We start from the raw sequence: 844580 nt of genomic DNA, 5'->3' as shown, positions 1-844580 counted from the left end.
GGCCCGGCGGCGACGTCGTCGGACCCTGCCGCGGCCTCGGCGGCCTGGGGCGCCGTCGCCCCCGACATGCCGAGCACGCCCGCGGCTCCTGGCCCTGACGTGTCCCCGGCCGCCTCCGACGGTCCCGCCGCTTCCGACGGTCCGGCTGCCGCCGAGTCGGCCGCGACCGAGCCGGCGACGCCCACGGCTGCGCACTCGGCCGCCTGGGCGCAGACGCCTGCGGTCGAGGGGGCCGTCCCGCCCGGTGCCGGTGCGGGTCCCGACGGCTCCGCCTCTCCTGTCGGCCCGGTGTCGCTGCAGCAGATGCGTGACGCCTGGCCCGAGATCGTCGAGGCCGTCGAGAAGGCGCGTCGCACCGCGTGGATGGTCGTCGTCACCGCGAGCGTGCAGGGCTATGCCGACGAGGTGCTGACCCTGGCGTTCCCCAGCTCGCACGACGTCGACGAGTTCAAGAAGCCCCAGGGCTCCGGCGAGGGTGTCAGCGAGTACCTCCGCCGGGCCATCCAGCAGGTGCTCGGCGTCCGGGTCAAGTACATCGCCCGAGTGGAGGGCCCGGCCGACGGCCCGGCCCCGGCGGCCGCCGCCGCCGTGGCTCCGACCGAGCCGGCCACGGCGCGCGACGAGCCGGCGCCGGTCGTCCCGGACGAGAGGGCGGCCTCGTCTTCTCCTGCTCCCGAGTCGCAGGCAGCGCCGGCACCCGCCTCGGCTCCGGCACCTGCCTCGGCCTCCACCGCGGCTGCCTCGGCCCCCCGGGAGTCGCGCCCGGCGTCGACCTCTGCCACCGCTGCGGCGTCCCCGCCCGCACCGGCAGAGAAGCGGCCGACGGCCAGCCCCGTCACCGGCTGGGACGTCGCGACGATCCCGCAGACGCCCCCGCCCGAGCCCGACGAACCCGAGTTCATCACGGAGGAGCCGCCCGGCGGCGCCCCCACGGTCGACGCGACGCCACCGCCCTCCGACGCGGCGCCGGCCGCACCGTCGGCGCCGTCAGCCGCTGCTGCCTCGGCATCTGCCTCGGCACCCGCGCCGGCGCAGGGCCCGAGCGCGAGCCAGCGCCGCGCCGCGGCGGGTGACCCCCGACGGGGCATCCCGGCCGGGTCCCGCTACGGCGAGGCCGTCGTCCGCGAGATCCTCGGCGCCCAGTTCATCGAAGAAGAGACGATCGCTCCCCGCGTCACGCCTCAGAGAAGCGAGTAGTCCGTGTACGAGGGCATCGTCCAAGAGCTGATCGACGAGTTCGGCCGCCTCCCGGGCATCGGGCCGAAGTCGGCGCAGCGGATCGCGTTCCACATCCTGCAGACCGAGACGTACGACACGACGCGGCTGTCCGAGCTGCTCGTCGACGTCCGCACCAAGGTCCGGTTCTGCGAGGTCTGCGGCAACGTCACCGAGCAGGAGCGCTGCTCCATCTGCCGCGACCCGCGTCGCTCGCCGGCCACCATCTGCGTGGTCGAGGAGGCGAAGGACGTCCAGGCCATCGAGCGGACCCGCGAGTTCCGCGGCCTCTACCACGTGCTCGGCGGGGCCATCAGCCCGATCGACGGCGTCGGGCCGGACGACCTGCGCATCCGGCAGCTCGTCCAGCGCCTCGCCGACGACACGGTGCAGGAGGTCATCATCGCGACCGACCCCAACCTCGAGGGCGAGGCCACGGCGACCTACCTGTCGCGGATGCTCGCGCCGTTCGGGCTGCGCGTCACGCGTCTCGCCTCCGGGCTGCCGGTCGGCGGCGACCTCGAGTACGCCGACGAGGTCACCCTCGGGCGCGCCTTCGAGGGGCGCCGGCTCGTCTCTGAGTAGTCGAGGGGCCCAGGGGCTCAGGGGCGAGCGGCCCAAGGCCGCCGGCTCAGGGCCGGGCGGCTCAGAGCCGTGCGCGGCGGGCGCGGACGAAGCTGTAGAGGCCGAACGCGATCAGCCCGATCGCCACGACCGACAGCACCACCACACCGGCCGGCAGGCCCGCGAGCGCCTTCAGGGCCCCGTCCAGCCCGCTCGCCTCCTCGGGGTCCGCGGTGATCGCCGCGACGGCGAACAGCACGCCGACGACCGCGATCGCGACGCCCTTCGCGACGTACCCGACGACGCCGAGGGCCACGGACACGCGGCCGGCCGTTCCGGGCGGCACGACGAGGTCCTCACGGAACTTCTGCCGAAGGCCCTTGACGACGAAGTAGACGCCGATCGCGACGACGGCCAGGGCGAGGACGACGAGCAGGACGACCCCGCCGGGCGTCGCGATGAGGCGCGAGCTGAGGCTCTGCGTCTGGTCCGAGCTGTCCGACGACCCGCCCCGGGCGAAGGTGAACGCGGTGACGCCGACGGCGAGGTAGGCGACGCCCTTGCCGCCCTCCTTCGCCCGGTCGGCCCACGCCTCCTTGTCGGTGCCCCGCACGAGGGCGGCCTCGAGCAGCTGGAACAGGCCGAGGGCCCACAGCCCGACGACGACCACCCAGAGCACGACGGCTCCGCCCGGGCGAGAGGCGAGCTGGCCGAGGGCACCGCCCTGGTCGGCCTCGCCGCCGCCGCCCGCCGCGACGCCCAGGGCGATGCCGCCGATCAGCACGTGGAGCAGCCCGTTCATCGCGAAGCCCACCCGCGCGAGCGTGCGGAGGGCACGGCTGTCCTGGAGGCGGCTGGCGGATCCGCGGGCGTCCGCGACGGCGTCGGTCATGCCCCCACGCTAGAGGTCGCGAGAGTCGTCGGTCCGGCCGACCCTGGGGACGAGGAGGCGGTCGTCCCCCTGCTGGTCGCGACCGGTCGTCACACGGGCCGGGCACCTCCTAGAATCGTCGGACGCAGGCGCCGCCAGCCCGACCGCGAGCGCCTCCTCGCCCGTCCGCCCCGTTCCGTCCACCTCCTGGAGTCGCCACCGTGAGCTTGATCGTGCAGAAATTCGGCGGGTCCTCGGTCGCCGACGCCGAGAGCATCAAGCGTGTCGCCAAGCGCATCGTCGAGACGCGCAAGGCCGGCAACGACGTCGTCGTGGCGGTGAGCGCCATGGGCGACACGACCGACGAGCTGCTCGACCTCGCGGCCGAGGTGACCCCGATGCCTGGCGGGCGCGAGCTCGACATGCTGCTCACCGCGGGCGAGCGCATCAGCATGGCCCTGCTCGCCATGGCGATCCGCAGCCAGGGCGTCGAGGCCCGGTCGTACACGGGAAGCCAGGCGGGCATGATCACGGACGCCCAGCACGGCAAGGCGCGCATCGTCGACGTCACGCCGGGACGCATCCGGGAGGCGCTCGACGCCGGGTCGGTCGCCATCGTCGCGGGGTTCCAGGGCTTCAACCGCAGCACGGGCGACATCACGACGCTCGGGCGGGGCGGGTCCGACACGACGGCCGTGGCGCTCGCCGCCGCGCTCGACGCCGACGTCTGCGAGATCTACACCGACGTCGACGGCATCTTCACGGCCGACCCCCGCGTCGTGCCCCGCGCCCGCAAGCTCGACCGCATCACGAGCGAGGAGATGCTCGAGCTCGCCGCCGCCGGCTCGAAGGTGCTCTACATCCGTGCCGTCGAGTACGCCCGACGCCACGGCGTCACCCTGCACGTCCGCTCGTCGTTCCACAACGGCGAGGGCACCTTGGTCGTCAACCCGAAAGAGGGAGAGAACGTGGAAGAGCCCATCATCAGCGGTGTCGCGGGCGACCTGAGCGAGGCGAAGGTCACCGTCGTCGGCGTCCCCGACGTCCCCGGCAAGGCCGCGCAGATCTTCCGCACGGTCGCCAAGACGAGCGCCAACATCGACATGATCGTGCAGAACGTCTCGGCCGCGTCGACCAGCCGCACCGACATCTCGTTCACGCTGCCGAAGTCCGAGGGCTCGGTCGTGCTGAACGCGCTCGAGTCCGACCGGGCCGAGATCGGCTTCGAGTCCCTGCAGTACGACGACCAGATCGGCAAGCTCGCCCTCGTCGGCGCCGGGATGCGCACCAACGCCGGCGTCTCGGCGCGCCTCTTCACGGCCCTGTTCGAGGCCGGCATCAACATCGAGATGATCTCGACGAGCGAGATCCGCATCTCGGTCGTGACGCGTGCCGACACGCTCGCCGAGGCCCTGCGCGTCGTGCACACGGCCTTCGAGCTCGACGCCGACGTCGAGGCCGTCGTCTGGGGCGGCACCGGTCGCTGACCGGACCGCCCGCGACGACGATCCCGCCCCCTCACCGAACCACCCACACCACCAGGAGCACGAGATGTCAGAAGGTCTGCGCGTCGGCGTGGTCGGCGCCACCGGCCAGGTCGGCAAGGTCATGCGGAAGCTGCTCGCCGAGCGCGAGTTCCCGATCGCCGAGATCCGCTTCTTCGCCACGGCACGCTCGGCGGGCACGACCCTGCCGTTCCGCGGCGTCGACGTCGTCGTCGAGGACGTCGAGACGGCCGACCCGAGAGGGCTCGACATCGCGCTCTTCTCGGCCGGCGCCACCGGCAGCCGGGCGCACGCCCCCCGCTTCGCCGAGGCCGGCGTGCTCGTCATCGACAACTCGAGCGCCTGGCGGATGGACCCCGAGGTGCCGCTGGTCGTCAGCGAGGTCAACCCGCACGCCATCGACCAGGCCGTCAAGGGCATCGTCGCCAACCCGAACTGCACGACCATGGCGGCGATGCCGGTGCTCAAGGTCCTCGACGCCGAGGCGACGCTCGAGCGCTTGATCGTCAGCACGTACCAGGCCGTCAGCGGCAGCGGCCTCGCGGGCGCCGACGAGCTGCTCGGCCAGGCACGTGCGGCCCTCGAGGGCGACGCCGCGGGCCTCGTCCACGACGGAGGCGCGGTGCAGATGCCTCAGCCGGCGGTCTACGTGCGCCCCATCGCCTTCGACGTCATCCCGCTCGCCGGCTCGATCGTCGACGACGGACTCGACGAGACCGACGAGGAGAAGAAGCTCCGCAACGAGAGCCGCAAGATCCTCGAGCGTCCCGACCTGCTCGTCAGCGGCACCTGCGTACGCGTGCCGGTCTTCACCGGGCACTCCCTGTCGATCAACGCCGAGTTCGCGACCGAGCTCACCGCCGCTCGCGCCCGCGAGCTCCTCGCGGACGCGCCGGGGGTCGTCCTCATCGACGTGCCGACGCCCCTCGAGGCCGCGGGCAAGGACCCGTCGTTCGTCGGTCGCGTCCGTCAGGACGAGGGCGTGCCCGGCAACCGCGGCATCGCCCTCTTCATCAGCAACGACAACCTCCGCAAGGGCGCGGCCCTGAACGCCGTGCAGATCGCCGAGATCGTCGCGGCGCGCCGTCTCGCGACGGCGTAGGTCCCGCCACCGAACCCGCGCCTCCGTCGCTCCGAAGACCGGGCATGACCCGTCTCGTGCCCGGCCTCGTCGCCCTGCTCGCCGCTGCAGCCGCCGTCCTGACGGGCTGCGCCGGGCCCGTCACGGACGGCCAGGCCGCCTCGTCGACGGTCCCGGGGGGAGACGGCCCGGTCGTGGCCTTCTACGGCGACTCGTACACCCTCGGCACGGGGGCGTCCGATGCGTCGCACCGCTGGTCGACGATCGTCAGCGAGGAGCGCGGCTGGCGCGAGTACAACCCGAGCGTCAACGGGCTCGGCTTCGTCAACCACCGCACGTCGTTCGAGGGCGGCGACCTGCCCGGCCTCGTCATCGACGCCGAGCCGGACATCGTGTTCGTCACGATGGGGCTGAACGACGCCTTCTCGTACGACGCCCGCGCCGACGAGATCCACGCCCAGATCGGCGACGACCTCGACCGCATCGCGTCGGCACTGCCCGATGCGCGCCTCGTCGTCGTCGAGCCGTTCTGGTACACCGACGATCGACCGGCGAGCGTCGACGTCATCAGCGGCTGGGTCCACGACGCGGCCGACGAGGTCGGCGCGGACTGGGTGCCGGGCGCCTCCCGCTGGCTCGAGGGGCACCCCGAGTGGATGGCCGCGGACGGGCTGCACCCGAACGACGAGGGCTACGCGGAGATGGCCCGGCGGATGGACGCCGAGCTGACGACCCTCGGGCTCTGAGCGGTCGGACTGGCCGTCGCCGTCTCGCTGGGCTCGTCGTCGAGCCGGGGGCCGGTCCGTACCCAGACGCCGCGCCTAGACTGCATCTCGTGACCGAAGCATCGAAGGCAACGAAGCCCGTCGACGTCGCCCTCATCGGGGCCGGCGTCATGAGCGCCACGTTGGGCGCCATGATCAAGCAGCTCGAGCCCACCTGGACGATCCAGGTCTACGAGGCGCTCGGCGACGTCGCCCAGGAGTCGAGCAACCCCTGGAACAACGCGGGCACCGGTCACTCCGCCCTCTGCGAGCTCAACTACACGCCCGAGCGCGCCGACGGCACGATCGACACGAGCAGCGCCGTCAAGGTCAACGAGCAGTTCCAGGTCTCACGCCAGTTCTGGTCGTTCCTCGTCGCCGAGGGAGCCCTGCCCGAGCCGTCCGCCTTCATCAACTCGACGCCCCACATGAGCTTCGTCTGGGGCGAGGCCAACGTCGAGTACCTGCGCAAGCGGCACGAGGCGCTGCGGGGCCACCCGCTGTTCGCCGGCATGGAGTTCAGCACCGACGCCTCCGTCATCCGCTCGTGGGCCCCGTCCCTCATCCTGGGCCGCGCGAAGGACCAGCCGATCGCCGCGACGCGCATCGAGGCCGGCACCGACGTCGACTTCGGCAGCCTCACGCGCCTCCTGCTGACCTACCTCGAGGAGAACGAGGCGCGCATCGAGCTGGACCACCGCGTGACCGGTCTGACGAAGCTCGCCGACGGCACGTGGCGGGTCGCGATGCGCCGTCAGGTCGGCGGCACGCCCACGAGCGTCGACGCCCGGTTCGTCTTCGTCGGCGCCGGGGGAGGCGCGCTGCACCTGCTGCAGAAGTCGGGCATCGACGAGATCAAGGGCTTCGGCGGGTTCCCGGTCAGCGGCGAGTTCCTCCGGACCGACGACCCGGCCGTCGTGGCCAAGCACGCGGCCAAGGTCTACGGCAAGGCCGCCGTCGGCTCGCCCCCGATGTCGGTCCCGCACCTCGACACCCGTGTCGTGGACGGCCAGGCGAGCCTGATGTTCGGACCGTACGCCGGCTTCAGCCCGAAGTTCCTCAAGAACGGCTCGTGGTTCGACCTCTTCGCCTCGATCCGGCCGCACAACCTGTACCCGATGATCCGCGCGGGGCTGGCGAACCTGTCGCTCGTCAAGTACCTGGTCGGCCAGCTGATGGCGAGCAGCGACAGCAAGTTCGAGTCGCTGCGGGAGTTCATGCCCGACGCCGACCCGGCCGACTGGTACCGCATCACCGCGGGCCAGCGCGTGCAGGTCATCAAGAAGGACGCGAAGAAGGGCGGCGTGCTGCAGTTCGGCACCGAGGTGGTCTCGGCGGCGGACGGCACGATCGCGGGCCTCCTCGGCGCCTCGCCGGGCGCCTCCACCGCCGTGCCGATCATGTTGTCGGTGCTCGAGCGCTGCTTCCCCGACCGGATCGCCGGGTGGACCCCGACGCTCCGCCGCATGGTGCCCACCTACGGCGGCCAGCTCGCCGACGACGAGGCGCGAGCCGCCGCGACGCTCGGGGCGACCGCCGAGGCCCTGCGCATCCACGCGTAGCGGCACGCTGCCGGTCGCGGCTCGGCCAGCTGGGCCGAGCCGAGGAGGCGCGAGCCGGTCTCGGCTTGACGTCCGATCGAACATGTGTTCGACTCTGACCATGAGGTGGAGCGAACAGGCGACGACGGCGACCGACTCGTCGGCCCTGCCCGGGCTGGCGAAGCTGTCGAACCTGGTCGCGTCGGTGACGACGCCCGAGTTCGCGGGGGTGACGTTCCACGAGATCCTCGCGAAGAGCGCCCTCAACCGAGTGCCCGGCAGCGACTCCGCCCTGCCCTTCGGCTGGACGATCAACCCCTACCGAGGGTGCAGCCACGCCTGCGTCTACTGCTTCGCGCGGCCGACGCACGAGTACCTCGACCTCAACGGCGGCGACGACTTCGACCGGCAGATCGTCGTCAAGGTGAACGTCGCCGAGGTGCTGTCCCGTGAGCTGCGTCGCCCGTCGTGGCAGCACCACCCCGTCGCGCTCGGCACGAACACCGACCCGTACCAGCGCGCCGAGGGCAAGTACCGGCTCATGCCGGGCATCATCGCGGCCCTGGCCGACTCGGGCACCCCGTTCAGCATCCTGACCAAGGGGACCCTGCTGAGGCGCGACCTGCCGCTCCTCGTCGAGGCGGCCCAGCACGTGCCGGTCGACATCGCGATGTCGATCGCGATCCACGACGACGACCTGCAGCAGTCCGTCGAGCCGGGCACGCCGACCACCGCCGCGCGTCTCGCGACCGTCCGCTCGGCGACCGACGCGGGGCTCCGCTGCTCCGTCTTCATGATGCCCGTCCTGCCGTGGCTGACCGACGACCTCGACCACCTGCACCGGGCCCTGGCGGCCGTGCGCGCCTCCGGGGCGACGAGCCTGCTGTACTCGGCCCTGCACCTCAAGCCCGGCGTCAAGGAGTGGTGGTCCGCCTGGCTCGAGCGCGAGCACCCGGAGCTCGTCACGCGGTACCGCGACATGTACGCGACGAGCACCTACGCGCCCCTCGGCTACCGCAAGTGGCTCGCGGCCCGCATGCGGCCCCTCCTGGCCGAGCACGGGCTCGAGCACGGCACGGCCGACCCGGCGACGGGCTCCACCCGCTCGAGCGCCCTCGACGACGCGGCGGCGGCCAGGGGCACGCTGGGCTTCGGCGCGGACGGACGGCCCCGGTCGCTCATCGCCCACGAGCTGCCGGGCGGTGCACGGTCGTCTCAGCCACGTCTCTTCTGACCGCGGCAGCGTTGGTCGTCCCTCCGTCCCCGAGGTCGGGGCACAGCCGCCCCGGCGGCTCGGCCCCGTCCCGCGAGGTGACCCTAGATAACGGGGTACAGGACGAGTCCTCGTTCTGGCATGATCGTCCTGCCCGACACGTCGACCAGGAGGGGGCCGCCATGCTGCTCGGCCTCCCCGCACACCTCGTCCCGCAGACCGTGGGCCGGGCGCTGTCCCGTGCCTGCCACGTCATCGCGAGCGTCGTCCTCGCGAGTGCCGGCCTGTTGCTGATCGTGAACCAGGTCGCCGAGCCGTCGTACCTGCTCTGGCCTGCCCTCGTGGCGCTGTTGCCGATGCTCGGCATGCTCTTCGTCGTCGAGCGGTTCCGCAGCACGACCGCCGTGCTCGCGTACCTCGCCATCGGCTCGGCGTGCCTCTACTGGTACGCCGTGACCCTGTTCGCGCAGATCCCGGCGGTCCAGGCGTCGGACGCCTTCTCGCTCTCCCTGCCGAAGATCGCCCTCGTCATGGTCGGAGGCAGCGGGCTGCGTTCCCGGGGCAGCCTGCTCTGGGCCACCGCGGGCTTCGCCCTGGGGGAGCTCGTCACCCAGCTGGCGACGTGGCAGACCGGCGGGACGCCGCGTCTCGACGTCGCGGTCCTCTTCGCGTGGCTCCTCGTCTCCGTGACGGCGACGTCGTCCCTGCTCGCACGGGGACGGGTCGACCGTGCCCAGCCGAGCCTGCACCGGGCGGCCTTCGACCAGCAGAAGCAGGCCATCCGCCACGACGTGGAACAGCAGGCGTCTGCGCTGCTGCACGACACGGTGCTGAACCACCTCGCCTCCATCACGGCCGGCGGGCCCGGCCCGCTCGACCCGGCGACCGCGGCGTCGATGGCGACCGACCTCGAGGTGCTCGTCGGCCAGGAGTGGCTCGTCGACGAGACCAGGGCCCCGGCGCCGGCCTCCCCGACGACCGGGCCGGGCGACTGGACGACGTCCGAGCTGGGACACGCCGTCGCACGGGCGCGCGAGGGCGGGCTCGAGGTCGGCGTCACGGGAGACCTCGGCGCCGTGACGCGGCTCGCGCCCGCGGTCTGCCGCGCCCTGGGCCTCGCCGTGGCCCAGTGCCTCACCAACGTCGCCGTGCACAGCGGCACCGATCGTGCCGAGGTCGTCGTGTACGGCGACGGCGTCGACCTGACGGTGATGGTCATCGACGACGGGGTCGGCTTCGACGCCGCGGCCACGGCGCCCGACAGGCTCGGCCTCAAGAACTCGGTCGAGGCCAGGACGAGGCGGGTGGGGGGCTCGGCGCAGATCTGGTCCTCGCCCGGCAGTGGCACGTCGGTCATGCTCCGCGTCCCGGTCGCACCGGCCGAGTCGGTCGTCGCGCCTGGTGCGGCGACGGAGGCCAGCCCGGTCACCGCCGATCCCGGCCCCGTCGACCTGGCGTCCCGCACAGCCGGCGGGGGAGCACCGTGAGCCGCCGCAGCCCGCAGCAGGTCGATCCGCTCGGCGCCCTCAGCTCCCGCCCCGTCACGGCGCTCGCCGCGGTCGCGGCGGTCGTCTACGCGGCGGTGTCGACCGTCGTCACGCGCGACGAGATCGTGACGCCCGCCGCTGCCGTCGGGGCCCTCGCGGCGCTCGGGGCGGCCGGGGTCGTCCTGGTGCTCGCGTCGAGTCCGCTCCGGGCACCGCTCACCCGGTGGTCGGTCGCGGGCGTCGTCGGGCTCGGTGCCCTCGCCGGAGTCCTCGCCGCCGTCGCCTCGGCCGGCCACAACTCCATGGTCAGAGACGACTGGGCCTCCCTCGCCGTCGGGCTGCTCCTCGTGGGCCTCGCGCCGTACCGGCCCGCACTCGACCTCGTGGTCGCGGGGCTGGCGTCCGCCGTGGTGCTCACGGCGGTCGTGCTCGTCGAGAGGGAGGCGTTCCTCACCGATGTCCCCGTCCTGGTGTTCGTCGTGGTCGCCGTGACCCCGGTGCTGGCGCTCTCGCTCGCCGGGGCGTCGTTCTCGGCCGCCTTCACGACGCTGGTGGAGCGATGGATCGCGGGCGCTTCCTCGGCTCGTCAGGCCAGCGCCGACGAGTTCCGCTCGAGCGTCGCCCGGAGCGTGCAGCAGGACAGGGTGACCATCCTGAACCGCGACGTCGCGCCGTTCTTCGGCGAGGTCGTCGCCGCGGGCGTCGTCACGGAGGCGGACGTCGAGCGGGCCCGCCGCATCAGCGCCGACCTCCGCAGCACCATGGTCGCCGAGGCGGACCGCAGCTGGCTCGAGCAGGTGCTGGCCGACCCCTCCACCCGCGTGTCCGGGGTCGTCGTCGACGTCGGCCGGGCAGCCGGCCGGATGACGGCCGCGCACCGCACGTCGCTGCGGGCCCTGCTCGTCGCCTTCGGCGAGAGCGACGCCGTGCGGCCCGACACCGTCCGCATCGAGCTCGACCAGGGGCTGGACGCCGAGGAGGAGCGGGTCGAGGCCCGCATCAGCGTCGCCACCGCCTCGTCCGAGTCCGCCGTCCGCCACCGCTTCGCGCCCTACCTCGCCGTCGTGCGGATCGTCTTCGACGACCTGCAGGTCGATCCCGCCCCGCCCCTCCTGACACTAAGGTTTTCTTATGACCAGCACTGAGCCGAGCGGCCGCTCGTCCCTCCGTCCGGGCTTCGGCCGGCCAGCCGCTGCCCCGTCGTGGAGCACGGTCGGGCCTGGTTCCGAGGGGCCCGCGACCCGTCGCGTCCGCCTCGCCATCCTCGACGACCACGAGGTCCTGCTCGACAGCCTGTCGAGCTGGATCAACGTCAACGCCTACGACTTCGACCTGGTCCTCACGGCGCACACCTGGCTGCAGCTCGTGCACAGCGACAACTTCCCGACCGACCTCGTCTTCCTCGACTTCCAGCTGAAGGAGCCGGTCTCCATCGAGGCCCGGGTCCGCACGTGCCGCGCCGCCGGCGCCAAGGTGATCGTGCTGTCGAGCCTCGACACGCGTGAGTCGCGTGAGCGCGCGCTCGACGCCGGTGCGTCGGCGTTCCTCTCGAAGGCGCTGCCGATGCGCGAGGTGATGGACGCGGCCCGCCAGGTCATGGGCGTGGCTCGTGACGCGTCGCCTCAGCGCGACTGGCGCCCGCTGCCCGTGGGGGCCGCGAACCAGAGCCGCCCGAAGCTCAGCGCAGGCGAGTCGGAGGCGTTCCGCCTCTACGTGTCCGGCTTCAGCACCAACGAGGTCGCAGCCCAGATGAACGTGCAGTACGAGACGGCGAAGACCTACCTCCGTCGCGTCCGCGAGAAGTACGCGAAGGCCAACAGGCCCGCGAGCAAGAAGTCCGAGTTGATCCGTCGTGCGGCGGAGGACGGCTACCTGCAGTAGTGGCGAAGCTGTACTTCCGCTACGGCGCGATGAACAGCGGCAAGAGCACGGCGTTGCTCCAGGCCGCCTACAACTACGAGGAACGCGGCCAGCGCGTCCTGCTGGCCAAGCCGCGGGTCGACACCAAGGGCGACGACGCGATCGTCTCCCGGCTGGGCGTCACCCGGCCCGTGGACGTGACGTTCGCTCCCGACGACGACGTGCGGGAGGTGTTCTGCCGTTCGCGGGAGCGCGTGCGGGCGGAGACGGGGACCGACCTGTCGTGCCTGCTCGTCGACGAGGTGCAGTTCCTCACTCCGGTCCAGGTGGACGACCTGCTGCGCATCGCGGTGCTCGAGGGCGTCCCCGTCCTCGCGTACGGGATCAGGACGGACTTCCGGACGATCGCCTTCCCGGGCAGTCGCCGACTCCTGGAGGTGGCGCACTCGCTCGAGGAGCTCAAGACCATCTGTCGGTGCGGCCGCAAGGCGGTCTTCAACGCGCGCAAGGTCGGCGACCGCTTCGTCTTCGACGGTGACCAGGTCGCCATCGACGGCCGGGAGGTCACGTACGAGTCGCTCTGCGGTGCCTGCTACCTGGCCGAGAGCGACGGCCGCCTCGCCTGACCCCGGGGGCGCAGGCTCCGTCCTGCGGCGGGCGGGGACCGCCCCGAGCAGCAGGCACACGAGAGGAGGCCAGACCCCGAAGGGTCTGGCCTCCTCGTTCGGTGTGGGGCGGGCGGGGACCGCCCCACCAGCAGGCACATGAGAAAAGGCCAGACCCGAAGGGTCTGGCCTTTTCACATCTCGTCGGGGTAGCGGGATTCGAACCCACGACCTCCTCGTCCCGAACGAGGCGCGCTACCAAGCTGCGCCACACCCCGAGGTGTCGCTCGGCCCAGGGGCCGAGTGGAGCAACCTGACAAGGATAGCGGATCTTTGGACCCGCTCGCACCACCAGGCCCCGTGAGCCCTCGTCAGGCCGTGAGCGTCAGGACGACGGCCTCGGGACGGCAGTCGAAGCGGACCGGTGCGTAGATCGACGTCCCGAGACCGGCGGAGATCTCGAGGTGGGCGGTCTTGCGCGCGTGGCTCCAGGTGCTGAGCCCGCTGACCTTGCCACGAGGCACGTCACAGTTGGTGACGAGCGCGCCGTAGCCGGGCACCCGGACCTGGCCGCCGTGCGTGTGCCCTCCGAAGATGACGTCGGCCCCGTTGTTGACGAACGAGTTGAGGACGCGCTGGTAGGGCGCGTGGGTGACTCCGATGCTGATGGGGTCAGGTCCTCGTCGGTCGTCGTGCCAGCGCACGTTCTCGCGCAGGTCGTCGAGCGCCCCGGGGAGGCGGTCGAGACGATCCCAGCCACGGTGTGCGTCGTTGACGCCGAACAGCTCGAGGCGGGATCCCCTGATCTCGATCGCTCGGGCGGCGTTGTTGAGGTCGAGCCACCCGAGGTCGGCGAAGAACGACTCCATCCGGCCGATGTCGAGGGGCGTGGGGGTCCGGGTGACGCCGCTGGGGCCGCCGAAGTAGGCGAACGGGTTCTTGGGGACCGGCCCGTAGTAGTCGTTCGAGCCGTTGACGAAGACACCGGCCACCCCGCGGAACGGCTCGAGGGTGTGCTCCAGGGCTGCGTGGGCGTCGACGTGCCCGATGTTGTCACCCGTGTTGACGACCAGGTCCGGTTCGTAGACGGCCAGCCCACGCACCCATTCCTGCTTCTCGGTCTGCCACGGGGCCAGGTGCAGATCGCTCAGGTGCAGGATCGTCAGCGGACGGGAGCCGGCCTCGAGGACGTTCAGCACCTCGTGTCGGACGGTGAAGCGGTTGCGCTCGACGAGGCTGCCCCAGGCGAGGGCACCCAGGCCGACGGCCGCGCCCGCCAGTGCGGTCGCGGCCGTCGCCCTGCCGAGGGGGAGGGGCGTCACTTGCAGCCACCCGGATCGGCGCCCTGCGGGTTGCCGTACAGGGTCAGCCCGATGCCGGAGTCCTTCGCGACGGAGGTCCCCGCGGCGGGGTCCGTCGCCGCCACGCGACACTGGTTCTTCCCGTCGCCTGCGGCGAACCCGGTCACGGCGACCTTGTCGGCCGAGAAGCCAGCCGCGGCGATCGCCGTCTTGGAGTTGGCGATGCTCTGCCCCCGCACGTCGGGGATCGCGGCGGCGCCGGACCCGTCGCTCGTGAAGACCGTCACCGTGGCTCCCTTGGACAGCACCGTCCCGGGGACCGGGTCGCTCGCCACCACCTGGCCGGCAGGCAACGCGGACGGCTGCGTGCCGCCGTCGGCGTAGACGAGGTTGAGTCCCTTCAGCATGGTCTGTGCCGCGCTCACGCTGCTGCCGGACAGCTCGGGGACCGAGACGCCGGAGCCGCGCACGAGCCGCGAATTGGCCTCGGGGAAGTCGGTGCCCGGGTACTTCGTGTTGTTCACCGTCTGCACGGCCTTGAAGAGCTGCGCTCGGGTGGCGGCGTAGTTGCCTCCCTTGATCGGCGAGCCGATGGACCGCAGGTTGACCTTGGGGCCGGTCCAGTTGCCCTGCCAGATCGCGGTCGCGAGCTTCGTCGTCGCGCCGATGATCCAGATGGACTCCTTCTTGTCGGTCGTCCCCGTCTTGCCGATCTCCTCGAAGCCGTCGCCGGGGAGCGCTCCGCGACCGGTGCCGTTCGACCACAGGCCGGACATGGCCTTCGCGGCGGCCGCGGCCACCGCGGGCTCGACAGCCTGCGAGCATTCCTGGGCCTGCCCGCCGAGGGCCACGCCGTCGTCGTTGACGATGTTGTCGACCACGATCGGCGCGCAGTACTTGCCGCCAGCCGCGATGGCCGCGTAGGCCGTGGCCATCGTCAGCGGGGCGATCTCGTCGGCCGTGCCGAGGATGGAGGACGAGAAGTTGCTGATCTCGCCGCCGTCGGCGCGGTGGACGCCCAGTCGCTGTGCCACGTCGCGGATGTCGTTGAGGTCGAGCTTGGACGCCATCGCCGCGTAGGCGGTGTTGACGGACTGTGCCGTCGCGGTCGTGACCGCCATCTGGCCGGGTCTTGATCCATCGTCGTTCTTGGGGGCCCAGCCGCCCTGTCGCTCGCCGCCCGCCTTCAGGTAGAAGGTGCGTGGCGTTGCGTCGACGGACTCGGTGATGCCGTGGCCCTGCTCGATCCAGTCGATCAGGGTGAAGGGCTTGAAGGTCGAGCCGGGCTGGAAGCCGGTCGACCCGCCGTAGTCCCGATCCGTGCTGAAGTTGACCGAGGTCTGCGTGCGGTCGCCGGTGTCGAGCTCGGAGAAGGTCGTGTTCTGCGTCATCACGATGATGCGGCCCGTCCCGGCCTCGACCGAGTTGACCACGCTGCCCAGCCGGACCCTGGTCTCGCTGGCGGGGGCCCACTGGTCGAGCTGGCCCTTGGCGTTCGCCGTCAGGTCGAGGTCGAGCGTCGTGTAGACGTTCAGCCCGCCCGTGTTCCAGTTCGCGAGCCGCTCCTCCTCGGTGGAGCCGAGGACGGCGAGGTTCTTGATGTTCTTCTTGACGTAGTCGCAGAAGTACTGGGCGCCGGGTGCCGTGACCGCCGCGCATCCCTGCGTCGGAGCCGTGAGCACGACGTAGCTCGCGATGTCCGACGCGAGCGACGCCTCCTCCGTGGGCTTGTCGATGAAGCCCTCGGCGTACATCGACTTGAGGATGACGTCACGACGCGCCTTGTTGCCCTCGTACTTCTCCGGGCTCGACAGGTTGCGCGTGTCCGGGTACTGGACGATCGCGATGAGGCTCGCCGCCTCTTGCGTGTTCAGGTCGCTCGCGTTCTTGTTGAAGTAGTGCTGGGAGGCGGCCTGGACGCCGTAGGTCTGGTCGCCGAAGTAGGCGATGTTGAGGTACGCGAGGAGGATCTCGTCCTTCGTGTACTTCTTCTCGAGCCCGATCGCGAACTTCATCTCCTCGAGCTTGCGGTCGATGGTGGTCTTGATCGCGTCCTTGTAGGCCGCCTCTTTCTCGTCCGGGTCGGCGATGAGCTGGGACTGCGCGATCCGGATGTTGCGGACCAGCTGCATCGTCAGCGTCGAGCCGCCGCCGCTCGCCCCGAGCTCTCCGCCGCCCAGCGAGCCGACGCCGGCGCGGACGAGAGAGGTGACGTCGACGCCGCCGTGCTCGTAGAAGCGACGGTCCTCGCCGGCGACGACCGCGTCCTTGAGGGACTGCGAGACCTGGTCCCACTTGAGCTCGACGCGGTTCTCGCTGTAGAGCGTCGCGAAGGGGACGGCCTGCCCGCCCTGGTTGGCGTACAGCGTGTTGCGCTGCTGCAGCTTGCCGATCTCGATGTACTCGGGGATCGACTCGAAGACCCCGATCGTGCTCGAGGCCGTCATGCCGGCGACCGCGATGGCAGGGGTCACCCCGATGGTCACGAGGAGGCCGGCCAGGACGCTGAAGCCGACGAACCCGAAGAGCGCCCCGATGACGGACGTGGGCTTCGATTTTTGGGCAGACATAAGATCAGGGTAAGTGACACCGCTGACATCCGAGCTGACAGGAACCACAAATGGTCCTTTGGGAGTACATGACCACGCCGCTCATGGTGCACAACAGCACCGCGATCCTGAACAACTGGGGGAGCGACGGCTGGGAACTGGTCCAGGTGACCCAGGGCCCCGAGGGCGGCCCCGTCGCCTGGCTGAAGCGCCAGAAGCAGGAGGCGTAGTGGCCCGCGTCGACGACCGCCTCGCGGAGCTGGGCCTGGTCCTCCCCACGGTGGCGGCCCCCGCGGGCGTCTACGTGCCGGCCGTCAGGGTCGGGACGTCGGTGTACACGGCGGGGCAGCTGCCCTTCGTCGACGGCGCGCTGCCCGTGGTCGGCAAGGTGGGCGACGGTCCGGGGCTCGTCGCCCCCGCGCTCGCCCGTGAGCTCGCCGCGACCTGCGTCCTCAACGCACTCGCCGCCGCCGCCTCCGTGCTCGGCTCGCTGGACGACGTGGTGCGGGTCGTGAAGGTCACCGGGTTCGTCTCGTCCGACCCGGCGTTCACCGGGCAGCCGGGCGTGCTCAACGGGGCGTCCGAGCTGCTGGGCGAGATCTTCGGCGAGGTCGGCGTCCACGCGCGGAGCGCCGTCGGCGTCGCCGTCCTGCCCCTCGACTCCCCGGTCGAGGTGGAGCTCCTGCTCGAGGTCGTGCCGACCGCCTGATCGACGGTGGACCCGAGGCCCCGGGACGAGCGCCGGGTCGGCGTCGCGTCTCGGGGCCTCGTCCGTCAGCGCATCTCCGCCGAGATCACCGTCATGACGGCCGAGTCGGCCAGGGTGGTCGTGTCGCCGATCTCACGTCCCTCGGCGACGTCGCGGAGGAGGCGGCGCATGATCTTGCCGGAGCGCGTCTTGGGCAGCTCGTCCACGAGCACGATCGAGCGGGGCCGGGCGATCGCGCCGATCTGCTGCGCGACGTGCGCCTTCAGGGCGACCGCCGCCTCCTCGGGGGTGAGGCTCTTCTTCTTCTTGTTGCGCAGCACGACGAAGGCCACGACGGCCTGGCCGGTGGTCTCGTCCGCCGCGCCCACGACGGCCGACTCGGCGACGATGGGGTGCGAGACGAGCGCAGACTCGATCTCCGCCGTCGAGAGCCTGTGGCCGGACACGTTCATGACGTCGTCCACGCGGCCGAGCAGCCAGATGTCGCCGTCCTCGTCGCGGCGTGCGCCGTCGCCGGCGAAGTAGCGGTCGCCGAAGCGGCTCCAGTACGTCTCCGCGTAGCGCTCAGGGTCGCCCCAGATGCCCCGGAGCATCGACGGCCAGGGCTCGTCGACGACGAGCAGACCGCTCTCCCCGTCGGCCACCGAGGTGCCGTGGTCGTCGACGACGTCCACCGTGATCCCCGGCAGCGGGGTCTGCGCCGCACCCGGCTTGGTCGACGTGAGCCCGGGCAGAGGGGAGATCATGATCGCCCCCGTCTCCGTCTGCCACCACGTGTCGACGATCGGCGTCCTGCCCGCGCCGATGACCTCCCGGTACCAGAGCCACGCCTCCGGGTTGATCGGCTCGCCCACCGACCCGAGCAGGCGCAGGGACGACAGGTCGCGTGCCTGGGGGATCTCGCGGCCGGCCTTCATGAAGCCGCGGATCGCGGTGGGGGCCGTGTAGAAGAGCGAGACGCCGTACTTCTCGACGACGTCCCACCACCGGCCCGGCGCGGGGGAGTCGGGAGTGCCCTCGTAGAGCACCTGGGTGGCGCCGTTCGCGAGCGGCCCGTAGACGACGTAGCTGTGGCCCGTGATCCAGCCCACGTCCGCGGTGCACCACCACACGTCGGTCTCAGGACGGAGGTCGAAGACCGTCGCGTGGGTGGTCGCGACCTGCGTCAGGTAGCCGCCGGAGGTGTGGAGGATGCCCTTGGGCTTGCCGGTGGTCCCGCTCGTGTACAGGATGAACAGGGGGTGCTCCGCCTCGAACGACTCGGGCTCGTGCTGGTCGGAGACGCCCTCCAGCGCCTCGTGCCACCACCGGTCGCGACCGTCGACCCACCCGACGTCGTTCCCGCCGCGGCGGACGACGAGCACGTCGCGGACGCTGGACTCGCCCCCGACGGCGAGCGCGGCGTCGACGGCGGGCTTGAGGGGGGCCACGGAGCCCTTCCGCCACCCGCCGTCTGCGGTGATGACGAGCACTGCCTGCGCGTCGTCGATGCGGGCGCGGAGGCTCTCGGCGCTGAAGCCGCCGAAGACCACGCTGTGGACGGCGCCGAGCCGGGCCACGGCGAGCATGGCGACCACCGCCTCCGGGACCTGGGGCAGGTAGATGACGACGCGGTCGCCGGCCACGACGCCCATCGAGGCGAGGACGTTCGCGGCCCTGCTCACCTCGGAGGTGAGCTCGGCGTAGGTGACCGACCTGCTGTCGCCCGGCTCGCCCTCCCAGTGGAGCGCGACGCGGTCGCCGTGCCCGGCCTCGACGTGCCGGTCGAGGCAGTTGTACGCGACGTTGAGGCGACCGTCGGCGAACCAGCGGGCCACGGGCGCTGCCGACCAGTCGAGGGTCTCCGTCGGCTCGACGTCCCAGGACAGCCGCCGACGCGCCTGGTCGCCCCAGAAGAGGAGCCGGTCGGCGGCGGCCGACTCGACGAGCTCGGGTCCGGCCACGGCCCGCGCGGCGAACTCGGGCGACGGGGGGAAGGCAGCGTCGGAGGGGGACTGCACCGCCTCCTCGTCCGTGGCGGAGCTGGTGGGGGTGTCCTGGCGGTCGACCATCGTCGTCCTCTCGCGTCGTTGCGGATGCGGGCGCCTCGCGCCCCGAGCGAGACTACTCCGGGCCGCGTCGCCGCTCGGGCGAGGGGCCTGGCCGGAGAGCGAAGCGCGCGGACCGGACACGGTCGCGACGCTGGCACCCGTCCGCCTTCGTGGGGTACAGTGAGCTCGTCCGGATTCAACCCCGGTGTGCAGCGCGAGCGATTCCCCCCGATCCAGCGCTGCCGTGGCGGCACCAGTTCCCCCCAACTGGTGCCGCCCCTCTTTTTTCCCCGTGGATCGTCCGACGATCACCCGGGTGATTCCTCCCCAGAGCGTCCCGCCTGACCTTCCTCCCCAGGATGCACAGCCCTGTCTGTCTCGGTCGTGCCGGGGCAGCTAGCGTCCGGACATGACCGGAGCGCCTCCCGCCCCCACCCCGGGCCTCACCCCCGACCACCCGTTCGTCGCCCTCGCCTCGGAGCCCGGGCGCTTCGTCGCGGCGGCCCCGCCGGGTGCCGCCGCGAGATGGGGTACACAGGTCGTGAACGGGGTACACGGCCCTCGGGTCGACAGGTCGTGGCTGGGAGCGCTCGCTCCCCTCCTGGACGACCCCGACGTGACCGACGTCTTCGTCACGGGCGGGGCGGGGACGTGGGTGGACCGAGGAGGAGGCGCACGCCCCGAGCCGCGGGTCCACCTCTCCGAGGCGGCCGTGCGCGACCTCGCCGTGAGGCTCGTCGCACGGGGCGGACGTCACGTGGACGAGTCAAAACCAACTTTTTGACAGATTTTGCCCGACCATTCTCACTTTTTGCTGGTCACGTCCGCGTTTTCGAGCCTCCTGGATGCTGACGCCGCCCGAAGATCGGTTGCAAGGTCTCCGAGGCCGTGCGCGTGGGCCCAGGGTGTCATCAGGCCCGGCCTTACTGCCGGTGGCGTCCTTGGGTGGGGGAGAGGCTTACCGCGCTCTGGTCACACCGTACTACTGTTGCAGGCACGGTTTCGACCTATAGTAGGCAGCGATTGGCGACGCTTAATCTGGGCGCCCGACTTCATGCGGAACGCGGCCGAAGGCTTTGTGCACTGGGCACGACCACGGCGCTCGGGTCGGGTTCCCTGACCGGGCGTTGCCTTTCCGATGAAGGAGATGAAGGAGCAGCCATGAGCGAGCAGCAGAAGACCACCCAGACGATGACGGCACGCACTCAGACGTTCTCGTACCAGCCGTCCCGAACCGCCCTTGCCACGAGGTCGTGGACGGCCGTGAAGCGAGTCACCGAGCCGGACGCGCACCGTGAGGCCGTGGACCGGCACTTCGACTGGTTCGGCCCTGCGTTTGGGCTCTCTGGACGCTGAGCCGTAGCGGGTTTCGGGTTTTGGGTTTCCTAGGGGAGTTCTCCGAACTCCACTCCCTAGTAACCCGACAACCCGCAACTCGGCTGCTCGGAACTCAGTCCGGTTCGGGGGTCATCAAGGACCAGACGAAGCCCCCTCTCTTGGGTTCCTTCCGCACTTCGCCGTCTTGTTCCATCTGCCGGAGGATGGCCGCGTACTCCGTGTAGGCCTCGCCCGTCCCGCACACCGCCTTCGTAAAGGTGTCTTGTCGCGCGGCGGTCAGGGCGGCGATCTGGTTGCGCAGGTAGCGGCGCTTGTCGTCGGGCGACGGCTGAGCCTCCTGAGCCCGGTCCCTCGCGACTCCCGAGGGGCCTAGCCGGAGTCGCCCGTCCTCGCCCATGACGACCGGCGCGGGGTCGACGGCGGGCGCGTGAAGCCGTGGCACGGTCCGGAATCGTCGCAGTGCTCGGGGGTTCACGTAAGGCTCGTTCGCTTCGTACGTCCACAGCCCGTCTTGACCGGCCATGGACTCGACGCCGTTCATCAGGTAGCTGTTCTTCATCCCCGTGTGACCTGTTGCAAGCCCGTTCGGCACATCCACGGACTTCAACAGCCTGCGAAACTCCGAGTACCACCGGCCGTACCGCGTCGTGTCGCTGTTGAGGATGGCCGTCACCCCATCCACGATCAGCGTCAGGGGAGGTCCCGCCACTAGTGCGAGCCCCAGCAGCTCGAACTCCCAGCGGTCGTAGATGTCCTGCTTCGTGAGGTCGAACGTATCGGCACCGCCTGCGGCTTCGAGGTGCACGACGAACAGCATCGACCCCGTCCCGTCGTCGTCGGGGTCGAAGTAGAACGGATACGGGTCGCCCATAGCGTCGTACTCGAGGCCAGTCGCAAGCAACGCCTCGTGCATGTCTTCCTCGGGGTTCTCGGCGTTGACGAGCACGATTGGACGAGCGCGTTCCTCCGGCGTCACGTCCACGGGCCCGAAGTGGTCGAGGAACCGCCGGCCGGCGATCACAAGCGCCGCGGCAAGGTCGCAGACGAGTAGGGACTTCCCGACCTTCGGAGGACCACCGAGCATCGGCACGGACTGGTGGTGCCAGAGTCCCGGGATGTAGGGCCGCACGGCGCCGCTGGGGCGGCTCGCGAAGGCGTTGGGCAGTCCGTCGTACGTTCGGAGGATCTTGGCTCGTTCGTAGTTCGTCTGCGCCGGGCTTAGCCGCTCAGCGTCGCGCCAGAACGTGCCGTCGGCGAGGATCGCCCGCCGTTCGTCCGCTGCCTCAGGCGTGAGTGTTCCCCAATCGTGAGCCCAGCCCAGTCGGCCGGGTCTCGCGTCCGGGTCGTACACGAGTCGTTCGTGCTCGATGATCACGAAGCGGGGTGCACGGGTCAGCGTTTGTCCCTCGTGCTCGAAGGTCGCGAACTGGTCGTACGTCTCGCGGTTCATCCGTCCAGTCGCTTTCTGAGGTTGTCGAGCGCAGCCCTGGTCTCGGCGCGGATCGCGCGCGCCTGTTCAGGGCTCACGGTTGGGCGAGGCTTCGGTGGGTGCAGCGAACGCATGCGTCGTCCCCACCAGTCAGAGCGGCACGCCACGGAGCAGAACCGACCACCCTTGGCCCAAGGCCGGAACCGGCGTCCGCACTCGTCACAGTCCTCCGGTGAGCCGTGTCGGGAAGGGCTGTTCGGATTCTTGATCGGTGGGAGTTTGGCGCTCATCGGGTCGCCTCCGGAGCACGTCCCAGCGTGAGCAGTGCGGCGACGCGCGCGACCTGCGCGTCAGTCAGCTGCGGCAGGGTGCGTGCCCGAGCACGAGCAGCTTCTTGACGGTCGCGTGCATCGAGCGCCGCTGCGATGGCGCTCATTTGACGTCCTCGGCGACAGCATCACGAACGATCGGCAGAGGGACAATCTTGGCGTTGGAGCTGTAGCGCGAGCGGCGTCCGTCTCGCATGTGAGGGTTGTCCGGGAGGACGTGCTCTACCTCGTCGATGTCGACGAAGATTGAGCCGCGACCGTCGTCGAAGCCGTGGATGAAGCCCTTGCCGATCCAGTTGGAGATCGTTCGGGGGTGGACGTTGAAGTGGTTGGCCGCAGAGGCCTCGTTGACGTACTTAGACATGGCGGACGGGTTCCTAAAGTCGGAATCGACATCCGTTCTGTCCGCTGGTCGGCCTTGGTGGTGCCAGCAGAGTCCACGCTCCCAAGCCACTGAACGGTCCGCTCTCGGGGGAGGAGCGAGGCGAGCCAGCGGCTCGTCCTTCGCTAGTTGGAGTTTCCCACGTTGCGAGCGTGCAGCCAAGCGGAAGTTCGACGTTTCCCGCCCCGCCCAGCGCCGATCTGACGGATCTTCCTGTCTCTCGCGTACTGGAGTTCAGATCGGTGCTGTTCGAGCCGCGAAACGCCAAACTTCCGCGCGCCTGCTCCGATCGAGGCCGCTGATGGGGTTACGGGTACCGTCATATCGACGATCGCTTGCCGAACACAAATTCGAATAAAGCGCTTGTAACGTAACCCGCTGTACTTGAGCGGTTTCGTACTGTACACTCGGTACGAGCCACGAAAGGAGGCCGCAGTGATCGAATCAGGTGGAGCCGCGCCCTACGCGCCCTGGAGCGCGATCGCGAACGCGCTGACCGCGAAGCGGCGTAACCCGGAGTTGACACGTTTCGGGCCTCAGGAGTTGAGCGATCTCGGGATTCGGGAGAGCATCGTGCCCCGAACCGTCCAGTCGTTGAGGCTTCTCGAGCTGATCGATGAGGACTGCGTTGCGACGGAAGCGTTCGACGGACTTGCGACGCGGTCGCGTACTGACTTCTCCTCGAAGCTCGGCGCGCTCGTGCGTCGTGTGTACGCCCCAGTATTCGCTTACGTCGATCCGAAGCTAGCAACCCAGGAGGAAGTCGCTGAAGCCTTCAACCAATTCGGACCGCCGAGTCAGCGGGACCGCATGGTGACGCTCTTCACACACCTCCTGCGACAGGCGCGTATGACACCTTCAGAAGAGCCGCGCGTGATCATGGCAGAAGCTCTCGTGCAGGCCGAGGGGGCTGCTGAGGCCCAGGCCCTGATTGGCTCGAAGGGGCTGGAAGAGGCGTCTGGCGCCGAAGTATCCCGACGGCGCTCTCGCTCGACTTGGTCCAGCACCCTCGTTACGACTCCGCCTTCGGGCACTCCGTCACGGCACCGCTTGAAGCTGTCGTCGGGAGGGGCCGTCGATATTGCTCTCGACGTCGACCTCTTCAGCCTCTCGAAGGAGGATCGCGACTTCGTGATGGACCTCGTTGACCGCGTGACGAACTACAAGCCGAATCGCAGCGAGGGTGAGCGAATGCGATAGGCAAAAGACTTCTGGTCCGCCGCCGCTCCAACGACGGAGGACCAGGAACCGGCACGAGGGCACGGTTGGTGACTGATGAGTCTCCAGCAGTGTAGCGATTCATCCTTGAGACGCAACCGGCGTCTCACGCTTCCCCTCGGGCCACCGAACAGGAAGTGAGATCGTGAATCTCCTCAGCAATTACTACAAGATCAAGGGGCCGCTGCCGTTCATCGACGTCGACCTCGACGACGACAACCGGCTGTACGTGGACCCCCACGTCATCCGTCTCATGGGTTCGCCGTCGCCCTTCGCGACGAACGCGGTGAACTGCCTGGACACCTTCTTCGACGCCGTCACGAACCGCATCATCCTCGGTACGTCGGCGGCGCTCAAAGAAGGTGAGGAACTCCTGCAGCAGTTCTCCGAGCCGCGGGAGACGCGCCTCGGGATGGCGAAGGCAGGGTTCCACGGACACGGAGGTGCCCTGAAGGTGGGCACCGACATCTGGAACGCCCTTCTCGGGGACGTGCGGGCGCTCATCACGGTCGGCGTGTTCAAGCAGGTGGAACACATCCCGCTCTTCGTCGAAGGTGTCGACAACGACATCACGTCGGACCTCACGACGAGGATCATCTACGGTCCGCTGGCTGACTTCACGGCGGACATGATCGTTAAGTACCCGCAGTTCCGGTCTGTGGGGGAGGGCGTGAAGACGTTCACTCGGCAGGTCTGGGACCCGGCGACGTCGATGTGGGACAAGGCCGAAGTGGAGCTGCCCGTCGTCGACGGCGAGCCGCTCCTGCTCGTCCCGAACGGGTGGGCACGCAAGCGTATCCTGATGGGCGCGCGCCGGTTCTGGAGCACCATCGTCCTGTCCTACGCGCAGTTCGAGACGACGGTGTACGTCAGCGGGAAGCCCGTGAAGACGCCGAAGAAGGTCCTGAAGAAGCAGAAGGGCCTCGAGCCGGGGCGTGACACGAACATCCGTGTCACGAACCGCGCCCTGAAGTCGCAGCAGGACCTCGTGGAGGCGTTCACCGCGTTCGTCGACGGCAAGTTCTAGCTGGAGCGGTCAGCAGGGCGTCGAGGTCACGACGGCGCCCTGCTGACTAGCCTGCTCGAACGATCCGCAGTCTTTCGGCGCTCCACTTCGAGCCGCGGGAGAACGCGGGCAACACCTCGACGCGGAGCACCGATGCGAGGACGGCGCGTTGGACGTCGATTGGCGCGTCGAGGAATGCCTGACCGGGGTCAGGAGCGCGGAGGACGGACGACGACGCGGACCGGCTGAGGCCCTTGGCTAGCCTCGCGTCCACCTTCGCGCGTTCGGCTTCCACGGTGGCGGTGGCCTTCGCGAGTTGGGTGCCGGTGATGTTCCCGAGCGCGTAGTCCGTCTCGAACGCTTCGAGTCGTGCGGAGAGCGCGGTGCGCTTCTCGCGGTCCGCCGCGAGGTCGGGTGTGCTCGGGCTCATCGCGGCGACGATTCGTGGGTCTCGCACAAGTTCAGCGAGGACGCCGCGCACGTACTCGTCGGTCTGCTTCTGACCGACAGTGAGGTGGGCTGACTCCGTGCACCGGTACAGGTAGCGGCGCTCGTACTGGCGGGCGTACGTTCCGCCGTGGGGGGTCGCGCGGAGCGTGCCGCCACAAGGGTGCTCTTGGCCGTGCTCATCCACGACGAGGACTCCGCAGCGATAGATGCCTGACCCGAGCCACTTCGTCTCGTTGGAGGGCGTCAGGCGGCGCGAGGGGTCCGTGACGAGCCCTACGAGGGCGCGCCACTCGTCCTCGGACACGATCGCGTGCCACAAGGCGGGTCCCAGCACCTCGAACTCGTAGGACTGTCCCTTCTTGCCGGGTAAGCCACGGGCCAGCAGGCCGGCATTTCGAGGGCGGATCAGCATGTCCCGCAGAGCGCCGTACTTCCACGTCTCGGAGCGTCCAGAAGTCTGGACACCGCGCTCGTTGAGCTCGCGCGTCAGGGCCGCGAGAGTGCGTCCTGCGAGCACAGCCTTCGTCGTGTCGCGGATCACCTGAGCCTCCGACTCGCGGATCGTCACGCCGTTCTTCTCAAAGCCGAAGGGGCGGATGCCGCCGCGGTACTTCCCGCTCGCGGCTGCCTGCTCCTTCGCTCGCTGCACCCGCTCCCGGCTGTGGTCCACCTCGTGCTGGGCCGCTGCTCCGAGCATGCGAGCGACCATGCGTCCCGATGAGGTCGCGAGGTCGTACGAACCTGTCTGGACGGTCTGAATCTCGAGGCTGTGCGCTTCGGCCACGGTGATGAACTCCTCGAGTTCGGCTGCCCGGCGGTGAAGCCGGTCGGGGTGCCAGGCCACCACGCCCCGGACCTGTCCGGTCCTCACCGCTTCGAGCATCGATCGGTACTCCGGACGCACCTTGCGGCGGTCGTAGGCGCTGATGTCGTTGTCCACGAAGACCGCCACCACGTCCCAGCCGAGCCGTTCCGCGAGAGCCCTGCAGTCCGCCTCCTGGCGGTCCACACCGAGCCCTGCTCCGGCCTTGTCGCGGCTGATCCGGGCGTAGATTGCGGCCGGGAGGCCCGTCTGGGCGCTTCCGACCGTTTGATGTTCTTCCATAGTGTCAAATTTTATGGTTTTGATGAAGCGAGCCCGTGCGTCGACGTACGGCTCCCGGGCGGCGTGCGCGTGCACGTCGTCCTGCCGCCGATCTCGACGTCGGGCACGGCGCTGTCCATCCGCTTCCCCCGGGTCGTGCCCCCGACGCTCGACGACCTGAGCCGGGCCGGCTTCTTCGCCGACGCCGACGAGGGCGTCGTCCGGTCGTGCGTGGACCGACGAGCCAACGTGCTCGTCACGGGCGCGGGAGGCACCGGCAAGACCACGTTCCTGGCGGCCATGCTGGCGGCGGCGTCGCCGGGCGACCGCATCGTCACCGTCGAGGACGTGGCCGAGCTCCGGGTCGTCCATCCCCACGTGGTCTCGCTCGAGGCCCGCCAGCCGAACCTCGAGGGGGTGGGCGGCGTCGACCTCGCACGGCTGCTGCGGGAAGCGCTCCGCATGCGTCCCGACCGCCTCGTCGTGGGGGAGGTCCGTGGAGTCGAGGTCCGCGACCTCCTGTCGGCGCTGAACACCGGACACGACGGCGGGGCAGGGACCCTGCACGCGAACGGCCTCGCGGACGTCCCTGCCCGTCTCGAGGCGCTCGGGGCGGTCGCCGGCCTCGCGCCGGCGGCCCTGGCCCGCCAGGCCGTCAGCGCTCTCGACGCCGTCTTCCACCTCGACCGGGCAGGCGGACGGAGGCGGCTGGCCGTCATCGGCAGCCTCGGCACGTCGGCGTCCGGCGAGCTCACGGCCCGGGAGGGCCTCGTCGGCGCCGACGCCGGCGGCCGACGGGGCCGGTGACCGGGCGGGGCCGTCGGCGACCTCCGCCCACCCCCGCGGCGACCGTCGTCGATCGACTCGCCGTCCTCCTCTCGGCCGGCGTCACGCCTGCGTCCGCCTGGAGGCACGTGGGCGAGGCCGAGCCTGACGGGCCCGTCCGTGCCGTCGCGTCCCACGTCGGCCGTTGCGCGGACGAGGGCATCCCCGTGTCGGCGTCCCTGCGGCAGGCCCTCGAGCACCTGCCGTTCGGCACGGCCCGGGACGGGGACCGGCACGCGGTCGAGTGGGCCCAGGTCGCTTGCGCCTGGCATGTGGCGGAGCGGAGCGGGGCTCCGCTCGCCGAGTGCCTGGGCAGCTTCGTGGCCGCCCTCCGCCAGGCCGACGCCGCTCGACGCGAGGTGGAGGTGGCGCTGAGCGGCCCGCGCTCGACCGGGCGGATCGTGCTCGCCCTCCCCCCGGTGGGTCTCCTCTTCTCCCTGGGGCTCGGCTTCGACACCGCCTCGGTGCTCTTCGGCAGCCCGGTGGGGTGGGGGTGTCTCGTGACGGGAGGAGCGCTCGTGCTCGCCGCCCGTACCTGGAACGGTCGGCTGGTCCGCTCGGCCGTCCCGAGCGCCTCCGTGCCGAGCCTCCGCCTCGAGCTCCTCGCCGTGGCCGTCTCCGGGGGCGGGTCCTGGCAGGGCGGCCTCGACCTCGTCGACGAGGCCTGTCGGGACAGCCCGGCAGCCGGCATCGAGGACGACGGGGGCGGAGAGACGGTCCTGGAGCTCTCGCGGCGGGCGGGAGCCCCGGCGGGCGCGCTGCTGCGCGCGGCGGCCGCGGAGCGCCGTCTCGACGCGACGACGGCGGCGCGCTCAGCGGCGTCCAGGCTGGGATCGACCCTGATGCTGCCCCTGGGTGTCTGCGTGCTGCCGGCGTTCCTCGTGGTGGGGGTCGTCCCGCTCGTCGTCGCGCTCCTCTCCTCCACAGCCGAGGTCCTCTGACCGTCCGTGCCCAGGAGGCGCGACGTGGTCGGCGGCAGTGCGCCCCGTCGTCGGAGACTCGCTCCCGACCACGACACGTGGTCGCCACCGACGAGAGAGAGCAGCACATGAGCACGAGCCCCACGACCACGACCGCAGCCGCCGACCGTACTTTCCCGCCCGTCCCCGTCCCCGTCCCCGTCCCCGTCCCCGTCCCCGTCACCGCTGCCGGGCGGGCCGACCGCGCCTCCCGGACCAGGAGGCGGTGGCTGTCGGAGGACGGGGCCGCCACGGCGGAGTACGCGATCGTGATCATGGCCGCCGTGGGCTTCGCGGGGCTCCTGGTCGTGATCATGAGGTCGGACGAGGTGCGCGGGGTCCTGAGCGACCTCGTGCGCTCGGCCTTGTCGGTCGGCTGAGACACGATGAGCAGGCTCCTCCGCGACACCGGGAGCGTCACGGCCGAGTTCGCGGTCGTCCTGCCCGCCGTCCTCGCGGTCGTCGCGCTGGCCGTCGGGGCGGTCGGGGCCTCAGCGCAGTCCGTCCGGCTGGCCGACGCCGCCGCGGTGGCCGCCCGGCAGACGGCGAGGGGAGACGTCGACTCCGTCCCGGCGACGCTGGCGGCGCTGGCGCCGGGTGCCGAGAGCAGCGCGTCGACCGAGGGCACGATCGTCTGCCTCACGGTGGCGAGGGCAGTCTCCCTCGGGCCCCTCTCCGGCGTCGTCACCCTGCGGGCCCGCAGCTGCGCGCCGGCGGCCGGCGGATGAGCGGGAGAGAAGAGACGAGGGGGAGAGAGGGGACGGCCGTAGCGGGCCGGACCGATCACGGCGACGCGGGCAGCGCCTCCGTCTTCTCGGTCTCGGCCGTCGTCGGGGTCGCGGTCCTGGCCGCGGCGGCCCTCGCGGGGACGCGGGCGCTCGCCGAGCGCAGCAGGGTGGCGGGCGCCGCGGACGCCTCCGCCCTGGCCGCCGCGGACGCCGCCGCCGGGCTGGTCACGGGTGGCGGCGGGCCGTGCTCCCTGGCAGCGTCGCTGGCTCGGGCGAACACGGTCGAGCTCTCCTCCTGCGACGTCGACGGGCTCGTCGTGACGGTCGTCGTGACGGGGTCGGCGCCCCTGCTCGGGGTCGCCGTGCGCGCCTCGGCGACGGCAGGACCGCCGCCCTCCGCAGCGCGCCGGACGGGCCCCGGGCCGTGAGCCGGTGCGCCGGAGGGTGTGTGTATGGTGTGCCTGTCGGCAGCGCACGATCCGTCGGTCCCGTGTCAGGGACGGCGGGAGGACCGCCCGCCTCCGACCACCTGACCGGTCCTCGAGACCGGGTCCAGACGTTCCCCGAAGCAAGGAGTCCCGTGCCAGGCACGAAGAAACTGGTCATCGTCGAGTCGCCCGCGAAGGCCAAGACGATCGGGCAGTACCTCGGCAGCGGCTACGAGGTGCTCGCCTCCGTCGGGCACATCCGTGACCTCGTCGAGCCCAAGAACCTGCCCCCGGAGCTCAAGAAGGGGTCGCTCGGCAAGTTCAGCGTCGACGTCGACAACGGCTTCGAGCCCTACTACGTCGTCTCCGACGCGAAGAAGAAGACGGTCTCCGAGCTCAAGCGTGCGCTCAAGGGCGCGGACGAGCTCTACCTCGCGACTGATGAGGACCGCGAGGGCGAGGCCATCGCGTGGCACCTGCTGCAGGAGCTGAAGCCCAAGGTCCCCGTCAAGAGGATGGTCTTCCACGAGATCACGAAGGACGCGATCCAGAAGGCCCAGGAGAACACCCGCGAGCTCGACACGGCTCTCGTGGACGCCCAGGAGACCCGACGCATCCTCGACCGCCTCTACGGCTACGAGGTCTCGCCGGTCCTCTGGCGCAAGGTGGGTCCGGGCCTCTCGGCCGGTCGCGTGCAGTCGGCGGCCACCCGCCTCGTCGTCGACCGCGAGCGCGAGCGGCTCGCGTTCGTCTCCGCCTCCTACTGGGACCTCACCGCCACCTTCGAGCCTGCCGCCGACGCGGTGCCCTTCTCCTCCCGCCTCGTGCGGGTCGACGGCACGAGGGTCGCGAGCGGTCGGGACTTCGACGACCGCGGCCAGCCCAAGGGGCAGGCCGTCGCGCTCGACGAGGCCTCGGCCGGGGCTCTCTCCCGTGCGCTGCAGGCGTCGGGCGTCGACATCGTCGTCTCGTCGGTCGAGTCGAAGCCCTACACGCGCCGTCCCGCCGCCCCGTTCACGACGTCGACCCTGCAGCAGGAGGCCGCCCGCAAGCTGCGCTTCTCCGCCCGCCAGACGATGAGCGTCGCCCAGTCGTTGTACGAGAACGGGCACATCACCTACATGCGCACCGACTCGCCCTCGCTCTCGCAGCAGGCGACGAACGCCGCCCGGACCCAGGCCGCCTCCCTGTACGGTGCCGACACGGTGCCCGAGAAGCCCCGCGTCTACACGGGCAAGAGCAAGAACGCCCAGGAGGCGCACGAGGCGATCCGCCCCTCCGGCGACACGTTCCGCACGCCGAGCGACATGCAGTCGACCCTGAGGGGCAACGACTGGAAGCTCTACGACCTCATCTGGAAGCGCACCGTCGCCTCGCAGATGGCCGACGCCAAGGGCTCGACGGCCTCCGTCGTCGTGACGGCGACGACGCAGACCGCCGTCGCGGGCGTGTCCGCCGAGGGCGCCGCCCGCACGGCGGCCGAGTTCGTCGCCACCGGCACCGTCATCACCTTCCGCGGCTTCCTGAACGCGTACGAGGAGGGTCGTGACGAAGACCGGCACGGCGCGGCCGACAGCGCCGAGGCCAAGCTCCCGCCGCTGACGGAGGGCCAGCAGCTCACCCTCGACGAGATCGAGGCGAAGGGGCACGACACGAGCGCGCCGCCGCGCTACACCGAGGCGAGCCTCGTCAAGACCCTGGAAGAGCTGGGGATCGGGCGCCCGTCGACGTACGCCGCCATCATGTCGACCATCGTCGACCGCGGCTACGTGACGCCCCGGGGCACGGCCCTCGTGCCGAACTGGATCGCGTTCTCCGTCGTCCGGCTGCTCGAGGAGTACTTCGGCGACCTGGTCCAGTACGACTTCACGGCCAGCATGGAGGACGACCTCGACCTCATCGCCGGCGGCGACGCCGACCGGGTCGACTGGCTCAACGGCTTCTACTTCGGCAACGACACGCACCGCGGGCTCCGCAAGGTGATCGACAACCTGGGCGAGATCGACGCGAGGGACATCAACTCCATCCCGCTCGGCGAGGGGCTCACCCTGCGCATCGGCCGCTACGGCCCCTACCTCGAGGCTCCGGGCGACGACCCCGAGACCCCCCGCCGGGTCAACGTCCCCGAGGACATGGCGCCGGACGAGCTGACGCCGGCCCGCGCCCGCGAGCTCATCGACGCTCCCGTCATCGGCGACCGCGTCGTCGGGGTCAACCCCGAGTCCGGCAAGGAGGTGCTCGCCAAGGACGGCCGTTTCGGTCCGTACGTGACGGAGCGCACCCCGGAGGAGATCGCTGCGGACCCCGCCACCGGCGAGGTCGTCGAGGCGGGGACCGCCGCCGCCACCGCAACGCCTACCGCCACGGACGGCGCCGCGACCAAGAAGGCGCCGGCCAAGAAGGCGCCGGCGAAGAAGGCCGCGCCCAAGGAGCGGACGGCGTCGCTGTTCAAGAGCATGAGCGTCGACACCATCGACCTCGGGACCGCTCTCGCGCTGCTCGACCTGCCGCGGACGGTCGGCGTCGACCCCGAGACGGGCGACGAGATCCAGGCGCAGAACGGCCGCTACGGCCCGTACCTCAAGAAGGGCACGGACACCCGGTCGCTCACCAGCGAGGACCAGATCTTCGAGATCGACCTGCCCGGCGCCCTCGAGCTCTACGCCCAGCCCAAGTACGGGGCGAAGCGCGCCAGCAGCGCCCTCGCCGAGTTCGAGGCCGACCCGGTCAGCGGCAAGCCGATCAAGATCAAGGACGGCCGTTTCGGGGCCTACGTGACGGACGGCGAGACGAACGCCACCATCCCCCGAGGGGAGACCGTCGAGGAGGTCGACTTCGAGCGCGCGATCCAGCTGCTCGCCGACAAGCGCGCCAAGGGCCCGGCCAAGAAGCCGGCCGCGAAGAAGCCCGCTGCCAAGAAGCCGGCTGCCAAGAAGCCGGCTGCCGCGAAGCCGGCTGCCAAGAAGCCTGCGGTCGCGAAGAAGCCCGCTGCCGCGAAGCCGGCTGCTGCCGGGGCCGCTGCCGCGAAGCCGGCTGCCGTCAAGAAGCCGGCTGCCGCGAGGAAGCCCGCCGCCGCGAAGGCCACTGCCACGGCGGCGGCCACGGACGGCGACGCGCCGGAGGCCTCGTAGTGGCCGGTCTGTTCATCACCCTCGAGGGCGGCGACGGATCGGGCAAGACCACGCAGGCGGCCCTGCTCGAGGAGTGGCTCGGCGAGCAGGGGCGCAGCGTCGTGCGCACCCGGGAGCCGGGCGGCACCGACCTGGGCCTCGAGCTGCGGCAGATCGTGCTGCACCGCAGGGGGCACATCGCTCCGCGCGCCGAGGCGCTGCTCTACGCCGCGGACCGCGCACACCACGTGGAGACGCTCGTGCGTCCGGCCCTCGACCGCGGCGAGGTCGTCCTGCAGGACAGGTACGTCGACTCGTCCGTCGCCTACCAGGGCGCCGGCCGGGTCCTCGGCGGCGACGAGGTCCGCGAGCTGTCGACCTGGGCGACCGGCGGGCTGACGCCCGACCTGACCGTGCTGCTCGACCTCGACCCCCGGGTCGGCCGTTCGCGACTCGACGCAGCCGAGAAGTCGTACGACCGGCTCGAGTCCGAGGCCGAGGCGTTCCACGGCCGTGTCCGGGACGCCTACCTCGAGATCGCCCGCGCCGAGCCCGCGAGGTTCGTCGTGGTCGACGCCACGCTGCCCGTCGCCGACGTCGCGGCGACGGTGCGGGCCAGGGTCGCCGACCTCCTGACCGCGCCGTGAGCGGCGAGCGATGAGCAGCTGGGACGGCCTCACCGGTCAGGCCGACGCCGTCGAGCTGCTGAAGGCGGCGGCGTCGGCCGACCCGTCCCGCTCGGCGATGACGCACTCGTGGCTGATCACCGGCCCGCCCGGTTCCGGCCGTTCCAACCTCGCCTACGCCTTCGCGACCGCGTTGCTGTCCCGGGGCCACGACGACGAGGCGACGAGCCGCCAGGTCGACGCCCGGTCGCACCCCGACCTGGCCGTGCTCAGCACGGAGCGGATCATCATCACCATCGACGAGGTGCGGTCGCTGGTCGCGTCGTCCCAGTTCTCTCCCTCGGTCGGCCGCTACCGCGTCGTCGTCATCGAGGACGCCGACCGGATGACCGAGCGCACCAGCAACCTGCTGCTGAAGGCCCTCGAGGAGCCGCCGCCCCGCACGGTGTGGATCCTCTGCGCCCCGAGCGAGGCCGACCTCATCCCCACGATCCGGTCCCGCGTCCGCAGCATCCGCCTCCGGACGCCGAGCGTGGCCGACGTGGCCGCCCTGCTCGAGCGTCGCGACGGCATCGACCACGAGACGGCCGTCACGGCGGCCCGTGAGGCGCAGAGCCACATCGGCATGGCGCTCCGTCTCGCGACGGACGAGGAGGCGCGCGAGCGCCGGCGACGGACGCTCGAGACCGCTCTGGCCATCCGCAGCGTGTCCGACGCGGTGAACGCGGCGACCACGATGCTCGCCGTCGCCGGGGACGACGCCAAGGCCATCACCGAGCAGCGTGACGCCCAGGAGCGCGCGAGCGCCCTCCGGTCGCTCGGCGTCGAGCCGGGCGGGACCGTGCCCCCTGCACTCCGCAGCCAGCTCCGCGCGCTGGAGGACGACCAGAAGCGCCGGGCGACCCGGAGCCTCCGCGACGGCATCGACCGCATCCTCGTCGACCTGCTCTCGCTGTACCGCGACGTCCTCCTGCTGCACCTCGGAGTCGCGGAGGAGCCCATCAACCAGGCGGTCGGTGGCCGGCTCGACGAGGCGACCGCGGCCTCGACGCCGGCGAGCACGCTCGCGGTCATGGACGCGATCGCCGTCGCACGTCGACGGATCGAGTCGAACGTGGCCCCGGCGCTGGCGCTCGAGGCCATGCTGGTGGCCGTCAGCCGACACGCGGTCAGGTGAGGCAAGATGGCGGCATGACCGACCCGACTGCCGCCCCGGGCCTGCGTGAGCGCAAGCGCCTGGCCACCCGACGGGCCATCCAGCTCTCCGTCCTCGACCTGATCGGCGAGGAGGGACTCGAGGCCGTCACCGTCGACATGATCAGCCGCCGCGCCGACGTGTCGCCCCGCACGTTCTTCAACTACTTCACGTCGAAGGAGGAGGCGGTCGTCGGCGACCTGCCCGACCTGCCCGAGGGGGAGTCCCTCGACCGGTTCCTGGGGGCGCACGACGAGCCGATCATCGACGGCCTCATCCGCCTCCTCGACGAGGCCGTCGTGACCGCGACCTTCGACCGCGACCTGGTGCAGCGCCGGCGGATGGTGCTGCGCAGCCACCCCGACCTGCTCGCCCGCCGGATCGCCTCCACCCGCGTGCTCGAGGAGCGCCTCACCGGCATCGTCGCGCGCCGGCTGGCCACGGCTCCCGGCCGTGCGGACGACGCCACGGAGGAGTCGGACCTGAGCAGCGCCCACCTGCTCACGCTCGTGGCGATCGCCGCGCTCCGGCACGCCTGGGGCGAGTGGATCGACGACGACGACGCCGACCACGCGACCGACCACCGCTACGGCCTGCGGGCACGCATGGAGGGGTCGTTCGCCGAGCTCGGCCGCGTCGTGACGCGACAGGTCTGAGAATCCGCTACAGTTGGTGATCGTGCCGCGAGGCACGGGTTCTCGATCTGATCGAGATCCGCCGCTTTAGCTCAGTCGGCAGAGCGTCTCACTCGTAATGAGAAGGTCTGGGGTTCGATTCCCCAAAGCGGCTCCCACGAAGGCCCGGTCCGTCAGGATCGGGCCTTCCGCCGTCCTCAGCGTCCCCGGACGCCCCTCCTCCGCAGCCCCGCCGACCAGCCTGACTGGTAGACAGGTCGCATGAGCATCCGATGGGGAATCCTCGGCGCCGGCGGCATCGCCGACACCTTCGTGAACGACCTGGCCGCCGCAGGCATCGCCGTCGCGGCCGTCGGGTCGCGTGACGCCGACAAGGCCAAGCGCTTCGCGGAAGACCACGGCATCACGACCGCGCACGGCAGCTACGACGACCTCGTGGCCGATCCTGAGGTCGACGCGGTGTACGTCGCGACGCCGCACGTGTTCCACGAACAGAACGCCCTCCTCGCCATCCGGGCGGGCAAGCACGTCCTCGTCGAGAAGCCCTTCACCGTCAGCGCCGACGAGGCGGGGCGCGTGCTGGCCGCCGCTCGTGAGGCCGGCGTCGTGGCCCTCGAGGCGATGTGGACCCGGTACCTGCCGCAGCAGGCGCGCCTCCGTGAGGTCGTCCGCAGCGGCGTGATCGGCGAGCCGCGCCTCCTCACGGCATCCCACATGCAGTCGCTGCCGACCGACCCGCAGCACCGCCTCAACGACCCGGCCCTCGGCGGCGGCGCCCTGCTCGACCTCGGGGTCTACCCGGTCTCGTTCGCCCACGACCTGCTCGGGCCGGTCGAGGCCGTCGCGGCCACGGCCGTGCTCAGCGACCAGGGCGTCGACAGACGCACCGGGATCACGCTGCGCCACGCGAACGGAGCGACGTCGAACCTGTTCTGCGCGCTCGACACCGCGGGCCGCAACGACGCCGTCCTGCACGGCAGCGCGGGCCGCATCGAGATCGACCACACCTTCTACGCGCCCGGCGGGTTCACCGTCCTCGACGCCGACGGCGAGGTCGTCGAGCGGTTCGACTCGGACGAGGGCGACCTCCGCGGGATGCAGCACCAGGCGCTCGAGCTGGCCCGCCTGGCCGAGGCCGGCGAGCTCGAGAGCCCGGCGCTCACCTCCGACGGGATCGTCGCCGTGATGGCCACCATGGACGAGGTCCGCCGCCAGGTCGGCGTGCAGTACCCCGAGCGCTGAGCCGGCCGGCCTGGCGGGCTCGCTGAGCCGGCCCGCGAGGTCCGGAGCCGAGGAGGCGCGGACGCGGCCCCCGGAGGAGGCACGCGTTTCGTAGGATGTCCTCGATGAGCGAGCAGGACGCGACCCCCGACGACCGCCCCTCCGACGACGTCACCCCTGAGGTACGTGCGGAGGCGGCCGAGACGCGGGCCGAGGACACGGACGTGACCGCAGGGGGAGGCCGGACGCGAGACGTGCGCGCGTCGGCCGCGCGCCTCCTGCGGGAGCACCCCCGCACCTCGCTGGTCACCGCTGGCGTCCTCGCGTTCGCCCTGCTCGGCGGCGGTGCGGTCGCCGCCGGCGCCGCGACCGCCCCCGATGCTCCCGTCGCGTCGGGTGCCCTGTCCGGAGCGGACCGCGACGGCAGCAGCGAACCTGCCGACGTCGTCACGGTCACGCCCGACCCCACCGAGGCGCCCGACCCCCAGCGGGTCACGCCTTCGGTCGTGCCCCCCGCGACCAAGCTGCGCACCTGCTCGGTCGCCGCCGCCGCCTCCGACCCACGTCTCGCCCAGTTCGAGGGATCGGTCGTCAACGCCGCGACGGGCGAGGTCCTCTTCGACCGGAACGGGTCGACCCCGGCCCGGACCGGCAGCGTGCTCAAGACCCTGACGAGCGCCGTCGCGCTCGCGGTCCTGGGCGGTGACCACCGTCTGACGACCACGGTCACGGGCGACCCGGGCAGCGGGACGATCGCCCTCGTGGGCGGCGGCGACGCGACCCTCAGCGCGACGGGCCGCAGCGTGTACTCCGGCGCGCCGACGCTCAGCGACCTCGCGGGGCAGGTGGCCGCCTCCCTCGGCGGTCAGCCGGTCTCGCAGATCACGCTCGACGCCACCTGGTGGAGCCAGGCCGACAAGTGGGACCCGTCGTGGAAGCGCACCGAGCAGACCATCGGGTACCACAGCGAGGTCACCGCGTTGATGGTCGACGGCGACCGGGCCGACCCCTCCGCGGTCACGAGCCCCCGCAGCACCGACCCGGTCGGCCGGGCCGGCGACGCCTTCCGGTCCGCGCTCGTCGCCGCGGGCGTCTCGGGGGCGGCATCGGCGTCGATCTCGCAGGGCACCGCGAGCAGCGCGACGGTGCTGGGCTCGGTGCAGTCGCAGCCGGTCTCGACCCTCATCGGCCAGATGCTGCCGAACTCGGACAACACGCTGGCCGAGATGCTCGCGCGGGCCTCGTCGCGGGAGTCGGGTGCGGACGGGTCCGCCGCCTCCTTGACGGCCCTGTACCGGTCGGCGCTGAGCGGCACCTACGGGCTGGACGCGTCCGTCGTGACGATCGTCGACGGCTCGGGGCTCAGTGAGGACAACGCGGTGCCGTCGACCTTCGTGGCCCGCCTGATGATCCAGGTGCGTGACCGCGCCCACGGTCTCGGGGCCGTCTACGACGCCCTGCCGATCTCGGGCCGGACCGGGACGCTCGCGTCGCGCTTCACCGGCTCGAACGCCGCCGCGCGCGGTGCCGTCCACGCCAAGACCGGCTGGATCGACACGGCGTACACGCTCGCCGGCTCGATCGACTCGGCCGACGGGACGCCGCTGACCTTCGCGTTCTACGCCATCGGCCCGGTGAAGGACAACGCCCGCAGCGCCCTCGACACCCTCACGGCGTCGGTGTGGCGCTGCGGGAACTCGCTCGCGAACGGCTGACCGGGACGGCCCGGCACCGCACCGCACCGCATCGGCACCAGCACAGCACCAGGCCACAGAGGGAGGATGGGAGCATGACCACCGCGCTCTTCGTCATCGACGTCCAGAACGACTTCACCGAGGGAGGCGCCCTCGCCGTCACCGGGGGCGCAGGCGTCGCCGCCCGGGTGACGGAGCGCCTCCGGGGCGACCGGGCCCGCTGGGACGTCGTCGTCGCCAGCCGGGACTGGCACGACGACCGGGGCGACAACGGCGGCCACTTCTCGGCCGAGCCGGACTACGTGGACACCTGGCCGCCGCACTGCGTCCGCGGCACGGCGGGCGCCGAGTACCACCCCGACCTCGACGCCTCGCTCGTCGACGAGCACGTGCGCAAGGGCACGGGCAGCCCGGCCTACTCGATCTTCGAGGCCGCCACCGAGCAGGGCGAGTCGCTGGTCGAGCTCGTGGCCCGGCACGGCGTCACCGACGTCGACGTCGTGGGCCTGGCCACCGACCACTGCGTCCGCGCCTCCGCGCTCGACGCGGCGCGGGCCGGGCTCCGCGTGAGGGTCCTCACCGACCTCGTCGCCGGCGTCGCCGAGGGGCCGAGTGCGGCCGCCCTCGACGAGCTGCGCGCGGCCGGCGTCGAGACGGTGCGCTCGTGAGCGCCGCCGACGAGGCTCGCGTCCTCGCCGCCGTGCCCGCTGGCCTCCACGTCGACGGGGCCTGGGCGCCGGCGACCGCGGGCCGCACCTTCGACGTGCGCGACCCGTCGACCGGCGACGTGATCGCGACGGTCGCCGACGGCGACGCGTCCGACGGGCTCCGCGCCCTCGACGCCGCCGTCGCCGCGCAGGCGGCCTGGGCGGCGACGCCTCCCCGCACCCGCTCCGACATCCTGCGGCGGGCCTTCGACCTGCTTCGCGAGCGCGCCGACGACCTCGCGCTGCTCATGACGCTCGAGATGGGCAAGCCGCTCGCCGAGTCGCGCGGCGAGGTGGCGTACGGCTCGGAGTTCGTCCGCTGGGCCAGCGAGGAGGCGGTGCGCGTCTCGGGCCGCTACGGCACGAACCCGGAGGGGACCGGCCGGACCGTGGTGCTGAAGCGCCCCGTGGGCCCGTGCCTGCTCATCACCCCCTGGAACTTCCCCCTCGCGATGGCGACGCGCAAGATCGCGCCCGCCCTCGCGGCCGGCTGCACCGTGGTCGTGAAGCCCGCCGACCTCACGCCGCTCACGACGCTCGCCCTCGTCGGGATCCTCGCCGAGGCCGGGGTGCCGCACGGCGTGGTGAACGTGGTGACGACGACCTCGGCCGGCGACGTCTGCGAGCCCCTCATCCGCGACCCGCGCCTCCGCAAGCTCAGCTTCACGGGGTCGACGCCGGTCGGCTCGACCCTGCTCGCCCAGGCGTCCGAGCGCGTGCTCCGCACGTCGATGGAGCTCGGCGGCAACGCGCCGTTCCTCGTCTTCGACGACGCGGACCTCGACGCGGCCGTCGAGGGCGCCCTGCTGGCCAAGTTCCGCAACGTCGGGCAGGCCTGCACCGCGGCCAACCGGTTCCTCGTGCACGAGGCGGTCGCGGACGAGTTCGTCCGCCGCGTGACCGAGCGCGTCGCGGCGATGACGCTCGGCCGCGGCACCGACGACGGCGTCGACGTCGGCCCCCTGATCGACGACCGCGCGGTCGAGAAGGCGGAGCGCCTCGTCGGGGACGCCGTCGCCCGCGGCGCCGTCGTGCGGACGGGCGGCGCGCGCGTCGACGGCACGGGCACGTTCTACGAGGCGACCGTCCTCGACGGGGTGCGGCCGGGCAGCGAGCTGCTCACGACGGAGATCTTCGGCCCCGTGCTGGCCGTCTCGACCTTCGCCGACGAGGAGGAGGCAGTGCGGCTGGCGAACGACACCGAGTTCGGCCTCGTGGCCTACGCGTTCACCCGCGACCTCGCCCGCGGGCAGCGACTGGCCGAGACGCTCGAGACCGGGATGCTCGGCCTCAACGTCGGCGTCGTCTCGAACGCCTCCGCCCCGTTCGGCGGCGTCAAGGCGTCCGGCCTCGGCCGCGAGGGCGGCCTGGAGGGCATCCAGGAGTACCTGGAGACCGTGTACCTGATGACCCCCGACCCCTTCGCCGCATGAGTGCCCCGGTCCCGCAGCAGTCCGAGCGAGCCCCGGAGCCGCAGCAGTCCCGCCTCCGGGTCGGCATCGTCGGCTACGGCCTCGCCGGCCGGGTGTTCCACGCGCCGCTCGTGGCCGCCGACGACTCGTACGACCTCGTCGCCGTGGTCACGCGCGACTCGGACCGCGCCGACCAGGCCAGGACGTCCCACCCCGGAGTCGAGATCGTCCCGCGCGCGGGCGACCTCGACGAGCTCGGCCTCGACCTGGTGGTCGTCGCGACGCCGAACGCGACGCACGCCGACGTGGCCGCGGACGCCCTGCGGGCCGGGTCCGCGGTCGTCGTCGACAAGCCCGTCGCGACCACCGCCTCCTCGGCTCGTCAGCTGATCGAGCTCGCCGAGTCGCTCGGTCGGTCGCTGACGGTGTACCAGAACCGTCGCTGGGACGGCGACTACCTCACGGCCTCGCGCCTGGTGCGGGACGGCGCGCTCGGCGACGTCCACACCTTCGAGTCGCGCTTCGAGCCGTGGAAGACCGCGAACCGCGCGGGCTGGAAGTCGGAGGCGACGGCTGCCGAGGGCGGCGGGATCCTGCTCGACCTCGGACCGCACCTCGTCGACCAGGCCCTGCACCTGTTCGGCCCGGTCGTCGACGTGCACGCGGAGATCGCGCGGCGACGCCCGTCGGGAGCCGCCGACGACGACGTGTTCGTGTCCCTCCGTCACGAGGGCGGTGTCCGGTCGCGGCTCTGGATGAGCCACGTCGCGGCGCAGCCCGGCCCGCGCCTCCGCGTGCTCGGCACGGCCAGGGCCTACGTCGTCGACGGGCTCGACCCGCAGGAGGCGCAGCTCGCGTCGGGCACGTCGCCCCGTGACCCCGGGTACGGTCGCGTCCCCGACGAGCGACACGGCCTCGTCGGCATCGGAGCGGAGGCCCGGCCCGAGCCGACCGACCGAGGCCGTTACCCGCTGTTCTACGAGCAGCTCGCCCGTGCCCTCCGCGGGGCGGGCCCGCTGCCGGTCGACCCGCGCGATGCCCTGGCGGCTCTCGAGGTCATCGAGGCGGCACGGGAGTCGGCCGGCGGGGCCTGACACCGGCCCGGGGCGGGTCAGAGGCGCGTGTCCCAGTCGACGCGGGCGAGCACCGCGGCGGCGTCGACGTCGGCCAGGCTGCCGGGCGACCAGCGCGGCGACCTGTCCTTGTCGACCACCCGGGCGCGGATCCCCTCGACGAGGTCGGGGGAGTCGGCCAGGGCGGTGACGAGCCCCAGCTCCTGGCCGAGCACGGCCTCGAGGTCGGGCAGGCCGCGTGCCCGGCGCTGGGCGGCCAGGGTGAGCACGACGGAGGTGGGCGAGGCCGCCTCGAGGTCGTCGGCCGCCCGGCCGGCCGCGACGACCCCGTCGCGCTCGAGCTCGCGCAGCCGGGCGAGCACCTGCCGTGCGTCGTCGCCCCGGTACGCGTCGTCGATCCAGCTGCGCTCGGCGGCGAGGGGCGCCGGGGGAGGCTCGACGGCGAGGGCCCGGACGGCGTCGGGGCCGCCCGTCGCGAGCGCGTCCAGCACGAGGTCGCTGCCGGCCTCGCCCTCCTCGGCGACGAGGACGTCGGCGAACCGAGTGAGCAGCGCGTCGGAGGCGGTCATCGCGACACCGGTCAGCGCCAGGTGGGTGCCCAGCTCGCCGGGCGCCCTCGAGAGCAGGTAGCTGCCGCCCGCGTCGGGCGTCAGGCCGATCAGCGTCTCCGGCATGCCGACGCGGCTGCGCGGCGTCACGACCCTCAGGGACACGTGGCCGCCGAGCCCGACGCCGGCGCCCATGGCGATGCCGTCGAGGTACGAGACGACCGGACGGTCCCACCGGGCCAGCCGCAGCGCGCCCCGGTACTCCCTACGCCACATCGCCACGCTGCGGGCAGGGTCCGCCGTCGCGTCGCGGTGGATCACGGTGATGTCGCCGCCGGCGCAGAAGCCCCGGGGGCCGGCTCCGCGCAGCAGCAGGGCCTCGACCACGTCGTCGTCCTGCCAGGCGTCGAGGGCGCGCTCCACCAGGCCGAGCATGCCCTCGGTCACCGCGTTGATCTTGCCGGGCCGGTTCAGCGTGACGACCCCCACGCCCCGGTCGACGTGGAACAGGACCTCGGGCTCGCGGGCGTCGTCGCTCATCGGGCCAGGCTAGGCGACCCGGCCTCCCGGCGGGCCTACGGGGCCACGGCCCCATGACCCCGTGACCCCACGAACCCACGGCTCCGCGCCCCACGACCCCGCAGGCAGGGATCAGACGAGCAGCTGGTGCTTCGCGAGGTCCTTGTAGAGCGGCGTGCTCTCGACCAGCTCGGAGTGCGTGCCGACGCCGACGACCCGTCCGTCGTCGACGACGACGATCTGGTCGCTGTCCACGACCGTCGAGAGCCGGTGCGCGATCACGATCAGGGTGCGACCCTCGGCGACGGCGTCGATGGCCTCCCGGAGGCGCTGCTCGTTGAGCCCGTCGAGGCTCGACGTCGACTCGTCGAGCAGCAGCAGCGGGGGAGCCGAGAGCAGCGTGCGCGCGATCGCGAGGCGCTGGCGTTCGCCGCCCGAGAGCAGCACGCCGTCCTCGCCGACCTGGGCGTCGAGGCCGAGCTCGCCGCGCTCGAGCACGGCGGTGAGGTTGACCGCCTCGAGCACCCGGCGGCAGTCGTCGTCGGTGGCCTCGGGCGAGCCGAGGGTGAGGTTGTCGCGCAGGGTGCCCGCCAGGACCGCGGCGTCCTGTTCGACGTAGCCGATCTGCGCGCGCAGGTCGACGCGGTCGAGCGCGCGGACGTCCACCCCGCCGAGACGGACGACGCCGGAGGTGGGGTCGTAGAAGCGCTCGATGAGGGCGAGGATGGTGCTCTTGCCGGCTCCGGACGGGCCGACCAGGGCGGTGCGCTTGCCCACGGGAGCCGAGAACGAGACGCCGCGGAGCACGGTGAGGTCGTCGTCCGAGGCCGCGCGCGCCTCCTTCGCGGCTGCCGTGCCGTCGACGGCCGGGGGCGAGTCGGGGTAGCGGAAGTGCACGTCGTCGAAGCGGATCGCGGCGTCGGTCTCGACCCTGGCGTCGCCGCCGAGGCCCGCGGCGACGACGTCGTCGCCCTCCGTCTCGCGCGGCAGGTCGAGGATCTCCTGGATGCGGCCGAGCGCCCCGAGCGCCTGGTTGACGCTGAGGACGGCGCCCATGGCCTGGCCGAGCGGCATGATCATCAGGAAGAGGAACAGGATGAACGACACGAGCGAGGCGATGTCGATCGTGCCGTTCGCGACGCGGAAGCCGCCGACGCCCAGCACGACGAGGAACGACGCCTGCAGCGCGACGGAGGCGATGGGCACGACGAGCGCCGAGATGCGCGCGACCTCGAGGCCCCGCCGGTAGGCGCCCTCGGCGTCGGCCTGGACGCCGGTGATCTCCCGTTCCGTCGCGCCGCTCGCGCGGATCGTCCGCACCGAGCTGATCGACCTCTCGACGGCGGCGGTCAGGTCGCCGACCTTCTCCTGTGCGCGCCGGCTGGCGACGCGGATGCGGCCCGAGAGCAGCACGACGACCGTCACCGAGACGGCGACCACGAGCACGGTGAGGCCGAGCAGGACGGGGTCGATCAGGAACATGCCGACCAGGGCGCCGACGAAGGTCAGGGAGCCGCCGATCGCCTCGACGAGGCCCTGGGTCAGCACGGCCCGCAGCAGGGTCGTGTCGCTGCCGACGCGCGACACGAGGTCGCCCGTGCGTCGACGGTCGAACTCGCTGACCGGCAGGTGCAGCAGGCTCGCCACGAGCCGGCGGCGGCTCGAGAGCACGACGCCCTCGCCGGTGCGCTGCAGCAGGTAGTGCTGGAACCCGCTCAGCAGGCCGGCGACGACGACCAGGGCGACGAGCGCCCAGACGAGCCGGCCGAGCGTCTCGCCCTGCTGCACGAGCGTGATGACCTGGCTGACGAGGAGGGGCTGGCCGAGCGAGGCGGCGGCGCCCAGCACGCTGAGCACGATGATGACGACCATCACCTTCTTGTGCTCGAAGAGGTACGGCAGCAGCTGGCGGAACGTCGCGCGGGGCCCGTCCGCCTCTCGGCGGCCCGTCCGACCTGCCCGTCCTCGTCGAGCGGGCGCGGGGGCAGGTGTGGGGGACGACGCGGATCGAGTGCTCGGGTCGGAGCGGCTCGTGTCGGAGCTCATGGTGCCTCTCGGGGAAGGTCGCGGCGGATCGCCGGGACCACGGTACTTCGTCCCGTCCCGAGCCACCTGCGCCTCCGCTGGGACGGCGCGCGGTCCCGGCGGCCTGCGCCGGGACCGCTGCCGCTCAGCCCGCGGCGTCGTACTCCACGTGCTTCGTCTCGCGGCTGAGCAGCAGCGCGACGAGCGTGAGCACGGCCATCGACGAGAGGTACAGGCCCACGAGCCAGGTGCTGCCGCCGGCTGCCTGCCAGAGGGCGACCGCGATGAACGGGGCGACGGCCGCGCCGAGGATGCTGGCGACGTTGTAGCTGATGGCCGAGCCGGTGTAGCGCACGCTCGTCGGGAACAGCTCGGGCAGCACCGCGCCCATCGGGCCGAAGGTGAGCCCCATCAGCGTGAACCCGACGATCAGCAGGCCCTGGGCCCCGACCGCGCCGGCGGAGAAGAACGGGGCGAACAGGAACCCGAACACGAGGATCGCGCTCGTCACGACGATGAGCAGGGCACGTCGGCCGAACCGCTCGGCCAGCGGGCCCGACACCAGGGTGAAGATGCCGAAGAAGACACAGCCGAAGATGAGCATCAGCAGGAACTGCGTGCGGTCGATCCCCAGCCCCGGAGCCTCGCCCGACGCCTCCGCGGTGCCGTACGTCAGCGTGAACGTCGTCATCAGGTAGAAGAGCGTGTACGTCGCCAGCATGATGAACGTGCCGAGGATCAGCGGGCGCCAGCTCGTCGTGAAGACGCGGGCGAGCGGCAGCTTCGCGACGTTGCCCGAGTCGACCACGGCCTGGAACGCCGGGGTCTCGATGAGCTTGAAGCGCACGTACAGACCGATGATCACGAGCAGGGCGCTCGCGAGGAACGGCACGCGCCAGCCCCAGCTGAGGAACTGCTCGTCGGTCAGGTTCGCGTTGAGGACGATGAACACGAGGTTGGCGATGATGAAGCCGATCGGGGCGCCCAGCTGCGGGAACGTCCCCCAGATCGCCCGTCGGCCGGCGGGGGCGTTCTCGGTCGCGAGCAACGCGGCGCCGCTCCACTCCCCGCCGAGCCCCAGGCCCTGGCAGAAGCGCAGCACGACCAGGCAGGCGGGCCCGGCGACTGCCCAGCCCGGCGTCGTGCCGGCGGGGATGCAGCCGATCAGCACGGTCGCGACGCCCATGGTCAGCAGCGAGGCGACGAGGGTGCCCTTGCGGCCGATGCGGTCGCCGAAGTGGCCGAACACGATCGAGCCGACGGGGCGCGCGATGAAGGCGACCCCGAAGACCGCGAACGAGGCGAGCCTCGCGACGGCCGGGTCGTCGTTCGCGAAGAAGATCGTGGGGAACACGAGCACGGCGGCGGTCGCGTAGACGTAGAAGTCGTAGAACTCGATGGAGGTGCCCACGAGGCTCGCGAGGACTACGCGCGAGCGCTTGTTGACGGGCGGGGAGGCGGACGTCGACGGCGCGACGGCGTTGCGGGACATGGGGACTCCGGGGCAGCAGGAGGGGACGAGGGGAGGCGGCCTCGACGACGTCCGGTGCCAGATGGGCTCGACGGGGTCGGAGGCGGAGAAGTGGCCCCGGGTGGTGGACGGGGCGCGCGGTGCCGTGGTGCGGAGGTGCAGGGGCCGCTCGTGACAGCCGTCGTCCATCTTACGTGCCGCCGGTGCCGCCCGTGCCGCCGGTGCCGCCGGTCGCGCCGACGCCGACCGAGGTGCTGCCGCGGCGGGTCAGGCGTCGCCGTGCAGCTGCCCGGGCAGCTCGTGGCCCATGCGGTCGCGCTTCGTGTCGAGGTAGCCCTCGTTGAAGGCCCCCACGCCGACGACGAGGGGCACGGACTCGAGCACCTCGATCCCGTGCTCCACGAGCTGGCGGCGCTTCTCGGGGTTGTTGCTGAGCAGCCGGACCGACGTGACGCCGAGGTCGCGCAGCATGTCGGCGGCGGCGCCGTACTGACGGGAGTCGGCGGGCAGGCCGAGCGCCAGGTTGGCGTCGAGGGTGTCGAGGCCGTCCTCCTGCAGCCGGTAGGCGCGCAGCTTGTTGATGAGCCCGATGCCTCGGCCCTCGTGGCCGCGCAGGTAGACGACGACCCCGCCGTGGTCGCGGATCGTGTCGAGGGCGGCGTCGAGCTGGGGGCCGCACTCGCACTTGAGCGAGCCGAAGGCCTCGCCGGTCAGGCACTCGGAGTGGACCCGCACGAGCGCCCCGTCGGAGGGGGCGGCGCCGTCGGGCCCGGAGGCGACGATCGCGATGTGGTCGGCACCGGTCTCGACGTCGGAGTAGGCGCGCATCCGGAACGTGCCGTGCGAGGTGGGGACGGTGGTCTCGACCTCGAAGGTCACGTGCGAGACGCGGGGGGAGTCGGGGGAGTGGGCGTCGGTCATGGGGTGCTCCGGGTGTCGTCGCGGGCCACGACCAGCAGGTCGGTGCCGAGCAGGGTGACGTCGGCGACGCGGAGGCGTCGCTGGTCGTCGATCGTGGCGACGCCGAGGTCGTCGAGCGCGGTGAGCGCGCCGCCGATCAGCGTCGGGGCGAGGTACACGAGGTAGTCGTCGACGAGGCCGGCGCGGACGAAGGCGCTGGCCACGGTCGGGCCGCCCTCGACGAGCACGCTGCGGAAGCCGAGCCGCCAGAGGGCGCCGAGCGCTGCCTCGGGGTCGTGGCCCCCGAGCTGCACGAGCTCTCGAGGGTGGCTCCGGAGGCGGGCCCCGGCAGGGACGGGACGGTCACCCACGACCACCGGCACGGGCTGGTCGGCGAGCAGCTCGCCGCCGTCGCCCCGCGCCGTGAGGCTCGGGTCGTCGGCGAACACGGTGCCGGTGCCCACGAGGATCGCGTCGTGGTCGGCGCGCACCTCGTGCACGTGCTGCCGCGCGGCGGCGCCGGTGATCCAGCGGCTCGTGCCGTCCGCGGCCGCGGCGCGACCGTCGAGGCTCGAGGCCCACTTCACGGTCACGAACGGCCGGTGGTGCCGAGCCGGGACCAGCCACCGGCGCACGAGCTCCGTCGCCTCGTCGACGAGGAGGCCTCGCTCGACCGCGACGCCTGCCTCGAGGAGGCGGGCGCCGCCTCCCGAGGACTGCTCGCCCGGGTCGTCGACGGCGTACACGACGCGCGCCACGCCCGCGGCGATCAGGGCGGTGCTGCACGGCCCGGTCCGGCCGGTGTGGTCGCACGGCTCGAGGGTGACGACGGCGGTGAGACCGGCGGCTCCGGCGTCCCCGAGCTCCGCCAGGGCGTCGATCTCGGCGTGCGGCGTTCCCGCGCCGCGGTGCCAGCCCTCCGCCGCGGTGCTGCCGTCCGGTCGGAGGAGCACGCAGCCCACCTGGGGGTTGGCGCCCCGGGCAGGGCCGCGAGCCGCCAGCTCGAGCGCACGCCGCATGGCGGCCTCGACGACGAGGTCGTCGGGGCCGTCCGACGGCGCGGGCGCGGTGTTCGGGTCGGTCACGAGTCCTCCGGGAGACGGGGCGTGCCCGGCGTCTGCGGGCCTCTGTGGTCAACGTCGTCGACCCGCGGCCATTCCCGGGAGCGGTCGCGGTCGTGTCGACCGGCCTCGGCGTCGGCGGCATCGGCGGTGTGGTCCCGGGCGGCCCCGCCGGAGAGGTCGGGCCAGCCCTGCTTCGGGAGGCGGTCGTCGCCGGGGCGCAGCCGCGCCTTCCAGCAGAGGGGCCGTGCGCCGTCGCGGCCGGGGTGCATGCCCGGCCCGGCGCCCGTGTAGGTGAAGCCGCAGCGGCGCGCGACGGCGGCGGAGGCGTCGTTCCCGACGTAGCCCTCCCAGTGCAGCTGGTCGAGGCCGGCCTCGCCCAGAGCCCAGTCGGCGACGAGACGCACCGCCGCGGTCATCAGGCCGCGGCCGCGGGCCTCCGGCGCCGTCCAGAACCCGATGTCGCGGGTGCCGAGCCGGACGCTCACGACTCCGAGCAGCAGCGACGAGCCCGGGCCGCGCAGGCCCCAGGTGGCCTCGCGTCCCGTCACCCAGCCGTGGTCGACGATGCGCTCGAGGAAGAACGCCGCGTCCGACCGCGCGTAGGGCGCAGGGACGGTCGTGAAGCGCTGCAGCACCGGGTCCTGGCAGGCGTCGACGATGGCCTCGACGTCGGCCGGGCCCGGCACCTCCAGACGGACGGCCGGCGACTCGAGCACGAACGGCTGCACGGTCAGGCCCTGCGGACGAACCCGATGCGGTCGTACACGGTGTCGAGCGTCGCCTGGGCGATGGCGTCGGCGCGCTCGGCGTTGCCGGCGAGCACGCGGTCGAGCTCGGCCGGGTCGTCGAGCAGCTCGAGCGTCCGGGCACGGATCGGGGTGAAGGTCTCGACGACGACCTCGGCCACGTCCTTCTTGAGGTCGCCGTAGCCGCGCCCCTCGTACTGCTGCTCGAGCGCGCCGACGGTCGTGCCGGAGAAGGCGGAGAGGATGGTCAACAGGTTGGACACGCCGGCCTTGGCCCCGCGGTCGAAACGGATCTCGCGCTCCGTGTCGGTGACGGCCGACTTGATCTTCTTCGCCGTGCGCGACGGCTCGTCCAGCATCCAGACGATGCCGGAGTCGGTCGCGGCCGACTTGCTCATCTTCGACTCGGGCGTCTGCAGGTCGTAGATGCGGGCGGTCTCCTTGAGGATGGCCGCCTCGGGCACGACGAAGGTCTGGCCGTACCGGGAGTTGAAGCGCCCCGCCAGGTCGCGGGTGAGCTCGACGTGCTGGCGCTGGTCGTCCCCGACCGGCACGGACTCGGCCTGGTAGAGCAGGATGTCGGCCGCCATGAGCGTCGGGTAGGCGAAGAGGCCGAGGGTGGCCGCGTCGGCGCCCTGCTTGGCCGACTTGTCCTTGAACTGGGTCATCCGACTGGCCTCGCCGAAGCCCGTCAGCGTGTTCAGCACCCAGGCCAGCTGCGCGTGCGCGGGCACGTGCGACTGGATGAAGAGCGTCGACTTCTCGGGGTCGATGCCCGCGGCGATGTACTGGGCGGCGGTGCGGCGGGTCTGCTCGCGGAGCGTCGCAGGATCTTGCGGGACGGTGATGGCGTGCATGTCGACCACGCAGAACAGGGCGTCGTGGCTGGACTGCAGCTCACGCCACTGCAGCAGCGCGCCGACGTAGTTGCCGACGTGCAGGGAGTCGGAGGTCGGCTGCATGCCGGAGAAGAGGCGGGGCCGGGCGGCGGCCGGGGCGGAGGTGCTGGTCATGGCGTCCTAGGGGGAGAGAGCCGGGGAGGAGGCCCGGCGTCGGCGGTGCGGGGTCAGATGTCGTAGTCGACGACGACGGGCGCGTGGTCGGACCAGCGCTTGTCGTAGGAGGCGGCCCGGTCGACGACGAGGCCGGAGGCGCGCTCGGCGAGGGCGGGCGTCGCCACGTGGTAGTCGATGCGCCAGCCGGTGTCGTTGTCGAAGGCCTGGCCGCGCCACGACCACCACGAGTAGGGCCCCTCGACCTCGCCGGCCAGGCGGCGGCCGACGTCGACCCAGCCGAGGCCCGTGCCGCCCTCGCCGTCGGCGGTCTCGACGGGCTCGCCCTCGGGCCCGAAGAACCGGTCGAAGTAGGCGCGCTCGCGCGGCAGGAAGCCGGCGCGCTTGACGTTGCCCTTCCAGTTCTTGATGTCGAGCTCGCGGTGCCCGACGTTGAGGTCGCCCGTGACGACGGCGAGCTCGGAGTGCGCGGCGAGCTGGGGCAGCCGCTCGCTCATCGCGTCGAGGAACTTCCACTTCTCGTCCTGCTTGTCGGTGCCGACCTCGCCCGAGTGCACGTAGGTGCTCACGACCGTGACGATCGTGCCGTCGACGTCGTAGTCGGCCTCGATCCACCGGCCGGCGCTGTCGAAGTCGTCGGGGCCGAGCTCGACGCGGTGGATGCGGGCGGCGCCCCGGGAGGCGATCGCCACGCCCGCGCGGCCCTTGGCCGTGGCGGGGTGGTGCAGCACGTTCCACTCGGGGCCGAGCAGGCCCTCGAGGTCGTCGGTCGAGGCCCGCACCTCTTGCAGGGTGAGGACGTCGACGTCACGGTCGGCCAGCCACTCGCCCATGCCCTTGCGGTACGCGGCACGGATGCCGTTGACGTTGACCGAGGCGAGACGCAGACGAGAACCCATGCCAGAGAGACTAGCGGCGGCCGCCGACGCCCGAGCCGCCCCCGGCCTCGCCGTCGTCGCCCCCGGGGTCGCGGCCGGCCGGGCCGCGGCCCGGGCTCCGGAGGCCCCGCGGCAGCCGCGAGGCGAGGGCGCGGAGCCGCTCGCCCGCGCGCGCCCTGCGCGAGCCGAGCTGCGCCTCCTCGGCCAGCCGCGCCTCCTCGAGCAGCCGCAGCCGCTCCGCCTCGGCGTGCGGGTCCGCGAGCACGCCGATGTCGTCCATGCCGACCGCGATCCAGCCCGCCGCGAGCAGCAGCACCTGGCAGAGCAGGTTGATGACGAGCAGCAGCCCGACGATCGCGGCGAACGACGCGAGCAGCGGGTTCGAGCCGGCGGCGCGCAGCAGCGTGCCGCCGACGAAGGTGATGAACACGAACCCGGCGCCGCCGATCGCCGAGCCCGCGAGGAGGCGGCGGGCCGGGATGTGCAGACCGGCCAGCACCCGGAACAGCACGGCGAGCACGGCCGTGTCGAAGACGAAGACGAGCACCAGGCCGACGAGCCGGAGCAGCGCGGCCGACGCGTCGGAGTCGGGGGAGAGCCCGACGAGGCGCAGCCCCCAGGTCACGGCCGTGGTGCTCAGCAGCGAGATCGACGCCGACACCAGCACCGTCGCGCCGAAGACCAGCGCGAGCACGAGGTCGCGGGCGATCAGCCGGAGGAGCGGCGTCGCGGGCTGCGGCGCCCGGAACACGGTGCGCACGGAGTCGCGCATGCTGCCGAAGAGCCGGATCGACGAGAAGAGCAGCCCGACGAGGGCCACGGTCCCCGTCCAGCCGAAGACGGACGCGTTCATGAGGGCGCCCGGCTCGACGACGCCGGCGCCCGTGTCGTCCTTGATGACGCCCGGCACGGCGGACTGGATGAAGGCGATCAGCTCGTCGCGCACGACGTCGTTCCCGGCGACGACGAACCCCGCGACGCTGAAGCCGACCCAGAGAGCGGAGAAGAGGGCGAAGAGCGCCTGGTACGTGAGGCCCGCCGCGAGCAGCGGGCCCTTCTGCACGACGTGCCGGCCGACGACCCGCACGGCCCTCGACGACGCGAGGCGCGACCCGGCGGCGACGGCGCCCGAGGCGGCCCGGCGGGTCGCGGCGGGCCTGTCGGCGGCGACGTCCCGGGAGGCGTCGGCCTGCTCGGTGTCGTCGGGGCGGCGGCGCATGCACCCAGGGTACGGGCGCGTGCACGGGTCGCCCGCCACCGCTCGCGTACGATGTCGCTGACCCCGCGGCGCCGCCGATCAGCGTGCCCGCCGCAGACACCGCGAGCACGAAGAGGTACACAGTGGCACTACAGGGCGTTGGCGTCGGACGTGGAGTGGCCGTCGGCCCCGTCCTGAGGATGCCCGAGCCGCTTCCCGAGCCCGGCACTGAGGGGCGCACCGCGGACGCCGCCGCCGAGTCGGCCGCCGTGGGGACGGCGCTCGCCGCCGTCGCCTCCGACCTGACCGCACGGGGCGAGAAGGCAGGAGGCGAGGCGAAGGACGTCCTGGACGCCCAGGCCCTCATGGCCCAGGACCCGACCCTCGTCGAGGACGTCGACCAGCGCATCGCCGACGGCTCCACGGGCGAGCGCGCGGTCTTCGAGGCCTTCGCCGCCTTCCAGGAGATGCTCGTCGGCATGGGCGGCTACATGGCCGAGCGCGCCACCGACCTGGGCGACGTCGCCCAGCGCGTCATCGCCTCCCTGCGCGGCGTCGCCGCCCCCGGGGTGCCCGAGAGCGACACCCCCTTCGTGCTGGTCGCTCCCGACCTGGCACCGGCCGACACTGCCCTGCTCGACCTCGAGAAGGTCCTCGCCCTGATCACGCGCGACGGCGGCCCGACCTCGCACACCGCGATCCTCGCCCGCTCGAAGTCGATCCCCGCGATCGTCGGCGTCACCGGCGCGCTCGACCTCGCCGACGGCACCGTCGTCGTCGCCGACGCCGCGACGGGGGTCGTCACCGTCGACCCGTCGGCCGACGAGGTCGCCGTCGCCGAGAAGCGCATCGCCGACCGCGCCGCCGCGGCCGCCGCGCCCCTGACCGACGGCGCGCTCGCCGACGGCCACGCCGTGCCGTTGCTCGCGAACCTCGGCTCGCCCGACGAGGCCGCCGGCGCCGTCGCGCTCGGCGCCGAGGGCGTCGGCCTGTTCCGCACCGAGTTCCTGTTCCTCGGCACCAGCTCCGCCCCGACCGTCGAGAGCCAGACCGCGAGCTACACGGCGCTGCTCGAGGCGTTCCCCGGCCGCAAGGTCGTCGTGCGCGCCCTCGACGCCGGCGCCGACAAGCCCCTCAGCTTCCTCAACGACGCCCACGAGGAGAACCCCGCACTCGGCCTCCGCGGCCTCCGTGCGCTCCGCGTCAAGGAGCAGATCCTCCGCGACCAGCTGAGCGCCCTCGCCGCGGCGCAGGCCGCCACCACGGCCGACCTCTGGGTCATGGCGCCCATGGTCAGCGACGCGGAGGAGACGGAGTACTTCGTGGCCCTCGGGCGTGAGCTCGGGCTGAGGACCGTCGGCGTGATGGCCGAGGTGCCCTCGCTCGCCGTGCTGGCCGACCAGATCTTCTCCTCATCCGACTTCGTCAGCGTCGGCACCAACGACCTGACGCAGTACACCCTCGCCGCCGACCGCATGCTCGGCTCGGTCGCCAGCTACCAGGACCCCTGGCACCCTGCCGTCCTGCGCCTCGTGAAGGCCCTCGGCGACGCCGGTGCGGCCGCGGGCAAGCCCGTCGGCATCTGCGGCGAGGCCGCGGCCGACCCGCTGCTGGCCGTCGTGCTCGTCGGCCTCGGCGCGACCACGCTGTCGATGACGCCCGCGGCGCTCGCCGACGTCCGCCTCGAGCTGGGCAACCACACGCTCGAGCAGGCGCGCGCCCTGGCGACCGCGGCGATCGCGGCGACCACCGCCTCCGGCGCCCGACAGGCCGCCGAGGCCGTCGCCGCCGGCTGACCCGCCTGCAGGCCGAGGGGAGGGCCGTGGACGTCGCGATCGTCGAGGAGAAGCAGAAGGAGGCGGCACTCGTCGTCTTCCGGGCGGTCTCGCGGTCGTCTCGTGTCGAGTGGGTGCGGGCACGTCTCTTCTGGTCCGAGGTCGGCGGGAGCATCGGCTCGCACCTGGCCGTCTGGGACGTCGAGGAGACCAAGTCGGGCGTGCCGGTGCCGGACGAGGTCGACGGGCCGCTGGCCCTCCTCCGGCGCGAGACGGAACGTCCGGGCGCGGGCGCGTGGCTCAGCGCCTTCGTGACGGTCACGACCGAGGGCCGGTACTCCTTCGAGTTCAACTACGACCAGCGTCCCTCGTGGACGAACTCCCGGGATCCGCTCTCGGGCGGTCCTGGCAGCGCTCCCTCGGACGAGTCCCTCCTCGCCGACCTCGCCCGGCACCCACGACGCCCCGAGGCGCTGCCCGCGTGGTATCCGGTCCGGCCGCCGGCGGGCGACGAGACGCCGACGGACGGCGAGCCCGAGCGTCCCACGACGCCGCTGGCTCCGCCGTCGTCCGTGGCCGACCTCGTCGCGATGCCGGGGTGGGCGGACGTGTGGGAGAGCGTCGTCGGGCACCTCGACCGCGTCCTGCCACCCCACGTCTCACGACAGCTGGCGGCGACGCCGGCGGGCGAGCGCGTCCCGGAGACCGACGACGTCGTCGATGGCGTCTGGGAGGCCGTCTGGGCTGATCAGGTCACGTCCCTCGACGCGGCGGGCGTCGTCGGCCTCTGGGAGCCGTGGGCGCGGGCGACGGGACGCGACCTGGCCCTCGGCGCGTCGGTCGACCCCCGGTCCGACGTCCACGCCCACCTCGCTCCGGGGTCGCCGCTGGACCTCGTGCTCCAGGACCTGGGCGACGTCGTCGACACGCTGGCGCAGGCGGCCCTCGACGCCAGACTCGTCGAGCGGGTGCTCGACGCCGACGCGCCTCGGAGGCCGAGCGGGGCCTAGTCGAGGGCACGCCTCGGCGTCGCGCGCCCTCAGCGCTGTACGTGCATCCGGGCGTCCGCGTCGTTCCTGTCCTGCACCGTCGCGAGGTCCGCGACGGCGACGAGGAACGGTCGGAAGGCGGCGAGGTCGTCGTGGGCCGGGCGGGGCCGTCCGAGCTCGACGACGACGAGGGTGCCCGTGCTCGAGAGCACGGCGAGCGAGGAGCCGGGCGTGGCGGTCGCGCCGTACCGGGGCAGCACCTCGAGGTGGACGCGTCGCAGGTGTCGCGTCACGACGGCACGAGCCCCGAGCGTGTCCGACACCAGCTGGGCCAAGGCATCGTCTCGGGCCGCCGGCACGACGCGCGTCCATCCTCGTGCCTCGAGCGCCCGCCGCGCCTCGGCGACGCGGGCGTGGGCGAGCAGGACGGGCGAGTCGGGCCCTGAACCCGGCCCGAAGCCGAGACGAGCGCTCAGGGCCTGCTCGACGATCCCGCGCACCGGATCCGGCGTCCCCGCGACGGCTGCGGACGGGAGGCGCCGGAGCACGTCGCCGACCACGGCGGTGAGGGCGGCAGGCCACCCGCTGACCGCCTGGTCGTCGAGGAGCCGGTCGTGGTCACCCGTGGAGAGGGCCGCCGCCACGGCCTCGTCGAGGGACGCCAGCCGGCGGGTCGTCGGGCGGTCCAGGTCGGGCGGCAGCACCAGACGGCGGCGCAGGAGGCGGGACACGGCCCGCTGCCGCTCGGCTGCCTCCCTCGAGCCCGTCGTCCCCATGTGCCCGATCCTAGGACGCTCCGAGCTCGGGCAGGTCAGGCGACGACGGCCCGCAGGTGCTCCGCGACGATCGCGTCGACGACGTTCGCGACGGCCGCCTCGACGGCCGGAACGACCTCGGGGGAGGCGACGCGCGCCTCCTCGAGTCCCAGCTCGGGGTCGACGGACTCGACCGCGTCCACCGCGGGGAGCACGCCGGCGGTGACCGCCTCGGCGTGCAGCCGGAGGAGCGTCGCGACCCGGTGCGGAGCGATGACGTCGAGCACGACGGCGTCCCGCACGCGCAGCGCGAGCTGGCCGAGCGAGAGCTCGGGCGCGTCGGGGTCGTCGGTCGGCGCGGCGTCCGGCGACGACGCCACGGGGGAGGCCGCGGTCTGCTGGGCGACGCTCGCGAGCACCCCGGGCCAGCCCCAGCGGCCGTCGAGCGAGGAGAGCGAGGCGGGCAGGGGCGCGGCGGGCGGGGTGGATGACGGCGCCGTCGTCGCCCCCTCCGCAGCGGAGCTCGCAGTCGCGGCGTCGCCCGGCAGCCACTCGGGCCGGTACTTCTCCGCGCGAGGGAAGCGTGCGAGGTCGGCGGCGTAGTCCGCGTCGGTCGGGACGACCTCGTCGCCGGTGGCCTCGAACGGCGACGCGGCGTCGTCGAACACGCGGCGTTCTCCGTTGAAGCGCGCGGTGAACGAGCCGTCGGACGACAGGGTCAGCACCAGCGAGAACCAGGTGCCGCGCTCCGGGTCGGCCATGGCCTCGCGGAGCTGCGTGCCCAGTGCCTCGACGTCGGGCGTCGGGAGGTCCTGCTTCGAGCTGCCGGCCGCGTCGAGGGCGTCGAGCCAGGTCCGGCTGACCTCGCCGACCTGGAGGAGGAACAGCGTCGCCTCCGCCCAGTCGACGTCCACCAGCGACTCGGCGACGCGGGCGGCGATCTGGTTCTGCAGTTCCTGCTGTCGGGCGACGTCCATGTCGGAGCCTCTCGGTCGTGATCGGGGATCGGGAGCGGTGCTGACGTCGCGGGCGTCGCGGACGGCACCGACAGACTATGCGCACGGCCCGCCTCCTGCCCTCTTCCGGGCGAGCGAGGTCGCGGACCGGTCACCGTCCAGGGGGCGGGAGCAGACTTGTCGACGTGGGCACCTCTATCCGACACCCGTTGATCGACGCCGTGAGCGCGCGCGTCGTCCGGGTCGACAGCCGGTCCCGCGTCGTGCGGCTGAGCGCGCCGCTCGCCGACCTCCTGGCCCGCCGCCGGGGTCGTCGCCGGATCGTGCTCGTGACGGGGGAGTCCTCCCGACTGACCGTGGGCACGCGGGCCGCTCTCGTGCACGCCGGCGCCGCCTGGGCCGTGCGTGACGAGCACGGCGTCCTCCGCGACGGGCTGACGGGCTCCCCGTACGCCGACCTCGACTCCGCGGGCTGGCCGCCGAGCGCCCCGGACGACCTGAGCCAGCAGGAGGTCGCCCCCGAGCCGATCGTCGTCCAGGAGGCGGTCGACACCATCGCTCAGCTCTCCGTCGACCTCACGGTGCTGCACCGCCCCGACCACGACACGACCCTGGGCGGGGCCGTCGAGGTGCTCTCCGAGGCCGTGGCCGGCGCGGGGCCCGACAGGTGGGGCGAGACCGAGCCGCTGCGGCGGCCCTGGGACCGCTGGGTGCTGACGCAGAGCGCACGGCACGCCGCGCCCGAGCTGGTCCGCGTGGTCGTCGAGGGCCCCGGCCTGTCCGGCACCCTCACGGCCCGCGTGACCGAGAACGGCATCGAGGAGACGACCGCCCTCACGATCACGGTGCCCGCCGTCACTCCCGCAGGCGGGGGCGAGACCGACCCCGTCGACGCGGCGGTCGGCCGCCTCACGGAGGCGCTGTCCGAGATCGCCCGCACCTCCGTCCCGACCTTCGCCCTCGTGGTCGCCCGGGAGGGCGAGCCCGACCGCAGCGTCCGGGCGGTCACGTACCCGCCGCCCAACCCCGTCGTGCTGCTGATCGGCGCGCCGTCGGTCCAGCGGCTGGGCCTGACGGTCTCGACGATCCCCGTGCCCAGGCCGGTGACGGTCGTGGGCCGCCCGCGCCTCCCGGCCTACGTCGTGCCCCTCGGCGACGCGGCCACCTCCGGCTGGGACGCCCTGCACGACACCCTCGACGCCGTCGGGCCGGAACGCCTGGCCGAGATGGTCTCTCCTCCGCTGCTCGAGGCCTGGGAGGACGACCTCGACGAGCACGACCTCCTGCACGAGCACCGGCGTCCCGACGCCGACACCGACGCATCCGATCCCGACACTGACGAGGAGGCGCCTCCCGGTGCCCCGTGACATCACGATCCTGAGTCCGCACGTCGTCGACGCCCTCGACCTCGCGACCGCCGCCAGGGCGGTCGACGACTCCCTCGGCGTCCGAGAGATCGACGGCGGAGCAGCCCTCCAGGTCTTCGGGGGCGGGGGCGACGCCGTGCTCACCGTGTTCAGCTCCGACGAGGTCACGGTCGCGGGCGAGATCGAGCGGCTCCTGCCGGATCCGCCGGCCGTCCGCCTCCCCGTGCACTGGGTCGACGCCGTCGCGCCCCACGGCCCTGAGGGCGAGCGGGGAGTCTCGGTGGCCCTCCGCCTCGCGCTCGGCCTCGAGGCGACCTGCATCGTCGAGGACGACTGACGACTGACGACTGACGACTGACGGCCGACGACTGACGGCCGACGGGACGGCGGAGGGCCCGGCTCCACCGAGGTGGTGCCGGGCCCTCCTGCGTCTCGCCGGGTCAGCTCGCCGAGTCAGCTCACGGGGGCGACGCTGCCGCGCAGCACCGCGTTCTTGACCTCTGCGATTGCCTTGGTCACCTGGATGCCGCGGGGGCAGGCCTCGGTGCAGTTGAAGGTCGTGCGGCAGCGCCACACGCCTTCCTTGTCGTTGAGGATGTCGAGGCGGACCTGGGCGCCCTCGTCGCGCGAGTCGAAGATGAAGCGGTGGGCGTTCACGATGGCGGCCGGGCCGAAGTACTGGCCGTCGGTCCAGAACACGGGGCAGCTCGACGTGCACGCGGCGCACAGGATGCACTTGGTCGTGTCGTCGAAGCGCTCGCGCTGCGTGGCGCTCTGGATGCGCTCCTTCTCGGGCTTCGAGGAGGCCATCAGGAACGGCTGGATCTCACGGTACGACTGGAAGAACGGCTCCATGTCGACGACGAGGTCCTTCTCGAGGGGCAGCCCCTTGATGGCCTCGACGTAGATCGGCTGCGAGAGGTCGAGGTCCTTGATCAGGGTCTTGCAGGCGAGCCGGTTGCGGCCGTTGATGCGCATCGCGTCCGAGCCGCAGACTCCGTGGGCGCACGAGCGGCGGAACGTCAGCGAGCCGTCCTGTTCCCACTTGATCTGGTGCAGGGCGTCGAGCACACGGTCGGTGGGCAGCACCTGGACGTCGAAGTCCTGCCAGCGCGGCTCGTCGTCGACCTCGGGGTCGAACCGGCGGATGATCAGCGTCGCCGTGAAGGTGGGGACGGCGTCGGAGGCGGTGGGGGCGTTCTCGAGGACTGCGGAGCTCATGCTCAGTACTTCCGTTCCATCGGCTGGTAGTTCGTGATCACGACGGGCTTCGTGTCGAGTCGGATGTGGTCGCCGGCGAGCGACGAGTGCGGGTCGCCCGTCAGGTAGGCCATCGTGTGGACCAGCCAGTTCTCGTCGTCGCGCGTCGGGTAGTCCTCGCGGAAGTGGCCGCCACGGCTCTCCTGGCGCGAGCGCGCCGAGTAGACGACGACCTCGGCCAGGTCGAGCAGGAACCCGAGCTCGATGGCCTCGAGCAGGTCCGTGTTGAAGCGCTTGCCCTTGTCCTGCACCGAGATGTTCTTGAACCGGTCGCGCAGGTCGGCGATCACGTGGGTCACCTCGTCGAGGGTCTCCTCGGTGCGGAACACCTGGGCGTTGCGGTCCATGCTGTCCTGCAGCTCCTTGCGGAGCGTCGCGATGCGCTCCGTGCCGGTGGCGTTGCGGACGTCGGCGACGAGCCCGCGCACGAAGCCGGCGGGGTCCTCGGGCAGCGGCACGAACTCGGCGGTCCTGGCGAACTCGACGGCGTTGTTGCCGGCGCGCTTGCCGAAGACGTTGATGTCGAGCAGCGAGTTGGTGCCGAGGCGGTTCGAGCCGTGCACGCTCACGCAGGCGCACTCGCCGGCGGCGTAGAGCCCGGGCACCACCGTGGTGTTGTCGCTCAGCACCTCGGCGTGGACGTTCGTGGGGATGCCGCCCATGGCGTAGTGGGCGGTCGGCAGCACCGGCACCGGCTCCGTGTACGGCTCGACGCCGAGGTAGGTGCGGGCGAACTCGGTGATGTCGGGCAGCTTGGCGTCGATGACGGCAGGGTCGAGGTGCGTGATGTCGAGGTAGACGTACTCCTTGTGGGGTCCGCCGCCGCGCCCCTCGCGGATCTCGGTCGCCATGCAGCGGGCCACGATGTCGCGGGGCGCCAGGTCCTTGATGGTGGGGGCGTACCGCTCCATGAAGCGCTCGCCCTCGCTGTTCCGGAGGATCGCTCCCTCGCCTCGCGCGGCCTCCGAGAGGAGGATGCCGAGCCCCGCGAGGCCGGTCGGGTGGAACTGGAAGAACTCCATGTCCTCGAGGGGCAGGCCCTTGCGCCAGATGATGCCGACCCCGTCGCCCGTGAGGGTGTGCGCGTTCGACGTCGTCTTGTAGATCTTGCCGAATCCCCCCGTGGCGAAGACCACGGACTTGCCCTGGAACACGTGCAGCTCGCCGGTCGCGAGCTCGAGCGCCACGACGCCGGCCGGACGGGCCACGCCATCGACCTCGCCCATGATCAGGTCGAGCACGTAGAACTCGTTGTAGAAGTCGATGCCGAGCTTGACGCAGTTCTGGTACAGCGTCTGGAGGATCATGTGCCCGGTGCGGTCGGCGGCGTAGCAGGCCCGACGGACCGGGGCCTTGCCGTGCTCGGCCGTGTGGCCGCCGAAGCGGCGCTGGTCGATCTTGCCCTCGGGGGTGCGGTTGAAGGGCAGCCCCATGTTCTCGAGGTCCAGGACGGCGTCGATCGCTTCCTTCGCCAGGATCTCGGCGGCGTCCTGGTCGACGAGGTAGTCGCCGCCCTTGACCGTGTCGAAGGTGTGCCACTCCCAGTTGTCGTCCTCGACGTTGGCCAGCGCGGCGGCCATGCCGCCCTGGGCCGCGCCGGTGTGCGAGCGGGTGGGGTAGAGCTTCGAGATGACGGCCGTGCGGGCGTTCGGCCCGGCCTCGATCGCGGCACGCATCCCCGCGCCCCCGGCGCCGACGATGACGACGTCGTGCTGGTGGTAGTGGATGCCGTCGACGACGGAGTCCTGGTCGGACGAGGCGGGAGCGGAGGGAGTGGTCACAGTTCTTTCCGGGGGACGGTGGTGCCGGCGGCGGGACAGGTCGAGGAGGCGGTGGTCGTCACGCCGAGGAGGTCAGGCCGAGCAGATGGACGGGAGCATGTCGGCCGGCGCGTTGGCCGGGCACGGGTCGAACGTCCAGACCACGAGGGTGCCGAGGAGGAGCAGGACGGCCGCCGAGACGACGAGCGTCCCCAGCAGCACGCGGCGCACGGCGGGGCGGCCGACGTAGTCGTTGACGATCGTGCGCATGCCGTTGGAGCCGTGGATCAGCGCGAGCCAGAGGAGCAGCGTGTCGTAGACCTGCCAGAAGGGGTTCGCCCACTTGCCTGCGACGAAGCCCCAGTCGATCGCCTTGACCCCGCCCTCGCCTGCGAGCAGGTTGACGAAGAGATGGCCGAAGATCAGCACGACCAGCACGGCGCCGCTGACGCGCATGTAGATCCAGCCCCACTTCTCCCAGTTGGTGCTGCGGCGGGCGGTGCGCGCGCTGCGCGGGGCCTCGACGGTCTCAGTGGTCATCGCGTTACTCCGAGAAGACGTTCATCAGGTGGCGGGGGGCGAAGCCGGCGAACAGCACCACGGCGACGCCGATCACGATCCAGAAGAGGAGTCGCTGGTGCTTGGTGGCCGGGGCCCAGAAGTCGATGAGGATGATGCGCAGGCCGTTGAGGGCGTGGAACAGGATGGCGGCCACGAGGCCGGTCTCGCCGAGCCCCATGATCGGGTTCTTGTACGTGCCGATGACCGCGTCGTACGCCTCCGGGCTGATCCGCACGAGGGCCGTGTCGAGGATGTGCACGAGGAGGAAGAAGTAGATGCTCACGCCGGTGATGCGGTGCAGCACCCACGACCACATGCCCTCACGGCCTCGGTACAGCGTGCCGGCGAAGCGGCCGCCCTTGCGAGGCTCGGGCACGCGCGACGACGAGCCGCCCGACCTGCCTGCCGGTGACGCCAGTGTTCCCGTCGACTGCTCAGCCATGAGCGGCCCTCCTCGCGGACGAGGCGGTCGGCTGCGATCCGGGGGAGGACAGCCGCGTCCGCCGTGTGCGTTCATAGAACTGTCCCAGCATACGAGCGGGGCACGTGATCCCGCCGCTTAGGCGGGCCTAAGAACGATCGATCTACTTCGATGTCGAGAGAAGGCCGGCCCCCGTGGCCCCGTGGGCCACTGCGGCACGCCGGACGCCGTCACGTGCGGCCTCGTAGTGGTCCAGCAGGTCGTCGCCCACGCTCTCCCACGTGCGGCCCACGACGGCTCGTCGGCCGGCCTCGCCGAACCGGGCCCTGAGCGCCCCGTCCGCCACGAGGCTGCCGACCGACCGCCTGAGCGAGTGGTCGTGGCGGGGATCGAACAGGTACCCGTCGACGCCGTGGCGCACGAGGTCGAGGGGGCCGCCGGCCGCGGGCGCGACCACCGGGACGCCCGCGGCGTGCGCCTCCTGCACCGTCTGTCCGAACGTCTCCGTCGTGCCGGTGTGGACGAAGACGTCGAGGGCGGCGTAGGCGTCGGCGAGCTCGTCGCCGTGCAGCGGGCCCGTGAAGAGCGGGTCGAGGTGTCGCAGCCGACGGCGGAGGGTGGGAAGCGAGGGCCCGCCCCCGACGACGACGAGGCGGACGCCGTCCTGGCGGCGCAGGGCCGCGAGGCGCTCGACCTGCTTCTCGGCCGCGAGCCTGCCCACGTAGCCGACGAGCACGTCGTCCGGGCCCGCGCCGGCCCGGGAACGGAGCAGCGACGCGCCCGCGCCCCCACGGCGGTTCGGGTGGTACCGGCGGGCGTCGACGCCGCGGCCCCACGTCGCCAGGCGCTGCACCCCGGCCCGCTCGAGATCCCGCAGGGAGGCGGTGGACGGCACGAGCGTGACGGTCGCCTGGTCGTGGATGCGGCGCACGAGCCGCCACGCCACGGCCTCGGTGACCGTGCCGAGCCCGCTCGCCGCCGCGTAGCGGGCGACGTCCGTCTGGAAGACCGCGACGCTCGGCAGGCCGAGCCTGGCCGCCGCCGAGATCGCCTGGGCGCCGAGCAGGAACGGCGAGGCGACGTGCACGACGTCCGGGGCGAACGCCGCGATCGCCCCGGCGACCTGGGGCCCGGGCAGCCCGACGGGGAACTGGCGGTACGCGACCGACGGGACGCGATGGACGCGGGCGCCCGCGTAGGAGTCGTGCCCGCGGCCCGCCGGGGCGACGACGAGAGCCTCGTGGCCACGCCGCTCCAGGTGGTCGAGCACCCGCAGCACGCTGGTGGTCACGCCGTTCACGGTGGGCAGGAAACTCTCGGTCACGATGGCGACCCGCATGGGCACTCCTCGACTCGGCGTGCTGCCAGGCTGCCGCCCGGTCGTGGCCGGTCGGAGCCGGCGCCGTGACGGGCGGGTGTCGGGGTGGTGAACGGGTGCCCCGTGGCTCGCAGCGCGGCATCGCTAAGGTGGCCGACATGACCCCCCAGGACGCCGCCGACCGCTTCTACAGCATCATCCCCGCCGGGGGCATCGGCTCCCGCCTGTGGCCGCTCAGCCGTGCGGACGCGCCGAAGTTCCTGCACGACCTGACCGGCAGCGGGTCGACCCTGCTCCGCGGGACCTGGGACCGCCTCGCGCCGCTCGCCGGCGAGCAGCGGATCATGGTCGTGACCGGTCGCGCCCACCGAGCCGCCGTCGAGGCGCAGCTCCCTGCCCTCGCGGACCACAACGTCGTCCTCGAGAGCGAGCCGAAGGACTCGACGGCCGCCATCGGCCTCGCCGCGGCCATCCTGCGTCGGCGCGAGCCGGACGTGATCATCGGCTCGTTCGCGGCCGACCACGTGATCGCCGACGTCCGGGGCTTCGGACGTGCCGTGCGCGAGGCCATCGCGCTCGCCGACGCGGGCTGGATCGCCACCATCGGCATCACCCCGACCGAGCCCGCGATCGGCTTCGGCTACATCCACGTGGGGGAGGGCCTCGACGTCGAGGGCGCCCCGAGCGCCCGCAGGGTCGAGTCCTTCGTCGAGAAGCCCGACCTCCCCACCGCCGAGGGCTACGTCGCCGGGGGCGACCACCTCTGGAACGGGGGCATGTTCATCTCGCGTGCCGACCGCCTCCTCGAGCAGCTCGGCGAGACGCGGCCCGAGCTGCTCGCGGGCCTCGAGGAGCTCGCCGAGGCGTGGGACACGTCGAGGCGCGGCGCCGTCGTCGACGGCGTCTGGCCGGGCCTCGAGAAGATCGCGATCGACTACACGGTGGCCGAGCCCGCCGCGGCCGCCGGGCGCCTCGCCGTCGTGCCCGGCGACTTCGACTGGGACGACGTCGGCGACTTCGCGTCGATCGCCAAGCTGCACTCGGGCGGCCGCAAGAGCGACCTCGCCATCCTCGGCGAGAACGCCCGCGTCCTGTCCGACGCCTCGAGCGGCATCGTCGTGGGGCACAGCGGCCGGCTCATCTCGCTGATCGGCGTGAACGACATCATCGTGGTCGACACCCCGGACGCGCTGCTCGTCACGACGACGGCCAACGCGCAGCGGGTCAAGAGCGTCGTCGACGCCCTCAAGCTCAGCGGTCGCAGCGACGTCCTCTGAGCCGCGCGGTGTTTCGGCGCCGTTACGTCCCGGTCGCGCTTGTGTAACGCCTCCGCATCACTACACGGCCTCGTCCGTCGTCGCTCGACACAGTAGGTAACATCACAGCCAGACGTGCCCGACGTCTCGTGTCGGGCAGCACCTTGGAGGACATCTTGACTACAACTGCGCGTAGGGCCGCTTTCAGCGGCCTCGCCCTGGCGAGCACCGTCGCCATCCTGGCCGGCTGTGCCTCGGCCCCCGAGAGCGACGGCGCCTCGGGTGGGTCCGCGTCCAGCGACTTCGTGCCCTGCATGGTCTCCGACGCCGGCGGCTTCGATGACAAGTCGTTCAACCAGCTCGGCTTCGAGGGCCTCAACGAGGCGGCCGACGCCCTCGGTGCGACGCCCAAGACGGTCGAGTCCGCCGACGAGACGGTCTACGACGCCAACCTGTCGAACCTCGCCGACCAGGGCTGCAACCTCATCGTGACGGTCGGCTTCGCGCTGTCCGACGCCACGGGGACCGCCGCCGCGGCCAACCCGGAGATCGACTACGCGACCATCGACGACTCCGCACAGGACGCCGACAACATCCGCCCGATCACCTTCAACACCTCGGAGGCGGCGTTCCTGGCCGGCTACGCGGCGGCGAGCTACTCGAAGACCGGCACGGTCGGCACCTTCGGCGGCATGCAGTTCCCGACCGTCACCATCTTCATGGACGGCTTCGCGGACGGCGTCGAGTACTTCAACGAGCAGAAGAGCGCCGACGTCAAGGTCGTGGGCTGGGACGTCGCGTCGCAGACCGGCACCTTCACCGGCGGCTTCGAGGCCGGCACCACCGCGAAGCAGAGCGCGCAGACCCTGATCGACCAGGGCGCCGACGTGATCCTGCCGGTCGGCGGACCGATCTACCAGAGCGCCGCCGAGGCGATCCGCGACTCCGGCTCCGAGATCGTGCTCGTCGGTGCCGACTCCGACACCTACGAGACGGACAGTGCCAACAGCGACCTGTTCCTCACCTCGGTGCTCAAGGGCATCAAGCAGGCGACGGACGACGTCGTGACGCAGGCCGCGTCCGGCGACTTCACGAACGAGCCCTACGTCGGCACGCTCGAGAACGACGGCGTCGGCATCGCGCCGTTCCACGACTACGAGGACAAGGTCGACGCCGGCCTCTCGGACGAGCTGGACACCATCAAGGCGGGCATCATCGACGGCTCCATCACCGTCGAGTCGCCCTCGTCGCTGACGAACTGACACCAGTCCGCAGCACGTCAGGCATCGATTAGCATGGCCTGATCGAGGGCCCGGGCAGGACGGTCTCCACCGTTCGTCCCGGGCCCTTCCCACGCCTACACCGAGGTAGATTGACGAGATGAAGCTCGAGCTCAAGGGCATCACCAAGCGATTCGGCGCACTGACCGCCAACGACCACATCAGCCTCACCGTCGAGCCAGGAGAGATCCACGCTCTCCTGGGCGAGAACGGTGCCGGCAAGTCGACCCTGATGAACGTCCTCTACGGCCTGTACCAGGCCGACGAGGGCGAGATCCTGCTGGACGACGTCGTCCAGCAGTTCGCAGGACCCGGCGACGCCATGGCTGCCGGCATCGGCATGGTGCACCAGCACTTCATGCTCGTGCCCGTCTTCACCGTCGCCGAGAACGTCATGCTCGGCCACGAGGAGACCAAGGGCGGCGGTCGCCTCGACCTGGCGGCCGCGCGCGCCAAGGTGCGGGACATCTCCCGTCGCTTCGGCTTCGACATCGACCCCGACGCCGTCGTCGAGGAGCTCCCGGTCGGCGTCCAGCAGCGCGTCGAGATCGTCAAGGCGCTGTCGCGCGACGCGAAGGTGCTCGTCTTCGACGAGCCCACCGCCGTGCTGACCCCGCAGGAGACGGACGAGCTGATGGGCATCATGCGCCAGCTCCGCGACGCGGGCACCGGCATCGTGTTCATCACCCACAAGCTGCGCGAGGTGCGCGAGGTCGCGTCCCGGATCACGGTCATCCGCCTGGGCAAGGTCGTCGGCGAGGCCGAGCCCACCGCCAGCAACGCCGAGCTCGCCTCCCTCATGGTCGGCCGTGCCGTCGAGCTCACGGTCCAGAAGGGCCCCGCCGATCCCGGCGAGGCCGCCCTCGTCGTCGAGTCGCTCCGGGTGGTCGACCCGATCGGCCAGGTCGTCGTCGACGACGTCTCGTTCGAGGTGCGTCGCGGCGAGGTGCTCGCGATCGCGGGCGTCCAGGGCAACGGCCAGACCGAGCTGACGGAGGCGATCCTCGGGCTGCAGCCCCGGGTCCAGGGTCGCGTCTCCCTCGACGGCCACGACATCACCGGCCACAGCGTCCGTCGCGTGCTCGACGCGGGCGTCGGGTTCGTCCCGGAGGACCGCAACGAGGACGGCCTCGTCGGCGAGTTCACGGTCGCCGAGAACCTCATGCTCGACCGGTCGCAGTCCGGCCCCTTCGTGCGGCGCGGGTCGCTGCGGCTCGCCGAGCTCGCCGCGTTCGCCGTCGAGAAGGTCCGCGAGTTCGACATCCGCACCCAGGGCATCTCCACGCCGGCCGGCCGCCTCTCCGGCGGCAACCAGCAGAAGGTCGTCCTCGCCCGCGAGCTGAGCCGTGACCTGCGGCTCTTCGTCGCGGCTCAGCCGACGCGCGGCATCGACGTGGGGTCGATCGAGTTCGTCCACAAGCGCATCGTCGCGACCCGCGACTCGGGAGTGCCCGTCATCGTCGTCTCCACCGAGCTCGACGAGGTCGTCGCGCTGGCCGACCGCATCGCGGTCATGTACCGCGGCACGATCATCGGCATCGTCCCGGCCGACACCCCGCGCGACGTGCTCGGGCTCATGATGGCCGGCGAGGCCCCCCAGGCGAAGGAGACCGCGGCGTGAGCGACGCGACCACCACGACCACCCCGGCGCCCCAGGGCGCACCGACGGGCGGCGGCCTGGAGGCAGGCGACTCGCGCGGCTCGCGCCTGCTGCGCGAGATCACCACCGGCAACGCGGCGATCTCCGTGCTCGCCGTCGTGCTGGCCCTCGTCGTCTCGGGCCTCCTGATCGGCTTCACCGATCCCGACGTCCAGTCGACGACCGGCTACTTCTTCTCCCGCCCCTCCGACTTCTTCCAGGCCTTCTGGGCGTCGGTCGGCGGCTCCTACTCGTCCCTGTTCCAGGGAGCCGTCTACAACTTCCGGGTCGACGGCTTCGCGGCGGGCATCAGGCCCCTGACCGAGACGCTCAACTACGCGGTGCCGCTGATCGCGGCCGGTCTCGGCGTGGCGCTCGCGTTCCGCGTCGGCCTCTTCAACATCGGTGCGCGCGGCCAGATGCTGATCGCGGCGGGCGCGGCCGGCTGGGTCGGCTTCTCGTTCGACCTGCCCCTCGCCGTGCACCTCCCGCTCGCCCTGCTCGCGGGGATCGCGGGCGGCGCCGTCTGGGGCGGCATCGTCGGTCTCCTCAAGGCCCGCACCGGCGCGCACGAGGTGATCCTCACGATCATGCTCAACTACGTCGCCTTCTACCTGATCGCGTACGCGCTGCGCACCCCCGGCCTGCTCCAGGCGCCGGGCAGCCCGAACCCCAAGTCGCCGGCGACTCTCCCGAGCGCGATCCTCCCCGACCTGTTCGGCGCGCGGTACAACCTCAACTGGGGCTTCCTGCTGGTCATCGTGATCACCGCGGTCGTCTGGTGGCTCATCAACCGGTCGACGCTGGGCTTCCGCTTCCGAGCGGTCGGCGAGAACCCCCACGCGGCGCGCACCGCCGGCATGAACGTCAAGAACATCTACCTCTACGCGATGCTCATCTCCGGCGCCCTCGCCGGCGTGGCCGGGTCGACCCAGGTGCTCGGCACGCTCACCACCGGCTTCACGTCGGGCATCGACGCGGGCATCGGCTTCGACGCCATCACCGTCGCGCTCCTCGGCAGGTCACGCCCCTGGGGCGTCTTCGGCGCGGGGATCCTCTTCGGCGCCCTCAAGGCCGGCGGCTACTCCATGCAGGCGGCGAACGGCGTCCCCATCGACATCGTCCTCGTCGTCCAGTCCCTGATCGTGCTGTTCGTGGCGGCCCCGCCGCTCGTCCGCAGCATCTTCCGTCTGCCCGCGCCGGGAGCCCCCCGGGCTCCCCGCGGCTCGAAGAAGGAGGCGGTGGTCACCAAGTGAGCACCCTCACCCCCGACACGGCGGTCCCCGCCGCGCCGACCCCCGGCCTCAGCCGCACCGCCACGCGCAGCTACAAGGCGCCGATCGCCTTCGCGGTCTTCACCGTCGTCGCGGTCGTCCTGTTCGTCGTGAACCCGCGGGAGGGGTCGAGCACGTTCCGCCTCGCCACCGCGACCGACTTCTTCGCGCTGCCCGACGCCGTGCTGCCCTCGGCGGCCACGGGCGTCGCGCTCACGGTCGTGCTCGCGGTCGTGACCGTGCTGGCGTTCCTGCTCGCACGGCGTGCGCAGCGCGTGCCCATCTGGCTCGTCGCCGTCTTCGGCGTGCTCTTCCTCGTCGCCTTCCTGACCTGGACGAGTGCCGACGCCACGATCCCCGTCCCCGGCCTCCTCCTCGGGGCCCTCGCGCTCAGCACGCCGCTGATCTTCGGCGCCCTCGGCGGCGTCATCAGCGAGCGGGTCGGCGTCGTCAACGTCGCCATCGAGGGGCAGCTGCTCGCCGGCGCCTTCGTCTCGGCCGTCGTCGCGTCGGCGACCGGGTCCGCGTACGTGGGCCTCGCCTCCGCCATGGTGGCCGGCGTGCTCGTCTCGATGGTCCTGGCCGTCTTCAGCATCCGCTACATCGTCGACCAGGTGATCGTGGGCGTCGTGCTCAACGTGCTCGTCACGGGCCTGACGAGCTTCCTGTACTCGCAGGTCCTCACGAAGTCGGACGCCCTCAACCAGGGCGTCCGGTTCCCGCAGCTGCCGATCCCGGGGCTCAGCCAGATCCCGATCGTCGGGCCGGTGTTCTTCCGGCAGACGATCATCGTGTACCTGATGTACATCGCGATCGCCGTGGTGTTCTACGGGTTGTTCCGCACCCGCTGGGGCCTCCGCCTCCGTGCGGTCGGCGAGCACCCGCAGGCTGCGGACACCGTGGGCATCAAGGTCAACGCGACCCGCTTCTGGAACGTCTCGCTCGCGGGCGCCATCGCCGGTCTCGGCGGGGCCTACTTCACGCTCGGCTCGCTCGGCAACTTCCAGAAGGAGATGACGGCCGGCGCCGGCTTCATCGCCCTCGCGGCGGTCATCTTCGGCCGGTGGGACCCGATCAGGGCGACGCTCGCCGCGCTGCTGTTCGGCTTCGCCTCGAACCTGCAGAACGTGCTCGGCGCCATCGGGTCGCCCGTCCCGAGCGAGTTCATGCTCATGCTGCCCTACGTCGTCACGATCTTCGCCGTCGCCGGCCTCGTCGGCCAGTCCCGGGGCCCGGCCGCGTCCGGCAAGCCCTACGTCAAGTCGTGAGCGCCGCCGAGACGACGGACTGGGAGGCGCTCCGTCAGGCCGCCCGGGACGCGATGACCAAGGCGTACGTGCCGTACTCGGGGTTCCCGGTGGGGGCCGCCGCGCTCACCGCCGACGGCCGTCTCGTCACCGGCTGCAACATCGAGAACGCGTCGTACGGCATCACCCTCTGCGCCGAGTGCTCGCTCGTCACCGACCTCGTCATGGGAGGCGGCGGCCAGCTCGTCGCGTTCGCCTGCGTCGACGGCAACGGCGGCGTCCTGATGCCCTGCGGCCGCTGCCGCCAGCTGCTCTACGAGCACTCGCACGAGACGATGGTGCTCGACACCGTCTCCGGCCTCAAGACCATCGACGAGGTGATCCCGGACGCGTTCGGGCCCCGTCAACTCGAGCAGTACCGCGACTCGCAGTCGTAGCTAGGAGCACCACCATGACCACCACCACAGCAGCCGTCGAGCCCTTCGACACCGTCGACCTCATCCGGGTGAAGCGTCGCGGCGACGCCCTCGAGACCCCCCAGATCGACTGGCTGATCGACGCGTACACGCGCGGGTACGTCGCCGACGAGCAGATGGCCGCGCTCACGATGGCGATCTTCCTCAACGGCATGGAGCGCCGCGAGATCCGCGACATGACGCTGGCGATGATCCGCAGCGGCGAGACCATGGACTTCACGGGCCTCGGCAAGACGACGGTCGACAAGCACTCGACCGGGGGAGTGGGCGACAAGATCACCCTTCCCCTCGCGCCCTTGGTCGCCTCCTTCGGGGTCGCCGTCCCCCAGCTCTCGGGCCGCGGCCTCGGGCACACGGGCGGCACGCTCGACAAGCTCGAGTCGATCCCCGGCTGGCAGGCGTCGATCTCGAACGAGCGCATGCGCGAGATCATGGCCGACTCGGGCGCGGTCGTCTGCGCCGCCGGCTCGGGCCTCGCCCCCGCCGACGGCAAGCTCTACGCGCTCCGCGACATCACCGGGACGGTGGAGGCGATCCCGCTGATCGCGTCGTCGATCATGAGCAAGAAGATCGCGGAGGGCACGGCCGCGCTCGTGCTCGACGTCAAGTTCGGCTCGGGCGCCTTCATCCAGGACATCGAGCAGTCGCGCCTGCTGGCGCAGACCATGGTCGACCTCGGCAAGGACGCGGGCGTCGCGACGACCGCCCTGCTCACCGACATGAACGTCCCCCTCGGCCTCACGATCGGCAACGCGCTCGAGGTGCGCGAGTCGGTCGAGACCCTCGCCGGAGGCGGTCCGTCCGACATCCGGGAGCTCACGGTCGCGCTCGCCCGCGAGATGCTCACGCTGGCGGGTCAGCCCGACGCCGACGTCGAGGCCGCCCTCGACGACGGCCGGGCGATGGACGCCTGGAAGACCATGATCAGGGCCCAGGGCGGCGACCCCGACGCGGCCCTGCCCACCGCCCGCGAGACGCACGTCGTCACCGCGGCGCGCACCGGCTTCGTCACCGACCAGCAGGCGCTGCCCTTCGGCATCGGTGCCTGGCGCCTCGGCGCCGGCCGGGCGCGCAAGCAGGACCCGGTGCAGGCCGCCGCCGGCATCGAGCTGCACGCCAAGCTCGGCGACGCCGTCGTCGAGGGGCAGCCGCTCTTCACCCTGCACGCCGACGAGCCTGCCCGCTTCGAGCGTGCGCTCGAGGCCGTCGAGGGCGCCTGGACCATCGGCGACGAACGCGTCGAGCGCGGTCCCCTGGTCGCCGGCCGCGTGTCCTGACCCCCAGGCGGCGACCCCCAGCGGCGTGACGGTCGGCGGCGGTAGCCTTGTCCCATGAGCGCACCGGACAAGGACTACCGCCTGCCTGACGGCGGACCCCGCATCGCCCCCCTGCCGAAGGTGTCGTTGCACGACCACCTCGACGGCGGGCTGCGGCCCCAGACCATCGTCGAGCTGGCCGACGAGATCGGCTACGAGCTGCCCGTCACGGGCGGGGCTGACGAGCTGGGGCGCTGGTTCGTCGACAGCGCCGACTCCGGCAACCTGCCCGACTACCTGAAGACGTTCGACGTCACGACCGCGGTCATGCAGACCGAGGCCGGCCTCGAGCGGGTGGCCCGCGAGTTCGTGCTCGACCTGGCCGCCGACGGCGTCGTCCACGGCGAGGTCCGCTGGGCTCCCGAGCAGCACCTGCAGGGCGGACTGAGCCTCGACCAGACCGTCGAGGCGGTCCAGCGCGGCATCGAGCAGGCGATCGACCAGCTCGACGGCGAGGGCCACGTCATCTCCGTCGGCCAGCTGGTCACCGCGATGCGGCACGCCGACCGCGGCCTCGAGATCGCGCAGCTGGCGATCAAGCACCGCGAGGCAGGCGTGATCGGGTTCGACATCGCCGGGGCCGAGGCGGGGTTCCCCGCGTCGAACCAGCGGCCGGCCTTCGACCTGCTGGCCCGTGAGTTCATGCCGGTCACCGTGCACGCCGGCGAGGCCGACGGCCTCGAGAGCATCCGCAGCGCGCTCCTCGACGGCCGGGCCCTCCGCCTCGGGCACGGCGTCCGCCTCGCCGAGGACATCCGGGTCGTCGCGTCCGCGGGCGACCAGACGACGGTCGAGCTCGGCCCGATCGCCGCGTGGGTCCGCGACCGCGAGATCGCCCTCGAGCTCTCGCCGCAGTCGAACCTCCAGACCGGCGCGATCGCCGCGTGGGGCCGCGACCTCGACGACCACCCGTTCGACCTGCTCTACCAGCTCGGCTACTGCGTCACGGTCAACACCGACAACCGCTTGATGAGCGACACCAGCCTCACGAAAGAGCTGGCGCTGCTCGCCCAGGCGTTCGACTACGGCGTGTCCGACCTCGAGACGTTCCAGCTCAACGCCGCGGCGTCGAGCTTCCTGCCCCTCGAGGACCGCGAGGCGCTGGCCGACCGCATCACGGCAGGCTTCGGGGAGGTCTGACCGTGGCGCTCCCGTCCCTGCCGGACTCGGCGGTCGTCATCGCCGCCGACGCCCCCGACTGGCGTGCCGCCGTCCTGCGGGCCGGCGACGCGCTCGTCGCCTCGGGCTCGACGCGCGACGGCTACGGCGACGAGATGGTCCGCATGATCGAGGAGCACGGCCCGTACGTCGTCATCGCGCCCGGTCTCGTGCTGGCGCACGCCCGCCCCGACGAGAGCGTCCTGCAGGACGGCCTCGCGGTGGTGACCCTCGCCGAGCCGGTGCCCTTCGGCCACCCGCACAACGACCCCGTGAACGTCGTCCTCGGCCTCGCGGTGGAGTCCGTGGGCGGCCACCTCGAGTCCATCGCCGACCTGGCGAACGTCTTCAACGACTCCACGGTGATCCCGGCGCTGGCGGCCGCCACGAGCGCCGACGAGGTCCGTCGGCTGATGGGGATGACCGCATGAAGATCGTGACCATCTGCGGCGCCGGCATCGGCAGCAGCGGGATCCTCAAGGTCAACGCCGAGCGCGTCCTGGCGCGGCTCGACATCGAGGCCGACGTGGTCGCCGCCGACGTCGCCTCCATCGGCACGGTCGCGGACGACGCCCAGGTGATCCTCACGTCGCAGGAGTTCGTCGAGGCGATCGGGGCGACCTTCGCGGACGTCATCGTCATCCAGAACCACTTCGACCAGGCCGAGCTCACCGAGAAGCTGCAGCGCTCGCTCGGCTGAGCAGGGGCGCCCACCTGGGCACACCACGAGGAGGGGCCAGGACGCACGACGTGCGACCTGGCCCCTCCTGTGGTCCGCGGGCCTGCCGGCCCGCGGTCTCGGTCAGCTCAGCAGCTCGCGCATCCCCGCGTCGAGGTCGGCGACGGCCGCCTCGGCGGCGACGCGGCGGTCGCGAGCGTCGCCCTCGGTGCTGGAGGCGTCGATGTAGACCTTGAGCTTGGGCTCGGTGCCGCTGGGGCGCACGATGACCCGCGATCCGTCGGTGAACCAGTACCGCAGCACGTCGCCGGCGGGGAACCCGCCGAAGCCGTCGCGGAAGTCGTCGACACGGTCGACGCGATGCGAGCCCACGGTCGCGGGAGGCGCCTCCCGCAGGCGGCTCGTCAGCCGGCCGATCTCGGCGAGGTCGTCCACCCGAAGCGAGATCTGCGACGACGCGTACGCCCCGAAGCGCTCGTCGAAGGCGACGAGGTGCTCGGCGACGGTCGAGCCGGCGGCGGTGAGCTCGGTCGCCAGCGCGAGGAAGTCGACGGCCGCGGAGATGCCGTCCTTGTCGCGGACCTTCTCGGGGTCGACGAGGTAGCCGAGGGCCTCCTCGTAGCCGTACAGCAGCCCACCCACGCGGGAGACCCACTTGAAGCCGGTGAGGGTGTCGACGTAGTCCAGGTCGTAGCGGCGGGCGACCTCGCGGAGGGCCGGCGACGAGACGATGCTCGCGGCGAGGGTGCCGTCGACGTCGTCCCGCCGGGCGCGCTCTGCGGCGCGCCAACCGAGCAGCGCGCCGACCTCGTTGCCCGAGAGGCGGCGCCAGCCGTTGACCGTCGGCACGGCGACGGCGAGCCGGTCGGCGTCGGGGTCGTTGGCGATCACCAGGTCGGCCGAGACGCGGTCGGCGGTGGCGAAGGCGAGGTCGAGCGCGCCCGGCTCCTCGGGGTTGGGGAACGCCACGGTCGGGAAGTCGGGGTCCGGCGCGGACTGCTCGGCGACGGGGATCGGCTCGACGAAGCCGGCCTGGGCGAAGACCCGACGGGCGACCTCCCACCCGACGCCGTGCATCGCCGTGTAGACGACGCGGGGCTGCGTGCCGGAGGCGGCGGTGCCGGCGAGCGCGGCCGTGCGGCGGACGTACTCGCCGACGAGGTCGTCGCCGGCCTCGGACCAGTCGTCCGACCGGGGCAGCTCGCTGACGGGGCGGGTGGCCGCGTCGTCGATGTGGGCCGCGATCTCGGCGTCGACCGGCGCGACGATCTGCGACCCCGCGTCGACCCCGCCGAGGTACACCTTGTAGCCGTTGTCCCGTGCGGGGTTGTGGCTCGCGGTCACCATGACCCCGGCGCTGACGTCGAGGTGGCGGACGGCGAAGGCCAGCACGGGCGTGGGCAGGGCGCGGGGGAGGATCGTCGTGCGGACGCCGGCCGCGGCCATGATCTCGGCCGTGTCCCGGGCGAAGACGGCGCTGTTCTTGCGCCCGTCGTAGCCGATCACGATCGAGGGAGCGCTCTCGCGCCCCGTGAGGAACGCCGCGAACCCGGCCGCGGCCTGGGCGACGAGCACGCGGTTCATCCGTGCCGAGCCGGCTCCGAGGGCACCGCGGAGCCCGGCGGTGCCGAAGGCGAGGCGCGAGTCGAAGCGGTCGTGCAGGTCGGCCAGGGCGGCGGCGTCGCCGGACTCGACCGCCGCGAGGACGGCGTCGAGCTCGTCGCGCGTCTCGGCGTCCGGGTCCTGGTCACGCCACGAGCGGGCGGCGGCGACCAGCGCCGTCTCGTCGACCCGTGCCGCATGGTCGGTCACAGGGCCGCCACGATGCGAGCCAGCAGCTGGCTGATGGCGGCCTCGGCGTCCTTGCCTGCCTGCAGCACCTCCTGGTGGCTCAGCGGCGTCTTCTGGATGCCGGCGGCGAGGTTCGTGATGAGCGACATGCCGAGCACCTCCATGCCGGCCTCGCGGGCGGCGATGGCCTCGAGAGCGGTCGACATGCCCACGATGTGGCCGCCCATGGCCTTGGCCATCTGGACCTCGGCGGGCGTCTCGTAGTGCGGCCCGCGGAACTGCGTGTAGACGCCCTCGTCGAGGGTCGGGTCGATGCCCTTGGCGAGCTCGCGCAGACGCGCCGAGTAGAGGTCGGTGAGGTCGATGAAGGTGGCGCCCTCGAGGGGGCTGTCCGCCGTGAGGTTGATGTGGTCGCTGATCAGGACGGGGCTGCCGGGCGTCCACGTCTCCTTGATGCCGCCGGCGCCGTTCGTGAGGATCATCGTGCGGGCGCCCGTGGCGGCGGCGGTGCGGACGCTGTGCACGACGCGGCGGACGCCGTGGCCCTCGTAGTAGTGCGTGCGGGCACCGATGACGAGGGCGTTCTTCCCGCTCGGCAGCGCGATGCTGCGGATCGAGCCCGTGTGGCCGACGACCGCCGAGGCGCTGAAGCCCGTGATCTCGGTCGCCGGGATCTCGGCGGTGGTCTCGCCGATCAGGTCGGCGGCCTTCGCCCAGCCGCTGCCCAGGGTGAGGGCGACGTCGTGGTGGGCTACGCCGGTCGCCTCGGCGATCTGGGCGGCGGCGGTGCGGGCGACCTCGAAGGGGTCGGCGGCACCGTCGAGGGGGTGCGTGGGTGTCTCGGACATGCCGTCCACTCTAGGTCCCGCGCCCCGGCTCGCCTCTTCGCCTCCCCCTCCTCATTCAGGAACTTCCTGCCTGATCCGTGCGGTGGGGGGAACCGTGTTCCTGACTCGTGCACTGTTCAGGAAGCCCGGACCGTCAGGTCCTGAATACTGCGCGTCCAAGGGGCGTCGTGGTCGTCCCTGCACCGGCACCGGGCGTCTCACGGGCTTCCACAAGGAAGTCGAGGAGGTGCGGGCCGGGACCCGGACACCGGTGACGATGCCGCGATGGACCTCTCGCAGACGCTGGCCGCGTTCGGCGGCATCGCGACCCGCCGCCAGCTCCTCGCGAGCGGGCACAGCGGAGGGGACCTGACGACGGCGGTGCAGCGGGGCGAGGTCCGCCGGGCCCGTCACGGTCACTACGCGAGACTCGACGCAGCCACGGACGCAGTCGCCGCCGTCCGTCTCGGCGGGCGCCTAGCGGGTCCGTCCGCCGCTTCCGTGCACGGGCTCTGGGCGGGGTACGACCGTCGTCTGCACGTCTCCGTTCCCCGCAACGCGTCGCGCCTCAGGGACGCGCGCCGGGCCACACCGGGGGGAGGAGCAGCGCCAAGGTCCGCCGACGACTCGGTGGTGGTCCACTGGACCGACACCGAGCCCCTCGACCTGAGCGAGCCGTGCTGGCTGTCGCCGGTCGTCGTCTGCCTCCGCCAGATGGTCGCGTGGTGCGACGAGATGACGGCGGTCGCCTGCGTCGACACGGCCCTGCAGGCCTCGCTCGTCGGTCTCGACGAGCTCACGGCAGGTCTGGAGGGCCACGGTCCACGGGCGCGGGCCGTGCTCCGGAGGTGCCGTCCGGGGTCGGACTCGGGAGTCGAGTCGATCGTGCGACAGGCCCTCGCCGCGAGGGGTGTCGAGGTCGAGCAACAGGTCGTGGTGACGTCGGTCGGCCCGAGCGACATGCGCCTGCGAGGTCGTCGCGGGCAGGCGCTCCGCGCGCTGGTGGAACTGGACGGTTTCGCTTTCCACTCGCGGCGGGACGCGTTCGACCGGGACCGGAGGAAGGACGCGGAAGCCGCATCGGCCGGCTACACGACCCTGCGGTTCAGCGCCGACCAGATCGAACGTGACCTCGGGGAGGTCATCGACACGATCGTCCGCGTTCGCGACGCGCATGATGCCGGAAAGGACGAGCCGAAATTCCTGAGCCGTGCACGGTTCAGGACGATCTGACCCCTTCTTGCGAGGATCAAGACAGATCTTCCTGAATGAGGAGGGGGAAGGGGCGCGGGCTAGTCGATGCTGAGGAGGACGTGGCCCGACGAGACCGTCTCGCCCACGGCGGCCGAGATGCCCGACACGACCCCGTCGCGGTGGGCTGCGACCGGCTGCTCCATCTTCATGGCCTCGAGCACGAGCACGAGGTCGCCCTTGACGACCTGCTGGCCCTCCTCGACCGCGAGCTTGACGACGGTCGCCTGCATGGGCGACTTCACCTCGGCACCCGTGGCGGTGACCACGGCGCCGCGACCGGAGCCGCGGCGGCGGGGGGCAGCCGCAGGAGGCGCGGTGCGCGCACCGAGACCGGCGGGCAACGAGACCTCGACGCGCTTGCCGCCGACCTCGACCACGACGGTGGTGCGCTGGTCGTCGGGGCGAGGAGCCTCGGCCTCGCCGCTCCACGCGGGGATGTCGTTGACGAAGTCGGTCTCGATCCAGCGGGTGTAGATCGAGAACGGCTCGTCGCCGGCGGGCGCGAAGGCAGGGTCGCGCACGATCGCGCGGTGGAACGGCAGCACGGTCGGCAGGCCCGCCACCTCGAACTCGTCGAGGGCGCGGCGGGAGCGCTCGAGCGCGTCCTCGCGGGAGGAGCCGGTGACGATCAGCTTGGCGAGCAGCGAGTCGAACGAGCCGCTGATCTCGTCGCCGGCCTGGACGCCGCTGTCGACGCGGACGCCGGGGCCGCCCGGCGCCTTGAAGACGTGCACGGGGCCGGGGGCGGGCATGAAGCCGCGGCCCGCGTCCTCGCCGTTGATGCGGAACTCGAACGAGTGGCCGCGGGGCTCGGGGTCGCCGTACTCGAGCACGCCGCCCTCGGCCAGGCGGAACTGCTCGCGGACGAGGTCGATGCCGGTGACCTCCTCCGAGACGGGGTGCTCGACCTGGAGGCGGGTGTTGACCTCGAGGAACGACACCGTCCCGTCCTTGCCGATCAGGAACTCGCAGGTGCCCGCGCCGACGTAGCCGACCTCGCGGAGGATCGCCTTGGACGACTCGTAGAGCGCGGTGGTCTGCGCCTCCGTCAGGAACGGGGCGGGCGCCTCCTCGACGAGCTTCTGGTGACGGCGCTGCAGCGAGCAGTCGCGCGTCGACACGACGACGACGTTGCCGTGCGCATCGGCGAGGCACTGGGTCTCGACGTGGCGGGGCTGGTCGAGGTACTTCTCGACGAAGCACTCGCCGCGGCCGAAGGCGGCGACGGCCTCGCGGACGGCCGAGTCGAACATCTCGGGCACCTCGTCGCGGGTGCGGGCGACCTTGAGGCCGCGTCCGCCGCCGCCGAAGGCCGCCTTGATGGCGACGGGCAGGCCGTGCTGGTCGACGAAGTCGAGCACCTCGTCGGCGCCCGAGACGGGGTTGAGGGTGCCGGGTGCGAGCGGTGCGCCGACCCGCTCGGCGATGTGCCGGGCGCTGACCTTGTCGCCGAGCTGCTCGATCGCCTCGGGGGAGGGGCCGATCCAGACGAGCCCCGCAGCGGTCACGGCGCGGGCGAAGTCGGCGTTCTCGGCGAGGAACCCGTAGCCGGGGTGCACGGCGTCGGCCCCCGAGCGGCGGGCGACCGAGAGGATCTTGTCGATGACGAGGTAGGTCTCGGCGCTCGTGGTGCCGCCCAGCGCGTAGGCCTCGTCGGCGAGGCGGGCGTGCTGCGCGTCCCTGTCCTGGTCGGCGTAGACGGCGACGCTGCCGATCCCGCTGTCGCGCGCTGCGCGGACGACCCGGACCGCGATCTCTCCACGGTTGGCGATGAGGACCTTGCTGATGGACGGCATAGTTCCCCACCCTATTGCGCCGCCCGCAGCCTCCTTTGGCTGACGTGCACGAAAACACGCAGGAGGCGCGTGAGGATTGCTACAAAGCGCCGGAGGTCGGCGTCGTCCACAGCTCGTGCCACGACACCCCGAAGCCGCGCACCAGCGAGCGCAGCACCGGCACCGACAGGCCGACGACGGCGCTCGGCGTGCCCTCGATGTGGGTGATGAACGCGGAGGCGCGGCCGTCGATGGTGAAGGCGCCCGCGACCTCGAGCGGCTCGCCGGTCTCGACGTAGGCGGCGAGCTCGGCCGGCTCGAGGTCGTCGGCGAAGACCAGGTCGGCGCTGGCGACGGCGCCTGTTCCGCCCGACGGGAACGAGGCGTCGGCGCGGGGCGAGCCGCCGCGGTGGTCGATCAGCCAGTGCCCCGACCAGAGGGTGCCCCGGCCGACCTCGGCCATGCGTCGCCAGCGATCGAGGGCGAGGGCCGGCTCGTGCGGCTTGCCGTGCACCTCGCCGTCGAACTCGAACGCGCTGTCGCCGCCGAGGACGAGGCCGTCGAGCGGTCGCCCGTCGACGGTCACGTCGAGGACGGCCTCCGCCTTCGCCCTGGCCAGGAGCGAGACGGTCTCGGAGGCGGTGAGGGCTCGGCCCGCCGCCTCCTCGGCCCGGGCGACCGCCGCCTCCTCGTCGACGCCCGGGCTGATCAGCACCGGCTCGACGCCCGCGGCCCGCAGCAGCGCGAGGCGTGCGGGGGAGGTGCTGGCCAGGTAGAGGGGAACGGTCATGTCCGCCAGCCTGGCAGACTCGGAGCATGGGAGACATGCTGGGCCGCGAGGTCGAACTGGACGTGACCGGGATCGCACACGGGGGCATCTCGGTGGCGCGCCTCGACGGGCGGGTCGTGTTCGTGTCGGACACGCTGCCGGGCGAGAAGGTGCTCGCGCGCGTGACCGACGACCGCAAGAAGTCGTTCTGGCGGGCCGAGACCGTCTCGGTCGTCGAGGCCAGCCCGCACCGACGGGAGCACGTCTGGTCGGCGGCGTCCGTCGACCGCGCTCCCGAGGACCGCGCGGGCGGCGCCGAGTTCGGGCACATCGAGCTGGGCCACCAGCGCGAGCTCAAGTCGCAGGTGGTCCGCGACGCCCTCACGAGGACGGGCGGGCTGCCCGACGAGCAGGCGACCGTCAGTGTCGAGGCCCTGCCCGGCGACGACGAGCGCGGAGGGACCGGCTGGCGCACCCGGGTGCGCCTGCACCTCGACGCCGAGGGGCGCCCCGGGCAGTACGCCGCCCGGTCGCACCGCGTCGTGCGGGTCGCCGACCTGCCCCTCGCGACCCCCGAGGTCGCCGAGGCCGCTCCGCTCGCCGACGCGTTCCCCGGCGAGGAGCACGTCGACGTGCTGGCGCCGAGCACGGGAGGAGCCCGCCTGATCATCGGCGGCCAGGCGCCCAGCACGGTCACCGAGGTGGTCGGCGACCGCACGTTCCAGCTCGACGACGGCGGCTTCTGGCAGGTGCACCGCCACGCCGCCGCGACGCTGACCGCCGCCGTCCAGCAGATGGTCGACGCCGAGCGCTTCGAGCCCGGCGCGGCCAACCTCGACCTCTACGGCGGCGTGGGGCTCCTCGCGGCCGCCGTGGGCGACGCGTTCGGCAGCCGCGTGCGCATCACCAGCGTCGAGAGCGACGAGCGCGCGACCGAGCACGCGTCCGAGAACCTGGCCGACTGGCTCGGCGCCTCGGCCGTCACCGGCCGGGTCGACCGGTGGGTGCGCCAGGCCGCCGCCCAGGCGACCTCGGCCGAGCGCGACCGCTTCCGCTCAGCCACCGTCGTCCTCGACCCGCCGCGCTCGGGGGCCGGTCGACCCGTGGTCGACGGCATCGCGCAACTCACCCCGGCGCAGGTCGTCTACGTCGCCTGCGACCCGGTCGCCCTCGCCCGTGACCTCGCGCTGTTCCGCGACCACGGGTACGACGTCGACGCGATCAGGGCCTTCGACCTGTTCCCCAGCACGCACCACGTCGAGACGGTGGTCCGGCTGCTCCGTCGGTGACTCCCCGTCACGTTACGATGACGACGTTGACGACCCGGGATTCAGGGACCGGGTCGCACGCGAACGAAGGACCATCGTGACCGACACCTCGACGGACGCTCCGGCGTCGACGACCCCCGCCCCCGTCCGCGTCGCCATCGTGGACGACCACGAGTCGGTGCGTCTCGGCATCCAGGCGGCATGCCAGGCCGAGGGCTTCGACGTCGTGCTGACCGCGGCCGGCGTGCAGGAACTGGTGGAGTCGCTGGCGGGCCGCGAGGTCGACGTCGTCGTCCTCGACCTCTCGCTCGGCGACGGCTCGACGGTCACCGAGAACGTGAAGCGGGTCCAGGCGACCGGCTCCGCCGTGCTCGTGCACAGCATCGCCGACCGGGTCGCGAGCGTCCGCGAGGCGCTCGCGGCGGGCGCCGCCGGCGTCATCCCCAAGTCCTCCGCCACGAAGACCGTCATGGCCGCCGTCGCGACCGTCGCCCGGGGGGACGTGCTCAACAACCTCGAGTGGGCCAGCGCGATCGACGCCGACCGCGACTTCGCCAAGGCCCAGCTCGGCCGGCGTGAGCGCGAGATCCTGCACCTCTACGCCTCGGGCCTGCCCCTCAAGCTCGCCGCCCAGCAGCTCGGCATCGGCTACTCGACCGCTCGGGAGTACCTCGACCGCATCCGCGTGAAGTACGTCGAGGTGGGGCGTCCGGCGCCCACGAAGGTCGACCTGCTCCGCCGCGCCGTCGAGGACGGCATCCTGCCGGGACTCGACGCGGACGGCGATGGCCGCTGAGTCCCTCCCGGCGCTGACGCCGCCGACGACGCGCTCGGCGCGGAACCCGATCAGCCGTGCCCTGTTCGACAAGGTGCTGGGCCGGGTCATCGCCCTGGCCGGGCTCATCTTCGGGCTGCAGGCGCTGCCGACGACGATGGCCCAGATCGAGGTCATGCAGGTGGCGTGGGCCTGGCTGATCGGGCTCGGCATGCTCGGCGCCGTCGTGGCCGTCGGCGTCGCGAGCGTCGTCGTGCGCGGGGTCGAGACGACCTGCGCGATCCTGGCGGTGTCCTACCTCGTGGCGATCGTCACGTGGCCCCTGGCCGTCGTCGACCCCGACCAGGTCCTCGCCGGCGTGCCGTGGCTCTGGTACCTCTGCACCGTCGCCACCGCGGCGGCGGCCTACGCCTTCTCCGCGTGGATCGCGATCGGCTACTCGGTCGTGGTCCCGCTCGTCTACGGCGCCATCCGGCTGACCCCGTCGGGAGGCGGCGAGTCGCTGACGCGCGCGGCCCTCGACTCGACCTACGCGATCCTGCTCGGCGGGGCCGTGCTCGTGCTCGTGCTCATCCTGCGCCAGGCGAGCGCGGCCGTCGACGCCGCCCAGGCCACGGCGGTCGCCCGGTACTCGGGGGCGATCCGCGAGCACGCGACCGAGCTCGAGCGCGTGCAGGTCGACGCCATCGTGCACGACAGCGTGCTGACCACCTTCATCCAGGCCGCACGGGCCTACACGCCGGCGGAGCAGGTCCTCGCCACGACCATGGCCCGCAACGCGATGGCCCACCTCACCTCGGCCGCCGCGACGACGCCCTTCGACGAGTCGACGACGACCCTCGGCGTCCTCCGCCGGCGCCTGTCGGACGCGGTGGACGCGACCGGCGTCGCCGTCGAGCTGCGCGTCGACGAGACGGACGACCGGGTGCTGCCGACCACCGCCGTGGAGGCGATCGTCAGCGCCGCGGCCCAGGCGCTCGTCAACAGCTCCCAGCACGCGGGTCCCGGCCCGGTCCGGCGATGGGTCGCCCTCGAGCGCACCGGCGACGCCGGCGTGCTCGTCGAGGTCGGCGACGACGGGGCGGGCTTCGACCCGGGTGCCGTGCCCGTGGAGCGCCTCGGGGTCCGCGTGTCGATCATCGAACGCGTCGCCAACGCGGGTGGCCGGGCCTGCATCGACTCCCGGCCGGGAGCGGGCACGATCGTCCGCGTGATGTGGCCCGCGGGCCTCGTCGTCGGCCCGGCGAGGGGAGACGCGTCGTGAGGATCACCGTCCCCCGCTGGCTCATCGTCTCGCTGGCGGCGGTCTTCTCCGGGTACCACCTGGTGCTCGGGGCGGTCTCGCTCGGCCAGGTCGCCGATCCCGTCCCCGTCGTCGCCTGCATGCTCGCGTACGCGGTCGTCACGGCCGTCGTGCTCTGGCCCAGCCGCCAGCCGGTGCTGCCCGTGTGGGCGGCGGCCTTCGCCCTCGCCGTGAGCATCGTGGTGCCGCTCGTCGTGACGAGCGTCCTCGACCCCGAGGCCGAGAACGGCTACGCGACCTGGTACGTCGCCGCCGTGGGCACGCTCATGGTGATCGTCTCCACGCGTCGTCGCCAGGGCTTCGCGTGGCTCGGCGTGGGCTTCATGGCCGTGCAGGGGGTCGCGTGGGCCGGGGTGTCCCAGATCGCCGACCTCGGCATCGTCGGCAGCGTCAGCTGGGTCGCCTTCTCGCACGCCATCTCGTCCACGCTGACCCGGGCCGGTCGCGAGACGCGGGAGTTCATCCTGGCCGAGCACGAGGCCGCGGACTGGCAGGCAGCCCAGGAGGCGCACGTCAACGAGCGTCAGTACCGCCTCCTGCAGACGGGCCGCACCGCCCGGCCCATGCTGCAGGCCATCGTGTCGCAGTCGGGCGACCTGTCGCCCGAGCAGCGACAGGAGAGCCTCCACCTCGAGGGCGCCATCCGGGACGAGATCCGCGGGAGGCGCCTCCTCGACGACGAGGTCCGTCGCGAGGTCATGGCGGCGCGACGCCGGGGGGCCGAGGTCAGCCTGCTCGACGAGGGCGGCATCGACGACGTCCCCGACGACGAGCTGCGGCGCATCCACGAGGCCCTCGCCGCGGCGCTGCACGGCTCGCGCGCGGACAAGCTGATCATCCGGACGGTCGCGGGCGGCGACCACGCCGTCAGCGTCGTCGGCCTCGGATCGCCGGACCTCAGCTCGAGCGCCCTCGGGCGGGGGGTCGCCGCCGAGGCCGACGAGGACGACGACGACGACGAGGTCCTCCTCTGGCTTCAGATACCGCGCCGGGCCGGGGTCTCGGGCGACCAGGGACCGGTCGACGACCTCGACGAACTCGAGGACCGCGACGAGGACAGCCGCGTCGTCCGCTAGGGCCGTGGGCCGGCCGCGGGGACGTGGGTCGCCGCGACGACGGAGGCCGGTGGCGGGGGGACCGGGCCTGAACGGGGAACGGCCCCGACGACGGGAAAGAGGGCCAGACACCCGTCTGGCCCTCATGGGAGATATCCCGGTCCAGAGCGACAACCCGAATGTCGCCCTGATCCGCCCCCGACCGAGAACTCGCTTACCCTAGTCAGCTCCCGATCGGTGGTGCGACTCAAGGAGAGGCACCTAGCAAGAACGAGTATGTCGCCCCCCGCCACGAGCGCAAAGTCGTCATTTAGGGGGACAACTCGGGGGTGAGCGACCCGTCTACCCCCGTTCGGGTGCCGTATCCGTGGGCATCGGGGCGCGCCGGTCCCGATGGCGGGGTACGAGGTCGGGGTACGCGCGCGGGTGCGGCCGGGCTCAGGCCGAGAAGCTGCGCCAGCGACCGGGGCCGCGGTCGACGGGGCGGCGGAGACGAGCCGCCCGGGAGGACCAGCCGGAGGGCGACGTGGAGACGTCCCGAGGGGCCGCCCTCGCCGCCTCGGCCGCCTCCGCCTCGAGGGCCGTCAGGACGGCCGTGACGGCGGCGAGCTCCTCCGGTGACGGCGAGCCTCCGACGACGCGCAGGAGCGGCCCCTCGGCCTCCTGCGCGGCGGTCGTGTCGTCGGCGGCGTGGCGGCCGCTCACAGGGGGATGTTCCCGTGCTTCTTGGGCGGCAGGTCGGCACGCTTCGTGCGGAGGGCCCGGAGCGCCTTGACGACGGCGACGCGGGTCGCCGCCGGCTCGATCACCCCGTCGAGCTCGCCGCGCTCGGCGGCCAGGAAGGGGCTGGCGACGTTGTAGGTGTACTCGCTGGCGAGCCTCGCCCGGACCGCGGCGACGTCCTCGCCCGCGGCCTCCGCGGCCTTGATCTCGTTGCGGTACAGGATGTTGACGGCGCCCTGGCCGCCCATGACGGCGATCTCGGCGGTCGGCCAGGCCAGGTTGATGTCGGCGCCCAGCTGCTTGGACCCCATCACGATGTAGGCGCCGCCGTAGGCCTTGCGGGTGATGACGGTCACGAGCGGCACGGTCGCCTCGGCGTAGGCGTAGAGCAGCTTCGCGCCGCGACGGATGACGCCCGTCCACTCCTGGTCGGTGCCCGGCAGGTACCCCGGCACGTCGACCAGGGTCAGGATGGGGATGCCGAACGCGTCGCAGAAGCGGACGAACCGACTCGCCTTCTCGCCCGCCTCGATGTTCAGGGTGCCGGCCATGGCGGACGGCTGGTTGGCGATGACGCCCACGGAGCGGCCCTCGACCCGGCCGAACCCGATGACGATGTTCGGCGCGAAGAGCGGCTGCACCTCGAGGAACTCCCCGTCGTCGACGACGTGCTCGATGACGGTCATCACGTCGTAGGGCTGGTTGGGGCTGTCCGGGATCAGCGTGTTCAGCTGGCGGTCGTCGTCCGTCGTCTCGAGCTCGACGGCCGTGTCGAAGACGTGCGGCTCCGACAGGTTGTTGTCGGGGAGGTAGGAGAGCAGCGACCGCGCGTAGTCGAGCGCGTCGTCCTCGTCGCTCGCGAGGTAGTGCGAGACGCCGCTGACCTTGTTGTGCGTGAGGGCGCCGCCGAGCTCCTCGAAGCCGACGTCCTCGCCGGTGACGGTCTTGATGACGTCCGGGCCCGTCACGAACATGTGGCTGGTCTTGTCGACCATGATGACGAAGTCGGTGAGCGCCGGGGAGTACACCGCGCCTCCCGCCGCCGGGCCCATGATGAGCGAGATCTGCGGGATGACCCCGGAGGCGCGGGTGTTCAGCCGGAAGATCTCGCCGTACTTGCCGAGCGCGACCACGCCCTCCTGGATCCGGGCCCCGCCGGAGTCGAGGATGCCGATGATCGGCACGCCCGTCTTGAGGGCGAGCTCCATGACCTTGATGATCTTCTCGCCGGCGACCTCGCCGAGCGAGCCGCCGAAGATGGTGAAGTCCTGCGAGTAGACGGCGACCTGGCGGCCGTGCACCGTGCCCGTCCCCGTGACGACCGCGTCGCCGTAGGGGCGCTTCGACTCCATGCCGAAGGCGTGGGTGCGGTGGCGCACGAACTCGTCGAGCTCGACGAACGAGCCCGGGTCGAGGAGGCCCTCGATGCGCTCGCGGGCGGTCATCTTGCCCTTGGCGTGCTGCTTCGCGATCGCGGCCTCGCCGCTGGCCGTCACGGCCTCGTGGTAGCGGGCCTTGAGGTCGGCGAGCTTGCCCGCCGTCGTGCGGAGATCGGGCTGCGAGGCGTCGTCGCGGGGCGCGGAGTCGGAAGTCACACCGGTCACTCTACCGAGGGCGTCCGCGGCCGCCGTTGGAGGTTCCCTCGCGTGCGACCTGCCTCGGATGGTGGAAGTCGTCAACGCCTAGGCTGGCGGCGTGACCGACCCCACGAGCGCCTCCTTCCCCCTGAGCTCGGCCCACAGCCCGCGACTCGTGCACGTGGCCGAGACCGGGTCGACGAACGCGGACCTGCTGGCCGACGCGTCGGCCCCGCATCTGGCGGTCCTCGCCACGACGTCCCAGACGGCCGGGCGCGGGCGTCTCGGCCGCACCTGGACCGCGCCTCCGGGTCGCACGCTCGCCGTGAGCGTCCTCGTCGAGCGCCGCGGGCTGCCCGTCGAGTCCCTGGGCTGGGTGCCCCTCGCCGCGGGCGTCGCGATGCGCGCCTCCCTCGCGGACGTCGTCCGGACGGGCGAGGCCGGCCTGAAGTGGCCGAACGACGTCCAGGTGGACGGCCTCAAGGTGTGCGGGATCCTCGCCCAGGCGCGCGACGACGCGTCGGCCGTGGTGGTCGGCGCAGGCGTCAACCTCTCGCTGACCCGGGACGAGCTGCCGACGACGGTGTCCACCTCGCTGTCGCTGCACGGCGCCGAGGGGGCGACGGAGGCGCTGGCCGACCAGGTCCTGTCGGCGTGGCTCGCCGGCGTCGTCGCGCTCGTCGACGCGCTCGCGTCCGCGGGGGGCGACGCCGAGGCGAGCGGGCTGCGTGCCCGCGTGCTCGCCGACTGCACGACGCTCGGCCGCCGGGTGCGCGTCGAGCTGCCCTCGGGCGAGGTCCTGACCGGCACGGCGTCGTCGATCGACCACGAGGGTCGTCTGGTCGTCGAGCCGCCGACCGGGGGCGCCGTCGCCGTGTCCTCCGGCGACGTCACCCACCTGCGGTATGAATGACCCCGTGAGCACGGCCGAGCAGCAGCCCCGAGAAGAGGTCGTCGCGCGCCTGCACCCGCACTCCCGGGTGCTGTTCTGGCCGTCGGTGGCCCTCGTCGCGGTGTGCGCGGCAGGCGGCTACTTCGGCAGCTGGTTCGAGCTCGAGTGGCAGAACTGGATCGTGCGGGCGGCTGCCGTGCTCCTGGCGGTGCTGCTGTGGCTCGTCCCCGTCCTCGTCTGGCTCGGTCGCCGCTACGTCATCACGACGAGGCGCATCGTCCTGCGGCGGGGGTTCTTCGTCCGGTCGCGTCAGGAGCTCCTGCACAGCCGCGGCTACGACCTCACCGTGCGCAAGAACGCCGTGCAGAGCCTCTTCCGCAGCGGGGACGTGCTCGTGAACACGGGGCTCGACCGCCCGGTCGTGCTCTGGGACGTGCCGGGGGCCGACCTGGTGCAGGCGACCCTGCACGACCTGATGGAGGCGGACGCGACCCTCGTCGCGCAGCGCCGCCGACTCGACCAGTCGACCCCGGGCGCGTGGCCGCGTGCGGGAGAACAGGATACGATATTCCAGTGAAGATCTCCGTCATCGGCTGTGGTTACCTCGGAGCGGTCCATGCCGCGTGCATGGCCGAACTCGGCCACGACGTCGTCGGCGTCGACGTCGACGCGCGCAAGGTGGCCGAGCTCTCCGCAGGGCGAGCACCGTTCTTCGAGCCCGGCCTGCCTGAGGTGCTGGCGCGCGCCACCGCCAGCGGACGGCTCCGCTTCACCACCGACATGTCGGAGGCGGCGGGTGCCCAGGTGCACTTCGTCGCCGTGGGCACGCCCCAGACCGCAGGCAGCCACGCGGCGGACATGACCTACGTGGACGCGGCGGTGACGGCACTGCTGCCGCACCTCGCGGAGGGCGACCTCGTCGTGGGGAAGTCGACGGTCCCGGTCGGCACCGCGGCTCGTCTCGCGGAGCGGGTGCGCGCCTCCTCGTCCGGCGCCGACCTCGCCTGGAACCCGGAGTTCCTCAGGGAGGGCTTCGCCGTGAAGGACACGGTCTCGCCCGACCGTTTCGTCTACGGTGTCCCGGCCGGCGCCGGAGGAGAGCGCGCCACGGCGCTGCTCGACGAGGTCTACGCGACGGCGCTCGCGACGGGCACGCCGCGCCTCGTCATGGACTACGCGACCGCGGAGCTCGTCAAGGTGTCGGCGAACGCGTTCCTCGCGACCAAGATCTCGTTCATCAACGCCATGGCCGAGATCGCGGAGGCGACGGGTGCGGACGTCACGCAGCTCGCCGACGCGATCGGCCACGACGCCCGCATCGGCCGCAAGTTCCTGAACGCCGGCCTGGGCTTCGGCGGGGGCTGCCTGCCGAAGGACATCCGGGCGTTCCAGGCACGGGCCGACGAGCTCGGCCTCGAGTCGCTGGCGTTCCTCGCGGACGTCGACGCGGTCAACCTGCGGAGGCGCGCGAAGGTCGTCGACCTCGCGGCAGAGCTCGTCGGGAACGTCAGCGGCGCTCGCGTCGCGGTGCTCGGCGTCGCGTTCAAGCCCGACAGCGACGACGTGCGCGACTCGCCCGCGCTCGACGTCGCGAGAGCGCTGCACGCCAGGGGAGCGTCCGTCCGCGTGTACGACCCCGAGGCCGCCGGGACGGCCGCGCGCCTGGCGCCCGAGCTCGAGTACGCGGCGGGCGCGGACGCTGCCCTCCGCGGTGCCGACGTCGTCCTCGTGCTCACGGAGTGGGCCGAGTTCCGCCAGCTCGACCCGTCCCACGTGGGCGGCCTCGTGGCCGCTCGGCGCATCGTCGACGCGCGCAACGTCCTCGACCTCGCGGCGTGGCGCGCCGAGGGGTTCGAGGCGCGCGGGCTCGGTCGCCCCTGAGCCTGTCCCCGACCCCGGCCCTGGGCCCGGACCGGTCCCGTCCGGACGCCCGGGGGCGGCGTGGCGGGGGCCACGACCGGGTGGCGGACGCCGATAGCATCGTCCCCATGGCATCCTCGAAGCAGTCCGCCGTCCTCGCCGTGGCGGCGGGTCTCGTCCTCGTCCTGAGCGGCTGCACGGGGTCGGGCGGGCCGAGCGCGAGCCCGACGCCGACCAGCTCCGCGAGCGTCACGGGCAGCCCGTCGCCGTTGTCCTCGCCGTCCTCCGGCGAGACGGAGCCGGCCGACGAGCCGTCGAGCGCGGCCCCCGTGCCCACGGCCGGTGCCGACGCGTGGACCGACCAGACCGCCTACGATGCCTGCGTCGACGCGGCCGGGGCCGAGCTCGAGTCCGGCTACACCTGGGCGGAGCGCTCGACCCAGACGCTCGTCGCTGCCGACGGCGGGGTCTCGATCGACATCACCGGCATCTTCACGGGCGGCGACGTGGGCGTGGCCAACGTCACGTTCCGCTGCCTGCTGACCGGCGACCGGTCGTCGCCGCAGGTGACCGGCGAGATCGTCAGCTGACCGACGCCCACCACCAGGAGACGACATGACCTACCGCATCGGCGTCATCGGAGGCGGCCAGCTCGCCCGCATGATGGTCCCGCCCGCCGTCCACCTCGGCATCGAGATCTCGGTGCTGGCCGAGGCCGAGGGCAGTTCCGCCCGGCTCGCCGCGACGCAGGTCGGCGACTACCACGACGCGGAGACGGTGCTGCGGTTCGCGAAGGGCGTCCACGCCGTGACCTTCGACCACGAGCACGTCCCCCAGGACGTGCTGCAGGCTCTGGTCGACGCCGGCGTCGAGGTCCACCCGAGCCCCGAGGCGCTCTTCGTGGCCCAGGACAAGATCGTCATGCGCGAGCGCCTCACGGCGCTCGGGCTGCCGGTCCCCGCGTGGGCGACCGTCCGTGGTCGCGACGACCTGGCCGCCTTCCTCGCCGAGCACGGCGGGCGCGCGGTGGTGAAGACGCCGCGCGGCGGCTACGACGGCAAGGGCGTCCGGGTCGTGCGCTCGGCGGACGGGGCGGACGACTGGTTCGCGGCGCTCGGCGCGACCGGCGCCTCCGACGCCCTGCTCGTGGAGGAGCTCGTCGAGTTCCGGCGGGAGCTCGCGCAGCTGGTCGCTCGTCGGCCCTCCGGCGAGATCGCCGCGTGGCCCCTCGTCGAGACGGTGCAGCGGGACGGAGTGTGTGCCGAGGTCACGGCGCCGGCCCCCGACGCCGACGACGCCCTGTCCGACGAGGCCCGGCGGATCGCGACCGTCGTCGCCGAGCACGTCGGCGTCACGGGCGTGCTGGCGGTGGAGCTCTTCGAGACGACCGACGGCCGCCTCCTGATCAACGAGCTCGCTATGCGGCCCCACAACACCGGGCACTGGAGCATCGACGGCGCCGTCACGAGCCAGTTCGAGCAGCACCTCCGGGCCGTGCTCGACCTGCCCCTCGGCGACACGAGCCCGCACCGTGCCTGGAGCGTCATGGTCAACGTGCTCGGCGGCCCCGCCCGGGGCACGATGGCCGACCGGCTCCCGGCCCTGATGGCCGACCAGCCGGGTGCGAAGGTGCACGACTACGGCAAGGACCCTCGCCCCGGTCGCAAGGTCGGGCACGTCACGACGACCGGGCCGGACCTCGAGGACGCCCGGGGGAGGGCGCGCGCCGCTGTCCGTTTCTTCGAGGACTGACGGCTATCCTCTCCTTCGTGCCTGACCAGACGACCGAGCCCGAGACCGCCCCGACGCCCGAGCGAGCGCCCACGGTGGCCATCGTCATGGGCTCGGACAGCGACTGGCCGACGATGCAGAGCGCCGCCGCGATCCTCACCGAGTTCGGCATCGCCCACGAGGTCGAGGTCGTCTCCGCCCACCGGACGCCGGAGAAGATGATCCGCTTCGGCCAGCAGGCCGCCGGTCGCGGCATCCGCGTGGTGATCGCGGGCGCAGGAGGCGCGGCCCACCTCCCGGGGATGCTCGCGTCGGTCACGACCCTCCCGGTCATCGGCGTGCCGGTGGCCCTCGCGAAGCTCGACGGCCTCGACTCCCTCCTCTCGATCGTCCAGATGCCGGCGGGCATCCCGGTGGCCACCGTGTCGATCGGCGGTGCCGCCAACGCCGGCCTGCTCGCCGCCCGCATCCTCGGCTCCGGCGATCCCGACCTGTCGGCGCGGCTCGCCGACTACGCGACGAGCCTGGGCGAGCTCGTCGAGGAGAAGAACGCCGCCCTGCAGCGATCGCTGTGAGCGCCGCCTCCCTGCCGGTCCGGCACCCCGACGTCTCGTCGTCCTCGTTCATGACGCGGAGGGCGTGGACGCTGGTGCTCCTCAACGTCCTGATCCCCGGCTCGGCCCAGGTGCTCGCGGGCAGCCGGAGGCTCGGTCGCTGGGGCCTGGCGTCCACCCTCGTGTCGTGGGCTGTGGTCCTCGTCACCGTGGCCCTCGCCCTGTTCTGGAGCACCCCTCTCCTCGAGGTCGCGACGAACGTCGTCGCCCTGACCGTCGTCCAGGTGTTCCTCGTGTACTACGCGGTGCTCTGGGTCGTCCTGACGCTCGACACGCTCAGGCTCGTGAGGATCATCCGGACGGCGCCCACGGCGCGCGGGTTCATCGCCGGCGTGATGGCGCTGCTGCTCGTCGCGACGGTGGGGCCGGTCGCCTGGGGCGCCTACCTGACGAGCGTCCAGCACGGCCTCCTGAACTCGCTCTTCACCTCGCAGGCCGCCGCGGCCGATCCCGTGAACGGGCGGTACAACATCCTGCTGCTCGGCGGCGACGCCGGAGCCGACCGCACCGGGCTCCGGCCCGACAGCATCTCCGTGGCGAGCATCGACGCCGAGACGGGGGCGACGACGATCGTGGGCATCCCCCGGAACCTCTACAACGCTCCGTTCTCCGAGGGGTCGCCGCTCTGGGGCGAGTTCCCCGACGGCTACAGCTGCGGGGACGACTGCCTGATCAGCTACCTCTACACCTACGGCGAGGAGCACCCGGAGCTCTACCCCGACGCCGAGTCGAAGGGCAGCAACCCCGGCATCGAGGCCATGCGCGACGCCGTCCAGGGCGTCACGGGCCTGACGCTCCAGTACTACGTGCTGATCGACATGCAGGGCTTCGTCGACCTGATCGACGCCCTCGGCGGGATCTCGGTGAACAACACCGAGGGGCGCCTGCCCATCAACGGCGGCGTCGACGCCGCCGGCAACCCGATCAACGTCGACGGGTGGATCGAGCCGGGGGAGCAGGTCCTCGACGGCTACCACGCCCTCTGGTACGCGCGTGCCCGCCACGGCTCGGACGACTACCACCGGATGGCGCGACAGCGCGAGGTGCAGCAGGCGCTGCTGTCGCAGTTCCAGCCGGCCACCGTGCTGTCCAAGTTCCAGTCGGTCGCGTCGGCGGGGGTGCAGACCGTCGACACGGACATCCCCCAGGCCGCTCTCGGTGCATTCGGCCAGCTGGCCCTGAAGGCCAAGGAACAGCAGATCAGCGACCTCGAGATCGTCCCGCCGACCTACTCGAACGTCTACCCCGACTACGACGTCATCCGCGCCGACGTGGCGACGGCGACGGCCCCGGCGGCCCCGGCGGGCTAGTCGCGACGGCCCGGCCTCCTGCAGCTGGCACCGGCGGGCCTGCCGGCCCGCTCGAGTCACGGACGACCGTCCCGGTCGTGGTGCCCCGGGACGGTCGACGGGCCTCAGACGGCCTTGCAGCCGAGCAGGGCGTTCTCTCCGCCGGCGCTGTCGATGGCGTAGGCGCACACCGTCGAGCCCGGGGGAGCGACGACGGACGAGCTGAAGCCGTGCGCCCCTCCGTACGCAGGACGGAGCCGCGCGATGTCCGATCGCGGGACGCTGGCCGACACGGCCGTGCCGCGCTGGCCGACGTAGAGATGGACCTCGACGGGCGCCGCGACGTCCGGGTCGATCGCCCAGCCGCTGGCGGTGACGCGGTCGCCGGAGCGGACAGCTGCGTCGAACGCGCCGATCGGTCGTCCGCTGACGTCGACGGAGCGGCAGCCGAGCTGCGGGTTGACCTTCCCCGCGTCGTCGAGCGCGTAGGCGCAGACCGAGACAGGACCGGAACCCGTCGCCGGGACGTCCACGCTGAAGCCGTGCTGCCCGCCGTACTCGGGGCGTGTCCGGGCGATGTCGCTGCGGTCGACGGAGGCCGTCGTGGCGCGCCCCGTGGCGCCGGCGTAGACGTGCACCGGGATCGACGACGCGGTGTCGGGGTCGAGGGCCCACCCGGTCGCCCGGACGCCCCCGGGGACGCGGTCGGCCGTGTCGAACGCCCCGACCGGCGTGCCGTCGACGGTCACGGACCGGCACCCCAGGAGGGCGTTGACGCCCCGTCCCGTGTTGATGCCGTAGGCGCACACGTCGTACTGGCCGGCGCCGAGCGCCAGCGTCGTCCGGAACCCGGTCGCCGCCGGTGCTCCCGGGACGTTCCGCTGCACGTCGGGTCGAGAGCGGTCTCCGAGCGTGTTGCCGAGGTAGCGACCGGAACGGTTGTCGTAGAAGCGCACCTCCGTCGGCGCTGACGTGTCGGGGTCGGTGACCCAGCCGTCGACGACCGCTCCGCCCGGAGCGCGGGCGGCCACGTCCAGGGCGCCACGGGGGCTGCGTGCGCTGTCCGTGGTCATCGTGACGGCCGAGCGCGAGAACGCCAGGGCGCTGCCCCCGGCGGGGTGGTGCAGGACGACCTCGACCCGGTAGGCACCTGCGTCGCGACCTGCGAGGTCGAAGGGCACCGAGTTGAGCCCCTGAGAGACGGACACCCCGGACGCGATGGTCTCGTAGGGCGTCCCGGGGGCCCCACGACCGACCTTGACGTCGGCGGTCGTGCCGGGCATCCAGGCGGTGTCGCGGAACGTCACGGTGGTCGACTCGACGGCGGTCGGGTCGGCGCGCAGGTGCAGGTTCTTCAGGTGCCACGTGTTGGCGCCCCGGTCCTCGTTCGGGTCGAAGCGCAAGAACCGGACGGTCTGCCCGGCCCAGCCGAGACGGGGAGCTCCGGAGTCGGCGTCGAGGGGCGAGCCGGCGGTGAGGTCCACGGCGATCTTCCGGGCGTTCGGGCCCGAGTAGGTCAGGAGGTCGTCGCTCTCCTGCCAGGTGTCCGTGCCGTTGACGAGCCAGATGAGCCGGGCCATCTTGCCGCCGCCGTCCCTGTCCTCGAGCGAGTAGCCGCCGTCGTAGGTGAGCTCGAACGACAAGTTGTGGAACCGGTTCGCGTCGAACGGCGCGACCGGGAAGAGGACCTCGGGGTCGTTGCGTCCGGGTCCTGTGTTCGTCGCGGTCAGGCCCTGCGGACCGTAGCCCCGGACGAGGACGTTGCGGGAGCCGATCCCCCCGGCGTTCGCCTCGTTCGTGAGGTCCCACGGGCGACCCCGCTGGGCCGTCGCCAGGTCGAGGCCGTCGTCCGGCCCCGGGCTCTCGACGACGGGACGGGGGAGGGCCTCGATGCGGTAGCCGGAGTAGTCGCCCGGGGGCAGGGACGCGTGCGCGGCGCCGGGCGCGTAGAGGCGCATCCAGTCCAGGCTCACGTGCGTCGTCGCCTGGGACGAGGGAGACACGAGGGGGAGCATGCGCAGGCCGAAGATGTTCGACCCGCGCCACGGGATCTTCGCGCTCATGAGGGGCACGCCCTCGAGGGCCACGTCGTAGGTCTGGTCGCCGGGGACGAGGGGGAAGCTCACTCCTGTGGCGCAGCTGTTGAGCTGCTCCCGGCAGGTGAACCAGTAGAACGCACCCGTGCCCCGGGTCGGCTGGTCCATCTTGAAGGAGAGCTTGGTGTAGCGCCTGGTGTCGACCTTGATGCTGGCGGCGTCCCGCCCGTAGGGGAGCGAACCGGCGGTGCTGATCACCGGGTGGTAGAAGTCGCCCGGCTTGAGGTCGAGCTGGAGACGTCCGCCGGAGATCGAGATCCCCTGCGTCCGTGCCTCGTCGGTGTTCTGGTCCTCGGCGTTCGAGAAGTCCCACGGGTCGGCGTACGCCTCGGAGGCGAAGTCGGGAGACTCGACCTCGACGGGCACGGCGGCACGGGCCGCATCCGCTGCAGGGGAGGCAGCAGGCACGAAGAACGCGACGACGAGGCTGGCCACGACGCCGACCGGGACCGCCCGGACGAGACGGGAGCGGCGTGTGCGGAACGCAGGAGCCTGGTGCATGGTTTCCCCCTCGGCGGGGTGATCGAGCCCGCCTGCGACCGACCCTAACTCGGGAGGCCTACAGGGGCCAGACCCGGGCGCGCTCGACGCACCCCCCGTGCGGGGCGAGCCGTGACCGGTCGGGTCAGAGGTCGGCGTGCAGCTGCCACACCTTGTCGGCCGAGTCGCGCCAGCTGAACGCGCGGGCCCGGTCGAGGCCGGCGATGCCCAGGCGGGACGCCAGCTCGAGGTCGGTGACGACCTGGAACATGGCCTGGGCGAGCCGCTCGGCGTAGCCGTCGGGGTCCTCCCGCGGGACGACGACCGCACCGTCGGCCGCCACCTCGACGAGCGCGGGCGCGTCGGACACGATGGTGGGGGTGCCGAGGCTCATCGCCTCGACCACGGGGAGGCCGAAGCCCTCGGCGAGGCTCGGGAAGACGAAGGCGGAGGCACGCTGCAGGAGGACGGCGAGCTGGGCGTCCGAGACGAAGCCGAGGGTGCGGACACGGTCGGGCGAGAGGCCTGCCTCGGCGACCACGTCCGCGACGCGGACGTCGCCCCAGCCCTCAGGGCCCACCACGAGCAGGGGCACGTCGGGGGCGTCGGGATGAGCCATGGCGCGGATGAGGGGTGCCAGGCCCTTCCGGGGCTCGATCGTCCCCACGCTGAGCACGTAGGAGTCGGGGAGGTCGAGCCCGTCCGCCACGGCGTCGGCGTCGGCCGGCACGCGGAGGTCGTCGCTGACGGCCCCGCCCACGACGCGTACGCGATCGCCGAAGGGGAAGAGGTCGAGCAGCTCGCTCGCGACGGCGTGCGTGGGCACCACCACGGCGTCGGCGTGCCGGAACGCCCGCTTCGTCATGGCCTTGTGCCAGCGCACCCCGCGGGGGGTGAGGGTCTCCGGGTGGGTCCACGGGACCGTGTCGTGGATGGTCACGACCGTCTGGTTGCCGGGGGCGAGGCCGCGGTCGTGCCGCCCCAGCGGAGCCAGCAGGCTCGTGGCGTGGACCATTCCCCGGCCGGGGAGCCCGGCGACGCCGGCCTGCCACGCCAGCGAGAGCTCACGACGTCCCAGCGGGGACTTCGCCAGGCCGCTCAGGCCGGGGACGAGGTCGGTCAGGCGGTCGTACTCGGCCTGGGGGTGCGCCGCGACGACCCCCTGGACGTCGCAGCCCCTAGGCGCGGTGACGACCAGCGCCCGCGACAGCTCGCTCGTGTAGCGGCCGATGCCACCGGGGACCGGCGCCAGGATCTGGTCCATGACGACCCGGAGGGTCGTCATCGTCCGGTGGTGGCGACGTCGGAGAGCACGCCCTGGGCGGAGGCCTCGGCCAGCGCCTCCTGCCACGGGCGCATCGGGCTGAGCCCGGCCGCTGCCCACGCGTCGTGGCCGAGCACGCTGAACGCGGGTCGAGCTGCCGGCCGGACGAAGGCCGAGCTGTCCGTCGGCAGGACGCGCTCCGGGTCGAGTCCGGCGAGCCGGAAGGTCTCCTGTGCGAACCCCTGCCAGCTCGTCGAGCCCGAGTTCGTGCCGTGGTAGATCCCGGCGGGGGCGTCGGAGTCGACGAGGGCGACGATCTGGCGGGCGAGGTCCATCGTCCAGGTGGGCTGCCCGACCTGGTCCGAGACCACCGAGAGGGTGTCCCGGGTCGCCGCGAAGCCGAGCATGGTCTTCGGGAAGTTCGCCCCGTGGCGGCCGTAGAGCCAGGCCGTCCGCACGACGTACGTGCCCTCCGGGTGGGCCGCGAGGGCCGCCTCCTCGCCGACGGCCTTGGTGCGGCCGTAGGCGTTCAGCGGATCGCGGGGCTCGTCCTCGGCGTAGGGCTCCGTGGCGTCGCCCGCGAACACGTAGTCGGTCGAGACCGTGACGAAGGTCGCCCCGACGGAGGCGGCGGCCTCGGCGAGCAGTCCCACGGCGGTCCCGTTCACCTCGAGGGCCGCCTCCTCGTCGGTCTCGGCGGCGTCGACAGCCGTGTAGGCGGAGGCGTTGATCACGACGCCGTGGCCCTGGACGGCTGCGAACACGGCGTCGCGGTCGGTCACGTCGAGGTCGGCACGGCCGAGCAGGGTCACGTCACGGCCGAAGAGCGCCTCGACGAGGTCGGACCCGAGCATGCCGCGGGCGCCGGTGACGAGGTACTTGGCGGCGGAAGCGGGGCTCATGCGAGGGCCGCGCGCTCCTTGAGGGGCTCCCACCACTGGCGGTTGTCGCGGTACCACTGCACCACCTCGGCGAGTCCCTCGGCGAAGGGCACCTGGGGCTCGTAGCCGAGCTCGGAGCGGATCTTCGAGATGTCGACCGAGTAGCGCAGGTCGTGGCCGAGGCGGTCCTGCACGCGGTCGACGTACGACCAGTCCTTGCCGGTGGCCTCGAGGAGCATCTCGGTGAGTTCTTTGTTGGTGAGCTCGGTGCCGCCGCCGATGTTGTAGATCTCGCCCGCACGGCCGCCGACGAGGACCATGGCGATGCCCCGGGTGTGGTCGTCGACGTGCAGCCAGTCGCGGATGTTGTTCCCCTCGCCGTAGAGGGGCACGTGGACGTCGTCGATCAGGTTCGTGACGAAGAGGGGGATGACCTTCTCCGGGAAGTGGTACGGGCCGTAGTTGTTGCTGCAGCGCGTGATCGAGATGTTCATCCCGTGCGTGCGGTGGTAGCTGCGGGCGAGCAGGTCGCTGCCGGCCTTCGACGCGGAGTAGGGGGAGTTGGGCTCGAGCGGGCGGTCCTCGGCCCAGGACCCCTCGGCGATGGAGCCGTAGACCTCGTCGGTCGAGACGTGCACGAACCGCTTCAGGTCGTTGCGCAGCGCGGCGTCGAGCAGCTGCTGCGTGCCGAGCACGTTCGTCTCGACGAAGATGGACGCGTCTCGGACGGAGCGGTCGACGTGCGACTCGGCCGCGAAGTGGACGACGGCGTCGACCTCGGGGAAGAGCGTGTCGAGCAGGGCGCCGTCGCGGATGTCTCCCTGGACGAAGCGGAAGCGCGGCGACTCGGCCACCGAGATGAGGTTCTCGAGGTTGCCGGAGTAGGTCAGGGCGTCCAGCACCACGACCTCGGCCCCCTCCAGGCCCGGGTAGGCGTCTTCGAGGGTGCGGCGGACGAAGTTGGAGCCGATGAAGCCGGCTCCGCCGGTGACGAGGATTTTCACGGTGGTTCCTTGTGTGGTCGGTCGCTGGAGGTGTCGGTCGAGCTTAGCGGAGGTCCGGGTTGTCCCCCGGGACCTCGTGCGTGTCCCCCGGCCGGGGGACTAGACCCCCGCGGCGACGCGTGCGACCGTTGGGCCGATGAACGACAGCCTCGAGGTGACCTCTGTGCCCTCTCCCGAGCGTGGCGTGGATCGTCGGAGCGTCCTGGCGCTGGTCGGGGCCGCAGGCCTCTCGGCCGGTGTCCTGGCGCCTGCAGGGTCCGCGTCGGCGGCAGTGACCCTCGGCGAGACCGCCGGCGACGTGTACACGATCGAACAGGCGCTCGCCGAGGCGCAGCAGAGCGCGTGGGGCGGGCACCAGAACGGGCGCATCCCCGCCTCCGCCCTCACCGCGGTCCTCTCGTCCGTGCAGGGCTCCGGGTACCTCCGGTCGGACGCCGCGCGGGACTACTTCTCCATGTCCTTGGCCTTCTCGTCCGCGATCGGTCGTCCCCTCGACATCACCGAGGGCTACCGCGACTACGCGCGGCAGCAGGAGTACTGGGATCGCTACCAGGCGGGGACCGGCAACCTGGCGGCCTTCCCGGGCACGTCCAACCACGGCTGGGGCATCTCCTGCGACTTCGGCTCGGGCGTGCAGACGGCGGGGACGCCGGCGAAGCGGTGGCTCGACGCGAACGGCCCTTCCTTCGGGTGGAGCCCGACGGGCAACGGCTTCTCCCGACCCGAGCCCTGGCACTTCGACTACGTCCGGCCCTGGGACGGCGCCGTGGCCGAGCAGCGTGGACTCGGCGTCGTCGTCATGCGGTGCTCGCAGACGCTGCCGGCGGTGGGCGCCGGGTACATCGCCGTAGCCGGCGTGCGCTACCTCCGCCACCTGACGTCGCTCGACATGGTCAACGCCTCCCGCGTCGTCGGGGTCCCCTACTACGAAGTCAGCTCGTCGACGTTCCTCAACGCCCTCGACGCCCTGTCCGTGCCGCGTTCCGCGGTGACGGGCGGCGCCGACTACTGGCGACGATGACCTCCTCCCGCTCCACGACCCGAACGAAGGACCCACAATGCTGATCATCAGATGCTCGGAAGCGCTGTCGGGCACCGGCCCGGGGTTCACCTGCCTCGTGGGCGTCCGCACGCTCAAGCACCTCACGACCTCGGGCATGGTCAGCGCCATGCAGTCCCTCGGGGTGCCCTACCGCGACCTCAACCGGACGGCGTTCCTCAACGTGCTGAGCTCGCTCTCGATCCCCGAGTCCGCGGCCGTGGGCCTGGCCGACTGGTCCGGTCGCTGACGACATGCGGGTCCTGCCGCCTTCCCGATAGGGTCGAGAGGTGCAGATCCGCGAACTGAAGATCCCTGACAGCTACGAGGTCACGCCGAAGCAGTTCGGCGACGACCGCGGCGTGTTCCTCGAGTGGTACCGCTTCGACCGGCTCGCCGAGGCGGTGGGCCACCCCATCGACCTGAGGCAGGCGAACACGTCGGTCTCCAAGAGGGGAGTCGTCCGCGGCATCCACTTCGCCGACGTCCCTCGTGGCCAGGCGAAGTACGTGACCGCGACGCACGGCGCCGTGCTCGACTACGTCATCGACATCCGCGTCGGCTCGCCGACCTTCGGACAGTGGGACTCCGTCCTCCTCGACGACGTCGACCGTCGGGCCATCTACCTCGCGGAGGGCCTCGGGCACGCCTTCGTGGCGCTCAGCGACGACGCGACGGTGAGCTACCTCGTGACGGACACGTTCAACGCCGAGCGAGAGCACGGCATCGACCCCCTCGACCCGGAGATCGGACTCGTCTTCCCGCCCGAGGCAGGCGAGGCGCTGCTCTCGCCGAAGGACACGGACGCGCCCGGCCTCTCCGAGGCGGCCGCCGCCGGCCTCCTCCCCACCTGGGACGACATGCGAGCGTTCTACGCCACCCTCGACACGAAGGAGAGCTGACCGTGAAGGGCATCATCCTCGCCGGGGGCTCCGGCACGCGCCTCTGGCCGATCACCAAGGGCATCTCCAAGCAGCTCATGCCGATCTACGACAAGCCGATGGTCTACTACCCCTTGTCGACGCTCATGATGGCGGGCATCAACGAGGTCCTCGTCATCACGACGCCCGAGTACAACGACCAGTTCCGTGCCCTCCTCGGCGACGGATCCCACCTCGGGATGCGCATCGAGTACGCCGTGCAGCCCTCGCCCGACGGCCTGGCCCAGGCCTTCGTGATCGGCGAGGAGTTCATCGGGGACGACAGCGTCGCCCTCGTGCTCGGCGACAACATCTTCCACGGGGTCGGCCTCGGGTCGAACCTGAAGAAGAACGCCGAGGTCGACGGCGCGACCATCTTCGCGTACCACGTGGCGGACCCGAAGGCCTACGGCGTGGTCGAGTTCGACGACGACTTCCGAGCCGTGTCGATCGAGGAGAAGCCGGCGGCGCCCAAGAGCAACTACGCCGTGCCCGGCCTGTACTTCTACGACAACAAGGTCGTCGAGATCGCCAAGACGATCGAGCCGAGTCCCCGTGGCGAGCTCGAGATCTCGACCGTCAACGAGCGCTACCTGGAGGCGGGCGAGCTGCAGGTGCAGGTCCTCGACCGCGGCACGGCCTGGCTCGACACCGGCACCTTCGAGTCGATGATGCAGGCGTCCGAGTACGTCCGCGTCATCGAGGACCGTCAGGGCCACAAGATCGGCTGCATCGAGGAGATCGCCTGGCGCAACGGCTGGATCGACGACGCGGCTCTCGCCGAGCTCGCCGCTCCCCTCGCCAAGAGCGGCTACGGGGTGTACCTCCGTCGGCTGCTCAGCGCGTAGGCGGTCGTGCTGCGTCGCCTGAGGAGCGGCCTCGTCGCTCTCCTCGGTGCGTCGCGAGCCTCCGAGGGCGGGGCGTCCCCGGCTGAGGTCGAGCGCTTCGTCGCGCTCCCGCTCGACCGCACCGTTCCGGTCACGGCTCCTCCCGGGCTCGTCGCCGACGTCGTCGACCTCGTGGTGACGCTGGACGTCGACGACGTCTCGGACCGGCCCGACGTGATCGCACGGCTGGGCGAGGTCGCGCAGGAGACGGGCTGGCACCTCATCGTGGTCGTCTACGAGGCGGAGGAGGCAGTCGGCAAGGTCCACGTGCCGCCGGTCGTCCCTCCCACCCTGCCGCTCCTCGAGGGGCGGGTGGCTCGTGGATGGTCGACCGCCGTGGGCTGGGCGATCCCGCACCTGCAGGGCACCCGTGCCGTCCTGCTCGACTCCACGGTCGTCGTGTCGGCCCTGCACCTCCGGCGTCTCGTCGACGAGCTCGGCGACGGCGACGAGGGGCCCGTGGTCGTGCAGGGCGTCCTGCGTCGGGTCGACGGCACGGTGGCGACCGCAGGTGCCCTCAGGCTCTCGCCCCTGGTCGCGCCGGCGTCGCTCCTGGAGGGGCACCCCGCCGAGGACTCCGAGAGGCTCGGCCTGGTCGACGTCTTCGCCGCGGACGCTCCGGTGCTCGCCGTCCGCTCCTCTGGCCTGACGGCGCCTCCGCCGACGACCGACATGCGACTCGCCGTCGCCGGGCTCTCCCGCGAGGTCGCGCGTCGGGCGGGTCCGCGTGCTCGCGTGGTCTCCGTGCCCTGCGGGCGCTCCCTCGAGACCAGGCCGCCGGTCCGCAGCCTCGACGCCGGTGCGCAGGACCTCCTGGTCGCCTGGCGGGCGCTCTCGGACGTCGACGGACCTCGAGCCCTGGCCCGTCTGGGATTCGAGGTCGCCGCGGACGTGCCGGTCTCGCGGGTCCCCCCGGGGGAGCGCACGGGCATCCGGGTGTCGCGCCCCCTCCTGCGCCGCTCCGTCGGCACAGCCGCTCTCGTGCTCGAGCCGACGCCCCGTCTGCGCTGGTCGCTCAAGACGGCCGCGTGGCCGGGAGAACGGGGCGACGACTGGGGCGACACCCACTTCGCCCGCGATCTCGCGCGAGCGCTGACCGGCCTGGGCCAGGACGTCGTCGTCGACCGCCGTCTCTCGCACGCCAGGCCCGGGAGCGACGACCTCGACGACGTCTCGCTGGTGCTGCGCGGCCTCGACCGGACGCCGCTCAGCCCGTCCGCGCTCAACGTCCTCTGGGTCATCAGCCATCCCGACCTCGTCAGCCCGGGCGAGCTGGGTTCGTTCGACCTCCGCTTCGCCGCCAGCGAGACCTGGGCCGGCCGTGTCTCGGACGAGACCGGCCATGTCGTCGAGCCGCTGCTCCAGGCGACCGACCCGGGACGCTTCGCGCCGGGCCCGGTGGACGCGGAGCTGGTGTCCGACGTCCTCTTCGTGGGACGCACGCGCGGGGTCTTCCGGCCCGTCGTCCGGGACGCCGTCGCGGCCGGTCTCGACGTGTCCGTGTGGGGCGACGGCTGGAGCGGCCTCGTCCCGCCGGGCGTCGTCCGCGGCGAGTCCCTGCCGAACGAGCGGCTCCCCGCCGCGTACCGAAGCGCACGCGTCGTGCTCAACGACCACTGGGCCGACATGGCGCGTGAGGGGTTCGTCTCGAACCGCATCTTCGACGCGCTCGCCACCGGGGCCCCTGTGGTGTCCGACTCCGTGCCCGGGCTGTCGGACTCGCTCGGCGGACTCGTCCGGACGTACGAGACCCCGGACGACCTGCGGCGGATCGTCCTGGACATCGAACGGGAGCCCGAGGAAGCCCGCGCGGAGCGCGCCCGGTCGGTCGCCGAGCACCACTCATTCGACGCGCGCGCTCGGCTGCTGCTCGACCGGGTGCTCGTCCGGTTCCGGACCGCCTGACGACGTCGCCCCGGCCTCCGCCGACGGGCCTGCGCTCCGTCCTAGGGGCGGAGGGTGCCCTTCACGGCGCGGGCACGGTCGCCCAGGGCGTCGGCCCAGCGGACGACCTTCCGGGCGCTCAGCTCGGCCACCTGACGCTCGCGGTCGTTGGCGAGGCCCTCGAGGGCGGCGATGCGATCCGACATCCGTCCGACCGTCGCCTCCAGGAGACGGACGTTCTCGGTCTGGGCCGCCTCGACGGCCTCCAGACGATCGACGGCGTCGTCCCGCTCGACGAGTCCGCGTCCCGCTCCCTGCAGGGCGTCGACCTCCGTGGGCGTGAGGAGCCGGTCCGTCGTCGACAGGTCGCGCCCGATGGAGGCGAGGAACCGGGGGAGGCTGTCGTCCCGGGCGAACGAGTCCGTCTCCGTCTGCCCGGGAGCCGTGCTGCGCAGCGACCAGTAGGCCTTGAGCGTCCCCGCCCGGAGACGGCGGAAGTCGCGCATCCCGTGGTGGTTCGGGCTCGGCGACACATCGGGGTTCGACTCGTACGCGACCCCCGCGATCTCCACGCGGTGGGCGTACTGCTCCCAGGAGCGCCACGGGTAGTGGAGGACCTCGAGGCCGAGCTCCTCCGGGGGCACGGCGCCCTGGGCGATCGTCACGAGGTGGTTGCCCTGCACGACCGAGACGTCGGGGTCGCCCACGTGGATCGCGTTGCCGCTGGGGTGGGAGATGAGCCCGATGGCGTGCAGCTCGGCGGCGTCGCGCTGGTCGCGCCACACGAGGCGGTCCAGACCGCCGCCCGACTCCGCCAGCGGGCCGACCATGTTGACCACGGGGACGACGAACGCGCGCACGGCGGGGTCGAGGCGGCTGAAGACGTCGGCCAGCGTGAGGTCGCGGTCCCGCGGGATGAGGAACTCGTCGGCGTCGGCGTTGACGACCCAGTCCGCACCGTGGACGGTGTGGGCGTCCCGGGCCATGGCCGTCACCGTCGCGCTCTGCTGCTTCCGGTGGACCGGGTCGTGACGGAGGTCGACGGTGACCGAGGAGGTGCGCGCGAACTCCTCGAGCAGCTCACGGGTCCCGTCCGTGGACCCGTTGTCGGTCACGACGAGGACGTCGACGCCTTGGGTGACGTGGTAGGCCAGCCACTCCGGCAGGATGTCGACCTCGTCGCGGATCATCAGGGTGAGGGCCAGGGTCATCGGGAGGGGTGCTTTCGGGTCGGGGGTGGGAGGCAGGGGAGGCGGCCGCGTCGGGCGGTCACCTCACGGTCGAGGTGACCTCGCTCGTGCCCGGACGGCCAGGGCGACCCGGAGGACCGCTCGGAGCGGCCAGAGGTACCACCTGTCGTACTTGCCGGCGAGGAAGCGGTAGGCGCTCCGGTGGTGCACAAGCCGCATCTCCCGTGAAGAGTTCTGCGTCGAGTGCGCACCGACGTGCATGACGCGTGCCTCCGGCTCGTAGACGCTCGTCCAGCCCGCGCGTCCCAGGCGATGGCCGAGGTCGACGTCCTCGAAGTACATGAAGAAACGGTCGTCGAACCCGCCCAGCGAGTCGAAGGCAGAGCGTCGGACCAGGAGGCACGCGCCGGAGAGCCATCCCGTGACACGTCGGACGTCGTGCTCGCCGTCTCGGTGGTACCCGCGGGTCCACGGGTTGCCCGGCCAGACGTTGGCGAAGAGGGCGTGCCCGAGGCCGGTGCGCAGGGAGGGGACTCGGCGCGCGGACGGGTAGACCGAGCCGTCGGGCTCGACGATCGCGGGGCCGACGGCTCCGATCGAGTCGTCCGACCCCGCGACGGACAGCAGGACGTCGAGGCTGCCCGGCTCCATGACGACGTCGGGATTGGAGACGAGCACCCAGCGGATCTCGGGCCCCAGCTGTCGGACGGCCTCGTTCACCGCGCCTCCGTAGCCGAGGTTGCGCCCGAGCTCGAGGAACTCGGCGCCGTGGCTCCGCGTCGTCGCCGCGAGACGCACGACGTCGTCGGAGTCGTTGTCCGCGACGACGACCCGCAGGGGGACGTCCGTCCGTGTCGCGGCGGCCGTCGACGCGAGGAAGTCCTCGAGGTAGCGCCCCGAGTTGTAGCTGACGGTGACGATCGCGGTGTCCGCCGTGACGGCGTCCTCGTCCCGGGTCACGAGGCCCACACCGCCCGGTGCGCGTCCGCGCAGGCACGCCAGGTGAACTCCGCAGCGCGGCGGGTGCCGGCGGACGCCAGACGGCTCCGCTCGCGCGGGTCGTCGAGGAGGTCGCCCAGCGCGCGCTCGAGCGAGTCGGCATCCGGCTCGGCGTAGGCCGCGGCGTCGCCGGCGACCTCGGGGAGAGCCAGGCGCCTGGTGGTCAGCACGGTTCCCCCGCACGCCATCGCCTCGAGGACGGGGAGTCCGAAGCCCTCTCCGGTGCTCGGGTAGACCACGACGTCGGACCCGCCGAGGAACGCGGCGAGCTCCTCGAGGGGGAGGTAGCCGAGATGGCGGAGGCTCGAGCCGGGCACGTCGCCGGCGGCACGGAGCAGTGCCGTCGCCTCGTCGTCCCAGCCGAGACCGCCGGCGACGAGGAGAGGCGCGACGTCCCCACGGGCTGATGACAGCCGCGCATGGGCCTCGACGAGCGCAGGCACGGACTTGCGAGGCTCCACCGTCCCGAGGAAGGCGATCCACCGCTCGCCCTCGGGGATGCCGTGGGCGCTCCGGAAGCGTTCGACGTCTCCCTCGGAAGGCACGTGGAACACGCCGCGGTCCACGCCCAGGTGGGCCACGGCGGTCCGGCGGCCGCGGCGCACGAAGCGCTCGATCTCGTCCGCCGTGGCGGCGCTGGGGGCGACGGTGCGGAAGGCGAGGAGCCGTGCCAGGCGGGTCCAGGTGCGGAAGAAGGAGCGCTTGACACGACCGTGCGCTGCCGGATCGCTGAAGAAGGTCGCGTCGTGCAGGGTGACCACGCTCCGGCGCGCCCACAGGAGCGGGAACGTGTAGTGCGGGCTGTGGACGAGAGCCACCCCGAGCCGCCGGGCCAGGAGGGGGAGTCCGAGTTGCTCCCACACGAGGCGCCCAGGGCGAGAGACCGTGGTCGACGGCGCGTCGAGGTAGCGGTGGCTGGGAGCCGTCGTCCGCAGCCATTCCCGGTCGGCGGACTTCACCACCACGGTGACGGGCGAGCCCGACTGGTCCAGCCCCTGGAGCAGGCCGGTGATGTACCGCGCCACGCCTCCTCGGTTCTCGGGGATGGACGTCGCGTCGACGAGGACGGGCACGGACAAGATCAGGCGCGGAGTTCGCGACCCGCGGTGGCGACGCGCGTCATGCCGGCGTGGCGGTCGTCGTCCGCCATGACGAAGCGTGCTGCCTCGCGCAGGATCGCGATGTGCTCACCGGTCTTCTTGGCGAGGAAGCAGTGGATGAAGTAGGGGCCGCCGCCGAACTGGAGGTCGTCGAGGCGGTACTCCACCGTCGTCGTGCCGTGGAGGGGGCTGTGCACGAGCCCGATCTTGCGGCTGTCGGTGCCGTAGACGAGGTGTCCGTGCTGGTTCTCGATCTTGAAGCCGGAGTTCCACTCCTCGAGCGGTGTCGTGTGCGAGACCGTCATGCGGATGACGAGGTCGTCACCCGGTCGGAGCTCCTCGCCGGGGGCACGCCCGGGGGAGGCGATCTCCACCTTGTCGACGGAGCCGGGGGTGGCGTCCTCGTCGGGGTTCGCGGCCTCGGCCTCGGCGACGCGGCGCCCCTCGAGGATCTCGCGGAAGTTCTTGACCGCGTGGCGAGCCGATCCCTGGAACTTGACCTCGCCGTGGTGGAGGACCACGGCGCTGTCGCAGAGTTCCTGCACCTGGCCCAGGGAGTGGCTGACGAGCACGATCGTCCGACCCTGCTGCTGGAACTCGCGGATCTTGTCGAGGCACTTCTTCTGGAACTGCTCGTCTCCCACGGCGAGGACCTCGTCGACGAGCAGGACGTCGGGATCCGTGTGGATGGCCACCGCGAAGGCGAGGCGCACGTACATGCCGGACGAGTAGAACTTCACCTGGGTGTCGATGAAGTCGCCGATGCCGCTGAACAGCAGGATGTCGTCGAACTTCGCCTCGGCTTCCTCCTGCGTGATGCCCAGGATCGCCGCGTTGAGATAGACGTTCTCCCGCCCCGTCAGGTCGGGGTGGAAACCCGCGCCGAGCTCGATCAGCGCCGCGAGACGACCGCGTCGGCTCACCTCGCCCGTCGTGGGCTCGAGGATCCCGCCGATCACCTTGAGCAGGGTCGACTTGCCCGATCCGTTGGGTCCGAGCAGCCCGATGGTGGTGCCGGCCGGGATGTCGAGGGTGACGTCCTTCAGCGCCCAGAAGTCCTCGCTGTGGCGCCGACCAGCTCGGCCGAGCGTCACGATGCGCTCCTTGAGGGAGTTGTCGCGGCGGATGACGAAGCGCTTGGACACGTTCTTGACGCTGACGACGGTGGGGGCGTCGGCGAAGTCGACGTCGTCGACCGCGAGGATGTTGTCGGTGCTCATGACTGGGGCCTTTCTCGGTGCACGACTCAGATCTCCTGCGCGAAGTTGCCCTGCAGGCGAGCGAACACTCGCTGGCAGAAGAACAGGGCGACGAGGCCGACGAGGATCGCGATGCCCATGCGCAGCATGAGGTGGTCGGGGTACTGCTCGGGCCCGCCAGCAGTCCAGAAGGCGCGGTGGAAGCCGAGGATCCCCAGGGTGATGGGGTTGTTGGTGTAGATCGGGAGGACCCACTCCCAGGGGCCGTCCGTGGCACGCGAGAACACCATCTGCCACGAGTAGACGATGGGGGAGGCCCACATGAGGAGCATCATCAGCACCTCGACGAGGTAGGCCATGTCACGCAGGTACACGTTGAGGGCCGAGAGGAGGATGCCCAGGGCCGTTCCCCAGACGAGGATGACCAGCGTCGCGGGGAGGAAGAACATGAGGTTCTCGAACGTGGGGAACGACCGGAAAGCCAGCGTCGCGATCAGCAGGATGACCAGCTGGATCCCGAAGTTGAACAACGCCCCGCCGACGGCCGACAGAGGGTAGATCTCGCGGGGGACGTAGACCTTCTTCAGGAGACCGGCGTTGGCCACCACGGAGCCCGTGGCGCCGGAGACGATCTCGCTGAAGAGCCCGTAGAGGGTGAGCCCGGCGAAGATGTAGATCGCGAACTCGGGGATGGCTCGCGCCGATCCCAGGATCTGGCCGAGGATGAGCCAGTAGATGCCGAGCTGGACGAGGGGCCTGATGAGGGTCCACGCGAAGCCGAGTGCACTGTCCTTGTAGCGCGACTTGAGGTCGCGTCGGATCAGGAGGTCGAGCAGCTGTCGCTGCTGGAACACCTCTCGGACCGAGCCCCAGGTCCCGCCGGCGGGGCGTCCGGCCGGGATCATCGGCTCGTCGCGGAGTCGCGCGAACCTCTCGCTGACGGTGCTGCTCATGGTCATACCTCGCTTGTCGGAGAACAGGGAACTATACCTCGCTGATCTTCGGGGATCGGCGAGGAGCGAACGGTCATCGACCGTTCTTGCTGTCCCGGATGGTGTTCAGGCGGGTGACGACCTTGCCGCGGAGCTCTCCGACACCCCCGGAGGTGAGGTAGTGACGGGCCAGGAGGACGTCCCGCCGGACACCGTGACGGCTGTTGGCGATCTCGTGGAACCGCTGCTCCGGGGACTTCTCGATCGAGGGCACGACGACGCCGCCGGAGTGACGGCCTGCATCGGCGGCGACGTGGGCCCGGTCCGGGGCGACGTGCGGGTCGTGGCAGAACTGGATGAGCGGAGCGAGGGCCTTCTCCCAGGTGAAGTCGGCGGCGACCCGGGCGACGTTCTCCTTGGCTGCGGCGATGGCCACCTCGTCGAAGAGCATGGACTCGAGGGCATCGGCGAGGCCGTCGACGTCGCGCTCGGTCACGGCCACCCCCAGCCCCTCAGCAGCCACGAGGTCGCCGAAGCTGTCGCCCCGGGTCGTGACGATGGGAAGGTTCGCCCACATGTAGTCGAGGATCCGGGTGCGGAACGAGAACGTGGTCTCGACGTGGTCGAAGTGCGTGCTCACGCCCGCGTCGGCCTCGAGCAGGTAGTTCTGCCGGTCGTCCAGCGCGACCCAGTTCTCGTTGAAGAAGACGTTCTTGCCGGTGAGGCCGAGCTGCTCGGAGATCTCACGGGTCTTCGAGACGATGGCCATCTCGGGCACGTCCGGGTTCGGGTGGGCCACGCCCAGGAAGAACAGGCGCACGTTGGGGCGCCGCTCGGCGAGCACGCCGATGGCCCTCACCAGGGTCGGGGTGTCGAACCAGTTGTAGATGCCGCCGCCCCAGATGACGACCTTGTCGTCGTCGCCGATGCCGGGGACCACACCGCGGATCGCCTTGCGGGTGTGCTGCGGCGGCGTGCTGTCCATGCCGAAGGGAGCGATGGAGATGAGGTCCCGCAGATTCTCGTCGGCGGCGTAGGTGTCCGGGTTGATGCGTCCGACCGCGGCGAGCTGACCCATCCAGAACAGGCGCTGCCGCTCCGAGGCGCAGAGGAAGTAGTCGCCCCGCTGGAGCTGCTCGTTGACGACCTCGGTCGTGACCAGGACCTGGTTGCGCCACGCGGCGTCGCCCATCTCCCGGCCCTGTTCGAGCTGCTCGAGGTGCATGGGGTCGTACAGGTCGACGACCATCACCTTGTTGGACTTCTGCAGGGTGAGGAAGTGCCGGAGGGCGAAGCCCTGGAAGAAGATGACGTCGGCCCACTCCTCGTGGACCTTCATGGCTCGTTCGTCCTGCAGTCGGACCCGCTCGACCTCGAAGGTCTCGGACGCACGGTTCGCGACGTTCCAGGTCACGAGCCGGACGTCGTTGTGCTCGGCCAGCGCCTCCGAGATCTTCCAGGCGCGCATGCCCGGCCCGGCCATCTTCTCGCCGAGCGCGTCGCCGGTGATGACGAGGACCCGCTTGCGCATCATCGGGCGGTTGACCCCGAACGCGTCCTGGATCTTCGTGAAGCCCTCGAGGAAGTAGTCGTCGCCGAAGAGGGGGTGGAAGATGTTGCCGAAGAGGCGGAACACCTCTTTGTCGGTCTTGACCCGGCGGGACTGGATCTCGTCCCGGCGCTTCTTCAGCTTGGGGAGGTCAGCGACGAACTGGTCGAGGGCGAACAGTCCCGCGACGGTGTCCTTGTGCACGGGCGTCGTCTCGTCGTGCTCGTCGGCGGCGCCGGTGAAGCGACGGAGGTCGTAGGACTCCGAGTCGAGCTTCCCCTTCGCGACGGCACGCCGGGCGAGCAGGGCGAACGCGGCCGGGAGGAGGGTGCCGAGGCTGTCCTCGGAGAGGTTCTTGTAGAGCATGTGGAGCGCGTTGCGCTCGAGGAGGTACATCTCGCGGTGCTCACCGAAGCTCTTCATCGAGCCGTGGTGCTTGTGGTAGACGATCGAGTCGGGAGCGAAGCGCACGCGGTACCCGTAGAGGTTCAGGCGCCACCCGAGGTCGACGTCGTCGTAGAACATGAACATGTCCTCGTCGAAGCCGCCGATGTCGAGGAAGAGCGCGCGTCGCACGAACAGGGCGGACCCCGTGCCGAACAGCAGGTCGCGCTGCTCGTCGAAGCGTCCGTCGTCCTGCTCGTTGGTGTGGTTCTTGTAGCCCATGCCGAACCACGACAGGCCCGACTCGACGAAGTCGATCGCCTTGCCGTCCCAGTCGAGCACCTTGCTCGCCACCGCGCCGATGCGGGGGCTGGCGGAGAACGCGGCGATGCCCTCCCGGATCCAGTCGCGGTGGGGCTTCGCGTCGTTGTTGAGGAACGCGACGAAGTCGCCGGTCGCGGTCCGGGCACCGAGGTTGCTGCCGCCGGTGAAGCCGAGGTTCTCGTCCGACACGACCAGCTTGACGTTCGCCTGGTCGCCCAGGGCGGCCCGGAGGCGAGCCTCGCTGTCGTCGCCCGAGCCGTTCTCGACCACGACGATCTCGAGCTGCTTCGCGGGCCAGTCGACCTCGTTGAGCTGAGCGACGCACTCGAGCGTGTCGTCGGTGCCTCGGTAGTTGATGATGACGACTGAGACGGTGCCGGTGGTGGTGACGGTCAAGACGTGTGCTCCCAAGTGATCGGCCGGTCGGGGTGCCCGAGGGCAGCCCCAACTATAACCATGTCGATCCCGGCACCCGGGGCTGGCAGGATGGTCGCGTGCGAGCGAGCGTTGTCATCATCGACTGGAGGCGCCCGGAGCTGACGCGCCGGTGCCTCTCCTCCCTGGCGGAGCAGAGCGACACCGAGTCCGTCGACCTCGTCCTGGTCGTCAACGAGGCCGACGATGCGGAGGTCGCCGCGTACCGCCGGGAGTTCCCCGCGGTGGTCGTCGTGCCCCTGGCCACGAACACGGGATTCGCCGGCGGGGTCCAGGCCGGCGTCGAGGCGTCGACGGGCGACGTCGTCGTCCTGCTCAACAACGACGCCGTGGCCGGGCCCGACTTCCTCGCGCGAGGCCTGCGGACGCTGACGGAGGCGGGGCGGGGCACGGCGGCGGTGGCCGCACGCGTCGAGCTCGAGGGGGCGTTCGTCCCGGCGGGTGCGGGTGCGGGTGCCGAGGCCGACGTCCTGACGGCGAGGGACGGCCGTCGCTGGGCCCGGAGCGACACCCGGGGAGCGGTCCGCCTCCTCAACGGAGAGGGCGTCGCGGTCGACGTGTGGGGCAACGGCTTCGACAGGGGCTGGCTCGAGCCCGTCGCGTCCGATCCGGGCTGGCCGGAACCGCTCTTCGGCTTCTCCGGCGGCGCCTGCTTCGTGCGGCGGGACGCCCTCGACCAGGTGGGCGGCTTCGACGCCTCGCTCTTCATGTACTACGAGGACCTCGACGTGTCCTGGCGGCTCAGGCTCGCGGGATGGGACGTCGTCGCCGAGCCGCTCGCCGTCGCCGTCCACCGGCACGCGGGGAGCTCGAGCAGCGGCAGCGCGCTCATCAAGTACCAGAGCATGCGGAACCGCGTCGCCGTGGTGCTGCGCAACGGGTCAGCGAGCATGGTCGTCCGTGTGCTGGTCCGGGCGGCCGCCCGGGCCGCCCTGGACCTGGCGCCGCTCGGCCCCTCGCACCTGACGCGGGGGCAGTGGGCCCGCCTGGCGGGCCAGCTGCCTCGGCTCGTCTCGACGGCCCTCGCCCACCGTCGACGGGACGGAGCGACGCGGGCCGACCGCCTCCGGGTCGAGCGGTGCTGCCTCGCCCGGTGACCCCCGAGAAGGGGATGCACCCCGGGAGCGTCGTCGCCTAGGCTCCTCGAGGGTCTGCCGACGCTCCGGGTCACCTCCGGCGCCATCGGCGACGCACGACCGTGCGGCCAGACCCGTCGACGCCACAGGGAGGCGCCTCGTGAGAAGACTCACCGCACTCGTCACATCGGCGGCCCTGGCCGCCTCCGTCCTCGTCGGGGTCGGCCTGGCCGCTGCTCCAGAACCCGCGCAGGCTCTGTCAGGGGCGGACTTCGATCCCGGCTACATCGTGTCCGACCAGGTCTTCTTCAACGGCGGCGCCATGAACGAGGGGCAGATCCAGCAGTTCCTCGACGCCCAGATCGGTTCCTGCACGAACACGAACTGCATGAACGTCAAGCGGACGGACACGGCCACGCGGGGTGCGGACGCCATGTGCGGCACGTACCAGGGCGCCGGCTCCGAGTCCGTCGCGCGCATCATCGCCAAGGTCGGCGCTGCGTGCGGCATCAACCCCCAGGTCCTCCTCGTCACGCTGCAGAAGGAGCAGGGCCTCATCTCCGGCTCCGCTGCCCGGGGTCCCTCGGACGCGCGCGTCGAGAGGGCGATGGGCTACGCCTGCCCCGACTCGGCGAACGGCGGCTGCGACCCCACCTACGCCGGCGTGTACAACCAGATCTACCGTGCCGCGTGGCAGTTCAAGCGCTACGCGAACCCGGCGGGCACGAGCAACTACTTCCAGCAGTACGCTCCGGGCGCCAACCGGACCATCCAGTACAACCCGTCGGCCGCCTGCGGCTCCAAGACGGTGTTCGTCCGGAACCAGGCGACCGCGAACCTCTACTACTACACGCCGTACACGCCCAACGCGGCGGCGCTGGCGAACCTGAGCGGCACCGGCGACGCCTGCTCCGCCTACGGCAACCGGAACTTCTGGGTGTACTTCAACTCGTGGTTCGGCTCGCCCACGGGCACGGTCGTCACCGCCACCGGCAACGTCGAGGCGGTCACCGCCGGCGTGGGCACGGTGAGCGTGTCCGGGTGGGCCCTCGACCGGACGACGAGCGCCTCCATCCCGGTGCACGTGTACGTCGGAGCCGTCGGCACCCCCGTGACTGCGGCCTTCGACCGCCCTGACGTCGCGGCCACGTTCCCCGGGTCGGGGAGCCGTCACGGGTTCTCGGTCACGCTCCCGGCCTCGCCGGGACCCCAGCAGGTCTGCGTCTACGCCATCGGCAACGGCGTGGGCAACACGCCTCAGCTCGGCTGTCGGACGGTCGACGTCCGTGACCCGTCTCCGGTCGGGACCGTCGAGGCGGTCAGGGCGGCGCCCGGCGGCCTCGAGGTCAGCGGCTGGGCCTTCGACTGGAACACGACCGCGAGCATCCCGGTGCACGTGTACGTCGACGGGGTCGGCCGCGCGCTCGTCGCCGACCGGTCCCGTGCCGACGTGGCACGCGCCTACCCCGGTCAGGGAGCGGCTCACGGCTACTCGGCCTCGTTCGTGGCCGGGCCCGGCGACCACCAGGTCTGCATCTACGGCATCAACACCGGTGCGGGTCAGAACCGGTTGTTCGAGTGCCGGACCGTCACGGTGATGGCGGGCTCGCCCGTCGGCGCCTTCGACGCCGCGCAGGCGAGCGACGGGCGCATCGCCGCCTCGGGATGGGCCCTCGACCCTGACACGCGCGACGCCGTGGACGTCCACGTCTACGTGGACGGTGTGGGCCGCGCGGTCAAGGCCGACGTGCCCCGCAGCGACATCGGACGCATCCACCCGGGCTACGGTGCCGCCCACGGGTGGTCCTCCCAGGTGGCCGCGACCCCGGGACGGCACGAGGTATGCGCCTATGCCATCAACGTCGGAGCCGGGGCCACCACCGTGCTCGGGTGCAAGACCGTGGTCGTGGAGAACAGGCCGCCGGTCGGCGCGGTCGACGTCGTGCGAGCGACCTCGTCCGGCGTCGCGGTCTCGGGCTGGGCGCTCGACCCCGACGAGCCCGCCACCTCGATGGCCGTCCACGTCTACGTCGGCGCTCGCGGCACGGCCCTGACCGCGAACACGTCGCGCTCGGACATCGCCCGGATCTTCCCCGGTGCCGGGGCAGCCCACGGCTTCGAGGCCGTCGTCGCGGCCCCCTCCGGAGTCCAGGACGTCTGCGTCTACGCCATCGACACCCGGGGCGGCGTCAACCCGCAGCTCACCTGCCGGACCGTCACCGTCCCCTGATCGCAGCGTGGCGCCCTCGCGGCGGGCAGCCTCGGCTCCGATCCGCGAGGGCGCGCCACGGCGGCCTCCGCTCCCTGCCTGCGCCCCTCGCCTAGGCTCTACGGGGACGCGGAGCTCTTCTCGTCCTCTCCCGGGGTGCCCGTCGTCGATCGCCTGCGTGCAGGCCACGGACCGCGCCCGGGACGAGCACGACCCCGAAGAGGACCACCCATGAGACCCACGACCAACCGCCTCGCCGTGGCGGGCTCCACCCGCCGCTGGCTCGCCGTCTTCCTGGCCGCCCTGGTCGGGTTCGGCTGCGTGAGCGCCCTCTGGGCGGTCACCACCCCGCTGAGCGCGAGCCCCGACGAGCCGGCGCACCTGATCAAGGCCGCGTCGGTCGTCCGCGGGGAGCTCCTGGGCGACGTGACGGACGGGCTGCCGCAGATCCGCGACGTCGACGTGCCCGCCGGCGTCGCCTACTCGGCGGAGGCCGACTGCGCCAGGTTCCAGCCCGAGGTCACCGCGGACTGTGCTCCCGGGTTCCCGAGCGATGCGGACGCCATCGTCGAGGAGCCCACCAGCGCGGGTCTCTACAACCCCGTCTACTACGTGCTCGTGGGATGGCCGACCCTCGTCCTGGACGGCAGCAAGGCCTCGCTCTACGCGATGCGCCTGGTCAGCGCCCTCGTGTGCTCCGTGTTCTTCGCCGCGGCCGTCGCCTCGCTGTCACGGCTGCCGCGTCCGGTGCTCCCGGTGCTCGCGGCCTTCGGGGCGTTGACGCCGACGACGTACTTCCTGAGCGGCGTCGTCAACCCGAACGCCTTCGAGGCGGCGACCGCGGCCGCCTTCGCCGCGACGCTCGTCTCGGGCCTCCTCAGCGGACGCCCGGTGGGCTGGGGACAGGGCCTCCTGCTCGCCCTCTCCGGCGGACTGCTCGTGCACGCACGAGGGCTCTCCCCGCTCTGGCTGGCCGTGATCGTCGTCGTCGCCGCCGTGCTCGTCGGCTGGCGTGCCTTCTGGGAGCACGTCCGACGACCTCAGGTCCTCGCCGCGGTCCTCGCCGTGGCCGTCTCGTCCGTCCTCGCCGTCATCTGGACCCTCAAGTCCGGGTCCCTGGGCGCGGTGGGCCTCTACCCGGGTGCGGGCACGAGCTTCCAGGGCGGACTGGTCCGCATGCTCGAGAGGACGTTCGACTTCGGGCAGGAGCTCATCGGCAAGTTCGGCTGGCTCGACACCCCGGTGCCGTCGTACGTGGTCTTCGCCTACTTCGTCGGGGTGGGGGGTCTCGTGCTCGCCGCCGTGCTGGTCCCGACCTCCGGCCGGGTCAAGGCTGCCGTGCTGCTCTCGCTCGCGAGCTACGTCCTCATCCCCGCGCTGGTGCAGGCGGCGTCCGTGACGCGGTCCGGCTACGTCTGGCAGGGCCGTTACAACCTGCCGGTCTACGTCCTCCTCGTCCTGGTGGCCGCGGTGGCGCTCGCCCCGTCGTTCGACCGTCTCTCCTCGACCCTGCGTCGACGCGTCGTCCTGCTCGTCGTCGTCGTGCACTCCGCGGCGGCCTTCGTCGCGTTGATGACCTTCCTGCGCAGGAACGCGGTCGGTCTCTCCGCCTCCTGGGTCGCCCTCCTCGAGACGCCGGCGTGGCGCCCCCCGGTGCTGTCCACCTCCGTGTGGACGGGGCTCATCGCGGCGGGCTGCCTCGTGCTCGGCGTCGCGTTCCTCGTCGTCCTCGCGCTGAGTCGGCGCCAGGCCGTCCTGTCGTCGTGTGGGGACGGGTCCGGCGACGCGGGCGACGTCGAGGCTCCCGAGCTGGTGAACGAGCAGGGTGAGCGCCATGAGCCCGTGGGGGAGGCCGGGGGCCGTCGACGGACCACACCGGACAGTCCGTCCGGACAGGACCCCGTCGGGACCCGTCCGTGACGGGCCTCGCGGCCCGGTTCGCGGACTTCCGGAGCGGGCGGCTGTACGGGCCGTTCGTGTACCTCGTCGTCGGCGGCCTCGCGTTCGTCGTCGACCTCGGCCTGCTGATCGTCGGCCGGGACGTCCTCGGGTGGCCCCTCGGGGTGGCCGGGGCGGTCGCCTTCTGGGCCGGGCTGCTGGTCAGCTACGCCCTCCAGCGGTTCCTGACCTTCCGGTCGAGCCGCTCCTCCTGGCACTCGCTCTGGAAGTACGGGGTCCTCGTCCTCGTGAACTCCCTGGCCACGATCGCCGTCATCGAGCTCTTCGACCGGCTGGGCCCGGGATACGTCGTGGGCAAGTTCGTGTCGACGGCGATGACGACGACGTGGAACTACGCTGCGTACAAGTTCTGGGTCTTCGCGGACCGCTCCCGCTCGCGTGGGGCCGACGAGTCGACCACGGTGGACGAGGACGAGGACGCGCCACCCGCCCGTTGACACGTCCCCGACTGACAGGCGTCGACCTCGACGCCTGTCAGGGGAGGTCGGGGCGACCGTCGTGAGTCCGGGACCCGGCGTCCTGGGCCTTCTCGAGGTCGTGCAGCCGCAGGTCGTTCATGGCCGATTCCTCGGCGAGGCTCCGCACCTTGTCCTCGAGGTCGGTGAGCTCCGCGCTGAACTGGACGCAGACCAGGAAGATGATCACGATGCTGGCGAAGAAGGCGAGGTTCGCCGGCTGTTCGACGCCGACCAGGTCGGCCGCCCACGCGGTCAGCTGTGGGAAGACGCTGATGACGAGCGCGCCGACACCGGCGACCAGCCACCAGACGGCGTGCCGCTCCCGGAGCCGTCGACGACGCAGCCTCTCGACGACGACGCCGACGGCGAGCAGGCTGGCCGCGATGCTGAAGACGTAGCTCGTGACGTTCACGCGGCGGCCACCTCTCGGGCGGTCGCGTTGATCGGGCGGATCAGGGCCACGACGAGGGCGAGCCCGGCCCTCGCGAGGTACAGGGCTGCCTTCGCCGGGTTGTGCGACGCCACGCCGCCCGCTCGTGGCCGCATCGACACGGGCACCTGCTTGATCGACAGCCCGTGTCGGGCCGCGATGACCAGGGACTCCACCGTGTCGCCGAGGTACTCGGCCGGGTAGTTCTCAGCGAAGAGCTCGACGGCTCGGGGCCCCGCGCCCCGGTAGCCCGACGTGGTGTCCGTCAACGGCGTCCGGGCGATGCGGCTGAGGCTGACGCTGAGGAACTGCATGGCCCACCTCCGCGGCCCCCGCACCTCGTAGTCGCCCTCCCCGGCGAAGCGCGCGCCGATGACGACGTCGTGCTCCGCCAGCTCGTCGAGCAGGCGGGGCACGCTGGTCGGGTTGTGCTGCCCGTCCGAGTCGATCTGCACGACGTTGTGGAACCCGTGTCGCAGGGCGTACCGGAACCCGGCTCGCATCGCGCCGCCGACGCCGAGGTTGAAGGGCAGCTCGAGGACGCGTGCTCCCGCACGGTCGGCCATCTCGACCGTGCGGTCCTTGGACCCGTCGCTGACGACCAGGCACGCCACGCCCGGGAGGGCGGCGAGCACCTCACGGACGACGTCGCCGACGGCCTCTTCTTCGTTGTAGGCGGGCATGACGATGAGGGTCTGCTCGAGGGCGGTGGGCATTGCTCAATCGTAGCCGGGCAGGTCCGCGGCGAGCGGACGGCGGCGCGCGAGTCCGGGGAGCGGGAGCTGCAGCGCGGCGGGCCGGGGAGGGAGGGTGCAGGTAGGTATGATCTGCGGGTCCTGGTCGCGCGTGCCGCGCTCGCCCCTCGCCGCTCGCCCGAGCCGAGGCCCAGGCCCGGGCCACACGGCCACCCGCGACGAGGAGAACGAGTGCACGCCCCAGCCGAGCCGAGACGACCCGGACGACGAGCCCGCACCCGGACGGACGCCGAGGTCCTCGGTCGTGTCGGCCGGGCCGGTCCGGTGGCCCTGTTCGTCGTCGCGTTCCTCGTCTTCTTCGGCACGGCGGCGCTCTGGGCCCTGAGCACGCCGATCGGCGCCAGTCCGGACGAGCCGTCCCACATCATCAAGGCGGCGTCGACGGTCCGGGGGCAGCTCATCGGCGCTCCGGGCGCACGCCCCCAGGACAAGATCGTCCAGGTCCCGGAGACGGTGGCGGGCAGCGCCAACACCATCTGCATGTCGCACGCCTCGGAGGTCACCGCCGACTGCCTCCTCCCGTTCGGGTCGGACACGAAGCTCGTCGCGGCGACGACGACGGCGGGGCTCTACAACCCGGTCTACTACGTGCTCGTGGGGTGGCCTTCGCTGCTCGAGCTGGGCAAGGGGCAGATGTTCCTCATGAGGCTCGCGAGCGCGGCCGCCTGCGCGTTCTTCCTCGCCGCCGCGGTGACCGCCCTCGCGCGCCTTCCCCGCCCCGTGCTCCCCGTCCTGGCCGTGTTCGCCGTCTCCACCCCGATGACCTACTTCCTGATGGGGTCCGTGAACCCCAACGCGCTCGAGATCGCGACCACCGCCTCCTTCGCCTCCTCCCTCTTGGTCGTGACCAGCACGGCTCCCGGTCCACGGGCGTCGTGGTGGCTCGCGGCCTCGCTCGCGGCGTCCGGCGGGCTGCTCGTCCACACCCGGGGGCTCTCCCCGCTCTGGCTCGGCGTCGCGGTCCTCGTCGTGGCGATCGGGGTCGGGGTCCCGCGCTTCGTCTCGCGGGTCGTGCGCCCTCCCGTCCTGCTGAGCGTCCTCGTCGTCACGGCCTCGACGGTCCCGGCCGTCCTCTGGACGCTGCGGTCGGGCTCCCTGGACGCCGTGGGAGTGTACGGCGGCGCCGGGACGACGCCCGCGGACGGCTTCGTGCACGTGCTCGAGACGACGACCGACTACTCGGCGCAGGCGATCGGCAACTTCGGGTGGCTGGACACGCCTGCCCCCGGGTACGTGGTGTTCCTGTACTCGGTGCTGCTCGGGCTCGTCGTCGCGGCCGCGCTGTTCCTCCGCGACTCGGTCCGACGACGCGTCGCTGTCGGGACGGCGGCGCTCGCCGTCCTCGTCCTGCCTGCCGCCGTCCAGGCGTCGAGCGTCGCCGAGTCGGGCTACATCTGGCAGGGGCGCTACACGATGCCCGCCGTCGTCGTGCTCGTGGTCGTCGCCGCGTGGGCCGTGGGCGACGCCCTGCCGGTCCGCAGGCGCGCGGAGGACGTCCGCCGCTTCGCGACCTGCGTCCTCGTCGTGACCGGGGTCGCGCAGCTGGCGTGCTTGCTGACGTCGCTCCGTCGCTACAGCGCCGGGCTCTCGGCTCCCTGGCCCCATGTCTTCTCCGAGCCGGCGTGGCACCCGCCTCTGCTCGGCACGGTCGGCTGGGCCGTGCTCCTCCTCGCGTGCGTCGCCGTGGCGACCGTCGCCGCGCGGTGGCTGGTCCTCGCCGCGGGGGCCGACAGCCCTCGGGGCGACGGCTCCGTGTCCGACACCACGGACGCCGACGGTCCGAGCAGGAGCAAGAGCAGGAGCACGGTCACGGTCGCGGAGGCACCCGTGCCCGCCGGTGCCGCAGCCGCCCCCGGCCCCGTCGCAGCGGACCGGCCCTAGTCTTGACGACGGTCCACAGGAAGGCACCCATGAACACCCACACCGGCGCAGGCGCCCTCGTCGTCCTCCCCACCTACGACGAGGTCGAGAACCTCCCGATCATCCTCGGGCGCCTCTTCGCGGCCGTCCCCGAGATCGACGTCCTCGTCGTCGACGACGGCAGCCCCGACGGCACCGGCGAGCTGGCCGAGCGCATGGCGGCCGACGACCCGCGCATCCACGTCGAGCACCGCACGGGCAAGCTCGGCCTCGGCTCCGCGTACGTGAAGGGGTTCCGCTGGGGCCTCGAGCGCGACTACGACTTCGTCATCGAGATGGACGCCGACGGCTCCCACCCCCCGGAGGCGCTGCCCGAGATGATCTCGCGGGTCAGCGGCGACGCCCCCTGGACCCCGAGCCTCGCGATCGGCAGCCGCTGGGTGCCCGGCGGCTCCGTCGTGAACTGGCCCGTGTCGCGTCAGCTGCTCAGCCGCGGGGGCAACCTCTACGCCCGGCTCGCCCTCGGCCTCCGTCTCAAGGACGTGACGGCGGGCTTCCGCGTCTACACCCGAGACGCCCTCGCAGCCATGGACCTCGCGGGGATCGACTCCAAGGGCTACTGCTTCCAGGTCGACATGACGCTCCGCACGCTCGACGGCGGCGGTCGCGTCGTCGAGGTGCCGATCGAGTTCCGCGAACGCGAGCTGGGCGAGTCGAAGATGAGCCAGGCGATCGTCGTCGAGGCCATGGCGCGGGTCACCGTCTGGGGCCTCCGGCGGCGCCTCGCAGCCGTTCTGGGTCGCCGACCGGGCCCCGACTGGGTCGTCGAGCGCTGAGGGCGGCCGGGCCGACTAGCGGTCCGACCCGACCGGGGGAGCTGTCAGCTGCGGCAGGCGGGAGCGCCACGACCGCTTGCGGGCGGCGATCGTCGCGATCGCGACGAACAGCATGAGCGTCCCCTCGAAGAGCACGAAGCTCTCGGCGACGGCGGTGACCCCGATCAGCACCAGCACGAGGGCGGGCCAGACGTACGCGACGATCGGGTGGCCGGAGGCGGTCGCCCAGCTCCGCACGAGCGCGAGGGCTCCCGAGACGACGAGCAGCAGCACGCCCACGAGGCCGAGCTGCAGCCAGATGTCGAAGAACGCGTTGAGGGCCGTCGCGTAGGGGCGGCCGTCCGGCGCCAGGACCGTCGAGAAGGGGAAGATCTCGGCCGGCCACTGGCCCACGAAGCCCCACCCGGTGATGTCGTGCACGCTGGCGAGGCTCCGGACGCGCGCCCAGAGCAACGACCGAGCGCTCAGGTCGGAGGCGCCGTCGACGCTCGCGAGTAGCGAGTCGCGGAGGGCCCAGGAGATGGCGCCGCCGACGACGACCACGACGACCAGCACGCTCTGCAGCAGGGGACGCCGGTGCTCGGGAGCCTTGCGCAGGGCGCGGAGGGCGAGGCCGGCCACGACGAGGACCACGACCGCCAGCGCAGCCACGGGCGAGCGCGCGAACAGCAGGGTCACGGCGGCGAGCACGGCGGACGCGGCGGCGTGCGAGCGGGGGACCGACCGGGTCAGGAACTCGACCACGAAGGTGACGAGGGCGAGCGCCGCCAGGAAGCCGAGGTAGTTGCGCGTGCCCGCGAGGCCCTGGATCGGCCCGCCGAGCGCCAGGTCGCCGCGGATCCCGAGGAACCGGATCGGCTGGTCGATCAACAACCCGGCGAACACCTCGAGCGACATGGAGGCGACGAGGACGATGCGCAGCGCGTCGCCGACGGCTCGCACGACCTGGACCAGGTCCCGTCCCAGCGCCAGGTAGAGGCCGAGCGCCCCGAACCCCGCGGCGTAGGCGACGCCTCCCACCGTGACCCAGGTGTACTCGCTCCAGAGCACGCTGATCGCCATGAAGCTGAACAGCGCGATGAGCGACACCGGCAGGATGCCGTGCCACTCGACGTGGTGCCGGCCGCCGAACAGCGACAGCGCCGCGAGCACGAGCAGCGTCGCGAGCACGGCGACCGCGCCCGGCCAGCCCATCACCGAGCGGATGGCCTGCGTCGAGAACGCGAAGAGCACGATCGCCACCGAGAGCGCCTGGGAGAAGTGGCCGCCGGCGGAGAAGCCGACCCAGGCCGAGAGGTACCGCCGCAGGGGGTCGCGACGTCGCGGGCCGAGCCCGTCGATCACCGGTCGCGGTCCGTCCAGCCGTAGGCGTCCCGTCGCGTGACCACGACGACGACCACGAAGATCGCCCAGCCCCACTCGACGATCAGCCGCGACTCCGTGAGGCCGTGCACGAGGAGGAGGGTGAGGAGCAGCACCGGCAGCAGGTCGAGCGCGGACCACGCCGCCTCGCGTCCCACGCCGAGGACGCGGCGGTCCGTCGCCCACGACCACGCCCGCAGCAGCACGCCGACGACGACGAGCAGGAAGAGCACGAGGCCGACCCAGCCGAGCTGGAACCAGACGTCGAGGTACGCGTCGTGCGCTTGCAGGTACACGACGCCGTTGCGCTCGGCGAGGTCGATGAACGGCTCCGAGATGGGGATCCAGTAGCTGACCCAGCCCCAGCCGACGACGGGGTGCTGCACGCCGAGGTCGAGCACGGCGGACCAGATGTCCGTGCGGCCGGTGAGGTCGCCGCTCCTGCCCGCGAGGGCGAGCAGGGGCTGGCGCGCCAGCACGAGGAGCCCCGCCGCGAGCACGGCCAGGACCGCGGCGGCGCCGTAGACCCGCCCGCGCCTCTCGGCGGGCGTCGCCCGCAGCCTCGTCACGAGGAGCAGCACCAGGGCGACCGCGACGGCGCAGACGACCGTGGTGGCCGACCGCGTGAGCAGGAGCGCGACGACGGCCGCGGCGATGCCGACCCGGCCGGCGTTCTTCGTCACCTGGCCGGCGGAGAGCTGCACGGCCGTCACCACCAGGGCGAGGAGGGCGAACACGGCGAGGATGTTGCTGTTGCCCTGCAGCCCCTGGATGCGGCCGCCCGTGAACAGCTCGGCCCGCGACCAGAAGAACGCGTCGGGGACGCCGCCCGAGCAGTCGAGGTAGACCGGGCACACCGGCCGGCGCACGAACACGCCGACGACGAGCTCGAACAGCAGCGAGGCCCCGACGTACAGCCGCAGCGCCCGGCCGAGGGCGACGACGATCGACGGCCAGGGCAGCGTCGAGGTGACGGCGACGGCCCCGAGGGTCGTCGCCAGCGTCGCGACGATGCCGATGGCGGAGGCGGCGGGGTACTGAGACCAGGCCAGCGAGACCACGGCGAAGGCCAGCCAGAGCACGAGGAGGCGCGGCAGCGTCCGCACCCGCGGCGGGTGCCGCACGACGACGACCGCCGCGGCGATCACCATGACGCCGCAGACCAGGCCCCAGCCCCAGAAGCTGGTCGCGTTGCGCAGCACGTCGCCGCCCAGGAGGACGAGGAAGACGAGCGTGGCGAAGAGCGTGCGGGCACGCTCGGGAGGCGCCGGCGCGGCACGGCGAGCGGGGAGCGTCGTCGTCATGCGGACCAGGCTAGACGACGGCGCCCCCGTGCCGGGCCGGTGCTCAGACGAACGCGGCCTGGCCGGTGATGCTCCGGCCGACGATGAGCGTGTTCATCTCGCGGGTGCCCTCGTAGCTGTAGAGGGCCTCGGCGTCGGCGAAGTGGCGCGCGACGTCGTAGTCGAGCACGATCCCGTTGCCGCCCAGCACCTCCCGGGCGTGTGCCACCGTCTCGCGCATCCTGGCGGTCGTGTAGGCCTTGGCGAGCGAGGCGTGCTCGTCGCGCTGCTTGCCGTCGTCGAGCATCTGCGACACGCGGACGACCATCCCGAGGGAGGCGGTGATGTTGCCGATGCACTTGACCAGCAGGTCCTGCACGAGCTGGTGCGCCGCGATCGGCTTGCCGAACTGGACGCGCTCGCCGGCGTAGGCGAGGGCCGCCTCGTAGGCGCCGATCGAGTTGCCGACCGCGGCCCAGGCGACCTCGGCCCGCGTGAGCCGCAGCACCGAGGCGGTGTCGCGGAAGGAGTTCGCCTGCTGGAGGCGCAGGCTCTCGGGCACACGGACCCCGTCGAGCACGATGTCGGCGTTCTGCACGATGCGGAGGCTCTGCTTGTCCTCGATCTTGGTCGCCGTGTAGCCGGGGGTCGAGGTCGGCACGATGAAGCCCTTGACCTGACCGTCCTCGGCGCTCTTGGCCCAGATGATCGTGAGGTCGCTGAAGGTCGCGTTGCCGATCCAGCGCTTCGAGCCGTTCAGCACCCAGCCGTCGCCGTCCCGGGTCGCGACCGTGCGGAGCCCCTGCGCCGAGTCGGAGCCCGAGAGCGGCTCGGTGAGGCCGAAGGCCCCCACGAGCTCGCCGCTCGCCATCCTCGGCAGCCACTCGGCCCGCTGCTCGGGCGAGCCCCCGACGCTGATCGACCCCATCGCCAGGCCGTTCTGGACGCCGACGAAGGTCGCGACCGACGCGTCGACCCTGGCCAGCTCGAGCGCGACCCAGCCGCGGAACACGGCCGAGTTCTCGAACGGACGGGTCTCCTCCCAGGGGAGGGCGAAGATGCCGAGGTCGGCGAGCCCCTTGACGATCCTCGTCGGGAACTCCGCCCGGGCCCAGTGGTCGTTGACGATCGGCTTCACCTCCGTCTCGAGGTAGCGCCGCAGGTCGGCCAGCACCGACTTCTCGCGGTCGGTGAGCAGGTCTTCGTACCCGTAGAAGTCGCTGGCGAGCGAGGTGAACGAGGTGAGGGTCGATGTGGACATCAGGTGGCTCCGTTGCTCCGTGTCGTGGTGGCGACGACGACGCCCGCGCGCCGCCGTCCCGGGTGAGACGCGGCGAGCCTAGGCAGGCAGCTCGGCAGCGGCAAAGAGCTTGGTAGTTTTGGCCAAGGCCTCCCGGCCGGCGTGCTCGGCCCTTTGTAGAGGGGACCCAAGCGCGGCCGCACGGTCGCCGCGCACGCCGCCCGACGGGCACGACCCACGACACGCTCGGAGAACCATGTTCCTCGCCATCACGAACACCCCGCGCGACTACGCATGGGGCTCCCGCACCGCGATCTCCGAGCTGCTCGGGCGCCGCCCGTCCGGCAGGCCGGAGGCGGAGCTGTGGCTGGGGGCGCACCCGGGCTCGCCGAGCATCGTGGTGAACCCGGCCGTCGTGGACGGCGCGGACACCCTGGCCGACTGGTTCGCTGCCGAGCCGGCCCGGGCGCTCGGCCGGGACCGCACCGAGCTGCCGTTCCTGCTCAAGGTGCTCGCCGCCGACCAGCCGCTGTCGATCCAGGCGCACCCGACGCCCGAGCAGGCCGAGGAGGGCTTCGCCCGCGAGGAGGCGGCGGGCGTCCCCCTGGACGCACCGCACCGCAACTACAAGGACCGGTTCCCGAAGCCCGAGATCATCGTCGCCCTCAGCGAGCGCTTCGACGCGCTCTGCGGCTTCCGCGACCCGGCCGAGACCCTCGCCGACATCGACGTGATCGACGCGGGCACCGGTCGTCTCTCGGCGCTCCGCGGCAGCGTCGCGGCGTCGCTCGAGTCGACGCTGGCCTGGCTCTTCGACGGCTCGGACGAGTCGCGACGGGTCGTCGGGGCGGTGGCCGAGCTGGCGAGGGCGGTCGCCGACCCGAGCCCGAGCACCGCGACCGTCGTCGAGCTCGACCGCCTCTACCCGGGCGATCCCGGCGTCGTCGTGTCGCTGCTGCTCAACCGGGTCTCGCTCCGGGCCGGCGAGGCGCTGTTCCTGCCGGCGGGCAACGTCCACGCCTACCTCGGCGGGCTCGGCATCGAGCTGATGGCGCCGTCGGACAACGTGCTGCGCGGCGGCCTCACCCCCAAGCACGTCGACGTGCCCGAGCTGCTTCGGGTGCTCGAGTTCTCCCCGTTGCCCGTCCCGTGGCTCCGCCCCGTCGAGGTCGCCCGCGGGGTCGAGCGCTTCGCCCCCGAGGGCACCGGCTTCGCGCTGCTGCGGGTCGCGGCAGGAGGCGCGGGCGCAGTCGTCGAGATCGGCGGGCCGAGCATCCTGCTCGTCACCGACGGCCAGGTCGACGTCAAGGGACAGGACGGCACCATCCACCTCGCCCGGGGCGAGTCCGCCTTCGTGACCCCCGACGAGGTCCGCCTCGCGGTCAGCGGCGGCGGCCTGCTGTGGGTGGCGACGCCCGCCTGACCCGCGCCGCAGGGGCGGCTGTGCTGCGGACCGGGGGCGCCTCCTCGCCTCGCTAGGCTGACGCCATGTCATGGTTGGTCACCGGCGGTGCCGGGTACATCGGGTCCCACGTCGTCCGCGAGCTCACGGGGGCGGGCATGGACGCCGTCGTCCTCGACGACCTCTCGTCCGGCCTCGAGGCGTTCGTGCCGAGCGACGTGCCGTTCGTCCGGGCGAGCATCCTCGACCGCGCCGCCGTCGCCGCCGCGATCGAGCAGCACGGCGTCACCGGGGTCGTCCACGTGGCGGGCTACAAGTACGCCGGCGTCTCGGTGCAGCGCCCGCTGCACACCTACGAGCAGAACGTGACCGGCACGCAGGTGCTCCTCGGCGCCATGGCCGACGCCGGGGTCGACCGGGTCGTCTTCTCGTCCAGCGCCGCCGTCTACGGCACCCCGCCGACGGACGTCGTCACCGAGGACACCCCCAAGGCCCCCGCCTCTCCCTACGGCGAGAGCAAGCTCATCGGCGAGTGGCTGCTCCGCGACCAGGCGACGGCCGTCGGCCTCCGGCACACGAGCCTCCGCTACTTCAACGTCGTCGGCTCGGGCTCGCCGGAGCTGTGGGACGCCAGCCCGCACAACCTGTTCCCGCTCGTCTTCGACGCGCTCGCCGCGGGGCGCGCGCCTCGGATCAACGGCGACGACTACGACACGCCCGACGGCACCTGCGTCCGCGACTACGTGCACGTCGCCGACCTCGCCGTCTCGCACGTCGCCGCGGCGCGTCGTCTCGACGCGGACGAGCCCGTCGAGGCCGCCTACAACCTGGGCTCCGGAGGAGGGGTGTCGGTCGCCGAGATCATGGACGCCATGCGCGAGGGCACCGGCGTCGACTTCACCCCGGAGGTCGGCCCGCGTCGCCCCGGCGACCCCGACCGCATCGTCGCCGACGGAGCGCTGGCGGCCCGCGACCTCGACTGGGAGATGCGCCACACGCTGCTCGAGATGGTGACCAGCGCCTGGGACGCGGCACCGCGTCCCTGACCGGACGACCGCCTCCTCGGCAGCCGTGTCGGCGCTCGCCGGGTCCCGGCCCGACACGCCGGGGCCCGCTTGACCCTCGATGAGGGGTGCAGGGTTTATGGGGTCCGACTTGACGTGGCCGAACTACACCGGTGTAATTGGCACATCGCAGCCGTCCAGGGAGCGAGCGACACGAGGGGAGATGTGCCATGGCGATCGACGAGAGCCGTGACGACCGAGACCTCGTCGCACCGGTCCGAGCGGGTGTGCCCGACGACTGGCACGTCGACCCGGTGCTGCTGGGGGTCCCCGGCGTCCGTCGGTCCGGCGACGAGGACGAGGCCCAGCTGTCCTGGCAGGTGGACTCGCTCTGCGCCCAGACCGACCCCGAGGCGTTCTTCCCCGAGAAGGGCGGCTCGACCCGCGACGCGAAGAAGATCTGCGCCTCGTGCGACGTGCGCGCCCAGTGCCTCGAGTACGCCCTGCAGAACGACGAGCGCTTCGGCATCTGGGGCGGCCTGTCCGAGCGTGAGCGCCGCAAGCTCCGCAAGCGGGCCTGACCCGGAGCCCCGACGCATCCACGGCGCCCGTCCCCCTCGGGGGGCGGGCGCCGTCGTCGGTCCAGGGCCCGGGCGGCCAGCGCCCACCGCGGTCCGACGGACGTCGTCATCGGCTCCTCACAGGTAGGGAGGGACCGGCGCGGCGCGGCGGAGGCTCGGGGCACCCGACCTAGGCTGCTCAGGTCATGCAGCCGAGAGTCACAGCGATCCTCGTCGCCCCTGGTGGAGCGACCTACCTCGACCGAACCCTCGACGCGCTGTCGCGGCAGACCCGCCCGCCGGAGTCCCTGGTCGTGGTCGACGCGGGCGGCAAGGACAGCGAGGCCGGGCGCCTCTCGCTCAGCGGGGCGGCACAGCTGACCAGCGTGCCCGCCGCCACGACCTTCGTCCAGGCGCTCGCGCAGGGCGTGCGCGTCTCGGGGCCGGGCGACTCTCCCCGCGACGGCGCCGTCGACCCGGACGAGTGGCTGTGGTTCCTGGGGCACGACAACGTGCCCGGACCCGAGGCGCTGGACCGCCTCCTGTCCCAGGTCGAGGTGTCGCCCTCGGTCGCGGTCGCCGGGCCGAAGCTGATGCGGCTCGACGACCCGACCGTCATCGCGGAGTTCGGCGAGACGATGACCCGCTACGGCGCGTCGATGCCGCTCGTCGAGAGCCAGCTCGACCAGGGGCAGCACGACCACCACGAGGACGTCCTGGGCGTGGCGGCCGCAGGCATGCTCGTCCGCCGCAGCGTGTGGACGGCCCTCGGCGGCTTCGACCCCGGCCTCCCGCACGTCGACGCCGCCCTCGACCTCTCCGTCCGCGCCCGCCTCGCGGGGCACCGCGTCGTGCTCGTGCCCGACGCGCGGGTGTCCAGCGCCGGGCAGCCGGAGGACTTCGGGCAGGCCCCCGGGGGGCACGCCCGCGCCGCCCGCCTCCACCGCGCCGCCCAGCTGCACCGCCGGCTGGTCTACTCGCCCCCGGCCGCGCTGCCGCTGCACTGGCTCTCGCTCGTGCCCCTCGCCTTCGTCCGGTCCGTCTGGCACCTGCTCACCAAGAACCCCGGGGCAGTCCCGGGGGAGTTCGCCACCGCCCTGACGGCGGCGTTCGGCGGTTCTCGGGTGCTGCCCGCGCGGAGGGCGCTCGTGCGCACCCGGACGACCAGCTGGTCGTCCGTGGAGCCGCTGCGCGCCTCCTTCAACCTCATCCGCGAGAGGCGCGTGAGCGACCGTGACGCCCTCGTGGCGCACGGCGAGGACGCGTCGGACCCCCGGGCGAGCTTCATCGGGTCGGGCGGCCTCTGGGTCGTGCTGGTCGCCGCCGTCGTGGGCGTCGTGGCGTTCCTCGAGTTCCTGCCGCAGCCGGCCCTGACCGGCGGGGGCCTGCTGCCGCTCAGCACCTCGGTCGCCGAGCTCTGGGACAACGTCGGGTGGGGGCGCCACGAGATCGGCACCGGGTTCGTCGGGCCGAGCGACCCGTTCACCGCGGTGCTCGCCGTCCTCGGCTCGATCACGTTCTGGTCGCCCTCCACCGCCGTGCTCGTGCTCTGGCTCGTCGCGCTGCCGGCCTCGGCCCTCGGCGCGTGGTTCGCCGCCCGTCGGGTCACGAGCCGGGCGTGGACCCCGGCCGTCGTCGCCGCGGTCTACGCGCTCTCGTCCCCCCTCCTGTCCGGCCTGCAGTCGGGCCACATCGGCGCGGTCGTGGCGCACGTCGCGCTGCCGTTCCTGATCTGGGCGCTCATCGGGTCGGCCCGGTCGTGGGCCGCCGGGGCGACCGCCTCCTTGCTCTTCGCGGTCGTCGCGGCGTCCGCCCCGTCGTTGTGGCCCGCCCTCGTCGTCATCTGGCTCGGCTCGCTCGCCACCCGGCCCCGGGGCATCCACCGGATGCTCGCCGTCCCGCTGCCCGCCGTGGTGCTCTTCGTGCCGCTCGCCGTCGCGCAGATATCGCGAGGCACCTGGTGGGGGCTCGTCGCCGACCCGGGCGTGCCCGCACGGATCGATCCCGCGTCGCCGTGGCAGCTGCTCGTCGCCTCGCCCGAGACCGGCCTGAACGGCTGGACGACCCTGCTCGCCGGGCTCGGCGTGAGCGGCTCGACGGCGGCCGTCGTCGTCGCGGCGGCCTTCGTCCCGCTGGCCCTCCTCGCCGTCGCCGCGCCCTTCGTCGGCCAGGCACGGCGTGCCGTGCCTGCCCTGTCGCTCGCCCTGCTCGGGTTCGTCACGGCGGTCGCCGCGACCCACGTCTCGATCTCGGGCGTCGGCAGCGAGACGACCTCGGTCTGGGCCGGGAGCGGGCTGAGCCTGTACCTGCTGGGCCTCGTCGGCGCCGCCGCGGTCACCCTCGACCGGCTGCCGCGCGTGGCGCCCACGGCGGGCGTCGTCGTCGCCGCGGTGACCGTGGCGTCCGTGTTCCCGCTCGTCGTCGCCGCCTACCTCGGCACCGGCGACGTGCGCCCGAGCTCGGGCCGCATCCTGTCGGCGTACGTCACGGCCGAGGCCGAGGCGTCGCCCGAGGTGGGCACCCTCGTGCTCACGCCGCAGCCGGACGGTTCGCTCGCCGTGTCGCTCGAGCACGGCCAGGGCGCGACCCTCGACGACCAGTCGACCCTCGACGCGACGGCGCAGAGCCTGACGTCGACCAACGAGGACCTCACGGTCCTCGCGGGCAACCTCGTGAGCATCAGCGGCTTCGACCCGGCCGACGACCTCGACCAGCTCGGGGTCGGCTTCGTCCTCCTCGGCGAGGCCGCGGACGGCGACGACGAGGCGCAGGCCCTCGAGCGCCGGGCGAGCGAGGCGCTCGACGGGACCGCGGCGTTCCAGCCGGTCGGCGAGACCACGAACGGCCTGCTCTGGCGCTGGGTCGACGCCTCGGGCGCCGTTCCGGACCGCGACGACGCCGGGCCGCTCCGCCCCGTCGTCCTGATCAGCTGGGCCCTCGTGTTCGGCTCCGCGCTGCTGCTGGCCGTGCCGACGACGCCGCGCCGCCGACGCTCCCGGGCCGGCGTGCCCGAGTCGGAGCAGCCTGCCACCACCTTCGACGAGGAGAGAGATGACTGAGCGACCGATCATCGCGCGCACCCGACGCGTCGGACTCGGCGCGGCCGGCCTCGCCGTCGCGGCCGTCGTCGTCGGCGCCGCGGGCGTCCTGCCCCTGCCGACGCTGCAGACCGTGCCCGCCGGGCAGCTCGTCGCCCCGGTGGCGGTCGACCAGCAGCGCGTCTGCGCGGGAGGGCTGCTCCAGCTCTCGGACGACGAGGGCCAGCAGGCCACGACCGCCAGCTCGGTCGGTCGGGCGCAGGTCGTGTCCGCCTCCAGCTCGGGCGACGACGACAGCACCGCCCTCGCCGGGGCGGACGGGAGCGACTCCGACCCGGTGCTGTGGACGACGCCCGTGGAGGGCGACGACGTCCCGCTCGTCGCGGCCGCCCAGAGCCAGTCCGTCTCGGAGGGCGAGCTCGTGGGCTTCGCAGCCGCCCCGTGCACCGAGCCGACGAGCTCGACCTGGCTCGTCGGGGGCTCGACCGAGACCGGCCGCGTGTCGCTCGTCGTGCTCGTCAACCCCACGGACGTCAACGCGACCGTCGACCTCGGCATCGCCGCGGAGAACGGCCGCGTGCAGGGCCCCGGGATCGACGGCATCGTCGTCGCCCCCCGCAGCCAGAAGGTCGTCCCGCTCTCCGGCTTCGCGACGGGCCTCGTCTCGCCCGTCGTCCACGTCCAGAGCCGGGGCGGCCGCATCGTCGCCTCGATGCAGCAGAGCGTCGTGCGCACCCTCGACCCCGGCGGCGTCGACATCGTCAGCGGTGCGGCCTCGCCCGCCCGCCAGGTGGTCGTCCCCGGGATCGTCGTCCGCGACTCCGCGGCGCTCGAGGGCGCGCTCACCGAGCCCTCCTCGGCCGACCTGCAGAGCGTCGTCCGGGTCTACGTCCCCGGCGACGAGGCGGCGCAGGTCTCGATCACGCTCTCCACGGCCGACGGCACGGGCGCGACGTTCCAGACGCGGGTCGAGGCCGGGCGCGTCACCGACGTGCCGGTCGACGGCCTCGCGGACGGCACCTGGACCGCCACCCTGGTGTCGCAGGTGCCCGTCGTGGCCGGTGCCCGCACCTCCACGATCTCGCCCGAGGGCGCGGTCGACCTCGCCTGGGCCGCCGCGGCCCCGGCGCTGCGCGGCGACACGCTCGTGCAGGTGCCACAGGGCGAGGGCCCGACGCTGTCGATCGCGAACCCCGGCACGGAGGCGGCCACGGCGGTCGTCGAGATCGGCGACGCGGAGCAGCAGGTGACGGTCCCGGCGGGCAGCACCGTCGGCGTGGCGGTGTCCGGCGGCGACGTCATGACCCTGCGCGACGCCGACGGGCTGCGGGCCGCGGTGAGCTGGTCGGCGGCCGGAGCCGTCGCGTCGTGGCCCGTCACCTCGGCCTTCCCGGCGTCCACCCCGGTGGTCGTCTACCCGTAGGTCAGCGGTCGCGCCAGCGGTCGGGGGAGAGGTCCCACGGGTCCTTGCCGAGGAGGTCGCCCACGGCCTGCAGCACCCAGCCCTCGACGAGGACGCGGTGCTGCCACTCGTCGTCCACCTGCCGGTGCGACTCGGGCACGTGCGACAGGCGCTCGATGGGCAGCCGGTAGACGACCACGCTGCGGGCGGCCCGGTCGACGCGCCAGCGCTCGACGCGGGACGGGTCGGGGGCAGCAGGCAGGCCGGCGACCTCGAAGGTCACGTCGGCGAGGTCGTCGGGCCACAGCTCACGGAGGTGGTCCGCCGTCTCGGCGACGAGGTCGTCGAAGAGCTCGACCCTCGTGCGCAGGAACGGCAGGTGCGGGCCCGCGGCGGAGGAACGGAGGCCACGGCCGTGTCGGTCCCGACGACGCGAGCGGTCGGTGACGCGGACTCGACGTGGCCTCGGCATCTCGCCATCGTAGTCCGGCGGTATCGTGGCGGTCCATGGAGCCACGACCCTGCAGCAAGGTCACCTGCCACGACGAGGCGGTGTCGACCCTCACCTACGTGTACGCGGACTCCATGGTCGTCGTCGGCCCCCTGAGCGACCGGGTGGAGCCGCACGGGTACGACCTGTGCGCCCGACACGCGTCGTCCCTGTCCGTCCCCCAGGGCTGGCAGGTGCTGCGCCGGGTAGTTTTGGGCCATGACCACTGAAGACACCGTCGACCTCTCCGCCTTCGTCAAGACCTACGACGTGCGCGGGCTGGTCGGGAGCCAGCTCACCGACGACGTCGTCGAGGCGTTCGGGGCCGCCTTCGCGGACGAGGTGGGCGCGGCGGGGAGCGAGCTCGTGGTCGGCCACGACATGCGCGACTCCTCGCCCTCGTTCGCGGCGGCCTTCGCCCGCGGCGCCCTGGCCCGCGGCGCGGACGTCGTCGCCCTCGGGCTCTGCTCGACCGACGAGTCCTACTTCGCCTCGGGCTCGCTCGACGCGCCGGCGGCGATGTTCACCGCGAGCCACAACCCCGCGACCTACAACGGCATCAAGATGAGCCGGGCAGGCGCCCAGGGGATCAGCCTCGACACGGGCCTGTCCTCGATCCGCGACCGGGCCGCCGTCTACCTCGCCGACGGCATCTCGCCCGTCGAGGCGCCCGGGTCGCTCCGCGAGCACGACGCGCTGCCGGGCTACGCGGCCCACCTGCGCGGGCTCGTCGACCTGGCCGGCGTCCGGCCCCTGAAGGTGGTCGTCGACGCCGGCAACGGGATGGGCGGCCTGACCGTCCCCGCGGTCCTCGGCGCCGCCGCCGGGCTCCCGGCCCTGCCCCTCGAGATCGTCCCGCTGTACTTCGAGCTCGACGGCACGTTCCCGAACCACGAGGCGAACCCGCTCGAGCCGGCCAACCTCGTCGACCTCCAGGCCGCCGTCGTCGCCCACGGCGCAGACCTGGGCCTCGCCTTCGACGGCGACGCCGACCGCTGCTTCGTCGTCGACGAGAAGGGCGACGCGGTCACCCCGTCCGCCGTCGCGGCGATCGTCGCGGTGCGCGAGATCGCCCGGGTCCGGGCGGCCGAGCCGGACGCCTCCATCTCGGTCATCCACAACCTGATCACCTCGCGCGCGGTGCCCGAGGCGATCGTCGCCTCCGGTGCGGTGCCCGTCCGCACCCGGGTCGGGCACTCGCTCATCAAGGACGAGATGCGCACGACCGGCGCGATCTTCGGCGGCGAGCACTCCGCGCACTACTACTTCCGCGACTTCTGGGGCGCCGACAACGGCATGCTCGCCGCCATGCACGTGCTGGCCGAGCTGGGTCGCCAGGACGAGCCGCTGTCGACCCTGACCGACCGCTACACGCCGTACTCGGCCAGCGGCGAGATCAACTCGACCGTCACCGACGTGCCCGCCGCCTACACCCGCGTCGTCGAGGCGTTCACCGGCCGGGGCGACTTCGACGAGCTAGACGGCCTCACCGTGTCGGGGTCGTCGGCGGACGGCGGCTTCTGGTGGTTCAACGTCCGCCCCTCGAACACCGAGCCTCTGCTCCGCCTGAACGCCGAGGCGGCGACGCGCTCGGGCATGGAGGCGGTGCGCGACGAGGTCCTGGCGCTGATCCGGGCATCGTGACGACCGACCCGAGCACCGCGTCGCCGGGATATCCCGGCTACAGCGGCTCCAAGCAGCAGATCGTCACGCGCCTCCGCCGAGCCGAGGGCCAGGTCCGCGGCATCCAGCGGATGGTCGAGGACGACGTCTACTGCATCGACGTCCTCACGCAGGTGAGCGCGGCCACGAAGGCGCTCGAGACGGTGGCCCTCCAGCTGCTCGAGGACCACCTCGCGCACTGCGTCGCCGAGGCGGCTCGAGAGGGCGGGGCGGTGGCCGACGCGAAGATCGCGGAGGCGTCGGCCGCGATCGCCCGTCTCGTGCGTTCCTGAGCCGGGGGACGTCCCGACGCGTCGTCCCGTTCCTGGGCGACACACGGGGCAGGGTGGGCGAGAATGGTCCCATGCCCACTGACACGACCACGCTGCCCTACAAGGTCGCCGACCTGTCCCTCGCCGAGGCCGGTCGACACCAGCTCCGGCTCGCCGAGAACGAGATGCCCGGCCTCATGGCCCTCCGTGAGGAGTTCGGACCGACGCAGCCGCTCGCCGGTGCCCGCATCGCCGGCTCGCTGCACATGACGGTGCAGACCGCCGTGCTGATCGAGACACTCACCGCCCTCGGCGCACAGGTCCGCTGGGCCAGCTGCAACATCTTCTCCACGCAGGACGAGGCGGCGGCCGCGATCGTCGTCGGCTCGACCGGCACCCCCGAGCAGCCGGCGGGCGTGCCCGTCTTCGCCTGGAAGGGCGAGACGCTCGACGAGTACTGGTGGTGCACCTCCCAGATCTTCGACTGGTCGGCCGAGGCCGCCGAGGCAGGCGCCTCGTTCGCCGGCCCGAACATGATCCTCGACGACGGCGGCGACGCCACGATGCTCGTGCACAAGGGCCGCGAGTACGAGCTCGCCGGTGCCGTGCCCGACGACGCCCCCGGCGACAGCCACGAGTGGCGGGTGATCCTCGAGGTGCTGCGCGGCTCGCTGGCCGAGTCGACCGACCGCTGGACGACCATCGGCGCCGAGCTGCAGGGCGTCACGGAAGAGACCACGACGGGCGTGCACCGCCTGTACGAGCTCGCCCGTGCCGGCGAGCTGCTCTTCCCCGCCATCAACGTGAACGACTCCGTCACGAAGTCGAAGTTCGACAACAAGTACGGCATCCGCCACTCGCTGCCCGACGGGCTGATGCGGGCGACCGACGTGCTCATCGGCGGCAAGGTCGCCTTCGTCGCCGGCTACGGCGACGTGGGCAAGGGCGCCGCGGAGGCGCTGCGCGGCCAGGGTGCCCGCGTCATCGTCAGCGAGGTGGACCCGATCAACGCCCTCCAGGCCGCGATGGACGGCTACCAGGTCGCCCGTCTGGAGTCCGTCGTCGAGACCGTCGACATCCTCGTCACGGGCACGGGCAACCTCGACGTCGTGACCGTCGACCACCTCCTCGCGCTCAAGCACCTCGCGATCGTGGCGAACGTCGGCCACTTCGACAACGAGATCGACATGGCCGGGCTCGAGTCGCTCGCCGGCGCCGAGCGCGTCGAGATCAAGCCCCAGGTGCACGAGTGGCGCCTCCCCACGGGGCGCAGCGTGCTCGTGCTCAGCGAGGGCCGTCTGATGAACCTCGGCAACGCCACCGGCCACCCCTCGTTCGTGATGAGCAACTCCTTCACGAACCAGGTCCTCGCGCAGATCGAGCTCTGGGCTCACCGCGAGAACTACGAGACCGAGGTCTACGTGCTGCCCAAGCACCTCGACGAGAAGGTGGCACGGCTGCACCTCGACGCGCTCGGCGTCGAGCTGACCACCCTCACCGACGCGCAGGCGAAGTACATCGGCGTCAGCGTCGACGGGCCCTACAAGGTCGACCACTACCGCTACTGAGGCAGGTGCACGAACGCCCCCGAGCCGTCGTCGAGACGGGGCGGGGGCGTTCTCGCGTGCGGGCCGGAGCGGCGGATCGGAGCCGGGTCAGGGCCGCGGGCGACGTGGGCTGTTCAACGCCGCGGGAAACCCCGCACCGTCCCCGTGAGGGCCGGCTCGAGCCGGTCGAGCAGTGCTGCCTCGCGCCCCAGGGCGACGCCCTCGCGCTCTCGACGGAGGGCGGACACGGCCGCCAGCAGCGACTCCGGGTCCGTCGCGGGCAGGGGCGAGACGAACGGCGAGAGCTCGTCGGCGAGGGACTCGGCGATGCGTCGACGGCTGTCGGGACGGAGGGCCGGGGCCTGCTGCAGGAACGACGACACACGACGGGCCAGGGGATCGGGGAGGCGCGCCACGTCGGCCACGCCGGCCCAGCCGACGAGGTGCGGCGGCACCTGGACCACGACCCGCCCCATGCGGGGCGCCCGCTCGTTGCGGCTGTAGGTGCCGGCCATCAGGTCGCCGAGGCGGCGCGACGACCGGTTGAGGAGGGCGACCACCACGGCCAGTCCCCCCGTCGTCATCACGATCTCGAGCATCCCGACCAGCGACCTGGTGAGGGCGTGCCGGAGGCCGATGGCGCCTCCGTCGGTCCGGACGATCCGCGCGCCGGTCGCCAGCTTGCCGAGCGACCGTCCGTGCGACGCCGTCTCGACCACGGTCGGCAGGCCGATCAGGCAGACGACGATCGACGCGACCATGAGGGCCTGCGCCGTCGCGTCGTCCACGGCGCCGCGGTCGTTGAGCGAGACGACCAGCAGCACGAGGCCCACGAGCACGGCGACGTACGTGAGGTAGTCGAGCAGCGCACCGGCGACGCGGAGGACGAAGCCGGTGGGGCGGCGGTCGAGACCGACCGCCTCGCCCGTGACGAGCTGGTCGTCGGCACCGTCGAAGAAGTCGACCTGGTCGGCACGCAGGGTCGGCGCCGACCGCGGGGCACGCCCCGCGCGCGTGCGTCGCGGCCTCGGCCGGGGCGTCGGCGGCTGGTGCGTCTTCGGGTCGGACATGCCTAGTATCTAAGCAGAATGGATCTCGACGCCTACGCCGCCGCCCACGGTCACGAGTGGACCGAACTCGAGGCCCTGGCGCGCCGTCGGCGCCTCACCGGCCCGGAGGCCGACGAGCTGATCCGGCTGTACCAGTCGGGAGCCGCCGAGCTGTCGGCGCTGCAGACGGCAGCGGGCCCGTCCGTCGTCGCCGACAGGCTGTCGCTGACCCTGTCGCGCGCGCGGCTCCGGTTCACCGGGGCGGGGCGGAACCTCGCCTCGCAGGTGCCGACCTTCTTCGTGGCCCAGCTGCCTGCCGCCCTCTGGCGGGTGCGCTGGCTGTCGATCGCGGTGCTGCTCGTCACGGTCGTCGTGGCGACGTCGTTCGCGGTCTGGGCGGCCGGGTCTCCCGCGGTGCTCGCGTCGTTCGGCTCGGAGGAGTTCCGTCGCCAGTTCGCGACCGAGGACTTCGTGGACTACTACTCGGAGAGCGCGCCCTCGTCGTTCACGGGCCAGGTCTGGACCAACAACGCGTTCATCGCCGCCCAGTGCGTGGCGTTCGGCATCACCGGGGTCTGGGTGCCCTACGTCGTGCTGAGCAACGCCATGAACGTGGGCATCTCGGCGGGCCTGATGGCCGAGCAGGGGCGCCTCGAGTACTTCTTCCTGTACATCCTCCCGCACGGCCAGCTCGAGCTCTACAGCATCTTCGTCGCCGGCGGTGCGGGGCTGATGATCTTCTGGTCGTGGGTCGCCCCCGGCGCCCGCACCCGGGGGCAGGCGCTCGCCCAGGACGGCCGCGCGCTCGTCACCGTCGCCGTGGGGCTCATGCTGGCCCTGCTCGTGTCGGGCGTGATCGAGGGGTTCGTCACGCGCCAGGACTGGCCGTGGCCGATCAAGATCGGCATCGGCACGGTCGCGCTGGCCGGGTTCCTCGCGTACCAGTGGGTGCTCGGCGGGCGCGCGCACCGCGCCGGCCAGACCGGCGACCTCGACGAGTTCGAGGCCGGGGCGACGGAGCTCGTCGCCGGCTGACGGCGAGCAGAGGCCGCTGTGCCGGCTGACGGCGAGCAGAGGCCGCTGTGCCGGCTGACGGCGAGCGGAGGCCGCTGTGCCGGCTGACGGCGAGCGGAGGCCGCTGTGCCGGCTGAGGGCGAGCGGGGGCCGCTGTGCCGGCTGACGGCGAGCGGAGGCCGCTGTGCCGGCTGAGGCCCCCGGCCGAGGTCAGAGGCGGCCGGCGGCCTTGTAGGCGAGGTACCGGTCGGCGAGCGCCGGCGGCAGGTCGGCGGGCGAGCCCGACACGACGTCGGCCCCCACCTGGCCGAGTGCGGCGGCGACGCGCGCGATGTCGAGCCGGGCCCGCTCGGCGGACGCGGCGCGGTAGACCTCGTCGCGGTTCGTCCGGGTCACTGCGGCCACGGCGAGGTCGGGGTCGGTGACCGACGCCACGACGACCAGGTGCCGTCGGCTCAGCTGCGGCACGGCGGCGAGCAGGCTGCGGGCCGAGCCGGGGGAGTCGACGGGCGTGACGAGCACGACGAGCGAGCGCTGGGTGGTCACGGAGCGCACGAGGGCAGGCACGGTCGACCAGTCGGTCTCGACGAGCTCGGGCTCGATCGGGGCCATCGTCTCGACCATGGTCGACAGCAGGGCGGCTCCGGTCGCGCCCTGCACGCGTCCCCGCACGCGGCGGTCGACGACGACGAGGTCGACGTGGTCGCCGGCGCGGGACGCGAGCGCGCCGAGCAGCAGGGCGGACTCGAACGCGGTGTCGAGCCGCGGCTCGTCGTCGATGCGCGCAGCCGAGGTGCGGCCGCTGTCGACGACGATCACGACGCGTCGGTCGCGCTCGGGGCGCCACGTGCGGACGACCAGGTCGCTGCGGCGCGCCGTCGCCCGCCAGTCGATCGAGCGGACGTCGTCGCCGCGGACGTACTCGCGCAGGCTGTCGAACTCGGTGCCCTGGCCGCGGATCATGACGCTGGTGCGCCCGTCGAGCTCGCGGAGGCGGGCGAGACGGGAGGGCAGGTGGCGGCGGGACGAGAAGCGGGGGAGCACGCGGACGGCGCCGGGGACGGCGTGCCCGGCCTGGCGACCCGCGAGGCGGAGCGGTCCTATCGACCGGACGGTCACCTCCTCGGCTCGGCGTTCGCCCCGACGGAACGGGGTGAGCGTCGTGGTGGCGCGCCAGGCACGGCCGGGCCGGACGACGAGGGCACGACGCGTGACGGAGGCGCCGGCCGACGGCTGCCAGGCGTCGCGGACGACGCCGCGCAGCGTGCGGCGGCCCTCGTTGACCACGACGAGCTCGGCCGAGGTCGTCTCGCCGAGGCGGACGGGGCCGGGCAGCTCGCGACGGATGCGCAGGAGGCGCGGCGAGGCGGCCAGCGCGACGTCCAGCGCCCCGAGGGCGAGCACGAGCACGAGCCAGCCCACGAGCGCCCAGGCGCTCCCCGTCGCCACGATCGGCACGACGCCGAGCGCGACGAGCGCGACGAACCATCCGGTGACGGCCATGATCAGATCGGGACCCGCACCTGCTGCAGCACCGAGCGCAGCACGGCGTCGGCGTCGACGCCCTCGAGCTCGGCCTCCGGTCGCAGCTGCAGGCGGTGGCGCAGCACGGGCAGGGCCATCGCCTGGACGTGGTCGGGCGTGATGCGGTCGAAGCCGGTCAGCCAGGCCCAGGCCTTGCTCGCCGACAGCAGGGCGGTCGAGCCGCGGGGGCTGACGCCGATCTTGACGGACGCGCTCTCGCGGGTGGCACGGGCCAGGTCGACGACGTACGCGAGCACGTCGGGCGAGGCGCCGACCAGGCCGACCTCGGCCTGTGCCTGCGCGAGCTCGGCCGGCCCGAGCACGGGCGTCACGCCCGCGGCGCGCAGGTCGCGCGGCGAGAAGCCGGCGGCGTGGCGCGTGAGCACCTCGACCTCGGCGTCGCGGGGCGGCAGGTCGAGGGTCAGCTTCATGAGGAACCGGTCGAGCTGCGCCTCGGGCAGCGTGTAGGTGCCCTCGTACTCGACCGGGTTCATCGTCGCGGCGACGAGGAACGGCTGGGGGAGCGGACGCGAGACGCCGTCGACCGACACCTGCCGCTCCTCCATGGCCTCGAGCAGCGCCGACTGCGTCTTGGGGGGCGTCCGGTTGATCTCGTCGGCCAGCAGGATGTTGGTGAAGACGGGACCGGGCCGGAACTCGAACTCGCCGGCCTTGGCGTCGTAGACGAGCGAGCCGGTGATGTCGCCGGGCATCAGGTCGGGGGTGAACTGCACGCGGTTCGTCTCGAGCGAGGTGGCGTGGCTGAGGGCGCGGACGAGCAGCGTCTTGGCGACGCCGGGGACGCCCTCGAGCAGGGCGTGGCCCTGGGCGAGCAGGGTGACGATCAGACCGGTGACGGCGCCGTCCTGGGCGACGACGGCCTTGCCGACCTCGGTGCGCACGCGGGCGAAGGTCTGCTGGAGTTCGGTGGTCATGCGGCGGTTCTCCCGGTGGTGGTCGCAGGGCGAGGGGCGGTGGAGGCGGTCAGGAGCGAGGTCGGCCCGGGGTGGTCCGGCCAGGGGCCGGCCGGCAAGGGGGCGGCCGGCGGACGAGGAGGCGCGGCGCCGGTCACGAGGGAGCCGCCGCCCTGGCCGTCGCCCGCTCGAGGTCGAGCAGGCTGTCGCTGAGGCGCACGAGCTCGGCGTCGTCGGCAGGGTCGGCGTCGACGAGCACGTGCCGGAGCCCACGGGGATCGGCCCCGACCAGGCCGGCGACCCGGTCGATGACCTCGTCCACCGACGACGTGGACGAGAGGCCCGTCAGGCGGGCGAGGCGGCCGAGCGACCCGATGCGCAGCTGGTCGAGGGCGTGCCGTCGCTGGCCGGAGCGCTCGTACAGTCTCGCCCGCCCCTCCGTCGTCTCGGACGCGCGGATGACGACGGGCATGCGCTCGACCACGAGGGGCCCGAGCCGGCGACCCCGCCAGACCATCGCGGCGATCGCGGTCGCGGTGAGCAGGAGCAGCACGGGCGTGACCCAGCTCGGCGTGAGCGTCGCGAGGGTGCCGGCCCCCTCGGGCACGTCGTCGACGCCGGGGAGGTACCAGACGAGCTGGTCGGACTGCCCGAGCAGGGCGAGGGCGTACGCGGCGTCGTCCGCGCCCGCCGTGGCGATCGTGCCGTTCGTGAGGGCGGTCGTCGTGCCGACGACCGTGACCCGGCGGTCGCCGTCGTCGAGCACGACGAGCCCGGAGCCGTCCGTGTCGGGATCGCGGACGCAGGTCGTCACGTCGATGCCCGCACCGGGGTCGACGCCCGCGGCGGAGTACGCGAGGCCGGCGGCGTGGACCCGCTCGACCTGCGACAGCTCGGGCACGTCGCAGCCCAGGTCACGGACCCCGTCGGCGACCTCGGCGACCGCGGAGACGCCGGGGGCGACCGCGTCCAGCGCCGTGGCACCCGGGGCGAGGAGGACGAGCGAGCTCGCGGCGTCGCCGAGCTCGCTCCACTGGTCGGCGACGAGGTACGAGCCCGCGTCGTCGACGACCACGGTGGTGTCCGGACGCGCGGCGGCCCCTCGTGCCTGGTCGAGCGACGACACGACGCGGACGGACACGCCCTCGTCGCGGAGGACCTCGACGAGCGCCTTCGCCCCGGCCGGCGCGGGGTTCTCGGGTCCGAGCGCCCGGCCGCCCGTCGCGCCCGAGCCGCTGAGGAGCACCGCCGCGACGGCGCCGATCAGCGCGAGGACGGCCAGCACGACCCAGGGCCGCGCCCGACGCGCGGAGGCACGCACCGTCGGCGTCGTCGCCGTCACGAGGCGGCCACGGGGGCGAGTCGCTCGAGCTCGAGGTCGAGCGCGCTGATCTCGCGCCAGGCGGCCTCGGAGCCGGGCCGGTCGAGGTAGCGCACGCCGTCGAAGCTGTCGGCGGCCGAGGCCAGGCGGTCGGCGAGGCCGGGGAACACCTGCCCCGCCCGGGCGCCGACCGCGCGGGCGGTCGTGCCGGGCGTCGTCGAGAGGACGTCGCGCTCGACGAGGCCGCGCGCCAGCGCACGGAACGACTCGGTGACGGCGAGCACGAGGTCGCCTGCGGCCGCCGCCTCGGCCGCGGCCCGGCGGAGGCGGTCGGCGTCCCGGTCGTCGCCCTCGCCGAAGAGCTCGGGTCCACGCGTCGAGCGCCGGTTCAGCCGGGGGACCCCGTAGACCGCGAGCACCACCACGAGGACGACGACCACGACGACGAGGAGCACCACGAGGGCCACGGCGGGCGCGCCCTCGACCCCGCCGAAGCGGATGCCGTTCAGCCAGTTCCAGAAGGCGTCGGCGGCACGGTCGAGCCAGGTGGGCTGGGCCGCGACGTAGTCGCGACCCGTGAGCTCGCGCAGCAGCAGCCGGCGCGCCTCGTCGGGGTCGGGGTCGAGAGGGGCGGCGGCCAGCACGGTCGTCGTCGGCGTCACTGCAGAGGTGCCCCGCCCTGGCCGTCGGGGCCGTGCTGCTGGCCCTGCTGCTGCGGGTGGTGCCCGGGGAACTGCTGCCCGGGCTGCTGCTGCGCAGGGGAGCGCCACGGGTCGGGCAGGTCGACCTGGCCGCGGCCGCGGGCCTCGACGTGGCGCACCAGTTCGAGGTCGAGCCCCTCGGTCCGCATCCGGCGGTCGACGTAGACGAGGCCGACGGAGGCGGCCTGGACGACGGAGCCGATGGCCGTCACGACGGCGCTGACGGCGATGGTGAGGACGTACGCGACGGCCGCGACCGCGATCGCGCTGCCGTCCACGTCGCCGGTGGGCGAGATGAGGCTGCCGAACACGCCGAACAGCAGCGAGAACGGCGCCGTGACGACCTGCGTCGCGATCTGGATCATCACGAAGACGAGCGCGACGACGCCGAAGGTGCGCCAGAACGAGCTGCGGACGAGCGACCACGACCGGGCGACGGCCGCACGCAGGGGCATGCGCTCGAGCATGAGGGCGCTCGGCACGAGGCTCAGCTTGATGGTGAGCCAGACGCCGAGCACCAGCAGGCCGAGGCCGAGGAGCACGCCCACCCCGATGCCGACGCCGATGCTCGGACCCGTGCCGACGACGACGCCGATCGCCACGACGCCGACCACGAGGCCGGCGGCGACGAGGTAGGCGAGCGTGAGCAGGGCCGACCAGCCCGTCAGCGCGCCGATCCGCCCGCGGGCCAGGGTCCAGAGGCCGCCCAGCCGGAGGCGCTCGCCGAGCAGCTGACGAGAGGTCTCGAGCACGAAGAGCCCCTGCAGCAGGGCGCTGACGACCACCGTGAGCAGCACGGGGACGAGCGTCGCGAGCACGACCGTGGCGACGGCCCCCGCCGCCACCGCGTCGCGGTCCTCGGGCAGGGCCGACTCGACGCGGGAGAACGCGAAGAAGGCGCTGCCCCCGGCGGCGCCCACGGTCACGACCAGCAGCACGACCTGCGCGAGCAGGGCGGTGCCGAAGGTGGTGCGCGGGTTGCGCCGGAACACCTGGAACGACGCGGAGAGGATCTCGCCGAACGTGAACGGACGGAGCGGCAGCAGACCCGGGCGAGGAGGCGGTGTCCAGGCACCGGGACCACCCTGCGGCTGCGGCGCGGCCTGCTGTCCGTACGCGGGCGGCTGCTGTCCGGAGGCGAGCGGCTGCTGTCCGTAGGCGGGCGGCTGCTGTCCCGGGCCGGCGTCCGGAGCCGACGGAGGAGCGGGAGGCGCGGACGGGACCCGCTCGCCCCAGCGCGGTGCGTCCTGCGCCCCGGGGGCCGCCCAGTCGTTCGGATCGGTCATGGCTTCCCCCGGTGGTCCGCGCTCGAGGTCGTCCTCGCTCGTGGGCCCATGTTTCCACAGCCGCGGCGGGCGTGCCAGCCGACCTGCGCCTCCTTCGCCGCCGATCCGCGCCTCCTGCACTAATCTGGGTCGACGTGCCGCGACCCGAGCGGCCCAGCCGAAGACGGAGACCATGACCCCGCGCATCCTGGTGGTGGACGACGACCCCGCGCTCGCCGAGATGATCGGCATCGTGCTCCGGGCCGACGAGTTCGAGCCGCACTTCTGCGCCGACGGCGACGGGGCGCTCGCGGCGTTCCGCGACGCCTCGCCCGACCTGGTGCTGCTCGACCTGATGCTGCCGGGCAAGGACGGCCTCGAGGTGTGCCGGGCGATCCGGGCCGAGAGCGGCGTGCCGATCATCATGCTGACGGCCAAGGGCGACACGGTCGACGTGGTCCGCGGGCTCGAGAGCGGGGCCGACGACTACGTCGTCAAGCCCTTCAACCCGAAGGAACTCGTGGCGCGGATCAGGACGCGCCTGCGTCCCCCGACCGAGCCCACCAACGACGTGCTCACGGTCGGCGACCTGCGACTGGACGTGGCGGCGCACGAGGTGCGTCGCGGCGACGCCGTCATCGCCCTGACTCCCCTCGAGTTCGAGCTGTTGCTGGCCCTCGCGTCCAAGCCGCAGCAGGTCTTCACCCGCGAGATGCTCCTGGAGCAGGTCTGGGGCTACCACTACAAGGCCGACACGCGACTGGTCAACGTCCACGTGCAGCGGCTGCGGGCGAAGGTCGAGCACGACCCGGACGCGCCGCGCATCGTCACGACCGTCCGCGGCGTCGGCTACCGCGCCGGCGGCGGGGCCTAGCAGCCCGTCGTGGCCGGGCAGGGCGCGGGCACGGGCGCGGGCTGGCGGGGCGCCGTCGTCGGTGCGCTCGGCCCCGGTGCCTGGTGGCGACGCCGGGGCGCCTGGCGGGACGTCGGCCCCCACCTGCTCACGGCGTGGCGCCGGTCGCTCGAGTTCCGCACGGTCGCCCTCACCGTCGTGCTCGCCGGGGTCGGCGCGTCGATCATCGCCACGTCCATCTCGGTCAGCATCAGCGCGAACCTGTACGACCAGCGCCGGGACCAGGTCCAGTCCGAGTCCCAGCGCGCGACGATCCTCGCCCAGTCGATCTTCGACTCGGCGACGGCCACGGAGGACGCTGACCAGGTCGAGCTCGACTCCCTGCAGAACGAGGCCCAGAGCACCATCCTCGGCTCGACGTCGAGCCCGGGCGGCACGAGCATCGCGATCCTGAGGACGCCGGGGCAGTCGACCGCGCAGACCGTGCAGGACATCGCGAGCCCCGACTTCCCCGGGGCCGAGCTGACGCCGGAGCTCCGTGAGCGCGTGGCCTCCGACACCGGCGCGCTCTCGATGCAGCCAGTGGCCCTGCCCCGGGCCGACGGAGGGTCCGTGCCCGGCATCGTCGTCGGCAGCACCCTCCAGGTCCCGACGGCCGGCCAGTACGAGCTCTACCTCGTCTACGACCTCAGCGACGCCGCGACGACGCTGGCGCTGATGCAGCGCACCCTCGCGCTCGGCTCGCTCGCGCTCGTCGTCCTGATCGGCGTCATCACCTACGTCGTCGCCCGGACGGTCGTCCGCCCCGTCCGCGTCGCGGCCGAGACGAGCCAGGCCATCGCGGCGGGCGACCTCGACCAGCGCATCCCCGAGAAGGGCCAGGACGTCGTCGCCACCCTGGGGCGCTCGTTCAACGGCATGGCCGACGGGATGCAGCGGCAGATCTCGCAGCTGGCCGAGCTGTCGCGGGTGCAGCAGCGGTTCGTCAGCGACGTGTCGCACGAGCTGCGCACCCCGCTCACGACGATCCGCCTCGCCGGCGACGTGCTCTACGACCAGCGCGGCTCGTTCACCCCGTCCACGGCGCGCACGGCCGAGCTGCTGCACGCGCAGGTCGACCGCTTCGAGCTGCTGTTGGCCGACCTGCTCGAGATCTCGCGCTTCGACGCGGGCGCCGTCGAGCTCGACGTCGAGAGCACCACCGTCGCCACGCTCGTCGAGGACGGCGTGGCCGAGTTCGAGCCGCTCGCCGCCGAGGCCGGCAGCGTGGTCAGCATCGACGCGCGGGGCGGGTACCTCGAGGCCGAGGTCGATCCGCGACGGCTGCGCCGCATCCTGCGCAACCTGCTCGGCAACGCGATCGAGCACGGCGAGGGCAGGCCGATCGAGGTCGAGGTCGACAGCGACGCCGAGTCCGTCGCCGTCGCCGTGCGCGACCACGGGGTCGGGATGCGCCAGGGCGACGTCGAGCGGGTGTTCGACCGGTTCTGGCGGGCCGACCCGTCCCGTCGCCGGACGATCGGCGGCACCGGCCTCGGGCTCGCCATCAGCCTCGAGGACGCCGTCCTGCACGGCGGGCGCCTCGAGGTGTGGTCGAGGCTGGGCGAGGGCAGCCGGTTCGTCGTGACGCTGCCGCGCGTGGCGGGCGCGGCCACCACCTCCTCGCCCCTGGCCGTGGTGCCGCGCGACGCGGACGACCTGGCCGGCCACGACTCGGAGCCCTGGGCGGGCGCGCTCCCCGAGGCGACGGCGACCCGGCCGGCCCCGGACGGCCACGTGGAGGTGCGCCGTGCGAGGCCGTGACCGCCTGCGCGCCCTCGTGGCCGGCGTCGTCCTCGTGGCGACGGTGCTCACGGGCTGCGCCTCCATCCCCGACAGCGGCCCGGTGCAGGAGGGCGACCCCATCACCGCCGACGTGCCGAGCGACGTCGTGTACACGCCGAAGGGCCCGGTGGCCGACAGCTCGCAGGAGCGCATCCTCCGGGACTTCATCTCGGCGGGCACGGGCCCGCAGGACAACTACGCGGTCGCGCGCGAGTACCTCTCGGCCGGCTTCGCCGACGCCTGGGACGCGCGCGCGAGCGTCACCGTCCGGCCGGGCGGCGGCGCCACGACGCGCGTCGGGGAGGACGAGCTCGAGTACGCGTTCACGGCGACGGCCACCCTCGACGGCGGCGGCCACTACGTCCCCGCCACCACCTCCGTGCCCACCAGCCTCGGCTACTCGTTCGTGCAGGAGGACGGCCAGTGGCGGATCAGCGACGCCCCGGACGGCACGGTGCTGAACCCCGCCACGTTCCAGTCGATCTTCCGGGCGCACGCGGTCTACTTCTACGACCCCTCGTTCCGGTACCTCGTGCCCGACCAGCGGTGGTTCCTCGCCCGGTCGTCGACGAGCACGCGCATCGCCTCGGCGCTCCTCGACGGGCCGTCGACCTGGCTGCAGGGCGCGGTGGTCTCCGCGTTCCCCGAGGGCACGCAGCTCTCGCTGACCGCGATCACCGTCGACGACGGCACCGCCAGGGTCGACCTCACGAGCGACGCCCTCTCGGCCTCCGACACTGCCCGCGCGCGCATGCAGGCCCAGCTGCTGGCGAGCTTCTCGACGCTCTCGACGATCACCGCGGTCGACCTCAGCGTCGAGTCGACGGTCCTCGACGTGCCCGACCTGGGCGGGGCGGCGCCCCTGCGCGACCCCACGGTCGACGCGCGGCCCCTGGTGGTCGCCGACGGGGTGCTCGGGTTCGCCTCCCGGTCGTCGGTCAGCCCCCTGCCCGGGCTCGGCCCCGTCGTCGGCGCCCTGGCGCCGACCTCGGCCGAGGCGTCGGCGGACCTGTCCGTCGTCGTCGTCGGGACGGACCGCGGTGCCCTGCGCGTAGGAGCGGACGGCTCGAGCCTGCTCGTCGACGGACGCGCAGGGCTCGCCCCGCCGACCCTCGACGACGCCGGCTGGGTCTGGTCGGTGCCGGTCGACGACGCCCGGGCCGTCACGGCCACCGGCGCGGACGGGGTGCCCCACGCCGTCACGTCCACGCTGCCCGCCGGGTCGGCCGTCGTGGCGTTCCGGGTGTCGCGGGACGGCGCCAGGGCCCTCGTGCTGCTCGACGACCAGGGCGAGTCCCGCCTCCTCGTCGTCGCCCTGCTGCGTGACTCCCGCGGCGTGCCGACGGCGCTCGGCCCCCCGGTCGAGCTGGCGGCGCCGACGGGCCGCCCCGTCGACGCGACGTGGGCCGACCAGCTGACGGTCGCCTCCCTGACCGACACGGGAGAGGGCTCGCTCGTCTCGCTCGCCGAGGTGGGCGGGGCGTCGGCGGGGTCGGGGCAGCCCTCGGGGAGCGCCACGACCATCGTCGGCGGGAACGGGTCGTCCAGCCTGCGCGTGCTGACGGCGGAGGGCTCGGTGCTCGAGCCCCGGGGGAGCAGCTGGCAGGACACGGGCGTCGTGGCGGACCTGCTCGCGACCCAGCGCTGAGCGGTCGGCCGGGGGCGTCGTCCCTCCCCGGGCGGGGTCGGCGTGACGCCGTCCACGACCGTGGCCCGTCCGGCACGGGACGGCCTGGCGACGCCGCCAGGCTGGACAGGTGCCGCTCGTCCTCCGTCCTGCCCTCGCTGCGGCCCTCCGGGGCGCCCTGGCCGCCGTGTCGCCCGTCAGCTGCGCCGGCTGCGGCGCACCCGACGTCGAGGTCTGCGGCAGCTGCCGCCGCCTCCTGCGTCCCCGGCCCGTCGAGGCGGTGCACGCCGGCCTCCGCGTCGTCACGGCGCTCCGGTACGAGTTCGAGGTCCGCGAGGCGGTCCTGGCGTACAAGCAACGGGGTCGGCTGAGGCTCGCGGCGGACCTCGGCCCGGCCCTGCGCGCCGCGGTGGACGTCGCCCTGCCCCCGGGTGCCCCGCCGACGGCGCTGGTCGCCGTGCCCCCGTCCCCGTCGGGGCGGCGGCGACGGGGATGGGACCCGGTGACGACCCTCGCCCGGGCCGCGGGGGTCTCCGCGTCCCCGGGCGTCCTCGTCGTCCGCCCCGGCCGCTCGTCGTCCCAGAAGCGCCTCGACCGCGAACAGCGCGCCCGGGCCCGTCGGGGCAGCCTGCGCTGCCGGGTCGACCTGACGGGCCGCCGGGTGGTCGTCCTCGACGACGTCCTCACGACGGGGAGCACCGTGCATGAGGCGCGGAGGGCCCTCGAGGACGCGGGCGCCGAGGTGGTCGCCGCGGTCTGCCTGGCGTCGACGCCGCTCGCCGCGCACGCCGCGTCGTGACGCCTCCAGGCCGGGCTCACGGCCGCCGCAGGGCGACGCGCGGGTGGACGGGAGGTGACAGGGAGGCGTCGACCTGGCTACGGTGGGGCAAAGGCGTGAAAGGACATCCGCCTGGCTGACAGGCGGCACGTCGATAGCCATAGGAGGTCGTCATGGAAATTTCCGTCACGGGTCGAAACGTCGGCATCACCGATCGTTTCCGCGACTACGCCACTGACAAGGCCGACAAGGTGGCGCAGCTCGCCACCAAGGCGCTGGCGCTCGAGATCAAGGTCTCGCGCCACAACGAGAAGGCGAGCGGCCAGGCCGGCGACGACCGCGTCGAGCTCACCCTCATCGGCCCGGGCCCCCTCGTGCGGGCCGAGTCGACGGGAGGCGACAAGTACGTCGCCTTCGACCTCGCGGTCGCGCGGCTGCTCGAGCGGATACGCCGGGCGAAGGACCGCAAGAAGGTGCACCGGGGCCAGCACAGGCCCACGTCGCTGCAGGAGGCCTCGAGCGCCGACTTCAGCACCCTCGGGGTGGTCCCGGCCGCCGCCGAGACCCTCGACGCGGTCCGCACGGGCAGCGTCCCGACCGTGCAGGGCGAGGTGGCCGAGGAGGAGGACGAGGTCTACACGCCCGTCGTCATCCGCAAGAAGGTCTTCGCGTCGACGCCGATGACCGTCGACGACGCCCTGTACTACATGGAGCTCGTGGGCCACGACTTCTACCTCTTCATCGACTCCGAGACCGATCGCCCGAGCGTCGTCTACCGCCGCAAGGGGTGGGACTACGGCGTCATCGGCCTCGACCAGAGCGCTCCTGAGCTGCAGGAGGCGGCGACGGCCCTGAAGGCGGGCTTCGCAGGCTGACGCGGCCGACGCCCCACCGCGGCGTCGACCCAGGCGGCCACGCCTCGGGGGAGGACGGGAGGACCACGCCGGTCCTCCCTCCTCCTCCCAGGGCGGTGGCCGCTAGTCTTGTCACCATTCCGTGACCGTCCCGCGAGGGGGCGGACACGTCCAGAACCAGGGAGCATCCGTTGGCCAACGTCCTAGAGAAGGTCCTCCGCGTCGGTGAAGGGCGCACACTCCGCAGGCTCAAGGCGTACGCCTCGGCCGTCAACGAGCTCGAGGACGACTTCACGACGCTCACGGACGACGAGCTCAAGAACGAGACCGTCGAGCTGCGCGAGCGCTACGCGGGCGGCGAGTCGCTCGACGACCTCCTGCCCGAGGCCTTCGCCGCCGTCCGGGAGGCCGCGAAGCGGACCCTCGGCATGCGCCACTTCGACGTCCAGCTGATGGGCGGCGCGGCGCTCCACCTCGGCAACATCGCCGAGATGAAGACCGGTGAGGGCAAGACGCTGGTCGCCACGACCGCCGCCTACCTCAACGCGATCGCCTCGCGCGGCGTCCACGTCATCACCGTCAACGACTTCCTCGCGAGCTACCAGTCCGAGCTGATGGGCCGTGTCTTCCGTGCCCTCGGCATGACGACCGGCTGCATCCTCGCCGGACAGACGCCGGCCGAGCGCCGCGAGCAGTACGCGGCCGACATCACCTACGGCACGAACAACGAGTTCGGCTTCGACTACCTGCGCGACAACATGGCGTGGCAGTCGCAGGACATGGTCCAGCGCGGCCACTTCTTCGCCGTGGTCGACGAGGTCGACTCGATCCTCATCGACGAGGCGAGGACGCCCCTCATCATCTCGGGTCCCGCCTCGGGCGAGGCCAACCGCTGGTTCGCCGAGTTCGCGACGATCTCGAAGCGCCTCGTCGCCGGCACCGACTACGAGGTCGACGAGAAGAAGCGCACCGTCGGCGTGCTCGAGCCCGGCATCGAGAAGGTCGAGGACTACCTCGGCATCGACAACCTCTACGAGTCGGCCAACACCCCCCTCATCTCGTTCCTCAACAACTCCATCAAGGCGAGCGCGCTCTTCAAGCGCGACAAGGACTACGTCGTGATCAACGGCGAGGTGCTCATCGTCGACGAGCACACCGGCCGCATCCTCAGCGGCCGCCGCTACAACGAGGGCATCCACCAGGCCATCGAGGCCAAGGAGGGGGTGGAGGTCAAGGCGGAGAACCAGACGCTCGCGACCGTCACCCTGCAGAACTACTTCCGCCTCTACAAGAAGCTGTCGGGCATGACGGGAACGGCCGAGACCGAGGCCGCCGAGTTCATGAGCACCTACAAGCTCGGCGTCGTCCCCATCCCCACGAACAAGTCGATGCAGCGCATCGACCAGACCGACCTCGTCTACAAGAACGAGACCGCCAAGTTCGAGCAGGTCGCCGAGGACATCGTCGAGCGCCACGAGAAGGGCCAGCCCGTGCTGGTCGGCACCACGAGCGTCGAGAAGAGCGAGTACCTGTCCCGCCTCCTCGCGAAGCGCGGCGTCAAGCACGAGGTGCTGAACGCCAAGAACCACGCCAGGGAGGCGGCGATCGTCGCCCAGGCCGGTCGCTTCGGCTCGGTCACGGTCGCGACGAACATGGCCGGTCGAGGCACCGACATCATGCTGGGCGGCAACGCCGAGTTCCTCGCCGTCGCGGAGATGAACACGAAGGGCCTCAGCCCCTCCGACACGCCGGACGAGTACGAGGCCGCCTGGGACGACGTCTTCGCGGCCAAGAAGGCCGAGGTCGCCACCGAGGCCGAGAAGGTGATCGAGGCCGGTGGTCTCTACGTGCTCGGCACGGAGCGCCACGAGTCGCGTCGCATCGACAACCAGCTGCGCGGACGCAGCGGCCGACAGGGCGACCCGGGCGAGAGCCGGTTCTACCTGTCCCTCACGGACGACCTGATGCGCCTGTTCAACTCGGGCGCCGCCGAGTCGCTCATGGGTCGCGGCAACGTGCCGGACGACCTCGCGATCGAGAACAAGATCGTCGGTCGTGCCATCCGCTCGGCCCAGTCGCAGGTCGAGTCGCGCAACGCCGAGATCCGCAAGAACGTCCTCAAGTACGACGACGTCCTGAACCGTCAGCGCGAGGCCATCTACGGCGACCGTCGACACATCCTCGAGGGCGACGACCTGCAGGACCGCTCGCAGCGGTTCCTCGAGGACGTCGTCAACGAGGTCATCGACCAGCACACGGGGGAGGGCAGCCCCGACGACTGGGACCTCGACGCCCTCTGGACCGAGCTGCGGACCCTGTGGCCCATCTCGATCACCATCGACGAGGTCATCACCGAGGCAGGCTCCAAGGGCAAGGCGACGCGCGACTTCCTCGGCCAGGAGATCCTCTCCGACGCCAAGGTCGCCTACGGTGCCCGCGAGGAGACCCTGGGCGAGCCCGCGATGCGCGAGCTCGAGCGCCGCGTCGTGCTGTCGGTCATCGACCGGCGCTGGCGCGACCACCTGTACGAGATGGACTACCTCAAGGACGGCATCGGCCTGCGGGCCATGGCCCAGCGCGACCCGCTGGTCGAGTACCAGCGCGAGGGCTACGCGCTCTTCCAGAGCATGATGGGCCAGATCCGCGAGGAGTCGGTCGGGTTCCTGTTCAACCTCGAGGTCGAGGTCCAGTCCCAGGTCGGCGTCGCGGAGACCCCCGTCATCGCCGCCAAGGGCCTCGACGGCGAGAAGCAGCAGCCGAAGCTCGAGTACTCCGCCCCGAACATCGCGGGCGAGGTCGAGGTCCGCGACCAGCGCGGGCGCCTCGAGCAGGCCGCGACGGCCAAGGCGCAGAAAGCCCAGGACGACGCCGAGCGCGGCGACGATCCCGAGGTCGCGGCTGCGCAGGCGACCACCACGTCCAAGCCGGCTGCCCGTGGGGCCTTCGGCCAGACGCAGGGCGGCGGGGCGGCCGGCTCGCCGGTCAACCGCGCGGAGCGTCGCGCAGCCGGCAAGAAGAACGGCTGACGCCGCCGGCAGGACGCTGCCCGCGCGGCCCCGACGGGGCCGCTCACCTCCGGTGGGCGGCCCCGTCGCCGTCGGCGGGGTGCCGTGGTGCCGGTCGGAGGCTCTGCTCGTCAGAGGATGTGCAGCGCGCTCGCCTGCCAGCGCCCGCCGACGATCTCGAGCCGGATCGCGACGGCCCGCGCGCGACCCCGACCGTGCACGACCACGACCGTCTCGGCGACGCCCGGCACGGGACGGGCGACCTTCACCGTGCCGATCCGGAGGACGGGCCGGACGGGTCGGTCGGCGATCACGGAGCGCGCCCGGGTCGACAGCTGGACCCGAGCGCGCAGCACGGCGTGGACCTCGGCCGTGACCCACCGGGTCAGCTGCTGGAGGTCACGAGCGCCGGCGAGCACCTCGAGCACCGACCGCGCGAGGCCCTCGGCGGCGAGGCCCGGGTCGAGCTCCGGCTCAGGCGGAGCTGTCTGCTCAGGGGGGAGCGGCTCCGGGGGGAGCGGCTCGACGAGGAACAGCTCGGCAGGACGGTGAGGCCCGTCCGTCCGTCGTTCGGGCTCGTCCAGCCCGCGTGGCTCGTCGGGCTCGGACGACAGGAGGGCGAGAGGGAGAGTCATGGGGCTCGGACTTTCGTCGGTGGTGTGGCGTTCAACATATGACATGTGCAGACGGGTCTGTCCCGACCTGCCGTCGCTGTGGACAAGTCGTGGGTGCGCGACGGGTGCGCGGCCCACGGCCGACGGTCGACGGAGGTCGACCTAGACTGGACGGGTGTCGACGCTCAGTGATCTCGTTCTCGCCCAGGGCCGCTCCAGCGAGGCCGACGTCGAGTGGCTGCACCTCCTGGTCGGCGACTGGCAGCTCCTCGCCGACCTCGCCTTCGCCGACATGGTGCTGTGGGTCCCCACGGACACCGACAGCTACGTGGCCGTCGCCCACGCGCGGCCCTCGAGCTCGGCCACGCTCTTCTACCGCGACTTCGTCGGCCAGGAGGTGCGCCCCGAGTGGCGCTCCCAGATCCAGCAGGCCTTCGAGACGACGCGCATCGTCGACTCGGCGGCACCCGACTGGTACGAGGAGACCCCCACCCGCGTCCGGGCCGTGCCCGTCCTCCGCCGGCTCGGCGCGAGCCGTCCCGACGTGACGGAGGCGCCCATCGCGGTGATCACGCGACACACGAACCTGAGCGAGGCGCGCACGCCGAGCCGTCAGGAGCTCACGTTCAACCAGTGCAGCAACGACCTGTTCGCGATGATCGCCGCGGGGGACTTCCCCGATCTCGGCGCTCCGACCGGCCCTCGACGGGGCGCCCCCCGCGCCTCCGACGGCCTGCTCCGCCTCGACGTCGACGGCATGGTCACCTTCGCGAGCCCGAACGGCCTGTCGGCGTTCAACCGGATGGGCTTCGCCGGCGAGCTCGAGGGCGAGTCGCTGGCCGAGGTGACGACCGGGCTGCTGCAGGGCAAGCTCGTCATCGACGAGTCGCTCCCGCTCGTCGTCACGGGGCGGGCGCCGTGGCGCACGGACATCGAGGCGCGAGGCGTGACGGTCTCGTTGCGTGCCATCCCGCTGCGCGACAAGGGCGAGCGTGTGGGCGCCGTCGTGCTCTGCCGCGACGTCACCGAGCTGCGCCACCAGGAGCGCGAGCTCATCACCAAGGACGCGACGATCCGCGAGATCCACCACCGCGTCAAGAACAACCTGCAGACCGTCGCGTCGCTGCTGCGGATCCAGGCCCGACGGACGCACACGGACGTTGCCCGCGAGGCCCTGACCCAGGCGATGCGCCGCGTGGCGTCGATCGCCGTGGTCCACGACACGCTGTCCGAGGGCCTCAGCCAGAACGTCGACTTCGACACGGTCTTCGACCGGGTCCTCATGCTGATCACCGAGGTGGCGTCGAGCCACGCCACCACCGTGCGCCCCACCAGGACGGGCAGCTTCGGCGCCCTCCCGAGCGAGTACGCGACCCCGTTGGCCCTGGCGCTCACCGAGCTCGTCACCAACGCCGTCGAGCACGGCCTCGACGGTCGCGACGGGGTCGTCGAGATCTCGGCCGAGCGCGACGACGAACAGCTGACGGTGAAGGTGCGCGACGACGGCGTGGGCCTGCCCGAGGGCAAGGTCGGCTCCGGTCTGGGCACGCAGATCGTGCGGACGCTCATCCAGGGCGAGCTCGGCGGCACCATCGACTGGCACACGCTTGTCGGGAACGGCACCGAGGTCACCATCGAGATCCCGTTCCGGTGGCTGACCCGGTCCTGACGGCCGAGGCCATACGGCTCGCAGGGCCGGACGCGACGAGGCCGGCTCCCCGTGGGGGAGCCGGCCTCGTGGTCGTCCTGCCGTCGCCTAGCTGGCGCGGCGGGCGCGGGCGGCGCGGCGCTTCAGCGCTCGGCGCTCGTCCTCGCTGAGCCCGCCCCAGACGCCGGAGTCCTGACTGGTCTCCAGGGCGTACTGCAGGCAGGTCTCGGTGACCGTGCAGCGACCGCAGACGGTCTTGGCCTTGTCGATCTGGTCCACAGCGGGGCCCGTGTTGCCGACCGGGAAGAACAGCTCCGGGTCAGCGGTCAGGCAGGCGGCTTTGTCACGCCAATCCATCGATGGGTACTCCTTTGGGTGCTGGACCGGGCACGTCGAAGCGCCGGGTTCCGGTGGGGGGAAGAAAGCCGAGAGACTTCGATTCATTGGGAGGCGCGCACCACGACGTACGCGTCACTTCGACCTCGAATATGGTCGCATACTGGAACCGCCAGATCAAGGATTCTCAGGAGGGATCGAGCGTGACCGAGCAGTCCGGGGACACCCCTCCCGAGAGGACAGGTCGTTCTGCGACACCGTCGCGACCCGCCCTCTTCTGGCTGCTCGTCCTCCTGCTCGTCGCCGAGGCCACGCTGCTCGCCGTGGCGACGGCGTACCTGCTGATCGAGATCCTCACGGTGCAGCCGGACTCCTACGCGGCCGCCGCGGCGATCCTGCTGCTCACCCTCCTCGCCACGGTCTGGCTCGGCGCCATCGTCGTCGGCGCGCTCCGGGGCCGAGGCTGGATCAGGGGAGCCGCGATCGTGTGGCAGGTGCTGCAGATCGCCGTCGGCGTCGGCAGCCTGCAGGGCACCTTCGCCAACCCCTCCGTGGGGCTCTGGCTCATCGTGCCCGCCGTGCTCGTCGTGGTGCTGCTGCTCGTCCCCAGCGTCGTCGCCGTGACCTCTGCACGCGACGACGCCCCGCCTCGCACCTACTGAACGGCGCGGCAGGGCGGAGCGGGGCGTCATCGGGAGGGCTCAGTCGAGGCCGAGCTTCTTCCGCAGCGACGCCACGTGGCCCGTCGCCTTCACGTTGTACAACGGGAGCTGCACCACGCCCTGCTCGTCGAGCACGAAGGTCGACCGGATCGTGCCGGTGACGACGCGGCCGTAGTTGTTCTTCTCGCCCCAGGCCCCGTACTCCTGGTGCACCGTCAGCTCCGGGTCGGACAGCAGGGGGAAGTTCAGGCCCTGCTCGTCCTTGAACCGGCGGAGCGCCTCCGGGGCGTCCTTCGACACGCCCAGCACCTGGTAGCCCGAGCCCGCCAACGAGTTGATGTTGTCGCGGAAGTCGCACGCCTGCGTCGTGCAGCCCGGCGTCGACGCCGCCGGGTAGAAGTACACGATCACCTTGCGGCCCGCGAAGTCCGACAGCGAGACGGGCGCGCCCGACTCGTCGTCGAGGGTGAACGGGGGCGCCGCGGCGCCCTTCTCGAGCTTCGTGGACATGGTGCTCCGATCTCGCGGCGCGCAGGGGCACCGGTGGTTCTCAGGGGGTCGATTCTCATGCTAGAGTCATTCCTCGTTGCGCCACGCCGCGCAGCACGCACCTCTAGCTCAATTGGCAGAGCAACTGACTCTTAATCAGTGGGTTCTCGGTTCAAGTCCGAGGGGGTGCACCGACAAAAAAATGGGTCCCCCGTGTTCGAAGCTCCGCTTCTTCGCGGGGGATTTTTTCGACGCCTTTCGTCGCCTCCGGCGACGTGCGGCTCGGGCCGGGCGGTGCCGAGACTCGTGCCGCCAGGTGCCGGTGCATCGGGGATCGGGGCGGCGCTTCGCTGGCCCCCCTTCGGCGACAGGTGAGTGGGGCGGCGCTTCGCTGGCCCCTTCGGCGAGAGATGGGTCGGGCGGCGCTTCGCTGGCCCCCTTCGGCGGCCGGGGAGGGGAAGGGCGGGGCGGGCCTAGGGTGGCCGGATGGCGACTGTTGTGGTGGTGCGGCACGGGCGGACGACGGCGAACGCGACGGGGGTGCTCGCGGGGCGGACTCCCGGGGTGCTGCTCGACGACGTCGGACGGCAGCAAGCGGCGGCGACCGGAGCACGGCTGGCCGTGGTGCCCTTCGCCCGGGTCGTGACCTCACCGCTCGAGCGGTGCCGGGAGACGACCGAGGCCATCGTGGCGCAGCAGTCCGCCGACGCCGCCTTCGACGTGCTGGTCGACGACGCGATCACCGAGTGCGACTACGGGGACTGGCAGGGCCGGCCCCTCTCGGAGCTCGCGGGCGAGGACCTCTGGCAGACGGTCCAGCGTCAGCCCTCGGCCGTGACCTTCCCGGGCGGCGAGACGATGTCGGGCATGCAGCACCGCGCCGTCAGCGCGATCCGCGCCCACGACGCCGCGGTCGAGCAGGAGCACGGGCCGGGAGCCGTCTGGCTCGCGGTCAGCCACGGCGACGTCGTCAAGTCCGTCCTCGCCGACGCGCTCGGCGTGCACCTCGACCTGTTCCAGCGCATCTCGGTCGGACCAGCCTCCGTGTCGATCCTGCGGTACGGCGCGCACCGCACCGACGTCCTCGCCACCAACACCGACGGAGGCGACCTCAGCTGGCTGCGGGGCTCGGCGCCGAGCGCCGACGCCGCGGTCGGGGGAGGCGCGGGCACCGTCTGAGAGCCGGCCCGGACACCCGTCCGCACCGCTCGTAGGATGGCCCCATGCCCACCATCGTCCACGGGTTCGACTGGCCCGACCGCGTCGTCGTCGGCACCGTCGGGCTGCCCGGAGCCCGCACCTTCTACCTCCAGGCCCGCGACGGCCGACGCGTCGTCAGCGTCGCCCTCGAGAAGGAGCAGTCCGCCGTCCTCGCGCACAAGATCGACGAGATCCTCGACGAGGTGCGCCGCGTCGAGGGGAACCCCGCCAGCGTGCCCGAGACGACGCCCGAGGAGCTCGTCGACCACGCGCCCCTGGACCAGCCGGTCGAGGCCGAGTTCCGTGTCGGCGCCCTGAGCCTCGGCTGGGACCCGTCCACCGCCCAGGTCGTCGTCGAGGCCTACCCCCTCGCCGATCCCGGCGACGACCTCGACGTCGACCTCGATGCGGACGACGCCGTCGAGCCCGTCGAGATGATGACCCTGAGGCTCCCCGTCGGCACCGCCAGGGCCTTCGCCGCCCGCACCCTCGAGGTCGTGGGCGCCGGCCGCCCGCTCTGCCCCCTCTGCGGCGCGCCCATGGACCCCGAGGGCCACGTCTGCGCCGTCCCCGGCGACTCCTGGTGACGACCGGGCCCGACCTGGTGACGGGGGAGCTGACGCTCACGGGCCGGGTGACCACCGCCTCCAACGCGACGTTCGTCGGCGAGATCGAGGGCGTGGTCGTCGTCTACAAGCCGATCGCGGGCGAACGCCCCCTGTGGGACTTCCCGGACGGCGACCTCGCCTCCCGCGAGGTCGCCTCCTGGCACGTGTCCGAGGCCCTCGGCTGGGACGTCGTGCCGCGCACCTGGCTCCGTGACGGCCCCCTCGGCCCTGGCATGGTGCAGCTCTGGTGCGACGTCGACCCCGAGCAGGACGCCGTCGACCTGCTGCCCTCGGCCGACGTGCCCGAGGACGGCTGGCGCACGGTGCTCGAGGGCCTCGACGAGGACGACGAGCCGGTGGCGCTCGTCCACGAGGACTCGGCCGCCCTCCGCCGGATGGCCGTCTTCGACGTCGTCGTGAACAACGCGGACCGCAAAGGCGCCCACGTCCTGGCGATGCCGGACGGCCGACGACACGGAGTCGACCACGGTCTGACCCTGCACGCCGAGCACAAGCTCCGCACCGTCCTCTGGGGCTGGGCAGGCGAGCCCCTGACCGGCGACGAGCTCGACGGCGTCGCCCGGGTCGAGCAGCAGCTCGACGGTGAACTGGGCGCCGTCCTCGGCGGGCTGGTCACCGAGGCCGAGCTCGCGGCTCTCCGCGCCCGGTGCAGCCGTCTGCGGTCGACGGGCGCCTTCCCCGAGCCCGAGGGCCAGGCGCCCGCCGTCCCGTGGCCGCTGTTCTGACCCCGGCGACCTGAGCGCCGCGGGCTAGTCCTGTCCGCGGTCGTCACGGGGCAGCTGCGACGACGCGTCGCGACCGGTGACCGGGTAGGCGCCTGTCATGCCCTCACGCAGCCGTGCTGCCGCGAGGATGCGGTCGCGCTGGAGGTGCCAGCCGAGCACCAGCAGGGGGATGATGACGACGAGCGACATGACGGTGAACGAGCCGATCGGCCAGTCGATCGCCATCAGCACGACGACCGCGAGCAGGAACGCCAGCGTGAGATAGCTCGTCACGGGGGCGCCGGGCAGGCGGAACGACGGCTCTTCCGCCTTGCCCTCCTTGGCCCACTGCCGCAGCCGCATCTGGCAGAGGATGATCGTGCCCCACGCGGTGAGGATGCCGAGCGAGGCGATGTTGAGGACGATCTCGAACGCCGTGTTCGCGCCGACGACCGCGTTGAGGACGACGCCGAGCAGGGTGATGCTCGCGGTCAGCAGGATGCCGCCGAAGGGCACGCCGCCCTTCGACATCTTGGTCGTGAACTTCGGCGCCGAGCCGTTCATGCCCATCGAGTGCAGCACGCGCCCGGTCGAGTAGAGGCCCGCGTTGAGGCTCGAGAGCGCGGCGGTGACGACCACGAAGTTCATGATCGAGCCGGCCACCTCGCCCACCTCGGGGCTGCCGATGCTGCCGAAGAACGTGACGAACGGGCTCTGTCCGGCCTCGTACGACGTGTAGGGCAGCAGCAGCGAGAGCAGCACGAGACTGCCGACGTAGAAGACCGCGATGCGGATGATGACGGTGTTGATGGCCCGGGGCACGACCTTCTCGGGGTGCTGCGTCTCGCCCGACGCCGTGCCGACGAGCTCGATCGCCGCGTAGGCGAACACGACGCCCTGGACGACGATCACCGCGGGCAGGATGCCGTTCGGCAGGATCCCGCTCGCCGCGATCACCGACCAGCCCGTGTCGATCGACTCCCCGCCGCTCGTCACGGGGAACGACGCGGCGAGCCAGACGACCCCGACGACCAGGAACACCACGAGGGCCGCGACCTTGATGATCGCGAACCAGAACTCCATCTCGCCGAACACCTTGACCGCCAGCAGGTTGACGGACAGCACGACGGCGAGGGCCACGAGGGCGAGCAGCCAGTCCGGCGCCGAGGTGAAGGCGCTCCAGTAGTGCAGGTAGAGCGCCACGGCGGTGACGTCGACGATGGCCGTCATGGCCCAGTTGAGGAAGTACATCCAGCCAGCGGCGTAGGCGGCCTTCTCGCCAAAGAACTCACGGGCGTACGAGACGAACGAGCCCGAGGAGGGGCGGTGCAGCACGAGCTCGCCGAGGGCGCGCAGGATGAAGAAGGCGAAGACGCCGCAGATCGCGAAGACGATCGCGAGCGCGGGCCCCGCCGAGGCGAGACGGCCGCCGGCGCCGAGGAACAGCCCCGTGCCGATCGCGCCGCCGATGGCGATCATCTGGAGCTGGCGCGGCTTGAGGCCCTGGTGGAACCCCTCCTGCTCGTGCGAGAAATCCTGGGGGACGTGGTCGGGGGAGGCGGCGGGGCCTCCCTCGTTCGAGGGACTCGTCATGGCACGACCGTAGACCCCCGGGTGCACGATGTGCACTCTTTCCGGCCGCAGCGCGCGGGACGAGGAGGCGCGGTCCGCTGCGTGCAGGCTCTGTAACGATGGGGTCTCGATCGCGAACCGCGCAGGCACGGGCGACACGCCGTCGCGGGGGACGCGCACGGTCCCCCGCGCGGGGGTCGGCGACTTGGTCGTCACGTGTCGTCCACGCTACCGTCGTGTCGACCCGGTCACCCGGGTCCGTCATCATCAGGACGCGCTGCCGTCGGCCCCCACGACCACCGGGCCGAGGCGACGTACGGTCTGGTGGCGCCGGCGCCGGTCCCGTGACCGGCCCAGCGGGGTACGGGTTCGCGAGGCAGACCAGGCACGACGCCGGTCACGCGCCGCTTGAGCCGGTCCGTCCCGCACGTGCCGTCGACCCGTCCGCCCGACCTGGACGCCGCCGACGGCTCCGGCCCGAGCGGCCGGACGCCCCTCTCGGCGTGCGCATGGAGAGCCCGTGACCACCACCCCCGCAGTGCGAGCCCGGAACCTGTACAAGGTGTTCGGCCGCCGCCCCAAGGACGCCGTGACCCGCCTGGAGGCGGGCGCCACCCGAGCCGAGGCCGCGTCCCTCGGCACGGCTGCCGTCATCGACGCCTCCTTCGACGTGCAGCTCGGCGAGATCTTCGTCGTGATGGGCCTGTCCGGCTCCGGCAAGTCGACGCTCATCCGGATGCTGAACGGCCTGCTCGAGCCCACCTCCGGCTCGGTCGAGGTGTCGGGGTCCGCCATCTCCGACGTGCCCGCCGCGCGCCTCCGCGAGGTGCGGCGTCAGAACGTGTCGATGGTGTTCCAGCACTTCGCGCTGCTGCCGCACCGCACCGTGCTCGACAACGTCGCCTACGGCCTCGAGGTCCAGGGCGTCCCCAAGGCCGACCGTCTCGCCAAGGCGAGGGAGATGACCGAGGTCGTCGGCCTCGGCGGCTGGGAGGACAAGCTGCCTTCCGAGCTGTCGGGCGGCATGCAGCAGCGCGTCGGCCTGGCCAGGGCGCTCGCCGCCGAGACCGACATCCTGCTGATGGACGAGGCGTTCAGCGCCCTGGACCCGCTCATCCGCCGCGAGATGCAGGAGCAGCTCCTCGAGCTGCAGGCGACCCTCGGCAAGACGATCGTCTTCATCACCCACGACCTCAACGAGGCGATGTTCCTCGGCGACCGGATCGCCGTCATGCGCGACGGCCGCATCGTGCAGATCGGCACGCCGGAGGACATCCTCACCGACCCGGCGAACGACTACGTCGCCCAGTTCGTGCAGGACGTCGACCGTGCGCGGGTGCTCACCGCGTCGAGCGTGATGGAGCCGGCCCGCGCCGTGGTCCAGCTGACGGCCGGCCCGCGGGGCGCGCTCCGCACGCTGCGTGACCTGCAGACCGCGGCGCTGTTCGTGCTCGGCCGCGACCGCAAGCTGCTCGGCTGGGTGCGCGACGGCCACGTGATGCGCCAGGTCAAGGCCGCCGACACCGACCTCGCCTCGATCGTCAACGCCGAGTTCGCGAAGGTCGGCCCCGACGCCGCCCTCGTCGACCTCTTCGAGCTGGCCGTCGAGAGCCCCCTGCCCATCGCCGTGGTCGACGACCGCGACCGCCTGATCGGCGTCATCCCGCGCGTCACGCTGCTCGCCGCGCTCGGCGGGGTCGACACCTCGACGTCCCCGATCCCGGTGCTCGAGCCCGTGACCCGCTACTCCGAGAGCGAGCTCGACGAGACCCTCGCCGCACCTGCCGGCGTCCCGACCGCGACCACCGAGGGAGCCCTCCGATGAACGAGTACCTGCGCATCCCCTTCGGCGACGCCGTCGCCGTCGTCGTCGAGTGGGTCACCACCTACCTCGGCGGCTTCTTCTCCGTCATCCGCGCCATCGTCACGTTCTTCTACGAGTGGGTCGAGTACGCCCTGAGCGCACCTCCGTTCTGGGCGGTCGTCGTCGTGGTCGCGGCCCTCGCGTTCCTCGCCAAGGGCTGGAAGTTCGGCCTCGGCACCGCGGCAGGCCTGCTCTTCATCGGCACGCTCGGCCAGTGGGAGAACGCCATGTCGACGCTCGCGCTGGTCCTCGTCGCGGGAGCCGTCGCGATCGCCCTCAGCATCCCGCTCGGCGTGCTCGCGGCCAAGTCGAACCTGGCGTCGCAGATCATCCGGCCCGTCCTCGACTTCATGCAGACGACGCCGGCGTTCGTCTACCTGATCCCCGCCCTGCTGCTGTTCCGGATCGGCGTCGTCCCCGGCATCGTCGCGACCGTCGTGTTCGCGATGGCTCCCGGCGTCCGGCTCACCGAGCTCGGCATCCGCGGGGTCGACGAGGAGGTCGTCGAGGCCGGCCACGCCTTCGGCTCGTCGCCGTGGCGCATCCTCCGCCAGATCCAGCTGCCCCTCGCGAAGCCGAGCATCATGGCCGGCGTCAACCAGGTCATCATGCTCTCGCTCTCGATGGTCGTCATCGCCGGCATGGTCGGTGCGGGCGGGCTCGGCGGCGACATCGTCGCGAGCCTCAACCGGATCGACATCGCGCTCGGGGCGGAGGCCGGCATCTCGGTCGTCGTGCTCGCGATCATCCTCGACCGGATGACGGCCGCCCTCGGCGCGGACCGTCGGGCACGGCGACGCCCCCTCCGCAGCGGTGCCGGCCGGGACGACGCTCCCGCCCCGTCGCCGAGCACCCAGGAGGCGCGCACCGCCGACAGCGAGCAGCCCGCCCCCGTGGGGGCCGGCGCGTGATGCCGCGTCCCAGCACCAGCACCAGCACCAGCACCTCGAACACACCGATCGTCCCCGGAAGGACACCCATGAAGAAGCGCACCATCGCCGCCTCCGTCGCCCTCGGCACGACCGCCGTCCTCGGCCTCGCCGCCTGCTCGCCCCCCGGGAGCTCGTCCTCGGCCGAGACCCTCGACAACGGTGACAAGAGCGTCGTCGAGCTGGCCGTCTTCAACGGCTGGGACGAGGGCATCGCCGCCTCCTGGCTCTGGAAGTCGGTGCTCGAGGACGAGGGCTACACCGTCAACCTCCAGATGGCCGACGTCGCCCCCGTCTACTCGGGCCTCACCACCGACGACTACGACGTCGTGCTCGACACCTGGCTGCCGACCACCCACGCGGACTACGTCGAGCAGTACGGCGACGACCTCACCGACCTCGGCGCGTGGAACGAGGACGCGAAGCTCGCCGTCGCGGTCAACGCCGACGCCCCGATCGACTCGATCGAGGAGCTGAACGCGAACGCGGACCTCTTCGGCGGCTCCATCGTCGGCATCGAGCCCGGCGCCGGCCTGACGACGGCCGTGCAGGACGCGACCATCCCCGACTACGGCATCGACGCCCTCGAGCTGCAGACGTCGTCCACGGCGGCCATGCTCACCGAGCTGAAGAGCGCCACCGAGGCCGGCGAGAACATCGCCGTGACCCTGTGGAGCCCGCACTGGGCCTACGACGCGTTCCCGATCAAGGACCTCGCCGACCCGAAGGGCACGCTCGGCGACGCCGAGGGCATCCACTCGTTCGGCGGCAAGAGCTTCACGGAGAACTTCCCGCAGCTGACCGAGTGGCTCGAGGGCTTCGAGATGGAGACCGAGACCCTCTCGTCGCTGGAGAACGCCATGTTCAACAGCGGCGTCGACGGCAGCGACTACACCGAGGTCGTCGACCAGTGGATCACCGAGAACCAGGACTACGTGGACGGCCTCACCAGCTGACCCGCACCTCCTCGTCCCGCGATCTGCGGGCACGATCGTCCCCGTCCGGCCCCGCCGGGCGGGGCGTCGTCGTACCCCGGTGCCGGGCGTCCGCACAGGCGGACCACCGGGGACGCACGGCAGAGCCCCAGGGGAGAACAGGGGAGGCGCGGGTACCGTCGATCTCGCACGTCCCCCACGAAAGGCGCCACCCCGTGACCACGATCGCCGTCGAGCCCCTCCGCCGCAGCGCGCAGCTCAGCACCCGGATCGTCTCCGGCGGGCTCGTCCAGGTGTCGACTCCCGACCGCGTCCTCGGCCACGTCCGCGACGAGGGCGGCGTGCACGTGGCCCTCAAGGGGCCGAACCCGGCCTGGGCCGAGGAAGTCGGCCGCTACGCGACGCTCGGCATGGCACTCGAGGCGCTGCGCCTCCGCAAGCGCTCCGTCTGACCCTCCGTCGGCGGCATCGTCGTCGGCAGGCCCGAGGTCGGTGACGGGTCCGTCAGCCGCCCACGCCTGCGAAGAACGACGTGAGCTCGCGGTCGATCCGGCTCCGCGCCTCCTCGTCGCTGATCGACGGCTCTCCGTCGCCCGGCTGCTCGCCGTAGCTGCCGAACTGGGCATGGGCGAGGCCCGGGACCTCGACGACGGTCGCGTCGGCCGGGAGCATGTCGCGGTACCGCTCGATGTCGTCGGGCGTGCTCAGGCCGTCCTCGCCGCCGCCGAGGCTGAGCACCGGCAGATCGTCGCGGCCCGAGAGGTCGGTCGTCGCGCAGTACGAGCCGAAGAGGACGAGGCCGTCGACGGCCGGGTCGTCGGCGGCGTACTGGCAGGCGCGCACCCCGCCGAGGGAGTGCCCGCCCACCGCCCAGTTCGTGATCTCGGGCGCGAGGTCGGTGAAGTGGCTGAGCGGACGAGGATCGAGGACGCCGAAGCCGAGCACCGGGCGCTCGACGACCACAGTGACGCCGGTGGCGACGAGCCCGGCGAGCACCTGCTCGTAGGCCTGCGGGTCGACGCGGGCGCCGGCGACGAAGACGAGGCCCTGGTCGAGCGCCGTCGTCCGGGCCGGGCGCATGACGACGACGTCGGGCTGGTCGACGACGTCGACCCGGGGGTCGTCCGCGACGGCGGCCAGCGAGGAGGCGGTGGCCGACATCGGCGTCTTGGCCCAGACGAAGAAGCCGGTCGCCACCAGGACGACCACGGCGAACAGCACGAGAGCCACGGCCTTCAGCACGCGACGCGTCCGGCTGCGCGGCGAGCCGCGGCGTCGGCGTCCGGGAGGTGACGAGGACGTGGCGTCGTCGTGACGGGAACCTGTGGATCGACTCACGGTCCCAGTCTGACGGCACCGAGGTCGGCCGGGCGTCCTCCCGGTGCGACAGGGTGGACGGATGCCCTGGATCCAACTGCTCATCTCGGTGGCCGCTGCCGTCGTGCTCACCTTCGTCGTCTCGGCCGCGGTCGGCCTCGTCGTGGGGCTCGTCGCGAAGAAGAAGGAGTGGGCGAAGGCGCTCGTCGAGCGCATGCGCCGTCCGTTCCGCTGGACGCTGCTCGTCGTCCTCCTCACGATCGCCCTCCGCACCTCCCTGCCGGCCCTGCTCGGCTCCCCGTACGCCGGGGACGACGTCGTGGCGCAGCTCTTCCGCGTCGCCGTGATCGTCGTCGTGGCCTGGTTCGTCGGCGCGCTGGCCCTGTTCTTCGAGGACCTGGGGCTCGCGCGCTACCGGATCGACACCGCCGACAACCGGATCGCGCGACGGGTGCGCACCCAGGTGCTGATCCTCCGTCGCCTGACCATGGTCGTCGTGGTCGTCATCGCGGCCGGTGCGATCCTGCTGGGCTTCCCCGGGGTCGAGGCGGTCGGCGCGAGCGTCCTCGCGAGCGCCGGGCTGGTCTCGGTCGTCGCGGGCCTCGCCGCGCAGTCGACCCTCGCGAACGTGTTCGCGGGGATCCAGCTCGCCTTCAGCGACGCGATCCGCATCGACGACGTCGTGGTGGTCGAGGGCCAGTGGGGCCTGATCGAGGAGATCACGCTCTCGTACGTGGTCGTGCACATCTGGGACGACCGCCGCCTCGTGCTGCCGTCGACCTACTTCACCACCACGCCGTTCGAGAACTGGACCCGCCGCAACAGCGAGCTGCTCGGCGCCGTCGAGCTCGACCTCGACTGGCGCGTCGACCCCGGGGCGATGCGCGACGAGCTCGACCGCATCCTCGAGCGCACCGACCTCTGGGACCGCCGGACGAAGGTGCTCCAGGTGACCGACGCGACCGGCGGCTGGGTGCGCGTCCGGGTGCTCGTCACCGCCAAGGACGCCGGCACCCTCTTCGACCTGCGCTGCCTCGTGCGCGAGGACCTCGTCTCGTGGCTGCACCGCGTCTCGCCCCAGGCCGTGCCGCGCACCCGCGTGCAGACGGTCGAGGCCGAGCCCGAGCCGGCGACCCGTCGTCCCGCACGGTCCACCTCGGACGCAGGCGGGCTCTTCTCGGGCGACAACGCGGGCTCGGAGCGCACCCAGCTCTTCACCCAGGCGATCCCGATCCAGCGCGACGCCGACCCCGAGCCGCGGCCCTACGCCCCGACGATGGGCGCTGAGGACGAGCGCGACCCGCGCGTCGACCGCTCGTTCGACGGCCGCCCGACCGGTCGCCCCGACCGCTGAGCCCGGTCCGCAGGCACGAAGGAGGCGCGCCCCCGACCGGGGACGCGCCTCCTCCGTGCCTGTGCCGGCTCGTCAGCCGGCCGAGGGCCGAGCGGTCAGTCGTTCTCGTTCGCGGCCTCGACGACGTTGCCGACCGCGATGGCCGTCGTGGCCGCCCAGGCCACGGCGGTGAGCAGCAGCCGCCAGTCGCGGGGGCCGGAGCTGAGGCTCTTGAGCAGGCTGACGCCCGAGAAGAGCGAGCTGATGATCGCTCCGTTGAAAAGGAATTTGCGCACGGTTCTCTCCTGGTGATCGGTGGGTCCACCGTACTCGTCAGGCCGCTCCGCGCACCGGCGCGGATCCGTGCAGTCCCTGCAGGTCGCGGGGCCGTAGGGTGAGCTGCCCGGCTCGCCCGGTCCGGGCTCGTCAGCCGGAGGAGACCTGGTGCGCACTGCCGTGCTCGGAGCAGCGTTGCTCGTCGTCGGGCTCGTCGCCCTGCTCGCCGGGGTCCTCACCCTCGAGGAGCTGGGCACGCTCGTCGAGCGCGTGGCGCCGGTGCTCGGCTTCGTCGTCGCCCTGACGATCGTGTCGGAGCTCGCGGCCGAGGCGGGGCTCTTCTCCTGGCTCGCCGGATTCGCCGCCCGGGCGGCGCGCGGCCGCGTCGTGGTGCTGTGGGCGTTCGTCGTCGTCCTCGCGCTCGGCTGCACGATCTTCCTCTCGCTCGACACGACGGCCGTGCTGCTCACCCCCGTGGTCGTGCTCGTCGCTCGACGCGTCGGGCTGCCGCCGATGCCGTTCGCCCTCACGACGGTGTGGCTCGCGAACTGCGGCTCGATGCTGCTTCCGGTGTCGAACCTGACCAACCTGCTGGCCCTCGACGCCCTCGGGTCGCCGTCGCCCGCCTCCTTCGCCGCGCTCGTGGCGCCGGCGGCCGTGGTCGCCGCCGTCGTGCCGGTCGCCGCCGTCGGCATCCGCTACCGCCGCGAGCTGAGCGGGCGGTTCGAGTCTCCCGGGCGGGAGGAGGCGGGCGACCGCGTGCTCTTCGTCGTGGCCGCCGTCGCCGTGGCGCTGCTCGTGCCGGCGCTCGTCAGCGGGATCGAGGTGTGGATCCCGGCGGCGGCGGCCGCGCTGGTGCTCGTCGTCGTCACCGCCGTGCGTCGCCCGTCGACGCTGCGGCTCGGCCTCGTCCCCTGGGGCACGATCGTCTTCGCCAGCGGCCTCTTCGTCGTCGTCGAGGCGGCTCACTCGCTCGGGCTCGCCGACGCTCTCGCCGTGCTCGTCGGCTCGGGCGACGGGCTGCCCGACCTGCTGCGCCTCGCCGCCGGCAGCGCGGCCGCCGCCAACGTCGCGAACAACCTGCCTGCCTACCTCGCCCTCGAGCCCGTCGCCGGCTCGCCGCTGCGGCTCGTCGCCGTGCTCGTCGGCGTCAACGTCGGCTGCCTCGTGGCGCCCTGGGCCTCGCTCGCGACGCTGCTCTGGCACGGGCGGCTGACCTCGATGGGCGTCGAGGTGAGGTGGCGCGGCGTCGTGCTCGGCGGGCTCGGGGTCGCGGTCGTCGCCGTGCCGCTCGCCGTCGTCGCCACGGTGCTGGTCGGGGCGTAGGCCGCCGAGGCTCCGCCCGCGGACGCGGTGCCCGCTGACGCAGTGTCCGCGGACGCGGCGCCGGCGGCCAGTGCTGCTCGCGCGTGCCTCAGCGTGCGCCGCAGCATGTCCGTGAGCACCGCCTCGTCCGTCGCCCGGCCGCGGGCGTGCACCTCGGCGACCACCGCCCCTGACCAGCCCGACCGTGCCAGGTGCCCGAGCACCTCGGCGACCGGCTGGTCGCCCGTGCCCGGCACCAGGTGCTGGTCGACGAGGCCGCCCGGCCGCGTCGAGACGACCCCGTCGCAGAGGTGCACGTGACGGAGGCGCGGGCCGAGGGCCAGCGCGAGGTCGAGCGCGTCCCGCCCGGCGACGGCGGCGTGCGAGAAGTCGAGCACGGCCGCGTCGACGTCGAGGGCCGAGGGGTCGTGCCCGGGGGAGTAGACGTCGGCGACGACGGGCCCCAGCCGCCACGGGAACATGTTCTCGACCGCCAGCTCGACGCCCGTCGCGGCAGCCAGCTCCCGGACCAGGTCGAGGAACCGCGCGGCGTGCCGTCGTTGCCAGCGGAACGGCGGGTGGACGACCACGGTGGCCGCGCCGAGCTCGGCGGCCAGCTCGGCCGAGCGTCGCAGCTTCTCGCCCTGGTCGCGGCCGAGGGCGAAGTGCGCGAGCGGCAGCACCGGTGCGTGCACCGACAACACGGGCAGCCCCCAGCGAGCCGAGGAGGCGCGGAGCAGCCGGGCGTCCCGGCTCGCCCGGTCGGCGGTCACCATCACCTCCACCCCGTCGAAGCCGGTGGTGCTCGCGAGGCGGAAGGCCTCGTCGACGGGGAGCGGGGAGACGCAGGACGTGCTCGTTCCGACCGTGATCACGCGGCCAGGCTACGACCGGACCCGCGGCGGGGGAGCCGAGCAGGGGTGAACGTCGGGCGAACGGCCGGGGAACGCCCCCGGGGCCCGGCGGCCGCCTCCTACAGCCAGTCGCGCTTGCGGAACTGCCACCAGAGCACGCCGCCCACGCCGACGATGAGCACGCACGAGGTGACGAAGCCACCGAACGTGCTGAAGCCGGGGTACGGCACGTTCTGGCCGTAGAAGCCGGTGATGGCGGTGGGCACCGCGATGATCGCGGCCCAGCTCGTGACCTTCTTCATGATCCCGTTCATCCGGTTCGACTGCAGGTTGAGGTTCGTGTCGAGGATGGTCGAGACGAGGTCGCGGAGCGAGTCGTTCTGCTCGGCGACCCGGATGACGTGGTCGTAGACGTCCTGGTAGTAGGGCTGCATCACCGGGTCGAGGTCGTGCAGGTCGCGGCGCAGCAGGGTGTTGAGCACCTCGCGCATGGGCGAGGCGACGCGCCGCAGCCGCACGAGGCTCTTGCGCAGCGCGAACGAGCGCTTCTGCACGTCGAGGGCGCGGGGCGCAGGGTCGAAGAGGTCGTCGGCGATGCCCTCGATCTCGTCGTCCAGCGCGTCGACGGCCTCGAAGTGGCGGTCGACGACGACGTCGAGGACGCCCCAGAGCAGGAACGAGACCCCGTGCGCCGCGAGGTCGGGGCTCTGGTCGAACGCCTTCTCGAGCCGGGAGGCGTCGAAGTCGGCGTGGTGGATGGTCACGAGCGCCTTCGCGGTCAGGAACGCCTTGACCTCGCTCGTCGTCAGCTCGCCCGACGCCGCGTCGAACGAGACGTCGTACAGCGCGGTGAAGAGGTGGTTCTCGTAGCGGTCGACCTTCGGCCGCTGGCCGTCCTGCAGGGCGTCCTCGACGGCGAGCTCGTGCAGCCCCAGCTCGTCCTCGAGGTCGTCGAAGTCCGCCTCGGTCGGGTCGGTGAGGTCGACCCACACCGTGCAGCCCTCGGTCTCGAGGTGGTCGCTGACGTCGGCGAGGGGGAACCCCTGCGCCACGAGCCGCCCGCCCCGGTACGCGCGGGTCTGCGTCGGGGTGCGGGTCGCGGTCGGGGCCTCGGTCATGGGGGCATGCTATCCACGTGACCCCGCACGTGAAGCAGCGCGCCGACGCCCCCGACGACTTCTTCGAGGCCGAGGCGGCCGGCCTCGCCTGGCTCGCCGAGGCCACGCCCCGCGGGGGCGCGAGGATCGTGGCCGTCGAGTCGGTCTCGGCAGGCCGCATCGCGCTCGAGGCCGTGCACGAGACCCGCCCGACGCCGGAGGCGGCACGGCGGTTCGGCGCGGCGCTCGCCGCCACCCACGCGGCCGGCGCGGACGCCTTCGGGGCGCCTCCTGCGGGCTGGCACGGCCCCGTCTTCATCGGTCGACGGCAGCAGGAGTGCACGCCCCGCGACAGCTGGGGCGCCTTCTACGCCGCCCAGCGCGTGCTGCCCTTCGCCCGGACGGCCGTCGAGGCAGGGTCGCTGACGCGCGACGAGCTCGACCTCGTCGAACGTGCCTGCGGGGCCGTCGCGTCGGGCGCCCTCGACGACGACGCCGAGCCGGCGCGTCTGCACGGCGACCTCTGGAGCGGCAACGTCCTGGTCGACGCGGTCGGCGTCGTCCTGATCGACCCGGCCGCGCACGGCGGCCATCCCGAGACCGACCTGGCGATGCTGCAGCTGTTCGGCCTCCCCTTCCTCGAGGAGGCGCTGGCCGGCTACCAGGACGCCTCGCCCCTCCGGGACGGCTGGCGCGACCGCGTGCCGCTCCACCAGCTGCACCCGCTCGCGGTGCACGCGGCTGGCCACGGTCGCAGCTACGGCCGGGCGCTCGCCGAGGCGGCGGGACAGGTGCTCCGGCTCGTCTGAGCCGGGCGCGCGGGGGAGGGACGCCCGGGGGACAGGCCTCGCCGGGGGCCCGGACGAGCGCGCTGATAATCTGGCCGTCCCCCGTCTCCCGGGGGTCGAACGGAGCTGATCACCCCCATGTCTGACACCGCTGAGCGCTACGGCTTCGTCGTCGTCTCCAACCGCCTCCCCGTCGACCGCGTCATCGCCGAGGACGGCTCCGCGTCCTGGCAGCACTCGCCGGGGGGCCTCGTGACCGCCCTCGAGCCCGTCATGAAGGCGAACGACGGGGCCTGGGTCGGCTGGGCCGGCCAGCCCGAGCTCGAGTTCGAGCCGTTCGTCGACGAGGGCATCCACATCGTGCCCGTGCCCCTGAGCGCCGAGGAGGTGCAGCGCTACTACGAGGGCTTCAGCAACGACACGCTCTGGCCGCTCTACCACGACGTCATCGCCGCCCCCACCTACCACCGGCTCTGGTGGGAGGCGTACGTGCAGGTGAACCAGCGGTTCGCCGACCGCGCCGCCGAGATCACCGAGGAGGGCGGCACGATCTGGGTGCAGGACTACCAGCTGCAGCTCGTCCCGAAGATGCTGCGCGAGGCGCGTCCCGACGTGACGATCGGCTTCTTCAACCACATCCCGTTCCCGCCGCTCGGCATCTTCTCGCAGCTGCCCTGGCGCCGCCAGATCCTCGAGGGGCTGCTCGGCGCCGACGTCATCGGGTTCCAGCGCGGCGACGACGCCTCGAACTTCTCCCGCGCGGTGCGCCACCTGCTCGGCTACGGGACGACCCGCCCCTACGTCGAGGTGCCGGTCGACGACGACGCGACGACGGGGTCCTCGCACGTGACCCGCCGCGGCACGAAGGTGCGCCGGGTGCTGGCCAAGCACTTCCCGATCTCGATCGACGCCGCCAGCTACGAGGAGCTCGCCGCGCGACCCGACATCCAGGCCAGGGCCGCCGAGATCCGCGCCGGCCTCGGCAACCCGAAGACGGTCATGCTCGGCGTCGACCGGCTCGACTACACGAAGGGCATCCGCCACCGGATGAAGGCGTTCGGCGAGCTGCTCGCCGACGGCCGCCTGAGCGTCGAGGACGCGACGCTGGTGCAGGTCGCGAGCCCCAGCCGCGAGCGGGTCGAGACGTACAAGACCCTCCGCGACGAGATCGAGCTGACCGTCGGCCGCATCAACGGCGACTACGCGACGATGAGCCACACGGCCATCAGCTACCACCACCACGGCTACCCGCGTGAGGAGATGGTGGCGCTCTACCTCGCCGCCGACATCATGCTTGTCACCGCCCTCCGCGACGGGATGAACCTCGTCGCGAAGGAGTACGTGGCGGTCCGCCGCGACAACGACGGCGTGCTCGTGCTCAGCGAGTTCGCCGGCGCCGCCGACGAGCTTAAGTCCGCGCTGCTGATCAACCCGCACGACATCGGCGGCCTGAAGAACACCATCATGCGGGCGATCGAGATGCCGCGTCGCGACCGGACGACGCGGATGCGCGCCCTCCGTCGGCGCGTGCTCGAGCACGACGTGGCCAGCTGGTCCGCGTCGTTCCTGCAGGCGCTCGAGAACGTGCGCCCTGGCCAGCAGATCACGGCACCCGCCGAGGAGGACGCCTCGTGACCACGACCCCCCTGACCACGGACGACGAGTCGCGAGCCCTCTCGGACGCGCTCGGCCGTCTCGCGACGACCCCGCGCCTCCTCGTCGCCCTCGACTTCGACGGCACCCTCGCGCCCGAGGTCGACCAGCCGATGGCGGCCCGCCCGCTGCCCGAGTCGAAGGAGGCGATCCGTCGCCTCCTCGAGATGGAGGGCACCTCCGTCGCCCTCGTCTCCGGCCGCGACCTCGCGTCGCTCGACCGCATCAGCGAGATGCCCGAGCAGGTGCTGCTCGTCGGGTCGCACGGGATCGAGGTGCGGATCGGGGGAGAGGTGACCTCCTTGACCGACGACGAGCTCGCCCGTCGCGCGGTCATCTCCGAGGCGCTGCACACGGTGGCCGACGGTCGCGAGGGCGTCTTCGTCGAGGAGAAGCCGGCTGGCCTCGCCCTGCACACGCGTCTCGCCGACGAGGCCACGACGACGGAGGTGCGCGAGGCCGTCCGGCAGCGCCTCGCCGACGAGCCCGGCGTGCACGGCCGCGAGGGCAAGAACGTGCGCGAGTACGCCGTCCGCCCGACCGGCAAGGACGACGGGGTCGCGCGGCTGCGCGAGGCGGTGGGCGCCACCGCCGTCCTCTTCGCCGGCGACGACGTCACCGACGAGGACGCCCTGCGGTCGCTCGGCGAGGGCGACCTCGGCATCCGGGTGGGGCCGGGCGAGACCGCCGCGAGCCACCGCGTCGCCGACCCGGCGGCGATCGGACGGCTGCTGGGCGAGCTCGCCGACCTGCGTGAGCACCTGGGACATGCGTGACCGCGCATGTGTCCGCCGGCGGCGTCGCCCTCGGGCGGTCCTCCCAGGTGACCGCAAGGTAAGCTGACCTCTCCGCCCGACTCCTCGTCGCCGATCAGCCCGAACGACCGACGAACTCGCCAGCCGACGGAGGTGCACCATGATGATCGCTGCTCTCGCGGCCTTCGCGGCCGCCTCGATCGTCGTCGCCGCACTGGGTCGCCGGCTTGGGCCGTCGCTCTTCCTGTGGGCCTCGGCCGTGCCGTTCGCCGCCATGGTGATGACCGCCCTGCAGGGGCCACAGGTCCTGTCCCAGGGGCAGGTCGTCGAGTCGGTGCCGTGGATCCCGCAGCTCGGCATCACGCTGACGCTCCGCCTCGACGTGCTGTCGTGGGTGCTGGCCCTGGTCGTCACCGGCGTCGGCGGGCTCGTCCTCGTGTACTGCTCCCGCTACTTCAAGCCGGGGGAGAAGAGCCTCGCGCGCTTCGCCGCCGTGCTCGTCGCCTTCGCCGGGGCGATGTACGGGCTCGTCACCAGCGACGACGTCTTCGTCCTCTTCGTCTTCTGGGAGGCCACGAGCGTCTTCTCGTACCTCCTGATCGGTCACTACACGAACAAGCAGGCGAGCCGCGGGGCCGCGCTCCAGGCGCTGATCGTCACCACGGCGGGCGGGCTGGCCATGCTGGTCGGGCTCGTGGTCCTCAGCGTGCAGGGGGGCACCTCCTCCATCGAGGCCCTCGTCGCGTCGCCGCCGAGCGGCACGGCGGTCACCGTCGCGGTGATCCTGGTGCTCATCGGCGCGCTGTCGAAGTCGGCCCTCGTGCCGTTCCACTTCTGGCTGCCCGCGGCCATGGCCGCCCCCACCCCGGTGAGCGCGTACCTGCACGCCGCGGCCATGGTCAAGGCGGGCATCTACCTCGTCGCCCGCTTCGCGCCGGGCTACCACGACTCGCCCGGCTGGCAGGAGGTCGTCGTCACCGTCGGCGTCGTGACGATGCTGCTCGGCGGCTACCGTGCCCTCCGTCAGCACGACCTCAAGCTCGTCCTCGCCTACGGCACGGTCAGCCAGCTCGGCTTCCTCACGATCATCGCGGGCTACGGCACCCGGGACGCGGGGCTCGCGGCGCTCGCGCTGCTCGTCGCGCACGCCCTGTTCAAGGCGACGCTGTTCCTCGTCGTCGGCATCGTCGACCACCGCACCGGCACGCGCGACCTCCGCAAGCTGAGCGGCCTGGGCCGGCAGGCTCCCGTCCTCACCGTCATCACCGTCATCGCGCTCGCGTCGATGGCGGGCGTGCCCCCGACGTTCGGCTTCGTCGCGAAGGAGGCGGTGCTCTCCGCCCTGCTCGCCGACGCCGAGCACGGCAGCGCCTGGGGCGTGATCGCGCTCGTCGGGGTCGTCGTGGGCTCCGTCCTCACCACGGCCTACAGCCTGCGGTTCCTCTGGGGGGCGTTCGCCCGCAAGCGCGACGTCGCCCCGGTCGACTTCGTCCGCGAGCACATCGACTTCCTCGCCGCGCCGGCCGTGCTCGCCGCGCTCAGCCTCGCGCTCGGCTTCGTCGCGGCCCCGGTCGACCGCGTCATGGCGCGCTACGCGGACACGCTGCCGCACGTCGAGGGCGAGCACGGCCCGTACCACCTCGCCCTCTGGCACGGCTTCGAGCCGGCCCTCGCTCTCACCGTCCTCTCGCTCGTGCTCGGCGCCGTGATGTTCTGGCAGCGCGAGCGGGTCTCCTCGGTGCAGAAAGCGGTCTCGTTCCTGCCCCGCGCCTCCGACGGCTACGTCCGGATCATGACCGGCATCGACAAGACGGCGTCGCGCACGACGGCGGCGACCCAGCGCGGCTCGCTGCCGTTCTACCTCGGCACGATCCTCGTCGTGTTCGTCGTGTCGAGCATCGTCACCCTGTCGTCGAACCGCAGCTGGCCCGACGCGGCCGTCATCTGGGACTACCCGGCCCAGCTGGCCGTCGGCGGACTCATGATCGTCGGCGCCGTGGCCGCGGCGCGGTCGAACAAGCGCTTCCAGGCCGTCGTGCTCGTCGGCGTGACCGGCTACGGCATGGCCGCGCTGTTCGCCCTGCACGGCGCCCCGGACCTCGCGCTCACCCAGGCCCTGATCGAGACGATCACCCTCATCGCCTTCGTGCTCGTGCTCCGGCGCCTGCCGGCCCGCCTCGGCGACCGGAACGGCCGGTCGCACCGGGCGCTCCGCGCCGTCATCGGCGTCTCGGTCGGCTGCGTCATGGCGACCATCGCCGTCGTCGCCCTGGGCGCCCGCAGCGGCGGCACGATCTCGAGCGCGTTCCCCGAGCTCGCCGTCGTCGGCGGCCACGGCAAGAACGTCGTCAACGTCACCCTCGTCGACATCCGCGGCTGGGACACGATGGGCGAGATCAGCGTGCTGATCGCGGCCGCGACCGGCGTGGCGAGCCTCGTGTTCCTCACCTCGCGCACCGACATGCTGCCGCGACCCGCGCGCCGCACCCGGGCCCAGCGCTTCCTCGCCCGGGTGCGCCCGGCCCTCGAGCCCGCGCCCGTCGTCCCCGGCTCCGAGGCCGGCGGCAGCCAGGCCGACCGGGCCGACGCCTCGTCGAGCACGGCGGTCGGCTCCGAGGTCGAGGGCGACCGGCGTGCCTGGCTGCTCGCCGGCCGGAAGCTGGCGCCGCAGAACCGCTCGATCCTGCTCGAGGTCGTCGTCCGGCTGCTCTTCCACGCCATCGTCGTCGTCTCGATCTACCTGCTCTTCGCCGGTCACAACCTGCCGGGCGGCGGCTTCGCCGGCGGCCTGGTCGCGGGCATGGCCTTCGTGGCGCGCTACCTCGCGGGCGGGCGCTTCGAGCTCGGCGCCGCGGCGCCCCTCGACGCCGGCAAGGTGCTGGGCAGCGGTCTGCTGATCGTCGTCGCCACCGCCGTCGTGCCCCTCTTCTTCGGCGTCGACGCCCTGACCTCGACCTGGTTCGAGGGCGAGGTGCCGCTGCTCGGCCACGTCGAGTTCGTCACGTCGACGTTCTTCGACATCGGCGTCTACCTCGTCGTGGTGGGCCTCGTGCTCGACGTGCTCCGCAGCCTGGGGGCCGAGGTCGACCGGCAAGAGGAAGAGGACGACCGCGGCGACGCCTCGGTCACGGCCACCACCAAGGCGGAGGGCCCCGCATGAGCGCGTCGCTGATCCTGATCGTCGTGATGGCGGCGCTCTACGCGTGCGGCATCTACCTCATGCTCGAGCGCAGCATGACCCGTGTGCTGCTCGGCTTCCTGCTCGTGGGCAACGCGACGAACATCCTCATCCTCACGATGTCCGGCCGCAGCGGCGAGGCGCCGATCGCCGACGGGCAGGTGCCCGAGTCGAGCTTCGCCGACCCGCTTCCGCAGGCGCTCATCCTCACGGCCATCGTCATCACCTTCGGCGTCTCGGCCTTCCTGCTGGCCCTCATCTACCGCTCCTGGCGGCTCGCGCAGGAGGACGACGTGGCCGACGACCTCGAAGACCTGGAGATCGGCATCCGCGGGGTGCCCGCCGAGGACGAGACGCAGGGCGACGGCGACGACGAGAGCGACGGCGACACGGAGTTCGGCCCGGACGCCGAGGCCGCCGTGCCGAAGTCGTCCTTCGACGACGACGACGACCCCTGGGACCACGCCCCGAGCGAGACCATCCCGGTGGCCGACCCGGAGCACGCTCCCGACCACGACCCGGCCCACCCCGAACGAGCCCGCGACCGTGGCACCTACCGTGACGACCCGAGAGGAGGCCGATCGTGAACCTCGACTTCCTCGTCCCGCTCGTCGTGCTCGTGCCCCTGATCGGTGCGGGCGCCGCGCTCGTCGCGACCCGGCGGCCCCGGCTCCAGGCCGTGCTCACGATCGCCGCGCTGGCGGTCGTCGTGGCCATCAGCGCCGTCCTCCTCGTCGTCGTCGACCGCGACGGCGCGATCGCGGTGCAGGTCGGCGGGTGGGAGGCGCCCTTCGGCATCCTCCTCGTGGTCGACCGCCTCGCGGCGCTGATGCTCACCATCTCGTCGGTCGTGCTGCTGGCGGTCTTCGTGTTCTCCGTCGGGCAGGGCTCGGCGGACGGCGACGGCGACGCCCCCGTCTCGATCTACAACCCCACGTACCTCATCCTCGCCGCCGGCGTCTTCGACGCGTTCGCGGCGGGCGACCTCTTCAACCTCTACGTCGGCTTCGAGATGCTGCTCATCGCGAGCTACGTGCTCATCACCCTCGGCGGCACCGAGCAGCGCATCCGGGCGGGCGTCACCTACATCGTGGTGAGCCTGCTGTCGAGCGTGCTGTTCCTCGCCTCGATCGCGATGATCTACGGCGCCCTCGGAACGGTCAACATCGCCGACATCGCGCAGAAGATGGACACCATCCCGCCGGACGTCCAGACGATCATCCACGTGATGCTGCTGACGGCCTTCGGCATCAAGGCGGCGATCTTCCCGCTGTCGTTCTGGCTGCCCGACTCGTACCCGACCGCGCCGGCCCCGGTCACGGCGGTGTTCGCGGGCCTGCTGACGAAGGTCGGCGTGTACGCCATCATCCGGACCGAGACGGTGCTCTTCGTCGAGAGCAACGTCAACGTCTACCTGCTGATCATCTCGTTGCTGACGATGGTGATCGGGATCCTGGGGGCGGTGGCGCAGGCGGACATCAAGCGCCTCCTGTCGTTCACCCTGGTCAGCCACATCGGCTACATGATCTTCGGCATCGCCCTCGGCACCGTCGAGGGGCTCGCCGCGACGATCTACTACGTGGTGCACCACATCACCGTGCAGACCACGCTGTTCCTGGCGGCGGGGCTGATCGAGCGGCGGGGTGGGACGGCCTCGGTGCTGCGCCTCGGCGGGCTGCTCAAGGCGGCGCCCGTGGTGGCGGTGCTCTTCTTCATCCCGGCCCTCAACCTCGGCGGCATCCCCCCGTTCTCCGGGTTCATCGGCAAGGTGGCGCTCTTCGACGCCGGCGCGCGCCTCGACGACCCGCTCGTCTACGTGCTGATCGGTGCCGGCGCGGTCACGTCGCTGCTCACGCTCTACGCCCTGATGCGGGCCTGGAACCTGGCCTTCTGGCGCCCCGGCAGCGACGTCGAGGACCACGAGTCGCCCCTCACCGAGCGTCTCGAGGAGGCGCCCGGCCGCACCGCCGTCCAGGCGAAGCGCGCCAACCCGCGCACGATGATCGGCGCGACCGTCGGCATGGTCGGCGTCTCGCTCGTGCTGACCGTGTTCGCCGGCCCGCTCTACGGGGTCGCCGAGCGCGCGGCGGGCAAGGTCTACGGCTCGAACTCGTACGTGCAGCTCGTGTTCCCCTCGGGTGAGGGCGACACCGCCGAGAACGAGGGGAGCGCACCGTGACCGCCCGGCCCTCGGCCCACGAGGTCGGACGCAGCCTGCTCCGTCAGCTGCCCCTCCTCGTCGGCCTCGTCGTCCTCTGGATGTTCCTCTGGAACCAGTTGACCGTGCTCTCGTTCGTCACGGGCGTGCTCGTGGCGCTGCTGGTGACGCGGGTCTTCTTCCTGCCGCCGGTCGAGCTGAGCGGGCGGTTCAACATCGGCTGGGCGTTCGTCTTCCTCGGACGCTTCCTCTTCGACCTCGTCATCGCGTCGGTCGAAGTGGCCTGGAAGGCCGTCCGGCCCCGAGGCGTGACGAGCAACGCGATCGTCGCCGTCCAGCTGCACACCCGGTCGGACTTCATCATGACCCTCGTCGCCGAGGCCGTCTCGCTGGTGCCCGGTTCGCTCGTCGTCGAGGCCGACCGCGAGCGGTCGATCCTGTACATGCACGCCCTCGCGGTCGAGGACGCGGACGGCGTCGAGGAGGTGCGGCACAGCGTCCTCGGCTTCGAGAAGCGCATCGCCCGCGCCCTCGGCAGCGCCGACGACCTCCGCCGCATCGCCGACGGCACGCCCGCCACCGAGGACGCCCCGACCGACCGGTCCGGCGCCGAGCTGCCCGTGAACGAGAAGAACAAGGGGGTCGCCTCGTGACGATCGTCTCCTGGGTCGTCGGCGTGCTCTTCGCGTTCGCCGCGCTCGCGTCGGTGCTCCGCATCGTGCGGGGGCCGTCCATCCTCGACCGCATGATCGCGAGCGACATGCTGCTCACGACCCTCATCTGCGTGCTCGCCGCGGACATGGTGCTCGGGAACCACACCCGCACCCTGCCCGTCATCATCGTGCTCGCCCTGACGGCCGTCTTCGGCTCGATCACGGTGGCACGCTACGTGTCGAGGCAGGACCCGTCATGAGCGACCAGTTCTACACGATCTCGAGCGCCGTCCTGCTGGTCGCCGGTGCGACGCTCTCCGCCGCCGCCGGCGTCGGGCTCCTCAGGTTTCCCGACGCCCTCACCCGCATGCACGCCGCCACGAAGCCGCAGATCTTCGGGCTGATCCTGATGCTGTCGGCGATCGCCCTCGACCAGCACAACCTCGGGACCATCGCCTCCCTGGTGGTCGTCCTGGTCTTCCAGATGCTCACGGCGCCGATCTCGGCGCACATGATCGGCCGGGCCGGCTACCGCAACGGCGACCTCCGCCGCGACATGCTCGTCGTCGACGAGCTCGACGAGGCGGTCGCCCGCGCGGGAGAAGAGCTCGTGGCCGACGGCCAGTCGCTCTCCGACGTCGACCCGTCGACCCTGCCGGTGGGGTCGGCCGACGCGTTGGCGGTCGAGCTCGACCGGGCGGACGGGCTCGACGACTCCGAGGGCGACGACGACGCCCACGACGACGAGGCCAGGGAGCGCGAGCACGACGCCCCGCTGCACGTCAAGGGCGGGCACCACCACGCCCCCGATCCCGGCCTCGGCTGAGGGTGGCGCCGGCTGGCCCTAAACTCGACCCATGCCCGTGAATGACAGCCAGCCGTCGGACGCAGAAGCCCGAGGCCCCATCGACGCAGCGCCCATCGACGCAGCACCCATCGACATCAAGCCCCGCAGCCGCGTCGTCACCGACGGGGTCGAGGCCACCACCTCGCGCGGCATGCTCCGCGCCGTCGGCATGGGCGACGAGGACTGGGAGAAGCCGCAGATCGGCATCGCCAGCAGCTGGAACGAGATCACCCCCTGCAACCTGTCCCTCGACCGGCTCGCCCAGGGCGCGAAAGAGGGAGTGCACGGCGGCGGCGGCTACCCGCTGCAGTTCGGCACCGTCTCCGTCTCCGACGGCATCTCGATGGGCCACGAGGGCATGCACTTCTCGCTCGTCTCTCGCGAGGTCATCGCCGACAGCGTCGAGGTCGTCATGAACGCCGAGCGCCTCGACGGCTCGGTGCTGCTCGCCGGCTGCGACAAGTCGCTTCCCGGCATGCTCATGGCCGCCGCGCGCCTCGACCTCGCCAGCGTGTTCCTCTACGCGGGCAGCGTCGCCCCCGGCTGGGTCAAGCTCAGCGACGGCACCGAGAAGAACGTCACGATCATCGACTCGTTCGAGGCCGTCGGCGCGCACAAGGCCGGCACCATCAGCGACGACGACCTCAAGGCCATCGAGTGCGCCATCGTGCCCGGCGAGGGCGCCTGCGGCGGCATGTACACCGCCAACACGATGGCGAGCGTCGCCGAGGCGCTGGGCATGAGCCTGCCCGGCTCGGCGTCGCCGCCCTCGGCCGACCGTCGTCGCGACTACTTCGCCCACCGCTCGGGCGAGGCCGTGGTGAACCTGCTGCGCCTCGGCATCACCACCCGCGACATCCTGACGAAGGAGGCGTTCGAGAACGCCATCGCCGTCGCCATGGCGTTCGGCGGGTCGACCAACGTCGTGCTGCACCTGCTGGCGATCGCCTACGAGGCCGAGGTCGACCTTACCATCGACGACTTCAACCGCATCGGCGACACCATCCCGCACATCGGCGACCTCAAGCCCTTCGGCAAGTACGTGATGAACGACGTCGACCGCATGGGCGGCGTGCCCGTCGTCATGAAGGCGCTGCTCGACGCGGGCCTGCTGCACGGCGACTGCCTCACCGTCACCGGCAAGACCGTGCGGGAGAACCTCGAGGCGATCAAGCCGAAGCCGCTCGACGGCGAGGTGCTGCGCACCCTCGAGAACCCGATCCACGCGACCGGCGGGCTCACCGTGCTCAGCGGGTCGTTCGCCCCCGAGGGCGCCGTCGTCAAGACCGCGGGCTTCGACGCCTCCGTCTTCGAGGGCCCGGCCAAGGTCTTCGAGCGCGAGCGCGGCGCGATGGACGCCCTGACCGCCGGGCGGATCGAGGCCGGCGACGTCGTCGTCATCCGCTACGAGGGCCCGAAAGGCGGCCCGGGGATGCGCGAGATGCTCGCCATCACCGCGGCCATCAAGGGCGCTGGGCTCGGCAAGGATGTACTACTCTTGACGGACGGACGATTCTCGGGCGGCACAACCGGCCTCTGCATCGGCCACATAGCACCCGAAGCGGTGGACTCCGGTCCCATCGCCTTCGTGCGTGATGGCGACCTCATCCGTGTCGACATCGCCGCTCGCTCGATCGACCTACTCGTCGACGCCGCTGAGCTCGAGGCCCGCCGAGAAGGCTGGGCTCCCCTCCCTCCGCGCTACACCCGCGGTGTCCTCGCCAAGTACGCACGCCAGGTCCGCTCCGCGGCCGAGGGCGCAGTCACGTACTGACCTCGTCCCGACCGGCTCGGCGCGGCACCGCCGCCCGAGCCGGCATCCGGACGGGGCGTCCGGCTCGCCGCTCCGCACAGCGCACCGCCGTCGACCGGCACCGTCGTCACCGCTCCACCACCACCACGAAGAGGGAATCGGCACTGATGCCCAACGACACGACACCTCAGCCCGGCGCCCCCGTGCGCCCCGGCGCCCGGCCGGCCCCCGCTGCCGGCCCCACGAGCACCGCGACGACCACGCAGCCGGTCGTCCTCACGGGCTCCGGCGCGATCCTCAAGTCGCTCGAGCACCTCGGGGTCACCGACGTCTTCGGCCTCCCCGGCGGCGCGATCATCCCCTTCTACGACGAGCTCATGGCGTCGACCGCCATCCGCCACATCCTCGTGCGCCACGAGCAGGGCGCCGGCCACGCGGCCGAGGGCTACGCCGCGGCCTCGGGACGGGTCGGCGTGGCGATCGCCACCTCCGGTCCGGGGGCCACCAACCTCGTCACCGCCATCGCGGACGCCTACATGGACAGCATGCCGCTGCTCGCGATCACGGGACAGGTCTTCTCGACCCTGATGGGCACGGACGCGTTCCAGGAGGCCGACATCGTCGGCATCACGATGCCGATCACCAAGCACTCGTTCCTCGTGACGAAGCCCGAGGACATCCCCGCGACGCTCGCCGCCGCGTACCAGATCGCGAGCACCGGCCGGCCGGGCCCCGTGCTCGTCGACATCACCAAGGACGCCCAGCAGAACTCGGCGCCCTTCGTCTGGCCGCCCGTCGTCGACCTGCCCGGCTACCGGCCGGTCACGAAGGCGCACGGCAAGCAGATCGCCGCGGCGGCCCAGATGATCGCCGCGGCGGAGCGGCCCGTGTTCTACGTCGGCGGCGGGGTGATCCGCGCCGGGGCGTCAGCCGAGCTCAAGACGCTGGTCGAGCTGACCGGCGCCCCCGTGGTGACGACGCTGATGGCTCGCGGCGCGTTCCCCGACACCCACGCCCAGCACCTGGGCATGCCGGGCATGCACGGCACCGTGCCGGCCGTGCTCGGCCTGCAGGAGAGCGACCTCATCATCGCGCTCGGCGCCCGCTTCGACGACCGCGTCACCGGCAAGGCCGACCTCTTCGCCCCCGGCGCCAAGGTGGTCCACGTCGACATCGACCCGGCCGAGATCTCCAAGATCCGCCTCGCGGACGTGCCCATCGTGGGCGACGCGAAGGTCGTCATCCCCGACCTCGCCGCGGCGTTCGCCGAGATCCCCGCCGCCGACCGCGCCGACACCTCCGCCTGGTGGCAGAAGCTCGAGGGGCTGCGCGAGCAGTTCCCGCTCGGCTACACCCAGCCCGACGACGGCCTCCTCTCGCCGCAGGCCGTGATCCAGCGGATCGGGCAGCTGTCCGGTCCCGAGGCGATCTACGCCTCCGGCGTGGGCCAGCACCAGATGTGGGCCGCGCAGTTCATCGAGTACGAGCGTCCCCACGCCTGGTTGAACTCGGGAGGCGCAGGCACGATGGGCTACTCGGTGCCGGCCGCGATGGGCGCCAAGGTCGCCCAGCCGGACCGTGTCGTGTGGGCCATCGACGGCGACGGGTGCTTCCAGATGACGAACCAGGAGCTCGCCACCTGCGTCATCAACGACATCCCGATCAAGGTCGCGATCATCAACAACTCGTCGCTCGGCATGGTCCGCCAGTGGCAGACCCTGTTCTACGAGGGGCGCCACTCGTTCACCGACCTGAACACGGGTCACGAGACCCGGATGGTGCCCGACTTCGTCAAGCTCGCCGACGCGTACGGAGCCCTCGGCATCCGCGTCACGCGGGAGGACGAGATCGACGCCGCCATCCAGCTCGCGCTCGAGACGAACGACCGCCCGGTCGTGATCGACTTCGTCGTCAGCCGCGACGCCATGGTCTGGCCGATGGTGCCCCAGGGCGTCTCCAACTCCGAGATCCAGCACGCCCGGGCCCTCGCCCCCGAGTGGGACGACGAGGCCCCCGGCACCAGCGCCTCCGACACGACCCGTGACGGCGACATGACAGGAGAGCACGCATGAGCCACGTCCTGAGCCTCCTCGTCGAGGACAAGCCCGGTCTGCTGACCCGCGTCGCGGGGCTCTTCGCCCGCCGCGGCTTCAACATCGAGAGCCTCGCGGTCGGCAAGAGCGAGGTCGAGGGCCTCAGCCGCATCACCGTCGTCGTCGACGTCGAGGAGCTGCCGCTGGAGCAGGTGACGAAGCAGCTCAACAAGCTGATCAACGTCATCAAGATCGTCGAGCTCGACTACTCGCAGTCGGTGCAGCGCGAGCACATGCTGATCAAGGTGCGGGTCGACGCCACCACCCGGTCGCAGGTGCTCGAGGCCGTCACGCTCTTCCGCGCGTCCGTGGTCGACGTCTCGACCGACTCGCTCGTGATCGAGGTCACCGGCGACACCGGCAAGACCACGGCGCTGCTGCGCGTGCTCGAGCCCTACGGCATCCGCGAGATCTCGCAGTCCGGCCTGCTGGCCATCGGCCGCGGCTCGAAGGCGATCACCGACCGGGTCCCCAAGGCCCAGTGACCGGCGCGGGCTCGTCCCCGCCGCCTCCCTGCTCCACCCCACCGCCCCACACAAGGAGAACCACCACCGTGACTGAGATCGTGTACGACACCGACGCAGACCTGTCGATCATCCAGGGCAAGAAGGTCGCCGTCATCGGCTACGGCTCGCAGGGCCACGCGCACGCGCTCAACCTGCGCGACTCGGGCGTCGAGGTCGTCATCGGCCTGAAGGAGGGCTCGAAGAGCCGCGCCAAGGCCGAGGAGGCCGGCTTCACGGTCCACACCCCCGCCGAGGCCTCGGCCTGGGGCGACGTGATCGTCGTCCTCGCGCCCGACCAGGTGCAGCGCCACGTCTACGCGGACGACATCGCCCCGAACCTCACCGAGGGCAAGGCGCTCGTCTTCGGCCACGGCTTCAACATCCGCTTCGGCTACATCGAGGCCCCCGACAACGTGGACGTGCTGCTCGTCGCCCCCAAGGGCCCCGGCCACACCGTCCGCCGCGAGTTCGAGGCCGGCCGTGGCGTCCCCGTCATCGTGGCGGTCGAGAACGACGCCTCGGGCTCGGCCTGGGACCTCGCCTGGTCGTACTCGAAGGGCATCGGCGGCCTCCGTGCCGGCGGCATCAAGACGACCTTCACCGAAGAGACCGAGACCGACCTCTTCGGCGAGCAGGCCGTGCTCTGCGGCGGCACCTCGCAGCTGATCCAGTACGGCTTCGAGACCCTCACCGAGGCCGGCTACCAGCCGCAGATCGCCTACTTCGAGGTGCTGCACGAGCTCAAGCTCATCGTCGACCTCATCTGGGAGGGCGGCCTCGCCAAGCAGCGCTGGAGCGTCTCCGACACCGCCGAGTACGGCGACTACGTCTCGGGCCCCCGCGTCATCACGCCCGACGTGAAGGAGAACATGAAGGCCGTCCTGGCCGACATCCAGTCGGGCGCCTTCGCGAAGCGGTTCATCGACGACCAGGACGCCGGCGCGCCCGAGTTCGCCGAGCTGCGCAAGAAGGGCGAGGAGCACCCCATCGAGGCCACGGGCCAGGAGCTCCGGGCCCTCTTCGCCTGGAAGCAGACCGACACCGACTACGTCGACGGCAGCGCTGCGCGCTAGCCACCCCCTCTCCACCTGAGCACCACCCGCAGGGCCCCTCTCCACCCGGAGCGGGGCCCTTCGGCCGTCCGGGGCTCACGGGCTGTCGTGGCATGATCTAGGGCATGGCAGCGAGCAAGAAGGCAGTGCACTTCGGTGCGGGGAACATCGGTCGGGGCTTCGTGGCGCAGTTCCTGCACGCGAGCGGCTACGAGGTCGTGTTCGCGGACGTCAACGACGAGCTGATCGGTCTGCTGCAGCAGCAGCCGTCGTTCGAGGTGCACGAGGTCGGCGAAGAGAGCCGCACCACCGTGGTCGACGGCTACCGGGCGATCAACAGCCGCACCGACGAGGAGGCGCTGGTCGCCGAGATCGCGACCGCCGACGTCGTCACGACGGCCGTGGGCGCCCGCATCCTCCCGTTCGTCGCCCCCGTGATCGCCCGCGGGCTCGCCGCCCGTGACGCCTCCCTGGCGCCCCTCGCCGTGATCGCGTGCGAGAACGCGATCAACGCCACCGACTCCCTGGCCGAGGCCGTGCGCCAGGCCGACCCGGCCGAGAACGCCGTCTTCGCCAACTGCGCGATCGACCGCATCGTCCCCGAGCAGGCCGCCGGCTCGCTCGACGTGACCATCGAGTCGTTCTTCGAGTGGGTCGTCGAGAGCACGCCCTTCGGCGCCGACCGGCCCGACATCGCGGGCGTCACCTGGGTCGACGACCTCGAGCCGTTCATCGAGCGAAAGCTGTTCACGGTCAACACCGCCCACGCGGCCGCCGCCTACCACGGCTTCTCGCGCGGCCTCGAGAGCATCCGCGAGGCGCTGGCCGACGAGGCAGTGCTGGCAGAGGTCCGCGGCGCGCTGCGCGAGACCACCGAGCTGCTCGTCGCCAAGCACGACCTCGACCTCGACGAGCAGCAGGCCTACGTCGAGAAGAACCTGGTGCGCATCTCGAACCCGCACCTGCCCGACACGACCGAGCGGGTCGGCCGTGGCCCGCTGCGCAAGCTCAGCCGCCACGAGCGGTTCGTCGGCCCGGCCACGCAGCTCGCCGAGCGCGGGCTCGGCCACGACGCGCTGGTCCGTGCGGTCCGTGCGGCGCTCGACTTCGACGTGCCGGACGACTCCGAGAGCGTCGAGCTGCAGGCGCTGCTCACGTCGGGCCTCCCCGACGAGGAGCTGACGGTCACGTTGACCGGCGTCGAGCAGGGCCACCCGCTGTTCCCGGCGCTGCTGGAGGCGGTCTCGTCGAAGACGGCGGCATGACCGACCCGTCCCCGGCGCGCCCCGAACCAGACGAGGTCGACGAGCACGACGAGATCGACGACCAGGACGACGCCCTCAGCTGGGGCGACGAGCGCGACGCCAGCCACGTCGAGGGCCCCGCGCCCGTCTCGCAAGCCGGCCCCGAGGCCGACGACGAGCTCCCCGGGGGGATGAGCAGCGCCTCCCTGGTGGGCCACGGGGTCTTCGGCGGCGTCGCGCTGTTGTCCTGCGTCGGCTGGCTCGTCTCGAGGGACCAGTTCCTGCTCTCGTTCGGCGGCACCGCCGTCGACCGCGTGCAGACGGCGCTGTGGCTGCTCGGCGTCGCGCTGGCGATCGTCGCGCCCGCGGTGTGGTTCGTGACGACGATCCTGCTCGTGCCGCAGTCGCGGTCGTCGCGCCGCCTCCTCGTGTTCGCCGTCGGGGCGGTCGCCCTGGCGCCGTGGCCCCTGGTGATCGGAGGAGGCGCGTGACCGCCCGCGAGACCGGCCCGGTCACGCAGCCGGTCGGCCCCGCCGCCTCACGCCGTCGTGGCCCGCGCGTCGGCGTCGTCGTGGTCGCCGCCCTGGCCGCCTTTCTCTTCGCCTACGACCTGTACGAGGCGATCACCAACCTCGTGCTCGTTCCGCAGGACGTCCGCTACCAGAACAACGAGTTCTTCGACGAGGTCGGGGTCGACGGCCTCGCCGCCTCCCCGCCCTGGGTCGCGCTCGTCGCCAACGTGCTGCTGCCGGTCGTCGCGTGGGTCGGTGCGCTCGTCGTGGCGCGCCGACGGCCGCTCTGGCAGGTCGTGCTCGCCTTCGTCGCGGCGCTCGCGCTTGTCGGCTCGGTGTCGCTCACGATCACGGCGTACGTGCTCAGCATCTGATCCGAGCTGCTCGGCGGCACGCCCGGCCGCAGGCCCGGGTGGCGGACGCGGGCGGGGCGTCATGTGCGCGTCATGCGCCGCCCGAGTCGATAGAGTGCACAGCAGCCGCGCCCACGGCGCGTCGCGGCGTTCACCCCAGACCCCTCTCGTTAGGACATCGTCTCCGTGGCCAAGCCCGTCGTGCTGATCGCAGAAGAACTCTCACCCGCCACCGTCGAGGCCCTCGGCCCCGACTTCGACGTCCGGTCGGTGGACGGCACCGACCGGGCCGCCCTGCTCTCCGCCCTCGCGGGGGCCGATGCCGTCCTCGTCCGGTCGGCGACGCAGCTCGACGCCGAGGCCATCGCGGCGGCTCCCGGCCTCAAGGTGATCGCCCGCGCGGGCGTCGGGCTCGACAACGTCGACATCAAGGCGGCCACGACGGCCGGCGTCATGGTGGTCAACGCGCCGACCTCGAACATCATCTCCGCGGCCGAGCTCACCATCGGGCACATCCTCAGCCTCGCGCGGCACATCCCGGCGGCGCACTCCGCCCTCGCACAGGGTCAGTGGAAGCGCTCGAAGTACACGGGCGTCGAGCTGTTCGAGAAGACGGTGGGCATCGTCGGGCTCGGGCGCATCGGCGCGCTGATCACGGCCCGCCTGCAGGCCTTCGGCGTGAACGTGGTCGCCTACGACCCCTACGTCACCCCGGCCCGAGCCCAGCAACTCGGCGTCACGCTGCTCTCCCTCGACGAGCTGCTCGCCACCGCCGACTTCGTCACCATCCACATGCCCAGGACGGCGGAGACGACCGGCATGATCGGCCTCGACCAGATGAAGGCGATGAAGCCGACGGCGTTCGTCGTCAACGTCGCCCGTGGCGGCCTGATCGACGAGGACGACCTCTACACGGCGCTCACCACGGGCGAGATCGCCGGTGCGGGCCTCGACGTGTTCGTGTCCGAGCCCCCGGTCGACCAGAAGCTCCTCGGCCTCGAGAACGTCGTCGTCACCCCGCACCTCGGCGCCTCGACCGACGAGGCTCAGGAGAAGGCGGGCGTCTCGGTCGCGCGTTCGGTGCGCCTGGCCCTCGGGGGCGAGCTGGTGCCCGACGCCGTGAACGTCGCCGGCGGGGTCATCGACCCCTACGTGCGTCCCGGCATCCCGCTGCTCGAGAAGATCGGCCAGGTCTTCGCGGCACTCGCCGACTCGCCCCTCACGAGCGTCGACGTCGAGGTCCGCGGCGACCTCGTCGACCACGACGTCAGCGTCCTCAAGCTCGCGGCGCTCAAGGGCATCTTCACGAACATCGTCAGCGAGTCGGTCAGCTACGTGAACGCGCCGCTGCTCGCGGAGCAGCGCGGCATCACCGTGCGGCTGCTCACCGACCCCACGAGCGAGGAGTACCGCAACGTCCTCACCGTCCGCGGCTCGCTCGCCGACGGCGGCCAGATCTCGGTCTCGGGCACCCTGACGGGCACGAAGCAGGTCGAGAAGATCGTCGAGATCAACGGCTACGACGTCGAGGTCCCGATCGCGGCCCACCACCTCGTCATGGTCTACGGCGACCGCCCGGGCATCGTCGCCGTCTACGGCAAGGAGTTCGGCGACGCCGGCATCAACATCGCCGGCATGCAGATCGCCCGCCGCAGCGCCGGGGGCCAGGCCCTCAGCGTGCTCACGATCGACAGCCCCGCGCCCGACGACCTGCTCGAGAAGGTGCGCACGGCGATCGACGCCGAGCTGCTCCGCGAGATCGACGTCACGCTGTAACCGACAGCCTGCACCACACCACGACGCCCCGGCGCCGGTCTCGCGACCGGCGCCGGGGCGTCGTGCTGTGCTCGTGAAGGGGAGCGGGGCGTCCCCACCCGGAGTAGTTCCCGTTCGGCACATCAGCATCAGTTTTACCCGCGTCTTCGGATGTGACATCCTGTGCACCAGGAAAGAGGGGATCATGATCCGCATCGGAGACCAGATGAAGCTCCCGGGCATCGCCGCGTCGTTCGTCTCGATCTGCTCGGTGGCCATGGCTGCTCTGATCGTGGCTGTCGTCACGATGGTCACGGCAGCGACAGCGTTCTCGCAGGGCATCACCATCGACATCCCCCTGATGGCGACCTTCGACGGGGCGCGGGCGGAACCGGGATCGCCTGGCGTCACCGTCACGGGATCGTGGGTCGGCGCCGGCGTGTCGATCCTGGCTCTCGCGGTGCCGCTCCCGCTCTGGTTCAGCGTGTCACGACGCCGCCAGGTGGCCGCGATCTGACCGCGTCCCGCGTCGCGACACCTCGGCACAGCACGACGCCCCGGCGCCGGTCCTCTGACCTGCGCCGGGGCGTCGTGGTGCGTGCGGGGGAGCGGCTGTGCGTGCCGGGGGCAGCGGCTCGCGCCTAGAGCTCGATCGACTCGTGGGCGGCGAGCTGCACGGCGTCGCCGCCGACCGACTGCGCGCTCGCCTTCATCCGGTCGAAGTGCATCGCCAGGCCGGGGCCGGAGAGGGTCTGCTCGTGCGTCGGGAAGGCCAGCTTCGGCTTCACGGCCGCCACGTAGTCGATGACCTCGGACACCTTGAGCCACGGGGCGCCGACCGGCGTCGCCAGGGTCTCGACGGGCACGTCCGGCACGGTGAACTGGTCGCCCGGGTAGAACAGCGAGCCGTCGACCAGGACGCCGACGTTGTCGATCACGGGGATGCTCTCGTGGATCACCGCGTGCCGCGTCCCGTGGAACGACAGGGTGAAGGGCCCGGCCTCGACCGTGTCGCCGTCGGTGACGACGTGGACCTCGAACCCGTCGGCCGCGTCCGCGACGCCCTGCGGTCCGTACAGGACCGCGTCCGGGTTCGTCTCCCGCAGGTGGGCGAGCTGGTCGGGCGTCCAGTGGTCGGCGTGCTCGTGGGTCACCACGACGGCGTCGACGTCGTGCAGGTCGACCAGGGGAGCGGTGAACGAGCCGGGGTCGATGACGAGCTTGCGCCCGTCCTTCTCGACGACGAGGCAGGCGTGTTCGAGTTTCGTGAGGCGCATGAGGGCGACTGTACGCCCGCCACAGGCCGCGGCGACCCCTCGTCGAGGACGGGTGCCCCGCCTCCCGTGCGCCCGTGGACCGCCCGCGACACGCGGGGCGGCCTCGATTTGTGACCGGCTCGACAGCTGTGGCATACTCGACGAGTTGCAAATACGGCCCCATCGTATAGCGGCCTAGTACGTCGCCCTCTCACGGCGGTAACACGGGTTCGAATCCCGTTGGGGTCACCACCACGAAACCGCCCGGCTCTCAGCCGGGCGGTTTCGTCGTTCCTGGAAAGGATCGGCCCCTCTGGGCCCGCCCCAGCCCAGCCCCGACGGGAACGGCCCCGGCGACGTCGGGGTGACGTCGCCGGGGCCGTCCCGCCGTGAGGCAGGTCGAGCACCGCCAGGGCGGTCTAGCCCTTCGTGGCGCCGGCCAGCAGGCCGCGGACGAAGAACCGCTGCAGGGCGAAGAACACGATCAGCGGCACGATGATCGAGATGAACGCCCCGGCTGTGAGCAGCTCCCACGACTGGCCGTACGAGCCGGACAGGTCCTGCAGCGCCTTCGTGATGGGCAGCCCCTGCCCCGAGGTGAACACCGTCGCCACGAGCAGGTCGTTCCACACCCACAAGAACTGGAAGATGCCGAAGGAGGCGATGGCCGGCATCGACAGCGGCAGCACGATGCGGAAGAAGACCTGGCCGTGTCCGGCGCCGTCCATGCGGGCCGCCTCGATCACCTCCGCCGGGATCTCGGAGATGAAGTTGTGCAGCATGAAGATCGCCAGGGGGAGCGCGAAGATGGTGTGCGCGATCCACACCTTGGCGAACGAGCCGTCGAGCCCGTTCACCCCGAGCCCGGGGAGGATGTACAGGCCCCCGACCCGGAGACCGTCCGAGAAGAGCCGGAGCAGCGGCACGAGGGCCATCTGGATCGGCACGATCTGCAGGGCGAAGACGAGCACGAACATCGTGTTGCGGCCCTTGAAGTCGATCCAGGCGAACGCGTAGGCCGCGAGGCTGGCGATCGTGATCGGGATGAGCGCCGCGGGCAGCGTGATGACCAGGGAGTTGAAGAAGGCCTTGCCGAGGGTGAGGCTGTCGCCCGAGTTGAACGCGTTGACGTAGTTGTCGAGCGTGAACCCGGGGTTGGCGAAGACGGTCCACCAGCCGGTGGTCTTGATGTCGTTCGCCGGGCGGAACGACGAGATGAAGAGACCGGCCGTCGGCAGCGTCCAGATCGCCGCGATGATGAGCGCGGCGATCGTGGCGCCGCGGCTCGTCGTGCCCTTCTTGAGCTTGCCGCTCGAGCTCTCGACGGCGGCGAGGCCGCGCTTGAGCTGCCGCTCGGTGCCCGAGCCGACGGCGACCCCGACGGGGGTGGGGGTGGCGGTCATCGGATCTCCCTCTGCTTCTGGATCTGGCGGGCGTTGTAGACGACGATCGGCAGGACGAGCACGAACAGGATCACGGCCAGCGCCGAGCTGTAGCCGGTGCGGCTGCCGAGCTGGAACTGGCGCACCATCTCGAAGGCGAGGATGGTCGTGTCGTTCCGGCCGCCGGTCATCGCCGAGACGATGTCGTAGACCTTCAGGGACGCGATCGAGATGGTCGTGAGCACGACGATGATGGTCGTGCGGATGCCGGGCACGGTGATGTGGCGGAACGCCTGGAACCCGTTGGTCCCGTCGAGCGAGGCCGCCTCGAGCTGCTCGGCGGGCACGCCCTTGATGGCGGCGGACAGCACCGTCATCGCGAAGCCGGCCTGGGTCCAGATCAGCACGATCACGAGCAGCAGGGTGTTCCACGGCTCGAGCCCGAGCCAGTCGACGGGCTGGCCGCCGAAGCCGACGAGGATGCCGTTCAGCAGGCCGATCTGGTCGCCCTGGCGGATGTCGTAGAAGAACTTGAAGATGATCGACGCGCCCACGAACGAGATGGCCATCGGCATGAAGACGAGCAGCTTGAGGAACTTCTCGCCGCGGCTCTTGTCGATGAAGACCGCGTAGGCGAGGCCGATGGCGGTCGCGGTGATCGGCGCGAGCAGCACCCAGATCAGCGTGTTGCCGAAGGCGGTGAGGCCGTCGGGGCTCGTGAAGACCCAGACGAAGTTGTCGAGGCCCGCGAAGCCCGAGCCGTCGTTCTTCATGAAGGCCTGGCCCGCCGTGGTGATGGTCGGGTAGATCAGGCCGATCAGCAGGAAGAACACGGCCGGCGTCATGAAGGCGATGAGCTGCAGCGAGTAGCCGGCCCCGCGCTTCGAGCGGTAGTCGAGCAGGAACAGCCCGCCGCCGAGGACGGCCGCGATCGCCGCGACCCAGATGACCGACTGGTAGAGGCCGAAAGCGAGCAGCACCACCACGGGGACGACGACGCAGACGGCGAGGCGGAGGATCGTGTACTGCCGGCCGCGGCGGGGCGCGAACTCGACGAAGACGAGCACCACGCCGACCAGCGCGGCGAAGGCGAGCAGGATCAGGGGGATCTGGGCCAGGGGCGGGATGCCCGCCAACCACTGGAAGAAACTGGACATCGCTGTCCCTTTCACGTTCGGGTACGGGGGCGCTCGGGCACAGGCGAGAGGAGGCGGCTGCGCGCGACGGGGACGCGTGAGGGGCCGCCGCCGCACGGCGACGGCCCCTCACGGTGGGGGTGCTGGCTAGCTGCTGTAGCCGGCCTGGATCTCCTCGAGCACCGAGTCGGTGTCCGTGCCGTCGATCCAGTCGACCATGCCCTTCCAGAAGCTGTCGGAGCCGACCGACTTGGGCATCAGGTCGGAGCCGTCGAAGCGGAACGTCGTGTCCGTGCCCTGGAGGATCTCGACGGCGCCCTTCAGCAGGTCGCTGCCGGCGTTCTCCGGGTCGAGGCCCTTGTTCGCCGAGATGACGCCTCCGAGCGACACGCGGCTGTTCGCCCAGTCGGCGCTGGCGAGGTACGCCTGCACCTTGGCGGTGTCGTCGTCGTTCGAGAACGCGGCGACGAACTCACCGCCGCCGGTGACGGCTGCCGGGTCGTCCTCCTTCATCGGCGGGGTGAGGAAGGCCCAGACGTCGCCGTCCTCGGCGACCGTGGCGGGGGCGCCCTCGGCGTTGTTCGCCGCGGTGAGGAAGCCCTCGAAGAACGAGGCCTGGTGCGTCAGCGCGCAGCTGCCGTTCGCCACGTTGGTCGCGACGTCGCCGAAGGCGGTCGAGTTGATCGACTTCACGTCGCCGTAGCCGGCGTTGACCATGGCCGGGTCCTGCAGGATCGTGCCGACGGAGTCGAACGCGTCCTTGATCTCGGGGTCGGTGAACTTCGTGTCGCCGGAGACCCACGAGTCGTAGGCGTCGGGGCCGGCCTCGCGGAGCACGAGGTCCTCGACCCAGTCGGTGCCGGGCCAGCCCGAGGCCTCGCCCGAGTTGAAGCCCGCGCACCAGGGAGCGGTGCCGGTCTTCTCCTGGATGGTCTTCGAGACCTCGACGAGCTCGTCGTAGGTCTTGGGGATCTCGACGCCCCACTCCGCGAACTTCGCGGGGGAGTACCAGACGTAGCCCTTGACGCTGGCCATCAGCGGAGCGCCGTACTGCGTGCCGTCGACCTGGCCGTACTTCTGCCAGTCCTCGGACCAGCCTTCCTTGACGTTGGCGAGCGCGTCGGCCGGGAGCTCCTGCACCTTGCCCGACGACGTCACGGTGTCGGCGAGGAGACCGGGCTGCGGGAAGATCGCGAGGTCGGGGGTGTCGCCGCCCTGGACCTTGATGCCGATCTGCTTCTCGAACTCCTTGTCGCCCGTGTACTTGATGTTGATGTCGTTCTGCTTCTCCCAGTCGGCCCACGACTCCTCGAGCAGGGTCGCCTCGTCGCCGTTGATGGTGCCGTAGACGTTGACGACGCCGTCGGCCGTGCCGACCGATCCGCCGGCGTCGCCGCCCGCGTTGGGGTCGTTGGGGTCGGCGCTTCCGGAGCAGCCGACCAGCAGGAAGCTGGATGCCGCCAGGATGGCCAGGGGCCCGGTGAACCTGCGGTGCAGGGATGCTCGCATGGTGATCTCCTCGTCGAGTTGCGATGCACGTGTCCCGCTCGTGCTGCCGAGCCGGGACACTGCCGCGCGCGTCGTCGTCGACGCGCGTCGACGATGAGTGTCACACACGCGCAGGAGGCGCGCAACAACCCGTGCTAGCGGCGCGTCGCACCGGCACGAGCGGCAGGACGGACGGCGCCGCGGGAGTCGAGGGGCGGGGGCGCGGAACTGCCCCGGACGACGAGCTGCGGGGCCACGAGGAGGTGCGGCGCGTCGAGCCGGCATCCCTCCAGCCGGTCGACGAGGTGGTCGACGGCGGCCGCAGCGAGCTCGACCCCGGGCGGCGAGACGGTCGTGAGCGGCGGCGAGGTCATGTCCGCGGCGAGGTCGCCGATGCTGAGGGCCACCACCGAGACGTCTCGGGGGATCGAGCAGCCGGCGAACGCGGCCGCCTGCACGAAGCCGGCCAACGCCGTCTCGTTGAACGCGACCACCGCGGTGGGACGTGCCGGCGAGGCGACGAACGCGTCGAAGGCCGTGCGGCCGCCCGTGACCGAGACGGGGGCGTGGTGCACCTCGAGGGAGAGGCCCGCCGCGCGCGCCGCGTCGCCGAGGGCCCTCGAGGCTCTCGTGAGCGGGCCCGAGCCGCGCTCGTGCGAGCCGACCGACTGGCTGAGGAAGAACGCCCGCTCGTGGCCGAGGTCGACGAGGTGCTGCACGGCCAGGCGCCCCAGCGCGTCGTAGTCGGCGTCCACGAACCAGAGGCCGGCCACGTCGTCGGGGCGGCCGATGTTCGTGAAGGGGACCCGCGCCTCCGTCAGGACCGGCACGCGGTCGTCCTCCGGCGTCAGCTCCATCAGGACGACGCCGTCGACCAGGCCCTCGCTCACGAGGCTCTCCAGGCCCTCGACGTCGTCGATCGGGGTCGACCAGAGCAGGAGGTGGTAGCCGCGTTCCCGCGCCCGGTCCGTGGCCGCCGCGACGTACTCGAACTCGGACGACGTCACGCCGCGCCTGCCGTACGGGTAGTGCAGGGCCAGGATGCCGCCCCGCGAGCCCGCCAGGCCGCGGGCGAAGGCGTTCGGCGTGTAGTTGAGCTCGGCCATGGCCGCCTCGACTCGACGGCGGGTGGCGTCCGAGATCGTCCGACGGCCGCTGAGGGCGTACGAGACGGTGCTCGACGAGACGCCGGCCAGGCGCGCCACGTCGTCACGGGTCGCTGGTGCCATGCTCGTCCACCTCGTCGTCGGTCGTGCGCACAGCATACGAGCGCCGACCCCGATGAGCGACGAGCGTCGGGTGGGAGGGAGCTGCTGCGCAGGCCACACCGGTCTCCGTGCCTGTCTGTCCAGACCCGAGCGGCCCGCTCCGGCCGCGGGCGGCCTACGCGGGCCACACCGGTCGGAACTGCACCGAGATGCGCGGCCCGACCGCCTTGCGGGTCTTCGCGATCGCGTGCTCGTGCGTGCGCTGGCTGCTGCCGCCCATCACGAGCAGGTCGCCGTGGCCGAGGGGGAAGCGCTGCGCCCTGCCCGTGCGGCGTGACCGGATCGCGAGGGTGCGCGGGGCGCCGAGGGACAGGATGCCCACCATCGTGTCGCGGTCGATCGTGCGGCCGACCCGGTCGCCGTGCCAGGCGATGCTGTCGTCGCCCGTGCGGTAGAAGCAGAGCCCGGCGCGGCGGAACAGCTGCTCGTCGGGCGCCCCGCGCCGGGTGGAGTACCACCGGTTCAGCTCGTCTCGCGCCGTGCCGAGCACGGGGTCGGGCAGCACGTCGCGCTCGCCGTAGGACGACACCAGCCGCGGCACCTCGACCACCCGGTCGTACATCGTCCGCGTGTCGGCCTGCCAGGGGACCTCGGCCACGAGGCGCTCGAACATCGCGTCGCTGCCCGTCGCCCAGCCGGGCACGAGGTCGAGCCACGCGCCGTCGTCGAGGGGCAGGTGCTGCACGGCCCCGTCGAGGTCGCGGAGGCCGGTGCCCTGCCTCGTGACGGGGCCCGCGCCCGTGTCGGCGTCGTCGTCGAGGCCGTCCAGCAGGGAAGAGGTGAAGGTCGTGCTCATGCCCCTCAGCCTAGCCGACCGTTCGAACACGCGTTCGAGCACGCTCGTGGTCACCACCGGGGCGCGACGACCTCGGTCGCCGCCGGTCCGGTGAGCTCGTGCGCCACGCCGTCGACGTCGACGTCGACCAGCACTCCGCCCCAGAACGACACCTGCAGCCTGCCCTGGTAGACCCAGAGCCGCTCGCCCGACGACCGGTCGAAGGCGACGACCGTCGAGCGGCCGCCCGAGCTGCCGTAGGCGAACGCGTAGCCGACGGTGCGTCCGGTCGCCGCCGGCACCGCGCCTCCCGGCAGCTCGACGACCGAGGTCGTGGCCCCGTCCGCCCCGTCGAGCACGCGGAGCGCGAGCGACCCGTCGTCCCCGGCGGTCGCCGCCGCGAAGAGGTCGTCGTCGGTCTGGCCGGCGAGGCCGTCCACGCTCACCGCTCCCCGGCGGTCGTGGCTCCAGCGGGTCTCGCCCGTGTCCCAGTCGACGCAGCTGACGCGGTCGTCCGCGACGTCGGTGACGACGAGGCACGTGCGAGCCGCGCTCGGTGCCCCCTGCACGTCGGGCGAGGTCGTCCACCGGGTCCGCCCGTCGAGGTCGACGGCCGTGAAGCCCCCCGATCGACCGGTGGACGACACGATCAGGTCGTCGTGCACGAGCGGGCCGACCAGGGCGTCCAGCCGTGTGCCCCAGTCGTGCTCGCGGCCCGTCCGCGGGTCGACGGCCACCGTGCCGTCCGGGGTCGACACCAGCGCCCGGTCCGGCAGCGCGAGGACGACGCCCGTCGTCGTGCCGGCACCCCGCCACGTCACGTGCCCGAGGTCGTCCGCGTCCCGGACCTCGTACCGGTAGGCGCCCCCCGCGGACGGCTGGCGTCCCGTGAGGACGACACGCCCCTCCGACTGGAACTGGTCGCTGTCCGTCGTCGTCCACGGCGCGGAGCCGTCGACGACCCGACCCGTCGCGGGATCCAGCGCCACGAGCTTCGAGAGGGCGCCGCCCGTTGTGCGCAGCAGGAGGCGGTCGGGGTCGCCCGCCGGGCCGATCGCCGAGGCGGAGAGCACCTCGGCCCCGTCGAGGTCGCCCAGGTCGGCGAAGTCGTCCCGGGCGTCGTGCACCCAGGCCATGCGGCCGTCCGTCGTGTCGAGCAGCCCGACCCGCGACCCGACCTGCCGGGTGTCGCTGCCACAACCCGCGTCGTTCGCGAAGCCGTAGGTCCAGGCCGGTGCAGCGCGGACGAGCACGAGGCCGTCGTCGCCGACGGGCACCGAGGGGAACCGCAGGCAGAGGGCCGGCGCGCCGGGGGCGAGCGCCCCGGCGAGGTCGACGGTCCAGCCGGAGGCGGTCGGCGCCTCCCTCAGGTCGACGGTCGACGTGCCCTGCCAGGGCGACAGCCCGCCGTACACCGGCTGGCCGGGGACGAGCGCGGCGGTGACCGCCACGGCGGCGAGGACGAGGGCGAGGTAGCCGAGAGCGAGGCGACGGCCGGGTGCGAGACGACGCCACCAGCGCGGGCCCGGCGCGGCCGGACGGCCCGACGGGCTGCCGGTCGTGCTGCCCGGGGGCGGTGGGACCTGGTGCCCGTCAGCCTCCTCGGCGGCCGTCGTCCGTTCCCGAGTCGTCGGCTTCTCCCAGACCACCGCGGCCCTCGGCCGCGAGGGCTGCCACGGGGCGCCCGGCGCCGTCACGAGGTGCTCCCGACGCGGGTGCGGTCGACGAGACGGGAGGCGGAGGCGGAGTCGTCCACGACGACGAGGGCGCCGCCCCAGAACGCGACGCGGCCGGTCGACGTCGACGTCCAGAGCCGGCGTCCGCTCGACGCGTCGTACGCGCTGACCGCGTCGGGGCTGGTTCCCGAGTCGTCGGTCTCGACGTAGACGACGGTGCGCGACGCGGCGACCACCTCGTCGGACGGGCCGAGCGGCAGGGCGACACGGCGCGAGCCGTCCGACACGTCGAGGGCGGCCAGCTCGGGGCCGTCGTCGCGCTGCGCCACGACCCAGACGTCGTCCCGCGACTGCCCCGGCACGGGCACGACCCGGGCAGGGCCGCCCAGGTCGCGGCTCCAGAGCACCCGCCCGTCTCCCCGGTCGAGGCAGGTGACGGAGGAGGCGTCGGGCGACAGGGCGAGGACGCACCGGTCCGTCACGTCGAGGGCGCCTGCCTCGACGGGGGTCGTCCACCGCCGGTCGCCGAGCGGGTCGACGGCCGACACGGTCGGACGGGACCGTCCCGCTCGCTCGACCACGTAGAGGGAGCCGTCGCCGGCCGGGCCGACGGCGGCCGTCTCGAGGGTGGTGCCCCGGCCCCGGCCCCTGCCCCGTTCGAGCGGACGCGCCGCGCCGGTCCGGCCGTCGACGAACGAGCTGCGGCCGTCCGCCTCGACGACGACGCCCGACTCCAGCAGCAGGGGAGTGGTGCCCACGTCGGCCCGGCCCTGCCAGACGGGCTCGGTGAGGTCGCCCGCGTCGACGAGGAAGAAGCGCCTCGACGCGTCGTCGGTGCCGCCGACGGCCCGCAGCTGCAGGCGTCCGACGGCGGCGACGCTCACGGCGGGCAGGTCGCGGCGCCCGCGCGCCACCTCCTGCGAGTCGCCTCCGTCGAGGTCGAGCGCGACCTGCGCGGCGCCGCCCGAGGTCTGGACCTGGACCAGCACGCGGCCGGCGGCCGGGACGACCTGCGTCGCCGGGATGGCCAGGGCGTCCGCGTCGGGCACGTCCGCCGCGAGGTCGTGCACCCAGCGGACGCGGCCCGTCCCGGCCTCGACGAGCGCCACGCGGCTCGTGTTCCCCGACACGGCGGCGCGGCGACAGCCGGTCGAGGACGCGGCGTCGTCGGTCTCGAGGTCGACCGAGGTGCCCACGGCGACGAGGCCGTCGACGGCGGCGGAAGGCCAGACGTGCACGCAGCTCGGGGGCACGTCGGGCGCGAGGAGGCCGGCGAGGTCGAGGGTCCACGCAGCATCCGTCGGCAGGCGTCGCAGCTCGTCCGCGACGGGCGTGCCGGACGCCGGACCGCTGCCGTAGCGGGGGACGACCGCGACCCCGACGACGAGCACGGCCGTGGTCGCGAGGGCGAGGGCGAGGTAGGCGGAGCGCAGGCGGGACGACGAGGAGGCGGTCGTCCGGCGCCGACGTCGGGGCGCCTCCTCGTGCGGCACGGCAGGGGAGAGGCGCGAGCTGGACGGCAGGGAGGCGGGCTGCGCCGCGCCGGCCTCCGGCGCGTCGGCACGGCGGCCCGCGCCGGGACGGGCCGGCAGCCAGGGAGCGTCGTCTCGCACCATGCTCGGTCGACCTCCTCGTCGGGCGGGCCCGCCGCCGCACGACGGAGGACCTGGTACCAGTCAGGACCCGCGAGGTGCCGCGCGCCCACCTCGTGTTCGGAGACCTCGGCCGCGGCGCTCGCCGGGGGAATGCCGGGCGCCCGCGGCCGCGTTGCACCCGGCAGCGCGTCGGGCAGGGGCCAGGAGGCGCTGGCGTAGACTTCGACGATCATTCCGACCGAGACACCCGAGGAGAGGGGCGTGCCCGTGGGCAGGACGCTTGCCGAGAAAGTGTGGGACGACCACGTCGTCGTCAAGGGCGAGGACGGCGCCCCCGACCTTCTCTACATCGACCTCCACCTCCTCCACGAGGTCACGAGCCCGCAGGCCTTCGACGGGCTCCGGCAGGCAGGGCGGCCGATGCGGCGCACCGACCTGACGATCGCCACCGAGGACCACAACACCCCGACCCTCGCGATCGACAAGCCGATCGCCGACCTCACCAGCCGGACGCAGATCGAGACGCTCCGCCGCAACACGGCCGAGTTCGGCGTCCGGCTGCACCCGCTCGGCGACGCCGAGCAGGGCATCGTCCACGTCGTGGGGCCGCAGCTCGGCCTCACCATGCCGGGCATCACCGTCGTCTGCGGCGACTCGCACACCTCGACGCACGGCGCGTTCGGCGCGATGGCCTTCGGCATCGGCACGAGCGAGGTCGAGCACGTCATGGCGACGCAGACCCTGCCGCTCAAGCCGTTCAAGACCATGGCGGTCACCGTCGAGGGCACGCTGCGGCCCGGCGTGACGGCGAAGGACATCATCCTGGCCGTGATCGCCCAGATCGGCACCGGCGGCGGCCAGGGCTACGTGCTCGAGTACCGCGGCAGCGCGATCCGCGCCCTCTCGATGGAGGGGCGCATGACGATCTGCAACATGTCGATCGAGGCCGGCGCCCGGGCAGGCATGGTCGCCCCCGACCAGACCACGTTCGACTACCTCGAGGGCCGCGACCACGCCCCGACCGGAGCCGACTGGGACGAGGCGGTCGCCTACTGGAAGACCCTCCCGACCGACGACGACGCCGTGTTCGACGCCGAGGTGTTCCTCGACGCCGACTCGCTCGAGCCGTTCGTCACCTGGGGCACGAACCCGGGCCAGGGCGTCTCGCTGAGCGACTCCGTGCCCGACCCCTCGACCGTCGTCGACCCCAACGAGCGCGCCGCCGCCGAGCGCGCCCTCGAGTACATGGCCCTCGAGGCCGGCACGCCGATGAAGCAGATCCCCGTCGACGCCGTGTTCATGGGCTCGTGCACGAACAGCCGCATCGAGGACCTGCGGGCGTTCGCGTCGATCGTGCAGGGCAAGACCAAGGCCGAGGGCGTCCGCGTGATGGTCGTGCCGGGCTCGGCCCGCGTGCGGCTCGAGGCCGAGGCCGAGGGCCTCGACAAGGTCTTCACCGACTTCGGCGCCGAGTGGCGCTTCGCCGGCTGCTCGATGTGCCTCGGCATGAACCCCGACCAGCTCGCCCCGGGCGAGCGCTGCGCGTCGACCTCGAACCGCAACTTCGAGGGCCGCCAGGGCAAGGGCGGACGCACGCACCTCGTGTCGCCGCTGGTCGCCGCCGCGACCGCCGTCCGCGGCACGCTCTCGTCCCCGTGGGACCTGTCGGCCGACGAGGCGGGCGCCGTCGGCGCGGCCGGCGCGGCCTCGGCGACCCCGATCCACGACCAGGTCGCCGCCGAGCTGACCGGCCAGACCGCAGGAGGCGCGTCCTAGTGCAGAAGTTCACCGTCGTCACCGGCGTGGCCGCGCCCCTGAAGCGCTCGAACGTCGACACCGACCAGATCATCCCGGCCGAGTTCCTCAAGCGGGTCACCAAGACCGGCTTCGAGGACGCGCTCTTCTTCTCGGCGCGCCAGGACCCGGACTTCGTGCTCAACCGCCCGGAGTACCAGGGCGCGCGAGTGCTCGTGGCCGGCCCCGACTTCGGCACCGGCTCGAGCCGGGAGCACGCCGTCTGGGCGCTCCGCGACTTCGGCTTCGACGTCGTGCTGAGCTCGCGCTTCGGCGACATCTTCCGGGGCAACTCGGGCAAGCAGGGCCTGCTGAGCGCCGTCGTGGCCGAGGACGACATCGAGCGGATCTGGGCGGTCGTCGAGGCGAGCCCCGGCATCGAGATCACGGTCGACCTCGCCGCGCAGACCGCCACGGTCGGTGACCTCACGGTCTCGTTCGAGGTCGATGCCTACACTAAGTGGCGCCTCCTCGAGGGTCTCGACGACATCGGACTGACCCTCCGCGACGAAGCCGCGATCACAGAATTCGAAACCCGCCGCGCCGCCTGGCGCCCGAAGACATTGCCGGTGAAGTAAGTGAACTCTCTCGTCCAAGACGCAGCAGCTGCAGGGGCCCGTGTCGGCCTGAAGTCCGATGAGATCGTCATCCGCGGCGGCAAGCCGCTGATCGGTCGCATCGAGGTGCGCGGGGCGAAGAACCTCGCCACGAAGGCGATGGTCGCCGCGTTGCTCGGCGACACCCCGAGCATCCTGCGCGACGTGCCGGACATCAGCGACGTCAACGTCGTCCGCGGCCTGCTGTCGGTGCACGGCGTCCGCATCACCGACCCGGCCCGCGGCGAGATGATCCTCGACCCGGCCAACGTCGAGTCGGCGCACTTCGCCGAGATCGACGCACACGCCGGCTCGAGCCGCATCCCGATCCTCTTCTGCGGCCCGCTGCTGCACCGGCTGGGCGAGGCGTTCATCCCCGACCTCGGCGGCTGCCGCATCGGCGACCGTCCCATCGACTTCCACCTCGACGCGCTCCGCGCCTTCGGTGCGGTCGTCGACAAGTCGTACAACGGCATCCACCTGACCGCGCCCGACGGGCTCAAGGGCGCGAACATCGAGCTTCCCTACCCGAGCGTCGGCGCGACCGAGCAGGTCCTCCTCACGGCCGTGCTCGCCGACGGCGTCACCGAGCTCCGCAACGCGGCGATCGAGCCCGAGATCATGGACCTCATCGCCATCCTGCAGAAGATGGGCGCCATCGTCTCCGTCGAGCCGAACCGCGTCATCTTCATCGAGGGCGTGAAGACGCTCCGTGGCTACACGCATCGGGCCATCAACGACCGCAACGAGGCCGCCAGCTGGGCGAGCGCCGCGCTGGCGACCAAGGGCGACATCTTCGTCGAGGGCGCCGACCAGAAGGACCTGATGACGTTCCTCAACGTCTTCCGCAAGGTCGGCGGCGACTTCGACGTCCACGAGGACGGCATCCGCTTCTTCCACCCCGGCGGCGAGCTCAAGCCCGTCGTCGTCGAGACCGACGTGCACCCCGGCTTCATGACCGACTGGCAGCAGCCGCTCATCGTGGCGCTCACCCAGGCGCAGGGCACCTCGATCGTGCACGAGACGGTCTACGAGAACCGCTTCCAGTTCACCGAGGCGCTGAACGACATGGGCGCCGACATCACCGTCCACAAGGAGGGCCTGCCCGGCCACGACCGCCGCGTCGCCCGTCGCGAGTTCGAGCAGGCGGCTGTCATCAACGGCCCGACCGCCCTGCACGGCGCCGACATCCGCGTCCCCGACCTGCGCGGCGGCTTCAGCCACCTCATCGCCGCGCTGACGGCCGAGGGCGAGTCGAAGATCAGCAACGTCGGCATCATCAGCCGCGGCTACGAGCACTTCATCGCGAAGCTGCGCAAGCTGGGCGCCGACTTCGACTTCCAGGGCTGATCGCGACGTGAGCGACGCCTCCTCGCCGACCCCGCCGGCCGGCGGGGTCGACGCGCCCCTGGTCCAGACGCCTCGCCGGGTCGGCCGCTTCGGTCGCGGCAAGGAGAAGAGCGCCGTGTTCCGGGGCGTCGCCGCCGTCGGCGCGCCGCTCTTCGACCGGCTCGCCCGCATCGAGGTGCGCGGCGCCGAGAAGCTCCCGCCCGAGGGTGCCTTCGTGCTCGCGCCGAACCACTACACGAACATCGACCCCGTCGTCGTCGCGCGGCTCATGTGGACCCTCGGACGCGTGCCGAGGTTCCTCGCCAAGGCGTCGCTCTTCCGCGTGCCCGTCTTCGGCTCGCTGATGCGCGCCATGGGGCACGTGCCCGTGGAACGCGGCGGCCGCACGCACGACAGCGACCCGCTGCAGGCGGGGCGCGCCCTCGCGACCAGCGGCGGGGGAGTGATCATCTACCCCGAGGGCACGCTCACGCGCGACCCCGACCTGTGGCCGATGAAGGGCAAGAGCGGTGCCGTCCGGCTCGCCCTCCAGGCGGGGGTGCCGCTCATCCCGATGGCGCACTGGGGCAGCCAGCACGTGATGGGCCGCTACTCGGCGAAGATCAGCCTGTTCCCGCGGAAGCGCATCGTCGCCGCGATCGGCGACCCCGTCGACCTGTCGCCGTGGCGAGGCCGCCACCTCGACCAGGCCGCCTACACCGAGGCCACGGCCCTCGTCATGCAGCGCATCACCGAGCTGCTGGCCGGCCTCCGCGACGAGGAGGCGCCCGCCGAGCAGTGGGACCCGCACACGAAGCACCAGAAGGAGACCGGACGCTTTGAGCAGCCGTGACGAGAGCAGCCGTGACGACGGCAGCCGCGACGTGGCCGGCGACGCCGGTCGAGGCGCCGGGACGAGGGAGGACGCCATCGGGGCCCTCGGCGAGGGGGCCGTCACCACGGAGGCGATCTCGGTCGTGATGCGCAGCGCCGTGCCCCGCACGGTGGCCGTTCTGGGCTCCGGCAGCTGGGGCACCACGTTCGCGAAGGTCCTCGCCGAGGGCGGGGCGGACGTCACCCTCTGGGCCCGGCGTCCCGAGGTCGCGCGCGAGATCACCGAGAGCAAGCGCAACAGCGACTACCTGCCGGGCATCAACCTGCCCCGCACCCTCGTGGCGACGCCCGACGTGGCCGCGGCGCTCCGTGGCGCCGAGCAGGTGTACCTCTCGGTGCCCAGCCAGACCCTCCGCGAGAACCTCGCCGCGGTGCGTGAGCTCGTCCCGCGCGGCGTCCCGGTGGTCAGCCTCATGAAGGGCGTCGAGAAGGCGACCGGCCTGCGCATGAGCCAGGTCATCGAGCAGGAACTCGGCATCGACCCCGACCTGATCGCCGTCGCCTCGGGCCCGAACCTCGCCCTCGAGATCGCGAAGCGCCAGCCGACCGCCGCCGTGGTCTCGTCGCAGAGCCTCGAGACCGCGACGCTCGTCGCCGCCACCGCGACCAACCCGTACTTCCGTTCGTTCGTGAACACCGACGTGATCGGCACCGAGTTCGGCGGGGTCCTCAAGAACCTCATCGCGGTGGCCATCGGCATCGTCGACGGGGTCGGCTACGGCGAGAACACGAAGGCGTCGATCATCACCCGCGGCCTGGCCGAGATGACCTCGTTCGCGGTCTCGTTCGGGGCGAAGGCCGAGACGCTCGCGGGGCTCGCGGGCCTCGGCGACCTCATCGCGACGTGCGAGTCGCCGCTCTCGCGGAACAACACGGCCGGCCGCCTCCTCGGCCAGGGCTACGCCTTCGGCGACGTCGTCCGGCAGATGAACCAGACGGCCGAGGGGCTGAGCTCCGTCGCGCCGATCCTCGAGCTGGCCCGCTCGCGAGGGGTCGACATGCCCATCGTGCAGCAGGTCGCCGAGGTGCTCGCCGGTACGCTCGACCCGCGGAACATCGCGCCGCACCTGACCGAGACCGACGAGCCCCAAGGCGAGTAGCGGCAGGAGGCGCGGCGTCCGTCACGGACGCGACCCGCGCCTCCTGCCTGCTCACGCGGGCCGGCGGCGCCGAACCACCTGAAGGGCCCCTCGATGACCACCACCACCCCCGCCACGACCGCGGCCCCTGCGACCGGAATCCCGATGAGCGTCGAGAAGCAGACCGTCGTCGTCCTGTTCGGCGGTCGCTCGAGCGAGCACTCGATCAGCTGCGCCACCGCCGGGGGCGTGCTCGCCGCGATCGACCGCGACCGCTTCGAGGTGGTGCCCGTCGGCATCACCCGGGAGGGCGCGTTCACGCTGCAGCCCGACGACGCGGCCCTCTTCGCCCTCGACGCCGAGTCGCTCCCGGAGGTGCGCGACAACGGCACCCGCGTGCGCTGGCCCGAGACCGCCGCGAGCCGCGGGCTGAGCGTCGTCGAGCCCGACGGCGGGGTCCGCCTGCTCGGCGACGTCGACGTCGTGTTCCCCATCCTGCACGGCCGGTTCGGCGAGGACGGCACCGTGCAGGGCCTGCTCGAGCTGGTCGGGCTGCCCTACGTCGGCGCGGGCCTGCTCGCGTCCGCCGTCGGCATGGACAAGCACTTCACCAAGACCGTGCTGCAGCAGGCCGGGATCGCCGTCGCGCCGTGGCGCACGGTGCGTCGGGCCGAGTGGACGAGCGCCCCGGAGGCGGTGGCCGCCGAGGTCGCCTCGCTCGGCTTCCCGCTCTTCGTCAAGCCCGCGCGCGCCGGCTCGAGCGTCGGCGTCTCGCGTGTCGACCGCCCGGACCAGCTGGCCGCCGCCATGCAGGTCGGCCTCGCCGAGGACCACAAGGTGCTCGTCGAGGCGGGCGTCGTCGGCCGTGAGATCGAGTGCGCGGTGCTCGGCGGACGCGACGGCGGGGCCCCGCGCACCTCGGTCGCGGGCGAGATCGTGCTCAGCGACGAGACCTTCTACGACTTCGAGTCGAAGTACCTGGGCGGGGCGGGCGCGGACCTGCTGTGCCCGGCGCCCCTGGCGGACGACGAGCTGGCCGAGATGCAGCGGCTCGCCGCCCTCGCCTTCGAGTCGATCGACGGCACCGGGCTCGCCCGGGTCGACTTCTTCCTCACCGACGGGGGCTGGGTCGTCAACGAGGTCAACACGATGCCCGGCTTCACGCCGATCTCGATGTTCCCGGCCTGCTGGCTCGCGAGCGGCCTGAGCTACCCCGAGCTCATCACCGAGCTCGTCGAGCTGGGGCTCGCGACCGACCGCTGAGCGGGCCGCCCCGGTCGGGGGCGTCGTCGGCGGGGGTGCGGCGGTCGATCCGCGCGCGGCTCAGGGCGCGGGTGACTCCGACGGCGCGTCGGTCGAGGTGTCGGCGGGGTCGCCGACGCTCCGCAGGTCGTCCACGCCGACGCAGCCGCGACCGTCCTCCGGCAGGTAGCCGACGGCGTCGGCGAGGTCGAAGAGCGCCGTGCTGCCGACCTCGGCACTGACCACGACCTGCACGGCGGGGGTGCGGCCGTAGGTCGTGAACGTGAAGGTGTCCCCGTCCTCGGGGCCGTCGTCCGACAGCCAGTCGACGCCCTGGACGTCGTTGCAGGGCAGGTCGGAGATCGCGGGGGACTCGACTCCGCAGCGCAGCAGCACCGTCGAGGGCGTGCCCCAGGCACCCGTCCCCTGCGCGTCGGTCTCTCGCCGCTGCTGAGGGTCGGAGTCCGGCCCGACCGTGTCGGGCAGGTGCACGACGACCTGGGCGCAGTCGGGGTCGTTCGCGCCGTCGGCGGACTGCATCGGCACGGCGGCCGTGCACCCCGAGAGGATCGACGCGGCGACGACGCCCAGCGCGACGACGAGGGAGGGGCGCAGGAGGCGGCGGGACGGAGCGGACATCCCGGCCAGGCTACCGTCGACCCCATGGAACGATCCTCCAGGTCTCTCGACGCTGCCGACACCGCTGCCGCTGCCGACACCGCTGCTGCTGCCGACACCGCTGCTGCTGCCGACACCGCCGACACCGCCGACACCGTCGAGGCAGTCGGCGAGCTGGCCACCCTCGCGCGCATCCTGCCCCGCCTGCCCCGCGGTCTCGACACGCAGCTCGGCCCGGGCGACGACGCCGCCGTCGTCGCCGCGCCCGACGGCCGCTTCGTCGTCACGACCGACCTCATGGTGCACGGTCCCGACTTCCGGCGCGCCTGGTCGACGCCCCACGACCTCGGCTGGAAGGCCGCGGCCTCGAACCTCTCCGACGTGGCGGCCATGGGCGCTCGGCCCACCGCCCTCGTGGTCGCGCTGGCCGTCCCGGGCGACACTCCCGTGGTCGACCTGGAGGGGCTCGCCGACGGGCTCCGCGACGCGTGCGCGGCCATGGCGCCCGGCTGCGGCGTCGTCGGCGGCGACCTGTCCGTCTCCGCGGTCTTCACCGTGGCGGTCACGGCGTTCGGCGACCTCGACGGTCACGACCCGGTCCGCCGCGACGGTGCCCGCGTCGGCGACGTCGTCGCCGTGTCCGGTCCGCTCGGCCGGGCCGCCCGGGGACTCGACCTGCTCTTCCGCCTCGGGGTCGACCACGACGGCGTCCCCGACGCCGCCCTCGCCCGTGAGGTGCGCGACCGCGACGCCGACGTCGGCTGGCAGCTGGCGCCCACGCCGCCGATCGCCGACGGGCCTGCCGCGGCCCTCGCCGGGGCCAGGGCCATGCTCGACCTGTCCGACGGCCTCGCGCTCGACGCGTCCCGGCTGGCCCGCGCCTCCGGCGTCGTGCTCGACCTCGAGTCCGCGGCCCTCGGAGCCGACCCCCACGCCGCCCTCGCCGGGGGAGAGGACCACTCCCTGCTCGCGACGTTCCCGGCTGACGCGGACCTCCCCGGCGGCTTCCGCCGGCTCGGCACGGTCCGCGAGGTCGGGGGAGGCGCCCCTCGCGTCGCCGTCGACGGCCGCGACCTCGGCGAGCCCGGCGGCTGGGACCCCTACCGCCTCTGGAGCGGCCAGCAGGGCTGACCTGCCCCGGTCGCTGCTCGGGCGTCGGACGTCAGGCGTCGCGCGTCGCGAACCAGACCGTCGTGTCGCCGTACGACTTGCGGGCGTCGAGCGTGAGCCCGTCGGGCCAGCCGGGCTCCCCGTCGCGGGAGGCGCGCTCGACGACGACCAGCGCCTCCTCGGCCAGCGACGGGAGCAACGCCGCGAGGTCTGCGGCGAGCTCGGCCGCCGACAGCTCGTAGGGCGGGTCGAAGAAGACCAGGTCGACGAGTCCGGCGCCGCCGCCGAGGTACGACCGGACCGGCTGGGCGACGACGTCGACCCGGGGTGCCTTCCCGGCGGGTGCCCGGCTCACGACGGCGTCGACGTTCTTCCGCAGCGCCTTCGCCGCGGCCGGCGCCTTCTCGACGAGCACGACCGAGGCGGCCCCCCGCGACGCGGCCTCGAGCCCGAGCCCGCCGGTGCCGGCGTAGAGGTCGAGCACCCGGCGTCCGGCGATCTCGTCGCGCGCGTCGAGCGACGAGAACAGCGCCTCGCGCACCCGGTCGCTCGTGGGCCGGGTGCCCGTCTTCGGCACGGCCAGGGTCAGGTTGTCGGCGAAGCCGGAGATGATGCGGGACACGACCCCATCCTGGTGCATCGCCGCAGCCGTTCGAGCAAGTCGACAACGCGGCCCCGAGGAGGCGCGCGACCGGTCGTGGGACCCGCACAAGCAAGTTGTCGGCCGGCACCCCTGCGGGCACGATCGCCCCATGACCAGCGTCGATCGTACTGTCAGGCCCTCGTTCACCAAGTCGCTCTTCGCGGGGCGGATCGCGTCCGAGCTGGCGTTCCCGTACCCGCACATGTCCGGGGCCGAGGCCGCCAGGGTCGAGACGGTCTCGGCGTCGGCCCGGGAGGTGCTGGCCGACTACGACCCGCTGCGGGCCGAGCGCGAGGGCTGGATCGGCGACGACACGGTGCGGGCCCTCGGCGAGCGAGGGCTGATGGGCCTGTTCGTCTCCGAGGAGTACGGCGGGCTGGGGCTGAGCCAGAGCGCCTACTGCCGCGTCTACGAGGAGTTCGGCCGGGTCGACGGCACCCTCGCCACCGTGATGGGCGTGCACCAGTCGATCGGCACGAAGCCGCTGCACCTCTTCGGCACGGACGACCAGAAGGCCCGCTGGCTGCCCGACCTGGCGAGCGGACGGAAGCTCGCGGCCTTCGTCCTCACCGAGCCGAACGTGGGCAGCGACGCCTACGCCCTCGAGACCCGGGCCGAGCGGCAGGCCGACGGGAGCTGGCTGCTGAACGGCGAGAAGCGCTGGATCGGCAACGGCGACAAGGACGTCCTCACGGTCTTCGCCCAGAGCGACCTCGGGCACGTGGCCCTGATCGTCGAGAAGGGCATGGAGGGGCTCAGCACCGGCCCCCGCTTCGAGACCCACGGCCTGAAGGCCAACCACCTCCAGCGCGTGCACTTCAAGGACGTGCGGGTGCCCGCCGAGAACCTGCTCGGCGAGCCGGGCGACGGCTTCCGCATCGCGGTGAACACGCTGAACAACGGCCGCATGTCGATGGGCACGGCCATCGCGGGCGGCATGAAGCGGTTCCTCGAGCTGAGCCTCGAGCACACGGAGGCGCGTCACCAGTTCGGCAGGCCGCTCGCCGACTTCGAGATGGTCGGCGACAAGCTCGCGTGGATGACGCAGCAGATCTACGGCGTCGAGTCGATGTCGTACCTGACCACCGGTCTCGTCGACCGCGGCGACACCGACTTCGCGCTCGAGTCGGCCATGACCAAGGTGACCGCCAGCGACACCGGCTGGTACGCCCTCAACCGCGCGGTGCAGCTGCACGGCGGCGAGGCGTACATGGAGGGGCACCCGCTGTCGAAGGCCCTGCGCGACTTCCGCATCTTCCCGATCTTCGAGGGCGCGAACGACGTCCTCCGCGCCTTCGTCGCCCTCAACGGACTCAAGGCCCTCAGCGAGGAGCTGCCCGACGTGGCGTCCCTCAGAATCGGCGACCCCGGCCGGGCGATGGGCGTGCTGGCGCCGTACGTGGCAGGTCGGGTGCAGCGTCGGATCCGGCCCGAGCGGCCGGTGGGCGTGCACCCCCAGCTCGCGCGCGCCGCGGCCCAGGTGGGGGAGCAGGTCTCCCAGCTGCGCGAGCGGGCCGAGGGCGCCCTCCGCAAGCACGGCAAGCGGGTGCAGGAGGCCCAGCTCGTGCAGAAGCGCCTCGCCGAGGCGGCGTCCGGCATCTACGCGCAGACGGCCGTGCTGTCGCGGGCCTCGGTCGCCCTCGAGGAGGCGCGGGCCGACTCCGACGCCGAGCGTCACCTGGCGATCGGGTTCTGCAAGCAGTCCGCACGGCAGGTCGCGCGGCAGCTGCGGGCCCTCGAGGTGAACGACGACCGGCACGTGACCGCGCTCGCGGCGTCGACCCGCGCCTCCGGCGGGTACTCGTTCCGGCTCTGAGGCGCGGGGTCGGCTCCGCGGACGACCCGGCCCTGTCGGGGGCGCGCAGTAGCGTGGAGACGTGCCCGCGCCCCTGCCCGACCCGTCGCCGCTCGACGCGGCGCTCTCGAGCGCCCTCGGCGGCCGCACGGCCCAGGCGATGCAGAAGGCGTTCGGGCTGCGCACGGTCGGCGACTTGCTGTCGCACTACCCGCGGCGCTACGCCCGTCGCGGCGAGCTGACGGCGCTCGACTCGCTGCCGCTCGGCGAGTCCGTGACGATCGTCGCCGAGGTGCTCGACGTGCGCGAGCGCACCATGCGGGCCCGGCGGGGGTCGATCCTCGAGGTGCGCATCGGCGACGGCGAGGGCATCCTCACCCTGACCTTCTTCAACCAGGCCTGGCGCTCGCGTGACCTCGTGCCCGGGGCGCGAGGCATCTTCGCGGGCAAGGTGGGCGACTACCGCGGCCTGCGCCAGCTGGCGCACCCCGACTACGAGCTGTTCGACGCGTCGCACGAGGCGGTCGCAGGCATCGGCGACGCCGAGGCGCAGGCCTTCGCCCGGCAGCCGATCCCGATCTACCCGGCCAGCGCCTCCGTGGCGTCCTGGCAGGTGCAGAAGTCGGTCGAGGTGGTGCTCGACACGCTGCCTCCGCTCGACGACCCCGTGCCCGCGTCGGTCCGGGCCGAGCTCGAGCTCGTGCCGCTCCGCGAGGCGCTCGAGCTGGTGCACCGGCCCGAGAAGGACAGGGACCACCTGAGGGGCCGCGACGCCCTGCGGTTCCAGGAGGCGTTCGTGCTGCAGAGCGCGCTCCTCCAGCAGCGGGCCCTGCTCCGCACGACGAAGGCGACGGCGCGCTCGGCACGGCCGGGCGGCCTGCTCGAGCGCCTCGACGCGGCGCTGCCGTTCGAGCGCACCTCCGACCAGGTGCTCGTCGGCTCCGAGATCGATCGCGACCTCGCGGCCGACGTCCCGATGAACCGCCTGGTGCAGGGCGAGGTCGGCTCCGGCAAGACCCTCGTGGCCCTGCGCGCGATGCTGGCGGTCGCCGAGAGCGGCGGCCAGTCGGCGCTGCTCGCCCCGACCGAGGTGCTCGCGGGGCAGCACCTCCGCTCGATCGTGCGGTCGCTCGGCCCCGACCTCGCCGCGGAGCTGCGCCCCGTGCTGGTGACGGGGCAGATGAGCACCGCCGAGCGCCGCAAGGCCACCCTCGCGGTGGTGAGCGGGCAGTCCCGGATCGTCGTCGGCACCCACGCGCTGATCAGCGACGCCGTCGAGTTCTGGGACCTCGGCCTCGTCGTCGTCGACGAGCAGCACCGCTTCGGCGTCGAGCAGCGTGAGGCCCTCCGCCGCAAGGGCGCCGCCCCGCCGCACGTGCTCGTGCTCACCGCGACGCCGATCCCGCGCACTGTCGCGATGACCGTCTTCGGCGACCTCGACGTGTCGACGATCACCGAGCTGCCGGCCGGCCGACAGCCGATCGAGTCGTTCGTCGTGCCCCTCGCCGACCGGCCCGGCTGGGCCGACCGCATCTGGCAGCGCTCTGCAGAAGAGATCGCGAAGGGGCGTCAGGTCTTCGTCGTCTGCCCGGCCATCGACGCCGCGACGGTCGAGCAGGGCGAGCCGGCCGCCGGGGCCGAGGCCGGGGGGCCGGAGGCAGGCAGCGCAGGCTCCGCCGCGACCGACGGGACCGCAGGAGGCGCGCCTCCTGCCCCCGAGCGCGCCAGCGTCGAGGCCGTCACGGCCCTCGCCCGCTCGCTGCCGGTGCTCGCGGGCGCCCGGGTCGAGCCGCTGCACGGCCGCATGTCGGCCGACGAGAAGGACGACGTCATGCAGCGCTTCGCCCGCGGCGAGATCGACCTGCTGGTGGCGACCACCGTGATCGAGGTCGGCGTCGACGTCCCCAACGCCTCGACGATGGTGGTGCTCGACGCCGACCGGTTCGGCATCTCGCAGCTGCACCAGCTGCGCGGCCGGGTCGGCCGGGGCGGTCACCCCGGCCTCTGCCTCCTGGTGACGCACGCGCCCGTCGACTCCACGGCACGCGAGCGCGTCGACGCCGTCGCCGGGACGCTCGACGGGTTCGAGCTCGCCCAGGTCGACCTCGAGCTGCGGCGCGAGGGCGACGTCCTCAGCAGCCTCCAGTCGGGCGGCCGGTCGTCGCTGCGCCTGCTGCGGGTGACGACCGACGGAGACCTGATCGGCACCGCCCGCGAGCACGCTGCCGAGCTGCTCGAGGCCGACCCGTCGCTGGGGGAGCACCCCGCGCTCGCCGCGGCCATCGCGCGCCGGCTCGACGACTCGAGCCGCGACTTCATGGCGGCGGGCTGAAGGTCTCCCGGGAGCCACCGGCTAGGGTGACGGCATGAGCAGGATCGCCGTCGTCCCGGGGTCGTTCGACCCGGTCACCCTCGGCCACGTCGACGTCATCGCCAGGGCTGCGGGCATCTTCGACGAGGTGCACGTCCTGGTCGTGCACAACCCCGACAAGACGGCCCTCCTGCCCCTGCCGAAGCGGGTGTCTCTGCTCGAGCGGTCCCTCCGTGACGCGGGCCTGCCGAGCACCGTGTCGGTGCACAGCTGGAGCGTCGGGCTGCTGGTCGACTACTGCACCGAGGTCGGCGCGTCCGTCCTCGTCAAGGGCATCCGCTCCCAGGTCGACGTGGCCTACGAGACGCCTATGGCCATCATGAACCGCAGCCTGGCCGGCGTCGAGACGGTCTTCCTGCTGCCCGACCCGGCCCACGCCCACGTCTCGAGCTCGCTGGTGCGCCAGGTCGCGTCGCTCGGCGGCGACGTGCGGCCCTACGTCCCGACGGCCGTCGCCGACTACCTCGCGACGGCCTGACCCACCCGGCCGGCCGACCCACCCGGCCCGCTGGCCTTCCTTCCCCACCGACCCACCTCCGCCGCACCGCACTCCGAACACGACACGACGCACCACGGACCGATCCAGATCACGCCCGGCACCCGAGAGACGACGACGATGACGACGACCACGACCAGCACCCCCGGCAGCGACGCTCGACGCGACCGGCGTAGGCCCGAGGCCGCGGTCGCGGGCCCGCCGATGTCGCTCGACGAGGTCCAGCAGAAGGCGCGCGGCATCCTCGAGGCCGTGGCCACGGTGATCGACGGCAAGGACGGGGCCATCAGCACGGCCCTCACCGTCCTGCTGGCCGAGGGGCACCTCCTGATCGAGGACGTCCCCGGCGTCGGCAAGACGCAGCTCGCCCGGGCGCTCGCGAAGGCGGTCGACGCGACCGTGACGCGCATCCAGTTCACGCCCGACCTGCTGCCGAGCGACATCACGGGCGTCTCGGTCTACGACCGGGAGCGGGGCGGCTTCCAGTTCGTCCCCGGCCCCGTCTTCGCGAACGTCGTCATCGGCGACGAGATCAACCGGGCGTCGCCCAAGACCCAGTCCGCCCTGCTCGAGAGCCTGGAGGAGCGGCAGGTCACCGTCGACGGCATCACGCACCCCCTGCCGCAGCCGTTCCTCGTCGTGGCGACGCAGAACCCGGTCGAGATGGAGGGCACCTACGCGCTGCCCGAGGCGCAGCGCGACCGGTTCATGGCCCGGATCTCGCTCGGCTACCCCGACGCCGAGAGCGAGTTGCGCATGCTCCGCCAGCGTGAGCGGACGAGCCCCCTCGACGTGCTGCAGCCCCTCGTCTCGCTCGACGACCTGACCCGCATGATCGCCGCCGTCCGCGGCGTCTACGCCGCCGAGGCGGTCGAGCGGTACGCGGTCCGCATCGTGCAGGCGACCCGGGTGCACCCCGACGTCCGGCTCGGGGCGAGCCCCCGCGCCACGCTCCAGCTGATGCGCGCCGCGAAGTCGTGGGCGGCGCTGAACGGCCGCTCGTTCGTGGTCCCCGACGACGTCGACGCCCTCAGCGGGCCCGTCCTCGGGCACCGGATCATCCTCGCGGGCCGCGCCGGGGCAGGTGCGGTCACGGCGGCGTACGACCTCGTCGCCGACGTGGTCGAGGCGACCGACGTGCCGCTCGGCGACCCCGCCGACGCGCGCTGACCGTGGCGCTCGGGCAGGCGCCGCGCCCCACGGCGCGGGGAGCAGGCGTGATCGCCGCCGGCGTCGTCGTCGTGGCGTCCGGCGTGCTGCTCGACTCGACGCCCCTCGTCTTCGCGGGGCTCGTGCTCGTGCTCCTGGTCGTCGTGGTGCTCGTCTCCCTCGTCGTCCGCCGGCCCGACCTCGACGTGACCCGCCGCTTCAGCCCCGGCCGCGGCGTCGCCGGGTGGAGTGTCGTCGAGACGCTCTCCCTCACGCCCCGGGGGAGGAGCCAGGTCGTGGTGCTTCGCGAGGGCCTGCCGTGGAGGGGCGGCCCGTCCGCCGAGTCCGCGACCGTCGCGCTCGAGCCGGGTCGCGCCTCCACCGCCGTGTTCCGCCACGTCGACCTCGTCCGCGGCCGACACCGGGTGGGCCCGCTGACCGTGGACCTCGTCGAGTCGTTCGGCGTCGCACGGCGCCGGACGACCGTCGCCGGCACGCACGAGCTCGTCGTCGTGCCCGAGGTGCTCGACCTCGGGCTCGCGCGCGAGTCGCGGGCCCTCGGCGACGGGGCCCGCCGTCAGCGCGGGCAGAGCCTCACGGGCGCCGAGGACGACCCCGTCACCCGCGAGTACCGTCGCGGCGACCCGATGCGCCGCGTGCACTGGAAGGCCTCCGCACGGCACGACGACCTCATGGTCCGCCAGGAGGAACAACACGGCCTGCCGCACGTGCGCCTCGTCCTGCCGACCTCGCTCGGGTCGTGGGACGACGCGACGACGGGTCCGGGAGGTGCGGGCCGGCACAGCGACTCGTTCGAGTGGGCGCTGTCGGTCGTCGCCACGCTCGCGGTCGAGTGGGGCCACGCGGGCTCCGTCGCCCTCCTGACGACACCGGACGGCGACCTCGTCGCCCGGCACGACCCCGAGACCACGACCGCCTTCCTCGACGCGCTCGCCGACGTCGTCCTCGACGACCCGGCCGGGCCGCCCGCACCGCCCGCCGCGGCTCGGGAGCCGGTCGTCGCCGTCGTGTCCAGCCTCCGGCGCCGCGACCTCGACGTCCTGCTGCGGTCGCGCGCGGTCGGCGCGTCCGCCGTCGCCGTCGTGGTCTCCCCGACCCTCGGCTTCACACACACCGGGCGGTCGGCCACGGACGACGCCCGCGACGCGCCGCTCGGCCCCGACGAGGTCGCGGCCGCGCTGCGGAGCTCGCGGTGGCGGGTCGTCGAGGCAGGCGCGGGCGACGCCGTCGCGGACGTCGTCCGAGGGGCGGGGCTGCTCGATGGCTGACATCACGAAGGACGGACGCACCCCGACCCGCGGCGGTGCCGCCTCCCCGTCACCCCGGACGTCGAGTCCGCGCCCGCCCGACCGGGTCTCGTCGGCCCACGGACGCCCGGCCTCCCCGCCCACGGGCTGGCCCACCAGCCTGCTCGTCTGGCTCACCCTCGCGGCGTCGCTGGCGAGCCTGTCCTCGCTGTTCCAGGGGGCAGGCTGGTGGTTCGCGGGCGCCGGGGTCGCCGCGGTCGTGCTGGGAGCCTCCCTCGGGGCCAGGGCGCTGGGCGCCGGCCCGGTGCTCGGCTGGGTCGCCGGCCTCGTCTCGGGGCTGCTCGTCACGTCGGCCCTGGTCTCGGGCGGCACCGCCGTCCTCGGCGTCGTCCCCACGGCCGCGACCCTTCAGCGCCTCCGCGACCTGGGCGACCAGGCGACGACGACGATCGTCGAGGGCACCGCGCCCGTCGAGGTGCAGGACGGCCTGCTCGCCGTCCTGGTCGCCGCCGTGCTCGGCGTGGCCGTGGTCAGCGACCTCGTCGCGACCGTCGGCCGCCTGCCCGGCCTCACCGGGGCGTTCCCCGCCGTCGTCCTGGCCGTCCCCTCGTTCGTCCCCGGCACGGCCGTCCGGTGGCCCTGGGTCGTCCTCGCGGTCCTCTGCTGGATCGCTCTGCTGGCCGTCTCGACGGGGCGGCGCCCCACCCGGGCGACCGCCGTCGGGGGAGTCGCGGCGGTCGGCGTCGCGGCCCTGCTCACGGCCGTGGTCCCCTTCGGCGGCGTCTCCCCGCTGACCGGGGTCGGCACCGGCACGGGCCTCGCGACCGGCGTCAACCCCGTGGTCGACCTCGGCGACGACCTCCGGCGCGGAGCACCGTTGACGGTCCTGACCTACCGGTCGTCCGACGCGGACGGCACCTACCTGAAGCTGGTCGACCTCGTCGACTTCAGCGGCCGCACGTGGAGCCCCGCCGACGCCGAGATCGATCCGGACGACGGCCTCGACGCGATCCCCGACGCCCCGGGCATCGCCGAGGGGACCTCGCGCCGCGTCGTCAGCACGGAGGTGCAGATCGGTGCCCTCCGCAGCCCGTACCTGCCGGTGCCCGTGCCCCCGCAGACCATCTCGGGGCTCGACGACGGCTGGTCGTTCGTCGACCAGTCGGGCGTGACCGTGCGCAGCACGAGCGAGAGCACCCAGGGCCTCGACTACACGGTCGAGAGCAGGCCGGTCGACCCCAGCCCCGAGCAGGTCGTCGCGGCCCTCGGCGACCAGTCCTCGGACATGTCCGCCTACCTGACGGTCGACGGCGTGCCGCAGAGCGTCACCGACCTCGCGGCCGAGGTCACCGCCGACTCCGCGAACCCCTTCGACGCCGCCGTCGCGCTGCAGGACTACTTCCGCGACGGGGACTTCACCTACTCGGAGGACACCCCGGTCGACGAGGGCTACGACGGCAACGGCCTCGACGCCGTCGAGCGGTTCCTCGAGGTGAAGAGCGGGTACTGCGTGCACTTCGCCTCCGCCATGGCGGTCATGGCGCGCACGCTGGGCATCCCGTCGCGGATGGCGGTCGGGTTCCTCCCCGGCACACCCACGGGCTTCGGCGACGAGACCGCCCGGGCCGTCAGCAGCGACGACCTGCACACCTGGCCCGAGCTGTACTTCGAGGGCCTGGGCTGGGTGCCCTTCGAGCCGACCGTCGGGCTCGGCACGCCGCAGTCGTACCTGCAGGAGACGGGCGTCGAGCCGACGGCCGCGCCCAGCGCGCCCGACGAGGCGACCCCCGAGCCCTCGGCCGACGAGCCCTCCGCCGTGCCGAGCGCGGCCGGCCCGACGCCCGGCGCGGAGGAGACGCAGGGCGCGTCCGCTCAGTCGGGCGCCTCGAGCCCCGTCGCCGTGGCCGGCGGCGCCCTGGGCCTCGCCGTCCTCGCCGCCCTGCTCGTCGTGCCCTCCGGCATGCGCCTCGCCCGCCGTCGGCGCCGGCTCACGGCGAGTCCGCCCGACCGGGCGCTCGGCGCGTGGCGGGAGGTGCTCGACACCGCCCTCGACCTCGGCGTGGCGCCGCCGGCCGGCGCGACGCCCGCCACGGCTGCGGCCGCGCTCGACGTCGTCCTCCGCTCGGCGACCCGTCCCGACGAGGAGGCGCGGCGCGCCCTGGCCTCGTTGGCGGCGGCGCTCGAGGCGGAGCGGTTCGGCGGCGACCCCGCGGGGGCCGCTGTCGCGGACGACGCTCGACGGGTGCTGCGGGCCCTCCGCGCCTCCTCGCCCCCCGGCCGCCGCGTGGCGGCGACGCTGGCCCCGCGCTCGCTGGTGAGGCCGTCGGAGGCGAGATCGGGCGTGGGCGCGTAGAGTCTTCCCTCGTGCCTCACTACACCAAGACCCCCTGGACGCTGTCGGTCTACGACCTCCTGCACCGAGCGGGCGAGATGCGCGAGCACTCGATCGAGGTCGTCGTGCCCGAGCGCCTCGGCGAGGGCCAGGTCGCCGTGCAGGCGGGCGCCGTGCTCGACCTCGACGTGCGGCTCGAGGGCCTGCACGACGGCATCCTCGTGTCCGCGACCGTCACCGGCACCGCGACCGGCGAGTGCAGCCGCTGCCTCAAGCCCATCGCCGAGCCTGTCGAAGTCGATATCGCCGAGCTTTTCGCGTACGATGTCGACGAAGCTTTTGACTACCAGGTTCACGAAGACCACGTCGATCTTGAACCTGTCGTCAGAGACGCAGTGGTCCTGTCACTGCCCTTCCAGCCGGTCTGTCGTCCGGACTGCCCTGGACTCGACCCGGTGACGGGCGAACGAATCGAGGACATCCCGGACTACCAGCCCCGTGAAGGCGTCGATCCCCGGTGGTCGGCCCTCGCAGGGTTCCAGGCTGAACAGGCACCGGTCCTCCAAGAACCAGTTGGCAGGGCAGTCACCGACAACGAGTCGAAGCCCGACACGTCTGCCTGAGACCACCCGCGTCACCCACCCACGTCAGACCGAGGCCCCCGCGGGGGCCGCAACAGAGAAGAGAACCTCATGGCCGTTCCCAAGAGGAAGCAGTCACGCTCGAACACCCACGCACGTCGGTCGCAGTGGAAGGCCACTCCCGTCCAGCTGGTGAAGACCATCGAGAACGGCAAGGTCACCTACAGCCTCCCGCACCGTGCCAAGGTCGTCGAGGACAGCGCCGGCACCGCCCTGTACATGGAGTACAAGGGCCGCAAGGTCGCCGACGTCTGAACCCGTCTCCCGTGACCACGTCACCCGTGACACCGTCACACCCCGATCAGCCCGCGTCGAGCCTCCGTGCCGACCGGGCTGATCTGTTGGTGCAGCTGGGCATCGAGGTGCGCCCCGACCTGATCGAGCTCGCCCTCACCCACCGGTCGTACGCCTACGAGCACGGCGGCATCGCCAACAACGAGCGGCTCGAGTTCCTCGGCGACTCGATCCTCGGGCAGGCCGTCACGGTCATGCTCTTCACCGAGAACCCCGACCTCGACGAGGGCGAGCTGGCCAAGCGCCGCGCGAGCCTCGTGAGCACGGTCGCCCTCGCCGAGGTCGCCCGCAACATCGGGCTCGGCGCGCACCTGCGCCTCGGCCGCGGCGAAGAGCTGACCGGCGGGCGCGACAAGCCGTCCATCCTCGCCGACACGGTCGAGGCGATCATCGGCGCGACCTACCTCGACGCCGGCGGAGAAGCCGCGACCGCCTTCGTGCTGCGCCTGGTGGCACCGCTCCTCGTCGACCCCGCGCGCTTCGGCGCCGCGATGGACCCGAAGACGAGCCTGCAAGAACTCAGCGCCGCCCGCGGCCGCGGGATGCCGTCGTACCACGTCACCGACAGCGGGCCCGACCACGACAAGCGGTTCCACGCCGCCGTGCGGCTCGGCGACTCGCCGGACGACGTCGCCCACGGCACCGGCAGCAGCAAGAAGCAGGCCGAGATGGCCGCGGCGCTCGAGGCCTGGACGCGGCTCTCGAGCACCGACCGCTAGCCCGTGCCCGAGCTCCCCGAGGTCGAGGTCGTCCGTGCGGGCCTCGCGCCCGTCGTGGCCGGCTCCGTCGTCACGGGCGTCACCGTGCTCGACGAGCGCTCGCTCAAGCGGCACCGGGGCCCGTCCGTCGACTTCGTCGACCGCCTCGTCGGCGGCACCCTCGACTCGGCCGTGCGCCGCGGCAAGTTCCTCTGGTTCCCGTTCGAGCCGGCCGAGCGGCACGACCACCCCCTCGCCCTCGTCGCCCACCTCGGCATGAGCGGCCAGGTGCTGCTCCGCAGCTCCGACCACCCGGCCGACCGGTTGATGCGCATCCGGCTCGACGTCGACAGCCCGAGCCTCGGTCCCGTGCGGCTCGCGTTCGTCGACCAGCGGATCTTCGGGTCGATGGCCCTCGACGAGACCGTCCCCACGCCCGACGGCCGTGCGGCCGGCTACGCGGGGGCGCACCTGCTCGGGTCGCCGGAGGCGGCAGCCGACGACGCGGCACGCGCCGCCGCCGCCGCGGCCCGTGCGGCCTCGTCCGCGGTCCCCGCCGCTCCCGCGTGGGCGTTGCGGGTCCCGCAGCAGGTCGCGCACATCGCCCGCGACCCCCTCGACCCGGCCTTCGACGAGTCCGCCGTCGTCACGCGCCTCCTGGCCCGCCGCACGGGGGTGAAGCGCGCGCTGCTCGACCAGGGCCTGCTCAGCGGCGTCGGCAACATCTACGCCGACGAGAGCCTCTGGGCGGCACGCGTGCACCCCGAGCAGCCGACGGAGGCGCTCTCGCGGGCCAGGGCGCGCCTCCTGCTGTCCGAGGTCCGGGCCGTGCTGCTCAAGGCGCTCGGCGAGGGCGGCACGAGCTTCGACGCCCAGTACGTGAACGTGAACGGGCAGTCCGGCTACTTCAGCCACAGCCTCGCCGCCTACGGGCAGCAGGGTCGGCCGTGCCCGCGCTGCGGCACCGCGATCGTGCGCGAGGCGTTCATGAACCGGTCGAGCCACCTCTGTCCGCGCTGCCAGCGGGTCCGCACGCCCTGAGCCTCGCGCACGTCGCGCCGCAGCCGCGCCGGCCTGCGCCGCCCTGCCCGCGCCTCCCGGGGCCGGGGCCCGCGCTCGCCTATCCTCGGAGGGACGCCGCAGACCGTGTCGACACGTCACCTGGAGCAGGGGAGGAGGGGCGCGTGCACCTGAAGAGCCTCACCCTCAAGGGCTTCAAGTCGTTCGCCTCGCCCACGACGTTCGCGTTCGAGCCCGGCGTCACCTGCGTCGTCGGCCCCAACGGCTCGGGCAAGAGCAACGTCGTCGACGCGCTCGCCTGGGTGATGGGCGAGCAGGGCGTCAAGTCGCTCCGCGGCGGCACCATGGCCGACGTCATCTTCGCCGGCACGTCGACCCGGGGCCCGCTCGGCCGGGCACAGGTCGTGCTGACCATCGACAACGCCGACGGTGCTCTGCCGATCGACTACGCCGAGGTCACGATCAGCCGCACCCTGTTCCGCAACGGGGGCAGCGAGTACGCGATCAACGGCGAGGGCTGCCGGCTGCTCGACGTGCAAGAACTGCTGAGCGACTCCGGCCTCGGCCGCGAGATGCACGTGATCGTCGGCCAGGGGCAGCTCGACGCCGTGCTGCGGGCCACGCCGGAGGAGCGGCGCGGCTTCGTCGAGGAGGCGGCGGGCATCCTGAAGCACCGGCGCCGCAAGGAGAAGACGCTCCGCAAGCTCGACGCGATGCAGGCGAACCTGACCCGGCTGAGCGACCTCGCCGGCGAGATCCGTCGCCAGCTGAAGCCCCTGGGCCGCCAGGCCGAGGTCGCGCGCGAGGCCCAGACGATCGCCGCGGTCGTCCGCGACGCGAAGGCGCGCCTCCTCGCCGACGAGGTCGTGGCGCTGCGTGCCGTGGTCGCCCGGCAGTCGAGCAGCGAGGCCGAGCGCCGCAGCGAGCGGAACGTCCTGCAGGAGCAGCTCGACCAGGCGAAGGCGCGTGAGCAGCGGCTCGAGCAGCAGATGGTCGGCGACGCCGTCGACGAGGCGCGCCGGGTCGCCTTCGGCCTCGAGTCGGTCGAGGAGCGGCTCCGCGGCACGTCGAGCCTCGCGCGGCAGCGCCTCCAGATGCTCGCCGAGCAGTCCGACCAGCCCGAGCTGCCCAGCACCGTGAGCGCCGGCATGGTCGCCGACGCGCGTGACGAGGCCGAGGGGCTCCAGGGAGGCGTGGCCGAGGGGGAGCAGGCCCTCGCCGAGGCGCGGGCCGCCACGGTCGCCGCCCGGGCCGTGCTCGAGGCGCTCGACGACGAGATCGCCGCCCAGAGCGCGCTGATCTCCCGCCACGACCTCGTCCTCGGCCAGCTCCGCGGCGCCCTCGAGGTCGCTCGGTCGCGGCTGGCGGCCGTCCGTGGCGAGGTCCTCCGCCAGGGCGCGGCGCGGGAGGCGGCGGTCGCGCGCCGGGACGCGGGCCGGGCCGAGCTCGCCCAGCTCGAGCTCGAGCTCGCGGGCGCATCGACGGGTGCCGACGAGACCGACGACACGAACGACGCAGACGACACGGCCGTCGGGGCCGGCGACGGGGCCGACGGGGCAGGTGGCGACCCGGTCGACCACGAGGCCGTCCGCGCCGAGGCCGAGCGCGCCTCCGCCGAGCTGCAGGCCGAGGCCGACGACCTCCGCGGCCGCCTGCACGCGGCCGAGCGCGAGCGTGACGCGCTGGCCGCCCGACGCTCCGCGCTGACGATGGCCCTCGACCGTGCGGACGGCACGACGGCCCTCGTCGCCGCCGACCGCCCCGGCGTGCGCGGCGCCGTCGCCGAGCACGTGCAGGTGCGTCCCGGCTACGAGGCTGCCGTCGCCGCGGCGCTCGGCAGCGTGGTCGACTCCGTCCTCGTCGACGACCTCGACGCGGCCTTCGCCGCCGTCGCGCACGCGACCGACGCCGAGCTGGGGCGCGTCGAGGTCGTCGTGGCGGCGCCCGAGCGGGTCCTGCCCGCGCTCGCCGTCGACCTGCCCGCGGGAGCCGTGGCCGCCTCCTCCGTCGTCGACGCGCCTCCGGGCGTCCTGGGCCTGCTCGCGAGCACCGTCGTCGCTGACGACCTGACGACGGCCCGGGCCGCCTGGGCCGCGCTGTCGGCGCACCCGCTGCCGGTGACCGTCATCACGCGCTCGGGCGAGGTGCTCACCGACTTCGTCCTCCGCGGCGGCTCGGGCGCCGAGCGCTCGCGCCTCGAGCTGGTCGCCGAGCGCGACGCCGCCGCCGAGCGCCTCGGCGAGGTCGAGGCCGAGGCGAGCCGGCTCTCCGCCCTGCACACGACCGCCGAGGAGGCGCTGGCCTCGTCCCGAGAGCAGGCTGCGGAGGCCGCCCGCCTGGCCCGCGAGCAGGCCGCGGAGGAGGCTCGGGCGGCGGCGGAAGCGGCCCGGTCGGCCCGCGAGCAGCAGGCGGCGGCCGCGGCCGTCGAGCAGCGGCTGGCACGCCTGCGGGCCCAGGTCGACGCGGCCGAGGCCGAGGAGGCACGCCTCGCCGAGTCCCTCGCGGCCGCGGAGCAGGGAGCCGTCACGGCCCAGGCCGCGGTCGACTCGGCACGGACCGAGCACGACGAGCACGCCTCGCGTCCACGTCCGATCCTCGACGCCTCGGCCCGGGACGGGGTCCTCGCCGAGGTCGAGCAGGCGAGGGCGGCCGAGATCGAGCGCCGGGTGCAGCTCGAGACCGTGCGCGAGCGGGTCCGTGCCGAGGCAGCCCGCGCCGTCGACCTGCAGCGTCAGCTCGACGAGCAGCGGGCCGCCGCCGACGAGCACGCCCGGCGCACCGTCGTCCGGCAGCTCGAGATGCGGCGCACCTCGGCTGTCCTGGCGGGGCTGCCCGCGGTGCTCGACGCCGTCGGCCGGTCCCTGGCCGAGGCCCGGCACGAGCTCGCCGTGCGGGAGGCGGCGCGCACGCAGCAGAACGACGAGCTCGCGGCGCTCCGGCGCGACGAGCGCGCCCTGCGGGAGCGGCTGCACGGCGTGACCGAGGACGTGCACGGCCTCGAGATGGAGATCTACGAGAAGAAGCTGCACCTCGGGCAGCTGCTCGAGCGCGCGGCGTCCGAGCTCGGGCTCGACGACGAGGTCCTCGTCGCCGAGTACGGCCCGGACGTGCTCGTGCCCGACGACATCAGCACGCGGGACGACTCCGGGGCGGTCGACCAGGGCACGGCACAGGGCACGGCGGCGGGCACGCCGTACGACCGAGCCGAGCAGACCGCCCGGCTCGAGGCCGCCAGCCGCAAGCTCGCCCAGCTCGGCCGGGTCAACCCGCTCGCGCTCGAGGAGTTCTCGGCGCTCGAGCAGCGCCACGCGTTCCTCACCGAGCAGCTCGCCGACCTCACGCGGACGCGGCGCGACCTGCTCGCGATCATCGACGAGATCGACGAGAAGATGCAGACCGTCTTCGCGAGCGCGTTCGCGGACACCCAGGCCGCGTTCGACCGGGTGTTCCCGGTGCTGTTCCCCGGCGGCAGCGGCTCTCTGCTGCTCACCGACCCCGACGACCTCCTCACGACCGGCATCGAGGTCACGGTGCGACCGGCCGGCAAGAAGATCGAGCGCCTGTCGCTGCTGTCGGGCGGGGAGCGCTCGCTGGCCGCGGTCGCGCTGCTGATCGCCATCTTCAAGGCCCGGCCGAGCCCGTTCTACATCATGGACGAGGTGGAGGCGGCGCTCGACGACGCGAACCTCGGCCGCCTCCTCGCGATCTTCGAGGACCTCCGCGAGACCAGCCAGCTCATCGTCATCACGCACCAGAAGCGCACGATGGAGATCGCCGACGCGCTCTACGGCGTCTCGATGCGCCAGGACGGCGTCAGCGCCGTGGTCGGCCAGCGGGTCGTCACCGACCGCGCGCCGGGGGAGCGGGCAGCGGCCCCGACGGGCTCCGTGGCCTAGACGGCGTGCACCAGCCTCGACGGGCTCTGCGGCCTAGACGGTGCGGTCGTTGATCGAGACGACCTTCCAGGCCGACCCGTCCCACTCGACCGTGTTGGCGGCGGCGTTCTCGATGTGCGGTACCTCGGCGCCCATGATCGCCGCCAGGGTGAAGCGGATGATCGTGCCGTGGCAGACGACGACGATGTGCGCGTCGGGGCCGTCGAGGGGCAGGCGGGTGTCGCGGATCATCTCGAGGGCGCCGAGGCCGCGCGCGGCGACCGACTCGCGGGGCTCGATGTCGGGGAACGACTCGTTCGGCTCGTCCGGGATGGGGGAGTCGGGCACCCAGCCCTCGCGCGACGCGTAGTCGCGCTCGATCAGCTCGTCGTAGGCGTCGCCGAGCTCGATGCCGAGCTCGCTCGCGATGATCTGAGCCGTCTCGCGCGCGCGCATCAGCGGCGACGACACGATCGCCGACCACTCGGCGCCGGCCAGCACGCGCGCGGCCTCGAGGGCCTGCCCGCGGCCGGTGTCGTTCAGCGGGACGTCCGACGACCCCTGCAGCTTGTCCTGGCTGTTCCAGTCGGTCTGTCCGTGTCGGATGAGCTCGAGTCGCATGTGCCTGTGGTTCCGTCCTGGTGTCGCGGTCGTGGTGGTGCGGTCGTGCGGTGGTGCGGCGTGCGGTGGTGCGGTGTGGCTGTCCTGCAGCGGAGCCGAGGAGGCGGCGCGCGCGTCCCGGGGGACGCACGCACCGCCTCCTGCGCCCTAGCGCTCCTCGGCCTCGGCGGTCGTCGCCGGCAGCTTGTCCGGGATCCCGTCCCTCTTCGTCTTGCGGAGGCTGAGGACCGTCGCGACGGCGATGGTCAACAGGATGAAGCCGAGCGAGAACCAGATCGGGATCTCGGGGATCCACTCGATCGGCTGGCCGCCGTTGATGAACGGCACCTCGTTGACGTGCAGGGCGTGGAACACGAGCTTCACGCCGATGAAGGCGAGGATGACCGCGAGGCCCTGGGCCAGGTAGACGAGGCGCTCGAGCAGGCCCGAGATCAGGAAGTACAGCTGGCGGAGGCCGAGCAGCGAGAAGGCGTTGGCGGTGAAGACGATGTACGCCTCCTGCGTCAGGCCGAAGATCGCGGGGATCGAGTCGAGCGCGAAGAGCACGTCGGTCAGGCCGATGGCGAGCATCACCAGGAACAGGGGCGTGAACAGGCGCTTGCCGTTCACCTTGGTCGTGAGGCGGTCCTCGTCGTAGTCGTCCGACGTGGGGACGATGCGGCGCAGCGTGCGGATGAGCTTGCTGTCCGCCTGGTCGCCCTCGTCGTGGCCGCCGCGGACCTGGCTGTAGGCGAGCCAGAAGAGCAGGGCGCCGAAGAGGTAGAAGACCCACGAGAAGTTGTCGATGATCGCGACGCCCGCGGCGATGAAGAGGCCGCGCGAGATCAGGGCGATCGCGATGCCGACGAGCAGCACCTTCTGCTGGTAGATCCGCGGCACGGCGAAGCTCGTCATGATGATCAGGAAGACGAAGAGGTTGTCGACCGAGAGGGCCTTCTCGGTGATCCAGCCGGCGAAGTACTCGCCGCCGTAGGTCCAGTTCGAGAAGACGCCGACCCCGACGCCGAACAGGATCGCGATGCCGATGTAGACGATCGACCAGAAGGCCGACTCGCGGATGGTGGGCTCGTGCGGGGTCCTGACGTGGCTGTAGAAGTCGAAGATCAACAGCCCGAGGATGCCGGCGATGGTGATCGCCCAGGTGAGGAAGTGGACGTCCATGGTGTACCTCCAGTACGCGACGGGTACTGAAGGTCTCTTCCGCCCAGGCGACCGTCCAGCGCTGCTGGTCGGTCGAGGACCGGCGCACCGGGTCGAGATCGGTCTCTTCCGTATTGACGATGGCACCGCGAGGGAGTACTCCCCTTCAACCCGCTGAGCTTACATCCACTGCAACGGTCCGGGTGGTCGTCGGCCCGAGAACGAGTCCGCGAGGCCGGTGCGGCCCGCGCGGCTCGTTAGGCTGTGGCCCATGGCTTCCCCCTGGTCCCTCTCCGGTGCCCTCCGCGGCATGTTCGCGAAGAAGACGATCGACGACACCACCTGGGACGAGCTCGAGGAGGCGCTGATCGGCGCCGACTTCGGTCCCGACGTCACCGAGCAGGTCGTCGACGACCTCCGCGAGAAGGTGCAGCGCTACGCGACGACCGACCCGGCCGACCTCAAGCGCATGCTGCGCGAGACCCTGGAGGAGCGGCTGTCGGTGCTCGACTCGACGCTCAAGCTCAGCGCCCGTCCCGCCGTCGTGCTCATGGTCGGGGTCAACGGCGTCGGAAAGACGACCACGATCGGCAAGTTCGCCAAGTTCCTGCGCAACTTCGACCGGTCCGTGGTCGTGGGCGCGGCCGACACCTTCCGGGCCGCCGCGGTCGAGCAGGTGGCGACCTGGGCCGAGCGCGCGGGCGCGCAGATCGTCCGGCCGCAGCAGCCGGGCCAGGACCCGGCCTCCGTGGCCTTCCAGACGGTCGAGTACGCGATGCGCGAGGGCATCGAGATCGTCCTGATCGACACCGCCGGCCGCCTGCAGACCAAGTCCGGCCTGATGGACGAGCTCGGCAAGATCAAGCGCGTCGTCGAGAAGCAGACCGAGATCGCCGAGGTGCTGCTCGTGCTCGACGCGACGACCGGCCAGAACGGCCTGGCCCAGGCTCAGGCCTTCATCGAGCACGCCGGCGTCACGGGGCTCGTCCTCACGAAGCTCGACGGCTCGGCCCGCGGCGGGTTCGTCCTCGCCGTGCAGGAGCAGACCGGCATCCCGATCAAGCTCGTCGGCCAGGGCGAGGGCATCGCCGACCTCACGGGCTTCACGCCGCACGTCTTCGTCCAGAACCTGATCGGCTAGTCCGCAGGGCACCGGTCTCGCGGTCCGTTAAGCTGAGGCCACCATGGCCACATTCGGAACCCTCTCTGACCGCCTCGCGGACACGTTCAAGAACCTCCGCAACAAGGGCAAGCTCACGCCCGCCGACGTCGACGGCACCGTCCGGGAGATCCGGCGCGCCCTGCTCGACGCCGACGTCGCGTTCGAGGTCGTCAAGGCGTTCACCACCAAGATCCGCGACCGCGCCCTGGGCGACGAGGTGAACAAGGCCCTCAACCCGGCCCAGCAGGTCGTCCAGATCGTCAACGAGGAGCTCATCGAGATCCTCGGCGGCCAGCAGCGCCGCCTCGAGTTCGCGAAGAACCCGCCGACCGTCATCATGCTCGCCGGCCTCCAGGGCGCGGGCAAGACGACCCTCGCCGGCAAGCTCGCCAAGTGGCTCGCGAAGGACGGCCACACGCCGCTCCTCGTCGCCTGTGACCTGCAGCGCCCCAACGCCGTGCAGCAGCTCCAGGTCGTGGGCGAGCAGGCGGGGGCCGCCGTGTTCGCCCCCGAGCCGGGCAACGGCGTCGGCGACCCGGTCAAGGTCGCCAAGCAGGCCATCAAGTTCGCCCGCGACAAGGTCTACGACACGGTCATCGTCGACACCGCCGGCCGTCTCGGCGTCGACGCCGAGCTGATGAAGCAGGCCGCGAACATCCGCAAGGCGATCGATCCCGACGAGGTGCTCTTCGTCATCGACGCCATGATCGGACAGGACGCGGTCGCGACGGCCAAGGCATTCCAGGCGGGCGTCGACTTCACGGGCGTCGTGCTCTCGAAGCTCGACGGCGACGCGCGGGGCGGTGCGGCGCTGAGCGTCGCCTCGGTCACGGGTCGACCGATCATGTTCGCCTCGACGGGCGAGACGCTCGACGCGTTCGAGCCGTTCCACCCGGACCGCATGGCGAGCCGCATCCTCGACCTCGGCGACATCCTCTCGCTGATCGAGCAGGCGCAGGGCGCCTTCGACGAAGAAGAGGCCCGGGCCGTCGCGGAGAAGATCGCGACCGACAACTTCACCCTCGACGACTTCCTGAAGCAGATGCAGCAGCTGCGCAAGATGGGGTCGATCAAGGGCATGCTCGGCATGCTCCCCGGGGCGAAGGGCATGCGCGAGCAGCTCGAGAACTTCGACGAGCGCGAGATCGTGCGCACCGAGGCCATCATCCAGTCGATGACCCCTCAGGAGAGGGCGCTGCCGAAGCTCCTGAACGGCTCCCGCCGGCTGCGCATCGCGCGGGGCTCCGGCATGACCGTCACCGACGTGAACCAGCTCGTGCAGCGCTTCGAGCAGGCCTCGAAGATGATGAAGACCGTGGCGAAGGGCGGCGTGCCGCAGGTCCCCGGCATGGGCCCGATCCCCGGTGCGTCGTACGGCGGCAAGAAGCAGCCACCGAAGAAGAAGGGCTCCAAGGCCGGCAACCCGGCCAAGCGCGCCGCTCAGAACGCGGCCCTCGCCTCCGGCGGGTCGGCGGGCGGCTCGGCCCCCGGCGGCTCGGGCTTCGGCCTCGGCGGCGGCAGCAAGGCGCCCACCGAAGAAGAGCTGGCCTCGCTGCAGAAGATGATCGGTCGCGGCTAGCGGCAGGTGCGGGGCGTACGCCCCCGAGAGCGCAGGAGGCGCGGGTCGGCCGACCCGCGCCTCCTCCCGTTCACGAGGCGGGCGCGATGCCCTCGCGGAGCTCGCGCACGAGCGACGCGACGACCGGTCGCAGGTCGCCCCCGTGCTGTGCGGAGACGGTGAGCTGGCGCTGGTAGCTCGCGCCGCGCTCCACGATCGTGTCCACCCCACGGAGCTGCTCGAGGCAGCCGAGGCGCTCGGCGACCGGCTCGAGGTCGACCAGCAGGTCACGCAGGTCGTCCGTCACCAGGCGCTCGTCGCCCGCCGCGTCGAGGATGACGATTGCGTCCATGCCGTAGCGGGCCGCGCGCCACTTGTTCTCACGCACGAACCAGGGCTGCATCTGGGCGGGCTCGTGGCCCGCGTCGAGCTTCGTGGACATGTCGTCGACGAGGCACTGCACCAGCGCGGCCATGGCGCCGACCTCCTCGAAGGTCGAGATGCCGTCGAAGACGCGGGTCTCGAGGGTGCCCCACTTCGGCGACGGACGGATGTCCCAGCGCAGCTCGCTGTGGTCGTCGATGACGCCGGTGTGGGTCATGTCGGCGACCATCTCCTCGTAGTTCGCCCAGGCGCCGAACTGCGGGGGGAGGCCGGCGGTGGGCAGCTGCTGGAACATGAGGGCGCGGTTCGAGGCGTAGCCCGTCTCCTCGCCCACCCAGAAGGGGCTGGACGCCGTGAGGGCCTGGAAGTGGGGCAGCCAGGTGAGCAGGCCGTTGAGGATCGGCAGCACCTTGTCGCGGGAGTCGATGCCGACGTGCACGTGGACGCCCCAGATCATCATCTGGCGGCCCCACCACCGGGTCCGGTCGATCAGCGTCGCGTACCTCTCCTTGTCGGGGGTGACGTCCTGGTCGGCGTAGCGGCTGAACGGGTGCGTGCCCGCGCACATCAGGTCGGCGCCGAGCAGCTCGGCGCTCGCCTGGACGTGGTCGATGGTCGAGCGGAGGTCGTCGACGGCGTCGGCCACCCGACGGTGGACGCCCGTCACGACCTCGACGGTGTTCGTGAGCAGCTCGCCGGTGAGGCGCTCGGGACCGTCGTCGTTGAGGTGCGCGAGGTCGGCGAGGACGGCCGGGGCGTGCGGCGCGAGCTCGCCGCTGCCCTGGTCGACGAGGGCCAGCTCCCACTCGACGCCGAGGGTCGACGGCTCGGAGCTCGTGAAGTCGATGCGCATGCTGCCTGCTCTCTCGTCGGGGGTGCGGGACCCCGGCTGCACCATCCTGGCAGCCGCCCGCGATCGAGGTCCGCCGACACGATCTCGAGGGATTGGCAGATCGGCCGTCGGGTCTGCAACAATGATGGGTCGAGTCTTCGGTCGTCCGACCCTCTAATCAGGTGGCCGCCAGACCTCATAGAGCTTTCGAGCCGAGTGTGCCCCCACGCTCACGGCTAGCAACTCGCCCACATCACATCACACAGGAGAATTGTGGCTGTCAAGATCCGTCTCAAGCGCATGGGCAAGATCCGTGCTCCGTTCTACCGCATCGTCGTCGCCGACTCGCGCACCAAGCGCGACGGTCGCGTCATCGAGGAGATCGGCAAGTACCACCCCACCGAGGAGCCCTCGTTCATCGAGGTCGACTCCGAGCGTGCGCAGTACTGGCTCGGCGTGGGCGCCCAGCCCTCCGAGCAGGTCGCCGCCATCCTCAAGCTCACGGGCGACTGGGGCCGCTTCAAGGGCGACGCCGACGCCGTCAGCACCGTCAAGACCAAGGCTCCGAAGGAGTCCTTCGTCGCCGACGAGAAGAAGAAGCCCGTGCTCGTCCCGAAGTCGGAGAAGCCCGCCAAGGCCGAGCCCGCCGAGGCCCCGGCCGAGGCTGCTGACGACGCCGAGACCACCGAGGCGTAGTCAGTGCTCGCACCTGCACTCGAACACCTCGTCCGGGGGATCGTCGATCACCCGGACGAGGTGCAGGTCGTCGAGTCGTCGTCGCCCCGCGGCGACGTGCTCGAGGTGCACGTCCACCCCGACGACCTCGGGCGTGTGATCGGCCGTTCCGGCCGGACCGCCAAGGCCCTCCGCACGCTCGTGACGGCGATCGCCGACGGCAAGCGCGTCCGGGTCGACGTCGTCGACAGCGATTCCTGAGCCGTGGCGCCCACCGACAAGACCCAGCTCCGCGTGGGGCGGCTCACCAAGGCCCACGGCCTGAAGGGCGCGCTCAAGCTCGAGCTGTTCACCGACACTCCTGAGCAGCGCTTCACGCCCGGTGCCTCGTTCACGCTGCAGGTCCCCGAGACCAGCGAGTGGAGCGGCAAGACTCTGACCCTCGGCGAGCTCCGGTGGTACAACGGCCACCCCGTGGGCTTCTTCGAGGGGGTCGACGACCGCACCGCGGCCGAGTCCCTCGTCAAGGCGATCCTCTGGGTCGACCAAGACCTCGACGAGCTCCCCGACGAAGACGACGCCTGGTACCACCACCAGCTCGTCGGCCTCCGGGTCGAGCGCGACGGCGTCGTCGTCGGGACCGTGGCGCGCGTCGACCACCTGCCCGCACAGGACCTGCTGGCCGTCGAGACGGAGCAGGGCGAGGTCCTCGTGCCCTTCGTCAGTGCTCTCGTGCCCTCGGTCGACATCGAGGCGGGCGTCGTCACCGTGACGCCGCCTCCCGGGCTCTTCGAGGAGCTCGCTGACGACACGGCCGACGCTGACTCAGCCGATGCAGATGCCGATGCCGATGCCGATGCCGGTGTGGAGCCTGCGTCGAGCGAGGCCGACGACGCAGCACGTCCCGCCGACGAGAACTGACGGCGGCGCGGTGCGCATCGACATCGTGTCGATCTTCCCGGAGTTCTTCTCCGTGCTCGACATCTCGCTCCTCGGCAAGGCCCGTCAGCAGGGCCTTCTCGACGTCGCCGTGCACGACCTGCGCGACTTCACCCACGACCGGCACCGCACCGTCGACGACACCCCGTACGGCGGCGGGGCCGGCATGGTGATGAAGCCCGAGCCGTGGGGCGAGGCGCTCGACCACGTGCTCGGCGACGACGCCGACCCGGCGACGACGACCGTCATCGTCCCGTCGCCGGCGGGCACGCCGTTCACCCAGGCGCTGGCGCGCGAGCTCGCCGCCGTGCCGCACCTCGTCTTCACCTGCGGGCGCTACGAGGGCATCGACCAGAGGGTGGTCGAGCACGCGGCGACCCGCGTGACGGTGTGCGAGATCAGCCTCGGCGACTACGTCCTCAACGGGGGAGAAGTGGCCGTGACCGCGATGATCGAGGCGGTCGGCCGTCTGGTCCCCGGGGTCGTCGGCAACCCGGAGAGCCTCACGGAGGAGAGCCACGAGGGCGGCCTGCTCGAGTACCCCAGCTACACGAAGCCCGCCTCGTGGCGCGGGCTCGACGTGCCGCCGGTCCTCATGGGCGGCAACCACGGCGCGATCGCCTCGTGGCGTCACGAGCAGCAGGTCGAGCGGACCCGACGGGTACGCCCCGACCTGCTCGGCTGAGCACCGCGCCTCGTCGGCCGGGACTCGTCCGGCTTCGCAGCCAGTTCTCCGCCGGGCGCCCGTAGCCTCGTCGCATGGCGATCCGTCGAGTCCTGTACCGCCTCCTCTGGCCTGCCGTCTTCGTGTTGCCCTTGTGGGTGCTGTTCGGACGGGCCTTCTTCGGCGTCCCGCTGGGGCTGCAGGTCCTCGGGCAGCTCGTGCTCGTGCCGCTGCTCTTCGTCGGCCAGGCGGTCGCCGCGGGCGTCGTCACCGCTCGCCGCAGCGTCCGTGACGACCGAGCCGTGTCCTGGGTCGACGCTGGTCTGCTGGCTCTCACGTGGGCGGCTCAGCTCGCCCTCGGCTTCTTCCTCGTCGACGGGTCCGCCGCCTCCTCGGCGTCGTCGGCGTTCACCCGTGTCGTGCCCGGCGGCGACCTGGACCTGTCGAGCGCGCTCTTCGGGCTGTCGGCCGTCGTGACCGTGGCCGGGGGCCTCGGCCTCCTCGCGGCCGCCGTGTGGCAGTTCCTGGCGGAGGCGCGGCGCCGGGTCGCGGCCTCGCTGGCCGACCTCGACCGGGTCGCCACGGCAGCCAGGGTCGACGCCCGTGCTGCGGGGCTCGCCACCGGCGACCCTGCCCGGGTCATCCGCATCACGCCGCGGGAGTAGCGCCCACGCCGCGCCGCTCGCGGCGGTGGCGACGGGGTGCGCGGCTGTGGCATGATTGACGCTTGTGCCTGGGCACGACTCTGCCTCAGGGGAGTCTGCCTCTCCAGAGCACGTCTTCTTCATCACCAGATGGTGGGCAACCCACCACGAACGGCAGTCGACCTGTGGCGGCTGCAGAGAGCGAACGACTATGCACATCCTCGACGCGGTTGACTCCGCCAACCTCCGCTCGGACGTCCCCGACTTCCGTGCCGGCGACACCGTCAAGGTGCACGTGAACATCATCGAGGGCACGCGCTCGCGCGTCCAGGTCTTCCAGGGCGTCGTCATCGGCAAGCAGAACGAGGGCATCCGCGAGACCTTCACGGTCCGCAAGGTCAGCTTCCAGGTCGGCGTCGAGCGCACCTTCCCGGTCCACTCGCCGGTCATCGACCACATCGAGGTCGTCAGCCGCGGCGCGGTCCGTCGCGCCAAGCTGTACTACCTCCGCGAGCTCCGCGGCAAGAAGGCCAAGATCAAGGAGAAGCGCGACAACTGACCCCGTCGCACGATCTTCACCGAGCTCCCCGCCCTGTACGATGGCGGGGAGCTCGGGCGGTTAAATTGACGAATGCATCCCTGCGGCGCCGTCTGCGCCGCCCCCGTCGTGACGACGACCGCAAGCGCGGCGTCGGCACGTTCCTGCGCGACGTGGTGGTCATCTTCCTCGCCGCTCTCCTCATCTCGTTCCTGATCAAGACGTTCCTGATCCGGTCGTTCTACATCCCCAGCGGGTCGATGGAGGACACGCTGCAGATCAACGACCGCATCATCGTCAACGAGCTCGTCCCCGACCTCGTCGACGTGAAGCGCGGCGACGTCGTCGTCTTCACTGATCCCGGCGGCTGGCTCGAGGGCACGGCCCCCGTCGCGCCCGCGTCGGGCGGTCCCGTCTCCGACGGTCTCTCGTGGTTCCTCACCCAGGTGGGCCTCGGCGCACAGGACAGCAACGACCACCTGATCAAGCGGGTCATCGGGCTGCCGGGCGACACCGTCGAGTGCTGCAACGACTACGGGCAGATGTCGGTCAACGGAGTGCCGATCAAGGAGCCCTACGTCACGTTGCCCCTGGGCGAGACGCGGGTGTCCGGCGACGACTTCTCCGTCACGGTGCCCGAGGGGTCCCTCTGGGTGATGGGCGACAACCGCTACAACTCGAAAGACTCCCGGTACAACCGCGAGACGCCGAGCCAGGGCTTCGTGCCGATGTCCGACGTCGTGGGTCGGGCCTTCGTGATCAGCTGGCCGTCGACGCGGTGGACGTGGCTCGGCGACTACCCCGACGTCTTCCGCGGCACCGAGCGCGACGGCGAGTGATGGCCGTCGCCGATCCCACCCTCGACGTCGAGCGCGAGCTGCACGCCCGTGGTGCCACCTGGGTGATCGGCTGCGACGAGGTCGGCCGCGGCGCCATCGCGGGCCCCGTCGCGGTCGGCCTCAGCGCCGTCCACGCCGAGTGCGGCGAGATGCCGCTCGGCCTGCGCGACAGCAAGCTGCTCAGCGAGAAGCGTCGCGAGGCGCTCTACCCCGTCGCCACCAGCTGGGTGCAGGCGCACGCGGTAGGGCTGGCCGAGGCGCACGAGGTCGACCGGATCGGCATCGTGGCCGCCCTCGGCCTCGCCGGTCGGCGTGCCCTGACCGCCCTCCACGAGGCGGGGGTGGGCATCATGAGCTCGGTCGTCGTCCTCGACGGGAACCACGACTACCTGTCACCGGCGCTGACGACGGTGCCCCGCATCACGACCCGGGTCAAGGCCGACCGTGACTGCGCCTCCGTCGCCGCCGCCTCCGTCATCGCCAAGGTCCACCGCGACCGCATGATGATCGAGGCCGACGAGGTGCACCCCGGCTACGGCTGGGCAGGCAACAAGGGCTACGGCTCGGGGGCTCACTACGCGGCCCTCGGCGAGCTCGGGCCGTCGCCCCTGCACCGCCTCACCTGGCTGCACTGAGACTCGACCGGCTGCGGTGACGAGTCCACGGCGTGCTGCCCGCCCGCAGCCGCGTAGGATGACTTCTCGATGGACGAGGACGAGTTCGAAGACTACGACCGTGAGGTCGAGCTCGCGTTGTACCGCGAGTACCGGGACGTGGTGTCGCAGTTCCGCTACGTCGTCGAGACGGAGCGGCGCTTCTACCTGGCCAACGAGGTCGATCTCGTGCGCCGCGACACCGAGCACGACTTCTACTTCGAGCTGACGATGACCGACGTCTGGGTGTGGGACGTCTACCGCTCCGACCGCTTCGTGAAGTCGGTCCGCGTGCTCACGTTCAAGGACGTGAACGTCGAGGAGCTGACGGCGCGCGACCTCGAGCTGCCCAAGGAGCTCGCACTCGACGAGTAGCTCGTCCCTCCCCAGCTGATCGGTGCCGGGCATCCGCCCCCAGGGCCCTGTCCCCGACCAGCGACCTCGACCCCACCCGCGGCACAGTCCGTGCAGGAGGTCGAGATGGCGAAGAAGGACGAGACGGGTCGGCACGGCGAGGTGCTCGCGGCCCGGTGGCTCGAGGACCACGGGCTGACCGTGGTCGAGCTGAACTGGCGGTGCCGCGAGGGCGAGATCGACGTCGTCGCGCTCGACGGCGACGAGGTCGTGGTCGTGGAGGTGAAGACGCGGCGCGGCATCGGCTGGGGCCACCCCCTCGAGGCGGTCACCGCGGTGAAGCTGGCCCGGCTGCGACGGCTTGCAGGCGCGTGGCTCGAGGCGCACCCCGGCGCGGGCAGGCGGGTGCGCATCGACGTCGTCGGCGTCGTCCTCGGCCGCGCCCCGGGCGACGACGAGATCTCGCACGTGCGGGGAGCCGGCGCGTGAGCGTCGGCCGCACGAGGGCCGTGTCCCTGCTCGGGCTCGAGGGTGCGCTCGTCGAGGTCGAGGCGGACATCGGCCCCGGCCTGCCGGCCTTCGTCATCATCGGGCTCCCCGACGCCTCCCTCGGCGAGGCTCGTGACCGTGTGCGGGCGGCGGCCACCAACGCCGGGTGCGCCCTCCCGGCGCGCAAGCTGACGGTCAACCTGTCGCCGGCGTCGCTGCCGAAGCACGGCTCGTCGTTCGACCTGGCCATCGCGATGGCGGCACTCGCGGCGTCGGGTCTCGTGTCGGCGCAGTCGGTGGAGGAGGCGGTCCACCTCGGCGAGCTCGGGCTCGACGGTCGTGTCCGGCCGGTCGACGGCGTGCTCCCCGCCGTCCTCGCTGCTCGCCGGGCGGGCATCCGCACCGTCGTCGTGCCCGCGGACGCGGTCGACGAGGCGTCGTTGGTGCCGGGCATCACCGTGGTCGGGGTCGCGAGCCTGCGCGAGGCGGCCATCCGGCACGGTGCCGACCTCGTCCCCGAGCTGGTCGACGCGATCCGCAGGCCACGGGTCGACGACCCTCGGCGGCAGGACATCGACCTCGGCGACGTCATCGGCAACTCCGACGCCGTGGAGGCGTTGGTCGTCGCCGCGGCCGGCGGTCACCATCTGCTCATGGTGGGCCCGCCGGGGGCAGGCAAGAGCATGCTCGCTGCACGTCTGCCGGGCCTTCTGCCCGACCTCGACGTCGACGAGGCGCTCGAGGTCAGCTCCGTCCGCTCGTTGTCCGGCAGGCCGGTCGACGGCGAGCTCGAGCGACGCCCGCCCTTCGAGGATCCCCACCACACGTCGAGCGCCGCGGCCATGGTCGGCGGCGGCAGCAGCGTGATCCGCCCGGGCGCCGTGACCCGGGCGAGCCGCGGCGTGCTCTTCCTCGACGAGGCCCCCGAGTTCTCGCAGTCCGTCCTCGACTGCCTCCGCCAGCCCCTCGAGTCCGGGCAGGTGGTGATCCACCGGTCGCGTGCCGTCGCTCGGTTCCCGGCCCGGTTCCAGCTGGTGGCCGCCGCGAACCCGTGCCCGTGCGGACAGCACGGCACCCGGGACGGCGACTGCGTCTGCACGCCGATCCAGCGGCGGCGCTACCACGCGAAGCTCTCGGGTCCGCTCGTCGACAGGATCGACATCCAGCTGCAGGTCGCCCGCATCAGCTCGGCGCAGTTCCGCCTCGCCGAGACGGCCGAGGTCGTCACGACGGCGGCGGCGCGGGCACGGGTCGAGGAGGCGCGGCGTCGGTCTGCCGCCCGGCTCGCCGACACCCCGTGGCGGCTCACCGCCGAGGTCTCGGGCACCTGGCTGCGGTCCCCGGGCCGCCGGCTCCCGCTCTCCGCGACCCGTCCCATCGACCGCGCCCTCGAGTCGGGCGCCCTGACCATGCGGGGCTACGACCGCGTGCTGAAGGTCGCGTGGACGCTCGCCGACCTCGACGCCGCCGACGTGCCGGGCCACGGGCACGTCGCCCGGGCGCTCGGCCTCCGGCGGTCGCTGTGAACGCGCTGCTCTCGGCCAGCACGGCCGACCTCGTCGACCTCGCCGCCGGGGTGCGGGCCGACGAGCCGTCCCGGTGCGACCCCGTCGACGCGTTCGGGCTGGCGGCCTGGAGCGGCGTCGCGTCCGACGGCGACGCCGCGGCGGGTGCCTGCCGTCGGGCCCTGGGCCCGGCCGTGTCGCTCCGGCTGGTGCTGGAGTCGCTCGCAGCGCGGCGCTCGGAGCTCGACCCCGGGGTCCTCGGGGCACGGATGGTCGCGGCCGGGGTCCCCGACGTCGACCGCCTCGAGCTGCACCGGGCGCTGAGCCGGTGGGCACCACGGGTCGAGGCCGCGACGGTCCGTGGCTGGTTCCGGTCCGCGACGGCCCTGGGCGTCCGCGTCGTGGTGCCGGGCGACGCCTCGTGGCCGTCGGCCCTCGACGACCTCGGCGACCACGCGCCCGCAGCCCTCTGGCTGCGAGGCGGCGGGCAGCTGCCCGAGACGCGGACCGGCGTGGCCCTCGTCGGGGCGAGGGCGGCGACGTCCTACGGCGAGCAGGTCGCCGCCGACCTGTCGAGCGGGCTCTCCGACCGCGGGCTCGTCGTGGTCTCGGGCGGCGCGTACGGCGTGGACGGCATGGCGCACCGAGCCGCCGTCGCGTCGGGTGCCGGCACGGTCGCCGTGATGGCGGGCGGGGTGGACCGCTTCTACCCGACCGGGCACGACGACCTGCTCCGTGCCGTCCTGCGCGACGGCCTCATGGTCTCCGAGTCGCCGTGCGGCACCATGCCCCACCGGTTCCGGTTCCTCAGCCGCAACAGGCTGATCGCCGCCCTCAGCGCCGCGGTCGTCGTCGTCGAGGCCGGTCAGCGCTCGGGATCGCTCAACACGGCCGGCCACGCGACCGCGCTGGGGCGTCCCGTCGGGGCCGTGCCGGGGCCGGTCACGTCGCCGCTCTCGGCCGGCTGCCACGCGCTGCTCCGCTCCGGCCTCGCGACGTGCGTCACGGGGCTGTCCGACGTCGTCGAGCTCGTGGGCGGCGAGGACGACCTCGTCGAGCAGGCCTGGCAGGCCGAGCAGCCCGTCGACGTCGGCCGCGTGCAGGACGCCCTGAGCACGCGGGTCGAGCGCAGCACGGACGAGGTCGCCGCCGCCTCCGGCCTCTCGGTCGCGACGGTACGGACCCTCCTGGCCGAGATGGAGGCCGACGAGCTGGTGGAGCGACGGCCTGCCGGGTGGCGCCGTCGTCCCGCCCCGCGACGTGGGTAGCCTGGCCCCGTGCGAGCGACGACGGACAGCGGGCTCGGGGCGCACGGGTCGACCGGGGCCTCCTGCGACGGGCGGGTCAGGCCGTGACGCGCCTCCTCGGCGACGTCGAGCGGTTCCTCGCGCACCTCCGTGACGGGCGGGGCCTGAGCGAACACACGGTCCGCGCCTACGCGTCCGACCTCGACGCCCTCGACGCCCACGCCGCCGAGCAGGCAGGCCGGCCGCCGGTCACCGCCGACCTCGACCTCGAGCTGCTGCGCGACTGGCTGTGGCGCTCGACCGAGTCGGGGCTCGCCCGGACGACCCTCGCACGACGGGCCTCGAGCGCACGGGCGTTCACGCGCTGGCTGGACGAGACGGACCGCACCGCCGCCGACGTGGGCGTGCGGCTCCGCGCCCCGAAGCCCGAGAGCCACCTGCCGCGCGTCCTCACGTCGCCGCAGATCGACGGCGTGCTGCGGTCGCTGGCCGTCCGCGCCGACACGGCCGACCCCGGGGCCCGACGCGACCTCGCCGTCGTCGAGCTGCTCTACGGGTCAGGCCTGCGCGTGTCCGAGCTGGTGGGCACCGACGTCGGCGACCTCGACCTCGAGCGGCGCACCGTGCTCGTGACGGGCAAGGGCGCCAAGCAACGGGTCGTGCCCTTCGGGGTGCCCGCGGCAGAGGCGCTCGACCGCTGGCTCACGCTCGGGAGGCCGGCGCTCGCTGCGGCGGCCCCCGCCGACCCGGCCGGAGGCGACGACGCGCGCCGAGCGGCGTTCCTCGGGGCGAGCGGAGCGCGGCTCGGCACCCGCGCCGTGCACCGGCTCGTCGCGGGGCTGCTCGCCGACCTGCCGGGCGGCGGCCCGGCAGGCCCGCACGCGCTGCGGCACACCGCGGCGACCCACCTGCTCGACGGCGGTGCCGACCTCCGCGCCGTCCAGGAGCTGCTCGGACACGCCAGCCTGGGGACCACGCAGATCTACACCCACGTGTCGACCGAGCGGCTCCGCGAGAGCTACCGGACGGCCCACCCGCGGGCCTGACCCGCCGACTCGTCGTCCACCCCGCCCCGTCGACCCGCCCCCGTCCACACGGCCGATCGCCCGGACGGCCGCTCGCCCGCACGGCCGACCGCCCGCACGGCCGACCGCCCGCACGGTCGGCGCGGTCACCCGGGTCGACGTGTCGGCAGCAGCACCGACGGCCGTCCGAGCCCGAGCATCAGGAGCGGCGACACGTACTCACCGTCGATCCGCGCTCCGAGGTGGACGCACTCGACGTCCGGGCAGTGCCCCGCCTGGACCGTCCCGACGACCTGCCCGCGCACGACGGTCTCGCCCGCGGCCAGCTCGCTGACCACGGGCTCCAGGCTGCTGAGCACGCCGTCGGCGTGGCGCAGCGACAGCACGGGACGATCGACCACCACGCCCGCGAAGTGCACGACGCCGTCGTCCGGCGCCGTCACGGCCGAGCCGGTCGGCGTGCCGACGTCGATGCCCCGGTGCCCCGGAGACCAGCGGTGCTCGGGCGCCGTGAAGGCCCGGACGACAGGGTGCGGCGCGGCCGCCGGCCACGACCACGGCACGGCTGGCGCCGACGACGTCCCGGCCGTCGTGCCGGTCGACGTGGCGCTCGCCGTGACGTCGGTGCCCGGGACGGGCACGAGCAGCAGCGCCGGCAGCGCGACCAGCAGGCCGAGGAGGCGGCGGAGGCGGGGGAGGGGGCGGCGCGGCCGGGTGCGACCGCGGCGACAGGCGGTGTCCATCGTGGGACTCTGCCGAGCGTGCACCGATCCCGCACCGGGCGTACTGTTCACGCGTGCACGAACACCTGTGCACGACGGATGTGGGGGAGCGAGGACACGAGCCCGCTCCCCGAGCAGTGGAACGGAGACCCAGTGTCGAACGCGGCGCGATCACCAGAGACGACGAAGAGCCTGAACAGACGGGTGACGGCTCTCGCGGTCGCCGCGGCCGTCGGCGGCTTCCTCTTCGGCTTCGACTCGTCAGTCATCAACGGAGCGGTCCAGAGCATCACCGACGAGTTCGGGCTCACCGAGTTCGCCTCGGGCTTCGCTGTGGCCTCGGCCCTGATCGGCTGTGCGATCGGCGCGTACGTCGCCGGCCGTCTCGCCGACAAGATGGGCCGCATCAAGGTCATGCTCATCGGCGCGGCCCTGTTCCTCATCAGCTCGATCGGCGCCGCGTTCGCCTTCGCGGTCTGGGACCTCGTCCTGTGGCGCGTCATCGGCGGCCTCGGCATCGGCATCGCCTCCGTGATCGCTCCGGCGTACATCTCCGAGGTCTCGCCGAAGGCGATCCGGGGTCGGCTCGCGTCGTTCCAGCAACTCGCCATCACCCTCGGCATCTTCGTCGCCCTGCTCTCGGACCAGCTCTTCGCGGTCACCGCGGGAGGCGCCTCCGAGCCGTCGCTCTTCGGCCTCGCCGCGTGGCGCTGGATGTTCCTCGTCGGCATCGTCCCCTCCGTCGTCTACGGCTTCCTCGCCTGGCGACTGCCCGAGTCGCCGCGCTACCTGGCCGGCGAGGGGCGGGAGGACGAGGCGAAGGACGTGCTGAAGAGCATCGTGCCCGCCGAGACCGTGGACACGAGCCTGAAGGAGATCACGGACTCCATCGCCACCGAGGCCGCCCTCGACAAGAAGTCGAGCATCCGCGGCACGAGGTTCGGCCTGCAGCCGATCGTCTGGGTCGGCATCATCCTCGCCGTGCTGCAGCAGTTCGTCGGCATCAACGTGATCTTCTACTACTCGACGACCCTCTGGCAGGCCGTCGGCTTCCAGGAGAGCGACTCCTTCACGATCTCGACCATCACGGCCGTCGTGAACGTCGTCGTCACGTTCGTGGCGATCGGCCTCGTCGACAAGGTCGGCCGCCGCCCGCTGCTGCTGGCCGGCTCGATCGGGATGTTCGTCAGCCTCGCCGTCACGGCGATCTCGTTCAGCCAGTCGGTCGTCGACTCCAGCGGCGACCCGCAGCTGCCCGGTGCCTGGGGCCCGGTCGCGCTCGTCGCGGCCAACCTCTTCGTCGTGTCGTTCGGCGCCACCTGGGGCCCGCTCATGTGGGTCCTGCTCGGCGAGATGTTCCCGAACAGCATCCGTGCGACGGCGCTCGGCGTCGGCAGCATGGCCAACTGGATCGCCAACTTCATCGTCACGGTGTCGTTCCCGTCGCTCGCCGCCGTCAGCCTCACGCTGTCGTACGGCATCTTCGCGGCCTTCGCCCTCATCTCGTTCTTCTTCGTGCTCGCGAAGATCCCCGAGACGAAGGGCCGCAGCCTCGAGGAGATGGGCGTGTCCGCGGTCGAGTCGGGCTCCGGCAAGCCCGCCAGGGGCGCCCGCGCCTGATCTCTGGCATCATCGACGAACGCCCTGTCCGGCTCCGGGCGGGGCGTTCTCGCTGTGGAAGGACGTTCTCATGAGCCACGCCGACGACTCGACCCCGGTCGAGCCTGCCGACGGACCCTCGACGGAGGGCGCGACCGCGGTCGCGTCCCGGGACCAGGAGGCGCCCTCCGGCGCCTCGAGGAAGCGTGCGTTCGCCCCGTGGGTCTTCTGGCCCGCGGCCGCGATCATCCTCGCGTTCGTGGTGTTCGCCATGCTGTTCCCCCAGATCGCCGAGGGGCTGTTCGGTGCCGTCCAGTCCGGCATCGTCGGCGCCTTCGGGTGGTACTACGTGCTGCTGGCCGCGGTCTTCGTGGTCTTCGCGCTCTGGATGGGGCTCAGCCGCTACGGCGACATCAAGCTCGGGAAGGACGACGACGAGCCCGAGTTCTCGCGCGGCTCCTGGCTGTCGATGCTCTTCGCCGCGGGGATGGGCATCGGCCTCGTCTTCTACGGCGTCGCCGAGCCGCTCAGCCACTACGCCAGCCCCCGGCCGGGCGTCACGGGCAACGACAACGAGCTCGCCGGTCAGGCCCTCAGCCAGACCTACCTGCACTGGGGCGTGCACGCGTGGTCGATCTACATCGTCGTCGGCCTCGGCATGGCCTACGCGATCCACCGTCGGGGCCGCCCGGTCTCGATCCGCTGGGCCCTCGAGCCCCTGCTCGGCGACCGCGTCAAGGGCGGCTGGGGAAACCTGATCGACGTGGTCTCGGTCGTCGGCACCCTCTTCGGCGTCGCCACGTCGCTCGGCCTCGGCGTCCTGCAGATCTCGGCGGGCCTCTCCGCCGCCGGCATCGCCGAGCCGACCATCGTCGTCCAGGTGGTCCTGATCGCCGCCATCACGGGCGTCACCATCTTCTCGCTCGTCAGCGGCGTCACCAAGGGCATGAAGTGGCTCTCGAACATCAACATCGTGCTCGCCGCGCTCCTGCTCGTCTTCGTGCTCGTCAGCGGACCCACCCTCTTCCTCCTGCGCGACTTCGTGCAGTCGCTCGGCGCCTACCTGCAGAACGTCGTCGGGCTGACCTTCACCGTGAGCGCGTTCTCCGGCGCCGAGGGCGAGGCCTGGCAGGGCAGCTGGACGACCTTCTACTGGGGCTGGTGGATGTCGTGGGCGCCCTTCGTCGGCATCTTCATCGCCCGGATCTCGAAGGGGCGCACCGTCCGCGAGTTCGTCACCGGCGTCCTCGTCGTCCCCACGATCCTCACGTTCCTCTGGTTCAGCGTCATGGGCGGCGCGGCGCTCTACCGCGAGGTGTTCGGCGGGGGAGGCCTGGTCTCGGCCGACGGCTCGGTCGACACCGAGGGCGCCCTGTTCGAGATGCTGCAGGGCCTCCCGGGCGGCTCGATCGCCGTCTTCGGCGCCATCCTGCTGATCGGCCTGTTCTTCATCACGTCGTCCGACTCGGGCTCGCTCGTGCTCGGGATGATCTCGACCGGCGGCGACACCGAGCCCAAGACCTGGGTCCGCATCTTCTGGGCCGTCGTCACCGCGCTCGTCGCCATCGCCCTGCTGCTGACCGGTGGCCTCGACGCCCTGAAGACCGCGGCGATCATCACGGCGCTGCCCTTCAGCGTCGTGATGATCGGCATCTGCGTCGCGACCTTCCGGGCCTTCGACGACGAGCACCGCAAGTTCCTGCGGGCCCAGCGCCGGCAGTTCCGGGACAGCATCGGCGACCACTTCGGACTCGAGGAGGCGGCCCACCCGAGGCGTCGTCCGCTCGGCTTCCCGAGGCGCCGAGCCCGCTGAGCCGCCGGGGCTCGCGTCCCCGCCGTCGGGCGCCCGCAGGGGCGTCCCGGAACACGACCCGCAGGGGCGTCCCGCATCGTCGGGGCGCCCCTCGTCGGTGCTACCATGAGCGTGCAGCCTGCTCAGCAGGCTGACTTCGCGTGCCCGTGCGTCTCGACGCACCTCGCCCTCGCAGCTCAGTTGCCCCGCAGCTCGGCCGCCCGTGGCGTGACACCGGCCTCCGCATCCACTCGGTCCGATCGTGCTCCGGCACGGGCGGCGGATGCGTGCCCGGGCACCAGGCAGCGGCGGCCGTCCGGCCGCCCAGACAACCGACAACAGGCTCGCGTCCGCGCGTGCCGCACGAAATAGGAGAACGACCATGGCCGTCGTCACCATCCGCCAGCTGCTCGACAGCGGCGTCCACTTCGGACACCAGACCCGCCGCTGGAACCCGAAGGTGAAGCGATTCATCCTCGCCGAGCGCTCCGGCATCCACATCATCGACCTGCAGCAGTCGCTCGGCTACATCGACCAGGCGTACGACTTCGTCAAGGAGACGGTCGCCCACGGCGGCACCGTCCTCTTCGTCGGCACCAAGAAGCAGGCCCAGGGCTCCATCGCCGAGCAGGCGAACCGCGTCGGCCAGCCCTTCGTGAACCAGCGCTGGCTCGGTGGTCTCCTGACCAACTTCCAGACGGTCTCGAAGCGCCTCGCCCGCATGAAGGAGCTCGAGGACATCGACTTCGACGACACGACGCAGGGCTTCACCAAGAAAGAGCTCCTGATCAAGAAGCGCGAGCTCGACAAGCTGCACAAGACGCTCGGCGGCATCCGCAACCTGACCAAGACGCCGTCCGCCCTCTGGGTCGTCGACACCAAGAAGGAGCACCTCGCGATCGACGAGGCCAAGAAGCTGGGCATCCCGGTCATCGGCATCCTCGACACGAACTGCGACCCCGACGAGATCACCTTCCCGATCCCTGGCAACGACGACGCCATCCGCTCCGTCGGCCTGCTGACCCGCATCGTCGCCGACGCCGCCGCCGAGGGCCTGGTGCAGCGTCACCAGAAGCCGGAAGACGCTGACGCTCCCGTCGAGCCCCTCGCCGAGTGGGAGGCCGAGCTGCTCGCCCAGGGCGAGGCGAAGGCCGCCGAGTCGGCTCCCGCCGAGTCCGCGCCCGCCGCCGAGACGCCCGTCGAGGCCGTTCCCGTCGAGGAGAACGACGCCGACGCTCAGGTCGCCGAGAAGCCCCTGGGCGAGCCGGTCGTCGAGCCCGTCGCCGAGCCCCGCGACGAGACCGCTGCGGAGCCGGCCGACGCCGACGCCGCTGCGGACGCGAAGTAGAACCCCCCACCTCCCCCTTCCGACTCCACGAAAGGAAGTCAGACAATGGCGAATTTCTCCGCCGCTGACGTGAAGACCCTCCGTGACCGCCTCGGCGCGGGCATGATGGACAGCAAGAACGCACTCGTCGAGGCCGATGGCGACATCGAGAAGGCCGTCGAGATCCTGCGCGTCAAGGGACTGAAGGGCGTCGCCAAGCGCGAGGGCCGTCAGACCACCGCGGGCCTCGTCGCCGCCAAGGCGTCGGGCGGCTACGCCACCCTGATCGAGCTCGCCAGCGAGACCGACTTCGTCGCGAAGAACGAGAAGTTCATCGCGCTGGCCGACTCCGTGCTCGAGGCCGTCGCGGCCTCCGGCGCGAAGGACGCCGCCGAGGGCAACGCCGCCGCGATCGGCGGCCAGACCGTCGAGGCCTTCGTCAACGACGAGGCCGCGCTCATGGGCGAGAAGGTCGAGCTCCGCACGGTCGCCCGTGTCGAGGGCACCGAGTTCGCGATCTACCTGCACAAGACCTCGAAGGACCTGCCCCCGCAGGTCGGCGTGGTCGTGGGCTACACCGGCTCCGACGCCGAGACCGCTCGCTCGGTCGCCCAGCACGTGGCCTTCGCCGCGCCGACGTACCTGTCGCGCGACGAGGTCCCCGCCGAGGACGTCGCCAAGGAGCGCGCCATCGTCGAGGAGACCGCGAAGAACGAGGGCAAGCCCGAGGCCGCCCTGCCGAAGATCATCGAGGGTCGCCTGACCGGCTTCTTCAAGGAGATCGCCCTGCTCGACCAGGCCTACGCGAAGGACAGCAAGCTGTCGGTCGCGAAGGTCGTCGAGCAGGCCGGCATCGAGATCCAGGGCTTCGCCCGGATCAAGGTCGGCGCCTAGCCAGCCACGGGACGGGGTCCGGGACGCACGCGTCCCGGACCCCGTTCGTGCGCCCGCCGCCGTCCCGGCCCGTCGAGGCCGAGGAGGTGCGCGCCGGGCACCAGACGATCGGGCACCTGCGCCGCGACTCGCTACCCTGGCTACGGCCACGACACGAGGGAGACCCCACATGACGACAGACACCACCACACGACGACGCGTCCTCCTCAAGCTCTCGGGCGAGGCCTTCGGGGGCGGGCAGCTCGGCGTCAACCCCGACGTCGTCGGAGCCATCGCCCGCGAGATCGCCGAGGCCGCGAAGGACGTCGAGATCGCCATCGTCGTCGGCGGCGGCAACTTCTTCCGCGGCGCCGAGCTGAGCCAGCGCGGCATGGACCGGGCGCGGGCCGACTACATGGGCATGCTGGGCACCGTCATGAACGCCCTCGCCCTGCAGGACTTCCTCGAGCAGGCCGGCGCCGCCACGCGCGTGCAGAGCGCCATCGAGATGACCCAGGTCGCCGAGCCGTACATCCCGCGCCGCGCGGAGCGCCACCTCGAGAAGGGCCGCGTCGTCATCTTCGGCGCGGGCGCGGGCCTGCCCTACTTCTCGACCGACACCGTCTCGGCGCAGCGCGCGCTCGAGATCGGGGCCGCCGAGGTGCTGGTCGCGAAGAACGGCGTCGACGGCGTCTACTCGGCGGACCCTCGCCACGACCCGTCCGCGGTCAAGCTCGACCGCCTCACCTACCAGGAGGCGCTGGTCCAGGGCCTGAAGGTGGTCGACTCGACCGCGTTCAGCCTCTGCATGGACAACGGCATGCCGATGCACGTCTTCGGGATGGAGGGCGACGGCAACATCGCCCGCGCCATACGGGGCGAGCGCATCGGGACCCTCGTCAGCAACTGACGACTAAGCTCGACGACGAACCAAGGGAGCATCGTGACGATCACTGACGTACTGACCGAGACACGCGAGAAGATGGACCGGGCCCTCGAGTCGGCCAAGACGGACTTCGGGCAGGTGCGGACTGGGCGGATCAACCCCAGCCTGTTCCAGAAGATCCCGGTCGACTACTACGGGACGCCGACGCCGCTGGCGCAGCTCGCGTCGCTGCAGGTGCCCGAGGCGCGCACCATGATCGTGACGCCGTACGACAAGTCGGCCCTGAAGGAGATCGAGAGGGCCATCGCCACCTTCCCGAACCTCGGTGCCAGCCCGACCAACGACGGCACGCTCGTCCGCGTGACGATCCCCGAGCTGACGCAGGACCGTCGCAAGGAATTCGTCAAGATCGTCCGCGGCAAGGGCGAGGACGCCAAGGTCCAGATCCGCAACGTCCGACGCAAGTCGAAGGAGTCGCTCGACGCGCTCAAGACCGAGGTCGGCGACGACGAGGTCGCGCGCGGCGAGAAGGAGCTCGAGGCGGTCACGAAGGGCTACATCGACCAGATCGACGACGCCCTGAAGAAGAAGGAAGCCGAGCTGCTCGAGGTCTAGATGAGCGACGCTCCCGACGGCGCACGTCCCGACGAGTCGGTGCCGACACCCAAGACCACCCTCGGCAGCCGTCGCGCCGACTTCGACGCCAGGGCGCAGGCCGCACGGCACGACCTCGAGAGCCAGATCCGCAGTCGCCGTGCCCAGCTCGGTGCCCGCAACGAGAAGCTGACGGCCCGCACGGGTCGCAACCTCCCCGCAGCCATCGCGGTGGGCGTCGGGCTCGGCGCGGCCGTCCTGCTGAGCCTGATCTTCGAGCCGGCGTTCTTCATGATCGTCGCCGGCGCCCTGATCGGGTCGCTGTGCTTCGAGCTGACGAGCGCGCTCCGCTTCGCCGGGCGCGACGTGCCGCGCCTGCCGAGCGTGCTGGTGGGCCTGGCCATGGTCCCGCTCTCCTTCGTCTTCGGGGTGCAGGGCCAGTGGCTCGGCCTCGTCGGCGGGGTCCTCGTCGTGTCGCTCTGGCGCGTGGCCGAGCTGGTGCGTCCCTCGCACCGCAAGCCCGCCTCCGTCGTCTGGCGTGACATCGGCGCCGGCGCGTTCGTGCAGATCTACTGCTCGTTCCTCGGCAGCTTCATGCTCGTCCTCGCGGCCGAGCCGAACGGGGCGAACTGGACCCTGGCGACCCTCATCATCGTGATCGCCGTCGACACCGGCGCGTACGCGACCGGTCTCAACTTCGGCAAGCACCCGATGGCGCCCCGCATCAGCCCCAAGAAGACCTGGGAGGGCTTCGCCGGGTCCGTCGCCGCGAGCCTGATCGCGGCCGTGCTCACCTCGTGGCTGATGCTCGACGAGCCCTGGTGGTTCGGCTTCGTGCTCGGCGGGGTGATCATCGTCACGGCGACGATCGGCGACCTCTCCGAGTCGCTGATCAAGCGCGACCTCGGCATCAAGGACATCAGCACCTGGCTGCCCGGCCACGGCGGGTTCCTCGACCGCCTCGACAGCACGTTGCCGTCCGCGGCGGCTGCCTACGCGCTCTACCTGCTGGTCGCCTGACCCGGCGGAGGGTCCCACCGTGGGCCCGCGAGGTCGATGCGGCATGATGGACGGCGTGAGCTCAACTTTCCCCACGGTGCCCAAGGGCCAGCGCGGCTACGACGTGTCCGAGGTCGAGGCGTTCCTCGCCGAGGCTCGAGCCGCCTACACGGGCGGTGCCGAGGCGGCGTCGCCGGTCGACTCGGCTCGCATCCGCCGGACCGCGTTCGCGATGCGGAAGGGCGGCTACTCCCCGGCGCACGTCGACCAGGCGCTCGAGCGCCTGGAGGACGCCTTCGCGAGCCGCGAGCGTGACCGGGCGGTGACCGCCGCGGGCGACGAGGGCTGGTACGGCGAGGCGCGCAGCGCGGCCGAGGAGATCGTGGCGAGGCTCGACCGCCCGGTGGGCCACCGGTTCGACCGTGTGAGCGTGCTGACCGTCGGCTACCACCCGAAGGACGTGGACCGTCTGGCACGGCGACTGCAGGGCTACTTCAGCGACGGCAAGGCCCTCAGCATCGACGACGTCCGAGGAGCGGTCTTCCGCGCCCGGCGCGGGGGGTACCGTGAGGCCCAGGTGGACGTACTCCTAGACGCCGTGGTCGACGTGATGCTCGCCGTCCGCTGACGGAGGTCCCGCGCGGCTCGGCGACCGGCCCGTCCACGACGCGCCAGGGAGGGCCCTGGCCGATCCGTGACGGATCCGTTACCCTGGACGGACTCATGGGCAGGCACTCAGCGAACGCGACCACGGGCCACTCTCTCTCGGAGCAGCGGCTGGTCGTCAGTCGACCCCGCACGATCGAGAGGCGACGAGTCCCCGCCTCGCTCGTCGCGCCTCCTGCGTCACCGCCGGCCCGTGCGCCTCGTGCCTCGGTCGGGCGCCGCTACGCGTTGCCGCTGGTCGGCTTCGCCGCGACCTTCGCCTTCCTGTCCGCGTCTCTCGTGAACCCGCTGTCAGGTGCCGAGGCGGCGACGACGAGCGTAGGAGGCGCCGCCGCGTTGGTGGCACCGGGCCAGTCGTTCGTCGTGGGTGCCGGCGTCGTCCTGGCTGCTGACCGCGACCAGTACGGCGTCACCCTCCCGCCGCCTCCGCCGCCGCCCCCCGCGCCGGTCGTCGAGGAGGCCTCCACGGACGAGCCCGCTGCCTCAGCCTCGTCGTCGGGCAGCGCGAAGAAGTCGTCGTCGTCGGGTGCCGCGCCCGTGGCGGGCGTTCCTGACCCGGGCACAGCCAAGGCCATCGCCGCCGAGATGGTGGCCGCACGCGGCTGGGGCACCGGCGAGTACGATTGCCTGGTCTCGTTGTGGCAGAAGGAATCGGGCTGGAACATCAACGCCCACAACAAGTCCAGCGGGGCGCACGGCATCCCGCAGGCCCTGCCGGGCAGCAAGATGGCCTCGGCCGGTGCTGACTGGCAGACGAACCCTGCCACGCAGATCACCTGGGGCCTCGGCTACATCCAGGGTCGCTACGCGACGCCGTGCGGTGCGTGGGGCCACTCGCAGTCCGTCGGCTGGTACTGAGCCCAGGCCGCTGGCCGTCCGGCTACGCTGGACGTCATGCCCCGCAGCAACCGCCCGCGTCGTCCGCGCGACCGAGCGGAGCGGAACCGTGCAGAAGAAGTCCGCGACGGGCGTGATCTCGCGCGCTCCCTCTTCGGCGGTCCACGGACCGAGACGCGACGCGGGCGTGAGTTCGTCGTCCAGTCGGTGTCCGCCTCCTCGGCGGTCAAGGAGTACACCTGCCCTGGCTGTGCCCTGACGGTCTCCCCGGGCACGCCCCACCTCGTCGTCTGGCGTGCCGACGGGCTGTTCGGCGAGCAGGACGACCTCGCCTCGCGCCGACACTGGCACACCCACTGCTGGAGGATCTCATGACCCTGCCCTCTGCCTCGGCCTCTCCCGTGGACGTCCGCGGCGGCGTCGAGCTCCCGGCCCGCCGCTCCGACGTCGAGCTCCGCACAGCGGACGGGCTCACCCTGGTGGGCGAGCTCGCGCTGCCGCTCGACCGCGACCCGGTCGCCGCCCTCGTCACGCTGCACCCCCTGCCCACCGCCGGCGGATTCATGGACTCGCACGTGATCAGGAAGGCCGCGGCCCGGCTGCCGGCGCTGGCCGACGTCGCCGTCCTCCGCTTCAACTTCCGCGGCGTCTCGTCGCCCCGGGGGCGTTCCGAGGGGGCGTTCGGAGAGGGCGAGGCCGAGGCTGCCGACCTGAGGGCGGCCGTCGCCCTCGTCCAGGGCGCCGGCCTGCCCACGCCGTGGCTGCTCGGCTGGTCGTTCGGCACCGAGGTCGCGCTCAAGCACGGCCGCGGGGTCGACGTCGCGGGGCTCCTCCTGCTCTCCCCGCCCCTGCACCGCACGACGGACGCCGAGCTCGCCGCCTGGAACGACTCCGAGGTGCCGATCGTCGCCGTCGTCCCCGAGCACGACGACTACCTGCAGCCCGAGGAGGCGCGGGCACGGTTCGCCGCCGTGCCCCGCGCCGAGGTCGTCGCGGTCGAGGGCGGCAAGCACCTCTGGGTGGGCGAGAAGCAGACGTCGAGGGTGCTCGACGAGATCGTGCGGCGCGTGGCGCCCGGTGCGCTCCCGCTGCCGACCACGTGGCCTCCCTCGGAGGGCGAGCAGGGCGTCTCCTAGGGGAGCCCCGCCGACGGCTCGTCCGCGGCGGGTCCTGCCCTCAGCGCGCGTCCTGCCGGGGCACCACGACCTGCCGGATGATCAGGAGTATCGAGGCGGCGACCGGGATGGCGATCAGCGCCCCGAGCACGCCCAGCAGGGTGCCGCCGGTGAGCGCGGCGATGACGACGACGACCCCCGGGACCTTGACCGCACGGCGCATGATGCGAGGGCTGAGGACGTAGGCCTCGACCTGCATGTAGACGAGGTACCAGATGGCGGCGGTGACCCAGGTCGCGGGGGAGTCCGGCAGCAGCACGATCTGCGCGAGCACGATGATGGCCGACCCGCTGATGGTGCCGACGAGCGGGATGATCGAGCCGAGGAACGCGATGAAGGCGAAGACCGCCGGCTGCTGCGCCCCGATGGAGCTGAGGAACACGAAGCTGAGGACGCCGTTGATGGCGGCGAGCGTGAACTGGCCGATCACGTACCGGCCCACCGACTGGCTGATCTGCTCGGCGATGTCGGCGAACCGCACGCGCTTGGAGGCGGGGACGAGCTGGTAGATGCCGGCCTTGAAGGTGTTGATCGACGAGGTGAAGTAGAGCACGAGGATGACCACGACGACCGTGGCGAAGACCCCGTTGCCGATGGCCACGCCCACGGCCAGCACGCCGCCGCCGATGGTGACGACGTTGTCGGGGTTCGTGAGGAAGTCGAGGACCGAGTCGAGCGCCTGCTGGACGTCGAAGAAGTTCTGGGGCACCAGCGCCTGGAGGTTGTCGACGAACTCCTGCGTGGTGACGCTCTGCAGGTACGTGACGAGGCTCGTGATCAGCGTCGTCGCCTGGCTGACGATGACGGGCACGATCGCGAAGACCACGCCGACGAAGGCGCCGATCGCGACCGTGAAGACGACGACGATCGCGAGCCAGCGCGGCACCGAGCGGTTCTCCAGCCAGGACACGACCGGGTCGAGGCCCAGGGCGATGAAGATCGCGGCGCCCACGTAGGTGAGGATCGTCGACAGCTCGCTGAGGGCGCCCCCGATGACGAGGGCGGCGATGACGCCGAGGCCCGCCAGCAGCCCGAGGCGGAACGGATCGTGGATCTTCACGCGGGCAGCTCCTGTCGACGACCGGTGCGCCGTTCAGCCCGACGCCACCGACTGCCTACTCTGACGCACCCTGTGCCTGCGGGGCCAACACGGCGCGCAGGTTCTCGAGGTACCCCGCGACGGCGTCGCGTTCCTCCCGGATCTCGGCGAGCCGGCGCTCGGCGTCGTCCGTGAGCTCGGCGGACCGGCGCTCGGCGTCGTCGACCAGGCTCGCGGCGCGCTGCTCCGCGTTCGTGAGGACGTCGTGCGCCGTGGCGTCCGCCTCGGACCGGACCCTGCGGGCGTGCTCGTGCGACGTGCGCTCCAGCTCGTCCGCCTCGCGTCGGGTCTCGACGGCGCGCTGACGCGCCTCCTCGAGCTGCCCCGCAGCGTCGTCGAGGTAGCCCTGCGTCTCGGCCACCGCGGCGTGGTGCCGCTGCACCAGCTCACGCTCGGCCTCGTCGCGTCGGGTGCGCAGCTCCACCTCCGCGTCGCTGCGGCGCTCCACGAGCTCCCGGGCGAGCTCGGCGACGGCGGTCTCGCGGTCGGCGACGAGCCTCGCCTGCTGGGTCGCGACCTCGGCCGCGAGGCGCACGCGCTGCGCCTCCTCGTCGTCGACCAGCTGCGCCTGGCTCTCGGCCACCTCGGCGTCGAGGTCGGCCCTCGCGTTGACCGTCTCGGCCTCGACGACGGCCCGCGCCTCGCCCGCCTCGCGCTCGAGCCGGTCCCGCTGCTGCTGCACCTCGCGCTCGAGGCGCTCGTGGGTGGCGGCGACCTCGGCGGAGAGGGCGTCTCGAGCCGTCGTCAGCTCGTGCTCGAGGTCGGCCCTGGCGGACTCGACCTCCCTCCTCGCCGCGAGGCGCGCCTCCTCGACCTCGCGCTCCAGGGCGGCGCGCGTCTGCGCGACGTCCGCGTCGAGCTCTGCCCTGGTGACCGCGACGTGCTCCGCGAGCTCCGCACGGCCGGTGTCGACGTCGTCGTCGAGCTCGGCACGGGCGGCCTCGACCTCCCGGGCGAGGTCGTCCCGTCGGGTGGCCACCTCGAGCTCGAGGTCGGCGCGGGTGGTCTCGTCGAGGCGCGCCAGCTCGGCGCGGACCGTCTCGGACTCGCGGGCGAGGTCGGCGCGCACGCGCTCGTCCTCGGCGACGAACTCGGCTCGTGCCAGCTCGGTGTCCCGTGCCAGCGCCGCGGCGCCGTCCCGGGCGTCGGCGACCTCGCGCTCGACCTGGGCCCGCAGCTCGGCGACCTCGCGCTCGGCCGTCGCGTGCAGGGCGGCGACCTCGTGCCGTGCCGTGCTGACGTTCTCGGCCGACTCGGTGGCCGCGGCGCCCCGCATGGCGGAGGAGTCGCGCTGGGCCTCCTGCAGCAGCGAACGCGCCTCGCCGCGCGCCCTGGCCACCATGCGGTCGGCCTCGCCGGTGCTCTCGGCGACCTGGGCGGCGGCCCGGCCCCGGGCGTCCTCGAGGAGGGCGTCGGCGCGCTCCCGGGCGTCGGAGAGCACCCGGCGTGCCTCGCTCGTCGACGAGGTGCGGAGCTCCTCGGAGTCGATGTCGGCCTTGCTGACGAGGGCGGTCGCCTGCTCCTCCGCGAGCCGGAGGGTCTGCTCGAGCTTGCTGCCCAGCCCGGCGTAGGTGGGCGTGCCGGCCTCCTCGAGCTCCGTCTGCAGGTCGTCGAGGCGCGTCTGCAGCTGCTTGACGGACCCTGCCATCTCGGCACGGTCGGCGTTGGCCTTGATCAGCTCGCGACGGAGGTCCCCGAGGGCCGCGTCGACGTCGTCCTTGCGGTAGCCGCGCAGCTCGGTCCCGAATTCCGTGTCGTCAGCAGCCACTGTGTCTCCCTCGCGTCCGTGGCGGACACTGCTCACGTGCCCGGCGCGACGATTTTAGCGGCCGGAGGAGGGCGTGACGGTCCCCGAGGAAGGCCGGGGTGCGGCACTCAGGCTGGTCGGATACGCTGAGCCGTCTTAAATACCCGCCGCCGTGCCCGGCCTCCCGGCCAGGCCCGCGCGAGCTCCGACGGCGTCTGCCGCGGCGCTCCCACCCGACCGGGATGGCGGCACGGAGGGAGAAAACAACGTGCGTTTCATCATCGCTGTCGTCGTCGTCGTGCTCGCGGCGCTGATGGTGGCCCTCGGGTTCGCCCAGCGCACGGTGTTCGCGCCTCCGTCGAGCGTCTCGTCCTCGGTGTCGACCAGCTCCTCCGAGGCGACCGTCACCGTCGTCCCCGCCAGCGCCCTGCACGGGCACGACGGCCGCCAGACCGTCTCGATCGACGGAGCCGACACGGTGTTCGCGGCCACCGGCCGCACCTCCGACGTGCTCGGCTGGGTCGGCGACGCCGACTACAACCTCGTCGAGTGGGACGCGGACGCGGGCGAGCTGACGACCCGCACCGTCGCCGGCGACGAGACGACGGTGCCCGACCCGGCCGACTCCGACCTCTGGTACGACCAGTACAGCGGCAGCCCCCTGACCTTCTCCCTCGACGCGCCCGACGACGTGTCCCTCGTCGTCGTCTCCGACGGGACCGAGCCCGCCCCGGCCGACGTCGCGGTCACCTGGCCCCTCTCGACGGCGACCCCGACCGCCGGCCCCCTGATCGTCGGCGGACTGGTCACGCTCCTGATCGGCGTGCTGCTGTACATCTGGGCGATCGTGCACCACCGCCGGACCCGCGGCCCCCGCCGCACCTCCAGCGACGGCTCGCGCCCGAAGCTCTCCCGGCCGTCCCGCCGCCGCGCGCTCAAGGCGGGGACCCCCGAGTCGATCGACGCCTCGGCGTCGTCCGGCATGCGTCGAGGCCGGACGCGTCGGTCGGTCGCCGTCGTGCCCGTCCTCCTCGTCGGGTCCCTGGCCCTCGCCGGCTGCTCCGCGGACTACTGGCCGGCCCCCGCCGAGGGCGCGAGCTCGTCCGCGACGGCGACCCCGACAGCCACCCCGACCGACGGCGCCGACGCCGAGGACGACGCCCCGAGCGTGCAGCCCCCGGTCGTGACGGTCGCCCAGGCCGAGCGGATCGTCGAGCGCATCGCGGCGGTGGCGGCGCAGGCGGACGGTGCGCTCGACGCCGCGCTGGCCGAGACGCGGTTCACCGGTCCCGCCCTCCAGCAGCGCCAGGCCGACTACGTCATCCGGGCGAAGGACGCCGCGGCCGCCGGCCCCCTGGCCATCCCCGCCGGCGACGTCACCCTCACGCTGCCCCAGCAGTCCGACACGTGGCCGCGCACCCTCTTCACGGTCGTCCAGGACGCCGACGCGACGAAGGCGCCCGTCGCCCTGACTCTGCTCCAGGAGACGGCTCGCGACCCGTACAAGGTCGAGTACGCCCAGTCGCTGGAGGCGCAGGCCACCCTGCCGACCGTCGCGCCCGCCACCATCGGGGCCGCGAGGCTCGCACCGGACGTCAAGCTCCTCACCCTGCGGCCGGACCAGCTCGCCGAGGCCTACGGCGACATCCTCCGCAACGGGGACGAGAGCCAGTGGGCACCGCAGTTCCAGGGCGAGGGCGACACGCTGCGGGACAAGATCGGCAAGGCCTACAAGGACGCGAAGCGGACGGCCCTGCCGACCACCGCCTCCATCGAGTTCTCGTCGTCCCCCGTCGAGGACGACGCGGTGGCCTTCGCGACGAACGACGCCGGGGCGCTCGTCTCGGTGGCGCTGAACGAGGTCGAGACGGTCAAGCCGACCGCCGAGGGCGCGAGCGTCGAGCCGCAGGGCGTCGTCAAGTCCCTGCTCGGCCTCGACACGTCCAAGAAGGGCATCGAGGCGACCTACGGTGTCCAGTTGTTGTTCCAGGTGCCTCCCGTGGGCAGCGACGACAAGATCGTCCTGCTCGGCTTCAGCCAGGCACTCATCCAAGCGAAGGAGCTGCCGTGACCGGCCTTCCCCCCGTCCCCGCCGGCCTCCGAGGGGCAGTCGACCTGTCGTCCCTCGTCAACCGGCCCGCACCGTCCGCCGCCGGCGCTCCTGCGCAGCCGACGGCACCCGGCCAGTTCGCCGGCGCCCCGGGCGCCGCCGTTGCGGTCCCCGCGCTCGTCGTCGACGCGACCGACGCGACCTTCTCCCAGGTGCTCGAGCTGAGCAACACGGTCCCCGTGATCGTCGACCTCTGGGCCGAGTGGTGCGGGCCGTGCAAGCAGCTCTCGCCCGTCCTCGACAAGCTCGTGGCCGAGTACGCCGGCCGCCTGCTGCTCGTCAAGGTCGACGTCGACGCGAACCCCCAGCTGACCGAGGCGTTCCAGGCGCAGTCGATCCCCGCGGTGGCGGCCGTCATCGGCGGTCGGCCCGTACAGCTGTTCGTGGGCGCGTTGCCCGAGGCCCAGGTGCGCGACGTGTTCGAGCAGGTGCTCGAGCTGGCCGCCCAGAACGGCGTCACCGGGACGGCCGTGGTCGACGGCGCCGCGGCCTCCGCGGACGGCGAGACGCCCGAACCCGAGCCCGAGCCCCTGCCGCCGCACCACCAGGACGCCTACGACGCCATCGACCGGGGCGACTACGACGCGGCGATCACCGCCTACCGCACGGCCATCGCGCAGGACCCGCGCGACCAGCTGGCCGTCGCGGGCCTCGCCCAGGTGTCGCTGATCGCCCGCCTGCAGGGCGTGACGATCGCCGACGTCCGCGGCGCGGCCGCTGCGGCTCCGACCGACGTCGACGCCCAGCTGGCGGTCGCCGACCTCGACGTCAGCGGTGGCCACGTCGACGACGCCTTCGACCGCGTGCTGACGGTCTTCCCGTCGCTCGACGCGGCCGGCAAGGACGCAGCCCGCACCCGCCTCCTCGACTACTTCGAGATCGTCGGCCTGGACGACCCCCGCGTCGCCGCCGCCCGGCGTCGGTTGACGATGCTGCTGTACTGATCCGCAGCGTGCACGAAGGGCCCCGACGACCAGGTCGTCGGGGCCCTTCGTGCATGTCGCCCCGGGGGAGGAGCGGCGTGACTGCTCAGCGGCGGAGCTTCAGCCAGACGACGCCGAGCGGCGGCAGCTGGACGTCCGCGGAGGCGGGACGCCCGGCCCACGGGCTGTCGACGGCCGTGACGGCGCCGAAGTTCCCGACGCCCGAGCCGCCGTAGATCGTCGCGTCGGTGTTCAGCACCTCGTCCCACGTGCCGGCCTCCGGCAGACCGAAGCGCATGCGCTGCGGCTGGCCGGAGAAGTTCGCCAGCACGGCGAGCGAGTCGCCCGAGCCCGACTTGCGGAGGAACGCGACCACGCTCTGCTCGCCCGCGCCGCCGTCGATCCACTCGAAGCCCTCGGTGTCGAAGTCGTGGGCCCAGAGCGCGCTCTCGGACGTGTAGACCTGGTTCAGGCGGCTGACGAGGTCGAAGACCTGCTGGTGCTGCGGCCGGTCGAGCACCGACCAGTCGAGGCCGAGTTCCTGGCTCCACTCCGTCGGCTGGCCGAACTCGGACCCCATGAAGAGCAGCTGCTTGCCGGGGTGCCCCCACATGTAGGCGAGGTACGCGCGGAGGTTCGCGCGCTTCTGCCAGTCGTCGCCGGGCATCTTCTCGAACAGCGAGCCCTTGCCGTAGACGACCTCGTCGTGGCTGATCGGCAGCATGAAGTTCTCGCTCCACGCGTAGTGGAACGAGAAGGTGATCTCGCCGTGGTGGTAGGAGCGGTACAGCGGGTCCTTCTCGACGTAGTCGAGGGTGTCGTGCATCCAGCCCATGTTCCACTTGAGGCCGAAGCCGAGGCCGCCCTCGCTGGTGGGTCGCGAGACGCCCGGCCAGCTGGTCGACTCCTCGGCGATCATCACGATGCCGGGGTGGCGACGATAGGCCGTGGCGTTGGTCTCCTGCAGGAACGAGATCGCCTCGGTGGCCTCGCGGCCCCCGTGCTCGTTCGGCAGCCACTCGCCGTCGTTGCGGCTGTAGTCGAGGTAGAGCATCGAGGCGACGGCGTCGACCCGGAGGCCGTCGACGTGGAACTCCTCGAACCAGTACAGCGCGTTCGCGACCAGGAAGTTCCGCACCTGCGAGTCGCCGAAGTTGAAGACGTAGGTTCCCCAGTCGGGCTGCTCGCCACGGCGCGGGTCGGAGTGCTCGTAGACGCTGCGGCCGTCGAAGCGGCCGAGGGCCCACTCGTCCTTCGGGAAGTGGCCGGGAACCCAGTCGACGATCACGCCGATGCCGGCCTGGTGCAGCCGGTCGATCAGGTAGCGCAGGTCGTCGGGGGAGCCCCAGGTGCTCTGCGGCGCGTAGTAGCCGGTGACCTGGTAGCCCCACGAGCCGCCGAACGGGTGCTGCGCGAGCGGCATGAACTCGACGTGCGTGAAGCCGAGCGCGGTGACGTAGTCGACGAGCGGGTCGGCCAGTTCGCGGAACCCGAGGCCGGGCCTCCACGAGCCGACGTGCAGCTCGTAGACGCTCATCGGGCCGGCGTGCTGGTCGGTCGCCGCACGGCGCTCGAGCCAGGCGTCGTCGCCCCAGTCGTGACCGGCCTCGGTGATGACGGAGGCGGTGGCCGGGGGCACCTCGGCGCGTCGGGCCATCGGGTCGGCCCGCTCGACCCACTCGCCGTCGGGCGTGAGGATCTGGTACTTGTACGAGCCCTGGTCGACGCCGGGCACGAAGAGCTCCCACACGCCGTTGTCGTCCAGGCGGCGCATCGCGTGACGGTCGCCCCACCAGCCGTTCAGGTCGCCGACGACGCGGACCGCCTGCGCGTGCGGGGCCCAGACGGCGAAGGAGGTGCCGCGGACGCCCTCGTGCTCGCGCACGTGGCTGCCCAGCACGGTCCAGAGCTGCTCGTGACGGCCCTCGCCGAAGAGGTAGAGGTCGAGGTCGCCGACGGTGGGGGAGAACCGGTACGGGTCGTCGGCGACCCAGGGGGCGCCTCCTTCGTACTCGGCGGTCACCTGGTAGCCGCCGAGCGGCGCTGCCGCGAGGCCCTGCCACAGGCCGTGCGCGTGGTGCGTGAGGACGACTGACTCGCCGGAGGCGCCCGTCACGCTGACGGAGCCCGCCAGCGGACGGACGACGCGGACGACCGTGACCCCGTCGACCGTGTGCTCGCCGAGGAGGGCGTGCGGGTGGGCGTGGCGGCCCTCGGCCGCGGCCAGCACCTCGGCGTCGTCGAGGGCGGGGAGCTGCTGTGTGGAGGTCGTAGGCTCGCGGCGCACGTCGGGGGGCGTCGGGTCCTCGTGCACCACGGGGCGCTCCTCGGTCGGCTCGGCCGGCCCCGCCGGGGTCGCGGGTGCGAGGTCGAGGACAGGGCGCTCCTCGGTCGGGACCGGAGCAGGGACGGGCGAGGCCAGGAGGGGCTCGTCGGCCTCGGCCGGGTCCGACGGCTCATCGGGGTCGTCCGCGGTGGACGGCTCGTCGAGCTCGTCGCTCGTGGACGGCTCGTCGAGCTCGTCGGTCGCTGCCGGCTCCTCGGCGGGGAGCGGGGGCTCGGCCGTGCCGGGCGGGTCGTTCTCGTCGGGCACGGAGGTGACCGGCTCGGCGGCGACGGGCTCAGGTGCGACGGGCTCGGCGGCCGCGGGCTCAGGCGTGACCGGCTCGGCGACGACGGGCTCGGGCTGGACGGGCTCGCGACGGTCGTCGTCTCGGGAGGAGCCGTGGCGGGAGAAGATGCTCATGGTGGGTCGCCTTCCTACGGCGCTCGGGTGAGGTCGACGGACAGCACGTGCACGGGCTCGACGAAGGCGTCGAGGCGCACGTAGTTGTCGTCGCCCCAGGTCCACGACTGGCCGGTGATGAGGTCGCGCACCGTGTACGTGCCGCCGGGCACGAGCCCGAACTTCGTCACGTCGAGGTGCACGGTGGTCTCGCGGGCCGAGTGGGGGTCGACGTTGGCGACGACGATGATGGCGTCGGCCCGGCCGCTGCGCGTGTGGGCCCGCGACAGGTACTTCGAGTAGACGAGGACGGCGTCGTCGTCGCTCGAGTGCAGGTCGAGGTTGCGGAGCTGGCGGAGGGCCGGGTGCGAGCTGCGGATGCGGTTGAGCTGGGTCAGGTAGGGGGCGAGGGTCGCGCCCTCCGCCTCCGCGCCGGCCCAGTCGCGCGGCTTGTACTCGTACTTCTCGTTGTCGATGTTCTCTTCCGAGCCCGGGCGGGCGACGTCCTCGAAGAGCTCGTAGCCCGAGTACACACCCCAGGTCGGCGACGCCGTCGCGGCGATCGCGGCCCGCACCTTGTACGCCGGGCGACCGCCGTACTGCAGGTAGGGAGTGAGGATGTCGTGGGTGTTGACGAACAGGTTCGGGCGCAGCCAGGCGCTCGTCTCCTTCGACAGCTCGTCGAGGTACTCCTCGAGCTCCCACTTCTCGTTGCGCCAGGTGAAGTACGTGTACGACTGGTGGAAGCCGACGCGGGCGAGCGCCTGCATCATGGCCGGCTTGGTGAACGCCTCGGAGAGGAACACCACCTCGGGGTTCGTCTGCCGCACCTCGTGCAGCAGCCACTCCCAGAAGCGGACCGGCTTCGTGTGCGGGTTGTCGACGCGGAAGATCGCGACGCCGAGCTCGATCCAGTGCCGCACGATGCGGAGCACCTCGCGGCTGACGCCCTCGTAGTCGTTGTCGAAGTTCAGGGGGTAGATGTCCTGGTACTTCTTCGGCGGGTTCTCAGCGTAGGCGATCGTGCCGTCGGGCAGCGTCGTGAACCACTCGGGGTGCTCGGTGACCCACGGGTGGTCGGGCGAGCACTGCAGGGCCAGGTCGAGCGCCAGCTCGAGGCCCGTGTTCTTGGCGGTGTCGACGAACCAGCGGAAGTCGGCGAGCGTGCCGAGGTCGGGGTGCACCGCGTCGTGGCCGCCGTCGGGCGAGCCGATGGCGTAGGGCGAGCCCGGGTCGTTCGGCCCGGCCGTGAGCGTGTTGTTCGGCCCCTTGCGGAACGTCGTGCCGATGGGGTGCACGGGCGGGATGTAGAGCACGTCGAAGCCCATCCGCGAGATCGCGGGGAGCCGGCGGGCGGCGGTGCGGAACGTCCCGCTCTTCCAGGTGCCGTCGGGCAGCTTCTTGGCACCCTCGCTGCGGGGGAAGAACTCGTACCAGCTGCCGACCGCGGCGCGGCTGCGCTCGACGCGCAGCTCCTCGGGGGCGCTGCGCGTGACCAGGCTGGCCATCGGCTTCGCGGCGAAGACGGCGGCGAGGCGCGCGTCGGTCGCGACGCGGAGGCGCGAGCCGGGCGAGAGCGCCTCGTTGGCGAGGGCCTTCGCCGCGTCCCGCACGAGGGTCGTGTCGGGGTAGCCGGGGGCGGCGGCGGCGAGGAGGCGGCTGCCGAGCGCGAAGGTGACCTCGACGTCCAGCTCGGCCGGGACCTTGATCTCGGCGGTGTGCAGCCAGGTCGCCCAGTCGTCGGTGTACGCCTCGACCTGCCAGGTCCAGTCGCCCTCCGTCTCGAGCTGCACCTCCGTCGTCCAGCGGTCGGTGCCGGGCAGGCCCGCGACGAGCGGGTGCCGGGACTCGGACCCGGAGGGGTCGGTCAGGACCAGGTCGGCTCCGACGACGTCGTGCCCCTCGCGGAAGACGGTCGCGCCGAACGGCACGACCTCTCCGGCGAAGGCCTTCGTCGGGAAGTCCCGGTCGGGGGTGGTCGGGGAGAGCGCCGTGACGGGGATCCGCCCGACTCTGGGTTCGTATGCTGTCGCCACGGGGGCGACGCTACCCGGTCTCGAGGCCCGGCGTACCGCCTCCGTCGGGGACGGCGGGCGACGGCCGGGTGGAGTGCGACGCCCAGCCTGCGACGAATCCGCTGGCCCCTCAACTGGGTGGATGCGATCGCATCGAATTGTCTTGTCCGCCATCCGGGGGACCAGTACAGTCGGATCTGTCGACGCGGCCTGCCCGCCCGGGGTGCGATCCGCCCCGAGAGCCCGGCGCCCTCGACACGCTCGTCAGCACGACGGGCACCGTCCTGCCGTCACCCCGGTCGATCGCCGTGGTGCCGTCACGGGACGCTGCTGCAGCGCGCCCGGACCCGGCCCGAACCGGTCCGGTCGCCGGCAGCGGCCCCCGCTCGCCCTGCTCGCCGCCCCTCCGGACTCAGCCTGTCGAGAGGCGGACGACGAGGACCACGACCACGACGATCGCGACGTTGAGGGCGATCGTCAGCCGGAACGAGGACTGGAACGACCGCTTGCGGGTCTTGTGCCGCAGCCGTCGCTGCGCCACGACCGCGCCCGGCCAGCCTCCGGCGAGGCCGAGCGTCAGCAGCGTGCGCTCGGGCACCCGACGGGCCCCCCGCCGCGCAGCTCGCTTGTCGAGCGCGTAGGCGAGCACGGTCACGCCGTTCAGCGCGAGCAGCGCCGCGGCGACGGCCACGACGGCCCACAGGGTCGTCGGATCGGTCGCGCCGGCCACGCCGGGCACGGGCATCAGGTCAGTCACGGGCGATCGGCAGCAGCCGCGCCCCGGTGGCGCGCACCAGGTCGTCGGGAGCGATCTCGAGGTCGAGCCCGCGCCTCCCGGCGCTGACGAAGACGGTGGCGAAGGAGGCGGCGCTGGCGTCGACCACGGTCGCCAGCGCCGTGCGCTGGCCCACCGGGCTGATGCCGCCGACGACGTAGCCCGTGCGTCGCTCGGCCACGGCGGGGTCGGCGAGCCGGGCCTTCTTCGCGCCGAGGGCGGCGGCGAGGGCCTTGAGGTCGAGGCGACGGGCGACGGGCACCACCGCGACGACGAGCTCGTCGTCGGCCGAGGCGACGAGCGTCTTGAAGACGCGGTCCTCCGACAGGCCCAGCTCGGCCGCCGCCTCCTCGCCGAAGTTCGTCGCGGTGTCGTGGTGCTCGTAGGCGTGCGCGGTGAACGCGATGCCCGCCGCGGTCAGCGCGACGGTCGCCGGGGTGCCGGCGCCCTTGCCTGCGCCCGCGGCCGACGGGGTGCGCCCGCCGCTCACGGCACGGCCCGGAAGACCACGACCGTGGGGGCCGACACCAGCACCTCGTCGCCCGGCTCGAGCGGGTGCAGCTCGGCGGAGTCGTCGCTCGACCAGAGCGGCTCCCAGCCGGCGACGCCCTCGGCACGGGCGAGCGTGACGGCCGCCGCGGACTCGGCCCCGTGCACCAGCACGAGCACCGTGTTCGGCGCCTCGTGCTCGGGCGTCGAGCGGGCCACGTACTGCAGGGTCCGGACGCGCGGGTCCTCCCACTCGTCCTGGCGCATCTCGGCGCCGGACGCGTCGGCCCAGGTGATGTCGTTGGCGCTGAGGGTGCAGGCGCCCTCGACGCCGAACCGCGTCGGGCGGAGCGCGGGGTTCTCCCGGCGGATCCGCGCGAGCGTCGCGACGTCGTCGTGGATGCCCTGCTGCCACGGCTGCGTCGCCCAGTCGACCCAGGTCAGCTCGCTGTCGGTGCAGTAGCCGTTGTTGTTGCCGCGCTGGGTGCGACCGCGCTCGTCGCCGGCGGTGAGCATCGGGACCCCCGACGACACGAAGAGGGTGCCGAGCAGGTTCCGCATCGAGCGGCGACGCGCGTCGCTGATCCAGGGGTTGTCGCTGTGTCCCTCGACGCCGTGGTTGAACGACCGGTTGTCGTCGGTGCCGTCGCGGTTCTGCTCGCCGTTGCTGAGGTTGTGCTTGGCGTCGTGCGAGACGAGGTCGAGCAGGGTGAAGCCGTCGTGGGCCGTGACGAAGTTGAGCCCGGCGAGCGGCCCGCGGTCGTGGCTGAAGACGTTGCTCGACCCGCTCAGCTTCGAGGCGAAGCTGCCGACGCCGGTGGGCGGCGTGCCCTGGGCGCGGGCGGTCGCCACGTCGGTCAGCCAGAAGTCGCGGGCCCGGTTGCGGAACCGGTCGTTCCACTCGATCCACCCGTCGGGGAACGCGCCGGTCTGCCAGCCGCCGGCTCCGACGTCCCACGGCTCGGCGACCATCTTGACGCCCGCCAGGGCCGGGTCCGAGACGATGTCGTGCAGCAGCGGGTGAGCCGGGTCGAAGACGTGGCCCGCGTCGCGGCCGAGCGTCGCGGCGAGGTCGAAGCGGAAGCCGTCGATCTGCATCTCGGTCGCCCAGTAGCGCAGCGAGTCCATCACGAGACGGTGCGCGGCGGGGTGGCTCGTGTCGAGCGAGTTGCCGCAGCCGGTCACGTCGACGGGGCGGCCCTCGGCGTCGTGCCGGTAGTAGGCCCCCGCGTCGAGGCCGCGGAGGCTCGTCACGGGCCCGCCGTCCTCGCCCTCCTCGGCGGTGTGGTTGTAGACGACGTCGAGCCAGACCTCGATGCCCGCCTCGTGCAGCAGCCGCACCATGCCCTTGAACTCGCGCACCACGGCGGAGGCGCCGGCCAGCTGGGCGTCCCGGCTCGCGTACGCGGCGTGCGGGGCGAAGTAGGACAACGTGTTGTAGCCCCAGTAGTTCTCGATGCCCTGCGCGACGAGGCGCTGTTCGTCGACGTGCTGGTGCACCGGCAGCAGCTGGACCGCGGTGACCCCGAGCCCCTTCAGGTAGGCGATGGTCGTGTCGGCGGCCAGCCCCGCGTAGGTGCCGCGCAGCTCGTCGGGCACGAAGGGGGCGAGCCTCGTCAGGCCACGGACGTGCGCCTCGTAGACGACGACCCGGTCGAGCGGGGTGCGCGGCTTCTCGACGCCGCCCCAGTCGAACGACTCGTCGATCACGGTCGCGCGGTGCTCGCCACGGCCCGTCCGGCCGAGGCCGCGCGCGTACGGGTCGAGCAGGGCGGGGCGTTCGCCGGTGGGGTGCTCACCGCCCTCGGCACGGGCCGTCTCGCCCGCCGTCCCGTCGGCGTGGTCGGACCCGTCGACGCGGAGCCAGTAGCGCCGACCCGGCGTCAGAGCCGCGTCGGTCGCACTCCACACGTCGTGCTCGTCGCGCGTCAGCGGGACGACCCGGTCGTGGGGCGCGTCGTCGATGACGACCTCGAGGCGCTCGGCCGACGACGAGAAGACGCGGAACGTCGGCCCGTCCGGCCCCTGGCGCACTCCGAGGTCGGCGAGGGGGTCGATGTCGGGCACGGGACCTACAGTAGATGAGGGCCGAGACGGGCCCGCGAACCGACCGGCCGGCAGGAGGCGCCCCCATGGTCGTCTACCTCGACCACGCCGCGACGACGCCGATGCACCCCGCGGCCATCGCCGCCTACGCCGCGGCCCTCGGCACCGTCGGCAACCCCTCCTCCATCCACTCCGCCGGCCAGGGCGCCAAGCGCGTGCTGGAGGAGGCGCGTGAGCGCGTCGCCGCCTCCCTCGGCTGCGAGCCGATCGAGGTCGTCTTCACCTCCGGCGGGACCGAGTCCGTCAACCTCGGGGTGAAGGGCCTCTGGTGGGCGCGGCAGGCCGACCGGCCTCGCCCGCGCCTCCTCGTCCCCGCCGGCGAGCACCACGCCACCGTCGACGCCGTCGAGTGGCTCGAACGGCACGACGGCGCCGTCGTGACCTGGCTGCCGCTCGACGAGCACGGCCGGCTGCGGGTCGACGCGCTCGCCGCGGCCCTCGTCGAGCACGACGACGTCGCCCTGGTCAGCCTGCTCTGGGCCAACAACGAGGTCGGAACCCTGCAGCCCGTCGACGAGGTCGCGGCGCTCGCCGCCGCCCACGGGGTGCCGGTGCACTGCGATGCGGTGGCCGCGTACGGGCAGGTGCCGATCGACTTCCGCTCGAGCGGCCTCGCCGCGCTCAGCGTCAGCGCCCACAAGATCGGCGGGCCCATCGGCATCGGCGCCCTCGTGCTCTCGCGCACCGCGACGGTCGAGCCGCTGATCCACGGCGGCGGCCAGCAGCGACAGGTGCGTTCGGGCACGCAGGACGGCCCGGCCGCGGTCGCCTTCGCCGTCGCCGCCGAGCAGCCGCACCACGCGTACGAGCCGCTGCGCGACCGGCTGGTCGCGGGGGTGCAGGCCGCCGTCCCGTCGGCGGTGCTGCGGGGCGACCCGGTCGACCGCCTCCCGGGCAACGCGCACTTCACCTTCCCCGGCTGCGAGGGCGACTCGCTGCTGTTCCTCCTCGACGCCGCGGGCGTCGCCGTCTCGACCGGGTCCGCCTGCCAGGCGGGCATCCCGGAGGCGTCGCACGTCCTGCTCGCGATGGGCCTCTCCGATGAGGAGGCGCGGGGCGCGCTCCGCATGACGGTCGGGCACACGAGCACCGAGGCCGACGTCGACGCGCTGCTCGCCGCCCTGCCGGACGCGGTCGCCCGCGCGACCCGCGCCGGCTACGCCGCGCACGCGCCCGCCTCCTTCGCGCGCTAGCGCGCCCGCACCCGCTCGCGCGCCCGCCCCCGCCCCGCCCGAGCCCATCACGCCCGTGTCAGATGCGCGACTTGCCCCGATGTGCTTCCTCTTGAGTCTGAGCGCAGCAGAACGGGCCAACTCGATCCGTGCAGTGTGAAGAGGGGCCTCTCCTCCACCGGCGACGGATGAGCGATGTCGTCCCCAGGTCGACGCTGCCCCCGAGCGGCAGCCCAGTGCGGTCCCGAGTCTCGGTCCGTGCGTCCACGACCCCTTCCCCCATCCCTCGCCCTAGGTCCGTTCTCCGCCCAGGACGCCCGTGACGCAGGTGTACCGCCCCATCGGCTCCGCGCCGCCGACCTGAACAGTCCGCACCACGGTGTCCGGACGACGGTCGCACCAGAGTCGATCGAGCAGCGGGCGGCTGCTCTCGGCGTCCTGCTCTGCGGCGACGAGTACTTCAGCCACGTGACGGCACTCGCGCTGTGGCATCTTCCTCTGCCCACCCGTCACGAGGGCGGCGCCCTGCACGTGACCGGATCGACCACGCACCAGCGGAGGCGTCCGGGCGTGCGAGGCCATCGGCTCGCGCGGGTGCCGCGGCTGCACTCCCTCGGGGGACTCCGCGTCGTCGACCCGGTGGAGGCGTGGGTGCAGTCGGCCCCGCTCCTGTCGGTCGACGAGCTCGTGCAGGTCGGCGACGCGTTGGCGGGAAGGTGGTCGACGCTCGGCCCGGCCCGCGGGCGTGACCTCGCCGAGCTGGTCGACGCTGTGGAGAGGACGCACCGGCGACCTGGTGTCGTGCGACTCCGGGCGGCCTCGGAATGGCTGCGGGCCGGCGTCATGTCACCCCGCGAGACGCTCCTGAGATTGATGATCGAGCGTGCAGGGTTGCCCCGGCTCGATGTCGACATGAAGCGCTGGACCGCGTCGGGGGCGTATCTCGGACGACCCGACCTCAGCGACGGACGCCGCAAGGTCGCAGTGGAGTTCGAGGGCGACGGACACAGGACGGACAGACGCCAGTGGCGTCGAGGCATCGAGCGCGCAGCGCGGTTCGTGGACGACGGGTGGGCCTACCACCGGGTCACTGACGACCACCTCCGCGGGCCACTCGCCGCCTCGTTCCTCGGCCGCCTCGCTCGCGACCTCGATGCGCGCCCCTGACGGTGGCCCCCACGGGTTGCCTCGTCTACTTGCCTTGATCTGTCACGTCGGAGGGGCCGGGGCAGCGCTTCGGGGCAACTCGACGCCTCCAGGGCACGGGGCACGGGGCACGGGGCGCGGGGCAGACTGGGGGGATGCAGATCTACTCGGCGTCGAACGCCGTCCGTGCTCGCCAGGTCGCCGGCGACGTCGTCGCGGTCGGGCTCGTCGTGGTGTTCGTGGCGCTCGGGCTCGCGGTCGCCGCCTTCGTCGGCGGCCTCGCCGAGCTGGGGCGCCAGATCGAGGAGGCGGGCACCGGCTTCCAGGGGACGATGGACGACGCCTCGCGCGTCCTGGGCGGCATCCCGCTGCTGGGCGGCGCCGCGTCGGCACCGTTCGACGGGGCGGCCGGAGCCGGCCAGACGCTCGTCGACGCGGGCCGCCAGCAGCAGGACGACGTGGCGCGCGCCGCGCTCGTGGCCGGGCTGCTGGTCGGCGGGCTGCCGAGCATCGTGGTGCTGTGGGCGTGGCTGCGCGGGCGGGTCGCGTTCGTGCGCCGCGCCTCCTCGGTGCGGGGGCTGCTCGCGCTGCCCGGCGGAGAGGACCTGCTCGCCCTGCGTGCCCTCACCGGACGCGACGCCCGCGCGGCGCTCGCCGTCTCGCCCGACCCCGTCGCGTCGTGGCGGGCGGGCGACCCGGCCGTGGTCCGCCGCCTCGCCGACGTCGCCCTCCGCGAGGCCGGCGTCGCGCGCCCCCGCGGCAGCAGTGGCAGCGGCAGCAGCGACGGCAGCCAGCACGCGCAGGCCCCGTCCGCCCCGGCCCGGTAAGCTCGACCACCATGATCGCACTGGACTTCTCTGAGCAGATTGCCGCCCTCCGGGCCACGTTCGAGGACATCCGGGCCGTGATCGGGCAAGACCGTCTCGTCGCCGAGATCGCCCAGCTCAGCGAGCAGGCGTCGGCACCCGACCTCTGGGACGACACCGAGAACGCGCAGAAGATCACGAGCGCGCTCAGCCACCGCCAGGCCGAGCTCGAGAAGCTCGAGACCACCGAGCAGCGCCTCGACGACCTCGGCGTCCTGGTCGAGATGGCCAACGACGGCGACGACCAGGAGTCCGCCGACGAGGCCCAGGTCGAGCTCAAGGCCCTGCAGAAGATGATGGACACGCTCGAGGTGCAGACGCTCCTCGACGGCGAGTACGACCCGCGGCCCGCGGTCATCACCATCCGCGCGGGGGCCGGCGGCGTCGACGCGGCCGACTTCGCCGAGATGCTGCTCCGCATGTACCTGCGCTACGCCGAGAAGCACGGCATGGCGGCCACGGTGATGGACACGAGCTACGCCGAAGAAGCGGGCATCAAGAGCGCCACCTTCGAGATCGACGCGCCCTACGCGTTCGGCACCCTGAGCGTCGAGGCCGGCACGCACCGCCTCGTCCGGATGAGCCCCTTCGGCGCCGCGGGCAAGCGCCAGACGAGCTTCGCCGCGGTCGAGGTCATCCCGCTGATGGAGGAGACGGAGGCGGTCGAGATCCCCGAGAACGACATCCGCGTCGACGTCTTCCGGTCGTCGGGCCCGGGCGGCCAGAGCGTCAACACGACCGACTCGGCCGTCCGCCTCACCCACATCCCGACCGGCACCGTCGTCTCGATGCAGAACGAGAAGAGCCAGATCCAGAACCGGGCCGCGGCGATGCGCGTGCTGCAGTCGCGCCTCCTCCTGTTGCAGAAGGAGGCGGAGAACGCGAAGAAGAAAGAGCTGGCGGGCAACATCACGGCCAGCTGGGGCGACCAGATCCGCAGCTACGTCCTCGCGCCGTACCAGATGGTGAAAGACCTGAGGAGCGAGCACGAGGTCAACAACCCGTCGAACGTGTTCGACGGCGACCTCGACGGCTTCATCTCGGCGGGCATCCGCTGGCGCAAGCGCGACGACGACTGAGCCAGGCGCGAACGAGGCGCGGGGGAGTCACGAAGGAGGCGCGGTGCGCGACGGCACCGCGCCTCCTCCGCGCTCTCCCAGCGCTTCCATAGGCCCGTTCGAGGGGCGAGTCGCGACCGCGATCGGCGCAGCCCGCGCTTAGGGTGATCCCCGTCATGATCCGTTTTGATGAAGTCACCAAGGTGTATTCCGGCAACCCCCGGCCGGCACTGAACTCGGTCACCCTCGAGATCCTCAAGGGCGAGTTCGTGTTCCTCGTCGGTGCCTCCGGCTCCGGCAAGTCCAGCTTCCTGCGCCTCGTGCTCAAGGAGGAGAAGCCCTCTAAGGGCCAGATCCACGTGCTCGGGCAGAAGCTCGGCGTGCTCTCGAGCCGCAAGGTCCCGTACTTCCGCCGCAACCTCGGGGTGGTGTTCCAGGACTTCCGCCTGCTGCCGCAGAAGAGCGTGTTCGACAACGTCGCCTTCAGCCTGCAGGTGATCGGCAAGAGCAAGGGCTTCATCCAGGAGGCGGTCCCCGACGTCCTGAAGATGGTCGGCCTGGTGGGCAAGCAGCAGCGCCTGCCGCACGAGCTCTCCGGCGGCGAGCAGCAGCGCGTGGCCATCGCCCGCGCCATCGTCAACAAGCCGTCGATCCTGCTGGCCGACGAGCCGACGGGGAACCTCGACCCCTCGACCAGCGCCGGCATCATGACGCTGCTCGAGCGGATCAACGCCGGCGGCACCACGGTGATCATGGCGACGCACGACGCCGGCATCGTCGACCAGATGCAGCGCCGCGTGATCGAGCTCTCGGCGGGCAACATCCTCCGCGACGAGCGCCACGGCGGCTACCAGACGCAGGCGGTGCCCATCCAGGCCATCGGTGTGGAAGACCTCAGCCTGAGGGGAGCGGACGAATGAGACTCGGACTCGTCCTCAGCGAGGTCGGCAGCGGCCTCCGGCGCAACGTCTCGATGGTCGTCGCGGTCGTGCTCGTCACGTTCATCTCGTTGACCTTCGTCGGCACCGCGGCCCTGCTCCAGCTGCAGATCAACCAGATGAAGGGCTACTGGTACGACAAGGCCCAGGTGGCCGTCTACCTCTGCACCGAGACCGACACGACCGGCAACTGCACGGGCGCCAAGGCCACGCAGGACCAGATCGACGGCGTCGAGGCCCAGCTCAGCAGCCAGGTGCTCGCGCCCTTCGTCGACCGGTCGTACTTCGAGACGCAGGACGAGGCCTACGCCCGGTTCACGACCCAGTTCGCAGACAGCCCCGCGACCGAGTTCGTTCAGCCGTCGTACCTCAACGAGACGTTCTGGGTGAACCTCAAGGACCCGACGCAGTCGGACGTCCTCACCGAGAGCCTCTCGAGCCTCGCCGGCGTGCAGAGCGTCGTCGACCAACGGGGCTACCTCGACCCGATCTTCTCGGTGCTCAACGCCGCGAGCTACACGGCCATCGGCATCGCGGTGCTGATGCTCATCGCGGCGGTGCTGCTGATCGCCACCACCATCCGGCTCAGCGCCTTCAGTCGACGGCGAGAGCTCGGCATCATGCGGCTGGTGGGCGCGTCGAACAGGTTCATCCAGACGCCGTTCATCCTCGAGGGCGTGATCGCCGCGTTGGTGGGCTCGGTGCTGGCGGGCGGTGCGCTGATCGCCATCGTCAACTTCTTCGTCAAGGGCTACCTCGTGACGACCTTCGCCTCCACCCCGTTCATCGGGCTGCGTGAGACGGCGATCGTCGTGCCGGTGGTGGTCGTGATCGGCATCGCCCTGGCGGCGCTGTCGGCGAACGTCGCCATCAGGCGGTACCTCAAGGTCTAGCGACGCCCCGCGTCGCGAGGCGAGTGCCTGCAGGAGGCGCGGTGCAGGGAGACCTGGACCGCGCCTCCTTCGCTGTCTCGCTCATGTAGACTGACAGGCTGCCTGATCGCGGGCAGACCATCCCACGAACGACCGGAGGCAGAGCGTGGCGAAAGAACGCGGCGAGAAGGTCGTGGCCACCAACCGTCGGGCGCGCCACGACTACCTGATCGAGGACACCTACGAGGCAGGCATCGTGCTCAGCGGCACCGAGGTCAAGTCGCTGCGGCAGGGGCGGGCCTCGCTCGTCGACGGCTACGCCTTCGTCGACGCCGGCGAGGCGTGGCTCGACGCGGTGCACATCCCCGAGTACACCGAGGGCACCTGGAACAACCACGCACCCCGGCGCAAGCGCAAGCTGCTGCTGCACAAGCAGCAGATCGTCAAGATCGGGCAGAAGACGAAGGAGGGCGGCTTCACCGTCATCCCTCTCAAGATCTACTTCAGCGACGGGCGAGCGAAGGTCGAGATCGCCGTCGCCAAGGGCAAGCGCGAGTACGACAAGCGACAGACCCTGCGCGAGCGCACGGCGACCCGCGAGGCCCAGTCGGCGATGTCGGCCCGGAAGCACCTAGGCGAGTAGAGCTGGCGGCATCGGGCGAGTGGATTCTTCCCTGCGGGGCAACTACACTCGGCCACAGCGACAACGGTTCTTCATAGATCAACAGAGTGTGACAGCGGCCCCCTCATGGGGATGATCGGTTTCGACATCGCCTGTGTGCGAACGAGAAGCGGGCCGAGGATCCAGGGTTATCTCGTTAACGATCTCTGGAAAACAATAAGTGCCAATAACAAGCGCACTGACTTCGCTCTCGCTGCGTAAGCAGTAGAGCCACATGGAGTCCGTCAGTCTGGTGACCGCCTTCTAACCAGAGCCTGACGTCATCTAGAGGGCTTGCTGCGTGACTACGCCTGAGGGTCACGCGGGACTTGCACTCGGGCTGGGCCCGTCGACCTAGGAGCCAGTAGCGAAGGTCGGGGCCGAGCAGAACGTCTCATCTGGCTACGCCCGTAGAATGCGTGCAATCTCAGCGATGGACGGGGGTTCAATTCCCCCCATCTCCACCATCGGGCCGTCGTCACACTCTGTACCGTCGTCGCGACGACGAAGGCCCCCGACCAGCAGGTCGGGGGCCTTCGTCGTTCCCGGTCGCGGCGCGTCGACCAGCCGGGCGGTCAGGGGCGCTGGCGTCGCCCCCCACCCGTGCGGAGGCGGGAGACGGAGACCGCACCGGCACCGGCCACGAGGAGCATCGTCGCGATGCTCGCGAGCCAGGCGCTGTCGGAGCCGGTGAAGGCGAGCCCGGGGCGACCGGCCGTCGTGCCGGTGCCGCCGCCCGCACCACCGGGGACCGTGCCTGCGCCCGGGCCAGGTGCGGCCGGGCCAGGTGCGGCCGGGCCCGGGACGACGGGACCCGTCCCCGGGTCCACGGGCGGCGTAGAGGGGTCGGTCGGCGACGTCGGCACCGCTCCGGCCTCGACCGCCACGGCGGCGGCCGGCGAGGTGACGAACGTCCCGTCGGGGGCGGTGCCCGTGGCGCGGGCGGTCGTCGGCACGGTCCCGTCGCCGGCTGCGGCGGCGATCACGTCCCGAGCCGTCACGGTCCGCGTGGCGGTGAAGGTCGCCGACCCGCCCGGGGCGAGGTCCACGGACTCGGGGGTCAGCCCCTGGGCGTCGGGGTCCGCGACCGAGACGCCGGTGAGGCTGACGGTGCCCTCGTTCCGGACGACGTAGCGATACGTGACGACCTCGCCCGCGTCGGCCACGCCGTTGCCGTTCGTGTCGGCGAGCTCGGCCGTCACCTCGATCGACAGCCCGCCGGTGCCGGGGGTGACCGGCGTCGGGATCGCGAGGGCGGCCTCGGGCGAGGTCACCACGCCTCCTGCGGGGTCAGTCGCCGTCGCGACCGCGGTGGCGCCCAGGTCCGTGCCGGCGTCGATGTCGGCCTGCGTGACCACGTAGCTGCCGCTCACCGAGCCGGACGCTCCGGGTGCGAGCGACGCGGGCGACGCCGTCGTGATCGGGGTGCGCGGTGCCGTCACGCCCAGGCCGGTGAGCGTCACGGTGCCGGTGTTGGTGGAGGTGTACGTGTAGGTGATCGTCTCGCCGACGTCGGCGGTGCCGTTGCCGTTCGCGTCCCCGAGGACGGCCGTGAGCTCGAGGTCGAGGTCGGCCCGCGCGGCCAGGAGGGGCGTGCTGCCCGAGGCCTGGGGGCTGTCGATCGTCGTGCCCTCCGGGGTCGTGCCCGTCGCCGTGGCGGTGACGACGAGCGGGTCGCCCGCGTCGACGTCGGCCTGCGTGACGGTGCGGGGTGCGGACGTGAAGCGGACGGTGCCGCCCGGGGCCGCGGCGCCGTCGCCGACGCGGACGGGCTGCAGCACGCCCGGGCCGTCGATCACGATGCCGGTGAGGCTCGTGTTCCCCGTGTTCGTCACGACGTACGAGTACGAGATCGTCTCGCCCGGGTCGGCGACGCCGTTCCCGTTCGTGTCGTCGAGCACCGGGACCACGTCCACGGACAGCGCGTCGTCGGCCGCGGCGGTGACGGTCTGGACAGAGGCCGGCGGGCTCGTCAGGGGACCGTCCACGCCCGTGGCGGAGGCGGTGGCCGTCTCGGTCACCGGGTCCGGGCTGTCGACGTCGGCCTGCGTGACGGTCGTGGTGGCCCTGTAGGTCACGGACGCCCCCGGCGCGAGCGAGGCAGGGTCGCCGCTCAGGACGACGACGCCGGTGCCGCGCGTCGGGGCGAGGGCCACGCCGGACAGGGTGCTCGTGCCCGTGTTGGTCACGGTGTACGTGTAGGTGACCACGTCGCCGAGATCGGCCAGGCCGTCGCCGTCCGCGTCCGTCGTGAGGGCTTGCTCGACGCCCAGCTCGAGCAGGTCCGAGGCCGTCAGGAGGGGCGTCTCCACGACCGAGGGACCGCTGGCGGCCGTCAGCCCCGAGGGCGACGACCCCGTCGCGGAGGCGGTGTTGACGAGCGGGCCGCCGGCGTCGACGTCGGCCTGGGTCACGGGGCGGTCGGAGGTGAAGGTCCGGGTGCCGCCCACGGCGAGGACGATCCCGGTGGTGTCGACGGCCGGGGCGCCTCCCGTGTCGACGGCGAGGTCGCCGAGGGGCGTCTCGCCCGTGTTGGTCACGGTGAAGCGGTAGCGGATCGTGTCGCCGGGGCCGGCGACGCCGTCTCCGTCGGCGTCGATCAGCTCGGCGGTCTGGGTCAGGCCCACGGCCGGCTGCAGCTGGTCGAGCGGCGCGGTGGCCGTCGAGGCGGCGCTCGCGATGGCCGCTCCGTTGCGGGAGTCGACGGCGGTGGCGGTCGCCGTGTTGGTGAAGGTCGCGGCCTGGGCGTCGGCGGCCGTGACGGTGTGCCCGCCCGCGCAGACGGCGGTGGCTCCGGGCTGGCCGACGGGCGCGAGGCTCGCCACCGGGCAGGTGACGTCGTCGGCGAGGGCGTCGCCGATCGCGAGGGAGTCGAGGCGGACGATCGAGGTGTTGCTGACGGTGAACGTGTAGGGGATGCGGTCGCCGACGGCCCAGCCCTCGGCCGGAGCCGTGCCCGAGACGGACTTGACCAGGTTGAGGGCGCCGAGCTCCTGCACGGACGAGACCGCGAGGTTGCGGATCAGGTGCACGTCGGTCGCGCCGCCGGTCGATCCGAGGAAGCCCAGCTTGTAGGTGTCGGGGGCGGCGTCGGTCATCTGATGCTCGAGCACGCGCAGGTAGCCACGGCCGTCGTGGAAGTCGATGTCGACGGTGACGAGGGGGAGCGCGTCGGGGCTGAGGGTCACCCGGACGGAGTCGCGGCTGGTGTCGTCGGCACCGGTGCCGCGCAGCGAGCCCGGCAGCGTCGAGGCGAACCGGTCTCCGCCGGTGTTCGCGCCGACCGTGCCGGCGAGCCAGCAGTAGCCGGTGGTGCCGCTGCCGGGACCGCGGAGCGACACGGCGTTCGGCACGAAGCCGGGGCCGACCTCGGGCGGGGTGCAGGTGGAGTCGCGCAGTTCGGTCGGGTTCGCGTAGTTGCCGTAGGCGTCGAGGCCGATGCCGACGTAGCCGCCGACGACGCCGGGGTCGCCGTTGCGGTTGCCGTAGCCGAGCGACCCGCCGTCGGCTCCCGTCATGGTCAGCTGCTCGTTGCCGTCGGTGAGGAAGAACCCGATGCCGTCGCCTCCGTCGCCGCCGTCGGGACCGTACTGCCACTGGTCGAACTCGACGACGAGGCCGCCGTTGCCCGGGATGGCCTGGTTGTAGACGACACCGCCGCGACGGAAGCCGCTCTCGGCGTTCAGCTGCAGGAAGCCGGGGGTGCCGACCGCGGGCGACCCGCTCAGGTCGGAGCACTGCGACAGGTTGCTGCTGCCGGCCGGCACCGCCGTGGTCGCCCCGGTGAGGCAGGCGTCGTTCAGTCCGCGCCAGGCGGGATCCGCGATCGAGCTGCCGGTGAACGACTCGGTCAGGAGGGGCGTGCCGGCCGCGTGGGCCGGCCCCGCGACGAGGAGGGCGGGGGAGACGGCGGCCGCAGCGACCGCGAACGCCACGAGCGTCCGGGCCAGCCGGCCGCGACGAGGCGCGACGCTGTGCATGGGGGTCCTGATCCGTGAGGGCCGTCCCGGGGGACGGGACGACGTCGACATGAGCGATCTTCACACGCCGCCGTCCGGCCGGACAAGAGCCGGGGCCCACCACCCCGGGTCCGCTCGCAATCGGGCCACTCGCCGTCGGCGAGGACGGTGCACGCACTGCAGGTGTATGACGGAACCTCCATGACGAACGCGCCCGACACCTCCTCCGTGCCCACCTCCTCCTCGTCGTCGGGGTACGACGAGCGCCAGAAGTGGCAGGCCTTCTGGGTCTGCGTGGGCGTCGCGGCGCTGACGATCCTCGACCTGTCGAAGGTCAACGTGGGCCTGCCGAGCATCGAGGCGTCGCTCGGTGCCGGACCGACCGCGCTGCAGCTGATCGTCGCGGGCTACGCCCTCGCCTTCGGCCTGTCGCTCGTGCCGTCGGGTCGCCTCGGCGACCTCAAGTCGCGGCGCCTGATGTTCGTGATCGGCCTCAGCTCGTTCACCGTGGCCAGCGTGCTCTGCGCGATCGCTCCGACCGTCGAGCTGCTCGTCGCCGCCCGCATCCTGCAGGGCGTGGCCGCGGGCATCCAGATGCCGCAGGTGCTCGGCCTGATCCAGCAGCTGTTCCAGGGACGCGAGCGCGGCAGGGCGTTCGGCCTGTTCGGCGCGGTCATCGGCGTCTCGACCGCCTTCGGCCCCACGATCGGCGGCCTGCTCATCGCGGTGGGCGGCGCGCAGGACGGCTGGCGCCTCCTGTTCTGGATGAACGTGCCGCTCGGCATCGTCGCCATCGTCTTCGCCCTCAAGCTGCTGCCCCGCACGTCGACCGCGCCGAGCGGGCACAACGAGCTCGACCTCATGGGCATCGTGCTGCTCGGCCTGACGATCCTCACCCTGATGCTGCCGTTCGTGCTGACGACCGGCCAGGGCGACGACCCGCTGCGCTGGCTGTTCCTGGTCGGGTTCGCCGGGTTCGGTGCCCTCTTCGTCTGGTGGGAGCAGCGCTACAAGGCCCGCGGCAAGTCGCCGGTGGTGCACTTCTCGCTGTTCTCGCTCGCGTCGTACCGCAACGGCACCCTCATCGCGACCGTGTACTTCTGCGCGCTTCCCGCGACGTTCCTGCTCACCACGCTCTTCCTGCAGCAGGGGCTCGGCCTCGAGCCCGTCTACGCCGGCATGGTGACCATCCCGTTCGCGCTGACCAGCGCGGTCGCCGCCTTCTACGGCGGTCGCATCGTCGAGAAGTACGGCCGAAGCCTCGTCGTGCTCGGCCTCGTGCTCGTGGGCGTCGGCTTCGTCGTCCTCCTGCTGGCCGCGACGCTCACCCCGCCCGAGTACACGCCGTGGGCGATGGCGGGCGGCATGCTCGTCGCCGGCACCGGGGGAGGCTTCGTCATCTCGCCGAACCAGACCCTGACCCTGGCGGAGGTGCCGGTCGAGATGGGCGGAGTGGCCGGCTCCATGGGGCAGGTCGGCCAGCGCGCCGGCACCGCGATCGGCACGGCCGCGGCGGTGTCGACCTTCTACTCGGTCATCGCGGGCCGAAGCGAGGGCTCGACCCTCGACATCTACCACGAGGCGTACCGCAGCGGGTTCCTGGTGACCATCGCCTTGGTGGCGGGAGCGCTCGTGCTGGCGCTGCTCGACCTGCGGGCGCGCAAGCAGGGACGGGTGGGCGAGGCGGCCGACGCCTCCTAGGCCCTGCTCGTCGGGCGGCGCGGCTCAGGCCGCGGGTGACTGCGCGGCAGCGGCGTCGAGCCAGGCGGTGATGTCGACGGCGAGCGTACGCGGCAGGTCGACCGCGGCGGGGTCGACGCGGGCGACGGTGCTCGTGTGGGCGGCGACGACGGAGGCGGCGGTGACGACGGACATGGTGGGCTCCTCTGCGAGACGGTCTGGTTGGCGGGGCCGCCGCGGCCCGTCGAGGTGACGACGGACCGCGGGGCTCCTGGCTCGCTCACCCGCCCTTCGGCGGGACCCCTCCGGGGTGTGGCGATTGCCTACGGCCAGTCAAGCCGACCGGGTGTTTCGTCAGCATCAACCAGAGGGACCGGTTCCCGGCCCGGGCCTACACCGAGCGGATGACCCTCGGTGCCGCATCGGGGGAGGCGGTGATGACCGCGAGGACGTCGTCGTGCAGCAGGCCGTTCGTCGCGAGCGCGCTGCCGTGCCAGGGGCCGGCCTCGCCGTCGGCGCTCGTGAACCGACCGCCCGCCTCCTCGATGATCGACATGACGGCTGCCATGTCGTAGGGCTGGAGGTCGAACTCGCCGGCCATGTCCACGGCACCCTCGGCGACGAGCATGTACGACCAGAAGTCGCCGTAGGCACGCACCCGCCAGACCTTCCGGGTCAGGTCGAGCAGCTGCTCGAGCCGGCCGGCGTCCATCCAGTAGTCGAGGCCGTTGTAGCTCAGCGACGCGTCGGCCAGGTCACGCACCCCGGAGACGCGGAGGGGAGTCGTGCCGTGCTCGGACGAGAAAGCCCCGCCGCCCGTGCTGGCCCACCAGCGGCGGCCCAGGGCCGGGGCGCTGACGACGCCGAGGACGGGGACTCCGTCGACGACGAGCGAGATGAGGGTCGCCCACACGGGCACCCCGCGCAGGAAGTTGGCGGTGCCGTCGATCGGGTCGACGATCCACTGGCGGTGGGGGACTGCTCGGGCGTGCCCGGCAGCGCCGGAGCCGGGGCCGGAGCCGGAGCCGGTGCCGGTGCCGGTGCCGATGCGGGTGCCGGTGCCGTCCGTCGCGGAGGCGTCCTCGCGGGCGCTGTCGTCCCCGGCTGCGTCGTTCCCGTACTCCTCGCCGTAGAAGGAGTCGTCGGGGCGCTCGGACTCGATCCCGGCCCGGATGGCCCGCTCGACGGCCTGGTCGGCGTCGGTGACGTGCGTGCGGTCGGGCTTGAGCGACACGTGCAGGTCGGCGGAGCGGTAGCGCTCGGTGCTGATCGCGTCGGCCGCGTCGGCGAGCGTCAGGGCCAGCCGCAGGTCGGCGGCCCAGCGGGCCCCGCCGTCGGTGCCGGCCGAGCTCGTGTCTGCGTCGGCGTCGGACGAGGAGGCGCGGGTCAGGTCGGTCACCTCGCCAGCGTACCGAGCGCGCCCGGCCGGCACCGCGCCTCCTCGTCTGCGCACTGCGTACCGGTCACATCTCGGGGGCGGTGATCGTGAAGCGGGAGTGATCCCGCTCTCAGCGTCCCGCCTCCCGCGCCACACGCTTCGATGGAAGGCGATCACTCTCAAATTCGAGAACGGAGCCCGCAAATGCCGACAAGGAGGCGGCCCCCGCCACGACGAAAGCGTGAAATCCCGTTGTTGCAGGGCCCACGGTCGGCATCTGCGGCAGCGACCCGGCAGCGCGCCGGCTAGCGCGGCGGCTGCTCGTCCGAACGCGCGTCCTCGTCGCGGGCGGCCTGCTCGCGGCCGCTGACGCCGCCCTTGGAGGCGAGCAGCGTCTGCAGCGAGGCGAGCCGCTCACGCCCGACGTCGCCGAGCTCGCCGGCCTCGACGCGGTCGACGATCTCCCAGTCGTGCGCCTCGGCCAGCGGGATCCCGTCGCGCGAGGGCTTCTCGGAGGGGTGGGCGTGCCGCGCGAACGACCGCAGGATGTTCTCGGGGTCGACGTGCCCGAGCCCGAACGAGCGGACGCCGGGGGTGTCGACGATCCAGCCGCCGCTCGGCACCTTGAACGAGACGGTCGACGACGACGTGTGCCGCCCCCGCCCGGTCACCGCGTTGACGACGCCGACCTCGCGCTGCGACCCCGTCAGGGCGTTGACGAGCGTCGACTTGCCGACGCCCGAGTGCCCCACGGTCACGGTGACGTGCCCGTCGAGCAGCTCGCGCAGCTCGTCGAGCACCGGCGACGGCGACCCGTCGGGCAGGGGGTCGAACGACGTGGAGGTGGTGGTCACGATCCGCAGGTCGAGGCACGAGAAGTGGGCGGCGAACGGTGCGGGATCGGCCAGGTCGGTCTTCGTGATGCAGAGGATCGGCTCGACCCCCGCGTCGAAGGCGGCGACCATGTAGCGGTCGACGAGACGGGGGCGCGGCTCGGGGTCCGCCGCGGCGACCACGATGAGCATCTGGTCGGCGTTCGCGACGATGACGCGCTCGACGGCGTCGCTGTCGTCGGCGCTGCGGCGCAGCAGCGTCGTCCGCTCCTGCACCTTGACGATGCGGGCGAGAGACCCCTCCGCCCCGCTCGTGTCGCCGACGACGCCGACCCGGTCGCCCGTGACGACGCTCTTCTTGCCGAGCTCACGGGCGCGGGCGGTCGTGATCTCGCGCTCGTCGGGGGTGCCGGCGTCCATCAGCACGCCGTAGCGGCCGCGGTCGACGGTCCAGACCACCCCCTCCTCGGCGTCCGCGTACGCGGGCCGCTGCTTGGTGCGCGGCCGGTTGGCCTTCGGGTTCGGGCGCTGTCGCACCGAGCTCTCGTCGTACTGGCCCCAGGCCTCGTCCTCGACGGCGTCGTCGCCGTCGCTCCACCAGCTCACCGGGGGCCTACAGGAACCCGAGCAGGTCGACGTCGGCCGGTCGCTCGACGACGCGGCGGCCCAGCAGGTCGTCCCACAGGTCGACGAACTGGGGCAGCGTCTTCGAGACGACGCGCACGTCGTCGAGCTCGACGCCGTCGACCGCGAGGCCGATGATCGCCGCGGCGTGGGCCATGCGGTGGTCGCCGTAGGTGCGCCACTGGCCGGCGTGCAGGGGCGAGGGCTCGACGCGGAGGCCGTCGTCGAGCTCGGTGACGAGGCCGCCGAGCGCCGAGATCTCGCTCGCGAGCGCGGCGAGGCGGTCGGTCTCGTGCCCGCGCAGGTGACCGATGCCCGTGATGGTGCTCGGACCGGAGGCGAGGGCGGCCAGGGCGACGAGGGCCGGGGCGAGCTCGCCGCCGCGGGACAGGTCGACGTCGACGCCCGGCAGCGAGCCGCCGCCGACGAGGCCGTCGCCCCCGTCCACGGTCAGCACGCCGTCGTCGAGCGTGACGGTCGCGCCCCAGAGCGGCAGCAGCTCGATCAGGTCGGCCCCGACCTGCGTCGTCTCGGCCGGCCAGTGCGAGATCGAGACGGTGCCGCCGGCCACGAGGGCCGCGACGAGGAACGGCGCGGCGTTCGAGAGGTCGGGCTCGACGGTCAGCTCGCGTCCGGCGATCGCGGTGGGCGGCACCTCCCACACGCCGGGCTCGGGGGTCGCGACGGCCACGCCGCGCTGCGCGAGCGCGTCGATCGTCATCTCGATGTGCGGCGTGCTCGGCAGCACGTCTCCCGTGTGGCGGAGCGTCAGCCCGCGCGAGAAGCGCGGAGCGGAGAGCAGCAGGCCGGACACGAACTGGCTGGAGGCGGACGCGTCGATCTCGACCTCGCCTCCCTCGACCTCGCCCGTGCCGTAGAGGCTGAAGGGGAGCGACCCGCGGCCGTCGTCCGACACGTCGACGCCCAGGGCGCGCAGCGAGTCGAGGGTCGCGCGCATCGGACGGCGCCGGGCCGCCTCGTCACCGTCGAAGGTGACCGGGCCGAGGGCGAGCGCCGCGACCGGGGGCAGGAACCGCATGACGGTGCCGGCCAGGCCGCAGTCGACGGTCGCGCCGCCCGTGAGCTCGCCGGGCGTGACGACGAGGTCGGGGCCGAAGGGCTCGCCCGACTCGAGCTCGTCGATCGTCGTGCCGAGCGCCCGCAGCGCCGCGATCATCAAGGAGGTGTCGCGCGAGTGCAGGGGAGCCCGGAGCGTCGAGGGGGAGTCGGCCAGGGCCGAGAGCACCAGCTCGCGGTTGGTCAACGACTTCGACCCGGGCAGCGACAAGGAGGCGCGGAGCGGGCCGGCGGCCCGCGGCGCGACCCAGCGCCCGTCGTCGACCGTCGGGGGAACGCCGCCGTCGTCGTAGGGGGAGAACTCGGGCCCGGAATACCTGTACACCTGCATCGGTTCACCAGGGTAATGCAGCGACGACCTGGAGGACACGTGCCCACAGCACTTGCACCGAGGCGGATCACCGTGGCCGAACTAGGATCGGCCGTGATGATCACCCCCGAGGGCGACGAGCCCACACCCGCGACCAGCGCGACCGCACCCGACCCCGTCGAGGCGGGCGGCGGCGTCGCCGAGGCGACCGTCGAGGCCGTGGCGGCCGTCGAGGCGTCGGACGAGGGCGAGCCCGACCTGCGCGCTCTGTTCGAGGAACAGGCCCTGCCGTTCATGGACCAGCTCTACGCCGCCGCGATGCGCATGACGCGCAACCCGGCCGACGCCTCCGACCTCGTCCAGGAGACGTTCGTCAAGGCGTTCGCGGCGTTCCGGCAGTTCCAGCAGGGCACGAACCTCAAGGCCTGGCTGTACCGGATCCAGACGAACACGTTCATCAACACGTACCGCAAGAAGCAGCGCGACCCCTACCAGGGCACGATAGACGAGCTCGAGGACTGGCAGATGGGCGGCGCCGAGTCGGCGACCCGCACCTCCGGCTCCACCCGCTCTGCCGAGGCCGAGGCCATCGACCACCTTCCGGACAGCGCCGTCAAGGACGCGCTCCAGAAGGTCCCGGAGGACTTCCGCATGGCGGTCTACTTCGCGGACGTCGAGGGCTTCTCGTACCAGGAGATCGCCGACATCATGAAGACGCCCGTGGGCACGGTGATGAGCCGTCTGCACCGCGGCCGCCGACTCCTCCGGGGACTACTCGCCGACTACGCCCGTGACCGTGGGATCGCGGTGCCGGCCGGCACGACATCGAAGGGCAGCACCAAATGACCGACTGCGGTTGCGACAAGGCGAAGGCCGAGCTCGAGGAGTTCCTGCACGACGAGCTCTGCCGTGAGGACGCCGCCGACATCCGGGAGCACATGGCCACCTGCGCCGACTGCTCGGGTGAGCACGAGGTGGGCATCGTGCTGACGGAGGCGGTGCAGCGCGCCTGCAAGGAGACGGCTCCCGAGGACCTGCGCTCGACCGTGCTCGCGCGCATCCGCGACCTGCAGGCCTCGCACTAGACCTGGCGCGCGGACCGGACGGGCGCGACGCGTCAGGCCTCGAGGGGCTCGAGACGTCCGGGCGTCAGGACAGCGTCGCGTCCTCGCGACGTGCCGCATGCGCCACGACGTCGTCCCAGAGCAGCTCGAGGGAGGGGTCGCCCGCGTCGCCCGTGCGCTGGACGACCTTCGAGACGGCCGGCACGCAGAGCCGGAAGTCAGGCTCGCCGACGACCAGCACGAGCGGGTCGCTGCCGGTGCCGGAGCAGAGCCGGCCGCCGTACTCGCGGCGCACCGTCTCGAAGAAGTAGCAGGCGGCGCCGAGCGAGACCGCGTCGGGCACCCCGTCGGCGTCGACGTCGCCCCGGTGACGCGCGAGGACCGCGTCGAGCGAGCGGACGGAGCCCGGGCTGAAGTCGAGCGAGGCCGCGTCGTCGCGGTGCCCGCCCTTCGCGACCGACTTGACGAAGCGGGCTGCCTCGTCGGCGACGTGCTGCTCGGGCGTCGAGTTCCGTGTGAAGAGACCCATGACGCTCGACCCTATCGTCCGACGTCACAGGTCGTCGACCTGCGCTAGCGTCGTCGCATGACCGCCACGGTGGAGATCCTCGCGAGCCCGACGTCCGACGACCTCGACGACCTGGTGGCCCTCATCGGGCTGCTCGGCCACTCGCTCGACGCCGAGGTGCTCTCGGCCCGCCTGTCGCACCTCACCGCGGCCGCGGGGCACGAGACCTGGGTCGTGCGCGGCGACGACGGCCGCGTGGTCGCCGTGGCGGGCGCGCACGTGCGCTGGGCCTACAACGCCGACGCCCCGACCGCGCAGCTGCTGCTGCTGGTCGTCGGGGAGGCGGCCCGCCGGGACGGCACCGGCTCGCACCTCCTGCAGCACTTCGAGGAGTGGTCGCGCGGCCACGGAGCCCGCACGCTCGAGGCCGTCTCGGCCGCCGCCACCGACTCCGCCCACCGCTTCTACCGCAAGCGCGGCTACCACGAGGNGGCCGCCCTCCCGCAGGAGGGCGGCCGCCGTCGTCGGTGCAGGGCGTGAGGGCTACAGCGTGAGCGCCGCCGCGATCAGCTCGGCCTGCTGGGCGGCGCTCGCCTTGGTCGAGCCCGCGGCGGGCGAGGCCGACGCGGGTCGCGAGGCGACCGTGATCCGGCGGTCGAGGTGCTTCTGCAGCTCGAGCACCACGAACGGCCAGGCGCCCTGGTTCTCCGGCTCCTCCTGGGCCCAGACGATCTCGGCCGAGGGGTAGCGCGACAGCACCTCGCGGATGCGCTCGAGCGGCAGCGGGTAGAGCTGCTCGAGGCGGACGAGCGCGATGTCGTCCTGCACGCCGCGCTTGTCGAGCTCGGCCGAGAGGTCGTAGTGGATCTTGCCGGAGTGCAGCACGATCCGCTTCGTCGCCGACGGGTCCTGGACGCGGGTGCAGTCGAGCACCGGCTCGAACCGGCCGCTCGTGAACGCGTCGACGCCGCTCGTCGCACCACGGAGGCGCAGCATCGCCTTGGGCGTGAAGACGACCAGCGGGCGGCGGGGGCGCGCGTACGCCTGGCGGCGCAGCAGGTGGAAGTAGGAAGCGGGGGTCGAGGGGCGCGCGATGGTCATGTTGTCCTCCGCGCACATCTGGAGGAACCGCTCCATCCGGGCCGACGAGTGGTCGGGCCCCTGCCCCTCGTAGCCGTGCGGCAGCAGCAGGACGACGCTCGAGCGCTGGCCCCACTTCTGCTCGGCGCTCGAGATGAACTCGTCGATGATCGTCTGCGCGCCGTTGCTGAAGTCGCCGAACTGCGCCTCCCACATGACGAGCGCGTCGGCCCGCTCGACCGAGTAGCCGTACTCGAAGCCCATCGCCGCGTACTCGCTGAGCAGCGAGTCGTAGATCCAGAGGTTCGCCTGGTCGTCGGTGATGTTCTGCAGGGGCAGCCACTCCTGGCCGTTCTCCCGGTCGTGCAGCACCGAGTGGCGCTGCACGAAGGTGCCCCGGCGGCTGTCCTGGCCGGCGAGGCGCACCGGGGTGCCCTCGGTCAGGACCGAGCCCATCGCCAGGAGCTCGGCGAAGGCCCAGTCGATGCCGCCGTTGCGGCTCATGTCGACGCGCTTCTTGAGCAGCTGTGAGAGCTTCGGGTGCACCGAGAAGCCCTCGGGCGGGTTGTCGTGCGCGTCGCCGATCGCGTGGATCAGGTCGAGGTCGACGCCCGTGCTCTCGGGCTCGCCCGAGGCGTCGTCCCGCTGCGACCGGGGGCGCTCGAGGTCGTCGACGTCGCCGCTGTCGTCCGTGATGACGGGCATCGAGCCCGTCTGGGCCGCGTGCGTCTCCTGGAAGGCACGCTCGAGGCGGTCCTGGAAGTCGCGGTGCGCGCCGTCGTACTCCTCCTGCGTGATGTCGCCGCGGCCGACGAGTGCCTCGGTGTAGAGGGTGCGGACGCTGCGCTTGGCCTCGATGAGGTTGTACATCAGCGGCTGCGTCATCGAGGGGTCGTCGCCCTCGTTGTGCCCGCGGCGGCGGTAGCAGATGAGGTCGACGACGACGTCGCGCTTGAACTGCTGGCGGTACGAGAACGCGAGCTCGGCGACCCGGGCCACGGCCTCGGGGTCGTCGCCGTTGACGTGGAACACCGGCGCCTGGATCGTCTTCGCCACGTCGGTCGAGTAGATCGACGAGCGCGACTCGGACGGCGGGGTCGTGAAGCCGACCTGGTTGTTGATCACCACGTGGATGGTGCCGCCCACGCGGTAGCCGCGCAGCATCGACATCTGCAGGGTCTCGACCACGACGCCCTGGCCGGCCATCGCCGCGTCGCCGTGGATGAGGATGGGGAGGGTGCCGAAGACGCCCTTCGGGCCTCGGTCCTGCTTGGCTCGCACGATGCCCTCGAGCACCCCGTCGCCGGCCTCGAGGTGCGAGGGGTTCGCGGCGATGTAGACGGGGATCGTCTCGCCCGTGGCGCTCGTGAACTCGCCCTCGGTGCCGAGGTGGTACTTGACGTCGCCCGAGCCCTGGACCGTCTTCGGGTCCTGCGTGCCCTCGAACTCGCGGAAGATCTGGCCGTAGGTCTTGCCGGCGATGTTGGTGAGCACGTTCAGGCGGCCACGGTGCGCCATCCCGATCGCCACCTCCACGAGCTCTTCTCGGGCCGCCTGCTGGATGACGGTGTCGAGCAGGGCGATGGCGGACTCGCCGCCCTCGAGGCTGAAGCGCTTCTGTCCGACGTACTTGGTCTGCAGGAACGTCTCGAAGGCCTCGGCCTCGTTGAGCTTCGCGAGGATGCGCATCTGCTCGTCGTGCGACGGCTTCACGTAGGGCACCTCGACGTGCTGCTGCACCCAGGCCCGCTGCGCGGGGTCCTGGATGTGCATGTACTCGACGCCGATGGTGCGGCAGTACGAGTCGCGCAGGATGCCGAGGATGTCGCGCAGCAGCGCGGAGGTGTGGCCGCCGAGGCCGCCGGTGACGAACTCGCGGTCGAGGTCCCAGAAGGTCAGGCCGTGGCTCTCGATGGCGAGGTCGGGGTGGCTGCGCTGTCGGTACTGCAGCGGGTCGATGTCGGCCATGAGGTGGCCGCGGACCCGGTAGCTGTTGATGAGTTCTTGCACCCGGGCCGTCTTGCCCACGCGCTCGGCGAGGTTGACGTTGATGTCGGGGTTCCAGTGGATGGGCTCGTACGGGATGCGGAGGGCCGCGAAGATCTGCTCGTAGAAGCCCCGCTGGCCGATCAGCAGCTCGTTGACCTTCTTGAGGAACTCGCCCGAGCCGGCGCCCTGGATGACGCGGTGGTCGTAGGTGCTCGTGAGCGTGACCGTCTTGCCGATGCCGAGCTCGACGAGCGTCTTCGACGACGTGCCCTGGAACTCGGCGGGGTAGTCGAGCGCGCCGGCGCCGATGATCGAGCCGGCGCCCTTCATCAGGCGGGGCACGCTGTGCACCGTGCCGATGCCGCCCGGGTTCGTCAGCGAGATCGTGTTGCCCTGGAAGTCGGCCGCGGTCAGCTTGTTGTCACGGGCGCGGCGGACGACGTCCTCGTAGGCCGACAGGAAGTCGGCGAAGGTCATCTCGTCGGCCTTCTTGATGCCGGGGACCAGCAGGGCCCTCGTGCCGTCGGGCTTCGGGATGTCGATCGCGAGCCCGAGGTTGATGTGCGCCGGCGTGACGACCGAGGGCTTGCCGTCGACCTCGTCGTAGAAGACGTTCTGGCTCGGGAACTCCTTGAGGGCCTGGACGAGCGCCCAGCCGATGAGGTGCGTGAACGAGACCTTGCCGCCGCGGGCGCGCTTGAGGTGGTTGTTGATCACGATGCGGTTGTCGATCATCAGCTTCGCCGCGACGGTGCGGACGCTGGTGGCGGTCGGGACGCTCAGGCTCGCGTCCATGTTGGTCGCGAGCGACTTGGCCATGCCGCGGAGGGGAGCCACCTTCGCCTCGGGCTCCGGTGCGGGCTCGGCGCTGCTGCGGGGCTTCTCGGGGGCCTTGGCGGGCGACTCGGCCGGGATGGGCTTCTCCGACGGCTCGACCGAGGTGGTCTTGGCGGCCTTCTTGCCGGCGGGGGCGGCCGGGGCGGGTGCGGGCGCGGCGGGCTCGTTCTCACCGGGGGCGCCGGTCACCTCGTCGGGCACCTGCGCCTCGCCGCCGGACGCCTGGTCGGCCGCGGGGGCGTCGGCGGAGGCGGGGGCCTGTGCAGAGGCGGGGGCCTCGGCCGGCGTCGCGGCCTCGGAGCCGCCCGAGGGCGTGTAGGCCTCGAGGACGGGCCACCACGACTCGTCGACCGCGGACTTGTCGACCACCCACTTCTCGTAGAGCTCGTCGACCAGCCACTCGTTGGCCCCGAAGGCACCCTCGTCGGTCGTTCCCGTCACGTGGCTCGTCACAGCCGATCGCCCACTCTCCGTTGATCGTTCGATGTCACGGCGGGCAGCGGCGCCCGCCGAGGACCAGCTTAACAACGTCCGCCTGGCCGCGTCCCGACGACCCGCAGGGATTACCGTTGACCCATGAGGTTCTACGAGACGACGCCGACCCACGACCTGACGTACTCCGACGTGTTCCTGGTGCCCAGCCGCTCGTCGGTGACGAGCAGGCTCGACGTCTCGCTGGCGCCGGGCGACGGCACGGGCGCCACCGTCCCGATCGTCTCGGCCAACATGAACTCCGTCACCGGCCCCCGCCTCGCGGCCACCCTCGCCCGGCGCGGCGGCCTCGGGGTCCTGCCGCAGGACATGCCGCTCCAGGAGCTGGACGCGGCCATCCGCTGGGTCAAGTCGCAGCCCGTCGAGTGGGACACCCCCTGGTCGCTCGACCCGGGGGAGACCGTCGCCACGGCACTCACCCGCGTGCCCGCCGTCGAGGGGCACGGCATCGTGCTCCACGACGCCGACGGCGGGTTCCTCGGCTGCATCGCCGCCTCCCGCCTGGCCACCGCACCGCGCGACGCCGTGCTGGGCGACCTGCTGCACGGCGCGCTCACCTCGCTCGACGCGGACGACGTCGACTCGCCCCGGGCCGCCTTCGACCGCATGGTCGCCGCCGAGATCGACTTCGCGCCCGTGCTGCGACACGGCCAGGTGGTCGGCACGGTGAGCCGCAAGAGCGCGCTCCGCTCGACGATCTACCAGCCGGCACTCGACCGCGACGGCCGCCTCCGGGTCGCGGCCGCCGTCGGCATCAACGGCGACGTCGAGCAGAAGGCCCGCGCGCTCGCCGCCGCCGGCGTCGACGTGCTCGTGCTCGACACCGCGCACGGCGACCAGGACGGCATGGTCGCCGCGGTCAGGAAGGTCGCGGCGGCCAAGCTGGGTCTGCCGATCGTCGCCGGCAACGTCGTCACCGAGGAGGCGGTGCGCCACCTCGTCGGCGCGGGCGCGGACGTCATCAAGGTCGGCGTCGGCCCCGGGGCGATGTGCACCACCCGGATGATGACCGCCGTGGGACGCCCCCAGTTCTCCGCCGTGCTCGAGACGGCGGCGACCGCCCGGTCGCTCGGCGCGCACGTCTGGGCCGACGGCGGCGTCCGCTACCCGCGCGACGTGGCGCTGGCCCTGGCCGCCGGCGCGTCGTCGGTGATGATCGGCTCCTGGTTCGCCGGCACGGTGGAGGCGCCCGGCGAGCTGGCGACCGACGAGCGCGGCCTCTACAAGGAGAGCTGGGGCATGGCGTCGACGAAGGCCGTCCAAGGCCGGTTCGGCCGCCTCGACCCCTTCGAGCTCGCCCGCAAGACGCTCTTCGCCGAGGGCATCTCGTCGTCGCGCATCTACCTCGACCCGCTGCGGCCCGGCGTCGAGGACCTGCTCGACATGATCACCTCCGGCGTCCGCAGCTCGTTCACCTACGCGGGTGCCCGCACCCTGCCCGAGTTCGCCGAGCGGGCCCTCGTGGGCATCCAGTCGGCGGCGGGCTACGAGGAGGGCAAGGCGCTCCCCGTCAGCTGGTGACGAGGCTCCTCCCCTGCTGGTGACGAGATGGGGCCGACCGCTGACGGACGGGGCGTCCAGCGGCTAAGATTCCCTCTCTATGGATGACCCTCCGTCTCAGCCCGCTGCACCCTCCCACCATCCCGTGACTGAGGGCGGTGCTCCGTCGTCGTGAACGAGTGGATCCTGCTCGCGATCGGCATCGTCCTCACGATCGGCACCGGCCTCTTCGTCGCCAGCGAGTTCTCGTTGGTCAACCTCGACCGCTCCGACCTCGAAGCCCGTCAGGCCAAGGGCGAGAAGGGGCTCGCGCCGACCATCGGCGCGCTCCGCATCACCTCGACGCACCTCTCCAGCGCCCAGCTCGGCATCACGCTGACGACGTTGCTGACCGGCTACACGATGGAGCCCGCGATCTCCCGGCTGCTCGCGCCGCCCCTCCTCGGGGTCGGCCTGCCCGAGCCGGTGGTCACGGTCGCGGGGCCGGTGGTCGCGATCGTCGTGGCGACCCTGCTCTCGATGATCGTCGGCGAGCTCGTGCCCAAGAACTTCGCGCTGGCGCTGCCGCTGCGGACGGCGAAGCTCGTCATCCCGTTCCAGGTCAGCTTCACGACGGTGTTCCGTCCCGCCGTCGCCCTGCTCAACAACACGGCGAACGCGATCCTGCGGGGCGTCGGGATCGAGCCCAAGGAGGAGCTGTCCGGCGCGCGCACCGCCGAGGAGCTCTCGTCGCTCGTGCGCCGCTCGGCGTTCGAGGGCAGCCTCGACCTCGACACGGCGACCCTGCTGGCGCGCACCCTGGCGTTCAGCGACCACACGGCCTCCGACGTCATGACGCCGCGGCCGCGCCTCTCGACCGTCACGCGCACCGACTCGGCCGAGACCGTGCTGCAGCTGGCCCGTCGCACCGGCCTGTCGCGGTTCCCGGTGACCGACGACGGCATCGACGACGTGGTCGGCCTCGTCCACGTCAAGCAGGCTGTGTCGGTCCCGCGGGAGAAGCGGGCCGACGTGCCCGTCTCGGCGCTGCTCACCGACGCCGTGCGCGTCCCCGAGACCATGACGCTCGACAACCTGCTCGGCGAGGTCCGCGGCCGCGGCTACCAGATGGCCGTCGTCGTCGACGAGTACGGCGGCACGGCCGGCGTCGTCACCCTGGAGGACCTCATCGAGGAGCTCGTCGGCGAGGTGTCGGACGAGCACGACCGCAGCCGCGTCGACGTCGTGCGTTCGCGCAACTGGCTGACGTTCCCCGGGTTGCTGCGCCCCGACGAGCTGCTCGAGCGCGCGTCGGTCGCGGTGCCGGAGGACGGCCACTGGGAGACCGTCGGCGGCTGGGTGATGAGCGAGCTCGGACGGCTGCCCGTCGTCGGCGACGTCGTCGAGTCCGAGGCGGGCACGTTCCGCGTCGAGAGGCTCGACGGACGGCGCATCGACCGGATCAGGTTCACGCCGACGCCCGAGGACGAGGTCGTCGAGCAGCCCGAGCGCGGTGGCCGCGCCGAGCGCGGTGGCCGGGCCGAGCGCGCCGGCAGGTCGGAGGCGCCGGCGTCGATGCGCGGCGTCGACGCCCGCCAGAAGGAGTCGGCCCGATGAGCGACTGGTGGGGCATCGTCTGGCTCGTGCTGCTGCTGATGGGCAACGCGTTCTTCGTGGCGGCGGAGTTCGCCGTCATCTCGGCGCGCCGGTCGCAGATCGAGCCCAAGGCCGAGGCCGGCAGCAGGGCGGCCAAGACCACCCTCTGGGCCATGGAGCACGCGACGATGATGCTGGCGACGACCCAGCTCGGCATCACGATCTGCTCGCTGCTCATCCTGAACGTCTCCGAGCCCTCCATCCACCACCTCCTCGAGGGCCCGCTCGGCCTGACCGGGCTCAGCGAGCAGCTGGTGAGCGTCGTCGGGTTCGTCATCACGCTGCTGCTGGTGTCGTTCCTGCACGTCGTGCTCGGCGAGATGGTGCCGAAGAACATCTCGTTCTCGTTGCCGGACAAGGCCGCGCTGCTGCTCGCGCCGCCCCTGGTGGCCGTGGCGCGCCTCCTGCACGTCGTCGTGGTGTCGCTCAACTGGTCGGCGAACGCCGTCCTGCGGGCGTTCCGCGTCGAGCCGAAGGACGAGGCCGCCAGCGCCTACACGGTCGACGAGGTGGCCACGATCGTGGCGCAGTCGCAGCGTGAGGGCACCCTCCGCGACGGCAGCGGCACGCTCCAGGCGGCGTTCGAGTTCACCGAGAAGACGGTCGACGACGTGGCCGTGCCGATGTCGGGCCTCGTCACCCTGCCCGAGGACGCCACCCCGGGCGACGTGGAGCGCGCCGTCGCGCAGAACGGCTTCTCGCGGTACGTGCTGGTCGACGACGGCGGCGACCCGACGGGGTACCTGCACCTCAAGGACGTCATCGACCTCGACGAGGACGAGTTCGGCGACCCGGTGCCGCCGAAGCGCATCCGCCAGCTGATCTCGATCTACCAGGGCACCGACCTCGAGGACGCCCTCGCGACGATGCGCCGGAGCGGCGTGCACGTCGCCCGGTCGTTCGACGAGCGGGGCGACACCCAAGGCGTGCTGTTCCTCGAGGACATCCTGGAGGAGCTGATCGGCGAGGTGCAGGACGCGACCCGGCGGTCGTAGCCCCGCACGGACGACGGCCGCGCCGACCCCGAGGGGGCGGCGCGCCCGTCGTCGTCGTCCGCGGCGCTACGCGGTGCGGAACGGCGCCCGGAGGTACTGCTCGGGCCAGTAGTCGAGCTCGACGCCCAGCTCGGCCGCGGCGCGCAGCGGGAAGTGCGGGTCGCGGAGGAACTCGCGGGCCATCAGCACGACGTCCGCCCGGCCCTCGGCCACGACGGCCTGCGCCTGCCGGGCCGACACGATCAGGCCGACGGCCCCGGTCTCGACCTCGGCCGTCTCGCGCACGTGCTGCGCGAACGGCACCTGGTAGCCGAGGCCCACCGGGATCGTCACCCCGGCGACGAGCCCGCCGGTCGAGATGTCGAACAGGTCGGCGCCGGCGTCGCGAGACCAGGCGGCGACGGTGGCCGTCTCGTGCTCGTCCCAGCCGCCCTCGGCCCAGTCCGTGGCCGAGAAGCGGACGAGCAGCGGCAGGTCGTCGCCGACCTCGGCCCGCACGGCGCGGACGACGTCGACGAGGAGGCGCGCCCGGTTCTCGAGGGAGCCCCCGTACTCGTCGGTGCGCTCGTTGCTGAGCGGCGAGAGGAACTGGTGCAGCAGGTAGCCGTGGGCGGCGTGCAGCTCGATCAGCCCGAAGCCGGCCTCGACCGAGCGGCGGGCCGCGGCGCGGAAGGCCTCCACGAGCCCGACGACCTCGTCGCGGGTCAGCTCGCGCGGCACGGCGTAGCCCTCGAAGGCCACCGCGGACGGCGCGACGGTCGGCCAGCCGCCCTCGGCCTCGGGGACGGAGCCCTGGGTCTCGCTCCAGGGGCGGAACGTGGACGCCTTGCGCCCGGCGTGCGCGAGCTGGATGCCGGGCACCGAGCCCTGCGAGCGGACGAACGCGGTGATCGGCTTCAGGGCCTCGACCTGGTCGTCGTTCCAGATGCCGAGGTCCTGCGGCGAGATGCGGCCGTCGGGGGTGACGGACGCGGCCTCCGAGATGACGGCGCCCGCGCCTCCTCGGGCCAGCGAGCCGAGGTGCACGAGGTGCCAGTCGGTGGCGACGCCGTCCTGCTCCTCGGCCGAGTACTGGCACATGGGCGCGACCCAGAGCCGGTTGCGGAACGTCTGGCCGCGCAGCGTGACGGAGTCGAAGAGGCCGACGGGGGAGGCGCCGGGTGCGGAGGTGGGGGAGGGTGCAGCGTCCGTCTGGGTCACGAGAGCGGTCATCGCCTTTCGGTGGGGAGGCCCGCGAGGCCCTCGACGAACAGTCGGAGCGGCTCGGGGCCGGTGAACAGGTGCCCGGTGATGCCGAGTGCCTGGGCGGCCTCGACGTTGTCGGACCTGTTGTCGATGAACACCGTGTCGGCGGCGGTTGTTCCGAGCTCGGCGAGAACGTGCCGGAAGATCGACGCCGACGGCTTGAGGTCGTCGAGCTCGGCGCTGACGAACACCTGCTCGAACAGGTCGCCGAGGGGCGAGTGGCGGAAGGGCGAGGCGAAGTCCTGGCCGGCGTTCGAGAGGATCGCGAGGCGCGTGCCGCCGTCGGCGAGGTCGGCGATCACGTCGAGGGTGCCGGGCTCGGGCACGAACCACGACGGGAAGTCGGCCGCCCAGAGCTCGTGCACGCGGGTGCGCGACCAGTCGGCGCCGGTGTCGGCCTCGACGGCCCGCCAGTAGCCGGTGGCCGTGAGCCGGCCGTGGTCGAGGGCGTGCCGGTGGGCACCGTAGCTGGCCCAGAGGGCGGCGGGCTCGACACCGGCGAGTTCCTCGATGCGCCGACGCGAGGCGTCGTCGGGGAACCGGGAGATCACCTCGCCGTAGTCGAAGACGACGGTGCGGCCGGGGATCGAGATGCTCATCGACCCACCGTATCGGCGGCGTCGGCCGGCTCGGCTCGGCCGAGTCTCCGGACGCCGGCGCCGCGAGCCCGACTAGCGTCGGGGCGTGACCACCGACTACCGCTCCGCCGACTCCCGCTCCACCGACTCACGCCCCGCCGACTCCCGGCTCACCGCCTGGACGCCCGCCGACGCCGCTGCCTGGATCGCCCTCCCGGCGGTCGACGACGACAAGTACAGCCGCGGCGTGCTCGGCGTCGTGACCGGCTCGACCGCGTACCCGGGGGCCGCGGTCCTCGGCGTGGAGGCCGCGCTGCACACCGGCGTCGGCATGCTCCGCTACCTCGGCCCGTCGCGTGCCTCGGACTTCGTGCTGCACCGACGGCCGGAGGCCGTGACGAGCCCCGGCCGGGTGCAGGCCTGGCTGCTCGGCTCGGGGGTGGACCCCGACCACCTCGACGACGAGACCGCGGAGGGGTTCGAGACGGCCGCCTCCTCGGGGCTGCCCCTCGTGCTCGACGCGGGTGCGCTGTCGCTGCGCGAGCGGGCGACGGGGCCGGTCGTGCTGACGCCGCACTTCCGCGAGCTGGCGCGGGCGTCGGGCCGGTCGGTCGACGAGGTCGCCGCCGACCCGGCCGAGGCCGCGGTGCGGGCGGCGGGGGAGTGGGGCTGCACCGTCCTGGTGAAGGGCCACCGCACGCACGTCGCCTCGCCCGGCGGCACCCGGCTGGTGGCCGAGAGCGCGCCGACCTGGCTCGCGACGGCGGGCGCCGGTGACGCGCTCGGCGGCGTGCTGGGCGCGCTCGTCGCCACCCACTCGGACGAAGCGCTCGCCCAGGAGGACGCACTCGCCCGTCTCGCGGCCACCGCCGCGGTCGTGCACGGCCTGGCCGCCGAGCGCGCGAGCGCCGGAGGGCCCCTCACGGTCCTGGGCCTCGTGGACGCGCTCCCGGCGACGATAGCCGCCCTGCTGCGCACCGAAGCAGGAGGCGCAGAGACGCGTGGAGCCTGATCCGTCACGTGACGGATCAGCCGGAGGGCAAGGGCTGGCGCTCCGTCACGTGACGGATCAGCCACAGGACAGGGGTCGGCGCTCCGTCACGTGACGGATCAGGCTCAGGGGGAACACACCACACCTCCTCGCCGGTGCTGAGGTGGCCGGACGACCGGCCCCTCCCGGGAGGGGCCGGTCGCCTAGGAGGCGGGGGTCGCCGACACGAGGAACTCGACGGTGCCCGAGTCCTCGACCTGGACGAAGCCGAAGCTCGGCGCCTCGACGCCGTAGTCGCTGAAGGTCACCGGCACCGATCCGCTGATCTGCACCCCGTCGCCCGAGAGCGCGGCCTGCAGCGAGACGGTGACGCTCTGGGTGACGCCGTGCATCGTGAGGTCGCCCGTCGCCTCGACGGTCTCGACGTCGCCGTCGGCGGGGACGCCGGCGTCGATGGGCTGGGTCAGGACGAAGGTCGCGGTCGGGTAGGTCGAGGCCTCCATGGCGTCGTCGCGGAAGTAGCCGTCGCGGTTGCCGCTGTCCGTGGCGATGCTCGCGACGTCGACGTCGATCGTGGCGGCCGTGACCGAGTCGCCCTCGACCGTGACGGTGCCGGTGACCTGGTCGGTCGTGCCGACGACGGTGACGTCGGTGCCGTTCAGCACCTCGTCCACGCGGTAGCCCGCGGTGCTGCCGTCGCCCACGGTCCAGGCGCCGCTGAGGTCGCTCGTGTCGATGGTCGTCGCGCCGGGCGTCACCGAGACGGTGGGGGCGGCCTCGGGCTCGCCGACGATCACGTCGCGGTAGAAGGCGGGGCCGGCGACGGCGGCGGTGACGCCGAGGCCCACCACCACGACCGCTGCGACTCCGAGGACGATTCCGGTCTTCTTCTTCATGGTGTGTCTCCTGGGGTCGGCTCGGGTGCTGCTCGGGCTGGTCGGCACGGAGGAGGCGCCTGCCCAGGATGATGACGCGTCACCCTAGGACGGCGCTGGGAAGGTGCAGGCGCGGCAACCGGCCCTCGATCAGGGCGGACGCGAGCATCGTTCATCTCGATTCGGTAACGACGGCTCCTCGCTCTGGCGCGCGCCTCCTCCCGGCTATATGTTCCGAGAGCCAACAAATAGCCGACGCACCCTCGTCGGCCTCGAGCACTACAGCGAAGTACAGCTCGATCTGGACCGGTTCGACGACGAACCACGGCCACGACGCTCCCCACGCACCCGGAGGGAGCCGCGACCCGTCGCCCGGGCAGATCCCATCGGAAGGATCCGCACCATGACCACAGCACGCACGCTCTCCGTGGCGGCCTTGACGCTCGGCCTCGTGGCCGGACTCGCGGCCTGCGCACCCGCCGGCTCCTCCGGCGGCTCCGGCGGCGGGGACGACGCCGCCGGCACCGACTGCAACGTCGGCATCAGCATGCCGACGCGCAGCCTCGAGCGCTGGATCAACGACGGCGAGGGCCTCAAGGAGAAGCTCGAGGGCGACGACTGCACCGTCGACCTGCAGTACGCCGACAACAAGACCGACCAGCAGATCAGCCAGATCCAGAACCAGGTCGCGGGAGGCGCGAAGATCCTCGTCGTCGCCGCGATCGACGGGCAGACCCTCGGCCCCGTGCTCGAGGACGCGGCCTCGCAGGACGTCACCGTCATCGCCTACGACCGCCTCATCAACGGCACGGAGGCGGTCGACTACTACGCGACCTTCGACAACTACAAGGTCGGCCAGCTGCAGGGCCAGTACATCGAGGACCAGCTCGGCCTCGCCGACGGCGAGAAGGGCCCGTTCACCATGGAGCCCTTCGCGGGCAGCCCCGACGACAACAACGCCGGCTTCTTCTTCGCCGGTGCGTGGGACGTCCTGCAGCCCTACGTCGAGAGCGGCGTGCTGACCGTGCCGAGCGGCAAGGCACCGGCCGACGACGACGGCTGGAAGGCCATCGGCATCCTCGGCTGGGGCTCGGACGACGCCCAGGCCGAGATGGACAACCGCCTCCAGTCGTTCTACACGGGCGGAGACAAGGTCGACGTCGTGCTCTCGCCGAACGACAGCCTCGCGCTCGGCATCGAGGCCAGCCTCGACGCGGCCGGCTACCAGGCGGGCACCGACTGGCCGATCATCACGGGCCAGGACGCCGACGTCGCGAACGTCAAGGCGATCCTCGCCGACCAGCAGTCGATGACGGTCTGGAAGGACACGCGTGAGCTCGGCACCCAGGTGCAGGCGATGATCGCCTCGATCGTCGCGGGCGAGGACCCCGAGACGAACGACACCGAGACGTACGACAACGGCGTCAAGGTCGTGCCGGCGTACCTGCTCGACCCGGTGGTCGTCACGAAGGACGACGTGCAGTCCGTCCTCGTCGACTCCGGCTTCGTCGACGCCGGCGACGTGGGTCTCTGACCCCACCACCCGGCAGCCGGCGGCGGTCCCCACGGGCCGCCGCCGGCTCCCTCACCCCTGAACGGAACGAGGACCACATGGACGACGTCATCCTCCAGATGACCGACATCGTCAAGGAGTTCAGCGGCGTCCGCGCGCTCGACGGAGTCTCCGTCAGCGTGCGGCGCGGCGAGGTGCACGCGATCTGCGGAGAGAACGGCGCGGGCAAGTCGACGCTGATGAAGGTGCTGTCGGGCGTCTACCCGCACGGCAGCTTCGGCGGCGTGATCGAGCTCGACGGCCGGCCCGTCCGCTACTCGTCGATCAACGACAGCGAGCGCGACGGCGTGGTGATCATCCACCAGGAGCTCGCGCTCAGCCCGTTCCTCTCGATCGCCGAGAACATCTTCCTCGGCAACGAGGTGCAGCGCGGCGGCGTCATCGACTGGAACCGCACCAACCTGGAGGCGGCGGCCCTGCTGCAGCGGGTCGGCCTCGCCGAGAGCCCCGTCACCAAGGTGCTCGAGCTCGGCGTCGGCAAGCAGCAGCTCGTCGAGATCGCGAAGGCGCTCTCGAAGGAGGTGAAGCTGCTGATCCTGGACGAGCCGACGGCCGCGCTCAACGACGACGACTCGGCGCACCTGCTGGGCCTGATCGACCAGCTGCGCGACCAGGGCATCACGGCGATCATCATCAGCCACAAGCTCGGCGAGATCCGGGCGATCGCCGACACGGTCACGGTCATCCGGGACGGGAAGACGATCGAGGCGTTCGCGGTCGAGGACGCCCCGGAGATCGAGACGCGCATCATCCGCGCCATGGTCGGCCGTCCGCTCGACAGCCAGTTCCCGCCGCGGGTGCCCGACATCGGCGCCGAGAAGCTGCGCGTCGAGAACTGGACCGTGCACCACCCGGTCGACGCCGACCGCGTGGTCGTCGACGACGCCTCCTTCACCGTGCGGGCCGGCGAGATCGTCGGCTTCGCGGGCCTGATGGGGGCGGGGCGCACCGAGCTCGCGATGAGCCTCTTCGGGCGCTCGTACGGCAGCGACATCTCGGGCCGCGTCTACAAGGACGGCGTCGAGATCCAGACCCGCACCGTCGGCGAGGCGATCAAGAACGGCATCGCCTACGTCACCGAGGACAGGAAGCGCTACGGCCTGAACCTGATCGGCAGCATCACGGTCAACGTCTCGGCGGCCGCACTCGGCAAGCTCGCCCGGCTCGGCGTCATCGACCGCAACCGCGAGTACGCCGTGGCGGACGACTACCGCCGGCAGATGAACATCAAGACCCCGTCGGTCTCATCGGTCGTGGGCAACCTCTCGGGCGGCAACCAGCAGAAGGTCGTCCTCAGCAAGTGGATCTACTCCGGCCCCGACGTGCTGATCCTCGACGAGCCCACCCGGGGCATCGACGTCGGGGCGAAGTACGAGATCTACGGGATCATCGCCGAGATGGCCGCTCAGGGGAAGGCGGTCGTCGTCATCTCGAGCGAGCTGCCCGAGCTGATCGGCCTCTCGGACCGCATCTACACCATCGCGGAGGGGCGGCTCACGGCCGAGCTCTCGCGCGCCGACGCCAGCCAGGAAGAGCTGATGCGCCACATGACCGCGACCAGGAACCTAGGAGCAGAAGCCTCGTGACCACCACCGCACCTCCTCGTCCGTCTGCACCGCCTCCTGCGTCCGGGCCGATGCCGGGCTCCAAGCGCCGCCTGCGGATCGACATGCGGCAGTACGGCATCCTCGCCGCCCTGCTCGTCATCGTGCTGCTGTTCCAGGTGCTGACCGAGGGGCGACTGCTCTACCCGGGCAACGTCAGCAACCTGATCCAGCAGAACGCCTACGTGCTGATCCTCGCGATCGGCATGGTGATCGTGATCATCGCGGGGCACATCGACCTCTCGGTCGGCTCGGTCGTCGCCACGGTGGGCGCGGTCGCCGCGCTGGCCATGAACGACTGGGGGCTGCCCTGGGGCGTGGCGGTCGCGCTGTCGCTGCTCGTCGGCGCGCTGATCGGGGCGTGGCAGGGCTTCTGGATCGCCTTCGTCGGCATCCCGGCGTTCATCGTCACGCTCGCGGGCATGCTGGTGTTCCGGGGCGTGGCCCTCGTGCTGCTCACCGGCGGCACCATCAGCGGGCTGCCGCGGGCCTTCAACTCGATCGGCTCGGGCACGCTGCCGACGACCGGCCAGCCCGACCTGTTCACGCTCGGCATCGGCCTGCTCGCCTCGGCGGGGCTCGTCGCCCAGCAGCTGCGCGCCCGGGCGAACCTGCGGCGCCTCGAGCTGCCCCGCGAGCGGGCGGTCTCGTTCGTGCTGAAGATCGCCATCGCCGTCGCCGCGATCATGTACCTCTGCTACCTGCTGGCCTACAACCGCGGGACGCCGATCATCCTGATCATCCTGGCGACGCTCGTGCTGCTCTACTCGTTCCTGCTGACGCGCACCGTCTTCGGCCGGCACGTGTACGCGATGGGCGGCAACCTCTACGCGGCGATGATGTCGGGCGTCAAGACGAAGTGGGTCACCTTCGGCATCTTCGTCAACATGGGCCTGCTCGCCGGGCTCGCCGGCGTCGTCAGCACGGCCCGCGCCGGCAGCGCCGTCGCATCGGCGGGCCAGAGCTTCGAGCTCGACGCCATCGCGGCCGTGTTCATCGGCGGCGCCGCCGTGCAGGGCGGCATCGGCACCGTCGTCGGTGCCGTGATCGGCGGCCTCGTGATGGGCGTGCTCAACCAGGGCCTGTCGATCCTCTCGGTCGACGCCGCGTGGCAGCAGGTCATCAAGGGCCTCGTGCTGCTGCTCGCCGTCGCGTTCGACGTGTACAGCAAGCGCCGGCGCCGCTGAGGGCGGACGCGGGGCGCCGGCGGTCCCCGGGAGGGGCGCCGGCGCCTCAGCCCGAGACGCGGGCGAGGAACTCCCTCGCCCGCTCGGTGCGCGGCGCCCCGAAGAGCTGGGCCGGCGGGCCCTGCTCGGCGATGCGGCCGGCGTCGAGGAACACCACCCGGTCCGCGACGTCACGGGCGAACGCCATCTCGTGGGTCGCCATGAGGATGGTGGTCCCCACCTCCTTGAGCGTGCGGACGAGGTCGAGCACCTCGCCCACGAGCTCGGGGTCGAGGGCGCTCGTCACCTCGTCGAGCAGCAGCACGGCAGGCCTCGGGGCGAGGGCCCGCGCGATCGCGACGCGCTGCTGCTGGCCGCCCGACAGGCGGTCGGGGTAGGCACGCGCCTTGTCGCCGAGCCCGACGCGCTCGAGCAGCTCGAGGGACCGCGCCTCGGCCTCGGCCCGGGGGCGCCGCAGCACGTGGCGGCTCGCCAGCGAGACGTTGTCGAGGACCGTGAGGTGCGGGAACAGGTTGTAGTGCTGGAACACGACGCCGATGCGGGCCCGGACGGCGTCGACCCGCACCCGCGGATCGGTGATGTCCTCGCCGCCGAGCACGATGCGCCCGTCGTCGACCTGCTCGAGCAGGTTCACCGTGCGCAGCAGCGTCGACTTGCCCGAGCCGCTCGCGCCGATCAGGGCGACGACCTCGTCGCGGGCCACGTCGAGGTCGATGCCGTCGAGCACGGTGGTGCCGCCGAACGACTTGCGGACGCCCTCGAGGCGCAGGACGACCTCGGCGCCCGACGCCGCGCCTCCTGCGGTCAGGTCGGCCTGGCCGTGGTCCTTGCTCTGGTCCTGCTCGCTCACACGACGCTCCCGGCTTGTTCACGCCGACGGAGGCGCGCCGACAGCCAGTCGGTCAGCCAGACGGTCGGCAGGGCCAGCAGGACGAAGAGCAGCCCGGCGAGCACGTAGGGCGTGAAGTTGGCGGCGGTCGCGGTCTCGATCTGGGCGGCGCGCACGGCGTCGACGGCGCCGAGCACCGAGATCAGCCCCACGTCCTTCTGCATCGAGACGACGTCGTTCATCAGGGCGGGCGTGACCTTGCGGATCGCCTGGGGGAAGACCACCAGCCGCAGCGTAGCGGCGTGGCTGAGGCCGAGGGAGCGGGCGGCGAGCCGCTGTGACGGGTGCACGGCGTCGAGCCCGGCGCGGATGACCTCGCTGACGTAGGCCGAGTAGGTGAGCACGAGCGCGACCGTGCCCCAGACCTCCGCGGGCAGGCGGGGGATGCCGAGGCCGAGCCCGGGCACCCCGAAGCCGACGAGGTAGAGCACGATGATCAGCGGCAGTCCGCGGAACAGGTCCGTGTAGCCGCGCACCAGGGCGCGCACCGGGAAGAAGACGGGGCCTCGCAGCGTGCGGAGGGCCGAGAGCAGGGTCGAGAGCACGGCGACGCCGATCAGCGCCACGACGAGCACCCGCACGTTCAGCCAGAGCCCCTCCAGCACCCGCGGCCAGGCGGCGACGAGGGTGGGGCCGTCGAAGAAGCTGAAGCGCACCCTGTCCCAGCCGGGCGTGCTCGTGACGGCCCACCAGGCCAGGGCCGCGAAGGCGATCGTGCTCACGGCGGCGATCGCGACGGAGCGCCCCGACTGCCGCCGCCGGAAAGCGCGCCGGCCGAGCTCGAGGTCGCTGACGGGGTGGGCGTCGACCGCGAGCGCGGTGCGGGCTACGACAGCTCCGTCACGTCGTAGTCGGCGAGCCACTGCTGCTTCAGCTCGTCGAGGGTGCCGTCGGTCTGCAGGGTGGTGACGGCGTCGGCGACGTCCTCCGTGAGCGCGCTGCCGAACGGCAGGACGATGCTCAGCTCGTCGCTGGCGCCGTCCTCCGCCGGGAGCTGGCCGAGCACCACGCCGCCCTCGACGAAGTAGGTCGCGGTGGGCACGTCGAGGACGATCGCGTCGACCTGGCCCGCCTCGAGCGCCGCCTTGGCGTCGTCGTTCGAGTTGTAGGCCTGGACCCCGCTGTCGGGGTCGATGACCTTCTCCGCCGCGGTGAAGCTGGTCGTGCCGCTCTGCGCGCCGATGTCGAGCCCGGCGAGGTCGGCGATGCTGGTGGCGCCCTCGGCCGCGCTGCCCGGCAGGGTGACGACCGCCTGGCGCGTCTCGTAGTACGGGGGCGAGAAGTCGACGGCCTTCGCGCGCTGCTCGGTCATCGAGAACTGCTGCAGGTTCAGGTCGAAGGTCTTCGGCCCGGGAGCGATCGCCTCGTCGAAGGTGGAGCGCACCCAGACGACGTCGTCCTTCTCGTAGCCGAGCTGGTCGGCCACGGCGTAGGCGAGCGCGGCCTCGAAGCCCTGGCCGGTCGTCGGGTCGTCGTCCTCGACCCACGGGCTGTAGGCCGGCTCGCCGGTCGCGACGGTCAGCTTGCCCTCGGTGACGAGGCCGTCGCCGGAGCCGGACGTGGGGGCGCAGGCCGACAAGGAGGCGACGGCGGCGACGACGGAGACGGCGGCGGCCGCGAGACGGAGACGGGTGCGGGGCATGAGGGGCAGGATATCCGTCCGCGGTCCCGCGCGGCGGCACCGAGGCCTCGTGTGACGCCGGACGGCTAGCCTTGCCCGCATGACCGTCGCCGCGCCTCCTCGTGCACCCGGCGCGGACGGCGCCTCACGACGCCTCTCGGCACGCGTCGCAGCTCACCCTGCCGTGCTGTGGTCGGCCTTCGTGCTCGTCCACCTCGTCGTCGGCCACGCGGCGCTCACCGGGCCGAACCAGCCGATGGGCGACGTGTGGAGCGTTTATCGCACGTGGATGCAGCAGGGCGTGGGAGGCGGCGACTGGGTGGGCGTGGACCGGCCGTGGGTCTACCCGCTGCTCGCCGCCGTGCCGATGCTGCTCGCGCGCGTCGGCGGCGACGCCCACTACGGGCAGGCGTGGCTGACGATCGTGCTGCTGCTGGACGCGGGGGCGTTCGCGGTGCTGACCGGCGGGATCCGTAGACCAGTGGCCCGCACACGAGGAGCAGGAGCGCCGGCGGAGGCCGTGCACGGACGTCCTCACGTCGGGGCCGCCTGGTGGTGGCTGCTGTTCCTGCTCGCGCTCGGGCCGATCGCCGTCGGGCGCATCGACGCCGTCACCGTGCCGTTCGCGATCGTCGGGCTGCTGCTGCTCTCGTCCCGGCCGCTGGCCGCGTCCGTGCTGCTGACGGTCGCCGCGTGGGTCAAGGTGTGGCCGGCCGCCCTCGTCGTCGCCGCCGTCGTGGCCCTGCGCGGCCGGGCCCGGAGTGACGTCGTCGTGGGCGCCGTCGCGACGACCGTCACCGTCGTCGCGATCTCGCTCGTGCTCGGCAGCGGGGCCACCGTGCTCGGCTTCGTGGGGGAGCAGGCCGGCCGCGGGCTGCAGGTGGAGTCGCCCACCGCCACCGCGTGGCTGTGGCGGGCCGCCGCCGCGACGCCGGGGGCTTTCGTCTACTACGACCACCAGATCCTCACCTACCAGGTGGAGGGCGACGGCGTCGGCACCGCCGCGAGGCTCACGACCGTGCTGATGGCTCTCGTCGTGCTGCTCGTGCTGCTGCTGGGGCTGCGGGCCGTGAGGCGCGGCGCGTCGGCCGTGCACCTCCTCGCGCCGCTGTCGCTGGCCTTCGTCACGGCCCTCATCGTCACGAACAAGGTCGGCTCGCCGCAGTTCGTCTCCTGGCTCGCGCCGCCGGTGGTGCTCTGGCTCGTGCTCGCCCGGCGCGGAGGGCCGTCGGCCGCTGTGCCCGCCGCGCTGGCCGTGGGGATCGCCGCGCTCACCCAGGTCATCTACCCGTGGGAGTACCAGGCCCTGCTCGGCGTCGAGCCCTGGATGCTCGTGCTGATCACGGTGCGGAACCTCGGCGAGGTCGCGCTGCTCGTCGTGGCGCTGGTGCAGCTGTGGCGGGCCGGTTCGTCGTCGCGCTCGTCGGACGCCGCCGCGTCGTGGCGGCGTCCCGGCGACGGTGCGAGTATGACCGCATGATCGTCGCCTTCTCCGTCTCTCCCAGCGGCGGCCCGTCCGCCGGATCGCTCGACCCCGAGGCGCACGGCGACTCGGTGCACGAGGCGGTGGCCGCGGCCGTCGCGGTGGTGCGCGCGTCCGGGCTGCCGAACCGCACCTCCTCGATGTTCACCGAGGTCGAGGGGGAGTGGGACGAGGTCATGGACGTCGTCAAGCGAGCGACGGAGGCGGTGGGCCGGTACGGCACTCGAGTCTCGTTGGTGCTCAAGGCCGACATCCGCCCGGGCCGCACCGGCGAGCTCGACGGCAAGGTGGAGCGCCTCGAGCGGGCGCTGGGCGAGCAGGGCTGAGCCCTCGCTCCTCGTGCCTGCCAGGCGGTAGGATCGACCTGGCCCTGTCGAATCGATTCGAACGTCAGGTGCCCGACGGACGGGCCTCGTGCCCGTCGCGCACCAGCCAGCTCGACGGAGAGTCCCTGGATCCCAGCCCGCCCCTCCGACCTCGAAGGCAGCCGCCCGTGATCGTCCTCACCACCCGCCGCAAGACCCTCGCCCTGGTCGCCCTCGCACTCGGCGGGTTCGGCATCGGCTCGACCGAGTTCGTCGCCATGGGCCTGCTGCCGAACATCGCACAGGACCTGCTCCCCGGCCTCTACGCGCGGTCGTCGGACGAGGGCATCGCCCAGGCGGGCTGGCTCGTCAGCGCGTACGCGCTCGGCGTCGTCGTCGGCGCCCCGACCATCGCGGCGATGTCGTCGCACCTGCCGAAGAAGAAGCTGCTGATGGGGCTCCTCGCCCTGTTCGTCGTCGGCACGGTGCTGTCGGCGGTGCTGCCGACGTTCGGCTGGGTGCTCGGGGCGCGGTTCTTCGCGGGCCTGCCGCACGGCGCCTACTTCGGCATCGCCTCCATCGTGGCGGCCACCATCATGGGCCCCGGCAACCGGGGCAAGGGCGTCGCCCTCGTGCTCAGCGGCCTGACGATCGCGAACGTGATCGGCGTCCCGTCGATCACCGCGCTCGGACAGGCGCAGGGCTGGCGCGCCGCCTACCTCGCCGTGGCCGCGATCTTCGCGCTGACCTTCGTCGCCGTCGCGCTCGCCGTGCCGCGCATGGAGGGCGACTCGTCCGCCTCGATGCGGCGGGAGCTCAGCGCGTTCGGGAAGCCCCAGGTCTGGCTCGTCATGGGCATCGGCGCCATCGGCTTCGGCGGGTTCTTCGCCGTCTACAGCTACATCGCTAACGCGGTGACCGAGGGCGCGGGCGTCGGCGAGGGCGTCGTGCCGTGGGTGCTCGTCGGTGTCGGCGTCGGCATGACCATCGGCAACGTCATCGGCGGCTGGGCGAGCGACAAGAACCTGAAGGCCGCCCTCACCGTCGGGTTCGTCGGGCTGATCGCCGCGCTGGTCGCGTACGCGTTGCTGGTCGACGGCATCGTGGGCATCTTCGTGACCACGTTCTTCCTCGGACTCGTCAGCTCGATGATCGGGCCCTCGGTCCAATCGCGGCTGATGGAGGTGGCCGGTGAGAGCCAGGTGATCGGCGCCGCCCTCAACCACTCGTCGATGAACCTGGGCAACAGCGCGGGCGCGTACCTGGGCGGTGCCGTCATCGCCGCCGGGTTCGGCTTCGCCGCCCCGGGCTGGGTCGGCGTGGCGCTGGCGCTCGTCGGGGTCGTGCTGACCGTGGCCAGCTTCCGGCTGCAGAAGACGGGCGACGCGCGTCAGGCCGCGCTCTGCGCCGCCGCCAGCGAGGCCGACCACAAGGAGGACACCGACACGGGGTCCGTCTTCGTGGTGCAGGGGCGCTAGGGACCGACGACGACGGCCCGGCACCCTCCGGGGGGCCGGGCCGTCGTCACGTCGTGGCTAGAAGCTGGTCTGCGCGGGCATGTCGGTCTGCAGCAGGATGCCGTCCGTGATGGCGCGCTTCCGCAGGGCCACCTTGGTGCCGACGTCGTAGCCGGCCACGCGGTACTTCTCGCGGATGCGCTTGAGGTAGCTCTTCGCCGTCTCCTCGCTGATGCCGAGCTGGTAGGCCACGGCCTTGACGGGCTCGCCGCCGCCGTACAGGGCCATGACGCGACGCTCCTGCGCACTGAGCTTCGGCACCCCGCCGATCTCGGCGGCGTTGAGCGCGAGGTCGAGCTCGGCCGAGATGTACGACTCGCCCTTGGCGGCGGCCCTGATCGCCTCGACGATCATCTCGGCGTCCTCGCTCTTGACGAGGTAGCCGAGCGCCCCGGCGGCGAGGGCCTCGCGGACGACGTTCGGCTCGGAGTAGGTGCTCATCAGCACCGTCTTCACGCCGGTCGTCTTGAGGGTGTTGATCTTGAGGGAGATCGGGATGTTGTCCTTGAGGTCGAGGTCGAGCAGCACGACGTCGACGGGGAACTCGGGGTGGGTGAGCAGCTCGGGCCAGGACGCGACGGCGGCGACCATCGAGATGTCGCTGGCAGCGCCCCGGATCCACTCGCTCAGGGCGCCGAGGAGCATCTTGTGGTCGTCGACCAGGGCCAGACGGATGCGGTCGTCGGGTGTCGTCACGGGGCGGTCCTTCTTTCTGAGGAGGTGGTGTCCATGCTAGACGGACGGGTCGAGGTGCAGACAGCCCTGTCGCGGGCGGTCACGACTCGGCGGGGTTGTCGACGATGCAGTGGATGCGCAGGCGGAGGCTGGACTCGTGCGTCGAGGCCGAGTACTCGCCCACGCGCTCGAGGGCGCTCCACGTCGCGGGGGTGACCCGGTTGCGCCGGATGCCGGTCGTCGAGACGACGATCGGGACCTCGACGCTCCGGCCGGCCAGGGAGGCGATCGACTGGGTGACGGCGGCCACGGGGCCGAGGGTCAGCGTGATCGCCGCGCTCGGTGCCCTCGTCTTCGAGTCGCCGAGGAGGAGCCACACGGCCTGCAGGAGTCCGTCGCGCTGCGTCGGCGCGAGCAGCCCGGCGAGCGACGACGGGTCGACGAGCGTCACCGAGCGCCCGAGGTACTCGGACTCGGTGACGGCGTGGTGCAGCCAGGTCTCGCGGCGGCCCTCGATGAGGTGCAGCCGCAGCTCGGTCGCGAGCGACGCGGCCTGCGAGGCGACCTTGGGCGCGAGGGGGAGGGGCACGTCGCCCCCGGCGACGCCGTCGAGCAGCTTCTCGGCGGCGAGGTCGAGGCGGGCGAGCTCGTCGCTCGCGAGCATCCCCACCGCGAAGCGGGGCTGCGAGACGTTGCTCTGGACCAGCACGCGGTCGAGCTCGACCTGGACCATCCGCCGGAACCGCTGCACCACCGAGACGGCGACGGCGCTCGGCAGCACGGCGAGCGCGACGATCGAGATCTGCTGCGGCACGGAGTCGGCGGTGAGGGGGGTCGAGGCCACGACCATGACCACGAAGCCCACGAGGAGCACCCCGACGGCGACCACGATCTCGCGGGCCGGCCGCAGGGTGACGACGGGCAGCAGCCCGAAGCCGACCGCGACGCTCGCCGTGGCGTAGGCGCCGACGTCGTGCAGCGGCCAGATCGCGATGAAGTCGAGCACGACGACGACGATCATGATGCCGCCGATGACGGCGAAGACCCCGCCGGTGAGGCGCTCGCCCCGGATCGTCACGAGCGCAGCCGTGCCGACGAACGCGGCGATGTAGAGGAGCCACGCGACGAGGGCGGGCGCGACCATCGGGTAGTCGGACAGGTGGCTGAGGAAGAAGACGAGCCCGTAGACCGCCTGCACGGCGGCGACGACGGCCGCGCCGATCCCCAGGTAGCCGGTGCCGAGGGTCGCGCCGGCGGCACGGGCCTGGCGCAGGGAGCGCGCCCCCGTCGAGCCGATCGGCAGGCCGCGGGCGGCCCGCCGCCCACGCTGCACCCCGAGGGTGTTCTCGTCGATGCTCATCGGGGCGCCTCCAGGACGACGGTGGTGCCGGAGCCCGGCGACGAGAAGAGCCGGGCGCTGCCGCCCACCTCGCGCAGGCGGCCGACGACGGACTCCTTGAAGCCGAGGCGCTCCTCGCTCACGCCGTTCAGCTCGAAGCCGACGCCGGCGTCGGTCACCATCGCGCGGACCATGGAGTCGTCGTGGATGATCGTGACGTGCGCCTCGGTGACGCCGGCGTGGCGCCGCACGTTCTCGAGGCACTCGGCGAGGGCGAGCAGGAACGCGTCGAGCACGTGCGTCGGCAGCAGCACCTGGCCGGTGCCGTGCCAGCTCACCTCGAGGCCCATGCGCCCGAAGCGCTGCTTGACCGACTCGAGGGTCTGCCCGAGGGGCGACTCCTCGACGGTCTCGAGGGTGTACTCGCCCGACGCCTGTGGCTGGGGCGTCCCGCCGAGGCGGAGGTGACGCAGCAGGCGCGCGTCCTCCGCCGCCTGCGCCTGCAGCGCCTCGGGGGTGACGCCCACGCCCGAGTGGGCGAGGAGGGTCAGGGTCGCGAGGACGGTGTCGTGCAGGAGGCGCGCGCCCTGCCGGCGCTGCGCCTCCGTCTCGCTCGCCTGGCGCTCGGCACGGTGCGCGTTGCCGATGCTGTAGATGCGACGGGCGGCGAGGGGGACGGCGCGGCCGAGCCAGACGCCGACCACGAAGACGAGGACCCAGCCGAGCACGACGGCCGCGACGGGGAAGGTGAGGACGGATCCCGTGGCGAGCGAGACGCACGCGACGGAGACGGCGAACGCGACGACGGCGGTGACGACGCGGATGCGGCTCGTGGACAGGACGAACGCGAACGACGCGTTGGCGCCTCCTGCGAGGGGGATGACCGCCGTCGCGACGGCCGCGTCGGCCGGCGCCCCGAACGGGAGCAGGGCCACGACCGTGGCGGCGAGGCCGGCGGCCATGCCGCCGAGCACGGCCCAGCGCGAGCCCGACCGGCCGACGACGACCAGTGCCGCGACGAGGACGGCGACGAGCACGGCCACGAGGGCGAGGTGAGCCGGCTCGGTCACGCCCGGGAACGCCAGGGCCACGAGCGACACCCCGGCGCAGGCGATGCCCAGGGTGCGCGTGGTGGAGCTCAGGAGCCGATCGCGTTCCTGGGCGAATATGTCCATGGTGATCCAACGGGTACGGACGACGTGGTGCGTGTCTGTCGGGTGACAGCGACCCCTCATGTTTCCACATGTGCAGGCCCTGTGAGGCCCACAGGCGTGCGCGACGCGCCGAGGACACGTGGATCGCTCGTGTCGCGGGCAGGCGCGGAACGGGGGACGTGTCGGCCGTTCGGGGGACCGGCCAGGGGACGCCTCGACCGGGCGGGGCGCCGGGTCAGCTCGCCAGCAGGCGGCGGAGGTGGTGGCCGACCGCGTCGTCCTCGATGAGGAAGCCGTCGTGTCCGTACTCGCTGGTGATCACGACGGCCTCTCCGTCGTCGAGGCCGTTCGGCAGGTGCCGGGCGATCGCCTGCTGGTCGCGGGCGGGGAAGAGCCGATCGCTGTCGACCCCGAGCACGAGCGTGCGCGCCGTGACCCGTGCGAGCGCCTCCTCGACGCCGCCTCGGTCTCGGCCGACGTCGTGGGAGTTCATCGCCCCCAGCAGGGCGACGTAGCTGCCGGCGTCGAAGCGGCGCGTGAACTTCGCGCCGTGGAAGTCGAGCCAGCTCTCGACCTGGAACCGGCCGGGGCCGCCCAAGGGAGAGATGTCGCTCTGCCAGGCGCGTCCGAACCGGGCCGCGAGCTCCTCCGGCGACCGGTAGTTGAGCAGCGCCATGCGGCGGGCGAGGGCGAGGCCGCGCCAGGGCCCCTCGCCGTCGACGGCGTCGTAGAAGTCGCCGCCCGCGAAGGCCGCGTCCATCCGGATCGCCTCGGTCTGGACCGTGTTGAGGGCGATCTGGTCGGCGCTCGCCAGGGGCGGGGCCGCCAGCACGGCGAGCCGCTCGACCCGGTCGGGGTGCGTCACGCCCCACTCGAGGGCGTGCATGCCCCCCATCGAGCCGCCGACGACGGCAGCCCACCGCTCGATGCCGAGAGCATCCGAGAAGGCCGCCTGGGCGGCGACCTGGTCGCGGATCGTCAGATGCGGGAACCGCGAGCCCCACTCGACGGCGTCGGGGCCGAACGACGAGGGGCCGGTGCTGCCCTGGCAGCCGCCGAGCATGTTGGGCGCGACGACGAACCAGCGGTGGGTGTCGACGGCGAGACCGGGGCCCACGACGCCGCCCCACCAGCCCGCGGTGCGGTGGCCGGGGCCTGCCTGGCCCACGACGTGGCTGTCGCCCGTCAGCGCGTGCAGCAGCAGCACGGCGTTGTCGCGGGCGGGGGAGAGCTCGCCCCAGGTCTCGTAGGCGATGCGGACGCGGTCGAGGGTCGTGCCGCTCTCGAGGTCGAGCCGGTCGAGCGCTGTGAACGCGCGGTCGCCCGGATCGTCGCCGTCGCGCCACGCCCCGGTGACGGGCGGGCGGGCCAGCATCGCGAGGCGGGTGCGCTCGCTGACGACGCTCGACGGGACGGTGTCCTCGGGGGTGCTCTGCCAGTCCATGTGCTGCCATCCTGCTCGACCCGGGGAGGGGCGGTCCGTTTGTTACGTCCGCCGCGTCTCCCCGGTGCGACCTCAGGAGGTGCGCAGCGCCTCCTGCGTGACGGCGCGGGCGGCGGCGAAGCCGGCCTCGAGGTCGGCCTTCAGGTCGTCCACGTTCTCGAGGCCGACCGAGAGCCGGACGAGCCCGGGCGTCACGCCCGTCGTGAGCTGCTGCTCGGGGGTCAGCTGCGAGTGCGTCGTCGAGGCGGGGTGGATGACGAGGCTCCGCACGTCGCCGATGTTCGCGAGGTGGCTGAAGAGGCGCAGCCCGTCGACGAGGGCCCGGCCGGCGTCCACGCCGCCCTTGAGCTCGAACGACAGCACGGCGCCGACGCCGCGCGGGGCGTACTTGTTGGCGGCGGCGTACCAGGGGCTGGTCGGCAGCCCGGCGTACCAGACCGCGGCGACGTCGTCCCGCGCGTCGAGCCACTCGGCGATCTCCTGGGCGTTCTGCACGTGGCGCTCGATGCGGAGGCTCAGCGTCTCGATGCCCTGGATCAGCGAGAAGGCGCTGTCGGCGCTGTTCGACGCGCCCAGGTCGCGGAGCAGCTGCACCCGGGCCTTTATCACGTAGGCGAGGGCGTCGCCCACCGCCTGCGTGTAGACGGCGCCGTGGTACGACGGGTCGGGCTGGGTGAGCCCGGGGAACCGCTCGGCGTCGGCGCTCCAGGGGAACCTGCCGCCGTCGACGATGAAGCCGCCGATCACGGTGCCGTGCCCGCCGAGGAACTTCGTGGCCGAGTGCACGACGATGTCGGCCCCGTGCTCGATCGGGCGGATCAGGTAGGGCGTCGCGATCGTGTTGTCGACGATCAGGGGCACGCCCTCGGCGTGGGCGACGTCGGCGACCTTCTCGATGTCGAGGACGTTGATCTTCGGGTTGCCGATCGTCTCGGCGAAGAAGAGCTTCGTGTTCGGGCGGACGGCGCGGCGCCACTCGTCCGCGTCGTCCTGGTCCTCGACGAAGGTGGTCTCGATGCCGAGCTTCGCGAGCGTGTAGCGGAACAGGTTGTACGTGCCGCCGTAGATCGACGACGACGAGACGATGTGGTCGCCGGCCTCGGCGAGGTTGAGCACGGCGAAGGTCGACGCGGCCTGGCCGGACGCGACGAGCAGCGCGCCGACGCCGCCCTCGAGCGCGGCGATGCGCTGCTCGACCACGTCGTGGGTCGGGTTCATGATGCGCGAGTAGATGTTGCCGTTCTCGGCGAGGGCGAAGAGGTCCTGCGCGTGCTGCGAGTCGCGGAACACGTACGAGGTCGTCTTGTAGATCGGCGTCGCCCTGGCGTGGGTCGTCGGGTCGGGTCGTGCCCCGGCGTGGATCTGCTGGGTCTCGAACTTCCAGTCGGGCGTCTCTGCGCTCATGGTGTGCTCCTCGTCCGGGTCGGGGGTGGTGCGGCTGCGGGCCACGGTACGGAGGCGCGGGGCGGGTGTCCACGGGGACGGACTCGCGGCGTAACGGGCGACGTCGGTCCGCCGCGCTAGCGTGGGCGACGGCCGCAGGCAGGACGCGACGGTCACCACGGACGAGAACGAACGAACGACGAGGACGGCACATGGCGAAGCGGGCACTGGTCACGGGAGCGAGCTCGGGCATCGGCGCGGCGACGGTCCGGCTGTTCCGGGCACGGGGCTGGGACGTGCTCGCGGTCGCCCGACGCGAGGACCGCCTCCGGGCGCTCGCCGACGAGACCGGGGCGAGCTGGTTCCGGGCCGACGTCACGAGCGACGACGACGTCGCGGCCCTGCGCGCGCACGTCGACGAGACCGGCCCGCTGCATGTTCTGGTCAACAACGCCGGCGGCGCCTTCGGCCTCGACTCGGTCGAGCACGGTTCGGTCGACGACTGGCGGCGCATGTTCGAGGTCAACGTGCTCGGCACGAAGCGCGCCGTGTCGGCGCTGCTGCCGGCGCTGAGGCGAGGGGCCGAGGAGGCGGGCGGCGCGGACGTCGTGACGGTCACCTCCATCGCGGGCCACGTCGCGTACGAGGGCGGCGGCGGGTACAACGCGTCGAAGTTCGCCGAGCACGCGCTCGTCGCAGTGCTCCGCCTCGAGCTCGCGGGGGAGCCGATCCGGGTGGTGGAGATCGCTCCGGGGATGGTGCACACGGAGGAGTTCTCGCTGGTCCGCTTCGGCGGCGACCAGGCGCGGGCCGACGCCGTCTACTCGGCGGTGGAGGCGCCGCTCGTCGCCGAGGACGTCGCGGAGTCGATCGTGCACTCGGTCGAGCTGCCCGCCCACGTCAACCTCGACCTCGTGACGATCAAGCCGGTCGCCCAGGCCGCGCCCCACAAGATCGCGAAGGGGCCGCTGCGCGTCAGTCGCGACTGAGGTCGGGGCCCACGCCCGTCTCGGGGCCGGTGCCCGCGGGGCGGTCGGTGCCTGCGTCGCGGTCGAGAGCCGGGTCGGCGTCGTCCTCGCGACCGGCCGTGCGCAGCAGGTCGGCGAGGTCGCCCTCGACGAGTCCTCGGATGCGCTCGTCCCGCCCGTCGTCGTAGCCCGGCGCGGGCGACGCCGCCCAGCCGAGCCGGTCGACCACGGTGCTGCCGACGTCGTCCCAGGCGCGCGACCGGGCCGCCTCCACGACGCCGCCGACGAACGCGTCGTCGTCGCGCCTCCGCGTCAGCTCGGCGGCGAGCGCCTTGGCGGTCGCCTCGCGGAGCTTCAGCGCCCCGGCGTCGTCGGTGCGGTAGTCGAACTGGTGCCGCGACTGGCCGTACGCGCGGCCGGTCTGGCGACGCAGGCGCCGCACGCGGGCGGCCCCGGCGAGCTGCTGCTCGGCCAGGCGCTCCATGTCGTCGCGGACGACCTGGGTGGCCACGACCTCGTCGAAGGGCAGCGCCTCCTGCAGCGCTCGCCGGATGACGTGGTTGGTGGCCGAGACCACGAGGGCCGAGCGGATGATCAGGAGGCCCTCGTCGACCGATCGCTCGAGGGCGGACCGCTCGGCGCGGCGGCGCTGGCCGGGACCGTGGGGCACGGGTGACCTCCTGGGGCTGGATCGGGACGGGACCAGGCTAACGACGTCGGGTCGACCTCGGCCGATGCTCGGTCCCCGCGTCCAGCCGTCGGCGCTGCTTCCCGGTCGTGGCACGACGCGCCCGGTCGACGAGGGTGACACGTCCCCAGTTCGGGTGGTTGTCGAGCACACCCCGAGGGGCTGACCGGGGTACGCAGTGTCTGAGCGGTGCCTCAGCATCCGGGGGACACGCGGTCGGCAGAAGTGCCCACCCTCGATCGGGGGACCGGGAGCCGCGAGCGTCAGCGTTCCGGCCGATACCGACCACAAGCGGCAGCGCCGCAGAGGCTGCAGTCGGTGCCGCGTCGGTAGTGCTCGTGGGCCGCCTCGTCGTGGCCGCATCTGCACACCGGCTGGTATCGGGGGGTCTCGTCGGCCATGTGCGACACCTGTCGTTCGAGTTGGGATGAGCAGGGCCTCGTCGCCACCTGCCGGGCCCCGTCGGTCGGGATCGACGACGCCTGCGGCAGATCGTAGTCGGACGACGGCCGGGGGCGTCGGGGCGCACCACCCGGACGGGGGGACACCGCGGGTCGGCCGCGACGGCGCGGAGGACCGCCGCCGGAGGGCGACCGGGGGGCGACGGAGGCCGGGTGCCCCCCATCAGGGGGCAGGCGCCGTGAGAGACGCCAGACCTATGGTTCTCACGACCCCCGGCGGGGCCCGACCCGAATCGGCCCCGCCGCACGACGGACGGCCCGACCCGAATCGGCCGTCCGCCCGGGGGCCCGCCTACCCGAGGCGAGGCCTCCGTCCCGAGTGATCCCTCGTCGCCGCGCGGATCGCGTCGGTCCGTGGCGCCTCCCCGCGCCGCGGTCCGGCGCGCCCCGACGCGTCCGCCTACCCCAGAGGACCCGACCCTTGCGCTCCACGCCGCACGTCCCCGCAATCCCCTCCCTCCCCGCCGTCCCCCGCATCTCGATCGTCGTCCCCGCCCGCAACGAGGCCCGCAACCTCGAGACCGTCCTCCCCACCCTGCCGGCCGTGCACGAGGTGATCCTCGTCGACGGCAACTCGGTCGACGACACCGTCGCGGCGGCTCGCCGGGTCATGCCCGACATCGTCGTGCTGACCGAGACCCGCCGGGGCAAGGGCGCGGCCCTTGCCCGCGGCTTCGAGGCCGCCACCGGCGACGTCGTCGTGATGTTCGACGCGGACGGCTCCGCCGACGCCGCGGAGATCCCTCGTTTCGTCGACGCCCTGCTCGCCGGCGCGGACGTCGCCAAGGGCAGCCGGTTCGTCCCCGGCGGCGGGAGCGACGACATCACTGGAGTCCGCCGCCTCGGCAACTGGTTCCTCAACACCGTGACGAACGTCCTGCTCGGCACCCGGTACACCGACCTCTGCTACGGCTACAACGCCTTCTGGGCCCACGTCGTGCCGGTGCTCGACCTCGTGCCGAGCAGTGCGCCCGCGCCGGCCGACGGCCGCATGCTCTGGGGCGACGGCTTCGAGATCGAGACGATCATCAACTGCCGCGTCGCCACCGCCGGCCTGCGGGTCGCCGAGGTCCCGAGCGTCGAGCTGCCCCGCATCCACGGCGAGAGCAACCTCGACGCCGTCAGCGACGGGCTCCGCGTCCTGCGCACGATCCTCGCCGAGCGGGGGCGCGGGCGTGCCGTCCGCCTGCCGGCCCTCTCCGCCGCACCCGTCACCGCCGTGGTCCCGACCCCGACCCCGACCCCCGCAGCCGCGGCCGTCGTCGACGCCGTGGGCGCCACCGCCCCCTCCTCCGCCAGGATCGTCGCGTGAACGGCTGGACGCAGCGCGTCAGCGTCGTCGTGTGCGCCTACACGACGCGCCGCTGGGACGACCTCCAGGCGTCGATCGAGTCCGTGCGGGCCCAGCCCGAGGCGGACGAGATCGTCCTCGTGGTCGACCACGCTCCCGAGCTCCTCGCCCTCGCCCGGGCCCGCTGGGACGACGTCGTGATCGTCGAGAACGCCCAGCGGCGCGGCCTCTCCGGGGCCCGCAACACCGGCGTCCTCGAAGCCTCGGGCGACGTCGTCGCGTTCCTCGACGACGACGCCGTCGCCGAGCCCGACTGGGTCCGCCTGCTCGTCGAGCCCTTCGTCGACCTCGACGTCGCGGGCGTCGGCGGCCGTGCCGAGCCGGTCTGGCCCGCGGGAGGCCGCCGCTTCTACAGCGACGAGCTGCTCTGGGTCGTGGGCTGCAGCTACGCCGGCCTGCCCGAGGGGGACGCCGACGTCCGCAACGTGCTCGGCTGCACGATGGCGTTCCGCCGCTGGGACCTCGTCCAGGCGGGCGGCTTCGACCTCGACACCGGTCGCGTCGGGCGCATCCCGCTCGGCTGCGAGGAGACCCAGCTCTGCATCCGCCTCCGCCAGGACGACCCCGACGCGCGCATCGTGCTCCGTCCTGCGGCCCTCGTGCAGCACCGGGTGACGCCCGACCGTGTGACGTGGTCGTACCTCCTGCGCCGCGGGTTCTTCGAGGGCGTGTCGAAGGCCGCCCTCTCCCGCGAGCTCGGCAGGGAGGACTCGCTGTCGACCGAGTCGCACTACCTCTCGCGCACCCTGCCCGGCGCCGTGCTGCGCGAGCTCGGCCTCGTGGGCCGCGGCGGGCTGCGTCGTGCGGCCGCGATCGTCGCCTGCGTGGCGGCCACCGTGGCCGGCTACGTCCTCGGCACGGTCGCGGGTGCACGCCTCGGAGGCGCGGGCTCGATCGCCGAGACCGCCGACCTCCTCGAGCGGGCCGGCCGGTGAGCCCGGCGCCCCTCGTCGGCGCGGCCCCGGCGGGCGTCGCTCCTCGTCCCGCCCAGGAGGCGCCTCCCCGGCCGTCCGTCGGACGTCGCGTCACGCGCGACTCCCTCTGGATCCTCAGCGGCTACGCCGTCACCTCCGGCGCCGGCTTCGTCTTCTGGATCGTCGCGGCCCGCACCGTCTCGCCCGAGCGCCTCGGCGTCGACACGGCCGTCTACTCGGCCGTGACGGCCGCCGCGGCCATCGCGTCGAGCGGGGTCGGAAACGCGCTGCTCGTCACGATCTCGAGCGACGGCCGGCACGGGGCCTCGGCCTTGCGGCTGGGGCTGGCGATCGCGGCCCTCGTGGCGCTGCTCGCCGGCCTCGGGGCAGGGCTCGGGGTCGCGGCCCTCGTCGACCCGGGCGCTTCGCCGGTCGCGACCGTCGTGGCCGTGGCCCTGGCGGTCGTCGTCTGGACCGCCTTCGTCCTCAAGGACCCGGTGCTCACGGCCCTCGGCGCGGCCAAGTGGCTGCTCCTCCTGAACGGCCCGGTCAACGTCGCGAAGCTCGCGGTGCTGCCGGTCGTCGTGGTGGCCCTCGGCACGCTCGGCTCGCCCATCGTGGTGGCGGCCCTGCTGCCCGCGACCGTCGCGGTCGCGATCGCGTGGGGCGTGCTCGTCCCGCGCCGCCTGGGCGTCGTGGTCGGCCACCGGGAGCCCCTCGCGCTCAGCGAGCCCGAGCGCCGGTCGTTCCGTGCCTTCGTCCTGCGCGACGGCACGGCCAACGGCCTGTACATGGGGGGCGCGCTCCTCCTGCCCTTCGTGGTCACGACCTTCGCGGGGGCCTCGGAGGGGGCCCTCTTCGCCCTCTGCTTCCAGATCGGACTCGTGCTCGACCTCGTCGTCGTCAGCGTGGGCACGTCGCTCATCGCCCACGCGTCGAGCGAGCAGGGCCTCGTCGGCGCCGTCGCGTTCCGCACCTGGCTCGTCGTGCTCGGCGTCGTCGCGGTCGCGGCCACCTGCCTCGTCGTGGCCTCGCCCCTGCTGCTGTCGATGCTCGGGCCGTTCTACGCGACCCCCGAGGGGTCGCTCGTCCTCGCCCTGCTGGCCGGCGCCTCCGTCGTCCGCACGGCCTACGAGGTGTGGGGCTCGCAGCAGCGTGCCCGACTCCGGACGACCCCCGTCCTCCTCTGCAGCGTGGCGTCCACCGCCGTGCTCGTCCCCGGGGCCGTCCTGGCCGCCGGTGCCGGGGGCGCCGTCGGCGTCGCCGTCCTCGTCCTCGGCGTCACCCTCGGCCTCGCGGTCGTCGGCGTCGTCGGCCTGGCGCGTTCGCGCCGTGTCCTGGAGGTGGCCTCGTGACCCACGGCCTGCTCACCCGCCCGATGTCCAGTCCCGTCGCGCCCGCCTGGAGCGGCGCCGTCTGGGTCGGCGAGCTGGACGCGGCGGAGGTGGCGTACACGCCCCTCGACCGCTTCCGCCTCGTCGACCACGAGGGCTACGCCACGGCGCGGTTCCTCCTCCGCCGTCGGCACACCGTGCTCGGGTTCGTCGAGGCGCCCGTCGTCGGCGGCACGGTCGACGTGGCGGTGCTCCGGGAGGGGCTCCGCGCGCTTCCCCGGGTCGAGGACGTCGCCGAGCCCGCGCGGCTGTCACGCGTCACGGTGGTCATCTGCACCCGGGACCGCCCCGACGACCTCCGGTCGGCCCTGACGAGCGTGCTCGCGCTCGACCACCCGTCCTTCGACGTCGTCGTGGTCGACAACGCGTCCCGCACCGACGACACGCGCCGCCTCGTCGAGACCGAGTTCGACGACGCCAGGGTCACCCTCGTCGCCGAGCCGCGACCCGGCATCTCGAACGCCCGGAACGCGGCCCTCCGCCACGTCACCGGCGACCTGGTCGCCTTCACCGACGACGACGTGGTCGTCGACCGGTGGTGGCTGCGGCGCCTCGAGGCAGGGTTCGCCCTCGCCCCCGACGTCGCCCTCGTCTCCGGCCTCGTGCCGAGCGGCGAGCTGCGGACGCCCGTGCAGCGTTACTTCGACGACCGGGTCTCGTGGGCCGGCAACGTCCGCACGGCCGTCTACCGCCTCGCCGAGCAGCCGCGCGACCTGCCGATGTTCCCCTTCTCGGTCGGCGAGTTCGGCACCGGCGCGAACTTCGCGCTCACCCGGGCCGCTGCCCGCGAGCTCGGCGGCTTCGACCGCGCCCTCGGCGTCGGCACGCCGACGAACGGGGGAGAGGACCTCGACGTCTTCGCCCGCACGCTGTTCGCGGGCCACGCGCTCGTCGTCGAGCCGTCAGCGTTGGTCTGGCACCGCCACCGGTCGGACGTGGCCGCCCTGCGCAAGCAGTCGGTCGGCTACGGCACCGGTCTCGGAGCCTGGCTGACGAAGGTCGCCGCTGACGGCCCCATGCGGCGGAAGGCGGCGACCCGGGCCCCTCGGGCCCTGGTGCGCCTGCTCTCCAAGGGCGGAGGGGGCCTCGCCCAGCCCGACGTGGCGGTGCCCGCCGACGGGACAGCCGCGCCCGAGGCCGTCGCCCGGGCCCGCGCCGAGGCCGTCGCGGCCGCCGAGCTCGCCCGCGCGGTGTCGCGGATCGGCTGGCTCGAGCTCGCCAGCGTGCTGCGCGGACCCGGCCTGTACCGCCGCGAGCTGCGGGCGGTCGCACGCCGCGAGGCCGAGGAGGCGGCGGCCGACGACCACGACGGCGGTCCGGCTGCCGAGGTGCGCGGGCCCCGCACCACGGCCACGAGCCCTGCTCCGGCAACGGCAACGGCAACGGTCCGCTCCGAGGCCGACGTGCGCCGTCTCGCCGCCCGTGCCGCCGTGCTCTCCGGGGCGGCCGCCCTCGTCGCCGCGCCCGGGCTGCTGCCGTCCTGGCTCCAGCTGCCCCTCGTCGCGGCAGCCGTGCTGATCGGCCCGGGAGCGGTCCTCGCGTCGTGGCTGCGCCTCCGACGCTCGGCCGCGGCCGTCGTCGTGCCCGTCACCGGGCTCTCCCTGGTCGTCCTGCTCACGACGGCGGCCGCGACGACCGCGCTGTGGTCGCCACGGCTCGTGCTCGCCGGCCTCGGGGTCGCGCTCGTCGTCGCGGGCGCCCTCCGCCTCGCGAGGCTGAGCGCCGGCAGCGGTCGCCGGGTCGCGCGGGTCGTCGGCGGGACCGCCTCGTGACCGACCTGCTCGACCGTCCCGCAGCGCCGGGCGCCCGACGGGACGAGGAGGCTCGGCGCACCGTCCCGGGACGCGTCGCCCGCACCGCTCGCGTCGCCCGCACCTCCGAGGCGGTCCGTGCGCACGTCACGCCCGCCCGCCTCCTGATGGCCGTCGCCGTGGCCCTCTGCCTCGGGTCCCTCCCCGCGATCCCCGACTCACGGCACACCACCCTCGGCCTCCTGCTCAGCACGGTGCCCGGGGTCCCGGCGTCGATCGCCCTGTCGGCCGTGGCGGCGGTCCTCGCCCTGCGGGGCCGACGTGCCTCCGACCGGGTGCTGGCGCTCGCCGTGTCGCTGGCCTGCCTGAGGCTGCCCACCGCGCTCGGCACCGCCGAGCCGATCTACGGCTGGACGTACAAGCACCTGGGGGTGATCGACTACGTCCAGCAGCACGGGTCGGTCGCCACCGGGGTGGACATCTACGGCGGCTGGCCCGGGGCCTTCAGCGCCGTCGCCTGGTTCTGCACGGTCACGGGGACCACGCCGATCGCCCTGGCCCAGTGGTTCGCCGTCCTCGTCCAGGCCTTCGCCGTCCTCGCCGTGTTCTCGCTCGCCCGGGGCCTCGGGCAGACCCACCGCCAGGCCTTCGTCGCCGCGTTCCTGGCCCAGGCGCTGGGCTGGGTGGGGCAGGACTACCTCTCGCCGCAGGCCGTCGGCTGGGTCCTCGCGCTCGGCGTGCTCGTCCTGCTCGTGCACAGCCGTCGTCGCCCGGCCCTCGGGCTGCTCGCCGTCGTGCCCTTCGCGGCCGTCGTCGTGACCCACCAGCTCACGCCGTACTGGCTCGTCCTCGCCGCGCTCGCCCTCGGCGCGCTCGGCGTCGTCCGCCCGCGCTGGCTCGGCCTCGCCTTCGGGCTCGCCGCCGGGGGCTGGCTGCTGCTGCACACGGCCGACCTCGGCTCGTCGGCGCTGTTCTCCGGGGCCGACCCGCTGGCCAACGCCCGGACGCCGCAGACCGGGGCGGGCAGCACCGGCCAGACCGTCACCTCCCTCGCTGCACGCGGCACCGCGGTGGCGCTGTGGGCGCTCGCCGGGGGCGTCGCGGGCCACGGGCTGCTGGCCGGGCGCCTCCGTCGAGGAGCATCCCGCGTCGGCGACCGTCGGCTCGACCCGCGAGCCGTGGCGCGTCGCCAGCACGTGCTCGTCGCGGCGGTGCTCGCCTTCGCGCCCTTCGGCCTGCTCGCCGGCCAGAGCTACGGGGGAGAAGCCCTCTTCCGGGTGTACCTCTACTCGCTGCCCGGCTGCGTCGTGCTCGTCGCGCCGGTGGTGACGCGCCTCCTCGTGCCGCGTGCGCCCGGCGCTCCCCGCGCCGTGGTCCCGCTCGTCGCGGCCGTGCTGGTGGTCGCCGCCGCCCTCGGCAGCGCCCAGGCCTACTACGGCGGCTGGTTCGCCAACGTCGTGCAGCCGCGCGCCGTCGAGGTCGGCAGCGAGCTGCTGCGGACCATGCCCGTCCCGTCCCGCCTCCTCAGCCCCGTCCCCGTGGGCCCCGGCCGCATGGTCGGCGACTATGTCGCCCAGGCCGCGGCCGACCCGCTCTACGACGCGAGCATGACGACCTGGGAGGGCTGGCTCGGCGAGTCGTTCGACGAGCCCGCCGTCGAGCGCGACCTCACGAGCGACCTCGTGTTCGAGGGGGAGCCCACCTACCTCCTCCTGACCCAGCAGATGCGCGACTACGGCGACCTGTACGGCCTCTACCCCGCGGGCGCCCTCGACCGGTTCGCCGACCAGCTCGACGCCGACGACCGCTGGACGAGCGTCGTCGACGACGGCGGCGTGCAGCTCTGGGTGCTCGAGGGCACCAGCCCCGCCGCCCCCGACCGACAGGACCGATCGTGACCGTCACGCAGCCCCGCCCCCGCGACGTCCCGGAGGCGCCCCGCCAGCTCCGGATGCCGCCCCTCGACCGCCTCGCCGCCTCCTGGCACGTGCTCAGCCGGCTCGGTCCGCTCGAGCTGCCGACCCGCGAGGCGCTCGTGGCGGCGCTCCGGCGCGTCGCCTCCGTCGGCCCGGACGCCCGCGTCGGGCTGCTCCCGGGCCGGCCCGGCCACTGGACCTGGGACGCGGCCCGGCTCGACGCGGCCGTGCAGCGCATGGTCGTCGTCGACGAGACCGGCGAGCTCGGCCGGCTCGACGCGTCCGCGGCGCTCTCGGCGCTCGCCGACCGGGTCGACCGCTCGCTGCCGGTGCAGTTCGTGCTCTCCGGCCAGCACCTCCTCGCCGTCTACGACCACGCCGTGGTCGACGCCCGCTTCACCGCGGCCCTGCCCGGCGCGCTGATCGACCTCGCCGCGGGCTCGGCCATGCCCGAGTGGATCACCGCGGTCGGGGCGCGACGTCCGCTCGTGTCGGCCCTCGTCGCGACCTTCGTGCGCCACCCGCGTCGTGTGCTCGATCTCGTCGCCAGCCGGGGCGCCAGCCGAGGAGGCGCCCTGGCGCCCGCGTCCCGGGCAGAGGCGCAGCACGACGCCCACGTCGACGCGGCCCGCTCCGCTCCGCCTCCGTCCGCGGGCGGCCCGGCCCCGCACCGCGTGGCCGTCGTCCGTGCGGAGGGCACCGCCGAGGCGTACCGGGCGCTCCGCCGCCGCCTCCGCGAGGTCGACCCGGCCCCGTCGTTCGCCGCCGCGGTGCTCGTGATGCTCCGCCGTGCCCTGCTCGACGAGGGGGTCGACCTCGACCCGCTGAGCGACGTCGTCTACGACGTGCGGCAGTGGCTCGACGGAGACGACCAGGTGCCCGGCAACTTCGTCACCGCCCTGCCGATCGGCGGCGGCCTGGACGCCCTCGCCGTGGAGCGGGCACTGCGGGCGACCGTGTCGTCGGGACGGCCGCTCGCCGCCCTCGCGATCGGTGCCGTACGCGAGACGCTGAGGCCGCGCCGATCCGCCTCGGCGACGGCGTCCGGCGGACCAGGACCCTCCCCGGCCCGTCCCGGCAGCGTCCCCGCGCGCGTCTCGCTCAGCTCGGTCGGCGTCGTCCGCTCGATCCAGCGCCTGCCGTGGGTCCGCGACGGCCGCCCCGCCGAGGCGGCGTACGCCGTCGACCCGGTCGGCCCCGGCGCGATCAGCGTGCAGCTGCTCGTCGTCGACGGGGTGGTGCAGGTGACCGTCGCGCTCGGGGCGGGCGCCCCGTCGCCCGAGGTCGTCGAGCGGGCCGCGCGGCGGGTGCTGACCGAGCCGGTCGCGCTGCTCGACGCCCTGGGGGTCGGCACGGCGGACCAGGCGTCGTGAGTCGACACGCCGGCCGCGGGGACGACGGCCCGGTCGGCCGCCGAGTCGCCCGACACGCGGGCCGCCTCGCGGCGCGCCCTGCCGTGGTCGCGGGCGTCGTCGCCGGCGGCTCGGGGGTGCTCGCCCTCGTCCTGGTGGGCGCCTCCGTCGTCGTGCCGGTCGTGCGCGCCGCGACCGGCAGCGAGGCCCCGCTCGGCGACGCGGCCTGGACCGAGGAGTTCGACGGCCCGGCGGGTGCATCGCCCGACGCCGCGTCGTGGACGGCGCAGACCGGCGCGGGCGGCTGGGGCAACGACGAGCTGCAGACGTACACGGCCGACGCGGCCGTGCTCGACGGCGACGGGCACCTCGTCGTCACCGCGACCGTCGGTGCTGACGGCTCGGCCACGTCGGGACGGATCACGACCCAGACGAAGCGGTCGTTCGGGGCCGGCACGGTCGCGGCGCGCATCCGGCTGCCCGACGGCACCGGCCTGCTGCCTGCCTTCTGGTTGCTCGGCGACTCGGTCGACACCATCGGCTGGCCGGCTGCCGGCGAGGTCGACGTCGTCGAGACCCCGTTCTCGACCGGCACCTCGACGCACCTGCTGCACGGCGGCACGCTCACGGCGCCCACGACCGACGCGCAGGCCGGGGGAGACGCGTTCCACGACGTCCCCCTCTCCGACGACTTCCACGTCTTCGCGGTGACGCGCACCGCCGACGCCGTCACCTGGACGATCGACGACGAGGAGGTGCAGCTCGTCGACCGCGCGTCCGCGCCGGACGGGCTGCGGTGGGTGTTCACGCAGCCGTTCCACGTGCTGTTCTCCCTCGCCGTCGGCGGCCGCTGGCCGGGCTCGCCCGACGAGACGACGCCCGCTGAGAGCCGCATGGTCGTCGACTGGGTGCGCGCGACGGAGGGGTAGCTAGCGTGGCGTCATGACCGCCTCCCCGCGCGACGCCTCCCCGGTGTCCGCCACCGCGCCTCCTCTGCTCCGTCGCCCCTTCGTGCGTCAGCACTGGGGCGGCCTGGCGTTCGCGCACTGGCGGGTGGAGCCCGAGCGGGTCGCGCCGCTGCTGCCGCCGGGCACCCGGCCCGACGTCCACGACGGGTCGACCTGGGTGGGGCTCATCCCGTTCCGCCTCTCGGGCAGCGCGTTCGGGCCGATGCCGGCCGTGCCGTGGGCGGGCTCGTTCCTCGAGACGAACGTGCGGCTCTACTCGGTCGACGACCTCGGCCGTCGCGGCGTCGTGTTCCGCACCCTCGAGGCGCAGAAGCTGCTGCCGGTGCTCGGCGCGCAGGCCGGCCTCGGCCTGCCCTACCGCTGGGCGTCGATGAGCAAGCGCGAACGAGGAGGCGTCGTCGAGTACGCATCCCGCCGCCACGGCCCCGGAGCGCGGCCGTCCAGCCGCCTCGCCGTCCGCCCGCTCGCCGACGAGGTGGTCGGCGACCCCCTCGCGGACTTCCTCACCGGCCGGTGGGGCATGCACGTGGCCCGCGGCGGACGCACCCGGTACTGGCCGAACGAGCACGCGTCGTGGTCGCTGCGCCGCGCCGAGCTGGTCGACCTCGACGACGAGCTCGTCGCCGACTCGGGCCTGCCCGGGGTGACCGACCGCGAGCCCGACTCGCTGCTCTGGTCGGACGGCGTCGACACGGTGTTCGCGCCTCCCGGCGGTCGGTGGGAGCAGCCCGGCCGGTGACGGGGCCCGGGCGCCGGCCGGACCCGGACCGGTGCCGACGGTGGACTGGCGGAGGCTGACGCGTCGTGGTCAGTCGACGTTGTTGTCGGGGTGCAGCGCCTCGAGATCGACGTCGTGGTCGATGATCGCCTGGACGGCTTCCGGGCTCGCGTCGAGCGCCGCCGAGAGGTCCTCGACGGGGACGTGGGCATCGACGGCGTCCTCCAGGGCGGAGACGGCGGCCGCGGCCGCGTCGTGGACGTCCTCGGCAGAGCTGGCGAGGAACGCCTGGACTTCCTCGCGAGCGGTGACGGCGAGGGATCCTTGCTCGTCGGTGAGCGCTGCCGAGGTGAGGTCGGACGTGGGCAGCGAAGAGGAAGGGTCGCTCATGACGCTGATCCTAGAGCTCACCAGCCCGCAGAAGGCGTCGCACGACGCAGAGCGGCTCGTCGCCCCGCCACCTCAGGGCCCGACCTCCGCCGACTTCCCGCCCACCTGCCGACGAGGTCCGGGGGCCGACCGGTCGGGACGTCCCGACGCGCGACGGGCGTCGCCGAGCGCGCCCTGGCCCGGTACGGTTGCGGGATGGTCTCCTCACCCGACGCCCCGTCCGACCTCGACCCCTCGTCGGCCGGAGCGGCCTCCGTCGTGGTGGAGGACGACGTGGCGGGAGATCCCGACGCCGCTGCGCCTGCCGCAGCCGCCGCCTCCTCTGATCCCGGTCTCGCACCGTCGGGCGAGCGCGAGGTCCTGGGCTGGCTCGAGTTCGGCGAGGCAGCCCGGCACCTCGCCCGCGACGTCGTCGCCGCCGACTTCACGCCCGACGTCATCGTCGCCGTGGCCCGCGGCGGCCTCGTGCTCGCCGGCGCCATCTCGTACGCCCTCGACACGAAGATGTGCGGGTCGATCAACGTCGAGTTCTACACCGGCGTCGACGAGCGCCTGCCCGAGCCCGTCCTGCTGCCGCCGACGCTCGACGCCCCGGCCCTCGCGGGCAAGCGCGTGCTCGTCGTCGACGACGTCTCCGACTCGGGCCGCACCCTGGCCCTCGTCCGTGACCTGCTCGCCGAGGTCGCCTCCGAGGTGCGCACCGTCTGCCTCTACAGCAAGCCGCAGACCATCCTCGAGCCCGACTTCACCTGGAAGCGCACCTCCCAGTGGATCACCTTCCCCTGGAGCGCCCTGCCCCCGGTGACCCGCGACGCCGGACAGGGGGACGCCTCGTGAGCATCCACCTGGTGGGCGGCGGCTGGGCACCCGACGAGCCCGGGCTCTACGACCTCTTCGTCGCCGAGGCGGCGGTCCGCGGCCGCGCGGTCGGGCGCGACGTCCCGCGCGTCGGCGTGCTGATCGTCGTCGCGCACGACTCGCCCTCGGAGGAGTGGCGCACCGGGTTCCCCGCCCTCATCGCGTCCGGCGGCCGCTGCGAGGTCGTCACGACCGTCGTCGAGGCAGGCGACGTCTTCGACACCCGGGTGCTCAGCGACGTCGACGGCCTCGTCGTCGGCGGCGGGCTGACGCCGGCCTACCTCGAGGCGGTGGCTCCGCTGGTCGACCAGGTGCGCCTCCTCGTCAGCGACGGCCTGCCCTACGTCGGGTTCTCGGCCGGTGCCGCGATCGCGGCCGACCGGGCCCTGCTCGGCGGCTGGCTGATCGGCGACGTCCCCGTCTGCCCCCAGGACGCCGCGGAGGACCTCGACGAGGTCGAGCTCGGCGAGGGCCTCGGCCTCGTCGACCTCGCCGTCGACGTGCACGCCGCCCAGTGGGGCACGCTCACGCGCCTGGTCGCCGCGACCGAGGCGGGCATGGTCCGAGGAGGCGTCGCGATCGACGAGCACACCGCCCTCGTCGTCGGGGAGGGCGCGCTGACCGTGCTCGGCCGCGGCAGCGTCTGGCGCGTCGAGCCGCAGGTCGACGAGCAGGGCGACGTCGTCGGCGTCTCCGTCGGCTCGCTGGGCGCGGAGTGATCGCGCGTCCGCTCGCCGACCTGGTGCACCCGAGCTGGGCCGAGGCGCTCGCGCCCGTCGCACCGCTCGTCGCCGACATGGGCGAGTACCTCCGCGCCGAGGTGCGCGCCGGTCGCGGCTACCTGCCCGCCGGCGAGGCCGTCCTCCGCGTCTTCACGACGCCGCTCGACGAGGTGAAGGTGCTCGTCGTCGGCCAGGACCCCTACCCGACGCCCGGCCACCCGATCGGTCTCTCGTTCGCCACCGCCCCGGACGTCCGGCCCGTGCCGCGCAGCCTCGCGAACATCTACCGCGAGCTGCACGACGACCTCGGTCACCCGCCCGTCGCGCACGGCGACCTCACCTCGTGGCAGCGCAACGGGGTCATGCTGCTCAACCGCGTGCTGACGGTGCGTCCCGGCGAGGCCGGCTCGCACCGCGGCAAGGGCTGGGAGCCCGTCACCCAGCGGGCCGTCGAGGTGCTCGCGGCCCGCGGCGGACCGCTCGTGGGCCTGCTCTGGGGGCGCGACGCGGCCTCCCTGGTGCCGGTGCTCGGCGAGGTGCCGACCGTGCAGTCCGCCCACCCGAGCCCGCTCTCGGCGTCACGTGGGTTCTTCGGGTCGCGGCCGTTCAGCCGGGTCGACGAGCTGCTCGTCCAGCAGGGCGGCACGCCCGTCGACTGGCGCCTGCCCGACCGACCCTGAGGCCGCCGGCGCGATTCAGGAACCCTCGGGCCGTGAGTCCTGCACCGTGCATGGTTCAGGACTCGAGTTTCCCCCGTCGCGCGATCCAGGACCGATCTTCCTGAATGAGGAGGCAGCGGCGTGCCAGAGTGGGGACGTGCTCGAGGAGGAATACCAGCAGAGGCGGCAGCTGCCCCGTCGGCTCCGCCCTGCGCCGGCCCCTGAGCCCGTGTTCTCGTTCGACATCAGGCCCCTGGAGCCCGCCGACCTGCCGTACGTCCGCGAGATCCACTCCCACTACGTCGCGAACTCGAGCGTGACCTTCGACGAGAAGGCGACGACCCTGGCCGAGTGGCGGCGCAAGGCGGCCGTCGGCCAGAAGCTCGGCATGCCGTTCCTCGTGGCGGTCAGCCCGGCCGGCGAGGTGCTCGGCTACGCGCACGCGACGCCGTGGGGCGGCAAGGCCGCCTACCGGTACACGGTCGAGACGTCGATCTTCCTCCGGGCGGCGGCGACCGGCCGTGGCCTCGGCCGGGCCCTGCTGGAGGCGCTGGTCGAGGCCTGCAGGGAGGCCGGCATCCGCGAGATGATCGCGGTCATCGCCGACGCCAAGGCCGAGGCGTCGATCGCCCTGCACGCGCGGCTCGGCTTCGTCGAGGTGGGCCGGATGGGCCGGGTCGGCTTCAAGTTCGGCCGCTGGCTCGGCACGGTCACGATGCAGAAGTCGCTGAAGAAGCGTCGCCGTCGAGACTCCGCGCCGCGTACCTGAGGGCCGAGTGCCCTGCGCCTAGGCTCGGGGACGTGTTCGAACTCCACCACCTCAGCGCCCAGGAGCAGTGGGACTGGCTCCGCCGCGGCGAGGTCACACCCCGCGAGCTGACCGACCACTACCTGGCGCGCATCGACCGGCTCGACGCCGGCGCCGACGGCGTCGGCGCGTTCGTCGCGGTCGGGGCCGACGCCGCGCGCGGCCGGGCCGACGCTCTCGGGCGCGCCGGCCGCAGCACCGCCCCGCTGTGGGGCCTGCCCCTGGCCGACAAGGACCTCACCGACCGCGCCGGCCTGCCGACCGGTCTCGGCTCGCGGCTCTCCCGCGGGCGCGTCGCCGAGCAGGACTCGGAGATCTCCGCGGTGCTGGGCGAGGCCGGCGCGGTCAGCCTCGGCAAGACCGCGACGCCCGAGTTCGGCCTCACCGGCTACACGGAGCCCGTCGCCGGTCCCGTCCCGCGCAACCCCTGGCGTCGCGACCTCGGCGCGGGCGGCTCGAGCGGGGGAGCGGCGGCCGCGGTCGCCGCCGGCCTGCTGCCGTTCGCCCCCGGCTCGGACGGCGGCGGCTCGATCCGCATCCCCGCCGCCATGACCGGGCTCGTCGGCCTCAAGCCCTCGCGCGGCCGGGTGCCGGCGCAGTCGGGCATCACGAGCCTCGGCGGCCTCGCCGTCGGCGGCCCGATCGCCCGCACCGTCGCCGACGCCGCGATGCTGCTCGACGCGATGGTGTCGCCCGACGGCCGGGCACCGCGCGACCACTTCGCCCTGCGGGCGCCCGGCTCGCCCGACGGGGCGTGGCTCGGCACCGCCGTCCGCGGCGAGGGGCGCTTCCAGCTCGGGGTGCTGACGGCCAGCCCGTGGGACGACGCGTACGACGTCCGGATCGACCCGCGCCTCCTCGGGGTGCTGCGCGACACCGCCGACCAGCTCGACGCCCTCGGGCACGGCGTGGACGACGCGTCGCTGCCCGGCTCCGACCCGGGGTCCCCGAACTACGCGGCCCTGTTCCGCACGATCTGGCAGGCCGGCGCGGCGGGCATCCCGGCCGAGACCGACGACGACTTCGCCCTGCTCGAGCCGATGACGGCGTGGCTCGTCCGCCGGGGCCGCGAGCTCGGCGCCCGCGAGCTGGGAGCTGCGCTGGCCGGCCTCAGCGCCTTCGAGCAGAGCGTCATCGCAGCCTTCGACCGTTTCGACGCCGTGCTGACGCCGTCGCTCGCCCTGCTGCCGCCGGCACTCGGCTGGCACGACGCCGACGACCCCGAGCGGGCCTTCGAGCAGCAGTGCCTCGTGTCGCCCTTCACCTCGTTCGTCAACGTCGCGGGCCTGCCGGCGATCACGCTGCCGGTGGCCGAGGTCGACGGGCTGCCCGCGGGGGTGCAGCTGATCGGCCGACCGGGCCGCGAGGACGTGCTGCTCGCGATCGGCGCGCAGCTCGAGCGGCGCCTGCGCTGGCAGCGGCGGCACCCCGACTGCTGGTGAGGCGCGCGGTCAGGACCCGTCGAGGGTCGGCACGGACGCGATGAGCCGCTTCGTGTAGTCGTGCTGCGGCCGCCCGAGCACGTCGTCGGTCGCGCCCTGCTCGACGATGCGGCCGCCCTGCAGCACGGCCACCCGGTCGCTGAGGTGCTGCACGAGCCCCACGTCGTGGGAGACGATCAGCAGCGACAGCCCGAGGTCGTCGCGCAGCTCGGCCAGCAGGCCGAGGATCTGCGCGCGCACGGTCACGTCGAGCGCGCTCATCGGCTCGTCGCCGACCAGCAGGTCGGGGCCGTGCACGACGGCCCGGGCGAGCGCGACGCGCTGTCTCTGGCCGCCGCTCAGCTCGTGCGGCCAGAGGTCGACGCCCCGCGGGTCGAGTCCGACACGGTCGAGCACCTCGGCGACCATGCGCTCGTGGTCGCCCGGCACGTGCAGCAGGCGCAGCGGCTCGGCCACGACGTCGCCGATCCGCATGCGGGGGTCGAGCGAGCTGTACGGGTCCTGCAGCACGACGCCCGTACGGCGGCGCAGCCAGCGCAGGCGCGACGCGCGGTCGGGTCGCACCTCGCGTCCGTCGAACGTCACGGTGCCGGCGGTCGGCCGGTCCAGCGCGAGCAGGAGGCGCACGAGGGTCGACTTGCCCGAGCCGGACTCGCCGATGAGGGCCACGCTCTCGCCCCGCCCGACGTCGAGGTCGGCCTCGACGAGCGCGTGACGCACCGGCCCGGGCTGGAACGGCGACCGGCGGGGCAGCGTGAAGGTGCGCGAGAGCCCGCGGCCGCGGAGCAGCGGCCCGGCGCCCGCGCCGTCGGCGTCGTGCTGTGCGTGCGATCCGGTCACGGTGCCCTCCAGGTCGTCGCGCGCGTCGCCTCGACGAGGCCGCGCGTCACGGGGTGGGCAGGCGAGCCGAGGAGGCGGGCGACCGGCCCGCTCTCGACCACGCGTCCCCGGGACAGCACCGCCGCCTCCTCGGCCACCTGAGCCAGCACCGCGAGGTCGTGGGTCACGAACAGGAGCGAGGCCCCGCGCTCGTCGACCAGCCGGCGGAACAGCGCGAGCACCTCGGCCTGGGTCGTCACGTCGAGCGCGGTCGTGGGCTCGTCGGCGAGCAGCACGGCGGGGCGGGCGATGAGCGCCGTCGCGATGACGGCGCGTTGCCGCTGGCCGCCGGACAGCTGGTGCGGCCACGAGTCCGCGACCGACTCGTCGAGCCCGACCTCGGCCAGGGCCTCGACGGCCCGGCGGCGCGCGTCGGCCCGCGAGACGCGGCCGTGCAGGCGCAGCGGCTCGGCCACCTGACGCCCGATGGTCATGACGGGGTCGAGGGCCGTGCGCGGGTCCTGGAACACGGCCGCGATCGTCGCTCCCCGCAGCGGGGCGAGCTGCCGGTCGGAGAGGCCGACGAGCTCGCGGCCGTCGAGGCGGATGCTGCCCGTCACGACGGCCTGCGGCGGCAGCAGGCCGAGGACGGCGAGCGTCGTCATCGACTTGCCCGAGCCGGACTCGCCGATCAGGCCGAGTCGGGCGCCGTCCGCGAGGTGCAGCGAGACGCCGTCGACGACGCGGCGCCCGTCGATCGTCACGGTCAGGTCGTCGACGTCGAGGCTCACGAGGTCACTCCGGGGGAGGCGGCGGGGGAGTCGGCAGGGTCGGGCGCGGCCGCGGGGGCGGCCGGGGCGTGGGAGTCTACGGGCGTCGCGGCACGTCGCCCGCCGCCGCGGAGGCGCGGGTCGGCGGCGTCGCGCACCGCGTCGCCCAGCAGGTTCAGCGCCAGCACGGTCAGCGTGATCGCGAGCCCGGGCCAGACGATCGTCCACGGGTGCACGCCGAGGAACTTCTGCAGGTCGGCGAGGAGGCGCCCCCACGAGGCCGTCTCGGCCGACGCCCCGTAGCCGAGGAACGACAGCCCCGCCTCCGCGAGGATCGACGTCGCCATCGCGAGCGACAGCTGCACGACGAAGACCGGCGCGATGTTCGGCAGCACGTGCCGCAGCAGCACCGTCGCGGTCCCGGCGCCCGACGCGCGGGCGGCGGTGACGTAGTCCTCTCGGGCGACCCGGCGGATCTCGCTGCGGGAGACGCGGGCGATCGTCACCCCGTAGCCGAGGCCGGCGGCGACCACGACGACCCCGAGCGACCCGCCGAACGCCGCGGCGAGGGCCATCGCGACCAGGATGATGGGGAACGCGACGAGGACGTCGATGAGCGCGGCGACCGACTCGCGCACGATCCGGGCGGTCAGCGAGCCGAGGGCGGCCAGGCCGAGCCCGACGACGAGCGCGAGGAGGCCGGCCGAGACGGCGACGACCACGGTGGTGCCGCTCGCGGCCATCACGTAGCTGGCGATGTCGCGGCCGACGGCGTCGGTGCCGAACAGGTGCGTTCCCGACGGGGGCAGCCAGGCCGAGTAGGGATCCGTGCGGAACGGGTCGGCCGGGGTCCAGAAGGGGCTGACCGCCGCGGCGAGGGCGACGAGGGCCAGCCAGGCGACGGCCGCCGCGCCCTGGGGTCGGCGCAGCAGGGCGCGCACGAACGAGCCGCGCCTCATCGCTCGACCTCGCGCAGCCGGGGGTCGAGCCGTCGGTGGGCGACGTCGACGAGCAGCCCGACGAACAGGACGATCGCGGTGAGCGTCATCAGCTCGCCCTGGACCTTGGTGAGGTCGCGGCGGCCGACGTCGGTGACGAGCATCCGGCCGAGGCCGGGCAGCGTGAACAGCTGCTCGACGACGACGGCGCCCACCACGAGCCCGACGACCTGGAGGCCGAGCACGCTGACGACGCTGAGCATCACGTTCGGCAGGCCGTGCCGCAGGAGCGCGCGGTCGAGCGTCATGCCCTTGGCCGCGGCGGCGCGGACGTAGTCCTGGTCGAGCGCGCCGATGGCGGCCGACCGGGTGAAGCGCAGCAGCACCGCACCCTCGATGATCCCGATCGTGAGGGCAGGCAGCACGAGCGAGCGGAGCGCCCGCCCGGGGTCCTGCCAGCCGTCGAGGGGCCAGCCCTGGGTGGGCAGCCAGCCGAGCGTGACCGCGAAGAGGGCGATGAGGAGCATGCCGAGCCAGACGGCCGGCACCGCGGCGAGCAGCTGCGAGCCGACGCCGACGACGAGGCCGACGGGTCGGCGGTGCCGGGCGGCGGCCCAGACGCCGGCAGGCACGCCGATCAGGAGCCCGAAGACCAGCGAGAGCCACGCCAGCGGCAGGGTCACGCCGAGCTTCTCGGCGATCTCGTCGGCGACGGGGGTGCCCGTCACGAGCGACTCGCCGAGGTCGAGGCGCAGCAGCCCGGCCGCCCAGTCGAGGTACTGCGCGGCGATCGGCCGGTCGAGGCCGAGCTGCTCCCGCAGCGCCGCGACCTGGGCGGGCGAGCCCGTCGTGCCCGCGATCGCCTGCGCGACGTCGCCCGGCAGGAGGCGGAGCGTCGCGAAGATCAGCACGCTCGCGACCACGAGCCCCAGGGCGAAGAGGGCCGTGCGTCCGAGCAGGAAGCGGGTCACTCCGAGACGGCCAGCGCGGACAGGTCGAGGCGGGTGCTGGTGGACGACGTCGGGAAGCCCGTCACGCCGTCGCGCACGGCCGTCAGCGTCGTGGCGGTGTACAGCCACTCTGCCGGGGCGTCCTCCGACACGATCCGGGCGGCCTCGGCGAGCTTGGAGGCGGCGACCTCGGGGTCGGTCGCAGCCAGCGACTCGGCGTACAGCTGCTGGACGGGAGCCGAGTCGTAGCCCCAGTAGTAGGTCGGGTCGGCCCAGTTCGAGAAGTCGTGGGTCTCGGCGTGGTTCACCACGCTCAGCTGGAAGTCGCGCGTGCCGCCGTCGGCGGGCGGCGCGAGCACGTCGTTCAGCCAGGTCGTGAAGTCGACCTGCTGCACCGTCAGCGTGACGCCGACGTCGGCGAGCTGGGTGGTGAGCACGTCGCCGATCGCGGCGGGGTAGAAGTTCGCGTACTCGAGCGTGAGGTCGAGGTCGTCGGCGTGGCCCGCCTCCGCCAGCAGCTGCTTCGCCTGGTCGGGGTCGTAGGCGTCGACGTCGGTCAGGTCCTCGTAGCCGGGGTCGAGCTCGGGGATCGGTCCGCCCTGGTCGACGGCCGAGCCGCCCACGGCCGCGATCAGCGCGTCGTTGTCGACGGCCATCCGGATCGCCTGGCGCACCCGCGGGTCGGTGAAGGGGGCGACCACGTTGTTGAAGGCGAGGGTGTACTTGTCGGTCGTCTGGCCCTTCTCGACCGTGATGCCGTCGACGCCGTCGAGCTGGGAGGCGAGGGTCGCGTCGACCGCCGTCTGCACGTCGAGGTCGCCCGAGAGGGTCGCGTTGATCGCGGCCGAGCCGTCCGTCACGTAGCGGAACACGACCCCGGCGACGCCGACCGCCTCGCCCCAGTAGTCGGCGTTCCGCTCGAGGCGGAGGTTGTCGCCCTGGGTCCACGAGGCGAGCGTGAAGGGCCCGGTGCCGTTGGCGGTGGTCGAGAGGTCGTTGGTGGCCGCCTGCTCGAGGACGAGCCCGGCACGGCCGGTCAGCGCGAACAGGAGGGCCGAGTCGGGCTGCGACAGCGTGAGCACGACGGTGTCGTCGGCGGGGGAGCTGATGTCGGCGACCGAGGCGAGGTCGGCGTGGCCCGCCAGCGACTCGTCGTCGGCGACCTGCTGCAGCGACCACACGACGTCGGCCGCGGTCATCGCGGCGCCGTCGTGGAACGTCACGCCGTCCTGCAGCGTGAACGTGTAGGTCAGGCCGTCCTCGCTGATCGTGTGCTCGCTGGCCAGCACGTCGACGATCTCGTTGTCCTGCGTGCGGCCGACGAGGCCCTGGTAGACGTTGTCGATCAGCACCTGGTCGAGGGCGATGCCGGAGGTGGTGCGGACGTCGAGGTCGGAGGGCTCGAGCACGAGGCCCACGGTGACCGTCGCGTCGGATCCGCCGCGCGGGGCGTCGGAGCCGCCCGCGGTGCACCCGGCGAGCAGGGCGAGGGAGGCGGCGGCGGCGACCACGGGGACGAGGAGGCGGGAGGGGCGCATGGCGGTGGAGGTGCCTTTCGGGAGCGGTTCGGGTCGGCGTGCACCGTCGCTCGTGGCGACCTGCACGCTCCGGTCGAAGGAGGACCGTCGTCGCTTGTGGACGTCGGACCACGGCTGGCACGTCGTCGCTGCCAGACTGACGCGCCGCCCCTCGCCCCCAGGTCGCTGCCGGACCCGTGGACGTCAGAGAATCTACTACACGGGGGTCGGCCCGGCACCGGGCCGCGCGTGTGCCCGCGCGGACGGCGCCTGTGCACCTGCCGCGAGCGCAGGCCGCCGAGTGGCGGATGAGGCAAGCCTCACCTACATTGGGTGGGACATGTTCCTCGACTTCGCCGACCCGCCCCTCCCGTACGACGCGATCCGCGTCCTCTTCGCGGGCGACGCCTCCTCGGTCCCCACCCTCCGCGCCATGCTCGCGGCCCTGCCGATCTGCGCGAGGGGCCAGGTGTTCGTCGAGGTCGACACCGTTGCCGAGATCGAGGAGCTGCCGTCGCCCGGCCGCGTCACGGTCACCTGGCTGGCCCGAGACCGCCGCTCGGGTGCGCCCGGCAGCGGTCTCTCCTGCGCGTCCGGCGAGGCGGTCGAACGTGCCGTGCGCGCGTGGCTCGCCGAGATGTACGTCGACGCCGACGCGCTGGCCGAGGCCGAGCACCTCATCTGGCTCGGGGGTCCCGAGGGCTTCGCCTGGGACCTGCGTCGCGACCTGCACGACACGGTCGCACCCCATCGGGGCGTCGTCGACCGGGGCGCGACCGCGGTCTGAGCGCCCGCTTCCTCGGCTCCTGGCGACATCTGTCGTTCGACGTCGAGACGGCCACCGGCGACTTAGGTAAGGCATGCCTTAGGCTCGACCCGTGACGATCACCGCAGAGGCCCCGCCCGAGGCCCGCCCGAAGCCCGCCCACCGCCCGTACCGGGTGCGCGTCGCGGCCCTGCGGTCCCTGAGCCCGCACTTCGTCCGCGTGACGTTCACCGGCGACGACCTCGCCGACTTCGGCGTCGACGGCCTCGACCAGCGGATCAAGCTGGTGCTGCCCCTCGAGGCCACGGGCTACGACACGTTCCCCACCGACGACTGGTGGCCGTCCTGGCGGGCGCTGCCGGCGCACGAGCAGAACGCCTTCCGCACCTACACGGCCCGCGCCGTCCGGCCGCAGCTCCGCGAGGTCGACGTCGACTTCGTCAGCCACGGCGACCAGGGAGCCGCGGCGTCCTGGCTCGCCCGCACCCGGGTCGGCGACGAGGCGATGCTCATCGGGCCCGACGCGACGAGCGGGGTCACCGGCAGCGGCGTCGAGTGGGCGCCCGGCCGTGCCTCCACCGTGATGATCGCCGGCGACGAGACCGCCGTGCCCGCCATCTCGTCGATCGTCGAGTCGCTGCCGGCCGATGCCCGGGGCTGCGTGTTCCTCGAGGTCCCGACCGCGGACGACGTGCTGCCGCTGGTCGCGCCGCCCGGCGTGACCGTGCACTGGCTGCCGCGGGTCGGAAGCGGGTCGCCGGCTGCCGACGCCGCAGCGGACGCTCCCGCCGCCTACGGTGCTCCGCTGCAGACCGCCGTCCGAGCCTGGACGGCCCGCTACGTGACCGCCTGGCACCGCGGCGTCGACCTGGAGGAGGTCGACATCGAGCACGACATCCTCTGGGACGTCCCGCAGGGCGAGGCACAGCACGGCGCCGCCCTGCAGGGCGAGCTCTACGCCTGGCTCGCGGGCGAGGCCGGCGCGATCAAGGCGCTGCGACGGTTCCTCGTGAGCGAGGTCGGCGTCGACCGCCGCCAGGTCGCCTTCATGGGCTACTGGCGGCTGGGCCGCGCCGAGATGTGACCCGGGGCGGCGTGGATGCCCGCCCCGGGCCGCGCCGCTCAGACCTGCGGGTCGACCCCGACGATCTCGCTCGTCCTGTCCCAGAGCGCCTCGGCCAGCAGGTCGTCCTGCGCGTGGCGGTGCAGGCGGCCGTGCGGCTTCAGCTGGTCGAAGTAGGTGCCGTTCTCGACGCTGACCGAGCTCGGGCCCGACAGCTGGATCAGCGGCACGGCGCCGGCGTGCGCCGAGATGCCGTAGTTGCCGTTCGAGAGCACGTTCGCCATCCGCCACATCGGCGACGACGAGCCGAACGACGTCTTGACGATGCCGGGGTGGAACGAGAACGCCTCCAGGCCGGTGCGCCGGGCGAGCTCGCGGACGAACAGGATCGTCTCGATCTTGCTCGTGCCGTACTGGCGCCAGCCGCCGAGCCAGGGCCGCTTGGCCCAGTTCAGGTCGTCGAGCCGGACGCTGCCGAACAAGTTGGCCACGCTGGCCGTCGAGACGACCCGGCCAGAGCTCTCGAGCAGCCGGGGCAGCAGGAGGCGCGTCAGCAGGAAGGGCGCCAGGTGGTTCGACTGCAGGATGCGCTCGTGCCCGTCGTGGCTGAGGCCTCGCTCGCTCACGAGGCCGCCCGCGTTGTTGGCCAGCACGTCGATGCGCGGGTACGCGTCGAGCAGCTCGTCCGCGAGGCGGCGCACGTCGTCGAGCCGGTCGTAGTCGGCCAGGAACGCCCGGCCGCCGACCTGGTCGGCGACGGCACGGGTGCGCTCGGCGTTGCGGCCGACCACGGCCACCTGCGCGCCTCCCGCCGCGAGCTCGATCGCCGCCTCCCGGCCGATGCCGCTGCTGGCTCCGGTGATGATCACGGTGCGGGTCATCGATAGCCGCCTTCCTCGAGGCCTGCCTCGATCTCGAACCTGTTCGTCAGCGGGTCGCTGCCGGCCAGGAAGTACAGGAACGGCATCAGCATGCCGTACTTCTGCCACTGCCTCACGTGGACGGCCTCGTGCTGCAGCACGCGGGGGCCGTCGTTGTCACGGGTCAGGTAGACCCGCCCGACGCAGGTGCCGCCGCGCTTGAACGCCCACCGGGGGAGGCCCCGGCAGACGATCAGGTCGCCGACGACGCGCACCCGGCCCACGCTGAGCGGCACGCCGATCGCGAGTCCGACGGCGGTCGCCCACGCGCAGCCGAGGCGCGATACCGGGGAGTCGAGGAGGGGGTTCCTCACGGACGCCCGTAGGCGTCGAGCAGGCGCAGCCAGATCTCGCTCACCGTCGGGTACGCCGGGACGGCGTGCCACAGGCGGTCGATCGGCACCTCGCCGACCACGGCGATCGTGGCGGCCTGGAGCAGCTCGGCGACGTCGGGCCCGACGAACGTCGCGCCGACGATGACCTTGCGGCCCTCGTCCACGACGATCCGGGCGTGCCCCTCGTAGTCGTCCGAGTGCAGGGCCGACCCGGCCACGCCGGCGAGGTCGTAGTCGACGACCTTCACGTCGATGCCCCGCTTCTCGGCGGCGTCCGCGGTGAGGCCGACGCTCGCGACCTCGGGGTCGGTGAACGTCACCTGGGGCACGGCGGCATCGTCCGCGGTCGCGACGTGCGCACCCCACGGCTCGGTCTTCAGCTCGCGGCCGAGGGCACGGGCGGCGATGACCTCGCCGGCGGCGCGGGCCTGGTACTTGCCCTGGTGCGTCAGCAGGGCGCGGTGGTTCACGTCGCCGACCCCGTAGAGCCAGTCGGTGCCGTGCACGAGCAGCGTGTCGTCGACCTGCAGCCAGTCGCCGGGCTCGATGCCGACGTTCTCGAGGCCGAGGTCGGAGGTGCGCGGCATGCGCCCCGTCGCGACGAGGATCTCGTCGGCGATCACGACGCTGCCGTCGTCGAGGGTGACCTCGACCGTGTCGTGCTCGGTGCGGAGGACGGAGGCGGGGGACGCGCCGACGCGCACGTCGACGCCTCGCTCGCTCAGGGTCTTGCCGACGAGCTCGCCGGCGAAGGGCTCCTGGCCGCCCAGCAGGCCGCTGCGGGCGATGACCGTCACGGTCGAGCCGAGGCCCTGGTAGGCGGTGGCCATCTCTAGGGCGACGACGCCGCCTCCGACGATGACGAGGCTCTGGGGAACCGTCTGGGCGCTGGTGGCCTCGCGGCTCGTCCACGGACGCGCCTCGGCCAGGCCGGGCACGTCGGGCAGCAGGGCGGTGGAGCCGGTGGCCGCGACCACGGCGTGGCGGGCCGTGTGCACGGTCCCGTCGACCGTCACCTCCTTGACGCCGGTGATGGTCGCGTGGCCGCGGAGCAGGGCGATGCCCGCGCCCTCGACCCAGTCGGCCTGCCCCGAGTCGTCCCAGCCGCTCGTGAACGAGTCGCGTCGGCGCAGCACCGCGGCGACGTCGACGTCACCGGTCACGGCCTGGGCGGCGCCGCCCACGGACTTCGCGGCCCGGATCACCGAGGTGGAGCGGAGGAGCGCCTTCGACGGCATGCAGGCCCAGTACGAGCACTCGCCGCCGATCAGCTCGGCCTCCACGAGGGCCACCTCCAGCCCGCTGCGGGTGGCGTAGTCCGCCACGTTCTCGCCGACCGCGCCGGCTCCGATCACGATGAGGTCATAAGTCGTCATGGGTCAGACGGTAGTCCCGGTGGCCTGTCGAGCGCCGGGGGACCGCCGACCACCCGCATGAACGATCGCTGTACGGATTCTGAGTACTGGTTGACAGGGGAGGACGTCGCGGGCCCGGAGGCGTACCGTGCTGGAAAAGGCGCAGACAGCGCCGTTAGCGAGGAGGTCACCATGGGACTCGACGACAAGATCAAGAACGCCGCTCAGGACATCGCCGGCAAGGCGAAGGAGGCCATCGGAGACCGCAAGGGCGACGACAGCCTCAAGGCCGAGGGTCAGAAGGACCAGGCCGGCGCGTCCGCCAAGAAGGTCGGCGAGGACGTCAAGGACGTCTTCAAGTAGGTCGATCCGCCTCGTTCTCGAGCCCGTCTCCCCTCAGGGGGAGGCGGGCTCCTGCGTGTCAGGGGCCCGCACCGTCCGGTCTCGTCGTCGTCCGCACTGCGCAGGGCGACACGAGGAGGCGGTCAGTCGCCCTCGTACTCCGCCGTCGTCCTCGAGAGGAACGCCTCCATGCCCCGGCGCGCGTCGCCGGTCTGCATCAGCCGCACGAGCTCCGGCTGCAGCCGCGCCTCCGCGGCGGCGTCCCCCTCGCGCACCGCGAGCCGGGCGTTCGCCAGGGTCGCCTGCACGGCCAGCGGGGCCTGGGCGGCCATGCGGCGGGCGAGCTCGAGGCCGCGGGTGCGGGCCTCGCCCTCGGGGACGACCTCCTGCACGAGCCCGATGCGCCGCGCCTCCTCGGCGTCGAACAGGTCGCCGGTGAGCATCCAGCGCATGGCGTCGCCCCAGCCGACCCGGCGGGGGAGCCGGATCGTGGCCCCGCCGAACGGGAGGATCGCGCGGCTCACCTCGATCTGCCCGAAGCGGGTGCCGACCTCGGCCACGACGACGTCGCTCGCGAGGGCGAGCTCGACCCCGAGCGTGAGGCAGGTGCCCTGCACGGCGGCGACGACGGGCTTCGTGAGCTGACGCCCCTCGACCTGCCAGGGATGCAGCCCGCCCTCGGGGACGACGTCGAGCCCGTCCTCGCCGACGGCGGGGGCGACGTCGCCGAGGTCGAGGCCCGCCGTGAAGTGCTCGCCGTGGCCGACGAGCAGGCCGACCCGCAGGTCGGGATCGCGGTCGAGCAGGCCGTAGGCGAGCGAGAGCTCGCGGAGCATCCGCCGGTCGGCCGCGTTCCGCTTCTCGGGGCGGTCGAGGCCGATGAGGAGCACGTGTCCGTCGCGCTCGACGGAGACGCGGGGCCGGTCGTCGCTCACCGTGCCGTCGCTCGCCGCGCCGTCGGTCATCGGGCCAGTGCTCCGACGACGCGGAGGATCGTGCCCATGTCGTCGGCCGCGGCGGCCGCGTCGACGGGGGCGAACGAGCACAGGCCCGCACCGACGAGCGTGAAGCGTTCCTTGAGGGCGGTGATCGTGGCGATCAGGACGGCCGGGTCGAGGCCGAAGGGGACCGGCTCGAGCAGCCCGTCGAGGGTGCCGGGGTCGAGCACGTCGAGGTCGACGTGGACGTACACCTCGGTGGCGCCGGTCGCGGCGACTGCCTCGACCACCTCCTCCGGGGTGAGGTCGAGCGACGACACCGTGCGCACACGGCGGCTCTCGACCCAGGTGTCCTCGGCGTCGTCGTACGTGCGGCTCCCGGCCAGGACGATCCGGCCCGGCTCGAGGCGCCTCGCCCCGGGCCCGGCCTCGAGGGCGCCGAGCTCGTCCGTGCCGTCGCCGGTGAGGGCCCGGAGGACCATCCCGCTGAAGGCGCCGCTCTCGCTGGTGCGCGGGCTGTGCAGGTCGGGGTGGGCGTCGAACCAGACGACGGCGGTGTCGGGGCCGAGGGCGTGCTGCACGGCGGCGTACTCGACGCCGCAGTCGCCGCCCACGACGAGGGCGGGCGAGGCCTCGGCCTCGAGCTCGCGGCGGAGCGACGCGGCCACGGCCACGACCGAAGAGAACCTGTGCACGCGGGTGCCGAGCGAGTCGCCGGCGCCGACCGGCACCTCGACCACGGCGGTTGACTTCGCGGGCAGGTCGCCGAGTACGGCGTACGCGCCCTCGGCGAGCCGCATCGCCCTCGACGACGGAGAACCCTGCCACTGGGGGACCACGACGAACCTCATGCGCGTGAGTCTGGCACAGGGCGGTCCGCCGAGCGCCGGGTGGCGCTCATCCCCAGGGCCTGCTCACCCGGGCCACGACACGCTCGAGCGGCCCGCGGCCGACGAAGCGGCGCCAGAGGACGGCCCAGACGATCGTGAGGACGACGGCCGCGACCAACCAGCCGAGGGGCAGGCCGTACCGTCCGCCGTCGAGGCGGTAGAGGGTGAAAAGGGGAGCCGTCAGCACGAGGTGCGCCGAGTAGATGGTGAGCGGCTGGCTCCCGACGGCGGCGAGCGGCGAGAGGCCCGTGGCGACGGCTCGTCCGGCCGCCCAGGCCGGCCGGGTGGCGAGCAGCAGCAGGCCGACGACGGCGAGGGCCGTGCCGCCCGAGCCGACGATCTCCGCCGGTGCGCCCTCGTGCGCGGCCGGGTCGAGGGCAGGCCACGAGGAGGCGCCCGGCAGCCACCGGGACCCGTAGCCGACGACCGCCGCCACGACGCCCGCGACCAGCAGGACGACCGCTGTGCCCAGGCGCCGCAGGTCGCTCCGCGCGGCGACGAGGCCGACCAGCAGGAACGGCAGCCAGACGAGCGCCGGGTACGACCCGACGAGCAGGGCGTCCTGCGCGAGCCCCACGACCCCTCCCGCGAGAGGGCTGCCGAGGGTCGTCACGGGCACCCGGTCGGCGAGCCACGGAGCGCCGACCGTGACGACCGCGGCCAGCGCGAGCAGGACGGGGCGCGGGGCGAAGAGGACGACGGCGAGCAGCGCGAACATCACGCCGTAGTACGGGAGGATGACGAGCACGTACTCGTTCCAGGCCTGCAGCACGAGGCCGAGCAGCACGAGGACCGCCGCCCGGATCAGCACGGAGCCGACGACCGGGGCGCGGCCGCCTCGGGGCGTAGGGCGTGACCCGCCCGACGAGAGGCCGAGCGAGATGCCCGCGAGGGTGGCGAACAGGATCGCCGACCGGCCGTCGAAGACCCGCTCGTCGAGCTCGGCCCGTGGCCACATGTGCGCGGCGAACATGCCGAGCACCGCCAGCCCCCGCGCGACGTCCACGGCGACGACGCGCGACGCCCCGCCGCCCGGCCGGTGCACGACGGGAGGCGGGGCGAGGGAGCCGGAGGCGGTGGTCACGCGTCGAGGGCGCCGAGCTTCAGGGCGGCGAGCCGAGCGTCGACCTCGGTCTGCTGGTCGAGGTCCTCGAGGCCCTCGAACTGCGCGTCGAGGCTGGACGCGGCGAGCTCCTGCTGGCCGAGCACCTTGGCCTCCTCGCGTCGGACCTTGTCCTCGAAGCGGCCGATCTCGCTCGTGGGGTCGAGGACGTCCATGCTGCCGAGGGCGTCGGCGACCTGCGACTGTGCCGCCGCGGTCTTCGAGCGGGCGATCAGCTCGTTGCGCTTCGAGTCGAGCTGGTCCAGCTTCGAGCGCATCCCGGTGAGCCCTGCCTTCAGCTTGTCGACGACGACGGTCTGGGAGGCGATCGTCGGCTCGGCGTCCTTCGCCTCCTTCTCGGAGGAGATCTGCTTGCCGAGGGCGACCTTGGCGAGCGCGTCGAACTTGTCGGCGTCGGCGGCGTTGCCGGCGGTGCGGAGCTGGTCCGCCTTGTTGCTCGCCGCCAGGGCCTTCCGCTCCCAGTCGGCGGCCGCCGCGACGTCCTCCGCGTGGTCCTGCTCGAGCAGCCGGAGGTTGCCGATGGTCTGGGCCACGGCCGACTCGGCCTCGGCGATGCTGTTGGTGTAGTCGCGCACCATCTGGTCGAGCATCAGGGCAGGGTCCTCCGCCTGGTCGAGCAGGGCGTTGATGTTGGCGCGGGTCAGCTGAGCGATCCGGCCGAAGATGGACTGCTTCGCCATGGTGGTGTCCTCTCGTGGGTGGTGCGTCGGTCCCGCCGGGCGGCGCCCGCCGGGGAGTGTCGTTGTCGTCGTGGTCGTCTGGGTCGTCGTCCGGGACGGGGCGGACCGGGTCAGAAGCGCCCGCCGCCGGAGCGACGTCCGCCGCCCCCGCCGCCTCCTCCGCCGCCGAAGCCGCCGCCTCCGAAGCCGCCGCCTCCGCCGCTGCGTCCGCCGAAGCCGCCGAGGCCGCCGAGCCCGCCGCTGCCGAAGCCGCCGCCGCGCCCGCCGCCTCCGCCGCCGAGCAACCCGCCGAGGACGATCCCGGTGACGATGCCGCTCAGGTCGGCCCCGCCGCCTCGTCCTCCGCCGCCGAACGGCACGCCTTGCTGGTACGACGAGACCTCGGCCTGCGCCTCCGACGCGGCAGTGCCGGCGAGCTGCACCGCGAGGTGCGCCTCGCCGAGGGCGCGATCGCGGTCGGAGGTCGCGAGCGAGACGGACGTCGCGAGGTGCCTCTCGGCCTCGGAGAGGCGGGTGCGCGGCTGCGGACCGACCGCGCCGCGTCGGGTCTCGATGAAGTCGCGGGCGGCGCTGATCTGGCTGCGGGCGGTGAGGAGCGCCTGGTCGAGCGCGGCCTGGGCCCTGCGGTCCTTCTCGACGGCGTCGCGGAGGGCGACGAGGGCGGCGTCGATGCGGACGTTCGCGGTGTCGAGGCCGGTCAGCACGGCGAGGGGGTCGTCGGTCTGCGTCTCGCCCAGGGCGACGGCGGCGCGAGCTGCGGCGACCGCGCCGGCGACGTCGACCCCCTCGGGCACCCGGTCGTCGGGGAGCGACTCGGCCGCGGCGACGTCGCGCCGGAGGTCGGCCGAGAGCGCGGCGATCGTCGTGCCCGCGGTGCGCAGGGCCTCGGCCGCCTTGTCGACCGAGCCGACCAGCTGATCGACCTGGCCGAGCGACTGTCGTGCCGCTCGCACGGACCCCACGGCCTCGCCGGTGTCGTCCCGACCGATCGCCGCGGTCGCCGTGGCGGCGGACTCGTCCGCGAAGTCGAGGAGGCGGTCGGCCTGGTCCGGGGCGTCGGCGACCGTGGCCACGGCCCTGGCCGAGTACGTCTGCTGGAGCTGCGTCAGGATTGCCCGGGCACGCTGCACCTTCTCTCGCCGGCCGGCGACCTCCCCGGGCAGCGCAGCCGCGTCGCGGGGAGCGCGCTCTTCGTCGGCACGGAGGGCGTCGAAGGCCGCGGACTGCTCGTCGAGCGAGCGTCCGGCCTCGTCGCAGAGCTGGACGATGCGCTCGGTCCACTCGCGACGCTGCTCGGGCGAGTCGGGCACGGAGTCGTCCAGCCGCTGCTGGAGCTCGAAGGCCTCCCGTGCCTGCTCCCTCGCCGTGGTCAGCGCCGCGGCGAACGGGGCGACGGCCTCGTCGCCGAACTGGGCCGCGGCGAAGCCGACCTCCTGCGCGCCGGCGGTCAGCTCGTCGTCGAGGGCGACGAGCAGGGCGGCTGCGCGGCGATCGAGCTGGGCCTGCGCCTCCTCGGCGGAGCGGAAGGCGCGTCGGCGTGCGCGGCCCCGGACGACGGCGAAGACGACGGCGCCGATAGCGGCGAGGACGACGAGCCCGACGAGCGCCCAGAGCAGCCAGGAGAGATCGGGGCCGGCGGCGTCCTGCCGGATGCCGTCCGCGAGGGCCACGGCCGCCCCTGCCCAGTCCGAGTCGCGCAGCTCGGGCTCGAGGACGTCCGACTGGAGGGCCTCCTGCTGGCCGGCGGTGATCGTCGAGCTCGAGGAGACGGAGAGGTCGTACACCCGGTCGTCGACCGCGACGCTGAGGAGGACGTCGTCCGTGCCGAGCTGGTTGCGCTCCGCCGTGGCGACGCCCCAGGCAGCGCTGTCGGCGGGGGACTCGAAGGAGTCGACGTAGACGACGAAGAGGTCGATCCCGGCGTCGGCCGAGAGCTGATCGAGGCTGTCGGTGACCTGCTGGACCTCGGCCGTCGAGAGGACTCCGGCGTCGTCGAGCACGTAGGCGCCGTCGAGGTCGACCGGCGGCGAGGCCGCGGCCGTCGTCGCGCCGAGGCCGATCACCCCCGCGGCGAGCAGTGCGGCCACGCCGGCGGTGACGGCCCTCCGCACCCCTCGTCGGTCTCGTCGACCCTTCGCGCTGACGGTCACGGTTCTCCCCTCGGTCCGGTGGCTGGAGTCTAGCCACGGGCCCCCCGACGGGGTCCGAGAGGGGGGTGTCGCGGTGGACGGGAGGAGCCGTCCCTCGTCGGGGGAGGGAGCGCGGCGGGGCGGGAGCTCAGCCGACGAAGAGCAGGACGATGGAAGCGACAGCGCAGAGGGCACCGACGCCGATCAGGATCCAGCCCACCGTGCGGAGGGCACGGCCGTCCTCGTGCGGCGCGTCGAGCCGGGGCCGCGTCGGCCGCCACGGGTCGTAGTGCACCACCAGCTCGGTCTCGACCGGGGTGTCGACGGGGTGGTCGTCGAACTCGGTCTCGTGCAGCTCGCCCGAGGAGTCCATCCACCTCGCGGTGGCCGCGTGCGCCCAGTCGGGTGCGGGGATGACGACGGCGACCGTCTCTTCCCACCGACGAGAGCGCGAGCGCATGACGGTGCCGGCGAGCAGGAAAGGCGTGCCCACGACGAACCCGAACCAGCCGAAGAGCTCCACGACGGGGGAGATCACGGTGAGGGCGTCGGACACCCCTCGATCGTACTGTGGCCGGGCCGCGTGGTCCTGCCGCCCTAGACTCGTCCCGCCCCGACGACCCCGGAGACCTGCCGACCGTGACCCGCCCCGCCGCCCTCGAGCGCGTGCCCGCCCCGCTCCTCGCCGTCGCGGCCATCGTGTCGGTCCAGTTCGGCGCCGCCCTGGCCCGCACCCACTTCGACGCCCTCGGCCCGCTCGGCGCGGCGGCGCTCCGCCTGGGCTTCGGTGCCCTCGTCCTGCTGCTCGTCTTCCGGCCGCGCGTCGGCGGCTGGTCGCGCCGTACGTGGCTCGGCGTCGTCCTGCTCGGCGTGGCCCTCGCCGGGATGAACCTGCTGATCTACCTGGCCATCGACGTGGTGCCCCTCGGCGTCGCGGTCACCCTCGAGTTCCTCGGCCCGCTCACGGTCGCCCTCGTGCAGACGCGGCGGTTCGTCGACGCGGCCTGGGCCGTCCTCGCGCTGGCGGGGGTCGTCGTGCTCGGCCTCGACTCGAGCGGTGCCACCCCGATCCTCGGCGTCCTGCTGGCACTCGGGGCGGGCGCCTTCTGGGCGGGCTACATCGTCGCCAACGCCAGCCTCGGCCGGGGCGACGACTCGCTCGGCGGCCTCGCCGTCGCGATGACGGTCGCCGCAGTGATCGTGGTGCCGCTGGGGGCCGGGGACGCGGCCTCGGCCGTCTCGGCCGACCCGAGCCTCCTGCTCGTGTTCCTCGTCGTCGCGGTGCTGACGAGCGCCCTGCCGTACTCCCTCGAGATGGTGGCCCTGCGGCGGCTGCCGACGCGGGTGTTCGGCGTCCTGTCGAGCCTCGGCCCGGCGACGGCCGCGCTCGCGGGCCTCGTCGTGCTCGGCCAGGCACTGGGCGCGCGCGAGCTCGTGGCCCTCGCCCTCGTGACGGCCGCGAGCGTCGGCGTCACGGCCACCGCGCGCCGGCCCCGTCGCGACGGGCCGCTCGTGGAGCCGCCGCCCACCTGACGTCGTACCCCTGCGGCACCCGTTCCGCCGACGGGTGGTGAGCGGGCGGTCCTGGACTGACGAGGAGCGGTCGTGGCCGCCTGTACCCCGTTCACGGGGCTCCGCGGCGGCTTCGCGGGGTACTCTCCGGAGACCGGCCTGACCCGAGGCCGTCTGACCTGAGGAGGACATCATGGGTGCTGTTCTTGAGAGGACGTCGCGAGCGGAGGTCGTGCCCCTGGGCGACGGCTTCCACCGGGTGTCCACCCCCACCGCCGGCGTCATCGGCTTCGTGCACGAGACCGAGGGCCGCTTCGAGGTCCTGCGGGGCCGGGTCCGCTCGGCCACCCGTGCCGAGGGCGCGTACCGCACGCTCGACGTCGCCGTCATCGCGCTCACGTACAGCTGAGCCGCGACGAGCGGCCGACCGCCGGCAACGGAGCCGGGGGCCGACCGCCCACGAGCACGACTAAGGCCCCGCATCAGCGGGGCCTTCGTCGTTGCCGGCCGGTCGGCCGAGGTGGTGCGTGGTGCCCCCAGAAGGATTCGAACCTTCGCCCCTGCCTCCGGAGGGCAGTGCTCTATCCCCTGAGCTATGGGGGCCAGGGACGTCGACAAGGCTAGCAGCGATTGCACGCGGTCATGGACGTGGTCGACGGACGCGGCGACCGGACGGGAGCAGGCTGGTCCTGTGACTCCTCCCGACTCCGCGCCCGGCGCCTCCTCGTCCTCGTCCTCGTTCCGCGACCGCGTGAGGGGGGCGGCGTCGCCGAGCCCCGACGTCCGCGAGCTCGATGTCTCGTCGACGCCTGCCGACCCGATCGCGCTGCTCCTCGAGTGGCTCGACGTCGCCGTCGCCGTCGGCGTCGTCCAGCCGCACGCGTTCACGCTGTCGACGGCCTCGACGGCGTCGGGCCCCGCGGCCCGCACGCTCCTGCTCAAGGACGTCGACGACGCCTTCTGGTTCACCTCGTCGGCGCTGAGCCCGAAGGGCCGACAGATCGCCGAGGACGAGCGCGTCGCGCTCACCTTCTTCTGGGCGGCGCAGGGGCAGCAGGTCCGCGTCACCGGCTCGGCGGTCGCCGGGCCCCGCGACGTGGCGGAGCAGGACTTCCGCCACCGGCACCCCGACTCGCGTGCCGTCGCCGTCGCCGTGCCGCAGAGCACGGAGATCGACGACGTGCGCGCGGCCGACGAGGCGCTCGACCGTGCCCGCGCCGAGGTGGAGGCCGACGACGACCTTGTGCCCGACGACTGGACCGCGTACCGAGTCCTGCCGGTGTCGGTCGAGTTCTGGCAGGCCACGACGGGCCGCGACCAGGTGCGCGTGCGGTACGACCGGGTCGGCGACGACTGGCGCCGCGCCTCCCTCTGGCCGTAACGCCGCGACACACAGCTGGCCAGGGCCGTGACCGCCGACGACCATGGAGCCATGACCTCCTCCCTCGTCCGCCCCGGGTCCGCTGCCGTCGTCGCCGCGCGCCCGATGCTGGCCGTGGTCGAGGTGACGGCACACCGGCCCCACGCTCCGCGTTACCACGCGTACGTCCAGACGCTGAACGAGCGCATCGTCGAGGACGCGATCGCGCTCGGCTGGGACGCTCAGCGCTTCGCCGCGGGCGACCTCGGCGCCGCCGAGCTCCTCCGCGTCACCGACGGTGCCTCCGCGATCGTGATCGCCGGGGGAGAGGACCTCGATCCGATCACCTGGGGCGGACGCCGCGGCTACGAGGGCGAGGGGCGTCACGACGAGGAGGCGGACGCCGGCCAGATCGCCCTCGTGCGTCGTGCGCTCGTCCGGTCCACCCCCCTCCTCGGCATCTGCCGCGGGCACCAGGTGATCGACGTGGCGCTCGGCGGCACCCTCGTGCCGCACCTCGACGACGCCGACGGCGCCCACCGGGGCTCGGGAGCGGTCGAGAGCCTGATGGTCGACCACGACGTCGAGCTCGCCCCCGGCAGCCGCGTCGCGGCGGCGCTCGGCGGCACCACGGCCCGTGTCCGCAGCGCGCACCACCAGGCCGTCGACCGGGTCGGCGAGGGCCTGGAGGTCGTCGCCCGCACCGCCGACGGCGGGGTCGAGGCCGTGGAGCACGAGACCGCGCCGATCACGGGCGTGCAGTGGCACCCGGAAGACCGCGGCGCCGACCGGACGCAGTTGCCGCTCCTCCTGTCCCTGCTGGCGGCCCAGGCCGCAGAGGTGTCCCGCGCCGCCTGACCGCCGCCTCCCGCGCGCCGTCCCGGCGACCGCGGCTCGGCCGGTGGTCGACCGTCCCGCCGGTCTCCCCGTGCCCAGCCGGTAAGCTCGACGACCGTGACTCCCGCCGAACTCTCCACGTCCCTGCTCGCCGTCGTCGACGGGGTGCTCCAGCGTCGAGGCGTTCCCGCCGACGTCGTCGTGACGCCCGCCGACGTCGTGCTCGAGCGGCCCCGCAACCGCGACCACGGCGACTGGACCACCAACGTGGCGATGAAGTTCGCCAAGCGGGTCGGCGCCTCGCCGCGCGACCTCGCGACCGAGATCGCGGCCGAGCTGGCCGAGGTCGACGGCGTGTCCGACGTCGACGTCGCCGGCCCCGGCTTCGTCAACGTGCGGCTCGACGCGGCCGCCGCCGGCCTGCTCGCGAGGACGATCGTCGAGCAGGGGGCCGAGTTCGGCCGCGGCTCGTACTACGACGGCGTCACCATCGACCTGGAGTTCGTGTCGGCGAACCCCACGGGTCCCATCCACATGGGCGGCGTCCGCTGGGCCGCCGTCGGCGACAGCCTCGCCCGCGTCTTCGAGGCGCAGGGCGCGCGCGTCACCCGCGAGTACTACTTCAACGACCACGGCGGGCAGATCGACAGGTTCGCCCGCAGCCTCGTCGCCCGGGCGCTCGGCGAGCCGACGCCGGAGGACGGCTACGGCGGTCAGTACATCTCCGACATCGCCGACCGCGTGCTCGCGGCGACCGACGTAGACGTGCTCGCGCTCCCGCGCGACGAGGCGCAGGAGGCCTTCCGGGCCGCCGGGGTCGACTTCATGTTCGCCGACATCAAGCAGTCGCTGCACGACTTCGGCGTCGACTTCGACGTCTACTTCCACGAGAACGAGCTGCACGAGTCGAAGGCCGTCGAGCGCGCCGTCGCCCGGCTCCGCGAGCTCGGGCACATCTACGAGGCCGAGGGCGCCACCTGGCTGCGCACCACCGAGTTCGGCGACGACCGCGACCGGGTCGTCATCAAGACGGACGGCGAGGCGGCGTACATCGCGGGCGACCTCGCCTACTACCTCGACAAGCGCGAGCGCGGCTTCGAGCGCAACCTGATCATGCTCGGCGCCGACCACCACGGCTACGTCGGCCGCATGATGGCGATGTGCGCGGCGTTCGGCGACGAGCCGGGCGTCAACCTCGAGATCCTCATCGGCCAGATGGTCAACCTGCTCCGCGACGGCGAGCCGATGCGCATGTCGAAGCGCGCGGGCACCGTCGTCACGATGGAGGACCTCGTCGACGCCGTCGGCATCGACGCCGGTCGCTACTCGCTGGTGCGCAGCCCCGTGAACAGCTCGATCGACATCGACCTCGACCTCTGGACGCGGCGCACGAACGACAACCCCGTGTTCTACGTCCAGTACGCGCACGCCCGCACCCGCTCCGTGGCGCGCAACGCCGAGGCCGCCGGCGTGACGCGCGACGCGTTCGACGCCTCCCTGCTCGTCCACGAGACCGAGAGCGCCCTCCTCGGCGCCCTGGCCGAGCTGCCGCGCGTCGTCGTCCAGGCCGCCGAGCTCCGCGAGCCGCACCGGGTCGCCCGCTACGTCGAAGAACTCGCCGGCACGTACCACCGCTGGTACGACAGCTGCCGGGTGACCCCCCTCGGCGACGAGGAGGTGACCGACCTGCACCGCACGCGCCTCTGGCTCAACGACGCGGCCGGCCAGGTCATCCGCAACGGCCTGGGCCTCCTCGGCGTCTCCGCTCCCGACCGGATGTGACGACGAGATGAGCGACGTCGACGACTTCTTCGCCGAGCGGGCCGTCCCGCGCCGCCGTGCCCGGGGCGCCGCCGCCGGCCTGTTCGTGCTGGTCGGCGTCCTGGTGGTGCTCGCGATCCTCGCGGTCGTCGCCGACGTCGTGACCCGCGGCCTGGTCGAGCAGCGTGCCGCAGCCGAGATTTCGACCGCGACCGGCCTCGACGACGTGGCCGTCGACGTCCACGGCACCTCCGTGCTCTGGCAGATCGCGCACGGCTCGCTCGACGACGTGACGCTGTCCTCGGGCTCGGCGGGCGACCCCGTCTCGTTCCGCCTCGACGTCAGCGACGTCCCCACCGACCTCGAGGGCACCTCCGGCGCGGTCACCGGCACGCTCTCGGCCGACTCCGCGACGGTCAGCTCGCTCGAGGGCGTCTCGTCCGCCGGCGCGACCGTGACGCTCGGCGACGGCGACGTGACCTACGCCCGCAGCTTCGACGTGCCCGTGCTCGGGGCGGTGCCCGTCGACGTGACGGCCACGCCCGCGATCGCCGACGACGGCCGTGCCCTCGACTTCACCCCGACGCGGGCGTCGCTGCCCGACACGTCCCTGTCGCTCGACCTGACCCCGTTCCTCGGCGACTTCGCCCAGCGCGTCTGCGTCGCCGAGCAGCTGCCCCCGGGCGTCGTGCTCACGTCGGTCGACGTCGAGCCGGGCCGGGTGCAGCTCGGCCTCCGGTCGGACGGGCTGCCGCTGACCTCCTCCGGCCTGGCCGCGAAGGGCAGCTGCAGCTGATGCCGGGGCGCCGGCCGCCGCGGGGCTCCGTCACGCGCGGCCGCTGTCGCTAGGCTCGTCGTCGTCCCGCCCCTCCCGATCCCCACCGAGGTCCCCGTGTCGCCCAACCCCCTCGCTCCCGACTGGCTGCTCGAGCCCGACGACGTCGACGCGCTCGACCGCTCGGTCTGGTCGCACGGCGCCCTCCGCGGCGACGACGGCGTCGTCGCCGTCGCCGGCGTCCGTGCCACCGAGCTCGTCGCCCGTCACGGCAGTCCCCTCTACGTCGTCGACGAGGACGACTTCCGAGGGCGCGCCCGCGGCGCGAAGGAGGCGTTCGACCGAGAGCTGGGACGCGTCGGCACCAGCGCGATCGTCTACTACGCCGCCAAGGCCTTCCTGTCCGTCGAGGTCGCCCGCTGGGTCGCCGAGGCGGGCCTGCGCGTCGACATCTGCACCGGCGGCGAGTTCGCCGTCGCCGCGGCGGCCGGGGTCGAGCCCTCGCGCATGGCGTTCCACGGGAACAACAAGTCGCTCGCCGAGATCGACCGCACCGTCGCGGCGGGCATCGGCAACATCGTCGTCGACAACGCGGAGGAGGTGGTGCGGGTCGCCGAGGCCGCGGCTCGTCACGGCGTCGTCCAGTCCGTCCGCGTCCGCGTCAACAGCGGCGTGCACGCGTCGACGCACGACTACCTCGCCACGGCCCGCGAGGACCAGAAGTTCGGCATCACCCTCGCCGACGCACCGGCCGTGGTGGCGGACATCCGCAGCCGGCCGTCGCTGCGGCTCCTCGGCCTGCACTCCCACATCGGCTCCCAGATCTTCGGCTCGGAAGGGTTCGGCGAGGCCGCGCGCCGGCTCCTGGCCCTCCACGCCGAGCTGCTCGCCGACGGTCCCGTCCCCGAGCTCAACCTCGGCGGCGGCTTCGGCATCGCCTACACGTCGGTCGACGACGCGCGTCCCCTCGACGAGCTCGCCGCCGCGCTGGCCGACATCGTCGCGGCCGAGTGCGCGCGGCTCGGCATCCCGCTGCCCGTGGTCGCCGTCGAGCCCGGCCGGGTGATCGCCGGGCCGTCCGGCACGACCCTCTACACGGTGGGCACGGTCAAGGACGTCGCGGTCACGGTCGACGAGCAGACCGGAGAGACCGCCGTCCGTCGCTACGTCAGCGTCGACGGCGGGATGAGCGACAACGCCCGGCCGGCCCTCTACGAGGCCGACTACTCCGCGCGCGTGGTGAGCCGCGCCTCCTCGGCGGGCCCTGCCCTCGTCCGGGTCGCGGGCAAGCACTGCGAGAGCGGCGACCTCGTCGTGCTGGCCGAGTACCTGCCCGCCGACGTCGCGCCGGGCGACCTGCTCGGCGTGCCCGCGACGGGCGCGTACTGCTGGAGCCTCGCGAGCAACTACAACCACGTGGGGCGGCCCCCGGTCGTCGCGGTGCGCGACGGGGCCTCTCGGGTCATCGTCCGTGGTGAGACCGAGGCCGACCTCCTCGCCCGCGACGCCGGCCTCGACTGAGCCTCGCGGCGCACGTCTCCCGACCACCCCTGCCCCTCAGCTCACGGCGCCCCGACCGGGTCGCCTCCACAGAACGGAACACCATGGACGAATACCGCGACGTGAGGGTCGCCCTGCTGGGCGCCGGATCGGTCGGGTCGCAGGTGGCGCGCCTGCTCCTCGAGCACGCCGACGAGCTGGCGGGTCGCGCCGGCGCCGGCCTGCAGCTGGTCGGCATCGGCGTCCGCGACGTCGACGCGCCCCGCGACGTCGACCTGCCGCGCGAGCTGTTCACCACCGACCTCGAGTCGCTGATCCTCGGGGCCGACATCGTCGTCGAGCTCATGGGCGGGCTCGAGCCGGCCCGCCACCACGTGCTGCAGGCGCTGCTGTCGGGGGCCGACGTCGTCACGGGCAACAAGGCGCTCCTCGCTCACCACGGCCCCGAGCTCTTCGCGGCGGCCGAGCAGGTCGGCGCCCAGCTCTACTACGAGGCGGCCGTCGCCGGCGCCATCCCCATCATCCGACCGCTCCGCGACAGCCTCGCCGGCGACCGGATCCGCCGGATCATGGGCATCGTCAACGGCACGACCAACTTCATCCTCGACCGGATGGACACCGACGGCGACACGCTCGAGGACGCCCTGGCGACCGCGACGGCCCTCGGCTACGCCGAGGCCGACCCGACGGCCGACATCGAGGGCTTCGACGCGGCGCAGAAGGCGGCCATCCTCGCGAGCCTCGCCTTCCACACGACGGTGCCGCTCTCGGCCGTGCACCGCGAGGGCATCACGTCCGTGACGCACGAGCAGGTGCAGGCTGCGCGCAAGGCCGGCTACGTGGTCAAGATCCTGGCCATCTGCGAACGGCTCACCGACTCCGACGGCGTGGACGGCGTCAGCGCTCGCGTGTACCCCGCGCTCGTCCCGCTCGACCACCCGCTGGCGGCCGTCCACGGCGCGAAGAACGCGGTGTTCGTCGAGGCAGAGGCCGCCGGCGACCTCATGTTCTACGGCGCGGGCGCCGGGGGAGTGGAGACCGCCTCGGCGGTGCTCGGCGACCTCGTGTCCGCCGCGCGTCGACACGTCATCGGCGGCCCCGGCGTCGCCGAGTCGACCCAGGCCGACCTGGCCGTGCTGCCCATCGGCCACGTGGTCACCCGCTACCAGATCACCCTCGACGTCGCGGACCAGCCCGGCGTCCTCGCCGAGGTCGCGACGGTGCTCAGCCAGCACGGCGTCAGCGTGCACAGCGTCGAGCAGACCGGCGGGCTCGAGCCCGGTGCGTCCCGTGACGAGGAGGCGCCCCCCGCGACCGCTACCCTGATCATCGGCACGCACCGTGCCCGCGAGTCCGACCTCGCCGCCACGGTCGTCGCCCTCCGCAACACCGCGGTCGTGAACTCCGTCACGAGCGTCCTGAGAGTCGAAGGAGCCTGATGGCCCACCAGTGGCAGGGTGTCCTGCGCGAGTACGCCGACCGTCTCGACGTGACGGAGGCGACCCCGGTCGTCACCCTCGGCGAGGGCGGCACGCCCCTCATCCCCGCGCCGGCGCTGTCCGCGCGCACCGGGGCGAAGGTGTTCGTCAAGTACGAGGGCATGAACCCGACGGGCTCCTTCAAGGACCGCGGCATGACGATGGCCATCTCGAAGGCGGTCGAGCACGGCGCCAAGGCCGTCATCTGCGCGTCGACCGGCAACACGTCGGCGTCGGCCGCCGCCTACGCCGCGCACGCCGGCATCACCGCCGCGGTGCTCGTGCCCGAGGGCAAGATCGCCATGGGCAAGCTCAGCCAGGCCGTCGCCCACGACGGTCAGCTGATCCAGATCCAGGGCAACTTCGACGACTGCCTCGACATCGCGCGCGACCTGGCCGAGAACTACCCGGTGCACCTCGTGAACTCGGTCAACAACGACCGCATCGAGGGCCAGAAGACGGCCGCGTTCGAGGTCGTCGACGTGCTCGGCGACGCCCCCGACTTCCACTTCCTCCCCGTGGGCAACGCCGGCAACTACACGGCCTACACCCGCGGCTACCGCGAGGACGTCGAGGCCGGTCGCTCCACGCGCCTGCCGCGGATGTTCGGCTTCCAGGCCTCCGGCTCGGCGCCGATCGTGGCGGGCGAGGTCGTGAAGCACCCCGAGACCATCGCGAGCGCGATCCGCATCGGCAACCCCGCCTCCTGGCAGCTGGCCCTCGAGGCCCGCGACCTCACGAACGGCTGGTTCGGAGCGATCACGGACGAGGCGATCCTCGCCGCGCAGAAGATCCTGGCGGCCGAGGTCGGCGTCTTCGTCGAGCCGGCGTCGGCGATCAGCGTGGCGGGCCTGCTCGAGCGCTCCGACGCGGGCGTCGTCCCGGCGGGCGCGACGGTCGTCCTCACGGTCACCGGCCACGGCCTGAAGGACCCGCAGTGGGCGCTCCGTCGCGCCGACGGCTCCGAGGTCACGCCGACGGTCGTCGAGAGCGACACCTCGCGCGTGGCCGAGGTGCTCGGGCTCGTCCCGGCCTCTGCGTGACCGAGGCGTGCTGATGACCCGAGCGGGCGACGTGCGGTCGGTGCTGGTCCGGGTGCCGGCGACCTCGGCGAACCTCGGCCCCGGCTTCGACACGCTCGGGCTCGCCGTCTCGCTCTACGACGAGCTCGTGGTCACCACGACGACGGGCTCGGGCGTCGAGGTGCACGTCGAGGGCGTCGGCGCGGGCGAGGTGCCCACCGACGAGGGCAACCTCGTCGTGCAGGCCATCGCCGCGGCCTACGCGTCCGTCGGGCAGCCGCTGCCGGGCCTCCGGCTCGAGGCCCGCAACGTGATCCCGCACGGGCGGGGCCTCGGCTCGTCGGCCGCCGCCATCGTCTCCGGTGTCGTCGCCGCCAAGGGCCTGCTGGAGGGGGTGGTCGAGTTCTCCTCCGCCGACCTGCTGCGGGTGGCCACCGAGATGGAGGGCCATCCCGACAACGTCGCCCCGGCGCTCTTCGGCGGGCTCACCATCGCGTGGATGACCTCGTCGGGCCCCGCCCACAAGCGCCTCCTCGTGCACCGGGGCGTGTCTCCCGTCGTGTTCGTGCCGGAGTCGACCCTCTCGACGAAGCTCGCGCGCAGCCTCCAGCCCGCGTCGGTGCCGCACGAGGACGCGACGTTCAACGTGTCGCGCTCCGCCCTGCTCGTGGCGGCGCTGATCCAGAGCCCCGAGCTGCTGCTCGCCGCCACGGAGGACAGGCTCCACCAGAGCTACCGGGCGAGCGCCATGCCCGAGACCGACGCGCTGATCTCCCTGCTGCGGGACGCCGGCCTGGCCGCGGTCGTGTCCGGCGCGGGACCGTCGCTGCTGGTGCTCGGGAGCGACCCCGCGCAGCGCCTGTTCGCGGCTGATCTCGTTGCCGAGCACTCCCTGTCCGACTGGCGCGCCGTCATGCTCGCCGTCGACCTGCGGGGTGCTACAGTGAAGCCGCACCCGGTAGAGAATCAAGATCCCCTGGGCTTCTAGCAGCACCTCCTCGGTTCTCGAGTAGGCGTGTCGAGTCCCCAGGCTCCCTGATCCCCCCGGGCCGCACATCCCGTAGTGCACATCTCGCAGCGTCCGTCCGCCTGTCTGGCGTACGTGCGCCGCACCTCCGTGAGCTCCTCTGCGCATCCCGCGCAGCGCGCATCCGCGCAGGGCCTGCCGACAGGGCAGACTCCAGGCCACGAGGTGTGACCAGCTCAGCCTCGCGGCTCTCGCGGGGGAGCGGAAGGAACCCAACACCAGTGTCAGACGTCGACATCCCCAACTCTGCGGACACCACCGCCGAGCTCAGCGCCATGCGCCTCCCGCAGCTCCAGGCCCTCGCCTCCTCGCTCGGCATCAGCGGTCTCTCCAAGCTCCGCAAGGGCGACCTCGTCGCCGCGATCGCCGCCGTGCAGGCGCAGTCGGCCGGGGGCAGCGCTGCCCCGGCCGAGGCCGCCGCGCCCGTCGTCGAGCAGCCGGTGCTCGACGTGCCCGTCGAGGCCGTCGCCGACGCGCCCGTCGAGGTCGCCGGCGCCGAGCCGGCCCAGGCCGACCAAGTCGCCGCCGCCGACGAGGCGCCCGTCGCCCCGACCCGTGCCCGTCGCGGCTCGCGTCGCGCCACCTCCGCTGCCGGCGCTCCCGCCCAGCGCGGCGCCGGCGACCACGTCAACGGCGGGGAGTCGGGCGTCGAGCCCGTCCTCCAGGCCCCCGCCACGACCCCGGTCGAGGCTCCCGTCGCGCAGGCCGAGCAGGCTCCCGCGGCAGAGGTCGCCCAGGAGGCGCCCGTCGCCGCCGAGCGTCCCTCGCGCAGCCGCCGTGGCTCGCGCCGCGCCTCCGACGCGACCGTCGCCGAGGCTCAGGCCGCGGCGCAGGGCGAGCAGCCCTCCGACACCACCACCGACCTCGACGCCGCCGAGCGCGCCCAGGGCGCCCAGGGTGCGGACGACCAGGGCCAGGGCGACCAGGCGCAGGGCGACCAGGGCCAGGGCGACCAGGGTCAGGGCGACCAGTCCGGCCAGCAGGGCGGTGGCCGTCGCAGCCGCAGCCGTGGCCGCGGAGACCGCAAGAACGGCCAGTCCGGCCAGCAGGCCGCGGCCGGCGAGCAGCAGCAGGACCGTCAGCAGCAGGGCGGCCAGAAGGCCGACCAGCAGCAGGGCGACCGCCAGCAGCAGGACCGCCAGCAGCAGGACCGCCAGCAGCAGGGCGGCCAGAAGGCCGACCAGCAGCAGGGCGACCGCCAGCAGCAGGACCGCCAGCAGGGCACCGGCCCGCAGCAGCAGCAGGACGAGAACGGCCGTCAGGGCCGTGGCCGTCAGCGTGACCGCAAGCGCGGCCGAGGCGTCCAGACCGACGAGTTCGAGCCTGAGATCTCCGAGGACGACGTCCTCATCCCCGTCGCCGGCATCCTCGACGTGCTCGAGAACTACGCCTTCGTCCGCACCACGGGCTACCTGCCCGGCGCGAGCGACGTGTACGTGTCGCTCGGCCAGGTCAAGAAGTACCACCTCCGCAAGGGCGACGCCGTCGTCGGCGCGATCCGCCAGCCGCGCGAGGGCGACCAGGGCCAGGGCCGCCAGAAGTACAACGCGATCGTCCGGATCGACTCCATCAACGGCCAGCCCGTCGAGGAGGCCGCGAAGCGCGTCGAGTTCGGCAAGCTCACGCCTCTCTACCCGCAGGAGCGACTGCGCCTCGAGACCGAGCAGCAGAAGCTCTCGACCCGCATCATCGACCTCGTGTCGCCCATCGGCAAGGGCCAGCGCGGCCTGATCGTCTCGCCGCCCAAGGCCGGCAAGACGCTCGTGCTGCAGGCGATCGCCAACGCCATCGCGGTGAACAACCCCGAGGTGCACCTCATGGTCGTCCTGGTGGACGAGCGCCCCGAAGAGGTCACCGACATGCAGCGCACGGTCAAGGGCGAGGTCATCGCCTCGACGTTCGACCGCCCCGCCGAGGACCACACGACGGTCGCCGAGCTCGCGATCGAGCGGGCGAAGCGCCTCGTCGAGCTGGGCCACGACGTCGTCGTGCTGCTCGACTCGATCACCCGCCTCGGCCGCGCCTACAACCTGTCCGCCCCGGCCTCCGGCCGCGTGCTGTCGGGCGGCGTCGACTCGTCGGCCCTCTACCCGCCGAAGCGCTTCTTCGGCGCTGCGCGCAACATCGAGAACGGCGGCTCGCTGACCATCCTGGCGACCGCGTTGGTCGAGACCGGCTCGAAGATGGACGAGGTGATCTTCGAGGAGTTCAAGGGCACCGGCAACATGGAGCTCCGCCTCTCGCGTCACCTCGCCGACAAGCGGATCTTCCCGGCCGTCGACGTCAACGCCTCCGGCACGCGTCGCGAAGAGATGCTGCTCAGCCCCGACGAGGTCAAGATCACGTGGCGCCTGCGTCGCGCCCTCGCCGGCCTCGAGCAGCAGAAGGCGCTCGAGATCGTCCTCGGCAACCTCAAGGAGACGCAGTCGAACGTGGAGTTCCTCGTGCAGATCCAGAAGTCGATGCCCGCGAACGGCCACGACGCCGGCCACAAAGACCACTGATGTTCGAGTCGGTGTCCGTGCTCCTCGCGGAGCACGACGACCTCCAGACCCAGCTCAGCGACCCCGCGGTCCACGCGGACGCCGCGCGCGCCAAGAAGATCAACCGCCGCTACGCCGAGCTCAGCCGCATCGTGGCTGCACACTCGGCGTGGCAGCAGGCGGGTGACGACCTCGAGGCCGCACGGGAGCTCGCGAAGGAGGACGAGGCGTTCGCCGACGAGGTGCCCGCGCTCGAGCAGGGCCTCGACGAGTCCCAGGAGAAGCTGCGGCGCCTCCTGATCCCTCGTGACCCCGACGACGGCCGCGACGTGATCATGGAGATCAAGGGGGGCGAGGGAGGCGCGGAGAGCGCCCTCTTCGCCGCCGACCTCCTGCGCATGTACCTGCACTACGCGGAGGGCATGGGCTGGAAGTCCGAGATGATCCAGAGCGACGACAGCGACCTCGGCGGGTACAAGAACGTCCAGGTCGCCATCAAGTCGAACGCCACCGACCCCTCGCAGGGCGTCTGGGCGCACCTGAAGTACGAAGGAGGCGTGCACCGCGTCCAGCGCGTGCCCGCCACGGAGTCCCAGGGCCGCATCCACACCTCCACGACCGGGGTCCTCGTGTTCCCCGAGGTCGACGAGCCGGAGGAGGTCGACATCAACCAGAACGACCTCAAGATCGACGTCTACCGGTCGTCGGGCCCCGGGGGCCAGTCGGTCAACACGACCGACTCGGCCGTCCGCATCACCCACCTGCCCACGGGCATCGTGGTGGCGATGCAGAACGAGAAGAGCCAGCTGCAGAACCGCGAGGCCGGCATGCGCGTCCTGCGCGCGCGCATCCTCGCGCGCCAGCAGGAGGAGCAGGCGGCGATCGCGTCGGACGCCCGCAAGAGCCAGATCCGGGGCATGGACAGGTCGGAGCGCATCCGCACCTACAACTTCCCGGAGAACCGCATCGCCGACCACCGCACCGGCTACAAGGCGTACAACCTCGACGCCGTGATGGACGGGGCCCTGCAGCCCGTCGTCGAGTCGTGCATCCAGGCCGACGAGGAGGCCCGGCTCGCCGAGATCGGCGACGCCGCGTCGTGACCGACGCCGTCGCCGACCTCGGGCACGCCCGCTCGGTCGACTCCGCCCTCGCGGCGGGGTCGGCCGTGCTCTCGTCGTCCGGGGTGCCGACGCCGGACGTCGACGCGGAGCTGCTGCTGGCCCACGTGCTCGACCTCGGTCGGGGCGTACTCCGCGCCCGGGTCGTCACCCGGTCCGCCCTGACGGCCGACGCCGCCGGGGCGTTCGCCGCCGCGATCGCACGGCGCGCCGCTCGGGAACCGCTCCAGCACATCACGGGCACCGCTCCGTTCCGGTCGATGCAGCTGCACGTCGGACCGGGCGTCTTCGTGCCCCGACCCGAGACCGAGGGGGTGGCGCAGCTGGCCGTCGACGCCCTGCGCGCCGCGGCCGAGCCCGCCCCGATCGCGGTCGACCTCGGCACGGGCAGCGGCGCCATCGCCCTGGCCATGGCCACCGAGGTGCCGCACGCGTCCGTCGTCGCGGTCGAGCTCTCGGCCGAGGCGGCCGTCTGGACCCGTCGCAACATCGCCGCGGTCGGCGCCGAGAACGCCCGCCTCGTCGAGGGCGACCTCGCGGACGCCCTGCCCGAGCTCGACGGCACCGTGTCCGTGGTCGCCTCGAACCCGCCGTACATCCCCGTCGGGATGGTTCCGCGCGATCCCGAGGTGCGCCTGCACGACCCGGCGCTCGCCCTCTACGGGGGAGCTGACGGCCTCGACGTCGTGCGCGACCTGTCGGCGACGGCCCTCCGCCTCCTGCGCCCCGGTGGTGTGCTCGTCATCGAGCACGGCGAGGCACAGGGAGGCGCCATCCGCGACCTGCTGGACGCCGTCGGCTGGCGGTCCACGGTCACGCACCCCGACCTCACCGGTCGCGACCGTGCGACGACGGCGGTGCGCTGACGCCCTCTCCAGGTCGTCCGCACTATCATCGTCAGGTCATGGCCTCCCTCTACGACCTCTCCGTCGACTCCGAGCTCCTCGCCGGCATGCGTCGAGCACGCGGCGCCATCGGCCGGGGCGAGCTCGTGGTCCTGCCCACCGACACGGTCTACGGCGTGGCCGCCGACGCGTTCGACGCCGGCGCCGTGCAGAAGCTCCTCGACGCCAAGGGGCGGGGCCGCCAGTCGCCGCCTCCCGTCCTCATCAAGGGGCAGGAGACGCTCGCCGCGCTCACCTCGACGGTGCCCGAGGTCGTCAGGCCGCTGCTCGACGAGTTCTGGCCGGGGCCGCTCACCGTGATCTTCCGCGCGCAGGCGTCCCTCAGCTGGGACCTCGGCGACACCCGGGGCACCGTCGCCCTGCGCGTGCCGAGCCACCCGCTCACCCTCGAGCTGCTCGAGGAGACGGGGCCGCTCGCGGTCTCGAGCGCCAACCTCACCGGCCGTGCCGCGGCCGAGACCGCCCAGGCGGCCCTCGACATGCTGGGCGACTCGGTGTCGGTGTACCTCGACGCAGGGCCCGTGGGCAGCGGCTGGGAACGGCGGCCCGGCGCCAACACGGGCTCGACGATCGTCGACGCGACGGGTGCGTCCGACGGCGTCGTCCGCATCGTCCGGCACGGCGTCCTGCCCGACTCCGAGATCAGACGCGTCGTCGGGGCCGACGCCCTCGCGTGAGGTACTACCTGCTCGCGATGGTCATCGCGGCAGTCGTCAGCTTCGTGCTGTCCGTCGTCGTCTGGCGCCTCGGCCTCCGCTTCAAGCTCTACCCGACGATCCGCGAGCGAGACGTCCACCAGACGCCGACGCCGCGGCTCGGGGGAGTGGCGATGTGGGCGGGGGTCGTGGTCGCCCTCCTCGCGGCGTGGTTCGTCTTCCCCCTGATCTCCGGCGTCGACTACTTCCGCCTCGTGTTCGCGGACCCTGGCCCGCCGCTGGCCATCCTGGGCGCGGCGACGATCATCGTGGTCATCGGGGTGGTCGACGACCTCTACGACCTCGACTGGATGACCAAGCTCGCCGGCCAGATCATCGCGGCGGGCGTCCTCGCGTGGCAGGGAGTCCAGCTGGTGTCGCTCCCGATCGGCGGCAGCCTCGCCATCGGTTCTCCCTACATGTCGCTGATCCTCACGATCCTGGCCATCGTCCTGGTGATGAACGCGGTCAACTTCATCGACGGCCTCGACGGGCTGGTCGCCGGGGTGACGATCATCGCGAACAGCGTGTTCTTCATCTACAGCTTCGTCATCTCGATCACCATCGGCCAGACCGAGTACTTCAACCTGGCTGCGTTGCTCACGGCCGTCCTCATCGGTGCGTGCCTCGGCTTCCTCCCGCTCAACTGGCATCCCGCACGGCTCTTCATGGGCGACGCGGGCGCCCTGCTCACCGGCCTCGTGATGGCGACCAGCGCCATCTCCGTGACGGGCCAGATCGACCCGGCCACGATCTCGCGGTCCGCGCTGCTGCCGGCCTTCATCCCGATCCTGCTGCCGTTCGCCGTCCTGGTCGTGCCCCTCCTCGACTTCGGACTCGCCGTGCTGCGCCGCGTGAGTGCGGGCAAGTCGCCGTTCACGGCGGACCGGAAGCACCTGCACCACCGCCTCCTCGACATGGGCCACTCGCACTTCCAGGCCGTGCTGATCTTCTACTCGTGGACCCTCGTCGTCTCCGTCGGCTGCCTGATGTTCCTCTTCGTCAAGCCCGCCTGGCTCGTCGGGCTCTTCCTCGGCGTCGGCCTCGTGGTCTGCGCTGCCCTGACCCTCGCGCCGCTGAGCCGCAGGAAGCGCGTCGAGGTCGCCGTCCAGAGCACCCGCACCGCCGACCTCGCGGCGAGCGAGTCGGGACGCTTCGACCCGCTCGACGAGGCCGCCGGAGTCCTCGACCCGTCCGACACCGACACGGCGCAGAACGCCGTGGTGCCCGAACTGACACCCCCGGAGGAACGCCCATGAACGCCCGATCGATCTTCACCAAGATCCTCACCTACACGGGCTTCCTGGCCCTCGCGATCGCCGTGGTGGGAGGCGGTCTCGGGTACGCCCTCGCAGGGACGGACGGGCTCTGGAGCGCGCTCGTCGGGGTGGCCCTCGCCGTCGTCTTCGCCGGCATCACCGCGGCGAGCATGCTCATCGCGATCCGGTTCCGCCTCGCGGCCTTCTTCGGCATCGTGATGGGCGCCTGGCTGCTCAAGCTCGTCATCTTCGTCGTGCTGCTGGTCCTCGTGAAGGACCAGCCGTTCGTGAACGACGTCGTGCTCTTCCTGGCCCTCGTCGTGTCGATCATCGGCACTCTCGCCATCGACGCCCTGGTGGTCGTCCGCGGTCGCCTCGGCAACGTCAGCGACGCGGTCCTGCCTCCCGCGCCGCAGGACTGACAGGTCCACGGACCACCACGACGAGGCCCTCCCGGGCCCGTGTGCGGCGGCGGCCGGGTCATGTTCCTTGCAGGGCATGAAAAGACCGCCGCCGATTCGTGCCAGCGCCGAATACCTTGATAGAGTCATGACCGTTCCCCGGCCGCGATTCTCTGCGGGTTCGGATGACAACCCCACCAATCGTCGCGACACTTCAGGGTGCTCGCCCCGACACAGGAGATAGCGCTGATAGCGAACGCTGTGAACCTGCTCTCCGCTGCCGAGACCGGCCACGGAGACGGGGGATTCCACGCCCCGACTCTTGACGAGTTCTTCCCGTCCGCGATCTTCTTCGAAGGCACCCCCTTCGAGCTGAACCGCATCATGCTGGTCCGCCTCTTCGCGATCGCCGTCATGCTGCTGCTCTTCTGGCTCGCCCTCCGCAAGGGGCGCCTCGTGCCGTCCCGTGGCCAGAGCATCGCCGAGCTCGGCCTCGACTTCGTCCGCGTGCAGATCGTCGAGGAGATCCTCGGCGAGAAGCTCGGCCGGAAGTACCTGCCGCTGCTGGCCGCGATGTTCTTCGGCATCTTCGCGATGAACATCACGGGCATCGTGCCCGGGCTGAACATCGCCGGCACCTCCGTCGTCGCCATGCCGCTGCTGCTCGGCGTCGTCGCGTACGTCATGTTCATCTACGCGGGCTTCCGCGAGGTGGGCGGGGCGACCTTCTTCCGGAACGCGCTGTTCCCTGCCGGTGTGCCGTGGTACATGTACATCCTGTTGACGCCCATCGAGTTCATCAACATCTTCATCGTCCGGCCCATCTCGTTGGCCCTGCGACTGCTGCTGAACATGATGGTCGGCCACCTCCTCCTCGTGCTCTGCTTCGCCGCGACGCACTTCTTCTTCTTCAGCATGAGCGGTGGGTTCATGGCGTTCGGCGCCCTGACCCTCATCGGCGGGTTCGTGATGACCATCGTCGAGATGGCCGTCGCCGTGCTGCAGGCCTACGTCTTCACGCTCCTCGCCTCGGTCTACATCCAACAGGCCGCGTCGAACGAACACTGAGCGTCGAACGAACACTAAGAACGACGGGGCCCGTCGCCTGACGAGCCCCGCCCAACCGGAAGGAAACACAAGTGGACACCACCACGATCCTCGCTGAGATCAACGGCAACATCGCGACCGTCGGCTACGGCCTCGCAGCGATCGGCCCCGGCATCGGCATCGGCATCGTCGCGGGCAAGACCGTCGAGGCCATGGCACGTCAGCCCGAGCTGGCCGGCCGCCTCCAGGTCACGATGTTCCTCGGCATCGCGTTCACCGAGCTGCTGGGCTTCATCGGCCTCGCCGCCGGCTTCATCTTCTCCTGATCAGTTAGGACGACACACCGATGATCGAGACGATCCTCGCGGCCGAGGGCGGTGCTCCCGAAGGGGCTGCCGTCTTCTTCCCCGCCGGTTACGACATCCTCTGGTCTCTCGTCGTCTTCGTGGTCATCGCCGCGTTCTTCGGGATCTTCGCGATCCCGAAGTTCCGCAAGATCCTCGACGAGCGTGCCGAGCGCATCGAAGGCGGCATCGCCCACGCCGAGGCCGCACAGGCCGAGGCGGCGAAGGCCCTCGACGAGTACAAGAAGCAGCTGGCCGACGCCCGCGCCGAGGCGGCTCGCATCCGTGAGGCCGCTCGTGCCGAGGGCGCCGAGATCCTCGCCGACCTCAAGCAGCAGGCACAGGCCGAGGCCGATCGCGTCACCGCGAACGCCCACGTCCAGATCGAGGCCGAGCGTGCGGCTGCCGTCGCGTCACTCCGTGCCGAGGTGGGCTCGCTGGCCATCGACCTCGCGTCGGGCGTCATCGGCGAGTCCCTGGCGGACGACGCCAAGGCATCCGCCGTCGTCGACCGGTTCCTGGCCGACCTCGAGGCCGACCAGAACACGAAGGCGGGCCGCTGACGATGGGCTCCATGTCCCGTGAGGCGCTCGGGTCGGCGAGGTCCACCCTCGCCGACCTCGGCGGTGCCGCGGACCTGACCACGGGCGAGCAGGTGCTCGACGCCGGTCGGGTCATCGGCGGCAACGTCCAGCTGCAGGCCTACTTCGCCGACCCCGCTGTCGACGCCGCCACCAAGAAGCAGCTCGTCGACCGCGTGTTCGGTGCCTTCACCGAGCCGGCGCGTGCGCTGGTGCTGTCCGTGGTGGGCCGCCGCTGGTCCTCGAAGCGCGATCTCCTCGCGGGCATGGAGGAGATCGGCATCCGTGTCGTCGCCTCCACGATCCCCGACGGCAGCACGATCGCGAACGAGCTCTTCGCCTTCGACGCGGCCGTCCGCTCCGACTCCTCCCTCGAGCTCGCCATCGGCACCAAGCTGAGCGACCCCGAGGCGAAGGCAGGCCTCGTGCAGCGCCTCCTCGGGGGACGCGCGAGCGAGCAGACGATCACGATCGTCAGCCACCTCGTCCGTCAGCCCCGCGGCCGTCGGATCGGGGAACTCCTCCGCACGGCAGCCGAGATCGTGTCCGACCAGTCGGACCAGCTCGTCGCCACGGTCACGACCGCGCGCGTCCTCGACGACGCCCACGCGGCCCGCCTCGAACAGGGTCTGTCCCGACAGTTCGGGCGTAGCCTCCGCATCAACCAGGTCGTCGACCCTGCCGTGATCGGCGGGCTCCGCGTCCAGGTCGGCGACGAGGTCATCGACGGGACCGTCGCCACCAAGCTCAGCGCGCTCCGCCTCCAGCTCGCCGGCTAGGCACGCACCCCACACAGACTCGAGGCCCCCTGAAGCCTCGCTACGAATAGGAATCACAATGGCAGACATCAAGATCAGCCCCGATGAGATTCGCGATGCGCTGAAGGACTTCGTGTCGTCGTACGACCCGTCCAAGGCCTCGACGACCGAGGTCGGCTACGTCACGGACGCCGCTGACGGCATCGCGCACGTCCAGGGTCTCCCCGGCGTCATGGCCAACGAGCTCATCCGCTTCGCGGACGGCACGCAGGGCCTCGCCCAGAACCTCGACGAGGACGAGATCGGCACGATCGTGCTCGGCGAGTTCTCCGGCATCGAGGAGGGCATGGAGGTGACCCGCACCGGCGAGGTCCTCTCGGTCCCCGTCGGCGACGGCTTCCTCGGCCGCGTGGTCGACCCCCTGGGTGCGCCCATCGACGGTCTCGGCGAGATCGCGAACGAGGGGCGTCGCGCCCTCGAGCTCCAGGCCCCCGGCGTCATGCAGCGCAAGTCGGTGCACGAGCCCATGCAGACCGGCATCAAGGCCATCGACGCCATGATCCCGGTCGGCCGCGGCCAGCGTCAGTTGATCATCGGCGACCGCCAGACCGGCAAGACGGCGATCGCGATCGACACGATCATCAACCAGAAGGCCAACTGGGAGTCGGGCGACGTCAACAAGCAGGTCCGCTGCATCTACGTCGCCATCGGCCAGAAGGGCTCGACGATCGCGTCCGTGAAGGGCGCCCTCGAAGAGTCCGGCGCCATGGAGTACACGACGATCGTCGCGGCTCCGGCATCCGACCCCGCGGGCTTCAAGTACCTCGCCCCCTACACCGGCTCGGCCATCGGCCAGCACTGGATGTACGGCGGCAAGCACGTCCTCATCATCTTCGACGACCTGTCGAAGCAGGCCGAGGCCTACCGTGCCGTGTCCCTGCTCCTCCGTCGCCCGCCGGGCCGCGAGGCCTACCCCGGCGACGTCTTCTACCTGCACTCGCGCCTGCTCGAGCGCTGCGCGAAGCTGTCCGACGAGCTCGGCGCCGGCTCGATGACCGGTCTCCCGATCATCGAGACCAAGGCGAACGACGTCTCGGCCTACATCCCGACCAACGTGATCTCGATCACCGACGGCCAGATCTTCCTGCAGTCCGACCTGTTCAACGCCAACCAGCGTCCCGCTGTCGACGTCGGCATCTCGGTCTCACGAGTCGGCGGCGACGCCCAGCTGAAGTCGATCAAGAAGGTCTCGGGAACGCTCAAGCTCGAGCTGGCCCAGTACCGCTCGCTCGAGGCCTTCGCGATGTTCGCGTCCGACCTCGACGCCGCGAGCCGTCGTCAGCTCGCCCGTGGTGCGCGTCTCACTGAGCTGCTCAAGCAGCCGCAGTACTCGCCGTACCCCGTCGAGGACCAGGTCGTCTCGATCTGGGCCGGCACGAACGGCAAGCTCGACGAGGTCCCCGTGCCCGACGTGCTCCGCTTCGAGCGCGAGCTGCTCGACTACCTCGGCCGCAACACCTCGGTGCTGTCGGACCTCCGTGAGAAGAACGTCCTGTCGGACGACATCGTCTCGGCGCTCGACGCCGGCGTGGACGCCTTCAAGCAGGAGTTCCAGACGGGAGAGGGCAAGCCCCTCGCCTCGGTCGGCACCGAGCAGTTCGAGGCCACCGACGCCGCCGACGTCAACCAGGAGAAGATCGTCAAGGCCAAGCGCTGACGCGCTCGACCGACGATCAGGACTGACGAGACAACAGGAGAGTCATGGGAGCCCAACTACGGGTCTACCGCCAGAGGATCCGCTCCGCGCAGACCACGAAGAAGGTCACGCGGGCGATGGAGCTCATCTCGGCCTCGCGCATCCAGAAGGCGCAGGCGAGGATGAAGGCCTCCGGGCCGTACTCGCGAGCCATCACGCGTGCGGTCTCGGCCGTGGCGACGTTCTCGGACGTCGACCACATCCTCACCACCGAGCCCGCGACCGTCGAGCGTGCCGCGGTCGTCGTGTTCACGTCCGACCGTGGCCTGAACGGCGCCTTCAGCTCGAACACGCTGAAGGAGGCCGAGCAGCTCGCCACGCTGCTGCGCGGCCAGGGCAAGGACGTCGTGTTCTACCTCGTCGGCCGCAAGGCGCAGAACTACTTCGCGTTCCGCAAGCGCGACTCGGAGCAGATCTGGACGGGCAACACCGACCAGCCCGAGTTCGCGACCGCGAAGGAGATCGGCGACGCAGTCGTGTCGAAGTTCCTCACCGCCGCGTCCGAGGGCGGGGTCGACGAGATCCACATCGTCTACAACCGCTTCGTGAACATGGTCAGCCAGGTCCCCGAGGTCGTCCGGCTCCTTCCCCTCGAGGTCGTCGAGGGCGTCGAGGCACCTGCCGACGACGAGATCCTGCCGCTGTACGACTTCGAGCCCGACGCCACCGAGGTGCTCGACTCGCTCCTGCCGGTCTACATCGAGAGCCGCATCTTCAACGCGATGCTGCAGTCGGCGGCGTCCGAGCACGCTGCTCGCCAGAAGGCCATGAAGGCCGCCAGCGACAACGCGGACACCCTCATCCGGGACTTCACCCGCTTGGCGAACAACGCTCGCCAGGCCGAGATCACGCAGCAGATCTCCGAGATCGTGGGCGGCGCAGACGCCCTCAGCTCGGCCAAGTAGATCTGCCCCCCAGCATCACCATCCGAAGAGAGAGAAGCCATGACTGACACCGCAACCGCGCCGGTCGCGACCGAGTCGGCTCCCGGCGTCGGGCGAGTCGCCCGGGTCACGGGCCCCGTCGTCGACATCGAGTTCCCGCACGACGCCATCCCCGGCGTGTACAACGCGCTCCACACGACGATCACGATCGGCGACACGACCAGCGAGCTGACCCTCGAGGTCGCCCAGCACCTCGGCGACGACCTGGTCCGGGCCATCGCCCTTAAGCCGACCGACGGCCTGGTCCGCGGCCAGGAGGTCACGGACACCGGCGCGCCGATCTCGGTGCCCGTCGGCGACGTCACCAAGGGCAAGGTCTTCAGCGTCACCGGCGAGATCCTCAACCTCGAGGGCAACGAGCAGGTGGAGATCACCGAGCGCTGGCCGATCCACCGCAAGCCCCCGGCCTTCGACCAGCTCGAGTCGAAGACCCAGCTCTTCGAGACCGGCATCAAGTCGATCGACCTCCTCACGCCCTACGTGCAGGGCGGCAAGATCGGCCTCTTCGGCGGTGCGGGCGTCGGCAAGACCGTCCTCATCCAGGAGATGATCCAGCGCGTCGCGCAGGATCACGGTGGTGTGTCCGTGTTCGCCGGCGTGGGCGAGCGCACCCGTGAGGGCAACGACCTCATCGCCGAGATGGACGAGGCCGGGGTGTTCGACAAGACCGCCCTCGTGTTCGGCCAGATGGACGAGCCGCCGGGGACGCGCCTCCGGGTCGCCCTGTCGGCGCTGACGATGGCGGAGTACTTCCGTGACGTGCAGAAGCAGGACGTCCTGCTCTTCATCGACAACATCTTCCGCTTCACGCAGGCCGGCTCCGAGGTCTCGACGCTCCTCGGCCGCATGCCGTCCGCGGTGGGCTACCAGCCGAACCTCGCGGACGAGATGGGCGTGCTCCAGGAGCGCATCACCTCGACGCGCGGTCACTCGATCACCTCGCTGCAGGCGATCTACGTGCCGGCCGACGACTACACCGACCCGGCGCCTGCCACGACGTTCGCGCACCTCGACGCCACCACCGAGCTGTCGCGAGAGATCGCGTCGCAGGGCCTCTACCCAGCGATCGACCCCCTGACCTCGACCAGCCGCATCCTCGACCCCCGCTACCTGGGCGAGGCGCACTACAACACGGCGATCCGCGTCAAGGCGATCCTGCAGAAGAACAAGGAACTCCAGGAGATCATCGCCATCCTCGGTGTCGACGAGCTCTCGGAGGAGGACAAGATCACCGTCGCGCGTGCGCGCCGGATCCAGCAGTTCCTCTCGCAGAACACGTACATGGCGAAGAAGTTCACCGGTGTCGAGGGCTCCACGGTCCCCCTCAAGGAGACCATCGAGTCCTTCACGGCGATCGCGGACGGCGAGTTCGACCACGTCGCGACGCAGGCCTTCTTCAACGTCGGGTCCATCTCCGACGTCGAAGAGAAGTGGGCTCAGATCCAGAAGGAGAACGGCTGATCGTGGCTGCTCTCACCGTGAGCGTCGTCTCGGCCGACCACGAGGTGTGGTCGGGCGAGGCGTCGTCCATCGTCGCCCGCACCGCCGAGGGTGAGATCGGGATCCTGCCGGGTCACGAGCCTCTCCTGGCGATCCTGGCCACGGGCAAGGTCCGCGTCCGCCTGACCGACGGCTCGACCGTCGAGGCGACCGCAGACGACGGGTTCCTGTCCGTCGAGAACGACACGGTCACGGTCGTCGCGCGCAACGCGCAGCTGGCCTGACACCCGTTCGCACCTCCTCCTGATCCACCGTGCTGTTCCTGCTGCCCCCGTCCGAGACGAAACTCGACGGGGGCAGCGGCATGTCCGGCCTCGACCTCGCGTCCCTGTCGTTCCCGCAGCTGAGCGAGGTCCGGCGTGACGTGACCGACCGCCTCCTCGCCCTCTCGTCCGATCGAGCCGCGATGATGTCCGGCCTCAAGCTCGGCCCGCGTCTCGCCGACGAGGTCGACCGCAACAGGACGGTCGAGTCCTCGCCGACGATGCCCGCCCTGGCGAGGTACACCGGTGTCCTGTTCGACCCCGTCGGGGTCGACGAGCTCGACGAGCGGGGCTGGCGCTGGGCGCACCAGCACATCGCCGTCCACTCTGCGTTGTTCGGGCTCGTCCGGGCGGGTGACCCGATCCCCGCGTACCGGCTGTCCCACGACTCCCGTCTGCCGGCCGGGTCCCTGCGATCGACCTGGTCCGCCTCGGTGTCGTCCGTCCTTGCCGAGGTCGTCGAGTCGGGCGAGTTCGTCGTCGACCTCCGTTCCGAGGGCTACGTGACGCTCGGGCCTGCTCCACGCCCCGGGTCGGTCTTCGTCCGAGTCGTGTCCGACGCGTCCGGTCGACGTCGAGCCCTCAACCACTTCAACAAGAAGTCGAAGGGGCTGCTCGTCCGTCGCCTCCTCCAGGACCGCCCCGAGCTCGCCGGGCTGGACGACCTCCTCGCGTGGGCCCGGAGGGCCGGCATCGTCCTCGAGCCGTCGGCCGAGGGCGAGCTCGTCCTGGTGTCCGAGTCGCTGCTCGGGGACCCCGGTCAGACGACCGGCACGGGCCCGATCCGGTAGACGATGCCCTCGTGGCGCAGCAGCCACTGCTTGGTCGGCACGCCCCGGCCGACCGTGTAGCCGGTGACGCCGCCCGTCCGGCCGAGGACCCGGTGGCACGGGACGAGCAACGGCAGGGGATTCGACGCGACGGCGCCGCCGACGGCCCGCCCGGCCTGCGGGCTCCCGACAGCACCGCCGAGGCGCCCGTAGGTCGTCGTCAGCCCCCACGGGACCGCGACGAGCGCCGACCAGACGGACAGCTGGAAGGCGGTGCCGATCGGCCTGACAGGGAGGTCGAACTGACGACGTCGGCCGTCGAAGTAGTCGTGCACCTGCCGTCGGGCGGCCTCGAGCAGGTCGTCCGAGTGCTCGACGAGCCCGTCGTGGGGCAGGCCTCGTCCGTCGTCGACGAGGACGCGTTCCACGGCGTCCCGCCGACTGTGGATCTCGATGCGACCGACGGGGGAGTGGAGCCGCACGAAGCGCACGTCGCCCGGGTCGTCGTGCAGCCCCGGCGCCAGCGGAGGGACGAGGGTGAGGTCGGGCATGGGGGCACGCTACGGAGGTGCTCCCGCGAGGTCGTGCTCGGCGGCGGCACTTGTGGAGAGGGCGAGCTCGGCCGTTCCTGGGGAGGGGCCACACGAGGAGGCGCGACGCGCGGAGGTGGGGGAGCGATCGACCGGTAGCGTTGTCGTGAGGCGTGACGCGCCTCCTCGACCATCCCCTCGTGAGGACACCGTGACACGACCCGATCAGCACGACGGCGAGGAACTCGACGACACCGTGCTCGACGACACCGTGCTCGTCGTCCGTCGGGCCGCGACGTCGACGGTGCCGGACGACGACACGGTCGTGCGTCCCCGCGCCAGCACCCACGACGAGCGCCGCAGCGCACCGCCCGTGCCTCCTGCCCCGCCTCCTGCCCCGCCCGCGCAGGCCGTCCGTCGGGTGCACGCGCTCCGCGTGGGCGGCGAGGCCCATCGGCTCGAGGGCCCTGTCGTCGTCGGCCGACGACCGGCTGCCCCGCGTGTCCCGACCGGTGCCCCGATCGTCCTCGTCGTCGTGCCCTCGCCGACCGGCGAGGTCTCGGGCAGCCACGTCCGCGTCGAGCAGGTGGGCGCGACCGTCGTCGTCACCGACCTGCGCTCGACGAACGGCACGGTCGTGACGATGCCCGGACGCCTTCCCGTGACTCTCCGGCAGGGCGAGTCGTCCGTGGTGCTGGCAGGGACCATAGTGGACGTCGGCGACGGCAACCTCCTCGAGATCCTCCCGCCTCCCCGACCCTCAGCCCACGAAGGACCTCGCCCGTGACAGAGCTCGGCCGCCCCACGACCGCCCACCCCCTCGCCGCCGACGCGCCCGGCCTGTCGATCGACTGGGCGGGCGTGACCGACGTCGGCCTCCGCCGTGCGCACAACGAGGACAGCTACGTCGCCGAGGCGCCGGTCTTCGTCGTCGCGGACGGCATGGGCGGGCACAGCGCCGGCGACGTCGCCAGCGACGCGGTGGTGCGGCGGATCGCCGAGGCGGCGGTCCGGGACAGCCTGAGCACGGACGAGCTCGAGGAGGCGCTGCGGCGTGCGACGGCGGACATCGCCGTGGCCGCGGCCGAGACCGAGCTCGGGGTCGGCACGACCGCCACCGGCGTGTTCCTCTCCGGCGAGGACGGCGAGGCCGAGTTCACGGTCTTCAACGTGGGGGACTCGCGGGTCTACCTCGTCGCCGACGGCGCCCTGCAGCAGATCACCGTCGACCACTCCGTGGTCCAGGAGATGGTCGACGCGGGCCTCCTCCGTGCAGAGGACGCCGAGTCCCACCCCGACAGCAACGTGATCACGAGGGCCGTCGGCTTCGACGTCGACCAGCGTCCCGACTACTGGCGGATCCCCGCCCGTGCCGGCCTGCGCCTCCTCGTCTGCTCGGACGGGCTGACCAAGGAGCTGTCCGGCCCCGACATCGAGCGTGTGCTCGCCGAGCAGACGGAGTCGCACGCCGCGGCCTCGGCACTGGTCCGTGCTGCGGTCGAGGCCGGCGGACGCGACAACGTCACGGCCGTCGTGGTCGACGTCCGGGGTACAGCGACCGAGCTGCCCGAGGCCTAGCCGAGGCCGTCGTCCACAGGCGTCGGGGCGTTCTTCCTCCCCCGAAGTGGGGGAGCGTCGGTCGTCCCCCGTCCGAGCCGAACGGGGCACGGCCCCCGAGGGCCCGACCTACAATGGCGAGGGCCGGCAGCGTGTCGGCGCGTCCTGCGCGGGCGCACACCGGAGACAGCCGAGGAGGGTGACGTGGCACGACGACTGCCGTCCCCGCCGCCGGTTCTGCCCGGTTTCTCGCACGTCCACGTGCTCGGCTCCGGCGGCTTCGCCGACGTCTTCCTCTACGAGCAGAACATGCCGAGGCGCCAGGTCGCCGTCAAGGTCATGCTGAGCGAGGTGGTCAACGACCAGGTCCGCCAGATGTTCCAGGCCGAGGCCAACCTCATGGCCCAGCTGAGCGCGCACCCCTCGATCCTCACCGTGTACCAGGCGAGCGTGTCGGCCGACGGGCGCCCGTACCTCGTCATGGAGCTCTGCTCCTCGTCTCTCAGCGAGCGCTACCGCCGCGACCGCATCCCGGTCGCGGACGTGCTGCGGATCGGCGTCAAGATCGGCAGCGCCGTCGAGACGGCGCACCGGCAGGGCGTGCTGCACCGCGACGTCAAGCCCTCGAACATCCTCATGACCGCCTACGGACACCCCGTCCTGTCCGACTTCGGCATCGCCGCCTCGCTGAGCGAGAGCGAGCCGCAGGAGGCGGTGGGCATGTCGATCCCCTGGTCGGCGCCCGAGGTGCTCCTCGACGAGACGAACGGCACGATCGAGTCCGAGGTCTGGTCGCTGGGCGCGACCGTGTACTCGCTCCTCGCCGGCCGCAGCCCCTTCGAGATCCTCGGCAGCGACAAGAACGGCGCCTCCGACCTGATCGGACGGATCGACAAGGCGAAGCTGGCGCCGACCGGTCGCACCGACGTCCCCGCGAGCCTCGAGCGCATCCTCGCCCGGGCGATGTCGAGGCGACCGGAGCAGCGGCAGGCGAGCGTCCTCGAGCTGCTGCGCGAGCTGCAGCAGGTCGAGTCCGAGCTCGGCGTGGGGCAGACCCCGATCGAGGTCGCGGTCGACGACTGGGCCCTCGCGACGGTGGCCGACCTCGAGGACAGGACGCGCCTCCGCGGTGCCGCCCCGGTGCAGTCGACCCGACGTCGCCGCCGACGCCGTCGCGTGACGGAGGCGCAGGCGGCGGCCGTCCACGGCTCGGGACTCGGGCACAGCCGGGCGGTGCCGCGCAGCACGGGGACCCGACCAGCACCCCGCAGCCGTCGTGCCCTCGTGCTCGTCTGGTCGCTCGTCGCCGCGGCCGTCGTCGCCATCGGCCTGGGTGCGACGGCCACGCTCGTCCTCGTGCGGGCCACGTCGACCGAGATCCCGCGCGTCTCCGAGATCTCGGCCACGGCCGAGGGCTCGTCCGTCGTGTTCACGTGGAGCGACCCGGGCCTCCGCTCGGGCGACGCCTACATCATCTCGACGGGCTCGGACACGAGCCAGCAGACGTCCAACCGCTTCGTGGCCAGCGCCTCCGAGACGGGCGAGCAGCTCTGCATCACGGTGAGCGTCAACCGGGCCGGCCAGAGCGGCGAGCCGAGCGGCGAGCAGTGTGCCGTGGCCGGGGGCGGCGAGTGACGCGCCTCGGCGCCTGGGCCCGGTCACGTCGGTCCGCCGTGGCGACCGGCGTGAGCGTGGTCGCCATCACGGCGCTCGTCGTCACCGTGGCCGTGGCCAGCACGGGCTACGAGGCCCAGCGACTCGATCTCGACGACGGCACCGTCTGGGTCGCGAACGGCTCGCGCACGGCGCTGGGCCGGGCGAACACCGACGTCGCCGAGCTGAACGCGGCCGTCAGGAGCACCGGAGGCGACCTGTCCGTCGCGCAGTCGTCCGACGCCGTCCTCATGGTCGACCGGAGCAGCGCGACCGTCGGCATCGTCGACCCGGCGACCTCCACGATCGGCGAGAGCGTGCCCCTGCCGCCCGACTCGCCGGACGTCCTCCTGTCCGGCGACCGGGCCGTGGTCGTGTCGGGCGGCACGGGCGAGCTGTGGAGCCTGCCCGTCTCCGACCTGGCGACGTTCAGCGGGGAGGACGATGCCGACCTCAGCCTCGGCGAGGACGCCGTCACGAGCGTCGCCCCGGACGGCACGGTCACCGTCTTCTCGGCCGCCAGCGGCGACGTGTCGCGCGTGGACCCCGGCGACGCCTTCGACGTCGACTCGACCCGGTCCACGTCCCTGACGGGCCCCGGCGAGCACCAGGTCACGAGCGTCGGCACGCACTGGGCCGTGCTCGACGTCGAGGCCGGGCGTCTCGTCGTGGACGGCGACGAGGTCGACCTCTCGAGCTACGCCGCGGGCGGGCTCGCGCTCCAGCAGGCCTCCGACGAGGGCGACGGCGTCCTGGTGGCGACGAGCACGTCGCTCCTGCGGGTCCCGTTCGACGGGGGCGAGCCGAGCGAGGTCGTCACCGACCAGACGGGGCTGCCCGCACGGCCGGCTGTCGTCGGGACCTGCACGTACGCGGCCTGGTCGGGCGGCACCGCGTGGAGCGACTGCTCGCGGGCTCGGGGCGGCGTGATGCAGCTCGACGGCGTCCCGGGGGCGGCCGCCCTGGTCTTCGACGTCAACGGTCGTCGGGCCGTGCTCAGCGACCCCGTCGGGGGCAGCAGCTGGGCCGTGCAGAGCCGCGGCCAGCTGATCGACAACTGGGACGAGCTCCTCGACCGCGACGACGAGCAGCAAGAAGAAGAGAACGACACCACCGACGAGCCGCCCGAGCTCGATCCCGACCAGAAGCCCCCGGTGGCGATCGACGACGACCTCGGCGCGCGCCCGGGCCGGGCCAGCACCCTCTCCGTCCTGCTGAACGACTACGACCCCAACGGCGACCCCCTCGTCGTCGACCAGGTGTCCGACCTCGACCCGGCGACGGGCCGCCTCGACGTCGTGAACGACCGCCAGCAGGTGCTGCTCACCCTCACGGACGAGGCGACCGGGTCGTTCAGCTTCGACTACACGATCAGCGACGGGCGCGGGGGGACCGCGACGGCGACCGTGACCGTCACCGTGCGTGCGCCCGGCGAGAACAGCCCGCCGGCACAGGTGCGGCGGACCTCGGCCGACGTGTCGTCGTCGGGGCGCGTGACGACCTCCGTGCTCGGCGACTGGGTCGATCCCGACGGCGACGCGTTCTACCTGACGAGTGCCGCCGGCGGCGAGGGCGTCTCCTACAAGCCGTCGGGCGACGTCGTGTACCAGGACGCGGGCGCCGGCGCCACGACGCTCGACGTCGGGCTCGTCGTCTCGGACGGCGAGGTCGAGGGCCGGGGGAGCATGACGATCCGCGTCGCGGGGTCGTCGCCGCTCACCGCCGACTCCTTCTCCGTGCAGGCCTACGCGGGCCAGCAGGTCACGGTGCGGCCCCTCCCGTACGCGAGCGGGGGCTCAGGCTCCATCCGGCTCAACAGCGTGCCGGCGAAGAACGGCTCGACCGTCACGCCGAGCTACGAGGCAGGCACGTTCCGGTTCGTCAGCGACGAGGTCCGCACCCACAACCTGGAGTACGCCGTCACCGACGGCGACCAGACCGCGACCGGCACCATCAGGGTCGACGTCCAGTCGCCGCCCGATCCGTCGAGCCCGCCCGTCACGACGCCGAAGACGGTCTTCGTCGAGACCCTGAGCACCCAGACCCTCGACGTGGTGGCGACGGACCACGACCCTGCCGGCAACGTGCTGATGGTGACGTCCACCTCCGAGGTCCCCCTCTCGTCCGGCGTCCGCGTCGAGACGCTCGACCAGCGGTACCTGCGCCTGACGCTGGCCGCGCCCCTCGACGGGGGACCGGTCACCTTCACCTACACGGTCACCAACGGCCTGGCCTCGGCCGAGGGCACGGTCACCGTCATCGAGACGCCGCGGCGTTCACAGACGCAGCCGCCCGTCGCGACCGACGACCAGGTCACCGTGCGCGTCGGCGACGCGATCGACATCGACGTGCTGGCCAACGACGAACAGCCCGACGGCGACGAGATCACGCTCGTGCCCGACCTCGTCCAGGACGTCCCGACGGACGGCGGGCTGCTCTTCGCGTCCGGCTCGATCCTGCGGTACCTCGCCCCGACGACGCCCGGGAACGTGACCGCCGTCTACGCGGTGGAGGGACGCGACGGTCAACGCGACACCGCGCAGGTCACCATCGCGGTGCGCGAGGCCGACGTGGCGACGAACAACCCGCCCGTGCCCCAGACGGTGACGGCCCGGGTCGTCGCGGGCGAGTCCGTCCGCGTGACCGTGCCCCTCGACGGCGTCGACCCCGACGGGGACAGCGTCTCGCTGCTCGGCGTCGGCACGAACCCGGAGAAGGGCAGCGTGACGAGCGTCGGGACGGACTCGATCGAGTACCAGGCCAACGGCACGAGCGCGGGCACCGACACCTTCAGCTACACCGTCGTCGACGGCCTGGGCGCCCGCGCCAGCGGCAAGGTGCGGATCGGCATCTCGGCACGGGCCGACGGCTCGCGCAACCCCATCGCCGTGGCCGACGACGTGACCATGCGGCCCGGCGGCACGATCACCGTGCGCGTGCTCGACAACGACTCGGACCCCGACGGCGGGGCGCTGTCCGTCACCGGCGTCGAGGCCAACGACGCGGACACGACCGCGGAGGTCGTCGACGGGACGATGATCGCCGTGCGGCCGCCCGCCGCCGAGGGGCAGTACGGACTCGTCTACACCGTCGAGAACGAACAGGGCGGCTCGAGCTCGAGCTTCGTGACGGTGAACGTCGACGCCGACGCGCCGCTGAACCACCCCGTCGTCGACGACACCGTGCTCGACCTCAGCGACATCGCGGGGCGGCAGTCGGTCGACGTCAACGTCCTGACCAACGTCTTCTTCGCCGACGGCCCGGTCTCCTCGCTCGGCCTCGACCTCGAGCCCGGCTACGACACGACCTCGCAGATCACGCCGGACCGCCGCGTGCGCGTCACGATCACCGACTCCAGCCAGATCATCCCGTTCTCGGTGTCGCACCCCGACGACCCTGCCGTCCGCACCTACGCGTTCGTCCGGGTCCCGGGCTTCGACGACGCGCTGCCGCAGCTCGACAAGACCGCACGTCCGCTCATCGTCGTCAGCGGCGACCGGCTGACGATCGACCTCACCCGGTACGTCATCGCCGCCGGCGGCAAGAGCATCCGCCTGACCGACGAGGAGTCGGTCAGGGCGACGCACGCCGACGGCTCCGACCTCGTCGTCGGCCCGACCACCCTGGCCTACACGTCGGAGGAGCTCTACTTCGGCACGGCGTCCGTCTCGTTCGAGGTGACCGACGGCTCGTCCGCGGACGACCCGTCAGGCCGCACGGCGACGTTGGTCCTGCCCATCACGGTGACCCCGCGGGAGAACCAGCCGCCGACCTTCACCGGCACCTCCGTCGACCTCGAGCCGGGGCAGTCGCGGACCCTCGACCTGCAGCGCCTCACCTCGTACCCGTACCCGGACGACCTCTCGGAGCTCCGCTGGAGCGCCGACGCCCAGGCGGTGCCCGGCTTCGCGGTCAGCGTCTCCGGTCGGGACATCACGATCACGGCCGACTCGGGGACGCCCAAGGGCACCACGCGGGCGCTGCCCGTGTCGGTGGCGGACGCCGTCACGACGGGCCAGTCCGGGGCGATCCGACTGGCCGTCGTCGGCTCGAGCAGGCCCCTGGCGCAGCCCGCGGCCGACACGCAGGCGGTGCGCCGCGGCACCTCGGCCTCGATCGACGTGCTCGCGAACGACCAGGCCACCAACCCGTTCCCGGGCCAGCCGCTGCGGGTCGTCGACATCCGCGGGCTCGGCGGAGGCGGACTGCCGGCAGGCGTCACCGTCACGCCTAGCGCCGACAACCGCACCCTCGCCGTCACCGTCGGGCAGGGCGCCCAGCCGGGGGACACCAACCTCCAGTACCGCGTGGCCGACGTCACGGACGACCCCGACCGGTACGTGTGGGGCAACGTGACCGTCTCCGTGCAGGACGTCCCGGACGCTCCGGCGGCACCGGTCCGAACGGGCGTCTTCACCGGCGGGCAGCTGACCCTGAGCTACGCCGCGCCCCAGGCGAACAACTCGCCCCTGACGCGCTTCCGCCTGACGGGCACCGGCAGCGCGGGTGGTTCGTACTCGAAGGACTGCGGACTCACCACGGTGTGCACGCTGACCGACCTCGACCCCGAGCAGACGTTCCGGTTCACGGTCGTGGCCACGAACGGCCTCGGCGACTCGGCTCCCAGCGCGGCCAGCCCCTCGTACAGCGCCGACTTCGTGCCGGCCGCGCCGACCGGCGTCACGGTGACGCCCAGCTCGACCACCCCGGGCTCCCTCGACGTCCGATGGGACGCGGTGCCCAAGCCTGTCCGCGGTACTTCGGTGCTGGCCGCGGGCGGCTACGTGATCGAGTACTCGGGTGGTGGATCGTCAGGCAGCGTCACGGCATCCACGACGACGGCGTCGTTCGAGGGTGTGCCGGGCACGGCGTACGACGTCCGGGTCTACGCCAAGAACCGTGCGCAAGTCTCGAGCGACGCCGACTGGGCCCGGAGCGGCCCTGTGACCACAACGGCCGTCGGCGAGTTGACGAAGCCCACCGTGACCGCCCTGGCGACGGAACGGCAGGTGGCTGTCTCCTGGACCGCCGTCTCCCCGAACGGCGCCGCCTCCGTGTCGTACCGCGTCTACCGCAACGGCGCAGCAGCCGGATGCTCGACCACCGGAGATCTGATCTCGCCCCGCGGAGGGACGACGGCGACCAGCCTCACCGACTCCGTCCCGAGCGACGCGCGATACACCTACCTCGTCGTCGCGAACAACGGCCTGTTCTGCTCCGTCGGTTCCGGTGAGACGGAAGCGGTGTCCACGCCTGCCATACCGACCGGCATCTCCGTCGCCCTCGCGCGGTTCGGTGACGACGGCCTCTACAAGGCGCGGGTGACGGGTGCCGGATCCGACAACGGCGTCGTCGTGCAGTTCTCGACCGGCGGCACGTGGACCGACTCCGGCCAGTCGGACTTCTTCATCGAGAACGACAACGGCAACGGCGTGCCCCTCACCACCCAGTTCCGTGCTTGCCGGCAGGGCGCGACGAAGACCGTCTGCAGCAACGCCACCGCCGGAGCGACGGTCACCCCGGTCTCCGCCAGGGCGGATGTCACCAGCTGCGCAGTCGGCCAGGTGCTGGGCCTGACGATCCCCTCGAACAGCGGTGCTCGGCTCGAGGCCGTCGACATCCAGTTCCGGACGCTCACCGGCTGGGAGCCCGTGCGTGGCAAGGTGACTTCCTACGACGCAGTGACGGTTCCTGACGACACACTCGGAGTCCGGGTCCACGGCTACGCGACGTCGGGTGGCCAGACTGTCGAGGACGCCGTGGACTGGCGTCCCCGTGCCCTCCTCGACCTGGGCTTCTCCTGCGATCCGGCGGCGTGACGTCGCCCCGCCCGACCACCACCACGAGAGAGACGAACACCGCATGAGCATGACCCCCGAGCAGGCGACCTGGTTCTCCGAGATCTTCGGGCGCCTCGTCGCGAACGTCGACCAGGTCCTCCTGGGCAAGACGTTCGTCGTGCGGCTGTCGTTCACGGCGCTGCTCAGCGAGGGGCACCTCCTGCTCGAGGACTTCCCCGGCACGGGCAAGACGTCGCTCGCCCGCGCCATCGCCCAGAGCGTGCAGGGCACGAGCAACCGCGTCCAGTTCACGCCCGACCTGCTGCCCGGCGACATCACCGGCGTGAGCATCTACGACCAGAAGGCGGGGGAGTTCGAGTTCCACCGAGGCCCGATCTTCTCCAACATCGTCCTCGCCGACGAGATCAACCGGGCCAGCCCGAAGACCCAGTCGGCGCTGCTCGAGGTCATGGAGGAGAGCCGGGTCACGGTCGACGGCGTCAGCCACGACGTCGGCAGCCCCTTCATGGTGATCGCCACCCAGAACCCCGTCGAGCAGGCCGGCACGTACCGTCTGCCCGAGGCCCAGCTCGACCGGTTCATCATGAAGACGTCGATCGGGTACCCCGACCACGCGGCGACCGTCCGGATCCTCGAGGGCTCCGCGACCCGGGTCCACGAGGGGAGCCTCAGCCCCATCGTCCAGGCCGGGGTCGTCACCGAGATGGCGCAGCTCGCCCGCACCGTCCACGTCGAGTCGACCATCAGCGACTACGTCGCCCGCCTCGTCGAGGCGACCCGGACCGCCGAGGAGGTGCGGCTCGGCGTCAGCGTGCGAGGCGCCCTCGCCCTCGTCCGCACCGCCAAGACCTACGCCGCCTCCCAAGGGCGCCACTACGTCGTCCCGGACGACGTCAAGGCCCTCGCCGAGCCCGTGCTCGCCCACCGGCTGGTGCTCGACCCCGAGGCGGAGTTCGACGGCGTGACGCCGTCGAGCATCGTCAGCCAGCTGCTGATCGAGACGCCGCCGCCCTCCGAGCGGATCGCCGTGTGAGCGACGCCGGACCAGGCAGCACCGACAGCCGCGCACGTCGGGACCGCGACGCGTCCCGCGGCCGGACGCACACCCGCGGCGGCCGTACGCAGTCGCGGACGGGCTTCGACGGCGGGTTCGCGACGGGGACCCAGGGACTCACGAACGCGCGCACCCGCATCGTGGGCGACCGCTCCGGGCCCGTGGCCGACGCGCTCGTCCTCGCCGTGCGCCTCCTCCGCTCTGCCAGGGCGTGGCTGACCCGGGCGTTCCGGGCGGTCTCGGGCGTCGTGACGCCCGTCGGCTGGGCCGTGCTCGTCGTGGTGCCCGTCGGCTTCGTCGTCGGCTACCTGCTCGGCTGGCTCGAGCTCGTCGTGGTCGCCTGGGCCGCGCTCGTCGTGCTCGTCGTCGCCGGCCTGAGCCTGATCGGCCGCAACGCGTTCCGCGTGGCGCTCGACATCCCGCACGAGCGCGTCACGGTCGGGGAGCCCGCCTCGGGCAGCGTCGTCGTCGAGAACCCGACCCGCCGCCGCATCCTCGGCGTCTCCGTCGAGATCCCGGTCGGGGCCGGTCTCGCCGAGATCAGCCTGCCCGGCCTCCGCGGGGGCGACAGCGTCACCGAGACCTTCTCGGTCCCCACCCAGCGGCGCGGCGTCATCCGGGTCGGTCCCGTCCGCACCGTCCGCGGCGACGCCGTCGGGCTGGTGCGACGGGAGCTCGACTGGACGGGGGTCACGGAGATGTTCGTCCACCCCCGCACCATCGGCATCCCGAGCACGAGCACCGGCCTCATCCGCGACCTCGAGGGCAACCCGACCCGCGACCTCTCGCCGAGCGACATCTCGTTCCACGCGCTCCGGGAGTACCAGCCGGGCGACGAGCGGCGCAACATCCACTGGAAGTCGACGGCCAAGACCGGCACCTACATGGTCCGACAGTTCGAGGAGAGCCGGAGGAGCCACATCGTCATCGCGCTCAGCCTGGCCACCGCCGACTTCGCTTCGGACGACGAGTTCGAGCTGGCCGTGAGCGTCGCGGGCTCGCTCGGGGCGCGGGCCGTGCGCGACGCCCGCGAGGTGAGCGTCGTCGTCAGCGAGCGCACGCCCGAGTTCGCCAAGCGCAAGACCCTCGAGATCCGGTCGCTGAGCACGCTGACCCGCACGCGCCTCCTCGACGACCTCGCGGTCGTGGAGCACGCGGAGTCGGCCCTCGGCATCGTCGACGTCGCCCGGGTGGCCGGCGACCGGGTCGCCGGCGTCTCCGTCGCGTTCCTCGTCGTCGGCAGCACCGCGACCCTCACCCAGCTGCGCTCGGCCGGCCTGCACTTCCCGGTCGGCGTCGAGGCGGTCGCCATCGTCTGCGATCCCGAGGCCGTGCCCGGGATGACGCGGATCAGCGACCTGACCGTCCTCACCATCGGCTACCTCGAGGACCTGCAGAAGTCGCTCGCCCGGGCGGCCGCCACATGAGCGGCGCTCAGGCTCCCGCCGCGTCCCGGCCGGGCGATCTCCGGACACGCGTCCGCCGTCCCCGGCTGCGCGCCTCCTTCGTCCTGCTCGCCAGCGGGCTGCACGTCCTGGCCCTCCTGGCGGCCGCGGCGGTCTTCTGGCCCGTCTACCAGAGCGCCGAGTTCGTCGTGCTGGCCCTGGTCACGGTGGCGGTCGGCGGCGTCGTCGCCGTCGCCGGGGCGGTGCTGCGGCTCTCGAGCTTCGGGGTGCTGGTGCTCACCGTCGCGGCGTACCTGCTGCTCGGCGTGCCGCTCGCCGTCCCGTCGCAGGCCCTGTGGGGCGTGGTGCCGACGCTCGGCGGCCTCGGCCAGCTCGTCACGGGCACCGCTCTCGCCTGGAAGCAGATCGTCACGATCACCCTGCCGGTCGGCAGCTACGAGTCCCTGCTCGTGCCCGTGTTCGTCCTCCTGCTGCTGGCGTCCGTCGTGGGGCTGACCACGGCACTGCGGTCCCGCCGGGCTGAGCTCGCGGCCCTCGGCCCCGTCGTCGTCTGGCTGGCCGGCATCGTCCTCGGCCCCGCACAGGCCTTCTTCCCGGTGGTCTCAGGGCTCACGGTGCTCGCCGTCTCGGTGGCGTGGGTGGTCTGGTGGCGCCTCCGTCGTCGCCGGCTCGCCGTCGAGGCCCTCGGGGGAGGCTCGGCGGGCGCACGGGCGCACGGACACGGCTCCGTCGCCGGGAGGGCCGTCGCCGGGACGGTGGTCACCCTCGTCGTCGCCGGAGCCGCCGCCGCGGGCGCCGTTGCCGTCGTCCCGCCCGCCGCGGAGCGCACCGTCGCGCGGACCGTCGTCGTCCAGCCCTTCGACCCCCGTGACGTGGTCAGCCCGCTGACGAGGTTCCGTGTCTACGAGCAGGACCCGACGGTCGACGAGACGCTCTTCGAGGTCGAGGGGCTCGCTGCCGGCCAGCTGCTGCGCCTCGCGACGCTCGACACGTACGACGGCGTCGCCTACACCGTCGGCAGCGACGAGGTGACGAGCGAGTCCGGCTCCTTCGACCGGGTCCCCTCGGTGTTCGACCAGTCGGGGGTGTCCGGCCGCCAGACCACCCTCGCCGTCACCGTCGACGGGTACAGCGGGGTCTGGCTGCCGACGGTCGGCAAGTTCGAGTCGATCGACTTCGGCGGCCCGACGGCGACCGACCGGCGCGACGCCTTCTTCTACAACGACACGAGCGGCACCGCCGCCGTCGTGGGCGGGCTCGAGGAGGGCGACCGCTACCGGCTGGAGGCGGTGCTGCCCGACCAGCCCGCCGAGGGCGAGCTGGAGGGCCTCACGCCCGGCTCGGCCCGGGTCCCCTCGCCCCGTGCCGTCCCCGACGAGCTGACCGACGCCGTGCAGGAGGCGGTGGACGGCGTGCAGGGACCGGGCGCCCGCCTGCAGGCCGTGCTCGACCTGCTCGCCGAGGACGGCTACATCAGCCACGGCGTCGGGGCCGACGAGCCGATCAGCCTGTCGGGGCACGGGTCGGCGCGCATCGCCCAGCTCTTCACGGACCCGGTCATGGTCGGCGACGCCGAGCAGTACGCGACGGCCGCGGCCCTGATGGCCGACGAGCTCGGCTTCCCCTCGCGGGTGGTCATGGGCTTCGTGCCGGACGCCGACGAGCTCGCCGACGCGACCGGCCCGGTGCCGGTGCGCGGGGGAGACGTCACCGCGTGGATCGAGGTCGACACGGCCCAGGCGGGCTGGGTCGCGCTCGATCCCGTCCCGGCCGAGCGCCCCATCCCCGAGGACGTCGTGCAGGACCCGAGCGAGGTCTCGCGCCCCGAGTCGGTCGTCCAGCCGCCGCCGCAGGAGCCTCAGGTGCGCGACGACCAGACGCCGCCGCAGTCCGAGCAGGAGGACCCCGACACGGCGCCCGCCTGGCTGGCGGTGCTGCTCGTGGTCGTCCGGGTGCTCGGCTGGACGGCGCTCGTCGCCGGGGTGGTCGCGGCGCCGTTCCTGGCCGTGGTGGCGGTGAAGCTGCGCCGTCGCCGTGCCCGACGTCGTGCCCCCGACGCCGCGTCGAGGATCACGGGCGGGTGGCGCGAGTTCGAGGACGCCGTCGTCGACCACGGCATCGAGACCCCGCGGTCGGGGACGCGGAGCGAGGTCGCCCAGGCGGTCGGCGGGGCCCGGCCGGCCGTGCTGGCCCGCGTCGCGGACCGGGCCGTCTTCGCCCCGACGCCGCCGCCGGCCGAGGACGCGGACCGCGTGTGGGCGGCCGTGGCCGAGATGCGCCGGTCGCTCGACGCCGACCTGACGCGGTGGCAGCGCGCCAAGGCCGCGGTCTCGCTCCGCTCGCTCCGTGGATACCATGGCGGGACACGTCCCGAGCGTTAGAGGTCCCGATGCACTGCCCCACCTGCGACAGCCCGCTGCCCGTCGGCGCCATGTTCTGCGGAGTGTGCGGCCGCGCCGTCACGAGCGCCGACGTCGCTGCGGCGGCCGCACGTCGCGACGAGGGCGCAGGGACCGGCTCAGGCGCGGGCGCGCAGGCCGAGCCGCCGGCGTGGCAGCTGCGCCAGCCGCCGCGGCCCACGACGTCGGGCGACGCGCCCTGGTGGGTCCGAGACCGCCGCGTCGAGCAGGAGCCGGCGGACCAGGCACCCGTCGGGGCTGCACGCGACGAGGCTGCCCCCGACCGTGATCGTGGGGACGAGCGCGCAGGGGGCGAGCGTCGCGCGGTCGAGGCCGGAACCGAGGAGGCGCCTCCCGCGTGGATCGTCCCGGCCCGGTCGGTCGAGTCCACGGGCGCTGACGCGACCCTCATCGACCGCGAGGCGGAGGCCCGCGCGCGACAGGACGATCCGTCGTCCGCCGAGCCCTCGACCCAGTCGCCGTCGGAGGTCGCGGAGCCGGCTGCACCGGCACCGGCTCCTCTGCCTGCGGAGCCCGTGGCGCCGGCGGCCGCTCCGGCGCCCGCACCTCTGCGTGCGCCCGCTCCGCACGCCGACAACGGTCCGCGACCGACGTCGGCCCCCCTGTGGACGGCGTCGTTCTCGCGGCTGCCCTCCGAGGACGACGTCCCGGCCCCGCACGACGAGACGCCCCCCGCGGCCCGCCCGACGGAGGACGCCGTCGCAGCCGAGGCGCCCGGCCAGGAAGCCGACCCGCCGGTCGGCGTCCGGCACGACGGCGCGCGTCCCGAGGACGGAGGCGCCGTCGGCACCTCGGCTGCGGCCGACGGGGACGACTCGGGTGACGGACACGACAGTTCCACCCCGGGAACGACCGAGACCTCGACGGCGCCGGACGAGACGCCGGGACCGGCCGACCCTGCGGGGCCCGTCCCCGGAGCCGACGACGGCGAGGACGCTGCCGAGCCCGAGCCTTCGCACTCGTCCGAGGCGGCACCCCACCCTGGTCCCGACGCATCCGAGCCCGGGCAGTCGTCCGAGCCAGGGCGGCCGTCCGCGGTCGGCCCCGTGGCCCCGGTGCCCCTCCGCGAACCGGCTCCCGCTCCCGACGGCGTGGCCGGCGACACGGCTCCGGTGACCCCGCTGCCTCGGGCCGTCCCCGGCGCTTCCCCGGCGGTCGCGCCGGTGCCGGACGGCGAACCGGTCCCGCTGGTCGAGCCCGGTCAGCAGAAGGTCGTCGAGCACTGCACGCACTGCGGCGCCCTGCTCGACGAGGACGACATCTTCTGCCCCGAGTGCGGGGCCGTCGTGCAGTCGGTGGCGCTGTCCTTCACCGGACCGGTCGCCCCGCTGCCGCCCGAGTGGCGTCCGAGCGCTGCGGCACCGACACCGACACCGACACCGGCACCGGCACCGGCGCCCGCGCCCGATCCCGAGAACGTCGTCGACGCGGGCGGCGAGGCGACTCCGGTCGTCGACGAGCACCGTGCCGAGCTGCCGCCCGAGCGACAGGCCGACCGCCCGACCGCTCCGTCGTCCGAGCCGCCGGTCCAGCCCGGGGCGGTCCCCGGCCGCTGGGCAGGGGCGCCCGGAGGAGACGGCGCGACCGGTCTCCCCGACCTGCCTCCCATGCCGACGGCGGCGCCGGCGTCGGCCCTGTCGGGTCTCCTCGCCGGTGACGCCCGCTCCCGACTGGTCACGGACGACGACGTCGACGAGACCCGTCTCGTGAGGAGGGGCCCCGTCGGCACGGAGTACCTCTTCCAGTTCAGCACGGGCGAGAGCGTCACCGTCGACGGCTCCGGCCTGCTCGGACGGGCGCCGTCGCCCCAGCCGGGGGAGCGGTTCGACCACCTCGTCCGCATCGCCGACCCGGGCAAGTCCGTCTCGAAGACCCACCTCGAGTTCGGGCAGGAGCTCGGGGCCCTCTGGGTGAGCGACCGGTGGTCGGGCAACGGCACCGTCGTGCGGCCCCACGAGCAGCCCGCCCGACGTGTCGAGCCGGGCACGCGCGTGCGCGTGGCCCGCGGCACGAGGGTCGAGATCGGCGAGCAGTTCTTCATCGTGAGCTGATCACCCGAGCTGATCCCTCCCCAGGCCGTTCTCCGAGCCGAGGTCCGACCTCGGTTCGGGGACAGCCGCCACGGCGCCGGGTCGTCGTGGTGGGCTGGTCTCGTGACCGTCCCCGACACCGCGACCACCTCCTCCTCGCCCGGCGCGGTCGTGGTGCCGTCCCCGTCGCCCGAGCCGTCGCGCTGGGTCCTCTCCGTCGCCGCCGCCCTGGTCGCCGGCCTGGCGGTCGGGGGTGCGGGAGCGGCCCGTGGCGACCTCGACCTCCTCGCCGTCCTCCTGGCCGGGGCGTCGGTGGCCTCGGCTCAGGGCCTCGCGGGCCTCGTCGGACGGCAGGCGGCCCGCGCTGCCCGAGACCGGTGGTTCGCGGCCCTCGACGAGACCGAGGCGGTCTGCGACGCCCGGCTCGACTCGCGTCGTCGCTCCCTGCAGCACATCTGGCCGACCTCGGCCGACCTCGTGGAGCGGCTCCGGCGAGGTGAGGCCCCACCGGTCGTCGGCGTGCGCTCGCTCGTCGTGCTCGGCAGCGGCCGGGTCGACAGCGGGATCGTCCTCGTGGGCGACACCGGCGCCGCCGTCGTGCGTCACGCCCGCACCGAGGTGCTCCGACGGCGCCTCGCCGAGCTGCCCGACGGTCCGCTCTGCGTCGACGCCGCCGGCGGGGTGCACGTGCGGGGCCCGGAGCTGCTGGCCCGGTCCCTCGCGGGCGGCTACCGCGCCCAGCTGCGGCACCGGGGCGCTCCTGACGGCCTCGTGACCTGGCAGCCGGCAGCGGCCGACGGACACGGCGACGGCGAGATCGGAGCTGCCGAGACCGAGGCCGAGGCCCTGTCAGGGCAGGTCGGAGGAGGCGGTGGCTCCGGCCCGTCCGCCGCCTGCGTCGTCGAGATCTCGCGCCACGGAGCCGTGGCCGTCGTCCGACGCGACGGCACGGCCTGCTCGGTGCCCGTCACTCCGGCGTGGACGTCGGTGCTCGACGCCCCCGACGCCGCCGACGCCCCCGATGCCCCTGACGCCCTCGACGGACGGAGCCGTCAGCGCGTCACGCCCCAGCGGCCGTGAGCGCCCCGCTGAGCCGGAGCGAGCCGACGGGGACGCCCCCGCCGAGCACCTTCTCCAGGGTCGTGGAGGTGACACGGTCGGCGGCAGCCTGCTCCACGACGCCCTGCTCCACCAGGAGGTGCAGAGCGACGAGGGTCCCCGCGCGGACGTTCCCGTCGAGCACCTTGACGGCGACCCCGACGCCGCCGGTGGTCCCCATCACCATGACGCCCTCGGCCCCGAGCTTGGCGAACACGCCGAGCTCGTCGATCGTGACCGTGTTGTCCCGTCCCGGGCCGTCGATGGCCCAGGCGTCGGCGAGCACCGAGCGGACGAGGTGCGCGGCGTCGGGGTCTCGGTCGTCGCGGACGTCGCCCGCCGACCCGGCCACCCGGCCGACGGCCCGGGCGAGGCCCGTGACGGTCGTGGCGAACACGGGAGCGCCGCAGCCGTCGGTCCCGGCGTGGTCCACGACCTCGCCGGTGAACTCGGCGACGGTCTCCCGCACGGCGGCCTGGAGGGGGTGGTCGATGGCGGTGTAGGTGGCCGTGTCCCAGCCCCGCTGGTCGCAGGCGAGGAGGAAAGCGGCGTGCTTGCCCGAGCAGTTCATGGCCGCGCGACGGGGCTCGTCGAGCAGGCGGGCGCTGCGGCGGTCGCCGGGCCAGTCGGCGGGGCAGAGCAGGTCGTGCTCGTCGTGGTCGCCGCGGGCGAGCATCGCCTCGACGACCTCGAGGTGGGCGGGGGTGCCCGCGTGGCTGGCGGTCGAGAGCACCGCCTGCGGCCCCTGGAGGTCGACGCCGGCGCGCAGCACGGTGAGCGCCTGCAGCGGCTTGAGGCAGGAGCGGGGGTAGATCGAGGCCCCGACGTCGCCGACCGAGCGGAGCACGGCCCCGTCCGGCCCGACGACGACCGCGGCGCCGAGGTGGCGGCTCTCCTCGAGGCCCGAACGGACGAGGACGGCGAGCTCGACGCTCCCGTCGGCGGTGAGGGGACGGCGCGGGTCGCCGGCGGAGGCGCTCAGGTGGGTCATGATGGGGAGTGTATCGACGCCCCGCCGAGGAGGATCCCGTGCTCGACCACCACTACGCCGTCGACCTCGCCTGGACGGGAGACCGGGGAGTCGGCACGACGTCGTACCGCAGCTACGGTCGCGACGCCACCGTCTCCGTCGCCGGCAAGCTGCACGACATCCAGGGGTCGGCCGACCGCACGTTCCACGGCGACGCCGATCGCTGGAACCCAGAGGAGCTGCTCCTCGCCGCCCTGGCCGAGTGCCACCTCCTCAGCTACCTGCACGTCGCCGCGTCCGCGGGCGTGGTCGTGGTCGCCTACCGCGACTCGGCCGAGGGCTCCATGACGCAGACCGCCGACGGGGGAGGCCGCTTCACGTCGGCCACCCTGCGGCCCGTCGTCACCGTGGCCGACGCGTCGATGGTCGAGCTCGCGAGCACGCTGCACGCCGAGGCCGCCCGCAAGTGCTTCATCGCCGCGTCGGTCGCGTTCCCCGTCGGCCACGAGCCCACGACCCTGGTGGCCGCCGCCTCCTGATCGGGGTCGACGTGCCTCGGCCGTTCAGCAGGCCCTGCGGCGGCGTGGGGCAGAATGACCTGACCCGGCGCCTCGCGACCCGGGCGGCTCCGCGCCGTCCCGGCTCCGCGCCGTCCCCGCCCCTCGATCGAGAGACTCCCATGCGCCGCTCCCTCTCCCTGCTCGCCGTCCCCGTCCTCGTGCTGGGCCTCGCGTCCTGTGCCTCCGAGGCCAGCACGGGCGACACCGCGACCTCCGCCCCGTCCTCGTCGTCGAGCGCCCCCTCCGACGTGCCCACGCGTGCCAGCGGCGAGGCGCAGGAGCCGCAGGCCGGCTTCCCGACGGTCGAGCTCGACTCCGACGGCCGCCCGACCGTCACCCTGCCCGGCACGGAGGCGCCGACCGAGCTCCAGGTCGAGACGCTGATCAAGGGCGACGGCCCCGTCGTCGAGGACGGCGCCCAGGTCACCGTCCAGTACCAGGGCTCGCTCTGGAAGGACGGCACGGTCTTCGACGAGAGCTGGAAGCGCGGCGAGCCGACCACGTTCGGCACCGGCCAGGTCATCCCGGGCTTCGCCGCGGGCATCGTCGGCCAGACCGTCGGCTCGCAGACCGTCGTCGTCATCCCGCCGGCCGAGGGCTACGGCGAGGCGGGCGCTCCGCAGGCCGGCATCGCGGGCGACGACACGCTCGTCTTCGTGATCGACATCCTGGCCGCGAACTGACCGTGACCGTCATCGGTCGCCGCGCGCGCCTCCTCGGCCTGGTCGGGGTGCCGCTCCTCGCGGTCGCCCTGGTCGGCTGCACGGACGACGCGGCGCCTGAGCCGTCCGCCACGACACCCGGTGCGAGCCCTGCCGCGACCGCCTGCCTCGGCGGCGGCGCCGAGGCGGACTCGGTCGAGGTGTCGGGCGAGGTGGGTCAGAAGCCGACCATCGCGCTCTCCGGCCCCCTGGGCGCGGCGACGAGCCAGCGGGCCGTGGTCTCGCAGGGCACCGGGCCGGAGACGAAGTCCGGCGACGTCGTCCAGGTGGCCGTGACGGTCTTCGACGCGACGACCGGCGCCGAGCTGAGCTCCGCCGGCTACGAGCGCGGCAGCGGCGAGCAGCTCACCATCAGCGCCGACTACTACGTGCCCGGGCTCGAGGCCGCGCTGCTCTGCAACCAGGCCGGCTCGCGCTCGGTCACGGTCGCCAGCGCCGCCGACATGCAGCCTGCCCAGACGGGCACCGCGCCGCCGAACGCGGCGGCCGTGATCGTCGTCGACACGTTCTCGATCGTGCCGACGCGCGCGACCGGCGTCGACCAGCCCGCGCAGCCGGGCTTCCCCGAGGTGGCGCTCGCCGACGACGGCCGTCCGACCGTGACGATCCCCGACGCCGACCCGCCGGCCGAGCTGCAGGTCGAGGTGCTCAAGAAGGGCGACGGCGAGGTCGTCCCCGACCCCGCCAACGTGACGGTCCAGTACCAGGGGGTCAACTGGCGCGACGGCAAGGTCTTCGACGAGAGCTGGGGCAAGGGCACCCCGACCCCGTTCTCGACCGCGCAGGTCGTCCCGGGCTTCGCCGCGGCGATGATCGGCCAGACCGTCGGCTCGCAGGTGCTCGTCGTCGTCCCGCCCGCCGAGGGCTACGGCGACGGCGGACAGCCGAGCGCGGGCATCGAGGGCGGCGACACGCTCGTCTTCGTCATCGACGTCCTCGCCGTGGCCTGAGCGCCGCCTCCGCACCGGGCCGGGCGCGCCCCTAGGCTGACCGCATGCGTCGCGTCATCCTCCTCGGCTCCACCGGCTCCATCGGCGTGCAGGCGCTCGACGTGGTCGCTGCCCACCCCGACCTGTTCACCGTCGTCGGGCTGTCGGCCGGCTCGAACGCCGCCCTGCTGGCCGAGCAGGCCGCACGCTTCGGCGTCGAGCACACCGCGCTCGGCACCGACGAGTCGGTGGCGCTCGTCCGCGACGTCGAGGCCGACGTCGTCGTCAACGGGATCACGGGCAGCGTGGGCCTCGCACCCACGCTCGCCGTGCTCGACTCCGGCGCCACGCTGGCGCTGGCCAACAAGGAGAGCCTGATCGTCGGCGGCGACCTCGTGCGCGAGCGCGCGGCGCCGGGGCAGATCGTGCCGGTCGACTCCGAGCACTCCGCCATCGCGCAGGCGCTCCGCTCCGGCGACCGCGGCGAGGTCCGTCGTCTCGTGCTCACCGCCTCCGGCGGGCCCTTCCGCGGCCGGACGCGCGCCTCCCTCGCCGACGTCACCCCCGCCGAGGCCCTCGCGCACCCCACGTGGGACATGGGCCGCGTCGTCACGACGAACTCGTCGACGCTCGTCAACAAGGGGCTCGAGGTGATCGAGGCCCACCTGCTCTTCGACGTCGACTACGACCACATCGACGTGACGGTCCACCCGCAGTCGATCGTGCACTCGATGGTCGAGTTCGTCGACGGGTCCACGATCGCCCAGGCGTCGCCGCCCGACATGCGACTGCCGATCTCGCTCGGCATGGCCTGGCCCGACCGCGTGCCTGGCGTCGGCGTGCCCCTCGACTGGACCACCGCCTCCACCTGGACCTTCGAGCCGCTCGACGACGAGGCGTTCCCGTCCGTGCTGCTGGCGAAGCAGGTCGGCCGGGCGGGCGCGACCTGGCCCGCGGTGTTCAACGCGGCGAACGAGCAGGCCGTCCACGCGTTCCACGACGGCAGGGTCGGCTACCTGGGCATCCTCGACACGGTGCGCGAGGTCGTCGACCGGCACACGGCGGGGTCGAGCACCCTCGAGGGGGTGCTGGAGGCCGAGCGCTGGGCCCGCGAGGCGGCCGACGCGCTGCTCGCCCGCCGCTAGCGGCCGCCGTCCCGCCGTCCCCCGTCAGTGCCTCGGGCACGAGGCCGGGCCGAGGAGGCGCGGGCCCTGACCCCTCACAGCGTCGCCATGGCCGGTGCGGGGCCGGCTCCCCGTCTCGGACGGCTACCCTTGCCCGGTGGAAACCGTCCTGCTCTACCTGCTCGGCATCGTCGTGATCGTCATCGGGCTCGCCGTCTCGATCGCGCTGCACGAGATCGGGCACCTCGTGCCGGCCAAGGCGTTCGGCGTCAAGGTCGGGCAGTACATGATCGGCTTCGGGCCGACGATCTTCTCCCGCCGCCGGGGCGAGACCGAGTACGGCGTCAAGGCGCTGCCGCTCGGCGGCTACATCTCGATGTCGGGCATGTACCCGCCGGCGCGCGAAGGCCAGAAGGGCCGGACGGCGAGCACGGGCTTCTTCCAGACCCTCGTGCAGGACGCGCGCACCGCCAGCGCCGACACGATCGACCAGGGCGACGAGCACCGCACCTTCTACCGGCTGCCCGTCTACAAGCGGGTCATCATCATGCTCGGCGGGCCGACGATGAACCTGCTCATCGCGATCGTGCTCTTCACCATCCTGCTGTGCGGCTTCGGCACGGCGCAGTCGAGCACCACCGTCGGCCTCGTCAACCAGTGCGTGCTGCCTGCCGGGTCGACCGAGACCGAGTGCCCGGCCGACGCCACGGCGGCGCCCGCGTTCGCGGCCGGCATGCAGAACGGCGACCGCATCGTGTCGATCGACGGCGTGGCGATGGCGGACGGCGACCAGGTGACGAGCGCGTTCCGAGCGGCTCCCGACCAGACCCTCAGCGTCGTGGTCGAGCGGGACGGGAGCGAGCAGACGCTCGAGGTCACCCCGGCGCTCTCCGCACGCCAGGTGATCGACTCGGCGGGCGTGCCCGTCGTGGGCGACGACGGCGCCCCGGTCACCCAGGAAGTGGGCTTCGTCGGCATCGGCTTCGCGACGGTGACGGTGCAGCAGCCGGTCACGGCCGTGCTGCCGACCGTCGGCACGAACATCGGACACGTCGCGAACGTCATCGTGCACCTGCCGCAGCGCATGGTCGCCGTCGCCCAGGCTGCGTTCGGCGGGGGAGAGCGCGACGCGAACGGCCCCGTCAGCGTCGTCGGGGTCGGCCGGATGGCGGGCGAGGTGGTCAGCCTCGACACCGTGCCGTTCATCGACCGGGCCGCGTTCCTCGTGAGCCTGCTCGCCAGCCTCAACGTCGCCCTGTTCGTCTTTAACCTCGTGCCGCTGATGCCGCTCGACGGCGGCCACGTCGCGGGCGCGCTGATCGAGGCGATCCGTCGTGGCTTCGCCAAGCTGTTCCGCCGCCCCGACCCGGGGCCCGTCGACACGGCGAAGGTCATCCCGCTCACGTTCGCGGTCGTGATCGTCCTCGGCGGCATGGGGCTGCTGCTCGCCTACGCCGACATCGTGAACCCGATCTCGCTGATCCGCTGACCCGTTCGGCAGCCGGCCCGCGGACGTCCTGACCTGCTGGCCCGCTGGGCGTCCTCGCCTCCGACATCGCGCGCCCAGCGCACGGGTCTACGATCGACGACGTGCCTGCAGTCAATCTCGGAATGCCGAAGGTCCCCGAAACCCTTGCCCCGCGACGCAAGTCGCGGCAGATCAAGGTGGGCAAGGTCCTCGTCGGAGGCGACGCTCCCGTCAGCGTCCAGTCGATGACCACCACGCCCACCACGAACATCAACGCGACCCTCCAGCAGATCGCCGAGCTCACCGCCTCGGGCTGCGACATCGTGCGCGTCGCCGTGCCCACTCGAGACGACGCGGAGACGCTGCCGATCATCGCGAAGAAGAGCCAGATCCCGGTGATCGCCGACATCCACTTCCAGCCGAACTACGTGTTCCAGGCGATCGACGCCGGCTGCGCCGCGGTGCGCGTCAACCCCGGCAACATCCGCAAGTTCGACGACCAGGTCGGCAAGATCGCCGCCGCGGCCAAGGCCGCCGGCGTCTCCATCCGCATCGGCGTGAACGCCGGGTCGCTCGAGCCCAGCATCCTGCAGAAGTACGGCAAGGCGACGCCGGAGGCGCTCGTCGAGTCCGCGGTGTGGGAGGCCTCCCTCTTCGAGGAGCACGACTTCCACGACTTCAAGATCTCGGTCAAGCACAACGACCCGGTCATCATGGTCAAGGCGTACCGGCAGCTCGCCGAGCGTGGCGACTGGCCCCTGCACCTCGGCGTGACCGAGGCTGGCCCCGAGTTCCAGGGCACCATCAAGTCGGCCACGGCCTTCGGCATCCTGCTCGGCGAGGGCATCGGCGACACCATCCGCGTGAGCCTCAGCGCGCCTCCCGCGCAGGAGGTCAAGGTCGGCCTGCAGATCCTCCAGTCGCTGAACCTGCGCGAGCGCAAGCTCGAGATCGTCAGCTGCCCCAGCTGCGGTCGTGCGCAGGTCGACGTGTACAAGCTCGCGAACGACGTCACCGACGGCCTCGAGGGCATGACGGTCCCGCTCCGCGTCGCGGTCATGGGCTGCGTCGTGAACGGGCCGGGCGAGGCCCGCGAGGCCGACCTCGGCGTCGCGTCGGGCAACGGCAAGGGCCAGATCTTCGTCAAGGGCGAGGTCATCAAGACCGTGCCCGAGTCCGAGATCGTCCAGACGCTGATCGACGAGGCCAACCGCCTCGCGGCCGAGATGCCCCCGGGCGAGGTCGGCTCGCCCCAGGTCCTCACGGTCTGAGGCTGATCGCGGGTCGGTCACCGACCCGACGGCCCCGAGGAGGCGCGGTGCAGGCTCGGGCCGCACCGCGCCTCCTCCGCGTCGCAGCCTGCCCGCCGCCTCTGACGTGCCGCGCCGACGCTCCGGGTCCCGCGGCCTCCCGCACCGTCGCCGCGCTCGTTCCCGTGCCCGCTCGCGGAGCGGGTGTGTCGCCGTGTGACGCGCCGATTGTGACCCGGCCCGCCCCGCCGGTCACGATGGAGGGACGCACGGTCGTGGTGCCGGCAGCAGCAGCCGGCGACGTGCGTCGCACCGTCTGAGAGGAACGTCATGTCCGAGGCAACACCCCTGATCGAGGCCCCCAAGAGGAAGCGCGGTCGGCTGATCGCGATCGTCGTGGCGGTCGTCGTCGTGCTCGCCGCCGTGGGCGTCGGCATCGCCGTCGCGAACCGGGGCGGCGACGCCGTGCGCATCGGGGTCGTCGGCGCGAGCGACCCGTACTGGGCCACCTTCACGCAGGCCGCCGCCGACGAGGGCATCGACGTCGAGATCGTCGACTTCGCCAACTACGAGCAGCCGAACCCGGCGCTGACCGAGGACGAGCTCGACCTGAACCAGTTCCAGCACATCGTCTACCTGGCCCAGTACGACGTGTCGGCCGACGCCGACCTCGTGCCGATCGGCTCCACGGCGATCTACCCCCTGCCCCTGTACTCGCAGGAGCACACCTCGCTCGACCAGTTCAGCAAGGGCGACACCGTCGCGGTGCCCGACGACGCGAGCAACCTCGCCCGCTCGCTGCTCGTGCTGCAGTCGAACGGCCTGATCGAGCTGAAGGACGGCGGCGACATCTTCTCCGGCCTCGACGACATCGACACCGAGGCCTCGACGGTCACGGTCTCGCCCGTCGCCGCCGACCTCGCCGCGACGTCGCTGCCGGACTTCGACGGCGCGATCATCAACAACGAGTACGCCACCAAGGCGGGGCTCTCGCCCGACACGATCATCGCCCAGGACGACCCCTCCGACCCTGCGTCGCTGCCCTACGTGAACGTCTTCGCCGCGCGTGAGGGCGACGCGGACAACGAGACGTACCAGAAGCTCGTCCAGATCTACCAGGACACGAAGGCCGTCACCGACGGCGTCGTCGAGAACTCGGGCGGCACGGCCCTCACCACGAAGGTGCCCGTCGCCGACCTGCGCGAGTCGCTCGAGCAGACGAAGGAGCTCGTGGAGCAGAACGGCTGACGCCGCCTGCCCCCGCCCGGGCCCGACCCGCTCGCCACGACGGCGTGCGGGTCGGGCCCTTCCGACCGTGACGAGGAGACCATGCCCGCCATCACCCTGACCGACGTCGTCAAGACCTACCCGCCCCGCGAGAAGGGCGCCGCACCGCTGACGGCCGTCGACGGTGTCAGCCTCGAGATCGCCGACGGCGAGATCTTCGGGATCATCGGCTACTCCGGCGCCGGCAAGAGCACGCTGGTGCGCCTGATCAACGCGCTCGAGCCGACCACGAGCGGCCGGATCGAGATCGACGGCCGTCCCGTGACCGGGCTGCGCGAGCGCGAGCTCCGCGGGGTGCGCGCCGGCATCGGCATGATCTTCCAGCAGTTCAACCTGTTCTCGTCGAAGACGGTCTGGGGCAACGTCGAGTTCCCGCTCAAGGCGGCCGGCGTGCCGAAGGCCGACCACCAGCGGCGGATCAGCGAGCTGCTGCACTTCGTCGGGCTGGCCGACAAAGCCCACGCGCGTCCCGACCAGCTGTCGGGCGGCCAGAAGCAGCGCGTCGGGATCGCCCGCGCCCTCGCGACGTCGCCGGGCGTGCTGCTCGCCGACGAGGCGACGAGCGCGCTCGACCCCGAGACCACGCAGGAGGTGCTGGCCCTGCTCCGGCGGGTCAACGCCGAGCTGGGCATCACCATCGTCGTCATCACGCACGAGATGGACGTCATCAAGTCGATCGCCGACCGCGTCGCCGTGATGGACCGTGGTCGGGTCGTCGAGATCGGACGCACCTTCGAGGTCTTCTCGGCCCCGCGCGAGGCGTCCACACGGCGCTTCGTCTCCACCGTCGTCGCCGGGTCGCCGCAGGGCGACGACCTCGCGGCTCTCCGGCGACGCCACGAGGGCCGCCTCGTGACGGTGCGCGTCTCCGAGGGCGGCGTCGACCAGCAGCAGGTCTTCGGCGTGCTCGCCCGCCACGGCGTCCGCTTCGAGATCGTCTTCGGCGGCATCGACGAGATCGGCGGGCGCACCTTCGGCACCCTGACCCTGGCCCTGACGGGCGGCGACGGCGACGTCTCGGCCGCCGTCGCCGAGCTCGGGGTCGCCGCGACCGAGCTCCCGGCCCCGCCCACGACCGAGGCCGCGCCCGACCGGCCGGCCCACGACGCGGAGGCACGCTGACCATGGACTCCCTGATCGACCTGCAGCCCCAGCTCTGGAAGGCGGCCTACGAGACCGTCTACATCGTCGCCCTGACCCTGCTCTTCGGCGGGCTCGGCGGGCTCCTCCTCGGGCTCGCCCTCTACCTCACCCGCGAGGGCGCCCTCTTCGCGAACCGCGTCGTCTTCGGCGTCCTCAACGTGGTCGTCAACGTGTTCCGGCCGATCCCGTTCATCATCTTCCTCGCGGCGGCCCAGCCCCTGGCCCGGGCCGTCGTGGGCACGGGCGTCGGCAACACGGCCATCATCTTCACGCTCTCCCTGGCGGCCTCGTTCGCGATCTCGCGGATCGTCGAGCAGAACCTGCTCACGGTGCAGCCGGGAGTCGTGGAGGCGGCCAGGGCGGCCGGTGCAGGGCCGTTCCGGATCATCGGCAGCATCGTGCTGCCCGAGGCGCTCGGCCCGCTGATCCTCGGCTACACGTTCATCTTCGTCGCGCTCGTCGACATGTCGGCGGTCGCGGGCTACGTCGGCGGCGGGGGACTCGGCGCGTTCGCCCTGCTCTACGGCTACCGGCAGTTCGACCCCGTGGTCACGTGGGGCGCGGTGCTGCTCATCATCGTGCTGGTGCAGCTCGTCCAGTTCCTGGGCAACCACCTCGCGAGGAGGGCGCTCCGGCGGTGACGTCGGACGCCTCGGTTACAGTGGGCCGGGTGACCGACACCTCGACGACGCCCCCGCCTCCCGCCGCGGTCGGCACCCCTGTCAGCCCCGCCGACCTCGAGCGTGCCGCCGGTGTCGTCGGTGCCGTGTCGCACGCGTTCTCGCGCAAGGTGGTGGGCCAGACCGGCCTCCGCGACACCCTGCTGATCGCGCTGATCACGGGCGGGCACGTGCTGCTCGAGAGCGTCCCCGGGCTGGCCAAGACGACCGCGGCGGCGACGCTCGCGCAGTCCGTCGAGGCGAGCTTCACGCGCATCCAGTGCACGCCCGACCTGCTGCCGAGCGACATCACCGGCACCCAGATCTACGACGCGCAGAAGTCGACCTTCGTGACGCAGCTCGGCCCCGTGCACTCGAACTTCGTGCTGCTCGACGAGATCAACCGCTCGAGCGCGAAGACCCAGAGCGCGATGCTCGAGGCCATGCAAGAGAGGCAGACGAGCATCGGCGGCACCGTCTACCTGCTGCCCCGGCCGTTCCTCGTGCTGGCCACGCAGAACCCGATCGAGCAAGAGGGCACGTACCAGCTGCCCGAGGCGCAGCTCGACCGGTTCCTCCTGAAAGAGGTGCTCGACTACCCGTCGCCCGCCGAGGAGGCCGAGGTCATCCGGCGCATCGAGGCCGGCGTCTACGACGAGCAGCAGGTCGATGCGCCGACCGGCGTGTCGCTCGAGGACGTCGTGTGGCTGCAGGAACTCGCCAAGCGCGTGTACGTCGACGCCTCGATCGTCAACTACATCGTCCAGCTGATCTACGTCACACGCCACCCGCAGCAGTACATCCCCGCCAGCCTCGCCGACTACGTCCAGTTCGGCGCGAGCCCGCGTGCCAGCATCGCGTTCATGCAGGCCGCGCGTGCCCTGGCCCTGCTGCACGGCCGCGACTACGTCATCCCGGAAGACGTGAAGCACCTGCGGCACGGCGTGCTGCGGCACCGCGTCATCCTCGGCTACGAGGCCACGGCCGACGACGTGGCCCCCGAGACGATCATCGACGCCGTCTTCGCCTCCGTGCAGACTCCCTGACGACCGTGGCGAGCCTCCTCCTCCGGGTGCGCACGAAGATGTCCCTGTTCGCGCACCGCCGCACCCTCGACCTGCTCGAGGGCGGCTGGGCGTCGGTCCACCACGGCCGCAGCCACGACTTCGACGACCTCCGGGCCTACGTGCCGGGCGACGAGGTGAAGGACATCGACTGGAAGGCCACCGCGCGTCACGGCGAGCCGCTGGTCAAGCGCTACGTCGCCAGCCGGAGGCGGTCGCTGGTCCTCGTCGTCGACACCGGTCGCAACATGGCCGCGACGGCCGCCAGCGGCGAGACCAAGAAAGAGATAGCGATCATGGCGGCCGGCGCCCTGGGCTACATCGCGTCCCGTCACGGCGACGTCGTCTCGCTCGTCGCCGGCGACGAGGGCGGCACCGTCGCCCTCCCCGCCGGCGCGACGGAGGCCCATCTCGAGCGCCTCCTCCGCCAGGTCGACCGTCGCGTCTCGCTCGACGCGCCCCGCAGCGACCTCCGGGGCGTCCTCGACTGGGTCGCCCGCGGCGTCCGCCGCCGGTCGATCCTCGTCGTGGTGACCGACGACGTCGTCGTCGACGCCGAGCTGGTGCGGCTCCTCCGACGGCTGCGCGCCCAGCACGAGATCGTCTGGGTCACGGTCGGCGACGCCGACCTCATGACGCGGTCCGGCCACGCCGGGGACGTCTACGACGTGCAGGAGGTCACGGCCCTCCCGGCGTACCTGCGTGAGAACGCGGCACTGCGCCGCGCCTTCGACGAGTCGTCCGAGCGGCGCGCGGACGACGCCGGGCGGCAGCTGCAGGCCCTCGGCATCAGCAGCGAGAGGCTGTCGAGCCAGGCGGCCGTGGTGCCCGGGCTCTTCACCCTGATGGAGAAGCACCGCCGTGCTTGACGACAGGGGCTTCTTCGGGCCGTACCAGTACCCGCTCTGGGTCCTGTGGCTGGTGCTCGGGCTCGTCCTCCTGGGCCTCGTCGCGGCGTGGATCGTCTTCGTGCTGCGTTTCTCGGCGCGGCGGCTGCCCCCATCGGCCCGCCGGGCGGCAGCGGCCGCGGTCGTCGACCTGCCCTCGGTCCGGCTCCGCTATCTCGGCCTGATCGACGAGGTCCAGGCCGCCTCCCGCGACGGCCGTCTCGGCGAGCGGGCGGTGCACAGCCGGCTCAGCCTCCTCCTCCGGTTCTTCGTCCACGAGACGGCGGGCGCCGACACGCACGTGATGACCCTCGCCGACCTGCGCGAGGCCGACCTGCCCCGCGTGGCCGACGCGGTCGAGCAGTGGTACCCGCCGGCCTTCGCCCAGCAGCACCCGGGCGACCCCGACCGGGCCGCCGAGACCGCGCGCGAGGTGGTGCGCTCGTGGTCCTGATCTGGTGGTGGGCCCTGCTGGCCGCCCTCGTCGTCGCCGGGCTCGGCGCCTGGCTCTGGCTCGTCCTGCGACGCCGCGAGCGCGCACGACTGCGCCGCGCCGGCACCCCCGTCGCCCACAGCGAGCGCCTGACCGAGCTGCCGGTGTACCGCCGGATCGTGGCGCGCTACCGTGCGGCGCTCGTGGGCGCCCTCGTCCTCGTGATCGCCCTCACCGGCCTCGGCGCCCTGCTCATCGCCCGGCCGGGCACGGTCCAGGTCGTCGAGCCGCCGTCCTACAAGCGCGACATCGTGCTCTGCCTCGACGTCTCGGGGTCGATGACCGAGGTCGACTCCCAGATCGTGTCGACCTTCGCCGAGCTCGCGTCGGGCCTCGACGGCGAGCGGATCGGGCTGACCCTCTTCGACAGCTCGTCCGTGCAGGCGTTCCCCCTGACCGACGACTACGACTTCGTCGCCGAGCAGCTGAGCCAGTACCGCGACTCCTTCGACAGTGCGGGCGAGGACGGCACGCGGTACTGGACGGGCACCGACCTCGGGCAGGGCGCCTCCCTGATCGGCGACGGCCTCGCCTCCTGCGCCCTCAGCTTCGACGGGGGCAGCGAGAGCACCCGGCCGAAGTCGATCGTGCTCGCGACCGACAACTACGTGAACGGCGCGGCCCTGCTGACGCTCGACGAGGCGGGGCAGCTCGCGACCGACCGCGGCATCCGGGTCTACGCGCTGAACCCCGCGGACTACTCCGACGACGCCGTGGCGGACGAGGTCGCCGGCGAGCTGCGCACCGTCGTCGAGTCGACCGGCGGCGCCTACTACGCGCTCGACGGCGCGACCACCGTGGCCGAGATCGTGCAGCAGGTCGACGACCAGGAGGCGGGCCTCTTCACCGGGACGCGCCGCCTCGTCACGACCGACGCCCCGCAGGCCGCCGTCATCGTCGCGCTCCTGCTCGCGGCGGCCTCGTTCGTCCTGCTCTGGCGGGTACGGCTGTGATCGCGGCGACGGCGGCGCTGCCCGCCGCGATCGTGCTTCAGCCCGTGCTCCCGTGGTGGCTGCTCGCCGTCCTCGGCGTCGCGCTGCTGGGCTTCGTCGGGTGGCGGGTCGTCGCCGAGCGGGGCGACCGCCGCCTCCTGCGCAGCTGGGTCCGCCGTCTCGTGGTCGTGGCGCTGCTGCTCGTCGTCGCCGTGCGTCCCGGCGTGCCCGGCGGCAGCGCCCAGGTGTCGACGGCGGCGCTCAACGTGTTCTTCGTCGTCGACACCACCTCGAGCATCGCGGCGGAGGACTGGGACGGCGACCGCCCGCGGCTCGAGGGCGTCCGGAGCGACGTCGACGCGATCGCGAGCGAGCTGGCCGGCGCCCGCTTCTCGCTCATCTCCTTCGACAGCACCGCCGTGCTCCGCACCCCGCTCACCGACGACGCGGCGGCAGTCGTGACCGCGGCCTCCGTGATGAACCAGGAGATCACCTACTACTCCAGCGGCAGCAGCATCACCGAGGCCTCCGACCTCCTGGCCGAGCGGCTGCAGGAGGCGCGCGAGGCCGACCCCGAGAGGGCGAACGTCGTCTACTACCTGGGCGACGGAGAACAGACGGCCGACGAGGCGCCCGGCTCGTTCGCGGCGGCCGCGGCGGACGTCGACGGGGGAGCGGTGCTCGGCTACGGCACGGCCGCGGGTGGGCGCATGAAGGTCTTCGACGGGTACGGCGACGCCTACAGCAGCACCGAGTACATCAAGGACAGGACGCAGCCGGGCGAGCCGGACGCCCTCTCGGTGATCGACGAGGACGCCCTCCGCACGATCGCCTCCCAGCTCGGCGTCGACTACGTGCACCGGGAGGCCGACACGGGCGTCGGGGCCGTCGTCGCCGACGCGCGCGACGGGGCGGTCGCCTCGGACGAGGGCCGTGCCGAGGCCGTCGTCGACCTGTACTGGATCGCCGCCGTCCCGCTGTTCCTGCTCGCCCTGGTCGAGATGGCCGTCGTCGCCCGCGCCCTCGCCGAGATCCGCGTCCGGCCCCGGGCCGACCGTGCACCCGGGAGGACGTCGTCGTGACCGACACCCACGCCCCGCCGCCCGTCGACGACCGCGACCGGGCGACCGCCGCGGAGCCGAGCCTCGACCAGTACCGTCGCCGGCTCCGACGCCGGATGTTCCTCTGGTCGGCCCCGGTCGTGCTCGTCGTGCTGCTCGTGGCCCTGAAGCTGCTCAGCCTCCCGCTCTTCGCGGGCCTGACGCAGCACGCCTACGACGGCCGGGCCTACGAGCGCGCCGCCTCCCTGACCGCGCCCCTCGGCGTCGCCAACGTCGTCGAGCCGTGGGTGCACCACTTCGACCGCGGCACGGCGTGGGCGAGGGTCGGGGTGCTCGACGTCGCGCGGCAGGAGCTCGTCACCGCCCTCGACCTCGCGCCCGAGGGGGACGAGACGGTCTCGTGCGTCATCCGCACTGACCTCGTGCTCGTCATCGAGGCCCAGGGCGACGCCGCGCTGCTCGAGCTGCGCTACGCCGACGCCGAGCAGCTCTACGAGCTGGGGCAGTCGACGATCGCCGAGGCTCCGGAGGGCTGCTTCCAGCCCCCGGACGACCCGCAGCAGCCCGACACGTCGCAGCCCCTCGACGACGCCCAGGGCAGGCTGGGCGACAAGCAGCAGCAGGCCGAGGGCGGCGACCAGGGCGACCCCTCGGGAGGCGACGGCTCGGATCCCGGGCAGGGCGGCGGCGAGGACGAGGGCGACGCCGGCGCGGGCGGCACCGACCCGCTCGACCAGCTGCAGCAGCAGGGCGACGAGAGCCAGCAGGAGCGCCAGCAGGACACCGACCGGGAGCGGTACTACGAGCAGGCGCCGGGGGAGTACGACGGCAAGCCCTGGTGACCGTGACCGGGTCGAGCCTCGGGGCATCCGGCCTCGGCTCCTCCGGGCACGCCCCTATGCTGGGCGGGTGTCCACGCGCCTCTCCCAGCTCTTCGTCCGCACCCTCCGTGAAGATCCCTCCGACGCGGAGGTGACCAGCCACCGCCTCCTCGTGCGGGCCGGCTACATCCGCCGCCAGGCGCCCGGCGTGTTCGCCTGGCTGCCCCTGGGCCTCCGGGTCAAGGCCAAGATCGAGGCCGTCGTCCGCGAGGAGATGACCGCCGCGGGCGCGCAGGAGGTGCACTTCCCGGCCCTTCTGCCGCGCGAGCCCTACGAGGCGACCGGTCGCTGGACCGAGTACGGCGACGGCATGTTCCGCCTCAAGGACCGCAAGGACGCCGACTACCTGCTCGCCCCCACGCACGAGGAGGCCTTCACGCTCCTCGTGAAGGACCTGTACTCGTCGTACAAGGACCTCCCGCTGACGCTGTTCCAGATCCAGGACAAGTACCGCGACGAGGCACGGCCCCGTGCCGGCCTCCTGCGCGGCCGCGAGTTCACGATGAAGGACGCCTACTCGTTCGACGCGAGCGACGCCGGGCTCGAGGCCAGCTACCAGCTGCAGCGCGACGCCTACGAGCGCATCTTCACGCGTCTCGGCCTCGAGTACGTCATCGTCCAGGCCGACGCCGGTGCGATGGGCGGCTCGCGCTCCGAGGAGTTCCTGCACCCCACCGAGGTCGGCGAGGACACCTTCGTCCGGACGGCCGGCGGCTACGCCGCGAACGTCGAGGCCTTCACCACGATCGTGCCCGAGTCGATCCCCCTCGAGGGGCTCGCCGAGCCCGTCGCCCTCGAGCCCGCCGACACCCCGACCATCGCCGGGCTCGTCGAGCAGCTGAACGACTCGCACCCGCGCGACGACGGCCGTCCGTGGACCGCCGGCGACACCCTGAAGAACGTCGTCGTCGCCCTGACCCACCTGGACGGCACCCGCGAGGTCGTCGTCGTCGGGCTCCCCGGCGACCGCGACGTCGACATGAAGCGCCTCGAGGTCGCCTTCGCCCCGGCCGAGGTCGAGGCCGCCGGCGACGCCGACTTCGCGCGGCACCCCGTGCTCGTCAAGGGCTACCTCGGGCCGCAGGTGCTCGGCAGCGAGTCCGAGTCGGGCATCCGCTACGTCGTCGACCCGCGGGTCGTCGAGGGGTCGGCCTGGGTCACGGGTGCGAACGCCCCCCGCCTGCACGTCTCCGGTCTCGTCGCCGGTCGCGACTTCGTCGCCGACGCCGTCATCGAGGCCGCGCAGGTCCGCGAGGGCGACCCGGCCCCCGACGGCTCCGGCCCGATCGAGACCGCCCGCGGCATGGAGATCGGCCACGTCTTCCAGCTCGGCCGCAAGTACGCCGAGGCCCTCGGCCTCAAGGTGCTGGACGAGAACGGCAAGCAGGTGACCGTCACGATGGGCTCGTACGGCATCGGCGTGACGCGCATCCTCGCGGTGATCGCCGAGGCGAACAACGACGCCAAGGGCCTCGTCTGGCCCGCGAACGTCGCGCCGTTCGACGTGCACGTCGTCGCGACGGGCAAGGACCCGGTCGTCTTCGAGGTCGCCGAGGCGCTCACCGCCGAGCTCGAGGCGCACCGCCTCGACGTGCTCTACGACGACCGCCCCAAGGTCTCGCCCGGGGTCAAGTTCGGCGACGCCGAGCTGCTCGGCGTGCCGCAGATCGTCGTGGTCGGGCGCTCCGCCGGCGAGGGCATCGTCGAGCTGTGGGACCGCCGCACGGGCGAGCGCACGCCCGTCCCGGTGGCCGAGGCCGTCGCGGCCCTGTCGGCTCCGCGCGCCTCCTGACGTCGTCGGCCCGCGCCTCCTCGTGTCCCCTCGGACGCAGGAGGCGGGGGCCGCGTCCGGTGCTCCGCCCCCGTCGCACTCGGGTACCGTAGGGGGATGCTGTGCGCGCCACCGTGCGCGCAGCCTGAAGATCTGAACAGTGGAGGCCCTCAGTGGACATCGACCTGAGCGTGCTGCGTCTCATGGAACGCGAGCGCGAGATCCCCTTCGAGGAACTCGTGGGCATCATCGAGCAGGCCATCCTCACGGCCTACCTCAAGCACACCGACCAGCCCGAGAGCCGCGTCCCGGCGGCCCGGGTCGAGCTCGACCGCAAGACCGGGCACGTGTCCGTCTTCGCCATCGAGCGCGATGAAGAAGGCGAGGTCGTCGGCGAGTCCGTCGACAGCCCCAGCGACTTCGGCCGCATCGCCGCCTTCGCGGCCAAGCAGGTGATCAACCAGCGCCTGCGCGACATCGGCGACGACAAGGTCCTCGGCCAGTTCAAGGGGCGTGAGGGCGACATCGTCGCCGGCGTCATCCAGCAGGGACCGAACCCCCGCATGGTGCACGTCGACCTCGGCACGATCGAGGCCATCCTGCCCCCCGAGGAGCAGGTGCCCGGCGAGAAGTACGACCACGGCACGCGCATCCGCGTCTATGTGACGGGCGTCAGCAAGGGCACGAAGGGGCCGCAGATCACCGTCTCGCGGACGCACCCCTCGCTCGTCCGCAAGCTCTTCGCGCTCGAGGTCCCCGAGATCGCCAGCGGCGTCGTCGAGATCGTCTCCCTGGCCCGTGAGGCCGGGCACCGCACCAAGATCGCGGTGCGCGCGACCGAGCCCGGCGTCAACGCCAAGGGTGCCTGCATCGGCGAGATGGGCGCGCGCGTCCGCGCCGTCCAGACCGAGCTGGGCGACGAGAAGATCGACATCGTCGACTACTCGAGCGACCTGCCCGTCTTCGTCGCCAGCGCGCTGTCGCCGGCCAAGGTGTCGTCGGCCTTCGTCATCGACCAGGCGACGAAGGCCGTCCGGGCCCTGGTGCCCGACTACCAGCTCTCGCTCGCCATCGGCAAGGAGGGGCAGAACGCCCGTCTCGCCGCGAAGCTCACGGGCGCGCGCATCGACATCCAGCCCGACTCGATCCTCGAGGACTAGGTCTGGATGTCGATGCGCGCGCCGGGTCGACGACGCGCCAGCGTCGGCGGCCCGGTCCTGTGCCTGACCCATCCAGCCCGATTCGATCCTCGAGGACGACTGACCGGTCGGGATGCCGGGGGCGGGCGGTGCACCACGCCGTTCGCCCCCGACGTCTCCCGTCCGCCCACCCGAGGGGGTAGAGTGGTACCCGTAAGAACGTGCATCGGTACTCGAGCGCGCGCTCCACGGTCCTCACTCGTGAGGGTCGTCGCCCGTGACGGACGCCTGGTGGTCGACGAGACCGCCACGCTGCCCGGGCGGGGCGCGTGGTTGACGCCTTCGATGGACGCGTTCGAGTCGGCAGTGAAACGCAGGGCCTTCCGCCGTGCGCTCCGCCTCGACTCCGAGCCCGACACCGAGCAGCTCCGCGACCACCTGATGCGGCTGCAGACCGATGTGCACACCCCGAGTTCCACCACGACCACTGGCCACGACAGAACAGGCTGACAGGCACATGGACAACTAATGAGCGGCTCGAAATGAGACCCGTCCAGAACTGACGGCTCCCTCCTGACCGGGAAGGGGCCCGAGACAGGAGAACTGTGGCTAAACCACGCGTACACGAGATCGCCAGCGAGCTGGGGATCGACAGCAAGACAGCACTAGAGAAGCTCAAGGAGATGGGCGAGTTCGTCAAGGGACCGTCCTCCAGCGTCGAGCCCCCCGTGGCCCGCAAGCTGCGCCAGGCGTTCGCCGGCGCCGCTGCCGCGCCCAAGGCCGGCGCCGCACCTGCCGCGAGCCCGAAGGCGTCGGCTCCCGCCGCCTCCTCCGCACCGAAGCCCGGCGGGCCCCGTCCTGCCGCACCCAAGCCTCCCGTCGCCGAGCAGCCCGCTGCTCCCGTCGAGGCCCCGGCTGCCGCTGACGACACGGAGGCGGCACCTGCCCCCGTCGCGCCGCTCACCGTCGCCGAGCGCCAGGCCAAGGCCGAGGCCGAGCGTGCCGCGGCCGCGGCCGCCAAGGAGTCGGGCACGGCTCCCGCCGAGTCCGACGCTCCCGCCGAGGCCGGCGCGTCCGCGCCGAAGCCCGGCGGTCCCCGTCCCGGCGCCCCCCGCCCCGGCAACAACCCCTTCGCCAGCAACCAGGGCATGGGCCGCCCGAGCGCGCCCCGTCCCGGCGGCTCCGGCGCCGCGACCAGCATGCCCCGCCCCGGCGGAGCAGCAGGGCCGCGCCCGATGGCTCCCCGTCCCGGCGCTCCTCGTCCGGGCGCTCCGCGTCCCGGCGTCGGCGCCAGCCCCCGCCCCAACGGCTTCGGCCAACGCCCCGCGGGTGCCGGCGGTCGTCCCGGCGGTGCCGGCGGCGGCTTCCAGCGTCCCGGCGGCGGTGCTCCCGGCGCGGCCGGCGGCTTCCGTCCCGGCTTCGGCGCTCCCCGCCCTGCGGGCGGCGGCGGCGGTGGCCGTGGTCGCGGCCCCGGCGGCGGCACGGCCGGCGCGTTCGGTCGCGGCGGCGGCAAGAGCAAGGCACGCAAGTCGAAGCGGACCAAGAGGGCCGAGTTCGAGATGCGCTCCGCCCCGTCGCTGGGCGGCGTCAGCGTCCCCCGCGGCGACGGCAGCACGATCGTCCGCCTGCGTCGCGGCGCGTCCATCAGCGACTTCGCCGACAAGATCGACGCCAGCCCCGGCAACCTGGTGACCGTCCTCTTCCACCTGGGAGAGATGGCGACCGCCACGGAGTCGCTCGACGACGCCACGTTCCAGGTCCTGGGCGAGGAGCTCGGCTACCGCATCCTCGTCGTCTCTCCCGAGGACGAGGACAAGGAGCTGCTCGAGGGCTTCGACATCGACCTCGAGCAGGAGCTCGAGGACGAGGACGAGGCCGTGCTGCAGGTCCGTCCGCCCGTCGTCACGGTCATGGGCCACGTCGACCACGGAAAGACCCGACTGCTCGACGCCATCCGCAACGCCAACGTCGTCGCCGGCGAGGCGGGCGGCATCACGCAGCACATCGGTGCCTACCAGGTCTGGGCGCCCCACGAGGGCGTCGAGCGCGCCATCACCTTCATCGACACCCCGGGCCACGAGGCGTTCACCGCCATGCGTGCCCGTGGTGCGCAGGTCACCGACATCGCGATCCTCGTGGTCGCGGCGGACGACGGGATCATGCCGCAGACGGTCGAGGCGCTGAACCACGCCCAGGCTGCCAACGTGCCGATCGTCGTCGCGGTCAACAAGATCGACAAGGAGGGCGCGAACCCGGCCAAGGTGCGTCAGCAGCTGACCGAGTACGGCCTCGTCGCCGAGGAGTACGGCGGAGACGTGATGTTCGTCGACGTGTCCGCACGCGACAACAAGAACATCGACGCGCTCCTCGAGGCCGTCCTCCTCACGGCCGACGCCGGTCTCGACCTGCGGGCGAACCCGGACAAGGACGCTCGTGGAGTCGCCATCGAGGCACGCCTCGACAAGGGCCGCGGCGCCGTCGCGACCGTGCTCATCCAGTCGGGCACCCTGCGGGTGGGCGACGCGATCGTCGCGGGAACGGCCTACGGCCGAGTCCGCGCGATGATGGACGAGAACGGCGACACCGTCGACGAGGCCTTCCCGAGCCGTCCCGTGCTCGTGCAGGGGCTCTCGAGCGTTCCCCGTGCCGGCGACACCTTCCTCGTCACCGAGGAGGACCGCACGGCCCGTCAGATCGCCGAGAAGCGCGAGGCCGTCGAGCGCAACGCGTCGCTGGCCAAGGCCCGCAAGCGCATCTCGCTCGAGGACTTCACCCGTGCTCTCGAAGAGGGCAAGGTCGAGGCGCTCAACATCATCATCAAGGGCGACGTGTCGGGTGCCGTCGAGGCGCTCGAGGAGTCGTTGCTCAAGATCGAGGTGGACGACAGCGTGCAGCTGCGCATCATCCACCGCGGTGTGGGCGCCGTCACCGAGAGCGACGTCAACCTGGCGACCGTCGACAACGCGGTCATCATCGGGTTCAACGTCCGACCGGACACGAAGGCCCGCGAGCGTGCTGCCCGAGAGGGCGTCGACGTGCGCTTCTACTCGGTCATCTACGCCGCGCTCGAGGACATCGAGAACTCGCTCACGGGCATGCTCAAGCCCGAGTTCGAGGAGAAGCAGTCCGGTGTCGCCGAGATCCGCGAGATCTTCCGCTCGTCGAAGGTCGGCAACATCGCCGGTGTCATCGTGCGGTCGGGAACGATCACGCGGAACGCCCGTGCCCGTGTCATCCGCGAAGGCGTGGTGGTCGGCGACAACCTCGCCATCGACTCGCTGCGTCGCTTCAAGGACGACGTCACCGAGGTGCGGACGGACTTCGAGGCCGGCATCGGCCTCGGCAAGTTCAACGACATCCAGATCGGCGACGAGATCGAGACCATCGAGATGGTCGAGAAGCCGCGGGGCTGACGCCCGGCGACGCATCGTCAGAGGCCCCGCCACGACCACGGTCGGGGCGGGGCCTCACCCCTCTCGCCTGCGGGCGAACAGCAGAAGGAGCAAGGAATGGTCGACGCACAGCGCGCCCGCAAGATGGCCGACCGCATCCACGAGATCGTAGCGCGGCGGCTCGAGCGCGGCATCAAGGACCCGCGCCTCGGGTTCGTCACCATCACCGACGTCAAGGTGACGGGCGACCTGCAGCACGCGTCCGTGTTCTACACGGTCTACGGCACCGACGAGGAGCGCAGCGACACCGGCGCCGCCCTCAAGTCCGCCACCGGCATGCTGCGCAGCGAGGTGGGCAAGAACATCACGGCCCGACTGACCCCGAGCCTCGAGTTCATCCTCGACGCCCTGCCCGAGAACGCGGCGTCCATCGACCGCCTCCTGCAGGAGGCGCGCCAGCGCGACCAGGACAGCCAGACCGTCGCGGCCACGGCCGAGTACGCCGGCGACGCCGACCCCTACGTCAAGCCCCGCGACGAGGACGACTTCGACGACGAGGACGACGACCTCGACGACGACGAGGTCGTGCCCGTCGTCGACGAGGCCGACGTCGAGTCGGGCGCCGTCGACGACGGCACGGTGGAGCCGGACGGCTCGACCCGCTGAGCTGGCCCTGCCGCCTAGCTCGGCAGCGACCAGCCCTCGTCGGCCGATCCCGTGACCAGCCCGTCACGGAGGAGGCCGGCGAGGGCTCTGTCGCGCTGCTCCGCGTCGGGCCACACGCGGGCCACCTCGTCGCCCGTGACCGGCACGTCGCTCGCCCGGAGCTCGGCCATGACCAGCCCGCGCACCTGGCGGTCGGACCCGGCGAAGGCGGCCTGGCGGCGCAGGGGAGGGCCGGCGTGCTCCGGCCGGCCGGCCAGCACCCACGCGCACTGCGCGACCAGCGGGCACTCGTCGCAGCGCGGCGACCGCGCGGTGCAGACGAGCGCGCCGAGCTCCATCACCGCGGCGCTGGTCACCCGGGCCTCGGCGACGTCTGTCGGGAGCTGCGACTCCATCGCCGGCAGGTCGCGGCGCGCGTTCGGCGCCCAGGGCTCGGCCAGGCCCTCGACGGCGCGCGCGAGCACCCGGCGCACGTTCGTGTCGACGACCGGGTGCCGGTGGCCGTAGGCGAACACCGCCACGGCCCGGGCGGTGTAGTCGCCCACGCCCGGCAGGGCCAGCAGCTCCGGCACGGTCTCGGGCACGACGCCGCCGTGCCGCTCGGTGATGACGACGGAGGCGGCGTGCAGGGCGAGCGCGCGGCGCGGGTACCCGAGGCGGTCCCACGCGCGCACCGCCTCCGAGGCGGGGGAGGTCGCGAGGTCCGCCGGCGTCGGCCAGCGCTCCAGCCACTGCTCCAGCCGGGGGACGACCCGCACGACCGGTGTCTGCTGCAGCATGACCTCGCTGACGAGGGTGCCCCAGGCGGTGAAGCCCGGGCGGCGCCAGGGCAGGTCGCGCCCGTGCTCGCGGAACCACGACGAGACGGCGGGGGCGATGGTCACGGGACGATCCTACGGGCGCTCGGACCGCTGTAGGCGGCCCGGCCTAGGGTGACCGCATGACGACTCGTTGGGCCCCCGCCAAGAAGGACACGCTGCGCGCTCTCGCGACCGAGATCCTGCACAACTACTCGAGGGGCCGGGCGTTCGTCGCCGTCGACGGCCCCGCGGGTGCCGGTCAGTCGGCCTTCGCCGACGACCTCGCGGCCGCTCTCGTCGAGGCGGGCCACGCGGCCTTCCGGGCGTCGGTCGCCGACTTCGGCAGGCCCCGGGGCGAGGGAGGCGCGGTGGCGGACGGCGAGCCCGCCCCGGTCGACGGGGCGCTCCTGCGCCGCGTCCTCGTGGAGCCGTTCCGGCTGGGTGGCAGCACCGCGTGGGTACCGGCGGCGTTCGACAGCGCCTCGCAGCGCGAGGTCGAGCCGCGCTGGGTGACGGGCCCCGACGACGCCCTCCTCGTCGTCGACGGCGAGGCGCTCGGGCGCCCCGAGCTCGCCGGGCTCTGGAACTACACGGTCTGGGTCACGCCGGGCGGCGGCCGCGGCGGCCTGCGGGCCGTCGCCACGGCCGTGGTCGACGTCGCCGACCCCGAGCACCCGCGCCGCGTGTTCGACGACGCGTGCTGAGCGTCGGCCCGGGCACGGTGCGGTAGCGTCGTCGCGTGAACAGCGGCATCCTCCTCGTCGACAAGCCGCAGGGCATCACCAGCCACGACGTGGTCGCCCGCGTCCGCAAGGCCGCCGGCACCCGCAAGGTCGGCCACGCGGGCACGCTCGATCCCCTCGCCACCGGCCTGCTCGTCCTCGGCCTCGACTCGTCGACCAGGCTCCTCACGTTCCTCGTCGGGCTGGACAAGACGTACGAGGCGACTATCCGGCTGGGCGTCTCCACCGCCTCCGACGACTCCGAGGGCGAGGTCACGGCCACCGCCGACGCGTCGGGCGTGGCCGACGCCGCGGTGGACGCCGGCATCGCCGACCTCACCGGGCCGATCAGCCAGGTGCCGACCACGGTCAGCGCCATCAAGGTGGGCGGTCGTCGTGCCTACGACCTGGCCCGCGAGGGCGTCGAGGTCGAGCTGGCGGCGCGCGACGTGGTCGTCTCCGAGTTCGTCGTGCTCGATCGGCGTGACGGCGTCGCCGACGGCGTGGCTGTCCGCGACCTCGACGTGCGGGTCAGCTGCTCGTCGGGCACCTACGTCCGGGCCCTCGCCCGCGACCTCGGCGCCGCGCTGGGCGTCGGCGGCCACCTCACCGCGCTGCGGCGCACCCGGGTCGGCTCGTTCGACGTCGCCGACGCCGCGGTGCTCGAGGGCATCGAGGTCGCGCCGGCCCTCCTCGCTCCCTCGGCCGTCGCCTCCTCGCTGTTCCCCGTCTGGTCGATGACGGCCGACGAGGCGACCGACCTCGGCCACGGCAAGCGGCCCGCGACCGGCCGCGCCGACACCGAGGGCCCCGTGGCCGCGGTCACCGCCTCGGGCGACCTCGCCGGGCTGGTCTCGGTGCGTGGCGGCCGTGCCGTGCCGATCGTCAACTTCCCGACCGACGAGGTGCGCGCGTGATCGAGTGGTTCACCTGGGCCCAGGTGATCGTGGCCTGCGTCGCCGGGCTGGTCTGCCTGGTGGCCGGCTTCTCGGGCAAGCTGCCGAACGACATCACGGTCGGCGCCACGGCGCTCGTGCTGCTGCTGCTGCTCGTGCAGCTGGTGGTCGCGATCGTCGCGCCGTTCGCGGGCAACCCGCCGACGGGCAACGTCGTCGAGTTCTACATCTACCTCGTCTCGGCGATCCTGCTGCCGCCGCTCGCCGTCGTCTGGGCGCTCGTCGACCGCACCCGGTGGAGCAACCTCGTGCTCGCGGCGGCCGTCTTCGCCGTCGCGGTCATGGTCTACCGCATGCTGCAGATCTGGACCGTCCAGGTCGCGTGAGGGCCGCCTCCTGCGTCCTGGCGCCGGTCCACAGGCGCGCGCCATATCCTTGTCGGTGATGGTCACTCAGAAGTCTTCTCGTGCGGTCGGCGTCGGCCGGGTCCTCATCGCGGTGTACGCGGTGCTCGCCCTGGCGGCGACCGGCCGGTCCGTGTTCCAGATCCTCGAGCAGTTCGACGAGGCGCCGCTCGCGTACACGCTGAGCGCCCTCGCCGCCGTGGTCTACATCGTCGCCACCGTGTCGTTGATCCGCCGTGGACGCACCTCGTACGCCGTCGCCTGGGCGACCATCTCGTTCGAGCTCGCGGGTGTGCTGATCGTCGGCCTGGTGACCGTGCTCGACCCGGAGCTGTTCCCCGACGACACCGTGTGGTCGTGGTTCGGGCGCGGCTACGGCTTCGTCCCGCTCGTCCTGCCCGTGCTGGGCATCCTCTGGCTGCTCCGCTCCCGGCCCGCCGTCGCCGCCGAGGCGGACGCCGCCGACCGGACGGAGTAGCTCCCGTGCAGTTCTGGGACGCCCTCGCCGACGTGCCTGCCGACCTCGGCCCGACCGCGGTGACGATCGGCAAGTTCGACGGCGTGCACGTGGGGCACCGCGCCGTCATCGACCTGCTCGAGCAGGTCGCGGCCGAGCGCGGCCTCACCTCGGCCGTCGTGACCTTCGACCGGCACCCCCTCGCCGTGCTGCGGCCGGGCTCCGTGCCGCGGTCGCTCGTGAGCAACCGCCAGAAGCGCGAGCTGCTCGAGGCCGCCGGGGTGGCGGCGACCCTCATGCTCACCTTTGACGACGAGCTCCGCAGCCTCACGCCTGCGCAGTTCGTCGACCGGATCCTCGTCGGCGCCCTGCACGCCCGCGTCGTCTTCGTCGGCGACGACTTCCGCTTCGGGGTGCGGGGCAGCGGCACGGTCGACACCCTGCGCGAGCTCGGCGCCGAGCGGGGGCTCGAGGTCGTGTCGATCGACGACGTCCGTCTCGGGGGCGGGCGCCGCGCCTCCTCGACCTGGATCCGGGAGCTGCTCGAGGCCGGCGACGTCGCGCGCGCCGGCGAGCTGCTCGGCCGGGAGCCGGCCGTCCGCGGGATCGTCGTGCACGGCGAGCAGCGCGGGCGCGAGCTCGGCTTCCCGACGGCCAACCTCGCGCCCGACAGCGAGGGCTACGTCCCGGCCGACGGCGTCTATGCGGCCCGGGTGCTGGTCGGCGACACGACCTATCCCGCCGCCGTCTCGGTGGGGCACAACCCGACCTTCGACGGCGTGCCCGAGAAGCAGGTCGAGGCCCACCTGCTCGACGTCTCGATGGACCTCTACGGCCAGGAGCTGACGGTGATGTTCGTCGACTGGGTCCGCGGCAACGTGGCCTTCGAGGGCATCGACGCGCTGATCGAGCACATCCGGGCCGACGTCGTCCGCACGCGCGAGGTCCTCGGCCTGTCCTGAGACCGGCGGCGTACCGTCGTCGACATGCCTGCTGAGAACGACCCGACGACGACTGCGCCTCCCGAGGCGCCCGTGGCCACCGACGTCACCCGCGACACGGACCAGGCGGTCTCCCGCCGCCGCGTGCTCGTGACCGGGGCCACCGGGTACATCGGTGGACGGCTCACCCCGCGCCTCGTCGAGGCGGGCGCCGACGTCCGCGTGCTCGTCCGCTCGCCCGAGAAGCTCGTCGACGTGCCGTGGGCCGACGACGTCGAGGTCGTGCAGGGCGACCTCACCGACCGCGAGTCCGTCCGCGTCGCCCTCGACGGCGTCGAGGTGGCGTACTACCTCGCCCACGCCATGGGCAGCAAGGGCGACTTCGAGCGGGCCGAGGCCGAGGCCGCCCACGTGTTCGCCGACGCCGCCCGCGACGCCGGCGTCAGCCGCATCGTGTACCTCGGGGGCCTGCACCCCGACGGGGAGCTGTCGAAGCACCTCCGCAGCCGCCGCGACGTGGGCGACGTGCTCCTGGCGAGCGGCGTGCCCACCGTGGCCCTCCAGGCCGGGGTCGTGATCGGGTCCGGCTCCGCGTCCTTCGAGATGATCCGCCACCTCACCGACGTGCTGCCCTACATGCCCGCGCCGAAGTGGGTCCGCAACCACATCCAGCCGATCGCCGTCCGCGACGTGCTGCACTACCTGATCGGCTCGGCCGACGTGCCCGCCGACGTCAACCGGACCTTCGACATCGGCGGGCCGGACGTCCTCCGGTACGGCCAGATGATGAACGGCTACGCGCTGGAGGCGGGCCTGGCGCAGCGCCCGATCGCCTCCCTGCCCGTCTTCACGCCCTGGCTCGCCTCGCAGTGGGTGAACCTCGTCACGCCGATCCCGCGCGCCCTCGCGATCCCGATCATCGCCTCCCTGCAGTACGACTGCGTGGTGAGCGAGAGCGACATCGACGACGTCGTGCCACCGCCCGCCGAGGGGCTCCTGCGCTACCGGGCCGCCGTGCGGCTGGCCCTGCAGCGCGAGAAGGACGGCGAGGTCGAGACGAGCTGGCAGGACTCGTCGGTCGCCGGCGCCCCCAGCGACCTGCTGCCGAGCGATCCCGACTGGTCGGGTCACACGGTCTACACCGACGACCGCGAGACCGACTCGACCGCGTCGCCGGAGGCGCTCTGGCGCGTCGTCGAGGGCATCGGCGGGGAGAACGGCTGGTACTCGTTCCCGCTCGCCTGGGCCGCGCGCGGCTGGATGGACCGGCTCGTCGGGGGAGTGGGGCTCCGTCGCGGGCGGCGCAGCGCCACGTCGCTCCGGGTCGGCGACGCGCTCGACTGGTGGCGCGTCGAGACGCTCGAGCGAGGCCGGCTTCTGCGACTGCGCGCCGAGATGAAGGCGCCGGGCGGGGCATGGCTCGAGATGCGCGTCACCCCGCGCGAGGGCGGTGGCTCGCACTACCGTCAGCGCGCCGTGTTCTTCCCGCACGGGCTCGGCGGCCGGCTGTACTGGTTCGCCATCCTGCCGTTCCACGGGGTGATCTTCAGCGGCATGCTCCGCCGGATCACGGCGACCGCTGCCCGCGACGCCTCGGGGTCGACCGGCAGTGCTGGTGCTGGCTCCGGCTCCGGCGAGGCTGTCGGGGCCGGGGCCGGCGCGGCCCGGTCGTGACGCTCGCGGCCGTCCTGGCGGTCACGCCGCCGCCGCTCTACCCCGCGGAGGCCGGTGCGGGTTCTCCGGTGCCCCTCTGGCTCGGCGTGGCCTTCGGGGTGCTCGTGGTCGTGGTCTCGTTCGTCGTGCTGCTGCCGAGCGTCCGACACGCGCTCGACCGGATCGCCGCCCGGCGGCCGCGGCGCTTCCGCCGCTGAGCCGGGGCCCGGGTCGTGCGCAGCCGGCGAGCGGTACGCTTCCCCGAGACGACACGCCGGGGGCCGTCCGGCCCCTCGGCACATCGACACCACCCGGAGGTACCCATGGCGCACGGCGAGAGACTGGTCTTCGTCGGAGACAGCACGACGGCAGGCGGCGACTGGTCGGCCTGGTTCCCGGACGACGACGTCGTCGCCCTGGGCCGTGACGGCGACACCACGGCGAGCCTGACGGAGCGCCTCGACGAGGTCGTGGCGGCACGTCCCGACTCCGTCGTGCTCCTCATCGGCAACGAGGACTTCACCGCTCGGCGCACCGTGGAGCAGGTCGTCCGCGGCGTCGAGTCGCTCATGGTGACGATGCGTCGCGAGCTGCCGGGCACGCGCCTGCTGCTGCAGTCGATCCTGCCGCGCACCGCCGACCAGGCGCCGCGCATCCAGGACGCCAACCGCCACCTCCGCCAGTTCTCGTCGACGGTCCGGGCCCAGTGGCTCGACCTGTGGCCGGCACTGGCAGACGAGTCGGGCGAGGCGCTCCGCCCCGAGTTCACGACCGACGGCGTGCACCTGAGCGACGAGGGCTACCGTGCCTGGGTCGCCGAGCTCCTGCCCGGGCTGGAGCGCCTCCGCGGCGAGCCGCCGATGAGCCGGCCGCTCACGGTGCTGCACGTCCCCTACGACATCGACTGAGGGCCGCCGCTCGGCCTCCACGCCCCCTCGACGACCCGTCGTCCCGGGGGCGTCGCCGCGTCCAGGGTGCGTCACGACGCCCGTCGCTAGGCTCTCCCGGGCACGATCGTGCCCGACATCGACGAGAGGCGGCTCCGTGCCCACGCCCCAGGCCCCCGATTTCCTCCGCCCGGCCCTCGCGCCCGGCCTGCTCGGCGCCGTCGTGCTCACGGTGGGGGCCTTCCTGCTCGACTCCGGCACCTTCACCGTCGTGCGCTACGTGGTCGCCATCCTCGCCCTGATCATGGCGGTCTTCGCCTGGCGCGGGCGGGCCTGGTGGGCGGTCGCGCTGCTGGGCGCGATCGCGGTCCTCTGGAACCCGGTCGTCGTCGTGCCCCTCAGCGGTCAGCCCTGGGCCGCGATGCAGTTCGCCGCAGCGGTCGTCTTCATCGTCGCGGGCGTCCGCACGAAGGTGCCGAACGCCGAGGCGGGCCGGGGCGCCGGAGGCGGTCGTCCCGCCCCCGGACGGCGTCGCTGACCGCCCTGCACGCCGCATCCTCCGCCACCCGCCAGCACCCCTGCACGCGGCCCGCTCCGCGGACCGCTAAATTGGGTGTCGACGTGCACGAGCCTGCCCGAGGCGAGCACAGGGAGTTGAGCCTAGATGGTCACCGAGATCACCGGAACGACGGAGAGTCCGCTCCTGACGCCCCGTCCCCGAGCCGGTGGTCTGGACCGCGACGACGTCGTGGTCCGCAAGGGCCAGTTCACGCTCCTCAACGGCCACCTCACCCCGCAGCAGTCGATGATCGAGGACCTGCTCTTCATCCGTCGGGTGCTCGACGAGGCCGAGGTCCCCTTCTTGCTGGTCCGGGGCAACGACGTCCGTCCCGTCATCGCCGTCGACACGGTCCACCGCGACGCCTTCGCCGAGGCGATGACCGTGGCGGCCGCGACCGAGCCCTTCTACGCCAAGCCCCCCAAGGGCCAGGCCGTGCTCGTGTCCGAGGGCGGCCTGCTCGACGAGGACGAGCGCATCTTCCGCCTCTACCGTCCGCGCGTCGAGCCCATCGGGCGCCTGCGCTACGGCGCCGGCACCGCGGTCCAGGTCGAGTTCTGGATCCTCACGGACGACCAGATCCTCGTCCCGGTCGAGAACGCGCTCATGCGCACCGACCTGCCGCGCTCCGAGGCCGTGGAGGAGACCGTCGAGCGCTACGGCATGCAGTGGCCCACGCTCGCCCACATGTTCGACGACCACGCCACCGACATCACGTTCGACGTCGACATCGTCTTCTCGTGGGTCGACGGCAACTCCGTCGAGTACCAGCGCGCCCGAGCAGCCCGCGCGAACGGCCACGTGGTGGGCGAGGGCGACGACGCCCCCGCGCGGTTCCGTCAGATCGACGAGCTCAAGTACGCGCTCCGCTCGGTCTACATGTTCGCGCCGTGGGTACGGAACATCTACATCGCGACCGACTCGCCCGTGCCCGAGTGGCTCGGCGACCACCCGCGGGTCCGCGTCGTCCGGAGCGAGGAGTTCTTCTCCGACCTCTCCTGGCTGCCGACCCACAACTCGCAGGCCGTCGAGTCGCAGCTGCACCACATCGAGGGGCTCAGCGAGCACTTCCTCTACTCGAACGACGACATGTTCTTCGGCCGTCCCGTCGCGCCGTCGATGTTCTTCTCGCCCGGCTCGGTGTCGAAGTTCATCGAGGCCGACACCCGGATCGGCCTCGGGCTGAACAACCCCGAGCGCAGCGGCTTCGAGAACGCCGCCCGGGTCAACCGTCGCCTCCTGCAGCAGCGCTTCGGGCGGGTCACGACGCGTCATCTCGAGCACACCGCCGCACCGCTCCGCCGCAGCGTCCTGTTCGAGATGGAGCACGAGTTCGCCGACGACTTCGCCGCCACGGGCGCCAGCCCGTTCCGCGCGAAGGAGAACATCTCGGTCACCAACTCGCTGTACCACTACTACACGCTGATGACCGGCCGGGCGATCGTGCAGGAGAACGCGAAGGTGAGCTACGTCGACACCACGATGGTCTCCGGTCTCGCGTCGCTGTCCGAGGTGCTGAAGAAGCGCTCGTTCGACTTCTTCTGCCTGAACGACGGCAGCTTCCCCGAGGTGACCGACGAGGAGCGCACCGACACGGTGACCGACTTCCTCGAGCGCTACTTCCCGTTCGCGGCGCCGTGGGAGCAGGCCGAGATGGACCGGGTCGCGCGCGAGGCCGCCGAGCAGGAGCGACGCACGCTGCGTGCCGGCGGCCCGCAGGGCAGCATCGAGTCCTAGGAGGCGAGGGTCGCGCCGGCAGGACCGCCGACGTCGTCCCGGCGCCGACCGCCTCCCCGGAGCTCGCCCGCCGCGGTGAACCGGGCGCCCGGCTCGTCCGAGATCCCGGCGTCGATCCTGCCGCGCATCTCGTCGCTGATCGGCGGGAGCGCGTCCCGGGGGAACCACCGCGCCTCCGTGTTCTCTCCGTCGGCCGGGGCGGGCTCGCCCGAGACCCAGCGCAGGGCGAAGGTGTGGTCGAGGTAGCTCGCCTGGTCGCCGTTCGGGTAGGTGACGACCCCGGTGACCCCGACGGCCGCGAGACGGACGGGCTCGGCCGTCACGTCCGCCTCCTCGAGCACCTCGCGGGCGGCCGCGTCGGCAGGGTGCTCGCCCGGGTCGACGATGCCCGTGACCGGCGTCCACGCCCCGGTGTCCGAGCGGCGGACCATGAGCACGTCGTCGCCCTTCGTCACCACGGCGGTGACGCCCGACAACCAGAGCGGGGCGGTGCCGACGGCCTCGCGGAGGGACAGGACGAAGTCGGGGGTGGCCATGCGGAGAGCCTAGCGAGGCACCCGGCGGCCCCACCCGGCGGCCTCCCCGGGTCGCCGCCCTAGGCTGGCCCGGTGCACGAGGACCAGGTGAGGCGGGGCCGCGACGTGCGCGGCATCCGCGACATGGCGGGGGAGGCCCTGCTGCTCGGCGCGGGCGGACGTGCCATCCTGCTCCAGCTCGCGAGCCCGGGCGTCGGCCACGGCGTGGCCGAGCACAGCGACTTCGTCGACCGGCCGCTGCAGCGTCTGCACGGCACGATGACCTACCTCTACGCGATCGTCTACGGCAGCGAGGAGGAGTCCGCGGCGGTGCGCCGTCTCGTGGACCGGGCGCACGCGCCGGTCCGGAGCGACGCCTCCTCGTCCGTGGCCTACGACGCGCACGACCCGCAGCTGCAGCTCTGGGTCGCCGCGACGCTCTACGACTCGGCGATCGACCTGTACGAGCGCGTCTACGGCCCCGTCGCGGCGTCCGAGGCGGTCTACCGCGACTACGAGCGGGTGGGGACCGCGCTGCAGCTGCCCCCGGGGGCCTGGCCCGCCGACCGGGCGACCTTCCGCGCCTGGTGGGACGCGCGTCTCGACGAGCTCGTCGTCGACGACGTCACGCGCGATGTGGCGCACCAGCTGCTGCACCCGCGGGCCGTGCCCCTGGCGCTGCGGCTCGCCATGCCGCTCGCCCGGCTCGTGACCACCGGGCTGCTGCCGGATCGCCTGCGCGAGGCGTTCCGGCTCCCGTGGGGGCCCGTCCGGGCCCGCGCGTTCGGCGCGGTGCTGCTGCTCTGCCGCCTCGTCGTGCCGTGGCTGCCGGCTCGCCTGCGGCACGTGCTCCGCGACCACTACCTGCGCCGACTCCGCGCCTACCTCGCCCGCGGCTGAACCGGACGAGACGGCTACGGGGCCGCCCGAGAGGGCCGGCGGCCTGCGCTGGTCCCGCCGGTCGGCGTACCCCGACGAGTCTCGTCCGGGGTACGTCTCGTGGTAGACAAGTCACGCCCTCCCGCTGTCGGCCCCGTGCCGTGCCGCCCCGTGACGTCGTCGTCCGGTCGGGTGCACGCCGACGTGCACCCGGGCGAGCAGGAGGCGCGGACCGTTCGTCGAGGAGGACAACGCCCCCATGCCCCACCCGATCACCCCCGCCCCGGGACGACGTCAGGGTCGTTCCCCGTCACCTGCTCGCTCCCGCCCGCACGGCCGTCGCATCGCCGCGGCCCTCACCGCCCTCGCGGTCGCCGTCGGCGGAGGCGCCCTCACGGGCCTCGCCGCCGTGCCGGCCCAGGCCGCTCCCGCCCCGGGGGTCGGCGTCCCGGCTCCGGACACGGGCCTGTCGGCGCTCGTGAACCCCTTCGTCGGCACCGAGAGCGAGGGCAACGCGTTCCCCGGCGCGACGGCGCCGTTCGGCATGGTCCAGCTGAGCCCCGACAACACGTCCTCCTACGCCTCGACGTCGTACAGCAAGGACGCCGGCGAGGTCTGGGGCTTCAGCCACCAGCACGTCAACAGCGCCGGCTGCCCCGCGGCGGGGGAGGTGCTCGTCACCCCGAGCGCGGGCGACGTGCCCGTCACCGAGCGGACGGCGATCGCCCTGAAGGACCAGGCGACCACCGAGCAGGCCTCGGCCGGGTACTACACGGCGCTCCTCGCCGACGACGTCGAGGTCGAGCTCACCGCGTCGACACGCGTCGGCGAGCACCGCTACACGTTCCCCGAGGGCGCCACGGGCTCCGTCTCGGTCAACGTGGGTCAGACCCTCCGTGACGCCGGCGCCAGCAGCGTCACGTGGGTCGACGACCGCACCGTCGAGGGCTGGGTCGACAACGGCGGCTTCTGCGGCGGCACCGACGACTCCGTCCGGTACTTCTTCAGCGCCGAGTTCGACCGTCCCGCCGCGACGCACGGCACGTGGGGGACGGACGGCACCTTCGTGCCTGCGTCCGAGGCGAGCGCCGTCGACGTCGGCCTGAACGGCGCGGCCGCGACGTTCGACACGACGACCGACCGGACGGTCGAGCTGAGCGTGGGCGTCTCGTTCGTCGACCTCGACGGAGCGCGGGGCAACCGCGTCGCCGAGACCGCCGTCGACGGCGAGCGTCTCGGCTTCGACGCCGTGCGCGCCTCGACCGCCGCGGAGTGGGACGACGCGCTCGGCCGCTTCGACGTGACGACCGAGACGGAGGAGCAGCTGCGGGTCTTCTACACCCAGCTCTACAAGAGCCTCCTGTCCCCGACCATCGGCAGCGACGTCGACGGCCGCTACCTCGGGATGGACCTGCAGCAGCACGTCGCCGACGGATGGACCTACTACCAGCGCTTCTCCCTCTGGGACACGTACCGCACGCAGGCGACCCTCCACGCCCTCTTCGAGCACGACCGGGCGGAGGACGTGGTGCGGTCGATGCACCGAGCGAGGATCGAGGGCGGCTGGCTGCCCCGGTGGTCGCTCGGCGCGCTCGAGACGAACATCATGGCCGGCGACCCGGTGTCGCCCTGGCTGGCGGAGAACTTCGCCCTGGGCTCGGTGCCGGACGACGTCCACGACGAGCTCTGGGGCTTCCTGACGGAGAACGCGACCACTGCGCCCCCGGCGGACGTCGTCTCCGTGGGTCGCCAGAGCGTCGAGTTCTACCTCGCGAACGGGCACGTGCCCTGGTACGCCGAGAACGGCGGCGGCCTCGGCGGGCAGTTCGAGGAGTACCGCCACGGCGGCTCGGCGACGATGGAGTTCGCCCTCGCGGACGCGGCGATCGGCGCGGCCGCGCAGCGCCTCGCCAAGGACGACGAGGCGGCGCCGTTCCTCGAGCGGGGACGCAACTGGCGCACGCTGTGGAACCCCGACGTCGAGCTGACGGGCGGCTTCACCGGCATCGTCAACGCCGTCGGCCCGGACGGCACCTTCAACTCGGCGCCCGAGCTCGCCGAGGTGCAGGAGTCCGGGTTCCACGAGGGCACGCCCTGGCACTACCAGTGGATGGCCCCGCAGGACGTTCCTGGCCTCGTCGACGCCATGGGCGGTCGTGAGGCGTTCCTCGCGCGCCTCGACCAGTACGTCGACCTGCCGGCCCTGCGTGCCGCGCCGGGTGTCTCGCCGGCGAGCTGGGCCGAGGGCGGCAGCGACTACTACTCGAGCATCGGCTACAACCCGGGCAACGAGCCCATGCTGGTCGACCCGTGGCTCTACGACTTCGTCGGCGAGCCCGCGAAGGTCAACGACGTGCTGGCCGCCAACCTCAACCGGTTCCCGGACACGCCCGGCGGAGGCGTCGGCAACGACGACCTCGGCACGCTCTCGTCCTGGTACGTGCTGGCCTCCCTCGGGATGATGCCGGTCGAGCCCGGCTCGGGCATCATGGCCGTCAACGCACCGCGGGTGCTGGCGGCGACGATCACGCTCGACGACGGCGCGCAGGTCTCGGTGTCCGCGCCCGCCGCCTCCGGCGACTCGCCCCGCTACGTCCGCGGGCTCAGCGTCGACGGCGTGCCGCAGACGCGCACCTGGTTCGACGCGACCGACCTGCAGGACGGCGCCGAGCTGGTCTTCGACCTCGCCTCGTCGCCCGAGGGCCTCACCTGGGGCACCGGGCCGGACGACGCCGTCCCGAGCGTGTCGGCCCCCGACCAGGCCGAGCTCGCCCTCGCCCCGATCGACGGGCAGCCCGTGTCGGCCGAGGTGGGCAGCGCGGTCGAGCTGCGGCTCGCCCGTGCGTCGCTGACCCCGGTGACGCCGGCGTTCCCGGTGTCGTCGGGCGTCACCCCGACGCCGGCCGTGCTCGCGACCGAGGCGACCGCGATGGAGGCGCAGGTCGAGTGGGACGACGGCGTCGCCGCCCCGGCCACGGTCGTCCCCGACGGCGACACCTGGCTCGTGACGACGACCCGGGCCTTCGACACGATCGGCGTGCGCACGGCGACGGTGACGGTGTCGAGCGCGGCGGACCTGCCGCCGTTCGCGCCCGTGCCCTTCGCCCCGGCCTCGATCGCCGTGCCCGTGTCGGTCGCGGCCGCCCCGGTGCTGCCCGGTGACCCGCCGGGCGGCGGGGGAGACGGCGCCGGTCAGGGAGCAGGCACCTCGCCCGGGTCCTCGGGCGACGGGACCGCCTCCGACGGCTCGTCGTCGGCCATCGCCGACCGCGGAGCCCTCGCCTTCACGGGAGCCGGCCCCCTCGGGGCGCTCGTGGCGGCGGCGCTGACGGCGCTCCTCTTCGGTGCCCTGCTCGTGCGCCGGTCGTGNCGCCCCCCCCGGGAGACCGGGGGCGGCGTCGTCGTCGTCAGGCGGCCGTGCGGGCCGCGCGCCCTCAGAGGGTGTCGATCGGACCCGTCAGCGCGAGGTCGCGCACGATCGGCACGGGCGCCGTGTCGGTGCGACGGTGCCGGGGCGCGGCGGGCTCGATGCGGACGCCGGCGACGGCGAGGCGCTCCGCCGTGGACTCGGCCGAGACCGGCTCGCCCACCGTGTCGTAGGTGCCCATCGGCACGACCGAGTGCACGACCGTGTCGCGGTACAGGTGCACGAGGTTGAACGACTGGGCGCCGTCGCGGCCGCGGGTGCCGCCGAGACGCGAGTTGAGGTCCTGGGTGTAGCAGGTGGCGGAGGCGACGCTCACGGGGACGCCCGCGAACATCGCCGTCGTCGAGTAGTGCAGGTGGCCGGCGATGATGGTGCGCACGTCGCTGCCCTCGATGACCTCGGCGAGCGAGGCCTGGTCGCGCAGCTCGACGAGCACGCTGAGGTCCTGCACGGAGGGGACGGGCGGGTGGTGCATGGCGATGACCGTGCCGTCGGGGGCAGGCGTGCTGAGCTCCTCGGCGAGCCAGTCGAGCTGGGCGCCGGTGAGCTCGCCGTGGTGGTGCCCGGGCACGCTCGTGTCGAGCGTGATCACGCGGAGCCCGTTCACGTCGTAGACGAGGTCGACCGGCCGGTCGGAGGGGAGCTGCCCGAAGAGCTGCTCGCGGAACGCCCCGCGCTCGTCGTGGTTGCCCATCGCCCAGATGAGCTGGGCGCCGAGCCGTTCGGCCGCCGGCTCGAGCAGTGCCCGGAGCTTTCGGTACGCCTCCGGCTCGCCCTTGTCGGTGAGGTCGCCCGTGAGCACGATCGCCTCGGGACGGACGCCCGAGGCCTCGATCTCGCGGACGATCTGGCCGAGGCGGGCCTCGCTGTCGACGGCCCCGTAGAGGGGCCTGTCGCCTCCGACGAGGTGCGTGTCGCTCAGGTGCAGGACGAAGTGATCGGGCCGTGGGTGCTCGGCCGTCCGGAGATCCATGAGTTCTCTCATTCGATGTCACCGACGGGGGCCTCGGGATCGGGACCCTCGTTGTGTGTTCGACACCAGTCCATCATCCGGTGGCTCCGTGTGGGGTGAACGGACCAGCGTGTTCCGGTGAACGGTGGGCGAACTCAGGGCCGGACCCGAGGCGGCAGCGCGCAGGAGGTGCGACTGCCGGCCCCGGGACCGGCCCGGTGAGCAGGCGGTGCGGGTGCTGGAGGTGTTGCGGGGTCAGGGCTTGAGGACGACCTTGATGCAGCCGTCCTCCTTCTTCTTGAAGATCTCGTACATCTCGGGCGCCCGGTCGAGGGGCACCGGGTGCGTCGTGAGGTCCTCGGTGCCGAGCGGGTCGGACGGGTCCTCGACGAGGGGCATGAGGGTGTCCATCCACTGGTGCACGTTGCACTGGCCCATGCGGATGGTGATCTGCTTGTCGAAGAGCGTGAGGAACGGCGTCGGGTCCGCGGTGCCGCCGTAGACGCCGCTGAGCGAGACGGTGCCGCCGCGGCGGACGACCTCGAAGGCGAGGTGCATCGCGCTGAGGCTGTCGACGCCCGCCTTCTGCATCAGGGCCTGGCCGACCTTGTCGGGCAGCGCGGCCGCGAACTTCTGCACCATGCTCACGCCGCCGTGGTCGTGGGCCTCCATGCCGACCGCGTCCACGACGGAGTCGGGTCCCCGGTCGTCGGTCATGCCCTTGATGACGTCGGCGACGTCCTTCGTGAGGTCGAGCACCTCCACGCCGTGGCGCTCGGCCATCGCGCGGCGCTCGGGCACGGGGTCGACTCCGATGACACGGAAGCCCTTGTGCACGCCGATGCGCGAGGCGAACTGGCCGACCGGGCCGAGGCCCAGCACGACGACGGTGCCGCGCTCGGGCACGTTCGCGTACTCGACGCCCTGCCAGGCGGTGGGGAGGATGTCGCTGAGGAACAGGTAGCGCTCGTCGGGGAGGTCGTGGCCGACCTTGACGAGGTTCGCGTCGGCGAGCTTGATGCGCAGCTGCTCGGCCTGGCCGCCGGGGACCTGGCCGTAGAGCTTGGTGTAGCCGTAGAGGGTGGCGCCCGAGCCGTACTCGGTGACCTGGGTGGTCTCGCACTGCGAGAAGAGGCCGCGCTGGCACATGAAGCACTCGCGGCAGGCGATGACGAAGGGGACGACGACGCGGTCGCCGACCTGGATGCGCGAGACGGCGGAGCCGACGGCGGTCACGACGCCCATGGTCTCGTGGCCGAGTACGTCGCCCTTGTCGAGGTAGGGGTCGAAGACGTCGTACAGGTGCAGGTCGCTGCCGCAGATCGCGGCGGACGTGACCTTGATGATCGCGTCGGTGGGATCGACGATGGTGGGGTCGGGCACCTCGGTGACGGCGACGTCGGCGATGGACTGGTAGGTGAGAGCCTTCATCCGTCCCGTCTACGCCGGGGGACCGGGAGCGCCCTGGACCGGGAGGGTACAAGGCGGGGGGACACGACGACGGCGGCCGATCCCGTGAGGGGACGACCGCCGTCGGACGATGCCGCGCGTGCGCGGGACCGGGTGCTACGCGTCGACCGCGACCTGGGTCGCGACGATGTTGACGACCTTGCGGCCGCCCTTGTTGCCGAACTCGACCGCGCCGGGGGCGAGGGCGAACAGGGTGTCGTCACCGCCACGACCGACGTTGGCGCCGGGGTGGAAGTGGGTGCCGCGCTGGCGGACGATGATCTCGCCGGCGAGGACGACCTGGCCGCCGAAGCGCTTCACGCCGAGGCGCTGTGCGTTCGAGTCGCGGCCGTTACGAGTGGACGATGCGCCCTTTTTGTGTGCCATGTGGTGTCAGCTCCTGGGATGTCTTCGGCGTCGCGGTGCTACTTGGTGGTGATCGAGGTGATCTTGACGCGGGTCAGGTCGGCACGGAAGCCCATGCGACGCTTGTAGCCGGTCTTGTTCTTGTAGTTCTGGATGACGATCTTCGGGCCGCGGAGGTCGTTCAGGACCTCGCCCTCGACGGTGACCTTCGCGAGGTCGTCGCCGGTGAGGATCGTGTCGCCGTCGACGTGCAGGACGGGGACGAACGAGACGGTGTCGGATGCCGAGGCCTTGAGGCGGTCGACGGTCAGGATCGTCCCGACCTCGACCTTCTCCTGACGGCCGCCGGCGCGCACGATTGCGAATGCCATGGGAACTCCTGGGAAGATTGGGGTGTGACGTCCGGATCGCCGGACGACGTCGCGCTGCCGCTCGGGCAACTTGGATAGTCTTTCACAGATGTCACGACCGATCAAACTTCGACGCCCGCCGCAGTTCACGGCCGAGATCGTCGACGACGCCCGGGGGCGCCTCGTCGACCTGCTGGCCGACCTGCACGCCCTCACGTCCGAGCACGGCGACGACATCGAGGTCTGGGGCTCCGCCGTCACGGCCGCGGGCTGGGAGATCGCGAGCCTGGGGCAGTGGCTGGCCCTCGAGGGGGAGGCGGTCCTGCTGCTGGGCGGCGCCTCCTACCCGGAGATCGCTGAGCACCAGGGCACCAGCGCGTCGGCGGTCCACGGCCGGGTCGGCCGGTCGCTGACGCTCGCCCCGTACGCCCAGGCCGCGGGGCCCGACGGAGCCACGACGCGGGTCACCGCCGAGGGGCTGGCGCAGGCCCGCGTGGAGTACGCCGCCGAGGCCGCGGCCGACCCGGCCTCGGCCGGCGACGGGCGGCAGGACCCCGCCGTCAGCTCGTCCGGCGACTCGCTCGCGGAGCGGCTGCCCGAGGTGCTCCGCGCCGGGGCCCTGCGCACCACCGGGATCGTCGAGGCGCTGCCGGGCTACCGCCGTTCGAGCGTGCTCTCGACCCTCTCGGTCCTGGCGCGGCAGGGCGTCATCGTGCGGACCGGCCACGGCGTCTACGCCCTGCCGCCCGCCGAGGGCGGGACGGCAGCGGCGCAGACGCCGTAGACCTGCGGGGTCCTCTCCGTCAGCTCCCCGGGACGAGCCCCAGGGCGGCCTGCTCCGCGTCGTCGAGCATGCGCGACCGGATCAGGAACCGGCGCCCCTCGGGCGACTCGACCGAGAACCCGGCGCCCCGGCCCGCGACGACGTCGATCGTGAGGTGGGTCCACTTCCAGTACTCGAACTGGCTGCGGGACATGTACACCTCGATCGGGTCGAGACCGTCGACGTGCAGGTCGCCCAGGTGGACGTCGACCGCGCCGACCCGGAAGAAGCCCACCGGGTAGCACATCGGCGACGAGCCGTCGCAGCAGCCGCCCGACTGATGGAACATCAGGGGGCCGTGCTTGGCCGTGAGGTCGACGAGGAACGCCGCCGCCTCCGCGGAGACGTCGACCCGGGAGGGCAGGGCGACCGCCTCGGGGGCCGGGGCCGGGTCGGCCGGGCCGACCCGCGCCTCCTTCGCTGAGGTGTCCATCAGAAGAAGCCCATCGGGCCGTCCGCGTAGCTGACGAGCAGGTTCTTCGTCTGCTGGTAGTGGTCGAGCATCATCTTGTGGTTCTCGCGACCGATGCCGGACTGCTTGTAGCCGCCGAACGCGGCACCCGCGGGGTACTGGTGGTAGGTGTTCGACCAGACGCGGCCGGCCTGGATGTCGCGGCCGGCCCGGTAGAGCTGGGCGCCGTTGCGGCTCCACACGCCGGCGCCGAGGCCGTAGAGGGTGTCGTTGGCGATCTTGATCGCGTCGTCGTAGTCCGAGAAGCTCGTGAGGCTGAGGACCGGGCCGAAGATCTCCTCCTGGAAGATGCGCATCGAGTTCCTGCCCTCGAAGATCGTCGGGTTCACGTAGTACCCGTCGGTGAGGTCGCCGCCGAGGTCGGCGCGGTCGCCGCCGAGCAGCAGCGTCGCTCCCTCCTGCTTGCCGATGTCCATGTAGCTGAGGATCTTCTCGAGCTGGTCGTTCGAGGCCTGCGCGCCGATCATGGTGTCGAGCGACAGGGGATCGCCCTGCTTCACCTTCTTCACCCGCTCGATGCCGTCGGCCGTGAACTGGTCGTAGATCGACTGCTGGACGAGCGCCCGGGACGGGCAGGTGCAGACCTCGCCCGAGTTGAGGTTGAAGAACGAGAAGCCCTCGAGCGCCTTGTCGTAGAAGTCGTCCTGCTCGTCGGCGACGTCGGCGAAGAAGACGTTGGGGCTCTTGCCGCCGAGCTCGAGGGTGACGGGGATGAGGTTCTCGCTGGCCATCTGCATGATGAGCCGGCCGGTGGTCGTCTCGCCGGTGAAGGCGATCTTGCGGATGTTCGGGTGGCTGGCCAGGGGAGCGCCGGCCTCGACCCCGAAGCCGTTGACGATGTTGAGGACGCCGGCGGGCAGCAGGTCCTTGATCAGGTCCATGAAGACGTGGATCGACGCAGGGGTCTGCTCGGCCGGCTTCAGCACGACGCAGTTGCCCGCGGCGAGGGCAGGGGCGAGCTTCCACACCGCCATCAGCAGCGGGAAGTTCCAGGGGATGATCTGGCCCACCACGCCGAGCGGCTCGTGGAAGTGGTACGCGACGGTGTCGCCGTCGATCTCGCCGGTCGAGCCCTCCTGGGCGCGGATGGCCCCGGCGAAGTACCGGAAGTGGTCGATCGCGAGCGGCACGTCGGCGGCCAGCGACTCGCGGATCGGCTTGCCGTTGTCCCAGGTCTCGGCGACGGCCAGCATCTCGAGGTTCGCCTCCATCCGGTCGGCGATCTTGTTGAGGACGATCGAGCGCTCGGTGATCGTGGTGCGCTTCCAGGAGTCGAAGGCCCGCCACGCGGCCTCGACGGCGCGGTCGACGTCCTGCGCGTTGCCCCGGGCGACCTCGGTGAAGGGCTTGCCGTTCACGGGGCTCGGGTTCTCGAAGTACTGCCCGCTCGCCGGGGCGACGTACTCGCCTCCGATGAAGTGGTCGTAGCGGGCCTCGAACTTCACGGCGGCGCCCGGCTGGCCGGGCTGCGCGTAGGTGCTCGGGGGAGTGGTGACGGTCATGGCTTTCCCTTTCGACGACGGTGTCGGAGGCCACGGATCGCGCGGCCCGTGGGGTCAGGGTAGGTCGGCCGACGTTGCGTCCCGTTGCGCGTCTCGACCCGCTGCGGGACCCGCGACGACGCCCGCGACGAGACCGGCCCGGCGGGGCGACCGGGGCGGCAGCAGACGCAGCAGCTCGCGGCGGGCCGGCTCGTCGTCGGCGCCCTGGGCGGTGGCCACCCACTGCAGCAGCACGTCGACCGAGCCGGAGGTGCGCAGGGACTCCCCGAGGTGTCGCGCCAGGTCGCCGCGGAGGCTCTCGACGCCCGGGGCCGACGAGCCCGGCAGCACCGGGCCCGTCGCGGCGTGCAGGGCGGCACGGTGCGCCCCGCGGTCGAGCAGGTGCACGACCTCGTCGGCGTCCGTGGCCAGTGCCGTCGGGAGCCGGTACGGCCGCGACGTCGGCACGAGCGAGGGGACGACCGCCTCGAGCACGTGGCGGAGCCGGACGAGCTCGGGCCGCAGGGTGCCGACCGTGCCGCGCTCGCCCCAGATCGCGTCGGCCAGCGCCTCGGCCGACCACCCCTCGGGCCGAGCGGCGAGCAGGAGGAGGAGCTCGGAGTGCCGTGCGCTCAGCGTCGTGGCGGTCCCGCCGACGTGGAGCACGGCCTCGTCACGGCCGAGCACGTCGAGCCGCGGCGGCCGCGGCGTGCGCGTCGGCGTCCAGCGGGCTCGGGGGCGGCGGACGGTGCGCGTCCTCGAGAGCGCGAGCTCCGCCTCCATCGCGGCGACCGTCGCGCGCAGCAGCGGCAGGGTCTGCTCGCCGGCGGCGCGGTCGTCGCCGGTGATGTCGACCACGCCGATGAGCCGTCCGTCGGCGGGGTCGTGCACGGGGACGGCGGTGCAGCTCCACTCCTGGACGAGGTGCGAGAAGTGCTCGGGCCCCCTGACCTGCACGCCGCGGTCGAGCTCGAGGGCGGTGCCGGGCGCGGACGTGCCGACCCTCGACTCGGCCCAGCCGGCCCCGGCGACGAAGAGCATCGACTCGGCCCGGCGTCGTGCCTCGCGGTCGCCCTCGACCCAGAGCAGCCGGCCGCGTTCGTCGCCGACGGCGACCAGCAGGCCGCTGCCCTCGACGTCGTCGAGCAGGAGGCGCTGGACGACCGGCAGCAGCAGCGCGAGCGGGTGCTCACGACGCCACGAGGCCAGGTCGTCGTCGGGCAGCTCGAGCAGGGGGAGCGCGTCGGGGTCGACGCGCTGGTCGGCGGCCCGCTGCCAGGACGCCGCGAGCAGGAGCCGGCGCGCGGCCCCGCGGGACGCACGAGCGGTCGGCGGGTCGGGTCTCGCCGCTGCCATGTCGCCCCTCGTCGTCGAGCGGAGGCGTCGGCAGGGCCGTCGGGCCCGGCATCGTCGCCGTGGTGTCGGCAGCCTACGTCGCGGCTGCTCGCGGCGGAAGGGCCGCGGGGTGCCCCGCGCCCGCCGCCCGCTCACGACTCGACTCGTCTCGTCTCGCGCCTCGCGCCTCGCGCCTCGCGCCTCGCGCCTCGCGCCTCTCGCCTCGCGGAGTGGTCGTGCTCGTGTCGGCAACTCCTGACGGGTGCACCGCGGGTGGCGGCACCGCCGCGCCGCCACGCCCCGCGCGGAGCACGGAGCAGGAGTTGTCGACCGAGCGGATGCGCCGTGTCGGCAACTCCGGACGGGTGCTCCGCCGCGGACGGCGTCGCCGGACCGCTGAGCGCCACGCGGAACACGGAGCAGGAGTTGTCGACGCGGGGGAGGTAGAGCGGGGTGCAGGGCAGGGCAGGGCAGGGCAGGGCAGGGCCAGGCAGGGTCAGCGGGCGCAGGCGATGCAGAGGCGGGCGGTGGGCCGGGCGTCGAGCCGCGCGTCGCCGATCCGCGCGGCGCAGCGCTCGCATCGGCCGAAGGTGCCGTCGGCCAGCCGGCCGAGCGCCGCCTCGGCGTCGGCGGCGCGCTCGAGGGCCGAGCGACGGACCGCGTCGAGCTGCGACCGTTCGTAGGCGATGGTCGAGCCCTCGGGGTCGTGTTCGTCATCGACGTTGGCTCCCTCGCGGGCCTCGGCCACCGCCTCCATGTCGCGCAGCAGTCGCTCGGCCAGCGCGAGCGCCTCGTCGCGGGTCCGGCGCAGCTGTCCGGTCGGGTCGGTCACGCGACGAGCGGCGGCACCCGCTCGCCCTCGGGAGGCGCGGCCGGGGGAGTGCCGTCGCCGAACGGCCGCCCGCCGAGCTCTTCGCGGCCGTGCTCGGTCAGCCAGCCCGACGGGTCGGGACCGGCCGGGACGATCCCCGTCGGGTTGATGTCGCTGTGCACCACGTAGTAGTGCGCCTTGATCTGGGCGAAGTCGATCGTGTCGCCGAAGCCGGGCGTCTGGAACAGGTCGCGGGCGTAGGCCCAGAGCACGGGCATCTCGGCCAGCTTGGAGCGGTTGCACTTGAAGTGGCCGTGGTAGACGGCGTCGAAGCGGGCGAGGGTGGTGAAGAGGCGGATGTCGGCCTCGGTGATGGTGTCGCCCACGAGGAATCGCTGCCCCGCGAGGCGCTCGGACAGCCAGTCGAGGCGCTCGAAGAGCGTGCGGTACGCCCGCTCGTAGCTCTTCTGCGAGCCGGCGAACCCGGCGCGGTACACGCCGTTGTTCACGTCGCGGAACACGACGGCGTTCACCTCGTCGATCTCGGCGCGCAGGTGGTCGGGGTAGAGCTCGGGCGCACCCTCGCGGTGGTGCTCGGCCCACTCGGTGGCGAAGTCGAGGGTGATCTGCGGGAAGTCGTTGGTGACGACCTTGCCGGTCGGCACGTCGACGATCGCGGGCACGGTGATGCCGCGGGGGTAGTCGGGGGTGCGGGCGAAGAACGCCTCCTGCAGGCGCTCGATGCCGAGCACGGGGTCGCGGCCGTCGGGGTCGAGGTCGAAGGTCCAGCTGCGGGCGTCGTGGGTCGGCCCGGGCAGGCCGAGCGAGATCGCGCCCTCGAGGCCGAGGAGGCGGCGCGAGATGACGGTGCGGTTGGCCCAGGGGCAGGCGCGGGCGGCGACCAGGCGGTAGCGGCCGGCCTCGACGGGCCAGCCGTCGACGGCGTCGCGCGTGATCCTGTCCTCGACGTAGTTCGTGTCGCGGGTGTACTCCTGGCCGGGCTCGACGTACGTGCCCTTCGCCTGCTGCTCGTCGCTCATGCTCGCCACCCTACGCAGACGCGTCCGAGAGCCTCGCCGAGAGCCTCGCCGGGAGCCTCACGCGGACGCGTCCGAGAGGTCGGGCAGCTCGTGCCCCTCGGGTGCCGTTCCCACCGCTGCCCGGCTCGCCTGCCAGTCGCGCCACATCGCCTTCAGGTCCCAGGCGGCCTCGGCCTCGAGCGAGATGCCGCGCTCGCCGGTGCGCCTGGTCCGCCCCTGGATCAGCAGCAGCTTCGTGCCGAACAGCAGTGGCCCCGACCTCGCCTGCGCCTCCTCGAAGAACGTCGCGTCCGCGCAGCCCGTGCCGTCGTCGACGCTGATGAACACGACCCGTTTGCCGCTGCGCATCGGCGGCGTCTGGGTGGCGATCCGGATGCCCGCGACGAGCACGGTGGTGCCGTTCCAGTGGTCGCGCAGGTCGGCTGCCCGGACGACGCCGAGGTCGTCGAGCATCGGGCGGTAGCTCTCGATCACGTGCTCGCTGACCTCCATCGACAGGATGTCGAGCTCGTCGCCCACCCTGTCGCGCAGGCTCACGTCGGGGGTGCCGGTGGGCACCTCCGCCGAGTCGTCGACCGAGAAGTCGAGCTGGTTCTGCACGTCGGAGGCGCGTGGCCGTGCGGTGCGCTGCGTCAGCGACCGCACACGGGCGAGCACGTCGCCCCTCGTCCGCCCGGGGCCGGCCAGGGAGTCGAGCGCGCCGACCTGCGCCAGCCGCTCGATCAGCCGCCGCGACGGCGTGGCCCGCTGCCAGAAGTCGGTGATCGACTCGTAGGGCCGGCCCACGACGACGCGAGCGAGCTCGGAGTCGCTGATGCCGTGCACGTCGGAGAGCGACAGGCGGATGCCGAGGTCGCCCGGGCGGCTGGGCGCGATCGGCGTCGCCGGGGCGCGCACCCGCTCGACCCTGTAGACGTCCGTCGACGCGTTGACGTCGAGCGGCAGCACGGGCACGCCCATGCGTCGCGCCTCGGTCAGCAGCAGCCGCTTCGGGTACATCCCGGGGTCGTGCGTCAGCACCCCGGCGAGGAACTCCGCCGGGTAGTGGGTCTTGAGCCAGGCGGTCTGGTAGGTGGGCAGCGCGAACGCGGCGCCGTGCGCCTTGCAGAAGCCGAAGGAGCCGAACCCCTTGAGCACCGCCCAGATCTTGTCGACCTGGGCGTCGGTGAACCGCCTCCTGCCGTCGTCGTCGACGTTCGCGGTCGTGCGCCTGCGGAACTCGACCTCGAGGGCGTCGTCCTGGCCCTTGCCCATGTGCCGGCGGATCTCGTCGGCCTCGGCGAGCGAGACCTCCATCGTGGCCTCGAGGATGCGCAGCACGTGCTCGTGGTAGATCACCACGCCGTAGCTGTCGTCGAGGAACGGCGCGAAGCTCGGGTGCAGGTAGTCGGGCCGCTGGAACCCGTGCTTCGTGTCGAGGAACGGCGCGACCATGTTCCCCTTCATCGGGCCGGGGCGGAACAGCGAGATGTCGGCGATCAGGTCGCTGTAGCGGTCGGGCTGCATCTTGCCGATCAGCTCGCGCTGCCCGGGGCTCTCGATCTGGAACATGCCGAGGGTGTGGGTGGTGCGGATCGCCTCGAAGGTGGGCTCGTCGTCGTGCGGGATCTCGTCGAGCTCGACCCGCCCCTGCCGGTTCACGTAGGGCACGTCGACGGCGAGTCCGCCGGCCAGGGCGGCGCGGGCGCCGTTCACCCGCTCGATCTCGTCGAGCGCGTAGGCCATCGAGCTCTGCATCCGGACGCCGAGCACGTCGAGCTTCAGCAGCCCGGCGTCGTTCATGTCGTGCTTGTCGAACTGGCTCATCGGCAGCCCGATGCCGCTCGGCTGCACCGGGGTCGTGCTGAGCAGGTCGGAGTCGCCGAGGATCACCCCGCACGGGTGCATCGAGATGTGCCGGGGCAGCCGGTCGAGCCGCTCCGTCAGGTCGACGAGCAGGTCGATCTGGCCGTTCTGCCGGGCGAGGTCGGCGATGGCCCGCAGCTCGGGCTTCTCGGCCATGGCGGTGCGGAGGTCGCGGGCGTTCGAGCGCCAGACGTTGTTCGCGACGAGGTCGATCTGGTCGTCGTCGAGCCCGAGGGCCTGGCCGGCGTCGCGCACCGCCCCCCGGCCGCGGTAGGTCGACTGCATCGACATGAGGGTGACCCGGTTGCTGCCGTAGCGGTCGAAGATCGCCCGGTAGATCTCGTGTCGCCTCGCCGACTCGACGTCGATGTCGATGTCGGGCAGCGTCTCGCGCTTGTTGCCGAGGAACCGCTCGAACAGCAGGTCGTGCTCGATCGGGTCGACGTTCGAGATGCGCAGCAGGTAGGTGACCAAGCTGCCGGCACCCGACCCGCGCGCGGCGTTCCGCACCCGCATGTCGCGCATGAGCGCCGAGACGTCGGCCACGGTGAGGAAGTAGCTGGCGAAGCCGAAGCCCGTGATGATCCCCAGCTCGTACCGCATCCGCTCGTCGACGGTGCGGCGCATCGCCTGGTCGGCATGGCCGAAGCGCTCGGTGACGCCCGCCTCGGCCCGGCGGAACAGCACCTGGTCAGGATCGCCGTCGACGCCGATGGCGCTGAGCTCGGGGGTCTTCGGCCGGCGCCAGCGCAGGTCGGCGTCGGGGTGGAGACGACAGCGGTCGGCGAGCCGCTCGGTCTCGGCCAGCATCTCCTCTGCGGCGCGACGAGGGCACGAGGAGGCGTCGGCGACGAGGGCCGCCAGCGCGCGCATCTCGTCGCCCGGCTTCAGCGACGCCTGGGCGTTCGGCTGCGGCGTGAACGCCCCGAGCGGCGCCAGGTGCCCCGCCGAGTCGAGCACGTCGGCCGTGACCGCGCCGTCGGGGTCGAGGTAGCGCACCGCGTTGGTCAGCACGGCGGGCACCCCGACGTGCTCGGCCAGCTCGAGCATGCGCGCCGCGTGCCGCACGCTGCGGTTCTCGCCCGGCTCGGTGAGGTGGCAGACGACCTCGACGGCCACGCCGCCGGGCAGCTCGCGCGCCCAGGCGGCCAGCGACGCCGCCGCGGCCGTGTGCCGCCCCTCGGCGACCAGTCGGCCCACGTCGGAGTCGGGCCCGAGCAGCACCGTCGCGTCCGCGCCCTCGTCGCCGCGGAGGAACGCCCGCAGCCGTGACCGCGGGATCGTCGCGACGCTGTTCGCGCTGCCGCTCACCCGCCTCGTCGCCCGGCCGTGCGCCGCGCTGATCAACCGGCAGAGAGCGGCCCAGCCCGCACCCGGACGGCCCCCGCCCGCCCCGTGCGCGAGCACCACGATGCGGTCGACCGAGGAGGCGCCCGCCCTGCCCCCGGGACCGGCGCCCGCACCGGCAGACGCGCCCCCCGCCTCCTCGGCGCCGCCGCGTGCGCTGCCGCTCTCGTCGGCCGTGTCGTCGACGCAGCCGAGCTCGACGCCCACGATCGGGTCGATGCCCGCCGCCCGGCAGGCGCCGATGTGCCGGATCGCCCCGTAGAGGCCGTCGCGGTCGGTGATCGCCAGCGCGTCCGCGCCGTGGGCGGCAGCGTGCTCGACGAGCTGCGCCGGCGGCGTCGTGCCGTAGTGCGCGCTGAACGACGACGCCACGTGCAGGTGGGTGAAACGCATCGTGCTGCCTCGGTGCTTCTCTCGTCGGACCTCCCGGCCGAGGTCGGTTCGAACGTGTGTTCGACGAGTGTACGTCGCCCCGGCGGGGTGCGACGACCCCGGACCGCGACCGGACCACGACCCGAGCGGCGACCGCACGACGACCCCGGACGGCGACCGCGCCCTGCTGTCATCATCGTCGGATGCCCCACCGACGAGCCGCCGCCCAGGACCCCGCCCGGACCGCCACCCGGTGGACGCGGACGCTGCTGGCCCAGCCGCGCCTCCTCATGGCCGCGAAGGGGGCGCTCGCCGCGGCCCTGGCCTACTGGATCGCGCCCCACGTGCCCGGCGTGGCCGCCGAGTACCCCTACTACGCCCCGCTCGGGGCCGTGCTGGCGCTCTGGCCGACCGTCAAGACGTCGCTCAAGCAGGGGCTGCAGACGATCCTCGGCCTCGTGATCGGGGTGCTGCTCGCGACGACGGTGTTCGCCCTGCAGGAGGGGCAGCCGGGCGTGCTGGCCGTGGCGCTCGTCGTCGGCCTCGGCACCCTCATCGCGGGGATCCGCTGGCTGGGTGCCGGCCGCGACTGGGTGCTGACCGCCGGCCTCTTCGTGCTGCTGCTGGGCGGGGCGAACGCCGAGGACTACTCCACCGGCTACGTCGTGCAGATCGGCGTGGGCGTCGCCGTGGGCGTCGTCGTCAACCTCGTCCTGGTGCCGCCGCTCTACACCGGTCGGGCCGAGCGCCGGCTCCGGCTCGTGCAGGCGTCGCTCGCCGACCGCGCCGACGACGTCGCCACCGTGTTCGAGGCGGACTGGCCGATCGAGGACGACGACTGGGAGCGGCGAGTCGCCGTCCTGCCGAGCACCCTGCGGCACGTCCGCGACGCCGTCCAGTACGCCGACGAGTCACGTCGCCTCAACCCGCGCAGGCTGCTGCGCCGCCGCGACCTCGCCTCGGAGTACGCCGACCTCGTCGTCTTCGAGCGGGTCGGGTTCCACCTGCAGGACCTCGCCGAGGTCTCCGGCATCCTCGGCCGCCGGATCGGCCGCCAGATCGGCATCGTCGACGACCTCGCCCCCGTCGTCGCCCGTGCCGTCCGCAGCGTCGGAGAGGTGATCAGGAGGCGCGGCGGCGACGACCGGGACGCCTTCGTCACCGCCCGCCGCGACGTCGAGGAGCTCTGGCGGGCCATCGACACGCACCGCGAGCTGCCGACGGTCGCCACGAGCGGCGGCGTCTCGGTCGCCGTCTCGCTCGGACGGATCATCGCCGCGCTCGACCCCGACGACTCGACGGCTCCCCGCCCCGAGGACGAGGCGGTCGGCGACCTCGACGGGGACGGCGACGTCGACGCCGACGACGCCGCTGCCGAGGTCGGCGGCACCACGAGCACCGGCCCCGTGGACGACCCCACGGCGCCCCGCGACACCGCGCCGCGCGACAGCGAGCGACGCCAGGAGGCGCAGGGCCCGGCCGCCGACGGCGTGGCAGCCGACGACCAGGCCGCCGACGACCGGCCCGCCGACGGCGAGGCGGAGGACGCTGCCCGCGAACGCTGACGGCGTCCGGGGCCCGGGCGCAGTACGGTGGGGGAGGCATCGTCGCCGAACGCCCTGCCGCGCCCTGCGCCGGTCTCGCGGATGCGCCCACGGCGTGCCGCGACCCCGCCCCGGCCCGGCCCGGCAGCCCGTACCCCTCACACACCGAGCGGCGACCCGTCGCCGCCTTCACGGAAGCCGTACCTGTGACAGACACCACCACCCTCATCATCCTCGGAGCCTCGGGAGACCTGACCGAGCGCCTCCTCCTCCCCGGTCTCGCGAGCCTGCTCAAGAGCGACCGCGGGGTCGACGTGCAGCTGATCGGCACCGGCCGCAGCGAGCGCAGCCCCGAAGAATGGGACGACGTCGTCACGACCGCCTTCAACGGCGACGCGGGCAGCGACCTCGCCAAGAAGACGCTGGCGTCCAGCCAGTACATCCAGGGCGACCCGACCACGGTCGAGCACCTGAAGGCACTCTTCGAGGCGTCCGAGGGCACGCCCGTCATGTACTTCGCGCTGCCCCCGGCCATCAGCACCAAGGTGATCCAGGCGCTCGCCGAGATCGACCTGCCCGACGGCCTCCGCCTCGCGCTCGAGAAGCCCTTCGGCTCCGACGAGGCGAGTGCCCGCGAGCTCAACGCCGAGCTGCTCAAGATCGTGCCGGAGGAGCGCATCCACCGCACCGACCACTTCCTCGGTCGCGCCACGGTGCTCAACATGATCGGCCTGCGCTTCGCCAACCGCCTCTTCGAGCCGGTCTGGAACAGCGAGAACATCGAGAAGGTCGAGATCTTCTACGACGAGGTCCTCGGCCTCGAGGGCCGCGCGCAGTACTACGACAAGGCCGGCGCGCTGATCGACATGATCCAGAGCCACCTTCTGCAGGTGCTCGCCGTCATCGCGATGGACGCCCCGTCGAGCATCGACTCGGTCGAGCTGCGCAGCGAGATCGCGCGCGTGCTCCGTGCGACGTGGGTCAAGGGCGCCGACCCGATCGCCTCGAGCCGCCGCGCGCAGTACGCGGCCGGCACCATCGACGGCAAGGACGTGCCGGCCTACGCCGACGAGGACGGCGTCGACAACGAGCGCCAGACGGAGACGCTGGCCGAGGTCGAGTTCGAGGTCAAGACCCGTCGCTGGGCGGGCGTCCCGTTCATCCTCCGCTCGGGCAAGGGCATGACGAAGATCCGCAAGGAGGTGCTGATCACCTTCAAGCCGGTGCCCGCACTCCCGGAGGGCCTCAACGGCTCGTCGACGCCCGACACGCTCCGCATCGAGATCAGCCCCGAGACGATGGAGCTCGGCGTCACGACCAACGGCTCGGGCAACCCCTTCGACCTCGAGAAGTCGACGATGTCGGTCACGCTGGGCAAGCCCGAGCTCACCCCCTACGGCGAGGTGCTCAGCGGCATCTTCCACGACGACCCGACGCTGTCGATCCGCGGCGACGTCGCCGAGCGCTGCTGGGCGATCGTCGCTCCGGTGATCGAGGCCTGGAAGGCCGGCGACGTGCCGCTCGACNCGCCCTGCTCCTCGAGCAGGGCGGCCGTCGTCGTCTCCGTCTCAGGCGGAGGAAGAGGCCCGGGCCTGGGCCGGGGCCTGCTGCTGCGCCTTCGCGATGGCGTCGGCAGCACGGACGAGGGCGAGGTGCGAGAGCGCCTGGGGCGTGTTCCCGACGTGCCTGCCGGTCGCGACCTCGATCTCCTCCGACAGCATGCCGACGTCGTTGCAGTAGCCCACGAGGCGGTCCATCAAGGCCACCGCGTCGTCGACGCGGCCGGACGCCGCGTACTGCTCGGCCAGCCAGAACGAGCAGGTGAGGAACGGGTTCTCGGCACCGCTCAGCCCGTCCACGCCGCTCTCGGTGCGGTACCGCCGCAGCAGGCCGTCGTGCAGCAGGTCCGCCTCGATCGCCGCGACGGTGCCGAGCATCCGCGGGTCGTCGGCGGCGACGAACCCGACCTGGGCGAGCTGCAGCAGCGACGCGTCCACCTCCGCCGTGCCGTAGTACTGCGTGAAGGTGCCGCGGTCGGCGTCCCAGCCCTTCGCCTCGATCTCGGTGCGCACCTCGTCGCGGAGCGCACGCCACCGGTCGACGGGGCCGTCGAGGCCGAACTGCTCGACGCCCTGGATCGCCCGGTCGAGGGCCGCCCAGATCATCGCCCGCGAGTGCGTGAAGTGCTGCAGCTCGCCCCGGATCTCCCAGATGCCGTTGTCCGGCCGGGTCCAGTTGTCCTCGACGTACTGCATCAGGGCGCGCTGGAGCGGCCAGGAGTACTCGGTCTCCTCGACGCCGAGCAGCCGGGCCTCGTGCAGGGCGACCATCACCTCGCCGAAGATGTCGCCCTGGTACTGCTTGTAGGCGGCGTTGCCGATGCGGACGGGGGAGGCGCCGTCGTAGCCGGGCAGCTGGCCGAGCTCGCTCTCGTGCAGGTAGCGCTCGCCGGCCAGGCCGTACATGATCTGCACGTCGGCGGGGTCGCCGGCGATGGCCCGCAGCAGCCAGCCGCGCCACCGGTCGGCCTCCTCGGCGTAGCCGTGCAGGATGAGCGCCTGGAGGGTCATGGAGGCGTCGCGCAGCCAGACGTAGCGGTAGTCCCAGTTCCGTGAGCCGCCGAACTGCTCGGGCAGGCTCGTCGTCGCGGCCGCCACGATGCCGCCGGTGTCCTCGTTCGTGAGCGCGCGAAGGATGAGCAGCGACCGGTGCACCTCCCGTTCGTACACGGGGGGAGCGGTGCACCGGGCGGCCCACTGCTGCCACCACGTGACCGTCTCGTCGATCCGGGCCGTCACGTCGATCGCGGTGGGCGGCTCCCGGTGCGAGGGGTACCAGGTGAGGCTGTGGTCGACGGTCTCGCCGGCCGCGACCTCGAAGTCCGCCTCGTGGGTGTGGTCGGTGGCGGTGAGGCGCGGGCCCCGGACGACGACCGCGTCCGGCCCCGCCGTGGCGACCAGGGCGGTCCCGTCGGCCTCGGGCACCTGGCGCACCCACGGGACGGCCGTGCCGTAGCCGAAGCGGATGGCGAGGTCGACGTGCATCGTCACCGTGCCGGAGACGCCGGTCACGCGCCGGACCACGTCGGCCCGTCGGTCGCCGTAGGGCATCAGGTCGGTGACCTCGACCACCCCGGTGGGCGTGGTCCAGGTCGTGACGAGCACGAAGGTCCCGTCGACGTAGCGCCGGGTCGACGTGGCGTCGGCGTCGCGGGGGGCGACCAGCCACCGGCCGGAGTCGTGGTCGCCGAGCAGGGCGCCGAAGGTCGACGCCGAGTCGAAGCGGGGCAGGCAGAGCCAGTCGATGCTGCCGTCGGTGCCCACGAGGCAGCCGGTGTGCAGATCGCCGATGAGCGCGTAGTTCTCGATGGCCAGGGGCATGGGCACATCCTGCCAGCGGCGGCTCCGACAGGTCTCAGCGCTGCAGCGTCGGGTCGGGCCAGAGGGTCTCGACCTGCGGCTTGCTGCGGCGGGTGCGCGCCCACACGAAGAAGCCGACCAGGGTGAAGGCGCCGTAGAAGACGTACATGAGGCCCGAGGCGTAGTAGCCGGCGCTGAAGAGCAGGGGCGTGCCGACGAGGTCGACGGCGACCCAGATCAGCCAGAACTCGACCCAGCCCTTGGCCATGCCCCAGGTGGCGAGCAGCGAGCCCGTGAAGATCCAGGCGTCCGCCCACACGGGTTCGTACGAGCCCAGGGCGCTGAAGACGGGGGTGAGGACGGCGGTGCCGCCGAACAGGGCCACGACGAGCACGACCCGGTTCTTCGCGCCGGCCCAGCGGGGCTCGACAGGTGAGCTCGCGCCTCCGTCGCGGGAGCGGCTCCAGCGGTACCAGCCCCAGATCGACACCGCGATGAACATCACCTGGCGCCCTGCCTGGCCGAGGAGGTTCACGGGGTTCGGGGTGTCGAAGACGGCCCCGAGGAACACGGTGAACAGCAGGGCGTTGCCCACGATGCCGACCGGCCAGGCCCACACCTTGCGGCGCATCCCGCCGAGGGCGCTCAGCAGGCCGAAGACGTTGCCGATCACCTCGCGCCACAGGATCGTCTGGTCGCCCAGGACGAGCTGTGCGTCGAACAGCCAGCGGATCAGGGTCATCGTGTCCTCCTCGTCGGTGACGACGCCGGGCGTCGTCGGATCGGGGAGGCGCGACCGCAGGCGCGATCGACGCTCGCTTCTCTCATCCAGACTTTACTGTCGGCTCCAGAATGGCCCTCGCAGGGCTGTCACTGGATCAGCCTCTCGGTGTCGAGAGGGTCGCGGGCTGTCACCGCCGGTACGGAATCACACCGTCCCCGAAGCACTCGTGAGAACGAGTCTTGCACCCCGGGCATTCCCGAGGGCCCCGGGCGTCTCGCGACGTCACGCGAACAGCTGCTGCTCGACCCGGTCGTCGAACACGCCGAGCAGCAGCCACGAGCCGTCGGCACCGTCGCGGGCGAGGTCGAAGGTGCCGTCGACCCGGTGCGCCCCGTCGGTCAGCGGCAGCGCGTCGACCCGCCAGACCGGCAGCTCGAGCAGCGCCTCCCCGGCGCCCCGGGGCGCCCTGGCCGCCGATCGCCACCACTCGCGTCGGGTGACCCACCGCTCCGGCGGGCTCACCACGCCGTACACGACCCCCCGCCAGACGAACCGCAACGGCGCCCCGCCCTCGGTCGTCTCGACCGGCACCGCTTCGTCGACCTTCATGCCGCCTCCTCGTTCGAACGTGTGTTCGACCTCGAGTGTAGGTCGGGCCCCCGACATCGGCCAGGGGCCTCCGTCACCAGGGCAGCAGGCTCTCCTGCACGTGACGCGCGACGCCCCCCGGCACCCCGGCCTCGTCGGCGAAGCCGCGCCAGCCGGCGACCGCGTCGTGCACCTCCGCCACGATGTCCGACGCGCCGGGCACGAGGTGGCGGTCTGCCAGGCGCATCACGTCCGCCTCGGCGGGGTCGCGCCACACGCCGTCGACCCCCATCAGGTGCTGATACGTGAACCGGCCCGTCGGGTTGTGCGCGAACGTCACGTCGTACGCGGGCGCCAGCTCCCACGGCGACGTCGCCGACCGGAGCAGGAACGACGTGTTCTTCGTGTGGTCGTCGTTGTTCGCCGCCAGCACGTTGAACACCATGCGCCGGAACGCCTGCGGCAGCGCCTCCCGCCCGACGACACGGGTCGCCACGTCGAACAGCTGCCCGTAGTCGTGGACCTGCCGCTGACGGAAGTCGAGGTGCGCCGTGCCGCAGAGGGTCACCGTGTGCGCCTTGCCCGACGGCAGCCGGTCGAAGCGCCGGGTCATGAAGTGGGCCCTGTCGCCCTCCTCGAGCAGCCGGCACTCGGCCATGTCGATGCCGGCCGCCCCCGCCATCGCCGAGTACGCCAGCTCCACCCTGCCCGACGAGTCGCCCTGCCCGAGCTCCGAGTCGGCGCCCATGCCGTCGAGCTTCAGCAGCCAGTGCTCGAACCCCTCGGGAGCCGGCAGCTGGCCGGACCGGACCTCGCCGGTCTCGCGGTCCCACGCGACCACGGCCTTGGCCCGGGCCCCTCCCGCCGACGTCCCCACCTGGATGAGGGAGCGGACCGCCGACTCGTTCTCCCGGTCGTCCGAGAACTCGGCATCGAGGACGCTCCGCGCACCCGCGACCAGGTCGCTCAGCTCGACCGCGCTCGCGGTCCGGTGACGCGGCCCCCGGGACGGCCGGAACTCGAGGGCGCCCATCGCCCGGTCCGCCATGTAGGCCAGCCGGTCGAGCGGCGTCGCCGCCCCCCGCCCGACGCCCTGCCGCGCCAGCCACGCGTCGATCACGGCGTTCCCGAAGTCGTCGGGCAGCGCGTCCGCCAGCAACGCGGGGAGGCGGTGGAACGTCGCCTCCGGCAGCTGCGGGAACACGTGACGGCGCCGACGGACCGGCATGGTCAGCGGGGCGAGCTCGACGCCCCGCGCCGCCCACTCGGGGTAGTACTCGAACACGTACGCACCGAGCGCGGGGTCGAGGGCGACCGCGCCGACCCGCTCGCCCCAGGCCGTGACCTCGACCGCCTGGACCGGCACCCAGCTCACGACCCGCTGCTCCCGCGCGGTGCCCGTGGCCGGTACACGCGACGACGCGGGGCCGGGTCGGCCGACCGGAGGACGTCGATGGGGCTCACGGCGCTCGCCGGGGCCAGGGCGTCGAGGGCGTCCTCGGCGCCGAGGGCCCGCAGTACGCGCACCAGGGTCGAGAGGGTGCTCCCACGGCCGTTCTCGAGCGACTGGAGGGTGCTGGTCGAGAGGTCGGCCCGGCGTGCCAACGAGATCTGGTCGAGCCCGGCGTCGAGTCGCGACGCCCGCACCTGGCTGCCGATCCGGGCCTCCCACTCGTCCGTGGACCGCACGGGGGGATCGGGGAAGGGCTGATCCATCATGGTCCTCCTGTACGTGGATTTCCGATCATAAGAGCCATATCGCGTCCTGACAACCGGATTTCCCGTCATAGCAGGACCGCAACTTCTCGCGACGGCTCAGGGCGTCCGGGCGGTGACGACCCCTGCCTCCGTCAGCTGGTCCCAGAGGCCGGCGCCGTCCGGCGCGGACACCCAGGCGACATCGGTGCCCTGGGCGTGCTCCGACCGGGACCGCCCTCCGGCCAGCACGGCCTCGCTCGGCGACAGCTCGCGGATGGCCACCGCGGCCACGTTCTCGGGGTGGTCGTGCAGGAACCGGCCGTAGAGCTCCTCGTCGTGCTGCCCGTCGTCGCCGACGAGCAGCCACCGCACCTGGGGGAACTCCTCCGCCAGCCGGTCGAGCGAGCCCTGCTTGTGGAGTCGACCGCTCCGGAAGAAACGGTCGTGCGTGGGACCCCAGTCCGTGAGCAGCAGGGGGCCGCTGGGGTAGAGGTTCCGCGAGAGGAACCGCGAGAGCGTGGGCGCGACGTTCCAGGCGCCCGTCGACAGGTAGACGACCGGGCAGCCTCCCGACGAGGCGTGCAGCCGTTCGTACAGGACGGCCATGCCGGGCACCGGCCGCCGAGCGTGCTCGTTGAGGACGAAGGTGTTCCACGCCGCGAGCAGGGGCCTCGGCAACGACGTCACCATGACCGTGTCGTCGATGTCCGAGACGATGCCGAAGCGCGCGTCGGGGTCGATCACCGCGACCGGCGCCTCCACCGGGAGGGAGCCCTCGGTCGTGATCGTCACGACGTGCCAGCCCGGCGCCAGGTCGGACTCGAGCCGCACGTCGAGGACGCCGCCGCGATCCGTGGTCACCGTCTGCGTCCGTCCGCCGATGGTCACCTCGACGACCGCGTGCTCGACCGGCACGCTCGTGAAGCTGCGCCAGCCGCGGACGTTCGCGCGGTCGGCGCCGTCGAGGGTGCCGGTCCGCGTGAGCAGCACGCGCGACAGGACGCGGACCCACCCGCTCGAGCCGTAGCCCGTGTACGGCACGATCGTCGGACGCAGGCCGCGCTTGCGGGCCCGCTTCTCGCGGAACCGGTGCACGGAGTTCTCGATGCGCGCCGCCCGGTGCAGGAGGGGCTCGACAGCGGCCGGGGCCGGCTTTCGGATGTCGGGCATCCGGTCATCCTCGCACGGTCGACCGACCGTGCGCCCTCACGGCCTCACACGGGCAGCAGCAAGGAGGGGGAGTCGTTCGCGACCGAGCCGACGTCGGGGGAGACCTCGTGCACGACGAGCCGAGCGGCGATCTCGTCGGACAGCCCCGCGACGCCCTGCAGCAGGTCGTCGTCGCCCTCGGCCTCCGGGTCGAGCCAGTCGTCCATGACGTCGGCGCCGACGAGCACGGGCATCCGGTCGTGGACGGCCGCGAGCGGACCCGATGAGGAGCGGGTCAGCACGGTCGTGGAGAGCAGCCACCGAGACGGCGACCCCACCTCGGCCCCCGGGTCGCGCCACCACTCGTACAGCGCCGCGAACAGGAGGACCTCGTCGTCGGGGAGCCGCACGGCGACGGGACGCTTGCCCCCGTCGGGCAGCGCCTGCCACTCGTACCAGCCCGTCGCCGGCACGAGGGCCCGCCGCGAGGCCAGGGCCTCGCGGAACATCGGCTTCTCGGCGGCCGTCTCGGAGCGCGCGTTGAACACCGGGGGGCCGGCCGGACCGTCGGAGCCGGCCGGGACGAGGCCCCACCGAGCGGCGGCGAGGCGGCGCACGGGAGGCCCGCCCGCGTCGTCCCCGCGGGGCGCCGCGTCGATCAGCACCGTCACCGGGCGGGTCGGAGCGATGTTCCAGGAAGGGTCTGGGAGACTGTCGCCCGAGACGTCGACGTCGAACAAGGGCACCAGGTCGCTCGAGGCACGCGCCATCACGAATCGTCCGCACATGCGCACCATTCTCCCGGCTGCGACCGACATCGGTCGACGAGGTCGCCCTGACGCCCCCTCAGGACCCTGACCCGCCGGTCACGGACCGCACCGCACGCACCACGTCGCCCCGGCGACGCCGCACGAAGGAGAACCCCTTGCTCGTCACCGACGTCCACGACGCACTGCCCGGGGGTTCGTCGCTGCTCAGGAACGAGCCCGTGCAGGCTCGCAGCTCCGCACGGCTCACCGGCCTCCTCGACGCCGCCGCCGCGATCATCGACGAGATCGGCTACGAGCGCCTGACGACGGCGATGGTCGCCGAGCGGGCCGGCGCCTCCATCGGCACGGTCTACCGGTACTTCCCCGACCGCATCGCGGTCGTCGACGCCCTCGCCCTGCGCTGCGTGCAGCGCTTGACGAACCGGGTGGCCGACACCCTCGACGCCGACGGGGCGGCCGACTGGCGCGGCGCCGTCGACATCGTGATCGACTCCAAGGTCGAGCTCTACCGGAACGAACCCGGCTTCCGGGCCATCCGCTTCAGCGACGCTCCCGACGCGGGCTCGCCGCAGGCCACCTCCTCGCTGAGCCCCTTCGCCGAGGCCGTGCTCGGGATGTTCGAGCAGCGCTTCGGCGTCGTCCGCGACGCCGACTCCGAGCTCGCCGTGCAGGTCGTGGTCGAGATCGGCGTCTCGCTCCTGGCGCGGGCGTTCCTCGCCGGCGGCGACGGCGACGCGCGCTTCGTGGACGAGTGCCGTCGCGTGTCGAAGTCCTACCTCGAGGCGCACCTCACCCTCGCCTGACGCGTCGCAGGGGCCCGCACGGTCCGTTCAGCGAAACGGACGAGGCGGGGACGGCCCTCATCCGTCGTCGTGTGGTTCAGTGTCGGGACTGGCAAGTGTCGATTCGTGCTGCCCACGAGGAATGAGCCACCCATGATCGAGTTCACCTCGGTGACCAAGCAGTACCCCGACGGCACCCTCGCCGTCGACGACTTCAGCCTCGTCATCCCGTCCCGTCAGACGACGGTCTTCGTCGGGTCGAGCGGCTGCGGCAAGACCACCATCCTCAGGATGATCAACCGGATGGTCGACCCGTCCAGCGGGTCGATCGAGATCGACGGCGACGAGATCGGCGGCCTCGAGCCCGTGGGCCTCCGCCGCAGCATCGGCTACGTGATGCAGAACTCGGGGCTGCTGCCGCACCGCAGGGTCGTCGACAACATCGCGACCGTCCCGGTGCTCAAGGGCGTCTCCAAGAAGGAGGCGCGGAGCCGGGCCCTGGACCTGATGGACACGGTCGGCCTCGACCGCTCGCTCGCCGACCGCTGGCCGAGCCAGCTCAGCGGCGGCCAGCAGCAGCGCGTCGGCGTGGCCCGGGGCCTCGCCGTCGACCCGAACATCCTCCTGATGGACGAGCCCTTCGGCGCCGTCGACCCGCTCGTCCGGGCCGACCTGCAGCGTGAGCTCGTCCGGCTGCAGCGCGACCTCGACAAGACGGTCGTGTTCGTCACGCACGACATCGACGAGGCCTTCCTGCTGGGCGACCAGGTCGTCATCCTCGAGAAGGGCGGCAAGATCGCCCAGAAGGGCTCGCCCGCCGAGATCCTCTCCGACCCGGCCAGCGACTTCGTGGCCGACTTCGTCGGCTCGAACCGGGGCAAGCGGGCCCTGCACATCGAGCAGACCGCCACCGGCCAGGTCGTCGTCGACGACGAGGGCCGCACGACCGGCGTGCTGACGGCACCCGGCACCGTGCCGCGCGCGAGACCGGCGACCCCGAGCGAGGCCGGAGCCGTCCAGGCTCCGGGTGCCCCGGCGCAGGGTGGGCACGCGTCGTGAACTGGATCTGGTCGAACGCCGACTACATCTGGGACAAGACGCTGGTGCACCTCGCCCTCAGCGTGCCTCCGGTCGTCCTCGCCTTCGTCATCTCGCTGCCGATCGGCTGGCTCGCGAACCGCTACCGCGTGTCCCGCGGCATCCTCACGGTCGCCGGCCTGTTCTACGCCATCCCGTCGCTGCCCCTGTTCGTCGCCCTGCCCGCCCTCGTCGGCACGTCGCTCCGCAGCCCCGTCAACATCGTGATCGGGCTGACGCTCTACGGGGTCGCGCTGATGGTCCGCTCGGTCGCCGACGCCCTGGGCGCCGTCGAGGTCGACGTGCGCCAGTCGGCGACGGCCGTGGGCTACTCGAGCTGGCAGCGCTTCTGGCGCGTCGAGTTCCCCCTCGCGGGCCCCGTCATGCTCGCCGGCCTCCGGGTCGTGGTCGTCAGCACGGTCAGCCTCGCCACCGTCGGCGGCGTGCTGGGCGTCAACGGCCTCGGGCTGCTCTTCATCGACGGCTTCCAGCGGGACATCCCCGAGGAGATCCTCGCGGGCATCGTGATCACCATCGTCATGGCGCTCGTGCTCGACGGGCTGCTCGTCCTCCTCGGCCGCGCGCTGATGCCGTGGAGCCGTCCCGGCAGGCCGCGCCGCGCCTCCTCGCGGCGGTCGTCGACCCGCTCCACCGAGACCGGCGCCTCCTCGCCCCAGTCGTCTCGTCGAGAGGCGGTGCGCTCGTGAACTTCTTCGCGGAGGCCTTCGCGTTCATCGGCGACGGCAGCAGCTGGGTCGGCCCGAACGGCATCCCCACCCGCCTCGGCGAGCACCTCTGGTACTCGGTCGTGGCGGTCGCCCTGGCGTCGATCGTCGCGATCCCCGTCGGCTTCGCCATCGGCCACACCGGTCGGGGGCGAGCGATCGCGGTCGCTGTGTCGGGGGGAGCCCGGGCGCTGCCCACCTTCGGCGTCATCACGCTCATCGCCGGCTGGGTCGGCATCGGCCTCACGGCCCCGATGATCGCGTTCGTGATCCTCGCGATCCCGTCGGTGCTCGCCGGTGCCTACGCGGGGTTCGAGGCCGTCGGCCGCTCCACCGTGGACGCCGCCCGTGCCGTCGGCATGACCGAGTGGCAGATCGTCACGCGCGTCGAGGTGCCGCTCGGGCTGCCGCTGCTGATCGGCGGGATCCGCTCGGCGGTGCTCCAGGTCGTCGCGACCGCGACGCTCGCGACCATCGTCGGCTCCGGCGGCCTCGGCAGCTACATCATCACCGGCCTGCGGGCCAACGACTACGGCACGATGCTGGCCGGCTCGATCCTCGTGATCGTCCTCGCCGTGGCCCTCGAAGTCGTCTTCTCCGTCGTCCAGCGACTCGTCGTCCCGGCCGGCGTCACCGCCGGGCGCCCCACCGACTCCCGCGCGCGCGTCGCCCGACGCGCCCCGGGCACCGCAACACCCCTCCAGGAAGGAACACAGTGAACAACACAGCGAAGAAAGGCCGGCTCACCGTTCTCGGCGCAGTCGCGATCGGGGCCGTGGTGGCCCTGGCAGGGTGCTCGTCGAGCGACCCTCTCAGCAGCGGCTCCGACGACACGGCGTCGTCCTCCGACGCCCTCGTGATCGGTTCGCAGCAGTACTACTCGAACAAGATCATCGCCGAGCTCTACGCCCAGGCGCTCGAGGACGGCGGCTACACGGTCGACCGTCAGTACGACATCGGCCAGCGCGAGGTGTACCTGCCCGAGCTCGAGGGCGGCAGCATCGACGTGTTCCCCGAGTACTCCGGCAACCTGCTCCAGTTCTACGACGCCGAGACGACGGCCAAGACGCCCGAGGAGGTGGAGTCGGCCCTCGCCGACGCGCTGCCCGACGGCCTCACCAGCCTCACCGCCGCCGAGGCGACGGACCAGGACAGCTACAACGTGACGAAGGAGTTCTCCGAGGAGAACGGCATCACGAGCCTGGCCGACCTCAAGGACTACTCCGGCTCGATCGCCCTCGGCGCCCCGCCCGAGAACGTCGACCGTCCCTACGGCCCTCCCGGCCTGAAGAGCATCTACGGCGTCGACGTCACCTCGACCCCGATCGACGACGGAGGCGGCCCGCTGACGGCCAAGGCGCTGTCGGACGGCAGCGTCCAGATCGCCGACCTCTACTCGGCCAGCCCGCTGATCGTCGAGAACGACTTCGTCACCCTCGACGACCCCGAGAACATGATCCTGCCGCAGAACGTGGTGCCGATCGTCTCGGACAAGGTCGACCAGGGCGCACAGGACATCATCGACGCGGTCGACGCGGCGCTGACCTCGGCCGACCTGCAGGAGATGAACTCGAAGAGCCAGACCGACAAGGAGTCCGAGGGCACCATCGCCAAGGACTTCCTCGAGAGCAAGGGGCTCGTCGGCTGACCAGCGACGAGCAGAGGAGGGGCCGGCACGCACGTGCCGGCCCCTCCGTCGTCAGACGGCGTCGTCGTCCGGGTGCGCCATGTGCTTCTCCTCGCGCCGGTGCACGAGCCGCTTGACGAGCAGCACCACCACGGCGAAGGCGACCACGATGCCGACGAAGACGTAGCCGGCGCCGTGCAGCCGGTCGGCGAGCTCGCGGTAGCTGCCGGCGGCGGCCGCGCCCACCGACGCGTACGCCGTCGCCCAGAGGAGGCAGGCCGGCGTCGTCCAGGCCAGGAAGGTGCGGTAGCGCATCGGGCTCGTGCCCACGGTCAGGGGGATGAGCGAGTGCAGCACGGGCAGGAAGCGCGACACGAAGACGGCGATGCCGCCGCGTCGGGCGAGGTAGTTCTCGGCCCTGACCCAGTTGTGCTCGCCGAGGCGCCGGCCGAGACGGCTGCGCCGGATCGCCGGGCCGAAGTGCCGCCCGAGCGCGAAGCCGATGCTCTCGCCGGTGAGGGCGCCGAGCACGAGGGCGACGACGAGCGAGACGAACTCGACCGGGCCGACCACCGCGGTCGCGGAGACCACGGCCACGGTGTCCCCGGGCACGAGCAGCCCGAGCAGCACGCTCGTCTCCAGGACCATCGCGAGCCCGGCGAGCAGGGTCCGGAGGAGCGGGTCGACCGACTGCACGAGGTCGAGGAGTCCTGTCAGCACGTCGTCCACCCGGCCGATCCTATTCACCGCCGGCCGGGAGCCCCCTGGTCCCGCAGGTCGTGAGTCCCCTCGTCTCGCAGGCCGGTCAGGACCTCGCCGGGAGGGGGCGGCGCAGGGCGTCGAGACGGGCCTGCCACGTGGCGAGCCGCCCCGGCTGCTCCGCCGGAGAAGGGCCGTCGACCCACCCGGAGACGATGCGGACGCCGTGCAGCGCGCTGAGCGACCAGATCTCGGCGCCGTCGAGCTCCGCCGGCGCCGTCCGGTCGTGCAGCACGTCGACGCCGAGCACGGCCGCGAGGGTGAGCACGGTGCGCGAGGTCACCCCGGGCAGGCGGGGCAGGTCGTCGGCCGGCGTGCAGAGGGAGTCGCCGCGCCACCAGACCAGTGAGCTCCACGCGCCCTCGACGACGTGGCCCTCGGGGGAGAGGATCACCGCCTCCTCCGCTCCCCGAGAAGCGGCCTCCGTTCGCAGGTCGCCGAGGGCGGCCAGGTCGGGGCCCTTGACGAGGGGCGACGTGCGGGGGTCGTGGGCCGCGGTCGCCACCCGCACCGATCTCGTGCGGTCCGGAGCGGTCCGCAGTCGAGCGCGCAGCTCAGGTGCCCCGGCGGCGGCGCCGCGGACCAGCTCGACGCGGGGGAACCAGGCGCCGTCCCGCGGCAGGCGGTCGACGACCGCGCCCCAGAAGGCCTCGGCGTCGTCGTCGGCGACCAGGCCCGTTGCCGCCACGGACGACGTGAAGCGGTCGCGGTGCACGTCGAGGGCGCGGACGGCGCCGTCGAGCACGAGCCACGAGTCGGCGACGAGCACGTCGGGGGTCGACGCCGTGGGCGGGTCCGCCGTGGAGGCCGTCGGTCCCGTCGACTCCGCGGGCGACGACGCGAGCTCGCCCCCGCGCCACAGGAGGGTCTCGCCGGGGCTCATACACTCAGGGTATGCGTCTCCCGGTCCACCGTCGTCCGCTCTCGTGGCGCGACCCGGAGGCCGTCGTGCTCGCCCTCGCCCGCAGCGGGGACGTCGTCTGGACCGACGCGGGCCGCGGTGCCTCGTCGGGGCGCTCGGTCGTCGCCTGGGGCCCCGCGCTGACGGCGACGGGCCCCGACGACCTGGCCGTCGCGTGGAGCGAGCTCCGGGCCGTCCTCGCCGATGCCCGAGGCGACGCCGATCCGCTCGGACCCGCCGGCTGGCTCGGCTACGGCGTCGGGACCTGGCTCCTCGACCGGGACGCGACCGTCGGCGTGGGCCGGGGCGCGCCTCCCTCGGTCACGGCCGGGCTCGCGCTCGACCCCGACGTCCCCGCCGACCTCGCGCTGCTGCTGACCGACCACGCGCTGGTCTTCGACCACGGCGACAGGACGGTGGAGGCGGTGGTCCTGGGCGACGACCGCTGGCTGTCGGCCGTCGCAGCGGCCTGGCCCGACGTCCCCGAGGGCGACCCCGGGCACCCGTCCGAGCCCACGGCGCCGTCACGCCCCGTCGTGCGTCAGCACGACGACGACGCCTACCTCGCGCTCGTCGAGCGCTGCCAGCAGGCCATCACGGCGGGAGACGCCTACGTGCTCTGCCTCACGACGACGACCACGGTCGAGGGCGACGTGGACGACCTGGCCGTGTACCGGAGGCTGCGCCGGTCCTCTCCGGCCCCGCACGCCTGCTTCGTCCGGATCGGGGCCACGTCGGTGCTCGGGGCGTCGCCCGAGTCGTTCCTCCGGGTCGACGCGGACGGGGCGGTCTCGTCGGCCCCGATCAAGGGGACCCGCCCGCGGTCGGCGGACGCGGCGCTCGACGCCCGCGCCGCCGTCGAGCTCGGCGCCGACGAGAAGGAGCTCGCCGAGAACCTGATGATCGTCGACCTCGTGCGCAACGACCTCACCCGCGTCGCGGCGCCCGGCACCGTCGCGGTGGCCGAGCTGTTCGCCGTGCGGTCCTACCGCCACGTGCACCAGCTGGTGAGCACGGTCACGGCCGTCCTGGCTCCGGGGCTCACCGCCCTCGACGTCGTGGAGACGGCCTTCCCCGCCGGCTCGATGACCGGCGCGCCGAAGCGCCGGGCCGTGCAGCTCCTCGCGGCGTGGGAGGGGCGGCCTCGCGGCGTCTACTCGGGCGTCGTGGGGCACCTCGGCCTGGACGGCTCCGCCTCGCTCGCCATGGCCATCCGGTCGATCGTCGTCGAGCGCGCGACGTCGCGACGGCCCGGCCGCGCGAGCGTCGGCGCCGGGGGAGGCATCACCGCGTCGTCGGTGCCGTCCGTCGAGCTCGAGGAGGTGCGGCTGAAGTCGGCCGCCCTGCTGCGCGCCCTCGACGCGGTCGCGGAGGGCGACTCCTCGACTCCCGCCCTGCCGACGCGTCCCGTGCCCTGACGAGACGGTCTGCCCGCTACCCTGGACGACGGACCGCCCCGCGCGTGCGCCCCTCAGGGCGCCCTCGGGCCGTCCGCCTCCCCACCGCAGCGATTGAGAGTCCCGTGGCCCACGAGCACGACACGACACCGTCCGCCGACCAGGCGTCCACCACCCCGGCGTCCGAGACCCCGGCCCCCGCCGAGGGCGAGACGGAGCGCGCCTACGACCCCGCCCGCCTGCAGCACAAGTGGCAGGCGATCTGGGAGGAGGCGAAGCCCTTCGCCGTCGACCCGGACGACGTGCGGCCGCGCAAGTACATCCTCGACATGTTCCCGTACCCGTCGGGCGACCTGCACATGGGGCACGCCGAGCAGTACGCGCTCGGCGACATGGTCACGCGCTACTGGCGCCAGCAGGGCTTCAACGTGCTGCACCCGATCGGCTGGGACAGCTTCGGCCTGCCCGCCGAGAACGCCGCCATCAAGCGCGGGGTCGACCCCCGCGAGTGGACCTACGCGAACATCGAGCAGCAGAAGCAGAGCATGAAGCTCTACGCGCCGTCGTTCGACTGGGACCGCGTGCTGCACACGAGCGACCCCGAGTACTACAAGTGGAACCAGTGGTTGTTCCTGCAGATGTACGACAAGGGCCTCGCCTACCGCAAGGACAGCTGGGTCAACTGGGACCCGGTCGACCAGACCGTGCTCGCGAACGAGCAGGTCCTCGCCGACGGCACGTCCGACCGCTCGGGCGCCGTCGTCGTCAAGAAGAAGCTGACGCAGTGGTACTTCAAGATCACCGACTACGCCGACCGCCTGCTCGACGACCTCAACCAGCTCGAGGGCCACTGGCCGACCAAGGTGCTGAACATGCAGCGCAACTGGATCGGCCGGTCGATCGGTGCCGACGTGCACTTCGAGATCGAGGGCAGGGAGGAGCGGGTCACGGTCTTCACGACCCGTCCCGACACGCTCTGGGGCGCCACCTTCATGGTCGTCGCGCCCGACTCCGACCTGGCGGCCGAGCTCGTCGCCGACGCGACCGACGACGTGAAGGAGACCTTCGCCTCCTACCTGGTCGAGGTGCAGAAGGCGACCGAGATCGAGCGCCAGTCGAGCGAGCGCCCGAAGACCGGCGTCCCCCTCGGGCGCGTCGCGGTGAACCCGGTCACGGGCGACCCGATGCCCGTCTGGGCCGCGGACTACGTGCTCGCCGACTACGGCCACGGCGCCGTCATGGCCGTGCCCGCGCACGACCAGCGCGACCTCGACTTCGCCCGCAAGTACGACCTGCCGGTCCGCGTCGTCGTCGACACCAACGCGCCCGTCACGGGCGTCATCCCCAAGCTGCAGCTGGACGAGGACGGCCAGGCGATCCTGCCCGACGACCTGCCCGACCTCGACCCGGCGTCGACCGGCGTCGCCCTGACCGGCGAGGGCCGGCTGATGAACTCGGGGCCGCTCACCGGCCTGAGCAAGTCGAACGCGATCAAGCGCGTGGTCGAGCTGCTCGAGCAGTCGGGTTCCGGCAAGGCCGCGAAGACCTACCGCCTCCGCGACTGGCTGATCTCGCGTCAGCGCTTCTGGGGAACGCCGATCCCGATCGTGCACGGCGCCGACGGCGTCGAGGTGCCCGTGCCCGTCGACCAGCTGCCCGTGCTGCTGCCGTCGACCGAGGGCCTCGACCTCAAGCCCAAGGGCAGCTCGCCCCTGGGCGCTGCCACCGACTGGGTGAACGTGCCCGACCCGCGCGACGGCTCGCCCGCTCGCCGCGACGCCGACACGATGGACACCTTCGTCGACAGCTCGTGGTACTTCCTGCGGTTCCTCGACCCGACCGATTCCGAGAGGGCGTTCGACCCGGCCCAGGCGAGCAAGTGGGCCCCCGTCGACCAGTACGTGGGCGGCGTCGAGCACGCGATCCTCCACCTGCTCTACGCGCGCTTCATCACCAAGGTGCTCTTCGACCTCGGCCACGTCGACTTCACCGAGCCGTTCAGCGCGCTGCTGAACCAGGGCATGGTGCTGCAGGACGGCGCGAAGATGAGCAAGAGCAAGGGCAACGTCGTCAGCCTGTCCGACGAGATCGCGAAGCACGGCGTCGACGCGATCCGCCTGACGATGGCGTTCGCCGGCCCGCCCGAGGACGACATCGACTGGGCCGACGTCTCGCCGGCCGGGTCCGCGAAGTTCCTCGCCCGGGCGTTCCGGCTGGCGACCGACGTCGACAGCCCGCGCGACGTGGTGTGGGCCGAGGGCGACCAGGCGCTGCGGCGGGTCACCCACCGGTTCCTCGCCGAGGCCCCCGGGCTCAGCGAGGCGTTCAAGTACAACGTCGTCGTCGCCCGCCTGATGGAGCTCGTCAACGCCGTCCGGAAGACGATCGACAGCGGCGCCGGCGCCGCCGACCCCGCGGTCCGCGAGGCGACGGAGACGGTCGCCCTCGGGCTCTCGCTCTTCGCGCCCTACACGGCGTCGGAGATGTGGGAGCTGCTCGGCTACGACGGCGTCGGCGTCGCCCACTTCGGCTGGCGCCGGGCCGACCCGACCCTGCTCGTCGAGACCAGCGTCACGGCCGTCGTGCAGGTGAACGGCAAGGTCCGCGACCGTCTCGAGGTCTCGCCCAAGATCGGGTCTGACGAGCTCGAGGCCCTGGCCCGCGACTCCGCCGCGGTGCAGCGCGCGGTCGGCGACAAGCAGATCGTGAACGTCGTCGTGCGGGCGCCGCGCCTCGTCGCCATCGCGGTGAAGTAGCCGACTCGCTCCTCCCCGTCGCCGACCGGCCGTCCTGGTTCCCCAGGGCGGCCGTCGTCGTCTGCGGGAGCCGCAGCGCTCCTCCTACGGTCGGCGGATGGTCGTCGACTTCCGCTCCGCGCCCGACCCGGCGGCACCCCGCGGGCCGCGCTGGCGCCTCGGCGTCGGGGCCGTGGTGGTGCTCGTGCTGGCGGTGCTCGCGGTCACCGTCGCGGTCTCGGCGACGGCGTCCCGAGGAGGCGCGGGCGAGACCGCGATCACGTCACGGCCGACGCCCGCCGACGCTCCGTCCGGGGCGGCCGACCCGTCGGCGGCGCCTGGTGCACCCGGCTCCCCGGTCTTCGTGCACGTGCACGGCAGGGTCGCGCTGCCGGGTCTCTACGAGCTCGCGTCGGGGGCACGCGTCGTCGACGTCGTCGCGGCCGCGGGGGGCTTCGCCGACGACGCCGAGCAGGGCGCGGTCAACCTGGCCCGGCCCCTGGTCGACGGCGAGCAGCTGTACGTGCCGGCGGTGGGGGAGGCGGCCGCGGCCGGGCCCGGCGGCGGGGCCGGCGCGGGCGTGGGGGCGGGTGCGGGCTCCGCGGTGGGCGGCGGCGCGTCCGGGCCGGGGGCGGCTCTCGTCGACCTCAACTCGGCCGACGCCGCCGCGCTCGAGACGCTCCCCGGGGTCGGGCCCGCGACCTCGGCGGCGATCCTCGAGTGGCGGCGGCAGAAGGGCGCGTTCCGGTCGGTGGACGACCTGCTGGGCGTCAGCGGCATCGGGGAGAAGACCCTCGCCAAGCTCAGCCCCCTGGTCACCGTGTGAGGGCGCCGACGCAGGTCGACGTCCGCTGGGCGGCGCCGGCGGGTTCGTCGTGGGCCGTGCTCGTCGCGGTCCTGCCGAGGCCCGACCTGCACGTCGTGGTGAGCGTCCTGCTCCTCCTCGTCGGGGTCGCGGCCCTGCTCGTCGCCGTCGGGGCCGAGCGCCGGGATCGACGCACGTGGCCCTCGGCGTCGGGCGCGCCGTCGGCGCGGGCGTCGGCGCGGGCGTCAGGCGGGCAGCCGACCGCGGGGTCGACGGGGTCCTGCGCCGTCCCCGCTGCCGCACTGGTCGCGCTCGTGGCCCTCGTCGCGGGGCTGGTGCTGGCGGGTGCGGCCGCACGGCAGCACGTGCGCTACCCGGAGGAGCTCGTCGCCCTGTCGGGCCACTCCGCCGAGCTGCACGGCACGGCGACGGGCCGTGTGGCGGCGGGCACCCGAGCCGTGCAGGTGACGGTGCGCGAGGTCGTCGTGGCCGACGAGGTCGTGTGGCGCGGCCGGGCGTCGTTCCTCCTGCTCGGGCCGCGGGTCGCGGAGGGGGCGACGGTCGAGGTGGGGCAGGAGCTGTCCGCCCGCGTCTCGGTCCTCCCGGTCGAGCCGGGCGACGACGTCGCCTTCGTCGCGGCCGTGCGCGGCCAGGTCGTGCCCGGGGCGCCGCCGTCCGGGGCGGCGGGCCTCGCCGACTCGGTGCGCTCCGACCTCCGCGCCGTGACTTCGGAGCTGCCGGGAGACGGCGGCAGCCTCCTGCCCGGGCTCGCCGTCGGCGACACGTCCGCCGTCGACGACGAGCTCGACGAGGCCATGAAGGCGTCCTCGCTGTCGCACCTGACCGCCGTCTCCGGGTCGAACTGCGCCGTCCTCGTCGCCCTCGTCGTGCTCGTGGGCGGGGCCCTGGGAGCACCGCGGCTGGCGCGCCTCCTGCTCGCGGCGGTCCTGCTCCTCGCGTTCCTCGCGCTCGTCACCCCCGAGCCCAGCATCGTCCGCGCCTCGGTCATGGCCCTGGTCGTGCTCGGCCACCTCGCGGCGGGTCGGCCCGTGTCGGGACTGCCCGTCGTCTCGCTGGCGGTCTCGGGCCTGCTCCTCGTCGACCCCTGGCTGGCCCGCGACCTCGGCTTCGCCCTGTCGGTGCTCGCCACGGCGGGTCTCGTGCTGCTCGCGGCGCCCCTCGCCGACGCGCTAGCCCGTTTCCTGCCGCGCCCGGTGGCGGCCGTGCTGGCCGTGCCCGTCGCCGCGCAGCTCGCGTGCCAGCCGGTGCTGCTGCTCCTCGACCCCCGGGTGGCCGTGCACGGCGTCGTCGCGAACGTGCTGGCCGAGCCCGCGGCACCCCTGGCGACCGTGGGCGGCCTCGTCGTGTGCGTCACCGCCTCCTGGGCGCCGGACTTCGCCGAGCTCGTCGCCCGGGCCGCGTGGGTGCCGGCCACGTGGATCGGCGCGGTGGCCCGCTCCGTGGCGTCCTGGCCGTTCGCCCGGGTGGAGTGGCTCGGCGGGCCGAGGGGCGTCGTGCTCCTGGCGGCACTGACCGTCCTCGTCGCCGGGGCGGTGCTCGCCCGGTCGGGCGGGCGGCTGCGGCGGGTCGTCGTCGTCCTGCTCACGGGTGCGCTCGTGGTGGGCGCGGGCGCGGTCGTGGGCGTCCGCACGGGGGAGCGCAGCGCCGTCCCTGCCGACTGGGCGATCGCGCAGTGCGACGTCGGGCAGGGCGACGCGGTCCTCGTCCGGAGCGCCGGCCAGGTGGCCCTCGTCGACGTGGGCGACGACGAGGCCGCGCTCGGCGGCTGCCTCCGCCGGTTCGGGGTCGACCGGATCGACCTCCTCGTGCTCACGCACTTCGACGCGGACCACGTCGGAGCCGTCGACGTGGTCACGGGTCGAGTCGGCCGTGCCCTGGTCGGGCCGACCGCGAGCCCCGACGACGAGCGTGTCGTCGACGACCTGGCCGGCGGCGGTGCGGAGGTCGTCGGGGTCGCGGCCGGCGTGGGGGGAGTCCTCGGCGAGCTCGGCTGGTCCGTGCTCTGGCCGGTCCGGGCGGACGCGGCGGGCAACGACGCGAGCGTCGTCACCCTGTGGCGGCCCCTGCCCGGCTGCCGGACGGGCTGCCTGTCGCTCCTCGACCTCGGCGACCTCGGCGAGGCCCCGCAGCGCCGCCTCCTCTCGTCGTCGGGCGAGGCCCTCTCGGGCGTCGACGTCGTGAAGGTGTCCCACCACGGATCCGCCGACCAGCACGCGGGTCTCTACGCGGCCGCCCGGGCCTCGGTCGGGCTCGTCGGGGTCGGTGCCGACAACGGCTACGGGCACCCGCGACGAGAGGCTCTCGACATGGTCGAGGAGGCGGGCGCCGAGGTCACGAGGACCGATCTCGACGGCGACGCCGCGGTCGTCGTCGACGACGTGGGCGACGTGCGGCTCTGGCGCCGACACGCCGTCGCGGCCCACGCGCCGTCCGCCGACCCGTCGGCCGCGGGGGCCTCGGGGGCCTGGGCACCGGCGGCGTCGGGGGAGGCCGTTACGCTGGGAGCCGGACGCCCGAGGCGTCCTCGACCGAGGAGGACCGTGGCCGCGAGAACCACCGGCAAGACGACGAAGAAGGCGAGCGTCGCCGTCGACCAGGTCCCCTGGCACGCGATCCGCCCCGCGCCGGTCGTCCTCGTGAGCGGGCCCGAGCAGTTCCTCGCCGAGCGTGCCGTCCGGCAGCTCCGCGACCAGCTCGTCGCCGAGGACCCGAGCCTCGAGGTCCACGACCTCGAGGCCGACCACTACCAGCCCGGCGAGCTCATCACGCTCGCGAGCCCGTCCCTGTTCGCCGAGCCGCGCCTCCTGCGCGTGGTGTCGGTCGAGAAGTGCACCGATGCGTTCCTCACCGAGACGCTCCGGTACCTCGAGTCGCCGGCCGACGACACCTACCTCGTGCTGCGGCACGGCGGGGGCGTGCGCGGCAAGAAGCTGCTCGACACGATCCGCGCGGGCGTCGGCGGCGGCGTCGAGGTCGTCTGTGCCGAGCTCAAGAAGGACACGGAGAAGCACGACTTCGCCGCGGGCGAGTTCCGGTCGGCGCGTCGACGTGTGTCGAGCGGCGCACTCCGCGCGCTCGTGACGGCGTTCTCCGACGACCTCGCCGAGCTCGCCAGCGCCTGCCAGCAGCTGATCTCCGACGCGGCGGACGAGATCACGGAGGCGACGGTCGAGAAGTACTACGCCGGCAGGGTCGAGACGAACGCCTTCAAGGTCGCGGACGCAGCGATCGCGGGGCGCCAGGGCGAGGCGCTCGTGCTCCTGCGGCACGCCCTCTCGTCGGGTGCCGACCCGGTCCCCGTCGTGGCGGCCTTCGCGATGAAGATCCGCACCATGGCGAAGGTGCAGGGCGTCTACGGCCCGTCCGGCCAGCTCGCGTCGCGCCTCGGCATGGCGCCGTGGCAGGTCGAGCGGGCCCAGCGCGACGTCCGTGGCTGGAGCGAGGACGGCCTGGGCCGGTGCATCGAGCTGCTCGCCGAGACGGACGCCGCGGTCAAGGGCGCGCAGCGCGACGCGATCTACGCGCTCGAGCGGATGGTCACGACCGTGGCGACGCGGGGTGCCGTCGGGCGCTGACCGGCTGCCCGGCTCGCGGGTCCGTCTTCCTGACGTCCTCGGGGAACGCGAAGGGCCCCGTCTCGGTCGAGACGGGGCCCTTCGCGGCGAGCGCGATGCGCTCAGGGAGTCAGGCTCAGAGAGCGCCGACCTGCTTCGCGATCGACGACTTGCGGTTCGCGGCCTGGTTCTTGTGGATGACGCCCTTGCTGGCGGCCTTGTCGAGCTTCTTCGAGGCGAGGGCCAGGGACGCGGTCGCCTTGTCCTTGTCACCGGCGACGATGGCCTCGCGCGCGGCGCGGACGGCGGTCTTCAGCTCGCTCTTGACGGCCTTGTTGCGGTCCTGGGCCTTCTTGTTGGTGCCGATGCGCTTGATCTGCGACTTGATGTTCGCCACGTTCGCTACTTCCTGTTTCGTGTGTCGGGGCTGTCGGCACCAGGATGCGGCGCCGTGCCCGGGGGACGGTTCTGTGAGGTGGTGCTGCGAGCCGACCGGGAGGAGACGCGCTCTCCCCGGACTGCCGCCGGTGGTGCCACCGGAGCGGCTCTCGGCTGCGTTCGCGATCCGTCACGTCAGACGTTCCGCGCAAGCCAACAGGCAACGTTACCAGCACGTCGCCCGACTCTCAATGATAGGGCGTCCCCGAGGGGCGGTGGTGACCCGGCGGGAGGGCGTGTCGCCCGTAGTACGGTGCCGTCATGCCGTCGCTCGCCCCGCACATCGCGTCCGTCCCCGCCTCCGGGATCCGCAGGGTCTTCGAGCTCGCCGCCGGCCTGGACGACGTCGCGATGCTGGTCATCGGCGAGCCCGACGTGCCCGTGCCGCACCACGTCGGCGACGCGGCCCGCCGCGCCTGGTCGGAGGACCGCACCGGCTACACGCCGAACGGCGGCATCGCGCCCCTCCGCGAGGCCCTCGTGGCGAAGCTGGCGCGCGAGAACGACCTGCACGTCGACGTGGAGCAGGTCTGGGTCACGGTCGGGGCCACCCAGGCGCTCCACCAGGCCATGGGGCTCGTCCTCTCGTCGGGCGACGAGGTGCTCGTGCCCGACCCCGGCTACACGACGTTCTCGATGAACGCGCACATGCTCGACGCCGTCCCCGTGCCGTACGCGCTCTCGCCCGGCCACGGCTTCCTGCCCGACCTCGGCCAGCTGGAGGCGGCCGTCACGGACCGCACCCGAGCGGTCGTCGTCAACTCGCCGTCCAACCCCCTCGGGGTGGTCTGGCCGCGCGAGGTGCTGCAGGGGCTGCTCGACCTGGCCGCCCGACACGACCTCTGGGTGATCAGCGACGAGGTCTACGAGTACTTCACCTACGGGACGCCGCACGTGAGCATCGCCTCCCTCGACGCCGACGACCGCGTCTTCAGCGCGTTCTCCCTGAGCAAGACCTACGCCATGACCGGCGTGCGCGTCGGCTACCTGGTGACGCCGCGTGGCCTCGCCCCGACGATGCGGACGGTCCAGGAGGCGATGATCAGCTGCGTCGCCGAGCCCGACCAGCACGCGGCCCTCGCCGCCGTCACCGGCGACCACGGGCCGGTGTCCGAGGCCCGGGAGCACTACCGCCAGAACCTCGAGCTCGCCACGGCGCTGCTCGCGGAGCGCGGCATCGCCCACCTCGACCCGCAGGGCGCCTTCTACCTCTGGATCGACGTGAGCCACGCGTCGCAGGGCGACGTCGCCGGCTGGGCCGAGCGCTTCCTGCTCGAGCGACGGGTCGCCGTCGCGCCGGGCAGCGCCTTCGGCCGGTCCGGCGAGGGCTGGATCCGCATCTGCCTGGCCGCGGCTCCCGAGGTGATCGAGCGCGGGCTCCGGGCCCTCCCCGCACCCGGCGCCTGACGAGGACGCCCCCGCCTCGATCCGGGGGTCTGCCCCCTTCAGGCGGGCTCCGGGCCCTCCCCGCACCCGGCGCCTGACGAGGACGCCCCCGCCTCGATCCGGGGGTCTGCCCCCTTCAGGCGGGCTGCGCCTCCTTCGTAGGCTCGAGGCATGACGAACACCGCACCGACCACCCCGACCGTCGCCGCGGCCCCTGCGGCCCCTGCGGCCCCTGCGGCCCCTGCGGCCCCTGTCGCCCCCGCGGCGGCCGGCGGCCTGCACTCGCCGCTGAGCCTCACGAGCCTCGTGCTCGGGATCGCGTCGGTGGCGCTGAGCTTCACCTTCGTCGTGCCGATCGTCGGCGTCGTCCTGGGCGTCCTCGGTCGCCGACGCGAGCCCGAGGGCCGCACGTTGGCGCTGATCGGCATCATCTCGTCGGGGGTGATGCTGCTCGGCAGCGTGGTCCTCCTCGTGGTCGGCCTGCTCGCCGCGGTGCCGATCGGACTGCTCGGCCTGTTCCAGTACTTCGGCTGACGCCTGCTCGTCAGCTGACGCCTGCTCTGTGGGTCCGCGCCCGTGTCGGCAACTCCTGACGGGTGCGCCGGGAGCCGCCGGCAGCGCCGTCACGGCGACGGTGCAGCGCGCACAGCAGGAGTTGCCGACACGGTTCCCGAGCGCGACGTGGGAGAATCGAGGCGACAACCGCCCGCCACCCCCTGAGGACCGTGTGAGCCCCCTAGCAACCCGTGCACTCGAGCCGGCGAAGACCGCGCCCGAGCACATCCGCAACTTCTGCATCATCGCGCACATCGACCACGGCAAGTCGACGCTCGCCGATCGCATGCTGGGCATCACCGGCGTCGTCGAGGACAGGGCGATGCGTGCCCAGTACCTCGACCGCATGGACATCGAGCGCGAGCGCGGCATCACGATCAAGAGCCAGGCCGTGCGCATGCCCTGGGAGCGCGACGGCCAGACCTTCGCCCTCAACATGATCGACACGCCCGGCCACGTCGACTTCAGCTACGAGGTCAGCCGGTCGCTCGCGGCGTGCGAGGGCGCGATCCTCCTCGTCGACGCGGCGCAGGGCATCGAGGCCCAGACGCTGGCGAACCTCTACCTGGCGCTCGAGAACGACCTCGAGATCATCCCGGTCCTCAACAAGATCGACCTGCCGGCGGCCGAGCCGGAGAAGTACGCGGCCGAGCTCGCGAGCCTCATCGGGGGCGACCCCGCCGACGTCCTGCGCGTCAGCGGCAAGACGGGCATCGGCGTCACCGAGCTGCTCGACCGCGTCGTCGACCGCATCCCGTCGCCCACCGGCGACTTCGACGCCTCGCCGCGCGCGATGATCTTCGACTCGGTCTACGACAGCTACCGCGGCGTCGTGACCTACATCCGCATGATCGACGGCACCCTGCACCCGCGCGAGAAGGTGCAGATGATGTCGACGAAGTCGACGCACGAGATCCTCGAGATCGGCGTCTCGTCCCCCGAGCCGACGCCGAGCCAGGGCCTCTCGGTCGGCGAGGTCGGCTACCTGATCACCGGTGTGAAAGACGTCCGGCTCTCGAAGGTCGGCGACACCGTGACGACCTCCGCGAAACCCGCGACGGAGGCGCTGGCCGGCTACGTCGAGCCCCTCCCGATGGTCTACTCGGGCCTGTACCCGATCGACGGCAGCGACTACCCCGACCTTCGCGAGGCCCTCGACAAGCTCAAGCTGTCCGACGCGGCCCTCGTCTACGAGCCCGAGACCAGCGTCGCCCTCGGCTTCGGGTTCCGCTGCGGGTTCCTCGGGCTGCTGCACCTCGAGATCATCACCGAGCGCCTCGAGCGCGAGTTCGGCCTCGACCTCATCACCACGGCGCCGAGCGTCGTCTACGAGGTCACGACCGACGACAAGCAGACGGTGACCGTCACGAACCCGAGCGAGTTCCCCGGCGGCAAGATCGCCAGCGTGAGCGAGCCGATGGTCAAGGCGGCGATCCTCGCCCCGAAGGACTACGTCGGCGTGATCATGGAGCTCTGCCAGCAGCGCCGGGGCGCCCTGCTCGGCATGGAGTACCTCGGCGAGGACCGGGTCGAGATCCGGTACGCGATGCCCCTCGGCGAGATCGTGTTCGACTTCTTCGACAGCCTCAAGTCGAAGACGGCCGGCTACGCGAGCCTCGACTACGAGCCCATCGGCGACCAGGAGGCCGACCTCGTCAAGGTCGACATCCTGCTCCAGGGCGAGCAGGTCGACGCGTTCAGCGCGATCGTCCACCGCGACAAGGCGTACGCGTACGGGGTCCTCATGACCGGTCGCCTCCGTGAGCTCATCCCGCGACAGCAGTTCGAGGTCCCGATCCAGGCCGCCATCGGCGCCCGGATCATCGCGCGCGAGAGCATCCGTGCCATGCGCAAGGACGTCCTCGCGAAGTGCTACGGCGGCGACATCAGCCGCAAGCGCAAGCTGCTCGAGAAGCAGAAGGAGGGCAAGAAGCGCATGAAGACCATCGGTCGCGTCGAGGTGCCCCAGGAGGCGTTCATCGCCGCCCTGAGCGGCGACACCGAGGCGAAGAAAGAGAAGAAGTAGCCGATGCGCCGCTCGACCCACGCCGAGACCCACACGACCTACGGCGAGGTCGGGGCGACGCAGGCGCCCGACCTGATGCAGTACCCGCCGAAGGGCTTCCGCCCCGCCGAGTACCGCACCAGGGTCGGCCACGGCGACGCCCGCTTCGAGGCGGCGTGGATCGCCACGATGACCTGGAAGATCCAGGAGCGCAGCGGCATCGAGGTCCACGTCGACTCGGTGCCGCCCGTCGAGGAGGGCGGCTACCACCCCGTCACCTTCGACGACGACGGCGTCCCCGTCGACCCGGCGCACTGGGAGCAGGGCCGCGACGAGTCCCGCTTCGCGCCGGACGGCACGCCGTTCCTCACCGCGGGCACGACGGCGACCCTGTCCATCTCGGCCTACGGCCGCAGCGTGCAGGCGCCCGTCCGGGTCGTCTACGTCGTCGACGAGCCGAGGCGCAAGGGCTTCGCCTACGGCACGCTCGACGGCCACCCGGAGAGCGGCGAGGAGAGCTGGGTCGTCGACCAGACCGACGACGGCTCCGTCTGGCTGTCGATCCGTTCGTTCTCCCGCCCGAGCACCTGGCGCTGGAAGCTCGTCGAGCCCTTCATGCGCCGCCAGCAGGCGATGTACACGCGTCGCTACCTGCGTGCCCTCAGCCTCAGCGAGCCCGACGTCCCCGCCGAGGCCGACGTCGACCTCGAGGCCGCCGCCGAGGCAGCCCACGACGACGAGATCCGCGAGCCCGGCTCGCGCCGGTCGGGCGACTGACGGTGCCCGGAGCCCTTCCCCTCGGCGACCCTGCCCCCGTCGACGGCTCGCTGCCGACCTCGGTGGTCGACGGCGTCGCCGACCGCAACTTCGGCGTGTACCTGCACGTGCCCTTCTGCCGGGTCCGCTGCGGCTACTGCGACTTCAACACCTACACGGGCGACGAGCTGCGCGGGGCCCGGCGTGACGACTACGCGCAGGAGGCGGTGGACGAGGTGCGCCTCGCCGGTCGCGTCCTCGAGGGTGCCGGGCTGCCTCCTCGTCCGGTCTCGACCGTCTTCTTCGGCGGCGGCACGCCCACGATGCTGCCGCACTCCGACCTCGCCGCGATGCTCTCGTCGGTCGTCGACACCTGGGGGCTGGTCGACGGCGCCGAGGTGACGACGGAGGCGAACCCCGACTCGGTCGACGCGGAGTACCTCGAGGCGCTGGCGGCCGCCGGCTTCACGCGCGTCAGCTTCGGCATGCAGTCCGCGGTGCCGAGCGTGCTCGCGACCCTCGAGCGGACGCACGACCCCGAGCGCGTGCCCCTCGTCGTGCGCTGGGCGCGCGACGCCGGGCTCGACGTCAGCCTCGACCTCATCTACGGCACGCCCGGCGAGACGCTCGACGACTGGTCCCGGTCGCTCGACGTCGCCCTCGAGCAGCAGCCCGATCACCTGTCCGCGTACTCGCTGATCGTCGAGGACGGCACGAAGCTCGCCCGGCAGATCCGCCGTGGCGAGGTGGCCCAGCCCGACGACGACACCGCCGCCGACATGTACGAGCTCGCCGACGACCGGCTCGCCGCCGCGGGCTACGGCTGGTACGAGGTGAGCAACTGGGCGCGGGACGAGCAGCACCGTTCCCGCCACAACCTGTCGTACTGGCAGGGCCACGACTGGTGGGGCGTCGGCCCGGGCGCGCACAGCCACGTCGGCGGGGTCCGCTGGTGGAACGTGAAGCACCCGGCCGCCTACGGCCAGCGCATGGCCGCGGGGGAGTCGCCCGGAGCCGGCCGCGAGACCCTCGACGCCGAGACGCGTCGGGTCGAGCGGGTGCTGCTCGCCGTCCGGATGCGCGAGGGCCTGCCCACCTCCGACCTCGATCCCGAGGGCCGTGCGGCCGTCGCCGGGCTGATCGCGGACGGCTGGGTCGAGGGGCGCGAGGCGCTGGCCGGTCGGGTCGTCCTCACGCGCACGGGGCGACTCATGGCCGACGCCGTGGTCCGCCGGCTGCTCCCGGTCTGAGTCCGACCTGCCCGGGGCACGCTCGTGGGGCGACGTCCTGCCGAGACGACGCGAGGCGCGCCTCCCAGACGGGAGACGCGCCTCGACGGGCGTGCCGGCGGGCTACGCCTTGATGAACTCGATGCTCAGCGGGTACTTGTAGTACTCGCCCCGGTTGGCCGCCAGGGCGGCGATGATGCCGAAGACGATCACGAGGATGCCCGCGACGAGCGTTATCACGAGGCCGATGCCGAGGAACGACGTGGCGCCTCCGACGAGGTACGCGATGAGCACGGTCAGCTGGAAGTTCAGCGCGACGCGGCTGTGCTCGCGGACGAACGGGCCGCGGTCCTTGAGCACGAGGTAGCCGACCAGGGGCGCGACGAAGCTGAGCAGGATGCCGCCGACGTGGATCAGCGTGGCCCAGAGCTTCTCGTCCTCGGGGCGCAGGGGCTGAGGCGGCTGCGGGGCGCCGTAGCCGGGCTGCTGGCCGTAGCCGGGCTGCTGGCCGTAGCCGGGCTGCTGCGGGCCGGGCTGACCGGGCTGCTGCCCGTGGCCGGGCTGGCCCTGACCGGGCTGCTGGCCCCAGCCGGAGCCCTGCGGGTCGTTCGGCTGGGAGGGAGGGGTGTCGGTCATCTGCTCACCTGTTCGTCGTCGTGGGCCCGACCGGGTCGAGGCGAACGGGCGCGTCGCGGGTGGTCGGTGCTGGCCGCCCGGCCGGACGAGGTGGTCCGGCGGGCGTCACGGCGAGCATAGGGCAGGAGGTGCGGGTCGAGTAGGCCTCGCGGGCCGCGTGACGTAGGATTGGCAGTCTGGCAGGACGAGTGCCAGCGAGCTCGGGTCGTCGTCGTGACGTGCCCCGCCGCCGGCCGTGCGAGAGGGAGGTGCGTCGTGGTCTCGGAACGTGGTCTCGAGGTGCTGCGCGTCATCGTGCACGACTACGTCGCGTCCCGCGAGCCCGTGGGCTCGAAGTCGATCGTCGAGCGGCACCACTTCGGCGTCTCGGCCGCCACGATCCGCAACGACATGGCGCTCCTCGAAGAAGAAGAGCTGATCGCGGCGCCCCACACCTCCTCTGGTCGGGTGCCGACCGACAAGGGCTACCGCCTCTTCGTCAACCACCTCGCCGACCTGCGTCCGCTGACCACCGCGCAGCGGCAGGCGATCGAGACGTTCCTCGGCGACTCGGCCGACCTCGACGAGGTCCTCGGCCGCACGGTCCGCCTCCTGTCCCAGCTGACGAACCAGGTGGCGCTCGTGCAGTACCCCTCGTTCTCGCGGGCGCGCGTGCGGCACGTCGAGCTGGTCAGCCTCGCCGAGCGGCGTGTCATGACCGTGCTCATCACCGACACGGGGCAGGTCGAGCAGCGGCTCGTCGAGCTGCCCGTCGTCGTCGACGACGAGTTCCTCGCCGAGCTCCGCCGGGCGCTCAACGCGGCGGTGGGCGGCACCGAGCTGAGCGCGGCCGCCGCGCTGCTCGGCGACCTGCACGAGGGCTTCCGCCCCGAGCAGGCCGTCGTGGTCGGCGTCGTCGTCGCCAGCCTGGTCGAGCAGCTCGCCGCCGGGCGTCAGGAACGCCTCGTGATGGCCGGCGCGGCCAACCTCGTGCGCACCGGCGACGACTTCAGCGGCGACCTCTACCCCGTCCTCGAGGCGATCGAGCAGCAGGTGGCCCTGCTGCGCCTCTTCGGCGAGATGCAGCTCGACGCGGTCGACGTGGCCGCGAGCATCGGACGAGAGAACGCCTCCTTCGGCCTCTCCCAGGCGTCCGTGCTGGCGAGCGGGTACACCTCGACGGGCAGCGAGGTCGCGCGCCTCGGCGTGCTCGGCCCGATGCGCATGGACTACTCGACCAACATGGCCGCCGTGCGTGCGGTGGCCCGTTATCTGTCGTCGCTGCTCTCCGAGCGCTGACGACCCGCACCTCCCCGGCCCTGCGCGACCGCGCCGCGCCCCCTGACCAGCCCCCACGAGACCACCCCCAGACACCAGAGGCAGACGAGAACAAGTGGCAGATCATTACGACGTGCTCGGAGTCGACCGGTCGGCGACGCCCGACGAGATCAAGAAGGCGTACCGCAGGCTCGCACGCGAGCTGCACCCGGACGTCAACCCCAGCCCCGAGGCCTCCGAGCGCTTCAAGGACGTCACGCACGCCTACGACGTGCTGAGCGACCCGCAGCAGCGCGAGCGCTACGACCTCGGCCCGCAGGCCGGGTTCGGCGGCGGGGGCGGCGGCGCGGCGGGCTTCGGCGACATCTTCGACGCGTTCTTCGGAGGCGGAGGAGGCGGGGGTCAGCGACAGGGCCCGCGATCGCGTCGCGAGCGCGGCCAGGACGCCCTGCTGCGCCTCGAGGTCGACCTCGAGGAGATCGTCTTCGGCACGACCCGCGACATCGAGGTCGACACGGCCGTGCTCTGCGAGACCTGCAACGGGTCGTGCTGCGCGCCCGGCACGTCGCCCCAGACCTGCGACATCTGCCACGGCTCCGGCCAGATCCAGCGGACCGTCCGGTCGCTGCTCGGCAACGTCATGACGTCGAGCCCCTGCGGCACCTGCCGCGGCTACGGCACCGTCATCCCGAACCCGTGCCCGACCTGCCAGGGCCAGGGCCGGGTGCGCGCGCGCCGCACGATCCCGATCGACATCCCCGCGGGCGTCGACACGGGCATCCGGCTGCAGCTGCCGAGCCAGGGCGAGGTCGGCCAGGCCGGCGGGCCCAACGGCGACCTCTACCTCGAGGTCAAGGTGCGCCACCACGACATCTACAGCCGCGACGGCGACGACCTGCTCGCGACCCTCGAGGTCCAGATGGCCGACGCCATCCTGGGCACCGAGACGACCCTGCACGCGCTCGACGGCGAGGTCGAGATCGAGCTCAAGGCCGGCACCCAGAGCGCCGACGTCATCACGATCCGCGACCGGGGCATCACGAAGCTCCGCGGCACCGGGCGCGGCGACCTGAAGATCGGCATCCAGGTGGTGACGCCGACAAAGCTCAGCCACAAGGAGCGAGAGCTCATCGAGAAGTTCGCGGCCGGACGCCGCTCGGCGGCGCCCGAGCTCTCGCAGTTCCAGCAGGGCCTGTTCGGCAAGCTCCGCGACCGGTTCCTGCACTTCTGATCGTGGCCCACTTCTACCTGGTCGACGACCTGACGGACGCGTCCGTCGGGAGCACAGTCGTGGTCGAGGGGCAGGAGGCGCGGCACGCGGTCACGGTCAGCCGGGTCCGTGTCGGCGAGGCACTCGCCCTCGGCGACGGGCGCGGCACGTCCGTGCGGGGCGAGGTCGTCGAGGCGACGGACTCGCGGCTCACGCTGGTCGCCGCCGAGGTGGCCCGGGTCGAGCGGCCGGGGACCCGGCTCGTGCTCGTCCAGGCGCTGGCCAAGGGCGACCGCGACGAGCTCGCCGTCCAGGCCGCGACCGAGCTGGGCGTCGACGAGGTCGTGCCGTGGTCGGCCGCCCGCAGCGTCTCGCGCTGGGAGGGCGCCAAGGTGGCGAAGGGCACGGCCCGGTGGCGCTCCATCACGCGGGAGGCGACGAAGCAGGCGATCCGGCCGTGGGCTCCCGTGGTCTCCGAGCTGTCGACGACGAAGCAGGTCGCGGCACGGGCCGCGGACGACAGGGCGCTCGTCCTCGTGCTCGAGCCGAGCGCCGAGCGGGCGCTCTCCGACGTCGTCGTCGAGGGCGGGGGAGGCGCGCCGTCGTCGGTCCTGGTGGTGGTCGGCCCCGAGGGCGGCATCTCGCCCACGGAGCTCGAGCTGCTCGCGAGCGCGGGTGCCGTGCCGGTTCGGCTCGGCGACGCCGTGCTGCGCACCTCGACGGCGGGGCCCGCCGCCCTCGCGGTGCTGAGCGTGCGGCTGGGGCGCTGGTAAGCGCCGGGCCGCCGGCGGGGGCCGTGGCGCCGTGCCGGCGCTGAGGGCCGTGCCGCTGGTGGGGGCCGTGTCGGCGGCCGCGACTACCATGGGACGCATGTCCGAGCCAGAGCCAGCACCGACCGAGTCGTCGGTCTTCAGCCGCATCATCTCGCGCGAGATCCCGGCCGACGTGGTCTTCGAGGACGACTCGGTGATCGCCTTCCGCGACATCGCGCCCCAGGCACCGTTCCACGTGCTCGTCGTGCCCAAGACCTCGCGTCACCGCGACGTCGTCGAGCTCGCGGCCGCCGATCCGGCCCTGCTCGCCCACGTCGTGTCGACGGCCTCGGCGCTCGCCTCCGACCCGGCACTCGTCGGCGACGAGGTCGTGGCGGCCTCGGGCGGCACGGGCGAGTTCCGACTGATCTTCAACACCGGCGCCTCCGCCGGCCAGACCGTGTTCCACGTGCACGCCCATGTGCTCGCAGGCCCCCTCGAGGAAGGCTCCCTTGCCCACTAGCGAGACCCGCTCCACCGACCCTCAGCCCGCAGGCGAGGGCACCACGCGCGTCGACCTCACCGTCGACGGTGTCGCCATGGTCCAGCTGCTCGGTCCCCAGGACCGCCTGCTGCGCACCGTCGAGAAGCAGTACCCCGACGTGCGCGTGCTCGTCCGGGGCAACGAGGTCGCCCTCGAGGGCCCGACCGCGTCCGTGAGCCGGGCCCGGGTGCTCGTCGACGAGCTCGTCGGGCTCGTCCGCGGAGGCCACGACCTCGCGCCGGCCGAGGTCGAGACGTCTGCGAAGCTGCTCGACTCGGGGGCGGCGGCACCGTCCGACGTGTTCGGCCAGCCCATCGTCTCGAGCCGCGGCAAGGCCGTGCGCGCGAAGACCCTCGGGCAGAAGCAGTACGTCGACGCCATCGACCAGCACACGATCACGTTCGGCATCGGCCCCGCAGGCACGGGCAAGACCTACCTGGCGATGGCGAAGGCCGTCCAGGCCCTGCAGCGCCGCGAGGTGCAGCGCATCATCCTCACGCGCCCCGCGGTCGAGGCCGGCGAACGGCTCGGCTTCCTGCCCGGCACGCTGACCGACAAGATCGACCCTTACCTGCGCCCGCTCTACGACGCGCTGAACGAGATGATGGACCCGGAGATCGTGCCGAAGCTGCTGGCGGCGGGCACCGTCGAGGTGGCGCCCCTGGCGTACATGCGCGGCCGGACGCTGAACGACGCGTTCGTGGTGCTCGACGAGGCGCAGAACACGACGCCCGAGCAGATGAAGATGTTCCTCACGCGTCTCGGGTTCGACTCGCGGATGGTCGTCACCGGCGACGTCACGCAGGTCGACCTGCCCACCGGGGCCAGCGGCCTCCAGCTCGTCACCCGTGTCCTCGACGACATCGACGACATCCACTTCGCCCGGCTGACCAGCGACGACGTGGTCCGCCACACCCTCGTCGGGCGGATCGTCGACGCCTACACGACCTACGACGCCGAGCGGCAGGCCCAGCGGGCCGAACGGCAGGAGGCGGCGAGCACCTCCGTGTCGACCGGTCCGGTCGGCGACGGTGCGAACCGGGCCGAGCGACGGTCGTCCGCGAGCCGAGACCGGCTCCCGAAGAGAGGCACCCGATGAGCATCGAGGTCAACAACGAGTCCGGCCTCGAGGTCGACGAGGCGGCGATCCAGCGCCTGGCGACCTTCGCGCTCGACCAGATGCACGTGCACCCCGAGGCCGAGCTCGCGATCGTCTTCGTCGACGAGGCGGCGATGGAGCAGCTGCACGTCCAGTGGATGGACGAGCCGGGTCCCACCGACGTGCTCAGCTTCCCGATGGACGAGCTCCGTCCCGGCACGGAAGACGAACCCACGCCGGCCGGCCTGCTCGGCGACATCGTGGTCTGCCCGCAGGTCGCGGTCGCCCAGGCGGCCACGGCGGGCCACAGCCCCCTCGACGAGATGCTGCTGCTGACCTGTCACGGCGTGCTGCACCTCCTCGGCTTCGACCACGCCGAGCCCGACGACGAACGCGAGATGTTCGGTCTCCAGCGCGAGATCCTCGCCGCGTTCGCCGGCGCCGACGAAAGACGGTGACGCCGTGATGGTCACCGTGTTCGTCATCGTGGCCGTCGTGCTCGTCGTCCTCGGGGGGCTGCTCGCGGCCGTCGACGCCGCGCTGGGGGTGCTGAGTCGGGGCGACCTGCTCGAGGAAGCCGAGTCGTCGCCCCGCAGCAGCGCCTCGTTGTCCGCGGTCGCCGCCGACGTCGGAGCCCACGTCAACGCGGTCAACTTCACGCGGGTGGTCGCCGAGACGTCCGCTGCGGTCCTGGTCTCGCTCTCGTTCGCGTTCACGGTCGAGCCCTGGTGGCTCGCCCTGCTGTTGTCGGCGTTGATCATGACCCTCGTGTCGTTCGTGCTCGTCGGCTCCAGCCCGCGCAGCGTGGGCCGGGCGCACGCCCGGGGCCTCGTCGTCGCGACCGCGGGCCTCGTCCGGGGCCTCCGTGTCGTGCTCGGACCGCTCGCCGACGCCCTCGTCGCGATCGGCAACCGGGTCACGCCGGGCCGGCCCCGCAGTGCGTCGTTCTCGTCCGAGGAGCAACTCCTCAGCATGGTCGACGAGGCCACCGAGCTCGACGTCCTCGAAGAAGACGACCGTGAGCTGATCCATTCGATCTTCGAGTTCAGCGACACGGTGGTCCGCGAGGTCATGGTGCCCCGCACCGACATGGTCACCATCGAGTCGACGGCGTCCGTCCGCTCCGCCATGAGCCTCTTCCTGGGGCGCGGGGTCTCGAGGGTGCCGGTGGTCGGCCGCGACAGCGACGACGTGGTCGGGGTCGTCTACCTCCGCGACCTCGCCCGGCGCCTCCACGAGCACGCCGGCGCCGACGACGCCGCGGTGGCCGACCTCGCACGCCCCGCGGTCTTCGTGCCCGAGTCGAAGAAGGCCGACGACGCGCTCCGGCAGATGCAGCTCGACAAGAACCACCTCGCGATGGTCGTCGACGAGTACGGCGGCATCGCCGGCCTCGTCACCCTCGAGGACCTCATCGAAGAACTGGTCGGCGACATCAGCGACGAGTACGACCGCACCGTCGCCGAGCACCGGGAGATCTCCCCGGGGGTCTACCGCGTCAGCGCACGGCTGGCCGTCGACGAGCTCGGCGACCTCTTCGGCATCGAGCTCGACGACGACGACGTCGACTCCGTCGGCGGCCTCCTCACGAAGCAGCTCGGGCGCCTGCCCGAGAAGGGGTCGACCGTCACCGTCTCCGGTCTCGTGCTCACGGCGGACCGCACGGAGGGGCGACGTCGCGACCTCCAGACGGTCCTCGTCGAGCGCGACCCTGCCCTGGTCTCCGCACAGGTGGCCTTCACCGACCCCGATCCCGTCCCCTCCCCGAGAGAAGCACCATGACGACCACCGGCGACGACTCCGTCCTGCCTCCCATGCCGACCGCCGGCCCCGACCACCGTGCGGGCTTCGTCTCGTTCGTGGGGCGGCCGAACGTCGGGAAGTCGACCCTCACGAACGCGCTCGTCGGCGAGAAGGTGGCCATCACCTCCTCGAAGCCCCAGACGACCCGGCGGGCCATCCGCGGGATCGTGCACCACCCCGCGGGCCAGCTCGTGCTCGTGGACACCCCCGGCATGCACCGGCCCCGCACCTTGCTCGGCGAGCGCCTCAACGACGTGGTGCAGACGACCCTGGGCGACGTCGACGTGATCGGGCTCTGCATCCCGGCCGACGAGAAGATCGGTCCCGGCGACAAGTTCATCAACGAACAGCTCGACGCGTTCCCGCGGGCCAAGAAGGTCGCGATCGTCACGAAGACGGACACGACCTCGCGGCCGGCCGTGGCGGAGCAGCTGCTCGCGGTGAGCCGGTTGCGCGACTGGGAGGCGATCATCCCGCTCTCCGCCCTCGGCGACGTGCAGCTCGACGTCCTCGCCGACGAGCTCATCAAGCTCATGCCGCTCTCGCCCGCGCTCTACCCGGCCGACGCCGTGACCGAGGAGGTCCTCGAGGACAGGGTCTCCGAGTACATCCGGGAGGCGGCGCTCGAGGGCGTGCAGGACGAACTCCCGCACTCCCTCGCGGTCACCATCGACGACATGGTCCAGCGCGACGACAAGGACATCCTCGAGATCTACGCGAACCTCTTCGTCGAGCGCGACAGCCAGAAGGCCATCGTCATCGGCAAGGGCGGCGCGAGGCTGCGCGAGGTCGGTGCGCGCGCACGGGCACAGATCGAGCCGCTCGTCGGCCACCAGGTGTTCCTGTCGATCCGGGTCAAGGTCGCGAAGGACTGGCAGCGCGACCCGAAGCTGCTCGGCCGCCTGGGCTTCTGATCCTCGGTGGGCGCCCGTCCCTCCACAGGATGATCCTGGTCGGCCGCTGGTCGTCGGGACGTCCGTGGCCCACCCGGTCGGCCCGTCCGCGCCCTACGCTCGTCGGATGAGCTTCCGCCGCCTCGCGCCTTACCAGGTCGTCGTCGACGTCTCGGCGGCCCTCCTGCTCGGGTTCGTCTCCCTGCTGTTCCTCGAGGGCGACCTCGTGGGCGGCCTGGTCGTGCTCGGCATGGTCGTCGCCGCGGCGATCCGGCGCCTGTCCCCGTCGCTGGCGTTGACGATCGCCTGGGCCGTCGCCCTCGGCGAGATGGTCTCGCTGTCGACACCAGGCATCAGCAACCTCGCCGTCTGCGCCGTGCTCTACTCCGTCGCCGCGTACGGAAGCGAGCGGGCGAAGTGGGCGGGTCTCGGGTCCGTGGCCCTGGGCGCGATCTCGGGCACCTTCTACGTCTCGTTCGTGCAGACGTCGCTCTTCGGCATCGACTACAACGTCTACGGCATCACCGACGTGGTCCGGATCCTCCTGCAGCTCGGCATCACGTTCCTCGGTTTCCTCGGGCTCCTCGGCCTGCCGTGGGCCGCCGGCCTGCTGACCCGGGCGCGCTCGACCGCGCGGGTGAGCCGGGAGGCGCAGCTCACCGCCGAGCGCGAGACCGCACGGGCCGAGGGCGACGCCGCGCGGGCCGAGCGCGAGGCGGCGCGGGCCGAGCGCGACATCGCCGTCGAGCAGGAGCGCAACCGGATCGCTCGCGACATGCACGACGTCGTCGCCCACTCGCTCGCCGTCGTGATCGCCCAGGCCGACGGCGCACGCTACGCCGCGAGGGTCGATCCCACGAGCGTCGACGAGGCGCTGCAGACCATCGCGGGCACGGCCCGCGAGGCGCTCGGGGACGTCCGAGTGCTGCTCGGGCAGCTGCGGCACAGCCAGGGCGAGGCACCGCAGCCCGCGCTGGGCGACCTCGACCGCCTCCTCGACCAGATGCGCGGCTCCGGTCTGCAGATCGACCACCGCGTGCACGGCGAGCCCCAGCAGCTCGGCACCAACCGACAGCTCGCCGTGTTCCGCATCGTCCAGGAGTCGCTGACCAACGCGCTCCGGCACGGGTCGCGGGACGCTCCGGTCGAGTTGCTGTTCGACTGGCGCTACGACGCCCTCCACCTGGTGGTCTCGAACGTGGTCCGTCCGGTCACCGAGCCCGTCGACACGCGGGCGACGGGCGAGACGCGCCGCGGCGGCCACGGTCTCGACGGGATGCGCGAGCGGGCCACGCTGGCCGGCGGGTCGCTCACCACCCAGGACGCCGACGGACGGTTCGTCGTCCATGCCATCGTGCCGACGCTGGCGCTCACTCAAGAAGTAGGGATGATCCGATGACCACCACGATCCGCGTCGCCCTGGTCGACGACCAGGCGCTCTTCCGGGCCGGCATCAAGATGCTCGTCGGCTCCCAGCCCGACCTCGAGTTCGTCGGCGAGGCCAGCGACGGCGAGGAGGGGGTGGCGATGGTCGCCGAGGCACGTCCGGACGTCGTCCTCATGGACATCCGGATGCCCGTGATGGACGGGATCGCCGCGACGAGTGCCGTCGTGGCCCAGGCCGAGGCGGCGGCTCGACGCCCGCCTCGCATCATCGTGCTCACGACCTTCGACCTGGACGAGGCGGCGACCCGGGCGATCCGGGGAGGCGCCAGCGGCTTCGTCCTGAAGGACGCGGACCCCGAGTTCCTGCTCGCCGCGATCCGCACCGTCCACGCGGGCACCGCCGTGATCGCGGCGTCGGCCACACGGGAGCTCTTCGAGCACTTCGACGGCCGCTCCTCCCGGGCGGCGTCGATCCCGCCCGCCTTCGGCACCCTGACCAGTCGCGAGCGGGACATCTTCGACCTCGCAGCCCGAGGGCTCAGCAACTCGGAGATCGCCGGGCGCGAGTTCCTCAGCGAGGCCACGGTCAAGACGCACATCAGCCGGGTGCTGTCGAAGCTGTCGCTGCGCGACCGCGTCCAGCTCGTCGTGTACGCGTACGAGCACGGGATCGCCGAGTAGCAGCTGCCGACAGGGCTCGTCCGTCACGGATCGGGCTCGGGTGCTAGATTCGCCTCGTGCTGTTCGGTCTGCTCCTCCTTAGCTGCCGCGACGAGTCCTGACCCAGGCCTCCCTCGTCGCGGAGTTCGTCGTCGGCCGACACCATCCACGCGCTGAGGCCCCGTCGTCGGGGCAGAGAAGACCTGAGTCATGAAGAACGCACAGATCCCGTCGGGGATGCCGACCCACAAGTACCGCCCGTTCCACGAGCAGATCGCCGTCGACCTGCCCGACCGCACGTGGCCCTCTCGTCGCATCACTGAGGCTCCGCGCTGGTGCGCCGTCGACCTCCGAGACGGCAACCAGGCCCTCATCGACCCGATGAGCCCTGAGCGCAAGCGCATCATGTTCGACCTGCTCGTCGGCATGGGCTACAAGGAGATCGAGGTCGGCTTCCCGAGCGCCTCGCAGACCGACTTCGACTTCGTCCGCAGCCTGATCGAGACAGGCGCCATCCCGGACGACGTCACGATCCAGGTGCTGACCCAGGCACGTGAGCACCTGATCGCCCGGACGTACGAGGCCATCGCCGGTGCGAAGCAGGCCATCGTGCACCTCTACAACTCGACGAGCGTCCTGCAGCGGGACGTCGTCTTCCGCACCGACCGGCAGGGCATCGTCGACATCGCCCTCGAGGGCGTCCGGCTCTGCCGCGCGGCCGAGGCGACCATCCCCGAGACGGCCGTGTTCTACGAGTACTCGCCCGAGAGCTACACCGGCACGGAGCTCGACTTCGCCCTCGACATCTGCAACCAGGTCATCGAGGCCTTCGACGCGACGCCCGAGCGTCCCGTCATCGTCAACCTGCCGGCCACCGTCGAGATGGCGACCCCGAACGTGTACGCCGACTCGATCGAGTGGATGCACCGCAACCTCGCGCGCCGTGACAGCGTCATCCTGTCGCTCCACCCGCACAACGACCGCGGCACGGGCATCGCCGCCGCCGAGCTGGGCTACCTGGCCGGCGCCGACCGCATCGAGGGCTGCCTCTTCGGCAACGGCGAGCGCACCGGCAACGTCGACCTCGTCGCGCTCGGCATCAACCTCTTCACGCAGGGCATCGACCCCCAGATCGACTTCAGCGACCTCGACAAGGTCAAGCGCACCGCCGAGCACTGCAACCAGCTGCCGGTGCCGGAGCGCAGCCCGTGGGCGGGCGACCTCGTCTACACGGCCTTCAGCGGCTCCCACCAGGACGCCATCAAGAAGGGCTTCGAGGCGATGGCCGCCGAGGCGGAGGCGACGGGGACGAGCGTCGACGACCTCGTCTGGGCTGTGCCCTACCTGCCGGTCGACCCGAAGGACCTGGGCCGGAGCTACGAGGCCGTCATCCGCGTCAACTCCCAGTCCGGCAAGGGCGGCGTCGCCTACCTGCTCAAGGCCGACCACGCGATCGACCTGCCGCGCAAGCTGCAGATCGAGTTCAGCGGGGTCGTCCAGGCGCGCACCGACGCCGAGGGCGGCGAGATGTCGAGCGCCCACATCTGGACGATCTTCCAGGACGAGTACCTGCCCGCTCCGATCGACGACGACAAGTGGGGCCGGTTCGAGCTGACGCGCACGGGGACCTCCAGCGACATGGGCGGCGTGACGTCGCTCGACGTCGACCTCCGCGTGGGCGACACGGTCGAGTCGACCTCCGGCCGGGGCAAGGGCCCGATCGACGCCTTCATCCAGGTCCTCGCCGACCACGGGGTGCGCGTCGAGCTCTACGACTACGTCGAGCACACCCTCAGCGCGGGCGGCGACGCCCAGGCCGCGGCGTACGTCGAGCTCGACGTCGACGGGACGCGCCTCTGGGGCGTGGGCATCGACGCCGACATCTCGACGGCGTCGCTCAAGGCCATCGTCTCGGCGGTGAACCGCGCCGTCCGCCGGACGACGACGGTGCGCGAGCTCGCCACGGCCTAGCCGCTGCGCGGCCGCTGCAGCCGGGCCGCCGCTCGGCCCGGCTGCAGCGGGCCGCTGGCTCCGTCGGCAGGCCGCTGATCGTGTCGGCAACTCCTGACGCGTGCGCGGTCACGCGCGCGGGTGGCGCTGGCGCGCGGCAGCGCCGACGCACCGGTCAGGAGTTGCCGACACGAGTCCCCACTGCCCGTCCGACCAGCCCCGCCCCACCGGTCCGGGCTGTGCGGTCCGGACTCGGTCCGGTCACACGTGCTCGACGTCGTGTCGGCAACTCCTGATCCACGAGCGACCGCGCTGGCGGACGTTCCGGGCGCGCGGCCGCGCCGGGGCACCCGTCAGGAGTTGCCGACACGGAGCGCGCCGGTGCGACGGCCTGCGCCGACACCGAGCGCGCCGGTGCGACGGCCTGTGCCTGCGCAGGCGGCAGCGGCAGCGGCAGCGGCGCGGCGGATGCCGACCTACGTCAGCGCGGTCGACGCCAGCGCGGCAGCCGGCTCAGGGCGCGCTGCTCGGGCAGTGTCCAGCCGAAGCGCACGGCCAGCAGCCGGATCACCAGGGTGACCGACGTCCCGATGATCGCGGAGAGCGCCACCGGCGCCCCGACCGACACGAGCACGACGAGCACGACGGTCCCGGCGGCGGCGGCCACGGCGTAGAGCGACCCGACGTGCATCATCGCGATGGTCAGGTTCATCAACAGGTCCCGCAGCACCGAGCCCCCGACCGCGGAGATCACCCCGACGAACACGGCAGGGATCTCGGGCAGCCCGAGCGCCAGCGCCTTCGTCGAGCCGATCGCGCCGAACAGGCCGATGGTGAGGGCGTCCAGGGCGGTGATCAGCCCCGCGAGCCGGTGGAACAGGCGCTGCAGCGCCATCCCGACGAGGGCGGCGGCCACGGCCACGAGCAGGTACCAGTTGCTCGACATGGCGCGGGGCACCTGCCCGAGCAGCACGTCGCGCAGGATGCCGCCGCCGAGCCCGGTGGCGATGCCGATGATCGCGACCCCGAGCAGGTCGAGCCGGCGGTCCTTGAACTCGGAGGCGAACATGGCGCCCTGCAGGCTGCCGACCCCGACGGCGAGGAGGTCGGCCCACAGGGGGATGGCGAAGGCCGTGGCGTGCATCCTGCACTTGTACCACGCGTGGGATCATGGCCGAGTGCCCGTGTACCGAGATGAATGCGTCGTGCTGCGCACCCACAAGCTGGGTGAGGCGGACCGCATCCTGACCATGCTCAGCCGCCAGCACGGCAAGATCCGGGCCGTGGCCAAGGGTGTCCGGCGTACCGGGTCGAAGTTCGGCTCGCGTCTCGAGCCGATGATGGTGGCGGACGTGCAGCTCTACGAGGGCCGGTCGCTCGACGTGGTGACCCAGGCTGAGTCGCTGGGCTCCTACGGTGCCCTGATCGCCGCCGACTACGCGAGCTACACGGCCGGGAGCGTCATGGTCGAGACGGCCGACAAGCTGACCGACGCCGAGGCCGGCCTGCAGCAGTACCTCCTCCTCGTCGGCGCCCTGCGGTCGCTGAGCCGGCGGGAGCACGCCCCCCAGCTCACCCTCGACTCCTACCTGCTCCGCGCGCTCAGCATCGCCGGCTGGTCGCCGAGCTTCGGCGACTGTGCCGTGTCGGGCGCCCCGGGGCCGCACTCGGCGTTCGTGGTGCAGCTCGGGGGAGTGGTGGCCGACGAGCACGCGCCTCCGGGGGCTCCGCGACTCGCGCCTCCCGCGCTCGGGCTGCTCTCGGCGCTGCTGACCGGCGACTGGGAGGCAGCCGACGCGACCCCGGACGCGACCCGCAACCAGGCGAGCGGCGTCGTCGCCGCGTACACCCAGTGGCACCTCGAGCGCGGCCTCCGCTCGCTCCAGCACATCGACCGAGAGCCAGGCCGGGCACTGCCCGCTGCCGCCAGGGAAGGCACCCCGTGAAGAAGACCCACCGCGACGCCGTCGACTGGCGCCCCGTCGACTGGACGGGCCTGTACCCGCCCGAGCTGCCCCGGGGCGCCGTCCCCGAGCACGTCGCCATCGTCATGGACGGCAACGGGCGATGGGCGAACGCGCGAGGCCTGTCCCGTGTCGAGGGCCACAAGCAGGGCGAGGCCTCGCTGCTCGACGTCGTCGCCGGCGCCATCCAGCTCGGCGTGAAGCACCTGAGCGTCTACGCATTCTCGACCGAGAACTGGAAGCGCTCGCCCGACGAGGTCAAGTTCCTGATGGGCTTCAACCGCGACGTCCTGCACCGGAGGCGCGACCAGCTGAACGCGTGGGGCGTGCGCGTCCGGTGGGCGGGCCGCAAACCGCGGCTCTGGGGCTCCGTGATCAAGGAGTTGCAGTACGCCGAGGAGCTCACCCGGGGCAACGACGTGCTGACCCTCACGATGTGCGTCAACTACGGCGGCCGCACCGAGATCGCCGATGCCGTCCGCGCCATCGCCGAGGACGTGGCGGCAGGTCGGGTCAAGCCGTCGGGCGTCAGCGAGAAGCTCATCCAGCGGCACCTGTACGCGCCCGAGCTGCCCGACGTCGACCTCTTCGTCCGCAGCTCGGGCGAGCAGCGGACGAGCAACTTCCTGCTGTGGCAGTCGGCCTACGCCGAGATGGTGTTCCTCGACCGGCTCTGGCCGGACTTCTCGAGGACAGACCTGTGGGAGGCGGTGGTCACGTACGCCAGACGCTCTCGCCGCTTCGGCGGGGCCGTCGACGCGCCGACGCCGGCGGCCAGCGGCATCAGCACCGGCGCCGACACGACCGGCAGCGCCTAGAACTGGATGTTCGCACCGAGGAAGATCCGCTCGGCGGGCCAGAGGAACTGCAGGGTGAGGGGCCCGTCGGCGGGCCGGTGGAACCAGGCGTTGGCGAACACGGCCGACTCGCCCGGCAGCAGGTACCAGGTCGCCGCGTCGGCCGGGAAGGCCGACTCGAGCGACGTCGAGTAGCCGGCGTCCGTCAGCAGGTCCTGGCCGGCGAACACGTCCTGTTGAGCGAGGTCGTTGCCGTAGGCGGAGTAGTCGGCGCTGAGGTCGGTGAGGTCGAGCCGCCGCTGCGAGTTGTTGGCGAGCACGTAGGCGGTGGCCTCGACGGTGGTGCCGACTGGGTAGGGATCAGTGCCGTCGGGCCGCGCGTAGATGGAGGGCGCCGTGGTCGTCAGGGTGCCGACGCTGTAGACGTAGATCGTGAGGTCCTTGTAGTTGACCTGGTTGAGGAGCGTGCCGCCCGGTGCCAGCTCGTCGGGCGAGGCGCCGCCCGTGCCGCCGGTGCCCGGTGCGCCCGTGACCTGCGGCTGGGGCGCCTGGGTGGCCGTGCCGCCCAGGCCCGAGCCGTCGTCGACGCCGCCCTGGCCGACCGGCTGCAGGGTCGTGAGGTCGGGGAAGCAGGCGGTGAGGCCCACCAGCACGACGGCGGCGAGGCCGACGGCGGTCAGTCGTCTCTTCACGGAGCAGGCACCCTTCGTCTCGTCCGGTCAGCCTAGCTCGGGCCTGCGACAGCGCCCTGCGGCCCGACCGCCTCGAGGCCGTGCCGGTCCGGCAGCACCGCGGCCACCGCCTCCGTGAGGACACGGATGCTGGGCACCCGCCGGGCCCCGCGGCGGTGCGCGACCGCGATGACCCGCGAGACGGACGGGGGCAGGGTGACGACCCGCACCTCCTCGGGGATCGCCGCCGACTGCAGCGACAGGCCCGGCAGCAGCGCGATCCCGAGGCCCGCCGCGACGAGGCCGAGCACGGCGAGCGCGTTGTCGGTCTCGAGGACGATCTCGGGCACGAAGTCTGCGGCCGCACAGGTGGTCAGGAGGTGGCCGCGGCAGCGCGGGCAGCCCCCGATCCAGCGCTCGTCGTGCAGCGCGCCGAAGTCGTCGCCCTCGACGAACGGGTGGGCGCGGGGCAGCACGAGCACGGTGCGGTCGACGAACAGCGCTGTCTCGCGGAGCGACTCGGGCACGCTCTCGCGATCGGTGGCGGCCCGGCCCGCGTGGCGGAACACGACCGCGGCGTCGACAGCTCCGTCGCGCAGCAGCGTCAGCGCCTCGGGGGGCTCCGCCTCGACGTAGTCGACCTGCAGTCCGGGGTGGCTGGTGCGCAGCCGCGACAGCACGTCGGGCACGAGCGTCGAGGAGGCGCTGGGGAAGCCCGCGAGCCGCACCCGTCCCGAGGTCGCGCCGCCGAGGTGGTCGAGCTCCTGGCGCGCCGCGTCGAGAGCGGCCTGCACGTGGACGGCGTGCTCGGCCAGGCGCCGCCCGGCCTCGGTCAGCTCGACCCCGCGGCCCGCCCGCAGCAGCAGGGGGTGGCCCACCCTGGCCTCGGCCCGCCGCAGGTGCTGGCTGAGCGCCGGTTGGCTGTAGCCCAGCTCGGCGGCGGCGGCGGTCACCGTCCCGGTGTCGGCGACGGCGCGCACGATGCGGAGGGTCAACAGATCGAGGTCGTCGGTCATGCTCGAACCATAACGTCACGTTATGTGTGGCGTTGTCATCCTGGCCTTGTCGTCCTGCGGCGCACGGCCCAGTCTGGGGCGATGCCCGACACGACCAGCATCCTGACCGTCCCGGAGGCGGCCTCGCGCTTCGCGAGCGGCACCGGGTACCTCGCCGCGTGCACCATGGGGCTGCCCCTGGCCGAGACTCTCGCGGCCCAGCGCGACGACCTCGACCGCTGGGCCACGGGGTCACGCTCGCCCGTCGCCTACGGGGACGTCGTCGAGCAGGCCAGGGCCTCGTACGCGCGGCTGGTGGGCGTGCCCGTCACGAGCGTCGCCGTCGGCTCGCAGACCTCGGCCATGGTCTCGGTGATCGCCGCGGCCGCGCCCGACGGTGCCGAGGTCGTCTGCGTCGACGGAGACTTCAGCTCGGTCGTCTACCCGTTCCTGCAGCAGGCGCACCGGGGCGTGACGGTGCGCAGCGTCCCGGTCGACGAGCTGGCGGAGGCGGTCGGGCCCTCGACGTGGTGCGTGGCGTGGTCGGCCGTCCAGTCGGCCACCGGCGTCGTTGCCGACGACGCGAGGATCCGCGCCGCGGCCGCGGTCCACGGCGCCCTCACCGTCTGCGACGTGACGCAGGCGGCGGGCGTCCTGCCGGTCGACGCCTCCGCGTGGGACGTCTCGGTCGGGCACGCCTACAAGTGGCTCTGCTGCCCTCGGGGCGCCGCCTTCATGACCCTGTCCGAGCGTGCCCTGGCGGAGCTGCGGCCCGTGCAGGCCGGCTGGTACGCGGGCGACTCGGTCTGGTCGTCCTGCTACGGGCCCGCGATGCAGCTCGCCCACGACGCCCGTGCCTTCGACGTGTCGCCGGCCTGGCCGGCCTGGCCGGGGGCCGCGGCGGCCCTCGAGACGTTCGCCCGCCTCGACCCTGCCGAGACCTGGGCGCACGCCAGCGGGCTCGGCGACGAGCTCTGCCGACGGCTCGACCTGCCCGAGCAGCACCAGGCGATCGTCACGTGGGCGGACGTCGACGGTCGGGCCGCCACCGCGATGGGGGAGGCGGGCCTCACTGTCTCCGCCCGGGCCGGTCGCGTGCGGGTCGCCTTCCACCTCTGGAACAGGGCCGAGGACGTGGAGGCGGTCGTCGCCTCCCTCGGACGCTGACCCGGCCGGTCGAGACGTCGGTGCTCGTCCGGGCGCCCGGCCGGGGCGGGCCGAGCCGCCCGCGCGGCTAGAGTTGCCGGGTACCTCGACCGCCGGGCCCCGAGCCCGGACCGATCCTCTGGAGCACACCCCGTGGCAGCACCCAACCGTCTCGATTCCGTCATCGCCCTGGCCAAGCGCCGCGGGTTCGTCTTCCAGTCGGGCGAGATCTACGGCGGGTCCCGGTCGGCCTGGGACTACGGGCCCCTCGGCGTCGCGCTCAAGGAGAACATCAAGCGCCAGTGGTGGCAGACCATGGTGCAGGGCCGCGACGACGTCGTCGGGCTCGACTCCGCGGTCATCCTGCCGCGCCAGGTGTGGGAGGCGTCCGGGCACGTCGAGGTGTTCAGCGACCCCCTGGTCGAGTCGCTGCACACCCACAAGCGCTACCGCGCCGACCACCTCCTCGAGGCGTACGAGGCCAAGCACGGCCACCCGCCCGAGAACGGCCTCGCCGACGTGCGCGACCCCGAGACCGGGCAGCCCGGGTCGTGGACCGAGCCGCAGAACTTCTCCGGCCTGCTCAAGACGTTCCTCGGGCCGGTCGACAACGAGCAGGGCATGGCGTACCTCCGGCCCGAGACGGCCCAGGGCATCTTCACCAACTTCGACAACATCCTGCAGTCGTCGCGCATCAAGCCGCCCTTCGGGATCGGCCAGATCGGCAAGAGCTTCCGCAACGAGATCACCCCCGGCAACTTCATCTTCCGCACGCGCGAGTTCGAGCAGATGGAGATGGAGTTCTTCGTCGAGCCCGGCAGCGACGAAGAGTGGCACCAGTACTGGATCGACGCCCGCTTCCAGTGGTACGTCGACCTCGGCATCGACCCCGAGAACCTCCGCCTGTACGAGCACGCCCCCGAGAAGCTCTCGCACTACTCGAAGCGCACCGTCGACATCGAGTACCGCTTCCGGTTCGCCGGAGGCGAGTTCGGCGAGCTCGAGGGCGTCGCGAACCGCACCGACTACGACCTCCGGACGCACGCCGCCGCCTCCGGCAAGGACCTGTCGTACTTCGACCAGGCCAAGAACGAGCGCTGGACGCCGTACGTCATCGAGCCCGCCGCCGGCCTGACCCGGTCGCTCATGGCGTTCCTCGTCGACGCGTACACCGAGGACGAGGCGCCCAACGCGAAGGGCGGCGTCGACAAGCGCACCGTGCTGAAGCTCGACCGCCGCCTGGCGCCGATCAAGGTCGCCGTCCTGCCGCTCAGCCGCAACGAGCAGCTGTCGCCGATGGCGCGAGGCCTCGCCGCGGACCTCCGCAAGTACTGGAACATCGACTTCGACGACGCCGGGGCGATCGGCCGTCGCTACCGTCGCCAGGACGAGATCGGCACGCCCTTCTGCGTCACGGTCGACTTCGACTCGCTCGAGGACGACGCGGTGACGGTCCGCGAGCGCGACACGATGGAGCAGCAGCGCATGCCCCTGTCGGCGCTGCGCGGGTACCTCGCGGAGCAGCTGCTCGGCGCCTAGCGCCCCCGCGGGCCTGCCGGGGCCCGCCGGGCCGCCGGCCCTCCGCGCCTGCGGGGCCCGCCGCGCCTGTCCGGGCCGTCGGCCCCGGACGACCCTCGGGGGCCGAGTCGGGTCACCGGTCGGCAACTCCTGCACGGTGCCCCGTGACAGTTGCACGCAGCGGGGTCGCGTGCGACTGCCTGCACTTGTCGCAGGAGTTGCCGACGCCGGCTGGTCCGCGTCGCTCTCGACTCGTACTCGCGGCCTGCTCGCGGGCCCGGGCCCGGGCCCGGGCTGCCGGGTGCGTCGCCCGCGGTCGGCAACTCCTGATCAGGGGCGCCCGAGGGGCTTCGCGGCCGGAGGCCGGTGCTCCGTGCGTCGCGTTCGTCAGGAGTTGCCGACGGGCACGGGGCGGCCCGAGCACCGGGCGCCTGCACGCGGCGGTGGAGGTGCGTCCTCCCCGCCGTCGAGCGGTGCTCGTCTCGTCCACAGGCTGGCCCGCGACGCCAGCACTACGTGCACATGGGCGAAGATCCTCGGGGGATGACGACGATCCGAGAGCTGGTGGCCGCGGCCGGCGGGCTGCTGCACAAGCGCGACCTCGTGGGCCACGGGGCCACCGACAGGCACCTCACGGCGGCGGTGCGGGCTCGGGACGTCCGGCGTCCGAGGCGCGGGTGGTACTCGACCTGGCCGTCCACCGACCCGAGGTTCGTCGCCGTCGCGGTCGGGGGGAGGCTGACCGGGGCAGCCGCGCTCGCCCTCCTGGGCGCGTGGGCCTGGGATCGCCGTCCCCCCGACGTCGTCGTCTCGGTGCCCCGCACCGCGTCGCGCCTGAGGAGCCGCCGCGGCGTGCGCGTCGTGTGGGACGGAGGCGACGTGGTCGATCGGGGCGGGACCGCGACCGTCGACGCCCGCGACGCCCTGGCCCGCGCCGTGGTCGAGGCGCCCTCCTTCGAGGACGCGGTGGTCCTCGCCGACTGGGCCCGGTCCGTCGAGCTGATCACCGAGGCGGACGACCGGGCCGTCCTCGGGCGGCATCGACAGGACGCGTCGGGGCTGGCTGAGTGGAGCGACGTCGGCGCACAGAGCATCCTCGAGAGCGCGGCGGGCACCCGCCTGCGCCTGGCGGGCCGCGTCGTCGAGCGTCAGGTCGTCGTGGGGCCGCGAGGCGAGGCCGTCGACCACGTCGTCGACGGGACGGCGTCGCTCGAGACGGACGGTCGCGAGCACCACGCCGACCACTTCGAGCGCGATCGCCGGAAGGACCTCCTGACGATCGCGGCCGGGTTCGTGCCGTGCCGGGTCAGCTACCGGCAGGTGCGCGAGGAGTGGGCGGCGGTGCAGGAGGCGGTGGACCGGCTCGTGGGGCTCGCCGGCGGCCCGCCGCCCTCAGGGCGCCCCGAGGCGCGGCTGCCGCGCGTGCTGGGCGCGAGGGGCCGCCGCCGCTGGAGGCTGGGGCCTGACCCGGGAATGCGTCGGACCCGCACCGACTTTGCCCTGTCGTGACCGACACGACCACCGCCTCCTCGTCCCTCGCCAGTTCCCCGATCAGAGTCGACGTCTGGAGCGACATCGCCTGCCCGTGGTGCTACATCGGCAAGCGGAAGTTCGAGGACGCGGCGGCGCGCTTCGACGGCGAGGTCGAGGTCGAGTACCACTCCTTCGAGCTGTCGCCCGACACCCCGGTCGACTTCGAGGGCGACGAGGTCGACTTCCTCGCGAAGCACAAGGGCATGCCGGCCGACCAGGTGCGCGGCATGCTCGACCAGGTCACCGGCATCGCCGCCGAGGTCGGGCTCGCTTATGACTTCGGGTCGCTTCACCACACGAACACGGTGAAGGCGCACCAGCTGCTGCACTTCGCCAAGGCGCGCGGCCTGCAGCTCGAGATGACCGAGCGCCTGCTGGCCGCCTACTTCGTCGAGGGCCGTCACGTGGGCCGCGTCGCCGACCTCGGCGACCTCGCCGCCGACGTCGGCCTCGACCGCGCCGAGGTCGTCGCGGCCCTCGAGTCCGACCAGCACCTCGCCGACGTGCGCGCCGACCAGCAGCAGGCGCAGGCGTTCGGCATCACGGGCGTGCCCTTCTTCGTGCTCGAGGGCAAGTACGGGATCTCGGGTGCCCAGGCGCCGGAGGCGTTCCTCGGCGCGCTGCAGCAGGTGCAGTCCGAGCTGGCGACGGCGGGCGGCACCGCGTCCGCCCCGGGTGCGGACACGACTGGGACGGACGCCGTCCGATGAGTCCGTTCGCCATGCTCGGCGACGCGGACGCCCTCGCGTGCGAGGGCGACGCCTGCCTGCTGCCGGCAGCGGTCGCCACGGTCGGCGCCCTGACCCCGAGCGCAGCACCGGTCGGCGCCCTGACGCCGAGCGCGACACCGGCCGATGTCCGGACCGAGGCGGACCCGGCCCCGGAGGCGGCGGTCAGTCGCTGATGTCGGCCACGGTCGCGGAGTACGCCTCGATGAGCTCGTCGGCCTCGACGAACGCGCTCAGGCCGTGCCCGCCGGCGCCCATGGCCACTCGACGACCGACGATCCGCTCGTCGGCCACGACGGGCCAGGCGGTCGAGCTGCCGACGGGAGTGATGGTGCCGCGCTCGAAGCCGGTCGCGTCGAGGGCGACCTCGGCGGCAGGCATCGAGAGCTTGTTGACCCCGACGACGGTCCGCAGCTTGCGCCACGAGATCTGTCGGTCGCCGGGGACGAGCGCGAAGAGGAACGACCCGTCGTGCCGCTTCACCACGAGGCTCTTGACGACCGAGGCCGGATCGACCCCCAGCAGGGCCGCCGCCGCCTCGAGGCTGTCGGCCGCCGGGCGCGCGACGATCTCGACGGCGAGGCCGCGTTCGGCGGCGTCGGCGAGGAGGCGCTGCGTGCCTGGCCCTTGCACGTCGCTCGTCGCCGTGGCGCCGTCCACAGGCGAACCGTCGGAGGCTGTCAGCGCAGGATCGCTCATGGGAGAATCGTACCGATGACCACCTCCACCCTGCCTTCCCCCGGCCTCTCGATCGGACCGATCGACGTGGCCTCGCCCGTCGTGCTCGCGCCGATGGCCGGCATCACCAACACGGCGTACCGCCGCCTGTGCCGCGAGCACGGCGCCGGCCTCTACGTGAGCGAGATGATCACGAGCCGCGCCCTCGTGGAGCGCACCCCCGAGTCGATGCGGCTGATCACGCACCACGAGAGCGAGACGCCCCGCAGCATCCAGCTCTACGGCGTCGAGCCGAACACCGTCGCCGAGGCGGTCACCATGCTGGTCGCCGAGGACCGCGCAGACCACATCGACCTCAACTTCGGCTGCCCCGTGGCGAAGGTGACGCGGCGCGGCGGGGGAGCGGCCCTCCCCTGGAAGATCGGGCTCTTCCGCGAGATCGTCGAGCGAGCGGTGAAGGCCGCCGGTGACGTCCCCCTGACCGTGAAGATGCGGAAGGGCATCGACGACGAGCACCTCACGTACCTCGAGGCGGGCCGGGCGGCCGAGGGCGCGGGGGTCGCGAGCGTCGCGCTGCACGCCCGCACGGCCTCCGAGTACTACTCGGGCCAGGCCGACTGGTCGGCGATCGCGAAGCTGAAGCAGACGGTCACGAGCGTGCCCGTGCTCGGCAACGGCGACATCTGGTCCGCGGCCGACGCGCTCCGCATGGTCGACGAGACGGGCTGCGACGGCGTCGTCGTCGGCCGGGGCTGCCTCGGGCGACCGTGGTTGTTCGGCGACCTCGCGGCCGCGTTCCGCGGCGAGGAGCAGAAGGCCGAGCCGGCCCTCGGCGAGGTGGCCGCGGCGTTCCGCCGGCACGCCGAGCTCCTGGTCGAGTTCTACGACGGCGACGAGCCGCACGCCTGCCGCGACATCCGCAAGCACGTCGCGTGGTACTTCAAGGGCTACCCCGTGGGCGGCGACACGCGAGCCGCCCTGGCGGCCGTCGAGTCGCTGCAGCAGATGGACGACCTGCTGGCGACCCTCGACGCCGCTCAGCCCTACCCCGGCGACGCGGCCGAGGGGCCGCGAGGTCGCGCCGGCAGCCCGAAGCGGCCGTCGCTGCCCGACCGCTGGCTCGAGAGCCGAGAGCTCGACGAGGCGTTCCGCGGCGAGCTCGTCGCGGCCGAGCTGCACCACAGCGGGGGCTGAGGCGTGCCCTCCTCGGTCCGCTTCCCGACCGCCTCCTCGACCTCGTCCGCCCCTGCCACCCCGAGAGGTCCCCGGTGACCACTGCCTCCCTGCACGGCGTCGGCGTCGACTACGCCCCCGCCGACTCCGAGCGCTGGCTGCCCGAACAGCACTCGAACCGCCGGAGCGACTTCGCCCGCGACCGAGCACGCCTGCTGCACTCGAGCGCGCTCCGGCGCCTCGCCGCCAAGACGCAGGTGCTGAGCCCGACTGCGGGGCTCGACTTCGCCCGCAACCGCCTGACGCACTCGCTCGAGGTGGCGCAGGTCGGCCGCGAGCTCGCGACGAGCCTGGGCCTCGACCCCGACGTCGTCGACACCGCGTGCCTGGCCCACGACCTGGGCCACCCGCCCTTCGGGCACAACGGCGAGCGCGCCCTGAACGAGTGGTCCTCGTCGATCGGCGGCTTCGAGGGCAACGCGCAGACCCTCCGTCTGCTCACCCGCATCGAGCCGAAGGTCATCGACGCGACGGGCCGCAGCTTCGGCCTCAACCTCACCCGCGCCAGCCTCGACGCGAGCTGCAAGTACCCGTGGCCGGCGGCGCAGGGCGTCCCCGACCCGGGCGGACGCATGAAGTTCGGCTTCTACGACGACGACACGGCCGCCTTCGACTGGCTGCGGGCCGGTGCGCCGAGGCGTCGCCGCTGCATCGAGGCCCAGGTGATGGACCTCTCCGACGACATCGCCTACTCGGTGCACGACTTCGAGGACGCCGTGGTCAACGGCTACGTCGACGTGTCGAGCCTGGGGTCGCCCGACGGCCACGAGGCCCTGGTCACGGCCATGCACGCGTGGGTCGGCGGCGAGCTCAGCCGGGACGAGCTCGAGGAGGCCTTCGACCGCCTCCGCCGCCAGCCCTTCTGGCTCCGGTCCTACGACGGCGGCCGTCTCGACCAGGCCCGCCTCAAGAACTTGACCAGCCAGCTGATCGGCCGCTTCGCCGGCTCGGCCACGCAGTCCACGCGCGAGTCGTACGCCGAGCAGTCCCTGATCCGGTTCAGCGCGAGCATGGTCATCTCTCCCGACGTGATCGGCGAGATCGCCGTGCTCAAGGGCATCACGGCGGCCTTCGTGATGACGCAGGGCCACCGCCAGCCGATCTACGAGCGTCAGCGCGAGGTCCTCACGACCCTGTCCGACGCCCTCTGGGCGACGGGCGACTCCGAGCTCGACCCCGGCTTCCGTGCCGACTGGGCCGTCGCGGACGACGATGCCGGCAGGAGGCGCGTGGTCGTCGACCAGGTCGCCTCCCTGACCGACCAGAGCGCCGTCAGCTGGCACGACCGCCTCGTCGGGGCGCGATGAGCGGCCCCGTGACCTCCGTCGCCACCCGGCCCGAGCTCCGAGGAGGGACCGTCCCGTGCCCGGCCTGATCAAGCGCGACGACATCGACGAGGTGCGCTCCCGCACGAACATCGCCGACGTCGTCGGCGACCACGTCACGCTCAAGGGCGCCGGCGTCGGCTCGCTGAAGGGCCTCTGCCCGTTCCACGACGAGCGCAGCCCGAGCTTCCACGTCCGCCCCCAGGTCGGTCGGTACCACTGCTTCGGCTGCGGCGAGGACGGCGACGTCTACAGCTTCGTGATGAAGACCGACCACACGACCTTCCAGGAGGCGGTCGAGCGGCTGGCGAGCCGGATCGGGTTCACGCTGCGCTACGAAGACGGCGGCAAGGCGAGCGACCACGGCGGTCGAGCGCGCCTCATCGCCGCGAACGAGGCCGCGCGGGAGTTCTTCGCCCAGCACCTCACCGCCGCGGACGCGGACCCGGCCCGTCGGTTCCTCGGCGAGCGCGGTTTCGACCCTGCGGCGGCCGAGCGCTTCGGCGTGGGGTTCGCGCCCAAGTCGTTCGACGCCCTCCGCTCTCACCTCAAGGGCGCGGGCTTCGCCGACGAGGAGCTCGTCACGGCCGGGCTGCTGAGCCAGGGCGACCGCAGCCCCTACGACCGGTTCCGGGGCCGTCTCGTGTGGCCGATCCGCGACGTCACCGGGTCGACCATCGGCTTCGGGGCCAGGCGCCTCCTCGACGACGACAAGGGCCCGAAGTACCTGAACACCCCCGAGACGCCGATCTACCACAAGTCGCAGGTCCTCTACGGGCTCGACCTCGCCCGTCGCGACATCGCGAAGGGCAAGCAGGTCGTCATCGTCGAGGGCTACACGGACGTCATGGCGTGCCACCTCGCGGGCGTGACGACCGCCGTCGCGACCTGCGGCACCTCCTTCGGCGTCGACCACATCAAGCTGCTGCGGCCGATGCTGGGCGAGAGCGCGGGGCACGACCTCTCGGCGCTCGGCCAGGTCGTCTTCACGTTCGACCCCGACGAGGCCGGCCAGAAGGCCGCGTCGCGGGCCTTCGCCGAGGAGCAGCGGTTCCAGACGCAGACGTTCGTCGCCCTCCCGCCCGAGGGCCTGGACCCTTGCGACCTGCGGCTCGCGAGGGGGGACGACGCCGTCCGGCGCATGATCGACACCCGTCGACCGATGTTCGAGTTCATGATCCAGCGCAGCGTCGTGGGGTTCGACCTCGAGACGGTCGAGGGCCGTGCCAGCGCGGTGCGAGCAGCTGCCCCGGCCGTCGCGTCCATCCGCGACAACTCGATCCGCCTCGGCTACGCGCGCTTCCTCGCGAAGGCGGTCGGAGAGGACACGGAGAGCGTCGTGGAGGTCGTGACGTCCGTGATGCGCCAGGCGCAGGCCGTCGCGGCGGCACCTCGTGCGCTGCCGGCCAACGCCTCCGAGGGGCGCCAGTCCATCACGAGCCTGCCGCCCCTGCCCGAGGAGCCCGCCGGGCCCAGCCTCATGTCGCTGCCCGGCGACCTGACGACCCGCACCGAGCGCGACGCGGTCATGGCCATGCTGCAGCACCCCGACGCCGTGGGCTTCGAGCTGATGAGGCGAGCGGTCCAGGCGCGACTCGAGACCACCTCCCTGGCGGTCGTGCGCGACGCCATCGGCGCGAGCCTCGACAAGTTCGGCGACGCCTCCTGGCTCGACGTCGTGCTCGACCAGACGCCCGCGCCGTTCGACGCCCTGGCGAAGGAGCTGGCGGTCGCGCCGATCCCGGAGCGCCAGGACAGGGAGATCACGACCTACTGCCGCGGCATCGTCGTCTCGATCGTCGAACGGGACCTGATCAGGGAGAAGTCGGAGCTGATGGGCCGGTCGTTCCGCACGGACGTCAAGACCGACCCCGACAAGTGGCGAGAGATCCAGGTGCAGCTCGCCGCCCTCGAGGTCGAGCGGAGAGCGCTCACCGCCGAGCAGTGAGGGCCGTGCCGCGGCTGCGAGAGCGGCGCCGGTACGTCATCGTGACGTCATCGGACCACGTGGCAAACTTCGTTGCGAGTTTGTAAACGATCGCCTATCGGTTGCAGCCGAGAGCTGACTGTGTGTTACCAATAGCTACCCCCCGTGCACTGTCGCACCCACAGCTGCGGCCTCGGGGTCCCTGCACACAGAGAAAGAGGCAACCGGAATGACATCCGACTCCAGGCTCAACCGCCGCGTCCTCGCCGTCATGGGAGGAGCAGCCGCCACGGCTCTCGTCCTGGCCGGCTGCGCGTCCGGCGGCGACGCGGCCGACGACGCGCTCAACGGCATCAGCGTCGGCACCACCGACGTCATCACCTCCCTCGACCCGGCCGGGTCGTACGACAACGGCTCGTTCGCGGTGCAGAACCAGGTCTTCGGGTTCCTCATGAACTCGCCCTACGGCAGCCCGGACGTCGAGCCCGACCTCGCCGAGTCGGCCGAGTTCACCGACCCCACCACCTACACGGTCACCCTCAAGGACGGGCTGACGTTCGCCAACGGCAACGCACTGACCTCGAGCGACGTCAAGTTCACCTTCGACCGCCAGCTGGCGATCGCGGACGACAACGGCCCCTCGTCGCTGCTCGGCAACCTCGCCAGCACGGAGGCCCCCGACGACAAGACCGTCGTCTTCACGCTGAAGGGCGCCGACCAGACCTGGCCGCAGATCCTGTCGAGCCCCGCCGGCCCCATCGTCGACGAGGACGTCTTCTCCGCGACCAGCCTGACCGCGCCCGACGACATCGTGGAGGGCAACGCCTTCTCCGGGCAGTACACGATCACCGACTACTCCGAGAACGAGTCGATCCAGTACGCGGCCAACGACTCCTACGACGGCGTCCTGGGCGCGGCGAAGACCGATTCGGTCACCGCCACCTACTTCACGGAGGAGACCGACCTCAAGCTCGCCGTGCAGGAGGGCGACGTCGACGTCGCGAACCGCAGCCTGAGCCCGACCGACCTCGCCGACCTGGCGAAGGACGACTCGTTGACCGTGCACAACGGCCCCGGCGGCGAGACCCGCTACATGGTCTTCAACTTCGACACGATGCCCTACGGCGCGACCCAGCCCGACGCCGACGCGGCGAAGGCCCTGGCGGTCCGCCAGGCCGTCGCGAGCGTCGTCGACCGCGAGGCCCTCGCCAAGGAGGTGTACAACGACACGTACACGCCCCTCTACTCGGTCGTCCCCGACGGCCTGACCGGTGCCACCAAGCCGCTCGAGTCGCTGTACGGCGACGGCCAGGGCGGCCCCGACGCGGACGCCGCGACCGCGACGCTGTCGACGGCCGGCGTGGACGTGCCCGTCCAGCTCGACCTGCAGTACAGCCCCGACCACTACGGCGCGTCGAGCGACGAGGAGTACGCCCTCATCAAGACGCAGCTCGAGGCGTCGGGCCTGTTCACCGTGAACCTGCAGTCGACCCTGTGGGACACCTACTCCACCGAGCGCCGCCAGGACGCCTACCCGGTGTACCAGCTCGGCTGGTTCCCCGACTTCTCGGACGCGGACAACTACCTGTCGCCGTTCTTCGTGAAGGACAACTTCGTCGGCAACCACTACGACTCGGCGGCCGTCCAGGCCCTGCTGTCGCAGGAGATCGCCGAGGGTGACGAGACGGCCCGCACCGCGCTCATCGGGGACGTCCAGGACGCCGTCGCGGCCGACCTGCCGACGCTGCCGCTCCTCCAGGGCACGCAGGTCGTCGTCTCGGCCAGCGACGTCCAGGGCGTCGACGACACGCTGGACTCGTCGTTCAAGTTCCGCTACGGAGCGCTCAGCCGCTAGTCGGCAGGACGACCGCCTCACGGCACGACGACGAGGGGTGCTCCGCCCACGGGCGGGGCACCCCTCGCGTCCGCCTCCGTTCCACCCAGAAAGGCACATCGACGTGACAGTGCTCACCGGCGACCAGATCGCCCCCGAGCGGCCCGCCCCGGCGGCCCCCCGACGACGCCGTGCAGGCGGCGGAGGCGGTGGTCTCGGACGCTACCTGGTGGTCAGGGCCGTCCTGATCATCCCCACCGTCTTCATCCTCGTCACGCTGGTGTTCTTCCTGATGCGCGTGGTCGGCAACCCGATCACCGCCTCGGTGGGCGACCGGCTGACGGAGGCGCAGCTCGCCGAGCGGCTCGCCGCGGCCGGCTACGACCGGCCGATCATCGTCCAGTACGTCGAGTACCTCGGCCAGATCGTGCGCCTCGACTTCGGCACGACCGCCACGGACAACCGCCAGATCAGCGACATCATCGTCACGTACGGCGCCGCGACCCTCGAGCTCGTGATCTACGCGCTCATCGTCGCGCTCGTGATCGGCATCCCGCTCGGCATGCTCGCCGCCTACCTCCGCGACCGCTGGCCCGACGCCGTGCTGCGCATCCTCGCGATCTTCGCCTACGCCACGCCCGTCTTCTTCGCGGGCCTGCTGCTCAAGCTCACCTTCTCGGTCTGGCTGGGCTGGCTCCCGCTGAGCGGACGCGCCGACACCCGGATCGCCATCGCCCTCGGCCGGATCGAGAACCCGACGGGCATCTACATCCTCGACGCGCTGCGGCTCGGCAACTCGACGATCACGCTGAACGTCCTCAGCCACGCGGTGCTGCCCGCCCTCACGCTGGGCCTGCTGACGGCGGGCATCTTCCTCCGCCTGGTGCGGACGAACGTCATCGGCACGCTCGGCTCCGAGTACGTGGACGCGGCACGCTCGCGTGGCGTCTCCGAGCTCCGCCTCGTGCGGAAGCACGCGCTCAAGCCGGCGCTGATCCCGATCATCACCGTGATGGGCCTGCAGATCGCGATGCTGCTCGGCGGCTCGGTGCTCACCGAGACGACCTTCGGCTGGCGCGGCCTCGGCTTCCAGCTGCAGCAGTACCTCTCGGCGCGCGACTTCGTCGCCGTGCAGGGCATCGTCGCCGTGCTCGCCGTCATCGTCGCCGTCACGAACTTCCTGGTCGACGTCATCGCGGCCCTCATCGACCCGAGAGTGAGGTACTGACCGTGTCGACCACCACCTCCGGCGTCCTGTCCGACCGGCACGAGCCCCTCTGGAAGCGCCTCCCGATCGTCGCCCACGTGCGCCGCTCGGTCGGCCTGCAGCGCGGCATGCTCGTCGCCGGGATCGTCATCTGCGTCGCGTTCATCGTGCTCGCCGTCTTCGCCCCGCTCATCGCGCCCTACGGCTACGGCCAGCTCAGCGACGACGCGGGCACGTTCGCCCGCCAGGCCGCGCCCTCGGCCCAGCACCTCTGGGGCACCACGGTCGGCGGGTACGACGTCTTCAGCCGCGTGGTCTGGGGCACCCGGACCGCGATCTCCGTCGTCGTCGTCGCGGTCGTGCTCTCGATCGTCCTCGGTGTCGTCCTCGGCCTCGTCTCCGGCTACCTCGGCGGCTGGGTCGACCGCGTCCTCGTCGTCGTGGCCGACGCCGTCTACGCGTTCCCGTCGCTGCTGCTCGCGATCGTCGTCTCGATCGTCATCAGCGGCGGCCAGTCGAGCCTCTGGGGCGGCATCCTCTCGGCGGGCATCTCGATCACAGTCGTGTTCGTGCCCCAGTACTTCCGGGTCGTCCGCGCCGAGGCCGTCCGGCTCAAGTCCGAGGCCTTCGTCGAGTCCGCCAAGGTCGTCGGCAGCAGCACGCCGCGCATCATGTTCAAGCACGTGCTCCGCAACGCGACCCGCAGCCTGCCGCTCATCCTGACGCTCAACGCGTCGGAGGCGATCCTCACCCTGGCCGCGCTCGGCTTCCTGGGCTTCGGCATCGGCCCGACGTCGGCCGCCGAGTGGGGCTACGACCTGAACCGCGCGCTCAGCGACACGGCGAGCGGCATCTGGTGGACGGGCGTGTTCCCCGGCGCGGCCATCGTCCTGATGGTGCTCGGCATCACCCTCGTGGGCGAGAGCCTGAACGACCTGGCCGACCCGCGCCTCCGGACGCGCCGCCGTGCCGGTCGCGGCAAGAAGACCGGACGCCGCGGCGCCGGCAGCACGACGACCACGACGACCGCAGCCCCGGTCGAGCCGCAGGAGGCGACAGCATGACCGCAGGACCGCTCGACCAGGGCGCACAGGCCGCCCCGCCCGTCCGCCACGCCGCCCACGACGTCGCCCGCGACGAGCGCGACGTGGCCGTCGGCATCACCGACCTCCGCGTGACGTTCGCGACCGACGGCGGCGACGTCGCGGCGGTCCGCGGCGTCACCCTCGACGTGCGCGCGGGCGAGGTGCTCGCCATCGTCGGCGAGTCCGGCAGCGGCAAGTCCGTGACGGCCAAGACAATCCTGCGGCTCCTGCCCGAGACGGCGGTCGCCTCCGGTGCCGTCGTGCTCTCGGGGAAGAACGTGCTCGAGATCGGCCGCGGCGCCGTGCGCGAGATGCGCGGCACCGAGGTCGCGATGGTCTTCCAGGAGCCGTCGACCGCCCTCAACCCCGTCTACACGGTGGGCTGGCAGATCGCCGAGGGCATCCGTGCCCACGGCAAGGTCGGCCGCAAGGAGGCGCGAGCGAGAGCCGTCGACATCCTGCGAAAGGTGGGCATCCCCGACCCCGAGACCCGCGTCGACTACTACCCGCACCAGTTCTCGGGCGGCCAGAAGCAGCGCGTGGTCATCGCCATGGCCCTCGTGCTGAACCCGTCGGTCATCGTCGCCGACGAGCCGACCACCGCACTCGACGTGACGGTGCAGGCCGAGATCCTCGACCTGCTGCGCCGCTGTCGCGACGAGTTCGGCACGGCCATCGTGCTGATCACCCACAACATGGGCGTGGTGGCCGACCTGGCCGACCGGGTGGCCGTGATGTACCAAGGCGAGGTCGTCGAGCAGGCGACCTCGGAGGCGCTGTTCGCGTCGCCGCAGGCCGACTACACGAAGCGCCTCCTCGGCAGCGTCCCCGTGCTCGAGCCGCGCGGCGCGCAGGTGCAGGCCGGCGAGGCCGACCGCGACGTCGTCGTGCGCGCCACGGGCCTCGAGATCGAGTACCCGGGCCGTCTCGGCCGCGGCGGGTTCCGTGCCGTCAAGGGCGTCGACTTCTCGATCGCCAAGGGCGAGGTGCTCGGCCTCGTCGGCGAGAGCGGCTCGGGCAAGACCACCATCGGCCGTGCCATCGCCGGCCTGACCAAGGTCACCGGCGGCTCCCTCGAGGTGCTCGGCGTCGAGATGAACGGCGTGCACGAGCGCGAGTTCAAGCCGCTGCGGGCCGACATCGGGTTCGTCTTCCAGGACCCGGCGTCCAGCTTCAACCCGCTGCTGACCATCGCCGAGTGCGTGGCCGAGCCCCTCATCGTGCACGGCCGTGCCGGCGACGCGCGCGCCGCGCGTCCGCGCGTCGACGAGCTGATGGAGGCGGTGCAGCTGCCCAAGGCGTTCGGGGACCGCTACCCGCACGAGCTCAGCGGCGGCCAGCGGCAGCGGGCCAGCCTGGCTCGGTCCCTGGCCCTCGAGCCGAGCCTCCTCATCGCCGACGAGCCCACCAGCGCCCTCGACGTGTCGGTGCAGGCGCGCGTGCTCGAGCTCTTCCGCGAGCTGCAGGCCGACCTCGGCTTCGCGGCGCTGTTCATCAGCCACGACCTGGCCGTCGTGAACATGCTCGCCGACCGCATCGGCGTCCTGTACCACGGCGACCTCGTCGAGAGCGGGCCGAACGACCAGGTGCTCGGCTCCCCGGAGCACCCGTACACCCAGCGGCTGCTCGCCTCCCTGCCGGTGCCCGACCCGGCCGAGCAGGCGGCGCGTCGTCGCCGTCTCGCCGAGCTCGACGCCCGCGCGGCGTCGGGCGAGGTAGCGTGACGCGGGTGAGCCCCGAACTCGACCTGGACCGCCCCGTCACGACGGACGACCTCTCGCTGACCTACCCGGCGCGTGCGGGCCACCCGGCGCTGCGGGCGGTCGACGGGGTCACCCTCGACATCCGGGTCGGCGAGATCGTCGCCGTGCTGGGGGAGAGCGGCTCCGGCAAGTCGACCCTGGCGCTGGCCGTCGCCGGCCTCGTCGGCAAGGGCCGCCCTCCGGAGGGCCGTCCGCAGATCAGCGGGGGAGCGGCGAGCGTCTTCGGCCTCGAGCTGACCCGGGCGAGCGCTCGACGTCGCGGCCGGCTGTCGTCGGTCGTCGGCTACCTCGCGCAGGACGACGGCGAGGCCCTGAGCCCCGACCTGACCGTGGGCGAGGCCATCGCCGAGCCGATCTACCTGCGTGACCGGCACTTCGACCGTCGCGAGGCGGGACGCCTCGTGACGGCGCTGGTCGACGCGGTGCACCTCCCGCTCGGGACGATGCTCAAGCAGACCTGGGAGCTCAGCTCGGGTCAGCGGCAGCGCGTGGCCCTGGCGCGGTCCCTCGTGCTCGAGCCGCGCCTCCTGGTGGCAGACGAGCCGGCGCGCGGCGTCGACGTGCTCGTGCGGCAGGCCGTGCTCGACGTGATCAAGAACCTGCACGCCGACCGCCAGTTCTCGGCGATGGTCGTCACGTCGAGCGTGTCCGAGGCGCGGGCGATCACCGACCGCGTCGCCGTCATGCGCGGCGGCCGCCTCGTCGGCCTCGGTCAGATCGACACGGTCCTCCGCGACGGGGTCGACCCCTACGTCAAGGTGCTGTCGACCACGACGCCGATCGACGTCATCAGGCCCGAAGAGCGAGAGCGCGGCGACGGACGGCGCGACGAGCGACGACCGTGACCACGGGAGGCGCGCGCGGCCACCGAGCAGCGGCCACCGCGGCCGTCGACCTGCCTCCGGAGCGCCGCCCTCGTCCCGGTGCCGTGAGCATCGGCCCGCGCGGCTCGGCGGTCTTCGAGGACGCCGTGCACGAGGCGGGCGGCGAGCTCGTCCCGCTCGGCCCCGACACTCGCGGCCTCATCTGGCTCTCGTACCGCGACGTCGCCGGCCTCGAGGCTGCCCTCGCGGAGCACCCGGGCGTCGAGTGGGTGCAACTGCCCTGGGCCGGGGTGGACGCGTTCTCCGGGGTGCTCGAGGCACATCGCGACCGGGCGCTGCCGCTCTGGACGAGCGCGAAGGGCGCCTACGCCGAGCCGGTCGCCGAGCACGCGCTCGTGCTGCTCCTGTCGCTGTTGCGCGTCGTGCCCTCGCGGGTGCTGGCGTCGACGTGGCAGACCGAGCAGCGGGGGATCTCGCTCTACGGCCGGCACGTCGTGATCGTCGGTGCCGGGGGCATCGCGCGCGAGCTGGTGCGCCTGCTGGCGCCCTTCGAGGTGCGGGTGACGATCGTGCGCCGCACGGCGGACCCGGTCGAGGGCGTCGCGCGGACCGTGGGGGTCGACCTGCTCGACGAGGTGCTGCCCACCGCCGACGTCGTCGTGGTGGCGGCAGCCGCGACCCCGGGCACGGCCCGGCTCTTCGACGCTCGCCGGCTGGCCCGCCTCCCGTCCCGTGCCGTGTTCGTCAACGTCGCCCGGGGGAGCCTCGTCGACACCGACGCCCTCGTCGCCGCCGTCCGCGCCGACCGGCTCTGGGGCGTCGGCCTCGACGTCACCGACCCGGAGCCGCTGCCGGACGGCCACCCGCTCTGGCACGACCCTCGGGTCGTCGTCACGCCGCACCAGGCGGACACGCCGGAGATGACCGCGCCCCTGCTCGCCGGTCGCATCCGCCACAACGTCCGGGCCCTGGCGGGCGAGGGGCACTTCGTCGGCGTCGTCGACCCGGTCGTCGGATACTGAGCCGGCGGGCCGGCCGGGCCGCTCGGGCCCGACCGTCGAGGAGGCGCGCGACGCGCCCGGCGGTCACCGCGTGTTCAGAGACGGCCGCGACATGCGCTAGTGTTGTGTCCGCTGTCAGGGACTCCGGTCCAGGTCAGCTGCCATTCCTCGATAGCTCAATTGGCAGAGCAGCCGGCTGTTAACCGGCAGGTTGTTGGTTCGAGTCCAACTCGGGGAGCGAAGGCCCAGCGGCTCCACCCGCTGGGCCTTTTCTCTTGTGTGGATGCTCGGTCAGTCGTCGAGGTGGTCGACGCCCGGCAGCCAGGTCTGGCCCGGCACGCCCCAGCCCGACTTCTTGACGCTCTTGGCCGCGGCCTTGTGCAGGGGGTGCTCCAGGCGGTCGGCGTAGAGCACGCCGTCCAGGTGGTCGTACTCGTGCTGGAAGATGCGGGCGAGCCAGCCGTGCGCCTCGATCTCGTACTCGTCGCCGTCGAGGTCCGTCGCGCGGAGCAGCACGCTCTCGGCCCGGCGCAGCGGGAACCGCTCGCCCGGGATCGAGAGGCACCCCTCCGACTCGTCGTCGTCGTCGAGGGGCTCGATGCCGAGCGGGCTCTGCCAGAGCGTCGGGTTGATCGCGACGCCGCGCCAGGGCTCGCCGTCGTCGTCCACCCACGAGTACACGAAGAGACGGAGTCCGACCCCGACCTGCGGGCCCGCGAGGCCCACTCCGGGTGCGGCGTCCATCGTCTCGAACATGTCGGCGACGAGCGTGCGCAGGTCGTCGTCGACGACCTCCACCTCGGCGGCTCGGGCGTGGAGGACGGGTTCTCCCGTGATGGTGATGGGTCGTACGGCCATTCGCCCAGACTATCCAGCGCGCTGCCGCTACCGTGTCACCGTGAGCGCTGACCTCGGGGACCTGACCGCCCAGGTGTCGTTGACCCCCTACCAGGCGCTGGGCATCCCCATCGCCCTCGTCGGCGCGGTCTTCCTCTCGATCGGCGCGCAGCTGCAGAGCCGCGGTGTCGAGAAGGTCGAGCGGCGCCTCGGGGCGGCGCAGAGCGGCATGAGCGTGCGCCAGGTGGTCGCGCTGGTCGGCAGGCCGTCCTGGGTGGCCGGCACGCTCCTCCTGGGCCTGGCCGTGGTCTTCCAGCTGACCAGCCTGAACATCGCACCTCTGCTCGTCGTCCAGCCGCTCGGCGCCGTGGCCCTCGTGGTCACCGCCGTCGTCAACGCCCGCGTGACCAAGCAGCGGCTGAGCGCGAAGGTGAAGCGATCGATCGCGCTCTGCGTGGGCGGCATCGGGCTCTTCGCGACCGTCGCCGCGTTCGCCGCGACCGAGTCGCCGATCACCACCCGACAGCTGGTCACCGTGCTCGTCCTGCTGCTGGTCGTGGGGGCCGTGCTGGCCGCCGCCTTCGTCGTGCTGCGCCACCGACGCAACGTCCTGTTCTACGTGATCGGCGCTGGGGTCCTCTACGGCTTCGTCGCGACCCTCGCCAAGGTCGTGCTGAACCGGATCACGTCGGGCACCTTCGACTGGCTCGAGGTCGTCTGCATCGTCATGCTCGTCGCGGCCGCGGTGCTCGGCGGCTACTTCGTCCAGAACGCGTACTCGTCGGGGTCTCCGGACCTCGTCATCGCGGGCCTGACCGTCGTCGACCCGATCATCGCCGTCACCATCGGCATCGTCGTGCTCGGCGAGGCCGCGACGGCACCGCCGATCGCCGCCGTGCTCTTCCTGGTGGCGGGGGCCGTCGCCGTGGCCGGCGTATTCCAGCTCGCCAAGCACCACCCACAGAAGAAGAGGGTCAGCTGAGCTACCGTGGTCGACGCGGGTCGCCGGGCGTCCGGTTCTCCGATCCTCTGTCCCGCCTCCTCCTGCACCCGGGCCCGACCATCCCTCACGACAAGGACTGACCACGTGACCGACGCCCACGGACCGACCGATCCGAGCGACACCGCAGCCTGGGCCGACGCGCCGAGGCTGACCGTCCTGATCGCCGCCGACACGTTCCCGCCCGACGTCAACGGCGCCGCGAACTTCGCGGAGCGGCTCGCCGTCGGCATGGCGGCCCGCGGCCACGACGTGCACGTGCTGGCCCCCGCCGCCAGCCGCGAGCACGGCACGTTCCTCGAGCAGCACGCCGGCGTGACGCTGACGGTGCACCGGCTCTACTCGACGAGGTGGCCCCTGCACGACTGGCTGCGCTTCGCGACGCCGTGGCGCGCCGAGGCCAATGCCGAGCGCGTCATCCGTCGGATCCAGCCCGACGTCGTCCACATCCAGTCGCACATCGTGATCGGCCGCGCGGTCGTCCGGGTCGCGAACCGCCTCGGCATCCGGGCCGTGGCGACCAACCACTTCATGCCCGAGAACCTGCTCGAGCACACGGGGCTGCCGCACGCGCTGCGGGCCACCGCGGTGAAGATGGCCTGGGCCGACGCGAGCCGCACATACCACCGCGTCGAGTCGATGACGACGCCGACCGACAAGGCGGCCCGGTTCCTCGAGAAGGCCATCGACGTCGAGGGCGTGCTCGCGGTCTCGTGCGGCATCGAGGCGTCGAACTACACGGCCCGCGACGACCGGCCCGAGGGCAACCGCATCGTCTTCGTCGGACGCGTCACCGCCGAGAAACAGATCGACGTGCTGCTGCGCGCCATGACGCTGATCGACCCGGCGCTCGAGAGCACTCTCACGATCGTCGGCGGGGGCGACCTCATGCGTCACCTGCAGCAGCTCAGCGTCGACCTCGGCCTCGCCGGGCGCGTCACGTTCGCCGGCTACCTCTCCGACGCCGAGCTGCGCCGCACCCTCACCGACGCCACCGTGTTCGCGATGCCGTCGATCGCCGAGCTGCAGAGCATCGCGAGCCTCGAGGCGATGGCGTCCGGCCTGCCGATCGTAGTCGCGGACGCGATGGCCCTGCCGCACCTGGTCGACGACGGCGGCAACGGCTGGTTGTTCCGCCCCGGCGACAGCGCCGACCTGGCCGACAAGCTGACGCGGGTGCTCACGGCCCCCGACGACGAGTACCTCGCGATGCGGCGAGCCAGCCTCCGGATGATCGAGGGGCACGACATCGAGCGCACGCTCAACGTCTTCGAGGGCCTGTATCGTGGGCAGCCGGTGGCTCCCACCACCGACGTCGTCTCGTCTTGACCACACCCGCGGGTGCCGGTCGGGTCGGCGACACGGGGCGGTAGCTCAGCCGGTTAGAGCAGTCGACTCATAATCGATCGGTCACGGGTTCAAGTCCCGTCCGCCCTACTGCCGTGCCGGTGCCGGTGCCGGTGCGGGAGCCGCGCCTCCCAGCCGTCCCGCTCGACCTTCTGGCAGCATGGCCGGATGTTCTTCAGCAAGAGTGCCGGCCCGGACGACGGGGACGACTCGCTCGCGTCCGTCGGCACCGAGCCGCGGATGGGCGTCGGGGCGCAGGTCTACGTGCTCGACTCCGACGAGGACCCGACGTCGCCGTGGCCCTGGGGCCCGACCGGCGTCGTCATGCGGGCCGGGGGCTCGGCGTGGCAGGGCGTGTCGGCCATCGGCGGCTCGGCCCGGACGTGGTGGGTCGAGTTCGACTCGCCGCAGCTCGACCGTGACGGTGACGGCCCGGTGCAGAGCGCCCAGGTCGCCGAGCGCTTCCTGCGCCTCGCGCCCCCCATCGCGCCCCGCTGACACGTCCGGGAATAGACCCGCCCGACACGTCGTTCACCCAACTACATGCAGACGCATGCACTAGATCTGAGGTGAGACCATGCAGTTCGGAGTCTTCTCCGTCGGCGACATCACGGCCGACCCGACCACCGGCCGGGTGCCGACCGAGCACGAGCGCATCAAGGCGATGGTGACCATCGCCCAGAAGGTCGAGGAGGTGGGCCTCGACGTCTTCGCCGCCGGCGAGCACCACAACCCGCCCTTCGTGAACTCGAGCACGACCACCCTGCTCGCCACCATCGCGGCGACGACCGAGCGAATCCAGCTCAGCACGGCGACGACGCTCATCACGACGAACGACCCGGTCAAGATCGCCGAGGACTTCGCGATGCTGCAGCACCTCGCCGACGGTCGCGTCGACCTGACCCTCGGCCGCGGCAACACGGGCCCGGTCTACCCGTGGTTCGGCAAGGACATCCGCCAGGGCATCAACCTGGCCATCGAGAACTACGCCCTGCTGCGCCGCCTCTGGACCGAGGACGTCGTCGACTGGAAGGGCCACTTCCGCACGCCGCTGCAGGGCTTCACCGCGACGCCCCGTCCGCTCGACGGCGTCGCCCCGTTCGTCTGGCACGGCTCGATCCGCAGCCCGGAGATCGCCGAGCAGGCCGCCTACTACGGCGACGGCTTCTTCGCCAACCACATCTTCTGGCCGGCCTCGCACACGAAGCAGATGGTCGAGCTCTACCGCAGCCGCTTCGAGCACCACGGCCACGGCCGCGCCGACCAGGCGATCGTCGGGCTCGGCGGGCAGGTCTTCATGGCCAAGAACTCGCAGGACGCGAAGCGAGCCTTCCGCCCGTACTTCGACGAGGCCCCCGTCTACGGCCACGGCCCGAGCATGGAGGACTTCACGAGCCAGACTCCGCTCACCGTCGGCAGCCCGCAGGAGGTCATCGACCGCACGCTCGGCTTCCGCGAGTACGTCGGCGACTACCAGCGTCAGCTGTTCCTCATCGACCACGCGGGCCTGCCCCTGCAGACGGTCCTCGAGCAGCTCGACATCCTCGGCGAGGAGGTCGTGCCCGTGCTCCGCCGCGAGTTCGCGTCCCGTCGTGCCGCGGGCGTCCCCGACGCGCCGACGCACGCCTCCCTCGTGGCCGCCGCCTCCTCCGCCGCGACCTCGTCCGTCACGTCCTCGGTCACGGCCGACGCCGCGTCCGTCCCGAGCCTGTAGGAGGCGCCCCGTGAGCACCAGGATGATCGTCGTCCTCTCGGCAGGGCTCGGCCAGCCCTCCTCCACCCGGCTCCTCGCCGACCGTCTCGCCGAGGCGAGCGCCCGGGCCCTGCTCGACCAGGGCTCGCCCGCCGAGTTCCGGGTCGTCGAGCTCCGTGACCACGCCCGCGACGTCGTCGACGCGATGCTGACGGGGTTCCCGTCCGAGGCGCTGGCCGACGTGCTGGCGGCCGTCGGCGCCGCGGACGGGGTCGTCGCCGTCACGCCGGTGTTCACGGGCTCCTACAGCGGCCTCTTCAAGTCGTTCTTCGACGTGCTCGACAACACGGCCCTGACCGGCACGCCCGTGCTGATCGGCGCGACGGCGGGCACGGCCCGGCACTCGCTCGTCCTCGACCACGAGCTGCGCCCGCTCTTCTCCTATCTGCGCGCCGTCGTCGTGCCCACCGGCGTCTTCGCCGCGGCGGAGGACTGGGGCGCCGGCGACTCGACGACCACGGGCCTGCCCGAGCGTGTGACGCGCGCGGCGGACGAGTTCGCCGCGCTGGTCTCCCTGCGGCACACCGAGCGCCGCGACCCGTTCGCCGACGTGGTCTCGTTCGAGGAGCAGCTGGGCCGCCTCGGCGTCCCGGACGACATCTGACCCGCGCACCGGGCCGAGCAGCCCCGGACCTCGCCGTGCCGCAGGGCGCGCGGCCCCGGACGGGTCGATGATGGTCACGCCCGGCGCGGCGACCCGCGCGCACCCCGAGGAGGACGCATGACCGACACCCGCAGCCCCGCCGACGAGCTCGCCCGGTTCCACGAGGCCAGGCGCGCCCGTGCCGTCAGCCCCCGCGGCCCCCTGGCGCTCGTCAACACGCAGTGGGTCGACTCGCCCCAGCCCGTCTGGGGCGTCGCGGGCACCTGGGCCCCGGCGCCCGACGGCCTCGCGGGGCTCCTCGTCACCGCGACGGCCGCCGACGGCGTGCAGGTCGACGGCGAGGTCGTGGACGGCACCGTGCTCGTCGCGGGGGACGACGCGGTGACGCCGAGCGCCGTGCGGTTCTCCGACACGCTCTCCGGGACCGTCATCGCCAACGACGACCGCTCGAGCTGGGGGCTGCGCGTCTGGGACGCGGAGTCCGAGGGCATCCGCCGGTTCGGGTCGATCGACTCGTTCGAGCACGACCCTGCCTGGGTGGTGACGGCCGACTTCGTCCCCACCGAGGACGGCACGCAGGTCGACATCCGGCACCAGGCGGACCTCGACCTCAGCCGCCCGAAGCCCCTGCCAGGACTCATCCGGTTCTCGCTCGACGGCGTCGAGCACGAGCTCGCCGCGTTCCCCAGCGGCTCCGGCGACCGACTGCAGCTCGTCTTCGGCGACGGGACGAACGGCGAGAGCACCTACTCGGTCGGCCGCTTCCTCTTCCCGACCCCCGGCGACGACGGCACGATCGTGCTCGACTTCAACCAGGCCGTGCTGCCGCCCTGCGCGTTCTCGTACGCCTTCAACTGCCCGATCCCGCCCCCGCAGAACCGTCTGGCCGTGCCGATCGAGGCCGGCGAGAAGAACGTGCTCGACCGCGACGGCGCACTGCTGCACTGACGGCGGGGCCGGGCCCGGGGGAGCGGCGAGGCTCTGGGACCGTGGGCGCGTCGTCTCGCCCGGGGATGGGATGATCGACGGATGTTCGTGCTCGCCCGTCGCCTCGCCGACGGCGACGTCGAGCTGACGACGTGGCGCCGTCCCGCCCCCGACCAGGCCCTGGCCCCGGCCGACGTCGAGGTCGTCGGCGACGCCGACCTGGTCGAGGCCGTCCGGAGGCGCGAGTCGGGCCCCGAGGGCACGGCGGGGCCCCGCTGGGTCTGGGACGACACCCCGCGGTGGTACCCGCGCCTCCTCGAGGCGGGCGTCCGCGTGGCGCGCTGCGTCGACCTGCGGCTCTGCCATGCCCTGCTGCGGTCGGCCGTCGCGACGGCGGGGTCCGAGCTGCACGGGGCGCCCCGCGGCCCGTGGGACGTCCCGCAGGGCGTGGACGGCCCCCGCGACGGGCTCTTCGACGTGCTGCCCGAGTCGCTGCCCGACCCGGCGGGTGAGTTCCTCCGCCAGCGGGCGGCGATCGAGACGAGCGCCGAGCGGGCACGACTCGAGCTGCTGACGACCGCCGAGTCGACGGGCGCGCTGATCGCCGTCGAGATGCGGCACGACGGCGTGCCGTGGTCGGCCCGCGTGCACGACCGCGTCCTCAGAGAGGCCCTCGGGCCACGGCCGGCCGCGGGGGAACGACCGGCGCTGATGCGCACCGACCTCGACGAGGTGCGCAGCCGGCTCGACGCCCCCGACCTCAACCCCGACTCGCCCGCCGAGCTGGTGCGCGCGCTCAACTCGGCCGGCGTCCACGTCGCCTCGACGACCAAGTGGGAGCTCGAGCGTCACGACCACCCCGCCGTCGAGCCCTTGCTGCGGTACAAGAAGCGGCAGCGGCTGCTCGTCGCCAACGGCTGGGCCTGGCTCGACGCCTGGGTGCGTGACGGGCGCTTCCGGCCCGACTACGTGCCGGCCGGCAGCGTCACTGGTCGCTGGGCCACGAGCGGGGGAGGCGCCCTGCAGCTGCCGAGGGCCGTCCGGGCGGCCGTCGTGGCCGACCCGGGCTGGAAGCTCGTCGTCGCCGACGCCTCGCAGCTCGAGCCGCGCATCCTCACCGGCCTCTCCGGCGACCGCGCGATGGCGGCGGCGGGTCAGGGCGACCTCTACGAGGGCATCGTCGCGAGCGGCGCGGTGGCGAGCCGGGCCGAGGCCAAGGTCGCGATGCTCGGGGCGATGTACGGCGCGACCCAGGGCGAGAGCGGGCGGCTCGTGCCCCGGTTGGCGCGACGTTTCCCGCAGGCGATGGCCCTCGTCGAGACCGCCGCGCGCACCGGCGAGCAGGGCGGCGTGGTCCGCACCCTCCTCGGCCGCACTTCCCCGTCGCCTGCGGACGCCGCCGCAGACGAGCTGCCGCCCGAGATGCCCCGCGCCGAGGTCGGGCGCGACGCCCGGTCGTGGGGACGGTTCACCCGCAACTTCGTCGTGCAGGGCACGGCAGCCGAGTGGGCGCTCTGCTGGTTGGGCGCCTTCCGGCAGGCGCTGCACGACCGCTTCGGCGACCGCGGCGACGAGGCCCCGCACCTCACGTTCTTCCTGCACGACGAGGTCGTCGTGCACGCGCCGGCCGACACCGCCGACGAGGTCGCGGTCCTCGTCGTCGAGGCGGCCGCGGCCGCGGGCCGGATGCTGTTCGGCGACGCCCCGGTGCGGTTCCCGCTCACCGTGGCCGTCGTCGACGACTACTCGCAGGCCAAGTAGGAGGCGCCTGCGGGTCCGAGGGCGCGCCCGCCGCCTCCTCGTCGCGTGTCATGGGCTGCCCGGCGGGGCAGGCCGGGCCGATTGCCAGCCGTTGCACGGTTGTGACGTCCAGGGAGCACGTGTCATGATCGACCCAGCGGACCGAGGTCCGCACACAACCGAACACGCACGAGAGCACGCACACGGTCCACGTGTCCACAGGTCGATGGGGAAGTCGCACCTAACGGATGGAGGAATCGTGGCTGCTGCAACGGCTAGGGGAGTGCTCTTCGTGCACTCGTCCCCTCGTGCACTGTGCCCGCATGTCGAGTGGGCGGTCGGTCGTGCCCTCGGGCACGCCGTGAACTTCGCCTGGGTGGCGCAGCCGGTCCTGTCCGGCGCCCAGCGGACAGAGTTCTCCTGGCAGGGCGACGAGGGCGCCGGCGCGCGCATCGCCTCGGCGCTGCGAGGCTGGGAGCACCTCCGGTACGAGGTGACGGAGGATCCCGGCGTCGAGAACGACGGCGGGCGCTGGATGCACACGCCCGACCTCGGGGTGTTCTTCGCGCAGACCGACACGGCGGGCAACACCGTCGTGCCCGAGGACCGGATCCGCTACGCCATGGACATCGCCGGATCGAACGCGCTCGAGCTGCACCGCGAGCTGCGGCTCGCCCTCGGCCAGGCCTGGGACGACGAGCTCGAGCCGTTCCGCTACAGCGGCGAGGGCAACCCCGTCGTCTGGCTGCACAAGGTCGGCTGACACCGGCAGCTGGCGTCGGTGGCTGACCTCGGTCGTCGACGTCGCTCGGCGGACCTCCACGCACCCGCACGACGCGACGAAGGCCGGTGGCCCCGAGGGGACACCGGCCTTCGTCGTGCCCGGCGCGGAGGCGCGGGCAGGGTGCGTCAGACCGAGCGGAACGCGACGACCGCGTTGTGCCCGCCGAAGCCGAACGAGTTGCTGACCGCGACGATCTCGCCGTCGGGCAGCCGACGCGGCTCGCCGACCACGACGTCGAGGTCGATCTCGTCGTCCATCTGCGTGACGTTGATCGTCGGGGGAGCGAGGCGCTCGTGCAGCGCCTTGACCGTGAACAGCGCCTCGATGGCTCCCGCACCGCCGAGCAGGTGCCCGGTCGAGGCCTTGGTCGCCGAGACGATCAGCTTCGAGGTGTGGTTGCCGAAGACCCGCTTGATCGCGTGGTACTCGGCGATGTCGCCGACGGGCGTGCTGGTCGCGTGCGCGTTGACGTGCACGACCTGGTCACGCTCGACGCCGGCGTTCTCGAGCGTCGCGATGACCGCGCGGGCCGCGCCGGTGCCCTCGGGGTCTGGGGCGGTGATGTGGTACGAGTCGCTCGTGACCGCTCCGCCGATCAGCTCGGCGTAGATCCGGGCGCCGCGGGCGAGCGCGTGTTCCTCGGTCTCGAGGACGAGCGCCGCGCCTCCTTCACCGAGGACGAAGCCGTCCCGGGTGACGTCGTACGGGCGGGAGGCGGTGGCCGGGTCGTCGTTCCGCTTCGAGAGCGCCTGCATGGCCGCGAACGAGGCGAGGGGCATCGGGTGGATGGCCGCCTCGGAGCCGCCGGCGACGGCGATGTCGGCGAGGCCCGACTGGAGGTGGTCGTAGGCCATGGCGATCGACTCGGTGCTGGAGGCGCAGGCCGAGACGACCGTGCGGGCGCCGGCGCGCGCGCCGAGGCTCATCGAGATCGCGGCGGCGGGGCCGTTGGGCATCAGCATCGGCACGGTCATCGGCAGGACCCGACGCGGGCCCTTCTCGCGGAGGGTGTCCCACGCGTCGAGCAGGGTCCACACGCCGCCGATGCCGGTGGCCCAGTCGACGATGAAGCGCTCGGGGACGACCTCGGGCGAGCCGGCGTCGGCCCAGGCCTCGCGCGCGGCGGTGAGGGCGAACTGGCTGGACGGGTCGAGGCGCTTGGTCTCGCGGCGGTCGAGCACGTCGGCCGACGGCACCTTCGCCTGGCCGGCGATGGTGACGGGCAGCTCGTACTTGGCGACCCACTCCTGCTCGAGGGTCGTGATGCCGGACTCGCCCGCGAGGAGCGCGTTCCAGCTGTCGACGGCGGTGCCGCCGAGGGGGGAGGTGCCACCGAGGCCGGTGACGACGATCTTCTTGGTCATGACGATTCTCCTGGAGAGACGGTGCGTCCCTCGGCAGGCGCGGAGCCCACGAGGGGGGACGGAGAGGCCCGGTCGCCCCGAGGGGAGACCGGGCCGTCGACGTCTAGTCCTGTGCCTTGGTGATGAAGGTGACGGCGTCGCCGACGGTCTTGAGGTTCTTGACCTCTTCGTCGGGGATCTTCACGTCGAACTTCTCCTCGGCGTTGACCACGATGGTCATCATCGAGATGGAGTCGATGTCCAGGTCGTCGGTGAACGACTTGTCCATCTCGACGGTGTCGGTCGCGATGCCCGTCTCGTCGTTGACGAGCTCGGCCAGGCCGGCGAGGACTTCTTCGGTGGACAGTGCCATGGTGTGTTCTCCTTGAGGGGGTGTCGTGGTGACCGGGGTAAAGCCTATACAGGGCGGCGGCGGCGAGCCGTCGCGGCGCGCTACGGGAGGACGACCACCTGGGCGCCGAACACGAGCCCCGCACCGAAGCCGATCTGCAGCGACAGGCCGCCGCTGAGCTCGGGGTGCTCCTCGAGGAGGCGGTGGGTCGCGAGCGGGATGCTGGCGGCGGACGTGTTGCCGGTGGTCGCGATGTCGCGGGCGATGACGACCGTGTCCGGCAGGCCGAGCTGCTTGGCGAACTCGTCGACGATGCGCATGTTGGCCTGGTGCGGCACGAACGCGGCGAGCTGCTCGCTCGTGACGCCGGCCTGCTCGAGGGCCTGCTTCGCGACCTTGACCATCTCCCACACGGCCCAGCGGAAGACGGTCTGGCCCTCCTGGCGGAGGGTCGGCCAGGCGACCTCGCCGGCCCCGGCGCGGTACTCCTGCATCGTGTTCGTCATGCGGATGGCGTCCCACTTCGAGCCGTCGCTGCCCCACACGGTGGGGGCGATGCCGGGGGTGTCGCTCGCGCCGACGACCGCCGCGCCCGCCCCGTCGCCGAGGAGGAACGAGATGGTGCGGTCGGTCGGGTCGATGAAGTCGCTGAGCTTCTCGGCCCCGACGACGAGCACGTACTCGGCGAGGCCGGACTTCACGAAGGAGTCGGCCTGCGCGATGCCGTAGGCGTAGCCGGCGCAGGCGGCCGAGATGTCGTAGGCGGCGGCCGGGTTCGCGCCGATCTTCTCGGCGAGCAGCGAGGCGACCGAGGGGGTCGCGACGCCGCCGCTGATGGTGGAGACGAGCACGACGCCGATCTGGTCGGGACGGATGCCGGCCTTGGCGATCGCCTCGTTCGCGGCGGCCTCGGCGAGGTCGACGACGTGCACCTCGGACGACGCCCGCACGCGCGTCACGACGCCGGTGCGCTGCTGGATCCACTCGTCGCTGGAGTCGATCGGCTCGACGATGTCAGCGTTCGGCACGACCTGGTCGCCCCGGGCGGCGCCGATCGCGAGGATGCGCGTGTACTCGGCGCCGTGCTGCTGCTTGAGCTGGGGGGTGGTCATTCTGCTCCCTCGAGGAGGTCGACGGCGGCCTGCAGGTCGTCGGGGGTCTTCACCGCGACGGAGGGGACTCCGCGCAGCGCGCGCTTGGCGAGGCCCGTCAGGGCACCCGCAGGGGCGAGCTCGACGATGCCGGTGACGCCGGCGTCGGCGAACGAGGTCATGACGGCGTCCCACCGGACGGGCGAGGACACCTGGCCGACGAGCAGCTCGACGAAGCGGCTGCCGGAGTCGACGGCGGTGCCGTCGTGGTTCGTCCAGAGCCGCAGGGTCGGGTCGGAGGCGGTGACCGAGGAGGCGGCGGTGCGGAGGCGCTCGACGGCCGGCTCCATGAAGCGGGTGTGGAACGCCCCGGCGACCTGCAGCGGCACGACCCGGCTCTTGGCGGGCGGCTCGGCCGCGAGGGCGGCGAGGGCCGCCAGCTCGCCGGCGACGACGACCTGCCCGCCGCCGTTGTGGTTGGCGGCGGTGAGCCCCAGGGCCTCGAGGCGGGCCGCCAGCTCGGCCTCGTCCCCGCCCAGGACGGCGCTCATGCCGGTCTCGACCCGCGACGCGGCCTCGGCCATGGCGCGGCCGCGCTCAGCGACCAGGCGGACGGCGTCGTCGTCGGTCAGCACGCCGGCGACCGCCGCCGCGGTGAACTCGCCGACGGAGTGGCCGGCGACGCCGCCGACCCGGCTGCGGTCGACGCGGGAGAAGAGGGCACGGGCCGTGAGCAGCCCGGCGGCGACGATGAGGGGCTGGGCCACCGCGGTGTCGCGGATGGTGTCGGCGTCGGACGTCGTCCCGTGGGCGACGAGGTCGACCCCGGCCGACTCCGACAGCGACTCGAGGAACTCGCGCTGGGCGCCGTCCTCCAGCCAGGGCTCGAGGAATCCGGGGGACTGGGAGCCCTGTCCGGGCGCTACGACGACGATCACTCGACCATCATGCCAACGACGTGTCCCGTCCGTGTGGAGCAACCCGACCAAAGATCGCCGGGGACACTGTGGATCACCACAGCCGTGACCTACAGCCGTGGCCGAAGCGGTCAGCGTCGTCGGGGCGACTGCCCGTCCGTGTCGGCGATCGACCCGAGGATCAGCGCCGACTGCAGCACGATGGCCTCCCGCGCGCCGGTGGCGTCCCAGCCGATCACGTCCGAGACGCGCTTGAGGCGGTAGCGGACCGTGTTGGGGTGCACGAACAGCTCGCGTGCCGTCGCCTCGAGCGACCGCCCGTTGTCGAGGTAGCACCACAGGGTCGTGAGCAGCTCGGTCGAGTGCGTCTTCAGCGGCTTGTAGATGCGGTTGACGAGGGTCGAGCGGGCGAGGGGGTCGCCGGCGAGGGCGCGTTCGGGGAGCAGGTCGTCGGCGAGCACCGGACGAGGCGCGTTCCGCCACGACCGTGCGACGGCGAACCCGGCGAGGGCCGCCTTGGCGCTCTGTGCTGCCTCGACGAGGCTCGGCACCTCGTGGCCGAGCACGAGGTGGCCGTCGCCGAATCCGGGCTCGAGGGCCGAGGCGATGTCGGTGAACGGGGGCTGCGACGTCGAGACGCCGTTCTCGTCGGTCTCCTGCTCGGCTCGGCCGATGACCAGCACCAGCCGGCTGCCCTGCACGCCGATCAGGACGTCGGCGTCGAGGTGCCGCGCCGTGCGGCGGAGCTGGTCGACGTCGAGCATGCGCGGGGCCGTGCCGACGAGCACGGACACCTCGCCGTGGCCGTGCCAGCCGAGCGCGGCGATGCGGCTCGGCAGCTCGTCGTCGTACTCCCCCCGCAGGATCGAGTCGACCACGAGGGCCTCGAGCCGGGCGTCCCAGAGACCCCGCGCCTCGGCGGCCCGGGCGTAGACGTCGGCCGAGGCGAACGCGATCTCCCTCGAGTACAGGAGGATCGCCTCCCGCAGGCTGTCGTCGCCGTCCTTGACGCGTTCTTCGACCACCTCGACCGTCACCCGGATCAGCTGCAGCGTCTGCTGCAGGCTGATCGAACGGAGCAGCTCGCGAGGGGCCGCGCCGAACACGTCGGCGGCGATCCACGGCGTCGACCGGGGGTCGTCGAACCAGCTGATGAAGGAGGTGATGCCCGCCTGGGCGACGAGCCCCACCGCCGACCGGCGGCCGGGCGGCATGTCGCCGTACCAGGGCAGCGTCTCCTCCAGCCGCTTGATGGTCGCCGTCGACAACTCCCCGGACACCGTCCGCAGCCACGCGAGCGTTCGCTCCTTCGTGGCCGCGGACGGCTCCATCGGCGAGGCCGGGACCCGCTCGGCGCTCACGCGGTCGTCAGCTCTCCCCGCCGGCGGTGCCGCTGGTGCCGGCCGTCACGTCGTGCAGCTGGTAGCGGTCGATCGCCTGCTGGACGACGCTGCGGTCGACGTCGCCACGACGGGCGAGCGCCTGCAGCGTGCGGACCACCATGGAGGGGCCGTCGATCTTGAAGAACCGACGTGCCGCCGCGCGGGTGTCCGAGAAGCCGAAGCCGTCGGCGCCGAGCGTCAGGTAGTCGCCGGGCACGTACTCGCGGATCTGGTCGGGCACGGCCGCCATGAAGTCGGACGTCGCGATGACCGGCCCCTCGGAGCCCTGGAGCTTCTCGGTGACGTAGGGCGTGCGGGGCTCGGCGCTCGGGTTGAGGAAGTTGTGCTCCTCGGCCTCGAGACCGTCGCGGCGCAGCTCGTTCCACGAGGTGACGCTCCACACGTCGGCGGCCACGTTCCAGTCGTCGGCGAGCAGCTGCTGGGCCTCGAGGGCCCAGCGCACGCCGACGCCAGAGGCGAGCAGCTGGGCACGAGGCCCAAGGTTCTCGGCGGACCTCAGCTTGTAGATGCCGCGCACGACGCCGTCGACGTCGAGGTCGTCCGGCTCGACGGGCTGCTGCATCGGCTCGTTGTAGACGGTGATGTAGAACATGACGTTCGGGTCGTCGTGCGACGGGGTGCCGTCGTCGTTCTTCCCGTACATGCGGTCCATGCCCGCCTTGACGATGTGCCCGAGCTCGTAGCCGTACGCCGGGTCGTACGAGACGACGGCGGGGTTGGTCGAGGCGAGCAGCAACGAGTGGCCGTCCGCGTGCTGCAGGCCCTCGCCGGTCAGCGTCGTGCGGCCCGCCGTGGCGCCGATGATGAACCCGCGGGCCATCTGGTCGCCCGCGGCCCACATGGCGTCGCCGGTGCGCTGGAAGCCGAACATCGAGTAGAAGACGTAGACCGGGATGAGCGGCTCGCCCTGCGTCGAGTACGACGTGCCCACGGCGGTGAAGGCCGCGAAGGCGCCGGCCTCGTTGATGCCGACGTGCAGGAGCTGGCCCTGGGGGCTCTCCTTGTAGGCCAGCAGCAGCTCGCGGTCGACGGACGTGTAGTGCTGCCCGTTGGGGTTGTAGATCTTCGACGTCGGGAAGTACGCGTCCATGCCGAAGGTGCGGGCCTCGTCCGGGATGATCGGGACGATGCGGTGGCCGAAGTCGGGGGAGCGCAGCAGGTCCTTGAGCAGACGGGCGAAGGCCATCGTGGTGGCCACCTCCTGCTTGCCCGAGCCCTTGCGGACGACGTCGTAGGACTTCGCCTCGGGCACCGCGATCTCGGTGTACTTGCTGCGACGCTCGGGAACGTAGCCGCCGAGCGCGCGTCGGCGCTCGTGGAGGTACTGGATCGCCTCGTCGCCGTCGCCCGGGTGGTAGTAGGGCGGCAGGTACGGGTCCTCGTCGAGCTGGGCGTCGCTGATCGGGATGCGCATCTCGTCGCGGAACTGCTTGAGGTTGTCGAGCGTGAGCTTCTTCATCTGGTGGGTCGCGTTGCGGCCCTCGAAGGCCGGGCCGAGGCCGTAGCCCTTGACGGTCTTCGCGAGGATGACGGTGGGCTGGCCCTTGTGCTCGGAGGCGGCCTTGAAGGCGGCGTAGACCTTCTTGTAGTCGTGGCCGCCGCGCTTGAGGTTCCAGACCTGGTCGTCGGTGAAGTCCTTCACGAGCTCGAGGGCGCGCGGGTCGCGGCCGAAGAAGTTCTCGCGGACGTAGGCGCCGCTCTCGGCCTTGTAGGTCTGGAAGTCGCCGTCGGGCGTCGTGTTCATCAAGTTGAGCAGAGCGCCCTCGGTGTCGCGGGCGAGCAGGTCGTCCCACTCGCGGCCCCAGACGACCTTGATGACGTTCCAGCCGGCGCCGCGGAAGAAGCTCTCGAGCTCCTGGATGATCTTGCCGTTGCCGCGGACCGGGCCGTCGAGGCGCTGCAGGTTGCAGTTGATCACGAAGTTGAGGTTGTCGAGGCCCTCGTTCGCCGCGACCTGGAGCTGGCCGCGGCTCTCGACCTCGTCCATCTCGCCGTCGCCGAGGAACGCCCAGACCTGCTGGTCGGAAGCATCCCTGATGCCGCGGTTGGTGAGGTACTTGGCGACCTGCGCCTGGTAGATCGCGTTGATCGGCCCGAGGCCCATCGACACGGTCGGGAACTGCCAGAACTGCGGCATGAGCCGGGGGTGCGGGTACGAGCTGAGGCCGCCGGTGTGGTGCGACTTCTCCTGGCGGAAGCCGTCGAGCTGGTCGGTGCCGAGGCGGCCCTCGAGGAACGCGCGGGCGTACATGCCGGGGGAGGCGTGCCCCTGGAAGAAGACCTGGTCGCCGCCGCCCGCGTGGTCCTGGCCGCGGAAGAAGTGGTTGTAGCCGACCTCGTAGAGGGCGGCCGACGAGGCGTAGGTCGAGATGTGGCCGCCGACCGAGACGCCGGGGCGCTGGGCGCGGTGCACCGTGACGGCCGCGTTCCAGCGGATCCAGCGGCGGTAGCGGCGCTCGAGCTCTTCGTCGCCGGGGAACTCCGGCTCGTCCTCGGGGGCGATGGTGTTCACGTAGTCGGTCTTCGGGACCATCGGCACGCCGAGGTGCAGCTCGCTCGAGCGAGACAGCAGGCTCTTCATGATCTGACGTGCGCGTTCGTGGCCCTGCGCCGCGACGAGGGAGTCGAGCGACTCCCTCCACTCGGCGGTCTCCTCGGGATCCTGGTCGGTCGTGTCGACCGTGTACGGATCCTGATCGTTTACCGTCACCCTTGACCTCTATCACTCGTGTGTGGTGGACAACAGCCGCCGCCCCACGGGGGCGCACGGCCGTCAGCTCGACGCGGCTCGGGTCCCGGGTCGTCGTCGCGCACTGACCTGGCGAGTCTAGTTGGCTCCGCCGACGGAGGCTCGGCACGCCCTGGGAGAACGTCCTCGCGCGCAGCCGTCAGAGGCGTAACATCGCTCCTCGTGTTGACGTCGGTCGCCCGGACCGGCGCGGAAGGAACGTGCTCATGGCGCTGGAGAACGACATCCAGGCTCCCGACTTCGATCTGCCGAACCAGTTCGGCGAGCACGTGCGCCTGGCGGACTACCGCGGCGTGCGCCCCGTCGCCCTCGTCTTCTTCCCGCTGGCCTTCTCCAGCACCTGCACCGCCGAGCTCTGCACGCTCCGCGACAACCTGGCGATGTTCCAGGACGCCCGCGTCGAGCTGATCGGCATCTCCGTCGACTCGAAGGCGACCCTGCGGGCCTTCGCCGAGGAGGAGGGCTACGACTTCACCCTCCTGGCCGACTTCTGGCCCCACGGCGAGGTGTCGAAGGAGTACGGCGTCTTCCTCGAGCACAAGGGCTTCGCCACCCGCGCGACGTTCCTCATCGACGTCGACGGCGTCATCCGCGAGCACTTCCTCACCGAGCCCGGCCAGGCACGCTCGCTGGCCGACTACCGCGCCGCGCTCGACCAGCTCACGTCCGTCCCGGCCTGACTCGCCGGCAGGGCCGCCCAGCAGGAGGCGCCGGCCGGGTCTGCTTCGCGATAACCTGTCTCCTGCTCGCCCGGCCCGCCCGGAGCGAGGGCCTTTAGCTCAGTTGGTAGAGCGCCACGTTTACACCGTGGATGTCATCGGTTCGAGCCCGGTAGGGCCCACCGTAGAAGTTGCCGGTCAGAAGCAAGTCTTTGCGAAAGCAATGCCTTGTGTGCCGTTGGACAAGTCTCCTCGTGTTGGTGAAGGACGATCCACTGTCCTACGTCTTGGACGCCGATCGCATCGCGCTTGAGAGGACCCTCGCTCAGATCGTGGGTCTGGCTCTCGGCTTCCGCTGGTCAGTTCGGCCGAATGAGCTGCGGGCCGTGTCCCGGAGAGACAGAGCTCTGTAAGACCAGCGCTGCTGCTCCGATCGCGGCTGAGTCTCTCGGGTTGGTGGCCAACTCGACTCGGACGCCGTGCGATTGCCGCGCGAATGCGCTCTCCATGAGACGTTCTCGGACGGCCCGGGCGTACACGGAACCCGCGACCGCGATGCTCGGACCGGAGAGCACGAGCCGGTCGACGTCGAGGACGTTGACGAACGACACGACGGCGGCGGCGAGATAGCGCGCGGACGTCGCGATCAAGCTCTCGGCGACAGGGTGCCCGCCCACAGCAGCGCGAGCTAGACGGTCGAAGTCTTGGGTAACGGTGTGATCCTCGAAGGCGAGTCCGAGGCCGGTCAAGCGTCCTGACTGCTCACGGGCTTGATGCAGGACGGCGGCGGGCGCCGCATAACGTTCCACGCATCCTCGGTTGCCGCAGAAGCAAGGCTCGCCGTCGAGGTCAACGGACGTGTGCCCGAGCTCGCCAGCGTTCGAGCTCGCACCGCGATACAGGGCCCCGTCGATGATGATGCCGGCGCCGAGGCCCGTGCCCATGTATATGCCGGCGAAGGTCTCGGTGCGGGGGACACGACGCGTCCAGAACTCGCCCACGGCCGCGGCCGCGGCATCGTTGTCGATCAACACGGGCACGTCGAGACGCTCGGACAGCCTGTCCCGGAGCGAGAAGCCCTCCCAGCGACGCAGCGTCGGAGATCGGAGGATGGCGCCATGGTCGGCCGAGAGTGGACCGGGGGCGACGACCGCGACACCGGCGATCGACGCACGGGGGATGCCCGCGGCATCGACGAACGCGTCGAACTGCGCCACGAGCCGGTCGGTGACCTTCTCTGGCGAATCGAGCGATGCCCCGTCGACGAGCTGACGTGCGACGATACCGCCGCCGGCGCCCGTGGCGACGAAGGTCATCGACTCGTAGCCGAGCTGGACGCCGACGGCGTAGAGGGCGCCTGGGTTGATCTCGACGAGGGTCCGGGGCTTGCCGCCGCCGGAGGCGACCCGTCCGCTCTCGCGGACGATTCCCTCGGCGAGCAACCTGCGGACGATGTTGGAGATGCTCGGCTGGGTGAGACCCGTGGTCGAGGTCAGCTCGACCCTGCTGATCGGGCCGGACGAGCGGATGACGTCGACGACGAGTGCCCTGCTGCCCGGCCCGGACGCGGAAGACTCGGGTCTGGCCACGTCGTCCTCCGCACCTCGGGCGAGCCCTTGTGTCGTGCTGGCCCGCGTCGGTGACACGATAGCGGTCACGAGAGAGCGCCCGGCACCATGATCGGGGCCGAGGAGGACGAGGCCATGCGAGACGCGACCCTGACCGATAGCGACCATCCGTCGCAACTCCCGCGGCCGATCGGCCTGACCCTGGTGCGTCCCAGCGAGATCTACGGGGCCGAGCCGTACTTCCACGAGCTCACCGCCGGCCTCGACCGTGTCGTTCGACCACGGGGGCACGCAGTCCTGCTCCGGGTCCTTCCCGACCGGGAGACCGAAGTCGACCTGTGCCGCCGGTGGTCGGCCGGGGGCGTCGTGGACGCCGTCGTGCTCGTCGACCTGGGTGTGGACGACCCGCGGGTGTCCTTGGTCGCCGAGCTCGAACTGCCCGCGATCTCGGTCTCATCGCCCGCCATCTCGAGTGGGCTCCCCGCCGTCTGGACGAACGACGACGTCGCCGTCGAGGAGGCGGTGGATGCGCTGGCCTTGCTGGGCCACGTCCGTCTCGCCCACGTCAGCGGACCGCTGCGCCTCGCCCACTCCGTCGCCCGCCGGGACACCTTCGTCGCGATCTGCGACGATCGGGGGCTGATCGCGGCGACGGTGACGGGCGACTACTCGTTCGAGTCGGGCGAGCGAGCCCTGTCGGCGCTCCTCGACGCACAGGTCGACTCTGACGACCAGATCGTCGAGGGCGCCCCGGCTGTTCCGACCGCGGTGGTCTTCGACAACGACCTCATGGCGCTCGGCGGGCTCGCCGAGGCGCAACGCCGAGGTCTCGGCGTGCCCGGCGACCTTTCGATCGTCGCGTGGGACGACTCGGCCCAGTGCCAGCTCTCTGAGCCTCCGCTCTCCGCCCTCAGCCACGACGTCCAGCGCATCGGCGAGATGGTGGGCGAGACGGTGCTGGCCGTTCTCGACGGCCAGAGACCGCCCACCCTCGAGGCGCCTCCCATCGTCTTCGTGCCCCGGGCGACGACCGGCCCGCCGGCTCGCTGACGTCCCCGAGAGCGGACGCTCCTTGCCCGCCATGGCCGTTTCGGCGGCATCACACTTCATAAATTAATAATCAAAGTCTTGACACGGCGTAATGATGCAGACGAAGCTGAGGCACCCGACAAGCTCGCACCCGCCGAGACCTGCCGGACAGAACGGCCGAGGCACCTCGCCGGCACCCACGAACGAAGGAGTTCGAACGCATGAAGAAGACAGCACTCATGGGCATGGCGATGGTCTCGCTCACCGCGATCAGCCTCAGTGGCTGCTCGTCGGCGTCCAACGACGACGGGGACCCCTCGGGCGAGATCACCGTGCTCACCAACCGCACCGACCTCGTCGACACGACCTTCGCCGACTACGCGAAGACGTTCGAGGACAAGTACCCGGGCACGAGCGTGAAGTTCGAGGCGCTGACCGACTACGAGGGCGACGTCAAGATCCGCCTGAACTCGAAGGACTACGGCGACGCGCTGCTCATCCCCAGCTCGAACGTCACGAAGGACCAGTACTCGAGCTTCTTCGAGCCCCTCGGCACGGTGGACGAGATGAGCGAGAAGTACCGCTTCGTCGACGCAGGCGCGTACGACGGTCAGGTCTACGGCATCTCGACCTTCGGCTCCGCCATGGGCATGGTCGTCAACAAGAAGGTCTGGGCCGACGCCGGCGTCACCGAGGCCCCGACCACACAGGAGGAGTACCTCACCGACCTGCAGGCCATCCGCGACAAGACCGACGCCGACCCGTACTACACGAACTACGCCGACGGCTGGCCGCTGGCGACCATCGAGGGCAACCTCGGCGCCACCCAGGGTCCCGAGGTCCGCATGGAGATGGCCGAGGACGACGCCCCTTGGACGGAGGGCACCGACCAGTACAAGATCGACGACCTGCTCTTCCAGACCGTGGAGGCCGGCCTCAGCGAGGCCGACCCGACCACGACCAACTGGGAGGAGTCCAAGAACCTCCTCGCCCAGGGCAAGATCGGCTCGATGGTCCTCGGCTCCTGGGCCGTCAGCCAGATGCAGGACGCCGCCGAGGCCGCCGGTGCCTCCCGCGACGACATCGGCTTCTGGCCGATGCCCTGGCAGGTCGACGGCCAGTTCACCTCGGTGACGGCCAGCGACAAGGTCCTCGGCGTCAGCAAGAACAGCGACAACAAGGCGACCGCGAAGGCCTGGGTCGACTGGTTCACGAACGAGTCCGGCTACGCCGAGAACCAGGGAGCCATCAGCCCCGTCAAGAGCGACCCCGAGCCTGACACCCTCTCGGACTTCACCGCCCTCGACGTCCAGTACCTCGAGCTGGCTCCTGACCCGGTCGGCAAGGAGGCGCTGCTCACCGACATCGCCAACGAGGCGGAGATCGACATCTTCGGCAACACCTACCGTCAGAAGCTGATCGACACCGCCCGCGGCGCCGCCGACGGCGACGAGGACTCGTTCTTCTCCGACCTCAACGACCGCTGGGCCGCAGCGCAGGAGAAGGTCTCCGAATGACCCAGCTCGCCTCGCCTCCCGAGGTCGCGGCGACCGTCACCGACGGCGGCCGGCGCCGGGGCACCCGCCCCGGCGCCGGCCCGGCCGGGCGCGTGGGCCGGCGCGGCCTGCGCGCCACCCCGTGGCTGTTCCTCGTCGTGCCGCTGGCGTTCCTTCTTCTCCTGACCTACGTGCCGGTCGCGAACCTGCTCTGGTACAGCGTCACCGACTGGGACGGCCTGTCGCCGGTCAAGGAGTTCGTCGGCCCCGAGAACTTCGTCGAGATCTTCACCCGGCCCGAGATCTTCCAGGTCTTCTTCGTCAGCCTCTTCTACCTGGCCGGCGCCATCGCCCAGCTCGTCCTGGCCCTGTACTTCGCGACCCTCCTCAGCTTCACGACCCGCTTCTCGAACCTGTTCAAGGGGATCATCTTCTTCCCGTACCTCATCAACGGGGTCGCGATCGGCCTCGTCTTCCTCTACTTCTTCCGTCCCGGCGGCACCCTCGACGCCCTCGCCGCCCTGGTCGGCGTCGAGAACACCCCGCAGTGGCTCGGCGACCCCGGGGTCGTCAACACCTCGCTCGCCGCCACGAGCGTCTGGCGCTACATGGGCCTGAACTTCGTGCTCTTCCTGGGCGCGATCCAATCGGTCCCGTCCGAGCAGTACGAGGCGGCCGACCTCGACGGCGCGACGTCGTGGCACAAGTTCCTCTACATCATCGTGCCCAGCATCCGACGCATCCTCGGCCTGTCGTTCATCCTCGCGATCGCCGGCGCCCTCTCCGCGTTCGAGATGCCCTACATCATGACCGGAGGCGCCAACGGGTCGGAGACGTTCGTCATCCAGACCGTCGACACCGCGTTCCGCTTCTCGAAAGTGGGCCTCGCCTCCGCCATGGCCGTGGTCCTGCTCGTCATCGTGCTCGTCATCACCGCGGTGCAGCGGCTGCTGTTCCCCGACGAGAAGAAGGAGGACGCCTCGTGACCACCACCGCGTCGCTCACCCGTTCGCGCACGCTCGCCCGCACCGGGACGACCGTCAAGTACGTCAGCCTCCTGCTCGCGTGCCTCGCGGCCCTCGTCCCGCTCGTCACCATCGTCATGCTCGCCTTCAAGACGGACGAGGAGTATCGGACCTCGACCCCGCTCACCCCGCCCGGCAACTGGCTCAACCTCGACAACTTCGTCACCGCCTTCACCCAGGGCGGCATGCTGATGGGCTTCGTCAACACGGGGATCATCCTCGTCGTGTCCGTCGTCGGGACCATCCTGATCGGCACGATGGCCGCCTACGCCATCGACCGGTTCCGCTTCCGCGGCCGGAAGCTCGTGCTCGGGGGGTTCCTGCTCGCGACCCTCGTGCCGTCGGTCACGACGCAGGTCGCCACCTTCCAGGTGATCAGCGCCCTCGACCTCTTCAACACCCGGGGCGCGGCGATCCTCATCTTCATGGGGACCGACATCGTCGCGATCTACATCTTCCTGCAGTTCATGCAGTCGATCCCCGTCTCGCTCGACGAGGCCGCGATGCTCGACGGCGCGAGCCGCTTCACCGTCTACTGGCGGATCGTCCTGCCCCTGCTCAAGCCGGCCATCGCGACGGTGGTCATCATCAAGGGCATCGCGGTCTACAACGAGTTCTACATCCCGTTCCTCTACATGCCCTCACAGGACCTCGGCGTCATCTCGACCTCCCTGTTCCGCTTCATGGGCCCCTTCGGCGCGCAGTGGGAGGTCATCGCGGCCGGGACGCTGCTCGTGATCGTCCCCACCCTCGTCGCCTTCCTCTTCCTCCAGCGATACATCTACAACGGCCTCACGGCAGGAGCCACCAAGTGACCACCACCTTCCCCACCACCGCGACCGAGACCCGCCGCCCGCTGCACGACGGCTGGTCCGTCCGCTCGACCGGCGGCCCGGTGCCCGCCGAGATCGCCGCGGCGACCGTCCCCGCGACGGTGCCCGGCCTCGTCCACACGGACCTCCTCGCCGCCGGCCTCATCCCCGACCCCTACCTCGACCGCAACGAGCAGAAGGTCACCTGGATCGGCGAGAGCGACTGGGAGTACCGCACCACGTTCACGTGGGGTCCCGACGGCCACGACCGCCACGACCTCGTGTTCGAGGGCCTCGACACCGTCGCCACGGTCACCCTCAACGGCACCGAGCTGGCACGCACCGTCAACCAGCACCGCACCTACCGCCTCCCGGCCGACGGTGTGCTCGTCGACGGCGACAACGACCTCGTCGTCCACTTCGCCTCGCCCGTCGCCTACGCCGACCAGGCCAGCCTCGACATCGGCTACCGGCCGCACACCTACTTCCACCCCTTCAACGCCATCCGCAAGGCGGCCTGCAACTTCGGCTGGGACTGGGGCCTCGACGCCGCCTCCTCGGGCATCCACAAGCCCGTGACCCTGCACTCCTGGTCGGGCGCCCGCGTCGACAGCGTCCGCCCCGTCGTGACGACCGACGGAGGCGCGGGCCACGTCCGCGCCCATGTCACGATCGAGAGGTCGGCCGGGTCCGACGCCGCGGTGACCGTCTCCGGCTCCGTGACGAGCCCCGACGGAGCCGAGGCAGACACGGCCAGCGTCGACGTCTCCCCGGGCGCGACCGAGGCCGTCGTCGACCTCGACGTCGCCGACGTCGCGCTCTGGTGGCCCCGCGGCCACGGCGACGCCGTCCTCTACGACCTCGCCGTCGACCTCGGCGTCGACGACCGGCCCGCCGCCGCCTGGTCGACCCGCATCGGCTTCCGCACGGTCGTCGTCGAACTCGAGCCCGACTCCGAGGGCACCAGCTTCCGGGTCGTCGTCAACGGCCAGCCGGTCTGGACCAGGGGCGCGAACTGGATCCCCGACGACGCCTTCGTCACCCGCGTCACCCGCGACCGCGTCGCCGCCCGCCTCGACCAGGCCGAGTTCGCGAACATGAACCTGCTGCGCGTCTGGGGCGGCGGCTACTACGAGTCCGACGACTTCTACGAGCTGTGCGACGAACGCGGCATCATGACCTGGCAGGACTTCCTCTTCGCCTGCGCCTCCTACGCCGAGGAGGAGCCGCTCCGCGGCGAGGTCGAGGCCGAGGTCCGCGACAACGTGACGCGCCTGATGTCCCACCCGAGCCTCGTGCTCTGGAACGGCAACAACGAGAACATCTGGGGCTTCGAGGAATGGGGCTGGGAGAAGCGCCTCCAGGGTCGCACGTGGGGCCTCGGCTACTACCTCGACCTGCTGCCACGACTCGTCGCCGAACTCGACCCCGAGCGGTCCTACACGCCGGGCAGCCCCTGGTCGGGCGACCCCGGACGACCGGCGAACGAGATCGAGCACGGCTCGGTGCACCTCTGGGAGCTGTGGAACCGCGTCGACTACCCGCACTACCGCGACACCGTGCCCCGTTTCGTCGCCGAGTTCGGCTGGCAGGGCCCCGCGACCTGGTCCACGATCCAGCAGTCGATCTCCGACTCGCCCCTGACGCCCGAGTCGCCCGGCATGATCTGGCACCAGAAGGCGACCGACGGCAACGACAAGCTGACCGACGGCCTCGTCGCGCATCTCCCGCTGCCCGACGACACCGAGGACTGGCACTGGGCGATGTCGCTGAACCAGGCCCACGCCGTCGCCTTCGCCATCGAGCACTGGCGGTCGTGGAGCCCCACCACGATGGGCTCGATCGTCTGGCAGCTGAACGACTGCTGGCCCGTCACCTCCTGGGCAGCCGTCGACGGCTACGGACGCGCCAAGCCGCTGCTCTACGCCCTCAAGCACGTCTACGCCGACCGCCTCGTCACGATCCAGCCGCGCGGCGACGACCTCGCCGCCGCCGTCTCGAACGACTCGCCCGAGGCGTGGGAGGCGCAGGTCGTCCTCCAGAGGCTCTCCTACGAGGGCGAGGTGCTCGCCTCCGCGACGGTCGACCTGGCGCTCGACGCCCGCACCACCACCACGGTCGCGATCCCCGCCGAGGTCGCCGCCTTCGGCGATCCGGCCCGCGAGCTGATGGTCGCCACGGTCGGCGCCGAGCGGGGGCTGTGGTTCCCGGTCGAACAGCGCGACTCGGCCCTGACCGCCGCCGACCTGACGACGGCCGTCACCGCGGTCGACGGCGGCTACGACGTCGTGGTGACCAGCGCCTCCTTGGCTCGCGACGTGACGCTGCTCGTCGACAAGGTCGACGTGCACGCCGTCGTCGACGACATGATGGTCACCCTGCTGCCCGGGGAGTCCGTGACGTTCCGCGTGAGCATCGATGCCGACCTCACCCCCGAGCAGCTGACCTCGGCGAGCGTGCTCCGCACGTCGAACCAGCTCGTCGTCGACTGGGCCTGACGATGTCGAGGCTCGCCCTGGCAGTCGACCTGGGCGGCACCAAGGTCGAGGCTGCCCTCGTCGACGACGACGGCCGGATCGTCGGGGGCAGCCGAGTGCGCGCCGCCACGGGCGCGGCGGCCTCGCGGGTAGAGCTGCGGGGTGCCGTCGGCACCGTGGTCGGCGGTGCCCTGGCCGCCCTCCCGGCCGGCGGCGAGCTGGTGGGTGCTGGCATCGGGTCGGCCGGCCCCGTCGACCTCGTCGCGGGTACGGTGAGCCCGAAGAACCTGCCCGTCCTCGCCGGGTTCGACCTGCGCCGAGAAGTCGAGGACCGCCTCCAGGCCCTGCCGGTCCGGCTTCGCCTGGACGGCACCTGCATCGCTCTCGCCGAGCACTGGCTCGGAGCGACGGCCGGGCTCGCGAACACGATGTCCATGGTGGTCTCGACGGGGGTCGGCGGTGGGCTGATCGTCGGCGGCGCCCTGGTGTCGGGCAGGACGGGGAACGCCGGACACATCGGCCAGATCCACGTCGCCGGCTTCGGAGGGGAAGCAGGCGAGGCCGACTCGACCACGCTCGAGGCCGTCGCGTCCGGGACGAACGCCGTGCGCTGGGCCCGGAGCCACGGCTGGTCCGGGACCTCGGGGGAGGACCTCGCCCTGTCGTGCGCCGACGGGGAGCCGACCGCCCTGGCGGCCGTCCACCGATCCGCCGCCGCCGTCGGCCAGGCGATCGCCGGCACGACCACGCTGCTCGACCTGGACGCCGTCGCCGTCGGCGGCGGCTTCGCGGGGGTCGTGCCCGACTACGTCGACCTGGTGCGCCACGGGGCCCGTCGAGCCACCGTGCTCCCCTACGCCACCGAGGTGCTCATCGTCCCGGCAGCCCTCGGATCCGCCGCTCCCTTGCTGGGAGCCGCCGCACTCGTCCACCGCCCCGACATGGTCGACCCGAACCGGGTCGACACACGGCGGCTGGTCAGCACCACCTGACACCGGGCGGCCCGAACGGGGCGCCCTGATCACCGCACAGCCGAAGGAGCCTGAGCACCGATGACGACACCGATCGCCACCAGCGTCCCCAGCCACGACCATCCGTCCCGCACGACCCCGAGACCGACACGGAGGCGGTCGATCCGAGTGTGTGCCGTGGTCGCCACGGGCGTCCTGCTCGGCTCGCTCGCACCCCTGACGCCACACCAGGCGGAGGCCGCGTCCGCCGCGCCCCGCGCCGAGTGGACGACCCAGAACACCGAGTTCGTCACCCGGGACGCGTCACGCCTCCAACTCGGGGGAGAGACCTTCCGGGCCAGCGGGGCCAACATCTACTGGCTCGGCCTCGACGAGAACGTCGGCGGGGTCGACTACCCCACCTTCTTCCGCATCAAGGACACCCTCGACTCGGCCCACCGAGCCGGCATCACCGTCGTCCGCTCGCACATGGGCACCTCGACGGCCCAGGACGACGCGAACACGCTCGCGCTGATGCCGAGCCTGGGCGAGTACGACGACGACGCCTTCGCCACGATCGACTTCGCCGTCGCCTACGCCGGGTCGCTCGGCATGCGGCTCATCCTGCCGCTCACCGACGAGTGGGAGTACTACCACGGCGGCCACCGCGACTTCACGACGCCCCTGGGCCTCGAGTCCGCCGACTTCTACACCGACCCTCGGGCCATCGACGCCTACCAGGACTACGTCGACCACGTCGTCGGGCGGACCAACGCGCTGACCGGCGTCCCCTACGCCGAGGACCCGACCATCATGGCCTGGGAACTCGGCAACGAACTCGAGGGCATGACCCTCCCGTGGATCGACGAACAGGTCGCCCACATCAAGCGACAGGCCCCGTCCCAGCTCGTCGCCGCCGGCCGACGGTTCGACATCGACCCCGACACCCTCGCCGCGACCGCGCTCGACATCGTCGACGTCCACTACTACCCGCCGACGGCCGCCCGCGTCTCAGCCGATGCCGCGACCGTCACCGCCGCCGGGAAGGTCTACATCGCCGGCGAGTACGCCTCGACGGCGGCGACGCCCGCGCTGTTGAGCCCGCTCGCCCAGGACCCGGCCGTCTCCGGGATGTTCGCCTGGTCGCTGTTCGGCCACGACGACCGCGCCGGCCTCGTGCCCCACGACGACGGGTTCACCTTCCACCTGCCCGGAGGGACGCCGTCCGAGGAGTCTCGGGCCGAGGCGATCCGCCAGTACGCCCGCGACATCGGCGTCGTGCTGCCCGCCCTGCCTCTCGAGACCCCGATCGTGACGAGCGTGCAGCGAGCCCAGGGCATCTCGACCATCACCTGGCGCGGGACCGCCGGCGCAGCCGGATACGTCGTCGAGCGACAGGTCGACGACCAGCCGTGGACGACCGTCACCGAGGAGGCACTGGGCGCGTCAGCCGGGACCGTCACCGACATCGAGTCCCCGGCCGGCGCCTCCTACCGGGTCCGGGCACTCGACGGCGCGGGGACGACCGGACCCGCGTCCGATGTCGTCCACCCGGACGGCGGCGATGTGCTCGTCGACCCCGTGCAGGACTGGCGCCTCTCGTCCGAACATGACGGCGTGACGGTCGCGGCCGACCCTGACGGAGGATCCGTCATCGCGACGGACGGCACATCCGGCACGGTGGCCTGGCAGCACGCCGGGCTCACCCGTGCCGAGTTCCAGGTAGACGAGCCGGGCGCCGCCCGCATCGAGACCAGCGCGGACGGCAGCACGTGGGTGCCTGCCGCCACGGTCGTCACCGACGAGGGCTCGGTCGTCGCCGACGGCCTCGCCGACGACCACGTCCGCGTCGTGTTGACCGGAGACGCGCACCTCACGCGGGCCACCCTGCGGTCCGCGGCCGTCGACCCCACCACGGCGCCCGGCGCGTTCTCGCTCCAGGCGCCCCTCGACGAGACGACGGGCACCACCTCGACGCCGGACTTCGCCTGGACGGCCGCGACCGACGCCGCCTACTACCGCTTCGCGCTCACGAACGCTGAGGGCACCGTCGTGGCCTCGGCCGACGGTCTCACGGGCACGTCGTACCGGCCCGACGTCACGCTCGTGCCCGGCACGACCTACCGGTGGTCGGTCGAGGCCGTGAACGGCGTCGGCACCACGACGTCGGTGCCCACGACGGCGTCCTTCGCCACGCGTCCGCTCCCCACGGAGGCGCTCGGCGTGGAGGACTTCGAGGAGTACGCCGACGACGCCGCCCTCACCAGCACCTACGTGCGCAACACCGGCGGCGGAGCCGTCACGTCCACCCTCGGCGAGAACCCGTCCACGGGCTCCCAGGCAGGACGGTTCGCCTACGACCTCGCGGGCCCCGGCTACGCGGGCGTCGTCCGCACCCTCGCCGAGCCGCAGGACTGGTGGGGCTACACCGGCCTCTCGCTCTCGCTGCGTGCCCCCGCCGGTGACGACGTGACGGTACAGATCGTGGCGGGCGGGTCGTACTTCGAGACCACCCTCGCGGTCGAGGGGGAGGGCTGGCAGCAGATCGACGTGCCCTTCAGCGCGTTCGCGCCGCCTGCCTGGGCGGGCGACGCCGTCCTCGACCCGTCGACCGTGACGCAGCTCGCGTTCTACCTCGGCGGCGACGGTGCTGGCGAGCTGCTCGTGGACGACGTCGTCACGATGGTCGACCCTGCCGCGGTCGTACCTGCAGATCCGGGCACGCCGGGCACGCCCGGTACGCCGGGCAGCGGTGCCGGGCCGGCAGGTCCGGAGTCCGGTGCAGGAGGCGCGGTGCCCGTCAGCGGGACCGGCACCGTCCCGGCCTCCGCGACCACCGCCTCCACAGGTCTCGCCTTCACCGGCTCGACCTCGACCACGGCGCTCGCCCTGGCCGCCCTGGCATCGGTCATCGCCGGTGCCGTCGCACTCCGGGCCGCACGACGACGTCGGCTCGCATCGACGACCACCTCGGTGGTCGAGCGAGGAGAAGCATCATGACCACACGTCCGAAGCACACCGCCCTCGGGGCCGGCATGGCGTTCCTCCTGGCGGGGATCCTCGCCGTGGGCGCACCCGCGGCGACCCCGGCGGAGGCGTTCAGCCCGACCGGCAAGAGCACGGTGATGAACTACCTGGCGAGCATCAAGGGCCAGAAGACCATCAGCGGGCAGCACAACAAGGAGCCCGCCGGGCAGCCGAGCCAGTACACACAGCGCGTCAAGGACATCACCGGGGTCTACCCGGCGCTCTGGGGCGGGGACTTCCTCTTCGCCGCCTCTGACGTGGCGAACCGGCAGCGTGTCGTCGACCAGGCGAAGACGGAGTGGAAGAACGGGGCGCTCGTCTCGCTGACGTGGCACGTCTGCCCACCGACGGTCGGGTCGTCGTGTTCGTGGAACGACGTCAACGCGAACCTCACCGACGCGCAGTGGTCGCAGCTGACCACGAATGGGACGACGTTGAACGCGGCGTGGAAGTCACGACTCGACGAGGTCGTCCCCTACCTGCAGCAGCTGAAGGATGCGGGCGTGCCCGCCGTCTTCCGTCCGCTGCACGAGATGAACGAGCAGTGGGCCTGGTGGGGCGGACGTTCGGGATCGGCCGGCTCCGCGAAGCTCTACCAGATCACCCGCGACCACCTGGCCGGCACGAAGGGCATGACGAACCTGGTCTGGGCCTGGAACGTGCAGGACAACCCGGCCGGCGGACTGGCCGGCTACTACCCGGGCAGCTCGTACGTCGACGTCGTCACCCTGGACGCCTGGTACAAGACCTTCCCGAGTGCAGCCGAATACCAGACGATGCAATCGATCGCGGCAGGGAAGCCGATCGCCCTGGGCGAGGTCGGCAAGATGCCCACGTCGGCGCACCTGGCCGCGCAGCCGAACTGGACGTGGTTCATGCACTGGTCGGAGCAGCTCGAGTCCGCGAACACACAACAGGCGATCAAGGACACCTACGCGGACCCCCGCGTCCTGCACCAGGGAGACATCGCCATTCCCTAGCTCGGACGAGCCCGGCACGGGGCAGAGGAGGGGTGCCGTCGCGCGACGTGCCGGCACCCCTTCTCCTCATCCGGCTCCGGCGCGCTCCATGCCCTCGACGAGAGCTCGAGCTCGCCGACGACGGGGTGGTTCAGCTTCTCGGAGCCGGTGCAGCGGCAGCTGACATCGTGCGCCGCCCAGCGAGGGCGCTCTCGGAGACGCGCGGGCCCAGGAGGGAGGTCCCTGAAGTACCCGTCAGACAGGCACTGTCAAGGTGTGTCAGGCGGCCCGGGAACCGAGTTGTGTCGGGTGCGCAGGTCACCAGGGCCCGCTCGTCTGTGAGGAACCATCGTGCTCGGTCTCGAGATCGTCGTCGTGCTCGGCGCCGCCGTGCTCATCTGCAGCGGCCTGGCGAGCCGTCTGCACGTCGCCCCGCCGATCCTGTTGCTCGCGAGCGGGATCCTGCTCGGCTTCGTGCCTGCCCTGCGCGAGGTGCAGCTGCCGCCCGAGGTCGTGCTCTTCCTCTTCCTCCCGGCGCTGCTGTTCTGGGAGAGCCTCACGACGTCGCTGCGCGAGATCCGGGCGAACCTCCGGGGCATCGTGCTGACGAGCACGGTGCTCGTCGTGGCGACGGCGGCCGCGGTGGCGACCGTCGCGCACCTCCTCGGCATGCCGTGGGGTCCCGCCTGGGTGCTCGGCGCGGCCGTCGCCCCGACCGACGCGACCGCCGTCGGTGCCTTCACGAGGTCGCTGCCGCGGCGCACGGTGACGACGCTGCGCGCCGAGAGCCTGGTGAACGACGGCACCGCGCTCGTCATCTACGGGCTGGCGGTGGCGGTCGTCGTGGGGGAGGACGAGGCGACGCCCCTGCGCATCAGCTGGCTCGTCCTGCTCGCCTACGGGGGAGGTGCGCTCATCGGGCTGGCACTGGCCTGGGCGGTGAAGCGCGTCCGGGCACGCCTGGACGACCCGCTGCAGGAGACGGTGATCACCATCCTGACCCCGTTCGTCGCCTACCTCGTCGCCGAGTCGGTCGAGTCGTCCGGCGTCCTGGCGGTCGTCATCGCGGGCCTGGCGCTGAGCCAGGCGGCACCGCGACGGGACCGCGCCGCGACCCGGCGCCAGTCGGACGCGTTCTGGAGCCTGTCGACGTTCTTGCTCAACGCCTCCTTGTTCGTGCTCGTGGGGCTCGAGCTGCAGACGGCGGTGCGGGGCCTGGACGGGCGTCTCGTCGCCACCGGCGTCCTGTCGGTCGTCGTCATCAGCGTCACGCTGATCGTCGTCCGCATCGTCTTCCTGTTCACGGCGGCGTACACGATCCGGGCCGTCGACCGGCGGCCGCAGCAGCGCCTGCGGCGGGTGAGCGACCGGGCACGGGTCCTCAGCGGGCTCTCCGGGTTCCGCGGCGCGGTCTCGCTCGCGGCGGCGCTCGGCGTGCCGCTCGTGCTCACGACCGGGAACGACTTCCCCGACCGCGACATGATCGTCTTCGTGACGTCCGGCGTCATCGTCGTGACCCTGGTCGTGCAGGGGCTGCTGCTGCCCGCCGTCGTCCGCTGGGCGTCGCTGCCCGAGGACACCGGCGTCGTCGAGGAGCGCCGTCTCGCCGAGACCACCGCAGCCGAGGAGGCGCTGGACGCCCTCGCCGAGGTCGCCCGCGACCTCGAGGTGGACCAGGAGGTCGAGGACCGTGCCCGCGAGGAGCAGGAGGCGCACCTGCGCGTCGTCGAGGCCGGCGACGTCTCGGCCGAGGACGACGACGACGTGCGCCGCGACCAGCAGTACCGGGAGCTGCGGCTCGAGCTGCTGCACCGCAAGCGCGGCACCGTCGTCCGCCTCCGTGACGAGGGGCGGATCGACGACACGGTGCTGCGCCAGGTGCAGGCGAGGCTCGACGCCGAGGAGGTGCGGCTCGCCCCGGGCGAGCTGTCCGACTAGGACACGGTGAGCCACGTCGGGCCGTGCACGGCCTCGACGGCTCCGCGCGACCGGTCGGGCCGATGTACGAAGAACGAGTGGCGACGCGCGGCCGCGCCGGAGAGACCGCCTCCCCGGCAGGTTCAGCCGGCACCTGACTCGGCCGGGAACTCCCCGGATCACCAGGCGCGGCGGGCGGCGAAGGGGGGAGGTGGGGTCGGGGTACAGGCGCATCCCCCTCTTTGGGGACACGCGTGCCCTTACCGCCCTGGCGACCCGTCGGTACCGTCACGTCATCGGCACCGTGCCGACCCTCGCGAGTCCCTCCCCGACCGGCACCACCGGGGGCTCCCGAGGCGCGACCCGAGAGACCTCCCGACATGTCCCGAACGATCAGCCGCGCCCGCTGGACGCGCCGTGCCCGCTGGGCAGCCCTGCCCGTCGCCGTGATCGCCTCCGGCGCGATCATCTCGACCGCCTCGTACTCGGCGTTCTCCGCCACCACGTCGAACCCGACCAGCAACTGGTCGACCGGCACCGTCCAGCTCACGGACGACGACTCCGACGTCGCCCTGTTCTCGGCGTCGGGCCTGAAGCCGGGCGACACGGGGAGCAAGTGCATCACGGTCACGTCCAAGGGCACCCTGCCGTCGGCGGTCAGGCTCTACGGCACCTCGGCCACGACGACGAACTCGCTCTCGTCCTACCTCGACCTGCGCATCGTGCAGGGCACCGGCGGGTCGAGCGCCTCGTGCGACGGGTTCACGCCTGCGACCCAGGACCCCCAGGTCTGGTCGGGCACGCTCGCGGACTTCGCGAGCCAGCGCACCGGCTACGCGACCGGTGCGCCGACCTGGTCGCCGTCGGGCACCGCCCCCGAGTCCCGCTCGTTCCAGTTCACGTACACGCTGAGCTCGGCCACGCCGAACACCGGGCAGGACTCCCGCGCCGCCCTCGCCTTCACCTGGGAGGCCCAGACCCGCTGACCGCCGGTCGACCCCGGTCGACCACCCGGAGCGGGAGCCCTGTCATGACCACGACCACCACGCCGCCGCACGAGCGCACCGCCCTCTCCTTCTGGGGTGCCCTGTGCGTCGCGACGTGTGCGCGGGTGGTCCTCACGACGGCGGTGTGCCTCCTCCTCTGGGCGGCCGTGCCGGCCCTCTGGGGCTGGTCGCCGACCACCGTCGTCTCGGGGTCGATGGCGCCGACGATCGTCGCGGGCGACGTCGTCGTGGCGATGCCCCTCGGTGCCGACGAGCTCGTCCCTGGGCAGGTCCTGCTCGTGGACGACCCCGACCGACCGGGCGAGCTGCGGCTGCACCGGCTGGTCGAGAGCACCGCCGACGGGCTCCGGCTGCAGGGCGACGCCAACGCGACGGCCGACTCGAGCCCGGTCCCTGTCGAGGACGTCCACGGCGTGGGCGTCCTGCTCGTGCCCGCGGTCGGCTCCCCGATGCTCTGGCACGGCGGCGACCGCGTGGTCGGCGGCCTGCTGGCGTCGCTGGTCGTGCTGGCGCTGATCGCCCTGACACGGCTCGAGCCGAGGGGCGACGAGGAGGTGGTCGACCCGCTCGGCCCGTCCCGCCATCGTGCGCGCGCCCCCGTGACCACAGGGGCCTGGGCAGCCAGGGCGTCGGGGACGGCGCTCGCCGTCGTCGGCAGCGTCGCCGTCCTGGTGCTCGTGGTGGGCTCGAGCCACTCCGCGTTCGCCGGCACGACCTCGACGGCGAGCAGCCTCGCCACGTCCCGCTTCGCCTGCCTCGATCGTCCTGTCGCGGCGCAGGCGCACTTCGCCTACCAGTACAACGACGGCGTCGGGACGTCGCTGCGGGACAGCAGCGGCAACGGGCGGACGGGCACGCTCACCCAGGGGGCGGCGATCCAGAGTGGGACGTGCGCGTCCGGCCCGAGCCCGTGGCTGACGCTCGACGGGGTCACGGGGCAGGTCACGACGGCCGAGAGGCTGAGGGCCCCCCAGGTCTTCTCGATCGAGACCTGGTTCCGGACGACGACGACAGCCGGGGGGAAGCTCGTCGGCTTCGGGAACAGCCAGTCGGGCGCCTCGACCCAGTACGACCGGCACCTCTACCTCACGAACCGGGGCACGCTCGTCTTCGGCGTGTACAGCGGTCAGCAGTACACGATGTCGAGCACCGCCTCCTACGCCGACGGGGCGTGGCACCTCGCCACCGTCACCCTCGACGGGTCCGGCATGGCCATGTACGTGGACGGGGCGCAGGTGGCGTCCTCGCCGCAGGCCTCGGCAGAGAACTTCTTCGGCTGGTGGCGGATCGGCTACGACACGGTGGGGGGAGTGTGGCCGGAGGCGCCGTCCAGTCCGCACTACCGAGGCGATCTCGAGAACACCGCGGTCTACGACGTCGCCCTGACGGCGGCCGACGTGGCTGCCCGCCACGCAGCCGGGCGCTGAGCGGGCTCACCACCACGGGGCGAGGGGCCGGGACGTCCGTGACGGCCCGGCGCACCCCCGCGACGGCAGCGGTCGTGGCCTAGCGGCGGGCGGCGCTGCGGCGTCCCGAGACGGCGACCCAGATCGCGAGGACGACGATCGCGCCGATGATCGAGCCGATGATGCCGGCGGGCTGGAAGAAGCCGTCGGTCGGGTCGTGCTGGAACAGCAGGAAGCCGAGGAACCCGCCGACGAACGAGCCGATGACGCCGAGGAGGATCGTCATGGCGATCGAGAGGCTCTGACGCCCGGGGACGACCGCTCGCGCGATGAACCCTGCGATGAGGCCGATGACGAGCAGGCTGATGATGAGACCGATCATGGTGTTCTCCTTCCGGGAGAGGTGCGCGACGGGCACCGTCGGTGCCGTGGAGTCGCGCAGCTCAGCAGACCACCCCTGGAGGTGTGGCGGCACACCCCTCGGGGTGGGATGGTGTCGTCATGCCCCTCGCCCCGACCCGCTCGATCACCGTCGCCCTCGTCGACGACTACGACGTCGTGCTCGCCGGCCTCGCCCACATGTTCGACCGGTACCGCGACCGGGTCGTCGTCGCCGAGATCGACGCGACGACGGCGCTGTCCGACGAGGTCGACGTCGTCCTCTACGACTCCTTCGCCCAGCCGGAGTCGGACCACCACGAGCTCGCCGAGCTCGTCGCGAACCCCGCGGCCGGCAAGGTGGTCGTCTACACCTGGAACTTCCACCCCGAGCTTGTGGAGGCGGCCCTCGCGCAGGGCGTGCACGGGTACCTGTCGAAGACCCTCACGGCGCGTGAGCTCGTGGAGGCGCTCGAGGCGGTGCACCGAGGCGAGCAGGTCGTCAGCGACGTCCGGGGCCGTGCGCCGAGCGCCCCCGGCCTCGACTGGCCGGGCCGCCGCGAGGGCATCACCGACCGCGAGTCGGAGATCCTGGCGCTGATCACGCAGGGCAAGAGCAACGCCGAGGTCGCCGCCCTGACCTACCTCAGCCCGAACACGGTCAAGTCGTACATCCGGTCGGTCTACCGGCGCATCGGTGCGACCAGCCGCACGCAGGCCGTGCTCTGGGGCGTGCAGAACGGCTTCCGCCCCGACCACCACCGGATCGACCACTGGCTCGGCGGTCCCTGAGGAGTCGGGGGTACCTCCTACGAGGGCCGCGGGCGGGCGTCGTGCTCCCAGGTGGCGACGAGTTCCTCGTGCGCCTCGAGCCGCGCCTGGGTACGCCGGGGGTCCCGTCGGGCGAGCGCGTCGAGCAGCACGATGGACAGCGTCACCACGGCGGCGTGCGAGTCGAAGACGAGGTCGGTGCCCACCGGGGCGACCAGTGCGACGTCGAGCAGGTCGGCGAACGGAACGAGGGGAGTGTCGACGATGCCGACCGTGGCCAGCCCGAGCGACCGGGCGTGGGCCACGGCCCGCACCGTCGCGTCCGGGTGCCGGGGCATGACGACGAACAGCACCGCGCTCGCGCCGTCGAGGTGCAGCTGGGTGACGGCGTCGATCAGCGAGGCGCCGTCGTCGAGGACGCGGACGTCGGGCAGCACCTTCTGCGCGAGGTGGCCGAGGTGGTGCGCCAGCGACGCGGACACCCTCAGGCCGACGATGCCGAGGGGGCGCGTCCCGGCGAGCAGGTCGACCGCACGGGTCATCCGGTCGGAGGTGATGGTCTGCTCGAGGGCGCTCAGGTTGTCCCGCTCGCGGGCGAGCGCGGCCGCGGGGATGCTGCCCGGGCCGGGCGACGGGCTGTCGCTCGGCGACGCGGAGAGGACGCGCTCCCGGGCTGCGGCGCGGAACTCCGCCCAGCCCGAGAACCCGAACGCCGTCGCCATGCGGGTCACCGTGGGCTGGCTCACCCCGGCCGCCTCGGCGACGTCGACGCTCGAGGCGAAGGCCACGTCGGGCAGCGAGTCGAGCATGTGCTGCGCCACGCGGCGCTGGGTGGGCGAGAGGCGATGGGCGTGCATCAGGTCGAGCAGCCACGACCGCACACGGTCGAGCGACTGCGTGCTGGCGGAGTCGGTCACGAGGTCCCTTCCTGCAGGGACGAGAGGGCCGACGGCGACGAGGGCGGCGCCTGCCGGGCGGGGAAGTCGGCGAGCACGGCGCCGAGGCCGGGCAGCTCGGCCTCCAGCCGCTCGATGTCCGGCCCGAGCGGACGGTCGTCCGTCGACGGGTCGATCAGGCTCACCAGGTGCTCGAACACCGGCAGGAGGCGCGTCCCGGCCACGCGGTCGGGCGCCATCTGGAGGGCGCGGACGGCCGCGAACAGCTCGACGGCCAGCACGGCGCCGGCCGAGCGCACCAGGCTCGTCAGCAGCCGCGTGCTCTGGATCGCGAAGCTCGCGTGGTCCTCGAGGCCCAGCGAGACGCTCACGCTGGCGTTCGTGACGGGTGCCGAGTCGACGCGCATGTGGGCCAGCGCGTCCTGCGCCACGTACTCGACGATCATCAGGCCGGAGCTGGTCGCGTTCCGCCGGGCGTCGGCGAGGAACGGGGGCAGCCCGGTCATGTCGGCCCGCATCAGCAGCCCGAGCCTGCTCGTCGACAAGCTGAAGACGGGGTGCAGCCCGACCCTGGCCGCGTCGAGCGTCCAGGCGAGGGTGGCGAGGTGGAACTGGCCGTGGTGCCGCACCCCGTCGTCGACCACCAGGGGGTTCTCCGCCGGCCCGCCGAGTTCTCGGTCGAGGGCGCCGAGCAGCACCGAGAGGGCGGTGCGGGCGGGGGCGTGCACCTGCGGGGCTGCTCGCAGCCCGAACGGGTCCTGCAGGCGGGCTGCGCCGGCGGGCGGGCCCGAGACGCGCTCGGTCAGCCAGCGCAGGCGCGCCGCCTCCTGCACCTGACCGGGATGCGGACGGGCCGCGTGCACCTGCTCGTCGAACGCCTCCGCCGAGCCTCGCAACGCACGGAAGCTCAGCGCGGCGACCACCGTGGCCGCGTCGAGCTGCCGGGCCGCGACGTCGGCGGCGAGGGCGGTCGTCGCCAGCGTGACGGCGCTCGAGCTCATGAACGGCAGGGAGTCGCTGGGGGCGAAGACGATGGGCTCGGCCGTGCCCGAGCGCCAGGGCAGCTCGCCGATCAGCGTCAGGGCGAGCTCGGCCAGGGCCGTGACGTCGCCGGTGCCGACGGAGCCGGTCCGGTGGAACGTCGGGAGGGCGTCGGCGCGGACCGCGGCGAGCAGCCCCCGCACCACGGCGGGGCTGACCCCGGACCCGCCGGCGAGCAGCTGGTTGAGGCGGACCACCAGGGCGGCGCGGGTCACGCGGTCGTCCTCGACCTCGCCGATGCCGGTGGCGTGGCTGCGGAGGAGGCGCAGACCGTGCGCGGTCTGCTCCCGGAGGACCTCCTCCTCGGACAGGTCCTCGCCCTCGTCGACGAGCGCCACGGTGCGGTTGGCGCCGACGCCGGTGTTGGCGCCGTAGACGGTGCCGGCGTCCCGGGCGGCGAGGAGGGTCTCGTGCGACAGCCGGACGCGCTCGAGGGCGCTGTCCGGGACGGTGACCTCGGCGTGCCGGTCGGCGAGGGCCACGAGGTCGGCGACGCGCAGCGGCGTACCGTCCAGCGTGATGCGGTTCGTCCCGGTCATGGTCGCCACCCTGCCTCCTCGCTGTTTCGGGCTCGTGAACTGATCGTCGAGGCCATTGACGAAGTATTCATGATCTACTCATCATGAATCAACTCATTCACGATCGGAACGGAAGCAGCTCTCGTGACACTCGACGCGAATCTCCCCGAAGTCGCCGCGGACACGTCCCTCGCACCGGTCCCGTCCGGGCCCCGCCCGGTGACGGCCCCCCGAGGCACCGAGCTCAGCTGCCGCGGCTGGCAGCAGGAGGCGGCCCTGCGGATGCTGATGAACAACCTCGACCCCGAGGTCGCCGAGCACCCCGACGACCTCGTCGTCTACGGCGGCACCGGCAAGGCCGCCCGCTCGTGGGAGGCCTTCGACGCGATGGTCGCGACGCTCCGGACCCTCGGCGACGACGAGACGGTGCTCGTGCAGTCGGGCAAGCCGGTCGGCGTGTTCCGCACGAACGAGTGGTCGCCCCGCGTGCTCCTCGCGAACTCGAACCTGGTCGGCGACTGGGCCAACTGGGAGGAGTTCCGCAAGCTGGACGCGCTGGGCCTCATGATGTACGGCCAGATGACCGCCGGCTCCTGGATCTACATCGGCACGCAGGGCATCCTCCAGGGCACCTACGAGACGTTCTCGGCGGTCGCGGACGCCGACTTCGGCGGCACGCTCGCCGGCACGATCACCCTGACCGCGGGCGTGGGGGGCATGGGAGGTGCGCAGCCGCTGGCCGTGACGATGAACGACGGCGTCGCGATCTGCATCGACGTCGACCGGACGCGCATCGACCGTCGCGTCGAGCACCGGTACCTCGACGTCGCGGCGGCGAACCTCGACGAGGCCCTCGAGCTGGCGATCGCCGCCCGCGACGAGAAGCGGCCCCTCTCGATCGGCGTGGTCGGCAACGCCGCCGAGCTGGTGCCCGAGCTGTTGGCCCGCGAGGCCCCGATCGACATCGTCACCGACCAGACCTCGGCCCACGACCCGCTGTCCTACCTGCCGATCGGCACCCGCTTCGAGGACATGGCCGCCGAGGCCGCGGCCGACCCGGCCGACTTCACGATCCGCGCCCAGGCGGCGATGCGGGCCCACGTGGAGGCGATGGTCGGCTTCATGGACGCCGGTGCGGTGGTCTTCGACTACGGCAACAGCATCCGCGGCGAGGCGCGCACGGCAGGGTACGACCGCGCCTTCGCGTTCCCCGGGTTCGTGCCTGCGTACATCCGTCCCCTCTTCGCCGAGGGCAAGGGGCCGTTCCGCTGGGCTGCGCTCTCGGGCGACCCGGCCGACATCGCCGCGACCGACAAGGCGATCCTCGAGCTGTTCCCCGAGAACGAGTCGCTGCGGAAGTGGATCACCATGGCGGGCGAGCGGGTCGCCTTCCAGGGCCTTCCGGCCCGCATCTGCTGGCTCGGCTACGGCGAACGACACCTCGCCGGGCTGAAGTTCAACGAGATGGTGGCGTCGGGCGAGCTGTCCGCGCCGATCGTCATCGGCCGTGACCACCTCGACTCCGGCTCGGTCGCGTCGCCGTACCGCGAGACGGAGGCGATGCTCGACGGGTCGGACGCGATCGCCGACTGGCCCCTCCTGAACGCCATGGTCAACGTCGCCTCGGGAGCCACCTGGGTGTCGATCCACCAGGGCGGCGGCGTCGGGATGGGCCGCTCGATCCACGCCGGCCAGGTCATCGTGGCCGACGGCACGGACCTCGCCGCGGAGAAGCTCGCGCGCGTGCTCGTCGCCGACCCCGGCATGGGCGTCATCCGCCACGCCGACGCCGGCTACGAGCGAGCCGTCGAGGTCGCCGCCGAGCGCGGCGTCCGCGTCCCGATGCGCGAGCAGGGTGCAGGAGGCGCGAGTCGCGTCCCGGAGCCAGCACCCGCCGGGAGCCCGGCGACCGAGAGCGTCGCGGCCGACGCCACGGAGGGAACGGTCGATGGCCCTCGCCCGTAGCGGCGCGACCGTCGAGCGCGACCGGCTCCGCGCCTCCTTCGACGGGGTCTGGGGCGACCTGGCGGGCGTGGGCCGCGACCCGCGCTCGGGCGGCTACGACCGGTTCTCGTGGACGGGCGTCGACCTGGGGCTCCGCGAGTGGTTCGTCGCGGAGGCGACCCGTCGCGGGCTCGAGGTCGAGGTCGACCGCAACGGCAACCAGTGGGCCTGGTGGGGCGCCCCGGCGGACGGCGCCGTCGTCACGGGCAGCCACCTCGACAGCGTGCCCGGCGGAGGGGCGTTCGACGGACCGCTCGGCGTCGTCAGCGCCCTGCTCGCCGTCGACGCGCTCCGGGCCTCCGGCCTCGCGCCCGAGCGACCGCTCGCCGTGGTGAACTTCGTCGAGGAGGAGGGGGCCCGGTTCGGGCTCGCCTGCCTCGGGTCGCGCCTCATGACCGGCGCCGTCGACGCAGGCCACGCGCTCTCGCTGACCGACGACGACGGCACGAGCCTCGCCGACGCGATGTCCGCGGCGGGCCACGCCCCGGAGCACGTCGGCCTCGACGAGGCGGCCCTGGCCCGCATCGGGGTCTTCGTCGAGCTGCACGTCGAGCAGGGCGTGCACCTCACCCTCGGCGAGGAGTCGGTCGGGGTGGCGAGTGCGATCCTGCCGCACGGCCGCTGGCACTTCTGCTTCGAGGGCGAGGGCAACCACGCCGGGACGACGCGGCTCGTCGACCGTCACGACCCGATGCTGCCGTTCGCCGAGGCCGTCGGCGCCGCCCGTCGACTGGCCGATGAGGCGCAGGCCGTCACGACTTTCGGCAGGGTCCGCGTCGACCCGAACGGCACGAACGCGATCCCGTCGCGGGTCGACGCCTGGCTCGACGCCCGAGGGGCCGACGAGGTCGGCATCGTCCGCCTGGTCGACGACCTCCGACGGGTCGCCGAGGAGGCGGCGGCCGGTCACGGCGTCCGCCTCACCGTGACGAACGACAGCTTCACCCCCGTGGTCGAGTTCGACGCGTCGCTGAGCGACCGGCTGCGGTCGTCGCTCGGCGCCGCGTCGATCGCGGCGCCGACCCTGCCGACGGCCGCCGGGCACGACGCCGGGATCCTCGCCGCGCGCGTGCCCACGGCCATGCTCTTCGTCCGGAACCCGACGGGGATCAGCCACAGCCCGCACGAGCACGCCGACGCGTCGGACTGCGTCGACGGCGTGGAGGCGCTGACCGTCGTGCTCCGCGACCTGCTGACCGAGTCCCTCGAGGTCGTGTCGGACAGGGGCGTCCCGGCCGAGGCCGCTCGGTGACCGGGGAGGGTCGCCCGACAGCCGAGCCGGACCGGTCGGTCTTCTGGGCAGAGCACCTCTGGCCCGGCCAGGGCGAGGTGCGGCACGGCGTCGTCGTCGAGGTCGCGGGCGATCGGATCGCGACGGTCGCGGTCGACGTGGACGCGCCTCCTGCGGGGTCCTCCGTCCTGCGCGGGGTGACCCTGCCGGGGCTGGTGAACTCGCACTCGCACGCCTTCCACCGCGCGCTGCGCGGGCGGACCCAGGTCGGCAGCGGCAGCTTCTGGACCTGGCGCGACGTCATGTGGTCCGTCGCCGGTCGGCTGACGCCCGAGAACTACGAGGCCCTCGCGACCGCGGTGTTCACCGAGATGGTGCTGGCCGGGGTCACGACCGTGGGCGAGTTCCACTACGTGCACCACACCCCCGACGGCACGCCGCACGACGACCCGATCGGGATGTCGCGAGCCCTGGTCCGCGCGGCGGCCGCCGCGGGCGTCCGCCTGACCCTGCTCGACACCTGCTACCTGGTCGGCGGGTTCGTGCCCGACAGGGCAGGCGAGGTCGAGAGCGGGCCCGACGTCGAGCAGGTGCACGTCCCGCTGTCGGCCGCGCAGCTCCGCTTCGGCGACGGCACCGCCGCGGACTGGGCCCGCCGTGCCACGGCCACCCGCGACGCGCTGACAGGGCCCACCGTCGTGGTCGGCGCCGCCGTGCACTCCGTGCGGGCCGTGCCCGAGCGTGCACTCGGCACCGTCGCCTCCTGGGCCCACCGACACGGCGCACCGCTGCACGTGCACGTCTCCGAACAGCCGGCCGAGAACGCGGACTGCGTGCGCCTCCTCGGCGCCACCCCCGTCGCGTTGCTCCGTCGGCACGGCGTCCTCGACCACAGGGCGACGGCCGTCCACGCCACCCACCTGACGCCGCGCGACGTCGGCGACCTCGCCGCGAGCGGCGCCTGGGCCTGCTTCTGCGTCACGACCGAGCGCGACCTCGCCGACGGCATCGGACCGGCCGCCGAGCTGGTCGAGGCCGGCGTGCCGCTCACCGTCGGCAGCGACAGCCACGCGGTGGTCGACCTGCTCGAGGAGGTGCGGGGCATCGAGTCCGGACAGCGCCTGGTCAGCGGTCGGCGCGGCTGGTTCGGAGCCGCGCAGCTGCTGACGGCGGCGACCGTCGAGGGGGCCAGGTCGCTCGGCTGGGACGACGGCGGGACGATCACGCCCGGCGCCCTCGCCGACTTCACGACCGTGTCGCTCGACTCGGTGCGCCTCGCGGACGCGCGCGGCGACTCGCTGCTCGAGTCGGTCGTCTTCGCCGCCACGGCGTCGGACGTGGCCACGGTGGTCGTGGGCGGCGAGGTGGTCGTGCGCGACGGCGCACACGTGCGCATCGCGTCGCCGGCCGTCGCACTGCGCGACTCGATCGCGGCCGTGCTGCCGCCCGAGCCGTCGCCGGTGCCCTGGCCCGTGCCCCCGCCACCCGCCCGAGCTCGCCGAGAGGACCCGCCCGCATGACCGTCACCGCCCTGACCGGCGTCTCGCAGCTCGTCACGAACGACCCGACGCACGAGCACGCCGAGGCGTCCGACTCGCCGCTCGGCGTCGTGCTCGACGCCGCCGTCCTCCTCGACGGCGGCCGCGTCCTCTGGACCGGCCCCGCCGCGAGCATGCCGTCGTCGGTCGCCGACGCCCTGGTCGACCTGGGCGGCCGGGCCGTCGTCCCCGGGTTCGTCGACAGCCACGCCCACCTGGCGTTCGCGGGCGACCGGTCCGACGAGTTCGCGGCCCGGATGGCCGGCGAGCCTTACTCCGCCGGCGGCATCCGGAGCACCGTGGCGCACACGAGGTCGGCGAGCGACGCCGACCTCGCCGCCTCGGTCCGGAGGCTCGCCGACGAGGCGCTGCGGCAGGGCACCACCACGCTCGAGAGCAAGTCGGGCTACGGGCTGAGCGTGCACGACGAGCGCCGAAGCCTGGAGGCGGTCCGGGCGGTCACGACGGAGGCCACCTTCCTGGGCGCCCACGTCGTGCCCGCCGAGTTCGCCGGGCGGCCCGACGACTACGTCGCGCTCGTCGTCGGCGAGATGCTCGAGGCCTGCGCGCCGCTCGCGCGGTGGATCGACGTCTTCTGCGACGTCGGGGCGTTCGACGTCGACCAGACGCGGGAGATCCTCACCGCCGGGATGGCCGCAGGGCTGACGCCGCGGCTGCACGCCGGCCAGCTCGCACCGGGCGGCGGCATCCAGCTCGGCGTCGAGCTCGGTGCGGCGTCGGTCGACCACGTGACCCACGCGAGCGACGACGACGTGGAGGCACTGGCCGCGTCGTCGACGATCGCCACCCTGCTGCCGGGGGCCGAGTTCTCCACCCGCGCTCGCTACCCCGACGCGCGACGGCTGCTCGCGGCCGGGGTGACGGTGGCCCTGGCCGCGGACTGCAACCCGGGGTCGAGCTACACGACGAGCATCCCGTTCTGCATCGCGGTGGCCGTGCGCGACATGGGCATGACGCCGGCCGAGGCGCTGTGGTCCGCGACCGCCGGGGGAGCGGCGGCGCTGCGACGGACCGACGTCGGCAACCTCGCCGTCGGTGCGGCAGCGGACCTCCTCGTGCTCGACGCGCCGTCGTTCGTGCACCTCGCGTACCGGCCGGGCGTGCCGCTGGTGGAGTCGGTCCGGCGCGGCGGGGAGCTCGTCTCGGGGCGCGCCTCCTGATGGCGGAGCCCGTCGTGCTGCGGGTCGCCGTCCGCGCGGTGGTGCCGTGGCGGAACGGCGCCGGGACGACGACGGTGGTCGCCGAGGGGCCGCCGTCCTCCGCCGGCTCGAGCGAGCCGACGCGGCGGGAGCCGACATGGCGGGTCAGCATCGCGACGATCGCCCGGTCGGCGCCGTTCTCGGAGTTCGCGGGGGTCGATCGCCTGCTGATGCCGCTGTCGGAGGCGGGTCTCGACCTCGTGGTCGACGGGCGTCGGGTGCACGGCGAGGCCCTCGAGGTGCTGGCCTTCGCGGGGGAGTCGCCGGTCGAGGCGGTCGACGTCGCGGCCGAGGGACTCGACCTCAACCTCATGACCCGCCGAGGCAGCGCGGAGGGGCAGCTCCGGACCGTCGAGGTCCCCGCCGTGCTCGAGCTCGCGGCGCACGAGGTCGCCGTGGCCGTCGTCGTGTCGGGGGAGGCACGCCTCGGGAACGACGTGCTGGGTGCTCTCGACGCCTTCCAGGTGCCCGGTCCCGCGACCGTGGCCGTCGCCGGGACCGGGGTGCTCGCCGTGGCACGGATCTCCGCCGTGGCCGACCCCGGCTCCTGAGCCGCTCCTCCTCGACGGGACGTCGTCCCCTGTGGGCGGGGGCCGTGTCGGGCCAGGCTCGGCCGTGACCGCCTCGTCCGGGCGCGGTGCGCCTCCTGCGCCCCTGACGCCACCCGTGGTCTGCTGGGCGCATGCCTGACGCGAGCGAGCTGACCACGTACCTGCCCTGGGCGGTCGCCGCCGTCCTCCTCATCGTGCTGATCGTGCTCGTGGTGCTGCTGCGTCGACGGGCCACGGCGGCGCAGGAGGCGCTGCGGACCCGCGAGGACGCGCACCGGAAGGCGCTGGAGGAGGCCACGGCCGAGCGCGAGCGCGCGGCCCGCGACGCCGCCGAGGCCCACGCCCGTGAGCTGGAGCAGGTCGAGGCGCGGCGCGTCGACGCCGAGACGTCCGCCCAGCAGAGCCGCGCCCTCGTCGCGGCCGGGGCGAAGTGGGAGGAGACCTCCCGCCGCATGGTGCTCGACGCGGTCACCGACCTCGGCCTCGACGGCGCCCTCGTGACGAACCTCGTCTTCGTGCCCGTCGACGCGACGCGGACCCGGCGCTTCGTCGCGCAGGTCGACCACGTCCTCCTGCTGCCGACGGTCGCCCTCGTGATCGAGAACAAGGGGTGGAAGGGCGTCGTGCTCGACGGCGTGCACCCCCGGGACGCCGGCTCGTCGTTCGCGACGCTCCTCGGCGACCTCGAGCTGGAGCCGCCCTTCGCGGTCCAGGTCAAGCGCGACTCGCTCACCTCTCTCGAGCTGCGCACGCACGACCAGGGCCACGCCCCCCGCAAGCAGGTCCGGCGCCAGGCGCAGCGCATCTCCGACCTCGTCCGGGCCGAGACCCACCGCAAGCCGTGGTTCGACACCGCGGTGCTGTACTCGCACCCCGACGCCGACGTCCACGCCGACCCCCGGGCCGACGACGAGGGCGTGAGCACCGTCGTCATCGCCAGCCAGGCCCAGCTCCGCGCCCACCTCGAGGAGCTCGTCCGACGCCGTCGACCCGGCCCCGACAGCCCCCGCATCGACGAGCTGTCGGCGCTCTTCGCCGGTCTCGGGGCCGAGGTGACCTCCTTCGGCAAGCCGCTCGACCGCGCGGCGGCGGCGACGGCGGCGACGGCCGGCCCGGCAGGCCAGCCCGACGACGCGGAGTCCTCGCCGACGCAGGCGTAGCGCCCTTCGGTCGCCGCGCCTCCTGCAGCCACTGCACGGAGCAGGTCGATCCTCGGCCTCCTCGGGGCGTCCTGCCAGGCGGCGACCGCGTGCGGGCCCCTACCGTCGACCCCCTCGGCGCCTGACCGGCGCGAGGACGACGGGAGACGCGCCGATGAGGCTGACCGACACGAGCGACCTGTGGTGGAAGACCGCGGTCTTCTACAACCTCGACGTCGAGACGTACCTCGACCGGGACGACGACGGCGTCGGGGACCTCGACGGCCTGGCGCACCGGCTCGACCACCTGGCCGAGCTCGGCGTCACCTGCCTGTGGCTGGCGCCGTTCTACCCGTCGCCCCAGCGCGACAACGGCTACGACATCGAGGACTACTACGGGGTCGACCCCCGCTACGGCCACCTCGGCGACCTCGTCGAGGTCGTGCGCACCGCCCACGACCGGGGCATGCGGGTCATCGTCGACCTGGTGGTCAACCACACGTCCGACCAGCACCCCTGGTTCCGGGAGGCGCGCAGCAGCCCCGAGAACCGGTACCGCCGGTTCTACCAGTGGCGCGACGACGTCCCCGAAAACGCCCCGGAGAGCATGTTCCCCGACGTCGAGGACGGTGTCTGGCGCTACGACGACGAGGCGGGCCAGTTCTACAAGCACTCCTTCTACCGCCACCAGCCGGACCTCGCCACCGACGACCCGGTGGTCCGCGAGGAGATCGCCAAGGTGATCGGCTTCTGGCTGCAGCTCGGCATCGACGGGTTCCGGGTCGACGCCGTGCCGCACCTGATCGAGGGCGACGACGGCCCCGAGCACGACTTCCTGCGCACGCTGCGGCGCTTCGTGTCCCGACGCAGCGGGCACGGCGTGCTGCTCGGCGAGGTCAACCTGCCCTACGACGAGCAGCTCGCGTTCTTCGGCGGCGAGGACGGCGACGAGCTCACCATGCAGTTCGACTTCGTCGGCAACCAGGCGCTGTACCTGTCGCTCGCACGACAGGACGCGACCCCGCTGCGGGAGGCGCTCGAGGCTCGACCTGCCCTGGCCCGCGGCAACCAGTGGGGCAACTTCGTCCGCAACCACGACGAGCTCACCCTCGACCAGCTGAGCGAGTCCGAGCGGGGCGAGGTCTTCGCGGCGTTCGCGCCGGAGGAGGGCCAGCGCATCCACGGCCGCGGCATCACCCGCCGCCTGCCGCCGATGCTGGAGGGCGACCCCCGGCGCGTCCGCATGGTCTACAGCCTCCTGTTCTCGCTGCCCGGCTCGCCGGTGCTCTACTACGGCGAGGAGATCGGCATGGGCGAGGACTCCCGCGTCGAGGGCAGCCGCGGCGCCGTCCGCACCCCCATGCAGTGGACGGCGGAGGCGAACGGCGGCTTCTCGGCAGCCGCGCCCGACGACCTCGTGTCGGCGGTGGTCACGGGCGGCAACGCTCCGGAGCACGTCAACGTCTCCCAGCAGCGGCACGACCCCGACTCGCTGCTCGCCTTCGTGTCGCAGCTGACCCGCGCCTACCGGGCGGCGCCCGAGATCGGCTGGGGAGAGCTGTCCGTCCTCCGTCAACCGCACGCCTGCGTGCTCGCCCACAGCGTGGACAGCGAGCTAGGGCTGCTCGTCGCGGCGCACAACTTCGCCCCGGACGGCCGGTCGTTCCGCGTCGAGCTCGAGGGCGCGACCGACGAGTGGCAGGTGGTGGACGTCCTGGCCGGCGACGGTGCGGCCCGGCCCCTCGACGACGGCGGCGTCGAGATCGAGCTGGAGGGCTACGGTCACCGCTGGCTGCGCGTGGTGCGCCCGGGGGAGAAGCGCCTCCTCTGACGTCGGCCTGCCGCGTCGGGCCTACTGGACCGACGCGGTCAGCCGTGCCACGTTGTCGAGCACCTGCAGGCCCGCGGGGCGGGACAGCCAGCCCTCGAGGGTGATCTCGCGCGACTTGCGGCGGTAGTCGTCCTCGATGAGGCGGACCTCGTCGACGAACGACTTGCCGTGCACCATCAGCGACACCTCGAAGTTGAGGCTGAACGAGCGCATGTCCATGTTGCTCGAGCCGATCACGGCGACGGTGTCGTCGACCGTGAAGTGCTTCGAGTGCAGCACGATCGGGCGCTCGTAGAGGAAGATGCGGACACCGGCCCGCAACAGCGTCTCGTAGTACGAGCGCTGGGCGTGGTAGACCATGAACTGGTCGGCCACCTCGCACGCGAAGAGCTGGACCTCGACGCCGCGCTCGGCAGCCGTCGTGATCGCGTAGAGCATCGAGTCGTCGGGCACGAAGTAGGGGCTCGCGATGATCAGCCTCTCCTGTGCGCCGTAGACGAGTGCGTTGAACAGGCGCAGGTTGTTCTCGCCGTCGAAGCCCGGGCCGCTCGGCACGACCTGGCACTCGAGGCTGTCGGGCCCCTGCCGCTGCTCGATCAGGGGCTCGGCCTCGGCGTCGGTGGGCAGCTCGTCGGTCTCGCTGTACCAGTCGGTGATGAAGAGGGCGTTGAGGCCGACGGCGGCGGGGCCCTCGAGCCGCACCATGAGGTCCTTCCACTGCAGCCCGCGCTTGATGTTGCCTCGCTTGTTGTAGCTGGGGTCCGTCATGTTCTGCGACCCCGTGAAGGCGACGTCGCCGTCGATCACGACGATCTTGCGGTGGTTCCGCAGGTCGGGTCGGCGCCAGGCGCCCTGGAACGGGCGGAAGGGCAGCATCTCCTCGAACCGGATGCCCGAGTCGCGCAGCCACTGCCGGGTGACCCGGCCCTGCGGGTTCCGCATCGTCGCCCAGTGGTCGTAGAGCACCCGGACGGCGACGCCTCGTGCGTGCGCCCGCTCGAGCGCCTCGAAGAAGAGGAAGGTCGACTCGTCGCGGGTGAGGATGTAGAACTCGACGTGCACGTAACGCTCGGCCTCGTCGACGGCGGCGGCCATGGCCGCGATCGACTCGGCGTAGTCGGGCAGCAGGGTCGCCGTGTTGCCGGGCAGCAGCGGCATGGCCCCGAGCGTGCGGTTGAGGGTCACGACCGTGCCGAACCACGGGGGGCGAGGGTCCGTCACCGCGTGCACGTCGTCGATGCCCTTGGTCGCGTCGAGGATGCGGTCGTTGATCTCGCGCTGCTTGTCGCGGCGGTCCTGCGGCAGCTTCGAGCTGCCGAGCAGGCCGAAGAGCACGCTGCCGGGGATCGGCGACACGAAGATCGCCAGCAGCCAGGCCATCGCCGAGCTCGGGCGCCGGTTGCGGGGCACGGCCACCACGGCCACGATCCGGATGAGGATGTCGACGACCAAGATCACCGTCGGGAAGTGCTTGAAGATCCTGCGCCACGTCATGCGTCGATCTTGTCAGCCCCGGGGCCGGCTCGTCGTTGCCGTTCGCCCGCAGGACATGCACATTGCACTATTGACCGCAGAGTGCAATCATCTCCGGTGGGCACCCGCCCTCCGGCGACGTCGCCGCACCGCGCAGCGACGACCGAGAGGAGGCGCCCCGTGAGCACCGAGACCGTCCCGCCCGTCAGCAAGGCCGCGATCCGCCGCCTGCGGACCCGCTCCGAGCTCGTGGGCGCGGCCCGCCGGCTCACCGCCGAGCACGGGCTGGCCGGCTTCACCCTCGAGCAGCTCTGCGACGAGGTCGGCATCTCCCGGCGCACGTTCTTCAACCACTTCGCGTCCAAGGACGACGTGGTCGTCGGCGTGGGGCTGGACGACGACGAGGACGAGGCGCTCGAGGGCTACGCGTCCTCGCGACGCGACCCGCGCCTCCCCGTCTTCTCGACGACTCTGGACGACCTCGCGGCGCTCGTCGTCCAGCGTGTCGAGCACGTCGGCCTCACCCGCGAGCGGGCCGCCGAGTTCAAGGCGGCGCTCGACCGCGAGCCACGGCTGCTGCAGGCGATGCTGACGCAGGGCGACGAGCAGCAGCGTCGCGTCGCGGCCGCCGTGGCGTCGCACGAAGGCGTCCCCGCCGACGACCCGCGCATCGGCGTCGTCGTGGCGGTCGCCGGTGCGCTGGTGCAGCGCGCCATGACCCGCTTCTTCTTCGACGAGGGCCCGCCGGGCCTCCGCTTCGACCACGTCCTCCGTGACCAGCTCGCCCTCGCCCGCGCGCTGTTCTCCGCCGCACCGCCCCTCGACCAGGAAGCATGCTGACACGACCATGACCACCACCACCGCGAAGACGGCCGACGCGCCGTTCCTCCTCACCCAGAGGCGGATCTGGATCATCTTCGGCGCCCTCATCTCGGGCATGCTCCTCTCTAGCCTCGACCAGACCATCGTCTCGACCGCCATGCCGACGATCGTCGGCGAGCTGGGCGGCGTCGAGCACCAGGCCTGGATCACCACGGCCTACCTGCTCGCGACCACGATCGTCATGCCGATCTACGGCAAGTTCGGCGACGTGCTCGGTCGACGGAACCTCTTCCTGGCGGCGATCGCGATCTTCACGCTCGCGAGCATCGGCTGCGCGTTCGCGACGGACTTCTGGGCGTTCGTCGTCTTCCGGGCGATCCAGGGCCTCGGCGGCGGCGGCCTGATGATCCTGTCGCAGGCGATCATCGCCGACATCGTGCCTGCCTCGGAGCGAGGCAAGTACCTCGGCCCCCTCGGCGCCGTGTTCGGCCTGTCGGCCATCGGCGGCCCCCTGCTCGGCGGCTTCTTCGTCGACCACCTCACCTGGCAGTGGGCGTTCTACATCAACGTGCCCGTCGGCATCGCCGCCTTCGTCATCGCCTGGATGGCGCTGACCCTGCCGAGCAAGAAGGCCACGAAGCGCGTCGACTGGCTGGGCGTCGTGCTGCTCTCGGCCGCCACGACGTGCCTCATCTTCTTCACGGAGTTCGGCGGCCAGGCCGACCACGGCTGGGGCGCACCCGAGACGTGGCTGTGGGGCGCGGGCGTGCTCGTCGCCGTCAGCGCGTTCGTGCTCGTCGAGTCACGCGCCGAGGACCCGATCATCCCGTTGTCCTTCTTCCGCAACCGCGTGTTCGTCCTGGCGACGGCCGTCGGCTTCGTGCTCGGCATCGGCATGTTCTCGGCGATCGCGTTCGTCCCGACGTTCCTGCAGATGTCGTCGGGCGCCTCCGCGGCCGTGTCCGGGCTGTTGCTCCTGCCGATGATGGCCGGCCTGATCGGCACCTCGATCCTGTCGGGCAACCTGATCACCAAGACGGGGCGCTACCGCGTCTTCCCCATCGTCGGCACGCTGCTGACGGGCGTGGCGATGGCCCTCTTCACGACCCTCACGGCCGACACGCCCCTCTGGCTGATCTGCGTCTTCCTGTTGGTCTTCGGCGCCGGGCTCGGCCTCATCATGCAGGTCGTGGTGCTGGTCGTGCAGAACTCCGTCGACGCCGCGAACGTCGGCACGGCGACGAGCACGAACAACTACTTCCGCGAGGTGGGTGCAGCCCTGGGCGTCGCCATCTTCGGCGCCCTCTTCACGAGTCGCCTCACGGAGAACCTCACGAGCGTCTTCACCGGCGCCGGAGCGTCGAGCGGCGACGCCGCCCAGGCCACGGCGACGCTCGACCCGGCAGCCCTGAACGAGCTGCCCGAGGCGATCCGCCGTCAGGTCGTCGAGGGCTACGCCGACGCCCTGGCGCCCGTGTTCGCCTACCTCATCCCGTTCATCGCGATCGCCTTCGTGCTGGCGCTGTTCCTGCCCCAGATCGCGCTCAGCGACGTCGCCGGCATGGTCGCCCGCGGGGAGGCGGTCTCGGGCGACGAGGCGGAACAGCTCGAGAAGGAGGCGCGCGGCCGGTCGACGGGCGCGGTCGCCGAGGCGGCCACCGCGTCGGTCGTCGCGGCGGGAGCGCCGTCGACGGCGGTCGGCGACGACCCCCGGGGGAGCGCCGCCGGCGGGACCGCGGACGGCGGTGCCCACGAGGTCACGGACGCCGGGGGAGCCGACCGCGACGGAGACCGCCGTCCCTGAGCTCTGAGCAGCGGGAGGCCGTCGGGCCGGGGAGGCGCCCTCCTGAGGGGCCCACGCCAGGAGATGTCCCGGTCGCACCGGCGAGTCCGCCGGGCATGGGCCCCGGGCGGACGTACGATCCGACCATGAGCGAGAGCACCGGCACGACGGAGTGGGACGTCGACGTGCTCCCCGTCGAGGCGCCGCCCTCGCCGCGGGGAGCCCGCACCGCCGTCCCGGCTCCTCCCGCAGTCGACCCCACCGCGTCGCACGCACCCGCGACGCACGAGCAGGAGCACCGCCCCGTGACACCCGTCCTCGCACCCGAGGCCCCCGCTGCACCGTCCGACGTCCTCGTCACCCGCCGCGATCCGCGTCCGGTCTCGGTGCCTTCGCACCGCGCCGACACGACGGACGACGTCGTGCCCACCGACCCGACGGAGCCGCGACCGGCCAGCGTCGCCCGCCACTCGGTCGAGACGTCGGCCATCACCCTGCCGGTCTTCGCCCCGGACGTCGACCCCTCGCTGCCGCAGCCGCCCGATCGGCTCACCCTCGACGACGACGTCCTCGTGCGGATGGTCGAGCGTCGTCTCGACGACACGGCGACCGTCGACCTGATGGCGGTCGTGCAGGCCCAGCTCCAGGCGCGCCGCGTCGAGGCCGCCCGCTTCGCCTCCTGGGCTCGCGAGATGGACCGCGTCGGCACCGACGAGGCCGCGGACGCCCTCGAGCGGACCCGGCTCCGCTTCACCGGCGTCATCGACGTCGTGCTGCCGATCGACCTCGACGAGGTCCACGGCGACGACGCCGTCGACGAGGAGCCCGAGGCGACGCCCCACGCGACCGCCGACGTGCAGTCGTCCGGCCCGGCTGCGACCCCCTCGGAGGCCTCGGGCGCACCGAGCGGCGTGTCCGAGCCCGCCTCTGAGTCGACCCCCGCACCTGTAGCGACTCCCGCACCTGCGCCTACCCTTCCGCCTGCGGCCCTCGCCGAGCCGGCCCTCCAGATGGACGAGGCCCACGTGGTCGAGCGGTCCGCTGGTCAGGCGCCACGCCTCCCGATCGTCGCCGGTCTCGTCGTCGCGGGACTCGTCGTCCTCGCTGGCGTGGTGCTCGCCCTGGTCGTCCCCGAGCTGCTCGCCTCCGCCGTGCTCGCCACGGTGGCCGTCCCCGTCGCGGGCGGCCTCGGTGCGGCCGCCGCGCTGATCGCCGTGGTGCACGGTCCGGCCGACGCCCTGCGCGTCGCCGCCCGCGGGCCCGTCGCCGTCGTCGCCGGCATCGTCGTGTCCGCCGCGCTCGGCTACGGCGTCCTGGTGACCGCGCCGGCGTCGCTGGCTTGGCAGGGCTGGCTCGTCCGCCTCGTCGGCTTCACGGGCATGACGCCCGGCATCGCCGCCGTCGCCGCGCTGCTCGTGGCCGCGGCCGCCGCCTTCGTGGTCGCCGTGCTCGCGACGGGTCTCCGGTCGAGCTCCCGCCGCTAGGCTGAGGTGGTGTCCACACTCGCCTCCGTCAACGCCGTCGTCGAACGCCTCTGGCCCCTCTCGGGCGCCGAGTCGTGGGACTCCCCGGGCGTCGTCGTCGGCGATCCCGACCAGCCCGTGACCCATGTCCGCCTCGCGGTCGACCCTGTCCTCGAGGTCGTCGACGAGGCCGTCGACATCGGTGCGGACCTGTTGCTCGTCCACCACCCGCTCCTGTTCCGCGGCGCGACCACCATGGCCGAGGACACGACGAAGGGCGCGGTCGTCTCCCGCCTCGTGCGGGCCGGCTGCGCGCTGATCGCCGCCCACACGAACGCCGACGTCGTCGAGACCGGCACCTCGCGTGCCCTCGCCCACCAGCTCGGCCTCGTCGACCAGCGACCGATCACCGAGGGCGCGACGAGCTCGACCGGGCTCGGCATCACGGGCCGCCTGCCGCGCCCGATGAGCCTGGTGTCGTTCGCCCGTCAGCTGGGCGAGCTGCTGCCGCCGACCGCCGCGGGCGTCCGTGTGGCGGGCGACGCCGAGCGCGTCGTCGAGACGGTCGCCCTCTGCGCCGGCGCCGGCGACTCGCTGCTCGACCACCCCCTGGTCCGGGCGGCCGACGTCTACCTGACGAGCGACCTGCGCCACCACCCCGCGAGCGACGCCCGCGACCTGATGCTCCTCGGCCGGGGCCCCGCGCTCGTCGACGTCTCGCACTGGGCGAGCGAGTGGCTCTGGCTCGACACGGCCGCCGCGCAGCTGCGGGAGGCCCTCCACGACGTCGAGGTCACCCTGAGCGACCTGCGCACCGACCCCTGGGACTTCACGGTCGTGCAGTAGCCGACCCGACCCTCCCTCGCCCCCGGCCCTGTCGGGCCCGCCACACGAACGCCGCACCACCACCGCCGCACCACGACCACGAAGCAGGCACCATGGCCCTCCAAGCAAGCCCCGCCGACCAGGCGCTCCTCCTCGACCTCCAGGCGCTCGACACGTCGATCCAGCAGCTCGCCCACCGCGCGGCGAACCTGCCCGAGATCGCCGTGCTGGCCACGATCGACGGCGACGCTTCCCGCCTCCGCAGCCGCCTCTCGTCCGAGCAGGGCGCCTGGGAGGACGCGCAGACCGAGCTGACGCGCATCGAGTCCGACGTGGCCGTCGTGGTGGCCCGGGTCGAGCGCGACCGCACGCGGCTGGCGTCGTCCTCGTCCGTCAAGGACGTCGCGGCGCTCGAGGGCGAGCTCGTCGCCCTGGCCCGTCGTCAGAGCGACCTGGAGGACGCGCAGCTCGAGGTCATGGACCGGGTCGAGTCGCTCGGTGCCGTCGCCGCGCTGACGAAGTCCGAGCTCGACCAGATCGAGACCCGTCGTGCCGAGGCGGCCGACGGCCGTGACGCCGGGCTCGGCAGGCTCGAGGTCGAGCGGCGCGAGGTCGAGGCCGACCGAGCCGCCATCGCCGAGAAGGTCCCCGCCGAGCTGCTCGCCCTGTACGAGCGCCAGCGGGCCCGCTACGGCGTCGGCGCGTCGCTCCTCCGCGGCGGGGTCTCCAGCGCGAGCGGGGTGACGCTCACCGGCAGCGACCTCGCGGCCGTGCGGTCCGCCTCCGCGTACGACGTCGTGCTCTGCCCCGACAGCGACGCGATCCTCGTGCGCACGGGCGAGTCGGGCATCTGACCCTCCCGTCGTGACGGGCGGGTGACGCCCGCTAGCATGGTCGACGCGGATGGGTCGGCAAGACGGTCGCGTCACCGCGGGGTCCGCCCTGCGGTGCCGAGGAACGTCCGGGCTCCACAGAGCAGGGCGGTGGGCAACACCCACCCGGGGCGACCCGCGAGACAGTGCAACAGAGAGAAGACCGCCACGGTCGTCGCCGAGAGGCGGCGCCGGGGTAAGGGTGAAACGGCGGTGTAAGAGACCACCAGCGGTTCGGGTGACCGACCGGCTATGTAAACCTCGCCCGGAGCAAGGTCAGACAGAGGACGCCGAGGCTGCTCGCCGAGTCCTCGGGTAGACCGCTAGAGGGCTGCGGCAACGCAGTCCCGAGAGAGATGGCCGTCCATGGTGCTCGCGCACCGGGACAGAACCCGGCGTATCAGCCGGCCCATCCGCCTCAGCCGTGCACGCGGCTGGGACACTGCGAGAGGGACCCTGGTCCAGGAGGCGCGCCTCCCGAGCCAGGGTCCCTCTCGTCGTGCCGGCCGCGGGGTCCGCCGGGCCGCCTCAGGCAGCCGGGCGGGAGCCCGCGGCGAGGGCAGCTGCGCCCATGATGCCCGCGTTGTTGCGGAGCACCGCCGGCACGATCTCGGCGCGGAGGTCGAGCAGCGGCAGGAACTCCTCGTGGTGCTTCGAGACGCCGCCGCCGACGATGATGCGCCGCGGGTAGAGCAGCGCCTCGAGGTGCGAGTAGTACTTCTGCAGGCGCTTCGCCCAGTGCTTCCAGCTGATGTCGTCGCGCTCCTTGGCGGCGTACGAGGCCTTCGTCTCGTAGTCCTTGCCGCCGATCTCGAGGTGGCCGAGCTCGGCGTTGACGATGAGGACGCCGTCGTTGATGAGGGCGGTGCCGATGCCGGTGCCGAGCGTCGTCATGATCACGAGACCGGGCACGTCCTTCGCGGCGCCGTAGCGGGTCTCGGCGTAGCCGGCGGCGTCCGCGTCGTTGACGAAGTGGATCGACCTGCCCAGCGTCTCCTCGAAGAGCGCCTCCGCCTCGAAGCCGATCCACTTCTTCGACACGTTCGCGGCCGAGAGGGTCTTGCCGTCCATGATGGCGGCGGGGAAGCAGACGCCCACCGGGATCGCGTCGTCGTCGAGTCCCAGCTCGTCGACGATCTGCTTCACGACCGCGACGATGGCGTCGGGCTCGCCGCCCTCGGGGGTCGGCTTCTTGATGCGGTCGGTGAGGAGCTCGCCCGACTCGACGTCGACGATCGCCCCCTTGATGCCGGTGCCGCCGATGTCGATGCCGACTGCCTTCTGTGCCACGGGTCGTCCTTCTTCCTGGTGCTCGTCGTCAACTGAGGGTGAGGACGTCGGCACCGCGTTCGGTGACGACGAGGGTGTGCTCGAACTGGGCCGTGAGCGACTTGTCCCGGGTCGTGACGGTCCAGCCGTCCGCCCAGATGTCCGCCTCGACGCCGCCGAGCGTGAGCATGGGCTCGATGGTGAAGACCATCCCCGGCACCATGACGTCGTCGAACTGAGGGGCGTCGTAGTGGGGGATGACGAGGCCGGAGTGGAACGCGCGTCCGACGCCGTGGCCGGTGTAGTCGCGCACGACCCCGTAGCCGAAACGCGCGGCGTACGACTGGATCGCCCGGCCGATCACGTTGACCTCGCGACCGGGGGCAACCGCCTTGATGCCTCGGCGCAGTGCCTCGCGGGTACGGTCGACCAGGTCGGTCGTCTCCTGTGCGGCGTCCCCGACGAGCACCGTGCGGTTCAGGTCGCCGTGCACCCCGTCCTTGAACGCGGTGATGTCGATGTTGACCAGGTCGCCCTCGACGAGCACGGTGTCGTCGGGGATGCCGTGGCAGATGACCTCGTTCACCGACGTGCAGACCGACTTCGGGAAGCCCCGGTAGCCGAGCGTCGACGGGTAGGCGTCGTGGGCCACGAGGAACTCGTGGGCGACCCGGTCGAGCTCGTCCGTCGTCACGCCGGGGCGGATCGCGGCCTCGACGGCGTCGATCGCCTGCGAGGCGATCCGGCCGCTCGCGCGGATCAGCTCGATCGTCGGGGCGTCGTACACGTCGCCGCCCGTGTACGGAGCGGGGCCCGCCTTGCCGACGTACTCGGGTCGGGCGATGGACGAGGGGACCGGGCGGAGTGGCGAGACCCGGCCCGGCGTCAGTGATCCGTCGAGGTCCCGGGGCATGCCGTCCAGCTTAGGGGGAGGGCGGCTCCGCCGGACGCGCCGTGCGCGGACGCGTCGCAGGCGTCGTCGCTGGCGGACGCGCTGGCGGACGAGCTGGCCGGTGCCCGAAGAGGGGGGAGCGACGGGCGAGCCCCGCCGGTTAGCGTTCATCGACTCCCGTGCCCGACGGGAATCGACTTCTCGCTCCCGTCCCCAGGAGGACCGTGTTCCCGCGCCGTGCCCGCATCGTCACCCTCGCCGCAGCCGTGCTGGCGCTCGTGATCGGTGCCCCCGCCGTCATCGCGGCCTCGGCCCCCGCGGCAGCCCCGGCTCCCCGGGGCGCCCTCGACCTCATCGAGGTCAGCGGCGACGTCGTCTCGGTCGCCGGCTGGGCGTGGTCGGGCGTCGCCGGACCCACCGAGGTCCACTTCTACGATCGGGCCGGCGGCTCCGTCTACGCGGGCAAGCTCAGGACGTCGGTCAGCCGCCCGGACGTCGCGGCCGCCGTGCCGGGAGCGCCGGCGGACACCGGCTTCGAGGGCGAGTTCAGGATCCCTGACGGAGCCCACCGCATCTGCGCGTACGCGATCGGCGGGGCGAACCCGATGATCGGCTGCCTGGCAGCCTCGACCAAGGAGGTGACCGCGAGGGACCTCACCGTCGGGGCACTCGACGCCGTCTCGCGTGACCGGGAGGGCATCCGAGTCCGGGGTTGGGCCTGGGCCCCCCAGGACGACGGCGGCCTCGCGGCCGTCACCGTCACGGACGAGACCGGCGGGACCGTCGTCGAGCTCTCCGTCGTGTCCGACGGGCAGAGTCGTCCCGACGTCAACCGTGCGTTCCCCGGCGCGTACATGACCACCGGCTTCGACATGTCGCTCTACGAGGACATCCCCCAGGGCGACCGGAAGATCTGCGCGACCGCCGGAACGGGCACCGGGGCGAGGAGCCTCGGCTGCCGGACGGTGCTCGGCGTCGGCGACCCCGTCGGCGCCTACGACGCGCTCGTGTCGTCCCGGGCCGGGCAGCTCACCGCGAGCGGCTGGGCCTTCGACTGGTCCGGCCAGCCGACCGACGTGCACCTCTACGACCACGGCCGCTTCCTCGCCGCCGTGTCTCCCGACCACAGCCGCGCGGACGTCCTCCGTGCCTACCCGGGATCGCCGGACGTCGACGGCTGGGCCACGAAGGTCTCGGTGGCCGTGGGGTCGCACACCGTCTGCGCCTACGCCTACAACACCCCCGACGGCAACAACCCGCTGCTCGGCTGCAAGACCGTCACGGTCCGGTAGCCGACGCGGGGATCCCGGCCGCCGTCGCCCGGACCTCGTCCGGGGACGGCCTCGCCCGGGCGCGGTACCCTCGCCCCATGACGACTGAGTTCTGGTTCAACACCCGCACGCACGAGGTCGAGGAGGGCAAGGTCTCGCCCGCGGTCGACCGCGCCGGGCCGTACGCGACGCGCGAGGAGGCTGCAGCCGCGATCAGGACGATCCAGGAGCGCAACGCCCGCCTCGACGCCGAGGACGCGGCCGACGACTGACGGATCCTGCGCGGGCGTGATCGTGGCCGACGGGCGCGTCCACTAGCCTCGACGCAGAGCAGAAAGGCTGTCGATGGACAAGCAGAGGGACTTCGTCCTCCGGACGATCGAAGAGCGCGGCATCAAGTTCATCAGGCTCTGGTTCACGGACGTGATCGGCACCCTGAAGAGCGTGGCCATCGCCCCGGCCGAGGTCGAGGGCGCGTTCGCCGAGGGGATCGGCTTCGACGGCTCCGCGATCGAGGGGCTCACCCGCTCGTACGAGGCGGACGTGCTCGCGCAGCCCGACCCGACCACCTTCCAGATCCTGCCGTGGCGGGGCGAGATCGACCCGACGGCGCGGATGTTCTGCGACATCACGACGCCCGACGGGCAGCCAGCCGTCGCCGACCCGCGGAACGTGCTCAAGCGCACGCTCGCGCGGGCCGGCGAACGCGGCTTCACGTTCTACACGCACCCCGAGGTCGAGTTCTACCTCCTGAAGGACGCGCAGGGCGGGCCGGACGGCCCCCAGCCCGTCGACTCCGCCGGCTACTTCGACAACGTGCCCGGCGGGACGGCCCACGACTTCCGCCGCCGCTCGGTCCGCATGCTCGAGGACCTCGGGATCTCCGTCGAGTTCAGCCACCACGAGGCGGGTCCCGGCCAGAACGAGATCGACCTGCGCTACGCCGACGCCCTGACGACCGCGGACAACATCATGACGTTCCGCACCGTCATCAAGGAGGTGGCGATCGAGCAGGGCGTGTACGCCACGTTCATGCCCAAGCCCTTCAGCCAGCACCCCGGCTCGGGGATGCACACGCACATGTCGCTCTTCGAGGGCGACGGCAACGCGTTCTACGAGGCGGGTGCCGAGTACCAGCTCTCCCGGATCGGCCGGCAGTTCATCGCCGGCCTCCTGCGCCACGCGCCCGAGATCACGGCGGTGACGAACCAGTTCGTCAACAGCTACAAGCGCCTGTGGGGCGGCGACGAGGCACCGAGCTTCGTGACCTGGGGCCACAACAACCGCTCGGCGCTCGTGCGCGTGCCGCTGTACAAGCCGAACAAGGGCAACTCGAGCCGCGTCGAGTACCGCGCGATCGACTCCGCCGCGAACCCGTACCTCGCCTTCTCCCTCATGCTCGCCGCCGGCCTCAAGGGCATCGAGGAGGGCTACGAGCTCCCCGCCGAGGCCGAGGACAACGTCTGGGGCATGAGCGACGCCGAGCGTCGCGCCCTCGGCTACAAGCAGCTGCCCGCCAGCCTCGACCACGCCCTCTCGATCATGGAGGACAGCGAGCTGGTCGCCGAGACGCTCGGCGAGCAGGTCTTCAACTACGTGCTGCTGAACAAGCGGCAGGAGTGGAAGTCCTACCGTGCCCAGGTGACGCCGTTCGAGCTGCGCTCCAACCTCGAGATCCTCTAGCGGGCCGGCTCCACCATGCCCCGAGCCGCGACGGCGCTGTCCGACCTGGCACGGCTCGGGTTCGCCGAGCTCGGCACCGCGCGTGAGCGGCTGGACCGCCTCGTCGAGGCGACCCCGTCGCTCGCGGCGGCCGTCTCCTCCTTCGCCCGCAGCCCCGATCCGGACCAGGGCCTGCTGCACCTCGAGCGACTGCTCGAGCGGTCGCCCGACGGCGTCGCCGCGCTGCTCGAGGCCGGCGCGGGGGAGCGTCTGCTGCGCCTGCTCGGGTCGTCGTCCGGGCTCGCCGAGTTCCTGGTGCGGCGACCGGCCGAGCTCGAGCTGCTGCTGCGGCCCGCGCCCGTTCCCCGCAGTCGCGACGCCTACGTGGACGACCTGGTGTCGCGCGTGGCCGGGCTGGTCGACGAGGAGGCGCGGGTGGCGCTCCGCGTCGGCTACCGCCGTCACCTCGTCGAGATCGCCGGCTGGGACCTCGACCGGCCCGACCCGGTCGAGGCGCTCCCCGTCGTCGCCGCGGCCCTCGCCGACCTGGCCGGTGCCGCTCTGCACGCCGCCCTCGACGTGGCCCGGCGCGAGGTGCCGTTCCCCGCGGACGACGTGTCGCGCACGCGTCTCGCGGTGATCGGGATGGGCAAGGCGGGGGCCCGCGAGCTGAACTACCTCAGCGACGTCGACGTCGTGTGGGTCGCCGAGGGGGCCGACGGCCTCGAGAACGGGCGGGCGGTCGAGATCGGCACCCGGCTGGCGGTGCACACCGTGCGGGCGATCACCGACCTCGCCCTCGAGCCCGAGCTCTGGGAGGTCGACTCCAACCTGAGGCCGGAGGGCAAGGACGGCGCCCTCGTCCGCACCCTCGAGTCGCACGTCGCCTACTACGAGCGCTGGGCGAAGGGATGGGAGTTCCAGGCGCTGCTCAAGGCGCGTCCGCTCGCGGGGGACGTCGACCTCGGCGACCGGTACGCCGAGCGCATCGCGCCGTTCGTGTGGTCCGCCGCCCAGCGCGAGGCCTTCGTCGAGTCGGTGCAGGCCATGCGCGAGCGCGTCACCGACCTCCTCCCCGCCGACGAGGTCGACCGGCAGCTGAAGCTGGGGCCCGGCGGGCTCCGCGACGTCGAGTTCACCATCCAGCTCCTCCAGCTCGTCCACGGCCAGGCCGACGACGGCGTGCGGCAACGGTCGACGCTGGAGGCCCTGGCCGCCCTCGCGAGACGGGGCTACGTGGGGCGTGCCGAGGCCGCCGAGTTCGATCGCGACTACCGGGTGCTGCGCGTGCTCGAGCACCGCGTGCAGCTGGCGCACCTGCGGCGGACCCACCTGATGCCGACGGACGAGAACGCGCTCCGGGTGCTCGCGCGCGCCTCCGGGCTGAGCTCGTCGGGCACGGGGCTCGTCGAGGCGTGGCGCGAGGTGAAGCGGCGCGTCCGCACCCTGCACGAGCGCCTCTTCTACCGGCCCCTGCTCTCGGCGGTCGCGGCCCGTCCCGAGGAGGACCTCGCGCTCAGCAGCGACCAGGCCGCCGCCCGGCTGGCCGCGATCGGCTTCGCCGACCCGCGCGGTGCCCTCGGGCACATCGCCGCCCTGACCGGGGGAGTCTCCCGGCGGGCGAGCATCCAGCGGCACCTGCTGCCCGCGATGCTGCAGTGGTTCGCCGACGGGACCGACCCCGACCTCGGGCTGCTCGCCTTCCGCAGGCTCAGCGACGGGCTCGGCGAGTCGTACTGGTTCCTCCGGATGCTGCGCGACTCGTCGGGGGCCGCCCACCGGCTCACGACCGTCCTCTCGTCGTCGACGTTCGTCGCCGACCTGCTCGACCGGTCCCCGGAGGCGGCGGCCTGGTTCGAGTCCGACGCCGAGCTCCGACCACGGACGCTCGCCAGCCTGCTCGACGAGACGAGCGCCACCGTGGCGCGGCACGAGTCGAAGGAGGGGGCGGCCGGCGTGCTGCGGCAGGCCCGCCGCCGCGAGGTCCTCCGGCTGGCCATCTCGGGGATCCTGGGCCTCGTCACGATCGACCAGCTGGCTCAGGGGCTCACGGACGTCACGACCGCGACGATCACGGGTGCCCTCGCCCTGGCCCGTCGGGACGTGCCCGACATCGAGATGGCCGTCGTCGCCATGGGCCGCTACGGCGGCCGCGAACTCGGGTTCGGATCGGACGCCGACGTCCTGTTCGTCCACCGGGGGGCCGAGGGCGACGACACCTCGCAGCGCCGGGCCGCCGGCGTGGTGGCCGAGATGGGCCGCCTCACCTCGGACGCCCTCGTGCCGCTCGACCTCGACACGGGCCTGCGTCCCGAGGGCGGGAACGGACCGGTGACCAGGTCCCTCGCCTCCTACCGCGCCTACTACGCACGGTGGTCGCTCACCTGGGAGGCCCAGTCGTTGCTGCGAGCCCGCGTGGTGGCGGGCGACGCCGGCCTGGGGGCCGAGTTCACCGCGCTGGCCGACGAGGTCCGCTACCCGGTGTCCCTGTCCGACCAGGAGGTGCGCGAGGTCAAGCGCATCAAGGCGCGGGTCGAGGCGGAGCGCCTCCCCAAGGGCGCCGAGCCGTCGCGTCACCTCAAGCTCGGCCGCGGCTCCCTGAGCGACGTGGAGTGGTTCGTGCAGCTGCTGCAGCTCCGGCACGCGCACGACGTGCCCGGTCTCCGGACGACCTCGACCCTGACCGCCCTGGAGGCGGCGGCCGCCGCCGGGCTCGTCGACGTCGACGACGCGGCCAAGCTGCACGACGCCTGGCTGATGGCGTCCCGTGCCCGTTCCGCCGTCGTCCTCTGGACCTCGCGCACCTCGGACGTCCTGCCGACCGACCGTCGCCAGCTCGAGGGCGTCGCCCGCCTGATGGAGTACCCGCCGGGGTCGGCCACGCGCCTCGAGGAGGACTACCTCGCGGTGACCCGTCGTGCGCGTGCGGTGTTCGAGCGGGGCTTCTACGGCCTGGACGAGGCGCCGGAGCCTACCGCCTGACCTCGTCCGGCGCGACCGACGTCGCGGCCACGAGGTGCGACACGCCCGGGATGCACTCACCCGGGGGGTGACGCCTGAATTGGTCACGGGTGATTTTGTCGTACCCCGAAAAGGGGGTGCGTACCCCGGTCGAGATGTCTGCCGTGTTTCGGACGCATGACCGCCCCGCACGCACGGCCCCCCAGTGCCCTGGGCTTTCCTCACCTCCCGCACCGCGGGCCGAGTCGGTGCGGGATGGCCCGGACAGCGCTGTGACCTGGCTTTTCGCTCGCTGCCTCCGTGCGCTCAGGAGGGGAGGAAAGGGTCATGCCCGGCGGGTGCCGCCGCGCCTCCGAGAGGCACTCGGCCCTGTCGGCATTTCGTGCGACACCGATGGGAGGACACGGGCGTACCCCGCGCGGTCGGGCCGAGTCCCCGAACGGGTGGTCGGTTGTGAGTCCCCTCCGAACCGCCGCAAGATTGCACCGACCCGACAGACCCCTTTCCTCGAAGACGCGGAATCATCCTTTTCCCATCCCCGTGAGGCGGCCCTCGTGTTGACTTTCATCCTCCAGATCCGATCCATGGCAGGCGGCCACGCCGAGCTCTACCTGTTCGCGGTCTACTCGGCCTTCATCTGGATCCTGTGGATCATCAAGGTGCTGCTCTCGAGGCGGTACCGTCCCTTCACAGGGGAGTTCTCGGGCTCCACGAGCGTCGTCGTCCCCGTGGTCGACGAGCCCCTCGACCTGTTCCGCGACGTCATCGGCCGCATGGTCGAGCAGCAGCCGGGCGAGATCATCGTGGTCATCAACGGCAAGCCGAACCCGGAGCTGGCCGCCGTCTGCGACGAGTACGCCCCTCTCGTCCGCTGGGTGCACACGCCCATCCCCGGCAAGCGCAACGCCGTCATGATCGGCACTGAGCTCAGCCGCGGCGACATCACCGTGCTGGTCGACTCCGACACGGTGTGGACGCCGGGGACGCTCTCCGAGCTCGTCCGTCCCTTCGCCCACGAGAACGTCGGCGGCGTCACCACGCGTCAGCGCATCCTGGAGCCCGAGCGCAGCTGGATCACCCGCTGGGCCGACTGGCTCGAGAACTCGCGCGCGCTCTACTCGATGCCCGCGCAGAGCGTCCTGGGGCAGATCGGCTGCCTCCCCGGCCGGACGATCGCGTTCCGCCGCGAGATCCTCGTGCGGGTGATGGACCGGTTCATGACGGAGAAGTTCATGGGCGTCTTCCTCGAGGTCAGCGACGACCGCACCCTGACGAACCTCACGCTCAAGGAGGGCTACCGCACCGTCTACCAGCACACGAGCCTGGTCTACACGGACGCCCCGCTCGAGGTGAAGAAGCTGTTCAAGCAGCAGCTCCGCTGGGCCCGCGGCAGCCAGTACAACACGTTCCGGATGATGCCGTGGATGCTCGGGCACGCTCCGATGCTGGCGTTCTTCTTCGCGATGGACATCGTCCTGCCCTTCCTCCTGATGGGCGTCATCGGCGGCTGGATCTACCGGGGAATCACCGGCCAGGGCGTCAACCTGTACCGCGGCATCCTGGCCGAGTACGGGGTCTCCACCGGGCTGGTCAGCATCGTGGTCCTGATGGTGCTGTCGTCCGTGCTCAGCATGGCCATCCGACAGATGCGGCACCTGGCCGAGAAGCCGTCGGACTTCCTCCGCCTGCCGGTCTTCATCATCGTGTCGACCTTCTTCCTCATGCCGATCCGCGTCATCGGGTTCTTCCGCATGGGGCACGCCAGCGGCTGGGGGACCCGTGCCGGCGCCTACGCCGGCGGAGCCGCGGACGACGCGGCCCAGCAGATGGCCCACCAGGCGACCGGCGACGACTCGCTGCAGGTCCTGGAGCGCGAGTTCGACGACGAGACCGATCCCGGCGTCGACGCCCTCTTCGACTTCGGCGGTCCCTCGACCCCGGCAGGCCCCACCTCGGATGCGACCACCGTCCGACGCGACGACACGGGCGTGGTCCTGGTGCGCAGCCACCGCGCCGAGACGGCCGTCGAGACCGCGCCGTCGCCCCAGGACGACGCCGTGACGACCTCGTCGGCGACCGCCTTCGCCGCGGCCACGGCCCCCGTGGCCGCCGTCGCGCCTCCTCGTCGTCGCCTCAACCCCAAAGCCGGCTTCCCGTACCTGATCGGTGCCGTCATCATCGCCCTGGAGGTGTGGTTCATTGTCTGAGTCCCCGCAGACCTTCGTCGCCCCGCTGCACGTGCAGTCGGGAGCCTGGTGGGCCTCGTCCCACGGCAACGCCCGCCGCACGGCCCTCGGCGCGACCGCGACCGTCGTCCTGTTGGCCATGATCTCGTGGCTCATCTGGATCTCGCCGACGGACAACCCCGTCCGCACCGCCGTGCAGGAGGCGGTCGGCACGTCCCCTGCCCAGGTCACCACCCTCAAGGAGGACCGCTCGGCCCTCCTCGACCAGCTCGTCGCGGCCAAGCGGCAGCTCGCCGCGAGCAAGACCGAGCTGGCGGACGTGCAGCAGCAGGCCTGGACGTCCGAGGGGCAGCTCACCGACGCACAGGCTCGCCTCGCGTCGGCGCAGGACGCCCTCCGTGACGCCCAGACCGCGACCGGCGCCGGCTCGTCGTCCGGCGGCAGCGGCGGCGGCAACGGCAGCGGAGGCTCCGGGGCCGTGGCCACGGGGCCCAAAAGCGGCAATGGCTCCGGCAGCGGCAGCGGCAGCGGCAGCGGCTCAGGCGGCTCCGGCAGTGGCAGCGGCAGCGGCAACGGCTCAGGCGGGGGCGGGACGACCGGCCCTGTGCCGATCACCGCGCCGTCCCTCGCGGACATCGTCTCGCCCGAGTCGCGCTACTTCGGCCTCTACACGACCCAGTCGCCCTTCAGCTGGTCCGAGTTCGACGACGTGAGCACGAAGATCGGCGCGCAGCCGAACATGTCGGGCTACTTCCAGGGCTTCGACCAGGAGTTCAACGCCACGGCGGTGAACCGTTCGTGGGCCAAGGGCGACCTCCCGTTCCTCACCTGGGAGTCCCGACCGATCGCCGCCGGCAACGAGGCGGTCGTCGACCCGGACTACGAGCTGAGCAAGATCATCGAGGGCGACTTCGACGCGTACCTCACGCGCTGGGCCGACGCACTCGTGGCCAACGGCCTGCCGATGGCCATCCGTCTCGACCACGAGATGAACGGCAACTGGTACCCGTGGGCCGAGGGCGTGAACGGGAACGAGAAGACCGAGTACGTGCAGATGTGGCAGCACGTGCACGACCTCTTCGAGGCACGCGGCGCGAACGAGCTCGTCGCCTGGGTCTGGGCCCCCACCCGGGTCGAGGGCGTGCCCACCAAGAACAGGGGCGTCGAGTACACGGCGAGCCTCTACCCCGGCGACGACTACGTCGACTGGGTGGGCATGACCGGCTACCTCCGGAACAGCCCCGAGACGCCCCAGACCGGCGACTTCCAGGGCACCTTCGGCAAGACGCTGGCGCAGCTGCGGCAGATCACGACGAAGCCGATCATCCTCGCCGAGATGGGCGCGGCCGAGCTCGGCACGACGAAGGACGCCCAGAAGCCGAAGTGGATCGACTCGCTCTTCAGCGAGCTCGCCAAGCCGGAGAACGACGACATCCTCGGGTTCTCCTGGTTCAACCTCACGGCCACGACCGTGTCCAGCGGCTCGTACCTCACGAACGACTGGCGGATCGTCTCCCGGCAGGACTCCCTCGAGGCATTCCGCCGCGGCATCGCCCGCACCGACACCGACTTCGCCCTGAGGACGCTGCCGTGACCACGGCCGACGACTCGCGGCTCTCGTCCCTCCCCACCCCCTCCGCCCCACTGACTGCAGCACCCCAGATCGCGAGGAGCGCATCATGAGCAAGAACACCAGCCCGGCCGACGGCGCCGGCACCGACCCCCAGTCCGTCGACGCCGCGGTGACGTCCGCCTCGACGAAGCCCCGCATCAGCGTCATCGGCACCGGCTACCTCGGGGCGACCCACGCCGCCGCGATGGCCGAGATGGGCTTCGACGTCATCGGCGTCGACACGGACCCCGCGAAGGTCGAGGCGCTCAGCCAGGGCCGAGTCCCCTTCTTCGAGCCGGGGCTGCCCGAGCTGATCCTCCGCCACGTCGAGTCCGGTCGACTGCTCTTCACGACGGACATCGCCGAGGCCGTGGCCCTCTCCGACGTGCACTTCATCTGCGTCGGCACGCCGCAGCGCCGGGGGAGCCACGCCGCCAACCTGAGCTACGTCGAGGAGGCCACCCGCAAGGTCGCCGAGTCGCTCAGCCACGACGGCCTGATCGTCGGCAAGTCGACCGTGCCGGTCGGCACCGCGGCCCGTCTCCGGGAGATCGTGGCCAGCGTGCTGCCTGCCGGGGTGTCGGCCGACGTCGTGTGGAACCCGGAGTTCCTCCGCGAGGGCCACGCCGTCGAGGACACCCTGCGTCCCGACCGCATCGTCTTCGGCGGCACCGACGTCCGCAGCGAGGCGATCCTCCGCGAGGTCTACGCCGAGCCGATCTCGACGGGCACGCCCGTCATCTCGTGCGACCTGCCGACGGCCGAGCTCGTCAAGGTCAGCGCGAACGCGTTCCTGGCGACGAAGATCTCGTTCATCAACGCGATCAGCGAGCTCTGCGAGGCCGCCGGCGCGAACGTCTCGACGCTCGCGGACGCCCTCGGCTTCGACGACCGGATCGGCCGCAAGTTCCTCAATGCCGGCCTGGGCTTCGGGGGCGGCTGCCTGCCGAAGGACATCAGAGCGTTGATGTTCCGGGCCAACGAGCTGGGCGCCCACCGCGCGGTCGGTCTCATGCAGCAGGTCGACGAGATCAACATGGCCCAGCGCCAGCGCGTCATCGACCAGGCCATCGACGCCTGCGGCGGGTCGGTCCTGAACCGGCGCATCGCCGTCCTCGGCGCGGCGTTCAAGCCGCACACCGACGACGTCCGCGACTCGCCGGCCCTCAACGTGGCCGCGGCGCTGCACCTGCGCGGCGCCCAGGTGCTGGTCGTGGACCCGGAGGCGACCCAGACCGCCCAGCGCAGCTTCCCGACCCTGTCCTTCGCCGACAGCATCGAGGAGGCGGTCTCGGACGCCGACGCCGTGCTGCTGCTGACGGAGTGGCCCGAGTTCGTCAGCGCGGAGCCCTCGGCCCTCGCCGAGCTCGCGGCCAACCCCGTCGTGATCGACGCCCGGAACGTGCTCGACGCCGAGGTCTGGTCGAGCGGCGGCTGGGAGGTGCGGCCCCTCGGCGGTCGCCGGACCCCGGCTCAGCGACGCGTCCTCACCGGGAGCAGCATCCCCGCCTGACGCCCGCCGACGACGGGAGAAGGCCCGCACCCCTCAGGGTGCGGGCCTTGTCTCGTCCGGCGGCCACGACGGCGGACGGGGAGCGACCGACTCGGTCGCGCCCCGTCCGGTCTCGGCTAGACGCCGAAGTAGAGCTCGAACTCGAAGGGGTGCGGGCGCTGTGCCATCGGCAGGATCTCCTTCTCGCGCTTGTACGCGATCCAGGTCTCGATGAGGTCCTCGGTGAAGACGTTGCCCTTGGTGAGGAACGCGTGGTCGGCCTCGAGCGCGTCGAGGGCGCCGTCGAGCGACGCGGGCACCTGGGGGATGCCCTTCGCCTCCTCGGGGGGCAGCTCGTACAGGTCCTTGTCGACGGGCTCGTGCGGCTCGATCCGGTTCTGGATGCCGTCGAGGCCCGCCATCAGCTGCGCGGCGAACGCGAGGTACGGGTTCGACGCGGCGTCCGGGACGCGGAACTCGATGCGCTTGGCCTTGGGGTTGGTGCCCGTGATCGGGATACGGATGGCCGCCGAGCGGTTGCCCGCCGAGTAGACCAGGTTGACGGGGGCCTCGAAGCCGGGGATCAGTCGGTGGTACGAGTTGATCGAGGGGTTCGTGAAGGCGAGCACGGCGGGTGCGTGCTTCAGCAGGCCGCCGATGTACCAGCGAGCGAGGTCGGAGAGCCCGCCGTAGCCGTTCTCGTCGTAGAAGAGGGGCTTGCCGTCGCTCCAGAGCGACTGGTGGGTGTGCATGCCCGAGCCGTTGTCGCCGAAGAGCGGCTTGGGCATGAAGGTCGCGACCTTGCCCCACTGCTCGGCCGTGTTCTTGACGATGTACTTGAACTTGAGGATGTCGTCGGCCGCGTGGACCATCGTGTCGAACTTGTAGTTGATCTCCTGCTGGCCGCCGGTGCCCACCTCGTGGTGCGCGCGCTCGAGCTCCAGGCCCGAGTCGATCAGCTTGAGGCTGATGTCGTCGCGCAGGTCGGCCGTCTTGTCGACGGGGCTGACCGGGAAGTAGCCGCCCTTGTAGGCGGTCTTGTTGGCGAGGTTGCCGCCCTCCTCGACGCGGCCCGTGTTCCAGGCGCCCTCCTCGCTGTCGACGCTGTAGAAGCTGGCGTTCTGCTTCACCTCGTAGCGGACGTCGTCGAAGATGTAGAACTCGGCCTCGGGGGCGAAGAACGCCGTGTCGGCGATGCCGGTGGAGGCGAGGTACTTCTCGGCCTTCTTGGCCACCTGGCGCGGGTCGCGGCTGTAGAGCTCGCCGTTGCGCGGGTTGAAGATGTCGAACACGAGCACGAGGGTGCGCTCGGCGCGGAAGGGGTCGACGTAGCCCGTGGTGACGTCGGGGATGAGCTGCATGTCCGACTCGTGGATCGACGCGAAGCCGCGGATGGAGGACCCGTCGAAGAGCTGGCCGACGGAGAAGAACTCCTCGTCGACGGTGGACGCGGGGATGTTGAAGTGCTGCTGGACGCCGGGCAGGTCCGTGAACCGGATGTCGAGGAACTTGACGTCGGTGTCCGTGATGAACTTCAGCACCTCGGAAGAATCGGTGAACATCTAGGTGTCTCTCCAATGGGCTCAGATCGGTCAGACTGCCGGACGCAGCCTTCGACGACGTTATGGCGGGGCCGTTTCGTCGCGGTGTCCCCATTGTTTCAGAGATGTTACGGGTGCCGCGTCGGTAGGCTCGGCGGCATGCACGACGACCGATCCCGCCCTCCGTCCGACCCCGTCGACGGCGGTGCGGCGCCCCGGCAGGACTGGCCGGGCCAGCGCCTCGGCCTGCCGCGCACGGGCCCGCGCTCGATCGCCCGCGTCGGTCGCCGGATCGCGGGGGTGACGATCGACTGGGCACTCGCCTACGTCGTCGCCTTCGCCTTCTTCGACGGCCAGGGGCTCGCCATCACGGTCGTCTTCAGCGTCGTCCAGATCCTCTTCCTGGTCACCCTCGGCGGCACCGTCGGCCATCTGGTCCTCGGCATGCGCCTCGTCCCGATGGCCGGCGGCCGGACCGGTCTCTGGCGCCCGGTCGTCCGGACCCTGCTGCTCGCGGTCGTCATCCCCGCGGTGGTCTGGGACCAGGACCAGAGGGGCCTGCACGACCGCGTGGCGGGGACGGTGCTCGTCCGCGTNCGTGCGTTGCCGGTTCGATCAGCGGGTCGCGTCGACCGTCAGCGCGGTCGTCCGGCCCGCACCTTGAACGGATCGACGCCCTTGGGGATCGGCAGGCCGTTCTTGCCGAGCGACTGGAGGCGGTTGCTCACGGCGAGCACCTCGTTCCGGTTCAGTGACGACTTGATCTTGTTCATGCGGCCGGCGATCTTGTGCAGCGGCACGGACTCGGCGTCGGGTCCGACGTGCAGCACCGTGATGGGGACGTTGGGCAGGATGCGCGCCACCTTGCGGCGCTCCTCGTCGACGAGCTTCTTGGTCTGCGCGACCGAGCCCTCGCCGATCAGCACGACGCCGCCCTTGCCGACGGCGCGGTAGACGGCTGCCTGGGAACGGCCCTGGACCGCGACGGGCATCTCGGCGGCGCGCCACGAGCGACGGAGTCCGCTCTTCATGACGGCGCCCACGGCGCCGGGCTGCCCCTCGATCTGCGAGTAGGCGGCCCTCTCGGCCTTGCGTCCGAGGACGATCAGCAGCAGCAGGATGCCGAGCATCAGGCCGACCACGATGTACAGCACGAGCGCCAGGACGTTGCCTGCCGAGAGGAAGAGACCCGCGAGGACGCCGGCGGCGACCGGCAGCAGCAGCGCCAGGAGCATCAGCGGCAGCGCCGACTTGTCGACGCGGCGGGTCATCTTGAACACCTGCCACATCTGCGTGAAGCGGCCCGGTTCCTTGGGCGGCTTCGGGGACGTGTTCTCCGGTGACGTGCGTCGTGCCATGCAGACCAGGATACGGGGTCGGGAGCCGCCGTGGGTCCTCCCCGGGGGCTCGCCGTCGTCGGTCGTCCCCGGCCGGGACGAGGAGGCGCGCGTCCGACCCTCGGAGAGCAGCACGATGACCCCATGGTCACCTCCTCACTCGGCCCCTACGAGCTCGCGCCGGGGTCCTCTTGGCCCCCCGGTCCGGGCGGCGCCGTCGAGGGCACCGCGCCCGACGGCGGCCGGGTGGTGCTGCGCCGCTCGTCGCCGGCCCTCGTCGCGGCCGCGAGCTCGTCGCCGCATCCGCACCTCCTCCGCCCGATCGACCTGCTGGTCGACGACGAGGGCGACCTCGTGGTCGCCTCGGACGAGCCGGGCGGGGAACGACTCGACCGGTGGGCTCGGCGCCGCGGCACCCTGTCCGCAGGGGAAGCCGTCACGGTCCTGCTGCCCGTGCTCTCCGCCGTCGCCCACCTGGCGCGGCGGGGGACGGCGCTGGGCGGCGTCGGCCTCGAGGACGTCGTGCTCGACGACCGGGGTGCCCCGGTCCTCGTCGGCGGCAGGACCGCGCAGCCCGGTACGACGCCGCTCGTGACGGCGGCCGAGGGGGCTCAGTCCCTCGTCGAGGCCGTGGCCCGTGAGCTGTCTCCTCGCGACCGGGCCCGCTTGCGGGGCCCGGAGGGTACCGGCACCTGCCTGGACGAGCTCGTCGAGCGGGTCCACGACCTGGCTCCCCCCGTCGCGTTGCCGACCGTCGTGCCGAGCACCGGCGTCGAGGGGGCGGCGGTCGCCTGGCGACCACCGCCGGGAGACCCGCCGAGATCCGGCTGGACCAGCGTCCTGCCCGAGTCCGCGCTCCTCGACGGCGTCGCGGACTGGTGGGAGGCGGTCGCGGCCGTGTCGATCGTCGACCGGCTGCAGTCGGTGAGGCCACGCTTCTGGGTCCTCGCCGGCCTCGTGGCGGTCTCTCTCGTCGTGGGTGCGACCGTCGTCCCGCGGAGCGGCGGCTCCGAGGTGTCCAGGTCCGACTCGGCACGGCCGGTGGCGACGTCCCCTGCCGACGCGCTCTCTGGCCCGGCCGTCTCGGCGCCCACCCCGGTCACCGTCGTCCCCGTCCCGGAGCGTGCCCCTGACGACCCGGTGAGCACGGAGGAGGCGGCGGTGCGGGGCGACGACGCGGTCGCGGCGGCGGCGGTCCTGCTCAGGGCCCGGGTCGGGTGCCTCCGCGAACCGTCGACGTCGTGCCTGGCGGCCGTCGACCAGGCAGGATCGCCCGTGGCGTCAGCAGATTCCCGGATGGTGGCCGACCTCGCATCGGCGGGCGACCTGGTCCTGCCCACGGTCGTCGAGTCGGAGGTGCAGCGTCTGGGGGAGACCGTGCTCCTCGCCTGCCGCACGGCGGACGACGAACCGGCCTCGGTCCTCGTGGTGAGGACCGAGGCCGGCTGGCGTCTCAGAGAAGTGCTGCGCCGCTGACGTGCGCGATCACGAGGGCGAGGTCAGATGCCCAGCACCCCGGCGAAGTCGCCGGCCTCGAGGCGGGCCTTGACCGCCACGAGGAACCGGGCGGCGTCCGCACCGTCGACGATGCGGTGGTCGTACGAGAGGGCCAGGTAGACCATCGACCGGACCGCGATCGCGTCGGCGCCGTCGACCTGGACGACGACGGGACGCTTGACGACGACGCCGGTGCCCAGGATGGCGACCTGGGGGAGGAACACCACCGGGGTGTCGAACAGCGCGCCGCGCGAGCCCGTGTTCGTCACCGTGAAGGTGCCGCCGGCCAGCTCGTCGGGCTTCAGCTTGTTGTCGCGCGTGCGCTGCGCCAGGTCCGCGATCTGGGCGGCGATGCCGGCCAGGTCGAGGTCGGACGCGTCCTTGATGACCGGCGTGAGCAGACCACGTTCCGTGTCGACGGCCATGCTGACGTTCTCGTGGTCCGGGTAGACGATCGAGTCGCCGTCGACGGTCGCGTTCAGCTTCGGGTGCGCCTTGAGCGCCTCGGCGGCCGCCAGGGTGAAGAACGGCAGGAACGAGAGCTTGTTGCCGGTCTTCTCGAGGAACGCCGCCTTGTTCGCGTCGCGGAACGTCGCGACGGCCGTGACGTCGACCTCGACCACGCTCGTGAGCTGGGCCATGGCCTGCATCGACTGGACGGCGCGCTCGGCGACGACCTTGCGCAGACGCGTCATGGGCACGGTCGTGCCGCGCAGCGGCGAGACCTCGACGGGCGCCGACGCCGGGGCGGACGTCGTGGAGGCCGAGCTGGCGGCCTCGACGGCAGCCAGGACGTCCTCCTTGCGGATGCGGCCGCCGACACCGCTCCCGGTCAGGGTCGAGATGTCGATGCCCTTCTCGTTCGCGAGCTTCCGGACCAGCGGCGTGACGTAGCCGGTCGGAGCCGACGACGAGTCGGCCGAGGCAGCAGCTGCCGGTGCGGCGGCTGCCGGGGCAGCAGCTGCAGGAGCGGCCGCAGCCGGAGCGGGAGCTGCTGCTGCGGGGGGCGCTGCCGCCGCGGGGGCCGCCGCGCCCGCCGGGGCGGTGGCGGGGACGGCCGGGGCCTGGTCGGCAGGCTGCTCGGCCGCCGGAGCCGGGTCGACGTCGTCGGCCGGTGCGGGGGCGTCAGCGTCCGACTCCTCGCCGGGTGCCGGTGCCGCGGACGACGCGACGACGGCGTCGTCCGCCTCGTCCTGGCCGCCCTCGGCCGGGCTCTCGGGCTGCGAGGCCTCGGGCGTCTCCTCGGCAGGAGCGTCGTCGGAGGAGTCGCCGCCCTGGGCGCTGCCGTCGCCGATGCGGACCAGCGCGGTCCCGACCTCGACGGTCTCGTCCTCGGGCACGAGGATCTCCTCGATGACGCCGGCGACGGGGGAGGGGATCTCCGTGTCGACCTTGTCGGTCGAGACCTCGAGCAGGGGCTCGTCGACCTCGACCCGGTCGCCGACGTTCTTCAGCCAGCGGGTGACCGTGCCCTCGGTGACACTCTCTCCGAGTGCCGGGAGGTTGACGGATTCGCTCATGCGGGGGACTCCTTCGAAGACATCGTGTGTCTGTGTGATCGGGTGGTGCGGAAGTGTGCGGGTGGTACGGGTCTGACGGGGGACGCGACTACATCGCGTGGAGCGGCTTGCCGGCCAGGGCCAGCATCGCCTCTCCGAGAGCCTCGTTCTGGGTCGGGTGGGCGTGCACGAGGGGTGCGACGTCCTCCGGGTAGGCCTCCCAGTTGACGGCCAGCTGGGCCTCGCCGATGAGCTCGCCGACACGGGCGCCGATCATGTGGACCCCGACGACCGGACCGTCGACGACGCGGACGACCTTGACGGAGCCGCTGGTGCCGATGATGTGGCTCTTGCCGTTGCCGGCGAGGTTGTAGTCGTAGCTCGTCACCTTGTCGGCACCGTGCTTCTCGGCCGCCTTGGCCTCCGTCAGGCCCACGGACGCGACCTCGGGGTCGGAGTAGGTGACCTTGGGGATGTTGGTGTCCTCGATGACCTGCGGCGCCAGGCCCGCGATCTCCTCGGCGACGAAGATGCCCTGCTGGAAGCTGCGGTGTGCGAGCTGCAGGCCGGGGACGATGTCGCCGATCGCGAACACGCCGGGGACGCTGGTGTGCAGTCGCTCGTCGGTGATGACGAAGCCGCGGTCGATGGTGACGCCCACCTCCTCGAAGCCGAGCCCCTGGGTCGAGGGGCCGCGCCCCACGGCGACCAGCAGCAGGTCGGCCTCGATCGTCTTGCCGTCCTCGAGGGTCACGACCACGCCGTCGTCGCTCTGCGTCACGCTCTTGAACCGGACGCCCAGCGAGAAGCCGATGCCGCGCTTGCGGAACGCGCGCTCGAACTGCTTCGAGATCGACTCCTCCTCGTTGGGGACGAGGTGGGGCAGGGCCTCGACGATCGTGACGTCGGAGCCGAACGACTTCCAGACGCTGGCGAACTCGACGCCGATCACGCCCCCGCCGAGGATGGCGACGCGTGCCGGCACGTGGTCGAGGGCCAGGGCGGCCTCACTGGTGATGACCTTGCCGCCGATCTCGAGGCCGGGGAGGCTGCGCGAGTACGAGCCGGTCGCCAGGACGACGTTCTTCGCCGTCAGCGTGGTCTCGCCCACCTGGACGGTCGTGGGCGAGGTCAGACGACCCTCGCCCTCGACGACGGTGATGCCGCGGGCCTTCACGAGGCCCTGGAGGCCCTTGTACTTGCTGGCGACGACGCCCTCGCGGTAGGCCGTCACGGCGGGGACGTCGATGCCGTGGAAGTCGGTCGACACCCCGTACTTCGCGGACTCGCGCGAGACGTCGGCGACCTCGGCGGAGTGCAGCAGCGCCTTGGTCGGGATGCAGCCCCGGTGGAGGCAGGTGCCGCCGAGCTTGTCCTTCTCGACCAGCGCGACGCTCAGCCCCAGCTCGGTGGCCCGCAGGGCTGCGGCGTAGCCGCCGCTGCCGCCGCCGAGCACCACCAGGTCAAAATTCTGTTCCGACACCCAGCAACTCCCTCGTGCGTTCGGAGGTTCCCGAGGCGGGGAGGCGCCGTCGTGGTGACGTCGGCGTCGCGTCCGCGTCCACCTCGGTGAGGAGGAGGCGGCGTCGCCCGGGGGACCGATCTCGGCGGGTCGCTCCCGCCGCCTCGACCCTACTACGCGGCCGAAAAGTCGCGGGCCAGCTCTAGCAGCGTTCTCACGGAAACGCCCGTGGAGCCCTTGCCGGTGTAGCCCCAGCCCGCGCCCTTGTTGTTCGACGGGCCGGCGATGTCGAGGTGAGCCCAGGGCAGCGGCGTTCCCGTGCCCTTCTTCTCGCCCACGAACTCGTTCAGGAACACGCCCGCGAGCAGCATGCCGGCGGCGGTGTTCCCTGGCGTGGCGTTGACCAGGTCGGCGACGTCGGACTTGAGCCGGCTGCGCAGCTCGCCGGGGAGCGGCATGCGCCACGCGGCCTCGCCGGCGCGGCCGGCGAGCTCGACCACGCGGCTCGCGAGGTCGTCGTTGCCCATGACCCCGACGGTGCGGGTGCCGAGCGCGACGACCTGGGCGCCGGTCAGCGTCGCGACGTCGACGACGGCGTCCGGCTGCTCCTCGCTCGCGGCGACCAGCCCGTCCGCCATGACGAGGCGCCCCTCGGCGTCGGTGTTCGTCACCTCGACGGTGGTGCCGCCGCGGATCGTGAGGACGTCGTCGGGCCGGATGGCCGTGCCGCTCGGCATGTTCTCGGCGACGCAGAGCCAGGCCGTGAGGCGGACGGGCAGCTCGAGCCGCGCCGCGGCGACGACGACGGCGAGGACGGTGGCGGCGCCCGTCATGTCGTCCTTCATCCCCAGCATGCTGCCTGCCGGCTTCAGCGAGAGCCCGCCGGTGTCGTAGGTGATGCCCTTGCCGACGAGGGCGAGGTGCTTCGAGGCGCCCTCGGGCGCGTAGACGACCTTGACCATCCGCGGACCACGGCTGGACCCCTGGCCGACGCCGAGGATCCCGCCGAAGCCGCCCTCGCGGAGCTCGTCCTCGGCGAGGACCGTCACGTCGAGCGGCAGGTCCGTGGCGAGCTCGACGGCCCGTTCGGCGAGCGCCTGGGGGAACATCTGCTGCGGGGGAGTGTTGGCGAGGTCGCGGACGGTGTGGACGGCCTGGGCGACCACGGTGGCCTGCCGCACCGTCGCCTCCTCGACGTCGAGGTCGGTCGCGAGCACCAGGGTGCGGGCGTGGCGCCGCGACTCGGAGGCCGACGACCCGCGGAAGGCATCGAACTCGTAGGAGGCGAGGGCCGCGCCCTCGAGGACCGCCAGCGCCTCCGCCTCGGTGGAGACGGGCAGGTCGAGCACGATTCGGTCGACGCCGGTCAGCTGGCGGACGGCGGCGCCGGCCGCGTAGCGCAGGGCCTCGGTGTCGACGACGTCTCCGAGCCCTACGAGGGCCGTCACGGTCGCCGCGCCCGTGCCGGCCAGCTTCACGAGCTCGTCGCGCGCGCCGCTGACCCCGAACGCACGCAGGTCCGAGGGCAGGCCGGGCACGTCGCGGGTGACCGAGGGGCCGTCGGCCCCCGTGACGACGCCGACGACGAGGACGTCGGCCTCGACCTCGGCTGCGGGGGAACGGGTGGTGGACAGGAAGAGCTCGGTCATCCCCCGATCGTAGCCACCGCGGGTGTTCGCTCTCGGCACGTCGCCGGAGGCGGCCGGTGCCGGGCGGGTTGCCTAGCATTGACGACATGCACGACCCCGCCGGACTCTACGACCTCGCTCCCGACTCCTCCGACGTGCCCGAGGGGCTGCCGCTCGTGGCGGGCCTGACGGGCTCCTCCGACGCGGGGGGCGCGGTGGGGCAGCTGGCCGAGTTCCTCGTGGGCGAGCTCGACCACTCGATGGTCGCCTCCTTCGACGCCGACGAGCTCCTCGACTACCGCGCCCGTCGCCCCGTCTTCACGTTCGACCAGGACCACATCTCCGAGGTCGCGACGGCGACCCTCTCGCTCCGGTTGATGAGGGACGACATCGGACAGTCCTTCCTCCTGCTGTCCGGCTTCGAGCCCGACTTCCAGTGGCAACGGTTCACCTCCGCCGTCGTCGACCTCGTGCGTCGCTACCGGGTGTCGACGACCACGTGGGTCCACTCGATCCCCATGCCCGTGCCCCACACGCGTCCGATCGGGGTCACGGTCAGCGGCAACCGGTCCGACCTCGTCGAGTCGCTGTCGGTGTGGCGGCCCGTGACCCAGGCGCCCGCGAACGCGCTGCACCTCGTCGAGCAGCGGCTCGGCGACTCCGGCCACCCCACCGCGGGCTTCGTCCTCCTGGTGCCGCACTACCTGGCCGACACCGAGTTCCCGGACGCCGCAGTCGCGGCGCTCTCGAGCATCAGCGCGGCGACGGGACTGATCTTCCCCACCGACCGGCTCCGCTCGGAGGGGCGCGACTTCCTCGCCAAGGTCGACGAGCAGGTGCAGGGCAACCACGAGCTCTCGCGACTCGTCTCCACGCTCGAGGAACGCCACGACACCTACATGGAGGGCAACCCGCTCCCCTCGCCGCTCACCGACCAGGACGGCCAGGTCCCCTCCGCGGACGTCCTCGCCGCCGAGCTCGAGCGCTTCCTCGCGGGCCGGCGCAGCGACGAGGAGTCCTGACCCGCGACCGCTCCACGTCCGTCGCGCACGGCCAGGAGTCGAGGGTGCACGACGCCAGCTAGGGTCGTCGAGTGAACTCGTCGCGCGCCTGGCTCGTCTGGGGCGCCGCCGTCGTGGCCTACGTCGTCGCCGTCCTCCAGCGGTCCTCGCTCGGCGTCTCCGGGGTCGAGGCCCAGCACATCTTCGGCATCTCCGCGTCGACGCTGTCGACCTTGGCCGTCGTGCAGCTGATCGTCTACGCGGGCCTGCAGATCCCCGTCGGCGTGCTGCTCGACCGCGTCGGCCCTCGGGCCCTGATCGTCGCGGGCGGGGTCCTGCTCGTCGTCGGGCAGTCGGTGGTCGCGCTCGCGCCCCCGCACATCGGCGTCGCCATCGTCGGGCGCGTGCTCGTGGGCGCGGGCGACGCGATGACGTTCATCAGCGTCATCCGCCTGCTGCCCGCCTGGTTCCGAGGGCCGATCCTGCCCCAGATCTCGCAGTGGACCGGCAACGTCGGCCAGCTCGGCCAGGTGCTCTCGGCGGTGCCCCTCTCCGTCGTCCTGCACGGCAGCGGCTGGCAGCCGGCCTTCCTCGGCGCGGCGGGCCTCTCGGTCGTCGCCGTCGTCCTCGTGGTCGTCGTCGTGCGGGACTCCCCGCTCGGACGCCCCGCCGAGTCGGCCGGGACGACCTGGCGCGACGCCGGTCGTCAGCTCGGGGAGAGCATCCGGCGACCCGGCACCCGCCTCGGCTTCTGGTCGCACTTCGTGACGCAGTCGTCCGGGACGGTCTTCAGCCTGCTCTGGGGAGTGCCGTTCCTCGTCGGGGCGCTCGGCTTCACGGCGACGCAGGCATCCGGCATGCTCACGCTGCTCGTCGCCTCCGGCGTCGTGGCCGGCCCGGTCCTCGGCCTGCTCACGGCCCGTTTCCCGCTCCGGCGCTCGAACCTCGTCCTCGGCATCGTCACGGCCCTGGGGGCCACGTGGACCGTCCTGCTGGCCTGGCCGGGGCAGCCCCCGCAGTGGCTCGCGTTCGTCCTCGTGGTGGTGCTCGGCGTCGGGGGCCCCGGCAGCCTCATCGGCTTCGACTTCGCCCGGTCGTTCAACCCGATGCGCAGCCTCGGCGTGGCCAACGGCATCGTCAACGTCGGGGGCTTCCTCGCGAGCTTCGTGATGATGTTCCTCATCGGCGTCGTGCTCGACCAGCTCGACGCGGCACGGGTGGCCGGCGGGGCGCCGAGCGACCTCTTCTCGTTCGAGTCGTTCCGCGTCGCGTTCCTCGTCCAGTACGTGGTCGTCGGCGGAGGCGTCGTCTGCCTGGTCCTGGAGCGCCGACGCACCCGGCGCCTCCTGCACCTCGAGGAGGGAATCCAGGTGGCCCCCCTGTGGGTTGCACTGAACAGGAGATGGCAGACCCGCCGTCGGCGGAGTTCCTGACGCCGAGGGCGGCCCGTGGTCGGCGCCGCCGATCAGACGTGCAATAATCGGAGTCGGACCCGTTCATGTCCCGTGCAGGTGCTCGACTCTCGTCGGCGCGCTCAGTCATGGGGACTTGACATGGGTCCTAGTACTGCCCGAAAGACCGAGTGCAGATGAAGTGGAAGGTGTTCGCATGGCTACTCGCAGCAAGGCGACCACGGTCGTCGACGAGACCGTGACCGACGGCGTGGTGCTCGAGACCGAGCCCGCGACGACCGAGGAGGCGCCCGCGGCGCCCAAGAAGGCCCCTGCCAAGCGGGCGCCTGCCAAGAAGGCGACGGCTGCCAAGGCGCCCGCCGCGAAGAAGGCCGCCCCCGCGAAGGCGGCGAAGGCCGCCGAGCCCGAGGGCGACGACGAGGCCGAGCCCGTCGACGCCGACGCGGCCGACACCGACGCGGACGGCGAGGGCGGCAAGCCCACGACCCCCGAGGTGCTGCCCGCAGGGGCCCTCGTCATCTCGCAGGACGACGACGACGAGATGCCCGTCTACTCGACGACGATCACCGGCGCCACCGCCGACCCGGTCAAGGACTACCTGAAGCAGATCGGCAAGGTCGCCCTGCTGAACGCCGCAGAAGAGGTCGAGCTCGCGATGCGCATCGAGGCCGGTCTCTTCGCCGAGGACAAGCTCTCCCACAGCACGGGCCTCAGCAAGGAGCTCGAGCGCGAGCTCCGCTGGGTGTCCCGCGACGGCCAGCGGGCCAAGAGCCACCTCCTCGGGGCCAACCTGCGACTCGTCGTCAGCCTCGCCAAGCGCTACACGGGGCGGGGCATGCAGTTCCTCGACCTCATCCAGGAGGGCAACCTGGGCCTCATCCGTGCGGTCGAGAAGTTCGACTACACCAAGGGCTTCAAGTTCTCGACCTACGCCACCTGGTGGATCCGCCAGGCGATCACGCGCGCCATGGCCGACCAGGCCCGCACCATCCGCATCCCCGTGCACATGGTCGAGGTCATCAACAAGCTCGCCCGCGTCCAGCGCCAGATGCTGCAGGACCTGGGCCGCGAGCCCACGCCGGAGGAGCTCAGCCGCGAGCTCGACATGACGCCCGAGAAGGTCGTCGAGGTCCAGAAGTACGGCCGCGAGCCCATCTCGCTGCACACCCCCCTCGGCGAGGACGGCGACAGCGAGTTCGGCGACCTCATCGAGGACACGGAGGCGGTCGTCCCGGCCGACGCCGTGGGCTTCACGATGCTCCAGAAGCAGCTCGAGTCGCTCCTCGACAGCCTGTCCGAGCGCGAGGCCGGCGTCATCCGCATGCGCTTCGGCCTCGGCGACGGCATGCCGAAGACGCTCGACCAGATCGGCGACACGTTCGGCGTGACCCGCGAGCGGATCCGCCAGATCGAGTCCAAGACGATGGCCAAGCTCCGCCACCCGTCCCGGTCGCAGTCGCTCCGCGACTACCTCGAGTAGGCCCGTGCGATACCTCGTGCCCGTCCTGGCGGGCCGGCTCGTCCGCGCGGTCGCCCGCCTCCGTGGCGGCGGCTCGGCCTACCCGGGCCGCACCGTCCTCGCGCTGGCGCCCGACTTCCTCACCCACGTCTCGTCGCAGTTCGAGCAGGGCGTCGTCTTCGTCCTCGGCTCGAACGGCAAGTCGACGACCACCATGATGCTGACCGAGACGCTCCGGGCCCACGGCCTCCGCGTCTTCACGAACCCCACCGGCGCCAACCTCCCGCAGGGCATCGCCTCGGCGTTCCTCCGCGAGGTGACGCCGTTCGGCCGCGTGAAGCACGACATCGGCGTGATCGAGGTCGACGAGGCCTTCGCGGTCGAGCTGACCCGGTCGCTGCACCCGTCGACCGTGCTCATGCTCAACGTGCAGGTCGACCAGCTCTACCGCTTCTTCGAGACCGAGCGCGTCGGCACGATGATGACGGACACCGCGGCCCTGGCCACGCGCGCCGTCGTGACGAACCGCGACGACCAGCACCTGGCGCCCTACGAGGCGAGGCCCGGCCAGACGGTCACGCGCTTCGGCGCCGCCCCCGACGTCGTCGCCGCCGCGCCCAACGGGCTGCAGAACGCGAACGACTTCTCCCGCGAGGCGGACTCCACCCGTCCCGTCGAGGCCGAGGTCGTCGCGATGGACGGCGACCGGGCGAGCATCCGGGTCGGCGAGACCACCGTCGACGTGCGGCTCCCCGCCCGCGGGCTGCACTACGCCGTCGACGCGGCGGCGGCTCTGCAGACTGCGTCGGTCGTGCTCGGCGAGCCCGTCGACCAGGAGGCGGTGGCTCGTGCCTTCGACACGATGAAGCCGGCCTACGGTCGGGGCGAGCGCATGTCGCTCGGCGCCGACGAGGCCGAGTTCATCATGTTCAAGAACGCGGCCAGCCTGCAGCTGAACCTCGACGCGCTGCCGCAGGGCGCCGAGCAGGTCATGCTCGCGATCGACGAGGGCACGCCCGACATCTCGTGGATCTACGACATCGACTTCTCACGCCTCGACCACGTCGACGTCCTCGCAGGCGCCAAGGCCTGGCAGCTCGCCCTGCGCCTCGAGCACGAGGGGATCCCCGTGCACGTGATCGAGGAGGACATCGCGAAGGCGATCAAGCTGATGCGTGCGCTGCCCTCGCCCCGCGACCACACGAAGCACTTCGTGACCAACTACGAGCAGATGATGCTGGCCCGTCGCATCCTCGGCCACCCCGACCTGGAGAAGACCGCGTGAGCGCCGACACCCTCCGCCTCGTCCACCTCTACCCCGAGCAGCTCGGGGTCAGCGGCGACCGGGGCAACGTCACGACGCTGGTGGCCCGTGCGCGGCGCGCCGGCCTCGAGACCGAGGTCGTCGAGTACCGGGTCGGCGACGACGTGCCCACCGTGGCCGACGTCGTCCTCCTCGGGCACGGCCCGCTCTCGGGGGTCCGCTCGGTGAGCGCCGACGCCCAGCGCCTCCTCCCGGCCCTCGAGGGCTTCGCCGCGTCGGGCGTCCCCGTGATCGGGGTCGGCGGCGGCATGGAGCTGCTGACGAAGGGCGTGGTCACCGAGCAGGGCGAGACCGTCCCCGGCATCGGGTTCTTCGACGCCACGGTCCGTCGCGGCGCACCCCGCCGGACGAACTACTTCCAGGTCACGACGACCTACGGCGGGGACGAGCTGACCCTCTTCGGCTTCGAGGACCACGCCGCCCACCTCGAGCTCGGCGCCGACGTCGAGGCGTTCGGCCGTGTGGTGCACGGCGGGGGCAACGGGACCGACGGCGCCGAGGGCGTCGTGCGCGGCGCCTCCTTCGGGACGCAGCTGAAGGGACCGTTGCTGCCCCTCAACCCGGCGCTGAGCGACCGGGTGCTCCGGGCGGCGCTGACGCGTCGCAGCATCTCGTACCACGCAGGGGAGGCGCACGCGAAGCTCGACGAGTACGCCGAGCAGTCGCAGCGCGTCATCCGCGAGAACCTCGAGCGGTCGTTCAAGGCGATGTGACCGGGTGTCCGTCGCCGGACATACGAAGGGCCCGCTTCCGTGAGGATGCGGGCCCTTCGTCGTGCCGCCGGAGTGCTGCTCCCCGGACGGCCTCGTGGTCGTCGAGCTCAGTGCTCGTGGAGCTTGGAGCTCTCGTCCAGCCACTCGACGGCGGTGGGCTGGAGCTTGTCCTTGACCTTCGCACCGTGGTGCGCGCAGAACAGCAGCTCGCCGCTGGCCATGGTCACGCGGACGTAGGCCTGGGCCCCGCAGCTGTCGCATCGGTCGGCGGCGGAGAGCTGGTAGCGGGAGCCGAGCTCGTCGACGGCGGTGTGGTCGGTGGCCATCTGAGTCATGTGATGCTCCTCCTGACGGTGGTGCTGCGGATGTGAAGTCCTCATCAAAACACGCGCTCCCGGGTATCGGGTGCGACCCGAGCCGATTTCGCTCATCGCGTAGTGACGGAGGGGGGCGAGCGCCTCCCGGGACTGTCCGTGGGCGCTCGTAGGATGGAACCAGATCCCCGCCTCCGGAATTCCCGCCGGTCGGCTCTGCCTCGCGTCAGGAGAACACCATCGCCACGTCGGACTACTCGGCTCGCCACCTCTCGGTCCTCGAGGGGCTGGAGGCCGTCCGCAAGCGTCCCGGCATGTACATCGGGTCGACCGACTCGCGAGGCCTCATGCACTGCCTGTGGGAGATCATCGACAACTCGGTCGACGAGGCCCTCGGCGGGCACGGCGACGCCATCGACGTCGTCCTGCACGCGGACGACAGCGTCGAGGTGCGCGACACGGCCCGCGGGATCCCCGTCGACATCGAGCCGAAGACGGGGCTGACGGGCGTCGAGGTCGTCTTCACCAAGCTGCACGCGGGCGGCAAGTTCGGCGGTGGCTCCTACGCCTCGTCGGGCGGCCTGCACGGCGTCGGGGCGTCCGTGGTCAACGCGCTGTCCGAGCGGCTCGACGTCGAGGTAGACCGTGGCGGCAAGACGTGGGCGATGTCGTTCCGCCGGGGCGAACCCGGCACGTTCGCCGACGACGGCGCGCCCACCCCGGACGCGCCGTTCACGCCGTTCGTCTCGGGCAGCGTGCTGCGCGAGGTGGGCAAGGTCAAGCGCGGCGTGACCGGCACGCGCATCCGGTACTGGGCCGACCGCCAGATCTTCACCCGTGGTGCGTCGTTCCAGCCCGACGAGCTGTCGGGGCGTGCCCGTCAGACCGCGTTCCTCATCCCCGGGCTCACGCTCCGCATCCGGGACGAGCGGCCCGGGTCGCTCACCGACGGGGGCTTCCCGCACGAGAGCACCTACCGCTTCGACGGGGGAATCAGCGAGTTCGTCGAGTTCCTCGCCCCCGACGCCCCGGTCACGGACACCTGGCGCATGACCGGCACGGGCACGTACACGGAGACGGTGCCCGTCCTCACCGAGGGCGGCGCGATGGTCGCCACCGAGCTCGAGCGCGAGTGCGAGGTCGACATCGCCCTCCGGTGGGGCGGCGGCTACGAGACGGTCCTCCGCAGCTACGTGAACATCATCGCGACCCCGAAGGGCGGCTCGCACCAGACGGGCTTCGAGGCGGGGCTGCTCAAGTTCATGCGCCAGCAGGTCGAGCTCGCGGCGCGGCGGCTCAAGGTCGGCACGGACAAGATCGAGAAGGACGACGTGATGGCGGGCCTGACCGTCGTGCTGACCGTCCGCCTCCCGGAGCCGCAGTTCGAGGGCCAGACGAAGGAGATCCTCGGGACGCCCGCCGTCCGGGCGATCGTCGCGAACGTCGTCCAGACGCGCTTCGCCGAGCTCTTCGCGTCCGCCCGCCGCGAGGACAAGGCCCAGACGGCCCTCGTGCTCGACAAGGTCGTCTCCGAGATGAAGTCGCGCATCGCCGCGCGAGCCCACAAGGAGACGCAGCGGCGCAAGAACGCCCTCGAGAACTCGTCCTTGCCGGCGAAGCTCGTCGACTGCCGGTCGAACGACGTCGGCAACAGCGAGCTCTTCATCGTCGAGGGGGACTCGGCCCTGGGCACGGCGAAGCTCGCCCGCAACAGCGAGTACCAGGCGCTGCTGCCGATCCGGGGCAAGATCCTCAACGTGCAGAAGGCGTCGGTGAGCGACATGCTCTCGAACGTCGAGTGCGCCTCGATCATCCAGGTGCTCGGAGCAGGGTCGGGCCGGTCGTTCGACATCGACGCCGCTCGCTACGGCAAGGTCATCATCATGAGCGACGCCGACGTCGACGGGGCCCACATCCGCACCCTGCTCCTCACGCTCTTCTTCCGGTACATGCGCCCGATGATCGAGCAGGGTCGCGTCTTCGCGGCCGTGCCGCCCCTGCACCGCGTCGTCGTCATCAACCCCGGAAGCAAGCCGAACGAGACGATCTACACCTACTCCGAGAAAGAGCTGCAGACGCTCCTCGCGAAGCTGCGTCGCTCGAACAAGAAGTTCCAGGACCCGATCCAGCGCTACAAGGGCCTCGGCGAGATGGACGCCGAGCAGCTCGCCACGACCACGATGGATCGCTCGGGGCGCATGCTGCGCCGGGTGCGGGTCGACGACGCCGAGGCCGCGGCCAGGGTCTTCGAGCTCCTCATGGGCAACGAGGTCGCGCCGCGCAAGGAGTTCATCATCGACGGCGCCGGGCTCAGCCGGGAGCGCATCGACGTCTGACCTGCGCTGACCGCCCGTCCGGCCTGACCGCCCGTGCGGCCAGACCGCCCGCCGGACCCGCGGTCAGGCCGCCCCGCGTGTCTGGCCACCCGGCAGCTGGCCGGGCAGGCGGGCCGTCCTCACTCGGGCTCGGTGCCCGCGGGCGCTCCCGTCGCGGCGTCGGTGACGTGGGCCAGCGACGCGCCCACCGCGGCGACGACCGCCTCCAGGGGCGTGCCGGACGCGTCGCGACGCACGAGCGTCTCGGGGAGCGACCGGACGCCTCCGTCGGCCGCCACCGCTCGCGCAGGGGCAGGGCCCACCCAGGCGAGCGACAGCTCCGACTCGCCCTTCAGCAGCGCATGTGACCGGACGCCCCCGGTGGCGCGGCCCTTGGCCGGGAACTCGGCGAACGCGCTGACCTTGGCACGGCCGGGGTCGGTGCCCTCGAGCGCGCCGGCGGCGGACGAGATGGTGGCGACCACCGCCTCCTGCCCCTCGGGGACGGCGCCGAAGAAGACGACGCGGGCGTCCGGGGCGACGGAGACTCCGGCGACACCGCCGCCGGCGGGCCCCTGGGGGCGCACCGACGACGCCGGGAACCGCAGCAGCTGCGTGCTCGACGTCACGAAGACGAGCTCGTCGTCGTCGGCGCCCTGGGCCGCCCCGACGACGGAGTCGCCCTTCTTCAGCGTGATCACCGGGAACTCGGGCTTGGGCGGGTACTGTCCCGTCACCACGCGCTTCACGACGCCCCGGGCGGTGCCGAGGGCGATCGGGCGGTCGGCCGTCAGCGAGACGAGCGCGAGCACCCGCTCGGACCTGTCGGCGAGGCCGAGGTAGTCGCGCACGGGGACGCCTGCTCCGAGCTGCACCGAGGTGGGCGGCACGGCCGGCAGGTCGACCGGCGTGAACCGCAGCAGCCGCCCGGTCGTCGTCACCGCACCGATCTCGGCGCGGGTCGTCGTGTCGATCGACGACAGCACGGCGTCGTGCGCAGTCCGCCGCGACGGGGGAGCGGGCGTGGCCGCCGACGGGTCCTGGTGGTCGACCCGCAGGAGGCGCCCCGTCGTGGACAGGAACACCCGCGTGGGCGTGTCGGCGATCTCGAGCACCGGGGCGTTCTTGCCGCGGCCCTGCTTCGCGATGCTCGGGGCGGCCTCGGTGAGGAGGGTGCGGCGCGGCGTCCCGAACTGCTCGGCGATGTCGGCGAGCTCGCTCGAGACGAGCGCACGGAGCCGAGCCGGGTCGCCGAGCAGCGCCTGCAGCTCGGCGATCGCGGCGCGCAGCTCGTCACGCTCGGTCTCGAGCTCGACGCGGCTGAACTTGGTGAGGCGCCGCAGCTGCAGGTCGAGGATGTACTCGGCCTGGATCTCGCTCAGGTCGAAGACCTCGCGGAGGCGGGCGCGGGCGGCGGCCGTGTCGTCGCTCGAGCGGATCACCTGGATGACCTCGTCGATGTCGAGGATGGCGATCAGGAGCCCCTCGACCAGGTGGAGGCGCGCCTCCTTCTTGCCGAGGCGGTGCCGAGTGCGACGGGTGACGACCTCGACACGGTGGCCGACGTAGACCTCGAGCATCTCCTTGAGGCCGAGGGTCCGCGGCTGGCCCTCGACGAGCGCGACCGCGTTGATGCTGAAGCCGTCCTCGAGGGGGGTGTAGCGATAGAGCTGCTCGAGCACGGCCTCCGGGCTGAAGCCCGTCTTGATGCCGATGACGAGGCGCAGGCCGTGGGTGCGGTCCGTCAGGTCGGTGACGTCGGTGATCCCCGTGAGCTTCTTCGCCTGGACGCCGTCCTTGATCTTCTCGATCACCTTCTCGGGGCCGACGAGGTAAGGCAGCTCGGTCACGACGAGGCCGGACTTCCGCGCCGTGATGCTCTCGACCTGCACGCGCGCGCGGGTCTTGAACGACCCGCGTCCGGTCGCGTAGGCGTCGCGGACCCCGGCGAGGCCGGAGATGGTGCCGCCGGTGGGCAGGTCGGGGCCCGGCACGAAGGCCATCAGGTCGTCGAGGCTCGCGTCGGGGTTGTCGATCAGGTGGCGGGCGGCGCCGACGACCTCGACGAGGTTGTGCGGGGCCATGTTCGTCGCCATGCCGACGGCGATGCCGCTCGCGCCGTTCACGAGCAGGTTCGGGAACGCCGCGGGGAGCACCTCGGGCTGCATGAGCTGGTTGTCGTAGTTGGGCACGAAGTCGACGACGTCCTCGTCGAGGCTGCGCGTCATCGCGAGCGAGGCCTCGGCGAGCCGGGCCTCGGTGTACCGCGGCGCGGCCGGCCCGTCGTCGAGCGAGCCGAAGTTGCCGTGCCCGTCGATCAGCGGGACGCGCATCGTGAAGGACTGCGCCTGCCGCACCATCGCGTCGTAGATCGCGGTGTCGCCGTGGGGGTGCAGCTTGCCCATCACCTCGCCGACGACGCGCGCGCTCTTGACGTGGCCCCGGTCGGGGCGGAGCCCCATCTCGGACATCTGGTAGAGGATGCGTCGCTGCACCGGCTTGAGGCCGTCGCGGGCGTCGGGCAGGGCCCGGGAGTAGATGACCGAGTAGGCGTACTCGAGGAACGACCCCTGCATCTCGAGCGAGACGTCGATGTCCTCGATGCGCTCTCCGGAGTCGGTCGGGCCGGTCGTGTTCTCGGTCGTCGTCATGCACTTCTCTGGGACAGGAGGTGCGGGAGGCACCTGGGCGGGCGGTCGTCGACGCGAGGAGGCGGCAGCGGCGGGAGGGCGGTCCGCTCGCGGACCCGCTGTGCCAGACTGGTGCCGATGACGACCATCGTACCGGCGCGTCCCCCCGGCGCGGTGAGCCTGGCCGACGTCCTCCCGTCCGTCCTCGCCGCGCTGACCGGCGGCGTCGGGGCCCTCCCGCTCCCGCCTGCCCGATCGGCCGTCGTCCTGCTCGTCGACGGGCTCGGCTCCGCCGCCCTCGGGGCCCGCCGTGGCCACGCTCGCCACCTGGCGGGCGCCTCCGGCAGCCTCTTCTCCGGCTTCCCGACGACCACCGCCTCCGCCCTCACGACCTTCACCACCGGCCGCCTGCCGGGCGAGCACGGCCTGGTCGGCTACTCGGTGCTGGACGCCGACCGCGACCGCGTCGTGAAGCAGCTGTCCGGCTGGGACGCCGGCATGCGACCCGACACGTGGCAGCTCAGCGGCACGGTGTTCGAGGACGCCGCCGCCCGGGGCGTCCGCAGCGCGGCCGTCGGCCCTGCGCGCTACGCCCGGTCAGGGCTGACGGAGGCGATCCTGCGCGGCGCGGCCTACGAGACGGCTGAGTCGATCGCGGACAGGTTCCGTCGCGCGCGCGACCTCGTCGCCGCCCCCGGGGCCACGATCGTCTACCTCTACGTGCCCGAGCTCGACATGATCGCCCACCGCCTCGGCTGGCAGAGCGACGAGTGGACGGCCGCCCTCGAGGAGGTGGACGGCGAGGTGGGCCGGCTCGCCGCCTCCCTCGGGCCCGACGAGGGACTCCTCGTGACGGCCGACCACGGCGTGCTCGACGTCGGAGAGAGGGGACGCATCGTCTTCGGGCACCGCGCCGCGCTGGTGGACGGCGTGCGTCACGTGGCAGGCGAGCCCCGGTGCCTGCAGCTGCACTTCGAGCCGGACGCGTCGGAGGCGGTCCGCGCCGCCACCCTGGAGGCCTGGCGCGCGGCGGAGTCGGACCGCGCCTGGGTCGTCAGCCGCGAGGAGGCGGTGCAGGCCGGGTGGTTCGGCCCCGTCGATCCCGTCGTGGCGCCCCGCATCGGCGACGTCCTGGTCGCTGCCCGGAAGGGCGTCGTCTGGTACGACGGCAGGAACTCCGGAGGGCAGGCCGGGTCGATGATCGGCCAGCACGGCTCGTGGTCCGGTGACGAGACGCAGGTGCCCCTGCGACGGTTCGGCGCCTTCGCCCGCTGACCCGCGCTCACGTCGTCCGCGCGAGGACTCAGACGGGCGTCAGGCGGGGTCGTCGTCCGAGCGGGCCCCGAAGACGATCTCGTCCCAGCTCGGCATGGAGGCGCGGCCGCGGGCCTTCTTCGGGCCACCCTGACCGGGCACGACGCCGTCCGGTCCGGGCATCGGGCGTCGACCGCCCCGGGCCTGCCCCACGGTGCGCGGGCGCTGCCCACCGTCTCCCTGTGCCGAGGAGGCACCAGGGAGGAGAGGCTGCGGCGTCGTCTTACCCTCAGGCAGGTCGAAGTCGTCGAGGGGCACGTCGATGACCCGGATCGAGCTGGTCGCGAGGTCGTCCCGCGAGGAGTCGTCCGAGAAGCGCGCCGCCTCGCGTTCGCCTCGGCGTCGACGGAGGGCCTCGAGCAGGTCGGCGGTCTGGGCGTGCGGGTCGGCGGCGGCGGCGTCGGGGTCGCGGTTCGTGGCCGCGAGGGAGGCGGGGGAGCGGACGTCCTGTCGCGCGACCGCTGCGGGGCGGTCCGCACGGTGCTCGTCCGGGGCCGCGTCGTCCAGGTGCCCGTCCTCGGGCTCGACGAGGAACGCGCCGCTGTCGAAGCGCCCCGTCACGGGCTCGTCGTCTGCGGGGCGGAGGCCGACGGCCCGGAGACGCGGGACGAGGGGGCCGACGTCGGCCGAGTGCTGCGAGAGGGTGCGGGCGTCGCCCGCGTGCGGGACGAGGGAGAGGGCCTTGGGGTCGAAGCGCCAGGTGGCGTCTCGCGACACCTCCTGCGTCACGTACGAGACGGAGACGAGCCAGCCGTGCTCGGCGTCCTTGTAGCTCGTCCAGTGACGGTCGGTCGCGGCGGCAGTGTCGAGACGCGACTCGATGACGCCCCCGAAGGAGGACGAGTCGCCGTCGGGCTGCACGTCGGAGGCGACGGTGACCGCGACGCCGAGGGCGGTGCGCAGCGCGTGCGAGCGCTCGGCGAGGACGGGGCCCTCGAAGCGCCGGACGTAGGCGAGATCCGCTCCCGTGCGCTCCGCCGCCTGCTCGGGCGAGAGGCCCGAGCGGATGAGCGACTGGATCTCGCGCGGCGGCGCCTTGCGCTCGACCGGGGTGCTGTCGGGGGCCGCAGCGCGCAGCTGCGACCTCAGCGACGGGGTGACGGGGAGCCGGTACTCGGCACCGCCGTCGGCGGCGACGACGAGCGCTCCGCTCTCGACCCCGATGACCCTCAGATCCTGCATCTCGCACGCCTTTCCACCGTCGTGTCCTGGCCAGAAGCGTCCCACGTCAGGGGCGTGTTCCCGGGAATGGAACGGGCGTGCCGCGAGTTCCTCCAGAGCGGCCGAGAGGCCCCTTCGGCGGGTTTGCTATTCGACAACGAGTGATGCAAACTGTGCCCGCCGAATTCGGTACACGAACTTCGGTACACGAACTATTGAAGAACTGGATGGGCATGGCCACCGACTACGACGCACCTCGCAAGAACGACGACGACGGCTCGGAGTCGATCGAGGGGCTCAAGGAGCGCACCCCCGACAAGACCACCGGAGTGATCGACGACGATGCGGACAACCCGGGCTCGTTCGAGCTCGCCGGCCAGGATCTCTCCGACCTCGACCTCGACGTCGTCGTCCTGCCCCCGCAGGTCGACGAGTTCACCTGCGTCGAGTGCTTCCTCGTGAAGCACCGTTCGCAGCTCGACCACGAGACCAAGCTGGGCGCTATCTGCCGGGAGTGCGCTGCCTGAGCGCCTCCAGGAGACGGACGACCTCGTCGGGTCGTCTCGTCGACACCAACCAGTAGGGTGCGGGATCCGTCTCGTCGGTGAGGGTGATCCTCACCACCGGCTTCACCCAGCCACGGAAGAGGGTCCAGGCTCGCGCGTCGAGCCTGGGCCCTCTCTGCTGTGTGGCCTCGGCACCCGAGAAGCCCCGCACCTCTCCGATCTCGTGCGGAAAGAGACGGGCGCGGCCGGCGGAGAACCCCTCGTCGTCGATGCGGAGCACCGGCGAGGTGAAGACGAGGGCGAGCACCGTGGCCGCGTAGAAGAGGACCGCCACGACCACCCCGACGAGCTGGTCGATGGGCAGGAAGACGAGCAGCGTCGCAGGGATGACCAGGGCGGTCGCGACGAAGACGGTGGCCGGCGGCGTGAGCCGTTCGCGGTACGGGTTCATGGGTCCATTCGACCAGACTTCTGCACTAGCCTCGACACGTGACCCCGACCCTCGACGTCCTCTTCACGGCCGACCGAGCCGGCGCCTCCTCGTCCCCGGACGACCTGGCCCCGCGGTACGCGCACCCCGGCGACGCGGGGGCAGACCTCCTCTCGTCCGAGGCGCTCGTCCTCCGGGCCGGCCACCGGGCGCTGGTCGGCACCGGCGTGTCGATCGCGCTGCCCGAGGGCCACGCGGCCTTCGTCGTCCCGCGCAGCGGGCTGGCGGCCAAGCACGGCATCACCGTCGTCAACAGCCCGGGCACGGTCGACGCGGGCTACCGCGGCGAGATCAAGGTCACGCTCCTGAACACCGACCTCGAGTCGGACCACCAGATCGAGGTGGGCGACAAGATCGCCCAGCTCGTCGTCGTGCCCGTCGTCCGGGCCGTCTTCGTCCCCGTCGACGAGCTGCCCGAGAGCAGCCGGGGCACGGGCGGCTTCGGCTCGACGGGCTACGCACACACCACCGGAGGCACCGCATCATGAGGAAGTCGAAGCGCGAGGCGCAGCAGCTGGCCGAGATCGAGGTCGAGACGGCCGACCTGGCCGACGTCGAGGTCGACATCGAGGCCCTGGACGACGCCGAGGTCGAGGTCTTCGACGACTCGAAGTCCGCGCCCGCCGACCGGGCCGACGAGGGCCCGCTCGACGAGACCGAGGCCAATCCCGTCCGCCCGTACGTCGACCTCGGCGGCGTCAAGATCGTCCCGCGCGACGGCCTGCACCTGCGACTCGAGGTCGAGGAGGGCAGCAAGCGCGTCGTCGCGGTCGGCCTCGACTTCGCGAAGTCGACGCTGCAGGTGCAGCCCTTCGCGGCTCCCCGCACGACAGGCCTCTGGAACGAGATCCGCGAGCAGATCAGCGAGCAGATCCAGAAGCAGGGCGGCACGACGACCGAGGCCGACGGCCCGTTCGGCCCTGAGGTCCGTGCCGAGATCCCGCTCATGGGCGGCGACCCCGGCAGCACGCGCTTGGCGCGGTTCATCGGCGTCGACGGCCCGCGCTGGTTCCTCCGCGGCGTGATCGCCGGCGACGCCACCGTCGACGACGAGGCCGCCGCGAAGATCGAGGAGCTGTTCCGCAGCATCGTCGTCGTCCGGGGCACCACCCCGATGCCCCCTCGCGAGCTCATCCCGCTCAGCATGCCCAAGCCGAGCGCGGTCGACGCGTCCGCGGGCGCCGCCGACCAGGCCTGACCCTCGTGGAGCACGACGGGGCGACGGCCCGGCCCGACGACGAACGACCCCTGCCCGGCGACGAGTCGCCGCTGGACGATCCGCGCGTCTCGCTGGCCGCCCAGCTGCGGGCCGCCGCGCAGAAGGCCGGCATCGGGCAGGTGGCGCCCGGCGAGGTCCCCACCGCGTCCGCGCTGCTCTCCGCGATCGGCGGCGTGCGGGGCCTCGTCGAGTCGATCGTGCCCGGACTCGGCTTCGTCGTCGTGTTCACGATCACCGGCCAGCTGCTCCCGTCCGTCCTGATCCCGGTCGTCCTCGCCGTGCTGTTCGTCGTCGCGCGGGCCGTCCAGCGCGGTCCTGTCGCGCAGGCGCTGGCCGGCGTGCTCGGCATCGCGCTCTCGGCCGGCATCGCCCTGCTGAGCGGCAGGGCCGAGGGCAACTTCGTCCCGGGGGTCGTCATCAACGCGATCTCGCTGCTCGCCATGCTCGTCAGCATCGCGGTCCGCTGGCCGCTCGTCGGCGTTATTGTCGGCCTCCTGACGAACGAGGGAGGCGCGTGGCGGCAGGACCGCGCCAAGCGCCGCGTCCTCGTGCTGGTGACCTGGCTGTGGGCAGGGCTGTTCGCGGCTCGCCTCGCGGTGCAGCTCCCGCTCCTGCTGAGCGGGCAGATCACCGCGCTCGCGACCCTCAAGCTCCTCATGGGCGTGCCTCTGTACGCCGGCCTCCTCTGGGTCACGTGGCTGCTCGTCCGGACCGTCTACCGCGGCCGCGCCTCCGGCGACGACGTCGTCGACGCGCAGGGCACCGTCAGCTAGCCCACCGCCTCCGGTGCTAGGTTTGTCTCGACATCAAGACAGTTCGACGACATGCGCCCGCAGTCCGTCGACGACTTAGGCTGACCTCGCTGGTGCGGTCCCTCGTCGTCGGGTCATGATGAGGGCGAAGTCCAGCAAGGGAGACGGCACGTGTCTGCAATCAACAGCTTCAGCTCGAAAGACGTCCTGACGGTCGGCGGCACCGACTACGAGGTCTACCGCATCGACGCGGTGGACGGCTCGCAGAAGTTGCCCTTCAGCCTCAAGGTCCTGCTCGAGAACCTGCTCCGCACCGAGGACGGCGCGAACGTCACGGGCGACCAGATCCGCGCGCTCGGCTCGTGGCAGCCGACCGCCGAGCCCGACACCGAGATCCAGTTCTCGCCGGCGCGCGTCGTCATGCAGGACTTCACGGGGGTGCCCTGCATCGTCGACCTCGCGACCATGCGCGAGGCGGTCTCCGCCCTCGGCGGCGACCCCACCAAGATCAACCCCCTCGCCCCGGCCGAGCTCGTGATCGACCACTCGGTCATCGCCGACCTGTTCGGCTCGGCCGACGCCCTCGAGCGCAACGTCGAGATCGAGTACGAGCGCAACGGCGAGCGGTACCAGTTCCTCCGCTGGGGCCAGACGGCCTTCGACGACTTCAAGGTCGTGCCGCCCGGGACAGGCATCGTGCACCAGGTCAACATCGAGTACCTGGCGCGCGTCACCTACAGCCGCGAGGTCGGCGGGGTCCTCCAGGCCTACCCCGACACCCTGGTCGGCACCGACTCGCACACGACCATGGTCAACGGCCTCGGCGTGCTCGGCTGGGGCGTGGGCGGCATCGAGGCCGAGGCGGCCATGCTCGGCCAGCCCGTCTCCATGCTCATCCCCAAGGTGGTGGGCTTCAAGCTCAGCGGCTCGATCCCGACCGGCGTCACCGCGACGGACGTGGTGCTGACCATCACGCAGCAGCTGCGTGCGCACGGCGTGGTCGGCAAGTTCGTCGAGTTCTACGGCGACGGCGTCGCCGAGGTCCCGCTGGCCAACCGTGCCACGATCGGCAACATGAGCCCGGAGTTCGGGTCGACGGCCGCGATCTTCCCCATCGACGACGTCACCCTCGACTACCTCCGCCTCACCGGTCGCAGCGACGAGCAGATCGAGCTCGTCGAGAAGTACGCGAAGCTGCAGGGCCTCTGGCACGACCCCTCGGTCGAGCCGGTCTTCAGCGAGTACCTCGAGCTCGACCTCGCGACCGTCGTCCCCTCCATCGCAGGCCCGAAGCGTCCCCAGGACCGCATCGAGCTGACGAACGCCAAGAGCCAGTTCGGGGTGGACCTCGACGCCTACGCGACGACGGACCACTCCATGGTCGACGAGGCGATCGAGGGCACGTTCCCGGCCTCGGACCCCGTCGGCTTCACAGCCCAGGACGAAGAGTCGTCCCACGCGCACTCGCACACGTCGCACGCCCCCTCCACGGTGTCGAAGCCGACGCAGGTCGCCCTCGACGACGGCTCGTCCTTCACGCTCGACCACGGCGCCGTCGCCATCGCGGCAATCACGTCGTGCACGAACACGTCGAACCCGTCGGTCATGCTCGCTGCTGGCCTCCTCGCCCGCAACGCCAGCCAGAAGGGCCTGAAGGCCAAGCCGTGGGTCAAGACGACCCTGGCGCCCGGCTCCAAGGTCGTCACCGACTACTACGAGAAAGCCGGTCTCACCAGCTACCTCGAGGACCTGGGCTTCTACACCGTCGGCTACGGCTGCACGACCTGCATCGGCAACTCGGGCCCGCTGCTGGACGAGATCTCGACGGCCGTGCAGGACAACGACCTCGCCGTCACGGCCGTCCTCTCGGGCAACCGCAACTTCGAGGGCCGCATCAACCCCGACGTCAAGATGAACTACCTGGCGAGCCCGCCGCTGGTGATCGCCTACGCGCTCGCCGGGTCGATGAACTTCGACTTCGAGGCCGACGCGCTCGGCACGTCGCCGGACGGCAGCGACGTCTACCTGCGCGACATCTGGCCCGACGCGGCCGAGGTGCAGTCGACCATCGACTCGTCGATCGACACCGACATGTTCACGCACGAGTACGCCGGCGTCTTCGACGGCGACGAGCGCTGGCGGTCGCTTCCGACGCCCACGGGCGCGACCTTCGAGTGGGACCCGGAGTCCACGTACGTGCGGAAGCCCCCGTACTTCGAGGGCATGACGCTCGAGACGACCCCGGTGACGGACATCGTCGGGGCGCGCGTGCTCGCCAAGCTCGGCGACTCGGTCACGACCGACCACATCAGCCCCGCCGGGTCGATCAAGTCGGACAGCCCCGCCGGCCACTACCTGGCCGAGCACGGCGTCGACCGCAAGGACTTCAACTCCTACGGGTCGCGGCGCGGCAACCACGAGATCATGATCCGAGGCACCTTCGCCAACATCCGGCTGCGCAACCAGCTGCTCGACGGCGTCGAGGGCGGCTACACGCGCGACTTCACGCAAGCCGACGCGCCCCAGTCGTTCATCTACGACGCGAGCGCGCGCTACCAGGAGCAGGGCACGCCCCTCGTCATCCTCGGCGGCAAGGAGTACGGCTCCGGCTCGTCGCGTGACTGGGCGGCGAAGGGCACGAGCCTCCTCGGCGTCAAGGCGGTCATCACCGAGAGCTTCGAGCGCATCCACCGCTCGAACCTGATCGGCATGGGCGTCGTCCCGCTGCAGTTCCCGGCGGGCGAGACCTGGGAGTCCCTGGGCCTCGACGGCACCGAGTCCCTCAGCATCCACGGGCTCGAGCAGCTGAACGAGGGCACGACGCCCAAGACCGTGCACGTGACCGCGGAGCCGACCGAGCACTCGGCCGACGGCGCCCGCACGATCGAGTTCGACGCCGTCGTCCGGATCGACACGCCGGGCGAGGCGGACTACTACCGCAACGGCGGCATCCTGCAGTACGTGCTCCGCAGCCTGGTCTAGCCGCACCCCGAGGCCCTCGACGTCGTGTCCGCACGGCGCCGGGGGCCTCCCGGCGTTCCCGGCGGTCCGCGCCTAAACTGAGGACCGCCGCCTCCGGGCTGCCGGAAAGGAAATCCCGATGAGCATCCTCGAGACGATCAAGGGTCCCCGCGACCTCGATCACCTCACCGACCAGCAGATGATCGCGCTGGCCGCCGAGATCCGCCGCTTCCTCGTCACCGAGGTGTCCAAGACCGGTGGGCACCTGGGGCCGAACCTCGGCGTCGTCGAGCTGACGCTGGCCCTGCACCGGGTCTTCGAGTCGCCGCACGACGCCTTCGTCTTCGACACCGGCCACCAGTCGTACGTGCACAAGCTCGTCACCGGGCGGCAGGACTTCAGCGGGCTTCGGCTGCGCGGCGGCCTGGCGGGCTACCCGCAGCGCTCCGAGTCCGAGCACGACATCGTCGAGAGCTCCCACGCCTCCAGCAGCCTCTCGTGGGCCGACGGGATCTCCCGGGCGTTCCAGCTCACGGGTCAGTCGGACCGCCACGTCGTCGCGGTGGTGGGCGACGGCGCCCTCACCGGCGGCATGACGTGGGAGGCCCTGAACAACATCAGCGACGACAACGGTCGCCGGCTGATCATCGTGGTCAACGACAACGGCCGCTCGTACGCGCCGACGATCGGCGGCATGGCGCGGTTCCTCAACACCGTCCGCACCCGCAGCACCTACCGCGACATGCACCGCGGCTCCGAGGCCGTCTTCGACCACCTCGGGCACCCCGGCCGTGCGCTCTACCGCGGCGTGCGGGGTGGCCTGCACGGCTTCCTCAGCCGGTTCACGAACAACGAGGCGCTCTACTCGAACCTCGACATCAAGTACCTCGGCCCGGTCGACGGCCACGACCAGAAGGCGATGGAGGAGGCGCTCACCCAGGCGAAGGACTACGGCGCCCCCGTCATCGTCCACGCCATCACGGAGAAGGGCCGTGGCTACGACCCGGCTCGTGCCGACGTCGCCGACCAGTTCCACGCGGTCGGCCAGATCGACCCCGAGACGGGCGAGCCGCTCGAGACGACCAACGCCCCCTCGTGGACGAGCGTCTTCGCGGACGAGATCGTCTCGATCGCCGAGCGCGACGAGACCGTCGTGGGCATCACCGCCGCCATGCTCCGGCCCGTCGGCCTGCACAAGCTCGCCGAGCGCTTCCCGAGCCGCGTCCTCGACGTCGGCATCGCCGAGCAGCACGCCGTGACGAGCGCGGCCGGGCTGGCCTTCGGCGGCCTGCACCCCGTCGTGGCGCTCTACGCCACGTTCGTCAACCGCGCCTTCGACCAGGTGCTCATGGACGTCGGCCTGCACCGGGCGGGCGTGACGTTCGTCCTCGACCGGGCGGGCGTCACCGGCCCCGACGGGCCCAGCCACCACGGCATGTGGGACCTGGCCCTCCTCCAGATCGTCCCGCACATCCGCCTCGCCGCCCCGCGCGACGCCTCTCGCCTGCGCGAGGAGCTCCGGGAGGCCGTCGCCGTGACCGACGCGCCGACGGTGGTGCGCTTCTCGAAGGGCAGCGTCGGCACCGAGCACGAGGCCGAGTCGCGCCTCCCGGACGGCGTCGACGTCCTCGCGAGCGACGAGCGGCGCGACGTGCTGCTGGTCTGCGTGGGGCCGATGGCCACCGTCGGCCTGGACGTCGCCGAGCGCCTGGCGGCGCAGGGGATCGGGGCGACCGTCGTCGACCCGCGCTGGGTCGTCCCCGTGCCGCGGTCGGTCATCGAGCTCGCCGCCGAGCACCGGCTGGTCGTCACCATCGAGGACGGCGTGCGCGTCGGCGGCATCGGCACCCGCGTCCGTCAGGACCTGCGCGAGGCCGGCGTCGACACGGCGCTCACCGAGCTCGGGCTCCCCGACGAGTTCCTGCAGCACGGCTCGCGCGCCGAGATCCTCGAGGAGGCGGGCCTCACCCCCCAGCACATCGCGCGGGACGTGGTGGCCCAGGTCCTCGGCAGCAAGATCCCCGTGGCCCGCCCGCTCGACGACGCTTCGTCGCGTCGGGTCGACGCTCAACAGGACTAGGGCGCCCGTGCACCGCACGGTGCACGACGAGGCAGGGCCCCGACGACCAGGTCGTCGGGGCCCTGCCTCGTGACGGGACGAGCGCCTCCTCGGCGGACGCCGGACGTCCGGCTCAGGCCGGGACGCGCACCGCGTGCTCCGGGCCGACCACGAGGGGGTCGTGGAACGTGCGTCCCCGCACCCGCTCGGAGGCTCCTACGCGGTCGAGGTAGGGCGTCACGCCGCCCATCTGGAACGGCCAGCCGGCGCCCAGGACGAGGCAGAGGTCGATGTCCTCGGCTGCCGCGACCACTCCGTCGTCGAGCATCCGGCCCACCTCGTCGGCGAGGCCGTCCTCGATGCGGCGCCGCAGCTCGTCGTCCGTGAGGGGAGTGCCCTCGCCGGCGACGAGCGCGACGGCCTTCTTGTCGAAGCACTTGCGCCGGCCCTTGGCGTCGCGCTCGAAGACGCGGCCGTGCTCCGCGAGCCGGTGCAGGCCGTCGCTGGCGAAGAAGCGGTCGGGGAACGCCGCGTGGTGCGTGTCGAGCACGTGCGCCCCGACGGTGAGGCCGACGAGCTCGAGCAGCTCGAAGGGAGTCATCGGGAGGCCGAACGGCGCGGTGGCCCGCTCGACCGTCTCGAAGGGGGTGCCCGTCTCGACGGCGTGCATGGCCTCGCCGAGCAGCTTGGCCAGGATGCGGTTGACCACGAAGCCGGGCGTGTCGGCGGTGATCACGGCGTTCTTGCGCAGTGCGGCAGCCGTCACCATGGCCGTGCTGAGGGTCGCCTCGTCGGTCGCCGGTGCCTTCACGACCTCGATCAGCGGCATGACCGCGACCGGGTTGAAGAAATGGAAGCCCACGAGGCGCTCGGGGTGCGCGAGGCGGGCGCCGATCTGCTCGACGCTGAGCGACGAGGTGTTCGTGGCGAGCACCGTCGTCTCGGAGACGACGGCCTCGACGTTCGCGAAGACCTCCTGCTTGACGCCGAGTTCCTCGAAGACGGCCTCGATGACCCAGTCCGCGTCGGCGAAGTCGGCGAGGTCGGTCGTGCCGGTCACGAGCGCGGTGAGCCGGTTCGACTCGTCGCCCGAGATGCGGCCCTTCTCGGCGAGCTGCAGGATCTCGCCGCGGATGCGCTCCACCCCGGCGTCCACGCGGGCCTGGTCGATGTCGGTGATGACCACCGGGACCTGCAGGCGCCGGACGAAGAGCAGCGCGAACTGGCTGGCCATCAGGCCGGCCCCCACGACGCCGACCTTGCCGACCTTCCGCGCGACGTCGGGCGACGGAGCCCCCGCGGGCTTCTTCGCCCGCTTCTGCACCAGGTCGAAGGCGTACATGCTGGCGTGGAACTGGTCGCCCGACACGAGCTCGGCGAGGGCCTCGTCCTCCGCGACGAAGCCCGTCGCCCGGTCGGTGTTCCGCGCTGCCTCGAGCAGGTCGAGGGCGACCCAGGGCGACCGCGCCACCCGGCCGATCTTCGACTCGAGCGACTTGCGGGCGATCGAGATCGCGGCGCCCCACTTCACCGCGCGCTCGATCTTGCCGGGCACGTTCGGCCGGGCGACCTTCGTGCGGCCCGCCACGACGCCGTCGGCCCAGCGGATCGAGTCCTCGAGGAACGCGGCCGGGCCGAACTCGACGTCGACGATGCCGAGCTCGAGGGCCTGCGCGGCCTTGAGGGTGCGGTTGTTCTTGAGCGGGTTCTCGAGCACGACCTTCAGCGCGTTCTCGATCCCGATCAGGTTCGGCAGCAGCCAGGCGCCGCCCCACGCGGGGACGATGCCGAGGAACACCTCGGGCAGGGCGATGGCCGCGGCGGACGAGTCGACCGTGCGGTAGTCGGCGTGCAGGGCTATCTCGAGACCGCCTCCCAGGGCCAGGCCGTTCACGAAGACGAACGTGGGGACCCCGGCGTCGTGCAGCTTGCCGAGGGTCGAGTGGCCCAGACGGGCCAGCTCGCGGGCGACGTCACGGCTCGGGATCTGGCTGACCTTGCTGAGGTCCGCACCGGCCGCCAGGAAGTACGGCTTGCCGGTGACCGCGATGGCCTGGACCTCGCCGCGGGAGGCGCGGGCCCGGAGGCCGTCGAGGGTCTCGGACAGCTCGACGAGGGTCGCGGGCCCCAGCGTGCTCGGCCGCTTGTGGTCGCGGCCGTTGTCGAGCGTGACGAGGGCGAGGACGCCGCCCGAGGGCAGCGGCACGTCGCGGACGAACGAGTGCGTCACCACCTCGTCGGCGCTGAGGGCGGTGAGCTGGTCGACTGCGCTGCTCACGATCGAGCCGCCTTCCGTGAGTGGTGGGGGTTCTCCCAGATGACGCTGCCGCCCTGGCCGAGGCCGACGCACATGGCCGTGAGCCCGTAGCGGACCTCCGGGTGCTGCTCGAACTGGCGGGCCAGCTGGATCATCAGGCGGACGCCCGACGACGCGAGCGGGTGGCCCACGGCGATGGCGCCTCCCCAGGGGTTGACCCGGGGGTCGTCGTCGTCGACGCCGAAGTGGTCGAGCAGCGAGAGGACCTGCACGGCGAACGCCTCGTTCAGCTCGAACAGGCCGATGTCGTCGATCGTCAGCCCCGCCTTGCGCAGGGCCTTCTCGGTCGAGGGCACCGGGCCGATGCCCATGATCTCGGGCTCGACCCCGGCGTAGGCGAAGCTGACGAGGCGCATCTTGACGCCGAGGCCGAGCTCGTCGGCGGCTCCGCGGGAGGCGAGCAGGCTGACGGTCGCACCGTCGTTCAGCCCCGAGGAGTTGCCGGCGGTGACCCGCCCGTGGGGGCGGAACGGCGTGCGGAGCCCGGCCAGCCCCTCCATCGTGGTCTCGGGCCGTGGCCCCTCGTCGCGCGTGGCCAGGCCCCAGCCCTCGGGCGTCTGCACCGCGACCGGCACGAGGTCAGGCTGGATGTGGCCCGCGTCGTAGGCGGCGGCGAGCTTCTGCTGCGACCGCAGGGCGAAGCGGTCGGAGCGCTCCTTGGTGAGCTGCGGGAACCGGTCGTGGATCCGCTCGGCGGTCGAGCCCATGTTCAGGGCGTCGCCGCTGACCAGCTTCTCGGTGAGGAACCGGGGGTTGGGATCGGCCGCGAAGCCCATCGGGTGCCGACCCATGTGCTCGACGCCGCCCGCGAGGACGACGTCGTAGGCGCCGAACGCGATGCCGCCGGCGAGGGTCGTGACGCTCGTCATGGCACCGGCGCACATCCGGTCGATCGCGAAGCCGGGCACCGACCGGGGCAGCCCCGCCAGGAGGGCCGTGGTGCGGCCGAGGGTCAGGCCCTGGTCGCCCTGCTGCGTCGTGGCGGCGATCGCGACGTCGTCGACGCGGTCGCGGGGGAGCGACGGGTTGCGCTCGAGCAGGCCCTTCATGGCCTTCACGACGAGGTCGTCGGCCCTCGTTCCCCAGTACATGCCTTTTTCTCCGGCCCTGCCGAACGGGGTGCGTACCCCGTCGACGAAGACCACGTCTGTCGTGTCGGCCACAGTGCCTCCAGTGCTCGGAACTGCTCCGATCCTAGGGAGGGGCCTGCTGCCGGGAGAATCCTTGGCGGATTGCTACGAAGCGTCGGCGGGGTCGCTCTCGGGCTCTTGGTGGGCGTCGACAAAGGCCTCGGCCAGCCGCTCGGCGACGGCGTCGACCTGCCACGGGCGCGCGCCGAGCTCGACGAGGGCCGCGGCCAGCGTCTCGGTGTCGAACGGGATCGGCGGCTCCCAGCAGAGGCGCCTCAGCAGCTCGGGCGTGAGCAGGTTCTCGACGGGCAGGTCGAGTCCCTCGGCGATCTCGGCCACCGCGGGGCGTGCGTGCCGGAGGCGCGCGTCAGCCATCGGGTTCTTGTCGGCCCAGCTGCGGGGAGGCGGCAGGGTGTCGCCCGCCGGCCCGCGGGAGGAGGGCAGGTCACGGGTCGCCATGCCGCGCTCGATCGCGGCCCACCAGCGGTCGAGCTCGCTGCGGCTGGCACGACCGACGAACTCCTTGACGCCGGCGAGGGCGCGCTTGTCGGCGGGCTGCGCCTTCGTCGCGGCGACGAGCGACTGGTCGGGGACCAGGCGGCCGGCGGCCGTGTCGACCTGGCGGGCGTAGTCGTCCCGGGCCTGCCAGAGCTCGCGGGCGACGGCGAGCGAGCGGGCGCCGCGGACGGTGTGCAGGCCGGTCAGGCGCCGCCAGGGCTCGGCCTTGGCCGGCTTGGCCTCCCGGGCCACCGTCGCCGCGAACTCCTGGCGAGCGATGTCGAGCTTGCCGTCGCGCTCGAGCAGCTCGGCCATGGCGTCGCGGAGGTCGACGAGGAGCTCGACGTCGAGGGCGGCGTAGACGAGCCAGCTCTGCGGCAGGGGCCGCGTCGACCAGTCGGCGGCCGAGTGCTCCTTGGCGAGGTGGACCCCGAGCAGCTGCTCGACCACGGCGCCGAGGCCGACCTTGGGCAGGCCCGCGAGGCGGGCGCCGAGCTCGGTGTCGAAGACGAGATCGGGGTCGAGCCCGACCTCGCGCAGGCACGCGAGGTCCTGGCTCGCGGCGTGCAGCACCCACTCCTCGTGCCCGATGACGGCCTGCAGCTCGTCGAACGAGCCGATGGCCGGGGGGTCGAAGAGGAACACGCCGCTGCCCCGGCGGAACACCTGGATCAGGTAGGCGCGCTGCGAGTACCGGTAGCCGGAGGCGCGCTCGGCGTCGATCGAGACCGGTCCGTGCCCCGCGGCGATCGCCTCCACGGCCTCGAGGTAGGCCTCGCGGTCGGCGATGACGTGCACCTCGCCGTGCACGGAGTCGGCGGTCGCGGCGCGCGGGACGATCGTCGCAGGGACGACCGTGACGGCGGGGGAGGAGGGCGACGACTCGTCGACCGGGGATGACTCGGGTGTGGGGGCGCTCATGTCTCCGTCGTTCCGGGGGGTCAGTCGCGGCCCACGCGACGCGACGCGAGGAGCGTGACGCCCTCGACGGTCGGCGGCAGGCCCGCGAGGGTGCAGATCAGCTCGCTCCACGCCGCGACGTGGGGGGCGAGGTCGGTGCTGGTGGGGGTCCACGAGGCGCGCAGCTCGAGCTGCGCCCCGTCGCCCTGGGCGGCGAGCTCGCCGTAGCCGGACGAGAGCACCTTCGTGGCGGTGCCCGAGGCGGAGTGCCGGGAGGCGCCTCCTGCGTCGAGCGAGTCGACCAGCCAGGACCACGCGACGTCCGCGACGAAGGGGTCGAGGGCCAGGTCGGTCTCGAGCGGGGCCTGCGCGAAGCAGACGACGCGGAAGACGCCGCCCCACGCCTCGGGCGCGCTCTCGTCGTACAGCAGGACGAAGCGCCCTGTGCCGAGCTCGGCGTCGGCCCGCCCGGAAGCGCCCACCACGTCGCCGGCGAGGGCGAGCGCGTGCGGGGCGAGGCCGCCGGGGGCAGGGATCTCGGACACGGCGAGGTCGTCGCGCGAGAGGGCCTCGCGGACGGCGGCCGACGCGGCGGCGAACGCGGCCGGGACCGGCGGCGAGGAGGTGTCGGACACCTCAGCAGACTAGGCTCCCACCCGGCTCACAGCCGAGCGGCACGCCGCAGGTGCTCTCGCGCACGTGCCCCCGTTGCTCCGCCCCGTCCGCCCGGAGGTCTCGATGTCCCGACGCCCACGCATACGCCTTCGCCGCACCCCGGCGGCCGTCGCCGGCCTCGTCGTCTCCGTCTCCGTCGGCGGCACCGTGGTCGCGGCGTCGCTGGCCCTCGCGGCGGGCGCGGTCACCATGGCGCGGAAGGTCGTCACTCCGGCGCGACGCCGCCCTGACGACGTCCGGGTGCTCGGGCACGACCCCGTGGCGGCGACGGTGACCCTCGCGGCGAACGCCGACACGCGCCTGCCCGGCCGCTACAGCTTCTGGTTCGACCACGGGAGGGGGCACGCCCGCCTCGGTGAGGTGGTGCAGGAGGAGCGGGGTCGCGTCGTGCGTCGTGTCGAGGCCGTCGACGAGGGCGACCTGGCGACGGCCAGGGCGGGCCGCATCGGCGGCTGGCTCTGGCGGTCGCCTCGCGACGCCGGCCTCACGGTCGAGGACGTCGAGGTCGACACGCCCGTCGGCCCGGCTCCGGCCTGGCTCGTGCCGGGCCCCGACGGCACCGACGGACCGTGGATGATCGGCGTGCACGGGCGCGGCGTGACCCGGGCCGAGACCGTGCGCGCGGCGCCGGTCTTCCACCGGGCGGGGCTGACCTCGCTGCTCGTGTCGTACCGCAACGACGCCGAGGCGCCCCGGTCGCCCGACGGCCGGTATGCGCTGGGCGACGCGGAGTGGGCCGACGTCGAGGCCGCGATGCGCTGGGCCGTCGACCACGGCGCGACGTCGATCGTGCTGATGGGCTGGTCGATGGGCGGCGCCACCGTGCTGCAGGCGGTGACCCGGGCCGAGCACCGCGACCGCGTCGTCGGCGTCGTGCTCGAGTCGCCCGTCGTCGACTGGCGCACCACGCTCCGCTACCAGGGGACGGCCATGCGCGTGCCGCGGGTCGTGCAGGAGCTGGCGATGCGCCTCCTGCAGTCCCCTCGGGCGTCACGGCTGAGCGGCAGGGCGGAGCCCCTCGACCTCGACCGGCTCGACCTCGTCGAGCGGGCCGGCGAGCTGCGCGTTCCCGTGCTGGTGCTGCACAGCGACGACGACGGCTTCGTGCCGTCGACGGCCTCGCACGCCCTCGCCGCCGCCCGGCCGGACATCGTGCAGCTCGAGGTGTTCGAGGTCGCCCGGCACACGAAGATCTGGAACTACGACCCCGAGCGCTTCGAGGCGGTCATCGACGAGTGGCTGGGCCGTCTGCCACGAGCCAGCGTGCGTACAGGGCGCTCTGGTCGTCCATCATCAGCTGGCTGAGCGAGAGCCGCGACGGGTCGAAGCGCTCCCGGCCGAAGACGGGCAGACCGCTCCCGATGACGACCGGAGAGGTCGAGAGGCAGAGCTCGTCGACGAGGCCGTCGTGCAGCAGCTGCCCGGCGAGCGAGGGCCCGCCCTCGCAGACGAGCGAGCGCAGGCCGTGGCCCCGCAGCCGGTCGACCAGCGTCGCGGGGGCGACCACGCCGTGGTCGTCGTCGACGACGAGGACGGTCGCGCGGGCCGCGACGTCCGCGCCGAGGGTCTCCGTGACGCGGTCGCCCGCCGCGGCGGGGCAGACGACGACGACACGGTCGGCGCGGTCGGGGTCCATCCGGTGTCCGCTGAGGTCGCCGCTGGCCGTGAGCACGACGAGCTGGGCGGACCGGGGCACCCGGTAGCCCTCGGCGCGGACGCTCGCGGCGCCGACGAGCACCCCGTCGGCGAGGTCGCGGATCGCCGCCAGCACGGCGCGGTCGTCGGCGTTGCTCAGCGTGTCGGACGTGCCGTCCTCGCCCGCCGCGTCGCCGCTGACGGCCGCGATCAGGTTGAGGCGCAGCCAGTCGGCCGCAGGAGGTGCGTAGAGCTCTTGTAGACGCGCCCGCCCCTCGTCGGTGCCTGCCTCCACGACCGCGCCTGCCTCGACGACAGGGTCTGCCTCGACGAGCGTGCCGGTGCCCGCACCCCGCGCAGGAGCCGGGTGCAGCACCCGCAGGGTCACGCCGCCGACTTCTCTCGGACCTGGCGCTTGGCCCGGGCGAGCAGCGCCGTCATGCCCCGCACGCGGAGCGGGCTGACCGCCACGCCGAGGCCGATCGTCTGCGGGTAGTCGTCGGGGACGTCCTCGAGCACCTCGCGCACCGAGAGGCCGCTCAGCCCCTGGGCGAGGATCGAGGCGAAGCCGCGGGTGGTCGGCGCCTCGCGAGGAGCCGTCGCGTGCATCGTCACGACGTCGTCGGACACCTCGACGAAGATGAACACGGGCGACTGGCACTCTTCCACGCGCTCGAGCAGGTCGGGGTGCCCCTCGTACTCGGCGGGCAGAGACGGCAGCTCGTCCGAGAACTCGAGCAGCAGCTGCAGCCGGTCCTTCACGTCGAGGGCGAGGAAGTCCTCGCGGGTCTCGGCCAGGACTCGGGGGAGCGCCCCGGGCTCGGGGGCCGACACCACGATCAGCGCCCCGGGACCGTGCCGGGCTCCACGCCCTGCACGATCGGCACGCGCACCGCGCTGCCCCACTCGGTCCACGAGCCGTCGTAGTTGCGGACGTTCTCGAACCCCATCAGGTGGTGCAGCACGAACCACGTGTGGCTCGACCGCTCGCCGATGCGGCAGTACGCGACGACGTCGTCGCCGTCGGTGAGGCCGGCGCCGTCGCGGTAGATCGCGTCGAGCTCGCCCAGGCTTCGGAAACGGCCGTCCTCGGCCGCCGCCTTGCCCCAGGGGACGTTCTGGGCGGACGGGATGTGGCCGGCGCGCAGCGCGCCCTCCTCGGGGTAGGCCGGCGCGGTGGTCCGCTCGCCCGAGTACTCCTCGGGGGAGCGGACGTCGATCAGCGGCGAGCCGAGGTGCGCGAGGACGTCGTCCTTGTAGGCGCGGATGCGGCTGTCGTCCCGCTCGACGACGGGGTAGTCGGTGGCGACCGGCTCGGGTGCGTCGGTCGTGTACCCACGGCCCTCCGCCTCCCACGCGGCTCGTCCGCCGTCGAGCAGGCGCACGTCGTCGTGGCCGAAGAGGGAGAAGACCCACAGGGCGTAGGCGGCCCACCAGTTGTTCTTGTCGCCGTAGATCACGACGGTGCTGTCGCGGGAGATGCCGCTGCGCGACATCAGGGCGGCGAACGCCTCGCCGTCGACGTAGTCGCGCTGCACGGGGTCGTTGAGGTCGAGGTGCCAGTCGATCTTGACGGCGCCCGCGATGTGGCCGGTGTCCCAGAGCAGCACGTCCTCGTCGGACTCGACGACCACGAGGCCGGGCGTGCCCAGGTGCTCCTGGAGCCAGTCGGTGCTGACGAGGCGCTCGGGGTGGGCGTACTCGCTGAACCGTGCGGACGTGTCGTGCTCGACGACCATTGCTGTACCTCCTGGGTCGGCCCCGAGGGGCTGGGCGGTGTCGTGGGGGCGGCGGATAGGATCGCCGCGCGGCCCCGTCGAGGCTACGCACCCACGGTGTGCCCCGGCCGGGTCCCTCTGACTCTGACACAGATCGCGTCCCGGACATTCCCGCGGGCGCCCGTCCCGACGCCTGCGAGGTCGCACCGATGTCCACCGATCCCCTCCGCACCGTCGTGTCGCTCGTCGACCGGGCCCCGACCATCACGGGCGCCGAGATCGTGGCCGAGCTCGTGCCGCCGCGTCAGTTCGCCGAGGCGTCGCTCGAGAACTACCGGCCGGACGACGCGTTCCCGTCGCAGGCGGAGGCGGTCGAGGCCGTCGCCTCCTTCTGGGCCGCGGCCGAGCGCCCGGCCCGGCGCGGGCTGTTCCGGCGTCGTCCGGAGACGCAGGAGGCGCCTCCCGGCCTGTACCTCGACGGCGGCTTCGGCGTCGGCAAGACGCACCTGCTGGCCGCGGCGTACAACCGCGCGGCAGGCCGGCGCTACTTCGGCACCTTCATCGAGTACACGGCCCTCGTCGGCGCGGTCGGCTACGCGGGGGCGGCGAAGCAGCTCGAGGGCGCGGCGCTCGTCTGCATCGACGAGTTCGAGCTGGACGATCCGGGCGACACGATGATGATGACCCGCCTGCTCGGCGACCTCGCCGACGCGGGCACCCGCATCGCGGCGACCTCGAACACGCCGCCGGGCGCCCTCGGCGAGGGGCGGTTCGCCGCGGCCGACTTCCTCCGCGAGATCCAGGGGCTCTCCGACCGGTTCCGCACCCTCCGCATCGACGGGAACGACTACCGGCGCCGCGAGGTCGAGGCGCGGGCGCACGTCGTGGACGACCTGGACGCGGCCGTCGCCGCGGTCGGGGGCACCGCCTCCCTCGACGACTTCGGGGCTGCCGTGCAGCACCTGTCGACGGTGCACCCCAGCCGCTACGTCAAGCTCATCGGCGGCCTCGACGCCGTCGGGCTGCGCGACGTCACGCCCCTCACGAGCCAGACCGACGCCCTGCGCTTCGTCGCCTTCGTCGACCGTCTCTACGACGCGCAGGTGCGCGTGCTCGCGACCGGGACGCCCCTCGACGAGGTGTTCAGCGACGAGATGCTCGCCGGCGGCTACCGCAAGAAGTACCTCCGTGCTACGTCGCGGCTCGTCGCGCTGACCTCCTCCTAGACCTCTCCGGGCAGTTCCGGGGCGTCGTCCCGGCTGCCGGGGAGCCTCGGGAAACGCGTTGTTCACACGGGGCCGGATCCTGTTACATCGCCGAAACACGGGTGCACACGGTCCGAAACGAGGCGCCGCGACACTGGGGACCGCACCGCCCGAGCCCCGTGCTCACAGCCCGCTCACCCTCGCTGACGGGTCGGGACCGGTGCACCCCTGGCTCCCGAACTCGAGAGGTACCACCCATGGATCAAGGCAACACCGCGTTCATGCTGATCTGCGCAGCACTCGTGCTGCTCATGACGCCCGGACTGGCGTTCTTCTACGGCGGCCTCGTCAAGGCCAAGAGCGTCATCAGCATGATGATGCTCAGCTTCGGCGCGATGGGCCTCATCGGCGTCCTGTGGGTGCTCTACGGCTACGCGATCGCGTTCGGCAACCCGACCTCGATCCCCGGCGGCTCCGAGAAGTTCGTCGGCATCCAGGGCTGGTTCGGCATCGACCTCGCCTCGCTCGGTCTCGACAGCGCGTTCAAGGACAGCCTCGCCCCGACCGGCGACTACCCGACGATCGCTTTCGCCGCCTTCCAGGCGACCTTCGCGATCATCACCGTCGCCCTCATCTCGGGCGCCATCGCCGACCGCGCCAAGTTCGGGGCGTGGATGATCTTCGCCGGCGTCTGGGCCACGGTCGTCTACTTCCCCGTCGCGAGCTGGGTCTTCAACTTCACCACGGACGACGACGGCAACGTGGTCGGAGGTTGGATCGCCGCCATGGGCGTCATCGACTTCGCCGGCGGCACGGCCGTCCACATCAACGCCGGTGCTGCGGCGCTCGCCCTGGCGCTCGTCCTCGGCAAGCGCGTCGGCTTCGCCAAGGGCGCCGACAAGCCGCACAACCCGCCCTTCGTGCTGCTGGGCGCCGGGCTGCTCTGGTTCGGCTGGTTCGGCTTCAACGCCGGCTCGGAGCTCGCCGCTGACGGCGTCGCGGCCCTCGCGTTCCTCAACACGATCGCCGCCCCTGCCGCCGCCGTCCTCGGCTGGCTCGTCGTCGAGAAGCTCAAGGACGGAAAGGCCACGTCGGTCGGCGCCGCCTCGGGCGCCGTCGCGGGACTCGTCGCCATCACCCCGGCCTGCGCCGCGCTGACGCCCGGCTGGGCGGTCGTGCTCGGTGTCGTCGCCGGCGCCGTCTGCGCCCTCGCCATCGACCTCAAGTTCAAGCTCGGCTTCGACGACTCGCTCGACGTCGTCGGCATCCACCTCGTCGGCGGCCTGCTCGGGACGCTCTACCTGGGCATCTTCGCGAACGAGACCGGCCTGATCTTCTCCGGGACCTTCACGCAGCTCGGCATCCAGGCGCTCTCGGCCGTGGCCGTCATGCTCTACTCGTTCGTGCTCGCCTTCGTGATCGGCTTCGTGATCGAGAAGACCATCGGCTTCCGCGTCAAGAACGAGGACGAGGTGGCCGGCATCGACCTCGCCCTGCACGGCGAGGAGGGCTACGTGCTCGAGAACGCGCGCGCCTAGCGCTCCGCCTCACCGCACCTCCTCGGACGGCCCCGGTCCTCGCGACCGGGGCCGTCCTGTACGTCCGGAGGGCGTGGCGCTGCTCCTGCTGCCCCTGCGCGCCGCTCGCGCGGTCGCCGACGGGCCGCGCGCGGGCGCGGAGGCGTCCGCACCCGCCGAACCCGCGCACACCCTCGAGCGCGCCGCAGGGTGTGCGCGGTTCTCAGGGGTGCAGGCAACCGAGGAGGCGCGGGCCGGGTACGCGGGGGAGCCGTCGGCAGCGTGGACCGGGTCGACGAAGGACAGGAGCCCGATGACGGCACGAGCCTGGGAACGACGAAGGCCCCCGATCTCTCGGGGGCCTTCTCTGTGTGAGCGATACTGGGATCGAACCAGCGACCTCTTCCGTGTCAGGGAAGCGCGCTACCGCTGCGCCAATCGCTCATGCTTGTTCAGTTGTCATCGTCTCGAGGAGACGAATCGATCATAGACCCAGAGGGTGGTCCATGGAGGTGGAGACGGGATTTGAACCCGCGTGAACGGCTTTGCAGGCCGGTGCCTCGCCTCTCGGCCACTCCACCAGATGAGATACTCCCAGAGGGAGCCACCATCGGTGGACTCCCTCTGGTGAGCTTTACACTCGAGCGGATGACGAGATTCGAACTCGCGACCCTCACCTTGGCAAGGTGATGCGCTACCACTGCGCCACATCCGCATTTCGTTTCGCATTGCTGCGATGTTTCTTTCGTTTCGCATCGCTGCGAACAAGAAGAACACTACCCAGACCCCGGACAGAAAACAAATCGAGAGATGTTCGTGTCTTGGCCGCCTCCTCGACACCTCGCCGGAGGCGCTGCCGGAGGCGCTGCCGGCCTCCTCGAATGGCGTCCGGGCCAGAAGATCCACTAGTATCGACGAGTCCCGATCAGGGGCGATTGGCGCAGTTGGTAGCGCGCTTCCTTCACACGGAAGAGGTCATCGGTTCGAGTCCGGTATCGCCCACCACGTTCTTCCCCCAGCACGACGAAGCCCCGGCCTGCCGGGGCTTTCCTCGTCCTCCGGACCACCCGGCTCTCGCGGACCAGGCAGTGACCTCCCACCGGCCTCAGTCGGCGCTGAGGCGTTCAGCCGGAGATCGCCGGCGCCTCGGTGATGGACCAAGATCGTCCCATGACCCCGCGACCTGTCGCCGTTCGCGCCGCGGCCTTCACCGTGCCCGCGCGTCGGTCCGGGCGACCCGTCCGGAGGGTCCGTCACGACGCCCTGTGGCCGGACGGCCACGTCGAGTTCGACGTCAGCCTCGTCGACACGATGTACCGAGGCGCGCCAGCGGACTACTCGTCCGTCGAGCGAGCAGTGAACGACCGCTGTCCCGAAGTCGGTGCTGGCCCTTGGATCGACGGACGGGCCACCGAGGTGGACGGCCCCGGCCTGCCTGCGGGGCGGCCTGTCGACCCGAGAGAGGGCGCACGACGGATGTTCCACCCGTCGACGGACCAGCCACGGCGACCGCACCCGACCCTCTGGCGGGCCGTGGTCGGACTCGCCCTCCTGGCAGCTGGGACGTCAGGCCTGAGCATGACCGGGACAGAGGGGTTCGTCGCATTCCTCTGGTTCCTTCCGACCGTCTCCGGCCTGGCTCTCCTCCGGAGTCTCATCGGGCGCAGCAAGCCCTGGTAGCCCCCGGCACACCTCCGTACCGACGCCCCGGCAGTCCCCACGCCGCGTGACGGCGTCGACGACCTGCCCAGCGGTCACGTCCCCTGTGTCATCCGTGCCGACGAACCGTGCGGGGTCGGGCAGCGGGTCTGGGGCGGACGGGTCGCGAGCCCTGGCCGACGAGGACACGCGCACCCTAGCTCGGGGCCATGCACCCGAGGACGCCCGTCACCGCAGCCCTGGTCCTCGTCGTGCTCGCCAGCGGGGCAGCATGCCCGTCCCCGCAGGCTCATCTCGGGGACGGCCCGTGCGTCCCTCGCATCGAGGTGAGTCCGGTGAGGGCGGTCCCTGGTGGGACCGTCACCATCTCCTCGGAGGACACCTGCGACACCGCGCCGCCGACCGACGGATGGAAGGTCGGGGCGGGTCGCGGAGGAGACGGCGACCCCTTGTCGTCAGTCACCACGACGGAGACCTTCGACGGGTCCTTCCAGGTCGAGCTGACGTTGCCCACCGAGTTCCCCCTCGGCGAGGCCTGTGCAGCGGTCACGAACTGGGACCTCGGCGACTGCGACGACACCGGGAGCTGTGCCGGCCCGAGCAGCACGTTCCAGGTCGTGGAGTAGCGAGCAACGACGAGGGAGATGCCCACGAGCTGATCCTGACCCGCTTCGCGGCGCCTCGCAGGAGAGGGCCGAGTGGCGTGGAGTGCGGGTGGCGTCGAGTGTCCGGCGCCCGTCGCGGTCGCCGTCGCCCGACGGTGCCAGGATCAGGGGATGCGCGCCGTCCTGTACGACCACTTCGGGTCCGTCCCGACCATCGTCGAGCTCCCCGAGCCCGTCCCGCCGGCCGACGGCGTCGTCGTCAGGGTCGCCGCGACCGGCGTCTGCCGCAGCGACTGGCACGCCTGGAAGGGGCACGACGACTCCGTGCACCTTCCACACGTCCCCGGTCACGAGTTCGCCGGCGTCGTCAGGGCCGTGGGCCCGGACGTCACCCGGGTCTCGGTCGGGGACCGCGTGACCGCGCCCTTCGTCTTCGCCTGCGGCACCTGCGACGAGTGCCGCGCGGGCGCAACGCAGGTGTGCACGCGTCAGGAGCAGCCCGGCTTCACCCTCGCCGGCTCGTGGGCCGAGTCCGTGGTCGTGCCGCACGCCGACGTCAACGTGATCGCCCTGCCGGACGCCGTCGGGTTCGAGGCCGCGGCCGCGCTCGGCTGCCGTTTCGGGACGGCTTACCACGCGCTGCACGACCGGGCCAGGGTCCAGCCGGGCGAACAGGTGGCCGTCTTCGGCTGCGGCGGGGTCGGCCTCTCGACGATCGCGGTGGCGGTCGCCGCCGGTGCCCGCGTCATCGCCGTCGACATCTCGCCTGCCGCACTCGAGCGGGCGGCCGCCCTCGGCGCCGAGGTCGTCCCGATGGACGAGCAGGCCGTCGACGCCGTCCGGACCCTCACCGGAGGCGGTGCGCACGTCGCGCTCGACGCCTACGGAAGCCGCGCCACCTCCACCGCCTCGGTCCGCTCCCTCCGGCCCCGGGGGAGGCACGTCCAGGTGGGGCTCCTCCTCGACGACGAGGCCGCCCCCGTCATCCCGATGGGCCGGGTCATCGCCGACGAGCTCGAGCTGTTGGGCAGCCACGGCATCTCGGTCGGCGAGCACGCCGCGATGATCGCCGACGTCGTCGCGGGTCGGCTGCGGCCGGAGGAGTCGATCGGTGTCACGATCGGCTTCGACGCCCTGCCCGGCGCCCTGGCCGCCATGGACCACCCGGCGACCACCGCCGGGATGATGGTCGCCGTCTTCTGACGACTGGGAACTGAGCGGTCTCTCGCGCGCACGCCGGGAAAGCCTCCTCAGGACCTCGCCCCGGGACCAGGGCAAGATGGACGGACAGGGCTCGTCCGCGGGGACGAGCCGACGCCGACCCAGGAGGAGACCGCGGTGCCGCGACTGACGATGGACGAGCTCACGGGGTGGATCGACGAGTTCCACACTTCCGAGCAGGTCGACGCCGCCGCACCGCAGGCCGTGGACACGTCGTGGGACGAGACGACGGTCGACACCGGGCTCGTCGTCCTGCGTCTCGAGACGTCCGGGACCGAGGTGTACCTGCGCCGCAAGATCGGCGGGTCGCCCGAGTGGACGGTCACCTTCGAGGCCCGCGAGCACGCCGCCGAGGCGACGTCCGCGCAGGTCACGGCACTGGCGGCCGAGGTGAGTGCCGTCGCCCGGCTCTGTTCGTTCCTCAGCGAGCGCACCGCCGAGCACGCCCGACTGCGGGCAGGATGACCGAGGGCCGCCTCCCGCGCTCGGCGGAGAGGCGGCCCCGGTGTTCCCGCTACTTGCCGGTCGGGCCGTAGAAGCTCTCGATGTCGGCGAGCTCCATCTCGGCGGTCTGCTGGATCAGCGCCAGCAGGTCCTTGTCGAGGCCGGGGGAGAACTCCTCGAGTCGCTCGGGCGAGATCGTCGAGGGCGCGCCCTTCGGCGCTTGTTCCGTCGACGACAGATCGGTGCCGTCGCCCGACGGCGACGTGCCCTGGAAGATCTTGCCGGCCTCCGACTTGCCGTCGAGGTCGAAGGTGTACTGCTTGCTCTGCAGGCCCAGGTCGACCAGCTCCTTGACCTCGGGGAACGCCTCCGCGTTGGTCTTCGGGATCGGCAGCAGCTTGCCCCAGTCGACGCCGAGCGTCTCGAGCGCCTTGGCGTAGGCGTTCTCGTGCGCCTGGTCGCGGACGATCAGGTACGCGACCGTCTTGCGGGCGACGGGGTTGTCCGTCATCTCGTAGATGCGGCTCTTCTGCAGCCGGCCCGTCGACTCGAGCATGAGGTTGTAGAGCAGGTCGAGCGGCAGGTTGCCCGAGTTGTAGACGTAGCTGCCCGACCAGGGGTTCCCGACCGAGTCGACCGGCAGCGCGCCCTGGGCGCCCACGAGGTAGTGGTGGATGTTGCCCGTGTCCAGGGCGATGTTCAACGGCGTGGCCCCGCCGGCGCCCGGGGTGTCGAGCGGGTCGGTCAGCTTGCCCGTGTAGTCGGGGCTGCCGTCGAGCAGCCGCGAGATGGTCGTGCCGATCAGCTCGACGTGGCTGATCTCCTCGGTGCCGATGCCCTGGATGAGGTCGCGGTACGGCTTCGCCGCCGGCCCGCGGAAATTCATGGCCTGGAAGAGGTACTGCATCATGGTGCGCATCTCGCCGAACTGCCCGCCGAGGCCCTCCTGCAGGGCGTTGGCGGCCGCGGGGTCCGGCTCGCCGTCGGCGATGTCGTTGATCCAGGTCTGTGCGTGGAAGTACATGGTTCCTCCTTGCGTCGTGGCCGGGCATCCCCCCGGGCCTGGTGTCACCTTTCTCCGTGGCCCCTGGACGGGGGCGGTCCGGGAGGGGTACGCGACACGTGACGAGGAGGAGCGGGTCGTGCGACGAGGGAGGCTGCGACGCCTCAGGCCGTGACGCGCTCCCAGCCGCCGTCCTCGGTGACGCGCACGGCGCCTCCTTCGCGGAACGCCTCGAGCCAGCCGCCCATCGGCCACTCGCCCCACCGCTCGGCGAACCGACGGCCGTTGCGGAGGATGTCGTCGAGGTGCTGCCAGGGCGGCGACGTCGTGGGGTGCCACTGGTGGTAGGCGTGCGCACCGCCGACCCAGACGAGCGGGAGGCCGAGCGACCGGGCGGTGAAGGCGAAGTCGGTGTCCTCGCCGCCGTAGCCCTCGTAGCCGGGCTCGAAGCCGCCCGTCCGCGCCCAGGTGTCGGCCGCGAGGGCGAACGAGAGCGACCAGAACAGCGGGTACTGGTCGGGCCCCGCGACGACCGTCTCGCCGGCCTCGGGCGAGGGGCGCGCCGCGTGCGGCCGCGTCGCGGCGTCGAGCGAGTCGTCGTCGAGGCCGACGTGGTCCTCGGGCAGGTACGTCACCGGCCCGCAGAGCAGCGCGTCGGGGTGTGCCGACGCCGCGGCCTCGTACCGGGCGACCAGGTCGGGGCCGGGCACGCAGTCCGCATCGAGGAACACCACGAGCGACGCGCCGAGGGCGATCGCCTGTTCGGCACCGGCGTTGCGACCGGCCGCGAGGCGCAGGCCGTCGGGCCCCGGCGGGACGTGCAGCACGTGCGCGTCCGACAGCTCGGGCAGCGCGGGCGCCGGTGCCTCGTCGAGCCAGACGACGACGTGGGGAACCGGCGGCCGGAGGCGCGCCAAGGCCTCGCGCTGCGGCAGGAGGTGGTCGAGACGGGCGGCCGAGCAGAGCGTGACCGCGACCGTCGAGACGGTCGGCGCGGGCTGGTGCCCCGTCACCGGGCCACCTCGGCGATCACCGCGGCCGCGCGGGCGGCGGCGCCGTCGACCTGCCACAGCGACCAGTCGGGAGCGAGCGCGCGCGCCCGGTCGAGCAGCTCGGGCCACGCCTCGGGCGCGGGCCAGCCGTGGTCGGCACGGCCGCGATCGGGCACGACGGCGAGCCCGCGGGCGGCGAGGAGACGCGCGGTCGTCCGCTGCTCGTCGAAGGGACGGTCCTGGGGGACGACCACGGCGCGGGTGCCGGCGGCCGCGAGGTCGGCGACGCTGTTCTGGCCCGCGGCCGAGACGACGACCTCGGCCCCGCGGAGGAGCGGCCACGGGTCGTCGACCCAGCTGTCGGCCGAGCCGCCGAGCACGGACCAGCGCCAGGCGGGCGTGGCCCTCGAGGCCTCCGCGACGCGCTGCGCGAGCCCCTCGCGGCCCTCGGAGCCGCCGCCGGCCAGGACCAGGACGGTGCCGGGTGCAGGCGAGCCGGGGCCGTCGACCCGGCCGTCGTGCCGCGAGATCCCGCCGACGAGACGGACCCTGTCCCGGACGCGGTCGAGCGCCGGCGAGACGTGCAGTCCCTCGGCCCAGGGCGCCAGGACGCGGTCCGCCGCGTCCCAGCCGAGGGCGTGCGGGGCGTCCGAGCGGTCGCCGGGCTGGGCGACGACGACGGGCGGCACCCCGAGCAGGCGGACGAGCAGCGTGACCTCGACGGAGACGTCGACGACGAACGCCCGGGGCCGGGCGTGCGCGATCCAGGTCGCGACGGCGGCGAGGCGGCCGGCGTGGCCGTCGTGGTGCAGCGGCGCCCAGTGCAGCAGCCCGCGCACCGTCGGGTCGGTGCCGGACTCGGGGTCGCCGGGGGGCCGGGTCGTGCCGTCCGGGGCGACCACGTCGTGGTCGTCCCGGGGGAGCTGCAGCCAGGTCGTGCCCTCGGGCAGGACGGCCGGCGCGGCGAGGGAGCTGAAGACGACGACGTCGGCGTCGAGGTGCGGCCGCACCGCCAGCAGCCGCGTCAGGTGGCCGGCACCGTGGTGGTGGACGTACCAGCCGACGAGGGGACGCGCGGTCACGCGACGGCCTCGGGGGCGAGCAGGGCCCTGGCCCTCCCGGCACCGGTGAGGTGACCGGCGACGAGGGCCTCGTGCACCTCCTCGACCACCTCGGCACGGCGGTGCAACGAGAAGCGGGCGAGCGCGTCGGCCCGCACCCTCCGGCGGAAGCCCGGAGTCGTCGACGCCTCGGCCGCGAGCCCGGCCGCCAGGTGCGCGAGGCCTGCCACGTCGTCCCGCGCGACGAGGCCGGCCCCGATGCTCGAGCCGACGACCTCGGGGACGCCGCCGGTCGCGAAGGAGGCGACGGGCGTGCCGGTCGACAGCGCCTCCGCGATGACGAGCCCGAACGGCTCCTCCCAGCAGGGCGTGACGAGGGCGCAGGCGGACCGGCCGACGAGCTCGGCGAGCTCGGGCTGCCGCAGCGGCCCCACGTGCTCGGCGTCCGCCCCCAGCAGGGGCACGACCATGGACTCGTGGTAGTCGACGTCGCCGACGCGCCCGGCGAGGACGATGCGTCGACCGGCGAGGCGAGCGGCCTCGATCGCGAGGTGCGGACCCTTCTCGGGCACGATCCGTCCGGTCCAGACCAGGTCGTCGCCGCCGGGGCCGAGGGGCCAGAGGTCCGTGTCCACCGCGTTCGGCAGCACGCGCGCCTCGACCCCCTCGGCCCGCCAGACGGCCGCGGTGTGCTCGCTCACGGCGAGGAACGCGCTGCGCGGCTCGACGCCGGCCCGGTGGTGCTCGAGGAGGTCGGGCAAGGTCGGGGTGTGCAGGGTCGAGACGACGGGCACGCCGAGCTCGCCGGCCCGCGAGAGCACGTGGCCGCTCAGGGAGTGGTTCTCGACGACGTCGATCTCGTCGGAGTGGTCGCGGATCCAGTCCAGGGCGCGGTGCAGGGCAGGCACGGCCACGTCGAGGTAGCCGTCGGGATAGGTCGAGTCGGTGGCGTCGGCCGGGTCGTCCCAGTGGACGGCGGGGAGCGAGAACTCGGCAGGCCCGCCGCGCAGGTGGTCGCTGCCCTCGACCGCGCAGAGCAGCACCTGGTGCCCCCGGGAGCGGAGGACGCGCACCTGGTGCCACACGCTCGACTCCAGGCCGCCCGCGTGGGGCTCGGCGATCGGGTAGCGCAGGGGGGCCACGACGACGATGCGCCGCGGACGCGCGGCCGTGCGCGCCGGCTCGACGAGCACGGCCCCCGAGGAGGCGGTGCCCGTCCCGGACAGGGCCGTCACGAGACCAGCTCCGAGGGTCGGGCGGACGAGGTGGGCTCGGTGGCGCCGGACGCACGACGGGCCGCCGCCGTGACGACGGCGCGCTCGTAGGCGGCGAGGTGCGCCTGCGCGATCGCGTCGCGCTGGGCCCGTCGCTGCTCCCGGCGCTCCGCCACGAGGGCCCGTCGGGTCGCCGAGCCGGGCCGGGCCGGCGCGTCTCCGCGCGGCCGCACGAGCGACGAGACGGCGGCCGCCAGCTGACCGGCGTCGCCGGCGTCGAAGGACGCGGTGTCCCCGGCGGCGGGGTGCTGGTCGGCGACGTGCCCGACCCGGGGCGCCGCGACGGGCACGCCCAGGTCCCAGCTCAGCTCGACCCAGCCGGAGTGGGTGCCGTGCGAGTACGGCAGCACGACGACGTCGAGGTCGGCCAGCGACTCCGCGAGCTCGTCGTCGTCCAGCCGCGGGTGGACCGCGAGCGAGACGTCGAGGTGACCGGGCGCGTCGGCGACCAGGGCCCGCACCTCCGCGAGCGCCGCGGCGTCGCGGACGCGCTCGTTGACGTCGACCCGCACGGCGACGGGCCGACCGGCCTCGGCCAGCAGCCCGGCGGCCGCGATCAGGGTGGCCACGGAGCCCGGTCCGTCGACGTTGGGTCGCAGGTCGCGCAGGCTGACGCCGACGACGACGTCGTCGTGCGCGGTCCCGGTCGGCGCGACCGAGTCGAGGGGAAGGAGGTGCGGGTGCGGCACCACGACGGGCCGGCGTCCGAAGGTGCGCTCGACCTCCTCGGCGGCACCCTCCGTCAGCGTGAGCAGCTCGTCGGCCTCGGCGACGAGCAGGCCCAGGTGGGCGAGGTGCGGCTCCTGGTCGACCAGCTGCGGGTTGACGAGGTCGTGCACGGTGTGGACGATCGGCAGCCGTGCGGCACGGGCGGCGTCGACGACGCGGCGGAGGTGCGCGAGGTCGTACGACTCCGTGCCGAAGTGCACGTGCAGCACGTCGACCTCGGCGGCGTGCTCGGCGATCCAGCCGGCGTCGAGCACGACGGGCGGCCACCAGCGCGCGGGCTCCGAGGGGTCGGGCAGCGGGTCGGCGAGACGGACCACGGCCCGGGCCACGGCGGAGTCGTCCACCGGCTGGAGGTGGCGCACGTAAGGGTGGCCGGCGGGCACGGACGCGACGCGCAGGGCGTCGCGGGCGGGCGGCGGGGTGTCGATCATCGGGCCTCCTCGGCTCAGGCGGGGCACGACGGTCGGGGGAGACCGTCGGGAGGTGAGCCGGGGCGACTCGGGGACCCTGGGGAGACCGGGGGCCCGGTTCGCGTCGAGGGAGGGGGCCGATGGGAGCGGCCTCCCTGCACCATAGACCGTGGGGGCCCCCCGTGCCCGCTCGCGGATGCTGGCCCTGACGGCCCCGCATCCAGCACGATGGGATCGTCGCGTCCGCCTCTCGAGGGACGCCACGGAGAGGCACCATGACCCAGCACACCCCGGCCATCGACGGCCGCACCCGGCACTACGGGCATTTCTACGGTCTCGGCGAGCCCGAGGGCGACGGTCCCGTCGCCGTCGTGATCGGCAACTGCCAGGCCGAGTCGCTTCGGGTCGCACTCGACGGGGGCGGCCTCCGCACCGTCCGGACACCTGCTGTTCACGAGCTCGTCACCGCGGACCTGCCGCACCTGGACCGCTGGCTGGCCCGCGCCTCCGTGCTGGTCTCCCAGCCGGTGCGCGACGACTACCACGACCTGCCGCTCGGCACGCGGCAGCTGACGGCCCGTCTCGGCGCCGGGGCACGCGTCGTCGCCGTGCCCGTCGTCCGCTTCGCGGGCCTCTACCCGACGTCGGCGATCGTCCGGCCGCCGCACGACCCGTCGCTGGTGCCGCCGCTGGTCGACTACCACGACCTCGTCGTGCTGGCCGAGGCGGCCGCCCGGCGCGACGGCACGACGCCCCCGGTCCCGCGGATGGACGCCGAGGCGGTCCGGTCGGTCGCCGCGCTCTCGCTGCACGAGCTCCGGAAGCGCGAGCAGGCGCACGACGCGGTGGTCGCGTCCGACCTGTTCGACGAGCCGTCGTTCGCCCAGATGCGCACCCTCAACCACCCGGGCAACCCCGTGTGGACGGCGCTCGCGTCCCGCGTGCGGGATCGCCTGGGGCTGCCCGAGCACGTCGTCGACCCGGGGCGGCAGCTGCTCGACAGCGTCCACGCGCCCCGGCTGCAGGCGGTCGTCGACGCCTTCGGGCTCGACGACGAGGCCACCGACCACTGGATCGTCGAGGGCACCCGTGTGCCCCGCGAGGAGGTCCGGGAGGCGCACCTCCGGTGGTACGAGCGCGAGCCGCAGGTCGTCGACGCCGGCCTCGCCCGCCACGCCGACTCCCTGGCGCTGCTGGGGCTCGCGTGAGCGCCGGGCTCCCGGACGCACCGGACGTCTCTCCTGTGCCCGCCCTCGTCGTCACCGACGACCCGCAGCACGGCGTGACGGTCCTCGCCCGGCGCGTCGCCGACGCGGTCGCCCACCGCACGGGCCGGGAACTCGTGGTGTCGCCGGACGACCTGACCAGGCCCAGGCCGCCCGCCTCGGCCCACCTGCACTTCACCGACCGGCTGTGGGCGTCGTCGCCCGAGGCGGCCGCGGACCGCCTCGTCGACCTCGCCGGCCGGGTCGCGCTGACGGTCACCCTGCACGACCTGCCCCAGCCGTCCGACGGCGAGCGCAACCTCGTCCGGCGCGGCGACTGCTACCGGCGGGTGGTCGAGGCCGCGGCGGGCACGGTCGTCAACAGCGAACACGAGGCGCTGCTGCTCGCCGAGCACACGACCGACGGGGTGCGACCCGGCGTCGTCCCGCTCCCCGTCGACCTCGCCCCGCCGCTGACCGGACGGCCCGCGCCCGACGGCACCGCGGCCGTCATCGGCTTCGTCTACCCCGGCAAGGGCCACGCGGAGCTCGTCGACGCCGTCGCCCGGCTGCGGGCCCGCGGGGACGACGCGGCAGGGTCGCTGCGCGTCACCGCGCTCGGCCGTGCCAGCGCGGGGCACGAGGCCGAGACCGACCAGCTCGTGTCGGACGCCGCCTCCCTCGGGGTCGTCCTCGACGTGACCGGGTACCTCGACGACGCGGTGCTCCTCGACCGCTGCCGCCGCGCCTCCGTGCCGGTCGCCGTGCACCGGCACGTCTCGGCGTCGGGCTCGATCGCGACCTGGATCGGCGCCGGGCGACGCCCGATCGTGCCCGACACGCGGTACTCCCGCGAGATGGCGGCGCTCCGGCCTGGCACCCTCACCCTGATCGACGACGACCCCGACGCCCTCGCCGAGGCCGTCGCGCGGGCCGTCGCCGACCCGGGGTCCACCTGGCTGGCTCCCCACGCCCGGACAGCGCCCGACATCGACGACGTCGCGGCGGCGTACCTCGCGTGGTGGTCCGGACGCGAGCGGCCCGGCCGCGACCAGGCCGGCCGCGAGCGCAGGGGAGCGACGTCGTGACCGACGAGCGACGAGACGAGGAGGCGCCCGCGAGGCCCCCTAGGCAGCCCAGGGGAGTCCCGGGCAACCGCTGGGACCTGCTCGACGGCCTCGTGCCCGACCCGCTGCCGACCGTCTCCGTGGTCGTCGCCCACTACCGCCAGCAGGCCGAGCTGGACCGGACCCTCGCCGCCCTCGCGCGGCAGGACCACCCGGCGGAGCTGCTCGAGGTCGTCGTGGTCGACGACGGCTCGCCCGAGACGCCCCGGGTGCCGGCCGGCGTGCGGCTGGTCGTCCAGGCCGACGAGGGCTTCCGCCTCTCGGCCGCCCGCAACCTCGGGGTGCGCTCGTCGACGGGCGAGGTGATCTGCTTCCTCGACGCCGACACGGCGCCCGAGCCCGGCTGGGTGACGGCCATGTCGAGGCTGCCCGCCCTCGCGTCGGAGGCCGTCGTCGTCGGCACGCGCCGGCACGCCGACTTCACCGGCGTCGCCGTCGACGCCCCGGTCGAGCAGGAGGGGCCACGGCACGAGCTGCCCGCACCGCGCTGGCTCGACGAGGCCTACCGCGGCAGCCGCGACCTGCTCGATGCCGACGACCGCTCGTACCGACACGTCATCGGAGCCGTGCTCGCGTGCTCCCGGTCGTTCCTCGAGACGGTCGGCGGCTTCGACGAGGACTTCACGACCTACGGCGGCGAGGACTGGGAGTGGGCCTGGCGTGCCTGGCGCGGGGGCGCGCTCCTCGCCCACGAGCCCGCCGCCGTCGCCTGGCACGACGGCCCGGACTGGGCCGGCCGCGACTCGGTCGACCGCCAGCGGCAGAAGAACGGCGAGACGCTCGTGCTCAGCGGGCTCGTCCCCGTCGAGGGGTCGCGGCCGCGGGGACTGCGCGGGGCGACCCCCGACGTGCTGGTGCGGCTCGCCGCGGCGCCCTCGGCGGGCACCGCCTGGCTCTGCGTCGACACCGTCCTGGCCGCGCTGCCCGGCTCCGTCGTCGTGGTGCCCGACGAGCACGTGTCCGTCTTCGCCGCCGACGCCCGGGTCGTGGGCGCCTCGGACGAGGCCGCCGCCCGGGCGACGCGCACGGCGCGGGTGACCGTCGACCTGCCTGCCCCGGTGCGCGTCCGCGACGCCGTCCCCCTGCTCGAGGCGGTCTCGTCGGTCGGCGTCGGGGCCCTCGGCACCGTCGAGGTCACGGAGGGGGCGACCAGCGACGGTCAGGACGGCGCACCGGGCGAAGGAGGCGGCGGTCCGGTCCTGCGCGTCCGCTCGAGCCGGGCCGAGGCCCGCGCCCTCCTGCACGGCACCGAGGAGCTCTTCGAGACCCGCCGCCTCGCCGCGACCTGGTGCGAGCGCGTCGAGGGCGAGCCGTCGCTCGCGGCCTACCTGGGCGGCTGGGGCTGACCCGGGGCGGGCAGGCCCGGCGGCCGCAGGCCCGCGCGCCATCGACCGTTCACCCGCGCTCCACCCGGTGCCCCCCGGACCGACGCCGGGCCTCCCTACCGTGCACGCAGGCCGACCGACGCCCCTCCGCGAGCTGATCCCCAGAACGCGACCGGCGGCCGAGCACCAGGAGGACCCACCCGTGATCGACAAGCGACACCTCGCCGCCGCCGCCGCCCTCGGCGCCCTCGCCCTCGGCCTGACCGGCTGCTCGGCCTCCGCCGACGCGTCCGACGCGGCAGGCGCCTCCGACACCGACGCCGCCACCGCGACCAGCGCCGCCGACCTGGGCGGGATGGACGCCCTCGTCGCCGCCGCCGAGGCGGAGGGCGAGCTCAACGTCATCGCCCTGCCCGACACCTGGGCCAACTACGGGAAGATCATCGACGCCTTCGAGGCCGAGTACGACATCACCGTCAACTCGGACAGCCCCGACGTGTCGAGCGCCGAGGAGATCACCGCGGCTCAGAACCTGGCGGGGCAGGACGGCGCCCCCGACGTCTTCGACCTCGGCTCGGCCGTCGCGCTGGCGAACACCGACCAGTTCGCGCCCTACAAGGTCACCACGTGGGACGACATCGCCGACGACCACAAGGACGTCGACGGCACCTGGGTCTACGACTACACGGGCCTGATGTCGGTCGGCTACGACGCGGACGCCGTCCCCGAGCCCACCAGCCTCGACGACCTGCTCGGCGACGACTACAAGGGCAAGATCGCGATCAACGGCGACCCGACCCAGGCGGGCGCGGCCGCGGCCGCCGTCGAGTGGGCCGCCCTGCAGGACGGCGGCAGCGCGGACGACGTGCAGCCGGGCGTCGACTTCTTCGGCCAGCTGGCCGACGCCGGCAACTTCCTGCCGACCGACCCGACCCCGGCGACGATCGCCTCGGGGGAGACGCCCGTCGTCTTCGACTGGAGCTACAACAACCTCGCCGCCGCGGCCGACGCGGGCGGCCGCGACTGGAAGACTGCCGTCCTGCCCGGCACGGCCCTCGCCAGCTACTACAACCAGGCGATCAACGTGGACGCGCCGCACCCGGCCGCCGCGCGCCTGTGGCAGGAGTTCATCATGGGCGACACGGCGCAGAACCTGTACCTCGCTGCCGGCGCCTACCCCGTCCGCCTGGCCGCGATGGTCGAGGCCGGCACCGTCGACCAGGACGCCCTGGACGCCGTCGGCGAGCAGCCCGAGGACACCGTGCAGCTGACGAGCGAGCAGACCGAGGCCGCCTCGGCCCTGCTCGCGCAGTCGTGGGCCGCGGCGATCGGCTGATCGTGACCACCCTGGCGGAGACCGTCCCCCAGGCCTCCGTCACCCCGGACGGCGTCGCGCCCACGAGGGTCCGGCGCCGTCCGGCGGCGTGGTGGGGGCTCACGCCGTTCGTGCTGTACGTGCTGGCGTTCCTCGTGCTGCCGTGCCTGCTCGCGCTCGGCACCGGCCTCGTCGACGGTGACGGCCGGCCCACGCTGTCGACCCTGACGGCGCTCGGCGACCCCGTCGTGCTGCGCACCTTCGCCAGCTCGTTCCTCGTCTCGGGCATCACCGCCGTCGGGGGAGCGGTCGTCGGCGCCGTCGTCTGCTGGGGCCTCACCGCCCTCCGCCCCGACGGGCTCGTCCGCAGCCTCGTCGACGGCGCCGCCAGCGTGCTCGCCCAGTTCGGCGGCGTGATGCTCGCCTTCGCCTTCACCGCCACGATCGGCATCCAGGGCGTCGTGACGCAGCTGCTGCTGACCCGGGCGGGCGTCGACATTTTCGCCGGCGGGGCGTGGATCTACGAGGTCCCCGGTCTCCTCCTGCCCTACCTGTACTTCCAGGTGCCGCTGATGGTCATCACCTTCATGCCCGCGGTGACCGGCCTCAAGCCCCAGTGGCAGGAGGCGGTCGCCACCCTGGGCGGGACGCCCCGCCAGCACCTGGTGCGCGTCGTCGTCCCGGTGCTGGCGCCCGCCTTCACCGGCAGCCTGCTCCTCCTCTTCGCCAACGCGTTCTCGTCCTACGCGACCGCGGCGGCCCTGATCAGCCAGGGCTCGCAGATCGTGCCGCTCCAGATCCGCGCCGCCCTCGTCAGCGAGACGGTGCTCGGCCGGGAGAACGTCGCGGGCGTGCTCGCCCTCGGGATGGTGCTCGTGATGGTCGTGCTCATGGTCGGCTACTCCCTGCTGCAGCGCCGCACCGACCGGTGGACGCGATGAGCGCGGCCGGCCGCGGCACGACCCGCGGCAGCGGCCCCGGCGCCGCGTCGCCCGCCGCCCGCCGCGCCGCCCTCGTCGTCATCGGCCTCGTCTTCGCCGTGCCGATCGCCGCCATGATCGCCTTCTCGCTGCGGAGCGCCGACGGCACCGGCCACGACCTCGGCCACTGGCTCGCCCTGGCCGACCCGGAGAACGGCCGTGCCTACCGCAACCTCGTCGAGGGCGTCACGAACAGCCTCGTGCTCGCGGTCGTCACCGCGGTGCTCGTCCTCGTGATGCTGGTGCCCGCGATGGTGCTCGTCCACCTGCGGTACCCGCGCCTGTCGCGCGTGCTCGAGTTCGTCTGCCTCGTGCCGATCACGGTGCCGGCGATCGTGCTCGTCGTCGGGCTCGCGCCTGTCTACTCGGTCGTGGCGCGCCTCCTCGGCTCGGGGGCCTGGACGCTCGCCCTCGCCTACGGGGTCACCGTGCTGCCTTACGCCTACCGGGCCGTGCAGTCAGACCTCGCGGCGACCGACCTGCGGACCCTGACCGAGGCGTCGCGGACCCTCGGCTCGAGCTGGCTCTCGACCCTGGTGCTGGTCGTCGTGCCGAGCCTCCGTCGCGGGCTGCTCGCCGCCGCCTTCATCACAGTCGCCGTCGTGCTCGGCGAGTACACGATCTCGTCGCTGCTGAACCGCGTCACCCTGCAGACCTCGCTCGTCCAGATCAGCCGCAGCGACCCGTTCGCCGCCGTGATCGTCGCCCTGCTCGCACTCGCCTTCGCGTTCGTGCTGCTCGTCGTGATGGGCCGGGTCGGCTCCGTCGGCACGGCGCGTCCCGCCGCCCCCTCCTCCACCTCCCGGAAGGCCCTCTCGTGACCGCCACCCTGCCCGACCGGCCCGCCGCCGCCTCCTCGACGACCGGTGCCGCCGGCGCGACCGTCGCCTTCCGGTCCGTGGTCAAGGAGTACGCCGGCCACCGCGCCCTGACGGGCCTCGACCTCGACCTGGGTGCCGGCGAGCTGGTCGCCCTGCTCGGGCCGTCGGGCTGCGGCAAGACCACCGCCCTCCGCAGCCTCGCCGGGCTGGAGGCCGTGACGAGCGGGACCGTCTCGATCGACGGCCGTGACGTCGTCGGCGTCCCGACGCACCGGCGCGACGTCGGGATGGTGTTCCAGGCGTACTCGCTGTTCCCGCACCTCACGGTCCAGCAGAACGTCGAGTTCGGCCTGCGGATGCGACGCGTGGCCCGGGCCGAGCGGGCACGGCGCGCTGTCGAGATGCTCGACCTGGTCGGGCTCGGCGACCTCGGCTCCCGGTACGCGCACCAGCTGTCGGGCGGCCAGCAGCAGCGTGTCGCCCTCGCCCGCGCCCTCGTCACCCGGCCGCGCGTCCTGCTGCTCGACGAGCCGCTCAGCGCCCTCGACGCGAAGGTGCGCGTCCAGCTCCGCGACGAGATCCGACGCATCCAGCGCGAGCTGTCGATCACGACGCTGTTCGTCACCCACGACCAGGAGGAGGCGCTGGCGGTCGCCGACCGCGTGGCGGTCATGCACGCCGGCGGCATCGAGCAGATCGGTGCCCCCGAGGAGCTCTACGCGACGCCGGCGACGCAGTTCGTCGCGGAGTTCGTCGGGACGAGCAACCGGCTGCGCTCCGAGGTCGTCTCGGGTCGGGTCCGCCTGCCCGGGGGAGAGGTGCCGGCCGTGGGGGTCTGCGCCGACGGCCCGGTCTGGGCCTACGTGCGGCCGGAGGACGTGGTGTTCGCCGACCGGGGCCTCGCCGGCACGGTCGAGCAGGTGTCGTTCCGCGGGGCCACCGTGCGGACCGTCGTGCGGACGGCGGGCGACGTGCTCATCACCCTCGACCACCGGGCCGACCGGCGGCGCGCCGTCGGGGACACCGTCTGCCTGGCCATCACGGCGCGGGCCGTCGCGGTCGCCGCGATCGACTGACGCTGCGGCCGGTGCTGCGGCTGCGGCTGCGGCGGGCACGTCCGAGGGCAGGGCCACGGCGGCCGGGCCGCCGCGGCGTGCCCGCTAGTCGTCGTGCTTCTTCGTCTTCTTCGTGGCGATGGCGTCCCGCTCGCCGCGCAGCGACTGCACGGTCTCGGGGTCGAGGAAGTCGACGAAGGGGTTCGGCTGGCCCGTCTTGTCGGCGACGACCTGGGTGTAGGCGGAGGCGGCCTGACGCACCTTCTCGGTGGCGCGGCCCGCGCGCTTGGCGCTCACGGGACGGTCGCTCATCACCTCGCCGTGGTGCTCGAGGGCCTTGACGAGGGACTTGAGGGCTGCGTCGATCTTCTTGCTCACGAGGGCATTGTGTCGCACGCAGGTTAACGCGCAAGTCGTCGTCCCCCGGTCGGCGGTCGACGTCCCCCACCGGCGACACGTGTCGATCTCCTCACCGCGGAGGAGCGAGATGCTCCCCGAGGACGACGCGCCGTCGGGTGCGCTGCTCGTAGCGTCGACCCGACGCCGACCCTCGGTGTCGTGGGAGGTCGTCGTGACCGGTGCACGATCCGTGGCGGGCAGCCGAGCAGGAGGCGCCGACCGCCTCCTCGAGGCCGGTCGCGACCTCGTCGCGTTCGGCGTGCAGCAGGCGCTGTCGTGCGCGTTCGCCGTGGCCGTGCTCGCGGGCCTCGCCCTGACGAGCGTCGTCGACCTCGGGCTGCCGCGCTACGACGCGATGCTGGTCTGGTGCGTGCTCGTGCAGGTCGTCTTCGTCGCGACCCGGCTCGAGACCCGTGACGAGCTCGTCGTGATCTGCCTGTTCCACCTGCTCGGCCTCGGTCTCGAGGTGTTCAAGGTGGCGGTCGGGTCGTGGTCGTACCCCGAGCCGGGCGTGCTGCGGATCGGCGACGTCCCGCTCTACAGCGGCTTCATGTACGCGGCGGTGGGCAGCTACGTCTGCCAGGCCTGGCGGCGTCTCGACCTGCGGGTCGACCGGCTGCGGATGCTGCCGACCCTCGCCCTCGCGCTCGCCTTCTACGTCAACTTCTTCACGAACCACTGGGTCGTCGACCTGCGCTGGGCGCTGCTCGGCGTGGCCGCCGTGCTGCTGGGACGCAAGGGGGTGACGTTCCGGGTGCGGGGCCGCGACCGGAGGATGCCCCTGCTCGTCGCCTTCGCCCTGATCGGCTTCTTCATCTGGGTCGCCGAGAACGCGGCGACCTTGATGGGCGCGTGGACCTACGCCTCCCAGGTCGACGGCTGGTCGATCGTGCACCCCAGCAAGATCGGGTCGTGGATGGTGCTCGTCGTCTTCAGCTTCACGCTCGTGGTGTGGCTGAAGCAGCGCCGAGCAGGCTGACCACGGCGTCGAGCAGGGCGCGCGCCGTGTCCGCCTTGGTGCCGCTCGACTCCCCGACGACGGCGCCCTCCCGACCGAGCAGGACCGCGACGGACTCGTCCCGGCCGAAGCCCTCGGCCCAGCCGACCTGGTTGAGCACGAGCAGGTCGGCGGGCTTCCGCGCGAGCTTGCGGCGGCCCAGGGCGATCAGGTCGTCCCGCCCGGTCGAGGTCTCGGCGGCGAAGCCCACGACGACCTGGCCCGTCCGGCGCCGTGCCACGAGGCCGGCCAGCACGTCGACGGTGCGCACCAGGTCGAGGGTGAGTCGGTCGCCCGCGTCGTCCTTCTTCAGCTTGGCGTCGGCGACGGAGGCGGGCGTCCAGTCCGCGACCGCGGCCGCCATCACGACGACGTCGGCCTCCTCGGCCGCCGTCGTGGTGGCGACGTCCAGCTCGGTCGCGGTGCCGGCGGTCCGCACCTCGACGCCCGCCAGCTGCGCGACCGCAGCCGCGACCTCGTCGTCGACGTGGGCCGCGACGAAGACCACGCGGGCGCCACGGGCCGTGGCCTCGCGGGCGACGGCGAGGCCCTGCTTGCCGCTCGAGCGGTTGCCGAGCCAGCGCACGGGGTCGAGGGGCTCGCGCGTCCCGCCGGCCGTGACGACGACGACGCGGCCGACGAGGTCGCGACCGGCTCTGTCACGCCGCCGCGCCTCCTCGGCCCGGCCCGCGACGACCGCGAGCGCCGCGTCGACGATCACGCCGGGCTCGCTCAGCCGGCCGGGGCCGCTGTCGCCGCCGGTCAGCGGGCCTTCGTCGGGACCGACCACGACGACGCCCCGCGCACGGAGCAGCGCCACGTTGTCGGTGGTCGAGGCCGCCTGCCACATCTGCGTGTGCATCGCGGGCGCGACGACGAGCGGCGCCGTGCTCGCGAGGACGGTCGTGCCGAGCAGGTCGTCGCTCAGCCCGTGGGCGAGCTTCGCGAGGGTGTGCGCGGTCGCCGGCGCGACGAGGATCAGGTCGGCCTGCTGGCCGAGGGCGACGTGGCGCACCTGGGCGACGTCGTCGAAGACGGAGGTGTGCACCGGGTTGCGGCTGATCGCCTCGAGGGTGGGGGCGCCGACGAACCGGAGGGCCGCCTCCGTGGGGACGACGTGCACGTCGTGGCCCCGCAGCACGAGCTCGCGCACCACGGACACGGCCTTGTAGGCGGCGATGCCGCCGCAGATGCCGACGACGACGGTCAGCCGGCGGGCGTCGGCGCCGACCGCGTCGTGGGCTGCGGCTGCGGCTGCTGCGATGTGGGCTTCTCCTGCGGCGTCGGCGGCGGCGGCGGTGCTGTCGGTCACGGTGGTGCCCCTGTCGGTCGGCCGCCGAGCTGGTGCCCGTCGGCGGGTAGCGTTGCAGCCACCACGATGCCGCATCCCGACGGATCGTGCCGGAGGAGGCCGCACCGTGTGCACCGTCGTCGTGTCCGTCGCTCCCGGCGCCGAGTGGCCGGTGGTGTTCCTCGGGCTCCGCGACGAGTCGGCCGACCGCCCCTGGGATCCGCCCGCCGCCTGGTGGCCCAAGCTCGGCGACCGCGTCGAGGGCCTGCACGACCGCGAGGCCGGGGGAGCCTGGCTGGCCACGGCGACCGGGCCGGCCCGCGCCTCCGTCGTCCTCAACCGGCGAGAGCAGCCGCCGGTCCCCGAGGGGGGCTGGCGCACCCGCGGCGCGCTGCCGCTCGAGGCGGCCGCCGCCGGAGAGCTGCCCAGCGGACGTCCCGCGACCCGCACCTTCAACCTCCTCTCGGCCGACGCCTCCGGAGCCGTCCACACGAGCTGGGACGGCGACCGACTCGCGAGCGTGCCGCTCTCGCCGGGCGTGCACGTCCTCACGCACGGTGCGCCCGACGACGACCAGGTGGCCCGAGTGGCGCGCTGGCTGCCCCGGTTCCGGGGCGTCGCCGCACCGGTGGGCCCGCTGCCCGAGCAGGACGAGGGCAGCTGGCGGCCGTGGCTCGACCTGCTGCGCGAGAGCAGTGGGCTGCCGCTGTCCGACGACGAGGCGCTGGTCCGGGCCGACCTGCTGCAGGGCACCTGGTTCGGCTCGCTCTCGCTCAGCCTCGTGGCGCTGTCCGCCGACCGCGTCGCCCACGAGCATCTCCGGCTCGACGCCGGCTCGGGCGTCGACCTGCCGGGCGCCCTCGCCGCCCGCCGACGCTGACCCGAGCGCCCTCGCCGACGTCACGAGACGACACGGGGAATCACCGCCGCGCCTGCGCGGTTAGGGTCGGAGGCCCGGCAGACCCGGGCAGCTCATCGACCAGGAAGATCACCCGTGACGTTCTCGACTCCCCGCCTCTCCCGCACGACCCGGATCCTCGCCGTCGGCGTCGCCTCCGCCGCAGCCCTGCTGCTGACGGCGTGCGCGCCCGCCTCGACCGACGACGTCGTCTCGCAGACCGGGAGCGCCACGGCGGACACCAGCGCGGCGAAGAGCCTCTCCGACATCCAGGACGCCGGCGTGCTCGTCATCGGCACCGAGGGCACCTACCAGCCCTTCACGTACCACGAGGGCGGTTCGGGAGCCCTGACCGGCTACGACGTCGACGTGGCCACCGCCGTCGCCGAGAAGCTCGGCGTCGAGCCCAGCTTCCAGGAGACCCAGTTCGACGCGCTGCTCGCGGGCCTCGACGCCGGTCGCTTCGACGTCGTCGCGAACCAGATCTCGATCACCGACGAGCGCGAGGCGACCTTCGACTTCTCGACGCCGTACACGGTCAGCCGCGGCGTCGTCGTGACCGCCGCCGACGACACCTCGATCACGTCGCTCGCCGACCTCGCCGGCAAGACGACCGCGCAGTCGCAGTCGAGCAACTTCTACGACACGGCGAAGGACGCCGGCGCCGACGTCCAGGTCGTCGAGGGCTGGGCCCAGTCGGTCGCCCTCGTCGAGCAGGGGCGCATCGACGCCACCGTCAACGACGAGCTCACCTTCCTCGACTACGTGAAGACCAACCCCGAGCAGGCGGCGGCGATCAAGATCGCGGCGACGACCGACGACGTGTCGCGCTCGGCGCTCGTGACGACCAAGGGCAGCGACGACCTCGTGCAGGCGATGGACGACGCGCTGGCGGAGCTGAAGGCCGACGGCACGCTGGCTCAGATCTCCTCCACGTACTTCGGCCAGGACGTCAGCGAGTAACGTGCAGTCCTCACTCGACCTCTTCGGCCGGGCGTTCTGGCCGATCGCGTCGGGTGCCCTGGTCGCCTCGATCCCGCTGGCCCTCGCCTCCATGGCGATCGGCCTGGTCATCGCCCTCGTCGTCGCGATGATGCGGTTGTCGGGGCGCGCCTGGCTGTCCGGGCTGGCGCGGTTCTACACGTCGGTGATCCGGGGCACGCCGTTGCTCGTGCAGCTGTTCGTCGTCTTCTACGGGCTGCCGTCCATCGGCGTGCGGCTCGACCCGTGGCCGAGCGCGATCATCGCGTTCTCGCTCAACGTCGGCGGCTACGCGGCCGAGGTGATCCGGGCGGCCATCCTCTCGGTGCCCAAGGGCCAGTGGGAGGCGGCGCACACCATCGGCATGTCGCGCGGCCTGGCGCTGCGGCGGATCATCCTGCCGCAGGCGGCGCGCGTCTCGGTGCCCCCGCTGTCGAACACGTTCATCAGCCTCGTCAAGGACACCTCGCTCGCCAGCGTCATCCTCGTCGTCGAGCTGTTCCGCCAGGCGCAGCAGATCGCGACCGTGTCGAACCAGTTCCTGCTGATCTACCTCGAGGCGGCCCTGATCTACTGGGTGATCTGCCTCGTGCTGTCGTTCGGGCAGGACGCCCTCGAGAAGAGACTGGACCGACATGTCGCCCGCTGACCCGCCCCTGTCCGGCGCCTCCGCCCGGCCGGGTCGCCCCGGCCAGGCGGCCGCGCTCGTCCTCCGCGTCGAGGGCCTCCGCAAGTCGTTCGGCGCCACGGAGGTGCTCAAGGGCATCGACCTCGAGGTGCGGCGCGGCCGGGTCGTGGCGATCATCGGGCCGTCCGGCTCGGGCAAGACGACCGTGCTGCGGTCCCTGAACAGCCTCGAGGTCCCCGACGCCGGGCGGGCGACCCTGTCCGACGGCCGGGTCGTGGACTTCGGCGGCAAGGTCGCGAAGCGCGACCTGCTCGCCCTCCGGGACCGGTCGTCCATGGTGTTCCAGCACTTCAACCTGTTCCCGCACCTCACCGTGCTGCAGAACGTGGTCGAGGGGCCGATCCGCGTCCAGGGCCGTGACCCCGAGGAGGCGCGGGCCGAGGCCCGTGAGCTCCTCGCGCGGGTGGGCCTCGCCTCCCGCGTCGACGCCTGGCCGGTCGAGCTCTCGGGCGGCCAGCAGCAGCGGGTCGGCATCGTCCGCGCCCTGGCCCTCCGGCCGGAGCTGCTGCTCTTCGACGAGCCCACCAGCGCTCTCGACCCCGAGCTCGTCGGCGACGTCCTGTCCGTCGTCAAGGAGCTCGCCGACGAGGGCTGGACGATGGTCGTCGTCACGCACGAGCTCGAGTTCGCCCGCCGGGTCGCCGACGAGGTCGTCTTCATGGACGACGGCGTCGTGGTCGAGCGCGGCGCCCCCGCCGAGGTGCTGAACCGCCCCCGCGAGCCGCGCACGCAGCAGTTCCTCCGCCGCGTGCTCAAGCCCCTCGACGACTGACCTCGCGCCGCTAGAAGTCGAAGAGGTTGGCCCGCAGGCCGCCGTCGCCGAGCTCCTGCCGCAGCACTCCGCGCCGCCGCAGCACCGGCACGAGCTCGTCGAGCATCCGGTGCACGGTGACGGGGTGCAGGTCGCCCGAGAAGATCATCCCGTCGCTGCCGCCGTCGTCGCCGAGCTCCTCGACGAAGTCCGCGAACTCGTCCGCCGTCCCGACGAACCCGGCCCGCTCGCTGACGAGCCCCTTGCGCGCCTTGACCGTGAGCAGATCGCGCAGGGTGGCGTCCGCGAACGACCCGGCACCGCCGAGCAGGCCCTTGACCGAGCCGTGCGAGACGTGCTCGCCGAAGATCGCCGGGTCGACCGTCCGGTCGAGGTCCAGCGTCGTCAGGTCGGTCTCGAGGTCGCTCGACTGGCCCAGCGCGATCGCCTCCAGCACGTCGTCGGACGGGTGCCGGGACGCCTCGACGACCCGGAGCGCCTCCTCGCGGCTCGGCACGATCTCGGGCTTGACGACGAAGAGCACGCGGATGTCCGACGGCGTCCGCCCTCGCTCGGCTGCCGCCGTCAGGATGCGTGCGCGGTAGTCGCGCACGCTCCCCGCGTCCAGCGGCGCGAGGGCCAGCTGCACGTCCGACTGCGTGCCCGCGAACGCGAGGCCGCGAGCCGAACCGCCAGGGGAGACGACGACCGGGTCGCCGCGCTCGAACGGCACCGCGTTGAGCGGGCCGGCGACGTCGAAGTGCTCGCCCACGTGCCGGAACGCGTCGAGCGCCGCCCCGTCGGCGAAGCGACCGGTGCCCGGGTCGGCGACCAGCGCCTCCTCGCCCCAGCTGTGCCACAGGCGTCGGACGACCGCCATCCACTCGTCGGCACGGTCGTAGGCGGCGTCGTGCCCGAGCGCGGGCAGGCCGAAGTGCCGGGCGCTGCCGGTGTCGGTGACGAGGTTGAGGCCGAAGCGGTCGTCGCTGAGGTGGGCCAGGGTCGCGAACTGACGCGCGGCGAGGTACGGCGGGTAGGCGCCGGCGTTGATCGTCGGAGCGATGCCGATGCGCGACGTCGCGGCGAACAGGTAGGGCGCCAGCATGAGCGGGTCGTGCTTCGGACCGCCGTAGGCGCCCCGGACGCGCAGGTCGAGGGTCTCGGGCGAGCCGAGCGACAGCGCGTCCTCCATGATCACCAGGTCGAGGCCGGCCTGCTCGAGCTCGCGCACCGACTGCTGGTAGAGCGCGGGCTTCGTCCAGTCGTGGTTCCACTCCCGGTACGGGTGGCCCCAGCCCTGCGGGCCGAAGCCGCGGGAGAAGAACCAGCCGAAGTGCTGCGGCCGGGTCACGCCGCGTCCTCCTCTGCGGCGGCCGGGTGCAGCCGAGGAGGCGCGGTGCCGGCCGGCCGCTCGGCTCCCTGCCCCGAGACGGTCGGCCCCCGGCGCACCGCCTCCAGGCCGCGCTCGAGGTCGCGGAGCAGGTCGTCGACGTCCTCGATGCCGACGGACAGCCGCAGCAGCCCGGGCCAGATGCCGGCGGCCCGCTGCTCGTCCGGCGTGCGGAGCGCGTGCGTCGTCGTGCCCGGGTGCAGGATCAGCGACCGGACGTCGCCGAGGTGGGTCATGCGGCTGACCAGCTCGACGGCGTCGACGAACAGCTCGGCCGCCGCGATCCCGCCGCGCAGCGTGAACGAGAAGACGCTGCCCGCGCCCCGGGGCAGGTACCGCTCGGCCAGGGCGTGGTGCGGGCTCGACGGGAGGCCCGCGTAGTCGACGGACTCGACCTCGTGCTGCTGCTCGAGCCACGTGGCGACGGCGAGGGCGTTGGCCGAGTGCCGCTCGACGCGGAGCGAGAGGGTCTCGACGCCCTGCTGGATGAGGAACGCGTTGAACGGCGAGGGCGCCGGCCCGATCCGGGCGGCCACGACCTCGCGGGCGTAGGCGAGCGCCGCCCGCGCCCCGAACCGCTCCGTGTAGCTCACGCCGGCCAGCGCACGACGCGGTTCGACCAGGTGCGGGAACCGCGGCGCGCCGCCCGCGTCGACCCCGGTCCAGTCGAACGCGTCGCCCGAGACGACCACGCCGCCGAGGGCGGTGCCGTGCCCCGCGAGGAACTTGCTCGCCGAGTGCACCACGAGGTCGGCCCCGTCGTCGAGGGGACGCCAGAGGTACGGCGACGCGAGCGTGTTGTCGACGACGAGCGGCAGACCCGCCTCGTGGGCCACCCCGGCGATCGCGGCCACGTCGAGCAGGTCGTTCTTCGGGTTCGGGATCGGCTCGCCGTAGAGCAGCTTCGTCTCGGGACGGATCAGCCGTCGCCACGCCTCGGGGTCGCCCGCGTCGTCGACGAACGAGACGTCGATGCCGAGCCGGGCGAAGTTGTCAACGAAGATGCCGCGCGTGCCCTCGTAGATGCTGCTCGCGCTGACCAGGTGGTCGCCCGCCTCGAGCAGTGCGAGCAGGGCGACCGTGATCGCCGCCTGCCCGGTGCCGACGAGCAGCGCGTCCGTGCCGTGCTCGAGCAGCGCGAGGCGGCGCTCGACCGCGGCCGTGGTGGGGTTGCCGCTCCGGGTGTAGACGTAGCCGGGGTCGTCGCCGGCGAAGCGGTCCCTGGCCTGGGCGAAGTCGTCGAAGACGAAGCCCGCGCTGAGGTGGATCGGCGAGACGCGGGCGCCGAAGTCGCCGTCGGTCGCCGCGCCTCCGTGCACCTGCTCGGTGGTGAACCCGTGCCGGTCGTGGTCTGCTCGCGGGTGTGCCTGGCTCACCGTGCGCCTCCTCTGGTCCGTGTGCTCAGCCGAACAGCCGCGAGCTCGCGATGCGCGCGCCCTCGCCGAGCGCGGCGAGCTTCGCCACGGCGATCTGCGGGTGGATGCGTCCGCCGAGCCCGCAGTCGGTCGAGGCGACGACCCGTTCGGGCCCCACCACCGACGCGAACGCCTCGATGCGGTCCGCGACGAGCTCGGGGTGCTCGACGACGTTCGTCGCGTGGCTCACGATGCCGGGGATGATCTTCTTGTGCGCCGGCAGGTCGAGGTCGCGCCAGACCTTCCACTCGTGCTCGTGCCGCACGTTGGCCGCCTCGAACGAGTACGCGCCGGCGGTGATCTCGAGCATGAGGTCGGCGATGTGCCGGAACTCGATGTCGGTGGTGTGCGGTCCGTGCCAGCTGCCCCAACAGAGGTGGAACCGGATCTGGTCCTCGGGCAGGCCGCGCAGGGCGTGGTTCAGCGCCTCGACCCGGATGCGCGTGAAGGCGCGGTAGTCCTCGACGCTCGGCTCGGGGACGATCTGGTCCCAGTTCTCGGCGATCGACGGGTCGTCGATCTGCACCGTGAGGCCGGCCTCGACGATCGCCGTGTACTCCTCGCGCAGCACCTCGGCCCAGGCCCAGATGTGCTCCTCCTCGGTCGCGTAGAAGTCGTTCGCGATGCGCGCGCCGCTGCCGGGCGACAGCGACGTGATGAAGCCGGACGACGGGTCGGCGCCGGTCGCCGCGAGCCCCGCCTTGAGGTTGGCGATGTCGGAGGCGATGGCCGACTGCCCGACGTACACGAGCGGCCCCGTGGTGCTGGGGAACGCGGTCGCGGTCTTGCCGGTGCTGATGCCCGAGGTCGGGTCCTGGTAGGCGTCGGCGAAGATCGTCCAGTCGCGCCGGTCGGGGAACGACGTCAGCCGCACGTCCCCCGGCGACGAGCGCACCGGCTCCTGAGAGAAGATGTCCGCGCCCGTGACGGTCAGGCCCGAGACCCGCTGGAACGAGTACGACCACCAGGCGCCGTAGTCGACCGCGCTCGTCATGGCCTTGCCGTACTCGCCGTCGCCGACGACGGTGATGCCGAGGTCCTGCTGGCGGCGAACGAGGTCGACCACCGCGGCGGTCAGCAGCTCGTCGAAGTCGGGCGTGCGCTCGAGCGTGAGGCCGTCGTCGGCCAGGCGGCGGGCGTCGTTGGCCGCGATGAGCTCGGGCGTGCGGGGCAGGCTTCCCGCGTGGCTGGTCTCGATCCTCTGGTTCGTCATGTGCCGATGGTGGACCTCGGTCCCGCCGGTGTCACGTGGCTGCGTCACGCGCCGTCACGAAGGCGCAGGAGGCGGCGGTGCGGGAACAGGACGGGCACGCTGGTCGTTGCCCCCGTCGACCGCCGACCGGCCCTGGCTACGATCGTCGGGAAGGGACACCGTGACTCAGACACCGCAGCAAGCTCAGACACCGCAACAGACCGCCGCTCCCGCCCGCCCCCTCGACGACGTCGAGGTCGAGCGACTCCGCGCCGACTTCCCGATCCTCGCGCAGCAGGTCTCGGGCGAGCCCCTGGCCTACCTCGACTCCGGCGCGACGGCGCAGCGCCCGCGCTCGGCGCTCGACGCCGAGCGCCGGTTCCTCGAGACCGACAACTCGGCCGTGCACCGCGGCGCGCACACCCTCGCCGCCCTCGCGACCGAGGCGTTCGAGGAGGCGCGCGAGACCGTCGCGCGCTTCGTGGGCGCCGCCTCCCACGAGGTCGTCTGGACGGCGAACGCGACCGACGCGATCAACCTGGTCGCGCACGGCTTCACGGCCGCGACCCTCGGCCGCGGCGGCGAGGCCGCCCGCCGTTTCGCGCTCCGCCCGGGCGACGAGATCGTCGTGACGGAGGCCGAGCACCACGCGAACCTCGTTCCCTGGCAAGAGGTGGCGGCCACCACCGGGGCCGTCCTGCGCGTCGTGCCGGTCGACGACGACGGCGTCTGGACGCTCGACGACGCCCGTGCCGTCGTCACCGAGCGCACGCGGGTGCTCGCCTTCGCCCACGTGTCGAACGTGACCGGGCTGGTGGCGCCCGTCGAGCAGCTGGTCGAGCTCGCCCACGGGGTCGGCGCGCTGGTCGTGCTCGACGCCTGCCAGTCGGTGCCCCACCGCCCCGTCGACGTCCGCGCCCTCGGCGTCGACTTCGCCGCGTTCTCCGGCCACAAGATGCTCGGGCCCACCGGCATCGGCGTGCTCGTCGGCCGTGGCGAGCTGCTCGACGCCCTGCCCCCGTTCCGCACGGGAGGCTCGATGATCACCACCGTGACGCTCGAGTCCGCCGAGTACCTGCCCGCGCCCCAGCGCTTCGAGGCCGGCACGCAGCCGGTCTCGCAGGCCGTCGCCCTCGCCGAGGCCGTGCGATACCTCGAGGCCGTCGGCCTCGAGCGCGTCCGCGACCACGAGGAGGCGCTGGCCGAGCAGCTGGTGGTCGGCCTGTCTGCGCTCCCGGGGGTCCGCGTCGTCGGCCCGCCCGCCGGCGTGCCGCGGTCGGGCCTCGCCAGCTTCGTCGTCGACGGTGTGCACGCGCACGACGTCGGCCAGTACCTCGACGCCCAGGGGATCGCCGTGCGCGTCGGCCACCACTGCGCGCAGCCCCTGCACCGGCGGCTGGGCGTGACGGCGACGACGCGGGCGAGCACCTACCTGTACACGACCGCCGCCGAGGTCGACCGTCTGGTCGCCGGCGTCGCCGGGGTCCGCGGCTACTTCGGGGCGGAGGACGCCCGATGAGCGCCTCCCTCGACTCGCTCTACCAGCAGGTGATCCTCGACCACGCGAAGGCGCGGCACGGCGACGGCGAGCTCCCTGCCGCCGACGCCGAGCACTTCGAGCGGAACCCGACCTGCGGCGACGAGATCACGGTGCGGGTCCGGCTCGAGCCGGGCACCGACCGCATCGCCGACCTGCGCTGGCAGGGCGCGGGGTGCAGCATCTCGATGGCGTCGGCGTCCGTCCTCTCCGGTCTCGCGCCGGGTCGGTCGCTGCCCGAGCTCGCGGCGCTCGTGGGCGAGTTCCGCACGATGATGAGGTCGCGGGGCGCGGGGGAGCCCGACGACGAGGTGCTCGGCGACGCCGTCGCGCTGCACGGCGTCTCGAAGTTCGTCATGCGGGTGAAGTGCGGCATGCTCGCCTGGGTCGCGGCCGAGGCCTGCGGCGCGGAGCTCGCGGCCCGCTGACACCAGCGCACCAGCGCACCAGCTCGTGCGCCGCCCCCGGTTCATCCCTGAGGTGCAGGTGGGCAGGCCGTCGCCGCCACTAGTGTCGGCCCATGGAACCTCGGGGGAGCGACCGGCCGACGACGCCCTGGCCGGAACTGATCGAGCAGGCGCGGCACTACCCGTCGCCGCACAACTCGCAGCCGATCGTCGTGCAGCCGACGTCGCCGACGACCGCGACCGTCTGGTACGACCTCGACCGGGGCCTCCCCGCCGAGTCGTTCGGCATCCCGTTCGCCCACGTCTGCGGCGGGGTGTTCCTCGCCGGCCTCGCGATCGTCGCCCGTGCCCAGGGCTTCGTCGTCCGCGAGGCGCTCGACCTCGCACCGATGGACTTCGGCGGGGACGCCCGGCTGCACCGCCTGGCCGAGGTCGTGCTCGAGCCGCACGAGGCGACCGACGCCGACCGCGCCGCCCGCGACGCCTTCCTCGCCCGGCAGACGTCGCGCCGCCCCTACGACGCGACGACCGTGGACGAGGAGGTGCTGGCCGGCGCCCGCGCGATCGCCGCCTCCCACGGGCACCTCCTCCGCAGCACGACCGACGCCGCGACGGTCGACGACGTCGTCCGCATCAACCAGGAGACGCTCTTCGACGACCTGCAGGACGACGACGTGCACGCCGAGATCATGACCTGGCTGCGCTTCTCGGCGAAGCACGCGGCAGAGACCGGCGACGGCCTGAGCGCCGAGACCATGTTGATGCCGGGGCCGGTGCTCCGGTTCGCCATGGGCCACCGCGGCCTCTGGACGGCGCCGGTCGTCGGCGACGCCGTCAGGCGGGTCTACCTCGGCACCATGAAGGGCGTCCGCCAGCTCGCCTGGCTGGAGGGCCCGTTCGCGGGCCCCGCCGACCACGTCGAGGCGGGCCGGGCGTTCCTCGAGGTGTGGCTCGAGCTGTCGCGGCACGGCGTCGCCCTGCACCCGTTCGGCACCGTCATCACCAACCCGCGGTCGCACGCCGCGTTCGTCCGCGCCGTCGACGTCGACGAGCAGGACGGGCGCATGGCCTGGATGCTGTTCCGGCTGGGGCGGAGCGCTCCGCCGCCCGTGGCCCACCGACGCCCGGCCGCCGCGATGACGATCGGGGCGGGGGAGGGACGATGAAGCGGCTCGTGGTCTTCACGCTCCTCCGGGTCGTCGACGGCCTCGTCAAGCTCGCGATGCCCCGGGTCGAGACGCACCGCCTCCTGCTCGTCCCCGGCATCGAGCCGCTGCGCTGGCGGCTCGGGCGCTGGCGCGCCTGGCGCACCATGGAGCGAGCGGCGCGGTCGGTGCCCGCCTACCGGGCGTTCCTCCGGGAGCACGGGCAGGGCCGTCGCCTCGACACCCGTGACGGCGTCGAGGCGGCGTTCGCCCGACTGCCCGAGATGGACAAGGAGTCGTACGTCAAGCGCTGGAGCATCGCCGAGCGCTGCCTCGGCGGCCGCCTCCCGCGCCGAGGGGTGGTCGTCGACGAGTCGTCGGGCAGCTCGGGCGTGCCGACGAGCTGGGTGCGCGGCCCCGACGAGCGCCAGGCCACGAGACAGCTGCTGCAGCTCGGGTTCGCCCGCACGTCGGCCGAGCTGCCGCACCCGCCGTTCGTGCTCAACGCGTTCTCGCTCGGCGCCTGGGCCACCGGCATGAACGTCACCGCGTCGCTCACCGAGTCGACGATGATCAAGTCGATCGGACCTGACCCGGACAAGATCATCCAGACGATGCGCGAGTTCGGCACCGGCTTCACCTACGTCATCCTCAGCTACCCGCCGTTCCTCAAGGGCCTCTTCGAGGACGACCGGCTCGACTGGTCGCAGTACACCATCGTCGCCGCGTTCGGGGGCGAGGGCATCAGCGAGAACATGCGCGGACACATCCTCAAGTACGCCCGCGCGGTCCTCGGCTCGTACGGCGCGAGCGACCTCGAGATCAACCTCGGCATCGAGACCGAGTTCACCGTGGCCCTCCGCCGTGCGATCGCCGACGACCCCGACCTCGCGGCCCGGCTCACCCGGCAGCAGGAGTACGGCGTGCTGCCGATGATCTTCCAGTTCAACCCCTTCGGGTACCTGATCGAGACGAACGAGGCCGGCGAGCTCGTCGTCACGATCGCCCGCGCCGAGAACATCAGCCCCCGCATCCGCTACAACATCCACGACCGGGGGCACGTCACCCGGATGCGCGACGTCCTGCCGGTGCTGCGCGAGAAGGGGCTGTCGGCGGTCGTCGCCGAGAAGTTCCTCGACCTGCCGCTGCTGTTCCACTACGGCCGGAGCGACCTCTCGGTCGACTACAACGGCGCCGTCGTCGCGCCCGACGCCCTCCGCGACGTGCTCCAGGGCGACCCTGCCCTGCTGCAGGCCGTCGAGAACCACCGGCTCATCGCCTTCGAGGACGCGGCGGGCGACCGTCAGCTGCACATCGCGCTGCAGCTCTCGGCCCACGCCGGCGACGTCGACACCGGCCCGTGGCGCGACGTCGTCGTGAGCGGCCTGCGGCGCCTGAACCTCGACTTCTCGAACGCGATCCGCACCGCGGCGCCCGCGACCCTCCCCACCGTCGCCTTCTACGCGCACCGGACGGGCCCCTTCGCCCGCGACGGCGCGAAGCTGAAGAACGAGTACGTCTGGCAGCTCGGCCCCGGCGAGGTCGACCAGCACGACCTCGACCTGGGCTGGACGGCGCCGAGGGAGGCCTGACCGGCGGCGTCCGCCGCTGCCGGCGGCACTAAACTGGCGCGCGTCCCCTCGATCGTCAGGAGCCCTCCACCGTGTCAGACCAGCCTGCCCCCGCCGCCCTCGCCGCCGCACCTGAGACCGTCGAGGCGACCGAGACCACGACGGGGCTCGAGCTGTTCACGGACAAGGGCGTCGTCGCGATGCGCGTCGCCGGCGAGCTGCGCGACCTCGCGTCCGAGCTGCACCCGGGCGACGTCGCCGAGGCCGTCACCGTCGGCTCGCCCGACGGCCTGGCCGTGTTGCGGCACTCGGCCGCGCACGTCATGGCGCAGGCCGTGCAGGGCATCAACCCGGAGGCGAAGCTCGGCATCGGCCCGCCCGTCACCGACGGCTTCTACTACGACTTCGACGTCGCCGAGCCCTTCACCCCCGACGACCTCAAGGCGATCGAGAAGGGCATGGAGCGGATCATCCGCCAGGGCCAGCGCTTCCGCCGCCGCGTCGTCACCGAGGCCGAGGCCCGCGCCGAGCTCGCCGGCGAGCCCTACAAGCTCGAGCTGATCGGCCTCAAGGGCGGCTCGGCCGACGAGATCGGCGACGACGGCGAGTCCGTCGAGGTGGGCGGTGCCGAGCTGACCATCTACGACAACGTCGACCCGAAGTCCGGCGACGTGCTCTGGTCCGACCTCTGCCGCGGCCCGCACGTGCCGAGCACCCGCGTCCTCGGCAACGCCACGAAGCTGATGCGCGTCGCCGCCGCCTACTGGCGCGGCTCGGAGAAGAACCCGCAGCTGCAGCGCATCTACGGCACCGCCTGGCCCACGAAGGACGAACTGCGCGAGTACCAGGCTCGCCTCGAGGAGGCGGCGAAGCGCGACCACCGCAAGCTCGGCGTCGAGCTCGACCTCTTCTCGTTCCCGGACGAGATCGGCTCGGGCCTCGCGATCTTCCACCCGAGGGGCGGCATCATCCGTCGCGAGATGGAGGACTACTCCCGCCGTCGCCACGAGGCCGCCGGCTACGACTTCGTGTACACGCCGCACATCACCAAGGCGAGCCTGTTCGAGACCTCGGGCCACCTCGGCTGGTACAAGGACGGCATGTTCCCGGCCATGAAGCTCGACGAGGCCCGGAACGACGAGGGCGAGGTCACCCGCCAGGGCGCCGACTACTACCTCAAGCCGATGAACTGCCCGATGCACATCCTCGCGTACCGCTCGCAGCCGCGGTCGTACCGCGACCTGCCGATGCGCCTCTTCGAGTTCGGGACCGTCTACCGCAACGAGAAGTCGGGCGTCATCCACGGCCTCACCCGCGTGCGGGGCATGACCCAGGACGACGCGCACATCTTCACCACGCGCGAGAAGATGAAGGAGGAGCTGACCGGCACCCTGAACTTCGTCCTGTCCCTGCTCCGTGACTACGGCCTGACCGACTTCTACCTCGAGCTCTCGACGAAGGACCCGGTCAAGTACGTCGGCGACGACGACATCTGGGACACCGCGACGCAGACCCTCCGCGAGGTCGCGGAGGAGTCCGGCCTCGAGCTCGTCCCCGACCCGGGCGGAGCCGCGTTCTACGGCCCCAAGATCTCGGTGCAGGCCCGCGACGCCATCGGCCGCACCTGGCAGATGTCGACCGTCCAGCTCGACTTCAACCTGCCCGAGCGCTTCGAGCTCGAGTACGCGGCCGCGGACGGCACCCGGCAGCGTCCCGTCATGATCCACCGTGCGCTGTTCGGCACCATCGAGCGCTTCTTCGGCGTCCTCACCGAGCACTACGCCGGGGCGTTCCCCGTGTGGCTGTCCCCGGTCCAGGTCGTGGCGATCCCCGTGGCCGACGAGTACGGCGACTACCTCGACGACGTGGTGCGCCAGCTGCGCGAGAAGGGCGTCCGCGCCCAGGTCGACCACGGCGACGACCGGTTCCCCAAGAAGATCCGCACGCACACGAAGTCCAAGGTGCCCTTCCAGCTCATCGCGGGCGAAGAAGACCGCGCCGCCGGTGCAGTGAGCTTCCGCTACCGCGACGGCTCCCAGGAGAACGGCGTGCCCGTCGCCGACGCCGTGGCGAAGATCCTCGAGGCGATCGAGACGAAGGCCCAGGTCTGACCGTGGGGGCGGGCGCCGACGAGCTGCCGGCCGACGTCGACCCGGTCGGCGACGAGTCGGCGCGCGTCGAGTCGGCGGACGACTTCGCGTCGGCGCCCGACGCGTTCCAGCGCCTCTGGACGCCGCACCGTGCCGTGTACGTCAGCCGCGGCCAGGGCGCCCACGACGACGCGTGCCCGTTCTGCGCCGCGCCCTCGCGCAGCGACGAGGAGGCGCTGATCGTCGCCCGGGGGCAGCACGCGTTCGTCCTGCTGAACCTGTACCCGTACAACCCCGGCCACCTGCTGGTCTGCCCCTACCGGCACATCTCGACCTACGACCTGGCCACGCCCGACGAGGTCGCCGAGATCGGCGCGCTGACCCAGGCCGCCATGCGCGTCGTCCGCGAGGTCTCGCACGCCCAGGGCTTCAACATGGGCATGAACCAGGGGTCGGTCGGCGGTGCCGGCATCGCCGAGCACCTGCACCAGCACGTGGTGCCGCGCTACGGCGGCGACTCGAACTTCTTCCCGATCATCGCCCAGACCAAGGCCGTCACCCAGCTGCTCGGAGACGTCCGCGAGGCGCTGGCGGCTGCCTGGCCCGCCGGGGGAGACCAGGCCACTCGGTGACGAGCGGCACATCGGCGACGCACGCCCCCGGGCAGCGCCTAAACTGAGGCCATCATGAGCGACAGCACCCCCACCTCCGTCCCGTCCGCCGGCAGCACGACCGGATCGGACCGCGTCAAGCGCGGTCTCGCCGAGATGCTCAAGGGCGGCGTCATCATGGACGTCGTCGACGTCGAGCAGGCGAAGATCGCCGAAGAGGCCGGCGCCGTCGCCGTCATGGCCCTCGAGCGCGTGCCCGCCGACATCCGCTCGCAGGGCGGCGTCGCCCGCATGAGCGACCCCGACATGATCGACGAGATCATCGCGGCCGTCTCGATCCCCGTCATGGCGAAGGCGCGCATCGGCCACTTCGTCGAGGCACAGATCCTCCAGACGCTCGGCGTCGACTACATCGACGAGTCCGAGGTGCTGAGCCCCGCCGACTACGTCAACCACATCGACAAGTGGAACTTCACGGTCCCCTTCGTCTGCGGTGCGACGAACCTCGGCGAGGCGCTCCGTCGCATCACCGAGGGCGCCGCCATGATCCGCTCCAAGGGCGAGGCCGGCACCGGCGACGTGTCCGAGGCGACCAAGCACATCCGCACCATCTCGAAGGAGATCGCGCAGCTGCAAGGGCTCAAGACCGACGAGCTGTACGTGGCCGCGAAAGAGCTGCAGGCGCCGTACGAGCTCGTCAAGGAGATCGCGGAGACCGGCAAGCTGCCCGTCGTCCTCTTCACCGCCGGCGGCGTCGCGACGCCCGCCGACGCGGCGCTGATGATGCAGCTGGGCGCCGACGGCGTCTTCGTGGGCTCCGGCATCTTCAAGTCGGGCAACCCCGCCGAGCGAGCCGCTGCGATCGTGAAGGCCACGACGTTCTTCGACGACCCGCAGGTCGTCGCCGACGCGTCGCGTGGCCTCGGCGAGGCCATGGTCGGCATCAACGTGCCCGACCTGCCCGCGCCGCACCGCCTCGCCGAGCGTGGCTGGTAGCCGACACGAGGAGGCGGCGGCCCCGCGGGTCGGGGTCCTCGCCCTCCAGGGCGACTTCCGTGAGCACCTCGCGGTGCTGACCTCCCTCGGAGCGGTCGCCGTGCCCGTGCGCCGGCCCGACGAGCTCGCGGGCGTGTCGGGTCTCGTCATCCCGGGCGGCGAGTCGACCGTGATGGACAAGCTCAGCCGCACCTTCGGCATGGCCGAGCCGTTGCGTGCCGCCGTCGACGCAGGCCTGCCCGTCTACGGGACGTGCGCCGGGCTGATCATGCTCGCCGACCGGGTCGTCGACGGCTCCGCCGGGCAGCGCACGATCGGCGGCCTCGACGTCGCCGTGCGCCGCAACGCCTTCGGCGGACAGAACGAGTCGTTCGAGACCGACCTCCTCGTGCCCGTCGTGGGCGACGAGCCCGTGCACGCGGTCTTCATCCGGGCGCCCGTGGTGGCCGAGGTCGGTCCGCTCGCCACGGCGGTGGGCGTCCTGGACGACGGTCGGGTCGTCGCCGTCGAGCAGGGAAACCTGCTCGGCACGTCCTTCCACCCCGAGGTGACCGGCGAGCTCCGGTTCCACGCGCGGTTCCTCGAGAAGGCGCGCGCCTGGTCCTCGCGCTGACGCGCCTCCTCGTCCCGGGCCCTGCCCGGTCCTGACCCGTCGCTGCCGCCCCGGCGGCGGGCCTGCCGGTAGGATGGTCCGGATCGTCAACCGGAAGTGAGGAGCACCGTGTCCGGGCATTCCAAGTGGGCCACGACCAAGCACAAGAAGGCCGTCATCGACAGCCGTCGCGCCAAGTCGTTCGCCAAGCTCATCAAGAACATCGAGGTCGCGGCCAAGCAGGGCGGGGCCGACATGTCCGGCAACCCGACGCTCGTCGACGCCGTCCAGAAGGCCAAGAAGACCTCGGTCCCCAACGACAACATCGACCGCGCCGTCAAGCGCGGCGCGGGCCTCAGCGGCGAGTCCGTCGACTACCAGACCATCGTCTACGAGGGCTACGGCCCCAACGGCGTCGCCCTGCTGATCGAGTGCCTCACCGACAACAAGAACCGCGCGGCGGCGAACGTCCGTACGGTCATGTCGCGCAACGGCGGCACCATGGCCGACCCGGGCAGCGTCGCCTACAACTTCAGCCGCAAGGGGGTCATCGCGGTCATGAAGACCGGCGAGCTCAGCGAGGACGACGTGCTGGCCGCGGTGCTCGACGCCGGTGCCGAAGAGGTCACCGACCGCGGCGAGGGCTTCGAGATCGTGACCGAGCCGTCCGACCTGGTGCCCGCGCGCACGGCGCTCCAGGAGGCCGGGATCGACTACGACTCCGCCGACGTCGAGTTCGTCCCCGGCCTCAAGATCGAGGTCGACCTCGAGACCGCCCGCAAGGTGTTCCGCCTCGTCGACGCGCTCGACGACGACGACGACGTGCAGAACGTCTACGCCAACTACGACGTCCCCGCCGACGTGCAGGCCGCGCTCGACGACGACGACGACTGAGCCGCCGAGGTGACCCTGCGGGTGCTCGGCATCGACCCCGGCCTGACCCGCTGCGGGGTCGGCGTCGTCGAGGTCGACGCGACCCGCCGGGCCACCCTCGTGGCGGTGACCGTGATCCGGTCGCCGGCCGACATGCCGCTCGAGCAGCGCCTCCTCACGATCGGGCGCGGCATCGAGGAGCTCGTCGACGAGCACCGTCCCGACGCGATGGCCATCGAGCGCGTCTTCGCGCAGAACAACCTGTCGACCGTGATGGGCACCGCCCAGGTGAGCGGCCTGGCGCTGCGCGCCGCCGCCGAGCGCTCCGTCCCCGTGGCCATGCACACGCCGTCCGAGGTCAAGGCGGCCGTGACCGGCTACGGCTCGGCGGACAAGGCCCAGGTGGGCGCAATGGTCGCCCGCCTGCTCGGCCTCGCCGAGGCCCCGAAGCCCGCCGACGCCGCCGACGCCCTGGCCCTGGCGATCTGCCACGCGTGGCGTCGTGGCGGCCTCCCCTCGGCACCGGCCGGCGGCGGTCTCACGGCCGCGCAGAAGGCGTGGCGCGAGGCGGAGAAGTCGGCGCGGACTCCTAGGCTGGGCAGATGATCTCGAGCGTCCGCGGCACCGTGCTGTCCGCCTCCGGAACCAGCGTCGTCGTCGAGGTCGGGGGAGTGGGCCTCCGGGTCGGCGTGACGCCTCAGCTCGCCCTCACGGCGACGGTCGGCACGACGCTCCACCTGTTCACGACGCTGATCGTGCGAGAAGACGACCTCTCGCTCTTCGGCTTCGCCGAGCTCGAAGAACTCGAGGTGTTCGACCTGCTGCGGAGCGTCACCGGAGTCGGCCCGAAGTCGGCCCAGGGCGTGCTCGCCACGCTCAGCCCGTCGCAGGTCGCGCACGCGGTCGCCGACGACGACGACGCGCCCTTCCGACGCGTGTCCGGCATCGGGCCCAAGACCGCGAAGCTGATCGTCCTCTCGTTGGCGGGCAAGCTCGACGTCCGGGCCGCCGCCCCCACCGTGACCGCCGCCTCCTCGACCTCGGCCGACGTCCTCACGGCCCTCGTCGGGCTGGGCTGGTCCGAGAGGGAGGCGCAGGCCGCCGTCGACTCGGTGGTCGCCGACCGCGGGCCCGACGTCGCCGTCTCCGTGCCGTCGCTCCTGCGTGCCGCCCTCGGCCACCTCGGCCCGCAGAAGTCGCTGGGCGCGCGCGCGTGAGCGACGCCGACCTCACCCGACCCGTCGTCGAGTCCGAGGCCGAGCTCGCCTTCGAGGGCGCGCTCCGCCCCACCTCGCTCGACGAGTTCGTCGGCCAGAAGAAGGTGCGCGGACAGCTCGAGCTGCTGCTCAAGGCGGCGTCGATGCAGGGCCGGACCCCTGACCACATCCTCATGGCGGGTCCTCCCGGGCTCGGCAAGACCACCCTCGCGATGATCGTCGCGCACGAGAGCGGCCGGCCGCTCCGGATGTCGTCCGGCCCGGCCATCCAGCACGCGGGCGACCTCGCCGCCGTGCTCTCGGCCCTCGTCCCCGGCGAGGTGCTCTTCATCGACGAGATCCACCGCATGGCGCGCTCGGCGGAAGAGATGCTGTACCTCGCCATGGAGGACTACCGGATCGACATCATGGTCGGCAAGGGCGCCGGGGCGACGAGCATCCCGCTCGAGCTGTCGCCGTTCACGCTCGTCGGCGCCACCACGCGGAGCGGCATGCTGCCGAACCCCCTGCGCGACCGGTTCGGCTTCACGGCCAACCTCGAGTTCTACGACGCCGCCGAGCTCACCGAGGTGCTCCGCCGCGCCGCGACCCTGCTCGGCATCCCCGTCGACGGCGACGCCCTGGCCGAGATCGCCGGTCGGTGCCGGGGCACGCCGCGCATCGCCAACCGCCTGCTCCGTCGCGTCCGCGACTACTCGCTCGTCCACGGACGGGACGCCGACCTGGCGACGGTGCGGGACGCCCTGGCCCTCTACGACGTCGACGACCTCGGCCTCGACCGGCTCGACCGCGAGGTCCTGTCGACCGTGCTCACGAGGTTCGGCGGCGGCCCCGTCGGGCTCGGCACGCTCGCCGTCTCGGTCGGGGAAGAGGCGGACACGATCGAGTCCGTCGTCGAGCCGTTCCTCGTCCGCATCGGCCTGCTGATCCGCACCCCCCGGGGCCGCGTGGCGACGCCGGAGGCCTGGCGGCACTTCGGGCTGCCGCGCCCGTCAGGGGCGCTCTTCGGCGATGAACTATGATCGCCGCTAGGCCTGTCGGCGCGAGGCACCCTCACCACCGCCCGCGCCGCCCATCCCCCCGAGCTTCGAAAGGCAGTTCCTCATGGACGCCACAACAATCATCATGGTCCTCCTCCTGGTGGTCCTCGTCTTCTTCATGTTCCGCAACAAGCGCAAGCGCGACGCCCAGCAGGCGACGCTGCAGTCGAAGATGGTCCCCGGCGTCGAGGTGATGCTGAGCTTCGGCGTCTACGGCACGCTCGTCTCGATCGACGACGAGGCCAACGTCGCCGAGGTCGAGGTCTCGCCCGGCACCGTCCTGCGCGTGCACCGCCAGACCCTGGGCCGCGTCGTCGAGCCCGTCGCCGACGACGCCGTGGTCTCCGACGCCGACGAGCTCGACGCCCGCCCGGCTGACGACCTGATCGTCGACGACAGCACGACCGCCGACCGCACGTCGCCCGCCTACGGCGAGCGGGTCGACGAGACGCGCCTCGACTCCACCACCGACACGGACAAGCCGAACAAGGCCTGACCCGCCGACAGCCGGGGCCCACTCGTGAGCCCCGGCCCAGACGACGGCGCGCGCCCCTCGGGGCGCGCGCTCCCATGAGAAAGCAGAACCTCCGTGGCACGTTCGACGCCGGTCAAGAAGGCAATTCGTTCCCTGACGTGGTTGCTCGTCATCATCGCCGGCCTCGCCGCGCTGAACGGCACCGCCACCGCCCTCAACGACTCGGGTCGTGACGGCTGGTGGGACGGCGCGAGCTGGGTCCCCGAGCTGGCGCTCGACCTGCAGGGCGGCACGCAGATCACCCTCGCCGCGCAGCTCGACAACGGCCAGTCCGTGTCCAGCCAGCAGCTCGACCAGGCCGTGACGATCATCCGCCAGCGCATCGACAGCGCCGGCGTCTCCGAGTCGGAGATCACCCGCCAGGGCGCGCAGAACATCGTCGTGTCGATCCCCGGCCGGCCCGACAACGAGACGCTCGAGCGCATCGAGGCCTCGGCCAAGCTGACCTTCCGCCCCGTGCTCTACACGGAGGCCGTGAGCAACGCCGCGGTGGGCGGCGACGCCGACGCCACGGCGAGTCCCTCGGCGACGCCCTACACGCCCAACCCCGACCTCAACTCGACCCCGACGGCCTCGCCGACGAACGCCTCCGACCTGAACTGGATCACGGAGCAGCTCGCGGACGAGTACACGAACTACCAGTGCGCCGCCGACAACGACCTGTCGACCGCTCGCGACGACGAGCCGCTCGTCACCTGCTCGACCGACGGCACCGCCAAGTTCATCCTCGGCCCGGTCGAGGTGCAGGGCAGCGACATCAGCGACGCCACCAACGGCCTCGCCACCGACTCGCAGGGCAACTCGACGAACACGTGGGCCGTCAACCTCGAGTTCGACCGCCAGGGCACCGACCGGTTCAGCGACGTCACGTCGCGGCTGGTGGCCCTGCAGGCCCCGCAGAACCAGTTCGCGGTGACGCTCGACAACCAGGTGATCACGGCCCCGTCCGCGAACGCCGCCATCACCGACGGCAAGGCCCAGATCACGGGCTCGTTCACGCAGGACACCTCGAAGACCCTGGCCGACCAGCTCAAGTTCGGCGCCCTGCCGATCAGCTTCTCCGTGCAGAGCAACGAGAACATCACCGCGACCCTGGGCCAGACCCAGCTGGTCAGCGGCCTGATCGCCGGCCTCATCGGCCTGATCCTCGTCGTGATCTACTCCCTGATCCAGTACCGCGCGCTCGCCTTCGTCACCGTCCTGTCGCTGATGATCGCCGCGCTGCTCACGTACCTCGTGATCGCGATCCTGTCCTGGCGAGAGGGCTACCGGCTCTCCCTCGCCGGCGTGACGGGGTTGATCGTGGCGATCGGCATCACGGCCGACTCGTTCATCGTCTACTTCGAGCGCATCCGCGACGAGCTGCGCGACGGCCGGATCCTCGAGAGCGCCGTCGAGTCCGGCTGGAAGCGCGCGATCCGCACGATCGTCGCCTCCGACACCGTGAACTTCCTCGCCGCCATCACCCTGTTCATCCTCGCGGTGGGCAACGTGAAGGGCTTCGCCCTCACGCTCGGCATCACGACGGTGATCGACCTGATCGTCGTCGCGCTCTTCACGCACCCGATGCTGCAGCTGATCGCCCGCACGCGGTTCTTCGGCGAGGGCCACGCGTTCAGCGGGCTGAACCCGAAGGCGCTCGGCGCCGTGTACCGCGGTCGGGCCCAGTTCCGCACCCCCGTCCCCACGGGGGCCCGCAAGGGCGCGGGCGGCCGAGAGGCTGCCAAGCGCCAGACCATCGCCGAACGCAAGGCGGCAGAGAGCACGAGCACCCGGGTCGACGACTCTGCGCGCGGTGAAGGGAAGGACAGCTGATGGCCAGCTTCTCCAAGTTCGGCAACGACCTCTACACGGGGGCCCGTTCCTACGACATCGTGGGCCGCCGGCGCACGTGGTACATCATCGCCGCGGTCGTCATCGTGATCTGCGCGACTGTGCCGTTCCTCCGGGGCGGCTACCACTTCGGCATCGAGTTCACCGGCGGCTCCGAGTTCCAGGTGGCCCAGCCCGCCGAGCTCGACCAGGACGTCGCGACGCGGACGGTCGACGACGTCGCCCCGGGCTCGAACCCCCGGGTCACGCAGGTCGGCAGCGACACGATCCGCGTGCAGACCTCGCAGCTCGAGGCGACGCAGACCAACGACGTGGCCGACGCCCTGGCCACGGCCTACGACGTCCCCGCCGAGCGCGTCACCTCCTCGTTCATCGGCGCCTCCTGGGGAGCCGACATCACGGGCCAGGCCATCAAGGGCCTCGTGATCTTCCTGATCCTCGCGGCCATCGGCATGACGCTCTACTTCCGCACCTGGAAGATGTCGCTCGCCGCCATGACGGCGCTGCTGCACGACCTCGTGCTCACCGCCGGGATCTACGGCATCGTGGGCTTCGAGGTCACGCCCGCCGCGGTGATCGGCTTCCTCACGATCCTCGGCTACTCCCTCTACGACACCGTCGTGGTCTTCGACAAGATCCGCGAGAACACCGCAGAAGACGGCGAAGGCTCGAGGCGCACCTTCGGCCAGTCGATCAACCTGGCGATCAACCAGACGCTGGTCCGGTCGATCAACACCTCGGTCGTCGCCCTGCTGCCCGTCGCCGCGATCCTCTTCATCGGCGCCTTCGTCCTCGGTGCGGGCACGCTCCGGGACATCTCGCTCGCCCTCTTCATCGGCATCCTGGTCGGCACCTACTCGACGATCTTCATCGCGTCCCCGCTCTACGCGACGCTCCGGATCGGCGAGCCTGACATCAAGAAGCGCGACGACCGCAAGCGCGCCGATCGTGCGCGTGACGCCGACGCCGCGGCGGCCTCGGTGATCGCGTCGTGAGCGCGCCCCTGGGCGGTGGCCCCGCCTCCTCGATGCCCGAGGTGACCGCGCAGGAGGCGGTGGCCCTGGTCGGCGACGGCGCCTACCTCCTCGATGTGCGCGAGCAGTCGGAGTGGGACGCGGGCCACGCCTCGCGGGCCGTGCTCCTCCCGCTCTCCGAGCTGGGCGAGCGGGTGGACGAGGTCCCCACGGACCGGGACGTGCTCGTCGTCTGCCACTCGGGCATGCGCTCGATGCGGGCCACGGCCGCGCTCCGCCGCGCGGGCCTGCGGGCCGTGAACGTCGAGGGCGGCATGCTCGCCTGGCGAGACGCGGACGGCGACGTCGTCAGCGACGGCGACGCCCGCCCGACGGTCGACTGACCGGGAGCGAGTAGCGTTGTCCCGACTCGTGCACGACCCGACGCCCGTTCCCGGAGGCGCGTCACCGTGCGCGAGCGACGACGAGGAGGCGCGGTCGTGACCGAGATCACCACGAGGGAGACCCCCGCGGGTCCCGAGCAGGGCGGCACGGCCTCCCTCCGTACCCTGCTGCCGAGGTTGTTCTCCCGCAGCCAGCCCGCCGGTGCCGTCGACCGCCTCGTCAAGACGGTCCGCATGCACCACCCGAAGGCCGACCTCGTGGTCATCGAGCGGGCCTACACGGTCGCCGAGAAGGCGCACCGCGGCCAGCTGCGCAAGAGCGGCGAGCCCTACATCACGCACCCGGTGGCCGTCGCGCAGATCCTCGCCGACCTCGGCATCGGCTCGAAGACGATCGCCGCCGCGCTGCTCCACGACACCGTGGAGGACACCGACTACACGCTCGACATGCTGCAGCGCGACTTCGGCGACGAGATCGCCATGCTCGTCGACGGGGTGACGAAGCTCGACAAGCTGAAGTACGGCGACAGCGCCCAGGCCGAGACCGTGCGCAAGATGGTCGTCGCGATGTCGAAGGACATCCGCGTGCTCGTCATCAAGCTCGCCGATCGGCTGCACAACGCGCGCACGTGGGGCTTCGTCGAGTCGTCGTCGGCGACGCGCAAGGCGACCGAGACGCTCGAGATCTACGCCCCCCTGGCTCACCGGCTGGGCATCCAGGCCATCAAGTGGGAGCTGGAGGACCTCAGCTTCGCCGTCCTCCACCCGAAGCTCTACGTCGAGATCGACAACCTCGTCAAGCAGCGCACCCCGCAGCGCGAGCAGTTCGTCCAGAACGTCATCAACGCGGTCAAGTCCGACCTCAAGTCGACGAAGATCCGCGGCGAGGTGGTCGGCCGGCCGAAGCAGTACTACTCGATCTACCAGAAGATGATCGTGCGGGGGCGCGAGTTCGACGAGATCTACGACCTCGTCGGCATCCGCGTGCTCGTCACGTCGCTGCGCGACTGCTACGCCGTGCTCGGCTCGATCCACGCCCGCTGGAACCCGATCCCCGGTCGTTTCAAGGACTACATCGCGACGCCCAAGTTCAACCTCTACCAGTCGCTCCACACGACGGTCATCGGGCCCAAGGGGCGACCGGTCGAGATCCAGATCCGCACGCACGAGATGCACCAGCGGGCCGAGTTCGGCGTCGCGGCCCACTGGAAGTACAAGCAGAGGATGAACGGCGGTCGTGACGACACGGCCACCGGCGCCCGCACCGAGACCGACATGGCGTGGCTGGCGCACATCTCCGACTGGCAGGCCGAGACGGCCGACCCGGGGGAGTTCCTCGACAGCCTCCGCTTCGAGATCGGCGCGAAGGAGGTCTACGTCTTCACGCCCCAGGGCAAGGTCATCGGCCTCCCGTCGGGAGCGACGCCCGTCGACTTCGCCTACGCGGTCCACACCGAGGTCGGGCACCGCACGATGGGCGCCAAGGTCAACGGCCGCCTCATCCCGCTCGAGAGCGTGCTCAACAGCGGCGACGTCGTCGAGGTCTTCACCTCGAAGAACCCCGACTCCGGACCCAGCCAGGACTGGCTCGGCTTCGTCAAGAGCCCCCGCGCCCGGAACAAGATCCGGCAGTGGTTCACGAAGGAGCGCCGCGACGAGGCGATCGAGCAGGGCAAGGACGCGATCGCCCGCGCGATGCGCAAGCAGAACCTGCCGCTGCAGAAGCTGATGAACCAGGACAGCATCACCGAGGTGGCGTCCCAGCTGCGCTACGACGACGTCTCGAGCCTCTACGCCGCCGTCGGCGAGGGCCACCTGTCGACCCAGTCGGTCATCGAGAAGGTGCTCGCCTCGGTCCAGCAGCAGACCGAGGTCGAGGGGGAGTACGAGTTCCCGAGCAAGGGAGTCTCGCGGCCCCTGCGCAACAGCGACTCGGGCGTCCTCGTCCGTGGTGCGCCCGACATCCTCGTCAAGCTCGCGAAGTGCTGCACGCCCGTCCCCGGCGACCAGGTCGTCGGGTTCGTGACGCGGGGGCAGGGCGTCAGCGTGCACCAGGCCACCTGCCACAACGTGCAGGGCCTCATGCAGGAGCCCGAGCGGATGATCGAGGTCGAGTGGGCCCCGTCGTCGAAGAGCGTCTTCCTCGTGCAGATCCAGATCGAGGCCCTCGACCGCGCGGGTCTGCTGTCCGACGTGACGCGGGTGCTGTCCGAGCACCACGTCAACATCCTCTCGGCCAACGTGTCCACCTCGGACGAGCGCCTGGCGATCAGCCGCTTCGTCTTCGAGATGGGCGACACGACGCACCTCGACCGTGTGCTCAACGCCGTTCGTCGGATCGACGCCGTCTACGACGTCTACCGGGTCAGCGCCGGCTGAGCCGGGGCGGACGCCCCACCGCGGGGATCAGACCACCAGGGGGTCCACGAGCGTCCGCAGCCGGGTCGCCGCCCGCCGTCGGCCCGGCAGCCGACCGTGTCGTCGCACGAGGCCCGCGACCCGCCGCGGATCGACGTGGTGCTCGACGAGCAGGGTGCGCACGAGGCGCTCCGCGTCGGCCGACCAGTCGTCGGCCCGGAGCAGGTCGAGGACGGTGCGGGTCGGGGTCGTCACCCGGACACGCCCGACCTGCGAGATCTCGTCGGCGTCGATGAGGACCTCGCCCACCGCGACGTCGGGTCGATCGTCGCGGTGCCGTGCCCACGACGGCACCACCGCCTCCAGCCGGCGAGGGGCAGCGGCGCGCGCGCTCCAGATCCAGGCGGCCGTGCCCCGTGCCGCCACCACCACCGTGCCGAGGCGGTCGGCCAGCGCCTCCGCCCGCCGCCACGCGTCGTCGGGATCGGCGATCGACGCCCAGCTGTCGGCCACCCGGCAGACCTCGCCGTCGAGCGCCGCAGCCTGCAGCTCGACCTCGGGCAGGTCACGAGCGGTCAGGAGTCTCGGCAGGGTGGGGGTCACCGCCCCAGCATGACGGCCGAGGCCCAGGACGACGAACCGCCCGCCGTCTCCTGTGGAGAACGGCGGGCGGTCAGGACCCAGGGGAGGCGCGGGTCAGGACCCGAGGGCGTCCAGCCAGACGCGACGAGCGTCGAGGGCCTCGCGTGCCTCCTTCACCTTGCGGGCGTCGCCGCCGGCCTCGGCCGCGGCGAGCTCGTCCTCGAGCTTGGTGATCGCGTCCTGCAGCTGGCTCGCGAGCCCTTCGGACCGCGCCTTGCGCTCGGGGTTGTTCTTCTCCCAGTGCGTCTCGTCGAGCTGGCGGACGTGCGACTCGACCTTGCGCAGCCTGTCCTCGACGGATCGCACCTGGTCGCGCGGGACGCGCCCGATCTCGTCCCAGCGGAGCTGGATCGTGGTCAGGGCCTCCCGTGCCGACACGCGGTCGTCGTTCGTGAGGATCTTCTCGGCGTCGTCGAGCAGGGCGAGCTTCGCCGTGAGGTTGTCGGCGTACTCGGCGTCGTCCTGTGCGACGATCTCGCCCTTGGCGGCGTAGAGCACGTCGCCGGCGCGCTTGAAGCGGGCCCAGAGCGCGTCGTCGTACTTCTTGCCCGCACGACCGGCGCGCTTCCAGTCGTCGAGCAGACGCCGGTACTCGGGGATTCCGTCGGCGCCCTTGCTCGCGAGGGCGTCGGCCGACTCGACGAGCGCCTGCTTGCGCTGGCGTGCCTCGCGGTGCGTCGCGTCGAGGTCGGCGTAGAACGCCTTGCGGTGCTGGTCGATGGTCGACCGGGCCGCGCGGAAGCGCTTCCAGAGGTCGTTGCCCTCGCCCTTGGGGATCCGGGGGCCCTCGGTCTGGTGCTTCTGCCAGCGGGCGAAGATGTCGTCGACGGAGGCGGTGACCTGCTTCCACTGCACGCGGGCGGGGTCCTGCGCGGCGAGGGCCTCGGCCTCCGCGACCAGGGAGGTGCGGTAGGCGACGGCCTCGACCAGCGCCTCCTGCGCCTCGGCGCTCTGCTTCTCGGTCAGCTCGCCCACCGTGCTGTCGAGGGCGTCGACGCGGGTGCGGAGCGCGGCGACGTCGCCGACGGCGCTCGGCTCGACGAGCAGCTGCTTCAGGTGCGCCACCGTCTTGGTCACGTCCGACGCCGAGGCGCCCCGCTTGACCCGCTGCTCGAGCAGGGTGACCTGCCCGTTCAGCTCGGTGTACTTGCGCTCGTAGTAGGCGAGGGCCTCGGCGGGCGTGGCGTCGGGGTACTGCCCCACAGCCCGCTCGCCGTCGCCCTCGCGCACGTAGACGGTTCCGTCGTCGTCGACGCGGCCCCAGGGTGCCTGATCGTCAGTAGCCACTGTCATCCCTTGCTGGAGGTGCTCGTCGCGGAGCCCAGGACGGGCCCCGGCGATGGGTGCCCAGCCTATTGCACGAGCAGCGACGCCCGCCTACTCCAGCGTCAGGGACGTGATCGTGGTCGGCACGACCGGGGCGCCGTCGTTCGGGACCTCGGCGGTCGACGGGGTCAGGCCCGCGTCCGTGATGTTCGCCGTGAGCTGGTCGAGGCCGCTCGTCACCCGCCCGACGACGGTGTAGCCGCCCGTCGACGTGTCGAGGTAGGTGTCCCCGTAGGTGATGAAGAACTGGGTCGACTGCGAGTCCGCCGCCTCGCCCCGCGCCATCGCGATGGTGCCGGTCGGGTAGAGGCCGTCGGCCGGCACGTTCTCGAGGGGCCCGAAGGTGAAGCCCGCGTCGCCGGTGCCGTCCCCGTTCGCCGAGCCGCACTGGATGAACTTCGCCGTCTCGGCGTCGCTCATCCGGTGGCAGGTCGTGTCGGTGTAGAAGCCCTGCTGCGCGAGGTCGATGATCACCGAGGCGGCCTGGGGTGCCGTGGCCCCGTCGAGCTCGACGCCGAGCTGCACGTCGTCGTTGAGGTCGAGCTGCCCCGTCCAGGTGCGTCCCTCGGCGATGTCGGCGCTCGGGACGTCCCCGGTCGCCGACGCCGTCTCCGAGGAGGAGGGGCTGGCGGAGGCGGTGGCCTCGTCGCCGCTGCCGTCCGTGTTCCACACGACCTGGGTGACGACCGCCAGGCCGACCACGACCACGACGCCGACGGCGGCGAGGAGGTTGTCCCGGCGTCGGCGGCGCACCTGCGTCTCGTGCACCCGCTGGCGGGCCGTGTACGCCCTCAGCCGGTCGCGTGCCTCACGGTCCTGGTTCCTGCTCGGTGCCACGTGTCCTCCATGCCGGTGATGTCCCGGACGACTGTATCCGAGCCGCCGGTCGGTGTCGGCGGCCCGGTCTACCATTGACCCCCATGAGCCCTCTCCCGCAGAGCTCGACCCCCCTCGCGGTCCGCATGCGCCCCACCAGCCTCGACGAGGTCGCCGGTCAGCGACACCTCCTCCGGCCCGGCTCCCCGCTCGTCACCCTGGCGAGCGACACCACCGGCGAGCAGGGTGCCGTCTCCGTCATCCTCTGGGGCCCGCCCGGCACCGGAAAGACGACGCTCGCGCAGGCGATCGCCCACACGTCGGGGCGGCAGTTCATCGAGCTCTCGGCGGTGACGGCCGGCGTGAAGGACGTCCGGCAGGTGATGGAGAAGGCGCTGACGAACCGCGACCTCTACGGCACGACGACGGTCCTGTTCCTCGACGAGATCCACCGCTTCACGAAGGCCCAGCAGGACGCGCTGCTGCCGGGAGTCGAGAACGGCTGGGTGATCCTCATCGCGGCGACGACCGAGAACCCGTCGTTCTCCGTCATCACGCCGTTGCTCTCCCGGTCGCTGCTGCTCACGCTCGAGCAGCTGAGCGACGACGACCTCGGCGACCTCGTCCGGCGGGCGGTCGTCGACCCCCGCGGCCTGGCCGACCGGGTCGTGCTGGACGACGAGGCGCTGGCGACGATCGTCCGCCTCGCGTCCGGCGACGCCCGTCGGGCGCTGACCGCCCTCGAGGCCTCGGCCCACTCCGCCGCCGCGACCGCCGAGGAGGCGCGGGGAGCCCGTCCGGACGACCCGTCCGCCGACGCGGACGCCGACTACGACCCCGACGCCGAGTACGACGATCCGGACGACGCCGACGACCGGCCCGTGATCACCGCCGAGACGGTCGCCCAGTCGGTCGACCGTGCGCTCCTCCGCTACGACCGCAACGGCGACGAGCACTACGACGTCATCAGCGCGTTCATCAAGTCGGTCCGCGGGTCCGACGTCGACGCCGCGCTGCACTACCTCGCCCGGATGATCGAGGCCGGCGAGGATCCCCGCTTCATCTGCCGTCGCATCATCGTGTCCGCCGGCGAGGACATCGGCATGGCCGACCCGAACGCCCTCACGGTCGCCGTCTCGGCGGCCACCGCCGTGCAGATGATCGGCATGCCGGAGGGGCGCATCCCGATGGCCGAGGCCGTCGTCTACCTGGCCACCGCACCGAAGTCGAACCGGTCCTACAGCGCCCTCGACGCTGCGATCGCCGACGTCCGCGCCGGCGCGGCCGGCCCGGTGCCGAAGCACCTCCGCGACGCGCACTACCCGGGCGCGAAGCGCCTCGGCCACGGCAAGGGCTACAAGTACTCGCACGACTCCGAGTTCGGGGTCGTCGAACAGCAGTACCTGCCCGACGAGCTCGTCGGTCGCACGTACTACGACCCGACGGCCAACGGCAACGAGCGCGACGTCGCCGCCCGGCTCGAGAAGCTGCGTCGGATCACCCGCGGCGGCTGACGACGACACCGGAGGGCGTCGGCCTGCCGACGACACGCGCCCAGGTCGGGGTCGCCCGCCCGCCCGTGCTCCTGTATGCTCGGGGGGTTGCCTGCACTCGGGCGTCGACGCGCGGCTGCTGATGACGACCCGACCAAGGCGGTCCGACCTGTAGCCGGTCTCCGCCGCGGCGATCATCCCTCTTGTTAGGCCCGTCGGCGCTCACGCGCCTGGCTGGCGGAACATCACCACCGACAAGATCTCGATAGGAACACGCATGTCCACCAAGTCCCGCACCCGGAGCAAGACGCGTCTCTCGCGTGCTCTCGGCATCGCCCTCACCCCGAAGGCCGCCCGCTACCTCGAGAAGCGTCCCTACGCTCCCGGCGAGCACGGCCGCACCAAGCGCAAGACCGACAGCGACTACGCCGTCCGTCTCCGCGAGAAGCAGCGTCTGCGTGCCCAGTACGGCATCCGCGAGGCCCAGCTCAAGATCGTCTTCAACGAGGCCCGCAAGGCCTCGGGCCTGACCGGTGAGAACCTGGTCGAGCTGCTCGAGACCCGTCTCGACGCCCTCGTCCTGCGTGCCGGCTTCGCCCGCACCACGGCGCAGGCTCGCCAGATGGTCGTGCACCGTCACATCCTCGTCGACGGCAAGCTCGTCGACCGCCCCTCGTTCCGCGTCAAGCCCGGCCAGATGATCCACGTCAAGGCCAAGAGCGAGACGACCGAGCCCTTCCAGGTCGCCGCGGCCGGCGGTCACGTCGACCTGCTGCCCAAGACCCCGAGCTACCTCGAGGTCGAGATCGACAAGCTGCAGGCCCGCCTCGTGCGTCGCCCGAAGCGCGCCGAGGTCCCCGTGACCTGCGAGGTCCAGCTGGTCGTCGAGTACTACGCAGCCCGCTAGCACCACCCGCACCGCTTCCGAGGGAGCGCTCCACGTCGCGTGGGGCGCTCCCTCCGTCGTTCCCCGAGGAGGTCCTCCCTGTGCCGTTCCCTGCGCAGCTCCTCCCACCGCCGTTCCCGTCGGACGACGGCGACGAAGTAGGCTGACGTGTCGTCCCGTGTGCTCGTCACGGGACACGTCGTGAGGAGCACCCGTGAAGAACCTGGTCCTGCTGTCCGTCGGAGTCGCGCTCGGCCTCGTCGGTGCGCACCTCCTCAACTCGACCCCGCGTGGCCGCCGGTTCTTCGGCGAGCTCGACGGCGGACTCGACCACTTCCGCGCCGCGGTGGTCGACGGGTACCGCTCCCGTGACGCCGAGCTCCGCGCCACGGACCCGAGCGACGACGGCGAGCCCACGACGGGGCCGGCCGCTACCACCAGCGCGAGCTGACCGCGCGAGGCGCCCGGCGCCTCCTCGTCAGCAGCCCCACCGACCGACCCCCTCCCTCAGGAGAACCATGCAGACCGCCGAGATCCGCCGCCGTTGGCTCGACTACTTCGGGGAGCGCGGGCACACCGTCGTCCCGTCCGCCTCGCTGGTCAGCGACGACCCGTCGCTGCTCTTCACCGTGGCCGGCATGGTGCCGTTCATCCCGTACCTGACCGGTCTCGTGCCGACCCCGTACGCGCGGGCGACGAGCGTGCAGAAGTGCATCCGCACCAACGACATCGAAGAGGTCGGCAAGACCCCCCGGCACGGCACGTTCTTCCAGATGAACGGCAACTTCTCGTTCGGCGACTACTTCAAGGAGGAGGCCATCGGCTACGCCTGGGAGCTGCTGACCTCGAGCGAGGCCGACGGCGGCCTCGCCTTCTCGCCCGACGACCTCTGGGTCACCGTCTACGAGGAGGACGACGAGGCGATCGCCCTCTGGAAGAAGGTGGCGGGCCTCCCCGACGAGCGCATCCAGCGCCTCGGCAAGGACACCAACTACTGGCACACCGGCCAGCCCGGCCCCGCGGGCCCGTGCTCCGAGATCTTCTTCGACCGCGGCCCGGCCTACGGCGCCGACGGAGGCCCCGCCACGGACGACGACCGCTACGTCGAGATCTGGAACCTCGTGTTCATGCAGTACCAGATCGAGAACGTCCGGTCGAAGGTCGACTTCGACATCGTCCGCGAGCTGCCGAACAAGAACATCGACACCGGCATGGGCCTCGAGCGGGTCGCGTTCCTCAAGCAGGGCGTCGACAACATGTACGAGATCGACCAGGTCCGTCCCGTGCTCGACGCCGCGTCCGAGCTGTCCGGGCGCCGCTACGGCGCCGTCCACGACGACGACGTGCGGATGCGCGTCATCGCCGACCACGTGCGCAGCGCCCTGATGCTCATGAGCGACGGCGTCCGGCCGTCGAACGAGGGCCGCGGCTACATCCTGCGCCGCCTGCTGCGACGCTCGGTCCGCTCGATGCGCCTCCTGGGCGTCGAGGGCACCACCTTCCCGGTCCTGTTCGCGGCGTCCCGCGACGCGATGAAGTCGGCCTACCCCGAGGTCGAGCGCGACTGGGACAGGATCTCGGGCCTCGCCTTCGCCGAGGAGGAGACGTTCCTCCGCACCCTGGCGGCCGGCACGAGCATCCTCGACATCGCCGTCGAGGACACCAAGGACAAGGCAGGCGCGGGGAACGCACCCCGCCTGGCCGGCGACACGGCCTTCCTGCTGCACGACACCTTCGGGTTCCCGATCGACCTCACCCTCGAGATCGCCGAGGAGAGCGGCCTCACGGTCGACCGCGAGGCGTTCGACCGGCTGATGAGCGAGCAGCGCGCCCGCGCCAAGGCCGACGCCAAGTCGCGCAAGGTGGCCCTCGCCGACCTGAGCGTCTACAGCGCCTTCCGCGCGCAGGGCGAGACCGTGTTCACCGGGTACGACGCACTCGACACCGAGACGCGCGTGCTCGGCCTCATCGTCGACGGCGCCAGCGTGGACCGCGCCGTCGCGGGCGACATCGCCGAGGTGATCCTCGCCGAGACGTCGCTGTACGCCGAGTCGGGCGGCCAGGACGCCGACGCCGGCAGCATCGTCGGAACGGGCTTCGACCTCGAGGTCCTCGACGTCCAGAAGCCGGTCAAGGGCCTGGTCAGCCACCGGGTCCAGGTGCGCTCGGGCGAGGTCGGCGTCGGCGACGCCGCCACCAGCGTCGTCGACCCTGCCTACCGCCGCGGCGCCACGCAGGCGCACTCGGCGACGCACCTCGTGCACGCCGCGCTCCGGGAGGTGCTGGGCCCGGAGGCGCACCAGGCCGGCTCGTACAACAAGGCCGGCTACCTCCGCCTCGACTTCAACTGGAGCCAGGCGCTCAGCCCGGCCACCCGCAGCGAGGTCGAGGAGGTCGCGAACGCGGCCGTGCGCGAGGACCTCGCCGTCACCACCCGCGTGCTGCCCCTCGACGAGGCCCGCTCGATGGGCGCGATGGCGCTCTTCGGCGAGAAGTACGGCGAGACGGTCCGGATGGTCGACATCGGCGGCCCGTGGTCGCGTGAGCTCTGCGCGGGCACCCACGTCGCCACGAGCGCGCAGATCGGCCTGATCAACCTCGTCAGCGAGACCTCCGTCGGCTCCACGAACCGTCGGGTCGAGTCGCTCGTCGGCCTCGACGCGTTCCGTGACTTCGCTGCGGAGCGGGCCATCGTCTCGCAGCTGACGTCCTCGCTCCGCACGCCGCGCGAGCAGCTCCCGGAGCGGATCGGCGACCTGGTGTCCAGCCTGCGTGCGGCCGAGAAGAAGATCGCGGAGTTCGAGTCGGCGCAGCTGTCGCTGCGCGTCCCCGCGCTCGTCGAGCAGGCGACTGCCGTCGGGTCCCTCACCGTCGTCGCCGAGTCGGTGGGCACGGTCAAGACGACCGATGAGCTGCGGTCGCTCGTCCTGTCGGTGCGCGAGCGCCTGGGCAGCGACTCGGCCTCGGTGGTCGCGCTGGCCGCCGACGTCGCCGGCAAGCCCGCCGTCATCGTCGCCACGACGGCGCCCGCCCGCTCGGCCGGCGTCAAGGCGGGGCAGCTCGCCCGCACGGCGGCAGGGATCCTCGGCGGAGGCGGCGGCGGCAAGGACGACCTGGCGCAGGGCGGCGGATCCGACGTCACCGCGATCACGACGGCGCTCACGGGCATCGTCGCCGCGCTGCGGTCCTGAGCGCCGCGTGAGGACGGGAGTGCGCCTCGGCGTCGACGTGGGGAAGGCCCGCATCGGCGTCGCCCGCACCGATCCGTCGGGCATGATCGCGACGCCCGTCGAGACGGTGCCGCGGGCGGCGTCGGGGTCGGCTGACGTCGACGCCATCCTCGGCCACGTGTCGGAGCTCGACGCCGTGGAGGTGGTGGTCGGCCTCCCGCTGTCACTGTCGGGAGGCGACACTGCGTCCACCGGCGACGCCCGCGACTTCGCGACGGCCATCGCGGCCCGGTCGCCCGTTCCCGTTCGGCTGGTCGACGAGCGGCTGTCGACGGTGAGCGCGCAGACTGCACTTCGCGCTTCAGGGCGCAAGGGCAAGAGACAACGATCCGTCATCGATCAAGTCGCCGCTGTTATCATCGTCCAGCACGCGCTCGAGCTCGAGCGGTCGAGCGGTCTCCCGCCCGGTCAGCTCGTGAGCGCCCCGGTCGTCGACGACGGCGCCGGAGACCGACCCGACACCGACGAAAGACGATGACGCGTGGCCGACGATCCGAACTGGGACGACATCTTCTCCTCTCAGCCCCCCACCGAGGCGAAGGACGACGCCGATCGCCCTCCCGCTGCCGCACCGACCACCCGCAAGGCGACGCGCGAGCAGGAGAAGGCCCCTCGACGCGCTGAGCGCCGTGCCGCCCGCGACGACGGCGGCCACCGGCCCCGTCGCAGCCGCAAGGGCGGCATCGTCCTCCTCGTCATCGCCCTCGTCGTGGTGGGAGGCGGCACCGCCGGCGTCGTCGCCGCGTGGGGCGCGGTCGCGCCCCTCGTCGCGAAGCTCGGCGGGAACGACGCGCCCGAGGACTACCCGGGCACCGGCAACGGGACCGAGGTGACGTTCGCGATCACGAGCGGCGAGAACGGCTCGGACATCGCCACGAACCTCTTCGACAGCGGCGTCACGGCCAGCTTCGAGTCGGTCTACGCGATGCTCGTCGCCGACACCGCCCTCACCTTCCAGCCCGGCACGTACACGCTCCAGCAGGAGATGAGCGCGACGTCGGCGGTCAGCGCCCTGCAGGACAGCGCCAACCGGGTGACCGACAAGCTGGTGATCCCCGAGGGCACCGCTGCCGTCGACGTCTACAGCCTCATCTCGTCGGCGACCGAGATCCCCGAGGCCGACGTCCAGGCCGCGGCGGCCGACGTGGCCTCCTTCGGCCTCCCTGCCGAGGCCACGTCCCTCGAGGGCTGGTTGTTCCCCGCGACGTACGAGCTCGATCCCGGGCTCGACGCGCACGGCTACCTGCAGCTCCTCGTCGACACGATGAAGCAGCGCCTGGTCGACGCCGGCGTCGCGCCGGCCGACCAGCAGCACATCATCGTCTTCGCCTCGCTGATCCAGCGCGAGGCCGGTCTCGCGGACGACTACCCGAAGGTCGCGCGCGTCTTCCAGAACCGCCTGGACGACGGGATGCTCCTCCAGTCCGACGCGACCGTCGCCTACGGCACCGGCAACACCCACCGGGTCACGACGACCGACGAGGAGCGCGGTGACGAGTCGAACCCGTACAACACCTACCAGCACCTCGGCCTGCCGGTCGGGCCCATCTCCAACCCGGGCGACCTCGCGATCAACGCGGCGATCGCGCCCGCCGACGGCACGTGGCTGTACTTCGTGACGACGAACCTCGACACGGGCGAGACGACATTCTCGACGACGTTGGCCGAGCACGAGGCCGCCGTGAAGGTGTGGCAGGCGTGGATGCGGGAGCACCCCGAGTACCAGTGACCCCCTCGACCGACACGAACGCCGCGGGCGCGGCACCGCTCGACCGCCCCGTGGCGATGATCGGCCCGATGGGCGCGGGCAAGTCCAGCATCGGCAAGAAGCTCTCCCGGCGCCTCGGCGTGGGGTTCCTCGACACCGATCGCCTGCTCGTGCAGCGGCACGGCCCCGTGGCCGAGATCTTCTCCCGTGACGGCGAACCGCGCTTCCGGGAGCTGGAGCGCGAGGTCGTCGCCGAGGCGCTCGCCTCGACCGGCGTGGTCTCGCTCGGAGGAGGCGCGGTGCTCGACCCGCTCACCCGGGAGCGGCTCCGGGGCGCCTCGGTCGTCCTCCTCACGGTGACGCCCGAGGCGGTGGCGGACCGGCTCGCGGGGTCGAGTCGCCCCCTGCTCGCCCAGGGCGGGATGGACGCCTGGCGGGCGATCGCGCTCGAGCGCGAGCCCGTCTACCGCAGCCTGGCCGACCTGGTCGTCGACACCTCGAGGCGCCCCGTCTCCCACGTCGTCGACGACGTGGTCGCCTGGCTCGCCGCCGCTGCCGGCTCACCCGACCTCCCGCACCACCGACAGGAAGACGACGCATGACCGACGAGACGACCGACGTCACCACCATCCGCGTCGAGGGCGAGGCCCCCTACGACGTCCTCGTCGGCCACGGGGTCCGCTCCCGCATCCCCGCGCTGCTCGGCCCCCAGACGAAGAAGATCCTGATCGTGCACGCGCCGACGCTCGGGCGCAAGGCGAACGAGCTCCGCGACGCGCTGGTCGAGGCCGGTCTCGAGGCCCTCATCGCCGAGGTCCCCGACTCGGAGGACGCCAAGCGCGTCGAGGTGGCCGCCTTCTGCTGGCAGGTGCTCGGCCAGGCCGACTTCACCCGCACCGACGCGGTGATCGGCCTCGGCGGGGGAGCCGTGACCGATCTCGCGGGGTTCGTGGCCGCGACCTGGCTCCGGGGCGTGCAGCTCGTCCAGGTGCCGACGACGGTGCTCGGCATGGTGGACGCGAGCGTCGGCGGCAAGACCGGCATCAACACCGCCGAGGGCAAGAACCTCGTGGGCGCCTTCTGGGCCCCGACGGCCGTGGTGGCCGACCTGGACATGCTCGACACGCTGAGCCGCAACGAGATCCTGGCGGGCTTCGCCGAGGTCGTGAAGGCCGGCTTCATCGCCGAGCCCGAGATCCTCGACATCGTCGAGGCCGACGTCGACCGCGCCGTCGACCCGACGACCCCCGAGTTCCGGCGGGTCGTCGAGCTGTCGATCGCCCTCAAGGCACGGGTCGTCGGCCAGGACTTCACCGAGCAGGGCCTCCGCGAGATCCTCAACTACGGGCACACGCTCGGCCACGCCGTCGAGCACGCCGAGCGCTACCAGTGGCGGCACGGGGCCGCGGTGTCGGTCGGGATGGTCTTCGCCGCCGAGCTCGGCCGGCTGACGGGGCGGCTGTCGGACGACGCCGTCGACCGCCACCGGCGCATCCTCGAGTCGTTGACCCTGCCGACGAGCTACCCGCTCGGCCGCTGGAACACGCTGCTCGCCACCATGCAGCGAGACAAGAAGGCCCGCGCGGGCATGCTCCGCTTCATCGTCCTCGACGACATCGGCAAGCCGACGGTCGTCACCGGCCCCGACTCGAGCCTGCTCTTCGCGGCGTACCAGGAGATCGGTTCCTGAGGGCTCGCGGCCCGTCCGCTACACTCGAACCCGGCCAGATCCGGCCCCACCCACCTCACTCCCGATCGGACCTCGCACGCATGGCGACCACCAACGACATCAAGAACGGCGCCGTCCTCGACCTGGACGGCCAGCTCTGGAACGTGATCGAGTTCCAGCACGTGAAGCCGGGCAAGGGCGGCGCTTTCGTCCGCACCAAGATGAAGAACGTGCGCTCGGGCAAGGTCGTCGACAAGACCTTTAACGCCGGCACCAAGATCGAGTTCGCCAACGTCGACCGTCGCGAGTACACGTACCTCTACGCCGAGGCCGACGGCTACGTCTTCATGGACACCACGGACTACGACCAGATCAACGTCCCCGCCACCATCGTCGGCGACGCGAAGAACTTCATGCTCGAGAACCAGAACGTCCAGATGGCGCTGCACGACGGCAACCCGCTCTACATCGAGCTGCCCGCCTCCGTCGTCCTCGAGGTCACCTACACCGAGCCCGGCCTGCAGGGCGACCGCTCCACCGGCGGCACGAAGGCGGCCACCGTCGAGACCGGCTACGAGATCCAGGTCCCGCTGTTCCTCGAGACCGGCACGAAGGTCAAGGTCGACACGCGCGACGGCGGCTACCTCGGCCGCGTCAACGAGTAGTCGGCGGCCACCCGCACAGTGAGCGCACGCACCAAGGCGCGCAAGCGCGCCCTCGACGTCCTGTACGTCGCCGACATCCGCCAGATCAGCATGACCGACGCCCTGGCCGCCGAGACGGCGCGGGCCCGTCAGGAGCCCGAGCGGAACTCCAGCTGGGGCTACGCCCGCGACCTCGTCCAGGGCGTCATCGACCACCAGGCCGAGATCGACGAACTGATCGAGACGTATGCCCAGGGCTGGACGATGGCTCGCATGCCGACGCTCGACCGGGGCATCCTCCGGATCGGCGTCTTCGAGCTGCTGCACAACGACGAGGTCCCCGACCACGTCGCGATCAGCGAGGCGGTCGAGCTGGCCCAGTCGCTCAGCACCGACGACTCGGCTCCCTTCGTGAACGGGCTTCTCGGGCGCATCGCCACGAGCGGCTAGGCTCGGTGCCGGCGACGGGCACCCTCGACGGGGGCGACCGTTCCGGCACCACCACCACCGACGTCCTTTAAGTTCCGTCCCGAGAGGCGGGGAAGGAGGTCCGATTGAGCACACGCACCGTGCTGAGTCAGGCTGACATCACGCGCGCCCTGACGCGCATCTCCCACGAGGTCCTCGAGTCGAACCGGGGCCCCGACGGCCTCGTCGTGCTGGGCATCCCCACGCGAGGCGTCGTCCTCGCCGAGCGGATCGGCGCCCAGCTCTCCTCGATCTCCGGCGTCGCCGTCCCGACCGGCTCCGTCGACGTGACCATGTACCGCGACGACCTGCGCCGCAACCCGACGCGGGCCAGCCAGCCCACCCGCCTGCCCGACGGCGGCATCGACGGCGCGACCGTGGTCCTCGTCGACGACGTGCTCTACTCCGGCCGCACCATCCGCGCCGCCCTCGACGCGCTCAGCGCGCTGGGCCGCCCCCGGGCCGTCCGCCTCGCCGTCCTCGTCGACCGGGGGCACCGCGAGCTGCCGATCCGCGCGGACTTCGTGGGCAAGAACCTGCCCACGTCGGCGGCCGAGCGCATCTTCGTCCGGCTGCACGGCGTCGACGACGACGAGCTCGTCGCCATCGAGGGCGGTTCCGACTCGTGAAGCACCTCCTCAGCACCGCCGACCTCGGTCGCGACGACGCCCTGCGCATCCTCGACGTCGCGGAGGACATGGCCGACGTGTCGACCCGCCAGGTCAAGAAGCTGCCGACCCTGCGCGGCACGACCGTCGTGAACCTCTTCTACGAGGACAGCACCCGCACCCGGATCTCGTTCGAGGCGGCGGCCAAGCGCCTCAGCGCCGACGTGATCAACTTCGCCGCGAAGGGATCGAGCGTCTCGAAGGGCGAGTCCCTCAAGGACACCGCCCAGACGCTGGCCGCGATGGGCGCCGACGGCATCGTCATCCGGCACCCGGCGTCCGGGGCTCCCCGCGTCCTCGCGGACAGCGGCTGGGTCGACGCCGGGATCGTCAACGCGGGCGACGGCACGCACGAGCACCCGACGCAGGCCCTGCTCGACGCCTTCACGATGCGTCGTCGGGTCCACGGCGACGCGAGCCGCGGCCGCGACCTCGACGGCCTCGAGGTGCTGATCGTCGGCGACATCCTGCACTCGCGCGTCGCGCGGTCGAACGCATGGCTGCTGCGGACCCTGGGGGCCCACGTGACGGTGGTGGCGCCTCCCACGCTCCTGCCGGTCGACGTCAGCCGCCTGGGAGTCGACGTGCACTACGACCTCGACGAGGCGATCGCCCGGGTGCAGCCCGACGTGGTCATGATGCTGCGCATCCAGCAGGAGCGGATGGTCGAGGCGTTCTTCCCCAACGCCCGCGAGTACGCCCGTTCCTGGGGCCTCGGGGCGGCGCGCTTCCGGTCGCTGCCGCCCACGGCACTCGTCATGCACCCCGGCCCGATGAACCGCGGCCTCGAGATCGGCGACGACGCCGCCGACTCGCCCCGCTCGACCGTGCGCGAGCAGGTCGGCAACGGCGTGGCCGTCCGGATGGCCGTGCTCTACCTCACACTCGCCGGCGACCGGGAGGACTCCCTGTGACCACCACCCACCTGATCCGCGCCGTCGAGACCGTCGACGGCACCCGCACCGACGTCCTCGTCCGCGACGGGGTCGTCGTCGAGCTCGGCTCCGGCCTCAGCGCCGCCGGCGCCGAGGTGATCGACGCCGACGGCCTGCTCGCGCTGCCCGGCCTCGTCGACCTGCACACGCACCTCCGCGAGCCGGGCGGCGAGGGCGCCGAGACCGTCCTCACCGGGTCCCGAGCGGCCGCCGCCGGAGGCTTCACCGCGGTCAACGCCATGGCCAACTCGTCGCCGGTCGCCGACACCGCGGGCGTCGTCGAGCAGGTGCAGGCCCTCGGCGAGCGAGCGGGCTACGTCACGGTCCGGCCGATCGGCGCCGTGACCCAGGGCCTCGAGGGCCGTCGGCTCTCGGAGATCGGCGCCATGGCCCGGTCCCGGGCGGCCGTCCGCGTCTTCTCCGACGACGGCCACTGCGTCTCCGACCCGCTGCTGATGCGTCGTGCGCTCGAGTACGTCAAGGGCTTCGGGGGAGTCGTGGCCCAGCACGCGCAGGAGCCGCGCCTCACCGAGGGTGCCCAGATGAACGAGGGCGCCCTGTCGGCCGAGCTCGGGCTCGGCGGCTGGCCCGCCGTCGCGGAGGAGTCGATCATCGCCCGCGACGTCCTGCTCGCCGACCACGTCGGCGCCCGCCTGCACGTCTGCCACGTCTCGACGGCGGGCAGCGTCGAGGTCGTCCGCTGGGCCAAGGCGCGGGGCATCGACGTGACCGCCGAGGTCACGCCGCACCACCTCCTCCTCACCGAAGATCTCGTCTCGAGCTACGACTCGCGCTACAAGGTCAACCCGCCGCTCCGCCGGGCGGAGGACGTGGAGGCGCTGCGGACGGCCCTGGCCGACGGCACGGTCGACATCGTCGCCACCGACCACGCCCCGCACACCTCGGAGGCGAAGCACTGCGAGTGGGACGCCGCCGCGAACGGCATGGTCGGCCTCGAGAGCGCCCTCTCCGTCGTGCACCGGACGATGGTCGAGACGGGCCTGATCGGCTGGGCGGACGTGGCCCGCGTGCTGTCGGTCGCACCGGCGCGCATCGGGCAGGTCGAGGGGCACGGACGACCGCTGGCCGTCGGGGAGCCCGCCGAGCTGACCCTCTACGATCGAGGGGTGAGCAGGACCTTCGGCACCGAGCACCTGGCGGGCCGCAGCCGCAACTCGCCCTTCCTCGGGCACACGCTGCCCGGGCAGGTCGTCACGACGCTGCACCAGGGCTACGCCACCGTCCGTGACGGCCTCGTCGTCGACGAGCGCGAGATCGCCGACCGCGCCGCTCGCGTGGCCGCGGCGGCCGTCCTGGCCGCCCCCGAGCCTGCGGGCGCCCCGTGAACCGCTGGGTGATCGGCGCGGGCATCCTCGTCCTGCTCGTGTTCGTCGTCCTCCTCATGGTCCGCTCCTGGCGCGCCCGAGGTCGACGTCAGGCGGACATCGCCCTGCCCGAGACGGCCCCCGACGCCCTGTCGCCGGCCCTCGTCGAGCACGACGGCTTCTACGTCGCGACGACCCGGTCGGGCGACCCGCTCGACCGGATCGTGGTCGGCGGGCTCGGCTTCCGGGGCAGGGCCGTCATCTCGGTGCACCGGGAGGGCGTGCGCCTCGAGATCGCGGGCGAGCCCGCGAAGCTGGTCCGCGCCTCCTCGATCCGCGACGTCGGCCGCGCGACCTGGACCATCGACCGCGTGGTCGAGACCGACGGGCTCGTGCTCGTCGCCTGGAGCCTCGGCGACACCGACGTCGACACCTACCTGCGCGTCACGGACGACCCCCGCCCGCTCGTCGACGCCGTCCGCACCATCACGACCTCGGCCCCCACGGCCGGCACCACCACAGGAGAGCAGACCATTGACTGACGCGTCCACCACCACCCGGGCCGTCCTGGTGCTCGAAGACGGGACCCGCTACGCCGGCCGCGCCTACGGCGCCGTCGGGCGGACGCTCGGGGAGACCGTCTTCGCCACCGGCATGACCGGCTACCAGGAGACCCTCACCGACCCGTCCTACGCGGGGCAGATCGTCGTCATGACGGCCCCGCACATCGGCAACACGGGCGTCAACGACGAAGACCCCGAGTCCCGTCGCATCTGGGTCTCGGGCTTCGTCGTCCGCGACGCCAGCCGCGTGGTCTCGAACCACCGAGCCCAGGGCAGCCTCGACGACCAGCTCGTCGCCGACGGCGTCGTGGGCATCCGCGGCATCGACACCCGCGCGCTGACCCGCCGCCTCCGCGACGTCGGCTCGATGCGCGGCGGCGTGTTCAGCGGCCCCGACGCCGAGCTCGATGACGACGAGCAGCTCGCCCTCGTGCGCGGCTCGGCCGACATGCGCGGCCTCAGCCTCTCGAGCCAGGTCTCGACCGTCGAGCCCTACGTGCTCGAGGCCGAGGGCGAGCTCGTCGGCTCGGTCGCGGTGCTCGACCTGGGAGTCAAGACGTCGACGCTGCGCTACCTCGCCCAGCGCGGCTTCCGCGTGCACGTCCTCCCGCAGGACACGACACCCGACCAGCTCCGCGCCCTCGCGCCCGACGCCCTCTTCTTCTCGAACGGTCCCGGCGACCCCGCGGCCAGCGACGCCCAGGTCGAGCTGCTGCGCGGCGCCCTCCGCGACGGCCTGCCCTACTTCGGCATCTGCTTCGGCAACCAGCTGTTCGGCCGAGCTCTCGGCTTCGACACGTACAAGCTGCCCTTCGGCCACCGCGGCATCAACCAGCCGGTGCTCGACAAGACGACCGGCAAGGTCGAGATCACGAGCCAGAACCACGGCTTCGCGGTCGACGCGCCCGTCGAGGGCGTGCTCGACTCGCCCGCAGGCTTCGGCCGCGTCGAGGTCAGCCACTTCAGCCTCAACGACAACGTCGTCGAGGGCCTCCGCGCCCTCGACATCCCGGCCTTCTCGGTGCAGTACCACCCCGAGGCGGCGGCCGGGCCCCACGACAGCAACCACCTCTTCGACCGCTTCCGCGAGGCGGTCGTGGCACGCAAGTCCGGCCAGCCCGTCGACTTCGGCTCCGACCTCGAAAGCAGCAACTGATGCCCAAGCGCGCAGACATCAACTCGGTCCTCGTCATCGGCTCCGGGCCGATCGTCATCGGCCAGGCGGCCGAGTTCGACTACTCGGGCACCCAGGCGTGCCGCGTCCTCCGCGAGGAGGGCGTGCGCGTCATCCTCGTGAACCCGAACCCGGCCACGATCATGACCGACCCCGACTTCGCCGACGCCACCTACGTCGAGCCCATCACGTCCGAGGTCCTCGAGGCGATCATCGTCAAGGAGCGGCCCGACGCGATCCTGCCGACCCTCGGCGGCCAGACGGCGCTCAACGCCGCCATCGCGCTCGACGAGGAGGGCATCCTCGCCAAGCACGGCGTCGAGCTGATCGGCGCCAAGGTCGAGGCGATCCAGAAGGGCGAGGACCGACAGCTCTTCAAGGAGCTGGTGCTCGAGTCGGGCGCCGACGTCGCGAAGTCCTACATCGCGCACACCGTCGAGGAGGCGGTCGACTTCGCCGAGGACCTCGGCTACCCGCTCGTCATCCGTCCGTCGTTCACGATGGGCGGCCTCGGCTCGGGCTTCGCGTACACCCGCGACGAGCTCGTCCGCATGGTCACCGACGGCCTGCACCAGAGCCCGACCACCGAGGTCCTGCTCGAGGAGAGCATCCTCGGCTGGAAGGAGTACGAGCTCGAGATGATGCGCGACACGGCCGACAACACGGTCGTCGTCTGCTCGATCGAGAACGTCGACCCGGTCGGCGTGCACACGGGCGACTCGATCACGGTCGCGCCCGCGCTCACCTTGACCGACCGCGAGTACCAGAACCTCCGCGACATCTCGATCGACATCATCCGCCGCGTGGGCGTCGACACGGGCGGCTGCAACATCCAGTTCGCGATCGACCCGGCCGACGGCCGCGTCATCGTCATCGAGATGAACCCGCGCGTCTCGCGCTCCAGCGCGCTGGCGTCGAAGGCGACGGGCTTCCCGATCGCCAAGATCGCCGCGAAGCTGGCCCTCGGTTACCGCCTCGACGAGATCCCGAACGACATCACCAAGGTGACGCCCGCCTCCTTCGAGCCCACCCTCGACTACGTGGTCGTCAAGGTGCCGCGGTTCGCCTTCGAGAAGTTCCCCGCGGCCGACACGACGCTCAGCACGACGATGAAGAGCGTCGGCGAGGCCATGGCCATCGGCCGCAACTTCGCCCAGGCGCTGCAGAAGTCGCTGCGCTCGCTCGAGAAGCGCGGGTCCAGCTTCCACTGGGAGGGCGAGCCCGGCGACCGGGAGGCGCTGCTGAGCCTGGCGCACACGCCCACCGACGGCCGCATCGTCACCGTCCAGCAGGCCCTCCGCGCCGGCGCCACGGCCGAGCAGGTCTTCGACTCGACCGCGATCGACCCCTGGTTCATCGACCAGGTCGTCCTGATCAACGAGGTCGCCGACGAGATCGCCGCCGCGCCCGAGCTCGACGCGGACCTGTTCGCGCACGCCAAGGACCACGGGTTCAGCGACGTGCAGATCGGACAGCTGCGCGGGCTCGGCGAGCAGGAGGTGCGCGAGCTGCGCTGGTCGCTCGGCGTGCGTCCCGTCTTCAAGACGGTCGACACCTGCGCGGGCGAGTTCCCCGCGCTGACCCCGTACCACTACTCGAGCTACGACCTCGAGACCGAGGTCGCGCCGAGCGACCGCCGCAAGGTGATCATCCTCGGCTCGGGCCCGAACCGGATCGGCCAGGGCGTCGAGTTCGACTACTCGTGCGTGCACGCCAGCTTCGCCCTGAGCGACGCGGGCTACGAGACGATCATGGTCAACTGCAACCCCGAGACGGTCTCGACCGACTACGACACGAGCGACCGGCTCTACTTCGAGCCGCTCACCCTCGAGGACGTCCTCGAGGTCGTGCACGCCGAGTCAGCCAGCGGCGAGCTCGTCGGCGTCGTCGTGCAGCTCGGTGGCCAGACCGCGCTCGGCCTGTCCAAGGGCCTCGAGGCGGCGGGCGTCCCGATCCTCGGCACCTCGCCCGACGCCATCGACTCCGCCGAGGAGAGGGGTCTGTTCTCCGCGATCCTGGACGAGGCCGGCCTGCTGGCCCCGCGCAACGGCACCGCGACCGACTACGAGACCGCCGTCGCCGTCGCGGAGGAGATCGGTTACCCCGTGCTCGTCCGCCCCTCGTACGTGCTCGGCGGCCGCGGCATGGAGATCGTCTACGACAGCCCCTCCCTCGCCGACTACTTCGTCCGCGTGAGCGACCAGGCGATCATCGGCCCGGATGCGCCCCTGCTCGTCGACCGGTTCCTGGACGACGCCGTCGAGATCGACGTCGACGCCCTCTACGACGGCGCCGAGCTCTACGTCGGCGGCGTCATGGAGCACATCGAGGAGGCGGGCATCCACTCGGGCGACTCGAGCTGCACCCTGCCGCCGGTGACGCTCGGCAAGGGCGAGATCGACCGCGTCCGCGAGGCCACGCTCGCCATCGCGGAGGGCATCGGCGTCCGCGGCCTGCTCAACGTGCAGTTCGCGATCGCGGCCGGCGTCCTCTACGTGATCGAGGCGAACCCCCGGGCGAGCCGCACGGTGCCGTTCGTCTCGAAGGCGCTCGGCATCCCGCTCGCCAAGGCGGCGTCGCTCGTCATGGTCGGCCAGAGCATCCGCGAGCTCGTCGAGAGCGGGCTGCTGCCCGCCCAGGACGGCTCGGACGTGCCGCTCGACTCCCCCATCTCCGTCAAGGAGGCGGTGCTCCCGTTCAAGCGCTTCCGCACGAAGGAGGGCCAGGTCGTCGACAGCGTCCTCAGCCCCGAGATGCGCTCGACCGGCGAGGTCATGGGCATCGACCGGGACTTCCCCCGTGCCTTCGCGAAGAGCCAGACAGCGGCGTACGGCGGGCTGCCCACGACGGGCACCGTCTTCGTCAGCGTCGCCGACCGCGACAAGCGCGCCATCGTGCTGCCCGTCCTGCGCCTCCAGCAGCTCGGCTTCCGCGTGCTCGCGACCGAGGGCACGGCGACCGTGCTCATCCGCAACGGGATCGCGGCCGAGATCGTCGGCAAGTACAGCGCCGGCGGCGAGAGCGTCGTCGACCTGATCAACCGCGACGAGGTCGACATCGTGATCAACACGCCGAGCGGCTCGAGCGCCCGCGCGGACGGCTACGAGATCCGCGCCGCCACCGTCGCGGCCGACAAGGCCCTCTTCACGACGATCGCGCAGCTCGGCGCGGCGGTGGCCTCGATCGAGGCCATCCACACGCCCTTCGAGGTCACGAGCCTGCAGGACTACGTTCTGGCGCGGGCGGCACGGCGGTGACGGCCGCCTCCGTCGCCGCTGCGGTCCCGGCCGGCGGGGCGGGCGCCTCCTTCGGGTCTCGCCTCGCCGACGTCCTCGAGACGCCCGGCGGCCTCTGCGTCGGCATCGACCCGCACGCCTGGCTGCTCGAGGAGTGGGGACTGCCGACCAGCGCGGCCGGTGTCCGCGAGCTCGGCCTGCGCGCGGTCGAGGCGACCGCGGGGTCGGCCGGGGTCGTGAAGCCCCAGGTCGCCTTCTTCGAGCGCTGGGGCTCGGCCGGCTTCGCCGCGCTCGAGGACGTCCTCGCGGCCGCCCGCGACGCCGGGCTGATCGTGATCGGCGACGCCAAGCGCGGCGACGTCGGCAGCACGATGGACGGCTACGCCGAAGCCTGGTTCGCCCCCGACTCGCCCCTGCGGGTCGACGCCCTCACGGTGTCCCCGTACCTCGGCTTCGACTCGCTCCGCAGCACGATCGACCGGGCCCGTCAGGTCGGTGCGGGCGTCTTCGTCCTCGCGGCGACCTCCAACCCGGAGGCGCGGGCCGGGCAGACCGCGCGCGTCGCCGGCCCCGACGGCACGTCACGGACCCTGGCGGCAGGTATCGTCGACCAGGTGCGAGACGACGACCAGGCAGCAGGGGAGACCCGACTCGGCTCCGTGGGCCTCGTGCTCGGGGCGACCGTCGACCTCGCGTCGTACGGCATCGACACGGCGGCGCTGACCGGCGTGCCCGTCCTCGCCCCCGGCTTCGGCCACCAGGGGGCTCGGGTGTCCGACCTGACGGCCCTCTACGGCGCGGCAGCACGCACCGTCCTCGTCTCGACCTCCCGCGGCGTCCTCGCAGCCGGCCCCGACGGGATGGCCGCGGCCGTCCGCGACGCCGCGGAGGAGGTGCGCTCGTGCCTCGCATGACCCCGCCGCCGGTCGACCGTGCCGCCGCCGCCCGGGCCGCGGTCGCCGCCCGTCGTGCCCGCGCCGCCGTCAAGGCCTCCGTCGCCGAGCGACGGCGCACCGCGCTCGACGTCGCCGAGGCCGCCTGGGCCGGCGAGCCGACGGCGCCCGAGGCGACGCTGCGCGTCCGTGAGCTGCTCACGAGCATCCCCGGCATCGGGCCCACCCGGGTCGCGCGGATCATGACCGACCTCGGCATCGCCGAGTCGAAGCGGGTCGGCGGCCTCGGCGTCCGGCAGCGTCGCATCCTCGGCGACTGGCTCGCCGTCCGCGAGGCCCGGGGACGCGTGCGGTCCCGACTCGTCGTCCTCGCCGGGCCCACGGCCGTCGGCAAGGGCACCGTCTCGACCCACATCCGGGAGAACTACCCCGACGTGCACCTCTCCATCTCGGCGACGACCCGGGCGCCGCGACCGGGCGAGGTCGACGGCGTGCACTACTACTTCGTCGACGACGCCGAGTTCGACCGGATGATCCGCGAGCGCGAGCTGCTCGAGTGGGCCACCGTGCACAACTCGTACCGCTACGGCACGCCGCGGCCCCCGATCGACGCCGCCCTGCAGGCCGGACGGAGCGTCCTGCTCGAGATCGACCTCCAGGGCGCCCGCCTCGTCCGCACGGCGATGCCCGAGGCCGTCCTCGTGTTCCTGCTGCCGCCCACGTGGGACGAACTCGTCCGCCGGCTGATCGGCCGGGGCACGGAGGACGCGGCCGAGCAGCAGCGCCGACTCGAGACCGCGAAGGTCGAGCTGGCCGCCCAGGACGAGTTCGACGTGAAGGTCGTGAACCACGACGTGCCCGAAGCGGCCCGCGAGGTCGTAGAATTGATGACTGCGCCCGAGGACGCACGCCCGCAGGCGTGACTCGCGCCCCGATCTCTGCACCTGCCGGTGCCTGACAGAACCCCACAACGAGGAGTGACCATGGCCGACAAGAACAAGGGCATCATCGATCCGCCCATCGACGAGCTGCTCTCGAAGGTCGAGTCGAAGTACGCGCTCGTCATCTTCGCGTCGAAGCGCGCGCGTCAGATCAACGACTACTACGCCGACCTGCACGAGGGCAGCCTCTTTGACAACGTGGGCCCCCTCGTCGACAGCACCATCGACGACAAGCCCCTCTCCGTCGCGATGCACGAGATCAACGAGGACAAGCTCGAGGCCAAGCCCCTGCCCGCCGCCGCGGAGTAGGCGCCGCACGGCTGCCCGTCGCCGTCCGACGTCAGCGTCGTCGGACGTCAGCGTCGTCCGACGTCACTGTCGGCGGCCGGCCGTAGCATCGAACGAGGCCCCCTGGGAGACCGTCCCGCGGGGCCTCGCCGCGTCCGACGACGCCTGACGTCCTCACCCCTGATCTCGACACCGACCCCGGAGCCCCTGTGACCTCTTCCGACGTGACATCCGCCAGCACCGCGACCGCACCGAGGAGCCTCCGGCTCTTCACGTCGGAGTCGGTCACCGAGGGCCACCCCGACAAGATCTGCGACCAGATCTCCGACGGCATCCTCGACGCGCTGCTCGCGGTCGACCCGCAGAGCCGGGTCGCCGTCGAGACGATGGTGACGACCGGGCTCGTCCACGTCGCGGGCGAGGTCACGACCAAGGGCTACGTCGACATCCCCACGATCGTCCGCGACCTCATCGTCGGCATCGGCTACGACTCCTCGGCCGTCAGCTTCGACGGCCGCACCTGCGGCGTCGAGGTGTCCATCGGCGCCCAGTCGCCCGACATCGCCCAGGGCGTCGACACGGCACTGGAGGCGCGGGGCGGCACCTCGGACGACGCCCTCGACCGCCAGGGCGCCGGCGACCAGGGCATCATGTTCGGCTACGCCACCAACGAGACGCCGCAGTACATGCCCCTCCCGGTGTGGCTGGCCCACCGGCTGGCGGAGCGGCTGGCGCACGTCCGCAAGAGCGGCGAGCTCGACTACCTCCGTCCCGACGGCAAGACCCAGGTCACGGTCGGCTACGACGGCGTCGTCCCGCGCACGGTCGACACGGTCGTCGTCTCCACCCAGCACTCGCCGAGCGTCTCGACCGAGCAGCTCGAGGCCGACGTGATCGCCCACGTCGTGCGACCGGTGCTCGACGAGGCCGGGCTCGACTCGACCGGCACGCGCTTCATCATCAACCCCACGGGGCGCTTCGAGATCGGCGGCCCGCAGGGCGACGCCGGCCTCACGGGCCGCAAGATCATCGTCGACACCTACGGCGGCGCGAGCCGCCACGGCGGCGGCGCGTTCTCGGGCAAGGACCCGTCGAAGGTCGACCGCTCGGCCGCCTACGCCATGCGCTGGGTCGCCAAGAACGCCGTCGCGGCGGGCCTGGCCGACCGCATCGAGCTGCAGATCGCCTACGCCATCGGCCGGGCGGCCCCCGTCGGGCTCTACGTCGAGACCTTCGGCACCGGGCACGTGGCCGACGACGTCATCATCGAGGCCGTCAAGGCGGTCTTCGACCTGCGCCCGGCGGCGATCATCCGCGACCTCGACCTGCTGCGGCCGATCTACGCGGCCACGTCGACCTACGGCCACTTCGGCCGCGAGCTGCCCGAGTTCACCTGGGAGGCCCTCGACCGCGTCGACGCGCTCCGGGCCGCCGCCGGTCTCTGACCCGGCTTCCGTGAGCGTGCCCGTCGCGAGCGAGCGGCCGTCGCCGCGTGCCGTGGCGCGGGTGCTGGTCGAGTCGCCGCTGCCGCAGCTCGACCGGCTCTTCGACTACGCCGTCCCGTCGCACCTGCGCGACGACGTCGTGCCCGGCATCCGGGTCAAGGTCCCGCTCCGGTCGGCCGGGCGCATCGCGGACGGCTTCGTGGTCGAAGTCGTCGAGTCGTCGGCGCACGGGGGCGAGCTGAGCGAGGTCGAGGCGATCGTCTCGACCGCCTCCGTCCTCGCGCCCGAGGTGTACGCCCTGGCCAGGGCCGTGGCCGACCGTGCGGGCGGCTCCGCGAGCGACGTGCTGCGCCTGGCCGTGCCGCCCCGCCAGGCGAGGGTCGAGAAGCAGGTGCTCGCGGCCGCGACGGCCGCCGCCGAGTCGGGCGAGACGGTCTCGCACCCCGTCGTCGTCGCCTCCGAGGTCACCGGCTACGGCGCCGGCCAGCTCGCGGGCATCGTCGCGGCCCGCGGCCGCGCCGCCGTCGACGCCGTGCCTCTGCTCGACGAGCTGCCCGACGGCTCGTGGGTCGGCCGGTGGGCCCTCACGGTCGCCCAGCTCGCGACGGTGGCCCTGGCCGCCGGCGAGAACGCGGTCGTCGCCGTGCCCGACCACCGTGACGAGGACCAGGTGCTGCGGGCCCTGGCCGCGCTGCTCCCCGCGGAGAGCGTGGTCCGGCTCGACTCGAAGCAGTCGAACGCCGACCGCTACCGCTCGGTGCTGCGGGCGAGGGGCGACCAGCCGCTCGTCCTCGTCGGCAACCGGTCCGTGCTCCTCGCGCCGTCGGCGCGTCTCGGCCTGATCGTCGTCTTCGACGACGGCGACCCCCTGATGGGCGAGCCGTTGAGCCCGTACGTGCACGCGCGGGACACCGCGCTGGTGCGGCAGTCCCAGCAGCACACCGCGCTCGTGTTCCTCGGCCACGCGCGGAGCACCGACGTGCAGCGACTCGTCGAGATCGGCTTCCTCGCCGAGGTCCGCCCCGACCCCCGCTACCAGCCCCACGTCGTGCCCACGTCCCAGCAGGCGGCCCAGGACGGCTTCGCCGCCCAGGCGCGGATCCCCTCGACGGCCTGGACGGAGGCGCGGGCCGCGGTCGAGCACGGGCCGGTGCTGGTGCAGGTGGCCCACCCCGGCTACTCGCCGCGCCTGGCCTGCACCGAGTGCGGCGACACGGCCCGGTGCACGCGCTGCGGCGGCCCGCTCGTCCAGCGCGCGCAGGGCGCCCAGCCGGCCTGCTCGTGGTGCGGCGCCCTCGCCGTGGGCTGGCGATGCTCGACCTGCGAGGGCACGGCGATGAAGTCGGTCGGCACGGGTGCGTCCCGCACCGCCGACGAGCTCGGCAAGGCGTTCCCGGGGGTCCGCGTCATCGTGTCCGACGGCTCGCGCCAGGTGACGCACGTCGACGCCGAGCCCGCGATCGTCGTCGCGACCCGGGGGGCCGAGCCGATCGCCCCCGGCGGCTACCGTGCCGTCCTGCTGCTCGACGGCGAGCGGATGCTCGCGCGGGAGAGCCTCCGGGTCGCCGAGGACTGCCTCCGCTGGTGGGCCAACGCGGCGGCCCTGGCGGCTCGCCGTGCGCCGATCGTGCTGGTCGGCGTCGGCGGGGCGATCGCCTCCTCGCTCGCGACCTGGGAACTGGCTCGCTACGCGTCCGGCGAGCTGGCCGACCGGCGGGAGCTGCGGTTCCCGCCCGCCGTCCGCGTCGCGACCGTGACGGGCGGCGTCGAGACCGTCGCCCGCGCCCTCGACGAGCTGCCCGACGGCGTCCGGAAGGAGACCCTGGGTCCGGTCGACGTGCCCGACGCCGGCGTCCGCGCCATCGTGCGGTTCGACTACGCCAGCGGGCACGACGTCGCGCAGGTGCTGCGGTCCCAGGTCATCCGCGCCGCGACGGAGCGCCGCAAGGCGATCGGCTCCCGGCGTGGCCGGGGGCTGCCTACACTCAGGGTGCGGTTCGACGACGTCGAGCCGTTCACCGACTGACCTCCAGGAACCCCTTGCGCCTCGTCTTCGCCGGCAGCCCGTCGGCCGCCGTCCCGTCCCTGACCGCCCTCGCCGCGAGCGAGCACGAGGTGGTCGCCGTCGTCACCCGCGACGACACGCCCCAGGGCCGTCGCCGTGTCCTCACCGCGACGCCGGTCGCCCTCGAGGCCGAGCGCCTCGGGCTGCCGGTCGTCAAGACGCGGCGCATCACCGACGAGGTCGCCGAGCGGATCGCCGCCCTCGACGCCGACCTCGGGGTCGTGGTCGCCTTCGGCGCCCTCCTCAGGGAGCCGGTCCTGTCCGCGCCCCGGCTCGGCTGGGTCAACCTGCACTTCTCCCTGCTCCCGCGCTGGCGCGGGGCGGCCCCGGTGCAGCGGTCGCTCATGGCCGGCGACGATCGCACGGGCGCCGTGGTCTTCCAGCTCGTGCCCGAGCTCGACGCCGGCGACCTGCTGGGCGCCCTCGAACGTCCCCTCGACGGCACGGAGACCGCCGGCGCGCTGCTCGACGAGCTCGCGGCCACCGGTGCGGACCTCCTCGGCGACGTCGTCGACCGGCTCGCCGCGGGCACGGCCGAGGCGGTCGCCCAGGTCGGCGAGGTGACCCTCGCCCCCAAGCTCGTCCTGGACGACGGCGCGCTCGACCTCACGCTCCCGGCGACCCAGGTGGTCGACCGCTGGCGGGGCACCACACCCGAGCCCGGCGCCCACCTGCCGCTCGGCGACGCCCGGCTCAAGGTGCTCGAGCTCCGTGCCGTGGACGCTGGCGCGGGCGCAGACGACGCGGCCGGCGCGGCCGCGGAGGGCGAGCCGCTCGCGCCGGGGCGGATCTCGCTCCGGGGCCGCCGCCTCCTCGTCGGCACGGGCACGGCACCGCTCGAGCTGGTACGCGTCCAGCCGCCCGGCAAGAAGCCGATGGCCGGGGCCGACTGGAGCCGCGGGCTGCCGTCGCTCGACGACGTGCTGCTGACGCCGCCGGCCGCGACGACGGGCGACGACACGACGACCACGACCACCACGACCGACGAGGAGGCCCCCGCGTGAGCCGCGTCCAGCCCGCCCGCCAGGTCGCCCTCGACGTGCTGCGTGCCGTCGCCGACGACGACGCCTACGCCAACCTGCTCCTGCCCCCTCGCATCGTCCGCGCCGGCCTCGACGCGCAGGACGCCGCCCTCGCGACCGAGCTGACCTACGGCACGCTCCGCATGTCGGGCTACTACGACCGCGTCGTCGCCCTCGCCGCCCGGCGCCCGGCCGACGCGATCGACCCGGCCCTGCTCGACGTGCTCCGGCTCGGCGTGCACCAGCTGCTGTCGACGCGGGTGGCTGCGCACGCGGCGGTCGACGAGTCGGTCGAGCTCGCGCGCCAGGTCGGCAGCCGCGCCGGCACCGGCTTCGTCAACGGCGTCCTGCGGACGGTCGGCCGGTCGACGCCCGACGAGTGGCGCGAGCGCGTGCTCGCGGCCGCGACGAGCGACGACGACCGGCTCGCCGCCGAGTGGTCGCACCCCGTGTGGGTCATCCGCGCCCTCCGCCGCTCGCTGGCGGCGGAGGGCCGACAGGACGAGCTCGTCGACCTGCTGGCCGCGGACAACGTCGCGCCGCGAGTCAGCCTGGTCGCTCTGCCGGGGCTCGCCGAGCCGTCCGAGCTCGGCGGCGACGACGCGCTGCTCTCGCCCCTCGCGCGGGTCAGCGCCGGGGGAGACCCTGCCCAGCAGCCCGTCGTCCGGACGGGCCGAGCCCGTGTCCAGGACGAGGGCTCGCAGCTCGCCGCCCTGTTGCTGAGCCGGCACCACGACGCCACGCCCGGCGAGCGCTGGCTCGACATGTGCGCCGGCCCCGGCGGCAAGGCGGCCCTGCTCGCCGCCGAGGCGGCCAGGGTCGGTGCGCACCTCGTCGCCAACGAGCTCGTGCCGGCCCGCGTGGGGCTGGTCCGCCAGGCACTCGCGGCCGTCCCCGGCGACGTCGACGTCCGCGAGGGCGACGCCGTCCGCTTCGGCGTCGACGAGCCCGGCGGCTACCAGCGCATCCTGCTCGACGCGCCGTGCACCGGCCTCGGCGCCCTCCGCCGTCGTCCGGAGGCGCGCTGGCGCAAGCAGCCCGGCGACGTGGGCGAGCTCACCCGCCTCCAGGCCGACCTCCTCGCCAGCGCCCTCGACGCGCTCGCGCCCGGGGGCCTGCTCGCCTACGTCACGTGCTCGCCGCACCTCGCCGAGACCCGGGCGATCGTCGAGTCCGGGCTGCGTCGCCGCGACGACGTCGAGCTGCTCGACGGCCCCGAGGCCGTCGCCCGGGTCGCCGTGGGCGAGGTCGACCTCGCCTCCGGGCCCTACGTCCAGCTGTGGCCCCACCGCCAGGGCACCGACGCCATGTTCGTCGCCCTGGTGCAGAAGAAGGCCTGACGCACGAGAGGGCCTGGGGCCGAGGAGGCGCGTCGCCGGTAAGATCGTCCGGTGTCCGTTCGCATCAGCCCCAGCATCCTCTCGGCCGACTTCGCCAACCTCGAGCGCGACCTCGCCCGCATCTCCGACGCGGACCTCGTCCACGTCGACGTGATGGACGGGCACTTCGTGCCGAACCTCACCCTCGGCCTGCCGGTCGTCGAGCGCCTCCAGCAGGTCAGCCCGGTCCCGCTCGACGTGCACCTCATGGTCGAGGACGCCGACCGCTGGGCGCCGCGCTACGCGGAGCTCGGCGCCTTCTCCGTGACGTTCTCCGCCGAGGCCGCCGCCGACCCGGTGGCGACCGCGCGGGCGATCCGCAGCAGCGGCGCGCGCGCGTCCGTCGCGGTCAAGCCCGGCACCGACCTCGAGCCCTACCTGCAGACCCTCGACGAGTGGGACATGATCCTGGTGATGACGGTCGAGCCGGGCTTCGGCGGGCAGTCGTTCATGCCCGAGACGATGCCCAAGCTGGCTCGTGCGCGCGAGGCGGTCCGCGCCTCCGGCCTGGACGTCTGGCTCGAGGTCGACGGCGGCATCGGGCTCGACACGATCGTGACGGCCGTCGAGAACGGCGCCGACACGGTCGTCGCGGGGTCGGCCGTCTACGGCGGCGAGCCCGCCGAGCGCATAGCCGCGCTGAGGGCGGCCGCGGCGACGGTAGCCTTGTCGTCGTGAAGTCCTTCGACCAGCTGTTCTCCGAGCTCAGCGACAAGGCCCGTGACCGTCCCGAGGGCAGCGGCACCGTCGCCGAGCTCGACGCCGGGGTCCACCAGATCGGCAAGAAGATCGTCGAGGAGGCGGCCGAGGTGTGGATGGCCGCCGAGTACGAGGGCGACGTCGCCACGGCTGAGGAGATCTCGCAGCTGATCTACCACGTGCAGGTGCTCATGATCGCCCAGGGCCTGACCCCCGACGACGTGTGGCGACATCTCTGAGCCCGTCCCCACCACCTCACGACGTGACGCCGCCGACCGGCGGCCCCAGAACGGACAGCTCACCACCATGCTCCGCGTAGCAGTGCCCAACAAGGGCTCCCTCAGCGAGACCGCCAGCCAGATGCTCCACGAGGCGGGCTACCAGGGTCGCCGCGACCCGAAGTCGCTCTACCAGGCCGACGAGCGCAACGGCGTCGAGTTCTTCTACCTCCGGCCCCGCGACATCGCGACCTACGTCGGCCAGGGTGCGCTCGACGTCGGCATCACCGGCCGCGACCTGCTGCTCGACTCCGGCTCGACCGCCGGCGAGATCGCGCCCCTCGACTTCGCCTCCTCGACCTTCCGCTTCGCCGGCCCGGCCGGTCGCTTCCGCGAGCTCGCCGACCTCGAGGGCCTCCGGGTCGCGACGAGCTACGTCGGCCTGGTCGGCGCGTTCCTCCGCGACGCCGGGGTCACCGCACAGCTGGTGGGCCTCGACGGGGCCGTCGAGAGCGCCGTCAAGCTCGGCGTGGCCGACGCGATCGCCGACGTCGTCGAGACGGGCACGACCCTCCGCGCCGCCGGACTCGAGGTCTTCGGGCCGGTCATCCTGCAGTCGACCGCCGTGCTGATCGCCTCCGACGCGCAGGCCGCGGGCATCGACGTGCTGCACCGCCGCCTCCAGGGCGTCCTCGTCGCGCGACGCTACGTGATGATGGACTACGACGTGCCGGTGTCGGCCCTCGACGCGGCGACCGCCGTCACGCCGGGCATGGAGTCGCCGACGGTGGCGCCCCTGCACGACGCCGACTGGGCCGCCGTCCGCGTGATGGTGCCCCGCGGCGACACCAACCAGGTGATGGACGCCCTGTACGACCTGGGCGCCCGGGCCATCCTCGTGAGCCCGATCCACGCCGCGAGGCTCTGACCGTGACGGCCGCCGATCCGTCCCTCGCGGTCCGCGTCGTCCCCTGCCTCGACGTCGCCGCGGGGCGCGTCGTCAAGGGCGTCAACTTCCTCGACCTGCGCGACGCGGGCGACCCCGTCGAGCTCGCCCGGACCTACTACGAGCAGGGCGCCGACGAGATCACGTTCCTCGACGTCACCGCGACCGTCGACGACCGGGCGACCACCTACGACGTCGTGCGGGCGACCGCCGAGCAGGTCTTCATCCCGCTGACCGTCGGCGGGGGAGTCCGCTCGACCGACGACGTCGCGCGTCTCCAGGCGGCGGGCGCGGACAAGATCGGCGTCAACAGCGCGGCGATCGCCCGACCCGCGCTCGTCGGCGAGATCGCCGACCGCTTCGGCGCGCAGTGCGTCGTGCTCTCCCTCGACGTCAAGCGATCGGCCCGCATGCCCTCCGGCTTCGTCGTGACGACCCACGGCGGCCGCACCGAGACCGACATCGACGCCGTGGCCTGGGCACGTGAGGCCATCGAGCGCGGCGCGGGCGAGCTGCTCGTCAACAGCATCGACGCCGACGGCACGAAGCAGGGCTTCGACCTCGAGCTCGTGGCCCTGATGCGGTCGAACAGCCGCGTCCCGGTCATCGCCTCCGGCGGGGCCGGTGCCCTCGAGCACTTCGCGCCTGCGGTGGCCGCCGGCGCCGACGCCGTCCTCGCCGCCTCCGTGTTCCACAACCGCGAGCTGACCGTCGGCGACGTGAAGCGCGAGCTGGCGGCCTCCGGCGCCGTCGTCCGATGACACCGGGAGTCCTCATGACCGACCAGACAGCGCGCGACCAGACCCTCACCCGCGAGACCGTCGAGCCGGTCGTGGCGCGTGCCCGCTTCGACGCGAGCGGGCTGCTGCCCGCGATCATCCAGGACGCCGACTCGCGCGACGTGCTGATGATGGGCTGGATGGACGAGGAGGCGCTGCGCCGCACCCTGACCGAGGGTCGCGTGACCTTCTGGTCGCGCTCGAGGCAGGAGTACTGGCGCAAGGGCGACACCTCGGGCCACGCCCAGTTCGTCCGGGCCGCAGCCCTCGACTGCGACGACGACGCGCTCCTCGTCACGGTCGAGCAGATCGGCGCCGCGTGCCACACCGGCGCTCACTCGTGCTTCGACGTCGACCCGCTCAGGCCGGCCACCGCCTCCTCGACGGACGCGGGCACCGACAGCGCGCACCCCGACAGTGCAGCCGAGGCCGACCGTGGCTGACCGCTCGTCCACCACGCGTGCCGGATTCGACGCCCTGCTCGACGGCCACCGGGTGATCCCGGTGGTCCGTGACCTCTTCGCCGACGGCGAGACGCCGGTGGGCATCTACCGCAAGCTCGCCGCCGGCCGTCCGGGCACCTTCCTCCTCGAGTCCGCCGGACAGGGCGGCATCTGGTCGCGCTGGTCGTTCGTCGGCGTCTCGTCGTTCGGCGTCCTCACGACGCACGACGGCGAGGTTCGCTGGCTGGGCCACGGCCTCGACGCCGACCGGGCCCTCGGCGGTGCGACCGGTCGTCCGCTCGAGGTGCTCTCCGCCCTGCACGAGCGCTGGGCGACGCCGCGCATCCCCGACCTCCCGCCGCTCACCGGCGGCCTGGTCGGCTTCGTCGGCTGGGAGGCGGTCCGCGAGCTGGAGCACCTCCCCGACGCGCCTCCCGTCGACTTCACCGTCCCGTCGCAGGCGCTCAGCTTCGTCTCCGAGCTCGTCGCGCTCGACCACCGCACCGGAGCCGTCATGCTGATCGCGACGGTCCTCAACGACGGTGCCGACGACGCCGACGCTCTCTGGGCCGACGCCCAGGCGCGCCTCGACCGGCTGCAGTCGGGCCTCGCGGCGCCGAGCGACGCCTTCCTCTCCGACGTCGACCTGGGCGTCCAGCCCTCGCCGGTCGACCGGACGCCGCGGGCGGACTACGCCGAGGCGATCGAGCGCTCGAAGCAGTTCATCGTCGACGGCGACGTGTTCCAGGTCGTCGTCTCGCAGCGCTTCGACCACGAGCTGACCGCCGACGCCCTCGACGTCTACCGGGTGCTGCGGACCCTCAACCCGAGCCCCTACATGTACCTGGTGAGCCTCGAGGACGCCACGGGCGAGCCCTACCAGATCGTCGGCTCGTCGCCGGAGGCGCTGGTCAAGGTCGACGGACGGCGCGCCTTCACCCACCCCATCGCCGGCTCGGCCCCCCGCGGCGCGACGCCGGAGGAGGACGGCGCACACGCCGAGCGCCTGCTCGGCGACGAGAAGGAGCGGGCCGAGCACCTCATGCTCGTCGACCTGGCCCGGAACGACCTGCTCAAGGTCTGCACGCCGGGCACCGTCGAGGTGACCGAGTTCATGCAGGTCGAGCGCTTCAGCCACATCATGCACCTCGTCTCGAGCGTCGAGGGCGACCTCGCCCCCGGGCGGAACGCCATCGACGCCTTCCGCGCGACGTTCCCTGCCGGCACGCTCTCGGGCGCGCCGAAGCCGCGAGCCCTCGAGATCATCGACGAGCTCGAGCCGGCCCAGCGCGGCGTGTACGGCGGCGTGGTGGGCTACTTCGACTTCGCCGGCTCGGCTGACGTCGCGATCGCGATCCGCACGGTCCTCCTGCAGGGCGGCGTCGCCCGCGTCCAGGCCGGTGCCGGCCTCGTCGCCGACAGCGACCCCGACGCCGAGGCACAGGAGGCGCGCAACAAGGCCGCCGCCCCCCTCCGCGCCGTCGCCGTGGCCAACGCCATGACGAGGCTCCGCTGATGGCGCCGCGGCGGCTGAAGCTCGTCACGATCCTCGTCGGGGTCCTCCTCGCCGGGGTCGGCCTGCTCACCTGGACGCAGCCGTGGTTCCGCGTGGTGGTCGAGTCCCCGCAGGGCGGACGGCTCGACCTGACCGCGGCCGGCGACGTCGCCGGGTCGCCCGTCTCCGCGCTCTCCCTGGCCGCCCTGGCCCTCGTGGGCGCCCTCACGATCGCGGGGCGCGTCTTCCGGGTCGTCCTCGGCCTGCTGCAGGTCGCGCTCGGCGCCAGCATCGCCGTGACGGCGGGCACCGCCCTCTCCGACCCGGTCCGCGCCTCCGGCAGCGTCGTCACCGACGCGACCGGCGTCGACGGCCAGGACAGCCTGCGCGCACTCGTCTCGTCGACGTCGGCCACCCCGTGGCCCTGGCTCGCGCTCGTCGTCGGCGTGTCCGCCGCGCTGCTCGGCGTGGCGATCGTCGTCACCTCGGGCGCCTGGCCGCAGGCCGGGCGCAAGTACACGGCGACCAGGCTCGTGCCCGCCGACCCCGCGAGCGACCCGAGCGCGACGTGGGACAGCCTCTCGGTCGGCGACGACCCGACCGACCCCGACGGCCCGACCGACGCCGACGACCCGACCGAGCTCGCCGCCGCCGACGAGCCGGCCGCGCCGGTCGACGACGCCGGGCCCCGCCCGGGCGCCGACGACCGACCCAGCCGGTAGACTCGCCCCGTACCGCACTGATCCGAGGAGCACCGTGAGCCAGCAGATGACGAAAGCCGCCGAGACCGAGACCGCCGACGACCTCGGCCACGGGAACTCCCCGGCGGCCTGGACGGCCGTCGTGATCATGCTGGTCGCCTTCTCGATCGGCACGGTCGCCTTCTTCTTCGCCGTCGTCTGGGTCGTCTGGGCCTCGGCCGCGCTGCTGCTCGTCGGTCTCGTCGTCGGCCTCGTGCTCAAGCGCGCCGGCTACGGCGTCGGCGGCCACCGCTACGTGCCGAAGGCGCACAACTAGGTGCTCGACGACCTGTACGCGGGCGCTCTGGCCGACGCCGACGCCCGCCGCGAGTCCCTGCCCTTCGCCGCTGTCGAGGTCGCCGCGCTCGACCGCGCCCCCGCGCTCGACGCCCGGGCCGCCCTGGCTCCTGCCGCGGGCGTGAAGATCATCGCCGAGGTGAAGCGCGCGAGCCCGTCGCGGGGCGACCTGCACGCGATCCCGGATCCCGCCTCCCTGGCCCTGTCGTACGCGACCGGGGGAGCGAGCGCGATCAGCGTCCTCACCGAGGGCCGCAAGTTCAAGGGCAGCCTGGCCGACCTGGAGGCCGTCCGCGCCGTCGTCGACGTGCCCGTGCTCCGCAAGGACTTCATCGCCGACCCGTACCAGGTGTTCGAGGCCCGCGCCGCGGGCGCCGACCTGGTCCTGCTCATCGTGGCCGGGCTCGAGCAGGCCCGCCTGGTCGAGCTGCACGACCTCGTGCGCGAGCTCGGCATGACCGCCCTCGTCGAGACGCACTCGGCCGACGAGGTCGCTCGCGGCCTCGACGCCGGGGCCGAGGTGCTGGGCGTCAACGCGCGCGACCTCTCGACCTTCGAGCTCGACCCCGACCTGTTCGGCCGCCTGGCCGACTCGATCCCCGCCGGCGTCACCCGCGTCGCCGAGTCCGCCGTCATGTCGCCCGCCGACGTGGCGCACTACCGTCGCGCCGGCGCCGACGTCGTGCTCGTGGGCGAGGCCCTCGTCACGCACGGCGACCCCGTCGACGCGCTCACCCGCTTCCTGGAGGTCTGACCGTGGCACTGCGAGACGAGACCGGGCCGTACTTCGGCTCCTTCGGCGGGCGCTTCGTCCCCGAGTCGCTGGTCGCGGCGCTGGACGAGCTCGACGCCGCCTACAAGGCCGCCGCCGTCGACCACGAGTTCCAGGCCGAGCTGGCCGCGCTGCACGCGACCTACACCGGTCGCCCGTCGATCGTGACCGAGGTGCCGCGCTTCGCCGAGCACGCCGGGGGAGCGCGCATCCTCCTCAAGCGCGAAGACCTCAACCACACGGGCTCGCACAAGATCAACAACGTTCTCGGCCAGGCGCTCCTCGCCCGCAAGCTCGGCAAGACCCGCCTCATCGCGGAGACCGGGGCGGGCCAGCACGGCGTCGCCACGGCGACCGCCGCCGCCCTCTTCGGCATGTCCTGCGTCGTCTACATGGGCCAGGTCGACACCGAGCGCCAGGCGCTGAACGTCGCCCGGATGCGCCTGCTCGGGGCCGAGGTCGTCTCGGTCACGACGGGCTCGCGCACCTTGAAGGACGCGATCAACGACGCCATGCGCGACTGGGTCGCCAGCGTCGACAGCACGCACTACGTGCTCGGCACGGTGGCGGGCCCGCACCCGTTCCCCGCCATGGTGCGCGACTTCCACAAGATCATCGGCGAGGAGGCCCGCGAGCAGGTGCTCGCCCTCACCGGCCGGCTGCCCGACGCCGTCACGGCGTGCGTCGGCGGCGGCTCCAACGCCATGGGCATCTTCCACGCCTTCCTCGACGACCCCTCGGTCGAGCTCTGGGGCTACGAGGCGGGCGGCGACGGCGTCGAGACGGGGCGCCACGCGGCCTCGATCACGCTCGGCCGCATCGGCAACCTCCAGGGCACGAAGTCGTACCTGATGCAGGACGAGGACGGCCAGACCCTCGAGAGCCACTCCATCTCGGCCGGCCTCGACTACCCGAGCGTCGGGCCGGAGCACGCCTGGCTCGCCGAGAGCGGTCGCGCCCACTACGAGCCCGTCACCGACGCCGAGGCCATGGCCGCCTTCAAGCTGCTCACGCAGACCGAGGGCATCCTGCCCGCCATCGAGACGGCACACGCCCTCGCCGGCACCATCAAGCTCGGCCAGCGCCACCCCGACTGGACGATCCTCGTGTCGATGAGCGGCCGAGGCGACAAGGACGTGGCGACCGCGAGCCGCTACTTCGGGGTCCTCGACGAGGAGGCGCAGCAGCTGTGACCGACACCACCTCCGCCCCGCAGGCGGGCAGCAAGGTCGCGACGGCCATCCGTGCCCGCCGCGACGCGGGCACCGGCGCCCTGATCGGCTACCTGCCCGTCGGCTTCCCCGACCTCGCCACGAGCATCGAGGCCGCCGTCACCCTCGCCGAGAACGGCGTCGACGTCATCGAGCTGGGCCTGCCCTACTCCGATCCCGTCATGGACGGGCCCGTGATCCAGGCGGCGACGCAGCGGGCACTGGCCGAGGGCTTCCGGGTCCGCGACGTGTTCACGGCCGTCCGCGAGATCACGTCGCGCACCGCCGCCCCGGTCGTCGTCATGACCTACTGGAACCCGGTCGAGCAGTACGGCGTCCGGCGCTTCGCCGACGACCTGGCCGCGGCCGGGGGAGCAGGGCTCATCACGCCCGACCTCATCCCCGACGAGGCAGCCGCCTGGCTCGAGGCCTCCGAGGCCACGGGCCTCGACCGCGTGTTCCTTGCCGCTCCGTCCTCGAGCGACGACCGCCTCCGCCAGTCCGTCGATCGGAGCCGCGGCTTCGTCTACACGGTCTCGACGATGGGCATCACCGGCACACGGACCGACGTCGACTCCGCGGCCCACACGCTCGTCGACCGGCTGCGCGCCGCGGGCGTCGAGCACGCCTGCGTCGGCCTCGGCATCTCGACCGCGCAGCAGGTCCGCGAGGTGCTCGAGTACGCCGACGGGGCCATCGTCGGCTCCGCGTTCGTCCGGGCCCTCGCCGACGGCGGGCTGCCCCGCCTCGCCGAGGTCGCCGCCGACCTGTCGTCCGGCGCCGCCGTCCGTCGCTGACGTCCGACGCCGAGGACGGCCCGCGCTAGAGTCGTCCTCGCGTCGGCCCGCCGTCGTCCCGTTAGTCCCCCCTGAAAGGCGCCCCGAACGTGTTCGTTCCCCTGAGCATCCCGAGCCCCTCCGTCGACTGGCAGTACTTCGACCTGACGAGCTGGATCAACTCGACGTTCGGCGCCGCCCTGCCCGGGTCCCTCCGCATCCACGCGTACGCGATCTGCATCCTCGTGGGCATCGTCGCGGCCGTGCTCCTCACCAACAAGCGGCTGACCGGCCGGGGCGCCGAGCGCTGGGTCGTCATCGACGTCGCGATCTTCGCCGTGCCGCTGGGCATCGTCGGCGGTCGGTTCTTCCACGTCGTCACGCACCCCGCCGACTACTTCGCCGGTCAGGAGTGGTGGCGCGCCCTCGCCGTGTGGGAGGGCGGGCTCGCGATCTACGGCGCCCTGCTCTTCGGCGCCCTGGGCGTCTGGCTGGGCTGCCGCGCCTCCGGACTGCGCTTCTCCGTCTTCGCCGACGCCCTCGCCCCCGGGCTTCTCGTCGCCCAGGCCTTCGGACGTCTCGGCAACTGGTTCAACCACGAGCTCTTCGGCCTGCCGACCGACCTCCCGTGGGGCCTCGAGATCGAGTCGACCAACCCCGCCTACCCGGTGGGCCTGCCCGAGGGCACGCTGTTCCACCCGACCTTCCTCTACGAGATCATCTGGATGTTGGCCGGCGTCGCCGTCCTCCTGCTGATCGAGCGCAAGACCGCGATGCAGTGGGGCCGCGCCCTGGCGTTCTACCTGATCTGGTACGGGATCGGCCGCTCGGTCTTCGAGTCCATCCGGACCGACCCGAGCCTCCTGTTCTTCGGCATCCGCACCAACGTCTGGATGTCCTTCGCCGCCATCGTCCTCGGCGTCGCCATCTGGGCCGTCGCGAACCGTCGCCACACCGGGCTGCTCCCCGGCCCGTACGTGCCCGGCCGAGCGCCGTCGGATCGTGCGGCTGAGGTAGACTCGCGCGACACGTACACGGAGGACGACGAACCCGAGTTGGTCACCGTGGCATCATCGGACGACAACACCGAGACCACGCCACGCTCCTGAGTCCGACAGGCACCGTCGACACCGACGACACGACCTGCTCCCTCAGGGACACCCTCCGCGACGAGCACCGCCTCACGGCTGCCACAAGCAGCCTCGGGAAGTCACGCTGCGCCGCACCCGGGCCCGCCACCACCGCCCGGACAGCACCTGCCGACGACGGCCGCCTCCGCGGCGTCGTCTCGACGACGGGCCGACGACGTCCCGACCCCCATCGGATCTCCCCGTGAGGACGGATCACATGGCGCTCACGCCAGTTCACCAGCAGTTCAGCACCGTTCCCGCTGCTGCGGGCCTGTACGACCCGCGCAACGAGAAGGACGCCTGTGGCCTCGCCATGGTCGCCACCCTCCGCGGGACCCCGGGCCACGACATCGTCGACGCCGCGCTCGGCGCCCTCCGCAACCTCGAGCACCGCGGCGCCATCGGCTCCGACGCGGGCACGGGCGACGGGGCAGGCATCCTCTGCCAGGTCCCCGACGCCTTCCTCCGCGCCGTCGTCGACTTCGAGCTGCCCGAGGCCGGGCAGTACGCCGTGGGCATCGCGTTCCTGCCCACCGACGAGCAGGAGCGGGCCGAGCTGAAGACCGGCGTCGAGCGGATCGCGAACCTCGAGCAGCTCGACGTGCTCGGCTGGCGCGAGGTGCCCGTGCGCCCCGACGAGCTCGGGACGCTGGCCCGCGGCGCGATGCCGGCCTTCGAGCAGCTCTTCGTCCGCAGCCGTCGTCACGGGGCCGACGGCGAGCTCCTCTCGGGCGTGGCGCTCGACCGCCAGGCCTACCGTCTGCGCAAGCGCGCCGAGTCCAAGCTCGGCGCGTACTTCACGTCGCTCGGCAGCCGCACCATGGTCTACAAGGGCATGGTCACGACGCTGCAGCTCGAGCCCTTCTACCCCGACCTCAGCGACGAGCGCTTCGCCTCGAAGCTGGCCGTCGTGCACTCCCGTTACTCCACCAACACGTTCCCGTCCTGGCCGCTCGCGCAGCCGTTCCGGATGATCGCGCACAACGGCGAGATCAACACCGTCCGGGGCAACCGCAACTGGATGCGGGCGCGCCAGTCGCAGCTCGAGTCCGAGCTCCTCGGCGACCTCAAGCCGCTGCTGCCGGTGGTCAGCCCGGGAGCCAGCGACTCCGCGTCGTTCGACGAGGTGGTCGAGCTGCTGAGCCTCACCGGTCGCTCCCTGCCGCACGCCATCATGATGATGGTCCCCGAGGCGTGGGAGAACCAGGTCGACATCGACCCGACCCTTCGCGACTTCTACGAGTACCACTCCATGCTCATGGAGGCGTGGGACGGCCCCGCCGCCATCACCTTCACCGACGGCAGCCTCGTGGGCGCCACCCTCGACCGCAACGGCCTGCGCCCCGGCCGCTACCTGGTCACCGACGACGGCCTCGTCGTGCTCGCCAGCGAGATCGGCGTGCTGCCCGACATCGACCCCGCGAAGATCGTCCGCAAGGGCCGGCTCCGCCCCGGCAAGATGTTCCTCGTCGACACCGAGGCAGGTCGCCTGATCGAGGACGACGAGATCAAGCGCGACCTCGCGGCCTCCGAGCCCTTCGGCGAGTGGCTCGCCGAAGGGCGCATCCGCCTCTCCGAGCTGCCCGAGCGCGAGCACATCGTGCACACGCCGGCCTCCGTCATCCGTCGCCAGCGCACCTTCGGCTACACCGAAGAAGAGGTGCGCATCCTGCTCACGCCGATGGCGAAGACCGGGGCCGAGCCCCTCGGCGCCATGGGCAGCGACACGCCGATCGCCGTGCTGTCCGAGCGTCCGCGCCTCCTCTTCGACTACTTCACCCAGCAGTTCGCCCAGGTGACCAACCCGCCGCTCGACTCGATCCGCGAGCAGGTCGTCACGTCGCTCTCGCTCGGTCTCGGCCCGGAGCGCAACCTGCTCTCGGCCACGCCGGAGCACGCCCGACAGGTCGTGCTCGACTTCCCCGTCATCGACAACGACGAGCTCGCGAAGATCCAGCACATCGACCCCAGCCCCGGGTCGCGCGTCACCTCGACGATCCGCGGCCTGTACCGGGCCGACAAGGGGCCGCGCGCGCTCGAGAAGCGCATCGCGGCCATGTGCAACGAGGTCGACGACGCCATCGAGGCCGGGGCCGAGTTCATCGTGCTCTCCGACCGCGACTCGAACCAGGACTTCGCGCCCGTCCCGTCCCTCCTCATGCTCGCCGCGGTCCACCACCACCTGATCCGCACCGAGAAGCGCATGTCGGTCGGCCTGATCGTCGAGGCCGGCGACGTCCGCGAGGTGCACCACGTCGCCACCCTCATCGGCTACGGCGCCTCGGCGATCAACCCGTACCTCGCCATGGAGACCTGCGAGAACCTCGTCCGGTCGGGCATGATCACCGGCATCTCGCCGGAGGACGCCGTCCACAACCTGATCAAGGCGCTCGGCAAGGGCGTGCTCAAGATCATGTCCAAGATGGGCATCTCGACCGTGTCGAGCTACGCCGCCGCCCAGGCCTTCGAGGCCGTCGGCCTCAGCCAGGAGTTCGTCGACACCTACTTCACCGGCACGTCGAGCGTGCTCGGCGGGGTGGGCATCGACGTCGTCGCGGCCGAGAACAAGCAGCGCCACACCAGCGCGTACCCGACCGACGGGTCCGTCGTGGCGCACGAGCGCCTCGCGACCGGGGGCGAGTACCAGTGGCGCCGCGAGGGCCCGCGGCACCTGTTCAACCCCGACACCGTCTTCCGCCTGCAGCACGCCACGCGCACGCGCCGGTACGACATCTTCCGCGAGTACACGAAGCTCGTCGACGACCAGTCGGAGGACCTGATGACCCTCCGCGGGCTCTTCTCGTTCCGGCAGGGCCTCCGCGAGCCGGTGCCCCTCGACGAGGTCGAGCCGATCGAGTCGATCGTGAAGCGGTTCTCGACCGGCGCGATGAGCTACGGCTCCATCTCGAAGGAAGCACACGAGACCCTCGCGATCGCCATGAACCGCCTGGGCGGCAAGTCCAACACGGGCGAGGGCGGCGAGGACGTCGACCGACTGCTCGACCCCGAGCGCCGCAGCGCGGTCAAGCAGGTCGCGTCGGGTCGGTTCGGCGTGACGAGCATGTACCTCACGCACGCCACCGACATCCAGCTCAAGATGGCCCAGGGCGCCAAGCCCGGCGAGGGCGGACAGCTGCCCCCGACGAAGGTCTACCCGTGGGTGGCACGCACCCGCCACGCGACGCCCGGCGTCGGCCTGATCAGCCCGCCGCCGCACCACGACATCTACTCGATCGAAGACCTCAAGCAGCTCATCTTCGACGTCAAGCGCGCCAACCCGACGGCCCGGGTGCACGTCAAGCTCGTGAGCCAGTCGGGCATCGGCGCGGTCGCCGCGGGCGTGACGAAGGCCCTCGCCGACGTGGTCCTCGTCTCGGGCCACGACGGCGGCACGGGCGCCAGCCCCCTGAACTCGCTCAAGCACGCCGGCACCCCGTGGGAGATCGGCCTCGCCGAGACCCAGCAGACGCTGATGCTCAACGGCATGCGCGACCGCGTCGTGGTGCAGGTCGACGGCCAGATGAAGACGGGCCGCGACGTCGTGATCGCCGCGCTGCTCGGCGGCGAGGAGTTCGGCTTCGCGACCGCGCCGCTGATCGTCGAGGGCTGCATCATGATGCGGGTCTGCCACCTCGACACCTGCCCCGTGGGCGTCGCGACGCAGAACCCCGAGCTCCGGGCGCGGTTCTCGGGCAAGCCCGAGTTCGTCGTCAACTTCTTCGAGTTCCTGGCCCAGGAGGTGCGTGAGATCCTCGCCTCCCTCGGCTTCCGCAGCCTCGACGAGGCGGTCGGACGCACCGACGCCCTCGACGTCGACCGTGCGCTCGACCACTGGAAGGCCTCCGGGCTCGACCTGTCGCCCGTGCTGGTCGGACCGCACTTCGACGAGGACGAGCCCCGCCGCAACCACCGGCAGCAGGACCACGAGCTCGAGTCGCACTTCGACGTCGAGCTCATCGCCCGCAGCTCCGACGTGCTCGAGAACGGCGGCCGGGTCGCGATCTCGCTGCCCATCCGCAACACCGAGCGTGCTGTCGGGACGATGCTCGGCCACGAGGTGACCGTCCGCCACGGCGAGCACGGCCTCCCCGAGGGCAGCATCGACGTCACCCTCACCGGGTCCGCCGGGCAGTCGCTCGGCGCGTTCCTCCCGGCCGGCATCACGCTCCGCCTCGAGGGCGACAGCAACGACTACGTCGGCAAGGGCCTCTCCGGCGGCACGGTCGTTGTGCGCCCGTCGCGGGAGAGCACCTTCGTGGCCGAGGAGAACGTCATCGCCGGCAACGTGATCGGCTACGGCGCGACCCAGGGCAGCCTGTTCATCCGCGGCATCGTGGGCGAGCGGTTCCTGGTGCGGAACTCGGGCGCCAGCGCGGTCGTCGAGGGCGTGGGCGACCACGCGCTCGAGTACATGACCGGCGGGCTCGCCGTCATCCTCGGCGACACGGGACGCAACCTCGGCGCCGGCATGTCCGGGGGGACGGCCTACGTGCACCGGCTCCGCAGCGAGCGGGTGAACGCCGAGTCCCTCGCGTCCGGCGAGCTCGAGCTGCACCCTCTCGGAAGCGCCGACGTCGAGATCCTCTCCGACCTCCTGTCGCGGCACCTCGCCGAGACGGGCTCGCCCGTCGCCGAGCGCCTGCTCGCCGACGTCGACGCCGCGGCGTCCGAGTTCGTCAAGGTTCTGCCGCGTGACTACGCCGCCGTCCTCGCCACCCGGCAGACGGCCGTCGACGAGGGTCTCGACCCCGATGGCGACGAAGCCTGGAAGCGAATCCTGGAGGTGACCGGTGGCTGATCCGAAGGGGTTCCTCAAGACCCAGAAGCGCGAGCTCCCGAAGCGTCGTCCCGTGTCCGTGCGGTTGATGGACTACAGGGAGGTGTACGAGCAGCAGGAGAGCGGCGAGCTCCGCCGACAGGCGGGCCGCTGCATGGACTGCGGCGTGCCGTTCTGCCACCAGGGCTGCCCCCTCGGCAACCTCATCCCCGAGTGGAACGACCTCATGTGGCGCGGCGAGGGCCGTCAGGCCAGCGAGCGGCTGCACGCGACCAACAACTTCCCCGAGTTCACGGGCCGCCTGTGCCCGGCGCCCTGCGAGGCGTCGTGCGTCCTGGGGATCAACCAGCCGCCGGTGACCATCAAGCAGGTCGAGGTCAGCATCATCGACCAGGCCTTCCAGCAGGGCTGGGTCACGCCTCACCCGCCCGAGCGCCTGACGGGCAAGACCGTCGCCGTCGTCGGGTCCGGCCCGGCCGGCCTCGCCGCGGCACAGCAGCTGACGCGGGCGGGGCACACCGTCGCGGTCTACGAGCGCGACGACCGCATCGGCGGCCTGCTGCGCTACGGGATCCCCGACTTCAAGATGGAGAAGAAGCAGATCGAGCAGCGGCTCGCGCAGATGCGCGCCGAGGGCACGCGCTTCCGCGCCGGCGTCGAGATCGGCCGCGACATCGCCTGGGACGACCTCCGTGCGCGCTACGACGCCGTCGTGGTCGCCACGGGCTCCACCGTCCCGCGTGACCTCGACATCCCGGGCCGCGACCTCTCCGGCGTCCACTTCGCCATGGAGTACCTGGTGCAGCAGAACCGCACCGGTGCCGGCGACCGGGTCGACGACCAGATCACGGCCGAGGGCAAGCACGTCGTCGTCCTGGGGGGCGGCGACACCGGTGCCGACTGCATCGGCACGGCGCACCGTCAGGGCGCCCTGTCCGTGACGAACCTCGCCATCGGCCAGCAGCCCCCGGAGGAGCGGGCCGAGTCCCAGCCCTGGCCCACCTTCCCGACCCTGTTCGAGGTCGCGAGCGCGCACGAGGAGGGCGGCGAGCGGATGTACCTCGCCTCCACCGTCGAGTTCCTCCGCAACGAGGTCGGCGAGGTCCGTGCCGTCCGCGTCGCCGAGACCGAGTACCTCGACGGCCGTCGCGTTCCCAAGGCCGGCACCGAGCGCGAGATCCCCGCGGACCTCGTCCTCCTGGCGCTCGGCTTCACCGGCCCGGAGCGCGACGCCATCGAGCAGCAGCTGCGCGTTCCGTTCGACTCCCGGGGCAATCTCGACCGCGGAGGCGATTACCAGACGTCCGAGCCCGGCGTGTTCGTGACGGGCGACGCCGGCCGCGGCCAGTCGCTCATCGTCTGGGCGATCGCCGAGGGCCGAGCGGCGGCCTCGGCCGTGGACGCCTGGCTCGAGGGCGAGACGATCCTGCCGTTCCCGGTCAAGCCCACGGATCGCGCCATTTCGGTCTGACCCGGCTCGAGTCGGGAATAGGCTGGTGGAACGGGTCCTCAGCCGTCCCACCCCCCCCTACCTACAGTAAGGAACACATGAGACGCGCAAAGATCGTCGCCACCCTCGGGCCGGCGACGTCGAGCTACGACGACATCCGGGCCATCATCGACGCCGGCGTCGACGTGGCCAGGATGAACCTCAGCCACGGCAGCTACGACGTGCACGAGTCCGTCTATGCCAACGTGCGCCAGGCCGCGGCGGACGCCGAGCGTCCCGTGGCCGTGCTCGTCGACCTGCAGGGCCCGAAGATCCGCCTCGGCAAGTTCTCCGACGGTCCGCACGACCTCGCGGTCGGTGACGTCTTCAAGATCACGACCGACGACATCCTCGGCACGAAGGAGATCTGCGGCACGACCTTCAAGGGCCTGCCCGGCGACGTCGCCGTGGGCGACCCGCTGCTGATCGACGACGGTCGCGTGAAGCTGCGCGTGCTCGAGACCGACGGGACGACCGTGACGACCGAGGTCGTCGTGGCCGGCACGGTCTCGAACAACAAGGGCATCAACCTGCCCGGCGTCGCCGTGAGCGTCCCTGCCCTGTCCGAGAAAGACGAGGCGGACCTCCGCTGGGGCCTTGCCCTCGGCGCCGACTTCATCGCGCTCTCGTTCGTCCGCGACGCCGACGACGTCACCCGCGTGCACGAGATCATGGCCGAGGAGGGGCGTCGTCTGCCCGTCATCGCCAAGATCGAGAAGCCGCAGGCCGTGGACAACCTCGAGGCGATCATCGACGCGTTCGACGGCATCATGGTCGCCCGCGGCGACCTCGGCGTCGAGCTGCCCCTCGAGGCGGTCCCCATCGTGCAGAAGCACGCCGTCGAGCTGTCCCGCCGCATGGCCAAGCCGGTCATCGTCGCGACGCAGATGCTCGAGTCGATGATCGCCAGCCCGATCCCGACGCGCGCCGAGACGTCCGACGTGGCGAACGCCGTCCTCGACGGTGCCGACGCGGTCATGCTCAGCGGCGAGACGAGCGTGGGCGAGTACCCCGTCGTCACGGTGCAGACCATGGCCCGCATCGTCGCCTCCACCGAAGAACACGGCCTCGAGCGCATCCCCCCGCTCGGCACGAAGCCGCGCACCCAGGGCGGCGCCATCACCCTGGCGGCGGCCGACGTGGCCGAGTTCGTCCAGGCGCGCTACCTCTGCGTGTTCACGGAGTCGGGCGACTCCGTGCGTCGCATGTCGCGCCTCCGCCACTCGATCCCGATCCTGGCCTTCACGCCCAACGAGGCGACGCGTCGCCGCATGGCGCTCAGCTGGGGGGTCCAGTCCTTCCTCGTCGAGAACGTGACCCACACGGACGCCATGTTCGAGCAGGTCGACGACATCCTCCTGGGCAACGCGCTCGCCCTCTCGGGCGAGAAGGTCATCGTCATCGCCGGGTCCCCTCCCGGCATCGCGGGGTCGACGAACGACCTCCGCGTGCACCGCGTGGGCGACGCGCACGGCGAGGCCGCACCGGCCTACGCCAGCACGAACTAGCGGCGACAGCAGCACGACCCCGGCACGGCCGGGTCGCCTCCCCGGAGGCGGCCCGGCCGTCGTCGTTCGCGGACCCGCTCCTGCCGAGACCCGCAGGACCCGCGCTCGCCCTCTCGCGCGAGGCGGGGTGCGCGCGGGTCCGCCGGGTCCGCGAGGTCGGCCGCCCGCCCTCAGACTGCGGGCGTAGCCTCCCGGCATGTCCGTCGGCCCCTCGCACCCTCGTTGCTTCGTCGTCGGAGGCGCCCTGTGGGTCGTGCCGAGCGGCACCGGCCACGACGTCGCCACGACTCGGCGCAGCCGTGCGGGCACCGTGGCCGCCGACCGCGCCGGGTCCGCCATCGTGGATGCCTGGACCTTGACCGGGGGAGTGACCGGGGGCTTCTTCATGGGGACCGTGGCGGGTGCCGTCTGGCACGTCGAGGGCCTCGGCGACCTCGCGGCGTTCGTCCTCTCGGGTGCCCTCGTCGGCGCCGTGCTCGCCGTGGGCACGAAACGGCTCTTCGCGGACTTCAGCGACCCCCGGCCGGACGTCGCACGACCGGACGGGCCGGACCGCGACCTGCCGGCCGTGCGTGTGCCGTGGGACGTCGCGAACGCGGCCCCGGACGACGCCGACGGTGACGAGCTCGCGCTGTGGTCCCTGCGCGCGGAGCGCTGGCGCCTCGCCCGGGCAGCCAGGGAGGCACGCGAGCTCCGTGTCGACCCCGACGTCGACGGCGGAGGCGCGGAGGCGGAGGCGGAGTACCGGGAAGCCGCGGCGGACTACGAACCGGTGGCGCGCCTCCTGGGGCTGCCGTTGCCGCTGCCCCTCTAGTCGACCTCGACCGGACGCAGCCGCACGGCGAGCTCGCGGCGCCGACGCGTCGGCGGCTCCGCCGGGGGCCGCTGTGGGCATGAGAGAAGCCCCGACCTGCCGGAGCAGATCGGGGCTTCAGTGTCGGGGACGATCAGATCGTCTCCCGTCGGCGTCTCGAGGACGCCGCCGAGTCAGATGACGCGGATGTTCTCGGCCTGGAGGCCCTTGTTGCCCTGAGCCGTGTCGAACTCGACCTTCTGGTTCTCCTCCAGGTTGCGGTAGCCGTCGCCGGCGATCGCGGAGAAGTGCGCGAAGACGTCAGTGGATCCGTCGTCGGGGGTGATGAAGCCGAAGCCCTTTTCGGAGTTGAACCACTTAACGGTACCTGTTGCCATTTTTCTTGTTCCTTCAATCAGAGTTGTCGATCTCGATTTCGAGATCGCTCGTCGCGGTGCCTTTTTGTCCGCTCCCTCTGAGAACGACGCCCCCTGGCCGCGATCCCGAGGAATCTCGACCTGGCACGTCGCGAGATACAAATGCGTAACACAACAACCAGTTCCACCAGCGTAGTGCACGAGCGGCCCGGGTCAACCGTTTCGACGCAGGAAGTCGAGATCGTCTCGATCTCGCGACCTGCGGACGGGCGCTCGCACCGCGCGCACGGCGCGGGGCAGGTGGGGGAGTCGTCGACCGTGCCGGATGTGGGACTCGAACCCACACGCCCTCTCGGACAGAGCATTTTGAGTGCCCCGCGTCTGCCATTCCGCCAATCCGGCTCACGACGACCGAGGCGAGAATACCGTAGGCTCTGCTTCGTGAGTGACCAGGAAGCAACACCAGCAGCACCCCGTCGCGTCGTCGTCGCAGAGGATGAGTCCCTCATCCGCCTCGACATCGTCGAGATCCTCCGCGACAACGGATTCGAGGTGGTGGGCGAGGCCGGAGACGGCGAGACCGCCGTCGCCCTCGCGACCGAGCTGCGACCCGACCTCGTCATCATGGACGTCAAGATGCCGAAGCTCGACGGCATCTCCGCGGCCGAGACGCTGAGCAAGAACCACATCGCCCCCGTCGTGCTCTTGACGGCGTTCAGCCAGAAAGAGCTCGTCGAGCGGGCCAGCGAGGCCGGCGCCCTGGCCTACGTGGTCAAGCCCTTCACGCCCAACGACCTCCTCCCCGCGATCGAGATCGCCCTCTCCCGCTACACGCAGATCATCACCCTCGAGGCCGAGGTCGCCGACCTGGTCGAGCGCTTCGAGACCCGCAAGCTCGTCGACCGGGCCAAGGGCCTGCTCAACGAGAAGATGGGCCTCACCGAGCCGGAGGCGTTCCGCTGGATCCAGAAGGCGTCGATGGATCGTCGCCTCACGATGCACGACGTCGCCCAGGCGATCATCGAGCAGCTGAGCGTCAAGAAGTAGCGAGCCCGTTCGCGACGAGAGGCCCGTCCCCGGTGGGCGCGGGCCTCTCGTCATGCGGGCACGTCCTCGGAACCGGCCGTGAGGCGCCGGCCGAGGAAGTCAGCCGCGGGCGTCCGTCAGGTAGTTCGTGATGCGGACCGTCGACAACAGGCGTCCGTCGTCGTCCGTCATGACGACCTGGTGCGTCGCGAGGGTGCGGCCGAGGTGGACCGCGGTGCAGGTGCCCGTCACCCACCCGGTCGTGGCCGACCTGCTGTGGCTGGCGTTCAGCTCGATCCCCATGGCGAGCCGCCCCGCCCCCGCGTGGACGTTCGCCGCCACGGAGCCGAGGGTCTCCGCCAGGACCACGTGCGCCCCGCCGTGCAGGATGCCGACCGGCTGGGTGTTGCCCTCGACGGGCATCCGGCCGACCGCGCGCTCCGCGCTCATCTCGAGGATCTCGATGCCCATCTTCTCGGCGAGGGCGCCGACGCCTCGGCGCCCGAAGAGCTCGACCGCGTCGTCGCTGAGGGCGGCGTCGGGACGCACGGTCCGCTCGGCGTCGTTGGACGAGGAGGAGGTGGTCGCGTCGGTCATGGTGCTCCGGATCCGCTGTCGGGGGCGCCCGCTAGGCTGACGGGGTGTCGGACGAAACGAAGCCTACCCTCCTGGTCATCGACGGCCATTCCCTCGCGTTCCGGGCGTTCTACGCCCTGCCCGTCGACAGTTTCGTGAACCGGGAGGGTCAGCACACGAACGCGATCCACGGGTTCATCTCGATGCTGCTCAGCCTCCTGAAGAACGAGAAGCCGACCCATCTCGCAGTCGCCTTCGACATCTCGCGGTTCTCGTTCCGCACGCGTGAGTACCCCGAGTACAAGGGCACGCGCTCCGAGACGCCGGTCGAGTTCGTGGGGCAGATCCCCCTCCTGCAGGAGGCGCTGCACGCCATGGGCATCACCACCATCACGAAAGAGGACTTCGAGGCCGACGACATCCTCGCGACCCTCGCCGTCCGGGGTCGCGACGACGGCTACCGCGTCCTCGTCGTCTCCGGCGACCGCGACGCCATCCAGATGGTCAACGACGACGTGACCCTGCTCTACCCCTCGGCGCGCGGCGTCAGCGAGCTCACCCGCTACGACCGCGACAAGGTGTTCGAGCGCTACGGCATCGAACCGCACCAGTACCCCGAGATCGCGGCCCTCGTCGGCGAGACGAGCGACAACCTGATCGGCATCGACAAGGTCGGCGAGAAGACCGCCGTCAAGTGGATCACCCAGTTCGGCAGCCTCGACGAGGTCATCGCCCACGCCGACGACATCAAGGGCGTCGTGGGCGGCAACCTCCGTGAGCAGAAAGAGCGCGCGATCCGCAACCGGCGGCTCAACCGCCTCGTGACCGACGTCGAGCTGCCCGTGGCGCCCGGCGACCTCGAGCGCCGCGCCGTCGACGCCGAGGCCGTCCGCGAGCTCTTCGACAAGCTCCAGTTCCGCACCCTCCTCGAGCGGGTGCTCACCCTCGCCGACGCGACCGGCGCCGCGCCCGACGGCTCGGGAGAGGGGGCCGTCGTGGCGGCCCCGGCGGGCCTGCCCGTCGTCCGCACCCTGATCGACGAGGAACTCGCGTTCTGGTTGAAGAAGCACGCGTCCGACCCGGCGGCGCCGGTCGGGCTCAGCGTCGAGTACGGCGCCGAGGGCGTCGTGGGGCTCGGCATCTCGTCGCACGACGAGTCCGCCTACGTGCCGTGGGCCACGGGCCGCGGCGACTACGTCGCACTCGAGGCCTGGCTCGACGCTGACTCGCCGAAGGTGCTGCACGACGCCAAGCGTGCCTACAAGGCCCTGTCCAAGGCAGGTCTCGCGCTCACCGGGATCGCCGGCGACACGCGGGTCGCGGCGTGGCTGCTCAGGCCGGGCCGCACCTCCTTCGCCCTGACCGACCTCGTCTACGAGCAGCTCGGCGAGACCCTCCCGGTCGCGGACCCGAACCAGCTCGTCCCGGCCGACGAGCAGGTGAGCGTCGCGACGGAGGCCTGGTACACGCTCCGGCTCGCCGAGTCGTTCCACGAGTCCCTCGACGAGGGCTCCCGCACCGTCCTCACCGACCTCGAGCTGCCCCTGGTCCCCGTGCTCGGCGACATGGAGCTCACGGGCGTCGCGGCCGACCACCCGGTCCTGGCCGAGCTCTCCACGCGCCTCGGCGAGACGGCGGCAGGTCTCGCCACGGACGCGTTCGCCGAGATCGGCCGCGAGGTCAACCTCGGCTCGCCGAAGCAGCTGCAGGAGGTCCTCTTCGAGCAGCTCGAGATGCCCAAGACCCGCGCGACCAAGACCGGGTACTCCACCGATGCCGCGTCCCTCGCCGACCTGCAGGAGAAGCACCCGCACCCGTTCCTCGGTCTGTTGCTGCAGCACCGCGACGCCACCAAGCTCCGTCAGATCATCGACACGCTCGACAAGTCGATCGCCGACGACGGCCGCATCCACACGACCTACGACCAGACCGGCACCACCACCGGTCGCATCTCGTCCGTCGACCCGAACCTCCAGAACATCCCGGTCAAGGCCGCGGTCGGTCGCGAGATCCGCGCGGCCTTCGTCCACGGCCCCGAGTACGAGACGCTCCTCACGGCCGACTACTCGCAGATCGAGATGCGCATCATGGCCCACCTCTCCGGTGACGCCGGCCTGATCGAGGCCTTCAACGCCGGAGAAGACCTGCACCGGTTCGTCGGCGCCCGCATCTTCGGCGTCGAGCCGGCCGACGTCAGCCCGGCGATGCGGACCAAGGTCAAGGCGATGTCGTACGGACTGGCCTACGGGCTCAGCGCGTTCGGCCTGTCGAAGCAGCTGCGCATCGAGAGCTCCGAGGCGAAGCAGCTGATGACCGACTACTTCGAGCGCTTCGGCGCGGTGAGGGAGTACCTGCGCAACGTCGTGGAGAAGGCACGCGAGGACGGCTACACCGAGACGATCTTCGGTCGCCGGCGCCCCTTCGCCGACCTCAAGTCGCCCAACCGGGTGCTGCGCGAGAACGCCGAGCGCGCTGCGCTGAACGCGCCCATCCAGGGCTCGGCGGCCGACATCATGAAGAGGGCCATGCTCGGCGTCCGCAGCGAACTCGACGAGCGCGAGATGGCCAGCCGTGTGCTGCTGCAGGTCCACGACGAGATGATCGTCGAGGTCGCGCCGGGCGAGGTCGACGACGTCCGCGACATCGTCAGCCGTCGCATGAGCGGGGCCGCCGAACTCCGCGTGCCGCTCGACGTCAGCGTGGGCCTCGGCAGCAGCTGGGACGCTGCGGCTCACTAGCGGCAGATCAGCGACGCACCAGGGCCGGCACCGGGGGTCACGTCGACGATGTCGGGGGTCGCGACGTCGCTCTCGTCCCCCCGAAACGGGCACAAGCGGGGGCGACACGCGCGTTTGACTTGACCAGGGGACGCGAACGGACTTATATAAACCCGGAACAACATCTGTTCCTGCTCTGCCTGCCCCAGCTGTCCACCCCCGCTCTTCCCGCTCGGCCTCACCGCCCCGCGAGCCGCACGACTGACGACGGAGTCTCCGCGCATGTACGCTCCCGAGCGCCACCAGCAGATCCTGGACTCGGCGCGCACGCGCGGCCGCGTCGAGGTCGCCGGTCTGGCCCGCGAGCTGTCCGTGACGCCGGAGACCGTGCGCCGCGACCTGACCGCGCTCGAGCGGCGCGGGGTCCTGCGGCGCGTGCACGGCGGGGCCATCGCCGTCGAGCGCCTCGGCATCGAGCCGCACGTCGCCGACCGTGAGGGCTCGGCTGCCGGCGAGAAGGAGCGCATCGCCCGCGCAGCCCTCGACGAGCTGCCCGACGGCGGGTCGATCATCGTCGACGCCGGCACGACGACCGTCCGGTTCGCCGAGCTGCTGCCGACGGACCGCGAGCTCACCGTCGTGACGCACTCGCTGCCCGTCGCGAACGTGCTCGTCGCCCGGCCCAACGTGACCCTCCACCTCCTGGGCGGAGTCGTCCGCGGCCGCACCCTCGCCGCGGTGGGGGAGTGGACCCGGACGCAGATCGCCGAGGTGTTCGCCGACGTGGCCTTCATGGGCACGAACGGCCTCTCGGCCGAGCGGGGCCTCACCACGCCCGACCTCGCCGAGGCGCGGGTGAAGAAGGCCCTGATGGCGGCCTCCCGGCGCACGGTCATCCTCACCGACCACTCGAAGTTCGGCCGGGAGGACTTCGCCCGCGTGGCTCCGCTCTCCGAGGTCGACACGGTCATCACCGACACGGGCGTCGACGCCGACCTCGCCGACGACGTCGAGCGCTCCGGCCCCCGGGTGGTGATCGTGTGATCGTCACCGTGACCCTCAACCCGAGCCTCGACCGCACCGTCGAGGTCGGTCGTCTCGACCGCGGCGACGTCGTCCGAACCGGCGCACCGCTCCTCGAGCCGGCGGGCAAGGGCGTCAACGTCGCCCGCGCCCTGACCGCCCACGGGGTGCACAGCGTGGCCGTGCTCCCGGTCGGTGGCCGCGAGGGCGCCGAGCTGAGCGCCCTGCTCGACGCAGCTGGCGTGAGCGCACGGTACGTGCCCGTCTCGGGTCGCACCCGGTCCAACCTGACCGTCGCCGAGCCCGGCGGCACGGTGACCAAGCTGAACGAGCCCGGTCTCGCCCTGAGCCACGACGACCTGACCGCGATCACGGCCGTCGTCCGGGCGACGGCGGAGGACGCCACCTGGATCGTCGTGTCCGGCAGCCTGCCGCCCGAGATCAGCACGGCGACGTTCGCCCGCTTCGTCGACGACGTGCGCCGGACCGGCGCCAAGCTCGCCGTCGACACGAGCGGCGACGCCCTGTCCGCGGCGGTCGAGGCCCGGCCCGACCTGCTGAAGCCGAACCTCGCCGAGCTCGCCGAGCTCGCCGGCCGCACGCTCGACACGCTGGGCGACGTCGTGGCGGCCGCCGAGGCCGTCCGCGCCTCCGGCGTCGGCACCGTGCTCGTCAGCCTCGGGGCGGAGGGCGCCGTCCTCGTCGGCCCCGACGGCGTCGTCGTCGGCACGTCCCACGTCGCCGTCCCGCGCAGCACCGTCGGCGCGGGCGACAGCTTCCTCGCGGGGTACCTCGCGAGCGAGACCGCAGGAGGCGCCCCCCGCGACTCCCTCCTCGCCGCCCTGACCTGGGGTGCCGCCGCCACGAGGCTGCCCGGCACCACGGTCCCGGCGCCCTCCGACCTCGACGCCTCCGAGGCGTCGCTCCTGGCGCAGCCCGACCTGACGAGCCCGCTCGTCGGGGACGCGGCCGCCGCCTCCTCGATCCCCACCCGACGCACCACGTCCCTGCCCACCACCCTCACCGAGACTCACCACTGAGTACGAAGGAGTACCGCCCCTCATGTCCGAATTCACCCCCACGGTCACCGGAACGGGAGTCCGCGCGCGCGTCCAGCGCTTCGGCGGCTTCCTGGCCGGCATGGTCATGCCGAACATCGGCGCGTTCATCGCCTGGGGCCTCATCACGGCCCTCTTCATCCCCACGGGCTGGACGCCCAACGAGACCGTCGCGTCGCTGGTCGACCCGATCATCCTGTACCTGCTCCCGATCCTGATCGCGTACACCGGTGGCCGCATGGTCCACGGGCAGCGCGGCGCCGTCATCGCCTCGATCGCCGTGATGGGCGTCATCGTGGCGACCGACAAGCCGCAGTTCCTCGGCGCGATGATCGTCGGCCCGCTGGCTGCGCTGCTGCTCAAGCAGTTCGACCGCGCGCTCGACGGCCGCATCAAGTCCGGTTTCGAGATGCTCGTCAACAACTTCTCGCTCGGCATCTTCGGCGGGGCCATGGCGATCGGCGCCTACTTCGGCATCGCGCCGCTCACCTCGGGCCTGACCACGGTCCTCGGCAACGGGGTCGACTTCCTCGTCGAGCGCGGCCTGCTGCCGCTGGCGTCCCTGCTGATCGAGCCGGCGAAGATCCTGTTCCTCAACAACGCCATCAACCAGGGCGTGCTCACGCCCCTCGGGATCGACCAGGCTGCCGAGTCCGGCAAGTCCATCCTGTTCATGCTCGAGTCGAACCCCGGCCCGGGCCTCGGCATCCTGCTCGCGTTCCTCTTCTTCGGACCGCGCGCCATCCGTCCGTCGGCACCGGCTGCGATCATCGTGCAGTTCTTCGGCGGCATCCACGAGATCTACTTCCCGTACGTGCTGATGAAGCCGATCCTCCTGATCGGCGCCGTGCTCGGCGGTGCGACCGGAGTCGGCTTCTTCCTCCTGACGGGCGTCGGCCTGGTCGCCAGCCCCTCGCCCGGCAGCATCATCGCCTACGCCCTCGTCGCCGCCCCCGGTGACTTCCCGGTGATCCTGGTCGGCATCCTGCTGTCCGCCGCCGTCTCGTTCGTGGTCTGCTCGTTCCTCATGGGCTTCGGCCGCAAGGAGAAGCGCGAGGCCGCCGCCGAGGACGACGCCGCCCAGGCGCAGGCACTCGCCGACGCCCAGGCCGCCACGGCCGCCAACAAGGCGACCAGCAAGGGCACGGCCGCGCCCTCAGCGTCCAACTGATTGACTCGGGGGGTCGGCTCCGGCCGGCCCCCCACCCTGAGAAACAAGGAGACTGACATGGCAACCCTCGACGGTTCCTCCATCAAGAAGCTCATCGTCGCGTGCGACGCGGGCATGGGCAGCAGCGTCATGCTGGCCTCGACCCTCAAGAAGCAGCTCAAGAAGAGCGGCGTCACCGTCGAGCACTCGCCCGTCGCCGACATCCCGGCCGACGCCGACGTCGTCGTGACGCAGAACAACCTCGCCGAGCGCGCGCGCGGCGTCGTGCCGAACATCCCCGTCGTCCCGTTCCAGCTGTTCATGGGCGACCCCTCGGTCGCCAAGGTGGTCAAGGCCATCCAGGACGGCACGACGGTCGAGGTCTGACGATGGCGGACCAGCAGGCACCCGAGCTGACGTCGCTCCTCGCGGAGTCGTCGATCCGTCTCGACGAGAAGGCCTCGAGCCGCGACGAGGCCATCCGCGCCGCGGGCAAGGCGCTCATCGAGGCCGGGGCGATCGACGAGACCTACGTCGACGCCATGTTCGAGCGCGAGAACTCGGTGTCGACCTACGTCGGCGAGGGCGTCGCGATCCCGCACGGCACGCTCGCCGGCAAGGACTCGGTGAAGAAGGACGCGCTCGTCGTGCTCCGCTTCCCGACCCCGGTCGACTGGGACGGCAACGAGGTATCGGTCGCCGTCGGCATCGCCGCGGCGGGCAACGGCCACATCGCCATCCTCAGCCAGCTCGCCAGCATCCTGATGGACCCCGACTCCGCCGCGGCCCTGCGCGGTGCCACGACGACGTCGGAGGTCTACGAGCTGCTCGCGTCGACCGACGACGACGAGTGACGGGCGGCTCGGACTCCTCGTGAGAGCAGCGAAGTGGTGGGCCCCGGGCGACGTGCGTCTCGACGACGTGGCGACGCCCGGGGTCTCTCGCGGTGAGCTCCTCCTCCGCGTCGACAACTGCTCCGCCTGCGGCACCGACCTCAAGATCCTGCGGTCGGGCCACCCCCACATGACCGGCCCGCAGGTGATGGGCCACGAGGTCGCCGGCACCGTCGTCGAGGTCGGCGACGACGTCGACGGCTGGGCCGTCGGCGACCGCGTCCAGGTGATCGCGGCCGTGCCGTGCGGCACCTGCGACGTCTGCCGAGCCGGCCGGCCGAGCGTCTGCCCCCGCCAGACGAGCATCGGCTACCAGTACGCCGGCGGCTTCGCCGAGTTCATGGTCGTCCCCGCGGCCGTCCTGGCCGTCGACGGCGTGAACCGAGTCCCCGACCACGTCTCCTCCGAGGAGGCGTCGCTCGTCGAGCCCCTCGCCTGCGTCCTCAACGGCCAGGAGCTCGCGCGGGTCGGCGCGGGGGACAGCGTCCTCGTCATCGGCTCGGGACCGATCGGCTGCATGCACGTCCGCCTCGCCCGCGCCCGGGGCGCGCGTCAGGTGATCCTCGTCGACGCGAACGCGGACCGTCTCGCGCGGGCTGCCGCCCTCGTCCGCCCGGACCTCGCCCTCGCGGTGGAGGCGGGAGCGGACGGACGCCAGGTCGTCCTCGACCAGGTCCGTGCCGCCTCCGGCGGTCTGGGGGTCGACGTCGTCATCACGGCCGCGGCGTCACGACCCGCCCAGGAGCAGGCTCTCGCACTCCTCGCGCCCGGCGGCCGCCTCAGCCTCTTCGGCGGCCTCGCCCGGGACGACTCGCAGATCAGCATCGACTCGAACCTCGTGCACTACCGTGAGCTGACGATCGTGGGCGTGAACGGGTCGAGCCCGGCCCACAACCGCGAGGCGCTGCGGCTCATCGCCTCGGGCGAGGTCGTGGTGGGCGACCTGATCACCCACCGCTTCCCGCTCGACCGCCTGCACGACGCCCTCGAGGCCATCGCCAGCGGCGAGGCCATCAAGGTCACGATCGAGCCCCACCGCGACGATCGACCGACCACCCACGACTGACACGTCCAGGGCCCCGGCCCGCACCCCGACCAGACCGGTCTCGACCAAGGAGAAGAAATGCCAGAACGCACCGTCACCATCGCCTCGAGCGTCGGCCTGCACGCCCGCCCCGCCTCGCTGTTCAGCCAGGCCGCCGGCAAGAGCGGCGCCAAGGTCACGCTGACCTCGCCCGCGGGCAAGACCGTCAACGCCGCCAGCATCCTCGGCGTCCTCTCGCTCGGCATCGGCCACGGCGACGAGGTCGTCCTCGCCACCGACGGCGACAACGCCGACACGGCCCTCGACGAGCTGGCCACGCTGCTCGAGACGGACCTCGACGCCGAGTAGCACCCGTCCGTCCTGCGGGGCGTCGCATCGACACGGGTCGACGCGACGCCCCGCCGTCGTCGCTAGCCTCGTCCCATGACCGAGCCCACGACGACTCCCGTCCGCCCGCAGACCCCGATCGACGGCATCGCCGAGCGCTGGGTGGACCAGCTCGTCGACCTCGACCCCACCACCGCGACGTGGATCGGGCGCGAGGGCCGAACGGGCGAGTACGGCGACTACTCGCCGGCGGGCCACGAGCGACACGTCGAGGCGGTCCGCCGCGTGCTCGCCGAGCTGGACGCCGCGGAGCCCGTCGACGACGTCGACCGCGTCACCCAGGACGACCTGGGGGCCGAGCTCCGCCTCGACCTCGAGTACGCCGAGCAGCGTCTGCAGCTGCGCGACCTCAACGTCATCGCCTCGCCGATCCAGGCGATCCGCGAGGTCTACGACCTCATGCCCACCGAGACCGAGGGCGACTGGGCCGACGTCGCCTCGCGGCTCGGCCGGGTCGACCGGGCCCTCGGGCAGCTGGTGGAGACCTTCCGGCAGGGCATCGCCGAGGGCGTGGTCCCGGCGCGGCGCCAGGTGGAGGCGGTGGCCGAGCAGTGCGCCCGCATCGGGTCGCCGGACGGCTTCTTCGCCGAGCTCGCCTCGTCCGCACGACTGGCCGACGGCACCGCCCCCTCGTCGGCGCTCGCGTCCGACCTCGCGAGGGGCGCCTCCTCGGCGGGTGAGGGCTACCTCGCCGCCCGCCGATTCCTGCTCGACGAGCTGCTGCCCGCGGCCGCCGTCGAGGACGGCGTCGGCCGCGACGCCTACGCCCTGCACTCGAGGCGGTTCCTCGGGGCGACCGTCGACCTCGACGAGACCTACGAGTGGGGCCTCGACGAGCTCGCCCGCATGACGAGCGAGCAGGAGGCGGTGGCCCGCGAGATCGAGCCGGGCGCGGACGTGGCGCGGGCGATCGCCGTCCTCGACGCCGACCCCGCGCGGCAGCTCGAGGGCACGGAGGCGCTCCAGCAGTGGATGCAGCGGCTCAGCGACCGCGCCGTGGCCGAGCTCGCCGGCACGCACTTCGACGTTCCGGAGCCCGTCCGGCGCCTCGAGTGCCGCATCGCCCCGACGAAGGACGGAGGCATCTACTACACGAGCCCCAGCGACGACTTCTCCCGTCCCGGCCGCATGTGGTGGTCGGTGCCCGAGGGCGTCACGCGCTTCGGCACCTGGCGCGAGACGACGACCGTGTTCCACGAGGGCGTGCCGGGGCACCACCTCCAGCTCGGCCAGGCGGTCTACAACAGCGCGCAGCTGAACACCTGGCGCCGTCAGCTCGCCGGCACGTCGGGGCACGCCGAGGGCTGGGCCCTCTACGCCGAGCGGCTGATGGACGAGCTCGGCTGGCTGTCCGACCCGGGCGACCGCCTCGGCATGCTCGACGGCCAGAGGATGCGGGCCGCCAGGGTCGTGCTCGACATCGGCGTGCACCTCGGCAAGACGTTCCCCGGCTCGACCGAGCCCTGGAGCCACGAGACCGCCCTGACGTTCATGCGCGCCAACGTCAACATGGACGACGAGTTCGTGCGCTTCGAGGTGGACCGCTACCTCGGCTGGCCCGGCCAGGCGCCCTCGTACAAGGTCGGACAGCGCATCTGGGAGGACCTGCGTGCCGAGCGGGCTCGTCGCGAGGGAGCCGACTTCGACCTCCGCGCGTTCCACCGCGAGGCACTCCAGCTCGGCGGCGTCGGGCTCGACACGCTGCGGCGCGCGCTGCTCTCCTGATCGTTGCCCGTCGGGGCGACGCGCAGGTAGTATGTACCAGCGCTATCTGCGCCGATCTGTCCGCACGCCGCGGTCGACACCCCCGAGAAGGCCCAGCCCTCGGGACGACCACGGCCCGATACATGCTTTCACTGGAGCACTAACTACATGACAACCGTAACGACCAAGGCACCCAAGCAGGTCGCCATCAACGACATCGGATCCGCTGATGACTTCCTGGCCGCGGTCGAGAAGACCCTGAAGTTCTTCAACGACGGCGACCTCATCGAGGGCACCGTCGTCAAGATCGACCGCGACGAGGTCCTCCTCGACGTCGGCTACAAGACCGAGGGCGTCATCCCCTCGCGCGAGCTGTCGATCAAGCACGACGTCGACCCCACCGAGGTCGTCGAGGTCGGCGACACCGTCGAGGCCCTCGTCCTCCAGAAGGAGGACAAGGAAGGCCGTCTGATCCTGTCCAAGAAGCGCGCTCAGTACGAGCGTGCCTGGGGCGACGTGGAGAAGATCAAGGACGCCGACGGCGTCGTCACCGGAACGGTCATCGAGGTCGTCAAGGGCGGCCTCATCGTCGACATCGGCCTCCGTGGCTTCCTGCCCGCGTCGCTCATCGAGCTGCGCCGCGTCCGCGACCTCACGCCCTACCTGGGCCAGGAGATCGAGGCGAAGATCCTCGAGCTCGACAAGAACCGCAACAACGTGGTCCTGTCGCGCCGTGCGCTCCTCGAGCAGACGCAGTCCGAGAGCCGCACCACGTTCCTCAACAACCTGCACAAGGGCCAGGTCCGCAAGGGCATCGTCTCCTCGATCGTCAACTTCGGCGCCTTCGTCGACCTCGGCGGCGTGGACGGCCTCGTGCACGTCTCCGAGCTCAGCTGGAAGCACATCGAGCACGCCAGCGAGGTCGTCGAGGTCGGTCAGGAAGTCACCGTCGAGATCCTCGAGGTCGACCTCGACCGTGAGCGCGTGTCGCTCTCGCTCAAGGCGACGCAGGAGGACCCGTGGCAGGTCTTCGCCCGCACCCACGCGATCGGACAGGTCGCGCCGGGCAAGGTCACGAAGCTCGTCCCCTTCGGCGCGTTCGTCCGCGTCGCGGACGGCATCGAGGGCCTCGTGCACATCTCCGAGCTGTCGGCGAAGCACGTCGAGCTGGCCGAGCAGGTCGTCGCCGTCGGCGACGAGGTGTTCGTCAAGGTCATCGACATCGACCTCGACCGTCGCCGCATCTCGCTGAGCCTCAAGCAGGCCAACGAGGGCGTGGACCCCGAGGGCACCGAGTTCGACCCGGCGCTCTACGGCATGCTCACCGAGTACGACGACCAGGGCAACTACAAGTACCCCGAGGGCTTCGACCCGGAGACGAACGAGTGGCGCGAGGGCTTCGACTCGCAGCGCGAGAAGTGGGAGCAGGACTACGCTGCCGCCCAGGCTCGCTGGGAGGCGCACAAGAAGCAGGTCGCTGCGTCGCTCACCGAAGAGGCCTCCTTCGAGGCTCCCTCGGGCTCGACCTTCTCGAGCGAGACCGCCGGTGCCGGCACCCTCGCCGACGACGAGTCGCTCGCCGCTCTGCGCGAGAAGCTGTCCAGCAGCAACTAGCACGCCCCGGTCGGTGCCTCGGCACCTGACCACGTCGAACGGCGGTCCCCTCCTGGAGGGGGCCGCCGTTCGGCGTTCCGGGGCACGGGTAACCTCGACGGATGTTCGTCTGTGGCCTGACCGGTGGCATCGCCGCCGGCAAGAGCGTCGTGTCCCGCCGTCTCGCCGAGCGGGGTGCGGCGCACATCGACGCCGACCAGCTCGCCCGCGAGGTGGTCGCGCCGGGCACGCCGGGCCTCGAAGCGATCCGGCGGCGCTTCGGCGACCACGTGCTCACGCCCTCGGGAGAGCTCGACCGGCCGGCGCTCGGCGCCGTCGTCTTCTCCGACCCGGCTGCCCGTCGGGACCTCGAGGCGATCACCCACCCGGCCGTCCGCGAGCTCTCCCGCCGGCGCATGGAGGAGGCGGTGGCTGACGACCCGACCAGGGTCGTCGTTTACGACGTGCCCCTCCTGGTCGAGACGCGGGGTGCGGGCGAGTTCGACGTGGTCGTCGTCGTCCACGCGCCTCGCGAGGTGCGGTTGACGCGCCTGGTCGAGCTCCGGGGGATGAGCCCCGAGGAGGCGGTCCGCCGCGTCGACGCCCAGGCCGACGACGAGGCCCGCCTCGCCGTCGCCGACCTCGTGGTCGACTCCTCGATCTCGCTGGAGGCGACCCTCGCGAGGGCGGACGAGGTCGCCGAGGTGCTGCGTTCGCTGTCAGCGGCGAAGGCAGCGGGTCCCTCGGGGCCGAGTGTCAGTGGTCGCTCCTAGACTCGGAGACATGGAACCGACCCGCAGTGTCCGCCCCTTCGAAGTAGTCAGCGAGTACGAGCCGAGCGGCGACCAGCCGGCCGCAATCGCCGAGCTCGCGGGGCGCATCAACGCGGGCGAGACCGACGTCGTGCTGCTCGGCGCGACCGGCACCGGCAAGTCCGCGACGACCGCCTGGCTCGTCGAGCAGGTCCAGCGCCCGACCCTCGTCCTGGCCCACAACAAGACCCTCGCGGCCCAGCTGGCCAACGAGTTCCGCGAGATGTTCCCGCACAACGCCGTCGAGTACTTCGTCTCGTACTACGACTACTACCAGCCCGAGGCATACGTCCCGCAGACCGACACCTTCATCGAGAAGGACAGCTCGATCAACGCCGAGGTCGAGCGGCTGCGGCACTCCACGACCAACTCTCTGCTCAGCCGTCGCGACGTCATCGTCGTCTCGACGGTGTCCTGCATCTACGGCCTCGGCACGCCCGAGGGCTACATGCAGGCGATGATCGCCCTGCAGGTCGGCATGAAGATCGACCGCGAGACGCTGATCCGGCGCTTCGTCTCGATGCAGTACCAGCGCAACGACATCGACTTCTCCCGTGGCAACTTCAGAGTGCGCGGCGACACCATCGAGATCATCCCGATGTACGAAGAGCTGGCCATCCGCATCGAGATGTTCGGCGACGAGATCGAGGCGCTCTACGCTCTCCACCCCCTCACGGGCGACGTCGTCCGCACCATGGACGCCGTGTCGGTGTTCCCCGGCTCGCACTACGTCGCGGGCACCGACGTGATGCACCGCGCCATCGGCACCATCAAAGAGGAACTCGCCACCCGCCTCGACGAGCTCGACAAGCAGGGCAAGCTGCTCGAGTCGCAGCGCCTCCGCATGCGCACGACCTTCGATCTCGAGATGATGGAGCAGATCGGGTTCTGCAACGGCATCGAGAACTACTCGGCGCACATCGACGGCCGCGGTCCGGGCGAGGCCCCGCACTGCCTCCTCGACTACTTCGCCGACGACTTCCTCGTCGTCATCGACGAGTCCCACGTGACGGTCCCGCAGATCGGCGCGATGTACGAGGGCGACGCCTCTCGCAAGCGCACGCTCGTCGACCACGGCTTCCGGCTGCCGAGTGCCCTCGACAACCGCCCGCTCAAGTTCGAGGAGTTCCTCGGCAGGGTGGGGCAGAAGGTCTACCTGTCGGCGACCCCGGGCAAATACGAGCTCGGGATCACCGACAGCGTGGTCGAGCAGATCATCCGCCCGACGGGTCTCGTCGACCCGCAGATCGTCGTCAAGCCGTCCGAGGGCCAGATCGACGACCTGCTCGACGAGATCCGGGTCCGGGTCGAGAAGGACGAGCGCGTGCTCGTCACGACGCTCACGAAGAAGATGGCCGAGGAACTGACTGACTTCCTCACCGAGGCCGGCGTCCGGGTCCGGTACCTGCACTCCGACGTCGATACCCTGCGACGGGTCGAGCTGCTGACCGAGCTGCGTCAGGGCGTCTACGACGTCCTCGTCGGCATCAACCTCCTCCGCGAGGGCCTCGACCTGCCCGAGGTGTCGCTGGTCGCCATCCTCGACGCCGACAAGGAGGGGTTCCTGCGGTCGTCGACGTCGCTCATCCAGACCATCGGACGCGCGGCGCGCAACGTCTCCGGCGAGGTGCACATGTACGCCGACGTCATGACCGACTCGATGCGCAACGCCCTCGAGGAGACAGACCGGCGGCGCGAGAAGCAGGTCGCCTACAACCTCGAGCGCGGCATCGACCCGCAACCGCTCCGCAAGAAGATCGCCGACATCACCGAGGTCCTGGCTCGCGAGGGCGCGGACACGGCCGAGCTGCTGGCAGGCCGCCAGGGCGGCAAGCGCGCCCCGACCCCGAACCTCCGTCGAGAGGGCAAGGCGGCGAACGCCGCCAACGGACTCGAGTCGATCATCGCCGACCTCAACGACCAGATGCTCCAGGCCGCCGCCGAGCTCAAGTTCGAGCTCGCCGGTCGCCTGCGTGACGAGGTCGCCGACCTCAAGCGCGACCTGCGACAGATGGAGGCGGCCGGCCATGCCCGCTGATCGTCGCCTCCGCGTCGTCGTCACCGGGGCGACCGCGGGGCTGGGCTACTTCGCGGCCGAGCGCCTCGCCGCCCTCGGTCACCAGGTCGTCGTGGCGGCCCGGAGCCCGGAGCGGGCCGTCCGTGCGGCCGACACCGTGCGCGACCGCGTCCCCGGCGCCGACGTCTCGACCGTCGACCTCGACCTCGCCGACCTGTCCTCGGTGCGGTCCGGCGCGGACGCGCTCACGGCCGCCGGGGGAGTGGACGCCCTGCTCGCGAACGCGGGGGTCGTCGGCTCGCGCCGGCGTCAGACGACGGCCGACGGGTTCGAGGTGCAGTTCGGCACGAACCACCTCGGGCACTTCGCGCTCGTCTCGCACCTGCTGCCGGCGCTCTCCGAGTCTCCTCGGGGCCGGGTCGTGCACCTCGGCAGCATCAGCCACCGCTTCGTCCGCCTCGACCTCGACGACCCGATGATGGTCTCGAGCTACTCGGGGGCCGTCGCCTACGCACGATCGAAGCTCGCGGTCATGACCTTCGGCCTCGAGCTCGACCGGCGCCTCCGGGCCGCCGGCTCGTCGGTGTCGAGCGTGATCGCCCACCCGGGGCTGTCGTGGGAGTCGCTGAGCGACCCGCGACCGCCCGTCGTCGAGCCTCGCCGACCGCCCGCCGTCGTCACCTCGGCCATGCACGTCTTCTCGCAGGGCAAGGAAGCCGGGGCCGAGCCGCTCGTCCACGCGACCGTCGACCCCGGCGTGCAGGGCGGGGAATACTGGGGCCCCTCCGGGTGGTTCCAGCTGACCGGCGCGCCCGCTGTCGTCCCCACGAAGAAGCACGCACGAGATCCAGCCGCGGCAGAACGGCTCTGGGCCGTCTCGGCCGAGCTCACCCACACAGAACCCGTCCTCTAGCGCGCGGACGCTCCTCCTGGTGCCGTCACCCGGCCGATTTCCCCATCGGCCGACCTCGATGTCAGGGGCTTCCGTAGAATGGTAAGAGTGTCAATCTCACCCGTAGAAGGTTCCTCCGTGCTCAGCGTGCGGGGTGCCCGAGTCCACAACCTCGACAACGTCGACCTCGAGATCCCCCGCGACTCGATGGTCGTCTTCACCGGCCTCTCCGGGTCGGGCAAGTCGTCCCTCGCGTTCGACACGATCTTTGCCGAGGGCCAACGGCGCTACGTCGAGTCGCTCTCCGCCTACGCGCGCCAGTTCCTCGGGCAGGTCGACCGCCCCGACGTCGACTTCATCGAGGGCCTCAGCCCGGCCGTGTCGATCGACCAGAAGTCGACGAACCGCAACCCACGGTCCACGGTCGGCACGATCACCGAGATCTACGACTACATGCGTCTGCTCTGGGCCCGCATCGGCATCGCGCACTGCGCCGTGTGCGGCGAGGTGATCAGCCGCCAGACCGTGCAGCAGATCGCCGACCAGCTGATGACGCTCGAGACCGGCACGCGCTTCCAGGTGCTCAGCCCAGTCGTCTCGCAGAAGAAGGGCGAGTTCGTCGACCTCTTCGCCGAGCTCGCCTCGAGCGGGTACTCCCGGGCGATCGTCGACGGCGAGCAGGTGCAGCTGAGCTCGCCGCCCAAGCTGAAGAAGCAGGTCAAGCACGACATCTCGGTCGTCGTCGACCGTCTCGTCGCCTCCGACGAGGGCCTCACGCGCCTGACCGACTCGCTCGAGACCGCCCTGCGCCTCACCGACGGCCTGGTCACCGTCGACTTCGTCGACACGGACGCCGGTGCCGCCGGCAAGTACCGCACCTTCTCCGAGAAGCTCTCGTGCCCGAACGGCCACCCGGTGCAGCTCACCGAGATCGAGCCCCGCACCTTCTCGTTCAACGCCCCGTTCGGCGCGTGCCCCGAGTGCTCCGGTCTAGGGACGCGCATGTCGGTCGACACCGACCTCGTGCTCGGCGACCCCGACCTGAGCCTGGCCGAGGGCGTCATCCTGCCCTGGACGAACTCGGGCAAGGGCCTCTACAACTACTTCCAGAAGCTGCTCGAGGGGCTCGCGGCCGACCTCGACTTCAGCCTCAAGACCCCGTGGCGAGAGCTGCCGGCCCGCATCCAGCAGGCCGTCCTGCAGGGCAACGACTTCGAGGTGACGGTCAAGTGGAAGAACCGCTTCGGCCGTGAGATGAAGTACTCGACCGGGTTCGAGGGCGTGATGCCCTACATCGAGCGCAAGTACGCCGAGGCCGAGACCGACACACAGCGCCAGCGCTATTCCGAGTACCTCCGTGAGATCCCGTGCTCCGTCTGCGGCGGCAAGCGGCTCAAGCCCGAGGTGCTCGCGGTCACGGTCGCCGAGCAGAGCATCGCGGACGTCGCCGAGCTCAGCCTCACCGACGCGTTCGCGTTCATGAACGGGCTCACGCTGACGACCCGCGAGGCGCGCATCGCCGCGCAGGTGCTCCGCGAGATCCGCGTGCGCCTCGAGTTCCTGCTCGAGGTGGGGCTCACCTACCTGTCCCTCGGCCGTGCCGCGGGGTCGCTCTCCGGCGGCGAGGCACAGCGCATCCGGCTGGCGACCCAGATCGGCTCGGGCCTGACGGGCGTGCTCTACGTGCTGGACGAGCCGAGCATCGGCCTGCACCAGCGCGACAACCGACGGCTGATCGACACCCTCGTCAAGCTCCGCGACCTCGGCAACACGCTCATCGTCGTCGAGCACGACGAGGACACGATCAAGACCGCCGACTGGGTCGTCGACATCGGACCGGGCGCCGGCGTCAACGGCGGCAAGGTGGTGCACTCGGGCAGCTACGAGGACCTGCTGACCAACACCGAGTCCTACACCGGCGACTACCTCGCCGGCCGCCGCTCGATCGCCACGCCGACCACGCGTCGCCCGGTCGACCGCGACCGGGTGGTCTCCGTCGTCGGCGCGAAGGCCAACAACCTGCGCGACGTCACCGTCGACTTCCCGCTCGGCGTCTTCGTCGCGGTGACCGGCGTGAGCGGCTCGGGCAAGTCCTCCCTGGTCAACGACATCCTCTACAAGGTGATGGCCAACAAGCTGAACGGTGCGCGCCAGATCCCGGGGCGCCACCTGCGCGTCACCGGTCTCGAGCACCTCGACAAGGTGGTGCACGTCGACCAGGCGCCGATCGGTCGGACGCCGCGCTCGAACCCCGCGACCTACACCGGCGTCTTCGACCGGATCCGCAACCTGTTCGCCGAGACCGTCGACGCGAAGGCCCGCGGCTACCTGCCGGGCCGGTTCAGCTTCAACGTCAAGGGCGGTCGCTGCGAGAACTGCGCGGGCGACGGCACGATCAAGATCGAGATGAACTTCCTGCCCGACGTCTACGTCGCCTGCGAGGTCTGCGGGGGCGCGCGGTACAACCGCGACACCCTCGCGGTCCAGTACAAGGGCAAGAACATCTCCGAGGTGCTCGACATGCCGATCAGCGAGGCGGCCGACTTCTTCGAGCCCATCTCGGCGATCTCGCGCTTCATGAAGACGCTGGTGGACGTCGGCCTCGGCTACGTGCGCCTCGGCCAGAGCGCGACCACCCTGAGCGGCGGCGAGGCGCAGCGCGTCAAGCTGGCGACCGAGCTGCAGAAGCGCTCGAACGGGCGCAGCATCTACGTGCTCGACGAGCCCACGACGGGCCTCCACTTCGAGGACGTCCGCAAGCTGCTGCTCGTGCTCGACGGCCTCGTCGACAAGGGCAACACCGTGATCACGATCGAGCACAACCTCGACGTGATCAAGTCGGCCGACTGGCTGATCGACATGGGCCCCGAGGGCGGAGCCGGGGGAGGCACCGTCCTCGCCACGGGCACGCCCGAGCACCTCGCCACCGTGCCGGAGAGCCACACCGGCGTGTTCCTCGCGGAGATCCTCGAGTCGGGCCACGCCGCGCCCGGCCCGGCCGCGGCCAAGAAGAAGAAGGTCGCGACGACGACGGGCAGCCGACGTCGGGAGGCAGTCGAGGCTCGATGAGCAACACGGTCTCCTGGCGGCCGCCAGCGCGTGAGATCCCGACCGACCCCGGGGTCTACCGCTGGCGGGACGAGCGCGGGCGTGTCCTCTACGTCGGCAAGGCGAAGAGCCTCCGTGCCCGGCTGAGCAACTACTTCGCGCCGTTGCCGACCCTGCACGAGCGCACGCGGCGGATGGTCCTCACGGCCCGCAGCGTCGAGTGGACGGTCGTCGGCAGCGACATCGAGGCGCTCCAGCTCGAGTACACCTGGATCAAGGAGTTCGACCCGCCCTTCAACGTCAAGTTCCGGGACGACAAGACGTACCCGTTCATGGCGGTGACCCTCGGCGACGAGGCCCCCCGGGTCATGGTCACGCGCAACCCGCGCATCAAGGGCGCGAAGTACTTCGGGCCGTACCCGAAGATCTGGGCCGTGCACGACACGATCGACCAGATGATCAAGGTCTTCCCGATCCGCACCTGCTCCGACAGCAGCTACAAGAAGGCGATGGAGTCCGGCAAGCCGTGCTTCCCGGGCCAGATCGGTCGCTGCGGCGGGCCCTGCTCGCACAAGGTGTCGATCGACGAGCACCGCGCGATCGTCGACGAGTTCGTCAAGTTCATGGGCAGCTACGACAAGAAGGTCATCGCCGACAAGCAGAAGGCCATGAAGACGGCCGCGCTCGAGCAGCGCTACGAGGACGCGGCGCGCTACCGCGACCAGGTTCAGGCTCTCGAGGCGGTGCTCGACAAGTCCGCCGTGGTGCTCCGCGACTCCGTCGACCTCGACCTCTACGCCCTCGTCGAGGACGAGCTGGCGGCCGCCGTGCAGCTGTTCACGGTCCGCGGCGGCCGCATCCGCGGCTCCCGGGGCTGGGTCGTCGACAAGGAGATCGACATCACCTCGGGCGAGCTCGTCGAGCAGGTGCTGCAGGGCCGGTACACCGCCGGCTCCGAGGTGCCGCGCGAGATCGTCGTGACGACGGTGCCCGACGACAACGACGCCCTGGAGGCCGTCCTCGGCGAGATCCGGGGGAGAGGCAGGGTGCAGGTCCGCACCGCGCAGCGCGGCGAGAAGGCCGCGCTCATGCAGACGGCCACGCTCAACGCGCAGCAGTCCCTGATGCTCTACAAGACCCGTCGCAGCGCCGACTTCGCGACGCGGTCCACCGCCCTGGCCGACATCCAGGAGGCGCTGGGCATGACCGAGGCGCCCCTCCGGATGGAGTGCTACGACGTCTCGCACCTGTCCGGCACCAACATCGTCGCCTCGATGGTCGTCTTCGAGGACGGCCTGCCCCGCAAGGACCAGTACCGGCGCTTCAACATCCCGCAGTCGACCGACGACACGGAGTCGATCTACCAGACGCTCAGCAGGCGGCTCTCGCGTCTCGACGACGAGCTCGCCCCGGTCGCCGAGATCGGCGAGGAGCGCAAGCGCTTCGCCTACCGACCGAACCTGCTGATCGTCGACGGAGGCCAGCCCCAGGTGGCCGCGGCGCGGCGGGCTCTCGACGACGCCGGCGTGACGGACATCGCGCTCTGCGGCATCGCCAAGCGGCTCGAGGAGATCTGGCTGCCCGACGACGACTTCCCCGTCATCCTGCCGCGCAACTCCGACGCGCTCTTCCTGATCCAGCGGATCCGCGACGAGGCCCACCGGTTCGCGATCACGCACCAGCGACAGCGTCGCAAGCGAGACATCACGACCCAGCTGGCCGAGATCCCCGGACTCGGGCCGTCGCGCGTCGCTCGCCTGCTGAAGCACTTCGGCTCGGTGAAGAGGCTCAAGCAGGCCACGCCGGACGAGATCTCGTCGATCCGGGGCATCGGCCCGACGCTCGCCGCGGCCGTCGTCGGTCAGCTCGGGTCAGCGGAGCTCGGAGACGTCGAGCCCGACACCGACACCGTCACCTCGGCCGACACCGACACCGACGCCGACGCCTCGGTCGACGCCGAGGCGGCGGCCGAGACCACGAGCGAGGCCGACGACGCCCGCGCCCCCGCCTAGACTCGATCCGCCCGTCCCGCACCGACCCGCCACCAGCGAAGGCCCCGCCACCATGAGCGACGCACACGAGCAGCAAGAGGTCATGATCGTCACCGGGATGTCCGGTGCCGGCCGGTCGACGGTCGGCAACGCCCTCGAGGACCTGGGCTGGTACGTGGTCGACAACCTGCCCGCCCAGATGCTGCGCCCCCTCCTCGACCTCGCCGAGCGCGCCGGCGACTCGCTGCCGAAGATCGCCGCGGTGGTCGACGTCCGAGGCGGTCGCCTCTTCTCCGAGGCGCAGGAGGCGGTGCGCACGCTCCGCGAGAGCATGCCGAGCAAGGTCCGCGTCCTGTTCCTCGACGCCACCGACGCCGCCCTCGTGCGCCGGTTCGAGCAGGTCCGTCGGCCGCACCCGCTCCAGGGGGACGGCACGCTGCTCGACGGCATCGTCGCCGAGCGCTCGCGGATGGAGGAGCTGCGCGAGACGAGCGACGTCATCATCGACACCTCCGAGCTCAACATCCACCAGCTCGCGACCACCATCACCGAGAAGTTCGCCGAGTCCGAGCGCGCCGGGGTGCAGGTCACGGTGCTGAGCTTCGGCTTCAAGTACGGGCTGCCCGCGGACGCCGACATGGTGGGCGACGCCCGGTTCCTGCCGAACCCGTTCTGGGTCCCCGAGCTCCGCTCGCAGACCGGCCTGGACGAGCCCGTGACGAGCTACGTGATGGCCCAGAGCGGGGCCCGCGACTTCGTCCGCGCCTTCGGCGCCGCCTGCGAGCCCGTGCTCGCCGGCTACCAGCGCGAGAACAAGAGACACGCTACGATCGCCATCGGCTGCACGGGCGGGAAGCACCGATCCGTCACCCTGGTCGGCGAGCTGGCGGCGCATCTGCGCGGGCTCCCCGGGGTGGCCGTCGCCGTGAAGCACCGCGACCTGGGCCGGGAGTGACCCGGCGGTCGCACGGGCGCGCCCTCCGGCTGCGCGGGGCCGTGCCCCGCACGCCCGACAACGACTGATGAAAGAGGAACGACCAGTGGCACAGACCGCCGACGTCAAAGAAGAACTCGCCCGCGTCGAGGTGAGCAGGACGACGGTCCGGGCCGCCGAGGTCGCGACCATCCTGCGGTTCGCCGGCGGGCTGCACGTCATCTCGGGCCGCATCGCCGTCGAGGCCGAGCTCGACAGCCCGGTCATCGCGCGCCGTGTCCGCAAGGACCTCGCGGAGCTCTACGGTGCACGCAGCGACGTGTCCGTCGTGTCCGCGTCGGGGACGCGACGCACCGCCCAGTACCTCGTGCGCGTCCACGAGGCCGGCGAGACCCTGGCCCGCCAGACGGGTCTGATGGACGCCCGCCGTCGTCCGGTCCGCGGGCTGCCGAACCGTCTCACGACCGGGTCCCGCGACGACCTGGCGGCTATCTGGCGCGGTGCCTTCCTGGCCCAGGGCTCGTTGACCGACCCCGGCCGGTCCGCCTCGCTCGAGGTCGTCTGCCCCGGCAACGAGTCGGCCATGGCGCTCGTCGGCGCGGCCGGGCGGCTCGGCATCGCGGCCAAGGCCCGTGAGGTCCGCGGCGTCCACCGGGTGCTGGTCCGTGAGGGCGAGGCGATCAGCGCGATGCTCACGGTCATGGGCGCCCTCAAGAGCGTCAGCGAATGGGAGGAGATGCGCCAGCGCCGTGAGGTCCGGGCGACGGCCAACCGGCTCGTGAACTTCGACGACGCGAACCTGCGACGCAGCGCGCAGGCCGCCGTCGCCGCCTGCGCCCGGGTCGAGCGTGCCATGGAGCTGCTCGGCGAGGACATCCCCGACCACCTCAAGTACGCCGGCGACCTCCGCCTGGCGCACCGGGACGCGAGCCTCGACGAGCTCGGCCACCACGCCGACCCGCCCATGACGAAGGACGCCGTCGCCGGGCGGATCCGCCGCCTCCTGGCCATGGCCGACAAGAAGGCGTCCGACCTCGGCCTGCCCGGCACCGAGGCCAGCCTGCCGTCCGACCTCGACCTCGACTGACGCCTCCGACGCGGGCCGCGCTCCCGGAGTCACGGAGGCGGTCGACTGGTACTGTCGTAGACGGACGCGAAGCCCGGTCGCCCCGGCCGGATCGTGAGCCACGGGCCTGGTCGCCCGCCCCCTCCACGCGTCCCCGCGACGCCTGATCAACAGGAGTTCCCTTGACCGTCAAGATCGGCATCAACGGCTTCGGTCGCATCGGCCGCAACTACTTCCGCGCGGCGCTCGCCAAGGGCACCGACATCGAGATCGTCGCCGTCAACGACCTGACCGACAACGCGGCCCTCGCGCACCTGCTCAAGTTCGACTCCATCACGGGCCGTCTCGACGCCACGGTCGAGCTCGACGGCGACTCGATCGTCGTCGACGGCAAGCCGATCAAGGTCCTCGCCGAGCGCGACCCCGCCAACCTGCCCTGGGGCGAGCTGGGCGTCGACATCGTCGTCGAGTCCACCGGCTTCTTCACCAAGGCGGAGGACGCGCAGAAGCACATCGACGCCGGCGCGAAGAAGGTCCTGATCTCGGCGCCCGCCACCGGCGACGACGCGACGATCGTCCTCGGCGTCAACGAGGGCATCTACGACCCCGCCAACCACCACATCATCTCGAACGCGTCGTGCACCACGAACAGCCTCGCGCCCCTGATGAAGGTCTTCCTCGACAACTTCGGCGTCGAGCGCGGCCTCATGACGACGGTGCACGCCTACACGGCCGACCAGAACCTCCAGGACGGCCCCCACAAGGACCCGCGTCGTGCCCGCGCCGCCGCGATCAACATCGTCCCCACCTCGACCGGTGCGGCCAAGGCCATCGGCCTCGTCATCCCCGAGCTGTCGGGCAAGCTCGACGGCTACGCGCTGCGCGTCCCGGTGCCGACCGGCTCGATCACCGACGTCACGCTGCAGACGAGCACCCCGGTCACGGTCGAGCAGATCAACGCGGCCTACAAGGCCGCCGCCGAGGGCGACCTCAAGGGCATCCTGCTCTACTCGGAGGACCCGCTGGTCTCGTCGGACATCACGACCGACCCGCACTCGTCGATCTACGACTCGGGCCTCACGAAGGTCATCGGCAACATGGTCAAGATCACGTCCTGGTACGACAACGAGTGGGGCTACTCCAACCGTCTCGTTGACCTGACGAAGTACGTCGCCGACCGCCTGTAGGCGTCCGCACCACGATCGACCCGGGAGGCGGTCAGGCCCTCGGCCTGGCCGCCTCCTCGTCTCCCCACCGACCCCCTCCACAGAATCGAGTTCCATGACCCTCCGAACCCTCGAGTCGCTCGGCTCGACGTCGGGAAAGCGCGTGATCGTGCGCTGCGACCTGAACGTCCCGCTGAAGGACGGCGCCATCACCGACGACGGCCGCGTCCGCGCCTCCGTCGGCACCCTGCAGGCGCTCGTGGCCGACGGTGCCCGCGTCGTCGTCATCTCGCACCTCGGCCGCCCCGACGGCCAGCCCGTCGACGAGTTCAGCCTGCGCCCCGTGGCGGCCCGCCTCGGCGAGCTGCTCGACGCCGACGTCTCGTTCGTTCCCTCCACCGTCGGCAGCGAGGCCGAGGAGGCGGTGGCCGGCCTGGCCGACGGCCAGGTGGTCGTCCTCGAGAACCTCCGGTTCAGCCCGGCGGAGACCTCGAAGGACGCCGACGAGCGTCGCGCCTTCGCTGAGCAGCTCGCGGCGCACGGCGACCTGTTCGTCTCGGACGGCTTCGGCGTCGTGCACCGCGAGCAGGCCAGCGTCTACGAGCTGCCGCAGCTCCTCCCGAGCGCGGCCGGCACGCTCATCGAGACCGAGCTCTCCGTCCTGGAGAAGCTCACCGAGACGCCCGAGCGCCCCTACACGGTGGTGCTCGGCGGCTCGAAGGTGTCCGACAAGCTCGGCGTCATCGAGCACCTGCTGCCCCGGGTCGACTCGCTCCTGGTCGGCGGCGGCATGCTCTTCACGTTCCTCGCCGCACAGGGCCACGCCGTGGGCGGCAGCCTCCTCGAGAAGGACCAGCTCGACCGGGTGAGGGGCTACCTCGCCGACGCCGACGAGCGCGGCGTGCAGATCGTCCTGCCCACCGACGTCGTCGTCGCCTCGGCCTTCTCGGCCGACGCCGAGCACGCGGTCGTCCCCGCGGACGGCATCGAGACCTCCGAGCTCGGGGACGGGGCGATCGGCCTCGACATCGGACCGGACACGGCGACCCGCTTCGCCGAGATCGTCGCCGCCTCGAAGACCGTGTTCTGGAACGGGCCCATGGGCGTGTTCGAGTTCGACGCCTTCGCCCACGGCACGAAGACGGTCGCCGAGGCGCTCACGCGCGTCGACGGCCTGGGCGTCGTCGGGGGAGGGGACTCGGCCGCGGCCGTCCGTGCCCTCGGCTTCGACGACGACCAGTTCGGCCACATCTCCACCGGTGGTGGAGCCAGCCTCGAGTTCCTCGAGGGCAAACGACTCCCCGGACTGGAGGTCCTCGGATGGTGACCACGCGCACGCCCCTCATCGCCGGCAACTGGAAGATGAACCTCGACCACCTGCAGGCCATCGCCTTCGTCCAGAAGCTGGCCTGGAGCCTGAAGGACGCGAAGCACGACCACGCCTCCGTCGAGGCAGCCGTCTTCCCGCCCTTCACCGACCTGCGCAGCGTGCAGACCCTGCTCGACGCGGACGGCCTCTCGCTCGTCCTCGGTGCACAGGACCTGTCGGCCCACGACAGCGGTGCCTACACCGGCGAGGTCTCCGGTGCCTCCCTGGCGAAGCTCGACGTGCACTACGTCCTCGTGGGCCACTCCGAGCGCCGCACCCTGCACGCCGAGGACGACACCGTCGTCGCGACGAAGGTCGCGGCCGCGCACCGCAACGGGCTCGTCCCCGTGATCTGCGTCGGCGAGACCGCGGACGACCTCGAGACGCACGGGCCGAGCGCCGTCCCGGTAGCCCAGCTCCGCGCCTCCCTGGCCGAGGTCCCCGACACGGCCGAGATCGTGGTCGCCTACGAGCCCGTCTGGGCGATCGGCTCGGGCAAGGCGGCGACCGCCGACCAGGCCGAGCAGGTCTGCGCAGCCCTCCGTCAGGCCCTCGTCGAGCTCGTCGGGGCCGACCGCGCCGCGGCGACCCGCATCCTCTACGGCGGATCGGTCAAGTCGACGAACATCGCGTCGTTCCTGCGCGAGCCGAACGTCGACGGTGCGCTCGTCGGCGGTGCGAGCCTCGACGTGGACGAGTTCGCCCGCATCGTGCGCTTCGAGTCCCACGTCGGCGTCTGACGCCGACCGACAGACGGGTCCCTCTCCCGCCCGCGGGTGAGGGACCCGTCGCCGCGTGCGGCAGTTATACTCGTCAACGGTCTCACCGCATCGAAAGGTCCCCCTTGGAAATTCTGCAGGTCATCCTGCAGGTGCTGCTCGGCATCACGAGCCTCCTGCTGACCCTCCTCATCTTGCTGCACCGCGGTCGCGGCGGCGGTCTGTCCGACATGTTCGGCGGCGGTGTCACGAGCAACCTCGGTGCATCCGGGGTCGCCGAGCGCAACCTGAACCGCATCACCGTGTTCCTCGGGCTCGTCTGGATCACGTGCATCGTGGTCCTCGGCCTCATCACGAAGTTCTCGGCGGTCAGCTGATGGCCTCCGGAGGCAGCGCCATCCGTGGTTCGCGCGTCGGCGCCGGCCCCATGGGCGAGCAGGACCGCGGGTACCACGCCGAGCGCGTGACGATCTCGTACTGGGACGCCCTGGGCAACGAGGTCGTCCGCCACTTCGCCGCGAACGTGCCTGACGAAGAGATCCCCGAGACGGTCGACTCCCCGTCCAGCGGCCTCCCCGCCGGACGCGACAAGGCCAACCCGCCGACCGTCGCGAAGCTCGAGCCCTACAAGACGCACCTCGCGTACGTCAAGGAGCGACGGTCCGAGGAGGAGGCTGCCCAGCTCCTGGAGGAGGCGCTGCAGCAGCTGCGCGTCCGCCGGGGCAAGGCCTAGCCCGGCCCCCGCGTCCGGTCGCCACCGGTCGCCCGCAAGAGAAGCCCCGCAGCTCGGCTGCGGGGCTTCTCTCGTGTCGAGGCCCGGTCCGTCGCCGGACCGGGCCCGTGGATCAGTACGTCGAGGCGATCAGGTTCTCGGGGACCTCTGACGCGGCGTCGCTGTCCACGAAGAACACCGTGCGCTTCCGGCCCTTGACGCCGGCCACGGGGACCTGGTCGGCACCGGCACCGGCGAGGGCGAGGCCCAGCGACGACGCCTTCTCCGCGCCGGCGAGGATCATCCACACCCGCTGCGAGTTGTTGATGACGGGCAGGCTCAACGTGAGCCGGACCGGCGGCGGCTTGGGGGAGTCGTCCACCGTCAGCACGGTCGGTCCGCTCATGCGCACCTGGGGCGCGTCCGGGAAGAGGGACGCGACGTGGCCGTCGGGGCCCACGCCGAGGAGCGTGATGTCGAAGCGAGGCGCCTCGTCGTCGCCCTGGGCGTGCTCGAGGAGCTCGGCCCGGTACGCGACCGCGGCGGCCTCGACATCGCCGAACTCGCCTACGGCGCCGAAGCGGTGCACGTTCTGCGGCTCGACCCCGATGTGCCCGAGCAGGTCGATCTCGGCCTGCCGGTCGTTGCGGTCGTCGTGGCCGCTCTCGACCCAGCGCTCGTCGGCCCACCAGAACGAGACCTTGGACCAGTCGACGCTGTCCCGCGCGGGGGAGGCGTTGATGGCCGCGAGCACGACCGTGCTCACCGACCCGCCGCTGACGACGACGGAGGCGTAGTTCTGCTCCTCCAGGACGTCGATGATCTTGGTGATGAAGCGCGCGGCGACTGAGGCGCCCAGCGATTCCTTGTCGGGGTGAACCAGCACCCGGCGTTCGTTGCTCACTGTGTCAGTCTGTCCTAGTTGCTCTCGACGGGCTCCGCCAGCTGGCGGACCCCCTGCTTCACGACGTCCCCGAAGAGGTCGTCGGGGTCGAGTCTACGGAGTTCCTCCGCGAGGCAGTCGCGCAGCGACCGGCGTGGCAGCGAGAGGTCGTGGGTGGGCTGGTCGGGCTGCGTCAGCGTCGCCACGTCGACGACGGCGCGCTCGAGGACGATGGCGCCGGAGGCGCGCACGAGCCGGACCCCGTGGATGCCGCTGGAGCCGTTGCCGCGGGTCAGCTCGTTCACCACAGGCACCTGCAGCTGCAGCCGAAGCCACGCGGCAAGCAGCAGCGTCGACGGGGAGTCGGGGGCACCGTCGACCCGGACCTCGGTCACGGGCTCGTAGGGCGGCTGGTCGAGGACGGCCGCGAGCTGGGTGCGCCAGAGAGTGAGGCGCGTCCAGGCGAAGTCCGTGTCGCCGGGCTGGTAGGTCTCGGCGAGGTCGACGATGCTCTGACGCGGGTTCGGCTGGCTGGCCGCGTCGGTGATGCGGCGCTGGGCGATGCGTCCGAGAGGCGACTCCGCGACGACCTCGGGAGCGCGACCGGGCCACCAGACGACGACGGGGGCGTCGGGCAGCAGGAGACCGGTGACCAGCCCCTCCTCGTCGCTCGCGGTGTCGCCGTAGGCGCGCAGGAGGATGACCTCGCTCGCGCCCGCGTCCCCGCCGACCCGGATCTGGGCGTCGAGCCGGGGCTCCTCGTCGTCGCCGCCCGGAGCGGTCGACACGACGATGACGCGCATGGGGTGCTCACGGGAGGCGTCGTTGGCGGCCTCGATGGCCTCCTCCTCCTCGCCGTGGCTCGTCGAGATGATGAGGGTGAGCACGCGCCCGAGCGCGACGACGCCGCCCTCCTCGCGGATGGTGACGAGCGTCTTCTGCACTCGGCTGATGGTGCTGGCGGGCAGATCGACGATCACGGGCGTCTCCAGGTGCGGCCGTCACGGGCCATGAGTTCATCGGCGGACTGGGGGCCCCACGTTCCGGGGCGGTACTGCTCGGGCTGGCCCTGAGTCGCCCAGAACTCCTCGATCGGGTCGAGGATCTTCCAGGAGAGCTCGACCTCCTCGTGTCGGGGGAACAGGGGCGGGTCGCCCAGCAGGACGTCGAGGATGAGGCGCTCGTAGGCCTCGGGGCTGGCCTCGGTGAAGGCGTGGCCGTAGCCGAAGTCCATCGTGACGTCGCGCACCTGGGTGCCGATCCCGGGGACCTTCGAGCCGAAGCGCAGGGTGACGCCCTCGTCGGGCTGCACGCGGATCACGAGGGCGTTCTGGCCCAGCGAGGTCTGCGTTCCGAAGATGTTCTCGGGCACCTGCTTGAAGACCACGGCGATCTCGGTCACGCGACGCCCCAGGCGCTTGCCGGCCCGGAGGTAGAAGGGCACGCCGGCCCAGCGCCGCGTCGCGATCTCGAGCTTCACGGCGGCGAAGGTCTCGGTGACGCTCTCGGGGTTCATCCCCTCCTCGTCGAGGAACCCGAGGACCTTCTCGCCGCCCTGCCAGCCTCCCGAGTACTGGCCACGGGCGGTCCCGGCGGCGATGTCCTCGGGGATCCGGACCGCGGAGAGGACCTTCTCCTTCTCGGCACGGAGGTGAGACGCGGCGAACGTGACCGGCTCCTCCATGGCCGTGAGGGCGAGGAGCTGGAGGAGGTGGTTCTGGATGACGTCGCGAGCGGCACCGATGCCGTCGTAGTAGCCGGCCCGGCCGCCGACCCCGATGTCCTCGGCCATCGTGATCTGGACGTGGTCGACGTAGTTCGAGTTCCAGAGGGGCTCGTACATCTGGTTGGCGAACCGGAGGGTCAGGAGGTTCTGGACCGTCTCCTTGCCCAGGTAGTGGTCGATGCGGAAGACCGAGTCGGGCTCGAAGACGCTCTCGACCACGGCGTTCAGCTCGCGGGCGGTCGTGAGGTCGCTGCCGAACGGCTTCTCGATCACCACGCGGCGCCACGCGCCGTCCTTCTCCTCGGCCAGGCCGCTGCTGCGCAGCTGCTCGGTGACCATCGGGAAGGCCTTGGGCGGGATCGAGAGGTAGAAGGCGTGGTTGCCCATCGTGCCGCGCTCCCGGTCGAGCTCCTCGATCGTGTCCTTGAGGCGCGTGAACGAGTCGGCGTCGTCGAACGTGCCCTGCACGAAGCGGAAGCCCTCCTTCAGCTGACGCCAGACGTCCTCGTCGAAGGGGGTGCGGGCGTGCTGCTTGACGGCCTCGTAGACGACCTGCTCGAAGTCCTGGCCCTCGAACTCGCGGCGGGCGAAGCCGACGAGCGCGAAGCCGGGGGGCAGGAGGCCGCGGTGGGCGAGGTCGTACACGGCCGGCATGAGCTTCTTGCGCGACAGGTCGCCGGTGACGCCGAAGATGATGAGGCCGCTCGGGCCGGCGATCCGGTTCAGGCGTCGATCGGAGGGCAGCCGCAGGGGGTTGTGCTCCGGCGTGATCTCGACGGGTGACATCGTGGTGGTTCCTTCAGGGTCGTTCTCTCGGGCACGGTCGCGTGGCACGTGGTCGTCCGACCACGGCGAAGGGGGCCGGCGTCCTCACGGACACCGGCCCCCTCACGCTCAGCGGACTGCGGCGAGCAGAGCGGGCAAGGCGCCCGCCACGTCGTCGACGGTCAGCCGGAGCACGGGACGACCGTGGTCGGCCAGCACGGTCGCGTCGCCGGCGGCCTGCGCCTGGACCAGCTGCCCGAAGGTGAACGGGCTCTCCGGGATCTCGAGGTCGGTCGACGCCGTCTGGGTGATCTGGAGGAACACGCCGTTGGCGGGCCCGCCCTTGTGGTACTGGCCCGTGGAGTGCAGGAAGCGAGGTCCCCACCCGAAGGTGACGGGACGCTTCGTGCGCGCCGCGAGCACGTCGCGGAGCTCCTCGAGCTGCGGGTAGGCCACGCGGTCGGCGTAGGCCTGGATCGACAGGTAGCCGTCGTCGGTCAGGGCCGACAGGAGGGCCGAGACGGCCGACTCGAGCGAGTCGCCGAGCTCGACGCCGCCGACCTCGCGGACCTCGACGCCCTCGGCGGTGAACGCCGGGGGAGTCGGGGCCGGTCGATCGTCGAGCAGCGCCCGCGTGGCGACCTTCGCCGACTCGACGTCGGGCTGGTCGAACGGGTTGATGTCGAGCAGGCGCCCGGCGACCGCGACGGCGTACTCCCAGACCATGACCTGACCGCCGAGAGAACCCGAGATCTCGACCTCGCCGGGAGCGACCTCACGGGTCTCCGCCGCGTTCGCGACCAGGCGCACGACCTGCACGTCGTGCAGGCCCAGGCTGATCTCCGGAGCGTCCGTGCCGAGCACGACGGGGAGGAGGCCGCGACCCTGCTTGCCGGTCGACTCGGCGATCAGCTGCTCGGCCCAGTCGGGGAAACCGATGATGTGCGTGCCGTCGGCGACGATCGCGATCTTGTCGCGCAGGGGCGAGGTGCCCGCGAGGACGGCGCCCAGCACGAGGCCGGGGTTGTCCGCGCTGTCCTGCGAGAGCTCGACCGTGACGGCGTCCGCCTCGGCGAGCAGCTCGCGGATGTCGGCGCCGGCGAGGCCGGACGGCACGAGGCCGAAGGCCGACAGCGCCGAGTAGCGGCCGCCGATGGCGGGGTCGGCGTTGAAGACGCGGTAGCCGGCCTCGCGGGCCTGCCCGTCGAGGGGCGAGCCCGGGTCGGTGACGACCACGATGCGCTCGACCGGGTCGATGCCGGCGTCGCGGAAGGCCTTCTCGAAGGTCTTGCGCTGGCTGGCGGTCTCGACGGTCGAGCCGGACTTCGACGACACGACGAGCACGGTCCGCTCGAGGCGGTCGTGCAGGGCCGTCAGGACCTGGCCGGGCTCCGTGGCGTCGAGCACGGTCAGCTCGACGCCGTAGGTGCGCGTGATGACCTCGGGGGCCAGCGACGAGCCGCCCATGCCCGCGAGCACGACGTGGTCGACGCCCTTGGCGGCGAGCTCCTCGCGGAGCGCGTCGATCTCGTCGAGGAGGGGCGTGGAGACCACGACGGCCTCGGTCCAGCCGAGACGCTTGGCTGACTCCTCCTCGGCGTCCGGGCCCCAGAGGGTGGGGTTCTGCGCCGTGATGCCGGAGGCGACGAGGTCGCTGACCAGCTGGGGCACGACGGTCTCGACGGCGGTGGCCGCGTCGCCGCTCGCGGCGATCGTGATGGTCACTTGGCGTCCTCGGCGGTGGGCTTCGAGGACTCGAGGGCTGCGGTGACGGTGTCGAGCAGCTCGTTCCAGGAGACGATGAACTTCTCCACGCCCTCCTTCTCGAGCAGCTCGGTGACCTCGTCGTACGAGACGCCCACGGCCGCGATCGCGTCCATGACCTCGTTGGCGGAGGCGTAGGAGCCGCTGATCGAGTCGCCGCGGACCTCGCCGTGGTCGAAGGTCGCCTCGAGGGTCTTCTCGGGCATCGTGTTCACGACGTCGGCGGCGACGAGCTCGACCACGTAGGTCGTGTCGAGGACGGCAGGGTCCTTGACGCCGGTCGAGGCCCAGAGGGGACGCTGCTTGTTGGCGCCGGCGGCGAGCAGGCCCTTCGCGCGCTCGGTGTCGAAGGCCTGGACGTAGGCCTCGTAGGCGAGCTGGGCGTTCGCGACGCCCGCCTTGCCCTTGAGGGCCGTCGCCTCGTCGGTGCCGACGGCCTCGAGACGCTTGTCGATCTCGCTGTCGACGCGCGACACGAAGAACGACGCGACGGAGTGGATCTCGCTGATGTCGATGCCCGCGGCCTTGGCCTGCTCGAGACCGGTGAGGTACGCGTTGATGACGGCGCGGTAGCGCTCGAGGCTGAAGATCAGGGTGACGTTGACGCTGATGCCCTTGGCGATGACGGCGGTGATGGCCTCGAGGCCCTCGACCGTCGCGGGGATCTTGATGAGCGCGTTGGGACGACCCACCTTGGCGGCGAGCTTGACGGCCTGGTCGATGGTGCCCTGCGCGTCGTGCGCGAGGCCCGGCTCGACCTCGATCGACACGCGGCCGTCGAAGCCCTTGGTGTCGTCGTAGATGCCGCGGAAGATGTCGCAGGCGCGGGTGACGTCGTCGGTCGTGATCTCGAAGACCGCGTCGGTGACGCTCACGCCGGTCTTGGCGAGCAGAGCGACCTGGTCGTCGTAGGCCTCGCCCTTGGCGAGGGCCGACGCGAAGATGGTCGGGTTCGTGGTGACGCCCACGACGTTGCGCTCGGCGATCAGCTTCTCGAGGCCGCCGGCGTTGATGCGCTCACGCGAGAGGTCGTCGAGCCAGATGCTGACGCCCGCGGCGGAGAGCTGTGCGGTGTTGGTGTCGGTCATGTCGTTCTCTTCTTTCTTGCCGGCGCTCAGAGAGCGGCCAGCGAGTCCTTGACGGCGGCCACGGCGGCTTCGGTGGTGATGCCGAACTCGCGGTAGAGCGTCTTGTAGTCGGCGGAGGCGCCGAAGTGCTCGATGGAGATGCTGCGGCCGGCGTCGCCGACGATGCCGCGCCACGGGAGCGCGACGCCTGCCTCGATCGAGACGCGGGCCTTGACGGCGGCCGGGAGGACCGCCTCCTTGTACTCGGCGCTCTGCTCGTCGAACCACTCGAGGCTGGGAGCCGACACGACGCGGGCGTTGATGCCCTCGCCGCGCAGGACCTCACGGGCCTCGACGGCGATCTGCACCTCGGAGCCCGTGGCGATCAGGATCACGTCGGGCGTGCCGCCGGGAGCCTCGGCGAGGACGTACGCGCCCTTGGCGACGTTCTTGGCGGACGCGAAGGTCTCGCCCTCGGCGTCGCCGTCGCCGCGCTCGAAGACGGGCAGGTTCTGGCGGCTGAGCGCCAGGCCGGCCGGGCCGTCGAAGCGGTCGAGGATGGTCTTCCAGGCCCAGGCGGTCTCGTTGGCGTCGGCGGGGCGCACCACGGCGAAGTCGGGGATCGCGCGGAGGGCGGCGAGCTGCTCGACCGGCTGGTGCGTGGGGCCGTCCTCGCCGAGCGCGACCGAGTCGTGGGTCCAGACGTACGTCACCGGCGACTTCATCAGGGCGGCGAGACGCACGGCGGGGCGCATGTAGTCGCTGAAGATGAGGAAGGTGCCGCCGAACACACGCGTGTTGCCGTGCAGGGCGATGCCGTTCATGATCGAGCCCATGGCGTGCTCGCGGATGCCGAAGTGCAGCACGCGACCGTAGGGGTTGCCCTGCCACTCGTGGGTCGACCACTCGGCCGGCACGAAGGAACCGCCGCCGTTGATGGTCGTGAGGTTCGACTCGGCGAGGTCGGCGGAGCCGCCCCAGAACTCGGGGACGACGCCGGCGATGGCGTTGATGACCTTGCCGGAGGCGGCTCGGGTCGAGACCTCCTTGTCGGTCGGGAAGACCGGCAACGCCTCGTCGAGGCCCTCGGGCAGCTCGCCCTCGAGGACGCGGTCGAGGAGGGTCTTCTTGTCGGGGTTGGCCGAGGCCCACTCGTCGAACGACGTGCGCCACTCGGCGTGCTGCGCCTGGCCGCGCTCGACGGCCTTGCGGGTGTGCTCGAGGACCTCGGGGTCGACGTCGAAGGTCTTCTCGGGGTCGAAGCCGAGCACCTCCTTCAGGCCCGCGAGCTCTTCGGCGCCGAGCGCCGAGCCGTGGATCTTGCCGGAGTTCTGCTTCTTGGGCGAGGGCCAGCCGATGATCGTCTTGAGGATGATCAGCGAGGGCTTGCTCGTCTCGGCCTTGGCGGCCTCGATCGCGTCGTTGAGGGCGGCGACGTCCTCGACGTACTCGCCCGTCTTCTTCCAGTCGACGACCTGGACCTGCCAGTCGTACGCCTCGTAGCGCGCGTGGACGTCCTCGGTGAAGGCGATGTTGGTGTCGTCCTCGATCGAGATCTGGTTGGAGTCGTAGATCACGACGAGGTTGCCGAGCTGCTGGTGACCGGCGAGCGAGGACGCCTCGCTGGTGACGCCCTCCTGCAGGTCGCCGTCGCCGGCGATGACGTAGACGAAGTGGTCGAAGGGCGAGGTGCCGACGGCGGCCTCGGGGTCGAACAGGCCGCGCTCGAAGCGGGCGGCGTACGCCATGCCCACGGCGGAGGCGAGGCCCTGGCCGAGGGGACCGGTGGTGATCTCGACGCCGTCGGTGTGGCCGTACTCGGGGTGGCCGGGCGTCTTCGAGCCCCAGGTGCGCAGCGCCTTGAGGTCGTCGAGCTCGAGGCCGTAGCCGCCGAGGTAGAACTGGACGTACTGGGTCAGCGAGCTGTGCCCGACCGAGAGGACGAAGCGGTCGCGGCCGATCCACTCGCTGTCGCTGGGGTCACGACGCATGACCTTCTGGAAGAGGAGGTACGCGGCGGGCGCGAGGCTCATCGCCGTCCCCGGGTGGCCGTTCCCGACCTTCTCGACCGAGTCGGCCGCGAGGACGCGGACCGTGTCGACGGCCTTGTTGTCAATGGATTCCCACTGCAGATCTGCCACTTGGAGATGACCCTTCTTGTTGCGAACTGCGCGGGGTCGATTCGCTCCCGCGCTGACATGCGCCTGCCGAGACGTCGTCGGCTGCGGCCGCTCGGGCACGGACCGGAGGTCGCGCGACAGGGAGCCGATGGTTCGATGTCGAGGATTCCGTCGCCGTGCGGGCGTGCGACTGGCAAGCACCTGCAAGTATAGGGACGAAAGGGCTCGCTCCGCCCGCAGGAGGCGCGCCGTTCCGCCGTCAGCGTCGCCGGTCATCGCCTAGACTCGCTGGTTCGCCTAGACTCTCCGCGCCGAACCGTACATCTCGTCAGAGGGACCCATGACCGCAGCCATCGACACCCGCCCCACCACCGGACCTCGGGGCATCCGTCGCAAGGCTGGCGCCTACGTCGCGCTCACGAAGCCCCGCGTGATGGAGCTGCTGCTCGTCACCACGGCACCGACCATGTTCCTGGCCCAGGGCGGCGTGCCGAACCTGTGGCTCGTCGCGGCCACGCTGATCGGCGGTGCGCTCAGCGCCGGCTCGGCCTCCGCCTTCAACTGCTACATCGACCGCGACATCGACCGCATCATGAAGCGGACCCAGGGCCGCCCGCTCGTCACCGGCGAGGTGACGGACCGCGAGGCGCTGGCGTTCTCCTGGATCGTGGGCCTCGCCTCCATCGTCTGGCTGGCCCTCACGGTCAACCTCCTCTCGGCCGCCCTGTCGCTCGGCGCGATCCTCTTCTACGTGGTCGTCTACACGCTGTGGCTCAAGCGCCGCACGCCGCAGAACATCGTCTGGGGCGGCATCGCCGGGTGCATGCCCGTCCTGATCGGCTGGGCCGCCGTCACGAACGACCTCAGCTGGCCTCCGGTCATCCTCTTCATGGTGATCTTCCTCTGGACCCCGCCGCACTACTGGCCCCTGTCGATGAAGTACCGGGACGACTACGCCGCCGCGTCGGTGCCCATGCTGGCCGTCGTCCGAGGCCGGTCGTCCGTCGGCCTCCAGGTGATCCTCTACGCGTGGGCCACCGTCGCCTGCTCGCTGCTGCTCGTCCCCGTCGCCCACATGGGCGTGCTCTACACGGTCGTCGCCCTCGCGAGCGGCACCTGGTTCGTGTGGGAGTCGCACCGCCTGTACAGCCGTGCGATCCAGCACGTCGCCGAGGTCCGTCCCATGCGCGTGTTCCACAGCTCCATCACCTACCTGACGCTGCTCTTCATCGCCGTCGGCATCGATCCGCTCCTGCCGTTCTGAGGCGTCCGGTGAGCTCCGGCACCGAGGACGTCCTCGACTGGACCGTCCGTGAGGGGCGACCCGACGACGTCGACGCCCTCGCCGACCTGAAGCTCGCCGCCCTCGAGCCCGACCTGAGGCGAGCGGGCGTCTGGCGTCCGCCGTACAACCGTGCGCGCTTCGAGCGCGAGTTCGTGCCGACCGAGACCCGCGTGGTCGAGGTCGGGGGGCGCCTCCTCGGCTGCCTCGCGGTGCACCCGGAGGGCGACGACGTCTGGCTGCGCCATTTCTACCTGGCCGAGGAGGCGCGGGGCCGGGGGATCGGCACGCGCCTGCTCCGGGAGGTGCTCGCCTCGCTCGGGTCGCGGCCCGTGCTGTTGGACGTGCTGACGGGCAGCCGCGCGGCGGGCCTGTACCTCCGGCACGGCTTCGTCCCGGTCGAGGACGACGGCGTCGACGTGATCATGCGGCGGGACGCACCGGACGCATCGGACGCGCCGGACGCATCGGTCGGGCTCGGTGCTCCCGCGGACGGGCCCGCTCAGAGTCGGACGGACTCCGGGGAGTCGACCGTCAGCTGAGCCTCGGACGGGCTCTGGTCCTCACGCAGCGAGAGGACGAGCGCGGTCGTCGCCGCCACCAGGAGCGCCGCCAGCACCATGTGCGAGCCGACGAGGAGCGGCGGCAGTCCCGTGCGCGCCTGGGCGATGCCCACCGCGATCTGGACGAGCTCGACACCGAGGAGGGCGAGGGGGAACCGGCGCGGGAGACCGGTGCGGAGGGTCCAGACGACGACCGCGAGGGTCAACGCGAGGGTCGCGTAGGCGGGCCAGCTGTGCACGTGGTCCATGACGGCCGGGTCGAGGCCGTTGCGGGGCGTGGCCGCGTCGCCGGCGTGTGGGCCGGAGCCGGTCGTCAGCACGCCGACGACCACGGTGACCAGCACGACGCCGGACAGCACGTGGACGAGTCGGGCGTAGGCGGGGGGAGTCGCGGCGTGGTGACCGCGAGGTCCGCGGAGAACCCGCCACACGAGCACCGTGGACAAGGCGACCAGGGCGATCGAGACGAGGAAGTGCGCCCCGACGATGTACGGGTTCAGGCCCGTGAGGACGGTGATGCCGCCCAGCACGGCCTGGAGGGGGATGCTCATGCCCTGGGCGAAGGTGAGCCAGAACAGCTCGCGGCGCTGCTTGCGCATGCGGAGGACGAAGAGGAAGGCGAGCACGACGACTGCCGTGAGGACGAAGGTGAGGAGGCGGTTGCCGAACTCGATCACCCCGTGGATCCCCATCTCGGGCGTGCTGACGAACGAGTCGGCGGTGCAGCGAGGCCACGTCGGGCAGCCGAGACCGGACCCGGTCAGCCGCACCGCGCCTCCGGTGCCGATCAGCAGGACCTGACAGAGCAGCGAGGCCCAGGCGATGAACCGGACCCGGCGGTCGGTCGTCGTCGGCAGCCACCGCCAGAGGCGCGTCACGGGGCCGGGCCGGGTCACCTGTGCGTTGCTCACGAGTTGCTGCCTTTCGTCACATCCGCCGCTCTGCCCTGTAGAATCGATGAGTTCAGGGACACACCCGACACGAGCGTCGACGACGACGCCCGAGGGCCGTGGGATCCGCAGAAGCGGTACGCGGACCTCACGTCAGTCTAAGCAACGCCGGCTCCGCCTCCGCTCCACGCAGGCAGCCGTCGCCGCTCGACCGGGAGTCCGTCTCGCAGCGCGAGCAGCTGGGCCCCCATCCGACGGGGAATGGTCACGACCCGACCCACGTTCGGCCCAGCAGAGAAAGAGGTAGTCATGTCAGACGTGTTGATCGACCGACCAGAGCTCGAGAGCCTGGGGCAGTACGAGTTCGGCTGGTCCGACTCCGACGCAGCAGGCGCGTCCGCGCGCCGTGGCGTGTCGCCCGAGGTCGTCACCGACATCTCGGCGCTGAAGAGCGAACCGGAGTGGATGCTCAAGAACCGGCTCAAGGGCCTGGCGCTCTTCGAGCGGAAGCCCATGCCGACCTGGGGCGCCGACCTCTCCGGCATCGACTTCGACAACATCAAGTACTTCGTCCGCTCCACCGAGAAGCAGGCGACGACGTGGGAGGAACTCCCCGACGACATCAAGAACACGTACGAGAAGCTCGGCATCCCAGAGGCCGAGCGGAACCGCCTCGTCGCGGGCGTCGCCGCCCAGTACGAGTCCGAGGTCGTCTACCACCAGATCCGCGAGGACCTGGAGGAGCAGGGCGTCATCTTCATGGACACCGACACGGCCCTCCGCGAGCACCCCGAGATATTCCAGGAGTACTTCGGCACGGTGATCCCGGCCGGCGACAACAAGTTCGCCGCGCTGAACACGGCCGTCTGGTCGGGCGGCTCGTTCGTCTACGTGCCGAAGGGCGTCCGGGTCGAGATCCCGCTGCAGGCCTACTTCCGCATCAACACCGAGAACATGGGCCAGTTCGAGCGGACGCTGATCATCGCCGACGAGGGCAGCTACGTCCACTACATCGAGGGCTGCACGGCACCGATCTACAAGAGCGACTCGCTGCACTCGGCCGTCGTCGAGATCATCGTGAAGAAGAACGCCCGCGTTCGCTACACGACGATCCAGAACTGGTCGAACAACGTCTACAACCTCGTGACCAAGCGCGCCATCGCCCACGAGGGCGCGACCATGGAGTGGATCGACGGCAACATCGGCTCCAAGGTGACGATGAAGTACCCCTCGATCTACCTGGTCGGCGAGCACGCCAAGGGCGAGACCCTGTCCGTCGCCTTCGCCGGCCCCGGCCAGCACCAGGACGCCGGCGCGAAGATGATCCACATGGCGCCCTACACGACGTCGTCGATCGTCTCGAAGTCGATCGCCCGGGGCGGCGGCCGAGCCGGCTACCGCGGCGAGGTCCGCGTCGACGACGCGGCCCACCACTCGGCGAACACGGTGCGCTGCGACGCGCTGCTGGTCGACACCATCTCGCGCTCCGACACCTACCCGGCGATCGACATCCGCGTCGACGACGTGCAGCTAGGCCACGAGGCGACGGTGTCCCGGGTCAGCGAGGAACAGCTCTTCTACCTCATGTCGCGAGGCATGGCGGAGGACGAGGCAATGGCCATGATCGTGCGCGGGTTCATCGAGCCGATCGCCCGGGAGCTGCCGATGGAGTATGCGCTCGAGCTCAACAAGCTCATCGAGATGAGCATGGAAGGATCAGTCGGCTAGATGTCCGCCGCAGCACCCACCACCACAGACACCGCGCCCGAGGGCGTCCAGCACGGCGCAGGGGCGCACAGCGACGGCGGATGGGGCCTCGTGCCCGTCCAGACCCGTTCTGGCCGCTTCCGCTCCACCGACCCCGCGGCCTTCGCGGCCGTCACCGGCCGGGAAGTCGACTGGAAGCTCAGTCCCGTCGACCGCCTCCGTCCGCTCATCGACGGTCCGCTCGACGGCTCGCCGTACGCGTACCTCGCCCGGGAGACCGGCGGCGCGGCCGTCGAGTGGCTCGACCGCGCCGACGCCCGTGTCGGGCGCGCCGGTGCGCCGGAGGACAAGGCCTCGGCGAACGCCTGGGCCTCGACCGAGAAGGTCCTCGCCGTGACCCTGACCGGGGACGAGCCGTCCACGGTCACGATCGGCCGGAGCGGCCTCGACAGCGAGCCTCGCGCCGGCCACACCGTCATCCACGCGACCGCGAACACCCGCTCGATGGTCGTGCTCCGCAACACCGGCTCGGCGCAGCTCGTCGAGAACGTCGAGATCGTCGTCGACGACGGTGCGCACCTGACCGTCGTCACCCTGCAGGAGTGGGACGACGACGCGATCCACCTGGCGAGCCACTTCGCCACGATCGGTCGCGACGCGCAGCTCAAGCACTTCGTCGTCTCGCTCGGCGGCTCGGTCGTGCGGGTGAACCCCTCGGCCCACCTGGCCGGGCAGGGCTCGGACACCGAGCTCTACGGCGTCTACTTCGCCGACGCGGGCCAGCACCTCGAGCAGCAGGTCTACGTGCACCACGACGCCCCGAACAGCCGCAGCCGCGTCAACTACAAAGGCGCGCTGCAGGGCGTGGGCGCCCGCACGGTCTGGATCGGCGACGTCCTGATCGCGCGCACGGCGCCCGGGACGGACAGCTACGAGCAGAACCGCAACCTCGTCCTCAGCGAAGGCACACGGGCGGACTCGATCCCGAACCTGGAGATCGAGACGGGCGACATCGCCGGGGCGGGCCACGCCAGCGCCACCGGCCGGTTCGACGACGAGCACCTCTTCTACCTGCAGTCCCGGGGCATCTCGGAGCACGAGGCACGCCGTCTCGTCGTCCTCGGGTTCCTCAGCGAGGTCGTGCAGAAGATCGGCGAGCCCGAGCTGCAGGAGCGTCTCATCGACGCTCTCGAGGTCGAGCTCACCGCCGGTGAGGGCCTCCCGACGGCAGGCGGCGCCGCCTGATGGCCGGGGTCAAGGTCTGCGGCGTCGACGACGTCACGCCGGCCCAGGCGATGCGCGTCGTCGTCGAGGGGGTCGCCGTCGCCGTCGTCAAGGACAGCTCGGGCGACATCCACGCGATCGGCGACACCTGCACCCACGGCGACATCTCGCTCTCCGAGGGCTTCGTCGAGGACGACACGCTCGAGTGCTGGGCGCACGGCTCCAAGTTCGAGCTGACGACCGGCAAGCCGCTCACCCTCCCTGCCTACGAACCCGTCCCGGTCTTCCGTGTCACCGTCGTCGACGGTGACGTGTACGTCGACACCACCGCGTCGTCCGCCGACGTCGCACAGTAAGGAAAAGAACGCATGTCCACTCTCGAGATCCGCGAACTCAAGGTCAGCATCGACACCGACCAGGGCGTCAAGCCCATCCTCAAGGGCGTCGACCTCACCATCAACGAGGGCGAGATCCACGCCGTCATGGGCCCGAACGGCTCCGGCAAGTCCACCCTCGCCTACACGATCGCCGGGCACCCCCGCTACAACGTCGACGGCGGCAGCATCCTGCTCGACGGTCGCGAGGTGCTCGACATGTCGGTCGACGAGCGGGCCAAGGCCGGTCTCTTCCTGGCCATGCAGTACCCGGTCGAGATCCCCGGCGTGACGGTCGCCAACTTCCTCCGCACCGCCAAGACCGCCCTGGACGGTGAGGCTCCCGCGATCCGCACCTGGATCAAGGACCTGCGCACCCACATGAGCGACCTCAAGATGGACGCCTCGTTCGCCGAGCGCAACGTCAACGAGGGCTTCTCGGGCGGCGAGAAGAAGCGTCACGAGATCATGCAGCTCGAGCTGCTGAAGCCGAAGTTCGCCGTCCTCGACGAGACCGACTCCGGTCTCGACGTCGACGCGCTCAAGATCGTCTCCGAGGGCGTCAACCGCGCCAAGGCCAACACGGGCCTCGGCCTGCTGATGATCACGCACTACACGCGGATCCTCCGGTACATCAAGCCCGACTTCGTCCACGTCTTCGTCGACGGCCACGTCGCCGAGCAGGGCGGCCCCGAGCTTGCCGACCGTCTCGAGGACGAGGGCTACGACCGGTACGTGTCCGCGGCGGCCGCCGCCCCGGCCGAGACGACGCCGGCGGTCAGCTGACCATGGCCGTCGCCCTCGCCCCGGAGAAGTTCGACGCCACGATCGAGGCTCTCAAGGAGGTCGTCGACCCCGAGCTCGGGGTCAACATCGTCGACCTCGGCCTCATCTACGACCTCGCCATGGACGAGGAGCACGAGAACGCCCTCATCATCAGCATGACGCTGACGTCGGCCGGCTGCCCGCTGACCGACGTGATCGAGGCCGACACGGCCAACGCCCTCGACGGCGTGGTCGACGCCTTCCGCATCAACTGGGTCTGGATGCCGCCGTGGGGCCCCGACCGGATCACCGACGACGGCCGCGACATGATGCGCGCGATCGGCTTCTCGATCTGATCCACCCCGCACACGAAGGACGCCCCCGGTCGATGACCGTGGGCGTCCTTCGTGTGCGCGCACGCTGAGCGCGGGGCGCTCCTACTTGCCGAGACGCCCGAGAACACGCCACGCGAGGGGGAGTGCAGAGGCGGCGATGAGCCACTTCGCGACTCCGCCCACGATGAACGGGTACACGCCGAGCGCCAGGACACTGCCGAGCGACGCGTCGATGCCGAGGGAGTTCAGCACGACGGCCATGTAGGGGAGGCCCGTGGCGAACGGGATGAGGCTGGCGAGGAAGAACGCGGCAGCGGACAAGGCCCACTTCTTGTCCCAGTCGCGCTGGGACAGCCAGCCGATGACGAGCGCGGCCGGGACGAAGCCGAGGATGAAGCCGAAGCTCGGACGCAGCACGCTGAGCGGACCGCCGGAGAACTCGGCGAAGATCGGCAGCCCGGCGACGCCGAGGACGAGGTACGTGAGCATCGACAGGGCGCCGCGTCGGGCCCCCAACGTGGCGCCGACGAGCATCACGGCCAGGGTCTGACCGGTGATCGGCACGGGCCACATGGGCACCTGCACCTGCGCGAGGGCCGACGTGAAGGCGACCCCGCCGAGCACCAGGGCGACGTCGGTGGCCCAGCTGCGGGCCACCAGCCGGTCGGCGAGGACCGGCCGCGAGATCGATGCGGCGGTGTCAGTCATGCAAGTCTCCTAGTATGGGTAGGTTGATCGGCCGAGCGGCTGGTCGGCAGCGCAGTGCTGCGACCCCTCTCCACGCGACGTCCTCATCCTAGAGGCGGCCCCACGCCGGGCCCTGTTGTGGACATCTCCCCAATCGATTGGACTTCTGCTGTGCTTTCCGTGCACGATCTCGAGATCCGCGTCGGCGCGCGTCTGCTCATGGCCGACGTGAGCTTCCGCGTCGACAAGGGCGACAAGATCGGTCTGGTCGGCCGCAACGGCGCTGGCAAGACCACCATGACCAAGACGCTCGCCGGCGAGACCCTCCCGACGGGCGGCAAGATCGACCGTCACGGCGAGATCGGCTACCTGCCGCAGGACCCTCGCAGCGGCAACCCCGAAGACCTCGCCCGCACGAGGATCCTCGACGCGCGCGGTCTCGGCCAGCTGCTGCTGGGCATCCAGGAGGCGACCCTCGCGATGGGCGATCCCGACCCGGACGTGGCGGCGCGGGCCATGAAGCGGTACGGCGACCTCGACGACCAGTTCAACGCGCTCGGGGGCTACGCCGCCGAGGCCGAGGCCGCCTCCATCGCCAGCAACCTGAGCCTGCCCGACCGCATCCTCGACCAGCCCCTCTCGACGCTGTCGGGCGGTCAGCGCCGGCGCATCGAGCTCGCGCGCATCCTGTTCTCGGCCGCGGACACGATGATCCTCGACGAGCCGACCAACCACCTCGACGCCGACAGCGTCGTGTGGCTGCGCGAGTACCTCAAGACCTACCAGGGCGGCGTCATCGTCATCAGCCACGACATCGAGCTGGTCGAGGAGGTCGTCAACCGCGTCTTCTACCTCGACGCCAACCGCCAGGCCATCGACATCTACAACATGGGCTGGCGCAACTACCAGCGCCAGCGTGCCGCCGACGAGGAACGCCGCAAGAAGGAGCGCAGCAACGCCGAGAAGCAGGCCTCGGCGCTGCAGAAGCAGGCCGCCCGCTTCGGCGCGAAGGCCTCGAAGGCCGCCGCGGCCCACCAGATGGTCGCCCGAGCCGAGAAGCTGCTCTCCGGCCTCGAGGAGGTCCGCGCCGTCGACCGCGTCGCCAAGCTGCGGTTCCCCACGCCGGTCGCCTGCGGCAAGACGCCCCTCATGGCTTCGAACCTGTCGAAGAGCTACGGCTCCCTCGAGATCTTCACCGCCGTCGACCTCGCCATCGACCGTGGCTCGAAGGTGGTCATCCTCGGCCTGAACGGCGCCGGCAAGACGACCCTGCTGCGCATCCTCGCGAGCGTCGACGAGCCCGACACCGGCCAGCTGGAGCCCGGGCACGGCCTGCGCGTGGGCTACTACGCGCAGGAGCACGAGACCATCGACGTCAAGCGCAGCGTGCTCGAGAACATGGTGTCGTCCTCGCCGAACATCACCGAGATGGAGGCGCGGCGGGTGCTCGGCTCGTTCCTCTTCACCGGGGACGACTCGGCCAAGCCCGCGGGCGTGCTCTCCGGCGGCGAGAAGACCCGCCTCGCGCTGGCGATGATCGTCGTCTCCGGTGCGAACGTGCTGCTGCTCGACGAGCCCACGAACAACCTCGACCCTGCCAGCCGCCTCGAGATCCTCGACGCCCTGGCGAACTACGAGGGTGCCGTCGTGCTCGTGAGCCACGACGAGGGCGCCGTCGAGGCGCTGAACCCCGAGCGCGTCCTCATCATGCCCGAGGGCACCGAGGACCACTGGACCCCGGACTATTCGGACCTGATCAACCTGGCCTGAGCCCGACCGGCGTCGTCGGCCGGCGTCCGCGCCGACGCCGCCGGGCGATGACGACCTCAGCGCCCGGCGGCGTCGAGGAGTTCGTCCTCTTCTTCGTGATCCGCGCGGGGACGCGACGCACGTCGTCGCTCGCGCTCGGCTGCCTCCTCCGGGGTCTCGTCGTCGGCGGCGTCGAGCAGCTTGTTGCGTCGCTCTTGCCGGAACACGTAGAAGAGGAACCCGAAGGCGCCGACCGCGAACATGATCCACTGCACGAAGTACGACAGGTTGAGGCCTGTGTCGATCTCCGGCGCGCTGGCCTTCACGGGAGCGGTCGCGGGCGCCGGGTCCTCGGTGGCGAGGAGACCGTAGCTCGCGTCGTAGATCTGGCCGTCGACCCGCTTCTGCACCTCGCTGAGCTGGATCGTGGCGATCTGGTTCGTGCCGGGGACGCCGGTCCGGTCGCCCAGCGCGGGCTCGCCCGGCTTGAGCCGTGCGGTCACGGTGACCTCGCCGGCCGGCGGGGCGGGCACGACGTCGGGGGCGTCCTGGTCGTTGCCGGTGGGGACCCAGCCGCGGTCGATCACGAAGACGTCGCCGCCGCTGACCTGGAACGGCACGAGCACGTCGAAGCCGGGCTGGCCGTTCAGGGGCCGGTTGCGGACGAGCAGCTCCTCGTCGACGAGGTAGCGTCCGGTCATCGAGACGGGCTGCCACTCGAGGGCGGGATCGTACGAGCCCAGCTCGGGAACCGCCTCCTGCAGGGGGATCGGAGCGGCGTCGTACCGCTGCTCGAGCTGGTGGACGACCGCCATCTTCTCTTCGTGACGGCTCCACTGCCAGTGGGCGAGGAGGCCGCAGACGATGGCGAAGACCACCACGACGGCGAGGTAGCCCAGCCACTTGGAGGCAGTGGTCGGGCGAGCCCCCGACGCCTGCGGGGCGCTCAACGCGCCTCCTGCTCGACCCGGTCGACCGTCTCGCCCGCAGGCGTCAGGACGACCGGGAAGTCGCGGGCCCGGAGGAACTCGGCGAGGTAGCCGACGTGCTCGTCGCAGGCCGACCAGACCTTGACGCGCTCGAGGCCGTGGATCTTGGGGTTGCGCCAGTTGACCGCGTGCACGGCGGCTGCGGTGCACCCTGCCCTGGAGCACTGCACGTCACCGGGGCCCTGCTGCCCGAGGCCGAGCATCACCGGGGCACCCCGTCGGAGCCGACGACAGGGTCGTCGTCGGGGTCGTGGGGTGCCGGGGGAGTCCACGGCTCCTGAGGCCCGCGGTAGACCTCGAGTCCGCCGGGCCGCTCGACGTCCTGGCCGCTCTCGTGGCCCACGTTGGCGAGGACGACGGCCACGTACGGGATCACCACGGCGCCGAAGACGGGGATGAGCGTCCACCAGCTGAGGGGGATGACGAAGCAGAAGATGATGCAGACGATGCGGATGCCCGTGGCCAACAGGTACCGGCGCATGCGGGCGTGACGGTCGTCGGCAGGCGACGGGGGCAGCGTGGTGATCGGGGTGGATGTCTTCATGGCCTCACGGGCTCGGGACGCCGAGGGTCGGCGGCTGACTAGATCGTAATCCCGGCGTCCGACAGTAGGCTGGCACGCGGTCCACGGACCCGAGCACCCCTGACGCCCACACCGAGGAGCACCATCATGACCACCCCCCGCACCGTCCTCGTCACCGGCGGCAACCGAGGGATCGGCTTCGCGATCGCCAAGGAGTTCGTGGCCCAGGGCCACCGCGTCGCCGTCACCGCACGCAGCGGCCAGGGCCCCGAGGGCAGCCTCACGGTCGTGGCCGACGTGACCGACGCCGCGAGCGTCGACGCCGCCTTCACCGCGGTCGAGGCCGAGCTCGGCCCGGTCGAGGTCGTCGTCGCGAACGCCGGCATCACGAAGGACGGCCTGCTCATGCGCATGACCGAGGAGGACTTCACCTCGGTCGTGGACACGAACCTCGGCGGGGCCTTCCGCGTCGTCAAGCGCGCCTCCAAGGGCATGCTCAAGGCCCGGTTCGGCCGCATCGTGCTCGTCTCGAGCGTCGTCGGACTGCTCGGCGGCGCCGGCCAGGCGAACTACTCGGCGTCGAAGGCGGCCCTGGTGGGCTTCGCGCGGTCGCTGACGAGGGAGGTAGGCGCCCGGGGCATCACCGCCAACGTCGTCGCCCCGGGGTTCGTCGAGACCGACATGACGGCCGTCCTGCCCGACGAGCAGCAGGCCGACTACAAGAAGAGCATCCCCGCGGCACGCTTCGGCACGGCCTCGGAGGTCGCCAAGGCGATCGCGTGGCTCGCGAGCGACGACGCCGGGTACATCTCCGGTGCGGTCGTCCCGGTCGACGGCGGCCTCGGCATGGGCCACTAGGGCCTCAGCCGCACCGCCGCACCGCGACGTCGCCGAGCGACGCACCACCAGGCCAGGACTGCGCCCGGCTCAGCCGCGGAGGCCGAGCAGCGGCAGGACCTGCGACAGGTCGCAGTGCGTCACGACCACGTCGGCGTGGTCGCGCACCCGCGGCTTGGCGTTGAACGCCACCGAGAGCGCGGCGGCGTCCATCATCAGCAGGTCGTTCGCCCCGTCGCCGACCGCGACCGTGTGGGCAGGGGCGACGCCCGCCTCCTCGGCCCACTCGCGGAGGGCGGCGGCCTTGCCCGCGGCGTCGACGACCGGACCGTCGACCCGCCCGGTCAGGGCGCCGTCGACGACCTCGAGCCGGTTGGCGCGCCAGAAGTCGAGCCCCAAGCTCTCGGCGATCGGGTCGAGCACCTCGTGGAACCCGCCCGAGACGACGCCGATCACGCTGCCGTGGGCGTGCAGGCCGGCGACCAGCTCCGGCACGCCGGCTGTGAGTCTGATCCGGGACGCGGCGTCGGCGAACACCGTCGACGGCAGCCCCGCCAGCGTCGCGACGCGCGCGTGCAGGCTCTCGGCGAAGTCGAGCTCGCCCGCCATCGCGCGCTCGGTGATGGCGGCGACCTCGTCCCGCGCACCGGCGGCGTCGGCGAGGAGCTCGATGACCTCGTCCTCGATGAGCGTGGAGTCGACGTCGAGGACGGTCAGGAAGCGGGGCACGCGATCACCCTAGTGTCCGGCCGCCGGACGACCGGACGGCGCCGTCACCGTTCGTCACGAGGTGGACGAGGCGACGGCGCCGTCGGCGGCCGGACCGGGGCTACTGGTCGACGCGGACGCCCTTCCCGACGACCGTGATGCCCGAGGGCGTGACCGTGAAGCCCCGTGCGCGGTCCGCCTCGGCGTCGACGCCGACGGAGGCCCCCTCGGCGATGACGACGTCCTTGTCGAGGATGGCCCTGTTCACGGTCGCGTTCGGCCCGATGTGGGCCCGCTCGAAGACGATCGAGTCGACCACGCGCGAGCCGGAGTCGAGCGTGCACCACGGGCCGAGGACGCTGCGCTCGACGTGGGCACCCGACAGGAGCGAACCGAGCGAGACGACCGAGTCGATGGTCGTGCCGAGGTTGCCCAGCCCGTCGCGGACGAACTTGGCCGGGGGAGAGTTGAGCTGCTGGCTGAAGATCGGCCAGTCGGTGTTGTAGAGGTTGAAGATCGGCAACGCCGAGATCAGGTCGCGGTGCGCGTCGTAGAACGAGTCGATGGTGCCGACGTCCCGCCAGTAGTAGCGGTCGCGCTCGGTCGAGCCGGGCACCTCGTTGCGGTTCAGGTCGTAGACGGCAGCGTCGCCGCGGGACACGAAGTCGGGGACGATGTCGCCGCCCATGTCGTGGTCCGAGTCGGCCTTCTCGCCGTCGCGGAGCACCGCGTCGATGAGCACGTCGGCGTCGAAGACGTAGTTGCCCATCGAGGCGAGGATCTCGTCGGGGGAGTCGGGCAGTCCCGTGGCGTCCTTCGGCTTCTCCAGGAACCGGCCGATGCGCGTCGGGTCGTCGGGGTCCACCTCGATCACGCCGAACTGGTCGGCCAGCGAGATCGGCTGGCGGATCGCCGCGACGGTGACGCCGGCGCCCGAGGCGATGTGCGCCTCCACCATCTGCTCGAAGTCCATCCGGTAGACGTGGTCCGCGCCGACCACGACGACGATGTCGGGCTTCTCGTCGCGGAGCAGGTTGAGGCTCTGCAGGATCGCGTCGGCGCTGCCGGCGAACCAGCGCTTGCCGAGGCGCTGCTGTGCGGGCACGGAGGCGACGTACGCGCCGAGCAGCCCCTCGATCGACCAGGTCTGCGAGACGTGGCGGTCGAGGCTGTGCGACTTGTACTGCGTCAGCACGACGATCTGGCGCAGGCCCGAGTTGATGAGGTTCGAGAGCGCGAAGTCGATGAGGCGGTAGTTGCCGCCGAACGGGACGGCGGGCTTCGCCCGGTCGGCGGTCAGGGGCATGAGGCGCTTGCCCTCGCCCCCGGCCAGGACGATGCCGAAGATCTTCTTTGATGCCATGGGGCCAGAATGGCACGTTTCTCCGGCGCACGACTACGGTGATGCTCGTGCGAGTCGATGTCATCACGAAGGAATATCCGCCGAACGTCTACGGAGGCGCCGGCGTCCACGTCGTCGAGCTCGCGAAGGCGCTGAGGCAGTCGATCGAGGTGCAGGTCCGGGCCTTCGGGGACGTCGACCCCGAGCCCGACACGACCGGCTACCCGGACCTGGCCGAGCTCGCCCAGGTCAACGGCGCGCTCCGCACCCTCGGCACCGACGTCCGCATCGCCCAGGACGTCGCGGGCGCCGACATCGTGCACAGCCACACCTGGTACGCGAACGCGGCGGGCCAGCTCGCCCAGATGCTGCACGACGTGCCCCACGTCCTCACGGCGCACAGCCTCGAGCCGCTCCGCCCCTGGAAGGCCGAGCAGCTCGGCGGCGGCTACCGTGTCTCGAGCTGGATCGAGCGCCAGGCCTACGAGACGGCCGACGCCGTGATCGCCGTCAGCGAGGGGATGCGCCGCGACATCCTGCGCTCCTACCCCGGCATCGACGAGCAGAAGGTCAGCGTCGTCTACAACGGCATCGACCTCGAGGCGTGGCAGCGCGTCGACGACGCCGAGCTGGTACGCGAGCTCGGCATCGACCCCGACCGCCCCTCGGTCGTCTTCGTCGGGCGCATCACCCGTCAGAAGGGCCTGCCGTACCTGCTGCGCGCGGCCAAGCTGCTGCCCGCGGACGTCCAGCTGGTGCTCTGTGCCGGCGCACCCGACACCCCCGAGATCATGGCCGAGGTGAGCGGCCTGGTCCGCGAGCTGCAGGAGGAGCGGACCGGCGTCGTCTGGATCGAGAAGATCCTGCCCCGTCACCAGCTCAGCGCCGTCCTCAGCGCCGCCACGACCTTCGTCTGCCCGTCCGTCTACGAGCCGCTCGGCATCGTCAACCTCGAGGCGATGGCCTGTGGCGTGCCCGTGGTCGGGTCGGACACCGGCGGCATCCCCGAGGTGGTGGCCGACGGCCTCACCGGCCGCATCGTCCCGCTCGAGCAGGCGCAGGACGGGACGGGGACCCCGCTCGACCCCGACAAGTTCGTCGCCGACCTCGCCCGCATCCTCACCGAGGTCGTCTCCGACCCGGCCCTCGCCCGGCTGATGGGTCGGGCGGGCCGGATGCGCGCCGAGAGCGAGTTCTCCTGGACGCGGATCGCTGACCGCACCCTCCAGGTCTACGGCTCCCTGCGTCGATAGGCTGTCGAGCATGCCTACCGTCCTGCAGCTGACCGATGTCTCCCTCGTCCGCGGCGGCGTCCCCGTCGTCGACTCGCTGACCTGGACCGTCGACTCGGACGAGCGGTGGATCGTGCTGGGGCCGAACGGCGCCGGCAAGTCCTCCCTGCTCCAGGTGGCGGCGGCACAGACCCACCCGAGCTCCGGGACCGCGGAGGTGCTCGGCGGCGACCTGGGCTCCGTCGACCTCTTCGACCTCCGCCCGCGCATCGGCTTCGCCTCGACGACGATCGCCCGTCGCATCCCGGCCAAGGAGAAGGTCGTCGACGTCGTCCTCACCGCCGCCTACTCGGTCACCGGCCGCTGGAACGAGGAGTACGAGGGCGTCGACGTGCGCCGTGCCCACCGCGTGCTCGACGAGTGGAGCCTCGACCACCTGTCGGAGCGCACCTTCGGCGAGCTGAGCGACGGCGAGCAGAAGCGCGTCCAGATCGCGCGGGCGGTCATGACCGACCCCGAGCTCCTGCTGCTCGACGAGCCGGCCGCGAGCCTCGACCTCGGCGCCCGCGAGGAGCTGCTGCGGATGCTCTCCGGCTACGCGCAGTCCGAGGGCGCCCCGGCGATCGTCATGGTCACCCACCACGTCGAGGAGATCCCGCGCGGCTTCACCCACGCGCTCCTCCTCGACCACGGCTCCGTCGTGGCCGCCGGCCCGATGGACGAGGTCGTGACGGCCGAGACCCTCGGTGCGACCTTCGGCGTCGAGCTCGAGGTCACCTCGGAGGACGGCCGCTACACGGCTCGCGCCGCGCGCTGACGGGTCCACGCCGCCGGCCGGTTCGTTCCTCGGATCCGGGCCGCGCGTCTGGTATCGTTGACAGCTGGTCCGGCGCATGCGTGCGCAGCGCCTCCCCGAACTTCACACCACCATCCACCGCTAGACCTAGGACTCTCATGAAGACCGACATCCACCCCGAGTACAAGCAGATCGTCTTCCGCGACCTCGCATCGGGCGCCACGTTCCTCACGCGCTCCACGACGACGAGCGACAAGACCATCGAGCTCGACGGGGAGACCTACCCGGTCATCGACGTCGAGATCTCGTCCGAGTCGCACCCGTTCTACACGGGCAAGCAGCGCATCCTCGACTCGGCCGGTCGCGTCGAGAAGTTCAACTCGCGCTACAAGAACTTCGGCAAGTAAGTACCACTTCAGGGTCACGACCCTGATGCACGTCGAGAGGCGGTCCACCCCGGTGGACCGCCTCTCGTCGTCTGCGCGGGTCCGCCTCAGGAGGCGGCCAGGTCGTCTGCCTGAGGAGGCGTCGATCGCGTACGCCTGAGGCGGCGGGCAGGCCGTCCGCCTCAGGAGGCGGGCAGTGAGCGGTGCGGCCACTCGCCGGACGTCGTGAACGTCGGGTCCTTGCGGCGCATGTACTCCTGGAACGACGCCGCCTGGGTCGAGCACCAGCCGACCTGCAGGTCGTGCAGGTCGGTGGTCGCCACGTCGAGCTGGTCGGGGTACCGCTTCGCCATGGCCTGGGCGACCCGACCCGCGGCCACGGCGTCCGCCCCGGCGTCGTGCGCGTCGTCGAGGACCACGCCGTAGACGCCGGCGGCGGCCTCGAGGGTGCGCTTGCCCTTGCGGAAGCGGTCGACGGCCTTGTCGATGACGAGCGGGTCGACGACGCAGCCGATCTCGCCGACCTCGCCGAGGGGCTCGATGCCGTGCCGACGCGCCTCGCGGTCGAGGAGGGTCAGGTCGTAGGGGGCGTTGTAGACGACGAGGGGCACGCCGCGGGCGAAGACGGCCCTGACCGCGGCGACGATCTCGGCCACGACCTCGGCGGCGGGCCGACCCTCGGCCCGCGCGCGCTCGGTCGAGATGCCGTGCACGGCGCTGGCCTGCTCGGGGATCTCGACGCCGGGGTCGGCCAGCCACTCTCCGTGCGCGACCGTCGCGCCCGTGGCGTCGATGAGACCGACGTGGGCCGTGACGATGCGGGCCGTCTCGACGTCGATCCCCGTCGTCTCCAGGTCGAACACGCCGAGAGCCTTCCACCACGCCGACGGCAGGTCACCCGCCGCAGCGGGGGAGTCGAGGACGGGAGTGGACGGCACGGTCTCGGCAGGGTCGGTCTGGCTCACCCTCTGAGCCTACGAGGCGCCGCCGACAGCAGGCGCCGGCGCGGCGGGCACGTCGCCGACGTGCAGCCAGAAGAACTGCTGCGTGCCGAGCGTGATGGTGACCTTGCCCTCGTCGTCGAACGACGGGAACTGCGCCCCGCCGAAGAGGTCGAAGAGCGTCCGGCCGGCCAGGTGCGACGCCGTGACCGTGACGGCGGACGGGTTGTGCGCGAACGAGAACACGCAGAGGACGTCCTCGGCGGAGGCGCCGAACTGGGTGCCCTCGCCCTCGTACGACCGGACGAACGCGAGCACCGACTCCTGGTCCGTCTCGGCCACCTCGAGCGTGCCGAGCCCGAACACCGGGTGCGCCTTGCGGACGTGGATGACGTTCCGCACCCAGTGCAGCAGCGACCGCGACTGGGCCAGCTGGCTCTCGACGTTGACCAGGTTGTAGTTGAAGACGAGCGACTGCACGACGGGCAGGAACAGCTTGCCCGGGTCGGCCGTCGAGAAGCCGGCGTTGCGGTCGGGCGTCCACTGCATCGGCGTGCGCGACGAGTCGCGGTCGGGCAGCCAGATGTTGTCGCCCATGCCGATCTCGTCGCCGTAGTACAGGAACGGGCTGCCGGGCAGCGCGAACAGCAGGGCGTGGACGAGCTCGAGCTCGGCCCGCGAGTTGTCCAGCAGCGGAGCGAGGCGGCGGCGGATGCCGATGTTCGAGCGCATCCGCGGGTCGTAGGCGTACCAGCCGTACATCGCCTGGCGGTACTCCTCGCTCACCATCTCGAGCGTCAGCTCGTCGTGGTTGCGGAGGAAGACGGCCCACGCGGCGCCCGGCGGCACCTCAGTGGTCTCGGAGAGGATGCGCTTCAGCTCGGAGCCGTTCTGCGCCCGCAGCGAGTAGAAGATGCGGGGCATGACGGGGAAGTCGAAGGCCATGTGGCACTCGGGCTCGTCCTCGGTGCCGAAGAAGGCGGCCGTCTCGGCCGGCCACTGGTTCGCCTCGGCGATGAGCACGCGGCCGGGGAACTCGTCGTCGACCATGCGACGGAGGCGCTTGATGAACTCGTGGGTGGCGGGCTCGCCCTCGCCGTTGCCCTCCTCCGTCTCGAAGAGGTAGGGGATGGCGTCGAGCCGCAGGCCGTCGACGCCCAGGTCGAGCCAGTGCCGGACGACGTCGAAGACGGCCTCCTGCACGGCCGGGTTCTCGAAGTTGAGGTCGGGCTGGTGCGAGAAGAAGCGGTGGAAGAAGAACTGGCGGCGCACCGGGTCGAAGGTCCAGTTCGACTCTTCCGTGTCGACGAAGATGACGCGGATGTTGGAGTACTCCTCGTCGGTGTCGCGCCAGACGTAGAAGTCTCCGTAGGGGCCCTCGGGGTCCTCCCGGGACTGCTGGAACCACTCGTGCTGGTCCGACGTGTGGTTGAGCACCATGTCGATGACGATGCGCATGTTGCGCTCGTGCGACTTCGTCACGAGGTCGCGGAACTCGTCGAGCGTGCCGAACTCGGGCAGGATCGCCTTGTAGTCGGCGATGTCGTAGCCGCCGTCGCGGAGGGGCGACTGGAAGAACGGCGGCAGCCACAGGGCGTCGACCCCGAGCCACTGCAGGTAGTCGAGCCGCGAGAGCAGCCCCTGGAGGTCGCCGGCGCCGTCGCCGTTGCTGTCGACGAACGAGCGGACCATCACCTCGTAGAACACGGCACGTCGGTGCCATGCGGGATCGAGGGTCAGACCGGGCTGCTGGATGGGGGCAGTGAAGCTCACCCGGCCAACTCTAGGACGGCCGACGGCCGAGCGCGCGCGTTCCGCCAGGACCGCCTCCGTAGACTCGGCCCGTGATCGTCAGAGAGCCCCGTGTCCCGTCGCCGTACCGGCGCCTCCTCGAGTCCGTCGCGGTGCGCGAGGACGTCGTCCGTGTCGCCGGCAGCGACACCGCGTGGTGGACCTACGACACGCCGGGCGCCGACGACGACAGCCCGGTCGTGCTCGCGGTGCACGGCTTCCGCGGCGACCACCACGGCCTCGAGCCGGTCGTCGCGCACCTCACGGGCGTCCGGGTGGTCATGCCCGACCTGCCGGGCTTCGGCGAGTCGACGCCGCTCGAGAGCGAGCACAGCGTCGCCGCCTACGCCGCCTGGCTGACCGCGTTCGCGGCCGCCGTCGGGCTGGACGAGTCGGTCGTGGTGCTCGGGCACTCGTTCGGGTCGATCGTCACCTCCGCCGCCCTCGCGGACGGGCTCCGCGCCTCCCGGCTCGTGCTCGTCAACCCGATCGCCGCGCCGGCACTGTCCGGTCCGCGCGGCGTCGTCACCCGCCTCGCCGTCTTCTACTACTGGGCCGGTGCGGCCCTCCCCGAGGCCGCGGGGCTGTCGGCGCTGCAGAACGCGGCCGTCACGCGGTTCACGAGCCTCGCGATGGTCAAGACGCACGACGAGTCGCTGCGCCGCTGGATCCACGACCAGCACGACGCGTACTTCTCGCGCTTCGCGGACCGTCGCGTCGTGCTCGACGCGTTCCGCGCCTCCGTGTCGAGCGACGTCAGCAGCTACGCGGCGCGCGTCGCCGTGCCGACGCTGCTGATCGCGGCCGACCGCGACGACATCACGGCGCTGCCTGCCCAGCACGAGCTGCGGGCGCTGTTCCCCGACGCGCGCCTCACCGTGATCGACGGCGTGGGCCACCTGATCCACTACGAGAAGCCGCAGGAGGCGGCCGCCGCGATCCAGGGGTTCGTCGCGTGAGGATCGCGGTCGACTGCCGCTACGTCCGCACCGGGCGGCACGACGGCATCAGCCGGTTCACCGCCGGTGTCGTCGGCGCCCTCGCCGAGCTCACCCACGACGACGACGGGATCGAGCTGACGATGGTCGTCTCCGACCTAGGCCAGCTCGACAAGCTGCCCGACCTGCCGCACCTGCTCGTCAGCGACCCGACGAGCCCGCGCGAGCCCCTCGTCGCGCTGCAGGTCGCGGCGGCCCGCCCCGACGTCGTGTGGTCGCCCATGCAGACGATGGGCTCGTGGGGGCGCCGTCACCGGCTCGTGCTGACCCTGCACGACCTCATCTACTACACGAACCGGACGCCGCCGCCCGAGTTCGCCCTGCCGCTGCGCCTGCTCTGGCGGCTCTACCACCTCGCCTGGTGGCCGCAGCGGCTGCTCCTCGACCGGGCCGACGCGGTCGTCACCGTCAGCCGGACGACCCGGGACGAGATGACCCGTCACCGCCTCACCCGGCGACCCGTCACCGTCGTCTCGAACGCGGCCGACCCGGTCGACGACGCACGGCCCCGCACGGTCCCGGTGCACCGCGACCTCGTCTACATGGGGTCGTTCATGCCGTACAAGAACGTGGCCGCGCTCGCCAGGGCGCTGCCCCTGCTCGACGGGCACCGGCTGCACCTGATGAGCCGCGTGTCGGAGCTGGAGCGCGCCTCCTTGACGGCCCTCGCTCCTGCGGGCTCGCTGGTGTTCCACGACGGCGCGAGCGACGAGGAGTACCGCGACGTGCTGCTGGGCGCCACCGCCGTGGTCACGGCGAGCCGGGCGGAGGGCTTCGGCATCCCGCTCGTCGAGGGCATGGCCCTCGGCACACCGGCCGTCGTCAGCGACATCCCCATCTTCCGCGAGATCGGCGGCGACGCGGCCCTGTACTTCGACCCGGAGTCGCCCTCGTCGATCGCGGCGGCGGTGCGCCGGCTCGAGGGGGAGTGGGCGGCACGGTCGGCCGCGTCGGTGCAGCAGGCGGCCCGCTTCAGCTGGGCGGCCTCGGCGGAGGTGCTGCTCGAGCTGCTGCGGGCGACCGGCCGTTCTCCCCGCCGCCGGGGCAGGCGCAGCCTCCGCGGCTAGTCGGCGGCGGGGCGCTCGAGCGCGTTCTGCCAGTCGAAGGCGAAGGTGCCCGCGCGCTCGGACTCGACCTCGATCGGGTCGTCGAACTCGCGGAGCACCAGGGCGCCGTCGAGCAGCTCGAACGAGTGGATCGAGCCGTTGCGGATGGGCGTCCCGAGGTGCAGGACGTCGTCGCCCGCGATGTGCGTCACCACGGCGCGGATGACGGCGCCGTGCGTCGCGACGACGACCCGGCCGGCACCGCCCCCGTCGACGTCGCCGGTCGAGCGGGCGATCTCGACCAGGGCCGGCAGCACCCGGGCCAGGAGCTCACGACGGCCCTCGCGACCCGGGACGGGCGTGCCGGCGGGGAAGCGCCGTTCGACCTCGCTGCCGGTCAGGCCCTCGGCGTCGCCGTAGCGCCGCTCGGCGACGGCCGGGACGAGCTCCGGCGCGGGCAGCCCGAGCCGGGCGGCGATGATCGAGCCGGTCTCGGCGGCGCGCGACAGGGGACTCGCGACGACCCGGTCGAACGACCGGCGGGCGAGCAGGTCTCCCGCCTCGGCGGCCTGGGCACGGCCGAGGTCGTTCAGCGGGATGTCGGTCGCGCCCTGGATGCGGCGGGCGCGGTTCCAGTCGGTCTCGCCGTGGCGGACGAGGTAGAGCAGGGTCATCGTGACTCCGGGGCAGGGGCGGTCGCCGGCACGAGGCGCTCGGCCAGGGCTGTCAGGGTCTCGGTCGTCCCGGCGTCGATCTTGACGGCAGCCCGCGAGTCGCCCTTGGTCTCGCCACGGTTGACGATCACGACGGGGAGCCTGCGGCGCGTGGCCTGGTCGAGCAGCCGGATGCCGGAGTTGACGACGAGCGACGACCCCACGACCAGCAGCGCCTCGGCGCCGACGACGAGCGACCGGGCCTCGGCGAAGCGCTCGACGGGCACGAACTCGCCGAAGAACACGACGTCCGGCTTCAGCATGCCGCCGCAGACGGTGCACGCGGGGACGACGAAGGCGTCGATGTCGTCGACCTCGACGTCGCCGTCCGGGGCGAGGCGGACGCTCTCGGGCTCGTCGATCCAGGGGTTGTCGCCGGCGAGGCGGGCGGCGACGGTGTCGCGGGCGAACGACTGGCCGCAGGTGAGGCAGAGCACGCGGTCGACGGTGCCGTGCAGGTCGACCACGCGCCGCGACCCCGCACGCTCGTGCAGCGCGTCGACGTTCTGGGTGACGACGCCGTTGACGACCCCGGCGCGCTCGAGCTCGGCGAGGGCCCGGTGCCCGCCGTTCGGTGCGGACGCCCGGAACGTCTTCCAGCCGACGTGGCTCCCCGCCCAGTAGCGCTTGCGGTACCGCTCGCTCGAGAGGAACTGCTGGAAGGTCATGGGGTTGCGCGGGGGCGCCCCGGCCCCCCGGTAGTCGGGGATGCCGGAGTCGGTGCTGATGCCCGCGCCGGTCAGCACGGCGACGCGACGGCCGGCCAGGACCTCGACGGCGGCCTCGAGGGCGTCGCCGGCGGTGGCCGAGGGCGCAGGCGCCGGGGTGACAGGCACCGAGGAGGCGCGGGCCGGCCCGGCGGGGCCGGCTGCGGCCGGCGGCGTGGCCGGGTCAGTCACGGTGGGGCCTCCTTCGGGGCGGGTCGACCTCCGGGTCGGGTCGACGTCAGCCTAAACGGCGGGGCCTGGCGATTCGTTCCCCGGACGTTAGCCTGGACCTCGTCCCTGCCCCCTCGTCCTCCCGCGTCGCCTCCCGCCCCGTCGCCGACCGGACGTCCTGCCCTGGAGCGCCGTGCGCATCACCCGCATCACCGACCTCGACCGTCCCGACCTCGCGGACTACGCCCGGCTGACCGACGTGGCGCTGCGCCGCGTCTCGGAGCCCGAGGGCGGGCTCTACATCGCCGAGTCGAGCAAGGTGATCGAGCGCGCGCTCCGTGCCGGGCACGTGCCCCGCTCGGTGCTGATGACCGAGCGCTGGCTGGCCGACGTGGAGCCCCTGGTCGCGCACCTCGACGGCGAGATCTTCGTCGGCGACGCGTCCCTGCTCGAGACGCTCACCGGCTACCACCTGCACCGGGGCGCCCTGGCGGCCATGCACCGTCCCGAGCTGCCCAGCGTCGAGTCGCTCCTCGAGGGCGCGCGACGCGTGGTCGTGCTGGAGGACATCGTCGACCACACGAACGTGGGCGCCATCTTCCGAGCGGTCGCCGGGCTCGGCGCGGACGCCGTGCTCGTCACGCCCCGCTGCGCCGACCCGCTGTACCGGCGCAGCGTCCGCGTCAGCATGGGCACAGTGCTCCAGGTGCCGTGGACGCGCCTCCCGGAGTGGCCCCGGGGCGCCGAGCTGCTCCGCGACGCGGGCTTCGAGGTCGCGGCCCTCGCCCTCGCCGACGACGCCGTTCCCCTCGACGTCTACGCCGCCTCCGCCCCCGAGCGCGTCGCCCTGCTGCTCGGGACCGAGGGGGACGGCCTCAGCCGGGACGCCCTCCGCGCCGCCGACCGGGTCGTGACGATCCCGATGCTGCACGGCGTCGACAGCCTCAACGTCGCCGCCGCCTCCGCCGTGGCCCTGTGGGCGCTGCGGGTGCCGCCCGTGGCCGGCGAGGCGGCGTCCGACGCCGGGGGAGCGTCGCCCTCGTGACGCGTCGCGCCGTCCTGAGACGTCGTCGGGCCGCCGTGGCCGCCGTCGTGGTGCTCGTGCTCGCCGTGGGCACGTACCTGCCCCTCACGTTGCTCGGCCCGCTGGCGCCTGCCGCGGCCGCCGCGTCGACGTGGGAGGCGCCCGCCCAGCCGGGCGTGCAGCTCGCGTTCCCGGCGTACGGGGCCACGGCCGTCGAGGCCCTCGGCTTCGACGAGAGCCTCACGACGAGCGGCGACGCGCAGCCGCGGCCGATCGCGAGCATCAGCAAGGTGGTGACCGCGCTCGTCGTCCTCGACGCGAAGCCGCTCGACGGGGGCGACGGGCCGTCGATCACCCTCACGGCCGCCGACGCTGCCCTCTACGACACGTACCGCGCGGTCGACGGGAAGGTCGTGCCGATGACGGCCGGTTCCGTCCTCACCGAACGGCAGCTGCTCGAGGTGACCCTGATCGAGTCGGCGAACAACTACGCGACCGCGCTGGCGCGCTGGGCCTTCGGGTCGGACGCCGCCTTCGTCTCGGCGGCGTCCGCGTGGCTCGCCGAGAACGACCTCGCCGCGACGACCATCGTCGAGCCGACGGGGCTGTCGCCGCAGAACACGAGCACGGCGACCGACCTCGTGGCCCTCGGCGCGCTCGCCCTCGCCGACCCCGACGTGGCGGCCATCGTCGGCACCGACGAGACGACGATCCCCGGTGTGGGCGTCATCGACAACTCGAACGAGCTGCTCGGCCTCGACGGCGTCAAGGGGATCAAGACCGGCACACTCGACGAGGCCGGCGCCTGCCTGCTCTTCGCGGCCGACTTCACGGTGGCCGACCGGACCGTGACGGTGGTCGGCGTCATGCTGGGCGGCGTCGACCACGACGCGCTCGACGCCGACGTGCAGCGCCTGCTGCAGAGCGTGACGGGCAAGTTCCAGACCATCACGCTGACGAGCCGGGACGACGTCTGGGCCCGCTACGACCTGCCGTGGGGCGCGTCGGCCCAGGCGGTCGCGGCCGAGGACGCCGACCTGCTCGTCTGGGGCGACAAGACGGTCACCTCCGCGCTGCAGACCGACGAGGTCGGACCGGACGCCGCCGGCGACGAGGTGGGCACCGTCCGCTTCGACGTCGGCGGCGAGGAGGTCGACGTGCCGCTGGTGCTCGACGCGACGATCCCGGAGCCCGGTGCGTGGTGGCGGCTGACGCACCCGCAGGACGTCCTCGGCGGAGGCGGCTGACGCCTCCTCGTCGGGACCACGCACCCGGCCGCGGCCGCGCCCGCCGCTACGACGGCGGCTGCTCGTCGCGGTAGATGACCGTCACCGCGTCGGGTCGCTTCGCCTGGCGCCCGTCGCCCGACGACTGGTGCCGGAGGCGGCGGACGACCCAGGGCACCAGGTACTCACGCGCCCAGCCCATGTCCTCCGAGCGCGCCTGGCGCCACGGACGACGCTCGAGGGGCTCGGGCCGCCAGGGCTCGAGGTCGTTCTCGACGGCGAGGGCGCCGAGCACGGCCCGGGCGATCGTGTGGTGGCCGAGCGGGCTGAAGTGCAGCCGGTCGGGGGCCCACATGCGGGAGTCGGACAGCTGGCGGAGGGCCCACATGTCGGCGACCACGGCGTCGTGCTTGAGCGCGATCGCGTGGACGTGCTCGTTGTAGATGGCGACCTTGCCGCGGAGCCGCCCGAGCACCGGGGTCAGCCCGATGTCGGGGCCCGTGAAGACGACGACCGTCGCGCCCTGGGAGCCCAGCTTCTCGACCAGGGCGTCGAAGCCGGCGGCGACCTGGTCGGGGTCGGTCCCGGGGCGGATGATGTCGTTTCCGCCGGCCGAGACGGAGATCAGGTCGGGCCGGAGCGACAGGGCGGCGTCGGCCTGCTCGTCGGCGATCTGCGCCAGCAGGCGCCCCCGCACCGCCAGGTTGGCGTAGGCGAAGTCGTCCGCCGACGAGCCGAGGACCTCGGCGACGCGGTCGGCCCAGCCGCGGTGGCCGCCGGGCGCACGCTCCTCCGGGTCGCCGATCCCCTCCGTGAACGAGTCGCCGATCGCGACGTAGCGAGACCAGGGGTGCAGCTGAGTCATGGCCTCCACGTTACCGCCGGGTGCCGACGTGGCTACCCTCGGGGCATGACCGACGGCGCCCGACCAGCCACCGCCTCCTCGTGGTCGCCCTCGGCGCTGCTGCCGGACGACCTGCTCGTGCGGTTCCGCGCCCGTGCCGGCGGTCACGACCGGGACGGCTCGTTCCCGCACGACGACGTCGCCGAGCTGCGCGAGCGGGGGTACCTGACCGTCTTCGTGCCCGAGGACGAAGGAGGCGCGGGCCTGGGACTCGAGCAGGTCGCGGCCCTGCAGTCCCGCCTCGCGACCGCCGCCCCCGCCACCGCCCTCGCGGTCGGGATGCACCTCGTCTGGACGGGCTGCGCCGCGGTGCTGCGCGCCCGGGGCGACCGGTCGCTCGACCTGGTGCTCGCGGACGCCGCGGCGGGGGAGGTGTTCGCCTTCGGGGTGAGCGAGCCGGGGAACGACCTCGTCCTCTTCGACTCGGTCACCCGCGCCGAGCCGACGGCCGACGGCGGTTGGCGCTTCACCGGCACGAAGACGGCGACCTCGCTCTCGCCGGTCTGGACCCGGCTGGGGGTCTTCGGCCGTGACGACACGGACCCCGCGGCTCCGGTGCTCGTGCACGGCTTCGTCCACCGCGACCAGCCGGGCTGGACCTCGCTCGGCGACTGGGACACCATCGGCATGCGGGCGACGGAGAGCCACAGCACCCGACTCGACGGCGTCGAGGTGCCGGCCTCGCGCATCGTCCGGCAGCTGCCGGTCGGGCCGAGCGTCGACCCGCTCGTGTTCGGGATCTTCGCGGTCTTCGAGACGCTCGTCGCCGCGGTCTACCGGGGGATCGCCCGACGGGCCGTCGAGCTCGCCGTCGAGTCGGCGGCCGGGCGGACGTCGCGCCGGACGGGCCAGTCGCTCGCCCTGGACCCGATCGTCCGCTGGCGGGTCGCCGACGCTCGCCTGGTGCTCGACGGCCTCGAGCCGCAGGTCGACTCGCTGGCCCGCGACGTCGACCGGCTCGTCGACCACGGCGCCGACTGGTCGCCGCTCCTCGTCGGCCTCAAGACCCGCGTGACCGAGGCGGCGCGGGCCGTCGTCGACCAGGCCGTCGCGGTCGCCGGAGGCGGGTCGTACCGGGCGTCGTCGGAGCTCGGGCGGCTGCAGCGCGACGTGCTCGCCGGGCGGTTCCACCCGTCGAGCACCGACTCGGCGCACGCGACGATCGCGGCACGCCTGCTCGGGCCGGCGGAGCAGTAGCCGCGGCGCAGGCGCCCGCGGCCCGCGCCGGTCGGCGATGTCGGCGGTCCGTGTGAGGATCGCCGGGTGAGCAAACAGGACGGCAGCGGGCGACTCGTCACCGCGGACCCCACCGACGACGTGTCGGCGCCCATCCTGCACGTCGACATGGACGCGTTCTTCGCCTCGGTCGAGCTGCTCGACCGCCCCGACCTCGTCGGCAAGCCGGTCGTCATCGGCCACCGGTCCGACCGCTCGGTCGTCACGGCGGCCACCTACGAGGCGCGCAAGTTCGGCGTCAACTCCGCCATGCCGATGGCGATCGCGCTCCGGCGGTGCCCGCAGGCGATCGTGCTCGAGCCGCACGGCGAGAAGTACCGGCACTGGTCGTCGGTCGTGATGTCGATGTTCGACGACGTGACTCCGCTCGTCGAGCGCCTCGGCATCGACGAGGCGTTCCTCGACGTGTCCGGGGCGATCAGGCTGATGGGCCCGCCGTGGCGGATCGCGACCGAGCTGCGGCGCCGCGTGCACGCCGAGACGGGGCTGCGCTGCAGCATCGGGGCCGCGTCCACGAAGTTCGTCGCGAAGCTGGCCTCCAGCGTCTCCAAGCCCGACGGCCTGCTCGTCGTCCCGCACGACCGCACGATCGAGTTCCTCCACCCGCGGCCGATCAGCGCCCTCTGGGGCGTGGGCGGCAAGACGGAGGAGGTCCTCACGAACCTCGGGCTGCGCACGGTCGGCGACGTCGCGACGGCCTCGCTCGACACCCTCGTCCGCGCGGTCGGCCCGGCCGCGGGCGCGAAGCTGCACGACCTGGCCTGGGCCCGCGACCCACGCCGGGTGCACACCGAGACGGTCGAGAAGAGCGTCGGCCACGAGATGACCTTCTCGGCCGACGTCGTCGACCCCGACGTCATCCGGCGCGAGCTGCTGCGGCTCAGCGACAAGGTCGGGGCACGGCTCCGTGCCGCGGGCCTCAGCGGCCGCACCGTGGTGCTCAAGCTGCGCACGACCGACTTCGTCACGATCACGCGGTCGCGCACCCTCGCGGACCCGACCGACCTCGGACGCCGCATCTACGACGAGGTGCGCTCGGTCTACGAGGCGACGGGCAAGCAGCACGAGCGCATCCGGCTCGTCGGCGTGCGCGTCGAGCAGCTGGGCACGGGCGGCGACGGCGGGCTCTCGCTCGGCCTGTGGGACGACGACGCCGAGTGGCGCGAGGCCGAGTCGACGATGGACGCCCTGCGGGCCCGCTTCGGGGCGGCCGCCCCGACCCCGGCGTCGCTGCTGCGCGGCGGCGGCGACGACTCCCGACGACGGTCGCGACACGACCGCGGCCAGCCCGGCGACGGCCAGCTCGGTCGTGACCGACCGGGTGTCGGCGGCAGGTAAGATCGGTCCAAGTGAGCACAGCGAACGAGCACGACCCGGCCGGGGGCGACCAGTCCGGCGTCGGCGTCCAGGCCGGCGGCGACGACCAGCTCGACCTGGGCGAGGTCGGTGCCACGGCAGGCAACTCGGCCGCCGAGCACCTCTCGCCGGCGTTCCCCGAGCGGGCCGCCTGGGGAACGGCGAGCAAGCTGCGCGCCTGGCAGGCGGAGGCTCTCGAGCAGTACTTCGCGACGTCCCCCCAGGACTTCCTGGCCGCGGCCACGCCCGGCGCCGGCAAGACCACGTTCGCGCTGCGGCTCGCCACCGAGCTGCTCTCGCGGGGCGAGGTCGACCGGGTCGTGGTCGTCGCCCCGACCGAGCACCTGAAACGACAGTGGGCCGACGCGGCCGACCGCGTGAACCTGAGGCTCGACCCCATGTTCAAGAACGCCGACGTCTCGTTCGGCCGGCATTACCACGGGGTCGCCGTCACCTACGCCCAGGTCGGCATGAACCCGAAGGTGCACGCCGACCTGACGGCTGCCGGCCGCACGCTCGTCATCCTCGACGAGGTCCACCACGGCGGCGACGCGCTCAGCTGGGGCGACGGCATCCGCGAGGCCTACGGCCGGGCCACCCGCCGGCTCTCGCTCACAGGGACGCCGTTCCGCTCGGACACGGCCCCGATACCCTTCGTCACCTACGCCCCGGACGAGCAGGGCATCCGCACCTCCCGGTCCGACTACTCGTACGGGTACGGGCGCGCACTGGCCGACGGCGTCGTGCGTCCGGTGCTGTTCATGGCCTACGCCGGGCAGATGCGCTGGCGCACCCGCATGGGCGACGAGATGAGCGCGACCCTCGGCGAGGCGGTCACCAAGGACATCACGGCCCAGGCCTGGCGCACGGCCCTGTCGCCGCAGGGCGACTGGATCCCCGCCGTCCTGTCGGCGGCCGACACCCGCCTGACCGAGGTCCGTCGCGGGGTCCCCGACGCGGGGGGGCTCGTCATCGCCACCGACCACACGGCGGCCCGGCAGTACGCCGCCGTGCTGCAGAAGCTGACGGGCGAACGACCGACGGTCGTCCTGTCGGACGAGAAGGCCGCCTCCGACCGGATCCAGGCCTTCTCGGACGGCGACAGCCGCTGGATGGTGGCGGTGCGCATGGTGTCCGAGGGCGTCGACGTGCCGCGCCTCGCCGTCGGCGTGTACGCCACCTCCGCCTCGACGCCCCTGTTCTTCGCGCAGGCCGTGGGGCGCTTCGTGCGAGCGAGGCGCCGGGGCGAGACCGCCTCGATCTTCCTGCCGAGCGTGCCCAGCCTCATGGCCCTCGCGGGGCAGCTCGAGCTCGAGCGCGACCACGCGCTCGACCGGCCGGAGAACGCCGACGACGGCATCTTCGCGCCCGAGGAGGACATGATGGCGGCCGCGAACCGCGAGGAGAAGGCGTCGAGCCTGCTCGACCAGCAGCCCTTCGAGGCGCTCGACTCGCAGGCGTCGTTCGACCGCGTCCTCTTCGACGGCGGCGAGTTCGGCACCGGCGGCGAGATCGGCAGCCTCGAGGAGCTCGACTTCATCGGCATCCCGGGTCTGCTCGAGCCCGACCAGGTGCGCGACCTGCTGCGACAGCGCCAGGCCAAGCAGGCCACCCGGTCGCGCAAGACCGGCATGCCGACCGTGGTCGCGCCCGTCGCCGACGCGCGCCCGCTCTACCAGACGATCAAGGAGCAGCGACAAGAGCTCAGCCGGCTGGTGTCGATCTGGTCGAGGGTGTCGAACGAGCCCCACGGGATCATCCACGCCGATCTGCGGCGGGTCAGCGGCGGCCCCTCCGTGGCTCAGGCGAGCACCGAGCAGATCCAGAAGCGCATCGACGTGCTGCGGGGCCGGATCGGCAACCGCACCTAGGCCGCGCGCCTAGCGTGGGAGGGGTGCAGACCTTCCTCCCGTACCCCGACTTCGTCGAGAGCGCGCGGGTGCTCGACCAGGCCAGGCTCGGCAAGCAGCGCGTCGAGGCCCTCCAGGTGCTCCGGGCCGTCACGCTGCCCGGCTACGGGTGGCAGTCCCACCCCGCGATCGCGATGTGGCGTGGCCATCGCACCGCGCTGACGGCCTACGCCCTCGCGATCACCGACGAGTGGATCGCCCAGGGGCACTCCGACACGGTGCGGCCGCAGGTTCTCGAGTTCGCCCCCGCGCTCGGCGACTCCGCGCACGCGTCGGCGTCGGCCCTGGTCGCCGCGGACCTGCCGAGCTGGCTCGGCGACGATGCCGTGCACCGCAGCCACCGGTCGAAGCTCGTGCAGAAGGAGCCCGAGTGGTACCGCGGCAGGTTCCCGGGCGTGCCGGACGACCTCGACTACGTCTGGCCGGGCGCCGATGAGGGGACGCTCGCGCCCACGGACGACGCGGCGCTCTCCGCGACCCGGCGTGCCTGGGTGGTGCGCCCCGGGGACGCACGGACCGGTGACGACTGGCGACGGGCGGGCGTCGTCACGATCTCCGAGTCGTCGCCCCGGGGCCGGACGACGCCAGCATGGACCGCGCAGCGCGAGGCCTTCGCCCACCTCGGCGAGGGGGAGCTCGTGGCGGTGCCGGACGCCGGACACGGGTCGTTCGCACTCGGCCGCCTTGTCGGCGACGCCGTGTCGGCCCAGGACGACGACCGCGCGGCCGTGCTGCTCCGCCGGGTGGAGTGGGACGGCCAGGAGGTGCGGCGGCAGGACCTGCCCGACCCAGCCCTCGCGCAGGACACGCGCAGCCTGTTCCCCCTCGCACTCGCCTGACCGGCCGGACACCCGCACGGCCCGTCGGCCCGTCGGCCCGTCGGCCCGTCGGCCGGTCGGCCGGTCGGCCGGTCGTCCGGGCACGGTGGCGGTCGCGACGGTCCCGGTACGATCGGGACATGCTCGACCGTGCCTCCGATGACCGCTGGTTCGTCCGCCGGACGCCGGACGGCGCGGTCATGGCGGTCGTCGAGGCCTTCGGCACCGGCTGGCGGCTGCGTCGCTGGTCGTTCGTCGAGTCCGAGCAGGAGGCCCTCGGGGTCTACACGTCGGCCGAGCTCGCCGAGACCGCCTGGTGGCGCCATCTCGACCGGGGACGGGGTCAGCGCACGGCGAGCACCTCGGAGAGCCGCAGGCGGCTCGGCGAGGACTGAGCCCGCGAGCACCTGTCGCGGTCGGTCACGATCGTCGAGCGGGCGTCGGGGGGAGCCACCACGCCGTCGGACGTGCAGGTGAGGACCGCGCGGACGGCGTAGCGACGCGCCTCGGCGAGGCCCGTGAGCGCGTGTCGCCACGCCACGTCGGACGTCGAGTCGACCGCGGGCCCGGGACGCTCGAGCACGAACACGACGGCGGCGACCCCGAACTCGCTCGCGACCTCGTCCAGGGCGTCGCCCCAGTGCTCGACGGCGAGACGGTCCGGACGCTCGGGGATGCCCTCGAGAGGCACCACCATGGGGAGCTGGACCTGGTCGGCGTCGAGGAACAGCGTCCAGAGCTGCCGACGCACGGCGACCGGCACCAGGCTCTCGACCCGGGCGAGCAGCTCGTCGTCGGTGACGACGGGCCGGTGCGGGTCGGCGGCGGGCGAGGACGGGGAGGCGGGGGTGACGGTCATGGGACCAGCGTCGTGTCCCGGCGCCCGCCTCCTGCGGTCGTCCACAGGCGGGCCCGGCGTCGCGTCCGCCGGACCGGCCTGGGGAGGGACCACCGCGGCCGCACCGGGGGACCCTGGGGCGGGCGACGCGTCAGCGGGCCCGCTCGGCGGTCGCCGCCTCCTGTGCCGGCGCTCCGCCGGACAGGGCCCGCAGCGCACGGCGCAGCACGGTGCTGGACGTGCTCATCGTGTAGGGGAAGTACACGACCTCGACCCCGACCTCGGCGAACTCGCGCTCGAGCCGCAGGCCCTTCTCGGTGCCGCGCCAGTCGTCGCCCTTGAAGAAGACGTCGAACCGCAGCTCGCGCCAGACGTCGAGCTTGTCGGGCACCGTCTCGGCGTAGGCCGTGTCGACCACGTCGATGTGGTCGACGATCTCGAGCCGCTCCGCCAGGGGCACGACGGGCGTGATGCCCTTCGTCAGGGCGAGCATCTCGTCGGACACGACCCCGGCGATCAGGTGGTCGCAGTGCTGGCGCGCGTGCCGCAGCAGGTTGAGGTGCCCGATGTGGAACAGGTCGAAGGCGCCGGCGGCGTAGCCGACCCGACCGGCGCCTCCGGGGCGGGTGGTCAGGGGATCGAGAAGGTCGGTGGACGAGGTCACGGGGTCACGCTCCGGGGACGAGGGGCCGACTCGGCGAGCACGACCAGGGTGAAGAAGGCCACGAAGGCGCTGCTGGAGTCGACCAGCCCGCTCTCGACGACGCTCCTGATGACGATGAAGACGAAGGCGGGCAGCACGGCGCCGAAGCCGACGACGCGGAGGCTGGCGCGGCCGGCCGTGGCGAGGCCGACGACGACCCAGATCGCGAGCAGCCCCGCACCGACGACGCCGGCCTGCGCGAGCGCCGAGATCCAGCTGCTGTCGAGGACCTGCTCGGCCCAGTACTGACCGGCGACGGGGACCTGCTTGACGGTGAGGCCGGAGCCGATCCACCGGGCCCAGGTGCCCGGGTCGGTCTGCAGCACCGTGTTCCAGGCGATGGTGCGCGAGTTGAGGGTGGCGATGCTCGCGGAGTCGCCCCCGCGCTCGATCACCCGGGCGAGGACGTCGGTGCTCGCGAGCAGCGCGACGGCGAGGGGCACGGCGACCGCGACGACGACCGCGACCGTGGGCCGGACACGGCGAGCCGCGACGACGGCCACGGCCACGGCCACGAGGACCGCGAGGAACGCGGCCCGCGAGCCCGTCGTGACGAACAGGCCGGTCAGGACGACCAGCAGCGCGAGCGACCCCACGGTCGCCTTCTGGACCAGGAGGCGGTGGACCACGCCGATCAGCGGCAGGCCGAGCAGCAGCGCGATCTCGTTCGGGCTCAGGGCCGGCAGGGTCCCGGCGAGGCGCCCCCCGGCCAGGTAGATCTGCAGGCCCGAGAGCGCCGAGACGGCCCCGACGATGCCGAGGGCCAGCAGCAGCGACCGCACGACGACGCGCGGCTCGCTGCGGTGGACGACGGCGACGATCGTCGCCGCGACCATCAGCACGCGGACCACGAGCACGGTCGTCGACGTCGTCAGCCCGGCCGAGACGCCCCCGACGAAGGCGATCCCGAGGTAGGCGAGCAGGAACGCCACGGCGACGGGGCCCACGCGGTTCGCGAGGTGACGGCCGTCGCGACCGGCGGGCGCTCCCGTGAGGGCGAGCACCAGCGCCACCGCGGCGAGGAACGCCTTGGCGGCGACGACCGGGTCGAGGCCGCCCTCGTAGATGACGCCCGTGCGCCAGGGGACCACGGACGCCACGAGCACCGTCATGACGACCGCCGGACGGACCAGGTGGCGCGCGGCCGGCAGGTCGTCGTGCAGCGCGGTCGCGCCTCGCCACGGCGTCGTGCGCGGCGAGGCCGCGGGCACGACGACGGGGCCGGAGGCGGTCCGCGCGGGGGAGGACACGGTCACTCGCCGTCGGACGGACGCGCGTCGGAGCCGTCAGCAGCGGCGTCGCCGTGAGCGTCCGGAGCGTCATCCTGTCCACGGGCCGGGCGTGCAGGACGGCGAGGGACGATCCGGCCCTTGCCGCGGGGCTTGCGCGCCGACTTCGAGGTCGGCGCGGCGGCGGGCGTCGTCGTCTCGTCAGTCCCGGCCCCTGCTTCGGCCTCGGCCTCGGCCTCGGCAGAGACAGTGGACTCGTCCGCGGGTGCGGCGGGAGCCACGGCCGTCTCGGCGACCGGCGCGTCGGCGGCAGGGTCGGGCGTCGTGAACGGGTCGCGGACGAGGTCGGCGATGCTCGTCGAGCCCTCCGCCCGCGAGGCGGACGCCTCGGACCGCGAGGCCGTCCCGGACGGCACGACCGGAGCGGACGACAGGGGCGCCGACGACCGCACGTGGGCGGCCGGCGCGTGGCCCGTGGCCGGGCGGTCGACACGGCGGAAGTCCTCGTCGCGCCAGGTGGCGCGCAGCAGCACCCGGCGCCAGCGGGGCACGCCCGCGAGCACGACGCCGATCGGCTCGACGTCGAGGCTCATCAGCTCCGCGGTCAGGCTGCGGAGCGACTCCAGGCGGGTCGCCCCGGCACGGACGACGAGCACCACCTCGTCCGACTCGGCCGTCACGGTCCGCAGGGCGAAGGGGTGGGAGTCCGAGGCCGACTGCACGACGGTCACGTCGTAGGTGCCGCGCAGGTCCGCGAAGAACCGCTCGACCCCCGACCGGACGAACGACCGGGTGGAGGCGCCGACGACGTCGGGGACCGGCACGCGGTCGTAGCCGGCGAGGTCCGCCTCCGTCAGCTCGGGGAGAGCGCTGTCGGGGACCGTCGAGGGCCGCGACACGGTGCGGGTGTCGAAGTCCGACTGCAGCAGGGCGCAGGTCGAGCCGAGCTCGACCACGGCCCGGGCGAGGCCGCCGTCGACTCCGGCCGCCTCCGACACCGTGTCGGTGCGGGCGAGCAGCAGCACGCGCGGCAGCTCGCCGCCGCGCAGGGCACGGAGGTTCTGCACGGTCTCGCGGAGCGCCGTGCGGGTGGCCGCCGAGGCGCCGCGCCCGTCGGGGTCGTCCGAGCTGCGCACGACGGCGGGCAGCTGGCCGACCACCGGCAGGCCGGTCGCGCGACGGACGTCGTCGACCGTGCTGACGCGGGGGCGCGTCCGGGCGAGGACGATCGCGAGCGCCACACCGACCCCGAGGCCGACCAGCAGGCCCAGCAGCCCGAGGACGACCGTGCTCGGGCCCGTCGACGTCGTCGGGACCGGCGCCGGCGCGGTCAGGTCGAGGGAGATCGTCTGCCCGTCGGCACCTTCGGTGGACTCGATCTGGTCGACCGTGTCCGACAGGCGCCCCGCGACGGTGTCCGCGAGCTGGGCCGCGCCGGTGGCCGTGACGTCGGTGGCCGAGACGAGGAGCACCACCGTGTCGACGGGGTTCGTCACGGTCACGCGGTCGCCCAGGTCGGCGAGCGAGACGCCCTGGGCCTGGGCGACCGGCCCGAGCACCTGGGCGCTCGTGCCGAGCTGCGCGTACGACGAGACCTGGCGCAGGGCGAAGGCCGAGCGCTCGTCGAGGTTCGAGCCGGGCGCGTCGGCCCGGACGAAGACCGTGGCCTGGGCCGTGTAGGAGGCAGGGGCCAGCTGCGAGAGGCCCACCCCGGCGGCGAGGCCGAGGACGACGGCCACCACGACCACGACGAGGTGCTGGGCGACGTAGCGGAGGTAGTCCCCGAGGTCGAGGCGGTCGTCGACGACGACGGCGCGGGCGGTGCTGGTCATGAGGTCCTCATCGGGTCGGTGCGGAGCTCGCGGAACCACTTGGGGAGGGCGAGCAGCAGGTAGGCGGCGTTGGCCGCGAAGAGCAGGAGGTAGGCCACGGTGAACGCGCCGGGCCAGGCGAGCAGGACGAAGACGAGGCACATCAGGCCGTAGTCGGTCGGGACGACCGCCAGCGAGTACAAGGCACCGGTCTGGCGGCGGACGAGCACGGGCGAGCCCGCGGCGACGGACTCGGCCCGGCGCAGCTGCTCGGTGAGGACGATCGCGAAGAAGGCGACCGTCGCGACGACCTGGTAGGCGAGCGGGAGCGCCAGGATCGCCTCCCGTCCCTCGGGCTCGCGGACCCACGACGCGAAGACCGCGAGGTGCAGCACCGCGATCTTCGTCGCGTCGATCACGTGGTCGAGCCACTCGCCGGCGGGGCTGCCGCCGCCGCGGAGACGGGCGAGCTGCCCGTCGGCCGAGTCGAGGGCGTAGCCGACGACGAGCAGCAGGGGCACGAGCACGGCGGGCAGCCAGCCGGCCGGCATCGTGGCCAGGACGGCGATGCCGGCGAAGGTGGCGAGGGCGCTGACCGCCGTCACCTGGTTCGGCGTCGCCCGCAGCACGTGCGCGGCGGCGGCGGCCCACCGGCCGAGGCGGCGGTTCACGAACCGCGAGTAGGCAGGTGCGCCGCTCGACGACTTCTGGGCCGACGCCAGCGCGGCCAGTGCTGCACGGAACTCGTGCGGCACGGGCGTGCGCGACGGGGCCGAGGAGGCGGTGGTCGCCTCGGGACGCACCGGCGTCCCCTCCAGCCGCGTCACGAGGCCACCGCCAGGTCCTGGCCGTGCTCGCGGTGCAGCTCACGGGAGACGACCGCACCGATGCGGCGGCGCATCTTCTCGGGCGTGTAGCGCTCCTGGTAGGCCGCCTGGGCACGACGGCCCGCGGCGGCGAGGGTGTCGACGTCGAGGCCGGCGAAGAGGTCGGCGAGGGCGTCGACGTCCCGACGGTCGAAGAGCCAGCCCGTCTCGCCGTCGACGACGACCTCCTCCGGGCCCCCGCTGCGGCTGGCGACGACCGGGCGGCCCTCGCTGAACGCCTCGAGGGCGACGAGGCCGAAGCCCTCGAGGGTGTCGGTGGGCAGCACGATCGCGTCCGCGTCGCGGACGTACGGGGTGGCGTCCTCGACCTGGCCGACGACCGTGACGGTCTCGGGCCGGGACACGATGGCCTGCACGAGGGCCGGGACGTCGACGCCGGCCCCGACGGCGGGCGGGCCGCCGAGGACGACCAGCTGACCGGGGCAGCCCGCCGCGTTCCAGGCCGTCAGCAGGGTGCTGTGGCCCTTGTGGGAGTTCCAGCGGCTGGCCATCAGGTAGTGGGGGAGGCGGTGCTCCGGTGCCGCGACCAGGTCGGGCGACCGCCGCGGGACGCCGTTGTGCACGACGACGGCACGGTCGTCGCCGTCGAGTCCCGAGCTGCCGAGCACCGAGCGGGACACGGCCACGAGGGCGGTGCAGGCACGGGCCAGGGGCCGGAGGCCCTTGCGGTCGGTGTCGCCCCACGGCTCCTGCAGGTGGCCGACGACGTGCTGCACGCCGGCCAGGCGGGCGAGGGGGGCGACGACGAGGCAGGCGCTCGTGGCGCAGTAGACGAGGTCGAAGTGCCGGCCGGCGAGCCGCGCCGCGGTCCGGGCAGCGTCCCGCGCGAGGCGGGCGAGGCCGACCGGGCCGAGGTGCGACCGTCGGAGGATCGGCAGCGCCGTGCGCTCGACGCGGGCGCCGAGCTCACGGAGCTGCGGCCCCAACGGCCCCACGGCCACGTCGGACGGGAGCCACACGGTCACGTCGAGGTCGTCGCGGGCGGCGAGCTCGCCGACGACCTCGAGCACGATGCGGTCCGAGCCGTACAGCTCGTCGGACGAGTGCACGACGAGGACCCTGCTGCGGCGACCGCCCGGGAGACGCGGGGGCGCCTCCGGGAGGTCGGCCGCGTCGAGCAGCCACTGCTCGGCCCGCCGGGCCCCGGGTGCAGCGTCCGCGTCGGCGGGCGCTGCCCCGGGCGCCCCCGCGCCCCGGCCGGTCGTTCTGGTGGTGTCGAGGGTCATGGGTCAGTTGCCTGCCTTCGTGATGGTCAGGTCGTCCCACGAGGAGACGACGGGTGCGTTGGTGGCGGAGGCCGACAGGTAGGAGTGGAAGCCCACCCGTCCCGCGGCCTGGAGGCCCGCCGTGGAGTCGGTCGCGGTCTTGGCCCACGCCGTCGGCTCGGTGCCGCCGGCGGCCCAGACCTTCGCCCGGACGGTCGTCGGCGACGTGCCGGTGACCTCGAGGGCGACAGCGATCTTCTGTCCGGCGACGTAGGTGAGGCCGGGCACGACGCTCTCGGTGCCGAGGACCGTCTGCGTGCCGTCCGCCGCCTGGCGGAACAGCGCGACGGCGACGGCGCCGTTGGCGCGGAACGTGACCTTGGCGCGGTAGTCGCCCTGGCCCGTCACGCCCCGGCCGATGACGGACGCGTAGACGCCCGCCCCGGTCGGCACCTTGTCGAGGGCCACGGTGACGCGGGTGGCCGCGTCGGTTGCCTGCACGCCGTTCAGGTAGATCTGCGGCCCGGAGCCGGCGGCCGCCATCTTGATCAGACCGGCGCCCTGCGCGGTCGTGAACGACGAGACCGCGTTGGGGGTCGTCCACGCGCCTCCGGTGTCCGCCGAGCCCCAGCCGCCCGTCGTCTGGCGCTCGAAGGCGTCGGCGGCGTAGGCGGTGGTGGCAGGCGGCGTCACGACCGGGGGAGCGACGACCACGGGGGCGGTCACGGTCACCGGCACCGTGGTGCTGGCCGTCGCGCCGTCGTCGTCGGTCACCGTGAGGACGACCTGGTACGTGCCCGCAGCCGCGTAGGCGTGCTGCACGGTCGCGCCGGTGCCGACCTGGCCGTCCCCGAAGTCCCACGCCCAGGAGGCGACGGTCCCGTCGGAGTCGGAGGAGGCGCTGCCGTCGAGCGAGGCGGCCAGGTCGACCGAGGTGCTCGTGGCCGAGGCCGTGGGGGCGACGTTCGCCGGGGCCGGCGGCGGGGTGACGACCCCGGTGCCGGCGTCGTGGTGAGCCGTCACCTGAGCTGCGGTCAGGGCCGTCGGGTAGACCGACACCTCGTCGATCGACCCGGCCACGTACGAGCTCGAGGAGCCCCACGTGACGTCGCCGCCGACGTGCCAGCGACCGTTGTAGCCCTGGGCGCCGGTCTGCGGGTTCGTGCCCACGGCGACGCCGTCGACGTAGAGGACCATGCCGGCGCTCGACTGCGTGGCCACGACCTGGTGCCAGGCACCGTCGTTGTAGGCGCGGTCGGTCGTGATCGTGTTCGCCTGGCCCGTCCAGGTGCCGAACACGAGGCGTCCGTCGTCCTGCAGGTAGACGTGGCGGTCGTAGTTGCCCGAGAGCCCCTGTGCCGAGTCGCCGTAGCCGATCAGCTTGCCACCGGCGGTGGACGTCGTCGAGAACCAGAGCTCGGTGCTGTAGGTGCTGGGCGCCTGCGCGTCCTGCACCTGGACGACCTGGCCCTGCTGTCCGTCGAAGCCGAAGGCCGAGCCGGTGCTGCCGAGGGCGCCGGCGACGCCCTTGGTCACGCCGCCCGTGATCAGGCCGGGCGCGGGCGAGGCCGTCGTCGAACGGGCGGTGCTGCCCGAGCCGGTGTCGTCGAGGCGCCAGTACAGCGACGGCTCGTCGGTGGTCACGGCCTTGCCGTAGGCGTCGGTCGGCGCGGCAGGGACGGTCGAGGTGCGACCGGACGCGACCCAGTGGCCGTCCACCTGCGCGGCGCTGAGGACGGTCGGGTAGACCGCCACGTCCGCGACGTCGCCCGTGAACCAGTCGCTGCCGGCGTTCGGCCAGCCGCCCACGGAGTCTCCGCCGACGCGCCAGTAGCCGGCGTAGGCCTGGGCGCTCGTCACATCGCCGCGCGCGGCCACCTTGACCCCGTCGATCGACAGGCTGATGCCCGTCGAGCCGAGGCTGGCCGTGGCGAGGTGCCACTTGCCGTCGTTGAGGCCGGGCTCGCTCGAGACGGTCTGCGTGCCGCCCGCATACGTGCCGAAGGTCACGCGCCCCGCGCCGTCCATGTAGACGTGACGGTCGTAGTTGGACGAGTTGCCCGTCTGCGAGCTGCCGAAGCCGACGATCTTGCCGCCGGACGTGCTCGTCGTGCGGAACCACGACTCGACGGTGAAGGTCTGGGGTCCGTCGACCGGCGAGTTCGCCGCTGCCGTCGAGCCCTGCTGCCCCGGGAACGTGGCGGCAGTCGTGCTGACCGGACCTGCAGTGCCGCGCTGGACGGCGTCCGTCGCGGTGGCGTCGGTGAACCCGACGTGGTCGTAGACGGCCGTGCCGGAGGGCTCGCCGAACGTCCACAGGCTGGTGGCGCCGTCGGCGGCCACCGCCTTCTCGTACGGGTCGCCCGCCGACGAGGACACCGTGACGGCGTCGGAGCGCGAGCCGGTGAAGGTGTTGCCCGCGGCGTCCGTCACCGACACGCGGTACGTGTGGCTGCTGCCGGGGGCGAGGCCGGCGTCGACGAAGCCGAGGGTCGGGAGGCGCCAGAAGCGCGAGTCCGCCACCTGGGTCGCGACGGGGGTCGTGCCCGAGTCACGGAACAGGCTGTAGGTCAGGCTGCCGTCGTCGTAGTCCCAGGTCGTGGGGAACGACACGCGGACGCTGCCCGACGCGAGCGAGAGGCCCGTGGGCTTCATCGGCGCGTACTGGGGAGCGACCTTGTTCGGCGCGGTGTCGCGCGTGGCGAACGTGGCGAGGCCCTGCTGCGCCTTGCCGTTCACCTGCGTGAACTCTCCGCCCATGACGAGGTACTTGGCGGTGCTCGACGAGGCGCCGAGCGACCAGCCGCCCTGGTACTGCTTCGTGTACGAGCCGGAGTTGACGAGCGGGTACCACGGCAGCTGGGTCGGGGTGGCCTGGCCGGAGTAGATGCTGCCGACGCTCGGACCTCCCTGGTCGGTGCCGGTCGCGGCGACCGTGTTGGCGGTCGCGCGCTTCCAGACGGACGGCGACTGCTCGGCGAAGGCGCCGACAGAGGTGCAGTCGTGCGAGTGCGAGACCGCGTAGGCGACCTGGCCGATGACGGCCGTGCCGTAGCTCGCGCCGTAGCAGTTGTCGAGCCAGACGAGGGCGCCGGTGTCGAAGCGAGCCGCGAAGCGCCCGTCGAACCAGTGGCCGCCCTCGCCGTTGCCGGTCGCGTAGATGACGCCGTCCACGACCGTCATGTCGGTCACCCAGGAGCGGTTGGATCCCTGCTGCGCCGAGATGGGCTTGGCCTCGAAGGGCTGGATCGCGCCGACCGAGCCGTCCACCGCACCGATGCCGACGATCGGCTGGCCGCCGATGGTCTGGAACCGGCCGCCGATGACGACGCGGCTGTCGTCGGGTGCCGCCACGACGGCCTGGGTGATGTTGTCCGTGCCGGGGTTCCACGCCGTGAGCGTGCCGGTCGCGGTCGTGAAGGCGGCCGCGTTGGCGCGGGCCTTCGAGCTCGCGGTGCCGAACGAGCCGACGACGTAGACGGTCGTGGCGGTCGGGGCGATGCCCCACACGGAGCCGGAGATGGAGGCCGAGAACGACGTCTTCAGGGCACCCGTCGAGACGGTGAAGGCCGCGATCTTGCTCTTGGCGACGCCGCCCACGGTCGAGAAGTCGCCGCCGACGTAGAGGGTCGCACCGTCGGGCGAGACCTCGACGGAACGGCCCTGCGCGCTGAGGTTCGGGTTCCAGGGCAGGATCGCGCCCGTGCGGACGTCGAACGCCATGGCGTTGTTGCGGGTGACCGAGTTCTGCCCCTCGGCGCTGCCCGAGGGCCGGGCGGCCGTGAAGGCGCCGACCGCGTAGGCCGTGGTGCCGACGACCGCCGTGCTCCAGACGACGCCGTTGATCTGCGGCGTCGGGAGGACGTCGGAGCTGACGGTGGCCGTGCTCGCGGCGGCGGCGCTGCCTGCCGGGGAGCTGCTGGTGTAGGCACCGGTGACGGTCATGCCGGGGGCGGCAGCCGTCGCCGCCGAGGCGGCCGTGGGCGCCCAGGCGAGGCCCCCGGCCACGAGGGCCGTCAGGGCGAGGACGCCGACGGCCGAGCGGGCCGTTCGACGAGGGGTGGGGGTCATGGTCGTGTCTCTCCGGTCAGGGTCTCGGACGAGCGGTCTGCTCGTCCGCGGTCGGGTGCGGGTCGGGTCGTGAGGGCGAGGGGGCGGTCGATGGGGTCGGACGTGGGGGGAGGAGGTCCGAGGTCGGCGGGACGGGGGCGGCCCGGCACGGCGGCCGCGTCGCCGAGGCTGGTCACCACGCGCCGCACGAGCAGCCCGCCGAGCACGCTGCCGGCGCAGAGCGCGAACGGCACCGCGGCCGGGGGAGCGCCGACGCCGAGGACGGCGACGGCGGCTGCGAGGGAGAAGAACGAGTCGGCGACGCGCACGGCGAGCACGCGGGCCTGACCGCCCCGGACGGCCGCGAGCGACCCGTACGGGGTGACGGCCGCGACGCTCACCGCGTACGCGGCCCACCCGGCGACCGCGAGGGTGTCGAGCGGCCGGCCCGCGACCAGCTCGCCTGCGACGGGCGCCAGCAGCACCGCGACGGCACCGACGGCGAGGGCGCCGACGAGGAGCCGCAGCACTGCCCGGTCGGCACGACGCACGAGCGTCCGGGTCGGCACGGCGTGGGCCACGGCGAAGGTCGCGAACAGGTAGGTCGACAGGCCGCCGACGAGCAGCAGGACGGGCGCCACGAACACACGGGCCGCCTCGAGGTCGCCCGTCGCGACCGTCCCGACGAACAGCACCACGAGGAGGCGCGTCACGGTCAGCAAGGACGGTCGCACGACCGCCTGGGCTGCGCGGAGCGACCCGTAGGCGGCGACGATCCGCACCCCGCTGTGGCCGGTCGCCCAGCTCGGCGAGGCCGTCGTCGCCCGGCGGGGGCCAGCGAGCGCGAGGGCGGTCACGAGGGCGACGGACTGCCCTGCGCCGAGCGCGGCGAGCGGCAGCAGCAGCCCGGTGGTGCCGCCGACCGCGAGCAGGCCGGCCGTGCCGAGCAGCGCGCCGAGGCCGGTGAGGTCGACGACGACGAGCCGCCAGAAGCGCAGCTGCGCCATCAGGAGGCGTCGCGCGACCTCCTCGGCGGCGAAGGCACCTGCGGCGAGGGCGAAGAGGGCGGCCTCGGCCGGCGCGAGCACGCCGGAGGCGCCGATCACGACGCCCGCGACCGCCGGCGCGGCGACGCACCAGACGGCAGCCCAGGCGAGGAGCCCGCGGCGGACGTCTGCGGAGCCACGGTCGAGCACGGTCAGCGAGTCGCCGACGAAGCCGCTGGCGAGGGCGGCGAAGACGACGACGACGCCGTACAGCACGGCGTAGACGCCCCAGTCCGACGGCGCGAGCAGGCGCACCGCCACGATCTGCCCCGCGAGGCCGAGCAGGGCCTGCGTGCCCTGGCCGCCCAGTGCGCCGAGCACGTCCGACCGGCGGCGCGGCCGAGTCCGTGCCGCCGGGGCCGCGCCCTCCCGGCGCACCCCGTCGTGCGTCGAGACGGTCATCGGGGGAGGCTCCCCGTGAAGGTGGCCGGCGCGTGCACGCCGTCCAGGTCGAGGTAGAGCGTGGCCTCGTCGCGGCGGTCGTCCGGGACGACGAACGCGTACCGGGCGGTGACGTCGGCGCCCGCGGCGACGACGCTGTCGAGGTCGGCCACGTCGACGTCGTCGTACAGCGGCGCGGAGGGGACGGCGTCGCTGCCCGCGCGCAGGCTCGGGACGACCGACGTGAGGTCGACGTCCGCGTCGGTGCCGTTGTGCACCGTGACGGCGAAGACCACGTAGGGAGCCCCCGTGACCACGCCGGCCCCGGTCGCGGTCACCGTGCCCTGGTCGACCGCCTCCGTGGTGACGGTCAGGCCGTCCGGGTAGTCGACGGAGTCGGCGAACGGGACCACGTCGGCCTGCACGCGGTCGTCGGGCGCCGCGGCACCGTCGCGCTCGACGGCCGGGGCACCGGTCTCGGTCGTGACGTACGCGGGGGCGTCGATCCCTCCTCCGCTGGCCGTCGCCTCGTTCGACCCGGTCGTGACGACGACGGCCACCACGACGGCGGCGGCCAGCACGACCACGCCGGCTCCGGACAGGAGCAGGGTGCGGCGGCGCATCAGTAGGCCCCGTCGTGACGGAGGAGCACGCGGACCGTGCGCCACATGATCACGAGGTCAGCGGTGAGGGACCAGTTCTCGACGTAGTACAGGTCGAGGCGGACGCTGTCCTCCCAGCTGAGGTCGCTGCGGCCGTTGATCTGCCACATGCCGGTCAGGCCGGGCTTGATGTAGAGCCGACGGTGCACGTGGCGCTCGTAGTCGGCGACCTCGCGGGGGAGGGGCGGCCGGGGGCCGACGACGCTCATGTCGCCGCGGACGATGTTCCAGAGCTGGGGCAGCTCGTCGAGCGACCATTTCCGCAGCAGGCGTCCGACGCGGGTCACGCGGGGGTCGTGGCGCATCTTGAACAGCGGGCCCGCGCCCTCGTCCGCCGTGCCGAGCGAGCCGAGCAGCTGCTCGGCGTCGACGACCATCGACCGGAACTTCAGCATCTCGAAGGTGCGGCCGTCACGGCCCACGCGGCGCTGGCGGAACAGCACCGGCCCGGCGCTGTCGAGCCGGACGACGAGGGCGAGGACCAGGAGGAGCGGCGCGAGCACCACGAGGGCGCCCCCGGCCAGGACGAGGTCGGACACCCGCTTCATCGCGTGGCGCGGCCCGTCGAACTCGGGCAGCTCGACGTGCATCAGGGGAAGTCCCTCGACGGGACGGAAGTGGATGCGGGGACCGGCGACGTTGGTCAGCCGGGAGGCGAGGACGAGCTCGGTGGCGCGGCCCTCGAGGGACCACCCGAGGTCGCGGAGCCAGTCGCGGCCGCGGCCCGCGTCGCCGGCGACGATCACGCTCTCGGCGCTGAGGCGCCAGACGGCACGCGGCACGTCGTCGAGGCCCGCGACGACGGGGACGACGCGGTCGCCGACGACGACGCCGGAGCCGTCACGGTCGCCGTCGGTCAGAGCTGCCCCGACGACGTCGTAGACGGCGCCGCTCGTCGCGTCGATGCGGTCGACGACGTAGGCGACGTCCTCCCGGCTGCCGACCACGACGGCGCGGGAGAGGAAGTGGCCGGCGCCGCGCTGGGCCTCCAGCCACCGGCGCATGCCCCACCGGCCGAGCACGAGGCCCGCGCCGCCCGCGGGCAGCGCGACGAGGAAGTACTCCTGGCCGCCGACGTGCCCGGCGACCGAGAACCCGACGGCGACGACGACGAAGGCGAGGACGCTGGCGCTGCCCACGCGCTTGTACTCGAGGACGCCGCTGCCGACGACGGCGAGGTCACGGCTGCGGTAGAGGGCCAGGGCGGCGGTCCAGACGACCGCCACGACGAGGGGGAGCCAGAGCGCCTCGAGGACGCCGTCCACGACCGCCGAGGTCGAGCCGGCGCCCTGGTCCACCAGGTCGTCGAGCACGTCGACGACCGCGGCGGCCACCACGCTGGCAGCGACGACCGCCGTGTCGACGACCCGGAGGCGGCGCCGGTAGCGGAGCGCCCACCGGGCGCCGGTGAGCGTCTCGGCGGCGGGCTCGGCGAGGGGGGCCGACGTCCGCGCGGGATGCGCCGACCCGGCCGCAGGCTCGGTGGTGACGACGGGCGCGGAGGAGGCAGGCGAGGGCGCGAGCAGGTCGACGGGCTCGGCCGATCCGTCGAGGACGGAACGCACGGACGCGGAGGAGGATCCGGCGGGGCGGCCGGAGGGCAGGAGGGTACGGAGGGACGACGGGCTGCTGGGCATGGGGGACTCGTGCTCGGGTAGGCGACGAATGACACCGGCGCCGATTCGGGCGGCGACGGGCAACGGAACAGCCGTCCGGTCGGGATTCGGGTCCGTCCGGACGACGGGGGTCGACGGCTCGTCTGCAGGCGGCCGCGGGTACGGCAGCAGGCGACGGACGTCGCTGGGCGCCGCCGACGACGGGTGATCGTCGGCAGGGCCCGTTCGGGTGGGTGGAGCGGTTCGGGTGGAGCAGTTCGGGTGTGGCTCTCCGGGGCGGTGGGTGCCGCTGCCGGTGACTCGACTCTAAGGTGGGGGACCCCCCGGGAGGGGACCCCCCGTTCGGGGGTTCCCCTGCCCCCCGCACGTGGGACACCGCGACGCGTCACCCCGGGCGAGTCGCGCCCGGGTCCCCGCCGGCCGGGCGACCGGGAGGTGCCTTCCCCGCCGCCCGCCGTGAGGCGCCCCTGCGGTCCGACCTCGCATGAGCACGTGGTATCACCTGGTCACAGGCACATTCGGACTCAGTTCAGAGCCCGCCGGTGCAGGTGCCGATCGACGGTAATACGACGACAGCTGTCGTGCAGACCGGGTGACGCACCCCCTCGCCCCGCAGACGGGGGACGACGAACGGCAGGTGTCGCCACCTGCCGTTCACCCTGCGTCTAGCCCGTGTTAATCACCCCGCGGGCGATGTCTCACGGGCGTGTCACGAAGCCCTCCTCGACCATCCAGTCGAAGGCGACGTCGGCGGGCTCCTCGCCCTCCACGTCGACGCGGCGGTTCAGGGTGCGGAGCTCGTCGTCCGTGAGCGCCGGCGAGATCTGCTCGTAGACCGCGGCGAGCTGAGGGTAGGTCGCCAGCACGTCGTCGGTCAGCACCGGGGCGACGTTGTAGGCGGGGAAGAACCCCTGGTCGTCCTCCAGCACGGTCAGGTCGAGGGAGTCGATGCGCCCGTCGGTCGTGAAGACCTCGCCGAAGTTGCACCGGCCGCGGTCGGTGGCCTCGTAGACGGTGCCCGTGTCGAGGATGCTCACGTTGCTCGTCGGCACCCCGTCCGCCGCGCCGAGCTCGAGGCCGTAGCGCTCGAGCATGGGGGCGAAGCCGTCCGCCCGCGAGTTGAACTCCGCCTCGACGCAGAACGTCCGCTGGTCGACGGGGAGGGCCGCGATCTGCGACAGCGTGGCGACGTCGCCCAGCTCGGCGACCGCCTCCGACCGGACCGCCATCGCGTAGGTGTTGTTGAGCGGTGCGGGCTCGAGCCAGACGAGGCCGTTGGCCTCGTCGGCGTCGCGCACGGCCTCGTACTGCTCCTGCTTGTCCGGGATGCCCGACGCCTCTCCGAGGTACGTGAGCCAGGCGGTGCCCGTGTACTCGTAGGTCATGTCGGCGCCGCCGTCGAGCATGAGCTGGCGGACGGCGACGCTGCCCGGGACGTTGGTCATGTCGGTGACCTCGAAGCCCGCGGCCTGGGCGGCGAGCACGGCGATCTTGCCGAGGATCAGCTGCTCCGTGAAGTTCTTGGCCGTGACCGTGATCGCGGCGTCGTCGGGGAGGTCGTCGATCGCCTCGATCGAGCCGGGCGCCACGGCGGGCACGAAGGCGGTCGCAGGCTGGAGCCCGCAGCCCGTCAGGAGGGCCGCGGACGAGGCGGCGACGACGCTCAGCAGGGAGGCGCGGCGCAGTGCCCGCAGGCGGGGACGTCGGTCGTCGGTGGGGGTCATCGGAGGCCCTTCGGTCGGGCGACGTGCTCGACCACGCGGCCGAGCCAGTCGATGAGCAGCGCGAGGAGGGCGACGAGCAGGGCGCCCGAGACGAGCACCTTCGGCAGGAACAGGTTGACGCCGGTCGTGATGAGCAGCCCGAGACCGCCGGCGCCGATGAACGTCGCCAGGGCCGCCGAGCCCACGAGCAGCACGAGGGCGGTGCGGATGCCGGAGAGCATGACGGGCACGGCGAGCGGCAGCTCCACGCGGAACAGGACCGAGGCGGCGGACATCCCCATGCCCCGACCGGCCTCGACGAGGCGCGCGTCGACGCTCTGCAGGCCGACCATGGTGTTGCGCAGCACGGGCAGCGCCGCGTAGAGCACGAGGGCGATGACGGCGGTCCAGAACGAGAAGCCGAGCCACAGGGCCAGCAGCACGATCAGGCCGACGGCAGGGGCCGCCTGCCCGAAGTTGGCGAGCACCAGCACCGGCCCGGCCGCGCGCCGGAACGGACGGCGGGTGAGCAGGACACCCAGGGGCACGGCGAGCACGAGGACGATCGCCGCCGACGCGAAGGTGAGCGCCAGGTGCTCGCCCGTGTAGGTGACCAGGGCCGACGGGTTCAGGGTGGTGCGCTCGGCGGTCGTGAGGTCGGCGGTCGCGAGCCAGACGCAGAACGCGGCGAACACCACGGCGACGGCGGCCGGCTGGACGACGAGGCCGAGCCACGACGGCCGGGCACGCCGGGGACGGCCGGCGGACGAGGAGGCGGCGGGAACGTCGGCGACGGCGGTCACGGTCGGTCCCCGGCCGAGCCCGCGCCGTCGGCGACGCGGTCGTCCTCGGCGGGGTCGCTGGCGATGGTGTCGCCCTCGGCGGCGAGCGGCGCGTCCTGCGGCTGCCCGACGACGGGCAGGGGGCCCGTGTTCGTGCCGACCGGGGCGCCCTCGAGCGCCACGGCCGCGGCCTTGCGCGCCCGGGTGATGGCCTCCATGACGACCTCGACCGTGATGACGCCCACGAAGGCGTCACGTCGACCGGTGACCAGCGCGGCGCCGGCGCTCGAGACGAGCATCGTGTCGAGGGCGTCGTTGAGGGTGGCCCCGCTGCCGATCACGGGCAGCTGGGGATCCGTCCCGTCGGGCACGACGTCGAGGCGCGAGAGCTGCCGCAGCGACGGCCAGCGGGCGGGGCGGCCGCGGTCGTCGACGACGACGGCGTGCTCGTGCCCCGCGGCCTCGACGCGGGCGGCCACCTCGCGGCCGGACTCGCCGGCCTTGGCGACCACCGCCTCCGCCAGGTCGACGTCGCGCACCCGGGTGAGCGTCAGCTGCTTGAGCCCCGCGCCCGAGCCGATGAAGTTCTCGACGAACTCGTTCGCCGGCTCGGCGAGGATGCGCTCCGGGGTGTCGTACTGCACGATGTGCGCGCCCTCGGAGAACACCACGATCCAGTCGCCGAGCTTGACGGCCTCGTCGAAGTCGTGCGTGACGATGACGATCGTCTTCTGCAGCTCGTGCTGGATGTTGATCAGCTCGTCCTGCAGACGCTGGCGCGTGATCGGGTCGACGGCGCCGAACGGCTCGTCCATGAGCAGCACGGGCGGGTCGGCGGCGAGGGCCCGAGCCACGCCGACGCGCTGCTGCTGGCCGCCCGACAGCTCCCGGGGGAACCGGTCGCGGTAGGTCACCGGGTCGAGCGAGACGAGCTCGAGCAGCTCGTCGACGCGGGCCGTGATGCGGTCCTTGGACCAGCCGAGCATCTTGGGGACTATCGCGATGTTGGCCGCCACCGTCATGTGCGGGAACAACCCGCCGGCCTGGATCACGTAGCCGATGCGGCGGCGCAGCTCGTCGCCGTCGATGTCGGTGACGTCGTCGTCGCCGAGCACGACCCGGCCCTCGGTGGGCTCGATCAGGCGGTTGATCATCTTGAGGGTCGTGGTCTTGCCGCAGCCGGAGGGGCCGACGAGCATGACGATCTTGCCCGCCGGGATCTCGAGGGTGATGCCGTCGACGGCCGGGGCGGCCTGTCCCGGGTAGCGCTTCGTGACCTGGTCGAGCAGGATGCTGCGGCCCGACACCTCCGTCGCGGACGAGGAGGCGGTGGGGGAGTCAGTTCTGGACACGGATGCCTCTCGAGATGGTCAGGCGGCCGAGGCCGACGAGCAGGAGGTCGAGCACGAGGGCGAGGACGACGACGCCGACCACCCCGGTGACCACGGAGGCGAGCGCGTTCGCGCCGCCGGCTCGGGACAGGCCCGAGAAGATGAAGCCGCCGAGGCCGGGCCCCAGCGAGTAGGCGGCGACGGCGGCGATGCCCATCACCATCTGCGCGCTGACGCGCACGCCGGTGAGGATGACCGGCCAGGCCAGCGGCAGCTGGACCTGCACGAGGGTGCGGAGGCTCCCCATCCCGATGCCCCGCGCGGACTCGACCAGAGCCGGGTCGACCTGGGTCAGGCCCACCACGGCGTTCCGCAGCACGGGCAGGGTCGCGAAGAAGGTGACGACGACCACGGCGGGCACGACCCCGAAGCCGAGCGGCACGATCAGGAGGCCGACGACGGCGAAGGAGGGGAGGGTCAGGCCGATGGCCGAGACGCCGTTCGCCACCGCGGTGAGGGCGGGCACCCGGTACACGAGCGCGGCCAGGACGACGGCGATCACCACCGCGAGCACGAGGCACTGGACCACCAACGAGAAGTGCTGCCACGAGGCGAACCAGATCTGGTCCCACCGCCCCGTCACGTAGTCCCACGCCATCTGATCCCCGTTCCTCGTCACTTGCTCGTCGACCCGTCCGCACGAACGCCCGGCCTGGACCGGGCGTTCGGCGTCCACCATAACGAGGACACGTCGGGTCTTGTCCAGGCGACGAGCGTCGCCCGGGTCGCTCGGGCACGCCGGTCGTTACCTGCGCGCGGGCACGGAATCCCCGGTCAGGCGGTGGGTCGACGTGCAGGGAGCGGAGGAGTGTAACGATCGCGAGCAGAACGCGGGAGGCGCGGTGCAGGACCTGCCTGCACCGCGCCTCCTGCGGACTCCCCGTCAGGCCGAGGGAACCCTCGCGGACGCCTTGTGCCGGGCTCCGTGGTGCTCGTCCGGCAGCCGGTCGCCGCGGCCGAAGAGCTTCTGGCGGAGGGTGCCCGGCTCGTACTCGGTCGGGTAGACGCCGCGAGCCTGGAGCACCGGGACGACATGCTCGACGATGTCCTCGAAGGTGCCGGGGGTGATGGCGTAGGCGAGGTTGAACCCGTCGACGTCCGTCTCGGCGACCCACTCCTGCAGCTGGTCGGCGATCTGCTCGCCCGACCCGACGATGCGCGGACCGAGCCCCCCGATGCCGGCCGCCTCCGCGATGTCGCGGATCGTCCACTCCTTGCCGCTGTCGCCCTCCTGCGCCTGGAAGTTGGCCAGCGCCGACTGGATCGCGTTGCTCTCCACGTCGCCCACCGGGTCGTCGAGCGCGTACGTCGACAGGTCGACGCCCATCCAGCCCGACATCAGGGTCAGCGCGCCCTCGTGCGACGCGTAGCGCTGGTACTCCCGGTGCTTCGCCTCCGCGGCCTCGGGCGTCGCGTCGGTGATGATCGTGAGCAGCGTGTAGATGCGGGCCGAGTACCGGTCGCGGCCCGCCTCCTCGAGGGCGTCGCGGAGCTTCGTGACGGTCGCGGCCAGGCGCTCCTTCGTGGGGGCGGCGACGAAGATCGACTCGGCGTTGCCGGCGGCGAAGCGGATGCCGCGCGGCGAGGCGCCCGCCTGGTAGATCACCGGCGTCCTCTGCGGGCTCGGCTCGGAGACGTGGATGCCCGGCACCTTGTACCAGGTGCCCTCGTGCCCGATCTCGTGCACCTTCGTCGGGTCGGTGAAGACGCCGGTCTCGCGGTCGCGGACGACGGCGTCGTCCTCCCACGAGCCCTCCCACAGCTTGTACAGCACCTCGAGGTACTCGTCGGCCTGGTCGTAGCGGTCGTCGTGGTCGAGCTGGTCGTCGGCGCCCATGTTGCGAGCGGCGCTGGGCAGGTAGCCGGTGACGACGTTCCAGCCCACGCGACCGTCGGTGAGGTGGTCGAGCGTCGACATGCGCCGCGCGAACGGAACGGGGTGCTCGTAGGCGGTGCCGGCCGTGATGCCGAAGCCGAGGTGCTCGGTCGCGGCCGCCATGGCCGAGACGAGCAGGATCGGGTCGCCGACCGGCGTCTGGGTGCCGTTGCGGAGCGCCGCGTCGTGGTTGCCGCCGTAGACGTCGTAGGTGCCGAGCACGTCCGCGATGAAGAGGCCGTCGAAGCGACCGGCCTCGAGGAGGCGCGCCAGGGAGGTCCAGTAGCTCAGCTTCGTGTAGTCGGGCGAGCGGTCGTCGGGGTGCCGCCAGAGACCGGGGGACTGGTGCCCCACGCAGTTCATGTCGAAGGCGTTGAACCGGATGCGTCGAGTCATCGGGCCATCGTCGTCGCGCACCGTCGCGGGCGCCACGGGCCTGCAACACGGCGTCACACGCGACGCCTAGTCTTGGTCGGTGACCCGCCCTGCCCCGACCCGCCGCGACTCGCCCCGCCCTCCTCGTGCACGGCTCGGACGGGACGTCGTCGTCCTGGGCGTCATCGCCTTCTTCGTCATGGTCGGCTTCGGGGTCGTCGTGCCCGTGCTGCCCGTCTACGCGGCGAGCTTCGGCGTCGGCTACGTCGCCGTCGGCGCGGTGCTCTCGGCCTTCGCCCTGATGCGCCTCGTCGCGAGCCCCTTCGTCGGCCGGATGATCGACGTCGCGGGCGAGCGCGTGGTCCTGTCGGTCGGCATCGGCATCGTGGCCGTGTCGAGCGGCCTCGCGGGCCTCGCGCACGACTACGTCCAGCTGCTGCTGCTCCGCGGGGTGGGCGGCATCGGCTCGGCGATGTTCACGATCTCCGCGATGACGCTGCTGCTCGCGTCGACGACGCCCGACCGGCGCGCCCGGTCGATCGGCTTCTACCAGGGCGGGTTCCTCGTCGGCGGCATGGCCGGGCCGGCGCTCGGCGGCCTCCTCGCGACCGTCTCGCTCACCGCGCCCTTCTTCTTCTACGCGGGCACGCTCGCGGTCGCGGGCGTCGTCGGCATCCTGCTGCTCAGCCCCCCGCGCCGAGGCGACGCGGCGGCCGCCGCCGCGGCCGCGGAGCCCGCGCGTCCTCTCGCCGACGTGCTCCGCGACGTGCGGTTCCGGGCGGCGTGCGTGGCGAGCTTCGCCCAGGGCTGGTCGTCCCTCGGCGTCCGCAGCGCGCTGGTGCCGGTGCTGGTCGTCGAGGTGCTGCTCCAGCCCACCTCGTGGACGGGTGTCCTCTTCGCCGTCGCCGCCGTGGCGCAGACGCTCGCGCTCGCGCCGGCGTCCCGCTTCGTCGACACCGTGGGTCGGCGACCCGCCGTGATCGGCTCGTTCGCGGTGGCCGCTGTCTCGCTCGCTGCCGTCCCGTTCGCCCCCGGACTCGTGACCCTCGGCGCGCTGCTGGCCGTCTACGGCGTCGCGACGGCGTTCATGGGCACGGCCCCGGCCGCCCTCGTCGGCGACGCGGCGGGGGCGCGGGGCGGTCGCCCGGTGGCGATCTTCTCGATGTGCTCGGACGTCGGGGCGATCGCCGGCCCCCTCGTCGCGGGGCTGCTCGTCGACGTCGCCTCGTTCGAGGTGGCCTTCGGCACGGCCGCGGCGCTGCTCGCGGTCAGCGCGATCGTCGCGATCCGGCTGCCGCGCGGCATCCCCGTGCCGCAGCCCTAGCGGGAGCTCGTGGTCGATCCACCAGCTGGCCCCTGAGCCCCGGCCGTCGACTCAGAGCATCTGAATCGAGGCGGCCCACCGGTCTTGTACATCGATTCGGGTACAGGCGACGTCGTTCTCAGCCCGCTCTCCTGAACAACGAACCGTCCGATAGGGGATGGTTCAACAGGACGTGACAGGCTGCGGCGATGACTGACTCACCTGTTGCTCGAACGACTCTGATGGATCAGAAGCTCGCCGCCGTGACCAGCGTCTCCCACGTGGAGGTGCGCCGAATTTCGATCGCGCCCGCCACGACCGGCGGTGCCCACACGCACAACGGGCCGGTTTTCGGAACGATCGAGAGCGGCTCCGTCACTTTCCAGATCGGCACGGGCACGGAGATCGTCTTGAGAGCTGGTGACGTCTTCTACGAGCCCGCTGGGGTCGTGGTCTCGAAGTTCGACACCGCCGCTGAACCCGTGGTGTTCCTCGGCTACTTCTTGCTGGACGACGGGGCCGTTCCTGAGATCGAGTTCACCTCTTAGGACTGTCTGTCAGAGGGCGGTGCGCGAGCGACTGTGCCAGGCTTCCCGCCGATGACGATCACAAGCTCCCCCTGGGGTCACCCCGAGCCCCGCCGGTCGCGACTCCATCTCGACATCGTGCCGGAGAGCATCCTCCGCGCGTTGGCAGCAGGCGAGTCAGCCTCGCTCCCTCTTCGCCACGTGTCGCCCTGTGTCGCAGGGCCCGAGTGCGTCGCTCTGTGGCGCATGAGGAGCGAGCAGATCCGCAGGACCCCCACAGATCTGCCGTGGATCACGCGCCTGATGATCGACCCGCAGGTCACGACGCCGGTGGGTCTGGCCGGCTTTCACGGTGCCCCGGACGAGGCGGGCATGGTGGAGATCGGGTATCGCGTGGATCCTGCGCAGCGCCGTCGGGGCTATGCGAGGAGATCCTTGGAGACGTTGCTCGCTGTCGCGCAACGCCACCCGGACGTGAGCATGGTCCGCGCCACGGTCAGTCCCGACAACGTGGCTTCACGAGCACTCGTCACTAGCTACGGGTTCGTGGAGACTGGCGAGCAATGGGATGAGGAAGACGGGCTAGAGACCATCTACGAAGTCTCAGCGTCAGCAGCGCCGTCGTCTTGAGCGGTGCCCGACAAGGGATCGGCTAGCGGACCGCCTCGTTGCCTGGAGAGCCCAAGGTCCTAGCGGTGTTCGCGGTCGCGTCACCTGTCCTCCCTCGATCTGCACGGGCCTGCCGACGCTCTCTCGCCTCAGCATCCTGGCGCTTCTGGATAAGGCTCGTTCTGGCAGTCCCGAGGATGGCCATCCCGAGCAGGGCCAGCACGATGATGAGAGCCACTGGGACGATGACGATCGAGAGCACAGCGCCTCCGAGAAGTAGTGATGTCTGAAGTTAGCGAACTTCGACAGCGTGGTCGAGGCCGCAGGGCGGGGCCCGATAGGGGATCGTCCAGGGAGCTGGGCACAAAGTGGTCTGATCCTTGGAGGTGGCCATGAACAAGTACGACCCTCTTCCGGGAACAACTGAGCGCGGGGTTCGTACTGCGGCTTTGACCATGGCTGCGATGGGCGTGCAGGGGGCATTCCTCTACCGAGCCATCTTCGACGTGCCCACCTTTGTCTCCTGGATGCTCTGGCTAGGCGTTTTCGTCGTCCTCCTCGTTGGCTTCATCTTCAGAGGCATCAAGGACGCTCGTCTGAATCGGGCAGAACAAGCAGCTCGGGACGCGAAGTTCGAGGAACAGGAACAGCAGAAACGCACCTCGTCTTCGCGGAACTCCGACAAGCGGCTTGGGACAAGCCTGCCCGACGACTGGACCTAGTCAGCCACGATGCCCGATAGGGGATCCCATTCGGGGCCGCAGCTCGCAGGGCGTTCGGGGTAGTGCGGGGCGTCGGGCGAGCCGGGTTCTTTCACCGGTCGGTGCGCCTCCAGACCGCAACGACGTTCTGGTCGTCGACCTGTCCCTGGCCGTACTGCAGGTAGCCCGTCCTCTCCGCGGAAACGACGATCGAGTCGGCCCCGAGGTCCAGGAGCTCCTGCTCCACCATCGAGGAGTTCCCGGGGCTCTCCGGCAGCTGCTCCATGGCCCAGCCGTCGGGCACCTCGACGGCGCCCTCGACGTACTCGATGCCCATGCCCAGCATCGAATGCTCCACGGCTTCCGAGGTGATGACCTTCGCCCCCTCGGGGAAGTCCACCCCTGTCACGGTGCTGATGGTCTCGAGCGGTACGTCGTGGCAGCGCGTGGAGAAGGGGTTGCAGACGCCGAACTCGCCCGGCTCGTTCAGCTTCGTGTTCACCGCGATGATCGGCGCCGCCACGACACCCGCGACGATGAGCCCGATGACCAAGAACAAGCCGGCGAGCAGAAGCAGCTGCCGGCCGAGGCGGGGCGGGGCGTACTCGTCCATCTGCCCATCCTCGGCGACGGCGACCATGGACGCGTCCGTCTGGCGCCCGAGAGGGGTGCGCCCTGCGGATGAGTCGTCAGCCGGTGGTGTCCCAGGTGAGGAAGACCACCCCGACGAGGACCGGCACGAGGGACAGCAGCGCGATGATGACGCCACCGACGACGCTCGCTGCGCGCTTGTCCATCGCCAGCCAGATGCCCCCGACTACGCCGAGGGCGCCGATGATGATCAAGGTCAGGGAGAACGCCACAGGGGTCCTTTCGAGAGTGTCGATGGCCGGCTACGAGAGGGAGATGCCCGGCGCCACCGTCACCAGCAGCACCACGGCACCGATCAACAGCGGTACCAGCGATCCGACGATGATCACCACGCCGGCCGCGACGCTGAATTTCGCACTGACGACCTCACGGTTCCGAATGAGGAACACGCCGGCACAAAGACCGATGAGGCCAGCGGTGAGGCACACGAGCGCGAGGGTCACGGTGCAGATCCTGTCATGAGATGGATCGGTCATCACTTCAGAGGCCGTCCCAGATGGGGAACGCTCGCCGGGCCCTCGCAGTGGGGCGTCCCGACGAAGTGCGCTTCATGCCATCCTTCGATCGTGCGCCTTCGATCGCTCTGCCTGTTCGTCGTGACCCTCTGCGCTGTCAGCCTCGCCGGGTGCTCGGAGGACGATCCCGGTGAGCAGGCCCGCGACATCGCTCTGTGGCTCGACCAGGCGCCTTCATCGGTGCAGGACGACGGCGACGTGCTGGCCGTCTTGGCATCGCTCGTCGAGCGGGGCGAGGAAGCAGACGGCGACGAGATCTCGGCGACCTTCGAGGAGCCCGTGACGATCAGGCGAGTGGAACTCGAGTGTTTCGGCGACGGATCTGTCGAGGGGCTGTTCGGTCTGACGTCGGCTACGGGTGCGGGTGCGGTCGAGACGACGTCCGCCCGTGCGAGCTGCGCCGAAGGCGTGGTCGAGCTGGACATCCCGGAGTCGTCCCGCGAGGGCGTGACGAAAGTCAGCTTCTCCTCGGTGGCGAGCACCGAGAAGGGCGCTTGGCGCGTCATCGTCCGATAGGGGATGGACGACTGGTCTGCTCGGTGTGCGGACTGTCTGATTCCTTGACCGCGCCGCCAGGGAGCGACGAGAAGAGCGGGCCGCTCACGGTGAGCCGAGAAGGCCTCGAGTCGGGAATCCTTCGCGGTGACGCATCATCGTCTAGAGGCTCTGGACCAGCAGCTGGAAGATGCTCAGGAACGAGACCTCGACGACCATCGAGTCGTTGCATCGATCTGGTGAGGTGGGGTCGAACGCGCAGGCCGACGATGAGGACGTGCTCTGGATGGGCCACGGAACGAACAGGATCAGCGCCATGACGACGGCGCACACGACGGCCACCGTCCGCCTGCTCCTGATCTGCTTCTTGCTCCGCATGAGCCCTCCTCTCACATCAGGCATGTCTAGGCCAACGGCACCTGCGGCGGTAGAGGAGACCCAGAAGAGTCATGCAACTGAGACAGAGGCTCACCGCGAACCGTTCCCGGCAACCGACCCTCAGGCGACCGCGTAGGACAGTTCCCAGCTCCAGGCCGGCCCTCCCGTTCTCTGTGAAGAAGTCCTGACCGCCGGATGGGGGATCCCCTGTGGAAGTCACGCGGGGAACTACGTTCGTCACGTCGAGTCGTCCAGGGGCGGGCCCGGAGCGGGCGATCCACCTGCCCGCCCCGGGATGGCGTCAGGGTGTGGGGTCGAGGAGGCGCCCGGTCCACTCGCGCAGGGCGGTGACGGCCCGGCGCGACAGGGTCGCCCCCGGCATCATGCTCGTCGACCCGTGGAACGCCCCCGGCCACACGTGTAGCTCCGCCTGCACGCCGGCCGCCCAGAGTGCGCTGGCCCAGGTGACGGTCTCGTCGCGGAACACCTCGGCGCTGCCGCAGTCGACGTACGCCGGCGGAAGGCCCGCGAGGTCGGTCGCGCGGCCGGGAGCGGCGTAGATCGACACGTCGTCACCGCCGCGACGGTCGCCGAGGTAGGCGTCCCAGCCGAACCGGGTCATCTCTCGGTCGGCGACGCCCACGCCGTCGTACTGACGGGCGGAGAGGGTGGCGTCGCGATCGTCGAGCATGGGGCTCACGAGCACCTGCCCGACGAGGGCCGGCCCCTGTCGGTCGCGGGCGAGGAGCGCCGTGCCGGCGGCGAGTCCGGCCCCGGCGCTCTGGCCGACCACGATGACCCGCCCCGGGTCGACGCCGAGTTCGTCGGCGTGCTCGGCGACCCAGACGAGGCCGGCGTAGCAGTCCTCGACCGGGTACGGGTCGGGGTGCTCCGGGGCGAGACGGTAGTCGGGGCTGACCAGGACGACGTCGTGCACGAACAGCCAGTCGTCGTACGAGTCGAGGTTGCCGAGGTGGTGGCCGAACATCATGCCGCCGCCGTGGATCGCGTAGGCGCAGGCCGCGGTCCCGGTTCGGCCGATGCGCTGCACGACCGCGAGGGCGATCGGGTCGCCGAGGTGCCCGGGGACGGTGATGCTGCGCCTCTCGAGGCCGCGGGCGCGCAGTCCTTCGTCGAGCTGCGCCTCCGTCATGTCCAGCTGTCGCATCCGCGGCAGCATCTCGGCTTCGAGGCGGAAACGGCCACGGGCGTCCATCGCCTCCAGGAACGGCCCGAACTCGGGGTCGAACGGGGGGCGGGGCAGGGCGGTGGTGTCAGGCACGAGAGGGCTCCTGGGTGGTGGGGGTGGAAGTGGTCGAGGGGGCAGGTGCAGTGGTGCTGGGGGCCAGGTCGGCGGTTCGTGCCCGGAGCATCCCGACCACGACGAGAACTGCGGCGACGGCGGCGAGGCCGAGGCCGGCCACCGTCAGCGCGTCCTGGAACGTCTCGAAGCGCGCGGCCGTCCAGGTGCTCGTCGCGATGCTCCCGGTGACCATCGCGGCGACGATCGTCCCGGCCGCGGCGACCGCCGCACCTCCTGCGAGCTCGCTCGAGGTGTCGACGAGGGCGGCGCCCACCGAGGTGCGGTCCGACGGCAGCCCCGTCAGCACGGAGGCTCCGGCCACGACGCCGACGACGCGCATGCCCGCGGCGACGAGCACGAGAGCGAGGAGCACCCAGACGTAGCCGTGACGGCTCAGGGCACCGAAGACCGCGAGGCCGGACACGACCGCGGCCGCGCTGACCCACGCCGCCCGGCCGAGGCCGACCCGCTGCACGAACGGCCCCACGAGGCGACCCCCGGCCAGGAGCACGACGACCTGCGGCAGCGTGCCGACGGCGGCGAGGGCCGGAGGCCAGCCCCAGGCGAACTGCAGCTGCAGCGTCACGAGGTACGACAGCCCGGCGACGGCGAGGCCCGACGCGGCCTTGAACGCGAGGCCGCTCGACACCAGGGGGCGGGCGAGCAGGTGCAGGTCGACCACCGGGTGCCGCGCCGTCCGCAGGCGCACGACGAACCCGGCCCCGCACGCGACGGTCAGCACGACGGCGGCCCACCCCCACGAGGAGGCGGTGGCCGGCCCGACGAGGACGGTCGGCGTGACGAGCAGTCCGGTCACGGTCGCGGTGCCGATCAGCGCCCCGCCCACGTCGACCGGGTCTGGCCGCACCCCCGCGGCATCGTCCCGAGCGACGCCGCACCGGATGCCGACGAACGCCAGCACCGCGATCGGCACGTCGGCCAGCAGCAGCACCTGCCACGGGGCGACGGCGAGCACGAACCCGCCGACGGTCGGGCCGACGGCGAGGCCGACGAGCCCCGCGGTCGAGATCACCGTCAGGGCCCGGACGCGGAGGCCCTCGTCGTCGAAGAGCCGGAACGCCAGCGCCATCGACCCGGGGGTGGTCATCGCCGCGGCGACGCCCGTCAGCACCCGGACGGCGATGAGCTGCTCGGTCGTCGTGACCGCCACGATCGCGAGGCTCGCCACGGCCAACAGCGCGAGGCCCGCGAGCATGACACGGCGGCGCCCCACCCGGTCGGCGACGGCGCCGAAGAGCAGCATGAGCCCGCCGAAGGCGACCGCGTAGGCGCCCGACACCCACTGCAGGCCCGTCGTCGAGGAGCCCAGCTCGCGGCCGATCGTCGGCAGGGCGACGTTGAGGACCGAGGTGTCGAGCATCTCGAACAGGAACACCGCGGACAACCCGGCCAGGGCGATCCACGCGTCGGACAACCGGGGAGGCGCGTCGCCGGCGCGCAGCCGACCGCGGGAGAGAGAGGTACTGGGGGACACGGGGGCGCACTCCTTCTGGGAAGAAGTGGCGACTCGTTCGATGCCGCGTGCGGGTGCGTCGCAGAGCGCGACGCCTTTTACCTCAGTGCTCGTGAGGCTACACGAACCGACGGCGCGGCCGCAGACGGTCCGGCGACACCGTGCACGAGGGGCGACACGGTCGCGGCGACTGCTGACGACGAAGGAGGCGCGCCCCGGTCACCCGGGACGCGCCTCCTGCGCTCTGACGGTCGCGCTACTTCTTCGCGGCGCCGGTCTTCGTCGCGGGCTTCGCCGCGCTCTTCGACTCGGTCGCGGGGTCCGACTTGGGCTGGACGACCGGCGTCACCTTGAGGAACCCGGCACGCGGGTCCTTCAGGCCGACGAGCGGCGTCTGGTCACGGCCGCCGAAGAAGTTCGTGATCCAGCCGGTGAGGATGCGCCACTTGCGGTTCAGCGTGGGCATCGCGTACAGGTGGTACCCGCGGTGGGCGAGCCAGGCCGGCACGTTCGTGACGGACACGCCCTTGAGCACGCCCGCGCCCTTGCCGATGCCGTAGCTCGCGACCGTGCCGAGCGACTCGTGACGGTACTCGGAGGCCGGGGCGCCCGAGAGCGCCGCGATCACGTTGTCCGCGACCGTCACGGCCTGGCGGACGGCGTTCTGTGCGTTCGGCGGGTAGTAGGCGGGCTGCTTCTCGGCGAGCAGGTTCGGCACCTGCGCGACGTCGCCCAGCGCCCAGACGCCGTCGAGCTTCTCGCCCTGCTCGGTCTCGACCTGCAGGGTGGCGCTGACGTTGACGTGGCCCTTCGGGCCGAGCGGCAGGCCGAGGTCGGCGACCACCGGGTTGGGCTTGACGCCCGCCGTCCACACGATGGTGCCGGCGGGGATCGTCTCGCCGTCGCTGAGGACGACGTCGCCGTCGACGCACGAGGGCATCGTGGTGCCGAGGCGCACGTCGATGCCGCGGCCGCGCAGGTGGCCCAGGGTCCACTTCGAGAGCTCGGGGCCGACCTCGGGCGCGACGCGGTCGAGCGCCTCGACGAGGACGAACCGCAGCTCGTCGCGGGACAGGCTCGGGAACTGGTCGACGGCCGCCTTGGCGGCGTCGTCCAGCTCGGCCATCGCCTCGACGCCGGTGTAGCCGCCGCCGACGAAGACCACGGTGAGCAGCTTGCGACGCGTGGCGGCGTCGGTGACCGACGCGGCCTCGGAGATGTTGCCGAGGATGCGGTCGCGGACGTACTGCGCCTCCTCCACGCTCTTGAAGCCGACGCCGTTCTCGGCGAGGCCGGGCGTCGGGAAGGTGCGCGTGACGGCGCCGAGGGCGACGACGAGCTGGTCGTAGGCCAGCACCTGGTCACGGCCGTCGGCCGTGGTGACGGTGACCTTCTTCGCGGCGGAGTCGAGGCCCGTGACCCCGGCCTCGATCACGGACGTCTTGCGCAGTGCCTTCCGGAGCTGCACGGTCACGTCGCGCGGGGCGATGTGCCCGCCCGCGACCTCCGGCAGGAACGGCTGGTACGTGTAGTACGGCGACTGGTCGACCAGCGTGATGCTGGCGCTCTGCGGCGGACGACGCTTCTGGAGCTCGAGTGCGGCGGTGAGCCCGGCGGAACCCCCGCCGAGGATGATGATTCGCTGTGTCATGGATGTGTTCCTCCCTGCGACGACCGTACTCTGCGGGCAGCACGAGGGGCGAGCCGCCGGGCCGGGCTCGGCCATGCCCGGCCGCGACCACGACCGGGCGGCTCGAAGCCCGCGCGCACGACGACGCCCCGGCCTCGAGGAGGCGCGGGGCGTCGTGCGGGGGGAGTGCGACCAGGCTGCGTCAGCGGTCGGAGGGGACGTCCGAGTCGGTGTACGAGCCGTCGGCCTCGCCGTCGTGCGGGCCGGCGGTCGTGCCGCCGTCCTCCGGGATGTCGCTGTCGACGTACGAACCGTCGGACTCGCTCGACGTCGTGCTTTCGTGCGAGACGTGCGTGTCGCCGTCGACGTGGCCCTCGTGGTGTTCGTGGTGCTCGGTGCTGGTGTGCTCGGTGTGCTCGTGCTGCTCGTCGGTGCCGTGGTGCTCGGTGCCCATGGGGTGCCTCCGTGTTCGTCGTGGCGGTCGGCGTCCTCGCCGCCCGTGCGGCTCACAGTAGACGGACGCCGCGCCCCGTGGGTCAGAACCCCTCGTTCTCCCGGGTGACGTAGGGCGTCTCGAGCCGGTCGAGCTCGTCGTCCGTCAGCCAGAGGTCGGCGGAGGCGACGGCGTCGTCCAGGTGCTGCATCTTCGTCGCGCCGACGATCGGCGCCGAGACGACCTCCTGCTGGCGCACCCACGCCAGGGCGATCTGCGCGCGCGAGACTCCGCGCTCCTCGGCCACCTCGGCGACTGCCGCGGCGACGCGACGGTCGCCCTCCTCCTGCTGCTTGTAGAGGGTCTGCCCGAAGCGGTCCGTCTCGGTCCGCGCGGTCGTGGCGTCCCAGTCGCGGGTCAGCTTGCCGCGGGCGAGCGGCGACCAGGGGACCACGCCGACGCCCTGGTCGAGGCAGAGCGGGTGCATCTCCCGCTCCTCCTCGCGCTGCACCAGGCTGTACTGGTCCTGCATCGAGACGAAGCGGGTCCAGCCGCCGAGGTCGGCCGCGTGCTGCGCCTTCGCGAACTGCCACGCCCACATGCTCGACGCGCCGATGTACCGCGCCTTGCCGGAGCGCACGACGTCGTGCAGCGCCTCCATCGTCTCCTCGATCGGCGTCTCCGGGTCCCAGCGGTGGATCTGGTAGAGGTCGACGTGGTCGGTGCCGAGGCGGCGCAGGCTGTCGTCGATCGCGCTCATGACGTGGGCCCGCGAGAGCCCGGCACCGTTCGGACCGTCGTGCATCCGGCCGTTGACCTTGGTGGCGATGACGACCTCGTCCCGTCGCGCGAAGTCGGCGAGCGCGCGGCCGACGATCTCCTCGCTCGTGCCGTCGCTGTAGACGTCGGCGGTGTCGAACGTCGTGATGCCCTGCTCGAGGGCCCGGCGGATGAAGGGCCGCGAGGCCTCCTCGTCGAGGGTCCACTCGTGGGCTCCCCTGTCCGGCACGCCGAAGCTCATGCAGCCGAGGATGACGGTCGAGACCCGCAGGCCGCTCGTGCCGAGTCTGGTGTGCTCCATGGTGTTCTCCCTCTCGTCCGGCCTGCGCTCGTGCGGGCCGTCTCTCGTCGCCGCCGAGACTAGGCCGATCCCGGGCCGGACGGAGGCGCGGGCCGGCACCTGGAGGTCAGGGCCGGCCTCGTAGCACGCCGGCCAGGAGCGCGGTCGCTCGCCGCGCCTCCCTCGTCCACGGCGCGCCGACGAAGACGTGGAACGCTCCGCGGTACACGCGGAGCTCGCCGCGTCCGTCGACCCGGGCGAGTCGCCGTGCCAGCTCTTTCGCGTCGGCGACGAACAGGTCGCGGTCGCCCTGGTACGTGAACACGGGCGGGAGCCCGGCCAGGTCGCCGAACAGCGGGCTGACGAGCGGGTCTCGACGGTCACGGTCGCCGGCCCACCAGGCCCCGGCGACGACGAGGCCGCCCCGCCCGAGCATGGGGTCGAGGTCGGCGAGCCACGGCACCTCGGGATCGCTCAGGGTCGCGTCGAGCCAGGGCGACACCAGCAGCACCGAGGAGGCGGCGGGCCGGCCCGTGTCGCGGTGCCGCATCGCCTGGGCGAGGGCGAGCGCGCCGCCAGCCGAGTCGCCGCCGAGGTGCACGACGTCGGCCCCCTCGTCGCGGAGGCCGTCGTGCACGGCGTCGAGCAGCCGCACCGCGTCGTCGACGTCGTGCTCGGGCGCGAGCCCGTACAGCGGGACGGTGACCGTCACTCCGGAGGCGCGGACCAGCCGGGCGAGGAGGGCCCAGTGGGTGCGCAGCGCCGGGTACACGTACGCACCGCCGCACGTCCAGATCAGATGTGCCCCGGTCGCGCCCCGGCGCGGGGTGATCCGGACGACGCGCTGCCCCTCGACGGTCGTCTCGGTCACGACGGCGACGCGGTGCAGCCCCCGGGGGAACGGCGCCGCCTCCGGGCCGCGCTTCGCCATCTCACGCCGCACGCTCTCCTCGCTGCGCGTCGTGCGGGGGAACAGGTACAGCAGCGAGCGTGTGGCGGCCATGAGGAGCGACATGAGCCGACCCTACGGCGCGCCGGCGGCGGCAAGAAGAAAGGCCCCGCCGAAGCGGGGCCTTTGTCCTGACACTGTCTCAACCAATGTCTCGATCTTGCGACCGGTGTCCGAGGGGGGACTTGAACCCCCACGCCCTATACGGGCACTAGCACCTCAAGCTAGCGCGTCTGCCATTTCCGCCACCCGGACTGGATGGTGCCTGCCGAAGCCGACCACGAAACACTAGCACGGCCACGGAGGCGCTCCTGACCACGGGCAGGAGGCGGTCGCCGGGTACCGTGGACGACATGACGACGAGCGCATCGCAGCCGGACCACCACGACCTCGACGAGACGGCCGTCATCGCGCGCGACCTGATCCGCTTCGACACCTCCAACTACGGCGGCGGCCGGTCCGAGGGCGAGGCCGACGCCGCCGAGTACGTCGCCGAGGCCCTGCGGGCCCTCGACCTCGAGCCTCAGCTCTTCGAGTCCGAGCCGGGGCGCGTCAGCGTCGTCGCCCGGGTCGAGGGCGCCGACAGCGCGAAGCCGGGCCTGGTCGTGCACGGCCACCTCGACGTCGTGCCCGCCGACCCGGCGAACTGGTCGGTCGACCCGTTCGCGGGCGTCGTCAAGGACGACATGCTCTGGGGCCGCGGCGCCGTCGACATGAAGAACATGGATGCGATGATGCTGACGTCGCTCGGCGACATCATCCGCTCCGGCGAGCGCCCCGCCCGCGACCTGGTCGTCGGCTTCTTCGCCGACGAGGAGGCCGGGGGAGTGCTGGGCTCGCACTTCCTGGTGAAGGAACACCCCGAGCTCTTCGCGGGGGCCACCGAGGCCATCAGCGAGGTGGGCGGCTACTCGACCTACATCGACGGGCGTCGCTCGTACCTGCTGCAGACGGGCGAGAAGGCGCTGATCTGGATCACGCTCCGCACCCGGGGCACGGCGGGCCACGGCTCGCAGATGATCCGGGCGAACGCGGTCACGCGGCTCGCGGAGGCCGTCGCCGCACTCGGCCGTCAGGAGTGGCCGATCGCCCTGACCGACACGACGACGGCCCTGCTCCGCGAGGTCGCGCGCATCCTCGACGTCGACGTGACGCAGACGGCGCCGGACGAGCTCGTGCTGCACACGGGCACGGCGCAGGGCTTCATCCGCGGCTCCCTCCGCACGACGACGAACCCGACGATGCTGACGGCGGGCTACAAGCACAACGTGGTTCCCGACACCGCGGAGGCGCGGGTCGACATCCGCTGCATGCCCGGCCAGGAGGAGGCGGTCCTCGCCCAGGTGCGCGAGCTCGTCGGCGACGACGTCGAGATCGAGACCGTCCACACCGACATCGGGCTCGAGACGCCGTTCTCCGGCGACCTCGTCGAGGCGATCACGGACACCCTGCAGCGGCACGACCCGGGCGCGCCCGTGCTGCCGTACCTGCTGTCTGGCGGCACCGACAACAAGGCGCTGAGCCTGCTGGGGATCGCCGGCTACGGCTTCGCCCCGCTCCGCCTGGGGGAGGACATGGACTTCCCGGCGATGTTCCACGGGGTCGACGAGCGGGTCCCGCTCGACGCACTAGCCTTTGGCAGTCGCGTCCTCCGGGACCTCCTGGCGACCTACTGACACCCCCACCAGAAGGGCACCCCGCGTGGAGCATCTCCTCCAGGCACTCCTGCTCGGCCTCGTCCAGGGCCTGACGGAGTTCCTCCCCATCTCGTCGAGCGCGCACCTGCGCCTCGTCGGCCTCTTCTTCTCCGACCCCGACGGCGCCGCGGCCTTCGACCCGGGTGCGACGTTCACCGCCATCACGCAGCTCGGTACCGAGCTGGCCGTGGTCATCTACTTCTGGGGCGACATCACGCGGATCGTGACCCGCTGGTTCCAGGGGATCACCGGGAAGATCCCTCGCACCGACCCCGACGTCCGGATGGGCTGGCTCGTCATCATCGGCACGGTCCCGATCGTGCTGGTGGGCTACTTCGCGCAGGAGTACATCCGCACCGTCTTCCGCTCGCTCTGGATCGTCGCGATCGTGCTGATCGTCTTCGGCGTGCTGCTCGGCCTCGCCGACCGGCTCGGCAGGAAGACGGCCCGCTTCGACGAGATGACCTACGGCCACGGCATCGCCGTGGGCGTCGCCCAGGTGCTCGCGCTGTTCCCCGGCGTCTCCCGCTCGGGCGCGACGACGACCGCCGCGCTCAGCCTCGGCTACACGCGTCCCGCTGCGGCCCGGTTCTCGTTCCTCCTCGCCGTGCCCGCGGTGTTCGGCAGCGGTCTCTTCGAGCTGGTCCAGAGCTTCAGCGAGCCTGGCCCCTACTCGCTCGGCGAGACCCTGGCCGCGACGGTCGTGGCCTTCGTCGTCGGGTTCGTCGTGATCGCCTTCTTCATGAACTACATCTCGAAGCGCAGCTTCCTGCCCTTCGTCGTGTACCGCATCCTGCTCGGCGGCGTCCTGCTGGTCCTGCTCGGCACGGGCGTGGTGGCGGCATGAGGTCCTGGAAGGCACCGGCCGTGCCGAGCCTGCCGGGAGACGGACCGCTGCCCGTCCTGTGGGACACGGCCACCGCCTCCTTCGTGACGACCCGCCCGGTCGACGGTGCCGCGACGCTGTACGTCTGCGGCATCACGCCCTACGACGCCACGCACCTCGGTCACGCGAGCACCTACCTCGCCTTCGACTCGCTCGTGCGCGTCTGGCGCGACGCGGGCCTCCGGGTGACCTACGCGCAGAACACGACCGACGTCGACGACCCGCTGCTCGAGCGCGCCACGGCGACGGGCGTCGACTGGCGGGCCCTCGCCGCGTCGCAGACCGATCTCTTCCGCTCGGACATGGAGCACCTCGCCGTCGTCCCGCCGGAGCACTACGTCGCGGTGACCGACGTCGTGGGCGACGTGGCGGACGCCGTCGCGGGCCTGATCGACTCGGGCGTCGCCTACCGGGTCGAGACCCCGGGCTCCGAGGCCGGCGACGACGTCTACTTCGACGTCCGGGGCGCCGAGCGCGACACGTCCTGGCACCTCGGCCTCGAGAGCCGCTACGACGCGCCGACGATGGCCCGCTTCTTCGCCGAGCGCGGGGGAGACCCCGATCGCGCCGGCAAGCGCGACCCGCTCGACCCGTTGCTCTGGCGTGCGGCCCGTGCCGACGAGCCGTCCTGGCCGTCGTCGGTGGGCCCGGGCCGACCCGGCTGGCACATCGAGTGCACCGTCATCGCCGAGCAGCACCTCGGCGCGACGGCCACGGTGGCCGGGGGCGGCAGCGACCTCGTCTTCCCGCACCACGAGATGAGCACCGCCCACGCGACGTCGATCACCGGCGAGCCGTCGGCCCGCCAGTGGGCCCACAGCGGGATGGTCGCCTACCAGGGCGAGAAGATGAGCAAGTCCCTCGGCAACCTCGTCAAGGTGAGCGAGCTCGTCTCCGCGGGCCGGGACGCCCGAGCCGTCCGCCTCGCGATCACCGCGCACCACTGGCGCTCCGACTGGGAGTGGCTCGACGACGACCTCGCCGAGTCCGAGTCGCGTCTCGAGCGGTGGACGGCCTGGGCGCACGGCGTCGGGCCGCAGGAGGCGGGGGCCGGGACGACCCCGCTGCTCGCGCTCCTGCGGGCCGCCCTCGCCGACGACCTCGACACGCCTCGGGCGATCCGGGCCGTCGACGACCACGTCTCGGCCGGTCGACCCGCGACGGCCGTCGACGTCGACGCGGTGGCCGCCCTCCTGGGGATCGACCTCCGACGCTGACAGGTGCCTGCCCGGGGCCGGGCGCGGCGTCGCCGATCTCCGGCCCGGCAGGCATCCGTGACGGAAGCTCGCGACACACGGTCGCTGATATACTGACCGGGATGTCTGTCCCCGTCTGCCCCGCCGACGGGGACGAGACCGTCTGGCGCCCCGGCCCCCTCACCCGACGACAGGCCAAGGCCGACGTCTGGCTCGCCGCGGCCCTCCTCGGCCTCGGGCTGGTGACCTGGTGGCTCGCATGGGTCGCCGTCGAGGACTCCGACGTCAGCACGGCGACGCCTCTCGAGGCGATCGCCTGGCTCGTCGCCCTCTGCGCGCCGACCGCGCTGCGCAGACGCGCCCCGGTCGCCGTCATGGTCGTGGTCAGCGCCGTCCTCGTCCTCAGCCAGCTGCGTGGCTACCCCGACTCCACGGCGCCGTCCATCGTCGAGTTCCTCGTCGTCTACACGGCCAACGCGTGGGCCCGCTCGCGGCGGGCGGCACTGGTCGGCAGCGCGGTCGTGACGGTCGCCGTCCTCGGCTGGTTCGGCGTCGCCGTCCTCGGCCCCCTGCAGCAGGGCGACCCGCTCCTCTCGTCGACCGTCGCCGGCGTCGTGTACTCGTTCGTCCTCAACCTGCTCTTCTTCGTGTCGGCCGTCTGGTTCGGCCGGTCGTCCCGGGTCTCCGCCGCCCGCCTCCGTGCCCTCGAGCGTGCCGGGGTCGACCTCCGCGCCGCCCAGGAGCTCGTGGCCGACCGCGCGATCGGCGAGGAGCGCGCACGCATCGCCCGCGAGCTGCACGACGTCGTCGCGCACCACGTCGCCGTGATCGCCATCCAGGCAGGTGCGGCGCGACGAACGCTCCACCAGCCCGAGATCGCGAGCGGCGCGCTCGGCGCGGTCGAGTCCACAGCACGCACCGCCATCGACGAGCTGGAACGGCTGCTCACCGTGCTGCGCGCCCAGGACGACACCCGGCACGACGGCCCGACCGGGCTCGCCGCCCTCCCGCAGCTCGTGGCCGACACCCGCCGACTCGGACTCGACGTCCGGTTCAGCACCCACGGCGAGCGCTTCGACGTGCCCGACAGCGTCGGGGTCACCCTGTTCCGGGTCGTCCAGGAGGCGCTGACCAACACCCTCAAGCACGCCTCGGCCGGTGTCGCCGACGTCCGCCTGCGGTTCCGCGACCGCGCCGTGGAGGTCGAGGTGACCGACGACGGGGTGGGCGGAGCCGCCTCCTCGTCGACGCAGCAGCACGGCTCGGCCGGTTCGGGCCTCGGCCAGCGTGGGATGCGCGAGCGGGTCGACCTGCACGGCGGCGAGCTGCACGTCGGCCCGCACGCCAAGGGCGGCTACCGGGTGCGCGCCGTGCTGCCCGCCGTCCGCACGGCCACCGTCGCCGCCTCCGAGGACCCCGCCCTTCCCCGCTCTCGAGAGGCACCCGCACGATGACCGCCGACGCCCCTGCGCCCGACGCTCCCGACGCCGACGCCATGCGCCCGATCAGGGTCCTCCTCGCCGACGACCAGGACCTCGTCCGCGCCGGCTTCCGGATCATCCTCGAGACCGCTCCCGACGTCGTCGTCGTGGGCGAGGCCAGGGACGGCCTCGAGGCCGTGGCGCTGGCCGCCTCGACGTCTCCGGACGTGATCGTGATGGACGTCGAGATGCCCGGCATCGACGGCCTGGAGGCGACGCGTCGCCTCCTCGAGGCCGCGGCGCCCGGCGGCCCGGCCGTGCTGGTGCTCACGACCTTCGGCCGCGGCGAGTACCTGTTCCGTGCGCTCCGTGCCGGGGCCAGCGGCTTCCTGCTCAAGACGTCCAGCCCGGAGGAGCTGATCGAGGCGATCGCCGTCGTGCACCGCGGCGACGCCTTGCTCGCCCCCGAGCTGACCCGCCGGGTCGTCGCGGCCGCCCTCGCCGAGGCCGTCGTGCCCGTGATCGTGCCGAGCCCCCGGCTCGCCGCGCTCACCGACCGCGAGCGCGAGGTGCTCGACCGCATGGCCACGGGCTGCTCGAACGCCGAGATCGCGCGAGACCTGTTCCTCGGCGAGGCGACCGTCAAGACGCACGTGTCCAACGTGCTCACGAAACTCGGGCTGCGCGACCGCACGGCCGCCGTCGTCTTCGCCTACGAGAACGGGGTCGTCGTCCCCGGCGACGGACCCCGCTAGGGCGCCGACTCCGCCGCCCGTGGGACGCACCGGGTCCCCGCCGCCTCCTACGCTGGGGGCGACGGCCGGCCCCGGCCGACGCCACAGGGCAGCCCGGTGCCGCCCGGAGGGAGGGCCCGTGCTCCAGCTCGACCACGTCCGACGGTCGTTCGGCGGCCGGACCGCGCTCGACGACGTCTCGTTCGACGTCGCCGACGGACGTCTGACCGGCTTCGTCGGGGCCAACGGCGCGGGCAAGACCACGACGATGCGCATCGTCCTCGGCGTGCTCGCCGCCGACTCGGGCGAGGTCCGGTGGGACGGGTCCCTGCTCGGCGACGAGGTGCGCCGCAGCTTCGGCTACATGCCGGAGGAGCGTGGCCTGTACCCGAAGATGACCGTCGTCGACCAGCTCGTCTACCTCGCCAGGCTGCACGGCGTCGGCCGAGCCGCGGCGAGACGCCGCTCGCTCGAGGTGCTGGACCGTCTCGGCCTGGTCGACCGGGCACGGGACGAGCTCGACAGCCTCTCGCTCGGCAACCAGCAGCGGGTCCAGATCGCGGCGGCCCTCGTCCACGAGCCACGGATGCTGGTCCTCGACGAGCCCTTCTCCGGCCTCGACCCGATCGCTGTCGACGTCGTCCTCGCGGTGCTCCGTGAACGGGCGTCGACGGGGGTGCCCGTGCTGTTCTCGAGCCACCAGCTGGACGTCGTCGAGCGTCTGTGCGACGACCTGGTCGTGATCGCGGACGGGACCGTCCGGGCGGCCGGGCCGAGGCACGAGCTGCAGGCACGGTTCGCGCGGGCTCGCTGGCGCATCGTCGTCGACGACGACGCGGGCTGGCTGCGCGACCAGCCGGGGGTGACGGTCGTCGAGCTCGACGGCCCCGTGGCGCTCGTCGAGCTCGCGGCCGGGACGGAGGACCAGGCCGTGCTCGCGGCGGGGCTCCGGCACGGGCCGGTGCGCTCGTTCCACCCCGTCCTGCCCCGGCTCGCCGAGATCTTCGAGGAGGTCGTCCGATGACGCCCGACCCCCCTGTCGCCGACCGGGCCGCCGAGCGCCCCGGTGCTCGCGGGCTCCTCTGGGTCGTCGCCCGACGCGAGATGGCGGTCAAGCTGCGCGATCGCGCGTTCATCGTCAGCGGCGTCGTCATGCTCGTCCTCATCGGCGCCGCACTCGTCGTGCCGGCCCTGCTCGCGGGCGGCCCCGACCGCGTGGCGGTCCTCGACGCGCGCACCGCGGCCGTCGTCGAGGCGACCGGCGCGGAGGCCGTCACGACCTCGTCGGACGACGAGGCGACGGCGGCGGTCCGCTCGGGCGACGTCGACGCCGCCGTGCTGCCGGATGCAGACTCGCCGACCGGGCTCCGCGTCGTGGCCCTCGAGTCCGTCTCGTCGGTGCTCGTGCTGGGCGTCAGCGAGGCGTCGCCGGTCGAGCTGCTCGAGCCCGCCGACGCCGACCCGCTGGTCGCCGTCTTCGCGCCGCTCGCCTTCGGGGTCCTCTTCATGACGACGTCGCTGCTCTTCGGCCTCAGCATCGCGCAGAGCGTGGTGGAGGAGAAACAGACCCGCGTCGTCGAGATCCTCGTCGCCGCGGTCCCGGTGCGCACGCTGCTCGCGGGCAAGGTCGTCGGCGCGGCCGTCCTGGTGATCGCCCAGACGGCCGTCCTCGCCGCGGTCGCGCTCGGGGGCCTGGCGCTCTCGGGCCGGGCCGACGCGCTCCCTGCCGAGCTCCTGCCGTCCCTGGCCGCGGCCGTCGGCTGGTACGTGCCGTTCTTCGTCGCGGGCTTCCTGCTGCTCGCGGGCATGTGGGCCGTCGCCGGGGCCCTCGTGTCGCGCATCGAGGACCTGGGCTCGACGACGACGCCGGTCCAGCTCGTCGTGATGCTGCCGTTCTTCGCGACCGTGTTCGTGAACTCGCCCGGCCCGGCCCTGACCGCGCTGTCGTTCGTCCCGTTCAGCGCACCGGTCGCGATGCCGGTGCGGATGGTGCTCGAGGGCGGGGTCCCGGTCTGGCAGCCCCTCACGGCCCTCGCGCTGCTCGTCGTCGGCGCCGTCGCGGTGGTGCTGGTCGCCGCGCGCCTCTACGAGGGGTCGCTGCTCCGCACGGGCGGCACGACCTCGCTCCGCCAGGCCTGGCGTCGGCGCTAGCCGACGTCGCGCGCGGACCCCACCTGGAGCACGCCCTCATCAGCGGTCGAGCGCAGTGGGCAGCCTCAGGGGGCAGGCGGCAGGCGCGGGTCGTCCGGGCCCTTGCCGTCGTTGCGCCGCAGGTAGCGCTCGAACTCCTCCGCGATGGCCTCGCCGCTCGCCTCGGGCGAGTCGACCGTGTCGCGCGCCTGCTCGAGCTGCTCGATGTAGCCGGCCATGTCGTCGTCGTCGGAGGCGAGCGCGTCGATGCCCTGCTCCCACGCGGCGGACTCGGCCTCGAGGTCGCCCCGGGGGATGCTGACGCCGGCGACCTCGTCGAGCTTCTCGATCAGCGCGAGGGTCGCCTTGGGGGAGGGCGAGGCGTGCACGTAGTGCGGCACCTGGGCCCAGATCGACAGGGTCGGGACCCCGGCGGACTCCACCGCGTCGCCGAGCACGGAGAGGATGCCGACCGGGCCCTCGTAGGTGCTGCGCTCCAGGCTCAGCTCGCCCCGCACCTCCTCGTTGTCGCTGCTGACGAAGACCGAGATGGGGCGCGTGTGCGGCACGTCGGCGAGCATCGCGCCGAGGAACACGACGGCGGAGACGTCGTGCACGTCGATCAGGTCGACCACCTCGGCCGCGAAGCCGCGCCAGCTGCGCGAGGGCTCGGCGCCGAGCAGCACGAAGACGTCCGGGGCGTCGCCCGCGGGGCCGCCGGCGGGCGTCGAGGCCACCTCGGGGGAGGCGTGCAGCTGGATCCGAGGCCAGACGAGCGCGCGGACCCCGTCGTCGTCGTACCCGACCTGGGGGCGGTTGAACTGGTAGTCGATGTACCGCTCTCCGTCGAGCTCGGCGACCGGCTCGAGCGCGAGGGTGTCGACGATGCTGCGGGCGACGCCGCTGGCCGCCTCGCCGGCGTCGTTCCAGCCCTCGAACGCCACGACCAGGAGGCGGCCCGTCGCGAACGACGGCGTGCCGCTCACCGCCGACCCCTCGGTCGTCGTCTCGTCGGGCACTGCGTCTTCACCGGGCACGGGATCCTCACCAGCCGGGCACGGTCCCCGGCGTCTAGCCCTCCACGATAGCCGTCCGACACCGTCGAGGAGGCGGCAGCGCGGCGGCCCTGACCGCTCCCGTAGACTCGTGCCCCGTGACCGACTCCCTGCCTGCCGCCGTCCTCTGGGACATGGACGGAACCCTCGTCGACACCGAGCCCTACTGGTTCGACTCCCAGGTCGACCTCGTCGCCTCCTTCGGGGGCACCTGGACGAAGGCCGAGGGCGACACCCTGATCGGCTCGGGCCTCTGGCACTCGGCCGCCGTCCTCCAGCGGCACGGTGTCGACCTGCCCGCGGACGAGATCATCGACCGGCTGACCACCGACGTGCTGACGCGCTGCGCCGAGCACGTGCCGTGGCGCCCGGGAGCCCGCGAGCTCCTCGCCGAGCTGCGGGCCGCCGGCGTCCCGACCGCGCTCGTCACGATGTCGATCCGTCGCATGGCCCAGTTCATGGTCGACGCGATCGGCGACGACTCGTTCGACGCCGTCGTGGCCGGCGACGAGGTCGAGCACAGCAAGCCCCACCCCGAGGCGTACCTGCGCGGTGCCGAGCTGCTCGGCGTGGACGTCGCCGACTGCGTCGCCATCGAGGACAGCGTCCCGGGCCTCACCTCGGCGATGGCCGCCGGCGCCGTCGCGCTGGGCGTCGAGCACGCCGCGCCGCTCGCCGACGACTCCGGCTACGTCCGCCGCGACACGCTCGTCGGCGTCGGCCTGGCCGACCTGCGCGAGATGCACGCCGCGGGCCGACGCGCCCGCGACGCGCACACCTCCGACTCCTGACCTCCCGGCGCCGCGTGCGCCGCCCCTCCCGCACCGCGGCCCCGATCCGGGCCCGACAGAGAGCAGCACCCACCATGAGCGCCACCCGCCGACAGTCCGGCCCGTTCCTCGAGGGCGACAAGGTCCAGCTCACCGGCCCCAAGGGCAAGATGAACACCGTCGTGCTGACCCCCGGGGCCGTGTTCCACACGCACCGCGGCATGATCGCCCACGACGACCTCGTCGGCCTCCCTGACGGCTCGGTCGTCGCGAGCACGACCGGAGACGAGTACCTCGCCCTCCGCCCCCTGCTGAGCGACTTCGTCATGTCCATGCCCCGCGGCGCGGCCATCGTCTACCCGAAGGACGCCGCCCAGATCGTCGCCTTCGCCGACATCTTCCCCGGCGCCACGGTCGTCGAGGCCGGCGTCGGGTCGGGCGCCCTGTCGCTCTGGCTGCTCCGCGCGATCGGGCCGGAGGGGCGCCTCGCGTCGTTCGAGCGCCGCCAGGAGTTCGCCGACGTCGCCCAGGGCAACGTCGTGAGCTTCTTCGGCGCCGAGCCGCAGAACTGGACGGTGACCGTCGGCGACCTCGTCGAGGAGCTCGCCACGGTCGTCCCCGACGGCACCGCCGACCGGGTCGTCCTCGACATGCTGGCCCCGTGGGAATGCGTCGACGAGACGGCCGCCGCCCTCACGCCCGGCGGGCTCGTGATCTGCTACGTCGCCACGGCCACCCAGCTCTCGCGCGTCGCCGAGGCCCTCCGCGCCTCCGGCCAGTTCACCGAGCCCGACGCCTCCGAGACGCTCGTCCGGGGCTGGCACGTCGAGGGCTTGGCAGTCCGCCCAGACCACCGCATGATCGGGCACACGGGCTTCCTGATCACCGCCCGTCGCCTCGCACCGGGTGCGGTGCTGCCCCAGCTCAAGCGCCGCCCGTCGAAGTCCGACTACTCGGACGAGGACGTCGAGCTGTGGACCCCCGGCGCGCTCGGCGAGCGGTCGGCGAGCGACAAGAAGCTGCGCAAGACCGCGCGGCAGGCGCGCTCGGCGGCCGACAGCGCCGTCGCCGCGACCGACAGCCTCGCCGAGGCCGACGGCGACGGCCGGGCCGACGTGCCGCACTAAGCTGTCCTCCGCATCACCAGCGACCCGCCAGTCGCGGCCCCCGGCCGCAGCCCAGGAAAGAGCCTCCGTGCGCAAGATCCCCGCCCTCGTCGTGACCGTCGGCCTGCTGGCCTCGCTGACCGCGTGCGCGACGACCCCCGCGCCGGGCTCCGCCGGGTGCCCGCCCACGGGCGACGCCGCCTCGGTCGTCACCGCCACCGGCGCCTTCGGCGAGAAGCCCGACGCCCAGGTGCCGAGCCCGATCGTCACGACCGAGACGCAGGTCTCGACCCTGATCGAGGGCACGGGCGACCGCATCCTCGACGGCACGCCGGTCATCATCGACTACACCCTCTACGACGGCACCACCGGTGCCGAGGTCGAGGACTCGGGCTACGACGGCAGCCTCAACGCGCCCATCACCGTCGGGGGCAGCGCCCTGGCTCCGCTCGCCTCCGCCCTGGAGTGCTCACGGGTGGGGTCGCGCGTCGCCGTCGCCATCAAGGCCTCCGAGCTGTCGGCGTCGGTCAACGGCGGCGCCGGTGCCACCGACGACGCCCCCGACGCGGCGTACGTCGCGATCGTCGACATCCGCCAGTCCTTCCTCGCCAAGGCGAACGGCCGCCCCGTGCTCGGCGCGCAGGGCATGCCCGCCGTCGTCCGCGCCCCGGACGGCGCCCCCGGCGTGACGGTCCCCGCGTCGGAGGCCCCCACGTCGCCCGAGTCGCACCTCGTCCTCGACGGCTCCGGCCGCGAGCTCGCCGCGGACGATACCGCCGTCGTGCAGTTCACCGCCGTGACGTGGGCCTCGCCCTCGACCGTCGCGACCTCGTCGTGGACCGACGGCGGGTCGGCCACGTCGCTGCCGCTCGCGGACGAGCAGATCCCCGGTCCGATCCGCGACGCCCTCGTGGGCACCGCGATCGGCTCGCAGGTGATGGTCGTCGTGCCCGCCGACGAGGCGGCCGGCGTCCCCCAGCCGCTCGTCTACGTCTTCGACGTCCTGGGCGCCCTCTGACCCGCCGTCCCGTGTCGCCCCGCCGCCCCGTCCTCGGGGCCGCGGGGCTCGCGGGCGTGTCCTAGGATCGACGCGTGGCAGCCGTCCGCGCTCCGCGCATCCCCGTCGAGGAACGCCTCTTCAGCCTCGTCCTCGCCCTCCTCGCGACCGACGCGGGCCTGACGAAGACCGAGGTCCTCTCCACCGTCCAGGGCTACCGGCAGAAGTACGTCGCCGGTGGCGACAACGCGGCCCTCGAGCGGCAGTTCGAGCGCGACAAGGACGACATCCGCGAGCTCGGGGTGCCCCTCGAGACCGTCGACGACCCCGCCGCGGCCGGCGACAACCACCTCCTGCGCTACCGCATCCTCCGCGGCGACTACGAACTGCCCGTCGACATCTCCTTCTCGCCGGAGGAGACGGCGCTCCTCACGCTCGCGGGCATGGTGTGGCGCGAGGGCACCCTCTCGGCCGAGTCCCGCCGCGCGCTGCTCAAGCTGCGGTCCCTGGGAGGCGCGACGAGCGTCCCCGAGCTCGCCTACGCCCCGCGGGTCCGCAGTCGCGACGCCGCCTTCGAGCCGCTGCGCACCGCCCTCGACCGAGGCGTCGTGGTGCGCTTCGACTACCTCAAGCCGGGGGAGGCGGCGCCCCGCCGACGCGAGGTGGCTCCCTTCGCGCTGGTCCAGCACCAGGGCCGGTGGATGGTGTCCGTCGTCGAGCCCGACACGTCGTCGCGCAAGAACTTCCTGCTGTCGCGCATCGTGGGCCCGGTGACCGTCACGACGAAGACGTTCTCCCGCCCCGCCGACGCCACCGCCGACTCCGCGCTGGAGGGCCTCGACCGGCTGTGGGAGCAGAACACGGCCACCGTCCGCGCGGCCCCGCACTCGGACGCTCGCACGCGCCTCGGCGCACGACGCGGCACCGTGCAGGGCGACGACGACGTGCTGCTCGTGCACTACAGCGACCGCCAGGTCCTGGCCGAGGAACTCACGTCGTTCGGGCCCGAGGTCGTCGCGCTCGCGCCCGACGACCTGCGCGACCTGGTGGCGTCGCGACTCCGCGACCTCGCCGCCGACCATCCCGTCGACGCCGCCCCCAGCCGCGCCTCAGCGGGCTCCGGTGCCGCCACGAGCGGGGGAGCAGGCTCGTGACCGACCGCCGTCCTGCCCTGCACGCGACCGACAAGCTCGCGTTCCTCCTCTCGCTCGTGCCCTGGCTGATCGACCACGAGCGCGTCAGCGTGGCCGAGGCCGCCGCGCACTTCGGCGTGGGCGTGACCGACATCCGCCGCGCGGTCGAGCTGATCGCCGTGTCGGGCATCCCGGGGGACACCGCCCAGTACCAGCACGCCGACCTCTTCGACATCGCGTGGGACGACTTCGAGCAGAACGACGTCATCGTCCTCACGAACCTCGTGGCCATCGACGACACGCCCCGCTTCTCGGCACGGGAGGCGGCCGCGCTGATCGCGGGCCTGCAGTACCTGTCGTCGCTGCCGGAGAACGCGGACCGCGGGGCCGTCGCCTCGCTGATGTCGAAGCTCTCCCGCGGCGCCTCGGGCGAGCCGAGCCAGGTGGCCGTGGCCCAGGAGGGCACGAGCGAGGTGCTGGCCCTCGTCCGCGACGCCGTCGAGCGCGGGGTGCAGCTCGAGTTCGACTACGCCGGCGTCCGAGGGCAGGTCGAGCGGCGCCGCGTCGATCCCCTCCGGGTGGAGTCGCTCGACGCCGACTGGTACCTGCGCGGCTGGGACCACCTCAGGGAGGCGCTCCGGACGTTCCGCCTGGACCGCATCGCCTCGCCTGCCCTCACCGACGCGCGAATCACGCACCGCGCCTCCGACCTGTCGCTGCCCGACACCCTCTTCGAGGGCTCGCCGGACGACCTCGACGTCGTCGTCGAGATCGACGCGGCGGCGGCGCCGCTCCTGGACGACTACCGCCCCTCCGACGTCGAGGACGCGGGGGAGGGTCGCACCCGCCTCACCCTCCGGGTCGGCCACGTGGGCACCGTCGCCCGTCTCGTGAGCGGTCTCCCGGGCCGCGCCCGCGTCGTCGCGCCGGACGAGGCACGTCGTGCCGTCGCGAGCTGGGCCGCCGAGGCCGCCGCCCGCTACGACGCCTGAGCCGCTCGGCCGCCGGGGCAGCTCGGGTCGCTCGACGTGGGCCCGACCACCAGGTCCCGTCACAGGCGCCGGGTTACACTGGGGACTCCCCTTCCCGCTAGGAGACACCCCTCATGCTCGGAAACCTCACCGGCTGGCACCTGATCATCATCCTGGCGATCATCCTGCTGCTGTTCGGCGCCCCCAAGCTGCCCGCCCTCGCGAAGAGCATCGCCCAGTCGATGCGCATCTTCAAGAACGAGATCGGCGACGACAAGAAGACCGGCGACGACGACGTCACCCGCCACTCGGCCACCGACAGCACCCTGCGCCGTGACGCCGACGTCCCGACCGTCCGCCCCACCAGCGGCGACGACCACCTGAAGAACTGACGCGTGGCCACGACGACGACTCGTGGCACCGACGAGGGCGACCAGGCACCCCGGGGCTCGCGGAAGCGCTCGGCCGACGGGCGCATGTCCCTGGGCGCGCACCTCGTCGAGCTGCGCAAGCGCCTGTTCCGCTCCGCCCTGGCCCTGATCCTCGCCAGCGTCGCGGGCTGGTTCGTCTCCCAGTTCGTCCTCGACTTCCTGCGGCAGCCGGTCCTCGTGCTGGCGGGCGGCAACGCGAGCGAGGCCGTGCTCAACTACGCCCAGATCACGAGCAGCTTCGACCTGCGGATGCAGATCGCCGTCACCGTCGGCGTCATCCTCAGCAGCCCGGTCTGGCTGTACCAGGTCTGGGCGTTCATCGTCCCGGCCCTGGTCCGTCGAGAGAAGCTCTATGCCGTCGGCTTCATCGGCTCGGCCATCCCGCTCTTCCTGCTCGGCTGCATGAGCGGCGTCTACGTCCTGCCGAACATCGTGCGCGTGCTCACGGGCTTCGTCTCCGAGCAGGACGCCGCGATCATCGACGCGAAGCAGTACTTCGACTTCGTCCTCAAGCTCGTCCTCGCCTGCGGCATCGCCTTCGTCCTGCCGGTCTTCCTCGTGCTCCTCAACTTCGTCGGGGTCATCAGCGCCGGGGCGATCATCAAGGGCTGGCGCGTCGCCATCCTGCTGATCGCGGTCTTCACCGCCATCGCGACGCCCGCGGCCGACGTCTTCTCGATGTTCCTGCTCGCGGTGCCCATGGTGTTCCTCTACTTCGTCGCCGCCGGCGTCGCCTGGATCCACGACCGCGGCGTCGCCAAGCGCGCCGCGGCACTCGACGCCGAACTCGCCGGAGGGTGACCCCATGACCAGCAGCGACCTCAGCCCGGCCGCCCGCTTCGCCGCCTCGAAGAACCGCGTCCGCACGCCGCAGCTGCAGTCGTTCCGGTCGCGCCTCGGCTTCTCGCTCGACCCGTTCCAGGAGGCGGCCTGCGCCTCCGTCGAGGAGGGCTCGAGCGTCCTCGTCGCCGCGCCCACCGGTGCCGGCAAGACCCTGGTCGCCGAGTTCGCCATCCACCTCGCCATGCAGCACCCCCGCGACAAGGTCTTCTACACCGCGCCGATGAAGGCGCTGAGCAACCAGAAGTTCCAGGAGCTGGTGGCCGAGTACGGTGCGTCCGAGGTCGGCCTGCTCACCGGCGACACCAACGTGAACTCCCGCGCCCGCATCGTCGTGATGACGACCGAGGTGCTCCGCAACATGATCTACGCGGGCTCCGAGATGCTCGACGACCTCCGCTACGTCGTCCTCGACGAGGTGCACTTCCTCGCCGACCGCTTCCGCGGCGCCGTGTGGGAAGAAGTGATCATCCACCTCCCGCTCGACGTGCGCCTCATCTCGCTCAGCGCCACCGTGTCGAACGCCGAGGAGTTCGGCGACTGGCTGCAGACCGTGCGCGGCGGCACCGACGTGATCGTCTCCGAGGACCGCCCGGTGCCCCTCGACCAGCACGTCCTCGTCGGGGGCAAGTTCCTCGACCTGTTCGACTCGAGCGGGCAGGCGGCGACCAACCGCGTCAACCCCGAGCTGCTGCGGGCCACCTCGCTGTCGAGACGAGGAGGCGGCAGCCGGCGCGAGCGCGGCGGTCGCGAGGGCTTCTCGGGCCGTGGCCCGCGCGGACACGTCGTGCCGCCGACGCAGCACGCCCAAGGTCGCCTCGACCGCTGGAAGATCGTCGAGATGCTCGACGACCAGAACCTCCTCCCGGCCATCTTCTTCGTCTTCAGCCGCGTCGGCTGCGACCAGGCCGTCAAGCAGGTGCTGCGCTCGGGCATCCGCCTCACCACCGCCGACCAGCGCCAGGAGATCCGCGAGATCGTCGAGGCCCGGTGCCGCACGCTCCGTGACGAAGACCTCGCCGTGCTCGGCTACTGGCAGTGGCTCGACGGCCTCGAGCGCGGGGTCGCCGCGCACCACGCCGGCCTGCTGCCCGCCTTCAAGGAGGTGGTGGAGGAGCTGTTCCAGAAGAAGCTCGTCAAGGTCGTCTTCGCCACCGAGACCCTGGCTCTCGGCATCAACATGCCCGCGCGAACGGTCGTGCTCGAGAAGCTCGAGAAGTTCAACGGCGAGGCCCGCGTGCCGATCACGCCGGGGGAGTACACCCAGCTGACCGGCCGCGCCGGCCGACGGGGGATCGACGTCGAGGGGCACTCCCTCATCCAGTGGCAGCAGGGCCTCGACCCGCAGGCGGTCGCGAGCCTCGCCTCCCGACGCACCTACCCGATGAACTCGAGCTTCCGCCCGACCTACAACATGGCGGTCAACCTGATCGAGCAGTTCGGCCGGTCACGCACCCGTGAGGTGCTCGAGACGTCGTTCGCGCAGTTCCAGGCCGACCGTGCCGTCGTCGATCTCGCCCGCAAGGTCCGCACGCAGCAGGAGAGCCTCGACGGCTACGCCCGCAGCATGCAGTGCCACCTCGGCGACTTCGGCGAGTACACCACCATCCGTCGCGAGCTCGGCGACCTCGAGAAGCAGGGCGCCGCACGAGCCGACGCGCAGTCGCGGGCCGAGCACGACAAGCGCCAGCGGCACCTCGCCGACCTGCGCCGTCGCCTCCGCCAGCACCCCTGCCACGCCTGCCCCGAGCGCGAGCAGCACGCCCGCTGGTCCGAGCGCTGGTGGAAGCTCAAGAAGCAGACCGACCAGCTGTCCGCCCAGATCCGGGGGCGCACCGGCGCCGTCGCCAAGGTCTTCGACCGGGTCACCGACGTGCTGCTCGACCGCGGCTACCTCGAGCCCGCGTCGCCGCGCTCGTCGACGTCCGGCGCAGCCGCGCCCGGCTCGTCGAGGCGCGCGGGCGATCGCACGGCCGAGGTCGCCGTCACGTCGACCGGGCGCACCCTGCGTCGCATCTACGGCGACCGTGACCTGCTCGTCGCCGAGAGCCTGCGGCTCGGGCTCTGGGACGCGCTCGACGTGCCCTCGATGGCGGCCATGGCCGCCACCCTCGTCTACGAGCCCCGCCGCGACGAGGGCCAGCTCAGCGAGCGGTTCCTGCCGCGCGGCGCGTACCGCGAGGCCCTCGACGAGACGCAGAAGCTCTGGGCCGAGCTCGACGACCTCGAGCAAGAACACCGTCTGCCCGGCAGCAACCCGCCGGCTCCTGGCTTGGCGCTGGCCATGCACCGGTGGGCCAGGGGAGCGGACCTCGACTCCGTGCTCGAGGACGCCGAGCTCGCCGCGGGCGACTTCGTCCGCTGGACGAAGCAGACCATCGACCTGCTCGACCAGCTGTCCGTCGTGGCCGACCTGCCGGTGGGGCCGATCGCCCGCCGGGCGCTCGACGCCGTCCGGCGCGGCATCGTCTCCTACTCGGCGGTCTGAGGCGGGGCCCGGCGGTCCGAGCCGGCTCCGCAGGGCCGCTCGAGACCCGCAGGAGGCGCGCCCCGCCTCCCAGCCTCGCCCCCGTAGGATCGCACGGTGCCCCTCCGCGTGACCGACTTCCGCCTGCCGCTCTGGGTGGCCGTCCTCGTGGCGGCCGGGGCCGGGATCGTGCTCGACGCGGGGTTCCCCGACGGCGACGTGTGGCCCCTCGCCTTCGTCGGGATCGCCCTCGTGCTGGTGTCCCTGCGTGGCCGCCGGGCCGGGGGAGCGTTCCTCGTGGGCCTCGTGGCCGGGCTCTCGTTCTACCTCGTCCACATCTTCTGGGCGACCCTCTACCTCGGGCTGCTGCCGTGGGCCGCGCTCTCGACGCTCGAGGCCCTCTTCTTCGGCGGCGGGGCCGTGCTCATCGCCCTCGCCTACCGCTGGGTGCCGCGCATCTGGCCCGGACTCGTCGGCCAGGCCGTCGTCGTCCCGGTCGTCGTGGCCGGCCTCTGGACCCTCCGCGAGTTCGTCGCCGGCAACTGGCCCTACGGCGGGTTCGCGTGGGGCCGCATGGCGCTCAGCCAGTCGCAGAGCCCGTTCGCCGGGCTCGTGGCGTGGGTGGGCATCTCCGGGCTGAGCTTCCTCATGGTGGCCCTCGTCGCGGCGCTGATCCAGCTCGCCCTCATGGTCACGCTGCCCCGCGCGACCCGGCTGCTGGCCGGCGCGATCGCCGTCGTCGCCGTGCTCGCCGTCCCCGCCTGGCCCACGTCGTCGAGCGGCACCGCCCGCATCGCCGGCGTGCAGGGCAACGGACCGGCCGGCTACTTCGACGAGAGGGAGCAGGGCGACCTGCTCAACTCGCAGGTGCTCGCGATGAGCGGCCTCCAGCCCGGCGACGACCTCGACCTCGTCGTCTGGCCCGAGGGCGGCAGCGACCGCGACCCCACCCGCGACGCGTACGGCCGCTACGTCTTCGACGCCATCACGACGGGCTACGACGCGCCCCTCCTGTCGGGCGTCATCACGCAGAGCGACGACGGCGAGACCGTCTGGAACTCCTCCGTCCTCTGGGACGACGGCGAGGTGCAGGGGCAGTACGACAAGAAGCACCCGATCCCGTTCGGCGAGTACGTGCCCGACCGCTCCTTCTGGCGGCCCTTCGCACCTGACCTCATCGACCTCATCGCCCGCGACTACACGCCCGGCACACGACCTGAGGCGATGACGATCGGCGACTTCACCGCCGGCATCTCGATCTGCTTCGACATCGTCGACGACCAGCTCGTCACGAACATGATGCGCGACGGCGCCCAGGTGATCATCGCGCAGACGAACAACGCCGACTTCGGCGAGACCGACGAGAACGCCCAGCAGCTCGCGATCGCCCGGCTGCGGGCCATCGAGACGGCGCGCCCGGTCGTCAACGTCTCGACCATCGCCTCCAGCCGGGTCATCGACGCGCAGGGGGACATCGTCGCCGGCGTCCAGGACTTCACGGCCGGCACCATGGTCCACACGGTCGACCTCGGCACCGGGACGACGCCCGCAGTCGTCGACAGCCGGGCGATCGAGCTGTTCGTCTCGTTCCTCGGGCTCGCCCTGCTGGTCCTCTCGCGGGTGCTGATCGGCGGTCGTCGGAGCCGACGCCGCCGTCTCCTCACCTCGGCTCCGTGGGCGGAGCTCACCACGCCGCGGCTGGCCGCCGAGAAGCCCGTGGCCCTCGAGGACGAGCTGGACGACCCCGGCCAGTTCGACTCGGTGCGGCGCGGCCGCCGCCGCTGACGACGCCGCACGGGACGCACGGCGTCACGACCGGCAGGCCGTCAGGACCGGCGACCGGACGCACATCGGCCCCGGCGTCGTGACGACGACCGGGGCCGATGGTGGGGGAGCGGGCCGGAACTCGGAGGGCGAGCCTCAGGCTCCGATGGCCTGCTTGCCGCGACGCGCGCGGAGGAACGTCAGACGCTCCTCGAGGAGCTCCTCGAGCTCCTCACGGCTGCGTCGCTCGAGCAGCATGTCCCAGTGGCTCCTGGGCACCTTGACGTCTCCGGCCTCGATCTCGACGGGCTTGCCGTCTGCGGCGAGCAGACGACCCTCCTGGCCGCTCTTGGGCGACTGCCAGATGTCGGGGATCTCCGCGTCGGCCGCGAAGACCATGTCGAACTCCGTGCCGTCCGCCGTCTGGTAGACGGCACGCTTCCGGGGTGAGAACTCCACGCCCTCTTCGCTCTGCAGGCTCTGACTGCCGAGCCGCATGCCACGCAAACTGCGATCTGCCATTGTGTGGTCTCCTCTCGCGTTGCAATCTCCCGTTGTAACGTCAGGTCGGGTCCGCCTGTTTCATCCGAGACGGATTCACAGTCCGCTCACAGTGCCCTGGCAGTGGCCGCCCGCACCTCCGCGAGGGCGAGATCGACCCGGTCGGACACGAGTCCGTGCACGCCGAGGGCGAGCAGACGGCGCATGGCGACGGGGTCGTTGACGGTCCAGACGTGGGTCTCGACACCGATCGCCTCGAGGTCGCGGACCCGGCGACGGGTGACGACACGGAGCGGGCCCTGGCGCTCGGGCACCTGGACGGCCCCGCAGCCACGGAGCGCACGGGCCATCAGCCTTAGCCGGATCGACGTGACGGGCACGGCGCCGAGGGCGACGACGGCGACGACGCCCCAGGACGACGCCGAGGTGGCGACGCCGGGGAGCTCGGCAAGCACCCGCCGTCGGATGCGCTGGTCGAACGAGGTGAGCAGGACGCGGTGCTCGGCCCGTGCCCGCCGCACCGCGTCGATCGTCGGGTCGACGGCCTCGGCGACCTTGACGTCGATGTTGAAGCGGGTCTCGGGGAACGCGTCCAGCGCCTCCTCGAGGGTCGGCATCTCGTAGCCGTCCTCGAGTCGGACCAGCCGGACCTCGGCCAGGGTGAGGTCGTGCACCGAGACGTCACGACCCGCGACCCGCGAGAGGTCGGGGTCGTGGCTCACGACGGCGACGCCGTCGCTCGTCGCGTGGACGTCGGTCTCGACGTAGAGCGCGCCCGCCGCGATCGCCTGCAGGAACGACGCCGTCGTGTTCTCGGGCACGTCGAGGGCCAGGCCGCGGTGCGCCAGCACCCGCGGTGCCGGACCCTCGAACCAGACGGAGGCGCGGGCCGGCTCCACTAGGGAGCGGCCGGGGGAGCGGTGGGCGGCACATCCGTGCTGCCGTCCGAGGAGCCGGTCTGACCGCCGGACTGCGGCAGGTCACCGGCCCCGGGACGCGTGACGGTCGGGAAGCCCAGGTCGGGCTCGCTGCCGAGGTCGACCGTGGTGGCGAGGTCGGGCGTCTGCTCGGTCTCGGACACCTTCGTCGTGCCGCGGTCGACCCAGCCGGGCGCCGACGGGTCCTTCGGGGCGAAGAACCCCGAGCCGATGCCCTTGAGCGCCTCGGTGAGCTCGCTCGGGATGATCCAGAGCTTGTTCGCCGACCCCTCGGCCAGCTTCGGCAACGTCTGGAGGTACTGGTACGCGAGCAGCTTCGGATCGGGGTCGCCGAGGTGGATGGCGTTGAAGACGGTCTCGATGGCCTCGGCCTCGCCCTGTGCACGGAGCACCTGAGCCCGGGCGTCGCCCTCGGCACGGAGGATCGCCGACTGGCGCGAGCCCTCGGCCTCGAGGATCTGCGACTGCTTCGTGCCCTCGGCGGTGAGGATCGCGGCACGACGGTTCCGCTCGGCGCGCATCTGCTGCTCCATCGAGTCCTGGATGGAGAGGGGCGGGTCGATCGCCTTGAGCTCGACGCGTCCGACGCGGATGCCCCACTTGCCGGTGGCCTCGTCGAGGACGATGCGGAGCTGGCCGTTGATGTTGTCGCGGCTCGTCAGGGCCTCTTCGAGGTTCAGCCCGCCGACGACGTTGCGGAGGGTCGTCGTGGTCAGCTGCTCGACCGCCCCGAGGTAGTTGGCGATCTCGTAGGTCGCCGCCCGGGCGTCCGTCACCTGGAAGTAGACGACCGTGTCGATCGAGACCACCAGGTTGTCCTCGGTGATGACCGGCTGCGGCGGGAACGACACGACCTGCTCGCGCATGTCGATCAGCGGCCGGACCCGGTCGATGAACGGGACGAGCAGGTTCAGCCCCGGCATGAGGGTCTTGTGGTACTTGCCGAGCCGCTCGACGACGCCCGCGCTGGCCTGCGGGATGATCCGCACGGCTCGGAACAGCACGACGAGCACGAAGACGACGACGATCGCGACGACGGCGACGGTCACGATGGTGGTGGGGTCCATGGTCAGTCCCTTCAGGCGGGGACGACCAGGGCGGTCGACCCCTCGATGGCGGTGACGACGACCGGCGCGCCGGTGTCGAGGACGATCCCGGCCGACGCCGGGGGAGAGGGGAGGAGGCGCGCGGTCCACGTCTCGCCGTTCGCGAGCTTGACCTGGCCGCCGTCGACGCCGATCGGCACGACGACCGTGCCGCGGATGCCCATAAGGGCCGCGAGGTTGCTGGGCGTCGGGTCGCCGCCCTTGCCGAGCGCCCGCAGCAGGGGAGGCCGGACGGTGAAGAGGAGCAGGACGGCGATCAGCCCGGCGACGATGACCTGCAGCCACCACGGCGCCCCGAAGAGGCCTGCCAGCAGGCCGCCCGCGCTGCCGATCGCCAGCATGAGGAACGTGAGCTCGAGGGTCGTGACCTCGACCACGACGAAGACGAGGAGCAGCCCGATCCAGATCAGCCACGCCCACTGGGTGACGACGTCCACGTCGGCCTCCTTCGTCTCGCGTGCGGTCGACCCACTGCGTGGTCGATGCACCGTGTCGTCGACGCTATCAGGGGCGACCGACAGCCGGACGGGGACCGATAGTCTCGAGGCGGTCCGTCGCGACCCGCCGCACGCCCCCCACGACAGTCTGGAGCCCACCGTGTCCAACCCCCTCGCCGCAGGATCCCTCACCGGCAAGCGCGCCCTCGTCACCGGCTCGTCCCGGGGCATCGGCGCCGACACGGTCGGCTACCTCGCCGAGGCCGGCGCCCGCGTGGTCGTCAACTACCGCAACAAGGAGAAGCGAGCGCTCCAGCTCGTCGGCAAGATCGAGGCCGCGGGCGGCGAGGCGATCGCCGTCGGCGCCGACCTCACCGACGCCGAGAGCCTGGACGCCATGTTCGCGCAGGTGCGCGACGCCTTCGGCGGCCTCGACGTGCTCGTCATGAACGCCTCCGGCGGCATGGAGTCCGGCATGGCCGAGGACTACGCGCTGAAGCTCAACCGCGACGCCCAGGTCGCCCTGCTCACGGCGGCCCTGCCGCTGATGGCGCCCGGCTCGCGCGTCGTGTTCGTCACGAGCCACCAGGCGCACTTCATCCGCACGACCGAGACGATGCCCGAGTACCTGCCCGTCGCCCTCAGCAAGCGCGCGGGGGAGGACGCCCTGCGCGAGATGCTGCCGCAGCTCGAGGCCGCCGGCGTCGAGTTCGTCGTCGTCTCGGGCGACATGATCGAGGGCACGATCACCGCCACGCTGCTCGAGCGCTCGAACCCGGGCGCGATCTCGTCGCGCAAGGAGAGCGCCGGCAAGCTGTACAACGTCGCCGAGTTCGCCGCCGAGGTGGCCTCGGCCGCGGTCGATCCGATCCCCGCCGACCACACGCGCTACGTGGGCGACACGAGCGACTTCGCCCCACTGGTCTGAGACGGGGCACCTCGTGACCGAGCGCGTCGTCCGACCGACCTCCCGCCTCCTCGTCCTCGACGAGGACGACCGCCTGCTGCTGATGCGGACGAAGGCGCCCGACACGAGCGGGCACTCCCGCTGGATCACGCCCGGCGGGGGAGTCGACCCGGGTGAGGACCACCCGCAGGCCGCGGTGCGGGAGCTGCTCGAGGAGACCGGTCAGGTCGTCGCTGACGTCGGTCCCGTCGTGCGGGTCGACGACTTCGAGGTCCCGTGGGACGACGCGGACCACACGCACGGCCACGCCGAGTTCTTCGTCGTGCGGCTGCCGCACTTCGAGGTCGTCGATTCTGGCTGGACCGACGACGAGCGCGTCGACATCCTCGAGTCGCGCTGGTGGACGCTCGACGAGCTCGAGTCCACCGCCGAGCCGGTCGAGCCGGCCGACCTGACGTCGCTGCTGCGCGACGTGCTCTCACGAGGCTGAGGAGCACCCCTCTCGGGCCACGGCGCAGGCGCTGATAATGCACATTATGTCAGCTTGCTTGTCCGGAACGCTCCCCGTCCGGTCCACCCCGTCGCCGATCCGTACCCCCTCCTCCCTGCCGCCCGACAGCCTCCCGGTGTTCAGTCGCCCCATGCCCGACGACGAGACCCCCGACGACGCCCACCTCCGACCCGACGGCGTCGACGACGCGACCATCGCCGCCCTCGGCAAGCTCTCCGAGGCGCTCGAGGTCGTGGAGCACGCCCGAGGCCTGCTCTACGGCTTCCACCGACTCACCGGCAAGGCCGACCTGGCGCTCGGAGAGGCGGTCGACCTGCTCCGCGAGGCCGGCCACGACGAGCACGCCGACGCCCTCGAGCGCGACCTGGTCGGGCGCAACGTCGTCGAGGGCCGCTGGACGTTCCAGATCGTCGAGGACTACGACGACACGTACTGGTCGGAGTTCCGGCGCAGCGAGAAGACCGTGCGCGACGCCCTCGCGGGCGGCAGACGGCACGTCTTCGAGTCCGAGATGAAGGAGGAGCGGCGCAGCCCCGGTCGACGACACCACGAGGCACGCCCCGCCGAGCAGCACGGCTCCGCCGGCGACGACTCCCGCTGACTCCCCCAGGCCCCCTGAGAACTGCCTCCGGTGCGCAGGGCCCGAGCTGGCCACCTGGCAGGATGGAGAGATGACCCCGCCTCCCGTCGACCGGCCCCGCATCGAGGCGGCCGTCACCGAGATCCTCGCGGCCATCGGCGAGGACGGCACGCGTGAGGGGCTCCTCTCGACGCCCCGACGCGTCGCCGAGGCGTACGCCGAGTTCTTCGCCGGGCTCGAGGTCGACGCCGCCGAGCTCGTCCGCTCCTCGGCCGTCGCCTCCGACCCCGAGAAGCTCGGCGAGCTGGTGGTGGTCCGCGGCATCGCGCTCCGGTCCGTCTGCGAGCACCACCTCCTGCCCTTCGTGGGCCAGGCGCACGTGGCCTACGTGCCGGGCGACCGCATCGTCGGCCTCGGCACCGTGCCCCGCGTGGTCGACGCCCTGGCCTCGCGGCCCCAGCTGCAGGAGCGCCTCGGCGAGGAGATCGCCGACGCCTTCGTCGAGGGCCTATCCCCCGCCGGCGTCCTCGTCGTCCTCGACGCCGTGCACGGCTGCGTGACGACGCGCGGCCCGCGGCAGGTCGGCAGCTCGACGGTCACCGTCGCGAGCCGGGGCGCCCTCGCCGAGCCCGCGGCCCGGGCCGAGGCGATCGCGCTCATCACCGCGGGCGGCGACCGTGCCTGAGACCTCGCTCCCGGTCTTCATCGCTCCCCCGCTGCGCCTCCCGGTGCGCACGATCGGACGCCGCACCTTCGACTTCTCCCGCCAGGTGGCCGTGATGGCCGTCGTCAACCGCACCCCCGACTCCTTCTTCGACCAGGGCCGCACCTTCGCGCTCGACGCGGCCGTGCAGGCAGCCGTCGACGCGGCCGAGGCCGGGGCCGACTGGGTCGACATCGGGGGCGTCCCCTTCGCGCCGGGTCCCGAGCTGTCCGCGGCCGACGAGCTCGACAGGGTGCTGCCGGTCGTCCAGGCGCTGGCCGCCGTGTCCGACGTCGTCATCTCGGTCGACACGTTCCGGCCGGAGGTCGCCGCCGCGGTGATCGAGGCCGGGGCAGGGGTCGTCAACGACACCACCGGGCTGCACGACCCGCGCCTCGCCGACGTCGTGGCCGACAGCGGCGCGACCCTGGTCGTCACGCACAGCCTCGCCGCCCCGCGTCGTCCGCACCCGCGGCCGCACTACGACGACGTCGCCCGCGAGGTGGCCGACCTGCTCGCCCGCCGCGTCGACGTCGCCCTCGCCCACGGCGTCCGAGAGGACCAGATCATCGTCGACCCCGGCCACGACCTCAACAAGACGACCGTGCACACCCTCGAGCTGACCCGCCGTCTCGGCGAGGTGACCGCGCTCGGGCACCCCGTGCTCGCGGCCGTCTCGAACAAGGACTTCGTGGGCGAGTCCCTCGACCGCGCCAAGCCCGACCGCCTCGCCGGCTCGTTGGCGGCCGCCGTCGCCAGCGTGTTCCTCGGCGCCCGCATCGTGCGGATGCACGACGCCCGCGCGGCCGTCGACGCCGCCCGCATGGTCGAGGCGATCCTCGGCTGGCGACGACCCGTGCATGCCGTGCACAACGTCTCGTGACCAGCTCAGACGGCTCGCGTCTCGTCCGCGTGGTCCCCGGGAGCAACGAGGAGGCGCCCCTCACCGACGCGGACCTGCTGGCGACGCTCTCCCCCCGCGACCGCAACCGCCCGTGCCTCCGCATCAACTTCGTGACGACCCTCGACGGCGCGTCCACCTCGGACGGCGTCTCCGGCTCGCTCGGCGGGCCGGCCGACGGCCGGGTCTTCGACCTCCTCCGGCGCGTCACCGACGTCGTGGTCGTCGGCGCCGGCACCGTGCGCGACGAGGGCTACGGCGCGATGCGGCTGAGCGTCGACGCGGCGACCTGGCGCGAGCAGGCCGGCCTCGCTCCGCAGCCCGTCTTCGCCCTCGTCTCGGGGTCGCTCCGGCTCGACCCCGAGTCGACCGTCTTCACGGAGGCGCCGGTGCGGCCGATCGTCCTGACCACCGACCGGGCCGACCCCGGAGCACGTCGGGCGCTCGAGCGCGTCGCGGACGTCGTGGCCTGCGGCGAGGAGCGGGTCGACCCGCACCTCCTGCGCGACGCCCTGGTCGAGCGCGGACTGCCCCAGATGCACTGCGAGGGCGGCCCTCGTCTCTTCGGCGACCTGGTGCGGGCCGACGCCGTCGACGAGCTGTTCCTCACCCTCGCGCCGATGCTCGAGGGCGGCCACGGCCTGCGCGTCAGCCAGGGTGCCGACGGCGACGACTCGAGCCCGCTGCGGCGCATGCGGCTCGCCCACGTGCTGCAGGACGGCGACGAACTGCTCACCTGGTACGTGCGCGACCGGGCGCAGACCGGCTGACACGAGGAGGGGAACGGCACCGAGATCGGCCCCGCTCCCCCGCCCGACGTGCGTCGTGCCTCCTCGCGTCAGCCCTGCGGGGCCTCCACGCCTTCGCCGAACCCGCCCGCGATCAGCTCGACGAGGTCGTCGACCGCCTGCTGCGCGTCCGGCCCGGTGGCCATGAGCGACACGGTCGACCCGATCCCGAGCCCCAGGCCCATGATGCGGAGCAGGCTCTTCGCGTCGACGCCGTTCACCGTGACGTCCGCCTGGAACCGGGAGGCGTGGGTCACCAGCTCCGCGGCCGGTCGGGCGTGCAGGCCCGACGCGTTCACGAGCACGGCGGAGCGCTCGACCGCGTCGCCGCCGCGCAGCTCGCGCTCGTCGGCGTGGGGGTCCGCGACGCCCGTCGCGCTGCGGGCCGCCTCGGCGACCTGGGCCAGCGAACCGCCGGTCTCGGCCGCGACCGCCGCGGCCACCGCGCCCTCGACGATCGGCGCGTCCACGATGACCACGCGCTCGCGATCCGCGTCGTCGAGGAAGTCGACCGCCGTCTCCGAGGTGAGCACCGCGGAGCCGAGGTCGCAGAGCACGACGACTCCCGCACCGCCGTCGGCGGTGCCGAGCGCGGCGGAGACGGCGTCGAAGCTCGTGCCGATGCCGCCCTCGTCGGTGCCGCCCGCGGCGACGAGGGTCGTGGTGGGCGCCATCTGTCGGGCGAGCTCGACCGTGCCCTCGGCGATCTTCGAGCTGTGCGAGACGACGACGATGCCGACGGAGGCCATGGTCACGCCTCCCCGGAGGTCGTGGTCGCGGCTGCCGCGACGTCGTCGGCGGCGTCCGCGGCGGCGGCCAGGATGAGCGCGGACGACTGCGCGCCCGGGTCCCGGTGGCCGACCGCGCGTTCGCCGAGGTAGCTCGCTCGTCCCTTGCGGGCGACCAGCGGCTCGGTCGACTCGGCACCGGCTGCTGCGGCGTCGGCCGCCGCGCGCAGCACGGCGGCGGGCTCGCTGCCCCCGTCGGCGGCCGCCCTGGCCGCGTCCGTCGCGGGGGTCCAGGCGTCGACCATGGTCTTGTCGCCGACCTCGGCCTTGCCGCGGAGCACGGCTCCGTCCCGGGCCGCGGCCACGAAGGCCGCGACGCCGGCGGAGTCGATCTCGGTCGCGTCGCCGAGAGCACCTGCGCCCTTGAGGAAGGCGGTGCCGAGCAGGGGACCGGAGGCGCCCCCCACCGTCGAGATGAGGGTCGTCGCGACCATCTTGAGCAGGGCGCCGGGCGTGGCGTCGTCCGGCTGCGCGGCGAGCTTCGCGCGGACGGCCGAGAAGCCCCGCTCGAGGTTCTCGCCATGGTCGCCGTCGCCGATCTCGCGGTCGAGCTCGACGAGCGCCGACCGGTTCTCGCTGACGGTGTCGGCCGCGCGCTCGACGAAGCGGCGGGCCCAGGTGGAGTCCAGTGTCATGTCGTCCTTCTCTCGGGTGTCTGGTCTGGTGGCGGCGGGAGGGTCAGCGGCCGCGCCGCAGGGCCGCGGTCTCGACGGGTGCGTCCCACAGCTCGGTCAGCTCGTCGTCCAGCCTGGTCACGGTGATCGACATGCCCTGCATCTCGAGGGAGGTGACGTAGTTGCCGACGAGCGTCCGCGTGACCTCCACGCCCTTCTCGGCCAGCACCTCCGCGGCACGCCGGAACGCGACGTACAGCTCGACGAGCGGCGTCCCGCCCATCCCGTTGACGAACAGCAGGACACGATCGCCGGAGGCGGTGCCCAGGTCGTCGAGGACCGCCTCCAGCAGGCGGTCCACGATCCGGTCCACCGGCTCGAGCGGCACGCGCTCGCGGCCGGGTTCGCCGTGGATGCCGATGCCGATCTCGACCTCGTCGTCCGCCAGCGTGAAGCTCGGCTCGCCGGCGTGCGGGACGACGCCCGCGGTCAGGGCGACGCCCATCGTCCTGGTCGCGGCGTTCGTCCGCCGGGCCACCTCGGCCACCTGCTCGAGCGAGTCGCCGCGCTCGGCCGCGGCGCCCGCGGTCTTCTCGACCACGACCGTGCCCGCGACGCCGCGTCGTCCGGCCGTGTAGAGGGAGTCCTTGACGGCGACGTCGTCGTCGACGAGCACCGACGCCACGGTGATGCCCTCGGCCTCGGCCAGGTCGGCCGCGGTCTCGAAGTTGAGGACGTCGCCCGTGTAGTTCTTGACGATGTAGAGGACGCCCGCTCCCCCGTCGACGGCCTGGGTGGCGGCGACGATCGGGTCGGGCGTGGGCGAGGTGAAGACGGGGCCCGGGACGGCCGCGCTGAGCATGCCGTGGCCGACGAAGCCGGCGTGCAGGGGCTCGTGGCCGCTGCCGCCGCCGCTGACGATCGCCACCTTGCCGGCGACGGGCGCGGAGGCGCGGCGCACGAACGTGGGGTCGTGCGAGACGACCAGCAGGTCGGGGTGCGCGGCGCCGATGCCGGCCACCGCCTCCTCGACGACGTCCTTCGGATCGTTGATGAGCTTCTTCATCGAAGTCCCTCCCTGGAACGGGCACGGTGCACGGGCGGCACCGTCGCGCCTCGAAGCTACTCCCGGCAGGGCCGGTGCAGGCAGGGCGCGCGAGGCCGCCCGTGCACATATGTGCATCCGTGGTGATTCGGGTGGCGGACCGGGCCGCACGCGGGTCTATGGTGATGCCACACGCTCACCGCGGAGGTGCACAGTGGCACCCCGCCCGACGACTAAGGAAGGTCGACGTGGACCTGGGAACGATTTTTCTCTCTGAGCTGGTGGGCACCGCCATGCTCCTCACCCTCGGTGGCGGCGTGGTCGCCAACGTGGCCCTCACGAAGTCGAAGGGCTTCAACGGCGGCACCCTGATGGTGAACTTCGGCTGGGGCCTCGCGGTCTTCGCCGGCATCGCCGTCTCGTACAAGTCGGGCGCTCACCTCAACCCCGCGGTCAGCATCGCGCAGCTGATCCTCGGCAACATCGACTTCCCGCAGTTCCTCGTCTACGTCGCGGCGCAGATGGTCGGAGCGATCATCGGTGCCGTCATCGTCTGGCTGGCCTACAAGAACCACTTCGACGAGGAGCCCGACCCGGCCTCCAAGCTCGGCGTCTTCTCGACCGGCCCGGCCATCCGCAACTACGGCTGGAACCTCGTCACCGAGATCATCGGCACCTTCGTGCTCGTGTTCGTAATCATCGCCTTCACCAACGGCAGCGCGGCCCCGGTCGACCTCGGCGGCCTCGGCGGCCTCGCAGTCGGTCTCCTGGTGGTCGGCATCGGCGCCTCCCTCGGCGGCCCGACCGGCTACGCCATCAACCCGGCCCGTGACCTCGGACCGCGCATCGCGCACGCCCTCCTGCCCATCAAGGGCAAGGGCTCGAGCGACTGGTCCTACGCCTGGGTGCCCGTGGTGGGCCCCCTGGTCGGCGGCGCGCTCGCGGCGCTGCTGTCGTACCCGCTCCTCCCCCTCATCAACGGCTAGCAGGCCGGCCACACCCGTTCCACGACTGCACCGCGGGGACACCCGGGACACGCTCCGGCCACGGCCGGGGCGTGTCCTCCCTGCCCGGTGCACACCATCAACGACGAAGGAGAACCACCCGTGAGCGACGACTACATCCTGGCGATCGACCAGGGCACCACCAGCACCCGCGCCATCATCTTCGACCACTCCGGATCGATCGTCTCGACCGGCCAGAAGGAGCACGAGCAGATCTTCCCGCGCGCCGGCTGGGTCGAGCACGACCCCGCCGAGATCTGGGAGAACACCCGCGAGGTCATCGGCCAGGCCCTGTCCCGCGCCGACATCACGCGCCACAACATCAAGGCCGTCGGCATCACCAACCAGCGCGAGACCGCCGTCGTCTGGGACAAGACCACCGGCAAGGCCGTCTACAACGCCATCGTCTGGCAGGACACCCGCACCCAGTCGATCGTCGACCGCCTCGCGGCCGACGGCGGCGTCGAGCGCTTCAAGCCCGTCGTGGGCCTGCCGCTCGCCACCTACTTCTCGGGCACGAAGGTCGTCTGGATCCTCGAGAACGTCGAGGGCGCCCGCGAGAAGGCCGAGGCCGGCGACCTGCTCTTCGGCACGACGGACACCTGGGTCCTCTGGAACCTCACCGGCGGCACCGACGGCGGCGTGCACGTCACCGACGTCACCAACGCCTCGCGCACCCTCTTCATGGACCTCGAGACGCTCGAGTGGCGCGACGACATCCTCGAGGCCTTCGACGTGCCGCGCTCGATGCTCCCCGAGATCAAGAGCTCGTCCGAGGTCTACGGCACGGTCGAGGCCTCCAGCCTCCTCCGCGAGGTCCCGATCGCCGGCATCCTGGGCGACCAGCAAGCAGCGACCTTCGGCCAGGCCGCGTTCGACCAGGGCGAGTCGAAGAACACCTACGGCACCGGCAACTTCCTGATCTTCAACACGGGCGAGGAGATCGTCCACTCGAAGAACGGCCTCCTCACGACGCTGGGCTACAAGCTCGGCGACGCGGCGCCGCACTACGCGCTCGAGGGCTCGATCGCCGTCACCGGCTCGCTGATCCAGTGGCTGCGCGACAACCTCGGCATCATCGGCTCCGCGCCCGAGGTCGAGGAGCTCGCCAAGAGCGTCGAGGACAACGGAGGCGTCTACTTCGTGCCCGCGTTCTCCGGCCTGTTCGCGCCCTACTGGCGCTCGGACGCCCGTGGCGCCCTGGTCGGCCTCACGCGCTACGTCAACAAGGGCCACATCGCCCGTGCCGCCCTCGAGGCGACGGCGTTCCAGACCCGCGAGGTGCTCGACGCGGTCAACGCCGACTCGGGCGTCGACCTGACCGAGCTCAAGGTCGACGGCGGCATGACCGGCAACGACGCGCTGATGCAGTTCCAGGCCGACATCCTGAACGTGCCCGTGGTGCGTCCGGTCGTCGCCGAGACCACCGCGCTGGGCGCCGCCTACGCGGCAGGCCTCGCGGTCGGCTTCTGGGAGACGCTCGACGACCTGCGCTCGAACTGGCAGGAGGACAAGCGCTGGACGCCGAACATCGAGGCCGACGAGCGCGACCGCACCCTCCGCCTCTGGAAGAAGGCCGTCACGAAGACCTTCGACTGGGTCGACGAGGACGTCAACTGACGCCAGCCTCCCCTGAGGTGACAAGAAGAGGGCCCGTTCCGTCAGGAACGGGCCCTCCGTCGTGTGCCGGAGGACCGCCTCCTCGTCTCGGCGCCGGGCGGGACGCAGGAGGCGGTCGGCACGCCTCAGCGCCGCGTGGCGGCCACCCAGTCGGCCAGCTTGCGGGAGGCGGCGCCCGAGTCGATCGCCTCGGCGGCGACCAGGAGCTGCTCGCGGAACCGGGCGAGGATCGGCCGGTCGCGCTGGGCCTGGTCCTGGGCGAGGCGGTACGAGACGAGCCCGGCGGCGGCGTTGAGCAGGACGATGTCGCGGACGGGGCCGGTCTCCCCGTCGAGGACACGACGAGCCACGCCGGCGTTGTGCTCGGCGTCGCCGCCCACCAGGTCGGCGATGGCCGCGCGCGGGATGCCCAGCTCGAGGGGGTCGAGGTCGTGCTCGGTCACCGAGCCGGCCGACACCTCCCAGATGTGGCTGTGACCCGTCGTCGTGAGCTCGTCGAGCCCGTCGTCGCCCCGGAACACCAGCGCCGTCGCCCCGCGCGTCTGGAAGACGCCGACGATGAGGGCCACCTTCTCGGGCGACGCGACGCCGACGGCGCTCGCCTCCGGCCGCGCCGGGTTGACGAGCGGGCCGAGGAAGTTGAACACCGTGGGCACGCCGATCTCGCGCCGGACGGCCGCGGCGTGGCCGAAGCCCGGGTGGAACGCGGCCGCGAAGGCGAAGGTGAGCCCCACCTCGCCGAGCACCTCGGCGACGCGGTCGGCGCCGAGCCCCAGGTCGATGCCGAGGGCCGCCAGCACGTCCGACGACCCCGACGACGAGCTCGCGGCGCGGTTGCCGTGCTTGATGACGGGGACGCCGGTCGACGCGACGACGACGGACGCCATCGTCGACACGTTCACGGTGCCGAAGCGGTCGCCTCCCGTGCCCACGATGTCGACGGCCATGGAGTCGACGGGCAGCGGCACCGCGTGGGCCAGCACGGCGTCGCGGAAGCCGACGATCTCGTCGACGGTCTCGCCCTTGGCACGGAGGGCCACGAGGAACGCGCCGAGCTGGGCCGGGGTCGCCTCCCCCACCATGACGCGCTCCATCGCCCAGGTCGCCTCGCTGATCGAGAGGTCGCGCCCGGAGAGCAGCTGGTCGATGAGGAAGGGCCAGGTCAGGTCGTGGATCATGCCGCCAAGGCTATCGGCGCACAGGGTGGCCCATCACATAGCTCGTCGTCAACGCAAAATCCACCACCCGGGGTTTCCTGCGCAAACCCTGGGCCGGTTACCAGGCATAATGGTCCTCGTGACAAGTACCTCTCTCTCGAGACCTTCTGCAGGACCGGTCGTGAACCGGCCGAGCACGGTTGCCGTGGGCACCATCGTGTGGCTCGGCAGCGAGGTCATGTTCTTCGCCGGCCTCTTCGCGATCTACTTCACGCTGCGCAGCACCTCACCGGGGCTGTGGGCTGCCGAGACCGCCAAGCTCGACGTGCCGTTCGCCCTGACGAACACGATCATGCTCGTGCTCTCGTCGGTCACCTGCCAGTTCGGCGTCTTCGCCGCCGAGCGCATGCAGGCACGACGCACCGGCAAGCTGTTCCAGGTCGGCTCGTGGGGCATGGTCGAGTGGTTCTTCCTCACCTACTCCATGGGCGCCGCGTTCATCTGCCTCCAGGTGTTCGAGTACGCGCACCTCATCTCCGAGCACGTCACGCTCAGCTCGAGCGCCTACGGCTCGGCCTTCTACATGACGACCGGCTTCCACGGGGCCCACGTCATCGGCGGGCTCATCGCGTTCCTGCTCACGATCGGCCGCGCCTTCGCCGTCAAGAACTTCGGTCACAAGGAGGCGACGACCGCCATCGTCGTCTCGTACTACTGGCACTTCGTCGACGTGGTGTGGATCGGCCTCTTCATGGTCGTCTACGTCCTCAAATAGGCATTGGATCCCTCGCACAGCATGTTCCTCAAAAGCTCAGCAGCCACGTCCTCTCCCGAGGGCCGCACGCCCAAGCGCCGCCCGGCCAAGACCGGTCGCCGCAGCCCCCTGGCCACGGCCTCGCTCCTCCTGGTCGGCCTGCTGACCACGGGCGGCGCGTACGCCCTCTTCTCGTCCACGGCCACCGCCGACGAGAGCACCACCTCCGCGGCCTCGCAGCAGAGCATCGACGAGGGCCAGAAGCTCTTCGCCTCCAACTGCGCCACCTGCCACGGCCTGGCCGCCGACGGGACGGGCGAGGGCCCGAGCCTCATCGGCGTCGGCGCCGCCTCGGTCGACTTCCAGGTCGGCACGGGCCGCATGCCCATGGCGGCCAACGGCCCCCAGGCAGAAGAGAAGCCCACGCAGTTCACGGACGACCAGGTCTACGACCTCGCCGCCTACGTCGCGTCGCTGGCCCCCGGTCCCGCGATCCCCGACGAGGAGTACCTGCAGGCCGACGGCGACACCACCAACGGCGCCGAGCTGTTCCGCATCAACTGCGCCATGTGCCACAACGTCGCTGGCGCAGGAGGCGCCCTCACCGAGGGCAAGTACGCCCCCGCACTCGACGGCGTCAGCGGCGCGCACATCTACGAGGCCATGCTCACCGGCCCGCAGAACATGCCCGTCTTCAACGACCTCAACCTGTCCCCCCAGGACAAGGCCGACGTCATCACCTACCTCAAGTACCTGGAGAACAACCCGTCGCCCGGCGGGTTCGAGCTCGGGAGCCTCGGCCCCGTCGCCGAGGGCCTCTTCATCTGGATCTTCGGCCTCGGCGCGATCGTCGCCGTGACCATCTGGCTCACCGCCCGGTCCAACTGACCCGCGACTCTCCCGCACTCCACGAAAGGCAAGAAACCATGGCACAGCACGACGACGAGGCCCCCACCGCGGGCTCGGCTGTCGAGAAGCATGAGCCTCGACAGGTGTCGGCCGGAACGGCCGTCGTCACGACGGACGTCTTCGAGAACCCGGGTGAGCCGCCGCACCGCGACCGCGTCACGGACATCGACCCCAAGGCCGAGAAGAAGGCCGAGCGCCAGGTCAGCATCTGGTTCTTCCTGTCGATCGTCGGCAGCATCGGTGCCATCGGCGCCTACGTGGCGTTCCCGATCACGTCCGGCGACTCCGGCTCGGTGCGGCTGAACAACCTCTTCCTCGGCCTCGGCATAGCGCTCGGCCTGCTCTCCGTCGGCATCGGTGCGGTGCACTGGTCGAAGACGCTCATGCCCGCTCGCGAGATCACCGAGATGCGCCACAGCACCCGCGGCACCGACGAGACCCGTGAGAAGGCCGTCGAGGTCTTCGCCCTGGGCAACCAGGAGTCGGGCTTCGGCCGCCGTGCGCTGATCCGCAACAGCCTCATCGGCGCACTCGTCGCCACTCCCCTGCCGGCCGTCGTGATCTTCCGCGACCTGGCCCCGGCAGAGGACCCCAACGAGGTGCTCCGTCACACCCTCTGGGAAGACGGCATGCACCTCACCCGCGACCCTGACGGCTCGCGCATCAGAGCGTCCGACGTGACCCTGGGCTCGGTGTTCCACGTGATCCCCGAGAACCTGAACGAGTCGGAGCACCTCCTCGAGGAGAAGGCGAAGGCAGCCGTGCTGCTCATGCGCCTGAAGCCCGAGGACCTCAACATCCCTGAAGGTCGCGAGGGATGGCAGTACGACGGCATCGTCGCGTACTCCAAGATCTGCACGCACGTCGGGTGCCCCGTGGCGCTCTACGAGCAGCAGACACACCACCTGCTCTGCCCCTGCCACCAGTCGACCTTCGACGTGACGAACAACTGCGAAGTGATCTTCGGACCGGCCAAGCGGCCTCTCCCGCAGCTGCCCATCGCCGTGGACTCCGACGGGTACCTCGTCGCGCAGAGCGACTTCCACGAACCTGTGGGCCCTAGCTTCTGGGAGCGCGAAAAGTGATCACCACCACACCGGCACCGAGCACCGACACGACTCCGTCGTCTGAGGGCTCGACCACCACCACAACGGCACCGGCCTTCGCGCCGACCAAGACGAACAAGATCTTCGGTGCCGCGGCGAACTACGTCGACGAGCGCACGAGCATGTCGGGCCTCGTCCGCGAGGTGGGTCGCAAGATCTTCCCCGACCACTGGTCGTTCATGCTCGGCGAGGTCGCGCTGTACTCGTTCGTCGTGATCCTGCTCTCGGGCACGTTCCTGACGTTCTTCTTCCAGCCGTCCATGGCCGAGGTCAACTACAACGGCTCGTACGTGCCGCTCAAGGGCCTCAACATGTCGGCCGCCATGGCGTCGACGCTCGACATCTCGTTCGACATCCGCGGCGGCCTGCTGTTCCGCCAGATCCACCACTGGGCTGCCCTGCTCTTCGTGGCGTCGATCATGCTGCACATGCTGCGCGTCTACTTCACGGGTGCGTTCCGCAAGCCCCGCGAGATCAACTGGGTCGTCGGCTTCACCCTCTGGGTGCTCGCCATGGCCGAGGGATTCACGGGCTACTCGCTCCCCGACGACCTGCTCTCGGGCAACGGTGCGCGGATCATCGACGGCATGGTCAAGGGCATCCCCGTGATCGGCGTCTGGATCTCGTACCTCCTCTTCGGCGGCGAGTTCCCCGGCACGGACATGGTGGGTCGCTTCTACTCGCTGCACATCATGCTGCTGCCGGCACTCCTGATCGCCCTCCTCGGCGTCCACCTGCTGCTGCTGATCATCAACAAGCACACGCAGTGGGCTGGCCCCGGCAAGACCAACGAGAACGTCGTCGGCGTCCCCGTCATGCCGGTCTTCGCCGCCAAGGCCGGCGGGTTCTTCTTCATCGTCTTCGGCGTCCTGGTGCTGATCGCGTCGCTCTTCACGATCAACCCGATCTGGAACTACGGTCCCTACGACCCGTCGCCGGTGTCGGCGGGAACGCAGCCCGACTGGTACATCGGCTTCGCCGACGGTGCTCTGCGACTCGTCCCGCCGGGCTGGGAGTTCCTCTTCTTCGGCTACACGGTCTCGATGAACATCCTGGCGCCGATCGCCGTCCTGGTGATCTTCATCCTCGCGGTGCTGCTGTACCCATTCCTCGAGGCATGGGTGACCGGCGACAAGCGCGAGCACCACATCCTCGACCGTCCGCGCAACGCCCCGACCCGCACGGCGATCGGTGCCGCCGGCATCGTCGTCTACGCAGCGCTGTGGGCAGCGGCGAGCTCGGACATCATGGCCACGCACTTCAGGCTCTCGCTGAACTTCGTGATCCACTCGGTCCAGGCCGTGCTGATCATCGGGCCGTTCCTCGCCTTCTGGATCACCAAGCGCGTCTGCCTGGCTCTCCAGAAGAAGGACCGCGAGATCGCGCTGCACGGCTACGAGTCGGGTCGCATCGTCCGCCTCCCCGGTGGCGAGTACGTCGAGGTCCACGAGCAGCTCGACGAGTACGAGCGCTGGCGTCTGCTGAACTTCAACGAGTACGAGCCGCTCATGATCCGTCCGAACGCGAACGGGCAGATCACTCCCCTGCAGCGCGTCAGGGCGTCGGTGTCGACCTTCTTCTTCGAGGACCGCATCGCGCCGG

At 72.4% G+C, this 844580-nt stretch carries 745 protein-coding genes, 14 tRNA genes, 2 other RNA genes, 9 pseudogenes and 1 riboswitch; of the genes and pseudogenes, 522 read left to right on the top strand and 248 right to left on the bottom strand.

Going from position 1 to position 844580, the window contains the following annotated elements:
- Together IFT77_RS16730 and recR are read left to right on the top strand one after the other, a co-directional pair.
- Positions 1 to 1197: pseudogene (locus IFT77_RS16730) on the top strand (hypothetical protein); the annotation flags it as partial.
- A gap of 3 nt (positions 1198 to 1200) precedes the next feature.
- On the top strand, positions 1201 to 1800 hold the full coding sequence (recR, locus tag IFT77_RS04770; RefSeq protein ID WP_133737854.1) for a recombination mediator RecR: 600 nt from the start codon (positions 1201 to 1203) through the stop codon (positions 1798 to 1800).
- A gap of 61 nt (positions 1801 to 1861) precedes the next feature.
- Here the strand turns inward: recR and IFT77_RS04765 are convergent, their stop codons facing one another.
- Positions 1862 to 2671: a DUF1206 domain-containing protein gene (locus tag IFT77_RS04765; RefSeq protein ID WP_192169328.1), complete on the bottom strand. Its 810-nt coding sequence runs from the start codon at positions 2669 to 2671 to the stop codon at positions 1862 to 1864.
- Positions 2672 to 2871: 200 nt separating this feature from the next.
- Between IFT77_RS04765 and IFT77_RS04760 the strand changes: the two genes are divergently transcribed.
- The 9 genes from IFT77_RS04760 (at position 2872) to IFT77_RS04720 (ending at position 12727) form a co-directional block, all read left to right on the top strand.
- Entirely contained in the window at positions 2872 to 4137 is a 1266-nt protein-coding gene (locus IFT77_RS04760) for an aspartate kinase (protein WP_123546657.1), read from the top strand.
- A 64-nt stretch (positions 4138 to 4201) separates the two neighbouring features.
- Positions 4202 to 5257, top strand: coding sequence for an aspartate-semialdehyde dehydrogenase (locus IFT77_RS04755; RefSeq protein ID WP_192169327.1), 1056 nt, complete (start codon positions 4202 to 4204; stop codon positions 5255 to 5257).
- 44 nt (positions 5258 to 5301) lie between these two features.
- Positions 5302 to 5982, top strand: coding sequence for an SGNH/GDSL hydrolase family protein (locus tag IFT77_RS04750; protein ID WP_192169326.1), 681 nt, complete (start codon positions 5302 to 5304; stop codon positions 5980 to 5982).
- 89 nt (positions 5983 to 6071) lie between these two features.
- Positions 6072 to 7562, top strand: coding sequence for a malate:quinone oxidoreductase (locus IFT77_RS04745; protein ID WP_192042128.1), 1491 nt, complete (start codon positions 6072 to 6074; stop codon positions 7560 to 7562).
- A 100-nt stretch (positions 7563 to 7662) separates the two neighbouring features.
- Positions 7663 to 8775: an Rv2578c family radical SAM protein gene (locus IFT77_RS04740; RefSeq protein ID WP_192169325.1), complete on the top strand. Its 1113-nt coding sequence runs from the start codon at positions 7663 to 7665 to the stop codon at positions 8773 to 8775.
- Positions 8776 to 8936: 161 nt separating this feature from the next.
- The gene (locus IFT77_RS04735; RefSeq protein ID WP_192042126.1) at positions 8937 to 10241 is read left to right on the top strand and encodes a sensor histidine kinase; all 1305 of its coding nucleotides are present in this window, start codon (positions 8937 to 8939) and stop codon (positions 10239 to 10241) included.
- Positions 10238 to 11386: a hypothetical protein gene (locus IFT77_RS04730; protein WP_192169324.1), complete on the top strand. Its 1149-nt coding sequence runs from the start codon at positions 10238 to 10240 to the stop codon at positions 11384 to 11386. Before IFT77_RS04735 ends, IFT77_RS04730 begins: the two co-directional genes overlap by 4 nt.
- Positions 11373 to 12122 carry a response regulator gene (locus tag IFT77_RS04725; protein ID WP_123546650.1) on the top strand — a complete coding sequence of 250 codons (750 nt, stop codon included), beginning with the start codon at positions 11373 to 11375 and terminating at the stop codon, positions 12120 to 12122. The genes IFT77_RS04730 and IFT77_RS04725 overlap by 14 nt, the downstream gene beginning before the upstream one ends.
- Positions 12122 to 12727, top strand: a complete 606-nt coding sequence (locus tag IFT77_RS04720; RefSeq protein ID WP_123546649.1) for a thymidine kinase — start codon at positions 12122 to 12124, stop codon at positions 12725 to 12727. The genes IFT77_RS04725 and IFT77_RS04720 overlap by 1 nt, the downstream gene beginning before the upstream one ends.
- 183 nt (positions 12728 to 12910) lie before the next feature.
- Here IFT77_RS04720 and IFT77_RS04715 read toward each other — a convergent pair.
- The 3 genes from IFT77_RS04715 to IFT77_RS04705 all read right to left on the bottom strand — a co-directional run bounded on the left by IFT77_RS04715 (position 12911) and on the right by IFT77_RS04705 (position 16577).
- Positions 12911 to 12984, bottom strand: a tRNA-Pro gene (locus tag IFT77_RS04715).
- A gap of 93 nt (positions 12985 to 13077) precedes the next feature.
- On the bottom strand, positions 13078 to 14028 hold the full coding sequence (locus IFT77_RS04710; protein ID WP_192042124.1) for a metallophosphoesterase: 951 nt from the start codon (positions 14026 to 14028) through the stop codon (positions 13078 to 13080).
- A complete protein-coding gene (locus IFT77_RS04705; RefSeq protein ID WP_192042123.1) occupies positions 14025 to 16577 on the bottom strand; it encodes a transglycosylase domain-containing protein in 2553 nt (850 codons plus the stop codon). Before IFT77_RS04705 ends, IFT77_RS04710 begins: the two co-directional genes overlap by 4 nt.
- A 50-nt stretch (positions 16578 to 16627) precedes the next feature.
- Here IFT77_RS04705 and IFT77_RS04700 point away from each other — a divergent pair, with 50 nt between their 5' ends.
- On the top strand, positions 16628 to 16786 hold the full coding sequence (locus tag IFT77_RS04700) for a hypothetical protein (protein ID WP_166644750.1): 159 nt from the start codon (positions 16628 to 16630) through the stop codon (positions 16784 to 16786).
- On the top strand, positions 16786 to 17265 hold the full coding sequence (locus IFT77_RS04695) for an Atu1372/SO_1960 family protein (RefSeq protein ID WP_192042122.1): 480 nt from the start codon (positions 16786 to 16788) through the stop codon (positions 17263 to 17265). The genes IFT77_RS04700 and IFT77_RS04695 overlap by 1 nt, the downstream gene beginning before the upstream one ends.
- A 65-nt stretch (positions 17266 to 17330) precedes the next feature.
- On the opposite strand, the gene acs is transcribed toward IFT77_RS04695, so the two are convergent.
- Positions 17331 to 19316: an acetate--CoA ligase gene (acs, locus tag IFT77_RS04690; protein WP_192042121.1), complete on the bottom strand. Its 1986-nt coding sequence runs from the start codon at positions 19314 to 19316 to the stop codon at positions 17331 to 17333.
- Positions 19317 to 19704: 388 nt separating this feature from the next.
- Here acs and IFT77_RS04685 point away from each other — a divergent pair, with 388 nt between their 5' ends.
- Both IFT77_RS04685 and IFT77_RS04680 read left to right on the top strand, forming a co-directional pair.
- On the top strand, positions 19705 to 20079 hold the full coding sequence (locus IFT77_RS04685) for a hypothetical protein (RefSeq protein WP_192169323.1): 375 nt from the start codon (positions 19705 to 19707) through the stop codon (positions 20077 to 20079).
- A 377-nt stretch (positions 20080 to 20456) separates the two neighbouring features.
- Complete coding sequence (locus IFT77_RS04680) at positions 20457 to 20651, top strand: hypothetical protein (RefSeq protein WP_192169322.1); 195 nt, start codon at positions 20457 to 20459, stop codon at positions 20649 to 20651.
- A 94-nt stretch (positions 20652 to 20745) separates the two neighbouring features.
- Here the strand turns inward: IFT77_RS04680 and IFT77_RS04675 are convergent, their stop codons facing one another.
- On the bottom strand, positions 20746 to 22083 hold the full coding sequence (locus IFT77_RS04675; RefSeq protein ID WP_192169321.1) for an AAA family ATPase: 1338 nt from the start codon (positions 22081 to 22083) through the stop codon (positions 20746 to 20748).
- Between the two features lie 411 nt (positions 22084 to 22494).
- Entirely contained in the window at positions 22495 to 22755 is a 261-nt protein-coding gene (locus IFT77_RS04665; protein ID WP_192169319.1) for a hypothetical protein, read from the bottom strand.
- Positions 22756 to 23208: 453 nt separating this feature from the next.
- Between IFT77_RS04665 and IFT77_RS04660 the strand changes: the two genes are divergently transcribed.
- Together IFT77_RS04660 and IFT77_RS04655 are read left to right on the top strand one after the other, a co-directional pair.
- A complete protein-coding gene (locus IFT77_RS04660; RefSeq protein ID WP_192169318.1) occupies positions 23209 to 23973 on the top strand; it encodes a DUF5343 domain-containing protein in 765 nt (254 codons plus the stop codon).
- Positions 23974 to 24136: 163 nt separating this feature from the next.
- Complete coding sequence (locus tag IFT77_RS04655) at positions 24137 to 25018, top strand: hypothetical protein (RefSeq protein WP_192169317.1); 882 nt, start codon at positions 24137 to 24139, stop codon at positions 25016 to 25018.
- Positions 25019 to 25064: 46 nt separating this feature from the next.
- On the opposite strand, the gene IFT77_RS04650 is transcribed toward IFT77_RS04655, so the two are convergent.
- Positions 25065 to 26552, bottom strand: coding sequence for a recombinase family protein (locus tag IFT77_RS04650; RefSeq protein ID WP_192169316.1), 1488 nt, complete (start codon positions 26550 to 26552; stop codon positions 25065 to 25067).
- On the opposite strand from IFT77_RS04650, the gene IFT77_RS04645 reads away from it, so the two are divergent.
- The 15 genes from IFT77_RS04645 (at position 26541) to IFT77_RS04575 (ending at position 41165) form a co-directional block, all read left to right on the top strand.
- Positions 26541 to 27338 (top strand): ATPase, T2SS/T4P/T4SS family, encoded by a 798-nt coding sequence (locus IFT77_RS04645; protein ID WP_192169315.1) that lies wholly within the window; start codon positions 26541 to 26543, stop codon positions 27336 to 27338. The two genes, IFT77_RS04650 and IFT77_RS04645, sit on opposite strands and share 12 nt — an antisense overlap.
- Entirely contained in the window at positions 27335 to 28297 is a 963-nt protein-coding gene (locus tag IFT77_RS04640; RefSeq protein WP_192169314.1) for a type II secretion system F family protein, read from the top strand. Before IFT77_RS04645 ends, IFT77_RS04640 begins: the two co-directional genes overlap by 4 nt.
- A 107-nt stretch (positions 28298 to 28404) precedes the next feature.
- A complete protein-coding gene (locus tag IFT77_RS17145; protein WP_192169313.1) occupies positions 28405 to 28695 on the top strand; it encodes a DUF4244 domain-containing protein in 291 nt (96 codons plus the stop codon).
- A 6-nt stretch (positions 28696 to 28701) separates the two neighbouring features.
- Entirely contained in the window at positions 28702 to 29043 is a 342-nt protein-coding gene (locus tag IFT77_RS04630; RefSeq protein ID WP_192042117.1) for a TadE family type IV pilus minor pilin, read from the top strand.
- A complete protein-coding gene (locus IFT77_RS04625; RefSeq protein ID WP_192169312.1) occupies positions 29040 to 29471 on the top strand; it encodes an Rv3654c family TadE-like protein in 432 nt (143 codons plus the stop codon). The genes IFT77_RS04630 and IFT77_RS04625 overlap by 4 nt, the downstream gene beginning before the upstream one ends.
- 152 nt (positions 29472 to 29623) lie before the next feature.
- A complete protein-coding gene (gene topA / locus IFT77_RS04620) occupies positions 29624 to 32602 on the top strand; it encodes a type I DNA topoisomerase (RefSeq protein WP_192169311.1) in 2979 nt (992 codons plus the stop codon).
- Entirely contained in the window at positions 32602 to 33228 is a 627-nt protein-coding gene (gene tmk / locus IFT77_RS04615) for a dTMP kinase (RefSeq protein ID WP_192042114.1), read from the top strand. Before topA ends, tmk begins: the two co-directional genes overlap by 1 nt.
- Positions 33229 to 33238: 10 nt before the next feature.
- On the top strand, positions 33239 to 34384 hold the full coding sequence (locus tag IFT77_RS04610) for a DNA polymerase III subunit delta' (protein WP_192042113.1): 1146 nt from the start codon (positions 33239 to 33241) through the stop codon (positions 34382 to 34384).
- Positions 34385 to 34398: 14 nt separating this feature from the next.
- Positions 34399 to 35058: a TetR/AcrR family transcriptional regulator gene (locus IFT77_RS04605; RefSeq protein ID WP_192042112.1), complete on the top strand. Its 660-nt coding sequence runs from the start codon at positions 34399 to 34401 to the stop codon at positions 35056 to 35058.
- Positions 35059 to 35118: 60 nt separating this feature from the next.
- Positions 35119 to 35191, top strand: a tRNA-Thr gene (locus IFT77_RS04600).
- Positions 35192 to 35298: 107 nt separating this feature from the next.
- Positions 35299 to 36279, top strand: coding sequence for a Gfo/Idh/MocA family protein (locus IFT77_RS04595; protein ID WP_192042111.1), 981 nt, complete (start codon positions 35299 to 35301; stop codon positions 36277 to 36279).
- Between the two features lie 104 nt (positions 36280 to 36383).
- Positions 36384 to 37973, top strand: a complete 1590-nt coding sequence (dacB, locus tag IFT77_RS04590) for a D-alanyl-D-alanine carboxypeptidase/D-alanyl-D-alanine-endopeptidase (RefSeq protein WP_192169310.1) — start codon at positions 36384 to 36386, stop codon at positions 37971 to 37973.
- 74 nt (positions 37974 to 38047) lie between these two features.
- The gene (locus tag IFT77_RS04585) at positions 38048 to 38620 is read left to right on the top strand and encodes an isochorismatase family protein (RefSeq protein ID WP_192042109.1); all 573 of its coding nucleotides are present in this window, start codon (positions 38048 to 38050) and stop codon (positions 38618 to 38620) included.
- Positions 38617 to 40092 carry an aldehyde dehydrogenase family protein gene (locus tag IFT77_RS04580; protein WP_192042108.1) on the top strand — a complete coding sequence of 492 codons (1476 nt, stop codon included), beginning with the start codon at positions 38617 to 38619 and terminating at the stop codon, positions 40090 to 40092. Before IFT77_RS04585 ends, IFT77_RS04580 begins: the two co-directional genes overlap by 4 nt.
- Positions 40089 to 41165, top strand: a complete 1077-nt coding sequence (locus IFT77_RS04575) for a Gfo/Idh/MocA family oxidoreductase (RefSeq protein ID WP_192169309.1) — start codon at positions 40089 to 40091, stop codon at positions 41163 to 41165. Before IFT77_RS04580 ends, IFT77_RS04575 begins: the two co-directional genes overlap by 4 nt.
- A 17-nt stretch (positions 41166 to 41182) precedes the next feature.
- On the opposite strand, the gene IFT77_RS04570 is transcribed toward IFT77_RS04575, so the two are convergent.
- The 9 genes and pseudogenes from IFT77_RS04570 to IFT77_RS04530 all read right to left on the bottom strand — a co-directional run bounded on the left by IFT77_RS04570 (position 41183) and on the right by IFT77_RS04530 (position 51527).
- Positions 41183 to 42232, bottom strand: a complete 1050-nt coding sequence (locus IFT77_RS04570) for a 3-hydroxyisobutyryl-CoA hydrolase (protein ID WP_192169308.1) — start codon at positions 42230 to 42232, stop codon at positions 41183 to 41185.
- Between the two features lie 111 nt (positions 42233 to 42343).
- Positions 42344 to 44257 (bottom strand): ABC transporter ATP-binding protein, encoded by a 1914-nt coding sequence (locus tag IFT77_RS04565; RefSeq protein ID WP_192169307.1) that lies wholly within the window; start codon positions 44255 to 44257, stop codon positions 42344 to 42346.
- Between the two features lie 124 nt (positions 44258 to 44381).
- A complete protein-coding gene (locus IFT77_RS04560; RefSeq protein WP_192042104.1) occupies positions 44382 to 45728 on the bottom strand; it encodes an MFS transporter in 1347 nt (448 codons plus the stop codon).
- Between the two features lie 246 nt (positions 45729 to 45974).
- A pseudogene (ribA, locus tag IFT77_RS04555) lies at positions 45975 to 46601 on the bottom strand (GTP cyclohydrolase II); the annotation flags it as partial.
- Between the two features lie 23 nt (positions 46602 to 46624).
- The gene (gene ribD, locus IFT77_RS04550; protein WP_192169508.1) at positions 46625 to 47626 is read right to left on the bottom strand and encodes a bifunctional diaminohydroxyphosphoribosylaminopyrimidine deaminase/5-amino-6-(5-phosphoribosylamino)uracil reductase RibD; all 1002 of its coding nucleotides are present in this window, start codon (positions 47624 to 47626) and stop codon (positions 46625 to 46627) included.
- A 62-nt stretch (positions 47627 to 47688) separates the two neighbouring features.
- Positions 47689 to 48399, bottom strand: coding sequence for a GNAT family N-acetyltransferase (locus IFT77_RS04545; protein ID WP_192169305.1), 711 nt, complete (start codon positions 48397 to 48399; stop codon positions 47689 to 47691).
- 2 nt (positions 48400 to 48401) lie between these two features.
- Positions 48402 to 49430: a tryptophan--tRNA ligase gene (gene trpS, locus IFT77_RS04540; RefSeq protein WP_192042101.1), complete on the bottom strand. Its 1029-nt coding sequence runs from the start codon at positions 49428 to 49430 to the stop codon at positions 48402 to 48404.
- A 53-nt stretch (positions 49431 to 49483) separates the two neighbouring features.
- A complete protein-coding gene (locus IFT77_RS04535; RefSeq protein ID WP_192169304.1) occupies positions 49484 to 50329 on the bottom strand; it encodes an exodeoxyribonuclease III in 846 nt (281 codons plus the stop codon).
- A 10-nt stretch (positions 50330 to 50339) separates the two neighbouring features.
- On the bottom strand, positions 50340 to 51527 hold the full coding sequence (locus tag IFT77_RS04530; RefSeq protein WP_192042099.1) for a YihY/virulence factor BrkB family protein: 1188 nt from the start codon (positions 51525 to 51527) through the stop codon (positions 50340 to 50342).
- A gap of 122 nt (positions 51528 to 51649) precedes the next feature.
- Here IFT77_RS04530 and ptsP point away from each other — a divergent pair, with 122 nt between their 5' ends.
- On the top strand, positions 51650 to 53302 hold the full coding sequence (gene ptsP / locus IFT77_RS04525; protein WP_192169303.1) for a phosphoenolpyruvate--protein phosphotransferase: 1653 nt from the start codon (positions 51650 to 51652) through the stop codon (positions 53300 to 53302).
- A gap of 26 nt (positions 53303 to 53328) precedes the next feature.
- Positions 53329 to 54291 (top strand): hypothetical protein, encoded by a 963-nt coding sequence (locus tag IFT77_RS04520; protein WP_192169302.1) that lies wholly within the window; start codon positions 53329 to 53331, stop codon positions 54289 to 54291.
- Positions 54292 to 54320: 29 nt separating this feature from the next.
- On the opposite strand, the gene IFT77_RS04515 is transcribed toward IFT77_RS04520, so the two are convergent.
- The gene (locus IFT77_RS04515; protein WP_192169301.1) at positions 54321 to 55046 is read right to left on the bottom strand and encodes a hypothetical protein; all 726 of its coding nucleotides are present in this window, start codon (positions 55044 to 55046) and stop codon (positions 54321 to 54323) included.
- Between the two features lie 35 nt (positions 55047 to 55081).
- Entirely contained in the window at positions 55082 to 56002 is a 921-nt protein-coding gene (locus tag IFT77_RS04510) for a hypothetical protein (RefSeq protein WP_192169300.1), read from the bottom strand.
- A 164-nt stretch (positions 56003 to 56166) separates the two neighbouring features.
- Here IFT77_RS04510 and IFT77_RS04505 point away from each other — a divergent pair, with 164 nt between their 5' ends.
- Positions 56167 to 57348 (top strand): DUF6177 family protein, encoded by a 1182-nt coding sequence (locus tag IFT77_RS04505; RefSeq protein WP_192042094.1) that lies wholly within the window; start codon positions 56167 to 56169, stop codon positions 57346 to 57348.
- On the top strand, positions 57338 to 57685 hold the full coding sequence (locus IFT77_RS04500) for a hypothetical protein (protein ID WP_123546572.1): 348 nt from the start codon (positions 57338 to 57340) through the stop codon (positions 57683 to 57685). The genes IFT77_RS04505 and IFT77_RS04500 overlap by 11 nt, the downstream gene beginning before the upstream one ends.
- Positions 57686 to 57801: 116 nt before the next feature.
- On the opposite strand, the gene IFT77_RS04495 is transcribed toward IFT77_RS04500, so the two are convergent.
- From IFT77_RS04495 to IFT77_RS04475, 5 genes are all read right to left on the bottom strand, one after another.
- Positions 57802 to 58569, bottom strand: coding sequence for a succinate dehydrogenase iron-sulfur subunit (locus IFT77_RS04495; RefSeq protein ID WP_123546571.1), 768 nt, complete (start codon positions 58567 to 58569; stop codon positions 57802 to 57804).
- A 2-nt stretch (positions 58570 to 58571) separates the two neighbouring features.
- Positions 58572 to 60389, bottom strand: a complete 1818-nt coding sequence (gene sdhA, locus IFT77_RS04490; RefSeq protein ID WP_123546570.1) for a succinate dehydrogenase flavoprotein subunit — start codon at positions 60387 to 60389, stop codon at positions 58572 to 58574.
- 72 nt (positions 60390 to 60461) lie between these two features.
- The gene (gene sdhD / locus IFT77_RS04485) at positions 60462 to 60908 is read right to left on the bottom strand and encodes a succinate dehydrogenase, hydrophobic membrane anchor protein (protein WP_123546569.1); all 447 of its coding nucleotides are present in this window, start codon (positions 60906 to 60908) and stop codon (positions 60462 to 60464) included.
- 4 nt (positions 60909 to 60912) lie between these two features.
- The gene (gene sdhC / locus IFT77_RS04480; RefSeq protein WP_123546568.1) at positions 60913 to 61371 is read right to left on the bottom strand and encodes a succinate dehydrogenase, cytochrome b556 subunit; all 459 of its coding nucleotides are present in this window, start codon (positions 61369 to 61371) and stop codon (positions 60913 to 60915) included.
- A 142-nt stretch (positions 61372 to 61513) separates the two neighbouring features.
- The gene (locus IFT77_RS04475; RefSeq protein WP_192042093.1) at positions 61514 to 62689 is read right to left on the bottom strand and encodes a glycosyltransferase family 1 protein; all 1176 of its coding nucleotides are present in this window, start codon (positions 62687 to 62689) and stop codon (positions 61514 to 61516) included.
- 137 nt (positions 62690 to 62826) lie between these two features.
- Here IFT77_RS04475 and IFT77_RS04470 point away from each other — a divergent pair, with 137 nt between their 5' ends.
- The 10 genes from IFT77_RS04470 (at position 62827) to IFT77_RS04425 (ending at position 73014) form a co-directional block, all read left to right on the top strand.
- Positions 62827 to 63945, top strand: a complete 1119-nt coding sequence (locus tag IFT77_RS04470) for a mannose-1-phosphate guanylyltransferase (protein ID WP_192169299.1) — start codon at positions 62827 to 62829, stop codon at positions 63943 to 63945.
- A 155-nt stretch (positions 63946 to 64100) separates the two neighbouring features.
- Positions 64101 to 65186, top strand: coding sequence for a BMP family protein (locus IFT77_RS04465; protein WP_192042092.1), 1086 nt, complete (start codon positions 64101 to 64103; stop codon positions 65184 to 65186).
- Between the two features lie 118 nt (positions 65187 to 65304).
- A complete protein-coding gene (locus IFT77_RS04460; RefSeq protein WP_192169298.1) occupies positions 65305 to 66825 on the top strand; it encodes an ABC transporter ATP-binding protein in 1521 nt (506 codons plus the stop codon).
- On the top strand, positions 66822 to 68099 hold the full coding sequence (locus IFT77_RS16720) for an ABC transporter permease (protein ID WP_192042090.1): 1278 nt from the start codon (positions 66822 to 66824) through the stop codon (positions 68097 to 68099). Before IFT77_RS04460 ends, IFT77_RS16720 begins: the two co-directional genes overlap by 4 nt.
- The gene (locus IFT77_RS04450) at positions 68096 to 69385 is read left to right on the top strand and encodes an ABC transporter permease (protein WP_192042089.1); all 1290 of its coding nucleotides are present in this window, start codon (positions 68096 to 68098) and stop codon (positions 69383 to 69385) included. The genes IFT77_RS16720 and IFT77_RS04450 overlap by 4 nt, the downstream gene beginning before the upstream one ends.
- Entirely contained in the window at positions 69382 to 69801 is a 420-nt protein-coding gene (locus IFT77_RS04445; RefSeq protein ID WP_371740923.1) for a cytidine deaminase, read from the top strand. Before IFT77_RS04450 ends, IFT77_RS04445 begins: the two co-directional genes overlap by 4 nt.
- Positions 69802 to 69815: 14 nt before the next feature.
- Entirely contained in the window at positions 69816 to 71117 is a 1302-nt protein-coding gene (locus tag IFT77_RS04440; protein WP_192169297.1) for a thymidine phosphorylase, read from the top strand.
- A 54-nt stretch (positions 71118 to 71171) separates the two neighbouring features.
- On the top strand, positions 71172 to 72296 hold the full coding sequence (locus IFT77_RS04435; RefSeq protein WP_192042087.1) for an adenosine deaminase: 1125 nt from the start codon (positions 71172 to 71174) through the stop codon (positions 72294 to 72296).
- Positions 72297 to 72298: 2 nt separating this feature from the next.
- Positions 72299 to 72745, top strand: coding sequence for a PTS sugar transporter subunit IIA (locus tag IFT77_RS04430; protein ID WP_192042086.1), 447 nt, complete (start codon positions 72299 to 72301; stop codon positions 72743 to 72745).
- Positions 72742 to 73014: a PTS sugar transporter subunit IIB gene (locus IFT77_RS04425; protein ID WP_123546558.1), complete on the top strand. Its 273-nt coding sequence runs from the start codon at positions 72742 to 72744 to the stop codon at positions 73012 to 73014. Before IFT77_RS04430 ends, IFT77_RS04425 begins: the two co-directional genes overlap by 4 nt.
- A gap of 102 nt (positions 73015 to 73116) precedes the next feature.
- Here IFT77_RS04425 and IFT77_RS04420 read toward each other — a convergent pair whose 3' ends face one another.
- On the bottom strand, positions 73117 to 74805 hold the full coding sequence (locus IFT77_RS04420; RefSeq protein ID WP_192042085.1) for a phospho-sugar mutase: 1689 nt from the start codon (positions 74803 to 74805) through the stop codon (positions 73117 to 73119).
- A complete protein-coding gene (locus IFT77_RS04415; protein ID WP_123546556.1) occupies positions 74802 to 75632 on the bottom strand; it encodes a purine-nucleoside phosphorylase in 831 nt (276 codons plus the stop codon). Before IFT77_RS04415 ends, IFT77_RS04420 begins: the two co-directional genes overlap by 4 nt.
- Before the next feature lie 693 nt (positions 75633 to 76325).
- On the opposite strand from IFT77_RS04415, the gene IFT77_RS04410 reads away from it, so the two are divergent.
- Complete coding sequence (locus tag IFT77_RS04410) at positions 76326 to 76844, top strand: DUF559 domain-containing protein (protein ID WP_192169296.1); 519 nt, start codon at positions 76326 to 76328, stop codon at positions 76842 to 76844.
- Positions 76845 to 76903: 59 nt separating this feature from the next.
- On the opposite strand, the gene IFT77_RS04405 is transcribed toward IFT77_RS04410, so the two are convergent.
- Both IFT77_RS04405 and IFT77_RS04400 read right to left on the bottom strand, forming a co-directional pair.
- Positions 76904 to 78661, bottom strand: coding sequence for a biotin carboxylase N-terminal domain-containing protein (locus tag IFT77_RS04405; RefSeq protein WP_123546555.1), 1758 nt, complete (start codon positions 78659 to 78661; stop codon positions 76904 to 76906).
- A gap of 79 nt (positions 78662 to 78740) precedes the next feature.
- Positions 78741 to 79430 carry a nucleoside triphosphate pyrophosphatase gene (locus IFT77_RS04400; protein WP_192042083.1) on the bottom strand — a complete coding sequence of 230 codons (690 nt, stop codon included), beginning with the start codon at positions 79428 to 79430 and terminating at the stop codon, positions 78741 to 78743.
- A gap of 26 nt (positions 79431 to 79456) precedes the next feature.
- On the opposite strand from IFT77_RS04400, the gene IFT77_RS04395 reads away from it, so the two are divergent.
- The 4 genes from IFT77_RS04395 (at position 79457) to IFT77_RS04380 (ending at position 83831) form a co-directional block, all read left to right on the top strand.
- Positions 79457 to 80698, top strand: a complete 1242-nt coding sequence (locus tag IFT77_RS04395) for a class I SAM-dependent RNA methyltransferase (protein WP_192042082.1) — start codon at positions 79457 to 79459, stop codon at positions 80696 to 80698.
- A gap of 76 nt (positions 80699 to 80774) precedes the next feature.
- Positions 80775 to 81473 (top strand): response regulator transcription factor, encoded by a 699-nt coding sequence (locus IFT77_RS04390; RefSeq protein ID WP_223269329.1) that lies wholly within the window; start codon positions 80775 to 80777, stop codon positions 81471 to 81473.
- Complete coding sequence (locus tag IFT77_RS04385; RefSeq protein WP_192169295.1) at positions 81463 to 82716, top strand: sensor histidine kinase; 1254 nt, start codon at positions 81463 to 81465, stop codon at positions 82714 to 82716. Before IFT77_RS04390 ends, IFT77_RS04385 begins: the two co-directional genes overlap by 11 nt.
- Positions 82713 to 83831: a hypothetical protein gene (locus tag IFT77_RS04380; RefSeq protein WP_371740922.1), complete on the top strand. Its 1119-nt coding sequence runs from the start codon at positions 82713 to 82715 to the stop codon at positions 83829 to 83831. Before IFT77_RS04385 ends, IFT77_RS04380 begins: the two co-directional genes overlap by 4 nt.
- Before the next feature lie 417 nt (positions 83832 to 84248).
- Here the strand turns inward: IFT77_RS04380 and IFT77_RS04375 are convergent, their stop codons facing one another.
- The gene (locus IFT77_RS04375) at positions 84249 to 84515 is read right to left on the bottom strand and encodes an acyl-CoA carboxylase subunit epsilon (RefSeq protein WP_192042080.1); all 267 of its coding nucleotides are present in this window, start codon (positions 84513 to 84515) and stop codon (positions 84249 to 84251) included.
- The gene (locus IFT77_RS04370; protein WP_192169294.1) at positions 84512 to 86128 is read right to left on the bottom strand and encodes an acyl-CoA carboxylase subunit beta; all 1617 of its coding nucleotides are present in this window, start codon (positions 86126 to 86128) and stop codon (positions 84512 to 84514) included. The genes IFT77_RS04375 and IFT77_RS04370 overlap by 4 nt, the downstream gene beginning before the upstream one ends.
- 100 nt (positions 86129 to 86228) lie before the next feature.
- Between IFT77_RS04370 and IFT77_RS04365 the strand changes: the two genes are divergently transcribed.
- The 7 genes from IFT77_RS04365 to IFT77_RS04335 all read left to right on the top strand — a co-directional run bounded on the left by IFT77_RS04365 (position 86229) and on the right by IFT77_RS04335 (position 92517).
- Complete coding sequence (locus IFT77_RS04365) at positions 86229 to 87023, top strand: biotin--[acetyl-CoA-carboxylase] ligase (protein ID WP_192169293.1); 795 nt, start codon at positions 86229 to 86231, stop codon at positions 87021 to 87023.
- Positions 87024 to 87027: 4 nt separating this feature from the next.
- A complete protein-coding gene (locus IFT77_RS04360) occupies positions 87028 to 87579 on the top strand; it encodes a PH domain-containing protein (RefSeq protein WP_371740921.1) in 552 nt (183 codons plus the stop codon).
- Positions 87576 to 88883, top strand: coding sequence for a UDP-glucose/GDP-mannose dehydrogenase family protein (locus IFT77_RS04355; protein WP_192042076.1), 1308 nt, complete (start codon positions 87576 to 87578; stop codon positions 88881 to 88883). The genes IFT77_RS04360 and IFT77_RS04355 overlap by 4 nt, the downstream gene beginning before the upstream one ends.
- 107 nt (positions 88884 to 88990) lie before the next feature.
- Complete coding sequence (locus IFT77_RS04350) at positions 88991 to 89452, top strand: hypothetical protein (protein WP_192169292.1); 462 nt, start codon at positions 88991 to 88993, stop codon at positions 89450 to 89452.
- A gap of 25 nt (positions 89453 to 89477) precedes the next feature.
- Complete coding sequence (locus IFT77_RS04345; RefSeq protein WP_192169291.1) at positions 89478 to 90614, top strand: 5-(carboxyamino)imidazole ribonucleotide synthase; 1137 nt, start codon at positions 89478 to 89480, stop codon at positions 90612 to 90614.
- Between the two features lie 86 nt (positions 90615 to 90700).
- Positions 90701 to 91168 carry a 5-(carboxyamino)imidazole ribonucleotide mutase gene (gene purE, locus IFT77_RS04340; RefSeq protein ID WP_123547286.1) on the top strand — a complete coding sequence of 156 codons (468 nt, stop codon included), beginning with the start codon at positions 90701 to 90703 and terminating at the stop codon, positions 91166 to 91168.
- A complete protein-coding gene (locus IFT77_RS04335) occupies positions 91165 to 92517 on the top strand; it encodes an LCP family protein (protein ID WP_371740920.1) in 1353 nt (450 codons plus the stop codon). Before purE ends, IFT77_RS04335 begins: the two co-directional genes overlap by 4 nt.
- A gap of 104 nt (positions 92518 to 92621) precedes the next feature.
- On the opposite strand, the gene IFT77_RS04330 is transcribed toward IFT77_RS04335, so the two are convergent.
- The 4 genes from IFT77_RS04330 to rfbB form a co-directional block, all read right to left on the bottom strand.
- Entirely contained in the window at positions 92622 to 95093 is a 2472-nt protein-coding gene (locus IFT77_RS04330) for a hypothetical protein (protein WP_192169290.1), read from the bottom strand.
- A 124-nt stretch (positions 95094 to 95217) separates the two neighbouring features.
- Positions 95218 to 96357, bottom strand: a complete 1140-nt coding sequence (locus IFT77_RS04325; RefSeq protein WP_192042072.1) for a glycosyltransferase family 1 protein — start codon at positions 96355 to 96357, stop codon at positions 95218 to 95220.
- On the bottom strand, positions 96354 to 97238 hold the full coding sequence (rfbD, locus tag IFT77_RS04320) for a dTDP-4-dehydrorhamnose reductase (RefSeq protein WP_192169289.1): 885 nt from the start codon (positions 97236 to 97238) through the stop codon (positions 96354 to 96356). The genes IFT77_RS04325 and rfbD overlap by 4 nt, the downstream gene beginning before the upstream one ends.
- Positions 97235 to 98221, bottom strand: a complete 987-nt coding sequence (gene rfbB, locus IFT77_RS04315) for a dTDP-glucose 4,6-dehydratase (RefSeq protein ID WP_192169288.1) — start codon at positions 98219 to 98221, stop codon at positions 97235 to 97237. Before rfbB ends, rfbD begins: the two co-directional genes overlap by 4 nt.
- A gap of 136 nt (positions 98222 to 98357) precedes the next feature.
- Here rfbB and IFT77_RS04310 point away from each other — a divergent pair, with 136 nt between their 5' ends.
- Genes IFT77_RS04310 through IFT77_RS04290 form a run of 5 tightly spaced genes read left to right on the top strand, consistent with a single transcriptional unit; the run spans position 98358 to position 102972 of the window.
- Complete coding sequence (locus tag IFT77_RS04310; RefSeq protein ID WP_192042069.1) at positions 98358 to 99242, top strand: D-alanyl-D-alanine carboxypeptidase family protein; 885 nt, start codon at positions 98358 to 98360, stop codon at positions 99240 to 99242.
- Positions 99243 to 99279: 37 nt separating this feature from the next.
- The gene (locus tag IFT77_RS04305; RefSeq protein ID WP_123546539.1) at positions 99280 to 99510 is read left to right on the top strand and encodes a hypothetical protein; all 231 of its coding nucleotides are present in this window, start codon (positions 99280 to 99282) and stop codon (positions 99508 to 99510) included.
- Positions 99511 to 99550: 40 nt separating this feature from the next.
- Positions 99551 to 100162 (top strand): dTDP-4-dehydrorhamnose 3,5-epimerase family protein, encoded by a 612-nt coding sequence (locus tag IFT77_RS04300; RefSeq protein WP_123546538.1) that lies wholly within the window; start codon positions 99551 to 99553, stop codon positions 100160 to 100162.
- Positions 100163 to 100164: 2 nt separating this feature from the next.
- Positions 100165 to 101028 (top strand): glucose-1-phosphate thymidylyltransferase RfbA, encoded by an 864-nt coding sequence (rfbA, locus tag IFT77_RS04295; RefSeq protein ID WP_123546537.1) that lies wholly within the window; start codon positions 100165 to 100167, stop codon positions 101026 to 101028.
- 6 nt (positions 101029 to 101034) lie between these two features.
- Complete coding sequence (locus IFT77_RS04290) at positions 101035 to 102972, top strand: glycosyltransferase (RefSeq protein WP_192169287.1); 1938 nt, start codon at positions 101035 to 101037, stop codon at positions 102970 to 102972.
- Between the two features lie 41 nt (positions 102973 to 103013).
- Here IFT77_RS04290 and IFT77_RS04285 read toward each other — a convergent pair whose 3' ends face one another.
- From IFT77_RS04285 to IFT77_RS04260, 6 genes are all read right to left on the bottom strand, one after another.
- On the bottom strand, positions 103014 to 104162 hold the full coding sequence (locus tag IFT77_RS04285; protein ID WP_197980396.1) for a glycosyltransferase family 2 protein: 1149 nt from the start codon (positions 104160 to 104162) through the stop codon (positions 103014 to 103016).
- A 63-nt stretch (positions 104163 to 104225) separates the two neighbouring features.
- Positions 104226 to 105101 carry a glycosyltransferase gene (locus tag IFT77_RS04280; RefSeq protein ID WP_192042066.1) on the bottom strand — a complete coding sequence of 292 codons (876 nt, stop codon included), beginning with the start codon at positions 105099 to 105101 and terminating at the stop codon, positions 104226 to 104228.
- Positions 105098 to 106213, bottom strand: coding sequence for a glycosyltransferase family 1 protein (locus tag IFT77_RS04275; RefSeq protein WP_213016644.1), 1116 nt, complete (start codon positions 106211 to 106213; stop codon positions 105098 to 105100). Before IFT77_RS04275 ends, IFT77_RS04280 begins: the two co-directional genes overlap by 4 nt.
- 8 nt (positions 106214 to 106221) lie before the next feature.
- Positions 106222 to 107460 (bottom strand): ABC transporter ATP-binding protein, encoded by a 1239-nt coding sequence (locus tag IFT77_RS04270; protein WP_123546532.1) that lies wholly within the window; start codon positions 107458 to 107460, stop codon positions 106222 to 106224.
- Positions 107461 to 107486: 26 nt separating this feature from the next.
- Positions 107487 to 108392 (bottom strand): ABC transporter permease, encoded by a 906-nt coding sequence (locus IFT77_RS04265; protein WP_123547284.1) that lies wholly within the window; start codon positions 108390 to 108392, stop codon positions 107487 to 107489.
- A gap of 73 nt (positions 108393 to 108465) precedes the next feature.
- Positions 108466 to 111024, bottom strand: coding sequence for a glycosyltransferase (locus IFT77_RS04260; RefSeq protein ID WP_192042063.1), 2559 nt, complete (start codon positions 111022 to 111024; stop codon positions 108466 to 108468).
- Between the two features lie 98 nt (positions 111025 to 111122).
- Between IFT77_RS04260 and IFT77_RS04255 the strand changes: the two genes are divergently transcribed.
- The 4 genes from IFT77_RS04255 to IFT77_RS04240 all read left to right on the top strand — a co-directional run bounded on the left by IFT77_RS04255 (position 111123) and on the right by IFT77_RS04240 (position 116744).
- Positions 111123 to 112160, top strand: a complete 1038-nt coding sequence (locus tag IFT77_RS04255; RefSeq protein ID WP_192042062.1) for a glycosyltransferase family 2 protein — start codon at positions 111123 to 111125, stop codon at positions 112158 to 112160.
- Between the two features lie 139 nt (positions 112161 to 112299).
- Complete coding sequence (locus IFT77_RS04250; RefSeq protein WP_192169285.1) at positions 112300 to 114369, top strand: hypothetical protein; 2070 nt, start codon at positions 112300 to 112302, stop codon at positions 114367 to 114369.
- A gap of 210 nt (positions 114370 to 114579) precedes the next feature.
- The gene (locus IFT77_RS04245; protein WP_192169284.1) at positions 114580 to 116268 is read left to right on the top strand and encodes a DUF2142 domain-containing protein; all 1689 of its coding nucleotides are present in this window, start codon (positions 114580 to 114582) and stop codon (positions 116266 to 116268) included.
- Positions 116265 to 116744 carry a GtrA family protein gene (locus IFT77_RS04240; RefSeq protein WP_192042059.1) on the top strand — a complete coding sequence of 160 codons (480 nt, stop codon included), beginning with the start codon at positions 116265 to 116267 and terminating at the stop codon, positions 116742 to 116744. The genes IFT77_RS04245 and IFT77_RS04240 overlap by 4 nt, the downstream gene beginning before the upstream one ends.
- A gap of 37 nt (positions 116745 to 116781) precedes the next feature.
- Here the strand turns inward: IFT77_RS04240 and IFT77_RS04235 are convergent, their stop codons facing one another.
- Together IFT77_RS04235 and IFT77_RS04230 are read right to left on the bottom strand one after the other, a co-directional pair.
- Entirely contained in the window at positions 116782 to 117177 is a 396-nt protein-coding gene (locus IFT77_RS04235) for a DUF2304 domain-containing protein (RefSeq protein WP_123546526.1), read from the bottom strand.
- Positions 117174 to 117911 carry a glycosyltransferase family 2 protein gene (locus IFT77_RS04230; RefSeq protein ID WP_123547283.1) on the bottom strand — a complete coding sequence of 246 codons (738 nt, stop codon included), beginning with the start codon at positions 117909 to 117911 and terminating at the stop codon, positions 117174 to 117176. The genes IFT77_RS04235 and IFT77_RS04230 overlap by 4 nt, the downstream gene beginning before the upstream one ends.
- A gap of 210 nt (positions 117912 to 118121) precedes the next feature.
- Between IFT77_RS04230 and IFT77_RS04225 the strand changes: the two genes are divergently transcribed.
- Positions 118122 to 119831, top strand: a complete 1710-nt coding sequence (locus IFT77_RS04225; RefSeq protein ID WP_192169283.1) for a DUF2142 domain-containing protein — start codon at positions 118122 to 118124, stop codon at positions 119829 to 119831.
- A 29-nt stretch (positions 119832 to 119860) separates the two neighbouring features.
- Entirely contained in the window at positions 119861 to 120646 is a 786-nt protein-coding gene (locus IFT77_RS04220) for a polyprenol monophosphomannose synthase (protein WP_192169282.1), read from the top strand.
- A 15-nt stretch (positions 120647 to 120661) separates the two neighbouring features.
- Here the strand turns inward: IFT77_RS04220 and IFT77_RS04215 are convergent, their stop codons facing one another.
- Genes IFT77_RS04215 through IFT77_RS04205 form a run of 3 tightly spaced genes read right to left on the bottom strand, consistent with a single transcriptional unit; the run spans position 120662 to position 124552 of the window.
- Complete coding sequence (locus IFT77_RS04215; protein ID WP_192042056.1) at positions 120662 to 121990, bottom strand: O-antigen ligase family protein; 1329 nt, start codon at positions 121988 to 121990, stop codon at positions 120662 to 120664.
- The gene (locus IFT77_RS04210) at positions 121987 to 123312 is read right to left on the bottom strand and encodes an O-antigen ligase (RefSeq protein ID WP_192169281.1); all 1326 of its coding nucleotides are present in this window, start codon (positions 123310 to 123312) and stop codon (positions 121987 to 121989) included. Before IFT77_RS04210 ends, IFT77_RS04215 begins: the two co-directional genes overlap by 4 nt.
- Before the next feature lie 43 nt (positions 123313 to 123355).
- The gene (locus tag IFT77_RS04205) at positions 123356 to 124552 is read right to left on the bottom strand and encodes an acyl-CoA dehydrogenase family protein (RefSeq protein ID WP_192042054.1); all 1197 of its coding nucleotides are present in this window, start codon (positions 124550 to 124552) and stop codon (positions 123356 to 123358) included.
- Positions 124553 to 124787: 235 nt separating this feature from the next.
- Here IFT77_RS04205 and manA point away from each other — a divergent pair, with 235 nt between their 5' ends.
- The 5 genes from manA to IFT77_RS04180 all read left to right on the top strand — a co-directional run bounded on the left by manA (position 124788) and on the right by IFT77_RS04180 (position 131958).
- Positions 124788 to 125954 (top strand): mannose-6-phosphate isomerase, class I, encoded by a 1167-nt coding sequence (gene manA / locus IFT77_RS04200; protein WP_192042053.1) that lies wholly within the window; start codon positions 124788 to 124790, stop codon positions 125952 to 125954.
- A gap of 65 nt (positions 125955 to 126019) precedes the next feature.
- A complete protein-coding gene (galE, locus tag IFT77_RS04195) occupies positions 126020 to 126979 on the top strand; it encodes a UDP-glucose 4-epimerase GalE (RefSeq protein WP_192169280.1) in 960 nt (319 codons plus the stop codon).
- 188 nt (positions 126980 to 127167) lie between these two features.
- Positions 127168 to 127518 (top strand): WhiB family transcriptional regulator, encoded by a 351-nt coding sequence (locus IFT77_RS04190; protein ID WP_133737781.1) that lies wholly within the window; start codon positions 127168 to 127170, stop codon positions 127516 to 127518.
- A gap of 185 nt (positions 127519 to 127703) precedes the next feature.
- Positions 127704 to 130556: a glycosyltransferase gene (locus IFT77_RS04185; RefSeq protein ID WP_192169279.1), complete on the top strand. Its 2853-nt coding sequence runs from the start codon at positions 127704 to 127706 to the stop codon at positions 130554 to 130556.
- A complete protein-coding gene (locus tag IFT77_RS04180) occupies positions 130549 to 131958 on the top strand; it encodes a DUF5719 family protein (RefSeq protein WP_192169278.1) in 1410 nt (469 codons plus the stop codon). The genes IFT77_RS04185 and IFT77_RS04180 overlap by 8 nt, the downstream gene beginning before the upstream one ends.
- Before the next feature lies 1 nt (position 131959).
- On the opposite strand, the gene IFT77_RS04175 is transcribed toward IFT77_RS04180, so the two are convergent.
- On the bottom strand, positions 131960 to 132409 hold the full coding sequence (locus IFT77_RS04175) for a hypothetical protein (protein ID WP_123546515.1): 450 nt from the start codon (positions 132407 to 132409) through the stop codon (positions 131960 to 131962).
- Between the two features lie 35 nt (positions 132410 to 132444).
- On the opposite strand from IFT77_RS04175, the gene IFT77_RS04170 reads away from it, so the two are divergent.
- The 4 genes from IFT77_RS04170 (at position 132445) to ahcY (ending at position 135929) form a co-directional block, all read left to right on the top strand.
- Complete coding sequence (locus IFT77_RS04170; RefSeq protein WP_133737779.1) at positions 132445 to 132657, top strand: DUF3499 family protein; 213 nt, start codon at positions 132445 to 132447, stop codon at positions 132655 to 132657.
- Entirely contained in the window at positions 132647 to 134071 is a 1425-nt protein-coding gene (locus tag IFT77_RS04165; RefSeq protein WP_192169277.1) for a phosphomannomutase/phosphoglucomutase, read from the top strand. The genes IFT77_RS04170 and IFT77_RS04165 overlap by 11 nt, the downstream gene beginning before the upstream one ends.
- A 59-nt stretch (positions 134072 to 134130) precedes the next feature.
- Entirely contained in the window at positions 134131 to 134382 is a 252-nt protein-coding gene (locus IFT77_RS04160; protein ID WP_233569053.1) for a metal-sensitive transcriptional regulator, read from the top strand.
- A gap of 71 nt (positions 134383 to 134453) precedes the next feature.
- Positions 134454 to 135929: an adenosylhomocysteinase gene (gene ahcY / locus IFT77_RS04155; RefSeq protein ID WP_192169275.1), complete on the top strand. Its 1476-nt coding sequence runs from the start codon at positions 134454 to 134456 to the stop codon at positions 135927 to 135929.
- Between the two features lie 113 nt (positions 135930 to 136042).
- On the opposite strand, the gene IFT77_RS04150 is transcribed toward ahcY, so the two are convergent.
- Positions 136043 to 136978: an RDD family protein gene (locus IFT77_RS04150; protein WP_192169274.1), complete on the bottom strand. Its 936-nt coding sequence runs from the start codon at positions 136976 to 136978 to the stop codon at positions 136043 to 136045.
- An 18-nt stretch (positions 136979 to 136996) separates the two neighbouring features.
- On the opposite strand from IFT77_RS04150, the gene IFT77_RS04145 reads away from it, so the two are divergent.
- Positions 136997 to 137992, top strand: a complete 996-nt coding sequence (locus tag IFT77_RS04145) for a stage II sporulation protein M (protein WP_192042046.1) — start codon at positions 136997 to 136999, stop codon at positions 137990 to 137992.
- Positions 137993 to 138181: 189 nt separating this feature from the next.
- Here the strand turns inward: IFT77_RS04145 and IFT77_RS04140 are convergent, their stop codons facing one another.
- The 5 genes from IFT77_RS04140 to IFT77_RS04120 all read right to left on the bottom strand — a co-directional run bounded on the left by IFT77_RS04140 (position 138182) and on the right by IFT77_RS04120 (position 143717).
- Positions 138182 to 139474 carry a DUF58 domain-containing protein gene (locus IFT77_RS04140; protein ID WP_192169273.1) on the bottom strand — a complete coding sequence of 431 codons (1293 nt, stop codon included), beginning with the start codon at positions 139472 to 139474 and terminating at the stop codon, positions 138182 to 138184.
- Between the two features lie 2 nt (positions 139475 to 139476).
- The gene (locus tag IFT77_RS04135) at positions 139477 to 140430 is read right to left on the bottom strand and encodes a MoxR family ATPase (RefSeq protein WP_123546508.1); all 954 of its coding nucleotides are present in this window, start codon (positions 140428 to 140430) and stop codon (positions 139477 to 139479) included.
- A gap of 133 nt (positions 140431 to 140563) precedes the next feature.
- Complete coding sequence (locus IFT77_RS04130; RefSeq protein WP_192169272.1) at positions 140564 to 141751, bottom strand: DUF4350 domain-containing protein; 1188 nt, start codon at positions 141749 to 141751, stop codon at positions 140564 to 140566.
- A complete protein-coding gene (locus IFT77_RS04125; protein WP_192042043.1) occupies positions 141748 to 142392 on the bottom strand; it encodes a DUF4129 domain-containing protein in 645 nt (214 codons plus the stop codon). The genes IFT77_RS04130 and IFT77_RS04125 overlap by 4 nt, the downstream gene beginning before the upstream one ends.
- The gene (locus IFT77_RS04120) at positions 142389 to 143717 is read right to left on the bottom strand and encodes a hypothetical protein (RefSeq protein ID WP_192169271.1); all 1329 of its coding nucleotides are present in this window, start codon (positions 143715 to 143717) and stop codon (positions 142389 to 142391) included. Before IFT77_RS04120 ends, IFT77_RS04125 begins: the two co-directional genes overlap by 4 nt.
- A gap of 172 nt (positions 143718 to 143889) precedes the next feature.
- On the opposite strand from IFT77_RS04120, the gene mtrA reads away from it, so the two are divergent.
- The 6 genes and pseudogenes from mtrA to secA form a co-directional block, all read left to right on the top strand.
- Complete coding sequence (gene mtrA, locus IFT77_RS04115; RefSeq protein WP_123546504.1) at positions 143890 to 144570, top strand: MtrAB system response regulator MtrA; 681 nt, start codon at positions 143890 to 143892, stop codon at positions 144568 to 144570.
- A gap of 9 nt (positions 144571 to 144579) precedes the next feature.
- Positions 144580 to 146352, top strand: coding sequence for an MtrAB system histidine kinase MtrB (mtrB, locus tag IFT77_RS04110; RefSeq protein WP_192169270.1), 1773 nt, complete (start codon positions 144580 to 144582; stop codon positions 146350 to 146352).
- Positions 146339 to 148021 carry an LpqB family beta-propeller domain-containing protein gene (locus IFT77_RS04105; protein WP_192169269.1) on the top strand — a complete coding sequence of 561 codons (1683 nt, stop codon included), beginning with the start codon at positions 146339 to 146341 and terminating at the stop codon, positions 148019 to 148021. Before mtrB ends, IFT77_RS04105 begins: the two co-directional genes overlap by 14 nt.
- A 109-nt stretch (positions 148022 to 148130) precedes the next feature.
- The gene (locus IFT77_RS17390) at positions 148131 to 148799 is read left to right on the top strand and encodes a phosphoribosyltransferase family protein (protein WP_192169268.1); all 669 of its coding nucleotides are present in this window, start codon (positions 148131 to 148133) and stop codon (positions 148797 to 148799) included.
- Positions 148800 to 148951: 152 nt separating this feature from the next.
- Complete coding sequence (gene hpf / locus IFT77_RS04095; protein WP_123546500.1) at positions 148952 to 149653, top strand: ribosome hibernation-promoting factor, HPF/YfiA family; 702 nt, start codon at positions 148952 to 148954, stop codon at positions 149651 to 149653.
- Between the two features lie 170 nt (positions 149654 to 149823).
- A pseudogene (gene secA, locus IFT77_RS04090) lies at positions 149824 to 152476 on the top strand (preprotein translocase subunit SecA); the annotation flags it as partial.
- A 292-nt stretch (positions 152477 to 152768) separates the two neighbouring features.
- Here the strand turns inward: secA and IFT77_RS04085 are convergent.
- Positions 152769 to 153272 (bottom strand): Rv3235 family protein, encoded by a 504-nt coding sequence (locus IFT77_RS04085; protein ID WP_192169266.1) that lies wholly within the window; start codon positions 153270 to 153272, stop codon positions 152769 to 152771.
- A 154-nt stretch (positions 153273 to 153426) separates the two neighbouring features.
- Between IFT77_RS04085 and IFT77_RS04080 the strand changes: the two genes are divergently transcribed.
- Positions 153427 to 154920: a sensor histidine kinase gene (locus tag IFT77_RS04080; RefSeq protein WP_123546497.1), complete on the top strand. Its 1494-nt coding sequence runs from the start codon at positions 153427 to 153429 to the stop codon at positions 154918 to 154920.
- Between the two features lie 87 nt (positions 154921 to 155007).
- Here IFT77_RS04080 and IFT77_RS04075 read toward each other — a convergent pair whose 3' ends face one another.
- Entirely contained in the window at positions 155008 to 155256 is a 249-nt protein-coding gene (locus IFT77_RS04075) for a WhiB family transcriptional regulator (RefSeq protein ID WP_055796236.1), read from the bottom strand.
- A 182-nt stretch (positions 155257 to 155438) separates the two neighbouring features.
- Here IFT77_RS04075 and IFT77_RS04070 point away from each other — a divergent pair, with 182 nt between their 5' ends.
- Positions 155439 to 155897 carry a hypothetical protein gene (locus IFT77_RS04070; protein WP_371740919.1) on the top strand — a complete coding sequence of 153 codons (459 nt, stop codon included), beginning with the start codon at positions 155439 to 155441 and terminating at the stop codon, positions 155895 to 155897.
- 39 nt (positions 155898 to 155936) lie between these two features.
- Here the strand turns inward: IFT77_RS04070 and bcp are convergent, their stop codons facing one another.
- The gene (gene bcp / locus IFT77_RS04065) at positions 155937 to 156407 is read right to left on the bottom strand and encodes a thioredoxin-dependent thiol peroxidase (RefSeq protein ID WP_192042036.1); all 471 of its coding nucleotides are present in this window, start codon (positions 156405 to 156407) and stop codon (positions 155937 to 155939) included.
- A 97-nt stretch (positions 156408 to 156504) separates the two neighbouring features.
- On the opposite strand from bcp, the gene IFT77_RS04060 reads away from it, so the two are divergent.
- The 4 genes from IFT77_RS04060 to IFT77_RS04045 all read left to right on the top strand — a co-directional run bounded on the left by IFT77_RS04060 (position 156505) and on the right by IFT77_RS04045 (position 158940).
- A tRNA-Lys gene (locus IFT77_RS04060) sits at positions 156505 to 156577 on the top strand.
- Between the two features lie 295 nt (positions 156578 to 156872).
- On the top strand, positions 156873 to 157565 hold the full coding sequence (locus tag IFT77_RS04055) for an MSMEG_4193 family putative phosphomutase (RefSeq protein WP_192042035.1): 693 nt from the start codon (positions 156873 to 156875) through the stop codon (positions 157563 to 157565).
- A 44-nt stretch (positions 157566 to 157609) separates the two neighbouring features.
- Positions 157610 to 158173 (top strand): DUF3090 domain-containing protein, encoded by a 564-nt coding sequence (locus IFT77_RS04050; RefSeq protein ID WP_192042034.1) that lies wholly within the window; start codon positions 157610 to 157612, stop codon positions 158171 to 158173.
- On the top strand, positions 158170 to 158940 hold the full coding sequence (locus IFT77_RS04045; RefSeq protein WP_192169265.1) for an SCO1664 family protein: 771 nt from the start codon (positions 158170 to 158172) through the stop codon (positions 158938 to 158940). Before IFT77_RS04050 ends, IFT77_RS04045 begins: the two co-directional genes overlap by 4 nt.
- Positions 158941 to 158964: 24 nt before the next feature.
- On the opposite strand, the gene IFT77_RS04040 is transcribed toward IFT77_RS04045, so the two are convergent.
- Entirely contained in the window at positions 158965 to 160512 is a 1548-nt protein-coding gene (locus IFT77_RS04040) for an amino acid permease (protein WP_192169264.1), read from the bottom strand.
- A 499-nt stretch (positions 160513 to 161011) separates the two neighbouring features.
- Between IFT77_RS04040 and IFT77_RS04035 the strand changes: the two genes are divergently transcribed.
- From IFT77_RS04035 to IFT77_RS04020, 4 genes are all read left to right on the top strand, one after another.
- Positions 161012 to 162316, top strand: coding sequence for a betaine/proline/choline family ABC transporter ATP-binding protein (locus tag IFT77_RS04035; protein WP_192169263.1), 1305 nt, complete (start codon positions 161012 to 161014; stop codon positions 162314 to 162316).
- Complete coding sequence (locus IFT77_RS04030; RefSeq protein WP_192169262.1) at positions 162313 to 163266, top strand: proline/glycine betaine ABC transporter permease; 954 nt, start codon at positions 162313 to 162315, stop codon at positions 163264 to 163266. The genes IFT77_RS04035 and IFT77_RS04030 overlap by 4 nt, the downstream gene beginning before the upstream one ends.
- A gap of 68 nt (positions 163267 to 163334) precedes the next feature.
- A complete protein-coding gene (locus IFT77_RS04025) occupies positions 163335 to 164240 on the top strand; it encodes a glycine betaine ABC transporter substrate-binding protein (RefSeq protein WP_192169261.1) in 906 nt (301 codons plus the stop codon).
- Positions 164241 to 164434: 194 nt separating this feature from the next.
- On the top strand, positions 164435 to 164671 hold the full coding sequence (locus IFT77_RS04020) for a hypothetical protein (protein WP_123546489.1): 237 nt from the start codon (positions 164435 to 164437) through the stop codon (positions 164669 to 164671).
- Positions 164672 to 164723: 52 nt separating this feature from the next.
- Here the strand turns inward: IFT77_RS04020 and IFT77_RS04015 are convergent, their stop codons facing one another.
- Positions 164724 to 165557, bottom strand: a complete 834-nt coding sequence (locus IFT77_RS04015) for an alpha/beta hydrolase (protein ID WP_371740918.1) — start codon at positions 165555 to 165557, stop codon at positions 164724 to 164726.
- A 61-nt stretch (positions 165558 to 165618) separates the two neighbouring features.
- Between IFT77_RS04015 and IFT77_RS04010 the strand changes: the two genes are divergently transcribed.
- Positions 165619 to 166890, top strand: a complete 1272-nt coding sequence (locus tag IFT77_RS04010) for a mechanosensitive ion channel family protein (protein ID WP_192169259.1) — start codon at positions 165619 to 165621, stop codon at positions 166888 to 166890.
- 95 nt (positions 166891 to 166985) lie between these two features.
- On the opposite strand, the gene IFT77_RS04005 is transcribed toward IFT77_RS04010, so the two are convergent.
- A complete protein-coding gene (locus tag IFT77_RS04005; RefSeq protein WP_123546487.1) occupies positions 166986 to 167165 on the bottom strand; it encodes a hypothetical protein in 180 nt (59 codons plus the stop codon).
- 148 nt (positions 167166 to 167313) lie between these two features.
- On the opposite strand from IFT77_RS04005, the gene IFT77_RS04000 reads away from it, so the two are divergent.
- Positions 167314 to 168471 carry an SLC13 family permease gene (locus IFT77_RS04000; protein ID WP_192169258.1) on the top strand — a complete coding sequence of 386 codons (1158 nt, stop codon included), beginning with the start codon at positions 167314 to 167316 and terminating at the stop codon, positions 168469 to 168471.
- A 134-nt stretch (positions 168472 to 168605) separates the two neighbouring features.
- Here IFT77_RS04000 and IFT77_RS16710 read toward each other — a convergent pair.
- Both IFT77_RS16710 and IFT77_RS03990 read right to left on the bottom strand, forming a co-directional pair.
- A pseudogene (locus IFT77_RS16710) lies at positions 168606 to 169325 on the bottom strand (sugar phosphate isomerase/epimerase family protein); the annotation flags it as partial.
- A gap of 98 nt (positions 169326 to 169423) precedes the next feature.
- On the bottom strand, positions 169424 to 170422 hold the full coding sequence (locus tag IFT77_RS03990) for a magnesium transporter CorA family protein (RefSeq protein ID WP_192042024.1): 999 nt from the start codon (positions 170420 to 170422) through the stop codon (positions 169424 to 169426).
- 17 nt (positions 170423 to 170439) lie between these two features.
- Between IFT77_RS03990 and IFT77_RS03985 the strand changes: the two genes are divergently transcribed.
- The 18 genes from IFT77_RS03985 (at position 170440) to IFT77_RS03900 (ending at position 190218) form a co-directional block, all read left to right on the top strand.
- Positions 170440 to 171210, top strand: a complete 771-nt coding sequence (locus tag IFT77_RS03985) for a fructosamine kinase family protein (protein WP_192169257.1) — start codon at positions 170440 to 170442, stop codon at positions 171208 to 171210.
- Between the two features lie 117 nt (positions 171211 to 171327).
- A complete protein-coding gene (locus tag IFT77_RS03980; RefSeq protein WP_192042022.1) occupies positions 171328 to 172824 on the top strand; it encodes a trehalose-6-phosphate synthase in 1497 nt (498 codons plus the stop codon).
- The gene (gene otsB, locus IFT77_RS03975; protein WP_192169256.1) at positions 172821 to 173618 is read left to right on the top strand and encodes a trehalose-phosphatase; all 798 of its coding nucleotides are present in this window, start codon (positions 172821 to 172823) and stop codon (positions 173616 to 173618) included. Before IFT77_RS03980 ends, otsB begins: the two co-directional genes overlap by 4 nt.
- Before the next feature lie 142 nt (positions 173619 to 173760).
- Positions 173761 to 176757, top strand: coding sequence for a Na+/H+ antiporter subunit A (locus IFT77_RS03970; RefSeq protein ID WP_192169506.1), 2997 nt, complete (start codon positions 173761 to 173763; stop codon positions 176755 to 176757).
- Entirely contained in the window at positions 176754 to 177362 is a 609-nt protein-coding gene (locus IFT77_RS03965) for a Na(+)/H(+) antiporter subunit C (protein WP_192042020.1), read from the top strand. The genes IFT77_RS03970 and IFT77_RS03965 overlap by 4 nt, the downstream gene beginning before the upstream one ends.
- Positions 177359 to 178954, top strand: coding sequence for a Na+/H+ antiporter subunit D (locus IFT77_RS03960; protein WP_371740917.1), 1596 nt, complete (start codon positions 177359 to 177361; stop codon positions 178952 to 178954). Before IFT77_RS03965 ends, IFT77_RS03960 begins: the two co-directional genes overlap by 4 nt.
- A complete protein-coding gene (locus IFT77_RS03955; protein WP_192169255.1) occupies positions 178951 to 179586 on the top strand; it encodes a Na+/H+ antiporter subunit E in 636 nt (211 codons plus the stop codon). Before IFT77_RS03960 ends, IFT77_RS03955 begins: the two co-directional genes overlap by 4 nt.
- On the top strand, positions 179583 to 179846 hold the full coding sequence (locus IFT77_RS16705; protein WP_123546477.1) for a monovalent cation/H+ antiporter complex subunit F: 264 nt from the start codon (positions 179583 to 179585) through the stop codon (positions 179844 to 179846). Before IFT77_RS03955 ends, IFT77_RS16705 begins: the two co-directional genes overlap by 4 nt.
- The gene (gene mnhG / locus IFT77_RS03945) at positions 179843 to 180412 is read left to right on the top strand and encodes a monovalent cation/H(+) antiporter subunit G (RefSeq protein ID WP_192169254.1); all 570 of its coding nucleotides are present in this window, start codon (positions 179843 to 179845) and stop codon (positions 180410 to 180412) included. The genes IFT77_RS16705 and mnhG overlap by 4 nt, the downstream gene beginning before the upstream one ends.
- A 31-nt stretch (positions 180413 to 180443) precedes the next feature.
- Positions 180444 to 182207: a dihydroxy-acid dehydratase gene (gene ilvD, locus IFT77_RS03940; RefSeq protein ID WP_192042017.1), complete on the top strand. Its 1764-nt coding sequence runs from the start codon at positions 180444 to 180446 to the stop codon at positions 182205 to 182207.
- Between the two features lie 146 nt (positions 182208 to 182353).
- Positions 182354 to 184258 (top strand): acetolactate synthase large subunit, encoded by a 1905-nt coding sequence (locus IFT77_RS03935; RefSeq protein ID WP_192169253.1) that lies wholly within the window; start codon positions 182354 to 182356, stop codon positions 184256 to 184258.
- The gene (gene ilvN / locus IFT77_RS03930; RefSeq protein ID WP_123546473.1) at positions 184255 to 184764 is read left to right on the top strand and encodes an acetolactate synthase small subunit; all 510 of its coding nucleotides are present in this window, start codon (positions 184255 to 184257) and stop codon (positions 184762 to 184764) included. Before IFT77_RS03935 ends, ilvN begins: the two co-directional genes overlap by 4 nt.
- A 68-nt stretch (positions 184765 to 184832) precedes the next feature.
- A complete protein-coding gene (gene ilvC, locus IFT77_RS03925; RefSeq protein WP_123546472.1) occupies positions 184833 to 185858 on the top strand; it encodes a ketol-acid reductoisomerase in 1026 nt (341 codons plus the stop codon).
- A 104-nt stretch (positions 185859 to 185962) separates the two neighbouring features.
- Positions 185963 to 187102 carry a mannitol-1-phosphate 5-dehydrogenase gene (locus IFT77_RS03920; RefSeq protein WP_192169252.1) on the top strand — a complete coding sequence of 380 codons (1140 nt, stop codon included), beginning with the start codon at positions 185963 to 185965 and terminating at the stop codon, positions 187100 to 187102.
- Positions 187099 to 187572, top strand: coding sequence for a hypothetical protein (locus IFT77_RS03915; protein WP_192169251.1), 474 nt, complete (start codon positions 187099 to 187101; stop codon positions 187570 to 187572). Before IFT77_RS03920 ends, IFT77_RS03915 begins: the two co-directional genes overlap by 4 nt.
- Positions 187569 to 187967 (top strand): hypothetical protein, encoded by a 399-nt coding sequence (locus IFT77_RS03910; protein ID WP_192169250.1) that lies wholly within the window; start codon positions 187569 to 187571, stop codon positions 187965 to 187967. Before IFT77_RS03915 ends, IFT77_RS03910 begins: the two co-directional genes overlap by 4 nt.
- A 165-nt stretch (positions 187968 to 188132) precedes the next feature.
- On the top strand, positions 188133 to 189722 hold the full coding sequence (gene serA, locus IFT77_RS03905) for a phosphoglycerate dehydrogenase (RefSeq protein ID WP_192169249.1): 1590 nt from the start codon (positions 188133 to 188135) through the stop codon (positions 189720 to 189722).
- 184 nt (positions 189723 to 189906) lie between these two features.
- Positions 189907 to 190218: a hypothetical protein gene (locus IFT77_RS03900; protein ID WP_192042010.1), complete on the top strand. Its 312-nt coding sequence runs from the start codon at positions 189907 to 189909 to the stop codon at positions 190216 to 190218.
- A 124-nt stretch (positions 190219 to 190342) separates the two neighbouring features.
- Here IFT77_RS03900 and IFT77_RS03895 read toward each other — a convergent pair whose 3' ends face one another.
- Positions 190343 to 190978, bottom strand: a complete 636-nt coding sequence (locus IFT77_RS03895; protein ID WP_192169248.1) for an MBL fold metallo-hydrolase — start codon at positions 190976 to 190978, stop codon at positions 190343 to 190345.
- 155 nt (positions 190979 to 191133) lie between these two features.
- Here IFT77_RS03895 and IFT77_RS03890 point away from each other — a divergent pair.
- Positions 191134 to 191209: transfer RNA gene (locus tag IFT77_RS03890), tRNA-Glu, on the top strand.
- A gap of 167 nt (positions 191210 to 191376) precedes the next feature.
- On the opposite strand, the gene IFT77_RS03885 is transcribed toward IFT77_RS03890, so the two are convergent.
- The 7 genes from IFT77_RS03885 to IFT77_RS03855 all read right to left on the bottom strand — a co-directional run bounded on the left by IFT77_RS03885 (position 191377) and on the right by IFT77_RS03855 (position 200298).
- Entirely contained in the window at positions 191377 to 192360 is a 984-nt protein-coding gene (locus tag IFT77_RS03885) for a carbohydrate ABC transporter permease (RefSeq protein WP_133737753.1), read from the bottom strand.
- Positions 192357 to 193496 (bottom strand): carbohydrate ABC transporter permease, encoded by a 1140-nt coding sequence (locus IFT77_RS03880; protein ID WP_192042008.1) that lies wholly within the window; start codon positions 193494 to 193496, stop codon positions 192357 to 192359. The genes IFT77_RS03885 and IFT77_RS03880 overlap by 4 nt, the downstream gene beginning before the upstream one ends.
- Before the next feature lie 126 nt (positions 193497 to 193622).
- On the bottom strand, positions 193623 to 194984 hold the full coding sequence (locus tag IFT77_RS03875) for an ABC transporter substrate-binding protein (RefSeq protein ID WP_192169247.1): 1362 nt from the start codon (positions 194982 to 194984) through the stop codon (positions 193623 to 193625).
- A gap of 134 nt (positions 194985 to 195118) precedes the next feature.
- Positions 195119 to 196192: a LacI family DNA-binding transcriptional regulator gene (locus IFT77_RS03870; RefSeq protein ID WP_192042006.1), complete on the bottom strand. Its 1074-nt coding sequence runs from the start codon at positions 196190 to 196192 to the stop codon at positions 195119 to 195121.
- 154 nt (positions 196193 to 196346) lie between these two features.
- Positions 196347 to 197027: an alpha-ketoglutarate-dependent dioxygenase AlkB gene (locus IFT77_RS03865; protein WP_192169246.1), complete on the bottom strand. Its 681-nt coding sequence runs from the start codon at positions 197025 to 197027 to the stop codon at positions 196347 to 196349.
- A 50-nt stretch (positions 197028 to 197077) separates the two neighbouring features.
- Complete coding sequence (locus IFT77_RS03860; RefSeq protein ID WP_192169245.1) at positions 197078 to 198655, bottom strand: PQQ-binding-like beta-propeller repeat protein; 1578 nt, start codon at positions 198653 to 198655, stop codon at positions 197078 to 197080.
- A 44-nt stretch (positions 198656 to 198699) separates the two neighbouring features.
- Positions 198700 to 200298 (bottom strand): PQQ-binding-like beta-propeller repeat protein, encoded by a 1599-nt coding sequence (locus IFT77_RS03855; protein ID WP_192169244.1) that lies wholly within the window; start codon positions 200296 to 200298, stop codon positions 198700 to 198702.
- 246 nt (positions 200299 to 200544) lie between these two features.
- Between IFT77_RS03855 and leuC the strand changes: the two genes are divergently transcribed.
- The 6 genes from leuC to IFT77_RS03825 all read left to right on the top strand — a co-directional run bounded on the left by leuC (position 200545) and on the right by IFT77_RS03825 (position 207232).
- Complete coding sequence (gene leuC, locus IFT77_RS03850; RefSeq protein ID WP_192042360.1) at positions 200545 to 202053, top strand: 3-isopropylmalate dehydratase large subunit; 1509 nt, start codon at positions 200545 to 200547, stop codon at positions 202051 to 202053.
- Positions 202053 to 202649, top strand: a complete 597-nt coding sequence (gene leuD, locus IFT77_RS03845) for a 3-isopropylmalate dehydratase small subunit (protein WP_123546460.1) — start codon at positions 202053 to 202055, stop codon at positions 202647 to 202649. The genes leuC and leuD overlap by 1 nt, the downstream gene beginning before the upstream one ends.
- Positions 202650 to 204017, top strand: a complete 1368-nt coding sequence (gene murA / locus IFT77_RS03840) for a UDP-N-acetylglucosamine 1-carboxyvinyltransferase (RefSeq protein WP_123546459.1) — start codon at positions 202650 to 202652, stop codon at positions 204015 to 204017.
- A gap of 7 nt (positions 204018 to 204024) precedes the next feature.
- Positions 204025 to 204849 carry a lysophospholipid acyltransferase family protein gene (locus IFT77_RS03835; RefSeq protein ID WP_371740916.1) on the top strand — a complete coding sequence of 275 codons (825 nt, stop codon included), beginning with the start codon at positions 204025 to 204027 and terminating at the stop codon, positions 204847 to 204849.
- A 127-nt stretch (positions 204850 to 204976) separates the two neighbouring features.
- On the top strand, positions 204977 to 205990 hold the full coding sequence (locus tag IFT77_RS03830; RefSeq protein ID WP_192042358.1) for an NAD(P)H-dependent glycerol-3-phosphate dehydrogenase: 1014 nt from the start codon (positions 204977 to 204979) through the stop codon (positions 205988 to 205990).
- A gap of 93 nt (positions 205991 to 206083) precedes the next feature.
- Positions 206084 to 207232 (top strand): D-alanine--D-alanine ligase family protein, encoded by a 1149-nt coding sequence (locus tag IFT77_RS03825; protein WP_371740915.1) that lies wholly within the window; start codon positions 206084 to 206086, stop codon positions 207230 to 207232.
- A gap of 60 nt (positions 207233 to 207292) precedes the next feature.
- On the opposite strand, the gene IFT77_RS03820 is transcribed toward IFT77_RS03825, so the two are convergent.
- Positions 207293 to 207850 carry a DUF3515 domain-containing protein gene (locus tag IFT77_RS03820; RefSeq protein WP_192169243.1) on the bottom strand — a complete coding sequence of 186 codons (558 nt, stop codon included), beginning with the start codon at positions 207848 to 207850 and terminating at the stop codon, positions 207293 to 207295.
- 24 nt (positions 207851 to 207874) lie between these two features.
- Between IFT77_RS03820 and thiL the strand changes: the two genes are divergently transcribed.
- Complete coding sequence (thiL, locus tag IFT77_RS03815) at positions 207875 to 208960, top strand: thiamine-phosphate kinase (RefSeq protein WP_192169242.1); 1086 nt, start codon at positions 207875 to 207877, stop codon at positions 208958 to 208960.
- 31 nt (positions 208961 to 208991) lie between these two features.
- Here thiL and rsmD read toward each other — a convergent pair whose 3' ends face one another.
- The gene (rsmD, locus tag IFT77_RS03810; protein WP_192042000.1) at positions 208992 to 209561 is read right to left on the bottom strand and encodes a 16S rRNA (guanine(966)-N(2))-methyltransferase RsmD; all 570 of its coding nucleotides are present in this window, start codon (positions 209559 to 209561) and stop codon (positions 208992 to 208994) included.
- A gap of 130 nt (positions 209562 to 209691) precedes the next feature.
- Here rsmD and IFT77_RS03805 point away from each other — a divergent pair, with 130 nt between their 5' ends.
- The 11 genes from IFT77_RS03805 to smc all read left to right on the top strand — a co-directional run bounded on the left by IFT77_RS03805 (position 209692) and on the right by smc (position 225542).
- The gene (locus IFT77_RS03805) at positions 209692 to 211398 is read left to right on the top strand and encodes an acyl-CoA dehydrogenase family protein (RefSeq protein ID WP_192169241.1); all 1707 of its coding nucleotides are present in this window, start codon (positions 209692 to 209694) and stop codon (positions 211396 to 211398) included.
- 139 nt (positions 211399 to 211537) lie between these two features.
- Positions 211538 to 213709, top strand: a complete 2172-nt coding sequence (locus tag IFT77_RS03800) for an ATP-dependent DNA helicase RecG (RefSeq protein WP_192169503.1) — start codon at positions 211538 to 211540, stop codon at positions 213707 to 213709.
- 34 nt (positions 213710 to 213743) lie between these two features.
- Positions 213744 to 214226: a pantetheine-phosphate adenylyltransferase gene (gene coaD, locus IFT77_RS03795; RefSeq protein WP_192169240.1), complete on the top strand. Its 483-nt coding sequence runs from the start codon at positions 213744 to 213746 to the stop codon at positions 214224 to 214226.
- A gap of 222 nt (positions 214227 to 214448) precedes the next feature.
- Positions 214449 to 215414, top strand: coding sequence for a MoxR family ATPase (locus tag IFT77_RS03790; protein ID WP_123547275.1), 966 nt, complete (start codon positions 214449 to 214451; stop codon positions 215412 to 215414).
- 47 nt (positions 215415 to 215461) lie between these two features.
- Complete coding sequence (locus tag IFT77_RS16700; RefSeq protein WP_192169239.1) at positions 215462 to 216682, top strand: DUF58 domain-containing protein; 1221 nt, start codon at positions 215462 to 215464, stop codon at positions 216680 to 216682.
- Positions 216675 to 219014, top strand: a complete 2340-nt coding sequence (locus IFT77_RS03780) for a DUF3488 and transglutaminase-like domain-containing protein (RefSeq protein ID WP_192041996.1) — start codon at positions 216675 to 216677, stop codon at positions 219012 to 219014. Before IFT77_RS16700 ends, IFT77_RS03780 begins: the two co-directional genes overlap by 8 nt.
- A gap of 11 nt (positions 219015 to 219025) precedes the next feature.
- On the top strand, positions 219026 to 219616 hold the full coding sequence (locus IFT77_RS03775; RefSeq protein ID WP_371740914.1) for a DUF177 domain-containing protein: 591 nt from the start codon (positions 219026 to 219028) through the stop codon (positions 219614 to 219616).
- A gap of 69 nt (positions 219617 to 219685) precedes the next feature.
- Positions 219686 to 219889, top strand: a complete 204-nt coding sequence (rpmF, locus tag IFT77_RS03770) for a 50S ribosomal protein L32 (RefSeq protein ID WP_043593937.1) — start codon at positions 219686 to 219688, stop codon at positions 219887 to 219889.
- A 26-nt stretch (positions 219890 to 219915) separates the two neighbouring features.
- Positions 219916 to 220647 carry a ribonuclease III gene (gene rnc, locus IFT77_RS03765; protein WP_192041995.1) on the top strand — a complete coding sequence of 244 codons (732 nt, stop codon included), beginning with the start codon at positions 219916 to 219918 and terminating at the stop codon, positions 220645 to 220647.
- A gap of 3 nt (positions 220648 to 220650) precedes the next feature.
- Positions 220651 to 221667, top strand: coding sequence for an Fpg/Nei family DNA glycosylase (locus IFT77_RS03760; protein WP_192169238.1), 1017 nt, complete (start codon positions 220651 to 220653; stop codon positions 221665 to 221667).
- A gap of 143 nt (positions 221668 to 221810) precedes the next feature.
- Entirely contained in the window at positions 221811 to 225542 is a 3732-nt protein-coding gene (gene smc, locus IFT77_RS03755; protein ID WP_192169237.1) for a chromosome segregation protein SMC, read from the top strand.
- Positions 225543 to 225575: 33 nt separating this feature from the next.
- Here smc and IFT77_RS03750 read toward each other — a convergent pair whose 3' ends face one another.
- The gene (locus tag IFT77_RS03750) at positions 225576 to 226142 is read right to left on the bottom strand and encodes a histidine phosphatase family protein (RefSeq protein ID WP_123546445.1); all 567 of its coding nucleotides are present in this window, start codon (positions 226140 to 226142) and stop codon (positions 225576 to 225578) included.
- 147 nt (positions 226143 to 226289) lie between these two features.
- A complete protein-coding gene (locus tag IFT77_RS03745) occupies positions 226290 to 227303 on the bottom strand; it encodes a TerC family protein (protein WP_192041992.1) in 1014 nt (337 codons plus the stop codon).
- A gap of 250 nt (positions 227304 to 227553) precedes the next feature.
- Between IFT77_RS03745 and ftsY the strand changes: the two genes are divergently transcribed.
- The gene (gene ftsY, locus IFT77_RS03740; protein WP_123546443.1) at positions 227554 to 228423 is read left to right on the top strand and encodes a signal recognition particle-docking protein FtsY; all 870 of its coding nucleotides are present in this window, start codon (positions 227554 to 227556) and stop codon (positions 228421 to 228423) included.
- A gap of 43 nt (positions 228424 to 228466) precedes the next feature.
- Positions 228467 to 230023: a signal recognition particle protein gene (gene ffh / locus IFT77_RS03735; RefSeq protein WP_192041991.1), complete on the top strand. Its 1557-nt coding sequence runs from the start codon at positions 228467 to 228469 to the stop codon at positions 230021 to 230023.
- Positions 230024 to 230093: 70 nt separating this feature from the next.
- Here ffh and IFT77_RS03730 read toward each other — a convergent pair whose 3' ends face one another.
- Positions 230094 to 231239, bottom strand: a complete 1146-nt coding sequence (locus IFT77_RS03730) for a glutamate--cysteine ligase (RefSeq protein ID WP_192169236.1) — start codon at positions 231237 to 231239, stop codon at positions 230094 to 230096.
- Positions 231240 to 231491: 252 nt separating this feature from the next.
- Here IFT77_RS03730 and rpsP point away from each other — a divergent pair, with 252 nt between their 5' ends.
- The 13 genes from rpsP to IFT77_RS03665 all read left to right on the top strand — a co-directional run bounded on the left by rpsP (position 231492) and on the right by IFT77_RS03665 (position 240811).
- A complete protein-coding gene (gene rpsP / locus IFT77_RS03725; protein ID WP_192169235.1) occupies positions 231492 to 231914 on the top strand; it encodes a 30S ribosomal protein S16 in 423 nt (140 codons plus the stop codon).
- A gap of 3 nt (positions 231915 to 231917) precedes the next feature.
- Entirely contained in the window at positions 231918 to 232154 is a 237-nt protein-coding gene (locus IFT77_RS03720) for an RNA-binding protein (RefSeq protein WP_123546439.1), read from the top strand.
- Between the two features lie 3 nt (positions 232155 to 232157).
- Complete coding sequence (rimM, locus tag IFT77_RS03715) at positions 232158 to 232814, top strand: ribosome maturation factor RimM (protein WP_371740913.1); 657 nt, start codon at positions 232158 to 232160, stop codon at positions 232812 to 232814.
- 10 nt (positions 232815 to 232824) lie between these two features.
- The gene (gene trmD / locus IFT77_RS03710; protein ID WP_192169234.1) at positions 232825 to 233517 is read left to right on the top strand and encodes a tRNA (guanosine(37)-N1)-methyltransferase TrmD; all 693 of its coding nucleotides are present in this window, start codon (positions 232825 to 232827) and stop codon (positions 233515 to 233517) included.
- A gap of 74 nt (positions 233518 to 233591) precedes the next feature.
- A complete protein-coding gene (locus IFT77_RS03705; protein ID WP_192169233.1) occupies positions 233592 to 234161 on the top strand; it encodes a hypothetical protein in 570 nt (189 codons plus the stop codon).
- 190 nt (positions 234162 to 234351) lie between these two features.
- Entirely contained in the window at positions 234352 to 234699 is a 348-nt protein-coding gene (rplS, locus tag IFT77_RS03700) for a 50S ribosomal protein L19 (protein WP_043596315.1), read from the top strand.
- Between the two features lie 65 nt (positions 234700 to 234764).
- Complete coding sequence (gene lepB / locus IFT77_RS03695) at positions 234765 to 235517, top strand: signal peptidase I (RefSeq protein ID WP_371740912.1); 753 nt, start codon at positions 234765 to 234767, stop codon at positions 235515 to 235517.
- Positions 235517 to 236152: a ribonuclease HII gene (locus tag IFT77_RS03690; protein WP_192041986.1), complete on the top strand. Its 636-nt coding sequence runs from the start codon at positions 235517 to 235519 to the stop codon at positions 236150 to 236152. Before lepB ends, IFT77_RS03690 begins: the two co-directional genes overlap by 1 nt.
- Positions 236153 to 236221: 69 nt before the next feature.
- Positions 236222 to 236545, top strand: coding sequence for a DUF2469 domain-containing protein (locus IFT77_RS03685; RefSeq protein ID WP_123546435.1), 324 nt, complete (start codon positions 236222 to 236224; stop codon positions 236543 to 236545).
- A gap of 105 nt (positions 236546 to 236650) precedes the next feature.
- The gene (locus IFT77_RS03680; protein WP_192041985.1) at positions 236651 to 237013 is read left to right on the top strand and encodes a YraN family protein; all 363 of its coding nucleotides are present in this window, start codon (positions 236651 to 236653) and stop codon (positions 237011 to 237013) included.
- Positions 237010 to 238539: a YifB family Mg chelatase-like AAA ATPase gene (locus IFT77_RS03675; protein WP_192041984.1), complete on the top strand. Its 1530-nt coding sequence runs from the start codon at positions 237010 to 237012 to the stop codon at positions 238537 to 238539. Before IFT77_RS03680 ends, IFT77_RS03675 begins: the two co-directional genes overlap by 4 nt.
- Positions 238536 to 239786 carry a DNA-processing protein DprA gene (dprA, locus tag IFT77_RS03670; RefSeq protein ID WP_371740911.1) on the top strand — a complete coding sequence of 417 codons (1251 nt, stop codon included), beginning with the start codon at positions 238536 to 238538 and terminating at the stop codon, positions 239784 to 239786. The genes IFT77_RS03675 and dprA overlap by 4 nt, the downstream gene beginning before the upstream one ends.
- 83 nt (positions 239787 to 239869) lie before the next feature.
- Positions 239870 to 240811 carry a tyrosine recombinase XerC gene (locus tag IFT77_RS03665; protein WP_371740910.1) on the top strand — a complete coding sequence of 314 codons (942 nt, stop codon included), beginning with the start codon at positions 239870 to 239872 and terminating at the stop codon, positions 240809 to 240811.
- Between the two features lie 125 nt (positions 240812 to 240936).
- On the opposite strand, the gene IFT77_RS03660 is transcribed toward IFT77_RS03665, so the two are convergent.
- Positions 240937 to 241533, bottom strand: a complete 597-nt coding sequence (locus IFT77_RS03660; protein WP_192169232.1) for a M23 family metallopeptidase — start codon at positions 241531 to 241533, stop codon at positions 240937 to 240939.
- A 78-nt stretch (positions 241534 to 241611) separates the two neighbouring features.
- Here IFT77_RS03660 and IFT77_RS03655 point away from each other — a divergent pair, with 78 nt between their 5' ends.
- The 11 genes from IFT77_RS03655 (at position 241612) to IFT77_RS03605 (ending at position 252221) form a co-directional block, all read left to right on the top strand.
- Positions 241612 to 243132 carry a sugar porter family MFS transporter gene (locus IFT77_RS03655; RefSeq protein ID WP_192041981.1) on the top strand — a complete coding sequence of 507 codons (1521 nt, stop codon included), beginning with the start codon at positions 241612 to 241614 and terminating at the stop codon, positions 243130 to 243132.
- 70 nt (positions 243133 to 243202) lie between these two features.
- On the top strand, positions 243203 to 244924 hold the full coding sequence (locus IFT77_RS03650) for a BCCT family transporter (RefSeq protein WP_192169231.1): 1722 nt from the start codon (positions 243203 to 243205) through the stop codon (positions 244922 to 244924).
- A 361-nt stretch (positions 244925 to 245285) separates the two neighbouring features.
- Complete coding sequence (gene rpsB / locus IFT77_RS03645) at positions 245286 to 246251, top strand: 30S ribosomal protein S2 (protein WP_192169230.1); 966 nt, start codon at positions 245286 to 245288, stop codon at positions 246249 to 246251.
- A 45-nt stretch (positions 246252 to 246296) separates the two neighbouring features.
- Positions 246297 to 247124: a translation elongation factor Ts gene (gene tsf, locus IFT77_RS03640; RefSeq protein ID WP_192169229.1), complete on the top strand. Its 828-nt coding sequence runs from the start codon at positions 246297 to 246299 to the stop codon at positions 247122 to 247124.
- A 169-nt stretch (positions 247125 to 247293) separates the two neighbouring features.
- Positions 247294 to 248013 (top strand): UMP kinase, encoded by a 720-nt coding sequence (pyrH, locus tag IFT77_RS03635; protein ID WP_192042350.1) that lies wholly within the window; start codon positions 247294 to 247296, stop codon positions 248011 to 248013.
- Between the two features lie 72 nt (positions 248014 to 248085).
- The gene (frr, locus tag IFT77_RS03630; RefSeq protein WP_197980542.1) at positions 248086 to 248604 is read left to right on the top strand and encodes a ribosome recycling factor; all 519 of its coding nucleotides are present in this window, start codon (positions 248086 to 248088) and stop codon (positions 248602 to 248604) included.
- Complete coding sequence (locus IFT77_RS03625) at positions 248605 to 249603, top strand: phosphatidate cytidylyltransferase (protein ID WP_192169228.1); 999 nt, start codon at positions 248605 to 248607, stop codon at positions 249601 to 249603. It begins immediately after the preceding gene.
- 46 nt (positions 249604 to 249649) lie between these two features.
- Entirely contained in the window at positions 249650 to 250210 is a 561-nt protein-coding gene (locus tag IFT77_RS03620; RefSeq protein WP_197980541.1) for a DivIVA domain-containing protein, read from the top strand.
- A 95-nt stretch (positions 250211 to 250305) separates the two neighbouring features.
- The gene (locus IFT77_RS16695; RefSeq protein ID WP_244638385.1) at positions 250306 to 251106 is read left to right on the top strand and encodes a lytic transglycosylase domain-containing protein; all 801 of its coding nucleotides are present in this window, start codon (positions 250306 to 250308) and stop codon (positions 251104 to 251106) included.
- Between the two features lie 36 nt (positions 251107 to 251142).
- A complete protein-coding gene (locus IFT77_RS03610) occupies positions 251143 to 251460 on the top strand; it encodes a hypothetical protein (RefSeq protein WP_192169227.1) in 318 nt (105 codons plus the stop codon).
- Positions 251457 to 252221: an alpha/beta hydrolase gene (locus tag IFT77_RS03605; RefSeq protein WP_192169226.1), complete on the top strand. Its 765-nt coding sequence runs from the start codon at positions 251457 to 251459 to the stop codon at positions 252219 to 252221. The genes IFT77_RS03610 and IFT77_RS03605 overlap by 4 nt, the downstream gene beginning before the upstream one ends.
- 40 nt (positions 252222 to 252261) lie before the next feature.
- Here IFT77_RS03605 and IFT77_RS03600 read toward each other — a convergent pair whose 3' ends face one another.
- Entirely contained in the window at positions 252262 to 253320 is a 1059-nt protein-coding gene (locus IFT77_RS03600; RefSeq protein ID WP_192041975.1) for an AI-2E family transporter, read from the bottom strand.
- A gap of 55 nt (positions 253321 to 253375) precedes the next feature.
- Positions 253376 to 255127, bottom strand: a complete 1752-nt coding sequence (locus IFT77_RS03595; RefSeq protein WP_192169225.1) for a hypothetical protein — start codon at positions 255125 to 255127, stop codon at positions 253376 to 253378.
- 247 nt (positions 255128 to 255374) lie between these two features.
- Between IFT77_RS03595 and IFT77_RS03590 the strand changes: the two genes are divergently transcribed.
- Both IFT77_RS03590 and IFT77_RS03585 read left to right on the top strand, forming a co-directional pair.
- Entirely contained in the window at positions 255375 to 257177 is a 1803-nt protein-coding gene (locus IFT77_RS03590; protein WP_192169224.1) for a hypothetical protein, read from the top strand.
- Positions 257174 to 258160, top strand: coding sequence for a tetratricopeptide repeat protein (locus tag IFT77_RS03585; protein WP_192169223.1), 987 nt, complete (start codon positions 257174 to 257176; stop codon positions 258158 to 258160). Before IFT77_RS03590 ends, IFT77_RS03585 begins: the two co-directional genes overlap by 4 nt.
- Positions 258161 to 258245: 85 nt before the next feature.
- On the opposite strand, the gene glgB is transcribed toward IFT77_RS03585, so the two are convergent.
- The 5 genes from glgB to glgX all read right to left on the bottom strand — a co-directional run bounded on the left by glgB (position 258246) and on the right by glgX (position 266210).
- On the bottom strand, positions 258246 to 260885 hold the full coding sequence (gene glgB, locus IFT77_RS03580) for a 1,4-alpha-glucan branching protein GlgB (protein ID WP_192169222.1): 2640 nt from the start codon (positions 260883 to 260885) through the stop codon (positions 258246 to 258248).
- Between the two features lie 14 nt (positions 260886 to 260899).
- A complete protein-coding gene (locus IFT77_RS03575; RefSeq protein ID WP_371740909.1) occupies positions 260900 to 262900 on the bottom strand; it encodes an alpha-1,4-glucan--maltose-1-phosphate maltosyltransferase in 2001 nt (666 codons plus the stop codon).
- Between the two features lie 391 nt (positions 262901 to 263291).
- Positions 263292 to 263636 carry a DUF1294 domain-containing protein gene (locus IFT77_RS03570; RefSeq protein ID WP_197980394.1) on the bottom strand — a complete coding sequence of 115 codons (345 nt, stop codon included), beginning with the start codon at positions 263634 to 263636 and terminating at the stop codon, positions 263292 to 263294.
- Positions 263629 to 264144 carry a Cys-tRNA(Pro) deacylase gene (gene ybaK / locus IFT77_RS03565; protein WP_192169220.1) on the bottom strand — a complete coding sequence of 172 codons (516 nt, stop codon included), beginning with the start codon at positions 264142 to 264144 and terminating at the stop codon, positions 263629 to 263631. Before ybaK ends, IFT77_RS03570 begins: the two co-directional genes overlap by 8 nt.
- Positions 264141 to 266210, bottom strand: coding sequence for a glycogen debranching protein GlgX (glgX, locus tag IFT77_RS03560; protein ID WP_192169219.1), 2070 nt, complete (start codon positions 266208 to 266210; stop codon positions 264141 to 264143). Before glgX ends, ybaK begins: the two co-directional genes overlap by 4 nt.
- A gap of 65 nt (positions 266211 to 266275) precedes the next feature.
- Between glgX and IFT77_RS03555 the strand changes: the two genes are divergently transcribed.
- The 8 genes from IFT77_RS03555 (at position 266276) to ssrA (ending at position 273429) form a co-directional block, all read left to right on the top strand.
- Positions 266276 to 267442 (top strand): cysteine desulfurase family protein, encoded by a 1167-nt coding sequence (locus IFT77_RS03555; RefSeq protein ID WP_192169218.1) that lies wholly within the window; start codon positions 266276 to 266278, stop codon positions 267440 to 267442.
- Between the two features lie 549 nt (positions 267443 to 267991).
- Positions 267992 to 268588, top strand: a complete 597-nt coding sequence (locus tag IFT77_RS03550) for a hypothetical protein (protein ID WP_192169217.1) — start codon at positions 267992 to 267994, stop codon at positions 268586 to 268588.
- A gap of 134 nt (positions 268589 to 268722) precedes the next feature.
- Positions 268723 to 269394, top strand: a complete 672-nt coding sequence (locus IFT77_RS03545; protein ID WP_192041968.1) for a hypothetical protein — start codon at positions 268723 to 268725, stop codon at positions 269392 to 269394.
- 11 nt (positions 269395 to 269405) lie between these two features.
- Entirely contained in the window at positions 269406 to 270512 is a 1107-nt protein-coding gene (gene prfB, locus IFT77_RS03540; protein ID WP_123546412.1) for a peptide chain release factor 2, read from the top strand.
- A gap of 155 nt (positions 270513 to 270667) precedes the next feature.
- Positions 270668 to 271411: a cell division ATP-binding protein FtsE gene (gene ftsE, locus IFT77_RS03535; RefSeq protein WP_123547268.1), complete on the top strand. Its 744-nt coding sequence runs from the start codon at positions 270668 to 270670 to the stop codon at positions 271409 to 271411.
- Positions 271408 to 272322 (top strand): permease-like cell division protein FtsX, encoded by a 915-nt coding sequence (gene ftsX, locus IFT77_RS03530; RefSeq protein ID WP_192041967.1) that lies wholly within the window; start codon positions 271408 to 271410, stop codon positions 272320 to 272322. Before ftsE ends, ftsX begins: the two co-directional genes overlap by 4 nt.
- A gap of 145 nt (positions 272323 to 272467) precedes the next feature.
- Positions 272468 to 272944, top strand: a complete 477-nt coding sequence (gene smpB / locus IFT77_RS03525) for an SsrA-binding protein SmpB (protein WP_123546410.1) — start codon at positions 272468 to 272470, stop codon at positions 272942 to 272944.
- 107 nt (positions 272945 to 273051) lie between these two features.
- Positions 273052 to 273429, top strand: a transfer-messenger RNA (tmRNA) gene (gene ssrA, locus IFT77_RS03520).
- A gap of 108 nt (positions 273430 to 273537) precedes the next feature.
- Here the strand turns inward: ssrA and IFT77_RS03515 are convergent.
- Positions 273538 to 276942, bottom strand: a complete 3405-nt coding sequence (locus IFT77_RS03515; RefSeq protein WP_192169216.1) for a hypothetical protein — start codon at positions 276940 to 276942, stop codon at positions 273538 to 273540.
- A gap of 180 nt (positions 276943 to 277122) precedes the next feature.
- Between IFT77_RS03515 and IFT77_RS03510 the strand changes: the two genes are divergently transcribed.
- Positions 277123 to 278622, top strand: coding sequence for an MFS transporter (locus tag IFT77_RS03510; protein WP_192041965.1), 1500 nt, complete (start codon positions 277123 to 277125; stop codon positions 278620 to 278622).
- Positions 278623 to 278646: 24 nt separating this feature from the next.
- Here IFT77_RS03510 and IFT77_RS03505 read toward each other — a convergent pair whose 3' ends face one another.
- The 4 genes from IFT77_RS03505 to aroA all read right to left on the bottom strand — a co-directional run bounded on the left by IFT77_RS03505 (position 278647) and on the right by aroA (position 282844).
- Positions 278647 to 278796, bottom strand: a complete 150-nt coding sequence (locus IFT77_RS03505; protein ID WP_192169215.1) for a hypothetical protein — start codon at positions 278794 to 278796, stop codon at positions 278647 to 278649.
- Between the two features lie 196 nt (positions 278797 to 278992).
- Positions 278993 to 279910, bottom strand: a complete 918-nt coding sequence (locus IFT77_RS03500) for an inositol monophosphatase family protein (RefSeq protein ID WP_192169498.1) — start codon at positions 279908 to 279910, stop codon at positions 278993 to 278995.
- A 374-nt stretch (positions 279911 to 280284) separates the two neighbouring features.
- The gene (gene rsgA, locus IFT77_RS03495; protein WP_192169214.1) at positions 280285 to 281418 is read right to left on the bottom strand and encodes a ribosome small subunit-dependent GTPase A; all 1134 of its coding nucleotides are present in this window, start codon (positions 281416 to 281418) and stop codon (positions 280285 to 280287) included.
- Positions 281419 to 281425: 7 nt separating this feature from the next.
- The gene (aroA, locus tag IFT77_RS03490; protein WP_192169213.1) at positions 281426 to 282844 is read right to left on the bottom strand and encodes a 3-phosphoshikimate 1-carboxyvinyltransferase; all 1419 of its coding nucleotides are present in this window, start codon (positions 282842 to 282844) and stop codon (positions 281426 to 281428) included.
- A gap of 96 nt (positions 282845 to 282940) precedes the next feature.
- Here aroA and IFT77_RS03485 point away from each other — a divergent pair, with 96 nt between their 5' ends.
- Both IFT77_RS03485 and IFT77_RS03480 read left to right on the top strand, forming a co-directional pair.
- Positions 282941 to 283669, top strand: a complete 729-nt coding sequence (locus tag IFT77_RS03485) for a sigma-70 family RNA polymerase sigma factor (protein ID WP_123546404.1) — start codon at positions 282941 to 282943, stop codon at positions 283667 to 283669.
- A complete protein-coding gene (locus IFT77_RS03480) occupies positions 283666 to 283908 on the top strand; it encodes a zf-HC2 domain-containing protein (protein WP_192041960.1) in 243 nt (80 codons plus the stop codon). Before IFT77_RS03485 ends, IFT77_RS03480 begins: the two co-directional genes overlap by 4 nt.
- Before the next feature lie 64 nt (positions 283909 to 283972).
- Here the strand turns inward: IFT77_RS03480 and IFT77_RS03475 are convergent, their stop codons facing one another.
- Positions 283973 to 284416, bottom strand: coding sequence for a hypothetical protein (locus tag IFT77_RS03475; RefSeq protein WP_192041959.1), 444 nt, complete (start codon positions 284414 to 284416; stop codon positions 283973 to 283975).
- A 57-nt stretch (positions 284417 to 284473) separates the two neighbouring features.
- Here IFT77_RS03475 and IFT77_RS17385 point away from each other — a divergent pair.
- Positions 284474 to 284885: pseudogene (locus tag IFT77_RS17385) on the top strand (GNAT family N-acetyltransferase); the annotation flags it as partial.
- A 53-nt stretch (positions 284886 to 284938) separates the two neighbouring features.
- Here the strand turns inward: IFT77_RS17385 and IFT77_RS03465 are convergent.
- On the bottom strand, positions 284939 to 288754 hold the full coding sequence (locus IFT77_RS03465) for a multifunctional oxoglutarate decarboxylase/oxoglutarate dehydrogenase thiamine pyrophosphate-binding subunit/dihydrolipoyllysine-residue succinyltransferase subunit (protein ID WP_192041957.1): 3816 nt from the start codon (positions 288752 to 288754) through the stop codon (positions 284939 to 284941).
- A gap of 123 nt (positions 288755 to 288877) precedes the next feature.
- Between IFT77_RS03465 and IFT77_RS03460 the strand changes: the two genes are divergently transcribed.
- From IFT77_RS03460 to IFT77_RS03450, 3 genes are all read left to right on the top strand, one after another.
- The gene (locus tag IFT77_RS03460; protein ID WP_192041956.1) at positions 288878 to 290314 is read left to right on the top strand and encodes a GuaB1 family IMP dehydrogenase-related protein; all 1437 of its coding nucleotides are present in this window, start codon (positions 288878 to 288880) and stop codon (positions 290312 to 290314) included.
- Positions 290315 to 290464: 150 nt separating this feature from the next.
- On the top strand, positions 290465 to 291889 hold the full coding sequence (locus IFT77_RS03455) for a CNNM domain-containing protein (protein ID WP_192169211.1): 1425 nt from the start codon (positions 290465 to 290467) through the stop codon (positions 291887 to 291889).
- A complete protein-coding gene (locus IFT77_RS03450) occupies positions 291886 to 292923 on the top strand; it encodes a hemolysin family protein (RefSeq protein ID WP_192169210.1) in 1038 nt (345 codons plus the stop codon). The genes IFT77_RS03455 and IFT77_RS03450 overlap by 4 nt, the downstream gene beginning before the upstream one ends.
- Positions 292924 to 292989: 66 nt before the next feature.
- On the opposite strand, the gene IFT77_RS03445 is transcribed toward IFT77_RS03450, so the two are convergent.
- Positions 292990 to 294135: an NADH:flavin oxidoreductase/NADH oxidase gene (locus IFT77_RS03445; protein ID WP_192041953.1), complete on the bottom strand. Its 1146-nt coding sequence runs from the start codon at positions 294133 to 294135 to the stop codon at positions 292990 to 292992.
- A complete protein-coding gene (locus tag IFT77_RS03440; protein WP_192041952.1) occupies positions 294132 to 294767 on the bottom strand; it encodes an HAD family phosphatase in 636 nt (211 codons plus the stop codon). The genes IFT77_RS03445 and IFT77_RS03440 overlap by 4 nt, the downstream gene beginning before the upstream one ends.
- Positions 294768 to 294852: 85 nt before the next feature.
- Here IFT77_RS03440 and IFT77_RS03435 point away from each other — a divergent pair, with 85 nt between their 5' ends.
- Positions 294853 to 295758, top strand: a complete 906-nt coding sequence (locus tag IFT77_RS03435; protein ID WP_192169209.1) for an NAD(P)H-hydrate dehydratase — start codon at positions 294853 to 294855, stop codon at positions 295756 to 295758.
- Between the two features lie 182 nt (positions 295759 to 295940).
- On the opposite strand, the gene IFT77_RS03430 is transcribed toward IFT77_RS03435, so the two are convergent.
- Positions 295941 to 296633: a YceI family protein gene (locus tag IFT77_RS03430; protein ID WP_192041950.1), complete on the bottom strand. Its 693-nt coding sequence runs from the start codon at positions 296631 to 296633 to the stop codon at positions 295941 to 295943.
- A gap of 382 nt (positions 296634 to 297015) precedes the next feature.
- Between IFT77_RS03430 and chvE the strand changes: the two genes are divergently transcribed.
- The 3 genes from chvE (at position 297016) to mmsB (ending at position 300976) form a co-directional block, all read left to right on the top strand.
- Positions 297016 to 298146: a multiple monosaccharide ABC transporter substrate-binding protein gene (gene chvE / locus IFT77_RS03425; RefSeq protein WP_192041949.1), complete on the top strand. Its 1131-nt coding sequence runs from the start codon at positions 297016 to 297018 to the stop codon at positions 298144 to 298146.
- 77 nt (positions 298147 to 298223) lie between these two features.
- Positions 298224 to 299771 carry a multiple monosaccharide ABC transporter ATP-binding protein gene (gene mmsA, locus IFT77_RS03420; protein ID WP_192169208.1) on the top strand — a complete coding sequence of 516 codons (1548 nt, stop codon included), beginning with the start codon at positions 298224 to 298226 and terminating at the stop codon, positions 299769 to 299771.
- 50 nt (positions 299772 to 299821) lie between these two features.
- A complete protein-coding gene (mmsB, locus tag IFT77_RS03415) occupies positions 299822 to 300976 on the top strand; it encodes a multiple monosaccharide ABC transporter permease (protein ID WP_123546390.1) in 1155 nt (384 codons plus the stop codon).
- A 46-nt stretch (positions 300977 to 301022) separates the two neighbouring features.
- Here the strand turns inward: mmsB and IFT77_RS03410 are convergent, their stop codons facing one another.
- Genes IFT77_RS03410 through IFT77_RS03400 form a run of 3 tightly spaced genes read right to left on the bottom strand, consistent with a single transcriptional unit; the run spans position 301023 to position 303507 of the window.
- A complete protein-coding gene (locus IFT77_RS03410) occupies positions 301023 to 301784 on the bottom strand; it encodes an amino acid ABC transporter ATP-binding protein (protein ID WP_192042345.1) in 762 nt (253 codons plus the stop codon).
- Between the two features lie 38 nt (positions 301785 to 301822).
- Positions 301823 to 302728, bottom strand: coding sequence for an ABC transporter permease subunit (locus IFT77_RS03405; protein ID WP_192041947.1), 906 nt, complete (start codon positions 302726 to 302728; stop codon positions 301823 to 301825).
- Positions 302692 to 303507, bottom strand: coding sequence for an ABC transporter substrate-binding protein (locus IFT77_RS03400; protein ID WP_192169207.1), 816 nt, complete (start codon positions 303505 to 303507; stop codon positions 302692 to 302694). The genes IFT77_RS03405 and IFT77_RS03400 overlap by 37 nt, the downstream gene beginning before the upstream one ends.
- Positions 303508 to 303586: 79 nt before the next feature.
- On the opposite strand from IFT77_RS03400, the gene IFT77_RS03395 reads away from it, so the two are divergent.
- The 3 genes from IFT77_RS03395 to IFT77_RS03385 all read left to right on the top strand — a co-directional run bounded on the left by IFT77_RS03395 (position 303587) and on the right by IFT77_RS03385 (position 306752).
- On the top strand, positions 303587 to 304966 hold the full coding sequence (locus tag IFT77_RS03395) for a glycosyltransferase 87 family protein (RefSeq protein ID WP_192169206.1): 1380 nt from the start codon (positions 303587 to 303589) through the stop codon (positions 304964 to 304966).
- Positions 304963 to 305295: a thiamine-binding protein gene (locus IFT77_RS03390; RefSeq protein WP_192041944.1), complete on the top strand. Its 333-nt coding sequence runs from the start codon at positions 304963 to 304965 to the stop codon at positions 305293 to 305295. The genes IFT77_RS03395 and IFT77_RS03390 overlap by 4 nt, the downstream gene beginning before the upstream one ends.
- Before the next feature lie 167 nt (positions 305296 to 305462).
- Positions 305463 to 306752, top strand: a complete 1290-nt coding sequence (locus IFT77_RS03385) for an MFS transporter (protein ID WP_192169205.1) — start codon at positions 305463 to 305465, stop codon at positions 306750 to 306752.
- A gap of 57 nt (positions 306753 to 306809) precedes the next feature.
- On the opposite strand, the gene IFT77_RS03380 is transcribed toward IFT77_RS03385, so the two are convergent.
- The 5 genes from IFT77_RS03380 to IFT77_RS03360 form a co-directional block, all read right to left on the bottom strand.
- Entirely contained in the window at positions 306810 to 307487 is a 678-nt protein-coding gene (locus IFT77_RS03380; RefSeq protein ID WP_123546384.1) for a response regulator transcription factor, read from the bottom strand.
- Between the two features lie 79 nt (positions 307488 to 307566).
- Entirely contained in the window at positions 307567 to 308826 is a 1260-nt protein-coding gene (locus tag IFT77_RS03375) for a hypothetical protein (protein ID WP_192041942.1), read from the bottom strand.
- Complete coding sequence (locus IFT77_RS03370; protein WP_192041941.1) at positions 308823 to 309980, bottom strand: sensor histidine kinase; 1158 nt, start codon at positions 309978 to 309980, stop codon at positions 308823 to 308825. Before IFT77_RS03370 ends, IFT77_RS03375 begins: the two co-directional genes overlap by 4 nt.
- Positions 309981 to 310194: 214 nt before the next feature.
- Complete coding sequence (locus IFT77_RS03365) at positions 310195 to 311403, bottom strand: homoserine O-acetyltransferase (RefSeq protein ID WP_192169204.1); 1209 nt, start codon at positions 311401 to 311403, stop codon at positions 310195 to 310197.
- Between the two features lie 72 nt (positions 311404 to 311475).
- On the bottom strand, positions 311476 to 312807 hold the full coding sequence (locus tag IFT77_RS03360) for a bifunctional o-acetylhomoserine/o-acetylserine sulfhydrylase (RefSeq protein ID WP_192041939.1): 1332 nt from the start codon (positions 312805 to 312807) through the stop codon (positions 311476 to 311478).
- A gap of 191 nt (positions 312808 to 312998) precedes the next feature.
- Between IFT77_RS03360 and IFT77_RS03355 the strand changes: the two genes are divergently transcribed.
- Positions 312999 to 313775 (top strand): SDR family oxidoreductase, encoded by a 777-nt coding sequence (locus IFT77_RS03355; protein ID WP_192169203.1) that lies wholly within the window; start codon positions 312999 to 313001, stop codon positions 313773 to 313775.
- On the opposite strand, the gene IFT77_RS03350 is transcribed toward IFT77_RS03355, so the two are convergent.
- Positions 313762 to 314424, bottom strand: coding sequence for a hypothetical protein (locus IFT77_RS03350; protein ID WP_192041937.1), 663 nt, complete (start codon positions 314422 to 314424; stop codon positions 313762 to 313764). The two genes, IFT77_RS03355 and IFT77_RS03350, sit on opposite strands and share 14 nt — an antisense overlap.
- Positions 314425 to 315324: 900 nt before the next feature.
- Between IFT77_RS03350 and IFT77_RS03345 the strand changes: the two genes are divergently transcribed.
- The 8 genes from IFT77_RS03345 to IFT77_RS03310 are packed head-to-tail and all read left to right on the top strand — an operon-like array spanning position 315325 to position 325288.
- Positions 315325 to 316215 (top strand): glycosyltransferase family 2 protein, encoded by an 891-nt coding sequence (locus tag IFT77_RS03345; RefSeq protein ID WP_197980392.1) that lies wholly within the window; start codon positions 315325 to 315327, stop codon positions 316213 to 316215.
- Positions 316212 to 317189 carry a glycosyltransferase family 2 protein gene (locus IFT77_RS03340; RefSeq protein WP_192169202.1) on the top strand — a complete coding sequence of 326 codons (978 nt, stop codon included), beginning with the start codon at positions 316212 to 316214 and terminating at the stop codon, positions 317187 to 317189. Before IFT77_RS03345 ends, IFT77_RS03340 begins: the two co-directional genes overlap by 4 nt.
- Positions 317186 to 318523, top strand: coding sequence for a hypothetical protein (locus IFT77_RS03335; RefSeq protein ID WP_192041935.1), 1338 nt, complete (start codon positions 317186 to 317188; stop codon positions 318521 to 318523). Before IFT77_RS03340 ends, IFT77_RS03335 begins: the two co-directional genes overlap by 4 nt.
- Entirely contained in the window at positions 318520 to 320334 is a 1815-nt protein-coding gene (locus IFT77_RS03330) for a glycosyltransferase family 2 protein (RefSeq protein ID WP_197980391.1), read from the top strand. Before IFT77_RS03335 ends, IFT77_RS03330 begins: the two co-directional genes overlap by 4 nt.
- Positions 320331 to 322211 carry a hypothetical protein gene (locus tag IFT77_RS03325; RefSeq protein ID WP_192169201.1) on the top strand — a complete coding sequence of 627 codons (1881 nt, stop codon included), beginning with the start codon at positions 320331 to 320333 and terminating at the stop codon, positions 322209 to 322211. The genes IFT77_RS03330 and IFT77_RS03325 overlap by 4 nt, the downstream gene beginning before the upstream one ends.
- The gene (locus tag IFT77_RS03320; RefSeq protein WP_192169200.1) at positions 322208 to 323602 is read left to right on the top strand and encodes a hypothetical protein; all 1395 of its coding nucleotides are present in this window, start codon (positions 322208 to 322210) and stop codon (positions 323600 to 323602) included. The genes IFT77_RS03325 and IFT77_RS03320 overlap by 4 nt, the downstream gene beginning before the upstream one ends.
- Entirely contained in the window at positions 323599 to 324510 is a 912-nt protein-coding gene (locus IFT77_RS03315; RefSeq protein ID WP_192041932.1) for a glycoside hydrolase family 16 protein, read from the top strand. The genes IFT77_RS03320 and IFT77_RS03315 overlap by 4 nt, the downstream gene beginning before the upstream one ends.
- A 13-nt stretch (positions 324511 to 324523) precedes the next feature.
- Entirely contained in the window at positions 324524 to 325288 is a 765-nt protein-coding gene (locus tag IFT77_RS03310; protein WP_192041931.1) for a YqjF family protein, read from the top strand.
- A 69-nt stretch (positions 325289 to 325357) separates the two neighbouring features.
- On the opposite strand, the gene IFT77_RS03305 is transcribed toward IFT77_RS03310, so the two are convergent.
- Positions 325358 to 325657, bottom strand: coding sequence for a hypothetical protein (locus IFT77_RS03305; RefSeq protein ID WP_192041930.1), 300 nt, complete (start codon positions 325655 to 325657; stop codon positions 325358 to 325360).
- A 195-nt stretch (positions 325658 to 325852) separates the two neighbouring features.
- On the opposite strand from IFT77_RS03305, the gene IFT77_RS03300 reads away from it, so the two are divergent.
- The 5 genes from IFT77_RS03300 to IFT77_RS03280 all read left to right on the top strand — a co-directional run bounded on the left by IFT77_RS03300 (position 325853) and on the right by IFT77_RS03280 (position 330146).
- The gene (locus tag IFT77_RS03300; RefSeq protein ID WP_192169199.1) at positions 325853 to 326494 is read left to right on the top strand and encodes a phosphoribosyltransferase; all 642 of its coding nucleotides are present in this window, start codon (positions 325853 to 325855) and stop codon (positions 326492 to 326494) included.
- Positions 326491 to 327234 carry a Type 1 glutamine amidotransferase-like domain-containing protein gene (locus IFT77_RS03295; protein ID WP_371740908.1) on the top strand — a complete coding sequence of 248 codons (744 nt, stop codon included), beginning with the start codon at positions 326491 to 326493 and terminating at the stop codon, positions 327232 to 327234. Before IFT77_RS03300 ends, IFT77_RS03295 begins: the two co-directional genes overlap by 4 nt.
- Positions 327231 to 327917 (top strand): uracil-DNA glycosylase, encoded by a 687-nt coding sequence (locus IFT77_RS03290; RefSeq protein ID WP_192169198.1) that lies wholly within the window; start codon positions 327231 to 327233, stop codon positions 327915 to 327917. The genes IFT77_RS03295 and IFT77_RS03290 overlap by 4 nt, the downstream gene beginning before the upstream one ends.
- Positions 327918 to 328053: 136 nt before the next feature.
- The gene (locus IFT77_RS03285; RefSeq protein WP_192169197.1) at positions 328054 to 328665 is read left to right on the top strand and encodes a GNAT family N-acetyltransferase; all 612 of its coding nucleotides are present in this window, start codon (positions 328054 to 328056) and stop codon (positions 328663 to 328665) included.
- A gap of 32 nt (positions 328666 to 328697) precedes the next feature.
- Positions 328698 to 330146 (top strand): amidase family protein, encoded by a 1449-nt coding sequence (locus tag IFT77_RS03280; RefSeq protein WP_192169196.1) that lies wholly within the window; start codon positions 328698 to 328700, stop codon positions 330144 to 330146.
- 9 nt (positions 330147 to 330155) lie between these two features.
- Here IFT77_RS03280 and IFT77_RS03275 read toward each other — a convergent pair whose 3' ends face one another.
- From IFT77_RS03275 to IFT77_RS03255, 5 genes are read right to left on the bottom strand one after another with little or no spacing between them, the layout of a single operon-like run.
- Complete coding sequence (locus tag IFT77_RS03275) at positions 330156 to 330986, bottom strand: ABC transporter ATP-binding protein (protein ID WP_371740907.1); 831 nt, start codon at positions 330984 to 330986, stop codon at positions 330156 to 330158.
- Positions 330983 to 331756, bottom strand: coding sequence for an ABC transporter ATP-binding protein (locus IFT77_RS03270; RefSeq protein WP_133737691.1), 774 nt, complete (start codon positions 331754 to 331756; stop codon positions 330983 to 330985). The genes IFT77_RS03275 and IFT77_RS03270 overlap by 4 nt, the downstream gene beginning before the upstream one ends.
- Positions 331753 to 332694: an ABC transporter permease gene (locus tag IFT77_RS03265; RefSeq protein ID WP_192169195.1), complete on the bottom strand. Its 942-nt coding sequence runs from the start codon at positions 332692 to 332694 to the stop codon at positions 331753 to 331755. The genes IFT77_RS03270 and IFT77_RS03265 overlap by 4 nt, the downstream gene beginning before the upstream one ends.
- On the bottom strand, positions 332691 to 333644 hold the full coding sequence (locus IFT77_RS03260; RefSeq protein ID WP_192041923.1) for an ABC transporter permease subunit: 954 nt from the start codon (positions 333642 to 333644) through the stop codon (positions 332691 to 332693). Before IFT77_RS03260 ends, IFT77_RS03265 begins: the two co-directional genes overlap by 4 nt.
- Positions 333641 to 335161: an ABC transporter substrate-binding protein gene (locus IFT77_RS03255; RefSeq protein WP_192169194.1), complete on the bottom strand. Its 1521-nt coding sequence runs from the start codon at positions 335159 to 335161 to the stop codon at positions 333641 to 333643. The genes IFT77_RS03260 and IFT77_RS03255 overlap by 4 nt, the downstream gene beginning before the upstream one ends.
- Before the next feature lie 319 nt (positions 335162 to 335480).
- On the opposite strand from IFT77_RS03255, the gene IFT77_RS03250 reads away from it, so the two are divergent.
- Together IFT77_RS03250 and IFT77_RS03245 are read left to right on the top strand one after the other, a co-directional pair.
- Complete coding sequence (locus tag IFT77_RS03250) at positions 335481 to 335927, top strand: SIP domain-containing protein (RefSeq protein ID WP_192169193.1); 447 nt, start codon at positions 335481 to 335483, stop codon at positions 335925 to 335927.
- 91 nt (positions 335928 to 336018) lie between these two features.
- Entirely contained in the window at positions 336019 to 336990 is a 972-nt protein-coding gene (locus IFT77_RS03245; protein ID WP_371740906.1) for a siderophore-interacting protein, read from the top strand.
- 38 nt (positions 336991 to 337028) lie between these two features.
- Here IFT77_RS03245 and IFT77_RS03240 read toward each other — a convergent pair whose 3' ends face one another.
- From IFT77_RS03240 to IFT77_RS03230, 3 genes are read right to left on the bottom strand one after another with little or no spacing between them, the layout of a single operon-like run.
- Positions 337029 to 337850 (bottom strand): SDR family NAD(P)-dependent oxidoreductase, encoded by an 822-nt coding sequence (locus IFT77_RS03240; RefSeq protein ID WP_192169192.1) that lies wholly within the window; start codon positions 337848 to 337850, stop codon positions 337029 to 337031.
- Positions 337847 to 338203, bottom strand: coding sequence for a Fe-S oxidoreductase (locus IFT77_RS03235; RefSeq protein WP_192169191.1), 357 nt, complete (start codon positions 338201 to 338203; stop codon positions 337847 to 337849). The genes IFT77_RS03240 and IFT77_RS03235 overlap by 4 nt, the downstream gene beginning before the upstream one ends.
- Positions 338200 to 339600 (bottom strand): NAD(P)/FAD-dependent oxidoreductase, encoded by a 1401-nt coding sequence (locus IFT77_RS03230; protein ID WP_192169190.1) that lies wholly within the window; start codon positions 339598 to 339600, stop codon positions 338200 to 338202. Before IFT77_RS03230 ends, IFT77_RS03235 begins: the two co-directional genes overlap by 4 nt.
- A gap of 171 nt (positions 339601 to 339771) precedes the next feature.
- Here IFT77_RS03230 and IFT77_RS03225 point away from each other — a divergent pair, with 171 nt between their 5' ends.
- Positions 339772 to 339942, top strand: coding sequence for a CsbD family protein (locus IFT77_RS03225; RefSeq protein WP_123546355.1), 171 nt, complete (start codon positions 339772 to 339774; stop codon positions 339940 to 339942).
- Between the two features lie 122 nt (positions 339943 to 340064).
- On the opposite strand, the gene IFT77_RS03220 is transcribed toward IFT77_RS03225, so the two are convergent.
- From IFT77_RS03220 to IFT77_RS03195, 6 genes are all read right to left on the bottom strand, one after another.
- Positions 340065 to 340886, bottom strand: a complete 822-nt coding sequence (locus IFT77_RS03220; protein WP_192169189.1) for a crotonase/enoyl-CoA hydratase family protein — start codon at positions 340884 to 340886, stop codon at positions 340065 to 340067.
- On the bottom strand, positions 340883 to 341710 hold the full coding sequence (locus IFT77_RS03215) for an arginase family protein (protein WP_192169188.1): 828 nt from the start codon (positions 341708 to 341710) through the stop codon (positions 340883 to 340885). The genes IFT77_RS03220 and IFT77_RS03215 overlap by 4 nt, the downstream gene beginning before the upstream one ends.
- Positions 341711 to 341756: 46 nt before the next feature.
- Positions 341757 to 342833: a DUF418 domain-containing protein gene (locus IFT77_RS03210; RefSeq protein WP_192169187.1), complete on the bottom strand. Its 1077-nt coding sequence runs from the start codon at positions 342831 to 342833 to the stop codon at positions 341757 to 341759.
- Entirely contained in the window at positions 342830 to 343552 is a 723-nt protein-coding gene (locus tag IFT77_RS03205) for a PspA/IM30 family protein (RefSeq protein WP_192041916.1), read from the bottom strand. The genes IFT77_RS03210 and IFT77_RS03205 overlap by 4 nt, the downstream gene beginning before the upstream one ends.
- 110 nt (positions 343553 to 343662) lie before the next feature.
- A complete protein-coding gene (locus IFT77_RS17140) occupies positions 343663 to 345702 on the bottom strand; it encodes a TPM domain-containing protein (RefSeq protein WP_192041915.1) in 2040 nt (679 codons plus the stop codon).
- Positions 345703 to 345829: 127 nt separating this feature from the next.
- Positions 345830 to 346237: a sortase gene (locus IFT77_RS03195; RefSeq protein ID WP_192041914.1), complete on the bottom strand. Its 408-nt coding sequence runs from the start codon at positions 346235 to 346237 to the stop codon at positions 345830 to 345832.
- Between the two features lie 83 nt (positions 346238 to 346320).
- Between IFT77_RS03195 and IFT77_RS03190 the strand changes: the two genes are divergently transcribed.
- Positions 346321 to 347214, top strand: a complete 894-nt coding sequence (locus IFT77_RS03190; protein ID WP_192041913.1) for an EamA family transporter — start codon at positions 346321 to 346323, stop codon at positions 347212 to 347214.
- A 172-nt stretch (positions 347215 to 347386) separates the two neighbouring features.
- Positions 347387 to 347602: a hypothetical protein gene (locus tag IFT77_RS03185; protein WP_192041912.1), complete on the top strand. Its 216-nt coding sequence runs from the start codon at positions 347387 to 347389 to the stop codon at positions 347600 to 347602.
- A gap of 119 nt (positions 347603 to 347721) precedes the next feature.
- On the opposite strand, the gene IFT77_RS03180 is transcribed toward IFT77_RS03185, so the two are convergent.
- Positions 347722 to 347796, bottom strand: a tRNA-Arg gene (locus IFT77_RS03180).
- A gap of 88 nt (positions 347797 to 347884) precedes the next feature.
- Here IFT77_RS03180 and IFT77_RS03175 point away from each other — a divergent pair.
- From IFT77_RS03175 to IFT77_RS03065, 23 genes are all read left to right on the top strand, one after another.
- Entirely contained in the window at positions 347885 to 348574 is a 690-nt protein-coding gene (locus tag IFT77_RS03175) for a pyridoxal 5'-phosphate synthase (protein ID WP_197980390.1), read from the top strand.
- Positions 348575 to 348625: 51 nt separating this feature from the next.
- The gene (locus tag IFT77_RS03170; RefSeq protein ID WP_244638384.1) at positions 348626 to 349411 is read left to right on the top strand and encodes a gamma-glutamyl-gamma-aminobutyrate hydrolase family protein; all 786 of its coding nucleotides are present in this window, start codon (positions 348626 to 348628) and stop codon (positions 349409 to 349411) included.
- 96 nt (positions 349412 to 349507) lie between these two features.
- Complete coding sequence (argS, locus tag IFT77_RS03165; protein ID WP_192041910.1) at positions 349508 to 351172, top strand: arginine--tRNA ligase; 1665 nt, start codon at positions 349508 to 349510, stop codon at positions 351170 to 351172.
- A gap of 7 nt (positions 351173 to 351179) precedes the next feature.
- On the top strand, positions 351180 to 351947 hold the full coding sequence (locus IFT77_RS03160) for a DUF2993 domain-containing protein (RefSeq protein ID WP_192169185.1): 768 nt from the start codon (positions 351180 to 351182) through the stop codon (positions 351945 to 351947).
- Positions 351948 to 352043: 96 nt separating this feature from the next.
- Entirely contained in the window at positions 352044 to 353447 is a 1404-nt protein-coding gene (lysA, locus tag IFT77_RS03155; RefSeq protein ID WP_192169184.1) for a diaminopimelate decarboxylase, read from the top strand.
- Between the two features lie 83 nt (positions 353448 to 353530).
- Complete coding sequence (locus IFT77_RS03150) at positions 353531 to 354865, top strand: homoserine dehydrogenase (RefSeq protein ID WP_133737675.1); 1335 nt, start codon at positions 353531 to 353533, stop codon at positions 354863 to 354865.
- A complete protein-coding gene (gene thrC, locus IFT77_RS03145) occupies positions 354865 to 355947 on the top strand; it encodes a threonine synthase (RefSeq protein ID WP_123546331.1) in 1083 nt (360 codons plus the stop codon). Before IFT77_RS03150 ends, thrC begins: the two co-directional genes overlap by 1 nt.
- 13 nt (positions 355948 to 355960) lie before the next feature.
- Positions 355961 to 356914, top strand: coding sequence for a homoserine kinase (thrB, locus tag IFT77_RS03140; RefSeq protein ID WP_192041906.1), 954 nt, complete (start codon positions 355961 to 355963; stop codon positions 356912 to 356914).
- 260 nt (positions 356915 to 357174) lie between these two features.
- Positions 357175 to 359457, top strand: coding sequence for a transcription termination factor Rho (gene rho / locus IFT77_RS03135; protein WP_192169183.1), 2283 nt, complete (start codon positions 357175 to 357177; stop codon positions 359455 to 359457).
- Positions 359457 to 360539 (top strand): peptide chain release factor 1, encoded by a 1083-nt coding sequence (gene prfA / locus IFT77_RS16685; protein ID WP_123546327.1) that lies wholly within the window; start codon positions 359457 to 359459, stop codon positions 360537 to 360539. The genes rho and prfA overlap by 1 nt, the downstream gene beginning before the upstream one ends.
- Positions 360536 to 361423 (top strand): peptide chain release factor N(5)-glutamine methyltransferase, encoded by an 888-nt coding sequence (gene prmC, locus IFT77_RS16680; RefSeq protein WP_192169182.1) that lies wholly within the window; start codon positions 360536 to 360538, stop codon positions 361421 to 361423. Before prfA ends, prmC begins: the two co-directional genes overlap by 4 nt.
- A 38-nt stretch (positions 361424 to 361461) precedes the next feature.
- Positions 361462 to 362139, top strand: coding sequence for an L-threonylcarbamoyladenylate synthase (locus IFT77_RS03120; protein ID WP_192041902.1), 678 nt, complete (start codon positions 361462 to 361464; stop codon positions 362137 to 362139).
- On the top strand, positions 362136 to 363416 hold the full coding sequence (locus IFT77_RS03115; protein ID WP_369878088.1) for an MraY family glycosyltransferase: 1281 nt from the start codon (positions 362136 to 362138) through the stop codon (positions 363414 to 363416). Before IFT77_RS03120 ends, IFT77_RS03115 begins: the two co-directional genes overlap by 4 nt.
- Complete coding sequence (locus IFT77_RS03110; RefSeq protein ID WP_123546321.1) at positions 363413 to 363838, top strand: hypothetical protein; 426 nt, start codon at positions 363413 to 363415, stop codon at positions 363836 to 363838. Before IFT77_RS03115 ends, IFT77_RS03110 begins: the two co-directional genes overlap by 4 nt.
- A 240-nt stretch (positions 363839 to 364078) precedes the next feature.
- Positions 364079 to 364885 (top strand): F0F1 ATP synthase subunit A, encoded by an 807-nt coding sequence (atpB, locus tag IFT77_RS03105; protein ID WP_123546319.1) that lies wholly within the window; start codon positions 364079 to 364081, stop codon positions 364883 to 364885.
- 71 nt (positions 364886 to 364956) lie between these two features.
- On the top strand, positions 364957 to 365190 hold the full coding sequence (gene atpE / locus IFT77_RS03100) for an ATP synthase F0 subunit C (RefSeq protein WP_043594505.1): 234 nt from the start codon (positions 364957 to 364959) through the stop codon (positions 365188 to 365190).
- 20 nt (positions 365191 to 365210) lie between these two features.
- Positions 365211 to 365771, top strand: a complete 561-nt coding sequence (locus tag IFT77_RS03095) for a F0F1 ATP synthase subunit B (protein ID WP_123546317.1) — start codon at positions 365211 to 365213, stop codon at positions 365769 to 365771.
- Between the two features lie 2 nt (positions 365772 to 365773).
- Positions 365774 to 366568, top strand: coding sequence for a F0F1 ATP synthase subunit delta (locus IFT77_RS03090; RefSeq protein ID WP_192169181.1), 795 nt, complete (start codon positions 365774 to 365776; stop codon positions 366566 to 366568).
- A gap of 58 nt (positions 366569 to 366626) precedes the next feature.
- Positions 366627 to 368264 (top strand): F0F1 ATP synthase subunit alpha, encoded by a 1638-nt coding sequence (atpA, locus tag IFT77_RS03085; protein ID WP_123546313.1) that lies wholly within the window; start codon positions 366627 to 366629, stop codon positions 368262 to 368264.
- Positions 368265 to 368308: 44 nt separating this feature from the next.
- On the top strand, positions 368309 to 369208 hold the full coding sequence (locus tag IFT77_RS03080) for a F0F1 ATP synthase subunit gamma (protein ID WP_192041899.1): 900 nt from the start codon (positions 368309 to 368311) through the stop codon (positions 369206 to 369208).
- Positions 369209 to 369247: 39 nt separating this feature from the next.
- A complete protein-coding gene (gene atpD / locus IFT77_RS03075; RefSeq protein WP_133737669.1) occupies positions 369248 to 370708 on the top strand; it encodes a F0F1 ATP synthase subunit beta in 1461 nt (486 codons plus the stop codon).
- 2 nt (positions 370709 to 370710) lie between these two features.
- Complete coding sequence (locus IFT77_RS03070) at positions 370711 to 370971, top strand: F0F1 ATP synthase subunit epsilon (protein ID WP_123546308.1); 261 nt, start codon at positions 370711 to 370713, stop codon at positions 370969 to 370971.
- A gap of 29 nt (positions 370972 to 371000) precedes the next feature.
- Positions 371001 to 371801: a peroxide stress protein YaaA gene (locus IFT77_RS03065; RefSeq protein WP_192169180.1), complete on the top strand. Its 801-nt coding sequence runs from the start codon at positions 371001 to 371003 to the stop codon at positions 371799 to 371801.
- On the opposite strand, the gene IFT77_RS03060 is transcribed toward IFT77_RS03065, so the two are convergent.
- Positions 371771 to 372331 carry a methylated-DNA--[protein]-cysteine S-methyltransferase gene (locus tag IFT77_RS03060; protein ID WP_244638382.1) on the bottom strand — a complete coding sequence of 187 codons (561 nt, stop codon included), beginning with the start codon at positions 372329 to 372331 and terminating at the stop codon, positions 371771 to 371773. The two genes, IFT77_RS03065 and IFT77_RS03060, sit on opposite strands and share 31 nt — an antisense overlap.
- 190 nt (positions 372332 to 372521) lie before the next feature.
- Here IFT77_RS03060 and IFT77_RS03055 point away from each other — a divergent pair, with 190 nt between their 5' ends.
- From IFT77_RS03055 to IFT77_RS03015, 9 genes are all read left to right on the top strand, one after another.
- Positions 372522 to 373097, top strand: coding sequence for an FHA domain-containing protein (locus IFT77_RS03055; RefSeq protein WP_192169179.1), 576 nt, complete (start codon positions 372522 to 372524; stop codon positions 373095 to 373097).
- Positions 373094 to 373888, top strand: a complete 795-nt coding sequence (locus IFT77_RS03050) for a protein phosphatase 2C domain-containing protein (protein WP_192169178.1) — start codon at positions 373094 to 373096, stop codon at positions 373886 to 373888. Before IFT77_RS03055 ends, IFT77_RS03050 begins: the two co-directional genes overlap by 4 nt.
- Positions 373889 to 374071: 183 nt before the next feature.
- Entirely contained in the window at positions 374072 to 375502 is a 1431-nt protein-coding gene (locus IFT77_RS03045) for a protein kinase (protein WP_192169177.1), read from the top strand.
- Positions 375503 to 375552: 50 nt separating this feature from the next.
- Positions 375553 to 381339, top strand: coding sequence for an Ig-like domain-containing protein (locus IFT77_RS03040; RefSeq protein WP_192169176.1), 5787 nt, complete (start codon positions 375553 to 375555; stop codon positions 381337 to 381339).
- Between the two features lie 43 nt (positions 381340 to 381382).
- Complete coding sequence (locus IFT77_RS03035) at positions 381383 to 382354, top strand: MoxR family ATPase (protein ID WP_123546296.1); 972 nt, start codon at positions 381383 to 381385, stop codon at positions 382352 to 382354.
- A complete protein-coding gene (locus tag IFT77_RS03030) occupies positions 382351 to 383802 on the top strand; it encodes a DUF58 domain-containing protein (protein ID WP_192169175.1) in 1452 nt (483 codons plus the stop codon). Before IFT77_RS03035 ends, IFT77_RS03030 begins: the two co-directional genes overlap by 4 nt.
- A complete protein-coding gene (locus tag IFT77_RS03025) occupies positions 383799 to 386162 on the top strand; it encodes a transglutaminase domain-containing protein (protein WP_192041891.1) in 2364 nt (787 codons plus the stop codon). The genes IFT77_RS03030 and IFT77_RS03025 overlap by 4 nt, the downstream gene beginning before the upstream one ends.
- Positions 386163 to 386170: 8 nt before the next feature.
- Positions 386171 to 388252: a zinc-ribbon domain-containing protein gene (locus IFT77_RS03020; RefSeq protein ID WP_192169174.1), complete on the top strand. Its 2082-nt coding sequence runs from the start codon at positions 386171 to 386173 to the stop codon at positions 388250 to 388252.
- 102 nt (positions 388253 to 388354) lie between these two features.
- Positions 388355 to 389311, top strand: a complete 957-nt coding sequence (locus tag IFT77_RS03015) for a hypothetical protein (RefSeq protein WP_192041889.1) — start codon at positions 388355 to 388357, stop codon at positions 389309 to 389311.
- Here IFT77_RS03015 and IFT77_RS03010 read toward each other — a convergent pair.
- Positions 389292 to 390320, bottom strand: coding sequence for an asparaginase (locus IFT77_RS03010; RefSeq protein WP_192041888.1), 1029 nt, complete (start codon positions 390318 to 390320; stop codon positions 389292 to 389294). The genes IFT77_RS03015 and IFT77_RS03010 overlap by 20 nt on opposite strands.
- A 38-nt stretch (positions 390321 to 390358) precedes the next feature.
- Between IFT77_RS03010 and IFT77_RS03005 the strand changes: the two genes are divergently transcribed.
- The 20 genes from IFT77_RS03005 (at position 390359) to rbfA (ending at position 411727) form a co-directional block, all read left to right on the top strand.
- Complete coding sequence (locus IFT77_RS03005) at positions 390359 to 390838, top strand: OsmC family protein (protein ID WP_192169173.1); 480 nt, start codon at positions 390359 to 390361, stop codon at positions 390836 to 390838.
- A gap of 140 nt (positions 390839 to 390978) precedes the next feature.
- Complete coding sequence (locus tag IFT77_RS03000) at positions 390979 to 391542, top strand: FKBP-type peptidyl-prolyl cis-trans isomerase (protein WP_123546284.1); 564 nt, start codon at positions 390979 to 390981, stop codon at positions 391540 to 391542.
- 2 nt (positions 391543 to 391544) lie between these two features.
- The gene (locus IFT77_RS17380) at positions 391545 to 392531 is read left to right on the top strand and encodes an FKBP-type peptidyl-prolyl cis-trans isomerase (RefSeq protein ID WP_192041886.1); all 987 of its coding nucleotides are present in this window, start codon (positions 391545 to 391547) and stop codon (positions 392529 to 392531) included.
- Between the two features lie 44 nt (positions 392532 to 392575).
- Complete coding sequence (dxr, locus tag IFT77_RS02990) at positions 392576 to 393655, top strand: 1-deoxy-D-xylulose-5-phosphate reductoisomerase (protein ID WP_192041885.1); 1080 nt, start codon at positions 392576 to 392578, stop codon at positions 393653 to 393655.
- A 136-nt stretch (positions 393656 to 393791) separates the two neighbouring features.
- Positions 393792 to 395123, top strand: coding sequence for a site-2 protease family protein (locus tag IFT77_RS02985; protein ID WP_192041884.1), 1332 nt, complete (start codon positions 393792 to 393794; stop codon positions 395121 to 395123).
- A 101-nt stretch (positions 395124 to 395224) separates the two neighbouring features.
- A complete protein-coding gene (gene ispG / locus IFT77_RS02980) occupies positions 395225 to 396373 on the top strand; it encodes a flavodoxin-dependent (E)-4-hydroxy-3-methylbut-2-enyl-diphosphate synthase (protein ID WP_192041883.1) in 1149 nt (382 codons plus the stop codon).
- 309 nt (positions 396374 to 396682) lie between these two features.
- Positions 396683 to 397600, top strand: a complete 918-nt coding sequence (locus tag IFT77_RS02975) for a MetQ/NlpA family ABC transporter substrate-binding protein (protein ID WP_192169172.1) — start codon at positions 396683 to 396685, stop codon at positions 397598 to 397600.
- Between the two features lie 81 nt (positions 397601 to 397681).
- Complete coding sequence (locus IFT77_RS02970) at positions 397682 to 398761, top strand: methionine ABC transporter ATP-binding protein (protein WP_192041881.1); 1080 nt, start codon at positions 397682 to 397684, stop codon at positions 398759 to 398761.
- A 2-nt stretch (positions 398762 to 398763) separates the two neighbouring features.
- Complete coding sequence (locus tag IFT77_RS02965; RefSeq protein ID WP_123546270.1) at positions 398764 to 399423, top strand: methionine ABC transporter permease; 660 nt, start codon at positions 398764 to 398766, stop codon at positions 399421 to 399423.
- Between the two features lie 29 nt (positions 399424 to 399452).
- Complete coding sequence (locus IFT77_RS02960; RefSeq protein ID WP_192169171.1) at positions 399453 to 400487, top strand: AAA family ATPase; 1035 nt, start codon at positions 399453 to 399455, stop codon at positions 400485 to 400487.
- Between the two features lie 5 nt (positions 400488 to 400492).
- A complete protein-coding gene (locus IFT77_RS02955; protein ID WP_192041879.1) occupies positions 400493 to 401374 on the top strand; it encodes a DUF58 domain-containing protein in 882 nt (293 codons plus the stop codon).
- The gene (locus tag IFT77_RS02950; RefSeq protein WP_192169170.1) at positions 401367 to 401846 is read left to right on the top strand and encodes a hypothetical protein; all 480 of its coding nucleotides are present in this window, start codon (positions 401367 to 401369) and stop codon (positions 401844 to 401846) included. The genes IFT77_RS02955 and IFT77_RS02950 overlap by 8 nt, the downstream gene beginning before the upstream one ends.
- Positions 401837 to 402838: a VWA domain-containing protein gene (locus tag IFT77_RS02945; protein ID WP_192041877.1), complete on the top strand. Its 1002-nt coding sequence runs from the start codon at positions 401837 to 401839 to the stop codon at positions 402836 to 402838. Before IFT77_RS02950 ends, IFT77_RS02945 begins: the two co-directional genes overlap by 10 nt.
- Positions 402835 to 403899, top strand: coding sequence for a VWA domain-containing protein (locus tag IFT77_RS02940; RefSeq protein ID WP_371740905.1), 1065 nt, complete (start codon positions 402835 to 402837; stop codon positions 403897 to 403899). The genes IFT77_RS02945 and IFT77_RS02940 overlap by 4 nt, the downstream gene beginning before the upstream one ends.
- Positions 403896 to 404720 (top strand): hypothetical protein, encoded by an 825-nt coding sequence (locus IFT77_RS16670; RefSeq protein WP_192169169.1) that lies wholly within the window; start codon positions 403896 to 403898, stop codon positions 404718 to 404720. Before IFT77_RS02940 ends, IFT77_RS16670 begins: the two co-directional genes overlap by 4 nt.
- 67 nt (positions 404721 to 404787) lie before the next feature.
- The gene (locus IFT77_RS02930; protein WP_192041875.1) at positions 404788 to 406551 is read left to right on the top strand and encodes a proline--tRNA ligase; all 1764 of its coding nucleotides are present in this window, start codon (positions 404788 to 404790) and stop codon (positions 406549 to 406551) included.
- 152 nt (positions 406552 to 406703) lie between these two features.
- The gene (gene nusA, locus IFT77_RS02925; protein ID WP_192041874.1) at positions 406704 to 407690 is read left to right on the top strand and encodes a transcription termination factor NusA; all 987 of its coding nucleotides are present in this window, start codon (positions 406704 to 406706) and stop codon (positions 407688 to 407690) included.
- A 6-nt stretch (positions 407691 to 407696) separates the two neighbouring features.
- The gene (locus IFT77_RS02920; RefSeq protein ID WP_371740904.1) at positions 407697 to 408179 is read left to right on the top strand and encodes a YlxR family protein; all 483 of its coding nucleotides are present in this window, start codon (positions 407697 to 407699) and stop codon (positions 408177 to 408179) included.
- Between the two features lie 95 nt (positions 408180 to 408274).
- Positions 408275 to 411082 (top strand): translation initiation factor IF-2, encoded by a 2808-nt coding sequence (gene infB, locus IFT77_RS02915; protein WP_192041873.1) that lies wholly within the window; start codon positions 408275 to 408277, stop codon positions 411080 to 411082.
- A gap of 96 nt (positions 411083 to 411178) precedes the next feature.
- Positions 411179 to 411727 (top strand): 30S ribosome-binding factor RbfA, encoded by a 549-nt coding sequence (gene rbfA / locus IFT77_RS02910; RefSeq protein ID WP_192041872.1) that lies wholly within the window; start codon positions 411179 to 411181, stop codon positions 411725 to 411727.
- Between the two features lie 14 nt (positions 411728 to 411741).
- Here the strand turns inward: rbfA and IFT77_RS02905 are convergent, their stop codons facing one another.
- Complete coding sequence (locus tag IFT77_RS02905; protein WP_192041871.1) at positions 411742 to 412611, bottom strand: A/G-specific adenine glycosylase; 870 nt, start codon at positions 412609 to 412611, stop codon at positions 411742 to 411744.
- Between the two features lie 56 nt (positions 412612 to 412667).
- Here IFT77_RS02905 and IFT77_RS02900 point away from each other — a divergent pair, with 56 nt between their 5' ends.
- From IFT77_RS02900 to IFT77_RS02855, 10 genes are all read left to right on the top strand, one after another.
- Entirely contained in the window at positions 412668 to 413231 is a 564-nt protein-coding gene (locus tag IFT77_RS02900) for a hypothetical protein (RefSeq protein ID WP_192041870.1), read from the top strand.
- A gap of 35 nt (positions 413232 to 413266) precedes the next feature.
- Positions 413267 to 414166 (top strand): tRNA pseudouridine(55) synthase TruB, encoded by a 900-nt coding sequence (gene truB, locus IFT77_RS02895; RefSeq protein ID WP_192169168.1) that lies wholly within the window; start codon positions 413267 to 413269, stop codon positions 414164 to 414166.
- Complete coding sequence (locus IFT77_RS02890) at positions 414163 to 414531, top strand: hypothetical protein (RefSeq protein ID WP_133737651.1); 369 nt, start codon at positions 414163 to 414165, stop codon at positions 414529 to 414531. Before truB ends, IFT77_RS02890 begins: the two co-directional genes overlap by 4 nt.
- A 58-nt stretch (positions 414532 to 414589) precedes the next feature.
- On the top strand, positions 414590 to 415027 hold the full coding sequence (locus tag IFT77_RS02885; RefSeq protein WP_123546244.1) for a hypothetical protein: 438 nt from the start codon (positions 414590 to 414592) through the stop codon (positions 415025 to 415027).
- 5 nt (positions 415028 to 415032) lie between these two features.
- Complete coding sequence (locus tag IFT77_RS02880; RefSeq protein WP_192041868.1) at positions 415033 to 415968, top strand: bifunctional riboflavin kinase/FAD synthetase; 936 nt, start codon at positions 415033 to 415035, stop codon at positions 415966 to 415968.
- Positions 415969 to 415992: 24 nt separating this feature from the next.
- Entirely contained in the window at positions 415993 to 417621 is a 1629-nt protein-coding gene (locus IFT77_RS02875) for an SDR family oxidoreductase (protein ID WP_192041867.1), read from the top strand.
- The gene (locus IFT77_RS02870) at positions 417618 to 417818 is read left to right on the top strand and encodes a hypothetical protein (protein ID WP_192169167.1); all 201 of its coding nucleotides are present in this window, start codon (positions 417618 to 417620) and stop codon (positions 417816 to 417818) included. Before IFT77_RS02875 ends, IFT77_RS02870 begins: the two co-directional genes overlap by 4 nt.
- 105 nt (positions 417819 to 417923) lie before the next feature.
- Entirely contained in the window at positions 417924 to 418508 is a 585-nt protein-coding gene (locus IFT77_RS02865; RefSeq protein WP_123546234.1) for a GDSL-type esterase/lipase family protein, read from the top strand.
- Positions 418509 to 418644: 136 nt separating this feature from the next.
- Positions 418645 to 419025, top strand: a complete 381-nt coding sequence (locus tag IFT77_RS02860; protein ID WP_123546233.1) for a DUF6804 family protein — start codon at positions 418645 to 418647, stop codon at positions 419023 to 419025.
- Between the two features lie 126 nt (positions 419026 to 419151).
- Positions 419152 to 420783: a stealth conserved region 3 domain-containing protein gene (locus tag IFT77_RS02855; RefSeq protein ID WP_192169166.1), complete on the top strand. Its 1632-nt coding sequence runs from the start codon at positions 419152 to 419154 to the stop codon at positions 420781 to 420783.
- Here the strand turns inward: IFT77_RS02855 and IFT77_RS02850 are convergent.
- On the bottom strand, positions 420780 to 421319 hold the full coding sequence (locus tag IFT77_RS02850; protein WP_192169165.1) for an NUDIX domain-containing protein: 540 nt from the start codon (positions 421317 to 421319) through the stop codon (positions 420780 to 420782). The two genes, IFT77_RS02855 and IFT77_RS02850, sit on opposite strands and share 4 nt — an antisense overlap.
- Positions 421320 to 421391: 72 nt before the next feature.
- Here IFT77_RS02850 and IFT77_RS02845 point away from each other — a divergent pair, with 72 nt between their 5' ends.
- Together IFT77_RS02845 and IFT77_RS17375 are read left to right on the top strand one after the other, a co-directional pair.
- Positions 421392 to 422198, top strand: a complete 807-nt coding sequence (locus IFT77_RS02845) for an oxygenase MpaB family protein (RefSeq protein WP_371740903.1) — start codon at positions 421392 to 421394, stop codon at positions 422196 to 422198.
- A 238-nt stretch (positions 422199 to 422436) separates the two neighbouring features.
- Positions 422437 to 425546 (top strand): annotated as a pseudogene (locus IFT77_RS17375) (GH92 family glycosyl hydrolase); the annotation flags it as partial.
- 65 nt (positions 425547 to 425611) lie between these two features.
- Here IFT77_RS17375 and IFT77_RS02840 read toward each other — a convergent pair.
- From IFT77_RS02840 to rplU, 4 genes are all read right to left on the bottom strand, one after another.
- Positions 425612 to 426577 carry a phosphodiesterase gene (locus IFT77_RS02840; protein ID WP_192169164.1) on the bottom strand — a complete coding sequence of 322 codons (966 nt, stop codon included), beginning with the start codon at positions 426575 to 426577 and terminating at the stop codon, positions 425612 to 425614.
- A gap of 234 nt (positions 426578 to 426811) precedes the next feature.
- Entirely contained in the window at positions 426812 to 427987 is a 1176-nt protein-coding gene (locus tag IFT77_RS02835; protein ID WP_192041860.1) for an alcohol dehydrogenase catalytic domain-containing protein, read from the bottom strand.
- A gap of 135 nt (positions 427988 to 428122) precedes the next feature.
- Entirely contained in the window at positions 428123 to 428392 is a 270-nt protein-coding gene (gene rpmA, locus IFT77_RS02830) for a 50S ribosomal protein L27 (RefSeq protein ID WP_123546220.1), read from the bottom strand.
- A gap of 38 nt (positions 428393 to 428430) precedes the next feature.
- Entirely contained in the window at positions 428431 to 428742 is a 312-nt protein-coding gene (rplU, locus tag IFT77_RS02825; protein ID WP_123546218.1) for a 50S ribosomal protein L21, read from the bottom strand.
- A gap of 88 nt (positions 428743 to 428830) precedes the next feature.
- On the opposite strand from rplU, the gene IFT77_RS02820 reads away from it, so the two are divergent.
- Entirely contained in the window at positions 428831 to 429505 is a 675-nt protein-coding gene (locus IFT77_RS02820; protein ID WP_192041859.1) for a hypothetical protein, read from the top strand.
- Positions 429506 to 429524: 19 nt separating this feature from the next.
- On the opposite strand, the gene IFT77_RS02815 is transcribed toward IFT77_RS02820, so the two are convergent.
- The 6 genes from IFT77_RS02815 to IFT77_RS02790 all read right to left on the bottom strand — a co-directional run bounded on the left by IFT77_RS02815 (position 429525) and on the right by IFT77_RS02790 (position 438268).
- Positions 429525 to 429977: a DUF779 domain-containing protein gene (locus IFT77_RS02815; RefSeq protein ID WP_192041858.1), complete on the bottom strand. Its 453-nt coding sequence runs from the start codon at positions 429975 to 429977 to the stop codon at positions 429525 to 429527.
- Positions 429977 to 431518 (bottom strand): aldehyde dehydrogenase family protein, encoded by a 1542-nt coding sequence (locus tag IFT77_RS02810; RefSeq protein WP_192169163.1) that lies wholly within the window; start codon positions 431516 to 431518, stop codon positions 429977 to 429979. The genes IFT77_RS02815 and IFT77_RS02810 overlap by 1 nt, the downstream gene beginning before the upstream one ends.
- A gap of 54 nt (positions 431519 to 431572) precedes the next feature.
- On the bottom strand, positions 431573 to 432853 hold the full coding sequence (locus IFT77_RS02805; RefSeq protein ID WP_192169162.1) for a GAF domain-containing protein: 1281 nt from the start codon (positions 432851 to 432853) through the stop codon (positions 431573 to 431575).
- Between the two features lie 475 nt (positions 432854 to 433328).
- Positions 433329 to 433664 (bottom strand): TraR/DksA family transcriptional regulator, encoded by a 336-nt coding sequence (locus IFT77_RS02800; protein ID WP_371740902.1) that lies wholly within the window; start codon positions 433662 to 433664, stop codon positions 433329 to 433331.
- Positions 433661 to 434683: a glutathione S-transferase family protein gene (locus tag IFT77_RS02795; RefSeq protein WP_192169161.1), complete on the bottom strand. Its 1023-nt coding sequence runs from the start codon at positions 434681 to 434683 to the stop codon at positions 433661 to 433663. Before IFT77_RS02795 ends, IFT77_RS02800 begins: the two co-directional genes overlap by 4 nt.
- A 57-nt stretch (positions 434684 to 434740) precedes the next feature.
- Positions 434741 to 438268, bottom strand: coding sequence for a DNA polymerase III subunit alpha (locus IFT77_RS02790; protein WP_192169160.1), 3528 nt, complete (start codon positions 438266 to 438268; stop codon positions 434741 to 434743).
- A gap of 182 nt (positions 438269 to 438450) precedes the next feature.
- Between IFT77_RS02790 and IFT77_RS02785 the strand changes: the two genes are divergently transcribed.
- On the top strand, positions 438451 to 439812 hold the full coding sequence (locus tag IFT77_RS02785) for an aromatic acid exporter family protein (RefSeq protein WP_192169159.1): 1362 nt from the start codon (positions 438451 to 438453) through the stop codon (positions 439810 to 439812).
- A 185-nt stretch (positions 439813 to 439997) separates the two neighbouring features.
- A pseudogene (locus IFT77_RS02780) lies at positions 439998 to 441317 on the top strand (glucose-6-phosphate dehydrogenase); the annotation flags it as partial.
- A gap of 42 nt (positions 441318 to 441359) precedes the next feature.
- On the opposite strand, the pseudogene IFT77_RS02775 reads toward IFT77_RS02780, so the two are convergent.
- From IFT77_RS02775 to IFT77_RS02745, 7 genes and pseudogenes are all read right to left on the bottom strand, one after another.
- Positions 441360 to 443180 (bottom strand): annotated as a pseudogene (locus tag IFT77_RS02775) (glycoside hydrolase family 15 protein); the annotation flags it as partial.
- 25 nt (positions 443181 to 443205) lie between these two features.
- Complete coding sequence (pnuC, locus tag IFT77_RS02770) at positions 443206 to 443892, bottom strand: nicotinamide riboside transporter PnuC (RefSeq protein WP_192041851.1); 687 nt, start codon at positions 443890 to 443892, stop codon at positions 443206 to 443208.
- Between the two features lie 70 nt (positions 443893 to 443962).
- Positions 443963 to 444101, bottom strand: a riboswitch (FMN riboswitch).
- Between the two features lie 55 nt (positions 444102 to 444156).
- On the bottom strand, positions 444157 to 444483 hold the full coding sequence (locus tag IFT77_RS02765; protein WP_146900249.1) for a DUF6504 family protein: 327 nt from the start codon (positions 444481 to 444483) through the stop codon (positions 444157 to 444159).
- A 73-nt stretch (positions 444484 to 444556) separates the two neighbouring features.
- Positions 444557 to 445837, bottom strand: a complete 1281-nt coding sequence (locus IFT77_RS02760) for a type II toxin-antitoxin system HipA family toxin (protein ID WP_192041850.1) — start codon at positions 445835 to 445837, stop codon at positions 444557 to 444559.
- Positions 445834 to 446181, bottom strand: coding sequence for a helix-turn-helix domain-containing protein (locus IFT77_RS02755; RefSeq protein WP_192041849.1), 348 nt, complete (start codon positions 446179 to 446181; stop codon positions 445834 to 445836). The genes IFT77_RS02760 and IFT77_RS02755 overlap by 4 nt, the downstream gene beginning before the upstream one ends.
- Before the next feature lie 96 nt (positions 446182 to 446277).
- Complete coding sequence (locus IFT77_RS02750; protein ID WP_192041848.1) at positions 446278 to 447330, bottom strand: App1 family protein; 1053 nt, start codon at positions 447328 to 447330, stop codon at positions 446278 to 446280.
- Between the two features lie 44 nt (positions 447331 to 447374).
- Positions 447375 to 448097 carry an SOS response-associated peptidase gene (locus IFT77_RS02745; protein WP_192169158.1) on the bottom strand — a complete coding sequence of 241 codons (723 nt, stop codon included), beginning with the start codon at positions 448095 to 448097 and terminating at the stop codon, positions 447375 to 447377.
- 137 nt (positions 448098 to 448234) lie between these two features.
- On the opposite strand from IFT77_RS02745, the gene IFT77_RS02740 reads away from it, so the two are divergent.
- The 5 genes from IFT77_RS02740 to IFT77_RS02720 all read left to right on the top strand — a co-directional run bounded on the left by IFT77_RS02740 (position 448235) and on the right by IFT77_RS02720 (position 452311).
- Complete coding sequence (locus tag IFT77_RS02740) at positions 448235 to 448882, top strand: TetR/AcrR family transcriptional regulator (RefSeq protein ID WP_123546190.1); 648 nt, start codon at positions 448235 to 448237, stop codon at positions 448880 to 448882.
- A 132-nt stretch (positions 448883 to 449014) separates the two neighbouring features.
- On the top strand, positions 449015 to 449920 hold the full coding sequence (locus tag IFT77_RS02735) for an ABC transporter ATP-binding protein (RefSeq protein ID WP_192041846.1): 906 nt from the start codon (positions 449015 to 449017) through the stop codon (positions 449918 to 449920).
- Positions 449917 to 450645 carry an ABC transporter permease subunit gene (locus IFT77_RS02730; RefSeq protein ID WP_192041845.1) on the top strand — a complete coding sequence of 243 codons (729 nt, stop codon included), beginning with the start codon at positions 449917 to 449919 and terminating at the stop codon, positions 450643 to 450645. The genes IFT77_RS02735 and IFT77_RS02730 overlap by 4 nt, the downstream gene beginning before the upstream one ends.
- Positions 450642 to 451382, top strand: a complete 741-nt coding sequence (locus IFT77_RS02725) for an ABC transporter permease subunit (RefSeq protein ID WP_192041844.1) — start codon at positions 450642 to 450644, stop codon at positions 451380 to 451382. Before IFT77_RS02730 ends, IFT77_RS02725 begins: the two co-directional genes overlap by 4 nt.
- Entirely contained in the window at positions 451379 to 452311 is a 933-nt protein-coding gene (locus tag IFT77_RS02720; RefSeq protein ID WP_192041843.1) for an ABC transporter substrate-binding protein, read from the top strand. The genes IFT77_RS02725 and IFT77_RS02720 overlap by 4 nt, the downstream gene beginning before the upstream one ends.
- A gap of 51 nt (positions 452312 to 452362) precedes the next feature.
- Here IFT77_RS02720 and IFT77_RS02715 read toward each other — a convergent pair whose 3' ends face one another.
- Both IFT77_RS02715 and IFT77_RS02710 read right to left on the bottom strand, forming a co-directional pair.
- Positions 452363 to 453019: a VTT domain-containing protein gene (locus IFT77_RS02715; RefSeq protein WP_192169157.1), complete on the bottom strand. Its 657-nt coding sequence runs from the start codon at positions 453017 to 453019 to the stop codon at positions 452363 to 452365.
- 76 nt (positions 453020 to 453095) lie between these two features.
- Complete coding sequence (locus IFT77_RS02710; protein WP_192041841.1) at positions 453096 to 453932, bottom strand: aminotransferase class IV; 837 nt, start codon at positions 453930 to 453932, stop codon at positions 453096 to 453098.
- Positions 453933 to 453943: 11 nt separating this feature from the next.
- On the opposite strand from IFT77_RS02710, the gene IFT77_RS02705 reads away from it, so the two are divergent.
- From IFT77_RS02705 to holA, 5 genes and pseudogenes are all read left to right on the top strand, one after another.
- Positions 453944 to 455368 (top strand): anthranilate synthase component I family protein, encoded by a 1425-nt coding sequence (locus IFT77_RS02705; protein ID WP_192169156.1) that lies wholly within the window; start codon positions 453944 to 453946, stop codon positions 455366 to 455368.
- A 104-nt stretch (positions 455369 to 455472) separates the two neighbouring features.
- Positions 455473 to 458103, top strand: a complete 2631-nt coding sequence (gene leuS / locus IFT77_RS02700) for a leucine--tRNA ligase (protein WP_371740901.1) — start codon at positions 455473 to 455475, stop codon at positions 458101 to 458103.
- Positions 458104 to 458200: 97 nt separating this feature from the next.
- Positions 458201 to 458908 carry a ComEA family DNA-binding protein gene (locus IFT77_RS02695; protein ID WP_192169155.1) on the top strand — a complete coding sequence of 236 codons (708 nt, stop codon included), beginning with the start codon at positions 458201 to 458203 and terminating at the stop codon, positions 458906 to 458908.
- Positions 458803 to 460755: pseudogene (locus tag IFT77_RS17370) on the top strand (ComEC/Rec2 family competence protein); the annotation flags it as partial. The gene IFT77_RS02695 and the pseudogene IFT77_RS17370, both read left to right, overlap by 106 nt.
- Positions 460756 to 461448: 693 nt before the next feature.
- Positions 461449 to 462483: a DNA polymerase III subunit delta gene (gene holA / locus IFT77_RS16655; protein ID WP_243833404.1), complete on the top strand. Its 1035-nt coding sequence runs from the start codon at positions 461449 to 461451 to the stop codon at positions 462481 to 462483.
- Positions 462484 to 462598: 115 nt separating this feature from the next.
- Here holA and rpsT read toward each other — a convergent pair whose 3' ends face one another.
- Entirely contained in the window at positions 462599 to 462859 is a 261-nt protein-coding gene (gene rpsT / locus IFT77_RS02685) for a 30S ribosomal protein S20 (protein ID WP_123546174.1), read from the bottom strand.
- Between the two features lie 302 nt (positions 462860 to 463161).
- Here rpsT and IFT77_RS02680 point away from each other — a divergent pair, with 302 nt between their 5' ends.
- The 5 genes from IFT77_RS02680 (at position 463162) to hemW (ending at position 468852) form a co-directional block, all read left to right on the top strand.
- Complete coding sequence (locus IFT77_RS02680; RefSeq protein WP_192169153.1) at positions 463162 to 464307, top strand: pyridoxal phosphate-dependent aminotransferase; 1146 nt, start codon at positions 463162 to 463164, stop codon at positions 464305 to 464307.
- A gap of 150 nt (positions 464308 to 464457) precedes the next feature.
- Positions 464458 to 464820, top strand: coding sequence for a DUF4190 domain-containing protein (locus IFT77_RS02675; protein ID WP_192169152.1), 363 nt, complete (start codon positions 464458 to 464460; stop codon positions 464818 to 464820).
- 193 nt (positions 464821 to 465013) lie between these two features.
- Positions 465014 to 466867, top strand: a complete 1854-nt coding sequence (gene lepA, locus IFT77_RS02670) for a translation elongation factor 4 (RefSeq protein WP_192041836.1) — start codon at positions 465014 to 465016, stop codon at positions 466865 to 466867.
- A gap of 3 nt (positions 466868 to 466870) precedes the next feature.
- A complete protein-coding gene (locus tag IFT77_RS02665) occupies positions 466871 to 467623 on the top strand; it encodes a DUF1990 family protein (protein ID WP_123546166.1) in 753 nt (250 codons plus the stop codon).
- Between the two features lie 2 nt (positions 467624 to 467625).
- On the top strand, positions 467626 to 468852 hold the full coding sequence (gene hemW, locus IFT77_RS02660; protein WP_192169151.1) for a radical SAM family heme chaperone HemW: 1227 nt from the start codon (positions 467626 to 467628) through the stop codon (positions 468850 to 468852).
- Positions 468853 to 468954: 102 nt separating this feature from the next.
- Here the strand turns inward: hemW and IFT77_RS17365 are convergent, their stop codons facing one another.
- Positions 468955 to 469467 (bottom strand): DUF4870 domain-containing protein, encoded by a 513-nt coding sequence (locus IFT77_RS17365; RefSeq protein WP_192041834.1) that lies wholly within the window; start codon positions 469465 to 469467, stop codon positions 468955 to 468957.
- A gap of 255 nt (positions 469468 to 469722) precedes the next feature.
- Here IFT77_RS17365 and hrcA point away from each other — a divergent pair, with 255 nt between their 5' ends.
- The 11 genes from hrcA to leuA all read left to right on the top strand — a co-directional run bounded on the left by hrcA (position 469723) and on the right by leuA (position 481042).
- A complete protein-coding gene (hrcA, locus tag IFT77_RS02650; protein ID WP_192041833.1) occupies positions 469723 to 470745 on the top strand; it encodes a heat-inducible transcriptional repressor HrcA in 1023 nt (340 codons plus the stop codon).
- Positions 470746 to 470839: 94 nt separating this feature from the next.
- The gene (gene dnaJ, locus IFT77_RS02645; protein WP_192041832.1) at positions 470840 to 471955 is read left to right on the top strand and encodes a molecular chaperone DnaJ; all 1116 of its coding nucleotides are present in this window, start codon (positions 470840 to 470842) and stop codon (positions 471953 to 471955) included.
- A gap of 2 nt (positions 471956 to 471957) precedes the next feature.
- A complete protein-coding gene (locus tag IFT77_RS02640) occupies positions 471958 to 472707 on the top strand; it encodes a 16S rRNA (uracil(1498)-N(3))-methyltransferase (RefSeq protein WP_192041831.1) in 750 nt (249 codons plus the stop codon).
- Between the two features lie 97 nt (positions 472708 to 472804).
- Complete coding sequence (locus tag IFT77_RS02635) at positions 472805 to 473209, top strand: HIT domain-containing protein (protein WP_192169150.1); 405 nt, start codon at positions 472805 to 472807, stop codon at positions 473207 to 473209.
- The gene (locus IFT77_RS02630; RefSeq protein ID WP_371740900.1) at positions 473199 to 474329 is read left to right on the top strand and encodes a PhoH family protein; all 1131 of its coding nucleotides are present in this window, start codon (positions 473199 to 473201) and stop codon (positions 474327 to 474329) included. The genes IFT77_RS02635 and IFT77_RS02630 overlap by 11 nt, the downstream gene beginning before the upstream one ends.
- Entirely contained in the window at positions 474326 to 474787 is a 462-nt protein-coding gene (ybeY, locus tag IFT77_RS02625; RefSeq protein WP_192041828.1) for an rRNA maturation RNase YbeY, read from the top strand. Before IFT77_RS02630 ends, ybeY begins: the two co-directional genes overlap by 4 nt.
- 7 nt (positions 474788 to 474794) lie before the next feature.
- Positions 474795 to 476111, top strand: a complete 1317-nt coding sequence (locus IFT77_RS02620) for a hemolysin family protein (RefSeq protein ID WP_192042331.1) — start codon at positions 474795 to 474797, stop codon at positions 476109 to 476111.
- Positions 476108 to 477046 (top strand): GTPase Era, encoded by a 939-nt coding sequence (gene era, locus IFT77_RS02615; RefSeq protein ID WP_228506190.1) that lies wholly within the window; start codon positions 476108 to 476110, stop codon positions 477044 to 477046. Before IFT77_RS02620 ends, era begins: the two co-directional genes overlap by 4 nt.
- Before the next feature lie 106 nt (positions 477047 to 477152).
- Positions 477153 to 478424, top strand: a complete 1272-nt coding sequence (locus IFT77_RS02610) for a sensor histidine kinase (protein WP_192041827.1) — start codon at positions 477153 to 477155, stop codon at positions 478422 to 478424.
- On the top strand, positions 478421 to 479092 hold the full coding sequence (locus IFT77_RS02605) for a response regulator transcription factor (protein WP_192169148.1): 672 nt from the start codon (positions 478421 to 478423) through the stop codon (positions 479090 to 479092). The genes IFT77_RS02610 and IFT77_RS02605 overlap by 4 nt, the downstream gene beginning before the upstream one ends.
- 189 nt (positions 479093 to 479281) lie before the next feature.
- Positions 479282 to 481042 (top strand): 2-isopropylmalate synthase, encoded by a 1761-nt coding sequence (gene leuA, locus IFT77_RS02600; RefSeq protein WP_192169147.1) that lies wholly within the window; start codon positions 479282 to 479284, stop codon positions 481040 to 481042.
- Between the two features lie 460 nt (positions 481043 to 481502).
- Here leuA and IFT77_RS02595 read toward each other — a convergent pair whose 3' ends face one another.
- Positions 481503 to 482165, bottom strand: a complete 663-nt coding sequence (locus IFT77_RS02595; RefSeq protein ID WP_123546142.1) for a trimeric intracellular cation channel family protein — start codon at positions 482163 to 482165, stop codon at positions 481503 to 481505.
- 34 nt (positions 482166 to 482199) lie between these two features.
- Here IFT77_RS02595 and recO point away from each other — a divergent pair, with 34 nt between their 5' ends.
- Both recO and IFT77_RS02585 read left to right on the top strand, forming a co-directional pair.
- Positions 482200 to 482967 carry a DNA repair protein RecO gene (recO, locus tag IFT77_RS02590; RefSeq protein WP_192041824.1) on the top strand — a complete coding sequence of 256 codons (768 nt, stop codon included), beginning with the start codon at positions 482200 to 482202 and terminating at the stop codon, positions 482965 to 482967.
- Positions 482964 to 483803 carry an isoprenyl transferase gene (locus tag IFT77_RS02585; protein WP_192041823.1) on the top strand — a complete coding sequence of 280 codons (840 nt, stop codon included), beginning with the start codon at positions 482964 to 482966 and terminating at the stop codon, positions 483801 to 483803. The genes recO and IFT77_RS02585 overlap by 4 nt, the downstream gene beginning before the upstream one ends.
- Here the strand turns inward: IFT77_RS02585 and IFT77_RS02580 are convergent.
- Both IFT77_RS02580 and IFT77_RS02575 read right to left on the bottom strand, forming a co-directional pair.
- Positions 483800 to 484474, bottom strand: coding sequence for a hypothetical protein (locus IFT77_RS02580; protein ID WP_192169146.1), 675 nt, complete (start codon positions 484472 to 484474; stop codon positions 483800 to 483802). The two genes, IFT77_RS02585 and IFT77_RS02580, sit on opposite strands and share 4 nt — an antisense overlap.
- A 32-nt stretch (positions 484475 to 484506) precedes the next feature.
- The gene (locus IFT77_RS02575; RefSeq protein ID WP_192169145.1) at positions 484507 to 485469 is read right to left on the bottom strand and encodes a LysR family transcriptional regulator; all 963 of its coding nucleotides are present in this window, start codon (positions 485467 to 485469) and stop codon (positions 484507 to 484509) included.
- Between the two features lie 81 nt (positions 485470 to 485550).
- Between IFT77_RS02575 and IFT77_RS02570 the strand changes: the two genes are divergently transcribed.
- The 5 genes from IFT77_RS02570 (at position 485551) to IFT77_RS02550 (ending at position 490549) form a co-directional block, all read left to right on the top strand.
- Positions 485551 to 486615 (top strand): aminotransferase class V-fold PLP-dependent enzyme, encoded by a 1065-nt coding sequence (locus IFT77_RS02570; RefSeq protein WP_192169144.1) that lies wholly within the window; start codon positions 485551 to 485553, stop codon positions 486613 to 486615.
- A 132-nt stretch (positions 486616 to 486747) separates the two neighbouring features.
- Complete coding sequence (locus IFT77_RS02565; protein ID WP_192041819.1) at positions 486748 to 488133, top strand: glycine--tRNA ligase; 1386 nt, start codon at positions 486748 to 486750, stop codon at positions 488131 to 488133.
- A gap of 522 nt (positions 488134 to 488655) precedes the next feature.
- Entirely contained in the window at positions 488656 to 489621 is a 966-nt protein-coding gene (locus tag IFT77_RS02560) for a hypothetical protein (RefSeq protein WP_192041818.1), read from the top strand.
- On the top strand, positions 489618 to 490355 hold the full coding sequence (locus IFT77_RS02555; protein ID WP_192041817.1) for a DsbA family protein: 738 nt from the start codon (positions 489618 to 489620) through the stop codon (positions 490353 to 490355). The genes IFT77_RS02560 and IFT77_RS02555 overlap by 4 nt, the downstream gene beginning before the upstream one ends.
- Positions 490352 to 490549 (top strand): hypothetical protein, encoded by a 198-nt coding sequence (locus IFT77_RS02550; protein WP_192041816.1) that lies wholly within the window; start codon positions 490352 to 490354, stop codon positions 490547 to 490549. Before IFT77_RS02555 ends, IFT77_RS02550 begins: the two co-directional genes overlap by 4 nt.
- On the opposite strand, the gene IFT77_RS02545 is transcribed toward IFT77_RS02550, so the two are convergent.
- Entirely contained in the window at positions 490539 to 491072 is a 534-nt protein-coding gene (locus IFT77_RS02545) for an aminoacyl-tRNA deacylase (RefSeq protein WP_192041815.1), read from the bottom strand. The genes IFT77_RS02550 and IFT77_RS02545 overlap by 11 nt on opposite strands.
- A 15-nt stretch (positions 491073 to 491087) precedes the next feature.
- Between IFT77_RS02545 and dusB the strand changes: the two genes are divergently transcribed.
- The 10 genes from dusB to IFT77_RS02495 all read left to right on the top strand — a co-directional run bounded on the left by dusB (position 491088) and on the right by IFT77_RS02495 (position 503488).
- Positions 491088 to 492245 (top strand): tRNA dihydrouridine synthase DusB, encoded by a 1158-nt coding sequence (gene dusB / locus IFT77_RS02540; protein ID WP_192041814.1) that lies wholly within the window; start codon positions 491088 to 491090, stop codon positions 492243 to 492245.
- 74 nt (positions 492246 to 492319) lie between these two features.
- Positions 492320 to 493591 (top strand): deoxyguanosinetriphosphate triphosphohydrolase, encoded by a 1272-nt coding sequence (locus tag IFT77_RS02535; protein WP_371740897.1) that lies wholly within the window; start codon positions 492320 to 492322, stop codon positions 493589 to 493591.
- 55 nt (positions 493592 to 493646) lie between these two features.
- Positions 493647 to 495557 (top strand): DNA primase, encoded by a 1911-nt coding sequence (gene dnaG / locus IFT77_RS02530; RefSeq protein ID WP_192169143.1) that lies wholly within the window; start codon positions 493647 to 493649, stop codon positions 495555 to 495557.
- Positions 495558 to 495765: 208 nt separating this feature from the next.
- Complete coding sequence (locus IFT77_RS02525; protein WP_192041812.1) at positions 495766 to 497391, top strand: ABC transporter substrate-binding protein; 1626 nt, start codon at positions 495766 to 495768, stop codon at positions 497389 to 497391.
- 127 nt (positions 497392 to 497518) lie between these two features.
- Entirely contained in the window at positions 497519 to 498598 is a 1080-nt protein-coding gene (locus IFT77_RS02520) for an ABC transporter permease (RefSeq protein ID WP_369878212.1), read from the top strand.
- A gap of 2 nt (positions 498599 to 498600) precedes the next feature.
- On the top strand, positions 498601 to 499641 hold the full coding sequence (locus IFT77_RS02515; RefSeq protein ID WP_371740896.1) for an ABC transporter permease: 1041 nt from the start codon (positions 498601 to 498603) through the stop codon (positions 499639 to 499641).
- Positions 499638 to 501386 (top strand): ABC transporter ATP-binding protein, encoded by a 1749-nt coding sequence (locus tag IFT77_RS02510; RefSeq protein ID WP_192169142.1) that lies wholly within the window; start codon positions 499638 to 499640, stop codon positions 501384 to 501386. The genes IFT77_RS02515 and IFT77_RS02510 overlap by 4 nt, the downstream gene beginning before the upstream one ends.
- A gap of 5 nt (positions 501387 to 501391) precedes the next feature.
- Positions 501392 to 502270 (top strand): ATP-binding cassette domain-containing protein, encoded by an 879-nt coding sequence (locus IFT77_RS02505; RefSeq protein WP_371740894.1) that lies wholly within the window; start codon positions 501392 to 501394, stop codon positions 502268 to 502270.
- The gene (locus IFT77_RS02500; RefSeq protein ID WP_192169141.1) at positions 502267 to 503271 is read left to right on the top strand and encodes an NAD(P)-dependent oxidoreductase; all 1005 of its coding nucleotides are present in this window, start codon (positions 502267 to 502269) and stop codon (positions 503269 to 503271) included. The genes IFT77_RS02505 and IFT77_RS02500 overlap by 4 nt, the downstream gene beginning before the upstream one ends.
- A 144-nt stretch (positions 503272 to 503415) precedes the next feature.
- Positions 503416 to 503488, top strand: a tRNA-Asn gene (locus tag IFT77_RS02495).
- A 53-nt stretch (positions 503489 to 503541) separates the two neighbouring features.
- Here the strand turns inward: IFT77_RS02495 and def are convergent.
- Positions 503542 to 504108 carry a peptide deformylase gene (gene def, locus IFT77_RS02490; protein WP_192041809.1) on the bottom strand — a complete coding sequence of 189 codons (567 nt, stop codon included), beginning with the start codon at positions 504106 to 504108 and terminating at the stop codon, positions 503542 to 503544.
- 40 nt (positions 504109 to 504148) lie between these two features.
- On the opposite strand from def, the gene IFT77_RS02485 reads away from it, so the two are divergent.
- The 9 genes from IFT77_RS02485 to IFT77_RS02445 all read left to right on the top strand — a co-directional run bounded on the left by IFT77_RS02485 (position 504149) and on the right by IFT77_RS02445 (position 512221).
- Complete coding sequence (locus IFT77_RS02485) at positions 504149 to 505069, top strand: DMT family transporter (RefSeq protein ID WP_371740893.1); 921 nt, start codon at positions 504149 to 504151, stop codon at positions 505067 to 505069.
- 105 nt (positions 505070 to 505174) lie between these two features.
- Positions 505175 to 506416: a glycosyltransferase gene (locus IFT77_RS02480; protein WP_371740892.1), complete on the top strand. Its 1242-nt coding sequence runs from the start codon at positions 505175 to 505177 to the stop codon at positions 506414 to 506416.
- Between the two features lie 34 nt (positions 506417 to 506450).
- Positions 506451 to 506524 (top strand) — tRNA-Ile (locus tag IFT77_RS02475).
- A 78-nt stretch (positions 506525 to 506602) separates the two neighbouring features.
- On the top strand, positions 506603 to 506932 hold the full coding sequence (locus IFT77_RS02470) for a hypothetical protein (protein ID WP_192041807.1): 330 nt from the start codon (positions 506603 to 506605) through the stop codon (positions 506930 to 506932).
- A 79-nt stretch (positions 506933 to 507011) separates the two neighbouring features.
- A complete protein-coding gene (locus tag IFT77_RS02465; RefSeq protein WP_192041806.1) occupies positions 507012 to 508148 on the top strand; it encodes an LLM class flavin-dependent oxidoreductase in 1137 nt (378 codons plus the stop codon).
- Between the two features lie 10 nt (positions 508149 to 508158).
- Positions 508159 to 508791, top strand: coding sequence for a CE1759 family FMN reductase (locus IFT77_RS02460; protein WP_192041805.1), 633 nt, complete (start codon positions 508159 to 508161; stop codon positions 508789 to 508791).
- Between the two features lie 117 nt (positions 508792 to 508908).
- Positions 508909 to 509739, top strand: a complete 831-nt coding sequence (locus tag IFT77_RS02455; RefSeq protein ID WP_192169139.1) for a DUF1684 domain-containing protein — start codon at positions 508909 to 508911, stop codon at positions 509737 to 509739.
- An 81-nt stretch (positions 509740 to 509820) separates the two neighbouring features.
- Positions 509821 to 511479 carry a bifunctional 3'-5' exonuclease/DNA polymerase gene (locus IFT77_RS02450; protein WP_192041803.1) on the top strand — a complete coding sequence of 553 codons (1659 nt, stop codon included), beginning with the start codon at positions 509821 to 509823 and terminating at the stop codon, positions 511477 to 511479.
- 205 nt (positions 511480 to 511684) lie between these two features.
- Positions 511685 to 512221, top strand: coding sequence for a DUF3145 domain-containing protein (locus tag IFT77_RS02445; RefSeq protein ID WP_123546092.1), 537 nt, complete (start codon positions 511685 to 511687; stop codon positions 512219 to 512221).
- A gap of 146 nt (positions 512222 to 512367) precedes the next feature.
- Here IFT77_RS02445 and IFT77_RS02440 read toward each other — a convergent pair whose 3' ends face one another.
- The 6 genes from IFT77_RS02440 to aceE all read right to left on the bottom strand — a co-directional run bounded on the left by IFT77_RS02440 (position 512368) and on the right by aceE (position 520058).
- Complete coding sequence (locus IFT77_RS02440) at positions 512368 to 513606, bottom strand: beta-ketoacyl synthase (protein WP_192041802.1); 1239 nt, start codon at positions 513604 to 513606, stop codon at positions 512368 to 512370.
- 103 nt (positions 513607 to 513709) lie between these two features.
- Positions 513710 to 513958 carry an acyl carrier protein gene (locus IFT77_RS02435; RefSeq protein ID WP_056054313.1) on the bottom strand — a complete coding sequence of 83 codons (249 nt, stop codon included), beginning with the start codon at positions 513956 to 513958 and terminating at the stop codon, positions 513710 to 513712.
- A gap of 80 nt (positions 513959 to 514038) precedes the next feature.
- Positions 514039 to 515049 (bottom strand): beta-ketoacyl-ACP synthase III, encoded by a 1011-nt coding sequence (locus tag IFT77_RS02430; RefSeq protein WP_192169138.1) that lies wholly within the window; start codon positions 515047 to 515049, stop codon positions 514039 to 514041.
- On the bottom strand, positions 515046 to 515966 hold the full coding sequence (locus tag IFT77_RS02425) for an acyltransferase domain-containing protein (RefSeq protein ID WP_192169137.1): 921 nt from the start codon (positions 515964 to 515966) through the stop codon (positions 515046 to 515048). The genes IFT77_RS02430 and IFT77_RS02425 overlap by 4 nt, the downstream gene beginning before the upstream one ends.
- Positions 515967 to 516076: 110 nt before the next feature.
- Positions 516077 to 517276 (bottom strand): CdaR family transcriptional regulator, encoded by a 1200-nt coding sequence (locus tag IFT77_RS02420; protein ID WP_192042326.1) that lies wholly within the window; start codon positions 517274 to 517276, stop codon positions 516077 to 516079.
- Positions 517277 to 517313: 37 nt separating this feature from the next.
- A complete protein-coding gene (gene aceE, locus IFT77_RS02415) occupies positions 517314 to 520058 on the bottom strand; it encodes a pyruvate dehydrogenase (acetyl-transferring), homodimeric type (RefSeq protein WP_192041799.1) in 2745 nt (914 codons plus the stop codon).
- 245 nt (positions 520059 to 520303) lie between these two features.
- On the opposite strand from aceE, the gene IFT77_RS02410 reads away from it, so the two are divergent.
- Both IFT77_RS02410 and IFT77_RS02405 read left to right on the top strand, forming a co-directional pair.
- Complete coding sequence (locus tag IFT77_RS02410) at positions 520304 to 520777, top strand: peroxiredoxin (protein WP_123546080.1); 474 nt, start codon at positions 520304 to 520306, stop codon at positions 520775 to 520777.
- A gap of 88 nt (positions 520778 to 520865) precedes the next feature.
- Positions 520866 to 520938, top strand: a tRNA-Val gene (locus tag IFT77_RS02405).
- Positions 520939 to 521115: 177 nt separating this feature from the next.
- Here IFT77_RS02405 and IFT77_RS02400 read toward each other — a convergent pair.
- On the bottom strand, positions 521116 to 522615 hold the full coding sequence (locus IFT77_RS02400; protein WP_371740890.1) for an ROK family protein: 1500 nt from the start codon (positions 522613 to 522615) through the stop codon (positions 521116 to 521118).
- Between IFT77_RS02400 and IFT77_RS02395 the strand changes: the two genes are divergently transcribed.
- The 8 genes from IFT77_RS02395 (at position 522529) to IFT77_RS02360 (ending at position 534120) form a co-directional block, all read left to right on the top strand.
- On the top strand, positions 522529 to 523374 hold the full coding sequence (locus IFT77_RS02395; protein WP_371740888.1) for a LacI family DNA-binding transcriptional regulator: 846 nt from the start codon (positions 522529 to 522531) through the stop codon (positions 523372 to 523374). The two genes, IFT77_RS02400 and IFT77_RS02395, sit on opposite strands and share 87 nt — an antisense overlap.
- A 200-nt stretch (positions 523375 to 523574) precedes the next feature.
- Entirely contained in the window at positions 523575 to 524870 is a 1296-nt protein-coding gene (locus IFT77_RS02390) for an ABC transporter substrate-binding protein (RefSeq protein ID WP_192169135.1), read from the top strand.
- Positions 524867 to 525835, top strand: coding sequence for a carbohydrate ABC transporter permease (locus IFT77_RS02385; protein WP_192041796.1), 969 nt, complete (start codon positions 524867 to 524869; stop codon positions 525833 to 525835). Before IFT77_RS02390 ends, IFT77_RS02385 begins: the two co-directional genes overlap by 4 nt.
- A complete protein-coding gene (locus IFT77_RS02380) occupies positions 525832 to 526689 on the top strand; it encodes a carbohydrate ABC transporter permease (RefSeq protein ID WP_371740887.1) in 858 nt (285 codons plus the stop codon). The genes IFT77_RS02385 and IFT77_RS02380 overlap by 4 nt, the downstream gene beginning before the upstream one ends.
- Positions 526686 to 529184, top strand: a complete 2499-nt coding sequence (locus IFT77_RS02375; RefSeq protein WP_192041795.1) for a glycoside hydrolase family 2 protein — start codon at positions 526686 to 526688, stop codon at positions 529182 to 529184. Before IFT77_RS02380 ends, IFT77_RS02375 begins: the two co-directional genes overlap by 4 nt.
- Before the next feature lie 2 nt (positions 529185 to 529186).
- A complete protein-coding gene (locus tag IFT77_RS02370) occupies positions 529187 to 530155 on the top strand; it encodes an ROK family protein (RefSeq protein ID WP_192041794.1) in 969 nt (322 codons plus the stop codon).
- Between the two features lie 156 nt (positions 530156 to 530311).
- The gene (locus IFT77_RS02365) at positions 530312 to 533113 is read left to right on the top strand and encodes a carbohydrate binding domain-containing protein (protein ID WP_192169134.1); all 2802 of its coding nucleotides are present in this window, start codon (positions 530312 to 530314) and stop codon (positions 533111 to 533113) included.
- Positions 533110 to 534120 carry a glycosyl hydrolase gene (locus IFT77_RS02360; protein WP_192169133.1) on the top strand — a complete coding sequence of 337 codons (1011 nt, stop codon included), beginning with the start codon at positions 533110 to 533112 and terminating at the stop codon, positions 534118 to 534120. Before IFT77_RS02365 ends, IFT77_RS02360 begins: the two co-directional genes overlap by 4 nt.
- Here the strand turns inward: IFT77_RS02360 and IFT77_RS17360 are convergent.
- On the bottom strand, positions 534117 to 534362 hold the full coding sequence (locus IFT77_RS17360) for a hypothetical protein (RefSeq protein ID WP_371740962.1): 246 nt from the start codon (positions 534360 to 534362) through the stop codon (positions 534117 to 534119). The two genes, IFT77_RS02360 and IFT77_RS17360, sit on opposite strands and share 4 nt — an antisense overlap.
- An 88-nt stretch (positions 534363 to 534450) precedes the next feature.
- Here IFT77_RS17360 and IFT77_RS02355 point away from each other — a divergent pair, with 88 nt between their 5' ends.
- The 3 genes from IFT77_RS02355 to IFT77_RS02345 all read left to right on the top strand — a co-directional run bounded on the left by IFT77_RS02355 (position 534451) and on the right by IFT77_RS02345 (position 538450).
- The gene (locus IFT77_RS02355) at positions 534451 to 536037 is read left to right on the top strand and encodes a Na+/H+ antiporter (RefSeq protein ID WP_192041791.1); all 1587 of its coding nucleotides are present in this window, start codon (positions 534451 to 534453) and stop codon (positions 536035 to 536037) included.
- A gap of 359 nt (positions 536038 to 536396) precedes the next feature.
- Positions 536397 to 537002: a hypothetical protein gene (locus IFT77_RS02350; RefSeq protein ID WP_192169132.1), complete on the top strand. Its 606-nt coding sequence runs from the start codon at positions 536397 to 536399 to the stop codon at positions 537000 to 537002.
- A gap of 44 nt (positions 537003 to 537046) precedes the next feature.
- The gene (locus IFT77_RS02345; protein WP_192169131.1) at positions 537047 to 538450 is read left to right on the top strand and encodes a LamG-like jellyroll fold domain-containing protein; all 1404 of its coding nucleotides are present in this window, start codon (positions 537047 to 537049) and stop codon (positions 538448 to 538450) included.
- Between the two features lie 79 nt (positions 538451 to 538529).
- On the opposite strand, the gene IFT77_RS02340 is transcribed toward IFT77_RS02345, so the two are convergent.
- Positions 538530 to 538811, bottom strand: a complete 282-nt coding sequence (locus IFT77_RS02340; RefSeq protein ID WP_123546074.1) for a GlsB/YeaQ/YmgE family stress response membrane protein — start codon at positions 538809 to 538811, stop codon at positions 538530 to 538532.
- Between the two features lie 119 nt (positions 538812 to 538930).
- On the opposite strand from IFT77_RS02340, the gene IFT77_RS02335 reads away from it, so the two are divergent.
- Positions 538931 to 539599, top strand: a complete 669-nt coding sequence (locus tag IFT77_RS02335; RefSeq protein ID WP_192169130.1) for a LuxR C-terminal-related transcriptional regulator — start codon at positions 538931 to 538933, stop codon at positions 539597 to 539599.
- A gap of 17 nt (positions 539600 to 539616) precedes the next feature.
- Here the strand turns inward: IFT77_RS02335 and IFT77_RS02330 are convergent, their stop codons facing one another.
- Positions 539617 to 540495 carry a MurR/RpiR family transcriptional regulator gene (locus IFT77_RS02330; RefSeq protein WP_371740886.1) on the bottom strand — a complete coding sequence of 293 codons (879 nt, stop codon included), beginning with the start codon at positions 540493 to 540495 and terminating at the stop codon, positions 539617 to 539619.
- A complete protein-coding gene (locus tag IFT77_RS02325) occupies positions 540492 to 542054 on the bottom strand; it encodes an aromatic amino acid ammonia-lyase (protein ID WP_192041787.1) in 1563 nt (520 codons plus the stop codon). The genes IFT77_RS02330 and IFT77_RS02325 overlap by 4 nt, the downstream gene beginning before the upstream one ends.
- Before the next feature lie 198 nt (positions 542055 to 542252).
- Between IFT77_RS02325 and hutU the strand changes: the two genes are divergently transcribed.
- From hutU to IFT77_RS02290, 7 genes are all read left to right on the top strand, one after another.
- Positions 542253 to 543998 (top strand): urocanate hydratase, encoded by a 1746-nt coding sequence (gene hutU, locus IFT77_RS02320; protein WP_371740885.1) that lies wholly within the window; start codon positions 542253 to 542255, stop codon positions 543996 to 543998.
- Complete coding sequence (locus IFT77_RS02315; RefSeq protein WP_192169128.1) at positions 543982 to 545289, top strand: allantoate amidohydrolase; 1308 nt, start codon at positions 543982 to 543984, stop codon at positions 545287 to 545289. Before hutU ends, IFT77_RS02315 begins: the two co-directional genes overlap by 17 nt.
- Complete coding sequence (locus IFT77_RS02310) at positions 545286 to 546788, top strand: formimidoylglutamate deiminase (protein ID WP_192169127.1); 1503 nt, start codon at positions 545286 to 545288, stop codon at positions 546786 to 546788. Before IFT77_RS02315 ends, IFT77_RS02310 begins: the two co-directional genes overlap by 4 nt.
- Entirely contained in the window at positions 546785 to 547987 is a 1203-nt protein-coding gene (hutI, locus tag IFT77_RS02305) for an imidazolonepropionase (protein WP_192169126.1), read from the top strand. The genes IFT77_RS02310 and hutI overlap by 4 nt, the downstream gene beginning before the upstream one ends.
- Positions 547987 to 548577, top strand: coding sequence for a HutD family protein (locus tag IFT77_RS02300; protein WP_192169125.1), 591 nt, complete (start codon positions 547987 to 547989; stop codon positions 548575 to 548577). Before hutI ends, IFT77_RS02300 begins: the two co-directional genes overlap by 1 nt.
- A gap of 131 nt (positions 548578 to 548708) precedes the next feature.
- Positions 548709 to 549737 (top strand): nuclease-related domain-containing protein, encoded by a 1029-nt coding sequence (locus tag IFT77_RS02295; protein WP_192169124.1) that lies wholly within the window; start codon positions 548709 to 548711, stop codon positions 549735 to 549737.
- A gap of 154 nt (positions 549738 to 549891) precedes the next feature.
- Positions 549892 to 551547, top strand: a complete 1656-nt coding sequence (locus tag IFT77_RS02290; RefSeq protein ID WP_192169123.1) for an alpha-amylase family protein — start codon at positions 549892 to 549894, stop codon at positions 551545 to 551547.
- Between the two features lie 21 nt (positions 551548 to 551568).
- On the opposite strand, the gene cls is transcribed toward IFT77_RS02290, so the two are convergent.
- Positions 551569 to 553041 carry a cardiolipin synthase gene (cls, locus tag IFT77_RS02285; RefSeq protein WP_133737598.1) on the bottom strand — a complete coding sequence of 491 codons (1473 nt, stop codon included), beginning with the start codon at positions 553039 to 553041 and terminating at the stop codon, positions 551569 to 551571.
- Between the two features lie 159 nt (positions 553042 to 553200).
- Between cls and IFT77_RS02280 the strand changes: the two genes are divergently transcribed.
- The 6 genes from IFT77_RS02280 to rnpB all read left to right on the top strand — a co-directional run bounded on the left by IFT77_RS02280 (position 553201) and on the right by rnpB (position 559201).
- Positions 553201 to 553860, top strand: a complete 660-nt coding sequence (locus IFT77_RS02280; protein ID WP_192169122.1) for a TetR/AcrR family transcriptional regulator — start codon at positions 553201 to 553203, stop codon at positions 553858 to 553860.
- A 7-nt stretch (positions 553861 to 553867) separates the two neighbouring features.
- Positions 553868 to 555646 (top strand): MDR family MFS transporter, encoded by a 1779-nt coding sequence (locus tag IFT77_RS02275; RefSeq protein WP_192169121.1) that lies wholly within the window; start codon positions 553868 to 553870, stop codon positions 555644 to 555646.
- Positions 555647 to 555771: 125 nt separating this feature from the next.
- Positions 555772 to 557109 carry a hypothetical protein gene (locus tag IFT77_RS02270; protein ID WP_192169120.1) on the top strand — a complete coding sequence of 446 codons (1338 nt, stop codon included), beginning with the start codon at positions 555772 to 555774 and terminating at the stop codon, positions 557107 to 557109.
- Positions 557110 to 557115: 6 nt separating this feature from the next.
- Positions 557116 to 557934, top strand: coding sequence for a Nif3-like dinuclear metal center hexameric protein (locus IFT77_RS02265; RefSeq protein WP_192169119.1), 819 nt, complete (start codon positions 557116 to 557118; stop codon positions 557932 to 557934).
- 92 nt (positions 557935 to 558026) lie between these two features.
- The gene (locus tag IFT77_RS02260) at positions 558027 to 558767 is read left to right on the top strand and encodes a zinc ribbon domain-containing protein (RefSeq protein WP_192169118.1); all 741 of its coding nucleotides are present in this window, start codon (positions 558027 to 558029) and stop codon (positions 558765 to 558767) included.
- 50 nt (positions 558768 to 558817) lie between these two features.
- Positions 558818 to 559201: RNase P RNA component class A (gene rnpB, locus IFT77_RS02255), an RNA gene on the top strand.
- Positions 559202 to 559313: 112 nt separating this feature from the next.
- On the opposite strand, the gene ppgK is transcribed toward rnpB, so the two are convergent.
- Complete coding sequence (gene ppgK / locus IFT77_RS02250) at positions 559314 to 560075, bottom strand: polyphosphate--glucose phosphotransferase (protein ID WP_192041776.1); 762 nt, start codon at positions 560073 to 560075, stop codon at positions 559314 to 559316.
- A 28-nt stretch (positions 560076 to 560103) separates the two neighbouring features.
- Positions 560104 to 560967, bottom strand: a complete 864-nt coding sequence (gene map / locus IFT77_RS02245) for a type I methionyl aminopeptidase (protein ID WP_192041775.1) — start codon at positions 560965 to 560967, stop codon at positions 560104 to 560106.
- A gap of 203 nt (positions 560968 to 561170) precedes the next feature.
- Between map and IFT77_RS02240 the strand changes: the two genes are divergently transcribed.
- The 7 genes from IFT77_RS02240 to IFT77_RS02210 all read left to right on the top strand — a co-directional run bounded on the left by IFT77_RS02240 (position 561171) and on the right by IFT77_RS02210 (position 572151).
- Positions 561171 to 562238, top strand: coding sequence for a hypothetical protein (locus IFT77_RS02240; protein WP_192169117.1), 1068 nt, complete (start codon positions 561171 to 561173; stop codon positions 562236 to 562238).
- Positions 562239 to 562315: 77 nt separating this feature from the next.
- The gene (locus IFT77_RS02235; RefSeq protein WP_123546052.1) at positions 562316 to 562489 is read left to right on the top strand and encodes an SPOR domain-containing protein; all 174 of its coding nucleotides are present in this window, start codon (positions 562316 to 562318) and stop codon (positions 562487 to 562489) included.
- A gap of 73 nt (positions 562490 to 562562) precedes the next feature.
- Entirely contained in the window at positions 562563 to 563900 is a 1338-nt protein-coding gene (locus IFT77_RS02230; RefSeq protein WP_123546050.1) for a glutamine synthetase family protein, read from the top strand.
- 15 nt (positions 563901 to 563915) lie between these two features.
- Positions 563916 to 566861: a bifunctional [glutamine synthetase] adenylyltransferase/[glutamine synthetase]-adenylyl-L-tyrosine phosphorylase gene (locus IFT77_RS02225; RefSeq protein ID WP_192169116.1), complete on the top strand. Its 2946-nt coding sequence runs from the start codon at positions 563916 to 563918 to the stop codon at positions 566859 to 566861.
- 533 nt (positions 566862 to 567394) lie between these two features.
- Positions 567395 to 569047 (top strand): glycosyltransferase, encoded by a 1653-nt coding sequence (locus IFT77_RS02220; protein WP_192169115.1) that lies wholly within the window; start codon positions 567395 to 567397, stop codon positions 569045 to 569047.
- A complete protein-coding gene (locus IFT77_RS02215; RefSeq protein WP_244638379.1) occupies positions 569040 to 570620 on the top strand; it encodes a glycosyl hydrolase in 1581 nt (526 codons plus the stop codon). Before IFT77_RS02220 ends, IFT77_RS02215 begins: the two co-directional genes overlap by 8 nt.
- Before the next feature lie 85 nt (positions 570621 to 570705).
- Positions 570706 to 572151: a UDP-glucose/GDP-mannose dehydrogenase family protein gene (locus IFT77_RS02210; protein ID WP_192169114.1), complete on the top strand. Its 1446-nt coding sequence runs from the start codon at positions 570706 to 570708 to the stop codon at positions 572149 to 572151.
- A 116-nt stretch (positions 572152 to 572267) separates the two neighbouring features.
- Here IFT77_RS02210 and glnA read toward each other — a convergent pair whose 3' ends face one another.
- Complete coding sequence (glnA, locus tag IFT77_RS02205) at positions 572268 to 573692, bottom strand: type I glutamate--ammonia ligase (protein WP_123546042.1); 1425 nt, start codon at positions 573690 to 573692, stop codon at positions 572268 to 572270.
- Between the two features lie 614 nt (positions 573693 to 574306).
- On the bottom strand, positions 574307 to 575029 hold the full coding sequence (locus IFT77_RS02195; protein ID WP_192169112.1) for a DUF4191 family protein: 723 nt from the start codon (positions 575027 to 575029) through the stop codon (positions 574307 to 574309).
- A gap of 123 nt (positions 575030 to 575152) precedes the next feature.
- Between IFT77_RS02195 and IFT77_RS02190 the strand changes: the two genes are divergently transcribed.
- Complete coding sequence (locus IFT77_RS02190; RefSeq protein ID WP_192169111.1) at positions 575153 to 576484, top strand: hypothetical protein; 1332 nt, start codon at positions 575153 to 575155, stop codon at positions 576482 to 576484.
- 23 nt (positions 576485 to 576507) lie between these two features.
- Here IFT77_RS02190 and sucB read toward each other — a convergent pair whose 3' ends face one another.
- From sucB to IFT77_RS02175, 3 genes are all read right to left on the bottom strand, one after another.
- Positions 576508 to 578025 carry a 2-oxoglutarate dehydrogenase, E2 component, dihydrolipoamide succinyltransferase gene (gene sucB / locus IFT77_RS02185; protein WP_192169110.1) on the bottom strand — a complete coding sequence of 506 codons (1518 nt, stop codon included), beginning with the start codon at positions 578023 to 578025 and terminating at the stop codon, positions 576508 to 576510.
- 88 nt (positions 578026 to 578113) lie between these two features.
- A complete protein-coding gene (gene lpdA, locus IFT77_RS02180; RefSeq protein WP_192041767.1) occupies positions 578114 to 579487 on the bottom strand; it encodes a dihydrolipoyl dehydrogenase in 1374 nt (457 codons plus the stop codon).
- Between the two features lie 152 nt (positions 579488 to 579639).
- Positions 579640 to 581115 carry a leucyl aminopeptidase gene (locus IFT77_RS02175; RefSeq protein ID WP_192169109.1) on the bottom strand — a complete coding sequence of 492 codons (1476 nt, stop codon included), beginning with the start codon at positions 581113 to 581115 and terminating at the stop codon, positions 579640 to 579642.
- 86 nt (positions 581116 to 581201) lie between these two features.
- Between IFT77_RS02175 and IFT77_RS02170 the strand changes: the two genes are divergently transcribed.
- The 5 genes from IFT77_RS02170 (at position 581202) to IFT77_RS02150 (ending at position 587003) form a co-directional block, all read left to right on the top strand.
- Positions 581202 to 582116: a proteasome assembly chaperone family protein gene (locus IFT77_RS02170; RefSeq protein ID WP_192169108.1), complete on the top strand. Its 915-nt coding sequence runs from the start codon at positions 581202 to 581204 to the stop codon at positions 582114 to 582116.
- A 71-nt stretch (positions 582117 to 582187) separates the two neighbouring features.
- On the top strand, positions 582188 to 583528 hold the full coding sequence (locus IFT77_RS02165; RefSeq protein WP_192169107.1) for an MFS transporter: 1341 nt from the start codon (positions 582188 to 582190) through the stop codon (positions 583526 to 583528).
- Between the two features lie 175 nt (positions 583529 to 583703).
- The gene (locus tag IFT77_RS02160) at positions 583704 to 584987 is read left to right on the top strand and encodes an RNA polymerase sigma factor (protein ID WP_133737583.1); all 1284 of its coding nucleotides are present in this window, start codon (positions 583704 to 583706) and stop codon (positions 584985 to 584987) included.
- 4 nt (positions 584988 to 584991) lie between these two features.
- Positions 584992 to 586251, top strand: a complete 1260-nt coding sequence (locus IFT77_RS02155) for a MurT ligase domain-containing protein (RefSeq protein WP_192041763.1) — start codon at positions 584992 to 584994, stop codon at positions 586249 to 586251.
- Positions 586248 to 587003: a cobyric acid synthase gene (locus IFT77_RS02150; RefSeq protein WP_192041762.1), complete on the top strand. Its 756-nt coding sequence runs from the start codon at positions 586248 to 586250 to the stop codon at positions 587001 to 587003. Before IFT77_RS02155 ends, IFT77_RS02150 begins: the two co-directional genes overlap by 4 nt.
- 107 nt (positions 587004 to 587110) lie before the next feature.
- Here the strand turns inward: IFT77_RS02150 and IFT77_RS02145 are convergent, their stop codons facing one another.
- Positions 587111 to 587338 (bottom strand): hypothetical protein, encoded by a 228-nt coding sequence (locus IFT77_RS02145; RefSeq protein ID WP_123546019.1) that lies wholly within the window; start codon positions 587336 to 587338, stop codon positions 587111 to 587113.
- Between the two features lie 218 nt (positions 587339 to 587556).
- Here IFT77_RS02145 and IFT77_RS02140 point away from each other — a divergent pair, with 218 nt between their 5' ends.
- The gene (locus IFT77_RS02140) at positions 587557 to 589653 is read left to right on the top strand and encodes a toprim domain-containing protein (RefSeq protein WP_192042319.1); all 2097 of its coding nucleotides are present in this window, start codon (positions 587557 to 587559) and stop codon (positions 589651 to 589653) included.
- A 119-nt stretch (positions 589654 to 589772) separates the two neighbouring features.
- Here the strand turns inward: IFT77_RS02140 and IFT77_RS02135 are convergent, their stop codons facing one another.
- Positions 589773 to 592283 (bottom strand): DNA topoisomerase (ATP-hydrolyzing) subunit A, encoded by a 2511-nt coding sequence (locus tag IFT77_RS02135; protein WP_192041761.1) that lies wholly within the window; start codon positions 592281 to 592283, stop codon positions 589773 to 589775.
- A 117-nt stretch (positions 592284 to 592400) separates the two neighbouring features.
- On the opposite strand from IFT77_RS02135, the gene IFT77_RS02130 reads away from it, so the two are divergent.
- A complete protein-coding gene (locus tag IFT77_RS02130) occupies positions 592401 to 593537 on the top strand; it encodes an alkaline phosphatase family protein (protein WP_192169106.1) in 1137 nt (378 codons plus the stop codon).
- A 39-nt stretch (positions 593538 to 593576) separates the two neighbouring features.
- On the opposite strand, the gene sepH is transcribed toward IFT77_RS02130, so the two are convergent.
- A complete protein-coding gene (sepH, locus tag IFT77_RS02125; protein ID WP_192169105.1) occupies positions 593577 to 594758 on the bottom strand; it encodes a septation protein SepH in 1182 nt (393 codons plus the stop codon).
- A gap of 212 nt (positions 594759 to 594970) precedes the next feature.
- Between sepH and IFT77_RS02120 the strand changes: the two genes are divergently transcribed.
- Complete coding sequence (locus tag IFT77_RS02120) at positions 594971 to 595264, top strand: DUF4193 domain-containing protein (RefSeq protein ID WP_123547235.1); 294 nt, start codon at positions 594971 to 594973, stop codon at positions 595262 to 595264.
- Here the strand turns inward: IFT77_RS02120 and IFT77_RS02115 are convergent.
- On the bottom strand, positions 595239 to 595694 hold the full coding sequence (locus tag IFT77_RS02115) for a DUF3093 domain-containing protein (RefSeq protein WP_192041757.1): 456 nt from the start codon (positions 595692 to 595694) through the stop codon (positions 595239 to 595241). The genes IFT77_RS02120 and IFT77_RS02115 overlap by 26 nt on opposite strands.
- Before the next feature lie 38 nt (positions 595695 to 595732).
- Here IFT77_RS02115 and dut point away from each other — a divergent pair, with 38 nt between their 5' ends.
- From dut to dxs, 5 genes are all read left to right on the top strand, one after another.
- A complete protein-coding gene (gene dut, locus IFT77_RS02110) occupies positions 595733 to 596221 on the top strand; it encodes a dUTP diphosphatase (RefSeq protein ID WP_371740884.1) in 489 nt (162 codons plus the stop codon).
- Positions 596218 to 596931 (top strand): DUF3710 domain-containing protein, encoded by a 714-nt coding sequence (locus tag IFT77_RS02105; RefSeq protein WP_192169104.1) that lies wholly within the window; start codon positions 596218 to 596220, stop codon positions 596929 to 596931. The genes dut and IFT77_RS02105 overlap by 4 nt, the downstream gene beginning before the upstream one ends.
- A gap of 5 nt (positions 596932 to 596936) precedes the next feature.
- A complete protein-coding gene (locus tag IFT77_RS02100) occupies positions 596937 to 597725 on the top strand; it encodes a DUF3159 domain-containing protein (RefSeq protein ID WP_192169103.1) in 789 nt (262 codons plus the stop codon).
- A gap of 150 nt (positions 597726 to 597875) precedes the next feature.
- Positions 597876 to 600686: an aconitate hydratase AcnA gene (gene acnA / locus IFT77_RS02095; protein ID WP_192169102.1), complete on the top strand. Its 2811-nt coding sequence runs from the start codon at positions 597876 to 597878 to the stop codon at positions 600684 to 600686.
- A gap of 118 nt (positions 600687 to 600804) precedes the next feature.
- Positions 600805 to 602745 carry a 1-deoxy-D-xylulose-5-phosphate synthase gene (dxs, locus tag IFT77_RS02090; RefSeq protein WP_192169101.1) on the top strand — a complete coding sequence of 647 codons (1941 nt, stop codon included), beginning with the start codon at positions 600805 to 600807 and terminating at the stop codon, positions 602743 to 602745.
- Positions 602746 to 602857: 112 nt separating this feature from the next.
- Here the strand turns inward: dxs and IFT77_RS02085 are convergent, their stop codons facing one another.
- The 4 genes from IFT77_RS02085 to IFT77_RS02070 form a co-directional block, all read right to left on the bottom strand.
- The gene (locus tag IFT77_RS02085; RefSeq protein ID WP_192169100.1) at positions 602858 to 605002 is read right to left on the bottom strand and encodes a 3-hydroxyacyl-CoA dehydrogenase NAD-binding domain-containing protein; all 2145 of its coding nucleotides are present in this window, start codon (positions 605000 to 605002) and stop codon (positions 602858 to 602860) included.
- Positions 604999 to 606204 (bottom strand): acetyl-CoA C-acyltransferase, encoded by a 1206-nt coding sequence (locus IFT77_RS02080; protein ID WP_192169099.1) that lies wholly within the window; start codon positions 606202 to 606204, stop codon positions 604999 to 605001. The genes IFT77_RS02085 and IFT77_RS02080 overlap by 4 nt, the downstream gene beginning before the upstream one ends.
- Positions 606205 to 606276: 72 nt before the next feature.
- Positions 606277 to 607590 carry an HRDC domain-containing protein gene (locus IFT77_RS02075; RefSeq protein ID WP_192041750.1) on the bottom strand — a complete coding sequence of 438 codons (1314 nt, stop codon included), beginning with the start codon at positions 607588 to 607590 and terminating at the stop codon, positions 606277 to 606279.
- A gap of 20 nt (positions 607591 to 607610) precedes the next feature.
- On the bottom strand, positions 607611 to 608204 hold the full coding sequence (locus IFT77_RS02070; protein WP_123545995.1) for a DUF3000 domain-containing protein: 594 nt from the start codon (positions 608202 to 608204) through the stop codon (positions 607611 to 607613).
- A 103-nt stretch (positions 608205 to 608307) separates the two neighbouring features.
- On the opposite strand from IFT77_RS02070, the gene IFT77_RS02065 reads away from it, so the two are divergent.
- Positions 608308 to 609549 (top strand): S9 family peptidase, encoded by a 1242-nt coding sequence (locus tag IFT77_RS02065; protein ID WP_244638377.1) that lies wholly within the window; start codon positions 608308 to 608310, stop codon positions 609547 to 609549.
- Here the strand turns inward: IFT77_RS02065 and IFT77_RS02060 are convergent.
- The 3 genes from IFT77_RS02060 to IFT77_RS02050 are packed head-to-tail and all read right to left on the bottom strand — an operon-like array spanning position 609470 to position 611618.
- Positions 609470 to 610267 (bottom strand): dihydrofolate reductase family protein, encoded by a 798-nt coding sequence (locus tag IFT77_RS02060; protein ID WP_192169098.1) that lies wholly within the window; start codon positions 610265 to 610267, stop codon positions 609470 to 609472. The genes IFT77_RS02065 and IFT77_RS02060 overlap by 80 nt on opposite strands.
- Positions 610264 to 610716 (bottom strand): SufE family protein, encoded by a 453-nt coding sequence (locus IFT77_RS02055; protein ID WP_371740883.1) that lies wholly within the window; start codon positions 610714 to 610716, stop codon positions 610264 to 610266. The genes IFT77_RS02060 and IFT77_RS02055 overlap by 4 nt, the downstream gene beginning before the upstream one ends.
- 2 nt (positions 610717 to 610718) lie before the next feature.
- Positions 610719 to 611618 (bottom strand): sulfurtransferase, encoded by a 900-nt coding sequence (locus IFT77_RS02050; protein ID WP_192169097.1) that lies wholly within the window; start codon positions 611616 to 611618, stop codon positions 610719 to 610721.
- Positions 611619 to 611806: 188 nt separating this feature from the next.
- On the opposite strand from IFT77_RS02050, the gene zapE reads away from it, so the two are divergent.
- Positions 611807 to 612823 carry a cell division protein ZapE gene (gene zapE / locus IFT77_RS02045; protein ID WP_192169096.1) on the top strand — a complete coding sequence of 339 codons (1017 nt, stop codon included), beginning with the start codon at positions 611807 to 611809 and terminating at the stop codon, positions 612821 to 612823.
- Between the two features lie 236 nt (positions 612824 to 613059).
- Positions 613060 to 614340 (top strand): ammonium transporter, encoded by a 1281-nt coding sequence (locus IFT77_RS02040; RefSeq protein WP_192169095.1) that lies wholly within the window; start codon positions 613060 to 613062, stop codon positions 614338 to 614340.
- A 351-nt stretch (positions 614341 to 614691) separates the two neighbouring features.
- Here the strand turns inward: IFT77_RS02040 and IFT77_RS02035 are convergent.
- The 3 genes from IFT77_RS02035 to IFT77_RS02025 all read right to left on the bottom strand — a co-directional run bounded on the left by IFT77_RS02035 (position 614692) and on the right by IFT77_RS02025 (position 615034).
- A tRNA-Val gene (locus tag IFT77_RS02035) sits at positions 614692 to 614763 on the bottom strand.
- Positions 614764 to 614826: 63 nt separating this feature from the next.
- Positions 614827 to 614900: transfer RNA gene (locus IFT77_RS02030), tRNA-Cys, on the bottom strand.
- 62 nt (positions 614901 to 614962) lie between these two features.
- Positions 614963 to 615034, bottom strand: a tRNA-Gly gene (locus tag IFT77_RS02025).
- Between the two features lie 214 nt (positions 615035 to 615248).
- On the opposite strand from IFT77_RS02025, the gene IFT77_RS02020 reads away from it, so the two are divergent.
- The 4 genes from IFT77_RS02020 to IFT77_RS02005 all read left to right on the top strand — a co-directional run bounded on the left by IFT77_RS02020 (position 615249) and on the right by IFT77_RS02005 (position 618269).
- A tRNA-Val gene (locus IFT77_RS02020) sits at positions 615249 to 615324 on the top strand.
- A 1103-nt stretch (positions 615325 to 616427) separates the two neighbouring features.
- A complete protein-coding gene (locus IFT77_RS02015; RefSeq protein ID WP_192041745.1) occupies positions 616428 to 616604 on the top strand; it encodes a hypothetical protein in 177 nt (58 codons plus the stop codon).
- 150 nt (positions 616605 to 616754) lie between these two features.
- A complete protein-coding gene (locus IFT77_RS02010; protein WP_192169094.1) occupies positions 616755 to 617786 on the top strand; it encodes an alcohol dehydrogenase catalytic domain-containing protein in 1032 nt (343 codons plus the stop codon).
- A 135-nt stretch (positions 617787 to 617921) separates the two neighbouring features.
- A complete protein-coding gene (locus tag IFT77_RS02005; protein WP_192169093.1) occupies positions 617922 to 618269 on the top strand; it encodes a hypothetical protein in 348 nt (115 codons plus the stop codon).
- 49 nt (positions 618270 to 618318) lie between these two features.
- On the opposite strand, the gene IFT77_RS02000 is transcribed toward IFT77_RS02005, so the two are convergent.
- From IFT77_RS02000 to IFT77_RS01980, 5 genes are all read right to left on the bottom strand, one after another.
- Complete coding sequence (locus IFT77_RS02000) at positions 618319 to 619272, bottom strand: manganese catalase family protein (RefSeq protein ID WP_192169092.1); 954 nt, start codon at positions 619270 to 619272, stop codon at positions 618319 to 618321.
- 143 nt (positions 619273 to 619415) lie between these two features.
- A complete protein-coding gene (locus IFT77_RS01995; RefSeq protein ID WP_192041742.1) occupies positions 619416 to 620264 on the bottom strand; it encodes a galactosyltransferase-related protein in 849 nt (282 codons plus the stop codon).
- A complete protein-coding gene (locus IFT77_RS01990; RefSeq protein WP_192169091.1) occupies positions 620261 to 621325 on the bottom strand; it encodes a glycosyltransferase in 1065 nt (354 codons plus the stop codon). The genes IFT77_RS01995 and IFT77_RS01990 overlap by 4 nt, the downstream gene beginning before the upstream one ends.
- Entirely contained in the window at positions 621322 to 622539 is a 1218-nt protein-coding gene (locus IFT77_RS01985) for a glycosyltransferase (RefSeq protein WP_192169090.1), read from the bottom strand. Before IFT77_RS01985 ends, IFT77_RS01990 begins: the two co-directional genes overlap by 4 nt.
- Complete coding sequence (locus IFT77_RS01980) at positions 622536 to 623738, bottom strand: glycosyltransferase (RefSeq protein WP_192169089.1); 1203 nt, start codon at positions 623736 to 623738, stop codon at positions 622536 to 622538. The genes IFT77_RS01985 and IFT77_RS01980 overlap by 4 nt, the downstream gene beginning before the upstream one ends.
- 254 nt (positions 623739 to 623992) lie before the next feature.
- Here IFT77_RS01980 and IFT77_RS01975 point away from each other — a divergent pair, with 254 nt between their 5' ends.
- From IFT77_RS01975 to IFT77_RS01945, 7 genes are all read left to right on the top strand, one after another.
- The gene (locus IFT77_RS01975) at positions 623993 to 624925 is read left to right on the top strand and encodes a WcbI family polysaccharide biosynthesis putative acetyltransferase (protein ID WP_192041738.1); all 933 of its coding nucleotides are present in this window, start codon (positions 623993 to 623995) and stop codon (positions 624923 to 624925) included.
- On the top strand, positions 624922 to 626010 hold the full coding sequence (locus tag IFT77_RS01970; protein ID WP_192169088.1) for a hypothetical protein: 1089 nt from the start codon (positions 624922 to 624924) through the stop codon (positions 626008 to 626010). The genes IFT77_RS01975 and IFT77_RS01970 overlap by 4 nt, the downstream gene beginning before the upstream one ends.
- Positions 626007 to 627395: a glycosyltransferase gene (locus IFT77_RS01965; protein ID WP_192169087.1), complete on the top strand. Its 1389-nt coding sequence runs from the start codon at positions 626007 to 626009 to the stop codon at positions 627393 to 627395. Before IFT77_RS01970 ends, IFT77_RS01965 begins: the two co-directional genes overlap by 4 nt.
- 181 nt (positions 627396 to 627576) lie before the next feature.
- Positions 627577 to 628710 carry an ABC transporter substrate-binding protein gene (locus tag IFT77_RS01960; protein ID WP_192169086.1) on the top strand — a complete coding sequence of 378 codons (1134 nt, stop codon included), beginning with the start codon at positions 627577 to 627579 and terminating at the stop codon, positions 628708 to 628710.
- Between the two features lie 2 nt (positions 628711 to 628712).
- Positions 628713 to 629630, top strand: coding sequence for an ABC transporter permease (locus IFT77_RS01955; protein WP_371740882.1), 918 nt, complete (start codon positions 628713 to 628715; stop codon positions 629628 to 629630).
- On the top strand, positions 629627 to 630490 hold the full coding sequence (locus IFT77_RS01950; RefSeq protein ID WP_192041734.1) for an ABC transporter permease: 864 nt from the start codon (positions 629627 to 629629) through the stop codon (positions 630488 to 630490). The genes IFT77_RS01955 and IFT77_RS01950 overlap by 4 nt, the downstream gene beginning before the upstream one ends.
- Entirely contained in the window at positions 630487 to 631566 is a 1080-nt protein-coding gene (locus tag IFT77_RS01945) for an ATP-binding cassette domain-containing protein (protein WP_192169085.1), read from the top strand. The genes IFT77_RS01950 and IFT77_RS01945 overlap by 4 nt, the downstream gene beginning before the upstream one ends.
- 84 nt (positions 631567 to 631650) lie before the next feature.
- Here IFT77_RS01945 and IFT77_RS01940 read toward each other — a convergent pair whose 3' ends face one another.
- On the bottom strand, positions 631651 to 631923 hold the full coding sequence (locus tag IFT77_RS01940) for a hypothetical protein (protein ID WP_123545960.1): 273 nt from the start codon (positions 631921 to 631923) through the stop codon (positions 631651 to 631653).
- Positions 631924 to 632032: 109 nt separating this feature from the next.
- Between IFT77_RS01940 and IFT77_RS01935 the strand changes: the two genes are divergently transcribed.
- On the top strand, positions 632033 to 632923 hold the full coding sequence (locus tag IFT77_RS01935) for a DUF817 domain-containing protein (protein ID WP_192169084.1): 891 nt from the start codon (positions 632033 to 632035) through the stop codon (positions 632921 to 632923).
- Here IFT77_RS01935 and coaBC read toward each other — a convergent pair.
- Entirely contained in the window at positions 632883 to 634151 is a 1269-nt protein-coding gene (gene coaBC, locus IFT77_RS01930) for a bifunctional phosphopantothenoylcysteine decarboxylase/phosphopantothenate--cysteine ligase CoaBC (RefSeq protein ID WP_192169484.1), read from the bottom strand. The two genes, IFT77_RS01935 and coaBC, sit on opposite strands and share 41 nt — an antisense overlap.
- A 208-nt stretch (positions 634152 to 634359) precedes the next feature.
- Here coaBC and IFT77_RS01925 point away from each other — a divergent pair, with 208 nt between their 5' ends.
- The 4 genes from IFT77_RS01925 to IFT77_RS01910 all read left to right on the top strand — a co-directional run bounded on the left by IFT77_RS01925 (position 634360) and on the right by IFT77_RS01910 (position 637571).
- On the top strand, positions 634360 to 635112 hold the full coding sequence (locus IFT77_RS01925) for an NRDE family protein (RefSeq protein ID WP_192169083.1): 753 nt from the start codon (positions 634360 to 634362) through the stop codon (positions 635110 to 635112).
- A gap of 114 nt (positions 635113 to 635226) precedes the next feature.
- On the top strand, positions 635227 to 636093 hold the full coding sequence (locus IFT77_RS01920) for a transporter substrate-binding domain-containing protein (RefSeq protein ID WP_371740881.1): 867 nt from the start codon (positions 635227 to 635229) through the stop codon (positions 636091 to 636093).
- A 1-nt stretch (position 636094) separates the two neighbouring features.
- Entirely contained in the window at positions 636095 to 636760 is a 666-nt protein-coding gene (locus IFT77_RS01915; protein ID WP_371740880.1) for an amino acid ABC transporter permease, read from the top strand.
- Positions 636747 to 637571, top strand: coding sequence for an amino acid ABC transporter ATP-binding protein (locus IFT77_RS01910; RefSeq protein ID WP_192041730.1), 825 nt, complete (start codon positions 636747 to 636749; stop codon positions 637569 to 637571). Before IFT77_RS01915 ends, IFT77_RS01910 begins: the two co-directional genes overlap by 14 nt.
- A 10-nt stretch (positions 637572 to 637581) precedes the next feature.
- Here IFT77_RS01910 and IFT77_RS01905 read toward each other — a convergent pair whose 3' ends face one another.
- The 3 genes from IFT77_RS01905 to IFT77_RS01895 are packed head-to-tail and all read right to left on the bottom strand — an operon-like array spanning position 637582 to position 641568.
- Positions 637582 to 638901, bottom strand: coding sequence for an LLM class flavin-dependent oxidoreductase (locus IFT77_RS01905; RefSeq protein ID WP_192169082.1), 1320 nt, complete (start codon positions 638899 to 638901; stop codon positions 637582 to 637584).
- Positions 638898 to 640316 (bottom strand): PLP-dependent transferase, encoded by a 1419-nt coding sequence (locus tag IFT77_RS01900; RefSeq protein ID WP_192041728.1) that lies wholly within the window; start codon positions 640314 to 640316, stop codon positions 638898 to 638900. The genes IFT77_RS01905 and IFT77_RS01900 overlap by 4 nt, the downstream gene beginning before the upstream one ends.
- Before the next feature lie 25 nt (positions 640317 to 640341).
- Entirely contained in the window at positions 640342 to 641568 is a 1227-nt protein-coding gene (locus IFT77_RS01895; RefSeq protein WP_192169081.1) for a cobalamin-independent methionine synthase II family protein, read from the bottom strand.
- Between the two features lie 160 nt (positions 641569 to 641728).
- Between IFT77_RS01895 and IFT77_RS01890 the strand changes: the two genes are divergently transcribed.
- From IFT77_RS01890 to IFT77_RS01810, 17 genes are all read left to right on the top strand, one after another.
- Complete coding sequence (locus tag IFT77_RS01890; RefSeq protein ID WP_371740879.1) at positions 641729 to 643066, top strand: aminotransferase class V-fold PLP-dependent enzyme; 1338 nt, start codon at positions 641729 to 641731, stop codon at positions 643064 to 643066.
- Entirely contained in the window at positions 643063 to 643512 is a 450-nt protein-coding gene (sufU, locus tag IFT77_RS01885; RefSeq protein WP_192169079.1) for a Fe-S cluster assembly sulfur transfer protein SufU, read from the top strand. Before IFT77_RS01890 ends, sufU begins: the two co-directional genes overlap by 4 nt.
- Before the next feature lie 92 nt (positions 643513 to 643604).
- On the top strand, positions 643605 to 644657 hold the full coding sequence (locus IFT77_RS01880; protein ID WP_192169078.1) for a hypothetical protein: 1053 nt from the start codon (positions 643605 to 643607) through the stop codon (positions 644655 to 644657).
- Positions 644654 to 646228, top strand: coding sequence for a phenylacetate--CoA ligase family protein (locus IFT77_RS01875; RefSeq protein WP_192041723.1), 1575 nt, complete (start codon positions 644654 to 644656; stop codon positions 646226 to 646228). Before IFT77_RS01880 ends, IFT77_RS01875 begins: the two co-directional genes overlap by 4 nt.
- Positions 646229 to 646407: 179 nt before the next feature.
- Positions 646408 to 648318: a threonine--tRNA ligase gene (thrS, locus tag IFT77_RS01870; RefSeq protein ID WP_244638438.1), complete on the top strand. Its 1911-nt coding sequence runs from the start codon at positions 646408 to 646410 to the stop codon at positions 648316 to 648318.
- Positions 648319 to 648320: 2 nt separating this feature from the next.
- Positions 648321 to 648929, top strand: a complete 609-nt coding sequence (locus tag IFT77_RS01865; protein WP_213016643.1) for an HIT domain-containing protein — start codon at positions 648321 to 648323, stop codon at positions 648927 to 648929.
- Positions 648930 to 648983: 54 nt separating this feature from the next.
- Positions 648984 to 649904, top strand: coding sequence for a pyridoxal 5'-phosphate synthase lyase subunit PdxS (gene pdxS / locus IFT77_RS01860; RefSeq protein WP_192041721.1), 921 nt, complete (start codon positions 648984 to 648986; stop codon positions 649902 to 649904).
- A complete protein-coding gene (gene pdxT, locus IFT77_RS01855) occupies positions 649894 to 650517 on the top strand; it encodes a pyridoxal 5'-phosphate synthase glutaminase subunit PdxT (protein ID WP_192169077.1) in 624 nt (207 codons plus the stop codon). Before pdxS ends, pdxT begins: the two co-directional genes overlap by 11 nt.
- A gap of 108 nt (positions 650518 to 650625) precedes the next feature.
- The gene (locus IFT77_RS01850) at positions 650626 to 651390 is read left to right on the top strand and encodes a YebC/PmpR family DNA-binding transcriptional regulator (protein WP_123545939.1); all 765 of its coding nucleotides are present in this window, start codon (positions 650626 to 650628) and stop codon (positions 651388 to 651390) included.
- A 9-nt stretch (positions 651391 to 651399) separates the two neighbouring features.
- The gene (ruvC, locus tag IFT77_RS01845; RefSeq protein WP_192169076.1) at positions 651400 to 651975 is read left to right on the top strand and encodes a crossover junction endodeoxyribonuclease RuvC; all 576 of its coding nucleotides are present in this window, start codon (positions 651400 to 651402) and stop codon (positions 651973 to 651975) included.
- Positions 651972 to 652586, top strand: coding sequence for a Holliday junction branch migration protein RuvA (gene ruvA / locus IFT77_RS01840; protein WP_192169075.1), 615 nt, complete (start codon positions 651972 to 651974; stop codon positions 652584 to 652586). Before ruvC ends, ruvA begins: the two co-directional genes overlap by 4 nt.
- On the top strand, positions 652583 to 653608 hold the full coding sequence (gene ruvB, locus IFT77_RS01835; RefSeq protein WP_192041717.1) for a Holliday junction branch migration DNA helicase RuvB: 1026 nt from the start codon (positions 652583 to 652585) through the stop codon (positions 653606 to 653608). The genes ruvA and ruvB overlap by 4 nt, the downstream gene beginning before the upstream one ends.
- Before the next feature lie 82 nt (positions 653609 to 653690).
- Positions 653691 to 654122, top strand: coding sequence for a preprotein translocase subunit YajC (yajC, locus tag IFT77_RS01830; protein ID WP_192169074.1), 432 nt, complete (start codon positions 653691 to 653693; stop codon positions 654120 to 654122).
- A 93-nt stretch (positions 654123 to 654215) separates the two neighbouring features.
- The gene (secD, locus tag IFT77_RS01825) at positions 654216 to 655976 is read left to right on the top strand and encodes a protein translocase subunit SecD (protein WP_192169073.1); all 1761 of its coding nucleotides are present in this window, start codon (positions 654216 to 654218) and stop codon (positions 655974 to 655976) included.
- Entirely contained in the window at positions 655976 to 656989 is a 1014-nt protein-coding gene (secF, locus tag IFT77_RS01820; RefSeq protein ID WP_192041714.1) for a protein translocase subunit SecF, read from the top strand. The genes secD and secF overlap by 1 nt, the downstream gene beginning before the upstream one ends.
- The gene (locus tag IFT77_RS01815) at positions 656986 to 657351 is read left to right on the top strand and encodes a rhodanese-like domain-containing protein (RefSeq protein ID WP_371740878.1); all 366 of its coding nucleotides are present in this window, start codon (positions 656986 to 656988) and stop codon (positions 657349 to 657351) included. Before secF ends, IFT77_RS01815 begins: the two co-directional genes overlap by 4 nt.
- A gap of 96 nt (positions 657352 to 657447) precedes the next feature.
- On the top strand, positions 657448 to 659730 hold the full coding sequence (locus IFT77_RS01810; RefSeq protein WP_223269375.1) for a bifunctional (p)ppGpp synthetase/guanosine-3',5'-bis(diphosphate) 3'-pyrophosphohydrolase: 2283 nt from the start codon (positions 657448 to 657450) through the stop codon (positions 659728 to 659730).
- A gap of 27 nt (positions 659731 to 659757) precedes the next feature.
- Here IFT77_RS01810 and IFT77_RS01805 read toward each other — a convergent pair whose 3' ends face one another.
- The 3 genes from IFT77_RS01805 to IFT77_RS01795 form a co-directional block, all read right to left on the bottom strand.
- Positions 659758 to 660312 (bottom strand): hypothetical protein, encoded by a 555-nt coding sequence (locus IFT77_RS01805; RefSeq protein WP_192041713.1) that lies wholly within the window; start codon positions 660310 to 660312, stop codon positions 659758 to 659760.
- Positions 660313 to 660405: 93 nt separating this feature from the next.
- On the bottom strand, positions 660406 to 661644 hold the full coding sequence (locus IFT77_RS01800) for a DUF349 domain-containing protein (protein WP_197980384.1): 1239 nt from the start codon (positions 661642 to 661644) through the stop codon (positions 660406 to 660408).
- Positions 661645 to 661728: 84 nt separating this feature from the next.
- Complete coding sequence (locus tag IFT77_RS01795) at positions 661729 to 662514, bottom strand: peptidylprolyl isomerase (RefSeq protein ID WP_371740877.1); 786 nt, start codon at positions 662512 to 662514, stop codon at positions 661729 to 661731.
- An 83-nt stretch (positions 662515 to 662597) separates the two neighbouring features.
- Between IFT77_RS01795 and IFT77_RS01790 the strand changes: the two genes are divergently transcribed.
- From IFT77_RS01790 to IFT77_RS01605, 39 genes are all read left to right on the top strand, one after another.
- Positions 662598 to 664007 (top strand): replication-associated recombination protein A, encoded by a 1410-nt coding sequence (locus tag IFT77_RS01790; RefSeq protein ID WP_123545918.1) that lies wholly within the window; start codon positions 662598 to 662600, stop codon positions 664005 to 664007.
- Positions 664008 to 664263: 256 nt separating this feature from the next.
- Positions 664264 to 664893 (top strand): 30S ribosomal protein S4, encoded by a 630-nt coding sequence (gene rpsD, locus IFT77_RS01785; RefSeq protein WP_123545916.1) that lies wholly within the window; start codon positions 664264 to 664266, stop codon positions 664891 to 664893.
- Positions 664894 to 665086: 193 nt separating this feature from the next.
- Positions 665087 to 665323: a hypothetical protein gene (locus IFT77_RS01780; protein WP_192169070.1), complete on the top strand. Its 237-nt coding sequence runs from the start codon at positions 665087 to 665089 to the stop codon at positions 665321 to 665323.
- A 67-nt stretch (positions 665324 to 665390) separates the two neighbouring features.
- Complete coding sequence (gene alaS / locus IFT77_RS01775) at positions 665391 to 668063, top strand: alanine--tRNA ligase (RefSeq protein ID WP_192169069.1); 2673 nt, start codon at positions 665391 to 665393, stop codon at positions 668061 to 668063.
- Positions 668064 to 668070: 7 nt separating this feature from the next.
- Entirely contained in the window at positions 668071 to 668580 is a 510-nt protein-coding gene (ruvX, locus tag IFT77_RS01770; protein ID WP_192041708.1) for a Holliday junction resolvase RuvX, read from the top strand.
- Between the two features lie 3 nt (positions 668581 to 668583).
- Positions 668584 to 669831 (top strand): endolytic transglycosylase MltG, encoded by a 1248-nt coding sequence (mltG, locus tag IFT77_RS01765; RefSeq protein ID WP_192169068.1) that lies wholly within the window; start codon positions 668584 to 668586, stop codon positions 669829 to 669831.
- Entirely contained in the window at positions 669828 to 670412 is a 585-nt protein-coding gene (locus IFT77_RS01760) for a shikimate kinase (protein WP_371740876.1), read from the top strand. Before mltG ends, IFT77_RS01760 begins: the two co-directional genes overlap by 4 nt.
- The gene (gene aroB / locus IFT77_RS01755; RefSeq protein ID WP_192041706.1) at positions 670409 to 671500 is read left to right on the top strand and encodes a 3-dehydroquinate synthase; all 1092 of its coding nucleotides are present in this window, start codon (positions 670409 to 670411) and stop codon (positions 671498 to 671500) included. Before IFT77_RS01760 ends, aroB begins: the two co-directional genes overlap by 4 nt.
- An 80-nt stretch (positions 671501 to 671580) precedes the next feature.
- Entirely contained in the window at positions 671581 to 672144 is a 564-nt protein-coding gene (gene efp / locus IFT77_RS01750) for an elongation factor P (protein WP_123545904.1), read from the top strand.
- 18 nt (positions 672145 to 672162) lie between these two features.
- Positions 672163 to 672573, top strand: a complete 411-nt coding sequence (nusB, locus tag IFT77_RS01745; protein ID WP_123545902.1) for a transcription antitermination factor NusB — start codon at positions 672163 to 672165, stop codon at positions 672571 to 672573.
- A 104-nt stretch (positions 672574 to 672677) separates the two neighbouring features.
- A complete protein-coding gene (gene pyrR / locus IFT77_RS01740; RefSeq protein WP_192041705.1) occupies positions 672678 to 673220 on the top strand; it encodes a bifunctional pyr operon transcriptional regulator/uracil phosphoribosyltransferase PyrR in 543 nt (180 codons plus the stop codon).
- Positions 673217 to 674173 carry an aspartate carbamoyltransferase catalytic subunit gene (locus tag IFT77_RS16640; protein WP_192041704.1) on the top strand — a complete coding sequence of 319 codons (957 nt, stop codon included), beginning with the start codon at positions 673217 to 673219 and terminating at the stop codon, positions 674171 to 674173. Before pyrR ends, IFT77_RS16640 begins: the two co-directional genes overlap by 4 nt.
- Positions 674170 to 675540: a dihydroorotase gene (locus IFT77_RS01735; protein ID WP_371740875.1), complete on the top strand. Its 1371-nt coding sequence runs from the start codon at positions 674170 to 674172 to the stop codon at positions 675538 to 675540. Before IFT77_RS16640 ends, IFT77_RS01735 begins: the two co-directional genes overlap by 4 nt.
- Positions 675537 to 676061, top strand: coding sequence for a hypothetical protein (locus tag IFT77_RS01730; protein WP_192169066.1), 525 nt, complete (start codon positions 675537 to 675539; stop codon positions 676059 to 676061). The genes IFT77_RS01735 and IFT77_RS01730 overlap by 4 nt, the downstream gene beginning before the upstream one ends.
- Positions 676054 to 677238: a glutamine-hydrolyzing carbamoyl-phosphate synthase small subunit gene (gene carA / locus IFT77_RS01725; RefSeq protein ID WP_192041701.1), complete on the top strand. Its 1185-nt coding sequence runs from the start codon at positions 676054 to 676056 to the stop codon at positions 677236 to 677238. The genes IFT77_RS01730 and carA overlap by 8 nt, the downstream gene beginning before the upstream one ends.
- Positions 677238 to 680513, top strand: a complete 3276-nt coding sequence (carB, locus tag IFT77_RS01720) for a carbamoyl-phosphate synthase large subunit (protein ID WP_192169065.1) — start codon at positions 677238 to 677240, stop codon at positions 680511 to 680513. Before carA ends, carB begins: the two co-directional genes overlap by 1 nt.
- The gene (gene pyrF / locus IFT77_RS01715; protein ID WP_192169064.1) at positions 680510 to 681406 is read left to right on the top strand and encodes an orotidine-5'-phosphate decarboxylase; all 897 of its coding nucleotides are present in this window, start codon (positions 680510 to 680512) and stop codon (positions 681404 to 681406) included. The genes carB and pyrF overlap by 4 nt, the downstream gene beginning before the upstream one ends.
- Positions 681403 to 682308 carry a guanylate kinase gene (gene gmk / locus IFT77_RS01710; RefSeq protein WP_192042308.1) on the top strand — a complete coding sequence of 302 codons (906 nt, stop codon included), beginning with the start codon at positions 681403 to 681405 and terminating at the stop codon, positions 682306 to 682308. The genes pyrF and gmk overlap by 4 nt, the downstream gene beginning before the upstream one ends.
- Positions 682309 to 682368: 60 nt before the next feature.
- Positions 682369 to 682635 (top strand): DNA-directed RNA polymerase subunit omega, encoded by a 267-nt coding sequence (gene rpoZ / locus IFT77_RS01705; protein WP_123545886.1) that lies wholly within the window; start codon positions 682369 to 682371, stop codon positions 682633 to 682635.
- A 203-nt stretch (positions 682636 to 682838) separates the two neighbouring features.
- Positions 682839 to 684059 carry a methionine adenosyltransferase gene (gene metK, locus IFT77_RS01700; protein WP_192041698.1) on the top strand — a complete coding sequence of 407 codons (1221 nt, stop codon included), beginning with the start codon at positions 682839 to 682841 and terminating at the stop codon, positions 684057 to 684059.
- 10 nt (positions 684060 to 684069) lie between these two features.
- Positions 684070 to 686085, top strand: a complete 2016-nt coding sequence (locus IFT77_RS01695; protein WP_371740874.1) for a primosomal protein N' — start codon at positions 684070 to 684072, stop codon at positions 686083 to 686085.
- A 14-nt stretch (positions 686086 to 686099) separates the two neighbouring features.
- Positions 686100 to 687128 (top strand): methionyl-tRNA formyltransferase, encoded by a 1029-nt coding sequence (locus IFT77_RS16635; RefSeq protein WP_192041697.1) that lies wholly within the window; start codon positions 686100 to 686102, stop codon positions 687126 to 687128.
- A complete protein-coding gene (locus tag IFT77_RS01685) occupies positions 687125 to 688486 on the top strand; it encodes a transcription antitermination factor NusB (protein ID WP_192041696.1) in 1362 nt (453 codons plus the stop codon). The genes IFT77_RS16635 and IFT77_RS01685 overlap by 4 nt, the downstream gene beginning before the upstream one ends.
- 51 nt (positions 688487 to 688537) lie before the next feature.
- On the top strand, positions 688538 to 689203 hold the full coding sequence (gene rpe, locus IFT77_RS01680) for a ribulose-phosphate 3-epimerase (protein ID WP_192041695.1): 666 nt from the start codon (positions 688538 to 688540) through the stop codon (positions 689201 to 689203).
- On the top strand, positions 689200 to 689463 hold the full coding sequence (locus IFT77_RS01675; protein ID WP_192041694.1) for a phosphoribosyl-ATP diphosphatase: 264 nt from the start codon (positions 689200 to 689202) through the stop codon (positions 689461 to 689463). The genes rpe and IFT77_RS01675 overlap by 4 nt, the downstream gene beginning before the upstream one ends.
- A 67-nt stretch (positions 689464 to 689530) precedes the next feature.
- Entirely contained in the window at positions 689531 to 690370 is an 840-nt protein-coding gene (gene hisG, locus IFT77_RS01670; RefSeq protein ID WP_146900751.1) for an ATP phosphoribosyltransferase, read from the top strand.
- 2 nt (positions 690371 to 690372) lie between these two features.
- Entirely contained in the window at positions 690373 to 691149 is a 777-nt protein-coding gene (gene hisF, locus IFT77_RS01665) for an imidazole glycerol phosphate synthase subunit HisF (RefSeq protein ID WP_146900754.1), read from the top strand.
- 14 nt (positions 691150 to 691163) lie between these two features.
- On the top strand, positions 691164 to 691610 hold the full coding sequence (gene hisI / locus IFT77_RS01660) for a phosphoribosyl-AMP cyclohydrolase (protein ID WP_192041693.1): 447 nt from the start codon (positions 691164 to 691166) through the stop codon (positions 691608 to 691610).
- Positions 691603 to 693126 (top strand): anthranilate synthase component I, encoded by a 1524-nt coding sequence (locus IFT77_RS01655; RefSeq protein WP_192169063.1) that lies wholly within the window; start codon positions 691603 to 691605, stop codon positions 693124 to 693126. Before hisI ends, IFT77_RS01655 begins: the two co-directional genes overlap by 8 nt.
- Positions 693126 to 693827 (top strand): Trp biosynthesis-associated membrane protein, encoded by a 702-nt coding sequence (locus tag IFT77_RS01650; RefSeq protein ID WP_192041691.1) that lies wholly within the window; start codon positions 693126 to 693128, stop codon positions 693825 to 693827. Before IFT77_RS01655 ends, IFT77_RS01650 begins: the two co-directional genes overlap by 1 nt.
- A gap of 46 nt (positions 693828 to 693873) precedes the next feature.
- On the top strand, positions 693874 to 694122 hold the full coding sequence (locus IFT77_RS01645; protein ID WP_123547220.1) for a DUF6704 family protein: 249 nt from the start codon (positions 693874 to 693876) through the stop codon (positions 694120 to 694122).
- Positions 694123 to 694896, top strand: a complete 774-nt coding sequence (gene trpC / locus IFT77_RS01640) for an indole-3-glycerol phosphate synthase TrpC (RefSeq protein WP_192041690.1) — start codon at positions 694123 to 694125, stop codon at positions 694894 to 694896. It begins immediately after the preceding gene.
- A 2-nt stretch (positions 694897 to 694898) separates the two neighbouring features.
- Positions 694899 to 696107, top strand: a complete 1209-nt coding sequence (trpB, locus tag IFT77_RS01635; RefSeq protein ID WP_192041689.1) for a tryptophan synthase subunit beta — start codon at positions 694899 to 694901, stop codon at positions 696105 to 696107.
- Entirely contained in the window at positions 696104 to 696922 is an 819-nt protein-coding gene (gene trpA, locus IFT77_RS01630) for a tryptophan synthase subunit alpha (protein ID WP_192041688.1), read from the top strand. Before trpB ends, trpA begins: the two co-directional genes overlap by 4 nt.
- 89 nt (positions 696923 to 697011) lie before the next feature.
- A complete protein-coding gene (gene lgt / locus IFT77_RS01625) occupies positions 697012 to 698010 on the top strand; it encodes a prolipoprotein diacylglyceryl transferase (protein WP_371740873.1) in 999 nt (332 codons plus the stop codon).
- A 238-nt stretch (positions 698011 to 698248) separates the two neighbouring features.
- Entirely contained in the window at positions 698249 to 702829 is a 4581-nt protein-coding gene (gltB, locus tag IFT77_RS01620; RefSeq protein WP_192042305.1) for a glutamate synthase large subunit, read from the top strand.
- Entirely contained in the window at positions 702822 to 704279 is a 1458-nt protein-coding gene (locus IFT77_RS01615) for a glutamate synthase small subunit (protein ID WP_192041687.1), read from the top strand. Before gltB ends, IFT77_RS01615 begins: the two co-directional genes overlap by 8 nt.
- Before the next feature lie 77 nt (positions 704280 to 704356).
- Entirely contained in the window at positions 704357 to 705805 is a 1449-nt protein-coding gene (pyk, locus tag IFT77_RS01610; RefSeq protein WP_192169062.1) for a pyruvate kinase, read from the top strand.
- A gap of 196 nt (positions 705806 to 706001) precedes the next feature.
- The gene (locus IFT77_RS01605) at positions 706002 to 706619 is read left to right on the top strand and encodes a hypothetical protein (protein WP_192169061.1); all 618 of its coding nucleotides are present in this window, start codon (positions 706002 to 706004) and stop codon (positions 706617 to 706619) included.
- Positions 706620 to 706792: 173 nt separating this feature from the next.
- On the opposite strand, the gene IFT77_RS01600 is transcribed toward IFT77_RS01605, so the two are convergent.
- Positions 706793 to 706996 carry a cold-shock protein gene (locus IFT77_RS01600; protein WP_055797427.1) on the bottom strand — a complete coding sequence of 68 codons (204 nt, stop codon included), beginning with the start codon at positions 706994 to 706996 and terminating at the stop codon, positions 706793 to 706795.
- A 298-nt stretch (positions 706997 to 707294) separates the two neighbouring features.
- Positions 707295 to 707377 (bottom strand) — tRNA-Leu (locus IFT77_RS01595).
- Positions 707378 to 707416: 39 nt separating this feature from the next.
- Between IFT77_RS01595 and IFT77_RS01590 the strand changes: the two genes are divergently transcribed.
- Positions 707417 to 708022 carry an ANTAR domain-containing response regulator gene (locus IFT77_RS01590; RefSeq protein WP_146900783.1) on the top strand — a complete coding sequence of 202 codons (606 nt, stop codon included), beginning with the start codon at positions 707417 to 707419 and terminating at the stop codon, positions 708020 to 708022.
- Between the two features lie 99 nt (positions 708023 to 708121).
- On the opposite strand, the gene IFT77_RS01585 is transcribed toward IFT77_RS01590, so the two are convergent.
- Positions 708122 to 708598, bottom strand: a complete 477-nt coding sequence (locus IFT77_RS01585; protein WP_192041684.1) for a PaaI family thioesterase — start codon at positions 708596 to 708598, stop codon at positions 708122 to 708124.
- Between the two features lie 44 nt (positions 708599 to 708642).
- On the opposite strand from IFT77_RS01585, the gene polA reads away from it, so the two are divergent.
- The 22 genes from polA (at position 708643) to IFT77_RS01480 (ending at position 734894) form a co-directional block, all read left to right on the top strand.
- Entirely contained in the window at positions 708643 to 711315 is a 2673-nt protein-coding gene (gene polA / locus IFT77_RS01580; protein WP_192169060.1) for a DNA polymerase I, read from the top strand.
- A 261-nt stretch (positions 711316 to 711576) separates the two neighbouring features.
- Entirely contained in the window at positions 711577 to 712338 is a 762-nt protein-coding gene (locus tag IFT77_RS01575) for a DeoR/GlpR family DNA-binding transcription regulator (RefSeq protein ID WP_123545849.1), read from the top strand.
- A gap of 8 nt (positions 712339 to 712346) precedes the next feature.
- Positions 712347 to 713357 carry a 1-phosphofructokinase family hexose kinase gene (locus IFT77_RS01570; protein ID WP_371740872.1) on the top strand — a complete coding sequence of 337 codons (1011 nt, stop codon included), beginning with the start codon at positions 712347 to 712349 and terminating at the stop codon, positions 713355 to 713357.
- Positions 713358 to 713379: 22 nt separating this feature from the next.
- On the top strand, positions 713380 to 714546 hold the full coding sequence (locus IFT77_RS01565; RefSeq protein ID WP_146900796.1) for a PTS mannitol transporter subunit IICB: 1167 nt from the start codon (positions 713380 to 713382) through the stop codon (positions 714544 to 714546).
- Positions 714547 to 714603: 57 nt separating this feature from the next.
- Positions 714604 to 714912, top strand: a complete 309-nt coding sequence (locus tag IFT77_RS16525; protein ID WP_146900799.1) for a PTS lactose transporter subunit IIB — start codon at positions 714604 to 714606, stop codon at positions 714910 to 714912.
- A gap of 2 nt (positions 714913 to 714914) precedes the next feature.
- Positions 714915 to 715379: a PTS sugar transporter subunit IIA gene (locus IFT77_RS01560; RefSeq protein WP_192041681.1), complete on the top strand. Its 465-nt coding sequence runs from the start codon at positions 714915 to 714917 to the stop codon at positions 715377 to 715379.
- A 19-nt stretch (positions 715380 to 715398) separates the two neighbouring features.
- Positions 715399 to 716484: an alcohol dehydrogenase catalytic domain-containing protein gene (locus IFT77_RS01555; RefSeq protein WP_192169058.1), complete on the top strand. Its 1086-nt coding sequence runs from the start codon at positions 715399 to 715401 to the stop codon at positions 716482 to 716484.
- Between the two features lie 57 nt (positions 716485 to 716541).
- Positions 716542 to 716811, top strand: a complete 270-nt coding sequence (locus tag IFT77_RS01550; RefSeq protein ID WP_123545842.1) for an HPr family phosphocarrier protein — start codon at positions 716542 to 716544, stop codon at positions 716809 to 716811.
- A gap of 75 nt (positions 716812 to 716886) precedes the next feature.
- Positions 716887 to 718575 carry a DUF885 domain-containing protein gene (locus IFT77_RS01545; protein ID WP_192169057.1) on the top strand — a complete coding sequence of 563 codons (1689 nt, stop codon included), beginning with the start codon at positions 716887 to 716889 and terminating at the stop codon, positions 718573 to 718575.
- 147 nt (positions 718576 to 718722) lie between these two features.
- A complete protein-coding gene (gene rpsA / locus IFT77_RS01540) occupies positions 718723 to 720168 on the top strand; it encodes a 30S ribosomal protein S1 (RefSeq protein WP_123545838.1) in 1446 nt (481 codons plus the stop codon).
- 101 nt (positions 720169 to 720269) lie between these two features.
- The gene (gene coaE, locus IFT77_RS01535) at positions 720270 to 720920 is read left to right on the top strand and encodes a dephospho-CoA kinase (RefSeq protein WP_192041678.1); all 651 of its coding nucleotides are present in this window, start codon (positions 720270 to 720272) and stop codon (positions 720918 to 720920) included.
- Between the two features lie 10 nt (positions 720921 to 720930).
- Positions 720931 to 722997 carry an excinuclease ABC subunit UvrB gene (uvrB, locus tag IFT77_RS01530; RefSeq protein WP_123545834.1) on the top strand — a complete coding sequence of 689 codons (2067 nt, stop codon included), beginning with the start codon at positions 720931 to 720933 and terminating at the stop codon, positions 722995 to 722997.
- Positions 722987 to 723889 carry an SDR family NAD(P)-dependent oxidoreductase gene (locus IFT77_RS01525; protein WP_192169056.1) on the top strand — a complete coding sequence of 301 codons (903 nt, stop codon included), beginning with the start codon at positions 722987 to 722989 and terminating at the stop codon, positions 723887 to 723889. Before uvrB ends, IFT77_RS01525 begins: the two co-directional genes overlap by 11 nt.
- Before the next feature lie 78 nt (positions 723890 to 723967).
- Positions 723968 to 726937 (top strand): excinuclease ABC subunit UvrA, encoded by a 2970-nt coding sequence (gene uvrA, locus IFT77_RS01520; RefSeq protein WP_192041676.1) that lies wholly within the window; start codon positions 723968 to 723970, stop codon positions 726935 to 726937.
- Entirely contained in the window at positions 726934 to 728928 is a 1995-nt protein-coding gene (uvrC, locus tag IFT77_RS01515; protein WP_192169055.1) for an excinuclease ABC subunit UvrC, read from the top strand. The genes uvrA and uvrC overlap by 4 nt, the downstream gene beginning before the upstream one ends.
- A 52-nt stretch (positions 728929 to 728980) precedes the next feature.
- The gene (gene rapZ / locus IFT77_RS01510; RefSeq protein ID WP_123545826.1) at positions 728981 to 729862 is read left to right on the top strand and encodes an RNase adapter RapZ; all 882 of its coding nucleotides are present in this window, start codon (positions 728981 to 728983) and stop codon (positions 729860 to 729862) included.
- Positions 729863 to 729947: 85 nt separating this feature from the next.
- Entirely contained in the window at positions 729948 to 730928 is a 981-nt protein-coding gene (whiA, locus tag IFT77_RS01505) for a DNA-binding protein WhiA (protein WP_123545824.1), read from the top strand.
- Between the two features lie 161 nt (positions 730929 to 731089).
- Complete coding sequence (gene gap / locus IFT77_RS01500; protein WP_123545822.1) at positions 731090 to 732094, top strand: type I glyceraldehyde-3-phosphate dehydrogenase; 1005 nt, start codon at positions 731090 to 731092, stop codon at positions 732092 to 732094.
- A gap of 94 nt (positions 732095 to 732188) precedes the next feature.
- Positions 732189 to 733400: a phosphoglycerate kinase gene (pgk, locus tag IFT77_RS01495; RefSeq protein WP_192169054.1), complete on the top strand. Its 1212-nt coding sequence runs from the start codon at positions 732189 to 732191 to the stop codon at positions 733398 to 733400.
- Complete coding sequence (gene tpiA / locus IFT77_RS01490) at positions 733394 to 734182, top strand: triose-phosphate isomerase (protein ID WP_192169053.1); 789 nt, start codon at positions 733394 to 733396, stop codon at positions 734180 to 734182. Before pgk ends, tpiA begins: the two co-directional genes overlap by 7 nt.
- Before the next feature lie 104 nt (positions 734183 to 734286).
- On the top strand, positions 734287 to 734538 hold the full coding sequence (gene secG / locus IFT77_RS01485) for a preprotein translocase subunit SecG (RefSeq protein ID WP_056054823.1): 252 nt from the start codon (positions 734287 to 734289) through the stop codon (positions 734536 to 734538).
- Positions 734538 to 734894, top strand: a complete 357-nt coding sequence (locus IFT77_RS01480; protein ID WP_123545816.1) for an RNA polymerase-binding protein RbpA — start codon at positions 734538 to 734540, stop codon at positions 734892 to 734894. Before secG ends, IFT77_RS01480 begins: the two co-directional genes overlap by 1 nt.
- Before the next feature lie 112 nt (positions 734895 to 735006).
- On the opposite strand, the gene pgl is transcribed toward IFT77_RS01480, so the two are convergent.
- From pgl to tkt, 6 genes are all read right to left on the bottom strand, one after another.
- Entirely contained in the window at positions 735007 to 735777 is a 771-nt protein-coding gene (pgl, locus tag IFT77_RS01475) for a 6-phosphogluconolactonase (RefSeq protein ID WP_192041671.1), read from the bottom strand.
- Positions 735778 to 735791: 14 nt separating this feature from the next.
- Entirely contained in the window at positions 735792 to 736736 is a 945-nt protein-coding gene (locus tag IFT77_RS01470; protein WP_192041670.1) for a glucose-6-phosphate dehydrogenase assembly protein OpcA, read from the bottom strand.
- The gene (gene zwf / locus IFT77_RS01465; protein WP_192041669.1) at positions 736733 to 738268 is read right to left on the bottom strand and encodes a glucose-6-phosphate dehydrogenase; all 1536 of its coding nucleotides are present in this window, start codon (positions 738266 to 738268) and stop codon (positions 736733 to 736735) included. Before zwf ends, IFT77_RS01470 begins: the two co-directional genes overlap by 4 nt.
- A 108-nt stretch (positions 738269 to 738376) precedes the next feature.
- Positions 738377 to 739972 carry a glucose-6-phosphate isomerase gene (locus tag IFT77_RS01460; RefSeq protein WP_192041668.1) on the bottom strand — a complete coding sequence of 532 codons (1596 nt, stop codon included), beginning with the start codon at positions 739970 to 739972 and terminating at the stop codon, positions 738377 to 738379.
- On the bottom strand, positions 739969 to 741099 hold the full coding sequence (gene tal, locus IFT77_RS01455; RefSeq protein ID WP_192041667.1) for a transaldolase: 1131 nt from the start codon (positions 741097 to 741099) through the stop codon (positions 739969 to 739971). The genes IFT77_RS01460 and tal overlap by 4 nt, the downstream gene beginning before the upstream one ends.
- A gap of 26 nt (positions 741100 to 741125) precedes the next feature.
- Complete coding sequence (gene tkt, locus IFT77_RS01450) at positions 741126 to 743219, bottom strand: transketolase (RefSeq protein ID WP_192041666.1); 2094 nt, start codon at positions 743217 to 743219, stop codon at positions 741126 to 741128.
- 319 nt (positions 743220 to 743538) lie between these two features.
- Here tkt and IFT77_RS01445 point away from each other — a divergent pair, with 319 nt between their 5' ends.
- Together IFT77_RS01445 and IFT77_RS01440 are read left to right on the top strand one after the other, a co-directional pair.
- Positions 743539 to 744462 carry a heme o synthase gene (locus IFT77_RS01445; protein ID WP_146900862.1) on the top strand — a complete coding sequence of 308 codons (924 nt, stop codon included), beginning with the start codon at positions 743539 to 743541 and terminating at the stop codon, positions 744460 to 744462.
- 8 nt (positions 744463 to 744470) lie between these two features.
- The gene (locus tag IFT77_RS01440) at positions 744471 to 745022 is read left to right on the top strand and encodes a GNAT family N-acetyltransferase (protein WP_192169052.1); all 552 of its coding nucleotides are present in this window, start codon (positions 744471 to 744473) and stop codon (positions 745020 to 745022) included.
- On the opposite strand, the gene IFT77_RS01435 is transcribed toward IFT77_RS01440, so the two are convergent.
- Positions 744983 to 745954, bottom strand: a complete 972-nt coding sequence (locus IFT77_RS01435; protein WP_371740870.1) for a heme A synthase — start codon at positions 745952 to 745954, stop codon at positions 744983 to 744985. The two genes, IFT77_RS01440 and IFT77_RS01435, sit on opposite strands and share 40 nt — an antisense overlap.
- A gap of 288 nt (positions 745955 to 746242) precedes the next feature.
- Here IFT77_RS01435 and sufB point away from each other — a divergent pair, with 288 nt between their 5' ends.
- The 5 genes from sufB to IFT77_RS01410 are packed head-to-tail and all read left to right on the top strand — an operon-like array spanning position 746243 to position 750359.
- The gene (gene sufB, locus IFT77_RS01430; protein ID WP_146900868.1) at positions 746243 to 747661 is read left to right on the top strand and encodes a Fe-S cluster assembly protein SufB; all 1419 of its coding nucleotides are present in this window, start codon (positions 746243 to 746245) and stop codon (positions 747659 to 747661) included.
- Complete coding sequence (gene sufD / locus IFT77_RS01425) at positions 747662 to 748885, top strand: Fe-S cluster assembly protein SufD (protein ID WP_192041664.1); 1224 nt, start codon at positions 747662 to 747664, stop codon at positions 748883 to 748885.
- Entirely contained in the window at positions 748885 to 749220 is a 336-nt protein-coding gene (locus IFT77_RS01420) for a non-heme iron oxygenase ferredoxin subunit (protein ID WP_123545794.1), read from the top strand. The genes sufD and IFT77_RS01420 overlap by 1 nt, the downstream gene beginning before the upstream one ends.
- 12 nt (positions 749221 to 749232) lie before the next feature.
- Entirely contained in the window at positions 749233 to 750024 is a 792-nt protein-coding gene (gene sufC / locus IFT77_RS01415; RefSeq protein ID WP_192169051.1) for a Fe-S cluster assembly ATPase SufC, read from the top strand.
- Positions 750025 to 750026: 2 nt separating this feature from the next.
- Entirely contained in the window at positions 750027 to 750359 is a 333-nt protein-coding gene (locus IFT77_RS01410; RefSeq protein ID WP_146900878.1) for a metal-sulfur cluster assembly factor, read from the top strand.
- Between the two features lie 81 nt (positions 750360 to 750440).
- Here IFT77_RS01410 and IFT77_RS01405 read toward each other — a convergent pair whose 3' ends face one another.
- On the bottom strand, positions 750441 to 751046 hold the full coding sequence (locus tag IFT77_RS01405) for a biotin transporter BioY (RefSeq protein ID WP_192041661.1): 606 nt from the start codon (positions 751044 to 751046) through the stop codon (positions 750441 to 750443).
- A gap of 150 nt (positions 751047 to 751196) precedes the next feature.
- On the opposite strand from IFT77_RS01405, the gene IFT77_RS01400 reads away from it, so the two are divergent.
- Positions 751197 to 752795, top strand: a complete 1599-nt coding sequence (locus IFT77_RS01400) for an ABC-F family ATP-binding cassette domain-containing protein (protein ID WP_123545786.1) — start codon at positions 751197 to 751199, stop codon at positions 752793 to 752795.
- Positions 752796 to 752851: 56 nt separating this feature from the next.
- Here IFT77_RS01400 and IFT77_RS01395 read toward each other — a convergent pair whose 3' ends face one another.
- The 3 genes from IFT77_RS01395 to IFT77_RS01385 are packed head-to-tail and all read right to left on the bottom strand — an operon-like array spanning position 752852 to position 754307.
- Complete coding sequence (locus IFT77_RS01395) at positions 752852 to 753724, bottom strand: SURF1 family protein (RefSeq protein WP_192169050.1); 873 nt, start codon at positions 753722 to 753724, stop codon at positions 752852 to 752854.
- A complete protein-coding gene (locus tag IFT77_RS01390) occupies positions 753721 to 753966 on the bottom strand; it encodes a hypothetical protein (RefSeq protein WP_192042303.1) in 246 nt (81 codons plus the stop codon). Before IFT77_RS01390 ends, IFT77_RS01395 begins: the two co-directional genes overlap by 4 nt.
- Positions 753966 to 754307 carry a DUF3099 domain-containing protein gene (locus IFT77_RS01385; protein ID WP_192041659.1) on the bottom strand — a complete coding sequence of 114 codons (342 nt, stop codon included), beginning with the start codon at positions 754305 to 754307 and terminating at the stop codon, positions 753966 to 753968. Before IFT77_RS01385 ends, IFT77_RS01390 begins: the two co-directional genes overlap by 1 nt.
- A 126-nt stretch (positions 754308 to 754433) precedes the next feature.
- Here IFT77_RS01385 and fabG point away from each other — a divergent pair, with 126 nt between their 5' ends.
- Positions 754434 to 755144 (top strand): 3-oxoacyl-ACP reductase FabG, encoded by a 711-nt coding sequence (fabG, locus tag IFT77_RS01380; RefSeq protein ID WP_192169049.1) that lies wholly within the window; start codon positions 754434 to 754436, stop codon positions 755142 to 755144.
- 69 nt (positions 755145 to 755213) lie between these two features.
- Here fabG and serB read toward each other — a convergent pair whose 3' ends face one another.
- Together serB and IFT77_RS01370 are read right to left on the bottom strand one after the other, a co-directional pair.
- Positions 755214 to 755852 carry a phosphoserine phosphatase SerB gene (gene serB, locus IFT77_RS01375; RefSeq protein ID WP_192041657.1) on the bottom strand — a complete coding sequence of 213 codons (639 nt, stop codon included), beginning with the start codon at positions 755850 to 755852 and terminating at the stop codon, positions 755214 to 755216.
- Between the two features lie 100 nt (positions 755853 to 755952).
- Positions 755953 to 757194 carry a glucose-1-phosphate adenylyltransferase gene (locus tag IFT77_RS01370; protein ID WP_146900896.1) on the bottom strand — a complete coding sequence of 414 codons (1242 nt, stop codon included), beginning with the start codon at positions 757192 to 757194 and terminating at the stop codon, positions 755953 to 755955.
- 47 nt (positions 757195 to 757241) lie between these two features.
- Here IFT77_RS01370 and glgA point away from each other — a divergent pair, with 47 nt between their 5' ends.
- The 3 genes from glgA to IFT77_RS01355 all read left to right on the top strand — a co-directional run bounded on the left by glgA (position 757242) and on the right by IFT77_RS01355 (position 759608).
- Positions 757242 to 758426: a glycogen synthase gene (gene glgA, locus IFT77_RS01365; protein WP_192169048.1), complete on the top strand. Its 1185-nt coding sequence runs from the start codon at positions 757242 to 757244 to the stop codon at positions 758424 to 758426.
- A gap of 10 nt (positions 758427 to 758436) precedes the next feature.
- The gene (locus IFT77_RS01360; RefSeq protein ID WP_192041655.1) at positions 758437 to 759222 is read left to right on the top strand and encodes an ABC transporter ATP-binding protein; all 786 of its coding nucleotides are present in this window, start codon (positions 758437 to 758439) and stop codon (positions 759220 to 759222) included.
- 137 nt (positions 759223 to 759359) lie between these two features.
- Positions 759360 to 759608, top strand: coding sequence for a type B 50S ribosomal protein L31 (locus tag IFT77_RS01355; protein WP_043594989.1), 249 nt, complete (start codon positions 759360 to 759362; stop codon positions 759606 to 759608).
- 161 nt (positions 759609 to 759769) lie between these two features.
- On the opposite strand, the gene IFT77_RS01350 is transcribed toward IFT77_RS01355, so the two are convergent.
- Together IFT77_RS01350 and treS are read right to left on the bottom strand one after the other, a co-directional pair.
- Positions 759770 to 760480, bottom strand: a complete 711-nt coding sequence (locus tag IFT77_RS01350; protein ID WP_197980452.1) for a 3'-5' exonuclease — start codon at positions 760478 to 760480, stop codon at positions 759770 to 759772.
- 81 nt (positions 760481 to 760561) lie between these two features.
- Positions 760562 to 762301: a maltose alpha-D-glucosyltransferase gene (treS, locus tag IFT77_RS01345; RefSeq protein WP_192169047.1), complete on the bottom strand. Its 1740-nt coding sequence runs from the start codon at positions 762299 to 762301 to the stop codon at positions 760562 to 760564.
- A gap of 71 nt (positions 762302 to 762372) precedes the next feature.
- Here treS and IFT77_RS01340 point away from each other — a divergent pair, with 71 nt between their 5' ends.
- Positions 762373 to 763278 (top strand): alpha/beta fold hydrolase, encoded by a 906-nt coding sequence (locus IFT77_RS01340; RefSeq protein ID WP_371740869.1) that lies wholly within the window; start codon positions 762373 to 762375, stop codon positions 763276 to 763278.
- Positions 763275 to 764384 (top strand): glycosyltransferase, encoded by a 1110-nt coding sequence (locus tag IFT77_RS01335; RefSeq protein WP_192169046.1) that lies wholly within the window; start codon positions 763275 to 763277, stop codon positions 764382 to 764384. Before IFT77_RS01340 ends, IFT77_RS01335 begins: the two co-directional genes overlap by 4 nt.
- Here IFT77_RS01335 and IFT77_RS01330 read toward each other — a convergent pair.
- Together IFT77_RS01330 and IFT77_RS01325 are read right to left on the bottom strand one after the other, a co-directional pair.
- Entirely contained in the window at positions 764381 to 765037 is a 657-nt protein-coding gene (locus IFT77_RS01330; protein ID WP_192169045.1) for a histidine phosphatase family protein, read from the bottom strand. The two genes, IFT77_RS01335 and IFT77_RS01330, sit on opposite strands and share 4 nt — an antisense overlap.
- Entirely contained in the window at positions 765034 to 765912 is an 879-nt protein-coding gene (locus IFT77_RS01325) for an NAD-dependent protein deacetylase (protein WP_192042300.1), read from the bottom strand. The genes IFT77_RS01330 and IFT77_RS01325 overlap by 4 nt, the downstream gene beginning before the upstream one ends.
- Positions 765913 to 766147: 235 nt before the next feature.
- Here IFT77_RS01325 and IFT77_RS01320 point away from each other — a divergent pair, with 235 nt between their 5' ends.
- Together IFT77_RS01320 and IFT77_RS01315 are read left to right on the top strand one after the other, a co-directional pair.
- A complete protein-coding gene (locus IFT77_RS01320) occupies positions 766148 to 766999 on the top strand; it encodes an RNA methyltransferase (RefSeq protein WP_192169044.1) in 852 nt (283 codons plus the stop codon).
- A complete protein-coding gene (locus IFT77_RS01315; protein ID WP_192169043.1) occupies positions 766996 to 768225 on the top strand; it encodes a D-alanyl-D-alanine carboxypeptidase in 1230 nt (409 codons plus the stop codon). The genes IFT77_RS01320 and IFT77_RS01315 overlap by 4 nt, the downstream gene beginning before the upstream one ends.
- Before the next feature lie 46 nt (positions 768226 to 768271).
- Here IFT77_RS01315 and IFT77_RS01310 read toward each other — a convergent pair whose 3' ends face one another.
- A complete protein-coding gene (locus tag IFT77_RS01310) occupies positions 768272 to 769069 on the bottom strand; it encodes an SGNH/GDSL hydrolase family protein (RefSeq protein WP_123545760.1) in 798 nt (265 codons plus the stop codon).
- 45 nt (positions 769070 to 769114) lie between these two features.
- Here IFT77_RS01310 and IFT77_RS01305 point away from each other — a divergent pair, with 45 nt between their 5' ends.
- The 5 genes from IFT77_RS01305 (at position 769115) to IFT77_RS01285 (ending at position 774823) form a co-directional block, all read left to right on the top strand.
- Positions 769115 to 770305 (top strand): acyl-CoA dehydrogenase family protein, encoded by a 1191-nt coding sequence (locus IFT77_RS01305; RefSeq protein WP_192169042.1) that lies wholly within the window; start codon positions 769115 to 769117, stop codon positions 770303 to 770305.
- Positions 770306 to 770371: 66 nt separating this feature from the next.
- On the top strand, positions 770372 to 771682 hold the full coding sequence (gene dinB, locus IFT77_RS01300) for a DNA polymerase IV (protein ID WP_192041647.1): 1311 nt from the start codon (positions 770372 to 770374) through the stop codon (positions 771680 to 771682).
- Positions 771683 to 771777: 95 nt separating this feature from the next.
- Positions 771778 to 773571 (top strand): DEAD/DEAH box helicase, encoded by a 1794-nt coding sequence (locus IFT77_RS01295; RefSeq protein ID WP_192042299.1) that lies wholly within the window; start codon positions 771778 to 771780, stop codon positions 773569 to 773571.
- A gap of 23 nt (positions 773572 to 773594) precedes the next feature.
- Complete coding sequence (locus IFT77_RS16520; protein ID WP_371740868.1) at positions 773595 to 774449, top strand: MSMEG_6728 family protein; 855 nt, start codon at positions 773595 to 773597, stop codon at positions 774447 to 774449.
- A 119-nt stretch (positions 774450 to 774568) separates the two neighbouring features.
- Positions 774569 to 774823 (top strand): hypothetical protein, encoded by a 255-nt coding sequence (locus tag IFT77_RS01285; protein WP_192041645.1) that lies wholly within the window; start codon positions 774569 to 774571, stop codon positions 774821 to 774823.
- On the opposite strand, the gene IFT77_RS01280 is transcribed toward IFT77_RS01285, so the two are convergent.
- The 15 genes from IFT77_RS01280 to IFT77_RS01210 form a co-directional block, all read right to left on the bottom strand.
- A complete protein-coding gene (locus IFT77_RS01280; RefSeq protein WP_192041644.1) occupies positions 774772 to 775287 on the bottom strand; it encodes a hypothetical protein in 516 nt (171 codons plus the stop codon). The two genes, IFT77_RS01285 and IFT77_RS01280, sit on opposite strands and share 52 nt — an antisense overlap.
- Before the next feature lie 130 nt (positions 775288 to 775417).
- On the bottom strand, positions 775418 to 775930 hold the full coding sequence (locus tag IFT77_RS01275) for an adenylyltransferase/cytidyltransferase family protein (RefSeq protein ID WP_371740867.1): 513 nt from the start codon (positions 775928 to 775930) through the stop codon (positions 775418 to 775420).
- Positions 775927 to 777219: a hypothetical protein gene (locus IFT77_RS01270; RefSeq protein ID WP_192041643.1), complete on the bottom strand. Its 1293-nt coding sequence runs from the start codon at positions 777217 to 777219 to the stop codon at positions 775927 to 775929. Before IFT77_RS01270 ends, IFT77_RS01275 begins: the two co-directional genes overlap by 4 nt.
- 2 nt (positions 777220 to 777221) lie before the next feature.
- Positions 777222 to 779030, bottom strand: a complete 1809-nt coding sequence (locus tag IFT77_RS01265; protein WP_192041642.1) for a Wzz/FepE/Etk N-terminal domain-containing protein — start codon at positions 779028 to 779030, stop codon at positions 777222 to 777224.
- Complete coding sequence (locus IFT77_RS01260) at positions 779027 to 779812, bottom strand: CDP-alcohol phosphatidyltransferase family protein (RefSeq protein ID WP_371740866.1); 786 nt, start codon at positions 779810 to 779812, stop codon at positions 779027 to 779029. The genes IFT77_RS01265 and IFT77_RS01260 overlap by 4 nt, the downstream gene beginning before the upstream one ends.
- Positions 779813 to 779832: 20 nt before the next feature.
- A complete protein-coding gene (locus IFT77_RS01255) occupies positions 779833 to 781122 on the bottom strand; it encodes a glycosyltransferase family 4 protein (RefSeq protein ID WP_192041641.1) in 1290 nt (429 codons plus the stop codon).
- Between the two features lie 3 nt (positions 781123 to 781125).
- A complete protein-coding gene (locus IFT77_RS01250) occupies positions 781126 to 785172 on the bottom strand; it encodes a LamG-like jellyroll fold domain-containing protein (protein ID WP_192169041.1) in 4047 nt (1348 codons plus the stop codon).
- The gene (locus tag IFT77_RS01245; protein WP_192169040.1) at positions 785169 to 786599 is read right to left on the bottom strand and encodes a hypothetical protein; all 1431 of its coding nucleotides are present in this window, start codon (positions 786597 to 786599) and stop codon (positions 785169 to 785171) included. The genes IFT77_RS01250 and IFT77_RS01245 overlap by 4 nt, the downstream gene beginning before the upstream one ends.
- Complete coding sequence (locus tag IFT77_RS01240) at positions 786596 to 787201, bottom strand: hypothetical protein (protein WP_192041638.1); 606 nt, start codon at positions 787199 to 787201, stop codon at positions 786596 to 786598. The genes IFT77_RS01245 and IFT77_RS01240 overlap by 4 nt, the downstream gene beginning before the upstream one ends.
- Positions 787201 to 788877 carry a sugar transferase gene (locus IFT77_RS01235; RefSeq protein WP_192169039.1) on the bottom strand — a complete coding sequence of 559 codons (1677 nt, stop codon included), beginning with the start codon at positions 788875 to 788877 and terminating at the stop codon, positions 787201 to 787203. Before IFT77_RS01235 ends, IFT77_RS01240 begins: the two co-directional genes overlap by 1 nt.
- Before the next feature lie 677 nt (positions 788878 to 789554).
- On the bottom strand, positions 789555 to 790580 hold the full coding sequence (locus IFT77_RS01230; RefSeq protein WP_192041637.1) for a glycine betaine ABC transporter substrate-binding protein: 1026 nt from the start codon (positions 790578 to 790580) through the stop codon (positions 789555 to 789557).
- Positions 790577 to 791362: an ABC transporter permease subunit gene (locus tag IFT77_RS01225; RefSeq protein WP_192041636.1), complete on the bottom strand. Its 786-nt coding sequence runs from the start codon at positions 791360 to 791362 to the stop codon at positions 790577 to 790579. Before IFT77_RS01225 ends, IFT77_RS01230 begins: the two co-directional genes overlap by 4 nt.
- Complete coding sequence (locus IFT77_RS01220; protein ID WP_371740865.1) at positions 791359 to 792693, bottom strand: ATP-binding cassette domain-containing protein; 1335 nt, start codon at positions 792691 to 792693, stop codon at positions 791359 to 791361. Before IFT77_RS01220 ends, IFT77_RS01225 begins: the two co-directional genes overlap by 4 nt.
- The gene (locus tag IFT77_RS01215; protein ID WP_123545732.1) at positions 792680 to 793330 is read right to left on the bottom strand and encodes an ABC transporter permease; all 651 of its coding nucleotides are present in this window, start codon (positions 793328 to 793330) and stop codon (positions 792680 to 792682) included. Before IFT77_RS01215 ends, IFT77_RS01220 begins: the two co-directional genes overlap by 14 nt.
- Positions 793331 to 793615: 285 nt before the next feature.
- Positions 793616 to 795004 (bottom strand): LLM class flavin-dependent oxidoreductase, encoded by a 1389-nt coding sequence (locus IFT77_RS01210; protein ID WP_192169038.1) that lies wholly within the window; start codon positions 795002 to 795004, stop codon positions 793616 to 793618.
- A 79-nt stretch (positions 795005 to 795083) separates the two neighbouring features.
- Between IFT77_RS01210 and IFT77_RS01205 the strand changes: the two genes are divergently transcribed.
- The 4 genes from IFT77_RS01205 (at position 795084) to IFT77_RS01190 (ending at position 798144) form a co-directional block, all read left to right on the top strand.
- Positions 795084 to 796307 (top strand): MFS transporter, encoded by a 1224-nt coding sequence (locus IFT77_RS01205; RefSeq protein WP_371740864.1) that lies wholly within the window; start codon positions 795084 to 795086, stop codon positions 796305 to 796307.
- Between the two features lie 188 nt (positions 796308 to 796495).
- Positions 796496 to 796834 (top strand): cupin domain-containing protein, encoded by a 339-nt coding sequence (locus tag IFT77_RS01200; protein WP_192169037.1) that lies wholly within the window; start codon positions 796496 to 796498, stop codon positions 796832 to 796834.
- A gap of 51 nt (positions 796835 to 796885) precedes the next feature.
- Entirely contained in the window at positions 796886 to 797443 is a 558-nt protein-coding gene (locus IFT77_RS16630) for a GNAT family N-acetyltransferase (RefSeq protein WP_192169036.1), read from the top strand.
- A gap of 371 nt (positions 797444 to 797814) precedes the next feature.
- Positions 797815 to 798144: a hypothetical protein gene (locus tag IFT77_RS01190; RefSeq protein ID WP_192169035.1), complete on the top strand. Its 330-nt coding sequence runs from the start codon at positions 797815 to 797817 to the stop codon at positions 798142 to 798144.
- Between the two features lie 91 nt (positions 798145 to 798235).
- Here IFT77_RS01190 and IFT77_RS01185 read toward each other — a convergent pair whose 3' ends face one another.
- Genes IFT77_RS01185 through IFT77_RS01175 form a run of 3 tightly spaced genes read right to left on the bottom strand, consistent with a single transcriptional unit; the run spans position 798236 to position 799217 of the window.
- Positions 798236 to 798763: a hypothetical protein gene (locus IFT77_RS01185; protein ID WP_192169034.1), complete on the bottom strand. Its 528-nt coding sequence runs from the start codon at positions 798761 to 798763 to the stop codon at positions 798236 to 798238.
- Positions 798764 to 798812: 49 nt separating this feature from the next.
- Positions 798813 to 798986 carry a hypothetical protein gene (locus tag IFT77_RS01180; RefSeq protein WP_192169033.1) on the bottom strand — a complete coding sequence of 58 codons (174 nt, stop codon included), beginning with the start codon at positions 798984 to 798986 and terminating at the stop codon, positions 798813 to 798815.
- A gap of 30 nt (positions 798987 to 799016) precedes the next feature.
- On the bottom strand, positions 799017 to 799217 hold the full coding sequence (locus IFT77_RS01175) for a hypothetical protein (protein WP_192041628.1): 201 nt from the start codon (positions 799215 to 799217) through the stop codon (positions 799017 to 799019).
- Positions 799218 to 799340: 123 nt separating this feature from the next.
- Between IFT77_RS01175 and IFT77_RS01170 the strand changes: the two genes are divergently transcribed.
- Complete coding sequence (locus tag IFT77_RS01170; protein WP_192169032.1) at positions 799341 to 799805, top strand: hypothetical protein; 465 nt, start codon at positions 799341 to 799343, stop codon at positions 799803 to 799805.
- Between the two features lie 141 nt (positions 799806 to 799946).
- Here the strand turns inward: IFT77_RS01170 and IFT77_RS01165 are convergent, their stop codons facing one another.
- From IFT77_RS01165 to IFT77_RS01130, 8 genes are all read right to left on the bottom strand, one after another.
- A complete protein-coding gene (locus IFT77_RS01165; RefSeq protein ID WP_192041626.1) occupies positions 799947 to 800162 on the bottom strand; it encodes a hypothetical protein in 216 nt (71 codons plus the stop codon).
- A gap of 301 nt (positions 800163 to 800463) precedes the next feature.
- Positions 800464 to 801444, bottom strand: coding sequence for an alpha/beta hydrolase (locus tag IFT77_RS01160; RefSeq protein ID WP_371740862.1), 981 nt, complete (start codon positions 801442 to 801444; stop codon positions 800464 to 800466).
- Positions 801437 to 802960, bottom strand: coding sequence for an MFS transporter (locus IFT77_RS01155; RefSeq protein WP_371740861.1), 1524 nt, complete (start codon positions 802958 to 802960; stop codon positions 801437 to 801439). Before IFT77_RS01155 ends, IFT77_RS01160 begins: the two co-directional genes overlap by 8 nt.
- A 235-nt stretch (positions 802961 to 803195) precedes the next feature.
- Positions 803196 to 804590, bottom strand: coding sequence for an NAD(P)/FAD-dependent oxidoreductase (locus tag IFT77_RS01150; RefSeq protein ID WP_192041625.1), 1395 nt, complete (start codon positions 804588 to 804590; stop codon positions 803196 to 803198).
- A 181-nt stretch (positions 804591 to 804771) separates the two neighbouring features.
- Entirely contained in the window at positions 804772 to 805023 is a 252-nt protein-coding gene (locus IFT77_RS01145; RefSeq protein ID WP_192169031.1) for a hypothetical protein, read from the bottom strand.
- A gap of 82 nt (positions 805024 to 805105) precedes the next feature.
- The gene (locus IFT77_RS01140; RefSeq protein WP_192169030.1) at positions 805106 to 806083 is read right to left on the bottom strand and encodes an aldo/keto reductase; all 978 of its coding nucleotides are present in this window, start codon (positions 806081 to 806083) and stop codon (positions 805106 to 805108) included.
- A 106-nt stretch (positions 806084 to 806189) separates the two neighbouring features.
- Positions 806190 to 807077 carry an alpha/beta hydrolase fold domain-containing protein gene (locus IFT77_RS01135; RefSeq protein ID WP_192169029.1) on the bottom strand — a complete coding sequence of 296 codons (888 nt, stop codon included), beginning with the start codon at positions 807075 to 807077 and terminating at the stop codon, positions 806190 to 806192.
- Between the two features lie 104 nt (positions 807078 to 807181).
- Positions 807182 to 807266, bottom strand: a tRNA-Leu gene (locus IFT77_RS01130).
- A 98-nt stretch (positions 807267 to 807364) separates the two neighbouring features.
- Here IFT77_RS01130 and IFT77_RS01125 point away from each other — a divergent pair.
- The 7 genes from IFT77_RS01125 to IFT77_RS01095 all read left to right on the top strand — a co-directional run bounded on the left by IFT77_RS01125 (position 807365) and on the right by IFT77_RS01095 (position 815096).
- Positions 807365 to 808687 (top strand): M20/M25/M40 family metallo-hydrolase, encoded by a 1323-nt coding sequence (locus tag IFT77_RS01125; protein ID WP_192169028.1) that lies wholly within the window; start codon positions 807365 to 807367, stop codon positions 808685 to 808687.
- A gap of 25 nt (positions 808688 to 808712) precedes the next feature.
- Positions 808713 to 809555 (top strand): undecaprenyl-diphosphate phosphatase, encoded by an 843-nt coding sequence (locus IFT77_RS01120; RefSeq protein WP_192169027.1) that lies wholly within the window; start codon positions 808713 to 808715, stop codon positions 809553 to 809555.
- Entirely contained in the window at positions 809552 to 810811 is a 1260-nt protein-coding gene (mshC, locus tag IFT77_RS01115; protein WP_192169026.1) for a cysteine--1-D-myo-inosityl 2-amino-2-deoxy-alpha-D-glucopyranoside ligase, read from the top strand. The genes IFT77_RS01120 and mshC overlap by 4 nt, the downstream gene beginning before the upstream one ends.
- Before the next feature lie 101 nt (positions 810812 to 810912).
- Positions 810913 to 812244 carry a sensor histidine kinase gene (locus tag IFT77_RS01110; RefSeq protein WP_192169025.1) on the top strand — a complete coding sequence of 444 codons (1332 nt, stop codon included), beginning with the start codon at positions 810913 to 810915 and terminating at the stop codon, positions 812242 to 812244.
- On the top strand, positions 812241 to 812966 hold the full coding sequence (locus tag IFT77_RS01105; RefSeq protein WP_197980380.1) for a response regulator transcription factor: 726 nt from the start codon (positions 812241 to 812243) through the stop codon (positions 812964 to 812966). Before IFT77_RS01110 ends, IFT77_RS01105 begins: the two co-directional genes overlap by 4 nt.
- A 118-nt stretch (positions 812967 to 813084) precedes the next feature.
- A complete protein-coding gene (locus IFT77_RS01100; RefSeq protein WP_192169024.1) occupies positions 813085 to 813969 on the top strand; it encodes an ATP-binding cassette domain-containing protein in 885 nt (294 codons plus the stop codon).
- Entirely contained in the window at positions 813966 to 815096 is a 1131-nt protein-coding gene (locus tag IFT77_RS01095; protein WP_192169023.1) for an ABC transporter permease, read from the top strand. Before IFT77_RS01100 ends, IFT77_RS01095 begins: the two co-directional genes overlap by 4 nt.
- A gap of 65 nt (positions 815097 to 815161) precedes the next feature.
- On the opposite strand, the gene IFT77_RS01090 is transcribed toward IFT77_RS01095, so the two are convergent.
- Positions 815162 to 816061, bottom strand: coding sequence for a proteasome assembly chaperone family protein (locus IFT77_RS01090; protein WP_133738066.1), 900 nt, complete (start codon positions 816059 to 816061; stop codon positions 815162 to 815164).
- Positions 816062 to 816228: 167 nt separating this feature from the next.
- Between IFT77_RS01090 and IFT77_RS01085 the strand changes: the two genes are divergently transcribed.
- The 9 genes from IFT77_RS01085 to lnt all read left to right on the top strand — a co-directional run bounded on the left by IFT77_RS01085 (position 816229) and on the right by lnt (position 826630).
- Positions 816229 to 816921, top strand: coding sequence for an HAD-IA family hydrolase (locus tag IFT77_RS01085; protein WP_192041615.1), 693 nt, complete (start codon positions 816229 to 816231; stop codon positions 816919 to 816921).
- A 74-nt stretch (positions 816922 to 816995) separates the two neighbouring features.
- On the top strand, positions 816996 to 818027 hold the full coding sequence (locus IFT77_RS01080; RefSeq protein WP_192041614.1) for a tRNA (adenine-N1)-methyltransferase: 1032 nt from the start codon (positions 816996 to 816998) through the stop codon (positions 818025 to 818027).
- A gap of 67 nt (positions 818028 to 818094) precedes the next feature.
- On the top strand, positions 818095 to 819024 hold the full coding sequence (locus tag IFT77_RS01075) for an FKBP-type peptidyl-prolyl cis-trans isomerase (protein ID WP_192169022.1): 930 nt from the start codon (positions 818095 to 818097) through the stop codon (positions 819022 to 819024).
- Between the two features lie 74 nt (positions 819025 to 819098).
- Positions 819099 to 820157, top strand: a complete 1059-nt coding sequence (locus tag IFT77_RS01070) for a helix-turn-helix transcriptional regulator (protein ID WP_371740860.1) — start codon at positions 819099 to 819101, stop codon at positions 820155 to 820157.
- Positions 820154 to 821128 (top strand): YafY family protein, encoded by a 975-nt coding sequence (locus IFT77_RS01065; RefSeq protein WP_123545631.1) that lies wholly within the window; start codon positions 820154 to 820156, stop codon positions 821126 to 821128. The genes IFT77_RS01070 and IFT77_RS01065 overlap by 4 nt, the downstream gene beginning before the upstream one ends.
- A gap of 113 nt (positions 821129 to 821241) precedes the next feature.
- Complete coding sequence (tatA, locus tag IFT77_RS01060) at positions 821242 to 821499, top strand: twin-arginine translocase TatA/TatE family subunit (protein WP_192041611.1); 258 nt, start codon at positions 821242 to 821244, stop codon at positions 821497 to 821499.
- A gap of 3 nt (positions 821500 to 821502) precedes the next feature.
- Positions 821503 to 822339 (top strand): twin-arginine translocase subunit TatC, encoded by an 837-nt coding sequence (gene tatC, locus IFT77_RS01055; protein ID WP_371740859.1) that lies wholly within the window; start codon positions 821503 to 821505, stop codon positions 822337 to 822339.
- Positions 822340 to 822343: 4 nt separating this feature from the next.
- Complete coding sequence (locus IFT77_RS01050; RefSeq protein WP_192041610.1) at positions 822344 to 824866, top strand: RNA helicase; 2523 nt, start codon at positions 822344 to 822346, stop codon at positions 824864 to 824866.
- Between the two features lie 96 nt (positions 824867 to 824962).
- On the top strand, positions 824963 to 826630 hold the full coding sequence (gene lnt, locus IFT77_RS01045; protein WP_371740858.1) for an apolipoprotein N-acyltransferase: 1668 nt from the start codon (positions 824963 to 824965) through the stop codon (positions 826628 to 826630).
- Positions 826631 to 826765: 135 nt separating this feature from the next.
- Here lnt and IFT77_RS01040 read toward each other — a convergent pair whose 3' ends face one another.
- From IFT77_RS01040 to IFT77_RS01025, 4 genes are all read right to left on the bottom strand, one after another.
- On the bottom strand, positions 826766 to 827131 hold the full coding sequence (locus IFT77_RS01040) for an RNA polymerase-binding protein RbpA (protein ID WP_123545626.1): 366 nt from the start codon (positions 827129 to 827131) through the stop codon (positions 826766 to 826768).
- Between the two features lie 86 nt (positions 827132 to 827217).
- On the bottom strand, positions 827218 to 827961 hold the full coding sequence (locus IFT77_RS01035; RefSeq protein ID WP_371740857.1) for a glycerophosphodiester phosphodiesterase family protein: 744 nt from the start codon (positions 827959 to 827961) through the stop codon (positions 827218 to 827220).
- Between the two features lie 47 nt (positions 827962 to 828008).
- The gene (locus IFT77_RS01030; RefSeq protein ID WP_197980379.1) at positions 828009 to 829115 is read right to left on the bottom strand and encodes an SPFH domain-containing protein; all 1107 of its coding nucleotides are present in this window, start codon (positions 829113 to 829115) and stop codon (positions 828009 to 828011) included.
- An 11-nt stretch (positions 829116 to 829126) separates the two neighbouring features.
- Positions 829127 to 829591 (bottom strand): NfeD family protein, encoded by a 465-nt coding sequence (locus IFT77_RS01025; protein ID WP_197980631.1) that lies wholly within the window; start codon positions 829589 to 829591, stop codon positions 829127 to 829129.
- Between the two features lie 160 nt (positions 829592 to 829751).
- Here IFT77_RS01025 and IFT77_RS01020 point away from each other — a divergent pair, with 160 nt between their 5' ends.
- The 6 genes from IFT77_RS01020 (at position 829752) to IFT77_RS00995 (ending at position 833963) form a co-directional block, all read left to right on the top strand.
- Positions 829752 to 830519 carry an SDR family oxidoreductase gene (locus IFT77_RS01020; RefSeq protein WP_192041607.1) on the top strand — a complete coding sequence of 256 codons (768 nt, stop codon included), beginning with the start codon at positions 829752 to 829754 and terminating at the stop codon, positions 830517 to 830519.
- Between the two features lie 13 nt (positions 830520 to 830532).
- Positions 830533 to 830988: an NUDIX hydrolase gene (locus tag IFT77_RS01015; protein WP_371740856.1), complete on the top strand. Its 456-nt coding sequence runs from the start codon at positions 830533 to 830535 to the stop codon at positions 830986 to 830988.
- A 151-nt stretch (positions 830989 to 831139) separates the two neighbouring features.
- Positions 831140 to 831610, top strand: coding sequence for a hypothetical protein (locus tag IFT77_RS01010; RefSeq protein ID WP_192041606.1), 471 nt, complete (start codon positions 831140 to 831142; stop codon positions 831608 to 831610).
- Between the two features lie 70 nt (positions 831611 to 831680).
- A complete protein-coding gene (folE, locus tag IFT77_RS01005) occupies positions 831681 to 832274 on the top strand; it encodes a GTP cyclohydrolase I FolE (RefSeq protein ID WP_192169020.1) in 594 nt (197 codons plus the stop codon).
- Positions 832267 to 833175 carry a dihydropteroate synthase gene (folP, locus tag IFT77_RS01000; RefSeq protein ID WP_371740855.1) on the top strand — a complete coding sequence of 303 codons (909 nt, stop codon included), beginning with the start codon at positions 832267 to 832269 and terminating at the stop codon, positions 833173 to 833175. Before folE ends, folP begins: the two co-directional genes overlap by 8 nt.
- Complete coding sequence (locus IFT77_RS00995) at positions 833172 to 833963, top strand: pyrimidine reductase family protein (protein ID WP_371740854.1); 792 nt, start codon at positions 833172 to 833174, stop codon at positions 833961 to 833963. Before folP ends, IFT77_RS00995 begins: the two co-directional genes overlap by 4 nt.
- Positions 833964 to 834031: 68 nt before the next feature.
- Here IFT77_RS00995 and dhaM read toward each other — a convergent pair whose 3' ends face one another.
- The 3 genes from dhaM to dhaK are packed head-to-tail and all read right to left on the bottom strand — an operon-like array spanning position 834032 to position 836449.
- Positions 834032 to 834730 carry a dihydroxyacetone kinase phosphoryl donor subunit DhaM gene (dhaM, locus tag IFT77_RS00990; protein WP_192169019.1) on the bottom strand — a complete coding sequence of 233 codons (699 nt, stop codon included), beginning with the start codon at positions 834728 to 834730 and terminating at the stop codon, positions 834032 to 834034.
- Between the two features lie 2 nt (positions 834731 to 834732).
- Positions 834733 to 835404, bottom strand: coding sequence for a dihydroxyacetone kinase subunit DhaL (gene dhaL, locus IFT77_RS00985; RefSeq protein ID WP_192041603.1), 672 nt, complete (start codon positions 835402 to 835404; stop codon positions 834733 to 834735).
- A 43-nt stretch (positions 835405 to 835447) separates the two neighbouring features.
- On the bottom strand, positions 835448 to 836449 hold the full coding sequence (dhaK, locus tag IFT77_RS00980) for a dihydroxyacetone kinase subunit DhaK (RefSeq protein WP_192169018.1): 1002 nt from the start codon (positions 836447 to 836449) through the stop codon (positions 835448 to 835450).
- A 227-nt stretch (positions 836450 to 836676) separates the two neighbouring features.
- Here dhaK and IFT77_RS00975 point away from each other — a divergent pair, with 227 nt between their 5' ends.
- Complete coding sequence (locus tag IFT77_RS00975) at positions 836677 to 837414, top strand: MIP/aquaporin family protein (protein ID WP_371740853.1); 738 nt, start codon at positions 836677 to 836679, stop codon at positions 837412 to 837414.
- A 120-nt stretch (positions 837415 to 837534) separates the two neighbouring features.
- Positions 837535 to 839052: a glycerol kinase GlpK gene (glpK, locus tag IFT77_RS00970; RefSeq protein ID WP_123545611.1), complete on the top strand. Its 1518-nt coding sequence runs from the start codon at positions 837535 to 837537 to the stop codon at positions 839050 to 839052.
- Positions 839053 to 839177: 125 nt separating this feature from the next.
- On the opposite strand, the gene trpD is transcribed toward glpK, so the two are convergent.
- Entirely contained in the window at positions 839178 to 840230 is a 1053-nt protein-coding gene (gene trpD / locus IFT77_RS00965) for an anthranilate phosphoribosyltransferase (RefSeq protein ID WP_192041600.1), read from the bottom strand.
- Positions 840231 to 840339: 109 nt separating this feature from the next.
- Between trpD and IFT77_RS00960 the strand changes: the two genes are divergently transcribed.
- The 4 genes from IFT77_RS00960 to IFT77_RS00945 form a co-directional block, all read left to right on the top strand.
- Positions 840340 to 840984, top strand: coding sequence for a heme-copper oxidase subunit III (locus IFT77_RS00960; protein ID WP_123545607.1), 645 nt, complete (start codon positions 840340 to 840342; stop codon positions 840982 to 840984).
- A gap of 21 nt (positions 840985 to 841005) precedes the next feature.
- Positions 841006 to 841851, top strand: coding sequence for a c-type cytochrome (locus IFT77_RS00955; protein WP_133737450.1), 846 nt, complete (start codon positions 841006 to 841008; stop codon positions 841849 to 841851).
- Positions 841852 to 841889: 38 nt separating this feature from the next.
- Positions 841890 to 842957, top strand: a complete 1068-nt coding sequence (locus IFT77_RS00950; protein ID WP_192041598.1) for a ubiquinol-cytochrome c reductase iron-sulfur subunit — start codon at positions 841890 to 841892, stop codon at positions 842955 to 842957.
- Positions 842954 to 844580 (top strand): cytochrome bc complex cytochrome b subunit (locus tag IFT77_RS00945; RefSeq protein WP_371740852.1); only part of this gene is annotated, 1627 nt, incomplete at its 3' end. The genes IFT77_RS00950 and IFT77_RS00945, both read left to right, overlap by 4 nt.

The sequence above is a fragment of the Frigoribacterium sp. CFBP 13729 genome (assembly GCF_014841875.1).
GTDB lineage: Bacteria > Actinomycetota > Actinomycetes > Actinomycetales > Microbacteriaceae > Frigoribacterium.
Note: the sequence above shows the minus strand (reverse complement) of the source record. Positions and strands in the feature narration are given on the sequence as shown.

Excerpts from the sequence above, each read along its gene's own strand:
- IFT77_RS01405 (WP_192041661.1), bottom strand. The coding sequence starts at position 751,046 with ATGACTGACACCGCCGCATCGATCTCGCGGCCGGTCCTCGCCGACCGG.
- IFT77_RS01050 (WP_192041610.1), top strand. The coding sequence starts at position 822,344 with ATGACCAGCAGCGACCTCAGCCCGGCCGCCCGCTTCGCCGCCTCGAAG.
- IFT77_RS03805 (WP_192169241.1), top strand. The coding sequence starts at position 209,692 with ATGACCAGCGTCGATCGTACTGTCAGGCCCTCGTTCACCAAGTCGCTC.
- IFT77_RS04755 (WP_192169327.1), top strand. The coding sequence starts at position 4,202 with ATGTCAGAAGGTCTGCGCGTCGGCGTGGTCGGCGCCACCGGCCAGGTC.
- frr (WP_197980542.1), top strand. The coding sequence starts at position 248,086 with ATGGACCGGGCCCTCGAGTCGGCCAAGACGGACTTCGGGCAGGTGCGG.
- IFT77_RS02575 (WP_192169145.1), bottom strand. The coding sequence starts at position 485,469 with ATGACCGACGACCTCGATCTGTTGACCCTCCGCATCGTGCGCGCCGTC.
- IFT77_RS03900 (WP_192042010.1), top strand. The coding sequence starts at position 189,907 with ATGATCCGCATCGGAGACCAGATGAAGCTCCCGGGCATCGCCGCGTCG.
- IFT77_RS01265 (WP_192041642.1), bottom strand. The coding sequence starts at position 779,030 with ATGACCAGCACCGCCCGCGCCGTCGTCGTCGACGACCGCCTCGACCTC.
- IFT77_RS04565 (WP_192169307.1), bottom strand. The coding sequence starts at position 44,257 with ATGAGCTCCGACACGAGCCGCTCCGACCCGAGCACTCGATCCGCGTCG.
- IFT77_RS02210 (WP_192169114.1), top strand. The coding sequence starts at position 570,706 with ATGAGCAAGAACACCAGCCCGGCCGACGGCGCCGGCACCGACCCCCAG.
- IFT77_RS03660 (WP_192169232.1), bottom strand. The coding sequence starts at position 241,533 with ATGGACACCGCCTGTCGCCGCGGTCGCACCCGGCCGCGCCGCCCCCTC.
- aroA (WP_192169213.1), bottom strand. The coding sequence starts at position 282,844 with ATGCAGGTGTACAGGTATTCCGGGCCCGAGTTCTCCCCCTACGACGAC.
- IFT77_RS02570 (WP_192169144.1), top strand. The coding sequence starts at position 485,551 with ATGCCCGACACGACCAGCATCCTGACCGTCCCGGAGGCGGCCTCGCGC.
- zwf (WP_192041669.1), bottom strand. The coding sequence starts at position 738,268 with ATGTCACCCGTCGAGATCACGCCGGAGCACAACCCCCTGCGGCTGCCC.
- IFT77_RS04210 (WP_192169281.1), bottom strand. The coding sequence starts at position 123,312 with ATGACGACGACGCTCCCCGCTCGCCGTGCCGCGCCGGCGCCTCCCGAG.
- IFT77_RS04575 (WP_192169309.1), top strand. The coding sequence starts at position 40,089 with ATGAGTGCCCCGGTCCCGCAGCAGTCCGAGCGAGCCCCGGAGCCGCAG.
- IFT77_RS04560 (WP_192042104.1), bottom strand. The coding sequence starts at position 45,728 with ATGTCCCGCAACGCCGTCGCGCCGTCGACGTCCGCCTCCCCGCCCGTC.
- coaD (WP_192169240.1), top strand. The coding sequence starts at position 213,744 with ATGAGCAGGATCGCCGTCGTCCCGGGGTCGTTCGACCCGGTCACCCTC.
- IFT77_RS03400 (WP_192169207.1), bottom strand. The coding sequence starts at position 303,507 with ATGCCCCGCACCCGTCTCCGTCTCGCGGCCGCCGCCGTCTCCGTCGTC.
- IFT77_RS01650 (WP_192041691.1), top strand. The coding sequence starts at position 693,126 with ATGGCGCCGCGGCGGCTGAAGCTCGTCACGATCCTCGTCGGGGTCCTC.
- IFT77_RS02810 (WP_192169163.1), bottom strand. The coding sequence starts at position 431,518 with ATGACCGTCACCACTCCCCCGAGCACCTACGCGCAGCCCGGCCAGCCG.
- IFT77_RS02705 (WP_192169156.1), top strand. The coding sequence starts at position 453,944 with ATGCGTCTCCCGGTCCACCGTCGTCCGCTCTCGTGGCGCGACCCGGAG.
- IFT77_RS01095 (WP_192169023.1), top strand. The coding sequence starts at position 813,966 with ATGACGCCCGACCCCCCTGTCGCCGACCGGGCCGCCGAGCGCCCCGGT.
- IFT77_RS01880 (WP_192169078.1), top strand. The coding sequence starts at position 643,605 with ATGGAACCTCGGGGGAGCGACCGGCCGACGACGCCCTGGCCGGAACTG.
- IFT77_RS04325 (WP_192042072.1), bottom strand. The coding sequence starts at position 96,357 with ATGACGACCCTCCGGGTCGTCATGGACCAGATCCTGGCGCCGGTCCCC.
- secF (WP_192041714.1), top strand. The coding sequence starts at position 655,976 with ATGGCCAGCTTCTCCAAGTTCGGCAACGACCTCTACACGGGGGCCCGT.
- IFT77_RS02000 (WP_192169092.1), bottom strand. The coding sequence starts at position 619,272 with ATGTACTTCCACGCACAGACCTGGATCAACGACATCGCCGACGGCGAG.
- IFT77_RS01605 (WP_192169061.1), top strand. The coding sequence starts at position 706,002 with ATGTCCGTCGGCCCCTCGCACCCTCGTTGCTTCGTCGTCGGAGGCGCC.
- IFT77_RS01040 (WP_123545626.1), bottom strand. The coding sequence starts at position 827,131 with ATGGCAGATCGCAGTTTGCGTGGCATGCGGCTCGGCAGTCAGAGCCTG.
- IFT77_RS04765 (WP_192169328.1), bottom strand. The coding sequence starts at position 2,671 with ATGACCGACGCCGTCGCGGACGCCCGCGGATCCGCCAGCCGCCTCCAG.
- IFT77_RS02840 (WP_192169164.1), bottom strand. The coding sequence starts at position 426,577 with ATGGATCTCCGGACGGCCGAGCACCCACGGCCCGATCACTTCGTCCTG.
- IFT77_RS03655 (WP_192041981.1), top strand. The coding sequence starts at position 241,612 with ATGTGGGGGAGCGAGGACACGAGCCCGCTCCCCGAGCAGTGGAACGGA.
- thiL (WP_192169242.1), top strand. The coding sequence starts at position 207,875 with ATGGAACGATCCTCCAGGTCTCTCGACGCTGCCGACACCGCTGCCGCT.
- IFT77_RS04030 (WP_192169262.1), top strand. The coding sequence starts at position 162,313 with ATGAACGAGTACCTGCGCATCCCCTTCGGCGACGCCGTCGCCGTCGTC.
- IFT77_RS02885 (WP_123546244.1), top strand. The coding sequence starts at position 414,590 with ATGGTCACTCAGAAGTCTTCTCGTGCGGTCGGCGTCGGCCGGGTCCTC.
- rbfA (WP_192041872.1), top strand. The coding sequence starts at position 411,179 with ATGGTCGACGCACAGCGCGCCCGCAAGATGGCCGACCGCATCCACGAG.
- IFT77_RS03855 (WP_192169244.1), bottom strand. The coding sequence starts at position 200,298 with ATGGTGCGAGACGACGCTCCCTGGCTGCCGGCCCGTCCCGGCGCGGGC.
- hisI (WP_192041693.1), top strand. The coding sequence starts at position 691,164 with ATGACCGACCAGACAGCGCGCGACCAGACCCTCACCCGCGAGACCGTC.
- IFT77_RS01030 (WP_197980379.1), bottom strand. The coding sequence starts at position 829,115 with ATGGACCCCACCACCATCGTGACCGTCGCCGTCGTCGCGATCGTCGTC.
- chvE (WP_192041949.1), top strand. The coding sequence starts at position 297,016 with ATGACCACAGCACGCACGCTCTCCGTGGCGGCCTTGACGCTCGGCCTC.
- IFT77_RS04150 (WP_192169274.1), bottom strand. The coding sequence starts at position 136,978 with ATGTCCGACCCGAAGACGCACCAGCCGCCGACGCCCCGGCCGAGGCCG.
- IFT77_RS04140 (WP_192169273.1), bottom strand. The coding sequence starts at position 139,474 with ATGGCCGTCACCGGATGGTTCGTCGCGCTCGTCGCGCTCGGCGTCGTG.
- IFT77_RS01645 (WP_123547220.1), top strand. The coding sequence starts at position 693,874 with ATGACGAAAGCCGCCGAGACCGAGACCGCCGACGACCTCGGCCACGGG.
- IFT77_RS01790 (WP_123545918.1), top strand. The coding sequence starts at position 662,598 with ATGAGCCCTCTCCCGCAGAGCTCGACCCCCCTCGCGGTCCGCATGCGC.
- IFT77_RS02710 (WP_192041841.1), bottom strand. The coding sequence starts at position 453,932 with ATGAGCCCCGGCGAGACCCTCCTGTGGCGCGGGGGCGAGCTCGCGTCG.
- IFT77_RS04180 (WP_192169278.1), top strand. The coding sequence starts at position 130,549 with ATGACTGAGCGACCGATCATCGCGCGCACCCGACGCGTCGGACTCGGC.
- IFT77_RS03690 (WP_192041986.1), top strand. The coding sequence starts at position 235,517 with ATGGCCGTCGCCGATCCCACCCTCGACGTCGAGCGCGAGCTGCACGCC.
- IFT77_RS03305 (WP_192041930.1), bottom strand. The coding sequence starts at position 325,657 with ATGAGCGACCCTTCCTCTTCGCTGCCCACGTCCGACCTCACCTCGGCA.
- IFT77_RS04075 (WP_055796236.1), bottom strand. The coding sequence starts at position 155,256 with ATGGATTGGCGTGACAAAGCCGCCTGCCTGACCGCTGACCCGGAGCTG.
- IFT77_RS02550 (WP_192041816.1), top strand. The coding sequence starts at position 490,352 with ATGAGTCCGTTCGCCATGCTCGGCGACGCGGACGCCCTCGCGTGCGAG.
- IFT77_RS03620 (WP_197980541.1), top strand. The coding sequence starts at position 249,650 with ATGGACGGCGTGAGCTCAACTTTCCCCACGGTGCCCAAGGGCCAGCGC.
- IFT77_RS04120 (WP_192169271.1), bottom strand. The coding sequence starts at position 143,717 with ATGACCGATCCGAACGACTGGGCGGCCCCCGGGGCGCAGGACGCACCG.
- IFT77_RS01585 (WP_192041684.1), bottom strand. The coding sequence starts at position 708,598 with ATGACCGACGCGACCACCTCCTCCTCGTCCAACGACGCCGAGCGGACC.
- IFT77_RS02675 (WP_192169152.1), top strand. The coding sequence starts at position 464,458 with ATGACGAACACCGCACCGACCACCCCGACCGTCGCCGCGGCCCCTGCG.
- IFT77_RS02105 (WP_192169104.1), top strand. The coding sequence starts at position 596,218 with ATGAGGAAGTCGAAGCGCGAGGCGCAGCAGCTGGCCGAGATCGAGGTC.
- IFT77_RS03020 (WP_192169174.1), top strand. The coding sequence starts at position 386,171 with ATGCACTGCCCCACCTGCGACAGCCCGCTGCCCGTCGGCGCCATGTTC.
- IFT77_RS03205 (WP_192041916.1), bottom strand. The coding sequence starts at position 343,552 with ATGGCGAAGCAGTCCATCTTCGGCCGGATCGCTCAGCTGACCCGCGCC.
- IFT77_RS02665 (WP_123546166.1), top strand. The coding sequence starts at position 466,871 with ATGCGCCGCTCGACCCACGCCGAGACCCACACGACCTACGGCGAGGTC.
- IFT77_RS04750 (WP_192169326.1), top strand. The coding sequence starts at position 5,302 with ATGACCCGTCTCGTGCCCGGCCTCGTCGCCCTGCTCGCCGCTGCAGCC.
- coaE (WP_192041678.1), top strand. The coding sequence starts at position 720,270 with ATGTTCGTCTGTGGCCTGACCGGTGGCATCGCCGCCGGCAAGAGCGTC.
- IFT77_RS01390 (WP_192042303.1), bottom strand. The coding sequence starts at position 753,966 with ATGCTCGGCCTCGGGCAGCAGGGCCCCGGTGACGTGCAGTGCTCCAGG.
- IFT77_RS02920 (WP_371740904.1), top strand. The coding sequence starts at position 407,697 with ATGTCGATGCGCGCGCCGGGTCGACGACGCGCCAGCGTCGGCGGCCCG.
- IFT77_RS02450 (WP_192041803.1), top strand. The coding sequence starts at position 509,821 with ATGTTCGTGCTCGCCCGTCGCCTCGCCGACGGCGACGTCGAGCTGACG.
- rfbD (WP_192169289.1), bottom strand. The coding sequence starts at position 97,238 with ATGAGCCCCGCTTCCGCCGCCAAGTACCTCGTCACCGGCGCCCGCGGC.
- rpsD (WP_123545916.1), top strand. The coding sequence starts at position 664,264 with ATGTCCACCAAGTCCCGCACCCGGAGCAAGACGCGTCTCTCGCGTGCT.
- IFT77_RS04010 (WP_192169259.1), top strand. The coding sequence starts at position 165,619 with ATGCCCTGGATCCAACTGCTCATCTCGGTGGCCGCTGCCGTCGTGCTC.
- IFT77_RS03605 (WP_192169226.1), top strand. The coding sequence starts at position 251,457 with ATGACCCTGCCCTCTGCCTCGGCCTCTCCCGTGGACGTCCGCGGCGGC.
- IFT77_RS01200 (WP_192169037.1), top strand. The coding sequence starts at position 796,496 with ATGACTGACTCACCTGTTGCTCGAACGACTCTGATGGATCAGAAGCTC.
- IFT77_RS03685 (WP_123546435.1), top strand. The coding sequence starts at position 236,222 with ATGGACGAGGACGAGTTCGAAGACTACGACCGTGAGGTCGAGCTCGCG.
- IFT77_RS03090 (WP_192169181.1), top strand. The coding sequence starts at position 365,774 with ATGGGCTCCATGTCCCGTGAGGCGCTCGGGTCGGCGAGGTCCACCCTC.
- IFT77_RS01245 (WP_192169040.1), bottom strand. The coding sequence starts at position 786,599 with ATGACCGTCTCGACGCACGACGGGGTGCGCCGGGAGGGCGCGGCCCCG.
- IFT77_RS01565 (WP_146900796.1), top strand. The coding sequence starts at position 713,380 with ATGTCCGAATTCACCCCCACGGTCACCGGAACGGGAGTCCGCGCGCGC.
- IFT77_RS02360 (WP_192169133.1), top strand. The coding sequence starts at position 533,110 with ATGACCACACGTCCGAAGCACACCGCCCTCGGGGCCGGCATGGCGTTC.
- IFT77_RS04170 (WP_133737779.1), top strand. The coding sequence starts at position 132,445 with ATGGAGCCACGACCCTGCAGCAAGGTCACCTGCCACGACGAGGCGGTG.
- IFT77_RS01010 (WP_192041606.1), top strand. The coding sequence starts at position 831,140 with ATGCCCGACGACGAGACCCCCGACGACGCCCACCTCCGACCCGACGGC.
- cls (WP_133737598.1), bottom strand. The coding sequence starts at position 553,041 with ATGACGTGGCGCAGGATCTTCAAGCACTTCCCGACGGTGATCTTGGTC.
- IFT77_RS04145 (WP_192042046.1), top strand. The coding sequence starts at position 136,997 with ATGGATCTCGACGCCTACGCCGCCGCCCACGGTCACGAGTGGACCGAA.
- IFT77_RS02230 (WP_123546050.1), top strand. The coding sequence starts at position 562,563 with ATGGACAAGCAGAGGGACTTCGTCCTCCGGACGATCGAAGAGCGCGGC.
- IFT77_RS01355 (WP_043594989.1), top strand. The coding sequence starts at position 759,360 with ATGAAGACCGACATCCACCCCGAGTACAAGCAGATCGTCTTCCGCGAC.
- IFT77_RS03095 (WP_123546317.1), top strand. The coding sequence starts at position 365,211 with ATGATCGAGACGATCCTCGCGGCCGAGGGCGGTGCTCCCGAAGGGGCT.
- hutI (WP_192169126.1), top strand. The coding sequence starts at position 546,785 with ATGACCGTCACCGCCCTGACCGGCGTCTCGCAGCTCGTCACGAACGAC.
- IFT77_RS00955 (WP_133737450.1), top strand. The coding sequence starts at position 841,006 with ATGTTCCTCAAAAGCTCAGCAGCCACGTCCTCTCCCGAGGGCCGCACG.
- IFT77_RS04585 (WP_192042109.1), top strand. The coding sequence starts at position 38,048 with ATGACCACCGCGCTCTTCGTCATCGACGTCCAGAACGACTTCACCGAG.
- IFT77_RS03510 (WP_192041965.1), top strand. The coding sequence starts at position 277,123 with ATGACGAACGCGCCCGACACCTCCTCCGTGCCCACCTCCTCCTCGTCG.
- sucB (WP_192169110.1), bottom strand. The coding sequence starts at position 578,025 with ATGAGCGAATCCGTCAACCTCCCGGCACTCGGAGAGAGTGTCACCGAG.
- rapZ (WP_123545826.1), top strand. The coding sequence starts at position 728,981 with ATGAGCGACGCACACGAGCAGCAAGAGGTCATGATCGTCACCGGGATG.
- IFT77_RS02790 (WP_192169160.1), bottom strand. The coding sequence starts at position 438,268 with ATGCGTTTCACCCACCTGCACGTGGCGTCGTCGTTCAGCGCGCACTAC.
- IFT77_RS04515 (WP_192169301.1), bottom strand. The coding sequence starts at position 55,046 with ATGGGGACGACGGGCTCGAGGGAGGCAGCCGAGCGGCAGCGGGCCGTG.
- IFT77_RS04460 (WP_192169298.1), top strand. The coding sequence starts at position 65,305 with ATGAAGCTCGAGCTCAAGGGCATCACCAAGCGATTCGGCGCACTGACC.
- thrB (WP_192041906.1), top strand. The coding sequence starts at position 355,961 with ATGACCCGAGCGGGCGACGTGCGGTCGGTGCTGGTCCGGGTGCCGGCG.
- ffh (WP_192041991.1), top strand. The coding sequence starts at position 228,467 with ATGGCCACATTCGGAACCCTCTCTGACCGCCTCGCGGACACGTTCAAG.
- IFT77_RS03865 (WP_192169246.1), bottom strand. The coding sequence starts at position 197,027 with ATGAGCACGACCTTCACCTCTTCCCTGCTGGACGGCCTCGACGACGAC.
- IFT77_RS01140 (WP_192169030.1), bottom strand. The coding sequence starts at position 806,083 with ATGGAGCACACCAGACTCGGCACGAGCGGCCTGCGGGTCTCGACCGTC.
- era (WP_228506190.1), top strand. The coding sequence starts at position 476,108 with ATGACGACCACCGGCGACGACTCCGTCCTGCCTCCCATGCCGACCGCC.
- fabG (WP_192169049.1), top strand. The coding sequence starts at position 754,434 with ATGACCACCCCCCGCACCGTCCTCGTCACCGGCGGCAACCGAGGGATC.
- sdhC (WP_123546568.1), bottom strand. The coding sequence starts at position 61,371 with ATGGCTGAGCAGTCGACGGGAACACTGGCGTCACCGGCAGGCAGGTCG.
- IFT77_RS03215 (WP_192169188.1), bottom strand. The coding sequence starts at position 341,710 with ATGAGGTTCGTCGTGGTCCCCCAGTGGCAGGGTTCTCCGTCGTCGAGG.
- IFT77_RS02465 (WP_192041806.1), top strand. The coding sequence starts at position 507,012 with ATGCAGTTCGGAGTCTTCTCCGTCGGCGACATCACGGCCGACCCGACC.
- IFT77_RS04510 (WP_192169300.1), bottom strand. The coding sequence starts at position 56,002 with ATGGACGTCGCCCGACAGCAGGAACTGCAGAACCAGATCGCCGCCCGC.
- IFT77_RS02345 (WP_192169131.1), top strand. The coding sequence starts at position 537,047 with ATGACCACGACCACCACGCCGCCGCACGAGCGCACCGCCCTCTCCTTC.
- IFT77_RS04040 (WP_192169264.1), bottom strand. The coding sequence starts at position 160,512 with ATGACGAGTCCCTCGAACGAGGGAGGCCCCGCCGCCTCCCCCGACCAC.
- IFT77_RS04025 (WP_192169261.1), top strand. The coding sequence starts at position 163,335 with ATGAAGAAGCGCACCATCGCCGCCTCCGTCGCCCTCGGCACGACCGCC.
- IFT77_RS02795 (WP_192169161.1), bottom strand. The coding sequence starts at position 434,683 with ATGAGCGACGAGCAGCAGGCGAAGGGCACGTACGTCGAGCCCGGCCAG.
- IFT77_RS01280 (WP_192041644.1), bottom strand. The coding sequence starts at position 775,287 with ATGACCGTCACCCCCGCCTCCCCGTCCTCGCCCGCCGCCGACCCGCAC.
- IFT77_RS17365 (WP_192041834.1), bottom strand. The coding sequence starts at position 469,467 with ATGACCGACACCCCTCCCTCCCAGCCGAACGACCCGCAGGGCTCCGGC.
- sufD (WP_192041664.1), top strand. The coding sequence starts at position 747,662 with ATGTCCGCCGCAGCACCCACCACCACAGACACCGCGCCCGAGGGCGTC.
- IFT77_RS02865 (WP_123546234.1), top strand. The coding sequence starts at position 417,924 with ATGGCGCACGGCGAGAGACTGGTCTTCGTCGGAGACAGCACGACGGCA.
- IFT77_RS04400 (WP_192042083.1), bottom strand. The coding sequence starts at position 79,430 with ATGACCGTTCCCCTCTACCTGGCCAGCACCTCCCCCGCACGCCTCGCG.
- IFT77_RS02385 (WP_192041796.1), top strand. The coding sequence starts at position 524,867 with ATGACCCAGCTCGCCTCGCCTCCCGAGGTCGCGGCGACCGTCACCGAC.
- sepH (WP_192169105.1), bottom strand. The coding sequence starts at position 594,758 with ATGCAGGATCTGAGGGTCATCGGGGTCGAGAGCGGAGCGCTCGTCGTC.
- IFT77_RS03750 (WP_123546445.1), bottom strand. The coding sequence starts at position 226,142 with ATGCGACTCGAGCTCATCCGACACGGACAGACCGACTGGAACAGCCAG.
- IFT77_RS01980 (WP_192169089.1), bottom strand. The coding sequence starts at position 623,738 with ATGATCGACACCCCGCCGCCCGCCCGCGACGCCCTGCGCGTCGCGTCC.
- manA (WP_192042053.1), top strand. The coding sequence starts at position 124,788 with ATGTTCCTCGCCATCACGAACACCCCGCGCGACTACGCATGGGGCTCC.
- IFT77_RS04475 (WP_192042093.1), bottom strand. The coding sequence starts at position 62,689 with ATGCGGGTCGCCATCGTGACCGAGAGTTTCCTGCCCACCGTGAACGGC.
- IFT77_RS00950 (WP_192041598.1), top strand. The coding sequence starts at position 841,890 with ATGGCACAGCACGACGACGAGGCCCCCACCGCGGGCTCGGCTGTCGAG.
- tsf (WP_192169229.1), top strand. The coding sequence starts at position 246,297 with ATGGCGAATTTCTCCGCCGCTGACGTGAAGACCCTCCGTGACCGCCTC.
- IFT77_RS02410 (WP_123546080.1), top strand. The coding sequence starts at position 520,304 with ATGGCGCTGGAGAACGACATCCAGGCTCCCGACTTCGATCTGCCGAAC.
- IFT77_RS02900 (WP_192041870.1), top strand. The coding sequence starts at position 412,668 with ATGACGACTCGTTGGGCCCCCGCCAAGAAGGACACGCTGCGCGCTCTC.
- IFT77_RS02295 (WP_192169124.1), top strand. The coding sequence starts at position 548,709 with ATGCCTGACGCGAGCGAGCTGACCACGTACCTGCCCTGGGCGGTCGCC.
- IFT77_RS04625 (WP_192169312.1), top strand. The coding sequence starts at position 29,040 with ATGAGCGGGAGAGAAGAGACGAGGGGGAGAGAGGGGACGGCCGTAGCG.
- IFT77_RS01110 (WP_192169025.1), top strand. The coding sequence starts at position 810,913 with ATGTCTGTCCCCGTCTGCCCCGCCGACGGGGACGAGACCGTCTGGCGC.
- IFT77_RS03830 (WP_192042358.1), top strand. The coding sequence starts at position 204,977 with ATGCGCAGCGCCGTGCCCCGCACGGTGGCCGTTCTGGGCTCCGGCAGC.
- IFT77_RS02965 (WP_123546270.1), top strand. The coding sequence starts at position 398,764 with ATGGACTCCCTGATCGACCTGCAGCCCCAGCTCTGGAAGGCGGCCTAC.
- efp (WP_123545904.1), top strand. The coding sequence starts at position 671,581 with ATGGCGACCACCAACGACATCAAGAACGGCGCCGTCCTCGACCTGGAC.
- IFT77_RS03440 (WP_192041952.1), bottom strand. The coding sequence starts at position 294,767 with ATGAGCATCTCGATCCCCGGCCGCACCGTCGTCTTCGACTACGGCGAG.
- tal (WP_192041667.1), bottom strand. The coding sequence starts at position 741,099 with ATGACCGACACCAACACCGCACAGCTCTCCGCCGCGGGCGTCAGCATC.
- IFT77_RS04190 (WP_133737781.1), top strand. The coding sequence starts at position 127,168 with ATGGCGATCGACGAGAGCCGTGACGACCGAGACCTCGTCGCACCGGTC.
- IFT77_RS01370 (WP_146900896.1), bottom strand. The coding sequence starts at position 757,194 with ATGGCATCAAAGAAGATCTTCGGCATCGTCCTGGCCGGGGGCGAGGGC.
- IFT77_RS02115 (WP_192041757.1), bottom strand. The coding sequence starts at position 595,694 with ATGAACCCGTACCGCGAACGGCTCACGCCGCCGGCCACCGTCTTCGTC.
- IFT77_RS04305 (WP_123546539.1), top strand. The coding sequence starts at position 99,280 with ATGCTGATCATCAGATGCTCGGAAGCGCTGTCGGGCACCGGCCCGGGG.
- IFT77_RS04265 (WP_123547284.1), bottom strand. The coding sequence starts at position 108,392 with ATGAGCAGCACCGTCAGCGAGAGGTTCGCGCGACTCCGCGACGAGCCG.
- IFT77_RS02850 (WP_192169165.1), bottom strand. The coding sequence starts at position 421,319 with ATGGCCACCCCCGACTTCGTCCTGTCCCTCCGCGAGGCCGTCGGCACC.
- ftsE (WP_123547268.1), top strand. The coding sequence starts at position 270,668 with ATGATCCGTTTTGATGAAGTCACCAAGGTGTATTCCGGCAACCCCCGG.
- IFT77_RS03970 (WP_192169506.1), top strand. The coding sequence starts at position 173,761 with ATGATCGCTGCTCTCGCGGCCTTCGCGGCCGCCTCGATCGTCGTCGCC.
- pgk (WP_192169054.1), top strand. The coding sequence starts at position 732,189 with ATGACCCTCCGAACCCTCGAGTCGCTCGGCTCGACGTCGGGAAAGCGC.
- IFT77_RS03010 (WP_192041888.1), bottom strand. The coding sequence starts at position 390,320 with ATGACCCACCTGAGCGCCTCCGCCGGCGACCCGCGCCGTCCCCTCACC.
- IFT77_RS03220 (WP_192169189.1), bottom strand. The coding sequence starts at position 340,886 with ATGACCGACGGCGCGGCGAGCGACGGCACGGTGAGCGACGACCGGCCC.
- IFT77_RS02175 (WP_192169109.1), bottom strand. The coding sequence starts at position 581,115 with ATGACCGAGCTCTTCCTGTCCACCACCCGTTCCCCCGCAGCCGAGGTC.
- rplU (WP_123546218.1), bottom strand. The coding sequence starts at position 428,742 with ATGGCATTCGCAATCGTGCGCGCCGGCGGCCGTCAGGAGAAGGTCGAG.
- mtrA (WP_123546504.1), top strand. The coding sequence starts at position 143,890 with ATGACCCCGCGCATCCTGGTGGTGGACGACGACCCCGCGCTCGCCGAG.
- IFT77_RS04205 (WP_192042054.1), bottom strand. The coding sequence starts at position 124,552 with ATGTCCACATCGACCCTCACCTCGTTCACCTCGCTCGCCAGCGACTTC.
- IFT77_RS01285 (WP_192041645.1), top strand. The coding sequence starts at position 774,569 with ATGCTCGACCGTGCCTCCGATGACCGCTGGTTCGTCCGCCGGACGCCG.
- IFT77_RS02350 (WP_192169132.1), top strand. The coding sequence starts at position 536,397 with ATGTCCCGAACGATCAGCCGCGCCCGCTGGACGCGCCGTGCCCGCTGG.
- alaS (WP_192169069.1), top strand. The coding sequence starts at position 665,391 with ATGCAGACCGCCGAGATCCGCCGCCGTTGGCTCGACTACTTCGGGGAG.
- IFT77_RS02335 (WP_192169130.1), top strand. The coding sequence starts at position 538,931 with ATGCCCCTCGCCCCGACCCGCTCGATCACCGTCGCCCTCGTCGACGAC.
- IFT77_RS01550 (WP_123545842.1), top strand. The coding sequence starts at position 716,542 with ATGCCAGAACGCACCGTCACCATCGCCTCGAGCGTCGGCCTGCACGCC.
- IFT77_RS02390 (WP_192169135.1), top strand. The coding sequence starts at position 523,575 with ATGAAGAAGACAGCACTCATGGGCATGGCGATGGTCTCGCTCACCGCG.
- IFT77_RS16525 (WP_146900799.1), top strand. The coding sequence starts at position 714,604 with ATGGCAACCCTCGACGGTTCCTCCATCAAGAAGCTCATCGTCGCGTGC.
- IFT77_RS04610 (WP_192042113.1), top strand. The coding sequence starts at position 33,239 with ATGAGCAGCTGGGACGGCCTCACCGGTCAGGCCGACGCCGTCGAGCTG.
- IFT77_RS04385 (WP_192169295.1), top strand. The coding sequence starts at position 81,463 with ATGGCCGCTGAGTCCCTCCCGGCGCTGACGCCGCCGACGACGCGCTCG.
- rplS (WP_043596315.1), top strand. The coding sequence starts at position 234,352 with ATGCACATCCTCGACGCGGTTGACTCCGCCAACCTCCGCTCGGACGTC.
- IFT77_RS04650 (WP_192169316.1), bottom strand. The coding sequence starts at position 26,552 with ATGGAAGAACATCAAACGGTCGGAAGCGCCCAGACGGGCCTCCCGGCC.
- IFT77_RS03000 (WP_123546284.1), top strand. The coding sequence starts at position 390,979 with ATGCGCCGCTCCCTCTCCCTGCTCGCCGTCCCCGTCCTCGTGCTGGGC.
- ahcY (WP_192169275.1), top strand. The coding sequence starts at position 134,454 with ATGCCCACTGACACGACCACGCTGCCCTACAAGGTCGCCGACCTGTCC.
- uvrA (WP_192041676.1), top strand. The coding sequence starts at position 723,968 with ATGGTAAGAGTGTCAATCTCACCCGTAGAAGGTTCCTCCGTGCTCAGC.
- IFT77_RS03445 (WP_192041953.1), bottom strand. The coding sequence starts at position 294,135 with ATGACCGCTCTCGTGACCCAGACGGACGCTGCACCCTCCCCCACCTCC.
- IFT77_RS02470 (WP_192041807.1), top strand. The coding sequence starts at position 506,603 with ATGTTCTTCAGCAAGAGTGCCGGCCCGGACGACGGGGACGACTCGCTC.
- IFT77_RS01150 (WP_192041625.1), bottom strand. The coding sequence starts at position 804,590 with ATGACACAGCGAATCATCATCCTCGGCGGGGGTTCCGCCGGGCTCACC.
- IFT77_RS02290 (WP_192169123.1), top strand. The coding sequence starts at position 549,892 with ATGAGGCTGACCGACACGAGCGACCTGTGGTGGAAGACCGCGGTCTTC.
- IFT77_RS04665 (WP_192169319.1), bottom strand. The coding sequence starts at position 22,755 with ATGTCTAAGTACGTCAACGAGGCCTCTGCGGCCAACCACTTCAACGTC.
- IFT77_RS04285 (WP_197980396.1), bottom strand. The coding sequence starts at position 104,162 with ATGACCCTGGCCCTCACCCTGATGATCCGCGACGAGGTCGACATCCTG.
- IFT77_RS01525 (WP_192169056.1), top strand. The coding sequence starts at position 722,987 with ATGCCCGCTGATCGTCGCCTCCGCGTCGTCGTCACCGGGGCGACCGCG.
- mmsB (WP_123546390.1), top strand. The coding sequence starts at position 299,822 with ATGCCGGGCTCCAAGCGCCGCCTGCGGATCGACATGCGGCAGTACGGC.
- IFT77_RS02075 (WP_192041750.1), bottom strand. The coding sequence starts at position 607,590 with ATGAGCGCCCCCACACCCGAGTCATCCCCGGTCGACGAGTCGTCGCCC.
- IFT77_RS02680 (WP_192169153.1), top strand. The coding sequence starts at position 463,162 with ATGCCGTCGCTCGCCCCGCACATCGCGTCCGTCCCCGCCTCCGGGATC.
- IFT77_RS03370 (WP_192041941.1), bottom strand. The coding sequence starts at position 309,980 with ATGGACATATTCGCCCAGGAACGCGATCGGCTCCTGAGCTCCACCACG.
- IFT77_RS02620 (WP_192042331.1), top strand. The coding sequence starts at position 474,795 with ATGGTCACCGTGTTCGTCATCGTGGCCGTCGTGCTCGTCGTCCTCGGG.
- IFT77_RS02270 (WP_192169120.1), top strand. The coding sequence starts at position 555,772 with ATGAGCGAGAGCACCGGCACGACGGAGTGGGACGTCGACGTGCTCCCC.
- IFT77_RS04435 (WP_192042087.1), top strand. The coding sequence starts at position 71,172 with ATGAGCGCACCGGACAAGGACTACCGCCTGCCTGACGGCGGACCCCGC.
- hpf (WP_123546500.1), top strand. The coding sequence starts at position 148,952 with ATGGAAATTTCCGTCACGGGTCGAAACGTCGGCATCACCGATCGTTTC.
- IFT77_RS03800 (WP_192169503.1), top strand. The coding sequence starts at position 211,538 with ATGCAGAAGGCGTTCGGGCTGCGCACGGTCGGCGACTTGCTGTCGCAC.
- IFT77_RS03460 (WP_192041956.1), top strand. The coding sequence starts at position 288,878 with ATGAGGTTCTACGAGACGACGCCGACCCACGACCTGACGTACTCCGAC.
- IFT77_RS02510 (WP_192169142.1), top strand. The coding sequence starts at position 499,638 with ATGACCGCAGGACCGCTCGACCAGGGCGCACAGGCCGCCCCGCCCGTC.
- IFT77_RS03060 (WP_244638382.1), bottom strand. The coding sequence starts at position 372,331 with ATGCCCGACCTCACCCTCGTCCCTCCGCTGGCGCCGGGGCTGCACGAC.
- IFT77_RS03875 (WP_192169247.1), bottom strand. The coding sequence starts at position 194,984 with ATGCGAGCATCCCTGCACCGCAGGTTCACCGGGCCCCTGGCCATCCTG.
- dhaM (WP_192169019.1), bottom strand. The coding sequence starts at position 834,730 with ATGGCCTCCGTCGGCATCGTCGTCGTCTCGCACAGCTCGAAGATCGCC.
- IFT77_RS01560 (WP_192041681.1), top strand. The coding sequence starts at position 714,915 with ATGGCGGACCAGCAGGCACCCGAGCTGACGTCGCTCCTCGCGGAGTCG.
- IFT77_RS02275 (WP_192169121.1), top strand. The coding sequence starts at position 553,868 with ATGACCACCACCACCGCGAAGACGGCCGACGCGCCGTTCCTCCTCACC.
- dacB (WP_192169310.1), top strand. The coding sequence starts at position 36,384 with ATGAGCGAGCAGGACGCGACCCCCGACGACCGCCCCTCCGACGACGTC.
- rpmF (WP_043593937.1), top strand. The coding sequence starts at position 219,686 with ATGGCCGTTCCCAAGAGGAAGCAGTCACGCTCGAACACCCACGCACGT.
- IFT77_RS01080 (WP_192041614.1), top strand. The coding sequence starts at position 816,996 with ATGAGCGCCACCCGCCGACAGTCCGGCCCGTTCCTCGAGGGCGACAAG.
- IFT77_RS03250 (WP_192169193.1), top strand. The coding sequence starts at position 335,481 with ATGTTCCTCGACTTCGCCGACCCGCCCCTCCCGTACGACGCGATCCGC.
- IFT77_RS04725 (WP_123546650.1), top strand. The coding sequence starts at position 11,373 with ATGACCAGCACTGAGCCGAGCGGCCGCTCGTCCCTCCGTCCGGGCTTC.
- IFT77_RS02875 (WP_192041867.1), top strand. The coding sequence starts at position 415,993 with ATGCCTGCTGAGAACGACCCGACGACGACTGCGCCTCCCGAGGCGCCC.
- IFT77_RS04495 (WP_123546571.1), bottom strand. The coding sequence starts at position 58,569 with ATGAGCTCCGCAGTCCTCGAGAACGCCCCCACCGCCTCCGACGCCGTC.
- IFT77_RS02635 (WP_192169150.1), top strand. The coding sequence starts at position 472,805 with ATGTCCGAGCCAGAGCCAGCACCGACCGAGTCGTCGGTCTTCAGCCGC.
- IFT77_RS04230 (WP_123547283.1), bottom strand. The coding sequence starts at position 117,911 with ATGCCCACCGCCCTCGAGCAGACCCTCATCGTCATGCCCGCCTACAAC.
- tatA (WP_192041611.1), top strand. The coding sequence starts at position 821,242 with ATGCTCGGAAACCTCACCGGCTGGCACCTGATCATCATCCTGGCGATC.
- IFT77_RS02050 (WP_192169097.1), bottom strand. The coding sequence starts at position 611,618 with ATGGTCGTCGAGCACGACACGTCCGCACGGTTCAGCGAGTACGCCCAC.
- IFT77_RS02785 (WP_192169159.1), top strand. The coding sequence starts at position 438,451 with ATGCCCCACCGACGAGCCGCCGCCCAGGACCCCGCCCGGACCGCCACC.
- dhaK (WP_192169018.1), bottom strand. The coding sequence starts at position 836,449 with ATGAAGAAGCTCATCAACGATCCGAAGGACGTCGTCGAGGAGGCGGTG.
- IFT77_RS04440 (WP_192169297.1), top strand. The coding sequence starts at position 69,816 with ATGACCACCACCACAGCAGCCGTCGAGCCCTTCGACACCGTCGACCTC.
- IFT77_RS04410 (WP_192169296.1), top strand. The coding sequence starts at position 76,326 with ATGGTCGCGTGGTGCGACGAGATGACGGCGGTCGCCTGCGTCGACACG.
- IFT77_RS01445 (WP_146900862.1), top strand. The coding sequence starts at position 743,539 with ATGACCGCAGCCATCGACACCCGCCCCACCACCGGACCTCGGGGCATC.
- IFT77_RS03255 (WP_192169194.1), bottom strand. The coding sequence starts at position 335,161 with ATGCGCCCCTCCCGCCTCCTCGTCCCCGTGGTCGCCGCCGCCGCCTCC.
- IFT77_RS03310 (WP_192041931.1), top strand. The coding sequence starts at position 324,524 with ATGACCGCCTCCCCGCGCGACGCCTCCCCGGTGTCCGCCACCGCGCCT.
- IFT77_RS02170 (WP_192169108.1), top strand. The coding sequence starts at position 581,202 with ATGCACGACCCCGCCGGACTCTACGACCTCGCTCCCGACTCCTCCGAC.
- atpD (WP_133737669.1), top strand. The coding sequence starts at position 369,248 with ATGACTGACACCGCAACCGCGCCGGTCGCGACCGAGTCGGCTCCCGGC.
- IFT77_RS02815 (WP_192041858.1), bottom strand. The coding sequence starts at position 429,977 with ATGGACACCTCAGCGAAGGAGGCGCGGGTCGGCCCGGCCGACCCGGCC.
- purE (WP_123547286.1), top strand. The coding sequence starts at position 90,701 with ATGGGCTCGGACAGCGACTGGCCGACGATGCAGAGCGCCGCCGCGATC.
- IFT77_RS02750 (WP_192041848.1), bottom strand. The coding sequence starts at position 447,330 with ATGCCCGACATCCGAAAGCCGGCCCCGGCCGCTGTCGAGCCCCTCCTG.
- IFT77_RS03035 (WP_123546296.1), top strand. The coding sequence starts at position 381,383 with ATGAGCATGACCCCCGAGCAGGCGACCTGGTTCTCCGAGATCTTCGGG.
- IFT77_RS01360 (WP_192041655.1), top strand. The coding sequence starts at position 758,437 with ATGCCTACCGTCCTGCAGCTGACCGATGTCTCCCTCGTCCGCGGCGGC.
- IFT77_RS04605 (WP_192042112.1), top strand. The coding sequence starts at position 34,399 with ATGACCGACCCGACTGCCGCCCCGGGCCTGCGTGAGCGCAAGCGCCTG.
- IFT77_RS04680 (WP_192169322.1), top strand. The coding sequence starts at position 20,457 with ATGAGCGAGCAGCAGAAGACCACCCAGACGATGACGGCACGCACTCAG.
- IFT77_RS04220 (WP_192169282.1), top strand. The coding sequence starts at position 119,861 with ATGAACACCCACACCGGCGCAGGCGCCCTCGTCGTCCTCCCCACCTAC.
- IFT77_RS03170 (WP_244638384.1), top strand. The coding sequence starts at position 348,626 with ATGACCTCCTCCCTCGTCCGCCCCGGGTCCGCTGCCGTCGTCGCCGCG.
- IFT77_RS03225 (WP_123546355.1), top strand. The coding sequence starts at position 339,772 with ATGGGACTCGACGACAAGATCAAGAACGCCGCTCAGGACATCGCCGGC.
- IFT77_RS04470 (WP_192169299.1), top strand. The coding sequence starts at position 62,827 with ATGACCCCCCAGGACGCCGCCGACCGCTTCTACAGCATCATCCCCGCC.
- IFT77_RS02855 (WP_192169166.1), top strand. The coding sequence starts at position 419,152 with ATGGTCACCGAGATCACCGGAACGACGGAGAGTCCGCTCCTGACGCCC.
- IFT77_RS02605 (WP_192169148.1), top strand. The coding sequence starts at position 478,421 with ATGACCACCACGATCCGCGTCGCCCTGGTCGACGACCAGGCGCTCTTC.
- IFT77_RS03120 (WP_192041902.1), top strand. The coding sequence starts at position 361,462 with ATGGCCTCCCTCTACGACCTCTCCGTCGACTCCGAGCTCCTCGCCGGC.
- IFT77_RS03025 (WP_192041891.1), top strand. The coding sequence starts at position 383,799 with ATGAGCGGCGCTCAGGCTCCCGCCGCGTCCCGGCCGGGCGATCTCCGG.
- sufC (WP_192169051.1), top strand. The coding sequence starts at position 749,233 with ATGTCCACTCTCGAGATCCGCGAACTCAAGGTCAGCATCGACACCGAC.
- ribD (WP_192169508.1), bottom strand. The coding sequence starts at position 47,626 with ATGCGGCGTGCGCTCGAGCTGGCGGCTCGCGGCCCTGCCCGGGGCGCC.
- ilvD (WP_192042017.1), top strand. The coding sequence starts at position 180,444 with ATGCCCGTGAATGACAGCCAGCCGTCGGACGCAGAAGCCCGAGGCCCC.
- IFT77_RS02545 (WP_192041815.1), bottom strand. The coding sequence starts at position 491,072 with ATGAGCGATCCTGCGCTGACAGCCTCCGACGGTTCGCCTGTGGACGGC.
- IFT77_RS03555 (WP_192169218.1), top strand. The coding sequence starts at position 266,276 with ATGGTCGTCTACCTCGACCACGCCGCGACGACGCCGATGCACCCCGCG.
- IFT77_RS01420 (WP_123545794.1), top strand. The coding sequence starts at position 748,885 with ATGGCCGGGGTCAAGGTCTGCGGCGTCGACGACGTCACGCCGGCCCAG.
- def (WP_192041809.1), bottom strand. The coding sequence starts at position 504,108 with ATGGCCGTACGACCCATCACCATCACGGGAGAACCCGTCCTCCACGCC.
- IFT77_RS02040 (WP_192169095.1), top strand. The coding sequence starts at position 613,060 with ATGGATCAAGGCAACACCGCGTTCATGCTGATCTGCGCAGCACTCGTG.
- IFT77_RS01145 (WP_192169031.1), bottom strand. The coding sequence starts at position 805,023 with ATGGGCACCGAGCACCACGGCACCGACGAGCAGCACGAGCACACCGAG.
- IFT77_RS02420 (WP_192042326.1), bottom strand. The coding sequence starts at position 517,276 with ATGGAGCCGTCCGCGGCCACGAAGGAGCGAACGCTCGCGTGGCTGCGG.
- IFT77_RS01310 (WP_123545760.1), bottom strand. The coding sequence starts at position 769,069 with ATGACTCAGCTGCACCCCTGGTCTCGCTACGTCGCGATCGGCGACTCG.
- IFT77_RS02595 (WP_123546142.1), bottom strand. The coding sequence starts at position 482,165 with ATGCACGCCACGGCCTTCGCCATCCCCCTGTGGGCCGACCTCCTCGCC.
- IFT77_RS02970 (WP_192041881.1), top strand. The coding sequence starts at position 397,682 with ATGCCCGCCATCACCCTGACCGACGTCGTCAAGACCTACCCGCCCCGC.
- IFT77_RS02765 (WP_146900249.1), bottom strand. The coding sequence starts at position 444,483 with ATGAAGGTCGACGAAGCGGTGCCGGTCGAGACGACCGAGGGCGGGGCG.
- trpS (WP_192042101.1), bottom strand. The coding sequence starts at position 49,430 with ATGACCAGCACCTCCGCCCCGGCCGCCGCCCGGCCCCGCCTCTTCTCC.
- IFT77_RS04570 (WP_192169308.1), bottom strand. The coding sequence starts at position 42,232 with ATGAGCGACGACGCCCGCGAGCCCGAGGTCCTGTTCCACGTCGACCGG.
- ilvN (WP_123546473.1), top strand. The coding sequence starts at position 184,255 with ATGAGCCACGTCCTGAGCCTCCTCGTCGAGGACAAGCCCGGTCTGCTG.
- IFT77_RS02435 (WP_056054313.1), bottom strand. The coding sequence starts at position 513,958 with ATGGCACTGTCCACCGAAGAAGTCCTCGCCGGCCTGGCCGAGCTCGTC.
- pdxS (WP_192041721.1), top strand. The coding sequence starts at position 648,984 with ATGAGCGACAGCACCCCCACCTCCGTCCCGTCCGCCGGCAGCACGACC.
- IFT77_RS02735 (WP_192041846.1), top strand. The coding sequence starts at position 449,015 with ATGATCGAGTTCACCTCGGTGACCAAGCAGTACCCCGACGGCACCCTC.
- yajC (WP_192169074.1), top strand. The coding sequence starts at position 653,691 with ATGGACGCCACAACAATCATCATGGTCCTCCTCCTGGTGGTCCTCGTC.
- IFT77_RS01235 (WP_192169039.1), bottom strand. The coding sequence starts at position 788,877 with ATGCCCAGCAGCCCGTCGTCCCTCCGTACCCTCCTGCCCTCCGGCCGC.
- IFT77_RS04740 (WP_192169325.1), top strand. The coding sequence starts at position 7,663 with ATGAGGTGGAGCGAACAGGCGACGACGGCGACCGACTCGTCGGCCCTG.
- IFT77_RS01875 (WP_192041723.1), top strand. The coding sequence starts at position 644,654 with ATGAAGCGGCTCGTGGTCTTCACGCTCCTCCGGGTCGTCGACGGCCTC.
- rpmA (WP_123546220.1), bottom strand. The coding sequence starts at position 428,392 with ATGGCACACAAAAAGGGCGCATCGTCCACTCGTAACGGCCGCGACTCG.
- IFT77_RS01385 (WP_192041659.1), bottom strand. The coding sequence starts at position 754,307 with ATGAAGACATCCACCCCGATCACCACGCTGCCCCCGTCGCCTGCCGAC.
- IFT77_RS02755 (WP_192041849.1), bottom strand. The coding sequence starts at position 446,181 with ATGATGGATCAGCCCTTCCCCGATCCCCCCGTGCGGTCCACGGACGAG.
- IFT77_RS03990 (WP_192042024.1), bottom strand. The coding sequence starts at position 170,422 with ATGACCGAGGCCCCGACCGCGACCCGCACCCCGACGCAGACCCGCGCG.
- IFT77_RS02190 (WP_192169111.1), top strand. The coding sequence starts at position 575,153 with ATGGTCACCTCCTCACTCGGCCCCTACGAGCTCGCGCCGGGGTCCTCT.
- IFT77_RS04595 (WP_192042111.1), top strand. The coding sequence starts at position 35,299 with ATGAGCATCCGATGGGGAATCCTCGGCGCCGGCGGCATCGCCGACACC.
- IFT77_RS03485 (WP_123546404.1), top strand. The coding sequence starts at position 282,941 with ATGATCACCCCCGAGGGCGACGAGCCCACACCCGCGACCAGCGCGACC.
- IFT77_RS03505 (WP_192169215.1), bottom strand. The coding sequence starts at position 278,796 with ATGTCCGTCGTCACCGCCGCCTCCGTCGTCGCCGCCCACACGAGCACC.
- IFT77_RS02160 (WP_133737583.1), top strand. The coding sequence starts at position 583,704 with ATGGCTACTCGCAGCAAGGCGACCACGGTCGTCGACGAGACCGTGACC.
- IFT77_RS03880 (WP_192042008.1), bottom strand. The coding sequence starts at position 193,496 with ATGTCCAGTTTCTTCCAGTGGTTGGCGGGCATCCCGCCCCTGGCCCAG.
- pnuC (WP_192041851.1), bottom strand. The coding sequence starts at position 443,892 with ATGACCCTGATCCGCTGGCTGTTCGACGCACAGCTCGTCCTGGGCGAC.
- IFT77_RS04425 (WP_123546558.1), top strand. The coding sequence starts at position 72,742 with ATGAAGATCGTGACCATCTGCGGCGCCGGCATCGGCAGCAGCGGGATC.
- IFT77_RS02325 (WP_192041787.1), bottom strand. The coding sequence starts at position 542,054 with ATGACCGGGACGAACCGCATCACGCTGGACGGTACGCCGCTGCGCGTC.
- IFT77_RS03745 (WP_192041992.1), bottom strand. The coding sequence starts at position 227,303 with ATGGACGTCCACTTCCTCACCTGGGCGATCACCATCGCCGGCATCCTC.
- IFT77_RS04135 (WP_123546508.1), bottom strand. The coding sequence starts at position 140,430 with ATGACCACCGAACTCCAGCAGACCTTCGCCCGCGTGCGCACCGAGGTC.
- IFT77_RS02610 (WP_192041827.1), top strand. The coding sequence starts at position 477,153 with ATGAGCTTCCGCCGCCTCGCGCCTTACCAGGTCGTCGTCGACGTCTCG.
- ftsX (WP_192041967.1), top strand. The coding sequence starts at position 271,408 with ATGAGACTCGGACTCGTCCTCAGCGAGGTCGGCAGCGGCCTCCGGCGC.
- leuA (WP_192169147.1), top strand. The coding sequence starts at position 479,282 with ATGAAGAACGCACAGATCCCGTCGGGGATGCCGACCCACAAGTACCGC.
- IFT77_RS02300 (WP_192169125.1), top strand. The coding sequence starts at position 547,987 with ATGGCGGAGCCCGTCGTGCTGCGGGTCGCCGTCCGCGCGGTGGTGCCG.
- IFT77_RS04175 (WP_123546515.1), bottom strand. The coding sequence starts at position 132,409 with ATGCCGAGGCCACGTCGAGTCCGCGTCACCGACCGCTCGCGTCGTCGG.
- prfA (WP_123546327.1), top strand. The coding sequence starts at position 359,457 with ATGTTCGAGTCGGTGTCCGTGCTCCTCGCGGAGCACGACGACCTCCAG.
- IFT77_RS01255 (WP_192041641.1), bottom strand. The coding sequence starts at position 781,122 with ATGACCCTCGACACCACCAGAACGACCGGCCGGGGCGCGGGGGCGCCC.
- IFT77_RS02260 (WP_192169118.1), top strand. The coding sequence starts at position 558,027 with ATGGCCCTCCAAGCAAGCCCCGCCGACCAGGCGCTCCTCCTCGACCTC.
- rpsB (WP_192169230.1), top strand. The coding sequence starts at position 245,286 with ATGGCCGTCGTCACCATCCGCCAGCTGCTCGACAGCGGCGTCCACTTC.
- IFT77_RS03680 (WP_192041985.1), top strand. The coding sequence starts at position 236,651 with ATGGCGAAGAAGGACGAGACGGGTCGGCACGGCGAGGTGCTCGCGGCC.
- IFT77_RS02145 (WP_123546019.1), bottom strand. The coding sequence starts at position 587,338 with ATGACTCAGATGGCCACCGACCACACCGCCGTCGACGAGCTCGGCTCC.
- IFT77_RS01480 (WP_123545816.1), top strand. The coding sequence starts at position 734,538 with ATGGCCTCCGGAGGCAGCGCCATCCGTGGTTCGCGCGTCGGCGCCGGC.
- IFT77_RS04050 (WP_192042034.1), top strand. The coding sequence starts at position 157,610 with ATGCCCACCATCGTCCACGGGTTCGACTGGCCCGACCGCGTCGTCGTC.
- IFT77_RS01410 (WP_146900878.1), top strand. The coding sequence starts at position 750,027 with ATGGCCGTCGCCCTCGCCCCGGAGAAGTTCGACGCCACGATCGAGGCT.
- IFT77_RS02340 (WP_123546074.1), bottom strand. The coding sequence starts at position 538,811 with ATGATCGGTCTCATCATCAGCCTGCTCGTCATCGGCCTCATCGCAGGG.
- IFT77_RS04350 (WP_192169292.1), top strand. The coding sequence starts at position 88,991 with ATGGCATCCTCGAAGCAGTCCGCCGTCCTCGCCGTGGCGGCGGGTCTC.
- map (WP_192041775.1), bottom strand. The coding sequence starts at position 560,967 with ATGCCCCGGGACCTCGACGGATCACTGACGCCGGGCCGGGTCTCGCCA.
- IFT77_RS01950 (WP_192041734.1), top strand. The coding sequence starts at position 629,627 with ATGAGCGCGGCCGGCCGCGGCACGACCCGCGGCAGCGGCCCCGGCGCC.
- galE (WP_192169280.1), top strand. The coding sequence starts at position 126,020 with ATGTCATGGTTGGTCACCGGCGGTGCCGGGTACATCGGGTCCCACGTC.
- IFT77_RS04705 (WP_192042123.1), bottom strand. The coding sequence starts at position 16,577 with ATGTCTGCCCAAAAATCGAAGCCCACGTCCGTCATCGGGGCGCTCTTC.
- IFT77_RS03965 (WP_192042020.1), top strand. The coding sequence starts at position 176,754 with ATGAGCGCGTCGCTGATCCTGATCGTCGTGATGGCGGCGCTCTACGCG.
- sdhD (WP_123546569.1), bottom strand. The coding sequence starts at position 60,908 with ATGACCACTGAGACCGTCGAGGCCCCGCGCAGCGCGCGCACCGCCCGC.
- IFT77_RS04270 (WP_123546532.1), bottom strand. The coding sequence starts at position 107,460 with ATGAGCACCGACAACATCCTCGCGGTCGACGACGTCGACTTCGCCGAC.
- IFT77_RS02430 (WP_192169138.1), bottom strand. The coding sequence starts at position 515,049 with ATGACCACCCCCCAGCTCAAGCAGCAGCACGGCGCCGAGTACACGCGC.
- IFT77_RS04630 (WP_192042117.1), top strand. The coding sequence starts at position 28,702 with ATGAGCAGGCTCCTCCGCGACACCGGGAGCGTCACGGCCGAGTTCGCG.
- IFT77_RS03390 (WP_192041944.1), top strand. The coding sequence starts at position 304,963 with ATGATCGTCGCCTTCTCCGTCTCTCCCAGCGGCGGCCCGTCCGCCGGA.
- IFT77_RS17145 (WP_192169313.1), top strand. The coding sequence starts at position 28,405 with ATGAGCACGAGCCCCACGACCACGACCGCAGCCGCCGACCGTACTTTC.
- bcp (WP_192042036.1), bottom strand. The coding sequence starts at position 156,407 with ATGTCCACGAAGCTCGAGAAGGGCGCCGCGGCGCCCCCGTTCACCCTC.
- dxr (WP_192041885.1), top strand. The coding sequence starts at position 392,576 with ATGCGTCGCGTCATCCTCCTCGGCTCCACCGGCTCCATCGGCGTGCAG.
- IFT77_RS02695 (WP_192169155.1), top strand. The coding sequence starts at position 458,201 with ATGGTCGTCGACTTCCGCTCCGCGCCCGACCCGGCGGCACCCCGCGGG.
- IFT77_RS04530 (WP_192042099.1), bottom strand. The coding sequence starts at position 51,527 with ATGCGCCGCCGCCCCGACGACACCGAGCAGGCCGACGCCTCCCGGGAC.
- IFT77_RS03625 (WP_192169228.1), top strand. The coding sequence starts at position 248,605 with ATGAGCGACGCTCCCGACGGCGCACGTCCCGACGAGTCGGTGCCGACA.
- IFT77_RS02130 (WP_192169106.1), top strand. The coding sequence starts at position 592,401 with ATGACGACCATCGTACCGGCGCGTCCCCCCGGCGCGGTGAGCCTGGCC.
- thrC (WP_123546331.1), top strand. The coding sequence starts at position 354,865 with ATGGCCCACCAGTGGCAGGGTGTCCTGCGCGAGTACGCCGACCGTCTC.
- IFT77_RS01165 (WP_192041626.1), bottom strand. The coding sequence starts at position 800,162 with ATGCGGAGCAAGAAGCAGATCAGGAGCAGGCGGACGGTGGCCGTCGTG.
- IFT77_RS04415 (WP_123546556.1), bottom strand. The coding sequence starts at position 75,632 with ATGTCCGAGACACCCACGCACCCCCTCGACGGTGCCGCCGACCCCTTC.
- IFT77_RS01185 (WP_192169034.1), bottom strand. The coding sequence starts at position 798,763 with ATGGTCGCCGTCGCCGAGGATGGGCAGATGGACGAGTACGCCCCGCCC.
- atpA (WP_123546313.1), top strand. The coding sequence starts at position 366,627 with ATGGCAGACATCAAGATCAGCCCCGATGAGATTCGCGATGCGCTGAAG.
- IFT77_RS02445 (WP_123546092.1), top strand. The coding sequence starts at position 511,685 with ATGGGGAAGTCGCACCTAACGGATGGAGGAATCGTGGCTGCTGCAACG.
- IFT77_RS04310 (WP_192042069.1), top strand. The coding sequence starts at position 98,358 with ATGAACGACAGCCTCGAGGTGACCTCTGTGCCCTCTCCCGAGCGTGGC.
- IFT77_RS03780 (WP_192041996.1), top strand. The coding sequence starts at position 216,675 with ATGGCTGACATCACGAAGGACGGACGCACCCCGACCCGCGGCGGTGCC.
- ruvA (WP_192169075.1), top strand. The coding sequence starts at position 651,972 with ATGATCTCGAGCGTCCGCGGCACCGTGCTGTCCGCCTCCGGAACCAGC.
- IFT77_RS03475 (WP_192041959.1), bottom strand. The coding sequence starts at position 284,416 with ATGGGTCTCTTCACACGGAACTCGACGCCCGAGCAGCACGTCGCCGAC.
- IFT77_RS01600 (WP_055797427.1), bottom strand. The coding sequence starts at position 706,996 with ATGGCAACAGGTACCGTTAAGTGGTTCAACTCCGAAAAGGGCTTCGGC.
- IFT77_RS02235 (WP_123546052.1), top strand. The coding sequence starts at position 562,316 with ATGACGACTGAGTTCTGGTTCAACACCCGCACGCACGAGGTCGAGGAG.
- IFT77_RS01935 (WP_192169084.1), top strand. The coding sequence starts at position 632,033 with ATGCTCCCCGAGGACGACGCGCCGTCGGGTGCGCTGCTCGTAGCGTCG.
- IFT77_RS04735 (WP_192042126.1), top strand. The coding sequence starts at position 8,937 with ATGCTGCTCGGCCTCCCCGCACACCTCGTCCCGCAGACCGTGGGCCGG.
- mnhG (WP_192169254.1), top strand. The coding sequence starts at position 179,843 with ATGAGCGACCAGTTCTACACGATCTCGAGCGCCGTCCTGCTGGTCGCC.
- gltB (WP_192042305.1), top strand. The coding sequence starts at position 698,249 with ATGGCGCTCACGCCAGTTCACCAGCAGTTCAGCACCGTTCCCGCTGCT.
- IFT77_RS03915 (WP_192169251.1), top strand. The coding sequence starts at position 187,099 with ATGACCGACCCGTCCCCGGCGCGCCCCGAACCAGACGAGGTCGACGAG.
- IFT77_RS03480 (WP_192041960.1), top strand. The coding sequence starts at position 283,666 with ATGACCGACTGCGGTTGCGACAAGGCGAAGGCCGAGCTCGAGGAGTTC.
- IFT77_RS01125 (WP_192169028.1), top strand. The coding sequence starts at position 807,365 with ATGACGACGAGCGCATCGCAGCCGGACCACCACGACCTCGACGAGACG.
- IFT77_RS01910 (WP_192041730.1), top strand. The coding sequence starts at position 636,747 with ATGTCGCCCGCTGACCCGCCCCTGTCCGGCGCCTCCGCCCGGCCGGGT.
- IFT77_RS01975 (WP_192041738.1), top strand. The coding sequence starts at position 623,993 with ATGACCCAGCACACCCCGGCCATCGACGGCCGCACCCGGCACTACGGG.
- thrS (WP_244638438.1), top strand. The coding sequence starts at position 646,408 with ATGCGCGTCGCCGGCGAGCTGCGCGACCTCGCGTCCGAGCTGCACCCG.
- IFT77_RS03980 (WP_192042022.1), top strand. The coding sequence starts at position 171,328 with ATGTCTGACACCGCTGAGCGCTACGGCTTCGTCGTCGTCTCCAACCGC.
- dusB (WP_192041814.1), top strand. The coding sequence starts at position 491,088 with ATGACCACCTCCACCCTGCCTTCCCCCGGCCTCTCGATCGGACCGATC.
- IFT77_RS03790 (WP_123547275.1), top strand. The coding sequence starts at position 214,449 with ATGTCGCTCGACGAGGTCCAGCAGAAGGCGCGCGGCATCCTCGAGGCC.
- pyk (WP_192169062.1), top strand. The coding sequence starts at position 704,357 with ATGAGACGCGCAAAGATCGTCGCCACCCTCGGGCCGGCGACGTCGAGC.
- tpiA (WP_192169053.1), top strand. The coding sequence starts at position 733,394 with ATGGTGACCACGCGCACGCCCCTCATCGCCGGCAACTGGAAGATGAAC.
- IFT77_RS02225 (WP_192169116.1), top strand. The coding sequence starts at position 563,916 with ATGCCCCGAGCCGCGACGGCGCTGTCCGACCTGGCACGGCTCGGGTTC.
- IFT77_RS01105 (WP_197980380.1), top strand. The coding sequence starts at position 812,241 with ATGACCGCCGACGCCCCTGCGCCCGACGCTCCCGACGCCGACGCCATG.
- glnA (WP_123546042.1), bottom strand. The coding sequence starts at position 573,692 with ATGTTCACCGATTCTTCCGAGGTGCTGAAGTTCATCACGGACACCGAC.
- IFT77_RS04245 (WP_192169284.1), top strand. The coding sequence starts at position 114,580 with ATGAGACCCACGACCAACCGCCTCGCCGTGGCGGGCTCCACCCGCCGC.
- IFT77_RS02010 (WP_192169094.1), top strand. The coding sequence starts at position 616,755 with ATGCGCGCCGTCCTGTACGACCACTTCGGGTCCGTCCCGACCATCGTC.
- IFT77_RS02835 (WP_192041860.1), bottom strand. The coding sequence starts at position 427,987 with ATGAAGGCTCTCACCTACCAGTCCATCGCCGACGTCGCCGTCACCGAG.
- IFT77_RS01545 (WP_192169057.1), top strand. The coding sequence starts at position 716,887 with ATGACCGAGCCCACGACGACTCCCGTCCGCCCGCAGACCCCGATCGAC.
- IFT77_RS04395 (WP_192042082.1), top strand. The coding sequence starts at position 79,457 with ATGGGAGACATGCTGGGCCGCGAGGTCGAACTGGACGTGACCGGGATC.
- IFT77_RS04405 (WP_123546555.1), bottom strand. The coding sequence starts at position 78,661 with ATGCCGTCCATCAGCAAGGTCCTCATCGCCAACCGTGGAGAGATCGCG.
- IFT77_RS03300 (WP_192169199.1), top strand. The coding sequence starts at position 325,853 with ATGGTCTCCTCACCCGACGCCCCGTCCGACCTCGACCCCTCGTCGGCC.
- IFT77_RS03265 (WP_192169195.1), bottom strand. The coding sequence starts at position 332,694 with ATGAGGCGCGGCTCGTTCGTGCGCGCCCTGCTGCGCCGACCCCAGGGC.
- IFT77_RS04085 (WP_192169266.1), bottom strand. The coding sequence starts at position 153,272 with ATGACTCTCCCTCTCGCCCTCCTGTCGTCCGAGCCCGACGAGCCACGC.
- ftsY (WP_123546443.1), top strand. The coding sequence starts at position 227,554 with ATGGCTTCCCCCTGGTCCCTCTCCGGTGCCCTCCGCGGCATGTTCGCG.
- folE (WP_192169020.1), top strand. The coding sequence starts at position 831,681 with ATGACCCCGCCTCCCGTCGACCGGCCCCGCATCGAGGCGGCCGTCACC.
- IFT77_RS01210 (WP_192169038.1), bottom strand. The coding sequence starts at position 795,004 with ATGACTCGACGCATCCGGTTCAACGCCTTCGACATGAACTGCGTGGGG.
- IFT77_RS02455 (WP_192169139.1), top strand. The coding sequence starts at position 508,909 with ATGACCGACACCCGCAGCCCCGCCGACGAGCTCGCCCGGTTCCACGAG.
- IFT77_RS03375 (WP_192041942.1), bottom strand. The coding sequence starts at position 308,826 with ATGAGCATCGACGAGAACACCCTCGGGGTGCAGCGTGGGCGGCGGGCC.
- IFT77_RS01575 (WP_123545849.1), top strand. The coding sequence starts at position 711,577 with ATGTACGCTCCCGAGCGCCACCAGCAGATCCTGGACTCGGCGCGCACG.
- IFT77_RS03825 (WP_371740915.1), top strand. The coding sequence starts at position 206,084 with ATGACCACCACCACCCCCGCCACGACCGCGGCCCCTGCGACCGGAATC.
- sufU (WP_192169079.1), top strand. The coding sequence starts at position 643,063 with ATGAGCGCCTCCCTCGACTCGCTCTACCAGCAGGTGATCCTCGACCAC.
- IFT77_RS03240 (WP_192169192.1), bottom strand. The coding sequence starts at position 337,850 with ATGACCCGCACCGTGATCATCACCGGAGCCAGCAGCGGCATCGGCCGG.
- IFT77_RS03730 (WP_192169236.1), bottom strand. The coding sequence starts at position 231,239 with ATGCGCATCGACTTCACGAGCTCCGAGCCGTCGACCCTCGGCGTCGAG.
- IFT77_RS03545 (WP_192041968.1), top strand. The coding sequence starts at position 268,723 with ATGCAGATCTACTCGGCGTCGAACGCCGTCCGTGCTCGCCAGGTCGCC.
- IFT77_RS03895 (WP_192169248.1), bottom strand. The coding sequence starts at position 190,978 with ATGCGCCTCACGAAACTCGAACACGCCTGCCTCGTCGTCGAGAAGGAC.
- IFT77_RS03365 (WP_192169204.1), bottom strand. The coding sequence starts at position 311,403 with ATGGACTGGCAGAGCACCCCCGAGGACACCGTCCCGTCGAGCGTCGTC.
- IFT77_RS03935 (WP_192169253.1), top strand. The coding sequence starts at position 182,354 with ATGCCCAACGACACGACACCTCAGCCCGGCGCCCCCGTGCGCCCCGGC.
- uvrB (WP_123545834.1), top strand. The coding sequence starts at position 720,931 with ATGGAACCGACCCGCAGTGTCCGCCCCTTCGAAGTAGTCAGCGAGTAC.
- aroB (WP_192041706.1), top strand. The coding sequence starts at position 670,409 with ATGACCGACGAGACGACCGACGTCACCACCATCCGCGTCGAGGGCGAG.
- IFT77_RS01250 (WP_192169041.1), bottom strand. The coding sequence starts at position 785,172 with ATGACCCCCACCCCTCGTCGAACGGCCCGCTCGGCCGTCGGCGTCCTC.
- IFT77_RS02560 (WP_192041818.1), top strand. The coding sequence starts at position 488,656 with ATGACGACGATCCGAGAGCTGGTGGCCGCGGCCGGCGGGCTGCTGCAC.
- IFT77_RS03185 (WP_192041912.1), top strand. The coding sequence starts at position 347,387 with ATGGGTGCTGTTCTTGAGAGGACGTCGCGAGCGGAGGTCGTGCCCCTG.
- IFT77_RS03920 (WP_192169252.1), top strand. The coding sequence starts at position 185,963 with ATGGCAGCGAGCAAGAAGGCAGTGCACTTCGGTGCGGGGAACATCGGT.
- IFT77_RS03355 (WP_192169203.1), top strand. The coding sequence starts at position 312,999 with ATGGCGAAGCGGGCACTGGTCACGGGAGCGAGCTCGGGCATCGGCGCG.
- IFT77_RS04165 (WP_192169277.1), top strand. The coding sequence starts at position 132,647 with ATGACCACTGAAGACACCGTCGACCTCTCCGCCTTCGTCAAGACCTAC.
- IFT77_RS01215 (WP_123545732.1), bottom strand. The coding sequence starts at position 793,330 with ATGGCGTGGGACTACGTGACGGGGCGGTGGGACCAGATCTGGTTCGCC.
- IFT77_RS01240 (WP_192041638.1), bottom strand. The coding sequence starts at position 787,201 with ATGCGCCGCCGCACCCTGCTCCTGTCCGGAGCCGGCGTGGTCGTGCTG.
- IFT77_RS03395 (WP_192169206.1), top strand. The coding sequence starts at position 303,587 with ATGACCGTCGCCGCGCCTCCTCGTGCACCCGGCGCGGACGGCGCCTCA.
- IFT77_RS02805 (WP_192169162.1), bottom strand. The coding sequence starts at position 432,853 with ATGGCAGCGGCGAGACCCGACCCGCCGACCGCTCGTGCGTCCCGCGGG.
- IFT77_RS01895 (WP_192169081.1), bottom strand. The coding sequence starts at position 641,568 with ATGACGAACCAGAGGATCGAGACCAGCCACGCGGGAAGCCTGCCCCGC.
- IFT77_RS02745 (WP_192169158.1), bottom strand. The coding sequence starts at position 448,097 with ATGTGCGGACGATTCGTGATGGCGCGTGCCTCGAGCGACCTGGTGCCC.
- mshC (WP_192169026.1), top strand. The coding sequence starts at position 809,552 with ATGAGGTCCTGGAAGGCACCGGCCGTGCCGAGCCTGCCGGGAGACGGA.
- IFT77_RS03705 (WP_192169233.1), top strand. The coding sequence starts at position 233,592 with ATGGCGATCCGTCGAGTCCTGTACCGCCTCCTCTGGCCTGCCGTCTTC.
- IFT77_RS03450 (WP_192169210.1), top strand. The coding sequence starts at position 291,886 with ATGAGCGACTGGTGGGGCATCGTCTGGCTCGTGCTGCTGCTGATGGGC.
- IFT77_RS01190 (WP_192169035.1), top strand. The coding sequence starts at position 797,815 with ATGAACAAGTACGACCCTCTTCCGGGAACAACTGAGCGCGGGGTTCGT.
- IFT77_RS03080 (WP_192041899.1), top strand. The coding sequence starts at position 368,309 with ATGGGAGCCCAACTACGGGTCTACCGCCAGAGGATCCGCTCCGCGCAG.
- IFT77_RS02440 (WP_192041802.1), bottom strand. The coding sequence starts at position 513,606 with ATGACCAAGAAGATCGTCGTCACCGGCCTCGGTGGCACCTCCCCCCTC.
- rpoZ (WP_123545886.1), top strand. The coding sequence starts at position 682,369 with ATGGCCGACAAGAACAAGGGCATCATCGATCCGCCCATCGACGAGCTG.
- sufB (WP_146900868.1), top strand. The coding sequence starts at position 746,243 with ATGTCAGACGTGTTGATCGACCGACCAGAGCTCGAGAGCCTGGGGCAG.
- IFT77_RS04685 (WP_192169323.1), top strand. The coding sequence starts at position 19,705 with ATGACCGGAGCGCCTCCCGCCCCCACCCCGGGCCTCACCCCCGACCAC.
- IFT77_RS03360 (WP_192041939.1), bottom strand. The coding sequence starts at position 312,807 with ATGAGCGCAGAGACGCCCGACTGGAAGTTCGAGACCCAGCAGATCCAC.
- IFT77_RS04535 (WP_192169304.1), bottom strand. The coding sequence starts at position 50,329 with ATGGGTTCTCGTCTGCGTCTCGCCTCGGTCAACGTCAACGGCATCCGT.
- IFT77_RS01330 (WP_192169045.1), bottom strand. The coding sequence starts at position 765,037 with ATGACCCTGCTCTACCTCGTCCGCCACGGCGAGACCGACTGGAACCGC.
- IFT77_RS01800 (WP_197980384.1), bottom strand. The coding sequence starts at position 661,644 with ATGACAGTGGCTACTGACGATCAGGCACCCTGGGGCCGCGTCGACGAC.
- acs (WP_192042121.1), bottom strand. The coding sequence starts at position 19,316 with ATGGTCGACCGCCAGGACACCCCCACCAGCTCCGCCACGGACGAGGAG.
- IFT77_RS02135 (WP_192041761.1), bottom strand. The coding sequence starts at position 592,283 with ATGACGACGACCGAGAACACGACCGGCCCGACCGACTCCGGAGAGCGC.
- IFT77_RS02120 (WP_123547235.1), top strand. The coding sequence starts at position 594,971 with ATGGCCACCGACTACGACGCACCTCGCAAGAACGACGACGACGGCTCG.
- IFT77_RS02370 (WP_192041794.1), top strand. The coding sequence starts at position 529,187 with ATGTCGAGGCTCGCCCTGGCAGTCGACCTGGGCGGCACCAAGGTCGAG.
- IFT77_RS03110 (WP_123546321.1), top strand. The coding sequence starts at position 363,413 with ATGAACGCCCGATCGATCTTCACCAAGATCCTCACCTACACGGGCTTC.
- IFT77_RS01135 (WP_192169029.1), bottom strand. The coding sequence starts at position 807,077 with ATGTCGCTCCTCATGGCCGCCACACGCTCGCTGCTGTACCTGTTCCCC.
- IFT77_RS02525 (WP_192041812.1), top strand. The coding sequence starts at position 495,766 with ATGACATCCGACTCCAGGCTCAACCGCCGCGTCCTCGCCGTCATGGGA.
- IFT77_RS04345 (WP_192169291.1), top strand. The coding sequence starts at position 89,478 with ATGACCTACCGCATCGGCGTCATCGGAGGCGGCCAGCTCGCCCGCATG.
- IFT77_RS03885 (WP_133737753.1), bottom strand. The coding sequence starts at position 192,360 with ATGACCGCCACCCCCACCCCCGTCGGGGTCGCCGTCGGCTCGGGCACC.
- pyrH (WP_192042350.1), top strand. The coding sequence starts at position 247,294 with ATGACGACAGACACCACCACACGACGACGCGTCCTCCTCAAGCTCTCG.
- IFT77_RS04330 (WP_192169290.1), bottom strand. The coding sequence starts at position 95,093 with ATGCACCAGGCTCCTGCGTTCCGCACACGCCGCTCCCGTCTCGTCCGG.
- IFT77_RS03430 (WP_192041950.1), bottom strand. The coding sequence starts at position 296,633 with ATGAAGAAGAAGACCGGAATCGTCCTCGGAGTCGCAGCGGTCGTGGTG.
- glgB (WP_192169222.1), bottom strand. The coding sequence starts at position 260,885 with ATGAGCATCTTCTCCCGCCACGGCTCCTCCCGAGACGACGACCGTCGC.
- IFT77_RS02820 (WP_192041859.1), top strand. The coding sequence starts at position 428,831 with ATGTCACGACCGATCAAACTTCGACGCCCGCCGCAGTTCACGGCCGAG.
- gmk (WP_192042308.1), top strand. The coding sequence starts at position 681,403 with ATGACCCCGCCGCCGGTCGACCGTGCCGCCGCCGCCCGGGCCGCGGTC.
- IFT77_RS16630 (WP_192169036.1), top strand. The coding sequence starts at position 796,886 with ATGACGATCACAAGCTCCCCCTGGGGTCACCCCGAGCCCCGCCGGTCG.
- IFT77_RS01230 (WP_192041637.1), bottom strand. The coding sequence starts at position 790,580 with ATGACCCCCACCGACGACCGACGTCCCCGCCTGCGGGCACTGCGCCGC.
- carB (WP_192169065.1), top strand. The coding sequence starts at position 677,238 with ATGCCCAAGCGCGCAGACATCAACTCGGTCCTCGTCATCGGCTCCGGG.
- IFT77_RS02195 (WP_192169112.1), bottom strand. The coding sequence starts at position 575,029 with ATGGCACGACGCACGTCACCGGAGAACACGTCCCCGAAGCCGCCCAAG.
- dxs (WP_192169101.1), top strand. The coding sequence starts at position 600,805 with ATGAGCATCCTCGAGACGATCAAGGGTCCCCGCGACCTCGATCACCTC.
- IFT77_RS04055 (WP_192042035.1), top strand. The coding sequence starts at position 156,873 with ATGGCGACTGTTGTGGTGGTGCGGCACGGGCGGACGACGGCGAACGCG.
- IFT77_RS02065 (WP_244638377.1), top strand. The coding sequence starts at position 608,308 with ATGTCCCGACGCCCACGCATACGCCTTCGCCGCACCCCGGCGGCCGTC.
- IFT77_RS04185 (WP_192169279.1), top strand. The coding sequence starts at position 127,704 with ATGCAGCCGAGAGTCACAGCGATCCTCGTCGCCCCTGGTGGAGCGACC.
- rpsA (WP_123545838.1), top strand. The coding sequence starts at position 718,723 with ATGACAACCGTAACGACCAAGGCACCCAAGCAGGTCGCCATCAACGAC.
- IFT77_RS03230 (WP_192169190.1), bottom strand. The coding sequence starts at position 339,600 with ATGACGACTTATGACCTCATCGTGATCGGAGCCGGCGCGGTCGGCGAG.
- IFT77_RS03150 (WP_133737675.1), top strand. The coding sequence starts at position 353,531 with ATGGACGAATACCGCGACGTGAGGGTCGCCCTGCTGGGCGCCGGATCG.
- IFT77_RS00960 (WP_123545607.1), top strand. The coding sequence starts at position 840,340 with ATGGTCCTCGTGACAAGTACCTCTCTCTCGAGACCTTCTGCAGGACCG.
- ybeY (WP_192041828.1), top strand. The coding sequence starts at position 474,326 with ATGAGCATCGAGGTCAACAACGAGTCCGGCCTCGAGGTCGACGAGGCG.
- trpD (WP_192041600.1), bottom strand. The coding sequence starts at position 840,230 with ATGATCCACGACCTGACCTGGCCCTTCCTCATCGACCAGCTGCTCTCC.
- IFT77_RS03515 (WP_192169216.1), bottom strand. The coding sequence starts at position 276,942 with ATGCACAGCGTCGCGCCTCGTCGCGGCCGGCTGGCCCGGACGCTCGTG.
- hisG (WP_146900751.1), top strand. The coding sequence starts at position 689,531 with ATGCTCCGCGTAGCAGTGCCCAACAAGGGCTCCCTCAGCGAGACCGCC.
- dhaL (WP_192041603.1), bottom strand. The coding sequence starts at position 835,404 with ATGACACTGGACTCCACCTGGGCCCGCCGCTTCGTCGAGCGCGCGGCC.
- IFT77_RS03610 (WP_192169227.1), top strand. The coding sequence starts at position 251,143 with ATGCCCCGCAGCAACCGCCCGCGTCGTCCGCGCGACCGAGCGGAGCGG.
- IFT77_RS03160 (WP_192169185.1), top strand. The coding sequence starts at position 351,180 with ATGAGCGACGTCGACGACTTCTTCGCCGAGCGGGCCGTCCCGCGCCGC.
- mmsA (WP_192169208.1), top strand. The coding sequence starts at position 298,224 with ATGGACGACGTCATCCTCCAGATGACCGACATCGTCAAGGAGTTCAGC.
- IFT77_RS04645 (WP_192169315.1), top strand. The coding sequence starts at position 26,541 with ATGTTCTTCCATAGTGTCAAATTTTATGGTTTTGATGAAGCGAGCCCG.
- IFT77_RS02315 (WP_192169128.1), top strand. The coding sequence starts at position 543,982 with ATGGCCCTCGCCCGTAGCGGCGCGACCGTCGAGCGCGACCGGCTCCGC.
- IFT77_RS03820 (WP_192169243.1), bottom strand. The coding sequence starts at position 207,850 with ATGTCCGCTCCGTCCCGCCGCCTCCTGCGCCCCTCCCTCGTCGTCGCG.
- uvrC (WP_192169055.1), top strand. The coding sequence starts at position 726,934 with ATGAGCAACACGGTCTCCTGGCGGCCGCCAGCGCGTGAGATCCCGACC.
- IFT77_RS01305 (WP_192169042.1), top strand. The coding sequence starts at position 769,115 with ATGACCGACGGCGCCCGACCAGCCACCGCCTCCTCGTGGTCGCCCTCG.
- IFT77_RS03870 (WP_192042006.1), bottom strand. The coding sequence starts at position 196,192 with ATGGCACCAGCGACCCGTGACGACGTGGCGCGCCTGGCCGGCGTCTCG.
- IFT77_RS04675 (WP_192169321.1), bottom strand. The coding sequence starts at position 22,083 with ATGAACCGCGAGACGTACGACCAGTTCGCGACCTTCGAGCACGAGGGA.
- zapE (WP_192169096.1), top strand. The coding sequence starts at position 611,807 with ATGTCCACCGATCCCCTCCGCACCGTCGTGTCGCTCGTCGACCGGGCC.
- IFT77_RS02975 (WP_192169172.1), top strand. The coding sequence starts at position 396,683 with ATGTCCGAGGCAACACCCCTGATCGAGGCCCCCAAGAGGAAGCGCGGT.
- IFT77_RS03650 (WP_192169231.1), top strand. The coding sequence starts at position 243,203 with ATGAGCCACGCCGACGACTCGACCCCGGTCGAGCCTGCCGACGGACCC.
- IFT77_RS04700 (WP_166644750.1), top strand. The coding sequence starts at position 16,628 with ATGGTCCTTTGGGAGTACATGACCACGCCGCTCATGGTGCACAACAGC.
- prfB (WP_123546412.1), top strand. The coding sequence starts at position 269,406 with ATGATCGCACTGGACTTCTCTGAGCAGATTGCCGCCCTCCGGGCCACG.
- IFT77_RS16695 (WP_244638385.1), top strand. The coding sequence starts at position 250,306 with ATGGGCAGGCACTCAGCGAACGCGACCACGGGCCACTCTCTCTCGGAG.